This is a genomic window from Micromonospora sp. WMMD710 (assembly GCF_029626045.1).
Classification (GTDB): Bacteria; Actinomycetota; Actinomycetes; order Mycobacteriales; family Micromonosporaceae; genus Micromonospora.
The window spans coordinates 483,046-1,405,791 of record NZ_JARUBD010000001.1; the positions used below are offsets into that span (position 1 = coordinate 483,046).

787 protein-coding genes, 2 tRNA genes, 1 other RNA gene and 10 pseudogenes (2 of these 800 cut by a window edge) are annotated in these 922,746 nt (G+C 71.8%); 454 read left to right on the forward strand and 346 right to left on the reverse strand.

The genetic code is table 11. From position 1 onward, the window contains the following. A protein-coding gene (locus tag O7620_RS02385; RefSeq protein ID WP_278121639.1) for an FMN-binding protein crosses the window boundary here: on the forward strand, positions 1-235 show its final stretch. Its footprint begins 380 nt before the window's first position; only the last 235 of its 615 coding nucleotides appear in the window; its start codon lies off the left edge, out of view; the stop codon is at positions 233-235. A 49-nt stretch (positions 236-284) separates the two neighbouring features. Further along, positions 285-1,007, forward strand: coding sequence for an FAD:protein FMN transferase (locus O7620_RS02390; protein ID WP_278126821.1), 723 nt, complete (start codon positions 285-287; stop codon positions 1,005-1,007). 263 nt (positions 1,008-1,270) lie between these two features. Here O7620_RS02390 and O7620_RS02395 read toward each other — a convergent pair whose 3' ends face one another. Further along, a complete protein-coding gene (locus tag O7620_RS02395; RefSeq protein ID WP_151489708.1) occupies positions 1,271-1,942 on the reverse strand; it encodes a bifunctional DNA primase/polymerase in 672 nt (223 codons plus the stop codon). A gap of 248 nt (positions 1,943-2,190) precedes the next feature. Here O7620_RS02395 and O7620_RS02400 point away from each other — a divergent pair, with 248 nt between their 5' ends. The 7 genes from O7620_RS02400 to O7620_RS02430 all read left to right on the forward strand — a co-directional run bounded on the left by O7620_RS02400 (position 2,191) and on the right by O7620_RS02430 (position 8,887). After that, positions 2,191-3,420, forward strand: a complete 1,230-nt coding sequence (locus O7620_RS02400) for a helix-turn-helix domain-containing protein (protein ID WP_278121641.1) — start codon at positions 2,191-2,193, stop codon at positions 3,418-3,420. 16 nt (positions 3,421-3,436) lie between these two features. Further along, positions 3,437-4,009 carry a flavoprotein gene (locus O7620_RS02405; RefSeq protein WP_278121642.1) on the forward strand — a complete coding sequence of 191 codons (573 nt, stop codon included), beginning with the start codon at positions 3,437-3,439 and terminating at the stop codon, positions 4,007-4,009. A 93-nt stretch (positions 4,010-4,102) separates the two neighbouring features. Continuing rightward, a complete protein-coding gene (locus O7620_RS02410) occupies positions 4,103-4,975 on the forward strand; it encodes a Nif3-like dinuclear metal center hexameric protein (protein ID WP_278121644.1) in 873 nt (290 codons plus the stop codon). Further along, positions 4,965-5,702, forward strand: coding sequence for a C4-type zinc ribbon domain-containing protein (locus O7620_RS02415; RefSeq protein ID WP_278121646.1), 738 nt, complete (start codon positions 4,965-4,967; stop codon positions 5,700-5,702). Before O7620_RS02410 ends, O7620_RS02415 begins: the two co-directional genes overlap by 11 nt. A 3-nt stretch (positions 5,703-5,705) precedes the next feature. Further along, positions 5,706-6,833: a bifunctional RNase H/acid phosphatase gene (locus tag O7620_RS02420; RefSeq protein ID WP_278121648.1), complete on the forward strand. Its 1,128-nt coding sequence runs from the start codon at positions 5,706-5,708 to the stop codon at positions 6,831-6,833. Positions 6,834-6,995: 162 nt separating this feature from the next. Continuing rightward, on the forward strand, positions 6,996-7,238 hold the full coding sequence (locus O7620_RS02425) for a DUF3311 domain-containing protein (RefSeq protein WP_124822819.1): 243 nt from the start codon (positions 6,996-6,998) through the stop codon (positions 7,236-7,238). Further along, on the forward strand, positions 7,238-8,887 hold the full coding sequence (locus tag O7620_RS02430) for a sodium:solute symporter (RefSeq protein ID WP_278121652.1): 1,650 nt from the start codon (positions 7,238-7,240) through the stop codon (positions 8,885-8,887). Before O7620_RS02425 ends, O7620_RS02430 begins: the two co-directional genes overlap by 1 nt. Before the next feature lie 179 nt (positions 8,888-9,066). Here the strand turns inward: O7620_RS02430 and O7620_RS02435 are convergent, their stop codons facing one another. Beyond that, on the reverse strand, positions 9,067-9,528 hold the full coding sequence (locus O7620_RS02435) for a MarR family transcriptional regulator (protein ID WP_278121654.1): 462 nt from the start codon (positions 9,526-9,528) through the stop codon (positions 9,067-9,069). A 54-nt stretch (positions 9,529-9,582) separates the two neighbouring features. On the opposite strand from O7620_RS02435, the gene O7620_RS02440 reads away from it, so the two are divergent. Next, on the forward strand, positions 9,583-10,815 hold the full coding sequence (locus O7620_RS02440; protein WP_278121655.1) for an MFS transporter: 1,233 nt from the start codon (positions 9,583-9,585) through the stop codon (positions 10,813-10,815). 85 nt (positions 10,816-10,900) lie between these two features. Here the strand turns inward: O7620_RS02440 and O7620_RS02445 are convergent, their stop codons facing one another. After that, positions 10,901-11,662, reverse strand: a complete 762-nt coding sequence (locus tag O7620_RS02445) for a sulfite exporter TauE/SafE family protein (RefSeq protein ID WP_278121656.1) — start codon at positions 11,660-11,662, stop codon at positions 10,901-10,903. A 127-nt stretch (positions 11,663-11,789) separates the two neighbouring features. Here O7620_RS02445 and rnpB point away from each other — a divergent pair. The 3 genes from rnpB (at position 11,790) to murJ (ending at position 15,520) form a co-directional block, all read left to right on the forward strand. Further along, an RNA gene (gene rnpB / locus O7620_RS02450) (RNase P RNA component class A) lies at positions 11,790-12,205 on the forward strand. Positions 12,206-12,653: 448 nt separating this feature from the next. Next, positions 12,654-13,655 (forward strand): peptidoglycan bridge formation glycyltransferase FemA/FemB family protein, encoded by a 1,002-nt coding sequence (locus O7620_RS02455; RefSeq protein ID WP_278121658.1) that lies wholly within the window; start codon positions 12,654-12,656, stop codon positions 13,653-13,655. A gap of 152 nt (positions 13,656-13,807) precedes the next feature. Then, a complete protein-coding gene (gene murJ / locus O7620_RS02460) occupies positions 13,808-15,520 on the forward strand; it encodes a murein biosynthesis integral membrane protein MurJ (RefSeq protein WP_278121660.1) in 1,713 nt (570 codons plus the stop codon). Positions 15,521-15,647: 127 nt separating this feature from the next. Here murJ and O7620_RS02465 read toward each other — a convergent pair whose 3' ends face one another. Continuing rightward, on the reverse strand, positions 15,648-16,571 hold the full coding sequence (locus tag O7620_RS02465) for an expansin EXLX1 family cellulose-binding protein (protein ID WP_278121661.1): 924 nt from the start codon (positions 16,569-16,571) through the stop codon (positions 15,648-15,650). Positions 16,572-17,050: 479 nt separating this feature from the next. On the opposite strand from O7620_RS02465, the gene O7620_RS02470 reads away from it, so the two are divergent. The 3 genes from O7620_RS02470 to O7620_RS02480 are packed head-to-tail and all read left to right on the forward strand — an operon-like array spanning position 17,051 to position 19,876. Next, a complete protein-coding gene (locus tag O7620_RS02470; protein WP_278121663.1) occupies positions 17,051-18,277 on the forward strand; it encodes an epoxide hydrolase family protein in 1,227 nt (408 codons plus the stop codon). 12 nt (positions 18,278-18,289) lie between these two features. Beyond that, the gene (locus O7620_RS02475; RefSeq protein ID WP_278126823.1) at positions 18,290-19,219 is read left to right on the forward strand and encodes a redoxin domain-containing protein; all 930 of its coding nucleotides are present in this window, start codon (positions 18,290-18,292) and stop codon (positions 19,217-19,219) included. A gap of 42 nt (positions 19,220-19,261) precedes the next feature. Next, the gene (locus O7620_RS02480) at positions 19,262-19,876 is read left to right on the forward strand and encodes a GNAT family N-acetyltransferase (RefSeq protein ID WP_278121665.1); all 615 of its coding nucleotides are present in this window, start codon (positions 19,262-19,264) and stop codon (positions 19,874-19,876) included. Here the strand turns inward: O7620_RS02480 and O7620_RS02485 are convergent. After that, a complete protein-coding gene (locus tag O7620_RS02485) occupies positions 19,831-20,148 on the reverse strand; it encodes a GrpB family protein (protein ID WP_278121667.1) in 318 nt (105 codons plus the stop codon). The two genes, O7620_RS02480 and O7620_RS02485, sit on opposite strands and share 46 nt — an antisense overlap. A gap of 47 nt (positions 20,149-20,195) precedes the next feature. Between O7620_RS02485 and O7620_RS02490 the strand changes: the two genes are divergently transcribed. Continuing rightward, positions 20,196-21,062 (forward strand): AraC family transcriptional regulator, encoded by an 867-nt coding sequence (locus tag O7620_RS02490; protein ID WP_278121669.1) that lies wholly within the window; start codon positions 20,196-20,198, stop codon positions 21,060-21,062. 12 nt (positions 21,063-21,074) lie between these two features. Here the strand turns inward: O7620_RS02490 and O7620_RS02495 are convergent, their stop codons facing one another. After that, positions 21,075-21,572 carry an NUDIX domain-containing protein gene (locus O7620_RS02495; protein WP_151489931.1) on the reverse strand — a complete coding sequence of 166 codons (498 nt, stop codon included), beginning with the start codon at positions 21,570-21,572 and terminating at the stop codon, positions 21,075-21,077. A 232-nt stretch (positions 21,573-21,804) separates the two neighbouring features. On the opposite strand from O7620_RS02495, the gene O7620_RS02500 reads away from it, so the two are divergent. From O7620_RS02500 to npdG, 4 genes are all read left to right on the forward strand, one after another. Further along, positions 21,805-22,008 carry a hypothetical protein gene (locus tag O7620_RS02500; RefSeq protein WP_151489930.1) on the forward strand — a complete coding sequence of 68 codons (204 nt, stop codon included), beginning with the start codon at positions 21,805-21,807 and terminating at the stop codon, positions 22,006-22,008. A gap of 82 nt (positions 22,009-22,090) precedes the next feature. Then, positions 22,091-22,921, forward strand: a complete 831-nt coding sequence (locus O7620_RS02505) for a histone (RefSeq protein ID WP_278121672.1) — start codon at positions 22,091-22,093, stop codon at positions 22,919-22,921. A gap of 81 nt (positions 22,922-23,002) precedes the next feature. Beyond that, positions 23,003-24,433, forward strand: a complete 1,431-nt coding sequence (locus O7620_RS02510; RefSeq protein WP_278121674.1) for an RNB domain-containing ribonuclease — start codon at positions 23,003-23,005, stop codon at positions 24,431-24,433. Between the two features lie 157 nt (positions 24,434-24,590). After that, positions 24,591-25,289 (forward strand): NADPH-dependent F420 reductase, encoded by a 699-nt coding sequence (gene npdG / locus O7620_RS02515; RefSeq protein ID WP_278121675.1) that lies wholly within the window; start codon positions 24,591-24,593, stop codon positions 25,287-25,289. Between the two features lie 515 nt (positions 25,290-25,804). Here npdG and O7620_RS32030 read toward each other — a convergent pair. The 4 genes and pseudogenes from O7620_RS32030 to O7620_RS02530 all read right to left on the reverse strand — a co-directional run bounded on the left by O7620_RS32030 (position 25,805) and on the right by O7620_RS02530 (position 30,343). Further along, positions 25,805-26,380 carry a DUF222 domain-containing protein gene (locus tag O7620_RS32030; protein ID WP_347403748.1) on the reverse strand — a complete coding sequence of 192 codons (576 nt, stop codon included), beginning with the start codon at positions 26,378-26,380 and terminating at the stop codon, positions 25,805-25,807. Next, positions 26,373-27,056, reverse strand: a pseudogene (locus tag O7620_RS32035) (DUF222 domain-containing protein); the annotation flags it as partial. The gene O7620_RS32030 and the pseudogene O7620_RS32035, both read right to left, overlap by 8 nt. A 525-nt stretch (positions 27,057-27,581) precedes the next feature. Next, complete coding sequence (gene panB, locus O7620_RS02525) at positions 27,582-28,427, reverse strand: 3-methyl-2-oxobutanoate hydroxymethyltransferase (RefSeq protein WP_151492870.1); 846 nt, start codon at positions 28,425-28,427, stop codon at positions 27,582-27,584. Positions 28,428-28,585: 158 nt separating this feature from the next. Next, the gene (locus O7620_RS02530) at positions 28,586-30,343 is read right to left on the reverse strand and encodes an NAD+ synthase (protein WP_278121677.1); all 1,758 of its coding nucleotides are present in this window, start codon (positions 30,341-30,343) and stop codon (positions 28,586-28,588) included. A 229-nt stretch (positions 30,344-30,572) separates the two neighbouring features. Between O7620_RS02530 and glnA (O7620_RS02535) the strand changes: the two genes are divergently transcribed. The 4 genes from glnA (O7620_RS02535) (at position 30,573) to O7620_RS02550 (ending at position 33,661) form a co-directional block, all read left to right on the forward strand. Further along, entirely contained in the window at positions 30,573-31,922 is a 1,350-nt protein-coding gene (gene glnA, locus O7620_RS02535; RefSeq protein ID WP_151492872.1) for a type I glutamate--ammonia ligase, read from the forward strand. 87 nt (positions 31,923-32,009) lie between these two features. Continuing rightward, complete coding sequence (locus O7620_RS02540) at positions 32,010-32,435, forward strand: DUF350 domain-containing protein (RefSeq protein WP_278121679.1); 426 nt, start codon at positions 32,010-32,012, stop codon at positions 32,433-32,435. Positions 32,436-32,480: 45 nt separating this feature from the next. Then, complete coding sequence (locus tag O7620_RS02545) at positions 32,481-33,173, forward strand: YafY family protein (protein WP_278121681.1); 693 nt, start codon at positions 32,481-32,483, stop codon at positions 33,171-33,173. A 116-nt stretch (positions 33,174-33,289) separates the two neighbouring features. Continuing rightward, the gene (locus O7620_RS02550; RefSeq protein WP_151492875.1) at positions 33,290-33,661 is read left to right on the forward strand and encodes a VOC family protein; all 372 of its coding nucleotides are present in this window, start codon (positions 33,290-33,292) and stop codon (positions 33,659-33,661) included. A gap of 95 nt (positions 33,662-33,756) precedes the next feature. Here O7620_RS02550 and O7620_RS02555 read toward each other — a convergent pair whose 3' ends face one another. After that, entirely contained in the window at positions 33,757-34,230 is a 474-nt protein-coding gene (locus tag O7620_RS02555) for a hypothetical protein (RefSeq protein ID WP_278121683.1), read from the reverse strand. A 192-nt stretch (positions 34,231-34,422) separates the two neighbouring features. Between O7620_RS02555 and O7620_RS02560 the strand changes: the two genes are divergently transcribed. Then, on the forward strand, positions 34,423-35,313 hold the full coding sequence (locus tag O7620_RS02560; protein ID WP_278121684.1) for a virginiamycin B lyase: 891 nt from the start codon (positions 34,423-34,425) through the stop codon (positions 35,311-35,313). A gap of 113 nt (positions 35,314-35,426) precedes the next feature. Here the strand turns inward: O7620_RS02560 and O7620_RS02565 are convergent, their stop codons facing one another. After that, positions 35,427-36,362, reverse strand: coding sequence for an LD-carboxypeptidase (locus tag O7620_RS02565; RefSeq protein ID WP_278121685.1), 936 nt, complete (start codon positions 36,360-36,362; stop codon positions 35,427-35,429). Positions 36,363-36,474: 112 nt separating this feature from the next. Between O7620_RS02565 and O7620_RS02570 the strand changes: the two genes are divergently transcribed. The 5 genes from O7620_RS02570 to mptB (O7620_RS02590) are packed head-to-tail and all read left to right on the forward strand — an operon-like array spanning position 36,475 to position 44,824. Further along, positions 36,475-37,242, forward strand: coding sequence for a type 1 glutamine amidotransferase (locus O7620_RS02570; RefSeq protein WP_278121688.1), 768 nt, complete (start codon positions 36,475-36,477; stop codon positions 37,240-37,242). Further along, the gene (locus O7620_RS02575) at positions 37,242-40,262 is read left to right on the forward strand and encodes a bifunctional [glutamine synthetase] adenylyltransferase/[glutamine synthetase]-adenylyl-L-tyrosine phosphorylase (RefSeq protein ID WP_278121689.1); all 3,021 of its coding nucleotides are present in this window, start codon (positions 37,242-37,244) and stop codon (positions 40,260-40,262) included. The genes O7620_RS02570 and O7620_RS02575 overlap by 1 nt, the downstream gene beginning before the upstream one ends. After that, positions 40,255-41,871, forward strand: a complete 1,617-nt coding sequence (locus O7620_RS02580) for a hypothetical protein (RefSeq protein ID WP_278121691.1) — start codon at positions 40,255-40,257, stop codon at positions 41,869-41,871. Before O7620_RS02575 ends, O7620_RS02580 begins: the two co-directional genes overlap by 8 nt. Positions 41,872-41,918: 47 nt before the next feature. Then, positions 41,919-43,319 (forward strand): polyprenol phosphomannose-dependent alpha 1,6 mannosyltransferase MptB, encoded by a 1,401-nt coding sequence (gene mptB, locus O7620_RS02585; protein ID WP_278121693.1) that lies wholly within the window; start codon positions 41,919-41,921, stop codon positions 43,317-43,319. Positions 43,320-43,333: 14 nt separating this feature from the next. Then, the gene (gene mptB / locus O7620_RS02590) at positions 43,334-44,824 is read left to right on the forward strand and encodes a polyprenol phosphomannose-dependent alpha 1,6 mannosyltransferase MptB (protein ID WP_278121695.1); all 1,491 of its coding nucleotides are present in this window, start codon (positions 43,334-43,336) and stop codon (positions 44,822-44,824) included. Between the two features lie 193 nt (positions 44,825-45,017). Here mptB (O7620_RS02590) and glnA (O7620_RS02595) read toward each other — a convergent pair whose 3' ends face one another. Beyond that, entirely contained in the window at positions 45,018-46,442 is a 1,425-nt protein-coding gene (glnA, locus tag O7620_RS02595; protein ID WP_278121697.1) for a type I glutamate--ammonia ligase, read from the reverse strand. A gap of 262 nt (positions 46,443-46,704) precedes the next feature. Between glnA (O7620_RS02595) and O7620_RS02600 the strand changes: the two genes are divergently transcribed. After that, positions 46,705-47,103 carry an RDD family protein gene (locus O7620_RS02600; protein WP_151492407.1) on the forward strand — a complete coding sequence of 133 codons (399 nt, stop codon included), beginning with the start codon at positions 46,705-46,707 and terminating at the stop codon, positions 47,101-47,103. A gap of 247 nt (positions 47,104-47,350) precedes the next feature. Here O7620_RS02600 and O7620_RS02605 read toward each other — a convergent pair whose 3' ends face one another. Further along, entirely contained in the window at positions 47,351-48,037 is a 687-nt protein-coding gene (locus tag O7620_RS02605; protein WP_151493395.1) for a DUF4191 domain-containing protein, read from the reverse strand. A gap of 79 nt (positions 48,038-48,116) precedes the next feature. On the opposite strand from O7620_RS02605, the gene O7620_RS02610 reads away from it, so the two are divergent. After that, entirely contained in the window at positions 48,117-48,626 is a 510-nt protein-coding gene (locus tag O7620_RS02610) for a response regulator transcription factor (protein WP_278121701.1), read from the forward strand. A gap of 19 nt (positions 48,627-48,645) precedes the next feature. Here the strand turns inward: O7620_RS02610 and O7620_RS02615 are convergent, their stop codons facing one another. Continuing rightward, positions 48,646-50,238 carry a hypothetical protein gene (locus tag O7620_RS02615; RefSeq protein WP_278121702.1) on the reverse strand — a complete coding sequence of 531 codons (1,593 nt, stop codon included), beginning with the start codon at positions 50,236-50,238 and terminating at the stop codon, positions 48,646-48,648. A 52-nt stretch (positions 50,239-50,290) separates the two neighbouring features. Next, positions 50,291-51,286: a lipoyl synthase gene (lipA, locus tag O7620_RS02620; protein ID WP_278121704.1), complete on the reverse strand. Its 996-nt coding sequence runs from the start codon at positions 51,284-51,286 to the stop codon at positions 50,291-50,293. A 437-nt stretch (positions 51,287-51,723) separates the two neighbouring features. Between lipA and aspS the strand changes: the two genes are divergently transcribed. After that, positions 51,724-53,010 (forward strand): aspartate--tRNA(Asn) ligase, encoded by a 1,287-nt coding sequence (gene aspS, locus O7620_RS02625; RefSeq protein ID WP_278121706.1) that lies wholly within the window; start codon positions 51,724-51,726, stop codon positions 53,008-53,010. Between the two features lie 21 nt (positions 53,011-53,031). On the opposite strand, the gene lipB is transcribed toward aspS, so the two are convergent. Then, complete coding sequence (gene lipB / locus O7620_RS02630; protein ID WP_151492925.1) at positions 53,032-53,673, reverse strand: lipoyl(octanoyl) transferase LipB; 642 nt, start codon at positions 53,671-53,673, stop codon at positions 53,032-53,034. A 61-nt stretch (positions 53,674-53,734) separates the two neighbouring features. Further along, positions 53,735-55,561 (reverse strand): DUF2079 domain-containing protein, encoded by a 1,827-nt coding sequence (locus O7620_RS02635; protein WP_278121709.1) that lies wholly within the window; start codon positions 55,559-55,561, stop codon positions 53,735-53,737. Between the two features lie 222 nt (positions 55,562-55,783). Here O7620_RS02635 and O7620_RS02640 point away from each other — a divergent pair, with 222 nt between their 5' ends. After that, entirely contained in the window at positions 55,784-57,025 is a 1,242-nt protein-coding gene (locus O7620_RS02640) for a PHB depolymerase family esterase (protein WP_278121711.1), read from the forward strand. Between the two features lie 83 nt (positions 57,026-57,108). On the opposite strand, the gene O7620_RS02645 is transcribed toward O7620_RS02640, so the two are convergent. Together O7620_RS02645 and O7620_RS02650 are read right to left on the reverse strand one after the other, a co-directional pair. Then, complete coding sequence (locus O7620_RS02645; protein ID WP_278121713.1) at positions 57,109-58,008, reverse strand: TIGR01777 family oxidoreductase; 900 nt, start codon at positions 58,006-58,008, stop codon at positions 57,109-57,111. Between the two features lie 136 nt (positions 58,009-58,144). Continuing rightward, positions 58,145-59,134 carry an aldo/keto reductase gene (locus tag O7620_RS02650; RefSeq protein WP_278121715.1) on the reverse strand — a complete coding sequence of 330 codons (990 nt, stop codon included), beginning with the start codon at positions 59,132-59,134 and terminating at the stop codon, positions 58,145-58,147. 54 nt (positions 59,135-59,188) lie between these two features. Here O7620_RS02650 and O7620_RS02655 point away from each other — a divergent pair, with 54 nt between their 5' ends. Further along, the gene (locus O7620_RS02655) at positions 59,189-59,605 is read left to right on the forward strand and encodes a MerR family transcriptional regulator (protein ID WP_278121717.1); all 417 of its coding nucleotides are present in this window, start codon (positions 59,189-59,191) and stop codon (positions 59,603-59,605) included. 12 nt (positions 59,606-59,617) lie between these two features. Here the strand turns inward: O7620_RS02655 and O7620_RS02660 are convergent, their stop codons facing one another. The 3 genes from O7620_RS02660 to O7620_RS02670 form a co-directional block, all read right to left on the reverse strand. Then, a complete protein-coding gene (locus tag O7620_RS02660; RefSeq protein WP_278121718.1) occupies positions 59,618-60,112 on the reverse strand; it encodes a hemerythrin domain-containing protein in 495 nt (164 codons plus the stop codon). A gap of 93 nt (positions 60,113-60,205) precedes the next feature. Beyond that, complete coding sequence (locus O7620_RS02665; protein ID WP_278121719.1) at positions 60,206-61,543, reverse strand: low temperature requirement protein A; 1,338 nt, start codon at positions 61,541-61,543, stop codon at positions 60,206-60,208. A 45-nt stretch (positions 61,544-61,588) separates the two neighbouring features. Next, positions 61,589-61,879, reverse strand: coding sequence for a hypothetical protein (locus tag O7620_RS02670; protein WP_278121720.1), 291 nt, complete (start codon positions 61,877-61,879; stop codon positions 61,589-61,591). A 118-nt stretch (positions 61,880-61,997) separates the two neighbouring features. On the opposite strand from O7620_RS02670, the gene O7620_RS02675 reads away from it, so the two are divergent. Further along, the gene (locus tag O7620_RS02675; protein WP_278121722.1) at positions 61,998-62,933 is read left to right on the forward strand and encodes an SDR family NAD(P)-dependent oxidoreductase; all 936 of its coding nucleotides are present in this window, start codon (positions 61,998-62,000) and stop codon (positions 62,931-62,933) included. A 109-nt stretch (positions 62,934-63,042) separates the two neighbouring features. On the opposite strand, the gene sucB is transcribed toward O7620_RS02675, so the two are convergent. Continuing rightward, entirely contained in the window at positions 63,043-64,893 is a 1,851-nt protein-coding gene (gene sucB / locus O7620_RS02680) for a 2-oxoglutarate dehydrogenase, E2 component, dihydrolipoamide succinyltransferase (protein ID WP_278121724.1), read from the reverse strand. A 67-nt stretch (positions 64,894-64,960) separates the two neighbouring features. After that, positions 64,961-66,391, reverse strand: coding sequence for a dihydrolipoyl dehydrogenase (gene lpdA / locus O7620_RS02685; protein ID WP_278121726.1), 1,431 nt, complete (start codon positions 66,389-66,391; stop codon positions 64,961-64,963). Positions 66,392-66,531: 140 nt separating this feature from the next. Here lpdA and O7620_RS02690 point away from each other — a divergent pair, with 140 nt between their 5' ends. Then, positions 66,532-66,858, forward strand: coding sequence for a hypothetical protein (locus O7620_RS02690; RefSeq protein WP_151492520.1), 327 nt, complete (start codon positions 66,532-66,534; stop codon positions 66,856-66,858). Between the two features lie 39 nt (positions 66,859-66,897). Here O7620_RS02690 and O7620_RS02695 read toward each other — a convergent pair whose 3' ends face one another. Continuing rightward, positions 66,898-68,472, reverse strand: coding sequence for a leucyl aminopeptidase (locus tag O7620_RS02695; protein WP_278121728.1), 1,575 nt, complete (start codon positions 68,470-68,472; stop codon positions 66,898-66,900). 163 nt (positions 68,473-68,635) lie between these two features. Here O7620_RS02695 and gcvT point away from each other — a divergent pair, with 163 nt between their 5' ends. Further along, complete coding sequence (gene gcvT, locus O7620_RS02700) at positions 68,636-69,766, forward strand: glycine cleavage system aminomethyltransferase GcvT (protein WP_278121730.1); 1,131 nt, start codon at positions 68,636-68,638, stop codon at positions 69,764-69,766. A gap of 111 nt (positions 69,767-69,877) precedes the next feature. On the opposite strand, the gene O7620_RS02705 is transcribed toward gcvT, so the two are convergent. The 3 genes from O7620_RS02705 to O7620_RS02715 form a co-directional block, all read right to left on the reverse strand. After that, positions 69,878-71,173: a DUF2314 domain-containing protein gene (locus tag O7620_RS02705; RefSeq protein WP_278121731.1), complete on the reverse strand. Its 1,296-nt coding sequence runs from the start codon at positions 71,171-71,173 to the stop codon at positions 69,878-69,880. A gap of 66 nt (positions 71,174-71,239) precedes the next feature. Continuing rightward, entirely contained in the window at positions 71,240-72,013 is a 774-nt protein-coding gene (locus O7620_RS02710) for an adenosylcobinamide-GDP ribazoletransferase (protein WP_278121733.1), read from the reverse strand. Next, positions 72,003-73,871 (reverse strand): bifunctional adenosylcobinamide kinase/adenosylcobinamide-phosphate guanylyltransferase, encoded by a 1,869-nt coding sequence (locus O7620_RS02715; protein ID WP_278121735.1) that lies wholly within the window; start codon positions 73,869-73,871, stop codon positions 72,003-72,005. The genes O7620_RS02710 and O7620_RS02715 overlap by 11 nt, the downstream gene beginning before the upstream one ends. A gap of 190 nt (positions 73,872-74,061) precedes the next feature. Between O7620_RS02715 and O7620_RS02720 the strand changes: the two genes are divergently transcribed. Both O7620_RS02720 and O7620_RS02725 read left to right on the forward strand, forming a co-directional pair. Beyond that, positions 74,062-74,262, forward strand: coding sequence for a hypothetical protein (locus O7620_RS02720; RefSeq protein WP_030337978.1), 201 nt, complete (start codon positions 74,062-74,064; stop codon positions 74,260-74,262). Beyond that, entirely contained in the window at positions 74,262-75,059 is a 798-nt protein-coding gene (locus tag O7620_RS02725; protein WP_278126824.1) for a site-2 protease family protein, read from the forward strand. Before O7620_RS02720 ends, O7620_RS02725 begins: the two co-directional genes overlap by 1 nt. Before the next feature lie 51 nt (positions 75,060-75,110). On the opposite strand, the gene O7620_RS02730 is transcribed toward O7620_RS02725, so the two are convergent. From O7620_RS02730 to nadA, 6 genes are all read right to left on the reverse strand, one after another. After that, positions 75,111-76,109 (reverse strand): aldo/keto reductase family protein, encoded by a 999-nt coding sequence (locus O7620_RS02730; protein WP_278121737.1) that lies wholly within the window; start codon positions 76,107-76,109, stop codon positions 75,111-75,113. A gap of 45 nt (positions 76,110-76,154) precedes the next feature. Then, a complete protein-coding gene (locus O7620_RS02735) occupies positions 76,155-80,876 on the reverse strand; it encodes a WG repeat-containing protein (protein WP_278121739.1) in 4,722 nt (1,573 codons plus the stop codon). A 385-nt stretch (positions 80,877-81,261) separates the two neighbouring features. Next, positions 81,262-81,822, reverse strand: a complete 561-nt coding sequence (locus O7620_RS02740; RefSeq protein ID WP_151492130.1) for an XRE family transcriptional regulator — start codon at positions 81,820-81,822, stop codon at positions 81,262-81,264. Positions 81,823-81,962: 140 nt separating this feature from the next. Further along, the gene (locus tag O7620_RS02745; RefSeq protein ID WP_151492129.1) at positions 81,963-82,556 is read right to left on the reverse strand and encodes a DUF3043 domain-containing protein; all 594 of its coding nucleotides are present in this window, start codon (positions 82,554-82,556) and stop codon (positions 81,963-81,965) included. Positions 82,557-82,630: 74 nt separating this feature from the next. Continuing rightward, positions 82,631-83,986 (reverse strand): UDP-N-acetylglucosamine 1-carboxyvinyltransferase, encoded by a 1,356-nt coding sequence (gene murA / locus O7620_RS02750; protein WP_347403749.1) that lies wholly within the window; start codon positions 83,984-83,986, stop codon positions 82,631-82,633. 211 nt (positions 83,987-84,197) lie between these two features. Continuing rightward, the gene (nadA, locus tag O7620_RS02755) at positions 84,198-85,373 is read right to left on the reverse strand and encodes a quinolinate synthase NadA (RefSeq protein ID WP_278121741.1); all 1,176 of its coding nucleotides are present in this window, start codon (positions 85,371-85,373) and stop codon (positions 84,198-84,200) included. A gap of 68 nt (positions 85,374-85,441) precedes the next feature. On the opposite strand from nadA, the gene O7620_RS02760 reads away from it, so the two are divergent. From O7620_RS02760 to O7620_RS02770, 3 genes are all read left to right on the forward strand, one after another. Further along, entirely contained in the window at positions 85,442-86,581 is a 1,140-nt protein-coding gene (locus O7620_RS02760) for a glycerate kinase (RefSeq protein ID WP_278121743.1), read from the forward strand. 182 nt (positions 86,582-86,763) lie between these two features. Then, positions 86,764-87,132, forward strand: coding sequence for an iron-sulfur cluster insertion protein ErpA (gene erpA, locus O7620_RS02765; protein WP_007463211.1), 369 nt, complete (start codon positions 86,764-86,766; stop codon positions 87,130-87,132). A 180-nt stretch (positions 87,133-87,312) separates the two neighbouring features. Continuing rightward, on the forward strand, positions 87,313-88,290 hold the full coding sequence (locus O7620_RS02770; RefSeq protein WP_151492125.1) for a carbohydrate kinase family protein: 978 nt from the start codon (positions 87,313-87,315) through the stop codon (positions 88,288-88,290). Positions 88,291-88,417: 127 nt separating this feature from the next. Here the strand turns inward: O7620_RS02770 and O7620_RS02775 are convergent, their stop codons facing one another. Continuing rightward, complete coding sequence (locus tag O7620_RS02775) at positions 88,418-88,627, reverse strand: DUF397 domain-containing protein (protein ID WP_278121747.1); 210 nt, start codon at positions 88,625-88,627, stop codon at positions 88,418-88,420. A gap of 14 nt (positions 88,628-88,641) precedes the next feature. Continuing rightward, entirely contained in the window at positions 88,642-89,472 is an 831-nt protein-coding gene (locus O7620_RS02780; RefSeq protein WP_278121748.1) for a helix-turn-helix transcriptional regulator, read from the reverse strand. 633 nt (positions 89,473-90,105) lie between these two features. Here O7620_RS02780 and O7620_RS02785 point away from each other — a divergent pair. After that, a complete protein-coding gene (locus tag O7620_RS02785; RefSeq protein WP_278121750.1) occupies positions 90,106-93,882 on the forward strand; it encodes a hypothetical protein in 3,777 nt (1,258 codons plus the stop codon). Between the two features lie 140 nt (positions 93,883-94,022). Here the strand turns inward: O7620_RS02785 and O7620_RS02790 are convergent, their stop codons facing one another. Further along, positions 94,023-94,256 carry a sulfurtransferase TusA family protein gene (locus O7620_RS02790; protein WP_151492120.1) on the reverse strand — a complete coding sequence of 78 codons (234 nt, stop codon included), beginning with the start codon at positions 94,254-94,256 and terminating at the stop codon, positions 94,023-94,025. Beyond that, the gene (locus O7620_RS02795; protein ID WP_278121752.1) at positions 94,253-95,404 is read right to left on the reverse strand and encodes an aminotransferase class V-fold PLP-dependent enzyme; all 1,152 of its coding nucleotides are present in this window, start codon (positions 95,402-95,404) and stop codon (positions 94,253-94,255) included. Before O7620_RS02795 ends, O7620_RS02790 begins: the two co-directional genes overlap by 4 nt. A gap of 170 nt (positions 95,405-95,574) precedes the next feature. On the opposite strand from O7620_RS02795, the gene coxB reads away from it, so the two are divergent. Together coxB and O7620_RS02805 are read left to right on the forward strand one after the other, a co-directional pair. Further along, positions 95,575-96,546 (forward strand): cytochrome c oxidase subunit II, encoded by a 972-nt coding sequence (gene coxB, locus O7620_RS02800; RefSeq protein ID WP_151489534.1) that lies wholly within the window; start codon positions 95,575-95,577, stop codon positions 96,544-96,546. Between the two features lie 9 nt (positions 96,547-96,555). Beyond that, positions 96,556-96,981: a cytochrome c oxidase subunit 4 gene (locus O7620_RS02805; protein ID WP_151489533.1), complete on the forward strand. Its 426-nt coding sequence runs from the start codon at positions 96,556-96,558 to the stop codon at positions 96,979-96,981. 98 nt (positions 96,982-97,079) lie between these two features. Here O7620_RS02805 and O7620_RS02810 read toward each other — a convergent pair whose 3' ends face one another. The 4 genes from O7620_RS02810 to O7620_RS02825 form a co-directional block, all read right to left on the reverse strand. Beyond that, positions 97,080-97,286, reverse strand: a complete 207-nt coding sequence (locus O7620_RS02810; protein WP_278121757.1) for a hypothetical protein — start codon at positions 97,284-97,286, stop codon at positions 97,080-97,082. 216 nt (positions 97,287-97,502) lie between these two features. Beyond that, positions 97,503-98,549: an anthranilate phosphoribosyltransferase gene (gene trpD / locus O7620_RS02815; protein WP_278121759.1), complete on the reverse strand. Its 1,047-nt coding sequence runs from the start codon at positions 98,547-98,549 to the stop codon at positions 97,503-97,505. Between the two features lie 89 nt (positions 98,550-98,638). Continuing rightward, complete coding sequence (locus tag O7620_RS02820) at positions 98,639-99,034, reverse strand: hypothetical protein (RefSeq protein ID WP_151489530.1); 396 nt, start codon at positions 99,032-99,034, stop codon at positions 98,639-98,641. A gap of 106 nt (positions 99,035-99,140) precedes the next feature. Beyond that, a complete protein-coding gene (locus O7620_RS02825) occupies positions 99,141-100,070 on the reverse strand; it encodes a cytochrome c oxidase assembly protein (protein ID WP_278126828.1) in 930 nt (309 codons plus the stop codon). A gap of 99 nt (positions 100,071-100,169) precedes the next feature. Between O7620_RS02825 and O7620_RS02830 the strand changes: the two genes are divergently transcribed. The 5 genes from O7620_RS02830 (at position 100,170) to O7620_RS02850 (ending at position 105,330) form a co-directional block, all read left to right on the forward strand. Then, complete coding sequence (locus tag O7620_RS02830; RefSeq protein WP_151489529.1) at positions 100,170-100,769, forward strand: heme-copper oxidase subunit III; 600 nt, start codon at positions 100,170-100,172, stop codon at positions 100,767-100,769. A gap of 70 nt (positions 100,770-100,839) precedes the next feature. Beyond that, a complete protein-coding gene (locus tag O7620_RS02835) occupies positions 100,840-101,676 on the forward strand; it encodes a c-type cytochrome (protein ID WP_278121762.1) in 837 nt (278 codons plus the stop codon). A gap of 64 nt (positions 101,677-101,740) precedes the next feature. Further along, positions 101,741-102,829 (forward strand): Rieske 2Fe-2S domain-containing protein, encoded by a 1,089-nt coding sequence (locus O7620_RS02840; RefSeq protein ID WP_278121764.1) that lies wholly within the window; start codon positions 101,741-101,743, stop codon positions 102,827-102,829. Beyond that, on the forward strand, positions 102,826-104,457 hold the full coding sequence (locus O7620_RS02845; RefSeq protein WP_278121766.1) for a ubiquinol-cytochrome c reductase cytochrome b subunit: 1,632 nt from the start codon (positions 102,826-102,828) through the stop codon (positions 104,455-104,457). The genes O7620_RS02840 and O7620_RS02845 overlap by 4 nt, the downstream gene beginning before the upstream one ends. A 192-nt stretch (positions 104,458-104,649) precedes the next feature. Next, positions 104,650-105,330, forward strand: coding sequence for a DUF4142 domain-containing protein (locus O7620_RS02850; protein ID WP_151489525.1), 681 nt, complete (start codon positions 104,650-104,652; stop codon positions 105,328-105,330). A 73-nt stretch (positions 105,331-105,403) separates the two neighbouring features. On the opposite strand, the gene O7620_RS02855 is transcribed toward O7620_RS02850, so the two are convergent. The 5 genes from O7620_RS02855 to O7620_RS02875 all read right to left on the reverse strand — a co-directional run bounded on the left by O7620_RS02855 (position 105,404) and on the right by O7620_RS02875 (position 110,907). After that, complete coding sequence (locus O7620_RS02855; RefSeq protein ID WP_151489524.1) at positions 105,404-105,691, reverse strand: Lrp/AsnC ligand binding domain-containing protein; 288 nt, start codon at positions 105,689-105,691, stop codon at positions 105,404-105,406. Between the two features lie 36 nt (positions 105,692-105,727). Further along, the gene (locus O7620_RS02860) at positions 105,728-106,639 is read right to left on the reverse strand and encodes a sugar phosphate nucleotidyltransferase (protein WP_278121769.1); all 912 of its coding nucleotides are present in this window, start codon (positions 106,637-106,639) and stop codon (positions 105,728-105,730) included. Then, entirely contained in the window at positions 106,636-107,178 is a 543-nt protein-coding gene (locus tag O7620_RS02865) for an NUDIX domain-containing protein (protein ID WP_278121771.1), read from the reverse strand. Before O7620_RS02865 ends, O7620_RS02860 begins: the two co-directional genes overlap by 4 nt. A gap of 53 nt (positions 107,179-107,231) precedes the next feature. Further along, entirely contained in the window at positions 107,232-109,025 is a 1,794-nt protein-coding gene (locus O7620_RS02870) for an HD domain-containing protein (RefSeq protein WP_151489537.1), read from the reverse strand. Positions 109,026-109,152: 127 nt separating this feature from the next. Further along, entirely contained in the window at positions 109,153-110,907 is a 1,755-nt protein-coding gene (locus O7620_RS02875; RefSeq protein WP_278121773.1) for a DEDD exonuclease domain-containing protein, read from the reverse strand. A gap of 127 nt (positions 110,908-111,034) precedes the next feature. On the opposite strand from O7620_RS02875, the gene O7620_RS02880 reads away from it, so the two are divergent. From O7620_RS02880 to O7620_RS02895, 4 genes are all read left to right on the forward strand, one after another. Further along, positions 111,035-112,465 (forward strand): NYN domain-containing protein, encoded by a 1,431-nt coding sequence (locus O7620_RS02880; protein WP_278121775.1) that lies wholly within the window; start codon positions 111,035-111,037, stop codon positions 112,463-112,465. Positions 112,466-112,786: 321 nt separating this feature from the next. Continuing rightward, entirely contained in the window at positions 112,787-113,005 is a 219-nt protein-coding gene (locus tag O7620_RS02885) for a hypothetical protein (protein ID WP_151489519.1), read from the forward strand. A gap of 101 nt (positions 113,006-113,106) precedes the next feature. Further along, positions 113,107-114,366, forward strand: a complete 1,260-nt coding sequence (locus tag O7620_RS02890) for a M48 family metallopeptidase (RefSeq protein WP_278121778.1) — start codon at positions 113,107-113,109, stop codon at positions 114,364-114,366. Continuing rightward, positions 114,363-115,487, forward strand: a complete 1,125-nt coding sequence (locus O7620_RS02895) for a glycosyltransferase family 4 protein (protein ID WP_151489517.1) — start codon at positions 114,363-114,365, stop codon at positions 115,485-115,487. Before O7620_RS02890 ends, O7620_RS02895 begins: the two co-directional genes overlap by 4 nt. A gap of 12 nt (positions 115,488-115,499) precedes the next feature. Here the strand turns inward: O7620_RS02895 and O7620_RS02900 are convergent, their stop codons facing one another. The 7 genes from O7620_RS02900 to O7620_RS02930 all read right to left on the reverse strand — a co-directional run bounded on the left by O7620_RS02900 (position 115,500) and on the right by O7620_RS02930 (position 123,888). Then, entirely contained in the window at positions 115,500-116,168 is a 669-nt protein-coding gene (locus O7620_RS02900) for a lysophospholipid acyltransferase family protein (protein WP_278121781.1), read from the reverse strand. Between the two features lie 14 nt (positions 116,169-116,182). After that, on the reverse strand, positions 116,183-116,764 hold the full coding sequence (locus O7620_RS02905) for a TetR/AcrR family transcriptional regulator (RefSeq protein WP_278121783.1): 582 nt from the start codon (positions 116,762-116,764) through the stop codon (positions 116,183-116,185). A 197-nt stretch (positions 116,765-116,961) separates the two neighbouring features. Further along, positions 116,962-118,620: a bifunctional diguanylate cyclase/phosphodiesterase gene (locus O7620_RS02910; protein WP_225854393.1), complete on the reverse strand. Its 1,659-nt coding sequence runs from the start codon at positions 118,618-118,620 to the stop codon at positions 116,962-116,964. Between the two features lie 79 nt (positions 118,621-118,699). Beyond that, a complete protein-coding gene (locus O7620_RS02915; protein ID WP_151489513.1) occupies positions 118,700-119,509 on the reverse strand; it encodes an SAM-dependent methyltransferase in 810 nt (269 codons plus the stop codon). 188 nt (positions 119,510-119,697) lie between these two features. After that, positions 119,698-120,366, reverse strand: a complete 669-nt coding sequence (locus tag O7620_RS02920) for a response regulator transcription factor (protein ID WP_007072219.1) — start codon at positions 120,364-120,366, stop codon at positions 119,698-119,700. 7 nt (positions 120,367-120,373) lie between these two features. Further along, complete coding sequence (locus tag O7620_RS02925) at positions 120,374-122,065, reverse strand: GAF domain-containing sensor histidine kinase (protein WP_278121785.1); 1,692 nt, start codon at positions 122,063-122,065, stop codon at positions 120,374-120,376. A 14-nt stretch (positions 122,066-122,079) separates the two neighbouring features. Next, entirely contained in the window at positions 122,080-123,888 is a 1,809-nt protein-coding gene (locus tag O7620_RS02930; protein WP_278121786.1) for a long-chain fatty acid--CoA ligase, read from the reverse strand. Positions 123,889-124,009: 121 nt separating this feature from the next. Between O7620_RS02930 and O7620_RS02935 the strand changes: the two genes are divergently transcribed. From O7620_RS02935 to O7620_RS02960, 6 genes are all read left to right on the forward strand, one after another. Then, positions 124,010-124,465, forward strand: a complete 456-nt coding sequence (locus O7620_RS02935; protein ID WP_151489510.1) for an SRPBCC family protein — start codon at positions 124,010-124,012, stop codon at positions 124,463-124,465. A gap of 31 nt (positions 124,466-124,496) precedes the next feature. Then, positions 124,497-125,189 carry a hypothetical protein gene (locus tag O7620_RS02940; RefSeq protein WP_278121787.1) on the forward strand — a complete coding sequence of 231 codons (693 nt, stop codon included), beginning with the start codon at positions 124,497-124,499 and terminating at the stop codon, positions 125,187-125,189. A gap of 76 nt (positions 125,190-125,265) precedes the next feature. Then, positions 125,266-126,213, forward strand: a complete 948-nt coding sequence (locus O7620_RS02945; protein ID WP_151489508.1) for an ROK family glucokinase — start codon at positions 125,266-125,268, stop codon at positions 126,211-126,213. 12 nt (positions 126,214-126,225) lie between these two features. Beyond that, a complete protein-coding gene (locus tag O7620_RS02950) occupies positions 126,226-126,930 on the forward strand; it encodes an endonuclease/exonuclease/phosphatase family protein (RefSeq protein WP_151489507.1) in 705 nt (234 codons plus the stop codon). Between the two features lie 116 nt (positions 126,931-127,046). Continuing rightward, positions 127,047-128,453 (forward strand): NAD(P)-binding domain-containing protein, encoded by a 1,407-nt coding sequence (locus tag O7620_RS02955; protein WP_278121788.1) that lies wholly within the window; start codon positions 127,047-127,049, stop codon positions 128,451-128,453. A gap of 55 nt (positions 128,454-128,508) precedes the next feature. Continuing rightward, positions 128,509-129,303 carry an alpha/beta hydrolase gene (locus tag O7620_RS02960; RefSeq protein WP_278126831.1) on the forward strand — a complete coding sequence of 265 codons (795 nt, stop codon included), beginning with the start codon at positions 128,509-128,511 and terminating at the stop codon, positions 129,301-129,303. A gap of 20 nt (positions 129,304-129,323) precedes the next feature. Here the strand turns inward: O7620_RS02960 and O7620_RS02965 are convergent, their stop codons facing one another. After that, positions 129,324-130,805 carry a trehalose-6-phosphate synthase gene (locus O7620_RS02965; protein WP_225854666.1) on the reverse strand — a complete coding sequence of 494 codons (1,482 nt, stop codon included), beginning with the start codon at positions 130,803-130,805 and terminating at the stop codon, positions 129,324-129,326. A gap of 158 nt (positions 130,806-130,963) precedes the next feature. After that, positions 130,964-131,815, reverse strand: coding sequence for a DUF308 domain-containing protein (locus O7620_RS02970; protein ID WP_151491557.1), 852 nt, complete (start codon positions 131,813-131,815; stop codon positions 130,964-130,966). Positions 131,816-132,188: 373 nt separating this feature from the next. Here O7620_RS02970 and O7620_RS02975 point away from each other — a divergent pair, with 373 nt between their 5' ends. Further along, positions 132,189-132,869: a lysophospholipid acyltransferase family protein gene (locus tag O7620_RS02975; RefSeq protein WP_151491558.1), complete on the forward strand. Its 681-nt coding sequence runs from the start codon at positions 132,189-132,191 to the stop codon at positions 132,867-132,869. Between the two features lie 6 nt (positions 132,870-132,875). Here the strand turns inward: O7620_RS02975 and O7620_RS02980 are convergent, their stop codons facing one another. Continuing rightward, positions 132,876-136,400 (reverse strand): adenylate/guanylate cyclase domain-containing protein, encoded by a 3,525-nt coding sequence (locus tag O7620_RS02980; protein WP_151491559.1) that lies wholly within the window; start codon positions 136,398-136,400, stop codon positions 132,876-132,878. 161 nt (positions 136,401-136,561) lie between these two features. Here O7620_RS02980 and O7620_RS02985 point away from each other — a divergent pair, with 161 nt between their 5' ends. After that, positions 136,562-136,759 carry a hypothetical protein gene (locus O7620_RS02985; RefSeq protein WP_151491560.1) on the forward strand — a complete coding sequence of 66 codons (198 nt, stop codon included), beginning with the start codon at positions 136,562-136,564 and terminating at the stop codon, positions 136,757-136,759. Between the two features lie 75 nt (positions 136,760-136,834). Here the strand turns inward: O7620_RS02985 and O7620_RS02990 are convergent, their stop codons facing one another. Then, positions 136,835-137,527, reverse strand: coding sequence for a Crp/Fnr family transcriptional regulator (locus O7620_RS02990; RefSeq protein ID WP_007463121.1), 693 nt, complete (start codon positions 137,525-137,527; stop codon positions 136,835-136,837). Between the two features lie 261 nt (positions 137,528-137,788). Between O7620_RS02990 and O7620_RS02995 the strand changes: the two genes are divergently transcribed. The 5 genes from O7620_RS02995 (at position 137,789) to O7620_RS03015 (ending at position 141,346) form a co-directional block, all read left to right on the forward strand. Beyond that, complete coding sequence (locus tag O7620_RS02995) at positions 137,789-138,286, forward strand: polyadenylate-specific 3'-exoribonuclease AS (RefSeq protein ID WP_151491561.1); 498 nt, start codon at positions 137,789-137,791, stop codon at positions 138,284-138,286. Between the two features lie 77 nt (positions 138,287-138,363). Next, a complete protein-coding gene (locus O7620_RS03000; protein WP_278121789.1) occupies positions 138,364-138,867 on the forward strand; it encodes a pyridoxamine 5'-phosphate oxidase family protein in 504 nt (167 codons plus the stop codon). Between the two features lie 162 nt (positions 138,868-139,029). Further along, complete coding sequence (locus O7620_RS03005) at positions 139,030-140,058, forward strand: 6-phosphofructokinase (RefSeq protein WP_091408060.1); 1,029 nt, start codon at positions 139,030-139,032, stop codon at positions 140,056-140,058. A gap of 71 nt (positions 140,059-140,129) precedes the next feature. Beyond that, complete coding sequence (gene proC / locus O7620_RS03010; RefSeq protein WP_151491563.1) at positions 140,130-140,948, forward strand: pyrroline-5-carboxylate reductase; 819 nt, start codon at positions 140,130-140,132, stop codon at positions 140,946-140,948. 47 nt (positions 140,949-140,995) lie between these two features. After that, complete coding sequence (locus tag O7620_RS03015; RefSeq protein WP_151491564.1) at positions 140,996-141,346, forward strand: DUF2203 domain-containing protein; 351 nt, start codon at positions 140,996-140,998, stop codon at positions 141,344-141,346. 9 nt (positions 141,347-141,355) lie between these two features. Here O7620_RS03015 and O7620_RS03020 read toward each other — a convergent pair whose 3' ends face one another. Further along, a complete protein-coding gene (locus O7620_RS03020) occupies positions 141,356-142,018 on the reverse strand; it encodes a class F sortase (protein ID WP_278121790.1) in 663 nt (220 codons plus the stop codon). Then, positions 142,015-142,872 (reverse strand): DUF4397 domain-containing protein, encoded by an 858-nt coding sequence (locus O7620_RS03025; RefSeq protein ID WP_278121791.1) that lies wholly within the window; start codon positions 142,870-142,872, stop codon positions 142,015-142,017. The genes O7620_RS03020 and O7620_RS03025 overlap by 4 nt, the downstream gene beginning before the upstream one ends. A gap of 182 nt (positions 142,873-143,054) precedes the next feature. On the opposite strand from O7620_RS03025, the gene O7620_RS03030 reads away from it, so the two are divergent. Then, a complete protein-coding gene (locus O7620_RS03030; protein WP_278121792.1) occupies positions 143,055-144,656 on the forward strand; it encodes a glycosyltransferase 87 family protein in 1,602 nt (533 codons plus the stop codon). A gap of 27 nt (positions 144,657-144,683) precedes the next feature. Here the strand turns inward: O7620_RS03030 and O7620_RS03035 are convergent, their stop codons facing one another. Further along, positions 144,684-145,358, reverse strand: a complete 675-nt coding sequence (locus tag O7620_RS03035; RefSeq protein WP_151491566.1) for an NADPH-dependent F420 reductase — start codon at positions 145,356-145,358, stop codon at positions 144,684-144,686. A gap of 98 nt (positions 145,359-145,456) precedes the next feature. Here O7620_RS03035 and O7620_RS03040 point away from each other — a divergent pair, with 98 nt between their 5' ends. Continuing rightward, entirely contained in the window at positions 145,457-146,314 is an 858-nt protein-coding gene (locus O7620_RS03040) for a GNAT family N-acetyltransferase (protein WP_278121793.1), read from the forward strand. Positions 146,315-146,375: 61 nt separating this feature from the next. Here the strand turns inward: O7620_RS03040 and O7620_RS03045 are convergent, their stop codons facing one another. Beyond that, on the reverse strand, positions 146,376-146,864 hold the full coding sequence (locus O7620_RS03045; protein ID WP_151491568.1) for a glutathione peroxidase: 489 nt from the start codon (positions 146,862-146,864) through the stop codon (positions 146,376-146,378). 167 nt (positions 146,865-147,031) lie between these two features. Here O7620_RS03045 and O7620_RS03050 point away from each other — a divergent pair, with 167 nt between their 5' ends. The 4 genes from O7620_RS03050 to O7620_RS03065 all read left to right on the forward strand — a co-directional run bounded on the left by O7620_RS03050 (position 147,032) and on the right by O7620_RS03065 (position 151,906). Continuing rightward, the gene (locus O7620_RS03050) at positions 147,032-148,657 is read left to right on the forward strand and encodes a glycosyl hydrolase family 18 protein (RefSeq protein WP_278121794.1); all 1,626 of its coding nucleotides are present in this window, start codon (positions 147,032-147,034) and stop codon (positions 148,655-148,657) included. A gap of 181 nt (positions 148,658-148,838) precedes the next feature. Next, positions 148,839-149,345, forward strand: a complete 507-nt coding sequence (locus O7620_RS03055; protein ID WP_278121795.1) for a hypothetical protein — start codon at positions 148,839-148,841, stop codon at positions 149,343-149,345. 87 nt (positions 149,346-149,432) lie between these two features. Then, positions 149,433-150,839 carry a 3-deoxy-7-phosphoheptulonate synthase class II gene (locus O7620_RS03060; protein WP_151492904.1) on the forward strand — a complete coding sequence of 469 codons (1,407 nt, stop codon included), beginning with the start codon at positions 149,433-149,435 and terminating at the stop codon, positions 150,837-150,839. 38 nt (positions 150,840-150,877) lie between these two features. Continuing rightward, a complete protein-coding gene (locus O7620_RS03065; RefSeq protein ID WP_151492905.1) occupies positions 150,878-151,906 on the forward strand; it encodes a GntG family PLP-dependent aldolase in 1,029 nt (342 codons plus the stop codon). A 64-nt stretch (positions 151,907-151,970) separates the two neighbouring features. Here O7620_RS03065 and O7620_RS03070 read toward each other — a convergent pair whose 3' ends face one another. Both O7620_RS03070 and pknB read right to left on the reverse strand, forming a co-directional pair. Then, on the reverse strand, positions 151,971-152,852 hold the full coding sequence (locus tag O7620_RS03070) for a deoxyribonuclease IV (protein WP_278121796.1): 882 nt from the start codon (positions 152,850-152,852) through the stop codon (positions 151,971-151,973). Then, positions 152,852-154,837 (reverse strand): Stk1 family PASTA domain-containing Ser/Thr kinase, encoded by a 1,986-nt coding sequence (gene pknB, locus O7620_RS03075; protein WP_151492907.1) that lies wholly within the window; start codon positions 154,835-154,837, stop codon positions 152,852-152,854. The genes O7620_RS03070 and pknB overlap by 1 nt, the downstream gene beginning before the upstream one ends. Before the next feature lie 188 nt (positions 154,838-155,025). Between pknB and O7620_RS03080 the strand changes: the two genes are divergently transcribed. After that, positions 155,026-155,415, forward strand: coding sequence for an Rv2175c family DNA-binding protein (locus O7620_RS03080; protein ID WP_151492908.1), 390 nt, complete (start codon positions 155,026-155,028; stop codon positions 155,413-155,415). 81 nt (positions 155,416-155,496) lie between these two features. Here the strand turns inward: O7620_RS03080 and O7620_RS03085 are convergent, their stop codons facing one another. The 5 genes from O7620_RS03085 to O7620_RS03105 all read right to left on the reverse strand — a co-directional run bounded on the left by O7620_RS03085 (position 155,497) and on the right by O7620_RS03105 (position 161,303). Next, positions 155,497-156,723 carry an IS110 family transposase gene (locus O7620_RS03085; RefSeq protein WP_278121797.1) on the reverse strand — a complete coding sequence of 409 codons (1,227 nt, stop codon included), beginning with the start codon at positions 156,721-156,723 and terminating at the stop codon, positions 155,497-155,499. Between the two features lie 457 nt (positions 156,724-157,180). Next, the gene (locus O7620_RS03090; RefSeq protein ID WP_278126835.1) at positions 157,181-158,380 is read right to left on the reverse strand and encodes an IS110 family transposase; all 1,200 of its coding nucleotides are present in this window, start codon (positions 158,378-158,380) and stop codon (positions 157,181-157,183) included. A gap of 284 nt (positions 158,381-158,664) precedes the next feature. Next, positions 158,665-159,747, reverse strand: coding sequence for a polyprenyl synthetase family protein (locus O7620_RS03095; RefSeq protein ID WP_278121798.1), 1,083 nt, complete (start codon positions 159,745-159,747; stop codon positions 158,665-158,667). Positions 159,748-159,756: 9 nt separating this feature from the next. Further along, on the reverse strand, positions 159,757-160,149 hold the full coding sequence (locus tag O7620_RS03100) for a helix-turn-helix domain-containing protein (protein ID WP_278121799.1): 393 nt from the start codon (positions 160,147-160,149) through the stop codon (positions 159,757-159,759). 374 nt (positions 160,150-160,523) lie between these two features. Beyond that, entirely contained in the window at positions 160,524-161,303 is a 780-nt protein-coding gene (locus O7620_RS03105; RefSeq protein ID WP_278121800.1) for a GntR family transcriptional regulator, read from the reverse strand. Between the two features lie 51 nt (positions 161,304-161,354). On the opposite strand from O7620_RS03105, the gene metF reads away from it, so the two are divergent. Both metF and O7620_RS03115 read left to right on the forward strand, forming a co-directional pair. After that, positions 161,355-162,272 (forward strand): methylenetetrahydrofolate reductase [NAD(P)H], encoded by a 918-nt coding sequence (gene metF / locus O7620_RS03110; protein ID WP_151492142.1) that lies wholly within the window; start codon positions 161,355-161,357, stop codon positions 162,270-162,272. Positions 162,273-162,293: 21 nt separating this feature from the next. After that, positions 162,294-163,007 carry a CDP-alcohol phosphatidyltransferase family protein gene (locus O7620_RS03115; RefSeq protein WP_151492141.1) on the forward strand — a complete coding sequence of 238 codons (714 nt, stop codon included), beginning with the start codon at positions 162,294-162,296 and terminating at the stop codon, positions 163,005-163,007. Between the two features lie 59 nt (positions 163,008-163,066). Here the strand turns inward: O7620_RS03115 and crtI are convergent, their stop codons facing one another. From crtI to O7620_RS03145, 6 genes are read right to left on the reverse strand one after another with little or no spacing between them, the layout of a single operon-like run. Further along, entirely contained in the window at positions 163,067-164,554 is a 1,488-nt protein-coding gene (gene crtI, locus O7620_RS03120; RefSeq protein WP_278121801.1) for a phytoene desaturase family protein, read from the reverse strand. A 10-nt stretch (positions 164,555-164,564) separates the two neighbouring features. Beyond that, a complete protein-coding gene (locus O7620_RS03125) occupies positions 164,565-165,692 on the reverse strand; it encodes a glycosyltransferase family 2 protein (protein ID WP_278121802.1) in 1,128 nt (375 codons plus the stop codon). Beyond that, positions 165,689-166,543: a carotenoid biosynthesis protein gene (locus O7620_RS03130; protein WP_151492138.1), complete on the reverse strand. Its 855-nt coding sequence runs from the start codon at positions 166,541-166,543 to the stop codon at positions 165,689-165,691. Before O7620_RS03130 ends, O7620_RS03125 begins: the two co-directional genes overlap by 4 nt. Further along, a complete protein-coding gene (locus O7620_RS03135; RefSeq protein WP_278121803.1) occupies positions 166,540-167,091 on the reverse strand; it encodes a GNAT family N-acetyltransferase in 552 nt (183 codons plus the stop codon). Before O7620_RS03135 ends, O7620_RS03130 begins: the two co-directional genes overlap by 4 nt. Beyond that, the gene (locus tag O7620_RS03140) at positions 167,088-167,825 is read right to left on the reverse strand and encodes a monooxygenase (protein WP_151492136.1); all 738 of its coding nucleotides are present in this window, start codon (positions 167,823-167,825) and stop codon (positions 167,088-167,090) included. The genes O7620_RS03135 and O7620_RS03140 overlap by 4 nt, the downstream gene beginning before the upstream one ends. Beyond that, on the reverse strand, positions 167,822-168,310 hold the full coding sequence (locus tag O7620_RS03145; RefSeq protein ID WP_151492135.1) for a YbaK/EbsC family protein: 489 nt from the start codon (positions 168,308-168,310) through the stop codon (positions 167,822-167,824). The genes O7620_RS03140 and O7620_RS03145 overlap by 4 nt, the downstream gene beginning before the upstream one ends. A 453-nt stretch (positions 168,311-168,763) precedes the next feature. Between O7620_RS03145 and O7620_RS03150 the strand changes: the two genes are divergently transcribed. From O7620_RS03150 to O7620_RS03190, 9 genes are all read left to right on the forward strand, one after another. Further along, positions 168,764-169,213: an SAV_6107 family HEPN domain-containing protein gene (locus O7620_RS03150; protein ID WP_278121804.1), complete on the forward strand. Its 450-nt coding sequence runs from the start codon at positions 168,764-168,766 to the stop codon at positions 169,211-169,213. A gap of 101 nt (positions 169,214-169,314) precedes the next feature. Further along, positions 169,315-170,040: a hypothetical protein gene (locus O7620_RS03155; protein WP_151492133.1), complete on the forward strand. Its 726-nt coding sequence runs from the start codon at positions 169,315-169,317 to the stop codon at positions 170,038-170,040. Beyond that, complete coding sequence (locus O7620_RS03160; protein ID WP_278121805.1) at positions 170,037-171,599, forward strand: DNA polymerase Y family protein; 1,563 nt, start codon at positions 170,037-170,039, stop codon at positions 171,597-171,599. Before O7620_RS03155 ends, O7620_RS03160 begins: the two co-directional genes overlap by 4 nt. 69 nt (positions 171,600-171,668) lie before the next feature. Further along, positions 171,669-175,052, forward strand: a complete 3,384-nt coding sequence (locus O7620_RS03165; RefSeq protein ID WP_278121806.1) for an error-prone DNA polymerase — start codon at positions 171,669-171,671, stop codon at positions 175,050-175,052. Positions 175,053-175,139: 87 nt separating this feature from the next. Continuing rightward, positions 175,140-175,325 carry a hypothetical protein gene (locus tag O7620_RS03170; RefSeq protein WP_278126837.1) on the forward strand — a complete coding sequence of 62 codons (186 nt, stop codon included), beginning with the start codon at positions 175,140-175,142 and terminating at the stop codon, positions 175,323-175,325. After that, complete coding sequence (locus tag O7620_RS03175; protein WP_151493152.1) at positions 175,322-176,092, forward strand: methyltransferase domain-containing protein; 771 nt, start codon at positions 175,322-175,324, stop codon at positions 176,090-176,092. The genes O7620_RS03170 and O7620_RS03175 overlap by 4 nt, the downstream gene beginning before the upstream one ends. Then, a complete protein-coding gene (locus O7620_RS03180; RefSeq protein WP_278121807.1) occupies positions 176,089-177,258 on the forward strand; it encodes a nucleotide pyrophosphatase/phosphodiesterase family protein in 1,170 nt (389 codons plus the stop codon). The genes O7620_RS03175 and O7620_RS03180 overlap by 4 nt, the downstream gene beginning before the upstream one ends. 29 nt (positions 177,259-177,287) lie before the next feature. Next, complete coding sequence (locus O7620_RS03185; RefSeq protein WP_151493150.1) at positions 177,288-178,547, forward strand: DNA polymerase IV; 1,260 nt, start codon at positions 177,288-177,290, stop codon at positions 178,545-178,547. A 116-nt stretch (positions 178,548-178,663) separates the two neighbouring features. Next, complete coding sequence (locus tag O7620_RS03190; RefSeq protein ID WP_109819242.1) at positions 178,664-179,065, forward strand: DUF3040 domain-containing protein; 402 nt, start codon at positions 178,664-178,666, stop codon at positions 179,063-179,065. Between the two features lie 493 nt (positions 179,066-179,558). On the opposite strand, the gene O7620_RS03195 is transcribed toward O7620_RS03190, so the two are convergent. The 3 genes from O7620_RS03195 to O7620_RS03205 are packed head-to-tail and all read right to left on the reverse strand — an operon-like array spanning position 179,559 to position 184,408. Further along, positions 179,559-182,039, reverse strand: coding sequence for a DUF3488 and transglutaminase-like domain-containing protein (locus O7620_RS03195; RefSeq protein WP_278121808.1), 2,481 nt, complete (start codon positions 182,037-182,039; stop codon positions 179,559-179,561). A gap of 16 nt (positions 182,040-182,055) precedes the next feature. Continuing rightward, positions 182,056-183,354 (reverse strand): DUF58 domain-containing protein, encoded by a 1,299-nt coding sequence (locus O7620_RS03200; RefSeq protein WP_151490890.1) that lies wholly within the window; start codon positions 183,352-183,354, stop codon positions 182,056-182,058. A 1-nt stretch (position 183,355) separates the two neighbouring features. Then, positions 183,356-184,408: a MoxR family ATPase gene (locus O7620_RS03205; RefSeq protein ID WP_151490891.1), complete on the reverse strand. Its 1,053-nt coding sequence runs from the start codon at positions 184,406-184,408 to the stop codon at positions 183,356-183,358. 430 nt (positions 184,409-184,838) lie between these two features. Between O7620_RS03205 and leuS the strand changes: the two genes are divergently transcribed. Next, positions 184,839-187,679, forward strand: a complete 2,841-nt coding sequence (leuS, locus tag O7620_RS03210; RefSeq protein WP_278121809.1) for a leucine--tRNA ligase — start codon at positions 184,839-184,841, stop codon at positions 187,677-187,679. 331 nt (positions 187,680-188,010) lie between these two features. Here leuS and O7620_RS03215 read toward each other — a convergent pair whose 3' ends face one another. From O7620_RS03215 to O7620_RS03225, 3 genes are read right to left on the reverse strand one after another with little or no spacing between them, the layout of a single operon-like run. Beyond that, on the reverse strand, positions 188,011-188,697 hold the full coding sequence (locus O7620_RS03215; RefSeq protein ID WP_151490894.1) for a VTT domain-containing protein: 687 nt from the start codon (positions 188,695-188,697) through the stop codon (positions 188,011-188,013). After that, the gene (locus tag O7620_RS03220; protein WP_151490895.1) at positions 188,694-189,413 is read right to left on the reverse strand and encodes a glutamine amidotransferase; all 720 of its coding nucleotides are present in this window, start codon (positions 189,411-189,413) and stop codon (positions 188,694-188,696) included. Before O7620_RS03220 ends, O7620_RS03215 begins: the two co-directional genes overlap by 4 nt. Beyond that, positions 189,403-190,650: a MurT ligase domain-containing protein gene (locus tag O7620_RS03225; protein WP_278126839.1), complete on the reverse strand. Its 1,248-nt coding sequence runs from the start codon at positions 190,648-190,650 to the stop codon at positions 189,403-189,405. The genes O7620_RS03220 and O7620_RS03225 overlap by 11 nt, the downstream gene beginning before the upstream one ends. A gap of 355 nt (positions 190,651-191,005) precedes the next feature. Here O7620_RS03225 and mraZ point away from each other — a divergent pair, with 355 nt between their 5' ends. The 25 genes from mraZ (at position 191,006) to O7620_RS03350 (ending at position 217,824) form a co-directional block, all read left to right on the forward strand. Next, complete coding sequence (gene mraZ, locus O7620_RS03230) at positions 191,006-191,437, forward strand: division/cell wall cluster transcriptional repressor MraZ (RefSeq protein WP_151490896.1); 432 nt, start codon at positions 191,006-191,008, stop codon at positions 191,435-191,437. Between the two features lie 206 nt (positions 191,438-191,643). Further along, complete coding sequence (gene rsmH, locus O7620_RS03235; RefSeq protein WP_278126841.1) at positions 191,644-192,684, forward strand: 16S rRNA (cytosine(1402)-N(4))-methyltransferase RsmH; 1,041 nt, start codon at positions 191,644-191,646, stop codon at positions 192,682-192,684. Positions 192,685-192,742: 58 nt separating this feature from the next. Then, positions 192,743-193,351, forward strand: coding sequence for a hypothetical protein (locus O7620_RS03240; RefSeq protein WP_278121810.1), 609 nt, complete (start codon positions 192,743-192,745; stop codon positions 193,349-193,351). 3 nt (positions 193,352-193,354) lie between these two features. Then, positions 193,355-195,565, forward strand: coding sequence for a penicillin-binding protein 2 (locus tag O7620_RS03245; protein WP_278121811.1), 2,211 nt, complete (start codon positions 193,355-193,357; stop codon positions 195,563-195,565). Positions 195,566-195,617: 52 nt separating this feature from the next. Continuing rightward, positions 195,618-197,180, forward strand: a complete 1,563-nt coding sequence (locus tag O7620_RS03250; protein WP_151490899.1) for a UDP-N-acetylmuramoyl-L-alanyl-D-glutamate--2,6-diaminopimelate ligase — start codon at positions 195,618-195,620, stop codon at positions 197,178-197,180. Then, complete coding sequence (gene murF / locus O7620_RS03255) at positions 197,177-198,574, forward strand: UDP-N-acetylmuramoyl-tripeptide--D-alanyl-D-alanine ligase (RefSeq protein WP_278121812.1); 1,398 nt, start codon at positions 197,177-197,179, stop codon at positions 198,572-198,574. The genes O7620_RS03250 and murF overlap by 4 nt, the downstream gene beginning before the upstream one ends. Beyond that, entirely contained in the window at positions 198,571-199,695 is a 1,125-nt protein-coding gene (gene mraY / locus O7620_RS03260; protein WP_151490901.1) for a phospho-N-acetylmuramoyl-pentapeptide-transferase, read from the forward strand. Before murF ends, mraY begins: the two co-directional genes overlap by 4 nt. 358 nt (positions 199,696-200,053) lie before the next feature. Next, positions 200,054-201,493, forward strand: coding sequence for a putative peptidoglycan glycosyltransferase FtsW (locus tag O7620_RS03265; RefSeq protein WP_151490905.1), 1,440 nt, complete (start codon positions 200,054-200,056; stop codon positions 201,491-201,493). Then, positions 201,493-202,599: an undecaprenyldiphospho-muramoylpentapeptide beta-N-acetylglucosaminyltransferase gene (gene murG, locus O7620_RS03270; RefSeq protein ID WP_278121813.1), complete on the forward strand. Its 1,107-nt coding sequence runs from the start codon at positions 201,493-201,495 to the stop codon at positions 202,597-202,599. Before O7620_RS03265 ends, murG begins: the two co-directional genes overlap by 1 nt. After that, complete coding sequence (gene murC, locus O7620_RS03275) at positions 202,596-204,161, forward strand: UDP-N-acetylmuramate--L-alanine ligase (protein WP_278121814.1); 1,566 nt, start codon at positions 202,596-202,598, stop codon at positions 204,159-204,161. The genes murG and murC overlap by 4 nt, the downstream gene beginning before the upstream one ends. Further along, positions 204,158-204,979 (forward strand): FtsQ-type POTRA domain-containing protein, encoded by an 822-nt coding sequence (locus O7620_RS03280; RefSeq protein ID WP_278121815.1) that lies wholly within the window; start codon positions 204,158-204,160, stop codon positions 204,977-204,979. Before murC ends, O7620_RS03280 begins: the two co-directional genes overlap by 4 nt. A 177-nt stretch (positions 204,980-205,156) precedes the next feature. Continuing rightward, positions 205,157-206,269, forward strand: coding sequence for a cell division protein FtsZ (gene ftsZ, locus O7620_RS03285; protein WP_151492253.1), 1,113 nt, complete (start codon positions 205,157-205,159; stop codon positions 206,267-206,269). Between the two features lie 9 nt (positions 206,270-206,278). Next, positions 206,279-207,022: a YggS family pyridoxal phosphate-dependent enzyme gene (locus O7620_RS03290; RefSeq protein ID WP_278121816.1), complete on the forward strand. Its 744-nt coding sequence runs from the start codon at positions 206,279-206,281 to the stop codon at positions 207,020-207,022. Between the two features lie 191 nt (positions 207,023-207,213). After that, a complete protein-coding gene (gene sepF, locus O7620_RS03295) occupies positions 207,214-207,909 on the forward strand; it encodes a cell division protein SepF (RefSeq protein ID WP_151492255.1) in 696 nt (231 codons plus the stop codon). A gap of 30 nt (positions 207,910-207,939) precedes the next feature. After that, on the forward strand, positions 207,940-208,245 hold the full coding sequence (locus tag O7620_RS03300; RefSeq protein ID WP_030334503.1) for a YggT family protein: 306 nt from the start codon (positions 207,940-207,942) through the stop codon (positions 208,243-208,245). A 44-nt stretch (positions 208,246-208,289) separates the two neighbouring features. After that, positions 208,290-209,093, forward strand: a complete 804-nt coding sequence (locus O7620_RS03305) for a DivIVA domain-containing protein (protein WP_139586062.1) — start codon at positions 208,290-208,292, stop codon at positions 209,091-209,093. A gap of 80 nt (positions 209,094-209,173) precedes the next feature. Further along, positions 209,174-209,899, forward strand: a complete 726-nt coding sequence (locus O7620_RS03310) for a hypothetical protein (RefSeq protein ID WP_151492257.1) — start codon at positions 209,174-209,176, stop codon at positions 209,897-209,899. Between the two features lie 12 nt (positions 209,900-209,911). After that, positions 209,912-210,217, forward strand: a complete 306-nt coding sequence (locus O7620_RS03315; RefSeq protein WP_151492258.1) for a DUF167 domain-containing protein — start codon at positions 209,912-209,914, stop codon at positions 210,215-210,217. Between the two features lie 22 nt (positions 210,218-210,239). Further along, positions 210,240-211,739, forward strand: coding sequence for a potassium/proton antiporter (locus tag O7620_RS03320; RefSeq protein WP_278121817.1), 1,500 nt, complete (start codon positions 210,240-210,242; stop codon positions 211,737-211,739). A gap of 226 nt (positions 211,740-211,965) precedes the next feature. Then, on the forward strand, positions 211,966-212,385 hold the full coding sequence (locus O7620_RS03325) for a TraR/DksA C4-type zinc finger protein (protein ID WP_151492260.1): 420 nt from the start codon (positions 211,966-211,968) through the stop codon (positions 212,383-212,385). 65 nt (positions 212,386-212,450) lie between these two features. Further along, positions 212,451-213,068 (forward strand): signal peptidase II, encoded by a 618-nt coding sequence (gene lspA / locus O7620_RS03330; RefSeq protein ID WP_278121818.1) that lies wholly within the window; start codon positions 212,451-212,453, stop codon positions 213,066-213,068. Next, entirely contained in the window at positions 213,065-214,009 is a 945-nt protein-coding gene (locus O7620_RS03335) for an RluA family pseudouridine synthase (protein WP_151492262.1), read from the forward strand. Before lspA ends, O7620_RS03335 begins: the two co-directional genes overlap by 4 nt. A 43-nt stretch (positions 214,010-214,052) precedes the next feature. Then, complete coding sequence (locus O7620_RS03340; protein WP_278121819.1) at positions 214,053-215,075, forward strand: hypothetical protein; 1,023 nt, start codon at positions 214,053-214,055, stop codon at positions 215,073-215,075. A 95-nt stretch (positions 215,076-215,170) separates the two neighbouring features. Next, entirely contained in the window at positions 215,171-216,937 is a 1,767-nt protein-coding gene (locus tag O7620_RS03345; RefSeq protein WP_278121820.1) for an AAA family ATPase, read from the forward strand. Positions 216,938-216,993: 56 nt separating this feature from the next. Continuing rightward, on the forward strand, positions 216,994-217,824 hold the full coding sequence (locus O7620_RS03350) for a DUF2567 domain-containing protein (protein ID WP_278121821.1): 831 nt from the start codon (positions 216,994-216,996) through the stop codon (positions 217,822-217,824). Here the strand turns inward: O7620_RS03350 and O7620_RS03355 are convergent. Further along, entirely contained in the window at positions 217,739-218,443 is a 705-nt protein-coding gene (locus O7620_RS03355) for an LON peptidase substrate-binding domain-containing protein (protein WP_278121822.1), read from the reverse strand. The two genes, O7620_RS03350 and O7620_RS03355, sit on opposite strands and share 86 nt — an antisense overlap. 106 nt (positions 218,444-218,549) lie before the next feature. On the opposite strand from O7620_RS03355, the gene hisD reads away from it, so the two are divergent. The 12 genes from hisD to hisF all read left to right on the forward strand — a co-directional run bounded on the left by hisD (position 218,550) and on the right by hisF (position 226,754). Then, positions 218,550-219,872: a histidinol dehydrogenase gene (gene hisD / locus O7620_RS03360; RefSeq protein WP_278121823.1), complete on the forward strand. Its 1,323-nt coding sequence runs from the start codon at positions 218,550-218,552 to the stop codon at positions 219,870-219,872. Beyond that, complete coding sequence (locus O7620_RS03365) at positions 219,869-220,942, forward strand: histidinol-phosphate transaminase (protein ID WP_278121824.1); 1,074 nt, start codon at positions 219,869-219,871, stop codon at positions 220,940-220,942. Before hisD ends, O7620_RS03365 begins: the two co-directional genes overlap by 4 nt. Then, positions 220,939-221,550, forward strand: coding sequence for an imidazoleglycerol-phosphate dehydratase HisB (hisB, locus tag O7620_RS03370; RefSeq protein ID WP_151492039.1), 612 nt, complete (start codon positions 220,939-220,941; stop codon positions 221,548-221,550). The genes O7620_RS03365 and hisB overlap by 4 nt, the downstream gene beginning before the upstream one ends. Before the next feature lie 58 nt (positions 221,551-221,608). Then, the gene (locus O7620_RS03375; protein WP_192580428.1) at positions 221,609-221,782 is read left to right on the forward strand and encodes a hypothetical protein; all 174 of its coding nucleotides are present in this window, start codon (positions 221,609-221,611) and stop codon (positions 221,780-221,782) included. Beyond that, entirely contained in the window at positions 221,779-222,414 is a 636-nt protein-coding gene (hisH, locus tag O7620_RS03380) for an imidazole glycerol phosphate synthase subunit HisH (protein WP_278121825.1), read from the forward strand. The genes O7620_RS03375 and hisH overlap by 4 nt, the downstream gene beginning before the upstream one ends. Before the next feature lie 39 nt (positions 222,415-222,453). After that, positions 222,454-222,777 carry a hypothetical protein gene (locus tag O7620_RS03385; protein WP_151492041.1) on the forward strand — a complete coding sequence of 108 codons (324 nt, stop codon included), beginning with the start codon at positions 222,454-222,456 and terminating at the stop codon, positions 222,775-222,777. Between the two features lie 14 nt (positions 222,778-222,791). Next, on the forward strand, positions 222,792-223,517 hold the full coding sequence (gene priA, locus O7620_RS03390) for a bifunctional 1-(5-phosphoribosyl)-5-((5-phosphoribosylamino)methylideneamino)imidazole-4-carboxamide isomerase/phosphoribosylanthranilate isomerase PriA (protein WP_278121826.1): 726 nt from the start codon (positions 222,792-222,794) through the stop codon (positions 223,515-223,517). After that, the gene (locus O7620_RS03395) at positions 223,514-223,903 is read left to right on the forward strand and encodes a RidA family protein (protein WP_278121827.1); all 390 of its coding nucleotides are present in this window, start codon (positions 223,514-223,516) and stop codon (positions 223,901-223,903) included. Before priA ends, O7620_RS03395 begins: the two co-directional genes overlap by 4 nt. A gap of 81 nt (positions 223,904-223,984) precedes the next feature. Continuing rightward, positions 223,985-224,431, forward strand: coding sequence for a MarR family transcriptional regulator (locus O7620_RS03400; protein WP_151492044.1), 447 nt, complete (start codon positions 223,985-223,987; stop codon positions 224,429-224,431). Positions 224,432-224,436: 5 nt separating this feature from the next. Then, a complete protein-coding gene (locus tag O7620_RS03405; RefSeq protein WP_151492051.1) occupies positions 224,437-224,868 on the forward strand; it encodes an organic hydroperoxide resistance protein in 432 nt (143 codons plus the stop codon). 46 nt (positions 224,869-224,914) lie between these two features. Next, entirely contained in the window at positions 224,915-225,913 is a 999-nt protein-coding gene (locus O7620_RS03410) for an NADP-dependent oxidoreductase (protein WP_151492045.1), read from the forward strand. A 73-nt stretch (positions 225,914-225,986) separates the two neighbouring features. After that, on the forward strand, positions 225,987-226,754 hold the full coding sequence (hisF, locus tag O7620_RS03415; protein WP_278121828.1) for an imidazole glycerol phosphate synthase subunit HisF: 768 nt from the start codon (positions 225,987-225,989) through the stop codon (positions 226,752-226,754). Positions 226,755-226,760: 6 nt separating this feature from the next. On the opposite strand, the gene O7620_RS03420 is transcribed toward hisF, so the two are convergent. After that, entirely contained in the window at positions 226,761-227,222 is a 462-nt protein-coding gene (locus O7620_RS03420) for a hypothetical protein (protein WP_151492047.1), read from the reverse strand. A gap of 101 nt (positions 227,223-227,323) precedes the next feature. Further along, entirely contained in the window at positions 227,324-227,986 is a 663-nt protein-coding gene (locus O7620_RS03425) for a hypothetical protein (RefSeq protein WP_278121829.1), read from the reverse strand. 59 nt (positions 227,987-228,045) lie between these two features. Here O7620_RS03425 and O7620_RS03430 point away from each other — a divergent pair, with 59 nt between their 5' ends. After that, positions 228,046-229,503: a PLP-dependent aminotransferase family protein gene (locus tag O7620_RS03430; protein WP_151492049.1), complete on the forward strand. Its 1,458-nt coding sequence runs from the start codon at positions 228,046-228,048 to the stop codon at positions 229,501-229,503. Between the two features lie 70 nt (positions 229,504-229,573). Here O7620_RS03430 and O7620_RS03435 read toward each other — a convergent pair whose 3' ends face one another. The 3 genes from O7620_RS03435 to O7620_RS03445 all read right to left on the reverse strand — a co-directional run bounded on the left by O7620_RS03435 (position 229,574) and on the right by O7620_RS03445 (position 233,247). After that, positions 229,574-231,400, reverse strand: coding sequence for a long-chain fatty acid--CoA ligase (locus tag O7620_RS03435; RefSeq protein ID WP_278121830.1), 1,827 nt, complete (start codon positions 231,398-231,400; stop codon positions 229,574-229,576). Between the two features lie 138 nt (positions 231,401-231,538). Further along, a complete protein-coding gene (locus O7620_RS03440) occupies positions 231,539-232,417 on the reverse strand; it encodes a terpene synthase (RefSeq protein WP_278121831.1) in 879 nt (292 codons plus the stop codon). Positions 232,418-232,617: 200 nt separating this feature from the next. Then, positions 232,618-233,247, reverse strand: a complete 630-nt coding sequence (locus O7620_RS03445) for a TIGR03085 family metal-binding protein (protein WP_151491255.1) — start codon at positions 233,245-233,247, stop codon at positions 232,618-232,620. A gap of 172 nt (positions 233,248-233,419) precedes the next feature. Here O7620_RS03445 and O7620_RS03450 point away from each other — a divergent pair, with 172 nt between their 5' ends. From O7620_RS03450 to O7620_RS03460, 3 genes are all read left to right on the forward strand, one after another. Beyond that, positions 233,420-235,303, forward strand: coding sequence for an ABC transporter ATP-binding protein (locus O7620_RS03450; RefSeq protein ID WP_278121832.1), 1,884 nt, complete (start codon positions 233,420-233,422; stop codon positions 235,301-235,303). 67 nt (positions 235,304-235,370) lie between these two features. Next, on the forward strand, positions 235,371-237,146 hold the full coding sequence (locus O7620_RS03455; RefSeq protein ID WP_278126844.1) for an ABC transporter ATP-binding protein: 1,776 nt from the start codon (positions 235,371-235,373) through the stop codon (positions 237,144-237,146). Between the two features lie 83 nt (positions 237,147-237,229). Further along, positions 237,230-237,979, forward strand: a complete 750-nt coding sequence (locus O7620_RS03460; protein ID WP_278121833.1) for a DUF2470 domain-containing protein — start codon at positions 237,230-237,232, stop codon at positions 237,977-237,979. Between the two features lie 21 nt (positions 237,980-238,000). Here O7620_RS03460 and O7620_RS03465 read toward each other — a convergent pair whose 3' ends face one another. From O7620_RS03465 to O7620_RS03475, 3 genes are read right to left on the reverse strand one after another with little or no spacing between them, the layout of a single operon-like run. After that, positions 238,001-238,597, reverse strand: a complete 597-nt coding sequence (locus tag O7620_RS03465) for a TetR family transcriptional regulator (RefSeq protein WP_278121834.1) — start codon at positions 238,595-238,597, stop codon at positions 238,001-238,003. Positions 238,598-238,631: 34 nt separating this feature from the next. Next, positions 238,632-239,387 carry an ABC transporter permease gene (locus tag O7620_RS03470; protein WP_151491252.1) on the reverse strand — a complete coding sequence of 252 codons (756 nt, stop codon included), beginning with the start codon at positions 239,385-239,387 and terminating at the stop codon, positions 238,632-238,634. Beyond that, on the reverse strand, positions 239,384-240,115 hold the full coding sequence (locus O7620_RS03475; RefSeq protein ID WP_278121835.1) for an ABC transporter ATP-binding protein: 732 nt from the start codon (positions 240,113-240,115) through the stop codon (positions 239,384-239,386). Before O7620_RS03475 ends, O7620_RS03470 begins: the two co-directional genes overlap by 4 nt. A 598-nt stretch (positions 240,116-240,713) precedes the next feature. Here O7620_RS03475 and O7620_RS03480 point away from each other — a divergent pair. The 4 genes and pseudogenes from O7620_RS03480 to O7620_RS03495 form a co-directional block, all read left to right on the forward strand. After that, positions 240,714-240,998: pseudogene (locus tag O7620_RS03480) on the forward strand (phosphoribosyl-AMP cyclohydrolase); the annotation flags it as partial. 180 nt (positions 240,999-241,178) lie between these two features. Then, positions 241,179-241,613, forward strand: coding sequence for a phosphoribosyl-AMP cyclohydrolase (hisI, locus tag O7620_RS03485; RefSeq protein WP_278126845.1), 435 nt, complete (start codon positions 241,179-241,181; stop codon positions 241,611-241,613). Further along, entirely contained in the window at positions 241,610-243,163 is a 1,554-nt protein-coding gene (locus tag O7620_RS03490; protein ID WP_278121836.1) for an anthranilate synthase component I, read from the forward strand. The genes hisI and O7620_RS03490 overlap by 4 nt, the downstream gene beginning before the upstream one ends. Further along, a complete protein-coding gene (locus O7620_RS03495; protein WP_278121837.1) occupies positions 243,160-243,756 on the forward strand; it encodes a Trp biosynthesis-associated membrane protein in 597 nt (198 codons plus the stop codon). The genes O7620_RS03490 and O7620_RS03495 overlap by 4 nt, the downstream gene beginning before the upstream one ends. 44 nt (positions 243,757-243,800) lie before the next feature. Here O7620_RS03495 and O7620_RS03500 read toward each other — a convergent pair whose 3' ends face one another. Then, entirely contained in the window at positions 243,801-244,070 is a 270-nt protein-coding gene (locus O7620_RS03500; RefSeq protein ID WP_278121838.1) for a hypothetical protein, read from the reverse strand. A gap of 486 nt (positions 244,071-244,556) precedes the next feature. Here O7620_RS03500 and trpC point away from each other — a divergent pair, with 486 nt between their 5' ends. The 3 genes from trpC to trpA are packed head-to-tail and all read left to right on the forward strand — an operon-like array spanning position 244,557 to position 247,442. Then, positions 244,557-245,360: an indole-3-glycerol phosphate synthase TrpC gene (trpC, locus tag O7620_RS03505; protein ID WP_172862221.1), complete on the forward strand. Its 804-nt coding sequence runs from the start codon at positions 244,557-244,559 to the stop codon at positions 245,358-245,360. A 38-nt stretch (positions 245,361-245,398) separates the two neighbouring features. After that, positions 245,399-246,637: a tryptophan synthase subunit beta gene (gene trpB, locus O7620_RS03510; RefSeq protein ID WP_151491246.1), complete on the forward strand. Its 1,239-nt coding sequence runs from the start codon at positions 245,399-245,401 to the stop codon at positions 246,635-246,637. 1 nt (position 246,638) lies between these two features. Beyond that, a complete protein-coding gene (gene trpA, locus O7620_RS03515; protein WP_151491245.1) occupies positions 246,639-247,442 on the forward strand; it encodes a tryptophan synthase subunit alpha in 804 nt (267 codons plus the stop codon). A 164-nt stretch (positions 247,443-247,606) separates the two neighbouring features. On the opposite strand, the gene O7620_RS03520 is transcribed toward trpA, so the two are convergent. Continuing rightward, a complete protein-coding gene (locus O7620_RS03520) occupies positions 247,607-248,257 on the reverse strand; it encodes an NUDIX domain-containing protein (protein ID WP_278121839.1) in 651 nt (216 codons plus the stop codon). Positions 248,258-248,358: 101 nt separating this feature from the next. On the opposite strand from O7620_RS03520, the gene lgt reads away from it, so the two are divergent. Both lgt and O7620_RS03530 read left to right on the forward strand, forming a co-directional pair. Next, positions 248,359-249,570 carry a prolipoprotein diacylglyceryl transferase gene (gene lgt, locus O7620_RS03525; protein WP_278121840.1) on the forward strand — a complete coding sequence of 404 codons (1,212 nt, stop codon included), beginning with the start codon at positions 248,359-248,361 and terminating at the stop codon, positions 249,568-249,570. 16 nt (positions 249,571-249,586) lie between these two features. After that, a complete protein-coding gene (locus O7620_RS03530; RefSeq protein ID WP_151491243.1) occupies positions 249,587-250,774 on the forward strand; it encodes an NAD(P)/FAD-dependent oxidoreductase in 1,188 nt (395 codons plus the stop codon). Positions 250,775-250,787: 13 nt separating this feature from the next. On the opposite strand, the gene O7620_RS03535 is transcribed toward O7620_RS03530, so the two are convergent. Continuing rightward, entirely contained in the window at positions 250,788-251,621 is an 834-nt protein-coding gene (locus tag O7620_RS03535) for a GNAT family N-acetyltransferase (RefSeq protein WP_151491257.1), read from the reverse strand. Positions 251,622-251,774: 153 nt separating this feature from the next. On the opposite strand from O7620_RS03535, the gene gltB reads away from it, so the two are divergent. From gltB to O7620_RS03555, 4 genes are all read left to right on the forward strand, one after another. Next, a complete protein-coding gene (gene gltB / locus O7620_RS03540) occupies positions 251,775-256,478 on the forward strand; it encodes a glutamate synthase large subunit (RefSeq protein ID WP_278121841.1) in 4,704 nt (1,567 codons plus the stop codon). Then, positions 256,471-258,006, forward strand: coding sequence for a glutamate synthase subunit beta (locus O7620_RS03545; RefSeq protein WP_151492236.1), 1,536 nt, complete (start codon positions 256,471-256,473; stop codon positions 258,004-258,006). The genes gltB and O7620_RS03545 overlap by 8 nt, the downstream gene beginning before the upstream one ends. Positions 258,007-258,176: 170 nt before the next feature. Then, on the forward strand, positions 258,177-259,565 hold the full coding sequence (locus O7620_RS03550) for an MFS transporter (RefSeq protein WP_278121842.1): 1,389 nt from the start codon (positions 258,177-258,179) through the stop codon (positions 259,563-259,565). Positions 259,566-259,623: 58 nt separating this feature from the next. Beyond that, on the forward strand, positions 259,624-260,139 hold the full coding sequence (locus O7620_RS03555; RefSeq protein ID WP_278121843.1) for a hypothetical protein: 516 nt from the start codon (positions 259,624-259,626) through the stop codon (positions 260,137-260,139). 237 nt (positions 260,140-260,376) lie between these two features. On the opposite strand, the gene O7620_RS03560 is transcribed toward O7620_RS03555, so the two are convergent. Continuing rightward, positions 260,377-261,909 (reverse strand): M1 family metallopeptidase, encoded by a 1,533-nt coding sequence (locus O7620_RS03560; protein WP_278121844.1) that lies wholly within the window; start codon positions 261,907-261,909, stop codon positions 260,377-260,379. A 199-nt stretch (positions 261,910-262,108) separates the two neighbouring features. Here O7620_RS03560 and O7620_RS03565 point away from each other — a divergent pair, with 199 nt between their 5' ends. From O7620_RS03565 to O7620_RS03585, 5 genes are all read left to right on the forward strand, one after another. Further along, a complete protein-coding gene (locus tag O7620_RS03565; protein WP_278121845.1) occupies positions 262,109-262,906 on the forward strand; it encodes an SGNH/GDSL hydrolase family protein in 798 nt (265 codons plus the stop codon). A gap of 141 nt (positions 262,907-263,047) precedes the next feature. Then, on the forward strand, positions 263,048-265,579 hold the full coding sequence (locus O7620_RS03570) for an FtsK/SpoIIIE domain-containing protein (protein WP_278121846.1): 2,532 nt from the start codon (positions 263,048-263,050) through the stop codon (positions 265,577-265,579). A 2-nt stretch (positions 265,580-265,581) separates the two neighbouring features. Beyond that, the gene (locus O7620_RS03575; protein ID WP_278121847.1) at positions 265,582-266,397 is read left to right on the forward strand and encodes a hypothetical protein; all 816 of its coding nucleotides are present in this window, start codon (positions 265,582-265,584) and stop codon (positions 266,395-266,397) included. Between the two features lie 283 nt (positions 266,398-266,680). Next, positions 266,681-267,364: a hypothetical protein gene (locus tag O7620_RS03580; RefSeq protein ID WP_278121848.1), complete on the forward strand. Its 684-nt coding sequence runs from the start codon at positions 266,681-266,683 to the stop codon at positions 267,362-267,364. 50 nt (positions 267,365-267,414) lie between these two features. Further along, positions 267,415-267,678, forward strand: a complete 264-nt coding sequence (locus O7620_RS03585) for a DUF6244 family protein (RefSeq protein WP_203175910.1) — start codon at positions 267,415-267,417, stop codon at positions 267,676-267,678. Between the two features lie 5 nt (positions 267,679-267,683). Here O7620_RS03585 and O7620_RS03590 read toward each other — a convergent pair whose 3' ends face one another. The 3 genes from O7620_RS03590 to O7620_RS03600 form a co-directional block, all read right to left on the reverse strand. Continuing rightward, on the reverse strand, positions 267,684-268,181 hold the full coding sequence (locus O7620_RS03590; protein ID WP_278121849.1) for a nitroreductase family deazaflavin-dependent oxidoreductase: 498 nt from the start codon (positions 268,179-268,181) through the stop codon (positions 267,684-267,686). 126 nt (positions 268,182-268,307) lie between these two features. Beyond that, the gene (locus O7620_RS03595) at positions 268,308-269,285 is read right to left on the reverse strand and encodes an SEC-C domain-containing protein (protein ID WP_278121850.1); all 978 of its coding nucleotides are present in this window, start codon (positions 269,283-269,285) and stop codon (positions 268,308-268,310) included. A gap of 96 nt (positions 269,286-269,381) precedes the next feature. Further along, positions 269,382-270,848: an MFS transporter gene (locus O7620_RS03600; protein WP_151490073.1), complete on the reverse strand. Its 1,467-nt coding sequence runs from the start codon at positions 270,846-270,848 to the stop codon at positions 269,382-269,384. Between the two features lie 218 nt (positions 270,849-271,066). Between O7620_RS03600 and O7620_RS03605 the strand changes: the two genes are divergently transcribed. Then, positions 271,067-271,642, forward strand: a complete 576-nt coding sequence (locus O7620_RS03605) for a TetR/AcrR family transcriptional regulator (RefSeq protein WP_278121851.1) — start codon at positions 271,067-271,069, stop codon at positions 271,640-271,642. A gap of 8 nt (positions 271,643-271,650) precedes the next feature. On the opposite strand, the gene O7620_RS03610 is transcribed toward O7620_RS03605, so the two are convergent. Beyond that, complete coding sequence (locus O7620_RS03610) at positions 271,651-273,006, reverse strand: pentapeptide repeat-containing protein (protein ID WP_278121852.1); 1,356 nt, start codon at positions 273,004-273,006, stop codon at positions 271,651-271,653. A 204-nt stretch (positions 273,007-273,210) separates the two neighbouring features. Between O7620_RS03610 and O7620_RS03615 the strand changes: the two genes are divergently transcribed. From O7620_RS03615 to O7620_RS03625, 3 genes are all read left to right on the forward strand, one after another. Continuing rightward, a complete protein-coding gene (locus tag O7620_RS03615; protein ID WP_278121853.1) occupies positions 273,211-273,996 on the forward strand; it encodes an alpha/beta fold hydrolase in 786 nt (261 codons plus the stop codon). 173 nt (positions 273,997-274,169) lie between these two features. Then, the gene (locus tag O7620_RS03620) at positions 274,170-276,380 is read left to right on the forward strand and encodes a M48 family metalloprotease (RefSeq protein WP_278121854.1); all 2,211 of its coding nucleotides are present in this window, start codon (positions 274,170-274,172) and stop codon (positions 276,378-276,380) included. A gap of 11 nt (positions 276,381-276,391) precedes the next feature. Further along, the gene (locus O7620_RS03625; protein ID WP_151490078.1) at positions 276,392-276,784 is read left to right on the forward strand and encodes a hypothetical protein; all 393 of its coding nucleotides are present in this window, start codon (positions 276,392-276,394) and stop codon (positions 276,782-276,784) included. Positions 276,785-276,808: 24 nt separating this feature from the next. On the opposite strand, the gene O7620_RS03630 is transcribed toward O7620_RS03625, so the two are convergent. Beyond that, complete coding sequence (locus O7620_RS03630; RefSeq protein WP_278121855.1) at positions 276,809-277,681, reverse strand: aldo/keto reductase; 873 nt, start codon at positions 277,679-277,681, stop codon at positions 276,809-276,811. Positions 277,682-277,857: 176 nt separating this feature from the next. Between O7620_RS03630 and O7620_RS03635 the strand changes: the two genes are divergently transcribed. After that, positions 277,858-281,814 carry a CHAT domain-containing protein gene (locus O7620_RS03635; protein ID WP_278121856.1) on the forward strand — a complete coding sequence of 1,319 codons (3,957 nt, stop codon included), beginning with the start codon at positions 277,858-277,860 and terminating at the stop codon, positions 281,812-281,814. Positions 281,815-281,824: 10 nt separating this feature from the next. Here O7620_RS03635 and O7620_RS03640 read toward each other — a convergent pair whose 3' ends face one another. Continuing rightward, entirely contained in the window at positions 281,825-282,283 is a 459-nt protein-coding gene (locus O7620_RS03640) for a hypothetical protein (protein ID WP_278121857.1), read from the reverse strand. Beyond that, a complete protein-coding gene (locus O7620_RS03645) occupies positions 282,280-282,600 on the reverse strand; it encodes a hypothetical protein (RefSeq protein ID WP_151491689.1) in 321 nt (106 codons plus the stop codon). The genes O7620_RS03640 and O7620_RS03645 overlap by 4 nt, the downstream gene beginning before the upstream one ends. Before the next feature lie 235 nt (positions 282,601-282,835). On the opposite strand from O7620_RS03645, the gene O7620_RS03650 reads away from it, so the two are divergent. From O7620_RS03650 to O7620_RS03665, 4 genes are all read left to right on the forward strand, one after another. After that, positions 282,836-283,201 (forward strand): YciI family protein, encoded by a 366-nt coding sequence (locus tag O7620_RS03650; protein WP_151491690.1) that lies wholly within the window; start codon positions 282,836-282,838, stop codon positions 283,199-283,201. Between the two features lie 132 nt (positions 283,202-283,333). After that, positions 283,334-284,716, forward strand: coding sequence for an FAD-binding oxidoreductase (locus O7620_RS03655; RefSeq protein WP_192580396.1), 1,383 nt, complete (start codon positions 283,334-283,336; stop codon positions 284,714-284,716). A 199-nt stretch (positions 284,717-284,915) separates the two neighbouring features. Next, the gene (gene pyk, locus O7620_RS03660) at positions 284,916-286,364 is read left to right on the forward strand and encodes a pyruvate kinase (protein WP_151491692.1); all 1,449 of its coding nucleotides are present in this window, start codon (positions 284,916-284,918) and stop codon (positions 286,362-286,364) included. Then, on the forward strand, positions 286,361-287,245 hold the full coding sequence (locus tag O7620_RS03665; protein WP_151491693.1) for an acyl-CoA thioesterase II: 885 nt from the start codon (positions 286,361-286,363) through the stop codon (positions 287,243-287,245). The genes pyk and O7620_RS03665 overlap by 4 nt, the downstream gene beginning before the upstream one ends. A gap of 51 nt (positions 287,246-287,296) precedes the next feature. On the opposite strand, the gene O7620_RS03670 is transcribed toward O7620_RS03665, so the two are convergent. Further along, entirely contained in the window at positions 287,297-287,965 is a 669-nt protein-coding gene (locus O7620_RS03670) for a YceI family protein (protein WP_278121858.1), read from the reverse strand. Between the two features lie 221 nt (positions 287,966-288,186). Between O7620_RS03670 and O7620_RS03675 the strand changes: the two genes are divergently transcribed. Then, the gene (locus tag O7620_RS03675; protein ID WP_007462839.1) at positions 288,187-288,651 is read left to right on the forward strand and encodes an Rrf2 family transcriptional regulator; all 465 of its coding nucleotides are present in this window, start codon (positions 288,187-288,189) and stop codon (positions 288,649-288,651) included. A gap of 208 nt (positions 288,652-288,859) precedes the next feature. Further along, complete coding sequence (locus O7620_RS03680; RefSeq protein ID WP_278121859.1) at positions 288,860-289,843, forward strand: sulfite exporter TauE/SafE family protein; 984 nt, start codon at positions 288,860-288,862, stop codon at positions 289,841-289,843. Positions 289,844-289,877: 34 nt separating this feature from the next. On the opposite strand, the gene O7620_RS03685 is transcribed toward O7620_RS03680, so the two are convergent. After that, positions 289,878-290,336, reverse strand: a complete 459-nt coding sequence (locus tag O7620_RS03685; RefSeq protein ID WP_347403787.1) for a pyridoxal-dependent decarboxylase — start codon at positions 290,334-290,336, stop codon at positions 289,878-289,880. Between the two features lie 178 nt (positions 290,337-290,514). On the opposite strand from O7620_RS03685, the gene O7620_RS03690 reads away from it, so the two are divergent. Next, complete coding sequence (locus tag O7620_RS03690) at positions 290,515-292,746, forward strand: cellulose binding domain-containing protein (RefSeq protein ID WP_278121860.1); 2,232 nt, start codon at positions 290,515-290,517, stop codon at positions 292,744-292,746. 200 nt (positions 292,747-292,946) lie between these two features. Here the strand turns inward: O7620_RS03690 and O7620_RS03695 are convergent, their stop codons facing one another. Further along, positions 292,947-293,990, reverse strand: a complete 1,044-nt coding sequence (locus O7620_RS03695) for an LLM class flavin-dependent oxidoreductase (RefSeq protein WP_278121861.1) — start codon at positions 293,988-293,990, stop codon at positions 292,947-292,949. 12 nt (positions 293,991-294,002) lie between these two features. Next, on the reverse strand, positions 294,003-294,482 hold the full coding sequence (locus O7620_RS03700; RefSeq protein ID WP_151491697.1) for an Lrp/AsnC family transcriptional regulator: 480 nt from the start codon (positions 294,480-294,482) through the stop codon (positions 294,003-294,005). A gap of 83 nt (positions 294,483-294,565) precedes the next feature. Here O7620_RS03700 and O7620_RS03705 point away from each other — a divergent pair, with 83 nt between their 5' ends. Beyond that, positions 294,566-295,744, forward strand: a complete 1,179-nt coding sequence (locus O7620_RS03705) for an aminotransferase class I/II-fold pyridoxal phosphate-dependent enzyme (protein ID WP_278121862.1) — start codon at positions 294,566-294,568, stop codon at positions 295,742-295,744. On the opposite strand, the gene O7620_RS03710 is transcribed toward O7620_RS03705, so the two are convergent. Continuing rightward, entirely contained in the window at positions 295,745-296,395 is a 651-nt protein-coding gene (locus tag O7620_RS03710; protein ID WP_278121863.1) for an NAD-dependent epimerase/dehydratase family protein, read from the reverse strand. Between the two features lie 116 nt (positions 296,396-296,511). Here O7620_RS03710 and O7620_RS03715 point away from each other — a divergent pair. Further along, positions 296,512-297,057: pseudogene (locus O7620_RS03715) on the forward strand (alpha/beta hydrolase); the annotation flags it as partial. A gap of 362 nt (positions 297,058-297,419) precedes the next feature. On the opposite strand, the gene O7620_RS03720 reads toward O7620_RS03715, so the two are convergent. Beyond that, a tRNA-Leu gene (locus tag O7620_RS03720) sits at positions 297,420-297,496 on the reverse strand. 105 nt (positions 297,497-297,601) lie between these two features. On the opposite strand from O7620_RS03720, the gene O7620_RS03725 reads away from it, so the two are divergent. From O7620_RS03725 to polA, 8 genes are all read left to right on the forward strand, one after another. Further along, positions 297,602-298,225: a response regulator gene (locus O7620_RS03725; RefSeq protein ID WP_151491700.1), complete on the forward strand. Its 624-nt coding sequence runs from the start codon at positions 297,602-297,604 to the stop codon at positions 298,223-298,225. 51 nt (positions 298,226-298,276) lie between these two features. Then, positions 298,277-299,473 (forward strand): hypothetical protein, encoded by a 1,197-nt coding sequence (locus tag O7620_RS03730; protein WP_278121864.1) that lies wholly within the window; start codon positions 298,277-298,279, stop codon positions 299,471-299,473. Between the two features lie 208 nt (positions 299,474-299,681). Continuing rightward, the gene (locus tag O7620_RS03735; protein WP_151492352.1) at positions 299,682-300,848 is read left to right on the forward strand and encodes a branched-chain amino acid ABC transporter substrate-binding protein; all 1,167 of its coding nucleotides are present in this window, start codon (positions 299,682-299,684) and stop codon (positions 300,846-300,848) included. Positions 300,849-300,958: 110 nt separating this feature from the next. Then, on the forward strand, positions 300,959-301,909 hold the full coding sequence (locus O7620_RS03740; RefSeq protein ID WP_278126849.1) for a branched-chain amino acid ABC transporter permease: 951 nt from the start codon (positions 300,959-300,961) through the stop codon (positions 301,907-301,909). Beyond that, positions 301,906-303,096 carry a branched-chain amino acid ABC transporter permease gene (locus O7620_RS03745; protein ID WP_278121865.1) on the forward strand — a complete coding sequence of 397 codons (1,191 nt, stop codon included), beginning with the start codon at positions 301,906-301,908 and terminating at the stop codon, positions 303,094-303,096. Before O7620_RS03740 ends, O7620_RS03745 begins: the two co-directional genes overlap by 4 nt. After that, complete coding sequence (locus O7620_RS03750; protein WP_278121866.1) at positions 303,089-304,009, forward strand: ABC transporter ATP-binding protein; 921 nt, start codon at positions 303,089-303,091, stop codon at positions 304,007-304,009. Before O7620_RS03745 ends, O7620_RS03750 begins: the two co-directional genes overlap by 8 nt. Continuing rightward, the gene (locus tag O7620_RS03755) at positions 303,999-304,709 is read left to right on the forward strand and encodes an ABC transporter ATP-binding protein (protein ID WP_278121867.1); all 711 of its coding nucleotides are present in this window, start codon (positions 303,999-304,001) and stop codon (positions 304,707-304,709) included. Before O7620_RS03750 ends, O7620_RS03755 begins: the two co-directional genes overlap by 11 nt. A 137-nt stretch (positions 304,710-304,846) precedes the next feature. Beyond that, the gene (gene polA / locus O7620_RS03760; RefSeq protein ID WP_278121868.1) at positions 304,847-307,546 is read left to right on the forward strand and encodes a DNA polymerase I; all 2,700 of its coding nucleotides are present in this window, start codon (positions 304,847-304,849) and stop codon (positions 307,544-307,546) included. A gap of 162 nt (positions 307,547-307,708) precedes the next feature. Here polA and O7620_RS03765 read toward each other — a convergent pair whose 3' ends face one another. The 3 genes from O7620_RS03765 to O7620_RS03775 form a co-directional block, all read right to left on the reverse strand. Then, positions 307,709-308,056, reverse strand: coding sequence for a DUF3140 domain-containing protein (locus O7620_RS03765; RefSeq protein ID WP_347403750.1), 348 nt, complete (start codon positions 308,054-308,056; stop codon positions 307,709-307,711). A 105-nt stretch (positions 308,057-308,161) separates the two neighbouring features. Then, on the reverse strand, positions 308,162-308,320 hold the full coding sequence (locus O7620_RS03770; protein WP_278121869.1) for a hypothetical protein: 159 nt from the start codon (positions 308,318-308,320) through the stop codon (positions 308,162-308,164). A 68-nt stretch (positions 308,321-308,388) separates the two neighbouring features. Then, entirely contained in the window at positions 308,389-309,195 is an 807-nt protein-coding gene (locus tag O7620_RS03775) for a class I SAM-dependent methyltransferase (RefSeq protein ID WP_278121870.1), read from the reverse strand. Between the two features lie 397 nt (positions 309,196-309,592). On the opposite strand from O7620_RS03775, the gene rpsA reads away from it, so the two are divergent. Next, complete coding sequence (rpsA, locus tag O7620_RS03780) at positions 309,593-311,092, forward strand: 30S ribosomal protein S1 (RefSeq protein ID WP_151492358.1); 1,500 nt, start codon at positions 309,593-309,595, stop codon at positions 311,090-311,092. A 138-nt stretch (positions 311,093-311,230) separates the two neighbouring features. After that, entirely contained in the window at positions 311,231-312,412 is a 1,182-nt protein-coding gene (gene coaE, locus O7620_RS03785; RefSeq protein WP_278121871.1) for a dephospho-CoA kinase, read from the forward strand. A 4-nt stretch (positions 312,413-312,416) separates the two neighbouring features. On the opposite strand, the gene O7620_RS03790 is transcribed toward coaE, so the two are convergent. Then, positions 312,417-313,889: a hypothetical protein gene (locus O7620_RS03790; RefSeq protein ID WP_278121872.1), complete on the reverse strand. Its 1,473-nt coding sequence runs from the start codon at positions 313,887-313,889 to the stop codon at positions 312,417-312,419. Between the two features lie 299 nt (positions 313,890-314,188). On the opposite strand from O7620_RS03790, the gene uvrB reads away from it, so the two are divergent. The 3 genes from uvrB (at position 314,189) to O7620_RS03805 (ending at position 318,304) form a co-directional block, all read left to right on the forward strand. Next, a complete protein-coding gene (gene uvrB, locus O7620_RS03795; RefSeq protein ID WP_151489450.1) occupies positions 314,189-316,297 on the forward strand; it encodes an excinuclease ABC subunit UvrB in 2,109 nt (702 codons plus the stop codon). A 583-nt stretch (positions 316,298-316,880) separates the two neighbouring features. Continuing rightward, positions 316,881-317,249 carry a VOC family protein gene (locus O7620_RS03800; protein ID WP_151489452.1) on the forward strand — a complete coding sequence of 123 codons (369 nt, stop codon included), beginning with the start codon at positions 316,881-316,883 and terminating at the stop codon, positions 317,247-317,249. 197 nt (positions 317,250-317,446) lie between these two features. Continuing rightward, complete coding sequence (locus O7620_RS03805) at positions 317,447-318,304, forward strand: helix-turn-helix transcriptional regulator (protein ID WP_278121873.1); 858 nt, start codon at positions 317,447-317,449, stop codon at positions 318,302-318,304. A gap of 117 nt (positions 318,305-318,421) precedes the next feature. Here O7620_RS03805 and O7620_RS03810 read toward each other — a convergent pair whose 3' ends face one another. After that, a complete protein-coding gene (locus tag O7620_RS03810) occupies positions 318,422-318,715 on the reverse strand; it encodes an antibiotic biosynthesis monooxygenase (RefSeq protein WP_151489454.1) in 294 nt (97 codons plus the stop codon). A gap of 398 nt (positions 318,716-319,113) precedes the next feature. On the opposite strand from O7620_RS03810, the gene O7620_RS03815 reads away from it, so the two are divergent. Continuing rightward, on the forward strand, positions 319,114-320,112 hold the full coding sequence (locus tag O7620_RS03815; protein WP_278121874.1) for a TerC family protein: 999 nt from the start codon (positions 319,114-319,116) through the stop codon (positions 320,110-320,112). 38 nt (positions 320,113-320,150) lie between these two features. On the opposite strand, the gene O7620_RS03820 is transcribed toward O7620_RS03815, so the two are convergent. Next, the gene (locus O7620_RS03820) at positions 320,151-321,065 is read right to left on the reverse strand and encodes an NlpC/P60 family protein (RefSeq protein WP_278121875.1); all 915 of its coding nucleotides are present in this window, start codon (positions 321,063-321,065) and stop codon (positions 320,151-320,153) included. Positions 321,066-321,123: 58 nt separating this feature from the next. Further along, the gene (locus O7620_RS03825; RefSeq protein ID WP_278121876.1) at positions 321,124-322,221 is read right to left on the reverse strand and encodes a dipeptide epimerase; all 1,098 of its coding nucleotides are present in this window, start codon (positions 322,219-322,221) and stop codon (positions 321,124-321,126) included. A gap of 44 nt (positions 322,222-322,265) precedes the next feature. On the opposite strand from O7620_RS03825, the gene O7620_RS03830 reads away from it, so the two are divergent. Beyond that, a complete protein-coding gene (locus tag O7620_RS03830) occupies positions 322,266-323,063 on the forward strand; it encodes a tyrosine-protein phosphatase (RefSeq protein WP_278121877.1) in 798 nt (265 codons plus the stop codon). Here the strand turns inward: O7620_RS03830 and O7620_RS03835 are convergent. From O7620_RS03835 to typA, 3 genes are all read right to left on the reverse strand, one after another. After that, positions 323,032-323,721 (reverse strand): lysoplasmalogenase, encoded by a 690-nt coding sequence (locus tag O7620_RS03835; protein ID WP_278121878.1) that lies wholly within the window; start codon positions 323,719-323,721, stop codon positions 323,032-323,034. The two genes, O7620_RS03830 and O7620_RS03835, sit on opposite strands and share 32 nt — an antisense overlap. A gap of 55 nt (positions 323,722-323,776) precedes the next feature. Beyond that, entirely contained in the window at positions 323,777-324,628 is an 852-nt protein-coding gene (locus tag O7620_RS03840; RefSeq protein ID WP_278121879.1) for a serine hydrolase, read from the reverse strand. 117 nt (positions 324,629-324,745) lie between these two features. Beyond that, positions 324,746-326,614, reverse strand: coding sequence for a translational GTPase TypA (gene typA, locus O7620_RS03845; RefSeq protein ID WP_151489461.1), 1,869 nt, complete (start codon positions 326,612-326,614; stop codon positions 324,746-324,748). 133 nt (positions 326,615-326,747) lie between these two features. Here typA and O7620_RS03850 point away from each other — a divergent pair, with 133 nt between their 5' ends. Next, positions 326,748-328,166, forward strand: coding sequence for a DedA family protein (locus O7620_RS03850; RefSeq protein ID WP_278121880.1), 1,419 nt, complete (start codon positions 326,748-326,750; stop codon positions 328,164-328,166). A gap of 78 nt (positions 328,167-328,244) precedes the next feature. Here O7620_RS03850 and O7620_RS03855 read toward each other — a convergent pair whose 3' ends face one another. Continuing rightward, entirely contained in the window at positions 328,245-330,362 is a 2,118-nt protein-coding gene (locus O7620_RS03855; RefSeq protein ID WP_278121881.1) for an efflux RND transporter permease subunit, read from the reverse strand. 125 nt (positions 330,363-330,487) lie between these two features. Between O7620_RS03855 and O7620_RS03860 the strand changes: the two genes are divergently transcribed. The 5 genes from O7620_RS03860 (at position 330,488) to O7620_RS03880 (ending at position 335,638) form a co-directional block, all read left to right on the forward strand. Continuing rightward, positions 330,488-331,003: a MarR family transcriptional regulator gene (locus O7620_RS03860; protein ID WP_151489474.1), complete on the forward strand. Its 516-nt coding sequence runs from the start codon at positions 330,488-330,490 to the stop codon at positions 331,001-331,003. Between the two features lie 2 nt (positions 331,004-331,005). Then, the gene (locus O7620_RS03865; protein ID WP_278121882.1) at positions 331,006-332,676 is read left to right on the forward strand and encodes a CocE/NonD family hydrolase; all 1,671 of its coding nucleotides are present in this window, start codon (positions 331,006-331,008) and stop codon (positions 332,674-332,676) included. Between the two features lie 146 nt (positions 332,677-332,822). Beyond that, a complete protein-coding gene (locus O7620_RS03870; protein ID WP_278121883.1) occupies positions 332,823-333,698 on the forward strand; it encodes a hypothetical protein in 876 nt (291 codons plus the stop codon). 87 nt (positions 333,699-333,785) lie between these two features. Then, positions 333,786-334,361, forward strand: coding sequence for a helix-turn-helix domain-containing protein (locus tag O7620_RS03875; RefSeq protein ID WP_278121884.1), 576 nt, complete (start codon positions 333,786-333,788; stop codon positions 334,359-334,361). Beyond that, the gene (locus O7620_RS03880) at positions 334,358-335,638 is read left to right on the forward strand and encodes an MFS transporter (protein WP_278121885.1); all 1,281 of its coding nucleotides are present in this window, start codon (positions 334,358-334,360) and stop codon (positions 335,636-335,638) included. Before O7620_RS03875 ends, O7620_RS03880 begins: the two co-directional genes overlap by 4 nt. 49 nt (positions 335,639-335,687) lie before the next feature. Here the strand turns inward: O7620_RS03880 and O7620_RS03885 are convergent, their stop codons facing one another. Further along, positions 335,688-335,891, reverse strand: coding sequence for a cold-shock protein (locus O7620_RS03885; RefSeq protein ID WP_007072071.1), 204 nt, complete (start codon positions 335,889-335,891; stop codon positions 335,688-335,690). Between the two features lie 193 nt (positions 335,892-336,084). Between O7620_RS03885 and O7620_RS03890 the strand changes: the two genes are divergently transcribed. Together O7620_RS03890 and O7620_RS03895 are read left to right on the forward strand one after the other, a co-directional pair. Next, the gene (locus O7620_RS03890; RefSeq protein ID WP_347403751.1) at positions 336,085-336,768 is read left to right on the forward strand and encodes a 50S ribosomal protein L11 methyltransferase; all 684 of its coding nucleotides are present in this window, start codon (positions 336,085-336,087) and stop codon (positions 336,766-336,768) included. A gap of 100 nt (positions 336,769-336,868) precedes the next feature. After that, positions 336,869-337,477, forward strand: a complete 609-nt coding sequence (locus tag O7620_RS03895) for a VTT domain-containing protein (RefSeq protein WP_278121886.1) — start codon at positions 336,869-336,871, stop codon at positions 337,475-337,477. A gap of 113 nt (positions 337,478-337,590) precedes the next feature. On the opposite strand, the gene O7620_RS03900 is transcribed toward O7620_RS03895, so the two are convergent. Both O7620_RS03900 and O7620_RS03905 read right to left on the reverse strand, forming a co-directional pair. Next, positions 337,591-338,244, reverse strand: a complete 654-nt coding sequence (locus tag O7620_RS03900) for an MBL fold metallo-hydrolase (protein WP_278121887.1) — start codon at positions 338,242-338,244, stop codon at positions 337,591-337,593. Positions 338,245-338,251: 7 nt separating this feature from the next. Then, the gene (locus tag O7620_RS03905) at positions 338,252-338,968 is read right to left on the reverse strand and encodes a maleylpyruvate isomerase family mycothiol-dependent enzyme (protein WP_278121888.1); all 717 of its coding nucleotides are present in this window, start codon (positions 338,966-338,968) and stop codon (positions 338,252-338,254) included. 179 nt (positions 338,969-339,147) lie between these two features. Between O7620_RS03905 and rsgA the strand changes: the two genes are divergently transcribed. From rsgA to O7620_RS03930, 5 genes are all read left to right on the forward strand, one after another. After that, a complete protein-coding gene (gene rsgA / locus O7620_RS03910) occupies positions 339,148-340,218 on the forward strand; it encodes a ribosome small subunit-dependent GTPase A (RefSeq protein ID WP_151489470.1) in 1,071 nt (356 codons plus the stop codon). 194 nt (positions 340,219-340,412) lie between these two features. Beyond that, on the forward strand, positions 340,413-343,358 hold the full coding sequence (gene uvrA, locus O7620_RS03915; RefSeq protein ID WP_278121889.1) for an excinuclease ABC subunit UvrA: 2,946 nt from the start codon (positions 340,413-340,415) through the stop codon (positions 343,356-343,358). 168 nt (positions 343,359-343,526) lie between these two features. After that, on the forward strand, positions 343,527-344,009 hold the full coding sequence (locus O7620_RS03920) for a Rieske (2Fe-2S) protein (protein ID WP_151489472.1): 483 nt from the start codon (positions 343,527-343,529) through the stop codon (positions 344,007-344,009). A gap of 120 nt (positions 344,010-344,129) precedes the next feature. Continuing rightward, positions 344,130-346,118, forward strand: coding sequence for an excinuclease ABC subunit UvrC (gene uvrC / locus O7620_RS03925; protein ID WP_278121890.1), 1,989 nt, complete (start codon positions 344,130-344,132; stop codon positions 346,116-346,118). Positions 346,119-347,608: 1,490 nt separating this feature from the next. Continuing rightward, a complete protein-coding gene (locus O7620_RS03930) occupies positions 347,609-348,265 on the forward strand; it encodes a C39 family peptidase (RefSeq protein WP_278121891.1) in 657 nt (218 codons plus the stop codon). A 66-nt stretch (positions 348,266-348,331) separates the two neighbouring features. Here O7620_RS03930 and recQ read toward each other — a convergent pair whose 3' ends face one another. Both recQ and O7620_RS03940 read right to left on the reverse strand, forming a co-directional pair. Beyond that, positions 348,332-350,173 carry a DNA helicase RecQ gene (recQ, locus tag O7620_RS03935; RefSeq protein ID WP_278121892.1) on the reverse strand — a complete coding sequence of 614 codons (1,842 nt, stop codon included), beginning with the start codon at positions 350,171-350,173 and terminating at the stop codon, positions 348,332-348,334. 76 nt (positions 350,174-350,249) lie between these two features. Continuing rightward, a complete protein-coding gene (locus O7620_RS03940; RefSeq protein ID WP_278121893.1) occupies positions 350,250-350,624 on the reverse strand; it encodes a hypothetical protein in 375 nt (124 codons plus the stop codon). A 213-nt stretch (positions 350,625-350,837) separates the two neighbouring features. On the opposite strand from O7620_RS03940, the gene rapZ reads away from it, so the two are divergent. The 8 genes from rapZ (at position 350,838) to O7620_RS03980 (ending at position 357,972) form a co-directional block, all read left to right on the forward strand. Beyond that, entirely contained in the window at positions 350,838-351,740 is a 903-nt protein-coding gene (gene rapZ, locus O7620_RS03945; protein ID WP_278126853.1) for an RNase adapter RapZ, read from the forward strand. Next, the gene (locus O7620_RS03950) at positions 351,737-352,840 is read left to right on the forward strand and encodes a 2-phospho-L-lactate transferase CofD family protein (RefSeq protein WP_278121894.1); all 1,104 of its coding nucleotides are present in this window, start codon (positions 351,737-351,739) and stop codon (positions 352,838-352,840) included. Before rapZ ends, O7620_RS03950 begins: the two co-directional genes overlap by 4 nt. A gap of 54 nt (positions 352,841-352,894) precedes the next feature. After that, entirely contained in the window at positions 352,895-353,875 is a 981-nt protein-coding gene (gene whiA / locus O7620_RS03955) for a DNA-binding protein WhiA (RefSeq protein ID WP_074312802.1), read from the forward strand. Between the two features lie 267 nt (positions 353,876-354,142). After that, positions 354,143-355,147, forward strand: coding sequence for a type I glyceraldehyde-3-phosphate dehydrogenase (gene gap / locus O7620_RS03960; RefSeq protein WP_278121895.1), 1,005 nt, complete (start codon positions 354,143-354,145; stop codon positions 355,145-355,147). Further along, positions 355,144-356,343: a phosphoglycerate kinase gene (locus O7620_RS03965; protein WP_278121896.1), complete on the forward strand. Its 1,200-nt coding sequence runs from the start codon at positions 355,144-355,146 to the stop codon at positions 356,341-356,343. The genes gap and O7620_RS03965 overlap by 4 nt, the downstream gene beginning before the upstream one ends. Beyond that, positions 356,344-357,135 carry a triose-phosphate isomerase gene (gene tpiA / locus O7620_RS03970; protein ID WP_151489641.1) on the forward strand — a complete coding sequence of 264 codons (792 nt, stop codon included), beginning with the start codon at positions 356,344-356,346 and terminating at the stop codon, positions 357,133-357,135. It begins immediately after the preceding gene. Between the two features lie 95 nt (positions 357,136-357,230). Next, positions 357,231-357,491, forward strand: a complete 261-nt coding sequence (gene secG, locus O7620_RS03975) for a preprotein translocase subunit SecG (protein ID WP_109819549.1) — start codon at positions 357,231-357,233, stop codon at positions 357,489-357,491. A gap of 139 nt (positions 357,492-357,630) precedes the next feature. Further along, complete coding sequence (locus O7620_RS03980) at positions 357,631-357,972, forward strand: RNA polymerase-binding protein RbpA (protein ID WP_278121897.1); 342 nt, start codon at positions 357,631-357,633, stop codon at positions 357,970-357,972. A 19-nt stretch (positions 357,973-357,991) separates the two neighbouring features. Here O7620_RS03980 and pgl read toward each other — a convergent pair whose 3' ends face one another. The 6 genes from pgl to tkt all read right to left on the reverse strand — a co-directional run bounded on the left by pgl (position 357,992) and on the right by tkt (position 366,576). Further along, a complete protein-coding gene (gene pgl, locus O7620_RS03985; RefSeq protein WP_278121898.1) occupies positions 357,992-358,762 on the reverse strand; it encodes a 6-phosphogluconolactonase in 771 nt (256 codons plus the stop codon). Between the two features lie 148 nt (positions 358,763-358,910). Further along, positions 358,911-359,927: a glucose-6-phosphate dehydrogenase assembly protein OpcA gene (locus O7620_RS03990; protein ID WP_278121899.1), complete on the reverse strand. Its 1,017-nt coding sequence runs from the start codon at positions 359,925-359,927 to the stop codon at positions 358,911-358,913. Further along, entirely contained in the window at positions 359,924-361,474 is a 1,551-nt protein-coding gene (gene zwf, locus O7620_RS03995; RefSeq protein WP_151489660.1) for a glucose-6-phosphate dehydrogenase, read from the reverse strand. The genes O7620_RS03990 and zwf overlap by 4 nt, the downstream gene beginning before the upstream one ends. Before the next feature lie 123 nt (positions 361,475-361,597). Continuing rightward, a complete protein-coding gene (locus O7620_RS04000; protein WP_278121900.1) occupies positions 361,598-363,247 on the reverse strand; it encodes a glucose-6-phosphate isomerase in 1,650 nt (549 codons plus the stop codon). Continuing rightward, positions 363,244-364,422, reverse strand: coding sequence for a transaldolase (gene tal, locus O7620_RS04005; protein ID WP_278121901.1), 1,179 nt, complete (start codon positions 364,420-364,422; stop codon positions 363,244-363,246). Before tal ends, O7620_RS04000 begins: the two co-directional genes overlap by 4 nt. 15 nt (positions 364,423-364,437) lie before the next feature. Next, positions 364,438-366,576 (reverse strand): transketolase, encoded by a 2,139-nt coding sequence (gene tkt, locus O7620_RS04010; protein ID WP_278121902.1) that lies wholly within the window; start codon positions 366,574-366,576, stop codon positions 364,438-364,440. 264 nt (positions 366,577-366,840) lie between these two features. Here tkt and O7620_RS04015 point away from each other — a divergent pair, with 264 nt between their 5' ends. The 3 genes from O7620_RS04015 (at position 366,841) to O7620_RS04025 (ending at position 369,350) form a co-directional block, all read left to right on the forward strand. Continuing rightward, positions 366,841-367,794: a heme o synthase gene (locus tag O7620_RS04015; protein ID WP_151489648.1), complete on the forward strand. Its 954-nt coding sequence runs from the start codon at positions 366,841-366,843 to the stop codon at positions 367,792-367,794. Positions 367,795-368,079: 285 nt separating this feature from the next. Then, positions 368,080-368,415: a hypothetical protein gene (locus O7620_RS04020; RefSeq protein ID WP_151489649.1), complete on the forward strand. Its 336-nt coding sequence runs from the start codon at positions 368,080-368,082 to the stop codon at positions 368,413-368,415. 14 nt (positions 368,416-368,429) lie between these two features. Continuing rightward, positions 368,430-369,350 (forward strand): hypothetical protein, encoded by a 921-nt coding sequence (locus O7620_RS04025; RefSeq protein ID WP_278121903.1) that lies wholly within the window; start codon positions 368,430-368,432, stop codon positions 369,348-369,350. Between the two features lie 127 nt (positions 369,351-369,477). Here O7620_RS04025 and O7620_RS04030 read toward each other — a convergent pair whose 3' ends face one another. Beyond that, positions 369,478-370,440 carry a COX15/CtaA family protein gene (locus O7620_RS04030; protein WP_192580245.1) on the reverse strand — a complete coding sequence of 321 codons (963 nt, stop codon included), beginning with the start codon at positions 370,438-370,440 and terminating at the stop codon, positions 369,478-369,480. 98 nt (positions 370,441-370,538) lie between these two features. On the opposite strand from O7620_RS04030, the gene O7620_RS04035 reads away from it, so the two are divergent. The 12 genes from O7620_RS04035 to O7620_RS04090 all read left to right on the forward strand — a co-directional run bounded on the left by O7620_RS04035 (position 370,539) and on the right by O7620_RS04090 (position 379,964). Beyond that, complete coding sequence (locus O7620_RS04035; protein WP_278121904.1) at positions 370,539-371,339, forward strand: transcriptional regulator; 801 nt, start codon at positions 370,539-370,541, stop codon at positions 371,337-371,339. Further along, positions 371,336-372,766 (forward strand): Fe-S cluster assembly protein SufB, encoded by a 1,431-nt coding sequence (sufB, locus tag O7620_RS04040; RefSeq protein ID WP_074312771.1) that lies wholly within the window; start codon positions 371,336-371,338, stop codon positions 372,764-372,766. Before O7620_RS04035 ends, sufB begins: the two co-directional genes overlap by 4 nt. Positions 372,767-372,827: 61 nt before the next feature. After that, positions 372,828-373,970, forward strand: a complete 1,143-nt coding sequence (sufD, locus tag O7620_RS04045) for a Fe-S cluster assembly protein SufD (RefSeq protein WP_278121905.1) — start codon at positions 372,828-372,830, stop codon at positions 373,968-373,970. Beyond that, positions 373,970-374,296, forward strand: a complete 327-nt coding sequence (locus tag O7620_RS04050) for a non-heme iron oxygenase ferredoxin subunit (protein ID WP_278121906.1) — start codon at positions 373,970-373,972, stop codon at positions 374,294-374,296. Before sufD ends, O7620_RS04050 begins: the two co-directional genes overlap by 1 nt. Next, complete coding sequence (gene sufC, locus O7620_RS04055) at positions 374,296-375,069, forward strand: Fe-S cluster assembly ATPase SufC (RefSeq protein ID WP_151489655.1); 774 nt, start codon at positions 374,296-374,298, stop codon at positions 375,067-375,069. The genes O7620_RS04050 and sufC overlap by 1 nt, the downstream gene beginning before the upstream one ends. An 18-nt stretch (positions 375,070-375,087) precedes the next feature. Then, the gene (locus O7620_RS04060) at positions 375,088-376,392 is read left to right on the forward strand and encodes a cysteine desulfurase (protein ID WP_278121907.1); all 1,305 of its coding nucleotides are present in this window, start codon (positions 375,088-375,090) and stop codon (positions 376,390-376,392) included. Beyond that, positions 376,392-376,865, forward strand: coding sequence for a Fe-S cluster assembly sulfur transfer protein SufU (gene sufU, locus O7620_RS04065; RefSeq protein ID WP_151489657.1), 474 nt, complete (start codon positions 376,392-376,394; stop codon positions 376,863-376,865). Before O7620_RS04060 ends, sufU begins: the two co-directional genes overlap by 1 nt. After that, positions 376,862-377,386 (forward strand): metal-sulfur cluster assembly factor, encoded by a 525-nt coding sequence (locus O7620_RS04070; RefSeq protein ID WP_278121908.1) that lies wholly within the window; start codon positions 376,862-376,864, stop codon positions 377,384-377,386. Before sufU ends, O7620_RS04070 begins: the two co-directional genes overlap by 4 nt. Before the next feature lie 553 nt (positions 377,387-377,939). Next, complete coding sequence (locus O7620_RS04075; RefSeq protein WP_151489821.1) at positions 377,940-378,572, forward strand: LysE family transporter; 633 nt, start codon at positions 377,940-377,942, stop codon at positions 378,570-378,572. Positions 378,573-378,624: 52 nt separating this feature from the next. Beyond that, positions 378,625-379,287 (forward strand): acVLRF1 family peptidyl-tRNA hydrolase, encoded by a 663-nt coding sequence (locus tag O7620_RS04080; RefSeq protein ID WP_278121909.1) that lies wholly within the window; start codon positions 378,625-378,627, stop codon positions 379,285-379,287. 86 nt (positions 379,288-379,373) lie between these two features. Further along, positions 379,374-379,673 carry a muconolactone Delta-isomerase family protein gene (locus O7620_RS04085; protein WP_151489823.1) on the forward strand — a complete coding sequence of 100 codons (300 nt, stop codon included), beginning with the start codon at positions 379,374-379,376 and terminating at the stop codon, positions 379,671-379,673. A gap of 33 nt (positions 379,674-379,706) precedes the next feature. Beyond that, positions 379,707-379,964, forward strand: a complete 258-nt coding sequence (locus O7620_RS04090) for a hypothetical protein (protein ID WP_278121910.1) — start codon at positions 379,707-379,709, stop codon at positions 379,962-379,964. A 242-nt stretch (positions 379,965-380,206) separates the two neighbouring features. Here O7620_RS04090 and O7620_RS04095 read toward each other — a convergent pair whose 3' ends face one another. Then, the gene (locus tag O7620_RS04095) at positions 380,207-381,127 is read right to left on the reverse strand and encodes a neutral zinc metallopeptidase (RefSeq protein WP_151489824.1); all 921 of its coding nucleotides are present in this window, start codon (positions 381,125-381,127) and stop codon (positions 380,207-380,209) included. Between the two features lie 264 nt (positions 381,128-381,391). Here O7620_RS04095 and O7620_RS04100 point away from each other — a divergent pair, with 264 nt between their 5' ends. After that, entirely contained in the window at positions 381,392-382,996 is a 1,605-nt protein-coding gene (locus O7620_RS04100; protein ID WP_278121911.1) for an ABC-F family ATP-binding cassette domain-containing protein, read from the forward strand. A gap of 42 nt (positions 382,997-383,038) precedes the next feature. Here O7620_RS04100 and O7620_RS04105 read toward each other — a convergent pair whose 3' ends face one another. Beyond that, the gene (locus tag O7620_RS04105) at positions 383,039-383,638 is read right to left on the reverse strand and encodes a cadmium resistance transporter (RefSeq protein WP_278121912.1); all 600 of its coding nucleotides are present in this window, start codon (positions 383,636-383,638) and stop codon (positions 383,039-383,041) included. 217 nt (positions 383,639-383,855) lie between these two features. On the opposite strand from O7620_RS04105, the gene O7620_RS04110 reads away from it, so the two are divergent. From O7620_RS04110 to O7620_RS04120, 3 genes are all read left to right on the forward strand, one after another. Beyond that, a complete protein-coding gene (locus O7620_RS04110; protein ID WP_007462679.1) occupies positions 383,856-384,083 on the forward strand; it encodes a helix-turn-helix domain-containing protein in 228 nt (75 codons plus the stop codon). Between the two features lie 46 nt (positions 384,084-384,129). Beyond that, positions 384,130-384,897: an enoyl-CoA hydratase/isomerase family protein gene (locus O7620_RS04115; RefSeq protein ID WP_278121913.1), complete on the forward strand. Its 768-nt coding sequence runs from the start codon at positions 384,130-384,132 to the stop codon at positions 384,895-384,897. Between the two features lie 116 nt (positions 384,898-385,013). Continuing rightward, a complete protein-coding gene (locus O7620_RS04120) occupies positions 385,014-386,990 on the forward strand; it encodes an ABC transporter ATP-binding protein (protein ID WP_278126854.1) in 1,977 nt (658 codons plus the stop codon). 74 nt (positions 386,991-387,064) lie between these two features. Here the strand turns inward: O7620_RS04120 and mug are convergent, their stop codons facing one another. The 6 genes from mug to O7620_RS04150 form a co-directional block, all read right to left on the reverse strand. Continuing rightward, complete coding sequence (mug, locus tag O7620_RS04125) at positions 387,065-387,670, reverse strand: G/U mismatch-specific DNA glycosylase (RefSeq protein WP_278126856.1); 606 nt, start codon at positions 387,668-387,670, stop codon at positions 387,065-387,067. 62 nt (positions 387,671-387,732) lie between these two features. Continuing rightward, positions 387,733-388,494, reverse strand: a complete 762-nt coding sequence (locus tag O7620_RS04130; protein WP_151489828.1) for an SDR family oxidoreductase — start codon at positions 388,492-388,494, stop codon at positions 387,733-387,735. Further along, entirely contained in the window at positions 388,479-389,012 is a 534-nt protein-coding gene (locus O7620_RS04135; RefSeq protein ID WP_278121914.1) for a hypothetical protein, read from the reverse strand. The genes O7620_RS04130 and O7620_RS04135 overlap by 16 nt, the downstream gene beginning before the upstream one ends. Next, positions 389,009-389,827 carry a DUF692 domain-containing protein gene (locus O7620_RS04140; protein WP_151489830.1) on the reverse strand — a complete coding sequence of 273 codons (819 nt, stop codon included), beginning with the start codon at positions 389,825-389,827 and terminating at the stop codon, positions 389,009-389,011. Before O7620_RS04140 ends, O7620_RS04135 begins: the two co-directional genes overlap by 4 nt. Further along, entirely contained in the window at positions 389,824-390,744 is a 921-nt protein-coding gene (locus O7620_RS04145; RefSeq protein ID WP_278121915.1) for a TIGR04222 domain-containing membrane protein, read from the reverse strand. Before O7620_RS04145 ends, O7620_RS04140 begins: the two co-directional genes overlap by 4 nt. Before the next feature lie 87 nt (positions 390,745-390,831). Next, entirely contained in the window at positions 390,832-391,404 is a 573-nt protein-coding gene (locus O7620_RS04150; protein ID WP_151489832.1) for a TetR/AcrR family transcriptional regulator, read from the reverse strand. 77 nt (positions 391,405-391,481) lie between these two features. Between O7620_RS04150 and O7620_RS04155 the strand changes: the two genes are divergently transcribed. The 3 genes from O7620_RS04155 (at position 391,482) to O7620_RS04165 (ending at position 394,154) form a co-directional block, all read left to right on the forward strand. Continuing rightward, a complete protein-coding gene (locus O7620_RS04155) occupies positions 391,482-392,342 on the forward strand; it encodes a carbon-nitrogen hydrolase family protein (RefSeq protein WP_278121916.1) in 861 nt (286 codons plus the stop codon). Between the two features lie 65 nt (positions 392,343-392,407). After that, positions 392,408-393,052 carry an HAD family hydrolase gene (locus O7620_RS04160; RefSeq protein ID WP_151489834.1) on the forward strand — a complete coding sequence of 215 codons (645 nt, stop codon included), beginning with the start codon at positions 392,408-392,410 and terminating at the stop codon, positions 393,050-393,052. Positions 393,053-393,221: 169 nt separating this feature from the next. Next, on the forward strand, positions 393,222-394,154 hold the full coding sequence (locus O7620_RS04165) for an RIO1 family regulatory kinase/ATPase (protein ID WP_278121917.1): 933 nt from the start codon (positions 393,222-393,224) through the stop codon (positions 394,152-394,154). A 44-nt stretch (positions 394,155-394,198) separates the two neighbouring features. Here the strand turns inward: O7620_RS04165 and O7620_RS04170 are convergent, their stop codons facing one another. Continuing rightward, positions 394,199-394,447, reverse strand: a complete 249-nt coding sequence (locus O7620_RS04170) for a DUF2630 family protein (protein ID WP_091403743.1) — start codon at positions 394,445-394,447, stop codon at positions 394,199-394,201. A gap of 465 nt (positions 394,448-394,912) precedes the next feature. On the opposite strand from O7620_RS04170, the gene O7620_RS04175 reads away from it, so the two are divergent. The 7 genes from O7620_RS04175 (at position 394,913) to O7620_RS04205 (ending at position 402,952) form a co-directional block, all read left to right on the forward strand. Next, positions 394,913-396,250, forward strand: a complete 1,338-nt coding sequence (locus O7620_RS04175; protein ID WP_278126857.1) for a cytochrome P450 — start codon at positions 394,913-394,915, stop codon at positions 396,248-396,250. Then, positions 396,247-397,164 carry a terpene synthase family protein gene (locus O7620_RS04180; protein WP_278121918.1) on the forward strand — a complete coding sequence of 306 codons (918 nt, stop codon included), beginning with the start codon at positions 396,247-396,249 and terminating at the stop codon, positions 397,162-397,164. Before O7620_RS04175 ends, O7620_RS04180 begins: the two co-directional genes overlap by 4 nt. Further along, positions 397,157-398,746: a prenyltransferase/squalene oxidase repeat-containing protein gene (locus O7620_RS04185; RefSeq protein ID WP_278121919.1), complete on the forward strand. Its 1,590-nt coding sequence runs from the start codon at positions 397,157-397,159 to the stop codon at positions 398,744-398,746. The genes O7620_RS04180 and O7620_RS04185 overlap by 8 nt, the downstream gene beginning before the upstream one ends. Positions 398,747-398,870: 124 nt before the next feature. Continuing rightward, positions 398,871-401,456, forward strand: coding sequence for a nitrate- and nitrite sensing domain-containing protein (locus tag O7620_RS04190; protein WP_278121920.1), 2,586 nt, complete (start codon positions 398,871-398,873; stop codon positions 401,454-401,456). 90 nt (positions 401,457-401,546) lie between these two features. Beyond that, positions 401,547-401,969 carry a roadblock/LC7 domain-containing protein gene (locus O7620_RS04195; protein ID WP_151489840.1) on the forward strand — a complete coding sequence of 141 codons (423 nt, stop codon included), beginning with the start codon at positions 401,547-401,549 and terminating at the stop codon, positions 401,967-401,969. A 4-nt stretch (positions 401,970-401,973) separates the two neighbouring features. Then, complete coding sequence (locus tag O7620_RS04200) at positions 401,974-402,360, forward strand: DUF742 domain-containing protein (protein WP_203125011.1); 387 nt, start codon at positions 401,974-401,976, stop codon at positions 402,358-402,360. Then, complete coding sequence (locus O7620_RS04205; RefSeq protein WP_278121921.1) at positions 402,341-402,952, forward strand: ATP/GTP-binding protein; 612 nt, start codon at positions 402,341-402,343, stop codon at positions 402,950-402,952. Before O7620_RS04200 ends, O7620_RS04205 begins: the two co-directional genes overlap by 20 nt. A gap of 78 nt (positions 402,953-403,030) precedes the next feature. On the opposite strand, the gene O7620_RS04210 is transcribed toward O7620_RS04205, so the two are convergent. Together O7620_RS04210 and O7620_RS04215 are read right to left on the reverse strand one after the other, a co-directional pair. Next, positions 403,031-403,222 (reverse strand): DUF397 domain-containing protein, encoded by a 192-nt coding sequence (locus O7620_RS04210; protein WP_278121922.1) that lies wholly within the window; start codon positions 403,220-403,222, stop codon positions 403,031-403,033. Next, on the reverse strand, positions 403,213-403,980 hold the full coding sequence (locus O7620_RS04215; protein WP_278121923.1) for a helix-turn-helix transcriptional regulator: 768 nt from the start codon (positions 403,978-403,980) through the stop codon (positions 403,213-403,215). Before O7620_RS04215 ends, O7620_RS04210 begins: the two co-directional genes overlap by 10 nt. 326 nt (positions 403,981-404,306) lie before the next feature. Between O7620_RS04215 and O7620_RS04220 the strand changes: the two genes are divergently transcribed. Then, positions 404,307-404,537: a hypothetical protein gene (locus tag O7620_RS04220; protein WP_278121924.1), complete on the forward strand. Its 231-nt coding sequence runs from the start codon at positions 404,307-404,309 to the stop codon at positions 404,535-404,537. Between the two features lie 210 nt (positions 404,538-404,747). On the opposite strand, the gene O7620_RS04225 is transcribed toward O7620_RS04220, so the two are convergent. Next, positions 404,748-407,600, reverse strand: coding sequence for an aconitate hydratase (locus O7620_RS04225; RefSeq protein ID WP_278121925.1), 2,853 nt, complete (start codon positions 407,598-407,600; stop codon positions 404,748-404,750). A 256-nt stretch (positions 407,601-407,856) separates the two neighbouring features. Between O7620_RS04225 and O7620_RS04230 the strand changes: the two genes are divergently transcribed. Continuing rightward, positions 407,857-408,513, forward strand: coding sequence for a DedA family protein (locus O7620_RS04230; protein ID WP_151489845.1), 657 nt, complete (start codon positions 407,857-407,859; stop codon positions 408,511-408,513). Between the two features lie 67 nt (positions 408,514-408,580). On the opposite strand, the gene O7620_RS04235 is transcribed toward O7620_RS04230, so the two are convergent. Then, the gene (locus O7620_RS04235; protein WP_278121926.1) at positions 408,581-409,243 is read right to left on the reverse strand and encodes a C39 family peptidase; all 663 of its coding nucleotides are present in this window, start codon (positions 409,241-409,243) and stop codon (positions 408,581-408,583) included. A gap of 1,659 nt (positions 409,244-410,902) precedes the next feature. Further along, the gene (locus O7620_RS04240) at positions 410,903-411,073 is read right to left on the reverse strand and encodes a hypothetical protein (RefSeq protein WP_278127235.1); all 171 of its coding nucleotides are present in this window, start codon (positions 411,071-411,073) and stop codon (positions 410,903-410,905) included. A 19-nt stretch (positions 411,074-411,092) separates the two neighbouring features. On the opposite strand from O7620_RS04240, the gene O7620_RS04245 reads away from it, so the two are divergent. Together O7620_RS04245 and O7620_RS04250 are read left to right on the forward strand one after the other, a co-directional pair. Then, on the forward strand, positions 411,093-411,974 hold the full coding sequence (locus O7620_RS04245; RefSeq protein ID WP_278121927.1) for a hypothetical protein: 882 nt from the start codon (positions 411,093-411,095) through the stop codon (positions 411,972-411,974). Positions 411,975-412,010: 36 nt separating this feature from the next. Further along, positions 412,011-412,400, forward strand: a complete 390-nt coding sequence (locus O7620_RS04250; RefSeq protein WP_151491100.1) for a hypothetical protein — start codon at positions 412,011-412,013, stop codon at positions 412,398-412,400. Positions 412,401-412,475: 75 nt separating this feature from the next. On the opposite strand, the gene O7620_RS04255 is transcribed toward O7620_RS04250, so the two are convergent. Beyond that, entirely contained in the window at positions 412,476-412,937 is a 462-nt protein-coding gene (locus O7620_RS04255; RefSeq protein WP_278121928.1) for a hypothetical protein, read from the reverse strand. Here O7620_RS04255 and O7620_RS04260 point away from each other — a divergent pair. The 3 genes from O7620_RS04260 (at position 412,924) to pulA (ending at position 419,574) form a co-directional block, all read left to right on the forward strand. Further along, on the forward strand, positions 412,924-413,187 hold the full coding sequence (locus tag O7620_RS04260; protein ID WP_278121929.1) for a hypothetical protein: 264 nt from the start codon (positions 412,924-412,926) through the stop codon (positions 413,185-413,187). The two genes, O7620_RS04255 and O7620_RS04260, sit on opposite strands and share 14 nt — an antisense overlap. 77 nt (positions 413,188-413,264) lie before the next feature. Then, on the forward strand, positions 413,265-413,954 hold the full coding sequence (locus tag O7620_RS04265; RefSeq protein ID WP_278121930.1) for a cellulose binding domain-containing protein: 690 nt from the start codon (positions 413,265-413,267) through the stop codon (positions 413,952-413,954). 118 nt (positions 413,955-414,072) lie between these two features. Beyond that, positions 414,073-419,574, forward strand: coding sequence for a pullulanase-type alpha-1,6-glucosidase (gene pulA / locus O7620_RS04270; RefSeq protein WP_278121931.1), 5,502 nt, complete (start codon positions 414,073-414,075; stop codon positions 419,572-419,574). A gap of 83 nt (positions 419,575-419,657) precedes the next feature. Here pulA and O7620_RS04275 read toward each other — a convergent pair whose 3' ends face one another. From O7620_RS04275 to O7620_RS04285, 3 genes are all read right to left on the reverse strand, one after another. Beyond that, positions 419,658-421,286, reverse strand: a complete 1,629-nt coding sequence (locus O7620_RS04275; protein ID WP_278121932.1) for a hypothetical protein — start codon at positions 421,284-421,286, stop codon at positions 419,658-419,660. A 302-nt stretch (positions 421,287-421,588) separates the two neighbouring features. Next, on the reverse strand, positions 421,589-423,445 hold the full coding sequence (locus O7620_RS04280; RefSeq protein WP_278121933.1) for a right-handed parallel beta-helix repeat-containing protein: 1,857 nt from the start codon (positions 423,443-423,445) through the stop codon (positions 421,589-421,591). Between the two features lie 352 nt (positions 423,446-423,797). Then, positions 423,798-425,279, reverse strand: coding sequence for an aminopeptidase P family protein (locus O7620_RS04285; RefSeq protein ID WP_278121934.1), 1,482 nt, complete (start codon positions 425,277-425,279; stop codon positions 423,798-423,800). A gap of 133 nt (positions 425,280-425,412) precedes the next feature. Between O7620_RS04285 and asnB the strand changes: the two genes are divergently transcribed. Further along, entirely contained in the window at positions 425,413-427,374 is a 1,962-nt protein-coding gene (gene asnB, locus O7620_RS04290) for an asparagine synthase (glutamine-hydrolyzing) (protein ID WP_278121935.1), read from the forward strand. 88 nt (positions 427,375-427,462) lie between these two features. Here the strand turns inward: asnB and O7620_RS04295 are convergent, their stop codons facing one another. Further along, positions 427,463-428,581 (reverse strand): lytic polysaccharide monooxygenase, encoded by a 1,119-nt coding sequence (locus tag O7620_RS04295; RefSeq protein ID WP_278121936.1) that lies wholly within the window; start codon positions 428,579-428,581, stop codon positions 427,463-427,465. A gap of 322 nt (positions 428,582-428,903) precedes the next feature. Between O7620_RS04295 and O7620_RS04300 the strand changes: the two genes are divergently transcribed. After that, positions 428,904-430,055: an XdhC family protein gene (locus tag O7620_RS04300; RefSeq protein ID WP_278121937.1), complete on the forward strand. Its 1,152-nt coding sequence runs from the start codon at positions 428,904-428,906 to the stop codon at positions 430,053-430,055. Positions 430,056-430,134: 79 nt separating this feature from the next. Next, on the forward strand, positions 430,135-431,070 hold the full coding sequence (locus O7620_RS04305; protein WP_278121938.1) for a PfkB family carbohydrate kinase: 936 nt from the start codon (positions 430,135-430,137) through the stop codon (positions 431,068-431,070). A 32-nt stretch (positions 431,071-431,102) separates the two neighbouring features. Here O7620_RS04305 and O7620_RS04310 read toward each other — a convergent pair whose 3' ends face one another. Both O7620_RS04310 and O7620_RS04315 read right to left on the reverse strand, forming a co-directional pair. Continuing rightward, positions 431,103-431,933: an MBL fold metallo-hydrolase gene (locus O7620_RS04310; protein ID WP_278121939.1), complete on the reverse strand. Its 831-nt coding sequence runs from the start codon at positions 431,931-431,933 to the stop codon at positions 431,103-431,105. Next, positions 431,930-432,334, reverse strand: a complete 405-nt coding sequence (locus O7620_RS04315; RefSeq protein ID WP_151491111.1) for a hotdog domain-containing protein — start codon at positions 432,332-432,334, stop codon at positions 431,930-431,932. The genes O7620_RS04310 and O7620_RS04315 overlap by 4 nt, the downstream gene beginning before the upstream one ends. A 127-nt stretch (positions 432,335-432,461) precedes the next feature. Between O7620_RS04315 and O7620_RS04320 the strand changes: the two genes are divergently transcribed. After that, positions 432,462-433,493: a phosphatase PAP2 family protein gene (locus O7620_RS04320; protein WP_278121940.1), complete on the forward strand. Its 1,032-nt coding sequence runs from the start codon at positions 432,462-432,464 to the stop codon at positions 433,491-433,493. A 19-nt stretch (positions 433,494-433,512) separates the two neighbouring features. On the opposite strand, the gene O7620_RS04325 is transcribed toward O7620_RS04320, so the two are convergent. The 3 genes from O7620_RS04325 to O7620_RS04335 form a co-directional block, all read right to left on the reverse strand. Further along, complete coding sequence (locus tag O7620_RS04325) at positions 433,513-434,967, reverse strand: PH domain-containing protein (RefSeq protein WP_278121941.1); 1,455 nt, start codon at positions 434,965-434,967, stop codon at positions 433,513-433,515. Positions 434,968-434,998: 31 nt separating this feature from the next. Beyond that, positions 434,999-435,535, reverse strand: coding sequence for a PH domain-containing protein (locus tag O7620_RS04330; RefSeq protein WP_278126858.1), 537 nt, complete (start codon positions 435,533-435,535; stop codon positions 434,999-435,001). A 224-nt stretch (positions 435,536-435,759) separates the two neighbouring features. Next, entirely contained in the window at positions 435,760-435,990 is a 231-nt protein-coding gene (locus O7620_RS04335) for a hypothetical protein (RefSeq protein ID WP_278121942.1), read from the reverse strand. 241 nt (positions 435,991-436,231) lie between these two features. Between O7620_RS04335 and O7620_RS04340 the strand changes: the two genes are divergently transcribed. Genes O7620_RS04340 through O7620_RS04350 form a run of 3 tightly spaced genes read left to right on the forward strand, consistent with a single transcriptional unit; the run spans position 436,232 to position 439,268 of the window. Then, a complete protein-coding gene (locus O7620_RS04340; RefSeq protein WP_278121943.1) occupies positions 436,232-437,341 on the forward strand; it encodes a MoxR family ATPase in 1,110 nt (369 codons plus the stop codon). Further along, on the forward strand, positions 437,320-438,321 hold the full coding sequence (locus tag O7620_RS04345; RefSeq protein ID WP_278121944.1) for a DUF58 domain-containing protein: 1,002 nt from the start codon (positions 437,320-437,322) through the stop codon (positions 438,319-438,321). The genes O7620_RS04340 and O7620_RS04345 overlap by 22 nt, the downstream gene beginning before the upstream one ends. Next, on the forward strand, positions 438,318-439,268 hold the full coding sequence (locus O7620_RS04350; protein ID WP_278121945.1) for a VWA domain-containing protein: 951 nt from the start codon (positions 438,318-438,320) through the stop codon (positions 439,266-439,268). Before O7620_RS04345 ends, O7620_RS04350 begins: the two co-directional genes overlap by 4 nt. Before the next feature lie 31 nt (positions 439,269-439,299). On the opposite strand, the gene O7620_RS04355 is transcribed toward O7620_RS04350, so the two are convergent. The 4 genes from O7620_RS04355 to O7620_RS04370 form a co-directional block, all read right to left on the reverse strand. Further along, positions 439,300-439,509, reverse strand: a complete 210-nt coding sequence (locus O7620_RS04355) for a hypothetical protein (RefSeq protein ID WP_151492727.1) — start codon at positions 439,507-439,509, stop codon at positions 439,300-439,302. 69 nt (positions 439,510-439,578) lie between these two features. Further along, complete coding sequence (locus tag O7620_RS04360; RefSeq protein WP_278121946.1) at positions 439,579-440,937, reverse strand: alpha/beta hydrolase; 1,359 nt, start codon at positions 440,935-440,937, stop codon at positions 439,579-439,581. Between the two features lie 99 nt (positions 440,938-441,036). Then, positions 441,037-441,699: a response regulator transcription factor gene (locus O7620_RS04365; protein ID WP_278121947.1), complete on the reverse strand. Its 663-nt coding sequence runs from the start codon at positions 441,697-441,699 to the stop codon at positions 441,037-441,039. Continuing rightward, positions 441,696-442,925, reverse strand: a complete 1,230-nt coding sequence (locus tag O7620_RS04370) for a histidine kinase (protein ID WP_278121948.1) — start codon at positions 442,923-442,925, stop codon at positions 441,696-441,698. The genes O7620_RS04365 and O7620_RS04370 overlap by 4 nt, the downstream gene beginning before the upstream one ends. Before the next feature lie 155 nt (positions 442,926-443,080). Between O7620_RS04370 and fabG the strand changes: the two genes are divergently transcribed. From fabG to O7620_RS04390, 4 genes are all read left to right on the forward strand, one after another. Further along, positions 443,081-443,785, forward strand: coding sequence for a 3-oxoacyl-ACP reductase FabG (gene fabG / locus O7620_RS04375; RefSeq protein ID WP_278121949.1), 705 nt, complete (start codon positions 443,081-443,083; stop codon positions 443,783-443,785). 28 nt (positions 443,786-443,813) lie between these two features. Further along, entirely contained in the window at positions 443,814-444,581 is a 768-nt protein-coding gene (gene fabI / locus O7620_RS04380; protein ID WP_151492731.1) for an enoyl-ACP reductase FabI, read from the forward strand. Between the two features lie 100 nt (positions 444,582-444,681). Continuing rightward, positions 444,682-445,734, forward strand: coding sequence for a ferrochelatase (locus O7620_RS04385; protein ID WP_278121950.1), 1,053 nt, complete (start codon positions 444,682-444,684; stop codon positions 445,732-445,734). Next, on the forward strand, positions 445,727-446,506 hold the full coding sequence (locus O7620_RS04390; RefSeq protein WP_030337797.1) for an HAD-IIA family hydrolase: 780 nt from the start codon (positions 445,727-445,729) through the stop codon (positions 446,504-446,506). Before O7620_RS04385 ends, O7620_RS04390 begins: the two co-directional genes overlap by 8 nt. A 386-nt stretch (positions 446,507-446,892) precedes the next feature. Here O7620_RS04390 and O7620_RS04395 read toward each other — a convergent pair whose 3' ends face one another. Then, a complete protein-coding gene (locus O7620_RS04395) occupies positions 446,893-447,687 on the reverse strand; it encodes a hypothetical protein (protein ID WP_151492733.1) in 795 nt (264 codons plus the stop codon). A 260-nt stretch (positions 447,688-447,947) separates the two neighbouring features. Here O7620_RS04395 and O7620_RS04400 point away from each other — a divergent pair, with 260 nt between their 5' ends. Continuing rightward, on the forward strand, positions 447,948-448,760 hold the full coding sequence (locus O7620_RS04400; protein WP_278121951.1) for a DUF3097 domain-containing protein: 813 nt from the start codon (positions 447,948-447,950) through the stop codon (positions 448,758-448,760). 271 nt (positions 448,761-449,031) lie between these two features. Here O7620_RS04400 and O7620_RS04405 read toward each other — a convergent pair whose 3' ends face one another. Beyond that, on the reverse strand, positions 449,032-450,345 hold the full coding sequence (locus O7620_RS04405) for a serine hydrolase domain-containing protein (RefSeq protein ID WP_278121952.1): 1,314 nt from the start codon (positions 450,343-450,345) through the stop codon (positions 449,032-449,034). Between the two features lie 121 nt (positions 450,346-450,466). Between O7620_RS04405 and O7620_RS04410 the strand changes: the two genes are divergently transcribed. The 4 genes from O7620_RS04410 to O7620_RS04425 all read left to right on the forward strand — a co-directional run bounded on the left by O7620_RS04410 (position 450,467) and on the right by O7620_RS04425 (position 455,386). Beyond that, positions 450,467-450,940 carry an NfeD family protein gene (locus tag O7620_RS04410; RefSeq protein ID WP_151493220.1) on the forward strand — a complete coding sequence of 158 codons (474 nt, stop codon included), beginning with the start codon at positions 450,467-450,469 and terminating at the stop codon, positions 450,938-450,940. 5 nt (positions 450,941-450,945) lie between these two features. Continuing rightward, positions 450,946-452,052, forward strand: a complete 1,107-nt coding sequence (locus tag O7620_RS04415; RefSeq protein ID WP_278121953.1) for an SPFH domain-containing protein — start codon at positions 450,946-450,948, stop codon at positions 452,050-452,052. A gap of 152 nt (positions 452,053-452,204) precedes the next feature. Further along, entirely contained in the window at positions 452,205-452,972 is a 768-nt protein-coding gene (locus O7620_RS04420; protein ID WP_278121954.1) for a hypothetical protein, read from the forward strand. A gap of 215 nt (positions 452,973-453,187) precedes the next feature. Further along, a complete protein-coding gene (locus O7620_RS04425; protein ID WP_278121955.1) occupies positions 453,188-455,386 on the forward strand; it encodes a transglycosylase domain-containing protein in 2,199 nt (732 codons plus the stop codon). A 40-nt stretch (positions 455,387-455,426) separates the two neighbouring features. On the opposite strand, the gene O7620_RS04430 is transcribed toward O7620_RS04425, so the two are convergent. Further along, positions 455,427-457,250, reverse strand: coding sequence for a thiamine pyrophosphate-requiring protein (locus O7620_RS04430; protein ID WP_278126859.1), 1,824 nt, complete (start codon positions 457,248-457,250; stop codon positions 455,427-455,429). A 144-nt stretch (positions 457,251-457,394) separates the two neighbouring features. On the opposite strand from O7620_RS04430, the gene O7620_RS04435 reads away from it, so the two are divergent. Continuing rightward, on the forward strand, positions 457,395-458,216 hold the full coding sequence (locus tag O7620_RS04435) for an RNA methyltransferase (protein WP_278121956.1): 822 nt from the start codon (positions 457,395-457,397) through the stop codon (positions 458,214-458,216). 78 nt (positions 458,217-458,294) lie between these two features. Here the strand turns inward: O7620_RS04435 and O7620_RS04440 are convergent, their stop codons facing one another. Both O7620_RS04440 and O7620_RS04445 read right to left on the reverse strand, forming a co-directional pair. Next, a complete protein-coding gene (locus tag O7620_RS04440; protein ID WP_278121957.1) occupies positions 458,295-459,074 on the reverse strand; it encodes an aminoglycoside phosphotransferase in 780 nt (259 codons plus the stop codon). 13 nt (positions 459,075-459,087) lie between these two features. Next, positions 459,088-459,576: a hypothetical protein gene (locus O7620_RS04445; protein WP_278121958.1), complete on the reverse strand. Its 489-nt coding sequence runs from the start codon at positions 459,574-459,576 to the stop codon at positions 459,088-459,090. Positions 459,577-459,819: 243 nt separating this feature from the next. Between O7620_RS04445 and O7620_RS04450 the strand changes: the two genes are divergently transcribed. From O7620_RS04450 to O7620_RS04465, 4 genes and pseudogenes are all read left to right on the forward strand, one after another. After that, positions 459,820-460,008: a DUF397 domain-containing protein gene (locus O7620_RS04450; RefSeq protein ID WP_278121959.1), complete on the forward strand. Its 189-nt coding sequence runs from the start codon at positions 459,820-459,822 to the stop codon at positions 460,006-460,008. Positions 460,009-460,066: 58 nt separating this feature from the next. Then, positions 460,067-460,392 (forward strand): annotated as a pseudogene (locus tag O7620_RS04455) (TrmH family RNA methyltransferase); the annotation flags it as partial. Positions 460,393-460,438: 46 nt separating this feature from the next. Continuing rightward, complete coding sequence (gene argG, locus O7620_RS04460; RefSeq protein ID WP_278121960.1) at positions 460,439-461,890, forward strand: argininosuccinate synthase; 1,452 nt, start codon at positions 460,439-460,441, stop codon at positions 461,888-461,890. A 94-nt stretch (positions 461,891-461,984) separates the two neighbouring features. Beyond that, positions 461,985-463,736: a PucR family transcriptional regulator gene (locus O7620_RS04465; RefSeq protein WP_278121961.1), complete on the forward strand. Its 1,752-nt coding sequence runs from the start codon at positions 461,985-461,987 to the stop codon at positions 463,734-463,736. Positions 463,737-463,817: 81 nt separating this feature from the next. On the opposite strand, the gene O7620_RS04470 is transcribed toward O7620_RS04465, so the two are convergent. Then, complete coding sequence (locus O7620_RS04470; RefSeq protein ID WP_278121962.1) at positions 463,818-465,056, reverse strand: site-specific integrase; 1,239 nt, start codon at positions 465,054-465,056, stop codon at positions 463,818-463,820. A gap of 407 nt (positions 465,057-465,463) precedes the next feature. Continuing rightward, positions 465,464-466,234 carry a hypothetical protein gene (locus tag O7620_RS04475; protein ID WP_278121963.1) on the reverse strand — a complete coding sequence of 257 codons (771 nt, stop codon included), beginning with the start codon at positions 466,232-466,234 and terminating at the stop codon, positions 465,464-465,466. Between the two features lie 250 nt (positions 466,235-466,484). Between O7620_RS04475 and O7620_RS04480 the strand changes: the two are divergent. After that, positions 466,485-466,911 (forward strand): annotated as a pseudogene (locus O7620_RS04480) (transposase family protein); the annotation flags it as partial. A gap of 1,080 nt (positions 466,912-467,991) precedes the next feature. Here O7620_RS04480 and O7620_RS04485 read toward each other — a convergent pair. The 4 genes from O7620_RS04485 to O7620_RS04500 all read right to left on the reverse strand — a co-directional run bounded on the left by O7620_RS04485 (position 467,992) and on the right by O7620_RS04500 (position 474,470). After that, positions 467,992-468,753 (reverse strand): transposase family protein, encoded by a 762-nt coding sequence (locus O7620_RS04485; protein WP_278126860.1) that lies wholly within the window; start codon positions 468,751-468,753, stop codon positions 467,992-467,994. Between the two features lie 28 nt (positions 468,754-468,781). Further along, on the reverse strand, positions 468,782-470,098 hold the full coding sequence (locus O7620_RS04490; protein WP_278121964.1) for an ISL3 family transposase: 1,317 nt from the start codon (positions 470,096-470,098) through the stop codon (positions 468,782-468,784). A 1,401-nt stretch (positions 470,099-471,499) separates the two neighbouring features. Next, complete coding sequence (locus O7620_RS04495; protein WP_278121965.1) at positions 471,500-472,534, reverse strand: IS110 family transposase; 1,035 nt, start codon at positions 472,532-472,534, stop codon at positions 471,500-471,502. A gap of 586 nt (positions 472,535-473,120) precedes the next feature. After that, complete coding sequence (locus O7620_RS04500) at positions 473,121-474,470, reverse strand: hypothetical protein (protein WP_278121966.1); 1,350 nt, start codon at positions 474,468-474,470, stop codon at positions 473,121-473,123. Between the two features lie 82 nt (positions 474,471-474,552). Here O7620_RS04500 and murD point away from each other — a divergent pair, with 82 nt between their 5' ends. After that, complete coding sequence (gene murD / locus O7620_RS04505; protein ID WP_278121967.1) at positions 474,553-475,899, forward strand: UDP-N-acetylmuramoyl-L-alanine--D-glutamate ligase; 1,347 nt, start codon at positions 474,553-474,555, stop codon at positions 475,897-475,899. 63 nt (positions 475,900-475,962) lie between these two features. Here murD and O7620_RS04510 read toward each other — a convergent pair whose 3' ends face one another. Next, complete coding sequence (locus O7620_RS04510; RefSeq protein WP_278121968.1) at positions 475,963-476,910, reverse strand: hypothetical protein; 948 nt, start codon at positions 476,908-476,910, stop codon at positions 475,963-475,965. Between the two features lie 72 nt (positions 476,911-476,982). Here O7620_RS04510 and O7620_RS04515 point away from each other — a divergent pair, with 72 nt between their 5' ends. The 11 genes from O7620_RS04515 (at position 476,983) to O7620_RS04565 (ending at position 487,282) form a co-directional block, all read left to right on the forward strand. Beyond that, positions 476,983-477,867: a hypothetical protein gene (locus O7620_RS04515; RefSeq protein WP_278121969.1), complete on the forward strand. Its 885-nt coding sequence runs from the start codon at positions 476,983-476,985 to the stop codon at positions 477,865-477,867. Beyond that, a complete protein-coding gene (locus tag O7620_RS04520) occupies positions 477,864-478,580 on the forward strand; it encodes a hypothetical protein (protein WP_278121970.1) in 717 nt (238 codons plus the stop codon). The genes O7620_RS04515 and O7620_RS04520 overlap by 4 nt, the downstream gene beginning before the upstream one ends. A gap of 663 nt (positions 478,581-479,243) precedes the next feature. Then, the gene (locus O7620_RS04525; protein WP_278121971.1) at positions 479,244-479,495 is read left to right on the forward strand and encodes an acyl carrier protein; all 252 of its coding nucleotides are present in this window, start codon (positions 479,244-479,246) and stop codon (positions 479,493-479,495) included. 74 nt (positions 479,496-479,569) lie between these two features. Further along, a complete protein-coding gene (locus O7620_RS04530) occupies positions 479,570-479,941 on the forward strand; it encodes an ectoine synthase (RefSeq protein ID WP_347403752.1) in 372 nt (123 codons plus the stop codon). Between the two features lie 80 nt (positions 479,942-480,021). After that, positions 480,022-480,936: a pseudouridine-5'-phosphate glycosidase gene (locus tag O7620_RS04535; protein ID WP_278121973.1), complete on the forward strand. Its 915-nt coding sequence runs from the start codon at positions 480,022-480,024 to the stop codon at positions 480,934-480,936. Next, positions 480,933-481,631: an HAD family hydrolase gene (locus O7620_RS04540; protein ID WP_278121974.1), complete on the forward strand. Its 699-nt coding sequence runs from the start codon at positions 480,933-480,935 to the stop codon at positions 481,629-481,631. Before O7620_RS04535 ends, O7620_RS04540 begins: the two co-directional genes overlap by 4 nt. A 7-nt stretch (positions 481,632-481,638) precedes the next feature. After that, positions 481,639-483,111, forward strand: coding sequence for an MFS transporter (locus O7620_RS04545; RefSeq protein WP_278121975.1), 1,473 nt, complete (start codon positions 481,639-481,641; stop codon positions 483,109-483,111). A 35-nt stretch (positions 483,112-483,146) separates the two neighbouring features. Continuing rightward, positions 483,147-483,896, forward strand: a complete 750-nt coding sequence (locus O7620_RS04550) for a hypothetical protein (protein ID WP_278121976.1) — start codon at positions 483,147-483,149, stop codon at positions 483,894-483,896. Between the two features lie 24 nt (positions 483,897-483,920). Continuing rightward, the gene (locus tag O7620_RS04555) at positions 483,921-485,378 is read left to right on the forward strand and encodes an AMP-binding protein (RefSeq protein ID WP_278121977.1); all 1,458 of its coding nucleotides are present in this window, start codon (positions 483,921-483,923) and stop codon (positions 485,376-485,378) included. Continuing rightward, entirely contained in the window at positions 485,375-486,514 is a 1,140-nt protein-coding gene (locus O7620_RS04560; RefSeq protein WP_278121978.1) for an acyl-CoA dehydrogenase family protein, read from the forward strand. Before O7620_RS04555 ends, O7620_RS04560 begins: the two co-directional genes overlap by 4 nt. Positions 486,515-486,589: 75 nt before the next feature. Further along, a complete protein-coding gene (locus O7620_RS04565; protein WP_278121979.1) occupies positions 486,590-487,282 on the forward strand; it encodes a transglutaminase-like domain-containing protein in 693 nt (230 codons plus the stop codon). Between the two features lie 290 nt (positions 487,283-487,572). On the opposite strand, the gene O7620_RS04570 is transcribed toward O7620_RS04565, so the two are convergent. After that, the gene (locus O7620_RS04570) at positions 487,573-488,559 is read right to left on the reverse strand and encodes a BadF/BadG/BcrA/BcrD ATPase family protein (protein ID WP_278121980.1); all 987 of its coding nucleotides are present in this window, start codon (positions 488,557-488,559) and stop codon (positions 487,573-487,575) included. Positions 488,560-488,764: 205 nt separating this feature from the next. On the opposite strand from O7620_RS04570, the gene O7620_RS04575 reads away from it, so the two are divergent. The 5 genes from O7620_RS04575 to O7620_RS04595 are packed head-to-tail and all read left to right on the forward strand — an operon-like array spanning position 488,765 to position 493,786. Further along, positions 488,765-489,718 (forward strand): MurR/RpiR family transcriptional regulator, encoded by a 954-nt coding sequence (locus O7620_RS04575; protein ID WP_278121981.1) that lies wholly within the window; start codon positions 488,765-488,767, stop codon positions 489,716-489,718. Beyond that, the gene (locus O7620_RS04580) at positions 489,715-490,464 is read left to right on the forward strand and encodes an SIS domain-containing protein (protein WP_151491671.1); all 750 of its coding nucleotides are present in this window, start codon (positions 489,715-489,717) and stop codon (positions 490,462-490,464) included. The genes O7620_RS04575 and O7620_RS04580 overlap by 4 nt, the downstream gene beginning before the upstream one ends. Positions 490,465-490,491: 27 nt before the next feature. Next, positions 490,492-491,928, forward strand: coding sequence for an N-acetylglucosamine/diacetylchitobiose ABC transporter substrate-binding protein (gene ngcE, locus O7620_RS04585; RefSeq protein ID WP_278121982.1), 1,437 nt, complete (start codon positions 490,492-490,494; stop codon positions 491,926-491,928). Between the two features lie 20 nt (positions 491,929-491,948). Beyond that, positions 491,949-492,857: a sugar ABC transporter permease gene (locus O7620_RS04590; RefSeq protein ID WP_278121983.1), complete on the forward strand. Its 909-nt coding sequence runs from the start codon at positions 491,949-491,951 to the stop codon at positions 492,855-492,857. After that, a complete protein-coding gene (locus O7620_RS04595; protein WP_151492855.1) occupies positions 492,857-493,786 on the forward strand; it encodes a carbohydrate ABC transporter permease in 930 nt (309 codons plus the stop codon). Before O7620_RS04590 ends, O7620_RS04595 begins: the two co-directional genes overlap by 1 nt. Positions 493,787-493,790: 4 nt before the next feature. Here O7620_RS04595 and O7620_RS04600 read toward each other — a convergent pair whose 3' ends face one another. Both O7620_RS04600 and O7620_RS04605 read right to left on the reverse strand, forming a co-directional pair. After that, positions 493,791-495,482: an ABC transporter ATP-binding protein gene (locus O7620_RS04600; RefSeq protein WP_278126861.1), complete on the reverse strand. Its 1,692-nt coding sequence runs from the start codon at positions 495,480-495,482 to the stop codon at positions 493,791-493,793. A gap of 50 nt (positions 495,483-495,532) precedes the next feature. Further along, positions 495,533-497,266, reverse strand: a complete 1,734-nt coding sequence (locus O7620_RS04605) for an ABC transporter ATP-binding protein (RefSeq protein ID WP_278121984.1) — start codon at positions 497,264-497,266, stop codon at positions 495,533-495,535. A 99-nt stretch (positions 497,267-497,365) separates the two neighbouring features. On the opposite strand from O7620_RS04605, the gene O7620_RS04610 reads away from it, so the two are divergent. The 3 genes from O7620_RS04610 to O7620_RS04620 all read left to right on the forward strand — a co-directional run bounded on the left by O7620_RS04610 (position 497,366) and on the right by O7620_RS04620 (position 501,251). Next, positions 497,366-499,075 carry a bifunctional 3'-5' exonuclease/DNA polymerase gene (locus tag O7620_RS04610; protein ID WP_278126862.1) on the forward strand — a complete coding sequence of 570 codons (1,710 nt, stop codon included), beginning with the start codon at positions 497,366-497,368 and terminating at the stop codon, positions 499,073-499,075. 182 nt (positions 499,076-499,257) lie between these two features. After that, the gene (locus O7620_RS04615; protein ID WP_151492857.1) at positions 499,258-499,851 is read left to right on the forward strand and encodes a nucleotidyltransferase family protein; all 594 of its coding nucleotides are present in this window, start codon (positions 499,258-499,260) and stop codon (positions 499,849-499,851) included. Positions 499,852-500,048: 197 nt separating this feature from the next. Then, positions 500,049-501,251, forward strand: a complete 1,203-nt coding sequence (locus O7620_RS04620) for a hypothetical protein (protein WP_278121985.1) — start codon at positions 500,049-500,051, stop codon at positions 501,249-501,251. Positions 501,252-501,429: 178 nt separating this feature from the next. Here the strand turns inward: O7620_RS04620 and O7620_RS04625 are convergent, their stop codons facing one another. The 12 genes from O7620_RS04625 to O7620_RS04680 all read right to left on the reverse strand — a co-directional run bounded on the left by O7620_RS04625 (position 501,430) and on the right by O7620_RS04680 (position 518,590). Beyond that, positions 501,430-502,839 carry a GH1 family beta-glucosidase gene (locus tag O7620_RS04625; protein ID WP_278121986.1) on the reverse strand — a complete coding sequence of 470 codons (1,410 nt, stop codon included), beginning with the start codon at positions 502,837-502,839 and terminating at the stop codon, positions 501,430-501,432. Then, on the reverse strand, positions 502,836-505,067 hold the full coding sequence (gene yicI, locus O7620_RS04630; RefSeq protein WP_151493068.1) for an alpha-xylosidase: 2,232 nt from the start codon (positions 505,065-505,067) through the stop codon (positions 502,836-502,838). The genes O7620_RS04625 and yicI overlap by 4 nt, the downstream gene beginning before the upstream one ends. After that, positions 505,064-505,936: a carbohydrate ABC transporter permease gene (locus tag O7620_RS04635; protein ID WP_347403753.1), complete on the reverse strand. Its 873-nt coding sequence runs from the start codon at positions 505,934-505,936 to the stop codon at positions 505,064-505,066. Before O7620_RS04635 ends, yicI begins: the two co-directional genes overlap by 4 nt. Before the next feature lie 10 nt (positions 505,937-505,946). Next, positions 505,947-506,909, reverse strand: a complete 963-nt coding sequence (locus tag O7620_RS04640) for a sugar ABC transporter permease (protein ID WP_278121988.1) — start codon at positions 506,907-506,909, stop codon at positions 505,947-505,949. Between the two features lie 67 nt (positions 506,910-506,976). Next, positions 506,977-508,281, reverse strand: a complete 1,305-nt coding sequence (locus O7620_RS04645; protein WP_278121989.1) for an extracellular solute-binding protein — start codon at positions 508,279-508,281, stop codon at positions 506,977-506,979. Between the two features lie 77 nt (positions 508,282-508,358). Beyond that, positions 508,359-509,390 carry a LacI family DNA-binding transcriptional regulator gene (locus tag O7620_RS04650; RefSeq protein WP_278126864.1) on the reverse strand — a complete coding sequence of 344 codons (1,032 nt, stop codon included), beginning with the start codon at positions 509,388-509,390 and terminating at the stop codon, positions 508,359-508,361. A gap of 401 nt (positions 509,391-509,791) precedes the next feature. Beyond that, the gene (locus tag O7620_RS04655; protein WP_278121990.1) at positions 509,792-510,700 is read right to left on the reverse strand and encodes an amidohydrolase family protein; all 909 of its coding nucleotides are present in this window, start codon (positions 510,698-510,700) and stop codon (positions 509,792-509,794) included. Then, a complete protein-coding gene (locus O7620_RS04660) occupies positions 510,697-511,506 on the reverse strand; it encodes a metal-dependent hydrolase (RefSeq protein ID WP_278121991.1) in 810 nt (269 codons plus the stop codon). Before O7620_RS04660 ends, O7620_RS04655 begins: the two co-directional genes overlap by 4 nt. Before the next feature lie 103 nt (positions 511,507-511,609). After that, positions 511,610-513,217 carry a serine/threonine-protein kinase gene (locus O7620_RS04665; protein WP_278121992.1) on the reverse strand — a complete coding sequence of 536 codons (1,608 nt, stop codon included), beginning with the start codon at positions 513,215-513,217 and terminating at the stop codon, positions 511,610-511,612. Between the two features lie 119 nt (positions 513,218-513,336). Beyond that, on the reverse strand, positions 513,337-515,091 hold the full coding sequence (locus O7620_RS04670; RefSeq protein WP_278121993.1) for a serine/threonine-protein kinase: 1,755 nt from the start codon (positions 515,089-515,091) through the stop codon (positions 513,337-513,339). An 83-nt stretch (positions 515,092-515,174) separates the two neighbouring features. Continuing rightward, positions 515,175-516,509 (reverse strand): glycosyltransferase family 4 protein, encoded by a 1,335-nt coding sequence (locus O7620_RS04675; protein WP_278121994.1) that lies wholly within the window; start codon positions 516,507-516,509, stop codon positions 515,175-515,177. Positions 516,510-516,646: 137 nt separating this feature from the next. Beyond that, the gene (locus O7620_RS04680) at positions 516,647-518,590 is read right to left on the reverse strand and encodes an amylo-alpha-1,6-glucosidase (RefSeq protein WP_278121995.1); all 1,944 of its coding nucleotides are present in this window, start codon (positions 518,588-518,590) and stop codon (positions 516,647-516,649) included. A gap of 42 nt (positions 518,591-518,632) precedes the next feature. Here O7620_RS04680 and O7620_RS04685 point away from each other — a divergent pair, with 42 nt between their 5' ends. Beyond that, complete coding sequence (locus tag O7620_RS04685; RefSeq protein WP_278121996.1) at positions 518,633-521,338, forward strand: glucosidase; 2,706 nt, start codon at positions 518,633-518,635, stop codon at positions 521,336-521,338. 249 nt (positions 521,339-521,587) lie between these two features. After that, positions 521,588-522,607 (forward strand): LLM class flavin-dependent oxidoreductase, encoded by a 1,020-nt coding sequence (locus O7620_RS04690; RefSeq protein ID WP_278121997.1) that lies wholly within the window; start codon positions 521,588-521,590, stop codon positions 522,605-522,607. A gap of 14 nt (positions 522,608-522,621) precedes the next feature. Here the strand turns inward: O7620_RS04690 and O7620_RS04695 are convergent, their stop codons facing one another. Both O7620_RS04695 and O7620_RS04700 read right to left on the reverse strand, forming a co-directional pair. Then, positions 522,622-522,954: an AzlD domain-containing protein gene (locus O7620_RS04695; protein WP_151490650.1), complete on the reverse strand. Its 333-nt coding sequence runs from the start codon at positions 522,952-522,954 to the stop codon at positions 522,622-522,624. Continuing rightward, entirely contained in the window at positions 522,947-523,684 is a 738-nt protein-coding gene (locus O7620_RS04700; protein ID WP_151490651.1) for an AzlC family ABC transporter permease, read from the reverse strand. Before O7620_RS04700 ends, O7620_RS04695 begins: the two co-directional genes overlap by 8 nt. A 62-nt stretch (positions 523,685-523,746) precedes the next feature. On the opposite strand from O7620_RS04700, the gene O7620_RS04705 reads away from it, so the two are divergent. The 4 genes and pseudogenes from O7620_RS04705 (at position 523,747) to O7620_RS04720 (ending at position 529,446) form a co-directional block, all read left to right on the forward strand. Then, positions 523,747-524,202, forward strand: a complete 456-nt coding sequence (locus O7620_RS04705) for an Lrp/AsnC family transcriptional regulator (protein ID WP_278121998.1) — start codon at positions 523,747-523,749, stop codon at positions 524,200-524,202. Between the two features lie 61 nt (positions 524,203-524,263). Continuing rightward, positions 524,264-524,779 (forward strand): annotated as a pseudogene (locus tag O7620_RS04710) (IS982 family transposase); the annotation flags it as partial. Between the two features lie 390 nt (positions 524,780-525,169). After that, positions 525,170-528,682 carry a DUF4062 domain-containing protein gene (locus O7620_RS04715; protein WP_278121999.1) on the forward strand — a complete coding sequence of 1,171 codons (3,513 nt, stop codon included), beginning with the start codon at positions 525,170-525,172 and terminating at the stop codon, positions 528,680-528,682. Positions 528,683-528,867: 185 nt separating this feature from the next. Beyond that, complete coding sequence (locus O7620_RS04720) at positions 528,868-529,446, forward strand: TetR/AcrR family transcriptional regulator (protein ID WP_278122000.1); 579 nt, start codon at positions 528,868-528,870, stop codon at positions 529,444-529,446. Positions 529,447-529,501: 55 nt separating this feature from the next. Here O7620_RS04720 and O7620_RS04725 read toward each other — a convergent pair whose 3' ends face one another. Next, on the reverse strand, positions 529,502-529,705 hold the full coding sequence (locus O7620_RS04725) for a hypothetical protein (protein WP_278122001.1): 204 nt from the start codon (positions 529,703-529,705) through the stop codon (positions 529,502-529,504). 232 nt (positions 529,706-529,937) lie between these two features. On the opposite strand from O7620_RS04725, the gene O7620_RS04730 reads away from it, so the two are divergent. Both O7620_RS04730 and O7620_RS04735 read left to right on the forward strand, forming a co-directional pair. Then, positions 529,938-530,612 (forward strand): HAD family hydrolase, encoded by a 675-nt coding sequence (locus tag O7620_RS04730; protein WP_278126866.1) that lies wholly within the window; start codon positions 529,938-529,940, stop codon positions 530,610-530,612. A gap of 406 nt (positions 530,613-531,018) precedes the next feature. Then, positions 531,019-531,804, forward strand: coding sequence for a L,D-transpeptidase family protein (locus tag O7620_RS04735; RefSeq protein WP_278122002.1), 786 nt, complete (start codon positions 531,019-531,021; stop codon positions 531,802-531,804). A gap of 25 nt (positions 531,805-531,829) precedes the next feature. Here the strand turns inward: O7620_RS04735 and O7620_RS04740 are convergent, their stop codons facing one another. From O7620_RS04740 to O7620_RS04750, 3 genes are all read right to left on the reverse strand, one after another. Continuing rightward, positions 531,830-532,105, reverse strand: coding sequence for a hypothetical protein (locus tag O7620_RS04740; RefSeq protein ID WP_278122003.1), 276 nt, complete (start codon positions 532,103-532,105; stop codon positions 531,830-531,832). Between the two features lie 47 nt (positions 532,106-532,152). Next, complete coding sequence (locus O7620_RS04745; RefSeq protein ID WP_278122004.1) at positions 532,153-532,584, reverse strand: hypothetical protein; 432 nt, start codon at positions 532,582-532,584, stop codon at positions 532,153-532,155. Positions 532,585-532,734: 150 nt separating this feature from the next. Further along, positions 532,735-533,466: a VOC family protein gene (locus O7620_RS04750; protein WP_278122005.1), complete on the reverse strand. Its 732-nt coding sequence runs from the start codon at positions 533,464-533,466 to the stop codon at positions 532,735-532,737. Between the two features lie 284 nt (positions 533,467-533,750). Between O7620_RS04750 and O7620_RS04755 the strand changes: the two genes are divergently transcribed. From O7620_RS04755 to malQ, 6 genes are all read left to right on the forward strand, one after another. Continuing rightward, a complete protein-coding gene (locus O7620_RS04755) occupies positions 533,751-534,044 on the forward strand; it encodes a hypothetical protein (protein WP_278122006.1) in 294 nt (97 codons plus the stop codon). Between the two features lie 273 nt (positions 534,045-534,317). Beyond that, positions 534,318-535,604, forward strand: a complete 1,287-nt coding sequence (locus O7620_RS04760) for an ABC transporter substrate-binding protein (protein ID WP_278122007.1) — start codon at positions 534,318-534,320, stop codon at positions 535,602-535,604. Continuing rightward, positions 535,601-536,578: a sugar ABC transporter permease gene (locus O7620_RS04765; RefSeq protein WP_278122008.1), complete on the forward strand. Its 978-nt coding sequence runs from the start codon at positions 535,601-535,603 to the stop codon at positions 536,576-536,578. Before O7620_RS04760 ends, O7620_RS04765 begins: the two co-directional genes overlap by 4 nt. A 1-nt stretch (position 536,579) precedes the next feature. Continuing rightward, positions 536,580-537,416 (forward strand): carbohydrate ABC transporter permease, encoded by an 837-nt coding sequence (locus tag O7620_RS04770; protein ID WP_151490659.1) that lies wholly within the window; start codon positions 536,580-536,582, stop codon positions 537,414-537,416. Positions 537,417-537,426: 10 nt separating this feature from the next. After that, positions 537,427-538,635, forward strand: coding sequence for a sn-glycerol-3-phosphate ABC transporter ATP-binding protein UgpC (ugpC, locus tag O7620_RS04775; RefSeq protein WP_151490660.1), 1,209 nt, complete (start codon positions 537,427-537,429; stop codon positions 538,633-538,635). 218 nt (positions 538,636-538,853) lie between these two features. Then, positions 538,854-540,821 carry a 4-alpha-glucanotransferase gene (gene malQ / locus O7620_RS04780; RefSeq protein WP_278122009.1) on the forward strand — a complete coding sequence of 656 codons (1,968 nt, stop codon included), beginning with the start codon at positions 538,854-538,856 and terminating at the stop codon, positions 540,819-540,821. Between the two features lie 23 nt (positions 540,822-540,844). On the opposite strand, the gene O7620_RS04785 is transcribed toward malQ, so the two are convergent. Next, positions 540,845-541,954, reverse strand: coding sequence for a winged helix DNA-binding domain-containing protein (locus O7620_RS04785; protein WP_278122010.1), 1,110 nt, complete (start codon positions 541,952-541,954; stop codon positions 540,845-540,847). A 141-nt stretch (positions 541,955-542,095) separates the two neighbouring features. Between O7620_RS04785 and O7620_RS04790 the strand changes: the two genes are divergently transcribed. From O7620_RS04790 to wrbA, 5 genes are all read left to right on the forward strand, one after another. Next, positions 542,096-542,488, forward strand: coding sequence for a hypothetical protein (locus O7620_RS04790; protein WP_151491554.1), 393 nt, complete (start codon positions 542,096-542,098; stop codon positions 542,486-542,488). Between the two features lie 80 nt (positions 542,489-542,568). Further along, a complete protein-coding gene (locus O7620_RS04795) occupies positions 542,569-543,159 on the forward strand; it encodes a TetR/AcrR family transcriptional regulator (protein WP_225854664.1) in 591 nt (196 codons plus the stop codon). Positions 543,160-543,196: 37 nt separating this feature from the next. Next, a complete protein-coding gene (locus O7620_RS04800; protein ID WP_278122011.1) occupies positions 543,197-543,955 on the forward strand; it encodes a HipA family kinase in 759 nt (252 codons plus the stop codon). Continuing rightward, complete coding sequence (locus O7620_RS04805) at positions 543,952-544,320, forward strand: DUF3037 domain-containing protein (RefSeq protein ID WP_151491551.1); 369 nt, start codon at positions 543,952-543,954, stop codon at positions 544,318-544,320. The genes O7620_RS04800 and O7620_RS04805 overlap by 4 nt, the downstream gene beginning before the upstream one ends. Positions 544,321-544,586: 266 nt before the next feature. After that, positions 544,587-545,204: an NAD(P)H:quinone oxidoreductase gene (wrbA, locus tag O7620_RS04810; protein WP_151491550.1), complete on the forward strand. Its 618-nt coding sequence runs from the start codon at positions 544,587-544,589 to the stop codon at positions 545,202-545,204. An 87-nt stretch (positions 545,205-545,291) separates the two neighbouring features. Here the strand turns inward: wrbA and O7620_RS04815 are convergent, their stop codons facing one another. Next, the gene (locus O7620_RS04815) at positions 545,292-547,214 is read right to left on the reverse strand and encodes an anthranilate synthase family protein (protein WP_278122012.1); all 1,923 of its coding nucleotides are present in this window, start codon (positions 547,212-547,214) and stop codon (positions 545,292-545,294) included. A 207-nt stretch (positions 547,215-547,421) separates the two neighbouring features. Between O7620_RS04815 and O7620_RS04820 the strand changes: the two genes are divergently transcribed. The 3 genes from O7620_RS04820 (at position 547,422) to O7620_RS04830 (ending at position 551,890) form a co-directional block, all read left to right on the forward strand. After that, entirely contained in the window at positions 547,422-548,834 is a 1,413-nt protein-coding gene (locus O7620_RS04820; protein ID WP_278122013.1) for an FGGY family carbohydrate kinase, read from the forward strand. A 99-nt stretch (positions 548,835-548,933) separates the two neighbouring features. After that, positions 548,934-551,471 (forward strand): nitrate- and nitrite sensing domain-containing protein, encoded by a 2,538-nt coding sequence (locus O7620_RS04825; RefSeq protein ID WP_278122014.1) that lies wholly within the window; start codon positions 548,934-548,936, stop codon positions 551,469-551,471. Between the two features lie 5 nt (positions 551,472-551,476). Beyond that, the gene (locus O7620_RS04830; protein ID WP_203178590.1) at positions 551,477-551,890 is read left to right on the forward strand and encodes a roadblock/LC7 domain-containing protein; all 414 of its coding nucleotides are present in this window, start codon (positions 551,477-551,479) and stop codon (positions 551,888-551,890) included. A gap of 85 nt (positions 551,891-551,975) precedes the next feature. On the opposite strand, the gene O7620_RS04835 is transcribed toward O7620_RS04830, so the two are convergent. Continuing rightward, positions 551,976-553,319, reverse strand: coding sequence for a GH1 family beta-glucosidase (locus tag O7620_RS04835; protein ID WP_278122015.1), 1,344 nt, complete (start codon positions 553,317-553,319; stop codon positions 551,976-551,978). An 842-nt stretch (positions 553,320-554,161) separates the two neighbouring features. Here O7620_RS04835 and O7620_RS04840 point away from each other — a divergent pair. Next, complete coding sequence (locus tag O7620_RS04840; protein WP_278122016.1) at positions 554,162-557,068, forward strand: glycoside hydrolase family 48 protein; 2,907 nt, start codon at positions 554,162-554,164, stop codon at positions 557,066-557,068. A gap of 409 nt (positions 557,069-557,477) precedes the next feature. Here O7620_RS04840 and O7620_RS04845 read toward each other — a convergent pair whose 3' ends face one another. Next, the gene (locus O7620_RS04845) at positions 557,478-558,119 is read right to left on the reverse strand and encodes a DUF3159 domain-containing protein (protein ID WP_278126868.1); all 642 of its coding nucleotides are present in this window, start codon (positions 558,117-558,119) and stop codon (positions 557,478-557,480) included. A 163-nt stretch (positions 558,120-558,282) separates the two neighbouring features. Here O7620_RS04845 and O7620_RS04850 point away from each other — a divergent pair, with 163 nt between their 5' ends. Both O7620_RS04850 and O7620_RS04855 read left to right on the forward strand, forming a co-directional pair. Next, positions 558,283-559,170, forward strand: coding sequence for a phosphatase PAP2 family protein (locus O7620_RS04850; protein ID WP_192580384.1), 888 nt, complete (start codon positions 558,283-558,285; stop codon positions 559,168-559,170). Positions 559,171-559,178: 8 nt separating this feature from the next. Beyond that, positions 559,179-559,922, forward strand: a complete 744-nt coding sequence (locus O7620_RS04855) for a maleylpyruvate isomerase N-terminal domain-containing protein (protein WP_278122017.1) — start codon at positions 559,179-559,181, stop codon at positions 559,920-559,922. 33 nt (positions 559,923-559,955) lie between these two features. On the opposite strand, the gene O7620_RS04860 is transcribed toward O7620_RS04855, so the two are convergent. Both O7620_RS04860 and O7620_RS04865 read right to left on the reverse strand, forming a co-directional pair. Beyond that, positions 559,956-560,819 (reverse strand): DUF1028 domain-containing protein, encoded by an 864-nt coding sequence (locus O7620_RS04860; protein WP_278122018.1) that lies wholly within the window; start codon positions 560,817-560,819, stop codon positions 559,956-559,958. A 39-nt stretch (positions 560,820-560,858) separates the two neighbouring features. Beyond that, positions 560,859-562,079, reverse strand: coding sequence for a low temperature requirement protein A (locus O7620_RS04865; protein ID WP_278122019.1), 1,221 nt, complete (start codon positions 562,077-562,079; stop codon positions 560,859-560,861). Positions 562,080-562,234: 155 nt separating this feature from the next. Between O7620_RS04865 and O7620_RS04870 the strand changes: the two genes are divergently transcribed. Further along, on the forward strand, positions 562,235-563,218 hold the full coding sequence (locus tag O7620_RS04870; protein ID WP_151493055.1) for an LLM class F420-dependent oxidoreductase: 984 nt from the start codon (positions 562,235-562,237) through the stop codon (positions 563,216-563,218). Further along, the gene (locus tag O7620_RS04875; protein ID WP_278122020.1) at positions 563,215-564,006 is read left to right on the forward strand and encodes an SDR family oxidoreductase; all 792 of its coding nucleotides are present in this window, start codon (positions 563,215-563,217) and stop codon (positions 564,004-564,006) included. Before O7620_RS04870 ends, O7620_RS04875 begins: the two co-directional genes overlap by 4 nt. A 13-nt stretch (positions 564,007-564,019) precedes the next feature. Here O7620_RS04875 and O7620_RS04880 read toward each other — a convergent pair whose 3' ends face one another. The 7 genes and pseudogenes from O7620_RS04880 to O7620_RS32040 form a co-directional block, all read right to left on the reverse strand. Further along, on the reverse strand, positions 564,020-564,823 hold the full coding sequence (locus O7620_RS04880) for a class I SAM-dependent methyltransferase (RefSeq protein ID WP_278122021.1): 804 nt from the start codon (positions 564,821-564,823) through the stop codon (positions 564,020-564,022). 82 nt (positions 564,824-564,905) lie between these two features. Next, positions 564,906-565,286, reverse strand: a complete 381-nt coding sequence (locus O7620_RS04885; RefSeq protein ID WP_278122022.1) for a hypothetical protein — start codon at positions 565,284-565,286, stop codon at positions 564,906-564,908. A gap of 424 nt (positions 565,287-565,710) precedes the next feature. Then, positions 565,711-568,125: a transglutaminase domain-containing protein gene (locus O7620_RS04890; RefSeq protein WP_278122023.1), complete on the reverse strand. Its 2,415-nt coding sequence runs from the start codon at positions 568,123-568,125 to the stop codon at positions 565,711-565,713. Continuing rightward, positions 568,101-569,261: a DUF58 domain-containing protein gene (locus tag O7620_RS04895; RefSeq protein ID WP_278122024.1), complete on the reverse strand. Its 1,161-nt coding sequence runs from the start codon at positions 569,259-569,261 to the stop codon at positions 568,101-568,103. The genes O7620_RS04890 and O7620_RS04895 overlap by 25 nt, the downstream gene beginning before the upstream one ends. 14 nt (positions 569,262-569,275) lie before the next feature. Then, entirely contained in the window at positions 569,276-570,271 is a 996-nt protein-coding gene (locus O7620_RS04900; protein ID WP_278122025.1) for a MoxR family ATPase, read from the reverse strand. Between the two features lie 27 nt (positions 570,272-570,298). Further along, positions 570,299-572,902: a fibronectin type III domain-containing protein gene (locus tag O7620_RS04905; protein WP_278126869.1), complete on the reverse strand. Its 2,604-nt coding sequence runs from the start codon at positions 572,900-572,902 to the stop codon at positions 570,299-570,301. A 1,812-nt stretch (positions 572,903-574,714) separates the two neighbouring features. Continuing rightward, positions 574,715-575,155 (reverse strand): annotated as a pseudogene (locus tag O7620_RS32040) (tetratricopeptide repeat protein); the annotation flags it as partial. Positions 575,156-575,390: 235 nt separating this feature from the next. Between O7620_RS32040 and O7620_RS04915 the strand changes: the two are divergent. The 4 genes from O7620_RS04915 (at position 575,391) to O7620_RS04930 (ending at position 577,119) form a co-directional block, all read left to right on the forward strand. Continuing rightward, a tRNA-Leu gene (locus O7620_RS04915) sits at positions 575,391-575,477 on the forward strand. Positions 575,478-575,756: 279 nt separating this feature from the next. Then, positions 575,757-576,092 (forward strand): hypothetical protein, encoded by a 336-nt coding sequence (locus tag O7620_RS04920; RefSeq protein WP_278122027.1) that lies wholly within the window; start codon positions 575,757-575,759, stop codon positions 576,090-576,092. Next, a complete protein-coding gene (locus O7620_RS04925; protein WP_278122028.1) occupies positions 576,089-576,754 on the forward strand; it encodes a hypothetical protein in 666 nt (221 codons plus the stop codon). The genes O7620_RS04920 and O7620_RS04925 overlap by 4 nt, the downstream gene beginning before the upstream one ends. Then, on the forward strand, positions 576,736-577,119 hold the full coding sequence (locus O7620_RS04930; protein ID WP_278122029.1) for a hypothetical protein: 384 nt from the start codon (positions 576,736-576,738) through the stop codon (positions 577,117-577,119). The genes O7620_RS04925 and O7620_RS04930 overlap by 19 nt, the downstream gene beginning before the upstream one ends. Positions 577,120-577,349: 230 nt before the next feature. On the opposite strand, the gene O7620_RS04935 is transcribed toward O7620_RS04930, so the two are convergent. Further along, a complete protein-coding gene (locus O7620_RS04935) occupies positions 577,350-578,168 on the reverse strand; it encodes a helix-turn-helix transcriptional regulator (RefSeq protein WP_278122030.1) in 819 nt (272 codons plus the stop codon). Between the two features lie 105 nt (positions 578,169-578,273). Between O7620_RS04935 and O7620_RS04940 the strand changes: the two genes are divergently transcribed. Beyond that, a complete protein-coding gene (locus O7620_RS04940; protein WP_278122031.1) occupies positions 578,274-579,134 on the forward strand; it encodes an NAD(P)H-binding protein in 861 nt (286 codons plus the stop codon). A 198-nt stretch (positions 579,135-579,332) separates the two neighbouring features. Continuing rightward, positions 579,333-580,508, forward strand: coding sequence for a metallophosphoesterase (locus O7620_RS04945; RefSeq protein WP_278122032.1), 1,176 nt, complete (start codon positions 579,333-579,335; stop codon positions 580,506-580,508). Here O7620_RS04945 and O7620_RS04950 read toward each other — a convergent pair. Further along, on the reverse strand, positions 580,489-582,123 hold the full coding sequence (locus O7620_RS04950; protein WP_278122033.1) for a UvrD-helicase domain-containing protein: 1,635 nt from the start codon (positions 582,121-582,123) through the stop codon (positions 580,489-580,491). The genes O7620_RS04945 and O7620_RS04950 overlap by 20 nt on opposite strands. A 195-nt stretch (positions 582,124-582,318) precedes the next feature. After that, positions 582,319-583,368 (reverse strand): NAD(+)/NADH kinase, encoded by a 1,050-nt coding sequence (locus O7620_RS04955; protein ID WP_278122034.1) that lies wholly within the window; start codon positions 583,366-583,368, stop codon positions 582,319-582,321. Between the two features lie 331 nt (positions 583,369-583,699). On the opposite strand from O7620_RS04955, the gene O7620_RS04960 reads away from it, so the two are divergent. Continuing rightward, positions 583,700-585,319: an NAD(P)-binding protein gene (locus O7620_RS04960; protein ID WP_278122035.1), complete on the forward strand. Its 1,620-nt coding sequence runs from the start codon at positions 583,700-583,702 to the stop codon at positions 585,317-585,319. A 314-nt stretch (positions 585,320-585,633) separates the two neighbouring features. Here O7620_RS04960 and O7620_RS04965 read toward each other — a convergent pair whose 3' ends face one another. Continuing rightward, positions 585,634-587,565, reverse strand: a complete 1,932-nt coding sequence (locus O7620_RS04965) for a KUP/HAK/KT family potassium transporter (RefSeq protein ID WP_278122036.1) — start codon at positions 587,563-587,565, stop codon at positions 585,634-585,636. Between the two features lie 491 nt (positions 587,566-588,056). Here O7620_RS04965 and O7620_RS04970 point away from each other — a divergent pair, with 491 nt between their 5' ends. Continuing rightward, positions 588,057-588,599 (forward strand): MMPL family transporter, encoded by a 543-nt coding sequence (locus tag O7620_RS04970; protein WP_278122037.1) that lies wholly within the window; start codon positions 588,057-588,059, stop codon positions 588,597-588,599. Between the two features lie 70 nt (positions 588,600-588,669). Here O7620_RS04970 and O7620_RS04975 read toward each other — a convergent pair whose 3' ends face one another. The 5 genes from O7620_RS04975 to O7620_RS04995 all read right to left on the reverse strand — a co-directional run bounded on the left by O7620_RS04975 (position 588,670) and on the right by O7620_RS04995 (position 593,758). After that, a complete protein-coding gene (locus O7620_RS04975) occupies positions 588,670-590,637 on the reverse strand; it encodes an amino acid transporter (protein WP_278126870.1) in 1,968 nt (655 codons plus the stop codon). 520 nt (positions 590,638-591,157) lie between these two features. Further along, positions 591,158-591,565 carry a hypothetical protein gene (locus O7620_RS04980; protein ID WP_278122038.1) on the reverse strand — a complete coding sequence of 136 codons (408 nt, stop codon included), beginning with the start codon at positions 591,563-591,565 and terminating at the stop codon, positions 591,158-591,160. 113 nt (positions 591,566-591,678) lie between these two features. Beyond that, positions 591,679-592,395, reverse strand: a complete 717-nt coding sequence (locus tag O7620_RS04985; RefSeq protein WP_278122039.1) for a DUF899 family protein — start codon at positions 592,393-592,395, stop codon at positions 591,679-591,681. Positions 592,396-592,523: 128 nt separating this feature from the next. Continuing rightward, positions 592,524-592,931, reverse strand: coding sequence for a hypothetical protein (locus O7620_RS04990; RefSeq protein ID WP_278122040.1), 408 nt, complete (start codon positions 592,929-592,931; stop codon positions 592,524-592,526). After that, positions 592,928-593,758, reverse strand: a complete 831-nt coding sequence (locus O7620_RS04995) for an IS5 family transposase (RefSeq protein ID WP_278122041.1) — start codon at positions 593,756-593,758, stop codon at positions 592,928-592,930. Before O7620_RS04995 ends, O7620_RS04990 begins: the two co-directional genes overlap by 4 nt. Before the next feature lie 176 nt (positions 593,759-593,934). Here O7620_RS04995 and O7620_RS05000 point away from each other — a divergent pair, with 176 nt between their 5' ends. Continuing rightward, positions 593,935-594,060, forward strand: a complete 126-nt coding sequence (locus O7620_RS05000) for a hypothetical protein (protein WP_278122042.1) — start codon at positions 593,935-593,937, stop codon at positions 594,058-594,060. Positions 594,061-594,069: 9 nt separating this feature from the next. Next, entirely contained in the window at positions 594,070-594,855 is a 786-nt protein-coding gene (locus tag O7620_RS05005; RefSeq protein WP_278126872.1) for a sigma-70 family RNA polymerase sigma factor, read from the forward strand. Between the two features lie 17 nt (positions 594,856-594,872). On the opposite strand, the gene O7620_RS05010 is transcribed toward O7620_RS05005, so the two are convergent. The 4 genes from O7620_RS05010 to O7620_RS05025 all read right to left on the reverse strand — a co-directional run bounded on the left by O7620_RS05010 (position 594,873) and on the right by O7620_RS05025 (position 598,209). Next, positions 594,873-595,280: a DUF2267 domain-containing protein gene (locus O7620_RS05010; protein WP_278122043.1), complete on the reverse strand. Its 408-nt coding sequence runs from the start codon at positions 595,278-595,280 to the stop codon at positions 594,873-594,875. A 73-nt stretch (positions 595,281-595,353) separates the two neighbouring features. After that, positions 595,354-596,034, reverse strand: coding sequence for a TMEM175 family protein (locus tag O7620_RS05015; protein WP_278122044.1), 681 nt, complete (start codon positions 596,032-596,034; stop codon positions 595,354-595,356). Positions 596,035-596,172: 138 nt separating this feature from the next. Next, complete coding sequence (locus O7620_RS05020; protein WP_278122045.1) at positions 596,173-597,180, reverse strand: zinc-binding dehydrogenase; 1,008 nt, start codon at positions 597,178-597,180, stop codon at positions 596,173-596,175. A gap of 447 nt (positions 597,181-597,627) precedes the next feature. After that, positions 597,628-598,209, reverse strand: a complete 582-nt coding sequence (locus O7620_RS05025) for a type 1 glutamine amidotransferase domain-containing protein (RefSeq protein WP_278122046.1) — start codon at positions 598,207-598,209, stop codon at positions 597,628-597,630. 222 nt (positions 598,210-598,431) lie between these two features. On the opposite strand from O7620_RS05025, the gene O7620_RS05030 reads away from it, so the two are divergent. Continuing rightward, positions 598,432-599,274, forward strand: a complete 843-nt coding sequence (locus tag O7620_RS05030; protein ID WP_278122047.1) for an aldo/keto reductase — start codon at positions 598,432-598,434, stop codon at positions 599,272-599,274. Between the two features lie 129 nt (positions 599,275-599,403). On the opposite strand, the gene O7620_RS05035 is transcribed toward O7620_RS05030, so the two are convergent. The 5 genes from O7620_RS05035 to O7620_RS05055 form a co-directional block, all read right to left on the reverse strand. Continuing rightward, positions 599,404-600,531, reverse strand: a complete 1,128-nt coding sequence (locus O7620_RS05035) for a hypothetical protein (protein ID WP_278122048.1) — start codon at positions 600,529-600,531, stop codon at positions 599,404-599,406. A 426-nt stretch (positions 600,532-600,957) separates the two neighbouring features. Next, a complete protein-coding gene (locus tag O7620_RS05040) occupies positions 600,958-601,524 on the reverse strand; it encodes an RICIN domain-containing protein (RefSeq protein WP_278122049.1) in 567 nt (188 codons plus the stop codon). A gap of 240 nt (positions 601,525-601,764) precedes the next feature. Next, entirely contained in the window at positions 601,765-602,868 is a 1,104-nt protein-coding gene (locus O7620_RS05045) for an FUSC family protein (RefSeq protein WP_278122050.1), read from the reverse strand. A gap of 368 nt (positions 602,869-603,236) precedes the next feature. Further along, the gene (locus O7620_RS05050) at positions 603,237-603,947 is read right to left on the reverse strand and encodes an SDR family oxidoreductase (RefSeq protein WP_278122051.1); all 711 of its coding nucleotides are present in this window, start codon (positions 603,945-603,947) and stop codon (positions 603,237-603,239) included. 200 nt (positions 603,948-604,147) lie between these two features. Then, positions 604,148-605,263, reverse strand: coding sequence for a DUF418 domain-containing protein (locus tag O7620_RS05055; RefSeq protein WP_278122052.1), 1,116 nt, complete (start codon positions 605,261-605,263; stop codon positions 604,148-604,150). 173 nt (positions 605,264-605,436) lie between these two features. Here O7620_RS05055 and O7620_RS05060 point away from each other — a divergent pair, with 173 nt between their 5' ends. The 8 genes from O7620_RS05060 to O7620_RS05095 all read left to right on the forward strand — a co-directional run bounded on the left by O7620_RS05060 (position 605,437) and on the right by O7620_RS05095 (position 619,172). Continuing rightward, positions 605,437-605,886: a hypothetical protein gene (locus tag O7620_RS05060; protein WP_278122053.1), complete on the forward strand. Its 450-nt coding sequence runs from the start codon at positions 605,437-605,439 to the stop codon at positions 605,884-605,886. Then, the gene (locus O7620_RS05065; protein ID WP_278122054.1) at positions 605,847-606,581 is read left to right on the forward strand and encodes a histidine kinase; all 735 of its coding nucleotides are present in this window, start codon (positions 605,847-605,849) and stop codon (positions 606,579-606,581) included. Before O7620_RS05060 ends, O7620_RS05065 begins: the two co-directional genes overlap by 40 nt. Beyond that, the gene (locus O7620_RS05070; protein WP_278122055.1) at positions 606,578-607,222 is read left to right on the forward strand and encodes a response regulator transcription factor; all 645 of its coding nucleotides are present in this window, start codon (positions 606,578-606,580) and stop codon (positions 607,220-607,222) included. Before O7620_RS05065 ends, O7620_RS05070 begins: the two co-directional genes overlap by 4 nt. A 292-nt stretch (positions 607,223-607,514) precedes the next feature. Continuing rightward, the gene (locus tag O7620_RS05075; RefSeq protein ID WP_151490950.1) at positions 607,515-608,012 is read left to right on the forward strand and encodes an LURP-one-related family protein; all 498 of its coding nucleotides are present in this window, start codon (positions 607,515-607,517) and stop codon (positions 608,010-608,012) included. A 408-nt stretch (positions 608,013-608,420) separates the two neighbouring features. Further along, positions 608,421-611,315 (forward strand): LuxR family transcriptional regulator, encoded by a 2,895-nt coding sequence (locus tag O7620_RS05080; protein WP_278122056.1) that lies wholly within the window; start codon positions 608,421-608,423, stop codon positions 611,313-611,315. Positions 611,316-611,396: 81 nt separating this feature from the next. Continuing rightward, positions 611,397-611,552: a hypothetical protein gene (locus O7620_RS05085; RefSeq protein WP_192580342.1), complete on the forward strand. Its 156-nt coding sequence runs from the start codon at positions 611,397-611,399 to the stop codon at positions 611,550-611,552. Positions 611,553-611,616: 64 nt separating this feature from the next. Beyond that, positions 611,617-617,754: a S8 family serine peptidase gene (locus O7620_RS05090; RefSeq protein ID WP_278126874.1), complete on the forward strand. Its 6,138-nt coding sequence runs from the start codon at positions 611,617-611,619 to the stop codon at positions 617,752-617,754. A gap of 146 nt (positions 617,755-617,900) precedes the next feature. Next, positions 617,901-619,172 carry a CehA/McbA family metallohydrolase gene (locus tag O7620_RS05095; protein WP_278122057.1) on the forward strand — a complete coding sequence of 424 codons (1,272 nt, stop codon included), beginning with the start codon at positions 617,901-617,903 and terminating at the stop codon, positions 619,170-619,172. Between the two features lie 92 nt (positions 619,173-619,264). Here O7620_RS05095 and O7620_RS05100 read toward each other — a convergent pair whose 3' ends face one another. The 7 genes from O7620_RS05100 to O7620_RS05130 all read right to left on the reverse strand — a co-directional run bounded on the left by O7620_RS05100 (position 619,265) and on the right by O7620_RS05130 (position 630,503). Then, positions 619,265-620,605 (reverse strand): M1 family metallopeptidase, encoded by a 1,341-nt coding sequence (locus O7620_RS05100; RefSeq protein ID WP_278122058.1) that lies wholly within the window; start codon positions 620,603-620,605, stop codon positions 619,265-619,267. Then, positions 620,602-624,519, reverse strand: coding sequence for a Pls/PosA family non-ribosomal peptide synthetase (locus O7620_RS05105; RefSeq protein ID WP_278122059.1), 3,918 nt, complete (start codon positions 624,517-624,519; stop codon positions 620,602-620,604). The genes O7620_RS05100 and O7620_RS05105 overlap by 4 nt, the downstream gene beginning before the upstream one ends. A 254-nt stretch (positions 624,520-624,773) precedes the next feature. Next, on the reverse strand, positions 624,774-625,037 hold the full coding sequence (locus O7620_RS05110; RefSeq protein ID WP_278122060.1) for a PAS domain-containing protein: 264 nt from the start codon (positions 625,035-625,037) through the stop codon (positions 624,774-624,776). 624 nt (positions 625,038-625,661) lie between these two features. Continuing rightward, positions 625,662-627,059, reverse strand: coding sequence for an endo-1,4-beta-xylanase (locus O7620_RS05115; RefSeq protein WP_278122061.1), 1,398 nt, complete (start codon positions 627,057-627,059; stop codon positions 625,662-625,664). A 665-nt stretch (positions 627,060-627,724) separates the two neighbouring features. Further along, the gene (locus O7620_RS05120) at positions 627,725-628,495 is read right to left on the reverse strand and encodes a zf-HC2 domain-containing protein (RefSeq protein ID WP_278122062.1); all 771 of its coding nucleotides are present in this window, start codon (positions 628,493-628,495) and stop codon (positions 627,725-627,727) included. Positions 628,496-628,500: 5 nt separating this feature from the next. Next, positions 628,501-628,938, reverse strand: coding sequence for a DUF4913 domain-containing protein (locus tag O7620_RS05125; RefSeq protein WP_278122063.1), 438 nt, complete (start codon positions 628,936-628,938; stop codon positions 628,501-628,503). Between the two features lie 98 nt (positions 628,939-629,036). Further along, entirely contained in the window at positions 629,037-630,503 is a 1,467-nt protein-coding gene (locus O7620_RS05130; RefSeq protein WP_278122064.1) for a glycoside hydrolase family 19 protein, read from the reverse strand. 218 nt (positions 630,504-630,721) lie between these two features. Here O7620_RS05130 and O7620_RS32045 point away from each other — a divergent pair, with 218 nt between their 5' ends. The 9 genes from O7620_RS32045 to O7620_RS05170 all read left to right on the forward strand — a co-directional run bounded on the left by O7620_RS32045 (position 630,722) and on the right by O7620_RS05170 (position 641,142). Next, a complete protein-coding gene (locus O7620_RS32045) occupies positions 630,722-631,225 on the forward strand; it encodes a DUF6668 family protein (protein WP_347403754.1) in 504 nt (167 codons plus the stop codon). Then, on the forward strand, positions 631,222-632,034 hold the full coding sequence (locus tag O7620_RS05135; protein WP_278122065.1) for a hypothetical protein: 813 nt from the start codon (positions 631,222-631,224) through the stop codon (positions 632,032-632,034). The genes O7620_RS32045 and O7620_RS05135 overlap by 4 nt, the downstream gene beginning before the upstream one ends. Positions 632,035-632,092: 58 nt before the next feature. Beyond that, positions 632,093-632,410, forward strand: coding sequence for a hypothetical protein (locus O7620_RS05140; protein ID WP_151490769.1), 318 nt, complete (start codon positions 632,093-632,095; stop codon positions 632,408-632,410). A gap of 7 nt (positions 632,411-632,417) precedes the next feature. Further along, a complete protein-coding gene (locus tag O7620_RS05145; protein ID WP_278122066.1) occupies positions 632,418-633,149 on the forward strand; it encodes a hypothetical protein in 732 nt (243 codons plus the stop codon). Position 633,150: 1 nt separating this feature from the next. Continuing rightward, positions 633,151-634,305 carry a hypothetical protein gene (locus tag O7620_RS05150; RefSeq protein WP_278122067.1) on the forward strand — a complete coding sequence of 385 codons (1,155 nt, stop codon included), beginning with the start codon at positions 633,151-633,153 and terminating at the stop codon, positions 634,303-634,305. 26 nt (positions 634,306-634,331) lie between these two features. Next, on the forward strand, positions 634,332-635,825 hold the full coding sequence (locus O7620_RS05155; RefSeq protein ID WP_278122068.1) for an SCO6880 family protein: 1,494 nt from the start codon (positions 634,332-634,334) through the stop codon (positions 635,823-635,825). After that, positions 635,822-637,501: an ATP/GTP-binding protein gene (locus tag O7620_RS05160; RefSeq protein WP_278122069.1), complete on the forward strand. Its 1,680-nt coding sequence runs from the start codon at positions 635,822-635,824 to the stop codon at positions 637,499-637,501. The genes O7620_RS05155 and O7620_RS05160 overlap by 4 nt, the downstream gene beginning before the upstream one ends. Beyond that, positions 637,498-639,270, forward strand: a complete 1,773-nt coding sequence (locus tag O7620_RS05165; protein WP_278122070.1) for a TraM recognition domain-containing protein — start codon at positions 637,498-637,500, stop codon at positions 639,268-639,270. Before O7620_RS05160 ends, O7620_RS05165 begins: the two co-directional genes overlap by 4 nt. Positions 639,271-639,420: 150 nt before the next feature. Beyond that, complete coding sequence (locus O7620_RS05170; protein ID WP_278122071.1) at positions 639,421-641,142, forward strand: RICIN domain-containing protein; 1,722 nt, start codon at positions 639,421-639,423, stop codon at positions 641,140-641,142. 1,562 nt (positions 641,143-642,704) lie between these two features. On the opposite strand, the gene O7620_RS05175 is transcribed toward O7620_RS05170, so the two are convergent. The 3 genes from O7620_RS05175 to O7620_RS05185 all read right to left on the reverse strand — a co-directional run bounded on the left by O7620_RS05175 (position 642,705) and on the right by O7620_RS05185 (position 645,533). Further along, positions 642,705-642,860, reverse strand: a complete 156-nt coding sequence (locus O7620_RS05175) for a hypothetical protein (RefSeq protein WP_278122072.1) — start codon at positions 642,858-642,860, stop codon at positions 642,705-642,707. Positions 642,861-643,203: 343 nt separating this feature from the next. Then, the gene (locus O7620_RS05180) at positions 643,204-644,850 is read right to left on the reverse strand and encodes a S8 family serine peptidase (RefSeq protein WP_278122073.1); all 1,647 of its coding nucleotides are present in this window, start codon (positions 644,848-644,850) and stop codon (positions 643,204-643,206) included. Positions 644,851-644,891: 41 nt separating this feature from the next. Further along, entirely contained in the window at positions 644,892-645,533 is a 642-nt protein-coding gene (locus O7620_RS05185) for a sigma-70 family RNA polymerase sigma factor (RefSeq protein ID WP_278122074.1), read from the reverse strand. 331 nt (positions 645,534-645,864) lie between these two features. On the opposite strand from O7620_RS05185, the gene O7620_RS05190 reads away from it, so the two are divergent. The 5 genes from O7620_RS05190 to O7620_RS05210 all read left to right on the forward strand — a co-directional run bounded on the left by O7620_RS05190 (position 645,865) and on the right by O7620_RS05210 (position 649,257). Beyond that, positions 645,865-646,350 (forward strand): hypothetical protein, encoded by a 486-nt coding sequence (locus tag O7620_RS05190; protein WP_278122075.1) that lies wholly within the window; start codon positions 645,865-645,867, stop codon positions 646,348-646,350. Continuing rightward, positions 646,347-646,871: a sigma-70 family RNA polymerase sigma factor gene (locus O7620_RS05195; protein WP_278122076.1), complete on the forward strand. Its 525-nt coding sequence runs from the start codon at positions 646,347-646,349 to the stop codon at positions 646,869-646,871. The genes O7620_RS05190 and O7620_RS05195 overlap by 4 nt, the downstream gene beginning before the upstream one ends. Before the next feature lie 131 nt (positions 646,872-647,002). Continuing rightward, positions 647,003-647,713: a ThuA domain-containing protein gene (locus O7620_RS05200; protein WP_278122077.1), complete on the forward strand. Its 711-nt coding sequence runs from the start codon at positions 647,003-647,005 to the stop codon at positions 647,711-647,713. Then, positions 647,683-648,792, forward strand: coding sequence for a Gfo/Idh/MocA family oxidoreductase (locus O7620_RS05205; protein ID WP_278122078.1), 1,110 nt, complete (start codon positions 647,683-647,685; stop codon positions 648,790-648,792). Before O7620_RS05200 ends, O7620_RS05205 begins: the two co-directional genes overlap by 31 nt. Positions 648,793-648,903: 111 nt before the next feature. Next, positions 648,904-649,257, forward strand: a complete 354-nt coding sequence (locus tag O7620_RS05210) for a DNA polymerase ligase N-terminal domain-containing protein (RefSeq protein WP_278122079.1) — start codon at positions 648,904-648,906, stop codon at positions 649,255-649,257. A 16-nt stretch (positions 649,258-649,273) separates the two neighbouring features. Here the strand turns inward: O7620_RS05210 and O7620_RS05215 are convergent, their stop codons facing one another. Both O7620_RS05215 and O7620_RS05220 read right to left on the reverse strand, forming a co-directional pair. Continuing rightward, entirely contained in the window at positions 649,274-650,302 is a 1,029-nt protein-coding gene (locus tag O7620_RS05215) for an MFS transporter (protein ID WP_278122080.1), read from the reverse strand. 289 nt (positions 650,303-650,591) lie between these two features. Continuing rightward, entirely contained in the window at positions 650,592-651,326 is a 735-nt protein-coding gene (locus tag O7620_RS05220; RefSeq protein WP_278122081.1) for a VOC family protein, read from the reverse strand. A gap of 196 nt (positions 651,327-651,522) precedes the next feature. Between O7620_RS05220 and O7620_RS05225 the strand changes: the two genes are divergently transcribed. Then, positions 651,523-652,809 carry a hypothetical protein gene (locus O7620_RS05225; protein WP_278122082.1) on the forward strand — a complete coding sequence of 429 codons (1,287 nt, stop codon included), beginning with the start codon at positions 651,523-651,525 and terminating at the stop codon, positions 652,807-652,809. Between the two features lie 131 nt (positions 652,810-652,940). Here the strand turns inward: O7620_RS05225 and O7620_RS05230 are convergent, their stop codons facing one another. The 7 genes from O7620_RS05230 to O7620_RS05260 all read right to left on the reverse strand — a co-directional run bounded on the left by O7620_RS05230 (position 652,941) and on the right by O7620_RS05260 (position 677,758). After that, positions 652,941-654,116 carry an aminotransferase class I/II-fold pyridoxal phosphate-dependent enzyme gene (locus tag O7620_RS05230; protein ID WP_278122083.1) on the reverse strand — a complete coding sequence of 392 codons (1,176 nt, stop codon included), beginning with the start codon at positions 654,114-654,116 and terminating at the stop codon, positions 652,941-652,943. Next, positions 654,113-659,407: a non-ribosomal peptide synthetase gene (locus tag O7620_RS05235; protein WP_278122084.1), complete on the reverse strand. Its 5,295-nt coding sequence runs from the start codon at positions 659,405-659,407 to the stop codon at positions 654,113-654,115. Before O7620_RS05235 ends, O7620_RS05230 begins: the two co-directional genes overlap by 4 nt. Beyond that, entirely contained in the window at positions 659,404-660,420 is a 1,017-nt protein-coding gene (locus tag O7620_RS05240) for a TauD/TfdA family dioxygenase (RefSeq protein ID WP_278122085.1), read from the reverse strand. The genes O7620_RS05235 and O7620_RS05240 overlap by 4 nt, the downstream gene beginning before the upstream one ends. Next, entirely contained in the window at positions 660,417-661,484 is a 1,068-nt protein-coding gene (locus tag O7620_RS05245; RefSeq protein ID WP_278122086.1) for a TauD/TfdA family dioxygenase, read from the reverse strand. The genes O7620_RS05240 and O7620_RS05245 overlap by 4 nt, the downstream gene beginning before the upstream one ends. Continuing rightward, positions 661,477-664,758 carry an amino acid adenylation domain-containing protein gene (locus O7620_RS05250; RefSeq protein ID WP_278122087.1) on the reverse strand — a complete coding sequence of 1,094 codons (3,282 nt, stop codon included), beginning with the start codon at positions 664,756-664,758 and terminating at the stop codon, positions 661,477-661,479. Before O7620_RS05250 ends, O7620_RS05245 begins: the two co-directional genes overlap by 8 nt. Further along, the gene (locus O7620_RS05255) at positions 664,755-676,640 is read right to left on the reverse strand and encodes a non-ribosomal peptide synthetase/type I polyketide synthase (RefSeq protein WP_278122088.1); all 11,886 of its coding nucleotides are present in this window, start codon (positions 676,638-676,640) and stop codon (positions 664,755-664,757) included. The genes O7620_RS05250 and O7620_RS05255 overlap by 4 nt, the downstream gene beginning before the upstream one ends. Before the next feature lie 524 nt (positions 676,641-677,164). Then, the gene (locus O7620_RS05260) at positions 677,165-677,758 is read right to left on the reverse strand and encodes a response regulator transcription factor (protein WP_278122089.1); all 594 of its coding nucleotides are present in this window, start codon (positions 677,756-677,758) and stop codon (positions 677,165-677,167) included. 133 nt (positions 677,759-677,891) lie between these two features. Between O7620_RS05260 and O7620_RS05265 the strand changes: the two genes are divergently transcribed. Further along, positions 677,892-678,485, forward strand: a complete 594-nt coding sequence (locus O7620_RS05265) for a CDP-alcohol phosphatidyltransferase family protein (RefSeq protein WP_278122090.1) — start codon at positions 677,892-677,894, stop codon at positions 678,483-678,485. Next, positions 678,482-678,952 (forward strand): VTT domain-containing protein, encoded by a 471-nt coding sequence (locus tag O7620_RS05270; RefSeq protein WP_278122091.1) that lies wholly within the window; start codon positions 678,482-678,484, stop codon positions 678,950-678,952. The genes O7620_RS05265 and O7620_RS05270 overlap by 4 nt, the downstream gene beginning before the upstream one ends. Positions 678,953-679,091: 139 nt before the next feature. Here O7620_RS05270 and O7620_RS05275 read toward each other — a convergent pair whose 3' ends face one another. The 3 genes from O7620_RS05275 to O7620_RS05285 form a co-directional block, all read right to left on the reverse strand. Beyond that, positions 679,092-680,585: a hypothetical protein gene (locus tag O7620_RS05275; protein ID WP_278122092.1), complete on the reverse strand. Its 1,494-nt coding sequence runs from the start codon at positions 680,583-680,585 to the stop codon at positions 679,092-679,094. A gap of 258 nt (positions 680,586-680,843) precedes the next feature. Further along, positions 680,844-682,103 (reverse strand): MFS transporter, encoded by a 1,260-nt coding sequence (locus O7620_RS05280; protein WP_278122093.1) that lies wholly within the window; start codon positions 682,101-682,103, stop codon positions 680,844-680,846. 104 nt (positions 682,104-682,207) lie between these two features. Beyond that, on the reverse strand, positions 682,208-682,540 hold the full coding sequence (locus O7620_RS05285; RefSeq protein WP_278122094.1) for a cupin domain-containing protein: 333 nt from the start codon (positions 682,538-682,540) through the stop codon (positions 682,208-682,210). Between the two features lie 177 nt (positions 682,541-682,717). On the opposite strand from O7620_RS05285, the gene O7620_RS05290 reads away from it, so the two are divergent. Next, positions 682,718-683,530: a class I SAM-dependent methyltransferase gene (locus tag O7620_RS05290; RefSeq protein WP_278122095.1), complete on the forward strand. Its 813-nt coding sequence runs from the start codon at positions 682,718-682,720 to the stop codon at positions 683,528-683,530. A 127-nt stretch (positions 683,531-683,657) separates the two neighbouring features. Beyond that, on the forward strand, positions 683,658-684,368 hold the full coding sequence (locus tag O7620_RS05295; RefSeq protein ID WP_278122096.1) for a hypothetical protein: 711 nt from the start codon (positions 683,658-683,660) through the stop codon (positions 684,366-684,368). A gap of 30 nt (positions 684,369-684,398) precedes the next feature. Here the strand turns inward: O7620_RS05295 and O7620_RS05300 are convergent, their stop codons facing one another. From O7620_RS05300 to O7620_RS05310, 3 genes are read right to left on the reverse strand one after another with little or no spacing between them, the layout of a single operon-like run. Then, positions 684,399-687,272: an FAD-binding and (Fe-S)-binding domain-containing protein gene (locus O7620_RS05300; RefSeq protein WP_278122097.1), complete on the reverse strand. Its 2,874-nt coding sequence runs from the start codon at positions 687,270-687,272 to the stop codon at positions 684,399-684,401. A gap of 25 nt (positions 687,273-687,297) precedes the next feature. After that, positions 687,298-688,467 carry an anhydro-N-acetylmuramic acid kinase gene (locus O7620_RS05305; RefSeq protein ID WP_278122098.1) on the reverse strand — a complete coding sequence of 390 codons (1,170 nt, stop codon included), beginning with the start codon at positions 688,465-688,467 and terminating at the stop codon, positions 687,298-687,300. An 11-nt stretch (positions 688,468-688,478) separates the two neighbouring features. After that, on the reverse strand, positions 688,479-690,041 hold the full coding sequence (locus O7620_RS05310) for a sodium:solute symporter (protein WP_151492636.1): 1,563 nt from the start codon (positions 690,039-690,041) through the stop codon (positions 688,479-688,481). Positions 690,042-690,229: 188 nt separating this feature from the next. On the opposite strand from O7620_RS05310, the gene murQ reads away from it, so the two are divergent. Continuing rightward, positions 690,230-691,123 carry an N-acetylmuramic acid 6-phosphate etherase gene (gene murQ, locus O7620_RS05315; protein WP_278122099.1) on the forward strand — a complete coding sequence of 298 codons (894 nt, stop codon included), beginning with the start codon at positions 690,230-690,232 and terminating at the stop codon, positions 691,121-691,123. 566 nt (positions 691,124-691,689) lie between these two features. On the opposite strand, the gene O7620_RS05320 is transcribed toward murQ, so the two are convergent. The 6 genes from O7620_RS05320 to O7620_RS05345 form a co-directional block, all read right to left on the reverse strand. After that, positions 691,690-693,066, reverse strand: coding sequence for an NADP-dependent succinic semialdehyde dehydrogenase (locus O7620_RS05320; protein WP_278122100.1), 1,377 nt, complete (start codon positions 693,064-693,066; stop codon positions 691,690-691,692). Between the two features lie 9 nt (positions 693,067-693,075). Continuing rightward, positions 693,076-694,146 carry an NAD(P)-dependent alcohol dehydrogenase gene (locus O7620_RS05325; RefSeq protein ID WP_278122101.1) on the reverse strand — a complete coding sequence of 357 codons (1,071 nt, stop codon included), beginning with the start codon at positions 694,144-694,146 and terminating at the stop codon, positions 693,076-693,078. 281 nt (positions 694,147-694,427) lie between these two features. Next, complete coding sequence (locus O7620_RS05330; RefSeq protein ID WP_278122102.1) at positions 694,428-695,162, reverse strand: hypothetical protein; 735 nt, start codon at positions 695,160-695,162, stop codon at positions 694,428-694,430. Positions 695,163-695,312: 150 nt separating this feature from the next. Beyond that, positions 695,313-695,588 carry a hypothetical protein gene (locus tag O7620_RS05335; protein WP_151492641.1) on the reverse strand — a complete coding sequence of 92 codons (276 nt, stop codon included), beginning with the start codon at positions 695,586-695,588 and terminating at the stop codon, positions 695,313-695,315. 951 nt (positions 695,589-696,539) lie between these two features. Next, positions 696,540-697,184 (reverse strand): alpha/beta fold hydrolase, encoded by a 645-nt coding sequence (locus O7620_RS05340; RefSeq protein ID WP_278122103.1) that lies wholly within the window; start codon positions 697,182-697,184, stop codon positions 696,540-696,542. A 40-nt stretch (positions 697,185-697,224) separates the two neighbouring features. Continuing rightward, positions 697,225-697,665, reverse strand: a complete 441-nt coding sequence (locus O7620_RS05345; protein ID WP_278122104.1) for a hypothetical protein — start codon at positions 697,663-697,665, stop codon at positions 697,225-697,227. Between the two features lie 110 nt (positions 697,666-697,775). Here O7620_RS05345 and O7620_RS05350 point away from each other — a divergent pair, with 110 nt between their 5' ends. Beyond that, positions 697,776-698,273: a YcxB family protein gene (locus O7620_RS05350; protein WP_278122105.1), complete on the forward strand. Its 498-nt coding sequence runs from the start codon at positions 697,776-697,778 to the stop codon at positions 698,271-698,273. 105 nt (positions 698,274-698,378) lie between these two features. After that, a complete protein-coding gene (locus O7620_RS05355; protein ID WP_278122106.1) occupies positions 698,379-699,125 on the forward strand; it encodes an aminoglycoside phosphotransferase family protein in 747 nt (248 codons plus the stop codon). A gap of 228 nt (positions 699,126-699,353) precedes the next feature. On the opposite strand, the gene O7620_RS05360 is transcribed toward O7620_RS05355, so the two are convergent. The 11 genes from O7620_RS05360 to O7620_RS05410 all read right to left on the reverse strand — a co-directional run bounded on the left by O7620_RS05360 (position 699,354) and on the right by O7620_RS05410 (position 712,841). Further along, positions 699,354-700,157, reverse strand: a complete 804-nt coding sequence (locus tag O7620_RS05360; protein WP_151493321.1) for a methyltransferase domain-containing protein — start codon at positions 700,155-700,157, stop codon at positions 699,354-699,356. A gap of 33 nt (positions 700,158-700,190) precedes the next feature. After that, on the reverse strand, positions 700,191-700,961 hold the full coding sequence (locus O7620_RS05365; protein WP_278122107.1) for an ABC transporter ATP-binding protein: 771 nt from the start codon (positions 700,959-700,961) through the stop codon (positions 700,191-700,193). Beyond that, positions 700,961-701,704 (reverse strand): ABC transporter ATP-binding protein, encoded by a 744-nt coding sequence (locus O7620_RS05370; RefSeq protein WP_151492396.1) that lies wholly within the window; start codon positions 701,702-701,704, stop codon positions 700,961-700,963. Before O7620_RS05370 ends, O7620_RS05365 begins: the two co-directional genes overlap by 1 nt. Continuing rightward, positions 701,701-702,720 (reverse strand): branched-chain amino acid ABC transporter permease, encoded by a 1,020-nt coding sequence (locus tag O7620_RS05375; protein ID WP_192580452.1) that lies wholly within the window; start codon positions 702,718-702,720, stop codon positions 701,701-701,703. Before O7620_RS05375 ends, O7620_RS05370 begins: the two co-directional genes overlap by 4 nt. Continuing rightward, entirely contained in the window at positions 702,717-703,613 is an 897-nt protein-coding gene (locus tag O7620_RS05380) for a branched-chain amino acid ABC transporter permease (protein ID WP_278122108.1), read from the reverse strand. The genes O7620_RS05375 and O7620_RS05380 overlap by 4 nt, the downstream gene beginning before the upstream one ends. Further along, complete coding sequence (locus O7620_RS05385) at positions 703,610-704,803, reverse strand: ABC transporter substrate-binding protein (RefSeq protein WP_192580451.1); 1,194 nt, start codon at positions 704,801-704,803, stop codon at positions 703,610-703,612. The genes O7620_RS05380 and O7620_RS05385 overlap by 4 nt, the downstream gene beginning before the upstream one ends. Positions 704,804-704,855: 52 nt before the next feature. After that, positions 704,856-705,260 (reverse strand): roadblock/LC7 domain-containing protein, encoded by a 405-nt coding sequence (locus tag O7620_RS05390; RefSeq protein ID WP_278122109.1) that lies wholly within the window; start codon positions 705,258-705,260, stop codon positions 704,856-704,858. Positions 705,261-705,279: 19 nt separating this feature from the next. Then, positions 705,280-707,667 (reverse strand): nitrate- and nitrite sensing domain-containing protein, encoded by a 2,388-nt coding sequence (locus O7620_RS05395; RefSeq protein WP_278122110.1) that lies wholly within the window; start codon positions 707,665-707,667, stop codon positions 705,280-705,282. Positions 707,668-707,920: 253 nt separating this feature from the next. Beyond that, a complete protein-coding gene (locus O7620_RS05400) occupies positions 707,921-708,400 on the reverse strand; it encodes a helix-turn-helix transcriptional regulator (protein ID WP_278122111.1) in 480 nt (159 codons plus the stop codon). Between the two features lie 212 nt (positions 708,401-708,612). Further along, positions 708,613-709,911, reverse strand: a complete 1,299-nt coding sequence (locus O7620_RS05405; protein ID WP_278122112.1) for a cytochrome P450 — start codon at positions 709,909-709,911, stop codon at positions 708,613-708,615. 575 nt (positions 709,912-710,486) lie between these two features. Next, complete coding sequence (locus O7620_RS05410; protein ID WP_278122113.1) at positions 710,487-712,841, reverse strand: AbfB domain-containing protein; 2,355 nt, start codon at positions 712,839-712,841, stop codon at positions 710,487-710,489. A gap of 262 nt (positions 712,842-713,103) precedes the next feature. Here O7620_RS05410 and O7620_RS05415 point away from each other — a divergent pair, with 262 nt between their 5' ends. Continuing rightward, positions 713,104-714,120 carry a LacI family DNA-binding transcriptional regulator gene (locus O7620_RS05415; protein ID WP_278122114.1) on the forward strand — a complete coding sequence of 339 codons (1,017 nt, stop codon included), beginning with the start codon at positions 713,104-713,106 and terminating at the stop codon, positions 714,118-714,120. Between the two features lie 64 nt (positions 714,121-714,184). Here O7620_RS05415 and O7620_RS05420 read toward each other — a convergent pair whose 3' ends face one another. Continuing rightward, complete coding sequence (locus O7620_RS05420) at positions 714,185-714,598, reverse strand: MerR family transcriptional regulator (RefSeq protein ID WP_278122115.1); 414 nt, start codon at positions 714,596-714,598, stop codon at positions 714,185-714,187. Between the two features lie 86 nt (positions 714,599-714,684). Between O7620_RS05420 and O7620_RS05425 the strand changes: the two genes are divergently transcribed. From O7620_RS05425 to O7620_RS05445, 5 genes are all read left to right on the forward strand, one after another. Beyond that, positions 714,685-715,608 (forward strand): oxidoreductase, encoded by a 924-nt coding sequence (locus O7620_RS05425; RefSeq protein WP_278122116.1) that lies wholly within the window; start codon positions 714,685-714,687, stop codon positions 715,606-715,608. 71 nt (positions 715,609-715,679) lie between these two features. Further along, complete coding sequence (locus O7620_RS05430) at positions 715,680-717,242, forward strand: nucleotidyl transferase AbiEii/AbiGii toxin family protein (RefSeq protein WP_278122117.1); 1,563 nt, start codon at positions 715,680-715,682, stop codon at positions 717,240-717,242. A 389-nt stretch (positions 717,243-717,631) separates the two neighbouring features. After that, on the forward strand, positions 717,632-719,095 hold the full coding sequence (locus O7620_RS05435) for an endo-1,4-beta-xylanase (RefSeq protein ID WP_278122118.1): 1,464 nt from the start codon (positions 717,632-717,634) through the stop codon (positions 719,093-719,095). Between the two features lie 110 nt (positions 719,096-719,205). Beyond that, complete coding sequence (locus tag O7620_RS05440; protein WP_278122119.1) at positions 719,206-719,808, forward strand: class I SAM-dependent methyltransferase; 603 nt, start codon at positions 719,206-719,208, stop codon at positions 719,806-719,808. A gap of 207 nt (positions 719,809-720,015) precedes the next feature. Continuing rightward, complete coding sequence (locus tag O7620_RS05445; RefSeq protein ID WP_278122120.1) at positions 720,016-720,243, forward strand: hypothetical protein; 228 nt, start codon at positions 720,016-720,018, stop codon at positions 720,241-720,243. A 46-nt stretch (positions 720,244-720,289) separates the two neighbouring features. Here O7620_RS05445 and O7620_RS05450 read toward each other — a convergent pair whose 3' ends face one another. Then, positions 720,290-721,591, reverse strand: a complete 1,302-nt coding sequence (locus O7620_RS05450; RefSeq protein ID WP_278122121.1) for a squalene monooxygenase — start codon at positions 721,589-721,591, stop codon at positions 720,290-720,292. A gap of 463 nt (positions 721,592-722,054) precedes the next feature. Between O7620_RS05450 and O7620_RS05455 the strand changes: the two genes are divergently transcribed. After that, positions 722,055-722,747, forward strand: a complete 693-nt coding sequence (locus tag O7620_RS05455) for a type 1 glutamine amidotransferase domain-containing protein (protein ID WP_278122122.1) — start codon at positions 722,055-722,057, stop codon at positions 722,745-722,747. Between the two features lie 72 nt (positions 722,748-722,819). On the opposite strand, the gene O7620_RS05460 is transcribed toward O7620_RS05455, so the two are convergent. Next, complete coding sequence (locus O7620_RS05460; protein WP_278122123.1) at positions 722,820-724,433, reverse strand: cyclic nucleotide-binding domain-containing thioredoxin-disulfide reductase; 1,614 nt, start codon at positions 724,431-724,433, stop codon at positions 722,820-722,822. A 221-nt stretch (positions 724,434-724,654) separates the two neighbouring features. Between O7620_RS05460 and O7620_RS05465 the strand changes: the two genes are divergently transcribed. From O7620_RS05465 to O7620_RS05475, 3 genes are all read left to right on the forward strand, one after another. Beyond that, entirely contained in the window at positions 724,655-726,256 is a 1,602-nt protein-coding gene (locus tag O7620_RS05465; RefSeq protein WP_278122124.1) for a Na+/H+ antiporter, read from the forward strand. Between the two features lie 371 nt (positions 726,257-726,627). Continuing rightward, positions 726,628-729,627: a glycoside hydrolase family 95 protein gene (locus O7620_RS05470; RefSeq protein ID WP_278122125.1), complete on the forward strand. Its 3,000-nt coding sequence runs from the start codon at positions 726,628-726,630 to the stop codon at positions 729,625-729,627. Between the two features lie 312 nt (positions 729,628-729,939). Then, entirely contained in the window at positions 729,940-731,643 is a 1,704-nt protein-coding gene (locus O7620_RS05475; protein WP_278122126.1) for a cellulose binding domain-containing protein, read from the forward strand. Positions 731,644-731,721: 78 nt separating this feature from the next. On the opposite strand, the gene O7620_RS05480 is transcribed toward O7620_RS05475, so the two are convergent. Then, positions 731,722-732,027, reverse strand: a complete 306-nt coding sequence (locus tag O7620_RS05480; protein ID WP_278122127.1) for a transcriptional regulator — start codon at positions 732,025-732,027, stop codon at positions 731,722-731,724. A 283-nt stretch (positions 732,028-732,310) separates the two neighbouring features. Here O7620_RS05480 and O7620_RS05485 point away from each other — a divergent pair, with 283 nt between their 5' ends. From O7620_RS05485 to O7620_RS05495, 3 genes are all read left to right on the forward strand, one after another. Continuing rightward, positions 732,311-732,703, forward strand: a complete 393-nt coding sequence (locus O7620_RS05485) for a hypothetical protein (RefSeq protein ID WP_151492314.1) — start codon at positions 732,311-732,313, stop codon at positions 732,701-732,703. A 125-nt stretch (positions 732,704-732,828) separates the two neighbouring features. Continuing rightward, positions 732,829-733,290, forward strand: a complete 462-nt coding sequence (locus O7620_RS05490) for a cupin domain-containing protein (protein ID WP_151492313.1) — start codon at positions 732,829-732,831, stop codon at positions 733,288-733,290. 125 nt (positions 733,291-733,415) lie between these two features. Continuing rightward, positions 733,416-734,309 carry an SGNH/GDSL hydrolase family protein gene (locus O7620_RS05495; RefSeq protein WP_278122128.1) on the forward strand — a complete coding sequence of 298 codons (894 nt, stop codon included), beginning with the start codon at positions 733,416-733,418 and terminating at the stop codon, positions 734,307-734,309. 60 nt (positions 734,310-734,369) lie between these two features. On the opposite strand, the gene O7620_RS05500 is transcribed toward O7620_RS05495, so the two are convergent. Then, positions 734,370-735,680: a radical SAM protein gene (locus tag O7620_RS05500; RefSeq protein ID WP_151492311.1), complete on the reverse strand. Its 1,311-nt coding sequence runs from the start codon at positions 735,678-735,680 to the stop codon at positions 734,370-734,372. Positions 735,681-735,740: 60 nt separating this feature from the next. Beyond that, a complete protein-coding gene (gene sodN / locus O7620_RS05505; protein ID WP_151492310.1) occupies positions 735,741-736,145 on the reverse strand; it encodes a superoxide dismutase, Ni in 405 nt (134 codons plus the stop codon). Between the two features lie 157 nt (positions 736,146-736,302). Here sodN and O7620_RS05510 point away from each other — a divergent pair, with 157 nt between their 5' ends. The 4 genes from O7620_RS05510 to O7620_RS05525 all read left to right on the forward strand — a co-directional run bounded on the left by O7620_RS05510 (position 736,303) and on the right by O7620_RS05525 (position 738,316). Then, positions 736,303-736,977, forward strand: coding sequence for a hypothetical protein (locus O7620_RS05510; RefSeq protein WP_278122129.1), 675 nt, complete (start codon positions 736,303-736,305; stop codon positions 736,975-736,977). A gap of 12 nt (positions 736,978-736,989) precedes the next feature. Continuing rightward, a complete protein-coding gene (locus O7620_RS05515) occupies positions 736,990-737,196 on the forward strand; it encodes a hypothetical protein (RefSeq protein ID WP_278122130.1) in 207 nt (68 codons plus the stop codon). After that, positions 737,187-737,558 carry a hypothetical protein gene (locus O7620_RS05520; protein ID WP_278122131.1) on the forward strand — a complete coding sequence of 124 codons (372 nt, stop codon included), beginning with the start codon at positions 737,187-737,189 and terminating at the stop codon, positions 737,556-737,558. The genes O7620_RS05515 and O7620_RS05520 overlap by 10 nt, the downstream gene beginning before the upstream one ends. Positions 737,559-737,701: 143 nt before the next feature. Then, complete coding sequence (locus O7620_RS05525) at positions 737,702-738,316, forward strand: dihydrofolate reductase family protein (protein ID WP_151492308.1); 615 nt, start codon at positions 737,702-737,704, stop codon at positions 738,314-738,316. 86 nt (positions 738,317-738,402) lie between these two features. Here O7620_RS05525 and O7620_RS05530 read toward each other — a convergent pair whose 3' ends face one another. Beyond that, a complete protein-coding gene (locus tag O7620_RS05530; RefSeq protein ID WP_278122132.1) occupies positions 738,403-738,729 on the reverse strand; it encodes a hypothetical protein in 327 nt (108 codons plus the stop codon). Between the two features lie 266 nt (positions 738,730-738,995). Between O7620_RS05530 and O7620_RS05535 the strand changes: the two genes are divergently transcribed. Continuing rightward, positions 738,996-739,319: a BBE domain-containing protein gene (locus tag O7620_RS05535; protein WP_278122133.1), complete on the forward strand. Its 324-nt coding sequence runs from the start codon at positions 738,996-738,998 to the stop codon at positions 739,317-739,319. A gap of 49 nt (positions 739,320-739,368) precedes the next feature. On the opposite strand, the gene O7620_RS05540 is transcribed toward O7620_RS05535, so the two are convergent. Further along, complete coding sequence (locus O7620_RS05540; protein ID WP_278122134.1) at positions 739,369-740,673, reverse strand: PHB depolymerase family esterase; 1,305 nt, start codon at positions 740,671-740,673, stop codon at positions 739,369-739,371. 262 nt (positions 740,674-740,935) lie between these two features. Between O7620_RS05540 and O7620_RS05545 the strand changes: the two genes are divergently transcribed. Together O7620_RS05545 and O7620_RS05550 are read left to right on the forward strand one after the other, a co-directional pair. Next, positions 740,936-741,922: a PaaX family transcriptional regulator C-terminal domain-containing protein gene (locus O7620_RS05545; RefSeq protein ID WP_278122135.1), complete on the forward strand. Its 987-nt coding sequence runs from the start codon at positions 740,936-740,938 to the stop codon at positions 741,920-741,922. Positions 741,923-742,003: 81 nt separating this feature from the next. Beyond that, entirely contained in the window at positions 742,004-742,822 is an 819-nt protein-coding gene (locus O7620_RS05550; RefSeq protein WP_278122136.1) for an SAM-dependent methyltransferase, read from the forward strand. A gap of 27 nt (positions 742,823-742,849) precedes the next feature. Here the strand turns inward: O7620_RS05550 and O7620_RS05555 are convergent, their stop codons facing one another. The 3 genes from O7620_RS05555 to O7620_RS05565 are packed head-to-tail and all read right to left on the reverse strand — an operon-like array spanning position 742,850 to position 745,660. Next, complete coding sequence (locus O7620_RS05555; RefSeq protein ID WP_278122137.1) at positions 742,850-743,560, reverse strand: NAD(P)-binding domain-containing protein; 711 nt, start codon at positions 743,558-743,560, stop codon at positions 742,850-742,852. 26 nt (positions 743,561-743,586) lie between these two features. Then, positions 743,587-744,618, reverse strand: a complete 1,032-nt coding sequence (locus O7620_RS05560; RefSeq protein ID WP_278122138.1) for an LLM class flavin-dependent oxidoreductase — start codon at positions 744,616-744,618, stop codon at positions 743,587-743,589. Then, positions 744,611-745,660 carry an LLM class flavin-dependent oxidoreductase gene (locus tag O7620_RS05565; RefSeq protein ID WP_278122139.1) on the reverse strand — a complete coding sequence of 350 codons (1,050 nt, stop codon included), beginning with the start codon at positions 745,658-745,660 and terminating at the stop codon, positions 744,611-744,613. The genes O7620_RS05560 and O7620_RS05565 overlap by 8 nt, the downstream gene beginning before the upstream one ends. Before the next feature lie 111 nt (positions 745,661-745,771). On the opposite strand from O7620_RS05565, the gene O7620_RS05570 reads away from it, so the two are divergent. Continuing rightward, on the forward strand, positions 745,772-746,263 hold the full coding sequence (locus O7620_RS05570) for a MarR family winged helix-turn-helix transcriptional regulator (protein WP_151489725.1): 492 nt from the start codon (positions 745,772-745,774) through the stop codon (positions 746,261-746,263). Between the two features lie 120 nt (positions 746,264-746,383). Beyond that, positions 746,384-747,001, forward strand: a complete 618-nt coding sequence (locus tag O7620_RS05575; protein ID WP_278122140.1) for a VOC family protein — start codon at positions 746,384-746,386, stop codon at positions 746,999-747,001. 21 nt (positions 747,002-747,022) lie between these two features. Here O7620_RS05575 and O7620_RS05580 read toward each other — a convergent pair whose 3' ends face one another. Beyond that, a complete protein-coding gene (locus O7620_RS05580) occupies positions 747,023-747,349 on the reverse strand; it encodes an L-rhamnose mutarotase (protein WP_151489723.1) in 327 nt (108 codons plus the stop codon). 342 nt (positions 747,350-747,691) lie between these two features. Here O7620_RS05580 and O7620_RS05585 point away from each other — a divergent pair, with 342 nt between their 5' ends. Then, positions 747,692-749,077 (forward strand): RICIN domain-containing protein, encoded by a 1,386-nt coding sequence (locus tag O7620_RS05585; RefSeq protein WP_278122141.1) that lies wholly within the window; start codon positions 747,692-747,694, stop codon positions 749,075-749,077. 72 nt (positions 749,078-749,149) lie between these two features. Here the strand turns inward: O7620_RS05585 and O7620_RS05590 are convergent, their stop codons facing one another. Further along, positions 749,150-749,914, reverse strand: coding sequence for a FadR/GntR family transcriptional regulator (locus O7620_RS05590; RefSeq protein WP_151489721.1), 765 nt, complete (start codon positions 749,912-749,914; stop codon positions 749,150-749,152). 146 nt (positions 749,915-750,060) lie between these two features. Between O7620_RS05590 and O7620_RS05595 the strand changes: the two genes are divergently transcribed. The 7 genes from O7620_RS05595 (at position 750,061) to O7620_RS05625 (ending at position 757,122) form a co-directional block, all read left to right on the forward strand. Beyond that, the gene (locus tag O7620_RS05595; protein WP_278122142.1) at positions 750,061-751,323 is read left to right on the forward strand and encodes an extracellular solute-binding protein; all 1,263 of its coding nucleotides are present in this window, start codon (positions 750,061-750,063) and stop codon (positions 751,321-751,323) included. Positions 751,324-751,327: 4 nt separating this feature from the next. Beyond that, positions 751,328-752,308 carry a sugar ABC transporter permease gene (locus O7620_RS05600; protein WP_278122143.1) on the forward strand — a complete coding sequence of 327 codons (981 nt, stop codon included), beginning with the start codon at positions 751,328-751,330 and terminating at the stop codon, positions 752,306-752,308. Next, positions 752,308-753,135, forward strand: a complete 828-nt coding sequence (locus tag O7620_RS05605) for a carbohydrate ABC transporter permease (protein WP_278122144.1) — start codon at positions 752,308-752,310, stop codon at positions 753,133-753,135. Before O7620_RS05600 ends, O7620_RS05605 begins: the two co-directional genes overlap by 1 nt. 1 nt (position 753,136) lies before the next feature. Then, positions 753,137-754,357 (forward strand): mandelate racemase/muconate lactonizing enzyme family protein, encoded by a 1,221-nt coding sequence (locus O7620_RS05610; protein WP_278122145.1) that lies wholly within the window; start codon positions 753,137-753,139, stop codon positions 754,355-754,357. 106 nt (positions 754,358-754,463) lie between these two features. Beyond that, complete coding sequence (locus O7620_RS05615; protein ID WP_278122146.1) at positions 754,464-755,489, forward strand: alcohol dehydrogenase catalytic domain-containing protein; 1,026 nt, start codon at positions 754,464-754,466, stop codon at positions 755,487-755,489. Then, the gene (gene kduD / locus O7620_RS05620) at positions 755,486-756,247 is read left to right on the forward strand and encodes a 2-dehydro-3-deoxy-D-gluconate 5-dehydrogenase KduD (RefSeq protein ID WP_278122147.1); all 762 of its coding nucleotides are present in this window, start codon (positions 755,486-755,488) and stop codon (positions 756,245-756,247) included. The genes O7620_RS05615 and kduD overlap by 4 nt, the downstream gene beginning before the upstream one ends. Continuing rightward, the gene (locus tag O7620_RS05625) at positions 756,244-757,122 is read left to right on the forward strand and encodes an amidohydrolase family protein (RefSeq protein WP_278122148.1); all 879 of its coding nucleotides are present in this window, start codon (positions 756,244-756,246) and stop codon (positions 757,120-757,122) included. Before kduD ends, O7620_RS05625 begins: the two co-directional genes overlap by 4 nt. A 116-nt stretch (positions 757,123-757,238) precedes the next feature. Here O7620_RS05625 and O7620_RS05630 read toward each other — a convergent pair whose 3' ends face one another. Beyond that, on the reverse strand, positions 757,239-760,787 hold the full coding sequence (locus O7620_RS05630; RefSeq protein WP_278122149.1) for a ThuA domain-containing protein: 3,549 nt from the start codon (positions 760,785-760,787) through the stop codon (positions 757,239-757,241). Between the two features lie 523 nt (positions 760,788-761,310). Here O7620_RS05630 and O7620_RS05635 point away from each other — a divergent pair. The 6 genes from O7620_RS05635 (at position 761,311) to O7620_RS05660 (ending at position 769,353) form a co-directional block, all read left to right on the forward strand. Further along, entirely contained in the window at positions 761,311-762,822 is a 1,512-nt protein-coding gene (locus O7620_RS05635) for a sugar ABC transporter ATP-binding protein (protein WP_278122150.1), read from the forward strand. A gap of 55 nt (positions 762,823-762,877) precedes the next feature. Further along, positions 762,878-763,852: an ABC transporter permease gene (locus O7620_RS05640; protein WP_278122151.1), complete on the forward strand. Its 975-nt coding sequence runs from the start codon at positions 762,878-762,880 to the stop codon at positions 763,850-763,852. Between the two features lie 2 nt (positions 763,853-763,854). Further along, positions 763,855-764,838, forward strand: coding sequence for an ABC transporter permease (locus O7620_RS05645; protein WP_278122152.1), 984 nt, complete (start codon positions 763,855-763,857; stop codon positions 764,836-764,838). An 11-nt stretch (positions 764,839-764,849) separates the two neighbouring features. Next, positions 764,850-766,031 (forward strand): ABC transporter substrate-binding protein, encoded by a 1,182-nt coding sequence (locus O7620_RS05650; protein WP_278122153.1) that lies wholly within the window; start codon positions 764,850-764,852, stop codon positions 766,029-766,031. Positions 766,032-766,037: 6 nt separating this feature from the next. Continuing rightward, on the forward strand, positions 766,038-766,889 hold the full coding sequence (locus O7620_RS05655) for a sugar phosphate isomerase/epimerase family protein (RefSeq protein WP_278122154.1): 852 nt from the start codon (positions 766,038-766,040) through the stop codon (positions 766,887-766,889). Positions 766,890-766,962: 73 nt separating this feature from the next. Beyond that, positions 766,963-769,353 (forward strand): RICIN domain-containing protein, encoded by a 2,391-nt coding sequence (locus O7620_RS05660; RefSeq protein WP_278122155.1) that lies wholly within the window; start codon positions 766,963-766,965, stop codon positions 769,351-769,353. A gap of 208 nt (positions 769,354-769,561) precedes the next feature. On the opposite strand, the gene O7620_RS05665 is transcribed toward O7620_RS05660, so the two are convergent. Then, entirely contained in the window at positions 769,562-769,903 is a 342-nt protein-coding gene (locus O7620_RS05665; RefSeq protein ID WP_151489731.1) for a metalloregulator ArsR/SmtB family transcription factor, read from the reverse strand. A gap of 315 nt (positions 769,904-770,218) precedes the next feature. Between O7620_RS05665 and O7620_RS05670 the strand changes: the two genes are divergently transcribed. Beyond that, complete coding sequence (locus O7620_RS05670; protein WP_278122156.1) at positions 770,219-771,952, forward strand: hypothetical protein; 1,734 nt, start codon at positions 770,219-770,221, stop codon at positions 771,950-771,952. A gap of 55 nt (positions 771,953-772,007) precedes the next feature. Further along, a complete protein-coding gene (locus tag O7620_RS05675; protein WP_278122157.1) occupies positions 772,008-772,898 on the forward strand; it encodes a pyridoxal-phosphate dependent enzyme in 891 nt (296 codons plus the stop codon). 2 nt (positions 772,899-772,900) lie between these two features. Here the strand turns inward: O7620_RS05675 and O7620_RS05680 are convergent. Both O7620_RS05680 and O7620_RS05685 read right to left on the reverse strand, forming a co-directional pair. Continuing rightward, positions 772,901-773,223, reverse strand: a pseudogene (locus O7620_RS05680) (hypothetical protein); the annotation flags it as partial. An 80-nt stretch (positions 773,224-773,303) separates the two neighbouring features. Beyond that, positions 773,304-774,830 carry a helix-turn-helix transcriptional regulator gene (locus tag O7620_RS05685; RefSeq protein ID WP_278122158.1) on the reverse strand — a complete coding sequence of 509 codons (1,527 nt, stop codon included), beginning with the start codon at positions 774,828-774,830 and terminating at the stop codon, positions 773,304-773,306. Between the two features lie 246 nt (positions 774,831-775,076). Here O7620_RS05685 and O7620_RS05690 point away from each other — a divergent pair, with 246 nt between their 5' ends. Next, a complete protein-coding gene (locus O7620_RS05690) occupies positions 775,077-775,367 on the forward strand; it encodes a hypothetical protein (protein WP_278122159.1) in 291 nt (96 codons plus the stop codon). A gap of 13 nt (positions 775,368-775,380) precedes the next feature. Beyond that, positions 775,381-776,514: a cupin domain-containing protein gene (locus O7620_RS05695; RefSeq protein WP_151492819.1), complete on the forward strand. Its 1,134-nt coding sequence runs from the start codon at positions 775,381-775,383 to the stop codon at positions 776,512-776,514. Positions 776,515-776,554: 40 nt separating this feature from the next. Here the strand turns inward: O7620_RS05695 and O7620_RS05700 are convergent, their stop codons facing one another. Genes O7620_RS05700 through O7620_RS05715 form a run of 4 tightly spaced genes read right to left on the reverse strand, consistent with a single transcriptional unit; the run spans position 776,555 to position 780,417 of the window. Next, a complete protein-coding gene (locus O7620_RS05700; RefSeq protein WP_278122160.1) occupies positions 776,555-778,021 on the reverse strand; it encodes a PepSY domain-containing protein in 1,467 nt (488 codons plus the stop codon). Between the two features lie 52 nt (positions 778,022-778,073). Then, on the reverse strand, positions 778,074-778,613 hold the full coding sequence (locus O7620_RS05705) for a copper resistance CopC family protein (RefSeq protein ID WP_278122161.1): 540 nt from the start codon (positions 778,611-778,613) through the stop codon (positions 778,074-778,076). Continuing rightward, positions 778,610-779,836: a Dyp-type peroxidase gene (locus O7620_RS05710; protein WP_278122162.1), complete on the reverse strand. Its 1,227-nt coding sequence runs from the start codon at positions 779,834-779,836 to the stop codon at positions 778,610-778,612. The genes O7620_RS05705 and O7620_RS05710 overlap by 4 nt, the downstream gene beginning before the upstream one ends. Continuing rightward, the gene (locus O7620_RS05715; protein WP_278122163.1) at positions 779,833-780,417 is read right to left on the reverse strand and encodes a copper chaperone PCu(A)C; all 585 of its coding nucleotides are present in this window, start codon (positions 780,415-780,417) and stop codon (positions 779,833-779,835) included. Before O7620_RS05715 ends, O7620_RS05710 begins: the two co-directional genes overlap by 4 nt. 384 nt (positions 780,418-780,801) lie before the next feature. On the opposite strand from O7620_RS05715, the gene O7620_RS05720 reads away from it, so the two are divergent. Beyond that, complete coding sequence (locus tag O7620_RS05720) at positions 780,802-781,053, forward strand: hypothetical protein (protein WP_278122164.1); 252 nt, start codon at positions 780,802-780,804, stop codon at positions 781,051-781,053. A gap of 68 nt (positions 781,054-781,121) precedes the next feature. Here the strand turns inward: O7620_RS05720 and O7620_RS05725 are convergent, their stop codons facing one another. Then, complete coding sequence (locus tag O7620_RS05725) at positions 781,122-782,414, reverse strand: phosphodiester glycosidase family protein (RefSeq protein WP_278122165.1); 1,293 nt, start codon at positions 782,412-782,414, stop codon at positions 781,122-781,124. A 95-nt stretch (positions 782,415-782,509) separates the two neighbouring features. Then, positions 782,510-783,049, reverse strand: coding sequence for a DinB family protein (locus O7620_RS05730; RefSeq protein ID WP_278122166.1), 540 nt, complete (start codon positions 783,047-783,049; stop codon positions 782,510-782,512). Positions 783,050-783,172: 123 nt separating this feature from the next. Between O7620_RS05730 and O7620_RS05735 the strand changes: the two genes are divergently transcribed. After that, positions 783,173-786,352, forward strand: coding sequence for a BTAD domain-containing putative transcriptional regulator (locus O7620_RS05735; protein WP_278122167.1), 3,180 nt, complete (start codon positions 783,173-783,175; stop codon positions 786,350-786,352). Between the two features lies 1 nt (position 786,353). Here the strand turns inward: O7620_RS05735 and O7620_RS05740 are convergent, their stop codons facing one another. From O7620_RS05740 to O7620_RS05770, 7 genes are all read right to left on the reverse strand, one after another. Then, the gene (locus O7620_RS05740) at positions 786,354-787,181 is read right to left on the reverse strand and encodes an ABC transporter permease (protein WP_278122168.1); all 828 of its coding nucleotides are present in this window, start codon (positions 787,179-787,181) and stop codon (positions 786,354-786,356) included. Beyond that, positions 787,178-788,158: an ATP-binding cassette domain-containing protein gene (locus tag O7620_RS05745; protein WP_278122169.1), complete on the reverse strand. Its 981-nt coding sequence runs from the start codon at positions 788,156-788,158 to the stop codon at positions 787,178-787,180. Before O7620_RS05745 ends, O7620_RS05740 begins: the two co-directional genes overlap by 4 nt. A gap of 167 nt (positions 788,159-788,325) precedes the next feature. Continuing rightward, positions 788,326-789,186 (reverse strand): hypothetical protein, encoded by an 861-nt coding sequence (locus O7620_RS05750; protein WP_278122170.1) that lies wholly within the window; start codon positions 789,184-789,186, stop codon positions 788,326-788,328. A 347-nt stretch (positions 789,187-789,533) separates the two neighbouring features. Beyond that, a complete protein-coding gene (locus O7620_RS05755; protein ID WP_278122171.1) occupies positions 789,534-791,249 on the reverse strand; it encodes an ABC transporter ATP-binding protein in 1,716 nt (571 codons plus the stop codon). Further along, positions 791,246-792,910, reverse strand: a complete 1,665-nt coding sequence (locus tag O7620_RS05760; protein WP_278122172.1) for an ABC transporter substrate-binding protein — start codon at positions 792,908-792,910, stop codon at positions 791,246-791,248. The genes O7620_RS05755 and O7620_RS05760 overlap by 4 nt, the downstream gene beginning before the upstream one ends. 28 nt (positions 792,911-792,938) lie before the next feature. After that, positions 792,939-793,931: an ABC transporter permease gene (locus O7620_RS05765; protein ID WP_278122173.1), complete on the reverse strand. Its 993-nt coding sequence runs from the start codon at positions 793,929-793,931 to the stop codon at positions 792,939-792,941. Continuing rightward, complete coding sequence (locus O7620_RS05770) at positions 793,928-794,884, reverse strand: ABC transporter permease (protein WP_278122174.1); 957 nt, start codon at positions 794,882-794,884, stop codon at positions 793,928-793,930. Before O7620_RS05770 ends, O7620_RS05765 begins: the two co-directional genes overlap by 4 nt. A gap of 300 nt (positions 794,885-795,184) precedes the next feature. Here O7620_RS05770 and O7620_RS05775 point away from each other — a divergent pair, with 300 nt between their 5' ends. Continuing rightward, a complete protein-coding gene (locus O7620_RS05775) occupies positions 795,185-795,979 on the forward strand; it encodes a serine protease (protein WP_278122175.1) in 795 nt (264 codons plus the stop codon). Between the two features lie 58 nt (positions 795,980-796,037). Here the strand turns inward: O7620_RS05775 and O7620_RS05780 are convergent, their stop codons facing one another. From O7620_RS05780 to O7620_RS05800, 5 genes are all read right to left on the reverse strand, one after another. Further along, complete coding sequence (locus O7620_RS05780) at positions 796,038-796,973, reverse strand: acetamidase/formamidase family protein (protein WP_278122176.1); 936 nt, start codon at positions 796,971-796,973, stop codon at positions 796,038-796,040. 23 nt (positions 796,974-796,996) lie between these two features. After that, on the reverse strand, positions 796,997-797,869 hold the full coding sequence (locus tag O7620_RS05785) for an alpha/beta hydrolase (RefSeq protein ID WP_225854549.1): 873 nt from the start codon (positions 797,867-797,869) through the stop codon (positions 796,997-796,999). Positions 797,870-797,879: 10 nt separating this feature from the next. Beyond that, positions 797,880-798,935 carry a hypothetical protein gene (locus O7620_RS05790; RefSeq protein WP_278122177.1) on the reverse strand — a complete coding sequence of 352 codons (1,056 nt, stop codon included), beginning with the start codon at positions 798,933-798,935 and terminating at the stop codon, positions 797,880-797,882. A gap of 80 nt (positions 798,936-799,015) precedes the next feature. Further along, positions 799,016-800,434: a WGR domain-containing protein gene (locus O7620_RS05795; RefSeq protein ID WP_278122178.1), complete on the reverse strand. Its 1,419-nt coding sequence runs from the start codon at positions 800,432-800,434 to the stop codon at positions 799,016-799,018. 150 nt (positions 800,435-800,584) lie between these two features. Continuing rightward, positions 800,585-801,658: a hypothetical protein gene (locus tag O7620_RS05800; RefSeq protein ID WP_278122179.1), complete on the reverse strand. Its 1,074-nt coding sequence runs from the start codon at positions 801,656-801,658 to the stop codon at positions 800,585-800,587. A 326-nt stretch (positions 801,659-801,984) separates the two neighbouring features. Here O7620_RS05800 and O7620_RS05805 point away from each other — a divergent pair, with 326 nt between their 5' ends. Beyond that, positions 801,985-802,743 (forward strand): cellulose binding domain-containing protein, encoded by a 759-nt coding sequence (locus O7620_RS05805; protein WP_278122180.1) that lies wholly within the window; start codon positions 801,985-801,987, stop codon positions 802,741-802,743. Between the two features lie 55 nt (positions 802,744-802,798). Here O7620_RS05805 and O7620_RS05810 read toward each other — a convergent pair whose 3' ends face one another. Both O7620_RS05810 and O7620_RS05815 read right to left on the reverse strand, forming a co-directional pair. After that, positions 802,799-803,596 carry an SAM-dependent methyltransferase gene (locus O7620_RS05810; RefSeq protein ID WP_278122181.1) on the reverse strand — a complete coding sequence of 266 codons (798 nt, stop codon included), beginning with the start codon at positions 803,594-803,596 and terminating at the stop codon, positions 802,799-802,801. A gap of 127 nt (positions 803,597-803,723) precedes the next feature. Next, complete coding sequence (locus O7620_RS05815) at positions 803,724-804,278, reverse strand: hypothetical protein (protein ID WP_278122182.1); 555 nt, start codon at positions 804,276-804,278, stop codon at positions 803,724-803,726. A gap of 64 nt (positions 804,279-804,342) precedes the next feature. On the opposite strand from O7620_RS05815, the gene O7620_RS05820 reads away from it, so the two are divergent. The 4 genes from O7620_RS05820 to O7620_RS05835 all read left to right on the forward strand — a co-directional run bounded on the left by O7620_RS05820 (position 804,343) and on the right by O7620_RS05835 (position 810,325). Then, positions 804,343-804,699: a hypothetical protein gene (locus O7620_RS05820; RefSeq protein WP_278122183.1), complete on the forward strand. Its 357-nt coding sequence runs from the start codon at positions 804,343-804,345 to the stop codon at positions 804,697-804,699. A 174-nt stretch (positions 804,700-804,873) separates the two neighbouring features. After that, a complete protein-coding gene (locus O7620_RS05825) occupies positions 804,874-808,800 on the forward strand; it encodes a ThuA domain-containing protein (RefSeq protein ID WP_278122184.1) in 3,927 nt (1,308 codons plus the stop codon). A gap of 104 nt (positions 808,801-808,904) precedes the next feature. After that, entirely contained in the window at positions 808,905-809,252 is a 348-nt protein-coding gene (locus O7620_RS05830) for a PadR family transcriptional regulator (RefSeq protein ID WP_278122185.1), read from the forward strand. Further along, the gene (locus tag O7620_RS05835; protein ID WP_278122186.1) at positions 809,249-810,325 is read left to right on the forward strand and encodes a hypothetical protein; all 1,077 of its coding nucleotides are present in this window, start codon (positions 809,249-809,251) and stop codon (positions 810,323-810,325) included. The genes O7620_RS05830 and O7620_RS05835 overlap by 4 nt, the downstream gene beginning before the upstream one ends. A gap of 12 nt (positions 810,326-810,337) precedes the next feature. Here O7620_RS05835 and O7620_RS05840 read toward each other — a convergent pair whose 3' ends face one another. Both O7620_RS05840 and O7620_RS05845 read right to left on the reverse strand, forming a co-directional pair. Further along, complete coding sequence (locus O7620_RS05840; protein WP_151491996.1) at positions 810,338-810,802, reverse strand: septum formation initiator; 465 nt, start codon at positions 810,800-810,802, stop codon at positions 810,338-810,340. A gap of 57 nt (positions 810,803-810,859) precedes the next feature. After that, positions 810,860-811,747 (reverse strand): helix-turn-helix transcriptional regulator, encoded by an 888-nt coding sequence (locus tag O7620_RS05845; protein ID WP_151492004.1) that lies wholly within the window; start codon positions 811,745-811,747, stop codon positions 810,860-810,862. 105 nt (positions 811,748-811,852) lie between these two features. Between O7620_RS05845 and O7620_RS05850 the strand changes: the two genes are divergently transcribed. The 5 genes from O7620_RS05850 to O7620_RS05870 all read left to right on the forward strand — a co-directional run bounded on the left by O7620_RS05850 (position 811,853) and on the right by O7620_RS05870 (position 815,873). Then, the gene (locus tag O7620_RS05850) at positions 811,853-812,551 is read left to right on the forward strand and encodes an SDR family NAD(P)-dependent oxidoreductase (RefSeq protein ID WP_278122187.1); all 699 of its coding nucleotides are present in this window, start codon (positions 811,853-811,855) and stop codon (positions 812,549-812,551) included. Positions 812,552-812,576: 25 nt separating this feature from the next. Next, the gene (locus tag O7620_RS05855; protein ID WP_151491998.1) at positions 812,577-813,272 is read left to right on the forward strand and encodes a response regulator transcription factor; all 696 of its coding nucleotides are present in this window, start codon (positions 812,577-812,579) and stop codon (positions 813,270-813,272) included. Further along, on the forward strand, positions 813,269-814,585 hold the full coding sequence (locus O7620_RS05860; protein WP_278122188.1) for a HAMP domain-containing sensor histidine kinase: 1,317 nt from the start codon (positions 813,269-813,271) through the stop codon (positions 814,583-814,585). Before O7620_RS05855 ends, O7620_RS05860 begins: the two co-directional genes overlap by 4 nt. Before the next feature lie 84 nt (positions 814,586-814,669). Further along, positions 814,670-815,203 (forward strand): PepSY domain-containing protein, encoded by a 534-nt coding sequence (locus tag O7620_RS05865; RefSeq protein ID WP_278122189.1) that lies wholly within the window; start codon positions 814,670-814,672, stop codon positions 815,201-815,203. Positions 815,204-815,321: 118 nt separating this feature from the next. After that, positions 815,322-815,873: a DUF5872 domain-containing protein gene (locus O7620_RS05870; protein ID WP_278122190.1), complete on the forward strand. Its 552-nt coding sequence runs from the start codon at positions 815,322-815,324 to the stop codon at positions 815,871-815,873. Between the two features lie 3 nt (positions 815,874-815,876). Here the strand turns inward: O7620_RS05870 and trxA are convergent, their stop codons facing one another. The 3 genes from trxA to O7620_RS05885 all read right to left on the reverse strand — a co-directional run bounded on the left by trxA (position 815,877) and on the right by O7620_RS05885 (position 818,066). Next, complete coding sequence (gene trxA / locus O7620_RS05875) at positions 815,877-816,224, reverse strand: thioredoxin (protein ID WP_278122191.1); 348 nt, start codon at positions 816,222-816,224, stop codon at positions 815,877-815,879. Then, positions 816,194-816,586 (reverse strand): MerR family transcriptional regulator, encoded by a 393-nt coding sequence (locus tag O7620_RS05880; RefSeq protein WP_278122192.1) that lies wholly within the window; start codon positions 816,584-816,586, stop codon positions 816,194-816,196. The genes trxA and O7620_RS05880 overlap by 31 nt, the downstream gene beginning before the upstream one ends. Before the next feature lie 187 nt (positions 816,587-816,773). Further along, positions 816,774-818,066, reverse strand: a complete 1,293-nt coding sequence (locus tag O7620_RS05885) for a chitosanase (RefSeq protein ID WP_278122193.1) — start codon at positions 818,064-818,066, stop codon at positions 816,774-816,776. A 190-nt stretch (positions 818,067-818,256) separates the two neighbouring features. Here O7620_RS05885 and O7620_RS05890 point away from each other — a divergent pair, with 190 nt between their 5' ends. The 3 genes from O7620_RS05890 to O7620_RS05900 all read left to right on the forward strand — a co-directional run bounded on the left by O7620_RS05890 (position 818,257) and on the right by O7620_RS05900 (position 820,322). Next, the gene (locus tag O7620_RS05890; RefSeq protein WP_278122194.1) at positions 818,257-818,862 is read left to right on the forward strand and encodes an RNA polymerase sigma factor; all 606 of its coding nucleotides are present in this window, start codon (positions 818,257-818,259) and stop codon (positions 818,860-818,862) included. Further along, a complete protein-coding gene (locus O7620_RS05895; protein WP_278122195.1) occupies positions 818,859-819,560 on the forward strand; it encodes a hypothetical protein in 702 nt (233 codons plus the stop codon). The genes O7620_RS05890 and O7620_RS05895 overlap by 4 nt, the downstream gene beginning before the upstream one ends. Before the next feature lie 141 nt (positions 819,561-819,701). Further along, a complete protein-coding gene (locus O7620_RS05900; RefSeq protein WP_278122196.1) occupies positions 819,702-820,322 on the forward strand; it encodes a hypothetical protein in 621 nt (206 codons plus the stop codon). A gap of 47 nt (positions 820,323-820,369) precedes the next feature. On the opposite strand, the gene O7620_RS05905 is transcribed toward O7620_RS05900, so the two are convergent. Further along, positions 820,370-821,995 carry a glycoside hydrolase family 43 protein gene (locus O7620_RS05905; protein ID WP_278122197.1) on the reverse strand — a complete coding sequence of 542 codons (1,626 nt, stop codon included), beginning with the start codon at positions 821,993-821,995 and terminating at the stop codon, positions 820,370-820,372. 251 nt (positions 821,996-822,246) lie between these two features. Here O7620_RS05905 and O7620_RS05910 point away from each other — a divergent pair, with 251 nt between their 5' ends. From O7620_RS05910 to O7620_RS05925, 4 genes are read left to right on the forward strand one after another with little or no spacing between them, the layout of a single operon-like run. Then, on the forward strand, positions 822,247-823,539 hold the full coding sequence (locus tag O7620_RS05910) for an extracellular solute-binding protein (protein WP_278122198.1): 1,293 nt from the start codon (positions 822,247-822,249) through the stop codon (positions 823,537-823,539). A 52-nt stretch (positions 823,540-823,591) separates the two neighbouring features. Next, positions 823,592-824,590 carry a sugar ABC transporter permease gene (locus O7620_RS05915; protein ID WP_278122199.1) on the forward strand — a complete coding sequence of 333 codons (999 nt, stop codon included), beginning with the start codon at positions 823,592-823,594 and terminating at the stop codon, positions 824,588-824,590. Continuing rightward, positions 824,587-825,426 (forward strand): carbohydrate ABC transporter permease, encoded by an 840-nt coding sequence (locus O7620_RS05920; protein ID WP_278122200.1) that lies wholly within the window; start codon positions 824,587-824,589, stop codon positions 825,424-825,426. The genes O7620_RS05915 and O7620_RS05920 overlap by 4 nt, the downstream gene beginning before the upstream one ends. 52 nt (positions 825,427-825,478) lie before the next feature. Continuing rightward, positions 825,479-826,462 (forward strand): LacI family DNA-binding transcriptional regulator, encoded by a 984-nt coding sequence (locus O7620_RS05925; protein WP_278122201.1) that lies wholly within the window; start codon positions 825,479-825,481, stop codon positions 826,460-826,462. Positions 826,463-826,467: 5 nt separating this feature from the next. On the opposite strand, the gene O7620_RS05930 is transcribed toward O7620_RS05925, so the two are convergent. The 10 genes from O7620_RS05930 to O7620_RS05975 form a co-directional block, all read right to left on the reverse strand. Further along, complete coding sequence (locus O7620_RS05930) at positions 826,468-827,175, reverse strand: ElyC/SanA/YdcF family protein (protein WP_278122202.1); 708 nt, start codon at positions 827,173-827,175, stop codon at positions 826,468-826,470. A gap of 44 nt (positions 827,176-827,219) precedes the next feature. Continuing rightward, entirely contained in the window at positions 827,220-827,774 is a 555-nt protein-coding gene (locus O7620_RS05935; protein ID WP_278122203.1) for a Uma2 family endonuclease, read from the reverse strand. Positions 827,775-827,844: 70 nt separating this feature from the next. After that, the gene (locus tag O7620_RS05940) at positions 827,845-828,186 is read right to left on the reverse strand and encodes a hypothetical protein (protein WP_278122204.1); all 342 of its coding nucleotides are present in this window, start codon (positions 828,184-828,186) and stop codon (positions 827,845-827,847) included. Next, positions 828,183-829,013: a hypothetical protein gene (locus tag O7620_RS05945; protein ID WP_278122205.1), complete on the reverse strand. Its 831-nt coding sequence runs from the start codon at positions 829,011-829,013 to the stop codon at positions 828,183-828,185. Before O7620_RS05945 ends, O7620_RS05940 begins: the two co-directional genes overlap by 4 nt. 63 nt (positions 829,014-829,076) lie before the next feature. Beyond that, positions 829,077-829,376, reverse strand: coding sequence for a hypothetical protein (locus tag O7620_RS05950; RefSeq protein ID WP_278122206.1), 300 nt, complete (start codon positions 829,374-829,376; stop codon positions 829,077-829,079). Positions 829,377-829,379: 3 nt separating this feature from the next. Then, positions 829,380-829,694 (reverse strand): type VII secretion target, encoded by a 315-nt coding sequence (locus O7620_RS05955; RefSeq protein ID WP_151488646.1) that lies wholly within the window; start codon positions 829,692-829,694, stop codon positions 829,380-829,382. Then, a complete protein-coding gene (locus O7620_RS05960) occupies positions 829,681-830,079 on the reverse strand; it encodes a YbaB/EbfC family nucleoid-associated protein (RefSeq protein WP_278122207.1) in 399 nt (132 codons plus the stop codon). The genes O7620_RS05955 and O7620_RS05960 overlap by 14 nt, the downstream gene beginning before the upstream one ends. Before the next feature lie 315 nt (positions 830,080-830,394). Next, positions 830,395-830,616, reverse strand: coding sequence for a hypothetical protein (locus O7620_RS05965; RefSeq protein ID WP_151488648.1), 222 nt, complete (start codon positions 830,614-830,616; stop codon positions 830,395-830,397). 17 nt (positions 830,617-830,633) lie between these two features. Then, positions 830,634-831,476, reverse strand: coding sequence for an ABC transporter permease subunit (locus O7620_RS05970; protein ID WP_278122208.1), 843 nt, complete (start codon positions 831,474-831,476; stop codon positions 830,634-830,636). Then, entirely contained in the window at positions 831,473-832,360 is an 888-nt protein-coding gene (locus O7620_RS05975) for an ABC transporter ATP-binding protein (protein ID WP_278122209.1), read from the reverse strand. Before O7620_RS05975 ends, O7620_RS05970 begins: the two co-directional genes overlap by 4 nt. Before the next feature lie 481 nt (positions 832,361-832,841). Here O7620_RS05975 and O7620_RS05980 point away from each other — a divergent pair, with 481 nt between their 5' ends. The 10 genes and pseudogenes from O7620_RS05980 (at position 832,842) to O7620_RS06025 (ending at position 846,858) form a co-directional block, all read left to right on the forward strand. After that, on the forward strand, positions 832,842-834,980 hold the full coding sequence (locus O7620_RS05980; protein WP_278122210.1) for a TOMM precursor leader peptide-binding protein: 2,139 nt from the start codon (positions 832,842-832,844) through the stop codon (positions 834,978-834,980). Positions 834,981-835,034: 54 nt separating this feature from the next. Further along, a complete protein-coding gene (locus tag O7620_RS05985; RefSeq protein ID WP_046564715.1) occupies positions 835,035-835,217 on the forward strand; it encodes a hypothetical protein in 183 nt (60 codons plus the stop codon). Positions 835,218-835,410: 193 nt separating this feature from the next. Beyond that, complete coding sequence (locus tag O7620_RS05990) at positions 835,411-835,626, forward strand: hypothetical protein (RefSeq protein ID WP_225854185.1); 216 nt, start codon at positions 835,411-835,413, stop codon at positions 835,624-835,626. Between the two features lie 76 nt (positions 835,627-835,702). Then, positions 835,703-835,888, forward strand: a complete 186-nt coding sequence (locus tag O7620_RS05995; RefSeq protein WP_089021435.1) for a thiazolylpeptide-type bacteriocin — start codon at positions 835,703-835,705, stop codon at positions 835,886-835,888. 93 nt (positions 835,889-835,981) lie between these two features. Beyond that, on the forward strand, positions 835,982-837,943 hold the full coding sequence (locus O7620_RS06000; RefSeq protein WP_278122211.1) for a TOMM precursor leader peptide-binding protein: 1,962 nt from the start codon (positions 835,982-835,984) through the stop codon (positions 837,941-837,943). A gap of 10 nt (positions 837,944-837,953) precedes the next feature. Beyond that, on the forward strand, positions 837,954-839,558 hold the full coding sequence (locus O7620_RS06005) for a SagB family peptide dehydrogenase (protein ID WP_278122212.1): 1,605 nt from the start codon (positions 837,954-837,956) through the stop codon (positions 839,556-839,558). Between the two features lie 37 nt (positions 839,559-839,595). Further along, a complete protein-coding gene (locus O7620_RS06010; RefSeq protein WP_278122213.1) occupies positions 839,596-842,364 on the forward strand; it encodes a lantibiotic dehydratase in 2,769 nt (922 codons plus the stop codon). Continuing rightward, a complete protein-coding gene (locus tag O7620_RS06015) occupies positions 842,357-843,403 on the forward strand; it encodes a thiopeptide-type bacteriocin biosynthesis protein (RefSeq protein WP_151488655.1) in 1,047 nt (348 codons plus the stop codon). The genes O7620_RS06010 and O7620_RS06015 overlap by 8 nt, the downstream gene beginning before the upstream one ends. After that, on the forward strand, positions 843,400-844,644 hold the full coding sequence (locus O7620_RS06020; protein WP_278122214.1) for a hypothetical protein: 1,245 nt from the start codon (positions 843,400-843,402) through the stop codon (positions 844,642-844,644). The genes O7620_RS06015 and O7620_RS06020 overlap by 4 nt, the downstream gene beginning before the upstream one ends. Positions 844,645-844,791: 147 nt before the next feature. After that, positions 844,792-846,858: pseudogene (locus O7620_RS06025) on the forward strand (cellulose binding domain-containing protein). Between the two features lie 41 nt (positions 846,859-846,899). On the opposite strand, the gene O7620_RS06030 reads toward O7620_RS06025, so the two are convergent. Together O7620_RS06030 and O7620_RS06035 are read right to left on the reverse strand one after the other, a co-directional pair. Beyond that, positions 846,900-849,251 carry a VWD domain-containing protein gene (locus O7620_RS06030; protein WP_278122215.1) on the reverse strand — a complete coding sequence of 784 codons (2,352 nt, stop codon included), beginning with the start codon at positions 849,249-849,251 and terminating at the stop codon, positions 846,900-846,902. Then, on the reverse strand, positions 849,248-849,859 hold the full coding sequence (locus O7620_RS06035) for a hypothetical protein (protein WP_278122216.1): 612 nt from the start codon (positions 849,857-849,859) through the stop codon (positions 849,248-849,250). The genes O7620_RS06030 and O7620_RS06035 overlap by 4 nt, the downstream gene beginning before the upstream one ends. Before the next feature lie 181 nt (positions 849,860-850,040). On the opposite strand from O7620_RS06035, the gene O7620_RS06040 reads away from it, so the two are divergent. After that, entirely contained in the window at positions 850,041-850,841 is an 801-nt protein-coding gene (locus tag O7620_RS06040) for an SAM-dependent methyltransferase (protein ID WP_278122217.1), read from the forward strand. Between the two features lie 17 nt (positions 850,842-850,858). Here the strand turns inward: O7620_RS06040 and O7620_RS06045 are convergent, their stop codons facing one another. Then, on the reverse strand, positions 850,859-851,833 hold the full coding sequence (locus tag O7620_RS06045; RefSeq protein WP_278122218.1) for a DUF559 domain-containing protein: 975 nt from the start codon (positions 851,831-851,833) through the stop codon (positions 850,859-850,861). 234 nt (positions 851,834-852,067) lie between these two features. Here O7620_RS06045 and O7620_RS06050 point away from each other — a divergent pair, with 234 nt between their 5' ends. Continuing rightward, the gene (locus O7620_RS06050) at positions 852,068-852,259 is read left to right on the forward strand and encodes a DUF397 domain-containing protein (protein ID WP_151488661.1); all 192 of its coding nucleotides are present in this window, start codon (positions 852,068-852,070) and stop codon (positions 852,257-852,259) included. 66 nt (positions 852,260-852,325) lie between these two features. Here O7620_RS06050 and O7620_RS06055 read toward each other — a convergent pair whose 3' ends face one another. Beyond that, entirely contained in the window at positions 852,326-853,876 is a 1,551-nt protein-coding gene (locus tag O7620_RS06055) for a M14 family zinc carboxypeptidase (protein ID WP_278122219.1), read from the reverse strand. 170 nt (positions 853,877-854,046) lie between these two features. On the opposite strand from O7620_RS06055, the gene O7620_RS06060 reads away from it, so the two are divergent. Together O7620_RS06060 and O7620_RS06065 are read left to right on the forward strand one after the other, a co-directional pair. After that, positions 854,047-854,463: a hypothetical protein gene (locus O7620_RS06060; RefSeq protein ID WP_278122220.1), complete on the forward strand. Its 417-nt coding sequence runs from the start codon at positions 854,047-854,049 to the stop codon at positions 854,461-854,463. Then, positions 854,460-854,621 (forward strand): hypothetical protein, encoded by a 162-nt coding sequence (locus O7620_RS06065; protein ID WP_278122221.1) that lies wholly within the window; start codon positions 854,460-854,462, stop codon positions 854,619-854,621. Before O7620_RS06060 ends, O7620_RS06065 begins: the two co-directional genes overlap by 4 nt. Positions 854,622-854,758: 137 nt before the next feature. On the opposite strand, the gene O7620_RS06070 is transcribed toward O7620_RS06065, so the two are convergent. Then, positions 854,759-856,084 carry a glycoside hydrolase family 18 protein gene (locus tag O7620_RS06070; protein WP_278122222.1) on the reverse strand — a complete coding sequence of 442 codons (1,326 nt, stop codon included), beginning with the start codon at positions 856,082-856,084 and terminating at the stop codon, positions 854,759-854,761. A gap of 166 nt (positions 856,085-856,250) precedes the next feature. Next, positions 856,251-856,670 carry a PPOX class F420-dependent oxidoreductase gene (locus O7620_RS06075; protein WP_278122223.1) on the reverse strand — a complete coding sequence of 140 codons (420 nt, stop codon included), beginning with the start codon at positions 856,668-856,670 and terminating at the stop codon, positions 856,251-856,253. 358 nt (positions 856,671-857,028) lie between these two features. Here O7620_RS06075 and O7620_RS06080 point away from each other — a divergent pair, with 358 nt between their 5' ends. The 3 genes from O7620_RS06080 (at position 857,029) to O7620_RS06090 (ending at position 861,317) form a co-directional block, all read left to right on the forward strand. Continuing rightward, on the forward strand, positions 857,029-857,499 hold the full coding sequence (locus O7620_RS06080) for a hypothetical protein (RefSeq protein WP_278122224.1): 471 nt from the start codon (positions 857,029-857,031) through the stop codon (positions 857,497-857,499). A 7-nt stretch (positions 857,500-857,506) separates the two neighbouring features. Then, positions 857,507-860,356, forward strand: a complete 2,850-nt coding sequence (locus O7620_RS06085; protein ID WP_278122225.1) for a M48 family metalloprotease — start codon at positions 857,507-857,509, stop codon at positions 860,354-860,356. Between the two features lie 67 nt (positions 860,357-860,423). Continuing rightward, positions 860,424-861,317 carry an NAD(P)-dependent oxidoreductase gene (locus tag O7620_RS06090; RefSeq protein WP_278122226.1) on the forward strand — a complete coding sequence of 298 codons (894 nt, stop codon included), beginning with the start codon at positions 860,424-860,426 and terminating at the stop codon, positions 861,315-861,317. Positions 861,318-861,325: 8 nt separating this feature from the next. Here O7620_RS06090 and O7620_RS06095 read toward each other — a convergent pair whose 3' ends face one another. Then, the gene (locus O7620_RS06095) at positions 861,326-862,429 is read right to left on the reverse strand and encodes a glycoside hydrolase family protein (protein WP_278122227.1); all 1,104 of its coding nucleotides are present in this window, start codon (positions 862,427-862,429) and stop codon (positions 861,326-861,328) included. A 214-nt stretch (positions 862,430-862,643) separates the two neighbouring features. Here O7620_RS06095 and O7620_RS06100 point away from each other — a divergent pair, with 214 nt between their 5' ends. The 4 genes from O7620_RS06100 (at position 862,644) to O7620_RS06115 (ending at position 865,740) form a co-directional block, all read left to right on the forward strand. Then, entirely contained in the window at positions 862,644-863,051 is a 408-nt protein-coding gene (locus O7620_RS06100; protein ID WP_151488669.1) for a VOC family protein, read from the forward strand. A gap of 90 nt (positions 863,052-863,141) precedes the next feature. Further along, entirely contained in the window at positions 863,142-864,338 is a 1,197-nt protein-coding gene (locus tag O7620_RS06105; RefSeq protein WP_278122228.1) for a low temperature requirement protein A, read from the forward strand. Positions 864,339-864,497: 159 nt separating this feature from the next. Continuing rightward, complete coding sequence (locus O7620_RS06110; protein ID WP_278122229.1) at positions 864,498-865,394, forward strand: acetyltransferase; 897 nt, start codon at positions 864,498-864,500, stop codon at positions 865,392-865,394. Between the two features lie 76 nt (positions 865,395-865,470). Then, on the forward strand, positions 865,471-865,740 hold the full coding sequence (locus O7620_RS06115; RefSeq protein WP_278122230.1) for a hypothetical protein: 270 nt from the start codon (positions 865,471-865,473) through the stop codon (positions 865,738-865,740). Here the strand turns inward: O7620_RS06115 and O7620_RS06120 are convergent. Then, complete coding sequence (locus O7620_RS06120) at positions 865,695-866,804, reverse strand: aldo/keto reductase (protein ID WP_278122231.1); 1,110 nt, start codon at positions 866,802-866,804, stop codon at positions 865,695-865,697. The genes O7620_RS06115 and O7620_RS06120 overlap by 46 nt on opposite strands. Positions 866,805-866,910: 106 nt before the next feature. Here O7620_RS06120 and O7620_RS06125 point away from each other — a divergent pair, with 106 nt between their 5' ends. The 13 genes from O7620_RS06125 (at position 866,911) to O7620_RS06185 (ending at position 880,773) form a co-directional block, all read left to right on the forward strand. Next, complete coding sequence (locus O7620_RS06125) at positions 866,911-867,519, forward strand: TetR/AcrR family transcriptional regulator (RefSeq protein ID WP_278122232.1); 609 nt, start codon at positions 866,911-866,913, stop codon at positions 867,517-867,519. 35 nt (positions 867,520-867,554) lie between these two features. Beyond that, positions 867,555-868,265, forward strand: coding sequence for a GNAT family N-acetyltransferase (locus O7620_RS06130; protein ID WP_278122233.1), 711 nt, complete (start codon positions 867,555-867,557; stop codon positions 868,263-868,265). Next, complete coding sequence (locus O7620_RS06135) at positions 868,262-869,005, forward strand: alpha/beta hydrolase (protein WP_278122234.1); 744 nt, start codon at positions 868,262-868,264, stop codon at positions 869,003-869,005. Before O7620_RS06130 ends, O7620_RS06135 begins: the two co-directional genes overlap by 4 nt. A gap of 133 nt (positions 869,006-869,138) precedes the next feature. After that, positions 869,139-870,230, forward strand: a complete 1,092-nt coding sequence (locus tag O7620_RS06140) for a LacI family DNA-binding transcriptional regulator (protein ID WP_278122235.1) — start codon at positions 869,139-869,141, stop codon at positions 870,228-870,230. Then, positions 870,227-871,162 (forward strand): sugar ABC transporter permease, encoded by a 936-nt coding sequence (locus O7620_RS06145; RefSeq protein WP_278122236.1) that lies wholly within the window; start codon positions 870,227-870,229, stop codon positions 871,160-871,162. The genes O7620_RS06140 and O7620_RS06145 overlap by 4 nt, the downstream gene beginning before the upstream one ends. A gap of 1 nt (position 871,163) precedes the next feature. Next, complete coding sequence (locus tag O7620_RS06150) at positions 871,164-872,003, forward strand: carbohydrate ABC transporter permease (RefSeq protein WP_151489407.1); 840 nt, start codon at positions 871,164-871,166, stop codon at positions 872,001-872,003. A 44-nt stretch (positions 872,004-872,047) separates the two neighbouring features. Next, positions 872,048-873,340: a sugar ABC transporter substrate-binding protein gene (locus O7620_RS06155; RefSeq protein WP_278122237.1), complete on the forward strand. Its 1,293-nt coding sequence runs from the start codon at positions 872,048-872,050 to the stop codon at positions 873,338-873,340. Between the two features lie 4 nt (positions 873,341-873,344). Further along, positions 873,345-874,514, forward strand: coding sequence for an ADP-ribosylglycohydrolase family protein (locus O7620_RS06160; protein WP_278122238.1), 1,170 nt, complete (start codon positions 873,345-873,347; stop codon positions 874,512-874,514). Further along, positions 874,511-875,878: an ADP-ribosylglycohydrolase family protein gene (locus O7620_RS06165; RefSeq protein WP_278122239.1), complete on the forward strand. Its 1,368-nt coding sequence runs from the start codon at positions 874,511-874,513 to the stop codon at positions 875,876-875,878. Before O7620_RS06160 ends, O7620_RS06165 begins: the two co-directional genes overlap by 4 nt. Then, positions 875,875-876,813, forward strand: coding sequence for a ribokinase (locus tag O7620_RS06170; RefSeq protein ID WP_278122240.1), 939 nt, complete (start codon positions 875,875-875,877; stop codon positions 876,811-876,813). Before O7620_RS06165 ends, O7620_RS06170 begins: the two co-directional genes overlap by 4 nt. Then, positions 876,810-878,768, forward strand: a complete 1,959-nt coding sequence (locus tag O7620_RS06175; RefSeq protein WP_278122241.1) for an SUMF1/EgtB/PvdO family nonheme iron enzyme — start codon at positions 876,810-876,812, stop codon at positions 878,766-878,768. Before O7620_RS06170 ends, O7620_RS06175 begins: the two co-directional genes overlap by 4 nt. Beyond that, entirely contained in the window at positions 878,765-879,952 is a 1,188-nt protein-coding gene (locus O7620_RS06180; RefSeq protein ID WP_278122242.1) for a CoA transferase, read from the forward strand. The genes O7620_RS06175 and O7620_RS06180 overlap by 4 nt, the downstream gene beginning before the upstream one ends. After that, the gene (locus O7620_RS06185) at positions 879,952-880,773 is read left to right on the forward strand and encodes a CoA ester lyase (RefSeq protein WP_278122243.1); all 822 of its coding nucleotides are present in this window, start codon (positions 879,952-879,954) and stop codon (positions 880,771-880,773) included. Before O7620_RS06180 ends, O7620_RS06185 begins: the two co-directional genes overlap by 1 nt. An 82-nt stretch (positions 880,774-880,855) precedes the next feature. Here O7620_RS06185 and O7620_RS06190 read toward each other — a convergent pair whose 3' ends face one another. The 4 genes from O7620_RS06190 to O7620_RS06205 all read right to left on the reverse strand — a co-directional run bounded on the left by O7620_RS06190 (position 880,856) and on the right by O7620_RS06205 (position 886,031). After that, on the reverse strand, positions 880,856-881,479 hold the full coding sequence (locus O7620_RS06190; RefSeq protein WP_278122244.1) for a DUF305 domain-containing protein: 624 nt from the start codon (positions 881,477-881,479) through the stop codon (positions 880,856-880,858). 72 nt (positions 881,480-881,551) lie between these two features. Next, positions 881,552-882,466: a DUF1996 domain-containing protein gene (locus tag O7620_RS06195; protein ID WP_278122245.1), complete on the reverse strand. Its 915-nt coding sequence runs from the start codon at positions 882,464-882,466 to the stop codon at positions 881,552-881,554. A 241-nt stretch (positions 882,467-882,707) separates the two neighbouring features. Then, entirely contained in the window at positions 882,708-883,364 is a 657-nt protein-coding gene (locus tag O7620_RS06200; RefSeq protein ID WP_278122246.1) for a C39 family peptidase, read from the reverse strand. Positions 883,365-884,147: 783 nt separating this feature from the next. Next, on the reverse strand, positions 884,148-886,031 hold the full coding sequence (locus tag O7620_RS06205) for a Xaa-Pro dipeptidyl-peptidase (protein ID WP_278122247.1): 1,884 nt from the start codon (positions 886,029-886,031) through the stop codon (positions 884,148-884,150). A 307-nt stretch (positions 886,032-886,338) separates the two neighbouring features. Between O7620_RS06205 and O7620_RS06210 the strand changes: the two genes are divergently transcribed. Both O7620_RS06210 and O7620_RS06215 read left to right on the forward strand, forming a co-directional pair. Then, positions 886,339-889,686: a S8 family serine peptidase gene (locus O7620_RS06210; RefSeq protein WP_278122248.1), complete on the forward strand. Its 3,348-nt coding sequence runs from the start codon at positions 886,339-886,341 to the stop codon at positions 889,684-889,686. Between the two features lie 14 nt (positions 889,687-889,700). Beyond that, positions 889,701-890,414 (forward strand): DUF998 domain-containing protein, encoded by a 714-nt coding sequence (locus O7620_RS06215; RefSeq protein WP_278122249.1) that lies wholly within the window; start codon positions 889,701-889,703, stop codon positions 890,412-890,414. A gap of 3 nt (positions 890,415-890,417) precedes the next feature. On the opposite strand, the gene O7620_RS06220 is transcribed toward O7620_RS06215, so the two are convergent. Beyond that, complete coding sequence (locus tag O7620_RS06220) at positions 890,418-890,903, reverse strand: DUF2231 domain-containing protein (protein ID WP_278122250.1); 486 nt, start codon at positions 890,901-890,903, stop codon at positions 890,418-890,420. Here O7620_RS06220 and O7620_RS06225 point away from each other — a divergent pair. After that, positions 890,881-892,884, forward strand: a complete 2,004-nt coding sequence (locus tag O7620_RS06225) for a phospholipase C, phosphocholine-specific (RefSeq protein ID WP_278122251.1) — start codon at positions 890,881-890,883, stop codon at positions 892,882-892,884. The genes O7620_RS06220 and O7620_RS06225 overlap by 23 nt on opposite strands. Before the next feature lie 191 nt (positions 892,885-893,075). Here the strand turns inward: O7620_RS06225 and O7620_RS06230 are convergent, their stop codons facing one another. The 5 genes from O7620_RS06230 to O7620_RS06250 all read right to left on the reverse strand — a co-directional run bounded on the left by O7620_RS06230 (position 893,076) and on the right by O7620_RS06250 (position 895,950). Further along, the gene (locus O7620_RS06230) at positions 893,076-893,480 is read right to left on the reverse strand and encodes a hypothetical protein (RefSeq protein WP_278122252.1); all 405 of its coding nucleotides are present in this window, start codon (positions 893,478-893,480) and stop codon (positions 893,076-893,078) included. Between the two features lie 45 nt (positions 893,481-893,525). Beyond that, positions 893,526-894,362: an aldo/keto reductase gene (locus O7620_RS06235; protein ID WP_278122253.1), complete on the reverse strand. Its 837-nt coding sequence runs from the start codon at positions 894,360-894,362 to the stop codon at positions 893,526-893,528. A 42-nt stretch (positions 894,363-894,404) separates the two neighbouring features. Further along, a complete protein-coding gene (locus O7620_RS06240; RefSeq protein WP_278122254.1) occupies positions 894,405-894,761 on the reverse strand; it encodes an NINE protein in 357 nt (118 codons plus the stop codon). 108 nt (positions 894,762-894,869) lie between these two features. Continuing rightward, a complete protein-coding gene (locus tag O7620_RS06245; protein WP_278122255.1) occupies positions 894,870-895,070 on the reverse strand; it encodes a DUF397 domain-containing protein in 201 nt (66 codons plus the stop codon). Beyond that, positions 895,063-895,950 (reverse strand): helix-turn-helix transcriptional regulator, encoded by an 888-nt coding sequence (locus O7620_RS06250; protein WP_278122256.1) that lies wholly within the window; start codon positions 895,948-895,950, stop codon positions 895,063-895,065. Before O7620_RS06250 ends, O7620_RS06245 begins: the two co-directional genes overlap by 8 nt. 230 nt (positions 895,951-896,180) lie before the next feature. On the opposite strand from O7620_RS06250, the gene O7620_RS06255 reads away from it, so the two are divergent. Continuing rightward, positions 896,181-896,483 (forward strand): DivIVA domain-containing protein, encoded by a 303-nt coding sequence (locus tag O7620_RS06255; protein ID WP_278122257.1) that lies wholly within the window; start codon positions 896,181-896,183, stop codon positions 896,481-896,483. After that, the gene (locus tag O7620_RS06260) at positions 896,480-896,731 is read left to right on the forward strand and encodes a hypothetical protein (protein ID WP_278122258.1); all 252 of its coding nucleotides are present in this window, start codon (positions 896,480-896,482) and stop codon (positions 896,729-896,731) included. The genes O7620_RS06255 and O7620_RS06260 overlap by 4 nt, the downstream gene beginning before the upstream one ends. A gap of 77 nt (positions 896,732-896,808) precedes the next feature. On the opposite strand, the gene O7620_RS06265 is transcribed toward O7620_RS06260, so the two are convergent. Then, positions 896,809-898,623, reverse strand: a complete 1,815-nt coding sequence (locus tag O7620_RS06265; RefSeq protein ID WP_278122259.1) for a tetratricopeptide repeat protein — start codon at positions 898,621-898,623, stop codon at positions 896,809-896,811. A gap of 565 nt (positions 898,624-899,188) precedes the next feature. On the opposite strand from O7620_RS06265, the gene O7620_RS06270 reads away from it, so the two are divergent. After that, a complete protein-coding gene (locus O7620_RS06270; protein ID WP_278122260.1) occupies positions 899,189-899,674 on the forward strand; it encodes a hypothetical protein in 486 nt (161 codons plus the stop codon). Further along, complete coding sequence (locus tag O7620_RS06275) at positions 899,675-900,145, forward strand: hypothetical protein (RefSeq protein WP_278122261.1); 471 nt, start codon at positions 899,675-899,677, stop codon at positions 900,143-900,145. 292 nt (positions 900,146-900,437) lie between these two features. On the opposite strand, the gene O7620_RS06280 is transcribed toward O7620_RS06275, so the two are convergent. Genes O7620_RS06280 through O7620_RS06290 form a run of 3 tightly spaced genes read right to left on the reverse strand, consistent with a single transcriptional unit; the run spans position 900,438 to position 903,778 of the window. Continuing rightward, on the reverse strand, positions 900,438-901,208 hold the full coding sequence (locus O7620_RS06280; protein WP_278122262.1) for a hypothetical protein: 771 nt from the start codon (positions 901,206-901,208) through the stop codon (positions 900,438-900,440). Positions 901,209-901,244: 36 nt separating this feature from the next. After that, the gene (locus O7620_RS06285; protein ID WP_278122263.1) at positions 901,245-902,573 is read right to left on the reverse strand and encodes an HEXXH motif domain-containing protein; all 1,329 of its coding nucleotides are present in this window, start codon (positions 902,571-902,573) and stop codon (positions 901,245-901,247) included. Next, entirely contained in the window at positions 902,570-903,778 is a 1,209-nt protein-coding gene (locus tag O7620_RS06290; protein ID WP_278122264.1) for an FxsB family cyclophane-forming radical SAM/SPASM peptide maturase, read from the reverse strand. Before O7620_RS06290 ends, O7620_RS06285 begins: the two co-directional genes overlap by 4 nt. A 269-nt stretch (positions 903,779-904,047) precedes the next feature. On the opposite strand from O7620_RS06290, the gene fxsA reads away from it, so the two are divergent. The 4 genes from fxsA (at position 904,048) to O7620_RS06310 (ending at position 910,364) form a co-directional block, all read left to right on the forward strand. After that, complete coding sequence (gene fxsA / locus O7620_RS06295) at positions 904,048-904,227, forward strand: FxSxx-COOH cyclophane-containing RiPP peptide (protein WP_151490669.1); 180 nt, start codon at positions 904,048-904,050, stop codon at positions 904,225-904,227. 60 nt (positions 904,228-904,287) lie between these two features. After that, positions 904,288-908,118: an FxSxx-COOH system tetratricopeptide repeat protein gene (gene fxsT / locus O7620_RS06300; RefSeq protein WP_278122265.1), complete on the forward strand. Its 3,831-nt coding sequence runs from the start codon at positions 904,288-904,290 to the stop codon at positions 908,116-908,118. An 11-nt stretch (positions 908,119-908,129) separates the two neighbouring features. Next, positions 908,130-909,131, forward strand: a complete 1,002-nt coding sequence (locus O7620_RS06305; RefSeq protein WP_278122266.1) for a hypothetical protein — start codon at positions 908,130-908,132, stop codon at positions 909,129-909,131. 99 nt (positions 909,132-909,230) lie between these two features. Continuing rightward, positions 909,231-910,364, forward strand: a complete 1,134-nt coding sequence (locus O7620_RS06310) for a hypothetical protein (RefSeq protein WP_278122267.1) — start codon at positions 909,231-909,233, stop codon at positions 910,362-910,364. On the opposite strand, the gene O7620_RS06315 is transcribed toward O7620_RS06310, so the two are convergent. After that, positions 910,299-912,449 carry an AAA family ATPase gene (locus O7620_RS06315; RefSeq protein ID WP_278122268.1) on the reverse strand — a complete coding sequence of 717 codons (2,151 nt, stop codon included), beginning with the start codon at positions 912,447-912,449 and terminating at the stop codon, positions 910,299-910,301. The genes O7620_RS06310 and O7620_RS06315 overlap by 66 nt on opposite strands. 332 nt (positions 912,450-912,781) lie before the next feature. Here O7620_RS06315 and O7620_RS06320 point away from each other — a divergent pair, with 332 nt between their 5' ends. The 5 genes from O7620_RS06320 (at position 912,782) to O7620_RS06340 (ending at position 918,645) form a co-directional block, all read left to right on the forward strand. Then, positions 912,782-914,653, forward strand: a complete 1,872-nt coding sequence (locus O7620_RS06320) for a RyR domain-containing protein (protein ID WP_278122269.1) — start codon at positions 912,782-912,784, stop codon at positions 914,651-914,653. After that, complete coding sequence (locus O7620_RS06325; protein ID WP_151490675.1) at positions 914,650-915,162, forward strand: hypothetical protein; 513 nt, start codon at positions 914,650-914,652, stop codon at positions 915,160-915,162. Before O7620_RS06320 ends, O7620_RS06325 begins: the two co-directional genes overlap by 4 nt. 202 nt (positions 915,163-915,364) lie before the next feature. Then, complete coding sequence (locus O7620_RS06330; RefSeq protein WP_278122270.1) at positions 915,365-916,030, forward strand: hypothetical protein; 666 nt, start codon at positions 915,365-915,367, stop codon at positions 916,028-916,030. Positions 916,031-916,242: 212 nt separating this feature from the next. Continuing rightward, a complete protein-coding gene (locus O7620_RS06335) occupies positions 916,243-916,797 on the forward strand; it encodes a hypothetical protein (protein WP_278122271.1) in 555 nt (184 codons plus the stop codon). 57 nt (positions 916,798-916,854) lie between these two features. After that, the gene (locus O7620_RS06340) at positions 916,855-918,645 is read left to right on the forward strand and encodes a gamma-glutamyltransferase family protein (RefSeq protein ID WP_278122272.1); all 1,791 of its coding nucleotides are present in this window, start codon (positions 916,855-916,857) and stop codon (positions 918,643-918,645) included. Between the two features lie 6 nt (positions 918,646-918,651). Here the strand turns inward: O7620_RS06340 and O7620_RS06345 are convergent. The 4 genes and pseudogenes from O7620_RS06345 to O7620_RS06360 all read right to left on the reverse strand — a co-directional run bounded on the left by O7620_RS06345 (position 918,652) and on the right by O7620_RS06360 (position 921,727). After that, positions 918,652-919,102 (reverse strand): annotated as a pseudogene (locus O7620_RS06345) (response regulator transcription factor). Then, positions 919,099-920,346: a histidine kinase gene (locus O7620_RS06350; RefSeq protein WP_278122273.1), complete on the reverse strand. Its 1,248-nt coding sequence runs from the start codon at positions 920,344-920,346 to the stop codon at positions 919,099-919,101. Before O7620_RS06350 ends, O7620_RS06345 begins: the two are co-directional and overlap by 4 nt. A 5-nt stretch (positions 920,347-920,351) precedes the next feature. Next, the gene (locus tag O7620_RS06355) at positions 920,352-920,804 is read right to left on the reverse strand and encodes an ABA4-like family protein (RefSeq protein ID WP_151491418.1); all 453 of its coding nucleotides are present in this window, start codon (positions 920,802-920,804) and stop codon (positions 920,352-920,354) included. Further along, on the reverse strand, positions 920,801-921,727 hold the full coding sequence (locus O7620_RS06360; RefSeq protein ID WP_278122274.1) for a hypothetical protein: 927 nt from the start codon (positions 921,725-921,727) through the stop codon (positions 920,801-920,803). Before O7620_RS06360 ends, O7620_RS06355 begins: the two co-directional genes overlap by 4 nt. A 166-nt stretch (positions 921,728-921,893) precedes the next feature. Here O7620_RS06360 and O7620_RS06365 point away from each other — a divergent pair, with 166 nt between their 5' ends. Next, a complete protein-coding gene (locus O7620_RS06365) occupies positions 921,894-922,139 on the forward strand; it encodes a hypothetical protein (RefSeq protein ID WP_278122275.1) in 246 nt (81 codons plus the stop codon). Between the two features lie 10 nt (positions 922,140-922,149). Here O7620_RS06365 and O7620_RS06370 read toward each other — a convergent pair whose 3' ends face one another. Further along, positions 922,150-922,746: the end of an MFS transporter gene (locus tag O7620_RS06370; protein ID WP_278122276.1), read on the reverse strand. The gene runs 648 nt beyond the window's last position; only the last 597 of its 1,245 coding nucleotides appear in the window; its start codon lies off the right edge, out of view; it ends in the stop codon at positions 922,150-922,152.

Here is a 922,746-nt window from a genome sequence, read left to right on the forward strand (position 1 = left end):
CGTCCAGGTCCAGATCGTCGTCTCCGGCAACCGGATCGTCGACGCCGTGGCGCTGTCCCTGCCCAGCGGGGGTGAGTCCGACATCCACAGCGGTGACGTCCGCAGCAGCTACGACGGTAGCGGCGGCGAGGTGGTGCGGAAGCAGAACGCCAACCTCAACACCGTCTCCGGCGCCACCGCGACCAGCAACGCCTACAAGCAGTCCCTGCGGGCCGCCATCGAGCAGGCGTTCTGACGTGCCGGCGGCGCTGATCCGCCCGGGGTTGTGCCGGGTCGAGCAGATCATGGGTACGACGATCACGCTCGACCTCGCCGACGACCTGCCACCGGCGACCCTGCGCGAGCTGGCGGACGACGTCTTCGCCTGGATGCGGGAGGTGGACGGCCGGTTCAGCACGTACAAGCCGGACAGCGAGGTGTGCCGCTTCGACCGGGGTGAGGTGCTGCTCTCTGAAGCGTCGGCGGACCTGCGGTTCGTGCTGGAGGCGTGCGCCGACCTGTGGGGCGCCACCGACGGGTTCTTCGACGCGTACGCCACCGGCCGGCTCGACCCGTCCGGGTTCGTGAAGGGCTGGGCCGCGCAGGTCGCCTCCGACCGGCTGCTCGCCGCCGGGGCGGGCAACCACTGCGTGAACGCCGGCGGCGACGTGCGGGTGCGGGGCCTGTCCCCGTCGGGGGAGCCGTGGCGGATCGGCATCCGGCACCCGTGGGACGCCATGGCGACCTGCCTGGTGCTCACCGGGACGGACCTGGCCGTGGCCACCTCGGGCGTGTACGAGCGGGGACGGCACGTGCTGGATCCGCGCCGGGGCGTGCCGGCCGGCGGGCTGCGGTCGGTGACGGTGGTCGGCACCGACCTGGGCGTGGCCGACGCGTACGCCACCGCCGCCCTGGCCATGGGCGTCACCGGGATCGGCTGGCTGGACCGCCTCGACGACCACACCCACGCCGTCGTCACCGACGACGCCCGGCAGTACCACTCGGTCAGCCTCCCGCTGACCGACTAGCGGAGCGGGCGGTGCGTGCCGGCGGGTCGGGAGCCGGTGGGACGGGGACGGCCGGGGCGCGAGCCGGACGGCCGGGTGCCGGCCCAGCGGTGTCCTGGGTGGCTGCGCCGGGGCGGCTCGGTGCCGCCGGGATGAGGCGCTCTGTCGTCGGTGGACATCGTTCCCCCGTTCGTGGCGCTCGTCCGCGCCGTCCCCCTGTCAACGAGGACCAGCGCCCCGGCGACGCTGTCGGGCACCGGATGGATCGGCCGCCGGTCGTGGTGTCACATGCCCCGCCGGGGCAGTGGCAGGTGACCCGGGAGCAGGTCGGGTGCGAGCGTCACACCGTTGGCACGCAGCGCCTCGATCAGCGTGTTCTGCACGAGGTACGAGTCGGGGAGTTGCCAGCGGGCCTGCTCCGGGGCGACCGCCCAGCGGACCGGCCCCTCCGGCAGGCGGGTGGGTGGGGCGGGAATCCACGAACCCGGCCCGTGCCGGACCACGTGGAAGCAGTGCTCCAACTCGGGGCGCAGCGGATCACCGGGGCGGACCAGGAACATCCACCGTCCGGTGGGGGTGACCAGCACCGGCCCGCGTACGCCGGTGCCGGCCGGGTGGATCTGCACCGCGTCGAGCACGGGCCGGCCGAGGTTGGCGTGCACCTCCAGCACGTCGAAGGCGCGACCGGTGGGCAGCAGCACGCCGTGCGGGCGGGTGCGCCACCAGGTGGCGACCCGGGCCGGGTCGGCGCTGGCCGCCAGCTCCCAGTTCTCCAGGGCGGGGTGGCAGCCCACGGTGGGGCAGCCGGCCCGGCCGCAGACGAAGCGGCTGCGGGCCAGACACGCCCCGGGCGTGACCTCCCACCCGTGTGTGGCGTAGCGCATGGCGACCCGGCGCAGCCGGACGCGTTCCAATGGCGACAGTTCGGCGACGCGCGGTGCGACGTTCCCCCACATGTGTGCCATCTCCCCTCGTCGGGCCCGGCGGACGCCAGGTCGCATGTCGAGCACCGTCACTGCCGTAACCCACGATCGTTGAGGTTGACGAACGGCTCGTGCAACTTGCACGAAAAGTACGAGGACTGGCTGTACGGCTGACGCACATGCTGTGCGACCAGCGAAAACTTCAAGACGGACGACGGATCGCCGCACCCGCGGACATCGTCGCGGCCCGATGGCCGCGGCGCCAGGGGAGGGATGGGGAGATGGACGAGCTACCCATAGGGCGGCGAGTGGCCTACTGGCGGGGCCGGCGCAAGATGTCACAGCAGGTCTTCGCGGACCGGCTGGGCAAGTCGAAGAGCTGGGTGGACAAGGTCGAGCGGGGCGTCCGCCGGCTGGACAAGTTCTCCGTCCTCTACGAGATCGCCGACATCCTCCAGATGGACGTCCAACTGCTGTTGGGCAAGGATCCGGAGCGGCGCGCCGACGCGCTCAACTGCATCGACCAGGTCGAGGTGCAGGAGATCCGGGCGGCGTTGGAACGGTACGACTCGATGAGCGCGTACTTCGACGCGGCACCGTACCCGCCGCCGTTGGACGACATGCGCAAGGCCGTCAACCACGCCTGGCTCACCTACCAGTACGGCCGCTACGGCATGCTCACCCGGGCGCTGCCCAAGCTGCTGCGCGACGCGCAGGCGGCCGACGCCGCCTACGGCGGGGAGCGTGCCGCGGAGGCGGCCCACCTGCTCGGGCAGGTCTACCAGATCGCGTCCTCGGTGCTGCGCAAGCTCGGCGAGTGCGAGCTGGCCTGGCTGGCCGCCGACCGGTCGATGGCGGTGGCCCAGCGGGCCGACGATCCGCTGCTGGCCGGCATCGCCACCACCCGTGTCTGCAACGCGCTCGTCGCGATGGGTCGGGCCCGCCCGGCACTGGAGCTGAACGTCCAGATCGCCAACCGGCTGGCGCCCGCCAGCGGCACCGAGGTGTCCCCGGCCCAGCTCTCCGTCTACGGGATGCTGCTGCTGCAGGGCGCGATGGCGGCCTCCCGCATCGGTGACTCGGCGAGCGTCGACGACCTGATCAACGGTGCCGCGGAGGCCGCCGCCCGGCTCGGCGGCGACCACAACCACTACTGGACCTCGTTCGGCCCGACGAACGTGGAGCTGCACCGGGCCGCCGCCGCGGTGGAGCTGGGCGACGGTGGTCGGGCGGTGGAGGTGCACCAGTTGCGCATCGTGGAGCCCGCCTTCAACGCGCTGCTCCCCGAACGCCGCGCCCACCACCTGCTCGACATCGCCCGCGGCTACGCGCAGATCGGCGACGTGGCGAACGCGGGCGAGGCGCTGCTGCGTGGCGACCGGCTCGCCGCGTCGGAGATCCGGTGCCGGCCGATCGCGCACGAGGTGATGTCGGACATCCTGCGTCGCACACGTGGTGCGCCGCCTTCTCCGATTGCGGAGTTGGCTGAGCACATGGGAGTTGGGGTATGAGCGCGGAGCCGGTTTGATGGCCGGTTCACCGCGCACCAGCGCGCACCGCGAGGTGCTCTACGTCATCGCCTGCGGTTCGCCGCTGGCCCGCAAGGTCGGACATCTGGTCGGCCTGGCCCAGCAGGACGGTTGGGACGTCTGTGTGGTCGTCACGCCGGACGGGGCCAAGTTCGTCGACCAGGCCGCCCTGGTCCGGCAGACCGGCCACCCGGTGCGGACGCACTACAAGAACCCGGGTGACCCGGACGTCCTGCCGCCCGCCGACGCCATGATCGTCTGCCCGGCCACCGTCAACACGGTCAACAAGTGGGCGGCGGGGATCGCCGACACGCTCGCGCTCGGGCTGCTGGTCGAGGCGCAGGGTAAGGGCATCCCCATCGTGGCGGTGCCGTACACCAATGCCGCGATGGCCGCCCACCCGGCGTTCCGGGCCGGCGTGGCCCGGCTGGCCGACTGGGGTGTCACGGTGCTCTTCGGCGACCACGTGGTCGCCCTGCACCCGCCCGGGACGGGCGAGCAGCACCTGCACGCGTTCCCGTGGCAGGTGCCGTTGGCGGCGCTGCGCAGCGTCTCCTGCCGCGCCGCCTGAGCACCCGGCGGGCGTGCCGGCACGTCGCCCGCGCGGCGCGGTCGGGCCGGGCGTCGCCGCCCGACGGCCCGTACGCCGGTAAGCTGGCCCGCCGTGAGCACAATCGGATCCACCCCCACGGTGACCGACGTGGTGGCCGAGCTGGAACGGCGCTACCCGCCGGTCTGGGCGGAGGAGTGGGACCGGGTGGGCCTGGTGCTCGGCGAGCCGGCCGCCCCGGTCCGCCGGGTGCTCTGCGTCGTCGACGTGGTGCCCGAGACGGTCGCCGAAGCCCTGGCCGTCGGTGCCGACATGATCGTCGCGCACCATCCGCTGCTGCTGCGCGGGGTCTCCTCGGTCGCCCCGACGACGTTCAAGGGGCGGATCGTCCATCAGCTGATCCGCGCCGGGGTGGCCCTGTACGTGGCGCACACCAACGCCGACGTGGCGTCCCCGGGTGTCTCCGATGCCCTCGCCGCCCGGTTCGGCCTCACCGGGCTGCGCCCGCTGCAGCGACCCGCGCCCTCCTCGCCGGCCGCCGGCGACGACCGGGGGTTCGGCCGGATCGGTGAGCTGCCCCGCCCGATGACCCTCGTCGAGCTGACCCGGCACGCCGCCGCCGTGCTCCCCGTCACGTCCTGGGGAGTTCGCGCGGCGGGGGATCCCGGGCGTATGGTTCGTACCCTCGCCGTGAGCGGCGGGTCGGGGGACAGCTTCCTCGGCGCCGCGACCGCCGCCGGGGTGGACGCGTTCCTCACCGCCGACCTGCGGCACCATCCGGCCGGCGAGCACCTCGCCGCCGATGGACCCGCCCTGATCGACGCCGCCCACTGGGCGACCGAACGACCGTGGCTGGACGACCTGGCCGCCTTCCTGCGGGAGGCGCCGGGCGTCGAGACGCTGGTGTCCGACCTGGACACCGACCCGTGGACCGTGCACGCCGCCGCACCCGTTGTGGACGACAAGGAGCCCGACCGTGAAGGCTGACCCTCAGGTGCAGCGCCGCCTGCTCGACCTCCAGGCGATCGACACCAACCTCGCCCAGCTCGCCCACCGCCGGCGTTCGCTGCCGGAGCGGGCCGAGTTGGAGGCGCTGGCCCGGGAGTTGTCGTCGCTGGAGGACGAGCGGGTCCGCGCCCAGGTGGCGGTCGACGATCTGGACCGGGACATCGCCCGGCTGGAGAAGGACGTCGAGCAGGTCCGTGCCCGTAAGGAGAAGGACCAGAACCGGCTGGCCGCCGGCACCGGCCCGGCCCGGGAGCTGGAGGCGCTCCAGCACGAGCTGGTCTCGCTGAACCGGCGCCAGGGCGACCTGGAGGACGCCGAGCTGGAGCTGATGGAGCAGCGGGAAACCGCCCAGGGTGTGCTGGACGGCGTGGAGCAGCGACTGGCCGACACGCGGGACAAGCGGGCCGTGACCGAGCAGCGCCGCGACGACACGTTGGCCGAGATCGCCAAGGAGGAGGAGTTCAAGCGGGGCGCCCGTCAGCCGCTCGCCGCCGACCTCCCGTCCGACCTGGTCACCCTGTACGACAAGATCCGCGAGGACACCGGGCTGGGTGCCGCGCTGCTCACCGCCGGCCGCTGCGGCGGCTGCCGGTTGGAGCTGTCCGGCGCCGACCTGGCCCGGATCCGCAAGGCCGCCCCGGACGACGTGGTCCGCTGCGAGGACTGCCGCCGGATCATGGTCCGCACCAACGAGTCGGGCCTGTAGGTCGTGGCGCCGCGCGTGGTCGTCGTCGAGGCCGACGGCGGGTCCCGGGGCAATCCGGGGCCGGCCGGCTACGGCGCGGTGGTGCGTGACCCGGAGACCGGCGAGGTGCTCGCCGAGCGTTTCGAGTCGCTCGGCACGGCGACCAACAACGTCGCCGAGTACCAGGGCCTGATCGCCGGGTTGACGGCCGCCGCCGAGCTGGGCGCCGTCGAGGTGGACGTCCGGATGGACTCCAAGCTGGTGGTCGAGCAGATGTGCGGCCGGTGGCAGATCAAGCATCCCGGCCTGCGTCCGCTCGCCGCCCAGGCGGCCGGGCTGGTGGGCCGGTTCACGGCGGTGCGGTTCGCGTGGATCCCCCGCGACCAGAACCGGCACGCCGACGCGCTGGCCAACGCCGCGATGGACGCCGCCGCGGGTCGCCCCCCGGCGGCGACGCCCGCCGCCGCACCGACTGTCGGCAGCGACCCGGCGACCGCGCCGGCGTCCTGGGAGCCGCGGCCGAGCTTCACCGCGACCCGGCTGATCCTGGTCCGGCACGGCGAGACCGAGTACACCGAGCAGCGGCGGTACTCCGGCCGCGGCGACGTGCCGCTGTCCGAGCGCGGCCGGGCCCAGGCCGTGGCCACCGGCGCCCGGGTGGCCGCGCTGGCCCCGTCGGTCGCGGCCGTGCTCAGCTCACCGCTGTCCCGGTGTACGGCCACCGCGGCGGCGATCGCCGGGGCGCTCGCAGACGTGCCGGTGCGCACGGAGGACGACCTCATCGAGTGCGACTTCGGTCAGTGGGAGGGGCGCACCTTCGCCGAGGTCCGCGAGCGGTGGCCGGGGGAGATGGACGCCTGGCTCGCGTCGCCCCGCGTCGCCCCGCCCGACGGCGAGTCGTTCACGCACGTCGCCGAACGCGCGCACCGCGTGATCGCCGGGCTGCTCACGGCGTACCCCGGGGAGACCGTGGTGGTCGTCTCGCACGTGTCGCCGATCAAGCTGGTGCTGCGCGACGCCCTCGCGGCCGGCGACGGGTTCCTGCACCGGCTCTTCCTGGACGCGGCCGGCATCTCGGTGCTCGACATGTGGCCCGACGGTGGCGTCGCGGTCCGCACGGTCAACGACACCGCCCACCTCGCGGCCGGCTGAGCCGCCCACCTCCGGTCCGCCCCGGCCGGTCGGTCGCGCCGTTCGGCGCAGCCGGCCGGCCGTTCGGCGCAGCACCTCCCGAGCGGGCACAGTGACCGCCGTCACAGAGTCGTAGCCTCCGGCCGTTACAGCGAATGCCTCGACTCCCCGGAGGTGTGTCAGATGGCTGCACCGGAACCGGAGGCGCCCACCACGGCGCCAACCAGGGCGAAGGACCACAGCCCCTGGAACTGGTTGCTCTTCATCCCCATCGTGGTGCCGCTGATCCCGGTCTTCTTCAATGGCGACTCGCCCCGGGTCTTCGGCTTCCCGCGCTTCTACTGGCTGCAACTGGCCTTCATCCTGCTCGGCGTCGGCACCACCACGCTGGTGTACCAGATGACCAAGAAGCGGGGTGACTCCTGATGTGGCGTGACCATCTCACCGAGATCATCGTCTTCTCCCTGCTGTTCCTCCTGGTCAGCGCGATGGGCTTCGTGGCCGCCCGCTGGCGGGCGCCGAAGGACATGGCGCACCTGGACGAGTGGGGTCTGGGTGGGCGCAGCTTCGGCGGCTGGATCACCTGGTTCCTGGTCGGCGGTGACCTCTACACGGCGTACACGTTCGTGGCGGTGCCGGCGCTGATGTTCGGTGCGGGCGCGGCCGGGTTCTTCGCCGTGCCGTACACCATCGTCATCTACCCGTTGGTCTTCCTGGTGCTGGTCCGGCTCTGGTCGGTGTCGCACCGGCACGGGTTCGTCACGCCGGCCGACTTCGTCCGCAACCGGTTCGACTCGCCGGTGCTGGCGCTGCTGATCGCGATCACCGGGATCGTCGCCACCATGCCGTACATCGCGTTGCAGCTGGTCGGCATCGAGGCGGTGCTCAAGACGATGGGCGTCACCGGCGACAACGCGCTGGCCCGGCACCTGCCGATCATCATCGCGTTCGCGATCCTCGCCGCGTACACCTACCAGTCGGGGCTGCGCGCTCCGGCGTTGATCGCGTTCGTCAAGGACAGCCTGATCTACATCGTCATCCTCGTGGCGGTCGTCTACCTGCCGTACAAGCTGGGCGGCTGGGGGGACATCTTCGCCGCCGCGGACGCGAAGTTCGACGCCTCACCCAACCCGAACGACGGCATCCTGCTCAACGGCAACAACCAGCTCCAGTACGTCACGTTGGCGCTCGGCTCGGCGTTGGCGCTCTTCCTCTACCCGCACAGCATCACCGGCGTGCTGGCCAGCCGGAACCGCGACGTGATCAAGCGGAACATGTCGGCGCTGCCCGCGTACAGCCTGCTGCTCGGGCTCATCGCGCTGCTCGGCTACATGGCCATCGCGGCCGGGGTGAAGCCGCTGCCCGGGGCCAAGGAGGGCACGGTCGACAGCAACACCGTCGTGCCGCTGCTGTTCGACCAGCAGTTCCCGGACTGGTTCGCCGGCGTGGCGTACGCGGCGATCGGCATCGGCGCGCTGGTCCCGGCGGCGATCATGTCGATCGCGGCGGCGAACCTGTTCACCCGCAACATCTACAAGGAGTACCTGAAGAAGGACGCCTCGGCGGCCCAGGAGGCGAACGTCTCGAAGATCACCTCGCTGGTGGTGAAGGTCGGCGCGGTCGCCTGCATCGTCTTCCTCGACCCGCAGTTCTCCATCGACCTCCAGCTCATCGGCGGCGTCATCATCCTGCAGACGCTGCCGGCCGTGGCGCTGGGTCTCTACACCCGCTGGTTCCACCGGACCGCGCTGATCGCCGGCTGGGCGGTCGGCATGGGCCTGGGCATGTGGATGCTCTACCAGGTCGCCAGCCCGACCCGGAAGCACTTCGGTGGCTCGGCGTTCCCGCTGTCGGAGTTCGGCTTCGACACCACCAGGACGATCTACGTCGGCATCGTGGCGGTGCTGGTGAACCTCGCCGTCGCGGCACTGCTCACGCTGGCGTTGCGGGCGGCCAAGGTGGCCGAGGGCGTCGACGGTACCGAGCCGGACGACTACTTCGCCGACGAGGGCGACCCCCGCATCACCCCCGGCACCGAAACCGACGCCGACCCGGCCCGCGAACCGGTCGCCTGACCTCGGGTACGCCCGGACGTCGACGCGAGTCGGTGCCCGGGCGTACCTGTCCCACGCGTCTCTCCGCGCCGATCTTGCACTTATGGTGCCCGGTCGGTGCTGATTAATTCCGATTTGGTCACCACCGAAAGTGCAAGATTGGCGAGGGCAGGGTGGGGGCGGGGGTGGGGCTGGGCTGGTCAGCGGGGGCGGTTGCGGTTGATCAGGGCCTGGTTGAGGCGGCCCAGCAGGGTTGCCAGGTTGGCCCGGTCCTCGGGGCTCCAGTCGGCCAGCATGTCGCCGTAGAGCCGGGTGCGGGCGGCCTGCACGGCGGCCATCCGTTGCAGGCCGGCCGGGGTGGGGGAGATGACCGTGCCGCGGCCGTCCGTGGGGTCGGGGGCGCGGACGATGAGGCCGTCACGGTGCAGGGCGGAGACCTGCCGGGTCACCGTCGAGCCGTCCAGGTTGAGTCGGGCGGCGAGCGCCGAGACGTTCTGCGGGCCGGCGTCGGCCAGGTGGCGCAGGATGACGTACGCCGCACGGTCGAGCACCCGGTGCTCGGCGGTGCCGGTGGCCCGCCGGGTGGCCTCACCGAAGCGCATCAGCAGGGCCACCTCGGTCTCGATCCGGCCGAGGGAGCTCTCGTCATCGTGATCGCTCATAGTTGTATGATACAGGGTAAATGCCTGTACGATACAGCTAGTTGAGGAGTCGGAGTGGATCGGCGTTCCGAACCGAACCGCAGTGCCATCTACGCCACCACACTGGTGGCCTTCCTCGCCATCGCCGGCATCGCCGTCGTCGACCCGATCCTGCCGGCCATCGGCGACGCGATCGGCGTCACCGCCTGGCAGGTCGAGCTGCTGTTCACCGCGTACATCGCGGTCATGGCCCTCGGCATGATCCCGGCGACGCTGGCCAGCGGCCGGTTCGGTTTCAAGCCGGTGCTGATCACCGGCGTCTCCGTCGTCGGCCTGGCCGCGATCCTCGCCTCGTTCAGCGACAACATCGTCCAACTGTCGGTGCTGCGCGGCGTCTGGGGGCTGGGCAACGCGATGTTCTTCGCCACCGCCATGGTGGTGCTGGTCAACCTCGCCGTCGACCGGGAATGGGTGGTCGGCCTCTTCGAGACAGCCCTCGGGCTCGGCTTCGCCGTCGGCCCGCTGATCGGTGGCCTGCTCGGCGAGGTGAGCTGGCGACTGCCGTTCTTCGTCTGCGGCGTCTTCATGGTCCTCGCCCTCGGCGTGGCATCCCGCAAACTCCGCGAACCCACCAACCGGCAGGCCCCGGTACGCCTCGGTCAGATCTTCGCCACCTACCGCCGGCCGGCGTTCGTGGCGCTCTGCGTGGTCACCGCCGCGTACAACTTCGTGTTCTTCGTGGTGCTCGGCTACACGCCGCTCTTCCTCGGCCTCGACGTCATCCCGTTGGGGCTCGCGTTCACCGGCTGGGGCCTCGGCCTGGCCGCCGGCATCCTGATCATCGGCCACCGGCTGGCCCACCGGATCGGCGCCGTGCAGACCGTTGGCGTCGCCATCGCCGGGCTGCTGGTCTGCATGGTCCTCTTCGCCACCTCCAGCAGCACCGCCGAGGCGCTCGTGGTGCTGGTGCTCGCCGGTCTCTGCATGGGCCTGGCCAACGCCAACCTCACCGACCTGGCGCTCGGCCTGGGCTCCAGCGACCGCAGGCTCGCCACCGGCGCGTTCAACCTCGTCCGCTGGGGTGCCGCCGCACCGGCGCCGATCATCTCCGGCAAGCTCGCCGAGCAGTCACTGTCCCTGCCGTTCTGGGTCGGCTTCGGGGTGCTCGCCGTCGGTGTGCTGGTCTACCTGGCGTTCGCGCACCTGATGGCCGCCGGCTACGGCGAGCGGGTCCTCTGGTCCCGCTGGAACCGCAGCGCCGCGACCGCCGAGAACACCGCCGAAGGCCCGGTAGGCGAGGCGTACTGACCGCGCTTTCCTTGCGCCCCGCCGTTCCGCGACACGCGCCGGCCAAGATCCGCGCAATCGGGCGCCGGGCGCCGGGCGGCTCTGCTCAGCTCAGGGCACGCCAGAGCAGGTAGAGGCCGATCGTCGTACCGAACACCACAATCACCGTCTTGAGCACCACCGACGGCAGCCGGCGGACGAGCCGGGCGCCCGCGTACCCCCCAATCAGGGTGGCCGGCGCGACCACCGCGACGGCCGCCCAGTTCAACGGGCCGAACAGGGCGAACACCACCAGCGTGGTCAACCCCACCACCGCGGAGAGCAGATTCTTGATGGCGCTCACCCGGGCCAGGGTCGCGTCCAGCACCAGGGCCAGCCCGGCGACCAGCATCACCCCGAGAGCGGCACCGAAGTACCCGCCGTACACCGCACCCAGCGCGACCATCGTCTGCACCGCGACCGTCCGCCGGCGCGGCGACAGGTCCCGGGGGTGACCGACCAGCCGGCGCAGCGGATCCTGGAAGGCCAGGACCGCGGTCGCGCCAAGGACCAGAAAGGGTACGACCAGCTCGAACGCGCGGGCCGGGGTGGCCAGCAGCAGCAGCGCCCCGAGAATCGTGCCCACGATGGTGGTGGGCACCAGCGTGGCCAGCGCGCGGGGACGCGGCAGGTCCTGCCGGCTGCCCGCCACGCTGGCCAAGTACCCGGGGAAGACGGCGACAGAGTTGCTGACGTTCGCCGGCACCGGAGGCAACCCGATCGCGATCATCGCCGGAAAGGTGATCAGCGAACCGCCACCGGCCACCGCGTTGACCGTGCCAGCGGCGAGACCGGCGGCGAGCAGCAGCGCGGCGTGGGAGAGATCCATAGCCCCACGAGGCTAGCCGCCGCCTCGCGAGGCGGATTCGCCGGACCGCCGTTGAGCTGCGCGATCTTGCCCAGGTGGGGCGGCAATACCGGCAGCACGCTCGTCGTTAGGATGAGAGCGCGACGGACGAGTCGACCGGGCGGTCGCGTCGGCGGGCTACGGCCCGCCGCCGAGGAACGTCCGGACTCCACAGGGCAGGGTGGTTGTTAACGGCAACCCGGGGCGACCCGCGGGACAGTGCCACAGAAAACAGACCGCCGACCCCAACGGGGACGGTAAGGGTGAAACGGTGGGGTAAGAGCCCACCAGCACCCCGGGTGACCGGGGTGGCTCGGTAAACCCCACCCGGAGCAAGGCCAAGCAAGGGCCGTCACCGCAAGATGACGTCCCGGCGCAGACGCTTGAGGGCTGCCCGCCCGATGTCTGCGGGTAGGCCGCTGGAGCCTGCCGGCAACGGCAGGCCGAGATGGATGGCCGCCGCCGGCGCAAGCCCCTCGGGGTACGCGCCGCGCACAGAATCCGGCGTACAGGTCGACTCGTCCGTCGCCCACCAGCTCAGAGACCTGATCAAGGCTCTGAGCTGCTCGCCGACGGACCGCTGGCCACCCGGATTCATGGCGCCGCCGGTCCCGGCCCAGACACTTGTTGACGAGGAGGGGATGTGAGGGCGCGCGGGCATGTCTCATCCCTGGAAGGCCTCGACGACTTCGGGGCTGGGGTGTGACGATCGCCGCACTTGGCAACGACCGTCCAACGTGCGGCGTCTTGAGAACCGTGAGAAGTGATCCGAGCTTCGACGCCGCTGGTGGCCCGTACTCGTGACGGGTTGCAGGTCGAGTCGTCCGGCGGTATGGATAACGGGACGGCTGAGCGTGCCCTGGGACTATGGCAGACTCGCCGTCCACTACCACGCCACGGTTGGGGCGCACCCCCGTACAACGCCCTCATCCTGCGCGCCGTGAATGAACGCTCCGGAAAGGCCCCTCAACTCATGGTTCTGCAAGCACACACGGCATGGGAGAACAAGCTTCCCGACGACTCCTGGGACCAGGAGTTGTTCATGCGGGGCGGACATTTCCTGCAGAGCACTCACTGGGGTGCTGTTCAACTGAGTCTCGGCAGCCGGGTGTTCTTCGGCCAGGGCGACGGCTGGCAGTGCCTGGCGATCCTGGAACGCTCGAACCGGGTCACCCGCCTCTACTGCCCGCACGGCCCCACGGCCCGGGACGAGCAGAGCTACCTCGCCGCGCTCCAGTGGCTACAGACCCTCGGGCACCGCGAGGGTGCCGCCTTCATCCGGGTGGAACCGCTGGTTCCCCTGGAGAAGGCTGACCTCGTCAGGCTCGGGCACAAGCCCGCGCTCACCGAGATCGAACCGTCTCTCGTGCTCGAACAGGACCTGCGCAAGTCCAAGGAGCAGCTGCTCAGCGAGTTTTCCCCCAACAACCGACAACGATTCCGCAACGCCCACAAAAAGGGCCTACAGATCGAGGCGAGCAAGAACAGCGCCGACGTCCGGTACCTGCTTCAGATGGTGCACGAGGTGGCCGTCCACAACCAGATCGTGCCGCACCCCGACGAGCACTACCAGCACCTCGCGGATGTCCTGCTGGAACGGGACGCCGCCACCCTCTACGTCGTACGGCATGAGGGCGAGGCGGTGTCCGCCGCGATCGTCTTCGACAGTCCGACCACGCGGCACGTCGGCCATTCGGGCAGCCTGCACAGCGCCCGCCGGCTCAACCCCGGCGTCCTGATGCGCGCCACGATGATCTTCGATGCCAAGGAGCGCGGGCAGCAGACATTCGACTCGCTCGGTGTCGCCCCACCGGACGAACCCGACCACCCCTGGGCGGGCGTGAGTCAGTTCAAGATGTCGTTCGGCGGCACGCTCCGGTACTACCTGGGCACCTGGGAGGTGCCGTGCAGCGGCTGGTACTCGGTGTACCGGTCCGCCTACTCCGCGTACATAAAGGTGAACCGAATGCGGTGAGGCGGTGCGACAGGCGTGGCCGACCTCAGGCCCACGGCGAGGGCCGTTGCGTCGGGAACATCAACGACCTCTAGGGTTGTCGCGGCGCGCAAGCGGCAGCCGTCAGCGCCGAATCCGAATGCGATCGCCTGGCAATCTCGACAGGAGGCCCGATGATCTCCGGCCAGCAAGAGGGTGTAACCACCGCCCGGATCGGTCCACCGGCGGCCGAGGCGGACGCCACACCGGTAGCCACCGCTGAGGCGGACGCCACACCGGCGCCGCCCGCCGCCACCGCGTCGAGCGGTGTGATCATGGCGGTGGGCAGCCTTGTCAGCAGGCTCACCGGCTTTCTGCGCACGGTGCTCATCGGTGCCGCGCTCGGTGCGACCGTCGGCGGTGTCGGGGACGCGTACACGACCGCCCAGATGCTGCCGAGTCAGATCTACGAGCTGGTGCTCGGCGCGGTCGGGGCGAGCGTGCTGGTGCCGGTGCTGGTGCGGCGCCGTCGACTGGACGCGGACGGCGGTCAGGCGTACACCCAGGCCTTGTTGACGCTGGCGGTGCTGGCGCTGGGGGTCGCCACCGCGCTGGCGGTCGTCGCGGCCCCGTTGTTCGCGTCGATCTACGCGGGTTCTCGGGCGGCTGACTACCGCGACCTGGTCACCGTGCTGTCGTACCTCCTGCTGCCGATGATCTTCTTCATCGGCCTGTCGGTCGTCATCGGCGCGGTGCTCAACGTCCGCGGCCACTTCGCCGCACCGATGTGGGTACCGATCCTGAACAACGTCGTGATGATCGCGGTGTGCGGTGGCTACATCGCCCTGTTCACCGCCCGGGAAATCACCCCCGCCCAGATGACGCCGGGCAAGATCGCGTTGATCGGCGGCGGCACGCTGCTGGGCATGGCCTCGCAGACGCTCGCGCTGCTACCCGCACTGCGCAAGGTGGGTTTCCGGTGGCGATTTCGGTGGAATCCGCGATCGTTGGAGCTGGCCGAGCTGGCTCGCCTCGCCGGCTGGATGCTCTGCTTCGTGGCGACCAACCAGGTCGGCGTCTTCGTGGTGGTGCAGCTGGTCAGCCAGGCGGACGCGGGCGCGGGCCTGCTGATCTACAACAACGTCTACCTGTTGGTGATGATGGCGCACGGCGTCGTCGGTGTGTCGGTGATGACGGCGCTGTTGCCGCGGATGAGTGACGCGGCCGCGCGGAACCGGCTCAGTGAGGTGTCCGACGACCTGTCCCGCGGGATGCGTACGGTCGTGGCCGCGCTCGCGCCGGTCGTGGCGTTGTACGCGGTGCTGGCCGGCCCGATCGCCGTGGTGCTGTTCCGCTGGGGCGCGTTCGGCGCGGACGAGGCCGAGGCCACCGCCACGGTGTTGGTGGTGGGCGCGTGCGCGGTGATACCGATGTCGGTCAGTTACCTGTGCAACTTCACGTTCTACTCGATGCGGGGCAACAAGACGGTCGCCCTGATCAATATCGTCGGGGTGTTGCTGCGGGTGGTCGTGCAGATCCTGCTGACGGTCCTGTTGGCGGAGTCGTTGACGGTGGCGGGGTTGATGCTGGGCAACGCGGTCTCGTACGTCGGGGCGGCGGCGATCTCGCTGACGGTGCTGCGCCGCCGGATCGGCCGGCTCGGGTTGCCGGCCATCGCGGCCAGCGGCGCGAAGGTGGCGGTCGCGGTGACGGGCGCCGCCGCGCTGGGTTGGCTCGTGCTGCGGCTGTTGCCAGGTGCCGCGGCGCCATCGTTCGGGCAGGCGGTGGCGCAGCTGGCCGTCGGCGGCGTGGTGATCGTCGGCGGATACTTGGTGCTGGCCTGGGCGCTGCGGGTGCATGAGGTAACGGCGGTGGTGGGAATGGTTCGGCGCAAACTGGGCCGCTGATTCGGCAGCGGCTGCGGCGTGGCCGGCGCCAGGAACGAATCACCCGGGTTGGCCACCGCGAGGCTGTCCTGCCTGGATTCACGGAAGACGAGTGGATCAACGGCCAAGCCAGGCCCAACGTTGAGGGTCAGCAGTGGGAGGTGTTGAGCGGGGCGGCGCCGGCGAGGGCTTCGACTGTCGTCGTCGGCGCGACCGACTCCGCCGGGGTCGGCGAGGGCGCGGTGGTGGGGGACGGCGGGGCCGAGGGTGAGTTGCTGGGCGCGGCGACGCTGGCAAGGGTGGCCATGCTGCGTTGGACCTGCTTCGTGACCATCCGGATGTCGGTCGCGGTCGTCTGGTGGCCGTACACGTCGGTGACCCTGATGGTGTAGGGCCCCGGGCCGATCCCGTCCTCGACGGTCCAGTAGTTGTCGGTCTGGCGGGCTGCTTTGTGGAAGCCGCCGCCCGGCCCCTTCGCCTCGACCGAGCGCAGCGGGTTGCCGTGGTTGCCGACCTGCACCGCGAACCAGTACCGCGAGGCGCCATCCTTTATCCGGAAGGTGAGGCCGCCGTCGAGCGGTGGGTTCACCACCGCACGGTACGTCACGGTCGCGATGCCCTGCGCACGGTCGGCGATCTTCGCGAACGCCTCGTCGGAGAGGTCTATCTTGCCGGGGCCGCAGCCGCCGCACTGGTCGATGACCATGACCCGGACCGTGCCCCTCGGGCCGCTCACGTCCAGGTAACTGCCGCAGGCTGCCGCGCGGGAGTACTCGGACGAGCCGAGGGCCACGTAGAGCCGGTCGGCCGGAGGGGCTGGGAAGGAGCAGGTGCCTCCCGAGCGGCCCGCGTCGTAGAAGCTGGCCTTTCCCCTGTGGACGGTGTCACCCGTCGGCGGTGCGGCACAGGCCGGGGTGGGGCCGGAGCGTACGGCGAGGGTGATGCCGAGTACGGCGGCCAGGGCGGTGATCCCGGCGCCGGCCAACCAGTGTCGGACCCGCCGATTCGTCCGGAGCGTGCCGGTGTCGCCGGCCGGGATGTCGTTGTCGGGGGCCGTGCCTGGTGCCGTCACGGCGCCTGATGTTGCCGCACCGTCTCGCGGCAGCGCAACAACACCCACCCGGACCGTCCCGGCCGCCTCATGGCTGCGGCCCCCCACCCGGACCGACGGTGAGTCGTGCGCCGGCTCCTGATCGCCGGTGCCGTGGCCACCAGGCCACCGCTGGCGGCGCCGGAGCCGGTGAACCGATGAGAGTGTCGAGCGTCGTCACCCCGTAGCACCGCACGATCCAGGCAGCGTCGCGACACCGACCGGGCCGCTCGATCGTCGTCCGACCATGCCTAGGTGGGGAGCCGCAGCGCCTTGGCCGGTCGTCCGTGCGGCACGGGGATGCTGGCGGCGTATCGCCACGAGCCTCGGGTGCGGCGTTCTAGGCTCCGAGATATATGGCGGCGGCGTGCCCATCTCGAATTGGCACACGGTCCGGGTGCGGTGCCTGCACCCCATGTTTTCCCTCGTGAGGCGCACACCGAGACGGAGAGGAAGCACGCATGGCTGTCAAGACCAAGACGCGTCCGGGCACCACGGAGATTCGGCCCTTCACGGTCGACATTCCTCAGGCGGACCTTGATGACCTGAAGAGGCGCATCGCGGCGACCCGCTGGCCGGACAAGGAAACGGTCGACGACCAGTCACAGGGCGTGCCACTCGCGACGATTCAGGCCGTCGCCCGCTATTGGGAGCAGGAGTACGACTGGCGCAAGGTCGAGGCACGGCTGAACGCCGTACCGCAGTTCATGACCACCATCGACGGGGTGGACATCCACTTCATCCACGTGCGCTCCCCGCACGAGGACGCGCTGCCGCTCATCGTCACGCACGGATGGCCCGGCTCGGTGATCGAGCAGATGAAGATCATCGAGCCGCTGACCGATCCCACGGCGCACGGCGGGAGCGTGTCGGACGCCTTCCACCTGGTGATCCCGTCGCTGCCCGGGCACGGCTTCTCGGGCAAGCCGACCTCGTCGGGCTGGAACCCGCAGAAGATCGCGACCGCCTGGACGGAGCTGATGAAGCGCCTCGGCTACTCGCGGTTCGTGGCACAGGGCGGCGACTGGGGTGCGGTCATCGTGGACCAGATGGGCATCCAGGCGCCGGCGGAACTGCTCGGCATCCACACCAACATGCCCGGTGCCATCCCACCCGAGATCGACCTGTTGTTCCAGGGCGACACCACCGGCGCGAACAACGCCATGGGCTCGCTGCCGTCCGGTCTCTCCGCCGACGAGATGCGTGCCGCCGAGGAGGCCAACTACGTCTGGAAGCACGTCGCGTACGCCCTCATGATGGCGACGCGTCCGCAGACGCTGACCGGGCTGGCGGATTCTCCCGTCGGCCTGGCGTCCTTCCTGCTCGACCACGACGCGAAGAGCCTGGCCCTGATCGCGCAGGTCTTCGACGGGGCCACGGCGGGCCTCACCCGCGACGACATCCTGGACAACATCTCGCTGTACTGGCTGACGAACACGGCGATCTCCGCGGCCCGTCTGTACGCGGAGAACAAGCTCTCCTTCTTCGCCGCGAAGGGCGTCAACGTCCCGGTGGCCGTGAGCGTCTTTCCCGACGAGCTGTACGAGGCGCCGCAGAGTTGGGCCGAGCAGGCGTACCCCAATCTCATCTACTACAACAAGCTCGACGTGGGCGGGCACTTCGCGGCCTGGGAACAGCCGAAGATCTTCACCGAAGAACTTCGCACCGCCTTCCGGTCGCTGCGCTAGATGGCCGTGCACATGCCCCCGCTGAACGGGGCGGCCGCGTGGCTCAACGCTGAGCCACGCGGCCCCGCCGACCTGGGTGGGCGCGTCGTCCTGGTGAACTTCTGGACGCTGACCTGCATCAACTGGCTGCGCCAGGAGCCGTACGTCCGGGCCTGGTCGCAGGCGTACCGGGACGACGGGCTGGTCGTCGTCGGGGTGCACACCCCGGAGTTCGGGTTCGAGCACGACGTCGACTGGGTGCGGCGGGCGGTCGCGGCCCGATCGATCGGCTACCCGGTGGCGGTCGACAACGACTACGCGATCTGGCGCGCCTTTGACAACCACTACTGGCCGGCGCTCTACTTCGTCGACACCGACGGCGTGATCCGCGACGACCACTTCGGCGAGGGACGCTACGAGCAGTCCGAGCGGGTGCTCCAGCAGCTGCTCGGCATCGAGCGCGAACCCGTACCCGTGCAGGGGGTCGGCCCGGAGGCGGAGGCCGACTGGAACAACCTGCGGACCCCCGAGACGTACCTCGGTTTCAGTCGCGGCGACCTGTTCGCGTCGCCGAACGGCCCCGCGCTCGACGAACGCCGCGCCTACGACCTGCCGGCGAGCCTGGGCCTCAACCAGTGGGCCCTGGCGGGGGAGTGGACGATCGGGTCGGAGCGCGTCGTGCTCGACCGGGCCGGCGGCGGCATCGCCTTCCGGTTCCACGCCCGCGACGCGCATCTCGTGCTGGCCCCCGGGGCGGGACAGCCGATCCCGTTCCGGGTGCTGCTCGACGGCGCGGCTCCCGGCCCGTCACACGGCGTCGACGTCGACGAGAACGGCGACGGCGTACTCCAGGACGGCCGCCTCTACCAGCTCGTCCGCCAGGACGGCGCGGTCGGTGAGCGGACCCTGGAGATCACGTTCGGCGAGCCCGGCGCCGAGGCCTACGCCTTCACCTTCGGCTAGCGGGGCCGCCGCCCGCGCGCGGCCCGGGATAGTGTCGACGCTGTGACAGCGCCCGAGATCACCATCGCCACCCCGGCGGACCGCGACGCGGTGGTCGGCACGCTGGTCGCCGCGTTCGCCGAGGATCCCATCCTGCGGTATCTGTTCCCGGACGAGGAGACCTATCCGCGCCACGCCGCGGTCTTCTTCGGGCACCTCTTCGACAAGCGGGTGCACCGGTCGTCGATCTGGACGATCGGCGGCGGTGCGGCGGTCGCCGTCTGGGAGCCGCCGGCCAGCGGCGAGGCCACCCCGGACGGTGGTTTCGACGGTCGATTCCCCGCCGACGTGCTGGCCCGCGTCCAAGGCTACGACGAGGCCGTGCACGCCGCCCTGCCGGCGTACCCGTTCTGGTATCTCGGCGTCCTGGGCACCCACCCCGACAGCGCCGGACGCGGTTGGGGCCGCGCCGTTATGCGGGCCGGGCTGGAGCGCGCCGCCGCCGACGGTCTCCCGGCGATCCTGGAGACCAGCAAACCGGGCAACGTCGAGCTGTACCGCCGGGCCGGCTGGGACGTGGTGGGCTCGCTGTCGGAGCCCAGGTCCACCTGGATCATGCAGCAGTGGATCCGTCAGCCGTCCCTCACCACGTCGCAGGCGGCGAAGATGCGGGCGTAGATGTCGTCGATGACGTCGTTCTTCGCCAGGCTGTAGTCGCGCGGTCGGTGCGCGGTGTCCCGCGCGAGACGCCGCTTGGTCGCGGCGTACCGCTCCCGGACTGCCGGATGCGAGCGCAACCAGTCGCGAAAGAGCCGGTGCCGGACGGGTTCGGGCGCACCCTGCGGCCAGACGTGCCGCCCTCCTTGAGCAGCAAAGTCCGCCAGGCTACGACACGACGATCGGTGCGGCCGCACCCGACCGTTACGGGCACCGGATGTCGGGTGGGCCACCGGCCCCGCCGCATAGCGTCACTGCTCGTAAAGGGAAGGAGGCCCGGGTGCTGGAGCGGCTCAACGAGGCCATGGCGCACATCGAGCGGCACCTCGACCAGCAGATCGAGGTGGCGGAGCTGGCGCGGATCGCGCTGACGTCGGAGTACCACTTCCGGCGGCTGTTCTCGGCGCTGGCCGGCATACCGCTGTCGGAGTACATCCGTCGTCGCCGGCTGACCGTCGCCGGCGCGGATGTGCTCGCGGGGGAGCGGACGCTGCTCGACATCGCGGTGCGCTACGGCTACGGATCCGCCGAGGCGTTCGCCCGGGCGTTCCACGCCGTGCACGGCGTGGGGCCCGGAGAGGCCCGGCGTACGGGGGCGACGCTGCGCGCCCAACCCCGGATGTCCTTCCGACTCACCGTCGAAGGGAGCGGCAGCATGGAGTATCGAATCGTCGGCAAGGAGGCGTTCACCCTGGTGGGGCGCAAGGCCCGGGTGCCGCTGGTGCACGAGGGGATGAACCCGGCGATCGTCGCGTTCATCCGGAGCATCGACCGGGACACGGTCGAGCGGATCGAGGCGCTCTCCGATCAGGAGCCGTCCGGGATCGTCAACGTCAGCGCCAACCTGGCCGACGGCCGGGAGGAGGGCAGCGAGCTGGACTACTGGCACGGGGTGGTCACCGGCGGTACGCCGCCGCAGGACCTGGACGCGCTGCCCGTGCCGGCCGGGACGTGGGCGGTCTTCACCACCTCTGGTGCGTTCCCGCAGGCCGTGCAGTACCTGTGGCGCGACGTGTTCACCCAGTGGTTCCCGTCCAACCCGTACCGCAGCCGACCCGGACCGGAGATCTCCCGGGTCCGGGTGTCCGCGGACGGCACGGAGGCGGACGCCGAACTGTGGATCCCGGTGGAGCGGACCACGTCGTGACCAGCCCAGGTCTCAGGCGGGCACGTCATCCCAGGTGGTGCCCGGCGGCAGGTACCCTGCCGCCGGGTTCTCCCGCAGCGCGTAGGCGATGACCAGCAGGGCGTGCTTGTCCAACTCGGGCAGCCGATCCAACGAGAACCACCGCACGGCCAGCGACTCGTCGTCGTTGACCCGGGCGGTGCCGGCCACCACCCGGCACAGGAAGCCCAGGTTGAGGTACTCGCAGCGGTCCCCGTTGGGGTACGTGTGCGGGTGCGAGACGGCGCTGGTCATCCGGACCGGGGCCACGTCCACGCCGGTCTCCTCCTGGACCTCACGGACCAGCGCGGTGGCCGGCTGCTCACCCGGCTCGACGAACCCGCTGATCACCGACCAGCGGCCGTCGTCGGCACGCTGGCCCAGCAGCAGCTCGTCCGCGTCGTTGCGGACCACCGCGCTGACGCTGGGCAGCCACAGCAGATCCTGGCCGACGTGCTTGCGCATCCCCACGATGTAGTCCGGTATCGCCATCGGGCGATCATAGGCCGCGACCCCACGGCCACCGCCGCCGCGCGACACCGCCGCGCGGGTGTGCGGACCTCCAGGTCCGGGTCGCTCCGGACCCGCACCTTGACCGGCTGGTCGTCTTGGACCTATTTCAGCGTTTTGCTCCCGGGGGCGGGAAGCAACTCTACTGTGGAGAGGGTCGGCGACTTGCGTGATCCGGTGGCGGCCGGTCGGTACGCGGTGCACAGTGATTCCCATGACCAACAGTGAGCGTGGTGGGAAGTACTACTGGTGCACCCGGCACCACCGGGTCGAGACGGACGCCGACGTGTGCCCGGCGAAGCACGTCCTCGGCCCGTACGACTCGGCGGCCGACGCGGAGAACGCCCTGCAGCGCGTGCAGGAGCGGAACGAGGCGTGGGACGCCGAGGACGCCCGTTGGGCCGGGGAGGACAGGTAGGCGGCGCGGGACGGTCCGCGCCGAGGCATTTCGTGCTCCGCGAGGACGCACGCGAGAGCACGTCCCCAAGGAGGGAACCACGATGGCCGTGACACAGCAGGCCACCACCCGCCCGGCCGCCCGACGCACCACCGCGAAGAAGACCGCCGCGGCGGAGCGGAACACCGCGGCGAGCCGGACCACCCCCGTGCGCAAGTCCACCACGGCCGCCGCGAAGGCCCCGGCCCGCAAGGCCGCCGGCGCCGCGGGGCGTGCCCCGGCGAAGAAGACCACCACGGCGGCCAAGAAGGCCCCGGCGAAGAAGACCACCACCACGACCACCGCGGCGGCCAAGAAGGCCCCCGCGAAGAAGACCACCACCCGCACGACCACCACGGCGAAGCGGACCCCGGCGTCCACGACGCGCAAGACCACCGCCGCCGCGACGAAGACCACGGGTACGGCGAGAAAGACCACGGGTACGGCGAAGAAGACCACCAGCGCCGCGAAGAAGACCGTGAGCGCCGCGAAGAAGACCACCTCGTCGGTGGCGAAGAAGACCACCGCCGCGGCGAAGGCGCCGGCGCGTAAGACCGCGACCAAGGCGTCCACCGCGAAGAAGACCGCCGCCAAGAAGGCGCCCGCCAAGAAGGCGCCGGCGAAGAAGACCACGGCGAAGAAGACCGCCTCCACCCGCCCGAGCGGCGGCGCCCGCAAGGCACCGGCGAAGAAGGCACCGGCCGCGAAGGCGACCGGCACCTCCTCGACGGCCGCCCGCAAGGCGGCGGCGAAGAAGGCGCCAGCGAAGAAGACCGTCGCGGCCAAGGCCCCGGCCCGCAAGGTGACCGCCCGCAAGTCGCCGGCCCGTCCGGCCGCCGCCCGGGCCACCACCCCTCGGGGTACGCGCAGCACCGCCCGGAAGGCGACCAGCTGAGCGCACGACTCCCGGGCCGGTCAAAAGATCTCGGCCGGTCACCGGAAGCGGATCACCGGTGGCGCTGTCAGGATTGACCTCGTGGTCATCCGACGCGTACTCGCGCCCCGCATCGACTTCGGCGCGCTCCGCCGCGAACTCGGCCTGCCCGAGGGTTTCCCGGCCGATGCCCAGCGGGAGGCCGACGAGGCGGCCGCGGCACCACCGCGGCCGCCCGTCGACCGTACCGACGTTCCGTTCGTCACGGTCGACCCCGCCACCTCCCGCGACCTGGACCAGGCGATGCACCTCGCCCGCCGCCCGGGCGGCGGCTATCGGGTGCGGTACGCGATCGCCGACGTCGCCGCGCACGTCGACCCGGGTGGCGCCCTGGAGGCGGAGACGTGGCGGCGCGGGCAGACCGTCTACCTGCCCGATGGGCATGTGCCGCTGCATCCGCTGACGCTCAGCGAGGGCGCGGCCAGCCTGCTGCCCGACGACGACCGCGCCGCCGTGGTCTGGACCATCGACCTGGACGCTGACGGCGGCACGGTGGCCGTCGAGCTGGAACGCGCCCTGGTGCGCAGCCGGGCGAAACTCGACTACACCGGTGTGCAGGCCGCGGCCGACGCCGGACGGCTGCCCGAGCCGATCGCGCTGCTGCCCGAGATCGGTGACCGGCTGACCGCCCGCGGGTTGCGTCGCGGCGCCATCAACCTCCCGCTACCCGAGCAGGACGTGGAACCCGACGGCGACGGCTGGCGGCTGGTGCTGCGCGGCCCCGTACCCATGGAGGAGCACAACGCGCAGATCTCCCTGCTGACCGGGATGGCCGCCGCCGACATCATGCTGGCCGGCGGAATCGGCCTGCTGCGCACCATGCCGTCGCCGAAACCGGAGGCCGTACAGCGCCTGCGGGCCGCCGCCGCGCCGCTGGGCGTGCGCTGGCCGGACGGCGCCGGGCCGGGCGAGGTCATCGCCGGACTGGACCCCGGCCAGCCACGTGCCGCCGCGTTCATCGATCAGGCGGCCGAGCTGATGCGCGGCGCCGCGTACACCGCTTTCGACGGCGCGCCGCCGGAGCAGCCGCTGCACGGCGGGGTGGCCGCCGCGTACGCCCATGTCACGGCGCCGCTGCGGCGCCTCGCCGACCGGTACGCCACCGAGGTCTGCCTGGCTCTGCACGCGGGCCGACCGGTGCCCGACTGGACGCGCGCCGCGCTGCCCCGGCTGCCGGAGGTGATGGCCAGCACCGACCGGACCGCCTCGGCGGCCAGCCGGGGAGCCGTCGAGCTGGCCGAGGCGGTGCTGCTGGCGGACCGGGTCGGGGAGACCTTCGACGCGGCCGTCCTGGATGTCGACGCCCCGCCCAACGGCCGGTCCCGCCCCCGCCCGCCCGGCGGCACGGTCGCCCTGGACACCCCACCGGTACGCGGCCGCTGCCTCGGTGACCTGCCGCTGGGTGAACGGGTCCGGGTCCGCCTGGTCACCGCCGACCCGGCGGCCCGCACGGTCCTGTTCGAGCTGGCCTGACCCGCCCCGCCGCCGGGCCTTCCGGGCCAGCGGGCTTTCAGGTCGGTGGGTCTTTCGGGTCGGTGGGTCTTTCGGGTCGGCGGGCCTTTCGGGTCGGCGGGGATTGTCACCACGCCTGCCGCTGCTGCCGGCCCGAGCGGTTTGCGAGGATGAGCCCATGGCATACGACGCGAGCACGCTGCCCGACGTGTCCGGGCTGACGGTCGGCATCATCGGTGGCACGGGCGACCAGGGGCGGGGCCTCGCCTACCGGTTCGTCCGGGCCGGGCAGACGGTGCTGATCGGTTCCCGGTCCGCCGAGCGTGCCGCCGAGTCCGCCGCCGAGATCGCCGCCCTGCCCGGGTTGCCGGCGGACGCCAGCATCACCGGTGCGGCCAACGACGAGGTGGCTCGGCGCAGCGACGTGGTGATCATCGCGGTGCCGTGGGACGGGCACGCCGCCACCGTCGCCGCCCTCGCCGAGCCGCTCGCCGGCCGGATCGTCGTCGACTGCGTCAACCCGCTCGGCTTCGACAAGCAGGGCCCGTACGCGCTGACCGTCGCCGAGGGCAGCGCCGTGCAGCAGGCCGCCGCGCTCCTGCCCGACTCCCGGGTCTGCGCGGCGTTCAACCACGTCAGCGCCCCGCTGCTCGCCGACCCCGAGATCGACCGGATCGACCTCGACGTACTGATCTGCACCGAGGACCGCGAACTGGTCGACGTGGTCGGTGCGCTCGCCGCCCGGATCCCCGGCATGCGCGGCATCTACGCCGGCCGGCTGCGTAACGCCCACCAGATCGAGGCGTTCACCGCCAACCTGATCGCCGTCAACAAGCGGTACAAGGCACACGCCGGCATCCGCGTCACGGACGTCTGACCCGCCCCGACGCCCGGACCCGCTGACCGGCGCCCGGATCCGTCTCCCGGCGCCCGGACCCGCTGACCGGCGTCCGGATCCGTCTCCCGGCGCCTGGAGCGCTGACCGGCGCCCGGAGCCGCCGTCCGATGCACGAAGGTGCTGACCGGGGTTCGGTCGTGCCGACTTCCCGAACGCCCATTGCCCTTCAGTCGGGCTGGCTTGCGTCCGCGTGCTGGCGGCGTCGGCGTGCTGGCTGGCGTCGGCGTGCCGCTTGCGGGTCCGCAGTGGCGCGCCCGGCCTTCGATTCCCGGCAGGGCTGCTCCTCGTGCTGGACGCATGGCCGTGGAGTTCGCCGGCCCGGGGGCATCGACGGACGGCTGTGCGCATGACCACCGGCTTCTCCGCAGCCGGGGAGCCTCTTCGTCGTGTGGGTGCGGCGATCGGTCCCGGAGACCGCCGCGCTCGCCGGCCGCTCACCGCTCCATGACGTGGGTGGCGGCGTGCTCGGCTCGTTGCCTGACCAGGTCGTTGGCCTATATCCGTCGGTGGTAGTGGTTGCGGCGGGGGATTTGTTCGGGGTCGAGCCAGGCGGGTGGGATGAATTGGGGGTGGCCGTCGCCTGCCATGCGCACGGTCCAGTCGGTGTGGTGGATGTGTCGGTGGTGGTGGCCGCAGAGCAGGACGGCGTTGGTGAGGCTGGTGTCGCCGCCGTCGGTCCAGTGCTGGATGTGGTGGGCGTGGCACCAGCGTGGTGGTCGGTCGCAGCCGGGGAAGGTGCAGCCGTGGTCGCGCAGGATGAGGGCGCGTCGGAGTGGGCCGGTGATGAGGCGGCGTTGTCGGCCGAGGTCGAGTGGTTGGCTGGCGCTGTTGAGGATCGCGGGCAGGATCGCGGCGTCGCAGGCGAGGCGGCGCACGGTGTCGGGGGTGAGGTGCAGGCCGGTGTCGAGGGTGCCGGTGCCTAGTTGCCGGGTCAGTGTGTCGTAGTTGGTGGTGATGACGATCTGGGCGGGTTCGCTGCCGTGTTCGGGTAGGTCGCCGGTGGGGCAGGCTGAGGCGGCAGATCTCGGTGAGGGCGTCGTGGCGGCGTTGCCCGGGGGAACGCTGGTCATCGGGTCCGGTGGGTGGGGTGAGGGGGTCGATGGCGGCGCGGAGTAGGCCGGCTGTTTCGGTGTCGAGGGTGCCGGTGAGTCGTAGGCGGCCGTCGGTGAGGGTGGACAGGGTGAGGTGTCGGTCGCGGGTGGTGCAGGCGGCTTCGGCGTCGAGGGCGGCCTTGGCGGCGGCGTCGGCGATGTCGGGGGCGACGTGGTCGAGGATGCGGGTGCCGAGTGTGCGCAGGAGGGTGGGGTCGAATTGGGTGGCCCAGTGGACGAGCACGTTGACGGCTTTGTCGGCGGCTTCGGGGCCGGCCGATGTGTGCACGGTGGTGACGGTGTCGGCGATGACCCGGGCCTGGTCGACGGTGACGTGCCCGTCGGCTAACGCTCGGCGCACCGCCGGCGTGCTGGTGTCGAGGACGGCGGCGAGGTCGACCAGTCGGCGGGCGGCCGCGATGGTGAGGTGCAGTCGTTCACGCAGCCACACCGCCGTGGACGAGGCGCCCTGCGTACCGGCGGTGCCCCGCCCGTCGACCTCACGGATCAGGGCGAGCTTCACGGCGGCGAGGCGCTGCTCCAGGCGGTGCGCGGCGTCGAGCGCGGCGATCAGCTCCTGCTCAGGTAGCGCCCAGGCGGCGGTGTCGGTGCAGGCCGCGATGGCGTCCTCTGCCTGCGTCAACTCCTCAACCATGACCCGAGACTAGAACAGGTGTACGACAATTTCAGCGACCAAGATCGATTGGACTGTCGTTGGTCTGAGGTTTGGGCGGAGGGGCCGACCGGCGAACGAAATGCCGTGCCGGCGGCCCCGCCGCTCCAGGTCGTGCCGGTTGAGATCGCGCCGGCCTGGTTCCTGAGAGCAGGCCACGCGGCCATGCGAGGACTCCACTAGGCGATCACGCCGCCGCACGGGCACAGTCGGCACGCGGCGACGCCGGCACCGGACCACGGGACCACGCGGCCTCGCCGGCACGCGGCCTCGCCGGCACGCGGCCTCGCCGGCACGCGGCCTCGCCGGCACGCGGCCTCGCCGGCACGCGGCCTCGCCGGCACGCGGCCTCGCCGGCACGCGGCCTCGCCGGCACGCGGCCTCGCCGGCACGCGGCCTCGCCGGCACACGGCTCGTAAGGCCAGCGCGGCCGGCAAGGCCAGGCAGGCCCTGGACCGCGGCCCGCAAAGGCACCGAAGCCCTCGGACCGCGGCCCGCGCCAGAACGCTAGAAGGTGTGTTCGGCTGCCGGGAACTCGCCGCTGCGGACCTCGTCGGCGAAGCGGCGGGTGGCGTCGGTGAGGGTGCCGGCGAGGTCGGCGTACCGCTTGACGAAGCGTGGCGCCTTGCCGGTACGCAGGCCGGCCATGTCCTGCCAGACCAGCACCTGGGCGTCGGTGTCCGGGCCGGCGCCGATTCCCACGGTGGGAATCGACAGCTCGTGGGTGATCTGCTTGGACACCTCGCCCGGCACCATTTCCAGCACCACCGCGAACGCGCCCGCCTCCGCGACCGCCCGCGCGTCGGCGAGTACCTCCTCGGCGGCGTCGCCTCGGCCCTGCACCCGGTAGCCGCCCAGGGTGTGCTCGCTCTGCGGGGTGAAGCCGATGTGCGCCATCACCGGGATGCCGGCGCCGACGATCGCGGCGATCTGCGCGGCGCAGCGGCGGCCACCCTCCAGCTTCACGGCGTGGCAGCCGCCCTCCTTCATGAACCGGACGGCGGTGCGCAGCGCCTGGGCGGGACCTTCCTCGTACGAGCCGAACGGCAGGTCGCCGACGATCAGCGACTGTCGGGTGGCCCGCACCACCGCCCGTACCAGCGGAAGCAGTTCGTCCGCGGTGACCGGCAGGGTCGTCTCGTAGCCGAACACGTTGTTCGCGGCCGAGTCGCCGACCAGCAGCACGGGCACGCCGGCCTGGTCGAAGATTCCCGCCGTGTACTGGTCGTACGAGGTGAGCATCGGCCACCGTTCGCCGCGTTCCTTGGCGGCGATCAGGTCGCGGGTACGGACCCGCCGGGTGGCCGGGCCGCCGTACAGGGCGGTCACCTCGTTCGCGGTGGACTCCGACATGACTGTCTCCTTCCTCGAGGCCGCCTGCGCGGTCCCCGGGTTCCGTGGCGATCGTCGCACCGCGGGATGGGGTGGCGGCAGGGCGCAGTGGAAGATGTCACTCGGATGCGCGGCGGGGTGCCGGACCAGCTCAGCGACCCGGCACCTGATCCAGGAGATCAGCCGTGCTCGCGCCACCGATTGGTGATCGGCAGTCGACGGTCCCGGCCGAACGCCTTCATGGAGATCTTCGCGCCCGGCGCGGACTGGCGTCGCTTGTACTCGGCGGTATCCACCAGCCGCAGCACCTTGTCCACCACCGCCGGGTCGTGACCCGACTCGACCAGCCCGTCGCGGCCGAGGTCACCGTCGACGTACCCGATGAGGATCGGGTCGAGGACGTCGTAGTCGGGCAGGTTGTCGCTGTCGAGCTGTCCCGGGCTCAGCTCGGCGCTCGGTGGCTTGCCGATCGAGTTCTCCGGGATGGGCGGGGTTTCGCCCCGGCGGGACGCGTCGGCGTTGCGCCACTTCGCCAGCCGCCACACCAGCGTCTTCCACACGTCCTTGATCGGGTTGAAGCCGCCCACCGAGTCGCCGTACAGCGTGGAGTAGCCCACCGCCAGCTCGCTCTTGTTGCCGGTGGTCAGCACCAGGTGGCCCTCCTGGTTCGACAGCGCCATCAGGATGACACCGCGGACCCGGGCCTGGAGGTTCTCCACGGCCACCCCGGACAGCGACAGGTTGGCCAGGAAGCCGTCCACCATCGGCTGGATCGGTTCGATGCGGTAGTCCAGGCCGGTGCGCTTGGCCAGGTCGGCGGCGTCCTCGCGGGAGTGCTCGGACGAGTGCTGGCTGGGCAGTGACACGCCGACGACCCGGTCCGGGCCGAGGGCGTCGACGGCCAGCGCGGCCACCACCGCCGAGTCGATGCCGCCGGAGAGGCCGAGCACCACCGACGGGAAACGGTTCTTGTTGACGTAGTCGCGCAGGCCGAGCACCAGCGCCTGCCACACCTCGGCCTCGTCGGCGACCGGCTCGATCAGCCCGCCGACGGCGGCCGGGCCCGGGGGCGTGGGCGGGACGCCGTCGACCGCGCCGCGTACCACCCGCAGGCCGTCCGCGATGGTCTCCGCGGCCGGCGGCGCGGTCGCGGCCGGCAGTTCGACATCGTGTACGAGAAGGTGCTCGACGAACTGCGGGGCGCGGGTGAGCAGCTCACCGTCGGCGGTCACGATCATCGAGTCGCCCTCGAAGACCAGCTCGTCCTGCCCGCCGATCATGTTGACGTACGCGATGGTCGCGTTCGCCTCGGCGGCCCGGCGGCGGACCAGCGGCAGCCGGATGTCGTCCTTGTTCAGCTCGTACGGCGAGCCGTTGATGTTGACCACCAGGCCGACGCCGGCCTGCCGGGCGGCGGCGAACGGACCGCCGGCCTGCCACAGGTCCTCGCAGATGGTGAGCGCGACGTCCACGCCGCCGATCCGCACCACGGTCAGCATGTCGCCGGGCACGAAGTAGCGGTCCTCGTCGAAGACGCCGTAGTTGGGCAGGTGGTGCTTGAAGTAGCGGGCGGCCACCTCGCCCCGGTGCAGCAGCGCGGCGGCGTTGCGGGCGCCCCGCGCCGGCTCGGCGTCCCCGCTGACCTGCGGCGGCCCGTCGGCGTCCAGGTAGCCGACCACCACCGGCAGGTCGCCGAGGCCGTCCGCGGCGAGGTCGGCGGCGAGCTGCTGCAGGGCCGCCCGGGACGCGGCGATGAAGGACCGTCGGAAGACCAGGTCCTCGACCGGGTAGCCGGTGAGCATCATCTCCGGGAACAGCACCAGCTGGGCACCGGCATCGGCGGCCTGGCGAGTCCAGCTGCGGACCAGGTCGGCGTTGCCGGCGAGGTCGCCGACGCTCGGGTTGACCTGGGACAGGGCGAGACGCAGGGTGGGCATGTCTCCATCTTGCCCCAGCCCGTCCGGTGTCATCCGCCGGTAGCCGCGCGCAGGGAGCCCGGTAGCCGCGCGCAGGGAGCATGGTCGTCGACCGGCGGGCGGGACACGAGGGGACGGGCGGCGGCGGTTCGCGTAACGTCTGCGTAACCAGGCCCGGGAACACTGGGCGGTCAGGTCGGGTGCAGCCCGGCCAAGGCGGACAAAAGAGTTGTCGCGAGGGGTTGGGGAAGTGGACCGTCAGCAGGAGTTCGTCCTCCGTACGCTGGAAGAGCGGGACATCCGGTTCGTCCGGCTGTGGTTCACCGACGTGCTGGGCACGCTCAAGAGCGTCTCGGTGGCGCCCGCCGAGCTGGAGGCCGCCTTCGAGGAGGGCATCGGCTTCGACGGCTCGGCCATCGAGGGTTTCGCCCGGGTCTTCGAGTCGGACATGGTGGCCATGCCCGACCCGACCACCTTCCAGGTGTTCCCGTTCGAAGGTGGGGTCAGCGGCGAGAGCGCCCGGATGTTCTGCGACATCCTGCTGCCCGACGGTGGCCCCTCCTGGGCCGACCCGCGGCACGTGCTGCGCCGCGCGCTGTCCAAGGCCGCCGAGAAGGGCTTCACCTTCTACACCCACCCCGAGATCGAGTTCTTCCTGCTGGAGAACGGTCCGCAGGACGGCTCCGTGCCGACCCCGGTGGACACCGGCGGCTACTTCGAGCACACCACCCACGCGGTGGCCCGGGACTTCCGGCGCCAGGGCGTGCTGGCGTTGGAGCGGATCGGCATCTCGGTGGAGTTCAGCCACCACGAGGTCGCGCCCGGTCAGCAGGAGATCGACCTGCGCTACGCCGACGCGCTCACCACGGCCGACAACATCATGACCTTCCGGCACGTGGTGAAGGAGGTCGCGCTCTCCACCGGTGTGCAGGCCAGCTTCATGCCGAAGCCGTTCACCGACCAGCCGGGCAGCGGCATGCACACCCACCTGTCGCTGTTCGAGGGGGAGCGCAACGCGTTCCACGACTCCGGCGACCCGATGAAGCTCTCCAAGGTGGCGAAGTCGTTCATCGCCGGCCTGCTGATGCACGCCCGCGAGTACACCGCGGTCACCAACCAGTGGGTCAACTCGTACAAGCGGCTCTTCCCGCAGGCGTTGCCGGACCGCATCACCGAGAGCCCGGCGTACGTCTGCTGGGGTCACCTGAACCGGTCCGCGCTGGTCCGGGTGCCCGCGTACGGCAAGCCGAACTCGGCCCGGGTCGAGGTCCGCTCCCTGGACTCGGCGGCCAACCCGTACCTCGCCTTCGCGGTGCTGCTCGGCGCCGGCCTGAAGGGCATCGAGGAGGGCTACGAGCTGCCGCCGGGCGCCGAGGACGACGTGTGGTCGTTGACCAGCGCCGAGCGGCGCGCCATGGGATACGAGGCGCTGCCGGAGAACCTCGCCGAGGCGATCGACGTGATGGCCGAGTCCGAACTGGTCGCCGAGGTGCTCGGCGAGCACGTCTTCGACTTCTTCCTGCGCAACAAGCGGGCCGAGTGGGAGCAGTACCGCCGCGAGGTCACCCCGTACGAGCGGCAGCGCTACCTGGCGCTGTAGGAGCGGGGCTGACGCGGTTGCGCGCTGCCGCTATCGTCTCGATCACCGCGCCGGTACCCCTCCGGGCGGAGAGTCGGGAGGCAGTCGGTGCTGGAGGATCTGCTCAGCGGTGCCTGGCAGAGCGTCGTGTTCGGGATCGTCGGCGTGGGCCTGATGGCGGCCGGGTTCGGCCTGGTCGACCTGCTCACCCCGGGGCGGTTGCGGGACCTGATCTGGGTGGACCGCAACGCCAACGCGGGGCTGCTGCTCGCCGCCAACCAGCTCGGCATCGCCGGGATCGTCTTCACCGCGATCCTGACCAGCTACAGCGACTTCGGTAAGGGGCTCGCCTCCACCGTGGTGTTCGGTCTGCTCGGGCTGGGCATCATGGCGTTGGCGTTCGTGGTGCTCGACCTGCTCACCCCCGGCAAGCTGGGCGAGGTCATCTGCTCGCCCGAGCCGCATCCGGCGGCCCGGGTCAGCGCCGCCACCCACTTCGGCGCCGCGTTGATCGTCTGCGCCTGCATCGCCTGAGCGCGGGCGCCAGAGGGCGTCGTACCCCGGTCGTAGCGTGCGGGAATGAACCGCACGGACCGGCTCTACGCGTTGGTCGAGGAGTTGCGGGCGGTGTCGCCACGGCCGCGCAGCGCCCGCTGGCTGGCCGCCCGCTTCGAGGTGAGCAGCCGGACCATCGAACGGGACATCGGCGCGCTCCAGGAGGCCGGTGTGCCGATCTGGGCCGAGCCGGGGCGCACCGGCGGCTACGTGCTGGACCGCGCCCGCACCCTGCCACCGGTCAACCTGACCGCGTCCGAGGCGGTGGCGATGGCCGTCGCGCTGCACCGGCTCGCGGGCACGCCGTTCGCCGGGCCGGGGGCCACCGCGCTGCGCAAGCTGGTGGCGGTGCTGCCGGCCGCCGACGCCGCCGCGGCGCACCGCCTCGCCGGCCGGGTGCACCTGATCGGCGACGGGCCGGCCACGCCCGTCCCGGCCATCGTCGCCGACGCGGTCTTCGCGCGGCGGGTGCTGCGCATCCGGTACGCCGACCGCGCCGGCGCGGACTCGGTGCGTGACGTCGAACCGTTGGGCTACCTGGGCAACTCCCGACACTGGTATTTGCTGGCCTGGTGCCGGCTCCGCGACGAACTGCGGTGCTTCCGTACCGACCGGATCGGGAGCGTCCGCGCGCTGCCAGAGGTGGTGTCCCGGGAGCTGACCCTGACCGACCTCGACATTCCGCGCGAACGGGTCCGCGCGCTGAGCCTGGTGTGAGGGGCGAAAACTCCGGCGGGTGATTCGGAAACACCGACAGGACGGTGTCGCGGACGGCTCCGAGACTGCTCCGGACGACGGCCGAACGGCCGCGCGGAAAACTCTGGAGGCAGCGGATGTCCACGACGCCCATCACCTGGTTCGAGATCGGCACCGACCGGCCGGAGGAGGCGGAACGCTTCTACGGCGAGCTGTTCGGCTGGACCTTCGAGGAGCAGGGCGCGGCCAGCGGCGGGTCCTACCGGGTGACCGGGGCCGGCGGCGACGCCGGGATCGGCGGGGCGATCCGGGGGACCGACGGGACGTCGCCGAACTACGCGATGTTCTACGCCGAGGTCGCCGACGTGCCGGAGACCTGCCGTCGGGCCGAGGCGGCCGGCGGGAAGGTGCTGGTGGCGGCACGTACGACGCCGAGCGGGCTCACGTTGGCCCACCTGCTTGACCCGGCGGGCAATCACCTCGGCGTGTTCACGCCCCCGCCGGCCTGACACGCCGGCACCCGACCGGTGCCGAGCGGGCCTGCCGCAGGCCCGGGGGGCAAGCCTGGGGCAGGCCCGGGCGGGCCTGGGCCTGCCCCGGGAGGTTACTTGCCGGGCGTGCCGGCGGGGCCGCCGTGACCGCCCGGGCCGCGGTGGCCGCCGGGGCCGGGGAAGACGCCGGCCTCGACGGCCTTGGTGATGGCGTCGGCCTGCTCCTGGGTGAGCTTGCCGTCCTTGACCGCCTGGTCCAGCCGCTGCTTGAGGGCGGCCTGCCGATCCTCGGCGGACGGGCGCTGCGGCCGGTCGGCCGGGCGGTGCTGCTCGCGGACCTTCTCCAGCGCGGCGGTCACCTTGTCGGTGGGGACACCCAGCTCCTTGGCGAGCGCCTCGGCGAACTCGCCCTGCCGGTCGGCCTTCGCCGGGCCGGCGCCGGGGCCGGAGCCGTCGGCGGTGCTGCTGGCGCTCGGCGTTGGGGTGTCCGCGGCGAACGCGATCGTCGGGGCCGCGATCCCCACGCCGAGGACGCCGGCGGTGGCCAGACCGGCCAGCAGGTGCTTCCTACGGATGGTGCGGGACATGCTGTCCTCCAGAAGGTCGGTGATGCTGCGATGTCGTCACCGACGGTGACCGGTCAGCCTGGGCGCAACCCGTGGCGACCCTGTCAGCGGGCTGACAATCCGGGGCGTCAAGGCGGTCAAACCGGTTGCGTCGTCGCCGGACGAGCCGTCAGGGTTGGCGATCCACCGACGGAAGGAAGGACACCGCTTGTGATGACCGTCGAGATTCGGGAGATACCGCTCGCCGAGCCGGGCGCCGGCCCGTACGGCATCACGGTCGGCCCCGACGGCGCGCTGTGGCTGACGCTGGCCCATGCCGGCGGGATCGCCCGCCTGGGGGCCGATGGTGCGGTTCGGACCTACCCGCTGGAGCCGGCCGGCGGTCGCCCGTTGATCATCACCGCCGGCCCGGACGACGCCCTCTGGTTCACCCGCTCGGGGGACGACCGGATCGGTCGGCTCAGCGTCGACGGGGAGCAGCGCACGATCGCCCTTCCGGACGGCACCGGGCCGGGCGGTATCACCGCCGGACCCGATGGTGCGCTCTGGTACGCGGGGATGACCTCCGACACGATCGGCCGGGTGGGCACCGACGGCACGGTCACCGCGTTCCCGCTGCCGTTGGCCGGTGGTGTGCCCTCGATGATCACCGCGGGCCCGGATTCGGCCCTCTGGTTCACCCTCAACCAGGCGAACGCGATCGGCCGGATCGACCTCGACGGCAGGGCGACAGTGCACCCGTTGCCCACCGCGAACGCTGGCCCGGTCGGCATCACCCTCGGTGGCGATGGTGCCCTCTGGTTCGTGGAGATCCTCGCCGGTCAGCTCGGCCGGATCACCCCGGATGGCGACGTCGTCGAGTTTCCGCTGCCGGACCGTGCGGCCCGTCCGCACGCGATCGTCGCCGATCCGGCCGGTGGCGCGTGGTTCACCGAGTGGGGCGCCAACCGGATCGGCCACATCGACCGTGCCGGACGGATCGAGAGCTACGACCTACCCACCCCCAACGCCGAACCGCACGGCATCACGGTCGACGCCGACGGCGTCTGGGTCGCCCTGGAGATCGGCACGTTGGCCCACCTGACCCCCACCCGGACCAGTTGATCAAGAGGTTTGCGTCAGAATCCCGGCCGAGAATGACGCAAACCTCTTGATCACCGGGGGAGAGCGGGGTGGGAGGGGGAGGGGGGTGGGAGGGGGTGGGGGTGGGGGTGGGGTTACTGGACGGCGGGGGTGACTGTGAGGGTGTCGGTGTCGGTGTTCAGGGTCGCTCTGGTGCCTACCGGGACCGTGAGCTGGCCGGGGCCGTGGCCGATCGGGAGGCCACCGAGGACCGGTACGCCCAGGTCACCGAGCTGTTCGCTGAGGACATCGACGACCGTGGTGTCCCAGCCGTCGGCGCAGTCGGTGAACTGCCCGACCGCCACGCCGGCCAGCCCGTCCAGCGCGCCGGCCCGGCGCAGCTGGGTGAGCATCCGGTCGACCTTGTACGGGGGCTCCTGCACGTCCTCGATCAACAGCACCGCCCCGGTCAGGTCGGGCAGGTCCGGCGTGCCGATCGACGCGGTGATCATGCACAGGTTGCCGCCGAGCAGGGTGCCGGTGGTCCGACCCGGTACGCGTACCCCGAAGGTGTCCTCGGCCGGCACGGCGGTGACCGACACCGCCTCGGTGGTCATCAGCGCGGCGTGCAGCGACTCGGCCGACCGCAGGGGGGTGCGCTCGTCGCGCCAGGCCGCCCCCGGGCCGTGGACGCCGGCCAGCCGGGCGCCCCGCCACAGCGCGAACTGCAGGGCGGTGATGTCGGAGAAGCCGGCCACCACCTTCGGGTCGCGGCGGACGGCCGCCATGTCGATGGCGTCGACGATCCGCTGCGCGCCGTAGCCGCCCCGGGTGCAGATCACCCCGCGGATCTCCGGGTCGGCGAAGGCCGCGTTCAGGTCGGCGGCGCGCAGGTCGTCCGTGCCGGCCAGGTAGCCGTGCCGGGCGTACGCGCTCGGCGCCGGCACCGGCCGCAGACCCCAACCGGTGAGCAGTTCCATCCCCCGCGCCACCCGCTCCGGAGTGGTCGGCCCGGACGGTGACACCAGCAGCACCGTGTCACCCGGGCGCAGCACGGGCGGGCGGACGACGGCCGAGTCCTCGCTGATCACAACCGCAGAGCCTAACGACCCCGCCGACGGCGGAACCGCCCACGGGCGGCGGACGGCGACGCGGCCCGTGGCGGGGCGTGGCGGCACATCATGCACCGGCTAGCCTCGACGGGTGGCAACCGCGCTGGTGATCGAGAACGACCCGACGGACGACGCGCGCCGACTGGGTGAGTGGCTGACCGAGGCCGGGCTGGAGCTGTGGGTCGTCCGCCCGCACGCCGGCGACGAGCTCCCCGCCGACCTGGAGGGGTACGCGGCGCTGGTGGTGCTCGGCGGCGACCAGCAGGCGTACCCGCTGCCGGACGGCTCGCCCGGCGCGCCCTGGTTCCCCGCCGTGGAGGGCCTGCTGCGCAAGGCGGTCCGCTACCGGGTGCCCACCCTGGCCGTCTGCCTGGGCGCGCAGCTGCTCGCCACCGCGCACGCGGGGTTGGTCGAGCGGAGCCCGTCCGGCCCGGAGATCGGCCCCGGCGTGGTCGGCCGGCGCGACGCCGCCGAGAACGACCCGCTGTTCCGGTACGTGCCGCTGATCCCGGACGTGCTCCAGTGGCACTCCGACGAGATCACCGAACTGCCCCGGGGCGCGACCCTGCTGGCCGCCTCCACCCGCTACCCGCACCAGGCGTTCCGGCTCGGTGACCGGGCCTGGGGGCTGCAGTTCCACATCGAGTGCGACACCGCGATGATCACCGACTGGGCCACCGACTCGACCCAGCTCGCCGAGCTGGGGTACGACCCGGAGCTGGTGATCGCGGCCTGCGACTCGGTGATGGTGGACGTCGAGGAGGTCTGGCAGCCGTTCGCCGCCCGGTTCGCCGCGCTCGCGCTCGGCGAGCTGGACGACAGCACGATGCGGCGCGGTCTGCCGCTGCTCGGGCACTGATGAGCCGGCCGACCAGGGCACCGGGGCGGCTCGCCCGCTACGGCTTCGGCACCGCCGACGGCGACGGCGGGGCACGCGCCGCCGACCTGCTCGGCCCGGACGGGCTCCGGTTGTGGCGACCCGACGAGCAGGAGCCGGTCGACGAGGCGGCGGGGGAGCTGCTCGCCGCGCTGTCTCGGGCCGCCGACCCGGACCTGGCGTTGCGCCAACTGCACCGCATCGTCGAGGCCGAACGCCGCACGAGCGGGGGAAACGCCGCGTCGCCGCTGCTCGCGGACCTGCACGCCGATCCCGGCCTGCGGCGGCGGGTGATCGCGGTGCTCGGCGCCTCGTCGGCGCTCGGCGACCACCTGGTGGCCCACCCCGAGCACTACCGGGCGCTGCGGACCGCCCCGGACGGGCTCGCGCCCACCGCCGAGGGTCGGCTGGACCTCACCGGCGAGGGCAACCCGGTGGCGGTGCTGCGGACCGCGTACCGCCTGGCGCTGCTGCGGATCGCGGCGGCCGACCTCACCGGCGGGCGCGGCCTGGAGCAGACCATGGCCGCGCTGTCCGCGCTGGCCGACGCGACCCTGGCCGCGGCGTACGAGATCGCCGTCGACGAGCTGGCCGACGGCACCGAACGGCCCCGGCTGGCGGTCGTGGCGATGGGCAAGTGCGGCGGCGGCGAGCTGAACTACGTCTCCGACGTGGACGTCATCTTCGTGGCCGCCGAGGACGCCGACCTGCCCGCCGCGACCCTGGTGGCGACCCGGCTGATCGCCATCTGCGGGCTGGTCGCCTGGCCGGTGGACGCCGCACTACGACCGGAGGGCAGCCGGGGGCCGCTGGTGCGTACCCTCGCCAGTCACCTCGCCTACTACCGCCGGTGGGCGCGTACCTGGGAGTTCCAGGCGCTGCTCAAGGCCCGCCCGGCCGCCGGGGACCTGCCGCTGGCCCAGGAGTGGGTCGACCAGCTCGCGCCGCTGGTGTGGCGGGCCGCCGAACGACCCGAGGCGGTCGAGGACGTCCGCGCGATGCGCCGCCGGATCATCGACAACATCCCGCCCAAGGAGCTGGAACGCGAGATCAAGCGCGGTCCGGGTGGGCTGCGCGACATCGAGTTCGCCGTCCAGCTGCTGCAACTCGTGCACGGTCGCGGTGACGAGACGCTGCGGGCGCCCGGCACGATCCCGGCGCTGCGCGCGCTCGTCGCCGGCGGCTACGTCGGCCGCGCCGACGGCGAGTCGCTGCTGCGCGGCTACCGCTTCCTGCGCAGCGTCGAGCACCGCCTCCAGTTGCAGGCCCTGCGGCGTACGCACACCGTGCCCACCGAGCCGGCCGCGTTGCGCTGGCTGGCCGCCGCGCTGGGCTACACCGCCACGCCGGGGCGCAGCGCCGTGGAGAGCTTCCGCGCCGAGTGGGTCACCCACGCCGCCGAGGTACGTCGGCTGCACGCCAAACTGCTCTACCGGCCGCTGCTGGAGTCGGTGGCCCGGGTGCCGGCCGACGGGCTGCGACTCACCCCGGAGGCGGCCCGGCACCGCCTGGAGATCCTCGGGTTCGCCGACCCGGCCGGGGCGCTGCGGCACCTCCAGGCGCTCACCGGCGGGGTGAGCCGCACCGCGGCGATCCAGCGGACCCTGCTGCCGGTGCTGCTCAGCGAGTTCGCCGACGCGCCGGAACCGGACCGGGGGCTGCTCAACTACCGCAAGGTCTCCGACAAGCTCGGCAGCACACCCTGGTATCTGCGGCTGCTGCGCGACGGCGGCCCGGTCGCCCGGCGGCTGGCCCGCGTGCTCGCCCTGTCCCGCTACGTCGCCGACCTGCTCGCCCGCGACCCGGAGGCGCTGCGGCTGCTGGCCGAGGAGAACGAGCTGGCGCCGCGGTCGCGCGAGGTGCTGCGGGAGGGGTTCCTGGCGGCCGCCGCCCGGCACACCGACCCGGTCGAGGCGACCCGCGCGGTGCGGGCGCTGCGGCGGCGGGAACTGGTCCGGGTGGCGTGCGCCGACCTGCTCTGCCGCGCCGGCGCGCTCGCACCCACGCCGACCCGACCGGACGGCACGAAGCGGCCCGCCCCCGGGCTGGCCCACGTCACCGGCGTGGGGACGGCGCTCGCCGACGTCACCGACGCCACCCTGGCCGCCGCGCTGCGCGCCGCCCAGGCCAGCCAGCCGGGGCCGGAAGGGCTGCGGTTCGCCGTCATCGGCATGGGCCGGCTCGGCGGGTACGAGTCGAACTACCTCTCCGACGCCGACGTGCTCTTCGTCTACGACCCGCCCGCCGGCAGCAGCGAGAGCGCGGCCAGCGCCGCCGCGCACGCCATCGCCGAGGAACTGCGCCGACTGCTCGGCGTACCCGCCCCCGACCCGCCGCTGGGCGTCGACGCCGACCTGCGCCCGGAGGGCCGGCAGGGGCCGCTGGTGCGCAGCATCGCCGCGTACGCGCAGTACTACGCCCGCTGGTCGCGGGTGTGGGAGGCGCAGGCGCTGCTGCGCGCCCGGTTCGTCTGCGGTGACGCCGACCTGGGCGCCGAGTTCGAGGCGATGATCGACCCGGTGCGGTATCCGGCCGACGGGCTGACCCGCGAGCAGGTCGTCGAGATCCGCCGGATCAAGGCCCGGGTGGAGACCGAACGGCTGCCCCGGGGCGCCGACCCGGCCACCCACACCAAGCTGGGCCGGGGCGGGCTCGCCGACGTGGAGTGGGCGGTGCAGCTCGTCCAGCTCCGGCACGCCGGCGCGAATCCGGCGCTACGCGACACGCGTACCCTCGACGCCCTCGCGGCGGCCGAGCGGGCCGGCCTGATCGACCCGATGGACGCCGCGGAGATGGCCGCCGGCTGGTCCCTGGCCGCGCAGGTCCGCAACGCGCTGATGCTGGTCCGGGGCCGGGCCGGCGACCAGCTGCCCCGGCACGGGGTGGAGCTGGCCGGGGTGGTCCGGCTGCTCGGCCGCGACGACCCGGGGGAGTTCCTCGACGAGTACCTGCGCACCGGCCGCCGCTCCCGAGCCGCGGCGGAACGTGTCCTCAATGCCTGACGCGTCGGCGCGCCCGGCCGGGCAGCGCACCGCCTGGGCGGCGGCGACCGGGGTGGCCGTGGTGCTCGCCGTCGCGTTCCTGCTCGCGCCGCCGATGGGCACCGACCTCGCCGCGCAGGTGGCCCGCGCCGAGTTCGCCCAGCGGTACGGCGCCGCGCCAATCGACTTCGGCTGGTACGGCGGCGTCGACCAGTACGGCTACAGCCTGTTCACGGCCCGGTTGGGCGCGCTCATCGGGGTGCGTCCGTTGGGGGCGGTCGCCGCCGTGCTCGGCGCTGCCGCGCTCGGTTGGCTGTTCACCCGCAACCGGGCCCGTCGGCCGCTGCTGGCCGGCGTGCTGGGCGCCGTGGTGCTGGTCGGCAACCTGGCGAGCGGCCGGATCACCTTCGCGGTGGGGTTGGCGTTCGGGCTGCTGGCGCTCTGCGCGGTCAGCGCGGACCGCCCGCCACGCTGGGTCCGGCTGACCCTCGCGGCCGGCTGCGCCGCCCTGGCCACGGCGGCCAGCCCGGTCGCCGGCCTGTTCACCGGGCTGGCCGGCGCGGCGTTGCTGCTGTCCGCCCTGCGAACCGGTGCCGGGCCGGGCCGTCCGCTGCCCGGCGGCTGGCGGATCGAGCGACCACTGGCGGAGGGGTTCGTGCTGGCCGTGGCGCCCGCCGCCACGGTGGCCCCGATCGCGGTCCTCTTCGGCAACGGTGGCACCCAGCCGTACTCGGCCGAGTCGATGCGGATCAACGTCGCGCTCGCGGTGCTGGTGGCGGTCGTGCTGCCGCGTCGCCGCCGGGTGCTGCCCATCGGCGCGCTGCTCACGGTGCTGCTGCTGGTCGGCGCGTACTACGTGCCCAGCCCAATCGGGTCCAACGCGCTGCGGCTGCCGATGCTGTTCGCCCTGCCCGTGCTGGCCGGGTACGCCGCGCTGCCGGGGCCGTGGCTGGCCGGGCTACTCGCCGCGACCGTGTGGTGGCAGTCGCCGGTGATGACGAGCGACGTGACCCGGGCCGGCGCCCCGGAGAGCGCCGCGGCTTTCCACCGGCCGCTCGTCGCGGAACTCGACCGACGGCAGCCGGTCGGGCGGGTCGAGGTGGTGCCGCTGCGCGACCATTGGGAGTCTGCGTACCTCCCGCCGACCGTGCCGCTGGCCCGGGGCTGGGAACGCCAGGTCGACAGCGACCGCAACGCGCTGTTCTACGACGGCAGCCTGAACGCGCGGACGTACGAGCAGTGGCTCCGCCACGAGGCGGTGACCTACGTGGTGCTCGCCCCGGACGCGCCCGCCGACCGGTGGGGCCGCGACGAGGCCGCGCTGATCGGCACCGGCCTGCCCTACCTGCGGGAGGTCTGGCGTGACCCGACCTGGCGGATGTACGCCGTGGTCGACCCGACACCGCTGGTCGGTGCCCCGGGGCAGCTCGTCACCGCCGACCGGGGAGCGGTCCGGCTGAGCGCCGAACCGGGTGACGTGCTCGTGCGGGTGCGCTGGTCGCGCTGGCTGTCGCTGACCGGCCCGGACGGCTGTCTGCGAGCCGGCGCGGACGGGTGGACCGAGGTGCGGGTCCGCACCGCCGGCGACTATTCGATCTCCAGCGGGCTCACACCGGCGAACCACTGCTGATGATGCTGCCGTCGTCCCGGGACCGACGTGCTGGCAGCATGTCGGGCGTGCCTTCCCACCTCGCACGCTGGACCGGCCTGGCCGGCTCGACGCTGCTCGCGATCTCCGCCTACCTCGGGGGCGCGTTCCCCGGCGGCCCTCTGCGCAGCACCCCGGTCAGCATCTGGCAGGGCCCGAACGGCCCGCTGATCCTCTCCGCCTGGGCGGTCGGCACCGGCCTGCTGGCGTACGCCTGGTGGGCGCTGCGCGACGGTGGACCGTCGACGCGGTGGGCCCTGGTCACCGTCGGGCTCTGGCTGCTGCCGTTGCTGGTCGCACCGCCGTTCGGCAGCCGGGACGTGTACGCGTACGCCTGCCAGGGCGCCAGCTTCGCCGGCGGCATCAGCCCGTACGAGCAGGGCGTCTCCGCGCTGCCCTGCCCCTGGCTGGACACGGTCTCGGTGATCTGGCGCGACACCCCCGCGCCGTACGGGCCGCTCTTCGTGCTCATCGCGGGCGCCGTGGTCAAGGCCACCGGTTCGCTGACCGCCAGCATCGTCGTGTTCCGGGCACTGTCGCTGGTCGGGGTGCTGTTCACCGCGTGGGCCCTACCGGCGCTGGCCCGTCGTGCCGGTGTGCCACCGAAGCGGGCGGTGTGGCTGGCGCTGGGCTCCCCGCTGGTCGCCGCGCACCTCATCGGCGGCCCCCACAACGACGTGCTGATGCTCGCCGCGCTGGTCGGTGGGCTGGCCGTGGTGGCGGCGTACCCGGGTCGGCGCGCACTGCTGCTGGTCGGCGGGCTGCTCCTCGGCGTCGCGGTGGCCATCAAGGTGACCGCCGTGGTGGTGGTGCCGTTCGCCGCGCTGGCGGCCACCGCCGGGCCGTACCGGATCCGGACGCTGATCCGCGACGGCGGCTGGGTGGTCGGCGGCGCGGCCGCCACCGTCGTCGGCGTGACCGTCGCCGGCGGGCTGGACTTCGGGTGGGTCGGCGGGCTGTCCCAGGGCGGCGCCGCCATCGCCTGGACCTCCCCGCCGACCGCCGTCGGGCAGACGATCGGGTACGTCGCCGCGCTGTTCGGCGGTCACATCGACGCCCTGCCGGTGACCCGTGGGATCGCCGTGGTCGTCCTGGCCATCCTGCTCGTCTGGCTCTGGTGGCGGGCCCGCACCCGCGACCCGCTCTACCACGCCGGCCTCGCGCTCGCCCTCACCGTCGCGCTCGCCCCAGTGGTGCACCCCTGGTACTGGACCTGGCCGTTGTTCGTGCTGGCGGCCACCGCCCAGCGGACCAGATGGTTCACCGTGGTCGCCCTGGTCGCGTCCTTCCTCGTGCTGCCCGACGGCACCGGGCTGCCCCGGTACACCAAGACGGTCGGGGCGCCGCTGATGACGCTGTTGGTGATCGTGGTGGTCATCCGGTTGGTACGGTCGGCTCGGGCGACCCGCCAGCCGGTCGCCGCCGACTGAGGGAAGGTGCGCCGGTGACCGCTCCCGGCGCGCCCTCCTCCCGGTACGCGGGCCGGGCCGGGCGTTCCGCCCGCTACGCGGGCCTGGCCGGCGCGGTCCTGCTCGCCGTGGCCGGGTACCTCGGCGGGGCGTTGCCCGACGCCCCGTTCGGCGGGACACCGGTGTCGATCTGGCGAGCCCCGGGCGGCCCGGCCACCCTGATCTGCTGGCTGGTCGGCACCGCGCTGCTCGTCGGGGCGTGGTGGTCGCTGCGCGAAGGTGGACCGTCGACCCGGTGGGCGTACGTCACCGCCGGACTGTGGGCACTGCCGCTGTTGGTCGCGCCTCCGCTGGGCAGCCGGGACGTCTACTCGTACGCCTGCCAGGGCTGGACGTACGCGCACGGCGTCGACCCGTACGCGGTCGGGGTGGCGGCGGCGGGCTGCCCGTGGGTGGACACGGTCGCGCCGATCTGGCGGGACACCCCGGCACCGTACGGGCCGGTCTTCGTCCTGCTCGCGGCGCTCGCGGTCGGCCTCGGTGGCGGACTCACCGGCACCATCGCGGCGCTGCGGGTGATCGCCGTGGCGGGGCTGCTGCTGGCCGCGTTCTGCCTGCCCGGGCTGGCGCGAGCCGCCGGAGTGCCCTCCCGGCGGGCGGTCTGGCTGCTGCTTGCCTGCCCGCTGGTCGGCGTACACCTGGTGGCCGGCGCGCACAACGACGCCGTGATGGTGGGCCTGCTGCTGTGCGGGCTGCTGATCGTGGTCCGTCGACCGGGCCGGCCGGCGGCGTTGCTGCTGGCCGGGGCACTGCTCGGGCTGGCCGTCACGGTGAAGGCCAGCGCCGTGGTGGTGGTGCCGTTCGCCGTCCTGGCCGGCGTGCACGGTCGGTACGCCGGACGGGCGCTGCTGCGCGACGGCGGCTGGCTGGCCGGCGGGCTGCTCGCCGCGCTACTGGTCACCTCGGCGGTGTCCGGCCTCGGGTTCGGCTGGGTCGGTGGGCTCACCCACAGTGGCGACTCGGAGCAGTGGACGTCGCCACCCACCGCCGTCGGCTTTGTGGTGGACTACGCCGGTGCGCTGGCCGGCCGGGACGCGCAGGCCGTGCCGGTGCTCCGGGCGGTCGCGTTGCTGCTGCTCGCCGGGGTGCTGGCGGTGCTCTGGTGGCGGACCTGGCGGACGCTGGACGACGTCCGCCAGACGAGATTCCGGGTGCCGCTGCGTCCCCGGGCGGCGCTGCGTGGGGCGGCGCTGGCACTGGTCGCCGCCGTCGTCCTGTCTCCGGTCTTCCACCCCTGGTACGCGACCTGGCCGCTGGCGCTGCTCGCCCTCACCGCCGCCCGTACGACGTGGTTCGTGCTGCCGGTCGCGGCGGCCGCCTTCCTCACCCTGCCCGACGGCACGAACCTGGCCCGCGTCACCAAGGCCCCGGGCGCCCTGGCGATGACCGCCGTGCTCCTGGCCGCCCTCCTGGTCGGCGCGCGCCGCGCGTCCCGCCGCGGGCGCGCCCCCCGCCGCTCCGGCTGACATGATTGCGCCGCACGACGCATTCGGCGGCGAAGATCAGCGCAACATCAGGGATGTTGTTGCCTCGCCGTGCGTAGGAGACAGCAACATCAGGGAAGTTGTGCGGATCGTGGTACGGGTACGGGTGGTCCCGGAGACGGGTCGGGCCGGCCCCGCACTGCGGAGCCGGCCCGACCGGTGAATCGGTGACTGCTCAGCAGTCGTAGTACATGGCGAACTCGTGCGGGGTCGGGCGCAGGCGCACTGGGTCGACCTCGTTGGCGCGCTTCCACTCGACCCAGGTGGAGATCAGGTCGGGGGTGAAGACGCCGCCGTCGAGCAGGTAGTCGTGGTCGGCCTCCAGCGAGTCGAGCACGGCCGGCAGCGAGCCCGGCACCTGCTTGACGTCGCCCCACTCCTCCGGCGGGAGGTCGTAGAGGTCCTTGTCGATCGGCGTTGGCGGCTCGATCTTGCTCTTGATGCCGTCCAGGCCGGCCATCATCATGGCCGAGAAGGCCAGGTAGACGTTGGCCGACGGGTCCGGAACGCGGAACTCGACGCGCTTGGCCTTCGGGTTGCTGCCGGTCACCGGGATGCGGGTGCAGGCGGAGCGGTTGCGCTGCGAGTAGACCAGGTTGACCGGCGCCTCGTAGCCGGGCACCAGGCGGCGGTACGAGTTGACCGTCGGGTTGGTGAACGCCAGCAGCGACGGCGCGTGGTGCAGCAGACCGCCGATGTACCAGCGGGCGGTGTCGGACAGGCCGGCGTAGCCGGTCTCGTCGTAGAACAGCGGCTCACCGTTGAGCCAGAGGCTCTGGTGGGTGTGCATGCCGGAGCCGTTGTCGCCGAACAGCGGCTTGGGCATGAAGGTCGCGGTCTTGCCGTTGGCCCAGGCCTCGTTCTTCACGATGTACTTGAAGAGCTGGAGCTGGTCGGCGGCGTGCAGCAGGGTCGAGAACCGGTAGTTGATCTCGGACTGGCCGGCGGTGCCCACCTCGTGGTGCGAGCGCTCCACGGTGAAGCCGGTGTCGACGAGCCGGCGCACGATCGAGTCGCGCAGGTCGGCATAGTGGTCGACCGGGGGCACCGGGAAGTAGCCACCCTTGTACGCGGTCTTGTAACCGCGGTTGCCGCCGTCCTCTTCGCGGCCGGTGTTCCACGCGCCCTCGACCGAGTCGATGTAGTAGAACGACTGGTTCGCCGAGGTCTCGTGACGGATCGAGTCGAAGATGTAGAACTCCGCCTCGGCGCCGAAATAGGCGGTGTCGGCGATGCCGCTCGCGGCCAGGTACGCCTCGGCCTTCTTCGCGACGTTACGCGGGTCCCGGCTGTAGGCCTCGCGGGTGAACGGGTCGTGGATGAAGAAGTTCAGGGCGAGGGTCTTCTGCGCCCGGAACGGGTCGATGAACGCGGTGGCGACATCCGGGAGCAGGAGCATGTCCGACTCGTGGATCGCCTGGAAACCGCGGATCGACGAACCGTCGAACGCGAGGCCGTCGGTGAAGAGGTCGTCGTTGACGGACTCGACCGGCAGGTTGAAGTGCTGCATCACGCCGGGCAGGTCACAGAAACGAACGTCGACGAACTTCACGTCCTCGTTCTTGAGGTATCGCAGCAGTTCCTCGGGATTGGCGAACACACATCCTCCTGGCACGTCCACGGGGTGGCTAGGCTTCTGGCGACGCTAGGGCCAAGCGGTTGCCCGGCCATGTCTCCGTTGTTTCTGCCGTGTTACGTCCCTCGCGGAGCGTCAGCGACGCTCCCGTCCCGCTCCCGGCCCACCGCGAACGTCGTACCGGCTGTGCCATTGTAAGGACATCTGATGCCTTTGGCCCGAATCGGCGCGCAGCGGTGACGGCACCCGGCGGTGCCTCACCAGGGCGCGGATACCCTTGACCGCTGTGACCAATCCGCACGCCCCGGCAGCACCGGCCACCGATCCCACCTTCACTCCGCCGAGCCTCGGCAAGCGGTTCGGGGCGCTGATCATCGACTGGGTGCTCTGCCTCCTGGTGTCCAACCTCTTCGCCGACCCGGTGCGCGACGGCTGGGCCCCGGTGCTGGTGCTGGTCGTCGAGTACGGCATCTTCCTCGGCCTGTTCGCCCAGACACCCGGCATGTACATCACGAAGATCCGCTGCGTGAACTGGCGCGACGGCGGCCGGATCGGGCTGCTCCGCGGACTGATCCGGGGCCTGCTGCTGGCCCTCGTCGTCCCCGCGCTGATCATGGACGGACACCGTCGCGGCCTGCACGACCGGGTCGCCGACTCGGTCGTCGTCGACGCCCCCCGAGGCTGAGTCCGCCGCCACCAAGGCCGATCCCAGCCCCCGCGCCCCCCCCCGCGACCTGCGGGCCCTTCGCGACCTGCGACCCCCTTCGCGACCTGCGGGCCACCGTGTCCTGGACCCCGCAAGATCGCGCTCGATCCAGGATGTAGTGGCATAGCCCGCGCGCGAGCCCACTAGATCCAGGATCGAGCACGATCATGGTCGGGCCGAGGCCGACCCGGGCGGGACCGGCTCTTCTCGGCGTACGTCGAAGGGGTCAGCGGCCCCGCGACTGGCGGAACGCGCCTGGCGGCCGCATGTTCTTCGGGATCGCGCCCTTGGGCATCTGCGGACGGGCGGTGAGCGCCTTGAGTCGCTTGTCCAGCGAGTTGACGTCCTTGCCGGAGAGGGCGCGGGGCAGGCGCAGCAGCGTCGTGCGCAGTTTGCGGATGGGCAGTTCGCCCTCGTCCTGGCCGATCACGTAGTCGTGCAGGGGGGCGGAGCCGATCACCTTCGACAGCCGCCGCTTCTCCTGCCCGAGCAGGCCACGCACCCGCTGCGGGTTGCCCTCGGCCAGCAGGATCACGCCCGGCCGGCCGATCACCAGGTGGACCATGTCCATCTGGGTGGTGGAGCTGACCGCAGGGGTCACCCGCCAGTCACCGCGCATGTTCTCCATGATCTGCGCCGCCGCGCCGGGCTGCCCCTCGGCGGCGTTCATCATCGCCTTGTTGGACCGCAGGTTCAGCACGATCAGCACCGCGAGCAGGGCGAACAGGATGCCCAGCGGCAGCCAGATCCAGCCCCAGAGGATGACCGCGACCACGGTGAGGGCGAGCGGGAGCAGCACCGCGGCGGCGACCAGCGGCGCGAACCACCGGTCCTGCTTGGCGGTGAACTGGAACACCATCCCGATCTGCTTCAGCCGCTGGCCGAACGAGACCTTCTCCTGGGGCTTTGCCATGTCGCAGAGTCTAGTGGTCGCCGTCCGCCCCGCTGATCCGCGTCCGGGTGCCGGTCGGCTGAGTACCTTACGTCGCCGTATGGGCCCTGACCGGGCGGGTAAGGAGGGTGCCGGGCGGGAAGATGAGGCGGGGTGCCCATGCCCGGGTGGGGCCTTCGCGCGAAGAGTCGTCAGCAGAAGACGACGACGCCACGAAGGAGCCCGACATGTTCGGCAACGACGTAGATTTCCTGCCGCGGGGGAGCGGGACGAGGCCGCGGCGGCGGTCACCGAGGCCGCCGAGATCGCCCGGCGGCTGGGTGCCGGGCCGCTGGCCGAGGCGGCGAGCGTCCTGGCGCGCCGGGTCGGCCTGCGCGGTGCGGGTGGGGCCGGCGCCGATCTGTTGACGGCCCGGGAGCGGGAGGTGCTGCGGCTGGTCGCCGAGGGGCACAGCAACAGCCGGATCGCCGAGCGGCTGTTCATCTCTCCGAAGACCGCCAGCGTGCACGTCTCCCGCATCATCGCGAAACTCGACGTGACCAACCGGATGGAGGCCGCCGCCCTGGCGCACCGCCTCGGCCTGCTCGCCGAGCCCGCGACACGGCGTTGACCCCGGACACCCGGAGGGGTCAGCGCGGCAGGTAGATCCGCCAGCCGTCGATCGTGACCAGTTCCAGGCCACCCGCGGCGGTGCCCAGCCGCGCGTCGAGGGTGGCCGCCAGCGGCGAGCCGGCGGGGGCGACCCAGGCCGGCGCCGCCGCACCGTCCACCTCCCGCCGGTACGCGGGGTAGCGGTCGAAGCCGGGGCGCAGCGTGTCGTCGACGACCGCGCAGACCACCTGCTCGGCGCTGGCGAAGGTGAGCCGGTTGCAGGTCCAGTAGCCGGCGCGCACGTGTCGTACGCCGAGCTGGCGCAGGGTGGTCACCAGGTCGGCGTGCCGGGCCTCGGCGGCCCGGTTCGCCGGTGCGGTCCGCACCGCCTGCCAGGTGGCGGAGGCGGCGGTGCCCAGCGTGGCGGCGAGCACGAGCAGCGCGACCGGCCGGACGATCGTCGGCCCGGTCCTGTCCCGCAGCACCGTCCACACCGGCCAGAGCAGCGCCGGCAGGGAGATGAGCAGGCAGGACAGGTAGCGGGCACTCTCCACCGGGGTGCGACCGGAGGTGCTGCTCACCGTGTACGCGGTGAGGGTGGCCACCGCCGCCAGCACCAGCGCCAATCGCATCGCCGCCGCGACCCGGGGCGCGGTGTCGGACCGCCGACGCAACGCCCGCCAGGCCGTCACGGCGGCCACGACCAGCAGCACCGGCAGGGCGTACGCCCACCACAATTGCCAGGTGGCGCACCGCCCCGGGGCGCAGAAGCCCATGCCCAACGGCGGCCCCAGCAGCAGCCCGCCGTGCAGCCGGTCCGCCCACCCGGCGGAGGCGCCCGCGCCGCCGGCGGCGAGCACCGCGTGCAGCGGGTCACGCCCGGTCAGCAGGCTGTGCAGCAGCAGCGGGGCGGCGCCCAGCACGGCGGCGGCCCCGAGCAGCACCCCGGCCCACCCGCGCAGCTCCCGCCGACAGAACCCGACCAGCACCGCACCGGTCGCCACGACGTACGGCAGCACCAGCGGGTCGACCCAGAGCATCAGCCCGGCCAGGAACCCCCACGCCGCCCAGCGGACCGGCCGCCACCCCGGCCGACCGGCGGCCAGGTCCACGGCGAGCACCGCCAGCGCCACCCCGGCCGCGTTCATCTCCGGGTAGCCGCCGCCGGCGATCAACTGGTTCTTGACCACCCGGTCGGAGCCGAGCGCGAGCAGCGCCACCACCAGCAGCCCGAACCAGCGGTCCCCGGTGAGCCGCACCGTCAACCGCCAGGTCAGCAGCAGGAACAGCGCGTACAGCGCGAGGGTGGGCAGCCGCAGGCCGAGTAGCGACGGGCCGCCGGCCAGCGCGAACACCGGCGCGGCCAGGTACGCCTCCAGCGTGCCCATGTACTGCTGGCCGTAGAACCAGACCGGGAACCCCTCGCCCCGGGCGATGTGCAGCGCGGCCAACCCCATGGTGGCCTCGTCGCTGTTCGTCGGCGGCGTGGCGTGGCCCAGCAGCCAGAGCCGGTAGGACACCCCGGCGAGGACGACCAACCCGGTGAGCCAGCCGACTACGCCGAGACGCGTGCCGGGCCGCGGGCGCGGGGAGTCCGCGCCGCGCGGCTGTTCGCGTACGCCGGCGGTCATCGCACGATCATGGCATTCGGACGCCGAACGCCCGTGCGGCGCTGCCGGCGGGTCAGCCGGCGGTGACGACCGGCGCGGCGGCGCGGGCGTCGAGTGCCTGCCGGTAGAGCCGGCCGGCCCGGTACGACGAGCGCACCAGCGGCCCGCTCATCACCCCGGCGAAGCCGATCTCCTCGGCCTCCTCGCGCAGCTCGACGAACTCCTCCGGCTTGACCCAGCGGGTCACCGGGTGGTGCCGGGGGGAGGGGCGCAGGTACTGGGTGATGGTGATCAGCTCGCAGCCGGCCTCGTGCAGGTCGCGCAGCGCCTGCGACACCTCGGCCCGCTCCTCGCCCATGCCGAGGATGAGGTTGCTCTTGGTGACCAGACCGTCGGCGCGGGCCTGCCGGATCACGTCCAACGAGCGGTCGTAGCGGAACGCCGGGCGGATCCGCTTGAAGATGCGCGGCACGGTCTCCACGTTGTGCGCCAGCACCTCCGGGCGGGAGCCGAAGACCTCGGCCAACTGCTCGGGGACGGCGTTGAAGTCCGGGATCAGCAGCTCGACGCCGCAGCCGGGCTGCAGGGCGTGGATCTGCCGGACGGTCTCGGCGTACAGCCAGGCGCCGCCGTCGGGCAGGTCGTCGCGGGCGACACCGGTGATGGTGGCGTAGCGCAGGCCCATCGAGACCACCGACTCGGCGACCCGACGCGGCTCGTCGGCGTCGAACTCGGCCGGCTTGCCGGTGTCGATCTGGCAGAAGTCGCAGCGCCGGGTGCACTGGTCGCCACCGATGAGGAAGGTGGCCTCCCGGTCCTCCCAGCACTCGTAGATGTTGGGGCAGCCGGCCTCCTGGCAGACGGTGTGCAGCCCCTCGCGCGAGACGAGCCCGCGCAGCTGGGTGTACTCCGGGCCCATCTTGGCCTTGACCTTGATCCATGGCGGCTTGCGCTCGATCGGCGTCTCGGCGTTGCGCGCCTCGATGCGCAGCAGCCGACGCCCCTCGGGGGCCGCTGTTGCGCTACGCGCTGCCTGGCCGGTCGTCGGCGCGGAGTGCTCGATCGTCACGAAAACGAGCCTACGCCGGACGGCCGTCGTCTATGTGCGTCAGGCGACCGGCGTCACGCCGCAGACGTTGTGACGCCGGACACCGGGCTGCGGAAAATGGGCGTCACACGCGACGGATCCGGTGCTAGGTTCAGCGCCAACAGCGACGACGGAGCCGAGTAGCGCGCCGACCCGCCAGTGCAGAGAGCCGCCGGTGCTGAGAGGCGGTCTGGCGCCGGTGCGTGAAGACCCTCCCGAGCTGCGGGCAGAACGGCGGAGACGCCCAGTAGAGCCCGCCCGGCTGGCCCCGGTCATCAGGCGACGAACGAGGCCCCCGCCGCGGCGGGGGCGAAGGTGTGGTGGCACCGCGAGGTTCCCGCTCGCCCACACCTCCCTGGGGCTGATGCGATGTCACCGCCCCGGTGGCGGCGTCGCGATCGACCGAGGAGCAGCCCGTCATGCAACGAACCCTGTCCCACCAACTGCCCGCCCACGCCGGCGACACCGTGCGGATCGCCGGCTGGGTGCACCGCCGCCGCCTGCTCAAGTCGGTGGTGTTCCTGATCGTGCGGGACGCCGCCGGCCTGGCCCAGGTCGTCGTCACCGACCCGGCGACCCGCACGCAGCTGGAGAGACTCACCGAGGAGACGGTCGTCGAGGTCACCGCCACGGTCACCGCGAACGACACGGCGCCCGCCGGGGTCGAGCTGACCGACCCGACGGTACGTCCGCTCGGCCCGCCCGCCGTGCCGCCCCCGTTCGACCTGTACCGGCCGGCGCTCACCGCGAGCCTGCCCACCCAGCTCGACAACGCCCCGACCGCCCTGCGCCATCCGAGCCGCTCGGCCGCGCTGCGGATCTCGGCGGCGACGGTGGCCGGCTTCCGGGCCACCCTCGACGCCCGGGACTTCGTGGAGGTCCACACGCCGAAGGTGGTCAGCTCCAGCACCGAGAGCGGGGCGAACGTGTTCGCGCTGGACTGGTTCGGCCGTCCCGCGTACCTGGCCCAGTCGCCGCAGTTCTACAAGCAGCTGATGGTCGGCGTCTTCGAACGCGTCTACGAGGTGGGGCCGGTCTTCCGGGCCGAGCCGCACGACACCGTCCGGCACCTCGCGCAGTACACGTCGCTCGACGTGGAGCTGGGCTTCGTCGCCGACCATACCGACGTCATGCGGGTGCTGCGCGACGTGCTGGCCGGAATGCTGGGGGCGGTGGGCGAGCGGGCCGCCGGTGCCCTGGCGACGCTGGACGTCACGCCGCCGCAGGTGCCGGCGGAGATCCCGGCGGTGCACTTCACCGACGCGCTGGAGATCGCCGGCGCGCCCGCCGACGAGCCGGACCTCGCGCCCGCCCACGAACGGGCGCTGGGCGAGTGGGCCCGCCGCGAACACGGCTCCGACTTCCTGTTCGTCACCGGCTACCCGATGGCCAAGCGGCCGTTCTACACCCACCCGGACCCGGCGAGGCCCGCGTACTCGAACGGTTTCGACCTGCTGTTCCGTGGTCTGGAGCTGGTCACCGGCGGGCAGCGGCTGCACCGGCACGCCGACTACCTGGCGGCGCTCGCGGCCCGGGGCGAGCCGGTCGAGCCGTACGCGGGATACCTGGACGCGTTCCGGCACGGCATGCCGCCGCACGGAGGCTTCGCCATCGGCCTGGAACGGTTCGTGGCGCGCCTGGTCGGCGCGGCCAACGTCCGGGAGGTCACCGCGTTCCCACGTGACCTGCACCGGCTCACCCCGTAGGACGGGACGCCGGTTGTGCGCTCAGACCTCGGTCAGGGTGGACAGCCGGCGTTCGACCACCGGCAGCACGTCGGCCACGGTGATCGGGCGGCCCAACTCGGCGGTGAGCGAGGTGACGCCGGCGTCGCGGATGCCGCACGGCACGATCCGGTCGAAGTACGCCAGGTCGCAGTCGCAGTTGATCGAGAAGCCGTGCAGGGTGACGCCCCGGGCCACCCGGATGCCGATGGCGGCCACCTTGCGGGCCGGCCCCCGGTCGTCCTCGGGCACCCAGACACCGCTGCGCCCCTCGACCCGGCCGGCGGCCAGCCCGAACTCGGCGCACACGTCGATCAGCAGCTCCTCCGTACGCCGGACGTAGGCGACCACGTCCACCGGGTCGGGCAGCCGCAGGATCGGGTAGCCGACCAGCTGCCCCGGCCCGTGCCAGGTGATCTTGCCGCCGCGGTCCACGTCGACGACCGGGGTGCCGTCCATCGGCCGGTCCCACGGCTCGGTGCGCTTGCCCGCGGTGTAGACGCTCGGGTGCTCCAGCAGCAGCACGGTGTCGCCGCGCTCGCCAGCCACCACCGACTCGTGCAGGCGGCGCTGCTCGTCCCAGGCGGCCTGGTAGTCGAGCAGGCCGGCGCGGACGGCCGTCAGGCCGGAGGTCGTCGTTGTCACGGCGTCCAGCCTAGTCCCGCGCAGGGCTCCGATCCCTGGTGAGCCGCCTCACCAGGCCGGGTCAGGCCGGTGGGATGCGCCAGAGCCAGACGTCGTCGACCCGTTGCGGGTCACCGAACAGGGCGGTGGCGGTACGCCGGACCGCGTCCTCGTCGACTCCGAACTTCGCGCCGTGCACCTCGTCGGCGAGCACCACCGTCTCGATCCGCCAGTGCCGCAGGTCCGACTGGACTTCCCGGATCGTGCCGTCGGTGATGATCGGCACCAGTCCGGTGCGGCCGGCCTGGTCCATCAGGGCGCTCAGGGTGCGTGGCACCGGTCCGATCCGGCCCCGCCCGTCCGGCCCGCCCGGCCCGAGGAAGAAGCCGCCGGGAATGCGGAACTCGCCCTGCCGGTGCGACAGCGCGTACGCCTGCCAGCGTTGACCGTCCGGGTAGATGTCCACGGTCAGCGGCACCGGCGTGAGCACCCCGTCCGGCGAGACGAACTGCCGCCAGGTGCCGGACGTGATGAACTGCGGAATGGGCTCCCGCTCGTGGGTCAGCAGCGGGGTGGGCAGCAGCGGCAGCAGGGCCACCGCGAACCCGAGCGCCCAGGCCAGCTCCGTGGATCGGTGCCGTGGGGGCGTCGTGCGCAACTGGTCGACGGTGTACGCCAGCAGCACCCCGATCACCGGCGCGACCACCAGGGCCAGCCGGGCGGGCAGTGCCGCGTTCACCACCGGCAGTTGGCCGAGCAGGTCGAACGGCATCGGCAGGTCGGTACGCCGCCCGTCGACCTTCGCGACCGGCCCGAAGGAGAGCACCGTGAAGACCAGCGCGAGGACACCCAGCGCCCAGAGGGTGGCGCGGCGGCCGGGGTCGGCCCGACGCCAGAGCGCGACGAAGCAGACCACGGTGAGCACGAGCAGTCCGACGCCGAAGAACGAGTTCTCCTCGGTCGGGTTCGGCGCCAGCGAGGTGCCCAGCCCGACCTCGCCGGCCAGCGAGCGGCGCGGGAACGCCGCGAACGCGGCGATGTCCTCGGAGTGGATCACCGGGTCGAAGCCGGTGCCGTGGAACCGCTGCGGCCCGGCGAAGTGCAGCCACAACGGGTACGACAGCAGCACCCCGGCCACCACGGCGGTCACCGCGAGCCCGCGTACGAAGGTGGGCAGCGCGGCACGGGCCTCGGCCCGCCGGGCCGGGTGCAGCGCCCAGACGGCGACGAAGACACCGAGCGCGAGCGCGGCGAAGAAGAGGCCCTCGGCGGCGATCGAGAAGGCCACCGCCACCAGCACGCCGAGGATCACCCCGTCGCGCAGCCAGTGCGCGGGGCGGCGCAGCGCGAACAGCCGCCAGATCAGCAGCGGCACCAGCCAGCCGGCGGTCCAGTTCAGGTGGGCGTTGGCGTGCGACACCATGCCGGGGGAGTAGGCGATGAACAGGCCGCCCACCCCGGCGGCCAGCCGGCTGCGCACCAGGTGCCGGGAGAGCAGCCAGTACCAGGCCAGCGCCGTGGCGAACAGGTTCAGGGTGAGGATCACCAGGAACGTCGACGGCGCCCCGATCAGGTACGTGAGGGGGGCGAAGACCACCGCGTACACCGTGATCGAGGTGTTGACGGCGAGGTTGACGCCGTCCGGGACGTTGATCAGGTACGTGAAGAACGGGTTGTCCCCGTGGCTGACCGCGTGCCCGCCGAAGGCCAGCAGCCACTCGAAGAGCGCCTGGTCGCTGGAGTTGACGGTGATGGTGCGCACGTTCGGGTTCCGCCACAGGCCGCTGGTCACCCAGACGGCGAGTGCGAGCGCCACGAGCGCGACGATCAGGTCGGCCCGGTGGTCCCGGACGGCACGCGGAGGTGACGCGGGTGCGGGCCCGGTGGCCAGCGACGGGGAGGACGGCACGCAGCGGACGTTACCAACCGGACCTGGACGGGCCGGTCATACCTGCAAGGAGGGGACGGGTGTTGTTGGCCGGAGGTCGGCCCGGCGGTCGATGGTTCGGGGTACACAACGGTCGTCGTGAATGTGTGAGTGTGCGCCATGTCATAGCAGCGACACATCGACGTAACGTCTCGGCAATTCGACCGTGACCCAGTTCACAGTCCGCCCCCTCAGGAGGCCGCCGTGCGCCGCTCCTCATCCACCCTCAACCGGCTGCTCGGTGCGGTCGCCGGGCTCGTCCTCGCCGCAGCGGGCGCGATCACCCTCGCCACACCCGCCCAGGCCGCCACCCTCACCCAGGTCACCGGGTTCGGCTCCAACCCGGGCAACCTCGCCATGTACGCCTACCGGCCGGACAACCTGCCGGCCAACTCCCCGGCCGTGGTGCTGCTGCACGGCTGCACCCAGAACGCCTCCGGCTACTTCGCCAACTCCGGCTGGCAGAAGTACGCCGACCAGTGGAAGTTCGCCCTGATCGTCGCCCAGCAACCCTCCGGCAACAACGCCAACTCCTGCTTCAACTTCTTCGAGGCGGGGGACACCGCCCGGGGTCAGGGCGAGGCACTGTCGATCAAGCAGATGGTCGACCACGCCAAGGCGAACTTCGGGGTCAACGGCTCCCGGGTCTACGTCAGCGGCCTCTCCGCCGGCGGGGCGATGAGCGCCGTCATGCTCGCCACCTACCCGGACGTCTTCGCCGCCGGGTCGATCATCGCGGGCATCCCGTACCGCTGCGCCACCAGCATGGTCAACGCGTTCAGCTGCATGAACCCGGGCGCGGACAAGACCCCGGCCGCCTGGGGCGACCTGGTCCGCGGCGCGTACTCCGGCTACACCGGCCCCCGGCCGCGGGTGGCCATCTGGCACGGCACCTCGGACACCACGGTCACGCCGCTCAACGGCACCGAGTCGCGTGACCAGTGGACCAACGTGCGGGGGATCTCGCAGACCCCGACCAGCACCTCGTCGCTGCCCGGCAATACGAGTTTGGAGGTGTACGGCAACGACGAGGTACGCCTCTACCGGGTCTCCGGAATGGGCCACGGCACCCCGGTCGACCCGGGTTCCGGTGCCGATCAGTGCGGCAACGCGGCCGCCTACTTCCTGGACACCATCTGCTCGACGTACCGCGACGCGCTCTTCTTCGGCCTGAACGGCGGCGGCACCGACCCGACCCCGACCCCGACGGCCACGCCGACCCCCACCCCGACCCCCACCCCGACCCCCACCCCGACCCCGACGCCGACCACGCCGCCGACCTGCGTGACGGCCAGCAACTACGCGCACGTGACGGCGGGTCGGGCGTACCAGTCCGGCGGCTACGCCTATGCCAACGGCTCCAACCAGCGAATGGGCCTCTACAACACCTTCTACACCACCGCCCTGAAGCAGACCGCCCCCAACTACTGGGTAATCGGCTGCTAACCCCGCCCCGATTGGTTGATCAAGAGGTTTGCGTCAGAATCCGGCTCCCGGATGACGCAAACCTCTTGATCACCACATGGTGGTCAGGCGGTTAGGGCCGCGTGGAGGGCTTTCGGGAGGGTGGGGTGGTGGAACGGGTAGCTGGCCTGGGTCAGGATGCCGGGGAGGACTCTGGTGCTGGTGAGGGCCTCGTGTGCGAAGCCGCCGAGGGCCACCTTGAGCGCCAGGGCGGGGATCGGGATGATCGCCGGGCGGTGCAGCTGCCGGGCCAGTTCCTTGGTGAACTCGGCGTTGGTCACCGGGTGCGGCCCCACCACGTTGACCGGGCCGGCGATGTCGTCCCGGGCCAGCAGGAAGAGGGTCGCGTCCAGCCAGTCCGCCATCGAGATCCAGGGCAGCCACTGCCGGCCGCTGCCCAACCGGCCGGCGATGCCCAGCTTGAACGGCAGCAGCTGCGGCTTGAGCAGCCCGCCGTCACGATGCAGCGGCAGGCCGGTGCGGAGCCGCACCACGCGTACCCCGGCGTCCTCGGCCGGCCGGGTCGCGGCCTCCCAGACCCGGCAGACGTCGGCCAGGAAGCCCTCCCCGGCGGGCGCGTCCTCCTCGACCACCCGGTCGCCGGTGTTGCCGTACCAGCCGACCGCCGACGAGTTGAGCAACGCCCGAGGTCGGTCGGCGGCCGGCAGCCCGGCGATGGTGGTCGCGAGGGTGCTGCTGCTGTCCACCCGGCTGGAGCGGATCAGCCGCCGGTAGTCGTCGTCCCAGCGCTTGTCACCGACACCCGCGCCGGCCAGGTTGACCACCGCGTCCGACCCGGCGACCGCGGCCGGGTCGAGCTGACCGGCGGCCGGGTCCCACTGCTGCTCCTGCGGGCCGTTCGGCGCCCGACGGACGAGCCGGGTGACCTGGTGCCCGTCGGCGGCGAGCCGGTCACTCAACCGGGTGCCGAGAAAGCCGGACGCGCCGGCCAGAAGGATCCGCATACCCCCATCTTCGTCCAGAACACCGCCCCCGGACGCACCCCCGCCCGCACTCCCCGCGCCGACCTTGCAGTTTCTGTCGCCGTTCTGCCCGGCCACGTCCGTTCTGTCGGGACAGAAACTGCACGATCGACGAGGGTCAGGCCGGGCGCAGGTCCGCGAGCAGGCGCTCCACCTCGGCGTACGCCTCGGGGCTCAGCGGGCCTCGCTCCAGGGTTTTCAGGTTCTCCTCGGCTTGGGCGACCGTGCGCAGGCCGGGAATCGGGACGGTACGCGGGCTGCGGGCCAGCAGCCAGCCGAGCGCGCCCTGCGCGAGGGTCCGTCCGTCGGCGGTGAGCGCGGCGCGCACCTGCTCGACACGGGCCGCCCAGCGTGGCGTCGGCCGGCCATCGGTGAACCACTGGAGCCACTCGGGAGGCCGCCCCCGTACGTCGTCCGCGTCGAGCGTCCGGGTCGAGCCGGTGAGCAGCCCCATCGCCAGCGGCCCCCGGTTGAGGCTGGCCAGGTCGTGACGGTCGCAGACCGCCAGCACCGCCGCGTTGTCGCTGAGCACCGACTCGTCGTGCTGGATGGCGGCGCAGTGCGCGCCGGCCGCCGCGAACGCCTCCGCCGACGCGGGGTTGTCGGTGCTCCAGCCGTACGCCCGGATCTTGCCCTGGTCGACCAGGTCCTCCAGGGTGCCGACCAGGTCGAGCGCGGCGGGCGCCGGCAGCGCGTTGATGTGCAGTTGGTAGAGGTCGACGTGGTCGGTGCCGAGGCGGCGCAGGGAGTCCTCCAGGCTGCGAACCGCGAACGCCGGGCTGGCCTCGGTGCCGAGTGCCCGGCGGGTCGCCTCGTCGCTGACGTTGCCGAACTTGGTGGCGATCACCGCGCGGTCCCGGCGGCCGGAGAGCGCCCGGCCGAGGATCCGTTCGCTGTGCCCGGCGCCGTAGTTGCTGGCGGTGTCGAACAGGGTCACCCCGAGGTCGAGCGCCCGGTGGATGGTGCGGATCGACTCGTCGTCGTCGACCTCGCCCCAGCCGAACGGCTGCCCGTCGTCGCCCCAGAGTGGGCCGCCGATCGCCCAGCACCCCATGCCGATGGCGCTCACCTCGATGCCGCTGCGTCCCAGCGTGCGTGTCGTCGTCATGCGGACCACCCTCCGACCTGGAGTGTGCTCCAGGTCAAGGGCTAGCATCTCGGCATGACCGGTTACGCCCCGTCGGAGGCCGCCCGGCGCAGCGGCTTCAGCCTGGACACCCTGCGGTACTACGAGAAGATCGGCCTGCTGGCCGACGTGGAACGCACGACGGGCGGGCAGCGGGTCTTCACCGACGACGACCTCGGCTGGCTGGTGCTGTTCCGCTGCCTGCGCGACACCGGCATGCCGATCGCCCAGATGCGCCGCTACGCGTCTCTGGCCCGCGAGGGCGACCACACCGTCGACGAGCGGCGGGAGCTGCTGTTGCGCCACGCCGAGCAGGTGGAGGAGCAGATGCGCCTGCTCCAGCGCCAGTACGACCACCTCCGCGAGAAGATCCGCTTCTACGAGCGCCTGCCCGGCCCGCAGCCCGAGGTCGGCCAGCCCGAGGTCGGCCAGCCCGAGGCCACGCTGCGCTAGGTAGGCCGGCCGTCAGTCGGCGGGTCGGGTCAGGCCGAGCAGGTCTTCGGCGTGACCGGGTTGGCCGGTGAGCGCGTCCAGCGCGGTCACGAGTCGCTTCTCCTCGTACCGGAAGTGCGACTCCAGCAGCGCGGCCAACCCGTCCAACTCGGCGCGTACCTGGGCCGCCGGCATCGGCGTGTCGGTGCCCAGCAGATCCTCGACGCGGTGCAGGATTCCCGCCACCACCTCGTGGTCGGTGATCAGGTTCGCGATGACCGGGCGTAGCTCGGGGACCTGGTCGGCCAACAGCCGGAACGCTCCCTCGTCCTCGCCGGTGTGGTGGCGGCTCAGGGCGGCGCAGAAGGTCAGGCAGTGTGCGCGCAGGTCCCGTGACCGGTCGGGATGGTCGGGGTGGTCGAGGCCGTCCCGGAGGCGGGCAAGCTCCGTACTGAGCCAGAGATGAATCTCGATCATCTGGTTGCCGACGGCGGCGAGCCGGTCGGCCGGTGAACTCTTCGGGTGCACGTTCGTCCCATGCTGTCCCCGCGCCTCCATGCCCACGGCGGCCTTCGTGCCGGGTGCACCGCGACGCTGGCCGGGGAGTCTATCCCGGCGGGCTCACGGCGTGGTGGGCTCGTCGGTCTCCCGGACGTCGTGCCAGCGCGCACGCCACGCGGCCTCGTGGGCCTCGTGGCTGGTTCGCTCCTGGAAGACGACGGCGCGCAGCGCGTGCCGGGACTTCGACATCACCAGCACCTCCACGGCGACCAGCGCCACGCAGATCACGGTCGCCAGGGTGAGCGCGCCCAGCGCGGGCAGGTGCTGGCCGATCGGCAGGGCGACCGTCAGCGCCGCGATGACGCCGACGCGGGTCCAGGTGACGGTGTGCAGGGTACGGAGCTGGAACAGGATGTTGACGGCGTAGTAGCAGATCAACCCGCCGAAGAGCATCGGTACGGCCGGTCCCTCGATCCGTTCGGTGATCCCGCCGGCGGGGTCGGTGATGTGGTGCAGGATCTCCTCGTTGCCGATGGAGAACAGGATCACCCCGGCGATCATGGGCAGGTAGAGGTACGCGTACGCGTCGCGGGCCATCGCCACCCGGGGGCTGCCCTCGGCCGCGTGCAGGGCGATCCGGGCGGCCGGACCGATGAAGTCGAAGTGCGCCCACCAGAGGGCGGCGGTGACCACGATGCTGAGCGTGGCTGCCGCCACCGCCGGCCAGGTGACCGGCTTGCCGAGCAGGTTGCCGCCGACGCCCGTGGAGATCACCGACTCACCCAGCGCGATGATCAGGATGAGGTCGTAGCGTTCGGTCCAGTGCTCGGCGCTGGTCACCCCCCAGCCCCAGGTGCCCACGATGAAGCCGGTGGCGTACTGGACGACCACGACGGTGATCCACAGGCAGTCGCGGACCAGCGCCGCCCGGCCGGGGTCGTCGATCAGGGGCGGGACGAGTGCGGCGGCCAGCAGCAGGACGATGCTGGCCGCCAGCTCGGGGGCGAACCGCCGTAGTTGCCGGCGTTCCTGCGGGCTGTCCCGCACGACATGCTGATAGAGGACCCAGTGGATGCCGCGGACCACCACGTAGCTGATGGCCACCAGCATCGGGCCGGCGGTGCTGCCCTTCGGGTCGCTGAATGCCTGCGGCAGCGCCAGCGCAAACGCGAACAGGGCGGCCATCGCCACCACCATGAGCACCGGGACGTAACCCTCGCCGAGCCGGACCCGGGTGGCGACCAGGCTGTGCACGACCCAGCACCACCAGAGCACGGCGAGCACCAGGCCGGCGTGCAGCAGTTGCCGGCCGGAGATGTTCGCGGCGGTGGCCCGGGTGATGATGAAGAACGAGAAGACGAAGACCAGGTCGAAGAAGACCTCGAACTTGTCCACCCGGGCGCCGGGGGCGATCGGGACGGCCGGTCCCAGTTGCCCGCCCCGCCGGTAGCCGCCCACGGTCCCACTCTGGCAGCGTCCGGCCTGCTCGGAGGCAGGAACCGGTCAGTCCGTCCGGCGGTGGCGCAGGCCGTCCATCAGCAGGTCGAGCAGGCGGTCGGTCTGGTCGCGTTCGCCGGCGGCGAGGCTGATCCCGCTGAGGCCGGCCAGCACGTCGGCGACGTCGACGTCGGCCCGCACGGTGCCGGCTGCGCCGCCCGCGGTGAGCGGCCGGCCGAGCGCCTCCAGCAGGCGGTCGCGGCTCTGGACGTACGGATTGGCACCGGAGGCGATCACCAGGCGGAGGGCGTCGGCCATGCCCCGCTTGGTGGCCAGGTAGTCGACGAACCGGGACATCCAACAGCGTTACCTCCGGGCCGGGGCGGGAAAACGCCTGGACCGCGGCCTCCAGCAGCCGCTCGCGGTTGCGCAGCGCGTCCGCCCGCATGCCGCCCTCCCCGGACAAGGATGGATCATGACGACGAGCAACCCGATCACCACTTCGTTCGGCCCGCACTCCACCGCCATGGACGTGATCAAGGGCATCGACCTCGTCGGGCGGCGGGTGATCGTCACCGGCGGATCGTCCGGCATCGGCGTGGAGACCGCCCGTGCCCTGGCCAGCGCCGGCGGGGAGGTCACCCTGGCCGTCCGCAACACCGACGCCGGCCGGAAGGCCGCCGACGACATCACCGCCACCACCGGCAGCGACCACATCCTCGTCGCCCCGCTCGACCTCGCCGATCAGGGCTCGGTCGCCGACTTCGTGGCCAACTGGGACGGCCCGCTGCACATCCTGGTCAACAACGCCGGCATCATGGCCGCACCCCTGAGCCGGACACCGCAGGGCTGGGAGATGCAGTTCGCCACCAACCACCTCGGGCACTTCGCGCTCGCCACCGGGCTGCGCCAGGCGCTCGCCGCCGCGGACGGGGCCCGGATCGTCTCGGTCAGCTCCGCCGCCCACCTGCGCTCACCGGTGGTCTTCGACGACATCCAGTACGAGCGCCGGGAGTACGAGCCGTGGCAGGCGTACGGGCAGTCGAAGACGGCCAACGTGCTGTTCGCCGTGGAGGCGACCCGCCGCTGGGCGGACGACGGCATCCTCACCAACTCGCTGATGCCCGGCGCGATCCGGACCAACCTCCAGCGCTACGTCAGCGAGGAGGAGCTGAACCGGCTGCGCTCGGGCAACGCGGCAGCCTGGAAGAGCGTCGAGCAGGGTGCCGCCACGTCGGTGCTGGCCGCCGCGTCGCCGCTGCTCGACGGTGTCGGCGGGCGCTACTTCGAGGACTGTCAGGAGGCCGCCCCCGCCACGCCCGGCGGGCGGACGGGCGTCGCCGAGTACGCCCTGGACCCGGAGGCCGCCGAGCGGCTCTGGGAGGTGTCGACAGCCCTGCTGAAGGGCTGAGCACCGGACAATGAAGGGCTGAGCACCGGACGATGAAGGGCTGAGCACCGGACAACGGAAAGGGCGCCCCGGTCGACGACCGGGGCGCCCTTTCGGCGTTGACGCAGGATCAGGCCAGACCCAGCTCCGACTCGAAGTTGCCGGCCTCCAGCCGCTCCTTGACCGAGGTCAGGAAGCGGGCCGCGTCGGCGCCGTCGATCAGGCGGTGGTCGTAGGACATGGCCAGGTAGACCATCGACCGGACCGCGATGACCTCGCCCAGGTCCGGGTCGTTGACCACGACCGGACGCTTCACCACGGCACCCGTGCCGAGCATCGCCGACTGCGGCGACGGCACGATCGGGGTGTCGAAGAGGGCGCCCCGGCTGCCGGTGTTGGTCAGCGTGAAGGTCGCCCCGGCCATCTCGTCCGGAGTGATCTTGTTGGCCCGGGTGCGCTCGGCCAGGTCGGCGATCCGCTTGGCGATGCCGCCCATGTTGAGGTCACCGGCGTTGTGGATGACCGGCACGAGCAGCCCGCGCTCGGTGTCCACGGCGATGCCGAGGTGCTCGGCGGCCGGGTACGTGATCGTGCCGCCCTCCAGGTCCATGCTGGCCTGGATGATCGGGTGCGTCTGGAGCGCCTCGATGGCGGCGAGAGCGAAGAACGGCAGGAAGGACAGCTTCACGCCGTGCTTGGCCTGGAACGAGTCCTTGGCCTGGGTCCGCAGCTTGGCGACCCTGGTGACGTCGACCTCGACGACCGTGGTCAGCTGCGCCGTCTCGTGCAGCGACTGCTGCATCCGCTTGGCGATGGTCGCGCGGATCCTCGGCAGCTTCTCCGTGGTGCCCCGCTTGGCGCTGGGCTGCGGCTTGGCGGCCGGCTTCGCCGCGGCGGCCGACGGCGCGGCGGCCGGCTGAGCCGCCGGAGCCGGCGCGGCCTTGGCGGCCTTGGCCTTCTCGGCCGCGTCGAGGACGTCCTGCTTGCGGATCCGGCCACCCACGCCGGTGCCGTTGAGCGTGGACAGGTCGACGCCGTGCTCGCTGGCCAGCTTGCGCACCAGCGGCGTGACGTACCCGGCAACCTCCTCGCCGCCACCCTGCGCGGGCGCGGACGGGCGCGGCGGCGTCGACGTCGGCGCGGACGGCTGCGCGGCCTGCTCGGTCTTCGCCGGCTGCGCCGAGCTCTCGGTCTCCGCGGCCGGCTCGTTGTACGACATGCCCGGCGTCGGCTCCTCGACCTTCGCCTCCGGCTTCGGCTCGGCCTTCGGCGCCGGCGCGGCCTCCGCCGTCGGCTCGGGCTTCGGCTCGGGCTTCGCCTGGGCGGGCGCACCACCGGCGACGCCGATGATGGCCAGGTCGGCACCGACCGCCGCGGTCTCGTCCTCGGCGACCTTGATCTCCAGCACGGTGCCCGCGACCGGAGACGGGATCTCGGTGTCCACCTTGTCGGTGGAGACCTCCAGCAGCGGCTCGTCGACCTCGATGGTCTCGCCGACCTGCTTGAGCCAGCGCGTCACCGTACCCTCGGTGACGCTCTCACCCAGGGCCGGCATCTTCACCGCGGTGCCCTCGCCCGACGACGCGGGGGCGGGCGCCGGCGCCTCGGCCGGTGCCTCGTCCTGCGCGACCTCGTCGGCGGTGCCCTCGGCGGCGGCCGTCGGCTCGGTGACCGGCTCGACCGACTCGGCCGGGGCCTGCTGCTGCTCCTGCGGGGCGGCCTCGCCGCCACCGGTCGACTCGCCCTCACCGGCGATGACGGCCAGCTCGCTGCCGACCTCGGCGGTCTCGTCCTCGCCGACCACGATCCGGCTCAGCACGCCCGCCGCGGGCGACGGGATCTCGGTGTCGACCTTGTCGGTCGAGACCTCGAGCAGGGGCTCGTCGACCTCGACCGTGTCGCCCTCCTGCTTGAGCCAGCGCGTGACGGTGCCCTCGGTGACGCTCTCGCCGAGCCGGGGCATGGTGACCGATACCGGCATGTTCTCCAGACTCCTTCATTCCCCTTGGGGGATCTTCGCCCGTCGCCGGACGCCGCGGTTTGGGTGATCAGGCGTGCGCGTGCAGCGGCTTGCCGGCGAGGGCCAGGTGCGCCTCGCCCAGGGCCTCGTTCTGGGTCGGGTGGGCGTGCACGAGCTGGGCGACCTCGGCGGGGTACGCCTCCCAGTTGTAGATGAGCTGCGCCTCACCGATCAGCTCACCCACCCGGGCGCCGACCATGTGGACGCCGACGACCGGGCCGTCCTCGACCCGGACCAGCTTGACGAAGCCGGTGGTCTTGAGGATCTGGCTCTTGCCGTTGCCGCCGAGCGAGTAGTTGTACGCCTGGACCTTGTCGGCCCCGTACTGCTCCTTGGCCTTCGCCTCGGTGAGACCCACCGACGCCAGCTCCGGGTCGCAGTAGGTGACCCGCGGGATGCCCACCTCGTCGATCACGGCCGGGGTCTGCCCGGCGATCTCCTCGGCGACGAAGATGCCCTGCTGGAAGCCGCGGTGCGCGAGCTGGAGACCGGGCACGATGTCGCCGACCGCGTAGACGTTCGGCACGCTGGTGCGCAGCCGCTCGTCGGTCAGCACGTAACCGCGGTCCATCTTGACGCCCTGCTCCTCGTACCCGAGGTTGGCGGTGTTCGGGCCGCGACCGACGGCGACGAGCAGCAGCTCGGCCTCGACGGTCTCGCCGCCGGAAATGGTGAGCTTGACGCCGTTCTCGGTCTTCTCGACCTTCTCGAACGGCTTGCCGACCTTGAAGTTGATCTTCCGCTTGCGGAACGCCCGCTCCAGCGCCTTCGACGACTCCTCGTCCTCGGCGGCGACCAGCCGGGGCAGCGCCTCGACGATCGTCACGTCCGCGCCGAAGGACTTCCACACGCTGGCGAACTCGACGCCGATCACGCCGCCACCCAGGACGATCACCGACGACGGCACGCGGTCCAGGGTCAGCGCGTGGTCGCTCGTGATGATCCGCTCGCCGTCGACCTCCAGGCCGGGCAGGCTCTTGGCGTACGAGCCGGAGGCCAGGATCAGGTTGCGCCCGGTGTAGCGCTTGCCGTCGACCTCGACGACGTTCGTGCCGACCAGCTTGCCGGCGCCGGCCACGAAGGTGATGTTCTTCGAGCCGCCCACCAGGCCCTGCAGGCCCTTGTACAGGCGGGAGATCACGCCGTCCTTGTACGAGTTGACCCCGGCCATGTCGACGCCCACCAGCTCGGCCTTCACACCGAACTGCTCCGACTCGCGGGTCTGGTCGGCGACCTCGGCCGCGTGCAGCAGCGCCTTCGTCGGGATGCAGCCGTTGTGCAGGCAGGTGCCGCCGAGCTTGCCCTTCTCGATCAGCGCGACCGAGAGGTCCAGCTGGGCGGCGCGCAGCGCCGCCGCGTAGCCGCCGCTGCCACCTCCGAGGATGACGATGTCGAAGGTCGCTTCGTTCGGCTCGCTCACGTCCAACTCCCAGGTCGCGTCACTGCATTCGGGGGTCACTACGGGTTAACACGGACACACCCCACCTCGGTCATCTTGTCACCACTGGGCACGGGGTGCGTAGTGAGGTGCCCAACGACACGTCATCGACACGTACCCTTGGCTCCGTTGTCGATGACGTCAGGTGGGGGAGAGGTCCGGTGGGGTTGTTCCGGCGCCGCAAACAGGCGCGTGTGCCGAGTCACGACCGCGCGGCCGACCGAGGCGATCTGACCCACCTGGAGAACTTCATCCGGAGTCGGCGGGGCGTCGAGGCGTTCATCGAGCCCCGCACGACCGTGACGGAGACCACCGTCATCCTGATCGCCGACGACGGGGAGTGGACCCGCCGGCGGATCGACGGCCCCGACGGCGCCCGGCGCTTCGCGTACCGGATGGGCATCCCTGTGTACGACGTCCGGCTGATGGGCTACCCGCAGCGGATGCGCGACTACAACGAGCGACGCAAGCGCCGCCCCGAACGGTGATCGGGGCGCCCGTCACGACGGGCGCCCCGATCAGCGACATCAGCCGTTGGTGGCGACGTCCTCGACCAGCTGCACCAGGGTGCGGACCGGCACGCCGGTGCCGCCCTTGGTCCAGTAGCCGGTCGGCTCACCGGAGTGGTAGCCCGGCCCGGCGATGTCGATGTGCGCCCAGGCCACGTCGTCGGCCACGAACTCGCGCAGGAACACGCCGCCCTGCAGCATGTGACCGGCCCGGTCCATCCCGGCGTTGACCTGCGAGATGTCCGCCACGTCGGAGTCCATGCCCTTGCGCACGTCGTCCGGCAGCGGCATCGGCCAGGCCGGCTCGCCGACCGCGTCGCCGACCACCCGGACCCGCTCGCACAGCTCCGGGGTGCCCATCACGCCGGCCATCCGCTTGCCCAGCGCGATCACCTGGCCGCCGGTCAGGGTGGACGTCTCGAACAGGTAGTCGGTGCCGTCCTCGCAGGCGCGGGCGATCGCGTCGGCCAGGACCATCCGGCCCTCGGCGTCGGTGTTGAGGACCTCCACCTTCTTGCCGCTGTACATGCTGATCACGTCGCCCGGCCGGTAGCTGGTGCCCGACGGCATGTTCTCCGCCATCGGCAGGTACCCACTCACCGCCACCGACGGCTTCAGCGCCGCGATCGCCAGCATGGCGGCACCCACCGCGGCGGCGCCCGCCATGTCGGACTTCATCTCCCACATGCCCTGCGCCGGCTTGATCGAGATGCCGCCGGTGTCGAAGGTGATGCCCTTGCCGACCAGCGCGACCCGCTTGCCGTTGCCGCCGCCCTGCGGGGTGTAGGTGAGCTTCACCAGCCGCGGCGGCGCCTCCGAGCCCTGCCCGACCGCGATGATGCCGCCGTACCCGCCGGCGGCCAGCGCCGCCTCGTCCAGCACCTCGACCTCAAGGCCCGCGTCGCGGGCGGCACCGGCCACGGCGTCGGCGAACGACGGCGGGCGCAGCTCGTTCGGCGCGGTGTTCACCCAGTCCCGGCTGAGCCGGACCGCGCCGGCCACCGCCTGCGCCCGGGTGATCTCCGCCTGGGCGCCCGCGTCGCCGGCGTCCGGCACCGCGATCAGCACCTCGGCCACCGGCTCGCGCCGGGTCGGCTGCGGCCGGGTCTTGTAGCCGGCGAACCGGTACCCGCCGAGCAGCGCACCCTCGGCGACGGCGCGCAGCGCGGCCGGCGCGTCCGCGTCGTCCGGCAGCGGCATGGCCAGCGCCACCTTCGGCGCGCCCGCCAGGGCGCGGACGGCCGAGCCGGCGGCACGGCGCAGCGTCTCCGGTGCCGGGGCGGCGCCGGACGGCTCCGCGCCGAGCCCGACCGCGACGACCAGCGGGGCGGTGACCGTGCCCAACGTGGCCAGCTTGATCACCTCGCCCGGGCCACCGGTCGCGCCGAGCAGCGCCAGTGTCTCGGTCAGCTTGCCGTCGAACGCGGCGGCGATGCTCTCCGCGCCGCTGGCGAGCAGGAGGGTGCCGGTGAGGCCGCTGGTGGCGCCCTGCTCTCCGGTCTGGCTGTGCACGCCGATCACGATCGCGTCGACGGCGAGCTCCGCGGGGTCGGTGTCGACCAGGCTCAGGGTGGTGGTGCGGGGCGATGTCACTGAAGCTACTCCGGGCGGGCCGGGCCGGTCGCGGCGTCGCGTACCGGCGATGAAGGTCTCCGGCGGAACCTACCCGCCAGACGTCAGGGCTGTCCCGCCGATCGTGCCGGCAGGGGTCCCGCCGATGCTAACCAGCCACGTTGCCCCCGGTAAGTTGCCACCCATGACCGACGTGACCTCCGACGCCGCCGCGACCCGGCTGCGCCGTTCCCCGCTGCACGAGCGGCACACCGCCGCCGGCGCCAAGTTCGCCCCCTTCGGGGGCTGGGAGATGCCGCTGGAGTACGCCGGAGGCGGAGTGCTCAAGGAGCACACCGCGGTGCGTACCGCGGTGGGGGTCTTCGACGTGTCGCACCTGGGCAAGGCGCGGGTGAGCGGCCCCGGAGCGGCCGACTTCGTCAACGCCTGCCTGAGCAACGACCTGGGCCGCATCGGCCCCGGACGGGCGCAGTACACGCTCTGCTGCGACGACGCCACCGGCGGCGTGGTGGACGACATCATCGCCTACCTGTACGCCGACGACCACGTGTTCCTCATCCCGAACGCCGCGAACACCGCCGAGGTGGTGCGCCGGCTGCGCGCCGCCGCGCCGGAGTCGGTCACCGTCACCGACGAGCACGAGGCGTACGCGGTGCTGGCCGTGCAGGGCCCCCGCTCGGCCGACCTGCTGGGCGCCCTCGGCCTGCCCACCGAGCACGGCTACATGAGCTTCTCCGCGGCCAGCCTCGACGGGGTGGAACTGACCGTCTGCCGCACCGGCTACACCGGCGAGCTGGGCTACGAACTTGTCGTGCCGGCGGAGCACGCGGTGGCCGTCTGGGACGCGCTCAACGCCTTCGGCGAGGCGTTCGGGCTGCGTGCCTGCGGGTTGGCGGCCCGGGACACGCTGCGCACCGAGATGGGCTACCCGCTGCACGGGCAGGACCTCTCGCTGGACATCACGCCGGTGCAGGCCCGCTCCGGCTGGGCGGTGGGCTGGGACAAGCCGGCCTTCTGGGGCCGCGACGCGCTGCTCGCCGAGAAGGCCGCCGGCCCTCGCCGTACGCTGCGCGGCCTGGTGGCCGTCGACCGCGCCATCCCGCGACCGGGAATGACCCTGCACGTGGGCGACGAGCGGGTCGGCGAGGTCACCAGTGGCACCTTCTCGCCGACCCGCAAGCAGGGCATCGCGCTGGCCCTGCTGAACACCGACGCCAACCTGACCGACGGCGACGAGGTCGAGATCGACATCCGAGGCCGCCGCGCCCCCCTGACCCTGCAGAAACCCCCCTTCGTCAACCCCTCAGTGAAGTAACTCCACCCGGGGCCGCACCCCTGTGGTTGATCATGGGGTTGACGGGTCATTCGGAGATCGAACTCACCGTCAACCCCATGATCAACTCTGTCGGCCGGTGGGGGGTGGGGGTTACGGGGTTGGGGTGGGGGGTTCGCCGGAGTCCAGGACGGCCTGGGTCCAGCCGCCTTCGATGACGCCGGTGGCGTCCAGGACGGCCCAATCCACCACGTCGGTGGCCTCCACCACCACGGGGGCGCCGATGCGTACGCTCTGGTCGGTGTTGGCGTCGCTGGCGCTCACCCCGACGATCCGCTCCGGGGTCTCCCACGAGGTGACGCCCGCCCAGACGTACTCCGGGCCGTCGTCGCCGGGCAGGCCGTACTTCACCACCAGCTGCGACTCGGCGGGCAGCCCGCCGGCGACGAACCGTGCCCGCGCGTCGCCCAACGCGGCGCGGGCGGTCGCGACCGCCCGGCTCATCGCGTCACCGGCGCGGGCGTAGCGCACGTCCGGCTGGATTCCGGAGAACAGCGTCGCGCAGGCGGCGGCGTAGTACCGCCCGTCCGGACCGGGATGCCCGGCCGGCGGGCGCAGGCTGAGGAACGAGTCGGCCTCCGGGTCGGTCGCCGGGTCCAGTTCCAGGCGCAGCAGCACCGGCGCGGTCGCGCCATGCTGCTCCGGGTTGCCGTACGCCACCGCGATGTCGTGCCCGGTCACCGTCGCCAGGACCGGCAGCTGCACGAACGCCGGCACCTCCTCGCCGGCGAGCCCGTCGGTCCAGTCCCGCAGGAGCCGCCGCGCCGCCCCGGTCATCACCGCGCCCCAGGCCCGGGTCAGATGGTCGGGCACCCCCTGGGTCTGCAACTCCAGCAGCCCGAAGCGGCGCAGACCCTTGGTGGTGAACCACAGCCCCTCGGTGTCCGAGGAGTACGGCACCAGCACCCAGTCGACCAGCCGGATGCGGCCCTGCTCGTCGGGGAGCGAACGCAACGCGGTGGCCGGGTCGAGGAACTGCAGGCCGAAAACGTCCACCACGTCGCCGTCGACGGACTCGGCGACCGCCGCCGCCACCGCCCGAGCCGCCCACTCGTGCGCCGGCGGCCAACCGGGCCGGTACTCGGCCTGCACCACCACCAGATGTGTCGCCGCCGCCAGCCGCGCCATCTGCGCCTCGGTGGCGCCGAACGCGGTGAGCAGATCCGGCGGCAGTTCGGGGAACTCCGCGATCGGCCGGGTGTCCACGCTCATGAGCGGGCTGTCCAGCATCTGCCGGGCGAGCCCGTGCACCGGCTCGGCCAGCCGGCCGGTCAGCGCCGCCACCGCCGTCTTCGCGCTGACCTTCGGCAGCCCCGCCATCGGCACCAGGTAGGTCGCGCTGAGCGACTCCGGGACCGGTACGGGCAGGAAGTCGTCGGTGATGAGCATGTTCGTTCCCCCGGTGGCCGCGCCGGTGCTGTCGAGGCGAACGCTACCCGGCCGGCCGCGCCGGCTTCAGGCGGACAGCACCAGACCCAGGTAGACCAGCGTGGTGACCACCTCGATGGTGGCGCCGAGCACGTCGCCGGTGATCCCGCCGAGCCGGCGTACCACGTGGCCCAGCAGCGCGACCGCGACGGCGAGCGCGGCGACGACGGCCAGCGGCCCCTGCCACGGGCGGCCCGGCACGGCGGGCACCGCCAGCAGCACGACGGTGACCGCGCCGGCGGCCAGTGCCAGCGGGCCGACCGTGCCGGCGACCAGCGCGCCGAGGCCGTCCGGCCGGGCCGCCGGTACGCCCCGACGGCAGGCCACGGTCACGCCGAGTCGCCCGGCGGCGGTGGCCGCGACCACCGCCGCGAGACACGCCGGCCAGGGCCGGGCGGCCAGGTCGGTGAGCGCCGCCGCCTGCACCAGCAGGACGACCACCAGGGCGACCACCCCGAACGGGCCGACGTCCGGCTTCTTCATGATCTCCAGTGCGGCCGCGCCCCGGCGGTACGAGCCGAGGGCGTCCACGGTGTCGGCCAGCCCGTCCAGGTGCAGCCCCCGGGTGAGCAGGGCCGCGGCGCCCACCGTCACAGTGGCGGCGACCAGCGGTGCGGCGACCGCGCCGACGAGCAGCAGCACACCGGCCAGCAACGCCCCGAGCAGGGCGCCGACCAGCGGGGCGAGCGCCATCGCGGTGCCGGCCACCGGGCGGTCGATCCGCCCGGTGCGCACCGGCAGCGTGCTGAACGTGGTGACCGCCAGTCGGGCGCCAGCGAGGAGCCGCGACTCAGCCGGCACGCCAGCCCGACGCCGGCTGCTCGTCCGCACCGGTGCTGGCCGGGCCCGGCCCGGCCGGCTCCGGCTCGGGGTAGTCCGGCTCGGCGTAGTCCGGCTGGGTCTGGTCCGGCTGCTCGGGCTCGGGCCCGCCGCCGCCCAGCGACGGGTGGGCGGGCAGCGCGGCGGCCAACGCCAGCACCGAGCGCAGCAACGGGAGCGCGACCAGCGCGTTCGCCCCCTCGCCCAGGTCCAGTCGAAGGTCGAGCAGCGGGGTGAGGCCGAGCACGTCGGCGGCCAGCCGCACCGCGGGGTGCCCGCCGTGGTCGGCGAGCAGGCACCAGTGCCGTGCCTGCCCGGCCAGGTCGCGGCTGACCATGCCGGCGGCCAGCCCGACCGGCCCGTCCAGCAGCACCGGCACCCGGCGGGCGGTCGCGCCGAGCAGCACGCCGGTGGCCACCGCCACATCGCCGCCGCCCAGCTCGGCCAGCACGTCCTTGGCGCCGCGCGGCGAACGCCGGGTGCGGTGCAACGCGTCGCGCACCGCCGCGCAGCGGATCATCCAGGCCGCGTCGTCGATCTCACCGGAGTCGGTGATCACCCGGCCGAGCACGGCCGGCGGCTCCGCGCCCGCCGTCGCCGCGAGGACCGCCGCGGCCGCCGCCTCGGTGCCGGCGCCGCACGCCCCCAACACCAGCAGCTGTACGCCGGCGTCGGCGGCCTGCTCGGCCAGCCGCCAGCCGTACCGCAGCGCCGACTCGACCTGCGCGGGGGACAACGCCGGCTCGTCCTCCATGGCCGCCGCGGTCGGGGCGTCCACCACCTGCAGGCTGGCGCCGCTCTCGGCGGCCAGCCGCGCCAACGCGCCCTGCCCGGCGCGGGCCTGCGTGGCCCGGCGCGCCGAGTCACCGGCGATGGTGCCGGCCGACGCCCCGCCGGCGTGGTCGCCGTGCAGCAGCAGCACCCGCACCGAGCCCCAGGCGACCGGCGTCGAGGTGGCCTGCGTGGCGGCGGCGAAGCCGACCACCCGGTCCAGTACGCCCAGCCCGGCGCCGGGCATGTCCAGCGTGGCCAGTCGGTCCACCGCCTGCGGGCCGGTGTACTCGTCGGGCATCGGAAGTTCCATGCCCGGCTGGATGACGAGCCCGGTCGCCACCATCGGCAACGCCATCGTCGGTGCGGCCCACGGGTTGCCGGGCTCCTGGTTCGGGGCGGGCGGCGCGGGGTGGGTCAGCACGTCCGGCAGCTGCACCTCGGGGGTCGGCTCGGTGTCGCCCGGGCTCACCGCGACCGGCGCGGTGGCGGTAGCCGGGGCCGCCGGCGCGGGCGAAGCCGCGGTCGGCTTCAGCCAGACCGGCTGGCCGGCGACCACCAGCACCACCGCGTCGCAGGCGTCGGCGACCGCGCGGTTCGCCGCGCCCAGGGCGTCGGTGAACGCCCGACCCAGCGGGGTGGTCGGCACCAGTGACAGCCCCACCTCCGGGCTGACCAGCACCACCCGGGCCGAGCAGGTGCGGATCGCCTCGGCCAGCTCGGCGATGGTCGCCACGTCGTCGGCCGGCTGGTGGTCGGGGTCGAGCAGCACCGTCACCCAGCCGCCCAGGTCGTCCACGAGTAGCGTCTCGTTGGGCTCGGCGGACGCGAGCACGTCGGCCAGCCGGCGTGGGTCCTCGGCGGTCTCCTCGGTGCTCCAGCTGCCCGGCCGTCGGGAGCGGTGCGCCGCCAGCCGCGTCGCCCACTCGGTGTCCTCCGGGTCGCCCTCCGGTGCGGTGGCGAGGTAGCGGACCACCGGCGCGTCGGTGACCAGGGACTCGGCGAACTCCGACTTGCCGGACCGGATACCGCCGAGCACCAGGACCGTGTTCCACCCGTCAACGGACATGCCCGTACCTTAAGGCCGGCCCGGGTCGCTCTGCCTGCCGGCCCGGCGCTCACTTCGGGCCGCCGTACCGGCCTGGATTGATCAACCCTTGGGTCGCGGCGGGGGCGAGCGAGCGGCCGTCCGGCGCGGGGCCGACTACGCTGGCGAGGGTTCGTCCCACGGGGACTTCAGCGGCGAGGGGAGACGCGGCATGGCGTGGAGCTGGCGGTACGAGGGCACGGACGGCCAGACGGTCGAGGGACCGGCGGAGTCGTTCGGCAGCCAGGCCGACGCCGAATCCTGGATCGGTCAGACCTGGCGGGAGCTCGCGGCGTCCGGCGTCACCTCGGTCGCGCTCGTCGAGGACGACCGGGTGGAGTACCGGATGAGCCTGCTACCCACGGCCGAGTGATGGGCTACGACCGGCCGGGCGCCGACGGGCTGGTGCTCGGCGTGCCCAGGGCGGCGTTCCGGCCCAGCCCGGTCTTCCTCGGCCTGGTCGCGCTCCTCGCGGTCAGCGGGGTGCTGACCTGGAACGGGTACGGCAACGTCCGCGTCAACGTGTTCCTGTTCGTGGTCTCCGGTTGGCTGGTCTCGCTGTGCCTGCACGAGTACGCCCACGCGGTGGTCGCCTACCGGGCCGGCGACCGGGACATCGCCCACCGCGGCTACCTGACGCTCAACCCGTTCAAGTACACCCACCCGCTGCTGTCCATCGTGCTGCCGGTGGTGGTCGTGCTGCTCGGCGGCATCGGCCTGCCCGGTGGCGCGGTGTGGGTGGACCGGCACGCCATCCCGGGGCGGCTGCGGCACACCCTGGTCAGCCTCGCCGGACCGGCGACCAACGTGCTGTTCACGCTGGTGCTGGTGCTGGCGGTGCGACTCGGTACGCAGTCCGGCGGCCCGGTGGAGTTCTGGGCCGGGGTGGCGCTGCTGGCGTTCCTCCAGCTCACCGCGAGCGTGCTCAACCTGCTGCCGGTGCCTGGTCTGGACGGCGGCAACATGATCCAGCCGTGGCTCAACCCGCAGTGGCGCAAGATGTACGACCTGTTCGCCCCGTACGGATTCATCCTGCTGTTCGCGCTGCTGTGGAACCCGCGCATCGGCGGCTGGTTCTTCGACGCGGTCTTCGCGGTCGGTGACCTGCTCGGCCTGCCGGCGTGGCTCTACGCCGTCGGCCTCGACCTGATCCGCTTCTGGCAGAGCTGACCCGACCGGGCCGGTCGACGCGAGATCCGCACCGACCGGCCCGGGCTCTCGTCAGGGACGCTGCGCGGGGGACACGGTCTTCGCCGGGTTCCGTTCGGTGACCGGCTCGACGATCTCGTCGATCGCCGTGAGCAACTCGGCGTCGAGCTTCACCCCGGCCGCCTTCACGTTGTCGTGCACCTGCTCGGGGCGGGACGCGCCGATGATCGCCGACGAGACGTTCGGGTTCTGCAGAACCCACGCCACGGCCAGCTGGGGCATGCTCAGCCCGGCCTGCTCGGCGAGCGGCTTGAGCCGCTGCACCCGGGTGAGCACGTCGTCGTTCATGAACCGGGCGATGAAGTTCGCGCCGGACTTCTCGTCGGTGGCGCGGGAACCGGCCGGCGGCGGCTGACCCGGCAGGTACTTGCCGGAGAGCACGCCCTGCGCCATCGGCGACCAGACGATCTGCCCGATGCCCAGCTCCTCGCTGGCCGGTACGACCTCGGCCTCGATGACCCGCCACAGCATCGAGTACTGAGGCTGGTTGGAGATCAGCGGGACGTGCAGCTCGCGGGCGAGCGGGTGGGCGGCGCGCAGCTGCTCGGCGGTCCACTCGGAGACGCCGATGTAGTGCGCCTTACCGGAGTGCACGACGTCGGCGAACGCCTCCATCGTCTCCTCCAGCGGCGTGCTGTGGTCGTACCGGTGGGCCTGGTAGAGGTCCACGTGGTCGGTACGTAGCCGGCGCAGCGAGCCGTCGATCGACTCCATGATGTGCTTGCGGGACAGGCCACGGTCGTTGCGACCCGGCCCGGTCGGCCAGTAGACCTTGGTGCAGATCTCCAGGCCCTCGCGGCGCTCGTTCTCCAGCGCCCGGCCGAGCACGTCCTCGGCCCGGGTGCCGGCGTACACGTCGGCGGTGTCGAAGGTCGTGATCCCCGCGTCCAGGGCGGCCCGCACGCAGGCGAAGGCGGTGTCCTCCTCGACCTGCGAACCGTGGGTGAGCCAGTTGCCGTACGAGATCTCGCTGACCATCAGGCCGGAGCGGCCCAGGTGTCGGAATTTCACGTCCCGACCCTAGCCCCCGGTGGATCACGATCGCCGACCGGCGTCTCAGAGCACCGGGTTCGCGTCGGTGAGCAACCGGTCGATCTCCGCGAGCACCTCGGCCCGGTCGCGGTGCACCGGGTCGATGAGCGGCTCACCCCGGCGGTCCAGCGCACCCCACCGGCCGGTGGCGCTGCCGATGAGGAACGCCACCGGATGGATGACCAGCATCGGATGCGCCGGCGGCACCAGCACCGCACCGGAGCGATCCACCACACCGCGTCGACCCGCCACGTCGACGACGGCGAGACCCTCGTCGGTGAACCCGTCGATCTGCTCGCCGTCGGCCAGCTCGGTGCTGAACCCGTGGTAGCGGGTGGGCACCACGATCCGGCCGTTCCGGTCGACCGCGCCCCACCCCTCACGCCGTACCGCGGCCACCCCGCGCCGGAACGGGCGCACCTCGGCGAAGTTGGGCGGCACCTGCACCGCGCCGGTCGCGTCGATGGCCGTCCAACCGCCGTCGCCGACCACCCACGCCAGGCCGTCGCTGAACGGGCGCGCCATCCGGTACGACGGCTGGATCACCGTCGTACCGAGCAGGTTGATCAGCGACCAGCGGTCGGTGTCCGGGCGCCGGACCCACGCCAGCCCGTCGTGGAACGCCTGCACCTCCGCGTACCGGGCCGGGATGACCAGCTCGCCGTCCGGGTCGGTGTACCCCCACAGCGGTCCGTCCCGGCCCGGCATCGGGGGTCGGTCACGGTCGAGGATGTCGTCCCGACTCCGGGGGTACGGCCCGAAGCCGTCCGCCGACGCGCGGGCGGTGACCGCGTCGAGGGCCACCCGGACCCGGTCCAGCAGCTCCGGGTCGCCGGCGCCGCGCAGGTCGAGCGCCCGCTCGAAGTGGTGGCACGCCTCCATCAGCCGCCCCTGGTCGTGGCAGGACCGCCCGGCGTGCTCGTGCAGCGCGGCCCGCAACCGGTCCGGCAGCTCGATCGAGTTCGCCCGGGCGAACAGCAGGTCGGCCTCGGCGAAGTCGCCGCGCCAGCGCAGCACGTGGGCCAGCCGGGCCTGGGCCAGCGCGGTCCGGCGCAGCTCGCCGGTGGCCTCGGCGTAGGTGAGGGCGAGCCGACCGTCGGCCAGCGCGTCGTCCAGTTCGCCGAGGATCCGGGAGGCCACCGCCCGCAGGCTGAGCAGTCGCGCCCGCGTCCGGTTGTCGATGGCCGAGCCCAACTTCTCGGTCAGCCGCCGCCGGATGGCTCGCAGGTCGTCGGGCTCGGTCAGCTCCTCGCGCAGGGTGACCGGGTCCAGCCGCCAGCGGTACGCCCCCAGGACCTGCTCCGGGTCGCCCGGGTCGGCCAACGACGGACGGGTCGGCTCCGGCGGGTCGGCGGGCGGCGCGGACACCGGTGCGTTCTCCCCGGGCGACCCGGTCCGCGGCCCGGGGATGGCCATGGCAGGCACGCCCGACACGGGTGCTTCCGGTGTGGACACGGGCGGCGCGGAGACGGGCTGGTCCGCGTCGTGGTCGGGCGGCGTGGAGCTCACCTCGGCCGCCGGGTCGTCCTCGCCCGGGTCGCCCTCGTCCGGGTCGGCAGGCGTGACGGCCGGGACGGGAGCCGACTGGTGGTCGCTGTCCGAGACCGGCGCCGGTGGCCGGGCCGCTGCCTCGGGGTCCGTGACGTCGGCCGGCTCGCTGGAAACCTCGGAGGCGCGGCCGGAAGGTTCAGGGGCGGGTTCGGTGTGCTCGTGCGGCGTCGTGACGCTCGGCGCCCCGGAGACCGGGCGCGCCGGTGGACCGGACACCGGCCCGAGCGCCGTCGATCCGGGTCCGGGCTTCGCAGCTACGTCGTCGTCGCCCCAGGGGTCGCCGGCGGCCTCGCCGTCCGCAGACGCGGGGAGCGACCCGGTGGACGCCGTCGCGTCGTCGGGCGCGGACACGGGTCGCGCGGGCGGCGCGGAAACCGGACGCGCGGGTGGTGCGGACACGGGCGGTGCGGAGTCCGGGTACGCGGGTGGTGCCGAGACGGGGCTCGCGGGTGGTGCGGAGACCGAGGCCGCGGGTGGAGCGGACACGGGCGGTGCGGAGTCCGGGTACGCGGGTGGCGCGGAGACCGGGTACGCGGGCGGCGCGGAAACCGGACGCGCGGGTGGTGCGGACACGGGCGGTGCGGAGTCCGGGTACGCGAGTGGTGCCGAGACGGGGCTCGCGGGTGGTGCCGAGACCGAGGCCGCGGGTGGAGCGGACACGGGCGGTGCGGAGACCGGGCGCGCGGGTGGCGCGGAGACCGGGTACGCGGGCGGCGCGGAGACTGGGGGCGCGACCGGCTCGACAGTCCGGTCGGGCCGTCGGTCCGTCGGCGGGCCACCGGCGGTCGGCTCGGCGGACGTCGTGCGCCGCTCCTGCCGCTCCGCGGTCACCGGCGACGAGTTGGCCGCGTCGTCGAGGACCGACCCTGCGCCGGTCGCCGAATGGTCCGTCGTTGTCTCGTCCTGGTCGGACTCCGCCTGCTGGGCGGGATTGAACCAGGCGTCCGGCCCCCGCACCGGAGCCTCGGCCGGTTCCGTTGCGGGCGGCACCGATGATTCCGAGGGCGGCGGTGGAACGTAGCGGCGCGGCACGCCCGGGGCGACCGGAAGCGCCGGACCGGCGTCCATCGCGGGCGTTGCGGGCGTGCCCGGCGGTGGCGTGGTCACCGGGGTCGGCCGGGTGGTCGCCCGATCCGGGTGCTGCCAGTTGGGCGGTGCCGTCTCGCCGGTCGTTCGGCTATCGGCTGCCTGCTCGTCGCCCCGCCGCCCGTCGCCGGAGCGGCCTGCGGGGCTCGCCCCCGGGTAGCGCGGCGGTGCGGCGGGTTGAGCGGGGGCGGTCGGCGCCGGCTCGGACGGCGTCCGACGCTCGGGGGACAGCGAGGGTTCGTCGGTCCGCGGTGGATCCACCGGCGCGGGCAGGAACTCCAGCCGGAGCCGGGCGGCCGGCGGGCCGGAGACGGGTACGTCCGCTGCCGGTGAGACGGGTGCCGCCGACACCGGTCGGTCCCGATCCGGACGATGCGGCGGGCTGTGGTCGGTCGCCCGGTGCCCGTGGCCCGTCGAGGCGGGGGAGACCGGAGCGGCCGAGACCGGTCGGTTCCAGGCGGGGGAGACCGGGGCGGCCGAGACCGGTCGGTTCCAGTCGGGTGCGGCCGGCGAGACGGGCGCGGGGGACACCGGTCGCTCCGGGCGGGCCGGGGTGGCGCGCCCGGTGCCCGGCGTGGCCGGGGACACGGGCGCCGGTGGCACCGGTGCGGTCCGACCAGGGGTGGCCGATGGAGGCGTGGCCGCCGCGGCGGGACGCGCGGGCCGCTCGTCGTGCCGGGGTGGCGGGGCCGGCGCGCGCTCGGAACGGGCAGCCGGCCGCGCCGCCACGCCGGGGTCGGCAGGGCGGTGTGGTTCGGCGGTGCGGTGCGTCTCGGGGCGGTGGCCCACCTCCCGGGCGCGGTCCTGGCGCACCGGACCCGGCGGTGGCCAGGGCAGGCCGCCGTCGGGTCGGTGGCCGGGCTGTGGCCGCGCCTCGCGGTACGTGTCCTCGCGGTACGTGTCCGGCCGGGCCTCCTCGCGGGGGCGTCGGTCCGGGTACGTCTCGGCGCGGGCCGCCGCCTCGCGTGGCTGCTGCCGGTGCGGGTCGGCGTCCGGTCGGCGTCGCTCGTCGTCCCTGCGCGGCTGCCCCGGTGCCTCCGCGTCGGGTCGGCGGCGACGTCCGTCGTCGGCCGTCCGTGGTGTGGTGCCACCGTCGTCCGGGCGGTACCGCCGCTCGACCGGCACGCCGGCGTCCGGCCGGGCCCGTGCCACCGGCCGGACGTCGTCGGCGGCCCGCTCGGGCCGGCGGGAGTCGTCGGGGGCCCGCTCAGGCCGGCGGGCGTCGTCGGGCAACCGCTCGGGCTGACCGTCCGGGCGGTAGCGCGGGCGGCTGTCCACGGGCGCCCACTGGCCGGCTCCCTCGGCGGCCCAGCCGTCCACCGGGCGGCCGTCGTGACCCCGGGGGGGTCGGACCCCGTACCCGTCGGCGGGGGGTCGTTCGTAGTCGGCGGCCGGCCGATCCTGCGCGGCCCGCCGGCGCGGCGGCTCCTCGGGTTCCCGAACCCAACCGGGTTCGGTGCGGGGTGCGGGGGAGACCGGTGGCGCGCTCGGGTATCCCCGGTCCCGTTCGGTCGGCTCGTGGCGGGACCGGCGGGTGTCGTACCGCTCGGTCGCGGGCTGGTCACGCTGCCAGGCGGCCTCGCGGGCCGGTGCGCGCTCGTCGCCGGAGCGTCGCTCGGACCAGGCGGTCCGCCGGTCCGGCTCGGCGGAGCGGCGGTCGTCACGCCGGGGCGGCTCGGGCAGTGGCCGTCGGTACGGCTCGTGGTCGTACTGGCGGGTGTCGGCGGGCCGGCCGTGGCCGGCGGCCTCGACCGGACGATCGTCGCCGCGGGGACGGCCGTAGCCGTGGTCGTCGTCAGCCCAGGACCGCCCGTGGCCCGGCTCCTCGTCGGGCCAGGAGCGGCCGTACGGGTCCTGTTCGGCTGGGGGCTCGTCGGCCCACGATCGGCCGAGGTAGGTGCCGTCGGGGCGGGTGGGTGCCAGTGGTGGGACCTCGGTGCGGCCGACCACGGTGGCCCGGCCGCGTGGCGGCGGGGGTGGTTGGTGGGACATCCCGATGTCGCCGGGGTAGCGCTGGCCGGGGAACTGGGGATGCCACTCGGTGGTCGGTTCGACCACCCAGGACGGTTCGTTCGGATCCCGCCACCGGTCGGTGTAGCGCCCGCTCATTCGCCGAGCCCGTCGCCACACCCGGCCGTTGGGCCGATCCCCGTCCGAGGTGCGCCGTCCGCGGTCGTGCCGCGGTGACCGCCGGGCGTCCGGTCGCCGCCTGCCACGCCCCGGTGGCCGGCTCGCGTCCGCTCGCTCACGGCGTTGTCACCTCGTTGCAAATTGTCGCGCTGGGGCCTCGCGTGCCGGTCAGGTCGCCCGTTCCGGCAGGGCGTGGCTGCGGATGGAGGGTAACGGCGTGGGCTCTCTCACCGCCACTGTGGCACCGCCCATGGGCGCAAACGTTATCCCATGGTTTCGGACATTTGGGTCTATAACCCAATCTGACCTTCGACGATACCCCAACCATCGGCCCAGCGGCTCGCGCGGGACACCCGCCCCAGGGTCAGGGATGCTCCATGACGAGGACGGCGAAGGTGCCCGGACGCAGCGCCTCGTAGCGGTGCGGCGCGTCGCCGGGGAACGTGGCGTAGTCTCCGGGATCGAGGTCGACGAGGCCCGATGCGGGCCCCAGCCGCAGCCGCCCGGCAGCGACCACCACGTGCTCGACGCTGCGCGGCGTGTGCGCGTCCGCGGTACGGACCGCGCCGGGCTCCAACCTGATCAGATAGATGTCCCGCCGCAGATGCGCGGCCCCGGCGCTGAGCAGGGTGCCGGTGAAGTCGGCCTGCTCCGAGCGGACCTGCGGGCCGTCGCCGGCCCGGATCACCCGTACGCCGTCCGCGGCCGGCTCCACCAGCCGACTGAGCGGTACGCCGAGCGCTTCACTGAGCGCCCACAGCGTCTCCACGCCCGGGTTTCCGGTCCCGGACTCCAGGTGGGAGAGCGTGGACTTGGCGACCCCGGCCCGGCGGGCGAGCTCGGTCAGGGAGATGCCGACCCGTTCCCGTTCCCGACGCAGGGCGCTGGCGATGGTGGTCAGCGGGGCGGCCGGCTCGGGAGACATGGCTTCGCTCCAGGGGATCAGTGTGGTTGCACCGCACAGCGACGACCTGTTCACCAGGGTGAACTATGCGAACGGTACAACGAACGACCGGGCCCCGGATGCTTCGTGCTCATCCGATGCCGCTCATCGCGGCGCGGCGCTCAGACCTTCTCGCCGAGCTTCACCTGAGGAGCCGGAGCGCGCATCCGACGGAAGGTGATCGACCGCATCACCGCGTACAGGTAGAGCGAGCCCATCCGCTGGTCGGTCTTCGGGAAGCGTTCCCGGACCAGCTTGCCGATCTTGCGGCAGATCAGCACCGAGTCGACGACCACGCCCAACGCCAACGCGCCCCAGAGCACGTTGGAGATCAACCGGACCAGCGGCGGCATCGCCGCGTTCGACCCGATCAGCACGATCAGCGCGCCGCCGAAGAACCAGGTGCCGACGGTACGGCGGGAGTCGACCACGTTGCGTGCCAGCAACCGCTCCGGGCCCCGGTCGCGGGGGCCACCCTCGCGGCGGAACTCCGACGCGGCCTCGGCCCGCAACTGGCGGCGGCGCTCCCGCTCCTCCTCCTTGGTGAGAGGACGGCTGGGGCCGGCCGGGCGGCGGCCGACGGTCGGCCGCTTCGGCGTCTCCCGACCCTTGGCCGGGGTGTAACCCCGGGGACGGTCGGCGGTCTCCCCGGGGGTCACCGAGGTGACGGCCTCGTCGACGAGGTCGGTGGACTTGCGGCGAAAGAGCGACGGCACGCGGCAAGGGTAGCCAACGCGCCGCGCCCGGTGCACATCGCGGTGCACCGGGCGCGAACAGTATGTGGTCGGGGTTACGGACGCTCGGCGTGCGCGCCCAGATCGGCGAGCTTGGCCTCGAAGTCCTCGTAGCCCCGGTTGATCAGGTCGACGCCGTACACCCGGGAGGTGCCCTCGGCCGCGAGCGCCGCGATTAGGTGGCTGAACCCGGCCCGCAGGTCGGGGATGACCAGGTCGGCGGCGTGCAGCTTGCTCGGCCCGGCGATCACCGCGGAGTGCTTGAAGTTGCGCCGGCCGAAGCGGCACGGGGTGCCGCCGAGGCAGTCCCGGTAGACCTGGATGTTGGCGCCCATCGAGTTCAGTGCCTCGGTGTAGCCCAGCCGCTGCTCGTAGACCGTCTCGTGGACGATCGACAGGCCGCGGGCCTGGGTCAGCGCCACGACCAGCGGCTGCTGCCAGTCGGTCATGAAGCCGGGGTGCACGTCGGTCTCCAGTGCCACCGCGTTCAGCTCGCCACCGGGGTGCCAGAAGCGGATGCCGCCCTCCTGGCCCGGGTCGCCCAGCTTCGGCGCACGCGCGTCGGTGACCTCGTACTCACCGCCGACCGACCGGAAGATGTTCAGGAAGGTCATCATGTCGGCCTGCTGCGCGCCGAGCACCTCGACGTGGCCCCGGGTGGCCAGGGCGGCGGCGGCCCAGCTCGCCGCCTCGATCCGGTCCGGGATCGGCCGGTGGGTGTAGCCGTGCAGCTTGGGCACACCCTGGATCTCGATCACCCGGTCGGTGTGCACCTTGATGATCGCGCCCATCTTCTGCAGGATGCAGATCAGGTCGACGATCTCCGGCTCCACCGCGGCGTTGCGCAGCTCGGTGACGCCCTCGGCCAGCACCGCGCTCAGCAGCACCTGCTCGGTGGCGCCGACACTCGGGTACGGCAGCGCGAACTTGGTGCCGTGCAGGCCGTTCGGCGCGGACAGGTGCAGACCCTCGGGCCGCTTGTCGACCGTCGCGCCGAACTCCCGCAGGGCCTGCAGGTGGAAGTCGATCGGACGCGGGCCGATGTGGCAGCCGCCCAGGTCGGGGATGAACGCGTGCCCGAGCCGGTGCAGCAGCGGACCGCAGAACAGGATCGGGATCCGGCTCGAGCCGGCGTGCACGTTGATCTGGTCGGTGCTGGCGCTCTCCACGTTCGCGGGGTCGAAGACGAGCTCGCCGTCCTCGGCGCCGTCGGTCACCTTGACGCCGTGCAGACCGAGCAGACCTCGGACCACCTCGACGTCGCGGATCTTCGGCACGTCGAACAGCCGGCTCGGGCTGTCACCGAGCAACGCGGCGACCATCGCCTTCGAAACCAGGTTCTTCGCGCCGCGCACGCGGATCCGCCCTTCGAGCGGAGTGCCTCCATGCACGACCAGGACGTCGTCGGTCAACGCAACCTCCAGCGCGTCGGTGCTGCTGTGTTGATGGTGGGGAGCGTGAACCTTGTCGCTACCCCGGAAGCGGCCATATCGAAACGGCCCGCTTGCGTCGTCGCTCCGGCAGCATAGCCCTCGGTGACGAAAAGGACTCGGTCACATCGGCGTGTGTGGCATTAATCGGTGATCCGGCGCTTTTGTGTGCCAAAGGCGTCACGGATCGTAATCATGCGCCGGGCAGGGCGAGCATCTGGTCCAGTGCCACCCGGGCGTGGTGGGCGGTGTCGGCGTCCACCGTGATCTGGTTGACCACCCGACCGGCGACCAGCTCCTCGAGGGCCCAGACCAGGTGCGGCAGGTCGATCCGGTTCATCGTCGAGCAGTAGCAGACGGCCTTGTCCAGGAACATGATCTGCTTGTCCGGATGGGCCAACGCCAGCCGGCGGACCAGGTTCAGCTCCGTGCCGAGCGCCCACGCCGAGCCGGCCGGCGCCGCCTCGATGGTCTTGATGATGTACTCGGTCGAGCCCACGTGGTCGGCGGCCGTGACCACCTCGTGCCGGCACTCCGGGTGGACCAGCACGTTCACCCCGGGCACCCGCTCGCGGACGTCGTTGACGCTCTCCAGGGTGAACCGGCCGTGCACCGAGCAGTGCCCCCGCCAGAGGATCATCTTGGCGTCGCGCAGCTGCTCCGGCGTGCGGCCGCCACCGGGCTTGTGCGGGTCGTAGAGAACGCAGTCGTCCAGCGACAGGCCCATCTCCAGCACCGCCGTGTTGCGGCCCAGGTGCTGGTCGGGCAGGAAGAGCACCTTCGACCCCTGCTCGAACGCCCAGTCCAGGGCGCGCTTGGCGTTCGACGACGTGCAGACCACGCCACCGTTGCGGCCGACGAAGCCCTTGATGTCAGCCGAGGAGTTCATGTACGTCACCGGGACGGTCTCCGCGGCGATGCCCAGCTCGGTCAGCGTGTCCCAGGCGGCCTCGACCTGGCCCAGCACGGCCATGTCCGCCATCGAGCAGCCCGCCGCCAGGTCGGGCAGGATCACCCGCTGGCTGTCCGTGGTGAGGATGTCGGCGCTCTCGGCCATGAAGTGCACGCCGCAGAAGACGATGTACTCCGCGTCCGGACGCGCCGCCGCCTCCCGGGCCAGCTTGAACGAGTCGCCGGTCACGTCCGCGAACTGAATCACCTCGTCGCGCTGGTAGTGGTGCCCCAGCACGAACACCTTGCTGCCCAGCTTCGCCTTCGCCGCCGTGGCACGGGCCACCAGATCCGGATCGCTGGGCGCCGGCAGGTCGCCCGGACACTCGACGCCGCGCTCGGTGTCGGGGTCGCTGCCCCGGCCGAGCAGCAGCAGAGCCGTCGCCGCGTTGGAGGGTTCCACCCAGGTCGAAGTCACGTCCCCCATGGTCCCACAGCGCGAGCGCGCCACCGCGTCCGTCGGTGTGGGCTGCCACACTGCTCGGCATGCGCGTGCTGCTCTGCCCGGACAAGTTCGCCGGCACCCTGCCCGCACCGGAGGTGGCCGCCGCGGTCGCAGTCGGTTGGCGCACCGTCACCGACGGAGACGATCTGCTGATCCGGCCACTCGCCGACGGCGGGCCGGGCTTCGTGGAGGTGCTCGCCGAGGCCCTCGGCGGTCGGCGCGTACCGGTGCCGACGGTCGACCCGCTGGGCCGGCCGGCGGCCGGTGAGATCCTGCTCACCGCCGACGGCGCGACCGCCTACCTGGAGAGCGCCCAGGCGTGCGGGCTGCACCTGCTCGCCGCCGCCGAACGCGACCCGAAGACCACCACCTCGTACGGGCTGGGCCTGCTCGTGGCCGCCGCGGTGGAGAGCGGCGCACGGACGGTGGTGATCGGGCTGGGCGGTTCCGGCACCAACGACGCCGGCGCCGGCATGCTCGCCGCGCTGGGCGTGACACCCCTCGACGCGGCGGGTGCCGCACTGCCGTACGGCGGGGCGGCGTTGGCCCTGGTCGACGCCCTCGACGGCGCGCCCCGGCTGCGCGACGCCCGGCTGGTGGCCGCCACCGACGTCGACAACCCGCTGCTCGGCCTGCACGGCGCCAGCAACGTGTTCGGCCCGCAGAAGGGCGCCGACCGCGCCGACGTCCTGCTGCTCGACGCCGCGCTGGAGCGCTTCGCGCGCGTGCTGGAACGGGACCTGCCCGGCTGCCCGGTCGGTCTCGGCGTGCTGCCCGGTGGCGGTGCCGCCGGTGGTCTCGGCGCGGCCATCCTCGCCCTGGGTGGCGGCTGCGAGTCGGGCATCGGCCTGGTCACCCGGGCCACCGCACTGGACGCCGCGCTGGACACCGTCGACCTGGTGATCACCGGCGAGGGGTCCTTCGACCACCAGTCGCTGCGCGGCAAGGTGGTCGCCGGAGTGGCCGGCGCGGCGCGGGACCGGGGCGTCCCCTGCGTGGTGGTGGCCGGCCAGGTGAGCACCGGCCGACGGGAGGCCGCGTCGGCCGGGGTGACCGAGGCGTACAGCCTGGTGGAGCACTTCGGTGGGGAGGGGGCCGGCGGGCTCGACGCCGCGCTGAGCCGCCCCGCGGACGGGCTGCGCGAGCTGGGCGCCCGGCTGGCCCGGCAGTGGAGCCGCTGAGCGGTCCGAGTCGTCCGGTCGTCCGGGTCACGACCGGGTCGACCTGCGGCGGGGGTCACGCCACGCGGGTGCGTCCGGCCGGGGCGGCGTACGATCGGGAAAGGACCACAACCGGGAATCACTGGACGGCGCGCGGCGTTGGCCAGTGCGTCCGGACCCAAACCGCGCAGGGAGACTTCCACGTGACCACGCCAGCGCAGACCGAGTCGACCGAGGCCCAGGCCCCTACTTCCGTCGTCCTCACCGACGTCGCGGCGCAGAAGGTCAAGGCCCTGATCGAGCAGGAGGGCCGCGACGACCTGCGGCTCCGCGTCGCGGTGCAGCCGGGTGGCTGCTCCGGCCTGCGGTACCAGCTCTTCTTCGACGAGCGTTCGCTCGACGGTGATGTCGTCACCGATTTCGGTGGTGTCGAGGTCGTCGTCGACCGGATGAGCGCCCCGTACCTGTCCGGCGCGACGATCGACTTCGCCGACCGGATCGACGCCCAGGGCTTCACCATCGACAACCCCAACGCGGGCAACTCCTGCGCCTGCGGTGACTCGTTCAACTGAGTCGCGCACCACGCACCAGCGATGACGGGGCCGTCCTTCGGGGCGGCCCCGTCGTTCGTGTCGGGGAGCGCTCCCGGCAGGCGGGTTACCGCTCGGTTGCCGATGTCCGACCGACCGGACACCATCGGGTTGCCGGGCCGGTAGGCTGACCGCGCCCTGCTCCCGACCCCGAGGGTTGACATGAAGATCGCCGTGACCGGCTCGATCGCCACCGATCACCTGATGAGCTTCCCCGGTCGCTTCGCCGACCAGCTCATCGCCGATCAACTGCACAAGGTGTCGCTGTCCTTCCTGGTGGACGACCTGGTGCTCCGCCGCGGCGGCGTGGCGGCGAACATCTCCTTCGGCATGGGGCAGCTGGGCCTGCGCCCGGTGCTGCTCGGCGCGGTCGGCGCCGACTTCGCCGACTACCGTTCCTGGCTGGAGCGGCACGGCGTCGACTGCGACTCGGTGCACGTCAGCGAGGTGGCGCACACCGCCCGGTTCGTCTGCACCACCGACACCGACATGTGCCAGATCGCGTCGTTCTACGCCGGCGCGATGAGTGAGGCCCGCAACATCGAGCTGGCGCCGGTCGCCGACCGGCTCGGCGGTCTGGATCTGGTGCTGGTCAGCGCCAACGACCCGGAGGCGATGCTGCGGCACTCGGCCGAGTGCCGCACCCGCGGGTACGCGTTCGCCGCCGACCCGTCGCAGCAGCTCGCCCGGATGGGCGGCGAGGACGTGGTGGCGCTCATCGAGGGCGCCGAGTACCTGATGACCAACGACTACGAGAAGTCGCTGCTGCAGAGCAAGGCGCAGCTGAGCGACGACCAGCTGCTGGACCTGGTCAAGGTGCGGGTCACCACGCTGGGCAAGCACGGTGTGGAGATCGCCGGGCGTGGCATCGACCCGATCCACGTGCCGATCGCGCGGGAGATCCGGGCGGTCGACCCGACCGGGGTGGGCGACGGCTTCCGGGCCGGCTTCTTCACCGCGCTCTCCTGGGGGCTCGGTCTGGAACGCGCCGCCCAGGTCGGTTCGCTGCTGGCCACGCTGGTCTTGGAGACGGTCGGCACCCAGGAGTACGACGTCCGCCCCGACCTGTTCGTCAAGCGGCTCGCCGAGTCGTATGGCGACACCGCGGCCGACGAGGTACGCGCCCACCTCCTGCCGTGAGCGAGCTCCTGGTTGCCCGCGGTGCTGTGCTCGCTGGCGCGTGCACACCACCGAGGCGCACCGGCTGGGGCGCGACGCTGCCTGAGCTGGAAGCGGCAGGCCGAGCGTCATGGGGTGCGGGGTGGTTTTAGCGGGACGCTCCGAGCCCACCGGCTGCGGTCACGGCGATGAAGGCTGACCATTGGTACGCGGGGAAGACGAGCACCGGGCCCGAGCGGTCCTTGCTGTCTCGCACCGCCATCTGACCGGGCAGGACGGCGCACTCCACGCAGTCGCCGTTGTTGGCGCTGCGGCTGCTGACGAACCAGCGGGCGGTGGCGAGGTTGGGGGTGGACACGGTGGCCTCCGGGGCTAGGCCGCGCCGGCCAGCTCCCTGATCAACGCGCGCGATTCGGCGGGCGAGAGGGCGACCTGGCGCAGATTGTCTGCCACCATGTTATAGGTCCGCACACCGTCCGGATCCTGCACGTACATCGCCCCGTCGAGCACCTCGGTGTAGGCGATCGGCCGGACGTGAACGAAGTCCAGCAGGACGAACTTGCCGAGCGGCGTTGCGGCATGCGGCCCGTCCTCGGGGCGGAGCACCTGCACGGTCACGTTCGACAACTCGGACATGGTGACCAGGTGTGCGAGCTGGGCGCGACGGGTCTCGTCACCGTTGACCCGTAGCCGCAGGGCCGCCTCGCCGATCACGGCGTGCAGGACGAGCGGGTCGTCGTCGGTGAGCCGTCGGGCCCGCGTCTGCCGAAACGATACGAATCGCTCGGCGTGGTCCGGGCGGACGAACCCGGTGCCGAGGGTCAGCGCCTGGGCGTAGTCCTCGGTCTGGAGCAGACCGGGGATGACCATGGACTCGAAGACGAACGCGCCGTCGGCCAGCCCTTCCAAGCCCACGTACGTCTTGAACCAGTCGGGCATCACCGCGGCCCACGGTGCCCACCAGGTCTTGGCGTCTGACCGAGTGGCGAGCGTGGTGAGTCGGTCGATCGCGGGCTGATCCGCTCCGCAGGCCCGGAGCACGGCCGCGATGTCCTCCGGGAACTGCTGGTAGCGCCCGGTCTCCATATGCCCGAGCTTCGGCTTGCCGATGCCGACTAGTTGGAGGTGTCCATGCTCGATCCGGCTACCGCACCGCTCGGCACGCAGAAAGAGTTCCACCTGATGCTGGTCGAGCTGGCCCACGCCTGCGCTCCCCGGCGGTGACCCACGGACAGGGCTTCACCGGCAGGACGGCTCGCGGGAACCTTCCGACCACCTCGCTGTAACTCGACAACCCGTTGTTACGGGCACGAGCGACAGACGGGAGGATGGTCATGAAAGGCACCCTGGGTGGAAAGTGCCCCGCTTTTCTCCTCACCCGGGTGCCCTCGGGTGTGCACCTGAGCTTCTGGCAGGAGCCGGTGCTGTTGGCCGCGCCGGTGCCCGGTCGGCACCTCATCCACTGGGCTGAGGACGCGCTCGGGTCGGAGTCAGCCCTCGACGTCCTGCGAACCCGGCCGAGGCCGTGGTCGAGCGGATGGTGGGCGCTCTGTCCGCGTCCGTCCTCATCGAGATCGGCCTCGCTCGGGCCGACCGGCTGCACATGCCGGTGCGGTGCCCCGTGAGGTGTTGGCGGGCGGGGGCTTCGGCAGTGTGGTGCCGATCAGGCCGGCTGATCACGGCGTCGACCACATCCTCGTTCGGCCGGCCAGTCACCTGCTCGATGGCGGCGGGACCGTCGTGACGCCGGTGCGGACGCAGAGGCCGGAAGAGGTCCTTCCCGAGCTGACCGCGGTTAGCCGGCGGGCGGCACCGGCCTCAGTGGGATCAGCAACCGTGCGCCCTGTCACGGCGCAGTACGCCAGCCCGCCGCGCGTCGCGGAGTGGCAGTCCGACCCGCGGCCACGCTTCGCCAAGGCAAACCGGTCCCGCTGGCAGAACGCGCTTACCCCGCAGGATCGGGCGAGGGTCGACGCGGTCGTCGAGGCGATGCACCCGCTCGACGCGGCTCCCGGCGCGCAGCGGGCGGGGGAGCTGGCGGTCGTCGAGGCCCTGCGTTCGCTCAATGTGCTGCGGGACCACCACGGCGCGGCGCGGCGAGGCGAGCACCTGTTGGCCACGATGCACCGTCGGTTCATCCGGGACGGGCGAGCCGACCCTTCCCGGGTCCGTCGGATGATGCTGCACCACCGCAGCGATCTCGGCGGAAGCGATCGGGAGATCCTCGGGTACGCGGCGGCGGCGGTGCGGCTGGCGCTCGCCCACGGCAGTGCCCTGCCCGCCGCGACGATCGACACCGGCAAAGCGACGCTGACCGTCGAGTTCGCGGCGCCGGGCGGCACCAGGCCGCTGCTCTCCGCCGAACAGCACACCGTGCCCGTCGACGTCGTTCCCGTGGACAAGTGGACGGAAGCGCTGACCGATTCCGCTCTGCTCGTCGACGGTCGACTGAAAATCCGGTCGGACGCGAGCGACCGGTCCCTCGTGCTTGGCCTCGCGGGGCTGTTCGCCCAAGTCGCCGCCGAGGGGGTGGTCGGCCTTACCGGGACCCTGCGGGCGAACAGCGCGGAGGCCCTGCACGCCAAGCGGACGATCCTGCGGCGGATCCACTTCGGCGGCAGTGCGTGGGGCACGACCCGACCGAAGCGATGGCTGAAGAAGCACCTCTCGATGCCGCACACCACGGAGGTGCTACGGGCCGAACTCCGAGCGATCGACGAGGAACTCGCGGCGGTGGATCACGGCCACTCGGACACCGCGGTCTGGGGCGTCGACCGGCCCGCCCACCTGACCGGCAAGGCCTCCCTCGCCGACCATCTCGCCCGGCGGATGGTCGCCGCGTCCTCGATCGGGACCACCTTCGCCGGTGGGCTGAGCAATGACCCGCCGCGTGCGATGGCGCTGATGGGATCCTCGGTCGCCGGGACGGGCACGATGAACATCGTCCAGGCGGCGTCCGACGCGCTGGCGGCGAACGCGAGCCGTAACGTCGCACCGGAGGTCGTCCTGACGGCCCCGAAGCGGTGGGGTGAGCGGGGGCGATCGGCGAAGAGCACGCTCGGGCTGCCCATCGCTCAGATGACCAAACGTGCGCCCCCCGCGCTGTCGATGGCGGCGGCGTCCGGTCTGGTGACCGGTCTGGTGGGCCTCGACGTTCGCGCGGTGCTGGACGCGAACGGGCAGGTTCTCGTCGAGGGGCACAAGGTGCACCGGTGGGACCTGGCCGGCCTCTCGACCGCGCTGCAGGGCGGGCAGAGCCTGCTGGCCGGCGCCGGCTCGGACTGGGTGTTCGACCTGTGGGAGGGACGGGCGAGGGACCGCTTCACACGCGCACTGGAGGGCAGCCCGGACCACCGCCGTAATCGGTATGTGGAGAACGCGTTCCACTACACGCTGGAGCTGTACAGACGGTGGGCGGAGTCCCTGAAAGCCGGGCTCCCGGTTCCGGAGCACCTGAAGGTCGGCCTCAGAGGGCTCGCCGAGGAGGTGGGCTCGCTGGCGAACGCGATCGACCGGGAGGTGGCCGACAAGGTCAGCGACCTGCGCCACCGCCGTCGACTGTTGCGGCGGTTTGTCGGCATGTTCGGTCGGCAGCAGGGGCGGCAGAGCTACGACCTGGTCGATCGAGGGCTGCCCAACGGAATGCCGAAGATCTGGCACAATATGCTGCGCACCGGCACCCAGTACTCCGCCGCGCAGGTGCCGTCCCAGGTGATCGGTCATCTCGCCGGCAGCGCGGCCGGACTCGCGGACGCCGGTGTGCTGTCCGGCCTGGGACGAGGTCTGGCCTACGGGGCCGGTTGGAGCGCGCTGAAGAACCACGAGTTCCGCGACGCGATGGCGGTGGCGGCCTGGGACGCCCGGTTCCGGCTGGGTGTCGTCCGGACCCTGCTGGACGCGATCGTCAACGGCGTGGCCGTGGACGATCGCGTGCTGCCCCGCGCCGCCGATCCGCAGCGTTACCCGTGGTTGGCCAAGTTCAGCCAGGACACCGCGCGGGTACTTGACCAGCGCAAGATCAACCAGCTCGTCGAACGGCCTACCGAGATCTCCAAACGTACCCAGATGATCTACAAGCATGTGCCGGCCACCACCGCGGGCGCGCTGGGTTACGGCATCGCGGCGGGTGCCGGGATGATCGCCGCTCCGGTGGCGCTTCCGGTGATCCTCACGGCCGCCGGTGTCCTGGCGGTCACCGGCGCCGGCGAGACGTACCTGCGGACCCACGAACCCCGGCACCGCCAGGCGGCGCGGTTTGCCGGTGCCGTCGCCGAAGTGAGCAGCCAGCCCCGCTCCGGCGAGCAGTTCGTGCAGGTTCTCCAGGAGAACCTTTCCGGAGCGGCAGCGGCCAACAAGCTGATCACACCGATCGAGCTGCCACCCAAGGCCGGTGTGCTCAAGCGGTTCGGTCGTTGGCAACGCGACGGGTTCAGCGACGTCTGGGTCAGCGGGCGTCGGCGCGTCGGGCGGGCCATCGTGTGGGCGCAGGATCGGGCCCGCTCCGGCGAGCCACCGCGACACCTCACCCGGCAACCTCTCCGGGTGGCCGGGCCGGTCCGTCTGACCTCGGCCGATCGCGCCGAGGTCGACGTACTGCACGGTATCCTCACCGACCTCGACATGCTCAAGAGCTGGTCCGTCGGCGACGACGAAGACCGCAAGCTGCTCCGTAAGGACCTCGCTCGGCACCTCGACAAGCTCGGCCTCTGGCAGGGCGAGGCGGGGCAGGACTGGTCCTGGAACGACGCGCGCTGGACGGCGATCGCCGCAGCTCTGCGATCCCGACACGGCCGTGCCAACCCCCTAGCCCAGAGCGACCCGGGCGGCGTCGAGTCCGCCGCGTCGATGGCGGCGGTCCGGGGCGCCGGGTCGGCTCCGCTGTCGCCGTACCGAAAGGCCGTCGGCGATGAGCGGAGGAAGACGGATCACCTCTGGGCCGGCATCGCCAAGATGTCGTCGCCCGAGGGGCAACCGCGAGCCTGGGCGTCGGTGACCTCACCGACCACGCTCCAGTTCGCCGTCGGCGACCTGAAGAACGCCGAGCTGAACCTCCGGGTCGACACGGCGCTCAACGGGCCCGCCGAAGTCGTGCTGCGCCAGCGGCACTGGTCCGCGCCGACCTACGAACTCGTCGTCCGGGACAGCGCCACCCTGCACGACCCGGATGCCCTGGGTCGTCTCCTGGACGGGGCCGTCGAGCAGATCAGGATCGATCGGCCCGGCCTCGGTGCCCGGTCGTGGAACCTGGTCCAGCACGCGTTCCGCACCGAGGACAGGTATCCCGTCCTGCGTCGACAGCTCGATCCGTTCGGCCCGCCGACGTGGCCGCTCCGGCCCACCGTTACGCACTCTGGGCCGCGTCTAGATCACTCTCCTGAGACCGCGCAGAGCCCGTACCTCGGTCAGTACGCCAACAGGACACCAGCGGTATCGATGCTTGTCGCTAATCCTGCGATGCCGCGGCTGGCCGAGATGCGGTCGAGCACGGCAAGCGGGCTTGCGCGGGCGCACGGATCGGTGAAGGAGGCCAGTCAGCAGCAGATGCCGTACGGGGCCGCGGCATGGAACGGCCCTCGATCCGGCGCCCATGGCCCTTCCACCACTCTCCGCTAGGTGAACGTGCGGCGTGCCCAGCCCAGCGGAGGTCTGCCCGCTGGGCTGGGCACGCTCCCGCTCTTCAATGCCCGGCATCGCTGGCGTCCCCGCGGGGCACCGGCCAGTCGCTGGTAGGGCTCCTCGTCCATCGGCTCTCCTCAGTGGGTGCGGCGGATGTCGTAGGCGGGGCCTTCGGGGCCGGTTACCGATCCCAGGAACTCCTGGCCGCGCATCCGGCACCAGGCGGGGATGTCGACCGCCGCCGCCGGATCGTCGGCGAGCACCCGGACGACCGTGCCGACCGGCACCTGCGGCATCCGGCGGGCCGCCGCGATCACCGGCAGCGGGCAGCGCTGACCCCGGCAGTCGAGCACCTCGTCGGGCATCGTCACAGCCCCACCACCCCGGCCTCGGCGCGCAGTGCGGCGACGATCCCGGGCAGCTCGGCGAGGAACCGCTCGACGTCCGCCTCGGTCGTCTCCCGGTGCAGGCTGACCCGGACGTTGCCGTGCGAGAGCACCCCCATCGCCTCCAGCACGTGTGAGGGGCGCAACGTGGACGACGTGCAGGACGAGCCGGACGACACCGCGAAGCCGCGCCGGTCCAGCGCGTGCAGCAGCGTCTCGCCGTCGACGTACAGGCAGGAGAAGGTCACCAGGTGGGGGAGCCGGAGCACCGGGTCGCCGACCACCTCCACGTCGGGCACCTCCGCCGCGACCCGCGCCCGGATCCGGTCCACCAGCGGCGCCAGCCGGGTCTCCTCGGCCGCGGCGTCGGCCGCCGCCGCGCGCAGGCTCGCCGCCGCCGCCACCACCGCGGGCAGATTCACCGACCCGGGGGTACGACCACCCTCCCGCTCGTCGGCCGGCCACGGTGACTCCCAGCGGGTGCCCTTGCGCACCGCCAGCAACCCCACCCCGGGCGGCCCGCCCCACTTGTGCGCGCTGGCGGTGAGCACCGACCACCCGGCGGGCAGCGGCACCCGGCCGACCGACTGCGCCGCGTCGACGTATAGCGGCACCCCGGCGTCGGCGCAGGCCGCGGCCGCCTCGGCGACCGGTTGCACGGTGCCCACCTCGTGGCTGGCGCTGATCAGCGCCGCCAACGCGACCCCGGGGGCGTGTACCGCGTCCGACCAGGCGGTCAGATCCAGCCGGCCCAGCCGGTCCACCGGCACCGCGTGCGCGACGCCGCCAGCCCCGACGTGCCGCTGCGCGGCGTGCAGGACGGCGGAGTGCTCGATCGCCGAGTGCACCAGCGTCGACCCGATCCGGTGCCGCCCGGCCAGGCCACCGAGCACCGCGCCGTGCGCGGCGGTCGTACCACTGGGGGTGAAGGACAGCTCGTCGGCGCGGACGCCGAGCGTCTGCGCGGTGGCCTCGCGGGCGGCGTCGAGAAGTTGCCGGGCGCGGCGGGCCTGGGTGTAGAGCTTGCCGGGGTCGGCCCAGCCGTCCTCCAGGGCGGCCAGCAGCGCCTGCCGGGCGACCGGATGTGTCGGCGCGGCGGTCGCCGCGTCGAGGTAGACCGGGGAAGCGCTCACAGATCAGTACGCTATCGCGAGGGTATGCCCAGGATCCCCCCGATGGGGGCGGACAGTGACCCCACCACGGCCGAGCCCGTCATGGTCGAGTAATCTGCGACCGTCGGTGACGCCTTTGTCGTGGGTGCCGAGGAAAGACGCACCGCGGCGCGCTAGGGAGGCAGGACCAGGTGGTCGCAAGGAGTTCGGAGGTACGGCCGTCGGCCGTACGGCACAGCGCTTCCCAGGGGGCCGGTGGACGCCGGCGGCGCGGTGCTGGTCGGCTGGCCGGGCTCGGTCTCGGCGGCGTGGCGCTGCTGGTCCTGCTCACGGGCTGTGACGTCGGCGCGACGTTCGACGGCTTCGGTTGGCCGCAGGGGGGCATCTCGGCGGAGTCCCGGCGGATGTACGACCTGTGGATCGCCTCCTGCATCGCCGCCCTCGCGGTCGGCGTCTTCGTGTGGGGCCTGATCTTCTGGTGTGTCGTGCGCTACCGCAAGCGTGGCAACGCGCTGCCGGTGCAGACCCGCTACAACATGCCGATGGAGTTCCTCTACACCATCGCGCCGATCCTGATCGTCTCGGTGCTCTTCTACTACACCGCGATCGTGCAGACCGACGTCGACAAGCTGTCGAAGAACCCCGACGTCACGGTCGAGGTCGTCGCGTTCAAGTGGAACTGGCAGTTCAACTACCGCGACGGGCAGGGCACGGAGGCCCGCACCACCGCGTCGACGCTCGGCACCAGTGAGGTCATCCCGGTGCTGGTGCTGCCGACCAACCGGTCGATCCGGTTCGAGGAGACCAGCCGCGACGTCATCCACTCCTTCTGGGTGCCGGAGCTGCTCTTCAAGCGCGACGTCATGCCGGGCAAGATCCGCAACGTGTTCGAGGTCTCCAGCCTGGAGGCCGAGGGCGCCTACGTCGGGCGGTGCGCCGAGCTGTGCGGCAGCTACCACGCGTTCATGAACTTCGAGCTGCGGGTGGTCTCGCCGGAGAAGTACGACCAGTTCCTGGCGGCGAAGCAGAGCGGCAAGTCCACCCAGGACGCGCTGACCGCGATCGGTGAGCAGCCGTACGCGCAGACCACGCAGCCGTTCGACACCCGGCGGACGCAGGACAACTTCAACCCGGACGACGTTCCGGCCCGCACGGGAAGCTGAGGCAGCCGCATGAAGACCGAGTGGCGTATCTTCCTGATCATCGCCGGGTTCCTCTTCGGTGCCACCATCCTGTACGGCGCCTGGACGCACGGTGAGTCCGGCAACGTCGAGTGGGTGGGCACCGTCGCCCTGTTGCTGTCGTTCCTGCTCTGCTCGATGTGTGGTGGCTTCTTCTGGTTCGTGTCCCGCCGGATCGACCTGCGTCCGGAGGATCGTCCGGACGCCGAGATCGCCGACGGCGCGGGTGAGATCGGCTTCTTCAGCCCGGGCAGCTACTGGCCGTTCGGTCTGGCGCTGGCCGCCGCGGTCGCCGCGCTGGGCATGGTGTTCTGGCAGTTCTGGCTGATCGGCGCCGGCCTGTTGGCGGTCGTCTTCGCCGCCTGCGGGCTGCTGTTCGAGTACTACACCGGCACCCGGCGTACCGCCGAGCACTGATCCACCCGGTCGCCGCCGCGACCGACCCGTACCGCCGCGAAGGCCCGTTTCCCGATGGGGAGCGGGCCTTCGTCATGGGTGACCGGCGCGAGGGCCGTTCAGGCGGCGCGGCGCTGGGTGGGCTGACGGCGTCGGTGGTCGGCCAGCCGGGTGACCCGGAAGGCGAAGGTGGCGATCACCACGGCGGTGCCGCAGCCGGTGCAGATCAGCTCGGGGCAGTCGGCGCCGTGGCCGTCGACGCAGGGCGGCGTCTCGAACGGCGCCACGCCCGCACAGACGTCGCAGTGGAGCTCGCGGTGCGACACGGGTGTCTCCTCATCACTACGGGCGACCCGCCCCCGAGGATGCGACAGCCGCGCACAGACGGGAACGGAGAACTACTCGGCTGTACTTTCCCACCCGGGTCCGACAATTTCCGTGCGTGATCCACTGGACATCCTGGAACTCGGGGTGTCCGGGGCTGGTGGAGACCGCGGATCCGGGATCCCAAGCGCCGGGTCGGGACCGGCGGCGGGGTCCGGTCAGGCGGTGGTGGCGGTCTCGATCCAGCGGTCGAGGGTCGCGGCAGCCGCGCCGGAGTCGAGCGACTCGGCGGCGCGGTCCAGGCCGGCGCGCAGCGCCTCGGTCAGGTCACCGTCCAGCCCGCCCTGGGTGGCCAGCGCCGCCGCCGCGTTGACCAGCACCGCGTCCCGGACCGGACCCGTCTCGCCGGCCAGCAGGCGGCGGGCCACGCCCGCGTTGTAGGCGGCGTCACCGCCGCGCAGGTCGGCGAGGGTGGACCGGGGTACCCCCAGGTCCGTCGCGTCCAGCACGGCCTCACGTACGGTGCCGCCCTGAGCCGCCCAGACCCGGGTCGGCGCGGCGGTGGTGAACTCGTCCAGCCCGTCCTCGCCGCGCATCACCAGCACCGAGTCACCCCGGGCGGCGAACACGCCGGCCATCACCGGTGCCATCCGCGAGTCGAAGCACCCCACGGCGCCGGCACGGGGGCGCGCCGGGTTGGTCAGCGGGCCGAGGAAGTTGAAGACGGTGGGCACGCCCAGCTCCCGGCGGACCGGCCCGGTGTGGCGCATCCCGGGGTGGAACCGGGCCGCGAAGCAGAACCCGATGCCGGCCTCGGTGACGCAGCGGACGATCGCGTCCGGGTCGAGGTCGAGCGGCACGCCGAGGAACTCCAGCAGGTCGGCGGTGCCGCAGGAGGACGACGCCGCCCGGTTGCCGTGCTTGACGACCCGGACGCCGGCGCCCGCCACGACCAGCGCGGCCATGGTGGAGATGTTGACCGTGTGGGCGAGGTCACCGCCCGTGCCCACCACGTCCAGTGCGGTGGAGCGCAGCTCGTCGGGGAGGTCGACCGGGACGGCCCTGCTGAGCATCGTCTCGACCAGCCCGGCCAGCTCGGCCGAGGTCTCACCCTTGGCGCGCAGCGCCACGGCGAAGCCGGCGACCTGTGCGGCGCCCGCCGAGCCGGCCATGATCTCGCCCATCGCCCAGGCGGTGTCGGCGGTGGACAGCTCCTCGCCGCGCAGCAGCGAGTTGAGCAGGTGCGGCCAGGTCCGATCGCCCATGGCGGGCCTCCCGAGCGTACGAAGTGCGGGTGGGCTGGAACCGGCGCCGACTCGTCCGACGCCGTGGCGGTGCCGGAGAGCGGGGGACGTCAGGCGGGTGCGTGCGTCCGCAGCAGCTCGGCCACCGTGCCTCCGGTGGTCACCGGGTCGAGCGGGTGCACCAGCGTCGCGTCGACCTCGGCGTACGCGGCGAGCCATCGGTCGGCGGCGCGGGCGATCACCAGGCAGGTCGGCGGAGCGTCGTCCCGGTCGTCCTTGATCTGCCGGGCGATGCCCATGCCCCCACCAGGGCTGGCCTCACCGTCGAGCAGCAGCAGGTCGATCTCGTAGTCGTCGACCAGGCGGATCGTCTCGGCGTACGTCGACGCGTCGACGAACTCGATCTGCAGGCCGGGCGCGGGCCGGGTGCCGACGGCGAGCCGCATCCGGTCACGGACCTGCGGGTCGTCGCTGTAGAGCAAGACGGTGCACAGACGATCGCTCATGGCTGAACAGGCTCCCACCTCGTAGCTGCCCGCCGATCGTACCGGTCGACGTGACGTAGCCGACATCCCGCCCGACACCGGCCCTGGGGCGTACCGTCTGCGCAGCTCAGGCGGGCGCGGCGTCGGCGGCGCGTTCGCGGGCCTCCTGGCGGTCCAGTTCGCGGTCGACCCGGCGGGCCTCCCGCTCGGACTGCTTGACCCACTGCACCACCAGCACGGCGAGCATGGTGACGCTGACGAACTCGCCGCCGGCCCAGAGGATGCCGCCGGCGAGCACCTGGTCGGCCTTCGGGTCGGCCCAGCCGAGGTTGAGCGACGGGTACCAGTCGCCGCCGAAGAGTGTGGTGCTCTGCATGATGGTGAGCCCGAGCACGGTGTGGAACGGCACAGAGAGCAGCATCAGCAGCGCCCGCGCCGGGTACGGCCAGCGGCCGGGCAGCGGGTCGAGACCGAGCAGCGGCCAGAAGAACACGCAGCCGGTCATGATGAAGTGCGCGTGCACCAGCTCGTGTGCCCAGGCGTGCTCCAGGGTGAAGCGGTACAGGTCACTGAAGTACAGCGCGAACGGGTTGACCACGAAGATGGCGAACGCCACCAGGGGGAAGCTGTACACCCGGGCGACGCGGCTGTGCACGATCGCCAGCAGGCGCTTGCGTGGCCCGACCGGCAGGGTGCGCAGGGCCAGCGTCATCGGCGCGCCCAGCGCCAGGAAGATCGGCGACACCATGGACAGCACCATGTGCTGGATCATGTGCACCGACAGCAGCGCGGTGTCGTACGCGTGCAGACCGCTGAGCGTGACGAGCGCGATGCCGCCGAGGCCGGGACCGAGGAAGAAGACGGTCCGGGCGACCGGCCAGCGGTCGCCGCGCAGGCGCAGCCGGTGCACCCCGTAGAGGTAGAGGCCGGCGGCGAGCATCAGCCCGAGGGCCAGCCAGCTGTCCAGCCGGGTCTCGGTCAACACCGCGCCGATGGTGAACGGCGGCGGGGCCGAGGTGGCGGCGAGGATCGGATCGACGTGCAGCACGCTTTTCAGGCTAGGCCAGGCGAACCGGACCTTGACGCCCGGGCCACGGAAGGCGCAGGTTTGCCACCCCGCTGATCGCCGGCCCCGGTCAGGGGCAATAATGACGGCGTGACTGCGGCCCCAGCCATTGACAAGAGCCGGATCCACTCTCTGACCCGACCGAACATGGTCAGCGTCGGGACGATCGTGTGGCTCTCCAGCGAACTCATGTTCTTCGCGGCGCTGTTCGCGATGTACTTCTCGATCCGCGCGGCTGCGCCGGAGCAGTGGGAGAAGCACACCGAGGCGCTGAACATTCCGTACGCGACCACCTTCACGGTGATCCTGGTGCTGTCCTCGGTGACCTGCCAGCTCGGCGTCTTCGCGGCGGAGAAGGGTGACGTGCACGCGCTGCGGCGCTGGTTCACCGTCACCTTCGTGATGGGCCTGATCTTCGTGCTCGGCCAGCTGAACGAGTACCGGCACCTGGTCGCCGACGGCGTCAAGATCAACGAAGACGGTTACGGGTCGATGTTCTACCTGACCACCGGGTTCCACGGCCTGCACGTGACCGGCGGTCTGATCGCCTTCATCATCTTCATGGTCCGTACGACCATGGGCCGGTTCACTCCGGCGCAGGCGACCTCGGCGATCGTCGTGTCGTACTACTGGCACTTCGTCGACGTCGTGTGGATCGGGCTGTACGCCATGATCTACTGGCTTCAGTGATCTTGCGCGTCACATTCCGCACTGCTGCTCCGTCCCCTGAGACAGGTCCAACCGGTTAAGGACACCGCTCATGACTTCTGACAACGACCGCCGACGCGGTCTGCTCGCGCGGTTGCGCGGGCGGCCCGCCGTGCGCAGCAGGGGCCGCCGCCGGCTGGGCGCAGCGGTCCGGCTGATCGCCGCGCTGATGCTCGCCGGCGGTGCCTACACCGTCTTTGCCCCCGGTGCGCAGGCGCAGGACAACCCGCCGCTGACCGGTGCCGCCGCCGAGGGCAAGGCGCTGTTCGACGTGAGCTGTACGAGCTGTCACGGACGCAACGCCCAGGGCGTCGAGGGTCGCGGGCCGAGCCTGATCGGCGTCGGCGCGGCCTCGGTCGAGTTCCAGGTCAGCTCCGGCCGGATGCCGCTCGCGCGGCAGGAGGCCCAGGCACACCGCAAGCCCCCCGTCTTCACCGACGAGCAGACCCGCCAGCTGGCCGAGTACATCCAGGAACTCGGTGGCGGCCCGGTCGTGCCGACCGGCGACGACCTGCACGAGGATGGCAACATCGCCGCCGGCGGTGAGCTGTTCCGGATCAACTGCGCCTCGTGCCACTCGCTTGGCGGCGGCGGCGGCGCGCTCTCCTCGGGCAAGTTCGCCCCGAGCCTGCACCCGGCGACCGATCGGCAGATCTACGCGGCGATGCTGAGCGGCCCGCAGAACATGCCCGTGTTCGGCGACAACCAGCTCACGCCGGAGCAGAAGGCCAACGTCATCGCCTACATCCAGGAGACGTTGAAGCACGACCAGGACCCGGGTGGGTTCAACCTCGGCCGGTACGGGCCGTCCACCGAGGGCCTGGCGATCTTCCTGGTTGGCATCGTGGCGCTCGTCTTCGCCAGCCTGTGGATTGCGGGTAAGTCGTGACCGAGCGGATCGTCAGTTTCAGTGCCGTGGTGCCGCTCGGTGCCACCCGTAGCGAGGTGACGGCATGAGCACGCACACCGAGCACCAGGCCCCGCAGGGCCGGGAGCCGCTCGACGTGAACGACCCCACGCTGACCCGGTTCGACATCGTCCGCGAGGGCGCACGTCGGGACGACATCGAGATCGTGCACTACGAGCCGCAGGTGCTGCCCGGCACCAAGGCCGAGCGTCGACTCACCCGGGTCGTGGCCGGTTTCTTCCTGATCACCGGCCTGGCGGCGACCGCCTTCCTGGCCATCTACATCTGGTGGCCGTGGCAGTACGAGCCGGGCCGCGGCGGCGACAAGTTCTACACGCCGCTGCTCGGCGCGACCCTCGGCGTGGCTCTGCTCGCCGTCGGCTTCGGCATCCTCACCTGGGGCAAGAAGTTGCTGCCCAAGGAGGTCTCGATCCAGGACCGGCACGAGGGCGTGGTGGACGCCGAGGGGCGCACCATCACCGGTCAGACCATGCTCTACCTGGCCGACGAACTCGGTGTGAAGCGTCGCCCGCTGCTCGGCATCTCGCTGCTGGCCGGCCTCGCGCCGGTCGGCGCGGTCGCGGCGGCGCCGCTGGTCGGCGGTCTGATCTCGCAGCCGCACAAGAACAACCAGATGTTCACCACCGGGTTCGGCGCGGCCGAGGGTGGTGAGCGGATCCGTCTGGTCCGCGAGGACGGCCGACCGGTCCGGCCGGCGGACGTCAGCGCCGGTGGTCAGATCACCGTCTTCCCCGGCATCGAGGAGGGCGTGAGCAACAAGCACGCCGACTCGCCGACGCTCCTTATCCACCTGCGCAGCAGCGACGCGGAGCAGTCACGCCGGGCCAACGAGCGGATCGGCCACGGCGACTACATGTGGGGCGACTATGCGGCGTTCTCCAAGATCTGCACGCACGCCGGCTGCCCGGCCAGCCTGTACGAGCAGCAGACGAACCGGCTGCTCTGCCCGTGCCACCAGTCCCAGTTCCTGATCACCGACAACGCCCGGCCCGTCTTCGGCCCCGCCAGCCGGCGGCTGCCGCAGCTGCCGATCGAGGTGGACTCCGAGGGCTTCTTCGTGGCGAAGTCCGACTACACCGAGACCGTCGGGCCTGATTTCTGGGAGCGGCCATGAAGCGTCGAAAGTTTGACCTTGCGGCGACGCCGGGCAAGGCCGCGGTGGGAGTGGACGACCGCTTCCAGGTGGCCACCCCGCTGCGCAAGCTGCTGAACAAGGTCTTCCCGGACCACTGGTCGTTCCTGCTCGGCGAGATCGCGCTGTTCTCGTTCGTCGTGCTGCTGTTGACCGGTGTGTTCCTCACCTTCTTCTTCGAGCCGGCGATGACCGAGGTGGTCTACGACGGCAGCTACGCGCCGATGCGGGGCACCCCGATGTCCGCCGCGTACGCCTCCAGCCTGGACCTGTCGTTCGAGGTCCGGGGCGGCCTGGTGATGCGGCAGATGCACCACTGGGCGGCGCTGCTGTTCATGGCCGCGATCGTCGTGCACATGCTGCGGGTCTTCTTCACCGGCGCGTTCCGCAAGCCGCGTGAGACCAACTGGATCATCGGCTCGCTGCTGTTCTGGGTCGGCTTCCTGGCCGGCTTCACCGGCTACTCGCTGCCCGACGACGGCCTGTCCGGCACCGGCCTGCGGATCGCCTCGGCGATCATGCTGTCCATCCCGGTGATCGGCTCCTGGGTCACCGCGTCGGTCTTCGGCGGTGAGTTCCCGGGCACGATCATCATCAGCCGGTTCTTCATCGCCCACGTGCTGCTCATCCCGGGTCTGCTGGTCGCGCTGATCAGCGTCCACCTGGGCCTGGTCTTCAAGCAGAAGCACACCCAGTGGCCCGGCCCGGGCCGGACCAACAACAACGTGGTCGGCGAGCGGATGTTCCCGCGGTACGCGCTGAAGCAGGGCGGCTTCTTCATGGTCGTCTTCGGCGTCATCGCGCTGCTGGGCGGTCTGTTCCAGATCAACCCGATCTGGCTGTTCGGCCCGTACGAGGCGTGGGTGGTCTCGGCCGCCAGCCAGCCCGACTGGTACGTCATGTTCCTCGACGGCTCGACCCGACTCATGCCGGCCTGGCAGATCAACATCCCGCTCGGTGACGGGTACGTCATTCCGCCGCTGTTCTGGCCGACTGTCGTGCTGCCCGGCATCCTGGTCGGCCTGTCCACGATGTACCCGTTCCTGGAGGCCCGGCACCTCAAGGACCGCAAGAGTCACAACCTGCTCCAGCGGCCCCGTGACGTTCCCGCCCGGACCGCCGTCGGCGCCATGGCCGTCGCGTTCTACGTCGTTCTGACGCTCTCCGGCGCCAACGACGTGATCGCGGACAAGTTCCAGATCAGCCTGAACGCGATGACCTGGGCGGGCCGGATCGGCCTGCTGGTGGTCCCGCCGCTGGCGTACTACGTCACCTACCGGCTCTGCCTGGGCCTGCAACAGCACGACCGGGAGGTGCTCGCGCACGGCGTGGAGACCGGCATCATCCGGCGCCTGCCGGACGGCCGGTTCGTCGAGGTGCACCAGCCGCTCAGCGTGTCCAACGGACACGCGGACGGCCACGGCGGGCTGGAGTACGTCGGCTGGGTGGTGCCCAAGAAGATGAACCGGCTCGGTGCCCTCGGCCCGGCCATCCGGGGCTTCTTCTACCCGATCGAGAAGCCGGTCGAGGCACCGGTCTCGCCGGGGCACCCGCCGGTCGAGGCCCGACCCGAACGTGAGGAGATCGGCAGCGGCGAGAGCCGCCGCTGACCGCCCGATCGCACCGTTACGGGGCGCCCGCCGGAATTCCGGCGGGCGCCCCGTCGTATCCACGTCCACCGCCCATCCGACCAGGAGTCGGACGGCCACGGCGGGACCGGCCGACCCCGCGCGAGGGGGGATCGCAGGAATAACCCCGGTGAGCCGGGTATCCGTGCGGTCCAACGTCTCAAGGGGGGGAACATGTTGGGTATCAAACGCCTCGGCCTGTTGGCCGCGCTGGTACTGGTCGGCGTTGCGCCGGCCGCGGCCGCGCAGGCCGCGGCACAGCCGTCGACGCAGGACACCCAGTATCTGCAGGCGGTGCACCAGGTGAACCTGTTCGAGATCACCGCAGGTGACCTGGCCCAGCAGAAGGGTCAGAACCAGGGGGTCAAGGACCTGGGCGCGATGTTCAAGACCGACCACACCCAGCTGGACCAGACGGTGCAGCAGACCGCGTCGCAGCTCAACGTGGAACTGCCGAACGAGCCCAGCGCCGATCAGCAGGCGGTCATCGACAAGCTGAACAACGCCAGCGGCGCGGAGTTCGACCGGCTCTGGGTGACCAGTGAGCTGGCCGGTCACGTCCAGGCCATCCAGGCCACCCAGACGGAGATCTCGCAGGGCTCCGAGCAGTCGGTGGTCCAGTTGGCCCAGACCGCCCTGCCGACGCTCCAGGCGCACTACGACGAGCTGGTGCAGCTCGCCAACCAGCTCGGTATCCCGGTCCCGCAGGCCAGCGCCAGCGGTACGCCCAGCCCGGGTGGCACCGAGTCGCCGGCTCCGGGCGGCAGCACCGAATCCCCGGCTCCGGGCGGCACCACCGAGTCGCCGGCTCCGGGCGGTGGCTCCACCGAGGTGCCGGCTCCCAGCGAGAGCTGACCCAGCGGCAGCAGACGGCCGGTCCACCCGCGCGGGTGGACCGGCCGCTGTGCGTCCGAGGCCGGGCGGCGGGTCAGTCGGCGCTCGCGAGGCCGATCGCGAACGCCTCCTCCAGGTCGAGCTGCGAGTACGCCCGGAAGGCGATGTGCGACTCGGTGTTCAGTACGCCGGGGACCTTGGAGATGCTGCCGGCGATGACCTGGGCGATCTGGTCGAACTCGCGGACCCGGACGATGGCGATGAGATCGACGTGCCCGGCCACCGAGTAGACCTCGCTGACGCCGGGGAGGTTGGCCAGGGTTTCCGCCACCTCGGGAATCGCGTCGGTGGCGCAGTCGATCAGCACGATCGCGGTGATCACGGGGCATTTCTCCGTTCGTCGGCGTCGTCGCCCATGCTAGATGTTTCCGGCCGGACCCGGAGGGGGAGCCGCCGCGGCTGCACCGTGCGCGGCGGCGGGCACGGTGCAGCCGTCCCCGAACCGGATCACGTCGTGCAGACGTTCCCCGGCGCGTACGACCGCCCCCGGCCACACCACGGTGCGGCGTACCTCGCCGTCGACCCGCGCACCGGCGCCGACCACCGACTCCACGCAGCGGCCGGTCACCGTCGCGGACGGGTCGACCAGTGCCCCGCCGGCCGCCGCGTGCAGATTGGCCGCCAGGTAGTCGGCCGGGGTGCCGGTGTCGTAGAAAGTGCCCGGGTACGGCACCACCTCCAGGTCGCCGGCCGCCTCGGCGGGCCGCCAGACGGCGCGTACCAGGTCCGAGAAGACCACCGGCAGGTCACGGACCAGTCGCCAGGGCAGCAGCGAGAAGCCGGTGAAGCAGTGCCCGTCGAAGGTCCCCGGCGCCGTCGGGTCCTCGGCGGGCTGGCCGAGCAGGCGCACGGTGTGCCCGTCCCAGCCGTCCAGCAGCGCGGCGACGTCGGGGCCGGGGGGAGTCGACGGGTCGGCGAGGTAGGCGTCGGCGTTGCCGACCAGCACCGGCCGGCCGTCGATCCAGTCCCGCAGGTTGGCCACCCCGCCCGCGGTGCCCAGCGGATCGCCGGGCTCCACCGACAGGTGTGCGCGGTCGCCGACGTGGTTGACCACCTGGTCGGCGAGGTAGCACGCGTTCACCGCGACGTGCCCGGGACCGGCCAGGCCGAGCCCGGCCAGCCGGGCCAGCGCCCGGTCCAGCAGCGGCACGTTGCCCACCGGGCACAGCGCCTTGGGAACCCGCTCGGTGAGCGGGCGCAGTCGGGTGCCCTCGCCGGCGGCGAGCACCACCGCGCACACCTGGGCCGGTACGCCGGCCGTCGCGGTCACGGCAGAGTGTCGGGCACCGGTGGCGGGAACTGCCCGGCCAGCGGCCCGATGTCGTAGTAGGCGAGCAGCCGGGCGGTCGGCCAGGTCAGCTTGGGCAGGTCGTCCAGCGGATGCCAGGCAGCCTCGAAGACCTCCGCGCCGTCCACCACCAGCTCGGTGTCGGACGCCGGCACCTCCGTCTCGAAGACCACGTCCACCCAGCCCTTGGCGTGCACGATCGCGTTCGGGACGGCGGGGCGCAGCCGGGACGGGGGGAGCCGGATGCCGGACTCCTCGAACAGCTCCCGGGCCGCGCCCGCCACCGGCGCCTCACCCCGGTCGAGCAGGCCGGCGGGCAGCGACCACCCCTTGCCGGGCGGCTGGCGCAGCATCAACAACCGGCCCGCACCCGTCGCCTCGGAGTCGCGGACCAGGGTGACCGCACCGACGATGTACTTGGGCACGGCCAGCTTGACCAGACGCCGGCGTACCGGCAGGGGCAGCCGGTAGAAGGCCTGGTAGAAGATTGCCCGACCGGTGGCGCGGGAGCGGGGGATCATGATTCCAGGCTAGTGGTCACGAATGTCCCTCGGACGCGCTGGGGCCGCCCAGGTCACTGTCGATGGTCGACCAGGTCGATGAGCTGGCGTACCACGGTGTCCGGTTCGATCACCCGGTCGAAGACCGCGACGAGCAGGGTCTCCAGGTCGGGGTAGCCCAACTCCTCGGAGAGGCGCAGCAGCGGCAGGTCACTGGCGAGGCCCCGGTTGTGTTGACGCAGGGCGAGCCCGATGGTGGCCCGGCCGAGGCGCACCTTGTCGCTGATCGTGATGCCCGGCTCGGTGTGCTCGGCGAACCAGCGGTTGATCTGCATCTGCGCGTGCGGTGACTTGACGAAGCTCAGCCACTCCCGGCGCGGCCCACGCGGTGCCACACCCGCCTCGAAGCCGTTGTCGCCGTCGCTCTCGGTGAAGATCTCCACCACGTCGCCCTCGTCCAGCTCCGAGCTCAGTGGCGCCAACCGGCCGTTGATCCGCGCGGCGAGACAGTGGTCGCCGCGCTCGTTGCCCAACTCGTAGGCGAGGTCGACGGGCGTGGCGCCGGCCGGCAGCACGACCTGCCGTCCGTCGGCGAAGACCTGGATCTGACCCTCGGCGAGGTCGCAGCGCAGCGACTCCAGGAACTGTGCCGGGTCGGCGGCGTCCGGCTCCCAGTCGAGCACCCGGCGCAGCCAGTCCAGCTGCTCGGCGCGGGCCGTCGCGCTGCCGCTGCCCGAGCTGGGGAAGCGGAAGTCGGCGGCGATGCCGTACTCGGCGGACCGGTGCATCTCCTCGGTGCGGATCAGCACCTCCACCGTGCGGTCCTGCGGGCCGCAGACGCTGGTGTGCAGCGACCGGTAGAGGTTGTTCTTCGGTGAGGCGATGAAGTCCTTGAAACGGCCGGCGACGGGACGCCACGTGCCGTGGATCGCGCCCAGGGCGGCGTAACAGTCGGTGGGCGGGCCGTCGACCACCACCACGATGCGCGGCAGATCGTACGGCGCGGTGTGGCCGCCGGCGATGGTGTCCTTCCAGATCGAGTAGAGGTGCCGGGGACGAGGGCTCACCTCGGCGTCGACCCGGCCACGACGCAACGCCACCCGGGCGCGGGCGACCACCGAGTCGAGGTACGAATCCCAGCCGGGCCGGTCGTGCACGTGCCGGGCCAGCCGGGCGTGCTCGTCGGGCTCCAGGTGCAGCAGCACCACGTCGTCCAGCTCCCGCTTGAGGGTCTGGATGCCCAGCCGGTCGCAGAGCGGGACCAGCACCTCCTGCGTCTTGCGGGCGATCCGCTCCCGCGACGACGCCGAGCGCACGCCGAGGGTGCGCATGTTGTGCAGCCGGTCGGCCAGCTTGATGATCAGCACCCGGACGTCCTTGGCGGCCGCGACGATCATCTTGCGGATCGTCTCCGCCTCGGCCGCCTTGCCGTAGAACGCCTTGTCGAACTTGGTCACCCCGTCGACCAGGTGGGCCACCTCGCCGCCGAAGTCCTCGGAGAGCGCCTGGAGCGTGTAGCGGGTGTCCTCCACGGTGTCGTGCAGCAGCGCCGCGACCAGGGTGGTGGTGTCCATCCCCAGCTCCGCGCAGATCTGCGCCACCGCGAGAGGGTGGGTGATGTACGGCTCACCGCTCTTGCGGAACTGCCCGCGGTGCATGTTCTCCGCGATGGTGTACGCCCGGCGCAGCACCGCGGGGTCGGTGCCGGCGTGGATGCCGCGGTGGGTGCGGACCAGGTGGGTGACCGGGTCGGAGTCGGTGGTCGGCCAGGTGAGCAGTGACCGCAGCCGGCGGGCGAGCGGCAGCTCACCTGGCTGGGTCGGAAGGGCGCCCCCCAGGGCGGCGCCGTGTCCGGCGTCGACGTCCACGAGGGACACCTCCTCACCCCGGCTCCACGACGCCGAGACCCGACGCCGGGAGCAGGCCCACGAATCGGGCAGGACTGCACTTCTCTAACAGCCTAAGCGAGTCGACGTAGTCCGATCGGTCACTTGGTCATGAGCGTTCGGTCGAGAGTTGGTGGGACGAGGCGTTCTCGGCCTTCGCCAGCAGGTCACCGAACCGCCCCGCGCCACCCACCGGCGACGACCAACCGGACGACATCTCCACCAGCCGGGTCTCCGGGCGCTCCAACCAGGACAGGATGCGCTCGGACTCCTCCGCCGTGGCCGCCGGCACCGGCCCGTGCCCACCCGACACCGTCTCGGCGGTGGCCCGGATGGTGGCCAGCGTGGGTCGCGGGTGGACCCCCGGCGGGGACACCCCCGCGCCGGCCAGCCGGCCGTACCGGACCAGGGCCAGCTCCCAGCCACCCCGGGCCGCCGGGCGGGCCGCGGCCAGCTCGACGATCCCGGTCAGCGCGGTCAGCCGCTGCATCCGCACGGTCGCCCGCAGGACCGCGGCCAGCCGGTACCGCACCACGGCCGCCTCCTCGTAGCGCTGGTCGGCCGAGAGCACGTCGATCCGGGCCAGCAGCGCGTCCACCACTCGCTGCGGGTCACTCGTGGTGGCGGTGCGGAACGGCGCGGCGGCTCTGTCGTCGTACTCCTCGGGGGTGATCCTGTGCTCGCAGGGTGCCGGGCAGCGACCCAGCTCGGCCAGCGCGCAGGCCGGCGTGACGGTACGCAGCGAGAGCCGGTGCGTGCACTGGCGCAGCGGCACCGCGTCGTGGAAACCGGCCGCGGCCAGCTCGGCGGCGCGCCGGGAGGTGAACGGCCCGAGGTAGGCGGTGTCGGTGGGGGCGAGGTCCCGGACGATCGACAGCCGAGGGTACGGACCGTCGGTGAGCTTGAGCCAGACCATCCGCTCCGGGTATTTCGACCGCCGGTTGTACGGCGGGGCGTGCGCGGCGATCAGGCGCAGCTCGCGGACCTCCGCCTCCAGCGAGTGCGCGCACTCCACCGCCTCGACCCGTTCGGCCGCGGCCAGCATCTCGGAGATCCGGGCACGTTTCTCACCGGCCGTGAAGTAGCTGCGCACCCGGGTGGCGATGTCGCCGGAGGTGCCCACGTAGAGCGGCCGCTCGTCGGCGGCCCGGAAGATGTAGACCCCGGGGACCTTGGGCAGCCCCTCGGCCAGGTGCCGCTTGCGGCGCTGCGTCGGGGTGACCGCCCGGGCGAACTCGATGGCGTCACCGACCGTGTCCACCCGGTGCCCGCCCAGCCGGCCGATCAGCCCGTGCAGCACGTCGACGGTGGTCTTCGCGTCGTCCAGCGCGCGGTGGGTGGGCTGGGTGGCGGTGCGGAAGTAGGCCGCCAGGGTGCCCAGCTTGCGGTTGGGCACCTCGTCGCGGGTCAGCACCCGGCGGGCGAGCGCGGCCGTGTCCAGGACGCGGGGGTTGGGCCAGCGGTAGCCGTGCTTCGCGCAGGCCGCCTTGAGGAAACCCACGTCGTACGGGGCGTTGTGGGCCACCAGCACCGCGTCGGCGATGAACTCCAGGAAGCTGGGCAGCACCTGCTCGATCGGCGGTGCCGGCAGCAGCATGGCCTGGGTGATGCCGGTCAGCACGGTGATGAACGGCGGGATCGGCTGCCCCGGGTTGACCAGGGTCGCCAGCACACCCAACTGCTCACCGCCGCGCACCTTGACCGCGCCGATCTCGGTGATGCCGCCGCCGTCCGGCGCGCCGCCGGTGGTCTCCAGGTCGACCACCACGAAGGTCGTCGCGTACAGCGGCAGCGCCGGGTCCACCCCACCCACCGCCGGGTCGAGACCAGCGAGGGACTCCTGGACGTACTCCGCCTGTGCCATCGCCGGCACGCTAGCGCCTCGGTCCGACACTCCCGTCGCAGCGGCCCCACCAGTAACCATGGGGCTAGGATGAGAGATCGGCTCACTCACCGGGCGGTGGGCCCGCCAGCGGTGGGAGACTTGCCACATGCCCCTCACCGAGCCGCACGACGACCACCTCCCGCAGGAGGATCCGGTCGCGCGCGACGGTGCCGTGGGCGATCCGCCCGCCGCCCCGGCGGTCGGATCGGGCGGCGGTGAGCCGGCGGTCGAGCCGGAACCCACCCTGCCCGAGCCGGTCCGGCAGCGGATCGTGGCGTTGACCGCCGCGGTGCTGCCCACCCTGCCCGCCGACGAGGTCCCGGTGCCGCTGCGCCGGGTGGCCAAGTTCGCCCCCAACCGGCGGGCCCGACTGGGCGCGCCGGCGATCGCCGCCCAGCTCACCGCCGACCCCCTGTTCCGGCAGCGGGTCACCGCCCGGGTCCTGGCCGACGCCGGTGACCTCGGCTCGGCCGTCGTCGAGGGCACCGCGCCGGCCGCCGCCGACCCGGTCGAGGTGGCCGCGCTGGCCTACCTGGCCCGGCCCCGTGGCTGGCGGGAGCTGATCGACGCCAGCGGCGCGGCCGTCCGCGCCGAGGCGGACAGCGCGGTCGTCGCCGAGCTGGTCCGCGAGGCCGAGCAGCGGGCCACCCGCGCCGAGCACGACCGGGCGGTCGCCCGGGTCGAGGCCGAGAAGCTCCGCGACGAGCTGGCCCGGGTCCGTGAGGAGCTGGGCCAGCTGCGCGAGGAGTCCCGACAGTTGACCCGCACCCTGCGGGAGACCCAGTCCCGCGAACGGAAGGCCACCGAACTGCTGGCCACCGAGCGGGGCCGCGCCGCACGCGCCAGCGCCGACGTGGACGCCGAGCTGCGCCGCGCCCGCGCCCGGCTCGCCGAGGCGGAGGCCGCCGCCGGGGTGGCCCGGGCCAGCGCCAAGGAGGCCCGTTCGGTCGACGACGCCCGGCTGTGGCTGCTGCTGGAAACCATCGGTCAGGCCGCCGTCGGGCTGCGCCGCGAGCTGGCGCTCGACCCGGTCGACAAGCTCCCCGCCGATTTCGTCGCCGACGCGTTCGCCGAGCAGCCGGGCACCGCCGGGGCCGGCCCGGCCGCCCGCGCCCGCGACACCGACGACCCGGCCCGCCTCGACCAGCTGCTCGCCCTGCCCCGGGCGCACCTGGTGGTGGACGGCTACAACGTCACCAAGCGCGGCTTCGGCGAGATGTCCCTGGAGCAGCAGCGCAAGCGCCTCATCACCGGGCTGGGCGGGATCGCCGCGCAGACCGGCGACGAGGTCACCGTCGTCTTCGACGGCGCCGAACGGATGCACGGGCTGCCGCCCGCCCCACGCGGCGTGCGGGTGCTCTTCTCCCGCAAGGGCGAGACCGCCGACGAGCTGATCCGGCGGCTGGTCCGCGCCGAGCCGGCGGGCCGCCCGGTGGTCGTGGTCTCGTCCGACCGCGAGGTCGCCGACGGGGTACGCCGGCACGGGGCGTACCCGTTGGGGGCCGACTCGCTGCTGCGCCGCCTCGCCCGCTCCTGACGCCGTCCGCGGAGGTGTTCAGCGGCGCCCGCGGTCCCCGCGACTTGCTCCAACGCGACCTGTCGGACGGTGCTTCTTGTCCCGCGCTCGGGCCGGTTCGACGCTCGGGCCGCCGCCAGTCAGCTGGTCGGTAGTCGCCGGGCCAGCTCCCGACGCAGGGAGGGATACCCCGATATCGCTGATCTGGAGTGGATCTAGCCCTGAAACGGACGGTCGGACGGGGTTCCTGTCGTACCCGGTGGTTAGTGTCGATGTCACCGACGGTGCTCGGTCGGCGACGACGGGAGTCGCCCGGGCGCCGCGAGCCGATCAGGAGGCGTGATGCTCATCGACTGCGACGGGTGCGCGAAGCGGGCCGACGGCTGTTCCGGCTGCCCGCTGACCGCCCTGTTCGACGAGACGTCCCCGGCGGCCGGGTTGGTCGCCGCCGAGGTCGAGGCCATCGAGGTGCTCGCCCGAGCCGGCTTCGACGTGGAGGTGCTGGCCGCGCCCGCGCGTCCCGGCGCGGCTCACCGCCCTCCCACCCGCCGGGTCGCCTGAGCGCGACACCGCACTCGGACGCGCACTTCTCGCGGGCCATAGGATGAGCGGTCACGGCGGGAGGAGCAGCGCAATGAACGGGGTACAACGGTGGTGACGCGGTGACCCCGCGCGGGTGGGCGTTGCTGACGCTGGCCGGGTTGACCGTCGCGCTGCTGGTTATCGCCGCGCTGCTCATTCCGTGGCACCGACCCCCGGCACCGCGTGCCGACCAGCTCGCCGCGCTGCGTGATCTTCCGGCGCAGCAGGTGGCCAAGGGGCGTGAGTTCCGCGCCGCGCTGCGTCCCGGCAGCTACACGGCGCTCGCGGTCGGGCTACTGGTCGCCCTCGCGCTCGGGCTCACCCCGCTGGGCAGCCGCCTCGTCGAGCTGGTGAGCCGGCCGTTCGGTGGGCACTGGGCCGCGCAGGCGGTGCTCGGAGGGTTGGCCGTGGTGCTCGTCGCCGACCTGCTCACCCTTCCGTTCGCCGCCTGGCGGCAGAGCGTGCTGACTCGCTACGGCATGAGCACCAACGGGTGGAGCGGCTGGGTCGTCGACCTGCTCAAGTCGTACGCGGTCAGCGCGGTGATCGGCGCGGTGGCGCTGTTCGGCTTCTACGCGGTGATCCGGCTCGCGCCGCGCTGGTGGTGGGCGTTCGGCGCGGCGGGCGCGGCCCTGCTGGTGGTGCTGCTGTCGTTCGTGCTGCCGGTGCTGGTGGAGCCGGTGTTCAACAAGTTCACCCCGATGGAGCAGGGCCCGCTGCGCACCGAGCTGATGAGCATGGCCGCCCGCGACGGGGTGCCGGTGCGCGACGTGCTGGTCGCCGACGCCTCGCGGCGCACCAGGGCGGTCAACGCGTACGTCTCCGGCCTCGGACCGACCCGCCGCGTGGTCGTCTACGACACGCTGCTGAGCGAGGCGACCCCGGCCGAGGTGACCGCCGTGGTGGCGCACGAGCTGGGGCACGCAAAGGACTCCGACGTCGCGGTCGGCACGCTGACCGGGGCGCTGGGCGCGGCCGCCGCGGTGGTGGCGCTCTACCTGATCGGCTCGTGGGGGCTGCTGCTGCGGTGGGCCGGCGTCGACTCGGTGGCCCATCCCCGCGCGTTTCCGCTCCTCATCGCCCTGGTCACGGTGGCCGGCCTGATCGCCACTCCGGTGCAGGCGCTGATGTCGCGCCGGGTTGAGGCGCGGGCCGACGCGCACGCTCTCACGCTGACCGGTGATCCGGTGGCCTTCGAGTCGATGCAGCGCCGTCTCGGCTCGGTCAACCTGGGCGACCCCGACCCGCCGCGGTGGGAGTACCTCTACTCGGCCTCGCATCCGTCCACCGTGGAGCGGATGGCCGCCGCCCGCGCGTACGCCCGGGAGGCTGGCCGATGAGCCGCACGCTGCTGATCACCAATGACTTTCCGCCCCGCCCCGGCGGCATCCAGTCCTTCGTGCACAACCTCGCGGTGCGTCAGCCGGCCGGCTCGGTGGTCGTGTACGCGTCGAGCTGGCGCGGTGCCGCGAAGTTCGACGCCGACCAGCCGTTCGAGGTCATCCGGGAACGCACCCGGGTGCTGCTGCCCACCCCGCTGATCGCCCGTCGGGCGGCCCGGCTGGCCCGCGCGTACGACTGCGACACGGTGTGGTTCGGCGCGGCGGCCCCGCTGGGGTTGCTCGCCGCCGGTCTGCGTCGCCGGGCGGGCGTACGGCGGGTGGTGGCGCAGACCCACGGCCACGAGGTGGGGTGGGCGGCGCTTCCGGCGGCCCGGCCGGCGCTGCGCCGCATCGGTCGGGGCGTGGACGTCACGACCTACCTCGGCGAGTACACCCGCAGCCGGCTGGCCCGGGTGCTGGACGGGGTGACCGAGCTGCGCCGGTTGGCGCCCGGGGTGGACGTGGACACCTACCACCCGACGGTGGACGGTGAGCAGGTCCGCGCCCGGCTGGGGCTGACCGACCGGCCGGTGGTGGTCTGCGTGTCCCGGCTGGTGCCGCGCAAGGGTCAGGACATGCTGATCCGGGCCCTGCCGGAGATCCGCCGTCGGGTGCCCGACGCGGCGCTGCTGATCGTCGGCGGTGGGCCGTACCGGGCGACGTTGGAGAAGCTGGCCCGGCAGACCGACGTGGAACGCGACGTGGTCTTCACCGGGTCCGTGCCCTCGGCCGAGCTGCCGGCGCACTACGCGGCCGGCGACGTGTACGCGATGCCGTGCCGCACCCGCAATCGCGGCCTCGACGTGGAGGGGCTGGGCATCGTCTACCTGGAGGCGTCCGCGACCGGCCTGCCGGTGGTGGCCGGTGACTCCGGGGGCGCGCCGGACGCGGTCCGCGAGGGCGAGACCGGTTACGTGGTACGCGGGCGGGACGTCGCGCAGCTCGCCGACCGGGTGAGCCGGCTGCTCGCCGACCGGGACCTGGCCCGCCAGTTGGGCGCGGCCGGCCGGGCGTGGGTGGAGCGGGAGTGGCGCTGGGAGGCGCAGGCGCAGCGGATGGCGGCACTGCTCGCCGGCTGACCGCGGGGGCGCTCAGGCGGAGGGCGCCCGGGGCGGCGCGTAGCGCGGCACGTACTCCTGGCCGGTGAGCCGCTGGATCGCCGCCATGACCTCGTCGGTGACGACCCGGATGTCCCGTGGCCCGTCGATTCGGCCGGCGACCGGGATCGCTGGGCCGAACCGCAGGGTGACCGGGTGTCGGCGGGGCAGTCGCGCGTCGACCGGCAGTACCTCGGCGGTGCCGAGCACGCCCACCGGGATGATCGGCACCTCGGCGTCGCGGGCCAGCCGGGTCATGCCGGTCCGACCCCGGTAGAGCCGCCCGTCGGGGGAGCGGGTGCCCTCCGGGTAGATGGCGACGAGGCCGCCGGAGCGCAGCACCGGCACGGCGGCGTCGAGGGCGGTGAGGGCGGCCCGGCCGCCGGCGCGTTCGACCCGGATGGCACCCATGCCGTTGACGATGCGCCGGCTGAGCCAGCCGCGCGGACCTCGGCCGGTGAAGTACTCGGCCTTGGCCCAGAACGTCACGTGCCGGGGTGTCAGGCAGCCGAGGAACAGCTCGTCGGCGACGGACAGGTGGTTGCCGGCGAGGATCGCGCCGCCGTGCCGGGGCAGGTGCTCCAGCCCTTCCACGCGGGGCTGCCAGCCCACCCGCAGGGTGGTGCCGACGGTCAGCTTGCCGAGGTCGTACAGCAGCGGCACGTGTCCTCCAGGGTTCAGTGCGGGGCGGGGCCGAGGTGGGCGTCGAGCGTGGCGCGCAGCAGGGCCTCGTCGTCGGTGACGCCGGTCGCCAGCGGCAGGCTGCCCCAGGCCCAGAGCTGGGCGATGCCGTGCAGGTTGGCCCAGAGCGCGCCGGCCAGGACCGGGGCGGGCGCGTCGGTCGGCCGGCGTAGCCGCGCCACCAGGTCGGCGAGGACGGCGAACAGCGGCAGGCTCGTCTCGCGGAGCCGCAGCCGGCCGCTGGCCAGCAGGTCGTGCCGGAACATCAGCTCGAACATGCCGCGGTGCGCCGCCGCGAAGTCCAGGTACGTCCGGGCCAGGGCCGTCAGTTGGGTACGTGGGTCCGGGCCGACGTCGCGCATCGTCTTCTCGACGCGGGCGGTGAGGTCGGCGAAGCCCTCCCGGGCGATGGCGGAGAGCAGGTCGACGTGGGTGGGGAAGTAGCGCCGCGGAGCGCCGTGCGAGACCCCGGCCCGGCGGGCGATCTCGCGCAGCGACACCGCCGACTGTCCCTCGGTCAGCACCAGGTCCACCCCGGCGGCCACCAGTCGGGCCCGCACGCCCGCCTCCTCGCTCATAGACACTGTCTACCAGAGTAGCGTAGACGGCGTCTACCGCCGGCCCGGGTGAGCTGTGGCCGGGATGAGACCCGGGCGTGTCCGCACCCGGTGGCCCTCGGCCCGTCGAGCATGATGCCTCAGCGGCATCTAGATGACTGTGCGGCATCACACCCGCACGTCCGGCCACGTCCGGCCGCCGGGCGGCTGCGCAGGGCTCAGCGGATGCGGGCCAGAATGCGATCGGCCGGGGCCGGCCGCCCGAAGTGCCAGCCCTGCGCCGCGTCACAGCCGATCGCCCGCAGCCGTTCGGCCTGCCCGGCGGTCTCCACACCCTCGGCCGTCACCGTCAGATCCAGCGCGTGCGCCAGCGAGACCAGCGAGGCGAGGATCCGCTCGTCGGTGCGCCCGACCGCCGGCGAGCGCAGCCCGGCCACGAACTCCCCGGCCACCTTCAACTCGGTCACCGGCAGGTCCCGAAGGTACGCGAGGTTACTGTAGCCGGTGCCGAAATCGTCGATGGCGATCCGCACCCCAAGGTCGGCCAGCACCCGCAGGGCGCGGACCGGCTCCTCGGCGGTGCTCATCATCGTGCTCTCGGTGATCTCCAGCTGGAGCCGCTCTGGTGGCAGCCCGGTCTGCCGCAGCAGGGCCAGCACGTCCTGCACCAGCCCGGGTCGATGCACCTGCCGGACGGCCAGGTTGACGCTCACGAACGGCGCCTGGGCGCCGCCGGCCGACCACGCCTCGGCCTCCCGGCACGCCTCGGCCAGCACCCACCCGCCCAGTTGCACGATCAGGCCGGTCTCCTCGGCCAGCCCGATGAAGCTGTCCGGTCGCAGCACCCCCAGCTCCGGGTGGCGCCACCGGACCAGCGCCTCCACGCCCAACAGCCGGCCGTCCCGCAGCGACGTCAGCGGCTGGTAGTCGAGGTAGAACTCGCCCCGCTCCAGGGCGGCCGGGATGGCCGCGGAGAGCGCGTACCGGGCCAGTTCGCGCCGGCTGCGTTCGGCGTCGTAGAGCGCCCAGCGCGCCCCGCCGGCCGCCTTCGCCCAGTGCAGGGTCGCGTCGGCGGCCCGCATCAGGTCGCTCGGGTTGGCGCCGGCCACCTGGCGCTCGACGATGCCGATGCTCGCCGAGACCTGCAGCTCGTGCCCGTCGACCGACGCCGGCGTGCGCACCGCGGCCAGCGCCGTCTCGGCCACCTTCACCATGTCGTCGGTGCCACCGGTGCCGTCGACCAGGATGACGAACTCGTCGCCGCCGAGCCGGGCCACCAGGTGCTCGCCGAGGTCCTGGCACAGCCGTTCGGCCACCATCGTCAACAACCGGTCGCCGACCTGGTGCCCCAGGGTGTCGTTGACGACCTTGAACCGGTCCAGGTCGAGGAAGCACACCCCGACCCGCTGCGCCCCCCGGCCCGGCTCGTTGAGGGCGGCGGTGAGCCGCTCGGTGAACAGCGTCCGGTTCGGCAGGCCGGTCAGCGGGTCATGCGTCGCCTGGTGGCGGAACCGCGCCTCGCTGGCCCGCAGCGCCCGCTCCGCCTGCGTACGCGCCACCATGGCGGCCCGGCGGATCGACTCCTGCTCGTCGAGGGTCCGGTCGCGCAGCGCACGGGCGTACCCGGTCGCCACGGCGGCCAGCAGCCGCGCCATCCGGTCCTCGACGTCCTCGGCCACCAGACCCAGGTCGCGTACCAGCCGGAGTTGGATGACCTCGACGGTACGGCCCAGCCCCTCCGCCGAGGCGATGTGCGCGCCGACCAGTTCGGCGCCGACCCGGTGCCCGGCACGCAGGTCGAACGGCTCGGCCAGCAGCGCGCCGGCCAACTGGCCGGTGAGCCGGTGCAGCAGCGCCTCGAGCTGCGCCTGCGTCATCGGCAGGTAGCTGGTGCCGGAGACCGCCTTCGCCCAGGCCCGCGCGAAGGTGCTCGGGCGGGACGCCGCCTCGGGCGATTCAGCCACCGAGTCGCCCGACGCCGCCCATGAAGACCGCCCGCTCGGCGTCCTCGGCGCTGTCCGGGGTGTCCGGCCGCCACTGCGGCACCCACACCACACCCGGGTCGAGAAGCTCGAACCCGTCGAACAGCGCGGTCAGCTCGGCGCGGCTGCGGATCCAGAGTGGGCTGTCGGTACGCCGGTAGACCCGTTCCGCCTCCGCCCGCTCGTCGGCGCTGCGCCCGTCGTCGCTGGCCTGCGACAGCACCAGGTAGCTGCCGGGGGCCAGGGCGTCGCGCAGGGTCGCCAACAGCTCCGCGGGCCGGTCGTCGTCGGAGACGAAGTGCAGCACGGCCACGATCATCACGGCCACCGGCTGGCTCAGGTCGAGCAGCTTGCGGACCTCCGGGTGGTTCAGGATGGCCTCCGGGTGCCGCAGATCCTCCTGTACGACCACCGCGCGGTCGTTGCCGGCCAGGATCTCCCGGCTGTGCGCCACCGCCACCGGGTCGACGTCCACATAGACCACCCGCGACTCCGGGTCGATCCGCTGGGCGATCTCGTGCACGTTGCCGACCGTGGGGATACCCGAGCCGATGTCCAGGAACTGCCGGATGCCGGCCTCGGTCAGGTGGTGCACCGCCCGGCGCAGGAACGCCCGGTTGGCCTGGGCCATCAGCGGCGCCTCCGGCACCGCCGCCACCATCGCCTGGGCCGCGGCCCGGTCGGCGGCGAAGTTGTGCGAGCCGCCGAGGTAGTAGTCGTACATCCGGGCGACGCTCGGACGCTCGATGTCGATGGTGTCGGGTGCCCAGTCCGGCCGCTGCATACGCTCACCCCTCGAGTCGGCGTCGCGGGCATCGCCGCCCGCGCGGGTATTGTGCCCCCGACGTGCCCGCCAGACCATAGCGTGCCGTCAGGTTGCTCGCCGACGTCGGTCGATACGCGAAGGTCCGCGCCGGCGGTGAGCTGGCGCGGACCTTCGGTGCGGCGTCCCGCTCGACGAGCGGAGGCCGGTCAGAACTTCGGGGCGTCGGGCGCCTCGAGCAGGCCGAGCCGCAGCGCCGTCATCAGCGCCTGCGCCCGGTTGGCCGCGCCGAGCTTCTCGTAGAGCTTGGAAATGTGGGTCTTGGCCGTGGACTCGCTGACGAACAGCTGCTTGGCGATGCCGGCCACGCTCATCCCGTCGGCGAGCAGCCGCAGCACCTGACCCTCGCGGGGGGAGAGCTGCGGACCCGACGGGGCGAGGCGGCGCTTCATCGCCTCGGCCAGATCGGCGGCGGTGAACGCGCTGGGGGAGGAGGCGGCGTGCCGGGCGGCGGCCACCACCTCGTCGGCCGGCGCGGTCTTCGGTACGAAGGCACTCGCACCGGCCTCCAGGGCGCCGAAGAGCTGATCGTCGCCCGCGTACATGGTCAGCACCACGATGCCCATCGACGCGCTGGACTTGCGCAGCGCGCGGGTGGCCTCCAGGCCGCTGCCGTCGGGCAGCCGCAGGTCCATGATCACCACGTCCGGCTGCAGGGCGCCGGCCTGGCGTACACCCTCTGCCGCCGTGGCGGCCTCACCGACGACCTCGAACTGCCGGTCGCGCTCGAACGCGTGCCGCAGGCCCTTGCGAATCAGGTCGTGATCGTCGACAAGGAGGACCTTGGTGCGGGTGGCCGGTGTCGGACTTGTGGTCATCCTCGGGTTACTCCCCTTCTGGTGCTGCGCTGTCACGCACGTTATCTCGCCGGGACGAGGTGCCGAGAACCACCGCCACGGTCGTGCCGCTCGGTTGCCGCGGCCTGATCTCCAACCGGCCCCGGATACGTTCCGCCCTCTCGGCCATGATCGCAAGACCGTACCGCCCGTCGGGGCGCTGGTCAGCCATCCCCTGACCGTCATCCGACACTTCTATTTGCGCGTACGGGGGGTCCACCTCACACGTGACCCACAGATTGGACGCCCCGGCGTGCTTGCGCGCGTTGGTCACCGCCTCCTGCGCGATGCGCAGCAACTCGGCCTCGGTGGCCGCCGGCAGTCGCGCCGTGGACTCGTCCAGCGACAGATGCACGCGCAGCCCGCCGGAGGCGCCCACCGTGCGCGCGTACTCGGCGATCGCCGCGGCCAGTCCGCCCTGGCGGTCCACCTCGCTGCGCAGCTCGAAGAGGCTCAACCGCAGCTCGGTGATCACCCGGGTCACCTCGCCGCGCAGCGTCCGCAGCGCCTCGGCGGTCTCGTCGGCGTCGTCGAAGACGGTGGCCAGGGCGTTGTCGATGCCGTAGCCGACCATCACCAGCTCCTGCGCCACGCCGTCGTGGATCTCCCGGGCCAGCCGCTGCCGCTCCTCGTTGGTGGCCAGCGAGCGGACCTCGTCGAAGAGCAGCGCCGCCTCCAGTCGCAGCGCCGCCGGCCGGGTCAGCCCGGTCACCCGCGACACCACCGGCGGCGGGTACGCCTGCGCGACGTCCGCCTCCAGCACCACCAGCCCCACCGTGCGCACACCGGCGACCAGCGGAACGATCAGCGCGGAGACGTCCCCGCCGCGGTGGGTACGCGACTGCGACCGGGCGGCCGTCGTGGCCTGCTGGCTGGCCCAGGCGTCGGCGATCGCCGAGTCCGCGTCGAGCGTCGTCTCCCAGTCCACCCGGTCCACCCCGGCCTGGGCGAGCACCACGAGCCGGCCGCCTCCGCTGGCCGACAGCACCGCGCCCCGGTCCGCCCGGGCCACCGTACGCAGCTCCTCCAGCAGGTGCTCGGAGATGCCGCCCGGGTCCAGGGTCGCCCCGGGCAGCTGCCGGGCGACGGTGCGCAGCTGGGTCAGCAGTCGGGTCGCCTCGGCGTACGGCTGGGGCTTGCCCTCGCCGCGGACCGCCATCACCCGGTGCAGGGTGCCGGCCGCGTACAGCCCCAACGCGGCCAGGATCAGCCACTGCGCGCAGACCGCCAGGTAACCCGGTTGGCCGAGCTGGCGGCCCCCGCCGACCTCGGTCAACGCGCCGCTGACCAGCAGGGTGGCGGCGGTGACGGCGAGCAGGGCGGCGCCCTCGGAGAAGCGGCGGCGCAGCGCGGTGACGGTCACCGGGACGGCCAGGTAGGGCAGCACCGCCGACGCGCCCAGGCCGTCGACCGTGCCACCGATGGACGCCACCGCGGCGACCTGGCTCGCGGCCAGCCCCAGCACGGCCACCTCGGCCACCCGGCTCAGCGGGCCGATCAGCCGGTGCTGCGGGGCGAGCAGGGACGGCAGCCCGGCGACCGCCAGCAGCGCGATCCACCACAGCTGGGTGACGTCGTGGGTGGCGAAGAGGGTCAGGACGGCGACCAGCGCCAGCATCACCACGCGGGCGGCCGCGGCGAGGGGATGCGGGTGCGGTGCGGCGGTTGTGGATGCGGGCACGTGACGGATGGTAGTCAGCCCCGATAGATATCGGCGATTTCTGCCGCGTACGTCTTGTGGACGACCTGCCGCTTGACCTTGAGCGACGGGGTCAACTCGCCGGTGGCCTCGGTGAAGTCGCGCGGCAGAACCCGGAACTTCCTGATCGACTCCGCCCGGGAGACGTCCTGGTTCGCGCTGTCGACCGCGGACTGGACCTGCGCGAGCAGCCCCTCATGTTCGCGCAGTTGGTCGACCGAGGTGTCTGCGGGCAACCCGGCCGCCTGGAGCCACTGTGGCAGCGCCTCCTCGTTGATGGTGACCAGCGCCCCGATGAACGGCCGATGGTCGCCGACGACGACGCACTGGCTGATCAACGGGTGCGCCCGGACCGCGTCCTCCAGCGCACCTGGGGCGACGTTCTTGCCGCCCGCGGTCACGATCAGCTCCTTCTTGCGGCCGACGATGCTGAGGTAGCCGTCGCCGTCGAGCTGACCGAGGTCGCCGGTGCGGAACCAGCCGTCGCTGCTGAGCGCCTCGGCGGTCGCCGGCTCGTTGTGCCAGTAACCCTGAAAGACCAGCTCACCGGAGACCAGGATCTCGCCGTCGTCCTCGATCCGTACGGTCACGCCGGGCAGCGGACGACCGACGGTGCCGATCCGAGTGCCGGTGGGCAGGTTCACCGCGACCGCGGGCGAGGTCTCGGTCAGCCCGTAGCCCTCCTGAATGCTCACCCCGACGCCGCGGAAGAAGTGGCCGAGCCGGGCACCGAGCGGTGCGCCGCCCGAGAACGCGTCCCGGCACCGGCCGCCGAGCGCGGCTCGCAACTTGCCGTAGACCAGCCGGTCGAAGACGGCGTGCTGGGCGCGCAGCGCGATGCCGGGTCCGCGCGGCGTCTCCAGAGCCTCGCTGTACGCGATGGCGACCTGCTCGGCTCGCGCGAAGATCGCGCCCCGGCCGTCGGCTTCGGCCTTCTGCTTCGCCGTGTCGTAGACCTTCTCGAACACCCGGGGCACGGCGAGCACGAAGGTCGGCCGGAACTCCCGCAACTCGGCGGCGAGGTTCGTGGTGTCGGCGCAGTGTGCCAGCGTGGCCCGGATCTGCACCACGCCGATCTGGACCAGCCGGGCCAGGGCGTGCGCCAGCGGGAGGAAGAGCAGGGTGGACGCGCCCGCGTTGAACAGGTTCGGCAGCACCGGCACCGTGTTGGCGATGTCGGCGTACATGTTGCGGTGGGTGAGCACGCAGCCCTTGGGTCGCCCGGTGGTGCCGCTGGTGTAGATGATGGTGGCGAGGTCGTCGGCCCGGACCGCCTTGCGGCGCCGTTCGACCTCGGCCAGCTCGACCGGGGCACCGGCGGTGACCAGCTCGTCGACCCCGCCGAGGTCGATCTGCCAGACGTGGTCCAGCTCGGGCAGCCGGTCCCGTACGCCGGCGACCAGGTCGGCGTGCCGGGCGGTCTCCACCACGACGGCGACCGCGCCGGAGTCGGCGAGGATCCACGCGGCCTGCTCGGCGCTGGACGTCTCGTAGATCGGCACGGTGACCGCGCCGGTCGCCCAGATGGCGTAGTCCAGCAGCGTCCACTCGTAGCGGGTGCGGCTCATCAGCCCGACCCGGGCGCCCGGCTGGATGCCGGCGGCGATCAGCCCGCGGGCGACCGCCGCCACCTCGTCGCGGAACTGCAGGCAGGTCACCTCGGCCCAGGCGGTGCCGTCGGTGGTCGTGTTGCGGCGGGCGAATTGGACCGTGTCCGGCGCGACCTCGGCGTTGTCCCAGACTGGATCGGTGAGGTTGGCCGCGTCGCCAACGGTGACGATCGGCGGAACGGAGAACTCGCGCACCTGCACTCCTTCGTGCTCGCACTGGCCGGGCCGGCCGCCACGACGGGCGTCGGCTCAGTCGAAACCTACCCGCCGGGGGCGGCACGCCGTATGGGTGGTACCCGCCGGGTAGCCTCCCCCCATGGCGGACTCCTCCACCCAGTCGATCATCATCGGCGCGTCACCGGACCGGGTGACGGCGGTCATCTGCGACTTCCCGCGCTACCCGGAGTGGACCGAGGCGGTGCGCCGCGCCGAGGTCGTCGAGGAGTACGAGGACGGCTACGCCAGCCAGGTGCGGTTCACCATCGACGCCGGGGTGATGGCCGACGAGTACGTGCTCGCCTACGAGTACGCCGAGGATCTGTCCCGCGTCGAGTGGCACCTGGTCGCGCCGTCGAAGATGCAGAAGACCCAGCGCGGTTCGTACGACGTGGTGGGTAACCCGGACGGCAGCACCACGGTGACCTACACCCTCGAGGTCGAACTGTCCGTGGGCATGCTCGGCATGTTTCGGCGCAAGGCCGAAAAGATGATCATGGACACCGCGTTGAAGCAGCTCAAGCACCGGGTAGAAGCATCCGGTGCAGCGCAGTGACGCGTCCGGCGGCAGGGTGGAGGAGCCGAGGGTGAGCGGCACGGATCCGGGTTCGGCCCGGGAAGAGGCGGAACGGCTGGTCGCCACGCTGCTCGCGGGCGCGCGGTTGGCCTCCGCGGGGTCGACGGGCGGCGCGTTCGGCCCGCTGGGCGGACTGCTGGCGGGTGTCCTCGGTCACAGTGGCACCCCGGACGCCCGGTCCCATGGGGGCGGCGGTTTCGCCACCGGTTCGGCCGAATGTTGCGTCTGTCCGGTCTGTCGGGGCATCGCCGCGTTGCGCGACCCGAGTCCGGAATTCGCCGAACGGCTGGCCACCGGCGCCGGTGACCTGGCGGCGGGCGTGGCCAGCCTGCTGCGCGCGTTCTCCCCGCCGGAGCCGCCCACGGCGAGGGCACCCGAGTCCTCCGCGCCGGCCCGGCCGGCACCCGCCCCGAGCACCGACGACGAGGTCCCACAGTCCGCCCCCGCCGACCGGTCCACCGACACCGACCACGAGCACGTGTGGCGCGATGCCACCCGCACCGGGCATGATTCTCAGCCGGCGCCGGAGCGGGATGTCTGGTCGGTCGCCACCCGGACGGCGGACCCACCCGCCCCGGCCACCACACCACCCGTCGACGACGCCGGGCCGGTGGCCGCACCGGCACCGACCAACCGACCGGTGGTGCCCGCGACGCGGGTGCCCGACGACGCCGGTGCGGACGCACCGGGCGACGGCGCCTGACCGCGGGACATCCCGACCCGGACCGACATGCCGTCGGCGCGCGGGCCGGACAGCACAGCAGAGGGGGGCGGCAGCGGTGACGCTGACCATCGGAGTCGACGTCGGTGGCACGAAGGTGGCCGGCGGTGTCGTGGACGACACCGGCACGGTCCTCGTGCAGACCCGACGGGACACTCCCGCCGATGACGTCGGCAAGACCCGCGACGTCATCATCGAACTGGTCGGCGAACTCGCTGCCGGGCGGACGATCGAGGCCGTCGGGATCGGCGCGGCCGGCTGGATCGACGCCACCCGCTCGACCGTGCTCTTCGCCCCGAACCTGGCCTGGCGCGACGAGCCGCTGCGCGAGTACGTGAGCGCCGCGGTCGGTCTGCCGGTGATCGTCGAGAACGACGCCAACGTCGCCGCCTGGGCCGAGTTCCGCTACGGCGCGGCCCGCGACGCCGACGACTCCATGGTCATGTTCACCATCGGCACCGGCGTCGGCGGCGGCATCGTCCTCGGCGGCGAGCTGATGCGCGGCGCACACGGCGTCGCCGCGGAGCTGGGCCACATGCTGGCCGTGCCGGACGGGCACCAGTGCGGCTGCGGGCGGCTGGGCTGCATCGAGCAGTACGCCAGCGGCAGCGCCCTGGTCCGCTTCGCCCGCGCCGGCGCCCGACAGGAGCCGAACCGGGCCACCGCGCTGCTGGACCTGGCCGGCGGGGAGGCCGAGGCGATCACCGGGCACATGGTGACCGCGGCCGCGCAGGGCGGCGACCCGATCTCCGCCGAGGCGTTTGCGCAGATCGGCCGGTGGCTGGGCACCAGCCTCGCCGACATGGCGCAGATCCTCGACCCGCAGACCTTGGTGGTCGGCGGTGGTGTGATCGACGCCGGTGACCTGCTGCTCGGCCCGACACGTCGCTCGTACCTCGACGCGCTGGCGCAGCGCGGCCGCCTGCCGGTGGCCGAGGTGCTCCCCGCCGAGCTGGGCAACAGCGCCGGGGTGATCGGCGCCGCCGACCTGGCCCGGCGGATCTGAGGCGGGCCACCGATGGGTGAGGCTGCCGGCGTACCACTGCGCGTGGTGTCGTACAACATCCACAGCCAGCGCGACGACACCGCCGCACTGGCGGCGGTGGTCCGGGCCGCGAGGCCGGACGTGGTGATCGTGCAGGAGGGGCCGCGCCGGTTCCGGTGGCGGCAGAAGTCCGCCACGCTGGCCGAGTCGTTCGGGCTGGTGGTGGCCGCCGGTGGACTGCCCGCGCTGGGCAACCTGCTGCTGACCAGCCTGCGCGTCCAGGTGCGGGGCACCCGCTGTCAGCGGTTCCCGCTGACCCCCGGCCGGCACCTGCGCGGTGCGGCGTACGCCGAGTGCCGCGTCGCCGACGCCCGGTTCACCCTCGCCGGCTCGCACCTGTCCACCGACCCGGCGGAGCGTCCCGCGCAGGCCGCCGAGTTCAAGCGTGGGCTGGACGCGGCGACCAGCCCGGTGCTGGCCGGCGCCGACCTCAACGAGGGTCCGGACGGCCCGGCCTGGGCGACGGTGGCGCGCGGGCTGACCGACGCCGCGGTGGCCGCCGACCGGGCGGAGCGGCTCACCTACTCCTGCGCCGACCCGCGCCGGCGCATCGACGCGCTCTTCGTCGACCCACGGATCACCGTGGTCGACTACGACGTGGTGGACACCGAGCAGACCCGCCGTGCCAGCGACCACTTCCCGGTCCTGGTCGACCTGCTGCTGCCCACTGACGGCTGACCCCGACCCCGCCCCGACCGTCGAAGTCTCCGGCGCAGGACTGGACATCCGGCTCCGTTGTGGAGAGGATTTCGCGGCGACCGGCACGCCTGCCGTACCAAAAGGAGATGTCCCCGGTGTCCACCTCCACCGACCACGGCCGGCCCGACCCGGAAGCGACCTCGGCCGCGGCGAGCCGTGACGGCCGCCCGGTCTCCGACCGGGGCGACACGGTCTGCGTCATCGGGGCCGGGGCCAGCGGCCTGACGGCCATCAAGAATCTGCGCGAGCACGGGTTCGGTGTGGACTGCTACGAGCGGGAGACGGGCGTCGGCGGCGCCTGGAACTGGCGGCACGACCGCAGCCCGGTGTACGCCAGCACCCACCTGATCTCGTCGAAGCCGTTCACCCAGTTTCCCGACTTCCCGATGCCGGACTCCTGGCCGGACTACCCGCACCACGGTCAGGTGCTGGCGTACTTCGAGCGCTACGCCGACCACTTCGACCTGCGGTCGCACATCTGGTTCGGCACCGAGGTCATCCGTGTCGAGCCCGCCGAGGGGGATCGGTGGGACGTGACCACCCGCTCCACCGGCGGGTACGGCCCGGAGCGCACCTCCCGCTACGCTGCCGTGCTGATCGCCAACGGCCACAACTGGTCGCCGAAGCTGCCCCGCTACGAGGGCCTGGAGCAGTTCCGGGGCGAGATCATGCACGCCTCGTCCTACAAGGACCCGGCGCAGTTGCGCGGCAAGCGGGTGCTGGTCGTCGGCGCCGGCAACACCGGCTGCGACATCGCCGTCGAGGCCGCCCAGCAGGCGTCGCGCTGCTGGCACTCCACCCGGCGCGGCTACTGGTACGCGCCGAAGTACGTGCTGGGTCGCCCGGCCGACCAGGTCAACGACGCGCTGCTGGCGCTGCGGGTGCCGTTGCGGATGCGGCAGTGGCTCTACCACTGGACGCTGCGGCTGACCGTCGGTGACCTGACCCGCTTCGGCCTGCCCAAGCCCGACCACCGGGTGTACGAGACGCACCCCATCGCGAACAGCCAGCTCGTGTACTACGTGGGCCACGGCGCGATCGGCCCGGTGCCGGACATCGCCGCCTTCCACCCGTACGCGGTGGAGCTGACCGACGGCCGTGAGATCGACCCCGAGGTGGTCATCTTCGCCACCGGCTACCTGCCGCGGTTCGAGTTCCTCGACGCGTCGGTGTTCGCCGACAGCGCCGGGGCGGGCCGGCCCACGCTGTGGCTCAACGCGTTCACCCCGGGGCATCCGACGCTGGCGGTGGCCGGTCTGGTGCAGCCGGACTCCGGGATATTCACTTTGTCGCACTGGCAGACGGTGCTGTTCGCGCGGGTGTTGCAGGCCCGCCGGGACCGACCCGAACGGGCCGCCGCGTTCGCGTCTCGGGTGCGCGAGCGGGCCGGGGAGCGGTACTCCGGGCAGGTCAAGGAGAGCAGCCGGCACTGGTTCGAGGTCGGCCACGCCGACTACCTGCGCGCCGTCCAGCGCGCCCTGCACGACCTGGAGGCCAAGTGAGCGGCGGGTCGCACAGTTGCGAGCGAGAGGCGGAACGGTGACCGAGCTGCGGATCATGCGGGGGCGGGAGTGGGCGCGGCCGGTCCGCCCGGCGCGGCGTGAGGTGCTCAGCGCCGTCCCCGAGGTGGAGGAGGGGCGCCCGCCGCTGCTCTTCGTCCCCGGTTTCGGCCACGGCGCGTGGGCGTTCGCCGAGCACTGGCTGGGGCACGCCGCGTCGCGCGGGTTCCCGGCGTACGCGGTGAGCCTGCGCGGGCACGGCGCCAGCGAGCCGGCGCCGGAGGCGACGCTGCGGGCGTACGCCCACGATGTGGTCCAGGTGGCGGCGGGCCTGCCGCGCCAGGCGGTGCTGGTGGGGCACGGCGCCGGGGCGCTGGTGGTGGCGCACGCGATGGCCCGCTACCCGGCGCGGGGCGCGGTGCTGGTGGCACCGGTCTTCGGCGGGTGGGGGGTGCTGGGGGCGGCGCTGCGCCGCAACCCGGCCGGCACGCTGCCGGCGGTGTTCGGCGGGCCGTTGCGGCTCAGCCGGTCGCAGCTGTTCAGCCGCGAGTTGCCCGACGAGGAGGCCCGCCGACACGTTGGGCGGCTCGGTCGGGCCGGCCGGCGGGCGCAGTGGGCGCTGCTGGGCGAGCCGGAGGCCGAACCGGCCGTGGGCGCGCCGCCGGTGCTGGTGCTGGGCAGCCCGGACGACCGGGTGGTGCCGTCGTCGACGTTGACCCGGGTGGCCCGCCGGTACGGGTCGGCCCCGCTGCTCTTCCCCGGCATGGGGCACGACCTGATGCTGGACGCGCGGTGGGTGGAGCCGATCGACGCGATCCTGGACTGGTTGGAGAAGGTGCCCGCCGCGCACTGAACTGACCGGCCGACGGCCGGTCAGCCGCCGGCGTGCTGGGTGGCGGAGGTGGCCCGGGTCGCCGGCCGCGGCACCCGCACGGTGTCGTCCCCGCTGGTCAGGCGGCTGACCAGGGCGCCGTTCTCGTCCAGCGCGCTGAGGTAGGAGCGCGCCCAGGCCCGGATGTCGTGCTGGTGCAGGTGGGCGCGCATGGCCCGCATCCGTTCGGTGACGTCGGCCGGGCTGGCCCGCAGCGCCGCGCGCAGCCCCTGCTTGAGCCCCTCCAGGTCGTGCGGGTTGACCAGGTACGCCTGGGACAGCTCCGCGGCCGTGCCGGCGAACTCGCTGAGCAGCAGCGCGCCGTCGTCGTCGACCCGGGCGGCGACGTACTCCTTCGCGACGAGGTTCATCCCGTCGCGCAGCGGGGTCACCGCCATCACGTCGGCGATCCGGTAGAGCGCGGCCAGCTCGGCCCGGTCGAAGGGCTGGGTGAGGTAGTGGATGGCCGGTTCGCCGACCCGGCCGAACTCGCCGTTGATCCGGCCGACCTCACGTTCGATCCGTTCGCGCAGGATCTGGTACTGGCCGACGCGTTCCCGGCTGGGCATGGCGACCTGCACGAGGACCGTGTCGCGGACCTTGACGTCGCCGGCGGCGAGCAGCTCGCTGTACGCCTTGAGCCGCTGCTCGATGCCCTTGGTGTAGTCCATCCGGTCGACGCTGAGGATGACCTGTCGGGGGTCGCCGAGATCCTGACGGAGCCGGCGGGCGCGGGCGGCCACGTCGGGGCGGGCGGCGAGGGCGGCCATCTCGGCGGTGTCGATGGAGACCGGGAACGCGCCGATGCGCACCACCCGGTCGTCGACACCGATCCGCCGGTCGGTGGCCGGCAGTTCCAGGACCCTCGTGACGAGCTGGGCGAAGTTGTGCGCCGCCTGGACCCGCTGGAAGCCGACGAGATCCGCGCCGAGCATGCCGCGCAGCAGTTCGGCGCGGCGGGGCAGCTGCATGAACAGCTCCGGCGGCGGGAACGGCACGTGCAGGAAGAACCCGATGCGCAGGTCGGGCCGCAGCGCCCGCAGCAGGCCGGGGACCAGTTGCAGGTGGTAATCCTGCACCCAGACCACCCCGCCCTGCTCGGCCACCTCCGCGGTCGCCTCGGCGAAGCGCTGGTTGACCCGCTGGTACGCCTCCCACCACCGGCGGTGGTGCTGGGGCTGTTCGACGGAGTCGTGGTAGAGCGGCCAGAGGGTGGCGTTGGCGAATCCCTCGTAGTGGTCGCGGAGGTCGTCCTGGCTGAGCGCGACGGTGTGCATGCGGACGCCGTCCACGTCGGGGAGGGCGGGGGCGGGCCCGGTGCCGCCGGCCCAGCCGACCCAGGTCGCCGGGGTGTGCCGTAGCAGCGGGTGCAGCGCGCTGACCAGCCCACCGGGGCTGCGCCGCCACTCGCAGGCCCCGTCGGGGGCCTGATTGTCGTCGATGGGGAGGCGGTTGGCGACCACCACGAGGGAACTCTGTCGCATCTCGGGCATTCCGATCAGCAGAGGACTGACCGCCACGAGCAGGAGAAAACCGGTCAGCCAGCGGGGGAAGTGACGTACAGCGGTATTCCTACTGACAGTAAGTTACACCACTGTTACGCCCCGGGCGGGGCGGCGTCGTCCCGCGATGCGGGCCGGAATCAGACGACGGCGCCGTTGTCCGGGTCGTCGTCTTCCTCGTCGCCGGGGCGCAGCCGCCAGATCAGCGTGACGAAACCGGCCAGGATGCCGGTGAACCCGAACAGGGTGACCGCCGAGCGGTCCACCGGGAGCAACGACGGGAAGAGGAAGAGCACGAACCCCACCACGACCGCGAGGACGCCGACCACCGCGTACTTGGAGATCCGGGGAAGCGGCGGAGGTGGCGGCGGGTGGTAACCCTCGTCGTCCTCGTCGTCGGGCAGATCGGCGCCGAACGTGTCCAGCCCGTCCAGCAGCGACGGCTCGTCCGGCCGGGTGCCCCGACCGACCGAGATCCCGGAGATGTCGGTGGCGGACGGCAGCCGGCGGACGTCGGTGGCCGTCGGACCGGCCTCGTCGCCGCCGGTGCGGGCCAGCGGACCGGCGGCCGGCTCGTCCCGGGTGTCGCGTTCGTCCACGTCCTCGGAGGCCGGCCACGGGTGCTCGCCGACCGTCGAGGTGGTGTGGAAGCCCGCCACGATCCGGGCCCACTCGGCGTCGATGTCCGGCTCGTCACGCGCCGGCGGCTGCTCCGGGGAGGTCTCGTCGGCGAGCTGGGTCAGATAGTCCCGTGCCGTGGTCAGGTGCGAGCGGTCGACGTAGAGCCGGTCGACCGGCCGGGCCGGGACGGTGGTGGTGCGGGTGACCGGGTTGAGGTCGGCCGAGGGTTGCAGGTACGCGGCGATCCCACCGGCGGCCAGCACGTCGAGCAGGTGCTCGCCGACGCGCGGATCGACGTCGCCGACGACGGCGTACTCGCTCGCGTCGAGCCCGTTGTCCCGCCGTCCCCGGCGGGCCCCACCCGCTGACACCCGGACATCCCCCTTAACGCGCCTTCCGGCGCGGCCTGCCTGCCCCGTCGGCGCCCGTCCGCACGCCGTGCTCTGAATCGTGACACGTCAGGGCATGGTTCCGGGAGTGCGTTGTGTCGCGTCTTCCAAAGTCACGGCTACCGCCGCAGGTCGCGGCAGGGCTTCTTTGTCCGTTCTTGCGCGACACGTGCTATCTCGATGATCGTTGGCGGTGGGACGACTCGACGCACCCGCCGCCGCCCTGCCGCACTGCCGGCGATCGATGCGCCCGCCGGCGGCTCTCGTCCGTTGTGGTGCGGGCGCGTGCTTCGTAGGCTCGTCGACACGCTCCCGGGCATGGTGCTGTCGCGGGCACACCACGGAAAGGACGCCGGTGCTCTACTGGCTGCTGAAGTACGTTCTCCTCGGTCCGCTGCTCAAGCTGATCTTCCGCCCGCAGGTGGAGGGCCTGCACCACGTGCCGGCGACCGGCCCGGTGATCCTGGCCAGCAACCACCTCTCCTTCTCCGACTCGATCTTCACGCCGTTGATCATCCCGCGGAGGGTCACCTTCGTGGCCAAGGCCGAGTACTTCACCGGCAAGGGGATCAAGGGCTGGCTGACCAAGCTGTTCTTCGTCGGCACCGGCACCATCCCGGTGGACCGCTCCGGCGGCCGGGCCGCCCGTGCCGCGCTGGACACCCAGTTGCGGGTGTTGCGCGCCGGGGGAGTGGCCGGCATCTACCCGGAGGGCACCCGCTCCCCGGACGGGCGGCTCTACCGCGGCAAGACCGGGGTGGCCCGGCTCGCCCTGGAGAGCGGCGCGACGGTGGTGCCGGTGGCGATGCTCAACGCCGACGAGATCCAGCCGCCCGGCACGCTCATCCCCCGCATCGACCGGGTGCGGATCCGCGTCGGCGCCCCACTGGACCTCTCCCGCTACGCCGGGTCGGCCGGCGACCGGTTCGTCGAACGCGCGGTCACCGACGAGATCATGTACGAGTTGATGGAACTCTCCGGCCGCGAGTACGTCGACATCTACGCGCAGAAGCTCAAGGAGCCGGCCGCCGCCTGAGCCGGCTCAGCAGGCCACCGCCGGCCCGGCCGGGCTGATCGGCCGCCCCGCCAGACCCAGCAGGCCGGGAGCGTCGTTGCGCAGCGCGAAGGTGCGTACCTCGGCGCGTGGCGCCCGCGCGTCCACCGTGTCGCCGGCGCGGGTCAGCTCCGCCGCCGCGAGCGCCAGCGCCAGTACCCGGTCACTGACGTCGGGAATCCGCCCGTACGTCTCGGCGGCGGCCAGGTGCAGCTCGGCCGAGCGCCGGTGGTCGCCGTCGGCGGCGGCCAGGGCCGCCGTCACGGTCCGCAGCGCCGCCTCCGACCAGGGCGTACGATGCCCGACCCGGCCCAGCATCGCCCGGACCCGCACCGCCGCGTCCCGGCCGGCCAGGGCTGCGGCGTACGCGGCCGCCGCGATCCACTCCCCGCTGGCCAGGGCCGGCACCGCCGACCAGGACCGGTCCAGTTCGTCGATCAGCTCCGCCGCCTCGTCGACGCGCCCCTGCAACGCCCGGCACAGCGCCGCCATGCCCAGCATCGTCCAGCGCAGCCGGTGGAACCCGCTGCGCCGCGCGGTGTCCAGAGCGTCGCCCAGGTCGTCCGGATCGTCGTCGTCGCGCAGCACCAGCAGGCAGCAGCGCAGCCCCCGCACCTGCATGTCCCAACTGCCGGTCGGCGTGTCCACGAACGCCTCCGCCGCGGTGAGCAGCCGGCCGAAGTCGCCCTCGAACCAGGCGCGCATCGCCTCGGCCGAGTAGCTGGTGGTCAACGTCTGGCCGCTGGCGGTACGCGCCGGCGCCGCCGAGAGCAGGGCGTCGGAGCGCAGCCAGTCACCCTCCTCCCGGATCGCCCAGGCGAGGTTCTGGGTGGCGCGGGGCAGCGCCAGCAGTTGGCCGGCGCGGCTGAACTCGACGATCGCGTGCAGCTCGTCCAGGCCGACCCGGTCCCCGGCCTGGTAGCGGGCGGTCGCGGCGGTGATCCGGGCGTTGGTGCGGGTCTCGGTCAGACCCAGCCGCTCGGCGATCTCCGCGGCGATCTCCGCCGCCGCCACGGACTGGTCCCGCTCGTAGTTGAGCATGTGCAGCCGACCCAGCTCCGCGTACGCGTCCGCCTTCTGCGGCGTGTCCGGCAGCGACTCGAACAGCTGCACGGCCCGGTCCAGGCAGGCCAGGGCGTCACCACGGTCGGCGCGCAGCCAGGCGGCCTGCCCGAGCAGCGTCCACGCCCGTGCCGCGCAGGCGTTGTCACCGTGTGCCATCAGCCGGTCGGCGAGCGCGTGCACCTGCTCCGGCCCGCCGCCGGAGAGGAACCCGTTGCCGTCGCGGTAGAACGAGATCTCGGTGCTCAGCAGCTCCAGTTGCAGCCGGCCCACCGGGTCGCTGTCGTCGGCCAGGCCGAGCGCCCGACCCGCGTGCGCGGCCGCCGCGTCCAACCCGTGCAGCGCGTACGCCCGGCGGGCCGCGCGGTGCAGCGCCTGCCGGGCCGGTGCGGCGTACCGGCGGACCTCCATGCCGAGGGAACGGGCGATCTCGTGGGCCGCCCAGCGGTGGTGGGCGAGCACCTCGGCCAGGTCGGTGTCGCGGCTGTGCGACAACGCGTCGAGCCAGTCCGCGGCCCGCTCGTGCCGGGCCACCCGCTCGGTGCGCGGCAGCCGCTGGTAGCAGACGTCGCGCACCAGCACGTGCCGGAACCGGAACTCCGCCTGCCCGGCCATCGTCGAGGCCGCCTGCTCGTGCACGAAGTCACGCTGCTCCAGCCGGCGCAGCGAACGCTCCACCGACTCGACCTGCTGCCCCAGCGCGGCGGCCACCGCGCCGGGCCAGAACTGCACGCCGACCACCGAGGCGGCCAGCAGCACCGCCCGGTCTTTCGCGTCGAGCAGGTCCACCCGGTTGGCGATCACCGCGTGCACGCTCTCCGGCATGGTCAGTTCGAGGTGCTTGTCCAGTGACCAGCCCCGCCCGGACTGACGCAGCGCGCCCTGCTCGATCAGCATCCGGACGTACTCGTGGGCGTAGAGCGGGTTGCCGCCGGCCACCTCGATCAGCGGGCTCAACATGTCCGCGGAGAACGCGGCCTGGCCGAACATGTGCGCGTACAGCGCGGCGATCCCGGTGTCCCGCAGCGGCGGCAGGGTGATCGTCACCGAGCCGGTGATGGTGCCGGCCCAGCTCGGGTCGCGGTCGACCAGTTCCGGTCGGGCGGTGCACAGCAGCAGCAGCGGCACGTCGCGGGCCGCCGCCCCGAGCAGCTCCACGAAGCGCAGCATCGCGTCGTCGGCCCAGTGCAGGTCCTCGAAGACCAGCACGGTGGGACGGTGAGCGGCCAGCGCCAGCAGGAACCGCCGCCACGCCGACTCGGCCTCCTCGGCCGGCAGCGGCGTGCCGGGCAACCCGACCAGCGGGCGCAGCGCGTCGACCACCCGGTCCCGTTCAGCCGGGCCGATCAGCTCACCGACGGCGGCGGCCAGCCGCTGCGCCGCGCTGGAGGCGGGGTCGGTGTCCAGGATGCCGGCCTCGGACTTCACGATGTCGGCGAGCGCCGCGAACGTGACGTTCTCTCCGAACGGCGGGCAGCGCCCGGTGCGCCAGGTCAGCGGCTCGTCGACCAGCCGGCCGGTGTGCTTGTACAGCTCGCGCAGCAGCCGGCTCTTGCCGATGCCGGCCCGACCGAAGATGGTCACCACCTGCGGCAGCCGATCGCGCAGTGACCGGTGCAGGGCGTTGACCAGCATGCCCAGCTCGTGTTCCCGGTCGACCAGCGGCGTGGTGTCCGGCTCCCGGTCGGTGGGCTGGCGCCGCAGTGGCGACAGCGCGAGCCACACCTCGGTCGGCGCGGACCGCCCCCGCAGGGTGACCGGCGGCTGCTCCTCGTAGCGGATCGCGTCCTTGGTCAGCGCGTGCGTGGTGCCGCACACCAGCACCCCGCCCGGCGGCGCGACCGACTGCATCCGGGAGGCGGTGTTCACCACGTCGCCCGCCACGATCGCCTGCCCGCCGTCGCGGGCCGCGGCCACGTCGACCAGCGCCTCGCCGGTGGCCACCCCCACCCGGAACCGCAGCTCGGTGCTGCCGGTCGGCGCGAACCGGGTGAGCACCCGTTGCAGCTCAAGCCCGGCCCGTACGCAGCGCAGCGCGTCCGTCTCGGTGGCCACGGGTGCGCCGAAGAGCGCCATCACCGCGTCGCCGATGTACTTCTCCACCACCCCGCCGTACTGGCCGACCACCCGGCGGGCCGCGGAGAAGAACCCGGTCTGCATGCCGCGGACCTGCTCCGGGTCGGCCCGCTCGACGTACGGCGTGAAGTCGATCAGGTCGATGAAGAGGACGCTCACCCGGCGGCGGTCCTCCTGCGGGGTGAGCGCGGCCGGCCGGTCCGCGCCCGGCCGGGGCGACCCGCACGAGGTGCAGAACGTGACGTCGGAGGCGAGCGGACGCAGGCAGTGCGGGCAGACGGCACCGAGCTCGGAGCCGCAGCCACCGCAGAAGCGGTCGCCGTCGGCGGCCGTCCGTCCACAGCGCCCACACTGCGCGGCGATGACACCCTCCACTGGCGAACCGGTCGACGCCCACGGCGTCGCCTGCAAGCGAGTATCGCCCCCGGTGTACCTGTCAGGTACCGGCCTGTTGGTTTGTGGACAGTCCGTCCGGGCAGAAGCGGACTACATTCAGTCAGCCACATGTCGATCAGCGACCAGAGGGGGACAGGTCAATGGTGTACGTCAAATTGGAGAGCGACTGGACCGACGGCAACGGGGTCAGCCACTCCGCCGGCGAATCGGTGGACGTCGACGCCGCCACGCTCGCCACGCTTCAGGCCGAGGGGATCGTCAGCGAGCAGTCCCACGGCCCGAGCGGGGACGGCAAGGGCCCGGACAAGTGGGCCGGCCCGGGCAGCTCCGGGGTCTGAAGCAACAGCCGGTGACGCGTCGACGCGGCCGGGTCGCCACAGGCGGCCCGGCCGCGTCGTGCGCGTACCGGTGGGTCAGCGGTCGTTCATGCCGGCGCGGCGGCGCAGCGCGGCCACGTCGGTCACCACGATCCGGCGCCCCTCGGTGCGCAGCCAGCCACGACTGGCGAACGACCCGATCGCCTGGTTGACGCTCTGCCGGGAGCCGCCGGCCATCTCGGCGAGCTGACTCTGGTTGAGCTCGATCGTGATCATCGGGGCCTGGCTCTCGCCGGCCAACCGGACCAGCGTCTTGGCCACCCGGCCGGGCAGGTCGAGGAAGACGTGGTCGGCGTTCTGCTCGGTGAGCCGGCGGATCAGCCCGCCCAGCGAGCGCATCACCGCGTCCAGGATGCGGGGGTTGGAGTGCACCAGCTCCATGAACGCCCCACGGGAGAGCGCGAGCGCCGCGCAGTCCTCGATGGCCTCTGCCGAGGCGGATCGGGTGGACGCGTCGAGCAGGGAGACCTCACCGAGCACGTCCGGTGGACGGATGACCGACAGCACGGCCCGTTCGCCGGTGGGCGCGGTGCGAAAGACGGCCACCGCGCCTCGGCGCAGCACGATCAGCGACTCGCCGGGGTCGTTCTCGACGAAGAGCAGCTGGCCCTTGCGGTAGGTGCGCGGAACGGCGGCGGCGATGACGCGCTGCCGCACCTCAGGCTCCAGCCCGGCGAACATCTCGACACCCGTGAGCGCGTCACCCGGCTCCGGCAGGCGCATCTCCACGGTCCAACCCCTCCCCGGTCATGGACCACAAACTCGCTCACCGGGTGAACCTGATGGCCCTGACGAGGTGAACTGACACCGGTTCGGCGTCCGGTAGCGGTACACATCAGATCATGACGGTCCGGTCGCTTGCTGTACACCCCTCGAAGCACTTCCGTGACCGTCGCGAGCTGCGGCGTACCCCCTCGTCGGCGGCCCGGGCCGGGCCGTTGGCCGGCCCCGCCGGGCACCGCCGGGCGGCGGTGGACGAGGATTTCCGGAATGGTCTACCGCTACTTCTACGACTGCGAGTTCATCGAGGACGGCCGGCTCGTCGACCTCGTGTCGATCGGTGTCGTTGACGAGTACGGCCGCGAGTTCTACGCGGTCTCCACCGAGTTCGACGACTCCCGCGCCGTGCCCTGGGTGCGGCGCAACGTGCTGGACAAGCTGCCCTCGCCGGCCGACCGGGCCTGGCGCTCGCGGGAGCGCATCCGCGACGACCTCTACGACTTCCTCATGGAGCCGATCCGGGACCGGCCGGGGGAGCAGCTGGAGTTGTGGGCCTGGTTCGCCGCGTACGACCACGTGGTGCTCGCCCAGCTCTGGGGTGCGATGCCGGCGCTGCCGAGGGAGATCCCCCGGTTCACCAAGGAGCTGCGTCAGCTCTGGGACGACCGTGGCCGGCCGACGTTGCCGGACGCGGACGCGGCCCGCCATGACGCCCTGGTCGACGCCCGGCACAACCTGGCCCGCTGGCGGGCCATGACGTCGCGGTGAAAGCGGTCGTACGGCGGAGGTTTTGACCGGTTCTGTCCCGGGCATCGGTTCGACGAGCCGAGCCGAGGGAGAGTGCCATGAGCAACGAGCCGACCAGCGCCACCGAGGCCCGCGGCCGGGTCACCGAGCTGGCCCGGGCAGCGCGGATCTGCATGCTCACCACGATCGCCCTGGACGGGCGGCAGGTGAGCCGGCCGATGGGTCTGCAGGAGGCCGAGTTCGACGGCGACCTGTGGTTCTTCGCCTCCGCCGATTCGGCCAAGGTCCGTCAGATCCGGGTGAATCCGGAGGTCAACGTCGCCTTCTCCGACCAGCGGCACCACGCCTGGGTGTCGATCTCCGGCACGGCCACCGACGAGTTCGACCGGGCCCGTGCCGAGCGGCTGTGGAACCCGCTGCTCACCGCGTGGTTCCCGGACGGGCTGGACACCCCGGAGCTCACCTTGATCAAGGTGCACGCCAGCTCGGCCGAGTACTGGGACTCGCCGAACAGCACGGTGGTCAACCTGCTCGGCTACGCGAAGGCCGCGGTCACCGGTCGGCCACCGACGGCCGGCGAGAACCACGAGGTGACCTACTGACCGGGGTCCGCCGCCCGGGGCGCGCTGTCGTCGCAACCTCAGGCCGACTACAGTGCGCAGTGACGGCCCGCCCCGGGCCGGCAACGGCGCCGATGGTCTGACCTGACACATATCCTGGGGCATATCGGGCTTTACCTGATGCTCCAGGAGGATGAGCGGATCATGCGTATCGGCGTGCTCACCGGCGGCGGCGACTGCCCGGGTCTCAATGCGGTCATCCGGGCGGTGGTCCGCAAGGGCGTCGCCACTTACGGTCACGAGTTCGTGGGCTTCCGGGACGGCTGGAAGGGCCCGCTGGAGGGTCTGTCCCGTCCCCTGGACATCGCCGACGTCCGCGGCATCCTGCCCCGCGGCGGCACCATCCTCGGCTCGTCCCGGACCAACCCGTTCAAGATCGAGAACGGCGTCGAGCGGATCAAGGACAACCTCGCCGCGCAGGGCGTGGACGCCCTGATCGCGATCGGCGGCGAGGACACCCTCGGCGTCGCCACCAAGCTCTACGAGCTGGGCGTGCACGTGGTCGGTGTGCCGAAGACGATCGACAACGACCTGGGCGCCACCGACTACACCTTCGGCTTCGACACCGCGGTCAACATCGCGATGGAGGCCATCGACCGTCTGCACACCACCGCGGAGAGCCACCACCGCACCCTGGTCGTCGAGGTGATGGGCCGGCACGCCGGCTGGATCGCCCTGCACGCCGGCCTGGCCGGTGGCGCCAACGTCATCCTGCTGCCGGAGCGGCAGTTCGACGTCGACCAGGTGGCCGGCTACGTCGAGAAGCGCTTCCAGCACCAGTACGCCCCGATCGTGGTCGTCGCCGAGGGCGCCCAGCCGCTGGACGGCCAGATGGTCCTCGCCAACCAGGAGCTGGACTCGTTCGGCCACGTCCGCCTCGGCGGCATCGGCCAGTGGCTGGCCGAGCAGCTGGAGGCCAAGACCGGCAAGGAGGCCCGCACCGTGGTGCTGGGCCACATCCAGCGCGGTGGCACCCCGACCGCCTTCGACCGGGTGCTCGCCACCCGCCTGGGCCTGCAGGCCATCGACGCGGTCAACGACGGCGACTGGGGCAAGATGGTCGCGATGCAGAGCACCGACATCGTCCGGGTGCCCCTCGCCGAGGCCACCCGCGAGCTGAAGACCGTGCCGCTGGAGCGGTACGCCGAGGCCGAAGTCTTCTTCGGCAGCTGATCGACGGTCGACGTCGCGGCGGGCCGGCGGGTCCGCCGCGCCGCGACCCAATCCGAGGGGGTACGGCCCAGATGTCAGCCGGGGTGCACACGGTCGCGGTGATCGGCGCGGGCAAGATCGGTGAGCTGATGCTCTCCGGCCTGCTGCGCTCGGGATGGCCGGTGGACCGGCTGCTGGCCACCGCCCGCCGACCGGCGCGCGCCGAGGAGCTGACCGCCCGCTACGGCGTACGGGTGGTCGACAACCTGACCGCCGTGGACGAGGCCGCGGTGCTGGCGGTCTCGGTCAAACCGCAGGACGCCGCCGCGCTGCTCGACGAGATCGGCCCCAAGGTGCCGGCCGACAAGCTCGTCATCTCGCTCTGCGCCGGCCTGCCCACCAGCTTCTTCAACCGCCGGCTGCCCGACGGCACCCCGGTCGTCCGGGTCATGACCAACACCCCGGCGCTGGTCGACGAGGCGATGACCGCGATCTCCGCCGGCGCGTACGCCACCGGGGAGCACCTGGCCCTCGCCGAGGAGATGTTCAAGCCCCTCGGGCAGACGATCCGGGTGCCCGAGTCGCAGCAGGACGCGGTGACGGCGCTCTCCGGCTCCGGCCCGGCGTACTTCTACCTGCTGGTCGAGGCCATGATCGACGCGGGGATCCTGCTCGGGCTGCCCCGCCAGGTGGCGCACGAGCTGATCGTGCAGACCGCCATCGGCTCGGCCGTGATGCTGCGCGACTCCGGCGAGCACCCGGTCAAGCTGCGCGAGGCGGTCACCTCGCCGGCCGGCACCACCATCTCCGCGATCCGGGAGCTGGAGAAGCACGGCGTCCGGGCCGCGCTGCTCGCCGCGCTGGAGGCCGCCCGGGACCGCGCCCGCGAGCTGGCCGCCCAGGCCGACTGACCGATTTCGGGCGCATCGCGTCCCCGCGCGTGCCGCATACTGGCCCGGTGTTCACACTCGCCCAGGCCCGGCACCTGGTGGCCACCCTGCAACCGCGCGTCGCCGAGCTGGTCCGGGTCCGCGCCGACCTGGCCGAACTGCGGGTCGACCTGGCCGACCACGGCGTCAGCGCCCTCGGCGGCCTGGCCGAGGTGAAGGGGCTGGAGGCCCGCCTGCACGCCGTCGTCGACGAGTTGCACCAGCACGACATCCAGGTCAAGGGCATCGCCCCGGTGCTGCTCGACTTCCCCGGTGAGCGGGCCGGCCGACCTGTGCTGTGGTGCTGGCTGGAGGGCGACTCCGACGTGCGCTGGTACCACCGGGCCGAGTGCGGTTTCGCCGGCCGCCGCCCGATCTGACCCGCCCGGTTACCCCTCGGCGACCGCGAACACCACCACGTTGTCGACGTAGTGACCGCTGCGCCGGTCGAAGTCGCCCCCGCAGGTGACCAGGCGCAGCTCCGCGCCGGGCGTCGGCCCGTAGACCTCGGCCGTCGGGAAGCGGTCCTTGCGGGTCCGCAGCGACCCCGTCACCCGGAACGCCAACCGCTGCCCGCCGCGCCACACCTCCACCCGGTCACCGGGGCGCAGGTCACCGAGCCGGGCGAACACCGCCGGGCCGCGTCGCGAGTCCAGATGCCCGGCGAGCACGGCCGGGCCGGTGTCCCCGGGGGCCGGGCCGCCGCCGTACCAACCGGCCGTGCCGAAATCAGCCGGCGGGACCAGTGCGCCCGCCCGGTCCAGGCCCAGCACGGTGAGCGCCGAGTCGACGCCGATGCGCGGCACGCGTACCCGCGTGGGTGGACCCTGCGGCACGGGTGGACCCTGCGGCACGGGCGCGGCGGCCACCGACGGACAGCCGTCGGCGCAGCCGGGGTGCCAGCTCGCCGCCGGCGGCGGCCGGTCGGTGCCGGCCAGCCCGACGCCGGTGCCGGCGGCCAGGCAGACCGCCGCGCCGGCCGCGACCAGCGCGGCCAGCGGCACCCGGCGGTCACGGTGCCGCCGGATCGACAGGCCCGGCTCGGCGCTCACCAGGTGGTGCGCCGGCGCCGACGCAAGAGCAGCAGAGCCACCGCCACGGCCGCCGCGGCGAGGCCGCCGGCCACCAGGGGGTACGCGTCGATCCCGTTGCCCGCGGTGCCACCGGCGCCGGTGTGCACCCCGCCGGCCGGGACGACGGTGCCACCCTCGGCGTCGCGACGCAGCTCGGCGGTGAGCCCGCCCTGCTTCGCGTCCAGCACCAGCAGCGAGTAGACCGCGCCGCCGGTGAGCCGCACCTCGGCGTCGGTGCTCGGCCCGCCGGCACCCGTCAGCTTCAGCCGCCAACTGCCCGGCTCGACCTGCTGGTAGTCGGTCGTGGTGGCGAACTGTACCCCGCTGGCGATCGTCGGTCCGTTCGCGGCGGCTACGTCGAGCATCGGGGTCCGCACCGAAGCCTGCACGACACGCACCTTGGCGCGGCCGTCGGTGGGGGCGCTCAGGTCGTCGTTGAGCACCCGCAGGCCGAGGTCGGCGTGCCGGCCGACACCGGCCACCGTGTAGGCGTCGCCGCTGGTCACCGCCACCTCGGTGGTGAGCACCGGGGGATCGGTGGCGGGGGCGCCGGCCTCGCGCATCGCCACCGCGTACCGGCCGGGAGGCAACGACAGGTAGTCGGAGACCACGCCGTACCCGACCCCGGGGAACACCTGCGGCTTCGGGGCTCCCGGCGCGGCCAGGTAGACGTCCACCGCCGGGGTGTCGGGGGAGAGGTGGGCGAGCCGGACGTATCCGACGGTGTCCGCGCCGGCCGGTGCGGGCGCGGCGGTGGCGGCGAGGGCGGTGCTGAGCAGGAGCGCGCCGGCGCCGGCCAGCAGCCGGCGGGGCACGGTACGAAGCGTGTGCATGTCGCCTCCGGAGGCACGTTCGGTGAGCGGGCGGCAACTCAGGGATCAGAGTCCCGTGAACAGGACCCCAGCGCAAGTTGCCCGCCCGAAGTTTTTCTCGCGCCGCTGCCGGTAGGCCGTCGGCGTGCCCGAAGATGCGTTCGAGGGTCCACCGGGCGCGCAGGCTCGCCTATTCTCGGGCGATGCGGGATCGCCGGGTTGCCCTGGCGTGGACGGCCTTCGTCGTCGTCGCGCTGGTGTCCTGTGTGCTCGTGCTGCGCCGGCCGGATCGCCTCTCCGACCTGCACATCTACTACGGCGCGCTGTCTGATCTGCACGCCGGCCGGCCGTTGTACGGGTACGTGGCGGAGAACGGCGGCCCGTTCACCTATCCGCCGTTCGCCGCCCTCGTGCTGGGCCCGATCACCGCCGTCAGTGAGGGCGTGGTCCAGGGAATCTGGCTGGTGGCAACCTGTGCGGCGGTTGTCGCCGTCGCCGGGTCCGTCAGCGTGGCGCTGACCGTCCAACGCTCCCGGCGGCCCCTCGTCGTGGCGGTGGCGGCCACCGTGCTGATGCTTTCCGCGCCGGTGCAGAGCAACCTGCGCTTCGGCCAGGTCAGCATCTTCATCGTGCTGATGGCCCTGCTCGACGGGATGGGCGTCGTTCCACCCCGGCTGCGCGGGACGCTGGTCGGGGTGGCGGCGGCGATCAAGCTGACCCCGCTGCTGTTCGTCGTCTACTTCCTCGCCGTCGGGCGCTACCGCGACGCCGGCCGGGCCGCCGCGACGTTCGTGGCCTGCGCCGGACTCGCCGCGATCGTGCTGCCGGGCGAGAGCTGGGCGTACTGGACCGAGACCGTCCGGCAGACCTCCCGGATCGGCAACCTGGCCTCGCTGGGCAACCAGTCCGTGCACGGGATGCTGCTGCGTGTCGGCGTCGACGAGTCGACGCTGCCCCTGCTCTGGGCCGCTCTGGTGGCCCTGATCTGCGCGGCGGCGCTGCTGCGGGCCCGGCAGTTGACGCGGCAGGGCCGCCCCGGGCACGCCGCCGTGCTGGTCGGCTGCGCCACCGTGGCCGCGTCCCCGGTGTCCTGGACCCACCACCAGGTGTGGCCGGTGCTCGCCGCGATGCTGCTGATCGGCGCGTCCGGCGTCGCCCAGCGGGCCGCCGGCGCGGCGCTGCTCGCCGCCATGGTCGTCTCGTTGGGTGCGGTCCTCGGCCCGATCTCGACACGGCCGGGCGTGCAGTTCCTGTTCGAGAACGCCCGCGCCGTCGGCGTGTGCCTGCTGTGCCTGGTCGGTTTCGGCGGTGTCGCCGTCGCCGCCCGGCGCACGAGCAGGCGACCGGCCACCGGGCGTGCCTGGCTGCGGGTGGGCGTCACGGCCACCGTGGCGGTCGCGTTCTTCGCCGTGCAGCCGCTGCCCGCCGGTGCCGACCCCACGTTCAAGGCGTACACCCTCGATGACGTGGTCAACCCGCGCTACTTCTTCGTCTGCCGGGGCGCGGCCGAGTGCGCCGCCTACGGCACCGACGCGCCGGTCACCTTCGGCACCCGCGCCGAGAAGACCAAGGTGCGGGTCAACGGCGTGGTCTCCCCGCAGGTGACCCGCCTGGAGTACTACTCGGCCCCCGGCGGGGCGCCCCGCGCCATTCCGCTGCTCGCCGCCTATCCGGGCACGCGGACGTTCTCGTTCCGCTCGGCGACGATGGCCGAGGGGCGGCTCGTGGCGTACGCCTCGGACGGCCAGCCGATCGCCAGCTACGACGACGAACTCGCCGCCGCCCTCCGTACGGCCACCCGGTAGGCGGTCGCCGGAGGGCGGCGGCGGTGCTCAGCGGGTCGCGGCGGCCACGGCGGCGCGCAGCTTCTCGGCGTCGCCCGGTGCCGGGTGCTCCCAGTCGGTCGGCGAGGCCGAGTAGAGCGTGCCGTACGCCGGGGTGTCCGGCTGGTAGCGCCACCCCTCGGCGAGCGGGCCGACGTCGACCGCGTCGTACCCGATGCGGTCCAGGAAGGCCGTCACCTCGGCCTTCGCGGCGTCGTCATCGCCGGCGATCGCCAGGGCGCTGCGGTCGGTGGCACCGGACGGCCGGGCCAGCGCGGCCAGGCCCTTGAAGTAGATGTTGTTGAAGACCTTGACCACCCGCGAGTCCGGCAGGTGCCGCTGGAGCAGCTCGCTGCTGGTGGTCTCGCCGGAGTCCAGTTCCGGGAAGACCCCGTCGCGCTGCGGGTAGTAGTTGTTGGTGTCGATGACGACCTTGCCGGCCAGTGGCTCCACGGGCACCGCGCGGTACGCCTTCAGCGGCACGCTGACCACCACCAGGTCGCCCACCCGCGCCGCGTCCTGCGCGGTGCCGGCGCTGGCGTGCTCGCCCAGGGATGCGACCAGGTCGGTGAGCGTTTCCGGGCCCCGCGAGTTGCTCAACACCACGTCGTAGCCGGCGTCCACGGCCAGCCGGGCCACGGTGCCGCCGATGTTGCCGCTGCCGATCAGTCCCACAGTTGTCATGTTCGGTCCCAACTCCGTCCACCCGCGACGCATTCCCGACCGACGCGGTGGGTTATTCCGGTTGCCGTGGTGCCGGCCGGCTGCGCAGACTGCCCGGCATGCGCTGTCTCGTCGAGGATCTCGCGACCTTCGCCGCCACGGCGGGCACCTGGCTGCGCAGCGAGCCCGTCCTGCACAACGTACTGTTCACGCTCGTCGCCGACCGCCTCTGCGGGGACGTGCCACTCTCCGGTGACGAGTGGTTCGTGCGGGTGGTCGACGACGGCGCGACGGTGGGCGCGGCGGTGTGCACGCCGCCGCGCGGGCCGCTGCTCGGCGCGGTGCCGGTCGCGGCCGCGCGAACGCTCGCCGGGTACGTCGTCCGGGCGGCGCCGCCGTTGGCCGAGGTGCACGGCCCGGTCCCGGCCGTGGCGGAGTTCGCGCGGCGGTACGCCGAACGCGCCGGTCTGACCGCCGTACCCGGCACCGCGCAGCGGATCTTCCAGCTGAACGCGGTCCGGCCGCCGGTCGGCGTACCCGGTCATGCACGGGCGGCTGCCGCCACGGACCGCGACCTACTGGTGGCCTGGGCGGCCGAATTCGCCGCGGAGACCACGCCGGGCGAACCCCAGGTGGACCTGTCCGGTCAGGTCGACGCCCGGCTGCCGTACGGGGACCGGATCTGGCTCTGGGAGGACGCCGGCGCTCCGGTCTCGATGGCCTGGCTGAGTCGGCCGGTGGCGGGCGTGGCCCGGGTCAGCGGCGTGTACACGCCGCCGCGGCAGCGCGGACGCGGTTTCGCCAGCGGCTGCGTGGCACACGCGAGCCGGCACGCCCTGCATGCCGGTGCGACGACCTGCGCCCTCTATACCGACCTGGCCAACCCCACCAGTAACCACATCTACCAGTCCCTGGGCTACCGCCCGGTCGCGCAGGTGGCCCAGTGGCGCTTCCCCTCCCGCCCTCCGACGCGGTGATCAAGAGGTTTGCGTCAGAAACGGGCCCCGGGTTGACGCGAACCTCTTGATCACCGGCACGTCAGGCGGGCAGGACCTTGTCGATGGCTGCCTGGAGGTCGGTGGAATCGGGCTCGACCGTGGGAGCGAAGCGGGCGGCTACCGCGCCGTCCGGGGCCACCAGGAACTTCTCGAAGTTCCACCGGACGTCCCCGGTGTGCCCGTCGGCGTCCGGGGTGTCCACCAGCGCGGCGTAGAGCGGGTGCCGGTGCGGGCCGTTGACGTCGACCTTCTCGGTCAGCGGGAAGGTCACGCCGTAGTTGACCTGGCAGAAGTCGCTGATCTCGGCGGCGCTGCCCGGCTCCTGCCCGGCGAACTGGTTGCACGGCACGCCGAGCACCACCAGGCCCCGGTCGGCGTAGGAGTCGGCGAGTGCCTGGAGGCCGGCGTATTGGGGGGTGAGGCCGCAGCGGGAGGCCACGTTGACGACCAGGAGCGCCTTGCCGCGGTAGCGGGCCAGGTCCGCCGGGCCGCCGTTGAGGGCGTCGATCGGGATGTCGAAGACGGTCATGGGCCGAGGCTACGCGCCGGGCGACGGGCCGCCGGGGAGGGGCGTGGCAGGTGCACTCCGCGCACCAGGAGAAATCGAAACATGCACATCTTGACGAACTGATGACGCCGTGAGTACCGTCTCACCATCTCTTTTGGAAAGTTTCCTAACAGTTCGGGAGACGCCTCATGAAAAGATCGCTCCGCCGGGCCCTCTGGGCCGGTGCCGTGGTCGCCGTGACCGTCGCAGCGGTGCCGATGACCACCGCATTCGGCGCCGGCACGGTCACCACCACGTTCACCAAGGCGCAGGACTGGGGGACCGGTCACGAGACGAGGGTGACCGTCACCAACGGCTCCAGCGCCACGGTCGCCACCTGGCGCATCGAGTTCGACCTGCCGTCGGGCACCACCATCAGCAGCGCCTGGGACGCCGACGTCACCAGCAGCGGCAACCACTACGTCGCGGTCAAGAAGAGCTGGGCCGGCGGCCTCGCCCCCGGTGCCTCGTTCAGCTGGGGATACAACGGCACCGGCGCCTACAAGGCGCCGCTGAACTGCACCATCAACGGTGCCGCGTGCGGCGGCGGGACCACCCCGCCGACCACGACGCCACCGACCACCACCCCACCCACCACGACGCCGCCCACCACGACGCCGCCCACCACGCCACCCCCGACCACCAACCCGCCGAACCCGGGCGGCAAGAAGGTCGTCGGCTACTTCGCCGAGTGGGGCGTCTACGGGCGCAACTACCACGTCAAGAACATCCAGACCAGCGGCTCGGCCGCCAAGCTGACCCACATCCTGTACGCCTTCGGCAACACCACCGGTGGCCGCTGCGTCATCGGTGACAGCTACGCCGACTACGAGAAGGCGTACACCGCGGCGGACAGCGTGGACGGCGTCGCCGACACCTGGGACCAGCCGCTGCGCGGCAGCTTCAACCAACTGCGCAAGCTCAAGCAGCTGAACCCGCACCTCAAGGTGATCTGGTCGTTCGGCGGCTGGACCTGGTCCGGCGGCTTCACCCAGGCCGCGCAGAACCCGGCCGCGTTCGCCGAGAGCTGCTACAACCTCGTCGAGGACCCGCGCTGGGCCGACGTCTTCGACGGCATCGACGTCGACTGGGAGTATCCCAACGCCTGCGGCCTGACCTGTGACAGCAGCGGCCCGAACGCGTTCAAGAACGTGATCAGCGCACTGCGGTCGAGGTTCGGCTCCAGCGCCCTGGTCACCGCCGCCATCACCGCGGACGGCAGCAACGGCGGCAAGATCGACGCCACCGACTACGCCGGCGCCATCGGCAACCTCAACTGGCTGATGCCGATGACGTACGACTACTTCGGCGCGTTCGCCGCCCAGGGGCCGACGGCACCGCACTCGCCGCTCGCCTCGTACACCGGCATCCCGCAGCAGGGCTTCAACTCCGACGCGGCGATCCAGAAGCTCAAGAGCAAGGGCATCCCCGCCAGCAAGCTGCTGCTCGGCATCGGCTTCTACGGCCGGGGCTGGACCGGTGTCACCCAGGCCGCACCGGGCGGCAGCGCCACCGGCGCGGCGCCGGGCACCTACGAGGCGGGCATCGAGGACTACAAGGTCCTCAAGAACACCTGCCCGGCCACCGGCACGGTCGCCGGCACCGCGTACGCCAAGTGCGGCAGCAACTGGTGGAGCTACGACACCCCGTCCACCATCAACGGCAAGATGACGTACGCGAACAACCAGGGCCTCGGTGGCGCGTTCTTCTGGGAGCTCTCCGGTGACACCAACAACGGTGAGCTCATCGGCGCCATCAAGGGCGGTCTCGGCTGAGCCGAGGGCCGACGCACCACCCACACGGCGGGGAGGGGCCCGCACCGTCCCTCCCCGCCCGTGCCACACCGGCCCGGTCGACGCCCAGCGTCGGCCGGGCCGACGGCGCTGGGTCGGGCCTGCCTGATGTGGCAGACTCGCGGCTCGGTACGTTTCGATGGCACGGTCGACGGAGGTGGTCATGCGCCCGACCCACCGCAGGTTGGCGGCGACCGCCGCGGCGCTTGTGCTGCTGCCGGTCGCCCTGGTCGGCTGCGGCATCGGCGGCGGTGACGAGGAACCGGCGGCCAAGCCCGAGCAGGCCCCCGCCGAGGAGGCCGCCACCCGGTCCCGTGAGCGCGTGCAGGCGTACCTCGACGCGATGACCGCCAAGGACGTCGCCGCCGGCCGCAGCCAGCTCTGCGCGGTGCTGCAGGACGGGTTCGACCTGAGCGCCACCGGTCCCAACGGCGACTTCGCCGATCACTTCGAGGTGCCCGCGGCGACCATCACCGACGTTCAGGCGGGCCCGCGCGGGCAGCAGGTCAGCGTCTCGGTCTCGGTCACCGCCGGCAAGCGTAAGGTCACCCGCCCGCTGGTCTTCACCGTCATCCGGGACGGAAGCGACTGGTGCATCGCCGGTGAGGCGCCGGGTGGCGCGCCCGCCGCGCCGGCGCCGACCGGTGTCTCTCCCTCTCCCGCGTCCTGACCGGCGACCGGCGGATTGATCTCCCACCTGCCGGAACCGTCCCCCTCGCCGCCCATGCCCCCCGACCGTCGCCGTACGCTTTCTGTCATGCGCCATGAGTGGCATCAGCTGAGCCATCCCGGTGTGGGCAGCCCGGGCCTGCAGACCAGCCGTCCGACCGTCGACTCCGCCGAGGACGCCGCCCTCGGCCTGGATCGATGGCGGGAGCTGCCCCGCGAGCAGGTCCCGCCGTGGTCGGACCAGGCCGCCGTCGCCGAGGTCTGCAAGGTGCTGGACACCGTGCCGTCGGTCGTCGCGCCCTACGAGGTGGACCAGCTGCGGCAGAAACTGGCCCTGGTCTGCGAGGGCAAGGCGTTCCTGCTGCAGGGCGGTGACTGCGCCGAGACGTTCGCCGACAACACCGAGAGTCACCTGCTGGCCAATGCCCGCACCCTGCTGCAGATGGCGATCGTCCTCACCTACGGCGCGTCGCTGCCGGTGGTCAAGGTCGCCCGGGTCGCCGGGCAGTACACCAAGCCCCGCTCGCTGCCCACCGACGCGCGGGGCCTGCCCGCCTACCGCGGCGACATGATCAACTCGCTGGAGGCCGACCCGACCGCCCGGGTCGCCGACCCGCAGCGCATGATCCGGGCGTACGCCAACTCGGCGGCGGCGATGAACATGCTCCGGGCGTACCTCGCCGGTGGGCTCGCCGACCTGCACGCGGTGCATGACTGGAACAAGGGGTTCGTGAAGAACTCCCCGGCGGGGGAGCGCTACGAGGCCATCGCCCGGGAGATCGACCGCGCGCTGGCGTTCATCCGGGCCTGCGGGATGACCGACGACGAGGCCCTGCGGACCGTCACCCTCTACTGCTCCCACGAAGCCCTCGCCCTGGAGTACGACCGGGCGCTCACCCGCGTCTCCGACCGCCGGGCGTACGGGCTCTCCGGACACTTCCTGTGGATCGGCGAGCGCACCCGGCAGATCACCGGCGCGCACATCGACTTCATCTCCCGCATCGCCAACCCGATCGGCGTCAAGCTCGGCCCGACCACGTCCCCGGACGAGGCCATCGAGCTGTGCGAGAAGCTCAACCCGGACAACATCCCCGGCCGGCTCACGCTGATCAGCCGGATGGGCAACCATCGGGTACGCGACGCCCTGCCGCCGATCGTGGCCAAGGTCACCGCCGCCGGCGCCAAGGTGGTCTGGCAGTGCGACCCGATGCACGGCAACACCCACGAGTCGTCCAACGGCTACAAGACCCGGCACTTCGACCGGATCGTCGACGAGGTGCTCGGCTACTTCGAGGTGCACCGGGGCCTGGACACCCACCCCGGTGGGATCCACGTCGAGTTGACCGGCGAGGATGTCACCGAGTGCCTCGGCGGCGCCCAGGGCATCGAGGATCTCGACCTGCCCGACCGGTACGAGACCGCCTGCGACCCCCGACTCAACACCCAGCAGTCGCTGGAGCTGGCCTTCCTCGTGGCCGAGATGCTCCGTGGCTGAGCCTGCGAGCCCCGCGCCCGGCAGCCGAAAGGATGACAGTGGCTGATCTTGTGGACCTGCGGTCCGACACCGTGACCCGACCCACCGCCGGGATGCGGGAGGCGATGGCCACCGCCGACGTCGGCGACGACGTCTACGGCGAGGACCCGACCGTCAACGCGTTGGAGGCCGAGGTCGCCGCGCTGTTCGGGCACGAGGCGGCGTTGTTCGCGCCGAGCGGGTCGATGGCCAACCAGATCGCCCTGCAACTGCTGGTGTCGCCCGGCGACGAGCTGCTCTGCGATGCCGACGCGCACGTGGTCACGTACGAGATCGGCGCCGCCTCGGCGTACGGCGGAATCTCCTCGCGGACCTGGCCGGCGGTCGGCGCGGACATCGACCCGGAGGTGGTCGCCCGGATGATCCGTCCGGACGGCTACTTCGCCGTCCCCACCCGCGCGATCGCCGTCGAGCAGACCCACAACCGTGGCGGCGGTGGGGTGATCCCGCTGGCCACGCTGCGCGATCTGCGGGGCGTCGCCGACGAGGCGGGGGTCGCGCTGCACTGCGACGGCGCCCGGATCTGGCACGCGCACGTCGCCGACGGGGTGCCCCTGATCGAGTACGGCCAGCTCTTCGACACGCTGTCGGTCTGCCTCTCCAAGGGGCTCGGCGCGCCGGTCGGTTCGCTGGTGGTGGGCAGCACGGACAAGATCGCCCGGGCTCGGATGATCCGCAAGCGGATGGGTGGCGGCATGCGCCAGGCCGGCATCCTGGCCGCCGCCGGCCGGTACGCGCTCGCGCACCACGTCGACCGGTTGGCCGACGACCACGCCAGGGCCGCCCGGCTCGCCGAGGTGGTGGCGCCGTTCGGGGTGCTCGCCACCACGGTCCGTACCAATCTCGTCGCGCTGGACCTGACGAAGCACGCACTGGATGCGCGTGCCCTGGCCGCCGCCGCCCGGGCCGAGGGCGTCCTCATCTCGGTGCTCGGCCCCCGCACCGCCCGCCTGGTCACCCACCTGGGCGTCACCGACGCCGACATCGACCGCGCGGCGGAAGCCCTGCCGCGCATCCTGTCCGCCTGACCCAGCTCCTGGTGATCAAGAGGTTTGCGTCAGATTCCGGCCCCGGATGACGCAAACCTCTTGATCAACCCTGCGGTGGCGGGCGGAGGCGGGTGAGGGTTTCGATGTCGGCGGCGTGGCCCTCGTGCTTCTCGCCGCTCGGGGTTTCCACCACGATCGGGACGCCGTCGGTGGCCGGGTGGGCCATCAGCTCGGCAAAGGCGGGCTCGCCGATGGTGCCCTTGCCGATGGTCTCGTGCCGGTCCCGGGTGGAGCCGCACAGATCCTTGGAGTCGTTGGCGTGCACCAGCCGCAGCCGGTCCGCACCCACCGTGGCCACCAGCGTGTCCAGCGTCGCCGTCATGCCACCCTCGGCGGCCAGGTCGTGCCCGGCGGCCCAGGCGTGGCAGGTGTCGAAGCAGACCCCGAGCATGGGGTGCCGGTCCACCGCGTCCAGGTAGGGTCCGAGCTGCTCCACCCGGGAGGTCAGCGACCGCCCGCCGCCCGCGCTCGGCTCCACCAGCAGCATCGGGCCGCCGGCCTCGGCGGCCCAGTCGAGCAGCGGCAGCAACTCCCGGCGGACCTGGCGCATCGCCTCCTCGGCGTGCCCCTCATCCACCGAACTGCCGGCGTGGAAGACCACCGCCCGAGCGCCGATCGCCACACCGCGGCGCAGCGCGTGCGCCAGGGTCTGCGCCGACTTCTCGACCGTGGCCGGGGTGGGTGAGCCCAGGTTGACCAGCAGCGAGGCGTGGATGAACGTCGGGATGCCCCGCTCGGCGAAACCATCGCGGAACAGCACGTCCTGCGCCGGATCACCGGCGGGCAGCGCCCAGCCGCGCGAGTTGGAGACGTAGACCTGCACCACCTGGGCGCCGGTCGCGTCGGCGTACGGAAGGGCGGCCCGGGCCAGCCCACCGGAGGTCGGCGTGTGCGCGCCCACCGGGCGCGAGGAGACCGTCGCCATCAGAAGCACGTGATGACGACCGGGGTGCCCGGCGGCACCTGCGAATTCTCACCCGGGGCCTGGATCCGGACCACGGCGTTCGGGTTGACCGCGATCGTCACCGGATAGCCCTGGCTCTCCAGCACCTGCTTGGCCTGCAGACACGGCAGGTCGATCACCCGGGGCACGATCGCCAGCGGTGGGCCCTTGCTGACGTCCAGCTTGACCTCGGTGCCCTTCTCCACGCCGGCGCCGTCGGCCGGGCTCTGACCCAGGATCTCGTCCTTGGGTTTGTCCGAGTCCTTGTACGTCTCCACCGGCTTCAGGTTGAGCTGGGCGAGGAGGGTGCGGGCCTCGGTCAGGCTCTTGCCGACCAGGTTCGGCACCGACACCGGCGCCCTGCCCCGGCTCAGGATGAGCGTGATCTTCGCGCCCGGTTTGACCTCGGTGCCCACCTTGGGGGAGCTGTCCAGGACGACTCCGGCCGGCAGGGTGTCGTCGTAGCGGGAGGCGCCCTTGGCCACCACCAACTTCACGTTGACGAGGTCGGCCTCGGCCAGCTCGTACTCCTTGCCGATGACGTCCGGCACCGGGAAGCGCTCCGGGCCCAGCGAGAGGGTCAGGGTGATCGTGCCACCCTTGACGATCTTGGCGGACGACGCGGGGCTCTGCCCCAGCACGCTGTCCTTCGGGACCTTCTCGTCGAAGCGCGGCTCGCCGTACGCCAGGGTGAGCCCGGCGCGGTCGGCCTGCGCCTGCGCGTCGGCCTTGCTCAGGCTGACCAACTGCGGCGCGGACGTGTACCGGCCGACGCCGAACCACCAGCCGCCCAGCGCGGCCACCAGACCCAGCGTCACCACCACGGCCGCGACCGCCAGGCGGCCCCGCGGGTTGCCCATCACAGTGGCGCGCAGCTCGGCCAGCCGGGACCAGACACCCTCCTCCGGCTCCGGTGCGGCCCGCCGCCGCCCCGGCCCCGCGGCGCCGCCCTCCGGCAGCCGAGCCCAGGACGGACGTTCGGCCGGGCGGACCGTGGCGACCATCATGGTCGGCTGGGAGACCGGCGGCTCGTCGGTCACCCGGCGCAGCACGGCGGTACGGCTGTTGGCGTCACCCAGGTTGTCCCGGGCGACCTGCACGTCGGCCAGCAGCGCGCCGGCGTCGGCGGGCCGGGCGCCCGGGTCACGCCGGGTGGCCCGCCGCACCAGGTCGTCGAGGACCGACGGCAGGCCCGGCACCAGTGTCGAGGGCGCCGGCACGTCACGGTCGACGTGCTGCCAGGCGACGTCCACCGGGCGGTCACCGTCGTAGGGCACCCGACCGGTGAGCATCTCGAACAGCACGATGCCGGCCGAGTAGACGTCGGTGCGCGGGTCGGCCCGACCCTCGGTGACCAGCTCCGGGGCGACGTACGCCACGGTGGCCATCAGCTGGTTGCCCTGCTCCTCGTCGGCGCTCGCCTCGACCGCCCGGGCCAACCCGAAGTCGGCCACCTTGACGACGCTGTCGACCAGGTTGGCGACGCCGCCGGTGGGCGCCTCGGCGACCAGCACGTTCTCCGGCTTGACGTCGCGGTGCACCAGGCCGGCCCGGTGCGCGGCGGCGATCGCGGCGAGCATCTGCTCGGCGATGGCCAACGCCTCGTCCGGGTTGAGCCGGCGCCGCTCGGCCAGCACGTCACGAAGCGTGCGGCCGCGGACGTACTCCATCACCAGGTACGGCAGGCCGGCGTGAGTGCCCTGGTCGTAGACCGCCACCACGTTCGGGTGGGTCAACCGGGCGATGGTCTTCGCCTCGTCGGTGAACCGGGCCACGAAGTTGGCGATCCGGGCCCGCGCCTCGGGCGCCTGGGTCGGGTGAATGATCTTGACTGCGACGGTGCGCTCAAGGCGTTCGTCGGTGGCGGTGTACACGGTCGCCATGCCGCCACGGGCCACGCGACCGCGAATGCGGTAGCGCCCGTCGATCAGCGAGCCCAGCAACGTGTCGGCGACCTGTGTGTCCATCGGCAGGGAGTCTATGTGTCCAGGGGGTGAAGGTTGAACAGGATGCTACAGCCGGAGGCCGACCTGGTCCGTCCCGCCGCGTACGCCACCCCCTCATCGGCTGGTCAGGGGCCGTTTGGAAGAGACGGTGAAACGGTCGTCCGGGGTGCCGGTGGCTCGACGCGACGGCGGCGTGGCAGGGTGTTCGGGTGACCGAACCCGTACCCGAGGGGGCCGTGCCCGGCCCCGAGCTCGCCGGACCCGCCGACCCGGCCGGCTGGCTCACCCTGCCCGACGTCGCCGAGCGCCTCGACGTGTCGATCAGCAAGGTGCACCAGATGATCCGCGACCGGGAGCTGCTGGCGGTCCGCCGCGACGGCGTCCGCCGTATTCCGGCGGACCTGGTGGCCAACGAGACCGTACTCAAGCACCTGCCCGGCGTGCTCAACCTGCTCTCCGACAACGGCTACGACGACGAGGCGGCGTTGCGCTGGCTCTACGAGCCCGACAACACGCTCCCCGGCAACACGGCCGCCGCCGCCCTGTCGGGCGACCAGGCCCGAGAGGTCAAGCGTCGAGCCCAAGCCCAGGCCTTCTAACTCGAAAATCGACCGTGACTTGACGTGCGGCAGCATCCCGCGTCGCGAAGCGGCGCGGGATGGGTGTTGTTGCGTGGTGCGTTAGGCGGCGAGGTCGAGGGTGACGCGGTAGCCGAGGGCTTCGAGTTGGTGGACGTGGTTGCGTTTGCGGCGTTCGGTGTCGGTGCGGCTGAGGTAGAAGTCGGCGCCGAGATCACGGAAGCCGGCTGCGGGGTCGGACAGAAGGTGCCAGATGATCGTCAGGACCGAGCGGCCGACCGCGACGATGGCGCGTTTGGCGCCGCGTCTTCGCGCGATGCGCCGGTAGCGTTCGCCGAGGAACGTGCTGGTGCGGGCGGCGGAGACCGCGATCTGTCCGAGGACGCGGGCGAGGTAGCGGTTGCCGTGCCCGGTTGATCCGGTGCCTTTGCGGCGGCCGGCTGATTCCTTGACGCCGGGCGCGAACTTGGCCCAGCCGGCGAGGTGGGCCGGGGTCGGGAAGCGGGTCATGTCCACGCCGATCTCGGCGATGATCGCGGCAGCGGCGGCCGGCCCGACCCCGGGGATCTCAAGCAGCCGGGCCGCCGCCGGGGCGAAAGGGGCCAGTTGCGCCTCGATCCGGGCGTCGACCTCGCGGATGTCGGCCTCGACCTGCTCGACGCGGGCGATCATCTTGCCCAGCAGGAACGCGTGATGATCGGTGAAATGACCGGTGAGAGCTTCCTGCAGGGCGGGGATCTTGCGGCGCAGGCTGGAGCGGGCCAACTCGGCCAGGGTGTGTGGGTCACGCTGCCCGGCGATCAACGCCGCCATCATGGCCCGCCCGGACGTGCCGAACAGGTCGCTGACCACGACCGACAGTTTGATCTGCGCGTCTTCGAGCAACTTCTCCGCCCGGTTGCGTTCCGCCCCCGCCTCAGCGATCAGATCGACCCGGTAGCGGGTCAGGTCCCGCAGCATCCGGATCGGCGCCGGTGGCACGAAACTCGGCCGGATCATCTGCCGTTCGGCGACCTTGCACAACCACACCGCGTCCAGCTTGTCGGTCTTCGGCCGGCCCGGTAGGTGTTTGACGTCGCGGGCATTGACCAGCCACACCTCGAACCCGTGCGCTTCCAACAGGTAGAACACCGGCTTCCAGTAGTCACTGGTGGCCTCCATAACCACCCGGGTTACCCCCAGCGCTGCCAGGCGCTCGGCCAGCCCGATCAGTGATCGGGTCATCGTCGGATAGGTCCGCACCTCCTGCAGCCGCCGTCCGGGCTTCGCCTCGTCCGGAACCCGTGCGCAGCACACCAACGACGCCTTGCCGATGTCCAACCCCGCCACACGCGTGATGATCTGCTCTTCATCCTGGGCCTGTTCCAGCAACCGAAACCCTCCCCACCAGCGCGAACATCAGGGCGGTCGCCCGCGGCAGCCACAGAACGGGTGAATCTAACTCGCGTGCTCGCAGCAACAGTGAAAGGCCCACAACGCGACTACCAGCGTCCGACTAACCCACGACCTCACACGGACCAAGGAGCGACGACGTCAGCGAGCGACCGACACGATTTTCAGCCCGGAACGGGCCACCTCGCCAGAGGCGACAAGGACTAACCCCGCGCGCCCTCCCGCGCGCTCCCGCCCCCCGGCTCTTTCCGCGCCCTCGCGCGCTCCCGCCCTTCTGCGTCGATCATGAGGTTGGCGGCGCGACACGCCGAGGCGGACGCCGCTAACCCCATGATCAACCGCCGGAGGCTGCCGGAGGCCGCCGGAGGGCTGGGGGGTGTCCCTATGGGTTTCGTCAAGCTGCGATCGGTGCGGTGGGGCGGGGTTGGTAGGGGATCTTGTCGCGGAGCATGGCGAACAGGACGTCGCAGCGGCGTCGGGCGAGGCAGATGAGGGCGGCGTTGTGGCGTTTGCCTTCGGCGCGTTTGCGGTCGTAGTAGGCCCTGTTGACGGGGTCAGCGAGGGCGGCGAACGCGGCGAGGAAGAACGCGCGTTTGAGGTTCTTGTTGCCGCCGCGGGGTGGGTGTTCGCCGCGGATGCTGCTGCCGGATCGTCGGGTGACGGGGGCAAGCCCGGCGTAGGCGGCGAGGTGCCCGGGGGTGGCGAAGGCGGTTCCGTCGCCGACTTCGAGCAGGATCCGGGCTGCGGTCCTGACGCCGATGCCGGGCATCGAGGTCAGGACCGGGGCAAGAGGGTGCGCATCAAGCATCCTCTCGACCTCGACGGCGACCTGGTCGCGTTGTCGTAGGACGTCGCGGAGGCTGTCGGCAAGGCGAGGCAGGATCGTCTCCGCCGCTGCAGTGCCGGGGACGGTGACGGTTTGCTCGTCCAGGGCGGTCATGATCTGCTCGACGAGCCGCTCTCCCATGCGGGGCGCGTGCACTGCGGCGATCGAGAGCAGCCTGCGGCGGCCGGACTTGCGCAGCCCGATCGGACCGCCGCAACGCGACAGCAGCTCCAACACGGCCTTGTGCTGGACTTTCGGGCCGAGGACCCGTTCCAGGGCGGGGTGGATCTGGGTGAGCAGTCCCCGGATGCGGTTGGACACCCGAGTGGCTTCGCCGGCGAGGTCGTCGTCGAAGCCGACCAGGACTTCCAGCTCAGCCAGAGCCTCGTCGCCGACGTCGACCCGCCGCAGCGTATGCGGCAGGGTGCGCGCCGCGTCGGCGATGACGTAAGCGTCACGCGCGTCGGTCTTCGCCGAACCGGGGTGCAGATCAGCGATCCGACGCATCGCTAGGCCGGGCAGGTAGGCAACCTGATGCCCACACGCCCGCGCCACCGCGACCGGCAAGGCGCCGATCGAGGCCGGCTGGTCGACCACCACCAGAACCGCACCGTGACGGGCGAGTTTGTCGAACAGTTGCCGCAGCCGGGCCTCGGTGTTCGGCAACGGCGCATCGTGCAGCCGCTTGCCGTCCGGGGCCAACCCGACCGCGTGGTGATCACCTTTACCGACGTCCAAACCCAGGAAGACGCCGTATCCGTCGTGCACCACACCCGCCTCCACGCATCGATCCGTGGCCCCGGCCGCTGGTCAGCGTCGGACTGCCGGCAGCCACGTTACGAAGAGACCTACCCCAACACGGGTGGCCGTGTCCCTATCAGCGGTCCGCCGACGCCACCCGACCCGGCGACAACACCCCCCGGATCATCCGAACGACAGGGGCAGGAAGTCATACCGGGCCGGGCGACCGAGGGTCCCCGGCTGGGGACGATCAAAAAGGTAACGGGCGCGGGAGGGGCGCGGGAGGGTGCGGGGTTGGCTGGTGTCCGCGGTCAGTCGGCTCGGCGGGTGGCCGCTATGGCCAGGTCCACCAGGGCCTGGCGGGCCTCGGTGTCCAGGTCGACAGCCGTGAGGGCCGCCAGCGCGGTGTCGGTGAGCGTGACGATCCGCTGCTCGGTACGGGCCAGGGCGCCGCTCGCGGAGATCAGCTCGCGCAGCCGGCCCACCCCCCGCTCGTCGAGCTCGGGGTCGCCGAGATGGCTGAGCAGCAGCTCCCGGCCGGCGTCGTCGAGGGCCTCCACGGCCGTCGCCACCAGGTAGGTGCGCTTGCCCTCGCGCAGGTCGTCACCGGCCGGTTTGCCGGTCAGCGCCGGGTCGCCGAAGACACCCAGCACGTCGTCGCGGAGCTGGAACGCCTCGCCCAGCGGCAGCCCGTACGCCGAGTAGGCCGTCCGCACCTCCGGCGTCGCGTCGGCCAGCGCGGCACCGAACAGCAGCGGGCGCTCGACCGTGTACTTCGCCGACTTGTACCGGGCGACCTTGCTGGCCCGCTCCACCGAGGTGTCCCCGGTGACCTGGGTCAACACGTCGAGGTACTGCCCGACGGTGACCTCTGTGCGCATCTCGTCGAAGACCGGCCGGGCCCGGGCCACCGCCCGCAGGTCCAGGCCGGCGGAGTGCAGCAGCTCGTCGGACCAGACCAGGCACAGGTCGCCGAGCAGGATCGCGGCGGCGTCGCCGAACCCGTCCGGGTCACCGCCCCAGCCGGCCGCCCGGTGCCGGGCGGCGAACCGCCGGTGCACCGCCGGCTCGCCGCGCCGGGTGTCGGAGCGGTCCATCAGGTCGTCATGGATCAGGGCGCTGGCCTGGACGAACTCCAGCGCCGCCAGGGCGGTGAGCACCTGGTCGCCGTCCACCCCGCCGGCGCCCCGGAAACCCCAGTACGCGAAGGCCGGACGCAGTCGCTTGCCACCGCCGAGCACGAACGCCTCGATCGCCTCCGCCACCGGGACCAGGGCGTCGTCCACACGGGTCAACCGGGCCCGCTGGCCGGCCAGGAACTCGGTGAGAGCCTTGTCGACCCGCTGCCGCAGGCCGGCACGGTCGACGGGAGAGACGGGAGCAGCGTGGGTCACGCCACGACGCTAGCGGTTCGCCACTGCCCCCGCCCCACCGCCACGCGTAGTGCCGCCGGGCCGTACGCCGGCACCGGCCCGCCCGGCCGGCCGCGCGGCCGCCGCGCTGCGCCGGCCCGGCCCGGTGGCCGCGGGCGGTCCGGCCCGCCGGGTGCGCGCGGCCGCCTCGGTGAGGACCGCCGCCGGTACGTCCAGCACGACGGCGAGCCAGCCGAGCCAGAATTCACCGGGTACGCGTCGCTGCCGTTCCCACCGGGAGACCTCGTGACGGCTCAACGTTGCGACGCCCGCCGCCGCGCACAACTCGGCGGCGGCGCGTCGCTGACTCCACCCCCGGGCCAGCCGATGCCGGACCAGCAGCGGCCCGAGCTGGGTGCGGTGCGGCGGTGCGGGCGAGATCATGGGGTCCTCCCGGGCGGAACGTCGACGCGGTGACAACCCCGCCCGCACGACGGGCCGGGCTCACCTCGGTTGCGTGACCCCACTCCGGAACCGGGCCACCCCCGCCGCCCCTCCCGTGCCCCCCTTCCTACCCCCGGGGTACGACGACTTCCCCCGCCTTTGGCGGTGCTGCCGCGGTGAAGGTGGGGCTGCTGGCATCCCGTGAGCTCCGCCCCAATGAGCGGCTTGCGTTGGTCGCTTCCGGCGCTCACACCAACCGCGACGGGGACGCCTGGCAATCCACGGGCTTGCGATCTTTGAGATCAAGTCCTACGGCGAGAGGCTGACGTTCCAGCGCCCGGTTGGAAATTGCGTCAGCTCAGGAGCGGAATTGTTTAGGTAAGATCGATCCAGTAGTCCAGATCCACCAGATCCGCACGCCTGACGATGTGTGCCACCTCGACCACGCGCTCGCCGACATACGTCTGTCGAGTGATCACCACGACGTGAACGCCGCCAGGGATCTGTAGAGACTCAATCTCATCCGGCGTCGGCATCCTCCATCGCGGTCGCTCGCGGATGCCAGTGACGGTATGCCCGAGGCTGTATAGCTGTGAGGTGTTGCCACCCGGCCAGGGCTCGTTCTTTGGGTCGGCTACCGGGGTGCCGGCGACCATGTCGAGCAGCAGCGACGAGACGGACATCTGTTGCGGCACGCCGTGAGTGCGGAACAGGAAATGCCGCTCCAACAGCATCGTCCCTTGCTCCACCCCGAACAGCTTGGCCATGGGATCGGTAGCCGGCACCTCGACGTAGCTCCTGTCGAGGCTGTAGGCAGACCACTCAACCTGCTGGTCAGCAGTGAAGGACGTTCCGAGCTCGCCGCTGCGAACCTGCTCCAGCTCTTTGCGGTACCTCTCGGAAGCGAGTCGACGCACGGGCATGTTCGGACGGGCGTAGGTGCCTCGTCCAACCTCTGTCATCACCAAGCCCTCTGCCCGCAGTAGCGCCAACGCTTCACGAACGGTCCCGCGCGCGACTGCGAACTCGGCCATCAAGGTCGATTCACTGGGCAGCAAGGAGCCGGGGGCGATCACGCCGGCCTCGATTAGTTTGTGGAGTTCGCCGTAGACGGCCTGGCTGCGCCGCAGGGGCGGATCGACCGACTCGTGCACGACGGTGGGAAGCTCCTGGGTCCCGATGGCGCCGCCCGCTAGAGTCGGGTCGTGGCGCTTGGTCTTCCCTCGGTACTCCCCAATCCGCAGCCGGCGATCGGGGAGCTCATCCGTGACCGCCAGCCGACCTTCTCATTCGAGTTCTTTCCGCCCAAGACCGAGGCGGGGGAGCGGCTGCTCTGGCAGGCGATCCGCGAGCTGGAGTCGCTGCGCCCGTCGTTCGTGTCGATCACCTACGGCGCGGGCGGTTCGACCCGGGACACCACGGTGGCGGTGACCGAGCGGATCGCCACCGACACCACCCTGCTGCCGATGGCCCACCTGACCGCGGTCAACCACTCCGTCGCCGAGCTGCGGCACGTGATCGGCCGGCTCGCCGGGGTGGGCGTGCGCAACGTGCTCGCGGTGCGCGGTGACCCGCCGGGCAACCCGGGCGGCGAGTGGGTCCGCCACCCCGAGGGTGTGGACTACGCCGAGGACCTGGTCCGCCTGGTCCGCGACTCCGGTGACTTCAGCGTGGGCGTCGCGGCCTTCCCGTACAAGCACCCCCGCTCGGCCGACGTGGCCAGCGACACCGCGCACTTCGTCCGCAAGTGCCGTGCCGGCGCCGAGTTCGCGATCACGCAGATGTTCTTCGAGGCCGACGACTACCTGCGCCTGCGTGACCGGGTGGCCGCCGCCGGTTGTGCCACCCCGATCCTGGCCGGGGTGATGCCGGTGACCCAGATCGGCACCATCGAGCGGTCGGTGCAGTTGTCCGGGGCACCCTTCCCGCCGGCGCTGGCCGCTCGCTTCGAGCGCGTCGCCCACGACCCGGAGGCGGTCCGTCAGCTCGGCGTCGAGCAGGCCAGCGAGATGAGCCGTCGGCTGCTGGACGAGGGTGTGCCGGGAATCCACTTCATCACCCTCAACCGGTCCACCGCCACCCGCGAGGTCTGGCAGAACCTGAAGGCCGGCGCGCGGGCGTGAACGCGCGGTCCGCGACACCTGATGCCCGGTAGGACGGTTGATCCTCAGGTGGGCACACAGCTGAACTGGGATCAGTACGCCACGGCGTGGGCGCGGTTGCACGGCGGCTTCGACCCCCGGACCGCCGCGCCGGTGGTACGCGCGTGGCTGCGGTTCGCGTACCACGTCGGGTATGTGCTGGGCCGGCTGCGGGTCGGTCCCACCGCGGTCACCGTGGCCGGGGTGCTGCTCTGCTTCTGCGTACCGCTGCTGGCGACCCGACCGGCCGACGGGCCGTTCCTCGGCGCGCTGTTCGTGCTGTTCGCGGCCGTGGCCGACAGCGTGGACGGCGCGGTGGCGGTCGCCACCAGCCGCACCACGCGGCTCGGCTACGTCTACGACTCGCTCGCCGACCGGCTCGGTGAGGTGGCGTGGCTGCTGGCGTTCTGGCTGGTCGGCGCGCCGGGCGCGCTGGTCGTCGCGGGCGGCGCGCTGTCCTGGCTGCACGAGTACGTGCGGGCCCGCGCGGTCTCCGCCGGCATGCGCGAGATCGGCGCGGTGACCGTGGGCGAACGCCCCACCCGTGTCTCGGTCGCGCTGGTCGGGCTGCTGGTCGCCGGCCTGGCCGGGCTGATCGAACCGGACCTGGCCGCCGGCACCATCACCATGGCGACCGCGGTGTGGGTGCTGCTGGCCGGCTTCGGCCTGGGGCAGCTGCTGTCCACCGTCCGCCGCGCGCTGATCGACGCCGGCTGAGCGAGCCAGCCGGCTGTGTAAGCCAGCCGGCCGAGTGGGCCAGCCGGTGAGTGGCGGGCCTACCAGGCGGGGCCGATCTCGTCGGCGACGATCTGCGCGGAGAGGGTCACCATCGGCAGCCCGCCACCGGGGTGGCTGGAGCCGCCCACCAGCCACAGCCCGTGCGCCGGGCCCCGGTTGGCCGGGCGGAGCAGCCCGCCGGCGGTGCCGTAGATCGAACCGCCCGGCGCCCCGGTCGCCGCGTCCAGATCGGCCGGTGTGCGGACCTCGCGGAACAGCAACCGGTCGCGTACGTCGACGCCGCGCTGCGCCAGCACCTCCAGGATCCGGTCGGCGTACGCGTCGGCAAGCCCGGGGCGGCGCCAGTCGACCGCGCCCGCGGCGGTGCCCTGCCGGGCGGCGTTGACCAGCACGAACCACGCCTCGTGCCCGGTCGGTCGGACCATCGGGTCGTCGGCCACCGTGACGAACACCGTCGGGTCGACGGCCGGCCGGGCCCGTACGCCCCGACCGGGGTCGCCGAAGACGGCGTCGAACTCCGCGTCGTAGTCGTGGGGGAAGAAGACGTTGTGGTGGGCGAGGCCGGTGCTGCCGGAGACGCCGAGCAGCAGCACGAAACCGGCGAGGCTGCGGTCGGTCAGCACGGCCAGTCGACGGGAGTGCGGCAGCAGGTCGCGGTAGACGGTGATCGCGTCCACATTCGCCACCACCACGTCGGCGGGCACCGGCGCGGCGACGCCGGCGAGGCGTACCCCGTGCACCCGGCCTCCGGTGGCGTCGATGCGGGTCACCGTGGTGTCGGTCTGCACGACCACACCGAGGTCCAGGCAGCGGGTCAGCAGCGCGTCGGCGAGCGTGCCCAGCCCGCCGCGCAGGTACCAGCCGCCGAAGGTCAGCTCGGCGTAGGGGACCGCGACCAGCGCCGCCGGCGCCCGGCGCGGGTCGGCGCCGGTGTAGGTGGCGTACCGGTCCAGCAGCATCCGCAGCCGGGGGTCGGACAGGTGCCGGCGGCCCAGCCCGCGCAGGGTGCGGCCCGGGGCGATGGCGGCCAGGTCACCGAGCCGCCAGGCCAGCGACGCGAGGTCGCGCGGGGAGTCGACGCTGCGGCGCAGGATGTCCCGCTCGGAGGCGTGCCACACCCGTGCGGCCCGGCGCCACAGCCGCTGCCAGTCGGCCGCCGCCCGGTCGCCGAAGGCCGCGCCGATCCGGGTGGCGAACTCCACCGGGTCGGCGCACGAGTCGAGGGTCGGGCCGCCGCCGGGAAAGACGTGCCGGACGATCGGGTCCAGCGGGACCAGGTCCAGGTATTCGTCGAGTTTCGCCCCGGTCGCCTCGAACAGGTCGTGGAAGACCTCGGGCAGCGTGAGCAGGCTCGGCCCGGTGTCGAAGTGGAACGGCCCGGCCGGGGTGTCGTGCAGGTACCGGCCGAGCTTGCCGCCGACCGTCTCCGCCCGCTCGAAGACCGTCACCTGGTGCCCGGTGGCGGCCAGCCGGGCGGCGGTGGCGAGGCCACCCACCCCGGCGCCGACGACCACGATCCGCGCCATGCCGCGCCTCCTAGCTGACCGGGCGGCCCCGCCAGGTCAGGCGGCGTCGCTTTCGCAGATGGTACGACCGCAGGGTCAACCAACCGAGGACCACGACCGACACGGGGTGTGCGAACGCGTCGGGCCACCACCGACCCCCGGTCGCCCGCGCGGTGAGCACCCGCCCGAGCACCCCGAGCAGGTAGCCGGCCAGGCCCACGGCGGCCACCCCCGGCGCGCCGGCCGCCGCACCCACCAGCGCGACCAGCGGCGGGGCGGTGTAGAGCAGCAGCAGCGACGCCACCACGGCCGCCGCCGCGCCCGGATGCCCGAACGACGCCCAGAGCGACTTCGAGTACCCGTCGCGCAGCTGCGGCCAGTCGTCGTACATCCGGCAGGCGGCCAGCCGGGAACCGTCGGCCAGGGCGATCCGCCCACCGGCCCGCTTGACCGCCCGGGCCAGCTCGACGTCCTCCAGGATCTTGTCGGCGACCGCGGCGTGCCCGCCGGCGGCGGTGTAGCCGGCCCGGTGCACCACCAGGAACTGCCCGCCCGCCGCGGCCAGCGACGGCCGCGGCGAGCGTTCCATCGCGCGCAGCGGCAGGAAGGTCAGCCAGAGCCACTGCAGCAGCGGCTGGACCAGCCGGTCGGCCGCCGTCGCCACCACGATCCGTGGGTACGGCGACAGCAGGGTCGCGCGGGCGGCGCGCAACTCGGTGACGGCGGCGGCCACCGCGTGCGGGGCGAGCACCACGTCGGCGTCGACGAAGACCAGCGCGGTGGCGCTCGGGTCGGCCCGGGTGGCCAGCTGCCAGCAGGCGTGCGGCTTGCCCAGCCAGCCCGGCGGCGGGGCGATCCCGTCGAGCAGGGTCACTCGCGGATCGTCGCCGACCACCGCGCGGACCACGTCGGAGGTGCCGTCGGTGGAACCGTCGTCGAGGACGACGACGCGCAGCCCGGGCACCCCGCGCTGGGCGAGCAGGGCACGCAGGCAGGGCGTGACCCGGGCGGCCTCGTCGCGCAGCGGCAGCAGCACGGCCACCGGCTCGTCGACCTCGTCCGGCCGGTCGGTGGGCCGGCGCAGCCAGCGGGCGGCGTTGAGCCAGGTGTGCGCGGTCAGCGCGGCGACGGCGAGCAGCAGGGCGAGCAGGACGGTCATCGGGTCGCGTCGACGCCGGTACGGTGCGGCTGGCGGTCCTCCCGGGCCGCGTCGCCGGCCCGCCGGGCGCGCAGCAGGGTCACCGTCAGCGGCACGGCGGTCACCGCCATGCCGGCGGCGCCCCACAGCGCCGAGGCGGGCAGGTCGAGGAAGACCGCGTGGGCCAGGATGCTGGAGAAGTACGTCCACAGGTAGAGCGCGACCATCGGGTCGTCGCGCCGGCCGGTGTGCTCGGCGGCCGGCCCGGCAAGCGGGCGCAGCGCGCTCATCAGCAGCACCGCGAAGAGCAGCCAGCCCAGGTAGTTGCTGACCGGGATGCCGGGCAGGCCGGGCAGCGCCGGTGTGGCGTCCCGCCAGACCCAGTAGCCCTCGGCGACCATCTGCGGGTCGAGGAAGAGATCCCAGGCGGCCAGTCCCACCGTGGCCAGCGCGATCCGCCCCGCCCACCGGCCGGCCGGCACGCCACCGCCGGGCGTCGACCCGCCGCCACCGGTCAGCCGGACCGCGGCCAGCCAGGCCGGCCAGGCCATCCAGGTCCAGGCCAGCGGGATGATCAGCGGCACCCCGGCCAGCTTGGGGCCGAGCTCCCCGGAGTAGTCGTAGCTGCCGAACGGCACACCGGTGGCCACCCCGATCGCCTCGATCGCGAACCCGCCGCCGGTGGCCACCGCGACCAGCGCCGCGGCGACCCGCGGACCCCTGCTGAGCAGCGCGTGGCCCACCGAGAGCAGCCAGCCGAGCACGACCGTGGCCACGGTCAGCCCGGCCCGGGTGGCGCCGGTGGTCAGCGGGTAGCAGATCTGGGCGAGCACCAGGACGGCCAGCAGCGCCCAGGAGATCCGCCGGGTCATGACGCGGGGGGATCGAGGGGCAGGTCCCGACCGAGGACGCCGAACGGCCGCTCGTCGCCGGGGAAGTGGAAGTCGCGCAGCACGTCGACGAAGCCGAACCGCCGGTACAGCCGCCAGGCCCGCGAGGTCTGCTCCTCGGCCTCCGGGGTGGACAGCAGCGTCGTGTCACCCTCGGCCATGCCGAGCAGCGCCCGCAGTTGACCGGCGCCCAGGCCGTGCCCCTGCGCTGGCGGCCGGACGTGCAGTTCGACCACCTCGAAGCAGTCGGTGAGCCACCGCTTGCGGGTCGGGGCGTCCAACGCCCGGTACACCTGGTCGTGCCACCACTGGCCGGCGGCGCCCAGGTAGCCGTAGCCGAAGCCGGCGAGGTGACCCTCGCTGGTCAGGCTCGCCACGGCCCGGAAGCCGGGCCGGCGGACGTGGGTGGCGATGTAGCCGCGCCGGGCCTCCAGCAGGTCGGTGCGGTATCCCATCGCCTCGCCGTAGACGGCCACCACGTCGTCCAGCCGCCGGACCAGATCGTCCGGCGTCCAGCGCACCAACCTCATGCCCGTCCACCCTTCACCGTTTCCGGGCCGCCGTCGGCGACCCACCCGAGCACCGTCCGGTCGCCGACCACGTCGCGCACCTCGAACCGGGCGAACAACTCCTCGGCGTACCAGCCCGCGGTGGGGGTACGCATGATCGCCGCCCGGTGCTCCGGGTGACGGTACGCGAACGCCACCAGGTCCGTCGGGTCGCGCCACACGCTCACCGTGCCCTGCCAACCCAGCGGCGCCTCGCCGACGCCGAACCGGGCCAGCAGTCCGGGTGCCTCGTGCAGGGCGGCGGCCACCGGGGGGACCGCCCGCCAGAAGGTGGCCGCCCGACGGGCCCGCAGTCGCGCCCGGGTCAGCGCCAGCACCGGCCCGGTGACCCGTCCGCCCGGCGGGTCGCCGAACGGCCGTTGACCGGACCACTCGCCCCGGCTGCTCAGCGGACGCAGGTCGACCCGGACGGAGGCGCGGGCGATCCGCGCCCAGGCGCGCCCGACCGGCGAGTCGTCGAACCCGTCCGCCGCGGCGGGGGAGTCCCAGACGGTCAGTGCCGCCCACCGGGTGAGGTCGGCGTCGCCCGGGCCGAAGCCGGTGCCGGTTCCGGTGCCCAGCAGCTTGCCGAACCGGACGCCCGGCAGGGCACGCAGCCGGCGCGGGTCCATCGCCATCCGGGTCAGCGCCCGGGGCAACGCGCCGCGGGAGATCCGCCACACGTGCAGGGTGACCAGGTCCGCGGGCTTGCTCACGCCACCTCGGCCGGGGTGCCGGCGGTGACCCGCAGCAGTTCGGTGTAGGTGGTCGGGAAGACCGCCTGGGGTACGCCGCCCGCGGCCCAGATCTCCGGGTACGCCGCCAGCGCCGTGTCCACCAGGGTGCGCAGCGCCTGCGGGTGCCCGAGTGGGGCGACCCCGCCGATCGGCTGCCCGGTGTGCGTCCGGACGAACTCCGGGGTGGCCCGGCGCAGCCGGGTGACCCCGATCGACGCGGCCAGGCCGGCGGTGTCCACCCGGTGCGCGCCGGAGGTGAGCACGAGCAGGGGCGCGTCGTCCGCGTCGAAGATCAGTGAGTTGGCGATCTGGCCGACCTCGACGCCGAGCGCCTCGGCGGCGGCTGCCGCGGTGTGCACCGCGTCGGGCAGCAGGCGGACGGTGCTGGGCTCACCGGTGCCGTCGAGCGTGCCGGCGGCGGTGAGCGCGTCCTGCACCGCCCGTACGTTCGGGTGTGGCTGCATGAGGACATTCTTCCCGGTCCGCCGGTGTCGGTTCACCCCGGTGCGCCCGGGTGGCGAGCCTCGGCGCGTCACACGTTGCATTTTCGTCGGAGGGGAGGTGTACTGTCAGCAGCAGTTAGAACGAGTGTTCGATTGCCTCGAACGCCCGTTCCAACCAGCCGGAGCGAGGTGTTTCGCGGCGCCAGCTCCGGGCGGTGCGGCTCCGCGGGCCGCACCTGGGTTTCCGGGCAGTCGCGAGCCCGGTCCCGACAGGCAGGAGCGTCGCCCGCCGCCCACGACCCCCGGGCGGCGGGCGACGAACCCGCCGGTACGCCGGCCGGGTGTGGTGTGGGGAAGCATCCACACCCGGCCGGCCACACCCGGTGTGTCTTCCTCCGCACCACCCGACTCGGCGTCTCATCGGCGGCACCACCGCGCCGAGGCGACGCCCGGCCACGTGGAGGAGACAGTCCCATGCCGACCAACCCGGCTCAGGCACCGACGGTGCCGGCGTACGTGCTGCCGCACCGCACCCCCGCCCAGCTGCTCACGTTGGCCCGGCGCGGGCTGGTCGAGGCCGGCCAGACGCGGCCCGACGGCCTGCGCTACGCGGCCGCCCACCTGGCGGCGCTGCGCGCGGCGGCCGCCCTGCTCGCCGCCCGGGCCCGGCCCGCACCGAGCCGCCGCAACCGGATCACCAGCGTCTGGGTCCTGCTCTGCGCCGTCGCCCCCGAGCTCGACGAGTGGGCCCGGTTCTTCGCCGCCGGGGCCAGCAAACGGGCCGCCGCCGAGGCCGGCATCCCCCGGGTGGTCAGCGCCCGGGAGGCCGACGACCTGCTCCGCGCCGCCGACCAGTTCGTCACGGTGGTGGAGACCGCGCTCGGCGTGGCCCACCAACCCACCCTGGACGGTCTCGCCGCATGATCCCGCCGTGATGCCGGCCGCCCGGCGGGGGGAGCCGGGCGGCCGGCGTCACAGCGTGCCGGTCCTGATCTGATCCACAGCAACGACGGGGGGTTGGTCCGATGGCGGGCCGCATGGTGGTCGGTTCCGCCGCACTGGCCGATCTGGTACGCCCGGCGAGCGCACCCGACCCGGTCGGCGGCCACCGGGTGCTGCCGGTGACGCCCGAGCTGACCGGTCTGCTGCCCAACCGGGGACTACGCCGGGGCAGCACCATCGCGGTCGCCGCCGGTCAACCTCGACGCAGCGGCGGCACCTCGCTGGTGCTGGCCCTGCTCGCCGAGGCGTCCCGGGCCGGCTCCTGGTGTGCCGTGGTGGGGGTGCCGACCTTCGGTGCGGGCGCGGCCGCCGAGTTGGGTATCGCCCTGGATCGGCTGGCCCTGGTGCCGAATCCCGGTCCCGAGTGGGCCACCGTGGTCGCCGCACTGATCGACGGGGTGGATGTCGTGGTCACCGCCGTACCGGCCGCGGTCACCGCCTCGGTCGCCACCCGGCTGGCCGCCCGGGCCCGGCAGCGCGGCAGCGTGCTCGTCCCGTACGGCCGGTGGGACGGCGCGGACGTGACGTTGCAGGTGGTCCGTGGGGTCTGGGAGGGGCTCGGGCAGGGCCGGGGGCGGTTGCGCCGCCGGGAGGTCACCGTCTCGGCCCGCGGGCGTGGGGCCGCCGCCCGACCCAAGGAGATCAAGGTCTGGCTCCCCGGCGACGAACTCACCCGGGTGATCCCCCGCACGGCGCGGTCGACCGTGGGCCGACCGGCCGTGCCGCTCGCCCTGGTCGGGCGGGGATGACCAGCTCTCCGGCACGGACCCTGCTGCTGTGGTGCCCGGACTGGCCGGTGCTCGCCGCCGAGATCGTCGACGGGGTGCCGGCCACCGGCCCGGTCGCCGTGCTGCACGCCAACCGGGTGGTCGCCTGCTCCGAGCAGGCCCGTGCCGAGGGGGTGCGTCGAGGTCTGCGCAAGCGGGAGGCGCAGGGCCGCTGCCCACAGTTGACCGTCGTGGAGCACGATCCCGGCCGTGACGCCCGGGCGTTCGAGCCGGTGGTCGCCGCGGTGGAGGAACTGGTCGCCGGTGTCGAGGTGGTCCGCCCGGGCGCCTGCGCGGTGGCCGCTCGCGGCCCGAGCCGCTACCTCGGCGGTGAGGAGGCGGTCGCCGAGCGGATCATCGAGCACGTCGCCCAGTCGTGTCTGGTGGAGAGTCAGGTCGGCATCGCCGACGGCGTGTTCGCCGCCGGGCTGGCCGCCCGCGCCGGTCGGGTGGTGGCGCCGGGCGGGACACCGGAGTTCCTGGCCGGGCTGCCGGTCGAGGCGCTCGGCCGCTCGGCGCTGGCCGACCTGCTGCGCCGGCTGGGGGTACGGACCCTCGGCGACTTCGCCGCGCTGCCCGCCGGCGACGTGCTGGCCCGGTTCGGGTTCGACGGCGCGCTGGCCCACCGGCTCGCCGCCGGGCGCGACCACCGCCCGCTCGCCGTCCGGCAGCCGCCGGCCGACCTGACGGTGACCGCCGAGCACGACGAGCCGATCGACCGGATCGACGCGGCGGCGTTCGCCGCCCGCGCGCTGGCCGAACAGCTGCACGAACGGCTGGCCGGGCACGGACTGGCCTGCACCCGACTCGGCATCGAGGCGATCACCGAGCACGGGCAGGAGCTGCACCGGGTGTGGCGGCACGACGGCCTGCTCACCGCCGCCGCCATCGCCGACCGGGTGCGCTGGCAGCTCGACGGTTGGCTCTCCGGCAGCAACGGGCGCGCCGGCGCCCGACCGGCCCGGCCGACGGCCGGCATCATCCGGCTGCGGCTGATCCCGGACGGGGTGATCGCCCAGGCCGGTCTGCAGGCCGGCCTCTGGGGGGAGACCGGCGAGGAGCGGGAACGGGCGCACCGGGCGTTGAGCCGGGTGCAGGGCATCCTCGGCCCGGAGGCGGTGGTCACCGCGGTGCTCGGCGGTGGGCGTTCCCCCGCCGATCAGGTACGACTCGTGCCGTGGGGCGACGAACGCCTCCCGACCCGCCCCGGCGCTCCGCCGTGGCCGGGTCGACTGCCGGCGCCCGCGCCGGCCATGGTGCTGCCCAGCCCGCTCGCGGCGACGGTGCACGACGCGGCCGGCGAGCCGGTGGTGATCAGCGCGCGGTTGGCGGTGAGCGCTCCGCCCGCCCGGCTGGTGGTCGGTACCGGCCAGCCGGCCCAGATCGTGGGTTGGGCCGGTCCCTGGCCGGTGGACGAGCGGTGGTGGGCGCCGGTCGAGGCCCGCCGCCGGGCCCGGTTCCAGGTCAGCCTCGCCGACGGCACCGCCCTGCTGGTCGCCGTCGAGGCCGGGCAGTGGCTGGTGGAGGCGATCTATGACTGAGTCGGGTCGACCCATGACCGGCGCTGGCTGGTTCGGTGCCGGAGTGGCCGGAGTGGCCGGGGCGGCCGGATGAGCTTTCACAACCCGAAGATGCCCTGGTCCGAGCTGGAAAGCGTGCTTTCCGGCCGGGCCGGCGACACCCGGGCAGGCGGCGGCCGGGGGAGCAGGGGCGAGCGGCACCTGCACGTGGTGGACCCGCTCGCCGTGGACGCCGACGGGGGAGACTCCCCGGCCTGGAGTCGCCGGCGCGAGCAGTACCAACCGCCGGAGCTGACCCGCCCCGACGGCGTGGTGCCCTACGCGGAGCTGCACGCGCACACCAACTTCAGCTTCCTCGACGGCGCCAGTCACCCCGAGGAACTGGCCGAGGAGGCGGCCCGGCTGGGGCTCACCGCGCTCGCCGTCACCGACCACGACGGTTTCTACGGGGTGGTCCGTTTCGCCGAGGCGGCCCGTACGCTCGGCCTGCCGACCATCTTCGGCGCGGAGCTGTCCCTCGGGCTGCCCGGCCCGCAGAACGGCGAACCCGACCCGCACGGCGCGCACCTGCTGGTGCTCGCGCACGGCCACGAGGGGTACGCCCGGCTGGCCACCACCATCGCCCGCGCCCAACTGCGCGGCGGGGAGAAGGGCCGTCCGGTCTACGGGGACCTGGAGGAGGTCGCCGCCGAGCTGCGTGACCACGTACTGGTGCTGACCGGGTGTCGCAAGGGGCACGTGCCGGGGGCGCTGCTCACCGAGGGGGTGGACGCGGCGGCCCGCGAGCTGGACCGGCTGACCGCGCTCTTCGGCGCGGAGACGGTGGCGGTGGAGCTGACCGACCACGGGCATCCCGTCGACGCCGACCGCAACGACGCGCTCGCCGACCTGGCCGCCGAGGCCGGGCTACCGACGGTGGCCAGCAACAACGTGCACTACGCCAGCCCTGGCCGGCGTCGGCTGGCCACCACGGTCGCCGCGGTCCGAGCCCGGCGCAGCCTGGACGAGATCGACGGGTGGTTGCCCGCGGCGGCCACCGCCCACCTGCGCAGCGGCGCGGAGATGGCGGCCCGGTTCGCCGCGTACCCGGGCGCGGTGGCCCGGGCCGCCGAGTTCGGCGCCGAGCTGGCCTTCGACCTGCAACTGGTCGCGCCGCAACTGCCGGCGTACCCGGTGCCGCCGGGGCACACCGAGATGAGCTGGCTGCGCAAGCTGACCGCCGACGGGGCGCGGGAGCGCTACGGGCCGCCGCAGGCGCACCCGAGCGCGTACGCGCAGCTCGACCACGAGCTGAACATGATCGAGGAGCTGGGTTTCCCCGGCTACTTCCTGGTGGTCTACGACATTGTCTCGTTCTGCCGTGAGCAGGACATCTACTGCCAGGGCCGGGGCTCGGCGGCCAACTCGGCGGTCTGCTACGCGCTGCGCATCACCAACGTGGACGCCGTCCGGCACCGGCTGCTCTTCGAGCGGTTCCTCGCCCCGGAGCGGGACGGCCCGCCGGACATCGACGTGGACATCGAGTCCGACCGGCGGGAGGAGGTGATCCAGCACGTCTACACCCGCTACGGCCGGGAGCACGCCGCCCAGGTCGCCAACGTCATCTCCTACCGGCCCCGGTCGGCGGTACGGGACGTGGCCAAGGCGTTCGGCTTCTCACCCGGGCAGCAGGACGCCTGGAGCAAGCAGATCGACAGGTGGGGTTCGGTCGCCACCGTCGACGTCGAGGGCATCCCGGAGCAGGTGGTGGAGTACGCCAACGAGCTGCAGACGTTCCCCCGGCACCTGGGCATCCACTCCGGCGGCATGGTGATCTGCGACCGGCCGGTGATCGAGGTCTGCCCGGTGGAGTGGGGGCGGATGCCCGGGCGCAGCGTCCTGCAGTGGGACAAGGACGACTGCGCCGCCGTCGGCCTGGTCAAGTTCGACCTGCTCGGCCTGGGCATGCTCTCCGCGCTGCACTACGGCTACGACATGATCGGAGAGAGCCTCGACCTGGGCGACATGACGCTGGACGACCCCGAGGTCTACGACATGCTCTGCCGGGCCGACTCGGTCGGGGTGTTCCAGGTGGAGAGTCGCGCCCAGATGGCCACCCTGCCCCGGCTCAAGCCCCGCGAGTTCTACGACCTGGTGGTCGAGGTGGCGCTGATCCGGCCCGGCCCGATCCAGGGCGGCTCGGTGCACCCGTTCATCCGGCGCAAGAACGGTCAGGAGCCGGTGACCTTCGCCCACCCGTTGATGCGCAACGCGCTGGAGAAGACCCTGGGTGTGCCGCTGTTCCAGGAGCAGTTGATGCAGCTCGCCATCGACCTGGCCGGTTTCGACGCGGCCGAGGCCGACCAGCTGCGCCGGGCGATGGGCGCGAAACGGTCGGTCGAGCGGATGAACCGCATCGCCGACCGGCTCTACGCCGGGATGGCCGAGCGGGGCATCACCGGTGAGCTGGCCGACGACGTCTATCGCAAGCTCACCGCGTTCGCCAGCTATGGCTTCCCGGAGAGCCACGCGATGAGCTTCGCCTACCTGGTGTACGCCAGTTCCTGGCTCAAGCGCTACCACCCGGCGCCGTTCCTGGCCGCGCTGCTCAACGCCCAGCCGATGGGCTTCTACTCGCCGCAGACCCTGGTCGACGACGCCCGCCGGCACGGGGTGGAGGTCCGCCGCCCGGACATCAACGCCAGCGCCGCGTTGGCGGTGCTGGAGTCCACCCCGGACACCCGGTGGGGCAGCGGGCCGGGGGAGCCGCCGCACGCCTGGGGGCTGGGCGGTCCGGTCGTCCGGTTGGGGCTGTCCAGCGTGCGTACCCTCGGGTCTGAGGTGGCCGAGCGGATCGAGGCCGAACGGGCGGCCGGCGGGCCGTACCGCGACATGCCGGATCTGGCCCGGCGGGTCGGTCTCACCGCCGCGCAGCTGGAGGCGCTGGCCACCGCGGACGCCTTCGCCTGTTTCGGGCTGACCCGGCGGGAGGCGCTGTGGGCCGCCGGCGCGGCGGCCCAGGACCGGCCGGGCCGGCTGCCCGGCACGGTCAGCGGAGCGGCCGCGCCCACGCTGCCCGGGATGGAGGCGGTGGACCGGCTGGTCGCCGACGTGTGGGCCACCGGGTTGTCGCCGGAGAGCCATCCGGCCCGGTTCATCCGGGGGCAGCTCGACGTGCTCGGCGCGGTGCCGATCGCCCGGCTCGGTCGGGTGGAGCCCGGGCAGCGGATCCGCGTCGGTGGCATCGTCACCCACCGGCAGCGGCCGGCCACCGCGGGCGGGGTCACCTTCCTCAACCTGGAGGACGAGACCGGGATGCTCAACGTCACCTGCTCGCCGGGGCTGTGGCAACGCTACCGGCGGGTGGCCCGCAGCAGCGCCGCCCTGGTGGTGCGGGGGCGGTTGCAGCGGCACGAGGGGGTGACCAACCTGGTCGCCGACCGGCTGGACGCCATCGAGCCGCCGGTCAGCCCCGCCTCCCGCGACTTCCGCTGAGCCAGTGATCCACATTACGGTTTTCGGCGCCTCCGAGCGGGAGACTCGTCCTGAACGGGCAGAGCGGCCCGTGATCCGTGAGGGGGAATGACAGTGCTGGGAAACCACACGTACACCGGCGGTGGAATCGCCAACGCCCGACGCACCCGGCTGGGTGCCGGCTGGATGCCGTCGCACCTCACCGACCCCCGCGAGTACGAGGTGACCAACGGTCCGGTGGCCAACGAGCGCCGGTCCCGGGCGGAGGACGCGGTCGAGGGCACCGAGTCCTGACCACTAGGCTCGACCGGGTGGAGCAGACCCGAGGCCGGTTCGCCGGGCCGCCGCTGACCGCCCGTACCGCCGTGATCTGGTCGGTGCTCCGCGCCGAACTGGACCGGCGCGGCGACACCGAGCTCACGGTGCTGGACGTGGGCGGCGGCACCGGCGGGTTCGCCGTCCCTCTGGCCCGTGCCGGGCACCGGGTCACCGTGGTCGACGCCAGCCCCGACGCCCTGGCGGCGCTCACCCGCCGGGCCGCCGAGGCCGGCGTGGCCGACCGGATCGCCGCCGTCCAGGGTGACGGCGACGCCCTCGCCGGGCTGGTCGAGCCGGCCGGCGTCGACCTGGTGCTCTGCCACGCCGTGCTGGAGGTCGTCGACGATCCGACGCCGGTGGTGACCGCGCTGGCCACGGCGCTGCGTCCCGGCGGCGCGGCCAGTGTGCTGGTGGCCGGCCGTGCCGCCGCCGTGCTGGGCCGCGCGATGAACGGTCACCTGGACGTCGCGACCGCCCTGGCCGCCGACCCCGCCGGCACCGCCGGGCCGCGCGACACCCTGCGCCGACGCTACGACGCCCCGGGCGCCGCCGCGCTGCTCGGCGCCGCCGGGCTCGTGGTCGAGGAGATCCACGGGGTACGCGTGCTGGCCGACCTGCTGCCGGCCGCGGTCGCCGACGGGCAGTCCGCGGCCCTGGTCGAGCTGGAACGCGTCCTCGCCGCCCAGCCGCCGTACCGGGACCTGGCCGCCCAGCTGCACCTGTTCGCCCGCCGGCCGGCATGACCGCGCCGCCGGGTGGTACGCCGCCGCTGGCGGTTCTCGGGCCCGAACACGGTGCGGGTCGTCTCGCCGACGTGCTGCCCAGCGCGCTCGCCGTGCTGGGCGTGCCCGGGTCGGTCGACCCGCTCGGGCTCGTCCCCGCGCTGGCCGGGGTGCGTCGGGTCGCCGTGCTGCTGGTCGACGGCCTCGGCTGGTACCAGGTGCCGACCGCCGCCCCGTACGCGCCGACGCTCGCCGGGCTCGCCGCGACGGTGGGCCGTCCGCTGATCGCCGGTTTCCCGTCCACCACCCCGACCAGCCTGGTGTCGCTGGGCACCGGCGTGGCACCGGGCGCGCACGGGGTGCTCGCCTTCACCGTGCGGGTGCCCGGCACGGACCGGGTGCTCACCCACACCGACTGGGCCGGAGAGCCGTCGCCGCTGAGCTGGCAGCCGGTGACCACCCAACTGGAGCGCGCCCGCGCCGCCGGCGTGACGACGACCGTGGTGAGCCGGCCGGAGTTCGGCGGCAGCGGGTTGACCCTGGCCGCCAACCGGGGCGGGGACTTCCGGGGCGCCGCCGGCGTGGACGCGGTCGCCGCCACCATGCTGGCGGCGCTGGCCGCCGGCGACGGGCCCACCCTGGTCTCCGGCTACCACGCCGACCTGGACCGGCACGGCCACGTCAGCGGCGTCGACTCGGCGTCCTGGCGGACCGCCGCGAGCGAGGTGGACACGCTGGTCGCCCGGCTGGTCGACGGGCTGCCGCCGGACGCGGCGCTGCTGGTGACCGCGGACCACGGTCAGCTCGACATTCCCGCCGCGCACCGCTTCGACCTGGACACCGACCCCCGGCTGCGTGACGGGGTCCGGGTGGTGGCCGGTGAGGCCCGGGTGCGCTACCTGCACGTCGCGCCGGGCGCGGCTGACGACGTGGTGGCCACCTGGTCGGCCGTGCTCGGCGACGCCGCGCGGGTACGTACCCGCGACGAGGTGGTGGCCACCGGCTGGTTCGGGCCGGTGCCCGAGGAGCACCTCGCTCGGATCGGCGACGTGGTCGTGATCTGCAACGACACGTACGCGGTCATGGCCAGCCGCACCGAGCGGCCGATGGCGTCGAAGCTGGTGGCGTACCACGGGTCGGACACTGCCGCCGAGCTGACCGTGCCGCTGCTCGTGGTCCGCGGCTGAACGTCGTACCCCCGGGTTAACCTGCCGGGATGGGCCGCAGCCAGTCGTTGCCCCGGGGCGGGGATCCGCGCTTCGGGCCGGACGCCGACGATTCGGCGAGCCCGATCCTGCACGTCGACATGGACGCCTTCTTCGCCGCCGTCGAGGTGCGCCGCCGACCCGAGCTGCGAGGTCGACCCGTCATCGTCGGCGGCGTCGGGCCGCGGGGTGTGGTCAGCTCGGCCAGCTACGAGGCCCGCCGCTACGGCGTTCGCAGCGCGATGCCGACCAGCCAGGCCCGGGCACGCTGCCCGCAGGCGGTCTACCTGCCACCGGATTTCACCGCCTACACGGCCGCGTCCCGGGCGGTGATGCAGATCTTCCGGGACGTCACCCCGCTGGTCGAGCCGCTCTCCCTGGACGAGGCGTTCCTCGACGTGACCGGCGCCCGCCGGCTCTTCGGCTCCCCGGCCACCATCGCCCGGCTGATCCGCCGGAGGGTCGTCGACGAGCAGGGGCTGACCTGCTCGGTCGGGGTGGCGCCGAGCAAGTTCGTGGCCAAGCTCGGCTCCACCCGCGCCAAACCGGACGGCCTGCTGGTGGTGCCCCCGGGTCAGGTCCTCGACTTTCTGCATCCGCTGCCGGTGGACGCGCTCTGGGGTGTGGGGGAGCGGGCCGCCGAGGCGCTGCGCCGGCTCGGCCTGGCCACCGTCGGTGATCTGGCCGAGGCCCCGCTGGGCATGCTCCGCCGGGCGGTCGGCGCGGCGTCGGCGGCCCACCTGCACGAGCTGGCCTGGGGCCGGGATCCGCGCCGGGTCAGCCCCGAGCAGATCGACAAGTCCATCGGCGCCGAGGTGACGTTCGACGTGGACGTGGCCGACCCGATGGAGATCCGCCGCGCCCTGCTCGCGCTCAGCGCGAAGGTCGGCGTGCGACTGCGGGGCTCCGGGCAGGTGGGGCGCACCGTCACGCTCAAGGTTCGGTTGGCCGACTTTCGCACCGTCAACCGCTCCCGCACCCTCGGCGTACCCACCGACACGGCCCGCGAGATGTTCGACACGGTGTGGGCGCTCTACACCACGTTGGACCCGGGCGAGCGGATCCGCCTCGTCGGTGTCCGGGTGGAGGGCCTCGCTCCCGCGCAGGGCGCACCCCGGCAGCTGACCCTCGGCGCGCCCGAGCGTGGTTGGCGGGAGGCGGAAGCTGCCGCGGACGCCGCTGCTGCCCGATTCGGGCGGTCCGTCATAGGTCCGGCCAGTCTGATGGGCGACCGTGATCCCCGTCGAAACGAAAATCCACCCCACCCGTAGGTCGTCCCGCTTTCCGACGCGCGACCCCCCTCGTAGACTTGCGGGTAAGCAGCCGGTTGGCTGCCACGGTCTGTCGGCCCGAGTGGGCCCGACCAACGTGACCGGGGAGGAGTGCCGTGCCGCTCTCGGAGCACGAGCAGCGGCTGTTCGAGCAGATCGAGCGGTCGCTTGCCGAGGACCCCAAATTCGCCTCGGCCGTGCGCGCCAGCGATCCGCGCTTCCATGCGCGGCGTCGCCTGCTCGTCGCTGCCGGCGTGATCATCGCTGGCTTGGCTCTACTGGTCTATGGCGCGGTGATCAAGACTCCACCGCTGGCGGTGGCGGGCTTCGTCGTCATGCTGGCCTCGGCCGCGTTCGCGGTGCAGTCGCACCGGCGGGCGCAGTCACCTGACCTGCACGTGGTGGGCGGCACGACGAGTCGTCGTCGTCCCCGCGGCGGCGGCCGATCCGGTCGCCGGCCGTCGATCCTGGACCGCATGGAGGACAGGTGGCGGCAGCGCCCGGAGGGGCACCGCTGAGCCCGTCCCGCCGCTGAGGCGGGCCGTACACCGCGACGAGCGGGTTGCCGGGCACAGCCCCGGCGACCACCGTCGCATCCACGCGCCCTCGTCCCGCTGACTCGTCCCGCTGAACAGACCCGGCACTGCCGGGAGTCGCCGCTGTGCGCTCCCGTGCCACCTCTTCGAGCCCCCTCAGCCAGCGATGCACCGCAGGCAGGCCGATGCGCCGGCGGCGGCCCGAGGTGCCGGCGGCGGCCCGAGGTGCCGGCGGCGGCCCGAGGTGCCGGCGGCGGCCCGAGGTGCCGGCGGCGGGCCAGCACCACGGCCCCATGATCACTTCATGATGAGCAGTCGTGTAAGGCCGCTCAGAACTACTCATCATTAAGTGATCGAGGTGCCGGCGGGTGCCGGTGGTGCCGGGGGGCGTCGGCGGTGGGCGGTGGGCATCCGACGGGCGGGGGCGGAGGCCGTCCGGCCGCCGCCCCCTTCGCCGCCCCGTCGCGGTCTTCGGTCAGCGGGCCGCTCGGTCGGCCAGCAGGCGACGCGGGTTCCAGCGCAGCAGGCGGTACCGGGCGCGCCCGGTCAGGGCCACCATCCGGCTGGAGTTGTCCGCGAGGGCGGTCCGCCAGCGCAGCAGCACCGACGGCGGGAGCAGCGCGGCGAGAACCCTGGTCCGGCGCTTCGCCCGAGCGGCGAGCGCATTGCGGACCGCGCGCAGCGCCGGCAGCAGACGTTCACCGGTCAGCGGATCCCGTGCGTAGCGGGCCCGCTCCTCGGCCCGGCCGAGCAGCCGCGCCGCGCCGACCGCGTCGACGTCGTCGGCGAGGGATTCCCGGACCAGCCGGTCCGCGGTGGCCCGTGGGGTCTCGGTCAGGTCCACCCGGACCTGGAAGTCCACCAGCGTGTCGAGCAGTTCCGCCCAGGCGGCGTGCGCGTCCGCGCGGGCCTGGGTGGCGTCCGCCCCGACCACCACCACCCGTGCCTCCGGCGCGCCGGCCTCCTCGCCGACGGCCGGGGTGGCCGCCGTGCCGCCCGCCGCTCGGCCGCTGCGCCGTCGACGCAGGGCCAGCCGGCGCAGCGCGGGCACCGCGAGCAGCACCAGCAGCGCCAGCAGACCCGCCGCCCACCACGGCCACACCGGTGGCTCTTCGGTCGGCGTCTGCCCGCCGAGGGAGAGGCCACTGTCGGTGTCCCGGTCGGCGTTGTCCGGGCCGGCCGGACCGGCCGTCGCGTCGGGACCGGCCGGGGTGTCCGTGGTGCCGGCGCCCGGGGTGGACGGTTCCGGCGCGTCCGTGTCCGGAGCCCACGCGGACCGGGTGGAGCCCGGCACCCCGTACGACGGGGTGGCGTCGAACGGCACCCAGCCGATGCCGTCGAAGTAGACCTCGGTCCACGCGTGCAGGTTGAGGTTGGTCAGCGTGTACGTGTCGCCGTCCCGCTTGCTGCCGTTGGTGAACCCGAACGCCACCCGGGCCGGGATGCCGGCCGTACGCACCAGCCAGGCCATCGCCGCCGCGTACTGCTGGCAGTAGCCGACCTTGTTGGTGAGGAAGTTGACGATGTCCTGACCGCTGCTGCCGCTCTGCGTGCTGAGTCGGTAGCTGAACCCGTTGTCGGCGGAGAAGTGCTGGTAGATCGCCAACACCCGGTCGTAGTCGGTGCGCTTGCCCTGGACCAGCCCCTTGACCAGTTCCTCCACCTCGGGCACCGTGCCCGGAGTGGCGGTCAACTGCCGGCGTACCGGGTGATCGGCCGGCAGTGACCGCGCGGCCCGCAGCACCGCCGGGGTGTACGTCGAGCGGATGTAGTCGAACGAGTACTTGCGGCCCCGGGAGCTCTCCCGGTTGGAGAAGACGACCTGCTGGTTGGGGTCGTAGAGCCAGTTGCCGCTCAGGTCGTCGGTACGGGTCGGCTCGGCGTACACCGGCATCAGGGACATGCTGAGGTTCTTGGTCACCTCGACGGTCGCCCGATACTCGGTCTGCTGCACCCCCGGGCCGGCTCGCTCGTTCGGATTGGGCAGGTCCCGGTTGACGGCGCGTCCGCTCGGGGTACGCGCCTGGAAGCCGTTCGGGCGCAGCTCGTCGGCGACCGCGTACCGCAGGTAGAACGGGTTGGGTTCGGTCGTGGTCACCTTGACCAGGTCGGCCACCTCGGACTGGTTGAGCTGACCGGCCAGCGAGGCGAACAGGTCGATCCGCCCCGATGCGCCACCCGAGCCCGAGCGCCCGTTGCCGGTGCCGTTGCCGGTCCCCTCGGTGAGCGTGTCGAGCAGCCCGCCGGCCATGCCCGGCACGGCCAGCGGCAGCGCCACGGCCAGTGCCACGCCGACCACCGCGAGCCGGCGGCCGGCGGATGCCAACGGGGACGCCTCCCACACGTCGACGTCCCGGCCGTCACCGGTGAACCGGCGGCCGAACCGGCGGACCCGGCCGACGTTGTCGGTCACCAGCAGCCACAGGTAGCCGGCGGCGCCCACCACGAACGGGACCGCGGGGACACTGTCCACGTAGACGGCGACCGGCACCGAGTAGATGGCGAGCATCGGCAGCCCCGCCAGCGCGGGCCGGTGCAGCCCCACCGTCAGCACGTCGACCAGCACGGCCACCCCGCCGACACCGAGCACGGTGATGAACAGCAGCGGATCGGTGTCCGGGACTTCGACCCCGTAGGAGCGCATGTCCTGCATGGAGCCGCTGAGCAGGTCGGCGAAGTGGCCGATGGTGCCCGGGGTGGGCAGGAAGGTGAGCAGCTCCGAGCCGCTGGGGAACAGCCAGGTCAGGGCGAGCAGCAGGGCGGCCAGCATGCCCAGCACCTGACCCCACAGCGGCGCCCGGACGAGCCGGGTCAGCGCCGCCACCCCGGCCACCACGGCGACCGCGATCGCCGACTGGATCAGCCACGTCCAGGTCTGGAAGATGGCCGACAGCGGCGCGGCGGCGAGCAGCGTGGCGGCGGCCGCCACCGCGCCGATGTTCCGACTGGCGATCATGAGGGGGACCTTCCGTTCATCGCACGCCGCCGGCGACCGTCTCGGCCAGCGCGGCGCGCAGGGCGAAGCCCTGGGAGCCCCGGCCCGCCTGCGGCCACAGCGCCGGCAGCCGGCTGCCGTGGTCGGCGCCGACCACCCGCCAGCCGCTCTGCAACAGGGTGAGTGCGGCGGCGCCGTGCGCGCGCTCGGCCTCGGCCCGCGCCTTCTCCGGCAGGCTGAGCCAGGTGGAGCTGTCCAACAGGAAGCCGACGCAGGTCGCGCCGTTGCCCCGCAGCCCGGCCAGCAGCTCGGCCTCGGCCACGCTCACCGCGCCGAACAACGCGATGATCAGACCGCCGTCGGCGCGCTGCCGGACCCGCTGCACCAGCCCGGTCACCTCGGCGCGCTGGTCCAGGCGGACCTCGGCGAGATGGTCGAGCAGCGCGCCGTCGCCGCCGGCCTCCGAGGCGTCCACGTCCACCCCCGAGCCGGTTACCAGGCGCAGCTTGTAGCCGGCCTGCCGCAGGTGCACGGCGATGCTGGCGGCGGCGGACACGGCCCACTCGAAACTCGCCGTCGGCCCGTCACCGCGGTGGCCGTACGCGCGGGTGTCCAGGACGACCGTGGCGCGGCTCTCCCACGGCTGCTCCTCGCGGCGCACCATCAGCTCACCGGTGCGGGCGGTGGACTTCCAGTGCACCCGGCGCAGGTCGTCGCCGCGCCGGTACTCCCGGGTCGCCGCGTCGTCCTCGCCGTGCACCGCCACCGACCGGGCCCGACTGTCGCCGCTGCCCGCGTACTCCCCGGGGAGCCGGACCGACGGCAGGGGCGTGACCTGCGGGATGACCGTCAGGTGGTCGGTGCTGGGGAAGGCGCGGGTGAGTTCGCAGAGACCGAACGGGTCGGTCATCCGCACCACCAGCGGACCCACGTCGTAGCGACCCCGCACGTCGGCCCGCACCGTGTACGCCACGGAGCTCGCCTGGTGTGCGCCGAGGCGCTCCAGCACCACCCGGGGCCGGCTGCCCAGCGCGTAGGGCAGCCGGTCCTCCAGGAGCAGGGTGCCGGTCGGCAGGCGGGACAGGTTCTGCAGGCGCAGCACCACCCGCGAGTTGGCCCCGACCGGAACCCGGTGCGGATCCAGCGACCGGTTGCAGGCCAGCTTGTAGCGGCTGCGCCCCACGTAGGCGGCAGCCAGCAGCGGCAGGACGGCCAGCAGCACGGCAACCCGCAGCAGGTCCTTCTCACCGAGGATGCCGGCGGAGATCGCCGCCGCGACGGCGGCGGCCAGGAACGAGCGCCCGCGGGTGGTCAGCCCGCGCAGCCCGGCACGCACGTCACGGCCTCCGCGGCTCGTAGGGGGCGCGACCGTTGCCGGTGGCGGGACGGGTGTCGTACGGGTTGCGCTGCCGGTCGTGGGGCAGCGGCAGTCGGTGCACCAGCTCGGAGACGATCGCGTCGGTGGTGCGCCGGGCGAGCTGCGCGTCGGCCGTCGGGATGATCCGGTGCGCCAGCACGGGCACCGCCAGGGCCTGCAGGTCGTCGGGGAGGACGTAGTCACGCCCCTCCAGGGCGGCGACCGCCCGGGCGGTGCGCAGCAGTTGCAGGGTGGCCCGGGGGGAGGCGCCCAGCCGCAGGTCGGGGGCCTCGCGGGTGGCGGTGACCAGGTCGACGGCGTACTGCTTGACGGCGTCGGCGACGTGCACCTGCCGGACGGTGGCGATCAGCTGCCGGACGATGTCCGCGTCGGAGACCGGGCGCAGCTCGTGCAGCGGGTCGGTGGCGCCGTGCCCGTCGAGCATGGCCAGCTCGGCGCCGGAGTCCGGGTAGCCCATCGCGATCCGGGCGGTGAACCGGTCGCGCTGCGCCTCGGGCAGCGGGTAGGTCCCCTCCATCTCGATCGGGTTCTGGGTGGCGATGACCATGAACGGGGTCTGCAGCTGGTAGGTCACGCCGTCGACGGTGACCTGGTGCTCCTCCATGCACTCCAGCAACGCCGACTGGGTCTTCGGCGAGGCCCGGTTGATCTCGTCGCCGACGACCAGGTTGGCGAAGACGGCACCCGGGCGGAACTCGAAGTCGTGCGTCTCCTGGTTGTAGACGCTGACGCCGGTGACGTCGCTGGGCAGCAGGTCGGGGGTGAACTGGATCCGCCGCACCGTGCAGTCGATGGACCGCGCGAGGGCCTTGGCCAGCTTGGTCTTGCCGACACCCGGGACGTCTTCGATCAGGAGGTGACCCTCGGCGAGCAGGACGGCCAGGGCGAGCCGCACGGTGGCTGTCTTACCCTCGATGACCTGCTCGATGTTGGCCACGATGGCCTCGCTGGCGGCGCGGAACTCGTCGTGCGGCAACAGGCCGCCCACCTCGTCCCAGGTCTGTTGTGTCACGGGCCTCCTCCTCGTCGCCATCACGGCAGCTCTGTGAGAGAGCACCTGGACCCGCCGTTGGGTTCGCGACGCCGAGCCTCGTTTGCCGCAGGAATCTCACTGGCCTCTCAGGCTAACCATGTTTGTCGTTATCGCCGACCCCCGCAGGTAGTCCGTCGGTTACGCACCGATATTCGCCATGTTGGGGGACGGGGTACGGCCGGCACCCGGGTGCCGTCGCCCGTCCGCTGCGCGGGGTACACTGCGGGACATGGCCGGAGTCTTCCTGCTTCTTACCGGGCCGTGCTGATGCGCTGAACGCGTGACAGCACGGCGGCCCCTCCTGCGCGAGGGGCTTTTTTGTGCCCTCCGCCGGCCCGTCCGGCGGTGCCGAGACGACCGGCCCGGCCCGGTGACGCCGAGATGAAGCGAAGCGAAGCGAGGAGAGACGATGAGTGAGGCAGCCGCACCGGCGGGCGACATTCCCCCGTTCCGGTACACCGCGGCCCTGGCCGACGAGATCGAGAATCGTTGGCAGGACACCTGGGCGCGCGAGGGCACCTTCCACGCACCGAACCCGACCGGCCCGCTGGCCGATCCGACGCACCCCCGCGCCGGCGCGGAGAAGCTGTACGTGCTGGACATGTTCCCGTACCCGTCGGGCGCCGGCCTGCACGTGGGCCACCCGCTGGGCTACATCGGCACCGACTGCTACGCCCGCTACCAGCGGATGGCCGGGCGCAACGTGCTGCACGCGATGGGCTTCGACGCGTTCGGCCTGCCCGCCGAGCAGTACGCGGTGCAGACCGGCACCCACCCGCGGACCACCACGGTCGCGAACATCGAGCGGTACAAGACGCAGCTGCGTCGGCTGGGGCTGGCGCACGACGAGCGTCGCTCGGTGGCGACCATCGACACCGACTTCTACCGCTGGACCCAGTGGATCTTCCTGCAGATCTTCAACTCCTGGTACGACCGCGACGCCGGCCGGGCCCGCCCCATCGCCGAGCTGATCGCCGAGTTCGAGGGCGGCAACCGGCCCACCCCCGATGGCCGCGCCTGGGCCGAGCTGAGCGCCGCCGAGCGCCGCGGGGTCGTCGACGACCACCGGCTGGCGTACGTCTCGCAGGCCCCGGTCAACTGGTGCCCCGGTCTGGGCACCGTGCTGGCCAACGAGGAGGTCACCGCCGACGGCCGCTCCGAGCGGGGCAACTTCCCGGTCTTCAAGCGCAACCTGAAGCAGTGGATGATGCGGATCACCGCGTACGGCGACCGCCTGCTGGACGACCTGGACAGCCTGGACTGGCCTGAGCCGATCAAGCACATGCAGCGCAACTGGATCGGACGATCCCAGGGCGCGCACATCGACTTCCCGACCGCGCTGGAGCCGGTCCGGGTGTTCACCACTCGCCCGGACACCGTCTTCGGGGCCACCTACATGGTGCTGGCGCCCGAGCACGAGCTGGTCGACGCGCTGGTGCCGGCGGCCTGGCCGGACGGCACGCGGGACGCCTGGACCGGCGGGCACGCCAGCCCCCGGGCGGCCGTCGAGGCGTACCGCAAGGCGGCGGCGGCCAAGACCGACGTCGAGCGGCAGTCCGACAGCAAGGAGAAGACCGGCGTCTTCATCGGCGCGTACGCCACCAACCCGGTCACCGGCGGGCAGATCCCGATCTTCATCGCCGACTACGTGCTGGCCGGCTACGGCACCGGCGCGATCATGGCGGTGCCGGCGCAGGATGAGCGGGACTGGGCGTTCGCCGAGGTGTTCGAGCTGCCCATCGTGCGCACCGTGCAGCCGTCGGAGGGCTTCGACGGCACGGCGTACACCGGGGACGGCCCGGCGATCAACAGCGCCGCGCCCGAGCGCGGCCTGGACCTGAACGGCCTGGGGGTCGCCGACGCCAAGGCGGCGATCATCTCCTGGCTGGAGGCGAACGGGCACGGCACCGGCGCGGTGACCTACCGGCTGCGTGACTGGCTGTTCTCCCGGCAGCGGTACTGGGGTGAGCCGTTTCCGATCGTCTACGACTCCACCGGCGCGGCCATCGCCCTGCCGGAGGAGATGCTGCCGGTCGAGCTGCCGGAGGTCGACGACTTCTCCCCGAAGACGTTCGACCCGAACGACGCGGACTCCAACCCGGAGACCCCGCTGTCGCGGCGGCGCGACTGGGTCGAGGTGGAACTAAACCTGGGCGACGGGCCGAAGCGCTACACCCGCGAGACCAACGTGATGCCGCAGTGGGCCGGTTCCTGCTGGTACGAGCTGCGTTACCTGGACCCGACCAACAGCGGACGGTTCGTCGACGCGGAGAACGAGCGGTACTGGATGGGTCCGCGCGGCGAGGGTGACTGCGGGGGCACCGACCTGTACGTCGGCGGCGCCGAGCACGCCGTGCTGCACCTGCTGTACGCGCGGTTCTGGCACAAGGTGCTGTACGACCTGGGGCACGTGTCGTCGTTCGAGCCGTTCCGCAAGCTGTTCAACCAGGGCATGATCCAGGCGTACGCGTACACCGACTCGCGCGGCAGCTACGTGCAGGCCGAGGAGGTCGTCGAGCGCGACGGCGCCTACTACCTGGGCGACCTGGCGGTCAACCGCGAGTACGGCAAGATGGGCAAGTCGCTGAAGAACGTGGTGACGCCCGACGACATGTGCGCCGCGTACGGCGCCGACACCTTCCGGGTGTACGAGATGTCGATGGGTCCGCTGGAGGTGTCCCGCCCCTGGGAGACCCGGGCGGTCGTCGGGTCGTACCGGTTCCTGCAGCGGGTCTGGCGGGCCGTCGTCGACGAGCAGACCGGCGCGCTGCGGGTCACCGAGGACCCGGCCGACGAGGCGACCCGCCGGCTGCTGCACAAGGTCATCGACGGGGTCCGTGGCGACATGGACGGCATCCGGTTCAACACCGCCATCGCCAAGCTGATCGAGCTGACCAACGGGTTGACCCGGCTGTCGGCGACGCCCCGCGAGGTGGCCGAGCCGCTGGTGCTGATGGTGGCGCCGTTCGCCCCGCACGTGGCCGAGGAGCTGTGGCGCAAGCTGGGTCACGACACCTCGCTGACGTACGCGGACTTCCCGACCGCCGACCCGGCGCTGCTGGTGGCCGACACGGTGACCTACCCGGTGCAGGTCAACGGCAAGGTCCGTGGCCGCGTCGAGGTTCCCGCCGACTCGTCCGAGGAGACCGTCCGCGCGGCGGCCCTGGACGCGGTGGCCGCCGCCCTGGCCGGCAAGGAGCCCCGCAAGGTCATCGTGGTGAAGGGCCGCCTGGTCTCGGTGGTCGCGTAACTCCTGTCCCGGTCCCCGTCCCCCTGGCCCGTCGATCATGGAGTTGTGGTGCCCGGTTCACCCCGATCTGCGGGGTTTGTCCCCCACCACAACTCCATGATCGACGCGGCAGGGCGGGAGGTCTGGTCGAGCATCACGTCCACCACGGTCGTCGACACCCAGGTGGCGGGGCGCGAGGTCCGCGCCCACCTCGGCCAGGTGACGCAGCAGCGCGCCGACGAAGTCCAGGTTGGCCGGCGGGGTACGTCGTACCGTGTCACCGACCCGGACCACGTCGGCGACGAAGCCGCCGGTGAGCGGCTCCTGGGCGGGACGGGTCGGTTCGGCCAGGTCACACCGGCATGGTGCGGCGACGCCGCCGCTCGGCGCGCCACCAGCGGTGGACCAGCACCACGCTGGCGATCAGGCCGAGGCTGGCGGGGGCGGCCGCGTACCAGTTGACGTGGCCCGGGGAGCTGACGGCCGCGCCGATCGCGGCGTAGCCGAACGCGGTCGGCGCGGAGGCGATGACGCTGCCGGCCAGGAACGGCAGGATGCGCGCACCGGTCGTGCCGTAGCCGTAGCTGACCAGCCCGAAGCCGGCGATCGGCAGCAACCGGACGGTGACCACGCCGAGCACGCTCTGCCGGGCGAACCAGCCGTCGAGGCGGGCCAACCGGCCGCGCACCCGCTCGGCGACGAACTCCCGGCCGAGCAGCCGGCCGACCGTGAACCCGATCGCCGCCGCCACCAACGCGGCACCCAGGGCGTACGCGGCGCCCTCCAGGGGGCCGAAGATCGCGCCGGCGGCGAGGGTGATGAAGGTCCGCGGGACCAGCGCCACCAGCAGCAGCGCCCCGCCGAGGATCGCCGCCACCGGGGCGAGGTCGCCCACCTGGTCGGCCAGCATCGGCAGCTGTGCCGGGTCCGGTCGGGGCACCAGGAGCAGCAGCAGCCCGCAGCAGCCGATCAGCAGGACGAGCAGGGCGAACCGGGCGGCCGACGGTTGCCGGAGCAGCCGCCGGACGGCGCGGATCATGCCCGGGCGGCGGCCACTGCGGCGCGGCGCTCGGTGCGGAGCCGGTCGGACCAGGTGTCGTCCAGCGGCGGGAGCTGGTGCGCCCCGGTGGCCCAGCGCAGCAGCAGGTCGGCCAGGGCGGGGTTGCGGGCCAGCGCGGGACCGTGCGAATACGTGCCGAGCAGCTTGCCGCGCCAGGCGCCCTCGGTGGCGCCGTCGTTGCCGATCCCGGCGGTGACCCGGGCCAGCGGGGAGACCTCCGGGCCGAGGTGGGTACGGCCACCGTGGTTCTCGAAGCCGGTCAGCGCGGGCAGGCCCAGCCGCGGGTCGATCTCACCGGCCAGCTCGCCGACGGCCCGGCTCTCGCCCCGGTCGGATCGCAGGTCGAGCAACTCCAGGCCGCGGCACTGCACACCCTTGGCGAAGAAGGAGGTGCCAAGCAGCTGGTAACCGGCGCAGACGCCGAACACCACCGAACCCTGGGCCACCGCCCGGTGCAGCCCGCCGTCGGCGATGAGCCGCTGCGCGCCGAGCGCCTGCGGGCCGTCCTCGCCGCCGCCGACCAGGTAGATGTCGGCCGTCGCGGGCAGCTGCTGGTCGGAGCGGACCTCCAGCACCTCGACCGGCATGCCGCGCTGGCGCGCCCGACGGGCGAGGATCAGCGCGTTGCCCCGGTCGCCGTAGGTGGAGAGCAGGTCGGGGTAGATCCAGACGATGCGCAGGCTCTCAGTTGACACGGTCCAACTCCGCTCGGATGTCCTGGAACGCGGTGTAGTTCGCGATGACCTCCAGCCGCCCGGGCGGGACCGACCGGATCGCGTCGTCGAAGGTGCGGACGTGCTGGAACGGTACGTCGTTGACGTCCAGCCGGACCGCCAGGTCGTACGCCCGGTCGCCGGTGATCAGCACCTGCCGTCCGCGCAGCGGCGCGAAGTCGACGTCGAAGAGCCAGGAGGTGTCCAGCCCGTCGGGGTCGCGCGCGTTGATGGAGAGCAGGGTCGGCGCCTCGTCGGCCATGTCGAACGCCTCCAGCCAGCTGGCCGGGTTCTTGGCCAGCAGCAGCCGGATGTTGCGCCCGTCCTTGTCGACCTGCGCGTAGCGGCCCGCCACCGAGGTGACGATGCCGAGGCGGGACACGGCGTCGACCGGACGGACGCCGAACTCGGCGGCCACGGCCAGCGCGGTCGCCGCGTTGCCGAGGTTGACCTTGCCGGGGAGCTGGAGGGAGACCTTGTGCCAGGCGCCGGTGGGGTCGAGCACGCCCTCGTCCTCGACGACCCACTGCGGTTCCGGTCGGCGCAGCGGGCAGCCGGTGCACCACCACTGCTCGCCGGAGCGCTGGATGGTGGAGCCGCACTCGGGGCAGACCCAGGAGTCGTCGTGCCAGCGTTGGCCCGCGCTGAACCAGGTCACGTGCGGCGGGTTGATGCCCCGGGCCGGGTCGGCCGGCGGGGTGGCCGCCCAGACCACCATCGGGTCGTCGGCGTTGGCCACCACCCGCACGTCGGTGTGCCGGACCAGCGCCGCACGCCAGAGCTGCGCCATCATGGCGACCTCCTTGGCGCGGTCGAGCTGGTCGCGGGAGAGGTTCAGCAGGGCGACCACGTGCGGTTCGGTCGCCTCCAGCACCTGGGCGAGGTAGTGCTCGTCGACCTCCAGCGCCGCGTACGGGGTGCTGCCGGCCTTGGCCAGCGCCGAGGTGTGCCCGGTGGGCATGTTGGCGCCGAACGAGTTGGTGGCGACCCGGCCGAGCACGCCGACCGCGGCGGCGGTCAGGCGTGTGGTGGTGGTCTTGCCGTTGGTGCCGGAGACGAGCGCGATCGCGCGCCCGGCCGACAGGTGGGCCAGCAGGTCCGGGTCGATCTTCAGCCCGATCCACCCGCCGATCACCGAACCGTCGCCACGGCCGGCCGCCCGGGAGAGCGCCGCGGCGGTCCGTGACACGGAGCTGGCCACCTTGGCCCGTAGGGGCATTTTCGCGTCCGTCACGCGAGCGAGGTTACCGGACCGCCCGCCTCACCAGATCGCCGCCGACGGTGAACCGTTCGGCCGTGGCAGGTGCGCGGGTGGCCGGGTCGGCGTCCGCCGGACGGAGTCGATCTATGTCGGAAAGCGGACCACGCCGGAGGGGCGTCGCGGCCCTCCACTGCGCTCCACCCCGTGTGACGTGCGGTTTTGCCCCCGGACTGGGCACGCCACGCGGGCGAATCTGGTTGCAGGTGGAGGGAAGTGGAGTAGAGTGGGGATCAATGGTGAGGCCGGGAGGGCTCACCGGCCCGGGGGGTCAGCGGCGCCGCGAACGCCGCTCAGGGGCGAGGGGGTAGGGCCGATGTTTCTCGGCACCCACACTCCACGCCTGGACGAAAAGGGCCGGTTGATCCTTCCGGCCAAGTTCCGGGATGAGCTGGCGGGGGGGGTCGTGGTCACCAAAGGGCAGGAGCGCTGCCTCTACGTCTTCCCGACGCCCGAGTTCCAGCGGATCGCGGAGCAGTTGCGCGCGCAGCCGATGACGCACAAGGCGGCCCGGGCCTACAGCCGGGTCTTCTTCGCCAGCGCGCACGACGAGGTTCCGGACAAGCAGGGTCGGGTGACGATCCCGGCCCACCTGCGGGAGTATGCCGCGCTGGACCGCGACCTCGTGGTGATCGGCGCGAGCACGCGGGTGGAGATCTGGGACAAGGTCGCCTGGGAGACCTACCTCGCCGAGAGCGAAGACGACTTCGCCGACATCGAGGAGGGGGTGCTGCCCGGCGGTCTGTAGGGCGGAAACGGCGCCCGACGTACTGCGAGATCTCCAGCCGCTTTCGAGTTCCTGGCATCCCTTCCCCGGTGCCAGGCGCACGATCCAGTCATCGGGCGGAACCCGGTGCCGGGCGGGAGCGGATGGGGATCTGGCGGTACGACGGCAGCGCCGTCGCCACGGCAGGCGCACGACAAGAACGGACGTTTCAACCAGTGGGGGTCGACATGGGGGAGTTGCGCGGCACGCACGTGCCGGTGCTGCTCGAGCGGTGTCTCGAGCTGCTGGCCCCCGCGCTGGGTCGAGGCGGCCGGACGGTGCACGTCGACGCCACGCTCGGCCTGGCCGGGCACGCGGAGGCGGTGCTCGAGGCGCACCCGGAGACGGTCCTCATCGGGCTCGACCGGGACACCGAGGCCCTCGCCCACGCACGGGTCCGGCTGGCCCGGTTCGCCGATCGGGTGCACCTGGAGCACGCCGTCTACGACGAGCTGCCCGAGGTGCTGGTGCGGTTGGGCTATCCGGGTATCGACGGGATCCTGTTCGACCTCGGGGTGTCGTCGCTGCAACTGGACGCGCCCGACCGCGGGTTCGCCTACGCCCAGGACGCGCCACTGGACATGCGGATGGACCAGACCCGGGGGGTGACCGCCGAGGAGGTGGTCAACACGTACGCGCATCCGGACCTGGCCCGGGTGCTGCGGGTCTACGGCGAGGAGAAGTTCGCCGGCCGGATCGCCTCGGCGATCATCCGGGAGCGGGAACGCGCCCGGATCACCTCGTCCGCGCGGCTGGCGGAGCTGGTCCGGGATTCCATTCCGGCACCAGCCCGACGAACGGGCGGGCACCCGGCAAAGAGAACGTTTCAGGCTTTACGGATCGAGGTAAACAGAGAGCTGGCAGCGCTGGAGACGGCGCTGCCGTCCGCGCTCGACGCACTGACCGTGGGCGGTCGCATGGTGGTCCTGTCCTACCACTCGTTGGAGGACCGGCTCACCAAGGCGGCGCTCGCGGACCGGGTCCGCAGTAAGGGCCCGGTCGACCTCCCGGTTGAGCTCCCCGGGTCCGGTCCGACGTTCCGGCTGCTCAGCCGGGGCGCCGAACTTCCCGGGGAGGCGGAGGTCGCCGCGAACCCGCGCGCTGCCTCGGTGCGGCTGCGGGCAGCGGAACGACTCGACCCGAACGCGACAGAACAGGGGCGGACCGACCGCGAACGGTCTCGCCGACGGGTGAAGGGAATGCACCAACCGGGCACGGGGTCCGCCTGATCCGTGGGGGGTCAGGGGCGCCGTGACCGTAGAGGGACGGACGTTGAGGGGGAGGGACATGAACATTGACAAGCGCGACCGCCGGGACGTCACCGGCGGCGGGCAGCGCGCACCGCGGTCGGGGGGCCGGACCGCGGCGGAGCGGGCTCCGCGCGTGGGGAACGGTACGCCACGCATCGATCGAGTGAATCGGCAGGGGGAGGCTCGCGCCCGGGGGGCGCGCGAGTTCCCCACCCAGGGCACCGCCGCGCTGCGTCCGGCCGAGAAGGCCGGCGTCGCGGCGAGCGCCCGTCCGCCCCGGCTGCGGGTGGCGCCGCCGCCGCCCGTGTCGGTGCCGCGTGCGCCGTTCGCGGCGCTGATCGTGGTGCTGGTGGTCGGTGGGGTGCTGGGCATCCTGGCGGTCAACACCAAGATCAACGAGAACGCCTTCCGGTTGGAGAAGCTGCAGCAGCAGCAGGCCCGACTGGACCTGGAGAAGCAGCAGCTCGACAAGCAGATCGCCGAGGCCGAGGCGCCGGGGAACCTGACCGCCCAGGCGCGTCGCCTGGGTCTGGTGGACTCCGGTGAGCCGGGGTACGTCCGGCTGCCCGACGGCAAGCTGCCCCTCGGGGTGCCGAAGCCGGCGACCGGCGAGCCGTCGGTGACCAGCCAGGGCGCGGGAGGCTGACCGGTGCCACCACGGTCGGACGAACCGCGCCGGAACCCCACCGGGTCCCGGCGCGGTTCTTCGCGTGACACCGGCCCCGTCGACGGGGAGTCGCGCAACGACGAGCCGGGTATCGGCGGCATTTCCGGCGCCCGGGCGTACACCCCTCGGGGCCGGACCGTCCGGGAGGAGCGCGCCGCGCCGACCCGCGGCGGGGGCGCCGAGCAGCGGCGTACTCCCCGCAGCACCCGCTCCAACGACCCGTTCCGGCCGGCGTTGCAGGTGCTCGACGGTGGCCGGGCCGCCACCGCGCAGGCCGGGCGGCGCGCCGCGCCGGCGGCCGGACGCGGCGGGGTCGTGCGGACCGTCGCGCCACGCAACCCCCGGGGTTCGGCCGGCGACGAGCCGCCACCGCGTCGCCGGACCACCCCTCGCGCGCCGCGCCGCGCCGACCGGCCGGCGGCCCGCCGGCCGGCGCGCAAGCCGCGGCGTCCGCCGAAGCTCGCCGATCCGCGGCTGCGGCTGCGGCTGGGCACCGCGCTGACCCTGGCGCTGTTCGCCGTCATCGGCGTGCGGCTCGTCTTTCTGCAGGCCGTGGACACCCCGGCGTACGCCGGCGGCGGCGTCGTGGACCGGACCCGCACGGTCGAGCTTCCCGCGCCGCGCGGCGCGATCTACGACCGGACGGGCGCCGAGCTGGCACGCAGTGTCGAGGCTCGGTACGTCTCCGCCGACCCGACCGAGGTCAAGGACGTGCCCGGCACGGCGAGGGTGCTCTCCCCACTGCTCGGCATCCCGGCGTCGAAGCTCGCCGAGCTGATGAAGCCCCGCAAACTGGAGGGTGGCGTCTCGTCCCGGTTCGCGTACCTGGCCCGGGGGGTGGAGATCTCGACCGCCAAGCGGGTGCAGGCGCTGGAACTGCCTGGCATCTGGGTGCACCGGGATGAGCGTCGGGACGTGCCCGGCGGCGACCTGGCGGCCAACCTGATCGGTTTCACCAGCCAGGACATGGACGGGCTGGAGGGGCTGGAGGCCCGCTACGACGACCTGCTGGCCGGGCAGGACGGCCGGCGGGTGTACGAGGCCGGCCTCGGCGACCTGGCCGCGCCGATCCCGGGCGGCTACAGCAAGACCACCCCGGCCAAGCCGGGCAGCTCGTTGTGCCTCACCATCGACCGCGACCTGCAGTTCAAGACGCAGCAGATCCTCAGCGCGGCGATGGCGCAGCAGCGGGGCGCCACCGCCGCCGCGGTGATCATCGACGTCCCCACCGGCGAGGTGCTGGCCCAGGCCAGCGACCCCACCTACAACGCGGCCAAGCCGGTCCCGAGCGACCCGGTCGCCCGGGAGGACGCCGCGACGAGCTTCGTGGTCGACCCCGGCTCGGTGCACAAGGCGATCACCTACGGCGCGGCGTTGCAGGAGGGGGTGATCACTCCTGACACCACGCTGCCCATCGCGAACAGCATCAAGAAGGGTGACACCTGGTTCTCCGACACCCACCCGTCCAACGGTCGGCGGATGAGCGTGCCGGGGATGCTCGCGTACTCGTCGAACGTCGGCACCATCACGATCGCCGACCGGCTCGGCCGGGACCGGTTGATCGACTACCAGAAGCGGTTCGGGCTGGGCCAGCCCACCGGTGAGGGGCTGCCTGGCGAGGCCAGCGGCCGGCTGCTGCCGGCCGACGAGTGGAGCGGATCGTCGTACGGGTCGGTGCCGATCGGGCACAGCGTCGACGCCACGCCGCTGCAGATGGCCGCCGCGTACGCCGCCATCGCCAACGACGGCACCTACGTGCAGCCGCACCTGGTGAAGGAGACGATCGGCCCGGACGGCAAGCGCACGCCCGCGCCCGCGCCGGTGACCCGGTCGGTGCTCAGCCCGCAGAACGCGGCGGCGCTGCGTACCATGCTGGAGGCGGTCACCACTGTCGAGCACGCTACCGGTCTGACCGGCGCGGTGCCGGGCTACCGGGTCGCCGGCAAGACCGGCACCGGCTGGCGGTTGGTGGACGGCAAGAAGCAGCCCGGCGAGGTGAAGTCCTTCATCGGCATGGCGCCGGCGGAGAAGCCGCGATACGTGATCGCGGTCTTCGTCTACGCGCCCGGCGGAGGAGGCGCGGCGATCACCGGACCGGCGTTCCGCGAGATGATGCAGTTCACCCTGCGTCACTACCGCGTGCCGCCCTCCACCGGTGGTTCGGCACCCAAGTTCGTGGTCTATCCGCGCTGACCAGCGACGGCGGGACATCATCGGTGAGTGCCGACGAACCACCGGGGCGGCTGTGCGGCCGGAACCGGACGACCGGGTAGGGTCTGACGCCGTGCCCGGCAATCCACGTCCACGTACCGTGACCGGAGTCCGGCTCGGTGATCTCGCCGTCCGGCTCGCCGTCGATCTTCCGGGGGACGCCGCCGACGTGGTCGTCAGCGGGGCGACCCACGCCAGCCAGGAGGTCCGCCCCGGCGACCTGTACGCGGCGCTGCCCGGCGCCCGCCGGCACGGCGCGGAGTTCGCCGCCGGTGCCGCCGAGGCCGGCGCGGTCGCGCTGCTGACCGACGCCGCGGGCGCGGAGCTGGCGGCGGGGACCGGCCTGCCCGCTCTGGTGGTGCCCGACCCGCGCGCGGTGCTCGGTGAGCTGGCCTCGGCCGTGTACGGCGACCCGACCGCCGGCCTGACGGTGATCGGTGTGACCGGCACGGCCGGCAAGACGTCCACCGCCTACCTGGTCGAGTCGGGGCTGCGGGCCGCCGGTCACACCACCGGGTTGATCGGGACGGTGGAGACCCGCCTCGGCGACCTGGTGATCGACAGTGTCCGGACCACGCCGGAGGCCACCGACCTGCACGCCATGCTCGCCACCGCCCGCGAGCGCGGGGTGACCGCCGTGGTCATGGAGGTCTCCAGCCACGCCCTGGCCATGGGCCGGGTGGGCGGTGTCCGGTTCGCCGTCGGCGGCTACACCAACTTCGGCTCCGACCACCTGGACTTCCACGCCGACAGCGCCGACTACTTCGCGGCGAAGGCCCAGCTCTTCGACGGCCGGTGCGCCGTCGAGGTGCTCAACCACGACGACCCGGCGCTGCGGCCGCTGTACAAGCCGGCGACGGTCACCTACTCGGCGGCCGGTGACCCGAGTGCGACGTGGTGGGCCGACGGTGTCGGCGGCGAGGGGTACGCGCAGCGGTTCACCGCGCACGGCCCGGACGGCGTGGCGGTGTCCGCCGGGGTGGCGTTGCCGGGCCGGCACAACGTGGCCAACGCGCTGCTGGCCATCGCCACGCTGGTCGCCGCCGGGATGGATCCGGTGACCGCGGCCGACGGCGTGGCCGCCTGCGGCGGGGTGCCCGGCCGGTTGCAGCTGGTCGACGCCGCCGGGCCGGTGCGCGGGGTGGTCGATTACGCGCACAAGTCGGACGCGATCGTGGCGGCGCTGGCCGCCCTGCGGGAGCTGAGCGCCGGCCGGCTGATCTGTGTGATCGGCGCCGGTGGGGACCGGGACCGGGGCAAACGGCCGGTGATGGGCGCCGCTGCGGCGCAGGGGGCCGACGTGGTGCTGGTGACCGACGACAACCCGCGTACCGAGGACCCGGCGGAGATCCGCGCCGAGGTGCTCGCGGGGGCGTACCGGGCCGGCGCGGCCGCCCGGATCATCGAGGTGGCCGGTCGCCGGGCGGCGATCGACGAGGCGGTCCGGTTGGCCGAGCCCGGCGACGTGGTCGCGCTGCTCGGCAAGGGTCACGAGCGTGGCCAGGAGGTGGCGGGCGAGGTGTTCCCGTTCGACGACAGCACGGAGCTGGCCGACGCGCTGCGGGCCCGCTTCGGGGATCTGGCGGGTCAGCGATGATCGCGCTCAGCCTGGCCGAGGTGGCCGCGGCGGTCGACGGGCGGCTCGTCGCCGCCGATTCGGCGGCCACCGTCACGGGCACCGTGGAGTTCGACTCGCGCAAGGTCGGGCCCGGGTCGCTCTTCGTGGCCTTCCCCGGTGAGAAGGTCGACGGGCACGACTACGCGGCGACGGCGATCGAGGCCGGCGCGGTGGCGGTGCTCGGCAGTCGCGAGGTGCCCGGGGTGCCGATGGTGCTGGTCGACGACGCGTTGACCGCGATGGGCCGGCTGGCCCGCGCGGCCGTGGACCGGCTGCCCGAGCTGACCGTGATCGGCGTGACCGGCTCGTCCGGCAAGACCACCACCAAGGATCTGATCGGTCAGCTCACCGCGCGGCTCGGCGCGACGGTGGCACCGCCCGGTTCGTTCAACAACGAGCTGGGGCACCCGTACACGGCGCTGCGGGCCGGACCGGACACCCGCTACCTGGTGATGGAGAAGGGTGCGCGCGGGATCGGCCACGTGCGCTACCTGTGCGAGCTGGTGCCGCCCCGGATCTCCGTGGTGCTCAACGTCGGCACGTCGCACATCGGCGAGTTCGGCTCGCAGGAGGCCATCGCCCAGGCCAAGGGCGAGCTGGTCGAGGCGCTGCCACCGGACGGGCTGGCCGTGCTGAACGCCGACGACCCGCGGGTGGACGCGATGGCGAGCCGTACGCGGGCCCGGGTGGTCCGCTACGGCGAGGCGGCGGACGCCGACGTGCGGGCCGAGGACGTGACGCTCGACGAGCGGGGGTGCGCGTCGTACACCCTGGTCATGCCGGAGGGGCGGGCGCCGGTGCGGCTCGGGGTGACCGGCCGGCACCAGGTCGGCAACACCCTCGCGGCGGCGGCGGTGGCGCGCGAGCTGGGCATGCCGCTGGCCGAGCTGGCCACGGCCCTCGGCGAGCTGCAGCTGGTCTCCACCCGGCGGATGGACGTCTTCGACCGCCCGGACGGGGTGACCGTGATCGACGACTCGTACAACGCGAACCCGGCGTCGACGGCGGTGGCGCTACGGGCGCTGGCCAGCATCGGGCAGGGCCGGCGTACCGTCGCGGTGCTGGGTTACATGGCCGAGCTGGGCCCGTACGAGCACGACGGCCACGCTCAGACCGGCCGGCTCGCGGCCGAGCTGGGGGTGGACCGGCTGCTCGTGGTGGGCGAGCCGGCGGCGCCGATCCATGAGGGCGCCATATCAGTAGGTGACTGGGGAGGAGAGTCGGTGCTGCTCACCGATCAGGCGGCTGCCGTCGAGGTGCTGCGGGGCGAACTACGACCGGGTGATGTCGTCCTGGTCAAGGGCTCCCGCTACCGAACCTGGGAGGTGGCCGACGCCCTGCGCGCCGACACCGGTCAGGAGCCCACCCGATGAGGGCGGTCATCGTCGCCGTCGGGGTGGCCTTCCTGGTCTCGTTGTTCGGCACCCCGCTCGCGATCAAGGTGTTCACCCGGCTCAAGGCCGGTCAGCCGATCCGCTCCGAGGGCCCCGCGATGCACCAGGGCAAGAAGGGCACGCCCACGATGGGCGGCGTGGTCTTCATCCTGGCCACGGTGATCGCGTACGTGGCCGGACACCTGGCGTTGACCACTCTGCCGGACCTGCAGATCGCCCAGGTCGAGCCGACCATCACCGCGCTGGTGCTGCTGGGGCTCATGGTCTTCTCCGGCGCGGTGGGTTTCCTCGACGATTTCCTCAAGGTGCGCAAGCGCAACAGCGCCGGTCTGAACAAGCGGGGCAAGCTGATCGGTCAGATCCTGGTCGGCGCGGTCTTCGGCGTGGTGGCGCTGTACTTCCCGAGCACGATGACCGACGCGACGGGCGCGAAGACCAACACCGAGACGGTGGGCAGCAGCACGCTGAGCTTCATCCGGGACATCGACGCCCTGGAGGTCAGCAAGATCGGTGCGGTGATCATCTTCATCTTCGTGGTGATGGCCGCGACGAACGGCGTGAACCTCACCGACGGTCTGGACGGGCTGGCCACCGGCGCGTCGGTGATGGTGCTCGCCGCGTACGCGCTGATCGCGTTCTGGCAGTACCGGCACTGGTGCGCGGACCCGAGCTACACGCAGCCGTACTGCTACGAGGTGCGCGACCCGTTGGAGATCGCGCTGATAGCCGGGGCCGCGGCCGGGGCCTGTGTGGGTTTCCTCTGGTGGAACACCTCGCCGGCGCGGATCTTCATGGGTGACACGGGGGCGCTGGGTCTGGGCGGCCTGATCGCCGGCATGGCGATGTCTACCCGAACCATCCTGCTGCTGCCGATCATCGGCGGGCTCTTCGTGATCGTCACGATGTCCTTGGTGATCCAGATCATCTCGTTCCGGACCACCGGGAAACGGGTGTTCCGGATGTCGCCGCTGCACCACCACTTCGAGCTGGCCGGCTGGAGCGAGGTCAACATCGTGGTCCGCTTCTGGATCATCGCCGGCATCGGCGTGGCCATCGCGTTGGGCCTGTTCTACAGCGAGTTCCTCGCCAACATGACCTGACCCGCCCGTTAGCCTGCCCGGTCGCCCGGTCGGCCGGTCGCCCGGTCGGCCGGTCGGCCGGTCGGCCGACCGGCCGGTCGGCCGGTCCGGGTGGTCGAGCGCAAAGGGTCCGAGGTGCCCTACCCGAGGCGGCGAAGCCCGACACGCCCGGTGCATCGTTGTGGGCCACTCGGGCGTGCCGAGCGGTGATGATGTCCGGGTGGGGGAGGAACCAGGCACCGAGGACAGGACATCCGGTCGGCCGCGACGGTCACCGGGCACGACTCGCGCCGCGGAGGCCGCGGGGCCACCGGGCGACGCGCGGGGCCCGGAGCCGGGCGCGGCACCGCGCGCGCCGGAGGGCGCCGCGCCCGCACCGCTGCGCGGGCTGGACGCGAGCGGCGGGTTGGTCGCGCTGCGCGGCCTGCTGGACCGGCCGCTGGCCTCCTACTACCTGCTGCTGTCCAGCGCCGGCCTGCTGCTGCTGATCGGGCTGACCATGGTCTTCTCGGCGACCAGCGTGAAGGACTACGCCGAGGACGGCAACGCGTCGGCCTCGCTGACCAAGCAGGCCATCTTCGCGGTGATCGGCATCGGGGCGTTCTGGGCCTGCCAGCGACTGCCCGCCAGCACCTACCGGTCGCTGGGCCGGCCGCTGCTGTTCACGTCGGTGGCGCTGCTGCTGCTGCTCAACCTCCTGGTCGCCTACGGCCGGCTCACCCGTCAGCGGACGGTCGTCTTCGGGCCGGTGGAGGCGCGGCTGAACTGGCTGTTCGTCGGCGGGATCCAGGTGCAGCCCTCCGAGCTGGCCAAGTTCGCGCTGGTGCTGTGGGGCTCGCACGTCATCGCCCGCAAGGGCGCCGCGCTGGGCTGGTGGCGGGAGCTGGCCACGCCGCTCTTTCCGGTCGTGGGCCTGCTCTTCGTCCTGGTCGGCTACAACGACACGGGCACGATGCTCTGCCTGCTGGCCCTGGTGGTCGGCCTGCTCTGGGCCGCCGGGGTGCGGATGCGGGTCTTCGGTGCCCTGGCGGCGGCCGGGCTGGCCGGTATCGGGCTGCTCGTCGCGGTGGCGTCGCTGGGCGCCGGCTCCGGCGAGCGCGGCGAGGAGAACTACCGCTTCGCCCGGCTGGCCATGTTCTTCGACCCACCCGACCCCGAGACGTGCAAACTCGACGGCTGTCTCCAGTTCTACCAGGGTCGGCTGGCCATCGAGCACGGCGGCTGGTTCGGCGTCGGGCTGGGCAAGGGCAGCCTCAAGTGGGACTGGCTGCCCGAGGCGCACAACGACTTCATCTTCGCGATCATCTCGGAGGAGCTGGGCGTGATCGGCTGCGCCGTGGTGCTCGCCCTCTTCGCGGTCCTCGCGTACACCGGGCTGCGGATCGCCCGGCGGGTCGACGACCCGTTCCGGCGCCTCGCCGCCGCCGCGGTCACCACCTGGCTGGTCAGCCAGGCGGTGATCAACATCGGTGGGGTGGTCGGCCTGCTGCCGATCACCGGCCTGCCGCTGCCGTTCATCTCCGACGGCGGAAGTGCCCTGGTCGTGACGCTGGCCGCGATCGGCATGCTGGCATCCTTCGCTCGCGCCGAACCCGATGCGGCCAGAGCACTGCATGCCCGTCCGCCGGCCCGGTGGGTCCGACTACTCTGGGCCCCGTTGCCGCCGCTTCCCGGCCGGCGTCGCCGACCGGCGTCGTCGACCGCCGGCCGAGGGTCCGTGCCCCGGTCCCGTGAGCGGCGCCAGGACGACCAGGCCGCACCACGCGGCGTCCGGCAGGGCCGGGCTCCCGGAGGTACGGCGAGCGAGAGGAGACGCTGATGGGTCCGCTGCGTTCGGTGGTGCTCGCGGGAGGTGGCACCGGGGGGCACATCTACCCGCTGCTCGCCTTCGCCGACTGCCTGCGCCGACACGACCCCGGCGTCCGGATCACCTGCCTCGGTACACCGAAGGGCATGGAGAACGAGCTGATCCCGCCGCACGGCTACGACCTGCGGCAGATCCCGGCGTACCAGCTGCCCCGGTCGGTGAACATGAACCTGGTCCGTACCCCGGGCCGGATGTGGACCGCGGCCCGCGCGGCGGGCAAGGTGATCGACGAGGTACGCGCCGACGCGGTGGTCGGCTTCGGCGGGTACGTCTCGGTGCCGGCCTACCTGGCCGCGTGGCGTCGGGAACTGCCCATGGTGATCCACGAGGTGAACGTGCCGCCGGGCGTCGCCAACCGCCTCGGCATGAAGTTCACCAAGAACATCGCGGTCGGCTTCCCGCACCAGCCGAGCCAGGCCGAGTCGCTGCGCGACGCCACCGTGGTCGGTGTGCCGCTGCGCCGCAGCATCGCCAGCCTCGACCGGTACGCGCTGCGCAACGCCGCCCGCGCGCACTTCGGGCTGCGCCCCGACCTGCCGGTGCTCTTCGTCGCCGGTGGCTCGTCCGGCGCCCGCTCGATCAACCTGGCGGTGTCCGGCGCGGCGAAGGAACTGGCCCGCAACGGCGTGCAGGTGCTGCACGTGATGGGCGCCCGCAACGAACCGGTGCCGATCCCCACCGACCTGCCGGTGCCGTACGTGACGCTGCCCTACCTGTCCGAGATGGAGCTGGGCTACGCGGCCGCCGACCTGATGCTGGCCCGGGGCGGGGCGATGACCGTCGCCGAGGTGGCCGCGATCGGCCTGCCCACCATCTACGTGCCGTACCCGCACAGCAACCAGGAGCAGAGGCGCAACGCGCTGCCCGTGGTGGAGGCCGGCGGCGGGGTGCTCGTCGACGACGCGGAACTCACACCGGACTGGCTGGAGCGCACCGTCATCCCGCTGATCCGCGACCCGCAGCGGCTGTACGCGATGGGCGCGTCGGCGGCGGCGTACGGGCGGCGTGACGGTGACGAGGCGCTGCGGTCCTTCGTTCTCGAGGCGGTGGCCCGATGACCGCGCAGTTCACCCCGGCCGGCACGCTCACCGCCGAGGATCTGGGCACCATCCACCTGATCGGGGTGGGCGGGGTGGGCATGAGCGGCCTGGCCCGGCTCTTCCTGACCCGCGGCATCCCGACCTCCGGCAGCGAGCTGCGCGACTGGCCGTCGCTGGCCGGCCTGCGGGCCCTGGGCGGGACGATCCACATGAGCCACGAGGCGACCAACCTCGACGGTGTGGACACGGTCGTCTACTCCTCGGCCATTCCGCAGGACCACCTGGAGCTGGTCGAGGCCCGGCGGCGCGGTCTGCGGGTGCTGCACCGCTCGGAGGCCCTCGCCGCGGCGATGACCGGCCGCCGGGCCGTGGCGGTCGCCGGCACCCACGGCAAGACCACCACCACCTCGATGGTGACCATGGTGCTCCAGCAGGCCGGTGTGGACCCGTCGTTCGTGATCGGCGGGGAGATCTCCGAGGTCGGCTCGGGCGCCCACCACGGCACCGGCGAGTACTTCGTGGTCGAGGCGGACGAGAGCGACCGCTCGTTCCTCATCTACCGCCCGTTCGTCTCGATCATCACGAACGTCGAGGCGGACCACCTGAACACCTACGGCGACTACGCGACGCTGGAGGCGGCGTTCGTCGAGTTCGCCCGGCTCACCGACCCGGACGGGTTCATCATCACCTGCGCCGACGACGCGGGTGGTCGCCGGCTGGCCGACACGCTGCGCGCCGAGGGCCGGCGGGTGTACACGTACGGCGAGGCGGCCGACGCCGACCTGCGGCTGAGCGAGATCTCCTCCTCGGCGCGCGGGGTGCGCTACCTGGCCACGATCGACGGCCGGTCGCTGGGCGAGTTCCGGCTGCCGGTGCCGGGGCGGCACATGGGGCTGAACAGCGCCTCCGCGGTGCTGGCCACGTACCTGCTGGATCTGCCGCTGGAGGCGGCGGAGGCCGCGCTGGCGGTGTTCCCCGGCGTGCGGCGGCGTTTCGAGCGCAAGGGTGTCGCGGACGGCGTGCTGGTCTACGACGAGTACGCGTACCACCCGACCTCGATGACGCTGGCGTTGCAGACGCTGCGCGAGGTGGCCGGGGACGGGCGGCTGATCGTCGTCTTCCAGCCGTACCGGCTGTACCGGACCCGCGACTCGCAGGCGGAGATCGCCGAGGCGCTGGCCATCGCCGACGAGGTGGTGCTGCTGGAGGTCTTCGGGCCGGGTGAGCTGCGTCAGCCCGGGGAGGGTTCGGCTGCGTTGATCGAGGCGGTGGCGCTGCCCGCCGAGCGGAAGGTCTTCGTGGACTCGTGGGAGGCCGCGCCGGTCGAGGTGGTCCGTCGGGCCCGACCGGGTGACGTGGTGGTGACCATGGGCGCCCCGCCGATCTCGCTGATGGGCGACGAGCTGCTGGCCGGCCTGGAGGCGCGTACCGGCGGCTCCTCGCCGACCGCGACGGTCGATCCGGTGGCGACCACCCCGCCCGTCGGTGAGCCGGTGCCCGGTGGTGCCACGACCGGCGGCGACGGTGCGGCGCTCGGTGGCGCCGCCGCACCGGACGGCGCGGCGCCCACGGCCGGATGAGCCCCGGCCCGGCCCGGGGGCGGACCAGCGCCGCCGGCGACGGCGGCGCGCCCCGCCGCGGACCGGTGCGGCGGTGGCAGCTGGTCCGTGCGGGCAGTGACGCGGTGCCACCGTCGACCCGCCGGTTCATGGCGCGTGCCCGGCAGCGCCGGATGCGCGCGGCGCTGCCGTGGGCGGTGGCCGCCGGGGTGTTGGCGCTGGTCGGGCTGGTCGCGTGGACGGTGCTCGGCACCGGGCTGTTCGGTGTCCGCGAGGTGCGGGTGGAGGGTGCCACCCTGGTCACCCCGGTGCAGGTGCGCGACGCGGTCGGGGTGGCCGACGGGGTGCCACTGGCCCGGGTGGACCTGGCCGTGGCCGCCCGCCGGGTGGGCGAGCTGGCACCGGTGGAGCGGGCGACGGTCTCCCGGGACTGGCCGGGCGCCTTGGTGGTGCGGGTGACCGAGCGGACCCCGGTGGCGGTGGTGCCGCAGGGGGAGGCGTTCACGCTTGTCGACCGGAGCGGGGTGGCCTTCCAGACGGTGGCCCGCCGACCCGGCGGGCTGCCGCTGGTGAAGGTGGCGCGGCCGTCCGCCGGTGACCCGGACACCCGTGCCGCGTTGGAGGTGCTTGTCGCGTTGACCCCGCAGCTGCGCGCCGAGCTGGTGGACGTGACCGTCGAGGGACTGGCCCGGATCAGCCTGCGGCTGCGCGGGGACCGGACGGTGGTCTGGGGTGACGCGACCCGGGGTACGGACAAGGCCCGGGTGGCCACGGCACTGCTCGGCGAGAAGACCGACCGGATCGACGTGAGCGCACCGGACGTGGTGACCTTCCGCTGACCCGGGAGCGTGCTGCGGACGTGACGAGTCGCGCTCGCTCGGCGACACGCCGGTCGGGTCCTTGGCTCATCGCGCGGCGGCGCTTACGTTGCCCCGAAGAGGATCAGTGGTTGACATAACTGTGAGCCTCTAGTAGAGGGTGAGGGTTTACCCCAATCTCGAAGGAAAGGACCGGAGATGACACCTCCGCACAACTACCTGGCGGTCATCAAGGTCGTCGGCATCGGGGGTGGCGGCGTCAACGCCGTCAACCGGATGATCGAGGTTGGGCTCAAGGGCGTCGAGTTCATCGCGATCAACACCGATGCCCAGGCGCTGTTGATGAGTGACGCCGACGTCAAGCTCGACGTCGGCCGTGAGCTGACCCGTGGTCTGGGCGCGGGTGCCAACCCGGACGTCGGCAAGAACGCCGCCGAGGACCACCGCGACGAGATCGAGGAGGTGCTCAAGGGCGCCGACATGGTCTTCGTGACCTGCGGTGAGGGTGGCGGCACCGGCACCGGCGGCGCGCCCGTGGTGGCGAACATCGCCCGGAAGCTCGGCGCGCTGACCATCGGCGTGGTGACCCGGCCGTTCTCCTTCGAGGGCAAGCGCCGCCAGGTGCAGGCCGAGTCGGGGATAGACGAACTGCGCAACCAGTGCGACACCCTGATCGTCATCCCGAACGACCGGCTGCTGGCGCTGGGCGACCGCAACATCAGCATGATGGACGCGTTCCGTACCGCCGACCAGGTGCTGCTCTCCGGTGTGCAGGGCATCACCGACCTGATCACGACCCCGGGTCTGATCAACCTGGACTTCGCCGACGTCAAGAGCGTGATGAGTGGCGCCGGCAGCGCGTTGATGGGCATCGGCAGCGCCCGGGGCGAGAACCGTGCGGTCGAGGCGGCCGAGGCGGCCATCTCCAGCCCGCTGCTGGAGCAGAGCATGGACGGCGCGCGCGGCGTGCTGCTCTCCATCGCCGGTGGCTCCGACCTGGGCCTGTTCGAGATCAACGACGCGGCGCAGCTGGTCACCGACGCAGCCCACCCGGACGCCAACATCATCTTCGGTGCGGTGATCGACGACGCGCTCGGTGACGAGGTGCGCGTGACGGTCATCGCGGCGGGCTTCGACGGCGGCACCCCGGCGTACAAGGCGGCCGAGCCGGCGCGTAAGACCAACACCAACCAGCCGTCGCCGCAGAGCACCCCGGTGCCGACGCCGGTCACGCCGGCGCCGGCCCAGTCGCCGCGTCGGGTGCTCTTCGACGACGTGGACGTGCCTGACTTCCTCAAGAACGGGTCCTGAGCTCCGCCGATGACCGACAGCTCAGCCACGGTACGACCGGATCGGCGCGCCGAACTCGCGGCCGGCCTGGCCCAGGTCCGGACGCGGATCGCCGACGCCTGCGCCGACGCCGGCCGGGACGTCGCCGGTGTCACGATGATCGCGGTGACCAAGACCTACCCGGCCAGCGACGTGCTGGCGCTGGCCGGGCTCGGGGTGACCGACGTGGGGGAGAACCGCGACCAGGAGGCTGCCGGCAAGGCCGCCGAGGTGGCCGCCGCCGGGGTCGGCCCACGGTGGCACTTCATCGGCCAGTTGCAGCGCAACAAGGCCCGCTCGGTGGTCCGCTACGCCGACGTGGTGCACTCCGTGGACAGCGTCCGGTTGGCCCGTGCGCTCGCCAGCGCGGCCGTGGACCGGGAGCGCCCGCTGGAGGCCCTGGTGCAGGTGAGCATCGACGGCGACCCGGCGCGGGGTGGCGCGGTGCCCGGTTCGGCCGATCCCGGCAACGGGCTGGAGCCGGTCGCCGAGGCGGTGGCCGACGCGCCGTCGTTGCGGCTGGCCGGTCTGATGGCGGTGGCGCCGTTGGGGTGGCCGCCGGAGCGGGCCTTCGCCCGGCTGGCCGAGGTGGCCGAGACGTTCCGGACACTCCATCCGGGAGCGAGCGCCCTGTCCGCCGGAATGAGCGGCGACCTGGAAATCGCGATCCGATACGGCGCGACACATGTCCGCGTCGGAAGCGCGTTGCTCGGAATGCGCTCCACGCTGCGGTAGCCTGACCGCGAGACAAGCAAATTACATCAGTGTTGTTTCAGGAACGGCGTCTCCTGTTCGGGGGGTCGTGGCACGCGACGCGAATCGCGTGCCAGGGGATTGCCGTTCCGGTCCGATGGGCATGGTTGTCCACTCGCGACGGGCGACATGGCACGGGGGCGCGTGCCGCACGGCGGACGGAAGGGCGCGGGATGGGTGCACTGCGCAAGGCGGGGGTCTGGCTCGGTCTGGTCGAAGAAGACGACGAGCGGGCCTACGACGACGGTGGCTACGACAAGGGTGGCTACCGTGACTCGCGGTACCGGCAGAGCCGGTACGCCGAGGAGTTCGCCGACGAGGACGACGACGACACCGAGGAGCCGCCGGCTCCCCGGCCGCGGGTCAGTGAGCGGGGTCGGCTCTCCGAGCGGGCGAACGGCCGGGTCAGCGAGTCCGATCGCGGTGACGGTGAGCGTCCGGAGCGGGTCGAGCGGTCCAGCGTGCGGTCGATCACCCGCTCGTCGGCGGGCGAGACCTCCGGCGCGCTGACCTACCACACCCGGGACAATCTGGCCCTCGCGCCGCAGGCCACGACGCGTGAGCGGGTGGTGGCTCCGGAGGAGGAGCAGCGGTACCAGATCACCACGCTGCACCCGACGACCTACCGCGAGGCGCGCACCATCGGTGAGCACTTTCGCGACGGCGTCCCGGTGATCATCAACCTCACCGAGATGGACGAGGCCGATGCCCGCCGTCTGGTGGACTTCGCCGCCGGGCTGGCGTTCGGGCTGCGCGGTACGATCGAGCGCGTGACCAATCGGGTGTTCCTGCTCTCACCGGCCAATGTCCAGGTCACCGCGGAGGACAAGGCCAAGATCGCTGAGGGCGGTTTTTTCAGTCTGAGTTGATCCCGCCCGACCCGAGGGACGTCGCTGACCGTGTTGTCGATCTTGCTGCAAGTGTTGTACCTGATCCTTTATGTCTTCCTGCTGCTTCTTCTGTCCCGGTTCGTGTTGAGCGCCGTCCTGCAGTACGGCCGCCGGTGGCAGCCGGGGCGCGGAGCATCGGCAGGATTGGAATCCGTGTGGAGCGTCACTGATCCCCCTCTCAACGCGTTGAGGCGTGTGATCCCTCCGCTGCGAATTGGTACCGTGAGCATCGACCTGGCCTCCCTTGTGCTCCTGGTTATCCTGTTCGTGCTGATGGAGTTCGTGTTAGGGCCGTCGATCAGGGCATCTGCCTGATGACCGACGCGCTTTCGCGGCCGCAACTGACCCGAGGAGTTTCGATGCCGCTGACCCCGGCCGACGTCCACAACGTCGCCTTCAAAAAGCCGCCGATCGGCAAGCGGGGGTATGACGAGGAGGAGGTCGACGCCTTCCTGGACGAGGTCGAGCGCGAGCTCGCCCGTCTCATCGAGGAGAACAACGAGCTGCGCGCCCAGGTGGAGCGCGGCGGCCGTGGCGGTGCCCCCGCCGGCCCCGGCGGCGACGCCCGACTGGCGGCGGAGCTCAACGACGTCAAGGCCCAACTGGACCGGGTGCAGCGCGACAAGTCGGCGGCCGAGCAGGCTGCCCGTGCGATGCAGGCCGAGCTGGAGCAGGTCCGCGCGACCGGCGGTCCGGCCGGTGTCACCGGCGACGGTGAGCAGCAGGCCCTGCGGGTCCTCATGATGGCCCAGCGCACCGCCGACGACCACGTGTCCGACGCCCGCCGCGAGGCCGACCAGCTGCTGTCCGAGGCCCGCAGCAAGGCCGAGGAGGTGACCCGCGAGGCTCGCGCGAAGGCCGACGCCCTCGAGCGGGACGCCCGCCAGCGGCACCAGGAGGCCATGGGCGGCCTGGACGCCAAGCGCACGGCGCTGCAGAAGCACATCGAGGAGCTCAAGCAGTTCGAGCGCGAGTACCGCACCCGGCTCAAGGCGTACCTGGAGAGCCAGCTGCGTGACCTCGACGGTCGCGGCCAGGGTCTCGAGGCCGAGATGACCCGCTCCGAGGCAGGCCGGGTCGCCGGCGGCAACGGGTTGGCCGCCGCGGGCCTCGCCGGGTCGTACGGCGGCGGGCGCTCCGGCGCCCTCGAAGCCGGACGCTGAGCACCGGCCGGCGATCGCTGTCCGCCAATGGTGACGGTCGCCGGCCCCGCCCGGACGGTACGAAGCGGCGGGGGTGAGCCGTGATAGTTGCGAGTCTCCTGCTCATCCTCGTCGCGGTGGTGCTGCTGGTTCTCGGCCTGGCCGGTGGCTCCAGCATCATGTTGATCATCTCCATCGCGGCCAGTCTGCTGGCCGCTGTGGCGTTGGTGGCCGGCGCCCGCCAGGCAGCCGCCAACCGCGCCACGGCGGCTCCGGGACGACCCGACCGGCGCGCCGCCGGCGCACCCCGCACGGCCAGCCAGGCCACGCCGGGTGTCCCGTACGGGCCGCCGCTGGTCGAGCCGGACGTGCCGGTGCAGCACATGCCCTCGACGGTTGGTGCCGGCGGCACCGGGTGGCGGCAACCACCCGAGCCGCCGGCCGACCACGTTTCACCGTTCGACGCGTCGGTCGACCGGGGCACACCGTTCGTGACCCCGGCCGATGACGCGTCGCCGCTGCACCGGCCGGTGAGCCCCGCACCGCAGGACGAGGCGTCCGACCCCGACGTGTCGGCCTTCGAGGCGCTGGCCGACGAGCCGGCCGCTCAGTCGATCACCCCCGCCGAGGCGGCGCGGGTGGCTCGGCTGCCCGATCCCGTCGAGGTGGTGGACGGTCGGCCCCGCTACCACCTCGCCCGCTGTCCGCACCTGGCCGGCCGGGTGCCCGAGACGCTGCCGGTCGCCGAGGCGGTCGAGCTGGGCTTCACTCCGTGCGCGCTCTGCACGCCGGCCACCGTCCTGCTCGCCGACGTCCGACCGATCTGAAACGGCGCCCCGGTGCCCGCGCAGGACACGCTCACCGTGGCGGTACGGGTGAAGCCCGGCGCGTCCCGGGACCGGGTCGGCGGGCGCTTCGACGGCCCGCACGGCCCCGCCCTGGTGATCGCCGTGCACGCGCCGGCCGTCGACGGTCGCGCCACCGAGGCCGCCCGTCGGGCCCTCGCCGGCGCGTTGGGTGTGCGGCCGGCCGCCGTGTCGTTGCGGGCCGGCGCGGCCAGCCGGGACAAGCTCTTCCTCGTCGACCGGCCCGACCCGGCCCTGCCCGGGCTGCTCTGCCGGCTGCGCGACGGATCCGCCGAGTGAGGAACGTCCGGGCCGGGCAGCGGTGACACCGGGGCTGGACATCGCGCTGCTGGTCGGTGCGGGCGTGCTGCTGGTGGCGGTCGGCGCGGTCCGGCTCTCGACCCGCCTCGGGGTGCCCAGCCTGCTCGTCTACCTGGCGCTGGGTGTGGCGATCGGCGAGGCCGGGCTGGGCATCCGCTTCGACGACGTCGAGTTGACCCGGACCCTGGGGTTCTGCGCGCTGATCGTGATCATCGCCGAGGGTGGACTGACCGCCCGGTGGAGCGCGTTGCGCCCGGTGCTCGGGCTGGCCTCCGCGCTCTCCACGGTCGGCGTGGTGGTCAGCATCGTGGTGGTGGGTGTGGCCGTACACCTGTTGTTGGGTCTGGATTGGCGCCTGGCGCTGCTCTACGGCGCGGTGTTGTCGTCCACCGACGCCGCGGCGGTCTTCGCGACCCTGCGCCGGCTGCGTCTGCCGCCGCGGCTGGTGGCCACTCTGGAGGCCGAGTCGGGCATGAACGACGCCCCGGTGGTGCTGCTGGTGGTGCTGCTGTCCCATTCGGGTTGGGCGCACCCGTGGTGGTACGAGACCGGGCTGGTCGTCTACGAGCTGGCCGTCGGGGCCGCGGTGGGTGTGGTCGCCGGGGTGGCCGGGACGTGGGCGTTGCGTCGGGCGGCGCTGCCCGCGGCCGGCCTGTACCCGATCGCCGCGGTGGGGATCACCGTGCTGGCGTACGCGGCCGGCGCGGTGCTGCACGCCTCGGGGTTCCTCGCCGTCTACGTGGCCGGGGTGCTGCTGGGCAACGCCCGGTTGTCGCACCGGCGGGCGATCCTCGGCTTCGCCGACGGGTTGGCGTGGCTCGCGCAGATCGGTCTGTTCGTGCTGCTCGGGCTGCTGGCCGCGCCGGCCCGGCTGGACGCGGCGGTGCTGCCGGCGGTGGTCGCGGGGCTGGCGCTGGTGCTGCTGGCGCGACCGTTGTCGGTGGCGGCGTCGGCGCTGCCGTTCCGGGTGGGCCTGCGCGAGCAGACGTTCCTGTCCTGGGCCGGGCTGCGCGGGGCGGTGCCGATCGTGCTGGCCACCATCCCGCTGTCCGAGCGCGTGCCGGGCGCGGAGCGTCTTTTCGACGCGGTCTTCGTGCTGGTGGTCATCTTCACGTTGGTGCAGACCGGGACGCTCGGCCCGTTGGCCCGCCGGTTGGGGATCACCGCGCCGGCCGAGGCCACCGAGATCCACGTGGAGACCGCCCCGCTGGAGCGGATGCGGGCCGACCTGCTGCAGTTGGAGGTGCCGCAGGGGTCCCGGCTGGCGGGGGTGCACGTCGACGAGTTGCGGTTGCCGGTGGGCGCCTCGGTGACCCTGGTGCTGCGCGACGGGGTGGGCTTCGTGCCCGGACCGGACACCCGTCTGAAGGTCGGCGACAGTCTGTTGATCGTCGCCACCGCGGGGGTGCGCGACGCCGCCGAACGGCGGTTGCGGGCGGTGAGCCGGCGGGGTCGGCTGGCCCGATGGTTTGGTGAGTACGGGGATGAGTCGGACGGTTGATCTGCTAGCGTTCCCTTTGCCCCAGTTAGGCAGGGCTCGGGGCAGTTAAGCGGTGCGACGGTGCGCCACGTTGTCGGACGCCTGTACGTTCCGTATTCTTGCCAACCTCCGGAGTGCGCGGCCATCGACGCCGTGCGCCCCTTTTCGTACAAAGGGGACGCCCTGGTTTGGCGCCCCCTGACCAGGAGCCGCCAACCATGCGGTTCCGCGGCCGAGGGAGCGACCCATGGCGAAGCCAGCCGACACGAGGACCGCCGGCCGCAAGCCGGTGGCCAAGGTCACCCGCAGCGCGGCGGAGACCGAGAAGATCCGCGCGGCGCTGGCGGCGCGGCGGGACGAGCTCCGCGCCGAGTACGATCAGACGCTGAGCGAGATCACCGAGCTGCAGCGCGACCGGCTGACCGACTCGGCCGGGGACGACCAGGCCGACACCGGCACCAAGACGTTCGAGCGTGAGCAGGAGATCTCACTCGCCAACAGCATTCTGGAACGGATCACGCAGGTCGAGCGCGCCCTCGAGCGCCTGGACGAGGGTGGTTACGGCTGGTGCGAGCGGTGCGGCAACCCGATCCCGGTCGAGCGCCTCGCCGCCTTCCCGTCGGCCACCCTGTGTGTGACGTGCAAGCAGCTGGAGGAGCGGCGCTGAGGTCCGTTCCCCGGCGGCGATGAGACGGTGAGCGATCACCGCCGAGACACCTCGATGGGGAGCGCATGACCGCAGCACCGCCCGCCGAACCGGGCCGCAGTGAGCCGGGTGGCGGCACGCCCCGGCCCCGGGCCGTCGCGATCCTCGCCGGGGTCGCCCTGGTGGCCCTGCTGGCCGACCTGGTCACCAAACACCTCGCGCTGGCCGCGCTGACCGACCGGGAGCCGGTCCGGCTGCTCGGCGGCCTGGTCTACCTGAGCCTCACCCGCAACAGCGGTGCGGCGTGGAGCATCGGCTCGGACCACACCTGGATCTTCCCGCTGATCACCATCGGTGTGGTCGGCTGGATCGTCTGGATGGCGCTGCGCCTGCGGTCGCTGCCCTGGGCGGTCTCGCTGGGCCTCGTCCTCGGCGGTGCCCTGGGCAACCTCGTCGACCGGATCTTCCGGGCGCCCTCCCCGTTCCACGGGCACGTGGTCGACATGATCAGCCTCTTCGACCCGTTCGGCCAGGTGTGGCCGGTGTTCAACCTGGCCGACAGTTCGCTGGTCTGCGGCGTGCTGCTGGCCGTACTGCTGGAGTTGACCGGCCGCCAGCGTGACGGCCGGCGCGCCGGCCGCGACGGCGACCCGACCGACGCGGACGCCACCCGGGCCGCCGCCGACCAGCGGGAGCGGGCATGACCTCCGCGTTCGCCGCCGGCGGCGACCACCGGTCCCTGCCCGTGCCCGACGGCCTCGACGGGATGCGCCTGGACCAGGCGGTGTCCCGCCTCTTCGGGCTCTCCCGCACCGCCGCCGCGGCCCTCGTCGACGCCGGGGACGCGCTGGTCGACGGCGCCGCGCGGCCCAACTCGTACAAGGTCAAGGCCGGCTCCTGGCTGGACGTCACGCTGCCCGCCCCGGTCGCGCCGCCGACCGTGGTGCCGCAGGCCGTGCCGGGCCTGCGCGTCGTGTACGCCGACGACGACATCGTGGTGGTGGACAAGCCGGTGGGCGTCGCCGCGCACCCCAGCCCCGGCTGGACCGGGCCGACCGTCATCGGCGCGCTCGCCGCCATCGGGCACCGCATCTCCACCAGCGGCGCCGCCGAGCGGCAGGGCGTCGTGCACCGCCTCGACGTCGGCACCACCGGGATCATGGTGGTGGCCAAGAGCGAGCAGGCGTACACGGCGTTGAAGCGGGCCTTCAAGTACCGCGAGGTGGACAAGGGCTACCACGCGGTGGTGCAGGGACACCTCGACCCGCTGCGCGGCACCGTCGACGCGCCGATCGACCGGCACCCGACCCACGACTACCGGTGGGCCGTGGTCTCCGGCGGCAAGCCGAGCATCACCCACTACGACACCCTGGAGGCGTTCCCGGCGGCCAGCCTGGTCGACGTCCGGCTGGAGACCGGCCGGACCCACCAGATCCGGGTGCACTTCTCCACCCTGCGCCACCCCTGCGTGGGTGACCTCACGTACGGCGCCGACCCCACCCTCTCGGCCCGTCTCGGACTGGCCCGACAGTGGCTGCACGCCCGCGAACTGAGCTTCCTGCACCCCCGAACGGGGGACGAGGTCCGGTTCGTCAGCGACTACCCTGACGACCTGGACCGCGCGCTTCAGATCCTGCGTGACTAGAGCGGCGACCGCCTGACACCGATCCGACGAGGGGATCCCGCCCGTGCGCGCCGGCGACCTGCTGCGGCAGTTGGACCAACGGCTGCTGCCGCCGTTGACCCGGGCCGTCGCCCGGTTGGGCGACCGGTCGGGGCGTTCCGGGGTGCTCACCTGGGCCGCGCTGCTGTCCATGGCGGCGGTGCTGGGCACCGCCGTCTGGGCGGCCGACGACGTCCCGGTCGGCGACCGGACGGTGGGCGAGGTGACCCGGGTCGGGGTGACCGACGGCGACTCCGTCCCCGGCTACCTGCGCTCGGCGGCGGCGGACCTGGCCGCACTGCCCAGCACGGCCCCGACCGCCGGCGACGGCACCTATGCCCTGGTCACGCTCGACGCGTACCTGCCGCCGCAGCGACTGGCGGCGGTGCTCGGCGACGTGCCGGTCTCGACGGTCTTCGGCCGGGTGCCGTTGCCCGGCCGGCAGACCGTGAGGATCCCCGCGCTGCGGGTGCCCGACGACGTCGTCGCCGGGATGGTCGAGGTGGCGGCCCGCAAGGACACCGAGGCGGCCGACTATCGAAAGCGGGCCGCCGAGATGACCGGCGACGGCGTCGACGAGCGGGAACTGCGCGTGCGGTACGCCGACGACGCCGAGGTGGCGTCGGCCGAGGCGGCGGCGTACCGCACCGGCTGCGCCTGCGTCTACGCGGCGGTCGTCCGGGCGGGCCCCGAGGTGCTGCGCGGTGTGGCGGCCCGGCCGGACGTCCGGGCCGTGGACCCCGCCCCCGAGGTGTACCGGCTGGACCGCGCGGTCTTCACACCACCACTTCCCGAACAGCGCGATGTGGTCCGCCCGCCGGCCGACACCGGGCCCAGCCCGACGTCGAGCCCGCAGGTGCGCGCGGTGTCGACACCACCCGCGCCCGAGCCCTCGGTGCCGGTGGGCGAATCGTCGGAACCCGCACCGGTCGTAACGATTCCGTCACCGGAGCCGTCGTCGACGGAGTCGACCGAGCCGCCCCCGCCGAGCGTCACCACCTCCCCGGACGCGACCGGCGCCGGGCCGCTGGCGCCCAGCCCGTCGTGATCTGTGCCGGGTGGTGTGCGTCGCCAGGTGTGGTCCGAATAGTGTTTGCTTCGTAGCCTGTCAGACGGAGATCGATGGTGCTGGGAGGGCGGGCCGTGGAGGGCAGTGAGACCGGCTGGGGCCGGCCGGCCGAACCAGCGCCGCGGTGGCGGGCGTTGTTGGACCGCGCCCGGCGGGGCGGCCATGGCGCGGAACAGGCGGAGCCCGACCGGCGGGCCGAGGAGCCAGCACCGGATCCGCTGCCGCGACGTGCGGCCCCCAACGGGTACGCCGGGCGCGCGCCGGCCATCGGGCATCCGGCCGAGCTGTCGTACGGCGCGGAGCCCGCCTACCGGGCCGAGGCGACCTACCGGGTCGATCCCGCGTACCGGGCCGAGCCGACCTACCGCGCGGAGCCGGACTACCGGGCGGCGCCCGCGTACCGCGCGGAGCCGGACTACCGGGCCGAGCCGGACTACCGGGCCGAGCCGGACTACCGGGCCGAGCCGGACTACCGGGCCGAGCCGGACTACCGGGCCGAGCCGGACTACCGGGCCGAGCCGGACTACCGGGCCGAGCCGGACTACCGGGCCGAACCGGACTACCGGGCCGAGCCGGACTACCGGGCCGAACCGGACTACCGGGGCGAGCCGGGTTACCGGTCCGAGCCGGCGTACCGGGCGGAACCCGCCTACCGGGCCGAGCCCGCGTACCGGCCTGAGCCGGACTACCGGGCGGAGCCGACGTACCGGGCCGAGCCCGAGTCGCCGCCGCAACGCCCCGATTCGGTCGAGTCGCGCTACGCGCTGCTGGACAACGGCTACCGCCAGGGCGGGCCTTCGGTGGAGTCGCGGTACGCCCTGCTGGAGACCGGCTACCAGCCGGAGACGGGCTACCCGGTGGCGGCGCCCCCGACGCCGGCCGCCCCGCCGCCGGTCGTCGCGCCACCCGCCCCGCCGGTCGTTGCGCCACCCGCGCCACCGGTCGTCGCGCCGCCCGTCCCGCCGGTCAGCTCGGCGATCGCCGAGCGCGGCTACCCGGCCCGCGTCGAATGGCGTCCGCAGGGCGTCGACCAGGAGGTGGAGCGGGCCACCGGGGTGCTCCGCCGGGATCTGGGCACGCCCCGGGTGTTCGCGTTCGCCAACCCCAAGGGTGGGGTGCACAAGACCACCGCCACCGTCCTCGCGGCGGCCACCGTCGGCAGCGTGCGCGGCCGAGGTGTGCTGGCCTGGGACGACAACGAGCTGCGCGGCACCCTCGGGCTGCGCGCGGGCAGCGCCCGGCACGCCCGGACGATCCGCCACCTGATCGGCGAGCTGGCCCAGATCGAGATCCTGGAGGGCGCGACCCTGCTGGACCGGCTGGACGACTTCCTGCGGCACGCCTCCGACGGCTCGTACGACGTGCTGGCCGGTGAGGAGAGCCCGCGCTTCGCCCAGCGACTGGACCAGTTCACCGTCAAGCGGGTGCTGGAGCTGCTGCGCCGCACCCACGACGTGGTCTGCGTGGACACCGGCAACAACGTGGAGAGCCCCAACTGGCGCACCGTGATGCAGGCCGCCGACCAGCTGGTGGTGACCACCGTGCCCCGGGAGGACGCGGCGTTCAGCGCCGACTGGATGCTCGACCTGCTGCACGAGGAGGGCATGAGCGAGCTGGCCGACAACGCGATCACCCTCATCTCCTGCCCCACGCCGGGGCGCTCTGCCCTCCAGGACGACCTGGAGCGGCACTTCGCCACCCGCACCCGAGGGGTGGCCGTGGTGCCGTACGACCCGGCGCTGGAGACCGGATCGTCGATCGAGTACCACCAGCTCCAGCCGGAGACCCGGCAGGCGTGGCTGCGCGCGGCGGCGATGATGGTGGAGCCGTTCGCCCGGTGAGCTGGTCTGCCGCCACCGGCGCCCCGGCCCGCCACCGGGCCTGAGAGGATCATCGGGTGAGCCCGGACAACCCCGACCCTGAGCGGCACGTCGACGATCCCGACCGACCCGCGCCGCCGCGAGCGTCGGCCGTGACACCGCCGGCGAACGAGCCGTCGGCCGCGACACCCCCGGGCGGATTCGACCCGGGCCACGTGCCCGCCTCGACGGCGTACCAGAGTTCGCTGGAGCTGACCTTCGACGAGCCACGTCGCCCGCTGCGCACGGTGGTGACGGTGCTGGGCTTCGCGCTCGCGTTCGCCGTGCTGGGCGCGCCGTTGGGGCTGCTCTGGGCTGTGCTCGCGCCGGACACCCCGGTGCTCAAGACCGCCGAGGGGGCGATCTACGCCGAGCCGCAGCCGGAGCAGCCGATCGCCGCGGACGGCTGGTTCAGCCTGCTCGGGCTCGCCTTCGGGGTGCTCGCGGCCCTCGTCCTATGGTTCGTGCTGCGTCGCCGACGTGGCCCGGTCGGGCTGCTCGCCGCGGTGCTGGGCGCGTTGGCCGCCGCGCCGGTGGCGTGGCAGGTGGGCCGGCGGGTCGGCCTGGCCACCTTCGACCGGCTGCTGGACACCGCACCGGCTGGTCAGGCGTTCACCAAACCCGCCGACCTGCGCGCCGGTGGCGTCGACTGGCTGCTCGGCGTGCTGCCGGTGCCGCACGGCAACCTGCTGCTGCCGGCGTTCGGCGCCGCGATCACGTACACCCTGCTGGCCGGCTGGTCGCGGTGGCCGTCGCTGCGGCCCGAGCCCGACCCGGCGGCGCTCAGTTGGGCGTCGGCGGGGACGCCAGCTCCGACAGCGGCACCGGAACCGCCCGCACCTGGCGCAGCAGAGCCGCCTCGCGGTTGAGCAGCCGCAGCTCGGCGCGGAGCCGGGCCGCGGTGTCGTCGATCGCCAGCAGCCGCTGCCGGTCGTCGACGGTCAGCGCCGCGGTGGCCGCCACCAGGTGTGACAGCACCGTCGGGTCGTCCGGAAGCTGCTCGGAGATCTCCTCCGGGTCGGAGCGGACCAGGCCCAGGTACTGCCGGAACACCGCGATGACCCGGGCGGCGAGGAGGTCGGCCACCTCGTCCGGCCCGGCCGGCTCGGGCAGCCACTCGACCTGGGCGGTCAGGTAGGGAGCCGCGCTCTCGTCGACCTCGTCGATGCGGAACCGGCGCCGGCCGACCGTGACGATGTCGAAGCCACCGTCGGCCAGCTCGGTCACCTGGCGCAGCTCGGCCGTGCAGCCCACCTCGTGCAGCGTGACGTCGCCGACGCCGGACGTGGGGCGTGCGCCGGGACCGGCGGGCGCGACCTCCCAGCCGGCCTGGATGGCCACCACCCCGAACTCGCGCGGCGCGCCCTCGGGCAGGTCGACCAGATGCCGGACCAGCGCCCGGTAGCGCTCCTCGAAGATGTGCAGTGGCAGCACCAACCCGGGAAAGAGCACCGTTGCGAGCGGGAACACCGGCAGCCGTGCGGTCACATGGTCGAGCCTAACGAATCGCGCCCGCCGGGGCGTGGCCCGGCTCACCGTCCCGCCGGGCGGGCGGCTCGGGTGGGCTGCGGCCGGGCCGCCTAGACTCGCAAGGGTGCTGAATCGGATCGACCTGCGCAACGGTCTCGGAGACCCGCGCCGCCTGCTGCCCCGTGCCCAGCTCGACGTGTCGGTTGCCGTCGAGCGGATCCGCCCGCTGGTGGAGGCGGTCCGGGAGCATGGGTACCCGGCGATCCGGGAGGCGAGCGAACGGTTCGACGGCATCTCGCCGGACGTGCTGCGGGTGCCGGTGCAGGCGATCACCGAGGCCGAGGGGGTGCTCGACCCGGCGGTGCGAGCCGCGCTGCTGGAGTCGATCCGCCGGGCCCGGAAGGTGCACGCCGACCAGCGCCGCACCGACCACACCACCCAGGTGGTGCCCGGTGGCACGGTCACCGAGCGGTGGCTGCCGGTCGACCGGGTCGGCCTCTACGTCCCCGGCGGGCTCGCCATGTACCCGTCAACCGTCGTGATGAACGTGGTGCCGGCCCAGGCGGCGGGCGTGCGGTCGCTGGTGGTGGTCAGCCCGCCGCAGAAGGACAACGGTGGCCTGCCCGACCCCCGGGTGCTCGCCGCGTGCGCGCTGCTCGGCGTCGACGAGGTGTACGCCGTCGGCGGCGCCCAGGCGGTGGCGATGCTGGCGTACGGCGCGGCGGTGGACCCGGCCGGCGAGCTGCGCTGCGATCCGGTCGACCTGATCACCGGCCCGGGCAACATCTGGGTGACCGCCGCCAAGCGGCTGCTGCGCGGCGTGGTCGGCATCGACGCGGAGGCCGGCCCGACCGAGATCGCCATCCTGGCCGACGACACCGCCGACCCGGCGCACGTCGCCGCCGACCTGATCAGCCAGGCCGAGCACGACCCGCTCGCCGCGAGCGTGCTGGTCACCCCGTCGGTGCCGCTCGTCGAGGCGGTCGAGGAGCAGCTGGCCCGGCAGGTGCCGGCGACCAAGCACGCCGAGCGGGTGACCACCGCGCTGACCGGTGAGCAGAGCGGCGTGGTCCTCGTCGACGACCTGGAGGCGGGGCTGCGGGTGGTCGACGCGTACGCGGCCGAGCACCTGGAGATCCAGACGGTCGACGCCCGGGAGTGGGCGCTGCGGGTGCGCAACGCCGGGGCGATCTTCGTGGGCGCCTGGTCGCCGGTGTCGCTCGGCGACTACTGCGCCGGCTCCAACCACGTGCTGCCCACCGGCGGGTGCGCCCGGCACTCGTCCGGGCTGTCCGTGCAGTCGTTCCTGCGCGGTGTGCACCTGATCGAGTACACCGAGGCCGCGCTGCGTGACGTGGCGCCGCACGTGGTCACCCTGGCGACCGTGGAGGACCTGCCCGCGCACGGCCAGGCGGTCCAGGCCCGCTTCCCGGGAGCGTCGGCGTGACGGGCCTCGACGATCTGCCGATCCGCGACGACCTGCGGGGGCTGTCGCCGTACGGGGCGCCGCAACTGGACGTCGCGGTGCGGCTGAACACCAACGAGAACTCGTACGCGGTGCCGGAGCCGGTGGTCGAGGCGATCGGCAAGGCGCTCGCCGCCGAGCTGCGTGACCTGAACCGCTACCCGGACCGGGACGCGGTGGCGCTGCGCGCCGACCTGGCCGGTTACCTGGGCCACGGGCTCACCGTCGAGCAGGTGTGGGCGGCCAACGGCTCCAACGAGGTCCAGCAGCAGCTCCTCCAGGCGTTCGGTGGTCCGGGGCGCAGCGCGCTGGGCTTCGTCCCGGCGTACTCGATGCACCCGCTGCTGGCGCTCGGCACCGGCACCCGGTGGGTGCCGGCGCGGCGCGGCGTCGACTTCGGGCTGACCGCCGGCGAGGCGGTCGCCGAGGTCCGCGAGCACCGGCCGGACGTGGTCTTCCTCTGCTCGCCGAACAACCCCACCGGCACGGCACTGGACCCGGCGGTGGTCGCCGCCGTGCTGGACGCGGCGCCCGGCATGGTGGTCGTCGACGAGGCGTACGCCGAGTTCGCCCGGCCCGGCACGGTCAGCGCCCTCGCGGTGCTGCCCGGCCACCCGCGGCTCGTGGTGACCCGGACGATGAGCAAGGCGTTCGGCTTCGCCGGTGGACGGCTGGGTTACCTGGCCGCCGACCCGGCGGTGGTGCAGGCGGTGCAGCTGGTCCGTCTGCCGTACCACCTGTCCGCGCTGACCCAGGCCGCCGCGCGCGCGGCGCTCGCCCACCGCGACGCCCTGCTGGGTACGGTGAGCGCGATCATGGCGCAGCGGGACCGGATCGTGGCGACGCTGCGCGGGCGCGGGCTGCGGGTGGCCGACAGCGACGCCAACTTCGTGCTCTTCGAGGTGGGCGGCGACCAGGCCACCGCCTGGCGCGCCCTGCTGGCCCACGGGGTGCTGGTGCGTGACGTCGGCCTGCCCGGCTGGCTGCGCGTGACCGCCGGCACGCCCGCCGAGACCGACGCCTTCCTTTCTGCGATGGAGAACCTGCGATGAGCCGGACCGCCCGGGTGGAGCGGATCACCAAGGAGACCAAGGTCCTCGTCGAGATCGACCTCGACGGCACCGGCGCCGCCGAGATCAGCACCGGCGTGGGCTTCTACGACCACATGCTGCACCAGATCGCCCGGCACGGCGGCTACGACCTGACCGTGCGCACCGTGGGCGACCTGGAGATCGACGCGCACCACACCATGGAGGACACCGCCCTGGCCCTGGGCGCCGCGTTCGACCAGGCGCTGGGCGACAAGGCCGGCATCCGGCGGTACGGGTCGGCGACCGTGCCGATGGACGAGGTGCTGGTCCGGGCCGCGGTGGACCTGTCCGGTCGGCCGTACGTGGTGCATGACGAGCCCGCGTTGGCGCCGTACATCGGGCCGGTGTATCCGACCAGCATGACCCGGCACATCTGGGAGTCGTTCGGTCAGGCGGCCCGGATCACCCTGCACGTGGACGTGCTGCGGGCGGCCCGCCCGGGTGGTCACCCGGACGCGCACCACGTGGTGGAGGCGCAGTTCAAGGCGGTTTCCCGGGCGTTGCGCGAGGCTACCGCGATCGACCCGCGTGCCGCCGGGGCGATCCCCAGCACGAAGGGCGCTCTCTGATGAGCGCGAGGAGTGCAGCGGAGCGGAGCCCCGCAGTCGCGAATGGAAGGTGGCTCTGATGGGGGCCGCGTTGCCGACGTTGTTGTTGATCCTGGCCGGGGTGCTGGTGGGCGGCACCTGGTCGCTGCACCGGCAGGGCGCGCCGAGGGGCGCGGTGGTGATCACCGGGCTGCTGGCGGTGCTCGCCACGGTTGCGGGGGTGCTGCGGTTGATCCCGGGGTCGGGCTCGTGAGCGCCGACGTGGTGGTGCTCGACTACGGGTCGGGCAACCTGCGCTCGGCGGAGCGGGCGTTGGCCGCCGCCGGGGCGGACGTGCGGGTGACCGACGACCTGGCCGCCGCGGCCGCCGCCGACGGTCTGGTGGTGCCGGGGGTTGGCGCGTACGCGGCGTGCATGGCGGGGATCGAGGCGCTCGGCGCGGGTCCGGTGATCGCCGAGCGGGTGGCCGCCGGCCGGCCGGTGCTGGGCATCTGCGTGGGCATGCAGGTGCTCTTCGAGCACGGTGACGAGCACGGTGTGGTGACCAAGGGGCTGGGTCTGCTGCCGGGCGGGGTGACCCGGTTGGCCGCGACCCGGTTGCCGCACATGGGGTGGAACACCGTGCGGGCGCCCCGGGAGTCGGTGCTCTTCGCCGGCCTGGGAGCGCAGAGCCGGTTCTACTTCGTGCACTCGTACGCGATGGGTGACCCGGCGGCGTTGACGGCGGCCGGTGCCACGGTGACCACGGCCCACCATGACACGGATTTCGTGGCGGCGGTGGAGCGTGGCGCGCTGTCGGCGGCCCAGTTCCATCCCGAGAAGTCCGCCGACACCGGTGCCGCGCTGCTGCGTAACTGGCTCGCCATGTTGCCCACCGGTGAGTGAGCGTCGTCGACGCCCGCTGACCGGCGGGCGGGGTGCGCGGTGAGTCGGGAACGGGCCCGCCGTCGGGCGGAGCGTGAGGCGGAGCAGGCGCGCGAGCGTGCGGTGCGGCAGCGTCGGGTGGCTCGCCGGCAGCGCCGCCGGGCGGTGGTTCGCGGGTTGACGCCGCGGCTGCGTCGGGGCCGGTCGGGCCGGCTGGCCCGGCACACGCGGGGCGAGCGGGCGGCTATCGTGCTGCTCACCGGGGCGGCGCTGATCCTGATCTGGACGTTCGTCGACGATCTGGCGTTGCGTGTCGCGCTGATCGTGCTGTTGCTGCTCGTACTGCCGGCGATCGTCGTGATCGCCCTGGACCGTCGTACCTGATCGAGGAGAACACGTTGAGCCTCACCCTGTTACCCGCCGTGGATGTCGCCGACGGCCGGGCCGTCCGGCTCGTGCAGGGCGCCGTCGGTAGCGAGAGCATCTACGGCGATCCGCTGGACGCCGCGCTGGCCTGGCAGCAGGACGGCGCGGAGTGGATCCACCTGGTCGACCTGGACGCGGCGTTCGGCCGGGGCACCAACGCGCACCTGCTGGCCGAGGTGGTGCGTCAGTTGGACGTGAAGGTGGAGTTGTCCGGCGGTATCCGCGACGACGAGTCGTTGCGTGCCGCGTTGGGCACCGGGGCGGCCCGGGTGAACATCGGCACCGCCGCGCTGGAGGACCCGGTGTGGTGTGACCGGGTGGTGGGGGAGTACGGCGACCGGGTGGCCATCGGGTTGGACGTGCGCGGTCGTACCCTGTCGGCGCGTGGGTGGACCCGCGACGGCGGTGACCTGTACGAGGTGTTGGAGCGGCTGGACAAGGCGGGCGCTACCCGGTACGTGGTCACGGACATCACCAAGGACGGCACGATGCGCGGGCCGAACCTGGAGTTGCTGCGGGAGGTGTGCGCCCGCACCGACCGGCCGGTGATCGCCTCCGGTGGCGTGTCGACGTTGGACGACCTGCGGGCGCTGGGCACGCTGGAGCCGCTCGGTGTGGAGGGTGTGATCGCCGGCAAGGCGCTGTACGCGGGCGCCTTCACGGTGGCTGAGGCGCTGCGGACGCTGGCCGAGGCATGACGGTCACCCGGCTGGGTTCGGGTGGCCCGTGGGAGCAGCAGTACGGCTACTCCCGGGTCGTGCGGGCCGGCGATCGGGCCTGGACGGCGGGCTGCACGGCCACGGTGGACGGTCGTGTGGTGCACGTGGGTGATCCCGCCGCGCAGACCGCGCAGGCGCTGCGGATCGGGTTGGCGGCGCTCGCCGAGGTGGGTGCCGGGCCGGGGGACGTGGTCCGGACCCGGATGTACGTGACGGACCGGCTGCACGCCGACGAGGTGGGTCGGGCGCACAACGCGGTCTTCGGCGCGGTCCGGCCGGCGGCGACGTTGGTGGTGGTCGCCGGTCTGCTGGATCCGGAGCATCTGGTCGAGGTGGAGTTGGAGGCGTACCTCGGCGACGGCTGAGGTCGCTGCGGTGACCGTCGTCATGGCCGGACCGTCGGCAAATCGGTTGTGCACAACTTAATCGCGGGCTACGGTTTGGTGGTGACCGATGATCTGGTGCTGCGCCGGCAGGTGTGCTTCGCGCTCTACGCCGCGTCGCGCGCCCTGACCGACGTCTACCGGCCGATCCTCGACGAGTTCGGGCTGACCTACCCGCAGTACCTGGTGCTGCTGGTGCTCTGGGAGCGCCCCGACGACGCCCCCACGGTCTCCGAGCTCGGCACCGAGCTGCGACTGGACTCCGGCACGCTCTCCCCGCTGCTCAAGCGGCTGGAGGGGGCGGGCCTGGTGGTGCGGCGGCGGTCGGCGCGCGACGAGCGGCGGGTCGAGGTGGGCCTCACCGAGCAGGGTAGGGAGCTGCGGCAGCAGGTGGACGAGGTCCCGCTGCAGATCGCCCGGGCGACCGGGCTGGGCATCGCCGAGCTGGTCGCGCTGCGCGACACCCTCACCCGGGTCACCGACACCATCCACCGACAGAAGGAGCAGTGACCATCATGCAGGTGCTCTACACCGCGTCCGCGACCGCCACCGGCGACGGCCGTGACGGCCACGTCGAGACCTCCGACGGCACGGTCACGCTCGACCTGGCCGTGCCGAAGGAGATGGGTGGCACCGGCGGCGCCGCCAACCCCGAGCAGCTCTTCGCCGCCGGCTACGCGGCCTGCTTCCACAGCGCGCTGCGGCTGGTCGGCCGCCGCGCGAAGGCCGACGTGACCGGCTCCGTGGTCGCCGCCGAGGTGGGCATCGGCCCGAACGGCAGCGGCGGGTTCGGGCTCACCGTGCAGCTCGTCGTCGACCTGCCCGCCGTGCCCCGCGAGGCCGCCGAGCAGATCGTCGAGCAGGCCCACCAGGTCTGCCCGTACTCCAACGCCACCCGCGGCAACGTCGACGTCGCGCTGACCGTCCGCGAGACCCTGGCCGCGTGACGTCGCGGACCCAGGCCACCACCGCGGACGAGAGGACGACCACCCCGTGACCAGCAACCGCGAGATCCACCTGGCCAGCCGCCCCCAGGGCTGGCCCACCAAGGACACGTTCCGGCTCGTCGAGACCGACGTGCCGACGCCCGGCCCGGGCCAGATCGTGGTCCGCAACCAGTACATGTCCGTCGACCCGTACATGCGGGGGCGGATGAACGACGTCAAGTCGTACGTGGCGCCGTTCGCGCTCGACGCGCCGCTGGACGGCGCCGCGATCGGCGAGGTGGTCGCCAGCGAGGCGGCGGACACCGCCGTCGGGACCACCGTCCTGCACGGGCTGGGCTGGCGGGAGTACGCGCTGCTCGACGCCACCGCCGCCCGTCCGGTCGACCCGAGCCTGGCCCCGGTCAACGCGTACCTCGGCGTGCTGGGCATGCCCGGCCTGACCGCGTACGCCGGGCTGCTGGAGGTGGCCGCGATGAAGCCCGGCGAGACGGTCTTCGTCTCCGCCGCGGCCGGCGCGGTGGGCAGCCTGGTCGGTCAGATCGCCAAGCTCAAGGGCGCCGGCCGGGTGATCGGCAGCGCCGGCTCGGCGGCCAAGGTCGAGCGGCTGCGGGCGCTGGGCTTCGACGCCGCCTTCGACTACCACGACGGGCCGGTCCGCGACTCGCTGCGGGCGGCCGCGCCGGACGGCGTCGACGTGTACTTCGACAACGTCGGCGGTGACCACCTGGAGGCGGCGATCTCGGCCATGAACCTGCACGGTCGGGCCGCCATCTGCGGCATGATCGCGCAGTACAACGCCACCGAGCCGCCGGCCGCCCCGCGCAACCTGGCGTTGGTCATCGGCAAGCGGCTCACCCTGCGCGGCTTCCTGGTCAACGACCACAACGACGTGCGGGCGACGTTCGTGCGCGACGTCGCGGGCTGGCTGCGCGACGGCACGCTGTCCTACGACGAGACGATCGTCGACGGCATCGAGAACGCCCCGGCGGCGTTCCTCGGCCTGCTGCGCGGCGAGAACCTGGGCAAGATGCTCGTCCGGGTGTGAGCCGGACCTCGTTCACGGCGGTCGACCCGATCGGGTCGACCGCCGTGGCGCGTACGGAGGATAGGCTCGCGGCATGACGGTGGCGGTGCGGGTGATCCCCTGTCTGGACGTGGACGCCGGGCGGGTGGTCAAGGGGGTCAACTTCCTCGACCTGCGCGACGCCGGTGACCCGGTGGAGCTGGCCGCGGCGTACGACCGGGCGGGCGCCGACGAGCTGACCTTCCTCGACGTCACCGCCTCGTCCAGCGACCGGGGCACCATGCTCGACGTGGTGCGCCGCACCGCCGAGTCGGTGTTCATCCCGCTGACCGTCGGCGGTGGAGTCCGGCAGGTCGCCGACGTGGACACTCTGCTGCGCGCCGGCGCGGACAAGGTCGGCGTGAACACCGCCGCCATCGCCCGGCCCGAGCTGATCGCCGAGATCGCCGACCGGTTCGGACGGCAGGTGCTGGTGCTGTCCCTCGACGTGCGCCGGGCCACGACCGACAGCACCCCGAGCGGTTTCGAGGTGACCACCCACGGCGGCCGGCGCGGTACGGGCATCGACGCGGTGCGGTGGGCGCGGCGAGGTGCCGAGCTGGGCGCGGGGGAGATCCTGCTCAACTCGATGGACGCCGACGGCACCAAGGCGGGCTTCGACCTGGAGCTGATCGCCGCGGTGCGGGCGGTGGTGGACGTGCCGGTGGTGGCCAGCGGCGGCGCGGGCGAGGTAGCCCACTTCCCGCCGGCGATCGGCGCCGGCGCGGACGCGGTGCTCGCCGCCAGCGTCTTCCACTTCGGCGAGCTGACCGTGGCCGAGGTCAAGGACGCGCTGCGCCGGGGCGGTCACCCGGTGCGCTGAGCCGGCTCAGTGCCCGCCGGACTGCCCCTCCGGCGAGCGCCGGGGCGTCGGGATCGAACGGACCACGTACTCCTGGACGGCCGCCGCGTGGTCGGCCTCGTCGAGGATCCAGTCGGCGCTGCCCGGCGCGTGCCGGCGGCTCAGGACGCCCTGCACGGTGTCCACCATCGTCGCCACGCCGGCGCGGGGGCGGCTGCGCCAGAGCTGCTCGCCCTCGCCGGTGATCCGGAACCAGCCGTCGGCGACGCTGACCAGGCCGGCGCCGACCAGACGCTGGACCGCGGCCTCCACCTCGTGCCGCTGCGGGATCGCGTGGTTGAGGTGGTCGGCGGTGGAGAGCACGTCGGTGAGGCGGACGCCCTCCGGCCTGCGGCTGGTCGCCGACCGACGGTGCCGCCCGGCGCCGCTCGCGATGACCAGCGACACGAAGATCCAGGCGTCCGTCCAGCGCCAACCGTTCTCCCCCATGCAGAGATGATGACGGCGCGCGTCGCGGAAGGGAACACCCACCCACCATCCGGCACGCGGCAGCACCGCGGCGTGCCGGTCCGGGGACCGTCGGTGAGCGCTCAGCCGGCCGGTGCGACGTCCGGCGCGGCGTCCGGCGTGGCGGTGCCGGTGTCCGCCGCGGGCACGGCGAACACCGGGATGAACAGGTGTGCCAGCGGGCCGATGGCCAGCGCGTACGCGACGGTGCCCACGCCGACCCTGCCGCCGAGCAGCCAGCCCAGCGCCAGCACGGTGACCTCGATGACCGTGCGCACCAGCCGGATCGACCAGCCGGGCCGGCGGGCGACGAAGCCGGTCATCAGGCCGTCGCGGGGGCCGGGGCCCAGCTGGGCGCCGAGGTAGAGGCCGGTGGCGGCGCCGTTGGCGACGATCCCGACGATCAGCAGCGCGATCCGGACGCCGAGCGGGCCCCCGTCCGGCAGCAGGGCCAGCGTGGCGTCCACGACCAGGCCGATGACCACCACGTTGCTGACCGTGCCGAGCCCGGGCCGTTGCCGCAGCGGGATCCAGAGCAGCAGGACGAGCGCGCCGACCGCGATGGTGACGGTGCCGAAGGAGAGCCCGGTCCGTTCGGACAGGCCCTGGTGGAAGACGTCCCACGGGTCGAGGCCCAGGCCGGAGCGGACCATGAGGGCCATGCTGATCCCGTAGAGGACCAGCCCGGCGTACAGCTGGCTCAGTCGTCGCGCTGGCCGGTGCCGCAGATTGCCAAGCAGTGCCATGCATGCCACCCTAGGTGCCAATCCTCCCGGAGGAAGAAGCCAATATCCGAGGAGTGGCTATGAACGGTCAGGTGCGTGGCGTCCAATTGGCCCGGCTGCTCGGGCAGTGGCACGCCCTGCCGGGCCGGCGGCGCAGCCCCGACTACGCGGCCCTCGCCGGTGCGGTGCGCGGGCTGCTCGCCGATGGACGGTTGCCGCTGGGCGTCCGCCTGCCGGCCGAACGGGAGCTGGCCGAGGCGTTGCGGATCAGCCGGACCACGGTCACCGCCGCGTACCGGCAGCTGCGCGAGACCGGGCACCTGGCCAGCCGCCGGGGTGCCGGCAGCTGGACCATGCTGCCCGGCAACCACCGGGTGGCCAGCACCGGCCTGTGGACCCCGCTGGACGACCGGGAGATGATCGACCTCGGGGTCGCCGCGCTGGCCGCGCCACCGCAGCTGCTGGCGGCCGCCCGGGCCGCCGCCGACGACCTGCCGCGGTACGTGGGCGGGGCCGGCTACCACCCGACCGGCATCATCGAGCTGCGCGAGGCAATTGCCGACGGGTACACGGCCCGGGGGTTGCCGACCTCGGCCGACCAGATCATGGTCACCAGCGGCACCCAGCACGCCCTGGACCTGGTGCTGCGCCTCGCCCTGGCCCCCGGCGGCGGCGTGCTGGTCGAGTCGCCGACCTACCCCAACGCGCTCGCCGCGCTGGCCGGCCGTCGGGCCCGGATCACCACCCACGGTCTGGCCGCCGACGCCGGAGGGTGGGACGCCGACCTGCTGCTGGGCAGCCTCCGGCAGACCCGACCCAGGCTGGCCTACCTGATCCCGGAATTCCAGAACCCGACCGGGCATCTGATGCCGGCCCCGCTGCGCGAGCGGGTGGTGGCCGCCGCCCACGCCGCCGGCACCGACCTCGTCGTCGACGAGTCCTTCGTGGACCTGCCGCTGGACGGCACCGAGCTGCCACCGCCGATGGCCACCTTCGACCGGCACTCGCGGGTGGTCAGCATCGGCGGGATGAGCAAGCCGTACTGGGGTGGCCTGCGGATCGGCTGGGTCCGCGCGTCCGCGCCGCAGGTGCAGCGGCTGGCCGCCGTGCGCGTCGGTGTGGACATGGCCAGCCCGGTGCTGGACCAGCTCGTCGCGGTACGCCTGCTCGCCGACGCGCCGGCCATCGTCTCCGACCGGCGGATCCAGCTCGCCGCGCAGCGCGACGCCCTGCTCGACGCGCTGGCGCACCGCCTGCCGGACTGGCGGGTCACCGCGCCGAGGGGCGGCGTGACGCTCTGGGCCGAGCTGGACGGCCCGGTCTCCAGTGCGCTGGCCCGGGCCGCCGAGGAGGTCGGCGTCCGGCTGGCGCCCGGCCCCCGGTTCGGTCTCGACGGCACCCTGGAGCGGTTCCTGCGGCTGCCGTTCACCCTGCCCGCGGCCGAACTGGTGGATGCGGTCGAGCGGATCGCCGGGGTCCGCTACGACCTGGACCGGACCGGCCGGCAGCGGTGGCGGGAGCCGGCCGTCATCGCCTGAGCCGGGTCGGATCGTCGGCGCGGACGCCGGTGGCCCGCACCGGGCGGGTACGGGCCACCGACGACTCGACTCAGAGCTCGGCGAGGGTGCCGGTGTACATCTTGTCGATCTCGGCGGCGAAGTTGCTCTCCACACCGCGTCGCTTGATCTTGAGGGAGGGGGTGATCTCGCCGTGCTCGATGGTCAGATCGCGCGGCAGGATGGTCACCTTCTTGATCGTCTCCCAGCGGTTCAGCTTGGCGTTGAGCTGGGCGACGTACTCCTCGACCATCGTCTGGGCCTCGGGCGAGGCGACGATCTCGGTGTAGTCGCGCCCTTCGAGGGGGCCACCGGCGACCCAGCCCCGGATCGCGTCCGGGTCGAGCGTGACGAGCATGGTGCAGAAGTTGCGGGCCTGACCGACGACGATCGCCTGTGACGTGTACGGGCAGATGGCCTTGAACATCCCCTCGATGTGCGACGGCGCGATGTACTTGCCGCCCGAGGTCTTGACCAGGTCCTTCTTGCGGTCGGTGATCCGAAGGTAGCCCTGCTCGTCGAGCGTGCCGATGTCACCGGTACGGAAGAAGCCGTCCTCGGTGAAGGCGGCGGCGGTTTCCTCCGGCAGGTTGTGGTAGCCGCGCATCACCGGCCGACCCCGCACCAGGATCTCCCCGTCGGTGTCGATCCTGCACTCCAGGTCGCCCATCGCGCGGCCCACGGTGCCGATCCGCAGCCCGGCCGGCGGGTTGACGAAGTTGCCGGCGCTGGTCTCGGTCAGGCCGTAGCCCTCGGAGATGGGCAGGTTCGCGGCGGCGAAGAAGGTGGCGATCTCCGGGCTGAGCGGTGCGGCGCCGGACACCAGCACCCGCATCCGGCCGCCCAGGCGGGCCTGGAGCTTGCTGAACACCAGCTTCTCGGCCAGCCCGTAGCGCAGCTTCAGCCCGGCCGGAACCGGCTTGCCGGCCTGCTCCAGGGTGACCTTCTCCTTGCCGACGCCAACCGCCCAGCTGAAGATCTTCGCCTTCGAGCCGCCGGCGCCCCGCGCGGTGGTCACGGCCTTGTTGTAGACCTTCTCGAACACGCGGGGTGCGCCGCACATCAACGTCGGACGGATGACCGAGAGGAGCTCGACCAGCTTGTCGACCCGACCGTCGACGTAGGTGGGCAGGCCGACGTGGATGGCGCCGCAGAGCAGGGTCTTGCCGAACGAGTGGGCCAGCGGCAGCCACAGGTACTGCAGGTCGTCGTCGCGTAGCAGCCCGACCTCCGCCTGCGCCACCGCCTCCCAGCACCAGCCGCCGTGCAGCAGCTCGACGCCCTTGGGCTGGCCGGTGGTGCCGGACGTGTAGATCAGGGTGGCCAGGTGGTCCGGGCCGATGCCGGCCACGAGCATGTCGATCAGCTCCGGCTCGGCGGCCAACGCCTGGGCGCCGCGCTCCTCCAGATCGGCGAGCGTCAACTGGGCAACCGCGGCGGTCGGGTCGACGGCGCCGTCGAGGAGCACCACGTGGGTGAGCGCGGGCAGGGTCGCGCCGGCGATCTTGGCCGCCTGGGCCGGGTTCTCCGCGAACAGCACCTTCGACCCGGAGTCGGCGATGATGAACGTCGCGTCCGCCGGCTCGGTGGTCGGGTAGACGGTGGTGGTGGCGCCGCTCGCGCACATGATGCCCAGGTCGGCGATCACCCACTCCAACCGGGTGTTGGCGAGGATCGCGACCGGGTCCTCCAGGCCGATGCCCAGGCCGTGCAGGCCGGCGGCGACCGCCTTGGCGCGCTGGCCGACCTGCGCCCAGGTGAGCCAGCTGGGGCCCGAGTCGTCGGAGTTCGGAGACGCGAACGCGTGTCGGTCGGGGGTGGCCGCCACGCGCTTGAGGAACATGTCCGGGATGGAGCGGTACGGTACATCGAGAGCCATCGCTGTAGCCGCCTTCGGGGGTGGTGGCGTGACGGGGGTCACGTCATAGTGGTTACCGAAGAGTATTGCCTGCCACCGGGGATCGGCTAGCCCCGGTGATCGTTCGGCGTCCCGTCGCGCCGACCGGGTGTGGCCGGATCACGCGTACCGGGCGGCCGCGACCGACCAGTCGTAGGTGGCGCGGACCCAGTCCCGCCGGGAGGTCAGCGCCGCCTGGATGTCGTCGCCACCGCTCGCCCGCAGCGCCTCCTCCGCCAGTTGATACGCCGCCAGCCCCTGGTTGAACCGGTCCGCCGCCGCCTGTAACGCGTCCGCCTCGCCCGCGCCGGTCTCCTGGGCGATCACGGTCACCAGGTTGTGCACATCCGGGGCGGCCCGGCTCTCCTTGCCGTAGGAGAAGACGTCGTTGCACCAGCAGACCAGGTCCACCGCCAGTAGGTCCAGGGTGGCCAGCGCCGGGTCGGCGCACCCGGCGGGCCCGAGCGGGTCCGCCGACGCCAGGTCGGTCAGGGTGAGGCTCGGGTGTACGCCGCCGGTGTGCCGGCGCATCTGCACGTACTCCGCGACCTCGGGCACCCGCCGGCGTTCCCGGTTGGCCGACTCCCAGAGCAGCGCCAGCAGGTACTCCCGGACCTGGCTGACGAACCGCAGCAGCAGGGATGGTCGGCCCTGCGCGCGAATCCGGCGGCACAGGTCGTCCAACGCGACGCCGAGCGGACCCGACCCGGGCGGAAGCTGGCCGGCCGGGTCGCCGCCCCGGTCCAGGACGTCCAGCAGTAGCCCGATGACCGGCGCCAGCCGCGCCGGATCGGCCCCCAGGCCGTCCTCGTCGCAGGCGTCGTCCATGACGAAGAGCCAGGAGATCAGGTCGGTCAGCAGGCGCAGCCCGTCCGCCGGCCCGTCCGGGCAGGCTCGTCCGGCGAGGCCGGCGGGATCCGCCCGCCGGAGCCGGTGGAGGCGGTGTCTGGAATCGATCAGCCCCAACGCGTGCACCCAGTCGACGCTCTCGCGCGCCACCCGGTCTGTTGCCTCATGGCGCCGTGCGGGAAACGGGGGTTCCCGCAGCGCCGAAATCGCGAAGTCTCGCACAGTGGCCCCCCCACTCGTGCCGCCCGGCGCAGGACGGCGCGGTGAAGCGTACGGGACCAAGGAATAGGTCCGCGTCGTTGAGGGGGAAGTATCTGAATGGTTATCTGTGACCGTTTAAGCACAGAACGCTACATGCCCAGGTTGGCGACACGCAGCTGCCGCGCGGACGCCGCCGACCCGTCCAGCTGCACCCGGGCCACCCGCTGCCGGCCGGACAGGAACAGGGCCAGCTCGGCCGGAGCGCCGACCACCCGCAGCCGGTCGCCGCCCCGGCCGACGGAGACCTCCCCGTGCCCGGGCGCCTGCACGTAGAGGTCCGCCGGAAAGCGGCGCAGCACGAGCCGGGCCATCGGCGCGACGCGCTTCCACAGGGCGGCCTGCAGTCCGGTGGCCAGGTCGCGGGGCTGCCACCCGGGGCTGGCCCGCCGCACGTCCTCGTGGTGGATGAAGAACTCCATCGTGTTGGCCAGCTCGTCGGTCAGCGGATTGCTCACCGGGCTCCACGCCGGTGGCCGGCGCACCTGCGCCACCAGCTCGGGGTACGGCTGGGCGGCGAGGCGACGGCGCACCCGTTCCGCGTACCCGCGCAGTGGTGGCAGCACGATCCCGCCGGCCGCGTCCGGCCGGCGCTCCCGCAGGACGAGGTGCGCGGCGAGGTCACGGGTGGCCCAGCCCTCGTTGATCGTCGGCGCGTCGGGCCCGAGGGCCAGGAGGAGATCGGCCAGCGCCTGGCGCTCGGCTCGGGCGTACCGCGACATGGCCCGATCGTAGGCCCGGCCGGCCGCCGCCGCGCGACGGCGGGCGCGGGTCACCGCGGCCACCGCGCCGCCGTCCGGTACGTGACGGTCCACATATCCGGTCCGGGTCGGCGGTGCTGGCCCGCAGCGGTAAGGATGAGGGAGATAATTGTGGCTTACGGCGGGGGAGAGCGTGGCGAGTACGACAAGTGGGGACGTGCTGGGCCGAGGGCTGCGGGTGCTGGGGCAGGCCATCCGGGAGCAGCCACGGATCTTCGCGGTCGCGGTGCTCGGGAGTCTGCTGTTCGGCGCGATGGTCATCGTCAGCGCGTACGTGGTCGGCGGGGTCGTCGGTGAGGTGGTGGTGCCGTCCATCGCCCGCGGCCAGGTGGGCACCGGCACCCTGGCGCTGGCCGCTACCGCGCTGTTCGGGATCAGCGTGCTGCGCGTGGCGGGCATCTTCGGTCGCCGGCTCGGCGCCGGCTACATGCAGTACCGCCTGCAGGCCGCCTACCGCCGCCGGGTCACCCGCCGCTACCTGGACCTGCCGGTGGCCTGGCACCACCGCAACTCCACCGGCACGCTGCTGTCCAACGCCAACTCCGACGTGGAGGCGGCCTGGTATCCGATCGCGCCGCTGCCGTTCGCCGTCGGCACGCTGGTGATGCTGATCGGCGCGATCGTCTCGCTGTTCGCCACCGACTGGGCCCTCGCCCTGGTCGGCCTCGCGGTCTTCCCGGCGCTGTTCGCGCTCAACGTGGTCTACTCCCGCCGGATGGCGCCCCGCCAGGCCCGGGCGCAGCGGCTGCGCGCCGAGGTCAGCGGCATCGCGCACGAGAGCTTCGACGGCGCCCTGGTGGTCAAGACGATGGGCCGGGAGGCGCAGGAGACGGCCCGGTTCGCCGGCCGCGCCGGTGAGCTGCGCGACTCGCTGATCGCCGTCGGTCGGCTGCGGGGTGTCTTCGACCCCATGCTGGAGACGCTGCCGAGTCTCGGCACCCTCGCCGTGCTGGTGGTCGGGGCGTTCCGGCTGCGCCAGGGCGCGATCAGCGTCACCGAGCTGGTCAGCGTGGCCTTCCTCTTCACCGTGCTGGCCTTCCCGGTGCGGGCCATCGGCTGGGTCCTGGCCGAGCTGCCGCGCAGCGTCGCCGGCTGGGACCGGGTGCGCCGGGTGCTCGACGCCACCGGCGAGATGCCGTACGGGCAGCGCGTGCTCGACCCGGCCACCTCCGGCCCGGCCACCCTCACCTTCACCGACGTGCACTTCTCGTATCCGGCGGCCGAGGCGCACCAACCCGGCGCGCAGGTGCTCGGAGAGGTCGGCTTCACCGTGCCGGCCGGGCGGACGGTGGCCCTGGTCGGGCCGACCGGCGCCGGTAAGTCGACCATCACGTCCCTGGCGGTACGCCTCGTCGACCCCGACTCCGGCACCGTCGAGCTGGACGGGGTGGACGTGCGGGAGCTGACCGCCGCGTCGCTGACCGGCACGGTGGCCCTGGTCGCGCAGGTGCCGTTCGTCTTCGACGACACGGTCCGCGCCAACATCGCCCTGGACCGGCCGGGCATCGACGACGAGGACGTCTGGGCGGCCCTGCGGCTGGCCGAGGCGGACGGGTTCGTCGCGGCACTGCCCGACGGGCTGGACACCATGGTCGGTGAGCGGGGCACCTCACTCTCCGGCGGGCAACGGCAGCGGCTCACCCTGGCCCGCGCGCTGGCCGGTCGACCGCGACTGCTGGTGCTCGACGACGCGACCAGCGCCGTCGACCCCCGGGTGGAGGCGGCCATCCTCGCCGGGCTGCGCTCCTCGGCGGGCGCGCCGGGGGTGCCGGCCGCGTCGATCCTGGTCGTCGCGTACCGGCGGGCCACGATCGCCCTCGCCGACGAGGTGATCTACGTGGAGCAGGGGCGGGTGCTCGCCCGGGGTACGCACTCCGACCTGCTGGCCACCGTGCCCGGCTACGCCGACCTGGTCACCGCCTACGAGCAGGCCGAGGTGGACCGAGCGCAGGAACGCGCGTACGACGACGAGGTGGCGCCGCTCCCGTCGGGCCTGGAGATCGAGGTGGACCGGTGAGCGCGAGGAGTGCAGCGAAGCGGAGCCCCGCAGTCGCGAACGAGAGGCAAGACCGGTGAGCGCCAGCGTGCGGAACGACGAGCGGGACGAGCGGGCCGAGACGACGTGGCAGACGCTGCGCCGCGGTCTGGCGCTGTCGCCGGAGCTGCGGACCGGGCTGGCCGGCACGTTGGCCCTGGCGCTGGTGTACATGGTCGGGCGGGTGGCCGTGCCGGTCGCCGTGCAGCAGGGCATCGACCGGGGCATCGTCGGCGGCCTGAACCTGGACGTGGTCTGGTCGGTGGTGGCGATCACCGCGGTGATCCTCACGGTCACGACCCTCTGCGGGTACCTGATGATGCGCCGGCTGTTCACCGTCAGTGAGACGGCGCTGGCCAACGTGCGTACCCGGGCGTTCCGGCACGTGCACGACCTGTCGATGTTGCACCAGCAGTCGGAGCGGCGCGGGTCGCTGGTGTCCCGGGTGACCAGCGACGTCGACCAGATCACCCAGTTCCTTCAGTGGGGTGGGGTGATCCTGCTGGTCAACCTCGGTCAGCTGGTGGTCACCACCGCCGTCATGCTGGCGTACTCCTGGCAGTTGACCCTGGTGGTGCTGGCCGCGTTCCTGCCGGCGGTGTTCGTCATCCGGCAGTTGCAGCGCCGTCTGGGCGCGGCGTACGCGACGGTGCGTCAGCGCACCGGCACGCTGCTCGGCGCGATCGGCGAGAGTGTGGTCGGCGCGCCGGTGATCCGGGCGTACGGCATCGCGGGGCGCACCGCCCGGCGGCTGGACGAGGCCATCGACGGTCAGCGCACGGCGCAGCAGCGGGCGATCCGGATCAGCATCGTCGGCAGCTCGGTTGGTGAGCTGGCCGCCGGGGTGGCGCTGGCCGGTGTGGTGGTGCTCGGGGTGACGCTGGGCGTGGACGGCACGTTGTCGATCGGCCAGCTGACCGCGTTCCTGTTCCTGGTGACGCTCTTCATCCAGCCGGTGCAGATCGCCACCGAGGTGCTCAACGAGGCGCAGAACGCGATCGCGGGCTGGCGTCGGGTGCTGGACGTGCTGGACGTCGCCCCGGACGTGGCCGACCCGGGGGAGCAGGGACGCGACCTGCCGGGCGGGCCGCTGGACATCCGCTTCTCGGGGGTGCGGTTCGCGTACCCCGGTGGTCCGCCGGTGTTGCACGACATCGACCTGGACATCCCGGCGAAGAGCCGGGTGGCGGTGGTCGGTGAGACCGGCAGCGGCAAGACCACCTTCGCCAAGTTGCTCACCCGCTTGATGGACCCGTCGGCGGGCGCGGTGCTGCTGTCCGGTGTGCCGCTGTCGGAGGTCCGCTTCGACTCGCTGCGCTCCCGGGTGGTGATGGTGCCGCAGGACGGGTTCCTCTTCGACGCGACGGTGGGGGACAATGTCCGCTTCGCCCGTCCGGAGCTGACCGACGAGCAGCTGGGCGCCGCCTTCACCGAGCTGGGTCTGTCGGACTGGCTGGCCGGTCTGCCGGCGGGCCTGGACACGCCCGTCGGTGAGCGGGGTGAGGCGCTCAGTGTCGGGGAGCGGCAGTTGGTCGCGTTGGCCCGGGCGTACGTCGCCGACCCGGACCTGTTGGTCCTGGACGAGGCGACCAGCGCGGTGGACCCGGCGACGGAGGTGCGTCTGCAACGCACCCTGGACGCGGTCACCCGGGGTCGGACGACCCTCGCCATCGCGCACCGGCTCTCCACGGCGCAGGCCGCCGACGAGGTGATCGTGGTGGATCGGGGGCGGGTGGTGCAGCGTGGCCCGCACGACGAGCTGGTCCGTGACGCCGACTCGGTCTACGGCCTGCTCTTCGCCTCCTGGCTGGAGCAGACCCGGTAACGAAATGTCGGTGTGGTGGACGACGACGGACGGGTGCTCTACGCTCCGGGTTAGGTAAGCCTAACCTTTGAAGGAGGTCGCGCATGCGGCCCAGCCCCGCCGAGATCGTTCGTACCCTCGTCGCCGGTCGGCTGCCCGGCCTCGTGCACCTGGCCCACCGGCCCGGCCCGCACCACGCCCGGCACGTCACCGACCCGGACGGTCGGGTGCTGCTGTTGGTGCCGGTGGCCAGTCATCTGGCCGCCGCGCTGCGCCCGGCCGCCGGAGGCTCCGACGTCGCGGTGGTGCTCGACGTGCTCGACCTGCCGCCCGCCGCCGGCGCGCCCGGGCTGGGCCGGGCCTGGGTCTCCGGGTGGGCCGCCGAGCTGTGCGGGGACGAGGCCCGCCGCGCGGCCGTCGACTTCGCCGCCGTGGACCCCACCGGTGACCTGCTCGACGTGGGCACCCGGTTCCGGCTGTACCGCTTCGAGGTGGTCGAGGTCCGCTGGGAACGCGCCGGCGCGGTGCAGCGCATCGACCCCGGGGAGTACGCCGAGGCCGAGCCGGACCCGGTGCACCCGGTCGAGGCGCGGCTGCTGGCCGACCTCGCCGAGCGCGACGCCACCCAGGTGACCGCGTACCTGCGCCGGCAACTCGGGTTGACCGAGCAGACCCCGGACGGGCCGCCCCGGGTGGTGCGCGTCGACCGCTATGGGCTGGTGGTCGCCCTCGGCCGCCCCGGCGCCCGCCGCCGGGTGCGGCTGGCCTTCCCCGGTCCGGTGGCCGACCCCGACGAGCTGACCCGGCTGCTGCCGCCGCTGCGCCGCCCGGCGAGCGTCCCACCGCCGCGCTGACCGGTGCCGCCCGCCGGCGGTCTAGGTCGGCAGCGGCCCGGTGAGGTAGCGCTGGATGGTGGGGCCGATCGCGGCGGCCAGGGCCTCCGGGTCGGCGGACGCGACCGGTTCCAGCCGGATCACGTGCCGCATCATGGCCAGGCCGATCATCTGGGTGGCCACCAGGGAACCGCGTAGCGGCAGTTCGGCGGGCGCGACGTCGAGCTGTTCGAGCACCCGGCGCAACACCTGCGTGGTGATGAACTCGCGCAGCAGCCGTGCCGTCCACTCGTTGCTCACCGCCGAGCGCAGCAGCGCCACCCCGGCGCTGCCGGCCGGCGAGTCCCAGACGCCGAGGAAGATGCGCACCATGCGCTCGCCGACGCCGTCCCGGTCGCCGGCGAGCACCCTCGGCACCAGCTGACCGGGGTCGACGGGGAAGTTCATCGCGGTCAGGAAGAGCTGGTCCTTGCTGCCGAAGTAGTGGTGCACCAGCGCCGGGTCGACGCCCGCCGCGGCGGCGATGGCGCGGATCGAGGCGGCGTCGAAGCCACGCTCGGCGAAGGCCGCCCGCGCCGCGTCGAGGATCGCCTCCCGGGTGCCCGGATTGCCGGGTCGCCGGCCGGTCCGCCGCGTCATCGCCACCGCTCGTCCCTTTCGCTGAGGCCGCCGGTCAGCCGCTGCGCCGGCGCAGGGTGGCCGCCGCGAGCACCAGCGCCAGCACCACCGAGCCGAACACCACCACGACGTCGCGCCACATCCGGCCGGTCGGCTCGGTGTGGGCGCCGACCTCCTGCAACGCCTCGATGGCGTACGACAGGGGGAAGGCGTCACTGAGCGCCTGGAGCCAGCCGGCCATCTGGTCGCGGGCCACGAACAGCCCGCACAGCAGCAGCTGGGGGATCACCACGACCGGCAGGAACTGTACTGCCTGGAACTCGGTGCGGGCGAAGGCGCTGCAGAACAACCCGAGGGCGACACCGAGCACCGCGTCGAGGACCGCGATCCCGATCACCAGGGCGCCGCTGCCGGCGGTCTGGAGATCGAAGACCCAGTACGCGACGGCGGCGGCGACCGCGGCCTGTACGGCGGCGGCCGCACCGAACGCGATGCCGTAGCCGAAGAGCAGGTCGAGCTTGCCCAGCGGGGTCGTGAGCAGCCGCTCCAGCGTGCCGGAGGTGCGCTCGCGGAGCATGGCGATGCTGGTCACCAGGAACATGATCACAAAGGGGAAGATGCCGAGCATCACCAACGCGATCCGGTCGAACGTCGACGGCTGACCGGGTGGGGTCGGCTGGTCGGCGTACATGAAGTAGACCAGGGTGAGCAGGACGGTCGGCACCGCGACCAGCAGCGCGATGGTGCGCCGGTCGTGCCGGAGCTGGCGCAGGATGCGCCCGGTGGTGGCCGCCAGGATGCGCGCGCTCATGAGGCTCCTCCGGTGTGTGCCGCGCTGGCGCGGATCAGCCGCAGGAACGCCTCGTCGAGGTCGTCCACGCCGGCCGCCGCGCGGATCGCGGCCGGGCTGTCGTCGGCGATCAGCCGTCCCTCGCGGATCAACAGCAGGCGGTCGCAGCGGGCCGCCTCGTCCATCACGTGACTGGACACCAGCAGCGTGGTGCCGGCCGCCGCCATGGCGTGGAACCGGGCCCACAGGTCGGCCCGCAGCACCGGGTCCTGACCGACGGTCGGCTCGTCGAGGATGACCAGCTCCGGGTCGCCGACCAACGCGCAGGCCAGCGAGGCGCGGCTGCGCTGACCACCGGAGAGGGTGGCGACCAGTTGGCCGGCCGCCTGCGCCAGCCCCACGTCGCTGATCGCCCGGTCGGCCTCGGCGCGCCCCCGCCCGTACAGGGCCGCGAAGTAGCGGGCGTTCTCCCGCACGGTCAGGTCGGCGTACACGCTCGGCGCCTGCGTGAGGTAGCCCACCTGGTGGCGCAGCGCGGGAGCGCCGGCGGGCTGACCCAGGACGGTGATCGTCCCGCTGGTGACCACCTGCACGCCGACCACCGCGCGCATGAACGTCGTCTTGCCGCTGCCGCTGGGGCCGAGCAGCCCGGTGACGGCTCCACGGGCGACCGTGCAGCTGATGCCGTCCAGCACCCGCCGTCCGCCCCGGTCGACGACCAGGTCACGGACGGCTATCGCATCGCCCATCACACACCTCCGAGGAAACTCATCGACTGATGAACTCAACGCTAGATGAGATGCCGTCCCCGGCGCAACGCCCGAACCTCGGTCACCTGGGCGGCCCCGTCGCAAGGGGCGGGACAACGGGCAGTAGCCTTCGGACCGGACACCGGGTCCGCCATCGGGCATTGCGCCCTGATCGGACGTACGGCACGATGGCGCGGTGGGTCACGCTCCGTTACCGGACAGCGGTTTTCTTGAAGACTGGGCCGCGCGGCTGCGGCAGGCCGCCGAACGACCGGTCGTCGGCATCCTCCTGCGCGGCAGTCACGCCCGCCGGGCCGCCACCGCGCACAGCGACGTCGACCTCGACGTGCTGGTCGGCGGCGCCCCGTACGCCGCCCGACGGGCGTACCTGGCCGAATCCGCCGGACGGCTGACCCACGTGTCGGTGGCCGCCCGGGACGTCCGCTCCTGGGTGCATCGGCTCGGTGAGCCGGCCGACTGGGCGTTCGGGCTGCCGGTCACCGCGCCCGCCCGGCTGCTCTGGGCCGACCCGCACTGGCGGCCCCGGATCGACCTGCCGGTGCTCTGCCAGCCCGCCGAACCACCCCGGCTGGAGGAGATGATCGCCGCCCTGGGCAAGGCCGCCGCCGCCCGGGCGGCCGACGACCGACTCGGCGTCCGACTCGCCGTCGCCGACCTGGCCCGGCTCTGCCCGTCGGTGCTGCGCCCGGCCAACCCGTCGGTGCGGGTGTCCTCCCGCCGGGCGGCCTTCGCGGCGGCCCTGGACCTGCCGGTCGCCCCGGCCGGCTACCGGGAGGACATGCTGCTCTGCCTCGGTCTGCGCCCGGGCTCCACCGGGCAACTCTGGGTCGCCGCGGTGCGGCTGGTCGCCGGCACGCTGCCGCTGATCCGCCCGTACGCCGAGGTGATCGCCGAGGCCGCCGGCACCGACCTGGCCGACGCTTTGGTCGACGGGCGGCTGGACCGCTACGTCGCCCAGTTGGCCCGGCCCGCCGGCCCCCGACCGGTAACCGGACGGGAGCGGTCGCCGGTCCCCGCCCCGCGTGCGGGACAATGGGTCACTGTGCCCGTACCTGACGCGCCGGTGACCGGCGTCCCCAGCGAACCGAGCGGCCCGGCGGCGTCCACGCCGGCCCGTCCGTCCCGGCTCGACCCGGCCATCGCGGCCCGGCTGCGCCGCACCGCCGACGGCCTGGTCGCCGCCGTGGTCCGCGCGCACGACTCCGGTGAGGTGCTGATGGTCGCCTGGATGGACGACGAGGCGCTGCACCGCACCCTCACCACCGGCCGGGCCACCTACTGGTCGCGCAGCCGGCGCGAGTACTGGGTCAAGGGCGCCACCTCCGGGCACCACCAGTACGTCCGCTCGGTCGCCCTGGACTGCGACGGCGACGCGCTGCTGGTCAGCGTGGAGCAGGTCGGCGCCGCCTGCCACACCGGCCACCGGACGTGCTTCTTTACCGAGCTGCCGGTGACGGGGACGGGGGCACGGCCGTGACCGACGGCGCGGTGAGCCCCGACCTGACCACCTTCACCGAGCTGGCCGCGCACTGGCGCGTCGTGCCGGTCACCCGGCGGCTGCTGGCCGACGCGGAGACCCCGGTCGGGGTCTACCGCAAGCTGGCCGGTGGACCCGGGACGTTCCTGCTGGAGTCGGCCGAACAGGGCGTCGGCTCGGCCGGCATGGCCTGGTCGCGGTACTCGTTCATCGGGGTCCGCAGCAGCGCCACCCTCGTCGAGCGGGACGGCGTGGCGACGTGGCTCGGCCAGCCGCCGGCCGGTCTCCCGACCGAGGGCGACCCGGTGCGGGTGCTCCGGGAGACCGTCGCGGCGCTCGCCGGCCCGGTCGGCGACCCCTCCGACGGGCTGCCGCCGCTGACCGGGGGCATGGTCGGCTACCTCGGCTACGACCTGGTCCGCCGCTTCGAGCGGCTGCCCGAGCTGACCGAGGACGACCTGGGCGTGCCGGAGCTGGGCATGATGCTCGCCACCGACCTGGTGGTGCTCGACCACTACGACGGCTCGGCGATCCTGGTCGCCAACGCGCTGCTGCCACCGTTGGACGCCCCGGACCGCGTCGCGCAGGTCACCGCCGCGTACCACCACGCGGTCGGTCGGCTGGACGCGATGAGCACCGCGCTGTCCCGGCCCATCCCTCCGATGATCTCCACGGTCGAGCGTCCGCCGGTCGGCGACGTGCTCTGCCGTACGCCCGACGGCGGCTACCCGAAGGCGGTGGAGGCCGCCAAGGAGGCGATCCGGGCCGGCGAGTGCTTCCAGATCGTGCTGTCGCAGCGCTTCGAGCGGGCCACCCACGCCGATCCGCTGGACGTCTACCGGGTGCTGCGCACCAGCAACCCCAGCCCGTACATGTACCTGCTGCGCTTCGACGGCTTCGACATCGTCGGCTCGTCACCGGAGGCGCACCTGAAGGTCACCGCCGGCGCGGACGGGCAGCGCCGGGCTCTGCTGCATCCGATCGCGGGCACCCGCCCGCGCGGCGACACGCAGGCGGCCGACGCGGCGCTGGCCGCCGAGCTGCTCGCCGACCCGAAGGAGCGGGCCGAGCACGTGATGCTGGTCGACCTCGGCCGCAACGACCTGGGCCGGGTGTGTCAGCCGGGCAGCGTGCAGGTGCCCGAGTTCGCGACCATCGAGCGGTACAGCCACGTGATGCACATCGTCTCCACCGTGACCGGCACGCTGCGTGACGACCAGAGCGCGTTCGACGCGCTCGCCGCGACCTTCCCGGCGGGCACGCTCTCCGGCGCTCCCAAGGTGCGGGCCATGGAGATCATCGAGGAGTTGGAGCCGGTGCGTCGCGGCCTCTACGGCGGCACGGTCGGCTACTTCGGCTTCGGCGGCGACCTGGACATGGCGATTGCCATCCGGACGGCGCTGATCCGCGACGGCCGCGCCTACGTGCAGGCCGGCGCGGGGGTGGTGGCCGACTCGGACCCGGCCGCCGAGGACCAGGAGACGCGGAACAAGGCCGCCGCCGTGCTGGCGGCGATCGCCGCCGCCGAAACGCTCCGGCCGGCCCGATGAGCGCCGAGGGTGGCGACCGGGCCGTGGTGGCTCGGCGCGCGTTGACGTACGCCGTGGTGCTCTGCGTGGCCGGGGCGGGCCTGGCGCTCTGGGCGGCGACCCGGACCTGGTCCCTGGAACTGACCGTGCGGCCGGCGCCGCTGCCCCCGGTGCGCGACGCGCGCAGCGGCGCCGCCCTGCAGCCGTGGCTTCCGGCGCTGGCCCTGGTCACGCTGGCCGGCGGCGGCGCGCTGCTGGCGACCCGGGGTCGGGTGCGGCGCCTGCTCGGCGTGCTGGTCGGTGTGCTCGGGCTGGCCGTGGCGGCCGGCGGCGGGTACGGCCTGGTCGCTGACCTCGACGGCGTGGTGAGCCGGCAGTGGCCGGCGCTGTGCCTGCTCGGCGGGCTGTTGGCCGCCGTGGGCGGCGGGTGGACGGCGTGGCGGGGCGACGGGTGGCCGGCGATGGGCGCCCGGTACGAGCGGCCGGCGCGCACCGTCACGGAGAGTGCGTCGCCGGCGGTCGGCCCGGCGGGATCGTCCGCTCCGCTGGCCGGGCGGCGGACCACCGAGGCGTGGGACGCGCTGGACCGGGGCGAGGACCCGACGGCGGGCTGATCCGCCCGCCGGCTGCCTGCGCCCCGGCCGCCTGCGACCCGGCGTCAGCCGACGGGTTGACGGTCCCGCGGCGACCGGCGGGCGGCGACGCGCGTGGCGGTCAGCTCGGCGACCAGGCGGTCCAGTTCGGCGCGCTGGTCGGCGCGGGCCCGGTCGGCGCACACCGCCTCCCAGGCGTTGCCGCGTGCGGTGCGCATCCGCCCCTCGCCGACGACGGCCCGTTCCAACGTGTGTACGACGCCAACGGCCAGCGACGCCACGGTCCGCGAGATGGTGGTCAGCCCGATGCTCGGGGTCGGCTCGGCAATGCTCATGGTCACCTCGCACGAGGAGTTAGCGACGGTTGGGCAGGCGCGCCATCGAGTCTGCCCGAGGACGATGCTGACCGGCTGACGTTTCGCCGGGGTGACCGCCCGGTCAACTGTCCCGCCCCGGCCGCGACCAGGGACCGGCCGTTCGGCCTTGAGCTTGCTCACACGATCGACATGCGTCACTGTCGCCGAGCGGCGACCCAGGGTCGGTGGCATGATCGATGGGTCAGCCCGGTTCGACCGGGAACGCCGGGCTCCCGTCGCGTGATGGCGGTCGATACCGGAGGTGGCGCAGCGTGACATCCCGTTCACGGCAAGTCGGCCATTATGCCGCAGCCGTTTTCGTGAGCAGCGCCATACCCCCGGCATCCGGCGTCGGCCGCCTGCCCCTAGCATCGGCCCATGACACCCGGAGAGGGGAGTCCGTTGGTGACTGCTGAGCATGCGCACGCGGAGGGGGACGAGGCCGGTCAGGCAGCGTCCGTAAGCGTGCTCGACGAGATCCTGGCCGGCGTGCGCGAGGACGTCGCCCGGCGCCAGGAGCAGGTTCCGCTGGAGCGGATCCGTGAACTGGCCGCGGCGGCGCCGCCGCCGCTGGACGCGTACGCGGCGCTGCGCAAGCCCGGCGTCGCGGTGATCGCCGAGGTGAAGCGCTCCTCGCCGTCCAAGGGCCGGCTGGCCGAGATCGCCGACCCGGCCGACCTCGCCGTCGACTACGCGGCCGGCGGGGCGCGGGCGATCAGCGTGCTCACCGAGGGGCGCTGGTTCGGCGGCTCGCTGGACGACCTGGCGGCCGTCCGGGCCGCGGTCACCGTGCCGGTGCTGCGTAAGGACTTCGTCGTCTCCAGCTACCAGGTGCACGAGGCGCGCGCGCACGGTGCCGACCTGGTCCTGCTGATCGTCGCCGCCCTCGAGCAGAACGTCCTGATGGGCCTGCTGGAGCGGATCGAGTCGCTGGGCATGACCGCACTGGTCGAGGTCCACGACGAGGAGGAGGCCGACCGGGCCCTGGAGGCCGGCGCGCAGGTGATCGGGGTCAACGCCCGTGACCTGCGTACCCTGGAGGTCGACCGGTCGGTGTTCGAGCGGATCGCGCCCGGCCTGCCCAGCAGCGTCGTCAAGATCGCCGAATCCGGCGTTCGTGGCCCGCACGACCTGATCCGGTACGCCTCCGCGGGCGCTGACGCGGTCCTCGTCGGCGAGGGCCTGGTCACCCAGAAGAGCCCCCGCGAGGCGGTCGCCGAGCTGGTCAACGCCGGCAACCACCCGGCAACGCCCCGGCCGGTGCGCTGACCCCGCGCCGGTGTGACGCCCCACCGAGAGGATTTCCGATGAGCGCCGACGCGCTGGCCCCGGTGGCCGGCCCGCAGCCCGACTCCGCCGGCCACTTCGGTCGCTTCGGCGGCCGGTTCGTTCCCGAGGCCCTGGTGGCCGCGCTGGACGAGCTCGACGGGGCGTGGCGTACGGCGATGGCGGACGAGTCCTTCCGGGCCGAGTTCGGCGCGCTGCTGCGCGACTACGCGGGCACACCGTCGCTGCTCTACGAGGCCCGGCGGTTCTCCGCGAAGGTCGGTGCCCGGGTGCTGCTCAAGCGCGAGGACCTCAACCACACCGGCGCGCACAAGGTGCGCAACGTCCTCGGTCAGGCGCTGCTCACCAAGCGGATGGGCAAGACCCGGGTGATCGCCGAGACCGGCGCCGGCCAGCACGGCGTGGCCACCGCGACCGCTGCCGCCCTGTTCGACCTGGAGTGCGTGGTCTACATGGGCCAGGTCGACACCGAGCGGCAGGCCCTCAACGTGGCCCGGATGCGGATGCTCGGCGCCACCGTCGTCCCGGTCACCAACGGCTCGCGCACCCTCAAGGACGCGATGAACGAGGCGATGCGCGACTGGGTGGCCAACGTCGACGAGACGCACTACCTGATCGGCACCGCCGCCGGGCCGCACCCCTTCCCGGCGATGGTCCGGGACTTCGTCCGTGGCATCGGTGACGAGGCCCGCCAGCAGTGCCTCGACCTCACCGGCGGGCTGCCCGACGCGGTCACCGCCTGCGTCGGTGGTGGCTCCAACGCGCTCGGCATCTTCCACGCGTTCGTGGGCGACGAGGCCGTGCGGCTGTACGGCTTCGAGGCCGGCGGTGACGGTGTCGCGACCGGCCGGCACGCGGCCAGCATCACCGGCGGATCCGCCGGCGTGCTGCACGGCACCCGCACGTACGTGTTGCAGGACGCCGACGGGCAGACCCTGGAGTCACACTCGATCTCTGCCGGCCTGGACTACCCGGGGGTCGGGCCCGAGCACGCCTGGCTGCACGACAGCGGCCGGGCCACCTACCTGCCGGTCACCGACGACGAGGCGATGGCCGCGTTCGAGCTGCTCTGCCGTACCGAGGGGATCATCCCGGCGATCGAGAGCGCGCACGCGCTCGCCGGCACCGTGGCCCTGGCGCCGAAGCTCGCCGCCGAGCTGGGTCGGGAGCCCACCATCGTGGTCAACCTCTCCGGGCGGGGCGACAAGGACGTGCACACGGCCGGCGACTACTTCGGCATCCTCGACAAGGAGCGGTGAGATGAGCCGGATTGGGGTGGCCTTCGACAAGGCCCGGGCCGACGGGCGGGCGTTGCTGGTCGGCTGTATGCCGGCCGGGTTCCCCACCGTCGAGGGCAGCATCGCGGCGATGACCGCGATGGTCGAGGCCGGCGTGGACGTCATCGAGGTGGAGATCCCCTACTCGGACCCGGTGATGGACGGGCCGGTCATCCAGAAGGCCAGCGACATCGCGCTGGCCGGGGGCGTACGCACCGCGGACACGATGCGCGTCGTCGAGGCGGTCGCGGCCACCGGCGCGCCGGTGGTCACCATGACCTACTGGAACCCGGTGGAGCGCTACGGCGTGGACGTGTTCGCCCGCGACCTCGCCTCCGCCGGTGGCACCGGCCTGATCACCCCGGACCTCATCCCGGACGAGGCCGACGAGTGGCTGGCCGCCTCGGACGCGCACGGTCTGGACCGCACGTTCCTGGTCTCGCCGTCGTCCACCGACGCCCGGCTCGCGATGACGGTGGGGCACTGCCGTGGGTTCGTCTACGCGACCGCGGTGATGGGGGTGACCGGCGCCCGGGCGCGTACCTCCGACGCCGCGCCGACGTTGGTCTCCCGGACCCGCGCGGTCACCGACCTGCCGGTCGGCGTCGGCCTGGGTGTGGGCACCGGCGCGCAGGCCGGCACCGTGGCCGGGTACGCCGACGGCGTGATCGTGGGCAGCGCCCTCGTCCGGTGTGTGCTCGACGCGTCCTCCGAGGCCGAGGGGCTGGCCGCGCTGCGCACCCTGAGCGCCGAGCTGGCCGAGGGCGTCCGCAACCCCGTCCGCTGAGCCGGTTCCGCCGACGGCTGTGGCGCTCGTCTGCGGGTGCCGGGACATGAGTGATGCCGGTGAGTCATCAATATGACTCACCGGCATCACTCAATTGCACGTGACCGGGCCGGTGCGGGGTGCACCGGGAGCGACGGCGGGCCTTCGGGGAGATGTCGGCGCTGTCACGGTCGCAGGGACGGATCCACTGCCTCGCCGCGCTGCTCCGGTGGCTGCCCCGCGCCGGGCCGCACGCCAGACCCCATGCCAGACCCCACGCCGGGCCGCTCGTCCTGGCCGGTCTCGGGCCGCCTGTCCTGGTCCGCCGCCGACCACCCCTCCTCGGCGGCGAGGGCCGGTGGCGGGGCCTCGACGGTGCCGGGTGCCCAGGAGACGTCGCGCAGGACGCCGGAACGGCCGGCGAGCGCGTCGGTGACGGCGGCCCGGGTGAGCGGGGTGACCGCCTCGGGCAGCGCGACGGGTGCGTGCCAGGACAGCCGGCAGCCCGGTGGCGGATCGGCGGCGGGTCGGTCACCGGCCGCACGCGCCCGGAACACGTGCACCAGGACATCCGGCAGCGGCCCGGCCCGCCCCGCCGGCGCGCCAACCGTGCCCGGCCCGGCCAGGTGGTAGACACCGACCAGGTCGGCCAGTTCGATCTCCCAGCCGGTCTCCGCACGGATGTCGCGCACCGCCGCCCGCACCGGGCTCTCCGCCGGGCGCAGCCGGCCACCGGGCAACGCGTACCGGCGCTCGCCCCGACCCTGGCGGCAGAGCAGCACCCGCCCGACGTCGTCGGTGACGACCGCGGCGACCGCCCAGGTGAGCGCGCTCATGGACAAAGAGCCTACGGCGGTGCAAACCAGAAGTCACCGGGATGACCGTACGGCGGCCCGGGGTGCCGCTTCGGGGGGGCACAGCGGTAGCGTGTGCACCCGTGACCTACGCCTCGCTGTCCCCCCAGGCAGCCCTGCCCAGTCCCAGCACCGCCGTATGGCAGCTCGGGCCGGTCCCGATCCGGGCGTACGCCCTGTGCATCATCCTCGGCATCATCGCGGCCTGTTGGGTGACCGAGCGTCGGCTGCGCCAGCGCGGTGTCGCTCCGGGCGCGGTGCTCGACATCGCCGTCTGGGCGGTGCCCGCCGGCATCATCGGGGCCCGGATCTACCACGTGATCACCTCCCCGGAGAAGTACTTCGGCGCCGGCGGTGACCCGATCAAGGCGTTCGCCATCTGGGAGGGCGGTCTCGGCATCTGGGGCGCGGTCGCCGGTGGCGCGGTCGGCGCCTGGATCGCGGCCCGGCAGCTCGGTATCCCGTTCGGTGTGGTGGCCGACGCGCTGGCCCCCGGGCTGCCGTTGGCGCAGGCGATCGGCCGGTTCGGCAACTGGTTCAACAACGAGTTGTTCGGTGGCCGGACCACCCTGCCGTGGGGTCTGGAGATCCACCGGATGGACCCGGACAATCCCGGGCACGCGTTGCGCGACGACGCCGGCCAGCCGATCCTCGAACCGGGCCTCTACCAGCCGACCTTCCTGTACGAGGCGCTGTGGAACCTCGGCGTGGTCGCCCTGGTCCTCATCCTCGACCGGCGGCTCAAGCTCGGCAAGGGCCGCGCGTTCGCCCTCTACGTGATGGGCTACACCGCAGGCCGTTTCTGGATCGAGCTGATGCGCACCGACGAGGCGAACCAGATCCTCGGCGTCCGCCTCAACGTCTGGACCGCCGCCCTGGTCTTCCTCGGCGCGTTGATCTACTTCGTGCGGGTGCGCGGCCCCCAGGAGTACCTGATCCCGCTCGGCGTGGCGGCGACGTCCACGCCGCCCGCCACGTCCGACCTGTCCCAGGTCGACATCTCCGCGCGGGACGCCTCGGCGCGGGCCGCCGCTCCGGAGGGCTACCGGGTGGTCAGCGAGGAGCAGTACCACGCCTGGCGGGACACCGGCGTCCTGCCGCCCGAGGCCGACGAGGACCGGCCCGCCGACGAGGACCGGCCCGCCGTTGATCACCGGCCCGCCGACGATGAGCCGCTCGACGCCGCGGCGGCCGACGACGCGCCGTCGACCGACCAGCCGGTGGACGGTACGCCGGAGACCCGCGGCGACCGGGCCGGCGCCACCGGCGCGCGCCCCGCCGACCGGGACAGCTGAGCGGGGGGCGGCACCGATGCGAAGCGCGGTGGTGGTCGGCGCCGGAGTCGGTGGCCTCGCGGTCACCAGTGCGCTGGCACGCTCCGGCTGGCAGGTCACCCTGCTCGAGCGGGCCGAACGGGTACGCCCCGAGCCGACCGCCGTGGTGCTCTGGCCCAACGGCGTCCGCGCCCTGCAGGCCCTCGGGCTCGGCGCCGGCCTGGCCGCCATCGCCACCCCGCTGCCCGACGGTGGGGTCCGCCGCCCGGACGGGCACTGGTTGGTGCAGCCCCGACCCACCCCGGCCGACCGGATGCCGGTGGTGGTGCACCGGGAGGACCTGCACGACGCGCTGATCGCCGGGCTCGGCGACCGCGTCGAGCTGCGCACCGGCGTGACCGTGCGGCACGTCCGGGTCGAGCCGGGTCACCGTCCGGCGGTCAGTGACGGGCGGCAGACCATCGAGGCCGACCTGGTGGTCGCCGCAGACGGCACGGACAGCGGCATCCGCCGCCAGCTCGCCCCCGAGTCCCGGGTGGTCAGCTCCGGCTGTGCCGCCTGGCGGGCCGTCATCCCCTGGTACCGGGCGCCCCGGCTGCCCGCCGACCAGCCGGTCGCCGGTGAGGTCCTCGGCGCCGGCTACCGGTTCGTGGCCGCCTCGTTGGGCGAGCGCGGCTCGTCGGGCGGTTCCACCCGGGGCGGCATCTACTGGGTGGCCACCGCCGCCGGAGCGCCCCGGCCGGAGCCGCCGGAGACCCAGCTGGCCCTGCTGCGCCGTTGGTACGCGGGCTGGCCGGAGCCGATCGGCGCGCTGCTCGACGCCACCGACCCCAGTGACCTCGTCCAGCAGGAGGTCCGCGAGCTGCGTCCGTTGCCCCGCGCGTACGGCTTCGGAGTCGGGCCGGGCGGTGTGGTCCTGCTCGGAGACGCGGCGCACGCCATGCCGCCGCACCTCGGGCAGGGCGCCTGCCTCGCCTTCGAGGACGCCGCCACGCTGGCCTCCCTGCTGCGCGAGGCCCGGCTGCCCGACGCCGTGCAGGCGTACGACCGGGTGCGCCGGCCGCGCGCGGCCACGGTGGTCCGGCAGACCCGGCGCATGTCGGCGGTGCTGCAGACCCGTGGACGGCTGGCGTTGCGCGCCCGCGACGCCGCCCTCGGCACGATCAACTCGCGCCTGCTCTCCAGCGCCGCGGCCTCCGCCGCCCAGTGGCGCCCCCCGGCGTGACCCGCTCCCCGGGTCAGATCAGGGCGGCGGGTTCGGCGATGCAGGCGGTGCCGATGCGGCGGAAGCCGACCCGCAGGTAGACCCGGGCGATCTCGTCGCTGCCCGCGGAGAGGAAGACCAGGTCGGTGCCGGCGGCGAGAAGTTCCCGGGCGAGGGTCGCGGTCAACGCGGCGCCCAGACCGCGCCGCCGGGCCGCCGGCAGGGTCGCCACACCGGCGATCTCCGCGACGTCGTCCACCCGCATCGCCATCCCGCTGGCCAGCGCGCCCTCGGCGACCGTGCAGGCCAGCGCCGAGATCCGTCGGCCGTCGGCGATGCGGGTGCGCTCCTCGTCCAGGGCGGCCAACTCCAGTCCGGTGACCGCGGCGTCCCGTTCGGCCGGACCGGCGTCGCCGCGCGCGGTGCCGGCGGCCGCGAACGCCACGGCCGCGACCGCCCGGCGGGCGGCCACGTCGGCGGCGAAGTCGGGCGAGTCGGGCATCAGCACCCGCACCGGTACGTCGGAGAGCGACGCCGGGTCGGGCAGCGCGGCCTCATCGAGCACCATCAGCGGTGCCTCCAGCACGTTCAGCCCCGCCGAGCGGGCCACCGCGAGCAGTTGCGGGGTGGTCTCGTGCACCCATTCGAAGGCTTCCGGCAGGCCCAGTTCCCGTTGCCGTTCGCGGACGGACGTCACGTCGGCCAGCGACGGCGGTTCGCCGGCGTCGAGGCGGGGCCGGGCGTAGAACGGCCATCCGGCGCCGTCACGGACGAACAACACCAGCCCACCATGTTCCTCCGCACCGGCGACGTCGCGGGGCACCGCGTCGTAGAAGCGTTCCAACCGGTCGAAGACGTCCTGATGCAGCGGATCCACCGCGCGAGACTACACGTCCCAGACTCTGGACGGTGTGATCAATCTTGAGTGGCCTTGCGCCCCCAGCCCTAACGTAGACTCAATAGACCCACGGGCCGACGTCGTCCCCACCATGATCCAACCTGAGTGACGACAGGAGGCCCGGTGGCTCAGCCGTACGCGGAATCGACACAGCCGCACCCGCACAGCCCGCAGGCGTCCCTTACGCCCGGCCCCCGCCCGCCCGCCCAGGGTCTCTACGACCCGGCGCAGGAGCACGACGCCTGCGGGGTGGCCTTCGTGGCGGATCTGCACGGCCGGCGCTCGCACGCGGTCGTCGCCAACGGGCTCGGCGCGCTGTGCCGCCTGGACCACCGGGGTGCCCGGGGCGCGGAACCCAACACCGGTGACGGCGCCGGCATCATGATCCAGGTCCCGGACGCGTTCCTGCGCGCGGTGGCCGACGTCGCGTTGCCCCCGGCCGGTGAGTACGCCACCGGTCTGGTCTTCCTCCCCGACGACGACGCCGCCGAGGCGCGCGCCCGTCGTGTCGTCGAGAAGTACGCGCTGGTCGAGGGTGCCGATCTGCTCGGTTGGCGGGACGTGCCGGTCGACCCGGACGGGCTCGGCGAGACCGCCCTGGCGGCGATGCCCCGGGTTCGGCAGGTCTTCGTGGCCGCGCGTCGGCTCACCGACTCACCCGCCGGCCCGGCCGGTTCCGCGCTGAGCGGCATCGAGCTGGACCGGGTGGCGTTCTGCCTGCGCAAGCAGGCCGAGCGGGAGACCGCCGAGCGGGGCGTGCCGGCGTACTTCCCGTCGCTGTCCAGCCGCACGATGGTCTACAAGGGGATGCTCACCCCCGACCAGCTGCCGGCGTTCTACCCGGATCTGCGCGACGAGCGGGTGGACAGCGCCATCGCGCTGGTGCACTCCCGCTTCTCCACCAACACGTTCCCGTCCTGGCCGCTGGCGCACCCGTACCGGTTCATCGCCCACAACGGCGAGATCAACACGATTCGTGGCAACCGCAACTGGATGCAGGCGCGCGAGGCGCTGCTGCGGTCGCCGAACGTGCCGGGCAACATCCGGCGGGTCTTTCCGGTGTGCACCCCGGGCGCCTCCGACTCGGCGAACTTCGACGAGGTGCTGGAGCTGCTGCACCTGGCGGGGCGGAGCCTGCCGCACGCCGTGCTCATGATGATCCCCGAGGCGTGGGAGAACGACCCCGGCATGCGGCCGGACAAGCGGGCGTTCTACCGCTTCCACGCCAGCCTGATGGAGCCGTGGGACGGGCCGGCGTCGGTGGCGTTCACCGACGGCGAGATCGTCGGCGCGGTGCTGGACCGCAACGGGCTGCGCCCGGGTCGCTGGTGGCAGACCGACGACGGCCTCGTCGTGCTGGGCTCCGAGGCGGGCGTGCTCGACCTCGATCCGGCCCACGTGGTCGCCAAGGGCCGCCTGCAGCCGGGCCGGATGTTCCTGGTCGACACCGTCGCCGGTCGGATCGTGCACGACGACGAGATCAAGTCCGAGTTGGCCGCCGCGCAGCCGTACGCCGAGTGGCTGCACGCCGGTCTGATCGAGCTGGACGACCTGCCGGCCCGTGAGCACACCGTCTACACCCACGACTCGGTGCGCCGCCGCCAGCAGACCTTCGGTTACACGCAGGAGGAGTTGAAGATCCTGCTCGCGCCGATGGCGCGTACCGGCGCGGAGCCGCTGGGCTCGATGGGCACGGACACCCCGATCGCGCCGCTGTCCACCCGGCCGCGGCTGCTCTACGACTACTTCCACCAGCTCTTCGCCCAGGTCACCAACCCGCCGTTGGACGCCATCCGCGAGGAGTTGGTGACCAGCCTGGCGTCGACCATCGGGCCGGAGGGCAACCTGCTCGACCCGGGTGCGGCGAGCTGCCGGCAGATCGTGCTGCCGCACCCGATCATCGACAACGACGAGCTGGCCAAGATCCTCTCCATCGACGAGGACGGCGACCTGCCCGGCTTCAAGGCGGTCCGGGTCTCCGGGCTGTACCGGATCCGGGAGGGTGCCGCCGGGATCAAGGCGCGGCTGACCGAGATCTGCCGGCACGTGTCCGAGGCGATCGAGGACGGCGTCCGCATCCTGGTGCTCTCCGACCGGGACTCCAACGCCGACCTGGCGCCGATCCCGTCGCTGCTGCTCACCGCCGCCGTGCACCAGCACCTGGTGCGGGAGCAGACCCGCACCCAGGCGGCGCTGATCGTGGAGTCCGGCGACTGCCGGGAGGTGCACCACGCGGCGGTCCTGATCGGCTACGGCGCGGCGGCGGTCAACCCGTACCTGGCGTTCGAGTCGGTCGAGGACATGGTCGCCACGGGCGCGCTGCCGGGCGTGGAGCCGGCCGCCGCGGTGCGCAACTACGCGAAGGCGCTCGGCAAGGGCGTCCTGAAGATCATGTCGAAGATGGGCATCTCGACGGTCTCGTCGTACTGCGGGGCGCAGGTCTTCGAGGCGGTCGGCCTGGACACCCGGCTGATCGACCGCTACTTCCGGGGCACGCCCAGCCGGATCGGCGGGGTGGGGCTGGCCGGCGTGCACACCGAGGTGGCCGCCCGGCACGCGCTGGCCTGGCCGCCGGCGGGTGCCGCCGACTCCGACCGGCTGGAGGTCGGCGGCGAGTACCAGTGGCGCCGTGAGGGTGAGCTGCACCTGTTCAACCCGGAGACGGTGTTTTTGCTGCAGCACGCCACCCGCAGCCGCCAGTACGACGTGTTCCGGCAGTACACCGCGAAGGTCGACGCGCTCGCGGCGCAGGCCGGTTCGCTGCGCGGGCTGTTCACGCTGCGTACCGGGGTCCGCCCGGCGGTCCCTCTCGACGAGGTCGAGCCGGCCACCGAGATCGTCAAGCGGTTCGCCACCGGCGCCATGTCGTACGGGTCGATCTCCGCCGAGGCGCACGAGACCCTCGCGGTCGCCATGAACCGCCTCGGCGGCAAGTCCAACACCGGCGAGGGCGGCGAGGACGTCGAGCGGCTGCACGACCCGGCCCGCCGCTCGGCGGTCAAGCAGATCGCCAGCGGCCGGTTCGGCGTGACGAGCGAATACCTGGTCAACGCCGATGACCTGCAGATCAAGATGGCGCAGGGCGCGAAGCCCGGCGAGGGCGGCCAGCTGCCCGGCAACAAGGTCTGGCCGTGGATCGCCCGGACCAGGCATGCCACGCCGGGCGTCGGCCTGATCTCACCGCCGCCGCACCACGACATCTACTCCATCGAGGACCTGGCGCAGCTCGTCCACGACCTGAAGTGCGTCAATCCGGCCGCCCGCGTGCATGTCAAGCTCGTCAGCGAGGTCGGCGTCGGCACGGTCGCCGCCGGCGTGGCGAAGCTGAAGGCCGACGTCATCCTCATCTCCGGTCACGACGGCGGCACGGGCGCGTCCCCCCTGAACTCGCTCAAGCACGCCGGCACCCCGTGGGAGCTGGGGCTGGCCGAGGCCCAGCAGACGCTGCTGCTCAACAAGCTGCGCGACCGGGTCACCGTGCAGGTCGACGGTCAGCTCAAGACCGGCCGCGACGTGCTGATCGCGGCGCTGCTCGGTGCGGAGGAGTTCGGCTTCGCGACCGCGCCGCTGATCGTCGCCGGCTGCGTGATGATGCGGGTGTGCCATCTGGACACCTGCCCGGTCGGCATCGCCACCCAGAACCCGGTGCTGCGGGAGCGGTTCACCGGCACCCCGGAGTTCGTCGAGAACTTCTTCCTGTTCCTCGCCGAGGAGGTCCGGGGCTACCTGGCCGAGCTGGGCTTCCGGTCCATCGAGGAGGCGATCGGGCAGTCCGAACTGCTCGACGTCGCCCCGGCGGTGACGCACTGGAAGGCCAACGGGCTCGACCTGGCGCCCGTCCTGCACCTGCCCGAGCTGCCCGCCGGCACCGTCCGGCGCGGGGTCCGCGCGCAGGACCACGGGCTGGAGCACGCTCTGGACAACGAGCTGATCGCGCTGGCCCGTCCGGCGCTGACCACCGGCGCGCCGGTGCGGGTCGAGGTGGCGGTGCGCAACGAGCACCGCAGCGTCGGCGCGATGCTCGGCGGTGAGGTGACCCGCCGCTTCGGCGGTGCCGGCCTTCCCGAGGACACCATCGAGTTCGTGCTGCACGGCACGGCCGGGCAGTCGTTCGGCGCGTTCCTGCCGCGCGGGGTGACCCTGCGGCTGCACGGCGACGCCAACGACTACGTGGGCAAGGGCCTCTCCGGTGGTCGGATCATCGTCCGCCCGGACGCCGCCGCGCCGTTCCTCGACCCGGACGCCGAGCCGGGTCAGCGGGCCGAGGATCAGATCATCGCGGGCAACACCATCCTGTACGGGGCCACCGCGGGCGAGGTGTTCCTGCGCGGCCGGGTGGGGGAGCGGTTCGCGGTGCGCAACTCCGGCGCGGTCGCCGTCGTCGAGGGCGTCGGTGACCACGGCTGCGAGTACATGACCGGGGGCACGGTGGTGGTGCTCGGCGCGACCGGCCGCAACTTCGCTGCCGGCATGTCCGGCGGTACGGCGTTCGTGCACCACCTGGACCGCTCCCGCGTCAACGCGGAGCTGGTCGACCTGGCGCCGTTGGGCGAGCAGGAGCAGGCGTCGCTGCACGAGCTGGTCCAGCGGCACGTGGCCGAGACCGGGTCGGCGGTCGCCGAGGAGCTGCTCAAGCGCTGGCCGGAGGCGGTCGGCGAGTTCACTGCCGTGGTGCCCCGCGACTACCGCCGGGTGCTGGAGATCATGAGGGCCGCCGAAGCCGCCGGCCGTGACGTCGACGACGCGGTGATGAGCGCGCTCAGCGCACCCGCCGCACCGGTGCCGCCCGCCCCGCGGGTGGCGGCCCAGGAGGTGGCACGTGCCTGACCCGAACGGTTTCCTGCGCTACGACCGGCAGCTGCCGGCCCGCCGCCCGGTGCCGGTGCGGATCAGCGACTGGCGTGAGGTGTACCCGCCGGCCGGCGAGCAACTCGTCCGCGAGCAGGCCACCCGCTGCATGGACTGCGGCATCCCGTTCTGCCACGACGGTTGCCCGCTGGGCAACCGCATCCCGGATTGGAACGACCTGGTCCGGACCGGCAGCTGGGACGCCGCGGTGGAGTCGCTGCACGCCACCAACAACTTCCCGGAGTTCACCGGCCGGCTCTGCCCGGCGCCCTGCGAGGCGGCCTGTGTGCTGGGCATCGCCGGCGGCCAGCCGGTGACCATCAAGCAGGTCGAGGTGGAGATCGCCGACGCCGCCGCGGCGCGCGGGTTCACCCCGCGCCCGGTGCCGGCCCCGTCCGGCCGGTCGGTGGCCGTCGTCGGTTCCGGGCCCGCCGGCCTCGCCGCCGCCCAGCAGCTGGCCCGCGCCGGTCACGCGGTGACGGTGTACGAGCGCGACGACGCGATCGGCGGCCTGCTCCGGTACGGCATCCCCGACTTCAAGTTGGAGAAGCGGCACATCGACGCCCGGCTGGCCCAGCTCGCCGCCGAGGGGGTGCGCTTCCGCACCGGGGTGAACGTCGGGGTGGACGTCACCGCCGAGCAGTTGCGCGCCGAGCACGACGCGGTGCTGCTGGCCTGCGGCGCGTTGCAGGGCCGGGACACTCCGGAGACCCCGGGTCGGGCGCTTCGGGGCGTACACCAGGCGATGGCGCACCTGGTCGCGGCCAACCGCGCGGTCGCCACGGCGGCCACCGACGAGCCGGGCGTCGCGGTGACCGGCGAGGGCCGGCTCGGGCGGGCGGTGCTGCCGGACGGCACCCCGATCGACGCGGCCGGCAAGCACGTGGTGATCATCGGTGGTGGTGACACCGCGGCCGACTGCCTCGGCGTCGCGCACCGCCAGGGTGCGGCCGGCGTGCACCAGCTCGACCTGTACCCGCAGCCGCCGCGGGAGCGCGACGAGGAACGGGATCCGTGGCCGACGTGGCCGTGGATCCTGCGCAGCTATCCGGCGCACGAGGAGGGCGGCGAGCGGGTCTTCGCCGTGGCGGTGCAGGAGTTCGTGGACGACGGCACCGGGCAGGTGCGGGCCGTGCGGATCGCCGAGGTGACCGTGGAGAAGCGTGACGGCCGGCGGGTCGTCACCGTCGTGCCGGGTTCCGAGCGGGAGCTGCCGGCGGATCTGGTGCTGTTGGCGATCGGGTTCGAGGGCACCGAGCAGCAGCCGCTGCTGGCGCAGTTCGGGGTGACCCGGAATCCTCGGGGCGCGGTCGATGCCCGCGACGACTGGCAGACCGACGCCGACGGGGTCTTCGTCGCCGGTGACATGCACCGGGGTGCCTCGCTGATCGTCTGGGCCATCGCCGAGGGCCGCGCGGCGGCCGCGGCGATCCACAGCCACCTGGGCGGTGCCGGGGCGCTGCCGGCGCCGGTCGGCCCGGCCGCGCAGGCGCTCGCCGTTCGCTGACCCGAGAACGTCCGGCCGGTGCGGCGGTCGCTGCCGCCCGGCCGGACATTCCGCTGGTGAAGCCGCTCACAAATATGGGCAAACACGTTTGAGCAGGCAAGACTTGTTGGCTGCCGAACCGCGCCGCGATCGGCATGACTGCTCATGCCGCCGATCGCTGGAGGTTCGTCGTGGCCACGGGTGCCACCTTCGCCGCGCTGCGCCACCGCAACTACCGGATCTGGGCGCTCGCCGGGTTCGTCTCCGTCATCGGGACCTGGATGCAGGTCCTCGGGGTCAACTGGTACGTGCTGAAGGAGACCGGGTCGGCGACCTCGATGGGCTTCGCCGTGCTGCTCCAGGCGGCGCCCACGCTGCTGCTCAGCGTCTGGGGCGGCGTGCTGGCCGACCGCCTGCCCGCCCGTCCGCTGCTGATCGCCGCCCAGGTGGCTCACGCGGCGCTCGCCGCGGGGCTGGCGGTGGTCGCCCTGACCGGGGTCGGTGACCTACCGCTGATCTTCGCGATCTCCCTGGCCAGCGGTGCCGTCTCGGCGGTCGAGGGCCCGGTGATGGGCCGCTGGTCCTCGACGCTGGTGGACCGGGAGACGCTGGGCAACGCCCTCGCGCTCGGTTCGCTCACCAACTCCGCCGGACGCATCCTCGGCATGAGCCTCGGCGCCATCGTGGTCGCCGCCGTCGGCCCCGCGCTGCTCTTCGGCATCAACGCGGCGAGTTTCGCGGCCGTGGTGGTGGCGCTGTTCGCCGTACGGCCGGGTGCCCTTCCCGCCCGGGCCGCGCCGGGCGGTGGCCGGGTGCACGACGGCGTGCGGGCCGGGTTCGCCTATCTGCGCGGGCAGCCGGTGCTGCTCCTCGCGCTCGCCCTGTCGTTCGTGCTCGGCAGCCTCGGCCGCAACTACCAGGTGACGATGGCCGCCATGAGCGACGGACCGCTGAACGCCGGCGCGTCCGGCTACGGACTGCTGTCGACGGTGTTCGCGGTGGGGACGGTGGTGGGTGCGCTCGTCGCGGCCCGCCGCCGCTCGCTGGGCTACGGGACGCTGGTCGGTGCCGGTCTGCTGGCCAGCGGCCTGCAGATCGTCGCGGGTCTCGCACCGGGTGCGTGGAGTTTCGCCGCGGTGATCCTGCCGATCGCCGCCGCCGCGGTCGTCATCGACACCACCGTCGGCACCCGCGCCCAACTCGACACCGACGGCGCGATGCGCGGCCGGGTGCTCGCCGCGCTCGCCGTCACCGGCTCGGTCTCCGCCGCGGTCGGCGCGCCGCTGCTCGGCTGGCTGGCCGAGCACGCCGGGCCGCGGCAGACGCTCGTCCTGGCCGGATCCGTCGCGGCCATCGCCACCACGGCGGCGGCGGTCGCCCTGGACCGGCAGCGCGGCCGGTCGGCCACCCTCACGCTTGTCGTCCCGCAGCCGCGCCATCCGGTACGGCGGGCGGCGTTCCGAGCCGCCCGCATCGTCCGGCCCACCGGGGCGGTGTGTGTCGTCGCGCCGGCCGGCCCGGGTGTGGGCGCGACCCGGCTGGGGGAGTTGGCCACGGCCGGTCCGGCGCCCAGCCGCTGAGACAGCGGTCACCGTCCGCGGGACCAACCGGCACGAAGATCATCGTTACGCTGCGATCATGGACATCGAGGAGCGGCTTCGGCGAACCCGCCGGTGGCTGTGGGTCGTGCTGGTCGGGCTCTTTCTGAGCGGGGTGACCGCGTTCCCGCTGGAGATCGAGGTGCGCTGGCTGCTGCGCGCCCTGGAACCGTTCGCCGCCCAGTTGCCGGCGCTGGTCGACTGGATCCAGCGGGTGCACACCGGGCTCGTGACGGCCGGCGAGGACTACCCGTTCCTGCTCTACGGCACCGACTGGCTGGCCTTCGCCCACCTGGTGCTGGCGGTGGCGTTCTGGGGGCCGCTGCGCGACCCGGTACGCAACGTCTGGGTGGTGCAGGTCGGCATGATCGCCTGCGCGGGCATCGTCCCGCTGGCGCTGATCTGCGGCCCGGTCCGGGATATCCCGTGGTTCTGGACGCTCATCGACCTGTCCTTCGCGGTCGGGGCGTTCCCGCCGCTCTGGTTCGCCTACCGGCACATCCGCGCCGTCGAGGCGAGCACGACCGCGGCGACAGGTGTCCCAGCGACTCCGTGATCGGGCCCGTCCAGGTTCTCGATCGGGTGAGTGCAACCCCGACGGCGCCTGTAGAGCTGCCCCAGATATGGGGCACCGTCATCGCCCCATATCTGGGGCAGCTCTACAGCCGAGCACTGGAGTGGTCGGTCGTCGATCCGCGTCCCAAGAGAACAGCGGGACGCCGCGGAGACGGGCGCTGGCGACCGGAAGGGCCCGCCGCATCGGCGACGGGCCCTTCCAGTCCACACCGGATCCCTAGTGGGACATCAGCTCGTGCGCCTCGCGGATCCTGGCCCAGGATTTGGGCTCGGCCGGCGGGGCGGCCTTGCGCGCGGCGCTGGCCACGTCCGGCCGGCCCGCGGTGAACAACCAGGTGTTGAACAGGTCGTCCAGGTCCAGTCCGGAGATCCGCTCGGCGAGCGCCAGGAACTGCTCGATGGTGCCGTTGCCGTACCGGTGCTCGGCGGTCCACGCGGGCAGGATCTCGAAGAACGCGTCGTCGCCGACGGCCAGGCGCAACTGGTGCAGGGTCATCGCGCCCCGGTCGTAGACGGCGTCGTCGAAGACCCGACCGGCACCCGGGTCACCGGGCAGCACCTGCCAGAACTCGTCGTCGGCCGGGTAGCTGGCGTAGGTGAAGTCGAAGACCTCCTGGGCGGTGCCCTCGTCCTGCTCCTCCGACCACAGCCACTCGGCGTACGAGGCGAAGCCCTCGTTGAGCCAGATGTTGCGCCAGTCGGCCACCGAGACCGAGTCGCCGAACCACTGGTGGGCGTTCTCGTGCGCCACCACGTACGTGTTGGCGCCGCGCCGCCAGAAGCCCGGGCCGTACACCGGTCGGGTCTGCGTCTCCAGCGCGAAGCCGATGCCGTCCACCGGCCCGGCCACGCCACCCTGTGCCTCGAACGGGTACGGGCCGAAGATCCCGCTCTCCCAGTCGACGATCTCGGCGGTCCGCTCGATGCTGGCCCGCGCGGCCGGGCCGAGCGCGCCCAGCGAGGTGCTGTACGCGTTGACCACCGGCTGGCCGCTCGGCGTGGTGTCGGTGACGATGTCGTACTGGCCGATGGCCATGAAGGCCAGGTAGGTGGCGGTGGGGGAGGTGGTTCGCCAGATCCACCGGGTGCGGTTGCCGGCTTCGGCCAGCGGCGGCCGGGGCTGCACGCCGTTGCTGATCACCTCGACGCCGGTGGGCACCGACACCGAGATGTCGAATGTGGCCTTGTCCAGTGGGTGGTCGTTGCTCGGGAACCACCACCACGCCGACTCGGGCTCGTTGACCGCGAGCGCGCCGTCGTCGGTACGCGTCCAGCCGGTGTAGCCGCCGACCAGGGTCTCCGACGGGATGCCGGCGTAGCGCACCACGATGGTGAGCTGCTCACCCCGGGTGATGGTGCGGGCCGGCGTGACCACCAGCTCGTGCACACCCGCGGTGCTGGTGGTCGCCGCCCAGCCGTTGACCCGTACCGATTCGACGTCGAGCAGGAAGTCCAGGTTGAACGCCGAGAGATCCTGCGTGGCGGTGGCGAGGATGGTGGTGGTGCCGGTGAGCCGGTCGGTGGCCGGGTCGTAGCGCAGCCGCACGTCGTAGTGCTCGACGTCGTAGCCGCCGTTGCCGTAGTCGGGGAAGTAGCTGTCGCCCAGGCCGGGCGCGCCGGGTTGCGGCGCCACGGTGACGATGGGTCGGCCCCAGCCTGTCGGGGCGGCCTGGGCGGGGGTGCCGGCGAGCATGGTGCCGGCGGTGGTGAGGGTCAGGGCGGCGGTGGCCGCCGCGAGGACTCGTCGCACGAGGTGGACTCCCTCCATCGGGTGTACGCCTCGCCAACCTAATCGACAACGGTGAACCTCGCCGCCCGCCTGCCGGTCCGGCCACCTATTCCAATGATCTAAATGTTTCGATAGCATTACCGCCTGGTAACAACCGTTCCACCCCTGGCCACGCGCGCGGTCGCAGGATCCCACCACCCCTGCCCTGTGGAGGTCCGTCATGCCCCACCGCCCGCTGGCCCGCGCCCTTGCCGCGCTGGTCGCCGTGTTCACCGCCGCCCTCGGCGCGGTGCTCGTCCCCGGCACCGCCCAGGCCGCCGCCGTCAACTACGTCGCGCTCGGCGACTCGTACTCCTCCGGTGTCGGCGCCGGCCCGTACGACTGGTCCGGTTGCCTGCGCAGCCAGAAGTCGTACGCCCCGCTCTGGGCGGCCGCCCACGGCGTGACCAGCTTCAGCTTCCCGGCGTGCGGCGGCGCGGTCACCGCCGACGTGCTCAACGACCAGGTCAACGCGCTCAGCGCCAGCACCACCCTGGTCACCATCACCATCGGCGGTAACGACGCCGGCTTCGTCGACGTGATCACCAGTTGCCGGTTCGGCAGCACCACGTCCTGCACCAACGCCGTCAACACCGCCAAGGCGTTCGCCACCACGACGCTGCCCGGCCGGCTCGACGCCACGTACGCCGCCATCCGCACCCGGGCACCCAACGCCCGCCTCGTCGTGCTCGGCTACCCGCGACTGTTCGAGACGACGTCCTGCGGCTGGCTGGCGATGAGCACCTACAAGCGCACCATCCTCAACGAGGCCGCCGACGTGCTCGCCTCGGTCACCGCCAGCCGGGCCGGGGCGGCCGGCGCCACCTTCGCCGACACCCGCCCCTACTTCGCCGGGCACGGCGTCTGCGCCGGCGACCCCTGGATCCGTGACGTCAGCGGGGTCATCGAGGCGTACCACCCGGACGCCGACGGCTACCGCTACGGCTACCTGCCGGCGCTGAACGCCGTCACCGGCTGACCCGCACCACCCCGCGTCGGCGGCCGACGGTCCACAGCGGGCCGTCGGCCGCCGCACCCCGAACGCGCGGGTCGGTACTGTCCCGGTGTCACCGGTGTCCGTTAGGGTTTCCGCGAACCGGACAGCCGTGGGAGGCACAGCGTGGGCAGGCTCGCGTCGGCGTACGGGCAGGCGGTCACCGCCCACCGGGCGGCTCGCGCGCACCTGGACAGCGCACGGGGAGCGCTTGGCGCCGCCCGGGCACCCGCCGCGCCGGTCGGCGCCGGTGACCTGGTCGATCGGCTGGCCCGCCTCGGTGCCGCGCTGGCCACCCCCACCCCGGGCGCCACCGCGCTCACCGACGCGCCGACGGCGGTGCGGATCGGCGAGGCGTCCACAGCCAACGGTGGTTTCCCCGTCCTGGTGCCGCTCGGCGGCGGCCACCACCTCGCCCTGGACACCGACGCCCGGGACTCCCGGGTCGCCGCGCTGCTGCGGGCGCTGGTGCTGCGACTGGTCGCCACCGCGCCGGCCGGGCAGGTCCGCGTCGCCGGCATCGACACCGCCGCACTGGGTGCCACCTTCGGTCCGCTGCGTCCGCTGCTCGACGCCGGGGTGCTCGACCCGCCGGCCACCGGCGAGGCCGAGGTGACCGCACTGCTGGACGCCGCCGAGCGGCACGCCCGCGCGGCGCAGCACGCCGAGCCCGCCGCCCGGCACCTGCTGGTGGTCGTCGCCACCGCCGCACCGGCGCCGCGCGAGCTGGCCCGGCTCGCCGCGCTCACCCACGCCGGCCCGGCCGCCGCCGTCTGCGTGCTGCTCGCCGGCCACCCGTCCCGGCTGCCCGGCGAGACCGCGCCGCCGCTGGGCGGCACCACCGCGATCCGGCTCAACCAGGGGTACGCGTCCGTCGGCGACCCGCCCGGCACCCCGTTCAGCGCCGACGGCAGCGGCCTCGCCGCACCCGTGCTGCTCGACGGCGACCCACCGCCGGCGTCCGTGCGCGCCCTCGCCGAGCACCTGGGCGCCGCCGCCCGCCGCACCGACGCGCTGCCCTTCACCGAGCTGCTGCCCGAGCGGCGCTGGGCCGAGTCGGCCGGCAACGGCCTGCGGACGGTCATCGGCCGGGCCGGCCGCGCCCCGCTGACCGTGGCCTTCGACGACGCCACGCCGCACTGGCTGGTCGGCGGTCGCACCGGCGCCGGCAAGACCGTCTTCCTCCTCGACGTGCTCTACGGGCTGGCCGCCCGCTACTCCCCGGCCGAGCTTCAGCTCTACCTGCTCGACTTCAAGGAGGGCGTCAGCTTCACCGAGTTCGTGCCCACCACACGGGACCCGTCCTGGCTGCCGCACGCCCGCGCCGTCGGCATCGAGTCCGACCGCGAGTACGGCCTCGCCGTGCTGCGCGAGCTCCGCCGGGAGGCGCAGCGCCGCGCCACCGCCCTCAAGCGACACGGCGTCACCAAACTCGCCGACCTACCGCGGGACAATCCGCTGCCGCGCATCGTGGCGGTCATCGACGAGTTCCACGTGCTGCTCGCCGGCAACGACGCGCTGGCCCGCGAGTCGGTCGACCTGCTGGAGGAGCTGGCGCGCAAGGGCCGCTCCTACGGCGTGCACCTGGTGCTGGCCAGCCAGAGCATGACCGGCATCGAGGCGCTCTACGGCCGCGCCGAGGCGATCTTCGGGCAGTTCGCGCTGCGGGTGGCGCTGCCCGGCGGCGGCGGGGTGCTCGACCAGCTCAACGACGCCGCCGCGGCCCTGCCGATCGGCTCCGCCGTGGTCAACACCGCCGCCGGCGCGGTCGGTGCCGACACCGTGCTGCGCTTCCCCGACGCGCACGCCGCCGCGGCGGATCTCGCCGCTCTGCGCCACGAGCTGTGGCAGGCCCGCCCGCCGGGCTCGCGAGCGCCGGCGGTCTTCAAGGGGTACGAGGCGGCGCGTGTCGAGGACGACCCCACCTTCGCCGGGCTGCGCCCCGGTGGCCGACGGCCGATGGCTCTGGTCGGCCGGACCGTCGACGTGCACGGCACCACCGCGCTGTTCCTGATGGACACCACTCCGGGCCGGCACCTCGCCGTCGTCGGCACCGCACCGACCGGAGCGGACGTGCTGCGCGCCGCGACGGTGAGCCTGGCCCGTCAGCACACCCCCGGCGACGCCCGCTTCCTGCTGGCCTCACTGGTCACCGCCGCCGACCCGGTCGCCGACGAGACCGACGCTCGGCTGCGGGCCGCCGGTCACCCGGTGCGCCGCGTCGACGCGGCCGGGCTGCGCGAGCGGATCGCCGGACTGGCCGGCGAGGCCGCCGGCCGCGAATACCTGGTGGTGTTCGGCATGGACGCCGCCGCGCCGGTGCTCGGCGCGGCCGACCCGGTCACGTTCCGCTCCGGCCTCGACGACCTGCGCACCCTGCTGCGCCAGGGCCCCGCTCAGGGGGTGCACCTGCTCGGGTGGTGGCGTGGCCTGCGCCGGCTCGCCGACGACCTCGGCGGCACCCAGAACCGCGACGACATCGCCTGCCTGGTCGCCCTCAACGTGCCCGGCACCGAGCTGGCGCTGCACCTCGGGGTCCACGACCTCGCCTACACGCCGCGCGCCGACCGGGCGCTGCTGGTCGACCGGCACGACCAGCGCACCAGGCTGATCGTGCCGTTCGCCGGCGACGGGCACGAACCGGACGGGGAGCGCTGACGGTGTCCTTCGAGGAGTACGCGGCGCTGGCCCGACAGCTCGCCGAGCAGCACCGGGCCGGCGAGCAACACGTCGCCGCCGAGTCCGAACGCCGCCGCGACCTGCACGCCGCCACCGACTCGCTGCACCAGCGGCTGACCGCCCAGGGGCACCGCCTCGACCAGCTCGGCCGCGCGATCGGCATCGACCAGCCACCACCCGGCTCGCCCTATGCGCCCGCAGGCGCCGCTGTCCCCGGGCCGCCCACCGCACCCGGACCGGGGGACGGCGGACCCGCCGGCGCGCCGGGGTGGGCGGGTATCGAGGCGTACCCCCAGGTGGCGGCGGGGGAGGCGCGGCTGGCGCTGCCGACGGCGGTGAGCCCGGCGGGCGCCGGGGTGCCGGCGCAGCGCGCGGTGGCGGTCGATCCGGCGGTGGAGCTGGAGCTGGCCCGCCGGATGGCCGACGAGGCCGACCGGCACGGGCATCAGGCGGAGCTGCTGGCCCAGCGGCCCCTGCTGCTGCCCACGTGGTCGCCGCTGGCCCGTGCGGTCGCCGTGTACGCCGGGTGCGGGGCCGCCGGCGGGGTGCTCGTGCTGACCTTGGTGCTCGCGTCCGGGGTGGGGCTGGTCGACGGCTTCACGCTCGGCGCGTGGATCTGCGCGGGGTTGCCGGCGGTGGCGTTCTTCGGTGGGTACCTGGTGCTGGGCCGCTGGGGCCGACCCGCCATCGTCGCCGGCACCCCGCCGCGGTACCTGCCGCTCGGGTTCCTGATCTGTTTCCTGCTGGTTCCGATGGCGTACTGCGCCTATCTGCTACTGGTCCGCGGCCTGCGCTGACCGGGGAATCCTGCTGAGGAGAGTGTCATGACCACCATCCACACCACGACCCCCGCCCCTCCGGTCGTCGCTCGCGACCGGAGCCGGGCCGGTCGGCGAGCAGCAGCACTGCCACTGACCGGCGGCACGCCCGGCACCGGACTCGCTCCACTGTGCTCACTCGCGTGCCGTAGTCTCGCGTCCCGAGCGGTACCGATCCGCACTCCGTCCTCGGGTGGCCGATGCTCGGGAACCTCGGATCTCGATGTCTCGCGAGCGGCAGGTCGAAAGGTTGGTCAGAGAATTGCAGGGACAGACGACTACCACCGTTGAGCCGCCGTCGGCGTGGGACCGGGCGGCCGGCTCGCCGGCACGCGCCGACGCTGCCGCGGGGGCGGCTACATCCCGCTCCGATCAGGAGTCGGGGCTGTCGGTCGTCGCGGCGTCACGGCAGGCCGGCCCCGGCGCGGTGGCCGCGGGGTTCGGGCTGATCGCCGCCGGCGCCGTCGCCGGCTGGATGATCTGGCGGAGCGGCGCCGCCGCCGCCAAGATCCAACCCAAGGACACCACGGCCGTCTTCCTCACCCTGCTGGTGTTCGCCGCGGCGGTCGAGCGGATCCTGGAACCGTTCTCGCGGTGGCTGCCGGGGCGCGCCGCCGAAGCCGCGTTGGCGCAGACGGTGACCGACGTGAACGGCCGCGTCGACGGCCCGACGGAGGCCGACCGTGCGGCGGTCACCACGGCCACGGCGGCGGTGGCGCAGGCGAAGGCCAACCGCACGATCGTCGCGTGGGGGCTCGCGAGTGGACTGGCAACCGTGGCGTCCAGCGCCGGCGGATTCTACGTGCTGCACGCGGTCGCGGGTTCCAACTGGAACGGGGTGGCGGTCTGGGTCGACGCCATTGTGACCGGTGTGATGGTCGGCAGCGGCACCAAACCGCTGCACGACCTGATCAACCGGGCGCAGAACGGGCCGCCGTCGGCCTAGAGCGCTATTGGAGAACCGGGACAGTATCTTCGACCACGGGGAGGGCCCGCGTGAGCGCAGCACAGATCATCGCGAGGTTGGCGGCGGCGTCGCAGAAGCTCGACGAGGCGAAGGCCAAGACCGCAGCCGCAGCGCAGGACGCGGCCGAGGCGCGGGCGCTCGTCGCCGGCGCGTTGGAGGGCGTGGCCGCCGGCCCGCTCATCGGCATGATCGACGCGTACCGGCAGGCTCTCGCGCAGGCGTCCCAGGGGGGCGAGCCGGCCAAGCAGCACGTCCAGGAGACCATCGCCAAGGTCCGAGCGCTGGGAAACTGAGCCGGTCATCCGCTTTTCTGGCTAGAGCCCTCAGCCGGTTCGGCGGGTGACGCGGACCGTGGCTGGCGTTCGATGACGACGACGGGGATCTCGCGGTCGGTCTCCTTCGCGTAGCGGGCGTACGTGGGGAAGACCTTCGTCATCACCGGCCACAGCCGGACGCGTTCCTCGCCGGTCGCGGTCCGGGCGCGGCCGACGATCCGCTCCGCGCCGACCTGGATCTCCACCGTCGGGTCGGCGCTCAGGTTCAGATACCAGGCGGGGTGCTTGTCCGCGCCTCCGTTGGACGCCACCAGCAGGTGTTTGTCGCCGTCGCGGCCGTACATGAGGGCGGTGCGGCGCAGGGTGCCGGTCCGGCGTCCGCGCGTGGTGAGGAGCAGTGAGGGTACGCCCTGGTAGGTGCCGCCGTCGGCACCGTCGGTCTCGACGTACCGCCGGATGTGCTGTGCCACCCAGCCGACCGGGCTGTCCTCGATCACCTCGTGCTGTTCCTGTGCGGTCACGCCATCGCCTCTCTCACCGAGCCCTGGCACGCCGACGTGGAAGGGGCCCAACGGCGTGATGCCTGTGAGGCATCAATATGACTCACAGGCATCAGACGCTCAAGGGGACCGGCCCCGGCGCGCCGCTCAGTCGCGGGAGCGCGGCAGGCAACACTTCTTGTACTTGGCGCCGGAGCCACACCAGCAGGTGTCGTTGCGGCCGGGCGGCCAGGCCGTCACGCCCGTCTCGTCGAGGCTGTCCGCGTACTCGTCGAGGGTTTCCTCGTCGATGGGGTCAGTGCCGGCGAAGGCCGCCAGGCCCTCGACGGTGCCGGCGACGACGCCCAGGTCGGCGCCGCCCAGCCCGGAGGCTTCGGTGAGGGCTCGTTCGATCTGGGTGCGGTGCTCGTCCCAGGTGGCCGGGTAGCTGTCGGTGAGCGCCGGCCAGCGCACGAGCAGGGCGTCGAATTCGGCCTGCGGCCAGTACAGGAGCGTGGCCGGGCCGTCGTCGAGCGCGTCGAGGGCGTGGTTGCCGGCGGCGCGCAGCCGGTCGGCGAGGTTGTCGTACTCGTCGTGGGGGAGACCCTGCTCCTCGCGCAGGTCGTGCCGGCGTTGGGCCAGTCCGTAGATCATGGCGGCGGCCTCGTCCTGGGCGTCCTCGGACTCGTGCTGCTGGGTCCGGGTCCGTTCCAGGATCGCGTCCAGTGCTCCGGTGAGCCACTCCAGGGCCGCCTCGGCGTGGCCGGACTCGGCCAGCTCGTCGATCAGGTACGTGGCGTCGGGGTTGGTCTCCAACAGCGGGCGCAGTTCGGTCAGTTCGGCCAGGCCCTCGTCCGTACGGCCGAGGCGCAGCAGCAGTCCGCCGCGCACCGCTCGGGCGTACGCGTCCTCGTCGGGTTGTTCGGCGATGGCGCGGGTGGCCAGGGCGAGCGCGTCGGCCAGGTCACCCGCCTGCTCCAGGATGTCCGCGGCGACGAGCAGGGCGTACCCGGTGTCGTCGGGGTCGGCGACGCGTCCCTCGTCGACGGCACCCACCAGTTCGGCGACCAGCGCGCCCGGGTCCGGGCTCGCGGAGCCCAGAGAGCCGATCTCTTCGATTCGCTCGGCGGTCAGCAGTTCAGACATGGGCACATCCAGGAGACGACGAACGGGGAGCGGCCAGCGTACTCCCGGGCATGCCGCAGCCCGGGCGGCGAACCGCCCGGGCTGCGACAGCGAACCTCAGCGGGTCGCCGGCATGGTGGCGAACTCGCCGGCTAGCTCGGACTCGACGATCGTCGCGGTGGTCGGCCGGCGACCGGCCGACGCCCGCCGGGCGGACGGGACGGCCAGGGCCGCGAGCGCGGCGGCCAGGGCGATCGTGGTGAGGACGAGAAACCCCATCGTGAAGCCGGCCTCCCGGGGTAGGCCGCTGGCCTGCGGGTGGGCGGTGATCACGCCGCTGACCACGGCGGCGCCGATCGCGCCGCCGATGGTGCGGATGTTGGCGTTCATGCCGGTGGCCACGCCGGTCTGGCTGGCGGGCACGCTGGCGACGATCAGGTTGGCCATCGACGCGAAGGCCAGGCCGATGCCGAGACCCACCAGGCCACCGGCGAGGGCGACCTCCCAGCGGGTGTCGTGCGCGGCGGCCAGCATCGCGGAGGCGGCCACGTTGAACGCGGCGCCGGTGGCGAGCTGCGCCTTGGCGCTGAAGACGGACTGGAGTCGTCCGGCGATCAGGCCGGCGACGAACATCGCGACGAGCATCGGCAGCATGAGCAGACCGGCCTGGCTGATGCTGGCGCCGAAGCCGTAGCCGGCGGACGTGGGGGTCTGCACGAACTGCGGAAGGAACGCGTACACGGAGAACATCGACGCGCCGTAGAGCAGGGCGACCAGGTTGGTGGTCCAGACGCCGGGCAGGCGCATCATCCGCATGTCGATCAGCGGGTTGGCCGAGCGGATCTCGGCGACCAGCCAGCCGACGAACAGCACCACGGCGAGGGCCAGCAGGCCGAGCACCCGGGTGGAGGTCCAGCCCCAGGCCGCGCCCTGGCTGATCGGCAGCAGCAGCGCGACGAGCCAGCCGGAGAGCAGCAGGGTGGCGCGCCAGTCGATGCGCCCGGGGGTACGCACCGGTGACTCGGGGATGAACAGGTGCGCGGCGACGGCGGTCAGGCCGACGACGACCATCGGGATCCAGAACAGCCAGCGGTAGTCCAGCGTGGTGACGATCGGGCCGGCGAGAACGATGCCCAGGCCACCGCCGACGGCGACGATCGCCGAGATGGCGGCCACGGCGGAGGAGACCCGCGCGGCGGGGAACTCGTCGCGGATGATGCCGAACGAGAGCGGGAACACCGCGCCGCCGATGCCCTGCACGACGCGGGCGACGATGAGGACGCCGATGTTCGGTGCGATGGCGGCCAGCAGGCAGCCGAGCGCGAGCGCGGCGAGCGAGACGACCAGCATCCGCTCCTTGCCGACCATGTCGCCGATCCGGCCGAGGATCGGCGTGAAGATCGACGCGGAGAGCAGGTAGGCGGTGAGGACCCAGGTCACGGTGTTCTGGGAGGTGTGCAGGTCCTGCTGGATGGTCGGCAGCACCGGGGTGATCAGCGACTGGAGCATCGCGAAGAACCCGGCGCCGGCCGCGAGCACGCCGAAGGTGAGCCGACGCGAGCCGCGTCGGGAGGTCACTGTCACGAGAGAAAACTCCCTGATTACGGTACGGAACGAGGTTTGTCGCCCATCGTCCGTGACGGGCGGAGCTGTCGGGTCCGGGCGATCGGGTGGCCAGGCGGATCGGGCGGATCCCGAGGTAAGCTAAGCGGAGGGCTCCCTCCGGGCTTTCCGGAGGGGTGCCTCCACTAAGCTAGCGGAGGGTTGCCTCCGGATGCAACCGAGGTGAGGTGACGCACGTCATGACCAGCGCGGGGCAGATGCCCGAGGTCTTCGCGCAGCGGCCCAAGCGGGCCGACGCGCGGCGCAACTACGACGCCCTGGTCGCGGCGGCACGCGACGCGTTCGCCGAGCACGGCGCCGCCGCCTCCCTGGAGGACGTGGCCCGCCGGGCCGGGGTGGGCATCGGCACGCTCTACCGCAACTTCCCGACCCGCCGGCACCTCTTCGAGGCCGTGTACGTCGAGGAGGTCCGGGCACTGAGCCGCTCCGCCGAGGACCTGGCCGAGCTGCCCCCGTGGGACGCCCTCGTCGCGTGGCTGCACCGCTTCGTCGCGTACGTCGCCACCAAGCGGGCGCTCGCCGAGCAGTTGCTGCACGACTCGGAGATCTTCGCCAGCTGCCGCACCGAGATCTACGCCGCCGGGGAGCCGTTGATGCGCCGCGCGCAGGCCGCTGGCGTGGTCCGCGACGACATCGGCTTCGACGACGTGGTGCGGCTGATCAGTGGCCTGACCATGGCCCAGTTCCCCTCACCCGAGCAGCGCGACCGGGTCCTCGGTGTGGCCCTCGACGGGCTGCGCGCGCCGGCTCGCTGACCTGCCGCTCAGCGGTCGACCAGCAGCAGCCAGTCGTCGTCGAGTCGTTCGACCACGGCACCCGCCGGCCAGCGGTGAGCGGGATCGGCCACCGCCCGGGCCTGGTCGACCTGCGGTGGCCGGCTGAACCGCGCGTCGCGGAAGCTGGCCATACCGTGGAACCGGGCTCGGCCGAAGTTCGCGGCGTCGATGAAGCGGGCATGGTCGAACAGCGCCTCCGCGCCGAAGGCCGTCCAGCGGAACAGCGCCATGTTCGCGAAACGCACGGCGTGGAAGCTGGCCGACCCGCCGAACTCGGTGTGCTCCATCGACAGCCCACCGACGAACTCGGCCTCCCGGAACGCGGCGGTGTCCTCGAAGCGGGTCGCGTCGAAACTGGTCGGCTGGCCGAAGGTCGCCCGCCGGAATGAGGCCGGGCCGGCGAAACTGGACCGCCGGCAGGACAGGCCGTCGAACGTGGCACCGTCGAAGCTGGCCGAACCGCCGAAGCGGGCACCGTCCAGCACGACCTCCCCGTCGGCGTCGAGATCGTCGAAGACCACGTCATCGAAGACCGCCGCCGCGAGCAGGAGACGCCCCTTCGCGGTCGCACCCGCGAAGGTCGTCGTGCCGGTGAACGTCGCCGCGGTGAAGTTCGCGTCGACCAGCGTGCAGCCGGTGGCGTCGACGTCGACCAGGGCGGCGCCGGTCAGGTCCAGCACGACGTCGGGCCAGTGGTCCGCGCCGTCCGCGCGCAGGTGCCGGGTCAGGACCCGCTGCGCGGTGCGCCGGACCTCGGTCTCGCGCGGCTCGTCGTTCGGCGCCGGCATCCGCAGGTACGCGCAGAGCACCGCCACGATCGTCGGTCGCTGCGCCGGATTGTCCTGCCCGAGGCGTTCCAACGCGTGCAGTCCGCCGAGGCGTACGGCCGCACTGTCGTTGCCGAGCAGCTCGACCGCGCGGGTGTACAGCTCGGTGAGCCGGCGCTCCGCCGCGTCGTGTTCGGCCGCCCCGGACTGCCGGTCCTGGTGGCGCTGCGCGGCCTCGGCCACCGACTCGGCGTGCGCCTGCACCCGGTCACGGTGCGCCTGGTCCCGGGTGGCGACGCTCTCCTGATGCCGCTGCGCGCGTTCGGCGATCCACTGACGACGCGCGGCCAGCAGCAGGGCCAGTCCACCGCCGGTGCCGGCGACCACGGTCAGCCCGGTGCGGATCGCGTCGATGCGCAGGGTGGCGCGGACGTCCGGTTGGCCGGCCCGGTCGGCCTCGGCGAGCAGCAGGTCCAGGACCAGCCAGCCCAGGGCGGCGGCGAGCAGCAGGCCGACCAGGACCAGCCACCACGGCATCACCCGCAGCTGGCGCTCGGGGGGTTCGTCGGCAACCACGGCCACAGCATGCCAGCCGCCGGCTCCGTCCGATATGGAGAGCAGCGTTATGCCCGTTTGCGCCCTCGCCGGGACAACGGGTTACCGGCGCGTAACAAGTCATTGACGTTGCCGAATTGTTGCGGGCATCATCGTCGCACGGTCGACCGGACACCCCCACCCACCTGCCCGGTTCGCCGGGTGCCTCCCCCCGGAGGTGCAGCCATGCTGCTCCGAAAGACCGCCCTCGTCCTGGCTCTCGCCACCGCCGCCGTCCTCGCGACCACCACCGCGGCCACCGCCGCGCCCGTCGCCACCGCCACCGCCACCGTCGCCACCGCCACCGTCGCTGCCGCCAACCCGGTCATCGTGGTCGGCGGGCTCAGCGGTGTCGCCGTCGCGTACGAGCCGATCGCCGCCCGCCTGCGCGGCGACGGCTACCGGACCTTCATCTACCAACTGCCCAACCTGGGCCTCGGCGACATCCCCACCTCCGCCCGCGCCTTCGCCAGCTACGTCGAGCAGGTACGCGCCAGCACCGGGGCGTCGACCGTCGACCTCGTCGCCCACTCCGAGGGTGGCCTGGTCAGCCGCTACTACCTCAAACGGCTCGGCGGCACCGCCACCATCGGCCGGTACGTCAGCCTGGGCACACCGCAGTACGGCACCTACGTGGCGAACATCGTGGCGTTCCTGGGGCTCGGCAGCTGCGCCGGCATCGTGGCCTGCCAGCAGATGACCATCGGCTCGGCCTTCCTCACCGACCTCAACGCCGGCGACGACACACCGGGCGGGGTGCGCTACACCACCATCCGAACGCTGCAGGACGAACTGGTCCGGCCCACCGGGAACGCCGCCGTCAACGACGGGGCGACGAACGTGCTGATCCAGGCGTACTGCCCGCTGCGGGTCGTCGGGCACCTCGGCCTGGTGCTCGACGGCACCGCGTACACCATCGTGCGCGGCGCCCTGGTCGACGGCCCGGTGCGACCCAACTGCCTCGCGCTCTGACCCGGTCCGTGGAGGTGGTCCCGCAGGGGGCCACCTCCACGGGGCGTGCGGCGGCGAGTGTCGGGTGGACGACGATCCCGCGAAAGGGTATGGCAGACATCGGATGTCCTCGATAGCCTGCTCCGGCTGTCCAAAACGGACAGAGACGCGACCTGTCGGAAGGAGCAGCGGGCATGACCGAGCCGCACACCGCGCCGCCGGAGGGCACACCGCCGACCGTGCCGCAGCTCGACGTCCGAGCCGCCGAACCGCCGGCGGCCGACACACCGACACCCACCGGCGGATTCGCCGACCGGCCACCCGGCTATCCCAACGCGCTGGTCTGGCTGCGCGCCGGAATCCTGCGGGACTGGCGGGGTGTGCTCGGCGCCTTCGTCGCCACCTGGTTCTATCTGCCGGTCGCGCTGCTCCTGGCGTTCTGGGGCGGTCTCGCCTTCGCCGTCGCCGGGCTCTTCGCCGGCGGGTTCGGCACCGAGGACCAGGTGCCGTCGGTGCTGCGCGACGCGCCGCTGATCGGCTCCCTGCTGGACGCGTTCCTCAGCCGCTCCGGCGGGGTGCTCGGCGGCGTGGTCGGCTTCGTCGCCGGGTTTCTGATCGGCTTCCTCGTCGTACTCGTGCTGCCCTGGCTGGGGTCCGCCGACGAGCCCTTCGCGGTGATCACCGGCCTGGTCGGCACGGTCGGCGCGGCGGCGCTGATCGGGGTCCTCTACACGCTCTACCGGGTGCTGCTGGAACCGCGCCTGCTGGTGGTCTCCGGTGCCCGCCAGCCCAGCCGTCGTGAGGTCGCGCGGCTGCGCCCCGTGCTGGAGGACTGCGCGCGCCGGCTCGGCCTGCCTACCGTGCCACGGCTGCTCATGGAGGACGATCCCGTCCTGAGCAACGCCCGCACGTACGCCCGGCACGTGGTGGTCACCACCGCCGTGCTGACCGAACCGGACGACGAGGTCGCCGCGCTGCTCAGCCACGAGCTGGTGCACTGGCGCACCGGGGACGAGATCACCAGCGCCTTCGTCCGCGGTGTCGGCCTGCCGCTGACCCTCGCGCACGCCCTGCCGACCTGGCTGATGCGCACCTTCCCGCACCCGGCCACCAACTTCGTGGTCTTCGTGTTCTTCTGGCCGGTGCTGCTCACCATGCGGTACGTGGTGCTGCCGCTGCACGCCCGCGACGTCCGCGCCGCGGAGTACCGGGCCGACCTCGGCGCCGTGCTCACCGGGCACGTCGACGGGCTGCGGCGCATCCTGGAACGCCGGCTGTCGTTCGAGTCCGGCCGCAGCGGCTGGGACGAGGCGGTCTGCGCCACCCACCCACCGCACGAGCTTCGGCTCGACGCACTGGACCGGGCGTCGGTGGCCGGTGTGCCCGCCGGGGCGGGCGAGTCCGCCGCCGTCACGGCCGAGGGGCTGTTCGGCCAGTCCGGCCCGGTTGGCACCCGGCGTACCTGGTTGGTGGTCGGCGCCCTTCTGCTGGCAGCCTGCGTCGGCACCGGCGGGCTCGGCGTGGTGCAGTGGGCGTTCTTCCGGCCGCAGGCGGCGGTCGACGGGTATTTCTCCGCGCTCGCCGACCGGGACAGCGACGCCGCGCTCGGCTTCCTGGCCGATCAGAGCGGCGTCACCGACCGCAAGCTGCTCGCCCAGCTGCTGCGCGGCAAGGGCTACCAGCCGCCCACCGACGTCGAGATCACCTCGCTGGAGCGCGACGGCGACACCGCGACGGCCACGGTGGCGTACCGGCTGGCCGACGCGCCGCAGACCGCCACCCTGACCCTCTACCGCTCCGACGACGCCACCGCGGGGCTGTTCCACGGCTGGCGGTTGGGCGGCGGCCTGAGCCAGCTCGACGCGCCGGTCGCCGGCCCCGGGGTACGGCTCAACGGGGTGGAGCTGCCGGGCGCCACCGAGGGCCCTCCGCTGGCGCTGCTGGCGGGCACCTACACCGCGAGCGGCCCGTCCAGCGCGCTCAGCGAGACGCCGAACGAGACCGTGACGGTCGGGCCGGGGCAGAGCACGGCGACCCTGCAACTGGCTCCGGTGCTCAAGCCGGCGGCGCTCGAGGCCGTCGACGCCCGGGTCCGCGCGTGGTTGGACGAGTGCGCCAAGCAGACGGTCGTCGCACCGCCGGGCTGCCCGTTCCGCCACTACGGCGGCTCCACGCAGAAGGTGACCTGGAAGATCCTGGAGTACCCGAAGCTCGCCGTCGAGCTGACCGGCCCGGCCACCGCCCAGGTCGGCACTCCGTACGAGACGCAGGGCAAGGTGCAGGTCAGCGGCACCACCACGTACTTCGGCAGCAGCGCGCCGTTCACCGAGGAGGACGCGTTCACCGTCGCGGGCGTCGCCACCGCCGACGGGGACACCGTCACCTTCCGCCCCGCCACCAACTGACCGGAGAGATCGTGACCGACCGTGACGCCGAGGCCCGGCTGCCCGTCCGGCTGACCATCAACCCCCGCCAGCGGCAACCGCCACCGGTCGCCCTGCTCGACTGGATCCATCGCAGCCCGGTGTACCGGCCGGTGGTCCGTCCGGGTGGTGGCGGCGGGGGACGGCCGGGCTTCAGCGACGCGGTGATCATCGCGGTGCTGGCCCAGGGGCTGCTTCCGGGGTTGTTCAACCTGTTGCAGTCCTGGGTCGACCAGCAGCGCACCGAGGCCAGCATCCGGATCCAGGCCGGAGACACCGAGGTGGAACTGCAGGTGACCGGGCGCACCGACTCCGCCCGGCTGCTGGCACAGGCGACCGAGGCGCTGCGGGCCGCCCGGGATTCCGGGTCGGACGCCGCCGACTGACCCGGCGGCGTCCGATCCGGCGGGTCAGCTCGCCTTGCTCAGCGCGTCGAACTCGTCGTCGGTGAGTCGTACGTCGGCCGCTCCCACGTTCTCCTCCAGGTGCGCCACCGAGGACGTACCCGGGATCGGCAGCATCACCGGCGAGCGGCGCAGCAGCCAGGCCAGCGCGAGCTGCGCGGGCGTGGCGCCCTGCCCGGCGGAGATCGCGTCCAGCGGGCCGCCGGGCCGGGCCAGCTCACCGGTCGCGATCGGGAACCACGGGATGAACGCGAGGTCGTTGCGCTCGCAGTACTCCAGCACGTCCTCGGCGCTGCGGTTGGCGAGGTTGTACAGGTTCTGCACGGAGACGATCTCGGTGATCGCCCGGGCCTGCTCGATCTGCTCCACGCTCACCTCGGACAACCCGATGTGCCGGATCTTGCCCTCCTCGCGCAGCAACGCCAGCTCGCCCAGCTGATCGGCGAGCGGCACCTGCGGGTCGATCCGGTGCAGCTGGTAGAGCGGGATGCTGTCCAGCCCGAGGTGGCGCAGGCTCAGCTCACACTGCTGCCGCAGGTACTCCGGGCGACCCACCGCACGCCAGTCGCTGGGGCCGGAGCGGGTCAGGCCGGCCTTGGTGGCGATGACCAGATCATCGGCGTACGGGTGCAGGGCCTCGCGGATCAGCAGCTCGGAGACGAACGGCCCGTACGAGTCGGCGGTGTCGATGAACGTCACGCCCAGCTCGACGGCCCGGCGCAGCACGCGCAGCGCCTCCGCCGGGTCCTTCGGGTCGCCCCAGACACCCGGGCCGGTGAGCTGCATCGCCCCGTAACCGAGCCGGTTGACCGTGATGTCGCCGCCGATCCGGTACGTGCCGGACGCCTTCGCGGGCTGCTTACTGATATTGGTCGCCATTCGCGGATTCCCCAATCGTGTCGTCGCGGCGGGAGGCCAGCCACCCACCACCCACCTGATGATCCCCGAATCGCGCCGCGGTATCCCCGCAGGGTGGCGGATTGGGGTGTTGCTACCCCTGGCGTGCCGACTGTCCGGTCTGCTACCTCTGAACGAGGCCGCTCGGGGGAGGCGCGATGTGGCGACGGTTCAGACCCGATCCGGTACGCCGGCTGCGGGAGCGGTTGGACCGCTTCGTGGCCACCCGGAACCCCCGCGAGGTGCTCGACTCCGGGGCGATCCGCGACGCCGAGACGGTCATCGAGCTGGTGACCGCCACGCCGACGGACGGGCCCCTGCCGGAGCCGGTCGTCGAGGGCGTCATCCTGCTCGCCTGCCTGCACTCGTACCGCTACCAGCTGCTGCCCCCGGGTGAGGACGCCGACGACCTCGCGCAGGCCGTGCAGCTCACCGAGTTCCTGCTCCGCTTCGCCCCGCACCGGGTGCCGCCGTCGCTGCTGGCCGTCCTGGGCGTCGGCGGACCGGGTGCGGCCCGCGTCCCGGGCCCCCGCGACCCCGCCCCGCCGCGTCGTCCACCGCATCCCCGCCCGGCGGGCGACGCGGCCGGCGCACAGTACGTCGAGGCGGTCCTGCTGATGGGCGCGGCGGAGGCCAGCCACGACTACCGGGCCGCCGACCGGGCCGAGGCGCTGCTGCGGCAGGCGGTCGCCGGCACCCCGCCCGACGCGCCGGAGCGGCTGCACTACCTGTCCGCCCTCGGCAAGGTGCACCGCGACCAGTTCCAGCACCTGGGCCGGCGGCGCGCCCTGCCGGCCGCGATCGACGCGCACCGGGAGAGCCTGGAGTCCACCCCGGCCGGTGACCCGGAACGCCCGGTCCGGCTGTTCAACCTCGGCAACGTCCTGAGCGACCGGTACGAGACCGACGACGACCCGGCCGACCTGGACGAGGCGATCACCCTGCTGCGCGACGCCGCCCGGACCGCCGGCGCGACCGCACCGGTGGGGGCGATGGCACGCACCAACCTGGGGCAGCGGCTGCGCGACCGGTGGCGGCTGCGTGGGCGCCCCGACGACCTCGACGAGGCGGTCGACGCGTTCGGCGCGGCCCGCGACAGCGGCGATCCCCGGGTCGCCGCACTGCACGGCACAGCCCTCGCCGAACGGTTCCTGCGCGACCGGGCGACAGCCGACCGGGACGCCGCGATCGACGCGTACCGGTCGGCGTTGACCGGGTTCGGCGGGCTCGCACCGGACCTGGCCGGCACCGCGCACGCCGGGCTCGCCGCCCTGCTCGCCGTACGGCATGAGGCCGACGCCGCCCCGGCCGACCTCGACGCGGCGATCGAGGCATATCGGGCGGCGGGCGCCGCGTCGAGCCACGGCGGGGCGGACCGCGACGGGGCGCGGCACGCGCTGGCCGGGCTCCTGGTCACCCGGTACGAGGTGCGGTGGCGCGTCGACGACATCACCGAGGCGGTGCGGCTGCTGCGCGACGGTGCCGCCGCCGCGCGGGGCGACTCGGCCACGCGGGCCCGCCGGCTCGCCGACCTCGGCTACGCGCTGGGTCGGGGGCAGGCGGACCTGGGCGGCGCGGACGCCCTGCGGGCCGCCCGTGACGCGCTCACCGAGGCCGAGTCGCTGCTGCCCCGCAGCAACCCGCTGCGCCACCAGGTGCTCAACAATCTCGGCAACACGCTCCGTGAACTCTCCGACCTCGCCGGGGAACCGGCGCTGCTGGAGCCGGCCGCCGTGGCACTGCGGACCGCGGTGGCCGCCGTCGCGCCGGACGCCGACCTGCTGCCCCGTTACCGCTCGAACCTGGGCCTGGTGTTGCAGGCCCTTTTCACCTCGACGCAGGACCTGGCGACGCTCACCGAGGCCATCGAGGTGCTGGCGCAGGCGACCGAGACCACGCCGGTTGGGCACCCGGACCGGTTGCTGGCGCTGACCAACTACGGCTCCGCGCTGAACCGCCGGGTCGAAATGGCCATCGAGGGTGCGCTGCCCACCGGGGGTGCGCCCGCCGACCAGGTCACCGCCCGTGTCGCCGGGGACTCCGACGCCGCGCTCACCGCGTTGCGCGAGGCGGCCGAGCTGGCCGAGCGGGGCGCCGCACCAGCCGAGTACGCCCAAGCGCTCGGCACCCTTGCCCTGGCCCACCTGCTGCGGCACCGGCTGCGCGACGACCCGGCGGCGCTGGACGAGGCGATCGGCCTGCTGGAGCGGTTGGACGAGCTGCCATCGGCCGACGTGGACCGGCACCGGATCCGCACCAACCTCGGTAACGCCCTGCTGCTGCGCTTCGAGTCGGTCCACGCCGTGGCCGACGCCGAGGCCATGCTGGCCGCGTACCGGGGTGCGGTCGACGTGCTGACCGCCGAGCATCCCGCCCGCACCATGTGCCTGAGCAACCTCGCCACCGCCCTCGAAGCGGTCGCCGAGGCCGGGGCCGACGGGTCCGCCGCGCTGGCCGAGGCGACCACCGTGCTGCGTGCCGCCGCCCAGGTCGAGGCCGCGCCGTCGCTGCTGCGCGCCAGTGCGGCCAGCCGGTACGCGGCACACGCCGAGGCGGCCGGTGACCTGCCGGCGGCCCTCGACGGGTACGCCACCGCGATCGAGCTGATCGACCTGGTGGCCTGGCACGGTATGGACCCCGACGACCAGGCCCGCCTGCTCGGCCTGTTTCCCGGCCTGGCCAGCGACGCGGCGGCGGTCGCCATCGCCCTCGACCGGCCGCAGCGCGCGGTCGAGCTGCTCGAGTACGGCCGGGGCGTCCTGTTGACCCGGGCCCACGACGCGGGCGCCGACCTGGCCGCACTGCGGGCCCAGGCACCCCGCCTGGCCGCTCGGCTCGCCGAGGTGCAGGCCGCCCTCGACGACTTCGCCGTGCCGCCGTCCGGTGCGGTGTCACCGCCGGGCGGGGCGGGGCCGGCCCCGGAGCGGCGCTACGACCTCGCCGTACGCCGGCGCGACCTGTTGGTCGAGATCCGCGACCGGCCCGGGTTCGCCGACTTCCTCCGCCCGCCGCCGTTCGCCGCGCTGGCCGGCGCCGCCGTCGGCGGTCCCGTGGTGCTGGTGAACGTGGCCGCCCGGCGCTGCGACGCGCTGGTCGTCGCCGACGGCCGGGTCGAGCTGGTGCCGCTGCCCGAGCTGACCCTGGCCGAGCTGGTCGACCGGACGGCGGGTTTCCTGACCGCGATCGCGGTGCTCACCGGCCCGGCGGCGCCGGAGGCCTCGGAGCCGCAGACGCAGCGGCGTCGGGCGGCGGCACGCGCCGAGGTCGGCCGCACCGTGGACTGGCTGTGGCGGGTCGTCGCCGCACCGGTGCTCGACGCGGCCCTGCCCGACACGGCGCCGTCCGACGCGGGCTGGCCGCGACTGTGGTGGTGCCCGACCGGGCTGCTCACCCTGCTCCCGTTGCACACGGCCGGCCCGCTCGACGGCGGCGACGGGGTGCTCGACCGGGTGGTGCCGTCGTACACGGCCTCGCTGCGGGCGCTGGCGCACGCCCGCCGTGGTGCGCCGACCCGACCCGAACCGGTCGACTCGGCGCTGGTGGTCGGCATGCCCCGGACCCCGGGCCTGCCCGACCTGCCGGGCGTCGGGCGCGAGGAGGAGATCGTCCGCCGGCACCTGCCCCGGGTCCGTTCGCTGCTCGGCCCGTCGGCCACCCCGGCGGCGGTGCTGGCCGCGCTGTCCGACCAGCCGGTCGTCCACCTGTCCTGCCACGGCACACAGGACCTGCGGGCACCGGCCTGGGGGCGCCTCGCGCTGGCCGGGGGCGCGCTGCACGTCCGTGACCTGTGGCGCACCGCCGGCAACCCGGCCGCGCTGGCCGTCCTCTCCGCCTGCGAGACGGTACGCGGCGGGGCGGCCCTGCCCGACGAGGCGCTCACCCTCGGCACCGCGTTCCAGCTCGCCGGGTTCCGGCAGGTCATCGGCGCGCTCTGGTCCATCTCGGACGCGTTGACCGTGCGGCTCTGCGCCGACGTGTACGACGGCCTGGCGGTGCCCGGCGGGATCGCACCGGACCGGGCGGCCGCGGCCCTGCACCAGGCGGTCCGTCAGCTCCGCGCCGCCCTGCCCGGGCTACCCGACGCGTGGGCGGGCTACGCCCACCTCGGCCCCTGACGAGCCCCGGTCAGGCACCGGGCGCGTACCAGGTCACCCCGACGGCGGCGACCAGCAGTGCGGTGCAGAGCAGCACCAGCCACACCCCGGTGCGCAGGAACCGGACCGCCGCCAGGGCCTCCAGATGGTCGCCGAGCGGGGCCGGCGGGAGGTCCGCCACCGGGGTCACCGTCAACCGGCCGTGCGCCGCGCGCAGCAGCGCCAACGCCCCGCCCACGCCGGCGGCCAGCGCGGCGAGCAGCAGCACCCCGACCAGCGCCCCCCAGCCGGACGCGAGGGTGGTGACGTCGGTGCGGCCCCGGATCAGGCTGAACCCGACCAACGCCACCAGCAGCCCACCGAGACCGTTGCGCCAGGCCACCGCGGCCGCACGCACCCGCTCCAACTCGCCGCGCAGCAGACCCGCCACCTGCTGGGCGCGGCGCAGGTCGGCGACGGTCGCGGGCGGCCCGGGACGCAGCCGGATCATGCCTCGACCTCCAGCCGCAACGTCCAGTGCGCGCCGCACCCGCGCAACCCGAGCGGCCGGGCCGGATGGTCGGCCTCGCACTCGCAGAGCACCGTGCGGTAGTCCGGATCCGACGCCACCACCGAGGCGTCCCGCCGGTACAGCCCGTCGACGAGGGTGCTGGTCATCGAGTGGTCGCAGCGGGGGCACCGCCCGCTGAGCTGCACCGCGAACTCGAACTCGCGCACCGCGAAGCCCGCCGCGGCCCGCGCCGCGTACGCCTCGTCGGTCACCTCGGCGTACGGCAGCGCGCCCGCCGCCGGCTCGTCGTCACCCATCCCGACCTCCCAAAGGCCCGCCGCCCGGATCGTCCACCGTAGTCGGTCACGGCACCCCGACCGGGTGGACCAACGGGTCGACGTCCGCATCGATCGTCGATGCCCGGCGCCAACCCGACCGGGGTCAGTTGCGCCGAGCGACCCGTACGGCCGGCACCGGCGTGCGACGCTGAGGCTCGTGCCGGCGACACCGGCCGGGCCGGTACGTGCCGGCGCGACGGCGGAGGGAGCACCCATGGCGGGAGTGCCGCAGCTCAACTTCGCGCTCGACACGTACGAGTGCATCGTGATCTATCCCGGCGCGGCCGGACGGGCCCTGCCCGCCGAGACCGTGCAGCGGTTGCAGGCCGAGCACACCGAGCACATGCAGGCGTTGCAGCGCAGCGGCATCATCCTGGTCGCCGGCTCGGTGGACGGGCCGGCCCGCAACCCGGACCCGCCGATCGGCTTCGGGCTGGCCCGCACCGGCAGCGTCGACGACGTCCGCAGCGTCCTCGAAGCCGATCCGGCCGTGCAGGCCGGTCTCTACCGGGTGGACGTGCTGACCTTCCTCTGCCCGGCCGGTTCACTGGAGTTCCCGCTGGTGAAGACTCAGAGCTGACCTGGCGGTCCATCGGTGGCTGTCGTGATGGTGACGGCGTCCGGCCGCCCGCCGGTGCTACGGTCGCGCCCTGCGCGGGCCGCCGCCGGGGCGTACCCGGCGCCACTGGTCGGCCCCGGTCGAGGAGTCGCCATGATCTCCGCCGCCAGCCCCGACGTCGCGTCCGCCGCAGCCCGGCTGCGCGCCCTGCTCGGTGACCGGCTGCACGAGCCGGGCGATCCCGCCTTCGACACCACCACCCGGCTGTGGAACGGCGCCGTGGACCGTTCGCCCGCGCTGGTCGCCGAGTGCCTGGACGCCGACGAGGTCGCCGGCGTGCTCCGCGTCGCCGCCCGGTGCCACCTGCCGGTGTCGGTCCGCTCCGGCGGCCACGACTGGGCCGGGCGGGCGTTGCGCGACGGCGGTGTGGTGCTCGACCTGACCGGACTGCGCGCGGTCGACATCGACGCGGACACGGCCACGATCACCGTCGGCGGCGGGGTGACGGCGGCCGGTCTGCTGGCCGCCGCCCACCCGTACGGCCTGGTGGTGCCCACCGGCACCGTCCGGGACGTGGGCATGGCCGGGCTGACCCTGGCCGGCGGTTACGGCCCGCTGTGCGGCCGGTTCGGGCTGCCCCTGGACAACCTGCTCGGCGCCGAGGTGGTCCTCGCCGACGGCCGTCGGGTCACCGCCGATCCGGATCACGACGCCGAGCTGTACTGGGCGCTGCGCGGTGGCGGGGGCAACCTCGGCGTGGTCACCGAGCTGCGCTACCGCGCGCACCGGCTGCCCGGCGTGCTGGCCGGCATGATCATGTTCGCGTTGGCCGAGGCGCCGGCCGTGCTGCGCGGCTACGGCGCGCTGCTCGCCGAGGCCCCGGACGAGCTGACCGTGATGGCCGGCTTCCTGCCCGGCCCGGCCGGCGAGCCGGTGGTCTTCGTCTGCCCGTTCTACAGCGGCCCGGACCTGGACGCCGGGCAGCCGTGGATGGACCGGCTGCGGGCGCTGGGCACGCCGCTGGTCGACCAGATCACCCCGATGCCGTACGCGGACGCGGTGCGGATGTTCGACGGCGGGATGGTCGACGGCAACCACTATCTGCTGCGCACCCGCTGGCTGCCGGGGCTCACCGACGGCGCCGTGGACACACTCGTCGACGCCGCCCGGCAGGTCAGCTCGCCGTACTCCGCGGTGGCCCTGCACCACTTCCACGGCGCGGCCACCCGGGTCGGGCTCGCCGACACCGCGTTCGGCCTGCGTACCGACCACGTGCTCACCGAGATCATCGCGGTCTGGGCGCCGGGGGAGGAGGCCGGACCGCACCGGGACTGGGCCGAGCACACCTCGGCGGCCCTCGCCCCGCTCGCCCTGCCCGGCGGCTATCCGAACCTGCTCGCCCCGGAGGAGACCGACCGGGTCCGGCTGGCCTACGGCCCGAACTGGGCGCGCCTGCGGCAGGCCAAGCGGCACTACGACCCCCGCGACCTGATCACCGCGGTGCCCACCCTGCCCCCGTCGGGGCACCGCGGGTGAGCCGCCGCCGGGAGCACCCCGAGGGTGTACGCGGGCGGAGGCGTACGATTCCGGGCGCGCGGTCGCCGTTGCCCGTCGCCACAACGTTCCCGGTGCGGTTCTGCCCGCCGGCCCGACGTGCACCGCGCGTCGTTGGACACCTGTTCCGCTGCCTGCAAGGGGTCGGCCACGAATCCGACCCGAAGGAGAGACTAGCCTGATGGGCGTGACACGCCGCGCGAAGATCGTCTGCACTCTTGGCCCCGCCACCTCGTCCCCGGAGCGCATCCGGGGCCTCGTCGAGGCCGGTATGAACGTGGCGAGGCTCAACTTCAGCCACGGCAGCCACGCCGATCACGAGGCGGTCTACCGGCTGGTCCGGGAGGCGTCCGAGGCGGCCGGCAAGCCGGTGGCCGTCCTCGCCGACCTGCAGGGGCCCAAGATCCGGCTTGGCCGGTTCGCCGACGGCCCGCACGAGTGGCGTACCGGCGACTCGGTCGTGATCACCGGCGACGACATCGTCGGCACCAAGGAGCGGGTCTCCTGCACGTACCGCAAGCTGCCGCAGGAGGTGAAGCCCGGTGACCGCCTGCTGATCGACGACGGCCGGGTCGCCGTCGAGGTCACCGACGTCACCGGCAACGACATCCGCTGCCTGGTCACCGAGGGCGGTCCGGTCTCCAACAACAAGGGCGTCTCGCTGCCCAACGTGGCGGTCAGCGTTCCCGCCATGTCGGACAAGGACGCCGAGGATCTGCGCTTCTCCCTCGGGCTCGGTGTCGACCTGGTCGCCCTGTCCTTCGTCCGGTCGGCCGAGGACATCAAGCTCGTGCACGGGATCATGGCCGAGGAGGGCGTGTTCCGGCCGGTGCTGGCCAAGGTCGAGAAGCCGGAGGCCGTGGAGCACCTCGAGGCCATCGTGCTGGCCTTCGACGGCGTGATGGTCGCCCGCGGTGACCTCGGTGTCGAGATGCCGCTGGACGAGGTCCCGCTGGTGCAGAAGCGGGCCGTGCAGCTGTGCCGGGAGAACGCCAAGCCGGTCATCGTGGCCACCCAGATGCTCGACTCCATGATCGAGAACTCCCGCCCCACCCGGGCGGAGGCCTCCGACGTGGCCAACGCGGTGCTCGACGGCGCGGACGCGGTGATGCTGTCCGGCGAGACCAGCGTCGGCAAGTACCCGGTGCTGACGGTCAGCACCATGGCCAAGATCGTGACGACGACCGAGTCCGGCTCGATCGGCGTGCCCCGGCTGCAGCACGACCCGCGTACCCACGGCGGCGCGCTCACCGTGGCCGCCTCGTCGATCGCCCGGGCCATCAACGCCAAGGCCCTGGTCGCCTTCTCGCAGACCGGCGACACCGTCCGACGGCTCTCCCGGCTGCACTGTGACCTGCCGCTGCTGGCCTTCACCCCGGTCCCCGAGGTGCGTGACCAGCTCGCCCTGACCTGGGGCGTGGAGACCTTCCTGATGCCGTTCGTGCAGCACACCGACGACATGTTCCGCCAGGTCGACCAGGCGCTGCTCGGCCTCAACCGGGCCAACCCGGGCGACTACGTGGTGATCGTGGCGGGCAGCCCGCCCGGCACCCCCGGCTCGACCAACACGCTGCGCGTCCACCAGCTGGGCTCGCTGGTCGACGCCGCGTCGGCGCGGGCACTGCAGTGAGCGACGGTCGGGTCGCGGTCGGCCAGGCGGCGGTGGACCAGCTGCTGGAGGTACTGGACCTCGACTCGACCGGGGAGATGACGTTCCGGGGGATGAGCCCCCGGGTCGGCCCGCAGCGGGTGTTCGGCGGCCAGGTAGCCGGTCAGGCCCTGGTCGCCGCCGGCCGCACGGTCGACCCGGAGCGGTTCGTGCACTCCCTGCACGGCTATTTCGTCCGCCCTGGCGACCCGGCCGAACCGATCGCCTACCAGGTGGAGAACATCCGCGACGGTCGCTCCTTCTCGGTGCGCCGCGCGGTCGCCCTCCAGCACGACAAGCCGATCTTCTTCATGTCGGCGTCCTTCCAGCGGGCCGAGGAGGGGCTGGACCACCAGGCGCCGGCCCCGCCGGACGTGCCCGCCCCGCAGGACGTACCGACGATGAGCGACCGGTTGGCCCGCTACCCGGAGCGGCTGGGCATCTGGGGTCAGATCCCGCGCCCCATCGACGTGCGTTACGTCGGTGAGCCCGGCTGGGTCCGCCCCGGTGACCGGCCGGCCGACCCGCACCAGCGGGTGTGGATGCGCATCGACGGCAAACTGCCCGACGACCCGCTGCTGCACGCCTGCGCCCTCACCTACGCCTCGGACCTCACCCTGCTGGACTCGGTGCTGTCCGTACACGGCGAGGTGTGGGGGCCGGGCGGTGTGGTCGGCGCGAGCCTCGACCACGCCCTCTGGTTCCACCGGCCGTTCCGCGCCGACGAGTGGTTCCTCTACGACTGCTGGAGTCCGTCGGCGTCCGGCGCGCGAGGGCTGGCCACCGGCCGGATGTTCACCACCGACGGCCGGCAGATCGCCAGCGCCGTGCAGGAGGGTCTGCTGCGCCGCGTCGGCGCCTGAGCCCGCTCGGCCCGGTCCCCGCCAGGTACGCACCTGGCGGGGATGCGCACATCAGGGCTGGCGGATGGCCTCGCCGGCGATCTCGATCTGCACGGTTTTGCCGACCAGCACCCCACCGCTCTCCAGGACGACATTCCACAGCAGGCCGTAGTCCTCGCGGTTGATTTCGGCCGTCGCGCTGAAACCGAAGATGTTCTGCCCGTACGGATCCTGACGAGCGCCACCGAAATTCACCTGCAGGTCGACGGCCCGGGTGATTCCCTTCACGGTCAACTCGCCGGTGAGGACGAATCGTCCCGGCGCCGAGTCCGACTGCGGCGGGGAAATGTGACTTCTGCCTCGTCCGCCGAGCCGGTGGTTACGCAACCGCGCCCATTGGAAGATGGGGTCCTCGTTGCCCTTCCATTCGATGCCCGTGCTTCGATATTCGAGGGTGGGGTAGCGCTCCACATCGAGGAAGTCGGCACTCTTCAGGTGCGTGTCCCGGTCGAGGGTGCCGGTGGTGATGCTCGCCGTCTCGATGGTCGCGGTCACGGACGAGAGCAGCGGATCCTCCGCCACGAAGACCTGCGCGGATGCCTCGGCGAACTCGCCGCGCACCGGGCTCACCATCATGTGCCGGGACAGGAAACCGATCCGCTTGTGCGCCTGATCGAGACGATAGGTGCCGGCGACCGGGATGGTCATGCCATCCCAGATGCGTGTGGCGACATCGGTCATCGTGTTGCCTTCCCCCCGAGCTGATCCGGGTGTTTATCAATATGTCTTTGGAGGCCGCCCAAAGGGTCAGACAGTCGTACTCCCCGCCCAGCATAGGACGCTTGGCCGCGGCATTTCGGGCCCCACCCGACGGTGGATCATGACGCACCTCACCGGCGACGTGGATGATCGGCTGAGGGCCGCCCGTACGGCCGGATGGTCACCGGGCTAACCTTGCCGACATGCGCCTTTCCGCCCGGGTCGACTACGCCCTCCGCGCGGCCGCGGAACTCGCCGCGACGGCCAGCGGCCCCGGGCGCGGACGGCCGGTCACGGCCGACCAGATCGCCCGAGCCCAGGAGATCCCGCCGAAGTTCCTGGAGAGCATCCTGTTGCAGCTGCGCCGGGGCGGCATCGTGCACGCCCAGCGCGGCCCGGAGGGCGGCTACTGGCTCGCCCGCCCGGCCGAGGAGATCTCCCTCGCCGAGGTGATTCGCGTGATCGACGGCCCGCTCGCCCACGTACGCGGACAGCGCCCGGAGCAACTCGGCTACCACGGCCCGGCTCGTGCGCTGCAGGAGGTCTGGATCGCCCTGCGGGCCAGCGAGCGGGAGATCCTGGAGTTGGTCAGCGTCGCCGACGTGGCCGCGGGCACGCTGCCCGCGCGGGTCACCGAGCTGGCCGCCGACCCGCGCGCCTGGATCTGACCCGGCACCTCGCCGCCGCGTTTCGGCCTGCGTCCGGGTGTGGGCCTGCGCCCGTGTTTCGGCCTGCGCCCGTGTTCGGCCTGCGTCCGCGTTTCGGCCTGGGTCGGCGGCTGGCGTCCCATCCACCGATCGGGGGCTTGACCCTGGCAGTCCGGTGCCGCATTGTCGACCAAGTCGATAGGAGATGCCGAAAAGTCAGGGGGCGCTCGTGCGCAAGCTGCTGGTCCTCGCTCTGGTCGGGCTCGTCGCGCAGCTGGTCGACGGTTCGCTCGGCATGGCGTATGGGCTGACCTCGTCCACCCTGCTGCTGGTCGCCGGTGTGGCCCCGGCCGCCGCCTCGGCCTCGGTGCACCTGGCCGAGATCGGCACCACGCTCGCCGCCGGGGTGGCCCACTGGCGGTTCGGCAATGTCGACTGGCGGGTGGTGACCCGCATCGCGCTGCCCGGTGCCATCGGCGCGTTCGCCGGCGCCACCCTGCTCAGCTCCATCTCCACCGAGTCGGCCGCGCCGTGGATGGCCGGCATCCTCTTCACCCTCGGGGCGTACCTGCTGGTCCGCTTCGCCCGCCCCCTGCGCACCGATCGGATCGGCGGGCGGCTACGTGGCCGTTTCCTCGGCCCGCTCGGCCTGGTCGCCGGCTTCGTCGACGCCACCGGCGGCGGAGGCTGGGGTCCGGTCGCCACTCCGGCCCTGCTGGTGTCCGGCCGCCTGGAGCCGCGCAAGGTGATCGGCTCGGTGGACACCGCCGAGTTCGTGGTCGCCGGCGCCGCCAGCGTCGGCTTCCTGATCGGGCTCGGCACCGAAGGGTTCCTGCTGCCCACCGTCGCCGCGCTGCTCATCGGCGGGCTCATCGCCGCCCCGCTGGCCGCCTGGCTGGTGCGCATCGTGCCGGCCCAACTGCTCGGCGCGGCGGTCGGCGGCGTGATCGTGCTGACCAACGCCCGCACCCTGATCCGGTCCGCCGAGCTGGACGGCCCGGTCCGCCCGACGCTGTACGCCCTGCTGGCCGCCGGCTGGCTGGCCGCGCTGGTGCTGGCTGTGCGAGCGCTGCGGAGAACCCGCCGGGCCCGTGCCCTGGCCGCCGAGGCCGCGAGCGCTTCCCCCGGCACCCCCGCCGGCGCAACGGATGCTGCGCCCGCCGACGTGAGCGCGGCCGATCTGGCCATCTCGGGTACGCGACACCCACGCTGACCCCCCGGTCCTGCCCCGTCCCAACCCGACCTGGTCACCTGCTTGAGCAGCCGACCCGCGCCGATCTTGCGCCTTCGGTTGTTGACGTGGGCAGGAATGCCCCTTGTGTCGGGACAGAAAGCGCAAGATCGCGGAGTGGGGGGAGTGTGGGTCGGCGATCATGGAGTTGTGGTGCCCGACTTGTAGACTTACGGGGTTTTTGTTGCCCACCACAACTCCATGATCGGCGAGGCGGTGCCGCTGGCGAACAGCCGTCCCGCCGCACGGCCAACCAGAAGGCGTCGCAGTCGAACCCGGTGGGCAGCCACTTGTGCGGGTCGACGCAGTACGAATCGGCGTACTCCAGGCCGGCGTATGACCAGCGCAATTCGGGGCAGACGGCCGCGGAGTCGGCGTACGCGGCGTCGATGTGCAGCCAGATGCCGTACTCGGCGCAGATCGCCCCGATCTCCGGCGGCGGGTCGATGCCGGGAAGGCAGTAACGGTCGTCGATGTTGCGGACCGGAAAGCGCTTGCCCTACGATGCGGCGTGAGTCGGATCCGTGAGTTCCAGGGCGTTCACCCCCGATCAGACCGCCGTCCGTCGCCGTCGCGACGGGAGGGTCCACCGTGCTTCCCGGGCAGGGCCGGTTGGACAGCAGCGGTCGTCACCGGATCCCCGGAGGCAGTTCATGCACCCGTCCAGACAACGGCTGATCGTGCTCGCCGCCTCGACGGCGGCAGCCGTCGTGGCCGGCACCGTCGGCGCGGTCGTCGCCTCGGCCGCCGCCGTCGGCTGTCGTGTCGACTATCAGGTCACCAACCAGTGGCAGGGCGGCTTCGGCGCCAACGTCACCGTCACCAACCTCGGCGACCCACTCAACGGCTGGGCGCTGACCTGGTCGTACGCCGCGGGGCAGCAGGTCACGCAGGCGTGGAGCGCGGCCGTCACCCAGTCCGGCGCGCAGGTCACCGCGCGCAACGTCGACTACAACGCCGCCATCGCGACCAACGGCACCGCGGCGTTCGGCTTCAACGCCTCGTGGACCGGCAGCAATCCGGCGCCGACCAGCTTCGCGCTCAACGGCGTCACCTGCACCGGCGCGCCACCCACCGACGGCCCGACCACACCACCGCCGACCACACCACCGCCGACCACACCACCGCCGACCGGCAGCGGGATGCAGATGGAGAACCTCGACCGGGGCCTCGTCAGCGTCCGCTCCGGCAGCGGCAACCTGGTCTCCTGGCGGCTGCTCGGCACCGAGACCTCCGGGGTGGCGTTCAATCTCTACCGGGGCTCGACCAGGGTCAACTCCAGCCCGATCACCGGGGCGACCAATTATCTCGACAGCGGCGCGGCGGCCGGTTCGGCGTACACCGTGCGGGCCGTGGTGGACGGCGCCGAGCAGGCGGCGTCGGCGCCCGCCCTGCAGTTCGGCAACGGCTACCTGGACGTGCCGTTGCAGGTCCCGGCCGGCGGCAGCACCCCCAGCGGGGAGAGCTACACCTACAGCGCCAACGACGCCTCCGTCGGCGACCTCAACGGCGACGGCAGCTACGAGATCGTGCTCAAGTGGGATCCGTCGAACGCCAAGGACAACTCCCAGTCCGGCTACACCGGCAACGTCTACGTCGACGCGTACACCCTCACCGGCACCCGGTTGTGGCGCATCGACCTGGGCCGCAACATCCGCGCCGGCGCGCACTACACCCAGTTCCAGGTGTACGACTACGACGGCGACGGCCGCGCCGAGGTGGCCATGAAGACCGCCGACGGCACCCGCTCCGGCACCGGCCAGGTCATCGGCTCGTCGTCGGCCGACTACCGCAACTCCAGCGGCTACGTGCTGTCCGGCCCGGAGTACCTGACCATGTTCAACGGCCAGACCGGCGCGATCGCCTCCACCGTCACCTACGACCCGCCACGGGGCACCGTCTCGTCCTGGGGTGACTCGTACGGCAACCGGGTCGACCGGTTCCTCGCCGGCACCGCGTACCTCGACGGGCAGCGCCCGTCACTGATCATGGCCCGGGGCTACTACACCCGCGCGGTGATCGCGGCCTGGGACTTCCGCGACGGCACGCTGCGCAAGCGCTGGACGTTCGACTCGAACGCCTCCGGCAACGGCGCCGCCGCCGGTCAGGGCAACCACCAGCTCTCCGTCGCCGATGTCGACGCCGACGGCCGCCAGGAGATCGTGTACGGCGCCGCGACCATCGACGACAACGGTCGGCTGCTCTACTCGACGGGCAACGGGCACGGCGACGCCCTGCACGTCGGTGACCTCGACCCGGGCCGTGCCGGCCTGGAGGTGTTCAAGGTCGACGAGGACGCCAGCAAACCCAGCTCCTGGTTCGCCGACGCCCGTACCGGTCAGATCCTCTGGTCCACCGCGGCCTCGGGCGACAACGGCCGCGGGGTGTCCGCGGACATCTGGTCGGGTAGCCCCGGCGCGGAGTCGTGGTCGTCGGCGGTCGCCGGGCTGGCCAACACCCGAGGGCAGAACGTCGGCCGCAAGCCGTCGTCGGCCAACTTCCTCGCCTGGTGGGACGGCGACCCGGTGCGGGAACTGCTGGACGCCACGAGGATCGACAAGTACGGCACCGGCGGCGACACCCGACTGCTCGACGGCAGTCAGGTGGCGTCCAACAACGGCACCAAGTCCACGCCGGCGCTCTCCGGCGACATCGTGGGGGACTGGCGTGAGGAGGTGATCTGGCGGACCACCGACAGCCGGGCGTTGCGCGTCTACAGCACACCCACCCCGACCAGCACCCGGATCCACACCCTGATGCACGATCCGCAGTACCGGGTGGCCGTCGCCTGGCAGAACACGGCTTACAACCAGCCGCCGCACCCGGGGTTCTTCATCGGCGCCGGAATGGCGAACCCGCCGACCCCGAACATCTACCTACGTTGATCTGACCCCTGGCGGTCCCGACCGGGGTCGCCTAGGGTGGCAGGCACCGGGCCGCAGCCGCGGAATCCGCTCAGCTCCGGCCCGGTGCGCCACACCGCGGCATTCCCGACCCGTCCCGACCGGGAATGCCGTACCACCACCGGCACTAACGTTAGGCACCGTCCGGGTCGCGGGGGTGACGCTGACGTGAAGATCGTGTTTCACGCGTCCCGGTGCAGGCCGCCCGCCACCTGTTCGGCGATCAACTCGTACGAGCGCACCCGGTCCTCGACGTCGTACACCAGCGTGGTCAGCATCAGCTCGTCCGCGCCGGTGCGCTCCTGCAAGTCGGTCAACTGCCGGCGCACCGTCTCCGGCGAGCCCATCGCCTGACCGTCGCGGCGCGCCACGACGAACTCCCGCTCGATCTCGGTGTACGGGTACGCCGCCGCCTCGTCGGGCGTCGACAGCGGCTCCGGCCGGCCGGAGCGCAGCTTCAAAAACGACAGGGCGGCAGGGCCGGCCAGCCACTCGGCGCGTTCGTCGGTGTCCGCGCAGACGGCGTTGACCGCCACCATCGCGTACGGCTCGTCCAGCCACTGCGAGGGCCGGAAGTTCTGCCGGTACAGCGCCAGCGCCGGCAACGTGTTCGCCGAGCTGAAGTGGTGCGCGAAGGAGAACGGCAGACCGAGCAGGCCAGCGAGCTGCGCGCTGAAACCGCTGGACCCGAGCAGCCACACGGCCGGCTGCTCGCCGCGACCCGGGGTGGCGATGATCTGCCCCGGCTTCTCCCCGCTGAAGTAGTTCATCAGGTCGGCCAGCTCGCGCGGGAAACCCTCCGCCGACAGGCCCTCCATCGTCCGCCGCAACGCCAGTGCCGTCACCTGGTCGGTGCCCGGCGCCCGACCGATGCCCAGGTCGATCCGACCCGGGTGCAGCGCCTCCAGGGTGCCGAACTGCTCGGCCACCACCAGCGGCGCGTGGTTGGGCAGCATCACCCCACCCGACCCGAGGCGGATCGTCGAGGTGTTCGCGGCCAGGTGCGCCAGCAGCACGGCGGGTGCGGAACTGGCGATCGCCGGCATGTTGTGGTGCTCGGCCACCCAGAACCGGTGGTAGCCCAACTCCTCGGCACGCCGGGCCAGCTCGGTGGTGGCCCGCAACGCGGCGCCAGCGGTGGTGCCCTTCGCGACCGGAGCAAGATCAAGAACAGACAACGGTACGGTGATCACACGTGGTGCCAACTCCCCGGCCTGGGAGTTCATTCCTCTTTCCGCTCAGCCCATCCCGCGGGCCTGCTCGAAGATCAGGCTGGTCTGGGTGTGCTGCACCACCGGATCCACCGCGAGATGATCCAGCACGAAGTCGCGCAACGCGTCACCGGACGCCGCCCGCACGTGCAGCACGTAGTCCTCCGCGCCGGCCACGTGGAACACCGACACCACACCCGGCAGCCGCACCGACCGGGCCCGGAACGCGTCCACCGCCGCCCGCTCGTGCGCGGTCAGCCGCACCGACACCAACGCCTGCAACGGCAGACCCAGCGCGGCCGGATCCACCTCGGCGTGGAAACCGCGGATCGCGCCCCGCTCGCGCAGCGCCCGCGTACGGGTCAGGCACGTCGACGGCGCCACCCCCACCCGCTCGGCGAGGGCGTTGTTCGGCAGCCGGCCATCCGCGGCCAACTCGGACAGGATCGCGCGGTCCACCTCGTCCAGGGGCGGATACGGCCGCACTTCGTTCGGCTCAGGGGGCATCCCGCCATCCTCGCCCGAATCAAACGCCTAAGCCAGGGTCCTTGGCAGAATCATCTACTGATCCATTGCCTCTAGGCAGGTGGATGTTCGACGCTACCGGCATGACGACGTTGGACACCCGAGCCGTACACGCCGGCCGCGACGACCTGCGCGCCCTCGGCGTACACGTACCACCGATCGATTTCTCCACCACCAACCCGCTGCCCTCGGTCGACGACGGCGGCGCCTCCTACGAGCTGCTCGCCACCGGCGGCCCCCTCCCCGCCGACGGCAGCGCCGTCTACCAGCGGCTCTGGAACCCGACCGTCGCCCGCTTCGAAACCGCCCTCGCCGAGCTCGAAGGCACCGACCAGGCCGTCGCCTTCGCCAGCGGCATGGCCGCCCTCACCGCCACCCTGCTCGCCGCCACCCGCGACGGCCGTCGACACGTCGTCGCCGTCCGACCCCTGTACGGCGGCACCGACCACGTCCTCGCCACCGGGCTCCTCGGCACCACCGTGACCTGGGCACACCCCGACCAGGTCACCGCCGCCCTGCGACCCGACACCGCGCTGGTCATCGTCGAGACGCCCGCCAACCCCACCCTCGCCCTCGTCGACATCGCCGCCCTCGCCACCGCCGCCGGCGACGTCCCCCTGCTCGTCGACAACACCGTCGCCACGCCCGTGCTCCAGCAACCCGCCCGCCACGGCGCCGCCCTCGTCCTGCACAGCGCCACCAAGAGCATCGGCGGACACGGCGACGTCCTCGCCGGCGCCGTCGCCTGCGACCGCCACTGGGCCACGAAACTGCGCCAGGTCCGCGCCGTCACCGGCGCGATCCTGCACCCACTCGGCGGCTACCTCCTGCACCGTGGCCTGCAGACCCTGCCGCTACGGGTCCGCGCCCAGCAGGCCACCGCCGAGAAGATCGCCGGCTGGCTCGCCGACCACCCCGCCGTACACCGGGTGCACCACCCCTCCGTGCACGACCCGGCGGCGCTGGTCGGTCGTCAGATGGCCGGACCCGGCAGCCTGCTCGCCTTCGAGGTACGCGGCGGCGCCTGCGCCGCGGCCGCCGTCGCCGGCGCCTGTCAACTGATCACCCACGCGGTGTCCCTCGGCGGCGTGGACACCCTCATCCAGCACCCCGCGTCACTCACCCACCGGCCGGTCGACGGCGACGCGAAGCCCGCCGCCGCGCTGCTGCGCCTCTCGATCGGCCTCGAAGATCCCGAGGACCTGCGCGCCGACCTCGCCCGCGCCCTCGACACGATCGCCTGATCAGCGCAGTTCGCGGTTGCCCAGCACCCGGGTCGGCGAACCCTCCCGGGCCACCCGCAGCATCGCCCGACCGATCCCGTCGGTCGTGGTCACCTGGTTCGGCAGCAGCCGCCGCAACACCGGGAACAGCGGACGCGTGACCGCGTACCCGAGCCGGTACCACCGGGTCTTCGACACCGCCCCGTACGTCGGCTGGATGTACCCGGGCCGCGCCGCGTACCCGTTGGGCAGCAGGTCGATGATCGCGTTCTCGGCCCGACCCTTCACCCGCGCCCACATCACCCGCCCCTGACCCGACGAATCGGTCCCCTGCCCCGAAACGTAGACGAACGTGACCTGCGGGCTCACCTCCGCCAACAACCGCGCCGCGGCCAGCGGATAGTCGTAGCTGACCCGCGTGTACGCGGCCTCGGCCAGGCCCAACGACGACACACCCAGGCAGTAGAAACACGCGTCCACACCGGTCAACTCGGCACGCAGCGCCGCCAACTCACCCACGTCCGCGACCGTCAACTCACGCAGCTTCGGGTCCTGCCGACCCGTCGGCCGCCGCCCGACCGTCACCACCTCCCGCACGTCATCGGCGAGCAGACACTCGCGCAGCACGCCCTGACCGACCATGCCGGTCGCACCGAAGATGACCACCCGCATCAGTTCCACCCCTGTCGACGATCCCGCCACAGGCTCCCACGGTCGGCATGACCGCCGATGCCCGGGGAAAACAGCCCCGCTGACCGAGACCGGCACAACCGGCAGGGGAGACGAACATGCCGTTCATCTCGGTGGGCACCGAAAACAACACCGCCATCGACCTCTACTACGAGGACCACGGAGCCGGCCAACCCGTCGTGCTCATCCACGGCTTCCCCTTCAACGGCGCCACCATGGAAAAGCTCGCGAATCCGCTGCTCCAGGCCGGTTACCGGGTCATCACCTACGACCGCCGCGGATTCGGCGCCTCCAGCCAACCCGACACCGGGTACGACTACGACACGTTCGCGGACGACCTCAACACCCTCATGACCGAACTGGACCTGCGTGACACCATCCTCGCCGGCCACTCCATGGGCACCGGCGAAGTGACCCGCTACCTCAGCAGGTACGGCTCCGACCGGGTCAGCCGGCGAATCCTGCTCAGTCCGCTCGCGCCGTTCCTGCGTAAGACCTCGGACAACCCCGAAGGCGTCGACGGCAGCGTCTTCGACGGCTTCAAGCAGGCCATCGCAGCCGACCGGTTCGCCTACCTCACCGCCTTCTGCACCAGCTTTTTCAACTACGACCAGACCAAGGGCAAACAGGTCAGCGAGGAAGCGTTCTGCCGCGCACGATCACCCGGTTGGCGAACCGGCAGCCGTCGGGGTGGAACAAGCCGCGCAGGAAGTCACCCGGACGCGTCGCGACGATGTCCCAGTGCCAATCGGCGAGAATGATCGGACGTTCGTGTTTCCTGCCGGGACCATGCTGGGGAAGCAGACGGATCTGTCTGATTCTTGACCTCGGGCCGGACCTTCTCGGCTCGACCTGGTGCTTGCACCAGGCCCTGACCGTCGGATACGGAAGTCTCAGACGCCTCGCAACCTCAGCGACCGTACTGCCGGCGAGGTGCTGCTGCCGCGCACGAATGCGTAGTTCAGGTGATGCACATGATGATTTTGGAACAGGCGTACGACACCTTTGGTGCCCCCGGTGGGAGTCGAACCCACACTGTCGGAGGTTTGAGCTCCGCTTCTCTGCCGGTTGGAATACGGGGACGCTTGGCCGAATGCTCTGGTGGCCTCCCATAGGTTACCTACTACGCTGAGGGCGTCGACACCCGGCTGGGCGGGTGTCGGGTTCGAACTGGTGGGGGTAGGACTCGTGGCCGAGATGCCGACGGATGCCGAGCGCAGGCGCGTACTGATCGCCGAGGACGAGGCGCTGATCCGGCTGGACCTCGCCGAGATGCTGGTCGAGGAGGGCTACGAGGTCGTGGGGGAGGCCGGTGACGGCGAGACCGCCGTCCGGCTCGCCGAGGAGCTGAAGCCGGATCTGGTCATCCTCGACATCAAGATGCCGATCATGGATGGGCTGGCCGCCGCCGAGCGGATCGCCGGCGCGCGGATCGCCCCGGTGATCATCCTGACCGCGTTCAGCCAGCGTGACCTGGTGGAGCGGGCGCGGGCCGCGGGCGCGATGGCGTACCTCGTGAAGCCTTTCCAGAAGAGCGACCTGGTCCCGGCGGTGGAGATCGCGCTGTCGCGCTACTCGGAGGTCGCGGCCCTGGAGGCGGAGGTCGCGAGCCTGACCGACCGCCTGGAGATCCGCAAGACGGTGGAGCGCGCCAAGGGCGCGCTGATGACGACGTACGGGATGACCGAGCCGCAGGCGTTCAAGTGGATCCAGCGCACGGCCATGGACCACCGGATGACCATGAAGGAGGTCGCCGAGCGGATCCTCGCGGAGACCGCCGGCGGTGAGGTGACGTCGCAGCCGACGGTCTGACCGTCGCGTCGGGGGCCGCGTCGGGTTGCCCGGATCGATAGCATCACATGCGTGTCGGTCCGGCGTGTGATCGCGGTGTTGGGGGCGGTGACCACGCTGCTCGGCGGCTGTCGGGCCGGCCGGGACGAGGGTCCTCCGGAGCCGGTCCGGCCGCGGTGGGAGGCGTCGGTTCTGCCGGTGCCGCCGGGGTCCGCGGGTCGGCTCGTCGCGCGTGACGCGACGGCCTGCGCGGGTCGGTGGTACGTGGTCGGTGCGGTGGCCGCACCCGATGGCGCGACCCGTCCGGCCGCCTGGGCCAGCGGGGATGGCCGCGCCTGGGCGTCGCTGCCGTTGCGTCCGATCAGTTACTACGGTGAGCGGGCCATCCTCTACGCCGTCGGCTGTCACGAGGGTCGGGTCGCGGTCATCGGGGCGCGGGCGGGCGGCGCGCACGGCAATCCGCGGGTCCGGACGTGGCGGCAGGACGCGGACGGCGGTCTGACCGAGGTGCCGGCGGAGTTCGAGCTGTACGGCGGGCCGGAGGCGGTGAGCGCCAGCCGCATCGCCGGTGGCGCCGGCGGGTGGTTGATCGCGGGCGCCCGCACGGGTGGTGCGGCGGTGTGGCGTTCCCCGGATGCGACCGACTTCCAGCTGGTTGATCGTGCCGCGGAGTTGGCCAGCGATGCGGCTCTGACGACACTCGCCACGGACGCGCTGGCGGTGCCGGGCGGTTGGTTGGTCGGTGGTGGGGGGCGGCCGGCGGGTCGGGCCGATCGTGATCCGTTCGTCTGGATCTCCGAGTCCGGCGTGACGTGGACCCGGTTGGCGCTGCCGGCCACCGGGGACGACGAGATCGTGCAGCGTCTCGTCCGGGTCGGGTCGGCGGTGTACGCCGTGGGGGTGCGGGGGAGCGGGTTCCAGGCGTGGGTGCGGGAGCCGGCGGGCGCGGCGTCGAGTGCCGGTACGTGGCGCGCCGTGGGGCGTTTCGGGGCGACGGGCACGGGCTCGGTGGCCGCCGTCGAGTCGGTGGCCGGCGCCGGCGCCGGCGCTGGTGGCGGGCTGCTGGCGATGACGGTGGCGGCCGGCGGGCATCGGCTGTGGCGGTCCACCGCGGGTGGCTCGTCGTGGGTGTCGGTGCCGCTGCCGGCGGACGTTTCCGCAGGTGGGGACACGTCCGCGGCAACCACTATCTGGGACGGTCGGTTGGTAATCACACTCGACGACGGAGTGGCGGCGAGGGTGTGGTTCGCGCCCTTGGGGGCCGTCTGACGGGTTGTCGACAGGTGCCGATGTGACATCTAAACGCGAGATTCCCCGCGTCTGGTAACGGTTGAGTCAATGCCGCCTACGACACCTTACGGTCAGTAGTGCTTCTGGGATAACGTCCCGCCCCAGACCGGGTGAACGGTCCGGTCCGTTGTCGCTTCGGCGTTCTGCCGGGCGACATCGGGCTTCTGGACGGAGGAGGGTTCCAGCCTTGAGGCAAAACTTCGTGCGCGTCCTCGGCAGCGTCGCCATCGCGGCGCTCATTGCCGGCGGCGCCAGCGCATGTAAAAAGGACGAGGGCACGTCGGACGGTTCCGCCAGCAAGGCGTGCGACCTCAAGATCGGTTTCTTCGGTGCGCTCTCCGGCGCCGACGCCGGCCTGGTCACCCCGATGAAGCAGGGCGCCGACCTGGCCGTGGAGAAGTACAACGCGGAGAACGCGGACTGCAAGGTCACCGTTCAGGCGTTCGACTCGCAGGGCAAGGCCGACCTGGCCGGTGGTCTGGCGACCAGCGCGGTGGCCGACACGAAGATCGTCGGCATGGTCGGCCCGGCGTTCTCCGGTGAGAGCGAGGTCGCGCTGCCGATCTTCGACACCGCGGGTCTGTCGAGCATCAGCCCGTCGGCCACGCGGCCGAGCCTCTCGACGAAGGGTTGGAAGGTCTTCCACCGGGGTGTGGGTAACGACTTCTCCCAGGGCCCGGCGATCGCCAGCTACATCAAGAACGTGCTGAAGTCGGACAAGGCGTTCGTCATCGACGACCAGTCGGCGTACGGCGCGGGTCTGGCCGACGAGGCCAAGAAGGTCCTCGGCACGGCGGTCATCGGCACCGACAAGGTCGTCGACAACGCGCAGGAGTTCGGTGCGCAGATCTCCAAGGTGAAGACCAGCGGCGCGACGGTGCTGTTCTACGCGGGTTACACCGAGGAGGCGGCGCCGTTCCTGAAGCAGCTGCGGGCTGCGGGCTGGACCGGCACGTTCATCGGTGGCGACGGCATCAACGACGCCAACATGCTGTCGGTGGCCGGTCAGAAGGACGTCGAGGGCACCATCGCGACCTGCCCGTGTGGCCCGGCGACCGCGGCCAAGGGCACCTTCGTGACCGACTTCAAGGCCAAGTACAGCGTGGACCCGGGCGTGTACGCCGACGTGTCGTTCGACCTGGCCAACATCTACCTTGAGGCGATCAAGGCTGGCAAGACCACCCGCGCCGACATCCAGGCCTTCCTCTCCACCTACAACAAGGCCGGTTCCGCTTCGGGCGTGACCTACAAGTGGGAGCCGAACGGCGAGCTGGACCCGGCTCAGGTCAAGGTGTGGGCCTTCAAGGCGACCGCCGGTGCGTGGGCTCCTGATGTGGAGATCCCGAAGGCCTGATCCCTTTCTGGGTCACAGGTTTGAGGGCGTGACGAACAGAGTTGTTTCGATGCGGCCGGGGCGTGCAACTCCGGCCGCATCGGCTAAACGCAACACCCTTCGGAGCATCGGTGGACTTTGCAGAACTCGTCCGGGGCTTCCCGGAACTGACCACAACCGGGTTGGTGCAGGGTGCGATCTACGCACTCATCGCCCTCGGCTACACCCTCGTCTACGGCGTACTTCGCCTGATCAACTTTGCGCACTCCGAGGTCTTCATGATCGGCACGTTCGGTGCCATCTGGACCTGGGCGGCCTTCGGGCTCGACAGCAACAGCGGCGCTCCGTCGGTGGGTCGCGCGTTGCTCCTGATCGCACTCGCGATCGTGGCAGCGGCGCTGCTGTCCGGCAGCGTCGCGCTGCTGATCGAGGTTACCGCCTACCGGCCGCTGCGCCGGCGCAACGCGCCGCCGCTGGCCTTCCTGATCACGGCTATCGGGGCGTCGTACGCCCTGATGGAGCTGATGGGGACGTTGACCCAGCGGCGTCAGATCGGCTCGCCGGCCCTGCTGCCCGCCGACACGTTGTTCAGCATCGGCGGCTGGAGCGTCACGCCCGTGCAGATGCTGACGTTGAGCGTGGCCATCATCATGATGGTCGGGCTGGACTGGTTCGTTAACCGCACCCGCTTCGGCAAGGGCATCCGCGCGGTCGCGCAGGACGCCAACACCGCTGCCCTGATGGGTGTCAACAAGAGCCGCGTGATCGCGCTGGTCTTCGTGCTGGGCGGTCTGATGGCCGGTGTGGCCGCTGTCTTCAGTGACATGAAGAGTGGGAACACCCGCTACAACATCGGCTTCCTGCTCGGCCTCAAGGCGTTCTCCGCCGCGGTGCTGGGCGGTATCGGCAATCTGCGCGGTGCGGCGATCGGCGGCATCATGCTCGGTCTGGTCGAGAATTACGGTTCGGCGCTGTTCGGCTCGCAGTGGCGGGACCTCATCGCCTTCGTCGTGCTGATCGTCCTGCTGATGTTCCGGCCGACCGGTCTGCTGGGCGAGTCGTTGGGGAGGGCGCGGGCATGACCGCTCTGCGAGAGCGTTGGCACTCCGCTTCGAGTGCCTTCGGTCGGCGGGTCGACGGGCTGCCGAAGTCCGCCCGGATCACCGGGTTGCTGGCCTTCGTCGCCTTCCTCTACGTCCTGCCGAACAAGTGGTTCTACGAGTACCTGAACATTCCGGGCGTGTGGATCCCGCTCTACACCACGCGCAACGACATGGCGGCGGTGCTGTTCTACTGCGCGTGGATCGTGCTGCTGTCGCTCGGTCTGAACGTGGTGGTGGGGTACGCGGGTCTGTTGGACCTGGGGTTCTTCGGCTTCTTCGCCGTCGGCGCGTACACCGTGGCGTTGTTGACGTCGCCGGAGAGCAAGCTCATCACCGAGTACAACTGGCTGGAGAGCCCGTGGCCCTGGTTGGTCACGGTGCCGATCGCGATCGCCCTGGCACTGCTGTCCGGTGTGCTGCTCGGCGCGCCGACCCTGCGTCTGCGCGGTGACTACCTGGCGATCGTGACCCTCGGTTTCGCGGAGATGATTCGGATCATCGCGAAGAACCAGGACTGGATCCTCAACGGTGACCGGGGCATCCCGCAGGTGGCGCACCCGCCGGGCAAGTACCCGGACGGGTCGGCCATCTTCCAGTTCGAGTTCAAGCCGTACTACTGGCTGCTGCTCACCGTGATCATCGGTGCCGTCTTCCTGATCCGGAACCTGGCGAACAGCCGGGTGGGTCGGGCGTGGGTCGCGATCCGTGAGGACGAGGACGCGGCGGAGCTGATGGGCGTGCCGACGTTCCGCTTCAAGCTGTGGGCGTTCGCGATCGGCGCGGCGGTCGGTGGTCTGTCCGGCACGTTGTGGGCCGGTCAGGCGAACTTCGTCAACTCGTCGACGTTCTCGTTGGAGAATTCGATTCTGGTGTTGGCGGCGGTTCTGCTCGGTGGTGCGGGCAGCATCGGCGGTGCGATCCTCGGTGGCTTCCTGGTCATCTACATTCCGGAGTGGCTGCGGTCGGTGGGTGACGTGTTCGGCCTGCCGGAGACGGCCACCGTCTTCGGTAACGACTTCGACGTGAGCCCGACGTCGTTGCGCTACTTCATCTTCGGGATTCTGCTGATCATCGTGATGATCTTCCGACCGCAGGGTCTCTGGCCGAACCGGCGGCGGGCCGCCGAGCTCAAGGACCGGCAGAAGGAGGTGGCTGTCGTTGAGTGAGCCACGGATGGGCAGCGAGCGCGACGCCACCAGCGAGCGCGACATGGCGATCGACGCGCGGACGACGGTGGGTAGCCCGCCGGAGACCTCGTCGACGCCGGACGAGAGTGCCGGCGAGCCGGCCCCGGCGGTCGACGGTCGTAAGCCGCTGTTGGAGGTCGACCACGTCACGCTGCGGTTCGGCGGCGTGGTGGCCCTCAACGACGTCAACTTCACCCTCTACGAGGGGGAGATCCTCGGGCTGATCGGTCCGAACGGCGCGGGCAAGACCACCTGCTTCAACGCGATGACGGGCGTCTACGCTCCGACGACCGGGCAGATCCGGTTCCGGGGCGAGAAGGTCAGCGGCCGTAAGCGGTTCCAGATCACCAAGCTGGGCATCGCGCGTACCTTCCAGAACATCCGGCTCTTCCCGGAGATGACGGCACTGGAGAACGTGCAGGTCGGCGCGGACGCCAACCACAAGACCAGCGTCCCGAGCGCCCTGCTGCGGCTGCCGCGGCACTGGCGGGAGGAGCGGCAGGGCAAGGAGAAGGCCCGCGAGCTGCTGGACTTCGTGGGCATCGAGGGTCGCGCCGGCGACCTGGCCCGCAACCTGTCGTACGGTGACCAGCGCCGTCTGGAGATCGCGCGAGCCCTGGCGACCGATCCCACGCTGCTCTGCCTCGATGAGCCGGCCGCCGGCTTCAACCCGGCCGAGAAGGTGGCCCTGCTGCAGCTGATCCGCAAGATCCGCGACTCGGGGGTCACCGTCCTGCTGATCGAGCACGACATGCGACTGGTCATGGGTGTGGTGGACCGGCTCGTGGTGCTGGAGTTCGGGCAGAAGATCGCCGAGGGGTCGCCGGCCGACGTGCGCGACGACCCGAAGGTGATCGCGGCCTACCTGGGAGGTGTCGAGGATGCTGCTTGAGATCGACAACCTGAAGCTGCTCTACGGCCGCATCGAGGCGTTGCACGGCATCAGCCTGCACGTGGAGCAGGGCGAGATCGTGGCCCTGATCGGCGCGAACGGCGCCGGCAAGACCACGACCATGAAGGCGATCTCCGGGCTGCACGCCATCTCCGGCGGCAGCATCCGGTTCGAGGGCACCGACGTCAGCCGGCTGCGCGCCGACCTGCGGGTGATCCGGGGGATCGGGCAGTCGCCGGAGGGCCGTGGCGTCTTTCCGGGTATGACCGTCCTGGAGAACCTGGAGATGGGGGCCTACACCCGCAGGGACAAGGCGGACATCGCCAAGGATCTGGCGATGGTGTTCGACCTGTTCCCGCGGCTGCACGAGCGTCGCAAGCAGGCCGGTGGCACGCTCTCCGGCGGTGAGCAGCAGATGCTCGCGGTGGGTCGCGCGTTGATGACCCGTCCGAAGCTGCTGCTGCTGGACGAGCCGTCGATGGGGTTGGCGCCCAAGTTGATCCAGCAGATCTTCGAGATCATCACCCGGATCAACGAGCAGGGCACCACGATCCTGCTGGTCGAGCAGAACGCCCAGCAGGCGCTGTCCCGGGCGCACCGGGGGTACGTGCTGGAGACCGGCCGGATCGTCAAGGAGGGCACCGGCCAGGAGCTCCTGCACGACCCGGCGGTCAAGGAGGCGTACCTCGGCGTGGCCTGAGTTACCCGTGCGACGGCCGGTCATCCCCCGCCGGGGGATGACCGGCCGTCGCCGTTCGGGCCGGGCGTCCGTTTTCGCCTCGGGTCGCCCGGTGCCGCAGGCCGGGGATGTCGGTGCGACGGACTAGAGTCGCTGCCGTGACAGCTACGACGCCGCGCCTGCTTCTCGTCGACGGACATTCCCTGGCATACCGGGCTTTCTTCGCCCTGCCGGTGGAAAACTTCTCCACCACGACGGGTCAGCCGACCAACGCGGTCTACGGCTTCACCTCGATGCTGATCAACGTGCTGCGCGACGAGCAGCCCACCCACATCGTCGTGGCCTTCGACGTCTCCCGCCGCTCGTTCCGCACCGAGAAGTACGCGGAGTACAAGGCCGGCCGCAGCGAGACCCCGACCGACTTCAAGGGTCAGGTCAGCCTCGTCAAGGAGGTCCTGGCCGCGCTGCAGATCCCGGTGGTGGAGATGGAGGGCTACGAGGCCGACGACATCATCGCCACGCTCGCCTGCCAGGCCCGCGACCAGGGCATGACGGTGCTGATCAGCAGTGGTGACCGGGACGCGTTCCAGCTGGTCGGCGACCAGGTCACCGTGCTCTACCCGCGCAAGGGTGTCTCCGACCTGGCGCGGATGGACCCGGCGGCGATCGAGGCGAAGTACGGCGTCGGGCCGCAGCAGTACCGCGACCTGGCCGCGCTGGTCGGCGAGACCAGCGACAACCTGCCCGGCATCCCGGGCGTCGGCCCGAAGACCGCCGCCAAGTGGATCACCACCTACGGCGGCGTGGAGGGTGTGATCGCCCGCGCCGACGAGATCAAGGGCAAGGCCGGCGACAGCCTGCGCGAGCGGCTCGCCGACGTGATCCGCAACTACGAGATCAACCGCCTCGTGTCCGACCTGGAGCTGCCGCTGCGCCCGGAGGACACCCGGTGGACCGGTTGGGACCGGGAGGCGGTGCACCAGGTCTTCGACACCCTGGAGTTCCGCATCCTGCGCGACCGCCTCTACCAGTATCTGGAGGCCGTCGAGCCGGAGGCCGAGTCCGGGTTCGACCTCACCGGGGCGGTGCTCACCGAGCCCGGCGCACTGGCCGGTTGGCTGGCCACCCACGCGCCCGCCGGCACCCCGGTCGGCTTGGCGGTCACGCTCGACACCGGCCCCAACCGTCGGCACACCGCGTCGATCACCGGTCTGGCCCTGGCCACCGCCGGTGGCGCGGCGGCCTGGGTCGACCCGGCCGGGCTCGACGCGACCGACGAGGGCGCCCTGGCCGGCTGGCTGGCCGACGCGCAGCGGCCCAAGGTGCTGCACGACAGCAAGCCCGCCGTGCTGGCCTGCGCCGCGCACGGCTGGGAGTTGGCCGGCATCCAGCGCGACACCCAGATCGCCGCGTACCTGGCCCGTCCCGACCAGCGCTCCTACGACCTGACCGACCTGGCACTGCGCTACCTGCACCGGGAGCTGCGCGTCGACGTACCGGAGTCCGGCCAGCTGACCCTCGACGGGCTGGGTGACGAGGGCGTGGTCGAGCAGAACCTGATGCTCCAGGCCCGCGCCACCCTCGACCTGGCCGACGCGATCGACGCCGAGCTGTCCCGCGACGGTGAGCAGTCCGCCCGGCTGATGGCGGGGGTGGAGCTGCCGCTGATGCGGGTCCTCGCCGGCATGGAGCGCACCGGCATCGCCGCCGACACGCACTACCTCTCCGAGTTGGAGGCGCACTTCGCCGCCGAGGTGAAGGCCGCCGCGCAGGGCGCGTACGAGGCGGTGGGTCGGGAGTTCAACCTGGGCTCGCCCAAGCAGCTGCAGGAGATCCTCTTCACCGAGCTGGGCCTCCCCAAGACCAAGAAGATCAAGACGGGGTACACCACCGACGCCGACGCCCTGCAGTGGCTCTACGCCCAGCAGCCGCACCCGGTGCTGGCCCACCTGCTGCGCCACCGCGACGTCGCCAAGCTCAAGTCGACCGTGGACGGTCTGCTCAAGTCGGTCTCCGACGACGGCCGCATCCACACCACGTTCAACCAGACGGTGGCCGCCACCGGGCGGCTCTCCTCCACCGAGCCCAACCTGCAGAACATCCCGATCCGCACCGAGGAGGGCCGGCGGATCCGCCGGGCGTTCGTGGTCGGCGAGGGGTACGAGTGCCTGCTCACCGCCGACTACAGCCAGATCGAGATGCGCATCATGGCGCACCTCTCCTCCGACGACGCGCTGATCGACGCGTTCAACTCCGGCGCCGACTTCCACGCCGCCACCGCGTCGTCGGTGTTCGGGGTGCCGGTCGACGAGGTCACCCCCGACCAACGTCGCAAGATCAAGGCGATGAACTACGGCCTGGCGTACGGGCTGAGCGCTTTCGGCCTGTCCCAGCAGCTCGGCATCAACACCGAAGAGGCGCGCGGGCTGATGGAGAACTACTTCGCCGGTTTCGGCGGAGTCCGCGACTACCTGCACCAGGTGGTCGCCAAGGCCCGCCAGGACGGCTACACCTCGACCATCCTCGGTCGCCGCCGCTACCTGCCCGACCTGGTCAGCGACAACCGCCAGCGCCGCGACATCGCCGAGCGGATGGCCCTCAACGCCCCGATCCAGGGCTCGGCTGCGGACATCATCAAGGTGGCGATGCTGCACGTCGACACCGCGCTGGGCGAGGCCGGGCTGCGCTCGCGGATGCTGTTGCAGGTGCACGACGAGCTGGTCTTCGAGGTCGCCCCCGGTGAGCGCGAGGCGCTGGAGGCGCTGGTCCGGCGCGAGATGGGTGGGGCGTACCCGCTGTCGGTGCCGCTGGAGGTGTCGGTGGGCGAGGGCCGGGACTGGAACAGCGCGGATCACTGATCCTCTGGTCGGTGCGGGGGTTCCGGGGCAGCCCGAGCCACTCCGGGCGGTCAGGCGTGATCCCTGCGTGGGTCGGGCTGCCCCGGAACCCCGACCTGGGCACTCCGGGCCCGTTGCTGCCGGCCGGCGCCTCGGTGTGCTCGTGGGACGCTGGCCTGCGGTTTACTTCATGGGGTCGTGGCCCCAGTTCATGAGGGACCAGCGCCACTTCGTGTCGCGGACGGCGCCGGACGGGCGCTGGGCCATGTGCCGGCGCACGTAGCCGACCACCTTGCGCATGTGCTTGTAGTCGCCGTCGGACAGGTCGGCACGTTTCCGGCGCAACAGGTTGATGATCTTCCGGCCGGATTCGTGCCCGACCGACTCACCACCGCCGGATCGGCCGCCCTTGTGCCAGCCGACCTGTTTCGACTCGTCCGTCTCCAGCCAGGTGGACAACTCACCGGGCTTCATGTTCACCGCCTCGGTGAACTCCCGGTAGGTGTCCCGGCCGTCGTCACCTCTGCTCATGACGCGGCACCTCGGGGCGGTGGGCCGACCAGGAGACGTGGTCGCCCTTGTGGAACCTCTGTTCGGCCATGCCCTCGGCTACCCGACCCCGTTGCGGCGAAACGACTACGGGGTTATCTCGGCGGTCGGCAGTTTGATGTCGAACGGCTCGGTCATCTCGACCACGTCGGCGCCGTCGGCGACCAACTCGTACTGCCGCTCACCGCCGGGCCCGACCCGATCGCCGATCCGGTACGCGTAGACGTGCACACCCCACGCCGGCACGATGCAACAGCACGTCGGGCTGTCGGCTCGTGTTGTGGCTGAGCCGCACACCGATGGGTGCGACGCGCTCACGCCTCGGGCTTCTCGGTGACGAAGATGGCGGTGCCCGGGAAGAGCCGTCCGCGCAGCGGGCTCCACTGCCCCCAGATCCCCTCGTGCCCCTGCGGCCACTCCGGCTCCACCAGGTCCAGCAGCCGGAACCCGGCGCCGACCAGCTCGCGGATCCGGTCGCCGAGGGTGCGGTGCTGCTCGACGTAGGTGGCCACGCCGGATTCGTCCTGCTCCACGTACGGGGAGCGGTCGAAGTACGAGTGCACGGCCGTCAGGCCGCCCTCGCCGGGGTCGTCGAGGAAGATCCACCGCATCGGGTGGGTCACCGAGAACACCCACCGGCCACCCGGGCGCAGCACCCGGTGCACCTCGGCGAGCAGCGCCGCCGAGTCGTCCACGAACGGGATCGCGCCGAACGCGGTGCAGGCCAGGTCGAACGACCGGTCGGCGAACGGCAGGGCGAGGGCGTCGGCCTGCACCAGCGGTACGCGTACCCCGGTGCGGTCGGCGGCCTCGGCGGCGTGCCGCAACATGCCGGCGGACAGGTCGACGGCGACCGGTCGGGCGCCCTGGGTGGCGAGCCAGCGGGCGGCGGCCGCGGCGCCGGCGCCCACCTCCAGCACCCGCCGCCCCGACAGGTCGCCGAGCAGCCGGGCGTCGGCCTCGCGCAGGCCCTCGGGGCACCAGACGAAGTCCACGTCGCCGAGGAACGCGCCGTGCTCGGCCTGGTAGTCGTCGGCGTCGGTGTCCCACCAGCCGCGGTTGGCGCGCCGAACCTCGGCGTCACCCACCCGGCGCCGGGTCACCCGGCTGTCGTCATCCACGCGCCCACGCTAGGCCCCACCCACCCGGTGTGGGGCGGCGGCGCGTCCACGATCTGCGCGACGCCCTTCGCGAGGGGGCGGCCAACAGTGCCTCTGGGGCCGGTGTGACGCACGAGACAGCAGGGACGGATTCCGGGCGATTGTTCGGCTTTCGCAGGTCATCGCATCCAGAGAAGCCGGGAGGGCTTGCACGCTGTGGTAATGCGCACGGTAGGCTAGACGATGCGCTCGCGGATCGCGTTGCCTCGGCAGGGAGCAGGTGCGCGGTCGACGGAACCACATCATGATCTCACTAGGCGATCGTTCGGTGTGCCCGGCGACGGATCCGCTGGCGCGAACAGGTCACCGCGACACACCAGCCTGCTGTGACAACCCACCGACCGGAGCAACCGCCCACATGACGAGCAGCATCGAGGCCCCCTCGAGCGCCACCCGGGTCACCCACGACGATCTCGGTTCCGAGGAGGCTTTCCTCGCCGCGATCGACGAGACCATCAAGTACTTCAACGACGGCGACATTGTCGAAGGCACCGTCGTCAAGGTCGATCGGGACGAGGTCCTGCTCGACATCGGCTACAAGACCGAGGGTGTCATCCCCTCTCGGGAGTTGTCGATCAAGCACGACGTGGACCCCGCCGAGGTTGTGACGGTTGGTGACCACATCGAGGCCCTGGTCCTCCAGAAGGAGGACAAGGAGGGTCGTCTGATCCTCTCCAAGAAGCGGGCACAGTACGAGCGGGCCTGGGGCACGATCGAGAAGATCAAGGACGAGGACGGCGTCGTCCGCGGTTCGGTCATCGAGGTGGTCAAGGGCGGCCTCATCCTCGACATCGGGCTGCGCGGCTTCCTGCCCGCCTCCCTGGTCGAGATGCGTCGTGTGCGCGACCTGCAGCCGTACGTCGGGCGGGAGCTCGAGGCCAAGATCATCGAGCTGGACAAGAACCGCAACAACGTGGTCCTGTCCCGCCGGGCCTGGCTGGAGCAGACGCAGTCCGAGGTGCGCACCGAGTTCCTCAACAAGCTGCAGAAGGGCCAGGTCCGCAAGGGCGTCGTGTCCTCGATCGTCAACTTCGGCGCCTTCGTGGACCTCGGCGGCGTCGACGGTCTGGTGCACGTCTCCGAGCTGTCCTGGAAGCACATCGACCACCCGTCCGAGGTCGTCGAGGTGGGCCAGGAGGTCGAGGTCGAGGTCCTGGACGTCGACCTGGACCGCGAGCGCGTCTCCCTGTCGCTGAAGGCGACGCAGGAGGACCCGTGGCGGCAGTTCGCCCGCACCCACGCGATCCAGCAGATCGTGCCGGGTAAGGTCACCAAGCTGGTTCCGTTCGGTGCGTTCGTCCGGGTGGACGACGGCATCGAGGGCCTGGTCCACATCTCCGAGCTGGCCGAGCGCCACGTGGAGATCCCGGAGCAGGTCGTCCAGGTCGGCTCCGAGGTCATGGTCAAGGTCATCGACATCGACCTGGAGCGCCGCCGGATCTCGCTGTCGCTCAAGCAGGCCAACGAGGGCTTCGTCGAGGGCGAGGAGCACTTCGACCCGACCCTCTACGGCATGGCCGCGACGTACGACGCCGAGGGCAACTACATCTACCCGGAGGGCTTCGACCCGGAGACGGGCGAGTGGCTCGAGGGGTACGACAAGCAGCGCGAGACCTGGGAGAACCAGTACGCCGAGGCCCGTCAGCGTTGGGAGGCCCACACCAAGCAGGTGCAGACCTCTCGTGCCGCCGACGCCGAGGCCGCTGCCAACCCGGCTCCGGCCGTCCCGGCCGCCGGTGGCACCACCTCCTCCTCGTCCAGCCCGGCCCCGAGCCGGCAGGCCGAGGAGCCGGCCGGCACGCTGGCCACCGACGAGGCGCTCGCCGCACTGCGGGAGAAGCTCGCCGGCGGTAAGTGACCCGCTGAACGACGACAGGCCCCGTCCCCCGCGATCTTCGGATCGCCCGGGGGCGGGGCCTTCGCCGTGCCTGCTGCCCCAACTCGCCCGGAGCGGGTGGGTTTGGCGGCGGGGCTGGTGATCCGGTTGACTGGTCCGGTGCTGAGGGTGGGATTGACCGGTGGGATCGGGTCGGGCAAGAGCGCGGTGGCCGCACGGCTCGTCGAACGGGGAGCGGTGCTCATCGACGCCGACCAGATCGCCCGGGAGGTCGTCGCACCGGGCAGTGACGGCCTGGCCGAGATCGTCGCCACCTTCTCCGAGCGGGTGCTGGACGCCGACGGCGCGTTGGACCGGGCCGCGCTGGGCGCGGTGGTGTTCGCCGATGAGGCGGCCCGCCGCCGGCTGGAGGCGATCACCCATCCTCGGGTCCGGGCCCGTACCGCCGAGCTGACGGCCGCGGCGGCACCCGACGCGATCGTCGTCAACGATGTGCCGCTGCTGGTCGAGGTCGGGCTCGCGCCCACGTACCACCTGGTGGTCGTCGTGCAGGCGGCCGTGCCGACCCGACTGGAACGGTTGGTGCGGGCCCGGGGGATGGACCGCGCGGACGCCGAGCGGCGGATCGCCGCGCAGGCCGATGACGCCCGCCGCCGGGCGGCGGCGGACGTGGTGCTGACCAACGACGCGACCCTGGCGGCGCTGCACGCCGCCGTCGACGGGCTCTGGGAGCAGCGGCTGCTGCCCTACGAGCGCAACCTGCGGGCGCGGCGGGTGGTGCCGGCGACCCGGGCCGACGTGGCCGAGGCGGACCCGAGCTGGCCCGCGCAGTACGACCGGTTGGCCGCCCGGATCCGGCACGCGCTCGCCCCGGCCGAATACCGGATCGACCACATCGGCCCGACCGCGGTGCCCGGTCTCGCCGCGGATGACGTCATCGACGTGCAGGTGGCCCTCCCGCACCTCGCCGACGCCGACGGGCCACTCACCGACCGGCTGGCGGCCGCCGGTTTCCCCCGGGTGCCGGGGCAGTGGTGGGACGATCCGCGCCCGGCCGGCAGTGGCCGCTGGGAGAAGCGGCTGCACGGCAGCGCCGACCCGGGCCGTCCGGTACGCCTGCACGTGCGGGCGGCCGACTCGCCGGGGTGGCGGTACGCGCTGCTGATGCGCGACCACCTGCGGGCCGACCCGGATCAGCGGTCCGCGTACCTGCTGCTCAAGCGGGAGCTGGTCGACGCGGCGCCGAACGCCGGCGGTTCGGGGACGGCGCGCGACCCGTGGTTCGACGAGGAGTACCTGCGCGCCGAGCAGTGGGCCGCGCAGACCGGCTGGCGGCCCTGAGGGGTCAGCGGGCGGTGGCCGGGGGGTGGGGCGCCGGGCCCAGCCGGGGCATGACGCCGGGGCTGAGGTCCACCTGGGCCCACGTGCCGGCGCCGGTGTGCAGCTCCAGCCGACGCAGTGACCCGTCCCGGTCGATCCAGTAGCGCACCTGCCCGTCGGTGGCGCGCAGCTCGATGACGTCCACGGTCCGCCTGTCGGTGACGTCCTCGCGTACCCGCAGGGCCGCGCCGCGCTGCGCGGCCGTTCCGGCCGAGATCACCGCGCCGGCCAGCACCGCCAGCTCGTCCGTGCCGGAGCGGGCGAACCGCCAGGCCCCGGCGGGCGGTGGCATGGGTGGCCGCCCCGGCGTCTCGGCCGTCCCGCCGCCGCCGGCCGCGGCCGGCACGTCGGTGCGGGCCAGGCCCGTCGCGTCGCGCCAGAGCAGGGTCCGGCGATCGGGTACGCCGAGGTCGGCGACCGCCAGGTACGCGGTGCGGGTGGTCCAGCTCAACCAGCCGGTGCCCCGCAGGTTGGTGTCGGTGCCCACCGGTGCGGTCAGGGTCAGCGTGGCGCCGCCGCCCTGGGCCCGCAGTCGGGCGGGTAACCGGTCCAGTCGGTGTCGTTCGGCGTCGGTGAGGGCACGGGGGAGCCCGGGCCGGCCGCCGAGCGCGTCCACCGGGCGCAGTGTCGGCCGGTCAGCCCGGTTGAGGGTCACCGTGACCGGGCCGACGCCGGGCAGCCGGGTGACCAGCTTGTGCAGCCGGGCGTCCTGGTCGAGCCAGTAGCGGGGTTGCCCGTCGCCCGGTGCCGCCGTGCCGGTCGGTGTCGCGGCGGGGGAGGGGGTCGCGGCGGGCAGCGGTGCCGCGAGGACGTCCACCGGGCCGGCCGCGATGGTCTCCCGGGCGATCCAGCGGCCCACCGCCGGGGCCGGGTCGGGGCGGTCCGCGGCGAGGCCGAGGAGCAGGTCGAGCACCGGTGCCAGGCCGGTGCCGGGTGTCAGGTGGTGCAGCCGCCAGCGGTCGACCGGCGGCACCAGGGGAGGCGCGGCGGGGGTGGGTACCGCCGCCGGGTCCGGCCGGATCACCAGCGCTGGGCCGACGCTCTGCAGCAGGCCCCGTTCGGCGCCCGCGCCCGGCCCGCCCACGTCCAGGTAGAGCAGCGGCCGTGACCAGTCCACCCAGCCCACCAGTTCGGTGCGCGCGGCGCCGGTGCCGGCGGTGACGCGGATCCCGGCGCGCAGGTCCCGGAGGTTGGTGACCCGCATCGCGGCCAGCCGCTCGCCCTCGCCGACGGTGATCGGTCGGGCCGGCTCGGGCGGGTCGGGAGCCCAGCTCAACAACCCGATGACCAGCGCCGTCGCGGACGTCACCGCGGTCAGGCCGAGCAGCAGCAGCACCGTGCGCCGTCGACGGGCGGGCGGGGTCGGGCCGGCGGTGCCGTCGGGCCGGGACGCGTCCCCGGAGTCGGTGCCGGGTGCCGGGTGCGCAGAGGTGTCCACGGATGTGAAACGGGTGGCGCGCGAGGGGGTGACGAGCAGGGGCGCTCGCGGCGGCCGGTCTGCGCCTCGAGCGCGACCACACGGGCGCGCACGCCGGACATGCCGGGTGCTGCGACCCGCAGTGCCGGGGGCGGCCGGCCGTGATGACGGCCTGGCCACCGGCCCGGTCGGCCGCCGCGAGCGGCCTACGTCGAGAGCCTAACGCCGGTGACATGTGCCACACAATGGGAATATTGAAGCTGATCACGTACCCGCCGTGACGGCCGATCCTGTCGGACCTCGGGCGTACCGTTGAGGGTATGGCGCTCGACATTCCCCGGCTCGACAGCCGCTTCCAGGTCGTCAGTGAGTTCCAACCGGCCGGTGACCAACCGGCCGCCATCGACGACCTTGAGCGCAGGGTGCGGCGCGGTGACCGTAACACGGTGCTGCTCGGCGCGACCGGCACCGGCAAGAGCGCCACGACGGCGTGGTTGATCGAGCGGTTGCAGCGTCCGACCCTGGTGCTCGCACCCAACAAGACGCTCTGCGCGCAGCTGGCCAAGGAGTTCAGCGAGCTGCTGCCGCACAACGCGGTCGAATACTTCGTCTCGTACTACGACTACTACCAGCCCGAGGCGTACATTCCGCAGACCGACACCTACATCGAGAAGGACTCCTCGATCAACGAGGAGGTCGAGCGGCTGCGGCACTCGGCGACGATGTCGCTGCTCACCCGCCGCGACGTGATCGTGGTGGCGACCGTCTCGGCGATCTACGGTCTGGGCACCCCGGAGGAGTACCTGGACCGGGCGGTCAAGGTCAAGATCGGCCAGGAGCTGGACCGTGACCAGTTGCTGCGCCGGCTGGTCGACATCCAGTACACCCGCAACGACATGGCCTTCCAGCGGGGCACGTTCCGGGTCCGGGGCGACACCCTGGAGATCATTCCGGCGTACGAGGAGCTGGCGGTCCGCATCGAGCTGTTCGGTGACGAGGTGGAGAAGCTCTACTACCTCAACCCGTTGACGGGCGACGTCGTACGCGAGGTCGACCAGCTGGTGATCTTCCCGGCGACGCACTACGCGGCCGGCCCGGAGCGGATGGAGCGGGCCATCCGCGACATCGAGGCGGAGCTCGCCGAGCGGCTGGCCGAGCTGGAGCGTCAGGGCAAGCTGCTGGAGGCGCAGCGGCTGCGCATGCGCACCACCTACGACATCGAGATGATGCGCCAGGTGGGCTTCTGCTCCGGCATCGAGAACTACTCGATGCACATGGACGGGCGGCTGCCCGGCAGCCCGCCGCACTGCCTGCTCGACTACTTCCCGGACGACTTCCTCACCGTGGTCGACGAGTCGCACGTGACCATCCCGCAGATCGGCGGCATGTACGAGGGTGACGCGTCGCGCAAGCGGATGCTGATCGACCACGGTTTCCGGCTGCCCAGCGCGGCCGACAACCGGCCGCTGCGCTTCGACGAGTTCCTGGAGCGGGTCGGCCAGATGGTCTACCTCTCCGCGACGCCCGGCCCGTGGGAGCTGGAGCAGGCCCAGGGCGAGTTCGTCGAGCAGGTCATCCGCCCCACCGGCTTGATCGACCCGGAGGTCGTGATCAAGCCGACCAAGGGCCAGATCGACGACCTCATGCACGAGATCAAGCTGCGCACCGAGAAGGACGAGCGGGTGCTGGTCACCACGCTGACCAAGAAGATGGCCGAGGATCTGTCGGACTATCTGCTCGAGAACGGCATCCGGGTGCGCTACCTGCACTCGGAGGTGGACACGCTGCGTCGGGTGGAGTTGTTGCGCGAGCTGCGCAAGGGCGACTACGACGTGCTGGTCGGCATCAACCTGCTCCGCGAGGGTCTGGATCTGCCCGAGGTGTCGCTGGTGGCGATCCTCGACGCCGACAAGGAAGGCTTCCTGCGCAGCGGCCGCTCGCTGATCCAGACCATCGGCCGGGCCGCCCGTAACGTCTCCGGGCAGGTGCACATGTACGCCGACAAGATCACCCCGTCGATGGCGGCGGCGATCGACGAGACCGATCGGCGTCGGGCCAAGCAGATCGCGCACAACGAGGCCAACGGCATCAGCCCGGAGCCTCTGCGCAAGAAGATCCACGACATCCTGGACGACATCTACCGCGAGGCGGAGGACACCGAGAACTCGCGGGTCGGCGGCGCGGTCCGCCAGCTGTCCCGCGGCAAGGCGCCGGTGAAGGAGACGCGCAGTCGCAGCCGTGCCGGTGCCGCCACCCCCTCACGGGAGGGGATGGCCCGTGCGGATCTCGCCCAGCTCATCCAGGAGCTCAACGATCAGATGCTGGCCGCCGCCCGCGAGCTGCAGTTCGAGCTGGCGGCCCGGATCCGCGACGAGGTGGCCGACCTGAAGAAGGAGCTGCGCGGCATGGACGCCGCCGGCGTGAAGTGACGACCAACCCGGCGGCGACGCCCCGCGTGGGCGTGGCCGGTCGGGGCGCGGGAAGGGTGGTCCGAGGTTGACAGCGGGGGCGCCGGTCGACGACGAGCTGGTCCTCGGGCTGCCCGAGGTCCGGTTGCGCCCGTTCGTGGACCGGTACATCGGCTACCGGGAACGCGCGGACGTGCCGCTGGTCCGTCGGGAGACGGCCGGCGTCTTCGTGGTGCTGATCCTGGGTTGGGGCGCCCCCCCTGGACGTGACCGACCCGCGCAGCGCGGAGCGGGGCGTCCAGCGGACGGACTCGTTCGTGGCCGGCACGTTCGACGGCTGGTGCACCACCCGCACGGTGGGTGTGGGGGAGGGGGTCGAGCTGCTGCTGTCGCCGCTGACCGCCCGTCGACTCCTCGGTCTGCCGCTGGGTCCAGTCGCACCTCATCCGGGACTTCCACCAGTTCGCCGGTGCCACTCCGGCGGCACTGCTCGCCGCACGCTCAGCGGGCTGACGCGCCCGCCGGCGGGCCGGTCCCGCCGGGACGCCGGGCCGAGGTCACATTCGTCCAATCGGGAGTGGGCCGCGGGCTGGAGACTGGTCGCATGCGAACCGTCTATCCGATCCTCCGGTATCCCGATCCCCGATCCGCGATCGACTGGCTCTGCTCCGCCTTCGGCTTCCAGGTGCACGCCGTGCACGAGGCGCCCGACGGCACGGTCGCGCACGCCGAACTCGTCCTTGAGACCGGCATGGTCATGCTGGGCCCGCGGGCTGACGCCGCGCCTCGACCGGCCGACGACGACTGGTCGGTCTACGTGGCGGTGCCCGACGTCGACGCCCACTGCGCCCGGGCCCGCGCCGCCGGCGCGCAGATCACGCAGGAGCCGTACGACACCGACTACGGCTCCCGCGACTACACCGCCCGCGATCTCGCCGGCACCCTGTGGGCGTTCGGCACGTACCGGCCCTGACCAGCGCGGACGCCGGCCGGAGCGGCACGGGGCGCGCCCGGCCCGGCGACCGTCAGCCGTACCGGCAGACCGGGGTCCGCCGCAGCCGGGGCGGGTCCGGACGCGTGGCGGTGCGGAAACCGTTCGGTTGCGGTGCGCGAGCAAGGTATTGCACTGGGTGATCGTCCTGCGTACTCTCCCTCGGTGGGGAGGCCGGGATGCCGCTGCCAACAAGTCCTGTCATTCGACGAGTCCGCCTGGGTGCTGAACTGCGCCAGTTGCGCCGACGTGAGGCACTGACCCTGGAACAGGTCTGCGACCGGCTGGGCTGGGCCTCGACGTCGAAGCTGTCCCGCATCGAGCTGGGTCAGAGCCGACCGGACCTCGCCGACGTGCTGGACCTGCTGGACGTCTACCAGGTGCCGTCGCCGGCCCGCGACGCGCTGATCGTGATCGCCCGGGACGCGGCCACCAGCCGTGGCTGGTGGAAGACGCTCGGCGAGATGAGCGAGCGGCAGCGGACGTACGCCGAGCTGGAGGCCGGTGCCGCCCACATCGTCGAGTACCAGCCCGCGGTCGTGCCGGGGTTGCTGCAGACGCCGTCGTACGCCCGGTTGCGGGTCGCCGCGGGCGCCCTGCTCACGCCCGAGGTCGACATCGAGGCGGACGTGCGCGCCCGGGCGCTGCGGCAGGAGGTGCTGCGTCGGACCGACCCGCCGCGCTACACGGCGGTGCTCGCCGAGGCGGCCTGCGACCCGGGTGACCTGCCGGTCGCGGTGTGGCGTGAACAGCTGCGGCACCTGGTCACCGTGACCGGGCTGGCCCACGTGACGGTGCGGCTGCTGCCGCGCGGGGCGGCCGGCAGCGGCCTGCACCCGCTCACGCCGTACTCCTGGTATGCCTTTCCCGACCCGGCGGACCCGCGGACGGTGATGCTGGAGGCGCTGACCACCGACGTCCGGTTGGCGACGGTGCTGGACGTCGACCGGTACGAGCGGATGACCGAGGCGCTGCTGGCGGCGGCGCTGTCACCGGAGGAGACGATCACCGCGCTGGCCCGCCGCGTCGGCGAGTGACCCGGCGCGGGCACGACGGCGCGTCGCGCGGCCACCGGGCCCGGCGCCCCCGAGCCCGTCGGGACCGGCGGCCGGCGCGTGCGCAGGCACGCTAACCGGGGGGTACGACAGCTCCACTCAGGCCGGTACGTCGACGAAATGCTCGACCACGGGCGGCCCCGCGAAGTGCGGGCCGATCAGGGCGCGCCACTGCGCGAACCGCTCGGTGGCCCGGAAGTTCTCCTCGTGCGCCTCGACCGAGTCCCATTCGACCAGCAGCACGAACCGGGTCGGGGACTCGATGCCCCGGGTCATCCGCACTGACCGGCAGCCGGTCGCCCCGGCGAGGACCGGGTGGCCCTGGGCGTACGCGGCGGCGAACGCGTCCTCGTGTCCGGGCAGTACGTCGATCAACGCGACCTCAAGCACCATGCCCGCAGCCTCCCACGGCACGGGGACGCCGTGGTGGCGCGGGGTCCACTCGCGGACCCCGACACACTAGCCTCCTAGGAGGCGCTGGCGGGTGTGTCGCGCTGCGCTATTCCCGCCGGGGAGGGTGTGCGGTGCCACCGGCTGCCCGGGGTGTGATCACGGCGCGTGGTGGGGAAGAATGGTCCCCGAGGAGGGGAGTATTCCCTCGCGACGGAGTCGTCAGCACGGTCGATCGCCGGAACCCCGGCGTCCCGACCCGGCGCCGTCGGTCGTCACCCGTTCGCGGGTGGCGGCGGAAGAGACCTCCGACAGTCACCAGAGTTGGCGTCAACGGCACACCGGCCTTCGCGGAGGCGTACGGTGTGCCCGACGCCGCGTGTCTGCCGGAGGAATGAACGTTGGACGTGTCCGGATTGGTGTGGGCGGGGACTCTCGTCGCACTGACTGCGGTTCTGCTCGTCGACCTGTTGATCATCGGTCGGCGTCCGCATGAGCCGAGTGTGCGGGAGTCGAGCCTCTGGGTCGCGTTCTACGTCGGCCTGGCACTGCTCTTCGGCGCTGGCGTCTGGTTGGCCTCCGGGGCCAGTTCGGCGGGGCAGTTCTACACCGGCTGGCTCACCGAGTACAGCCTCTCGGTGGACAACCTCTTCGTCTTCGTGATCATCATGGCCCGCTTCGGGGTGCCCCGGCAGTACCAGCAGAAGGTGCTGCTCGTCGGCATCGTGCTGGCCCTGGTGATGCGCGGCGGGTTCATCGCCGCCGGCGCCGCGTTGATCTCCCAGTTCTCCTGGGTCTTCTACATCTTCGGCGCGTTCCTGATCTACACGGCCGTCAACCTGGCCCGCCAGGGTGAGCCGGACGAGGACGAGTTCTCCGAGAACCTGCTGATCCGGTGGAGTCGCCGGGCGCTGCCGATCTCCAAGGGCTACGACAGCGCGAAGCTGATGACCCACGAGAACGGCCGGCGGCTGTTCACCCCGATGCTCATCGTGATGATCGCCATCGGCACCACCGACCTGATCTTCGCTCTGGACTCGATCCCGGCGATCTTCGGCATCACCCAGGAGCCGTACCTGGTCTTCACCGCGAACGTGTTCGCGCTGATGGGCCTGCGGCAGCTCTACTTCCTGCTCGGCGGCCTGCTCGACCGGCTGATCTACCTGAGCTACGGCCTCGCCGTCGTGCTCGGCTTCATCGGGGTCAAGCTGGTGCTGGAGGCCCTCGCCGACAACAACCTGCCGTTCATCAACGGTGGGGAGCACGTCGGCTGGGCGCCGCACATCCCGATCTGGCTCTCGCTGCTGGTCATCCTCGGCACGTTGGGCGCCGCCACCGCCGCCAGCCTGATCAAGTCCTCCCGGGACCGCCGCCGCGAGTTGGCCGACGCCCGACGCTGATCCCGGCGCCGGCCGGGTGCCCGAAGGTGCCCGGCCGGTCAGACCCGGTGCGCGCCCACCAGGGTGGCGGTGCGATCTGCCGGCAGGGCCTCCTCGATGACCCGCCGTCGCCGGTAGCAGGCGTGCAGCATCCGCCGGTGCTCGCCGCCCGGGGTCGCGGTGACGATCCCGATGTGGTGGATCTTTCGGCCGGGGCGGGCGAAGAAGTAGAGGTCGCCGGGCCGTTCCGCGCCGAGTGGCAGCGGAGAGGTGGCGACCGCCTGGTCGTCGGCGTCGCGGGGCAGCAGGACCCCGAAGCGCCGCCACGCCAGGTGCACCAGCCCCGAACAGTCGATGCCGTACGCGGAGAGCCCACCCCAGACGTACGCCACGTTTAGCAGTCGCTGGGCCACGGCGAGCGCCTGCTCGGCGCTCGGCGGCTCGCTCGACGGTGGGGCGAGCTGGCTGTCGGGCAGCCAGAGTGGGGCGGCCTGGCCGGGAACGTGCACCGGCTGCCAGCCGTCGCGGGCCGGGCCGGCCGGGACGAGACGCGTCCCGACGACCACGCCGGGCACCACGACCGGACCGTGCGGTGCGGCGCGCAGCTCGGTGACCGTGGCGTCCACCACCAGCGGGTCGCCGGCGACGGTCGGGTCGGCAGGGGTCACCTGGTCGGCGGGGAGCCAGCCCGGGTAGCCCCGTGGGTCCAGTTTGGCGGCGGGCTGCTCGACGGCGACCACCCGGGCCCAGCCGTCCGGGCGTAGTTCGGTGACGAGGACCCGTTCACCGAGCAGGAGTTGGCTCAGGACGCAGTCGCCGACCTGCTGGTCGGTGTCCATGCCGGAGATCCAGGCCGGGATGTCGGCGCCGGCGCTGAGCGCCGGGCCGTCGATCGGGCGGACCGCCTCGGGAGAGGTCCACAGGGTGGCCACCGCGACCCGGACGAGGGCCTCGCGGCCCGGTTGCAGCTGCACGTCAACCCCCAGCTCGATCGGCTGTTCCGGGAAACCCTATGAAAGAAACCAACGATCATCAACTGCGGCTCTGAACCTTAGCTTCAGTCAGGCCGGAAATGCCCAGGCCAGGCGCGTCCGGCAACACCACGGTCGCCCCCTCGTAGCGAATCCCACCCTGCACCGGTGACCAGGCCAGCCACCAGGCGGCGTCCAGGTCGGCGACGGCCGTGGTGCCGTACGCGGCGACCAGACTCGCCGCCGCGCCGATGCCGACCTGACTCTCCATCATCGACCCGACCACCGTGCCGAGGCCGTGCGCGGCGGCCAGCTCCAGCAGGGTGCGCGCCGGCTGGAGCCCGCCACACTTGGCCAGCTTGACGTTCACCATGTCGGCCGCCCGGCGACGGATCACCTCCACCAGGTCGCGCACCCCGAAGACCGCCTCGTCGGCCAGGATTGGCACGGATACCCGGTCGCTGACCCAGGCCAACCCGTCCAGGTCCCAGCGTGCCACCGGCTGCTCGACCAGCTCCACGTCGAGCCCGGCGTCCTCGATGCCGCGGATCACCCGGACCGCCTCCCGGGGCGTCCATCCCTGGTTGGCGTCCAGCCGGATCCGGACCCCGGCGCCGACCGCCGCGCGCACGGCCCGCACCCGGTCCAGGTCACCGGCCGCGTCGGTGCCGACCTTGAGCTTGAGCACGGCGAAGCCGTCGGCCTGCCGCTGCCGCGCGGCCGCCGCCAGGTCGACCGCGTCGCCCGCCGCGAGGGTCACGTCCGTCGGCACCCGCAGCGTCGTGCCACCCAGCAGACGCACCAGGGGTACGCCCAGGCGTCGGGCCGCCAGGTCGTGCAGAGCGACGTCCAGCGCCGCCTTCGCGGCCTCGTTACCGGCCACCGCCCGCCGCACCTCCGCGCAGCGGGCCACCAGATCGTCCGGGTCACGGCCGATCAACAGCGGCCCGAGCAGCTCCCGTACGCACGCCTGGGCGCCGCCGACCGACGCGCCGGTGACCTGCCAGACCTGCGGGGCCTCGCCGAAGCCGGACCGGCCGTCGGTGTCGAGCAGCTCGACGACCAGGGTTTCGACCGTGGTGGTGCGGCGCAGGGCGGTGACGAACGGAGTGTGTAAGGGGGCAGAAACCCGGTGGGTGCGTACCGCCGAGATCGTCATGTCGGGCACCCTATACGCAGGCACGCGGCGGGAGGGGACACCGGATGGCTGGGCGGGACTGGGAGATGGTGGGCGCGCCGAACGCACGTGACCTGGGTGGGCTGCCCGGCGCCGACGGTCGGCGGGTACGCGCCGGGTGGCTGATCCGTACCCCGGCACTGGGCCGGCTCACCGACGAGGACCTGCCGGTGCTCGCGAAGCTGGGGCCGGTCTGCGTGGTCGACCTGCGCGACGGCTCGGAGATCGCGGTCGCGCCGAGCGACCGGCTGGTGGGCGAGCCACGGGTGGTGCACCTGCCGGTGCACGACCCGGAGCACCCCGTCTTCACGTACGTCTCGGCGGTGCTGCTCGGCCACGACCTGGACGCGTACGCGGAGCTGGCCCGGGAGGGCACCGCCGGGGCGATGGCGGAGATCTACCGGTGGTTCGTCACCGGCGAGTCGGCGCGGGTCGGCTTCGCCGAGGCGGTGCGGCTGGCCTCCCGACCGGAGAACCTTCCGCTGGTCTACCACTGCTCCGCCGGCAAGGACCGCACCGGCTGGCTCACCGTCATCCTGCTGACCGCCCTCGGCGTCGACGAAGCCACGATCCGCGCGGAGTACCTGCGCAACAACGCGCTGACCGCCAGCCTGCGCGCGGTGATCGTCGAGGCGATGCGGCGGCGGCAGCCGGAGCTGGACGTCGAGGCCGTGCTGCCGGTGCTGGAGGTCCGCGCCGCGTACCTCGACGCCGGCTACGACGAGGTACGCCGGGTGCACGGCTCGTTCGACGGCTACCTGCGCGACGGGCTCGGGCTGACCGATGACGACCTCACGGCGTTGCGGGCGCAGCTGCTGGAGTGACCGGCGCGCCGGCGCGGGCGGCCCGACCGGTGACGATGAGCGCCTGGCCGGCCGCGTACGTCGCCATGACCAGCACCGGCGCGCCGGGCGGCTGTGCCACGCCGGCCACCCCGGCGGCGATCAGCAGGTCCGAGCCGAGGAAGAGCGCCGCGCCGAGACCGACGCGCCAGCCCTGGGTGGCGGCGGTGGTGGCCATCGCGACCAACGCGAGCGCGTAGCCGGCCACCGGCACGGCCAGCCCGGCGGCGGCCAGCCCCGCCCACATCCAGGCCAGCGCGATGACGGTCAGCGCCGCGTACCCGATGGGGACCGCGACCAGCGGCGCGCGGCGCAGCGCCGTCGCGGCGCCGCGCCGGGTGAAGGCCGTGAGGTAGCAGAGGTGGGTGCCGAGGAAGCAGGCCATGCCGGCGAGGAACCAGCCGGTGCCGTCGACCAGCAGCGCCACGTCGCCGCCGGTGGCGAAGGCCAGCCCGGCGAGCACCAGCCGGTCCGGCCGGGCGTCGCGTTCGGCGGTGGCCCTCCAGAGGTACGCGGCGAGCAGCGGCATCAGCAGCGGCTTGGTGAGCGCGAAGGCCAGGTCGCTGTCGGTGGCGTTGGCGAGCAGGTTCGCCGCGGTCACGGCGAGGAAGGCGAGCAGGATGGTGCGGCTGTGCGGCATCGACGGCTCCGGGGGGTGGGGTGCGGGCAGCCTAGCCGGATCGACGGGTGTCGGGTCAGAGCCGGTGCCGGGCGGCCCAGACCTGCGCCGAGATGTGCGCGAGCAGCCGGCAGGCGTCGTCCTCGACCTCGTCGTCGCCGCCGGCCAGGTCGGTGGTGGTGCAGACGGCGATCAGGTACGGCGGGGCGTCGTCGGGCAGCACCACGCCGGCGCCGTGCCGGACTCCCCGCACCCACCCGTTCTTGTGGGCGATGCGGGTGCCGTCGGGCAGGCCGGCGGCCAGGTCCTCGCGGTGCTCCTGAGCGAGCAGCACGTCCAGCATGGCCGCGCAGGCGGCCGGCGACGCGAGCCGGCCGGGGGTGGTGGCCCCGGTGGCCAGCGCGCCGAGCAGGGCGGCCAGGTCGGCCGCGGTCACCGTGTTGGTGATGCCGGCCTCGCGGGCGGCGAAGTCCTCGATGCCCCGACCGGTGACGCTGTTGCGGGCACCGGCCACCGCCCACACCTCGGCCAGCGCCGGCAGCCCGACGTGCCCGATGAGCAGGTTGGTGGCCAGGTTGCTGGACCGCACGATCATCCGGTCGGCGAGCCAGCGCAGTGGCGCCGTCCCACCGACCCGGTCCCAGACCGCGTCGTCGTTGTCGTAGTCGCGGGCGCAGGAGAAGCGGGGCGCGCCGGGCTGGGCCGAGTCGAACTCGTTGACCACGGGGACGTGCGCGTCCAGCTCCAGCGCCGCGGACTCGGCGGCGCGGTGCAGGGCGGCGAGCACCGCCACCTTCATGGTGCTGGCGGCGTAGTGGGTGGCGTCGGCGTGCCGGGTCCATGTCGGCGGGGCGTCGAGCCGGCCCACGTACGCCGAGACGGTGCCGGGCACCCGGTCCAGGTGGGCGTCGAGATCATCCCAGGTCATGCCGGTGACCGTAGCCGATCACCGATGGGTTGTCCCCGGCGTACCCCTCTGCCCGGAAGCGGACGGGCGCGCCGGCCGCAAGCGGCCGACGCGCCCGGTCGTCGGGAGCTGGTGGGCTCAGCCGGCGTGCTTGCGGCGGGCGGCGGCCCGGCCCCGCTGCTGCTGGTCGAGCACCACCTTGCGGATGCGCACCGCGGTCGGGGTGACCTCGACGCACTCGTCCTCGCGGCAGAACTCCAGAGCCTGCTCCAGCGAGAGCTTGCGCGGCGGGATCAGCTTCTCGGTCTCGTCGGAGGTCGACGCCCGCATGTTGGTGAGCTTCTTCTCCTTGGTGATGTTGACGTCCATGTCGTCGGAGCGGGAGTTCTCCCCGACGATCATGCCCTCGTACACCTCGGTGGTCGGGTCGACGAAGAGCTGACCACGCTCCTGCAGGTTGATCATCGCGAAGGCGGTGACCGCGCCGGAGCGGTCGGCCACCAGCGAGCCGTTGTTACGGGTCCGCAGCTCGCCGAACCACGGCTCGTAGGACTCGAAGACGTGGTGCAGGATGCCGGTGCCGCGGGTGTCGGTGAGGAACTCGGTGCGGAAACCGATCAGGCCACGAGCCGGGACCAGCCACTCCATCCGGATCCAGCCGGTGCCGTGGTTGACCAGCTGCTCCATGCGGCCCTTGCGGGTCGCCAGGAGCTGGGTGATCGCGCCCAGGTATTCCTCCGGGGCGTCGATGGTCAGGCGCTCGACCGGCTCGCAGGTCTTGCCGTCGATCTCCTTGGTGACCACCTGCGGCTTGCCGACGGTCAGCTCGTAGCTCTCCCGGCGCATCTGCTCGACCAGGATGGCCAGCGCCAGCTCGCCGCGGCCCTGCACCTCCCAGGCGTCCGGCCGCTCGGTGGGCAGCACCCGCAGCGACACGTTGCCGATCAGCTCCTTGTCGAGCCGGTCCTTGACCATCCGCGCGGTGACCTTGGAACCCTTGACCCGGCCGACCAGCGGCGAGGTGTTGGTGCCGATGGTCATCGAGATGGCCGGCTCGTCGACGGTGATCAGCGGCAGCGCCACCGGGTTCTCCACGTCGGCCAGGGTCTCGCCGATCATGATCTCGGGGATGCCGGCGACGGCGATGATGTCGCCCGGCCCGGCCGACTCGGCCGGCTTGCGCTCCAGGCCCTCGGTCATCAGCATCTCGGAGATGCGGACCCGCTGGGTGCTGCCGTCGGTGCGGCACCAGGCCACCGTCTGGCCCTTGCTGATGGTGCCCTGACGGACCCGGCACAGCGCCAGTCGGCCGAGGAACGGCGAGGCGTCGAGGTTGGTGACGTGGGCCTGCAGCGGCGCCCCGTCCTCGTACGCGGGCGCCGGGATGGTGTCCAGCAGGGTGCGGAACAGCGGCTCCAGCGAGGTGCTGTCGTCGGGAACCGAGCCGTCGGCGGGCTGGGTCAGCGAGGCGATGCCGTCGCGGGCGCACGCGTAGACGATCGGGAAGTCGATCTGCTCCTCGTCGGCGTCCAGGTCGAGGAAGAGCTCGTAGGTGTCGTCCACGACCTCCTTGATCCGGGCGTCCGGGCGGTCCACCTTGTTGATCACCAGGATGATCGGCATCCGGGCCCGCAGCGCCTTGCGCAGCACGAAGCGGGTCTGCGGCAGGGGGCCCTCGCTCGCGTCGACCAGCAGCACCACGCCGTCGACCATGGTCAGGCCGCGCTCCACCTCGCCACCGAAGTCGGCGTGGCCGGGGGTGTCGATGATGTTGATGGTGACCGGGTCGGAGCCGTCCGCCGGCAGGTAGTGCACGCCGGTGTTCTTGGCGAGGATGGTGATGCCCTTCTCCCGCTCCAGGTCGCCGGAGTCCATCACCCGCTCGGTGTTCTCACCTCGCGCGCCGTACGCGCCGGCCTGCCGCAACATGGCGTCGACCAAGGTGGTCTTGCCGTGGTCGACGTGAGCGATGATGGCGACGTTGCGGAGGTCGGTGCGAAGCTGCATACCCTCTATCCTTCCGCCTGCGCTCGCGCAGGCTGCGTCGGGGTCACCCCCAGGTGCCCCTGATCTATGGTGAAACCGCTGTGCCGGTCGTTCCCCCGGCTGGCATGCTGGCTCCCGTGTCCCGGGGGCCTGAGTGCACGACCTGCTGACCACGGTGCAGGGTCTGCCCACTCTGTGGATCTACCTGGTCGCCGCGCTGATCGTGGCGGGCGAGACCGCGGTGATCTTCGGCCTGCTGGTGCCGGGTGAGGCTACCCTGCTGCTCGTCGGCTTCCTCACCTACAACGGTACCTTGCGCTTGGGCCCGGCGTTGTTCGCGATGATCGTCGCGGCCGTCCTCGGTGACGGGCTGGCGTTCCGCGCCGGCCGACGGTACGGCCCGAAGCTGCGCGCCGGGCTGGGTCACCGGGTCGGGCCCGAGCGGTGGGGCCGGGCCGACGCCCTGCTCGCCCGCCTGGGCGGACGGGGTGTGTTCGCCGCCCGCTGGGTGGCCTTCGCCCGCACCCTGGTGCCCCGACTGGCCGGGGCGGCCGGCATGCCGTACCGGCGGTTCGCGCCGTGGAACCTCGCCGGCGTCGTCACCTGGGTGGGCGGCTCGGTGCTGCTCGGTCACCTCGCCGGTGAGTCGTACGACACGCTCTCCGCGTACCTCGGTCGCGCCACCGGTGCGGCGCTGGTGCTGCTGGCCGGCCTGCTCGGGGTGGTGCTCGCCGGCCGGTGGCTGGGCCGCAACCCCGATCCGGCACGCGCGCTGCTCTCCCGCGCCGGCGCGCTGCCGCCGATCCGCTGGCTCAGCGCCCGCTACGGGCTGCTGTTCTTCCTGGTGGCCATGCGGGTCGGGCCGGCCTGGACGTTGCTGCTCAACCTGGCCGCGGGGCTGGTGCTGCTGTTCGCCGCCGGGTTCGCCATCGCCGGCCTGCTCGCCGTGTCGGTGCGCAACAGCGGGCTGGCGGCGTTGGACGGGGCGGTCGAGGGCTGGTTCGCGGCCCGGCGGACCCCGGGCGCCGCCGACGCCACCATGATCGTGGTGTCCCTGGTGCGCGGGTGGGTGTTGATCGTGCTGGTGGCCCTGGTGGCGGCGGTGCTGGCGTGGCGGAAACGGCCGTGGCGGGCGGACCTGCTCAGCGTGGTCGGCACCGTCGGCGCGTTCGTGCCGCTGCTGGTGCTGGCCGTGGTGGCGGAGTGGACCGGGTCGCCGGCGGCCGGCCCGGACGGCGGTGAGTCGGTCCCCTTCCCGACCCAGAACGCGGTGGTCGCGGCGAGCTTCTGCACTCTGGCCTGGCTGGTGTCGCGCAGCGCCCGCTGGCCGGTGGCGGTGGCCGCCTGGACGACCGCCGCCGCGGGGGTGGTGGGCATCGGCGGCGCGCGGCTCTACCTCGGCCTGGACACGGCGAGCGGGACCGCGGCGGCGGTGCTGCTCGGGGTGCTGTGGACGGTGGTGTTCATCGTCGCGTGGGCCACCCGGGACCGGGCGGTGGGGGATCGGAACCAGCTCGTGGAGCCGGTCCGGCCGCCGCCGCAGGGGCCTCGCCGACCGGTCGAGCCTTGTTAGGGTGCGGCGACGGTCACACCGACGTCGGCGGGGCCGTGGCTGCGGTGCCCCGGCCCCGCCGCGTGGTTGGTGGGTCGGTCAGTCTCGAGCGGCGACCGGCTCCGGGTCGGCCGGGACGGCGTCCCTGCTGACCCGGCCGGGCCACCAGAAGCGCTCGCCCAGCACGAACGCCAGCGCCGGCACCAGGACGGTGCGTACCAGCAGCGTGTCGAGCAGGACGCCGATGCAGACGATGATGCCGATCTGGGTCAGCGTGATCAGCGGTAGGACGCCGAGCACGGCGAAGACCGCGGCGAGCAGCACGCCGGCGCTGGTGATCACGCCGCCGGTGACCCGCAGCGCGGAGAGCATCCCGTCGCGGGTGCCGGCCACGCGGGCGTCCTCCCGGGCGCGGGTGACCAGGAAGATGTTGTAGTCCACCCCGAGCGCCACCAGGAACACGAAGGCGAGCAGCAGGACGCCGCTGTCCAGGGCCGGGAAGCCCAGCACGTGGTCGAAGAGCAGCCACGCCGCGCCGAGGCTCGCGAAGAACGACGCGATCACGGTGAGCACCAGCAGCACCGGCGCGACCAGGCCGCGCAGCAGCAGGACGAGCACGGCGCCGACCAGCAGCAGGATGATCGGAAGGATCAGCCGCAGGTCGGAGTCGTTGGCCTTCTCCGAGTCGTAGGTGGCGGCGACCGTGCCGCCGACGATCGCCCCGGTTGGCGCGGCGGCGCCGTCGACAGCGGGGGGTGCGGAGCCGGGCACGGCGGCGACCGCGTCGCGCAACGCCTCGATGGTGCGGTCGGACGCGGTGGTGCCGGGCTCGGCGGCGAGCACCACGTCGACCTGGGCGACGCCCTGCCCGGCGTCACCGGGGCGGGCCGAGGCGACCCCGGGTACGCCCGCGGCGACGTCGGTGACCGCGCGGACCGCCGCCGGGGTGGTGAGCACGGCGACCGGTTGGGTGGTGCCGGCGGGGAACGCGCGGGCCAGGGTCTGCGCGCCGGTGACCGCCTCGGGCTGGGCCCGGAACTGCTCGGTCTCGGACAGGCCGGTGCGGATGCCGAGGCCCCCCAGCGCCAGGCCGGCGAGCAGCAGCGTCGCCAGCAGCGCGACCGGTACCGGACGGCGTTCCACGGCGGCGCCGAGCCGGCCCCAGAGCCGACCCTCGCGCGCCGCGCCACCGACCCGGGGGACGAACGGCCAGAACAGGCCGCGACCGAAGAGCACCAGCACAGCCGGGAGCACGAACAGCGCCGACGCCATCGCGAAGACGACCCCGGTGGCGCAGGCCACGGCCAGTGCCCGGTTCGTCTCCTGCTCACTGAGCAGCAGGGTGAGCACGCCGAGCACCACGGTGCCGCCGCTGGCGAGGATGGGCTCGGCGGTACGGCGCAGCGCGGCGCGCATCGCCGCGAACCGGTCCTCGGCGCGGCGCAACTCCTCCCGGTAGCGGGCGATGAGCAGCAGGGCGTAGTCGGTGGCGGCGCCGAAGACCAGCACGCTGGCGATGCCGGTGACCTGACCCTGCTGGAGGTTGATCCCGACGGCCGGCACGATCGTGTCCACCGCGCGCAGGGTGAGCTGCTCGGTCGCCGCGACGACGACCAGCGGCACGATCCACAGGAACGGGCTGCGGTAGGTGATCAGCAGCAGCAGGGCGACCACGGCGGCGGTCACCATGAGCAGGGTGACGTCGGCGCCCTCGAAGACCGAGGAGAGATCGGCGGTGAAGGCGGGGGCGCCGGTCACCTCGACGGTGAGACCGTCGGGCAGGTCCGTCAGCGTGTCCCGCAGCTCGGTGACGGTGGCGGTGACCTCGGCCTGGCCCCCGGCGGTGCTCAGCGGCACGGCGACGAGCGCCACCGTGCCGTCCGGGGAGAGTTGGGCGGGGCTGACCTGCCCGCCCGCCGCGAAGCGGGCGAGGTCGCCGGCGCGGTCGCCGACGGCGGACCGGTCGGCCTCGCTGAGCGCACCCCCGTCGTCGCGGCTGACCACCACGATGGCCGGCTGTACCTCGCTGGAGGGGAGCTGGTCCTGCAGCCGCTGCACCTGGGTCGACTCCCAGCTCACCGACAGGCCGGTGGCGGAGACCGGTGCCGGGTTGTCCGGCCGGGGCAGGCCGAAGACGGCCGCGCTGACGACGACCGCGGCGGCCACGGTGAGCCAGGCGGCGAACCGGCTGCGAGCGACTCTGGTGAAGACAGACATCGGGTTGACCTCAAAGTCCTTCGAGAGTCGAGTATCTTGATAGGCGAGATTATCGACGGCTGTTCTATGCTGCAACCCGGGAAACCGACGACGGGAAGAAGCGGCGCGAGGTGGCGACTCACGGCATGTACCGGCGGCGCGACACGCGCCGCGAGCAGCTGGTCGCCGAGATCACCAACAACCTCCGGCGGTACGCGGTGGACGCCCAGCAGGTCGGTCACGCCTTCGCCAACCTGCACGGCCTCAACCCGACCGACCTGCGGGCCCTGATCGCCGTGATGGACGCCGAACTGCTCGGCGACCCGATCACCCCCGGCCGCCTCGGTGAGCAGCTCAACCTCTCCTCCGGCTCGGTCACCGCCCTGATCGACCGGCTGGAGCGGGCCGGGCACATCCGCCGGGACCGGGACACCGTCGACCGGCGCAAGGTGCTGCTGCACTACGCCGACCAGGGCGCCACGCTCGCCATGGAGTTCTTCCAGCCGCTGGGCGCCCGTACCGACACGGTGATGGACCGGTTCGACGAGGACGAGCTGGAGGTGGTGCACCGGTTCATGGCGGCGATGAGCGAGTCGATCCGCGCGCACCGCGACTCGGTGCGCGCCGCCCGACCCGAGCCGCCCCGCCGCCCGACGGGCTGACCGTGTCGCGTCGTCTCGTCGCCCGCCTGGCCGGTGCCGCGCTGCGGCTGCCGCCGACCCGCACCGGACCGGTGCGGGTCACCCGGGACATTCCGGTACGCGCCCGCGACGGCGTGGTGCTGCGCACCGACCACTACGCCCCGGCCGCCCCCGACGCGCCCACCGTGCTGATCCGCACCCCGTACGGACGGGGTGGGCCGTTGCGGCTGCTCGGGCGGCTGCTCGCCGCACGCGGCCAGCACGCGGTGATCCAGTCCTGCCGGGGCACCGGCGGATCCGGTGGGACCTTCGCCCCGCTGGTGCACGAGCGCGACGACGGGTTGGACACCCTCGACTGGCTGCGGCGCCAACCCTGGTGGGCCGGCGCGCTCGGCATGTTCGGCGTCAGCTACCAGGGCTTCGCGCAGTGGGCGCTGGCCGCCGACGCCGGCGACGACCTGCGCGCGATGGTCGCGGTGGTGACCGCCTCGGCCACCCGGGACTCGACGTACGCGGGGGAGTCGTTCGCCCTGGACACGGTGCTGACCTGGGCGGAGCTGCTGCACGCGCAGACGGTGCCGTGGCTGGCCCGGCAGTGGGAACTCAAGCGTGGGCAGCCCCGGCTGGCCGCCGCGCTGGAACATCTGCCGCTGGCCGACGCCGACCGGGTGGCCACCGGCGTGCGGATCCCCTTCTTCCAGGAGTGGCTGCGCCACCACACCCCGGACGCCCCGTACTGGCGGACACGGGTCTTCGCCGACCGCGTCGCCCGGGTACGGGCGCCGGTGCTCATGGTCACCGGCTGGCACGACATCTTCCTGCCCGCCCAGCTCGACGACCACGCCACGCTGCGCGCCGCCGGCGCCCGAGGGCGTCTCGTGATCGGTCCGTGGACGCACGGCAGCCCCGGCCTGTTCGCCGCCTCCCTGCGCGAGGGGCTGGCCTGGCTCGACGCGCACCTGACCCCGGCGGGCCGGGCTCCGGGCGGGCCGGCGCCGGTCCGGCTGCACGTGGCAGGCCGGGGCGGCGGCTGGCGCGACCTGCCGGACTGGCCGCCGCCCGCGGTCGACACCGCGTGGCACCTGCACCCGGGCGGCGAGCTGGCGGCGCGTCCGCCGGTCGGGTCGACGCCGGACGGGTTCCGCTACGACCCGGCCGATCCGACCCCCTCGGTGGGTGGGCCGCTGCTCGTCGCGCAGCGGGCCGGCACGGTGGACAACGGAAGTGTCGAGGCCCGCCCCGACGTGCTGACCTACACCAGCGCCCCGCTGGCCCGGCCGCTGGAAGTGATCGGCCCGGTGCGCGCCGAGATCCACGTCCGCGGTGAGCTGCCGTACCTCGATGTCTTCGTGCGACTGTGCGACGTGGACCGTCGGGGCCGGTCCTGGAACGTGTGCGACGGGCTGGTCCGGGTCACCCCCGACCGGTTCCCGGGCGACGCGTCCGGCGCGCTGCGGGTTCCGGTGCCGCTCTGGCCGACCGCGTACCGGTTCGCCGCCGGGCACCGGTTGCGGTTGCAGGTCTCCGGAGGCGCCCATCCGCGCTGGGCGCGCAACCCGGGCAGCGGCGAATCCCTTGGTACGGCAGTGACGCTGTGTGCCGGATGGCGAGAGGTTCTGCACGACCCGGAGCACCCCTCCGCGCTGATGCTGCCGATCATCCACAGTGGTTCCGCACAATCTATAAGCCGCTGAGCTGGGCATTCATCGAAATTGCGGGCTATGGTTGTGCTAACGCCCGGCGCCGTGCACCAGTAGGCCGGGCTCGCCCGAAGTTTCCTGACCGCGTACGCGGTGTGATGTCGCACGCCCGGCCCCCATCCATTGGAAAGGGGGACCCCATGACCCGGGCCCCGGCGAATCTGTTGGCCCTCCGAAGTCTGCTTCTCACCCATCTCGACAACGCTCCCGGACCGGACGATCTGGAGCCGGCGGAGGTCGGCATCGTCGGCGACGCCGACCACCGGGGCGGGTACCACTGCGGATCGGACCGGGTCGTCACCAACGACTACTCCGTGGTGGAGTCACCCCGCGACGGTGCCGGCCTGACCCTCGACGCCGCGGCGCTCGACGTCGGCGGCTTCGAGGTCCGCTCCGCCGGTCGTACCCACACCCTGGCCAGCTTCTCGGTCTGGTGTGTGGGGCAGTGCGTCGCGAACGCGGCGGATACCCGCGACATCCGCGAGATCATCTACAGCCCCGACGGTACGACCGTGAAGCGGTGGGACCGGCTCGGCAAGCGCACCAGTGGCGACACCACACACCGCTGGCACACCCACTTCAGTTTCTTCCGCGACGCGATCAAGGCGGGCCGTGACCAGCGGCCGCTGTTCCGCCGCTACCTCAGCTCCATCGGACTCCTGGAGGACAACGACATGACCCCCGAAGAGCACGCCTGGCTGGCCACCGTCCACCAGAACCTGACCCTGTTGGACGGTCGCAACCCGATCGGTCAGATCTACACCCGTATGGCGCTGGGGCAGGACGCCACCGTCAGCAACTACAAGCCGGAGAGCCCGACGCTGACGTCCATCGCCGCGCAGGTGAGCGCGCTGCAGGCCGCGTTGACCGCGCTGTCCGGCCGGGACTTCACCGACGAGCCCGCCATCGTCCAGGGTGTGCTCGCCGGGTTGACCCCCGAGCGGATCGCCGCGGCCATCCCGCCGACCATGGCCAAGCAGGTCGCCGACGAACTGGCGCGCCGGCTGGTCGCCTGATCGTCGGCGGCTCCGCCCGCCACTCCGCAACAATCATTGGGCAACGTATATTGCGCAAGAGTGGTTGCGGATGGCAGGTTGGGCCGCATGGAAAGCCCCGACCTACGCCAGGTCACCGACTCCCGGGTCCTCGCGGCCATGGCCCACCCGCTGCGCCGCCGCCTGATGGACGTCCTCAAGGTCCACGGGCCGTCCACCGTCGGCATGCTCGCCGACCGCACCGACCAGGCGCCCGCCAACGTCAGCCACCACCTCAAGGTCCTCGCCGCCGGCGAGCTGGTCACCGAGGCCCCCGAACTGGCCCGGGACCGGCGCGAGCGGTGGTGGCGACTGGTCACCCGGGGGGTGCGCTGGTCCAACAGCGACTTCGACGCCGACCCGGCCGCCCGAGCCGTCGCCGACGCCGCCACGTCGCTCAACCTGGACCGGCACGTCGCCCTGGCCCGAGCCTGGCACGCCGCCGACGACTCGACGCAGGCCACCTGGCACGACGGCCCCTTCTCCACCGACAAGTGGCTGCACCTCACCCCGGACGAACTGGCCGAGCTGAGCCGCGAAATGATCGACCTGCTAGCCCGCTGGGCCGACCGGCCGCTGCCCGACGACGGGCGGGACCGCCAGCTGGTCTTCGTGTTCGCCCACGGCGTTCCAGCCCGGCCGTGACCGCGGCCACCCGCACCGATCCGAGCCCGGCCCGGCCGGGCGGCGGACTGCTGCGGCATCGGGACTTCCGGCTGCTCTGGGCCGGCCAGACCGTCAGCAGCGTCGGCAGCAACGTCACCACGGTCGCGCTGCCGCTGGTCGCCGTGGCCGTCCTCGACGCCGGCACCTTCCAGGTGGCGGTGCTCACCGCCGCGGCCTGGCTGCCCTGGCTGCTGATCGGCCTACCGGCCGGCGCGTGGGTGGACCGGCTGCCACGCCGGCCGGTGATGGTGGTCTGCGACCTGCTCTGCGCGCTGGCCTTCCTCAGCGTGCCACTGGCCGCCGCACTGGACCAGCTCACCGTCGGGCACCTGCTGCTCGTCGCGCTCGGCGCCGGCACCGCGCGGGTCTTCTTCGAGACCGCCGACCAGGTCTACCTCCCCGTCGTGCTGCGACCCGACCAGCTGCCCGAGGGCAACGCGAAACTCCAGGCCACCCAGACCGTCAGCTATGTCGTCGGGCCGGGCATCGCCGGCCTGATCGCCCAACTCACCGGCGCCGTCGCCGCGCTGCTGCTGGACGCCCTCACGTTCCTGCTCTCCGCGGCCTTCCTGCTGCGCATCCGCACCGTCGAGCCACCCGCCGCACGGGCCGCCCACTCCCGGTCACTGCGCCGCGACATCGCCGAAGGACTGCGCTTCGTCATCCGCGACCCGTACCTGCGGGTGCTCACGGTCTTCGGCGCGGCCAGCAACATCGGGCTCACCGGCTACCAGGCCGTCCTGGTGGTTTTCCTGGTGCGCGAGCTGCGACTCGCGCCCGGCATGGTGGGCGCCGTGGTCGCGGTGATGAGCGTCGGGGGGATCGTCGGCGCGCTGCTGGCCACCACGCTGGCGCGGCGCTGCGGCACCGCGCGGGCCATGCTGATCGGGGCGGCCCTGACCGGACCGCCCGCGCTGCTCATCCCCCTGGCCGCACCCGGCGCCGGCCTCGTCTGGCCGGCGCTCGGCGGGGTGCTGATCGGCCTCGGCGTCGCCGTCGGCAACGTGGTGAAGGGCGCCTTCCGGCAGACGTACACCCCGCACCACCTGCTCGGCCGCGTGACCGTGAGCATGCAGCTGCTCAACTTCGGCGCCATCCCGCTCGCGGCCGTGCTGGCCGGTGCGCTCGGCGCACGCTACGGCGTCGCGACAGCGATCACGGTGATGACCACCTGGCTGGCCCTCACGCCGATGATTCTGGTGATGGGACCGCTCCGGCGGCGGCGGGACCTGCCCGCCGCCCCGGCGGCGTCTTGAGTGCGCTGCGACGGCGACCGGCGAACCGGCCGCCGTCACCGGCACGGAGCTACATCGGGCGGACGTTGTCCGCCTGCGGACCCTTCTGCCCCTGGGTCACCTCGAACTCGACCTTCTGGCCCTCGTTGAGCTCCCGGTAGCCGCTCGTCGCGATGGCGGAGTAGTGGACGAACACGTCCGGCCCTCCACCGTCCTGCTCGATGAAGCCGAAGCCCTTTTCCGAGTTGAACCACTTAACCGTGCCGGTTGCCATGCATCTCTCCCTGTTCAAAGCGGCTGACCCTCGACCTGTGGCCGATGATCGCCCGTACCTGTTCGACAGTAACGGGCAAACCCGCGATCTGCCGGCCGAAGTGCCGTAGGTCTTCGTGCGAAGTCGAGTGAACTCTGCGCGCCGGCGGCTGAAAACGACCCCGGTGACTCTCCGCTGGGGCATGCTTGCGCCGATGAGGGGTGCCACAGCCACCGCGCTGACCGTGCTGGAGCGCGAGATCGACGCGCCCGGCAGCGGCCTGGACCGGCTCCAGTTGGTGCCCATCCCGTTCGTCCCGGAGGTACGACTGCACCTCGCCGAGGACGCCATCGTCTGGTGGGCCCGCATGGAGGCGGCCGCCGGGCACACTTTGCCACCGCCCTACTGGGCCTCCGTCTGGGCCGGCGGCCAGGCCCTGGCCCGGCACCTGCTGGACCACCCGGAACTCGTCGTCGGCCGGCGGGTGCTCGACCTCGCCGCCGGATCGGGGCTGGTGGCCATCGCCGCCGCGCTGTGCGGCGCGACCCGGGTCGTCGCCAACGACATCGACCCGTACGCCGTGGCCGCCGTCACCGTCAACGCACGCGCCAACCAGGTCGACGTCGACACGACCGGAGACGACCTGCTCGACCGCGCCGACGCGGAGGCGGACCTGGTGGTCGCCGGCGACGTCTTCTACAGCCGCGCGCTGGCCGACCGGGTGCTGCCGTTCCTGCAACGGGCCGCCGCCGGCGGTGCCGACGTCCTGGTCGGCGACCCCGACCGGGGGCACCTGCCCGAGGACCGGTTGACGGTGCTGGCCGACTACCCGGTGCCCACCACCGAACCATCCGTCGACTCGTCGCTGCGCCGGGTCCGGGTGCTGCGACCCGCGTGACGCCGAGACCACTCAGGGGTGACCCCGAGGCCGATACCAGGGGACGCTGGGGGACGCGACCGGATGTCCACGGTGGCAGGTCGGCCATAGCGTACGCAGCATGACGCAATGGCTGGCCCAGGTCGGAGAGTTGCCCATCCTGCTGCTGATGGGCGCGCTCGGGATCGTCATGCTCTTCGACGCCGTACCCCTGCTCGGCGTCCTCATCCCCGGCGACGTGGCGATCCTCGCCGCGGTCGGGGTGGGCCGACCGGCCACCGGGCTCGCCACCTTCACCGCGGTGCTCGCCGGCTGCCTCGCCGGCTGGTCGCTGAGTTTCCTCGTCGGCCGCCGGTACGCCGAACGCCTCCGCAGCAGCCGGGTCGGTGACTGGATCGGCGAGGCCCGCTGGAGTGCGGCGGAAGGGATCCTGCGCCGCGGCGGCGGCGGGATGATGGTGGTCGCGCCGTTCCTGCCGGTGTTCAACGCGCTGCTGCCGCTCGCCGCCGGCGGGCTGCGGATGTCGTACCGCCGGTTCCTCGGCTGCGCGACACTCGGCGTCGCCGCCTGGGCCGGCCTCTACCTCGCGCTGGGCACCGCGTCGCGGTCCCTGGCCGGACTGCTGCCCGGCACGCCGAGCCCTCTGCTGGTCACGATGGGCGTTGGGCTGGTGCTGGCTTCCGTCGTGTTGCTGGGTGCCCGGCGTCGGTTGTTCGCTGTCGCTTCCTGAGCTGCTGCGGTTCCGCCCCCGTCGTGGTGGCGGCTCGTCCGGGGGGTCGCCGCCCACCGGTGGTTTGTCGGGCTTGGTGGTTTTCGGTCAGCGTCGGGTTTCCCCGTTGGTCGTTACCAGCCTCGGGCTTTCCACTGGGGGAGGGCTGGGCGTTCGGCTCCCAGGGTGCTGTCCTTGCCGTGGCCGGGGTAGAACCAGGTGTCGTCCGCAAGCTGGTCGAACAGCTTGTGCTCGACGTCGTCGATCAGCGCGGCGAACCGCTCCGGGTCCTTGTCGGTGTTGCCGACCCCACCGGGAAAGAGGCTGTCACCGGTGAAGAGGTGGCCGGTGCCGGCCGGGTCACGGTAGAGCAGCGCGATCGAACCCGGGGTGTGCCCCTTGAGGTGGATGACCTCCAGCGCGCAGTCGCCGACCGGCACGGTGTCACCGTCGGCGAGCCGCTCCGCCTCGATCGGCAGCCCCGCCGCGTCGTCGGCGTGCACCAGCGCCCGCGCACCGGTCTTGGCCACCACCTCCTCCAGTGCCACCCAGTGGTCCATGTGCTGGTGGGTGGTCACCACGGCCGTCAGCCCGCCGTCGCCGATCAGCTCCAGCAGCCGGGGTGCCTCGTTGGCCGCGTCGATGAGCACCTGCTCACCGGTGCCCGTGCAGCGCAGCAGGTAGGCGTTGTTGTCCATCGGACCCACCGACAGCTTGCTGATGGTGAGCCCGTCCAACTCCCGTACCGCCGGCGGGCCGCCGTGGGTGACATCTCCGCTGTAGGTCATGACGTTTCTATATCCATTCCGGTGGAGTAGGCAGGGGGCCGTCGGGTGTGACGGCGAGTGTGTCGCCGCCGCCACGGCCGATCAGCCAGGCGGCGAGGTCCGGTGCGGGACCGGAGACGACCGGGGCGCCGACCCGGTCCCCGATCACCAACTCGTGCGGGCCGCCGTCGACACGCAGCACCATCGACGGCGGCGCCGGCCGGTTGCCGTGGTGGGTGGCCGCCTCGCGCAGCAGCCGGAGGGTGAACGTCTCCGACCATGCCGAGGCGCGGTAGTCGGCGGCCAGATCGAGATGGTGCACCTCGATCTCGCGCAGCCGACCCCAGACGAGCAGCGCGGCGGGCCACGGGCCCCGGCGAGCCTGCACCGTCGCCGCCCACGCCTCGGCCGGCATGGCGGCGACCGCCTCGGCGAACAGGTCCGCGGTACGCCGCAGGTCGTCCAGGTGCTCGGCGGGTGGCCGGCCGGCGCCGGACTCGATGTCGGCCGTCCGGGCCGCGAGTGAGGCGTACATCGGCACCGGCTGCCCGGTGCGGGCCGAGGTGAGCAGGTTGACGAAGCCGTCGGCGTTGCGCGCCAGGTGGGCCAGGACGTGCCCGCGCGTCCAGCCCGGCAGCAGCGAGGGGCCCGCCAGGTCCGCGGTGTCGAAGGTAGCCGCGGTCCGCAGCAACCGGTCGGTGGCGGCGTCCACCTCACCCATCAGCAGCAGCGGATCCGTGGTCACCCGTAGACCCTAGCGGTGAACCGGGCGCGTCGTCGCCGGGGAAATCGCTTTCGGCGCGTCGGCGCGCGCCCTACCGTCGGCGGCATACGCGGCACCGGGACGTCGGACGGAGGTGGTGATCATGCCGGCCGTGACACGCGTGTTCCGCCATCACCCGTTTCGACACCGATGAGGATGCCATGACGATCGATCTGACCGCCCTCGGCTGGGACGCCGAGCGCGCGGCGTACGGCACCCGGCGGGGTGAGCACCGACCGGCCCGGGTGGCCCGGGTGGACCGCGGGGTCTGCACGGTGCTCGCCGCCTCCGGCCCGGTCCGGGCCAGCCTGGGCGGAGCGGTCCTGGCCGCCGCCGCCCGGGATCCCTCCACGCTGCCCTGCGCGGGCGACTGGGTGCTGCTCGGGCAGTGGCCCGACGGCCGCGTCACCGTCGAGGCGGTGCTGCCGCGGCGGGCCGCGCTGATCCGCCGTACCGCCGGTAAGGACGCCAGCGGCCAGGTGCTGGCCGCCAACCTCGACGCCGCCGCCGTGGTGGAGCCGGTGCACCCGGAGCCGGACGTCGGCCGCATCGAGCGACTGCTCGCCCTGGTGCACGAGTCCGGAGCCCGGCCGCTGGTCGTGCTGACCAAGGCCGACCTCGCGGCCGACCCGGGCGCGCTGGCCCGGCAACTCGCCGCGGTCGCACCCGGTGTGCCGGTGCTGCCGGTCAGCGCCGAGCGCGGCGTCGGGCTCGACCCGCTGCGCGCCGAGGTGGCGCCGGGTCGCACCCTCGGCCTGCTCGGGCCGTCCGGTGCCGGTAAGTCGAGCCTGGTCAACGCCCTCGCCGGTGCCGTGATGATGCCCACCCAGGCGATCCGGCGGGTCGACGGCAAGGGTCGGCACACCACCACCTGGCGGGCGCTCGTACCGATCCCCGGCGGCGGTGCGGTGATCGACACGCCCGGGGTACGGGCGGTCGGCCTGCTCGACGGCGTGACGGGGCTCGACCGGGCGTTCGCCGACATCGCCGGGCTGGCCGAGGGCTGCCGGTACGCCGACTGCGGGCACGACGGCGAGCCGGCGTGCGCCGTCCGCGACGCGCTGCGCACCGGCGAACTCTCCACCCGTCGGTGGGAGAGCTGGCGGCGGCTGCAGGGTGAGGTGGCGCACGAGAGCCGGCGGCGGGAGGCGCGCACGGCCGCCGAACGACGCGGTGGGTGGCGCTCGGCCCGACGTCGGGCGGCCCGACCGCCGGCGCCCGGTGGCTACTGAGCCCGGCGGTGCGTGCCGCGCTCGCGGGCGCGCGGCCGACCGGGCTGAGCTGGGGGAATGTGCGGGCGCGGGAAACTGTCGTACCTCGGGGCTAGAGTTGCCGAGGCGTGATTTCCGCGCCCGCACAACCGCTCAGAATCACTCCAGAGCGGGACAGATCCTCCGCATCGTCTTCTCCCGGGAGTACACGCACCGTGGCCGACCGACTGATCATCCGTGGCGCGCGCGAGCACAACCTGCGTGACGTCAGTCTCGACCTGCCCCGGGACGCGCTCATCGTGTTCACCGGGCTGTCCGGGTCGGGCAAGTCGAGCCTGGCCTTCGACACGATCTTCGCCGAGGGGCAGCGGCGCTACGTCGAGTCGCTCTCGTCGTACGCCCGGCAGTTCCTCGGCCAGATGGACAAGCCCGACGTCGACTTCATCGAGGGCCTGAGCCCGGCCGTCTCGATCGACCAGAAATCCACCTCGCGCAACCCGCGTTCGACCGTCGGCACCATCACCGAGGTCTACGACTACCTGCGCCTGCTCTACGCCCGCATCGGCGAGCCGCACTGCCCGGTCTGCGGCGAACGGATCTCCCGCCAGAGCCCCCAGCAGATCGTCGACCGGGTCCTCGCGATGACCGAGGGCACCAAGTTCATGGTGCTCGCCCCGGTCATCCGCGGCCGCAAGGGTGAGTACGTCGACCTTTTCGCCGAGCTGCAGGCCAAGGGCTACGCCCGTGCCCGCGTCGACGGTGTGGTGCACCCGCTCACCGAGCCGCCGAAGCTCAAGAAGCAGGAGAAGCACACCATCGAGGTGGTGATCGACCGGCTCACCGTCAAGCCGAGCGCCAAGCAGCGGCTGACCGACTCGGTCGAGGCCGCCCTGGGCCTGTCCAGCGGTCTGGTGCTGCTCGACTTCGTCGACCTCCCCGAGGACGACCCGGACCGGGAGCGCCGCTACTCCGAGCACCTGGCCTGCCCCAACGACCACCCCCTCGCCATCGAGGATCTCGAGCCCCGGGTCTTCTCCTTCAACGCCCCGTACGGCGCCTGCCCGGAGTGCACCGGCCTGGGCACCAAGAAGGAGGTCGACCCGGAGCTGCTGGTCCCCGACCCGGAGCGCACCCTGCGCGAGGGCGCCATCCAGCCCTGGTCCACCGGGCACAACCTGGAATACTTCCTGCGCCTGCTGGAGGCGCTCGGCGACGCCCAGCACTTCACCGTCGACACCCCGTGGCGGGCGCTGCCGGCCCGGGCGCAGAAGACGATCCTGCACGGCTCCGACGACCAGGTGCACGTGCGGTACCGCAACAAGTACGGCCGCGAGCGCTCCTACTACACCGGCTTCGAGGGTGTGGTGCAGTGGATCGAGCGCCGGCACTCCGACACCGAGTCCGAGTGGTCCCGCGACAAGTACGAGGGCTACATGCGCGACGTGCCGTGCGCGGCCTGCGGCGGTGCCCGGCTCAAGCCCGAGGTGCTCGCCGTCACCCTCGCCGGCAAGAGCATCGCCGAGGTCTGCAACCTGTCCGTGGGCGAGTGCGCCGACCTGCTCGCCGGCATCGAGCTGACCGACCGGCAAAAGATGATCGCCGAGCGGGTCCTCAAGGAGATCAACGCCCGGCTGCGGTTCCTGCTCGACGTCGGCCTGGACTACCTCTCCCTGGACCGGCCGGCCGGCACCCTGTCCGGCGGCGAGGCGCAGCGCATCCGGCTCGCCACCCAGATCGGCTCCGGCCTGGTGGGCGTGCTCTACGTGCTCGACGAACCGTCGATCGGGCTGCACCAGCGCGACAACCACCGGCTGATCGAGACCCTGATCCGGCTGCGCGGGCTGGGCAACACGCTGATCGTGGTCGAGCACGACGAGGACACCATCCGCGTCGCCGACTGGATCGTCGACATCGGGCCCGGCGCGGGCGAGCACGGCGGCAAGATCGTGCACAGCGGGTCGGTGCCGGCCCTGCTGAAGAACAAGGAGTCGATCACCGGCGCGTACCTGTCGGGTAAGCGGTCGATCCCGACGCCGAAGTCGCGCCGCCCGCAGGACGCGGCCCGCGAGCTGGTGGTGCACGGAGCGCGGGAGCACAACCTGCGCAACCTGACGGTGTCGTTCCCGCTGGGTCAGCTGATCGCCGTCACCGGGGTCAGCGGCTCGGGCAAGTCGACGCTGGTCAACGACATCCTGTACGCGGTGCTGGCCAACCAGATCAACGGCGCCCGGTTGGTGCCCGGCCGGCACACCCGGGTCGCCGGCCTGGAGCACGTGGACAAGGTCGTCGGCGTGGACCAGTCGCCGATCGGCCGGACGCCGCGCTCCAACCCGGCCACCTACACCGGCGTCTGGGACCACGTCCGCAAGCTCTTCGCCGAGACCACCGAGGCGAAGGTCCGCGGGTACGGTCCGGGCCGGTTCTCGTTCAACGTCAAGGGTGGGCGCTGCGAGGCGTGCTCCGGCGACGGCACCATCAAGATCGAGATGAACTTCCTGCCCGACGTGTACGTCCCCTGCGAGGTCTGCAAGGGCGCCCGGTACAACCGGGAGACCCTCGAGGTGCACTACAAGGGCAAGACCGTCTCGGACGTGCTGGAGATGCCGATCGAGGAGGCCGCCGAGTTCTTCTCCGCCATCCCGGCCATCCACCGGCACCTCAAGACGCTTGTCGACGTCGGCCTGGGCTACGTACGCCTCGGCCAGCCCGCGCCGACGCTGTCCGGCGGTGAGGCGCAGCGGGTCAAGCTCGCGTCCGAGCTGCAGAAGCGCTCCACCGGGCGGACGGTCTACGTGCTCGACGAGCCGACCACCGGCCTGCACTTCGAGGACATCCGCAAGCTGCTGATGGTGCTGGAGGGCCTGGTCGACAAGGGCAACACGGTGATCACCATCGAGCACAACCTCGACGTGATCAAGACGGCCGACTGGCTGATCGACATGGGCCCGGAGGGCGGCCACCGGGGCGGCACCGTGCTCGCCACCGGCACCCCCGAGGAGGTGGCCGAGGTGGCCGAGAGCCACACCGGCCAGTTCCTGCGCCAGGTGCTCAAGCTTGACGGCGAGGCCAAGGGCGCGGCCGCCGCCACCACCCGCGCCGCCAAGGCCAACGGCGTCACCAAGGCGCGGGCCGCTCGCAAGGTGCCGGCCGCCGCACGCTGACCCCGGTCGGGCGTGGCCGATTGTGTGCGGGGCGGGTCCGGTCGGGCCCGCCCCGTCCGCATTTCCCGGGTCGGACAGGCGGCGCGATGAACCATCCGGCACAGTTGCCCGTGTGAAGAAGTGTGGCCGGCTCTCGGACCGGCGCAGCGGGCTAGAGAGAGGCGAGGCATGAGTGACGATCAGGCGCTGACCGGTCCCGGTACGCAGACCCGTCGAGCCCTGCTCACCGGTGTCGGTGCGGTCGGTGCGGCCGTCGTCCTGGCCGCCTGCGGCAGCGACGACGGCAGTGGCAGCGACGCACCCACCAGCGGTGGCCCGGCGGTGCCCAGCACCGGTGACGCCGGCGGCGGCGACCGGCAGAACGCCCAGTCGCTGGCCACCACCGCCGACATCCCGGTCGGCGGCGGCAAGGTCCTCGCGGCTGAGGGCGTGGTGATCACCCAGCCCGCCGCCGGTCAGTTCAAGGGCTTCAGCCCCATCTGCACCCACCAGAACTGCCCGGTCACGAACGTCGACGGCGGCACCATCAACTGCACCTGTCACGGCAGCAAGTTCTCGATCGAGGACGGCTCGGTGAAGGCCGGGCCGGCCACCAAGCCGCTGCCGCCCAAGGACATCAAGGTCACCGGAGACCAGATCTCCCTCGCCTGACGCGCTGATCGACTCGGGCTTCGTGGCCGGGGGTGTCCGGCGACACCCCGCCGTCCCCGGAGCCCGAGTTGATCAAGCGCTGACCGTGGGGTGTCGGGAGTGCGGACTAGGATTGTCGGTGTGGCTGACCCCTCGACCTACCGTCCCGCACCCGGCACCATCCCGGAGTTGCCGGGGGTCTACCGCTTCCGTGACGGCACCGGCCGAGTGATCTACGTCGGCAAGGCGCGAAACCTGCGCAGCCGGCTCAACTCCTACTTCGGCGACGTCTGGAACCTGCACGAGCGCACCCGGCAGATGGTCACCACCGCCGAGTCGGTGGACTGGATCACCGTCGGCACCGAGGTCGAGGCGCTCCAGCAGGAGTTCACCTGGATCAAGCAGTACGACCCCCGGTTCAACGTCCGCTACCGCGACGACAAGTCGTACCCCTACCTGGCCGTCACCCTCAATGAGGAGTACCCGCGGCTGCAGGTGATGCGCGGCGCCAAGCGCAAGGGCGTGCGCTACTTCGGGCCGTACTCACACGCCTGGGCCATTCGGGAGACCCTCGACCTGCTGCTGCGCGTGTTCCCTGCCCGCACGTGCTCCGCCGGGGTGTTCAAGCGGGCCGGCCAGGTTGGTCGCCCCTGCCTCCTCGGCTACATCGGCAAGTGCTCGGCGCCGTGCGTCGGCACCGTCTCCGCCGACGAACACCGCGCCATCGTCGACGGTTTCTGCGACTTCATGGCCGGCCGCACCGACACGATGGTCCGCAAGCTCGAACGTGAGATGACCGAGGCGAGCGAGCAACTGGAGTTCGAACGGGCCGCCCGGCTACGCGACGACGTGGCCGCGCTGCGCCGCGCCATGGAGAAGCAGACCGTGGTGCTGGGCGACGGCACCGACGCCGACGTGGTCGCGTTCGCCGACGATCCGCTCGAGGCGGCCGTGCAGGTCTTCCACGTCCGTGACGGCCGGGTCCGTGGCCAGCGCGGCTGGGTGGTGGAGAAGACCGAGGACCTGACCACCGGCGACCTGGTGCACCACTTCTGCACCCAGGTGTACGGCGGGGAGCACGGCGAGAGCGACGTACCCCGGGAGTTGCTCGTGCCCGAGCTGCCGGCGGACGCCGACGCGCTGGCCGAATGGCTCACCACCCACCGGGGCAGCCGGGTGTCGCTGCGGGTGCCGCAACGCGGCGACAAGCGGTCTTTGATGGAGACCGTCGAGCGCAACGCCAAGGACGCGTTGGCCCGGCACAAACTCAAGCGATCCGGTGACCTGACCACCCGGGGCAAGGCACTGGACGAGATCAGCGAGGCGCTGGACATGCGCACCTCGCCGCTGCGCATCGAATGCTTCGACATCTCCCAGATCCAGGGCACCGACGTGGTGGCCAGCATGGTGGTCTTCGAGGACGGGCTGCCCCGCAAGAGCGAATACCGGCGGTTCATCGTCCGAGGCGCCACCGACGACCTCTCCGCGATGTCCGAGGTGCTGCGCCGCCGCTTCGCCCGCTACCTGGACGCGCGGGCCGAGACGGGCGAGGTGGGCGTCGAGTCGACCGACGACCCGGCCGCCCCGGCGGACGCCGCCGAGCCGCAGGTCGGCGTCCTGATCGACCCGACCACCGGACGGCCGCGCAAATTCGCGTACCCACCCCAGCTGGTGGTCGTCGACGGCGGCGCCCCGCAGGTCGCCGCCGCCGCCCAGGCCCTCGCCGACCTGGGAATCGACGACGTGGCGCTCTGCGGGCTCGCCAAGCGACTGGAGGAGGTGTGGCTCCCCAACGACGAGTTCCCGGTCATCCTGCCGCGCACCTCCGAAGGGCTCTACCTGCTGCAACGGGTCCGCGACGAGGCGCACCGCTTCGCCATCACCTTCCACCGGCAACGCCGCTCCAAGCGGATGACCGAGTCGGCACTGGACCACGTACCCGGCCTGGGAGAGGTGCGGCGCAAGGCCCTGCTGCGGCACTTCGGTTCGCTCAAGCGACTCTCCGCCGCCACCGTGGACGAGATCACCGAGGTGCCCGGCCTGGGTCGGCGCACCGCCGAGGCGATCCTGGCCGCCCTCGACAAGGACGCGCGGGCCGACGACGGCGCGGAAGCGACACCCACCACCTGAGCACTGCCGCTCGCTCTGCCGGCTGGGACCGGCCAATCAGCCCACGCCGACTGTCCTCGCTCCGCCCCCTGATGGGGCGCGTCGCGTCGCGCCACGCATGATCGTGCTCGATCCTGGATGTAGTGGCCTCGTCGTCGCGGGGTGGGGCCTGTTTCCTGGATCGAGCACGATCATGGGCGGGTACCCCGGCCGGATGCGGATGCGGGTGGGAGTGGGCGAACGGTGGAGGCGGGCATGATCCACTCGCCTTCCTTGATGTCGGGGTATCTCCCGCACCCGGACACCCCGCTTTCACGGAACCCGAGTCGATCGCGCCGCGCCGTGGCCGCCGTGTTGTAGCCGCCAGGGATGATCGCGCTCGATCCTCTGGATGTAGTGGCCTCGTCATCGCGGGGTGGGGCCTGTTTCCTGGATCGAGCGCATCTTGGTCTTTGGGCGGGTCGCGGCTGGACGTGGTCGGGGTGGCGCGGGGTGTCCCCGGATCGGTGACCGCCGGCCGACGGGCCGAGTTGGGTGGGTTGTCGGGTTCGCGAGGTGCGGATCCCTGGAGCCCGTTGCCCGGCGACCTCCGCAGACTCGTGGCACGGTCGCCACTCGTGGTCTGGTCGCGCTCGTCTGCGGTCGGGACCGTCCGCGGCGGGACCGTCTGCGGTCGCGATCCGTCGGGGAGGTTGCTCCCTGATCCTGTCGGTAGACGGCGGCCTCCCGGATGGTGCGCGGATCTTGGGTGCCGCCTGTTTGCGTGGTGTGGTGGCGGGTGTCTGGTTCTGGTTGGGGTCTGCGGTTGGTGGGTTGTCGGGTTTGGGGTGGGCTGTCGGGTTTGGGGTGGGGTGTCGAGTGACCGGGGGCATCGCGGTGGTGGAATCGGGGGCCGGGCGGGGTCGTTATACCTGGCATGCCACCGCGACTTCGGTCGCTGGTGTGCGGGCGGTCGCTGGGAACATGGGCCTGACCGCCCCGGGTTACCCCCCCGGGAGCATGACCGGCCGGGCAGGTGGCGCGATGATCCGCCGGTCCGGTGCTGTCCACCGGTGGGGTGTCGCGGGATGCGGGGCAGGATCTCTCAGTGATCGTGATGCCACACCGGCATCAAGATGACTGACCGGCATCACGCTCAACGGAGCCCGCGGCTCCGTCCGGGCACGAGGGCCAGGTACATCCCCCGGCACCACCGAGTACCACAGGCCCGACGGTCTGGCGGAATGATCCCCGGGCCCGGCCGGTTACACCCCCGGCACAGCCGAGCACCACAGGCCGACGGCCCGGCGGAATGATCCCCGGGCCCGGCCGGTTACACCCCCGGCACCACCGAGCACCACAGGCCCGACGGTCTGGCGGAATGATCCGCCGCTGCGGACCGTTACACCCTGTCCCGACGCCGGCCCCCCCTGTGGGTCGCCGGGCAGATTCCCCTTGAACTTCCCCCGCACCGGCACGCACCCCCAGCGTGCCGTTGCGGTATCCCCCGACAGGCAGAGGAGCACGCCATCATGCGTACCGATCTGATCCGTAAGACCGCCCTGACCGCCGCTGGCCTCGCGTTCACCGGCGGCGCCATCGCCGGCCCCGTCACCGCCGCCTACGCCGCGTCGCCGACCACACCGAGCACCCACACCCAGACCGACCGCAAGAGCGGTGAGCGGGAACTGGCCGTGCGCTACGAAGCCCAGCCGAACTTCTACTACTGCGGCCCCGCCGCCACCCGCAACGCCCTGTCCGTACAGGGCAAGAACATCAACGTCGACGACATGGCCAAGGAAATGGGCACCACCGAGGCCGGCACCAACTCCATCAACGACATCACCCCCGTGCTGAACAAGGAAACCGGCAAGCCCAACGCCTACCACTCCGTCGAGATCCCCAACCCGAACGCCGACGCCACGCAGACCGACAAGCTGCGCGCCGACATCGTCACCACCGTCGACGACGGACGGGCCGTGGTCGCCAACATCGCCGGCACCAGCACCGACACCGACGGCATCACCCACTCGTTCGAGGGCGGGCACTACATCAGCGTCGTCGGCTACCGCGACGGTGGCAACACCGTGAAGATCGCCGACTCCGCCAACCCCGACACCGCCTCCTACTGGATCAGCGTCGAGCACCTCGCCGACTGGATCGCCACCCGCGGCTACTCCACCAGCTGACCCACACACCCACACACCGAAAGGGCCGGACCCCAACCGGGGCCCGGCCCTTCGGCATGCGGTCAGTCAGTCGGTGGCGAGGACGGCAAGGATCTGCTCGCCGTACTTGGCGAGTTTGTTCTCGCCGACCCCGCTGACCCGGGACAGCTCAGCGAGGGTGCACGGCGCGTCGCTGGCGATCTGTCGCAGCGTCGCGTCGTGGAAGATCACGTACGCCGGGACGCCCTGCTCCTTGGCCGTGGCCGCCCGCCAGCCGCGCAGCCGCTCGAAGACCGGCGCGGCGGCCGGGGTCAGTTCGGCGACGACGGTGGCCGAGCCGCGTGGCTTCGACGAGCGGCTCGATGCCGGCCTCTCCGGCTCGCGGCGCATCGTGACGGTACGGCGGCGGCCCAGTACGTCGGCGCTCGCGTCGGTCAGGGCGAGGGTGCCGTAGTCGCCCTCGACGGCGAGCAGCCCCTCGGCGAGCAGTTGTCGGACCACGCCTCGCCATTCGGCCTCGCTCAGCTCCGAGCCGATACCGAAGACGGTCAGCTTGTCGTGACCGTACTGGCTGATCTTGTCGGTCTGCTTGCCGAGCAGGATGTCGATGCAGTGCCCGGCGCCGAACCGCTGGTTGCGTTCGCGGTCGAGCCGGAAGACGGTGGAGAGCAGCTTCTGGGCGGCGACCGTGCCGTCCCAGGACTCCGGCGGGGTGAGGCAGGTGTCGCAGTTGCCGCAGGCGGTCGCGGTTGTCTCGCCGAAGTATTCGAGCAGTTGGACCCGGCGGCAGCGCACCGTCTCGCACAGGGCGAGCATCGCGTCCAGGTGGGCGGCGAGGTTGCGCCGATGCGCGAGGTCACCGTCGGACGTTTCGATCATCTTGCGCTGCTGGACCACGTCCTGCAGCCCGTACGCCAGCCAGGCCGTGGACGGCAGGCCGTCACGGCCGGCACGGCCGGTCTCCTGGTAGTAGCCCTCGACCGACTTGGGCAGGTCGAGGTGGGCGACGAACCGGACGTCGGGCTTGTCGATGCCCATGCCGAAGGCGATGGTGGCGACCATGACGAGGCCGTCCTCGCGCAGGAAGCGCTGCTGGTTGGCCGCGCGGGTGGCCGCGTCCAGGCCAGCGTGGTACGGCAGGGCGGCGACCCCGTTGGCGACGAGGAACTCGGCGGTCTTGTCCACCGAGGCGCGGGACAGGCAGTAAACGATCCCGGCGTCGCCGGGGTGCTCGTCGCGCAGCAGGGCCAGTAGTTGCTTGCGCGGCTCCCGCTTGGGCACGATCCGGTACTGGATGTTGGGCCGGTCGAAGCTGGCCACGAAGTGCCGGGCGTCGTCGAGCTTGAGCCGGGTGGCGATCTCGGTGCGGGTGGCGCTCGTCGCGGTGGCGGTCAGCGCGATCCGGGGGACCTGCGGCCAGCGCTCGTGCAGCATCGACAGCGCGAGGTAGTCGGGGCGGAAGTCGTGCCCCCACTGGGACACGCAGTGCGCCTCGTCGATCGCGAACAGGGAGATGCGCCCCCGGTCCAGCAGGGCGAGGGTGGAGCGGACGCCGAGCGCCTCCGGGGCCAGGTAGAGCAGGTCCAACTCGCCGGCGACGAAGGCGGCCTCGACCCGGCGTCGGGCGTCGAGGCTCTGGGTCGAGTTGAGGAAGCCGGCGCGGACGCCGACCGCGGTGAGCGCGTCCACCTGGTCCTGCATGAGCGCGATCAGGGGCGACACGACGACCGCGACGCCGTCGCGGACGAGGGCCGGGATCTGGTAACACAGCGACTTGCCGCCACCGGTGGGCATCAGCACCAGCGCGTCGCCGCCGGCGACCACGTGGTCGATCACGTCCTGCTGGAAACCGCGGAAGGCGTCGTACCCGAACACCCGGCGCAGCACCGGCAGCGCGTCCTCGGTACGCAGGTCGGTGGGGGAGGCCATCCGCGGAGTCTACGAGCCCACCCCGACACCGCACGTCCGGCGCACCCGGTGTCGGGCACGCCGGACGAGGGTGTGGTCAGCTCGACCGGTTCGCCAGGCCGCGCGGCGGCGCCTTCATTCCGACGACGATGTCGACGATCTCGATGTAGCGGGCCTTGCCGCCCATCCGGAACGCCGTGGCCGCCGCGTTGATCTCCTCCAGGGTGTCCGCCTCGACCATGGTGACCTGGTCGTACTTGCCGTTCACGCCGGTACAGACGACGTGGGTGAGTTGTTTGGCGAAGCGGCCCAGGTCCCGGGCGTGCTCGGCGGAGACCTCGTGGATGCCCTCCCGGCCGAGGGCGAAGTACTCCGGGCTGATTCGCATGAAGAGGAAGCCGACGTATTTGTTCTTGTCCGCCAGGTCGTGCATCACACCCTCCCAGATGTCGGTTTGACCTGCGACGATCACGATGAGCGTATTGACGGTTACTGATCGTCATCAAGGGTCGTTGCTGTCGGGAGGGCGACCGACGGCCGCCGGTGGCCGTGTGATGCGCGACGGGTGCCGGGCCTCGGCCGGGCGGCGGGATAGAGTCGCTGATTGACCAATCGCGGCCGATGGCGGCCGCGGCGCCACGGCTTGGGGGTACGGGTGAGCGAGGCGCGCACAGCCGCGGACCGGATCGACGCACCGGTCGGCGCCGACGGGCAGCCCACGGCCGAGTCGGAGACCACGCTGGTGGTGGTCACGGGGCTCTCCGGCGGCGGCCGCAGCACCGTCGCCCGCGCCCTGGAGAACGTCGGCTACTACGTGGTGGACAACCTGCCGCAGGCGCTGATGCTCGACATGGCCGAGTTGGCGTTCAAGGCCGGGGGAGCGGCCCGGCGTACGGCGATGGTGCTCGACGTCCGCTCGCGGGCCTTCTCCACCGACCTGGCCGGTGCGATCCGTGAACTCAAGGAACGTGGATTCTCGCCCCGGGTGGTGTTCGTCGACGCCGACGACGAGGTGCTGATCCGGCGGTTCGAGAGCGTGCGCCGGTCGCACCCGTTGCAGGGTGACGGGCGGCTGGCCGACGGCATCGCCGTGGAGCGTGGCCTGCTGGAGGAGGCCCGCGACCAGGCCGACGTGATCATCGACACCAGCCACCTGAACGTCAACCAGCTCCGACGGCGCATCGAGGAGTTGTTCGGCGGCGAGGACGCCCGCCGGCTGCGGGTCACCGTGCTGTCGTTCGGCTTCAAGTACGGCCTGCCGCCGGACGCCGACTTCGTGCTGGACGCCCGGTTCCTGCCCAACCCGTACTGGGTGCCGGAGCTGCGGGAGCACACCGGTCGGGAGGAGGCGGTCAGCGCGTACGTGCTGGGTCAGGAGGGCGCGGACGCGTTCGTCGCCTCGTACGCCGACCTGGTCAACGCCACCACCACCGGGTTCGAGCGGGAGGGCAAGCGGTACCTGACCGTCGCCGTGGGCTGCACCGGTGGCAAGCACCGCAGCGTGGCCATCGCCGAGGAGCTGGCCGGGCGGCTGCGCCAGTCCGGGCTGGCGGCCAACGCGCAGCACCGCGACCTGGGGCGGGAATGACGGCGCGCCGGGTGGTGGCGTTCGGCGGCGGGCACGGGCTGTCCGCGTCGCTGCGCGCGCTGCGCCACTGCGCCCCCGAACTCGACCTGGACATCACCGCGGTGGTCACGGTCGGCGACGACGGCGGTTCCAGTGGCCGGCTGCGCGCCGAGCGCGGTGGTCTGCCGCCGGGCGACCTGCGGCAGGCCCTGGTCGCGCTGGCCGGTGACCATCCGGCCACCCGGCGCAGCGCCGGCCTCTTCCAGCACCGCTTCGCGGCCGTGCCGCTCGGCGTACCCCGGGACGACGCGACCGACCCGGCGGCGGCCGACGGCAGTGACCGGCCCGGCGCCGGCCCGGGCGGCACCGACGCAACGCCGGCCGGCACCAACGGGCCGCCAGCCGGCACCGACGCAACGCCGGCCGGCACCGACGGGCTGGCCGGGCACGCGGTGGGCAACCTGGTGCTCTGCGGCCTCATGGAGCTGCTCGGTGACCCGGTGGCGGCGCTGGAGCACGCCGGCGCGATGCTCGGCGCGGTCGGCCGGGTGCTGCCGATGTCCCGCCAGCCGGTCGGTATCGAGGCCCGGGTGCGCGGGGTCGACCCGGCCGCGCCGGACGAGGTGCGTACCGTCCGCGGCCAGCACCAGGTGGCGGTCACGACCGGGCACGTCGAGTCGCTGCGGCTCACCCCGGCCGCCCCGGCGGCCTGCGCCGAGGCGCTCGCCGCGATCGGCTCGGCGGACTGGTTGATCTTCGGGCCGGGGAGTTGGTACACCAGCGTGCTGCCGCATCTGCTGGTGCCGCAGCTGGCCGACGCGATCGTGTCCAGCCCGGCCCGGCGGCTGGTCACGCTGAACCTCGCCGCGGAGAAGGAGACCCTCGGGCTCTCCGTCGCCGATCATCTCGCGGCGCTGCGCTGGTACCTTCCCGAGCTCAAGGTGGATCTCGTGCTGGCCGACGCCAAGGCGGTGGGTGACCCCGAACCGGTCGAACGTGCGGCAGAATCGCTGGGTGCCCGCCTGGTCCTCGCCCCCGTCGCCGTCCTCGACGGCACTCCCCGCCATGATCCGGCTGCCCTGGGCGCCGCGCTGGTGCCTGTCCTGGGCGCCGATCGTTAGACACGTACGTAATCTCCGGCGACACGCCGGAACCGGTCCGTGAGGGGACGCACAATGGCGATGACGGCTGCGGTCAAGGACGAGCTGAGTCGGGTCGACGTGCCCAAGCCCTGCTGTCGGCGGGCGGAGATGGCTGCGCTGCTGCGCTTCGCCGGTGGGCTGCACATCGTCTCCGGCCGCGTGGTGGTGGAGGCTGAACTGGACACCGGCGCGGTGGCCCGGCGGCTTCGGCGGGAGATTGCCGAGGTCTACGGCTATCCCAGCGAGATCCACGTGCTGGCCTCCGGTGGGCTGCGCAAGGGCAGCCACTTCATCGTCCGGGTGGTCAAGGACGGCGAGGCCCTCGCCCGGCAGACCGGCCTGCTGGACGTGCGTGGCCGCCCCGTGCGCGGGCTGCCCCCGCACGTCGTGGCGGCGAACGTCTGCTGCGCGGTGTCCGCGTGGCGCGGCGCGTTCATGGCGCACGGTTCGCTCACCGAGCCCGGCCGCTCCAGCGCCCTGGAGATCACCTGCCCGGGGCCGGAGTCGGCGCTCGCGCTGGTCGGCGCGGCCCGCCGGATCGGCATCACCGCGAAGAACCGTGAGGTACGCGGGGTCGACCGGGTCGTGGTCAAGGACGGCGACGCCATCGCCGCGCTGCTCACCCGCATCGGCGCGCACTCCAGCGTGCTGGCGTGGGAGGAACGGCGGGTCCGCCGCGAGGTGCGGGCCACCGCCAACCGGCTGGCCAACTTCGACGACGCGAACCTGCGCCGCTCGGCGCGTGCCGCGGTGGCCGCCGCCGCCCGGGTGACCCGTGCGCTGGAGATCCTGGCCGACGAGGCACCCAACCACCTGACCGACGCCGGTCGACTGCGCCTGGAGCACCGACAGGCGTCGCTGGAGGAGTTGGGAGCGCTCGCGGAGCCGCCGCTGACCAAGGACGCCATCGCCGGGCGGATCCGCCGGCTGCTCGCGCTGGCCGACAAGCGGGCCCGGGACCTGGGCATCCCGGATACCGAAGCAGCCGTCACGCCCGACATGCTCGTGGTCTGATAGGACGGTGGGGCCGCACGGTGCGCCCGGGAGCACGACCCGGCGCAGCGTGGTCTCGCACGCTCGGATAAGGTCGCTGCGTACGGCAAGGGGGCCGACACCGGCACTTCTCGTCGTGCCCACCGCCTCGGGCGGTCAGGTCCTCAGACCGCGCGGCGGGGTGGCCGAGATGAACCGTCGACGGCCGGCTCCAACGGTCGGCGCACACCATTCCCGCCGGCCCGTTGTCATGAAGCCGGCGGACCAGAACGCGAGGAGATGGGACCTGTGACCATCCGGGTTGGCATCAACGGCTTCGGCCGGATCGGCCGTAACTTCTTCCGGGCAGTGCTGGCGTCCGACGCCGACATCGAGGTCGTGGCGGTGAACGACCTGACCGACAACGCCACGCTCGCCCACCTGCTCAAGTACGACAGCATCCTGGGTCGCCTGCCGTACGAGGTGAAGGCCACCGCCGACGAGATCACCGTCGGCGGCAAGACCATCAAGGCGTACGCGGAGAAGGACCCGGCGGCGCTGCCGTGGGGCGAGGTCGGCGCCGACGTCGTCATCGAGTCGACCGGCTTCTTCACCGACGCCACCAAGGCCAAGGCGCACGTCGACGGCGGCGCCAAGAAGGTCATCATCTCCGCTCCGGCGAAGAACGAGGACGTCACGGTCGTCATGGGTGTCAACCACGACACCTACGACCCGGCGAAGCACACCATCATCTCCAACGCCTCGTGCACCACCAACTGCCTCGCGCCGATGGCGAAGGTTCTGCACGACACGTTCGGCATCCAGCACGGTCTGATGACGACGATCCACGCGTACACCCAGGACCAGAACCTGCAGGACGCCCCGCACAAGGACCTCCGCCGGGCCCGGGCCGCCGCGCTGAACATCGTGCCGACCTCGACCGGTGCGGCCAAGGCCATCGGCCTGGTGCTGCCGGACCTGAAGGGCAAGCTCGACGGGTACGCCCTGCGGGTGCCGATCCCGACCGGCTCGGTCACCGACCTCACCGTCAACGTGGGCCGCGAGACCACCGTGGACGAGGTCAACGCCGCGCTGAAGGCCGCCGCGGACGGCCCGCTCAAGGGCATCCTGGTCTACAACGAGGACCCGATCGTCTCCACCGACATCGTCACCGACCCGGCGTCGTGCATCTTCGACGCGCCGCTGACCAAGGTCGTCGGCAACCAGGTCAAGGTCGTCGGCTGGTACGACAACGAGTGGGGTTACTCCAACCGTCTCGTCGACCTCGTCAAGCTGGTCGGTTCGTCGCTGTGAGCATCCGTACCCTCGACGACCTGCTCGCCGAGGGGGTGTCGGGTCGGCGCGTGCTGGTGCGCGCCGACCTGAACGTCCCGCTCGACAAGCAGACCGGTGCCATCACCGACGACGGGCGCATCCGTGCGGTGCTGCCGACCCTCGGCGCGCTTGTCGAGGCCGGCGCGAAGGTGGTCGTCTGCTCGCACCTGGGCCGCCCGAAGGGCGCTCCGGACCCGCAGTTCAGCCTGGGCCCGGTCGCCGGGCGGCTCGGTGAGCTGCTCGGCGCGCCGGTGCACTTCGCCACCGACACCGTTGGTGATTCCGCCCGCTCCACCGTCGCCGGCCTGGCCGACGGCCAGGTCGCCCTCCTGGAGAACCTGCGTTTCAACGCCGGTGAGACCAGCAAGGACGAGGCCGAGCGGGGTGCCTTCGCCGACCAGCTCGCCGCGTTCGGCGACGCGTACGTCGACGACGCGTTCGGCGCCGTGCACCGCAAGCACGCCAGCGTGTACGACGTTCCGGCCCGGCTGCCGCACGTGGCGGGTCGGCTGGTGCTGCGCGAGGTCGAGGTGCTCTCCAAGCTCACCGGCAGCCCCGAGCGGCCGTACGTGGTGGTGCTCGGTGGTTCCAAGGTCTCCGACAAGCTGGCCGTGATCGAGGCGCTGCTGCCCACGGTCGACCGGCTGCTCATCGGTGGCGGGATGTGCTTCACCTTCCTCAAGGCCCAGGGCCTGGAGGTGGGCACGTCGCTGCTGGAGAAGGACATGGTGGAGACCTGCCGTAACCTGCTGGAGCGGGCCGACGGCAAGATCCTGCTCCCGGTCGACGTGGTGGTCGCGGACGCGTTCGCCCCGGACGCCGCGCACGACACGGTCCGCGTCGACGGCATCCCGAGTCACCGGCTGGGTCTGGACATCGGCCCGGAGACGGTGGCCGGCTTCGCCGCCGCGCTGTCCCAGGCGAAGACCATCTTCTGGAACGGGCCGATGGGCGTGTTCGAGATGGCCGCGTTCGCGGCCGGCACCCGGGGCATCGCCGAGGCGATCACCAAGGCCGACGCGTTCAGCGTCGTCGGTGGCGGCGACTCCGCAGCGGCGGTCCGTGCGCTGGGGCTGGACGAGTCGTCCTTCGGGCACATCTCCACAGGTGGTGGCGCCTCCCTGGAATACCTCGAGGGCAAGACCCTCCCCGGCATCGCGGCCCTGGAGAACTGAATGGCGAGCACCACCCGCCGGCCGTTGATGGCCGGCAACTGGAAGATGAACCTCAACCACCTCGAGGCCAACCTGCTGGTGCAGAAGCTGGCCGCGAGCCTCACCGAGAAGCAGCTCACCGAGGTCGAGACGGTCGTGCTGCCGCCCTTCACCGACCTGCGGACGGTGCAGACCGCGGTGGACGGCGACAAGCTGCTGATCGGCTACGGCGGGCAGGACCTGTCCCCGCACGCCTCGGGCGCGTACACCGGTGACATCTCCGGTGCGATGCTGGCCAAGCTCGGCTGCACGTACGTCGTGGTCGGGCACTCCGAGCGGCGGGCCTACCACCACGAGGACGACGGCGTGGTCAACGCCAAGGTGAAGGCGGCGCTGACGCACGGCCTGACCCCGATCCTCTGCGTGGGGGAGGGGCTGGACGTACGCGAGCAGGGCACCCATGTGGCGCACTGTGCCGACCAGCTCGACGGTGGCCTCGCCGGGCTCACCGCCGAGCAGGTGCGGCAGGTCGTGATCGCGTACGAGCCGGTCTGGGCGATCGGCACCGGCAAGACCGCGACGCCGGAGGACGCCCAGGAGGTCTGCGGTGCGATCCGCCAGCGGTTGGCGGAGCGTTTCGACCAGGAGACCGCCGATGCGGTCCGGGTCCTCTACGGTGGGTCGGTCAAGGCGTCCAACGTCGCCTCGATCATGGCCCAGCCGGACGTGGACGGGGGCCTCGTGGGGGGCGCCAGCCTGGACGCGGAGGAATTCGCGCAGATCTGCCGGTTCCCCGAGCACATCGCCCGCTGATCGCTCGCTATCCTTGACACCGCCCGTCCACCGGCCGGTGCCACCGTGCCCGACCTGTCCGGGCGAGGATCGCTACGAGAGGACTGCCCCCAGCCATGCCGATCTGGTTCGCGTACACGTTGATCGTGTTGCTGGTCATCACGAGCGTTCTGCTCACGCTGCTCATCCTGCTGCACCGCGGTAAGGGCGGCGGGTTGTCGAGCATGTTCGGCGGTGGTGTCAGCTCCAGCCTCGCCGGCTCCTCGGTGGCGGAGAAGAACCTGGATCGTTACACCGTTCTGGTGGGCGTCGTCTGGTTCGCCGCCATCGTCGGTCTCGGGCTCTGGCTCCGCCTCCAGATGAACAGCGGCGCCTGAGCAGGCCCGTCAAGTCGTACAATCTGCGCGCGGTCCGTCACTCGACGGGCCGCGCGCAGGCTTTTCCCCGCTGCACCGCGTCGCCCGCCGCCCACCCACGAAGACGGCGGGTCCCCTCCGACGACAGGAGCAAGCAGCCGTGCCGAGTGGCAACGTTATCCGCGGCGCCCGGGTCGGGTCGGCACCCGTCCGCCCGGACGAGCGGCACCAACCCGCACCCCGTCAGGACGTCACCTACTGGTGTCGCAACGACCATCGGATCAACATCCGTATCGCCGCGGACGTCGCGGCGCCGCCACTGTGGGACTGCCCCCGCTGCGGGCTGCCCGCCGGGCAGGATGAACACAACCCGCCCGGCCGGGTCCGCGCCGAACCGTACAAGAGCCATCTGGCCTACGTGAAGGAGCGGCGCACCGCCGAAGAGGGGGAGGCGCTGCTGAACGAGGCGTTGGCCGCGCTACGCCGCCGCAGGGGCGAGTAGCGCGGGGACGTGGTCCGCCCTAGCGCAGGCTGCGCAGACGGGCGGGCACGTCGGCCGCCGCGGCCCGGTCCAACAGCCAGCGGGTACGGTCCACGCCGTGCACCCCGGCCGCCGGCACCTGCACCGGCCCGGCACCGGCCAGCGCCATGCCCACCGCCCGGGACTTGTCCGCGCCGCCGGCGACCAACCAGACCTCCTCGGCGGTGTTGATCGCCGCGAGGGTGAGGGTCGTGCGCACCGGCGGGGGCTTCGGGCTGCCCCGCACCGCGCTGACCGGCCGGGTGTCGTAGTGCACCGGGTGCCCCGGGAACACCGACGCGACGTGCCCGTCCTCCCCGACGCCCAGCATCAGCACGTCGAAGTGCGGCAGCGCGGCGTGCCCCGGCCGTGCGGAACGCGCCAACTCCTCGGCGTACGCGGCGGCGGCCGCCTCGGGGTCGTTGCCGGCCGGGCCGTCGGAGGCCGGCATCGGGTGTACCCGGGCCGGGTCCAGCGGCACGACGTCCAGCAGGGCGGCCCGCGCCTGGGTCTCGTTGCGCTCCGGGTCGCCGGCGGGCAGGAAGCGCTCGTCGCCCCACCACACGTCGACGCGGGACCAGTCCACCGCGTCACGGGCCGGCAGCGTCGCCACCGCCCGGTACACGGCCGCGGCGATCCGGCCACCGGTGAGCACCACCGAGGCCTCACCCCGGTCCGCCTGCGCGTCGAGCAGCTTCACCAGCAGCCGGGCCGCCACGGCCTGCGCCAGCAGGTCGGCGTCGGCGTGGACGGCGACACTCGCCTCACTCATGGGTTGTGCCTTCCCGACCGCTGAGCGGTCGCTGTCGCGTGCCGGGCGGTACGCCCGGAGGTGGTGGGCGGGGCAGGTGCCCCGAGGGTGCCGGGGCAGGGCCCGGGATCGCCCCGGCCCTGCCCCGACGTCGTGCCCCGAATCGGGCTCAGCTCGCGCCGCTCGTACCGGAGTGCGCGGTGACCCCGGCCTCGGCGCGGCGCGCGGTGGCCGGATCCTTCCAGACGTGCACCCGCTGCGGGGGACGCTGCTCCAGGCCGCGCAGCCCAACGGTCGCGCCCAGCGCCTCCGCGTACACCTGGTCGGCGTCGAGACGGCGCAGCTCCTCGGCCAGCTCGTCACCGAGCGGTCGACGGACCAGCGGCAGGGTCCGGTCGTCCTGACCGGTACGCCGGAACACCGCGAGGCTGTCCTCGCGGGTCAACGTCAGCTGGTCGCCGTTGGCGCAGGTCAACTGCACCTCCCGCATCCGGGGGAACTCGTTGGTGTCCACCCGTCGCGGGGTGATGCCGAGCCGGCTGGCCAGCCAGCCGACCATCAGCGTCGCCGTCGGGTCGCTGGGCGGCGCGACGACGGTCGCCTCGGTGACCTTCGCCTCGGTGGTGTCGAACGCCCCCGCGACGAGGGTCCGCCACGGGGTGATCCGGGTCCACGCCAGGTCGGTGTCACCCGGGGCGTAGTCCCGGGCCCGCTGCCGCAGCGCCTCCACCGGGTCGGCGGCCTGCGCCGAGTCGGTGATCCTCCGGTCGGCGACCACACCGAGGAAGTCGGTGGCGATCTCCGCCGGCGGTTCGCCGTGCCACCAGGTGACCACCGGCACGTCCGGAACGAGCAGCGGCATCACCACCGACTCGGCGTGCAGCGCCAGTCGCCCGTACATCCGGGTGACGACCGCCTCGCACGGACCGAGCCGGCCACCGACCACGATCTCCGCGTCCAGCCGGTTGCGTTCCCGTTCGATGTCGGAGCGGACCACCACCACCAGCCGGCACGGGTGGGCGGCGGCGGCGATGGTCGCCGCCGCCTCGGCCTCGCGGACCCGCCGCTCGTCCACCACCACGATGAGGGTGAGCGCCATGCCGCTGGCCACCCCACCGGCGCTGCGCCGCTCGGCGGCGAGCGCCTTGACCACCTCGTTGCCGGTGGTGTCCCACAGCCCGATCATGCTCTTCTCCAAGCGCGACCCTCGCGGGCCAGCATCTCGTCGGCCGCGCGCGGCCCCCACTCGCCGGCGCGGTACGGCTCGGGTGTGGTGCCCTCCCAGGCGTGCTCCAGCGGGTCGATCACCTGCCAGCTCTGCTCGACCTCGGACGCGTCGGGGAACAGCGTGCGGTCACCGATCAGCACGTCCAGCACCAGACGCTCGTACGCCTCCGGGCTGGACTCGGTGAACGCCTCGCCGTACTGGAAGTCCATCGCGATGTCGCGGACCTCCATCGTGGTGCCCGGCACCTTCGAGCCGAACTTGAGCACCACGCCCTCGTCCGGCTGCACCCGGATGACCAGCTGGTTGTTGCCCAACGACTCCATGTCGGCGTCGTTGAACGGCAGGTGCGGCGCCTTCTTGAACATGATGGCGACCTCGGTGACCCGCCGGGGCAGCCGCTTGCCGGCCCGGATGTAGAACGGCACCTCGGCCCAGCGGCGGTTCTGGATGCCCAGCCGCACCGCCACGTACGTCTCCGTGGTGGAGTCGGCGGGCACGTCCCGCTCTTCCAGGTAGCCGACCGCGCGTTCACCGCCCACCCAGCCGGGCAGGTACTGGCCGCGGACGGTGTCGCGGGCCACGTCCTTCGGCAGGGTGATGGCCTTGAGCACCTTCAGCTTCTCGGCCCGGATCTCGTCGGCGTCGAAGCTGGTCGGCTCCTCCATCGCCACCAGGGCGAGGAGCTGGAGGAGGTGGTTCTGCAGGACGTCGCGGGCCGTGCCGACGGTGTCGTAGAAGCCGGCGCGGGTGCCGATGCCGACGTCCTCGGCCATGGTGATCTGCACCGAGTCGACGTACTTGGAGTTCCACAGCGGCTCGAACAGGTTGTTGGCGAACCGCAGGGCCAGGATGTTCTGGACCGTCTCCTTGCCCAGGTAGTGGTCGATGCGGAAGACGTCCTCCCGCGTGAACACGTCGTCGACGAGGTCGTTGAGCGCCTTCGCCGAGGGCAGGTCGTTGCCGAACGGCTTCTCCACCACGACCCGGCGCCAACCGCCGGACTTCTCGTTGTCGGCCATCCCGGTGCGGGCCAGCTGCTTGAGCACGACGGGGAACGCGGCCGGGGGGATGGAGAAGTAGAACGCCGCGTTGCCGGGGATGCCGTGGGTCTGGCGAAGGTCGTCCAGCGTCGAGGCGAGCTGGTCGAAGGCGGCGTCGTCGTCGAACGAGCCGCCGACGAACTTGATGTTGCCGGCCAGGCGCGCCCACACCTCGTCCCGCCACGGGGTACGCGCGTGCTTGCGGGCCGCCTCGCAGGCCAGTGTCTCGAAGTCGCCGTCACCCCAGTCGCGGCGCGCGAAACCGAGCACCACGAAACCGGGTGGCAGCAGCCCCCGGTTGGCCAGGTCGTAGACCGCGGGGAGCAGCTTCTTGCGGGCCAGGTCCCCGGTCACCCCGAAGATCACCAGAGCGCAGGGCTCCGGGATCCGGGGCAACCGGCGGTCCTGCGGGTCGCGTAGCGGGTTCGTCGAGCCACCGTCGGTTCGCGACTGCGGGGCTCGCAACCCCGGCTCACTCCTCGCGCTCACCGAGCCACCGTCGGTTCGCGACTGCGGGGCTCGCAACCCCGGCTCACTCCTCGCGCTCACGGTGCCCCCTCGCTTCCGCTTCTGTCACATCGTCCATCCTCACGCCCGCAGCTCACCGGCCGCGTCGAGCAGTTGGGCGACGCCGGCGGCCCGGTCGGTCAGGTGCAGTCGCAGCACCGGCCGCTCACGACCCGCCAGGGCCTGCCGGTCGCCGGCGGCCTGCGCCGCCTGCAACTCACCGAAGGTGTACGGCTTGCCCGGCACGTCCAGGTCCTCGGCGACCGCGCCGGTCACCTGCAGGTAGCTGCCGACCTGCGGGCCGCCCTTGTGGTACTGGCCGGTCGAGTGCAGGAACCGCGGCCCCCAACCGTAGGTGACCGGCCGTCCGGCCGCCTCGGCCAGCAGCGGCCGCAGCCGGGCCGCGTCGGCGTCGGCGAACCGGTCGAGGTACGCCATGACCGCCAGGTAGCCGTCGTCGCCCAGCCCGTCGAGCAGCCACCGCAGCACGCCGGCCAGGTCACCCGGGGCGCCCTGCGGCGCGTACACCTCGATCGCGCCCTCGGTGAACGACGGCGTCTCCGCCGGCAGACCCGAGGCGAGGATCTTGTTGGTGTTCTCCTTGGACTCGGTGACGTTCGGCTGGTTGAACGGGTCGATGCCGAGCACCACGCCGGCCACCGCGGTCGCGTACTCCCAGGCGAGGAACTGCGCGCCGAGCGGGCCGTTGACCGCCACGTCCGGGTCGGTGCCGCCGCCCGGCACGTCGCCGGGGGCCAGCGCGCCGCCGTAGGTGACGGTCAGCACGTCGGAACCGGTCGCGCCGGGGCTCTGCGGGGACTCCACCACCACCGGCAGGATGCCCACGCCGGCCTTGCCGGTCGACTCGGCGATCAGCTGCTCGGCCCAGTCGCCGAGCCCGTCGATGCCGGTGCCGTCGGAGATCAGCGCGACCTTGTCCCGGGCCAGCGTGGCGGCGGCGCCCAGCGCGGCGCCCAGCGCCAGCGCCGGATTGTCCCGGTCCTCGCCGAGTGACGCGGCCAGCGCGTCGGCCTGGTCGATCAGCTCACCGACGTTGACGCCGGCCAGCGCCGACGGCACCAGCCCGAACGCGGTCAGCGCCGAGTACCGGCCGCCGACGTTCGGGTCGGCGAGCACGGTGAACGCGCCCATCTCGGTCGCGGTGGCCTCCAGCGGCGAGCCCGGGTCGGTGACGATGACGAAGTGCCGGCCGGCCTCCGCCTCGGTCATGCCGGCGTCCAGGAACGCCTGCCAGTAGGCGCGTCGGTGGCTGTCGGTCTCCACCGTCGAGCCGGACTTGCTGGCCACCACCACGACGGTGCGCTCCAGCCGGTCACCCAGGGCCGCGCGGACCTGCCCGGGGTCGGTGGTGTCCAGCACGGTCAGCGGCCGGCCCAGGGTCCGGGTGATCACCTCGGGGGCGAGCGACGAGCCGCCCATGCCGGCGAGGACCACGTGGTCCAGGTCGGCCAGCTCCGCGGTCAGCTCGGCGAGCTGCACCAGCAGCTCCCGGCTGCGCCGGTGGGTGTCCACCCAGCCGAGCCGGATCTTCGCCTCGGCCTCGGCGTCCGGACCCCACAGGCTCGGGTCCTTGGCGGCCAGCTTGCCCGGGACGCCGGCCTTGACCAGCGCGTCCCGGGTGGAGGCCGGCGCGGACTTGTCGACCGCGTCCGCGCCGTAGACGGCGAGCCCGGCAGCGGCCTCGGCCGGCTGCGCGAGTAGATCGCTCATGCGTTACCACCGGCCTTCTCGGCGGCCTTCGCGTTGCCCTTGGCCGCCTTGTTCGGCGAGCCCTTGCCGCTGGCCGCCGCCTCCAACGACTTACGGACGCCCTCGAGCAGCTCCTGCCAGCTGGCCTCGAACTTCTCCACACCCTCGCGCTCCAGGGTGGCGATCACGTCGTCCATGTCCACCCCGACCGACTCCAGGTCCGCGAAGACCTTGCGGGCCGCGTCGTACGCGCCGGTGATGGTGTCGCCGCGGGTCTCGCCGTGATCGGCGTACGCGTGGATGACCGACTCCGGCATGGTGTTGACCGTGCCGGGGGCGATCAGCTCCTCGACGTAGATGACGTCGCGGTAGTCCGGGTTCTTCGTCGAGGTCGACGCCCACAGCGGCCGCTGCGGGTGCGCGCCGGCGGCGGCGAGTGCCTTCCAGCGGTCCGAGGAGAACACCTCGGTGTAGCGCTCGTACGCCAGCTGGGCGTTGGCGATGGCGGCCTTGCCCTTCAGCGACTTGGCCTGCTCGGACCCGATCTTCTCGAGCCGCTTGTCGACCTCCGAGTCGACGCGGGAGACGAAGAACGACGCCACCGAGCCGATCTTCGACAGGTCGTGACCGTTGGCCTTGGCCTGCTCCAGGCCGGCGATGAACGCCTCCATCACGGCCGAGTAGCGGTCCAGACCGAAGATCAGCGTCACGTTGACGCTGATCCCCTCGGCGAGGGTGTCGGTGATCGCCGACAGGCCCTCCTCGGTGGCCGGGATCTTGATGAAGAGGTTGGGGCGGTCGACCAGCCACCACAGGGCCTTGGCCTCGGCCACGGTCTTGTCGCTGTCGTGTGCCACCCGCGGGTCCACCTCGATGGAGACCCGACCGTCGACGCCCTCGCTGCCGTCGTACGACGGGCGCATCACGTCGCAGGCCCACCGCACGTCGTACGTGGTGAGCATCCGTACGGCCTCTTCCACGTCCACGCCACGGGTGGCGAGGTCGTGCAGCTGCCAGTTGTACTCGTCGGCGTCGCTGAGCGCCTTCGCGAAGATCGTCGGGTTGGTGGTGACCCCGGCCACGTGCTTCTCGCGGCGGAGCTGGTCCAGCCCACCGGAGCTCAAACGCACCCGGGAAAGATCGTCGAGCCAGACCGCCACACCCGCGGCGGTGAGCTCATTCAACTTGTCGGTCATGCCGTCCACGCTCCCTCAGTTTCCGGTCGTGAAACCGGTGATGTCGCCCACCCGGGCCAGCGAGGCATGCGCCGCCGCCACGATCCGGTCTCCGGTGAACCCGAACTGCTCGAAGAGCACGGTGTGCGGGGCGCTCGCTCCGTAGTGCTCCAGGCTGACGCTCTCGCCGAGATCACCGACGATTCCGCGCCACGACATCGCGATGCCCGCCTCCACGCTCACCCGTGCCTTTACCCCGCGCGGGAGCACCGACTCCCGGTACGCCTCGTCCTGCTCGTAGAACCACTCCTGGCAGGGCATCGAGACCACCCGGGTCGGGGTGCCGTCGGCCTCCAGCCGCTCCCGGGCGGTCAGGCAGAGCTGCACCTCGGAACCGGTGCCGACGATGATCACCTGAGGCTTGCCGTTGGACGCCTCGGCCAGCACGTAGCCACCCTTCGCCACACCGGCCGCGTCGCCCAGGACCTCCCGGTCCAGCGTCGGCAGCGGCTGGCGGCTCAGCGCCATCGCGGTCGGCCGGTCGGTGTGCTCCAGCGCCAGCCGCCACGCCCAGGCGGTCTCGTTGGCGTCCGCCGGGCGGACCACGTCCAGGCCCGGGATGGCGCGCAGCGCGGTCAGGTGCTCCACCGGCTGGTGGGTCGGGCCGTCCTCGCCCAGGCCGATCGAGTCGTGCGTCCAGACGTACGTCACCGGCAGCTTCATCAGCGCGGCCAGCCGCACCGACGGACGCATGTAGTCGCTGAACACCAGGAACGTGCCGCCGTACGGGCGGGTGCCGCCGTGCAGCGCGATGCCGTTGAGGATCGCGCCCATGGCGTGCTCACGGATGCCGAAGTGCAGCGTGCGGCCGTACTCGTGGCCGGGGAAGTCCTTGGTGGCGTGCGCGGCCGGGATGAACGACGGCTCGCCCTTCATGGTGGTGTTGTTGCTCTCGGCCAGGTCGGCCGAGCCGCCCCACAGCTCCGGCAGCACCGGCGCGAGCGCCTCCAGCACCTTGCCGGAAGCCGCCCGGGTGGCGACGCCCTTGGCGTCGGTGGGGAAGACCGGGATCGCCTCGGTCCAGCCGTCCGGCAGCACCCGGCCGGCGATCCGCTCGTAGAGCGCGGTGCGCTCCGGGTTGGCCTTCTTCCAGGCGTCGAACGAGGTGGTCCACGCCTGCTCGGCGTCGGCGCCACGGCTCATCACCGTGCGGGCGTGGCCGAGCACCTCCTCGTCGACCTGGAAGGTCTGCTCCGGGTCGAAGTCGAGGATCCGCTTGGTGGCCTTCACCTCGTCGGCGCCGAGCGCCGAGCCGTGGATCTTGCCGGTGTTCTTCTTGTTGGGCGCGGGCCAGCCGATGATGGTGCGCAGCGCGATGAAGGAGGGGCGCCCGGTCTCCGCCTTGGCGGCCAGCAGCGCGCGGTGCAGCGCCTCGACGTCCTCGTGGTAGTCGCCCTGGTCGGCGTCGCCGCTGCGCCAGTCGACGGTCTGCACGTGCCAGCCGTACGCCTCGTAGCGGGCCGCCACGTCCTCGCTCTTGGCGATGCGGGTGTCGTCCTCGATCGAGATCTCGTTGTCGTCGTAGATCACCGTGAGGTTGCCCAGCTGCTGGTGCCCGGCGAGGGCGCTGGCCTCGTGGCTGATGCCCTCCTCGATGTCACCGTCGGAGACGATGCACCAGATGTTGTGGTCGAAGACCGACGCGCCCGGCTCGGCCTCCGGGTCGAACAGGCCACGCTCGCGGCGGGCCGCCATGGCCATGCCGACCGCGTTACCCAGGCCCTGCCCGAGCGGGCCGGTGGTGGTTTCCACGCCCGGGGTGTGCCCGTGCTCGGGGTGACCCGGCGTGAGCGAACCCCACTGCCGCAACGACTTCAGGTCGGACAGGCTCAGCGGGTAGCCGGACAGGAACAGCTGGATGTAGAGGGTCAGGCTGGAGTGCCCGGCGGAGAGCACGAACCGGTCCCGACCGGGCCAGTTCGGGTCGGCCGGGTTGTGCCGCATGACCCGGTTGAACAGGAGGTAGGCCGCGGGCGCCAGGCTCATCGCGGTGCCCGGGTGGCCGTTGCCGGATTTTTCCACGGCATCCATGGCCAGGACGCGGACGGTGTCGACAGCCCGGCGATCGAGGTCGGACCAGTTGAGTTCGGAGTGCTCGGGTCGGTTGGCAGCCACGATGGTTGTGCTCCTTGGCAGATGGGCGGAACCCTCACTGGTGACCCTATCGAGCGGGCCTAAACGTCCGCCCACGGATCTGTGCATGGTGTGCGGTACGTGACGTTGCCGTGCGTGGTTCAACCCGGTGGTGTGACGGCCCGCACCGTTGTCGGGTCGGCCGGGCAGCCAAAACGACAACGCGTAGTGTGTGGGTCGGTGTGCGGCCCCCGAGCGGGCTGGACCGACCGATCTCCCCGTGCCGATGCCGGAAGGTGGCAATCCGTGAGCATGATCACCGAGCGCCCCGCGAGCAACCCCGCCGGGCAGCCCCCGGCGCGGGCGGCCGAGGGTCCGGTGGCGCGGCGGGACGTGCGCGCGATCGTGTCGGCGTACGTGGCCCTGACCAAGCCGCGCATCGTGGAACTGCTACTGGTCACCACCGTGCCGGCGATGATGCTCGCCGAGGGTGGCCTGCCGTCGCTGTGGCTGATGGCCGTGGTGCTCATCGGTGGCTCGCTCGCCGCGGGAGCGGCCAGCGTGATCAACTGCTACATCGACCGGGACATCGACCAGTTGATGCGGCGTACCAAGCGGCGACCGCTGCCGGCGCACACCGTGTCGCCGCGTAACGCCCTGGTCTTCGGTCTGGTGCTGGCGGCCGTCTCGATCGTCCTGATGGCGGCGTTCACCAACCTGCTCGCCGCCGGGCTGACCCTCGCCGCGATCCTCTACTACGACGTCGTCTACACGCTGTGGCTCAAGCGCTCCACCCCGACGAACACCTTCTGGGGTGGCGCCTGCGGTGCCGCTCCGGTGCTCATCGGCTGGGCGGCGGTGACCGGCACGCTGGCGCCGGCCGCGTGGGGGCTGTTCGCGGTGGTCTTCTTCTGGCAGATGCCGCACTTCTACCCGCTCGCCATGAAGTACAAGGACGACTACGCCCGGGCCGGGATCCCGATGCTGCCCGTGGTGGCCTCCACCCGTCGGGTGAACGCCGAGATCCTGATCTTCGCCTGGCTCACCGTGCTGACCTCCCTGGCGGTCTGGCCGCTGGGGCTCAGCGCGATCTACGGCGTGCCGACGCTGGTGGTGGGCGCCGTCTTCCTGGTCGAGGCGCACCGGCTCTGCGCTCGCGCGACGCGCGGCGAGGCGGTCAAGCCGATGCGGCTGTTCCACTGGTCGACCACGTACCTCACGATCGTCTTCGTGGCCGTCGCGCTCGACGCGCTGCTCTGACCTGGGGTTCGACCTACCTGGCCACGCTGGTGGCAATCCTTGACTAATCAGTGTCACGGATGAGTTGTCCCGGTTTAACGTCACATCAGAGTAACTTTCGGCATGAGTCGGATCGACTCAACCTGCGGCAACTGAGGGCCGTTTTGTCAGGGTGCTTTGAGCCCATAAGTCCGTCTAAAACCGGACAGCAGATCTGTACTCTTCCTTAAACCTGTAGGTAATTGGCATCACAAAAGCTTCATGGTTCTCGCCCGGACGAGTGGAACTCTGCTTAGGCTTCGCGTCATGGCAGATGGTTCCGATACGACGCTGACGGCCGAGCAGACCGTCGGCGAGCAGGCGCCCCACGGCCTGGTCGCCGGCCTCAAGGCGTTCGCCGCCGGACACGGCGGAGCGAAGGCGGTCATCGAGTACGTCGGCAAGCGTGGCGCGCGGATCGTCCTGGTGGGTTCCGACGGTGAGTGGGGCGACCAGTTCGCCGACGACACCGTCACCGCCCGGGAGGCGTGCGCCAAGGCGGGAGTCACCGTCGAGAACGCCTGGGAGCGTGAACTGATGGACCAGATGCGTCCGAGCAACGACCTCTGGCGGTCGATGGCCCGGCGCACGATGGCCCGCTGAGATAGACAGCTGAATTGACCGACCACCACCAGTCGACCCGGGGGAAACCCCGGGTCGCTCTCGTCACCTGCAGCAGACTGACCGACCTCGACCCGGACGACCGGCTGGTCCTCGCACCGCTCGCCGCCCGGGACGTCACCGTCGAGGCCGCCGTCTGGGACGACCCCGACGTCGACTGGTCCTCCTACGACCTGATCGTGCTCCGCTCACCATGGGATTACGCGCTGCGCCGCGACGAGTTCGTCACCTGGGCCGCGTCCGTCCCGGCGCTGGTCAACCCGGCCGACGTGGTGCGCTGGAACACCGACAAGCGCTACCTCGCCGAGCTGAGCGCCGCGGGAGTGCCCACCGTGCCGACCTCCTGGGTCGAGCCGGGGGAGAGTTGGCAGCCACCCGCCGACACCGGCGAGTACGTGATCAAGCCGGCGGTCAGCGCGGGCAGCCAGGACACCGGCCGGTACGACCTGGCCGACCCGGAGCACCGCGACCTGGCCGTGGCACACGTACGCCGGCTGTCCACCGCCGGCCGGACGACCATGGTCCAGCCGTACCTGAGTGCCGTCGACACCGAGGGCGAGACGGCACTGCTCTACCTGGCCGGTCCGGCCGGGCTCGCGTACAGCCACGCCATCCGCAAGGGCCCGATGCTGACCGGCCCGGACCACGGCCCGGACGGGCTCTACAAGGCGGAGGAGATCACCGCCCGTACCGCCCGCCCCGACCAGCTGGCGGTCGCCGAACGGACGCTCGCCACCGTGCCCGGCGGGACGCGGCAGCTGCTCTACGCCCGGGTCGACCTGATCCCCGGCCCGGACGGCGACCCCATCCTGGTCGAGCTGGAGCTGACCGAGCCGTCGCTGTTCCTCGGGTACGCCGACGGCGCCCCCGACCGCCTCGCCACCGCGATCACCACCCACCTGGCCCTGCGCGCCTGAGCCGCGTTCCCGGGCGGTCACGCGAGGCGCTGTGGTCACGATCCGCGCAACACCGGGGAAAGTGCTGTCTCCGGTGCGTCGGAGGCAGCAACATCCGCGACGGTGCGCGGATCGTGGCGCGGGGCCGTCAGGCGCTGACGGGGACGGCTTCGACGTCGGCCGCGGCGGTCTGGGGCGTCGGGGTGCTCGGGCGGCGTTCGCGGGTGGACCACTGGACGGAGAGAGTGGCCAGCAGCACCAGGCAGGAGCCGAGCATGTGCGCGCCGACCAGGATCGCCGGCACGTGGGTGACGTACTGCACGAAGCCGATGACGCCCTGACCCAGCTCCACCGCGAGCAGGACGATCGCGGCCCGGGTGGCCCGGGACGCGCCGACCGCGCGGAACGCGAAGATCAACGCCACCGAGAGGCCGATCAGCAGGAAGACGCCGTCGGCGTGCACCTGGGAGATCGACTCCGGGTCCAGCCCGTTGCGGGCCGCGCCGTGGTCGCCGGCGTGCGGGCCGCTGCCGGTGACCCAGGTGCCGATGACCAGTACCGCGGCGGCGACGCCGGTGGTGACGCGGGTCAGCGCGCGCAGGGGGGCGGGCACCACGGCCACCGTCGGGCCGTCCGGGTCGCCGATCCGCCGCCAGAGGGCGTACGCGGCGGCGAGCACCGCCATCGAGGCGAGGAAGTGCAGCCCCACCACCCACGGGTTGAGGTTGGTGAGCACGGTGATGCCACCGATCACCGCCTGGGCGGGGATGCCGAGGAAGACCGCGATGGCGAGGGCCAGCAGCCCGGGCCGGCGGGGCCGGTGGGCCAGTACGGCCAGCACGGTGGCCAGCGCGATGAGCCCCACCGCGAAGGTCAGCATCCGGTTGCTGAACTCGATCACCCCGTACACGCCCATCTCGGGTGTTGTGACGTACGACTCGTCGGTGCACCGGGGCCAGGTGGGGCAGCCGAGGCCCGAGGCGGTCAACCGGACGGCCCCGCCGGTGACGACGATGCCCACGTTCGCGATGATCGAGGCGAGGGCGAGGCGGCGCAGCAGGGTGCCGGAGACCGGACGGACGATTCGGTTCACGGCGCAAATCCTACGCACCGTAGTGATCGAGGTTCGTCCGACTCGGTCGGGTCGGTGGTTCGGATCACCGGAGCCCGGGTTTGCCACCCTCCGGGTAATTACGTAACGTTGGCGTTGTGAAAAACGCGGCGGCGCTCTCCGGGCAACAGTCGGCGGCCCCAGCGGCCGTCGGCGCGTCGGTGTCCGCGCCCGTCGTGACCACCTCGGCCGGGTCCACCGGTGCCGCGGCGGCCGAGGTCTCCACCCGGGACCGGGTCACCCAGCTGCTGCTGGAGCGGGGTGCCACCACCGCCGCGCAGCTCGGTGTGGCGCTCGGTCTGAGCCCGGCGGCGATCCGCCGGCACCTCGACGCGATGCTCGCCGACGGTGACGTGTTCGCCCGTGAGCAGACCGTGCAGGGCAGTCGTGGCCGGGGCCGCCCGGCGAAGGTGTTCCTGCTGACCGAGGCCGCGCGGGTGCGCTGTGGCACCCATCACTACGACAACATGGCCACCGCCGCGCTGCGCTGGATCGCCCGCAGTGGTGGTTCGGACGCGGTCGAGGCGTTCGCCACCGAGCAGGTGTCCGCCCTGGAGTCCCGCTGTCGGGCCGCCATGGAGGACGCCGGCGACGATCCCCTCGCGCGGGCGGAGGCACTCGCCGGAGCGCTCACCGCCGAGGGATACGCTGCCAACGCGACCACGATCGCCTCCGGCGGGCAGCTCTGCCAGCACCACTGCCCGGTGGCGCACGTGGCCGCCGAGTTTCCCCAGCTGTGCGAGGCCGAGACCGCGGTGATATCCCGTCTGGTCGGCACCCACGTGCAGCGCCTGGCCACCATCGCGCACGGCGACGGGGTGTGCACCACGCACATTCCGACCCAGCCGACCCGCGCCCAATCCGGTAATCCCGTCACCACTGTGAGGACAGATAGATGACCGAGCAGATCGTCCAGCCCCTGACCCAGGAAGAGCAGCTCGCCGCCCTGGGTCGCTACGAGTACGGCTGGTCCGACCCGGACGCCGCCGGGGCGGTCGCCCAGCGCGGCATCAACGAGGCGGTGGTGCGGGACATCTCGGCCAAGAAGAACGAGCCGGCCTGGATGCTCGACCTGCGGCTGAAGGGTCTGCGGCTGTTCGGCCGTAAGCCCATGCCGGCGTGGGGCGCGGACCTCACCGGGATCGACTTCGACAACATCAAATACTTCGTGCGGTCCACCGAGAAGCAGGCCACCAGCTGGGAGGACCTGCCCGAGGACATCAAGAACACCTACGACCGGCTGGGCATCCCGGAGGCGGAGAAGCAGCGCCTGGTCGCCGGTGTCGCGGCGCAGTACGAGTCCGAGGTCGTCTACCACAAGATCCGTGAGGACCTTGAGGAGCAGGGCGTCCTCTTCCTGGACACCGACACGGCGCTGCGTGAGCACGAGGACGTCTTCAAGGAGTACTTCGGCACGGTGATCCCGGTCGGCGACAACAAGTTCGCCGCGCTGAACACCTCCGTGTGGTCCGGCGGCTCGTTCATCTACGTGCCGAAGGGTGTGCACGTCGAGATCCCGCTGCAGGCCTACTTCCGGATCAACACCGAGAACATGGGCCAGTTCGAGCGGACGCTGATCATCGTCGACGAGGGTGCGTACGTGCACTACGTCGAGGGCTGCACCGCGCCGCTCTACTCCTCCGACTCGCTGCACAGCGCGGTCGTGGAGATCATCGTGAAGAAGAACGCGCGCTGCCGTTACACGACCATCCAGAACTGGTCGAACAACGTCTACAACCTGGTGACCAAGCGCGCCGTCTGCCACGAGGGCGCGACCATGGAGTGGGTCGACGGCAACATCGGCTCCAAGGTGACGATGAAGTACCCGGCGGTCTACATGACCGGCGAGCACGCCAAGGGCGAGGTGCTCTCGGTGGCGATGGCCGGCGAGGGCCAGCACCAGGACGCGGGCGCCAAGATGGTGCACGCCGCGCCGCACACCTCCTCGACCATCGTGTCGAAGTCGATCGCCCGGGGCGGCGGCCGCACCTCGTACCGGGGTCTGGTGCAGGTGCTGGAGGGTTCGCACCACAGCCGTAGCACGGTCAAGTGCGACGCGCTGCTGGTCGACACCATCTCCCGCTCGGACACCTACCCGTACGTCGACATCCGTGAGGACGACGTGTCGATGGGGCACGAGGCGACCGTCTCCAAGATCAGCGACGACCAGCTCTTCTACCTGATGAGCCGGGGCCTGAGCGAGGACGAGGCGATGGCCATGATCGTGCGTGGCTTCATCGAGCCGATCGCCAAGGAGCTCCCGATGGAGTACGCCCTGGAGCTGAACCGGCTGATCGAACTCCAGATGGAGGGCGCGGTCGGCTGACGCCGCCCGTCCCCCGTCCGGCCGACCTGACACCGTCGTCGTAGAACAGACCAAGGAAGAAATGACTACCCAGGCTTCCGCGCCGCCCAGCACCAAGTCGCAGGCGCTGCGCTCGTACGACGTCGCCGACTTCCCGGCCCTCACCGGCCTGGAGGAGGAGTGGCGGTTCACCCCGCTCAAGCGCCTCCGTGGCCTGACCGGTGCGGCTCCGGCCGCGACCGGCATGGTCCGGCACGAGTACGGCGACCTGCCCGAGGGCGTGGCCGTCGAGCGCATCGGCACCGACGACCCGCGGGTGGGCAGCGTGCTCACGCCGGTCGACCGGGTCAGCGCGCTCGCGTACGGCGGCGCCGGTGAGGCGCTGCTGCTCACCGTCGCCAGTGACGTGGTGGTGGGCGCGCCGGTGAGCCTGCGGGTGGTCGGCGGCGGTGCGGAGAGCCTGGCGTTCGGGCACACCTTCATCGAGCTGGGCCGCTTCGCCGAGGCGACCCTGGTCCTGGAGCACGTCGGCTCGGCGACCCTGGCCGACAACGTCGAGGTCGCCGTGGCCGACGGCGCGAAGCTGACCCTGGTCACGGTCGCCGACTGGGCCGACGACGCGGTCCAGGCGCAGCACCTCAAGATCAAGCTGGGTCGGGACGCCCGGGTGGTGCACATCCAGGTCTCCCTCGGCGGCGACCTGGTCCGGCAGTTCACCAGCGTGGAGTACACCGGGCGGGGTGGCGAGGCCGAGCTGTACGGCGTCTACTTCGCCGACTCCGGCCAGCACCTGGAGCACCGGCAGCTGGTGGACCACACCGTGCCGGACTGCCGCAGCTACGTCGGCTACCGGGGCGCCCTGCAGGGCGACGACGCGCACACCGTCTGGGTGGGCGACGTGCTGATCCGGGCCGAGGCGACCGGCACCGACACGTACGAGATCAACCGGAACCTGCTGCTCACCGACGGCGCGCGGGCGGACTCCGTACCCAATCTGGAGATCGAGACCGGCGAGATCGCCGGCGCCGGCCACGCCAGCGCGACCGGCCGCTTCGACGACGAGCAGCTGTTCTACCTGATGGCCCGGGGTATCCCGGAGAGTGAGGCCCGCCGCCTGGTGGTCCGCGGCTTCTTCGCCGAGCTGATCAACAAGATTCCGGTGGAGGAGCTGCGCGAGCGCCTCGGCGACGCCATCGAGGCCCGGCTGGCCAAGGCGGGCGCCTGATGATCCGGATCTGCTCCACCGAGGACGTGCCGAAGGGCACCGCGATCAGCGCGAACGTCGACGGCACCCCGATCGCGCTGGTGCACGGCGAGGACGGCGCCTTCTACGCCGCCTACGACGAGTGCTCGCACGCCTCGGTCGCCCTCTCCGAGGGGGAGGTCGACGGTTGCACGCTGGAGTGCTGGCTGCACGGCTCGCGCTTCGACCTGCGCACCGGCGAGCCGAGCGGGCTGCCCGCGACCGAACCCGTCCCCGTCTACCCCGTCGAAGTCCGCGACGGCGACATCTACCTCAGCCTGACGCCGAGTAATGGAGTGACCCGATAATGAGCACCCTGGAGATCCGCGACCTGAAGGTGTCGGTCAAGCTGCCCGAGGGTGAGCTCAAGCCGATCCTGGCCGGCGTCGACCTGACCGTGAAGTCCGGCGAGACCCACGCCATCATGGGCCCGAACGGGTCCGGCAAGTCCACCCTGGCGTACTCGATCGCCGGCCACCCCAAGTACGAGATCACCGGCGGCTCGGTGACCCTCGACGGCGAGGACGTGCTGGCCATGACGGTCGACGAGCGCGCCCGCGCCGGCCTCTTCCTGGCCATGCAGTACCCGGTCGAGGTGCCCGGCGTCTCGGTGGCGAACTTCCTGCGTACCGCCAAGACCGCCATCGACGGCGAGGCGCCGAAGCTGCGCACCTGGGGCGGCGAGCTGCGCGGTGCGATGGAGCGCCTCCAGATGGACCCGGCGTTCGCCCAGCGCAACGTCAACGAGGGCTTCTCCGGCGGTGAGAAGAAGCGGCACGAGATCGTCCAGCTGGAGCTGCTCAAGCCGAAGATCGCGATCCTCGACGAGACCGACTCCGGCCTCGACGTGGACGCGCTGCGCGTGGTCAGCGAGGGCGTCAACCGGGTCCGCGACACCGGCGACACCGGCGTGCTGCTGATCACCCACTACACGCGGATCCTGCGCTACATCAAGCCGGACTTCGTGCACGTCTTCGTGGCCGGCCGGATCGTCGAGCAGGGCGGGCCGGAGCTGGCCGACAAGCTCGAGGCCGAGGGCTACGAGCGGTACGCCGCCGGGGCCGGCACGGCCAAGGCCTGAGCGAGAGGCGCTGCCGAGATGACCAGCATCGCGATCCCGCCGGGGATGCCGCAGTACGACGACGTGCCGCGTTTCGACGTGGCCCGGGTGCGCGCCGACTTCCCGATCCTGGACCGGGAGATCAACGGGCATCCGCTGGTCTACCTCGACAGCGCCAACACCTCGCACAAGCCCCGCCAGGTGCTCGACGTGCTCGACGAGCACTACGCGCGGCACAACGCCAACGTGTCGCGCTCGGTGCACACCCTGGGCACCGAGGCCACCGAGGCGTACGAGGGGGCGCGGGCGAAGATCGCCGCGTTCATCAACGCGCCGAGCGTCGACGAGGTGGTGTTCACCAAGAACTCCACCGAGGCGATCAACATCGTGGCGTACGCCTTCTCGAACGCCTCGCTGCGCCCCGACGGTGACCCCCGGTTCCGGCTCGGCCCGGGCGACGAGGTGGTGATCTCCGAGATGGAGCACCACTCGAACATCGTCCCGTGGCAGTTGCTGTGCGAGCGCACCGGCGCGACCCTGCGCTGGTTCCCGGTCACCGACGGCGGCCGCCTCGACGAGTCCGGCCTGGAAGACCTGGTCACCGAACGGACGAAGATCGTCTCGCTGGTGCACATGTCGAACATCCTCGGCACCGTCAACGCCACCTCCCGGATCACCGCGCGGGTCCGCGAGGTGGGCGCGCTGCTGCTGCTGGACTGCTCCCAGTCGGTGCCGCACCTGCCCATCGACGTGGTCGACCTGGACGCCGACTACATCGTCTTCACCGGCCACAAGATGCTCGGCCCGACCGGCATCGGCGTGCTCTGGGGCCGGGGGGAGCTGCTGGCGGCCATGCCACCGGTCTTCGGCGGCGGCTCGATGATCGAGACGGTCACCATGGCCCGGTCGACGTTCGCCGCGCCGCCGGCCCGGTTCGAGGCGGGCACCCCGCCGATCGCCGAGGCGGTCGCGCTCGGCGCGGCGGTGGACTACCTCACCGGCATCGGCATGCCGGCCATCCAGTGGCACGAGAAGGAGCTGACGGCGTACGCGCTGGACGCCCTCGGCTCGGTCCCCGACCTGCGGATCTTCGGCCCGACCGTGCCGATCGGCCGGGGCGGCACCATCTCGTTCGCGCTGGGTGACGTGCACCCGCACGACGTGGGTCAGGTGCTCGACTCGCTCGGCGTGCAGGTGCGGGTGGGCCACCACTGTGCCAAGCCGGTGTGCAGCCGGTTCGGCGTCCCGGCCATGACCCGGGCCTCGTTCTACCTCTACACCACCACCGAGGAGATCGACGCTCTGGTGGCCGGTCTGGAGCAGGTGCGGAAGGTGTTCGACTGATGCAGCTCGACCAGCTCTACCAGGAGATCATCCTGGACCACTACAAGCACCCGCACGGGCGTGGCCTGCGCGACGCCGACGACCCGGGCGACCAGGTCGCGGAAGCGCACCACGTCAACCCGACCTGCGGCGACGAGGTCACCGTCCGGGTGGCCACCGACGGCGACGTGCTGCACGACATCTCGTACGACGGGATGGGCTGCTCGATCAGCCAGGCCTCGGCGAGCGTCCTGCACGAGTTGCTGCGTGGCCGGGGCGCCGGGGAAGCATTCGAGGTGCACCAGGCGTTCGTGGAGTTGATGTCCGGACGTGGCCAGGTCACGCCCGACGAGGACGTACTCGGTGACGGGGTTGCTTTCGCGGGTGTGGCCCGCTACCCCGCCCGGGTCAAGTGCGCGCTGCTGCCGTGGATGGCGTTTAAGGACGCCGCGGCACGCGCCGGTGTGGGCGTGAGCCCGGAGGTGAAGGCATGAGCGAGAACACCGCTACCGCAGCGACGCCGGAGGCCGGTGACGCCACCGCGGCGCCGCAGACCGACGCCGTGACGACCAACGGTGCCGCGACGCCGGGTGCCGGCGACGCCGTCACCCCGGCTGGCGACGCGGTCGCCGCAGCTGGCGACGCGGTCACCCCGGCAGGCGACGCCGTCACCCCGGCGGGTGGCGTCAGCAAGGCCATGATCGCCGACATCGAGGAGGCGATGAAGGACGTCGTCGACCCGGAGCTCGGCATCAACGTGGTCGACCTCGGCCTGGTGTACGGCGTGCACGTCGACGACGAGAACGTCGCCACCCTGGACATGACGCTCACCTCGGCGGCCTGCCCGCTGACCGACGTGATCGAGGACCAGGCCCGGCAGGCACTGACCACCGGCCCCGGCGGCGGTCTGGTCAACGACATCCGGATCAACTGGGTGTGGCTCCCGCCGTGGGGTCCGGACAAGATCACCGACGAGGGCCGGGACCAGCTTCGTTCCCTCGGCTTCAACGTCTGAGCCGACCCCGGTCGGCTCCACCCGTCGAGCGCGATGCCCCACCGGGGCGTCGCGCTCGACCCGCCCCACGCCTCCCTCGGCCGCGCGCCGGGATCCTGCTGCGTCGATCTTGCACTTTTGGTCGTTGTTGTAGGCCGGTAAGGGGCATTCGTCACCACAGAAATTGCACGATCGCGTGGGCGTGGGCGTGGGCGTGGGCGCGGGACTCGGCGAGAGCCTGGAGATCGCGCTCGATCCAGGATGTAGTGGGCATCTGGCGCTCCCGACACCACTACATCCTGGATCGAGCGCGATCTTGGCGTGGGGCGCGGGGCGTGGGGCGCGGGGCGTGGGGCGTGGACAAGTGGGGGCGTGGGGCGTGGGCAAGTGGGGGCGTGGGGCGTGGGAAATTGGGGGCGTGGGGCGTGGGAAATTGGTGGCGGGGGCGGGGCTTGGGCGGGCAGGATGCGCTGGTGACTGAGGCGTACCCGATGCAGGTCCCTGTCCGTGCGGCGACTGCCGTACGTCGACAGCGGCTGGTACCGGGGCGTGCCTCGATCCGGCACCGACGTCCGTGAGCGGGGCGTTCCTCGCCGGCCTGGTGGCCGGCTACGGCGTCGCCGTCCCGGTTGGCGCGATCGCCGTTCTCATCCTGGGGCTCAGTGCCCGTACCTCGTTTCGGGTCGGCGCCGCGGCGGCACTCGCGGTGGCGACGGCCGACGGGCTCTACGCGGCGGTCGCCGCGCTCGGGGGCGCCGGCCTGGCCGGGGTCATCGCGCCGGTCGCCGGCCCGCTGCGGGTGGTCGCCGCCGTGGTGCTGCTGGGGCTCGCCGCGCACGGCCTGTGGCGGACCTGGTCGGCGCACCGGTCGGGTCGGCCGCCGTCGGCGCGTGTCGGGCGGGGCATGGGTACGCCGGGGCGGGCCTACGCGGCGCTGCTCGGGCTGACCCTGTTGAACCCGACCACGGTGCTCTACTTCACCGCGCTGGTGCTCGGCCGTCGGGGCACGGCCGATCCGGGCGCGGTCCCGGTGGCGCTGTTCGTGGCCGGTGTGTTCCTGGCGTCGGCGAGTTGGCAGTTGCTCATCGCCGGCGGTGGCACGGTCGTCGGCCGGGCGTTGACCGGACCGCGCGGTCGGCTCGTCACCGGCCTGGTGTCCAGCGCGCTCATCGCCGCGCTGGCGGTGGTCGCGCTGCTGCCGGGCTGAGCGCCACCGCCCGGCCGTCCGGGCGGGGCCATTGTGCCGTACGGTCGGACGGGTGACCAGTCGACCCGCAGCCGGGGGCGGCCGGTGGGTCGAGGTCGATCCGGCCCGCGTGGGCCGCTGGGTCGAGGGCTTCGCCGACCGGCACGGCCCGCACACCACCACCGAGCGGGAGTACGGCCTGCTGCTCACCGCCTCCGACGCAACGACCGCCGAGCTGTACGCCCCACCGGGTTCGCCGGCCGGCGTCGACGTGGCCGGGTTCGTGGCCGCCGCTGTCGCGCCCCGCCGGATCGGCCTGCTGCTGGCCCGCAAGGGCGCCGTGGCCATCGGTGTGGCCGAGGGCGCCGACCTGGTCGTCTCCAAGGTGGACACCCGGTACGTGCAGGGGCGCACCGCTGCGGGGGGATGGTCTCAGCACCGGTTCGCCCGGCGGCGAGACAACCAGGCCAAGGCGGCGCTCGGTGACGCGGCGGAGCTGGCCGTACGGCTGCTGTTGCCGGAGGCGGCGAGGCTCGCCGCGCTGGTGTGCGGCGGTGACCGGCGGGCGGTGGACACGGTGCTGGCGGACCGGCGGTTGGCCCCGCTCGTGCCGCTGCGGGCCGAGCGGCTGCTCGACGTGCCGGAGCCGCGGCACGCGGTGCTGGTCGCGGCGGTGGGCGCGGCCCGGGCGGTACGGATCCGGCTGCGCGACCCGGCACCCGACCGCCCGGAGTGACGGCAGGGTCTGCCGCAGGGGAGATCACCGCCACGCGGAGCGGGGTTCCCGGCGTGCCGTCACGGCGGTGGCCGGAGGATGGGTGTGTGGAGTTTCTGGTGGACATGGTGACGACGGTGCCGGAGGGCACGTCGGAGGACGAGGTCGCCGACATGCGCCGGCGTGAGGCGGCGCGCTCGGCCGAGCTGACGGCGCAGGGCAGTCTCCGCCGGTTGTGGCGTCCGCCGCTGGCGCCGGGGGAGTGGCGTACGTGGGGACTCTTCCAGGCCGACGACGCCGAGGAGCTGGACGTGGTGCTCGCGTCGATGCCGCTGCGTGCCTGGCGGCGCGAGACCGTGACGCCGTTGACACCGCACCCGAACGACCCGGGCCAGCCGTCTCGCTGAGCCGGTGGGCTCGCCACCAGCATGGAGATCATCATGTCCAGTTCCGAGGCGCAGATCCTGCGGACCGTCCTCGATCGGTGGAAGTCGGCGGTCGACGCCCACGAGCCGGAGCGTGTCGCGTCGTACTTCACCAGCGATGCGATCTTCCAGGGGCTGCACCCGTACACGGTGGGCCGCGCCGGGGTTGCCGAGTACTACGCGGGCCAGCCGCTGGGTCTGACCGCCGCGTACGACATCCGGGAGACCCGGCGCCTGGCCGACGACGTGGTCCTCGGCTACCTGGCGGTGTAGTTCGGCTTCACCGACCGGCCAACCCTGACGGTCAACCTGGGTGTGCTCCTGCGCCGGATCAACAATGACTGGCAGATCAGCCACTACCAGGTGTCACAGCTCCCCTGACCAGCGCGCGTCGGTCAGCGCGCGTCGGTCGGCGCGCGTCGGTCGGCGGGTCGATCATGGAGTTGTGGTGGTGGACGAAGGCCGTTCATGCCCGCATACCGGGCACCACAACTCCATGATCGACGCTGCCGGGGTCAGAGCTGGTCGGTGCCGAAGGTGTCGCAGGTCTTCGGGTCGCCACGGTCGTAGCCCTGGGTGAACCAGCGCTTGCGCTGCTCGGACGTGCCGTGGGTGAACTGGTCCGGGTTGACCTGCCCGCCGGAGCGCTCCTGGATGCTGTCGTCACCGATCGCCTCGGCGGTCTCGACGGCCTGGCTGATGTCGGTTTCGGTGATGGACTTGAACAGCGGCTCCTGGCCGGTCTTGTCCTTGCTCTCGGTGGCGTGCTTGGCCCAGGCGCCGGCGTAGCAGTCGGCCTGCAACTCCAGCCGCACGGAGGCGGACTTGGGGCCGCTCTGGTCGCCCTGGCCGGCCTTGGCGTTGGTGCCGAGCAGGTTCTGGATGTGGTGGCCGTACTCGTGGGCGAGCACGTAGGGCTGGGCGAACTCGCCCTTGGCGCCGAACCGGGACGCCAGCTCCTCGTAGAAGCTCAGGTCGATGTACACCTGCTTGTCGGCCGGGCAGTAGAACGGGCCGACACCCGCGTCGGCCTGGCCGCAGCCGGTGTTCACCGCCTGCTGGAAGAAGTTGGTGTCGGTCGGCTCGTAGCTGCCCTTGCCCACCTCCGGGTACGCCTTCTGCCAGTACGCCTGGATGCTGTTGACGTAGAGCGCGTTGCGGCAGCGCAGGTCCTCGAAGCGCTGGGGGTTGTCGCGGGAGCACACCTGCTCCAGGTCGCTGCCGCCGGCCTGGCCGCCCTCGTCGCCGTTGGTCATCGCGTTGAGGCCGAAGCCGCCACCGAGCAGCGCGATGAGCACGGCCACCACGATGCCGATGATGCCGCCCCGGCCGCCGCCACCCGGGATCGGGATGCCCATGCCACCGCCGGATCCGCCACCGCGGCCCACGTCGTTGACCTGCGAGGTGTCGATTTCCGCCCGCTCGTTGAGTTCCATGGTGACCCCGATCGCCGTATGCCGGTGAGTGTCGTCTGTGTGTCGTTGTGTCGCGTGAGTGCCGGACGGGGTCCGGACAGGCGTTCCGGTACCCGATGATCTTGATCGGTAATCCGGGCGGGTCGCTCGGGAGCGCCCGGTACACTTGTCCCCGTGCCGCGCTGCGAAGGCTGAACCGCCCCGCGCCGACGGGCTCCACCCGCCCGCCGGCGCTTTCGCGTGCCCTGAGTCAGCCTTCCAGACCCCGAGAGCGAGTCCCACGAGATGATCACTGCCACCGGCCTGGAGTTGCGTGCCGGCTCCCGGATCCTGCTGTCCGACACCACCCTGCGGGTGCAGCCCGGTGATCGGATCGGCCTGGTCGGCCGCAACGGCGCCGGCAAGACCACCACGCTGAAGGTGCTCGCCGGCGAGGGGCAGCCCTACGCCGGGCAGATCGACCAGCGCAGCGCGATCGGCTACCTCCCGCAGGACCCGCGCACCGGCGACCTGGAGGTCACCGGCCGCGACCGGGTGCTCTCCGCGCGCGGCCTGGACGTGCTGATGGCCCAGATGCAGGAGCTCGAGGCCCGCCTCGCCGAGGACACCGACGAGAAGTTGGTCCGCCGCTACGGCGCGCTGGAGGACCAGTTCGCCGCCCTCGGCGGGTACGCGGCCGAGGCCGAGGCCGCCCGGATCTGCGCCAACCTGGGCCTGCCCGACCGCGCGCTCGCCCAGACCATCGGCACCCTCTCCGGCGGCCAGCGCCGACGCATCGAGCTGGCCCGGATCCTGTTCCGCGACGCCGGCGAGAACGGCGGCGGCATCCTGCTGCTCGACGAGCCCACCAACCACCTCGACGCCGACTCGATCACCTGGCTGCGCGGCTTCCTCGCCAACCACAAGGGCGGCCTGATCGTGATCTCCCACGACGGCGCGCTGCTGGAGTCGGTGGTCAACAAGGTCTGGTTCCTGGACGCCACCCGATCCGTCGTCGACGTGTACAACCTGGGCTGGAAGGCGTACCTGGACGCCCGCGAGACCGACGAGCGGCGTCGCCGCCGGGAGCGGGCCAACGCGGAGAAGAAGGCCGGCGCGTTGATGGCGCAGGCCGACAAGATGCGCGCCAAGGCCACCAAGACCGTCGCCGCGCAGAACATGGCCCGCCGTGCCGAGAAGCTGATCTCGGGCCTGGAGGAGGTGCGGGTCGCCGACCGGGTGGCCAAGGTGCGCTTCCCCAGCCCGGCCCCGTGCGGCAAGACGCCGCTCACCGCGACCGGCCTGTCCAAGTCGTACGGCTCGCTGGAAATCTTCACCGACGTCAACGTGGCGGTGGACCGGGGCTCCCGGGTGGCCATCCTCGGGCTCAACGGCGCCGGCAAGACGACCCTGCTGCGGATGCTCGGCGGGCTGCTCACCCCGGACACCGGAGAGGTGCACGCGGGGCACGGCCTGCGGCTGGGCTACTACGCCCAGGAGCACGAGACGCTGGACGTGGAGCGGACGGTGCTGGAGAACATGCGCGCCGCCGCCGTCGAGCAGTCCGACACCGACCTGCGCAAGATCCTCGGCGCGTTCCTGTTCTCCGGCGACGACGTGAACAAGCCCGCCGGGGTGCTCTCCGGCGGTGAGAAGACCCGGCTGGCGCTGTCCACCCTGGTCTGTTCCGGCGCCAACGTGCTGCTGCTCGACGAGCCGACGAACAACCTCGACCCGGTCAGCCGCGAGCAGGTGCTCGACGCCATCGCCAACTATCCCGGCGCGATCGTGCTGGTCACGCACGACCCGGGCGCGGTGCTCGCGCTCAAGCCGGACCGCGCGATCCTGCTGCCCGACGGCGACGAGGACGCCTGGAGCGACGACCTGCTCGAGCTGGTCGAGCTGGCCTGACCGGGCCGGCTCGGGCCGTCGCCGGGCGGTCGAGCCTCGCCCTCAGCCGAGCAGGTCGACCAGCCGGCCGAGCACGCCGGAGCTGGCCAGGATCACCACCCCGATGCCGATGAAGATCGCCGGCACCAGCCAGTGGCCCGCGCGTTCGACCAGGCGGACCACGCGGGGGTGCCCGCCCAACCAGGCGGCGGTGGCGCACCACAGCGCGATGAGCAGCACGAATATCAGCAGGAAGATCGCGATGCCGCTCGTGCCGAGGGCCCGGAACACGGGTACGTAGACGGCCACGTTGTCGGCGCCGTTCGCGATCGTCACCCCGGCCACGCCGAGGGCGCCGGTGACGACGGTGGCCGGGCCGTCGTCGTCGGAGGTGCGCAACGCGCGGACGCCCAGCGCGATCGGCAGCAGGCCGAGCAGCCCGGTCCACGGGTCCGGCACCACCAGCAGCCCGGCCGCGACCACCGCGCTGGCCAGCGCGAGCGCGCCGATACCGAGGTACTGGCCGGCGACGATCTGCCAGGGGCGGGGTCGACCGGTGGTGCGGGCCGCCACGAAGAACAGCGTCAGGATGACGATGTCGTCGATGTCGGTGGCGGCGAAGACCACCGCGGCGCCAGCTGCGGTGCCCAACAGGTCGATCATGACCGAAGGTTACGGGTCGCCGGCGGGTGTCGCCGTACCGCGGGTGGTACGCCTGGACGGTGCGACGCGACGGATCGCCGGCATCACGCTATCGGGAAGCTGACATTGCATAGCGTGTCGGTTGGCGAAGAGTTGATATCTGGCGCATGATCGTTCGAGGCGGTCTAATAGGTTTGACCGTATCCGAACCGCACAGTCTGGGACGTGAGGACACAGCATGGCAGCCACTGGCACAGCCACCAGCACTGAGAAGGGTCGCCGGATCGTCGGAGCCGAGCGTCAGACGCTCGCCAAGGACCTCGTCAAGCGGTACACCTCGGGGGAGAGCATCCGCGCGTTGGCGGCCTCGACCGGCCGTTCCTACGGGTTCATCCACCGAGTGCTCACCGAGTCCGGGGTTCAGCTGCGCCAGCGCGGCGGTGCCCGGCGCCGCAAGAAGGCGTGACCCGCCGCTCAGCGTCGTCCACCAGCGCCGCGCCCCGGGTCGCCCGGTGACCGCCGAGGCGACCGGGGTCCGGCTGACCTGCGACGGGCCGGTTGCCACGGTGACGTTGTGCCGGCCCGACGTGCTCAACGCCCAGACGCCCGCGATGTGGCGCGCCATGAGTGACTTCTCGCGGGACCTGCCCGGCGACGTGCGGGTGGTGGTGGTCCGTGGCGAGGGGCGCGCGTTCTCCGCCGGCCTCGACCTCGCGGTGGCCGGTGCGTCCGGTCCAGGGTCGTTCGCTGAGCTGGCCACGCTGCCCGAGCAGGAGTGCGCGGACCGGATCGCCGAGTTCCAGGCGGGTTTCACCTGGCTGCACCGCCCGGACGTCATCTCGGTCGCGGCCGTGCACGGCCACGCGATCGGTGCTGGATTCCAACTGGCGCTGGCCTGTGACCTGCGGGTGCTCGCCGCCGACGCCAAGCTGTCGATGGCCGAGGTGACCCTCGGCCTGGTGCCCGACCTGGCCGGCACGAAGCGCCTCGTCGAACTGGTCGGCTACTCCCGGGCGCTGGAGATCTGCGCGACCGGCCGCCGGCTGGACGCCGCCGAGGCGGACCGGATCGGGCTGGCCACCCTGGTCGTACCCCCGGCCGAGCTGGACGGCGCGGTCCGTGACCTGACCGCGGGCCTGCTCGCGGGCGCCCGCGACGCCGTGGTGGAGATCAAGGCTCTGCTCGCCGGTGCGGCCGGGCGGTCGCACGCCGACCAGCAGCGGGCCGAGCGGGAGGCGCAGACCCGCCGGCTGCGTGACCTCGCCGGCCAGGGAGAATAGTAAGGACCGCGCGGGAAGATCCGGGTTACGGCCGAGGTTGTCAGAGTCGTCGGGAGAATTGACCTGACGGTGCGGTCCGCCCGACGATGACCCGGAGGTGAACGGTGTCCAACCCGATGTCCGGCGGTGGCATGGCGGGGTGGAGCATGCTCCGGTCGATGCGCAACCGCGACGAGGTTTCCACCCATCGGCTCAAGCGCGGGGTGGCCCGGCGCATCGTGGCCTTCGCCCAGCCGTACCGGCGCGACATCATCGTCTTCCTGGCCACCGTGGTGCTGGCCGCCATCATCGGTGTGGCAACCCCGGTGCTCGCCGGCGACGTGATCAACGCGATCAACCGGGGCGGCACCGAGGCGGGCCGCCTGGTGGTCCGGCTGGCCCTGTTCATCGCCGGACTGGCCGTCGCCGACGCGCTGCTGTCGCTGGCCCAACGGTGGTATTCGGCCCGCATCGGCGAGGGCATCATCCTCGACCTGCGCACCCGGGTCTACGACCACGTGCAGCGGATGCCGTTGCAGTTCTTCACCCGCACCCAGACCGGCGCCCTGGTCAGCCGACTCAACAACGACGTGCTCGGCGCGCAGCGGGCGTTCACCTCGACCCTGTCCGGCGTGGTCAGCAACGTCATCCAGCTGGTCCTCACCGCCGCGGTGATGTTCACCCTCTCCTGGCAGATCACCGCGCTCTCGTTGGTGCTGCTGCCGATCTTCATCATTCCGGCCCGGCGGGTCGGCCGCCGGCTGGCCGACATCACCCGCGAGGCGTACAACCTCGACGCCAAGATGAACGCGACGATGACCGAGCGGTTCGGGGTGGCCGGCGCGCTGCTGGTGAAGCTGTTCGGTCAGCCCGAGATCGAGGCGCGACGGTTCGCCGGGCGGGCCGAGCGGGTCCGCGACATCGGCATCCAGTCCGCCATGTACTCGCGGACGTTCTTCGTGGCGATGCTCCTGGTCGCCTCGCTGGCGCAGGCGCTCACGTACGGCCTCGGCGGTTGGCTCGCGGTGACCGGCGGCGTCAGCGCGGGCACCGTCGTGACCCTCGCGCTGCTGCTCACCCGCCTGTACGGGCCGCTCACCGCGCTGTCCAACGTCCGGGTCGACGTGATGAGCGCGCTGGTCTCCTTCGACCGCGTCTTCGAGGTGCTCGACCTGAAGCCGGGCATCGTGGAGAAGCCCGACGCGGTGCCGGTGCCCCGGGGCACCGGCCGGGTCGACTTCCGCGACGTGCGGTTCCGCTATCCGAGCGCCGCCGAGATCTCCCTCGCGTCACTGGAGGAGGTCGCCACCCTCGACCGCACGGTCAACGAGCCGGTCCTCAAGGGTGTCTCGTTCAGCGTCGAGCCGGGGCAGATGGTCGCCCTGGTCGGTCCGTCCGGCGCCGGCAAGTCGACGCTGTCCATGCTCATCTCCCGCATCTACGACGTCACCGACGGGCAGGTGCTGGTCGGCGGGGTGGACGTGCGCGACGCGACGCTCGCCTCCCTGCGCGACGAGATCGGCGTCGTCACCCAGGATTCGCACCTGTTCCACGAGACGATCGCCGAGAACCTGCGTTACGCCAAGCCCGACGCCACCGACGACGAGATCTGGGCCGCGCTGGCCGGCGCCCAGGTGGCCGACCTGGTCCGGTCGCTGCCGGACGGGCTGGACACGACGGTGGGGGAGCGCGGCTACCGGTTCTCCGGCGGCGAGAAGCAGCGCATCGCCATCGCCCGGCTGCTGCTCAAGGCCCCGTCGATCGTGATCCTCGACGAGGCGACCGCACACCTGGATTCGGAGAGCGAGGCCGCGGTGCAGCGGGCACTGTCGGTGGCGCTCGCCGGACGTACCGCCCTGGTCATCGCGCACCGGCTCTCCACCGTCCGCGACGCCGACCAGATTCTCGTCCTCGACGGCGGGCGGATCGTCGAGCGGGGGCGCCACGACGAGCTGGTCGCGGTCGGCGGGCTCTACGCCGAGCTGTACCGCACCCAGTTCGCGGTCGCCGACTCGCCGAGGCCGTTCGTGGACGCGACCGGCCCCGAGCCGGTGGTCATGCCGCTGGGCACGTACGTCGCGGACGAGGCGATGCCCCCCGCCGCCGCCAACTGACCTCCGTGAGCCGACCTGGCCGAGGCGAGCCGACCTGGCCTGGCCGAGCCGACCCGAGCGTGGTGGCGACGGCGTCAGGTCGGGCGGCGGTCCGGCAGACCCGTGGCGACCCGCAGCTCGGCGAACGCCAGACCCAGGGTGACCGGGGTGAAGTGCGCGTTCAGGCCACTCGGATTCGGCAGCACCCACAGCCGGGCGCCGGCCAGCGACTCCGGTTGCGGCCCGAAGGTGGCCTTGGGCCGTTGAAAACCGATCCGGTACGCGGTCACTCCGACCACCGCCACCCAGCGTGGACGGTACCGGGCCACCGTGTCGGTCAGGATCGTGGCACCGTCGAGGAGTTCCTCGGTGCTCAGCTCGTCGGCGCGGGCGCTGGCCCGGGCGGCCATGTTGGTGATGCCGAGCCCGAGGGCGGGCAGCTCGCCCTGTTCGCTCGGGTGCAGCTGCCGCGGGGTGAACCCGCCCCCGTGCAGCGCCGGCCAGAACCGGTTGCCGGGTCGGGCGAAGTGCCACCCGGTGGCGGCCGACCAGAGGCCGGGGTTGATGCCCACGAAGAGCACCGCCAGCCCCGGCGCGAGCACGTCGGGGATGGTCCGGTCCGCGGCGGCGGCCAGCTCCGCCTTGGTCGGCCGGGGGTGCGTGGCGGCAGGACCGACACGGCCGGCCGGGTCGGGCGGCACGTCCGAGGCTCGGCGGGCCGGGTCGGGCGGCACGTCCGAGGCTCGGCGGGCCGCGCCGGGGGTCACAGGCCGCGCAGCGCGCCGCCGTCGACCGGCACGGTGAGACCGGTCAGGTAGCTGGCGGCGGGGGAGAGCACGAACGCGGCCACCCGGCCGAACTCGGCCGGGTCGGCGATGCGCCGCAGCGGAATGCTGGCCTCGGCCTCGGCGCGGGCCCGCTCCGGGTCACCGGTCGCGGCGAACAGTTCGCGGTTGCGGTCGGTCATGATCCGGCCGGGCAGCAGGCCGACCACCCGCACGCCGCGCGGGCCGTAGTCGTCGGCGACGTCCTTGGCGACGCCGACCAGCCCGGGCCGCAGGCCGTTGGAGATGCCGAGGCCGGGCACCGGACCCCGGGCGGACGTGGAGAGCACCAGCCCGATCGCGCCGCCGTCGGGCAGCGCGCCGGCGATCGTCCGCACGGCGCGGACGGTGCCCAGGAAGACGGTCTCGAAGGAGATCCGCCACTGCTCGTCGCTGATCGACGCGGCGTTGCCGGCCGGGGGGCCGCCGACCGAGATCAGCGCGCCGTCGATCCGACCGAAGTGCTCCCGGGCCGCCGCGACGAGCCGCTCCGGGGTCTGCGGGTCGGCCAGGTCCGCGGTGACGCCGACCGCCCGATCCGGGCCACCCAGGCGCTCGGCGGCGGTGGCCACCGCGTCGGCGTCGCGAGCCGAGAGCACCACCCGCGCGCCGTCGGCGACCAGGCACTCCGCCGTCGCGTAACCCAGGCCGCGGGAGGCACCGGTGAGCACGTACACGCGGTCGGTCAGTCCGAGATCCATGACGCCGATCCTGCCGCATCCGGCACGCGCCCGCCAACGTCGGGCGGCGGCGCGGGTGGACGGAGGGCGGGGCGCAGCTGGCGTACCCGACCGGCGATCTGCACCGCGACGGCGCCGCCGGCGCGGGCAACCGCCGGCAGCCGGCGCGGACGTGGCGGTGTGTGCCCGTCGTAGCGCAGGCCCGCCTCCCGGGCGGCCAGTTCCTCCGCACCCGCCGGGGGTAGGAGGCCCTGCTCGCGCAGCTCCCGGGCCAGGTCCCACCCGTCGCGCAGCGAACCGGCCGGGGGCCGGTCGGACGCCCAGCGGGCGAACGTCGCCGGCCACTCGGTGCCGAGGCCGGCGGCGAGCAGCGGCCAGTGCCGGGCCACCTCGCCGGCCCGCTTGCGCAGCAGCGCCGTGCGGGTGGCGGCCAACGGCCCCGGCGCGAATCCGGCCGGCGGTGCGCCCCCGGCGACGAGCGCCGCGACCAGCTCCGCCTGCCGTTCGGCGAGCCCTGCGCGAGGCGTGGTGCCGCTCATGTCACGGCCGGGAAGCCGGCGGCGGTGGCCAGGGCGTCCAACTCGGCGCGCAGGTCGGCGGCCGGTGGATAGCCGCCGTCGCGTTCCAGCAGCAGCGCAGGCGGCCGCCGTCGTGCGCAGAGTTCGCCGACCAGCTCCAGCACCGGCGTCGGCACCGGGTCGGTGTGCGTGTCGTGGTAGTAGCCGCCGTGCTCCGACCCGCCGGCGACGTGCGCGTACCCGATCCGGTCCAGCGGCAGGCGGTCGAGCAGCGCGAGCGGGTCGGCGCCCCGGTTGCGGGCGTTGGCGTACACGTTGGCGACGTCGAGCAGCAGCAGCGCACCGGTCCGGTCCAGGATCTCGGTGAGGAAGTCCGCCTCGTTCAGCTCGTCGTCGGGCCAGTCGACGAGTGCGGCGATCGGTTCCAGCGCGATTGGCACGGACAGCTCGGCCTGCACCCGGGCCACGTTGGCGCAGACCGCGTCGACCGCCTCCCGGCTGCGGGGCAGCGGCAGCAGGTGCCCGGCCTCCACGCCGCCGGCCCGGACGAAGGCGATGTGTTCGCTGACCAGCGGGGCGTCGACGCGCTGCGCCACCGCCGCCAGGTGGGCGACCCGGGCCGGGTCGACCGGCTCGGCGCCGCCGAGCGAGAGACGCACCCCGTGGGGTACGACGGTCACCGCCCGGTCGCGCAGCTGCGCCAGACCCGGCGGGAGCGGCCCGGTCGCGGGTACCGACTCCGCCACCACCTCGACGAAACGCAGCCCGGGCAGTTCGGCCACGAACCCGGCGATCTCCGGGCGCCAGCCGATCCCGACGCCGTACGGGTCGGTCATCCGCCGCACCCGCCTCCGCCTCCGCCGCACCCGCCACCCCCGCCGCACGAGCTGCCGCCGCCGGAGCTGTCCCCACCGCCGGACGATCCGTCGGAGCCTCCGGTCCAGCCGCTGCCGGATGCGGCCTGGCGCTGGATCTCGGCCTGCTCGGCGAAGCCCGGGTCGAGGGCCCAGAGCGACGCGGTGCCGTACAGGGCCACGCCCATCGCCGCGCCGCCCGCCCCGTAGGTGGCGTACGCCGGCGCGGAGGCCGGCGCCAGGTGGGCATGCTGCCGGCGGGTGTCGCGCAACGCCGCGCGACCGGCGCGGGTGGTCTGCGGTACGCGCCAGAGCACCACGACCGCCACCAGCACCGCGATCAGGGTGAGTGCCAGATAGCCGATCGCCCGCCCGTTCTCCAGGCCGGCGACCAGCCGCACCACACCCAGCACCAGCAGGCCGGCGAGGACCCGGGCCCAGCGCCGAGCGGCGGACCGCTGTGCCTCACTCGCCAGCAGTCCGCGCTGCTCCAGGCCGGTGCGCAGCTGGTCGAGGGCGGTGCGCACCCGATGGTCCTGCGGCAGGTCCCGGGCCCGGAGGTGGTTGTGGGCAGCCCAGTGGATGGCCTGGTCCAGTGGGGTGAGACCGGTGGGCGCGGCACCGACGGTGGTCAGCCGACGGTCCGGTCGTACGCCGATCGCGCCGCTGCCGCGCAGCCCGCCGAGCGCGGCGTGCGTGGCGAGGGCGGGTCCGCCGTTGAGGTACGCGACCTGCTGTGGACCGAGCGGGTCGGCCGGGGTGGCCGCCGGTCCGGCGAGCAGGCGGACCCGGTGGAACACCGCGAGCGCCACCACCAGGGCGGCGGCCACGAGGTAGAACCGGAGGAAGGTCGGGCCGGGGATGCCCCAGGTGTCGCCCGACGCGGCGAGGTCGGTCATCGGCTGCTCCTGTCACCGGAGGGATCGGCGGGCCCCATTGTGGAGCAGCGCCGCCACGGTCCCCGCGCCGGTGCCCGGCGGTGCCGATCAGCGGCGGCGGACCGCCTCCTCGACCAGGTCCAGCACCGGGCCCAGGTCGCCGGCGGGCCGGCCCATGGCCAGGTGCAGCACCAGACCGTCGTAGGCCAGCTCCAGGAACTGGGCGAGCACGTCGATGGGTACGTCCTCGCGCAGCACGCCGGCGTCGCGCTGTCGGGCCAGCCGGTCCCGGGTCGCCTCGGCGATCGCGGCGGACCGTTCCGCCCAGCGGCGGGCGAACGCCGGGTCGGTGCGCAGCCGGCGGGACACCTCCAGTTGGCTGCCGAGCCAGCCGGTGGTGTCCGGGGAGACCGCCCGGGCCAGCAGGTCGCGCATGACCTGCACCAGCCCGTTACGGGCCACCGTCTCGACCATGACGGCGGCGTCGTCCTCGGCGACGGCCAGGAAGAGCGAGTCCTTGTCCCGGAAGTGGTGGAAGATGGCGCCACGGGAGAGCCCGGTGGCCTCCTCGAGGCGGCGTACGGTCGCCCCCTCGTAGCCGTGCCGGGCGAAACACGCCCGCGCGGCGGCGAGGATCTCCTGCCGGCGCGCGTCGAGCTGATCCTGGCTTACTCTGGGCACGCGTCGATCGTCGCAGGTCACCCCGGGCCGTGCAAACCGTACGTACGGCTTGGTAACGAGCCGTTTACCATCCTCCGGTGACCCCGCCCCACCCCGCGCCGTCCGCCCCGCTGACCGTCGCCACCGTCCAGGCCACGCCGACTCCCGGTGACGTCGCCGGCAACGCGCTCGCTGCCGCCGAGCTGGTCCGTCGCGCCGATGGGCAGGGCGCCCGGGTCGCCGTCCTGCCCGAGTTGTACCTCTGCGCGTACCACCCGCCGACCCTCGCCGCCGACCCGGCCGGCACCGATGTCGCGGCCGACCCGACCGGAGCGGTCGCCGACCCCCGGCTCGACCCGCTGCGCGTCGCGGCGCGCGAGGCCGACGTCACGGTGCTCGTCGGTGCCGCCGCCCGCCACCCGGACGGCCGGCGGACCATCGCCGCGCTGGTGGTCGACCGGGCCGGCGCGATCCGCGTCGGGTACGACAAGCAGCAACTCTGGGGCGGCGAACGGGACCTGTTCGACGCCGGTGCACGGGGCGCCACGCTGCTCGTCGACGACTGGCGGCTCGGGTTGGGCATCTGCTACGACGGCTGCTTTCCGGAACACGCCCGGGCCGCCGCCCTCGACGGCGCGCACGCCTACCTGTGCCCCAGCGGATACCTGGCCGGCTCGGAGCACCGCCGGGACCTGTACTACGCCGCGCGGGCGCTGGACAACACCATGTTCGTGGTCTTCGCCAACGCGGTCGGGGGAGTCGACCCGTGGCGGTTCAACGGCGGCGCGGCGATCTACGACCCGCAGGGACGGGTGCTCGCCCGAGGCGCCGACGAGGGCACGGCGGTGCTGGTGGCGGCCCTGGACCCGGCCGAACTCGTGGCCACCCGGGCGGCTCATTCGATGCTCGCCGATCGGTTGCCGGACCAGGGCGATCCCCGGGGGTCAATGTCCGGTTGAGCCCATAGTCAGGTCGATACCGGCTGGACCTGTTGGCGGACACATCGGTCCCGTAGGGTGCCCGAGTGCCACTGCTCCTGCTGGACCTGGACAACACCCTGCTGGATCGGGCCGGGCCTTTCCGCCGCTGGGGTGAGCGCTTTCTGGACGGCATCGGCGCGCCCCCCACGGACATCGACTGGCTGCTCTCGGTCGACGCGGACGGCCTGACCGACCGCTGGGACCTGGCCGACGCGATCCGGGACCGCTACGAGCTGCGCATCCCCTCGATCGACCTGGTGGAGGAGCTGCACGACGGGGTGGTGGAGCAGACCCGGCTCGATCCGCTGACCGCCTGCGCGCTGCGGATCGCCGACGACGCGGGCTGGGTGCCGGTGGTGGTCTGCAACGGCACGGTACGCGTCGAGGACGCCAAGATCCGCCGTACCGGACTGGACCGCTACGTGGCGGACTGGGTGATCTCCGAGGAGGCCGGGGTCAGCAAACCCAACCCGCGGATCTTCGCGCTCGCCGCGCAGCGGGTCCGGATGCCACTGCGCGGCGCCTGGGTGGTCGGCGACAGTCCGGAGGCGGACATCGGCGGCGCCGCCGCGGTCGGACTGCCCAGCGTGTGGCTGCACCGCGGGCGTACCTGGTCGGATGTGCGGTTCGCGCCCAGTCGCACGGTGGACGGGCTGATCGCCGCGGTCGCCACCGTGCTGGCCGGCTGACGCGCGTCGCGGTAATTCGGTTGACCGGCCGCCGGGACGCGGCGAGCATGGTCGGCGCATGGTGCATCCCGGGCGTGTGCCCGGTCGAGGAGAGGGGGTCGGTCATGGCCGTCTTCGCAGGTCGCTTCCAGCTGCCTATCTCAGCCTCGACCAAGGGAACCTCACCACAGTGCGCGATCATGACCTTCCGGCGCTGGAGCGCCGGAGCCGCGGCAAGAGCCGCTTCGACGACGACGAACCGCAGTTTCTGAAGCGCGGGCGGCCGGCCGAGCCGCTCGCCGACCCCGACACCGAGCCTGCCCCGGACACCGGCGAGCACTGGTCGTCCTGGGACGACGCGGTGCACGGGCCGCAGCCGTACCCGGACTGGCTGGTCACCGAACTGGCCGCCAAGGACACCGAACTGGGTGTGCTGAAGACCGGCAAGGAGGCGGACGTCCACCTGGTCCGCCGTGCGGTGCCGGACACTGACCGGTCCTGCCTCCTGGCGGTCAAGCGGTACCGCGACTCCGAGCACCGGCTGTTCCACCGCGACGCCGGCTACCTGGAGGGCCGTCGCGTACGCAGGTCCCGGGAGAACCGGGCGATGGCCGGCCGGACGGCCTTCGGTCGGCAGATGATCGCCGGGCAGTGGGCCGCGGCCGAGTTCGCCGCCCTGGCCCGGCTCTGGGAGATCGGCGCCGGGCACGACCGGATCGCCGTGCCGTACCCGGTGCAGCTGCGCGGCACCGAGCTGATGCTGGAGTTCGTCGGCGACGCCGAGTCGGGGCAGGCCGCGCCCCGGCTGGCCCAGCTACGGCCCGACCCGGCCGAGCTGCGTGACCTGTGGGCGCAGCTGGTGGAGGCGCTGCGGGTCCTGGCTCGGGCCGGTTACGCACACGGCGACCTGTCGCCGTACAACCTGCTCGTGCACTCCGGCCGGCTCGTCGTGATCGACCTGCCGCAGGTGGTCGACGTGGTGGCGAACCCGCAGGGGCCGGAGTTCCTGGCCCGCGACGTACGCGTGGTCGGCACCTGGTTCGCGGCTCGTGGTCTGCCGCCGGAGCAGGTCGATCCGGCCGCGTTGACCGCTGAGCTGCTGCGCGAGGCGGGCATCCGCTGACCGGAGCGGGTCGGGCGGGCACTCCGCCCGACCCACTCCACCGGCTATTGCAGGTAGCGCTCCACCTCGGGCTTGGGGCGTTCGCCCTGGGCGTCCGGGTCGCCGTGGGTCTCCCGGGCGGCCCGTCGGCGGCGCAGCAGATCCCAGCACTGGTCGAGGGACTCCTCCAGGGCGCGCAGTCGCTCGCTGGCCTCGCCCTCGGTGCCCGACTCGTGCGCCTGGGCATCGGCCCGCAGCTTGTGTTCCTCGTCGACCAGTTCGGAGATCCGGTTCAGGATGGTCTTGTCGTCCATGCCTGAGAGCCTGGCACAGGGTGCCCCGCGTCGCCCGGATTCGGGGGTACCGGTGCGTCCTCGCTCACGTCCCGGGTCCTCGTCCGGGCGGGGTCCGCACCGCCCGTCGTCGTCGCGGACCCGGCCCCGGCGGGCGAGCGGGCATGATCCAGCGCGCATCGCGCCCCGACCGCCGGGGCCGGTGTGTCCCGACCTGCGGTGCGATCTCTCCTGATCGTCCACTTCGGACAGCGTGGCGAGCCTGCCGTTGCCGCAGGCCCGGCGTGGCCGTGGAATCTACCCGCTCCCAGGTCTGGAGGTGACTCGCGTTTGGTGAGATGCTTCCGACGCCCAGAAGGTGAGAGTTCCACAGTCCCGACCTGGCGAAGTGGACAATTGCGCGCGGCGGGATGACGAGGAGACGTGGTTTCGATGTCGCAGGTGTCCGATGCCGGCCCCGCCCCCCTCAGCACCGAGCCCCGGATGATCCCGCTGCACCGCGCGCTGCCCGCGCTGGTCCGCGACCCGCTCGGCGCGCTGGTCGGCTTCGCGGACGACGCCGGCGGCGAGGTCGTCCGACTGAACCTGGGCACGTTCCGCCCCTATCTGGTCAGTCATCCCGAACATCTGCAACGAGTGCTGCGCGACAACGTTGCCAACTACACCCGAGACGGGGACGGACTGCTCTGGCGGCCGGTCCGACGCATCGTCGGCGACGCCATCCTGGTCGCCGAGGGTGAGGTCTGGGAGTCCAGCCGGGGTGCGCTGCAACCACTGTTCACCGCCAAACGGGCCGAGACGCTGGTCGACAGGATGGCCGAGGCGATCAACGAGGCCGTCGACGAGTGGCTGGAGCCGGCCCGCGAGGGCCGCCCGATCGACGGCGGCGCCGAGCTGACCCAGATCGTCCTGCGCACCACCATGCGGGTGCTCTTCGCCGACCGGATCTCGGTGCCGGACGCGCTGCGCATCAGCGCCGCGCTGGACACGGTCACCACCGCGATGCTTCCGCGCCTGCTGGTGCCCTTCGTGCCGTACGCGGTGCCGATGCCCGGCGACCGCGCGTTCAACGAGGCGGTGCGGACCATCGACGAGGTGGTGCTGCCGATCATCCGCGAGGCGCGCGCCCGGCCCACCGACGGCGACGACATCATCTCCACCCTCTGCCGGCCCCGCGCCGACGGCCGGGAACCCGACGAGTACGCCATCCGCGGCGACGTGGTCGCCATGTTCTCCACCGCCACCGAGACCACCATCGCGCTGCTCTCCTGGCTGTGGCCGGTGCTCGCCTCCCGTCCCGACGTGGCCGAGCGGATGACCGACGAGATCGAGCAGGTGGTCGGCGCCGACCGGGTCGGCCGCGAGCACCTGCCCCAGCTGCGCTACGGCCGGATGGTGCTCGACGAGATGCTGCGGCTCTACCCGGCCGGCTGGATGATCCCGCGGACCGCGGTCGGCGACGACGTGCTGGGCGGGGTACGGATCAAGGCCGGTGGCACCGTGCTGGTCAGCCCGTACGTGACCCAGCGGATGTCGACGTTCTGGGACGACCCGGCGCTGTTCGACCCGGAACGCTTCGCGCCGGAGCGTCCCCGCCGGCGCTACCGCTACTCCTACTTCCCGTTCGGCGGCGGCCCGCACCAGTGCCTCGGGCAGTACCTCTTCCTCCTGGAGGCGCAGCTCATCGTCAGCACCGTGCTGAGCCGCTACCGCTTCCGGCTGCGCGAGCCCGTCGACCTGACACCCCGGCTCGGCGCCTCGCTGCAACCCAAGCAGCGGGCCGAGCTGATCATCACCCCGGTCGAGCGTCCGATCGCGCCGTGACCGGGGCGCCGTGGCCGGTACAGACCGGTCCGGACGCCGTCGCCGAGCAGGGCCGGGTGTGCGCGCTCGCCGTGCGCGGCGTCCGTGACCTGCAGGACGTCACCGCCGCCCATCCGGAGCTGTTCGACGCCGCGCCGTTCGACGCCGCGCTGCTCAGCTCGGTGGCCACCGCCATCGCCTTCACCGCGCCCTGGCACACCGCCGCCGAACTGCGCATCACCACCCGTACCCTGCTCTGGGTCTTCGCGGCCGACTGGCAGGTCGACTACCTCGCCCGGTCCGCCGACGACGTCCGGGAGGTGGTGACCGACTGCCTGGCGGTGGCCGACGGCGCGGCCGCACCGCCGGGACGGCACCTGGCACGGCTGCTGGCCGACCTGCGCGACGAGTTGGCCGAGGTGCCGGCGTTCGCCCGGCTGCGCCCCATCTGGCGCGACGAGTTGGCGCGGATGCTCGCCGCCGTGTCCCGCGAGTGGGACTGGAAGAACCTGCCGACCGACCCGTCCACCGGGCGGCGTCTGCCGGACCTCGACCGCTACCTGGACAACGCCGACAACCTCGCGTGCTCCTTCGTCAACGTGACCCACTGGATCGCCACCGGCGACGACCGGACCCTCGCGCAGCTGACCGACCTGCTCGACGCCGGGCGTGGCGTGCAGCGTGTGCTGCGGCTGGTCAACGACCTCGCCACCCACGGCCGCGACACCGAGTGGGGCGACCTGAACGCGTTGCAGCTGGTCGACGACCCGGCGCAGGTGCGTGCCCGGCTGGCCGAGCTGACCACCCGGTCCCGTGGGGACCTGGCCGCCCTCGCCGAGCGGTGCCCCCGCCAGGCGGACTACCTGCACCGGCAGATCTCCTTCACCGGCGGCTTCTACCAGCTGTCGGACTTCTGGGGGACGCGCGATGAGTGACCGGGTACTCGCCGAACCCGCCACCGACGCCGCCCGCGAGCTGATCGCCGGCCTGGCGCTGCGCCCGTGGGGTCAGGTCGCCCCGTCGGTGTACGAGACCGGCCGGCTGGTCGCCGACGCTCCCTGGCTGGCCGGGCACGACCAGCGGATCGCGTTCCTGCGACGCGGCCAACGCCGCGACGGCGCGTGGGGCCCAACCGAGGGGTACGCCCTGGTGCCCACCCTGAGCGCCACCGACGCGCTGCTGTCCGTGGTGGCCGACGGCGCGGCGGGCACCGACCTGATCGCCCCGGTGGCCGACGCCCTGGGCGCCCTCACCGGCACGTTGCTCGCCACCCACGCGCGGACCCTGCCGGACACCCCGGCACTGGACCTCATCGTCCCGGCGCTCGTCGAGTCGATAAACGCGCGGCTGGCCGGACTGGGCCGGGCGACCGCCGAGCGGCTGCCCCGCCCACCGCTCGCGCTGCCCGCCGGGCTCGGCCCGGACCGGTTACGCGCGGTGCGTTCGGCGGTGGCCGCCGGTGCCGCGCTGCCGCCCAAACTGGCCCACTTCTACGAGGTGCTCGGCGCGGTCCCGGCCGACGCCGGACCCGATGTCACCGCCGTGGGCGCGTCGCCCGCCGCGACCGCGGCCTGGCTGACCGCGGCGGGACCGGACGCCAGCCCCGCCGCGCACGCCTTCCTGCGGCAGCTGATCCGCGATGGTGGCGGCCCGGTGCCCTGCCCGGCCCCGATCACCGTGTTCGAACGCGCCTGGGTGCTGAGCGGCCTGGGCCGCGCCGGCGTCGCGGTGAACCCGCCGGTCGTCGTGCTGCAGACCCTGGCCGGCGCCAGCGGTGCCGAGGGCATCGCCACCGGCGACGGCCTGCCGACCGACGCCGACACCACCTCGGTGGCGTTGGACGCGTTGGCGCGGATCGGCCGTCCGGCCGATCCGGGCAGCCTGTGGGCGTACGAGACGGCCGACGGCTTCTGCACCTGGCGGGGTGAGGACGGCTTCTCGGTCACCACGAACGCGCACGTGCTGGACGCCTTCGGCCAGCACCTGGCCGCCCACCCGGACGCCGACGCGCGCTACCGGCGGGCGGTCGACCGGCTCAGCGCCGTGCTGCCCGGCCACCAACTCGCCGACGGCTCCTGGCAGGACCGGTGGCACGCGTCTGCGTACTACGCCACCTCCTGCTGTGTGCAGGCGCTGGCCGAGTTCGGCCGGGGCGCGACCGCGGCCGAGGCCGTGCAGCGGGCGGCCCGCTGGGTCCTGGACAGCCAGCGCGCCGACGGCTCGTGGGGTCGCTGGGCCGGCACCGCCGAGGAGACCGCCTACGCCCTGCAGGTCCTGCTGACGGCGTCGAGGACACTGCCGGCGGTCGCCGACGCGGTGGCACGCGGGCACGCCTACCTGCACGAACCGTCCACCAGGGAGCATCCTCCACTGTGGTACGGCAAGGAGCTGTACTGTCCGACTGCCATCGTCCGGGCGGCCGTGCTCGCCGCCTGCCGTTCGGCGGCGATTCGCCTCGGCGACGTCGACCGTTCGGTGGTGGATTGCGGTTACCAGGCAACAAAAACAACAACTTGAGGGGTTGTGTGGACACTGCTAGCGTACGCAGAGCCTCAGCCCCGTATGCCCCGCTGTGGTGGGACGTCGCCCTTCATGATCACCCGTTGATGAGCTGAGTCAACGCCCGGCCTGGGACGGTTCAATGCGTTCTCGCGGTACGAGTATCCGCACCAAGGTTGTTGCCCTGCTGCTCTCCCTGGTCGCGCTCTGGATGTTCGCGGCGTGGGTGACCCTGCGCGACGGTTTCAACCTGCTCGGTGTCCAGTTGCTCAACAGCAAGGTCTACACGCCCAGTGAGCCGCTGCTGCGGGAGCTTCAGCTGGAGCGGCGGCTGACCCAGGCGTACCTGAGCAACCCCGACACCGAACAGCGGGCCGCGCTGGAGGCCAAGCAGCGCGAGACCACGAAGCTGGCCGGCGACTTCGCCGGCTCGGTCCGCAACTGGCAGGTGGACGTGGCCGGCAGCTCGGCGCTCGACGCTCAGCTGGACGCGTCGATCACGCGGATCAACGCGCTGGAGCAGACCCGCGCGCAGGTGCTCGGCCGCTCCGTCGACCGGATCGCCGCCGCCGCCGCTTACACCGACGCCATCGAGTCGATCTTCCAGATCTACGACGTCACCGGCAGCCTGGACGACAAGGCGATCGCCGCCGACGCAGCCGCCCTGATCCAGCTCAACCGGATGAAGGAACTGGTCTCCCAGGAGGATGCGCTGCTCAGCGGCCTCTTCGGCAAGGGCCGGATGAGCGGGCCGGAGTACGCCCGCTACGTCAGCCTGGTCGGCGCCGAGCGGTTCCTCGGTGAGGAGACCCGGGCCCGGCTCGCCGCCGACGACGAGCGCCGCTACCAGCAGCTCGTCGAGGGTGAGGCGTTCACCCGGCTGCGCGCCGTGCAGGACAGCATCATCCGCGAGGGCCGGCCGGCGACCCAACTGCCGGTCAGCGCCGAGCAGTGGCGCGGCACGGTAGAGCCGGCACTGGCCGCGGTGAACGACGTGGTCGCCGCCGGCGGTGAGGGCATCGTGGGCCGGGCCACCGGCGTCGCCGTGATGGTCGTCGTCCGACTGGTGCTCGCCACCGGTCTGGGTCTGCTCGCCGTCATCGCGTCCGTCGTCGTCTCGATCTCCACGGCCCGGACCCTGCTGCGTCAGCTCGACCGGCTGCGCCAGGCCGCCTGGCAGCTCGCCGACGAACGGCTGCCGCGGGTGGTGGAGCGGCTCGGCCGCGGCGAGGAGGTCGATGTCGCGACCGAGGCGCCCCCGCTGGAGTTCGGCACCGACGAGATCGGTCAGGTCGGCAAGGCGTTCAACGCCGTTCAGGAAACCGCCCTGCGGACCGCCGTCGAACAGGCCGACCTGCGCCGCAACGTCCGTGAGGTCTTCCTCAGCCTGGCCCGGCGCACCCAGGCGCTGGTGCACCGCCAGCTCACCCTGCTGGACGCGATGGAACGGCGCGAGCACGACGCGGAGGAACTGGAGGATCTGTTCCGGGTCGACCACCTGGCCACCCGGATGCGGCGTAACGCGGAAAACCTGATCGTGCTCTCCGGCTCGACCCCGGGCCGGGCGTGGCGGCGCAACGTGCCGATGGTCGACGTGGTCCGTGGCGCGGTGGCCGAGGTGGAGGACTACACCCGGGTCAACGTGCTGCCGCTCGGGCCGGTCTCCCTCGCCGGCCGCGCGGTCGGCGACATCATCCACCTGCTCGCCGAGCTGATCGAGAACGGTCTGTCGTTCTCCCCACCGCACACCACCGTGGAGGTCCGCGGTCAGCTGGTGGCCAACGGGTTCGCCATCGAGATCGAGGACCGGGGCCTCGGCATGAGCGAGGAGGACCTGGCCGCCGCGAACCACCGCATCGTCGACCAGTCCGAGCTGAACCTCGCCAACGCCGCCCGGCTCGGGCTCTACGTGGTGAGCCGGCTGACCGAGCGGCACGGCGTGCGGGTGCGGCTCAAGGAGTCGGCGTACGGCGGCACCACCGCCGTGGTGCTGATCCCGCTGGAACTGGTCACCGAGAACGGCCCGAGCTCGGAGGACTCCGGTGCGATGCGGGCCGGTTCGCCGGCCATCGCCCTGCCCTCGGGGCTGACCACCACCGCCGACACCGGCCGGCCGGCCGTCCTCGCGCCGGTCGCGTTGGCGGCCGCACCGGAGGCACCGGGCACGACGGCGCCGGACGTGCCGGAGCCGGTCACCCCGGCCGGGCACCTGGTGCCGGACGCCACCACCGCGACGGGGCAGGCCGACGGCACCGATGTGGGGGACGCCGCTCTGCCCACCCGCCAGCGGACACCGCAGGGCGCCGGTACGCCGGACCTGCCCACCCGGGCCCGGCGTGTTCTGGGCCAGCCCGCCCTGGAGGCTCCCACGGTGCCCACCGGACTGCCCGCGGTCGACCGTTCCCGCCCGACGGACAGCGCCAGCGAGGCGGCGGCCGACGGCGGGCCGATGCCGGCCCGCGCCGAGGCGGACCGGACCGACTCGGGCCTGCCGGTACGGGTCCGGCAGGCGAACATCGCGCCCGAGTTGCGCGACGACCCGGCCGCGACAGAGACCGACGACGAGGACGTGGCACGTCCCCCGGAGCAGGTGCGCCGGATGATGAGCTCGTACCAGACCGGCACCCGTCGCGGTCGGACCGACGCGGCGCGACTGATCGGCGGCGCGGCCGGCGCCCCGCCGAGCGCGACGCCCGAGCCGAGCGACGAGGACCCGCAAGCTACCTGACCGGCCACCGAGAATGCGGGTCACCGCACGGTGTGACGGTCAGCTCCAGACGAACACGGCGCAACAGCCGGGCGAGAAGAGGACGACGAAGTGGCGCAGAAGACGGCTTCGAGTGCCGACCTGACGTGGTTGCTGGATGATCTGGTGGGCCGGGTGAAGCAGGCCGAGCATGCGGTCGCGCTCTCCACCGACGGCCTGTTGATGGCCTCCTCCCAGGGCCTGAGCCGGGACGACGGCGAGCACCTCGCGGCGATGGCTGCCGGCATCCAGAGCCTGGCCCGCGGCGCGGGGAAGCGTTTCGGCGGCGGGCAGGTGCAGCAGACCATCATCGAGATGCAGTCGTCGTTCCTGTTCGTCACCGCGGCCGGCCGCAACGCCTGCCTGGCGGTCCTTGCCACCGAGGACGCCGACGTCGGCCTGATCGCCTACGAGATGGCGATGCTGGTCACCCGGGTCGGCAAGTATGTGGCCTCCCCGTCCCGTGGCACCGAGCAGCCGGCCGGCGAGAGGTAGCGGCATGACGGTGCAGGGAGAGTCCGCGGACCATCAGTGGGTGGATGACCATGCGGGCCCGGTGGTGCGCCCGTACGCGATGACGCGCGGCCGGGCCCGCCCGGTCACCGGCACGTTCGACCTGATCTCCCTGGTCACCGCGACCCGCGCCGAGGTCACGCCGGAGGTCGGCCTCGGCCCGGAACATCTGGCGATCGTCGGACTGTGCCAACGAATACAGTCCGTCGCCGAGATCGCCGCCCATCTCGACCTGCCGGTGGGCACCATCCGGGTGCTCCTCGGCGACCTGGCGGCCCGCAGCCTGGTACAGGTCCGCGAGCCGCAGACCACGGCCGGTCTTCCCGACAACAGCATCTTCGAGGCGGTAATCAATGGACTACGGGCACTCTGACCGGCCGGCGGGAGCGACCCCACTGCCCACCGCGATCAAGATCCTGGTCGCCGGTGGGTTCGGCGTGGGCAAGACCACGATGGTCGGCGCGGTGAGCGAGACCCGGCCGTTGCGCACCGAGGAGGTGCTCACCGAGTCCGGTGTCGGCATCGACGACCTGTCCGGGGTGGAGGGCAAGACCACCACCACCGTGGCGATGGACTTCGGCCGGATCACCATCAGCGACGACCTGGTGCTCTACCTGTTCGGCACCCCCGGGCAGGACCGGTTCTGGTTCGTCTGGGATGAGTTGGCACTCGGTGCGATCGGCGCGGTCGTGCTGGCCGACACCCGCCGGCTGGCCGACTGCTTCCCGTCGATCGACTACTTCGAGGGCCGGGGCACCCCGTTCGTGGTCGCCGTGAACTGCTTCGAGGGTTCCCGCTCCTACCGGCTCGACGAGGTGCAGGCCGCGTTGAACCTGGACCCGGGTGTGCCGGTGCTGCTCTGCGACGCCCGGCAGCGCGAGTCCAGCAAGGAGGTGCTCGTCACGCTGATGGAGCACGCCATGAAGACCCGCGAGGCCCGCCGCCGCGCCGCCGGCGGGGACTGACCGAGGCGTGCGCTAGCGCACGGACACGCGTACAGGGCCAGTCTGCGGACTGGCCCTGTACGACGAGGCGGGGAGGGGCTACTCGCCGCGCTTGGCCAGCACCAGGAACCGGGCCCAGGCCGCCGGCTCGAAGGCGAGCGCCGGGCCGGTCGGGTCCTTGGAGTCACGTACGCCGATGACGCCGGCGAGGTTGTCGGCCACCTCGACACAGTCGCCGCCGTTGTTGCCGCTCTTGCTGCTCTTACGCCACCGGGCGCCGGTCAGGTCCATGATGCTGCCGCTTCTGTGATTAGGTTGAGGGACTGCGTGCGTGACAGAGCACTGTCGCGGATGCGTTCCCACCGTCGGTCCAGGGTAGCAACGTCGGCGGCCTTGTCGGTGAGCTGTGATTGCGCCTGGCTGTCGACGTGGGCGACCCGCGCCCCGTCCGGCATCTCGGCGATGGTGAACGGCCCGCCGAGGCCGGGATACATGCCGGTGTCGGCGGGCACGACGAACAGCGACACGTTCGGCAGCGTGGCCTGTTGGGCCAGCCACTCGCACTGCTCGCGCATCATGGCCCGGTCGCCGTGGAGGGTGCGCCGGAGGATCCCCTCGTCGAGGACCGCGACGAGCAGGGGTGGCCGTTCCCGCCGTAGGATGGTCTGCCGGCTGAGCCGCCCCTCGGCGAGATTGTCGGCCTCGGCCGGTGTGAACGCCTCACCGACCAGCGTCGCCAGCGCGTACGCCTTGGTCTGTAGGAGTCCCGGTACCCACGTGAGCTGAAAGGACCGCAGCGACAGCGCCTCACGCTCGATCTCGGCCCAGGGCCGGAACCAGGCCGGCGTCCGGCGCTTGAGGGCGTCCGGCCACAACTCCTCGACGTTCCGACCGAGCAGCTCGGCGACCCGGGCGCGATGACGAGTCTGCGGAATTCGATCCCTGCTCGCCCACTTCGCGGCCGTCTTCGGATCGACACCAATCTGCGCTGCGAGAGTGTCCGCTGTGTAGCCTCGTTCGGCCATCGCCGCCTGTACGGCTCGATTCATCTCTACACCCTCCAGAACGTCCCAGACGTCGAAGGTAAATACTTCTACGCGGTGTGATTGCTTGGCAACCCTCGGCAGGCTGCGGTTTAGACAGCATCGAGGACGGAGCACAGATGTCCGAGGAAAAACGCCGAGATCACACGAAGCCGACTGTCGGTCCGTTGCCGTCCCGACCGAAGCAGCCACGTCAATGCCCGCCCCGCCCGGTCGAACGGCTCGTTAGTCCACATCGTGGTCCCGGTCGCGCCGCCAACGTCGTACCCGAATCACGCTGGCGACCCCGGTGCGGCCCGCCGGCCGCGCACACCGCCGACGGTCCTTTCTGGATGTGCGACTCCTGCGGGAGGACTGGCCCTGCCCGGCACTGCGAGCGACCCCGACGGACGCCGCCTGTCGCGACCCTGATCCCCGAATTTTCCCGGATCACCCGCCGGGCGATCCGCGACCTGCGCGGCCAACCGGGCGGGCCCGATCCGGTCGCCATCGTCCGCCGCTTCCTCTGGTTCCTGCCCCTCACCGACGACGAGGCCCGCGCGGTCGCGCTGCGGCTGCGCTAAGCGAGGACCTGGTCGGGATCCTTCGCTGGCCGTACCACGTCCTTGCCCTTTGCTCTGCTTCAACGGGCGCAACGGTACGGCATGGTTGGTGTTGCGCCGAGTGAAGCAGAGCAAAGGGCGCGAGACGGCTACCCGGAGCACGGGAAGGCAGAGACGTGGAAGGGCCGCTCCCCGCCAGCGCGGGAAGCGGCCCTTCTCAGGTGTACGGCGTCAGTTGGCGATCATGCGGCGCAGCACGTACTGCAGGATGCCGCCGTGCCGGTAGTAGTCCGCCTCACCGGGAGTGTCGATCCGCACCACGGCGTCGAACTCCACGCCGGTGTCGGTGTTGACCCGCACGGTGCGCGGGGTCTCGCCGTCGTTGAGCGCGGTCACCCCGGTGAAGGTGAACGTCTCCGTACCGGTCAGACCGAGCGACTCGGCGGTGACGTCGACCGGGAACTGCAACGGCAGCACGCCCATGCCGATCAGGTTGGAGCGGTGGATCCGCTCGTACGACTCGGCGATGACCGCCCGCACGCCCAGCAGCATGGTGCCCTTGGCCGCCCAGTCCCGCGACGAGCCGGAGCCGTACTCCTTGCCGGCCAGGATGACCAGCGGGATGCCGGCCTCCTGGTAGGCCATCGAGGCGTCGTAGATCGAGGTCTGCTCGCCGGTGAGGTGGTTGACGGTGAAGCCGCCCTCCACACCCGGGACCAGCTGGTTGCGCAGCCGGATGTTGGCGAACGTGCCCCGGATCATCACCTCGTGGTTGCCCCGGCGCGAGCCGTACGAGTTGAACTCGTGCCGCGGCACACCGTGCTCGGCCAGGTAGGTGCCGGCGGGGGAGTCCGCCTTGATCGCACCGGCCGGCGAGATGTGGTCGGTGGTCACCGAGTCGCCCAGCTTGGCCAGCACCCGCGCGTCGGCGATGTCGGTGACCGGGCTCGGCTCCTGCTGCATGCCCTCGAAGTACGGGGGCTTGCGCACGTAGGTCGAGTCCTCCGCCCAGGCGAAGGTGTCGCCGGTCGGGGTGGGCAGCGACTGCCAACGCTCGTCGCCGGCGAAGACATCGGCGTACGCGGCGCTGAAGCCGGTCGCGCCGATCGCCTGGGCGATGACGTCCTGGATCTCGGCGCTGTTCGGCCAGATCTCCCGCAGGAACACCGGGTTGCCGTCGCTGTCCTCACCGATCGGCTCGTTGGCCAGGTCGATGTCCATCGTGCCGGCGAGGGCGTACGCGACGACCAGCGGCGGGGACGCCAGGTAGTTCATCTTGACGTCCGGGTTGATCCGGCCCTCGAAGTTGCGGTTGCCCGACAGCACCGACACGACCGACAGGTCGTGCTCGTTGACCGCCGCGGACACCTCCTCGGGCAGCGGGCCCGAGTTGCCGATGCAGGTGGTGCAGCCGTAACCGACCAGGTTGAAGCCGAGCTTGTCCAGGTACGGCGTGAGGCCGGCCCGCTCGTAGTAGTCCATGACGACCTTCGAGCCCGGGGCCAGGGTGGTCTTCACCCACGGCTTGCGGGTCAGGCCCTTCTCGACCGCGTTGCGGGCCAGCAGGGCCGCCCCGATCATCACCTGCGGGTTGGACGTGTTGGTGCAGGAGGTGATCGCCGCGATCACCACGGCGCCGTGGTCCAGCTCGTACTCGACGCCGTCGGCGCCGGTGACCCGTACCGGGTTGGTGGCCCGCCCGCCCGCTCCGGCGGCGGCGGTCTCCAGGTCGCGCGGCTCGTCGGCCGGGTCGCTGAACTCGTTGGCCGGCGGGTCGCTGGCCGGGAACGACTCGGCGCTGGCCTCGTCGGCCGGCCCGTTCGCGCCGCGCGGCAGCTCCTCGCGCGCCACGCTCGGCTTGAGGTCACGCTCACTGGTGGAGTCGTCGGCGACGTAGTCGGTCAGCGCGGAGCGGAACAGCGTCTTGGCGCTGCCCAGAGGCACCCGGTCCTGCGGGCGCTTCGGGCCGGCGAGCGACGGCTCGATGGTGCCCAGGTCCAGCTCCAGGCGCTCCGAGTAGGCCGGCTCGGCCTCCGGGTCGTGCCAGATGCCCTGCTCCTTGGCGTACGCCTCGACGAGCGCGACCTGCGCGGCGTCGCGACCGGTCAGCTCCAGGTAGCGGATCGTCTCCGCGTCGATCGGGAAGATCGCCACGGTGGAGCCGTACTCGGGGGACATGTTGCCGATGGTGGCGCGGTTGGCCAGCGGCACGGCGCTCACGCCGGGGCCGTAGAACTCGACGAACTTGCCGACCACGCCGTGCTTGCGCAGCATCTCGGTGATGGTCAGCACCAGGTCGGTGGCGGTGGTGCCGGCCGGCATCTCGCCGGAGAGCTTGAAGCCCACCACCCGGGGGATCAGCATGCTGACCGGCTGACCGAGCATCGCAGCCTCGGCCTCGATGCCGCCGACGCCCCAGCCCAGCACGCCCAGGCCGTTGACCATCGTGGTGTGCGAGTCGGTGCCGACCACGGTGTCCGGGTACGCCTGGCCGTTACGTTCCATGATCGTACGAGCCAGGTACTCGATGTTGACCTGGTGCACGATGCCGGTGCCCGGCGGGACGACCTTGAACTCGTTGAACGCGGTCTGACCCCAGCGCAGGAACTGGTAGCGCTCCTTGTTGCGCTCGTACTCCAGCGCGACGTTGCGTTCGAAGGCGTCCTCGCGGCCGAACAGGTCGGCGATCACCGAGTGGTCGATGACCAGCTCGGCGGGGGCGAGGGGGTTGACCTTGCTGGCGTCGCCGCCCAGGTCACGCACGGCCTCACGCATGGTGGCCAGGTCGACCACGCAGGGCACGCCGGTGAAGTCCTGCATGAGCACCCGCGCCGGGGTGAACTGGATCTCCACGCTCGGGGCGGCGGTGGGATCCCATCCGCCGAGCTGACGGATGTGGTCGGCGGTGATGTTCGCGCCGTCCTCGGTCCGCAGCAGGTTCTCCAGGAGAATCTTCAGGCTGTACGGCAGCCGGTCGTGGCCGTCCACCTTGTCGATTCTGAAAATCTCGTAGCTCGCGTCTCCGACGCGTAGCTGGGTCTTCGCACCGAAGGTGTCGAGGCTCGCCACGTCGTACTCCTTCACACCAGCGACCGTGAGTAGTCCTGAGCAGTGTGTCGCACCGGCCGGGGTGTCGCCGAGGTTAGGTGACACTTACCGCCGATTCCGCTCTCAACAAAACCGTACGTCCGTCTTGCTAGTTACGCAACCCGGCCGCTCGCTGCCCGCACGGTTAATCCCTAGCCTCCTAGGACGCGCTGGGGGCGTGCGTCGGGCCACCCGAGGCGAATTCACCCCGCGGCGGCAGGTGCGGGCGTTCGGCCGCGGGTAGGGTTCGGGCGTGTTCGACGTCCAGCACTGGCTCGTGTCGCTGCCGCCGATCGCGGTCTACCTGCTCGTCGGCGGGGTGATCGGGGTCGAGAGCATGGGCGTCCCACTGCCCGGTGAGATCGTCCTGGTCAGCTCCGCCCTGCTCGCCGCCACCGGAGTGGTCGAACCCGAGTGGGTGGCCGCCGCCGCGGCCACCGGCGCGATCGTCGGCGACTCCATCGGGTACGCGGTGGGCCGTCGGGGTGGCCGCCCACTGCTCGCCCGGCTGGGCCGACGCTTCCCCCGCCACCTCGGCCCCGCCCAACTGGCCCGGGCCGAGCAGAGCTTCGCCCGGTACGGCGTCTGGGCCGTCTTCTTCGGTCGGTTCGTGGCGCTGCTGCGCATCCTGGCCGGGCCGCTCGCCGGTGCACTGCACGTACCGTACCGACGTTTCCTGCTGGCCAACGCCGCCGGTGGGCTGGTCTGGGCGTTCGGCACCACCTACCTGCTGTTCACCGTGGGGCGGGCCGCCGAGCACTGGCTCAAGGACATCTCCTGGGCCGGGCTGGTCCTCGCGGTGCTCGCCGGCCTCGCCAGCACCTGGTGGCTGCGTCGACGGGCCCACCGAATCGAGGCCGCCGAGCCGGCCCCCGAAGTCGAGCCGGCTCGGGCGGGCAGCGAACGCTGACCCCGGGACATGCCGAAGGGCCGGGCCCCGGTTGGGGTCCGGCCCTTTCGGTGTGTGGGTGTGTGGGTCAGCTGGTGGAGTAGCCGCGGGTGGCGATCCAGTCGGCGAGGTGCTCGACGCTGATCCAGTAGGAGGCGGTGTCGGGGTTGGCCGAGTCGGCGATCTTCACGGTGTTACCACCGTCGCGGTAGCCGACGACGCTGATGTAGTGCCCGCCCTCGAACGAGTGGGTGATGCCGTCGGTGTCGGTGCTGGTGCCGGCGATGTTGGCGACCACGGCCCGTCCGTCGTCGACGGTGGTGACGATGTCGGCGCGCAGCTTGTCGGTCTGCGTGGCGTCGGCGTTCGGGTTGGGGATCTCGACGGAGTGGTAGGCGTTGGGCTTGCCGGTTTCCTTGTTCAGCACGGGGGTGATGTCGTTGATGGAGTTGGTGCCGGCCTCGGTGGTGCCCATTTCCTTGGCCATGTCGTCGACGTTGATGTTCTTGCCCTGTACGGACAGGGCGTTGCGGGTGGCGGCGGGGCCGCAGTAGTAGAAGTTCGGCTGGGCTTCGTAGCGCACGGCCAGTTCCCGCTCACCGCTCTTGCGGTCGGTGTGGGTGTGGGTGTGGGTGCTCGGTGTGGTCTGCGACGCGGCGTAGGCGGCGGTGACGGGGCCGGCGATGGCGCCGCCGGTGAACGCGAGGCCAGCGGCGGTCAGGGCGGTCTTACGGATCAGATCGGTACGCATGATGGCGTGCTCCTCTGCCTGTCGGGGGATACCGCAACGGCCGTGCCACGGGGGGTGCGTGCCGGTGCGGGGGAAGTTCAAGGGGAATCTGCCCGGCGACCCACAGGGGGGCCGGCGTCGGGACAGGGTGTAACGGTCCGCAGCGGCGGATCATTCCGCCAGACCGTCGGGCCTGTGGTGCTCGGTGGTGCCGGGGGTGTAACCGGCCGGGCCCGGGGATCATTCCGCCGGGCCGTCGGCCTGTGGTGCTCGGCTGTGCCGGGGGGTGTAACCGGCCGGGCCCGGGGATCATTCCGCCAGACCGTCGGGCCTGTGGTGCTCGGTGGTGCCGGGGGATGTACCTGGCCCTCGTGCCCGGCCGGGGCCGCGGGCTCCGTTGAGCGTGATGCCGGTCAGTCATCTTGATGCCGGTGTGGCATCACGATCACTGAGAGATCCTGCCCCGCATCCCGCGACACCCCACCGGTGGACAGCACCGGACCGGCGGATCATCGCGCCACCTGCCCGGCCGGTCATGCTCCCGGGGGGGTAACCCGGGGCGGTCAGGCCCGTGTTCCGGGCGACCGCCCGCACACCAGCGACCGAAGTCGCGGTGGCATGCCAGGTATAACGACCCCGCCCGGCCCCCGATTCCACCACCGCGATGCCCCCGGTCACTCGACACCCCACCCCAAACCCGACAGCCCACCCCAAACCCGACAACCCACCAACCGCAGACCCCAACCAGAACCAGACACCCGCCACCACACCACGCAAACAGGCGGCACCCAAGATCCGCGCACCATCCGGGAGGCCGCCGTCTACCGACAGGATCAGGGAGCAACCTCCCAGACATTGCGGATCGCGACCGCAGACACCGCGACCCGACCACGAGTAGCGACCACGCCACCAGCCCCCAGGGTCGCCGGCCACCCGCTTCGGGAACCCGCATCGCGCAAACCAGACAACCCACCAAAATCGGCCAGCCGGACAGTGATCGCGCACTCTGCCCCGCCCTTTCACCCCGCCCGCCCCGCCCGCCAGCACCCCGCCTCGCCAGCACCCCGCCCCGCCTCGCCTCGCCTCGCCAGCACCCCGCCCCGCCCCGCCCCGCCCCGCCCCGCCCCGCCAGCACCCCGCCTCGCCGATCATGGACTTATGGTGGGCGTTTTAACCCCGCAAACCCGTTTCGAGAGGCACCACAACTCCATGATCGACGAGGGGCGGCGGTGATCATGGGGTTGGCGTTACTGGTGTCGGCGTGTCGCCTCGTCAACGTCATGATCGTCGGCGCGGGCGGGCGGGGCCGTTGGGGAGGTCGGGGCGGAGCGGGTGGCCGGTAAGGGCGGGGCGGAGCGGGCGGCCGGGGAGGAAGGGGCGGCGCGGGACGGCGGGGCGGGACCGACCCGGGGACACCACACGCCACCACGACCACGTCCGGCCGCGACCCGCTCGACGACCAAGATCGTGCTCGACCCAGGAAGCAGGCCCTACGCCGCGACGACGAGGCCACTACATCCAGGATCGAGCACGATCATGCGAGGGCCTTCGCGCAACAACCCGGCGCGACCGGCATCAGGCATGAGGCAGGACGGCATCAGGTAGGACGGCATGAGTAGGACGGCATCAGGTAGGACGGCTGCCGCTGACCTCACGCGCTGGACCCTCCACGGGGGAGGATCAGTCCGCGTCGCTGGCCTGGGCGTGGCGTTCCAGCAGTCGCTGCCGGATCTCCTCGGGGGTGTACGCGCGTCGGCGCCGTTCTGCCCGCGCGATGACCACGCCGGAGGCCGCGACACCGGCGAGGCCGGCGAGCCCGAGGACCTTCCACCACCGCATCCGTTGCCGCATCGGCCTAGGGTAGACCCTCATGAGCATCAGCCTGGATGAGGCCGTCGAGTTGACCCGCACCGGTGACGTGTGGGTGTTCCGGGGCCGTAGCGTGCCGGACCGGGCGATCCAGTTGACCACGAACAGCCCGGTGAACCATGTCGGGATGGCGGTGGTGTTGGACGACATGCCGCCTCTGATGTGGCATGCGGAGTTGGGCAGGTCGCTGCCGGATCTGTGGTCGGGTACCCACCAGCGGGGCGTGCAGCTGCACGACCTGCGGGACGCGGTCTGTGTCTGGGCGAACCGGTACGGCCAGCGGGCCTGGTTGCGGCAGCTCGACCCGCCGGCGGACGGCGAGATGGAGCGGGCCGTGCTGCGGACGGTCGCGCGGCTGGACGGCACGCCGTTCCCGTCGACGGCCCAACTGGCCTGGCGGTGGGTGCGGGGGCGGGTGCCGGCGCTGCCTCGTCCCGGCCGGCTCGCGCACCGAGCAGGCGTGACGGCGAGAGCAGGCCAGGGAAACAGCGCAGCCCAGGCGGACAGCGTGGGCCAAGGGAACAGCGCAGCCCAGGCCAGCAGCGCAGCCCAGGCCAGCAGCGCAGCCCAGGCCAGCAGCGCAGCCCAGGCCAGCAGCGCAGCCCAGGCCAGCAGCGCAGCCCAGGCCAGCAGCGCAGCCCAGGCCAGCAGCGCAGCCCAGGCCAACAGAACGGGCAGTGCAGGTCAGGCGCGGGAGCGGGCGTTGGAGACGGCGTACTGCGCCGAGGTGGTGGCGGTGACCTATGAGGCGATGGGGTTGTTGCCGGCGGGGCGGCGTCCGAACTGGTACGACCCGGGGCGGTTCTGGAGTGGGGACGACCTGGGCTTGGCCTCGGGTGCCCGGCTCGGTGCGGAGATCGAGGTCCGGGTTCCGTCGCGGTGAGGTTTGACCTGGCCGGTGACCGGTAATTGCTGTCGCGTGAACGCCTCCACCGATCTCGACACTCTGGCGGACTTCTTCGACCGGTACGGCGTGGCGCTGATCTCCGGTGACCTGCCGGCCATCGCCGGCTGTTACGCGCTGCCCGGGTTGGTGGTGGCGGACACCTACAGCTTCTCGTTCACGACGCCGGCGGCGGTGGCGCTGTCCTTCGTGGGCGCCGCGCCCGACTACCAGGATCGGGAGTTGGTCGCGGCGCACGCCCGGATCGATGACGTCCAGCCGATGTCCGCACTGCTGACGATGGTGGCGGTGGAGTGGGAGTTTCTGGACAGTCAGGGGCGTGCGGTGCCGGGGGAGCGGTACCGCTATCTGCTGCGTACCGCCGATGCGGAGCCGGTCATCTGCACGGTCGTCCGGACGGTCTGATCGGCCGGGGTCGTCCGGGCGGCCGGGGCGTTGGCTGTGTCGGGTGGGCCGATCGGCCCGATCCGTCGGTGCTGGCTAGGCTGGCGCGTCGGTGGGGACGAGGGGAGACCTGATGGCGGTGCGGCCGGACGGTGCGGCAGACGTGCGGGCGGCTCGCATGTTGGCGTCGGTGCCGTGGGTTGTGGTGCTGCTCGGCGTGTGCGTGCTGGTGGTGCTGTTGGTGGTCGCGTTGCTGTCGTTCCGTACCCGGGAGAGAGATGGCGGGCCGCGGGCCGCGCCGCCGGTGTTCCTGCCGACGGTGCCGGCGGCCGTGTCGCCGACGGGTGGGCCGACGCCGGCGGGGGTGGAGCGGCGGACGGCGTCGCCTGGGCCGTCGCGGAGCAGCCGGTCGCCGTCGCCTCGGGTCACCACGGCCTCGCCGTCACCGGGGCGGTCGAGTGCCCCGGCGGTGGCGCCGTCGTCGGCGGAGGCGGTGACGGCCCGGTACCAGGTCGGCACGGATGGCTGGGACGGGACCGCGGCGGTGCTGTCGATCACGAACGAGACGAGCCAGTCGGTGGACTGGCGGGTCGAGTTGGCGTACGGCGACGACATGTGGGCTGTGCGGGCGAGCGACGACTCGGGGGTTTCGGTGTGGGGGCGGGGTGACGGCGAGTTCGTGGTGCGGGGCACCCGTTCGTTGAGCCCGGGCGACACCCGGACCGTCCGGTTGCGGCTCGGCTGGGGTGAGTCCGGGGCCACGCCGTTGCGGTGCACGGTGAACGGGGTCGACTGCCGCCTCGGCTGACTGCCCGGGCGCGCGAGGCGCTTCCGGGCCTGGCCGTCGGTCGCTACGCTGCCCGGACGGCCCGCTGAGGGAGGTACATGTCCGGCATGCGTCGTGCCCTGCGACCGTCTCATGGCCCGGTCGCCATCGCGTCGTCGCCGTGGGTTGTGGTGCTGGCCGGTGTCGTCGTGATGGTGGTGCTGCTCATCGTCGCCCTGGGCGCGTACCGGGGGCGCAGCCCGGCACCGGACGCGGGGTCGCCTCCGCCGGCGTTGCCGTTGCCGCAGGTGCCGCCGGACCCGTCGGGTGATCCGACGCCGACGTCGGCGGGTTCGTCGGCTGCACCGTTGGTGCCGGGGTTGTCCCCGCGTGCGAGTGGTCTGCCGCCGAGCGGTCCGGCCGTGTCGCCGACACCGATGGCCGGCCCGACGGTGACGGCGACGCGCACGCCCACCCGGGTTCCGGCGGGGCCGCCGGCGGTCACTGGTCGGTACCGGGTGGTGCAGAGCTTCGACGGTGGGTTCATCGGTGAGGTGCTGGTCGTCAACGCGTCCGGTGGGCCTCGGGGGTGGACGGTGCGGTTGGAGTTCTCCGGTGGGCGGTTGGTGACGGCCTGGGTGGAGGGCGCGCCACAGGGGACGCTGCGGCAGTTCGACGGGGGTTTCACGTACGCCAGTGGGGTTGACGTCCCGCCCGGCGGGTCGGCGCCGTTGCGGTTCCACCTGGAGAGGGCGTCCACGACGCCGCGGGGATGCACGGTCGACGGGGTGCGCTGTAGCGGGTTCTGACCTGGACGGTCGCGGTGCCTCTGCAAGGATGCTGCTTTGTTGCGACCATGTTTGCAAGGTATTGCAGAATGTTTCGGCAAGGGTTAGCGTGCGGCCAATCCACCAGAGGAAGGCGTCGATGAAACCCCCGCCGATACCGCGCACCGCCCTGCTGGCTCTCGTCTCCCTGCTCACCGTCACCCTCGTCGGCGCCCCGGTCGCCGTGCGCCAGCTCGGCGCCACCGACGACTCCCGTCCGTCCGGCGTCGACTCCCTCGCCGCCGCCGGTGCCGCCCAGTGGGGTGTCGAACCGGCCGCCGACGCGCTGTTGAAGGCGGGCGACACGTCCGCACGCGCCGAGCAGTTCTACTTCGTCCTGCCGGACCGGTTCGCCAACGGCGACCGCCGCAACGACTCCGGTGGCCTTGCCGGCGACCGCCTGCGCACCGGGCTCGACCCGACCGACAAGGGCTTCTACCACGGCGGCGACCTCAAGGGCGTCATCGACAAGCTCGACTACATCCAGGGCCTGGGCACCACCGCCATCTGGCTGGCCCCGATCTTCAAGAACCGGCCGGTGCAGGGTGCCGGCACCGACATCTCGGCCGGCTACCACGGCTACTGGATCACCGACTTCACGCAGGTGGACCCGCACTTCGGCACGAACGAGGAGATGAAGCGGCTGGTCACGCTCGCCCACCAGCGCGGCATCAAGATCTACCTCGACGTGATCGTCAACCACACGGCCGACGTCATCACGTACGCCGAGGACTCCTACGCGTACGTCGACAAGGCGACCTCGCCGTACGCCGACGCGCGGGGGCGGGCCTTCGAGGACCGCAACTACGCCGACGGCAGCCGCGCGTTCCCGCCGGTCGACCAGACGTCCTTCCCGTACACGCCGACGTTCGCCGAGCCGCAGGACGCGACCGTGAAGGTGCCGGCCTGGCTCAACGACGCCACCATGTACCACAACCGGGGCGACTCCACCTTCGTCGGCGAGAACAGCGAGTACGGCGACTTCTTCGGTCTCGACGACCTGTGGACCGAGCGTCCCGAGGTGGTGCGGGGGCTGACCAAGGCGTACGGGGACTGGATCGGCGCGACCGGGGTCGACGGGTTCCGGCTGGACACCGTCAAGCACGTCAACATGGACTTCTGGCCGCAGTTCAGCGCGGGCATCGAGCGGGCCGCCGAGAGGGCCGGCAAGAAGGACTTCTTCATGTTCGGCGAGGTGTACAGCGCCGACCCGGAGATCAGCTCCAGCTACGTCCGGCAGGGTGGCCTGCCGGCCACCCTCGACTTCGCCTTCCAGGAGGCCGCGCGGGGCTTCACCGCCGGCGCCGGTTCGGCGAAGGCACTCGCCGAGGTGCACGCCCGCGACGACCTGTACGCCGCGCGGGACACCGACGCCGGCCGGCTGACCACCTTCCTCGGCAACCACGACATGGGGCGGATCGGTTCGTTCATCGCCGGTGGCGGCACCGACCCGGGCAGCCATCTGCGCCGCGACCAGCTCGCCCACCAGCTGATGTTCCTCACCCGTGGCCAGCCGGTGGTCTACTCCGGCGACGAGCAGGGCTTCACCGGCCCCGGCGGGGACAAGGACGCCCGGCAGGACATGTTCGCATCGTCGGTCCCCGACTACCTCGACGACGACCTGCTCGGCACCGAGCGCACCCACGCCAGCGACCAGTTCGACACGGCCCACCCGCTGTACCGGACCATCGCCGAGCTGGGTCGGCTGCGCCAGGCGCACCCGGCGCTGCGCGACGGCGTGCAGGTGACCCGGTACGCCGCCGACGGCCCGGGTGTCTTCGCCGCCTCCCGGATCGCTCCCGCCGACCGCACCGAGTACGTGGTGGCGGTGAACAACGCCGACACCGCGCAGACTGTCACCGTGGACACCTGGTCGGCCGGCGCCACCTTCACCGGCATCTACGGCGGCTCGGGCACTGTGTCAGCCGGCGGCGACGGCACGCTGACCCTCACCGTCGCGCCGCTGTCGGCGGCGGTGTACCGGGCCGGCACCCCCATCGCGCAGGCGGCCGGCAGGCCGAGCGTCACCCTCACCACTCCGGCTCCGGACGCGCCGGTCGCCACCCGGGCGGCCGTCACCGCCCAGGTCACCGGCGACCCCCTCGCGACCGTCACCGTCGCCGCCCGGGTCGCCGGCGGGAGGTGGACGCTGCTGGGCAGCGCCGACCGCGCGCCGTACACCGTGCAGCACGACCTCACCGGCCTGGCCGGCGGCACCCGGATCGAGTACAAGGCGGTGGTCCGCGACGGCCGGGGCCGCACCGCGACGGCCCGGTCCACCGCCGTCGTGGGCACGCCCGAGCAGGGCGGATCCCGCGAGTGGGCGGTGGTGCACTACCAGCGCCCCGCCGGCGGGTACGACGACTGGGGGTTGTACGCCTGGGGTGACATCGACCCGGCGTACGTCACCGAGTGGCCGAAGGGGCAGCCGTTCACCGGGGAGGACTCGTACGGCCGGTTCGCGTGGGTGAAGCTCAAGCCGGGCGCGAAGTCGGTGGGCTTCCTGGTGGTCGACAAGGCTGGCACGAAGGACGTCGCCTCCGACCGCAGCATCGACGTCACCCAGACCGGCGAGATCTGGCTCAAGCAGGGCGACCCGGCGATCTACCCGAGCAGGCAGGCGGCCGCCGGTGAGCCGGCCCCGCCGGTCGAGGAGGGCACCGCGGTGATCCACTACCGGCGGGCCGACGGCAACTACGACGGCTGGGGCCTGCACCTGTGGGACGGCGCGGCCAACCCGACCGAGTGGTCCGCCCCGCTGCGGCCGACGTCCGTCGACGCGTTCGGCGCGGTGTTCCGGGTGCCGTTGGCGGCCGGGGCCACCGGGCTGAACTACATCATCCACCAGGGCGACACCAAGGACCTGCCCGACGACCAGCGGCTCGACGTCGCCAGCGTGGGCCGGGAGGTGTGGCTGCTCGCCGCCACCCCGGGCCGCCTGCTGCCGTCGACCGCGACCAGCGCGGGCGGGGAGACCGACATCAGCCGGCAGAAGGCGCACTGGATCGACCGGTCCACCGTCGCGTGGCAGACCGGCCCGACCGACGGCCGGGTGTACGCGCTGGTCGCCGCCCCGACCGGCGGCGTCAGCGTCGTCGACGGGGAGCTGACCGGGACGTACACCAGTCTGCCGTTGCGGGCGCAGCGCAACGGGCTCACCGAGGCCCAGCGCACCGCGTTCCCGCATCTGTGGTCGTACCGCAGCTTCACGCTGGACCGCGGCGACCTGGCGAAGGTCCCGGCGGCCCTGCGTGGGCAGGTGCTCGTCACCGAACGCGACGCCGAGGGCGCCCTGCTCGCCGCGACCGGCGTGCAGATCCCCGGCGTGCTCGACGACGTCTACTCGCGGGCCACCGACGCGACGCTCGGGCCGACGTTCGCCGGTCGTACGCCGAGCCTCGCGCTGTGGGCGCCGACCGCCCGGACGGTGGCGCTGCAGGTGTTCGACTCGCCTGCCGCCGCGCCGAGTACGGTGCCGATGCGCCGCGACGACCGCACCGGCGTCTGGTCGGTGCGCGGCAACCACACCTGGATCGGGAAGTACTACCGCTACCAGGTGCAGGCGTGGCAGCCGGCGGCGCAGAAGGTGGTGACCGCCTCGGTGACCGACCCGTACTCGGTGGCTCTCGCCGCGGACTCCACGCACAGCCAGCTGGTCGATCTGAACGACCCGGCGCTGGCCCCGGCCGGGTGGCGGACGCTGCGCAAGCCGGCCGCGGTGCCGGCGGCGAAGGCGCAGGTCTCCGAGCTGTCGGTGCGCGACTTCTCCATCGCCGACGACAGCGTGCCGGCCGAGCGGCGGGGAACGTTCCTCGCGTTCAGCGACCCGAAGAGCGCCGGCATGACCCACCTGCGGGCGCTCGGCGACGCCGGTGTCACCCACCTGCACCTGCTGCCGGCGTTCGACTTCGCCACCATCCCCGAGAAGCGGGCCGACCAGCGCCAGCCGGCCTGCGACCTGGCGGCGCTCCCGCCGGACTCCGCCGAGCAGCAGGCGTGCGTCGCGGCGGTCGCCGAGACCGACGGCTACAACTGGGGGTACGACCCGCTGCACTACACCGTGCCCGAGGGCGGCTACGCCGTCGACCCGGCCGGTGCGGCGCGGACCACCGAGTTCCGGCGGATGGTCGCCGGAGTGAACGGCGCCGGCCTGCGGGTCGTCATGGACGTGGTCTACAACCACACGTCGGCCGCCGGCACCGACGACAAGTCGGTCCTGGACCAGATCGTGCCCGGCTACTACCAGCGGCTGCTCGACGACGGCACGGTGGCCAACTCCACCTGCTGCGCCAACACCGCACCCGAGCACGCCATGATGGGCAAGCTGGTGGTCGACTCGCTGGTCACCTGGGCGCGGCAGTACAAGGTGGACGGTTTCCGGTTCGACCTGATGGGTCACCACCCGAAGGCGAACATCCTGGCCGTGCGCACGGCACTGGACAAGCTGACCGTCGCCCGGGACGGCGTGGACGGCAAGGCGATCATGCTGTACGGCGAGGGCTGGAACTTCGGCGAGGTCGCCAACGACGCCCGGTTCGTGCAGGCCACCCAGGCCAACATGGCCGGCACCGGCATCGGCACCTTCAACGACCGGCTGCGCGACGCGGTACGCGGCGGCGGACCGTTCGACGCCAACCCGCGGGTGCAGGGCTTCGCGTCCGGGCTGTACACCGACCCGAACGGCGACGCGGTCAACGGGTCACCGGCCGAGCAGAAGGCCCGCCTGCTGCACGCCCACGACCTGATCAAGGTGGGGCTCACCGGCAACCTGCGCGGATACCGGTTCACCGACACCGCCGGACGGCAGGTCACCGGCGCGCAGGTCGACTACAACGGCTCGCCGGCCGGCTACACCGCCGCTCCGGGGGAGGCCGTCACCTACGTCGACGCGCACGACAACGAGATCCTGTACGACGCGTTGGCGTACAAGCTGCCGCAGGGCACCTCGGCGACCGACCGTGCACGGATGCAGGTGCTGGCGTTGGGCACGGTGGTGCTGGGGCAGGGCACCGGGTTCGTCACCGCCGGCACCGAACGGCTGCGGTCGAAGTCGCTGGACCGCAACTCGTTCAACTCCGGTGACTGGTTCAACCAGATCCGCTGGAACTGCCAGCAGGGCAACGGGTTCGGCGCCGGTCTGCCGCCCGCGCAGGACAACGAGGACAAGTGGCCGTACGCGCGGCCGCTGCTGGCCGACCCGGCGCTGGTGCCGGACTGCGCGGCGATCACCACCACCGACGCCCGGTACGCCGAGCTGCTGCGCGTCCGGGCGTCGTCACCGGTGTTCGGGCTGGCCACCGCTCAGCAGGTGCAGCAGCGGGTGGCGTTCCCGCTGTCCGGGGCGCAGGAGACACCGGGTGTGCTGACCATGACCCTGGACGCCCGTGGGCTGGGTGGGTCGTGGAAGTCGCTGACGGTGGTCTTCAACGGCACCCCGGCGGCGGCGACGCAGACGCTGACCGGTCTGCGTGGTGCGGACGTGGCACTGCACCCGGTGCTGGCGAACTCGGCCGATCCGGTGCTGCGGACCGCCTCGTTCGACTCGTCGGCGGGCACGTTCACGGTGCCGGCGCGCAGTGTGGCGGTGTTCGTCCAGAAGTGACGACCAAGCCGGCCCCCTTCCGCGTCTCGCGGAAGGGGGCCGGCCCGTTGTGTCAGCGTCGTACCGCCGTCACTCCTGCGGGATCAGCCGAAGCAGTTCTCGATGGTCCCGCCCGGGATGGCCAGGCAGTTCGTCGGACGGTTCGCGGTGACCGCGGACTTGTCGTCCAGGTTCACCTCGCCGAAGAACGTGAAGACACCGCCCGGAGCGAAGGTGGAGAAGTTGTGGGCGACCTTCGTCTTCGACAGGTTGACCTCGCCGAAGATGTTGAAGATGCCGCCGCCGACCCCGATCGGGCCGATGGCCCGGTTCCCGACGACCTCGCTGTCGCGCAGCGTGGTGACGCTGCCGGCGTTGAAGAGCCCGCCGCCGAAGAAGCCGGCGGTGTTGTCCTTGATGCTGCTCTTCTCGAACGTGACCGCGCTGTCGAAGGCGATGGCCACACCACCACCGACACCGGCGGTGCTGTTCTTCTCGACCGTGACGTTGTGCAGGTTGAGCTGGCTGTCCGCCGCGGCCAGGCCGCCACCGGCGAGGACCGCGGTGTTCGAGACGAACTTGGTCTCGTACGCCGTGGTGTTGCCCTCGATGTCGAGCAGGCCGCCGCCGAAGCCCAGCGTCTCGTTGTCGCTGATCTCGGCCTTCTTCAACTCGACGGTCCCGCCGTCGACGTCGTCGGTGAAGATCTCCGCGGCGCCGTTGGAGATGCCGCCACCACCGATGACGGCGGTGTTGTCGTTGATCTTCGACTCCTCGACCTTGAGCACGCCGGCGTTGAAGACGCCACCACCGAAGAAGAAGGCGGTGTTACGGGTGACGGTGCTGTGCCAGATCTTCGTGGTGCCGAAGTTGGCCACACCACCGCCGTTGCCGCCGGACTGGTTGAGGACGACCTCGGACTCGACGATCTCGGCGGTGCCGCCCGGCTGGACCAGGATGCCGGCACCGTCGTTGTCTTCCGGCTGCTCGACGAGCGGCGTGACGACGCCCGGCGTGGCCTTCGGCGTGACCTTCGGCGCGGCCTTCAGGCCCGCCTTCGGGTTGGCCTGGCGGGTGCTGAGCGCCTGAGCCAGCGGAACACCGGCCTTCACCTGCGCGGCGATCGCCTCGGAGTCCGAGTAGGCCGACCAGACGGCAGCCGGCTCGACGGCGTCGAACAGCTCGATGGTCTGACCACCCTTGATGGTCAGGCCCTTCACGGTGAGGTGACCACCGCTGCCGACGTTCAGGATGCGGAAGTAGTCCGCGGTGGCTTCCCGGGAGATCGTCGTGTGCTCACCCTTGAGGGTGATGTTCTCGGTGATCACCGGCAGGCCGTTGCCCTCGAAGTCGTTGCGGGTCAGGTTGTAGGTGCAGCCCTTGGCCAGCTCCAGCACACCGCCGTGCTTGTTGTTGGCGAACACGATCGCCTGGATCAGCTTGTCGGTGTCGCAGGGCACCTCCTTCCCGCGCTCGTGGTCCTTGTCCCGGTCCTTGTCCCTGTCTTTGTCCTTGTCCCAGTTGCGGCCCTCGTCACCGCCCTGGTCGCCATCCATGCTCACCTGGGCGGTGTTCCAGTTCAGGCCGACCGCTCCGGCGCTGCCCGCGACGCCCACCGCCGCGAGACTGACCACGCCCGTCAAACCGGCCACGCCGCTGGCGAGCCAGAGCTTGCGGCGGCGCTTGGCCGTCGCCCGCCCGGAGGCTTCGTTGTTCGTTAGGTAGTTGGACATCGGAGCTCTCTGCCCTCTCCTCGTACCAGACAGGGTCGCCGCCCTCAGGCGGGCGTCCCCTGCTACAAATCGGTTGTAGCTCCCAAAACCAACGTATGAGAATGTTCCTCGCCTCGCGGGCTTATCCGAAAGAACCCCACATTAGGTTCGTGTTCGCCCGTGGGCGGCCCGGAGGCCCCGCGCGGGCACACCCCCGCCCAAGCCGGGCCGCACGCCGCTGAGCTGCCCAAATGGGTACGCCCCTCCGCGCCGTGACCGGCCCGGAGAGGCGCACCTCTTTATGTGGTTCAGCCCCACCCCGATCAGGCGAAGCAGTCCCGAACGTTGAAGCAGTTGGTCGGGCGGTTGGCAGTGACGGCGGACTCGTCGTCCAGCGTCACGGTGCCGCCGATGCTGTTGAAGATGCCGCCCGGTTCGAGGGTGGAGAAGTTGTACGCCACCTTCGTCCGGTGCAGCGTGACCTCGCTTCCCTCGGTGTTGACGATGCCGCCGCCGCGGGCGAACGGACCGACGGCCCGGTTGCCCACCACCTCGCTGTCGCGCAGCGTGGTGACGCTGTCGTCGTTGAAGAGGCCACCGCCGGAGGAGCCAGCGGTGTTGTCCTTGATCCTGCTGTTCTCGATCGTCGCAACGCTGTCGGAGGTCACGAACACGCCGCCACCGTCGCGAGCGGCGCTGTTCTTGACCACCGTGGCGTCCTTGAGGGTGAGCTGGCTGTCAGCCACCGCGACGCCACCACCGTCGAGCACCGCGGTGTTGCCACTGACCGTCGTCTGGTGCAACGTCGTGGTGCCCTGGACGTCCAGGACGCCGCCGCCGAAGCCAAGCGTCTCGTTGTCGGTGATCTCGCTCTTGTAGACCCAGACCGCACCGCCCTCGACGTCCTCGGTCAAGATCTCCGCCGCGCCGTTGGAGATGCCACCACCGCCGATGATCGCGGTGTTGTCCTTGATCTTCGACTCGTCGACCTGGAGTACGCCGGCGTTGAAGATGCCGCCGCCGAAGAGGAACGCGGTGTTGTGCGCGACCGTCGTCTTGCTGAGCCGGGTGCTGCCAAAGTTCGCCAGCCCGCCGCCGTTACCGCCGGACTGGTTGTAGAGCAACTCGCTGTCCAGGATCTCCGCCCGACCACCGGGCTGCACCAGCACCCCGGCACCGTCGTTGGACCCCGGCTCCTCGACCAGCGGGACCGCCGCCGGCCCGGCCGTCGCCGGCTTCGCCGGTGTGGCTGCCGCCGGCTTGGCTACCGCCTTCGCCGTGGTCTTGGCGGCCGGCTTGGCAGCCGTGGCCTTGGCGGCGGGCTTGGCGGCGGTCGCCGTTGCGGGCTTGGCAGTCGTGACTGGCTTCGCGGCGGTCGCCGTGGCTGCCGAGGCCTTGGCGGCGGGCTTGGCGGCCGCGGCCGTCGCAGGCTTGGCGGCGGTCGCCGCTGCGGGCTTGGCGGCCGTGGCCGGCGTTGGGGGCGTGACCCCCGGCGTGGCCGTCGTGGTCCGGACCGACGTCACATACGGTGCCCAGACCGCCGCCGGGTCCGCGGTCATCGCCTGCTCGATGGTCTGGCCGCCCTTGATGCTCAGACCCTTGACGACCAGGTCCCCGCCCGGGCCGACGTTGAGGATGCGGAAGTAGTCGGCGGTGGCCTCACGACCGATGGTCGTGTGCTCCCCCTTGAGGGTGATCGGCTGAGTGATCACCGGGAGGCCGTTGCCGTCCTGGCTGCGGGTCAGGATGTACGTGCAACCCTTGGCCAGCTCCAGCACTCCGCCGTTGGAGTTGTTGGCGTACGTGATCGCCTGGATCAACTTGTCGCTGTCGCAGGGGACCTGCTTGGTGCGGTCCTTCTCGTCGCGCTTGTCGTCCTTGCCGCCCCGGTCGTCGAAGCCGCTCCAGTCGTCGCCGCTCCACTCGTCGCCCCTGCCGTCGCTCTCCTTGCCGCCCTCGTTCCCGCCGGCGTCGCTGACGTTCTGCCGGTTGGTCGACGGTTGGGCGTCGGACACCCGGTCGGAGCTGGGCTTGTCGTCGCGGGCGGCCAGGCCGCCGAGGGCCGCGAGGCCGACCACACCGGTCAGCCCGGCCACACCGGCGACCCAGAGTGCTCGTCGTCGTCGTGTCGGCGGAGCTGTCGAGGCTCCGCCGTCGGTAGTCGTTACGTCGTAGGACATCAGAGCCTTCCGCCCTTTCCTGCTACCAGACGGGGTCGCACCGCGCGAGGCGCCACGACCAGCTACAAATAGGTTGCAGCCTCCGATCCCCACCGTATGAGAACCATCTTCGCGATGCGGACTTATCTGAGAAAACCCCGCATTCAACTCAGGTTAGGGCAGGAGTCGGTGAACAGGTCGGGGATGGCGGTAAGGGCGTGAGCAGCGCAAAGACCGACGGAAGCCGCAGCGGCGCCCGGCCGTCGCGGCCGGGGTGGGGCTGGGCCGGGGTCGGGGAAAGACGGCGCGGGCCGCGACGGTGAGACGTCGCGGCCCGGCGGTGCGGGGGATGCCAGCGGTGCTGGCGTCGAGGTCAGCCGGGCAGGCGGGGGCCTGCCTCGCGCTGCTCGGCCAGCCAGGTCTCCACCTCGTCGGAGGTGCGCGGCAGGCCGGCCGACAGGTTCGCCGCACCGGTCGAGGTGACCAGCACGTCGTCCTCGATGCGGATGCCGATGCCGCGCAGTTCGGCGGGGACCAGCTCGTCCTCCGGCTGGAAGTACAGACCCGGCTCGACGGTGAGCACGTAGCCCTCGCCCAGCGTGCCGTCGCGGTACATCTCCTTGCGGGCGTTCGAGCAGTCGTGCACGTCGATGCCGAGCATGTGGCCGAAGCCGTGCAGCGTCCACCGCCGATAGACGGTCGACTTCTCGTCCATCGCCTCGTCCACGCTCACGGGCAGCAGACCCAGCTCGGACAGACCCTCGGCGAGGACCCGCATGCAGGTCCGGTGGACGTCCTTGAACGTCACCCCGGGCCGGATGGCCTCGATGCCGGCCTGCTGCGAGGCGTACACGATGTCGTAGACCTGGCGTTGCAGCGCGGTGAACCGGCCGGTGACCGGCAGCACCCGGGTCACGTCGGCGGTGTAGAGGTTGCGGCCTTCGACGCCCATGTCCATGAGCAGCAGGTCACCCGGGCGGGTGGCGCCGTGGTTGTGCATCCAGTGCAGGATCGTGGCGTGCTCGCCGGCGCCGACGATCGAGCCGTACCCGACGTCGTTGCCGTCGTGGCGGGCGCGCAGCGCGAAGACACCCTCCAGCAGCCGCTCGGAGACCGCCCGGTCCGCCGGCAGGATCCGGGCGACGTCCTCGAAGCCGCGTACGGTGGCGTCGATCGCGTCCTGGAGTTGGGCGATCTCCCACTCGTCCTTGACCAGCTTCAGCTCCGAGATGGCGATCGCCAGCTCCCGGTCCCGGGCCGGCTGCCCCTCGACGCGGACCCCGTCGTACACCCGGACGGCCGCGTCGACCCGGCTGTCGAAGCCGCGCAGCACCCGGGTACGGCCCGGGGCCAGGTCGGCGAGCGTCGCCTCCAGGTCGGTCAGGTCGGCCGTGGGCAGCCCCAGCTCGGTCGACTTCTCGCTGAGCGTGTGCCGCCGGCCCACCCACAGCTCACCGTGGCGGCTGCGGAAGAACTCGTCGGTCTCGTGGGAGGACCGGGGCCGCATGTACAGCGTGGCGTCGTGCCCCGAGCCGTTCGGGCGCAGCACCAGCACGCTGTCGGGGTCGTGGTCGCCGGTCAGGTAGGCGAAGTCGCTGCCCGGCCGGAACGGGTAGGTGGTGTCGTTGGCCCGGACCTTCTCGGTGCCGGTGGGGATCACCAGCGTCTCGCCCGGGAAGGCCGCCGAGAGGGCGGCCCGCCGCTTGGCGTAGTTGGGCGCCTCGGCGCGGGGGGTCACCGGGAGGGCGGTGTCCCGCCAGCCCTGCCGCATGAAGGACAGGAATGCCCCCGGGAAGTCCGGATCGTGCGATTCCGTACCGTCCGTTGGCGTACCGTCGGTGCGTCCCTCGGTCATTGCGCCGCTCCCTCCGCTTCGTTGCTGGTCCCGACGGTACCGCGCGCCCGGTTCGCGGTGGCGCCGCCCGGGAGCGCTCCGGATCGACGGACGGCTGCGACGGGCCTGTGGCACGCGTGGGAAGATGACCACCATGTGCGGACTCCTGGCCTTCTTCAGCGCGAACGGCAACGCCGCCGCGCACCGCGACCACATCGCCGGAGCATTGGAATGCCTGCACCACCGCGGCCCTGACGAGACAGGGGTCGAGGTGGTCGGCGACGCCTCCGGCCGGTACGCGGACGGAGTGTTCGCCCACAAGCGGCTCGCCATCATCGACGTCGCGTCGAGCCACGAGCCGCTGCCCTACGCGAACGGCCGTTACCTGCTGACCTTCAACGGTGAGATTTACAACTACATCGAGCTGCGCGAGGAGTTGATCAGGGACTTCGGCGCCCAGTTCGCCACCGCCGGTGACGGTGAGGTGATCGTCGCCGGTTACCACTACTGGGGTGAGCAGGTGCTCACCCGGCTGCGCGGCATGTTCGCGTTCGTCATCTGGGACCGGCAGGAGCGGCGCGCGTTCGGTGCCCGCGACTACTTCGGCATCAAGCCGCTGCACTATCTGGAGACCGCCGACGGGCTCTACCTGGCGTCGGAGAAGAAGGCGCTGCTGCCGTTCGCGCACAGCAACTACCAGGGTGACGCGGGTATCGACGCGGCCAACCTGAGCCACTACCTGACCCTGCAGTACGTGCCGGAGCCCGGCACCCTGCACAAGGGCATCAGCCGGATCGGCTCGGGGGAGTACCTGACCTGGACGCCGGGCGGGCGGATCGACGTACGCCGGTGGTATCGGCCGGTGTTCCGGCCGGCGCCGGTCGACGACGAGCAGAAGCTGTACCACGAGATCCGGGAGACGCTGCGGGAGAGCGTGCGCATGCACATGCGCTCCGACGTGCCGGTGGGCTCGTTCCTGTCCAGCGGCATCGACTCCACGGCGGTGGTCGCGCTGGCCCGGGAGTTCAACCCGAACATCCTCACCTTCACCGTCGGCTACGACGTACCGGGGTATTCGGAGATCGACGTCGCGCAGGATTCGGCCCGGCACCTGGACGTCACCACCATCCCCACCAAGATCGGTCCGCAGGACATGATCGACGCGCTGCCGAAGATCGTCTGGCATCTGGACGACCCGGTGGCCGACCCGGCGCTGGTGCCGCTGTACTTCGTGGCGAAGAAGGCCGCCGAGCACGTCACGGTGGTGCTCTCCGGTGAGGGCGCGGACGAGTTCTTCGGCGGCTACACGATCTACCGGGAGCCGCTGTCGCTCGGCACCGTCAACGGCCTGCCGGGTGGCGTGCAGAAGGGCCTGCGCGCGGTATCCAAGGCGATCCCGCAGGGGGTCAAGGGCAAGAGCTTCCTGGAGCGCGGCACCACCCCGATCGAGGAGCGCTACTACGGCAACGCGCGGATGTTCACCGAGGAGGAGAAGCAGCACCTGCTGCGTCGCTACGACCCCTCGGTGCGCTACACCGACGTGACGGCCCCGATCTACGCCGAGTGCACCGAGCTGGACGACGTCACGAAGATGCAGTACGTCGACCTCTACACGTGGTTGCGCGGCGACATCCTGGTCAAGGCGGACCGGATCTCGATGTCGCACTCGCTGGAGGTGCGGGTGCCGTTCCTCGACCGCGAGGTGTTCGACGTGGCGGCGAAGATCCCGGTGGACCTGAAGCTGCCGCCGCGCTCCGACGCCACGAAGTACGCGATGCGGCAGGCGCTGCAGGGTGTCGTCCCGCCGGCCATCGTGAACCGCAAGAAGCTGGGCTTCCCGACGCCCACCCGGGTCTGGCTGCGCGGCGAGATGTACGAGTGGGCCCGGCACGTGCTGAGCACGTCGGGGGCCGGTGACCTGCTCGACCTGTCGTACGCGCTGCGGCTGCTCGACGAGCACAAGCGGGAGGAGGCCGACCACTCCCGCAAGGTGTGGACGGTGCTGATCTTCTGCATCTGGCACGCCATCTTCGTGGCGAAGACCCTCGACCCGGGCATCCAGCGCAACCAGTCCGCCCTGCTCACGAAGCCGGTGGTCGGCTCCATGGTCCGCTGACACTGACACCCCTGTTGATCAAGAGGTTTGCGTCATCCGGAGCCGTTCCGGCGACGCAAACCTCTTGATCATCTAGAGGGGTGTGCGGTTACCGGCGGGCGCAGGTGACCGTTGGGAGCGCGTTCGTTCCGGTGGTGCTGGCCAGGAAGCCGAACGTGGTGGTGCCCTCCGGTGCGACCGTGCCGTTGTACGAGACGTTCGTCGCGGTCACCGTTGAGCCGGACGACGTCTGTGTGGCGCCCCAGATCTGACTGATCGACTGTCCGCTGGGCCAGGTCCAGCTCGCGGTCCAGCCGGAGAACGGCGTACTGCCGTGGTTCATGATCATGACTTCGCCCTGGAAGCCGCCCTGCCAGGCGCTGACCACCTTGTAGACCGCCATGCAGTCGCCGTTGGGCGGCAGGGGCGTCGGCGTGGTCGGCGTCGGCGTCGGGTCGGTCGGCGTCGGCGTCGGCGTCGGGGTGGTCGGGGTCGGGGTGGGGGTGGGCGGCGTGCCACCCGGACCCACACCGGTCACCTGACCGTTGCCACCGTCGAAGGTCACGTCGGAGCAGCCGAAGAAGTTCTCCTGCGAATCCGAGCGCACCCAGCGGGAGTAGATGATGTGCTGGCCGCTCTTGCCCGACGGCAGGTTGCCACTGAAGTAGTAGTGCCCCTCGTTGGTGCCGACGCCGCCGCGCTGCGGCGGGTTGGTCACCGTCAGGAACGGCTGCTCCTCCAGGTCACTCCAGGCCAACGCGCGGGTCGGGCTCCAGCTGTTCTTCGTCACGTAGAAGTAGAAGGTGCCCGGGTGGTGCGCCCAGTTGCTGTACCGGAAGTCCAGCCGCGCCCCGGCGGTCAGGTGCGTCAGTGGCCAGTCGGTGCGGGGAAGGTCGTAGCCCCGGTAGCCCGGGTTGCCACCACTGCACAGCTGCCCGTCCGGGATGAAGCCGGTGGTCCGGCCGCCGGCGTCGGAGCGCAGCACGCTGAACCAGTTGTAGAGGGAGTTCGCCCCGCTCTGACCCACGGCGGCGGAGCATGCGGGGTTGTTGGGGCGGATCTCGCCGGTCTGGCTCAGGCCGTCCTGCCAACACAGGTAGGTGCGGCTGCCGGGGGTCATCGCGGCGCCGTGCGCGGCGGCCGGCTGTGGGCTGGACGCCAGGGCGACGGCACCCAGGGCGAGGGTAACGGCCGCGGTGAGCAGCGCGGCCGTACGGGAACGGTTCACGGGGTCTCCTGACTCGCGAGGCGCGCCGCCCGGGCCGCCCCGCCGCAATCGGGTGGGATGTGGCGATCACGGCGACGTGCCCTGGCCGGAAACGGCCGGTGGACGCGCGCCGTCAACGGTCCTGTCACGGACCGGCGCCCTCGCGTCGAACAACCCGGCAACCGGCGGCACGGCAGCCCTCGCACCGCCCGGTATGCGCCATCCCACCACGCCGCCGGACGCGATGCAATAGCCAACCCTCGATATAGGGGATGGGCCGTGCTGCCGCGTTGAGCGACATATCCTGCTCAGAGGGAGAAATATGCCGGAAAGGTGGCGACGCGTGCCGGACGTGTTCGACGAACTGCTGCGTCGCTGCCGCGCCGGCGAGCCGGTCGCCCTGGCCACCGTCGTGGCCACCTGGCGCTCCGCGCCGCAGCCGCCCGGCGCCGCCATGCTGGTCACCGCCGACGGTACGGTCACCGGCAGCGTCTCCGGCGGCTGCGTGGAAGCGGACCTGTACGAACGCGCCCGCCACGTCCTCGACACCGGCGTAGCGGAGCTGACCCGCTACGGAGTCAGCGACGACGACGCGTACGCCGTGGGTCTGACCTGCGGCGGGGTGCTCGACGTGTTCGTGGAACGGGTCGACCCCGGCCGCCTTGCGGAGGTGGACGCCCTCGACGCCGCGCGCCGCGCCGGCCGGCCGGCGGCGGTGGTCACCTGCGTGGCGGCCGACGCGGGCGACCCGTCGAGCGCGGTCCCCGTCGATCCGGCCCGGCGGCTCGGTCGGCGGCTGGTGCTGACCGGCGAGCAGGTCATCGGCTCCCTCGGCGACGACCGGCTCGACGACGCCGCCACCGCCGACGCTCTCGGGCTGCTCGCCGCCGGACACAGCGGCATGCTCCGGTACGGCTACCACGGCCAACGTCGGGGCACCGGCCTCAGCCTCTTCGTGACCGCGTACGCCACACCACCCCGGATGATCGTCTTCGGGGCGATCGACTTCGCCGCCGCGGTGGCCCGGATCGGCGCGTTCCTCGGCTACCGGGTCACCGTGTGTGACGCCCGGCCGGTCTTCGCCACCGCACGGCGCTTCCCGGAGGCGGACGAGGTCGTGGCGCAGTGGCCGCACCGCTACCTGCGCACGGAGCTGGACGCCGGCCGCGTCGACGGACGGACGGTGGTCTGCGTGCTCACTCACGACCCGAAGTTCGACGTGCCGCTGCTGGGGCTGGCGCTGCGCCACCGGCTCGCGTACGTCGGAGCGATGGGCTCGCGGCGCACCCACGACGAGCGGCACAAGTTGCTGCGCGAGTCCGGGCTCGACGAGGCGCAACTCGCCCGGCTCGCCTCCCCGATCGGGCTGGACCTCGGTGGGCGTACCCCGGAGGAGACCGCGGTGAGCGTGGCCGCGCAGATCGTCGCGGCCCGCTGGGGCGGGTCCGGTCGGCCGCTGGCCGCGCTCGCCGGCCCGATCCACCAGTCGGGTTGACCCGGCGCGCGCGCAGCGGCGCGTCCGCTGGGCCAGCCTGATCATGCGGTGGCCGTTGGGGATACGAAAGGACCTCCGAATGGGATACGCGGTGGTGCTCGGCGAGGCGCTCGTCGACCTGCTCGACAGCGAGTGCGACGGCGAGCGGGTCTACCGGCAGGCCATCGGCGGTGGCCCGCTCAACGTCGCCGTCGGGGTGGCCCGACTCGGCGGCGCGGCACAGTTCGTCGGATCGCTGGGCGACGACGTGCTGGCCGGCCGGATCCGCGCCTTCCTGGCCGCCGCCGACGTCGGGTTGGCCGGCGCGGTGACGGCACCGGCGTCGACCGCGCTCGCCGTGGTCACCCTCGCCGGCCCGGAACCCGACTTCCGCTTCTACGGCGAACCGCCCTCCTACGGTCTGCTCGGTCCCGACGACCTGGACCTGGCACTGGTGGAGGGCGCCGACGTGCTCTACTGCGGGTCGGTCGTGCTGCTGCAACCCGCCACCCTGGCCGCCGCCCGCCGAGCCTGGTCACTCGCCACCGGTCTGCGGGTCTTCGACCCGAACGTACGGCCCCGGCTGCTGGACGGCCCGGCCGCGCTGGCCGGGCTGCGCGAGGTGGTGGCCGAGTTCGCCGCCGGAGCGCACGTGGTCACGTTGAGCGGCGCCGACGCGCAACTGCTCTATCCGGGTGAGCCGGCCGAGGGGGTGGCCGCGTACCTGCGTGAGCTGGGGGCCACCACGGTCGTGGTGACACTCGGCGCGGCCGGCGCGGTGCTGGCCGCCGCCGATGCCGACCCGGTCCTCGTGCCGGCCCCCAAGGTCGACGCCGTCGACGCCACCGGAGCGGGAGACTCGGTGATGGCCGCGTTGATCGCCGACCTGCTCGTCGACGGCGAACCGGCCGCCCCGCACGGCTGGATCGAGAGGGTGGCGTTCGCGCTGCGGGTGGCCGGCCTGGTCTGCGAATCCCCGGGCGGCGCCACCGCCATGCCCACCCGCGCCGACGTCGAACGCCGCTTCGCGGCCTGACGGTCCCGGTCCCCCGCCGACTGGACGGGGGACTACGGGGTTCCGTTGAGCTCTTGGTAGCCGCGGTTCGCCGCCAGCAGGGCGGCGCGGGCGCCGAAGGGGGCCTCGGCGGCCACCCGCTCGGGGGGCGCGCCGCCGGTGTTGGCGGCCCGGATCAGCCAGGCCAGCCGCGCCAGCTCGGCGTGCTGGGCGCGGACGAACTCGACGTCCACCGGGTCGCCGTGGCCCGGCACGACCAGCGTGCGCGCGGTGGTCAGCCGCAGCAGGTCCGCGACCGCGTCCGGCCACTGCAGGGGGTACGAGTCCTCGAAGGCGGGCGGGCCGCTCTGCTCCACCAGGTCCCCGGCGACCAGCACGTCCGCGTCGGGCACGTGCACCACCAGGTCGGCGTCGGTGTGCCCCCGCCCCGGGTGACGCAGCAGCACCCGCCGGCCGCCCAGATCCAGCTCCGTCTCGGTCTGCACGATGTGCGTCGGCGCGAGCAGTGGCGTGTCGGCCAACTCGGCGGCCAGCGCCGGGTGCTCCTGACGCAGCTCCTGGTACGCCTGCCGGCGCAGCCGCTCCGGCTGCTCGCGCAGGGCCGCGGCGGCCAGGTGGTGCGCGTACACCGGGCGGGGCGGGTCGCCGGCCAGGACGGCGTTGCCGAAGCAGTGGTCGTAGTGGTGGTGGGTGTTGACGATGGTCAGCGGACGGTCGGTGACCGCCCGGACGGCGTCGGCCAGCGCGGTGGCCTGTGCCGCCGAGGACAGCGTGTCCACCAGCAGCGCCTCATCCGCGCCGACGACCAGCGTCACGTTGACCCGCAGCAGAGGCTCGGGCCGCACGTACACCCGGTCGGCGACCTCGACGAACCCGGCGGTCACGAGGACCGCCCGGCGCGCTCGACGAAGCGGTGCCGGTCCACCAGGATCCGGTCCACCCGCCCCCGGGCCACCGTCTGATCGCCGTCACTGACGGTGACCTCGAACGACAGCCGGCGACCGTCGACGGTCGCCAGCAGCGCCTGCGCCCGGACCGTCCGGCCGACCACCGTCGGCGCCAGGTGCTCCAGCTCGACGCGCGTCCCCACCGTGGTCGACCCGGGTGGCATGCCGACCGCCGTCGCCGCGACCGTGGCCGCCTCGGCCAGCGCGAGCACCCGGGGAGTGCCCAGCACCGGTACGTCCCCGGAACCGACCGCCTGGGCGGTGTCGGCGTCACTGACGGTCAACTCGACCTGGGCGGTCAGACCCGGCGCGAAGGCCGGCTCGGGCTGCTCCTGCATGGTCGTCAGCCTAGGTGCTCCCCGGACGCGTCGAGCACGCGCCCGCCGATCCGGGCGCACCCGTCCCGACCCACCGACGGGTGGTCCCCGTCGGTCGATGCTGTACCCGTCGTTAACCTTGACCGCGATGGCCGTCGTGACTGACCCCCAGCCCCCCGCCCGGACCGACCCGCCCGCGTCGCCCGACGGGGGCCGTCGGCGCATCGTCGCCATGACGGTCTGGGCGGTCGCCTTCGTCGCCGCGTGGCTGGCGATCGGGCTGCCCACCGACCCCGCGTACGCGTTCGTCTGGATCTGGTTGGCGACGATCGCCTGGAACAGCGACCGGCCGTGGCGCAGCCACCTGCGCTTCGCCCGGGACTGGGTGCCGGTGGTGCTGCTGTTCGTCGTCTACAACCTCTCGCGGGGGTTCGCCGACAACGGCGCCACCCCGCACGCGATGGAGCTAATCGTCGCCGACCGGTTCATGTTCGGCTGGGCCACCGGCGGGGAGGTGCCCACCGTCTGGTTGCAGGAGCACCTGTACCGCCCGCAGGTGCACTGGTGGGACGTCGCGGCGAGCTGGGTGTACTTCTCGCACTTCGTGGTGGCGCTGACCGCCGCGGCGGTGCTCTGGCTGCGCGACCGGCACCGCTGGGCCGCGTACATGCGCCGCTGGGGGTTCCTGTGCGCCGCCGGCCTGGTCACCTACTTCGCCTACCCGGCCGCACCGCCCTGGTGGGCCGCCCAGAACGGCCTGCTCACCGAGGTCGCCCGGATCTCCACGCGGGGTTGGAAGGCGTTCGGCATGCACGGCGCCGGCAACGTCCTCAACGCCGGTCAGATCGCCTCGAACCCGGTCGCCGCGATGCCGTCGCTGCACACCGCGTGGGCGCTGTTCGTGGTGCTGTTCTTCCTGACCACCACCCGCCGCCGCTGGTGGCCGCTGCTGCTGGCGTACCCGCTGGCGATGACCTTCACCCTGGTCTACTCCGGTGAGCACTACGTGATCGACGTGCTGGTCGGCTGGGCGTACGTGGGAATCACCTACCTGGTGGTCGGCCTGGCCGAGCGCGGGTGGGCCGCCTGGCGGGCCTGCCACCCGAAACCCGGGACGCAACCGGTCGCGGAGACACCACCGACGCCCACCCCACAGCCGGCGGTCCCCGCCGACCACTGACCCGGCGCCCCGCTGGGCCTCAGCGCAGGCGGGCGGCGTGCGCCCGGGAGGTCAGCTCGGCCGACAGGGCCCACGCCTCGGCCAGGTCGCGGTCCTGGGCGGTGGCGCCGGAGCCGCCGGCGGTGTCCGCGTAGACGGTGGCCAGCCCCAGCCGGCGCTGGACCGGCCCCTGCACCACCCGCACGCTCTGGATCCGCGCGTACGGGACGATCGCCACCTGCCGGCTCAGCAGGCCCGACCGGGTGGCGAAGACCCGCTCGAACAATCCCGCGCCGAGCGCACGCCGCCCCAGCGGGTGCAGCCAGCGCGTGCGGGGCGGCGGCGGACTCAGCGTGAGCGCGTCGAGGCGTACCCCCGGGAGCACCTCGGCGACGATCGCCGCCGCCGTCGGTAGGTCGCCGACCGGTAGCAGCCGGTCGGGTCGGTTGCGGTCATCGGCCTCGGCGACGGAGTAACCGGCCACCTCCAGGCGCAACCGCAGCCAGCCGTTCACCCGCCACAACAACGGCCAGGTGGCCCGCACGGTCTGCACCCGCTCCAGCGGCACGGTCTGCGCCCGCGTCTCCAGCAGACCGTTGTGCACCCGCAGCGTGGCGCCGTCGCGGCCCAGCCGGAAGTTCCAGTCGTCGAGGACCCGGCGGATCGGTTGCAGCAGCACACCCGCCATCGCGGTCAACGTGCTGGCGACCGCGACGAACGACCACGACCCCGCGGTGAGGAACTGCACCACGACGAAGGCGACACCGAACGGGAGCAGGAACGCCTGCGGGGTGAGTAGTTGACTGACCAGCAGATCCTTGTTACGTACGGCGTGTAGCGGCCGACCGGGCGTGGCCGCCGGAGCCGTCGCGACACCCGGGGCGACCGGGTGGTCCGGCGCGGGTGTCTGCGCCACCCGCCCGGCCAGCGCCAGCAGCCGCCCGCGCAGCCGGGCCGCGTCGGCCACCCCGAGGTACGCCAGCGGCGCCTCGGTCTTGCCCCCGCCGACCACCTCCAGGCGCAGCTCGGCCAGGCCGGTGAGCTGGGCGAGCAGCGGCCGGACCACCTCCACGGCCTGCAACCGTTCCAGCGGGATCGCCCGGGTACGCCGCCAGAGCAGCCCCTCGTACACCCGCAGTTCGCGGCCCACCACGTGGTAGCCGGTGTTGTACCAGCTGATCACCGACAGCACGGTCGCGCCGAGCGCCAGCGCCCCCACCATCGCGGCGAACCAGCCGAAGCCGACCCGGGACAGCGTCGACCAGGACAACCCGGCGATCACCACGACCAGTGACTTGGCCCCGTGCAGCAGTGGGCTGAGGGGGTGCAGTCGTTGCCGTGGCTCGCCGTCGCCGCCGCCCGGTGGCGTCGGCCACGGCGCGGGCGCCCCCGGCGGCACCGGGCCAGGCGGTGCCACACCAGCGGGCAGCGCCGGCCCCGGTGGCGTCGGGCCGGTGGGTGGCACGGTGCTCGGCTCGGCGGGCCCGTCGCTCATCGGCGCGGCCCTCGGCTGCCCGCGCGGGTGCTCACAGGCCCTCCGCCCGGTCCTCGCCGAGCGCGGTGAGCCGGTCGCGCAGCCGGGACGCCTCCGCGGGGCGCAGCCCCGGCACCCGGGCATCGCTGGCCGCCGCCGCCGTGTGCAACTGCACGGTGGCCAGGTCGAAGGCGCGTTCCAACGGCCCGGCGCTGACGTCGACGAACTGCATCCGCGAGTACGGGACGATGGAGAGCCGCCGGACCAGCAGCCCGTGCCGCACCAGCAGGTCGTTCTCCCGTTCGGCGTACCCCCAGGCCCGGACCGCCCGGACGACGGTGATGGCCCGCCACGCGCCGAGCCCCAGCACGACGGCGAGGGCGAGCCCGAACAGCCAGTGCCCGCTCAAGGCCCAGCCGACCGCCGTCACCGCCAGCCCGATGGCGACCACGACCGCCAGCCGGATCAGCTCCACCCAGATCAGGTCGGTGGAGATCGACTGCCAGTGCACCGTGTCCGGCCAGGGCTCCAACGGCCCGCGCCCGACGGATGAGCCCGGGTCGGGCGGCAGGAGGCCGGGTGCCGGCAGGTCGGGCGCGCGATGGTCGGCGGTGGCTGACGGCCGGTGGCCGGGTGGCGGCACCGCGCCCGGCGGCAGCGGGGCGGGCGACGCGACGTCCGCAGCGGTGGGGTGCGGGCCGAGCGTGCCGGGCGCGGGAAACGCGCCGGGCGGCGGCGCGACGCCGGGTGGGGTGGCCGGGGTGGGCGGCCAGGACGGGGAGGTGGGGCCGGGGGAAGCCGGTGGGTCGCCGCTCACACGTCGAGCGTAGGCGATCCGGGCACTTCAGTGACGGCACGCAGGAAGCCGCGAGCCTCCAGGAAATCACCGAGGCTGCCCCGATGCTCCTCGCAGGCGAGCCAGGTCTTTCGGCGCTCGGCGTCGTGCAGGCGCGGATTGTTCCACTTCAGGGCCCACACGGCGGGGGCGCGACAACCCCGGGCCGAGCAGACCAGGGGCTCGTCGGCAGGGGAGGGGATGCTCATCCCGGCCAGTCTAGGGCGGCGGGACGGAGGGCTTGAGCGCCGGGCGGCCACGGGGGGAGCCGCCCGGCGACGGGGTGAATCGTACACGCGGCGGACGGGTCCGTGTCCACCCGCGACGCGCGATTCGGCTGCTGAGGACGGCGCGGCAAAAATCGGCTTCTCCCCACCTCGACACTCAGGAAGGCGTGCGAGTCTTGATACCGCATCAGCCGCGACGACCGACAAACGCTGTGGAGGACCGGTGGCCCAGCCGACCATGCCCGACGCCCCGACGCCGAACGGGGCGTCGGCCCCGGAGAAACCCGCCCCGGTGACCACACCCGCGCAGGACGCCACTCTGCTGGAGAAGGCGCTGTTCGAGATCAAGCGGGTGATCGTCGGGCAGGACCGGATGGTGGAGCGGATGTTCGTCGCGCTGCTCGCCCGCGGCCACTGCCTCCTCGAAGGGGTTCCCGGGGTGGCCAAGACCCTCGCCGTGGAGACCCTCGCCAAGGTCGTCGGCGGGTCCTTCGCCCGGGTGCAGTTCACCCCGGACCTGGTGCCGGCCGACATCATGGGCACCCGGATCTACCGGCAGTCGAGCGAGAAGTTCGACGTGGAGCTGGGCCCGGTCTTCGTCAACTTCCTGCTCGCCGACGAGATCAACCGGGCTCCGGCCAAGGTGCAGTCGGCGCTGCTGGAGGTGATGAGCGAGCGGCAGGTGTCCATCGGTGGGGAGAGCCACCGGGTGCCCGACCCGTTCCTGGTGATGGCCACCCAGAACCCGATCGAGCAGGAGGGCGTCTACCCGCTGCCGGAGGCGCAGCGGGACCGGTTCCTCATGAAGATCGTCGTGGGCTACCCCACCGACGCGGAGGAACGCGAGATCGTCTACCGGATGGGCGTGGCCGCGCCGGAGCCGACGGCGGTCTTCGACACCCCCGAGCTGATCGCCCTGCAACGCAAGGCCGACCAGGTCTTCGTGCACAACGCCCTGGTCGACTACGCGGTGCGTCTGGTGCTGGCGACCCGCGCCCCGGCCGAGCACGGCATGCCGGACGTCGCCCAGCTGATCCAGTACGGGGCCAGCCCGCGCGCCTCGCTCGGCCTGGTCCGGGCCACCCGCGCCCTGGCGCTGCTGCGCGGACGCGACTACGCCCTGCCGCAGGACGTGCAGGACATCGCCCCGGACATCCTGCGGCACCGGCTGGTGCTCAGCTACGACGCGCTCGCCGACGACGTGCCGGCCGACCACATCGTGCACCGCGTGATGTCCACCATCCCGCTGCCGGCGGTCGCTCCCCGCCAGCAGGCCACCGCATCGCCGACCGTCGCGCCGCCGGGCGCCGGATGGCCCGGGCAGCGCCCGTGACCTCACCCACCCCTCGTCCCACCCCTCTCGGCGACCGCAGCGAGGCGGTGCTGTCCCGGCTCCAGCTCCTGGTCACCCGCAAGCTCGACGGTCTGCTCCAGGGCGACTACGCCGGTCTGCTCCCCGGGCCGGGCAGCGAGGCGGGGGAGTCACGGGAATACCGGCCCGGCGACGACGTACGCCGGATGGACTGGCCGGTCACCGCACGGACCACGACGCCGCACGTGCGGCGTACGGTCGCCGATCGGGAACTGGAGACCTGGCTGGCGCTGGACCTCTCGGCCAGCCTGGACTTCGGCACCGGGCAGTGGCTCAAGCGGGAGGTGGTGGTGGCCGCCGCGGCCGCCATCACCCACCTCACCGTGCGCGGCGGCAACCGCATCGGCGCCGTGATCGGCACCGGCGGGGGGACGCCCGCGCCGGCCCGGCGCTGGCGGGGCGGGTCGCCCCCGGTCGGGCCCGGGGTGCTCACCCGGCTGCCGGCCCGCTCCGGCCGCAAGGAGGCGCAGGGCCTGCTGCGCGCGGTCGCCGGCACCGCGATCCAGCCCGGCCGAGGTGACCTGGGTGCCCTCGTCGAGATGCTCAACCGCCCGCCCCGACGGCGCGGGGTGGCCGTGGTGGTCTCGGACTTCCTCGCGCCGGCCGAGCAGTGGGCCCGGCCGATGCGCAAGCTGCGCGTCCGCCACGACGTGCTGGCCATCGAGGTGGTCGACCCGCGCGAGCTGGAGCTGCCCGACGTGGGGGTGCTGCCGGTGGTCGACCCGGAAAGTGGCGAGCTGCACGAGGTGCAGACCGCCGACCCGCGGCTGCGGCAGCGCTACGCGGAGGCTGCCGCCGCCCAGCGGGCCACGATCGCCGCCGCGCTGCGCGGCGCCGGCGCGGCCCACCTGCGTCTGCGTACCGACCGAGACTGGCTGCTGGACATGGTGCGTTTCGTGGCCGCGCAGCGGCACGCGCGTACCCGGGGGACGACACGATGATCCGTTTTCTGCAACCGTGGTGGCTGCTGGCCGTGCTGCCGGTGTTCGCCATCGCCGCGTTCTACGTCTGGCGGCAGCTGCACCGCCGGGCGTACGCGATGCGGTTCACCAACGTGGATCTGCTGCGCACGCTGGCGCCGAAGGGGCTGGGCTGGCGTCGGCACGTACCGGCGACCGCGTTCCTGCTCTGCCTGCTGGTGCTGGCCACCGCGCTGGCCCGGCCGGCGGTGGACACGAAGGAGCCGCTGGAGCGGGCCACCGTGATGCTCGCCATCGACGTGTCGCTGTCGATGCAGGCCGACGACGTGGCGCCGAACCGGCTGGAGGCGGCGCAGGAGGCGGCCAAGCAGTTCGTCAGCGAGCTGCCGGAGAGCTACAACCTGGGCCTCGTGTCGTTCGCCAAGGCCGCGAACGTGCTGGTGCCGCCGGGCAAGGACCGGGACGCGGTGACCAGTGCCATCGACGGGCTGGTGCTGGCCGAGGCGACCGCCACCGGCGAGGCGGTGTTCACCTGCCTGGAGGCGATCCGGTCGGTGCCGGCGGACGGCGCGGCGGGCATCCCACCGGCCCGGATCGTGCTGCTCTCCGACGGGTTCCGCACCTCGGGCCGGTCGGTGGAGGAGGCGGCGGCCGCCGCGCAGGCGGCGAACGTGCCGGTGTCCACCATCGCCTTCGGCACCGACACCGGTCAGGTCGACATCGGCGGGCAGCTCCAGCGGGTGCCGGTGGACCGGATGGCCCTGGCCGAGCTGGCCGAGACCACCGAGGGCTACTTCTACGAGGCGGCCTCGGTGAGCGAGTTGAAGCAGGTCTACCAGGACATGGGCAGCTCGATCGGTTTCCGCACCGAGCCGCGCGAGGTGACCCAGTGGTACGCCGGAGTGGCGTTGCTGTTGGCGCTCTGCGCGGGCGCGCTCAGCCTGCTGTGGTCGTCGCGGATGCTCTGAGCGGGCGCGTCGAGCGAGGGCCGGCGGTGGGTCAGTGACCGCCGCCGGCCAGGACGAAGACGACGGCCACCCAGACGGCGGCGAGGGTGAAGCCCAGCGGGGCGACGTAACGGCTCATGGACGGCTCCGGTGGCGGCTGGACGGTCCGCGTGCGGGGGCGGACCGCAGGGGGTGGGGACGCGCACACGAAGTCGTGACCGGGCGGCTCCCGGCGACCGTCCGGGGTCGGACGGCGCGGCACACGCACCTCGGCAGGAGCCGAAGCGGTGCGGGAGCGGAGCGGGGTCAGCTCACCAGACTGAGTCGTGGCTCAGCGGGGCTGACCATCGGCCCGGCCACGACTGGGAGGATCGCTATCTCGCACAGCGATCACCTCCTGCAAGTCGGCCCGGCCGGAACGTCGATGATCGTACACCTGAGGTGTCGACCGGACGCACTCGGCCGACCGGTCGGTGCCCCCTCCACCGCCCGGCCGCCGCCCCGCCCCGCGGCGGTCCGCCGGCCGGTCCACCCGCACCAGCGTGACCAGCACGACCGCCAGTAGGGGCAACCAGCAGCACCGAGCCAGCACCCAGCCCGGACCGTCCGGCGCGGTGTGCAGACCCGGCAGGGCCACCCCGGCCCGGGCGGTGAGCGCGGTCACCGCCACCAGCACCGGCTGGTGCCACAGGTAGATCCGCACCGCGTTCCGGTTCGCCCCGGCCACCGCTCGACCCACCCTCGGCCGGGCCACCGCGCGGTGCAGCGCCGGCCGGGCGAGCAACCCCACCCCGACCTGGCTGACCGCCAGGGCCACCACCACCAGCAGCGACGGCGGATTCAGGTTGGACACCCCCGCACCGGGTACGCCGACCGCGCTGACCGGGTACCCCAGCGCCAGCAAGCCGGCCAGCGCGGCGACCCCGCCGAGCGCGAGCGTGCCCGCCGCCCGCCGGCCGACCAGCCGCCCGTCACCGTGGGCCACCCCGAGCAGGTACGGCACCGCCCACGCCACCAGCACGGTCACCGGCGGCAGGTCGTCGGCGTGCCGCACCCCGGCGCCGACCCCGCCGAGGCTGACCACGTCGGTGACCTGGACCGGGGCGTCCGTGGCGGCCAGCGACACCACCAGCGCCCCGTAGCTGTGCCCGACCAGGGTGATCGTCGCGGCCGGCCGGCGCGCGGCCAGCTCCCGCAGCAGGCCGGCCAGCCCGGCCGCACCCTGTCGGGCGCGGACGCCACCGGCGGCCGTCAACACCCCGTCCGGCGGGTCGTAGCCCAGCCAGGCCAGCACCGCGACCCGCGCCGCCGGATCGGCCGCGCGCAGCTGGCGGTACAGCTGCCCGGCCTGCGCCGCCGGAGCGCGGCGGGCCACCCCGCCCAGCCCCCGGTCGTAGTCGGCGAGCGTGCTGCCCACCCCCGGCACCAACACCGCGATCCGGTCCGCGCCCGCCAGGTCGCCCAGCACCTCGACGACGCGACCGTCGCCGCGCCGGTCGAACAGCAGGAACCGGCGTCCGCCGGCCACCCAGTCCGCGTACGGGGGGCCGGCCGCGCGCATCGCCGCCGCCGTCACCGGGTACGCCTCGACGAACCCGGGTGCCGCGACCGGCCCGGGTGGTGCCGGCAGGATCAGGTTCACGCCGAGCAGCGCGCCCAACGCCAGCCGGCTGGCACCTCGTCGTCGCATCACATTCTCCCTCCGGAATGTCGTCCGGAGGGAGAACGGGCGGGTGGGCGGTGCCCGGTCGTCGTCCCGCGGAGCCGTCCGTGGGCTGGCTCCCCGGGGCTACTCGCCGGCGGCCACCAGACCCGTCTCGTACGCCAGCACCACGGCCTGGGCGCGGTCGCGCAGCCCCAGCTTGGCCAGGATCCGCCCGACGTGCGTCTTCACGGTCTGCTCGGCCACCACCAGGTCGCCGGCGATCTCCGCGTTGTTACGACCCCGGGCGATCAACCGCAGCACCTCGATTTCCCGAGGGGTGAGCCCGGCCAGGTCGGTGGGGCGGGGTCGGCGGCGGTCCGGGCGGGCCGCGAACTCGGCGATCAGGCGGCGGGTCACCGCCGGGGCGAGCAGCGCGTCGCCGGCCGCCACCACCCGCACCGCCTGCACCAGGTCGGCCGCCGGGGCGTCCTTGAGCAGGAAGCCGCTCGCCCCGGCGCGCAGCGCCTCGTACACGTAGTCGTCCAGGTCGAAGGTGGTGAGGATGAGCACCCGGGGGCGCTGCGCCGACCGGTCGCCGAGCAACTTGCGGGTGGCCTCCAGCCCGTCCATGACCGGCATCCGGACGTCCATCAGCACCACGTCCGGGTCGAGCCGGCGGGCGGCGGCGACGGCCTGCGCACCGTCGGCGGCGTCACCCACCACCAGCAGGTCCGGCTGGGCGGCGAGCAGCGCGCCGAAGCCCTGCCGGACCATCGCCTGGTCGTCGGCGATCAGCACCTTGATCATGCGTCTCCGCTCTCCGCCTCGTACGGCAGTTCGGCCGCCACCGCGTAACCCCCGTCGGGCAGCGGCCCGGCGGTGAACGTACCGCCCAGCGAGGTGGCGCGCTCCCGCATGCCGGTCAGCCCGTGCCCCGGCCCGCCGTCCGCGCTCGGTCCGGCGTCGGCCGGGGAGTTCTCGACGTGTACTCCCAGCCTGGACGGGTCGGCGCGGACCGTGACGCGCACCGCGGCCCCGGCCGCGTGCCGGGCCGCGTTGGCCAGCCCCTCCTGCACGATGCGGTACGCGGCAAGCCCGACCGGCGCGGGCACCCGCCCGTCCTGGACCGGCCCGGCGTCCAACGTCACCGGCAGCCCGGCCCGGCGGGCGGCCTTCACCATCGCGTCGAGGTCGCCCAGGCCGGGTTGTGGCGCGGTCTGGGCACCGGTGGCCTCGCTGCGCAGCACCCCCAGCAGCCGCCGCATGTCGGTCAGCGCGTCGCGGGCCGAGGCGGCGATGGCGACGAACTCCGCCGTTGCCGGCGCCGGCACGTCGGTCAGCCGGTACGGGGCGGTCTCCGCCTGCACGGCGATCAACGACATGTGGTGAGCAACCACGTCGTGCAGCTCCCGGGCGATCCGGGTGCGTTCCTCCAGCACCGCACGGCGTTCCTGCTCCCGCTCGCTCAGCTCGGTCTGCGCGGCCAACGCGCGCCGGGACGTCTGGTTGCGCCGGATCAGATCGCCGACGATCGCCAGCGCGCCGAGCAGCAGCAGGACCGGCACCCGGTTGTCGGGGTGCACCAGGGTCAGCACCGGCACCGTGGTGATCGTCACCACCCAGAGCAGCACCGGCCGGTCGACCCGCGCGACGACCACCGCGACCACCGCGACCGACCCGAGCGCCAGCGGCGGCGTCCACGGCCAAGACCGGTCGGCCGGCGCGTTGAACGTGCAGATCAGCAGGGCCAGCACCGTCAGCCGCCAGGCCAGCAGCGGACGCCGGGGCAGCGCCAGCAGCGGCGCCACGGTCATCGCCGCGAACAGCACCGCGACCGGCAGCGACAGGCCCCACTCGCTCTCCACGGTCAGCGTGATCAGGAAGAGGCCGAGCACGGCGAGCAGCCCGACGGGCGCGCCGTACGGGGCCAGCGTGGGCCAACGGGCCAGCAGCGGGCGTTCGACCGGGGCGTCCGGACCCAGCAGGGTGTGCCGCAGGGCTCGCAGGGCCACGGCGATCGGTTGCCGGTTCACCACCGGGAGGCTACGGGCCGAGCCCGCCGCAAGGCGTGCCACCAGGGGTTGATCCCGGTGTCGTACCCCGGTGTGACGCGACTCCCGTTAGCGCTTACCTGCCGGTAACGCCTAGGCTCCGACGCGTCCGTGCTGACCATTCGCAAGGGGGAACAGTGGCCCGTACCGTGCTGGTGACCGGGGGCAACCGGGGGATCGGCCTGGCCATCGCGCAGGCCTTCGCCAAGCAGGGCGACCGGGTGGCGGTCACCCACCGCAGTGGCGAGGCGCCCGACGGGCTCTTCGGCGTCCGCGCCGACGTCACCGACGCCGCCTCGATCGACGCCGCGTTCACCGCCGTCGAGGCCGAGCTGGGGCCGGTCGAGGTGGTCGTCGCCAACGCCGGCATGACCGCCGACACGCTGCTGCTGCGGATGACCGAGGAGCAGTTCACCGACGTGGTGGACACCAACCTCACCGGCGCGTTCCGGGTCGCGAAGCGGGCCTCCGGCAAGATGCTCCGCGCCAAGTGGGGTCGCATGATCTTCATCTCCTCGGTGGTCGGCCTCGCCGGCGGCGCCGGCCAGGTCAACTACGCCGCCAGCAAGGCCGGCCTGGTCGGCGTGGCCCGCTCGATCACCCGGGAACTGGGCAGCCGCAACATCACCGCGAACGTGGTGGCGCCCGGCTTCATCGACACGGACATGACCGCCGGCCTCTCCGACGACCGCAAGGCGGAGATCCTCAAGTCCATCCCGGCCGGCCGGATGGCCGGCCCGGACGAGGTCGCCGCCGTGGTCACCTGGCTGGCCAGCGACAGCGCCGGATACGTCTCCGGCGCCGTCATCCCGGTCGACGGCGGCCTCGGCATGGGCCACTGACCTTTCTTGAGTACGGAGGAAATCTGCGATGTCCGGACTGCTCGCCGGTAAGCGGCTGCTCGTCACCGGTGTCATCACCGACGCTTCGATCGCCTTCTCGGTGGCGAAGCTCGCTCAGGAGAACGGCGCGCAGGTCGTGCTCACCGGCTACGGCCGGCTCTCCCTGGTCGAGCGGATCGCCAAGCGGCTGCCCGAGCCGGCGCCGGTCATCGAGGTGGACGTCACCAACACCGAGCACCTGGCCGGCCTCGCCGACCGGGTCCGCGAGCACGTCGACGGCCTCGACGGTGTCGTGCACTCGATCGGCTTCGCCCCGCAGAGCTGCCTCGGCGGCGGCTTCCTCGACGCGCCCTGGGAGGACGTGGCGACCGCCCTGCACGTCTCCACCTTCTCCTACAAGTCCCTCGCGATGGCGGCGCTGCCGCTGATGTCGCCCGGCGGCGCGGTGGTCGGACTGACGTTCGACGCCACCAAGGCGTGGCCGGTCTACGACTGGATGGGCGTGGCCAAGGCCGGCCTGGAGTCCGCGTCCCGTTACCTGGCGCTGCACCTGGGCAAGCAGGGCATCCGCAGCAACCTGGTCGCCGCCGGCCCACTGCGCACCATCGCCGCCAAGTCGATCCCCGGCTTCGACCAGTTCGAGGACGCCTGGACCGAGCGGGCCCCGCTGGGCTGGAGCCTCACCGACCAGGAGCCCGCCGCCCGGGCCTGCCTGGCACTGCTGTCCGACTGGTTCCCGGCCACCACCGGCGAGATCGTGCACGTCGACGGCGGCTACCACGCCATCGGCGCCTGACCCTGCCACGACGACGCCCCCGGCCCCCGGACGCGTGACCCACGCGTCCGGAGCAGGGGGCGTCGCCGGGCCGTCCGGGCCGAGGGGCGAGAATGACCCCATGTCGTACGACGCGGTGGTGCTGGTGTCCTTCGGTGGACCGGAGCGGCCCGAGGACGTGATGCCGTTCCTGCAGAACGTGACCCGCGGCCGGGGTGTGCCGCCCGAGCGGCTGGCCGAGGTCGCCGAGCACTACCAGCACTTCGGTGGGGTGTCCCCGATCAACCAGCAGAACCGCGAGCTGCTGGCCGCCGTCCGCGCCGACTTCGCCGCGCACGGCCTCGACCTGCCCATCTACTGGGGCAACCGCAACTGGGATCCGATGCTCGCCGACACCGTGACCCAGATGCGCGACGACGGGATCACCCGGGCGCTGGCCTTCGTCACCAGCGCGTACGGCGGCTACTCGTCCTGCCGGCAGTACCAGGAGGACATCGCCGCCGCCCGTGCCGCGGTCGGCCCGGACGCGCCGGTGATCGAGAAGTTGCGCCAGTTCTGGGACCACCCGGGCTTCGTCGAGCCGCACACCGACGCCGTCCGCGCCGCCCTGGCCCAGCTCGACCCGGCGAAGCGGGACAGCACCCGGCTGGTCTTCACCGCCCACTCCATTCCCAGCTCGATGGCGGCCAACGCCGGCCCGCACGGCGGCCGGTACGAGGCGCAGCTACACGAGACCGCCCGGCTGGTGGCCGCGGCCGCCGCCCCCGACCTCCCGTACGACCTCGTCTGGCAGAGCCGCTCCGGCCCGCCGCACGTGCCGTGGCTGGAGCCGGACATCAACGATCACCTGGCCACCCTCGCGCAGAGCGGCACCACCAGCGTGGTCGTCAGCCCCATCGGGTTCGTCTCCGACCACCTGGAAGTGGTGTGGGACCTGGACACCGAGGCGTTGGAGACCGCCAAGCAACTCGGCCTGGACTTCGTCCGGGCCGACACACCGGGCACCGACCCGCGCTTCGTGACCATGGTCCGTGAGCTGGTCACCGAGCGGACCGACCCGGACGGCGCGCAGCTGCGCCGTCGACTCGGCGAGCTGCCGATGTGGGACAGCTGCCCCACCGTCTGCTGCGTGCCGACCCGCCGTCCGACGCCCGCTGGGGGAACCGATGCATGACCGCAAGCCCGTGCAGAGCTGGCTGACCGACATGGACGGCGTACTCGTGCACGAGGGTCAGCCGGTACCCGGCGCGCCAGAGTTCATCAACCGGCTGCGTGCCTCCGGCAAGCCGTTCCTGGTGCTGACCAACAACTCGATCTACACCCCGCGCGACCTGACGGCCCGGCTGAGCCGGATGGGACTGGACGTGCCGGAGGAGTCGATCTGGTCGTCCGCGCTGGCCACCGGCCAGTTCCTCGCCGACCAGCGGCCCGGCGGCACCGCGTACGTCATCGGGGAGGCCGGGCTGACCACGGCGTTGCACGCCGTCGGGTACGTGCTCACCGACTTCGCCCCCGACTACGTGGTGCTCGGCGAGACCCGCACCTACAGCTTCGAGGCGATCACCAAGGCGGTCCGCCTGATCAACGACGGGGCCCGTTTCATCTGCACCAACCCCGACGTGACCGGCCCGTCGGTGGAGGGCGCCCTGCCCGCCGCCGGCTCGGTCGCCGCCATGATCTCCAAGGCGACCGGGGTGGAGCCGTACTTCGTCGGCAAACCCAACCCGATGATGATGCGCTCGGCGTTGAACACCATCAACGCGCACTCGGAGAGCACCGCGATGATCGGTGACCGGATGGACACCGACATCCTCTGTGGCCTGGAGGCCGGGCTGGAGACGATCCTGGTGCTCACCGGGATCAGCAGCCGCACCGAAGCGGAGCGCTACCCGTACCGCCCGTCCCGCATCATCAACTCCGTCGCAGACCTGCTCGACGAGGTCTGACCCGCCTCGCGCGCTGGGCCGCCTCGCGCGCTGGGCCGCCTCGCGCGCTGGGCCGCCTCGCGCGCTGGGCCGCCTCGCGCGCTGGGCCGCCTCGCGCGCTGGGCCGCCTCGCGCGCTGGGCCGCCTCGCGCGCTGGGCCGCGTGGCGATGATCGCGCTCGATCCAGGAAGTAGTGGTCATCCTCCCGCCGGAGGCCACTACATCCTGGATCGAGTGCGATCATGCCCGCTGCGGGCGGCGATCTTGCCCGCTGCGGGCGGCGATCTTGCCCGCTGCGGGCGGCGATCTTGCCCGCTGCGGGCGGCGATCTTGCCCGCTGCGGGCGGCGATCTTGCCCGCTGCGGGCGGCGATCTTGCCCGCCGGGGGCGTCGCTCGGGCGTTCCGGTCAGGGGCGCAGAGGGGCGTTGCAGGCGGCCACCAGCGCCTGCCGGCAGGCCGCGGTGAGGGGGCGCAGCGCCGCGTCGCGCTGCTGGGCCTCGTAGTTGTTGATCGCCCCACCGGGCGCGGCGTGGCCGGCCAGCGCCAGCACCCGGTCGAGGACCGCGGCGCGGGCGAACAGCCGCCGGGCCCGCGGGTCGAAGCCCGGTGGCAGGTCGGTGGCGCCGTCCGGGCGGCGCAGGGCGGCCAGCGCGCCGGCCAGCTCGGGTCGCCACTGGGCCACGTCGAGGCGGGTCAGCGCGGCGGTCGTCTCGGCCAGCGCGGCGGCCAGCTCGGCCTCCGCCTCGGCGGCGCCGGGCAGCGAGAGGGAGGCGGCGTGCGCGTTCGCCGGCAGCGGATACACCCGCCACAGCACCGTCTCGAAACAGTCCCCCGAACCGGAGGTGTGCGACCGCACCTGCGGGATCAAACCGAGCCCGCCGGCCACCACCGCCTCGCCCGTGACGAGCGCGGCTCCGGCGAAATCCCCCGGGCCGGGCAGACCCCGGGGGTCACCCGGCGCCGGCAGCACCAGACGGATCTCGTCCGGGGAGAGCTTGGCCAGGGTGGGCAGCGCGGCGCCCAGCGGGACGTCGGTCCAGGTGCCGGGGGCGTCCGCGACGAGGTGCTCCTCGTCGCCGGCGATGGCGTCGGCGACCTCGTCGTACGGCACCAACCCAGCGCGCCACGCGCGCACCCAGGCAACGAACCGGCTTGACCGGCGCGGCGCGACTGTGGCCGCGCCCGTTGCGGGGGTGGACATGCCGAAAGGGTACGTGGTCACGGCCGGCCCTGTCTCGACTGCCGCTCCGGCCGCCCGCCCTGCCCCGAACTGCCCCCTTCGCCCTTGTTCGGCTTGCGAAGGCCGCCACCGCTGCCCCGTGTCGATCATGAAGTTGTGGTGGGCGGTAAACGTGGATTGCAGGACTTTCGCGAGGCACCACAACCCCATGATCGACGGAGTGGGGCGGCGGGCGGTGTGTCGGGAGTGGGGCGGGCGGTGGGGGAGTTAGCGTGCTGGACATGGCGGGGCGATACGGCGAGGACGTGTTGGCGGGGGACTGGCGGCGACGCAAGGTCACCCCCGAGGTGGACGCCGAACCGGACCTCGTGGTCGAGGACGCCGACTCCGGATTCTGCGGTGCGGTGGTCGGCTTCGAGGCCGGCGCGGTGATCCTGGAGGACCGGCACGGTCGGCGGCGCAACTTCCCGCTGCTCCCCGCCGCCTTCCTGCTCGACGGTCGCCCGGTCACCCTGCGCCGTCCCACCCGCGCGCCGGTGCCGGCGGCCCGTCGGCGCACCGCGTCCGGTTCGGTGGCCGTGGACAACGTCCGGGCTCAGGTGGCAAAGGCCAGCCGGATCTGGGTGGAGGGCATCCATGACGCCGCGCTGGTCGAGCGGATCTGGGGCGACGACCTGCGGATCGAGGGTGTGGTCGTCGAGCCGTTGGACGGCATCGACGACCTCGACGCCGACGTCCGCGACTTCGGCCCCGGCCTGACCCGACGACTCGGCGTCCTCGTCGACCACCTGGTGCAGGGCAGCAAGGAGAGCCGGATCGTCGCCCGCGTGAACTCGCCGTACGTGCTGGTGACCGGGCACCCCTACGTGGACGTGTGGCAGGCGGTCAAGCCGGCGGCGCTGGGCATCGCTGCGTGGCCGGTGGTGCCGCCGGGGCAGCCGTGGAAGGAGGGGGTCTGCGCGGCCCTCGGGGTGGCCGAGCCGGCCGACATGTGGCGGCACATCCTGTCCCGGGTGAACAGCTTCGCCGACGTGGAAACACCCCTGATCAACGCCATGGAACGCCTCATCGACTTCGTCACCGAGCCAGCCTGACCCGCCCGCCGCCCGCCGCCCGCCGCCCGCCGCCCGCCGCCCGCCGCCCGCCGCCCCGCCGCCTGCCGGCCGCCGCCCGCCGCCCGGCCCCCTGCCGCGCCCGCACCGCAAGATCCGCGCAGTTTCCCTGATGTTGCTGCCTCCGAGCGCGACGAGGCACCACCATCGGTGATGTTGCGCGGATCTTGGACAGGCGGCGCGGATGTCGCCGGCGAGGCGGCGCGTTTCGTGGGCGGAGCGGGTCGCGGAAGGGGTGGGGGCAGCGCGGGACTCAGGGCACCTGGTCGGGGGTGCGGGTGTGGACGAAGGTGGCAATGTCCAGGGCGACTGCCCGGCCGTGGCCGTCGCGCAGCACGCGGAGGATCTCGCCATTCTCGTCGCCGGCGTGGCCCCGCCACCGGTCCGGCCCCTCGGCCACGAAGCGCAGATTCGGCGCACCGACGGGGCCGGCGCGCAGTTCGCCGGCGGCATCGACGGACACCTCGATCTCGCTGCCCATCCACCACCAGCGGCCGGTGAGCTCGGCCAGTTCGGCCGGTGGCGCGGCGGCGGCCGGCAGCCAGGGCGTGACCGGCGCGGGCTCGGCGTCCAGCACCAGGGTGAGGAGTTGCCGGCCGAGCGCGCCGATGTGCCCGGTGCGCAGGCCGTACGAGTTGGCGAAGCCGACCACCGCGGTACGGCTGGGTCGGTGTACGGCCAACGAGGCGACGTAGCCGGGCATCGAGCCGCCGTGCCCGACGTACACCCGGTCGCCTTCCCGGAAGAGCTCCACCCCGAGGCCGTGCCCGCTCTTCCACGCCTCCAGGTCGCTGATCACCACGGGTGAGCGCATCTCGGTGAGCGTGGTGGCGGCCAGCACCGACGGGTCGGGGTCGGCGAGGAACGCGGCCCAGCGGCCCAGGTCCTCGATCGTCGACCAGAGTTGCCCGGCCGGGGCCATCGCGCCGGTGTCGGTACGCGGCTCCTCGCGCAGGGTGTCGTGCCAGGGGTGTACGACGTAGCCGCGGGCGAACGGCTCGGTCTCGGTGTACGTGGTGCGGCGCATGCGCAACGGGGTGAGGATCCGCTCGTCGAGCAGGTCGATCCAGGGCGTCCCGGTGAGTCGTTCGAGCACGCCGCCGAGGAGCCCGTACGCCAGGTTGGAGTAGTGGTACGTGGCGTGCGGCGGGTAGGCGATCTTGTCGGCGGTGAGCCCGGCGAGCAGGGTGGTCAGGTCGACCCCGGCGGTCCGCTCCCACCAGTCGCCCTCGGGTTCGCGCTGGATGCCGCTGGCGTGCCCGAGGAGTTGGCGCAGGGTGAGCGTGCCGACGCCGGTACCCGGGAGGTGCTCCTCCAGCGGGTCGTCGACGGCGAGCCGGCCGGCGTCGCGTAACTGCATGATCAGGGTGGCGGTCATCGTCTTGCTGATCGAGCCCAGCCGGTACTGCAGGTCGACGCCCGGGCGGGGGTGCTCGCCGGCGGTGGCCACGTGCGCCAGTGTGCCGTCGCGGACCACGCCCAGCACCAGCGACGGGGCGTGACCGTCGGCCTGTGCCTGGGCGACCCGGGTGTCGATCTGTCGGGCGGTCTCGGGCAGCAGGGTCACGGGGGTCTCCTCGGATCGGCGCCGCTGATTTCAGGTGTTTTGGTCGGCCGGAAATGGCTTCGCCGAGCCTACTGATCTTCCCGGGAAGGTCGCGCGTGCATGTGCGTGTCACGATCGTGGTGTGGACGCCGTGGTGTGGATCGTGTTGGGTGTGGTGCTGGCGGTCGCCGAGATCTTCACGACGACGCTTTTCCTGATCCTGTTCGGGGTCGGTGCGTTCGCCGCCGCGGGCGCCGCCGCTCTGGGCGCGCCGGTGGCCGTGCAGGCGCTGGTCTTCGCGGTGGTGTCGGCGTTGAGTCTGGTGGTGGCCCGCCCGGTCATGCGACGGCATCGCCGTTCCGCGCTGGACAGCGGCGAGCAGCCGTTCGGTGTGGAGGCGATCGAGGGCTCCACGGCGATGGTGCTGGAACGGGTGGACGCCGAGCACGGCCTCGTCAAGATTGACGGCGAGCTCTGGAGCGCCCGCTCGTACGACACGACGCAGGTTTACGACCCTGGTCAACGGGTTCGGGTGATTAAGGTCCGGGGCGCGACCGCCCTGGTCTGGCAGGACGACGTTTCTTCCGCCGGCGAGCTGCCGGAAGCGAGAGGGTGAACGGGATGACGGTAATCGGGGTGCTGGTGATCGCGGTGGCGCTGATCGCCGTGATAACGCTGGCGAAGGCGGTGCGGATCGTGCCGCAGCAGCGCCAGGACGTGGTGGAACGGCTCGGCAAGTACAAGCGCACCCTCAACCCCGGCCTCAACCTGCTGGTGCCGTTCATCGACGCGGTCCGCACCAAGGTCGACATGCGGGAGCAGGTGGTCAGCTTCCCGCCGCAGCCGGTGATCACCTCGGACAACCTGGTGGTCTCGATCGACACCGTCCTCTACTTCAAGGTGGTCGACTCGGTCCGCGCGACCTACGAGATCTCCAGCTTCCTGCAGGCCATCGAGCAGCTCACCGTCACGACGCTGCGTAACGTGATCGGCTCGCTGGACCTGGAGCGGGCGCTGACCAGCCGCGACGAGATCAACCGGCACCTCTCCGGCGTGCTGGACGAGACGACGGGCCGCTGGGGCATCAAGGTGACCCGGGTGGAGATCAAGGCGATCGAGCCGCCGGCCAGCATCCGCGACTCGATGGAGAAGCAGATGCGCGCTGAGCGGGACCGCCGCGCGGCGATCCTCACGGCCGAGGGCCACAAGCAGTCGGTGATCCTCACCGCCGAGGGTGACAAGCAGTCCGCGGTGCTGCGGGCCGACGGTGACCGGCAGGCCCGGATCCTGCAGGCCGAGGGTCAGGCGAAGGCGATCCGGACGGTCTTCGACGCGATCCACCAGGCGAACCCGAGCCAGAAGGTGCTCGCCTACCAGTACCTGCAGGCCCTGCCGCAGATCGCCCAGGGCAGCGCCAACAAGGTCTGGATCGTCCCGGCCGAGCTGACCAAGGCTCTGGAGGGGATGGGTGGCGCGCTCGGCGGGCTGAGCCAGATGGTGGGGGACCTGCCCGCACCGGAGGCCGCGGACCAGGCGAGCCAGGTCGAGCGCGAGGCCGCGGAGGCCGCGCAGGCCGCGGCGGCCGCCGCTCAGCAGATCCACGATGAGGTACGCGTCGCCGAGGCGCAGGCCACCGGCGGCAAGGGTCAGCCGGGGCTGCCCGCCCCGGAGCCGGTGTCGCCGGCCAGCCTCGTCGAGGACCCGGCCGACCAGCGCGAGCGCGGCTGATCCAGTCTGCCGGCCACCAGGCCGGGTAAATGCGAGAAAGACTCATGGGGCGCTCCGACGCCTGCCACGATCGGTCCTAGGACGGGTGGTGACCAGGCAATCGGGGCGCCCCGGCGCGTCGGTGCACCGCTCGACGACGAGCGAGGTGACGCATGAAGGATCCGGCGAATCGGATGTGGTCCTCGACCCCCGTGCCCGGCGCGCACGACCCGGCGGCCCCGCTGGGCTCCCGGCGCACCGGTGGCGGGTTCGGCGTACTGCCGTTCGTCGGTGAGCCCACCCCGGCCGGCCCGGCCACGAACGCCAGTTGGGCCTGGTCGGTGCGCCGCTTCGCGCGGGCCGCGGTGTGGCTGCTGCCCGCGTACGCCATCCTCTACGGCGCGGTGGCGATGGCCAGTGACGGCGGGGTGGGCAACGACCCGTATCCGGCCGACGGCCGCGCGGTGTACCTGATCGGCTGGGTGGCCGCGGTCTGGCTCGGCCTGCTCGCCCTGCTGGCGCTCACCGGGCTGCTGGCCGCGACCCGCAGCCGCCGGGTGGCCGCCGCCGGCCTGCTGGTCAGCATCGCCGGCACCGTGCTGATGCTGCCGTTCGCCGGGCTGGAGGAGCAGACGCCGGTCTTCGGCACCTCCGCCCGGTCGCTGGTCCTGCTCGGCGCGACGTTCTACAGCGTGGGCTGGTTCCTGACCGGTTGGGCGGTGGCCCGCTCGGGCTCGTTCAGCCTCGGCGACGGCGTCATGCTGATCATCGCCGCGCCCCTTCTCGGCCTGGGCGGTGCCCTGATCGGCTCGCTGCAGACCTTCGGCGCGATCTTCGTGCTGATCGCCGGCATCGGCATCGGCTACCGCTCCGGCCGACTGATGCCCCGCGAAACCGCCCGAGACGCCGCCGCCGCAAGCGTCAGCACCCCCACCCCCTAAACCCCGCCCACCCACCCCGATCCACGGTGATCAAGAGGTTTGCGTCAGAAGAGGGCTCTCGGCTGACGCAAACCTCTTGATCACCAGGGAAGGAGGGGCGGGAGGGGGAGTGGGGGCGGGGTTGGTGGGGGTTCGCTGGTGGGGGGCCGTGAAGTTGCTGACAATCGCCGGGCGGGGGTGGTCGGTTGGCGGTTTTTGTGGCAATCCTGGGGAGCATGGCCGCCTCCCGCTCGCCGCTGTCGCGGCTGTTCACCGTGCTGCTCGCCGGCTTGCTGGCCGGGCTCGCCCTGGCGGTCGCCGCGCTGCCGGGCAACCTGCTGCTCGGGTTCGCCGCCCGCTCGGCGCTCGGCACGTACGCCGCGCTGCCCGACTCGCTGCGCACCCCGGCCACCCCGCAGCGGTCGTACCTCTACGCCAACGACGGTAAGACGCTGATCACCACGTTCTACGACGTGAACCGCACCGACGTCGCGCTGGAGGACATCGCCCCGGTGATGCGGCAGGCGATCGTGGCGGCCGAGGACCGGCGGTTCTACGACCACGGCGGCACCGACCTGCGCGGCCTGGCCCGGGCACTGGTCGCCAACGTCAAGGGCGGCGGCACCGAGCAGGGCGGCTCGACGCTGACCATGCAGTACGTCCGTAACGTCCTCAAGACCGACCCCACCCGCACTGCCGAGGAGCGGGCCGCCGCCACCGACCCCACCGTCGGGCGCAAGCTCCAGGAGATCCGGTACGCGGGCGCGCTCGAGCAGAGCCTCGGCAAGGACGAGATTCTCGACCGCTACCTGAACATCGCCTACTTCGGCTCCGGCGCGTACGGGATCGCGGCGGCCAGCCAGCGCTACTTCGGTAAGCCCCCGGCGAAGCTGACCCTCGCCGAGTCGGCTCTGCTCGCCGGCCTGGTGCAGTCCCCGGACGCGTACAGCCCCATCGACGGCGACAAGGACGAGGCGCTGGCCCGCCGGTCGTACGTGCTGGACTCCATGGTCGCCACCGGGGCGGTCACCGCCGCGCAGGCCGCGCAGGCGAAGTCCGAGCCGCTGACCCTGCACCCCACCGCACCGCCCAACGGCTGCACCGCGGTGTCGCAGGGGCACGACGACTGGGGCTACTTCTGTGACTACCTGCGCCGCTGGTGGCTGACCCAGCCGGCGTTCGGGGCCACCGTGCCGGAGCGCGAGCAGGCCCTGCGCTCGGGCGGCTACACCGTGATCACTTCGCTGGACCCGAAGGTCCAGGCCACCGCGCAGCAGCAGGCGACCAAGGTCTACGGGTACGACAACAAGCGCGCCCTGCCGATCGCGGCCGTGCAGCCGGGCACCGGTCGGGTGCTGGCCATGGCGGTCAACCGGCACTACAGCCTCGCGGACAACCCGGCCGGGCAGGCCAACTACCCGAACACCGTCAACCCGTTGATCTCCGGTGGGGCCAGCGTCGACGGGTACCAGGCGGGTTCGACGTTCAAGCTGTTCACCATGCTCGCCGCGCTGGAGTCGGGCCGTACCCTCTCCACCGGCTTCGACGCGCCCGCCAAGCTGCCCACCCGGTACGCCGCGGAGGGCCCGGGCAGCTGCGACGGCCACTGGTGCCCGGCCAACGCCAACCCGGACTGGATGGACGGGTACCGGATGATGTGGGACGGCTTCGGCCGGTCGGTGAACACGTACTTCGTCTGGCTGGCCGAGCAGGTCGGCCAGGACAAGGTGGTGCAGATGGCGCAGCGGCTCGGGATCACGTTTCGCGCCGACTCGGACGCCGCGTTCGCCAAGGACAACGCCGCGAACTGGGGTTCGTTCACCCTGGGCGTGGCCGCCACCACCCCGCTGGACCTGGCCAACGCGTACGCCACGGTGGCCGCCGAGGGCACCTACTGCACACCGCTGCCGGTCGTCTCGGTGACCGCCGCGAACGGCACGAAGGTGCCGGTGGGGGAGCCGTCCTGCAAGCGCGTCCTCGACGCCGACGTGGCCCGCGCCGCGACCGACGCCGCCCGCTGCCCGGTGGGGCAGCAGTCGCCGTACGGGCAGTGCAACGGCGGCACCGCCACCGGTGTGAACGACATCCTCGACGGTCGACCGGTGGCCGGCAAGTCCGGTAGCTCGGAGCAGAACGCGACCGAGACGTTCGTCGGCTTCACCCCGCAGGTCGCGGTGGCCGGCATCGCCACCAACCCGGACGACCCGGCCGACTCGGTGGGCTCCGCCGTGCAGACGAAGGTGATCGACGCCGTCGCCCGGGTCATCGCCACCGCGGTCAAGGGCCAGCCGGAGAAGGCGTTCGCCGCGCCCAGCCGCGAGCTGGCCGGCGAACCGCGCCGCCCGGTGGAACGCCCCGCGGTCCCGGACCGCCAGCAACCCACCACCGAGGACCCCCGCTCAGCCCTGGAGCGCTGGCTCAACCGCCGAGGCTGAATCGCGGGGGCAGGGGCGTGGTGGGGGCTGGGCGCAGCGTTCAGCGGTCGCGGCGGCGGGGGCGGTAGCTGGCGATCGTCGCGGGTAGGCCGCGGCGGATGATGCCGGCCCAGTCGGTGTCGCCGCGTAGTACGGCCGCCGCGGTCTTGCGGGCCTGTTCGGCGGTGAAGTGCGGCGGCAGCATCAGCTCGGCCGGGTCGACCAGCGCGTTGATGACCACCGGCCGGTCGGCGGTGAGCGCCCGTTCCCAGACGTCCGGGATCTGCTCCGGCGAGTCGATCAGCTCGCCGCGCAGGCCGAGCACCTCCGCCCACTGGTGGTAGGCGATGTCCGGCAGTTGCTGGCTGTCCGGGAACATCGGCGTCCCCTCGCTGGAGCGTTGCTCCCAGCTCACGAACGCCAGATCCCGGTTGTTGAGCACCAGCACCACGAACCGCGGATCGGCCCAGCTGCGCCAGTACTTCGCCACCGTGATCAGCTCGTTGACGCCGTTCATCTGCATGGCGCCGTCACCGATCAGCGCGATCAGCGGTCGGTCCGGGTGGGCGAACTTCGCGCTCAGCGCGTACGGCATGGCTCCGCCCATGGACAGCAGCGTGCCGGACAGGCTGGCCAGCATCGAGGGGCGGACCTGGATGTGTCGGGCGTACCAGGCGGTGGTGGTGCCGCAGTCCACGGCGAGCATCGCGTTGTCGGGGAGGCGCTCGTTGAGGGTGTGGAAGAGCAGCTGCGGGTTGACCGGTTCGGCGGCCTGCTCGGCCAGGTCGCGTTGCGCCCGGCGCCACGCCGAGGTGGCCTCGGCGATCTCGGCCCGCCAGGCGGCCGGCCCGGGGCCGGGGCCCAGCTCGCGCAGCAACGCCCGCAGGGTGGGGCGGGCGTCGCCGGTCAGGTTCACCTCGGTCGGGTACCGCAGCCCGAGTTGGGTGCCGTCCAGGTCGATCTGCACCGCGCGGGCCTGCCCGGGCGGCGGGTAGAACTCCGAGTACGGCATGTTGCTGCCCACGATCAGCAGCCGGTCGCAGCCGCTCATCAGCTGCCAGCTCGGTCGGGTGCCGAGCAGCCCGATCGCGCCGGTCACCCATGGCGCGCGGTGGTCGACGGCGGTGAAGCCGAGCAGTGCGGTGGCCACGCCAGCGCCGAGCCGATCGGCGATCTCACGGACCTCGTCGCGCGCGCCGAGGGCGCCCTGGCCGACCAGCATGGCCACCCGCTGCCCGCCGCCCAGCACCTCCGCCGCCCGGCGCACGTCCGCCTCCGGTGGAATCGTCGGCGTGCTGCTCGGCGCGTTGCTGGTCTGGTAGTAGCCGTGCGCGTGCGGCGGGTTCGGGACGGCCGGCTCGTCCTGGATGTCCAGGGGCAGGATCAGGGCGGTGACGGTACGCCGGGCCAGCGCCGTCCGGCACGCCCGGTCGACCAGGTGGCGTACCTGCGCCGGGTGGTCGAGCTGGGCCAGGAACGCCGCGGCCACGTCCTTGTAGAGGGCGAGCAGGTCGACCTCCTGGTAGTAGCCGCCGCCCTCGGCGGTGGTCGCGGTGTGCCCGACCAGGGCGATCACCGGTTGGTGGTCGAGTTTCGCGTCGTACAGGCCGTTGAGCAGGTGGATGGCGCCCGGCCCGCTGGTGACCAGCGCGCAGCCCAGCGGGCCGCCGCCGTACTTGACGTGCGCGGAGGCGGCGAAGCCGGCGGTCTCCTCGTGGCGGACCTGGATGAACTGGGCCCGCCCCTCGGTGCGTTGCAGCGCGGAGGTGAGGCCGTTGATGCCGTCGCCGGGATAACCGAAGTAGCGGTGGACGCCCCAGCTGAACAGGCGGGAGACGATGTGGTCCGCGACGGTCGGGTGCCGGGGCAGAGCGCCGGATTCCATCGCCGTGGTGCGGTCTGCGCTCACCTAGCTGATCCCTTCCCGTCTGGTCGGATACTCCGCCGGTCATTCCCCGTCTTCTTCGGACAAAACACCCGGTCGGGCGGGCGTCGGAGGGCAGGGCTTCCCGTCCGGCAGAATCGTCGGGTGCCCGTCCACCAGATCACCGACCCCGACGACGACCGGATCGCCGACTACCGCGCGCTCACCGACGTCGAGCTGCGCACCCGCTGGGAGCCGCCGCACGGCCTGTTCATCGCCGAGGGGGAGCTGGTGCTGCGCCGGGCGCTGCGCGCGGGCTATCAGCCGCGCTCCTTCCTGGTGGACGCGAAGCGGGTAGACCAGCTCGGCGACCTGCTCGACCACGGACCGGCGTACGCGGCTAACCAGGAGGTGCTGGAGGCTGTCACCGGATTTCACGTCCACCGAGGCGTGCTGGCCAGCTTTCATCGCAAGCCGTTGCCTGCGGCCGAGGACGTGTTGGCCAGCGCCCACCGGGTGGCGGTGCTGGAAGGGCTGAATAACCACACGAATCTGGGAGCGGTGTATCGGGGAGCCGCCGCTCTCGGTATCGACGCGGTGCTGCTCTCGCCGTCCTGCGCCGATCCGCTCTACCGACGCAGTGTGCGGGTCAGTATGGGCGAGGTGTTCGCCGTCCCCTATGCGAAGCTGGACCCGTGGCCGGAAGGGCTGGACCTGGTGCGCGCCGCCGGCTTCACGATCCTGGCCATGACGCCGGCACCCGATGCAGTGCCGATTCAGCGCCTCACCGCGGCTCAGCGAGCGAAGGCCGCCCTGCTGCTGGGAGCGGAAGGCCCCGGCCTGACGGCGGCGGCGCAGGCGGCCAGTGACGTGCGGGTGGTCCTGCCGATGCGCCGTGGTGTCGACTCGCTCAACGTGGCGGCTGCTGCTGCGGTGTCGTTCTGGGAGCTGGGCCGCGAGGATGAGCTGGGAATGCCTCCAGCTTGAATTAGTAGCCCGCCCCAGCTCGTCCTCTTCGGGGGGAGGAGGCGAACCCGGGGCGGGCGGTCGTGGGCGCTGAAATCGTCAGCCGGCGGCGCTCCGGTGCTTCGCCCATGCGCAGGTCCAGGCCGCAAGATCATGCACCCACCCGTCTGCGCTCTGTTCGGCCTTGACCTCCCATTTCGCGGCGTTCATCGCGGCGAAGGCGTCGAGAGCGTCGCGGCCAACCGAGGTCCAGGCGGGGAACTGCCCCAGCCACTCCTCGGCCTGCGCCGGGCTGTGGCCACTGCCGATGAGCCACTGCACGAGCAGCGCCAGCTCGACCCACGAGGCGGCCTCAGTCGTCCACGCCCAGTCGACAACGCGTAGCCCGTTCGCCGTGAGGATGAGGTTGGTCGGGTTGATGTCGGAGTGAACGAGCGTTCGGCCTTGCATCTCGGGCAACGCAAACCCGAGGCGGCCCGCCGGAGTGAACCAGGTCCCGGGCGGAGCCGGCTTGCCCTGAAGGGCCTTAAGGGTCACCTGGAGCAGGTCCAGATCTGGACTTCCGGGAGACAGGTCGGGGTGGGGGCCGTCAAGTAGCTCGGCCCCCACCACCAACCAGCCGTCGCGCTCGAAGTGCCACAGGACGGCCGGCGGGAACCGGTCGACCGCCCCCGCTGCCGCCAGCTCATAGCGCAGCGTCTGGACGCTCAGCCCGGTCGTGGCGGCCTTGACGAAGACCATGCCGGACGTGCCGACGACACTCGACGCGATCTCGGCGTGGTTGCCCGTCAGAGCTGGGCGTACGTCGATGATCTCGCCGACGCGCTCGGCTATCTCCGTCACGACCGTCCCAGGCAGGGCGGCCCATTCGCGGCGCATGGCTACCTCTCTGTCATTTGCCGCCGGGCTGCGGCGGGTTGGGTGGACAGCAGGACTCAGCCTCGCCGTACCAAAATTCCATGTCGACTCGGTAGCCGGTCGCGTGCAGCGCCGCGAGCGTGAAGGTGACAGCGGTTCCGTCCATCATCCCCTCAGTCAAGATCGGGATGTGGTGGACGAAGCCCCCAGCGATCTGCTCGCAAGCGGCGGCGTACGGCAGGGTGTGCTGCAGCACGGAGTGCCACACCGCGTCGACCGGAAGGGTCGGCACGACGCGACCGATCGAGCCGTCCGGCAGGGGCATCCCGAAGTCCTGGTTGTTGACGTTGTCGGCGTGCGCCTTGATGAACACGCAGAACTGCTCGATGGCCCGCTCGGCGTATGTGCGGGTGACGTGCTGGTCGGCTGCAAAGTAGCTGACCAGCTTGTCGAACGTCTCGGGGTCGACGAGGGATCGGGGGTCCTTGGCGACCTTGCTCGGGGTACTGACGTCGATACTCAAGACTCCTCCTTCAACCAGTGTGGAGAAGGGCCCTCCGCTTCTGCTGGTGCCTTATGCGCCCGTCAGTCGCCGCATGGCCAGGCGGCGACCAGCGGGAATCTATGAGCCGCCAACCGCCTGCGAGCGCTCGGCAGCAGACCTGCGGTGCGGACCCCATGCCACGAAGCGCTCGAACATCTCGCGCGGACTGGGCGCTTCCTCGCCAGCAGTCCATCGAGCTGATCAAGGAAGTCGAGCGCCATCATGGATCTCAGTAACGCTACGTGGAAGAAGTCCACCCGCAGCGGGACCAGCGGCAACGACTGCGTTGAGGTGGCCGACAACCTGCCCGACGTCGTGGCCGTCCGCGACAGCAAGGACCCGTCCGGCCCCGCGCTCACGTTTGACCCGCAGACCTGGAAGTCGTTCGTCGGGTTCGCCAAGCAGCACTGACCCGGAAACGCGCGAAGGCCCGGCCCTCCCATGTCGGGGAGCCGGGCCTTCGTTTTGCGGGGAGGTGTTCGCCGTGCCGTACGCCAAGCTCGACCACTGGCCGGCGGGCCTGGACCAGGTGCGCGAGGCGGCTTCGCGGTGCTCGCCATGACGCCCGCGCCGGACGCCGTACCCATGCAGCGGTTGACCCCGGCGCAGCGTGAGCGGGCGGCGTTGCTGCTCGGCGCCGAGGGGCCCGGCCTGACGGCGGCGGCTCGGGCGGCCAGCGACGTGCGGGTGGTCCTCCCGATACGACGCGGGGTCGACTCGTTGAACCTGGCCGCCGCAGCGGCGGTGGCGCTCTGGGAGTTGGGCCGCGACGACGCGCCGAGCGACAGCGAGTAACCACTTCGACTTGCATGACCATGCGTCTTGTTGAATAATCTTCCCCGTGTCCAAGGTTCTCACCTCCCTGCCCATCGGCGAACGTGTCGGTATCGCCTTCTCCGGCGGCCTCGACACCTCGGTCGCGGTCGCGTGGATGCGCGACAAGGGCGCCGTTCCCTGCGCCTACACGGCCGACATCGGCCAGTACGACGAGCCCGACATCGCCTCGGTGCCCGGTCGTGCGCTCAGCTACGGCGCCGAGGTCGCCCGACTCGTCGACTGCCGCGCAGCCCTGGTCGAGGAGGGTCTCGCCGCACTGACCTGCGGTGCCTTCCACATCCGCTCGGGCGGACGCGCGTACTTCAACACCACCCCGCTGGGCCGGGCCGTCACCGGCACCCTGCTGGTGCGGGCGATGATCTCCGACGACGTCCAGATCTGGGGCGACGGGTCGACCTTCAAGGGCAACGACATCGAGCGCTTCTACCGGTACGGCCTGCTGGCCAACCCGCAGCTGCGCATCTACAAGCCGTGGCTCGACACCGCCTTCGTCACCGAACTCGGTGGGCGTACGGAGATGTCGGAGTGGCTGCTGGAGCGCGGCCTGCCGTACCGGGACAGCACCGAGAAGGCGTACTCCACCGACGCCAACATCTGGGGCGCCACGCACGAGGCGAAGACCCTCGAACACCTCGACACCGGCATCGAGACGGTCAGCCCGATCATGGGCGTCCGGTTCTGGGACCTGTCGGTGGAGATCCCCACCGAGGACGTCACGATCGGCTTCGACCAGGGCCGCCCGGTGACGATCAACGGCAAGGAGTTCGGCAGCCCCGTCGACCTGGTGCTGGAGGCCAACGCCATCGGTGGCCGGCACGGCCTGGGCATGTCCGACCAGATCGAGAACCGGATCATCGAGGCAAAGAGCCGGGGCATCTACGAGGCGCCCGGCATGGCGCTGCTGCACGCCGCGTACGAGCGGCTGGTCAACGCCATCCACAACGAGGACACCCTGGCCAACTACCACAACGAGGGTCGCCGCCTCGGTCGCCTGATGTACGAGGGTCGCTGGCTGGACCCGCAGGCGCTGATGCTGCGCGAGTCGTTGCAGCGCTGGGTGGGCACGGCGGTCACCGGCGAGGTGACGTTGCGGCTGCGCCGGGGCGAGGACTACTCGATCCTGGACACCACCGGCCCGGCGTTCAGCTACCACCCCGACAAGCTGTCGATGGAGCGTACCGAGGACTCGGCGTTCGGCCCGTCGGACCGGATCGGCCAGCTCACCATGCGCAACCTGGACATCGCCGACTCGCGGGCGAAGCTGGAGCAGTACGCCTCGCTCGGCATGGTCGGCGGTGCGGCCCCCCAGCGGATGATCGGCGCCGCGCAGGCCGCCTCGACCGGGCTGATCGGTGCGATGCCGGAGGGTGGCGCGGAAGCCATCGCCTCCCGAGGCGTCGCCTCCGCCGCCGACGAGGCCCTCGACCGCGCCGCCATGGAGTTCGGCGTCGACTGAGCCCGGCTGACCCCCGGCCGCCGGTGGCAGGCGCCCGGGGCCGGCCGGCCCTCCCGGCGGAGGCAAGTCGAGTTCCGGCGTCACGGACGGTAGCGTGTCGGCCGTGTTCCCTACCGTCCGTGAGGTCCTCGCCCTGGACCCGGTCCGCCACGGCGCGCCCCGCGTCGTCGCCGGCGACGCGGGGCTGGACCGGCCCGTCCGCTGGGTGCACGTCGCCGAGGTGCCCGACATCGCCACCCTGCTCGGGGGTGGCGAGCTGGTGCTCACCACCGGCATCGGGCTGCCGGGCGACGACGCGGGGCTGCGCGCGTTCATCGGCGACCTCGCCGACGTCGGAGTCTCCGGGCTGGTCGTCGAGCTGGGCCGCCGGTACGTCAGCGGTGTACCCAGGGTGATGGTCGCCACGGCCGAACGACGCGGACTGCCCCTGGTGGAACTGCGCCGGGCCACCCCGTTCGTGCGGATCACCGAGGCGGTGCACGCGCTGATCGTCGACGCGCAGCTCACCGAGCTGCGGGCCACCGAGGAGATCCACCAGCGGTTCAACGACCTCTCCGTCGAAGGTGCCGACGCCACCGAGGTGATCCGGCAGGCCGCCGAGCTGTCCGGTTGCCCCGTGGTGCTGGAGAACCTGTCCCGGCAGGTCCTCGGGTACGACCCGGCCGGCGAGAGCGCCGAGCTGCTGTTGGACGGCTGGGAGCAGCACTCCCGGCGGATCCGGCCGGCCGGGCGGACCGCGTACGACCCGGACAGCGGCTGGCTGGTCACCGCGGTCGGAGCCCGGGGGCAGGACTGGGGTCGGCTGCTGCTGCGCTGGCCGGCCAGCGGCGACGTGCCCAGCGCCCGGGCCGGTGCGCCGGCCGCCGGCCCGCCGACCCGGCTCACGATCCTGATCGAACGGGCCGCGTCCACCCTCGCGCTGGGCCGGCTGATCCGCCGCGACGCCGAAGGTCTGGAACGGCAGATCCACCGCACCCTGCTCACCGCGCTGCTCGACCACTCCCGGCCGGTGGATGAGGTGGCGCTGCGGGCGAAGGCGCTCGGCGTGGTGCTCGACCGGCGGCACCTGGTCGGCGTGATGGTCCGCCATCGCGCCGACGACCCCGCCGGAGAGGGCGGCCCCGAGGCCGGTCAGGCCCGGCTGCGGGACCTCTCCGAGGCGGTCGGCCAGGCGCTGCGGGAGGCGAAACTGACCGCGCTGACCAGTGCCGTCGACGACAACTCGGTGGGCGCCCTGCTGGCCCTGCCGGACCCGGCGGCCGAGGACCGCGCGCTGTCCGCGTTCGCCGGCGCACTCCGTCGGGTACGCCTCGACGCCGGCACCGGCCGCGCACCCTCCGGCGGCGACGCATCCCGGTCGGCGTCCGGTGCCGAGCCGTCCCGAGGTGCCGGCGCGGGTGCGGTGATCGTGGCCGCCGGATCCGGGGTGGGCAGCCTGCGCGAGGCCCGTCGGTCGCTGGTAGAGGCGCGGCAGATCGCCGAGGCGGCCCGCCGGGACCGTCGTGACCTGCCGATCTTCCGGCTTCCCCACGTCGGCCTGGCCGGGCTGCTGCACCTGCTGCGCGACGAGCCCCGGTTGCAGACCTTCGTGGAGCGTGAACTCGGTGCGCTCCTCGAATACGACGCCCGCCACCCCCGGGAGCAGCTGCTCGACACCCTGCGCGCGTACCTGGAGCAGGGCCGCAACAAGTCCGCCGCCGCCGCCGCGGCCCACCTGTCCCGACCGGCCTTCTACGAACGTCTGGCCCGCATCGCCCGCATCCTCGACGTGGACCTCGACTCGGTGGAGGCCAGCCTCTCCCTCCACGTAGCCCTACTGGCCCTGGAAGCAGTCCGAACCCCCTAACTCGAAAATCGACCGTGACTTGACGTGCGGCAGCATCCCGCGTCGCGAAGCGGCGCGGGATGGGTGTTGTTGCGTGGTGCGTTAGGCGGCGAGGTCGAGGGTGACGCGGTAGCCGAGGGCTTCGAGTTGGTGGACGTGGTTGCGTTTGCGGCGTTCGGTGTCGGTGCGGCTGAGGTAGAAGTCGGCGCCGAGATCACGGAAGCCGGCTGCGGGGTCGGACAGAAGGTGCCAGATGATCGTCAGGACCGAGCGGCCGACCGCGACGATGGCGCGTTTGGCGCCGCGTCTTCGCGCGATGCGCCGGTAGCGTTCGCCGAGGAACGTGCTGGTGCGGGCGGCGGAGACCGCGATCTGTCCGAGGACGCGGGCGAGGTAGCGGTTGCCGTGCCCGGTTGATCCGGTGCCTTTGCGGCGGCCGGCTGATTCCTTGACGCCGGGCGCGAACTTGGCCCAGCCGGCGAGGTGGGCCGGGGTCGGGAAACGGGTCATGTCCACGCCGATCTCGGCGATGATCGCGGCAGCGTCGAGCCGGGCGCCACTGGCGGTGGCGACCAGGGGCCGGTGGGCCCGGACGCCGGCCTGCCCAGCTACCACGGGCAGCGGGCCTGTGAGGTCGGCGCGGGTGGCGAGGTAGGCGTCCAGGCGTCGGGTGACCGGGGCGGGCAGCGCCACCAGGTGCTCGCGGGCCCCCTTGGCGGTGAAGCGCAGGGTGCGGTGGCCGCGGTGGTGGCCGAGCTGCTCGACGTCGGCGTCGACGAGTTCGCCGACGCGGATGCCGGTGTAGAGCAGCAGCGCGACGATCGCCGCGGTGCGCAGCGCCTGGGGGCCGGTGTCGGCGTCGGCCGCGAGGAGCAGCGCCTCGGCCTGCCCTCGGGACAGCCCTGATGTCTTGGTGCTGCGCTGGTCGACCTTCGGCTTCTTGCGGGAGTCGATGGCGGCGGGGTTGGCCCGGTCGGTGCGGTCCTCGGCGATCAGCCAGCCGTAGAACGCGGACACCGCGGCGAGGCGGCGGGCGCGGGTGGCGGCGGCCGCGGCGCCGGAGGCCTCCTGGGCGCGTAGCCAGGCGTGGGTGTGCACGCGGCGGGCCTCGGTGAGCGGGTCGACGCCGGAGGTGGCCAGGAACGCCAGCCAGTGCTGCAGGTCGCGCCGGTACGCCTTCCGGGTGTGCGGTGAGGCGTACCCGATCAGCCACTCCCGCAGCAGCTCCTCGAGTTCGTTGTCGGCGGCACCCCCCACGGTGGGGACCCCGTCGTGGGGGGCCGCAGCGGCGGGCAGGGGCTGGTGGGCGGGGAGCAGCTCGCCAGTGAGCACTTCGGTCACCGGTCGGTGCCTCGTCGACCAGGTCGACGAACGCGGCCACCCGCGCGTATTTGGCGCGGGTGGTGTGCCCGTCCCAGCCGGTCGGGTGGGAGGGCAGGTGCCAGGAGACCTGGCCGGTGGGCAGCTCCAGGTAGACCACGACCGGGTGGGGGTCGCTCGGGTCGTGGCCGACGCCGGCCGGGACGCCGGCCTCGTGGGCGAGCGTGAGGGCGGTCCAGATCAGGGCGTTTCGCTGCGCGTAGGCGGCGGTGATCTGCGGGGTGTCCGGGCCGGTGTGGCCGTGGCGGGACGGGTCGAGCGTGGCGATGTCGGCCAGGATGTGAGCGAGGTGAGCCCTGGCCGTGGGGGCGCTCGGCGTGCGCGGGAACGCGGTGATGCTCATCGCGGCTCCTGGCTTGAGTGGAGGGTCAGGACGCCCCGGCGTCGGGGCGGGTGGTGTCACTGTCGTCGCGGTGGCGCGGGCGTTGTCGCCAGGCGCGGGTGCGGCAGGCCGGTGAGCAGTAGCGGGCCGGCCGGCCGACGCCCGCGCGCGGCACCGAGGCTCCGCAGACCGGGCACCTGGTTTCGTCACGGGTTTTCGTCTCGCCGGTGGCGCGGGCCGAGCGGCGGCGCCAGGCGCGGGTACGGCACGCGGGCGAGCAGTAGCGGGCCGGCCGGCCGGCGCCCGCGCCCGGTACCGGGGCACCGCAGACCGGACACCCAGTTTCGTCACGAACTTGCGTCACGGCCAACCGTTGCGGCCGGGCTGAGAAGACCGCGCGAGCCATCGCGGCCTCCCGGCCGTCCGCTACGGCCACCAGGTGCGCGACGTGCTCGTCGTCGGCGCCCGCGTCGTCGGGTTGGTCGGCGTCGTCGAGCCACGACTCGGCGACGCCGAGCAGTTCGTGCCAGTCGGTGATCTCCGGCTGGGTCTCGGCGAGGCTGAGCAGCGCCAGCGCCCACGCCCGCGGCGAGTAGTCGCGGGCGAAGCGCAGCGCGGTCACGTCCAGCGGACGCAGGTACACCCCGTGCGCGCGGGCATGCGCGCGCATCGCCTCGACCGTCGGGCCGTCGGACCACCGCACCCACCAGTCGCCCCGCCCGACTCCCTTCGCCTCCCAGGCGACTGTCACGGGCACGCGTGCCCACTCGGAGAGGATCTGGGACAGCCACGCGGCCTGGCCCCGCTTTTTCGGCATGGACCACACCCCATTTCGTCACGCCTGTTACGTCACAGTCTACTCCCGGTCGACGCGGCCGCAGGGACGGCGCGTCGCGCCTCGATAAGATCCGTTATGAAGGCATCAGCCGATGAGGCGGAACGTGCTGCGGATGATGTCGCGTAGGGCTGCCACTCGCCGCCCTGCCCCCGCGCGGCGAATCGGCACCGACGGAGGCAGTCGCGGCGGACCCACCCCCGGGCAATGAGCGACGCTGACACAGCGAGCACGACACGACAACCACGGCGGCAACATCCAGGTCGTCACCGTGCCCGACGGCTGGCCAATCTGGACCTCCGAGGTCCGGCCCGGCCGCGAACACGACACCACCGCCGTCCGCACCCACACCGAGATCCTGCCCGCCCTCGCCGAAGCCGGAACCGACCTGCGCACCCTGGGCGACCTCGGCTACGAAGGACTGGCCGGCACCGTCACCGTCGCGTTCAAAAGGCCGAAGAACGGCCCGCCTGACCCTCGTCCAGCAACAGCTCAACAAGGCCCACAACAGTCTGCGCGCCATCGGCGAGCGCGGGAACTCCCTGCTCAAGATGACCTTCAAGGCTCTGCGCAACGTCAGCCTCAACCCCTGGCGGATCGGGAAGATCGTCGCCGCAGCCCTGGTCATCCTCCACATCGACCACGACCGCACCACATGACAACCGTCAGCAACCGAAGCCTTGCGCGGAATGGCTCAATGACCCTGCGGTGGCTGTCTCGCCGTGATCGACCGGCCGTGGCGCGGGCAACACGGTGAACCCGAACGCCTCGGCTTACGTTGTGATTGTGGGAACGCCGACGTCGAACGGCAAGATGAACTTCGCCGAGCAGAATTTGGCGTTCTCGCCGCTCCAGACCTGGATCCGCGAGCACTGGCAGAGGTCACGAACTCGCGAATCGACGACGTCCCAGATGTGACGCGAGCACCTCTTCGGCGCCGGCTCGTTGCAGTAAGCCCACCAGCCCACCATCGAGTGGGTCCAACTTGTGAGGAAGGTAATTCTCATGCCAAGTGTCGAGGGAGATCTAGTACTCGAAGACCAAAAATTCTTCCCGGGGACATCGATTGAGGAAATTAAATACGGCTATCAACAACTGGGTTGGCCCCAAGGATGCCTACCTCCACCGAGTTCCGTGATCGGGACGGTTCTGGAGAATTGCAGGCTAAATCATAGACCAATCTCTCAAAGCATTGGAAACGCTTTGCAGATTTGGGGCGGGGTTGACGCAAAGTGGTTCACACATGTTACTCCTACAAACGTCAACTACTACGTCGATAGAGCTGCGCCAGTGGGCCATTTGCCCATAGCACCTGGTCCCACGATTCCTATTCCTCTCCCGTCTTTTAGTCGAGCTCCCATCCCGGCTCCCATCCCCCTCCCGTCCTTTAATCCGAGCGCTGCGAATGTCTCATCTCTTTCTCCCGGAAATGGTCAGGCAAGTTGGACCCCGCACCAGCAGAGTCTCTACGCCAGCCCGCCGCAGACCTTAGGCGCACATCCTTTAATGGGAATCTCAACTCAAGCTTTGCCGCTCGGTCAATTGCCGCCTACTCCCGATCAGCATCGCGCGTGGTGCGCACAGTTGGCCAGCAATAATGCTCCCTCTGCTGCACAGACGCCAAGTTCTTACCGCCCGATGACCCAGCCTCCTCCGCCTCATCGGAGCCGTGGTCGTGGCGCCCCGTCGGGTCCTTAAGACGAACCCTTCTCCAGCCTCGGTCTTTCATTGAGCCATTTTCATCCTGCGTTGCGGTCGGCTTCGACGTGGTGCAGGACGAGGATGGCCTGCACGATCGCGGTTGCTCGGCGTGGGCAGCGGCGCAGCTTGACCAGGATTTTCCAGGTCTTGAGTGTGGCGATCGCGCGTTCGCCTCGGGCGCGGATCTTCGCGTGGGCCCGGTTGACCGTCTTCTGCCGGTGTGACAGCTTCGGTCGGAAGCGGTGCCGCTTGAACGGGGTGCGCACGCTGCCGGGGGCGCCTTGGTAGCCCTTGTCCGCGAAGGTCATCACGTGGGCGCTGGTCAGGGCGTCGATGATGCCGTGGGTGCGGGCGGCGGTCAGGTCGTGCGTCGAGCCGGGCAGCGCGGCCGAGGCCCAGACGAGACGCCCGGCCGCGTCGGCGATGACCTGCACGTTCACGCCGTGGCGCTTGTGTTTGCCGGAGTAGTACGGCTTCTGGTCGGCGACCCGGTTGATCGGGATCAGGGTGCCGTCGAGGATTGCGTAGGCGAGCATCTGGATCCTGGTCATGGCCGTGGCCAGGTTGTCGGCGGTCGCGGCGAGCAGGTCGATGGCCTCGCGGACATAACGCCAGGCCGTCGTGATGCCAATCTCGAATCCGGCGGCCAGGCGGGTCAGGGTGTCGCCGTTGCGCAGGTGGGCCAGGGCGAGCAGGGCTTGCCGGCCGGGGTCGGGGCGTCGCCACCGGGACCGTCGCTGCTGGCGGCGGGTTCGGATGAGGGCGGCGAGGTGGTTCAGGCTGCGGGTGGACAACGGAATCGCGGCAGGGTAAGACGGCTCTTCGAAGTTAAGCGGGGTTGAGGTGTCCGCGGTGGCGTCGGGTGGTCGCGGTGCGGGTGCGTAGGCGCTGGTTTTCGGGGTTGCGGAAGCCGTAGGCGTCGCGGGCGACGGTCTTGATCACGCGGTTGGTGCCTTCCGATCCGGCGTTGGTGATTCCGGTGTGCAGGAATGCGTGGATCTGCGGCCACCAGGTCTCGATCGTGGTGGCGAGTCGGTGCAGTTCGGGAAGGTCGGTGGCGGCGCAGCGGGTGTAGAAGCGGTGCAGCAGTCGGTGGACGTGTTCCCGGTCGGGTTGGGTGCGGGCGGTCGCGAGCAGGTCGAGCAGGTCTTCCTTGGCGTTCCACGCGGTGAGGATCGGGGCGCCGATCGTGCTCGGGAGGGCATCGAGGGTGTCGACCAGGCGGTCGACGTGCTTGGCGGGCATCCGCGTAGCTGAGCGGGTCAGCCGGTTACGCATCCGCCATTCCGGGTCGGTGCCGCGGCCGCGGCGTCCGCGCTGGGTGAGGGTGACCCGGCGGCGGACCTCGGTGACGGCCCGGTTGGCCAACTGCACGACGTGGAAATGGTCGACGACCAGCAGCGCGTGCGGCAGCACCTGCCGGATCGCGGCCTTGAACACGGTGCACATGTCGATCGCCACCGCTTGGATCTGCTCGCGCCAGGCCGGTCGGCGGGCGGCGAGCCAGCCGGTGACCGCGGCGGTGGTGCGTCCTTCGACCTGGGCGAGCAGCCCCTGTCCGCCGGACAGATCCACGAAGCCGACGTGCCAGCGATCCGCCGTGACCGTCCAGGAGCCGGCTTGGGCGTTCCAGATCCAGTGCGGCTTTCCTCGCCGGACCTCGTCGATGCCGAGCACCGCGACCGGCTCCGGCTCGTCCGGCAACACCGCAGTGGCGTGGGTGGTGAACGCGGCCGCGACGACCGGCCAGGAGACGCCGTGATCGCGGGCCGACTGCACGATCGTGCGGCCAGCGTCGGCGACCGCAGCCCCGGCCGCCTGCCGTAATCGCAGGGTCAGCCGGGCACGGGCCGGCACCTGGGCGACCTGCTCGGTGAACGACTGACGCGGACAGGCCGGGGTCGGGCAGTACCAGCGCCGTTTACGCCAGCGCAGCCGCACCGGCCGCCCTGCGACCGGCAAGTCTCGCGGCCGGGTCGTTGTCCACTGCTTGACCCGGGCCGCCGGCTGCCCGCACTTCGGGCAGCATCGCGCCTGCTCACAACCGGTGGACAAGTCCACCACCGGGACACCGGTGGCGTCCAGCTCGACCCGCTCCACCACCAGGCCGTCCAGCCCCAGCAGCCGTGTCGTATCGTTGACCATGCTCGCAGCTCTTCACTTGTGACCATCCGAACTCGACACTCAGATGATCACCGATGAGCTGCGAGCCCTCTATATCCGGGTCGCCGTCACCCGCCAACCCCGCTCAACTTCGAAGAGCCGGTAAGACAGCACAGCGAGGCTCCCGGTTGGGGCATCTGATCTTGGTCGATTGCTGTCTTACCGGGAGCCTCGTCCTCCATGGACATCGGCCTCCCGAACCGCCCGTGACCTGCACCGTCACGATGAAAATGGCTCATGAAACGGCCGTGCCACCGTGAACTTACGGGGAAGACTTTTCGTTACACATGTTGTACTCCCATCCGTAATCAAGCGGGGCAGAGGCTAGCCCAGATTGCGATGCAAGCAACACCCTCGAAGGTATCGCCTGCATCGATTAAGACGAGTAATCCAGGAGGATCGGTGAACAAACAGCAAAATTCTGGGAACGAAAGCGCCGCACGGAGAGCCCGAATAAATAAAGCGAACCGCAGAATTCAAGAGCTTGATAACTTCATGGGACGCACCGGGCGAATTCCGTTACCACATGCGTTGGCAACACTGCAGGGCGAAGAGCAATTGAATGATCAACTAATGAGTTTCGGGCGGTCTGACAGCAACAATCGGCGCCTTCCTGCCTTTAGGGAACTGTTGGTTAAATACCGGATTCCCTACTATACTCACCCGAGTGGCGATGTCGTTATTCAGGCTGAATGGATAGAAAGCCAGTTAATGGTGTTTCGTAGCCATCGCACTCCCGCCCGTCTGGTGCCGGTGCAGGCGCCTTCGTCTGGACCCGCCCATCAGCAGGCGCCGGTGCCTCCAGAGATCGCCGAATGGCCCGCCAGATATAACCCGAACCCACCGCAATACGGACAAGATGTGCGCACTCGTTCGCAATTAGCCGGCCTCAGTTCAGGAACGGCCACGGCGTTGTACGGTGCATCAGTCAGCGCAGCGCCGCAATCCACGGCTGCCCCTTCGACGTCAGCGGCTTACGGGGCGTCGGGATATCCGCCCCCCAACTATTCTCATCCCTCATCGTCTCCCGCTGCACCGATGTATTGGGGCCAGCCGGCCGCCGCATCGGCGAGCCTTCGTTCTGGTTCCGCTCCTCATCCTTCCTTTTCCCAGAGTGGGACGGGAGGCGGGCATTCTGCAGCACAGCATGACACCATAGGTGGGCAGGGGCGCTACCGCTAACTGTAGAGGTGGGGGCCGCGCCGGGGACGGCCCGCACACCCGCGACCAGGGCCCCGGCAAAGTCGTGGGGTGCCCGGCTTGATGTGGTTGGTGTAGACGCGCCCTTGCTGGTGGTGGCAGGGCGGGCATGACCGGTTCAGATAATCATCGAGGTTCCTACGCCTTATCGATCGTCCGAAGTGAGCCATGCCCGCTTTGCCATCATCGCTGATCTCGTCCGTGTCCGACGCACCGGCTGTCACCGTGCACGAAGCCGCTGCTGGGCTGCCCGCTGCGTTGACAGGTCTGCCGGATCCTCGCGCCCGTCGCGGTGTCCGGCACCGGTTGACCGTGGTGGTGACCCACGGCGCCGGCAAAGTCGTCAGGTGATGCCGAGTAGGGCCAGCGGGCGGGTGCTGTCGCGGGCGTGATGCCGGTTGGCGGCGGCGATGTTGGTGACGTCAGCGGTGCGGCGGCCGGGCCGACCCCGGGGATCTCAAGCAGCCGGGCCGCCGCCGGGGCGAAAGGGGCCAGTTGCGCCTCGATCCGGGCGTCGACCTCGCGGATGTCGGCCTCGACCTGCTCGATCCGGGTGATCATCTTGCCCAGCAGGAACGCGTGATGATCGGTGAAATGACCGGTGAGAGCTTCCTGCAGGGCGGGGATCTTGCGGCGCAGGCTGGAGCGGGCCAACTCGGCCAGGGTGTGTGGGTCACGCTGCCCGGCGATCAACGCCGCCATCATGGCCCGCCCGGACGTGCCGAACAGGTCGCTGACCACGACCGACAGTTTGATCTGCGCGTCTTCGAGCAACTTCTCCGCCCGGTTGCGTTCCGCCCCCGCCTCAGCGATCAGATCGACCCGGTAGCGGGTCAGGTCCCGCAGCATCCGGATCGGCGCCGGTGGCACGAAACTCGGCCGGATCATCTGCCGTTCGGCGACCTTGCACAACCACACCGCGTCCAGCTTGTCGGTCTTCGGCCGGCCCGGTAGGTGTTTGACGTCGCGGGCATTGACCAGCCACACCTCGAACCCGTGCGCTTCCAACAGGTAGAACACCGGCTTCCAGTAGTCACTGGTGGCCTCCATAACCACCCGGGTTACCCCCAGCGCTGCCAGGCGCTCGGCCAGCCCGATCAGTGATCGGGTCATCGTCGGATAGGTCCGCACCTCCTGCAGCCGCCGTCCGGGCTTCGCCTCGTCCGGAACCCGTGCGCAGCACACCAACGACGCCTTGCCGATGTCCAACCCCGCCACACGCGTGATGATCTGCTCTTCATCCTGGGCCTGTTCCAGCAACCGAAACCCTCCCCACCAGCGCGAACATCAGGGCGGTCGCCCGTGGCAGCCACAGAACGGGTGAATCTAACTCGCGTGCTCGCAGCAACAGTGAAGGGCCCACAACGCGGCTACCAGCGTCCGACTAACCCACGACCTCACACGGACCAAGGAGCGACGACGTCAGCGAGCGACCGACACGATTTTCAGCCCGGAACGGGCCACCTCGCCAGAGGCGACAAGGACTAACCCGTCCCCCCCGGCCCCCCGGCCCCGGCCCCGCCCCGCCGCGTCGATCATGGAGTTGTGGTGCCCCATAAAAGTCGCGAAACGGTCTGTTGCGCCCACCACAACTCCATGATCGACGCGGACGAGGTCGCCTGGCGTCGGGGCCACTCAGGCACGCTGTCGAGTTGATGCCGTGGGCTTAATCGCTCGGCCCAGCCCGGCTCGGCTCAGCCCGGCTCGGCCTGCTTCGGGCGTGGCTTGGGTCAACCACGCTTGGATTCGTTAACGACAACAGCTCCAGAGGAGCAGCGACCCACACCCAGGGCGGGCGAGAGTGTCAGATGAGGGTGTTCAGCGCTTTTGCGTAGGTTTCCGGGATGTGATTGGGGCCGCCGGGGGTGAAGACGTCCGAGCTGGCCACCGCGGACCAGGCCGTCGCCGGCACCGCCTCCACCAGCGCTTGGATCACCGGGGCGTCGCGCCACTGGTCCTGTTCGGCGAGCAGGCCGAGGGCCACCACCGACTCCTCGACCTCGCCCACGCACTCGAACGGCTTGTGCCCGTCCACGCCGAGCAGTTCGCGGTAGCCGGGGATCTGCGACTCGTCGGCCAGCAGGTCACCGCCGAAGATGTGGGTCACGCGCTCGCGCGCCATGAACGGCGCCATGGCGAGGAAGACGAACCGGCACTTCGGGCAGTCACGGCACCAGCGCTCACTCGCGTCCCGCAGCTTGAACGCCTGGTTGCAGCTGGTCACCACGTCGTCGTACCGGGTGAACTCGGCGAACAGCCGGGCGATGTGCAGCTCGGACAGCGAGCGCAGCAGCGAGAAGTACGGTTGGGTCAGGCCGGCGTGCTCGGCCAGCGACGCCCGCAGCAGCCCCTCGGCCTCGACGCCCTTGGACCACTGGTGGTTGATCTCGTGGCCGTCCCAGACCAGGTTCGGGTCGGACGCCGAACGCTCGTTGGACATCACCACCGGACCGAGCCCGTGCAGCACGGCCGTGGCCACCGCGATCAGCGAGTTGATCGCGGTCACCGGGATGTGCCCGTTCAGCGCACCGGACGCGTTCAGGTCGAACAGCACCGGGTCGATGCGCCGCCGCGCGGCCAGCGGGGTCAGCCCGGACGCCTCGTTCACCGCGACGATCACGTGGTTCGGGTTGACCGAGAACGGCACCGGGTCCAGCTCGGCGCGGCGCAGCGCCTCCAGGCTCACGATCGAGTCCTTGCCGCCGCCGACCGCGGAGAGGGGGCGGCGGCCGGAGTCGTCGTACACCCGTGGCGGCTCCGGCGAACCGGCCGGCACCTCCGGGCGCAGCTGGAGCACGTGCGGCAGCTGGTTGCGGTACGCGTACTCCGCGAGGCCCTTGGTGTAGATGGCCGTGACGTAGTCGACGGTGGCCGCGCCCAGCGGTGCCGGCAGCACCAGTCGGGGAGGCGCGGCGGCCTTGTAGTAGCTGACCCCGGCGACCAGGTGCAGCACCTCCAGGACCCGGTTGAGGGTCGCCACCGTCTCGTCCGACGGTGGCTCCGCCGGCAGCGGGAGGGTGATCACCTCGGTGAACCGCTGCTCACCGGCCGGGCCGGTCAGGGCGTAGTCGAACAACACCTCGCCGGTGGCGAAGTCGATCGAGTAGGACGGGAACGTGAAGGCGTCCATCCGCCGGAGCTGCTCGTTGGGCACACGCCATACTAGGCCCTGGTTCGTCCGGCCGTGTCCGGACCGGGCCCGCCCTGCCGCCGCCGTGACCCCCGAGGAGAGCCCTGTGCGCCTGTCTGACCTGCGCGGACGTACCGTCGCCGTCTGGGGCACCGGTCGGGAGGGCCGGGCCGCTGTGACCGCGATCGCCGCGCACGGCCCCGCCGAGCTGGTCGCCGTCGACGACAGCGCCAACTTCCTGTCGCTGCCCTGGGACGGCCCGCTGGCCGAGGCGGCGCCGCTGATCACCGGTGAGGCGGGCTTCGAGCGGCTGGCCGCCGCTGACGTGGTGGTCCGCTCGCCGGGCGTGCCGCAGACCCACCCGTGGATGGTCGAGCTGCGTCGACGCGGCGTGCCGGTCACCCAGGGCACGGCGCTGTGGATGGCCGACCACGCCGCCCGCACCGTCGGGGTCACCGGCAGCAAGGGCAAGAGCACCACCTCCAGCCTGATCAGCCACCTGCTCACCGCGACGGGCCGACCGAACGTCTTCGGCGGCAACATCGGCGTGCCCACCCTCGACCTGCCCGAGGCGGAGCTGTACGTGCTGGAGCTGTCCAGCTACCAGTGCAGCGACCTCACCGACTCGCCCCGGGTGGCGGTGGTCACCGCGCTCTTCCCCGAGCACCTGGATGCGCACGGCGGGGAACGGGAGTACTACCGGGACAAGCTCAACCTGCTCGCCCACGACCCGCAGACGATCGTGGTGAACGGCGCGGACCCCCGGCTCGGCGCCGAACTGGGGGACCTGCCGGCGGTGCGTGCCGGCCGCCCCGACACCACCCACGTCGCCACCGGTACGGACGGCACGCCCTGGTTCCACCTCGGCGACCAGCCGCTGTTCCCGCGTGCCGTGCTGCCGCTGGTGGGCCGGCACAACGAGGGCAACCTGTGCGTCGCCCTCGCCGTGCTCGACGCGCTCGGCGTCGACGTGGTGGCCGCCAAGGACCACCTCGCCGTCGCCGTCGCCGAGTTCCAGGGACTCGCCCACCGGCTCACCGAGATCACCGACCCGTCCGGGTTGACCTTCGTCGACGACACCCTGGCCACCAGCCCGTACGCGGCCATGCACGCCATCGACGCGTACGACGGGCGGCCGTTGACCGTGATCGTCGGCGGCACCGACCGGGGGCTGGACTACACGCCGCTGGCCGAGCACCTCGCGGAGCGCGAGCTGACCGTGATCGGTATCCCGGACAGCGGCGCCCGCATCGTCGAGGCGCTCGCCGGACTGCCCAAGGTCCGTACCGAGCTGGTCGACGACCTTGCGGACGCGGTCCGGTTGTCCCGGGAGGTGACGCCGGCCGGCGGGGTGGTGCTGCTGTCCCCGGCCGCGCCCAGCTACGGCCGGTTCCGCAACTTCGAGCACCGCTCCGAGGTCTTCGCCCAGGCCGTCGCCGACACCGCCGGCTGAGCTGGGCGCGGCGACACGGCAGGCTGAGCTGGGCCGTCGCCGACACTGCCGGGTGGCCCCGGTTCAGCGGAGGTCGTGCAGGGCGCGCATCGCGCGGATCGCCGAACGGATCTCCTGGAGGTAGCGCCCGGGCGTGAGGGTCTGCTCGGGCAGCACCGCCAGGTCGGCCAGCGTCGGGTCCACCCCGATCGTGTCGATGCCGCAGCCGTACGGCACGGCCAGGGTCCGCAGCGCGTCGCAGTGCTGGAACGGCACGTAGATCGGCGCGGTGACCATCAGCACCTCGTCGCCGCGGGCGAGCTGCGCGTGCCCGGCCCAGAACCGTTGCGTGTCGGCGGTGTGCGCGCGCCGCCGGTCCGGTTCGCTGGACGGCGCGGCGAGCACCCGCACCGGCGGCAGCCCGTCCGGTCGGTAGGTCCGCGACGACCAGGAGTGGTGCGGGTGGCCTGCGTCGACGCCGGCCTGCTCGGTCGGGGTGGTCACTCCGAACACCTGCCGGACCGCCGTGTCCAGCACGCCCACTTCGGTCTCGTCCGGCGGCAGCCCCGCGTCGGCCAGGGTGACCCGTTCCCACCCGGAGAGCGGTCGGAAGCTGCCCAGCACGGCGACCTCGCCCCGCACCGCCAGGCCGGCGCGCAGCAGGTGCGCCGCGTAGCCGACGCGCCGCACGCACGCGTGCGCCAGACCGCCGAGCACGACCAGATGGGCGTACGCCGACCGGGCCGGTGGCACCGGGTGGACGAGCCCGAGCGTGGCGGCGGCGTCGAGGACCAGCGTCGCGGTGGCCGGGTCGAGGTCCGGCTCGCGCGCGTCGGGTCGTTCCCGACCGTTTCGGAAGTCCCAGTGGCGGGCGGAGAAGTCGTCCAGGAACCCCAGCACCTCGGCGAGGTCGCCGGCCGGCCAGTCACCGCCGAAGTGTCCGACCAGACCGCGCAGCGGCGTGGAGCGTACCCACGCCTCGACGTCCGACGTGATCCGCTCGGCGACCGTACCCGTCTGCGCGTCCCGCACCTGCCGGATGCTACCGGGCCGCTGTTGTGGCTGGTGTTTACGCTGGTCGCAGCGGCTGATAGGGGGATTTCGATGACCCGTGACGTTGCCCGCCCACGACTGCGGGGCGGGACCTCCGCGAGCGGTTTCCTCCGGCTGGTGGCGCACACCGATCCGGTGGCGCTGATCGGCATCACGTTGTCGATCACCCTGAGCGTGTTGCTCGACTTGACCAACGCGGCCTCCGGGGTGGAGTCGCTGCTGGCCGGCCTGATGGGCATCACCATCTCGCTGCTGGTGGACTCGCTGGCCCGCGCGGAGCGCCGGTTCCACCTGCGGACGCTGCTGGACGGTCCACCGTGGCTCACGCGCACCGCCACGGAGGTGGTCGTCGCGATGCGGGAGGCGACCGGGCAGCACGCCGGCACGCGGGTCGCGGCGGAGGCGCAGCGACGCTACGAGCAGTTCCGGTTGGAGGCCGAGCAGTTGGCGCAGGGGCGCATCATCCGGCGGGGCGACGAGGACGAGGACCTGCTCGGCGCGACCCGTGCCTGCGCCCACCGGCTGGACGCGTTGACAAACGTGATGCCCCGGGCGAGTGGGGAGCTGAGCTGGTGGCGTAGCGAGATCGGCTGCCGCTACTGGGAGGCGAACGTCGAAGCCCTGCGACGGGGCGTCCGGATCACCCGGGTCTTCGTGTACGCCACGTTGACCGACGAGCTGTCCGACCTGGTCGGCCGGCAACGTGCGGCCGGGGCTCGGGTCGGTGTGCTGCCCTTCGGCGCGGTGGGTCCGCACCTCCTCGTCAACCTGACGCTCTGGGACTCGTCGAGCTGCTGGGAGGCCCGGATGACCGCCCACGGCGAGATCGGTGAGAACCAGTTCTCCGTCAACCGCGCCGATGTCGAACGACTGACCCGCGTGTTCGACGCCTGCGCGAGCATGGCGACCTTCGAGGACCCGACGCCGACGCCATGACGTGGAGCGCCGTCCTGCTGGTGACGGCCGTGGTCTGGGCGGTGAGCGTGATCCGCTCGGTACGGCTCCGGGCGCTGGTCTACAGCCTTCCGTTGCCGCTGACGCTGGCGCTGGTCACCACCGGGTACGGCGTCGACGGCGCGCAAGTGCTCGGCGTGCTCGGGCTCAACCTCTTCTTCGTCACCGTGGCGGTCACCCACCAGCGGTTGCGCTGGCCCATCCTGCTCGCCGACGGCGCGGGGATCGGCGGCTACGTGGCGTTGAGCGCCGGCCTGGTGGCCGTCGACGTCCCGTTCGAGGCGGCCCTCGCCGGCACGCTCGTGCTCTGGCTGGCGGCCATGCTGCTGCGCCGCCGTCGCGCCCGACCGGTCACCGTCACCGCTGACGGGTCAGCCGCAACAGGCCTGCCGGTGCTGCTCAAGCTCGTGGTGATCTTCGTGGGGGCGATCCTCACCGCGCTGCTCGGGGCCGTGTTGCGTGCGATGGTGGTGACGTTCCCGTACTCGGGGGTGCTGGTGGCCGTCGAGGCGCGACGCCAGTTGTCCGAGTTCACCGCGCACTTCGCCCGCAACAGTCTCGCGCTCGTCGCCTTCCTCACCGCGTACCACTACGTCCAGGACGTCTCGACGGCCGGCGCGCTGGGGGCCGGCTGGGCGGCCTTCGCGGTGGTCGCGGCCGTCCTGCACCTGCGGAGGCGCCCACGCGCGTCGTGACTGTCAGGTCCGGACCCGCTATGGGCTACAGAACGCGAAAGAGCCTCCGCATCCGCACCGCCACCACCCGCCGCCACCGCGGGCACCGCGGGCACCTCAACCCCGCCTAATTTCGAAGAGCCTCCATACCTCATCGTTCCGGCTCCCACAATAGCCATCTGTGAACGTCACACTGAATTGTCGAGCAGAAGTGGGCCGACTCCTGCCGGAACCCATACCAGATCAACCATTAAGTCGACCAGCTCCACGAGGAGCGCGAGTGCGGCTTGCACCGCCTGTCCAGTAGCAATATAGACCTCATTAAGTATTTATACATGGAAGTCGAGTTAACTTTTCCTAGGGCGCGCCGCACCGGGGAGAAGGCCTCGAATGACCGCTGCAACACAGGCTGGTGACTGCAATTGGATGTGAAGATTCTTGCACGGCTTGTTTTTCTGTTGCGCGGGCGGTCGCCGCCTGGTACCGGAGTGGTCCAGATGCAACTCGGAGCGTTACGGTGGCTCCTCCAATTTGTCGCATGCGCCGCTGGATAATGCGCCGCTCCCACTTTCAGGCACTGATTCTGCTGAATCAAAGTCCGGTGGTCCGCGTGTGCCTTGCTTGGGTGCGGATGACGCCCGCCTCGAAAACTTTCGGTATCTAGAAGATAAGGATCACTCACTCGTGTCTCACGATGCCGAGATTCGGCAGTTCATCGTCAGTACTTTCGCGCCAGACGTGACCGCCGACGAACTGTCGGCGGACTTGGACCTGTTGGACGCCGGCGTGGTCGACAGCCTCGGGTTGCTGCGACTCATCGCCTGGGTTGGCGAACGCTTCCTCATTCCGATCGAGAACCAGGACATCTCGCCCGCCCAGTTCAGTTCAGTGGCGTCTATCGCCGCCTTCGTCCGAGAGGCCGCCAGCCCCGTCTGACCAATCAATCGCTCCGCCGGTGCAATCGAGCCGGCAGATTCGATGAACGGTAGTTGACAGATAGGAGTACAACGATGATTGTCAAGACCAAATTCGAGGTTCCTGCGGTTGACTGGGGCAATGGAACCAGTTACCGGCTTCTCGTCGCCAAGGACAACATGGGCTTTGCCGTCGCTCACACCGTCGTGCGGGCCGGCTCGAAGTCGCCGTTGCAGTACCGCCGTCACCTCGAAGCCTGCTACTGCATCTCGGGCCGGGGGATGGTCATCGCCGGTGATGTCTCCTACGAAATCAAGCCAGGTGTCATCTATGCCCTCGACCAGCACGACGAGCACTTTCTGATCGCCGATCCAGAGGCGGATATGGAGCTGATCAGCGTCTTCAACCCACCGCTGCGGGGCGACGAGCGGCACAACCTTGACTCGGACGGTTTTTCCGAGTACTGATCGGAATTTTGGTATGGGTCGCGACCCGTCCCGCGACCCGCACCGAGAAATTATTCGGCATCCATTCATTAGGAGCATCGATGAACGAGTACGTCTCGCTCGCCGAAGAGGTCGCCGACGCACTCGCGTCTGACCGCCCAGTGGTCGCATTGGAATCCTCGGGTGTCGTACAAGGTCTGAGTTATCCGCTGAACCTGCAAACCGCGCTGGACATGGAAAAGGCCATTCGGGCGGGCGGTGCCGTACCGGCCCGTACCGGCATCGTCGATGGCCGGCTCGTCGTCGGCATGTCCGAAGCGCAGGTCGAGCTCTTCGCCACCACGCCAACCGTACCGAAGATCAGCACCCGGGACATCGGGCCGGCACTGGCCGGTGGTGGACATGGCGGCACTACCGTTTCGGCCGCCCTGGTCGCGGCCGCGCGGGTCGGCATCAAGGTGTTCGCGGTCGCCGGTATCGGCGGCGTACACTTCGGTGCTGAGCGAAGTCTCGATATCTCGGCGGACCTGCTCGAGTTTACCCGGCACCAAATCGCTGTCGTTTGTGCCGGCGCAAAGTCTCTACTTGACCCGGCGCTGACCATGGAATACCTGGAAACGGTCGGGGTGCCGGTGGTCGGCTACCGGTGCGACGACTTTCCCGCGTATTACAGCGTCTCCAGCAGTGTGCCCAACCCTCGTCGAATCGACGACCTCGAGGAATTGGCGGAGGCGATCCGGCTGCACTGGGCGATCGGTGGCGGTGCCGGTTTCCTGGTTACGCACCCGATCGACGAGACGGACGCGCTTCCCTCGGAGGAGATCTACGCGCTGGTCCGTGAGGTCCAGACCGAGGCGGAGGCTGCCGGTGTCCACGGGCCTGCGATGACTCCGTACATCCTGAGCCGGGTGTCGGCGGTGACCAGCGGGCGGACTGCCGCAGCGAACCGGTCGGTGCTGTTGTCCACCAGCGCCCTCGCCGCCGAGGTCGCGGTCGCCATAGGGGAGCGGTCATGAAGACCGCCATCCTGTTCGACGTCGACGGCACCCTGGTCGACACACCGGGCGCGATGACCTCGGTGCTGCGGACAGTCATCGCCGAGCACGGGCGCACCGCCAGCGACGAGCAACTGCGCCGGACCGTCGGCCGCCCGCTGGCCACCTCGTTGGCCGCTCTGCTGGAGCTGCCGGTTGACGGCCCCGAGGTGGGCCTAGCCGTCGACCGCGCCCGTGAGCTGTTCACCAAGAGGGTCATTCCATTCGCCGACCGCCTGGTCCTTCCGGGCGTGTCCGAGATGCTCGGCGTCCTCCGTGACCGTGGTCACCCGCTCGCGGTCGTCACCAGCAAGGTGCGACCCAGTGCGATCGAGCTCCTGCGGGCCACCGGACTGCTCGACCTGTTCGACACGCTCGCCTGCCACGGCATGGCATCGCGTGGGAAGCCGCACGCGGACCTGGCGTTGCTCGCCGCAGACACGCTCGGGGTACCACCTGCATGCTGCATCGTCGTCGGCGACGCGGTGGATGACGTCCGGATGGCGACCGCCGCCAACATGACACCGATCGGCGTCACCACCGGCGTCGCCAGCCAGGAGGAACTTCTCCTGGCTGGCGCCCGTGCGGTTTTCTCCGGGCCGGTCACGCTCGGACCGGCACTGCTGGTCAGTGAACCTGCTCGTTCTTTAGTTCCCTTAGACCCCACGCAAAGGTGATCCGAGCATGTCTACCACCCGTACTGGGACCGTCGAGAGAACGTCGGCAACAGCGGCGGCTACTTTGGCGATCCTAGCGATCGCGCAGTTCCTCATCGCTCTCGACTACTCCATCGTCTACATCGCCCTGCCACGTATCGGTGCCGCGTTCAGCCTGAGTGAGAGCGCCATCCAGTGGGTGGTGAGCGGATACGCGGTTTTCTTCGCGGGCTTCCTGATTGTTGGAGGGCGGGCGTCCGACCGATTCGGGCCCCGCAAGCTGTTCATCGCGGCGCTAGCCGCCTTCGGGATCGCCGCGCTCGCCGGAGGGTTGGCTACTGCGCCGGCGCTGCTGCTGGTCGCCCGCGCGCTGCAGGGCGTCGCCGCGGCCGCCCTACAGCCGGCCGTCATCGCTCTGATCAATACGTCGTTCGTCGCCGGTCCAGCCCGCAACCGAGCGCTCGGCGTCTGGGGTACGGTCGGCGCCTCCGGCTTGGCTGTAGGCGTGGTCGTCGGTGGGCTGCTGAGCACCGCTTCCTGGCGCTGGGTGTTTCTGATCAATTTGCCGTTAGCGCTGATCTGCGCGATCGGCGCGCCGCGGCTGCTGCCGCGGACGGGGCTGACCGGCACCAAGGCCAACCAGCTCAACATACCGAGTGCGATCCTGTGCACCGGCGCCGTGCTCGCCACCGCCCTCGGGTTGACCTGGGCTTCCAGTGACGGATGGGCGTACGGCGGCACGGTTGCCGCGCTTGTCCTCGCCGCAGTGCTGCTCGTCAGCTTTGTTCTGCGGGAACGGGGCAGCGCCAACCCGCTGGTCGATCCGCTGGTCCGCCGTACTCGGTCGCTGCTGGTTGGTTGCGGCGCGACCGCACTCTACATGGCGAGTGTCGGCAACCAGTTCTTCGTTCTGACGCTCTTGCTGCAACAGCTCCGGGGGTTCGACCCCATCGCGGCGGGGATGGCGTTCCTGCCGATGGCGGTGGCGATCGCGGTGGCGAACTCCGTGGCGTCCCGGATTGTCACCGCGCTCGGTGTCCGGCTGGCCCTGACCCTGGCCTTTCTTGGCAATGCGGTCGGACTACTGTTGCTGGCCATTCAGGTGCACGGCGAGAGCTACGTACTGCATCTATTGCCCGGGTTGCTGATCACCGGTCTCGCGCACGGTGTCACGTATGTCTCGATGTTCATTGCCGGAACGGCCGACATCGAGGACCGCAACCAGGGAATAGGAAGTGCCCTGATGACGACCTCTCAGTATATGAGCGGTGCCCTCGGGGTGGCGGTGCTCGTGCTGGTGCTCGGCGACGCCCCGGGTTCGGGCGACTTCGGGAAGGCGTTCCTCACCACTGCCCTTGCGGCTACGGCTGGCGCACTCCTGGTCTGGTTCGGTCTCCCTCGGCGCAACTCGACCCCGTCCGCACAGGACGATCGACCGGCGGGCGTGGGCGGTGACACGGCTGACGCGGTCGGGGTGAGCGTGGACCGGAGCGAGCCGTGAGAGCCGCTGCTTGGGCCGCTCAGCTCGGAGTGCTGGTGGTGCACAACGACCCGGTCGTGGAGGTCGAGCTGTGGAACCGGGTTCCGCCCGGGGTCAGTGTGCATGCCGCTCGCTTCGAGAGCCCGACAGCCACCGGTGCCGAATACACCTTCGAGACCTGGCAGCGACTGATCGGCCAGCCGGACGTTCGGCGGGGCTTGATCCAGCTTGGTCAGATGGACCTGACGGCGATCTGCCTCTGCTTCGCTTCGGCGAGTTTCTTCGGCGGCCTGGGGTTCGACGTTGGCTTCGACACGGCAGCGGCGGAATTGTCCGGCGGCACCCCGGTCTTCACGGCTGGAGAGGCGATCCGGGCGGGCCTGACCGAGGTGGGCATACGTCGCCCGCTGGTGGTCGCACCACCGTGGTTCACCGCGCCGACATTCGCGGCCACCGAGCGATATCTGGCCGCGGAGGGGCTGGAGGTGGCTGGGCTTGTCTCCTACCAGCTCGACACCGGCTGGGACACGTTCGATCGACACCAGATATTCGATCGGGGTGGCCGCTGGGTGGTCGACCCGGTCGAGGTTTGCCGGCAGGTCTCCGCCCAATTCCCGCCCGATGCCGACGGAGTGCTGATTCCCGGCAGCGGATTCCGTTCCTGGGACGCGGTGGCGCCACTGGAGGAGACGCTCGGCGTCCCGGTGGTCACCTCCAACCAGGCGTGCCTGCGACGGCTGTTGGCCATCGCCGGTATCGAGGAGGGCATCCCTGGCGGCGGCCGCTTGGTCAACGCTCACCGCTGACCTACGCACAGGACGAGGAGAATCATGCCCACCAGATCGTTTCGCACCGCGTTCACAGCGCAGGTGCAGGACAGACCCGACGACCCCGCCCTGTCCTGGGACGGTGGAGTCGTCAGTTACGGGGAACTGGAGAACCGGGTACGGGAGACGCGGCAGGCGTTGATCGCCCTGGTGCCCGACCCGACTCTGCCGATCTGCGTCCCGGCAGCTAAGTCGCCGGACACCATCGCGCTACTGATCGCGGCGATGGCGGAGGATCGGCGGGTGCTGCTGCCTTCGGCGTCCCTCGGTGCCGAGGCTCTCACCCGGGTCTGCTCGCAGGTCGGTTGTGCACACATCGTCGAGGCTGTTGCGGGTGAGACGACGGTACGACGCAGCGGCGCTGAGGGCCGGCCGATGCCCGGCGCTGGCCTACTTCTGACCACCTCTGGATCGACCGGCACGCCGAAGGTCGTCGAGCTGGCGGCAAAGGGAGTGGACGCGTTCCTCGCGTGGGCTTCGGCGAGCTTCGGGATCGCCGCTGGCACGCGGGTGTTGAACTACGCACCGCTCAACTTCGATCTCTGTCTGTTGGATGTCTGGGCCGCATTGGCCGTCGGCGCCTGCGTCGAGCTCGTCAATCCGGAACGGGCCGCCGACGGGGCCTGGATGGCGGCGTACTGCTCGGACCGGCAGCCGACGGTGGTGCAGGCGGTCCCACTGTTTTTCCGGCTGGTCACCGAGGGGGAGGACCGCTTCCCCAGCGTCCAAGATGTCCTGCTCACCGGCGATGTGGTGCCGCTTGCGCTGCTGGACAGGATCATTAGGGCGTTCCCGAACGCCCGGCTCTGGAACGTGTATGGCTGTACCGAAACCAATGACAGCTTCCTCTACCGGGTCGACCCGACGGAGGTGTCCGCACGGGGGGCGATGCCCATCGGTCACCCGATCGACGGCGTACGGGTGTCGATCCTTGCCGCCGACGGGTCCGAGGTGCTCGGCGAGGGCGCTGGCGAACTGGTAGTCCAGACGCCGTTTCAGGCTCGTGGATATCTGGGCGCCGGGGTAGACGGGCAGCGTTGGCAAGATGGCTGGTTCCGTACTGGCGATCTGGTCCGGCGCGATGGTACCGGGTTGGTCTTCCTCGATGGGCGTAACGACCACCAGGTCAAGGTGCGTGGGGTCCGGACGAACCTGCAGGAGGTGGAGCAAATCATGCTCGCTCATCCAGAGGTGATCGAGGCCGCCGTCGTGGCCATTCCGGATCCGCACGCGGGCAACGTTCTGCACGCGGTAGTTCGGCGGCGTGCGACGTCCCGGGTCACCGGGTTGCAACTGCGGATGCACTGTGCGACGGCGCTGCCCAGGACCGCGATTCCCGGCTCGTTCCGGCTGGTCGACGAGGCGCTGCCACGGACCTCCACCGGCAAGGTCGACCGGAAGGCCCTCATTGAGCGCAGCGGCCCTGCGGTGTCTGTGCCGAGCGAGCGGAGCGCATCATGATCATTTGGACCGAGGAGCAGCGTGAGTTGCGTGGTCTTGCCGAGGAACTGGGCGCGGCTGCGAGCGAGGGTCATCTCGAGCGCGACGTGAGGTCCGAGTTCGGCACCGAGGCATGGAAGTTGGTCCAGGAGAGCGGCCTGCTGGGCCTACCATTCGACGAACGCTGGGGCGGGCTAGGCCGCGACCTGCTCACCACGATGTACGTGTTGGAAGGGCTGGGCTACGCCTGCCGCGACGGCGGCTTCAGTTTCTCGGTCTCCACCCACCTGGTGAGCACTGGCGTCCCGCTGCAACGGTTCGGCTCGGTGGACCTCAAGCAACGTTACCTTCCCCGGGTCAGCGACGGCTCGATCATCGGGGCGCATGCGATCAGCGAACCTTCCGGCGGATCCGACGTGATGGCGATGCGCACCACCGCAGTTCGTGACGGTGACGACTATGTATTGAACGGCAACAAGACTTTCGTCACCAACGGGCCGATCGCCGACGTGTTCGTGGTGTACGCGTTGACCGGGAAGCGGGGCAATCCAGCCGCGCTGACCGCGTTCCTGGTGGACCGTGAGTCGCCGGGCCTCGTAGTGGGTCCGCCCATCGGCAAGATGGGCTTGAGTACCTCACCCTTTTCCGAGCTCTTCTTCGACGCCTGCCGGGTCCCGGTGACCAACGTCGTGGGGGCGCCCGGTGCGGGTTTTCTCGTGATGGACCACGTAATGAAGTGGGAAATTCTCTGCTCTTTCGTCATCAATCTCGGGGAGATGCAGCACCGGCTGGAGCGCTCGATTGAATATGCCCGCTCACGCGAGCAGTTCGGTCAGAAGATTGGCTCGTTTCAGTCGGTGTCGAACCGGATCGCAGACATGCACGTCGCGGTGGAGACTTCGCGGAAGTGGCTCTACGACACCGCACTCCGGCTCAGCAACGGTGAGAATGTCACGGTTGATGTCGCCGTCAGCAAGCTGGTCACCAGCGAGAGTAACGTGGCCACAGCGCTCGCTGCGGTGCAGATTTTCGGTGGGTATGGCTACACCAAGGAGTACGGCTTGGAGAAGGACCTCCGTAACGCGGTCGCCGGAACCATCTACTCCGGCACCTCTGATGTCCAGCGCCAACGAATCGCAAAGATGCTCGACCTCTAGCGCGGCCAGTAGCCCCGTCTCCGACCGCAGCGGCGGCCGACTGCCCATTGGAAACATGTTTCGGAGGACTCCGCTATGCCAGCACACGCCATCGACACTGCTCTACTCAAGCCGACCGAGTTTCTCGACTATGAGTCCGACGTCGTCCGCGACTTCGTCCGTCAGGCGTTGCCGGAGGGCGGCGCACAGATGACCCCGACCGAACGGGCGGTAGCCCTCTACTACGCCGTTCGCGACGGCATCCACTACGAGGTCTATGGTGCCGACCTGTCCCGACGCGGGCTGCAGGCCAGCTCGACCATCACCCGTGGCCAAGGCTTCTGCGTGCATAAGTCCATCGTGTACGCGGCTGCGGTGCGATCCGTCGGTATACCGAGCCGCATTTACTACGGTGATGTCCGGAATCACCTCGCCTCGCCCCGTCTGGAGGAGTTGATGGGTGGGAAGGTTTTCACTTTCCATAGCCTGACCACCGTGTTGCTCGAAGGAAAGTGGGTCCGGGCGACGCCGGTCTTCAACCGGCTGCTCTGCCAGCTCTACAAGATCAAGCCGCTAGAGTTCGATGGACGGACCGATTCGATGTACCACCCGTACGATGACGAAGGTCGCCGGCACATGGAGTTCCTTCGGGAGCACGGCGAGTTCGACGACGTGCCCTACGACATGGTTGTCGGCGGTATCCGCTCCGCCCACCCCAAACTCTTCGCCAGCCAGCACAGCACAGCCCGTGGTTCGTTGGTCGCTGACGCCACGATGCGAAAAGGGTAATTGGCAGCGAGCGCATATCCCGTCCAGCGCGGTGGCACCAGAGGTGGGACGCGGTCCGAGGGCGTGGGTCACTCCGCCGGTCGGCCGCGTCCCGCTTGGCAATCAGCCGTGCTATTGGGCGGACAACACCCGGGTTCTGGTCTGTCCGCCCGCTACCGTGCCACAAGGTCCGCGCGAATCGTGAGAGCGCGTGGCGGTGCCTGGCGCGACGTGGCCCCGCACGCGTTGCTCGGCGCGGCCGAGCGTCGGGTGCGAGGCGGCAGGGGTGTCCCGCTCCGACATCATTACTGTCAGGGTCGGGGGAAGAGGAGGGCGTGCAGGGCCGCCGGGTCGGTGACCTCGGGTAGGTCGCGGGCGGCGAGCCAGGCCGCCGCGGCCGCGCCGTCGCCGGCGGTACGCAGGAACGCAGACGGCCAGCGTCGACCGATCTCGGCGCGGACGGCGGTGGCGAGCGGAGTGTCCGCGGTGAGCAGTCCACCGCCGAGCACGAGCGGCGTCGTCGACTCCGCCGGGCGGATGCGGGTGACGCTCTCCGCCAGGAGCGCGGCGGCCTCGGCGATCAGGGCGGTGGCGACGGGTTCGCCGTCGGTCGCGGCCGTGACGACGAGTGGCGCCAGCCGGGCGAGGTCGATCGGCGGTCGGCGGGTGACTGCCTGGATCGTGACGTCCACGGTGTCGCGGGGTCGGGGGGCGACGACGGCGCTGCCCACCAGTTCGGTGAGCACGGCCGCGCCCAGCGCACCGGGGGTGTGACCGGTGTCCAGGTCGGCGAGGAGCCGGCGGACCGCCTCGCGGCCGAGCCAGAAGCCCGATCCGGCGTCGCCGAGCAGCCAGCCGTGGCCGTCGGCGACCCGGTCGAGCCGCAGGTCGACGACCTGCGCGGTGATCGCGCCGGTGCCGGCGATGAGGATCGTCCCGTCGGGCTCGGCGGTGCCGGAGGCGTACGCGACGAGGGCGTCGCCGTGCACGGCGTACGGGCAGCGCAGCCCGGCGTCGTGCCAGGCCTGGTCGAAGGCGGCTCGTCCGGCGGGGTCGGCGAGCAGTCGGGCCGCGCCGGCCAGCCCGATGGTGCCGGCGGCCACCCGGGTCGGGTCGACGTCGGCGAGTGCGGCCCGTAGCGCGGTCAGCACCTCGGCGGCGGCCCGTTCGGCGCCGTGGCTGGTGGGGTTGCCGCCGCCGGCCTTGCCGGTGCCGAGGCGTTCGCCGGCGAGGGTCAGGGCGGTCGCCCGGGTGGACGTTCCCCCGACGTCGAGACCGACCACGACGGTGTCGGACATCGGCACGGGCCTCCTTGCGCTGCGTGGTCATGGGCCTGTTCATGCTGGTCGGCGCACCCGTGAACGGCAAGATCCAGGCTCCGCGAGCGGCTGTGCGTCAGGTAACAGTTTGAAAACTTCGCCCACAGTCTTGACACGGAGGGCCGTTCAGTAAGAACTTTTACCACTAACAGTTAACAGTCTTTTCTTAAAGGTGAGGCGTCCCATGGTTGATCACGAGGTGGACACCGCCGCGGGGACCGCGGTGGTCGACGCCCACGCGATCGACCGGAGGAGCGCGGCCTCCGACGGCGTGCTGGCCCGGGTGCGCAACGGGCTCGGTGAGCTGACCGGCGCGCTGCGCCGCGTCGCCGAGCACGTGCTCAGCGACCCGGAGGCCGCCGCCCGCTCCACCATCGTCGAGCTGGCCGAGCGCAGCGGCACCTCACCGGCGACCATCACCCGGTTCTGCCGGGCGATGGGCTTCGAGGGGTACGCCGACCTGCGGCTGGGCATCGCCGCCGAGACCGGCCGGGCCCGCTCGGCCGGTTGGACCGTCGACATCGGACGGGAGATCCAGCCGGGCGACCCGCTCGCCCGGGTGCTCGACCAGATCATGGCCGCCGACACCCGGGCCATGCACGACACCGCAGCCCTGCTCGACCTCGCCGAGGTGGAACGGGCCGCCGTGGCGATCGCCGGCGCCACCCGGGTCAACATCTTCGGTGCCAGCGGCAGCGCGCTGGTCGGCGAGGAGATGCAGTTCAGCCTGCACCGCATCGGGGTGGCCGCGTGGGCATGGAACGACATCCACGAGGGGCTCGCCAGCGCGGCGCTGCTGCGCACCGGTGACGTGGCGCTCGGCATCTCACACACCGGGCAGACCCGGGAGACGATCGAGATGCTGGCCGAGGCCGGCAGCCGCGGCGCCACCACGATCGCGCTCACCGGCTTTCCCCGCTCGCCGTTGGCCGAGCTGGCCGACATCGTGCTGGTCACCGCCAGCCAGGCGACCACCTTCCGGCCGGACGCGCTCTCCGCCCGGCACCCCCAGCTGGTGGTGCTCGACCTGCTCTACATCGCCGTCGCCCAGCGCACCCACGACCGCGCCCACGCGGCCTTCCGGCGTACCGCGCAGGCCGTCGACGGGCACAAGGCCGCGAAGGGAGCCCTCTCATGATCAGCGCCCAGGGGTACGCGGACGCGGTCCGCCCCGTGCTCGACCGGCTGCTCGACTCCGAGGCCGACGGGATCACCCGCGCCGCCGACCTGATCGCCACCAGCCTGCGCGCCGGCGGTGTGCTCCAGGCGTTCGGCGCCGGGCACTCCGAGGCGTTCGCCGCCGAACTGGTCGCCCGCGCCGGTGGGCTGGTCCCCACCAACCGGCTCTCGGTCCGGGACCTGGTGGTGCACGGCGACGCCCCGCGCGACGTGCTCGCCGACCCCAAGCTGGAACGCGACCCCTCCATCGCCCACCAGATCTACGCGCTCGCGGCGCCCCAGCCGCGCGACGTGTTCGTGGTGGCGTCCCAATCCGGCATCAACGGCTCGGTGGTCGAGCTGGCGGCGCTGGTCACCGAGCGCGGTCACCCGTTGATCGCGGTCACCTCGGTCGAGCACACCGCGCGGGTGGCGCCACGGCACCCGTCCGGTCAACGGCTCGCCGACCTCGCCGACGTCGTGCTGGACAACGGCGCGCCGTACGGCGACGCACTGCTGCCGCTCGAGGGCGGCGGCGCGGTCTGTGCGGTCTCCTCGGTCACCACGGCGCTGCTGGCGCAGTTGCTGACCGCGGAGGTCGTACGACGGTTCCACCAGGCCGGAGAGGTGCCCCCTATCTACCTCTCCGCCAACGTCCCCGGCGGGGACGAGCACAACATCGCCCTCGAGTCGCGGTACGCCGGGCGTCTCCGGCGCACCGCCTGACCCGACATTCCACAAGGAGAGACGACGATGTCGATTACCCCCGAACACCCCGCCGCACTCGACCGTCGCACGGTGCTGCGTCGCGCCGCCGCCGTGGGCATGCTCGCCACTCCGGCCATCGGACTGCTCAGCGCCTGCGCCACCAGCGGCGGCGACAACGACAACGAGCAGGCCGCCGGCGGCACCAAGAGCGAGAAGAACCCGCTGGGCGTCAAGGAGGACGCCCCGATCGAGGTGGTCATCTTCAACGGCGGCTACGGCGAGAAGTACGCCACCGACGTGCACGAGCCGCTCTACAAGAAGGCGTTCCCCAAGGCGGAGATCAAGCACCAGTCCACCCAGGCCGTCTCCACCGTGCTCCAGCCGCGGTTCGCGTCCGGCAACCCGCCGGAGTTCGTGAACAACTCGGGCGAGAAGCTGATCGACTTCGGCGCGCTGGTCGCCGACGGTCAGCTCCAGGACCTGACCGAGCTGTGGGACGCCCCGTCGGTCGACGACCCGGCCAAGAAGGTCCGCGACACCGTGGTGCCCGGCACCGTCGAGGCGGGCTCGTTCAACGGCAAGCCGTTCGTCCTGTACTACGTCTCCACCGTCTTCGGCCTCTGGTACTCCGGCAAGCTGTTCAAGGACAACGGCTGGGCGCCGGCGAAGACCTGGGACGACTTCATCGCCCTGCTCACCAAGATCAAGGCCAAGGGCATCACCCCGTACGGGTACGCCGGGGCGAACGCGGCCTACTACCAGTGGAACGTGATCCTCACGCACGCCGCCAAGATCGGCGGTACGGACGTGCTGAAGAACATCGACAACCTGGAGGACGGCGCCTGGCAGCAGGACGCCGTCAAGCAGGCGGCCACGGCGTGGGCCGAGGTCGGGGCGAAGTTCAGCGACAAGAGCTTCGAGGGCCTCAAGCACACCGACGTGCAGCTGCGGCAGAACCAGTACAAGGTGGCCCTGTACCCCAGCGGTGACTGGCTGGAGGGCGAGCAGAAGAAGGACACCCCGGCCGGCTTCGACTACCAGCTCATGCCGGTGCCGAGCATGTCCGCCTCGGACAAGCTGCCGGCCACGGCGCTGCGGGCCACCGCGGGTGAGGGCTACTTCGTCTCGGCGAAGAGCAAGAACCCCAAGGGCGGCCTGGAGTACATGCGCCAGATGCTGTCCACGGCGGGCGCGAAGGGCTTCACCGAGGTGGTCAAGGCCCCGACCGTGGTCACCGCCGGCTCGGAGGGCTTCGCCTTCCCGCCCGGTGTGGCCAGCTCGCAGGCCGCTCTCAAGGCGGCCGGCCAGGACGTGTTCAACCTGTACTTCGACGGCTGGTACAAGGAGCTCGACACGGAGGCGCGGACCGCCACCAACGAGCTGATGTTCGGCCGGATCAACGCGGACGCCTTCGTGGAGCGGATCCAGAAGCGCGCCGACGCGATCAAGAAGGACAGCTCCGTCGCCAAGTTCAAGCGCTGATCGATCGGAGCGTAGAGGTCATGCGGCACGGCAAGTATCCATTCGTGATCGGGTTCCTGTTCGCCCCGGTCACGCTGTACGTGGTCTTCGTGATCGCGCCGTACGCGCAGGCGTTCCAGATCTCGATGACCAACTGGCGGGGGCTGTCCGCTCCCCAGTGGGTGGGCTTCGACAACTACCGGAGGCTGCTCGACGACGGCAGCTTCCTGAAGGCGGTCCAGCACCACGCCGTACTGCTGCTTGCCCTGCCGCTGATCACCATCGCCATCGCGCTGTTCTTCGCCTTCCTGCTGAACGTGGGCGGCAAGAGCAGCGGGGGGCAGCGCCAGGGGGTCTGGGGGGCGAAGTTCTACCGGGTGGTGTTCTTCTTCCCCCAGGTCCTGGCGGTGGCGATCATCGCGGTGCTGTTCCAGATGGTGTACCGGCCGAACGAGTCCGGCCTGATCAACGGCGTGCTGATGAAGCTCGGCCTGGATCCGATCCTCTTCCTGGTCCGCCCGAACCTGGCCCTGTGGTCGATCATCGCGGTGCTGGTCTGGCAGGCGGTCGGCTTCTACGTGGTGCTCTTCTCGGCGGGGATGGCCTCCATCCCCGGTGAGATCTACGAGGCCGCCGAGATGGACGGGGCGAGCAAGGTGACCCTGTTCTTCCGGGTCACCCTGCCGCTGCTGTGGGACACCCTCCAGGTGGCCTGGGTGTACCTCGGCATCGCGGCGTTCGACGCGTTCGCCATCGTCGCGGTGCTCTCGGTGGACGGTGGCGGCCCGGACGGCGCCACCACCGTGCTGGCCATGGAGATCTACCGCAACGCGTTCGTCTACTCGAAGTACGGCTACGCCTCGGCGATGGGTGTGGCGCTGTTCTTCCTCACCATCACGTTCGCGGCGCTGACGCTGCGGCTCACCAAGCGGGAAAGCGTGGAGTACTGATGAACCCGCAGTCGACGCTGCCGCCCACACCGGCGGCGCTACCGCCGAAGACCGGCGACCCGGACGCGAACGCCCGGCGGGGGCGCAAGGGCCCCCGTTCGGAGGTACGGCTCCTCGCCGGCCTGGGGCACGTCGCGCTCGCCGTGTGGGCGGTCATCGTGATCGTGCCGATCCTCTGGACGTTCCTCGCCGCGTTCAAGAACACCTCCGAGATCTTCAGCAGCCCGTGGACGTTGCCGGCGGAGCTGCGGTGGGAGAACTTCGGGCGGGCCTGGACCAAGGCGAACGTCGGCCGGTACTTCCTGAACAGCGTGATCGTGGTGTCGTGCAGCACGTTCGGCACCATGCTGCTCGGCTCGATGGCCGCGTACGTGCTGGCCCGCTACAAGTTCTGGGGCAACCGGGCGATCTACTACCTGTTCGTCTCCGGGTTGGCGTTCCCGGTCTTCCTGGCCCTGGTGCCGCTCTTCTTCGTGGTGAAGAACCTGGGCCTGCTGGACACCCACACCGGTGTGGTGCTGGTCTACATCGCGTACTCGTTGCCGTTCACGGTGTTCTTCCTGGCGGCGTTCTTCAAGACGCTGCCGACGTCGGTGGCCGAGGCGGGGATGATCGACGGCTGTGGGCACACCCGGCTGTTCTTCCAGGTGATGATGCCGATGGCGAAGCCGGGCCTGATCAGCGTCGCGATCTTCAACATCATCGGTCAGTGGGCGCAGTACCAGCTGCCGCTGGTGCTGCTCTCCAACGCCAAGGACAAGTGGGTGCTCACCCAGGGCATCGCCGACATCTCGGTCAACGCCGGCTACGAGGCCGACTGGTCCGGGTTGTTCGCGGCGCTGACCATCGCCATCCTCCCGATGATCATCGTGTACGCGGTGTTCCAACGCCAGATTCAGGCCGGCCTCACCTCCGGCGCCGTGAAGTAGCCCGTCACCGCTCGTCGGCCTGGCCGTGCCAGGAGTGCCAGAGCGCCGCGTACGCCCCGTCGGCAGCCACGAGGTCATCGTGGCTGCCGATCTCGGTGATCCGGCCGTCCGCCAGCACGGCGACCCGGTCGGCGTCGTGCGCGGTGTTGAGCCGGTGCGCGATCGCGATGACGGTACGACCGACCAGCACGGCCGCCAGGGCCCGCTCGGTACGCCGGGCGGTGCTCGGGTCGAGCGCGGCGGTCGCCTCGTCGAGGATCAGGGTGTGCGGGTCGGCGAGCACCAGCCGTGCGAGGGCCAGCTGCTGCGCCTCGGCGGCGCCGAGTTGCCGGGCGCCGTCGCCGAGAGCGGTGTCCAGACCGTCGGGCAGTTCGGCGTACCAGTCGGCGCCCACGGTGGCCAGCGCGGCGCGCATCTGCTCGTCTGTGGCGTCCGGTGCGGCGAACGACAGGTTGTCACGGACCGTACCGATGAAGACATGGTGCTCCTGGGTGACCAGGGCGATCCGGCGGCGACGTTCGGCGGGGTCGAGGTCGGTGACCGGGCGACCGCCGATGCTGACGACGCCGCGGCGAGGAGCGTCGATCCCGGCCAGCAGCCGGGCCAGGGTCGACTTGCCGGCGCCCGACGGGCCGACCACGGCCAGCCGCTCACCGGGCTGCACCTCCAGGTCGATGCCGTGCAGCACGTCGTGCCCGCCGGCGTAGGAGAACCGCGCCCCGCGCACGACGAGCCGCTGGCCGCGGGAGGGGGCCGTGGTGCCGGGCGGCTCCGGCGGAACCAGGCCGACGCCCAGCACCCGGGCGAACGACGCGAAGCCGCGCTGCGCCTGCTCGGTCCACTGGAGCAACCGGTCCAGCGGTTCGATGGCCTGTTGCAGGTAGAGCGCGGCGGCGACGACCGCGCCGAGCGAGACCATGTCCCGGGAGAGCAGGTAGCCGCCAACGAGCAGGACCATGGCGACCGGCAGCGGATAGCTGGCCTCCACCACCGAGAAGAACACGGTACGCAGCGCGAGGGTCGCCCTCCGGGCCTGCCACACCCGGGTGACGCGGGTGGTGCCGTGCCGGACCCGCTCGTCGGTCAACCGCAGCGCCTCCACCGTGCGGGCGCCCTCGGCGGTGGTGGTCAACGTCTCGGTCAGCTCGGCCGACTCCGCGCCCTCACGGAGGTACGCGGGACTGGCCCGGCGCAGGTACCACCGGGTCACCGCCACGATCGACGGCAGCCCGGCCAGCGCCGCGAGCCCGAGCAGCGGATGCAGCAGGAACACCGCCCCGAACAGCAACGTCAACTGCACCGTGGCGATGACGATGGTGGGCACCACGTCACGGACGGTGGTGCCGACCGTCGCGACGTCGACCGAGCTACGGGTCGCCAGGTCGCCGGAGCCGGCGCGCTCGACGACCGAGACCGGCAGCCCGAGCGTTCGGGTGACGAACTGCTCGCGCAGCTCGGCGACGGCCCGTTCACCGAAGCGGTGGCCGGCGTACTGGGCGAACCGGGAGAGCAACGCGCTGGCCAGGACGCAGCCGGCGATGGCCAGCGCCAGCCGGTCCACCGTGGCCACCGTGGCACCGGCGGTGACCCGGTCGACGATGGTGCCCAGCAACCAGGGCGGGGCGAGCCCGGCGAGCGCGGCGGCGCTGTGCAGCACCAGCACGACGCCGACGGCCCGGCGATGCCGGCTGATCATGTCCCGCAGGGCGCGCCGTACGGTGCCGCGGTCCGCGACCGGTAGCCGGTTCACCGGTACGCCTCCTCGGCGTCGGCGGGCCGCCCCGCGCCGGGATCGTCGCTGCCCCGGGCCACCAGGTGCCGGTAGCCCGGATCCTGGTCGAGCAGGTCGGCGTGGGTGCCGGTGGCGGTGATCCGGCCCGCGCTCAGGTGCGCGACCTCGTCGGCGCGGCCGAGCAGCAGCGGCGACGTGGCGAGCACCACGGTCGTCCGCCCGGCCCGTGCGGTCCGCAGCCGTTCGGCGATCCGCGCCTCGGTGTGCGCGTCCACCGCCGACGTCGGGTCGACGAGGATCAGCACCTCCGGCTCGACGAGGAGCGCCCGGGCCAGGCGTACCCGTTGGCGCTGACCACCGGAGAGCGTCCGGGCCCGGGCGTCGAGCGGGGTGTCCAGCCCGTCCGGCAGGGCGTCGACGATGTCCTGGGCCGAGGCGGTCCGGAGGGCGGCGCGGATCTGCTCGTCGTCGGCACCGGGGCGCAGGATGTCGCGCAGCGTCCCGGCGAAGAGGTACGAGTCGTGGTCGGCGACCAGGATCCGGGCGCGGACCTCGTCCAGGGCGACCCCGGTCAGCGGTACGCCGCCCCAGGTGGTGTCGCTGACCACGTACCGGCCGAGCCGGTCGGCCAGCGCCTCGGCCGCCGCCGGGTCGTCGACGGCCACGCCGGTCAGCCGGCCGGCGCGTACGGTCAGCCCGGTCACCGGGTCGTGCAGGTCGGCGGGACCGGTCGGAGCGGCCACGGCGTGCGGGTGGCGTGCGTCGGGGACGCCCCCGGGCCAGCGCCGCCCCGGCCCGCCGACGTCGTCCGGGCCGAGCCTGAGCAGGTCGGCGATCCGTCGGGCGGCGACCCGACCCCGGATCAGCTGGTGACTGCCCTCCAGCAGGAACCAGACCGGCACGATCAGGGTGGCCACGTAGCCGTAGACGGCGACCAGTTCACCGATCGTGACGTCACCGGCCACCGCCATCCGGGCCGTCAACCACACCACCGCCGCCAGGAACAGGCCGGGGATGGCGACGGTCGCCGCGTCGATCCAGCTGACGACCGCGCCGACCCGGTACCCCTCGGCGCGCAAATCCTGCGATCTGGCCGCGTACCGGCGGGCGAAGAGCTCCCGGCCGCCCACCCCGGCGAGCACCCGCAGGCCAGCCACGATGTCGCCGGATCGGGCGGTGAGCGCGCCCTGCTGCCTGCGGTAGACCGATTCGGCGCGCTCCAGGCGGCGCAGCAGCGGCCCGACGACCAGCCCGACCGCCGGCACCCCGAGCAGCACGCAGAGCGCGAGCACCGGCGAGATCGACCAGAGCACCACGGCGATGACCGCGTACGCGACGACCGCGCCGACCCCCGGGCCGGTCAGGGTCAGCACCTGCGCCGACCAGTCGATGTCGGAGCCGCCGACGGTGGACACCTCGCCGGCGGCGGAGCGGCGCGGCAGCGTCGCACCGACCCGGGACAGCTGGCGCAGCAGGACCTCCGCCGAGCGGGCCTTGGCGTCCTCCCGGATGAAGGTCATCGTGCGGTGCCGCATGATGCCCAGGTAGGACAGCGCCACCCCGGCCACGATGATCGCCGCGACCCAGAGCGCCAGGGCGCGGGTGTCGCGGGCGCGCAACCCGTCGTCGACGGCGCGATAGATCAGGTAGGGCCGTGCCGACAGCCCGACCATCCAGGCCGTCCCGAGCAGGCTGCCGCGCAGCACCCGCCAGGGCTGGCGGCGGACCAGCCACCACAGGTACCGCATCGGACCGCGCGTGTCGGGAGTGCCGGGCTCGGAATGCGGGATCTGCGGAGGCACCCGACCACGCTACCGAGCGCCCGGCCGACCCACCGACCCGTTTACCTGTCGCAGGGGGAAGGCAGAATCACATTCGTGCTGGTGGCGGTGGTGGCAGACAAGCGTGGCGGGGGAGACCTGCGTCCGCTCGACGCCGCCGGTCGGCCGGCCGGCCCGATCGAGACCGTCAGCGACCTCGCGGCGGCGATGGCCGCACGGGAGGCCGCCGAGCATCCGCGATGGGTCTGGGCCGGCGCGGGCGCGATCTATCCGGCGCTGCTGCGCGCCGGCGTGCGCGTCGAGCGGTGCCACGACGTGGAGCTGACCGAGGCGCTGTTGCTCGGGCACGCGGGCCGCTGGGGCGAGCCCCGCTCGCTGGCCGCCGCCTGGGCCCGACTGACCGGCGGGCCGGTGCCGGCCGACCCGCCGCCGCGCGCCGCCGCGCCCCCCGGGCACGGCCAGGGCGCGCTCTTCGACACGCTGCCCGGCCCGCCGGGCCCGGGCATCGAGGCACTGACCCAGGTGTACGCCGACCAGCTCGCCCGGGTCGCCACCACCGAGCACCCGGGCCGGTTCCGGTTGCTGGTGGCCGCCGAGTCGGCCGGCGCGCTGATCGCGGTGGAGATGGGCGTCGCCGGGCTGCCCTGGCGGGCCGAGGTGCACGACGCGATCCTCGCCGAGCTGCTGGGTGAGCCGTCCCCGGTGGGCGGCCCGCCGCGGCGGTTGGCCGACCTGGCCGGCCGGATCGCCGACGCGTTCGGTGTACGCCACCTGCACACCGACTCCCCGGCGGAGCTGCTGAGGGCGTTCGCCCGGGTCGGGGTGGAGCTGCCCAACACCCGCGCCTGGGTCCTGCGCGGCGTGGACCACCCGGCGGTGCCGCTGGTGCTGGAATACAAGGAGCTCTACCGGATCTGGACGGCACACGGCTGGTCCTGGCTTGAGCAGTGGGTGCGCGACGGGCGGTTCCAGCCGGAGTACGTGCCGGGTGGGGTGGTGTCCGGCCGCTGGGCCACCCGGGGCGGCGGGGCGTTGCAGATCCCGAAGGTGATCCGCCGCGCGGTGGTGGCCGATCCGGGCTGGCGGCTGGTGGTGGCCGACGCCGGCCAGTTGGAGCCGCGCGTGCTGGCGGCGGTCTCCGGTGACGCCCGGTTGGCGGCGGCCGGTGGTGCCGGCGATCTCTACGCCGCGCTCGCCCGGGACTCCTTCGGTGGTGACCGGGCCCGGGCCAAGGTGGCGCTGCTGGGTGCCATGTACGGGCAGACCGGCGGGGCGGCGGTGCCGGCGTTGGCGGTGCTGAAGCGCAGCTACCCGACGGCGTTCGGTTTCGTCGAGGCGGCGGCACGTACCGGCGAGGCGGGTGGGCTGGTGCGTTCCTGGCTGGGGCGGACGTGCCCGCCGGGGACGGCCGGGTTCGGTGATCTCGACGACGCGTCGGTCGATCCGGACGGGGCGGTCGATCCGCAGGGTCCGCGGGCGCGGGCCGCCCGGTCGAGGGGCCGGTTCACCCGCAACTTCGTCATCCAGGCCACGGCCGCGGAGTGGGCGTCGACGTTGCTGGCGACACTACGGACGGAGCTGTCCGGCAGCGAGGCCGAGCTGGTCTTCTTCCAGCACGACGAGGTGGTCGTGCACGCCCCGGCGGGCGAGGCCGAGGCCGTCGCCGAGGCCGTCAACCAGGCGGGGGAGCGGGCGTCGGCGTTGCTCTTCGGTGCGACGCCGGTCCGTTTCCCGCTGGATCTGTCCATCGTCGACTGCTACGCCGACGCGGCCTGACCGGCGGTGCCGTCTCGCCGGTGATCGACCTGAGGTCGCCGGGATGTGTAACGGTTGCACTATTTCTCCTTTTCGCCCCGCCACCCGCGGGCGGCCGTCCTCGTTGCAGTGTCCGTAGGAGGGGCCGACCGGTCACGGTCGGTTCCGTGCTGGAGGGGGCGCAGCTGAACCGCATCGCAGCAATGATCATCGCCGCAGGCGGGGGACGACGGATCGGTGGTCCCGAGGCACTGCTGCACCAGGGCGAGAAGCCCCTGGTCAACCAGATGATCGACACGATGACCGAGGCCGACTGCGAGCAGATCGTGGTCGTGCTGGGCGCCGCCGCCGAGCAGGTCCGGGAGACCGCCGACCTGGGCAAGGCCACCGTTGTGATCAACAAGGCGTGGGGCACCGGGGTCGGCTCGTCGATCCGGGCCGGCCTGGCCGCGATGGACGACGAGGGGATCGAGGCGGTGGTCGTGGTTCCGGTCGACATGCCGGGCCTGACCCCCGCGGCGGTTCGCCGGGTGACCGCGCTGCCGTACCCGGACGTGCTGGTCTGTGCCACCTACGACGGGCTGCGCGGCTACCCGATGCTGTTCGGCCGCCGGCACTGGCCCGGCATCGCCACCCTGGCCAGCGCCGACGTGGGCGCCCGACCGTACCTGCTGGCTCACAAGGACCAGATCGTCGACATCGCCTGCGACTCGGTGGCCGACGGCAGCCGGGTCGACACCCCGGAGCTGATGGCGCTGTACGGCCTGACCGTCCCGCCGCAGCGGGTAGGTGTCTGAGCGGTGCCAACTGGTCGGGGTTGCGGTCTTGCCCATCAGCCACCCGCTGATGATGGCCTGGGCCCTCAAACGTAGGCGGCACTGTCGGCAAGCTGACGGCATGGCTCCGTGGGATTGCCTCGGCACCCGCCCGGCCGAACTGCCACCATGGCGTCCAGTCCGTCCAGTCTGTCCAGTCCGTCCAGACGGGAGGCGACGTGGCACCACTGCACCGACCGAGCCTGTTGATCGGCGCTGCCTCGGCCGTTGTGGCCCTGGCAGTCGTGCTGCTGCTGGCAACGCCGGGCTTCGCGGTCACCTGGCCCTGGGGTCCGCCGAGCAACAAGGATCCGCAGACCGTGATGGTCAGAGGCTCGGTCTCATGCTCGTCGGTAACGAGCCTCTCGGACGGCTACGGCGGCAGCCCAGCCCTGCTCAAGATGAGCGATGGCAACGTCTCCAAGACCCTGCACTACCCGTTCAAGTTGCAGCATTCGCGATTCGGATCGATCTACCGCCCGCCCTACTTCACCGGCTACGAATTCATGGCCACTGTCCCGGCGAAGTCCGACAAGACCACGATCAAGTGGAATTTGGAGTGCCGCGATCAAAACGGCAAAGCCGGCTCCAAACACAACGGCGCCTTCAGCGTCGGTCGCAAGGACCTGTCCCGCACCATCTGCTCCTACAGTGGCCTGACCAACCCGTGCAGTGGCACCGAAATCCGCGAAAAGTCGGCCGCCTGCGCCTTCAGCGTCCTGACCGCGGGACTCGACAATGACGCGCTCAGCTTGGCGGTAGTTATGGACGACGCCCAGAATGGCTGGTCCCTGCAGGACTATCTGAACAGCGCGGGTCTGGCTCATCCGCTGGTCGGCCTGATCGTCGGCTGCGCCCCGATCGTCCTGCCCAACGCCAACCCAGCGCCGACCGTCAAGCCGACGGCGGCCGCCCCGCTACCGACGCTGACCGTGCCGCCGCTGAGGCCGCTGCCGACCACCCAGACTCCGAAGCGGCAGACGCCGCCCCAGGCACCCTCGCCGCCCCCGCCCCCGCCACAGGCTCCGGTCCAGGTGGCCCTGACCGTCCACAATCTTGCCACCAGGGGTGCTACCGGCATGGGCGAGGACCCGGTGCCGGCCTACCTGACCACCTACCCGGAAAGGTCGTGCAGCAAGAAGGGCTGCAACATCGGCGGAACCGATCGGCGTACGGGCGACACCTACAAGCCGGCCGTCTGTCAGACCCAGGGCCCACGCACCACCAACGGCAACGACTCCGACCCGGCCGACGACACCAACCCGCAGCTGTACACCTCGACCCGGTACTACGGCGTCCGGTTGGACGGCCGCGTCGGCTACATCTCCGAAGTCTGGATCCAGCCCAGCCAGCGGGGCGGTCTCGGTCTGCCCCAGTGTTGACCTTGGGGCTGGACTGTCCTTGATCGTTGGCAGCTGAGCGACTCGACGCGCCGAGCGCCGCACCGCTGAGCTGCCACCGATCGCCGTTTCGATCATGAGTGGCAGGGCGGCTGGGCGCTCCCGCGCCGGCAAGCCTGGTGGACGATCGTCGTTCAGGCTTGCCGGCGCGGAGAGATCGTTAATCTACCGGCTGGTCCAGCTCGCCGGTGGCGGCGAGCCGCTGGTACCAGTGGGCGCTGTCCTTCCAGGTACGGACCTGGGTGTCGTAGTCGACGCGGATGATCCCGAAGCGGCGGTCGTAGCCGTAGCCCCACTCGAAGTTGTCCAGCAGCGACCAGACGAAGTAGCCCCGGACGTCCGCGCCCTGCGCCCGGGCGTCGGCCATCGCGCCGATGTGCCGGCGCAGGTAGTCGATGCGCCGATCGTCGTGGATCCGGCCGTCGGCCGACACCACGTCGTCGAACGCCGCGCCGTTCTCGGTGATCATCATCGGCTGGCTCGGGTACTCGCGGCGCAGGCGCAGCAGCAGCTCGGTCAGCGCCGGCGGGTCGATGTTCCACCCCATCGCCGTGTACGGGCCGGGCTGCGGCAGGAAGTCGACGTGCTCGGCGGCCACCCACGGCGTCGAGGTCGAGGCGCCGTGCCCGTCGGCGTCGGAGCGCGGCGACACCCCGTCCCAGGCCCGGACGAGGGTGCTGGAGTAGTAGTTCACCCCGAGCACGTCCAGCGGCATCGCGATCAGCTTCTCGTCGCCCTCGCGCACGAACGACCAGTCGGTCACCGACGCGGTGTCGGCGAGCAGGTCGGCCGGGTACGCACCGTCCAGCATCGGGCCGAGGAACGCCCGGTTGGCCAGCGCGTCGATCCGGCGGACCGCGTCGGCGTCCGCGGCGGAATCCGAGGCCGGCCGGATGACGTGCAGGTTCAGCGTCACCGACAGCTCGGCGGCCGGGGCCAGCTCGCGGACCACCCGCCCGGCCAGACCGTGCGCGAGGTTGAGGTGGTGCACCGCGGCCAGCGCCGCCGCCGGCTCGGTGCGGCCCGGCGCGTGGACGCCGGAGGCGTACCCCAGGTACGCGGAGCACCACGGCTCGTTCAGCGTGGTCCAGGTGTGCACCCGGTCGCCCAGCGCGCCGACGATGCCGGCCGCGTACTCCTGGAAGCGCAGCGCGGTCTCCCGCGACGCCCAACCGCCGGCGTCCTCCAGCTCCTGCGGCAGGTCCCAGTGGTACATGGTCGCCACCGGGCGGACCCCGCGCTCCAACAGCCCGTCCACCAGCCGCGAGTAGAAGTCGATGCCGGCCTGGTTGAACCGGCCCGACCCACCCGGCTGCACCCGGGGCCAGGAGATGGAGAACCGGTACGCGCCCAGACCCAGCTCGGCGATGTGGTCCAGGTCCTGCTGCCACCGGTGGTAGTGGTCGGCGGCCACGTCGCCGGTGTCGCCGTTCAGCGTCCGCCCGGGTGTGTGGCTGTAGGTGTCCCAGATGGACGGGCCACGGCCGTCCTCGGTGGCAGCGCCCTCGATCTGGTACGAGGCGGTCGCCGACCCCCAGAGAAAACTCTCCGGGAAGTGGTGTTGCGTCATCGTTCTGTCCCCTGGATCTCGCAGATGTATCCCGTCGAGGCGCCGGCGACCAGTTCGGCGCTGGCCGTGGCACCGTCGTAGCGCACCTCGAACTCGGCGCCCGGACCGTGCCCGGGAGACGGTACCCGTACCCGGGTCCGCTGCCCCGGCGCCGGTGCGTAGAGCCGCAGCCGCACGTCGTCGGCCCACTCGTAGTCCGGTCGATCGGTGCGGGAGCCGAACGGGATGACCGCGCCGGGGCGGGCCAGCACCGGCAGGCTGTCGTACCCGTGCTTCTCGGTCACCCACGCCGGCCCGGTGAGCTGCGCGCCGGTGACCAGGTGCGTCCAGGTGCCGGCGGGTACGTAGAAGGTGACCTCACCGTCGGCGCTGAGCACCGGGGCGACCAGCACGTCCGAGCCGAGCATGTACTGCCGGTCCAGGTGCGCGGTGGCCGGGTCGTCCGGGAACTCCAGGACCATCGGGCGCATCATCGGCGTACCGTCGCGGTGCGCCTCCTGCGCGGCGGCCGCGAGGTACGGCATCAGGCTGAGCTTGAGCTGGGTGAAGTGCCGCAGCACGTCGACGGCCTCGTCGTCGTACGCCCACGGCACCCGGTACGAGCCGGAGCCGTGCAGCCGCGAGTGCGAGGAGAGCAGCCCGAACGCGACCCACCGCTTGAACACCGCCGGGTCGGGCGTGCCCTCGAAGCCGCCGATGTCATGGCTCCAGTAGCCGAAGCCGGACGCGGCCAGGGACAGCCCGCCCCGCAGCGACTCGGCCATCGCCACGAACGTCGACTCGCAGTCGCCGCCCCAGTGCACCGGGAACTGCTGCCCACCGGCGGTGGCCGAGCGGGCGAACAGCACGGCCTCACCCTCCCCACGTTCGGTCTCCAACAGCTCGAAGACCGCCTTGTTGTAGAGGTAGGAGTAGTAGTTGTGCATCCGCTGCGGGTCCGAGCCGTCGTGCCACACCACGTCGGTCGGGATGCGCTCGCCGAAGTCGGTCTTGAAGCAGTCGACGCCCATGTCCAGCAGCGCCTTCAGCTTGCCGGTGAACCAGCGGACCGCGTCCGGGTTGGTGAAGTCGACGAGCGCCATGCCGGCCTGCCACTTGTCCCACTGCCAGACCGAGCCGTCCGGGTTGCGCACCAGATAGCCGGCCGCGCGGCCCTCCTCGAACAGGTAGGAGCGCTGCGCGATGTACGGGTTGATCCAGACGCACACCTTCAGGTCGCGCTCGTGCAGCCGGCGCAGCATCCCCTCCGGGTCTGCGAAGGTCTCCGGATCCCACACGAAGTCGACCCAGTGGAACTGGCGCATCCAGAAGCAGTCGAAGTGGAACACCGACAACGGCAACCCACGCTCGGCCATCCCGTCGACGAACTCGGTCACCGTCTTCTCGTCGTACGAGGTGGTGAACGACGTGGACAGCCACAGCCCGTACGACCAGGCGGGCACGCGTGCGGGCCGGCCGGTCAGCGCGGTGTAGCGGCGCAGCACGTCCTTCGGGGTGGGCCCGTCGATGACGTAGTAGGTGAGGGTCTGGCCCTCGACGCTGAACTGGGTCTGGGTGACGACCTCGGAGCCGACCTCGAACGACACGTGCTCCGGGTGGTCGACGAACACCCCGTAACCGGCGCTGCTGAGATAGAACGGCACGTTCTTGTACGCCTGCTCGCTGGCGGTGCCACCGTCGGCGTTCCAGATGTCGACGGTCTGGCCGTTCTTGACGAACGGGCCGAAGCGCTCGCCCAGCCCGTACACCGTCTCACCGACGCCCAGCGCGAGCCGTTCGTGGACGTGCCGGCGGCCCTCGGCGTCGGTGACGACGCCGATGCTGCGTCCCGTGGACGCGGTGACCAGCCGGTCGCCGTGCAGGAACTCGACCCGCCAGCCGTCGACGAGCGCGACGCGGGCGGTCAGGTCGCCGGTGGTCAGCGACGCGCTGAGGCCGGTGACGTCCACGGTGACCGGGTGCGCGTCGTCGGTGTTCAGCCCGAAGTGCGGCTCCCGGGGGAGCCCGCCGGTGTGGTGGGCGATGGTGACCCCGACGACGCCGGCGGCGGGCGTGAAGAACCGGACGGTCACCACGGGCCGGTTGAGGGTGTCGCCGCGTCCGGTGATCTGACCGGTCGGCGCGAAGACGGTGAACCCGCGGTCGTCCGGCTCGACCGACTCGACGGTGCCGGGGCGCAGGACACTGACACCGGGGCGCAGTTGCCAGTACCCGTCGGTGAACTTCACTTCTCGGCTCCTGCCGTGATGCCGCGCGCGAGGGTGCGCTGGAAGATGAGGAAGAAGAGGATGGCCGGCACCAGGCTGATCAACGCGCCCGCGTTGGTGGTCGGGGCGTCCATCAGCCGGTCGCCCTGCAACGACGCGAGCGCGACCGGGATGGTCTGCGTCTGGTTGTCGATGAGCATGACCAGCGGGATGAGGAACTCGTTCCACGTCCAGATGAAAAAGAAGATGAGCAGCACCGCGAGGGTGGGCCGCAGGTTGGGAAAGACCACCCGCCACAGCACCGTCCACTTGCCGGCGCCGTCGAGCGCGGCGGCCTCCAGCAGCGAGCGCGGGAACGTCCCCAGGACCGAGGCCAGCAGGTAGGTGCCGAACGCGCTCTGGATCACGGTGAAGATGATGATCACCGAGAGTCGGGTGTTGTAGAGGCCGATCTCCTTCACCACGTAGTACAGCGGGTAGATCAGCGCCTCCTGCGGCAGCATGTTGGCCAGCAGGAACAGCCCGACGATCCACAGCCGGCCACGGACCCGACCGATGCCCAGGGCGTACGCGTTGAGCAGCGAGACGGCCACGCCGAGGACCGCCACGGACCCGGCGATGAGGGCCGAGTTCCACAGCTTGAGCGGGAAGTTCACCTCGGTCCAGTACGTCCGCAGACCTTTGGTGTAGAACTCGCCCGGCCAGCTCAGCGGCCCACCCGACGAGTAGTCACCGGGCGATTTGAACGCGTTGAGCAGCATGAACGCGAACGGCACCAGCATGACGAGCGCGCCGAGGGTGACCAGGGTGAGCACCACCCAGCGGCTCGCGCCACGGTGGTGCCGGTCGCGTACCGGCCGACCGGCCGGCGCGGGGGCTTCGGTGATCATGACGGCCATCTCAGAACCCCCGGTCCCGACGCTCGCTGCGGGCCTGCATCCCGATGAAGACACCGGCGACCACCACGATGATCACCGTGAGCACGGTGGAGATCGCGGAGCCGTAGCCGACCTGGAGCTTCTTGAAGAACGTGTAGTACGCGAAGTACGACGGCACGTTGGTGGCGTTCTCCGGACCGCCCCGGGTCAGGGCGAAGATCGGCCCGAACACCTTCAACGCGGCGATGGTGCAGGTCAGGGCCACCACGAAGGTCTCCGGCCGGATCTGCGGCAGGGTGATCGCCCGGAACCGATGCAACCAGCTCGCGCCGTCGACCTCGGCGGCCTCGTACAACTCGGGGTCGACCCGCTGCAGCGCCGCCATGAAGACGACCACGGGGTAGCCGATCTGCACCCAGATCATCACCGCCATCACGGCCGGCAGCGCGGTGTCCGGGTCGCCGAGCCAGTCGTGGCGCAGCGCACCGAGGCCGACCGCGTCGAGCAGGCCGTTGAACGCGCCGTCGGGGCGCAGGATCCAGCCCCAGACGATGCCGGCCACCACGACGGGCAGCACCTGCGGGAGATAGAACGCGGCCCGCAGCGCGGCGGCCGTGCGGGGCTTGAACCGGCGGCCGATGACGTCGAAGAGCACCGCGGCGAGCAGCAGCCCGAGCAGGGTGGGCAGCACGACCATCGCGATGATCATCGCGACGGTGTTGCGGAACGACGCCCAGAACACGTCGTCGTGCAGCAGCTGCTGGTAGTTGTCCAGGCCCACCCAGGTCGGGTCGCCGACGCCGGACCACTTGGTCAACGACAGGTAGCCGGTGCCGACCAGCGGTGCGCCGATGACCAGGATGAACAGCACCGCTCCGGGGAGCAGGTAGAGCCAGTACGCCGCGTTGCGGCCGCGAGGTCCGCGGCTGGGCGGGGGCGGGGTCGCCGCCGGCTGTGTGGGGGCGACGGTCTCGGAGACTGCCATGGAAGATCCTTCCCAGCGGGGCGGGCGGGCGCGCCGGTCGTGCCGGTCACGCCCGCCGCTCACCGTGTCACTTGCCGGTGATCTCCTTGACGCCATCGGCGTACGGCTTGGCGATCGTGTCGAGCACCTGGTCCGGGGACTTGGACCCGTTGATCAGGCCCTGGAAGCCGCCGACCAGTACGTCGTAGAAGCCGGGCACCGGCCAGTCCGGGTAGAACGCCAGGCCGTCGGACTTGCTGACCGTGTTGAAGTCCTCGATCAGCTTGCGGTCCTTCGGGTCGCTGATCTTCGCGGGGTCACCGGCCACCGGGACGCCACCGTTGTTGCCGATCAGGTCCTGGATCTCCGGACGCAGGGTGATGTCGATGAAGTCGTACGCCAGGCTCTTGGCCTTGCTGTTCGTCGGGACCACCCAGAGGTTGCCGGAGGAGCCGGCCTGCAGGGTGTTGCCCGGGAAGAGGAAGGTGTCCCAGTTGGCCTTCATCTCGGCCTTGAAGCGGCCGTACCACCAGCTGCCCGAGACGATCATCGGGGTCTTGCCGGCGATGAACGCGGTGCCCATGTCCTCGGCCTTGAGGCTCGCCGAGTCCTTGGCGACGTAGCCCTTGCGGACCCACTCGGCGAAGGTGTCCGCGCCGTACTTCAGCGGGTCGGCCTTGAAGTCGACCGGGTTCTTGTAGAGCTGGTAGTTGTCCACGAACTGCCGGTCGGCCTTCGAGAGGGCCAGCTGGTAGAACAGCTGCCCGGCCGGGTACTCGGCACCGGCCATGCCCAGCGGGGTGACGCCCTTGCCGACGAAGGTGTCCATCGCGGCAGTCATCTCGGCCATGCTGGTCGGGACCTTGACGCCGTTCTGCTGGAACAGGTCCTTGTTGTAGTAGACCGTCACGTACTCGCCGTAGTTGGGCACGCCGAACCAGTTGCCCGTACCCATCACGCCCTTGTCGCTGTACCGGGCGGTGGTCTGCAGGCTGGGGCTGAGCTTGCCGGCCCAGCCGCGCTTGTCGGCCTCGGCGCTCAGGTCGGTGAGCAGGCCCTGGGAGGACAGCAGGCCGGCCGTCGCGTTGCCCTTGTTGTACTCCATGATGTCCGGGCCCTCGGACGAATTGATGATCATGCCAGCGTTCTGCTGGATCTGCTCGAACGCCTTGCGCTCGAAGCGCACCTCGACGCCCGGGTGCTCGGACTTGAAGATCTCGATCGCCCGGTTCCAGCCGACCCCCATGGCGCTGTTCTCGCTCTCGTAGTGCCAGAGCTTGAGGGTCTTGGCGTCGCTGTTGTCCCCGTTGTCACCACCGCCGCAGGCGGCCACGGTGGTCGTCGCGGTCGCCGCCAGGGCGATCGCGGCGACGATCCGGTGGAATCGCTGCATTGCTATCCTCCTCGTTGAGTATCTAGCGGTACTTCACTGGGCCCGTCGTCGCGTTGCAGCGCGGCGGCGGGCTGTTTTTACTGGTCAGCCCCCATCGGTTGGCGGCTTCGCGGCGCGGCCGTCGATCCGCGGATCTCCAGCGCGCACGGCAGCAACTGCTGATGACGCCCTCCGGCGGGGCCGTCCAGATGGCGCAGCAGCGCCTCGATCGCGATCCGGCCGAGCGCCGATCCGGGTGACGTCATCGCGGTCAGCGCCGGGGTGGCCAGCTCGGCGACCTGCGGCGAGGTGACCATCGAGACGACCGAGACGTCGTCGGGCACCGACAGCCCCCGCCCGGTCAGCTCGCCGAGGATGCCGAAGATCGCGGTCTCGTTCATGGCCAGCACGGCGGTCAGCTCCGGCGCCTGCGCGAACGCCGCGGCCAGGGCGGCCCGCCCGCCGGCGGCGCTGTCCTCGGCCGCGATCATCACGGGCTCCAGGCCGTGCCCGGTCATCGCCGAGACGAAAGCGTCCTTGGTACGCAGCGCCGGGCCGTAGCCGCTGGCCAGCGTGGCGGCGGAGTGGTTGACGTACACGATCCGCCGGTGCCCCAGGCCGACCAGGTGCGCGACGGCCTCCCGCACGGTCTGCTCGAAGTCGATGTCGACGTAGGAGAGCGCGCTGGTGTCGCCGGTGCGGCCGATCAGGACCAGCGGTACGCCGGCCTCCTGGAGCACCGTGACCCGCTCGTCGGCGAGCTGCACCTCCATCAGCACGACACCGTCGAGCATCCGCTGGGTGGCCAGCCGCCGCAGGTCGTCGAGATCCCCACCGCCGACCGGCGAGAGCACCAGGTGGTAGCCGGCGGTGCTGGCCGCCGCGGCGGCGCCGGTGACGAAGGCGGTTTCGGTCGCACCCAGGCCGCGCTCGTCCATCGGCATCAGCAGGCCCAGGATCCGGCTGCGCCGGCTGGCCAGGCCGCGGGCCATCGCGTTGGGCTGGTAGTCGAGCTCCGCCATGGCGGCGAGCACCTTGTCCCGGGTGGCCTGGGAGATCGGGCGGGTGCCGGTGAGCACGTACGACACGGTGCTGACCGAGACCCGGGCGAGGCGCGCGACGTCGTGCATGGTGGCCACCGCGCACCTCCTCCGGCCAGGCGTGGGACCGCTCCCGAATCTTCGTCGAAGCGGTTCGACGAAGCGGTTCGACAGGACGCTAGGCCACCTGTTACGGCGACGTCAATAGCCGATGTCGAAAAGAATTCACCGCCGTGCGCGTGGCCCTCCCGCGCCGTGCGCGTGGCCCTCCCGCGCCGTGCGCGTGGCCCTCCCGCGCCGTGCGCGTGGCCCTCCCGCCCCAAGATCGCGCTCGATCCTGGATGTAGTCCCCTCGGGCCGCTGGGGAGGCCACTACTTCGAGGATCGAGCGCGATCTTGGGGGTGGGAGGCGGGAGACGTCGCGCGGGGGACGGGGGCGGCGCGCGGGTGGCGGGTCGTGGTTGCGGTGACCCTGGGGGGAGGGGGTGGGGTCAGGAGAGGTCGAACAGGGCGGCGGCGCTGTTCCAGCAGACCGCCCGCAGCCAGTCGTCGCCGAGGTCCAGCCGGGCCAGGCCGGTCAGCTGGTCGGCGTACGGGTAGGGGATGTTCGGGAAGTCGCTGCCCAGCAGCACCTTGCCGGCGAGCCCCAACTCGCGCAACCGGGGCAGCTCGTCACCGGGGAATGGAACGAACCGGTCGAAGAAGGGCGTGAACGCCATGGTGGTGTCCAACCGGACCCGCTCGTACGTCTCCGCAAGGTCCAGGAAGGCCCGGTAGTCCGGGGCGCCGAGGTGTGCCACCACCGCCGTCAGCCGAGGATGGCGGGCGAGCAGGGCGGCGAACGGGTCCGGCCCGGTGTGCGCGGTCCCCACCGGGGCGTGCCCGGCGTGCACGACCACCGGCACCCCCGCGTCGGCCAGCGTCCCCCAGACGGCATCCAGCATCGGATCCGTCGGTGCGAAGCCGCCCACCTGCAGGTGCACCTTGAACAGCCGGGCGTCCCCGGCGAGCGCCGCCTCGACGTAGCGCGGGGCGGCCGGCTCGGGAAAGAACGTGGCCGAGGCCAGGCAGCCCGGGGTGGCGCGGGCGAACTCCAGCGTCCAGCGGTTGAGCTCCGCCGCCATGTCCGGCCGGTGCGCGTACGCCAACGCGCTGAATGCCCGCACCCCGAGCCGGCGCAGGTGCGCGACCCGGTCGGCGTCGCTCCACCGGTAGCGGATCGGCCAGTCGGTGCCGACCAGGGGCCCCGCCGCGTCGAAGTACGCCCACACCCGCCGCAGCAGTCGCGGCGGAAGGAAGTGCACGTGTACGTCGGCGAGCCCCGGCAGCCCCAGTGCGCGCCAGAAATCCGGCACCCGCTCGTCGGCCTGCGGAGGTGACGGCGCGGCCGGGTCGGTCATATCTCGATGTTGAACCGTTGCAGCACCGACGGTGCGATCAGGCCCGCCGTGGCGAGGACCGCCACGACCGTCAGCACTGCCCGCAGCACGACCACCTCGGCCTTGCTGCCGGTACGCAGGGCGATGCGGTTCGGCAGGCCGATCATCGTCCACATCCGTCGCTTGATCGGGACGGGCCAGAGAATCGGCACGCCGGCTCTCGTGATCATGTCGCCGAGGATGTGCACGAAGCAGCCCACGCCGACGGCGGTGCCGATCAGCGGATAGCCGCGCCCACCCGGCAGGTTGGCGAAGGTGAACCAGGCCGCGCCCGCCGACGCGAGGGTGATGATCACCCAACCGGCCCGTTCGGCCCACTCGTCGAACAGGCCGCGCATCGCCAGGCCGAACATGAAGAACAGGATGGTGATCACCGCCCACTTGCCGTACGCGGCGCAGAGCGCGGTGGTGCCCCACCCGACCAGCACGGTGAACGGAAGCGTGTGGGTCAGCGTCCGGTGGCCGTTGTTGCGGCGCGGATCCTTGCTGAGTTTCGTGGCGTAGTAGACCCCGAGGGAGATCTTCTCCATCACCTCGGCGGCGAACAGCGAGAAGACGCCGAACGTGCGGGCCACCGTCGCCCCACCCTGGTTCTTGGTCACCTTGCCCGACATGTCGAGGTCCGGAAAGAGCGCACCACCCGCGCACACCGCGGTGCCCACCGCCAACGCGAGCGGCGACTGGTGGTAGTCGGCGAACTGGTCCAGCGCCCAGGACCCGGCCAGCCATACCGCCGCGCCGGACAGCGCGTGCGACGGTCCCATCATCTCGGCTCACCCTCCCCAGGGATCTTGAGCGCCCAAAACTACGCCACTGTAGTCAGCGTCGGCGCCGCAGGGGCATCACCCGGTCGGTCCACAACGGATGGTGTCAGAGAGCGGGGGTGAAGCTCTGCCGGATCATCGGCAAGTATGCCGCGTTGACCTGCCAGTCGAACTCTTTTGTCAACCACGAGACGGTGTACGAACGCCCGGCCGACGTGTTGGCCAGCAGGCGGAAGCTGTGCACCTGGTCGCCGGCGGCATTCTCCCACCGGCACTCCCACGCCGCCCCGCCGTCGAAGATGTCCATCGCGGAGATGTCGAACCGGTGATAGCCCGGCAACGCGTCGCTGGCGGTGAGCCGAGCCTCCTCGGCCTTCCAGTGCGCCACCGGGTCGGGGCGCGACGGCCCTGCCTCGACACTGAGCACCCGTGCCCCACCGACCTCGCGGAAGCAGGTCACCGCACCCTCGGTCCAGCGCGCCCAGCCCACCGGCACGGCGATCCGGAACCCGGCCGGGTCGTCGTGCCACGTCCAACCGTCGAGCAGCCCGTACCGCCCGTCGGCCGGCGGCGACGAGGGCGGCACCGGGGTTGCCGTCGCGGGCGGAGGCGTCGAGCAGGCGAACGCGGCCGGGCGGGTGGTGGCCGCGCCGCCGCCGGTGCCGGACGGCGGTGTCCGGTCGGTGTCGCGGGCCACCAGCGCCCACGTGAAGCTGCCGGCGATGACGAGTGCGACGGCCGCGCCGGCCAGGCCGATCACCATGCCCCGCCGGCCGGAGTGACGGCTGGGTGGCGCCGGCGGACCGCCGAGCGGGTCGACCGGTGTGTGCGCCAGGGCCCGGCCGGCGCTGCGTACCGCCGCCACCGCCGAGGACCGGGCCGGGCCGCTGGGTTCGTCCGGGGTCGCCGCAGCGCCGCGCAGCAGCGCCTCCGCCTCGGCGGCGGTCAACCGTCGCCAGGGATCGCGCTGCAGCAGGCCGGTGAGCACCGGGCGCAGCGGCCCGGCGCGGCGCATCGGGTCCGGCGGTTCGGTGGCCAACGCGCTGAGCGTCGCCATCGCGTTCGACCGGGCGTACGGCGACTGGCCCTCGACGCTCGCGTAGAGCGTCGCGCCCAACGACCACAGGTCGGTACGCGGGTCCGACACCCCTTCGCGCGCTCGTTCCGGGGCGACGAACTGCGGCGAGCCGAGCACCGTGCCCGGCCCGGTCATCGCCCCGTCGCCGCCGTCGAAGGTGGCCAGCCCGAAGTCGGTGAGCACCACCCGCCCGTCGTCGGCGACCAGCACGTTGTGCGGTTTCACATCGCGGTGCAGCACGCCGGCGCTGTGCGCGGCCCGCAACGCGGCCAGCACCGCCAGCCCGATCCGGGCGGTGCGCTGCGGGCTCAGCGGGCCCTCCGCGCTGATGATCTGCTGCACCGACCGGGACGGCACGTACTCCATCACGATCCAGGGGCTGTCCCGGTCGTGCACCACGTCGTAGATGCGGACCACGTTCGGGTGGTTGAGTCGAGCGGCGGTGCGTGCCTCGCGCAGCGTCCGCAGCCGCAGCTCCTCGCGCTCGGCCTCGGCCAGCCAGGACGGCAGCACGACCTCCTTCACCGCGACATCGCGGTGCAGCATCTCGTCGCGTGCCAGCCACACCCGGCCCATTCCGCCGGTGCCGACCAGGTCGCGCAGCCGGTACCGACCCGCGATCAGCAACTGCTGCACGGTCGCTCCCCCTCGGTCACCCCGAGTTACACGATAGCCACCGAAGGCGGGTTTCTCATCCGCTGAGCGGCCTCGATCCACGCCGGACGGTGGTCCGGATCATGGCCATACGGTGCAGGTCAGGGGGGTGCTCGGAAACTGTTTCGGACTGCCCGCCAGTCTGTGTCGGCCCGGTTCCAGTCCCTGTCGTCGGTGATCCAGCCCAGCGTCCAGCGGCCGGCCCCGACGACCTGTTGCCGGGCGTGCAGCCACGGGCCGTTCGGGGCCTCCCAGCGGCACTCCCACTCCGCGCCACCGTCGCTGGCGGCGAGCCGGATCTCGTCGTACCCCGGCAGTGCTCCGGCGGCGGCCGCAGCGTCGCGGGCCGCGCGTAGCCGGACCAGCGGGTCGGCGCTGTCGCCCCGGGCGACGCTGAAGGCCCGGCCGGTCGTCGGGTCCTGGAAGCAGGCCACCGCGCCGTCCTGGGAGTAGTGCCAGGTCGCCGGGACGGAGACCCGGAAGCCGGTGGTGTCGGCGTGCCAGACCCAGCCGGGCGGCGGCCGGAACGCCTCGCCCGGGAGCGGTGCGCCGGCCAGCACCGGCGCGCCGACGACATCCGGACGGACACACGCGAACGGCGGCGGCGGGACGTCGCGTCCACCCGGGGGTGGGCCGGGCCGGTCGGGGCCGCGACCGGGACCGCCCGGCCCGTCCGGGGGACGGTTCGGCGGCGCGGCGGTGGGCCACCCGGCGGTGTCGCTGGGCTCGTCACCGGTGACGGCCAACGCGGTGCCCACGCCGGCGGCCGCGGCGACCAGCAGCGCGACGGCGATCAGCGCGGCCCGGCGAGCGGTGCGCCGCCTGTCCGGCGGTGTGGTGGAGACCGGGCCGCCCGGGTCTGCGGCGGGTTCGCCGGGCTCGGGTAGCGGGATGGTGGGGTCCTGGTCGGCCAGGTCGTCGGCCAGGCCATCGGCCGCGGCGGCGCGGTTGCCGTCCGCCGGACCATCGGGGCCGGACGCCGCGAGCGGGTTGGCGCCACCGGACGCCAAAAGCGGGTTGGCGCCGCCGGACGTCAGCGCTGGATCGGTGCGACCGTCCGCCGCGGCGGTGAGCAGTCGGCGGGCGGCATCGTGGTCGAGACGGTCGTGCGGATCGCGGCGTAACAGCCCGGCGAGCACCGGCGCGAGCGGCCCGGCGTGCGGGGCCGGGTCCGGCGGGCCGGCGGCCAGCGCGCTGAGGGTGGCCATGGCGGTGCTGCGGGCGTACGGGGAGCGGCCCTCGACGGCAGCGTGCAGGGTGGCCCCGAGCGACCACAGGTCGGCCGCCACCGTGGACACCCCTTCGGCGGCCCGCTCCGGCGCGACGTACTGCGGAGAGCCGAGCACCATCCCGGGGCGGGTCATCGCGCCGTCGCCACCGTCGAAGGTGGCCAGCCCGAAGTCGGTGAGCATCACCCGCCCGTCGTGGGCCATGAGCACGTTCTGCGGCTTGATGTCGCGGTGCAGCACCCCGGCCGTGTGCGCGGCGTGCAGCGCGCCGAGCAGCGCCAGCCCGATCCGGGCGGCACGGGTCGGCTCCAGCGGCCCCTCGGCGTCCAGGACGTCCTGCAGGGTGCGCGACGGCACGTACTCCATGACGATCCACGGGCTGCCCTCGACCGGGACGACGTCGTAGAGCCGGACCACCGCGGGGTGGTTGAGCCGGGCCGCGGTGCGCGCCTCCCGCAGGGTGCGCGAGCGCAGTTCGGCACGCTCGTGGTCGGCCAGCCAACCCGGTGGCACGACCTCCTTGACCGCGACCTCGCGGTGCAGCATCTCGTCGCGGGCACGCCACACCCGACCCATGCCCCCGCGACCAACCAGGTCGAGCAGCCGGTACCGACCGGCGATCAGCACCTGCGCACGCTCCTCCTCAGCCGCTGTCCGGGCTACACCCTAACCAGCGGATTGGAAGTCACCTATCGGTCGTCCGACTCACCTCAGCAGGCGGCGTGGTCGACGGTGGCGAGCAGATTGCCCTCCGGGATGGCGATCCGGGTACGTCCACCCGCCAGTTGGGCCGCGGCACGCCGGGCCTGCAGCGGACCGTGCTCGCGGCGGGCGGCGGCGTAGCTGGCCGCCGTGCGGGCCGCGATCGTGGCCCAGCCGTAGCGCTCGCCGACCATGGTGCGGGCCTTGCGGGCCACCCGGCGGGCGAAGACCTCGTCGCCGAGGAGCTGACCGACCGCGCCGGCGAGCGCGTCCGGGTCGCTGTGCGGGAACGTCACCCCGGTCACGCCGGCCTCGACGATCTCGGCGAGGCCGCCGGTGCGGGCCACGGCCAGGGGCGCGCCGGCGGCCGCCGCCTCCAGGGCCACCATGCCGAACGGCTCGTAGAGGCTGGGCACCACGGTCGCGTCGGTGGCGCCGAGCACCGCGGGCAGCTGGGTGGCGTCGAGGAAACCGGTGAAGCGGACGGTCGAGGAGAGCGCCAGCCGGCGGGCCTGGGCCTCCAGCTCGGCGCGGTACGGGCCGTCGCCGGCGATCACCACGCGCAGCCCGGGGTGCTGCTCCCGCAGCCGGGGCACCGCGTGGACGAGGTGCTGCACGCCCTTTTCGTAGACCAGCCGCCCGGCGTACCCGACCAGCGGGCCGGTCCCGGCGAAACGGGCGCGGGCCGAGGCGACCGCACGCGGACGGGCCCGCCAGGCGCGGTCGTCGACCCCGTTGGGCACCACGTCGACCTGTGCGGCCGGTACGTCGAAGAGGGTGGTGACCTGGTCGCGCATGTACCCCGAGCAGGTGATGACGCGGGTGGAGACGCCGCTGAGCCAGTGTTCGACGCCGTGGATGGTGCGGTTCATCTCCTCGGGTAGCCAGCCCTGGTGCCGGCCGGCTTCGGTGGCGTGGATGGTGGTGACGAGGGGGATGTCCAGGTGGTCGCGCAGGGTCATCGCGGTGTGCGCGACGAGCCAGTCGTGGGCGTGGATGACGTCGTAGCTGTCGGCCTGGGTGGCGCGTAGGGCGGTGCGGGTGAGGGTGTGGTTGAACGCCATCGTCCAGGCGAGCAGGGAGCCGGTGGCCAAGGGGAAGGTGACCGGGTCTTCGGGGGCGCGCAGGATGCGCACGCCGTCGGCGTACTCCTCCAGGGGTGCGCCCTCGGCGTGGCGGGTGACGACGGTGACCTCGTGGCCGGCGGCGGCCAGGGCGACGGAGAGGGCGTGCACGTGTCGGCCGAGGCCGCCGACGAGCACCGGCGGGTACTCCCAGGAGAGCATCAGTACCCGCAGCTGCCGGGCGGGGTGGATGTCGATCACGTGGGCGTCGGGTGACATGCGGCCCCCTTTGAGTTGTCCCCGGGCGCGCGCCGACCGACACCGGATTCGATGTCGCCGTCGCGTCTGGATCGGGGCCAATCCTGCCGGGATCGAGATAACCAGCGGAGACACCACCGTTGCGGTCGTGTAAAGCGCTACTGGCCCTTTCGGCGCACCCGCAGCAGCTCGGCCACCGACCATGCCTGGAAAGGGCAGCCGGTCGCGGAGTGCGGCGCGAGGCCATCGGCCGTCTCACTTACCGATCCTAGCCCATATTCGGTCAGATGGGCCTCTATGCCGATGAAAACGTCATCGACTGACATCTTTCCCCGGCGGCAGGCGTCCACGTACGGACCGAGCAGCCACGGCCAGACCGTGCCCTGGTGGTAGCCGCCGTCGCGCTCCGCGGGACCACCGCTGTGCCGGCCCACGAACTCCGGCGCGTCCGGGGCGAGACTGCGCGGCCCGAGCGGAGTGAACAGCCCCGCCGCGACCCGGCGCAGCGTCTGTTCGTCCGCCTCCAGCGGCGCGAACGGCAACGACCACGCCAGCAACTGGTTCGGGCGCAGCGCGTCGTCGTCGTGCAGGGCGGCGCCACCCAGCGGGTACGCCGGAGCGGGCGCGTCCAGCACGTCGTGCAGCCAGCCGGTCGGGGCCGGGAAGCGGTCCCGGAACGAGGCCGTCGCGTGCCCGTGCCGCCGCCACAGGTCGGCCGCGTCCTGCCCGGCCAGCTCGGTCAGCTCCGCGAGCCCGGCCAGCCCGTTGATCCACAGCGCGTTGACCTCGACCGGCTTGCCGGTACGCGGGGTGACCGGCACCCCGTACACCCGGGCATCCATCCAGGTCAGCGCGGTGCCCGGAGCGCCCTGGGTGAGCAGCCCGTCGGCCGGGTCGACGGCGATCCCGTAGCGGGTGCCGGCCACGTGGGCGTCCACGACCGTCCGCAGCGCGGGCAGCAGCTCGTCGCCGAGGTCGGTGTCGCCGGTGACGGTGACGTGCCGGCTCACCGCGTGCAGGAACCACAGAGTGCCGTCGACGGTGTTGTACTCCACCCGTCCGGTGTCGGCAGTGTTGGCGAGCATCCCCTCGGACAGCGTCGCCGCGTACGCCCGCAGCAGCGACCTTCCCAGGTCGGCCCGACCGGTGCAGAGGAACAACCCCTCGTACGAGATCATCGTGTCCCGGGACCAGGCCCCGAACCAGGGGTAGCCGGCGACCACGTCCACCGCCGCGTCGTTGGTGCGCACCACGAACGCGTCGGCGGCCAGCACCAGGGTGGCCTCCACGTCGTCGGCTGGCTTCGCCGTCGCCACCACATGCCGGTTGCGCCGTCGGGCCGTGGCCACGATGTCCTCCGCCGACATCGGCTCCAGGTCGAGCGGGGCGGTCCAGGCCCGCACCGACACCGTGTCGCCGGGGTGTTCCAGCTCGCCGGCGAAGCGGCCCGCGTACCAGAGGTCCTCGTCCGGGTGCAGACCCCGGTTGGCCTCCTCGCGGTGGTGCACGCCCAGCCACCACTGCCCCTCCGGTGCCCAGCCCGGCCCGGCCAACCGGTACGCGCCCTCGACCACCGCGCCGTCGGCCACCGTCTCGACCTGCGGGGTCGGCCCGTCGGCGCGCCGTTCGCCGTGCGCGTCGCGCCAGGTGCAGGCGGCGGACAGCTCCAACCGGACCGGCCCGCCGGCCACCAGCCGGTGCACCACCGCCACGCAGGAGCGGCCCGGCAGCATGGCCAGCTCGCGTTCGATCACCACCGCGCCGATCCGCCACCGCCACCGGGGCAGCCCGTCGACCAGGTCGAAGCGCTCCAACAGCTCGAAGCCGCGCGGGTCCACGTCGCCGGAGGACCACTCGTGCGCGCCGAGCCGCACCCGTGCGCCGGACGGCAGGGTGACCGCCGGATCGAGACTGACCAGTCCCACCTGGCGAGACGCCGGGGTTTCGCCGGGCACCACGAGCAGACCGTGGTAGCGGCGGGTCCGCAACCCGCCGACGGTGCCCATCGCGTACCCGCCGAGACCGTCGGGCACCAGCCATTCCCGGCTCGCCGCGCTGCTCAGATCGCCGCAGACCTGCGGGCCGAAGTGAATGTCGATCAACTTTCCTCCACCGGCGGCGGGGTGTAACACGCCACGACGAGAATGGCCGCTGTGGTCAAGTACCGCGGCGGCGTCAAAGATGTGCACGTGATCACTGACCGTTCGTCCTCCGACGCCTCGCCACCCGACGCTGAGCGGCTCCGGCTCGCCCAGGCCGACTCGGGTGAGCAGGACTGGCGCGCATGGGGTCCCTATCTGTCCGAACGGGCGTGGGGGACGGTACGGGAGGACTACAGCGAGCACGGTACGGCCTGGGACTACTTCCCGCATGACCACGCGCGGTCCAGAGCCTACCGGTGGAATGAAGATGGGATGGCGGGCGTCTGCGACGAACGACAGACCTTCGCGTTCGCCCTCGCGCTGTGGAACGGCAAGGACCCGATCCTCAAGGAGCGCATGTTCGGCCTCGGCGGTGACGGCGGCAACCACGGCGAGGACGTCAAGGAGTACTGGTGGTACGAGGACTCCACGCCCACCCACTCCTGGATGCGTTGGCGCTACCACTACCCGCAGGCAGCCTTCCCGTACGACGAACTCGTCGCGGTGAACGCGCTGCGCGGCCGGGACGACACCGAGTACGAGCTGGTGGACACCGGGATCTTCGACGACGACCGGTACTGGGCGGTGACCGTCGACTACGCCAAGGCGTCCCCGACCGACCTGTGCATGGTGATCACCGTGGCGAACCGGGGCGACCGGGCGGAGACCCTGCACGTCCTGCCCACCCTGTGGTTCCGCAACACCTGGGCCTGGGGCCTGCCCGGCGGGGACCGCATTCCCACCCTGACCGGCGAGGGCACCCGGCTGGTCGGTGAACACCGGGTGTTCGGCCAACTGCTGCTGGAGGGCGACGGCGGTCCGGTGCCGCTGCTCTGCGACAACGACACCAACGCCGAACGGCTCTGGGGGCTGCCCGGCCGCTCGGCGTACCCGAAGGACGGCATCAACGACCACGTGGTCAACGGCGCGGCCACCGTCAACCCGGCGCGGGAGGGCACCAAGGGCGCGCTGCACTACGTCCTCGACGTGCCGGCCGGCGGGCAACGGCAGATCCGGTTGCGGCTCACCCGTACCGCCTCGCCGCCGGCCGCCGCCCCGCCGCCCCCGGCCGACCTCGGCGAAGGGTTCGAGGCGGTGGTGTGGGCACGGCGCGCCGAGGCGAACCGGTTCTTCGCCGGGGTGATCCCGCCGGCCGCCACACCCGACGAGGCGCTGGTCGCCCGGCAGGCCATCGCCGGGCTGATGTGGGGCAAGCAGTTCTACCACTTCGACGTCAAGCGCTGGCTGGAGGGCGATCCTGGCTCGTCGCCGCCGGCCGGGCGCCGACACGGGCGCAACAGCGCCTGGTGGCACATGACCAGCTTCGACGTGATCTCCATGCCCGACCCGTGGGAATACCCGTGGTACGCGGCCTGGGACCTGGCCTTCCACTGCGTGAGCATCGCCCGCGTCGACCCGGGCTTCGCCAAGGAACAACTACTGCTCCTGCTCCGCGAGTGGTACCTGCACCCCAACGGGCAGATCCCGGCGTACGAGTGGGCGTTCGGCGACGTGAACCCGCCGGTGCACGCCTGGGCGGCGCTCAAGGTGTTCGAGATCGACGGCGGCCGGGACTTCGAGTTCCTGGCCCGGGTGATGCACAAGCTGCTGCTCAACTTCACCTGGTGGGTCAACCGCAAGGACACCGGTGGCAACAACGTGTTCGAGGGCGGTTTCCTCGGGCTGGACAACGTCGGGCCGTTCGACCGTTCGGCGGCGCTGCCGGTGGCCGGGGTGCTGGAGCAGTCCGACGGCACCGGCTGGATGGCCATGTACGCGCTCAACCTGCTGGACATGGCGATCGTGTTGGCCGAGCACGACCGGACCTGGGTGGACACCGCCACCAAGTTCTTCGAACACTTCGCGTACATCGCCGCCGCCGCGTACGAGCAGGGGCTGTGGGACGACGAGGACGCCTTCTTCTACGACGTGCTGCGCCTCGCCGACGGCACGAAGGTGCCGCTGAAGGTGCGCTCGGTGGTCGGGCTGCTGCCACTGGCGGCCACCACCCGGCTCACGGCGAAGACCCTGCACCGCCTGCCGGAGCTGGGCGCCCGGCTGCGCTGGTTCCTCACCAACCGCCCCGAGTACGCCCAGGTGATCGGCACCCGCCGGCTCGGCCCCGACGGCCGCCAGCAGCGGCTGCTGTCCATGGTCGGCCCGGAGCAGGTGGTCCGGCTGCTCGCCCGGATGCTGGACACCGACGAGTTCCTGTCCGAGTACGGCCTGCGCACGCTGTCCCGCGCGCACCTGGACAAGCCGTTCTCGGTAACCCTCGGCGGGCAGGAGTTCTCCGTCGGCTACGAGCCGGCCGAGTCGACCAGCGGCCTGTTCGGCGGCAACTCGAACTGGCGCGGCCCGATCTGGATGCCGACGAACTTCCTGCTGATCAGCGCGCTGCGCGACTATGCGGCGTTCTTCGGCGACGACCTCCAGGTCGAGTACCCGACCCGCTCCGGGGTGAAGCGCACGCTGGACGAGATCGCCGACGACCTGTCCGCCCGACTGATCTCGCTGTTCACGCAGGACGACTGGGGGAGACGGCCGATCTACGGTGCCTGTCAGCTCTTCCAGACCCACCCGGACTGGCGGGACCTGGTCGCCTTCCCCGAGTACTTCCACGGCGACAACGGGGCGGGGCTGGGCGCCTGGCACCAGACCGGTTGGACGGCCCTGGTCGCCGACCTGATCCTCACCCTGCGCCGGTGATCCGGTGAGAAGCGCCTCCGATCGCACCTTCCCGCCCCGGTGTCGCGCCGGAGGACGACTGGCGTCGTCGCAGGATCCAGCTCAGGTAAAGACATCGTCCAGTCACACTTTCCTAGACTCTCGCTGGACCCAGATCTCGTCTGTCCACTCCGGATGCCCGAAACGCCGCCGGCGAGCGGCGCTCGCACCGCGGTCCGACACACCTGATGTGAGACCAGTCAAGAACACGCTGTACGCCTGGAGGAACCGGTGCCCGCACCCTCGACCCCGCTGAGGAAGCTCGGTTTCCTCACGATCGGTCTGTTCGACGAGGCCGACCCGCGTGCAGGCCACGAGTCGACGCTGGACATCATCGCGCTCGGCGAGCAACTCGGGTTCGACAGCGCCTGGGTGCGCCACCGCCACCTCCAGTACGGCATCTCCTCACCGATCGCCGTCCTGGCGGCTGCCTCACAGCGGACCAGCCGCATCGAACTCGGCACCGCGGTCACCCCCCTCGGCTGGGAGAACCCGCTGCGGCTGGCCGAGGACCTGGCGACCGTCGACATCCTCTCCGGCGGGCGGCTCAACCCGGGAGTGAGCGTCGGCCCGCCGACGCGTGACGACAGCGTCATGCGATCGCTGTACCCCGACACCGCACACGCCGAGGAGTTCGACTACACCCGGCTGCGGCGGCTGCTCGACTTCGTCCGTGGCGCACCGGCCAGTGACTTCGACGGCGTCAAGGGCATGGAGGCGTTCTCCGAGCGAGTGCAGCCACACTCTCCCGGTCTGGCCAGCCGGATGTGGTACGGCGCCGGAAGCCTCCGGTCGGCGCGATGGGCCGGCGAGCAGGGCATGAACCTGCTCACCAGCAGCGTGGTGAAGGCCGAGGAGTCCACGGACTTCGCCGAGGTCCAGCTATCCCAGATCCGGGCCTTCCGAGCTCTGCACCCGGACGGCGACCGTGCCCGGGTCTCCCAGGGCCTGGTCGTGATCCCCACCGACTCGGCCACCCCGGACCAGCGTGCCCGCTACGAGGAGTACAGCCGTCAGCGGATGCCCCGGACCACGTCAACGCACGGGCCGAGCCGGGTGATGTTCGCCCCCGACATCGTCGGACCGGCGGAGATGATCGCCGAGCGTCTGTACGCGCATGCCGCGTTCCGTGAGGTGACCGAGGTCGCCTTCGCCCTGCCATTCACTTTTGAGCACGCCGATTACGTTCAGATCCTCACCGACATGGCGACCCGACTCGGCCCACTGCTCGGCTGGCATCCGGCCTCATAGGTCGACAGCGCCCTTCAATTGGCGAGCAGGGTGCTGACGAGCGTGACGTAGGTGGCGGTGCCGACCAGGATGCTGAGAAGGGCGCTGCGGCGCCAGAGGTGCAGCCCAACGGTGATGCCAACAGCCAGCAGCGTGACGATCAGGCGGTCGGGACGCTGGTGTGGCACGTCGCGGAGGCAGTAGGCCGCGAGGGTGATCATGATGCCGGCAGGCATGGCGGCCGCGAGGTAGGTGACGGTGGGGCTGGCGCGGAGCCGGTCCAGGACGGCGAACGGCAGGGCGCGCAGTCCCCACGCGACGGCGGCGGAGGTCACGACCGCGGCGAGTAGATACGGGGCGTCAGGCACGGGTGGGTCTCCGGGTGGTCAGAAATCGGCGTACGAGCAGCGCCGTGGTGAACAGCGTGAGGGCGACGGGCAAGAACTGGTTCGGGAGACTGAGGTAGGTGGCGAGCGCCGCGAGCAGGGCCAGGAGTGGGGTAGGGAGGTCGTGGCGGCGGGCCCGGATCGCCTCGATGGCCAGCACGACGAACAACGCGGTCAGCGCGAAGTCCAGACCGGCGACGCGCTCTGGGATCAGTGCGCCGAGTGTCCCGCCGAGTGTTGCGCCACCCACCCAGTACAGGTGCAGAAACATTTGAAGCGCGACGATGCGGCGGCCGGGCCATGCCTGAGCCTGCCTGTTGGCGGTGAGGGCGTATGCCTCGTCGGTCAACGCGAAGGTGCTGTACAGCTTGCCTCTGCGGCTGTGGACTCGGTGCAGTGGGAACGACAGCCCGTAGAACAGGTGCCGAACGTTGACCAGCAGCGCGGTCGCCGCGATCGTGGCCAGCGGCGCGAATGCGCTGATGAGGCCAATGAGCAGGAACTCGAATGAGCCGGCGTAGATGACCGTGGTGAAGACCGTGGCCCACCACCAGTGCAGTCCGGCTTGAACGACCAGCACTCCGAGAGCGACGCCCAACGGTGCCAGCCCCAGTCCGACGGGCAGGGAGTCCTTGAGTGCGGCGAGCAGAGAGGACGGCGCCTTCACGTCGTGGTCCTTCCCGGTGGCAGCCGCCGTCGGATCGCTTGACATGCTGAAATTGTATTTCAAAGCCTGCGTAATTTGGTGCCAAATAGTTGCCGTATAATCGTCGTGTGGGTAATCGGGAACGCCTTGATGCGCTTGATCGGGAAATTTTATTTCAACTGAGTCGGGACGGCAGGTTGAGTAACGTCGAGTTGGCACGGCGGGTGGGGCTCACTCCGCCGCCGTGTCTGCGCCGGGTCAAACGGCTGGAGGACACCGGCGTCATCGCCGGCTACCGCGCCGTGATCGACCCCGTCGCGACCGGCCGTGGGCTCGAGGTTCTGATCGACGTCGAGATCGCGGCGCAGAACCTCCGAACGGTGCAGGAGTTCGAAGACACCGTGTCCGCATACGACGAGGTGGTTGAGTTTCGCCGCATGTTCGGCCGCCCCGACTACCTCGTGCGGGTCGCTGTCGAGGACCATGGCGCCTTTGAGGCATTCCTCAGCGGCAAGCTCATCGGCCTACCGGGTGTCCTGCGAGTCGAGTCTCGCCTGACCATGAAACTGATCAAGAGCAACTAGACGAGTAAGTCCTAACGACCCCGGGGTGTGGGCATAGACGAAGGGTGTTGAAGATCCGTTTGTGACGACAGACCTCAACACCCTTCTGACCGCACTGTACGTAAAGATCGACGACTGGCTCGGACGTCCTCGCCGAACGGGTAGGCCACCGAAGCTCTCCGACGCGGAGTTGCTCACCCTGGCCGTCGCGCAGGCGCTGCTCGGGGTGCGTTCCGAGGCCCGTTGGCTGCGGTTCGTCCCCGGGCATCTGCCCGGTGCGTTCCCGTATATGCCCGGACAGTCCGGTTACAACAAGCGTTTACGGGCGGCGTTGCCGCTGCTCAAGCGTGCCATTCGGGCGGTCGCCGAGGACACCGACCTGTGGTCCGACACGACCTGGGTCATCGACTCCACACCGGTGGAATACGGCCGTTCCAGGCCAACGGTGAAACGCCCCGATCTGGTGGGGTGGGCCGGGTACGGCTACTGCGCCTCGCACTCGAGGTTCTTCTGGGGCCTGCGGCTGCATCTCATCTGCACCCCGTCCGGTCTGCCGATCGCGTGGGCGCTCGCTACCCCGAAGGTCGACGAGCGGGAGGTGCGACCAGGCGGTCCCCCAGCGCTCGGCGCAGCTCGAGGTCGCCGCCCTGTCGCTGCACCCCGCCCAGGTCAACGGCTATCCGGCGCTGATCGTCCGGCTCGACGGCGAGCTGGACACCGTCCTGGCGTTGCGCATCGACGACGGCCTCGTCACCGGGCTCTACGCCGTTCGCAATCCCGAGAAGCTGTCGCACATGCGACAGGCGACCTCTCTGCGTCGCTGATCTGCGGCCGACACGGCTGACGCGGGTCTCCGGAATATCGGCCGTGGTTAATTGTCGGACCACTCGGGACGACCCGGACGGGCGGCCCGGTCGACCGGATTTCCGAAACTTCAGACCGAAGCCACGCTGAACCATGCTGTGCGTGACCAACTACCGTGGCTGGTATGACGGGCCGGCGACCGCGGTTGTTCATCAGCAGCGCCCAGGGTTACCTGAGTCGATACCGAATTGCCGCCATTCAGATGGCTCCCCGGGTCGGGTTCGAGCCGGTCTACATGGAGGATTTCGGTGCCCAGGCGCCGCCCCCGCTCGAGGTCTGCCGAGCGGGCGTGACGGGCAGCGACGTGCTGTTGCTCCTGATCGGGCACCGGTACGGCTCGCGGCCGCCGGGCGAGACGAGGTCGTACACGGAGGTCGAGTACGACTGGGCAACCGACGGCGGACTGCGGGTCCTCGTGTACGTGGTCGACCCGGATCACCCGTGGCCACCGAAGGAACTCGACCGGTCCGACGAGGACCGGATGGCGGTCCGGGCATTCGTCGACCGGGTGTCTTCCAAACACACGATCGATCGCTTCGGGGATGTCGGCGATTTTCGGGCGGACCTCGCGGTCGCTCTGATGCGCGAGCGAGACAACCTCGTCAATTCCGAATCCTGGGCCACGACCGAACGCCATGCCGTTCGCCGTGCTCCGAAACTCGTTGCCTTTCCCAGCTACACGGGCGCGGCGCACTTCACCGGCCGGGCCGGAGAACTCGCCGAGCTCGATGACTGGTGTGGAGGTGAGAGCGGTCCGGTGCGGGTGCTGGAGGCCATCGGTGGCACCGGCAAGTCGGCGCTGGCCTGGACGTGGTTGACGGGGAGCGCCGTCGGTGCCGCCCCGCGCTGGGCCGGCCGGTTCTGGTGGAGCTTCTACGAGGGGTCGTCGTCGGTCACGCACTTCATCGTGGAGTTCCTCGCCTATGCCCGGCCGGAGCGTGACACCACCACCCTGACGTCGAGCCAGCTCGTCGCGGAGGTCGAGGACGTGCTGGGGTCGGCGCCGTACCTCCTGGTCCTCGACGGGGTGGAACGGCTCACCCAGGCGTACCACCAGCTGGATCCCTCGAAGGTGACCGACGAGGACGTGGCCCGCAGTGGGCACCACCGGCCCAACGCCATCGTCGATGTCGCGGCCTACGATCTGCTGGCCCGGCTCTCCCGGGCGAAGCCGTCACGGGTTCTGATCGCCACACGTCTGACCCCCGACGCGTTGCTCGGTTCCGCGGGGCGACCCACCGACGGCGTCACCGTGCAGAAGCTGGGCGGTCTTGGTCCCGACTCCACCGGCACGCTCGTCGCCGGGCTCGGCGTGACCGGCAACCCCGAGCTGGTGACCCGCTTCTTCAGCAAGCTCGACTACCATCCGCTGGTCATCGAGATCGTCGTCGGCCTGGTGAACAACTACCGGCGGGCGCCGCGTGACTTCGACGCCTGGATCGAGGACCCACTGCACGGGGGTAGCTTCCGGCTCTCCGAGCAGGAGTTCGTGCACCGGCGGGCCCATGTCGTGGCGGCCGCCCTCAAGAACCTGGACCAGGCGAGCGCCCGGGTCCTGCGCTACCTGTCCGCCCTGTCCAGCGCCGCGGACTGGGACCTCGTGCAGGATCTCAACCCGTTCCTGCCGGCCAAACCCCGACGTCAGCCCCCCGACCTCAGCTCGCTCGGGCCGCGCCCGATCCTGACGTGGATGCCACCCGGCCCAGAGCTGGCGGACGCCCTCGCCGAGCGGGACCGGTGGGATGTCCGAGCCCGTGATCTGACCGACGCCGCCGACCGCGCCCACGCCGACGAGATGCGCCGGTGGGCCGCCTCGCGGGAGACGCGCCTCGCCCTGGTCGAGCTGGAGAACGCCCTCCGGGACCTTGAGGACCGAGGGCTCCTGTGGTGGGATCGGGTGGCCAACAGGTACGACCTGCATCCGGTCATCCGGGCTGCCGCCCACGAGGGCATCGACGCCGACGGCCGGCTGGACGTGTCGAACCGGATCGTCGACCATTTCGCCTCCTGGCATCCACCGGCCGAGATTCGCACGGTCGAGGATCTCGCCCCCGCGGTCACCGCCTTCCGTGCTCTGGTCGACGCCGGCGAGATCGAGGTGGCGCTGCGGGGCATCGGTGGCCACCTTCCCCAGCTCCTCGACCTGGGTGCGTTCACCACCGTGGTGGAACTTCTGGAGCCGCTGGCCGAGATGGCCGGAAGCTGGTACCAGAACTTCCTCATGGAAGCGTATGCGGCTCTGGGCAATGTGGCCGACGCGCTCGCGCACTACGAGAGGTCGGTCGCGGCGGCGCTGGTGGAGCGGGATCCGATCAAGGTGGGGATCTATATCAGCAACATCTCGCTGTGCATGACGGATCTGAACCGTTTCGCCTTCTCCGCTCGGGCTCTCCGGCTCCTGAAACGCCTCATGGAGGCGACCGGTGAAGATGGCGGCGACCGGGCACGATTTCTCGCTCAACGGGCCGAGGAGTCGTTGAGGACGGGCGACCTGGAGCCGGTCGCGGCGCTCGTGAGCGAGGCACGGGCACTTCCGGAGAATCCCTATGACCGCAACTTCGCCACCCGTCTGTACTTCCTGGACCTCTACCTGCGGCTGAGGTCGGGACTCCTCACCTTCGAGGACCTCGACAGTGCCGAGGCGGGCGTGCGGTCCATCTACTACCGGCTTGATCTGCTCAATCTCCGATTCAGTCTCGCGGCGCGTACCGGGAAATTGGAGATCGCCCTGGACGCGGCGAACGACATCGCGCGGCTGTATCGCGACGCCGGATGTCCCCACAGCACGGCGCGTGTGGCCTGGGCGTTGGCCGCGCTGCGCCGACCCGAGGCCCCGCAGGTCCTCGAAGAGGCCAGGACGATCGAGGCGCGGCTGGAGCCGCGGCTGCGCCAGCCGGGGTACGTCGCCGACAGCCTCGTCCTGCTCGGTCGACCCGACGAGGCGCGCACGTACGCGCTGCTCGCCTACCGGGCCGCCTGGGCGGACGGGCCGGGGTTTCACGACGTCGATGAGGTCGCCAGGGCGGTGACCCGGCTCGAAGCACTGGGTGAGGCGGTGCCCGACATCGAGGCCGGCGACGTCGGCCCCTTCGAGTGGGAGCCGGCGTTCAACGACTTTGTCGCCTCGTACACCCGGTTCGACCTGGCCTTTCTTCGCCCCTACATCCGGCGATCGGGCGTCGATGCCTCGATCGCCGAGACCTGGCCCCAGCCGGACGGCGACTGGACAGCGTGGCTCACCGCGATCGCCAGGTCCATCGTCGGAGCCGAGGCGAGCGAGTACGTGGCGGTCGCGACGCAGCTCCGAAGCGTCCTGGAGGAGCGGGTCGGCGCGGTGCTGGCCGCGACTCTCGAGGCACAGGGGCACGCGGAGTTTCAACGACTGGACCTCCTCGACTTCGAGACCACCGAACGCCTGAAGAACGAGGCACTGACGAACGCCGCCTGGGCAGGTCGCATCCGTGCCGCGCTGGCTCGTCCGGCCGACGAGGTGGTCGCCGCCCTCGTGGAGGTCGTCAAGGGGTACTGGCTGGCGAAACACCGCGCACACTTTCCACGGGTCGTCGCCTCGGTGGCTCGGACGCTGGCGGAAGCCATCGTCGCCGAGTTGCGCGACCCCGGACCGAGCGAGGGGTGACCTCCGCTACCGGCCTCACCGCGGCGGCATGGGTGTCTCCGGTGGCTGGCCACGGGACCGTCGGGCATCCGCGCCGGCCACGCCGAGCAGCGTCGGGGACGGCAGGCGGCGGGGGAAGCGGGCAACACAGTCACCAATCCGTCACCGAAAGAATGCGGGCCGTGTTCGGCCGTACGCTCGTGGGCGTGCCCGGACCTGCCGAGAAGGCCACCGAACAGGACCGGCGTGACCTCATCGTCACGGTCGCGCGGGAGTTGGCCGAGACGGAAGGCTGGGCGGGGGTGAGCACCCGCCGGCTGTCCGAACGGGCCGAGATCGACATCGGCGACATCTACCGCCACTTCGCCGACCTGGAGGCGCTGCTCGCCGCCGTCGCGGTGTGCGCCTTCGCCGACCTGGCAGCCGACCTGGCGGAGGCGCACGCGGACGCCACCGACGAACCCGAGGGCGCCTGGTCGGCGGTCGCGACCGCGTACCTCGACTTCGCTTACGCGAATCCGGAGGTCTATGACGCGATGCTCGCGCTGACCCCCGACCTGGCCCTCGGCGACGACGGCGTGCCGGGCGCGCCGCGGGCGGTCTTCACCGAGCTGCGGGCGGCCCTGGCCCCGCTCGCCGAGGGGCGGGACCTGGACACCCTCGCCGAGGTGGGCTGGAGCCTGCTGCACGGCGTGGTGATGCTGACCCGGGGCGGCCGGTTGCGGCCCGAGGGGCAGGAGGAGCGGGAAGCGATGATCGCGGCGACGCTGCTGCGGTGGCCGTGACCGCCGCGGGGCCAGGGGACGGACGGTCCTCGGGCACCGACGTGCCGAACCGCGGTCAGTTGAGGGGCTCGCGGTCGGCCGCGCCCTTGTCGACGAACCGGAACGTGGTGGTCAGCGCCGCGTTGCCCACCTCCTTGAGGATCAGACCGTTGCCGGCGGCGTGCTGCAGGTACCGGGACTCGCTGCCGATGGCGTCCCCGCCGATCGGTGTCGGAACGAACAGGACGCGCCCGCCGGTGACCCACTTCGTGCTGAACATGCCGTACTCCTCAAGGGTCGTCCCGAACCTGTCGGGGCGGAGATCTACCTGGTCGTCGGGTCCGCGAGATCGCGGCCACAGACCCAGCACGGCGGCCGGACCCCAACGGTTCGCCGAAATCCGGAAGATCTGGAATTCATCTGCCGCCTATCCTGTCTCCTTCGCGTAGGGGCAGTGGGTACGGGGAGGGGATGCTGTGGCGGTCGCCGAGGTGGCGCGTCGACGGGCGCAGGTGTTGATCTTCGATGCGGACGACACCCTGTGGGAGAACAACGTCGTCTTCGAGCGGGTGATCGACGACTTCCTGGACTGGCTCGACCACCCCACCCTGGAACGGGCGCAACTGCGGGCCGTCCTCGACGACATCGAGCGGGCCAACGCGGTCGCGCACGGCTACGGCAGCAAGGTCTTTCTGCGCAGCCTCGGGGAGTGCCTGGAGCGGCTGCGCGAACGGCCGGCGACCGACGCCGAACGTCAGGAGATCGACCGTCTCGCCGTGGCGCTCATCGAGCACCGGGTGGAGCTGATGCCCGGGGTGGCCGACGCGCTCGATGAGCTGGCCGGCCGGCACGAGCTGTTGCTACTGACCAAAGGCGACCAGGCCGAGCAGCAGCGCAAGCTGGACGCCTGCGGCCTGCTGCACCACTTCCGGGCGGCGCACATCGTCGCCGAGAAGACCGTCGACACGTACCGGTGGCTGATCCGGGAACACGGCTTCGCCCCCGCTGACGCCTGGATGATCGGCAACTCCCCGAAGTCGGACATCCTGCCGGCGCGGGCGGCCGGGTTGAGCGCGGTGTTCATCCCGAACGAGAACACGTGGGTGCTGGAGGACGACGAGCTGGACCCGACCGACGGCGGAGTGCTGCGGCTCGCCGCGTTCCGTGACCTGCTGCGGCACTTCTGACCGCACCGAACCCGAACAGCGTCCGCGATCATGGTCGCGTTACGCCGACATGCCTGAATTCCACCTTGAGATCAGTCACGCCGCCGGTCGTCCCGGACGGCTTGTCCGGCCGGTCGGAGCGCGCCTAACCTGGGCCGGCGCTCACGGCCTTTCGGGGTGTACCGGGGGCGTGGCGGCGTTCGGCGGGTGGGCACCGTGGAGCTGAGTGCGGAACGGTCGGCTCTCCCCGTCCGCGTGTGGCGTCGTGCCACGCCGCGCGGCCGGGTGCCGGAGCTGTCCGCTCCCATGCCGGACAGCCGAGGGTCAGGACCGGGTAGTTGCGGACCCGGTCCTGGCCCGGCCCAGGAATCGACCACCCCGGCGAACGGGGCAGACCGCGAGCCGGGTCGACTGTCAGGATGCCGGAATGAAGCGCAGAACCCTCCTGGCTGGCACCACCGCCGGCCTGGCGGCACCGGCCCTGCTCGCACCCACGGCCCCCGCCTTCGGCGCGACCCGGCCGGCGCCGGCCTGGGGCACCGCACCGGTGCCCCACTCCACCCGGCCGACCACCCCGCGCCACAACCTGGCCGCCCGGTTGACCACCCTGCCGACGCAGACCAGGCAGGTGACCGTCGTCGCTGCCACCAGCTACACCACCACGTACGCCACCCTTGAGGCGTACGTGAAGGTCAGGGGCCGCTGGCAGCCTGCCTCGTCGGCACTGCCCGCCCGCATCGGCTCCAAGGGATTCAGTGACAACCACGTGGAGGGCGTGCCGACCACCCCGACCGGTGTCTACTCGATCGGCCCCACCATGTACGGCATCGCCGCCAACCCCGGCGTACGGTATCCGTACCACCGGTTGGTCAGTGGCGACTGGTGGAACGAGAACCCCTCGTCGTCGCGGTACAACACCTTCCAGCACAGCTCCACCAACCCGGGCGGGGCCAGCGAGGCGCTGTGGCAGGAGGTCGCCGCGTACACCCATTTCGCGGTGATCACCTACAACATGCCGCCGAACGTGGCGCCGCCGATCCCGAACGCCGGCAGCGGCATCTTCCTGCACCAGTTCAGCACCACCGCCGGCAACGCGACCGCCGGCTGTGTGTCCCTCTCCCGGGACAACCTCGTCGACGTGCTGAGCTGGCTCGACCCGGCGTTGTCGCCGCGCATCGTGCTCAGCCCGTACGCCCAGCTCGGCCGGTACTGACCCGCGCGACCGGCGGGCTCCGCGCTCAGGATCCTTCGCGTCGGACGATCGCCACCGCCACCCGGCAGAACTCGTCCATGTCGGGGTTGAAGCCGGCGGCGATGTCGGGATGCAGCCCGGAGCGGGTCTCGTCCAGCAGTCGTTGGCAGACCTGCTCGACCGGCTCGCCCGCGTAGCTGGCGCGTACCCGGTCGGTGGCGGCCTGGAGCGCCGAGGTCAGCTGCTCCTCCAGCGGGCCGCGCAGCTTCTGCTGCACGGGGTCGAGCCCGCGCGGGTCGAGCGTGACATGTGGCTCCGACATCGGTGCTCCCTTCGTCGGCGACCGCGATACCCCACCGCGGACGTCGGTCAAACCCCGGTCGGTACGGCGGCGACCCGCACCTGGTACGAGAAGTCCTCCGCCGGCTCCTCGTGGTACGACAGCCGGCGGATCTGCCGGTCGTCGTCGTAGAGGGCGACGTCCACCAGGACACCGAGGTGGGCCAGCCCGATCGACGACACGCGCTTCTTGTCCTGCAACACCGCACAGACGCCGCCGAGCAGGGTGCTGGCGTCGGACGTGCGGTGCCCGGGCGGGCAGCGCAGCACCAGGTCCACCTCGACGGGCCCGGGCAACGGCGTCCAGCCGGTGCGCTGGGCCGCGGTGAGGGCGGCCTGGAGCAGGGTGCGTACCCTCGTCGCCTGCCGGTGCCCGGCGGCGAAGATGGACAACGCTTCGGTCTTGACCGGTGGCAGGCCGCTCACCTCGAATGTCAGGGCGAGAGCGCGGGTGTCCTGCACGACGGCACCTCCTCGTTGGGACGATCCTGCCGAACCGGGGGAGCGGCGGTGGGACGTTCCCGCGATTACCCACCGATCGGGCAGGTTGGGGTCGGCCGGAGGCGTGTCGACGGCGGCGGCGAACGCGCTGGCTGCGGCGCTAGGAAAACGCTAGTCGACGCTGCCCGCGCTGGGTAGTGGGTCGTTCACCCGACGCGGAACGAAGGCGCAGAACTCGTTGCCCTCCGGGTCGGCCAGCACCCACCAGCGCGCCGTGTCGATCGGCTCCCGCAGCAGCGTCGCGCCCGCCGCGATGAGCGCGGTCGGCTCCTCGTCGACCATCTCGACGTCCCAGTGCAGCCGGTTCTTGACCGTCTTGGGCTCGGGCACCCCGGCGAACACCCAGTAGTCCCAGGGGAACCCGGACGCGCCGATGATCGACGCGTGGGTCCCCTCGTCCTCGACGGTGCCGCCGACCACCCCGGCCCACCAGGTCGCCTGCGCGGCCGGGTCGGCCGAGTCGACGACCAGCTCGAACGGCCCCGGTCGAGTGCCCTCGCGGGCTCCGAACGCGCAGAACGGGTTGCCCTCCGGGTCGTCCAGCACCCACCAGGTGACGTCGCCGGACGGCTCCGCGACCAGTCGCGCGCCGCCGGCGAGCAGCGCCGCCGGGTCCGTGTCGGCCAGGCGCAGATCCAGGTGTACGCGGGTCTTTCCGACCCGTGGCTCGGGCACCCGGTTCACCCAGATCGACTCGGCGTCGGAGCGCGCCGATCGGGGGTCCACCCGGGTGTCGCCGTCACCGGCATCGGCCACGTCGGCGTCCAGCATCCGCGCCCAGAACCCACCGAGCGTGAGCGGGTCCGTGGCGTCCAGACAAAGATCCTTGAAGCGTGCGATCACCGCCCCAGCATGCCCGGTGCCGCCCTGCGTCGAACAGGATCGCGGAGCGGGGGCCGCGTGGGTCCGGCGATCATGGAGTTGTGGTGCCTGGCTTGGCGTTGCACGGGCGGTTTGTCGCCCACCACAACTCCATGATCGACGAGGCGGTACCGGCCTGACGCGAAGGAGTTGTCGCGGGTTTGCCGGTATGGAGCGCGCGAGGGGAGAGGCCCCGGGGCGAGGGCCGCTCCTGGGATCGCGTCGGTCGGCGCATCGACGATCCGCGCGGTGAGCTGGTTGTCGGCATGGGCCACGCGTTCGCCGTCCGGCAGTTCGGCGATCATGCACTGGCCGGCCAGCCCCAGGTACATGCCCGCGGTGCGGTGGCGGTGATGATCGTCCGGCCGCCCGTCCCGCACGTCGCCATGCGCCCGCTCTGGCGGTGCCGGAACTGTGGCGGCGAGTGGCCCTGCCAACCGGCCAAGCTCGCCCTGCTGGCCGAGTGCCGGACCAACCGGACCGCACTGCTGATCTATCTCGGCACTCTGATGCACGAGGCGACGAACCAGCTCACCCGGACCATCCGCCAGCCCGAATGACCGAGCGCTTCCTCTCCTGGACGAGGGTCCGGAGCTGACGCCCCGGGTCCGCCGCCTCGGCGATGTGGCGTCGGGGCAGGCCAGAGACGGCATTCGCTGCGCCGACTCCCGTTGTGTCGGCCAGGTTTCGCGGCTTCACGGGTGGGGCAGTGTAGCCGCACAGAGTATCCGGACCGGGGCGTTTCCGCAGCTCATCGGCTCGGAGTCAGCTCTCGCCGTGCGCCGGGGCACGGATGCCCTCCCCGGTTTCCGCCGAAGAGAGGGGGGAGGGCGATGACACACTCCAGAACGGCCCGACACCGGCGTCGGCCGGTTGTCCGGGTTGGTGCGGCGGCTGCCGCGCTGGCGCTCGTCGCGCCGCTCGCCGCGTGCGGCGCCGACGACACCGGCGGCACGCCGACGATCAACCTGTACTACCCGCCCGAGCAGAACCTGCAGAAGGTCGTCGACGACTGCAACGCGCAGGCCCAGGGACGGTACGAGATCGCCTACCGGGTGCTGCCCCGCCAGGCCGACGACCAGCGGGTGCAGATGGTGCGCCGGCTGGCCGCCAAGGACACCGGCATGGACGTGCTCGGCCTGGACGTCACCTGGACCCAGGAGTTCGCCAGCGCCGACTGGATCCGTGAGTGGACCGGCCAGGACAAGTCCGAGGTCGAGCAGGGCACTCTCGCCGGCCCGCTGGACACCGCCCGCTACGAGGACAAGCTCTACGCGGCGCCGAAGAACACCAACGTGCAGCTGCTCTGGTACCGCAAGGACCTGGTGCCGCAGCCGCCGGCCACCTGGGACCAGATGATCGACGCGGCCCAGCAGCTCAAGGAGCAGGGCAAGCCGTACCAGGTGCTCACCATGGGCGCCCAGTACGAGGGCCTGGTCGTGCTCTACAACACCCTGGCCGAGAGCGCCGGCGGAAAGATCCTCTCCGACGACGGCAAGCAGGCCGTGATGGACGACGGCACGGTCCGGGCGCTGGAACAGTTGCAGCACTTCGCCACGTCGGGCGTGACCTCGCCGTCCTTCAGCAACGCCACCGAGGACCCGGTGCGGCTGGAGTTCCAATCCGGCGCGGGCGCGTTCCAGGTGAACTGGCCGTTCGTCTACCCGGCGCTTCAGGAGGCCAACCCGGACCTGGCCAAGCAGGTCGGCTGGGCGCGTGTGCCCGGCGTCGACGGGGGCACCCCCAGCAAGGTCACCATCGGTGGGGTGAACCTGGCGGTCAGCTCCTACTCCGAGCACCCGGAACTGTCCTTCGAGGTCGCGCGGTGCCTCCGCAGCGCCGAGCACCAGAAGTTCTCCGCCATCAACGACGGCGTGCCGCCGACCATCGAGGCGGTCTTCGACGACCCGGAGATGACCGAGGCGTACCCGATGAAGGACACCATCCTGGAGGAGCTGAAGGAGCCGGCGACCCGGCCGCTGACCCCGGCGTACCAGAGCATCTCCACCGTCATGTCGGCGATCCTGTCCCCGCCGTCGGCGATCCGTCCGCAACAGACCGCCGACGAGTTGCGCGGCGCCATCGCCGACGCCCTCCAGTCGAAGGGGGTCCTGCCGTGACCCTTCCCGCCACGCCGACCGACACCGCCCCAGAGAAGAGCCCCGCGTCCGCCAGCGTTCCCACCCAGCGCGGCAGCCGCCGCAAGGCGCCACTGAGCGAGAACAAGAAGGCCGAACGCAAGCTCGGCTGGCTGCTCTGCGCGCCCGCCGCGCTGGTGATGGTCGCGGTGACCGCGTACCCGATCATCTACTCGGTCTGGCTGTCGTTGCAGCGCTACGACCTGCGCTTCCCCGACCAGCGTGAGTTCATCGGGCTGGAGAACTACGTCACCGTGCTCACCAACGAGTTCTGGTGGACCGCGTTCGGGGTGACCGCGCTGATCACGGTGGTCACCGTGGCCGTCGAGCTGGTGCTCGGCATGGGGTTGGCGCTGATCATGCACCGTACGCTGGTCGGGCGGGGCATCGTCCGCACCTCGGCGCTCATCCCGTACGGCATCGTCACGGTCGTCGCCGCGTTCTCCTGGCGGTACGCCTGGACCCCCGGCACCGGCTACCTGGCCGACCTGTTCAGCGACGGCGCGCCGCTCACCGAGCGGGCCAGCTCGCTGGCGATCATCATGCTCGCCGAGATCTGGAAGACCACGCCGTTCATGGCGCTGCTGCTGATGGCCGGGCTGGCGCTGGTCCCCGAGGACCTGCTCAAGGCCGCCTCCACCGACGGGGCGACGGCCTGGCAGCGGTTCACCAAGGTGATGCTGCCGGTGATGAAGCCGGCGATCCTCGTCGCCCTGCTGTTCCGCACCCTGGACGCGTTCCGCGTCTTCGACAACATCTTCGTGTTGACCGCCGGCGGCAACGAGACCTCGTCGGTGTCGATGCTCGCCTACAACAACCTGATCCGGGGTCTGAACCTCGGCATCGGCTCGACGATGTCGGTGCTGATCTTCATCACCGTGGCGATCATCGCCTTCGTCTTCGTGAAGCTTTTCGGTACCGCTGCTCCCGGCAGCGACGACGGGGAGAGGCGCTGACATGGCTGTCGAAACCACCACCCGGGCGAAGCTGCGCTGGGGTCTGCTGGACGTCCTCGTGGTCGTCTTCGCGCTGATCCCCGTCCTGTGGATCGCCTCGCTGTCGTTCAAGACGCCGGCCACCCTCACCGACGGGAAGTTCTTCCCCCGCGAGTGGACGCTGGACAACTACAAGACGATCTTCGAGACCGACCAGTTCGTCCGAGCCTTGATCAACTCGATCGGCATCGCGCTCATCGCCACGCTCGTCGCGGTGGTGCTCGGCGCGATGGCCGCGTACGCGATCAGCCGTCTGGACTTCCCCGGCAAGGGGCTGCTGGTCGGCGTCTCCCTGCTGATCGCGATGTTCCCGCAGGTGTCGCTGGTGTCACCGCTGTTCGAGATCGAGCGGCAGCTCGGCCTCTTCGACACCTGGCCCGGTCTGATCCTGCCGTACATCACCTTCGCGTTGCCGCTGGCGATCTACACGCTGTCGGCGTTCTTCAAGCAGATCCCGTGGGACCTGGAGAAGGCCGCGAAGATGGACGGCGCGACCCAGGCCCAGGCGTTCCGTCGGGTGATCGCCCCGCTGGCCGCGCCCGGCCTGTTCACCACCGCGATCCTGGTGTTCATCTTCTGCTGGAACGACTTCCTGTTCGCCATCTCGCTGACCTCCACCGAGCGGTCACGCACGGTGCCGGCCGCGCTGTCGTTCTTCACCGGCGCCTCGCAGTTCGAGGACCCCACCGGGGCGATCTGCGCCGCCGCCGTGGTGATCACCGTTCCGATCATCCTGTTCGTTCTCTTCTTCCAGCGTCGCATCGTGTCCGGTCTGACCTCCGGCGCAGTCAAGGGATAGGTGAGTAGTCATGGCTGACATCGTGCTGGACAAGGTGAGCAAGAGCTTCCCGGACGGGACCGTCGCCGTGCAGGACGTCGACCTGGAGATCGCCGACGGCGAGTTCGTGATCCTGGTCGGGCCTTCGGGCTGCGGCAAGTCCACCACCCTGAACATGATCGCGGGGCTGGAGGACATCAGCTCCGGAGAGCTGCGCATCGCCGGGCAGCGGGTCAACGACAAGGCGCCCCGGGACCGGGACATCGCCATGGTGTTCCAGTCGTACGCCCTGTACCCCAACATGACGGTGCGGGAGAACATGGCGTTCCCGCTGCGGCTGGCGAAGCTGGACAAGGAGACCATCAACGCCAAGGTCGACGAGGCGGCGAAGGTCCTGGAGCTGACCTCGCTGCTGGATCGCAAGCCCGCCAACCTCTCGGGCGGGCAGCGGCAGCGGGTGGCGATGGGCCGGGCGATCGTCCGCCAGCCCAAGGCGTTCCTCATGGACGAGCCGCTGTCCAACCTGGACGCGAAGCTGCGCGTGCAGATGCGCACGGTGGTGTCCCGGTTGCAGAAGCAGCTCGGCACCACCACCGTCTACGTCACCCACGACCAGACCGAGGCGATGACCCTCGGCGACCGGGTCGTGATCATGCGGGGCGGTGCGGTGCAGCAGGTCGGTCCGCCGCAGGAGCTGTACGACCACCCGCGCAACCTCTTCGTGGCCGGTTTCATCGGCTCGCCGTCGATGAACTTCCTGCACGCCGCCGTGCAGGACGGCAGCCTGCGTACCGCACTGGGTGACGTGCCGCTCGGCGACCGGGTCCGCCGGGAGCTGGAGGCTGCGGACGCGCCCCGCGAGCTGATCCTCGGCATCCGACCCGAGCACTTCGAGGACGCCGAGCTGATCGACGACGACACCCGTCGGCGGGGCCTGGAGTTCGACGCGCCCGTGGAGATCGTCGAGTCGATGGGCTCGGACAAGTACGTCTACTTCACCGTGGAGGGGGAGCGGGCCAGCGCCGCCGAGTTGGAGGAGCTGGCCGCCGACGCGGGTTCGGCCGACTTCGCCGGCGCCGGCGGCAACCTCGTCACCCGGCTGTCCGCGGAGTCCCCGGTCGCCGAGGGGCAGTCCCGCCGGGTCTGGTTCAACCTGGAGAAGATCCACCTGTTCGACCCGGGCACCGGCCGCAACCTGACCCTGCACGAGGGCCGGGCGGCCGGCGCGCTCGCCGACTGACCGCGCGCCCCGCGCGATGGTCGTGCTCCACGCGATGGTCGTGCTCGATCATTGATGCAGTGGTGTCGGGCGGCGTGCGATGCCACGACAACCAGGATGGTGCGCGATCGTGGTGGCGAGGGGCCGGCGGGCGAGCCCGCCGGCCCCTCGCCGTGTCCTGCGCCGCGCGTCCGGCCGTGGCAAGGTGGTCGAAGGTCGTGTCGTGAAGCGGGGGACGGATGAATCGACGACTGGCCGCGCTGGCCACCGCGCACGGCGTGTCCACCTGGTACGAGGACTGGCGGCACCGCAGCGTCGAGGTCGCCCCGGACACCGTCGTGGGCGTCCTCGGCCTGCTCGGCGTCGACGCCACCAGCCCGGCGGCCATCGCCGACGCGCTCGCCGCCGCCCGCGCGGTCGACAAGGCCGCGCTGCCGCCGACCGTGGTGCTGACCCACGGCGCCACCCGGGCGCTGCCCGGGCCGGCCGTGGTGACGCTGGAGGACGGTGGTCGGCGGGCGGTCGACGGTGAGCTTCCGGGGGACCTGCCGCTGGGCTGGCACCGGCTGGCCTGCGCCGGGCGGGAGGTGACGCTCGTCGTGGTGCCCCGGCGGCTGCCGGTGCCACCGCGCACCTGGGGCTGGATGCTCCAGCTCTACGCCCTCACCTCGGAGCACTCCTGGGCGATGGGTGACCTCGGCGATCTCGCCGAGTTCACCGGCTGGGCCGGCGCCAACGGTGCGGGGCTGGTGCTGCTCAACCCGCTGCACGCGGTCGGGCCGTCGCACCCGGTGGCCGCCTCACCGTATTCGCCGGCCAGCCGGCGGTTCGTCAACCCGCTCTACCTGCGCGTCGGTGCCACCGCCGCGTACCGGGCGGCGGACCCGGCGACCCGGGCGATCGTCGACGCGCTTCGCCCCGACCGTGGCGACCTGATCGACTACGACGAGGTGTGGGCCGCCAAGCGGCACGCCCTGGAGCTGCTGCACCCGTACGCCCAGCCGGTGGATCTCGCCGCGGACCCGGCGCTGGCGTCGTTCGCCACCTGGTGCGCGCTGGCCGAGCGGCACGGCAACGACTGGCGGGCCTGGCCGGCGGAGCTGCACCACCCCGACTCGCCGGCGGTCGCCGAGCAGCGCCGTCTGCTCGCCGACCGGGTGGCGTTCCACGCCTGGCTGCAACGGCTGTGCGACGAACAGCTCGACGCGGTCACGGCGGCGGCCCGCTCGACCGGGATGCCGGTCGGCGTGGTGCACGACCTGGCCGTCGGTATCGACCCGGGCGGCGCGGACGGCTGGCAGCTCGCCGACGTGCTGGCCCAGGGCGTACGGGTCGGCGCGCCGCCGGACGACTTCAACCAGCTCGGTCAGGACTGGGGGCTCGCCGCGTGGCGACCGGACCGGCTCGCCGCCACCGGGTACGCGGCCTACCGGGACATGCTGCGGCGGACCCTGCGGCATGCCGGTGGCCTGCGGGTCGACCACGTCGCCGGGCTGTGGCGACTGTGGTGGGTGCCGCCGGGCGCCGGCGCGGCCGAGGGCACCTACGTACGCTACGACGCCGAGGCGATGCTGGGCATCCTCGCGCTGGAGGCGTACCGGGCCGGCGCTGTGGTGGTCGGTGAGGACCTCGGCACCGTCCAGCCGGCGGTGACGCGGGGCCTGCGGGGGCGCAACATGCTCGGCTCGACCGTGCTGTGGTTCGCCCGCGACGACGACGGCGACTTCGTCGCGCCGAGCCGGTGGCCCCGCAACGCGCTCGCCACGATCTCCACCCACGACCTGCCGACCGCGCCCGGTTTCCTGGCCGGCGAGCACGTGCGGGTGCGCGACGAGTTGAAGCTGCTCAGCACCGACACGGCGGTGGAGCGGGCACGGGCGGCCGAGGAGCGGGACCGGTTGCTGGCGATGCTGCGCGCCGAGGGCCTGTTGCCGGCCGCCGACCCGCCACCGGACGACGAGGAGGCGGTGGTGGCGATGCATGCCGCGCTCGCCGCCAGCCCGACGCGGCTGCTCGGCGTCTCCCTCTACGACGTGCTGGGCGAGGTACGCCAACCCAACATGCCGGGCACCGTGGACGAGTATCCGAACTGGCGGCTGCCGTTGCCGGCCAGCGTGGCGCAGATCCGCACCGACCCCCGGGTGGCCCGGATCGCCGCGCTGCTGTCCGAGGCCCGCCCCCGCCCGGCCCGCCCGCCCCAGGCCTGACGCCGACCGCCCCCGCCGGCCGCTCAGGCCTGCCACTCGAAGCGCGGCGGCAGCCCGAGGAAGGCGGCGTAGCCTCCCAGGGCCTGCTCCACCCGGGCGCGTGCCGCCGTCTTCAGGGGCGACAGCGGCCGGATCGTCACGGTGACCGCCGATCGGCCGACCCGGCGCTTCCACACGCCGACCACCCGGCCGGCGTGGACCACCGTCGCCTGGAAGATGCCGTTGTTGCCCGGCACCACGGCGGCCTGGTGGGCGGGGTCGAGCATCAACGTGCGGTCCCGGTAGCCCAGCAGGTACTCGTCGAACCCGGGCAGCACCCGCACCTCGTCGATCGGGGCGCGCGGCGCGTCGGCCAGTGCCGCGTCGACGTACATCGACTCGCCGCCGACCCGTACCGTGCGCAGCGTGTCGCCGGCGGCGGCCAGGCCGCGCCGCGCGTCGGTCAGGGTGAGGCCGGACCAGCCGGCGAACTCGCGGTCGGTGACCGGGCCGTGCCCGCGGACGTAGCGATGGGCCAGCACGGCGAGGGCCTCGTCCCGGTCCAGCCGACGGGCCTCCGGCGCCCACTCGTCGAGCAGGGCGAAGGTCTGCTCGGTGCCGACGTTCGGTGCCACGCAGGTCACCCCGCGCACACTCGAATACCACAACAGGTGGTAGCCGCGCTGGCCGTCGGTGCCCAGCCCGGCGTCGCGCAGGGTGGCCAGGCACTGCGCCCGGGTGAGCCGGCCGCCGCCGGCCAGCGCGGCACCGAGGACGTCCACGGCCCGGTCGGCGTCGACGTCGGTGAGCCCGAGCTGCGCCCGGCGGGTGGCCGCGCCGGCCAGCGAACGGACACCGGTCAGCTCCAGCATCCAGCGCGCGTCGGCGGGCGGGACGAGATGCACGGTGCCCCGCATCGGCCAGGTGCGCAGCGCCTCGCGCCGCTCCAGTGCCGCCTGCACGTCGGCCACACCGTGCCCGGGCAGTCGGGCGCCCAGTGACCACAGACCGCTGGCCAGGTCCTGAGCCTGCATGGCGCCGAACCACTCGACCACCTCGGCGACGGTGTCGGGGTGGACGCCCGGGTGCGGGCGCAGCAGCAGGCTGGTCATCCGCAGTGCCAGCGCTTCGGCCGCGCTCAGGTCCGGAGGCATCGCCGAACTCCTTTCCGGTGGCCGGGCCGCCAGCCTAGGGCAGGCCACCGACACGATCGCGGCGATGGGAGGCGTAACGCGCGTCGACGTGGGAAGACGCCCGCCGGAAGTACGCGCGCCGCGCGTGCGGAAGGGAGTCTCATGACTGCCGCAAGCGAGCCGGCCCGGGGTGCCGGCGTATCGGCCGGATCCCGGTCTCATCGGGGGGACGCCCGCGCGAAGACGAGCGCGGCCGCCACCTTCGCTCTGGTCTTCGGCGTGGCCGGCCTGCTCAGTGTGCTGACCGCCATCCTGGCCTGGGTCGGGTTGGTGCTGGGCATCATCGGGATCATCCTCGGCATCGTCGGCCTGAAGATGGCCGGACGGCCCGGGGTGACCGGTCGGGGGGTGGCCATCGGCGGTCTGGTGCTGAGCATCCTGGCGGTGCTGATCGGCCTGGGCCTCGCCGCGGGCATCACCACCTTCGTCAACAACGACAGCGCGGTGGACCGCCTCCAGCAGCAGGTCGACGACCTGCGGGACAAGCTCGACTGACACCGCCGGGTACGGTAGAAGCGGATCACCGCTCCGCTACCATGGGGTGCGGTGACCGCCCGGTGGGAGGGAGAGCAGTGGTGTCCGCTACGAGCCTGCCCGGGGAGGCGCCGGCCCGGGGAAAGCGGGCCGACGCCGTACGCAACCAGCAGACGCTGCTCGCCGCCGCCGCCGCGGTGTTCGTCACCTCCGGCGTGGAGGCCCCGATCCGGGAGATCGCGGCCCGGGCCGGGGTTGGCATCGGCACGATCTACCGGCACTTCCCGACCCGGGCGGACCTCGTCGTCGCCGTCTACCGGCACCAGGTCCAGGCGTGCGCCGAGGCCGGCCCCGCGCTGCTGGCCAGCGCCGACTCTCCGTCGGCCGCACTCCGGCAGTGGGTCGACCGCTTCATCGACTTCCTGGTCACGAAGCACGGGCTCGCCAACGCCCTCCAGTCGGACACCGGCGGGTTCGACGCGTTGCACACCTACTTCCTCGACCAGCTGGTGCCCGCCTGCGCGCAGTTGCTCGACGCCGCCGTGGACGCCGGGGAGATCACGCCCGGCACGTCCGCGCACGAACTGATGCGCGGCATCGGCAACCTCTGCATCGGCGGCGACAAGGACCCGCGCTACGACCCCCGGCGACTGGTCGACCTGCTCCTGCGGGGGCTGCGGCAGCCACGGTGACGGCGGCGCCGGCGGAGATCACAGTAGGGTGGGCGACGTGCTCCGCCAGGTCACCGCGATCCGCTACGTCACCCCGCTCCGCGAGGGTGGCTCGCTGCCGGGTGTCGTGGAGGCGGACGACCTCGGCACGTACGTGGCGAAGTTCCGTGGCGCCGGGCAGGGCCCCAAGGCACTCGTCGCCGAGGTGATCTGCGGCGAACTGGCCCGCCGGCTGGAGCTGCGCGTGCCGCCGCTGGTCGTGCTCGACATCGATCCGGTGATCGGGCGGGCCGAGCCCGATCAGGAGGTGCAGGAGCTGCTTCGCAACAGCGGCGGCGCCAACCTGGGGATGGACTTCCTGCCCGGGGCGCTGGGCTTCGACCCCGTCGCGCACCCCGTGGACCCGATGCTGGCGTCGCGGGTGCTGTGGTTCGACGCGTACGTGGAGAACGTCGACCGGAGCTGGCGCAACCCGAACCTGCTGGTGTGGCACCGGGAGCTGTGGCTCATCGACCACGGCGCCTCGCTGTACTTCCACCACAACTGGCCGCGCGCCGAAGCAGCCGTGCACCGGGCCTACCGGGCCGACGACCACGTCCTCGCCCCGTACGCCGACCGGCTCGCCGAGGCCGACGCCGAGCTGGCCCCCCGGATCACCCCGGAACTGCTCACCGACGTGCTGGCGCTGGTGCCGGCGCAGTGGCTGACCGCCGCCGACTTCGACTCGGCCGACGAGGCGCGGGCCGCGTACGTGGCGCACCTGTCCCGTCGGGTCGCCCGGACGGCGGACTGGCTGCCGACAGGGGGCGTGGCGTGAGGCATCCCTTCGAGTACGCGCTGATCCGGCTGGTGCCCCGCATCGAGCGCGGCGAGCAGATCAACGTCGGGGTGCTGCTCTACTGCCAGCAGCGTGACTTCCTGGCCGCGCGTACCCACCTGGACGCCGACCGGGTCGGAGCGCTGGCACCCGACGTCGACCTGCCGGCGGTGGCCGCGGTGCTGGACTCCTGGGACCGGACCTGCTCCGGCGACGGGCCGGCGACCCGGATGCGGCTCGGCGAGCGCTTCCACTGGCTGGCCGCCCCCCGCAGCACGATGATCCAGACCGGGCCGGTGCACACCGGGCTCACCGCCGACCCGGCGGCGGAGCTGGAACGGCTGATGGTGGCCCTGGTCCGCTGACTCGCGGCGGGTGAGCGCGGGGCGTTCCCCTGATCGCGCTGCGCCAGCGTCGTTGCCGGCGGAGCGCGATCCCCCGTTCAGGCTGTCGGTGCGGGGCGGCGGATGGCTTCCGTCGGCACCGGTGACATCAGGATCGCCGTCCGCGACGGTCGCCGGGTCCAGACGATCGGGAACTTGCGGAAAACTTGAGCCCGTCAAGGGTGGCGTTTGACCGTGCGAGCCACGGGTAGTCGCGGGAGCTGACCCAGACGAGAAGGGGACATCTGATGGCTGCCCAGACCAAGGTAGCGGTGATCTACTACAGCGCCACCGGCATCACGTACCAGATGGCGCAGGCCGTCTGCGAGGCCGCTGGGGACGCGGGCGCCGAGGTGCGTCTGCGCAAGGTGCGGGAGCTGGCACCGGACGAGGCGATCCGCTCCAACTCCGGCTGGCAGGCCCACCACCTGGAGACCCAGGACGTGCCCGAGGCGATGATCGACGACCTGGCCTGGGCCGATGTGGCCATCTTCGGCGCGCCGACCCGCTACGGCATGATCGCCGCCCAGCTGAAGCAGTTCATCGACACCACCGGTCCGCTCTGGGCGCAGGGTGCGTTGGTCAACAAGGTGTACTCCGCCTTCACGTCGACGGCGACCTCGCACGGTGGGCAGGAGACCACGCTGACGTCGCTCTTCAACGTCTTCTACCACTGGGGTGGCGTCGTGGTCACCCCCGCGTACGTCGACACCAGCCAGTTCATCGCCGGTAACCCGTACGGCGCCTCGCACACGAGCAACAACGGCGAGATCGCCCCGGACGCGGTGGCGCTCGGCGCCTGTGCGCTCACCGCGCGACGCGCCGTGCAGATCGGGGCCGCGCTGAAGGCGGGCCTGGCCGGCTGACCGCAGCGGACGACCGGCGACGCGGGCGGGGGCTCTCGGCCCGTCCGCGTCGCCGATCGTTCCAGCCCTACCCGCCGGCCGGGCCGACTATGCGCGCCCGCCCGCGGTGGGCACCTCGTCCGCCCGCGCTGCCGGCAGCAGGTCGCCCAGCAGTTCGGTCAGGACGACCACACCGTCCGGGCTGAGCACCGACTCCGGATGGAACTGCACCCCGGCGAAACCCCGCCCGCGCAGAGCGTGCACGGCGCCGTCGCGTACGTCCCGGGCCAGCTCCACCGGCCCGTACGCGGTGTCCATCCGATCCGCCTCCGCCTGGGCGGTGAACGTCGAGTAGAAACCCACCTGGCGGGTCCGCCCGAACAGCGACACCTCCCGCTGCAACCCCTGGTAGGGCGCGTCCCGGCGATGCAGCGGCAGCCCCAACAGCCCGGCCAGCACCTGATGGCCGAGGCAGACCGCGAGGGTCGGCCGGCCGTCCGCGAGCAGCCCGCTCAGCAGCTCGCGTAGCGCCACCATCTTCGGCTCGTCCGGGCTACCCGGGTCGCCCGGCCCGGGGCCGGCCACCACCAGGTCGTAGTCGTCGACCGGGCCACCGGCGTGCCACGGCCGCAGGGTGACCGCGAGCCCCAGCGCGCCCAGTTGGTGGGCCAGCATGCCGGTGAAGGTGTCCTCGGCGTCCACGATGAGCGCCCGGCGGCCGACCAGCCCGGGCAGGCCCGGCGCGTCCGGTGCCCGCTGGTCGAGCCAGAACCGCGCCAGCGGCGTGTTACGCGCGGCCAGCGCGTCGCGTACCGCCGGGTCGTCGGCCAGCCGCGGGACCGGCCCGCGGTCGCCGGCGGGCGCCGCCGGGCCGAGACCGAGCGCGGCCAGCACCCTGGCGGCCTTGGCGTGCGTCTCGGCCACCTCGCCGGCCGCCGTCGAATGCCGCACCAGGGTGGCACCGACCGGCACCCGCAGCCGGCCGGTGGGGGAGATCTCGGCGGTACGGATCAGGATCGGCGCGTCCAGCGTCTGCCGGCCGGCCTCGTCGTGGCCGAGCAGGGCCAGCACACCCGCGTAGTAGCCCCGGCCGCGACGCTCGTGCCGGGCGATCACCCGGCAGGCGTTCTCCATCGGGCTTCCGGTCACGGTCGGCGCGAACATCGTCTCGCGCAGCACCTCCCGCACGTCGCGGGTGCCACGCCCGGCGAGCAGGTACTCGGTGTGCGCGAGGTGCGACATCTCCTTCAGGTACGGGCCGATCACCTGACCGCCGTGCTCGGCCACGGTGGCCATCATCTTCAGCTCCTCGTCGAGGACCATGTACAGCTCTTCGACCTCCTTGGGGTCGGCGAGGAAGCGCAGCAGCGCCGCCCGGTCCGGCGTGCCGCCGGCGGGTCGGAACGTGCCGCTGATCGGGTTCATCATCACGAGGCCGTCGTCGACGCTGACGTGCCGCTCCGGGCTGGCGCCGACCAGGGTCCGGGTGCCGGTGTGCACCACGAACGTCCAGTACGCGCCGCGTTCGGCGACCAGCAGTCGGCGCAGCGCGGCCAGCGCCGCCACCAGCGGCGGACCCTGCACGGTGGCGTGCAGCGTGCGGTGGATGACGAAGTTGGCGCCCTCGCCGTGGCCGATCTCCTCGGCCAGCACCCGGCCCACGGTCTGCGCGTACTCCTCGTCGGTGACGTCGAACGCGGCGTCGACGGTGCGGACCGGCTCGTCGGGCAGCGCGGCCAGGGCGTCGGTCAGCGGAATCCGCCCGTGCTGGTGGACCCGGAGGCACTCCAGCGGGGCACCGTCGTCGACGCAGGCGAAGCCGCGTTCGGTGATCTGCCGGAACGGCACCAGGGCCAGCGTCCGCGCCCCGGGCGCGCCCTCCGGCAGCGGTATGTCCGCCAGGAGGTCGACGGTGTCGACGGGGCCGGTGAACAGCTCCAGGTCGTCCGCGCCCTCTCGGCGCAGCAGCGCGAAGGGGCCCGGATCGACACCGCGGGTCACGGCGGCGAGCAGGTCGGTCAGGTGGGTCATCGGAGTCTCCGTCGGGCCGGGCGCCGCCGGTCGGGGCGGCCATCCGGGGCCGGAGATCCGGCGGCCGCCTTGATGGCGGCCGCGTGGATGGAGCTACGCGCGGAGGATGGCCGCCGGGTCGGCGGGCCACCAGCAGGTCGGATGCGCGAGCATGTGATCCACCCTACGCGCCCGCGGCCGCGTTGGCACCGGGTAACTTGACCGGCGATGAACATTCTCGCGCTCGACCTGGGCACCTCCTCGGTACGCGGGCTGGTGCTGGACGGGGACACCCAGCCGCTGCCCGGTGCCCTGGCCCGGCGGAAGGTCAGCCTCGCCATCGGCGACGACGGCACCGGCACGCTGTCCGGTCCCGGCTACCTCGCCTGCCTGGTCGAGTGCCTCGACGAGTTGGCCGACGGGGGTCACCTGCGCGACGTGGACCTGGTGGCCGTCTCCGCCCAGTGGCACTCGGTGCTCCCGCTGGACCGCGACGGCACCCCGCTTGGTCCGGTCGTCACCTGGTTGGACACCCGGCCGACGCCGGTCGCCGGGGCACCCGGCCCGGCCGACCCGGACGACTTCCACCAGCGCACCGGCTGCTGGTGGCACCGCTCCTACTGGTCGGTGCGGCTGCCCTGGCTGCGTGAGCAGTGCGGCACCCCGATCGCCCGGTTCGTCGGTCTGCCCGAGTACGTGCTGGGCGAGCTGCTGGAGGCGGTGCCCATGTCGGTCTCCCAGGCCTCCGGCACCGGCCTGCTGGACCTGGGCAGCCTGCGCTGGGACGAGGAGGCCCTGGCGCTGGCCGGGGCGCGACCGCAGGACCTGCCGCCCCTGGGCGAGCTGGACTGGCACGGCCGCCTGCGGCCCGACCAGGCCCGCCGCTGGCCGCAGCTGGCACGGGCGCGGTGGTCACCGGCGGTGGGCGACGGCGCGGCCTCGAACGTCGGGTCGGGCTGCGTCGACCCGAGCCGGGCCGCGGTCACGGTCGGCACCTCCGCGGCCGTACGACTGATGCAGCGGATTCCCGCCGGCGAGCCGCTGCCCCGGCTGCCTGAACAGCTCTGGCGCTACCGGGTCGACCACGACCACGTGGTGACCGGAGCGGCGTACTCCAGCGGCGGCAACCTGTTCGCCTGGGCCGACCGGGAGCTGCGGCTGCCCCGGGGCGCGGAGCTGGACGCGGCGCTGGCGCTGGTGCCGGCGGGTGGCGGCCGGCCGGCCGATCCCCGCTTCGGCGGCGACCGGCCTCCCGGGCTCGCCCCGGCCGGCTCCGGCGAGCTGCGCGGGCTCAGCTTCAGCACCACCGCCGTGGACATCCTGGCCGGACTGATGCAGGGGCTGTGCGGGCTGGTCGCCGACGACCTGGCGGTGCTGGAGTCCACCGTCGACAGACCGGTCGCCGTGGTGCTGGGCGGCGGCGCGGTGGCCGCCTCGGTGTGGTGGCGGCAGGCGTTCGCGGCCGCGCTCGCGCCGCGGCCGGTGTCGCACCAACGCAACCCGGAGATCGGTGCCACCGGGGCGGCGTTGGTGGCGCTGGGCCGATTCGGAGACGCGGTTGCGCTCGCCGACATCGGCCGGACGGATGAGCTGGTGTTACCGACGACGACAGGACGTTCCCACCCGCAGTATCCTTCCTGAACTTTCGCCTCGTTCGGGCCGTTGACAGCGCTCCCGAGCCTGGTTGGATGGACTGCGCTCCCCGGACCGCGGTGGACGCGGTAGGACGGAGGAGGCAGGGTGGCGGCAGGTCCCGACCCGGCGAACGGCGCGGTGTCGACCCACCGCCGGCGTCGCTTCGACGTCCGGGTCGTTCCACATCGACGCCGGTCCCCGTTCCGTCTGCGGGACTGGCGGATGAGCACCAAACTGGCCACCGTGCTGGTGGTGCCGTCGGTGGCGTTCCTGGTGCTCGCCGGCGTGCAGACGAGCGCGCTGGTGGGTCGGACGACGGCGTTGAACGACTTCGCCCGGCAGGTCGGCATCGGCCGGCAGATCACCGCGGCGGTGCACCAGCTCCAGCAGGAGCGCGACCGTACGGCGGGGGAGCTGGGCGAGCTGCGCCGGGGCGCCGACCGGGAGGCCGCCGCCGCCACGCTGAGGCCGTTGCAGGCGTCCTCCGACCGTGCCATGGCCGACCTGAGCCGGGCGGCCGCGCCGCTGGCCGACGCCGACGCGTCCTGGCGGGTGGCCTTCTCCGAGGCGCAGGAGGCGTACGACCAGGTGATCGACATCCGTCCGACGGTCCCGCCGGCGGTGCTCAGCAACGACACCATCCTGAGTAACTACCACCGCGCCGTGGCCGCGCTGCTCGACCTGCTCGCCGAGCCGACGCCGGGGCAGGGCCAGGCGGGGTTGAACGACGCGGTGCTGCGCTACGTGCAGCTGGCACGGGTCAAGGAGTTGTCCTCCCGGGTGCGGGCCCAGCTGTACGCCGCCGCCCGCGCCGGCAGGTACGGCACCGAGGACCGGGTGCTCCTCACCGACCTGCGCGCCCAGCAGTTGACCGCCCTCGGCGCGTTCCGGGTGGCCGCCACCTCCGACCAGATCCGCCGGTACGACGAGACCTCGGTGGATCCGATGTTCCTGGTCGCCACCCAGTTGGAGGAGCGCAGCCTGCCGGCCGGGAACACGGCGTCCGCGGTGCTGCCCTCGGAGCAGTGGTGGTCGGCCAGCCAGCAACGTCAGGAACTGCTGCGGCAGGTCGAGGCGGGGGTGCTCGACGACGCCGTGCGGCAGGCCGACGACGCCAGCTCCGGGCAGCTGCGGACCACCCTGCTGGTGGTCGGCGGGGTCGTCGCGGTGCTGCTGGTCGCCCTGCTGATCTCGCTGCTCGTCGGGCGGTCGGTGGCCCGGTCGATGCGGCTGCTGCGCAGCCAGGCGCTGCGGATCGCGCAGGTCGAGCTGCCGGACGCGCTGGACCGGCTGCGGACCGTCACCGGCGGGGTGCAGCCCATCGAGGTCGCCCCCGCGGTGGTCCGTTCGCTCGACGAGATCGGCGAGCTGGCCGAGGCGTTCGTCGCGGTGCACCGCAGCGCGGTCACCGTCGCCGTGGAGCAGGCCATGATGCGGCGCAACGTCAACGCCATGTTCGTCAACCTGGCCCGGCGCAGTCAGGTGCTGGTGGAGCGGCAGTTGGAGCTGCTGGACGATCTGGAGCGCGAGGAGAGCGACCCGGACCAGCTGGAGAACCTGTTCAAACTGGACCACCTGGCCGCCCGGATGCGCCGTAACGACGAGAGCCTTCTGGTGCTGGCGGGCACCGACTCCACCCGCCGGTGGAACCGGCCGGTCGGCCTGGGCGCGGTGCTGCTCGCCGCCGCCGCCGAGATCGAGCAGTACCAGCGGGTCCGGATCGAGTCGGTCGGCGACGTGTACGTCGTCGGGCACGCCGTCGGTGAGTTGGTGCACATGCTCGCCGAGCTGCTGGAGAACGCCACCGCGTTCTCCCGACCGGACACGACGGTGGTGGTGAACGTCCGGCTCGACGCCTCCACCGCGCTGATCGAGATCGTCGACAGTGGTCTGGGCATGAGCCCGGCGGCGCTGGCCGAGGCGAACGAGGTGCTGGCCACCCCGCCGGCCGCGGATGTCGCGGCGGTCGAGCGGATGGGCCTGTTCGTGGTGAGCCACCTGGCCGCCCGCCTGAGGGTGCGGGTGCGGCTCGAGGGTGGGCAGGACGGCCTGGTCGCCCGGCTCGCGTTGCCGGCCGCGTTGCTGGCGCCGGCGGGCGGCGTGGAGCTCGGTCCGCCGGCGCCGGCCCGGATGTTGGCCGCGGGTGCCAGCCGGGGTGTGGGGGTGCAGCGGCAACCGGCGGACGCACGGATGGCCCACGCAGCGGGTGCGCCGCCGCTGGATCTGCCGGTGGCCGGTCGTCCGCCGGTCAACGCCGTGCCACGTCAGACCCGCCCGGTTCCGGTACGAGCCGAGGACGTGCTGACCCCGGCCGGAGCGTCGGGTCCGGGGGGCGGCTGGTGGTCCCGCGAGGGCCCGGCCGCGCCGGCCGGGCCCGGGCCGGTCGTACCGCCGGCCACCCCGCTGACCGGCGGCACCAACGAACGGGGCCTGCCGGTACGGGTCCCGATGGCACAGCTCTCCGCGGTCACCCGCCCGGCCCGACCCGATTCGGTCCCGGCGCGTGACGATCTGGACCCGGAGGCGGTCGGCGGCATGCTTTCCCGGCTCTACAGCGGGGTACGGCGCGCCGAGGCCGAGGACACCACTGAGATACCCGTGCCACCGTCCAGGGGGCACGACGAAGGGGGACGACGACAGTGACGACGTTGAGCCAGGAGGCGCGGGACCTGAGCTGGCTGGTGAGCGCCTTCGCGGAGCGGGTGCCGGGTGTGGCGCACGCGGTGGTGGTCTCCTCCGACGGGCTGCTGGTGGCGATCTCCGACCATCTGCCGCGCGATCACGCCGACAAGCTCGCCGCGGTGACCTCCGGGCTGATGAGCATCACCGCGGGCGCGGCCCAGATGTTCGACGGAGACGTCGTCAAGCAGACGGTGGTCGAGATGGGCCGGGGCTACTTCCTGGTGATGCAGGTGCGCGACGGATCGATTCTGGCCACCCTCGCCGCCGGTGACGCGGACATCGGTGTGGTGGGCTACGAGATGGCCCGGTTGGCCAAGCAGGCAGGGGAGATGCTCACCCCGGCGCTGCGGGCGGAGTTGCAGCAGGCGTTGCCGCGCTGACGAGGTCGACCGTGTCCCGGACGTTCACGGCTCTGTGCCGGAGCCGAGCCGTCCGGGCCCGGCCGTCCGTCCGGGATTGCCCGCTTCAGAAGCCGCCGTCGGCGATGACGGAGCGGTACCAGTGTGCGCTGCGCTTGAGCACCCGCCGCTGGTTGGAGTAGTCCACGTAGACCAGGCCCCAGCGCTGGTCGTAGCCCTCGGCCCACTCGAAGTTGTCCAGCATCGACCAGACGTGGAAGCTCTCCAGCGGCACCCCGGCGGTCATGGCGCGGTGCGCGGCGGCCAGGTGGTCGCGCAGGAAGCTGATGCGGCCGCTGTCGTCGACGGTGTCGTCGGCGGCCAGGGTGTCGGGGGTGGGCAGGCCGTTCTCGGTGACGGTGAGCGGGATCGGGCCGTAGTCGCGGGTGACCCGGGTCAGGATGTCGTACATCCCGTCGGGGTAGATCTGCTGCCACTCGGCCTCGGAGGTCGGCCAGCGGTGCCGGGTGCCGCCGTCGGCGGTGACGTAGATGGGCGTGTAGTACTGCACGGCCAGCAGGTCGACCGGCGAGGAGATCACCGCCAGGTCGTCGTCGCGGATGCCCTGGACCATCCGGCTCTGCGGCCCCAGATCGGCCAGCACGTCCTCCGGGTAGCTGCCCTTGAGCAGGGAGTCGAGGTAGAGGCGGTTCTCGTAGCCGTCGTAGAGCCGGGCGGCGGCGGCCGCCTCCGGCGAGCCGTCGGCGGGGTAGCAGGGGTGCAGGTTGAGCGCGGGGCCGATCCGGGCGGTGCCGTCGGCGGCGCGCAGCGCGCGCACGGCGAGCCCGTGGGCGAGCTGGAGGTGGTGGGCGACCAGGTAGGCGGCGTCCGGGTCCTGCCGGCCGGGGGCGTGGTGGCCGATGAGGTAGCCGTTCTGCACCACGGTCTTGGGCTCGTTGATGGTGAGCCAGACCGGCACCCGGTCGCCGAGGGCGGTGAAGACCGCGTCGGCGTAGTCGGCGAAGCGCAGCGCGGTGTCGCGCGACTCCCACCCGTCGGCGTCCTGCAACGCCTGCGGCAGATCCCAGTGGAACAGGGTGGCCATCGGGGCGATGCCGCGCTCGTGCAGACCGTCCAGGAGGCGCCGGTAGAAGTCGAGGCCGCGCTGGTTGGGCGCGCCGGCGCCGTCGGGCTGGATGCGTGGCCAGGAGATGGAGAAGCGGTAACTGCGCAGGCCGAGGTCGCGCATCAGGTCGAGGTCTTCGGCGTACCGGTGGTAGTGGTCGGCGGCGACGTCGCCGGTGTCGCCGTTGCGGGTGCGCCCGGGGACGCGGCTGAACGTGTCCCAGATCGACTCGCCGCGGCCGTCCTCCTTGGCGGCGCCCTCGATCTGGTACGCGGAGGTGGCCGCGCCCCATCCGAAGTCGTCGGGGAAGCGCAGCGGGCCGGCGGGCCCGGTGGGTATCGACATGGATTCTCCTCGTGGATACGGGGCCACCGCCGAGTTCGGGAGCGCTCCCAGAATAAGGCAGGAGCGGCCCTCCCGGTCAGCCGGCCGTCCTGGCGGCCGGCGATGTCGGATTGAGGCGGATGAGGGCCCCGGACAGCGAACAAGGCCGACCGGGCGGCGCGCCGCGCCTGTCCCGTCGGCCTCTTTTCCCATCGTGTACGGGGGTTTAGTGTGGGGACGGGGGAGGGCAACCCCCGTCCCCACCGTAACTGCACACACACGGGCGGAATTTGGGTCCTGCCGTGCGTGTCGCGCGGGAGCCGGGCCACGCGAGTGGCTCTGGTTCCACCTCCCTCCGTGTGGGGCGGGACGATGGCTGACGGCGGCGTCCGGGCTGGCCCGCCGTCGGCCTTCGGGCTGGTTCCCCGGGTCCGTCAGAGACGGTCCCGGCGATCTTCTAGTTGGAACCTTGTCGATGGAAGCGCTCCCATCGACCGATGTTGCGACTGTAACGCCCGTCACGCCTTTGTGAAAGACCCAAAACGAGATCGAAACACGGAGCTGATTCGATCCTTCGTGCGCTTGTTGTGGGAGCGCTTCCATGGCACACTGTCGATTCGACGCGACAGGAGCCACATCGCGTCAGCGCGGGTCCGCCGAGGGCAACCGGCAGCACGACTGCCGGTCACGGCACCCGACCGCAGCCGGCGGGACCACTCCCGTGCGGGCCGCACCGCCCAACCCCGGCCGGGCACGGGGGACACCACCTTCCCGGCGCCTCGAATCCCCCGCGGACCACCACCCTCGCGGGCAGGCGCCCCGCCGGGGACCATCCCGGCCTGGCCCGAGGAGACACCGCGCACATGAGACAACTGGCACGACGCCGCCGCGTGGCGGTCATCGCCGCCGCCGCGCTCGCCGTCGGCGGGGTGACCCTGCCGGCCGGCGCCGCGCAGGCCGCACCCGCCTGCGACGTGGTCTACGCGACCAACGACTGGAACACCGGGTTCACCGCCAACGTCACCATCAAGAACCTCGGTGACGCGATCAGCAGCTGGACGCTCAAGTGGACCTTCCCGAACAGCAGCCAGCGGGTCACCCAGGGCTGGTCGGCCCGATTCAGCCAGACCGGCAGCGAGGTCACCGCGACCAACGAGTCGTACAACGGCAACCTCGGCACGGGGGCCTCCACCACCATCGGCTTCAACGGCTCCCACTCGGGCAGCAACCCGAAGCCCACCGCGTTCACCCTCAACGGCACCCCCTGCAACGGCACCCCGGCCAACCAGCCGCCGTCGGTCACCCTCAGTCTGCCGACCGGGCCGTTCACCGCGCCGGCCGACGTGCCGCTGACCGCCACCGCCAGCGATCCGGACGGAACGATCAGCAAGGTCGAGTTCTACCGCAACGGCCTGCTGATCAACACCGACACGTCCGCTCCGTACGCCTACACCCAGGAGGACCTGCCGGCCGGCAGCTACACCGTCCAGGCCAAGGCGTACGACAACGCCAACGGCATCGGGGTCGCCGAGAAGGCGTTCACCGTCGGCGAGGCCACCGGCCCGACGCTGGTCGCCACGCCGTCCGCGGTGAGCGTCAGCGAGGGTGGCACCAGCACCTTCAACCTCAAGCTCAGCGCCGCGCCGACGGCCAACGTGCCGGTCACCCTCACCCGCACCGGTGACAGCGACGTCACGGTCTCGCCGGCCACCGTCACGCTGACCCCGTCCAACTGGAACACCGGGGCCACCGTCACGGTCGCCGCGGCGGAGGACTCCGACACCGTCGGCGGCGCCGCCACCATCACCGCCTCCGCCACCGGTCTCGCCCCGCTGGCGGTCACCGCCACCGAGGTCGACAACGACACCCCCGGCGGCGACAACGCCTACATCAAGAAGTTCCTCGACCAGTACGGCAAGATCAAGAACTCGGGTTACTTCAGCCCCGAGGGCGTGCCCTACCACTCGGTCGAGACGCTGATCGTCGAGGCGCCCGACCACGGCCACGAGACCACCTCGGAGGCGTTCAGCTTCTGGCTCTGGCTGGAGGCGAACTACGGACGGGTCACCCAGAACTGGGCGCCGTTCAACAACGCCTGGACGGTGATGGAAAAATATATAATTCCGAATCATTCCGACCAGCCCACGGCGGGGTCCGCCGGCACCCCGCAGTACGCCGCGGAGTACAACCTGCCCAGCCAGTACCCCTCGGCCCTGCAGCCCAACGTGCCCGTCGGCCAGGACCCGCTCCGCTCGGAGCTGCAGTCCACCTACGGCACCGGCGACATCTACGGCATGCACTGGCTGATGGACGTCGACAACACCTACGGCTTCGGCCACTGCGGTGACGGCACCACCAAGCCGGCGTACATCAACACCTTCCAGCGCGGCACCCAGGAGTCGGTGTGGGAGACCGTCCCGCAGCCCTCCTGTGACACCTTCAAGCACGGCGGTCAGTACGGCTACCTCGACCTGTTCGTCAAGGACACCGGCACCCCCGCCAAGCAGTGGAAGTACACCAACGCGCCGGACGCCGACGCCCGCGCCGTGCAGGCCGCGTACTGGGCGCTGACCTGGGCCAAGGCGCAGAACAAGCAGGCCGACGTCGCCGCCACCATCACCAAGGCCGCCAAGATGGGCGACTACCTGCGGTACGCGATGTTCGACAAGTACTTCAAGAAGATCGGCAACTGCGTCGGGGCCAGCACCTGCCCCGCCGGCAGCGGCAAGGACTCGGCGCACTACCTGCTGTCCTGGTACTACGCCTGGGGCGGCGCGTACGACACCAGCCAGAACTGGTCCTGGCGCATCGGGTCCAGCCACAACCACTTCGGCTACCAGAACCCGTTCGCGGCCTGGGCGCTGACCAACACCCCGGAGCTCAAGCCGCAGTCGGCCACCGCGGTCGCCGACTGGACCAAGAGCTTCGATCGGCAGCTGGAGTTCTACACCTGGCTGCAGTCCGCCGAGGGTGGCATCGCCGGCGGCGCGACCAACAGCTGGGACGGCAGCTACGCCCAGCCGCCGGCCGGCACCAGCACCTTCTACGGCATGTTCTACGACGTCGACCCGGTCTACAACGACCCGCCGTCGAACCAGTGGTTCGGCATGCAGGCCTGGTCGATGCAGCGGATCGCCGAGCTGTACCTGCAGACCGGCAACGCGAAGGCCAAGGCACTGCTGGACAAGTGGGTGCCGTGGGCGATCGCCAACACCACCCTCGGCACCAACTGGTCGATCCCGTCGGACATGGCGTGGACCGGTCAGCCCACCACCTGGAACCCGAGCAGCCCGCAGCCCAACACCGGCCTGCACGTCGAGGTCACCACCAAGGGCCAGGACGTCGGCGTCACCGCCGCCTACGCCCGGACCCTGATCGCGTACGCGGCCAAGTCGGGCAACGTGGCGGCGAAGGACACGGCGAAGGGGCTGCTCGACGCGCTCTCCGCCGCGAGTGACGCCAAGGGTGTCTCCACCACCGAGAAGCGTGGCGACTACCGGCGCTTCGACGACGTCTACAACGCGTCCACCGGTCAGGGCCTCTACGTGCCGCCGGGCTGGACCGGGAAGATGCCGAACGGCGACGCCATCGCCGCCGGCAAGAGCTTCCTCGACATCCGGTCCTTCTACAAGAACGACCCGGACTGGCCCAAGGTGCAGGCGTACCTGGACGGTGGCGCGGAACCCAGCTTCAACTACCACCGGTTCTGGGCACAGGCGGACGTCGCCATGGCGTACGCCGACTACGGCAGCCTGTTCCCGAACGGCTGACGACGACCCGGGGTGGGTGGCGCACCCGCCCACCCCGGGGTTCGGCCGGGTCCGGGGGAACCACGGGACCCGGCCGGCGGACGGCCTGACACCCACGGTCAGGCCGGGGTGGGCCGGCCATCCGGACAACGCAGCGGATCGGCCGGCCCACCCCACCGCCCGGACTTGAGGAAGCCGCGAAAAAGCCCAGAAATTCCGTCCCTCGCGGGATCACACCAACGACCGTGACGGAGTAACGTACGTCACCGGAGAGGCCGCTCCCCCCGTGGCGGCCTCTCCACTTTTATGCCCCCGGAACGCGCGGTGCGGTGCGGCGGGGTGCGGCGGGGTGCCGCGATCGGTGGCACGGTGATCGGTGGCAGTTCAGCAGCGCGGCGCTCGGCGTGTCGGGTCGCTCAGCCGCCAACGATCACGCGGCGGGCTCCCCGGTGACCGGGTGCCGCAGCCCCGGATGCCCGGGCGGCAACGACCGGCGCAGCACCATCCAGCTCACCGCGAGCGCCGCCGCGACCAGCGGCCACGTCAGCGCCACCCGAGCCACCACCAGCCCGAGGACCTGCCCACCCAGGTACAGCGGCACGAACACCGCCAGCCGCAGCACGTACGTCGCCGTCCACACCCAGCTGGCCCGGCCGTACCCGCGCAGCAGCGCCGGGTCACGCCGCCACCGGCTCCGCTGGCCCAGCACTGCGCCGACCAGTACCCCGAGCAGCGGCCATCGCACCACGATGCTCACCGTCCACAGCAGCGCGCTGGCGGCGTTCGACAACAGTTGGATGAGAAAGAAGTTCTCGGCCCGGCCGGTGCGCACCGCGATCAACGCCGCGACGCAGACGGCCAGGAGACCGATCAGCACCGAGCGCGGCCGGTCACCCCGACGCAGCCGTACGACGGCCACCACCGCGCCGACGGCCAGCGCCGCGCCCACCCCGGCCCACACCGACTCGCCGCCGAGCAGCCAACCCGCCGCGAACGCCACCGGCGGCAGCGTGGCGTCGACGGCGCCACTGCGTCCGCCCAGCAGATCCGCCAGCGACTCGGCCCGCGCCAGCCCGCGGCCCGGATCGTCACCGGCCCGCTGCTGTGCGCCGGGCTCGACCTGGCCCGGGTCGCGCTCCGGTGTGTCGCCCACCGCCACCTCCTCGCCTCCGCTCAACCTAACCATCGACGGGCGGCGGGCCACCGGCCGACGGACCGGTGCAGGCCGCTACGGTGTGCGGATGCGCGCGACGGCACGGGGTTGGACTGCGGTCTGGATGGTCGTACTGGCCCTCGTCCAGGCGGCTGCCTTCCTCGCCGTCTGGCGGGTGGCCGTGCACACCGGGATCGGCCAGTGGGTGGACACGGTCGCCCTGACCGGCAACCGGATCGGGCAGGACCGCATCGACGGTCCCGTCGACCGGATCCTCAACGCGATGTCGGTGGTGTCCCTGCTGGCCGCCACCGCGGTGATCGGCTTCATCGCGCTCATCCGGGGGCGGATCGCCCTGGCCATCACCGCGACGCTCCTGATCGCCGGTGCGAACGTCTCCAGCCAGCTGCTCAAGTACGGGCTGAACCGGCCGGACTACGGCCTCGACCCGGAGCGCGCCGCCGTCGGCAACAGTCTGCCCAGCGGGCACACCGCGGTGGCCGCGTCGGTGGCCGTCGCGCTGGTGCTCGTGCTGCCACGCAAGGTGCGTGCGGTCGGTGCCTTCCTCGGCGCCGGGTACGCCGCCGTCGCCGGGGTGGCCACCCTCTCCGCCGGCTGGCACCGACCCAGCGACGCGGTGGCCGCGTACCTCCTGGTGGGGGTGTGGGCGGCGCTGGCCGGGCTGCTCCTGCTGATCACCCAGCGGGAGCAGGCCGAGGTCGCACCCGGCGACGCGCACCGGGTCGCCGCGCTGGTGCTCGGGGTGGCTGGCGTGCTCGCCCTGATCGCCTGCGGCGTGGCGCTGTCCTGGTTGGTCGAGCTGCGGGGCACCGGGCCGGAGGAGTTGACCCGCCGACCGCTCTTCATCGGGTACGCGGGCAGCGCCGCCGGTATCGCCGGCACGATGGCGGTGGTGATGGCGCTGGTGCTGACCATCGTGCACCGGCTGGTGCCCCGGGTGAAGGGCTGAGCCGCCCGGTGGACCCGGTTCGGGCGGCGTTCCGCGCGGAGTGCGTACGGCTCTCCGAGATCCTGTCCGAGCTGGACGACGTCGACCTCGACCGGCCGACCGACTGCCCGCCGTGGACCGTCCGGGAGTTGATCGCCCACGTCCGCACCGGCGCCGGACGGCTGGCCGACATGCTCGCCGCGCCCGCCCCACCGCACGCCGAGGTGGACGCCGCGGGCTACTTCGGCGCCGCCAAGTTCACCCCCGAGGTCGACGCCGCCCGGATCGAGGCCGCGCGGTCCGAGGCCGCCAGGTCTGAGGTTGGGCGGTCTGGGGCTGGGCGGTCTGGGGCTGGGCGGATCGCGGGTGGCGGGCGGGTTGTCCGGCCGGTGGGCGGGTCGGCGGTGCGGGGCGAGTTCGAGCACGCGTGGCGGGCCGCCGACGCGGCGGTCGCCGCCGCCGCGCCCGAGCGGGTGGTCCGGACCCGGCACGGCGACTTGATGCGCCTCACCGAGTTCCTGCGTACCCGGGTGGTCGAGGTCGGTGTACACGGCCTGGACCTGGCGGCCGCGTTGGACCGGCCGCCGTGGCTCACCCCGCAGGCGGCGGTGGTGATCGCTGATCTGCTCACCGGTGGGCGACCGGCACCGGCCGGGTTGCGCTGGGATCGACTGACCCTGATCCGCAAGACCACCGGTCGGGCGGCGCTGACCCCCGCGGAGCGCGCCGAGATCGACGTCGCGGGCTTCCGCTGGCTCGCCTTCGGCCAGTGACCCACCCCCCGAGCACGGCGGGGGCGGCGGGGGTCAGCTCGCGGAGCGGGGGGCGGGGACGTGCGGGGCGACGCGGCGCAGGTGCGTCAACACCACCGGGTCGATCCGGCCCGGGACCAGCCGTTCCTCCAGGTTCTCCAGGCCCGCCCAGGAGATCAGCGCCGCCTCCGGCCCGCCCCCGGTGACCGGGTGACCGAGCGCGGTGAGCAACGTCGCCACCTCGTCGGCGACCGCGCCGCTCAGGTCGAGCAGGGTGGCTGGGTCGGGACGGCTGAACAGCATGGTGTGCACGGCCAGCAGTCGACCGAGTTCGGTGACCGGTTCGGGGTGGTCGTCGACCCGCAGGTCGACCAGCACGTCGCTGCCGCCGGCGTACCCGCCGCCGCGCTCGACCACCAGTAGCCCGGCGCTCTGCCGCCCGCGCCGGTCCCCGCCGGCCTCGTCGCCCGCGCGCAGCGCGGCGAGCAGCCGCTCGGCGAACGGTAGCGCCGCCCCGGCCAGCCACGCGTCGCCGAGGGCGTCGACGACCTCCGGGCCGGTGAGCACGTTGCCCTGGGCGGCCCAGCCGTCGCCGGTCCGCCCGCCGGCCCACGGATGGCAGGCCGGACCGGTCCAACTCGCGCCCGGACCGTCGGCTCCCACCACACCCAGCTGGCGGTGCTCCCGCTCGGGGTCGGCGGCGATCAGGCCGGCCACCACGTCGACGGCGGCCACCCCGGTGCGCAGCAGGGTCAGCCCCTGGGGGCGGTAGGCGAGGTTGACGTGCGCCTGGGTGGCCAGCGCGCCGATCTCGGCCTCCGCCGCCGGCACCAGCGCCCCGGCGGCGAGGAACTTGCTGGCCACGGCGACGCCGTGCAGGCGGCCGTCGGCCGAACGGGCGACGAGGGAGAAGGTCACCCGCCGAGACTAGCCGGGCTGTCCGCGTACGCCGATGGGTCAGAACGGTGGCGCGGCGGCCTCCGGTGGGGCGCCGTGCGCCCGGCGGGCGTCGGCGACCGCGACGCCACCGAGGACCAGGACCCCGACGGCGGTGGCGGCCAGACCGGGCAGGTGCAGCAGCGGTACGGCCGCCGCCGCCAGCACCAGCACGGCGATCCACCGGGACGGGGAGACCCGCCCGAACACCTCGTACTCGAAGCGGGCCCGACCGGCGAGGAACAGCGCCGGCCCGCCGAGCACCATGGCCAGCCACGCACCGGGAATCCGGATCAACGGTTCCTCGATGATCAGTTCGTAGCCGATCGCGGTGGCGGCCAGACCCACCACCATCACCAGGTGGGTGTCGGCCGCCGAGCGTCCGATGGTGGCCGGGTGACGGGCCTTCATCACCGCCTCGGCCAGGATCTGCCCGGCGCGCTGGACATAGATCCGCCACAGCACGATCGACGTGGCCAGCGCCAGCCCGAACGCCCACACGTGCCCCGACTCGTACGGCCCCTTGCTGTAGGCGAAGCCGGCCACCAGGATCGTCTCGCCCAGCGCGACGAGGAAGAACTGCTGGTACCTCTCCGCCAGGTGCTCCCCGGCGATCTCCCACTTGGAGATGGTCGACCGGCCCAGCCCCGGCACCGGCCAGCCGCACCGGGCGGCCGTGTACTCGATGACCAGCGCCGCCGTCCAGAGCTGCACCTGAGTGTTGGTCGGCAGCAGCGCCCCGCCGATCCACAACACCCCGGTGGAGGCGAACACCACCGTCATGCGCACCTTCAGGCGGCGGTACGGGTGCGGTCCCAGCGCCATCGACAGGATCAGCGGTCGGGACACCTGCGCGACCACGTACGCCACCGCGAACATCAACCCGGTCTCGGTGAACGCGCGGAGGATCGCCACCCCCATCACCATCGAACCCACCAGGGCGGTCAGCACGACGGTCTGCAGCGCCAGCTTGTACGGGTCGTACCGGCTGGTCGTCCACGCGGTGCCCTGCCAGACCGACCAGAGCGCGAGCAGCAACAGCAGCGTCTTACCGCTGCCGGTGACCGCCGCCCAGCCATGCTCCCGCGCCGGGCTCTCGGTCAGGTCCTCGAACGCGCGCGCGGAGATCCGGGTGAGCGCGAAGACGTAGACGAGATCGAAGAACAGCTCCAGGAAGGTGGCCCGGCCCGGCGTTGCCGCCGCCGGGACCGGCTCCAGGTGTCCCGCCCCCCTGGAACCCATGCTCAGCGGCCTGCGCCGGTGGTCCGGTCCACCTGGCAGTCGTAGCACCCGGTGGCGGTGCCGGCGGCCGGAAGCCGGCGATTCTGCCCAGTACGGGGATCTTGCTCGCGGACCCCGTCAACGGGCACGATCGATCGGTGACCAATCGATGGGGTATGACGGTGCCGCTGGGCGGGATCGCGCTGGCCGACCATGACGCGGTCTACGCGGCGCTCGACCGGGCCGGGTTCACCGACGTCTGGTCGTCCGAGGTGGCCGGGACCGACGCGTTCACCCCACTGGCGCTGGCCGCGGCCTGGCAACCCCGGCTGCGGTTGGGCACCGCGATCACCCCGGTCTTCACCCGAGGCCCCGGTCTGCTGGCGATGAGCGCGGCGGCGCTGGCCGAGGCCGCACCGGGCCGATTCTCGCTCGGCATCGGCGCGTCCTCGCCGGTGCTCGTACGGGACTGGAACGCGGTGCGGTTCGACGAGCCGTTCCGTCGCACCCGTGATGTCCTTCGCTTCCTGCGGGCCGCGCTGCGCGGCGAGACGGTCGACGAGGTCTACGAGACGTTCACCGTGCGGCGCTTCACGCTGGAGCGGCCGCCGGCCGTGCCGCCGCCGATCCTGCTCGCCGCGCTGCGGCCGGGGATGCTCCGGCTGGCCGGCGCGGAGGCCGACGGGGTCATCCTCAACTGGCTCAGCGCCGACGACGTGCCGCGCGCCCTCGCCGAGCTGGGTGAGCGCCGCCCCGGATTCGAGGTCGCCGCCCGCATCTTCGTCTGCCCCACCGAGGACGCCGCGTACGCCCGAGCGCTGGGCCGGAGGCTGATCACCAGCTACCTCACCGTCGGGGCGTACGCCGAGTTTCACCGCTGGCTCGGCCGCGACACGGTGCTGGCGCCGATGTGGGAGGCGTGGGCGGCCGGTGACCGGCGCGGCGCCAACGCGGCGGTGCCGGACGAGGTGGTCGACGCGCTGGTGGTGCACGGCACGCCGGAGCGGTGTCGTGCCCAGGTGCGCCGCTACGCCGACGCCGGTGTGGACGTGCCGGTCTTCGCTCTGCTGCCCACCCCCGAGGTCGCCGCCGGCGGCGCGACCGCGCTGCTCACCCTCATCGCCCAGTTGGGCGTCGAACCGGTGGGAGCGTCCGCATGAACCTCACCGACCGGATCGTGGTGGTCACCGGCGGCGCCGGTGGCATCGGGGCCGCACTGTCGCGCCGGTTCGCCGCCGAGGGTGCCGCCGCCGTGGTGGTCGCCGACCTGGACGCCGACGCGGCCCGCGCGGTGGCCGAGGGCATCGGCCCGGTCGCGCACGCCGCCGCCCTCGACGTCACCGACGAGGACCAGGTCCGCGCGTTGGTCGCCGACACCGAGAAGCGGTACGGCCGCATCGACCTGTTCTGCGCCAACGCGGGCGTGACCACCGGCGGGGGAGTGGAGGTCGACGACGCCGGTTGGGACCGGGCGTGGCGGGTCAACGTGCTCGCCCACGTCTACTCGGCCCGTGCGGTGCTGCCCGGGATGCTCGCCCGTGGCGGCGGCCATCTGCTGCACACCTGCTCGGCGGCGGGCGTGCTCACGGCGGTGGGCGACGCCGCGTACACCGCGACGAAACACGCCTCGGTGGGTTTCGCCGAGTGGCTGGCCATCACCTACCGGGACCGGGGCATCCGGGTGAGCGCGCTCTGCCCGCAGGGTGTGGACACTCCGATGCTCGCCGACGGGATCGTCGAGGGTCACCTCGGCGCCCGGGTGATCGCCGCCTCCGGCGCGGTGCTCACCCCCGACGAGGTCGCCGAGGCGGCCGTCGCCGGGCTGGCCGAGGAGCGTTTCCTGATCCTGCCGCACCCGGAGGTCGCCGACTACGCGCGCCGCCGGGCCGAGGACCCGGACGGGTGGCAGGCCGGCATGCGCAAGCTGGTCCGCCGCCTGACCGCCTGACACCGACCTGCCGCTACCGCTGCGGGACGCGCCCGGCGGCGAGCAGGTGCGCGCTCGACCCGACCAGCGCCGGTTCGCTGCTGTACACCTGGGCGAGGTCCACCGCGGCGGCGAAGACGGCGTCCTGCGTCGGCCCGCCCGCCGCCGCCTCCGCCGCCGTCCACGCCGGGCCTTCGACGCCGTGGACGACCACCCCGGTCAGCCCCGCCTCCGCGCACTCGTCGGCCACCTCCTCGGCGCGATGGAAGTAGGCGTGGGTGAAACCGATCCGCGGATCGTTGGTGCCGTCGGTCAGCAGGATCCGTGCCTCCGCGAGTGTCCTGGCGTCCAGTCGCCCGGTGGCCGCGAAGTCCAGCGCGCCGGCGAAACGGGAGATGGCCGCGGCCACGACGCGACCACCGGGACGGGTGACCCGGACGGCCTCCCGCAGCGCCCGCAGCCGATCGGCGCGTCGCACCAGGTGGTAGAGGGGGCCCAGGAGCAGCACGGCGTCGTAGGCGTCGTCGGCGTCCGGCAGCGCACGGGCGTCGGCGACCTGCGCCTCGACGGGCGGCTGCCCGGCCCGGACCTGCGCGACGTGATCCGGCACCAGGTCCACGAGTCGTACCTCGTAGCCGGCGGCGACCAGTGCCCGCGCGTACTCGCCGGTGCCCCCACCGACGTCCAGGACGCGAGCGCCCGGGCCGGGCAGGAAATCCCCCAGGAGCTGCATCGTGCGGATCCACTCCAGGCGTGCCTGCGGCCGGCCGGTGAGCCGCTGATCCTCGCGGTAGCGCTGCGTGTAGTAGTCGATGATGTCGCTCGAATGCTGATCCACGCTCTGATGGTCATCGTTGTCCGGCGCGCGGGCCAGCGGATTACGGTGGTGCCCGGGTGCCCGTCCGCCGCGCAGATCAGGACTACTGCCGAGCGGCGGTCACCAGGGTCATCCGCCGGGGCGCGGGCGCGTGGCGGACGTCGCGGAAGCCGACCTCGGCGAGGCGGTCGGCCACCCAGTCCGGCGCGATGCGCAGCTTGCGGTACGCGCTGGTGGACAGTGTCCAGTCGCGCTGGGCCGTCCGTTGGTGGAGCAGGTCGTGGACGGTGACGACGTCCGGCCCGTACTCCAGGAAGCAGGTCAGGATCGTGTCGGCGTCGGAGTGCACCGGGATGATCCGACTCGTTCCGGTACGGCTCGGGCTGAGGTCACGGAAGCTGAGCACGAGGCGACCGCCCGGGGTCAGGGCGGCGTACAGATCGGCCAGGAGTTGGGTGACGGCCGCCGTCACCCGGTGGTACATGATCTTCCTGTCCGCCCTGTCGATGGGGTTGGCCCTGTCAACGCTCGGGCTCGTGCATCGCTGGGGACAACGGGTGCCTCGGTCGGTCCCGCTGCTCGGGGGTCGTCCGATCCCGGCGCGCCCGATCGTGCTCGTCGCACTGACCGGGGGCTGGCTGCTGGTCGCCATCTGCGCGTACTTCCTCCTGAACCAGAGGTTCCATCTGGTGCACTCCACCTGGGTGGGAATCGGGGAGGACGAGCCGGCACATCCGCCGCCCGACTGGGAGGTCCTGCGGTACTACGCCCCACTCCTAAGCCTGGGGCCCCCTGGTCCTGGCAGTAGCCACCGATTACCACAAGCGCGTACGGCGAGCGACCACCCGCTCTCGGTGATCAAGAGGTTTGCGTCAGGAACGGGGCCAGATCTGACGCAAACCTCTTGATCACCGAGGGGAGTGGGGGGTGCGGGAGGAGTGGGGGGTGCGGGATTGGCGGAGGGGGGACGGGTGGATGGACCAGAGCACGCGGCGCCACCAGGGGCGGGCCGCGCGCAGTGTCGCCACGTACTGCGTCGCTGCCGCGGCGGCGCGGGCCGCCTGGTCGGCTGTTGCGGCGCCGGGGGCGAAGCCCACCTGGTTGAGCAGGGCCGCCAGGTCGTCGACTGTCGCTTCCGGTGCCGCGGCCGGCACGCCGCCGACGCCGCTGCTCGGTGTGCCGGCCGCGCCCGGCGCACCGCCGACGTTCGCGGCCGGGGCGCCGGGCACGGCAGCGTCATCGTCCGTGACGGCGCTGCCCGAGGCGCGCCGCGCGTCGGCCAGGGCCCGGCGGGCTTGGCCGGCGACCTCGGTGGCGGCCAGGTCGTCGCCGACCGGCCGACCGGCCAGCCGCAGCGCGTCGGTGACCTCCCGCCAGGCCCCGGCGATGCGCTGGCCCGGATCACCCTGCGCCAGGCGGGTCCGGGTGAGCGAGCGGCGCATCGCCAACAGGGTGAGCAGCAACGCCCCCACCAGCAGCAGCAGGCCACCGCCGCCCCCGGCGACCAGCACCGGCGTGGACAACCCACCGCTTGCGGGTGGCCCGTCGGAGGCGGCCACCGGCTCCGGCGAGGCGGTCGGCTCCACGGTGGGCGCCGGCGCCTCCGACGGCGGTGGATCCTCCGGTGCCGGCCGGAAATCCTCCTCGACCGGCCTCGGCTCCTCGTTCGGGCGGGGCATCGGGTCGAACGGCACCCAACCCAGGCCGTCGAAGAGCACCTCCGGCCAGGCGAACGCGTCACCGGCCCGCACCGGCCCCTGGCCGGTGGACCGGAAGCCGACCACCACCCGCGTCGGTAGCCCGCTGAGCCGGCCGAGCACCGCGAACGCCGCCGCGAACTGCTCCGACGTGCCCTCCTGCCCGCCGCCGTCACGCGGTCCGAAAAGGAAGAAACCCAGGTTCGGGTACGCGTGCCCGCTCGGCGCGTCGGCAGCGACCCGGTAGTGCTCGCCCAGGAACTGCTCGATCGCGGATGCCCGCGCGAACGGGGCGCCGTTCTCCTCGGCGAGTTGCGCGGCCAGCCGGCGCAGCGTGTCGGGCACCCCGTCGGCGACCCGCAGCACCCGGGCCACCTCGTCGCCGGCGGGCACGTTCGCGGTGGTCAGCAGGTTGTTGTCCGGGCGCTCGCGAGCCGACGTCACCGTGTAGCGCAGCCCCGGCGTCAGCCCCTCCGGCCGGATCAGCGTCCCGGTCGCCGGGTCGTACGCCACCCGCGCGCCGCTGACCTCGCGGGGCGTCGCCACGGCGGGCAGCAGTCGACCACTCAGCTCCGCCACGGTGATCTCCTGCCGGACGGTCTGCACCGTGTTGTCCCGCGCCGGCATGCTGGCCGGCAGGATCCGGCCCGCGTTGCGGTACGTCGCGCCGACCCGCCAGGTCACCCCGTCGTAGTCGCTGAGCACCGCCAACCGGATTCGCGCACGGTCACCGTCGGCCGCCGCCGCTGCGTCCTCCGCCGGCACCGTGCTCACGTCGAGGAGTTTCTGCTCCGGGTGCAGCGCCCAACCGGAGATCCTGATCAAGGGGTTCTCGTCGAGCGACTGCACCTGCGGCGGCTCCACGTACCGGCGTGGGTCCACCGGCCGGCCGTCGACCTGACCGGCGACCACCGGGCCGAGCAGTGCGACCAGCCCGACCACCAGGGCCACACCGAGCGCCGAGGTGACGGCGAGTCGCAGCCGCACCGCCGCGCGTACCCGGGGGGCCAGGTCGGCGCTCGGATCGCCGCCGGCCGCTGCCGGACCCGCCGGCACCGCCAGACCGACCGCCGCGACAGCGACGAACGCCACCGTCACCCCGACCGCCGGCGCGGCGTTCGGTCCGACCACGTAGAGGGCGGCGGCGTACAGGCCCGCCGCCGGCAGGTATCCCAGCAACACCCGACCGGTCCGCAGCGCCACCTCCGCGCCGGCCAACCCGGCCAGCCAGGCCGCGACCACCGGCACCAGCACCGTGTCCGGAGTCGGCTCCACCGGAATCATCGCGGTGAGCAGCCGGGGGATGCCGTTGCGCGCGGCGTCCGCGGTGACCTCCAGCAGGCTGCCCGGCAGGTCGGCGCGGGCGGCCGCCAGCCGCAGCGACAGCAGCGTCCAACCGGCCATCGCGGCCACCGACACCGGCGCCACCAGCCAGGACGGCAGCCGCCGGGCGGCCATGCTGACCAGCACCGAGCCGACCGCGGCGCCGACGACCAGCCGGGTCAGCAGGTCACCGGCGTACACCCGACCGAGCACCACCCCAGCGAGCGCGGTCAGCCCGATCAGCGCCAGCGGGACCACGGCCGCCCGCAGCACCCGTGTCACCACCGGCGCACCCCGTCCCACTCGGCGGCGAACTGCTCCCCGTCGGCCGCGTCGACCACCACCAGGCCCGCCGCGCCCGGCGGCGTCGGCTCGGCCGCGCCGAACACCCCGACCACCACCGACGGGTACGCGCCGCGCAGCGCGCCGACGTGCCCCAACTCGCCCCGGCCACCCGGCCCGGTCAGGACGACAAGCGTGTCGCCGAGCCGGTCCTGCCGCAGCCGGGTGGTGGCCGCGCGCAACGCGTCCTTGTCGCCGGAGAGTTCGGCGGCGGCGAGCCGGTCCAACGGCCCGAGCGCGGCGTCGCCGTCCCCGCGCTCGACCAGCTCCGGGCCGACCAGCAGCAACACCACCGGCAGGTCGGCGCGGTGCGCGGCGGTGACGATCGACGCGGCCGCCTCGCAACCCGACTCGAACGACTCCGCCACACCGTCCACCCGCTGCGGGTGCGCGGTCGCGCGGTTGTCCAGCAGGACGACGAGACGCGGCAGGCTGGTGTCCACGTTCTCCCGCACCATCAGCTCACCCACGCGCGCGCTGGTACGCCAGTGCACGCGGCGCAACTCGTCACCCACCACGTACTCCCGCAACGAGTCGAAGGTGATCGACCCGTGCGGCACCCCGTCCACCCGGCCGTCGAGGCTGCGTCCCGCGCCGCGGGGCACCGCCGTCAGCGGATGGATCCGCGGGTGCACCCACACCGGTGCCGTCGGGCCGTACGGGCGGGCCAACGCCACCAGCCCCAACGGATCGCGTCGCGTCACCCGCAGCGGCCCCACCGGCACCACCCCGCGCCGGTGGGTCGGCACCTCGTAGCGAACCTCGGTGTCCCGGCCCGGCCGCACCCGCAGCAGCGGCACCGGCACCGTGCGCTCCCCGCACCGGTCCTCGGCCAGCAGGTTCGCCGACCGCAGCCGGCCGGTGTTGCGCACGGTCACCGTCATGCTCGCCGGCTCACCCCGCGCCACCCGGTCCGGGTCGGCCCGCCGGGTCACCGTCAGGCGGGGTCGCCAGGCCGCGACCAGCGCCGCGTAGCCAACCGCCGCGCCGGCCGCCGCGCCGAGCAGCGTCAGCTCGGGGTACGCGAACCGGAAGCCCGCCCCCAGCAACACGACGGCGGCGACGAGCAGCCCGACCCCTCGGGCGGTGATCCCCATGCCGCTGCTGCCGGTCAGCCCTGTACCGGAGCCGGCTGCCCCGACGGCAGCGGCACCGGCACCGATGCGACGGCCTGGCGCAGCACCTCCGCAGCGGTCACCCCACGCACCTGGGCGTCCGGGGTGAGCAGCAGCCGGTGCGCGAACACCGACTCGACGAGCGCCTTCAGATCCTCCGGCATGATCCAGCCCCGCCCGTCGATCAGCGCGTACGCGCACGCCGCCCGGGTCAACGCGATCACACCTCGGGGGCTGACGCCGACCCGCACCTGCGGGTGGGTGCGGGTGGCGGCGGCCAACCGGACCGCGTACGCGTAGAGCGGCTCGGCGATGTGCACCCGACGGGCCATCCGGACCATCTCCCCGACGGTGGCGGTGTCGGTCACCGGGGCGAGCGCCTCCGGAGACCGCACGGTCGCGCCGCGCAGCACCTCCACCTCGACGGCCTCGTCCGGGTAGCCGACGGAGAGCTTCACCAGGAACCGGTCCAGTTGCGCCTCGGGCAGCCGGTAGGTGCCGTCCATCTCCACCGGGTTCTGCGTGGCCACCACCAGGAACGGCGACGGCACCGGATGCCGGACACCGTCCACGGTGACCGTGCGCTCCTCCATCACCTCCAGCAGCGCCGACTGGGTCTTCGGTGACGCCCGGTTGATCTCGTCGGCGATGACGATGTTGGCGAAGACCGGCCCCGGATGGAACTCGAAGTCCCGGCTCGCCTGGTTGAAGATGGTCACACCGGACACGTCCGAAGGCAGCAGGTCGGGCGTGAACTGGATCCGCCGCCACTGGCCCTTCACGGTGGCGGCGATGGCCCGCGCCAGGGTCGTCTTACCGACCCCCGGCACGTCCTCCAGCAGCACGTGACCCTGCGCGAAGAGCGCCGTCAACGCCAGCCGCACCACCTGCGGCTTGCCGAGCACCACCGCGTTGACGTTCTCGGCCAGCCGGGCGGCCAGGGCGGCGAAGCCCTGGACCTCCGGCTGGGTGAGCGGCTCGTTGGTGTTCACGGTCGGCGGTGCTCCTTGCCTGGTGGATCAGCAGGTGGGCAGGACGTTGATGGTGTCGCCGCCCTCCAGGTTGAGCCAGGCCCACGGGATGTAGTTCTTCCCGCTGTACTCGACCTGCACCCACCAGGTGCTGCGCTTCTGACTGTTGTAGATCCAGGAGTCGACGTCCTCACCCGACTTCTTGCAGTACGCCTGGAGCCGGCGGCCCGGCTTCGCCCAGCCCACCTGCTTGTCGTTGTCCTGCCGGGTGACGGAGAAGATCTCGTTGCCGTTGCGGCCGTCGACGTCCTTGTTGCAGTAGGTGCGCTGGTCGCCGTCCGGCCCGTTGTTGCAGGTGGCGATGCCGTACAGCGGCTGCGTGTCCTGCGCCCTCGTCGCGGTGCCCTTGCCGGCGGCGTTGCTCGCCGTCACCGTGAACGTGTACTTCGTGCCCGGCGTCAACCCCGGCACCGTGATGCTGGAGCACGCCCCGGTCTTCGCCGGCTCACCCGGCGTGCTCACCGAGCAGGTGGCCTTGCCGCCGCCCGCGTCCACCGTGAACGTCACCGTCGCCGCCGTGGCGGTCGCCGACGAGCCGGTCACCGTGACCCGCGGCTCGGCGACCGTACGCGCCGTCGTCGTGGCCTCCGGACCGGGACCGGCCTCGTTGACCGCCTTCACCTTCACCGCGACGTTCTGGCCGTTGCCCAGACCGGTGACGGTGGCACGGGTGTCGGTCGCCTCACTGACCCGCCCACCGACGTCCACCAGGTACTTCGTCACCGGCCGGCCGTTCGCCTCCGCCGGCGCCCACTGCACGGTGACCGCGCCCGGCTGGTCGGCGACCGTGCCGGCGCGCAGATCGAGCGGCTTGCCCGGCGCCGCGAACGGCACCACCGTGTTACTGACCGGTGAGGCCGCCGAACCGGCGCCCTTGTCGTTGACCGCCACCACCGTGAACGCGTACTGGGTGCCGAACTCCAGCTCCCCGGCGGGCACCACCAGTTCGGTCTTCGTCGACTCGCCGGCCGGCGCGTTCGTACCCGCCGAGCTGGCCGTCACCGCATACTTCGCGATCTTGTTGCCCTGCCCGTTCGCCGCCGGCCACTTCACCAGCACCGTGCCGTCCGGCCGCTCCTTCGCGGTCACGCTGGCCGGCGGATCGGGAACGGCGGCGGTCGGGGTCACCGGGTTGCTGCTGCGCGACGGACCGTCGCCCTTGGCGTTCACGGCGTGCACCGCGAACCGGTACGTCTCGCCGTTGGTGAGGCCCTTGACCTCCACCGCACGCTGGTTGGCGCCCACCTCCAGGCGCTGACCGGCGCCCTCCACCACGTACTTCATGATCTCGGCGCCGTTCGCGGCGGCCGGCCGCCAGCTCACCCGGGCCTGGGCGTTGCCGGCGGCGGCGGTGACGCTGCGCGGTGCGCTCGGCTTACCCACCCGGGGCTTCTTCGGCGGGGGCGGCGGCGGGGGAGTCGGCGGCGGGTCACCGCCGAGAACGTCATTGGCGTACTTGTCGACCTCGCGCACCTGGTGCTTGTCGTCCACCACCCGGGCCGTCGCCGCGTCGGGGGAGTTGATGAACAGGTGGTTCTCGCGGACCTCCAGCTCCAGTGGCCCGTTCGCGCGGCCACGGATGGTGTCGACCAGTTGGCCACCGGCGTCGAAGGAGTAGATCGTGCCGGTCGCCTCGTCGGCGCAGTAGAACCGGTCCGCCCAGGCCACCGCCGGGCTGAGCCGGTCGCCGCTGCCCGGAACCGTGAACGCCCGCTCCTCACCACCGTCACCCACCACCAGCACCCGCCGATCCGCGGTCACGGTGACCGGGACCCGCGGCCCGCTGGTGCGCGGGGCCAGTTCCGCCGGCCCGGACAGCGTCAACGGCGTCGGACGCACCACGCCGCGCTGCACCCGCACCAGCTTCCCCGCCGTACGGTCGAGCACCGCCACACCGTCGTCCAGCGTGGAGACGACCAGCTCGTGGCTGGGCTCCGCGACGTCGTACGTCTCGACCCGCTCCGGGCTGAGCCCGCCACCGGCGGGCGTGCCCGAGGCCGGTGCGGACGGCAGCTTGGCGGCGGTCACCACGGACACGGTGCCCTCGCTGGGCACCGCGATCCACAGTCGCCCCTCACCGTCGAACGCGCCGCCGGTGATGCCCGGCGGGTAGCGCACCGGCTCGCCGACCGGCGTCAGTGAGCGCGGGTCGAGCTGCCGGACGATGCCCTGCACGGCGTCGACGACGAACGCCGCGTCCTCGTGCAGGGCGACGCTCACGCCGAGGCCGGGGGTGGTCGGGGTGGTCGCGGTGAGCTGCAGGGTGGCCAGGTCCAGTGAACTGACCTGCCCGGTCTGCAGGTCACGCAGGATCAGCAGCCGATCGGTCTGGGTGACCTGCATCGGGTGCCGGGCCGCGCCGGGGATCTCGGTGCGGGTGTCGACCCGGGCGGTGACCCCGTTGACCCGGGCCAGCTCACTGCGCGCCGCGCTCCACAGCCAGGAACTCGCGTCATAGTTGGCCACCGCGTTGTCCGCCGCCCCCAACCCCAGGACGGTCAGCCCCATGGCGGCCAGCAGCGCGGTCACCGTGCCGACGGTCACCAGCCCGCCGCGCAACCGGGACCGGGAGCGGGGGGCGTCGGTCCGTATGGCGTCGTCAATGCTGGCCACAGCCGGCTGCCTCCCCTGAGTCGTGGCAGGTGGCGCGCCTCGCGGCAACCCCTCCCCTGAGCCGGGTGCCATCATATGGCCCGGCCGGGAACGGGGGAACCCGCACCGTCACCCCTGTGGATACCCAGCGTGTGCGTTGTGGGCAGCCCCTCAGCTCGGCGGGGTGGCCCGTTCCCGCGCCGTGCAGACCTGCCCCGAGGTGGCGAAGCTGTCGGTGGAGTACACCGCCAGCACCGTGAAGCAGTAGTCCACCCGCGTGCTCAGCCCGTTGACCGTGTAGCTCGTCCGGCCCGGCTCCACCGTGGCCATCACACCCAACGCCGAACCGGCCCGACCACCGGCCACCATGAACGGCACCGTCCCGCCGGCCGGGTCCGTCCAGCTCAACGTGATCGTGACCGAGTTGTCACGTAACTTCAGGTCCCCCGGAGGCGGCCCGGCCACCGTCGGCGTCACCGACGCCACGGGCGCGGCCCCGATCGGCGGAGCGTCGTCGCGGGTCAACACCACCGCGCCCAGGCCGGCCAGAGCCACCACGGCCACCCCGGCGGCCACGACCGCGCCGATCAGCGTCGCCCGGTTGCGGCCCGCCGACCCGCCGCCCTCCTCGGCGTACGCCAGTCGGTACGGCTCCGGCCCCAACTGGTACGGCTGATCCGGATACGGCTCCGGAACGGGGTGAGGGTGATGGTCGGCCGGTCGAGGGCCCGCGGCGGCCAGTGGCGGATGCGGCGCCTGGTCGTTGCCCGCGCCGCTCGCCAGCGGGACGGCCGGCAGCACCACCGTCGCGGCGTCGGTCGGGCCCAGTCGTGACGCGGCCGCACGGTCGACGTCGGGCGGGAGCGGTTCCGTTGCCCCGGCGTTCGCCGAGGGCTGTGCCTGCGGGGCCGCGCCGCCACCCCACGGCGGCGCCGTCAACCCCCACGGGGGTACGGGCGGCGCGCTCACCGGCGGCGCGGAGACCGGATGGCGGTACGGCGGCCCGGACACGGGCCCGTAACCGGGCGGCGCGGACACCGGGTAGGTGTGCCCGGGCGGCGCGGACACCGGGAAGGTGTGCCCGGGCGGCGCGGACACGGGCTCCCCGAGCGCTGGGGGCCCGGACACGGGGTACGGATTCGCGGGCGGTCCGGAGACTGGGTGCGGATGGGCTGGCGGCGCGGAGACCGGGTAGGGGCGGGCCGGCGGCCCCGAGACCGGGTGCGGGGGCGTCGGCGTTGCGCCGACCGGCTGGGTGGGTGGTCCGCTCGCCGGTCGCGCCGGCCCGGTGTCGTCGCGTACCTCGGCACCTGACCCGCTCGCCCCGACCGGTCTGGTCGTGGCTCGGGCGGCCTCCTCGGCGAGCAGCGGCTCGATCTGCTGTACCTGGATCGTCGGGTTGTCCCATCGGGGCGCCGGCTCCGGGGGCGTGGCGGCGGGCACCGGGGCCGACGGCCCGGGCGGCACGTCGACCACTGGACGGGGTGCCTGGTCGCCCACACGTTGGCGCGGCGGCACGGCCGGACCGGACTGCGGTCGCTGGACCGGTCGATCCGCTGGCTGTGTCGGCCGGGCGGGTGTTGGTCTCGGCGGTCCGGCGAGGGTGGTACGCGGGGCGGGCACGGCGGGTGCGCGTACTCCAGGAGGGTTTGCCGGGGACGCGGCCGGCGGCCCCGAGGGAGCCCACGGCGACGCGGCCGCCGGGGTGTCATCCGCCGCCGGCCGCATCGCGGCCAAGGTCGCCAGCGACAGCGTCGGACCGGACAGCGCCGACTGGCTGGCGGCATCGGTCGGTGCCGGGCTCGCTGCCGGCGACGGGCCGGGGGCGGCCTCGCCGAGGTAGGCGCGGGCGGCACGTACCGCGGGATGGTGCTCACCGAGCGCGGCCGGCCCGGCGGTGGCGACGCGGGTGTAGTTGCGGCGGGCCTCGTGCCGGTTGCCCAACTCCTCGGCGACCTCGGCCAGCTCGAAGGCGAGCGCGAGCAGCACCGGGTCGGAGTGCTCCCAACGCCGCTCGCCCGCCGCGAACGCCTCCTCCAGCACCCGGCGGGCAGCCAACGGGTCGTCCGCCTCGCGGTGCAGCCGTGCCAGCAGGTGCGCGGTGTGCAGCATCTCGGGGTGGTCCTCGCCGAACTGCGGGCGAGCCGATTCGACGGCCTCCGCCAACAGCTGCCAGGCGGCGCTGAGGTCACCCGCGGCACGTAGGGCGAGGGCCCGGTGCTGGGCGGCTGCCAAGGGAGAGGGATGGGCCACGGGGCAATGCTGCCGGCAGAGGGCGGCCGACCGCTACCCGGACACGCCTGCGACGGCCCGTCGGTGACCCTCGGAAAGCCGGTCTGAGCGGCGGTGGGAGCGCCTCGGCGGGGAGGGTGCACGGCGATGTGCATGATCCACGGGCGGCGTGTACAGTAACTCCCCGTGCGGCCCGCTGGGCCGGCCCTTCGGATGCGAAGATCATCTGGGTCGGCGAGGTAGGCTGAACGTGCAAGTCCGGGTGGCGGAATGGCAGACGCGCTAGCTTGAGGTGCTAGTGCCCGTATAGGGCGTGGGGGTTCAAGTCCCCCCTCGGACACCAGAGTTCGTGGATACCCACGCGAGATCAACTCTCTCTCGCGTGGGGGATGCGAGCGGCGGGGCCTCTGTGTGCGCAACAAGCTCAGGGAGCAGCTGCAACCTGCGCTGACGCCGTCGCCTTTGTGCTGGCGGGGGCGCAGGTGAGCCCCGGCAGGCCGCGCCCTCGCCGGCCCGACGAGCAGCTCGTTGAAGCGCTCGTTCCACACCACTGCCGGTCGCATCGCCGGAGCCTGCGCCGCTGCCGACATTGCCCGCGCCCTCCGTCCGCACGAGTGATGGCGTGCTGTTCGATGTGGGCCGACCCGACGCCGCCGGCCGCGTCACGGCTCGTGCACTGCTGCGGGCCCTGGGCTGGACACCGGGCCTCACGCTGCACGTCGACGTCGTGACCGACGCCATCCTGATCACCCCGGCCGCGCATGGTGCGCACTCCGTGGGCACCCGCGAGGAACTGCCCCTACCGGCCGCCGCCCGACACCTGTGCGGCATCGCCCCCGGCGAACCCGTGCTCCTAGCTGCCCTGCCATGCCAGAACCGCATTGTCGTGCACCCCTCAAACACCATCACCGCGGTCCTGGCCGTCCTGCACGCCCGCATCCTTGGAGAGCCCTCATGACCATGGATCCCGATCGTGTTGCCACCGCCCGAGCGATGCTCGAGCACCTCGGCCTTACCGCAGCCGACCTCACCGACAGTAACCGGCCTGCCGTGCCTACAGTCGCCGAGTACCTTCCTGCTGTGGTCGCCGCGGCGAGCCCTGGCACCCGACGCACCTACGGCAGTTCCTGGAGACGAATGGCCGCAACCCTCGGCGATTTGCGCATTGACGCGGTGCGCGCGAGCGACCTCGAAGCCCTCATGCGACAGGCCGCCGCAGGCGCCCGCCCTCGCCGTAACTCCCGAAACGGTCGGCACGCCGGCGAGCATCTCATCGCCGCCGCCCGCGCCTTCTACAACCGCGCCATCGCCGACGGCTACCTCACCGTCGTGGACAGCCCTGCCCACCGGGTGCGCAAACCTCGCCGGCTGCCCAACACCCGCCGTGCCCTCACCCCTGAGGAACTGTCCGACATCAACGCCGCCGCCCGCAGCGGCGGCAATGACATCGTGCTCGACGCGCTGTTGCTGCGTCTGCACACCGAAACGGCCTGTCGACGCGGCGGCGCCCTCGCGCTGCGCCTGATCGACCTGGACACCGACCATGCGCTGATCCGGCTGTCCGAGAAGGGCGGCACGCAACGCTGGCAACCATCACCCCGATGCTCGCCAGCCGACTAAACGATCACGCCCGAGCCCGCGGCGCCGTCCTCCCGACCGATGCGCTGCTGCGCTACCGCAACGGCCGACCCGCCACCTACCGGCGCGACGACCTGCTGTGGAAACGCATCGGCCGGCGGCTACCGTGGGTCGCCGCCCAAGGCATCACCACCCACTGGCTGCGCCACACCACCCTGACCTGGGTCGAACGGCACTTCGGCTACGCCGTCGCCCGCGCCTACGCCGGGCACACCGACCGCCGCGGACCCGCCACCACCTACATCAAAGCCGACCTGCACGCCGTCGCCGCCGCGCTGGCTGCCCTCACCGGTCAGCCACACCCACTGGCCGTCGAACAGCGAGGGCTTCCACGGCCACCGACGTAGCCCGTCGAGTCACCGATCCAGCCGATGCGATCGGCTTCTGCGTCACCGTACCCGTGTTACAGCAGAGGCTGCCGCTGGAGCGCCAGATGCGCCGAGGCCTGGACGAGTGGCGCTGGGGGACCTTGCGGCGCAGGTCGCCCCGGCGATGCACGTCCATTGCTCACGATGAGTAATCGGTGGATGTGGGCGTCGTCCGAATCGCGGCATGACCGGATGTCTGCCCGACGGGATCAGCCGTTGCCGGCGGTGCATGCCTCGATGGTCGGCCAGCGTCGTCTGGCGAAGGCGTCCGGGGTGGTACCCATGACGTTTCGGAACTCGGCGGTCATGTGTGACTGGTCGTAGTAGCCCGCTCTGCTGGATACCTCGGGCAGCTTCTGCTGAATACGGGCGAGCACCGCCCGAACCCGATCGATACGTACGAATCGGCTGGGCGTCAGGCCGACTCGATCGGCGAACACCGTGCGGAGATGTCGCTCGCTGACACTCAGGCGTCGGGCGACACGATGGACGGGTTCGTGTGTCGGACCATCGCCGATGGACAGCAGTGCCGTCGCCTCGGCGACAATGCGTCGGTGTAGAGCGGCGCGGTCGGTATGCGTTGGCGGGGCAACCGGTATCGCTTCGGCTAGTGAGCGCAGTCGTGCGGCGTGTGACTGCGAGGCGGCCAGCGCACCGCCGTCGGCGATCGTCTGGACGACCGCTGTCAACGACTTACTGCCCAGATCGGCAGCGTCGACGGCCCGGTCGGCGAGATCGCGCAGGGGGCGGCCGAGAAAGTCTGCAGCCCGTCCTGGCCGGAAACGTAGTTGTAGGCAGTCCCGGCCGGGCCGTTCGAGATGATACCGAGCCTGAGTCCGGGGCCCCATGATCACGATGTCGTGCGGGTCGTCGGAGCCCACCCGCCAGGTCAGTGTGACGGCATGGTCGGGCTGTTCCAGTACTGCCGGGGCATCGCCGATGACCGGTTGCGCTCCGACGGTGACATCAGAGAACCATGGCCGAAGCAGGTCGGCCACCTCCGCGGTAATCAATTTGTCGCGCTGCACAGTTCAGCACCGTACTTCGTGGTGCAGGGCAACATCGGCTGCTCGCGTCGAGTTGTGCCGAAAGTTCCTAGGCCTGGCCACGGCTGTCCTGCGACGGTGAGACTCATGATCCTCGTTACCGGTGCCTCCGGCACCGTCGGCCGCCACGTCGTGCAACTCCTCCTGCAGAGCGGGCACCACGCTCGCGCGATGACCAGGGCTCGGTCCGGCAGGACAGTGCCGCCAGGCGTCGATGTGGTGCAGGCCGATTTCGAAGACCTCGACTCTCTGCGTCGGGCGGTAGCCGATGTACGCGCCGTGTTCCTGCTGACCGCTCCGGCTACACCTATGCCAGATCATGACTTGGCCGTGCTGGAGATCGCCCGTTCAGCGGGGGTCAGCTCAGTGGTGAAGCTCTCCGCGATCGGCACCGGCGAACGATTCGGTACCGCAACCGTCGGCGCATGGCACCAAGCCGCTGAAGACGCGGTCCACGCCAGTGGCCTGGCATGGACGGTTCTACGGCCGTCGAGTTTCGCCTCGAACTGCCTCTACTGGGCTGGCGCCATCCGAGCTGGACAACCCGTACCCAACCTGACCGGCGACGGCGAGCAGGGCACCATCGATCCGTGCGACATCGCCGCGGTCGCGGTCGCCGCCCTCACCGATCCCGCCCATGCTGGCAAGACCTACACGCTCACCGGTCCGGAACTGCTCAGCGTGCCCCACCAGGCGAGCCAACTCGCCGACGTCATCGGTCGCCCCGTCGTGAGCATGGACGTCCCCTCGACGACCGCAACCCAACAGCTACTTTCCTCAGGGATGCCCCCGGCAGCCGTCGAGGCCACCATCATCGGGACCGCCTGGGCGCGCGCCGGTCACAACCGCATCCTCACCGACGACGTAGCAAAGGTACTGGCACGGCCCCCTGCGACCTTCCGGGACTGGGCACAGCGCCATCGGGAGGCCTTCACCGGTACCCAGTGACAACACGACCACCATCCGCTCATCGGCAGATCCGGACACCGCCGGGTCGAGGCCGTACGCCGACACTGCTGGCCGGGACGCGGACGAATACGACCGGTCACGAATACGTGCGTTGCACCAATCGCGGCTCCGGTTTCCGGGCGTGGTCGATCCGGCCCGGACCGTGTCATGCTGCACGGACCCGACGGGAGGACGACGATGGCTGCTGGCGATGCCGTACAGGTGCGGCCGGCGCGAGGGTCGCTGCGACCGCTGGTGTCCGGGGCGACGCTGGTCGCGCTTTTGGCGTTGCTGTTCGGGCTGCCGTGGTGGACGTTGACGGTGGCGGCGCGGTGGCCGGCGCCGGTGGTTGCCGCCGGCACGAGCGTGTTCGTCGTCGCGCTTGTCGCGTTCCCCGTTCTGATGTATCTCGGGCACGGCCGCCGGCGGCTGGACGCGGCGGCCCGCGCGGGGGACACACTCCTTGGCCTGGTCTGGATCCTGTTCGTCTGGGCGCTGCTCGGCAATGTGGCCCGGCTTCCGCTGGCCGCCGCGGGGGTCGCCGATCCGGTGCGGTCTCGGGCTGTGGCGGTCAGTGCGGCGGTCGTCTCGGTCGTCCTGGCCGTCTGGGGGTACGCCGAGGCGATGCGGGTGCCCCGGGTCCGGCGGGTGGACGTCACCGTCGATCGGCTGGGTGCGGGTCTCGACGGGGTCCGGGTGGTGCTGCTGACGGACACCCACTACGGACCGATCGACCGGGCCCGCTGGTCCGCGCGGACCACCGAGGTGGTCAACGGGTTGGCTGCCGACATCGTCTGCCACACCGGCGACATCGCCGACGGTACGGTCGACCAGCGCCGGGCGCAGGCCGCGCCGCTGGGCACCGTCCGGGCCCGACTGGCCCGGGTGTATGTGACGGGCAACCACGAGTACTACGGCGAGGCGCAGGGCTGGGTCGAGCACATGCGGGCCCTCGGCTGGGAGCCGCTGCACAACCGGCACCTTGTGGTGGAGCGGGGCGGCGCCCGGCTCGTCGTCGCCGGGGTGGACGACGTGACCGCCGCCTCGTCCGGCGTCGCCGGTCACCGCGCCGATCACGCCGCGGCGCTCGCCGGCACCGACCCGCGGCTGCCCGTGCTGCTGCTGGCGCACCAGCCCAAGCAGATCGACGACGCGGTCGCGGCCGGCGTGGATCTGCAACTGTCCGGGCACACCCATGGCGGCCAGATGTGGCCGTTCCACTACCTGGTCCGGCTCGACCAGCCGGTCGTGCAGGGCCTCAGCCGGCACGGCCGGACCCAGCTCTACACGAGCCGGGGGACCGGTTTCTGGGGTCCGCCATTCCGGATCTTCGCGCCTAGCGAGATCACCCTGCTCACCCTTCGAGCGGGGTAGCCCCGACCGGGCCGACACCTACCGCCTCACCTGAACGTGACCGGGCTCCGCCTCGCCGGCCTGGTCCGTGGCCGACGCGAAGGCACCTTCGTGCACTACTCCGCCGCGGAGCGTCCACCTCACCGAGGAGGTCGGCGAGGGCGTCGAGTAGAGGGATGTCGCTTGATGCCCATGGCGCGGGCTCGGCCGAGACGGCGGTGATCTCCTCGGGGGACAGCTGTGGGGCGAACCGGGCCAGTAGGGTGCGGTCGGTCAGGAGATCACCCAGCAGTGTTTCGGCGTCGTGGGTGGGCCACCATGACTCGATGAACCGGGCGATGGCGGCGTCCTCGGCGATACGACGACGAAGGTCCTCGATCTCCTCCTCGGAGAACATCCCGTCGATGTCGCTGCCGGTGGACGTCCGGGCGGAGTGGTGGTCGTGCCCCATGCTCCTGTCGACGCGGGCGAGGATGTCCTCGAAGCCCTCCTCCATCTCGTCCATCAGCGCCTCGCGCTGCTCGGCGACGACACCGGACAGGAGGTGGTGCAGCTGCTCGGCGAACGCCGCGCGGGCGCGGTGGTACGGGCGGCCCCGCACCGCCGAGGCGAGCGCCTGCGCCACCGCCGCGGCCGTGATGACGTAGAACTCGCCCTCCCAGCGCAGCTTCAGCTCGCGGGGCCGGGGGAGCAGCGACGTGACGTAGTTCTCGAGCGCGCGCTGCCAGAGGGCGCGGCCCTTGATGTCGGCGAGAAGCCGGCTCTCGTCGCGGCCCACCTGGACCTCGGACAGCAGAGTGTCGCAGGTCGCCGAGACGACGGCGGTCTCACCGAGCGCGGGCAGTACCTGGCTGATGTACTGGAGGAACCGCGGTGAGGGGCCGAGGACCAGGACCGCTTGGTCGGCCATCATTCGGTGGGCGAACAGCAGGTAGGCGACGCGGTGCAGAGCGACCACGGTCTTGCCGGTGCCGGGACCGCCCTGAACGATCAGCGGGCCGGTCGCCTCAGCCCGGATGATGTCGTCCTGTTCGCGTTGCAGCGTGGAGATCGCCGTCGACATGCGGCCGGTGCGTCGCTGGTCGAGGGCGGCGAGTAGCGCACCTTCGCCGACGAGGTCCGCCGTCATGGTGCCGTCCAGTGGCTCGTCGTCCACACCGACGACGGTCGACTCCGTCGTGCGTATGTGACGGCGCCGTGCCTGACCCTGTGGGTCAACGGGCGTCGCGGTGTAGAACGGCCGAGCTGCGGGGGCGCGCCAATCCACCAGCAAGGGCTCACTGTCGTCGCCGTCGTTGCGCAGACCGATACGGCCTACGTGTCGCACGGTGCCGTCAAGGCTGTCGAGACGGCCGAAGACCAGCCCTTCCCGTGCTCGCCGCAGCTCTTCGTACTGCTGGCGGAGCAGGCGATGCCGGGCTCGCTCCACCGTGTCCACGGCCTCTGACGAGAGTTCGGCCTGCAGGTGGTCGGCCAGTCGGTCGCGCCGGGCGGTGGCCACGTCGAGAAACGCCTGTTCCTCGGCGACTGCGGATCGGCGCGCGACGCCTTCCGCGGTCCGGGTCGCCGGGTCGCCGTCCGGTGTTGTTTCGCTGACGCCAGCAGTGTGGCTGTTCAGGGCAGACTTCCGGCGCATCCGCAAATCCTTGAATTGGTGTTTCCCTTAGCCCGGATGGGCCGCAGTGCATTCCGGCGGCAAGCATAGGGCCGGTTTTCCCGGTCGGCCAGGAAATCCGCCGGCCGAGATGGGGATCTCAATGCCTTGCCGTTCCGGGTCGCTTGTGGCCGTACCTAATCCTGGTTCGCTATTGGACGTCGCGGAAAGGCGATGCTACTGCTCCGCCGGCAGGTGTAGGTGTTGAAGGTCCTCCGGGACTGGCAGGTCCGGCCGGTAGACCAGCAGCGGGGGCGGGCTGTCGGTGTCGGCGCGGGCGGCGGGGGCATCGGCCAGTGAGAACTGGTCCCGGAGTCGGCCGAAGAAGTCGTCGACGTCGGCGACGATGAGCTTGGCGCGGCGTCGGGCAGGGTAGACGGAAACCCAGTCGCCGGGGTCGAGGATTCCGTGTACGCGTCCGTCGACGACGACGGCGACCTGACCCGATCGCGGAAGGACCTGCACGCCCACGGGCTCGTCCGGGGCGGTGACCATGCTGCGGTTGAACGCCATGTGCGGGGCGACCGGGGTGAAGACGAGGGCGTTGAGGCGCGGCGACAGGACCGGTCCGCCCGCGGCGAACGAGTACGCCGTGGAACCCGTCGGCGAGGCGACCATGACGCCGTCGGCGGAGTAGGTGGCGAACAGCCGCCCGGACAGGTACACCGCCACGCTGGTCTGCCGGTCCCGGCCGAGTTTCTCGAACACGACGTCGTTGAGGGCGCTCAGGCCCAATGGGACACCCCAACCCACCTCGTCGGGCGTGCTCGGCCGGGGAAGGGGCGGGACGGGATCGGGACCGAGGCCGTAGCGCAGCAGAGTCTGAAGCTCCGGTGGGACCTGTAGCGGCCGCGATGCCCGCAGGGTGAGCAGCATGCGTTCCTGGGTGGGTGCGCGGCCGGCCAGGGCGGCGCCCAGCACCCTCGGCAGGTCCGTCGCGGCGAACGGGGTGAGGAACCCGACCCGGCCGGCCTTCACCCCGAGAGCCGGTGCGTCGGCCTCGACGGCGACGGCCAGTCCGCGCAGGAGAGTGCCGTCGCCGCCGATGGTGACGACGAGCTGCGGTCGCTGCGCCATGCCGGCCAGCACGTCGGCCGGGCTCTGCTCGTCCCGCCAGACATCCAACGTCTGCGACGCCACACCGTGCTCGGCGCAGATCCGCGACACGATCTGGGCCGTCTCCGCGGCTTGCGGCCTGGTCGGGTGCACGACGACGGCAACCAGCATCCGAATCTCCACGTCCCCTTGGCCTTCGAGTCCTGCTGACGATCAACGCCGCGGCCATACTCTACGGACAAGGTTCATGGCAAGGAGAGGTGATCGCGGGCTGAGGCTGGGCGGGCCGGTCCACGTGCGACGCCGGTCTACCCTTTCGCTGTGTCCGAAGACACCAGGCAGAGCGCCTCCGTGGAGCCGGCACGGCAGCGGTTCGTGGTGTGCGGGGGACGGCGCGGTGGCTCGTCGTCTGGTCACAGAGCTGGCAGACCGCTACGGTGTCGCGGTCACCGTGGTCCTACCCTCGGCGAGCGACAACCACGCACCTGACGTTGCCGAGCTCGTGTCCGAGTTCACGGTGGCGGAGGGGCAGCCGGAGATCATCATCGCGCGGCGTCTGACCGGGGAGGTGCTCGATCAGGCTGGGGTCCGGGAGGCCGCCGCCGTGGCGTTCGTGGGTGTCGACGACGTGACAAACGTGGATGCCGCCATGATCACTCGGGAGTTGGCCCCGGAGGTCCGGCTCGTGGTTCGACTCTTCAACCCCGTGCTCGGCGAGGGCGTTGCCGCGATGCTCGGAGACTGCGCCGTGCTCTCCGGATCCGAGATTGCCGCGCCGGCGTTCGTCGCCGCCACGCTCGGGGACGCCACACCGACGTACCTGCGGCTGCCCGAGGGCGAGCTTCTGCGTACCGCGATGCGCAGTGACGTCGAACCGGCCGGCGCGGAAGTGGTCTGCGGCCTGGCCCGCACGACCGGCCCTGAGCCGGTTGTCCTTCCGGCGGACCAGGATTCGGCCGACCTGGTGCTGGTCCGCGCCTACGGGCGGCCCCGCGTGAACCCTCCGCGACGTCGGCCGCGCCTGTTCCGGGCCCTCGGACTGGTGTTCAGCCGCAATCTGCGACTGGCGTTGGCCGGCACGGCCGCGTTGCTCACCGCGGCCAGCGTTCTGCTGGCGTACACCCGCGGGGTGAGCCTCGCGGAGGCTGGCTACCTGACGCTGCTGACCACGATGGGAGCCGCCGAGGCCGACGCGGCCGCACCGCTGAGCGAAAAGGTGACCGCGGTGGTGCTGGTGACCACCGGGGTGGCGCTCCTTCCCACCGTCACCGCCCTGGTGGTGGACTCGCTGGTGCGCGCCCGGCTGGCGGTCGCCGCGGGCGGCATGATCGAGTCGATCGATGACCACGTCGTCCTGGTGGGGCTCGGCAACATCGGCACCCGGGTGCTCGAGGAACTCCACGCCTTCGGCATCCCCGTCGTCGCCGTCGACCGGACGGAGTCCGCGCGCGGCGTCGGTGTCGCCCGTGAGCTGGGCCTGCCGGTGATCGTCGGCGACGCGACCCGGCTCGAGACACTACGAGCCGCCTCCGTACACACCTGCCGGGCTCTGGTGGTGCTGACCGCCGACGACGTCACCAACCTGGAGACCGCCCTGTCCGGGCGGTCCGCACACGAGACGGACCGGGCACGGTCGGAAGCAACCAGAGCCCCGTTGCGGGTGGTGCTACGGCTGTTCGACGACGGCTTCGCGAAGCGCACGCAGCGCATCCTGGGCATCAACGAGTCACGCAGCGTTTCGTCCTTGGCGGCGCCGGCGTTCGCGGCCGCCATGATGGGCCGGCAGGTCATCGACACCATCTCGGTCGGCCGCCGGGTCCTGCTGGTGGCCGACCTCCCGGTCGGCGCCGGGTCCGGGCTTGAGGGTCGCTACTACCACGACGTCAACCAGCCCGGCGCAGTGCGGGTGATCGCGATGCGGACCGGTCGGGCGGGGCAGACGATCTGGTCGTTGCCGGAACGCCGGCCACTGGTCCGTACGGACCGGCTGATCGTGCTGGCCACGCGCGCCGGTCTCGCCGCGCTGCTGCCCCGCACCGTACCCAGCCCCGACGCCAAGCCGCTGGCCGACGTCGCGCCCTTGCGGCTGCTCGCGCCGGCACCACGCGACAGCGGCGGGTGAACGGGTCCGACCTAGGCTGCGTCGTCGCCCCGGACGTCCTCACGCTGGCGCTGTTTGGCGCGACAACGTTTTCGGCGCTGCAGCAATCACTGGCCCCTAAGGTAGACAGACGCGGTGAACTCGGCCCGGCCAGAAGGAATCCACGTCCGGACCGTGCGGTGACCCTTCACGGCGACCTCGGCTTGCCAGCCGGTCGAGCGAGGTGCCCCGTTCCGAGGGCTCGCGGCGCCGCGCTGGGCGTGCGAACGGAACTGCCCGGTCGTCACGCCGGGGCGATGCGCGATTCAGGCGTACCCCTGGGCGGCCCTGGGTCTTCAGACCTCGATCTGGGAGCCGATCGTGACGGTGCGGTCCCGAGGTAGCGCGAAGTGGCCGGTCGCGTCGCCGGCGACGTGCGAGGTGGCGACGAACAGGCGCTTACGCCAGCGCGCCATCGTCGGCGCGGGTCCGGCCACCACGTCGACCGGCGAGAGGAAATAGGAGGCCTCGTCCACCTGGGCGGGACCTTCCGTCTGGCGTGTCCGGAGCAGTCGCAGGGCCTCCGGCACGTTCGGGGTCTGCAGGTAACCGAAGCGGGCGGTGACGTGAATGATGCCGTCCTCGGCGTAGCCCAGGTCGTCGACCTCGATGCGGTGCTCAGGGGAGACCTGCGGAACGGGCAGGGTCTGCACCGACATGATGATGACGTGGCGGTGCAGCACGTGGTTGTGCCTTACGTTCGCCCGCATCGCCAGTGGTGTCGTGTCCTTCCCACGGCTGAGGAAGATCGACGTGCCGGAGACCCGGGTGTGCGGGAACCGGCCTCGGTGCAGGTCGTCGATGAAGGCGCGCAGGGGTCCTTCGAGGTGCTCGCGCTTGCGGGCCACGATCTCGCGGCCCCGCTGCCAGGTGCTCATCACGGTGAAGGCCACCACTCCGATGAGCAGCGGCAACCACGCCCCGTGCGCGAGCTTGGTGAGATTCGCCGACAGGAACAGCAGGTCGACGGTCAGGAGTACGCCGGCGCCCGCCGCGACCAACCACAGCGGCGTGTGCCAGCGTGCGTGGGCGAGGTAGAAGAACAGCAGGGTCGTGATGGTGATGGTGGTGATGACGGCCATCCCGAAGGCGTACGCCAGAGCCGTCGAGCTGCCGAAGGCGACCACCAGGGTGAGGACAGCGATCAGAAGCAGCCAGTTGATCGCCGGCACGTAGATCTGGCCGATCGTCGCCGCGGAGGTGTGTGCGATGCGCAGGCGTGGCAGGTAGCCGAGCCGGGCGGCCTGTGCGGCGACGGAGAACGCCCCGGTGATCACTGCCTGGGAGGCGATGACCGTGGCCGCGGTCGCCAGCACGACCATCGGTAGCCGCGCCCAGCCGGGTGCGAGCAGGAAGAAGGGGCTGCTCACGTTAGCCGGGTCGGCGATGATCAGAGCGCCCTGCCCGAAGTAGCTGATCGTGCAGGCGGGGAGCACCAGGGACAGCCACCCACGGGTGATGACCCGCCGACCGAAGTGCCCCATGTCCGCGTACAGGGCCTCGGCGCCGGTGACCGCGAGCACGACCGCGGCCAGGGCGAAGAAGGCGATGTGGAAGTGCCCGGCGAGGAAGCCGACCGCGTACGTGGGCGACAGGGCGGCGAGGATCTCGGGTTGCCGGGCGATGCCGGTCGCTCCGCACAGACCGATGGCCACGAACCAGGCGATCATGACCGGTCCGAACAGACGCCCCACGGCGGCGGTGCCTCGGCGCTGCAGGGTGAACAGCAGCACGATGATCACCACGGTGATGGGTACGACGAGACTCGCCGCCGACGGCTCAATGACCTTGAGCCCTTCCACCGCGGACAGTACGGAGATCGCGGGTGTGATCACGCTGTCGCCGAAGAACAGCGCGGCGCCGAAGACTCCGGCCGTGGCGAGTGCCGCTCCGATGCGCCCGGCGTTGCCCGTACTGCGGCGACGCAACAGGGTGATCAGCGCCATGATGCCGCCCTCGCCCTCATTGCTCATCCGCATCGCGAGAGTGACATAGGTCAGCGTGACGATCAGCATGACCGACCAGAAGATCAGCGAGACGACACCGAACACGTTGTCCCGGCTGACCGGAACCGGGTGCGGATCGGCCGGGTTGAAGACGGTCTGCATCGTGTAGATCGGGCTGGTGCCGATGTCGCCGAACACGATGCCGAGAGCCGCGACGACGAGCGTGGCGCGGACGACCTCACGACCACCCGCGCCCGGCCCGGCCGCCGAGACGTCAGGCACCCGAGCCCCCTCCACCCGTACTGCATGTCACCTGCGGCGACCTGGTATCCGCGCCGCACCCGTGAGCGACGACGCGCGGGCACCCGGAAGAAACGACATCCGCCGGCCTGGTGACAGGAATCTGATCCCGACCGAATGGACCCTAGCCAGGGCCGGGACGCCACCGAGCCGATCCCGCAGGAATCATCCGGCAGCGCACTCCTCGGCCCCTCGCCCGGCCATCCCGTCAGCGCGGTCACCGTTATGCGACCTGGGCGCCGCCGGCAGCTGGTCGTACAACGGGGTGATCGTCTTAGCCAGCGTGCTCGGTGTCGGTTACCGGTTCATGCGGTCGGTGCCGCCGCGATACACGTGCAGGGCCTCGAAAAGGCTGCCGGGCAGTTGAAGGTGCTGCGCGGCGTGGACTTCGCGGGATCGGTCGCGGAGCCGCCCGACTAACCCGCGAACGCCGCCTCGCGGCTTTCGGGCCGGGTGCTGGTGACCTGTTGCAGGTGCGACACCTGCGCAGCCTCGTCGCCCCGGTGTACCTCATGATCGCGGTCGGCCTCGGCTTCGTGGCGACGCTCGGCGCGACCGTCCTGGCTTTCCAGGGCGTCGGGGGTCGGTCCGGCTTGTCGTTCTCCCTGCCGATCATTCTGTACCTCTTCGTGGTCGCGATCGGCACCGACTACAACATTCTCATGATCGCCCGGCTACGCGAGGAGGCACGGGCCGGCAACGATCCCCGTACCTCGGCAGCCTTGGCGATCCAGCACGCCGGACCGTCGGTGGCCGCCGCCGGTCTGATCCTCGCCGGCACGTTCACCTCGATGCTCTTCGCCGGGGTGTCGTTCCTGACCGAGATGGGTTTCGCGGTCTCGGTGGGAATCGTGCTGTCCGCGTTCGTCATGTCCCTGTTCCTCGTTCCCGGCCTCACCGCGATGCTCGGCCACGCCGCCTGGTGGCCGGGTCACGGCGACGCCACCCGGTCGGACCCGTCGGCGACGCCCAGCCCGGCCATGGAAGCCGGGTCGGAGGCCGCGCCGGCCCACTGAACGACCGTGGGCGCCGACTGGCGGCATGACCGTCAGTCGGCGCCCTGCCGTCGGGAGGCGGGTGGCCTCGTCAACCGCCGACGTGGATCCCGGGTCGGCGAGCGGGATCAGGCTCGGCCTTGCGGATGATCTCCCGCACCACCGGTGGGGTATCGCCCCGCCCGAGGATGAGGTACCGCAGCAGATGCGCGATGGGATTGCCCTCGGACCACTCGAAATGCGCGTGGGGGCGTTGGCCGGTGGCGTCGCGCAGGGCCAGCAGGATCGCCGCGATGGCGTTCGGCGCTGCCGGGCTCTGCGCCCGAAGCACGCGGTAGCCGTCTACCTCGACCCCGCGGACCCGCAGCACGTCGCTGAAGTCGGACGGGTCGATGACCTGGATCTCCAGAAACATCACGTCGGCGGCGCCGGGTACCGGGTTCATCCCGCGCTGCGCGCGTTCCTTTGCGCGGTACTCGGCGCTCGTCCCGGAGTGCGGGCGGTGCGCGACGACGTCGAGGCGGCCGTCGAACTCGATGGAGTCGACGATGAACCGGCGCGCGAGCTCGTCGAACTCGATCCGCTCGGCCCGCAGTTCGGTCGTGCGGGACACGCGGGAGATCAGCGATACCGCGATGATGCCGGCGATGAACAGGCCGGAGATGGCAATCCCGTCCGGCTTCTCGCGTACGTTCTCCACCAGCGCGTACAGCAGCACCAGCGTGAGCGCGGCGAACCCGGTGGTGGCCCAGCGTTGGTGGCGGCGCAGCGCCGAGATCGTCACCGCGACCGCGCCGGAGACCATCATCGCCAGGACGCCGGTGGCGTAGGCACCGGCTTGAGCGTTGACGTCGGCCCCGAACGCCACGGTGATGCCGATGCTGATGACCGTGTAGACGATCACCACAGGCCGCACCGCCCGGCCCCATTCGGGTGCCATCCCGTACGAGGGCAGGTAGCGCGGCACGATGTTGATCAAACCGGCCATCGCCGAGGCGCCCGCGAACCACAGGATCAGCACACTGCTGATGTCGTAGACGGTGCCGAAGCCCTCACCGAGATACTGGTGGGCCACATAGGCCAGGGCCCGCCCGTTGGCGTCGCCGCCGGGCTCGAACTGCTCGGCGGGGATCAGCACCGTCGTGACGAACGTGGTGGTCAGCAGGTAACCGGACATGATCAACGCGGCGGTGGTGAGCAGCTTCCGGGTATTGCGGATCCGGGCGTCGAAACGCGCCTTGGCGTCGTCGCCGTCGCTCTCGACCAGCGGCATCATGCTCACGCCGGTCTCGAAGCCGGACAGGCCCAGCACCAACAGCGGGAACGCCAGCACCGCGGGGCCCACCACGTCGCCGACGCCACCGGTGCCGGCGGTCAGAGCGTCGGTCCAGCCCGAGAGCAGCGCCGGGTCACCGATCACCTCGACCAGCCCGACGGCCACGATCACCGCGTTCAGCAGCAGGAACACCGCCACCAGGGGAATGGCGACTCCGACCGCCTCGCTGAAGCCGAGCAGGAACACCGCGCCCAGGATCAGTAGCAACACCACCGTGACGAGCACTGCGGCGCCCTGCCCGTGAGGGAAGCCCTGCGGCAGGATCGGATTCTCCAGCAGATGCACGGTCGCGTCCGCCGACGACAGCGTGATCGTGATGATCCACGACGTCGCCACGAAACCCAACAGGACCAACACGAACACCTTGCCCCGCCAGAACGGCAGAAGCTTTTCCAGCATCGCCACCGATCCCTGCCCGTGGGGACTCTCGCGAGCCACCCGCCGGTACATCGGTAGCACCCCGAAGAGGGTCAACGCGACGATCAGGAGCGTTGCCAGCGGCGACAGCGCGCCGGCGGCCAGGGCCGCGATGCCGGGCAGGTAGGACAGGGTGGAGAAGTAGTCCACTCCGGTCAGGCACATCACCTTCCACCACGAGTGTGGCGTGGCGTGCGACTCGCCGGCCTCAGGACCGGCGGGTTGCACCTGATGGCGCAGCAGCCACCGCACCAGCGTCCCCGCTGGTGGGGCGGCCGCCGATGGCGTGTCCACACACTCGGGCATCACCAGGCCACCCGGACTGGGCGCGCCGTCGTCCACCCGCGGATCCGGGCCCGGGTCGCGGTGCCCATCGCTGCCGGGACGTACGTCCGTGTCGGCCTCCTGCCCGCTGACCATCCCGACTCCATCCCCATCCGGGCGGGAGCGCCGCCACCGCGTCCCGCCGAGCTTGCACACCCTGTCCGTTGCTGAGCAGCGCAGAGCCTACTCACCCTGCCCAACCAGTCCGCATCTCCAGGGTCGCTGACCGGATGACCGTCACCAACCGGCTGGCGGCCCTGCCCGACGCGATCATCGGGGAAGCGGTGCTCGCCATCGGGAAGCGGGACGCCGGGCTCGTCCGACGCGGCGCGGCGCTCGTGCGAGCTGGTAGAGGTCTCGCCGATCATGGACGGCGGGTACGCCCAGCGGATGCTGAGCCGGCAGCCTTTGGAGGCGGCCATCGACGAACACCTGCCGTACCTGCGCGCGGTCTGCGGCCTAGTACTCCAACGTCACCTGATCTGCCGGCTGGCTTACTCGGCTAGCTCATGAAGAAGATCATGGCCGCGAGGCTTGCCCCCATGGCCAGGTGCTCCCAACGGAGCAGGTCCGTGATCGGTCGATTGCGCAGCCGGACGAGTGCGGCCGCCATCCAGCAGAGGTAAGCCGCCGTGGCGGCGCGTAGCAACACGAGCGCCGCGGCATGGCCGGTGACGGTGCCGTGGTCCATCCGGGACCCGGCGGCCATGTGGTGGATAGCCATCGACCCGCCGTGTTGATGCATCAGCACGGCGAGCGCCATGAGCACCGCCCCGGCCGTACGGTGCCACTCCACCTCCGGGCCGCGCTCGGTCGGACCGCTGGTGACGAGTGCCACCGCGAAGGCGAGGAGCAGCAGCGCGCCCGCGTACTGCACAACCGGTGCGGCGTCGACGGTCACCGCGACCATGACAGCCACCATCGCACCCGCGAGCATCCGGGCCCTGCGGGACGCGCCCGCCCGCGGCACGACGCAGCAGCAGGCCGACACCGCGGCCGACCCGAGCATGATCATCTCGAGCGTCAGGACGTCACCGCCGGCGTAACGCCGGGGCGTGACCATTGCGCGGTGGGGCGGCCGTTGAGCCGCCACGGGTGACCACTGACCCGCGGCCAACCTTGGGGTGAGTTTTCCCAGTTCTCTTGCCGGCCGTACACGGTGAGGTCCAAGGCGTGGTAACTGGTCGTCAACGCCTCCACGCCCCGCCCGGTGGTCCAGTAGGTTTCGTAGACCTGGTCGCCGTCGCGCAGGTAGCAGGCGATGAACCCGAATTCGCGACCGTCGGCCAGAGCCGGGTCGGAGTCTTTCGCCGAATACCAGGGGAACGGGTAGCCCATGAACTCCGCGAACGGGGCACTTTCGTCGTAGGGGCCCTGGCAGAACGCGGCGTAGGTGACGTCCCGGGCATGCAGGTAGTCCAGCGTCTGCATGTGACAGGTCGAGAAGGTGCACCCCTCACACTGATCCCCGTATGGTTTGCCGTCGCGCCACATGTGGAAGTAGGCGATGAGCATCCGGCGGCCCTCGAAAACCTCCACCAGCGGGGTGTCCCCGCCGGGGCCCTGGACCGTCACCGTCGGCATCAAGGTCATCGGCAGCTGACGACGAGCGGCTGCGATCGCGTCTCCTTCGCGGGTGTGGGCCTTCTCCCGGGCCAGCAGTTCGTTGCGCTCGCGCAGCCAGGTCTCCCGGTCGACGACCGGGGGCGTGGCTGCGCTGGACGCGGGGGTTGCCGTCATGGCTGTCTCCTTCGTGGGGTGGGGATTGGTCACAGGTACAGACGACCGAGTCGGCGATCGTCATCGGTGACCGATGACGGATGGGGTCCGCGGTCGTCAGTACGGTTGTGAGAGGGTGGTTCGAAAGATTAGGTCCGTTTCGGGGCGAGAGTGAACATTCCGGGTTCGTCTTCGGTCAGGACCTGGTGGTTGACCATGCGTTTCAGCTTCGCGCGGGTGGCTTCGACGTGTTTCGGTGAGGGTTCGACGCCGAGTGCGAGGCAGATGCCCTTTGCCCGCATGCCGGTGGGCGCGGTGGTGAGGACGTGCAGGATCTGCTGGTAGGGGGCGCTGGCTATCGTCGGGTCCTCGGCTGTGAACTCGGTGGCGGCGAGGGTGCGCAGGGTGGTGCGGGTGGTTGCCAGGTCGGCCAGGTCGCTGTCGATGCGGGCGAGTTCTGCGGTGAGGGTGGTGATCTTCTCGCGGAGCTGGTCGGCGGCCTGGCGCGCGGTGGTTTCGCGTTCGGCGATCAGGTCGAGGATCGCGGGCAGGTTCACCGGTGCCGCCAGGTGGGTGTGCTGGTCCCGGTCAGCCGACGCATGATGTTCGCCGTGGATGCCCACAACGTTCGGGACACGGCCGATTCCGGTCGGCTCTCGTACTCGCGCACGAGACGGCGGTGGAGCATGAGCGTGCCGTGGGTCTGCTCCACGATCCACCGTTTGCGGATCGGCACGAAGCCGGGCCTGGTGTCGGCGCGTTTGACGACCTCGACATCGACACCCAGGACGGCGCCGTGCAGCGCGAAGTCCTGTTTGAACCCGGCGTCGACCCAGGCGCGGGTGACCGTCGGTGTGTGTTCGACGACCTTGTCGAGCAGATGGATGCCGATGGCGTTGTCGGTGGCCGACGCGGCGGTCACCACGACCGCGATGATCAGGCCCAACGTGTCCACGGCCAGGCCCCGCTTGCGGCCGGGTACCTTCTTCGCGGCGTCTTTGCCGGTCGTGGCGGCCGGGACGTGGTTCGCGGCCCGGATCGACTGGGTGTCCAGTACGACCGCGGTCGGGTCCTCGGCCCGGCCGGCCTTCTCCCGTGCCTGGCAGCGCAGGAGGTCGTGGATCGTCTGGTCGGTGCCGTCGTCACGCCACAGGGCGAAGTAGTAGTAGGTCGCCGACTTCGGGGGCAGGTCGTGCGGCAGGTACGCCCACTGACAGCCGGTCCGGTTCTGGTAGAGGATCGCGTTCACGATCTCCCGCAGGTCGTAGTCGCCCTGATGACCCGAGACCGAGACACGCCTGGCCTTCCACGCCCGCAGGAACGGCCCGATCAACGCCCACTGCTCGTCACTGACGTCACTGGGATACGGCTTTCGATCACCCATGACGGGCCTAACGCCGCGACCGCTCGACGGTCACGACCAGGATTCACCTTTCACAACATCGAGCGATCGCCATACGACGAAACCCGCTGAAAGATCGCCAACTGGACGCAAGCCATAGATCAAGTCGAACATCCTCAGACCGCCCTCTGAGGACCACTCAGCCCCGGGGAGATCACATGTCCGACTCGCCTGACGAGCAGGCGGTCTGGCTGCAGCGCGCCTTCGACGAGCACCGGCGCGAGCTACACGTGCACTGCTACCGCCTCGCGGGGAACGTCACCGACGCGGACGACCTGGTGTAGGAGGCCTTCCTGCGTGCCTGGCGGGCTCGCGACCGCTTCGAGGGTCGGGCGTCGGCGCGCACCTGGTTCTACCGGATCGCCACGAACGTCTTCCTCGACAGCCGCAAGGCGGCCGGTCACCGGACGGTTCCGTATGGTGACCCGCTGGAGTGGTCCACCGAGCTCGGTCCCTACCCAGACGCCCTGTTGGCCGACGATCCGCAGACCGGTCTCGCCGCCCGGGAGACCGTCGAGCTGGCCCTGATCGCAGCGCTCATGTACCTGCCGCCGCGGCAGCGGGCGGCCTTCGTGCTGCGCGACGTCTACGGCTGGACGCCGCAGGAGATCGCCGGCGCGCTCGACACCGCCGTAGCGGCCGTCAACAGCCTCCTCCAGCGGGCCCGCCACACCCTCCGGCGGCGCGCTCCGTCGGACCCACAGGACTGGCGCCGCCCGCAGCTCACCAGCGAGGACGAAGAGATCCTGCGCCGCTACGCCAACGCGAAGGACCCGGAGACGGTCCGGGCACTGCTCGCCGAGGACGTACGGATCACGATGCCGCCCGAGCCGCCGGTCGTCGGGATCGACGCGGCCGCGGAGTTCCTCGGCCGACCGCTCGACTGGCGTACCTTCCCCACCTCGGCCAACGGGCGCCCGGCACTGATCAACTATCTCCGCCGGCCCGGCAGCCCGCACTATGAGGCGCTGGTCGTCGACGTACTCCGGATCGAGAACGGGAAGATCGTAGAGAGCAACGCCTTCATCGGTGCCCGTCACGTCGCCGCCTTCAGCATGCCCGCCACGCTCGAGCCCTAGACGATGACGTTGGAGTACTAGGTGCCGATCCGGCGGGGCTGGAGCTGTCCCGACCCCGGCCCGGTCAACTGCCAGAACTCCTGCGGCAACTGGTCGACAAAGTCCCCGTACTCCTTCGCGCTGGCAGACTCACGGAGGGTGTCCAGCACGGCTCGCGCTCCGTCGGCGGCCACCTGGCGATCGACCCCTGCCCGGGACTGCACCCGTTCGAGGAATTCCGTGAGTCCGAACCGTTCCGGATCCTCGGTGGGCCTGGACACCAGGCTTCGTAGCTCCTCGGGGAGCTGGGAGGCGAGGTCCCTTGCCTGGCCCCCGGTGATCCGGTTTGCCATAGTCTCGAGCGTGGCGCGGGTGATCGGTTCGGCCTGCCCCGGCGGAACCTCGGGCCGTGCTGCCACAGACTGAATGAACTCGCTGTAGTTCACCTCGGATCCCCCTTCGAACCGGATTGCCGCGGGTATCCGCCTGCGCCCGGGTGAAACGGCGGATCGCCCGCCCTCAACGCGGTGGGGGAGGGCGGTGGTTGGTACGTCGGGTCACTCGCAACTGATACAGGCCGGCGCTGGTGATCGCGTAGAAGACGGGCGGGAGAAGGAAGATGACCAGGCCGATCAAGGGCCTTACCAGGTAGCCCACGACCCCTGCAAGGAGGTACAGGACGACCCCGGCGAGGGCCCGGACCCGCTCGACCGGAAAGAAGCCGCCCTTGGCCTGGTCCTTCAGCAGGTCGGGGTTCCGGGCCAGGTAGTGGTAGAACGCCAGCCACGTCGCACACAGCAACGCGCCGATCAGCGCGTAGAAGGCGATGGCCACACGCTGGTCAGCGTTGTTGTGCTCCTGCAGCGCGTGCGACACGACGATGGTCGGAAACGGCAGCAGCGCCGTGCTGAACAGCACGAGCAGGTTCATCCAATGCAGGCCGCGATCGACCTGTTGAATGCGGTTGAACGCCGCCTTGTGGTTGAGCCAGACCACGGCCACGTACGAGTAGGACGCGAGATAGGCGACGTACGACGGCCACTGAGCCAGCAAGCCGGACAGGAGGTGGCCAGGCGGGACGTCCGGCACCCGGAGGTCCAGGACCAGCAGCGTGATGATGATGGCGAAGATCGCGTCGCTGAACGCGACGGCGCGGCTGGTGTCCGATCGGGTGCCTAGGTCCGTGTCTGGCCCGCTCACCGATTGCGCCTACCCGGGGTCGTCTGCGGCAAACAGCTGGGTAGCTCGGTTGCGAATGCGTGCACCTGCAGATCGATGCCGTCGGATACGCCACATCCGGCCACCAGGCGTGCCACGGTAGCCGGATGCGGGTGGTGGTCAGGGTTTGAGGACGACCTTCTCGCAGTGGTCCTGCTTGTTCTTGAAGATCTCGAAGCCGTGTTCTGCCTGGTCGAGCGGCAGGGTGTGGGTGATGACCCGGGTCGGATCGATCTCCCCGCGTTCGATGCGCTGCAGCAGCGGCTTCATGTAGCGCTGCACGTGGCATTGACCGGTACGCAGGGTCAGCGCCCGGTTCATCCACGCCCCGGCCGGGAACTTGTCGAGGAAGCCGCCGTACACGCCGATCACCGACACGATGCCACCGCTGCGGCACGACAGGATCGCCTGCCGCAGCGCGTGCGGGCGCTCGGTCTCCGAGCGGACCGCCTGCTTGACCCGGTCGTAGGCGTGGAGGGCGACGCTGCCGTGGGTGGCCTCCATACCGACCGCGTCGATGCACTTGTCCGGTCCCCGCCCGCCGGTCAGTTCCAGCAGCCGGGATCGCACGTCGACCTCCTCGAAGTTCACCGGCGTGTGGCCCGCCCGTTCGGCCATCTGCAGCCGGTAGGGCTCCTTGTCGATCGCGATGACCTTCGCGGCGCCGAGCGCCCGGGCGCTGTCCATCGCGAACTGGCCGACCGGGCCGGCACCCCACACCGCCACCACGTCGGTGGGCTGGATGTCGCACATCTCCGCACCCATGTAGCCGGTGGGCAGGATGTCGGAGAGGAACAGCACCTGCTCGTCGGTCAGGTCGGACTCGATCTTCAGCGGGCCGACGTCGGCGAACGGCACCCGCGCGTACTGCGCCTGACCGCCGGCGAAGCCGCCGGTCAGGTGCGAATAGCCGAAAATCCCGGCGACCGGGTGACCGAACATCTTCTCCGCGATCCCGGCGTTCGGGTTGGAGTTCTCGCAGCAGGAGTACAGCTCGGCGGCGTGCACCAACTCCCGCGCTCCGACCAGCGGAACCACCGTCCGCGACGTCGGGGAGTCGTCCACTCCGCTGATCCGACGCACCATGTCCGGTGCCGCCAGCTGTGCCACGCCAAGACTGAGACTCATCCAGCCGAGCCCACGCCCCCGACGCTGAATCTCGTCCTGCCTGGCCTTCACTGCCTCTCGGGTTGCTAGTTGAGCCACGGGTAGCCTCCGTATCCGGTCGCACCGACCGTGCATTCCGGTTCACGACGGTCCGGGCGCGACCCGTAGGCACCCGGATACCCCTCGGAAACCGCCTCAATGCGCCCACCGGCCGCAGTGTGGAGGCGATCCCTGTTCCGTTGCTCAGCACGACGTCACGGCCAATCACGAGCACCGGTAACCGACTTCGTCGCTCACACACCTGCCGTGCGCCTGCGGTGTACGCCAGCCACCGAAGGCCGGCCGGCTGTTGGAACCGGCTGGTCGGGGTCCAACAGTCGCGGCTCGGTGGGAGCGGAGGCCCTTTCGAGCGGCGGCACAAACGCCGCCACGGGCTCGGCCTGATGCTCCGGCCCTGAGCCACATTGATCAGGCCGTCGCCATCTGGCGGACGTCCTCGCCCTGGGCGAACTCCTCGACCATCTTTGCGCAGAAGGCCGGTAGGTCGCTGGGGCTGCGGCTGGTGACGAGGCCGTTGTCGACCTGCACCTGTTGGTCGACCCAGTTCCCGCCGGCGTTGCGGATGTCGGTTCGCAGGCTGGGGAACGAGGTGAGAGTCCGGCCGTTGACCATGCCGGTCTCGACCAACGACCAGGGGCCGTGGCAGATTGCCGCCACCGGCTTCTGTTGCTGAAAGAACGCCCGGACGAAGTCCATCGCCTGCGGATTCATCCGGAGTCGGTCGGGGTTGACCGTCCCGCCCGGAAGCAACAGGGCGTCGTAGTCGGCCGCATTGGCCTCGTTCACGGTCCGATCCACCCGATAGTGGTTGGCCGGGTTGATGTCCTGGTTCATCGACTGGATCTCGCCGGATTGCAACGAGATCAGGTGAACTTCTGCTCCCGCCTGCTCCGCAGCGGCTCGGGACTGGGTGTATTCCACGTCCTCCACCCCGTCGGCGGCGAGGCAAGCGACTCGCTTGCCAGTCAGTGGCTGCTGGCTCTGCGCCATTTCTGCGGCCTCCCTCTTCGACGCCGCCGCGGCGGCGCATCGCTAGATCGCGGTCACCTTCCCGGTACGGGAACCCGCAAACTGGGCAGCGAGGCCGGCTGAAGGGGACAATCCGGAGGTGCCCGTTGCGCGGCCGCTGCCTGCGGGGAGAGGGCCGCGACGCGTGTGCTGCCTCTCGCGGCGGGTAACCCAGACCACCCACTGTTACCCGGAGAGATCGACATGACGATGCCTGCCGACGCGATCGAGCTACCGTCCGGCCAAACCATGCCCGTGCTCGGCCAGGGAACCTGGTACCTCGGCGAGCACCCCGCGAGGCGGCGGGACGAGATGACCGCCCTGCACACCGGGCTCGACCTGGGCATGACCATGATCGACACTGCGGAGATGTACGGTGACGGCGCTTCCGAGGAACTCGTCGGCGAGGCGATCGTCGGACGCAGAGCCGACGTGTTCCTCGTTGACAAGGTGCTGCCGTCCAACGCCAGCCGACAGGGAACCGTGCAGGCCTGCCGCCGCAGCCTGCAACGACTCGGCGTCGACCACATCGACCTCTACCTGCTGCACTGGCGCGGCACGCATCCACTCACGGAGACGATCGAGGCGTTCGCCGAACTCGTCGACGCCGGCGACATCGGGCAGTGGGGTGTGAGCAACTTCGATCTCTCGGACATGACAGAACTCCTTGAGGCGGGCGGAGATGCCTGCGCGACCAATCAGATCCTGTACAACCTCACCCGCCGCGGTCCCGAGTACGACCTCCTGCCCTGGCTACGCGAGCACCGCATCCCGGTGATGGCGTACTCGCCGATCGAGCAGGGGCGGCTGCTCGGTCACCCCCAGGTCGAAGAGGTCGCCGCCCGGCACGAGGCCACAGCCGCTCAGGTCGCGCTGGCCTGGGTGCTGCGGCAGGAGATGGTCGCGGCCATCCCCCGATCGTCCAATGCGAAACACACCCGAGAAAACGCCGAAGCGCGTGACGTACAGCTGACCGAGGAGGACGTGGCGGCACTCGACACGGCGTTCCCGCCGCCGGGAGGCCCACAACCGCTGGAGATGTTGTAGGGCCAGCGGCCCTTCCGGCGGGACCAGGCGAGATCGCCGTCGAGCTGGTGACGAACGGGATCATCGCGCGTGAGGTGAGCCCGTGCATCGAGCATCCCTGCGACCTGTGCGGAGCGGGGTCGCGTCGACTCAGCTACCGCTGTGCACCCGCCCGGCCTTCTCGTCCTGCCAGCCGTCGGGTTGCGGGTGGTAGCCGTAGGCGGCGGCCCGAACCGTCTCCTCATTCTCCAGGCCGGAGCCGATCGCGCCTCCCACAGTGGCCAGCGAGCTGGTGATCCAGGCGAGCGTCAGATAGTCGCTGAGACCGACCGACTGCTGCAAAGTCTGTTCCAGCACGGATGTGTCGATCAGCAGTGCCCCGACGAGCACCGTTCCCACGAGTAACACCACGTATGACACCGCTGTGGCCAGCGTGAGAGTAAGGATCGTCCCCAGGTTGAACAGCCGTGCCAGCTCAGCTGGTGTCTCTCGGGTTGGTTTCTCCCACAGGTCGTGCGCGACGATCAGCCACGCCACCAACGCGCCCAACCCGAGCAGCATGATCACGGTGAGTCGGAGTCCGCCGAGCGCATCGCCCATCTGCCAGATGGTGTCCGTGGTGAGTGCGAACGCGGCCGTGCCGAACGCGCCGACCAGCAGCTTGGACAGGCCCAGCAGAGCACGCCCCGGGCGGTTGGCGCGGACCATGCCAGCCAACAGCCGTACCCGGCCGATCAGCCCGGAGGCGACGTAGCGTCGCTCGCCGGCGTCAGCCTCGCCGATCATTCGGTGGACGGCGGGAACCTGGCGTGCCGTCTCGGCCGGTGCCGAGCCGGCCGGCGGCACCCGCTGGTCGGGAGCGTCGCTCAGAAGCCGACTCACCAGATCCGGAACGGCCAAGCGGGCCGCTCGCAGCTGATGCAGTCCCAGCGCGGGCAGGGACACGACCGCGGCTCGGCGTCGGGCGGAGGTCTGCGCGACCAGCGGCACCCGCTCGGCGTGCAGTGGCAGGTCGGTCAGGCAGATGGCGACGTCCCACTCGTCGTCGGCGCGCCGTCGAGCAACGTCGTCGAGTAGGGCCTCAACGCCGCCGTCGCGGCGCGGCGCCACCTTCCCCCAGCCTTCCCGGATGGTCCACCGCACGTCGGCGCTCACCCGCTCGGTGAGCCCGCTGGCCAACTCGGCGCTGAGCCGCGTGGCCACCCGGGCGGGCTGGTCCGGCGGAGTTGCCACCAGCCCGACGACGATCTCCGGGCGTTGCTGTTCGCTGGCGGTCATCGGTGCTCCTCACCGCTAGCCGGGCTCGGCCGATGGCGAGAACCGGGGGCATCATGCGGCGTCAGCGGCAGCTCCCGATCCGACTGACGTGGCGGTAGAGCCGTGCCGCCGAGAGGAGCACACCGGCCGGCCCGTATAGCGCCACCGCGACGCTCTCGCCGATCCGGGCACCCCACGAAGCCTAGAAGACCACCCCGATGGGTGCAGCGGATTCAGTGGAAGGAGCACGAGGGTCACGGGCTGACCGAGCGGGTTCGCCCCGGAGCGCGTCATCGTCAGGCTGCGCCGGCAACTCCCCGTACGGGCGACGAGCTGATCCTCGCGGCGATGTTCCTCCTCAGATAACTCGCGGTATCCCGCACGCCAAGGGTCAGGCGCGGACATCCCGCGCCTGACCCTTGGCGTTCACTGCAATGCCACCGCGGCCTACGCCTGCACTGCCGGCGTCCAGGAGAAGATGGCGTTGTTCGTCGTCGCGCACGTGTAGAGGATCAGGTCGGATCCGTTAGACGTCGTGCTGCCCTGCACGTTGAGGCACTTCGCGGGGTTCAGCCGACTCTTGAACTGGTAGAAGTCGAACCCGCCGATTTTCCGCACGAACTGCGGGTACCACTGGTCGTTCAGCGTCCCGCTGCCACCACAGTTGTACTGGACGATTTTCGTACTGTTGACGTCCGTGCTGCCCTTGATGTTGGCGCACATTCCCGTCTTGCCGTTGATGATGCGCTGGTAGCCACCGGAGGTGGGCCGGAAGATCCACCGCTGGTGTAGCGGCGTGACACCGCCGTCCCAGGTTGCACAGGTGTAGACCTGGACCTGCGCGCTGAGCGCGGTCGAACCGCCCTGGACTTCGAGACACTTGTCGACAGCGCTGGCGGGAAAGACCTCCCACGGCCCGTTGTCCGCGGCGTACGCAGCGGACGGTGCGACCATTCCGCCGGCGGCAATCCCGACCAGCGTGGTGAAGACAGCGGCGAATGTCCGCAGCCTCATACTCGTTCCCCCCAATTCATCGGACAAACAACGGGCACGACCCTACCCAAGACAACCAAGCATGTACATCTCTGATTGTCTGGCCGGGTTGCGGCTTGCTCGGGTGCCTGCGCCTGATGCGGTCGAGCGGCAACAGCTAGCCCTCGCCAGTGACCCGCTGGGGTGACCTCTCCGGCGGATCCGAAGGCAGCGTTGGCGTGCCCGCAGAGGCTGTCCACCGCTGCGTCGACCGACCGGGCGTCACGCCCGGCTCAGACCGAGCGCCTCATCCACGCGGTCCAGCACCGTCACGTCGTCGTGGCCGACGCCGCGTAGCAGGTCGATCGCGGTCGCCCGGATCTGCCCGACAATCATGGTGACCGGCAGCGGCGGGTCGGAGCGCAGCAGGCCCGCGGCGATCCGGACCGCCTTCAGGGCCGCCGCGTCGGCCGAGTGCGCGTGTCGGTCGGCGTCGGCGCCGCTGAGGTCGCGGGCCAGGGCCTCTCCGGCCGACCGTACGGCGGCGGTCAGCGCGCCGATCGCGGCGGCCAGCTCCGGCGGTGTGGCGGTGTGCCGGCGGGTCAGGGTCACGCCGGCCCGGGCCAGCACCCGGATGTTGCGGGCGGCGTAGTCGAGCTGCCGCAGCGTCGCCTCCACGTCGACGAGCTTGCCCAGGTGCCGGCGGCGCAGGCCCAGCCGCAGCGTCTCACCGGTGGCGAGCACGGCGGCCTGCATCTGGGCGACGCAGTCGTCCACCTGCCGGGCCTGGTCCAGCGCGGCGCGGGCGGCGTCCTCGTCGCAGCCCTGCAACGCCGCGTTCACCTGGTCGAGCAGGTCGGCCAGGTCGGTGTAGCTGCGCCGGGCCTGCGCCACCAGCGGCGCCAGCGGGTCGCGGGTGGCCATCAGCTGGCTGGCGGCCAGCGCCACCGCGCCACCGATGAGCGCGTCGACGAAGCGGAACGGCATCAGCGTCCCGTGCGGCGCGGCGACCACGACCAGGTACATGGCCGAGACGGTGGCCTGCACGACCAGGGCACGGCGGGCCCCGATCAGCACGAGCGTCGTGGTGGTCAGTACCAGCACCAGCAGGACCGTGTCGGTGCCCGGGCCCAGCGTGTACACCAGCAGCTCCGCGACGAGCACGGCGGCGGCCACGGCGAGCAGGATCTCGACGGTCTGCCGCAGCCGTCGCCCGCGGGACTCACCGAGCACGACGAGCGCGGCGGTCGGGGCGTAGAACGGGTCCGGGTGACGGATCACCACCGCAGCCACGATCCAGGCGACCACCGCGGCGGCGGTCAACTCGATCACGGTCATCCCGTCGCCCCGCAACCGCGCGATGGCGTCGCGTCCCCACCTCCGCACCGGTGGCACCCCTCTCGCCGGACGGACCCGGGGCCGCCGATTGATCTTCTGCGAGGGTCACTACCCCGCCCCTGACCTGCTCAATCGCTCGGGTGGCGGGCGGCACCCGGGACGGGCGGCCGGGGACGACTACAGGCACCGGCCATGTGCAGCACGCCGGGGCCTCCGGCCGTAGCGGACGCCGGCATGCCGGCCGGCTGGGTTCGGACCGGGACGCGCCGGGGCCGATCGGTTGGCGGGGGTGTGCGGGCGAACAGCGTGTTCATCGGAGGTCTCCCGCCGCGGCGGCCCGGCTCCACCGGAACCCGGCCGCCGCGTCGGGCGTACGCACGTCGACCGTGCCGATGCGGCGTGGAGTGCCGGCAAGGTCACCCGAAGAGGTTGCCGGTGATGTCGGCGTAGAAGAGGGCGGGGTCGCGGGAGAGGGAGGCCTTGACGTTGGCGGTGGGCTTGTCGGCGATGACTTTGATCTTGCCCGCTTCCAGTCCGTCGAGGGCCTGGGCGACCACCTCGTGGGGCGGGAGCTTGGGAATGTCGAAGCCGGCCATCATGTCCGTGTCGGCGATCGCCAGCGCCAGGGCGGTGACCAGCGTCTTCTGGTCGGCCAGTTCGAGTCGGATGCCGTTCGTCAGGGACCATTCCGCGGCCTTGGAGGCGGCGTAGCCATTGCTGCCGGGGCTGATGGTGTACCAGCTCAACGCCGAGATGACGTTGAGGATGGCGCCGCCCCCGAGCCTGGGAGCGAAGGCGCGGGTCACGTTGAGAGTGCCCCAGAAGTTGGTGTCGAAGTCGCGACGGATGTTGTCGGTGGAGGGGCCGAGCAGCGGGGCTTCCGTGGAGGTGCCGGCGTTGTTGATGAGGATGTCGAGGTCGCCCACCTTGCCCGCCGCGGCCTCGATGGACGCCGGATCCGTGATGTCCAGATGGAGGGGGACAGCGCCGGGGATGTCGATGCTGTCGAATCGACGGGCGGTCGCGTAGACGGTCGTGGCGCCGCGGGCGAGGAGAGCCTCGGTGAAGGCCTTGCCCAGGCCGCGGTTGGCGCCGGTCACGAGAGCTGTTGAGCCGTTGATCTGCATGCGCCTACGCTAAAATCTCACGTTGACGTCAGGGGCAAGTCATGCGAGGCAGATCACGTTCGACCGCTGCGGCGTAGCATCGCCGGGCTGACGGCGATCCCGCGCCTGACCAGGGCGGTGATCAGCGAGCGGCCACCGCCCAACGGATCGCCGCACTGCACACGTACCGTCCAGCCCCGGGTGTGTGCCCCGCGGTGAGCTCAGGTCGGTGACGCGGCCGTCGGCCGCCGAATCGGTGCGCGGCGCCACCACGTGAGGCATCGCCACGCCCATTCGACCGGCCCGTATCGGAACGACCGGAGCCACAACACACTCCACGTCGCCTGAACGACGATGATCCCGACCGTCAGGCCAATGATCTGGGGCAGGTCCGTGGTGCTGCTGATGCCGAGCCAGGGACCGAGGGCGAGGAACAACACGGTCGCGGTGAGATAGTTGGTCAGTGCCATCCGGCCCATCGGGGACAGCACCGCGGACAGCGCCGGCCCGACCGGGGTCCGCAGCAGCAGGAGCAGGCCACAGCAGTACGCAAGACCGGTGACGATGCCGGCGAGCGGGCCGAGCAGGCTGACTCCACCTCCGGGGCCTCCTGTCACGTTGACGACGGGCAGGTCAACCTGCCGCAGCTCCAGGACGATCCAGGTGGCGGCCAGGGCGGCGAGGATGACGAACGCGGCGGCGACCCGGCCGGTACGGCGTTCGATCTCGGACGGCACGCCGAGCATCGCCAGGGCATACCCGAGTGTGAGCAGTCCGGGGATCGGTCCGTAGCCGACGACGAGTTGGGCGCCGACGATCAGCACCACGACTGCCACGACGAGGGCGACCCGCCCTCCCAGGTAGCTCAGGGGGAGCAGCACGAGCAGTCCGGCCAGCGCGTACGCCGTCAGCGCTTCGCCGGGGTGGACGAGGAAGTGCGCGATGCCGATGAGCAGCAGCACCGCGAGCCGACGGGCCAGCACCACCCTGGGGCGCTCGGTCCGGGCGGCCGCGCGCCGCAGGAAGATGCCGAAGCCGACGCCGAACAGGATCGAGAAGATGGGGTAGAACCGCTCGTAGAAGAGCAGCTGGACGGCGGTCGGGAGTTGCGGTGCCGTGCCGGCGGCCTCCCCGTGGAACACGACCTGCTGGTAGATGTTGATGATCAGAATTCCGCAGAGGGCGAATCCGCGCAGCGCATCGAGGGCTTCGATGCGAGGCCCCGCGGTGGACACCTCCTCGGTCGCCGAGGCGGCATCGGGCACCGCCGTCGGCGTGGAACGCGGGAGACGGCCCAGGAGGTCACCCTGATCGGCGTGGTCGCTGGAAGTCGCCATCTGATCGCCTCCTGGATCCGGCTGTCACCCATCGGCGTCAGTCAACCCCGCAGGCGAAGGCCGGGCGGCGCAACCGCGACCATCGTCGGGTTCGCCCGCGACGAAAGTAGGGTCGTTGGCCGCGGCGGCCCGCACGACGGGCCCTAGCTCACCGGTCCGGCTACCCTCCAGGCATGGGGCGCAGCCGCGTACTCTCGGTCGCCGTCAACGTGCTCGTGGCGGTTGTGGCGGCGGCGGCCGGGTCGGGGCTGGAACTCACCGGTCCGGACCGCGACGAACACCTGATCGCCGCACCGGCGTGGGCCTACGTGGCCGCCCAGATCGCCGCCGCCGCGATGCTGCTGGTGCGCCGCCAGCGTCCGTACACCGTTGCATTGTCGATCGCCGCGATCAGCCTGTTCGCGCCGGCGTGGGCCGCCCTCCTCGCGCCCTACGCCGTCACCGCCCACGGCGGCGGACGGCGTTGGCGGCAGTGGGCCGTTGTCGCGATCGTGGCGGCGGCGTTCCTGGGGGCGCGCGGGCCTGGGCAATCCCCGACCCGATCTCCGCGCCCGCCGTCATCCTGTCGTCCGCGCTGCTCGGCATGTACGTCGGCGCCCGGCGGAGACTGGTGGCCGAGCTGACCGGCCGGGCCGAACGGGCCGAGCGAGAGCGGCTGCTGCTGGCCGAACAAGCCCGGGCCGACGAGCGGACGAAGCTGGCCGGGGAGATGCACGACGTGGTCACCCGCCGGATCAACCTCATGGTGTTGCAGGCGGGTGCGCTGCGGGTCAGCACCACCGATCCCGCCGCCCGACTGGCGGCCGAGGAGCTGCGGGTGGCCGGCTGCCAAGCGTTGGCCGAACTGCGCGATCTGGTCGGGGTGCTGCGCACCGGAGATGGGCTGCCGGTCAGACCCGCCGAACCGTCCGACGGGCCCGACCTGGCGTCACTCGTGGACGATTCCCGTGCGGTCGGTCTTGCGGTACGACTCGAGGAGGACGGTGATCCGGCCATCGTCGCTCCGACCGTCCGACGGACGCTCTTCCGGATCGTGCAGGAGTCTTTGACGAACGTGCACAAGCACGCGCCCGGCGCCGACGTCACCGTGGCGGTGCGCTACGACGGGAACGGGGTGCGCGCGTCGGTCGCGAACACCCCGGGGCGCTACCCACCCGACGTTGGCCTCACCGCTGTCGGCGGCGGCAGCGGTCTGGCCGGGCTGCGACACCGGGTGGAGGTCGTCGGCGGCACGCTGTCCACCGGGGTGACGCCGGACGGTGGCTTCACCGTGTCCGGCACACTCCCGGCGTACGTGCCGACGGCGGCAGGGCGGTGATCCGCGTCCTGCTCGTCGATGACGAGCGGATGGTGTGCGCGCACCTGCGCACCATCCTCACCGCTTCCGGCCTGGACGTGGTCGGTGAGGCGTACGACGGTGCCGAGGCGGTGGAGGCCGCGGTCCGGCTACGCCCCGACGTGATGCTGATCGACCTGCGGATGCCCGGCGTCGACGGGCTCACCGCGATCGAGCGCATCGCGACGCTTCCCACGCCCCCACGGATCGTCGCTCTCACCACCTTCGATCTGGACGAGTACGTGCTCCGCGCGTTGCGGGCCGGCGCTGTCGGGTTCCTGGTCAAGTCCACCGCACCGGAGGAACTCGCCGACCTGGTGAGGGTCGCCGCCTCCGGCAACACCGTCCTGTCGCCGATGGCGGCCCAACGGCTGATCGGCAGTACGGGGCACCGTCACCGCCAACACGTCCGCGACATCTGCGCCTCGCTGACCGATCGTGAGCGGGAGGTGCTGGAGGGCCTGGGCGCCGGTTGGTCGAACCATCAGATCGGGCGTCGTCTGCACCTGTCCGAGGCCACCGTCAAGGGTTATGTCTCCCGGCTGTTGGTCAAGCTGGACTGCAAGAACCGCACCGAAGCCGCCCTGTTGGCCCACCAGGCCGGCCTCGGCACGCCACGGTGAAGCCGTCGGAGAAGCATTTCCTGACCATGACTCGGTGTCGGGCGAGCGATGATCGACTCAGCCCGCTGCGTCCAGCGAATGGCGGGGCGGGATGATCCCCGGTTCCCGGCCGGTTGTCGGGGCGGCCGGCGCGAAGTCCGGCCCGATCGACGCCGAACGGGTTGCCCACGACGGGTCCGCGAACCCCGGTGTCCTCGTCGATCCCACCGGTCGACGGTGACGTGGTGTCGAGTCCCGTAAGGCTGGTCGGCCACGGCCGGCACGTCCGGGCGCGGTGGGGGAGAATTGAAGAATGTTTGTCATCAGGGAACGGTTCTTCTCGATCGGCGACGACTTCGACGTGCTCGACGAGCACGGCACCAAGGTCTTCCACGTCGACGGCAAGGTGCTCAGCGTCCGCAACAAGGTCGTCATCGAGGACGCCTCCGGCCAGGAGGTCGCCACGCTGCACCGGCACCTGGTGGCGCTGCGTCCCACCTACGAGATCCGGATCGGTGGCGAGAAGGCCGCAGAGGTCCGCAAGAAACTCCTCACGCCGTTTCGCGACAAGTTCACCATCGACGTGCCGGGGCCCGACGACCTGGAGATGAAGGGCGACCTGCTCGACCACGAGTACGTGATCGAACGCGACGGCACCGAGGTGGCCGCCGTCTCCAAGCGGTGGCTGACGATCCGCGACACCTACGCCGTGCAGGTCACTGCCGGCGTCGACCCGCTGCTCATCATCGGCAGCGTCCTCGCGCTCGACCTGGCCCTGAACCGCGACAAGAAAAAGAGCGACGAGGACTGACCCGGGATCCGCGGGGCGCGCGGACCGCCTACGGCTGGGGGCGGGGTGCGGTACTCCGCGCGGGGTGGTCCGGTTCATGCCGGTGCCAGTCCGTCGTGTTTCCGGAGTCGGCCGGCGGCTGGGTCAGGATCGTCGTGGACGACGTCCGGGCCGAGACCATCGGGGACGCCCACGAGGTCGTCTTCCGTGGGCTCCTCATGGTGTCCCGCGGCGCGGGCGCCATGCCCAAGAGCGACGTCGCCGGTAGCTGAGATCCGTGTGGCACGGACGGCGGCGCTGCAGGAATTCCGCGGCGCGAGGCGCCGGCAGGCACTTGCGCCCGAGCGTCGAAAAGCGAGATCATCACGCATGCTCGACCCCTCGCCCGAGGACGACGGGACTTCACCGACGGTCTCAACGCCGAATTTCGTGGGTCGTGATCGGGAGATGGCGGCGCTGCGGGCCGCCTTGGCCCGGCCGCCGGCGATCGTGCTGGTGGAGGGCGAGGCGGGCATCGGGAAGAGCCGACTGCTGCGAGAGTGGTTGGCGACGGCGGACGAGCGCACCGCCCTGGTCTCGGTGTGCCCACCGCTTCGCGAGTCGTTGACCCTGGGGCCGATCGTCGACGCGTTCCGTGGCATCGACCGCCCGGTGTCGCGATTGCCGCTCACCGCCCTGGCGGGTGCGTTACGGCCCCTGTTCCCTGAATGGTCCGCGGACCTGCCGCCCGCACTGCAGCCCCTGGACGACGCGAAGGCGGCACGGCATCGCCTGTTCCGCGCCCTGGACGAGCTGCTGCGGGCCCTGCGTGTCGACGTCCTCGTGCTCGAGGACGCCCACTGGGCCGACGAGGTGACCCTGGAGTTCCTGCTGTTCGTCACCTCCCGACAGCAGACGGACGGCCCCAGTCTCGTGATCTCCTATCGGCCGGAGGAGGTGCACGACGGGTCGCTGTTGCTGCGGCTGACGTCCCGGTTGCCCGCCGGCGTGACTCAGCTGAGGATCGCCCTGGCGCCGATGCGACCCGACGACACGGCAGCGCTGGTGTCCTCGATGCTGGACGGCAACCCGGTATCGCAGGAGTTCGCGACGTTCATGCACGAGCGGACCGGTGGCGTTCCTCTGGCGCTGGAGGAGTCGGTTCGCCTGATGTGCGACCGCGCCGACCTCGTCTTCCGCGACGGGCAGTGGGTCCGGCTGAAGCTGCGCGAGCTCCGGGTTCCGCCGACGGTGCGCGACTCCACCCGGGAGCGGGTGGGCCGTCTGTCGCCGCCGGCGCAGCAGGTGTTGCGAGCCGCGGCCACGTTGGCCGAGCGGTCATCGGTGGCCACGATCGCGGTGACCGCCGGTCTGTCTCCCGTTGCGTGTCGAGGCGCCATCGCGGAGTCGGCCGACGCCGGCGTCCTGGACGCGGACGACCGCGGCCAGTGGGGATTCCGGCACGTGCTGGCCGCGACGGCCGTCTACGAGGCGATTCCGTTGACCGACCGCAGACACATCCACCTGCTGGCCGGCCGTGCCCTGGAGAACATCCACCCACCGCCTGTCGCCCGCCTTGCCCACCACTTCCGTGAGGCGGGCGAGACGCGTTCCTGGGCGCGATACGCCGAGCAGGGTGCCGAGCTGGCCATGGCCTCGGGTGACCACACCAAGGCGGTCGACCTGCTGGTCGAGCTGTTGTCGTGGGCCGTGCTGCCGCCGGCGGATCGGGCACGGGTCGCGCGCATCGCCGGAGTTGCCGCGCTGGGCCGTCGTGAACCGGTCGACGAGGTCTACCACCGCGTGATCCGTACCCTGCGCTCGGTGCTGGAGACCCCCGGTCTCTCCGCGCGCCAGCAGGCCGAGATCCGCAACCCCCTGGGTCGGCTCCTGATCACCGGGGGTGAGGCGCAGGCCGCGCTCAGTGAGCTGGAGCGGGCGGTGGCCAACCTCGACCATGACCCGGTCGAGGCGGCCCGGGCAATGACCTATCTCGGCTGGGCCTATGCGGGTCCGTGGCCGGCGTCGACCCATCGGCGGTGGTTGGACCGCGCCGGTGAACTCACCGCCGAATTCGACTCTCCCGCGGAGCGGCTGAACCTGGCCGGCAACCGGGCCGCGGCGCTGCTCATGCTCGGCGAAGAGGAGGCCTGGGACGTCGTCGCCGGCTTGCCCGTCGACGGAGCGACCGCGGCCGAACGCCTCGACGTGGCCCGCATCCACGCGAATGTCGGCACCGGCGCGCTGATCTGGGGCCGCTACGCCGACGCGGACAGACACCTCGCGGTGGCCAGGCGCCTTGCCGAGACCGAGCAGGCGTCCCGGTTGCAGCACAACGTCCGACTCGAACAGGCCAACCTGGCGTGGTTCACCGGCGGGTGGGAGGGCCTCGCGGAACAGAGCGCGGCCCTCACCGACGCCGACCGGGACCGGCCGGCGCACTACCTCGGCAGCATCCGCCTCGCGGCTCGGTTGGCGGCCGCAGCCGGACGGCGGCGCGTCGCGGAGGAGCAGTTCCGCCTGGTGCTCGAGGAGTCCGCCCGTCTCGGCGCGGCCGACGACACGATGGAGGCCGCCGCCGCGCTGGCCAGACTGTGGCTGACGGACGGGAACAGCGGTCGGGCGCTGCAGATCACGAACGAGCCGATGGACACCGTCCGGAGAAAGGGCATCTGGATCTGGGCGACGGACCTCGTCCCCGCCCGGATCGAGGCGTACCTCGCTGCCGGCGACCTGACGGCCGCGGCACGCCTGGGCGACCAGCTCGCCAGAGGACTGCGTGGCCGTACCGCGCCTGCGCCCCGCGCCGCGCTGGCCGTGTGCCGTGCCCTGCTGCTCGCCGCAGCCGGAGACCACGCGCGCGCGGCGACCGCCTACGATCGCGCGGCGCGCGCCTGGAGCGCGTTGCCACGCCCCTACGACGCCATGCTCGCCCGGGAGCGTCAAGCCGAGGCTCTCGTCGCGCACGGCCAGATCGACCAGGGCCGAGAGCTGCTGGCGGCACAGTACGAGCAGCTGTTCAGGCTCGGTGCCCGCGGTGACGCGGACCGTGTCGCACAGCGGCTCCGCGAACACGGCGCCGAGGTCCCGCGACTGTGGCGCGGCGGCCGACGCGGGTACGGCGACCAGCTCTCACCGCGCGAGCTGGACGTCGTCCAACTGGTTGTCGCCGGCAAGACGAACCGGGAGATCAGCCGGATCCTGGCCAAGTCGCCGGCCACGGTGGATCAACAGCTACGTGCGGCGATGCGCAAGTTGAAGGTGAGTTCCCGGACCTCGCTCGCGGTCAAGGCCGTGGAGGCCGGAGTGTTCGCCGAAGAGGACGCCCGCGACGACGCGTCGTGAAAATTGACGTATCCGCTGGATAGCTAAGGTCGCGCGTCTCGGCCGAGCATGACTACATGATCCATAGCCCACGGGCAATGCATGCCTGAGCGACCTGTCGTGCGTGACGACTCCGCCATCGACGATCCGCCGCCGCCTCTGGAGCTGCCGCGGGAGCCGCACGACAGCTCCCGCAATGCCGTCGACGCCCGCGACGCCGACGACCACGAGAGCCACGACCCCTACCAACCCCTGTAGGCGAAGGACCCCGATGAGATTCAAAGCCCTAGCGGCAACACTTGCCGCAGCGGTCGGCGTGAGCATGCTCCAGCCGATACCGGCGTCCGCCGCCGAGCCGGACCCCGGCACAGCGGCCAGGAAGATCGCGCCGACCCTGAAGGACCGCTTCCACTCGCAGCCAGCCTCCGACTTCTGGATCACTTTCGGCGCCGGGGCCGACCTCACGCCGGCGAAGAAGATCGGCGACTGGAGCGCCCGTGGTCAGTTCGTCTACGACGCCCTGACCAAGGCGTCGAAGAGCTCCCTGGCCGCCGTCTCCCCCGAACTCGACCGGGCCGGAGTGAAGTACACCCCCTACCCGATCGCCAACGCCGTGCTCGTCAAGGGCGGCACCGAAAAGCTCGCCCTCGACGTGGCCGCACGGGTACAGGTCGCCGAGATCCACGCGGCGCCGCAGGTCGCGCTGGTCGAGCCGGTGGAGAAGAAGCTCCCTGCGGACCAGGCTGCCCGACCCGCCGCCCCGAAGGCCGGCGCCCAGGACGCCGTCCCCTGGGGCCTCGAGGCCATTCACGCCCCGCAGGCGTGGGCGATGGGTGCCACCGGCGCGGGCATCACGGTGTCCAACGTCGACTCGGGCGTCCAGTTCGACCACCCCGCTCTGGCACACCAGTACCGCGGCCTGAAGGCCGACGGCACCCTCGATCACAACTACAACTGGATGGCCACCCGAGGCTCGTGCACGGGCACGCCGTGTGACGACAACGGACACGGCACGCACACCATGGGCACCATGGTCGGCGATGACGGCGCCAACCACATCGGCGTCGCCCCGGACGCGCAATGGATCGCGACGAACGGCTGCTGCGACAGCACCGGCATCGAGTCGCTGCTGCAGTCCGCCTGGTGGCTGCTCGCCCCGACGGACCTCCAGGGCAACAACCCCGACCCGTCCAAGCGCCCCCACATCGTCAACAACTCGTGGGGCCAGAACGCCGAGCACGACTTCAGCGACTTTTTCCGGGCCGTCGACGAGGCCTGGGCCGCTGCGGGCATTTTCAGCGTCTGGGCGTCGGGCAACACCTCGCCGTACGCGGCCTGCGACACCGTCTCTTCACCCGGTGCCACCGAGAGCGCCTACTCCGTCGGCGCCTACTCGTCGGACGGCACGCTCGCGTTGTTCTCTCGCAAGGGCGCGGGCGAAGGCGGTCGGATCAAGCCCGAGATCTCCGCGCCGGGTGACAACATCCGTTCGTCGTACCCGAACAACAGCTACATCGAGGAGTCCGGCACCTCCATGGCGGCCCCGCACGTGGCCGGCGCCGTCGCGGCGCTGTGGAGCTACGACCCGACCCTCATCGGGCAGGTCGACGAGACCCGCCGGCTGCTCGGCGAGTCGGCCGTCGACGTCGACGACACCGAGTGCGGAGGCACCGCCGAGGTCAACAACAAGTACGGCGAGGGCCGGCTCGACCTCCTCCGCCTGCTTGAGCTCGCGCCACGCAAGGGCGGCACCCTCACCGGCGTCGTCACCGCCAACGGCGCCCCGGTCCCCGCCGCCGAGGTGACGATCAGCGGACCGTTCAGCCGGTCGATCGGCACCGACAAGGACGGCCGGTTCACCACGAACCTCCCGGTCGGCGACTACCAGCTCAGCACCAAGGTCTTCGGCTACCTGACCACGACCGCCAACGTCACGGTCTCCCTCGGTCACGACACCCCCGTCACGCTGAAACTCACGGCCGCCGCGAAGCACGACATCAGCGGCAAGGTCGTCGACGACAAGAAGCGGCCCGTCCCGAACGCCGACGTCTCGGTCCGGGACACGCCGCTGAAGCCGGTACGCACGGACGCGAACGGCGCGTTCACGATCACCGCCGTCCCCGAGGGCACGTACAGCCTGGCCGTCACGCCCAACGCCTGCTTCTCGCCCACGACGCTCCCACTGACCGTCGGCGCGCGGAACGAGTCGCCTACGATCCCGGTCGGGCTCGTCGTCGACAAGGGCGGCTACAGCTGCGCCCTCTCCGAGGGCGAGTACCTGCGCGGCACCGAACCGGTCGCGTTCGGCAGCAGCGTGTGGGCGACGGTGAAGTTGCCGTTCCCGATCGCGCTCTACAACGGCAGCCACGACACTCTCGGCGTCGGCCTGCGCGGCGTGATCTCCCCGGACGGCACCACCGACCCTGGCTACGGCGGCGCGGGCGCCTTCCCGCTCTATGTCGAGATCCCCGTCCAGTTCGCCCAAGGCGGTGGTGTCTTCACGGCCGCCACCAAGGTCAACGGTGAGGACGCGTTCGTCTTCGAGTACCGCAACGCGAAGCTCTGGGCCTACCCGAACCGGTCGGAGTACACGAAGCCGGTCAACTTCTCGGCCACCTTCACCCGCTCGGGCACGATGATCTTCGGGTACGGCGACGGCTTCGGGACCGACGACCCGGTGACCGCCGGCGCGAACGCCATCACCGGCATCCAGGGCTGGGCCGGCGTCGACGGTATCCGCTTCTCCGAGCACGCTCCGGTGCTGCACGACGGAATGATCGTCACCTACGACCTGCCTGACTTCGGATACCTCGACGCGACCGTCGTCGACCGCAACGACGGGCTACCGGTGGCCGACGCCAAGGTCTCGATCTCGAACAAGAACGGGCTGGTCGAGACCGTCACCACCAACGGCACGGGCCTCGTGCACCGCCAGCTTCCGGTCGGCAGCTACACCATGACTGTCGAGGCGCGCAACTACTCGACCGCTGCGTACCCCTTCTCGCTGAAGAAGCTCTACGCGAAGGCCACGATCGACGCACGCCTGGCCACGGGTGTCGCCGGCCTGAAGGCCGACGGCCTCGAGACGCTGCTGGGCACCGACCAGAACGGCACGGGCTCGCTGACGCTTACCAACAACGGCTCCGCCCCCCTCACGTACAGCCTGAGCGAGGCCGAGCGTCACCCCGAACTCGACGCCACCGGCGCCACTCGGCGCACCGGTACGGGCGCGGCCAGCACGATCGACCTCGCCGGGTGGAAAAAGGACGCCAGCGGCATGCAACCGTCGAACGTCGACGGCATCGCGGCCAAGTCGAGCACCGCGGAGGCGCAGGCGGCTGCCAAGGTCGGTGCGACCGTCGGCGGCGACGTCATCACCCGGATCCCCATCCCCGGCCGGACCGGGGAGAAGGAGGTCACCGGCATCGGCTACGACGGTGACGTCTGGGTCCACGACTACAACAAGCGGACCAACACCGCCTACACGGTGACCGGCAAGCCGACCGGGAAGGTCTTCGACGCGGCGTGGAACCCCCCGTACCGGGCGTTCGACATGGCGCTCGACACCAAGACCGGTGACATGTGCCAGATGGAGGACAGCCCGGCCAGCCTCATCCACTGCTTCAACCGGGACACCGGTAAGGAGACCAGGCAGATCAATGGTGACTTTTCCACGTCGCAGCTGACCGGGCTCGCCTACAACCCGACCCGGGACGTGTTCTACGTCGGCGGCCGACGGAACGGCAAGATCGGGACCGTCGCCGGCACGTCACACGACAACCCGGGCGCGCTGCTGTCCTACTGCACCCCGCCGCTAACCGAGGTGATGGGCCTGGCCTACAACCAGGCGTCCAACACCATCTGGTACACCGACCTCACCTGGAACCGGACCAGCCGCCTGCTGCAGATCAACCCCGACGACTGCTCGCTGGTGAACGCGTGGTGGTTCCCGGGCCAGAAGGTGGCCCAGGGCGGCGGCCTCGAGACCGACTCGACCGGCGCGCTGTGGGCGGCGGACCAGGTCGCCGACGACGTCGTGCTCGTCGACGTCGAGGACGATCTGCTCACTGACCTGCCGTGGCTGTCGCTCTCCTCGGCCGGCGGCACCCTTGCCCCCGGTCAGTCGACGACCGTCAAGGTGTCGATCTCCTCGAAGGGCGCCAAGCCCGGAGTCCTCGCCGCGAACATCGTCGTGCGGTCCAACTCCGGACGCCAGCCCAGGAGCTACGTCCCGGTGACGCTCACGACCACGAAGTACCAGGTCGGTGTCAACGCCGGCGGTGCGAAGCTCACCGACGGCTCCGGCTACGCCTGGTCCGCCGACCAGCCCGCCGGCAAGAAGGCGTGGGGCTACGAGGGCAACAAGACGAAGGTCACCGCCACGAAGGCCGGTATCGCCGGCACGACGGACGACGCCCTGTTCCAGTCGCAGCGCACCACAGCGGACAAGCAACTGTTCTACCGATTCCCCGACGCGCCCAAGGGCACCTACGCGATCGACTTCGGGTTCGCCGAGATCGACAAGGTGGCCAAGGGGAAGCGGGTGTTCGACGTCGTCGTGGACGGAACTCTGACGGACTACGCCTACGACCCGACCGGGGCCGTGGGGCCGAACGCCGCCGACTGGCGTAAGGCCGTCGTGACGCACGAGGGCGGTCCGCTGACCGTGGAGTTGCGGGGCTCGAAGGGCCTGAAGGCCCCGAGCATCGCCGCGCTGCGGGTGACGCTCGACCCGCGGGCGGACGCGGCGGAGCCGGAGCCGGAGCCCGAGCAGCCGGATCCGGGTCCGGTGCCGGTGGCTCCCGCCGGTCGCTCGTACTCGATGAAGGTGACCGACGGGCTCTACCGCCAGGGCACCCAGGAGTCCGGATGGCACGGCGACGACTTCTGCGACGTGCTGTGGTTCGACTCCACCTTCCTGGCGCCGTTCTACGACACGGCCTGGGACGGCGTCTGCGTGTCGGCGAACGGCACGCTGATCTTCGACCGCGCCGACGCGCCGGCGAGCAACACGGCACTGCCGTCGCCGTACCCGTTCGACGCGATCTACCCGTTCTGGGACGACCTGGTCGTCGACGACGAGGCGGGCATCTACTTCGGCACGACCGAGGTGGACGGGCTGGCCGCGCAGGTCATCGAGTGGCGCAACGTCACCTTCTCCAGCGACCGGACGGCTCGGGTGAGCTTCTCGGTCACGCTGATCGCGGACGGACGGATCCAGATCGGGTACGGCGACGGCGTCGGCGGTGACAACCCCCTCACCAAGGGGTCGTCGGCGACGGTCGGCGTGGAGAGCCTGACGCGCAACCCGGCGAGCCAGTACTCCTTCGACCAGCCCGTCCTGAAGGCTGGCCTGGGCCTGGAGTACACCCTCCCGGCCGCGGGCACGATCGAAGGCACGGTCACCGACAAGAACGACGGCAAGCCGATCGAGGGCGCGATCGTCACGCTCAAGGGGCCGGCCGGCGAACGGGTCATCACGACCGACGTGAAGGGCCGGTGGAAGGCCCAGGCGCTGGTCGGCGAGAACACCGTGCAGGTCGGGGCCCCGAACTACGTTACCGCCAGCCGCCCGGTGACCATCGCCAAGAAGGATCAGGCCGAGGTGGCGGACACGGCGTTGACCACGGGCATCGCCAGCGTCACCGGAGCTGAGCTCGACTGGCTCCTCGACAAGGGTCAGAAGGCGACGGCCGACGTGACCGTCACCAACACCGGCTCCGCCCCGATGCAGGTACGGGTCAGCGAGCAGAAGCGCACCAGCGACGGCGGGCACGAGGCCGTCGACCTTCCGTGGCTGACCCTGACGGGCGCGGCCGCGACCGGCACGGTCACGCTCGCGGCCGGAAAGGCCACCACGGTCACGGTGACGGCCGACAGCGCCGGCAGCAAGCCCGGCGTGCTCGTCGGGGACGTGCTCGTGACGTCGACCACCGGCAAGGCTGAGACCCAGCTCAAGTCGGTACGGCTGGCGACGTCGGCCTACACGAAGGGCGTCGACGCGGGCGGGTCGGGGTACGTCGATGCCGACGGTTTCTTCTGGTCGCCCGACCAGGCGGTCGGCTCGCGGCAGTGGGGCTACGTCGGCGGCAAGGTACGTACCACCAAGGCCGACATCGCCGGCACCGAGGACGACGCGCTGTTCCGCACCCAGCGGACCGGCGAGACGTTCAGCTACGTGTTCAAGAACGCCCCGGCCGGGACGTACCGGATCGGCCTCGACTTCGCGGAGATCGAGAAGATCAAGGCCGGCAAGCGTGCCTTCGATGTGCTCGCCGACGGCAGGATCGCGCTCTACGACCACGACGTGCAGGCGAAGGTGGGTGCGCTGACCGCGGACCTGAACACGGTCACCGTCGAGCACGCCGGTGGCGATCTGAAGATCGAGCTCCTCCGCGACAAGGGGGAGAGCGACCCGATCCTCAACGCCCTCAAGGTCCAGGAGGATCCCCGCCTCTGAGATAGCCACCCCAGTGGTCGGGGCCTCCGCGGGACGATGTCCGTGGAGGCCCTGACCGCTGCTGCGGTGTGAGGCGTACCGCACTGTTCGCTCACCTGACGGCTCCGTGTGACGTCTCCGTCAGCTACATCCATATCTATATATCCATGACTGGACACCACCCGCACCACTGCCACCACGACGAGCGGTCCGACGACGAGGTGCCGTACGGCCAGGTCGAGGTCCCCACAGGCTTCGGCCGACGGACGCTTCTGGCCGGTGCCGGCGGGACGTTGATGCTGGCCGCGCTGCCGACCGCGGCCCGGGCGGCCAACACGACGAGGGCCGGCGCCCCAACCGCGGCGACCGGCGCCAGCCGGACATCCCTGATCACCCAGGGCACGATGTTGGTCCACACGGACATGCACAACCACACGGTCATGTCGGACGGGGACGGCAGCGCCGAGGCCGCGTTCGCCTCCATGCGCGAGGCCGGTCTGGACGTGGCCGCGCTCACCGATCACGCCACGCTCTTCTCCATCGACGGGCTCAGCTCGTCCGAGTGGCGGACCACCGGCGACCTGGCCAACGCGGCCAACGACCCGGGTCAGTTCACCGCCATCCGAGGGTTCGAGTGGTCGCATCCTCTCCAGGGGCACATCAACGTCTGGAACACCTCCGACTTCGCCGATCTGCTGCGGGCCGGCAGCCCTGGCAGCCTGTACAACTGGCTCACCGGCCGGCCCGGGGGTCTGGCGAGCTTCAACCACCCCGGCCGCGAGGTGGGCCGGTTCAACAACTTCTCCTTCAACGCCTCGGCCCGTGATCAGCTCGTGGGACTGGAGATGTTCAACCGCACCGACGACTTCCTCTTCGAGGGCTGGTCGTCGGGCCTGACGTCACCGCTGGTGGCCTGCTTGAACGCCGGTTGGCGGCCGGCCCTGACCGGCGTCACCGACGAGCACGGCACCACCTGGGGCTTCCACGAGGGTAAGGGGCGCAGTGGTCTGTGGGTCGCCGAGAACACCCGCGCCGCGGTGTTCGAGGCGATGGCCGCCCGTCGATCCTTCGCCACGCGCGTCTCGGGGCTCCGGGTGGACGCCACGGCCAATGGCGTACGCATGGGCGGCGTGCTGAACGTGACCTCCGGCGACGTCCGGTTCCTGCTGGACCTCGACCGCGGCTCGGCCTGGGACGGCAAGCCGCTGCGGATCCAGGTGCTCCGGCCGGGCTCCTCCGCGCCGACCGTCGTCGACGTCATCGACACCGTCAACGGTCGGGTCACCGATTTCACCGTGCCGCTCACCGTCACCGACGGCGACTGGGTGGTGCTTCGGATCTCCGACCCGTCCCTGCCGAACGGCACCCCTGGCCCGGCTGGTCACCCGTGTAACGACTTTGGCGTGGCCTACACCAGCCCCTGGTGGCTGCGCCCCTGAACCCCCGAGGTGCGGCGGGCCAGCCACGGACGGCTGTGCCCGTCGTTCCGGGGACCGGCTCGGATCCGCGAGATGGTCGCGTCCCGTCCGGGTCAGAGAGGTGGTGGGGGCAGTGTCGGGCTGTCCAGCCAGGTCTCGAACAGCTCACTCAGGGGCTCGCGGGTGAAGCGCTGGGCGTGCAGCCGGAACTGCTCGGTCGTCACCGTCGCGTGTTGGTGCTCGGCGACCCAGGCTCGCAGGAGCGTGAAGAACGCCTCGTCGCCGACCCTCTTCCGCAGGGCGTGCACCGTGAGCGCGCCGCGCTTGTAGACCAGCGGGTCGAACATCCGGTCGACGCCGGGATCCGCGACGACGACCCTGCGCGGCCGGGCCGCGACCCAGGCGTACCACTGGGCGGCCACGGCGTCCGTCGGAAGGTTGCCGCCGACGCCGGACCACAGCCACTCGGCGTAGGTGGCGAAGCCCTCGTTGAGCCAGATGTGCCGCCAGTCCGCCGCCGTGAGGCTGTTGCCGAACCACTGGTGGGCCAGCTCATGGACGACGAGCCGCTCGTGCGTGCGCCGCCCGTCGACGTGGTTGCGCCCGAAGACGGCCATGCCCTGCGCCTCGACGGGATCGTCGAGGTCGTCGTCGGCGACCACGACGACGTACTCCCGGAATGGGTACGGCCCGAAGAACCGCTGGAGCGTCGTCATGATCTCGTCGTGCCGGCTGAGGTCGTGGGCGGCGTTCCGGCGCAGCGCAGGTGGGATCGCGGCTCGCTGCACCACCGCACCACCACCCAGATCCAGCATCTCGTAGCGTCCGATCTGAACGCTCATCAGGTACGGCGAGGTGGGCTCGCGGCGCTCGTACACCCAGGTCGTGTCGCCCGCGCCCCGCCGCTGGAGCACGGGATCACCGGTCACCAGCACGGTGTACGGAGAGGAGGTCGTGACTGCCACCCGGAAGGTGGCCTTGGCACCGGGCTGGTCATCGCACGGGAACCAGGACGGCGATCCGTTCGGCTGGCTGGCCACGAGCACCCCGTCGGTGAGTTCCTCCCACCCGATCTCGCCCCACCGGCCGGAGATGGGCACCGGCTTTCCCGCGTACCGGATCTCCACCCGGAACGTGTCCCCGGCGCCGATCGGCCGCTCGGGTTTGATCTGAAGTTTGTCCGGCCGGTGCAGGTACTTCGCCGGGCGCCCGTCCACCCGGACGTCCTGGACGCGGAGCCGACCGAGGTCGAGGGTGAACCGCGACAGCGACTGCACGGCCACCCCGCTGAGGTCGGCCCGGCCGGCAAGGCGGTTCGACACGACCCGGTAGTGCAGGTCGAGGTCGTAGTGCAGCACCCGGTAGCCGCCGTTGCCGTGCTCCGGCAGGTAGGAGTCGCCGGAGCGAGCGGCACCGGGCGTTGCGCCGCTCGACGCCGACGCCTTCGGATTCACGCCGACCGTGCCGCTGGCGCCGGCCAGGTGGTGATCGGGTTACCCAACCACCGGCTGTCGCACGGCACGGCGTCGCCGCGGGTCACCAGCGAACCGGGCCCGACGGTGGTCCGCGCGCCGATGCTCGCCCCCGGCAGGACGATGCCGTGCGGGCCCAGCGCCGCTCCCGCGCCCAGTGTCACCTCGTCCATGCTCATCACACGATCATGGAACAGATGGGTCTGCACCACACAACCGCGGTTCACCGTCGCGCCATCGCCCAGCCGCACCAGGTCGTACTCGGGCAGCCAGTAGGTCTCCAACCAGACGCCCCGGCCGATCTTCGCACCGAGCGTGCGCAGCCACGCCGCGAGCAGTGGCGTGCCGGTCGCGAAGCGGACCAACCACGGCGCGGCGAGGACTTCGACGAACGTGTCGGCCAGCTCGTTGCGCCACACGAAGGATGTCCACAGCGCCCGATCGGCGACTCGGAAGCGCCCGACCAGCAGCCACTTCGCGGCCGTCGCGACGGCGGCGGCGACGATCGCCGCACCCAGCAGCACCGGTCCGGCCACGAGCGGGGCGGCCCACCACCCGGCGGCCCTCCACACGAGCGCGAGGACGGCCAGGACGCCGATCGCCAGGGCGCCGGCGCACATCATCGGCACGATCCGGCACAGCTCGATCGCAGCCCGGGCGAGCTTCAGCCGGACCGGCGGGTCGAAGGTGCGACTGGTGTCGGCTGCCTGGACGGTACGGCGCAGCGGCATCGGCGGTGCGCCGAGCCACGACGAGCCCTTCTTCGCCTTGAACGGCGCCGACGACAACACACCGACGAGGCCGCGCTTCGGCACCGAGCGCCCGGGTGCGGCCATCCCCGAATTGCCGAGGAATGCCTGCTTGCCGATGCGGGCCGGGGCTACCCGCAGCCACCCGTGGCTCAGCTCGTAGGTCGCGACCATGGTGTCGTCGGCCAGGAAGGCCCCGTCGGCGACCGTGGTCATCGCCGGCAGTGCGAGCACGGTGGACGCCTCCACCCCGCGCCCCACCTTGGCGCCGAGCAGCCGCAACCACACCGGTGTGAACAGGCTGGCGTAGAGCGGGAACAGCCCGACCCGGGCCATCCCCATCAGCCGCTCGGTCGTCCAGACCTGCCACGCCACCCGCCCCTGCACAGCGTGATACCCGGCGCGCAGGCCGATGCTGAGCGTCCGGACGAGCCCGAGTACCAGCAGCGCGTAGCCCACGACGTAGACGACGGTCGCCACCGCGACGGCGGCCAGCACAGCGCCGACCGCCGGCCGGACGGCGAACGTCCAGCCGAGCAGGGCGAGTGCCGGCAGGGCGGCCACGATCGGGACCAGCGCCAGCAACTGGGCGGTCATCCCGTACGCGAGCGGCCAGAGGCGTGCCCCCGTGCGCGATCGGGGGGGACGCTGCCCCGGCCACCCGTCCGAATCCTTGTCGGCCGCGGCTGCCGCCGGTGAGCCGGCCCAGTGGTGATTCGCCGGTACGGCGCCGGCCACCGTCGAGCCCGCGGCGACGCGGGCGCCCTTGCCGATCCGAGCGCCCGGCATCAGGATGCTGCGAGACCCGACCCGGGCGTCGGCACCGACGCGAACCCTGCCGATGCGGACGACATCGCCGTCGACCCAGTGGCCGGACAGATCGACCTCCGGCTCGATCGCCGCGCCGCGGCCGAGCTTCAGCAGGCCGGTCACCGGCGGCGCGGAGTGCAGGTCGACGTCGGCCCCGATCTGCGCGCCGAGAGCCCGGGCGTAGATGGTCATCCAGGATGCCCCGGCGACGCTGGTGGCGCCGGTCAGCTCGGCGAGGCGTTCGGCGGCCCACAGCCGCAGGTGGACGCCGCCACCGCGCGGGTAGCTGCCGGGGCGTACCCCGCGCAGCAGGAGGCGAGCTCCTGCGGCGGCCATGGCGATCCGGCCCGGCGGGCTGAACAGCACAAGCCAGCCCAGCGCCACCCACCACCAGGACACAACCGGCGCCCAGGGTGCCGGAGCGAACCGGCCGAGGACCGTGCCGAGGGCCGCGAGGACGGTCAGCCAGCGGAGCCCGACCAGCGCCAGCATCGGAACCATCATCGCGGCCTGGATCAGCCCGGCACGCCGTGGCGTCGGCCGGACCTCCCGGCGCTTCGCCTCGGTGGTGTCGAGCGCGTCGAGCACGGCCGCGAGCCGCGACAGTTTCGGGTGAAGGTAGATGTCGGCCACCGAGACGCGCGGGTACCGGCGCCGGATCCACGCCACCAGTTGCGCCGCGTTCAGGCTGCCGCCGCCGTGGGTGAAGAAGTCCGCGTCCGCCTCGGTGGGGCGTACGCCCAGGATCTCGGCCCAACCGCCGGCGAGCCACTCCTCCGTCGCGGTCAGCTCACCCGCCGTGTCCTGCCCGGTGGCCAGCGGCCAGGGCAGCGCGGCCCGATCCACCTTGCCGGATGTCCGGGTCGGCAGTGCCTCCACCGTGGCCAGCAGCGGCACGAGCGCCGCCGGCAGCTGCTCACGGATCCGCAGCGCCGCCGCCGCGGCATCGAACGTGACGCCGTCACGCGGGACCACGTACCCCACCAGCAGTTGGTTGCCCGCGGCGGTGCGCTGCACCGCCGCGGCGGCACCGGCGACGTCGGGCAGCGCCTGCAGTGCGGCGTCGATCTCGCCGAGCTCGATCCGGCGTCCGCCAAGTTTGACCTGCTCGTCACCGCGGCCGACGAACAGGAGCCCCTCGGGCTCCGCCCGGACGATGTCACCGCTGCGGTACGCCCGCTGCCAGCCGAGCGCGGGCAGCGGCGCGAACTTCTCGGCGTCCTTGCCCACGTCCAGGTAGCGGGCGAGCCCCACCCCGCCGATCACCAGCTCGCCGGTCTCACCCATGGCGACCGGAGCGCCGGAGGCGTCAACCACGGCGAGCTCCCAGCCGGCCAGCGGCAGCCCGATGCGTACCGGTCCCTCGCCGGTCATCCGCGCGGCGCAGGCGACCACCGTCGCCTCGGTTGGTCCGTAGGTGTTCCAGACCTCGCGTCCCTCGACGGCCAGGCGCTGCGCCAGCTCCGGTGGGCAGGCCTCGCCACCGAAAATCAGCAGCCGGACCTCCTCCAACGCCTCGACGGGCCACAGCGCGGCGAGTGTCGGCACCGTCGACACCACCGAGATGCGCTGCTCGGCCAGCCACGGCCCGAGGTCGACGCCGCTGCGGACGAGTGACCGCGCGGCCGGCACCAGACACGCGCCGTGCCGCCACGCCAGCCACATCTCCTCGCAGGACGCGTCGAACGCCACCGACAGCCCGGCCAGAACCCGGTCCTGCGGACCGATCGCCTCGCTGGCCTCGTCGGCGAGGAACAACCGCGCCTCGGCGTCCACGAAAGCCGCCGCCGCGCCGTGGCTGACGGCCACACCCTTCGGGGTGCCCGTAGAACCGGAGGTGAAGATGATCCAGGCGTCGTCGTCGGGATCAGGTCGGCCCGTGCGACCCCCCGGGGTACGACGGAGCGACACCGCCAGCCCGTCACCGAGCACCGCGACGACCCCCGCCTCGGCGAAGACGAGCTCGGCGCGTTCCTCGGGATCGTCCGCGTCGACCGGCACGTAGGCCGCACCCGCCGCGAGAACGCCGAGGATCGCCAGGTACAGCTCGGCCGTACCGGATGAGATCCGGATGCCCACCCGGTCACCGACACCGATGCCGCGCCCGGCCAGCGAACTCCGGACGGCCTCGACCTCACCGGCCAGGTCGCGGTACGTCAGTGCCGTGCCGTCGTTGTCGATCGCAACCGCGTCGCCGTGCGCGCGCACGGAGTCGTCGAGAATGTCGACAAGCGTGCGGCGGGCCGGGGTCGAGGGGGAGCGGAACACCGCCGGGTGCGCCGGTACGGTCGCCGCCGGCGGAAGCGCGACCATCTGCGGGCCACTCGTCACGGGCACCGGGTGTTCACCATCTTCACCTCGCGGATTGGCGTCAACCAGGCGTGCGGAACGCGGACCTGCCCTGGCCAGCCGTCAACGCTACGTCGCACCGGCCGCATCTGACGACGGAGCCGAGCGTTCGTGTCCACCACCACACCGCTGTGTTCCGGGGACACCTGATGGTCGTGACCGCCATGCTCGCGTCGTGCTGGGCGGCCGGCGGTGACGGCCGACCGGAGTACTCGATCCAGCGGGCGTAGTTGGCCCGCCGGTCAAGGTTGCGCTCGCAGGGCGCGGTGTTCGGTCATCAGCCGTTGGGCATGCTTGGTCTGTGTCGTCTCCACGCCGATCACGCGGATTCCGGCCATGCTGCCGTCGGCGGCTCGGCGGGGCTCGTAGGTGAAGTCGAAGAACGCCTCCCGCGCCTGCGGGCCGCTGCCCAGCCTGACCCGGACGTCACGGTCGGTGTAGGGCTCACCCGTGCGGTAAACCTGATCGAGTCGAGCGATGAAACCCTGATCGGCCAGCTCAGGCATCAGTTCGGCGAGCGCGACCCCGACGCGGGCAGGCTCTTCGACGAGAGTGGCGAAGAGCGCCCGGGTTCGCCGTCTCCACCAGGTGCGACGGTCCCGCCAGCGACGCGAAAACGGCGATGGACTGCCCGAACAGTGCCCGCAGATCCTCCTCCGCTGCTCGCCCGGCAGTGGCCGGACCCTCAGCGGCAGGAGGCGTCTGACCTGATTCTGCGGGCATCTTTTCGTTTCGCCTCTCGTCGCCGGATCCGGGAGTGACCGATGGTGTCACCTGCCGCGGGCACTGGCCGAATGGCTGACGTTGTGACTGCCGGAGGTGGGGTCGGTTCCCATGAGTCACCCCAGGGGAGCACGCCACCGTTGGTGAGGTTGGGTGGGCCTGTAAAGCCGCGCACCGGGGTCCGATTCCCCGCACGCCTCGATGTGCCATCCACTGCGGAGTTAACCCGAGTCGGACATCGGTCCGGCTGTCCCACGCCGAGCGGAAACGGAGGGTCGAGCCGACCGCCCCGGCCGGAGCCGAGGCGGTCGGTCACGGGGCCCCCGTTGGTGCGTCCCGCGCGTCAGTGGTTGTTGGTGAGCCAGATGCAGCGCCGTTGGACGGGTGTGTTCGTCGGGTCGTGATCCTCAGGTGAGGGAAGCGAGCCTGAACTGCTGGTTGGCCTGTCCGTTGCAGTCGTACAGCTGGACCTGTGCTCCGTTGGTGGTGCTCCAGACGTCCAGGCATCGTCCGGACTGCACGCCGGTGATGGTGCCGTTGGAGTTGATGTTCCATTGTTGGTTGGTCTGGCTGTGGCAGCTGTAGATCTGGACGGCGGCGCCGTTGCCGGAGCCTGCCGCGTCCAGGCACATGCTGCCGTACACCTGTAGTTGTTTGCCGGAGGTGTAGGTCCAGGACTGGTTGGTCTGCCTGTTGCAGTCGTAGAGCTGGACACGGGTGCCGTTGGTGCGGGAGGCGTTGGGCACGTCGATGCACCGGCCGGACTGCGCGCCCACGATCTCGCTGGCGGAGCCGGGTGGGGTGGTGGGGGTGGGGGTGGGGGTCGGCGTGGTGGGCGTGGGCGTGGGGCCGGGACCGGTGCTGTTCAGCGCCTCCAGGGTGGCCGTGTAGGCAGCCTTCTTGGTGCCGTTGCACTCGAAGAGCAGCGGAGTGCCGCTGGAGCGCCACGAGTCGCAGTCCCGCACCCCCCACACGGTGAGCCCGTTGCAGCGAGCCACGGCCAGGCAGTCGTTGACCACGTTGCGGTAGGTGTTGGCCTGCGTCGTGCCGGAGCCCTCGATGTCCAGCTCGGTGATCTGCACGTCCACCCCGAGGGCGGCGAAGCTGGACAGCGTCGTGCGGTAGTTGCTGTTGTACGGCGAGTTGGGGTTGAAGTGCGACTGGAACCCCACGCAGTCGATCGGTACGCCACGAGACTTGAAGTCGCGCACCATGTTGTACACGGCCTGCGTCTTGGCCCAGGTCCAGTTGTCGGTGTTGTAGTCGTTGTAGCAGAGCTTCGCGTCCGGGTCCGCCGCGTCGGCGGCGCGGAACGCCGCCTCGATCCAGTCGTTGCCGGTGCGCTGCAGGTTCGAGTTACGACGGGCACCGCTGTTGCCGTCCTCGAAAGCCTCGTTCACCACGTCCCACGAGTAGATCTTGCCCCGGTAGTAACCGGCCACCCGGTTGATGTGGTTGAGCATCGCGTTGCGCAGCGCGGTGCCCTCCATGCTCTGCATCCAGCCCGGCTGCTGCGAGTACCAGGCCAGGGTGTGGCCGCGGACCTTCCAACCTCGCGAGAGGGCGTGGTTCACGATCCGGTCCGCGTTGCTGAACGTGAAATTGTTCTGCTGCGGCTCGGTCGCGTCGATCTTCATTTCGTTCTCGGGCGTGATGGCGTTGAACTCGCGGTTCAGGATCGTCGTGTACGCGCTGTCGCTGAGCTTGTTCGCGGCGACGGCGGCACCGAAGTACCGGCCGGACTGCGCCGCGGCGGCACCGAGAGTCGTCTCGGCGGCCTGAGCGAGATTGGGCAGCAGCGACACGACAAGGGCCGCAACTATCGCGGCCGTTCCGGAAATAGTGAGTGTTCGTAGACGGGTACGCCCGGGGGGACGGGAACGGGAAATCATGCTGATCCTCCAGTGGTGGGGGTGGGGCGGTCTCTGTCGGGGGTTTCGGGTGGATGCCCTGCTCGGATCTGCGGCCACGCTGCTGAGTGCGCCCGATCGGGTCGGGGTCCACGTCCGGCGACCACCCGGAGGGGAGTTGGGTGGAGCCGCCTGATCAGGGGGTGGATGGTGCTGATGAGTCGGCTCGGTCGCCCGCCGGGACGTGGTTGCGGGCGCTGCGCTCTCCAGGTGGTGGACGTGGTCACCCTGGCGGTGACGGGCCTGACGGTCAGGTGAGGCGCCTCCGGTGTCGAAAGGATCTTTTTAACGTTCACACCGATCGATGGCTCTCAGGCTGGCAGAAAGTTCCAGGATTTTCAACCGGTAGTTTCGGGCCCGTTACGGATCAGACGATTCGGGTTCGGGAGCCCTGTCGCGCGCAAGATCAAATAATGCTGGGACCTCTCGGGCGGCAACCGGTACATGCTGGACGCCGACCCGACGTGGACCACCCAGACGGCAGCCGGGGTCAGGTCGGCGAGGTTGGAGCTGGCGAGAAGGGCCCGGACGCTGTCGCGCTCGGCTTCGGTACTGCCGAACTACCGTGTCGCCGGCGTGGTGCTCAGGTACGCCGAAACGGTGACGCTGCCGTCGGCGCGGACGATGGTGACGAAGGACAGCCGGTCGACGGCGACCGGCACGTCGCCGAACACATTCTCGGCCTTGCCCTCACTGGTCCAGTTGACGACGGGGATGGCCGCCCCGTCGGTCGTCGTCGCGTACATCCGGTAGCCGGTCGCGGCACTCAGACCGGTGACCGTGGCCTCGACGGACGTGCCGGAGGTCGTCGGTTTCACCAGGATCGACATGGAGACCCCGGTGGAGCGGTCCGAGGCCGACGCCGTCACCGCGACGGGGATCGGCTCCGGTGCCGTGTCGGAGGGGCGGCCCAGGAGGCCGTTGAGCACGAAACCGCCGGATACCAGCACCAGCACCAGCACCAGCCCGGTCTGGACGAGCAGCCGTAGGCGCCAGGCCGACGGCCGGTTCGTACCAGGCGGCGTCCCGGCGGCGGAGGTCCAACCGGCCAGGTGCCCGATGTCGTGCGCGAAGAAGCGGATGAAGCGCTCTGGGGCGGGTCCGCCCCGACTGAGCGGTCCGAATTCTTCCACGAGGCCGTCACGGTCCTCGTCGACGAGCAGCGTGATCGCTACGAGGGCTTCGCAGACCTCCTCGGCGGCGGCGCGACACGAGGCGCAGTCCGACAGATGGTTCTCGATGCGTTCACCGTCGGCCGCGTCGAGCTGGTCGGCGTAGTACGGCCCGAGCAATTCGGCAACGTGCGGTCCGTCGCTGACAACGTCACCCACGGCGCTCAGCTCTCCAGCGGCAGCGGCGCGCCGAATGCTTCGATCGGTGGCGTTTCCTTCGGCCGATGTGCACCCGCCTTGCAGCCCGCGAAAGGTCCGTCCGGCGCCCGCAAAGTGCCCATGATGGGCACGAGGAAATCGCGATGCCACATTGCCGGGCCGGTGGCCTCGGCGCCGGCCCCGGTCAACGTCTGCCAGGCGAGCCACAGAGAGTGCAGGTTGCCGACGGCAGACATGTGCTGCCACCACTGCGGGCACCACGGACGCGCCGACGAGGTCTCCTGCCCGTAGACCGGCAGGAGCAGACCGTGCACCCATCGAGCGAGTAGGTCCAGCTCGATGGAGTACGCCGGGTCAGGCAGGTACAGAATGAAGAATGGCTGCGGTTCGGGAACCGGCGCGTCCGATGTGGAGGTTGCGCCGTTCTCCGTTTCGGTGGTCATCGGGATTGGTTCTCCTGCTCCAGATCGGGTGGCGTGGGTAGCTTCATTTCGGCTTCACGTTGAAAACGGCTGGGCGTTGCCAATGGTTCACGGCCTGATCAACAAGTGAGGTTTCCGCCAGGATCCACGCCGAGTAACTCGCAGAACTTCCGGTACGCGGACACCCGGGACCCGACCGCGTCCGGCCGCTTCCCGCCGCATTCAAGATAGCCGTTGATGATCCGGATCGTTGCGCCGAAGCCACCCGTTCCGGTGATCGCCGAGTGTGGCGACCCCCCACCCCTCATCCAGAACCACAGTGCCGTGCCCCAGGCAACCGTGGAGTTCGTGCTCACCAGTTCGGGCCGGTGGAGGAGGTCGTAACCGAGGTCGTTCCCGGCCGCATAATAGTTGTAGTTCCAGCTGAGCTGGATGGGCCCCCGACCGTGGTATGCCCGTACTCCGGCGGGGCAACCGTACGGGGCGCTCGTCTGGCAGTAGTTCCCCCAGGCGCTCTGGTTGAGTTCCTCGACGTAGATCAGGCCGCCGGACTCGTGGTTCACGTTGGCGAGGAATGCCGCTAGCTCACGCTTACCGACGTCGCCGGACCCGCTGGCGAAAGCCGGGTATTTCGCCATCGCCTGGGTCAATCCCGCGTAGCTGTAGAACGGGATGGCTCTCGGGAACATCTTCCTGAAGACCGCCTCGTCGAATCCGCTTCCGGACGGCGGTTTCGCCGGCGATGTCCCCGTTTCGGTCCCGCCGGGTGGGCCCGTGCCAGCCCCGCCGGGTGGGCCTGTGCCAGCCCCGCCGGGTGGGCCCGTGCCAACCCCGCCGGGTGAGGGAGACGGGGGCGGGGCGGGGGTCGTCTCATGGCTCCGGAAGGACTCGAACTCGGAACGCACCTCATAGGGGTACGCCAGGAGGCCGATCGGAACGGTGCCAAGGGTCTTGATGCTCTCGATCCCGACGTTCCATGCCAGCAACGTCAGCGTGAGTCTGTCACCTGTCAGTTCACCGTTGTCGATGAGCTCACCGACCTGGTCGCTCAGTGCGCACAGGTATCGCGCCTGCGCGTGGATCGAATCCACCGGGTCCAGGACGGACGCGGTGCCGTTACCGTCGTCGTCCTTGCCGTACGTCGCGAAGATGTCGTCCGGGATCTGGGCGATCCCGCGTTGGCCGTCAGGCCCCACCGCCTCCCGCCGGAACTGCGACTCCACCTCGATCTGGGCGGCGAGCACGATTGGGCTGATCACGTCACACTCATCGCCGGCGTCCTTCAGTGCCTGCACGGCGTCGGGGAGCGGAACGTTCTTCTCGTCGAGGGTGCCCTTTCCGTCGTCCTTGAGCACGTCGTCGAGGGCGCCCGAGTTGCCTCCCGGCTGGCTGTCGACTGGAGTGTGCTGCGCTATCGACCCTCCGACGATCGACACGATGCACAGTAGGCAGAGCAGGGCGACGAGGAAGAGCGGCCAGAAGGCCATGACGGCGACAATGATGCCGGTGGTCTGGCCGGCGTCCGGCTGCTTCGGCGTCACGTCGGCAGCTGCTGCCCGTGCCCGTGCGTTGCGTGTGCTGGCCATCCGCCCCTCGTGTCGGCTCTATCGTCGGCAGCCGCCGGGGTGGCCCCGATGACAGCATCTGCTCAAAGGAACGGACGAGGGTGCCAGTGGTTCACTGCACGGCGCCGTGAACCGTCTTGATTTTTCTCCGTTGTCAGCTGAGTTGCTGACGGCACAGGGGTGACAAGGCGGGAACTGGGATGAGCGTTCGGGTGCGGCGGGTGTACCGGCCTGCCCCCATGTCCGCGGCCGACGGAGACGCGGGTGACCGGGAACACTCGGGCCGGGAGCCGCGCGGCGGGCTGAGCCGGACCGGCGTGGGCTGGGTCGCGGCTCATGGCGGATGCGGCGCGACGACCTTGGCGAATGTGCTCGGTGGGACCGATCTTGGATGCCGATGGCCGCAGCCGGGCCGTGCGGAGCCGGCGCGGATCTTCCTGGTCGCGAGAACGCATGCGTACGGCCTGCAAGCCGCGTCGCGTGCCCTGAACGCCATGCGGGAGAGTAGGCACCCGGACGGGATGGAACTCATCGGCGTGGTCGCCGTGGCCGATGCCCCCGGGTCTCTGCCCCGGGTCCTGGTCAGTCAGATCCGTCTGCTGCGTTCGGTTGCTCCGGTGCATCGGATTCCCTGGATTGCGGACTGGCGGCTCGGTCAGCATCCGAGTCGGTTGCCCCGGCAGGTGGAGTCACTCGAGCGGCGGGTCCGAGAGCTGGGCTCCTACCACCCTGGCGGGCAATGATGACCGGCACCATCAATTGGCCTCGCCTGTCGGCCGCCCTGGCCACGCTGGCGCTCGTCTGGGTCGTGACCGCAGGGCTATCCGCGGGCAGCCGGGAAGCACCGGTGACCCTCGCGGCCGCGGCCGGGTCGCTCGCTATGCCTCCGCCTCCGGACCCGGTGCCGGACCCGGAGCCGGAGCCGGAGCCGGAGGTGAAGCCGGTGCCGACTTCGTCGAGCGGGTATCCAATGTGGCACATGAAATTCAGGAACAAAATGGGTGCGACCGTGAAGTTTTGTTGGTCCCTCGAGCCGAGCGCCCCCGAACAGCACTGTGGTGGCAAGAAACTGACTGCCCAGAGTTGGGACGTTGATATTCCCTACCAGCCGGGCGACCGGATATTTGTGTGGGCCAAGGTTGATTCCGGCCAAGACACCAACCATTATGAAGCCACCGGTGCGGCCAACTGCACCATCAACGGCGCAACAATTTCGAGTAAATTCGACTGCGACAATCCGGGCATGCCGCCTCCGGTGTTCCCGGAGCCGAGCATTTCGCCGTTCAATCCGCTGGCGCAGGACGGCGCTTATCAGAAACCCGCACTGGTAAATCTGCTGAACGTGCTGGCGTGGTGCGTGTCGGCGGCCGGAGTCGGTGGGCTCCTCTTCATTGGCACCCAGATGGCGCTGCAGGTGCGTCTCGGTTATCCCGGCCGGTCCGCCGAACTGCGGCAGGAGGTAATTATTGTTGCTGTCGCCTGCATCATCGCAGTGGCGGTTGGTCCTATCGTCACTTTTCTGGATATCGCAGCCGCTCTCGACAAGTACTGAAAACCGCTTCTCTCTGCCGGCGTTCGCATCAACCCGGCTCCGCTATCGGAGGTAGATCATGTCCCGGTACCTCACTTACCTCGACGCCCTGTTGAGGTTGCTGCCACAGGCCGCTGTGCCGCAGCCCGACAGGGGTGGTGCCGCGCCGCCGGTTCTGGTGGGCCTGGTCACGCTCGGGCTCAACATCATCGCGTGGGCCGGCACCGCCGCTGGCGTGGCCGGCGTGCTCATCACCGGGACGATGATGGCCATCTCGCACAAGCGCGGGGAGACGTCCGAGCACATGAGCCGGCTCGGCTTGGTCCTCGGCGGTTGCATTCTGGTCGCCTCGGCCGGTCCGCTGGTCTCGTTCGTCTTCGATTTCAACGCCGGGTGAGTGCGACGTGCTGAGACTGCTCCGCTCCGCTCCGGTCGGCGACGACGAGGAGCGGCCCTACTGGTCGCAACGGAGCTGGCAGCTCTCGGCCGGGTTCGTCGCCGTCGTGCTGGTCGTCGGGTTGTTCGCCCTGCTGGTCAAGCCGGACGATGCGCAGGAGACGAGTTCTACTCAGTCGGTGCGGATCGACGCCGGACCGGGGCAGCGGCCGGACGGCTGCCAGACCGACGACTCCGCGCAGGGGGTGCCGGTGCGCGCTCCGAACGACGTGACGTGGCGGGAGTTGAACGGCGGTAGCATCCCGGTCTCCCGGTCGGCTGGTCCACGGGTGCTGGGCGGTCCGCTGCTGTGGTGCTTCGCGCACACTCCGATGGGTGCGGTGCTGGCGGCGAACGTCATTCCTCGGCAGTTAAGCGGACGTGATTGGGCCCAAGTCGCGGAGCGACAGATCATTCCTGGCGAAGACCGAGAGATCTTCGTGTCGATGCGTGCCACCTATGTGGAGCCGGCAGGCACGCAGTCGGTCGCCTCGCTGGCCGGGTTTTCGCTGGTCTCCTATTCGGATTCTGTCGCCACGGTCCGAATATTGATGAGCTTCACGCAGGGGATGGCCGTCACGGAGTACACCGTCGCCTGGTCCGGGGGAGACTGGAAGATCAAGCCACTGCCCAGCGGGGATCTCCACACGGCGCTAATTCCCATGTCGACCTCCAGTGGCTTTATCATGTGGAAGGTGTGACATGCCGGATTGCAGCTCCGGAGATGCTTCCTACGGCGGCCCGTTCGGATGGGCGTGGAAACTCGCGGACCAGGGGATCGACGGTATTCTCAGAGGGCTCGCCTCGGCGATTATCGAAGCGGCCGTCAACCTCTTCGCCAGCGTGGCGGACACCGTTCCGACCCTGTCCGCGGACCCCGAGTTCAATCACAAGCTTGGGCTGCAGACCAACTGGCTGGTGCTCGCGATCGCGGTGGCCTCGCTGCTGGTCGCCGCGGCGCGGATGGCCATGGAACGTCGCGGACAGGCCGGTGTGACCGCACTCAAGGGCATGCTCCGCGTCCTGATCACAGCCGGCGCGGGCGCCTTCATCGTCGGTGAGCTGGCCATCCTGTCGGACCAGTACACCAACCACCTGTACCAGGCAGGCGTCAAGGAGCAGCTCAAGGTCATCAACGGCTGCGGCAGCCTGGACATCTCCACCTTCCTCCTGATCGTTATCGGCCTGCTGCTGCTGATCGCCGGCGTCATCCACGTCATCATGCTGTACCTGCGGCTCGGCATCATGGTGCTGCTCCTGGGCACCCTGCCACTCGCCGCCGCGGCGTCGATGACCGAATGGGGTTCGTCGTGGTGGCGCAAGCACATCGCGTGGATGGTGGCCTGGCTGGTTTACAAGCCGGCCGTGGGTCTGATCCTCTACGCGGGCACAACGATGATCGCCTATGGAGGCAGCGAGGGGGGACTACAGCAACGGATCGCCGGGTGCGGAGTTCTGCTGATGTCCGCCGTCGCGATGCCGGCGCTGCTACGGCTGATCGTCCCCGCCGCGGCGGCCCTCGGCTCCTCGGACTCGTCCGGCGCTGTGGTCGGCGGCGCTGCCGCCGCGACGGGTGCCGTCGCCTCGGGCGCGGCGCGCCTGGCGAGTCGCGGGCAGGCGGCCAGCCGCGGTGCCAGTGGTGCTCGTGGAGCCAGTGGAGCCGGCGGCGCCACAGGTGGCCGGGGAGCCGCTGGCGCCGGCGTGGCCGGTGCCGCCGGGATGGCCGCGAGCGGCGCGGTGAAGGCTGCGGCGACGACCGCCGCGGTGGCCGCACGGGCCGTGACCACCACCCACCAGACCGCTGGGCGGATCGCCGACGGCGCCTTGCCGACCGCGATCGACGGTGGCGACCGCTAGCGAGCCGGACAACAGGAGCGCAAAGAGTGAGTACTGAAGTAGTCAAGACGCGCACGTACGGCAACTGGCGCCAGCCGCGGAAGGCAGGGCTCGGGCCGTTCGGGCTGGTGGGCACCGTAGGCCTGTTCGGCGGCCTGGTGGTGGTCCTGCTCGCGTCCATGATCTCCATCGGTGCGGCCCTGATCATGGCGGTGATAGGTGCGGTGGCGCTGGGCCCGCTGGCCATCCGTACGCCGGACGGCCGCAACGTCTATAACATGATGGCGGTGCGGATCGGCTGGTCCCGCCGGCGGGCCAATGGAAGCACCACCTATGTCTCCGGTCCGCTCTCCGCCCGTCCGGGCGGTCGCTTCCGGCCACCGGGCATGTTGAGCAAGGTCACGATGCTGGAGGGCCTGGACCCGTACGGGCGCCGCTTCGGTGTCCTGCACCACCGCTACCGCAACCTCTACACGATCGTGCTGGGCTGCGAGCCCGACGGCGGGTCACTCGTCGACGAGGACCAGAGTGACATCTGGGTGGCGCAGTGGGGTGACTGGCTCGCCCGGCTGTCGCACGAGCCGGACCTGCGCGGTGCCGCGGTCGTCGTGGAGACCGCGCCGGACCCGGGCACCCGGCTGGCAAGCGAAGTACTCACCCGCATCTCGCCGGACGCCCCGCCGGTTGCCCAGCAGGTGATGCAGGAGGTCGTCGAGCGCTATCCGGATGCGTCGTCGGAGATGAACACGTACGTCACCCTGACGTACGGGCTGCGCAGCGGAACCCGGCGCGGTTCCGACGAGATTCTCACCGAACTCGCACTTCGCATCCAAGGGCTGATCAGCGGCCTGATCAGCGCGGGTGGTGGCGCCGCCGCGCCGCTGTCCGCCGAGCGGATCGCCGAAGTCGTCCGGGTCGCCTACGACCCCGCGGTTTCGGCCGATGTGAACGACATCCGAGCCCAACACGGCGGCACCGGCCTGGAGTGGAACGACGCGGGACCAGCCGCCGCCGTGGAGAAGGTCGACGCCTACCACCACGATTCGGGCGTCTCGCGCAGCTGGCTTCTCACGCTCGCGCCGCGCGGAACGGTGCGTTCCAGCGTGTTGCGCTCCCTGCTCGACCCGGCAGTCGGCATCCGGCGGAAGCGGGTGGCTCTGCTGTACCGACCGATCGATCCGGCGACGTCCGCGAAGATTGTCGAGTCGGACCGGCGCGCGGCCCAGTTCATGGCCAATTCCACCCGTGGACCGATCCGGGCGCGGTCCATGACGGAGGTCGCCGCGACCGAGCAGACCGCAGCCGAGGAGGCGGCCGGCGCCGGGCTCGTGGAGTTCTCGGTCGTCGTCACGGTCACGGTAGAGTCCGCCGAGGAGATCGCCGACGCCAACGCGACGATGCGGAACCTGCTCGGAGCCTCCCGCCTGTCGATGCGGCCCGCCGACCGGATGCAGGCAGCCGCGTTCACCTGCGCGCTGCCGGTGGGCATCCTGCCCTGGGAGCAGACGCTGATCCCTCGCGAGTTTCAGGAGGCATTGTGAGCACAGGGTCAGCACTGGACCGGCTCATCGTCCCGCCCTTCTCGGCGCAGGAGCTGGAGCCCGACGAGATCGGCGATCAGTCACCGCGTGCGCGGCGCAAGGAGGCAATCCGGCAGCGCAAGGCGGATCAGGCCGAGCAGCGCAGGCGGGCGTACGCGGCGAAGCGCAACCGGGACGACTCCGTACCGCACCGTGGTTCGTACGGGCCCGCCGGCGGCCGGGTCGCTCCGATGGATCCGCCGGCCATGTGGCGCGCCACCAGTGTGCAGGCCTGTGGCCTCTGGCCGTTCGTCTCGGGGTCCGGTGCGCCGTCGGTCGGCGTGCCGCTGGGCCAGCACCTCTCGACTGGTGCGACGGTGTGCGGTGACCCGTTGAACTGGTTCACCCGCGCCCGTTACATCTCCAACCCGTCGCTGTTCATGCTCGGGATGCCGGGTCTGGGCAAATCCACGCTGATCAACCGCATGCTCATCGGTCTGGCGGCGCAAGGGGTGGTCCCGTTGGTGCTGGGCGACCTCAAGCCGGACTACGCCGACACCGTACGGGCACTGGGGGGGCAGGTCATCTCCATCGGCCGTGGCGTCGGTGGCCTCAACGTCCTGGACCCTGGAGCGATGGGCGCCGCGGCGGCGAAGATCGGCGGCCGCGCCGGGGAAACGCTGCTGGCCGAGACCCACGGCCGGGTGCTCAACATGGTGGCCGCACTGCTGACCATCGTTCGTGGTCAGGCGATCACCGATCACGAGCAGTCCGTGCTCTCGGCGTGCCTGCGTCACCTTCGCGACCGCACGCCGGAAGGCCACGCCGTCCACCTGGGTGACCTGTTGGCGGTACTGCACGAAGGCCCCGACGAGGTCCGCCAGTTCACCCTCGACCGTGGCGAGGAGGCGCGCTACCGCGACGCGGTCGACCCTCTGCACCGATCGCTGCTGGGCATCCTCGACGGCCCACTCGGCACCACCTTCTCGTCCACGACCTCGACCCACATCGACCCCGATGCCACCGCCGTGTGCATCGACATCTCCCGCATCGGCGAGGCGGACAGCCAGCTCACCGCGGCCGCGATGCTCGCGGCCTGGTCGGACGGGCTCGGCACGGTCGCCGCGTCGCATGCGCTCGCCGACGCCGGGCTGGCGCCCAGACGGTGGTTCTTCACGGTCCTCGACGAGCTGTGGCGGCCGTTGCGCGCCGCGTCCGGCATCGTCGACCGCATCGACGCGCTGACTCGGCTCAACCGGTCGCTCGGCCTGGCCGACTCGAAGATCACCCACACTCTGAAAGACGCGGAGGCGCTGGGCAGCGAGTCCGACAAGGCGAAGGCACGCGGCTTCGTCGAGCGAGCTGGCATGGTGGTCTGCGCCGGCCTGCCGCGTGCCGAGATGGAAGAGCTGAGCAAGGTGGTCGGCCTGTCGCGCCGAGAGATCGACCTGGTCTCCTCCTGGTCGTCGCCGCCCGGCTGGGCACAGAACGGCGACAACGAGGAACCCCCCGGGCGCGGCCGTTTCCTGGTCAAGGTCGGTGGCCGTCCGGGCATCCCGATCCGGATGTCGATCACCGAGACCGAGCGGCGTCTGCACGACACGAACACCCGCTGGGTGGCCAACGGCCACGCGGACGAGGTACGGGCCGCGCGCGAACAGGAGCGAGCCGACTTCACTCCCGAGGATGCCTGGTGAGCGCGCGAGGCGGTGGCGGGGTCGGGGTCGGGAGCAGTGAGGTCATGGCCTGGCTCATCCCCGGCGTCGCCGTGCTCAACATCATCGTCTTCGGTGTCCTCTGGCTGGGCGGTACGCTCGGATTCGCGGTCACCGGCAACGGGTGGCATCCGCCGCCGTTCAGCGGCGGCGTCTACCGACGACTGTTGACCGGCGAGGTCGCGGCCGTCTGGCCCGGCATCTCCCCGTCCGTTGTCTACACCACCGCCGTCCTGCTCCTCGCCGTTGCGGTGTCTCTGATCGTTCTGATCGTCCTCAAGGTCGCCGGTCGGGTGTCCGCGAAGTCGAGCGGACTGGCGGGCCGACGGGAGATGGCCGGCCTGATGCCCGAGCAGGCCGCGGCGCGGGCCCGGGACCTGCGTCCGTCGCTGAAGGGCGTGCGTGAGCTCGCACCCGACGACATCGGCAACCTCCTCGGTGACCTGGACCCGGACGGGCCGGAGCTGCGGTCCTCCTTCGAGGACGTCGAACTCGACCTGATGGCACCCCGTGCCGGCAAGTCCACCGGGATCGCCATCCCGCGGCTGCTCCGGGCGCGGGGAGCGGTGCTGCTCACCTCGAACAAGTCCGACGTCTTCACCGTCACCCGGCAGGAACGCGCCAAGGTCGGCCGTGTCTGGACCTTCGACCCGCAGGGCATCGCGCACTCTCCGCGCGAGATGTGGTGGGACATGCTGGCCGGCTGCGACACCATCGAGGGCTCGCGCCGGCTTGCCGGGCATTTCGTCAGCTCCGTCAACGACGACTCGGCGAAGAAGGATTTCTGGATCTCGGCCGCACAGAACACGCTCACCGCACTGTTCCTGGCCGCGTGCCGAGGAGGACGGTCGGTTTCCGACCTGCTGGCCTGGCTCGCCGACCCGGCCGACCGGACACCGATCGACATCCTGCGCGACGTCGGAATGGCCCCCATGGCCGAGCAGCTGCAGGGCACCGTGCGCGGGGCGGTGGAGACCCGCGACGGCATCTACGAGACCGCCCGGCAGTGCGCCGCCTGCCTGCTCGATCCGGAGATCGTCGCCTGGGTCAGCCCCGATCCGCTCCTGCCGGAATTCATCCCGTCCCAGCACGTCATCGGCCGTGACACGCTGTACCTGCTGTCCAAGGACGGCGGTGGTTCGGCGGCCGGGGTGATCGCCGGCCTTGCCGACATGACGCTACGGGCGGGCGTGGTGGCGGCCGAACGCATGGGCGGCCGGCTCGACCCGCCGATGACCGCGGTGCTCGACGAGGCGGCCAACGTCTGCCGGATCAGTGATCTACCCGACCTGTACAGCCACCTCGGCTCGCGCGGCATCAACGTGGTGACGCTGTTGCAGAGCTACCGTCAGGGCGCGAGGGTCTGGGGCGATGCCGGCATGGACGCCCTGTGGAGCGCCGCCACCATCAAGCTGCTCGGCGCCGGTCTCGACGACGCCGACTTCGTCGACAAGGTTTCCCGCCTGGTCGGACAGCGGGATGTGAAAACGCCGAGCTGGTCCAGCAGCCGCGATGGACGATCACGCTCGGTCTCGTACCGCCAGGAGCCGATCCTGCCACCTGACAAGATCAGGGCGCTGCCGAAGGGGACAGCGATTCTGCTCGCCACGGGAATCCGACCAGCCCTGATCCGCCTACGCCCCTGGTACAAGGAGCCGAACTCGGCCGTCATCTCGAAGGCCGCGAAGGAGGAGGTGGACGGCATCACCCGCCGCGCAGCCGCCGCCTGGACAGGCGACACCGCTCGATGATGCGCCCGGGTCGACTGTCGCTGTGTTCGGGGTCGGCTCGGCGCCGCACTGTCGGCAGGGTTGACGAGGCTCATCTCGCGTGAACCGGCGAGGCCATTTCGCCGTTGTAAGTCCGACTCTGTTTCCTGACTTGGCCGTAAAGGTGCGTCGATGACCTCGTCCAGCAGCCAAAAGACCCGACGGATCCGACTGCGGCTGCCCGCGAAGGACCGCCGCCGCGTGGTGATTGCCGGGTTGAGCCTCGTGACCCTGGGTGCCGGCGTGCTGCCGTTGGGGGGCGACCTGACCGCGTCGGCCAACGCGGAAAAGCTCGTGGGCAAGGCCGTGCCGGCCGCGCTGACGGAAACCATCGTCGCTGCCGCGCTGTCGTGCCGCTCGTTGAACCCGGCACGCCTGTCGGCGCAGATCATGGTGGCGTCGAAATTCGACGCCGATCAGAGCAACGGCATCGCCGGGCTCACCGCCGCCGAATGGAACCGCTGGCGTCCCGCCCAGAATGCGGACCGGGGCGACAGCGCGGACAACATCCACGCCCTCGCCCACAAGACCTGTGACCTCGTCGGCCAGGTACGCTTCGCCGGTCTCACCGGCGACATGTGGCCGCTGGCCCTGGCGGCCGACAAGGTCGGAATGGACGCGGTCGTGGCGAGCAAGGGCGTACCGGACTCCGCCAAGTCCTACGTCAAGCGTGTCAAGGCGTACGCGAACTGGTACGCCGAGCAGACGCCGTTCCGCGTCGAGTCGCCGAACGGCGCGGTGTCGCGGCCGCAGCCCGGAGCGATCCGGGTGCCGGACACGTACGTCGACCTGATTCGGAAGGCCGGCAGCATCTGTCCGCTGGTCACCGCCCCGCGTATCGCGGCGCAGTTGATGGCGATGTCGAAGTTCGATCCGAAGGCGCGCTCGGCGGACGGCGGTCTGGGCATCGCGCAGTTCACGCCCGACCTGTGGCGGCAGTACGGGTCGTCGCCCGATTCGGTGTGGAAGGCGGAGGAGGCAATTCCCGCGCTTGGCATGGCGATGTGCGACTACGTCTCGCAACTCGGTGGCCTGAGCGGTGCCGACCCGTACCGGTTGGCGCTCGCCGCGTTCCAGTGGGGTGAGGACGTCGTGCGGGCCGCCAACGGCACGCCGAAGGCCAATGTCCCACAGCTCTCGGATGCCACGATGCGATACGTCGCGGCGTACGAGAAGGACCCGCGTCTCACCGCGGGGGCCGCGCCGTCCCCGTCCCTGTCCCCGTCGCCGGGCGGCCCCACGACCCCCGCCGGCGGAAAGCCGACGACCGGGGCGACGGTTCCTGCGACGCCGGGCGGTACGACGCCCGCGCCCGGCGGGCCGACCACTCCGGCGCAGGAGCCGACCACTCCGGCTCAACAGCCGACCACGCCGACGAGCATTGGCGGATTCAAGGTCGGCCTGAACTACCAGTTGATCAACGACTGGACGGGCTCGGTGGCGCAGATTCCGTACTCGGACTCCAACAAGACGGTCGGCGAGCACGTCACGCTGTGGGTGAACAAGCACCAGAAGGACCAGTTCTGGAAGCTCACGGCCTCGCAGGGCTACGCCGTGTGGGTCAACACCTACAGCGGCCTCGCAATGGGCATCGAACCGGGTGGCACCTGGAATGGCGCGAAGGTGTTGCAGGTGAAGCTCAACCCCACGGATCATTTCCAGCAGTGGAAGATCGAGAACGCGGGCGGTGGCCGCCTGCACATCCGTAACCGGGCGACCGGAAAACTGTTGGAGATCCTCGGCGCCGACGTGGCGCCCACCGCCGACGACGGCACCTGGAACGGCCACTGGCTGGAGCAGTGGGACGAGATCCCTGGTCAACGCGACCAGCGCTGGAGCCTCGTCCACGAATAAACCCGAGCGCCTTATTCCAACAGATCAGTAAATGCATCCGGAGGTGGTGGGTGTGGAATACCAGGAGGGTCAGGAAAGGCCGTATTCGGCCAGAAAGCTAACTCTCGACGTTATCGCGATCGTGAGGAGAGATGTTGAGAGCAACGTAAACCTGGGTGAGACAACTCGCAAGAGGGCACTCTGGGAGTTGGACAGGATGATTCGCCAGGGGAACTTCAACCTTGATCGGAGGCGAGCGTTTAAGCGGCCGAGGCGCAACTTCGCTCGTAAAGGCTACGGCTACGCGCTAAAGGCATACAGGGCGCTTAGAGGGCCGGCGGGAATGGTGAGGTCGGCGAGTAAGGCTCGGGACAGAGTCGGGGCTGCGAGACACGAGGGGCGTCAGCCGGAAATTTGGCGTATCGTAGACGCAATGAGGCGTGACTGCCCAGTCGTGAAAAATCTGCACGATCAGGGGCAGTTGCCGAAATCTGTCCGGGATAACCTGTTTGTCGATCCACATCTCAGAATGCAAGACCCCAACGGAATGTACGATCCCACACGCTTCGCGGCCAGCTCTGGTTTTGCCGCCGAGCGTGGGCAGTCTCATTCGCCCATTGCTGTGCCTGCATCAATCCTCGGGCCCACCGGCACTGGCATGGAATCGCATCAATATGATCGAGTCCATCATGCTGCTCACTATCCCGCGGCTCCTCGACAACAAGCTCCTTCGGGGACCGCTGAGGTCAACGCCAGTTTGGTGAGGAACCTTGAGATGGTCGCGTCTCAAGTGTCGAACCTCACCGTTCAACTCGCGGCCCTTCAGGGCTCGCATCGCCAGGGCGTTCCCCACCAGGGCGCGCGCAGTGCGGTGCATCCTACGCTCAGTCATTCCAGCGAATGGGCTGGCTTGAGCAGTCCTGCCTTAGCCAGCGGCTCTGGCCATCCTATGCTGCCCCGCTCCCCATCCCCACTCCCGTCCACATTCCCGAGCCCCGGACATGGTAGTGGGCAGTCGATGCCCCGTGTCCGGTAGCTGTCACGTCAAGCTGAGACGGTTTGTGTCTGTTGGATGGGATGGTTGATATAGGTCAGGTCGGATAATCCGGTGGATGGTGGCGCCGCGTGAACCGGTGTGGGTGCTCGGCTTGTGCAGCGTCGCGGGCGTCATGCCGGTGCCGGCGGATGTGTTCGGCGGTGCCGTAGTGAACTGACGCCGATGAATGGGATTTTCGAGATCGATGGCGGCGGTGGTGACGGTGGTCACCACCGCCGGTTCGCGTGCCGTTGCGAGGTGAAGCTGTCGCACCAGAGAGTCGCCCTGGTTCAGGATGTGTTTCTCGCTGCCGATGCCGACCCGGCGACCCGCTGGCGGCTGATTCGTCCCGCAGCCGTGTCAGGAATTGCCGGAGTTGTTGCTGGCCGTCTCCGATGGCCGTTCGTCCCAGGGCCGCGATCGTCCCGGCTCTGGCGGCAGCGGCGACGGGAGCCGAACGGGCTCGTAGCTGGCGCTGGTGGTGGGAATGCGCAGTTCATCGAGACGGGCGCCGAGTTGGTCACAGGCGGCCGCGTCGTGGACCCGATTAGCTCGGGCTGGTGGAGCGATCCGGGCCAGCTCCCGCGTCGCCACCCAGCCGGCGGTCGGCCGGGTCGATCCGTTCCATCGTGGCCGCGGCCGTGCCGTCCCCGTGAGTGTCGACGCCCACGATGACCCGTCGGCTCGCCTGGGGATACGGCATGCTGTGTCGATGGCTGGCTTCTCCGCCTGGGCGGCGGCGCTGGACACCGGCGGACGGGTGAGCGGCCAGGACTGCGAGCCGGCGTGTTCTGTCCAGGCTCCTATGAGGTCACTGCCCGCCCGGCCGCGGGCCAGACGCCGCTCGGAGCGCGAGGCGACAGATAAACCCGGAGGCGCCATGGCCGGTCGTTGCGAGGGGGCAGACCCAGCCCCGGGAGGCGGAGAGAAAGACGCCCTTACTCGGAACGGCTCAATGCTCGGATGCACACCCTCTGAAGCTCGACGCCAAGCAGCCATAGCACGAGCACGAGCCGCACAAATCCCCAATGAGTTCCGCCGACCGTTCACCACTCCCGGTCGTCCGCGTCGGACTGCATCGCGGTGGTGTCGTCCGTCCAGTGGGTCGCGTCGGCCGACTCGACCGGTCCGTTCCACTGCGGCTGCGGGCCGCCGGCCATCACGGGCGAGGGGAACTGAACCGGGGCCGCGGGCTGCACGTCGCTCATGTCCTCGGACCGGCCACGCCACAGGCGTACCATCCGCCAGACCAGATAGCCGGCGGCTCCGAGGGTGATCAGGATGACCACGACGAGCCAGAAGGAGTATCCGTGCGTCTCTTGCGCCGCCATCTCGGCGCTGTCGCTCTCGGTTGCTACGGGGTCGTTCTCCTCGGCAAGCACCTCGGTCACCGATGCCGCTGGGTTGATCATTCCCCAGCCGAACGAACCGTCGGGGCGGGTGCCCTCGCCGACCTGATCCGCCGTCGCCTGGACGCGGTGCGTCACCTGGGAGGTCGTGAGGTCCGGGTACGCGGCGCGTACGAGGGCGGCCTCCCCGGCGGCGAAGGCGACCGCGTAGTACGTTCCCGTACCCGCCGTGCCGCCGGCACCGGTGACTCCGAGGCTGGTGACGTTCACGCCGGGCGCCACGATGTCGATGCCGCCCTTGCGGTACGCGTCCGCGGCCTGCATGTCGGCGCTGACGCCAGCGACCCGCAGGACTCCCGGGCCGGATGGCGGCTCACCGACGCCCGCCTCGGTCTTGGCCCCGACAACGACGACGACGTTCTGCATCACCGCGTTCTTGAGGGCCGTGGCGACCTCCGGTGCCCCGGCGTCCATGGCGGGGCCCAGTGCGATCACGGTGGCGCCAGCCGAGACCGCGTACGTCACGGCCTGGGCCTGAACGTTCGTCGGCAGTACGCCTCCGGCCGTCGAGCGGACCCGGATCGGCAGCACCGACGCGTCCGGCGCCATGCCGGTCAGCTCGCTTCCCGGTGTCTTCTGCGCCACGATCAACCCGGCCATGGACGAGCCGGTGCCGAGGCAGTCCACGTCACCACGGCTCTTGCCGTCGGCCATGTCGTGGCCGGCACTGACCCGCCCGACCAGTTGCGGCAGCTTTCCGTCGACGCCCGAATCGAGGATGGCCACGACCTGACCCTTGCCGCGGCTCTGCGGCCAGGCCTGGTCCGCGGCCAGACGCAGCGCGGCCCAGTCCAGGCGGGTCGTCGACGCGGCGCCGGCACAGTTCATGCCACTCGGCGGTGACCCGCCGCCGGGGGGCAGGCCGCCGTCGGGGATCTGTCCGGGACCTGTTGCGGCGCCGTTGCCCTGCGGTTTGCCGGGTGTCGTGGCCGAGCCCTGACTGGCCGGTCCCGTGTACCGGATGTCCTGCCCCACGGCGTCCCACGGCATCACCAGTCGCCAACCGGCTGTCAGCCGGTTCGGGTCCGACAGCTTGTTGCCGTCTGGTTGGACGCGGCCGACGTTGAGGTCGAAGATTTCCGTGGATCGCGCGTCGCTGCCCAGGAACCGTCCCGCGATCTCGCCGAGGTTCTCCGGCGCACCCTGGTATGCCGAGGTCACCACGTAGTACTTCACGTAGTCGGCGTCGGCCTGCGCGGCTTGCGTCATGCCGGGCATGAGCATGGCCAGCGCCGCCGCGGCGAGGCTGAAGAGCAGGCGTTGCGCCGCGGCCGGTCGGGTCATCTCATTGCCTTTCGGATAAGGGCCCGCAGGCGAGGGCCCGCTCATGCGTCCGGTTCGGAGCCGGCGTTGAATCCCTGGTCGGACAGTGCTTTGCGCAGTGCGCGAAGCGCGTGGAACGACCTCGACTTCACCGTTCCGGGCGGGATATCCAGGTTCTCGGCCGCCTCGGCGATCGAGTGGTTCAGGAAATACAACTGGATCAGCGTCGTACGAAGCCGTTCCGGCAACGACGCCACGGCCCGTCGGACGTATTGCGAGTCGAGGTCGCGGGCGAAGCGCTCCTCGGCGCTTTCATCGGAGGTGGCATCGCCTATCTCGTCCGTGTAGTCGAGCGGGCGCACCTGCGCGGCGCGGACGTTGTCGATGGCGATCCGCCGTGCGACCGTGAACAGCCAGGCTCGATTCCAGCGGCCGCTCTCGTTGCGGGCGTCGGGATGCTGCCAGGCACGCACCATGGTTTCCTGCACGATGTCCTCGGCCCAGTGCCGGTCGCCGTTTGCCAGCCGGATGGCGTAGGCGAGCAACACCGGCCGGTGCACCAGTTGCAGGTGCCGAAGGGCCGACGTCCCATCCAGCGGTGAGGTGGCGTCGCCCTGCTCGGGCAGGTACGCTCCGTCATCGGTTGCCTTACGGAGGGCGAGACTGGTTTCGCTGGATCCGGCCGTGTCATCGATCGGAGGCATGTGCCGTCCTTTCCTGAAGACCACGACCTCTGACCCCAGTCGCACATCGCTTAGCCCACCGCGCCCATCCGTCGCGGGCCGCAACTACCAGCGGTCATTGAAGCGGGCTTCACTTGACACTCTCTGAACCGTCTCTTCCGGCCCTCCGTCCGTCCTGTACACGCTGCTGGCCCACACCCCGAAGCCGATCGGTGCTCCCTCAAATGGCGTCTCGCCGAATTGCGGTTCGGTTTGAGGCACGGGGCGGATCGTCGTGAACCGAAGGATCTGGTGCGCCGTTGCTTACACGGGGGATGCTCGGTAGCCATCCCCGAAGGAGGCCCGCTAGCCCATGACCGTCCCTGAACAACAGCTCGACAATGGTCTCCGCGCGCTACGGAGCGATCTCCCCGTGCAGGCCGACTGGCGCGCGCTTCGTGAAAACGTGAAGAGTGCCCTGGTCGCACCGCCCGGGTCCGCGGCGGAACCTTCGTCGGGTGCTCCGGATGTACGCATCGATCAGCTCGACACCGCGGCGTTGGTAGCTGCGTACCAGAAGCTCGTTGCCGCGGTGGGCTTGAACGAACTTGCCGCGGTGGCGGTGACCGACCCCAGTCTCGCGGACGTGCTGGGCGAGCTGGTCGAGGGCCGCAGACGTCTTGACAAGGTGGAGAGTCTGGGCCCGAGCCCGGTTGCCTTCCCCCGTCCCGCGGCGCCGCGTCGCTTCAGTGCGGCCGCACTCCGATCACCGGGCGTTGCTCGGCGCGCCGGAGGGGTCGTGCCTCAGGCGGGTCCGGATCGGCCCAAGGACGGGCGGGCGCAAGGGCACAAACGATGAATGAGGTCGCCCCGGGAAACGACACCGAAGGCATGACGCCCGAGGAGGCCCTTGAGCATCTCCAGCAGGAACAACGTCCTGCACTGCTGGCCTACGTGTCGCGGCTGGTCGGTGGCGATGTCCACTGGGCGGAGGACGTCGTGCAGGAGACGATGGTGCGGGCCTGGAAGAACCCGCACTCCCGGGTGGACGGCCGATGGAGCCGCGGCTGGCTCTACACGGTGGCCCGGCGCATCCTCATCGACCAGGCGCGGGCGGCCCGTTCACGTCCCGAGCTGACCTCGGCGGAGGCGTTGACACACATTCCCGCCCAAGACGCCGAGGTCGACAGCTTCATAGACGGGACCGAGATCCGGGCAGCCGTCGCCGCTCTCCCGGAACGCCTTCGCACGGTCCTGGTCGAGCTCTACTACCAGGAACGTACGGTCGTCGAAGCCGCGCAGATCCTCAACGTTCCGGCCGGGACCGTGAAGTCCCGCAACTTTTACGCGATCCGCGCACTGCGTGACCAGCTGGCCTGACCACGAACGCCGGCGGTGGCGGCAACCACGAGTACGGTGTCGATGCGACGGGCACGGGCACGGGCATCGGCGGTACGCCGCCGGGGCGGGAGCGGCCAGCCCGGTGCCGGCCGACCGTGGAGGGAGCGAGGATGGCGCAACGCAGAGCACTTGTGGTTCGGGGCGGGTGGGAGGGGCACCAGCCGGTCAAGGCGACGGACCTGTTCATCCCCTTCCTCGAACGCAGCGGCTATGCCGTACGGGTTGAGGAGTCGACGGAGATCTACGCCGATGCCGCCGAGATGGCCGACACCGACCTCGTCGTGCAGTGCGTGACGATGTCGCAGATCACCTCGGAGCAGGCGGCGGGCCTCAGCGCGGCGGTCATCGCCGGTACGGGATTCACCGGCTGGCACGGCGGGATCGTGGATTCGTTCCGCGCGTCATCGGAGTACCTGCACCTGGTGGGCGGCCAGTTCGCGACCCATCCGGGTAAAGAGCCGTGCGAGCGTCACGGTGGCGCGGAGGACAACTTTCTGCCGCACACGGTGCGCATCACCGACCTCGGCCGAGAGCATCCGATCACCGCGGGCATCGAGGACTTCGACCTGGTCACCGAGCAGTACTGGGTGTTGCACGACGACCTGATCGACGTCCTCGCGGTCACCACCCACCCGAGCAGGGCGTGGCATCCATGGCACCGGCCGGTCACCTCGCCGGCGATCTGGACCCGACTGTGGGGTGCCGGGCGCATCGTCGTGACGACCCCGGGACACAGCCTTGACGTGCTGGAGCACGCGAGCGTCCGTACCGTCATCGAGAGGGGGATGAGGTGGGCGACCCGCACCGCGTCGGCATCGTAGGTCTCGGGGTCATCTCCCGCGCGTACCTGGACACACTCGCGAACCACCCCGCGGTGTCGATCGCTGCCCTGGCCGACCTCGACACCTCCCGGTCGGCCGCGGTCGCCGCCACGATCCCCGGCGCCGAGGCGATGAGCGTCGAGGCCCTGCTCGCCCGCCCCGACGTGCAGACGGTACTCAACCTCACGATCCCCGCGGCGCACGCCGACATCTCGCTCGGCGCGATCGACGCGGGCAAGAACGTGTACGTCGAGAAGCCGCTCGCCGTGACGTTCCCGGACGGCCGTTCGATCATCGATCGGGCCAAGACGGCCGGCGTCCGCGTGGGGTGCGCGCCGGACACCGTCCTGGGCACGGGTACGCAGACGGCGCGTGCGGCCATCGACGGCGGGCTGATCGGACGCCCGTTGTCCGCGTCGGCCGTCATGGTCACGCCTGGGCACGAGCGCTGGCATCCCAATCCCGACTTCTACTACGCGCCAGGCGGCGGCCCGTTGCTGGACATGGGGCCGTACTACATCTCGGCGCTCATCCACCTGCTCGGGCCGGTCCGTGCGGTGAGCGGAACCGCCAGCCGGCTGCGCGCCGAGCGCGTCATCGGCTCGGGGCCTCGGATGGGCCAGCGGATCCCGGTGGAGGTGGACACCCACGTGACCGGCGTGCTGGAGCACGCCAACGGTGCTCTGTCCACCATCACGACGAGCTTCGACGGCGTCGCGACGACTGCCGCGCCGATCGAGGTCCATGGGGAGGCCGGCACGCTCGCCGTACCCGATCCGAACACCTTCGACGGTCAGGTCCGCCTCTTCGCGCTCGGCGGCACCGAGTGGCGCGTTCTCGAACCGCGGGCCGGTTACGCCGAGGGTTCCCGAGGCCTGGGTCTGATCGACCTGGTCAGCGCCGCCGGTCAGCGTCCGCCGCGCGCTGGCGGTGACGTGGCCCTGCACGTCCTTGAAACGATGACGACCATGCTGCGGTCGGCGGACGAGGGTCGGCGGATCGAGCTGACGACGGTGGTGCAGCGGCCCGTGCCGGTTCCGCTCACTCCGGTCGAGGACTGGACGGCATACGGCCACTGAACGGGGTCAGACCGGGCATCGCCGACAGGACGCCGTCGGCGGCGCGATCCTCGCCGTCGTGGAACAGCCACATTCGGGACGGGCGCAGCGGCGGGCGCCGACAATGGGGGCGTGGCACCTGCCTTCGTCCTGCACCAGCACCGCAAGCCGCGACCGCACTTCGACCTGCGGCTGGAGGAGGACGGCGTGCTGCGCTCCTGGGCAGTGCCTCGCGGCCTGCCGGACAGCCCCAGCGACAACCGTCTCGCGATCGCCGTGCCCGACCACGCTCTCGATCACCTCACCTACGAGGACGCCGACAAGTCGATCGCCGACATCGGCACCTGGGAGGAGCACGACCGCACCGACCGCCGGATGCTGTTCACGTTGCACGGCCGCACCGGCCGCCGGCGATACGCGCTCATCCGCACCGGCGAGGGATGGCTGCTCCACCTGACAAAGGAGCAGCCCGTGGATGGCCGCTGACGGCGACGCCCCGCGGTCAACGCGGTAGCGGCGAGGCCCGCACCGCGGTTTCCCGCCCAGCGGCGGCCGGCGCTGGCGTGGCGGCGTGACGCCGCCGCGCGTCCACGGCGAGCAGCGTGAGGGCGACCAGCGTCAGCGATCCACCGACGAGTGCCAGCGGGCGTGCCCCCGAGATGGACAGGAGGGCGCCGCCGAACAGCGAACCACCGGCAATGCCCGCGTTGAAGGCGGTGCTGACGCCGGCCGAGGCGATGTCGGTGCTGCCGGGAGCCAGTTGCAGCATCCGGCTCTGCACGGCGGAGCCGAACGCCGCGTAGGCGAGGCCGATCCCGGCGAGAAACGCGACCGCGCCGGGCCGGAGCGCGCCCAGCGCGTACATGCCGATCAGCGAGGCCGCGCCGATGCCCAGGGCCGTGGCGATCAGCAGCACGGTGAAGCGCCGCCCGTCCGGTGCGGTGCCCCGGGCGGCACCGCCGGTCGCCGGGGGATAGGAGGGGAGGAGGATCAGCACCGCGGCGGCGATCGCCAGACCGACCCCGGCCAGCACCGCGAACGCCGTACGCCAACCGGCGTGCTGCCCGATCCAGGTGCCGAGGGGTACGCCGAGCACCGGGGCGAGCGTCGCCCCGGTCGCGAACAGCGCCACGACCCGGCCGCGTACCGCGATCGGGAAGGGCCCGGTCACGGTCGCCGTGGCGATGGACCAGAACAGCGCCTGGGCGAGTGCGGTCAGGAGACGGGCGCCGGCCAGCACGGCGTACGTCGATGCGAGCGCGGCGGCGGCGTTCGCGGCGGCGAACAGGATCATCGTGCCGCCGAGCAGGTGACGCCGGGGGATCCGCTGGGTCAGCCGGGCCAGTGGCACGGACGCCACCACGACCACGACCGCGTACCCGCTGACCAGCATTCCCACCCGCGAGCGCGACCGGTCGAGATCGGGTGCGATGTGGGTCAGCAGGCCGACGGGCAGCAGCTCGGTCGTGATGAACGCGAACGCGGCCAGGGAGAGCACGACGAGTACGGCCCAGGCCCGTCGCGGTGACACCTCCGGCGCCATGGTCCACCCCCATTCATGGTCACCGTAGCCGAGCGTCCAGCCCCTGCTCCGGTCGCCGGCCCCGACCGCAGCGACACCCGCGCGCGTCCGTGATCAGCCGTCGGGCCGCCGGTCAGGATCGTGTCCGGAACGGGGCCAGGACGGCCCGGATCTGGTCGCCCGCGCCCCAGTCGTCGTCGAACTGGGCCAGTACGGCGAGGTGGACTCCTCAAGCCCGGCGTGCCCGCCCACCTCGGCGGCGGTAGCGCGGTCCCGGCGAGCACGGGTCGCGGCCCTGTCAGGCGGGGGTGAGCAGGCAGAACTCGTTGCCTTCCGGGTCCGCCAGGACCTTCCACCCGACGCTCCGGTCCAGGTCGACGGAGGTGGCGCCGAGAGCCCGCAGTCTCGCCGCCTCGGCCTCCAGGTCGTCATCCGGGTACGGGCGGACGTCGAGGTGGACGCGGTTCCACACGGTCTTCACGTCGGGTGTGCGGATGAACTCCAGATAGGGGCCGACGCCCTTGGCCGAGCGCAGCACCGCACGGTGGTCGGTCACCTCGTGCACGGTCCAGTCGGTGGCCTCGCCCCAGAAGCGGGCCAACGCGCGCGGATCCGCGCAGTCGGCCACCACGGCGGCGATCGGGCCGGTGTCCTGGTAGATCGGCCGGGGCTCCAGCACGCAGAACTCGTTGCCCTCCGGGTCGGCCAGGACCGTCCACGGGACGTCGCCCTGGCCGATGTCGGCGGGTGTCGCGCCGAGATCCCTCAGGCGCGCGACGACCTCCGCCTGATGGGCCGTCGAGGTGGTGGCGAGGTCGATGTGCACGCGGTTCTTCACCGTCTTGGGTTCCGGGGAGACGACGAGGTCGATACAGACAGCGACGGGGTCGGGGTAGACGAAGCCCTCGGGTTCGAGGTTCGTCACGCCGGGCCCCTCACTGGAGACCTCCCAGCCCAGCGCCTGCGCCCAGAAGCCGCCCAGCGCGGAGTCGTCCCGAGCCTTCATGTTGATCTGCACAAGCCGCGTCGCCATGGCAGCGATGCTAGAGCCCGTCGAGCCGGCGGTGGTACCCGAACCGGAGTGATCGCTCGGTGTGGCGACGTCGGCACCCCGGCGCGGCGTCCGGCGCCGGCGGCCGGGTCTTCCGGGAGGAGAGCAGCGACACGGACCTTGTCGATGCCTGCGATAATCGCCTGGTCGACGTCTGGGTCGATGAGGAGGCGGCGAGTTGAGCAGCCTGGTCTACTTCGCACACAGCTATCGACCTCGAGACGCGATGATCAATGACTATTTCGCTCGCCTCATGGAGGCCGAGGGTCTGATTGCCAGCCTCGACCCTCCGTCGACACACGTGAACTCCGCGAAACTCGAGCGTCATCTCAGTCACTGCGATGCGATGGTCGTCGTCCTGACCGAGCGCGAATCCGGCACCTCACCGCACATCATGTACGAGATTGGTCTCGGCCTGAGGAGCAGAAAGCCCCTCCTGGTGTTCGTGGAGGACACCCTCCCGCGAACAATTCTTCCGCCAACTCTGCTGCAGTGTCGATTCTCGTTCCGTTCGTTCCCACGGAATGTGCGTGAGCACCGGCAGGCACTGGCGATGCTTCGCGCCTACACCGGGGAGCCGACTCCTCGCTACCAGAGCCCACTGAGTCCACGGACCTGCCTCCTGCTCGGGTCCTCGGTGCTGGCGGCGGGAGTGGGTGACGCCGTGCGGGAGTTCATCGAGCGCGAGAGGCGCTACACGGTCCTCTCGTCCCAGGCGTTGCTCGCCGAGATTGACGAACACCCGATCGGATACAGCGCTCTCAGCGAGGTGAGCCTGGCTGTGGCGTTCACCGGTGCGACGGCGGATCGGCGTGAAGACCGCCTTCTCGGCGAAGTCCGAGGCACGAACGTCCCACTGATTCGCGTGGTGGTTGAGCCGGGCCCCGCGACGGTGGCGAAGGTGCCCGCCGAGTATCTGCCCAGGGTGATGCGGCCCGAGTTGGGGACGGCGGGTCTGATCAGCCTGGTCTCCAACGAGCTGGAGATCTACGAGGAGGACTTCCTTGAACTGTCGGACGGCTCCAGCGCCGATCGCTACACGCAATTCCTCATCGACCTCGGTGGCCGAGGTCGATACGGTGCACTCACTCGGGAGCGAGGAGTAGAGGTCATCATGGGTGATCGATATGACGTCCAAGGGCAGGCCGGCGCGGTCGGGCCGAATGCTCACGTGCACGACGTCTCCTTCGTGCAGCTGTGGAATCAGCTGGGAAACGGGATCGATCTGCCGACCCTCGCGGAGGAGCTCTCGCGGCTGCGTGTCGCCCTGCGCGAACGAGCGACGACGCCGGAGGACGACCGGGCGGTGGCCGACATCGGACAGGCTGAACTCGCTGCCCGGAGCGACGACGGCGTCGGGGCACTGAAGAGTCTCAGAGCCGCCGGAAGGTGGGCGCTCGACACGGCGAATGCCATCGGGGTCGCGGTTGCCGCCGAAGCCATCAAGATCGCCCTGGGGAACTGACGAGGGTCACGGCCTGCGGCGTAGTTCGCGCAACACGCCGTGCCGGTGCGCGGCCCACGCGAGGCGCCGGACGCTCGGATGCCGCACGAACAGCACCGCCGCGCTGGTGTCTCGTCGAGCGACCCAGGGGATCAGTCGCCGGTCGCCCTGTCCGCCGCCGCGAGGAAGTCGTCCACCAGATCGGCGGTGTCCTCGATGCCGGTGGACACGCGGACCAGCCCGTCGCCGATGCCGGCGGCGGCCAACTGCTCGGCGTCCACGATGCCGGCCCACATCGACCGGGGATGCACCACCAGCGTGCTGACGCTGCCCAGGCTGGCCGCCCGCTTGGCCAACCGCAACCCGGCCAGCAGCGCGGCGGCACCGGCCCGGCCCGCCCTCAGGTCGATGCTGAGCACCCCGCCGAAGCCGGTCATCTGCCGACCCGCCAGCGCGTGCTGCGGGTGCGACGGCAGCCCCGGGTAACGGACCCGGGCCACCGCCGGATGGTCTTCCAGGGCGCGGGCCAGGGCCAGCGCGTTGTCGTTGTGCCGCTGCACCCGCAGCGGCAGCGTACGGATGCCGCGCAGCAGCAGCCACGCGTCCACCGGTCCGAGGGTGCTGCCGGTGACGATGGCCGTCTGCCACACCCGCTCGACCAGCTCGGCGGAGCCGACGATCACCCCGGCCGACACGTCGGAGTGGCCGCCGAGGAACTTGGTGCCGCTGTGCCAGACCAGGTCCGCGCCGAGGGCCATCGGACGCTGGTTGATCGGCGTGGCGAAGGTGTTGTCGACCACCACCAGCGCGTCGGCCGCGTGGGCCAGCTCCGCCACGGCCGTCAGGTCGGTCAGCTCCAGCAGCGGATTGCTCGGCGTCTCCAGCAGGACGAGGCGGGTCCGCGGTCGCATCGCCCGTTCGAACGCCGCGGTGTCGGTCTGGTCGACCTGGGTGTACGACACCCCGAATCGGGGCAGCAGTCCGGTGGCGAGCGAGGTGGTCCCGCCGTACGTGCTGCGCTGTACCACCACGTGGTCGCCGGCGGAGAGCAGGGTCAGCGCGAGGGTGCTGATCGCGCCCATCCCGGACGCGGTGACCAGACCCGTCTGCGCGCCTTCCAGCTCGGCGACGACGGCGGCCACCTGGGCGTGGTTCGGGTTGCCGTAGCGCGTGTAGAAGGCACTGCCCCGCGTCTCGGTGGCGATCGCGGTGAACTGCTCGTCGGACTCGGCGCTGAAGGTCACGCTCTGCGCGATCGGCGGCGCCACGGCTCCACCGGGGATCAGTCCGTCGTCGCCGTGCACGGCGACCGTGCCGAAGCCGGTCACGAACGGGCCACCCGGTCCACCAGTTTGCCGTAGCTGTCCAATGTCACGAACTCGGACAGCGTGAGGTCGCTGCCGTGGCGCTGGCGCAGCATGGTGACCAGTCGTAGGGCACGCAGCGAGTCCCCACCGGCAGCCGACCACCCGGTCGCCGGGTGACCGGGCGCGACGCCGAGGACCTCCTGCCAGGCCGCCGCCACCTGGGCCGCCCACCGCGCCCGCGCGTCGCCGCCGGCCGCCTGCCCCACGCTGGGCACGGCGGGCAGCGGCGCGTCCGGGTCGGCCGCCAGCAACCGGCGGAAGCCGTCGGCGAGGGCATCCACCCGGTCCCCGCCGATGGTGCGGTGGTCGTACTGGACGGTGAGGGCCAGGCGGCCAGTGTCCGGGTCCAGTTCGGCGTCGACGGCGAGGCTGAACGCCACGTCCACGGTGACGCCGCGACTGTCCACGATGCGGGTCTCGCCGCCGGCGGGTCCGTTCGGGAAGTGGGTCCAGTTGAAGAAGTGGTCGAACCCTGGCCCGGCCCCGCCGGCTCGGACGATCTCGGCGAGCGGGAATCGGTGGTGCCCCATCATGTCTCGTTCGACCCGCCACACCTCGGCCGCCAGCTCGGCCAGCGAGCGGGTGCCCAGCCGCACGCCGACCGGCAGGGTGTTGAGGAACAGCCCGAGGGTGGCGTCGCTGCCTTCGCCCTCCGGTCGGCCGCCGACCACCAGCCCGCTGACCACGTCGTCGCGGCCGGCGAGTTCGCCGAGCGTGCGCAGGTGGACGGCGAGCAGCCAGGACTTGACCGGCACGCCGGCGGCCCGGGCCACCTCGGTGACCCGGTCGGTGGTGCCCGCTCTCAGCGGCACCTGCTGGGTGGTGGTGGTGCGCGGGGCCGCCCCACCGAGCAGCAGCGGCGGCACCGCGCCGGGGCCGTCCAGCCAGAACCGGCGGCTTGCCTCATCGGCTCGGGCGCGTCGCTCGGCGGCCACGTACTCCCGGAACGGCAGGCCGGGGTGGGCCGGATGGGCCGTGCCGGCGCGCTCCCGGTCGTACGCGGCGAGCAGGTCGGTACGGAACAGGTGCAGACTCCAGCCATCGAGGATCGCGTGGAACTCGGCGATGATCAGGGTGAACGTGTCGGCGTCCTCCCGCACGGCGTGCAGCCGCAGCAGCGGCGGACGGGTCACGTCGAAGGGCCGGACCCGTTCCGCCGCGACGAGGTCGTCGATCCGTGCCCGGCGGGTCCGCGGGTCGACACCGGTCAGATCCGTCACCGGCACGTCGACCGGCACGTCGGCGTGCACGAGCTGTAGCGGCTCGGAGTACGCGCCCAGCGCGAACCCGGTCCGGAGCACCGGGTGGGTGGCCACCAGACCGGCCAGCGCGCGCCGCAGCGCGGGCGCGTCCAGCGGCGCGGCGATCCGGTGCGCGGTCACGTTGTGGTACATGGCCGGGTCGCCGGTCAGCTCACAGTGGTAGACCATGCCCTGCTGCAGGGTCGTCATCGGGTACGCGTCGGCGAGCCCGGCGGGCAGCCGGTCCCGGTCGGCGTCGGCGACCAGGTCGAAGCGTCCGGCCGGCTCCGCCGCGGCGACGGCCGGGCCGGTGTCCGTACCGGTGAGGGTGATCTCGCCGTGGGTCACCAGCTCGCGGATCGTCTGGTACGTGAAGATGTCGCTGAGCCGGAACGACAGTCCCCGCCTGTTCGCCGCGACCTGCATCTGGATGCTGCGGATGGAGTCGCCGCCGAGCGCGAAGAAGGTGTCCGTCACGCCGACGGTCGCCACCCCGAGAACCTCACGCCACGCCTCCACCAGGATCTCCTCGGCCCGGTCTGCGGGCGCCACGGCGGTGCCGTCCCGGGGCCGGTCGAGGCGGGGCGCGGGCAACGCCGCCCGGTCGAGTTTGCCGTTGCGGGTCAGCGGCAGCTCGTCGAGGAGCACCACCGCGGCCGGCACCAGGTGGGCCGGGAGCCGGTCGGCCAACCAGCCGGTGAGCCGCTCGTCGAGAGGTCCCGCCGTGGTGCCGGTCGGGACGATCACGGCCGGGCGCGGATCGGCGGCGTACTCGGGCCGCACGGCGTGCAGGGTGTGCCGGTCGGTGCCGGCGAGCAGGTCGTCCTGCCGGGTCACCACCTCGAAGCCGCGCGCCTCGAAGCCGGCGACCAGCTCGGCCAGCCGGCCCTCGGTGTCGGTGCCGGGTGCGTCGTGCACCTCCATGGCGACCTGCGCGATCAGCGGCCAGTGCCGATCCTCCAGCCCGGCGAGCACGTCGGCCTCGGCGCGCTGCACGTCGATCTTCAGCAGGTCGATCCGCTCCGGTGCCAACTCGTCGAGGACGGCCGACAGCGGTCGCACCGGCACGCTGAGGTCCCGGCCGGCGAAGCGTTCCGCGAGCAGTTCGTCGACCCGGCCGAGCAGCACGTCGCGGGTCTGGGCACCGGCGTCACGCTCGTTGGCGAGGAACCGTTTGATCACCGCGACCTCGGCGTCGGGGTCGGCGTACGCGGCGTGGCCGGACATCATCGAGTAGCCCGGGTAGTAGGTGAAGGACACCTCGCCGGCCGTGCGGGACAGCCCGACGGCGTGCACGGTGGCCGGTACGCCGAACTCGGCGACGTTGCGGCGCAGCACCTCGGCCACCGAGGGCACCGGCTCGAACGCGTGGATCGTGGCGTCCGGGCAGACGGTGTGCACGAACAGCGAGAACATGCCGATGTTCGCGCCCACGTCGAGCACGGTGGCCCCGGGCCGCAGCACGATGCCGTCGCGCAGGTAGACCTGCTGGACGAAGATCTCGTCGTACAGGTAGCGGGTTTCGTGTGGGTTGACCCCCGCGATCCGGTCGACATCGACGGCGGCCGGCCGGTCACCCGGCCGGACATAGGCGACGAGCCGGTCGCCGTGCCCGTCGTCGTCGCGGGCCACCACCGCGGCGTCGGCCACCTCCGGGTGCCCGCGCAGGACGGCCGCGACCTCACCGGGTTCCACCCGGAATCCGTGGATCTTCACCTGGTCGTCGAGCCGGCCCAGGTACCGCAGCCGCCGCTCGGCGTCGAAGCGGACCCGGTCGCCGGTGCGGTACACCCGCTCGGTGCGGCCGGACGGCAGCGGCACCGACACGAACCGCCGCGCGGTGGCCTCCGGATCGCCCCGGTACCCGTCGGCGAGCTGCGCACCGCTGACGCACAGCTCTCCGGCCACGCCGGGAGGCACCGGCCGCGACTGCTCGTCGAGCACCCAGACCGCGACGCCGGGCAATGGCCGGCCGATGGTCGGGCCGTCCCCGGTACGCACCTGCGCGGCGCTGGTGTCCACCGTGCACTCCGTCGGCCCGTACAGGTTGACCGCCCGGACGTCGGGCAGCGCGGCGAGGGCCTCCCACAGGTCGGGTGCGAGCGCCTCCCCGCCGAGCAGCAGCAGGCCGGGCAGCCGGGTGTCGCCCGCCCCGGCGAGCAGGATGCGCAGCTGGGAGGGGGTCAGGTCGAGCACGTCGACGTCGTGGTCGGCCAGCGTCGCGGCCAGCGCCGCCCCGTCCCGGCGGGCCTGTTCGGGCACCAGGTAGAGGCTGCGGCCGTGGCCGAGCTGCACGAGCTGCTTCACCGAGGCGTCGAAGGTGAGCGGGGCGTTCACCGCCACCCGCAGGCCGGGGCGGCTGTCCGCGTACACGGCGTGTTCCAGGGCGTCGGCCAGGTGCGCGGCGGCACCGTGCGACACCTGCACCGCGCGGGGGGTGCCGGTCGAGCCGGAGGTGAAGATGACGTACGCCGGGTCGGCCGGGGCGGGCACGGTGGCGGGCGGGCGGGCGCCGGCCGCGACGAGGTCGTCGACCGTGACGGTCGCCGCGGTGCCATCGCCCACGACGTCCTGCGCGCCGACCACGTCAGCCTGGGCGAGGAGCCGCTGGAGCGGCGCGTCCGGGTCCAGCGGAACGTAGACCGCCCCGGCGCGCAGCACGCCGAGGAACGCCACGACGGTGTCCCGGGACCGGGCGGCCAGCACCCCGACCGGGGCGCCGGCGAGGCCGCGCGCGGCCAGTGCCCCGGCCACCCGCGCGGCCCGCTCCCGCAGCTCACCGGCCGTGTACACGCCGTCCGCGGCGACGACCGCCGCAGCCTGCTGGTCCATGCCGGCGAGGCCCGCGTCGAGCAGGTCCACGAGGGTACGCGCCGACGCCTGCGACGGCGTTCCGGCCGCGTCGGCCAGCCAGCGGGCCTCGGCGTCACCGAGCACGGCCGGCGCGACGCCGGTGGTGAGCGCGGCGGGCAGGGTCCGCAGGACCGCCAGCAGGGCGTCGAGCAGCCACTGGCCGCCGACCACGTGCAGGGTGATCCGCTCGCCGTCGGTCAACGCGGTCACCTGCGGGCCGACGGCCGCCGGAGGGACGGTGACCTCGACGGCGACGCCACCGAGTGCGGCCACCGCGGCCGGGTCGGCAACGGGCGGCGCCGCGAAGCCGGCGACCGCCCCGGAGTGCTCGTCGACCGGGTCGACCAGGTGGAACGTGTCGTCGGCGGCGGTCTCGGCGGCGCGCACGAGGGCCAGCAGTTCGGCGGGTGCGGTGGGCAGCGGCAGGGCCAACCGCAGCGGACCGTAGCCGCCCAGCGGGCCCACCACCTCGGCCGTGCCGGCGGCGTGGCGGCCGTCGTTCCACCGGCCCAGCACCAGATCCACCTCGTCGGCGTCCTCCGGCGCCTCGGCCCGGCGGGACACCGCGAGCGCCCACGCGGCCAGCAGCACCGTGCCCGGCTCGACGTCGGCGGCCCGGGCCACGTCGGTCAGCTCGGCGGCGGAGACCGTCGCGGACACCACGGCGGTCGGGTCGTCGCCGTGCGGGGTGACCAGCCGTGCGGCCGACGCGGCCGGTGCGGCGGCGGGGGCCTGCTCGCGCTCCTCGACCTGCCACTCGGCGACGTCGAGGAACTGCAGCGCCTCCGGATCCTCCGGCAGCGCCTCGCCGGCGTACGCCCGGGCAAGGTCGGCGAGGACCAGGCGCAGGCTGGCCGGGTCGGCGATCAGCGGTGTGGCGGTCAGCTCCAAAACGTCGTCGGTGAGGGTCACCGACACCTCACCCTGCGCGCCGACGGTGACGGCGCGACTGTCGTCGACATCCTGCATGGGCACCCGCAGACCGGGGTGGTGCACCAGGGTCAGCCGCAGCGCCTCGTGCCGGGCCACCACCGTGTCCAGGGCGGCCTGCAACCGCGCCCGGTCCAGCGGACGGTCGAGCCGCACCCGCGCCCGGATCAGATCCTGCTTGCCGGACCAGGCGAGCCGCTGGACGGGGGACAGGCGGTAGCCGTTCACAGGACGCTCCGGTTGACGTAGAGGTCGGACATCGCGACCAGGATCTGCCGGTCGCCGCTGAAGGGTTCGCGACCGTGGGTCGCCAGGAAGTTGTCCACCACCAGCACGTCGCCGCGCTGCCAGGGAACCGACACCGCGTGTTCCCGATACCGGGCGCGCAGCCCGCTGACCACCTCGTCGGGGATCGGCTCACCGTCGCCGAAGTACGCGTTGCGGGGCAGCCCCTCCGGGCCGTACTCGCGCAGCAGCGCGCCGGACACCTCGGTCGGCATGTTCGACACGTGGAACAGATGGGCGTGGTTGAACCACACCGTCTCCCCGGTACGCGGATGCGTGGCGACCGCCTGCCGCCGAGCCCGGGTCCGCAGCCCGTCGGAGCCCAGCCAGGTGAACTCGGTCGCCGACGCGGCGCAGTACGCCTCGACCTCCGCCCGGTCGGTGGTCTGGAACGCCTCCTGCCACGGCAGGTCCAGGTGCGGGCCGTAGTTGCGCACGTAGCAGACGCCGGAGCGGAGGAACCGTTCCCGCACGTCGGCGGGGATGAGCGGGGTGATGACCCGCTCGCTGGCCAGCGGGGTGGCCCCGCCGCTGCCGGTGGCCGGCTGCGCGCACCAGAAGTAGAGGTAGCTGGGCCAGTTGTGCGAGTAGGACATCTCGTGGTGCAGCGGGATCCACTGCTCGGCGTTGAACTCGGTGGAGGTGAACACCCGGTCGGCCACCTCGTGCCGGGGCGCGGCTCGTTCCAGGTAGCCGAGCAGGTCCGGGCTGACCGTCCGGGCGGACTGGCTGAAGTCGTCGGGGGTGCGTACCTCGAAGCCGCGGAAGTACACCGCCCCGTAGCGGTCCAGGTCCGCCAGCAGCTCCTCGCGCCGGCCGGCGAGCCAACCGGCCAGGTCGAGATCGGGCACGGCGGCCTCGACGAGCAGCACGAACTCGTCATCCACGAGCACCCGCCGGGACACCGGCGAGCTGACCGTGCCCGTACCGCGTCGGCGCGGCGCCGGCCCGCTCACGGCCGGTCCCCGTTCGGCGCCGAGCCGGAACCGGCCGCCCCGGTCAGCTCGGGAGCGGCGACCGGGTCGGACATCGCGGTGAGGATCCGCCGGGGCGGTGTGAACGGCTCCCGGGCGTGCGCGGCGAGCATGTTCTCCACCAGCAGCACATCGCCGCGCTGCCAGTCGAAGGACCGGGTCTCGGCGGCGTACGCGGCCCGCAGCTCGGCCAGCACCTCGTCGTCGATGGGCGTGCCGTCGCCGTACGCGGTCTGGTAGGGCAGGTCCTCCTCGTCGACGGCGGCCCGCAGGCCGGCGCTGACGTCGTCGGGCAGGGAGGTGACGTGGAAGAACAGCGCGTGGTTGAACCAGGTGGGCTCCCCGGTGACCGGGTGACGGCGTACCGCCGGGCGAACCTGCCGGGTCCGCAGCTGCCGGTCACCGACCCACTCGACGTCGACCAGCGCGCGGGCACAGTACGCCTCGACGTCCTCGCGCCGCTCGGTCTGAAACGCGGTCTGCCAGGTCAGGCTGATGCCGGGCAGGTAGTTGCGCCGGTAGAGCACCCCGCGCCGCTCGAAGCCGGCGACGGTCTCCGGGCGGAGCCGGGCGAGCACCCGGCGGCTGTCCGCGAGCGGGGTGCGCCCGCCGGCGGCCGGCGCCACCTCGCAGTGGAACACGATCCGCAGGGGCCAGTTCACCGTGTACGACTGCTCGTTGTGCAGCACGATCGGCTGGTCCGCGGGGTGCTCGGTGGAGGTGTACACCCCCTCGGTGACCTGGCTGCGCGGTGAGGAGCGCTCGCCGTACGAGAGCACCTCGTCGGAGAGGGCGGCCATCACGACGCGGAAGTCGTCGGCGCCGGCCACCGCGAATCCCCGGAACAGCACGGCCCCGTGCCGCCGGGCCAGCTCGTCGACCTCGTCGCGGTGCCCGGCCAGCCAGCCGGCCAGATCCACGTCGGGCACGTTGGCCCGGACCAGCGCCGGCAGCGGACCGCCGGGCCAGTCGGGGCGTACGTCCACCAGGTTCCGTTCACGGCCGCGACGGGGAATGCTCCGCGCGACCCGGGTCTGCTCAGTCATCTCTCGCTCCCAGGGTGTCGACGCAGTCGGCCAGACTGCGCCGGGGGTCGGCGGCGGCGGTGCGCAGCAGCGCCGTGAACCGGCGGTGCCACGCGACCACCCCGTCGTGGTCGAACAGGTCGGTGCGGTACGTCCACAGCGCCTCCAGCCCGTCCCGCCGCTCGTCGAGCCAGAGGGTCAGGTCGAGCCGGGCGGTGTCCGGGGTCAGCTCCACGCCGGTGAACTCGATGCCGGCCACGCCGCGGTGCCGGGCCGGTGGGGCGTTCTGCACGCCGAAGGCGACCTGCACCAACGGGGTGCGGTGCGGCCGGCGGCTGGGCTGTAGCCGTTCCACCAGCAGGTCGAAGGGGACGTCCTGGTGGGCGGCGGCGAACAGGGTGACCCGGCGGGCCTCGTCGAGCAGGTCGGCGAAACGCCGCCCGGGTGCCGGGCGCAGCCGCAGCGGCACGGTGTTGACGTGACAGCCGACGCTCTCTTCGGCGGCGACGCTGGTCCGGCCGGCGAAGGCCACGCCGATCAGCAGGTCGTCGCGGCCGGTGGCCGCGCCGAGCAGGGCCGCGAACGCGGCCAGCCCGACCATGTGCAGGCTGACCCGCGCGGTCCGGGCCAGCTCGCGTACGGCGTCGACGGTGGCGGTGTCCACAGTGGCCCTCAGTGCGTCGCCGGACCGCGCGGTGATCCTCGGCGGCGGCGCGGACATCCCCGCTGGCGCGGACCTGGCTGGCGGAGTCGGCCGCCCGGCGGTCGGCGGTAGGTCCGGTCCGGTCGTGGCCGCGGCTCGGTCGAGCCGGTCCGGTGGAGCGGCTGGCAGGTCGAGCAGGTCGGGTGCGCCGTGCAGCTCGTCGAGGACGTCGGCCAGCGCCCGCCGCCCCGCCGGCCCGGAAAGCCAGTCCCGCTGGGCCAGGGCGAACACCGCCGGCCCGGCCACGGGGGCCTCCGGCACGGCCTGGGCGTCTCCCTCGGTGTCGTACGCCCGGGCCAGCTCGCGCACGATCAGCCCGAACGACCAGTCGTCGCAGATGATGTGGTGCACGACCAGCAGCAACGCGACCGCCCGCCCGTCGTCGTCGAGCACCAGGTGGGCGCGGAGCAACGGTCCGGTGGCCAGGTCCATCGGGGCCCGGGTGGCCTCGACGGTGAGCCGGGCGAGCCGCTCGTCGAGGGGCGTGCCCGGTTCGGGCGGCGCGACGATCGGCGGCGGTCCGGCGGTCGGGCGGACGCGTTGCACCGGTCCGTCCGGTCCGGAGGGGAACACCGTGCGCAGGGCCGGATGCCGGTCGACCACCCGTCGCAGCGCCCGGACCAGCCGGTCGGGATCCAGCGGCGCGCCGAACCGTACGGCGACGGCCAGCAGGTACGAGGTGTCCGCCGGGTCGAGCCGGTGCAAAAACCACAGCCGGGTCTGCGCCGCCGACAGCGGTGCCGAGTCGGCCGGTGTCGGGCCGGCCGGTGTCGGGCCGGCCGGTGTCGGTGTGACGGTGAGCCCGTTCGGCGACACGTCGGCGGCCAGCTCGTCGAGGTGGGCCGCCAACGCGGCGACGGTCGGGTGGGCGAACAGGTCGCCCGGCCGGACCGGGCGCCCGGTCGCGGCGGCCAGCCGGGTGGCGCAGCGGACGGCGAGCAGGGAATCCCCGCCGAGGGTCAGGAAATCACTGTCGGGAGTGGTGACCGGTACGCCGAGCAGCTCGCGCCAGACGGCCGCCACCGTGCCGGCCGTCCCGTCGAGCGCGTTGGCGGCGGTCCGGGCGTCGGCGCCGAGGGCGGGGGAGGGCAGCGCCGCGCGGTCCACCTTGCCGTTGGGCAGGGTGGGCAGCCGGTCCAGCCAGACCACGGTCGCGGGGACCAGCGGTGCGGGCAGCACCCCGGCCAGCCGGGCCCGGACGTCGTCGTGCCGCTCGCCGACCAGGTAGCCGACCAGCAGCGGATCCCCGCTCGGTCCCTCCCGCACGGCGGCGCTCGCCTCGCGTACGCCGGGCAGGGCGGCGAGACGGGCGGCGACCTCACCCAGCTCGATCCGGTAGCCCCGCAGCTTCACCTGGTCGTCGAGCCGCCCCAGGTAGGCCAACTGCCCGTCCGGGCGTAGCCGGACCCGGTCGCCGGTGCGGTACATCCGCTCGCCGGTGCGGAAGGGGTCGGGCAGGAACCGGGCCCGGGTCTCCGCCGGCCGGTCGAGATAGCCCCGGGCCAGGCCCGCCCCGGCCAGGTGCAGCTCGCCCGGATCACCCGGCGGGACCGGCCGGCCGTCCGGGTCGAGAACGTAGGCCCGGGTCTGCGGCAGCGGCCGGCCGATCGGCGGGTCACCGCTGTCCGGCGGCACCTCCGCCCAGGTGGAGTAGGTGGTGTCCTCGGACGGGCCGTAGAGGTTGCAGAGCCGGCGTACGTGTGGACGCGCCCAGACCCGGGCGGCCAGCGCGGCGGTCAGCGGCTCGCCGGCCAGGCAGACCGTTCGCACGGTCGGCGGTAGGGCGTCGGCGGTGAGGAGTTCCCCCATCGCCGAGGGCACGGTGTTGACCAGGGTGACCGGCAGTCGATCCGCCCCGGGGGCGGCGAGGGCCAGCACGTCGTCGACGAGCAGTACCCGGCCGCCCCAACAGAGCGGGCCGAAGATCTCGAAGATGGACAGGTCGAAGCAGACCGACGTGGCGGCGAGCAGGCCGCCCAGTTCGGCGTCGTCGAAGGTCTGCCGGGTCCAGTGCATGAGCACCGACGCCGAGCGGTGTTCGATGGCCACGCCCTTCGGCCGCCCGGTGGAGCCGGAGGTGTAGATGACGTACGCCAGATCCGTCGGCGTCGACGGCACCGCCGGGTCGGTGCCGTCCCCGGGGAGGTCGAGCCGGTCGATCGGGACGGCCAGGTCGGGGAACCGGTCGGCGAGGTCCGCGTGGGTCAGCACCAGCCGAGCCCCCGAGTCGGCGGTCATGAAGGCCACCCGGGCCGGGGGGTACGCGGGGTCCAGCGGCACGTAAGCGGCGCCGGCCCTGAGCACGGCCAGCAGGGCGACCACCAGGTCGGGCGTTCGCGGCAGGCAGACGCCGACGCGATCCTCCCGGGTCACGCCCCGGGCGAGCAGCAGCCGGGCCAGCCGGTTCGCCGCCTCGTCGAGCTGGCGGTACGACCACGAGCGGTCGGTGTGCCGTACCGCCTCCGCCTCCGGGGTCCGGGCGGCCTGCGCGGCCACCATCCGGTGCAGACAGTCCACGTCGGCGGGTACACCGGTGGCCCGGCGGCCGCCGGCTCGCCGGGTCGGGCCGGCAGGTCGGGCGGGGGCGCTCATCGACGACCACCGGAGCGGGCAGGGGCGTCCGCGCGGCCTCGGTGCGCGGCGAGCCGGCGGTCGGCCTCGGCCTGGAGACGGTCCTTGTCGGCGACGATGACCGTGCCGGGATCGTTGTCGGGCAGTTCGGCCTCGACGTCGCGGATCGGTCGGTAGGCGATGCCGACGGCGGCGAGAGCGAGGGAGCAGAGCCCGGCGACGATCGCCGCGAGGGCCATGCCGCGGCCCGGTCCGGTGCCGACGACGGCGGCCAGCGCACCGTCGGGCGACACCAACGGGGCGAAGACGTGCTCGGCGAGCGGACCGGCGGAGAGGAACCCGGCCGGCACCATCAGCCAGGACAGCATCTGACCCATGGACAGCACCCGTCCCTGCAGATCCAGCCCGACCTTGGCCTGCACGATGGCCAGCCAGTGCGTGTTCACCAGGGCCGTGGCCAGGCCCATGCCGAACAGGCCGAGCGCCGGGAACAGCGGGTTCGGGCGCAGGCCGACCGTGAGCAGCGACGCGCCGAGGAGCACGATGCTGGCCAGGATGCCGGTCGTCCGGCGGGCGGTGCCGCCCCACACTCCCATGAGGGCCGAGCCGACGAGCATGCCGATGCCGCTGGCGGCGAGCACACGGCCCAGCACCGCCGGGTCGCCGAACGACAGGGTCAGCGGGGTGACCAGCACCTCGACCATGGCGAAGAAGTAGTTCAGCGACGCGGTCAGCACGACCAGGGCCACCAGTCCGTGCCGGCGGACGATGAACCGCCAGCCGCCCAGGACCGCCCGCCGGAACGACTCCTCCTGCCGGACGAACAGGGTGTCCGGGAACCGGACCGACAGGGTCACGGCCACCGCCACGGCGAAGGTGAGCAGGTCGATGACGACGATCCCGCGCAGCCCCACCGCGATCACCAGCGCACCGCCGAGCAGCGGCGCCAGCACCGTGCTCGTCGCGGTGCCGAGGGAGACGATGCCGTTGGCGCGCCCGTAGTACCGCTTCGGCACCAGTTGTGTGACGGCCGCCAGGTAGGCGGGTAGCTGGAAGGCGGTCGCCACGGCGGTGACGGTGATGGCGGTGAACACGTGCCAGAGCTGAAGCTGGCCGAGCCACAGCAGCAGGGCGAGGCTCACCGTGCCGGTGGCGGCCAGGCAGTCCGCGACGATCATGATCAGGCGTCGGTCCCACCGGTCGGCCAACGCGCCCGCGACGGGGGACAGCACGACGGCGGGCAGCAGCGCCAGGACGGTGGCCGTGGCGAACAGCGAGACCGATCCGGTCTGCTGGTAGACCCACAGGCCCATGCCGAAACCGGTCAGTCCGCTGCCGATGAGCGAGACGAGCTGACCCATCGCGATCAGGTAGAAGACCGTCAGGCTGGGCATCGCACGACGCGCGGTGGGTGGGGTGCGATCCGTCGTCGGCGCGGCGACCGCCGCCGCGGTGGTGGCCTGCGGTGGTGCGTCGTCGACCGACGGATCGCAGGTCGCCAGGAGGATGCGTGCCACGTCGGCGGGCTGGTGTTTGGCGAAGTAGTGCCCGGCGCCGTCGATGACCTCCAGCGACACCCGGTCGGAGAAGAACTCCCACTCCAGGTACCGCTCCTCGTACAACTCGGTGGCGCGGTCACCGCTGCCGACGACGCTGACGATCGGTGCGGACAACTTCCGCGGCGGACCCTCCGCGTAGACGGCGGTGTAGTAGTCCTCGGCCTTCGCGGCGTCGGCCAGCACCACCCGCATCACGAAGTCCTTCTCGTGCTCGTCGAAGACCTCGGTGAAGAAGCCCATCGCGCGCAGCGCCTCCAGGGTCCGCCGCTTGGACCACCAGCGCTCCATCGGGAACCATCGGCGCAGCCAGCCGAACAGCCGCCCGGGCAGCCGCGGGGCGGGGAAGTGGGCGCCGATGACCACGCCGGTCAGCTCGACACCGGCCGCCTCCAGCCGGCGGCCCAGCTCGACCGCCTCCGCGCCGCCCACGCAGTGCCCGTACACCGCGACCGGGCCGACGATCTGGTCGACGACCTCGGTCACGCAGCGGTCCACCAGTTCGTCCATGCCGAGCAGGGGCTCGTCCGGGCGGTTCAGGTCATGACCGGGCCGCTCCAGGGCGTACAGCCGCACGCCCGCCGGGAGGGCGTCGGCGAGGGGCTGGAAGGTGATCGCGCTTCCACCGCCGAACGGTACGCACACCAGCGTCAGCCGCGTCGGCGTCGCCGGTCGCTCCGGAGTCAGCTCGTGCAGCAGCCGACCCGCCGACCCTCCGGTCGCGTCCAGGTGGTCGGTCAACGCCCGGATCGTCGGGTGGCGGAACAGGTCGAGGACGCTGATCGCCGGATCGTTGCCGGCCAACGCCTTGATCGCCGTGAAGGAGTCGCCGCCGAGGTCGAAGAAGTCGTCGTCGATGCCGACGCTGTCGTACCCGAGCACCCGCGCCCACCGCTGAGCGAGGGCCGTGCGCAGCGGGGTGTCCGGCGGCGTCGCGCCGACTCTGGTCCCGCCGCGGACCGGCGCCGGCAGGGCGGCCCGGTCGACCTTGCGGTTGGCGCTGAGCGGCATCCGGTCGAGCACCACGAACGCGGACGGGATCATGTAGTCGGGCAGGTAGGTGCGGGCGAACGCCCGCCAGGGCGCGGGGTCGACGTCGAAGTCGGGTACGGGGTTTCCTGCCGCCGGCCCGTCGGCGCTCGCCCCGGTGGTCAGCGTCAGGTAGGCGGCGATGCTCTTCTCGCCGTCGTCCTCGCGTACGACGACCGCGGCGTCCCGGACGGTCGGGTGGCGGCGCAGCACCGCCTCGATCTCGCCGAGTTCGATGCGGAAGCCGCGGACCTTCACCTGCGAGTCGCTGCGGCCGACGAACTCGCTGCGGCCGTCGGCCAGCCATCGACCGAGGTCGCCGGTGCGGTACAACCTGCCGTCGCCGAACGGGTCCGGCACGAACCGCTGCGCGGTGAGATCCGGATCGCCGAGGTAGTCGCGCGCCAGTCCCGGGCCGCCGAGGTACAGCTCACCCAGAATGCCCACCGGGGCGGGGGCCATCTGCGGGTCGAGCACGTAGGCGCGCATGTTGCCGATCGGGCGGCCGATCGACAGGTGGGTGAACCCGGGCTCGAGACGGTCCATCGTGGTCCAGACGGCGGCCTCGGTGGGGCCGTAGAGGTTCCACAGCGCCCCGACCCGTCCGGCCAGCTGCCGGGCCAGCGGCGCGGACACCGCGTCGCCGCCGCACACGGCGGTCAGGCCGGGCAGTCCGGTCCAGCCGGATTCGATCAGCAGCCGCCAGGTCGCCGGGGTGCCCTGGGCCAGGGTGACCCCCTCCTCGGCGAGCAGTGCCGCCAGCCGCGGCGCGTCGTAGCCGACGTCGCGTCCCACCAGCAGCATCCGGGCGCCGACCACGAGGGGCAGGAACAGTTCCGGTACGGACATGTCGAAGGCGAAGCTGGCCATCGCGAGCATCGTGCCGTCGCTGGTCAGACCCGGCCGGTCGCGCATGGCGGCCAGGGTGTTAACGACCGCGCCGTGCGTCACCCGGACCCCCTTGGGGTGACCCGTCGACCCGGACGTGTAGATCACGTACGCGAGGTGGTCCGGCCCGGCCAGCGGCTCGGGGTCGGTCTCCGGCCCGGCGTCCGGCGGCGCGCCGGTGAGCAGCACCTCGCCGGCGTACCCGGCGAAGCGGTCGACGAGGCCCGGCTCGGTGACCAGGACCGACGCCCCACTGTGGGTCAGCACGTACCGCTGCCGCTCGATCGGATAGTCCGGGTCCACCGGCACGTACGCGCCGCCGGCCTTGAGCACACCGAGCAGCGTGACCGGCAGGTCCTCGCAGCGGTGCAGGCAGACGGCGACCGTGCCGTCGGGGCCGACGCCGGCCCGGCGGAGCCGGTGCGCGAGCCGGTTCGCCCGGGTGTTGAGCTGGGCGTAGGTCAGGGTGGTCGCCCCGAACGTCACGGCGGGCCGGTCGGGATTCGAGGCGACCTGGTGTGCGATCAGCTCGACAAGCGTCGGTGTCCGCCCGTCGGGGCCGGTCGTGGCCCAGCCGAGCGGGGTGGCGGTGTCGTTCCACCCGCTGACGCGGGCCCGTTCGGTGGGGGTGAGGATGCCCAGGTCCGCCAGTGTGACGCCGGGGTCGGCGACGGCGGCGGCGAGCAGCGTCTCCAGGTGCCCCATCATCCGCTCGGTGGTCGCCGCGTCGAACAGGTCGGTGTTGTACTCCAACCGGAACCGCAGCCCCTCGGCCACCTCGTACGCGTACAGGGCGAGGTCCTGCTGCGCGATGCCCGGCTCGACGGCGAACGGGACCATCCGCAGCCCGGCCGTCCCCAGGCCCCGCTGCTCGGGCAGGTTCAGCAGGTTGAACATCACCTGGAACAGCGGGTTCCGGCTGAGGTCGCGGGGCGCGTCGACGAGGTCCACCAGCCGCTCGAACGGCACCTCCTGGTGGTCGTACGCGCCCAGCGCGGTGCGTCGTACCTGCCGGAGCAGATCCTCGAAGGTCCACTCACCGTCGATCGAGGTGCGCAGCGGCAGCATGTTGACGAAGAAGCCGACCATCGGTTCGAGTTCGGCGCGGACCCGCCCGGCGACCGGCGTGCCGACGCAGATGTCCCGCTGGCCGGTGTAGCGCCACAACAGCGCCTTCCACGCGGCCAGCACCGTCATGGCCAGGGTGGCGCCCCGGGCCTGGCTGAAGTGGCGCAGGTCGTCGGCGGTCGCCGGGGGCAGCACCCGGGCGTGCACCGCGCCGTGGAAGGTCTGCACGGGAGGTCGCGGTCGGTCGGTGGGCACCTCCAGGACGCTCGCCACCCCGTCGAGTTGCGCGTGCCAGTACCGCAGGTCGTCGCTGTCGGCGTCCGCCAGCCGGCTCTGCTGCCAGCGCGCGTAGTCGCCGTACTGGACGGCCAGTTCGGGCAGCGGGGCGGGACGCCCGTCCAGGGCGGCGCCGTAGAGGGTGGCCACCTCGCCGGCGATGATGCCGAGCGACCAGCCGTCGGAGACGGTGTGGTGCATGGTCAGCGACAGCACGTGCCGGTCGTCGGCGATGCGCAGCAACAGGGCCCGGAACAGTGGCCCGCGGGCCAGGTCGAACGGGCGGCCGACGTCGGCGGCCAGGGCGGCGTGCGCCCACGGCGGCACCGCGTCGGCGACCGTCGACTCCACGATGCTGCGAGGGGCCGCCGAGATGGCGTGCGCATCCGTCGGCGCGGACACGATCGGCAGATCGACCGGGCCGGGTGGCAGCACCTGCTGCACGGGGTCGCCGTCGTCTCCGAGCGGGAAGACGGTCCGCAGCGACTCGTGTCGCCGGGTCAGCTCCGCGAGGGCCGTGCGCAGCGCGTCGACGTCGAGGGTGCCGTCGAGCAGCAGGGCCGTGCCGACGGTGTAGGCGTTCTGCTCGTACGCCTGGTCGAGGAACCACAGCCGGTGCTGCCCGGAGGAGAGCGGCGCCGGTCCGGCATCGGGGTCGGCGCGGGGGATGCTCGGCGTGGGCTGCGGGGCGGCGGGCTGCGGGGCGGCGATGGCGGGTACGGCGCCGGTCTCCGGCAGCGCGGCCGCGATCCCGGCGACGGTCGGTGTCGCGAACACCGTCTCCAGCGGCAGCGCGACGCCGAGCCGGGCCCGCAGCCGTACGACGAACTGGGTGGCCAGCAGCGAGTGCCCGCCCAGCTCGAAGAAGTTGTCGAGCGCCCCGATCGGCCGGATGCCGAGCAGCTCGGTCCACAGCTCGGCCACGCACTCCTGCCCGGGCGTGCTCGGGGCGACGTACGCCGTGCTGAGCGCCGGCCGGTTGCCGGCGTCGACGGGCGGGGGCGCCGGCGGGTCGTCCGGGGACGGCGGGGCGGGCACGGGCTGGGCCGGGCCGGTCTGCGCGACCGGATCCACCCAGTAGCGGTGCCGCTCGAAGGGGTAGCCGGGCAGCGCCAGGCGGGTGCGTGGGCCACCGTGGAACGCTCGCCAGTCGACCTGCGCACCGGACAGCCACAGACGGCCGACCGCGTCGAGCATGGTGGTGAGGTCGTCGGCGTCGCTGCGCGGATGCCGCATCGTCGCCACCACCTGCCCGGGTCGCAGTCCGGCCAACCGGGCCAGGCCACCGAGGGTGTGCCCGGGGCCCAGCTCCGCGAGGACGACGTCCTGCTCGGCGAGCAGCGCGGCCGACTCGGCGAACCGGACCGGCTCCCGCATGTGCCGCACCCAGTAGGCGGGGTCGGTGACCTGCCCGGGGGTGACCGGGCCGCCGGTCAGGTTGGTCAGGTACGGGCGGTCCGGCTCGTGGTAGGTCACCCGGCGCGCGTGGTCGGCGAACTCGTCGAGCACCGGATCGAGCAGGGGGGAGTGGTAGCCGCGGGTGACCCGCAGCGGCCGGCAGTCGACCCCGTCGGCGCTCAACCTCCGGCGTAGCTCCTCGATCGCCTCCGGCGCGCCGGACAGCACACACAGCTCGGGTCCGTTGACGGCGGCCAGCGCCAGGCCCCCCGTCAGCAGCCCGGCCACCGCGGCCTCGGGCAGGCTCACCGCGAGCATCGCCCCGGCGGGGGTCCGCTCGACCGCGGCACCGCGGGCGCTCACCAGCCGTAGCGCGTCGGGCAGGGAGAAGACGCCGGCGAGGCACGCCGCGACGTACTCGCCGAGGCTGTGGCCCACCATCAGGTCCGGGGTGATCCCGCGGGCGAGCAGCGACCGGGCGAGGGCGTACTCGGTGACGAACAGCGCGGGCTGGATCAGCCGCGGCCGTGCGAGCAGCCGCTCCGCCTCCGGGTGGCCGTCGGGCGCCGGGCACAGCAGCGTCCGCAGGTCGAGGCCCAGGTCGTCGCGGAGCAGGTCGGCGCACTCGTCGACCACCGACCGGTAGGTCGGCTCGGTGCGGTACAGGCCGGCGCCCATCGCCACGTGTTGGGCGCCGTGCCCCGGGAAGGCGAACACCAGCGCCCGCCGGCCGCCGGGATGGGCGCCGGTGAACTGCCGCTGCGGCGCGTCGAGGGCGACCAGCGCGTCGGCGCGGTCCGCCGGGACGAGGAAACGCCGGTGGGCCATCGGCTGGCGCCGGGCCAGGTTGGCCGCCACGTCGGCGAGGTCCGCCTCCGGGTGCGCGGCGAGCCAGTCGCGGAGCTGGCGCGTCTGCCGCTCCAGCGATTCGACGGTACGTGCCGACACGGTCAACAGGTGCGGCCCGGTGGCCGGCGTGGCCGGTGCCACGGCGGCCGTCGCCGGCGGCTCCTCCAGCACGACGTGGGCGTTCGTGCCGCCCATGCCGAATGAGCTGACCCCCGCCCGGCGCGGGCCGTCACCGGGCCACGGCCGGGCGGTGTCGTTGAGGTAGAACGGGCTGCTCGCGAAGTCGATCGCCGGGTTGGGTCGGCTTACGTTGATGGTCGGCGGCAGCGTACGGCTGTACAGCGCCATGACCGTCTTGAGTAGGCCGGCCACACCGGCCGCGGCGTCGGTGTGCCCGATGTTGGCCTTTGCCGAGCCGAGGGCGCAGAAGCCCTGCTCGTCCGTGCCCCGTCGAAACGCCTCGGTCAGGGCGGTCACCTCGATGGGGTCGCCGAGGCTGGTGCCCGTGCCGTGCGCCTCGACATAGCTCACCGAGCGGGGGTCCACACCCGCCGACGCGAGGGCACTGCTGATCACCGCGACCTGGCCGTCGACACCCGGCGCGGTGTAGCCGGTGCGGCGGGCGCCGTCGTTGTTGATCGCGGAACCACGGATCACGGCGTAGACGGTGTCGTTGTCCGCGACCGCGTCCTCCAGCCGCTTGAGCGCGACGATGCCGACCCCGCTGGAGGCGATGCTGCCGCGCGCGTCGGCGCTGAACGGGCGGCAGTGTCCGTCCGGGGAGTACACGCCGCCGTCGTGGTACAGGTAACCGCGCCGCTGCGCCGGGAAGACGCTGACCCCGCCGGCCAGGACCAGGTCCGACTCGCCGGTCAGCAGGCTCTGCCGGCCGAGGTGCACGGCCACCAGCGAGGTCGAACAGGCCGTGGCCACGGTGACGGCGGGGCCGGTCAGGTCGAGTTTGTAGGCGACCCGGCTGAGCAGGAAGTCCTTGTCGTTGCTGATGGACAACTGGTGCTCGCCGATGGTGTGCATCAGCTCCGGGTGGCCGCTCAGGTGGTCGAGCAGGTACGTGCTGCGACCCGATCCGGCGAACAGGCCGATCCGGCCGGCGTGGCCGGACGGGTCGTAGCCCGCGTGTTCCAGCGCGTGCCACGCGCACTCCAGCAGCATCCGGTGCTGCGGGTCGAGGGTCTGCGCCTCCCGGGGTGTGATGCCGAAGAAGGCCGCGTCGAACTCGTCTATCCCGGGCAGCCAGGTGCCGGAGCGCACGTATGCGGGGTCGTCGAGCCGGGTCGGGTCCGCCCCGTCTGCCAGCATCTCCTCGACGGTGAACTCCCGTACCGACTCCACCCCGGCGCGGATGTTGTGCCAGTACTCGTCGATGCTCCGCGCGCCGGGGAAGCGACAGGCCATGCCGACGACGGCGATCAGGCCGCTTGGCTGGTCGGTCGTGCCGGTTCGTGCCCGAGCGGGGTGGGCCAGCGTGGCGGGGGCGGCCGGAGCGGCCGTGCCGGTGGTGGCGGCGGTGAGGAACGTCGCCAGGGACTCGACGGTGGGGTTGCGGAACAGGTCGGTGACCGTGACGACGTCCCCGAGCCGTTCCTGGAGCCGTTTCAGGACGGCCAGCAGGCGCATCGAGTGCCCGCCGAGGTCGAAGAAGTTGTCCCGCGTCCCGACGTGCCCGACGCCGAGCACGTCGCGCCAGACGTCCACGACCAGCCGCTCCAGGCCGATCCGGGCGGCGTCCCATTGCACCGCTCCGGGTCCGGCGGGTGCGGTCGGCGGTCGTTCGGTCGCCGGTCGCTCCGGTTCAGCGGCCACGCGCTGCCGTGGCGCGTCCGGACCGGGGGCGGGCAGCGCGGCGACGTCCACCTTGCCGTTGCGGGTCAGCGGCAGCGCGTCGAGGAAGACGAACGCGGCCGGCACCAGGTAGGGCGGCAGCTCGGCGGTGAGCGCCGCGCGCAGGCCCGCCGCGTCGGTCCCGCCGGCCACGTATGCGACCAGTCGCGGGTCGTCGGGGTCGTCGCGGCGCAGCTGCACCGTGACGTCGCTGCCCGGGCGGCACCGTCGGACGGCGGCCTCGATCTCGCCGCACTCGATCCGGTAACCGCGCAGCTTGACCTGGTTGTCGGTGCGCCCCAGGTATTCGAGGTTGCCGTCCGGGCGCAGGCGTACCAGGTCGCCGGTGCGGTACAACCGCGCGCCGGCGACGGACGAGAAGGGGTGCGGGACGAACCGCGCCGCCGTGACGGTGGGCTGGTGCAGGTAGCCGCGCGCCACGCCGGCCCCGCCGACGTACAGCTCGCCGATCACGCCCACCGGGACGGGGTTGCGCCAGGCGTCCAGCACGTACAGCTCGGTGTTGGCGATCGGCCGTCCGATCGGGACGGACCCGTCGGACGGCGTGTCCGCGTCGACCTCGTACGCGGCGCAGCCAACCACGGTCTCCGTCGGCCCGTACTCGTTGACCAGCGCGGTGCCCGGGGCGTACGCCCGCCAGGCCGCCACCTGGTCGGCGCGCAGGTTCTCGCCGCCGATCACGAAGCACCGGGTGCGGTCGGCCATCTCGGCGGGGCCGAGCTGGTGGCTGACGAGGTCGAGCTGGGCCGGCGTGATCTTGACCAGGCCGAACGCCGGCCGCTGGCGGCGCAGTGCCTCGCCGAGCGCCTCCGGGCCGAGGTGTTCCCCGATCATCAGCACGGTGGCCCCGCTGGCGAGCGGCACCAGCAGGCTCGTGACGGTCAGGTCGAACCCGACCGACGAGTGCAGCGGGACGGTGTCCCCGGGGCGCAGCCGGTAGGCCTGGGCGGCCCAACGAACGTAGTTGCCGACGCCCCGATGGGTGACCATGACACCCTTGGGACGGCCGGTGGACCCGGAGGTGTGGATCACGTACGCGAGGTCGTCCGCCGTGGGCATCGGTCGCCGCCGCGGCCGCCGCCGCGGGCCGGCGGCCTCCCGACCCGCTCCGCTGCGCGCAACCGGCGTGTCCAGGTCGGGAACCAGCAGCGCCACGCCGTCGGGCACCAGGTGCGCCAGCTCCGCGCAGGTGAGCACGACCGGCGTGGCCGTGTCGTCGATCAGATACCGCAGCCGGGCGGGTGGGTTCGCCGGATCCATGGGTACGTAGGCCGCGCCGGCTCGCAGCGCGGCGAGCACCGCCACCACGAACGGGACAGCGCGGGGCAGCAGCACACCCACCAGGCTGCCGACGCCGACGCCCCGCCCGCGCAGTGTCTCCGCCAACGCCTCGGCCGTCGTGTGCAGCTCGTCGTAGCTCAGCGCGCGGTCCCCGTCGGTCACCGCCACCGCGTCGGGGTCGTGGCGTGCCTGCCGTTCGATCAGCACGTGGACCAGATCGTCGGGTCCGGTGGGCGTGGCCGTGTCGTTCGCCTCCACGACGAGCTGGTGGTACTCGTCGGGGGTGAGCATCGCGGCCGAGCCGACCGGTGCGTCCGGATCGGCCAGCAGCGAGCGCAGCAGCGTCTGGAAGTGGCCGGCGAGACGCGTCATCGTGTCGGCGTCGAACAGATCGGTGCGGTACTCCACCACGGTCCGTACGCCGTCGGCGTTCTCCCGGACCGAGACGGTGAGGTCGAACTTGGCGGTGCTGGCGGGCACCTCGATGGGAGTGACCTCGAGGCCGTCGAGGGTGGGCGGTGCGGCCTCGCGGCCGTACACGAACATCACCTGGAACAGCGGGGTGAAGCCGGGTCGGCGGGCCGGGCGCAGCGACTCCAGCAGCGTCGCGAAGGGAAGCTCGCGGTTGTCCAGAGCCTCCAGGGCTGCGCTGCGGACCCGTCGCAGCAGCGTCTCGAACGACGGGTCGTCGTCCAGTCGGGCCCGGACGGCGACGGTGTTGAGCAGCAGCCCGACGAGCTTCTGCGCCTCGGCCCGTCGCCGATTCGCCACCGGTGTGCCGATCACGACGTCGTCCTGCCCCGTCCAGCGGGCCAGCAGGACGTGCAGCGTCGCCAGCATGACCATGTACGGGGAGGCGCCGACGCGGCGGCACAGTGCCAGCAGCCCGTCGGCGGGCACGTCCAGCGGGAACGACAGGGTGGCCCCCGCGCCGGACGGCACCTCGGGCCGGGGGCCCCGGGTGGGCAGCTCCAGGGTGGCGGGCGCGTCGGCGAGCTGCGTGTGCCAATGGTCGCGTTGCGCGGCTGCCTGAGCCCCGTTCAGCCAGTCGTGCTGCCACGCGGCGTGATCGCGTAGGTCGACGGTGACCGGGTCGAGGGCCGCCGCTCGTCCGGCGCGATGCGCGGCGTAGAGCCGTTCCCACTCGTCGTGCAGGATGCCGAGTGACCACTCGTCGATGGCGACGTGGTGAAACGTCAGCAGGAGGACGTGCTCGTCCGCCGCGCAGCGCAGCAGGCTCGCGCGCAGCACCGGTCCGCGTCGCAGATCGAGCGGGATGCGCGTCTCCGCGTGCATCCGGGCCGGTATCTCCTGGTCGCGTTGCCACGCGGGCAGCCCACTCAGGTCGTACACCCGCAACAGCCCCGGCTGTGGCTCCTGGACGACCTGGACCAGGGGCGGCGTCGCGTCGTGGACCTCCGTCGGCCCCGCCGGCGTGTCGTCGGGCGCCAGGGTGGTACGCAGCGCGGCGTGCCGGGCCACCAGCGCGTCGAGCGCCGCGGCCAACGCCGCCACGTCCAGCGGCCCGCGGAGCCGGTACGCCAGCGGCACGAGATAGCTGGCCGGATCGGGGTCGAGGCGGCTCAGCGACCACATCTGGCGTTGCTCGTGGGTGGCCGCGACCGGATCGCCGGCCGGGTCGCGCCAGCGCGGCACGACCGGAGTCACCTGCCGGGGCCTCATGACGTCGGTCATCGTGTCCGCCTCCTTCCTGGTGCCAGCAGCGGCTGGGCGGCCACCGACGCGGCGGTCCGGTCCCAGCAGTGGCTCGGGACCTCGCATCCGAACCTGCTGTGACGGTTGGTCGACGTGGTCGGCGGCACCGGTGGAGCGGCCGCGGCGATGGTGCGGGGATGGTGCTGTCCGACCGACCGGTCGCCCCGCGGCTCGAAGCTACCTATGTCGGTGACGGCGACCAGTCGTTCATGCGACAGCTGTCGCTCTTCCGATGCGATTGCCTGTCACATGATTGCACTGGTGATCTTTGATGGGATCCACAGATCGTGTCGGGCGTCGATGCGTTCGGTGCGGCTCGTTGCGCGTTCGTCCACTGCCGCCGGTCGCACGGGTCGAAACCGTGCACGGTGCTCGACTGGATGACGGAACTCCGGTACGAGACGGCTGCCGGCATCAATGTGTGTCGAATCGGTTCGTGTCGATGATCGGGCACTAAATTGCCGCATCCACGCATTTTTGCCAGTGACCGAAGCTGATCCCTTTTACGAAAGGCCAGCCTGAATGGCCAGAATGGCGGCCCGTACGCGGTCGCGGCTGCCGGTCTTCGCCAGCACGTTCGCGACGTGGGTCTTGACCGTGCTCATCGACAGATGGAGACTCTTCGCGATCTCGTCGTTGTTGAGCCCGGCGCCGATCAACGTGAGCACGTCGGTCTCGCGCGCGGTCAGCTGGTAGGCGGCGAGGTTCACCCGGGTGGCCGGGCCGGTCGACCGTACGCGTTCGAGCACCGCGCCGGTGATCTCGGCCGAGAGGATCGCGCCGCCGGCCGCGACCGTGCGCACGGCGGACAGGAGGTCCTGGGCGCTACTGCGTTTCAGGAGGAATCCACGCGCTCCGGAGGCGATGGCGTCCAGGACGTACGCGTCATCGTCGAAGGTGGTGACGATGATGACGGCCGGGGCGTGGGGGATCGCGGCCATCTCCCGGGTGGCGTGCAGGCCGTCCAGTACCGGCATGCGGATGTCGACCAGGGCGACGTCGATGCGGGGATCGCGCCGGACGGCATCGAGGAGCTGGCGCCCGTCCGCGGCCTCTGGGCTGCGCACCCATTGCCCGATTGCGGTGACCACCTGCACAGTCTCGATGATCCGCCCCGGGTCGGCCAGGTACCCGGGTACCAGCTCAACCAGTACCCCGGTACCGCGGCCGTACCGAGGTCGGCACCCCGGTACGTTCCGCCGAGCGGCCTGCGAATCGCACGCTGCCGGGGTGACTCTCGTTGACTCTCCGGCCGCCCTGCGGGTCGGCCCGCTCCGCACCGTCGCCAACTACATCACCATCATCCGGACGCTCGCCGCCGTCACACTCGGCATCGTCGCCCTCGTCTCCGGTTCGGTCGCCCTGATCGCGGTGGCGTACGGCGTCTACTGGGTCGGTGACATGCTCGACGGCCTGGCCGCGCGGTGGCTCGGCCAGGAGACCCGGGCCGGTGCCGTCCTCGACATCGTGAGCGACCGGGCGTGCACCGCCGTGCTCTGTGTGGGCCTGGTCGCCCTGGTGCCGGATGTCTCGTTGGTCGCCATGGTGTTCCTGCCGTCGTTCATGGTCCTGGACACGATGCTGTCGCTGGTGTTCCTGTGCTGGCCGGTGAACAGCCCCAACGACTTCCATGTCGTCGACCGGCGGGTGTGGGCGTTGAACTGGTCGCCGCTGGCGAAGGCGGTCAACACCGCCGGGGTCATCGGTGCCGTGGCGATCGGCCGGTACTCGGTGGCGGTGGTCGTGGCACTGGCGGTCCTCGCGGTGAAGGCGTGGTCCGCGGTGGCGGTGGCCAGGCTGCTCAGCCGGGACGGCCGGGCGTGAGCGGTGTCGTGCAGGCCGCGGCCGCACTCGGATACGGTTTCGCGTCGGCCCTTGTCCCGGTGGTCAACGCGGAGGCCTACGCCGTGGTCGCCGGGCGGGCGGGCGGGTACGCCGTGATCGCCGTGCTCGCCCTGGCGGTCGGGCAGACCGCCGGGAAGCTCCTGCTGTTCGAAGCCGCTCGGCGGGGAGGCGGCCGGTTGGCCCGGCGGCTGGCACGACGCAACCAGTCGCGGAGCGTGGCCGCCCGGGTCGCCCGGTGGGCCGAGCCCGTACGGCGTTGGCTCTCGCACCGCCGCACCGGCCTGCCGACGGTGCTCCTCTCCGCCGCCGTCGGCGTCCCACCACTCGCCCTGGTCAGCACCGCGGCCGGAACCGCCGGCCTGCGGCACCGGGAGTTCGCCGCCGCATGCCTGCTCGGACGCGTCGTCCGGTTCGCCATCCTCGCCCTGCCGTCGGCCCTTGCGTGACCCCGACCGCAACCGCGTCCCGCAGCCGGCATCCGGCCCCGCCGCGGGCCCGATCCTGGTGATCGAGCCCGGGCGGGACCGGATGCCCCGATCTGCTCCCGTTACCTCCTGCGCCCCGACTGCCGGGATGATCTGACGATCAGCCGAAGCAGGTGGGCACCGGGGGTGAGCTCGGTGTGCAGTTGGTGGGCCGGTTGCCGGTGATGGCGGACTTCTGGTCCACGGTGACCTGGCCGCCGTCGTTGAAGATCCCACCGGGTGCCAGGGTGGAGATGTTCTCGGTGACCTTGGTTTCGGTCAGGTTGAGCGTGTTGTTGTTGTAGATCCCGCCGCCCTGCGAGCTCGAGCCCACGGCCCTGTTCCGCTCGACGGTGCTGCGCCGCAGGACGACGGTGCCGCTGCCGTTGTAGATGCCACCGCCGTGTTCGATGGTGCTGTTCGTGCTGGCGGTGTTCTCGCTGATCCGACTCTCCTCGGCCACGAACTCGCCGATCTGGTTGAAGACGCCGCCGCCGCGCTGCCCGGCCTCGTTGTGGTGGACGTTGCCGTGCTTGAGGTGGAAGACGCCATCGGTGAAGATTCCGCCGCCCTCGCTGCCGGCCCGGTTGTCGTTCACCTCGATGTTCTTGATCTCGGTGGTGGAGTTGATCCCGCCGCGGATGCCGCCGCCGCGGAAACCCGCGGTGTTGTTGTCCACGCGCACGTTGTCGAGGACGGCGTTGCGGCTGTTCGACAGCCCGCCACCGGCGCCACCGATCGGCAGGACGTTGACGACCCCGATCGTGTTGTTGTAGCTCAGTCTGGTGTTCCGCACGGTGAGGTTGCCGTTGTTGAAGACGCCCCCGCCGTCGAACACGGCACTGTTGTTGCTGATGGTGCTCTCGCCGTCCCCGTGCTTGTCCTTGTCCTTGTCCTTGCCGTCCCGGTCCTTGCCGTGGTCGCTCCGGCCGAGGATCTTCGTGACGCCAAAGTTGGCGATACCGCCACCCGGGCCGTTGGTGTGGTTGTAGACCACGTCGGTGTTCTCGATGGTGGCCTTGCCGCCGACGTCGATCCGGATGCCACCGCCGCCGGCACCGACCCCACCGTTGGCCTGGCCGCCCTTGATGGTGACGTCGCGCAGCGTCAGGTCTCCACCGGTGCCGACCTCGAGGATCCGGAACGGCGTGGCGTTGGCCGCGCGGACGATGGTGGACCCGTTGCCGTCGATGGTGACCGGCTGGGTGATGATCGGCAGGCCAACGGCACCGAAGGGCACGGGGGGAGGGGGCGCGGACCTCGTGAGCGTGTAGGTGCACTTTTCGGCGAGTCGCAGCTTCGCCCCGTTGCTGGCGTTCGCGTGGACGATCGCCGCGATCAGCTCGTCGGCGCCGCAGGACACGGTCCGGACATCGTCGCCCCTGCCCTCCCTGTTGTCCTTGTCCTTCTGGTGGTCCTTGTCGTCGCGGCCGCCCGGATCCCGTCCTCCCTTGTCCTCCCCGCCGGACCGGCTGTCGTCGGCCACGAGCTGCGTTCCGGCGTTCGACAGGCCGGGGCCACCGGATCCGAATACTCCGCTCACTCCCGCCGGCCCGACGACGGCCATGCCGGCCACCCCGGTCAGTCCGGCCACCCCGGCGACGACCCAGCGCATCCGCCGCCTCGTGGGCGGACGTGGCTGATCTGCCGCTGCTTCGCTGATGTTCGGGTGTAGATAGTTGGACATCGAGCTACCCAGCCCTTCTCCGTACACCATGTCCCTGCACGGCACTTCGGTGCAGAAAAGCGACAAATCGGTTGCCGCCACCAAGGGGAACGTAGCTGAGCGTTCTTCGCATCAACCGGGCGTATGCGAAAAAACTCTACATTCGGTGCAGACCATCGCCGACCGGCTGCCTCGACAGGTGGATCGCTAGCGCGTCGAGGGCTCGGCGGGGAGGCGGTCGCCGGCGGGTGCCGGGGCGGCGTCGATCGGCAGGTCGCGCAGTCCGCGGATCGGAGTCGACAGGTAGATGATCGGGGACAGCACGGTGAGCGCCCCGAAGATCAATAGGGTGGTTCGGGCCCCGAGCGGCCCGGCCAGGACGCCGGCGAGCAGGCCGCCGAGCGGGATGGCGCCCCAGGAGACGAACTTGACCGTGGCGATCACCCGGGACAGGAGATGCGGCGGGCTGGCGAGCATCCGGTACGTGCGGGTGGTCACGCTGAGTACCACCGAGGAGCCGGCGAAGATGAGGTTGCCGACGGCGAAGGCGAGGTAGGCGGCGGTGCCGGTGCCCAGCGGAATGACGAGCGCGCCGATCACGCCGACGAAGGCCGCGATGATCAGGCCGCGTGCGGTGCCGACCCGATCGGTGAACCGGGTCGTCAGTGTCGCGCCGATGAGCGTGCCGAGGCCGTCGGCGGCGAGCAGCAGCCCGACCATGACCGGCGGTGCGTGCAGGTCGCGCACCAGGTAGTAGGGGAAGAGGGCCAGCATCGCGCCGCAGATGAAGTTGGTCGCGGTGGCGTCCCACATGGCCGGGCCGATGATCGGGTGTCGGACCACGAAATGCCAGCCCTCGCGGATCATCCTGACCATCGGTGGCCGCTCGACCGGCCGCTGGACCGTGCGCTCGGGAAGGGTGCGCAGCAGCACGGCGGAGATCAGATAGCTGACGGTGTCCACGAACAGCGTCGGTACCGCGCCCAGCAGCTGCACCGTGAGCCCGCCCAGGGACGGCCCGCCCAGCTGGGTGGCGGCATGCGTGCCGGAGTTGAGGCTGTTGCGCGCCTGCAACTGCGCGGCCGGCACGATCTCCGGCAGGAAGGTCTGGTTCGCCACGTCGAACAGCACGTTGGCGAAGCTCACGACCAGGGCGACCGCGACCAGCTGGGCCACCGTGAGGGTGTCGAACCACCAGGCCAGGGGGACGGACGCGATGGCGAGGGCCCGGATCAGATCCAGGGTGACCTGCATGCCGCGCAGCGGCACGCGCTGCACGACCACTCCCGCCGGCAGGCTGATCAGAAGGTACGCGAGATAGCCGGCCGCCGTGATCAGGCCCATCTCGAAGACCGACGCGTCCAGCACGGTGAGCGCGGTCAGCGGCAGGGCCACCGCGCCGATCGCCGAGCCGAGGTGGCTGGTCGTGCCGGCGATCCACCAGCGCCAGAAGACATTGAGTTCCATAATGGAACTCACTGTACCGGCGGATGTGGGATCGGTCGACCCCGCCGGACCGATGCCGATGACCGGGCCGCCGATCCGTTGCCACCTGCTGAACCGGAAGCGGCTCACTCCACCTTGGTGAGGAGCGGTTTGCCCTTCTCGACGAGGTAGGTGGCCAGCTCGACCGCGATGCCGTCGCCGACGTTCCGCGCCTGGTGATGCACCCCGTACGGCACGGTGAGAGCATCGCCGGCGTTGCACACCACCGGCGGCTGGCCCGCAAGGGTGTATTCCAGCGACCCCTGAAGAACGCAGATGATCTCTTCGCCCGGATGGAAGTGCGTGAACGGGGGTGAGTCGGGCGTGAACTCCACCCGCGTCTGGATGACCTCGCGTCCGGGGATGCTGAGATCGTGTTTCTGCAGACCGATGCGCCACAGTCCCGGTGCGCTCTCCACCGCCGTCGGACTGATGCCCCTGGGTCGATCTTTCCCACTCATCGCGGTCTCCTGTACGCCGTCGTACGGACGGTCACCACATCGTCTCGACCATAGGTGGCCCCCGAACCGTCAAGGGCACGGTTGCCCAAACACGGACGTCCAGCACCGCCGCGTTGGGCGTCGTATGGTGCCGCCATGGCATCTCCGGTCTGGGTCGACGGCGCGGCGTACGAGGCATACGTCGGTCGGTGGAGCCGGCTCGTCGCGGCGGAGTTCGTGCGCTGGCTCGACCTGCCGGCCGGGCTGCGCTGGCTCGACGTGGGCAGCGGCACCGGCGTGCTGACCTCGGCGGTGCTGACGACCGCGCGAGCGCGGCAGGTCACCGGCGTGGACCCCGCCGAGGGTTTCGTGGCGCAGGCGCGTACCCGGGTCAGCGACCCGCGGGCCGTCTTCGCGGTCGGCGACGCCCGAGCACTGCCGCTGCCGGACGGCGCCGTCGACGTGATCGTGAGTGGGCTGGTGCTGAACTTCGTACCCGAACCGGCGCGGGCGGTGGCGGATTTCGCCCGGGTGGCCGCCCCCGGCGCGGTGGTGGCCGCGTACGTCTGGGACTACGCCGAGGGGATGGAGATGATGCGGCACTTCTGGGACGCGGCCGGCGCGCTCGATCCCGCCGCGGTGGCGCGCGACGACGGGCGCCGCTTCTCGCTCTGCCGGCCGGAGACGCTGCGCACCCTGTGGCGCGACGGCGGGCTGACCGATGTGTCGGTGGAGGCGATCGACGTGCCGACGGTCTTCACCGACTTCGCCGACTACTGGACCCCGTTCCTCGGCGGGCAGGGCTCGGCCCCGGCCTACCTGGCCTCGTTGGCCGAGCCCGACCGGGTAGCCCTGCGGGATCTGCTCGCCGCCCGGCTGCCGCACGGCCCCGACGGGTCGATCCGGCTGACGGCCCGCGCGTGGGCGGTCCGCGGCACCCGGGCGAGCACGTCCAGGTCGCCGGCGTAGCCGGGCCGCCGCGGCCAGGGCCTGCGGCGCCGACATCCGGGTGTACGACCGCCTCGGCACGTCCGGGCACCACCAGTGGGCCGATCATGTCGACAATGGAGCCATCTTTCCCGACCGAGGAGCGCCGGTGGCTGTCGGACTTGATCAGGCTGACAAGATCGCCAGCGTGGTCGGCGCCTCGGTGGCGCTGATCGCGCTGATCGTCACGCTTCGATCGGCGAGACGTCAGCCGCCCGCACACCCGTCACCCCACCTCGGCCACCCCGACGGGGGTCCGCCACGGGCACGTGGCCGTGGCACCACGCCGATGGCGCTGATCGTCGGGCTGGCGGTCGCGGTGTTCTGCGCCGCCTCGTCCTGGGCCGTCATCCACGCCGCGATGCGATTCGTCGATGACGGGGACGGCGGCATCTCCGCCGGCAAGCCGACCTCCCCGTCGACGAGTTCCAGCGGCACCCCCTCGTCGGCCGGACCGGCCGACGCCCCGGTGTTGTGGAAGGGCGAGATCCGCCTTGATTCCACGCCGCGCGACTTCGACCAGGAACCGCCGGCGCGGGGAAACACCAGCACCGACCTCAACTCCGACGGGTATCTCAACGGCTCGGTGTACAACAAGTTCTGGGGGCGGGCGGTGGTGTTGTGGTCAGGGCCGGCGGAGCCCACCCGGGACGGCTGCGCCGCCCGGTTGCAGACCCACGGCGTGCAGCAGGTGAGCATCGATAGCCGCAGTCGGGTGTGCCTGGAGACCAACCGGGGCCGGATCGTGTTCATCACGGTGCTGCGCCGCGACGGTGACGACGGGTACGCCGCCCAGGCGACGCTGTGGAGTTCGAGCTGAGGAATTCGACCAGCCGCCGCGGTCGTCCAGCTACGCCGGCGGCTCGACCGCCTCGAGGAGTACCTCCAGCACGTGCCGGTACGGCTGCCCGGTGGCCCGGCTCATGCCCATCTCGCAGGTGCGGTTGCAGGAGGCGTACGCGTCGTGGTCGCGCTGGTTGACCTCGGCGGCCTGGGCCGCGGTGGCGCCGGCGGTGACCTCGGGATGCAGCAGTCCCCGGTCGCCGGCGAAGGCGCAGCATCCCCAGCTGTCCGGCACGGTCACGGTGTCGGCGACCGCCCGGGCCACCGCGCGCAGGTCGTCGATGCCGCCGAGGTGCACGGTGGAGCAGGTGGGGTGCAGGGCCAACGAGCCCAACCGTCGGGGCTCGGGCAGCGCCGGCAGCAGGTGCTCGGCGGTGAAGGTCACGCTGTCGACGAAGCGCAGAGCGCCGTACCGCGCCCGGTCCTCCTCGGCCAGCGCGTCGGTCAGCTGGCTCAGCCCGTGGGTGCAGGACGACGCGTCACACACGATGGGCAGCCGACCCTCGTCGCTGGCGGTCCAGAGGGCGGCCAGCGTGCGCTCGGCCATCTCCCGGTGACCGGCGGGGAAGCCCTTGGACTGCCACGGCGTGCCGCAGCACAGGCCGGCCGTGCCGGCCGGTACGACGATCGGCACCCCGGCCAGGTCGCACAGGCGCAGGAACGCCGCCGCCGAGCCGCCGGACGCGCCGTCCTCCGGTGCGAAGATGCTGCCGATGCAGGCCGCGAAGAACACCGCCTGGGCGTCCGCCGGGGTGCGGGGTCCGGGGCGGGGAGCGCCGGCGCGCGGCATGTCGTCGCTCCACTGTGGTACGAGTTCGGTGGCGCCGAACCCACGGAGCACGCCAGTGGCGGCGCGGGTCACCGGTGTCGGCACGACATGTGCGGCGTTCAGCCCCACTCGGACGCCTGCGACGGCGGCCTTCCAGTGCCGCGCGGTGCTTCGGGCGGTGCGCTGGGCGAAGGGGCTGTGCCGCTCGGCGCGCAGCCGCTTCATCGCCGCGCCGGTGTCGATGCCGACCGGGCAGGCGGTGACGCACAGGCTGTCGGCGGCACAGCTGTCCACCGCGGCGTACTCGTAGTCGGTGGTCAGCTCCCGGCGGCGCTCCTCGTCGCCGGCCGCGGTGGCGAGGGCGATCTGCCGTTGCAGGACGATGCGCTGCCGGGGGGTGGTGGTGACGTCGGCGGTGGGGCAGACCGGCTCGCAGTAGCCACACTCGACGCAGGAGTCCAGCTCGGGGTCGACCGTCGGGACGGCCTTGAGCTGCCGCAGGTGCACGGTCGGGTCGTCGTTGAGCAGTACGCCGGGGTTGAGCAGGCCGCTCGGATCGCACAACCGCTTGAGTTCGCGCATCACGTCGTACAGTTCGTCGCCGTACTGGCGGCGGACGAAGGGGGCCATCGCCCGGCCGGTGCCGTGCTCCGCCTTGAGTGTTCCGCCCTCGGCCAGCACGAGGTCGACCATGTCGTCGGTGAACCGGGCGTAGCGGTCGATCTCGGCCGGTGTGTCGAAGGACTGGGTCAGCATGAAGTGCAGGTTGCCGTCGCGGGCGTGTCCGAAGATCACCGCGTCCGGGTAGCCGTGCCGGTCGAACAGGCGGATCAGCCCGTCGCAGGTGCCGGTCAGGCGCGGCATCGGCACCGCGATGTCCTCCAGCAGCGCCGTGGTGCCGGGCGGGCGGGCGCCGGCGACCGCGGTGTACAGGCCCTTGCGCAGGTGCCACAGTGCGGCCCGTTCGCGCGGGTCGTGGGTCAGCTCGGTGCCGGTGACGGCGGGCAGCCGGTCGAGCACGTGCCGGGCGTCGGCCAGTGTCTCGGCCAGCCGCTCCGCGCTGTCCTCGGCGAACTCCACCAGCAGCGCGGCGTGCCCGGTGACCGTCAGCCCGCGCAGGGCCGGGCTCGCGTCCGGGTCGCGCTGGCTGACCCGCAGTGCGGCCGCGTCGAGCAACTCGGCGGTACGGGCGCCGGCGGCGAGCAGGGCGGGCAACGCGTCGGTGGCGGCGCTGAGGCCGGGCAGGATCAGCAGGCCGGTGGCGGCGTGCTGGTGGATCTCGACGGTACGGAAGACGGCCTCGGCCACGAAGCCGAGCGTGCCCTCGCTGCCGATCATCAGGTGGGCCAGCATCTCGACCGGGCTGTCGTGGTCGAGCAGCGAGTTCAGCCCGTACCCCATGGTGTTCTTCATGGCGAACAGCCGCTCGATGGTGGCGCGCGACAGCGGTGTGGAGCGCACCCGGTCGCGCAGCCGCAGCAGCCCGGCGTGCAGTTCGGGCTCATCGGCCCGCAGCCGGTCGTCGGCGTCGCGCGCGCCGGAGTCGACGACGGTGCCGGACGGGAGGACGAAGCGCAGCGATTCCATGGTGCGGTACGCGTTGTCGGTGGTGCCGCAGGTCATCCCGCTGGAGTTGTTGGCCACCATGCCACCGACCGTGCAGGCGGCCTCGCTGGCCGGGTCCGGGCCGAGCCGGCGCCGGTAGCGGGCCAGCCGGGCGTTGGCCTGCCGGATCGTCAGACCCGGCTGCAGCCGGATGCGGCGGCCGTCGTCGAGCACCTCGGCGTGCCGCCAGTCGGTGCGGACGTCGACGAGCACGCCCGCGCCGCCGGCCTGCCCGGCGAGGCTGGTGCCGCCGCCGCGCAGGGTCAGCGGCACGCCGGCCTCCCGGGCGCCGGCCATCAGCGCCCCCACCTCGGCGGCCGAGGTGGCGCGGACCAGGGCCTGCGGCTCGAACAGGTACGGCGAGGCGTCGTGTGCCGCCGCCAGCCTGCGGGGCAGCTCGGTGCTGGCCCGGGTCGGATCGTCGAGGCGTGCGCGCAGCAGCTCGGCGACCTCGCGGGCGCGGGCGCCGGCCGCGGTTGGCGCGGGTACTCCTACGACGGGTCTCATGGGCGGGTCCTCCCGAACGGGGCGGTCAGTAGGCGACGATCAACCGGTCGGGGGCGGTGTCGACCGGCGGCGGCAGCCGCAGCGGCTGGCGGCCGGGGGTGATGCTGCCCAGCACGGAGGGGTGCCGCGCGCCGGTGCCCGACGGCAGGGTGCCCGGCAGCCCGTGCACGGTCAGGTAGCCCAGCAGCGCGAAGGCCAGCGCCTCCTTGGCGTCGGACGCGACACCCACCTCGTCGCTGGACGACAGGTCGACGCCCGGCAGCTCGTCGGCGATCATGCGCATCAGCGTCGGGTTGTGGGCGCCGCCGCCGGAGACGACGAGCCGGGTGACGCCGTGGTCGTGGCAGGCGCCGGCCACCGTGACCGCCGTCAGCCGGGTCAGCGTGGCCAGCACGTCCTGCGGGTCCGGCGTGGGCGCGTCGGCGAGGGCGGCGAGCAGGTAGGGAAGGTGGAACAACTCCTTCCCGGTGCTCTTCGGGCCGGGCAGCCGGTAGTACGGCTCGTCGAGCAGCCGCCGCAGCAGTGCCGGGTTCACCTGCCCGGCGGCCGCCCCGCGCCCGTCCCGGTCGTACTCCTCGGTGCCCCCGCTGAAGTGGCGTACGGCGGCGTCGAGCAGCGCGTTGGCCGGCCCGGTGTCGAACGCGAGAGCGTCCGCGTCCGGCGCGACGACGGTGATGTTGGCGATGCCGCCCAGGTTCAGAGCGGCCGGCACACCGGGCAGCCCCCGCAGCAGCAGCGCGTCGAACAGGGCGACCAGCGGGGCACCCTGGCCGCCGGCGGCGACGTCGCGGCTGCGCAGGTCGGCCACCACCGGAAGGCCGGTGGCCTCCGCGATCCAGGCCGGCTGACCGAGCTGGAGAGTGCCCCGGACGGCACCACCCTCGACCCAGTGGTGCATGGTCTGGCCGTGCGAGACCACCAGGTCGGCGTTGCCGTCGCACAGCTCGGCGAGCGCCCGCCCGCCGGCCTCGGCGAAGGACTTGCCGATGCCGGTGTCCAGCACGCAGATCGCCTCGGTGCTGGTGGGCGCGGGCGGCAGGGCGGCGGCGATCCGCGCGCGCAGCCGATCGGGGTACGGGTGGCTGAGCCGGCCCAGCGGTCGCATCCGCAGGGCGTCGTCGCTCAGGTCGAACTCGGCCGCGGCGGCTTCGATGCCGTCGTAGGAGGTCCCGGACATCAGGCCGATCACGCGCATCACGTCCTCCTTCACGCCCGGCCGGCGGACGTTGCCGCCGGATCATCGGCCTCGTCGGTGCGCCGGTGGTCGTACGGCGTCTCGGGGGCCGGGTGGAACCGGCTCGCCACCGCGCCGACGATCAGGGTGATCAGGACGCCGATCGGCACCAGCCACTGCGCGGCGATGGCGGTGGGGACGGTGGTCCCGGCCGTCGTGACGTCGATCTTGACATAGCGGACGATGTAGGTCATCACCACCACGGTGACGAGGAAGGCGATCACCGCGTCGACCTGGTTGGCGCGCTTCACGAGGCGGCCGAGCAGGAAGGCACCGAGCAGCGCCCCGTAGGTGTAGCCCGCGATGGTCAGGCCGGTCAGGTAGACGTTGCCGGTGCTCGAGCTGAACGCGCAGGCGAAGATCGCCATCAGCACCGCCCAGACCAGGGTCATCACCCGGGCGAGGCGCAGCATCACGTCATCCGACGGCACCGTCCGGAAGAAGCTGTGGATGAAGTCGGCGACGGTGGAGTTCGACATCGAGTTCAGCGCCGACGACAGCGAACCCATCGCGGCGCCGAGGATGCCGGCCACCAGCAGACCGGAGATGCCCACCGGCAGGGCGTGCAGGATGAAGCTCGGGTAGAGGTTGTCGCTGCTGTTCAGGCCGAGCTCCTTGAAGGTCTGACCCTTGTTGTACGACCACAGCAGGGCGCCGACCAGGGAGAACGCCGCGAACTGGATCACCACGAAGATGCCCGAGGAGATCATCGCCTGCTGGCCCTCGCGCAGCGTGCGGGTGGACAGGATGCGCTGGACGATCAGCTGGTCCGAGCCGTGGCTGGCCATCGCGAAGATCGCACCGCCGATGATCGCGGTCGGCAGGGCGAACGGGCTGGTGAGCACGTGCGCGAGGTCGACGTTGGTGTCGAAGAGCTGGAACTTGCCGGCGTCCAGCGCCTGCGAGTAGCCGTCGAAGCCGACGGCGTGGCTGAGCACCGCGATGGCGAGGATCGCCCCGCCGAGGTAGAGCCCCATCTGGATGGCGTCGGTCCAGATGACCGCCTTGATGCCACCCAGGTAGGTGTAGACCACCGTGATCAGGGTCAGGACGATGATGATGGCCTGGTATCCGACATTCAGCCCGAACTCGTCGAGCAGCAGCTTGATGGGGATGGCCGAGGCGAACAGCCGTACGCCCTCGGCGAGCAGGCGGGTGAAGACGAACGTCACCGACGCCAGACCCTGAAGTTTCAGGCCGAACCGCTCACCGAGGTACTGGTAGGCGCTGACGAAGCCGCCCCGCTTGTAGAGCGGAATGAGCACCGCCGCAACGATGACGCGTCCGATGACGTAGCCCAGGGCCAGCTCGACGTTGCCGAACCCCTGACCGCTGTAGGCGCCGCCGGGCACGCTGATCACGGTCAGGACGCTGGTCTCGGTGGCGACCACGGAGAACGAGACGGTCCACCACGGCAACCGGCCCTCGCCCACGAAGTAGTCCTTGGAGGATTTCTGCCTGCCGGACAGGCGCAGTCCGACGAAGGCGATCACCACGAGGTACAGCACGATCACGACAAGGTCGAGTTGACGCACGGCTCACTCCCCACCAGTGGGTTGTCAATAAGTGACGTTGGCCCACACTAACGCGAAACTTTTTGCCGGCGCCCTCCTGGGTTGGTTACGCTGTGGTTTCAGCTTGCTGATAGGGGACGCGCTGGCCCAGCAGGACGCGCCCGGGCGGCACGCGACAGCTGAACAGCAGCGAGAGGAACGAGCACCGGATGGACCTCAGCACCCTCGGCACCGAGACTCGCAACGACAAGACCACCGACCTCGACCGGATGTCCCCCACCGAGCTGCTCCTCGCGATGAACGACGAGGACCGGTCGGTCGCGGACGCCGTCCGCCGGGCCGTGCCGGACATCGCGGCCGCCGTCGACGTCGCCGTGGCGTCGCTGCGCCAGGGCGGCCGGCTGATCTACGTCGGCGCGGGCACCAGCGGCCGGATCGGCATGCTCGACGCCGTCGAGATCCCACCCACCTTCGGTACGCGGCCCGACCGGGTCATCGGCCTGCTCGCCGGCGGGGCGGGCGCCTTCGGTGTCGCCGTTGAGGGCGCCGAGGACGACCCGGCCGGCGCCGTCGCCGACCTCGACGCGATCGGCCTGACCGCCCGCGACACGGTGGTCGGGCTCGCCGCCAGCGGCCGTACCCCGTACGTGGTCGGCGGGCTGGCGCACGCCCGCTCGCGCGGGGCGACGACCGTCTCCGTCGCCTGCAACTCCGACGCGGTGATCAGCCGGTACGCCGACGTCGCCATCGAGGTGCCCACCGGCCCCGAGGTCCTCACCGGCTCCACCCGGCTCAAGGCCGGGACCGCCGAGAAGCTCGTCTGCAACATGCTCTCGACCGCCACCATGGCCCGACTCGGCAAGGTCTACGGCAATCTGATGGTGGACATGAACGCCACCAACGAGAAGCTCGTCGACCGGGCGCGCCGGATCGTCGCCGAGGCCGCCGACACCGATCTCGACACCGCCGCGCGGGCGCTCTCGGCGGCGCACGGGCACGCCAAGACGGCCATCGTGCTGCTGCTCGCGAACTGCACCGCCGAGGAGGCCGCGGCACGGCTGCGCGACGCCGACGACGACGTCCGGGCGGCCGTCGCGGCCTGACCCACGGTGGCGTGACCGCCCCACGCGGCCACCGGTCGCCCTGGCGCATCGACGGTTGTGCGTGCACCGCACCCGTACGGTGGGCGGATGGACACGTGGCGGATGAGGCGGTTGTCGCTGAACCACGGACCGTCCGTCTTCTGGGACGCGGGCACGGCGGTGCCGGACGGCGCCCGGCGGTCCGGCGAGTGGCTGGAGGCGCCCGCCGACCGCGACACCCGACAACGGTGGCAGCGGGCGGCGGAAGCGTGCGTCACCGAGGTGGCGGCGGCGGTCGGCGAGCGTGACGCGGCGTGGTCAGTGCCAGTCGGCCGGTCCAGAGTGGTCTTGGGCCGGTCCTCGGCGAGGTGGAGCAGGCCGGAGATAGGCCGTCTCCCGTCCGGCAGGCCCGTGGCGGGCCCGCCGGACGGGAGGTCACCGGGACTACGCGCGGCCGACCAGCGCGATCGACTGGTCTGCGGCCGGCGCCGAGGAGGCCGGGTTCTGGCTGGTGACCAGCATTTCGTCGATCACCACGTGCGGCTCGACGTCGCCCGTCATGCCCGTCCCCGCCGCGTCGTCGTCCCTCAGCCCTTCCAGACCGTCTTCAGATTGCAGAACTCCCTGATCCCTGCGTAGGTGAGTTCCCGCCCGTACCCCGAATTCTTGACACCGCCGAACGGCAACTCGGGGAAGGATTCGGTCATGCCGTTGAGGAAGACCATGCCGGCGTCCAGGTTGTGGACGAACCACTCCTGCTCCTCGGCATCGCCGGACCACACCGCCGAACTGAGGCCGAACGTGGTCTGGTTGGCGACCGCGGCGGCCTCCGCCCGATCGGCCACCCGGTACACCGACGCGACCGGGCCGAACGCCTCCTCGGAGACGATCCGCATGTCGTCGGTGAGACCGGCCAGCACGGTGGGCCGGTAGTACCAGCCGGGCCCGGGCGGCACGGAGCCACCGACGAGCACCTCCGCGCCCTTGGCGACCGCGTCGTCGACCAGCTCGGCGAGGTCGTGGCGCCCCGCCTCGGTGGCCAGCGGGCCGACGTCCGTACCGTCGTCCATCGGATCGCCGACGACCAGCTTGCCCATCTTGGCCACGAACTGGCGGACGAACTCGTCGTAGATGTCGTCGTGCACGATGAAACGCTTGGCCGCAACGCACGACTGACCGTTGTTCTGCACACGGGCCCGCACGGCAGTCGTCGAGGCCGCGTCCAGGTCGGCGCTCGGCATCACGATGAACGGGTCAGAGCCACCCAGCTCCAGCACCGTCCGCTTGAGATGCTGTCCCGCGATCGCGGCGACCGACCGGCCGGCCGGCTCCGACCCGGTCAGGGTGACCGCCCGGACCCGGTCGTCCGTGATGACCGGCTCGATGTCCTTCGAAGAGATCAGCAGCGTCCGGAAGGAACCGGACGGGAAGCCACCCTTCTCGAAGAGCGTGTCGAGGTAGAGCGCGGCCTGGGGGACGTTGGAGGCGTGCTTGAGCAGCCCCGCGTTGCCCGCCATGAGCGCGGGCGCGGCAAAGCGCATCACCTGCCACAGGGGGAAGTTCCACGGCATCACGGCAAGTACCACGCCGAGCGGCTGCCACACCGTCCAGGCCTGGCGGGCGTGCACGGCTCCCGGGTCGTCCAGCGGCTCGGCGGCGAGGAACTTCTCCGCGTTACGTGCGTAGAACCGCATGCCGTGCACGCACTTGTTGGCCTCGGCGACGGCCTGCGACAGTGGCTTGCCCATCTCCAGGGTGAGCATGCGGGCCACGTCCGAGATCTCGGACGTGAGAACGTCGGCCGCGGCGTTCATCCAGGTCGCCCGCTGCGCGAAGCTGGTGGAGCGCAGCGTTGCCGCCGCGTCGGCGGCCTGGGCGATCCGCCGCAGCACCTCCTCCCGCGGGTGCGCCTCGAAGGTCCGCAGGGTCTCGCCGGTAGCCGGGTTGATGGTTGCGATCGGCATCGGGGCCCCCTAGTCGAAAACGACGACCTGGCGGCCGACCACGTCTCCGCGGCCCAGCGCCTCCAGGTTCTCGTTGATGTCGTCGAGCTTCACCGTGGTGATGGTGTGCTTGATCCGGCCGGCCGCACCGAGCGCGAGGACCTCGGTAAGGTCATTGTAATTACCCCAGAATGATCCGAAGTAGGACAGCTCGGTCCCGACGATCACATTCAACGGCACCTCGACCTTGGTGCCCATCAGGCCGACCGAGGCGACCGCGCCCTCCGGTTCGAGGATCGAGAAGTCGAGGGCGATCGATTCCGTGGCACCGGCGCAGTCCAGGATGGCGTCAACCGTCCGGCGACCGGTCGCCGCCTCGATCTCGTCCTGCACCTGCTCGGCCGTCTTGTCGCGGGTGTTGACGGTGTGGTCGGCCCCGTTTTCCCGGGCCACCGTGAGCTTGTCGTCGGTGCGGGAGAAGGCGACCACCGTCGCGCCAGCACCGAGCAGTTTGGCGTACTGGACGGCGTAACTGCCGAGCCCGCCGATGCCGGCCACCACCACTGTCCGGCCCGGACCCAGCTTCCCGGCCGCCGCCAGCTTCTTGATCCCACGGTACGGGGTCAGGCCGGCGTCGGTCAGCGGCGCGAAGTTCTCCGGCTTCTGGTCACCGGGGTCCACCGTGATCAGGTGGCGGTACGGCACTGCGACGTACTCGGCGAAGCCGCCGGGCGGGCCGAACCCGGGCCACGAGCCGGTCCCACTGCAGAGCTGCTCGTTGCCCTCGTGGCACTGCCGACAGGTGCCGTCACCCCAACCCGGGTTGACCACGACCAGATCGCCGTCGGAGAGCCCGGCCGATCTCGGCACGGCGGAACCCACCCCGGCCACGTGTCCGGCGATCTCGTGTCCCGGGATGGCCGGGAACTCCATTGGCGCGGCCATCTTGAAGTAGCCATGGATGAGCTGGTAATCGCTGCGGCACATGCCCGTCGCGGCAACCTTCACCAGAACCTCGTCGGCACTGATGTCCGGTACCGGGATCTCTTCCAGCCGCCACGGTTCGTTGTAGCCGTACATTCGAGCCGCTCGCATCTTCATCTCGTCCTCCTAGCCTCTGGGATCGGTCCAGTTGGCCGATCGTATGACTCCATAGTGGACGAACAGTGGATCGGTTCAGCGCCAGCGAAGGGCTTTCCGCTCGGATGGGACGTTGTCCGGAGGCCGGCGCTCGGAACGGCAGCGAGCCGCTCTGCCCCTTGCTCATGCGGTCGATCCGGGCGGTGGCCGCAGACACCGACCTAAGGTCCGACGCCACCGAGGCGGTCGGCTCCACCTCGCTGTGGTGCGGACGGTCGCTACCCACCGCCCGCCGCTCGGGGCTAGAGGCGGTGGAGGTCTCTGGTCAGCCGGTAGGTGACATCCCACTGCGCCTGGTCGCCGGTGGGTCGGGGGAAACCGCCGTGCCGGAAGACCCAGTTCAGGTAGGCCACGAGGGGCATACCGGCCTCGCCCACGAAGTGCGCGTCGGCGCATGAGTCGGGAAGGACGATGCCGTAGGGGCCACCGCCGCTGACGTTGTCCTTGTGGAAATGGTCGGGCGCGACGGGCAGAAGGAACGGCTCGTCCTGGTCGTGCTGCCACGCCTCGATCTCGTCCGCGAAGTACTCGCGGATGTCGCTGTCCGGGTATCGGGTACCTGCCAGCTCCAACACGAGCGGGTCGGCCGCCGCCGAGCTGGGCCACTGCGGGTGCGTTCCGACCAGCCACACGTCGCCCACGATGCGGATCCACGACGACAGGACCATCGGGAGAGGGCCGACCCGCTGTTCCAGCCAGTGCAAGTGCTCCTCCGCCTCCGGACCGGGCGGGGCGGACGGCTCGGTCGGAGTCTGGTCGTCGTCGTTCTCGTGGAATCGGTAGCCCTGCTCGCGCAGTCGCGCGACAAGTGTCTCGATGTTGCTTCGGGCTCGGCGGGCCATCTCGTCGCACACCGCCTGTGCCTGCGCGGCGAAGGCGGGCTCACGCACGCGGCCGCCAAGCTGCCGCATCTCATGCCAGACCTGCCGGTGGTCGCCTGCGACGTAGCGGTTCATCCAGTCCGGGCGCTCGGTCATCGTGATCATGATGCCGTGGATGTTGGTGCGGGGCAACGGTTCGCGTGAGGTCCCGGCTTCCGGGCGGTCAGGTCGCGGCACCCGCACGGGCACCTGGTCGACGAGGCGCCCCGTCCGCGGCGGACGGGGCGCCTCGTCGTGCCGGTCGAATCATCTGCCCGGAGTCGGCCGGTCCTCGTCGGCCGTCGACGCCGGGGTGGTGGCCACCTCGATGCGAGGTGACCGATCCGGGGGCAGGTGGGCGAAGTCGGCGATCACGACCACGTCCACCTCCCCGTCGATCATTCTCTGCTCGACGGTCTCCCACGGCGCCCGGATGATCCCTTTGAATCGGTAGGCGTGCCGTCGAAGGTGCGTGAGGCAGACCGCGACGGCGGGTTCCGACGGCTCGATGTCGGCGGGGATCCAGATAACGGCTATCTCCATGATCTCTCCTGATCAACGTCGTGGACGCGGGTCGGTGATCAGGAGCTGCCGTGGCGGTGGAGGACCCCGCTCCACGGGCCGGCTGACAGCGCTCATCTCGACGGTGCCGACCGCGAACCCCCGGCAGGGCGGCGAGACACGTGGTGGTCCTTGCGCTGTCGACGTCGGTGGATCGACGCCGCCGGTGCCGGTGCCGCCGTGTGCGGACGCGAGCGCCAGCACGAACGCCGGTAGGCCCGACACGGGAGGGGCGGGCGGGCTGGCCGGCGGCGCGGTGACGGCGGCCACCGCCGGCGACACCCGATCCGGCGCCCTGCGGTCCGCGACGTCTCGTGTGCCACGGTGGGACGCCATCGCTGTCATCCGGGCGGACGCTGACGGCGAGGTGGGGCGCTCGGCCGGCGAGACCGGGGCGGACGGGACCGGCGCGGACGGGACCGGCGCGGTGGGCGGCGGGGACGACGGCCGCGTCAGGGGCGGCCGAGTTGGTACGGCGATGGGGGGCCTGGCTGACGGCAGCGACGAGGGGATGGCCGGCGCAGTCGGCAGGGGACCGGTCAGCGGCGTCTCGATCACGTCGGGCAGCAGAGTCTTGATGATCGTCGGTGCGGTGGTGGGGTCGACCGGCTCGAGACTGGTCGGCAACGGCAACGGCAACGGCAACGGGAGTGGCAGTGGCGGCTCGGCGTGCGCGGGGTTGGCGCCCAGTGCTGCGCCAAGTGCCACCGCCCCGACCGCCACCGCGGGCAGGCTGTGCCTGAGCCGTATCACCCGAGGACTGCCAACAGTCGTGCCCGGTCCGACTCGCCGGGTCGGCACCGCTGGCCGAGCGGGTACGCCTCGCCCCCTGCCGTTCCCTCCATGTGCGGAGTCTTGCCCCCGGCAAACTCGGACTACACCTCTCGTCGATATCTTCGACGGTGCACCGTGGATGGGGCGAGCTGGCGCCCTTCAGTCCAGCAGGTACGCGGTGAGCCGATCGGCGAGGTGCGTCGGGTGACTGAGCGCCACCGAGTGGCCGCCGTCGATCTCATCCGGCGTGACGCCGAGTCGGTCGGCGGCCACCCGGCGCTGGAAGTCCACCGGGAAGAACCGGTCCTCGCGGCCGATGAGCACCTTCGTCGGCACGTCCGGCCAGGCGTCCAGGGGCCACGGCTCGTCTCCTTCCGCGCTGACCTGGTCGCGGCTGTGGGCCGCCGCCTCCGCCACGATCTCGGCGGACACACCGTTGTAGAACTGCTGCTCCTCGCTGAGCCCTTCCGGGCTGCGGTAACCGGTGTTGCGCCACCAGTCCCCGGGCCTCTCGCCGGGCGTGGGGACCATCGGCGTGAGCAGGACGATCAGTCGCACCGGCAGCCTGGCGGCAATCAGTGGCGCGGTGAACCCGCCGTACGAATGCCCGACGACCACGAGGTCGCTCCGGTCGCCGATCGCGCTCACCACCGTCTCGGCGAACTCGGCGAACCCCGCCGAGCTGTCCTCGATCGGCAGCTCCGGCACCACCACGTCGTGGCCGCGGCGGGTGAGCTCAGGGACCAGAAGACGCCAGTCCCAGGCGCTGCCACCGCCGCCGTGGATCAGAACGAAAGTCGCCATGCCCCGGAGCCTCCCAGGCGGGTACGACAGCCGGCACCGGTCAGCGGCGGCCGGTGGCCAGGGCGACGAGGTACTGTCCACCGCCCGCGTCGACGCTCGCGGTCACCGGCAGTCCGGGCACCAGGCGGGAGAACCGGTCAACCAGCCAGTCCGCGGCCTCCTGGGCGTCCTTCCTGCTCGGGCAGCGGGCGACCAGCTCACGGCCACCCTTGCGGTCGAGTCGCTCGGCGACGGCGATCAGCGGTGCGGGGTCCACCACGTGCAGACGGTCCGGCCAGGCGATGACCACCTTGACCGCGCCCTTGCGGGTGTTGCAGGCACGGTGCGCGAGTCGCTCGGTGATCCTCGCCTTCTTGTCGGCGGTACGGCTGTCGACGCTGGGACCACGCGGGTCGTTCACCGACATGTCGGCGTCGACCGACTCGTCGCACACCCAGCATCGCCAACTGTCCCGTCGGGCGACGTCATCGAGAAGACTCATCCCCGCAAACTAGCCTGTCAGCCCTTGGTGCACCACGGCTCCGGCCGCGCCGGGCGCCGCTGGGCCGGAGACAGGCCGCCCGGCGACCGTTCGGGCACTATCGTTCTGGCGTGCACATCCGTTTCGACGTCCCCGCCGATCCCGCCTACCCGGGCCGTGTGGCTGCCGCGCTCGGCAGTGTCCGGCTGCGCAGGTTCGGCTCCATCGGCGCGGCACTGGCGGCGGTCGGGGCGATCGGTCTGGCCGTCTCGCGGGGGTTCGCGTGGGCCGAGCAGATCTCGCCGTTGTGGTTGGCGATGGTCGTGGGTGGCGTGCTGTCGATGCTGTACCGGCCGTGGGTGGTGCTGCGCGCCCGGCGCCGCTCCAGTCGCTACGCCGTCGAGGGCGCCTACGACATCACCGATGACAACATCATGATGCGCAGTGGCTCGGAGTCCGGCGGCATCGCCTGGGATGGCGTCGCCCAGGTGCGGGACACGTCCGAGTTCTGGATCGTGTACGTCGGCCGGATGCCGGCGACCGTGATCCCACGTCGGTTGATGTCCGCCGAGGATGCCGAGACGTTGCGGGCCTTCATGGCCGGACGTGGGCTGCTCCGACGTCGCTGACCGTTCCTGCCGCGGACCGCGCCCCGCGCGACGCGGTGCGCGCGCGGCCAGCCCGGTTGTCACACCCGACAAAATTCCTGTGACGTCGGTGCTCATCCCGAGATAATGGTCGACGTGAATGAGGTCGCGGTCGTCGTCGCCCATCAGGAGCGGGCGACCCTGCGCGTCGGCGACGTGTTCCTGAAGGTCGACGCCGATCAGACCCGGACCGACGTCGAGGTCGAGGCGATGGCCCTGGCGCCGATCCCGACTCCGCAGGTGCTGTGGCGGAAGCCACCCGTGCTCGCGCTCGCCGCCCTCTCCGGGACGGCACTGGGCCGCCTCGGCGTGCCGGCGACGGCGTCGCCGGCGGCGTGGGCCGCGGCGGGCGCCGCGGTACGGAGGCTGCACGACGCCCCGCTGCCGCCATGGCCCGGTCGGAGCCTCGACGAGATCGCATCCCGTCTCGACGACGAATGCGAGTGGCTCGTCACGAACGGCGTCCTGCCCATCGACCTGATCACCCGCAACCGCCAGGTCGCCGAGGCCGCGCTCCGGCCGTGGACGCCGGTGTTCACGCACGGCGACCTGCAGATCGCCCACGTGTTCGTGGATGGTGACGAGATCACCGGGGTGGTCGACTGGTCCGAGGCGGGCCGGGGCGATGCCCTGTACGACCTCGCCAGCTTGACGCTCGGACACGAGCGGCACCTCGGCGACGTCGTCGCCGGCTACGGCACCGAGGTCGACCTCGACGTGATCCGCGCGTGGTGGTCGGTGCGTAGCCTGCTGGCGATCCGCTGGCTGGTCGAGCACGACTTCGACCCGTTCTCGCCGGGCTGCGAGGTCGACGTGCTGAGATCCCGGCTGTGAGGCCGCACGGCCGCACGCGACCACGTCTGGGCCGCTGCCGGTGCCGGGCGTCGGCGAGGATCGGCACCTGACCCACGGGCACGGACCGGCCGGGCTCCCGACGGGAGCCCGGCCGGCGCGGTCGCCGCCTCCGTAGAGCTGTCCGGCTCAGCGGGGTGAGGGGGGAAGCGCTGCGGCGGGAGAGGTACGTCGGCCGCGACCGCTCTCCGCGCGGTGATCCACCTGCGCTCAGCTCGGCAGACGGCCCCGCGTGGAGACGAAGTGGTACGACATGACGGCGAACCCGGGATCACGGACGAGCCGCCGGAAGGCGTTCAGCTGGTGGGGCGACAGCCCGGCGGCGAGCAGATCCGGCTCCAACTGGCGGGAGTTCGTCTCGTACAGCGACGTCCCGGTCGAACCGCCCGCCCAGCTCTGCGAGTGGGTGATGGTCTCCAGGTCGGTCAGACCGGCTAAGGCCATCTCGGTGTGCACGTCCTGCGCCCACCCCAGGTCGGCGCCATGGTCCTCCAGGACACCCATCATGGCGTCCATGACCTGCGCGAAGAGCTTCGCGGCGTCGTCCGTCGGCGCGGTCAACACCCGCAACGGCGCGGTGCAGTCGAACTCCTCCACCACGAGCCATCCGCCGGGAGCCAGCGCGCCCGCGAGTGTGCGGAGAACCCGCCGTCGATCGGGAAGGTGCAGCAGCACCAGCCGGGCGTGGATCAGGTCGAAGGCGTCCCCGGGTGGCGGTTCGGTCCGGACGTCGTGCCGGCGTACGTGCAGGTTGCCGTCGGCCACGAGGTGGGTGGGGTCGATGTCCGTCGCCAGCACGTGACCGTCGTCGCCGACCGCGCGGGCGATCCGGCGGGCCATCGAGCCGCCGCCCGCCCCGACCTCCCAGCAGGTCGCTCCCGGTCGCAGCACCGGACGGGCCAGGCGCCGCGTCGTGATCGGATCCAGGAAGGATTCCAGCGCGTGCATCTGGGGGACGGCGTCCGGTGCGCCGTTGTCGAACGTGTACGTGCCGTCGCTCGGAGCGGTTGTCATCGGTGTCTACCTTTCCGGGGAAGGGTCGGGTGACTACGGGGTGTCCGCCCAGAGCCGAGGGGCGGGACGGTTGGCCGGGGGCGGGTTGGCGGCGGCGACGCTCAACATCGCCGCCAGTGGCGCCGGGTCGACGCGGGCCTCGGTCGTCGGCTGGTCGTAGATCACCTGGCCGTACTCGAGGACCGCCACCCGGTCCGCGATCTCGATCGCGTGCTGGAGCTGCTGCTCCACGAGCAGCACGGTGAGGCCGTCGGCGGCGAGGCCACTGATGAGTTCGCGTACGCGCGCCGCCAGGTCGGGGGAGAGACCCTCACACGGCTCGTCGAGCAGCAGCACCTGCGGTTGGCCGAGGAGTGCGCGCGCTATCGCCAGCATCTGCTGTTCGCCGCCGGACAGCTCGCAGCCACGGTGTCGCAGTCGTGCCGCCAGCCGGGGCAGCAGTTCGAGGATCCGGGCCACCGTCCAGCCCTCACCGCCGGGGGTGGCGGCCCGCCACGGCGCGGCCGCCAGGACCAGATGCTCGGCCACGGTCAACCGGGAGAAGACCCGCCGGCCCTGTGGCACGAGACCGACCCCGGACTGGGCGACGCGGTGCGGTTGCCGGCCCGCCACGTGCACGCCGCCGATCTCGATGCGGCCACTGGACGCGCGCACCAGCCCGGCGATCGTGTGCACGAGCGTGGTCTTGCCCGCCCCGTTGCGACCCACCACGGCCTGGATGCTGCCGGGGTGCACCCGCAGGCTGACCTCGTGCAGCACGATCCCGCCGGCGTAGCCGGCGCAGAGGCGCTCGACGCACAGCATCAGGCCACCCCGTCGGCGTACGCCTGCCGGACCAGCGGCGAGGTACGGATCTCGTCCGGCGTCCCGGCTGCCAACGTCTGGCCGTCACGGAGCACGGTGACCGTGTCGGAGAGGGCGTACACCAGGTCCAGTCGGTGTTCGACGAGCAGTACGGCGACCGCCCTGGGCAGCGCCCGGAGCAGGTCGACCAGGCGGCCGACCTCGGTGGCGGACAATCCGGCTGCCGGTTCGTCGAGCAGCAGCAGGCGGGGGCGACCGGCAAGGGCCATCGCGATCTCCAACTGGCGTCGTTGCCCGTGTGCGAGATGCCCGGCGGGCACCGCCGCGACGTCGGCGAGGCCCATCTGGTCCAGCAGTGGGCCTGCCCGGTGTTGTGCGGCGCGCCGGCGTTCGCCGGGCCACCACCTGCGGCGCGCGATGACCCGCGGGAGCGCGGCCACCACGATGTTCTCCGTCGCGGTGAGCGTCGAGAAGACCGCTGGTCGTTGGTGTATCCGGTTGATGCCTCGCCGGGCCCGTGCCGCCGGGCCGAGCCGGCCGATGTCCCGCCCGTCGAGCCGCACCGCACCGCGCTGCGGCGTCGTGGCGCCGGCGATCACGTTGAGCAGGGTCGTCTTACCGGCTCCGTTGGGACCGATGAGCGCGTGCCGCTGGCCGTCGTGGATGGCGAGGTCGACGCCGTCGAGCGCGGTCAGCGCGCCGTAGCGCACGCGGACATCCTGGGCGCTGAGCAGCGGGGTCATGGGCGTAGCTCCGGCACCGTGGCGTGTTCGCGGGCCGCCGGCGCGTCCTGGTGGGTCGGCGGGACGGTCACCGGGCGCAGCCGGCCCCGTGCCCGGGTGACGCCGGAGGGCAGCAGGTAGACCGTCGCCACGAACAGCGCGCCCAGCACCAGCGGCGCCTGGCCGGGCAGCACCCCGAACAGCCAGTCCCGGGCGGCGATGACGAGCGCCGCGCCCACCAGGGCGCCGCCGACCGAGGCGGTACCGCCGATGACGACACCGAGCAGCAGCAGCGCGGACGTGTCGAAGCCGAAGTCGGCCGGGGAGATGTACTGCTGAGCGACGACCAGCAGCGAGCCGGCCGCACCGGCTATCGCCCCGGCGGCGACGTGTGCACCGGACACCTGCAGGGGCACCCGGTGCCCGCTGGCCCGCAGCCGTGTCTCGTCGTCGCGGCCGGCGCGCAGCAGCAGCCCGGCCCGGGTACGCAGCAGCAACAGCACGGCGCCGACCAGCGTCGCCACGACGACCAGCGTGTACAGGTAACGCGCCTGATCGGTGGCCAGCGCCGGCAGCCCCCAGAACGGGCGGACCGCGGGTATGCCGGCCAACCCGTCGGTGCCACCGGTCACCGACCGCCAGCGACCGAGGACGGTCACGACGAGTTCACCGATCGCCAGAGTGATCATCAGGATGATCACCCCCCGGGCGTGGACGACGAGCGGCACGGTCAGCGCTGCCAGCACCGCCCCGGCGCCCGCCGCGACGGCGACCTGCACGACGCCGACGTCGGAGATCCGGCTGCCGAGCACCGCGCTGGCGTAGGCGCCCGCCGCGTACGGTGCGGTCTGGCCGAGGGTGGGCATGCCCGCGACGCCGGTGAGCAGTGCCACGCTCACGCCGACCAGGGCCAGCGCCAGCGTCCGGGCGAGGATGGCCGTGGTGTAGTCGTCGACCACCCAGGGCGCCACGACCAGGCCCGCCAGGACGAGCACCGCGACGGCGGCGCGGGCCCACCGGATCACCTCGTCCCTCACGTCGTCCTCCACCTGGCGGCCAGGCCACGAGCCCGCACGGCCAGCACGGCCGCCATGGCGGCGAACAGCAGGAACGGCGCGGCGGACGGCAGCAACGCCACGCCCAGCGTCTGGATCTCACCGATCGCGAGCGCGGCCAGCAACGTGCCCGCCATCGACCCGAGACCACCGAGGACCACCACCACCAGGGACAGCAACAGCACCGTGTCGGCCGTGTCCGTGCCGGGGCCGATGATCGGCGCCCCCAGGACCCCCGCCGCGCCGGCCAGCGCACCGGCGGCGGCGAGCACACCGGCGCGGATCCGGGCGGGGCTCACCCCCAGGCAGGCGACCATCTCCGGATCGTCGACCGCCGCCCGGACGAGCATCCCGGCCCTGGCGCGCCGCACCAGGAGGTAGAGCGCGGCGGCGATCAGCGCGGCGACGACGATGAAGACGAGCCGGTACGCGGCGTACCGGTGACCGGCGACCGCCACCGATCCGTCCAGGGCGGCCGGCACCCGGACCTGCGGATCGTCGGGCCCGAAGCCGGCGACGAGCAGGCTGCCGCCGGCCAGCGCCACCCCGAAGGTCAGCAGAGCCTGGGTCAAATGGTTGCCGGTGGCGATCGGTGTGAGCAGGCCGGCCAGCAGCACCCCCGCCGCGGCGGCGGCCAGCACACCGACGGTCAGCGCCAACGCCAGGCTCGCCCAGCCGCCGTCGAGCAGCGCCGCCGCGGTGTACCCGCCGATCGCGTAAAGGGTGCCGTGCGCCAGGTTGAGGATGTTGGCGACGCCGAAACAGAAGACCAGGCCCGAGGCGGCGACGAAGACGAGCAGCCCGTAGGCGACTCCGTCCAGCGCCGGGATCAGGTACGGGTCGATCCGGTTCGTGCCGGCCGCCACCGCGATCACCGGCCGACGGTCGCGAGGTCACCCACGACGGTGTTGGACAGCGCCCGGCCGTCCTGGCGGACCTGCCGCAGGTACCACTTCTGCACGGGGGAGTGCGTGGCGGTGGAGAACTGCCAGGTGCCGCGCGGGCTGGCGATCTGACCGAGCTGACCGATGGCCGCGTTGATGGCCTCCGGAGTCGGGTCGCTTCCGGCGGCGCCGATCGCCCGGTCCAGCACCGCCGCCGCGTCGTACGAGGCGAGCGCGTACGTGGTCGGCGACCCGTCGTGCTTGGCCTTCCACGCCGCCACGAAGGCGCGGTTCTCCGCGTTGTCGAGGTCGGGCGAGTAGTTGAGCACCGAGTAGATGTCCCGGGCGGCCTCGCCCTGGGCGTTGAGCACACCGCCCTCGGTGAGGAAACCGGCCGCGTACAGCGGGATGTCCTTGATCTCGGACTGCGCGTACTGCTTCACGAAGTCGACGGCGGCGCTGCCGGCGTAGAAGGTGTAGACGGCGGCCGCGCCCGAGGCCTTGATCCGGGCGAAGTACGGCGTGAAGTTGGTGGTGGCCGGGAACGGGGTGAAGGTGGTCTTCCCGTCGGCGTTGGCGAGCTTCCCGCCGATCTTCCCGAACGCGTCGGTGAAGCCGCGCAACTCGTCCCAGCCGCCCTGGTAGTCCGGGCCGATCGCGTACACCGAGCCCTTGACGTTGTCCCGGACGTGCTGGGCGATCGCCGCACCGGGCTCGTCGGACAGGTACGAGGTGTGCCAGACCCGGGAGACGTCCTTGAGTTCCGGTCGGCCGTTGGAGCCGACGAGTGGCACCTTGGTCTCGTTGAGCAGAGGGGTGACCCCGGCGACCGAGCCGCCACCGACGATGCCGGTGAGCGCGGACACCCGGTCCTGCTTGAGCAGCTTGGTCGCCGCCGGCACGGCGGTCTGGGCGCCGTTGCCCTCGTCCGCGACGACGAGGTCGACCTGCCGACCGCCGAGCTTGCCGTCGTGGGTGTCCAGGTAGAGCTGGAAGCCGTCGCGGATCTCCGTGCCGACGGCCTGGTACGTCCCGGACAGCGATGCGAGCAGGCCGATCTTTATCGATCCGCCGGCGCTCGTGCCGGGCCCGTCGTCGCCGCAGGCCGTGCTGACGCCCAGCACGAGCGCGAGCACTGTCGCGGTGAGGGCACGGCTGCGCCCAGGGGTGGTGAGAGACATGCGTTTCTCCAGGGGAAGTGAGGTGTCACCGGCGTGGGGGCGCCGGGGGTCGTCAGCGGCTGCGGGCGAGGGCCGCGCGGGCTGCGGGGGTCATCGTGTCCCCGATGCGATTGGCCAGTTCGGTCATCTCGTACGAGACCTTGCCCACGTCGCACTCCGGCGCGGCGAGCACCAGCAACGAGGCCCCGTCGTTGAAGGCCATCGAGAACATGAACCCGCCCTCCAGCTGCGTGACGTTCGAGATCACCGCGCCGGCGTCGAAGAAGGCGGCCGCGCCCCGCAGCAGGCTGACCAGTCCGCTGCCCGTCGCCGCGAGCTGGTCGGCCCGGTCCGGTGGCAGGTCGCGGGTGGCGGCCACCATCAGGCCGTCGCTGGAGATCGCAATCGCATGGCTCACCTCGGTCGCGCGGGCCGCGAAGTTGTCCAGCAGCCAGCCGAGATCCTGTTGGTCGCTCATGTGCTCTCCTGTCGCCTCATCAGTTACCGAGGTTGATCGGGGTGCGCCGGCGGGTCGCCACGCCGCGGGCGTAGGCGGCCATCGCCGTCGCCACCTGGGCCGGGTCGCGGTACTCGGACCGTTGCTGCTGTTGGGGCACGGTGACTCCGCCGGGCACGAGATGCCGTTGCGGCTGGCGTTTGGGCAGGCCGGACGTGGTGGTCGTGGCGACCTCGGGAGCATGCGCCTGCGCGGCGGTGCGCCAGGCGTCATCGGCCGGGCTGGACCACTCCCGGCCGTCCTGTCCGTTGACGACGTCGGTGTGGAACCAGTGGTTGACCTGTTCGAAGATGAGCAGCTCCTCGGTGGGCGCGTCCCCCCGGTCCGGGGGTGGGGGAGTCGGTCGGAACACCGGCGCCGCGGGCAGGGTCCGTGCGACCGGCGGGCGTCCGGCGGTGGGTTCGGGGCGCGGCTGGTACGGCGGCGGAGGGCTGGCCGTCCGGGCCGCGCGCCGCGACAGGCGACCGGGGGCCAGCAGGTACTCCTCCGGAGGCAGGGACCGGATCATCGAGGCGGGCAGCGTCGCCTCGGCGAGGGTGCCCCGGCGGGGGCCGCGTCGCAGTTGCACGGTGGCGCCCAGCCGGGCGGCGAGCTGACCCACGACGACGAGGCCCATGGCCCGTACGGCGGCGACGTCGATGGCCGGCGGATGGGCCAGCAGCTCGTTGAGTTGTTCCATCCGCTGCGGGGACAGCCCCACGCCCTCGTCGCTGATCTGGACGATGACACGGTCGCCCAGACTTCGGCCGCTCACCCAGGTCTCGCTGCCCGGCGGCGAGTACGTCGTCGCGTTGTCCATGAGTTCGGCGAGCAGGTGCACGACCTCGTCGACGGTCTTGGCCGCGACGGCGACGTCCCTGTCGATCATGCCGAGCCGGATCCGGGCGTAGTGCTCGATCTGGGACAGCGCCGCCTGGAGCACCTGTTGCAGGGGGACGTCGTGCTGGCGTACCCGGCCAACACCGACGCCGCCGAGCACCAGCAGGCTGGCGTTGATTCGTCCCATCCGGGTCGCCAGGTTGTCCAAGGTGTACAGCTGGTGGAGGCGGTCGGGGTCGGTCTCGTCCCGCTCGACCAGGTCGACCTGGGCCAGGACGGCGTCGACGAGCCGCTGTTCGCGGCGGCTCAGGTGGATGAAGATGTCGGCGGTGTTGGCGCGCATGACGGCCTGCCCGGCGGCGGTCCGGACGGCGGCCTGGTGCACGGCGCTGAACGCCTGGCCCAGCTCGCCGATCTCGTCGTCGCTGGACGATTCGAGGGCGGCGACGGACTGCTGGCGGGCGAGCTTGTGCGGATCGACGGCGGCGCTGCCCGGCTGTTGGAGTTGGGCCACCACGGCGGGCAGTTGTTCGAACGCGACGGCGTTGGCCGCGTCTCGCAGGCGGCGTAGTCGCCGGGTGATCTGGCGGGCGACGGCCCAGGTGACCAGTGCGGTCAGCACCAGCGCCAGGAGGACGCCGGCAGCCTCGGCCACGGCCCGACGGCGCTGGTCGGCGTGCGCGGCCCGGACGTCGTCGAGCACCGCGGCGTCGACGCGCGCCCGTAGGTCGGACAGGCGGGCGGCACGCGCCTGCGTGGTGGACACCCAGGCGGCGGTCTCCAGTTGCAGGGGCGTCCCGGGCTGTGCCCGCGACACGTCGTCCTGCATCCGTTGCAGGGCGAGTGCCTCCTTGCCGGTGCCGGCCTGCTCCCACCAGACGCTCCAGTCGGGCGGGGCCAGGGCCAGGAAGGCCAGGCTCGATTCGGTGTAGCTCGTCCGGGCCGCGGTGATGTCCTGCTGCATGGCGGGGGTGAGTTCGCCGGCCGCGACCGCGCGGAGCACGGCCACCTGCTGCTGCCCGATCGCCTCGGCCGTCTTCGACAGCGCCGCCGAGGCCCGGATCCCGTCGGCGAGCTGGGCGTTGACCACGCCGTGCGAGACGTTCTCCCGCAGGTTGATCAGGTCGGCGATCGCGATGCGGTAGCTGAAGGTCATCGCCGACACCGAGGCGTGTGCCGCGGTGCGGACCTGGGTGCGCAGCGGGGCGAGGCCGTTGAGGGCGGCGTCGATGCGCCCCAGGAGGGGCTGGTTGGCGGTGGCGTCGGCGGGCAGCAGGCCTCGTTGCCGGCGGTAGCGCTCGGCGGCGTCGTCGGTGGCGGCGATCTCCGCGCCGAAGGCGTCCTGCTGCTCCGGTGCGGCGTAGGTGAGCAGGTCGGCGGCGGCGATGCGCTCGCGTTGCAGGCGGTAGGCCAGGTCCCCGGCCTCGGCGCCGACCTGGGCCAGGATCCGCAGGTCGCTGGCTCGGTCTGTCTGGCGTGCGCTCTCGGTCAGCGCGAGACCGGCGAAGCCGATCACGGCGACGAGCGGTGCCGCCACGATGAGGCGCATCCGGCCGGCGATCTTCCAGCCGCGCCGGCGGGTCGGGTAGGGTCGGGCCGTGTGAGACCTCGTGCTCGACGCCAAGATGGACTCCCACGACTCGTCGACGACGGTCTATCCGCACGTTGCGAAATGCAAGTCCCATTCGGCCGGAAGCCGCGCTCGTAGGCCAGACCTGACCGTGGTACAAACTGCCCGTACCAGCATCTGTACCCAACGTCAGCGGCCGGTGACGCCGCGCAGGGTCAGCCGGTCCGTGAGGTTAGCGCTGGTCGTCGTGGGGGCCGCTCGCCGGATCCCGTAATCGGTCGTGCGGCTCGGGTTGGCCGCTGAGGACCTGGCCGATCAGCTCGCGGAGCTCGTCGATGGCGTCCACCACCGCACCCGGATCGCGCGCGTCACGCCGAGCGTGCTGGCGCGGCGCCGCCCGCTCCATCGGCACCGGGTCCGAGGATCGGGGGCCGCGGCGACCGTCGGCCGCCAGTTGCTCGGCGGCTACCTGCGGCCACAGTGCGGCCAGCAGGCCGTTGGTGCCGAGCACATCGTCACAGCGCACCGCGAACTCGTGGCTGCCGAACCGACGACCCGACTCCACCGCCGCGACCGTCTCCCGACTGAACCGCACCAGATCCGCCAGCGCTCGCTGGGTCAGGCCCCGCCGGACGCGACAGTTGCGCAGTTCCCGCCGGAACCGCTGACTGGCAGCGTAGTGAGTGGAGCTCGACGGGGATGTGTGCTCCATGCGCTCACCTTCGTGCAACGGGGAATCGGCAGCGGACGCAGATCGAGATTGTCCGATGCGCGCGGCATTCGTAGAGGGCAATTCTTAACCCAGGACGTGATGGGTGTGAAGACGTTGACCGACATGGATCGCCGATGTGACCGGTGGAGGGTGGGCCGTGCCGCCCGCCGCCACACCGGGTCCGTACGCAGGTGGCCCCGCTCGGCGCGCGCTCACCCTCCGGCGGTGGACGACTCGACGGTCGCGGCCTCTCGTGCCGCCGGGACGGCGACGGGTGCCGTGATATCGATTATCGCGTTCAGTGTGTGGTGCGCGCGAAACGCGACATTGGGTTTGTATGAACGATGTTGTTCGGGTGCGAACCGTAGGCCGGGAATTGCCGCGGCGAGTCGGGTGAGGGCGATGCCGGCCTCCAGCCGGGCCAATCCCGCGCCGATGCAGAAATGTGGACCGTGACCGAACGACAGGTGATCCCCGACGTCCGGCCGGTGTGGGTCGAACCGGTCCGGATGGGCGAAGACCGAGGGGTCCCGGTTGGCCGCTCCGATCAACAGCAGGCAACGCGCCCCCGCCGGGATGGTGACCTCTCCCAGGGTGACGTCGCGGCGGGTCACCCGGAGCCAGCCGTCGATGGCGGGCGCGAACCGCAGCGTCTCGGCCACGAACGCGGGGACGGTCCTCGGATCCTCGGTCAGCGCCGCCCACCGCTGTGGAGTGGACAGCGCCTGGTCGAGAGCGTGGGCGAGCAGGCCGGCGGTCGTTTCGTGGCCGGCGACCAGGAGATTGAAGGCCAGGCTGGCCACCTCGGGCACCGTCAGCACCGCGTCGTCGTCGTCGCGGTAGGCCAGGGCCCGGCTGATGAAGTCGGCGCGCCGGTCGCCGCTGTCCACCCGCTGGCGCACGAGTTCCTGGCAGTACTGCCAGAACTCCAGCAGGCCCTGCGCCAGGCGTACCTGCTCGGCCGGGTCCGGTTGCCCCCAGATGAGAGCGATCTGACCGTCCGCCCATCGTCTGATCCGCGCGATGTCGGCGTCGGGCACCCCGAGGATGTCCAGGACCACCAGCAGGGGAAGTTCGGTGGCGAAGGCCGCGACGAGGTCGACCTGATCGCCCTGGCGGGCGACCAGCCGGGACACCAGCTGGTCGACCCGGCGGCGGACGATCGCGCCGTACTCGGCCTCGACCCGGTCGGCGGTGTTGGCGAAGGTGGCCCGTAGCGCCCGCCGGGTGCGAGGGTGCGCCGGCGGGTCCGCGGCGGCCGTCGTGGGTGGCGCGTCGATCTGCACGACGACGTTCATCGCCTCCGGGCAGACCTCGTAGACCGGGGCGAGTGTGAGGGCGTTGGCGAACGTCGCGGTGTCGGCCAGGGCGCGTCGGACGTCCGCGTGCCTGCTGATCAACCACAGTCCCAGATCGTCGGCGTAGTGCGCCCTGTAGGGATCGTCGAGAATGCGTCGCCACATATCTGCCGGATCGGTGAGATAGACCCCAGTGAACGGATTCAATCGCATGGAACGCCTCCTGATGCATCCGGCGCGAAACCGGCAGCGCCCCCGTTTGGCGAACCGCGTCAGCCGGGCCGATAATGGCGCGCATCTGCCTCTGATACCTTTACGGTGCGCTGGCCAGCCGCCCAAGTCAAGATAGGTTGTCGTCTATTTAAAGACGGGTTCATTGCGTGTTGCAACGGACGGGTGACTTCGGCCAACTGCAAGTTGCGGGCCGGGTATTGCCGGTCAGTCGGCCACGCTGAACAGGCCGTCCGCGCGGTACTCCGGGCCTGCGGCGCCTGATCAGGTCGGTATCAGCGACATCGTGGATCCCGGCGTCGCGCCTGCGTCGGGCACCGCGATAACGAGACGTGCCGGGGTGGCCGGGGCGGGCGATCGATCACGACGGCCGGTGGAGACCCAGATTTCCTCACGACCGGGAAAACGACCCCTCGGTCAGTGGGTGACGCCGTGCCGGTTCGCCACCTGGCCGCAGGATCGCCTCGCAAAACGGCGGCAGACAGGTGTCGTGGGGGCTCCCGCGCCGGCCGGAACCCCCACGTCGTCCTATTGCGGCGCCCGTGCGCCCGGACCGGTCAGGGTGCCCACGGGGAGGCGATGGCCCAGGTGCTGTCGGCGGCCCACAACGCTGGCGTGTTGTACGCGTCACCGCCGGCGCCGTTGCTGAGCCAGACCTCCGAGTTGTAGTGCCGCAGGTACCTGCCCCGGAAGTTGTACGACTCCAACGACACGCCCGTGCCGGTCAGTCCGACGCGCGCGCACCATGTGGCGTCGGCACGCATGAGCGCGGAGCCGTCGTCCGGTGAGTTGCGGACCCGGGAGTTCTGGTGGCGCAGGTACTGCCCGGGGAAGTTGACCGACTCGAACGAGTAGCAGCCGGCGGCGGCCAGGCCGGTCCGGATGGTGTACGTGGCGTCGGCCTTGAGCAGGCTGGGGCTCGCGGCGTCGACCACCTCGGTCCAGGCCAGGCTGTCCCGGTGACGCAGGTAGCGGTTGGTGAAGCCGGGCGTGGTCACCTGCAACGACCGTCGCGTGTTGACCGGCAGCGCGACGGGCGCCGAGCTGCCGATGGTCTTCGAGGCGTTGATCAGGGCGGTGTTGGCGGCGCGAACCCGCGCCTGATCCATCTTGGTCACCTGCCGGTCGTACGTGAGGAAGCCGTTCAGTTCGCCCTCCAGGTCGGTGATCTCGGTGTACACCGACGCGCTGAGCCCCTTGCCGAGCATGAGGTTCTGGCTGCCCTGAACCAGCCCCACGTACCGGTCGGTGAGCGCGCTCGAACTGGTCTGCCACTCGTAGGCGAAGAAGCTGCCGTTCGGGCTGTACTCGTGCCCCGGTGTGTGCAGGCCCAGGCCACCGAACTCACCGAGCACCGCGATCCGGCTGCTCGACGGTGCGGGGGAGTCCGGCCCGAGGTAGACGTGCCAGTCGTCGATGTCGCCGTTGCCGGGGTCGCCGAGGGACTGGCAGCAGTTGTGGCCGCTGTGCGGGTTCACCAGACGTGTCGGGTCCTGGTTCTTGATGTTCTGTGCGACCCGGCGGGTGTCGGTGAGGGATCGCTCGCCCCAGCCCTCGTTGTACGGCGTGTAGGCGATCACGGCCGGCGAGCTGCGGTGCTCGTCGACGATCTCGCGTGCCTCGGCCTCGAACTGTGCCTGCTGGGCGTCGGTGGGGTTGATGTCCTGCGCGGTCAGCGACGGGATGTCCTGCCAGACCAGCAGACCGAGCCGGTCTGCGTGGTAGAACCAGCGCTGCGGTTCGACCTTGATGTGTTTGCGCACCATGTTGAAGCCCAGGTCCCTGTGCTTCTGCAGGTCGAAGGCGAGGGCCGCGTCGGTCGGCGCGGTGTACAGCCCGTCCGGCCAGAAGCCCTGGTCGAGGGTGCCGGCCTGGAACACGAACTGGCCGTTGAGCTTGGGGCGCAGCACGCCGTTCACCAGGCCGGTGGTGATCTCCCGCATGCCGAAGTAGTGCATGGTCCGGTCCACTGTGGCACCGGCGGCGTTGCGCAGGGTTACCCGGAGGTTGTAGAGGAACGGATCGTCGGGTGACCAGCGGCGCGCGTTGGGCACCGGCACGCTGAAGTCGGTGAAGCCACCGGTGGCCGATCCGACCACGCTGCTGCCGGTGAGCGCCTCGGCGAGCACGCTGTACCCGCTCACATCGCCCCGGGTGAAGACCCGGACCCGCAGGGTGTTGTTGCTCAGGTTCGGGTAGACGTCGACGCTGCTGATGGAGGCGGCGGGCACCGGCTCCAACCACACCGTCTGCCAGATCCCCGAGCTGGGGGTGTAGAAGATCCCGCCAGGTGTCTTGGTCTGCTTGCCGACAGCGGGCAGGCTGCCGTTCTGCCGGGTGTCGGTGGGATCCCAGACCTTGACGACGATCTCGTTCGCCCCGGCGGTGAGCTGGGGGGTCACGTCGATGGTGAAGGCGTCGTAGCCGCCGGTGTGCGCACCGACCCGTACACCGTTGACCCACACCGTGCTCTGCCAGTCGACGGCACCGAAGTGCAGCAGGGTCCGCCGGCCCGACCAGTTCGCCGGAACGGTGACGGTACGCCGGTAGAACAAGTAGGTGCGGTTGTCGTTGGCGGCCCGCTGGATGCCGGAGAGGGCACTCTCCACCGGGAAGGGCACATTGACCCGCTCGGGCAGATCGGTGCCGAACTGCGGCGCGTCGTCGGTGGCCGACTGGCGTAGCTGCCACTCGCCGTTGAGATTGAGCCAGTCCGGCCGGGTCATCTGGGGTCGCGGGTACTCGGGCAGTGGGGTGCCGACCAGCGCCCGGCTGGTCCAGGGTGTGGTCAACGGCGGCGTCTTGGCCGGTGCGGCGTGCGCCGCCGGTACGGGCGCGGCGAGAACGCCGGCGACGAGGGCGAGAATGAGCAGTAGCGGCAGGGCGGGGCGGATGGGGACCTGACGTGTCATGCCGTCTCCGTGGGGAGGAGTCGCCGCGGGCGGTGCAGCCAGGCCCGAAGCGCGTGGGCGGTGGGCGTCGGGGTGGTCACTGACGAGGGACGGGCGTCATCAACGGACATCGGTGGGATTTCCACGCGCCGCAGCGGCAGATATATTGACATCAATCACCACCTCTATAGCGTTATAGAGCCGCGCCGGACATCCCGTCAATCCTTGAACGTCAATGCCCTGCCGGCTCGGGACTCGGAGTCGGCGTCGCGGAGGGTCGGCGATGGGCGTCAGTCTGAAGGACGTGGCCGAACGTGCGGGCGTGTCGCTCGCCACGGTCTCGAACGTGGTCAACGGCTACCGACCGGTGGGGGAGCGGACCCGGCGGCGCGTGCAGCAGGCGGTCGACGAACTCGGGTACAGCCCCAACCTCGGTGCCCGCCATCTCCGCCGGGGGCGTACCGGTCTGATCGCCCTGGCCATCCCGGAACTGAACAACCCCTACTTCGCCGAGCTGGCCGAGATCGCCATCTCCGAGGCCGCCGGGCTCGGCTACACACTCGTGATGGAGAACACCGCCGCGGACCGGGAGGCGGAGCTGGCGCTTCTGGACGGCTCCCGGCGGTACGTCATCGACGGCCTGATCCTCAGTCCGGTGCGGATCGGTCGGGCCGAGGTGTTGGCGCGGACCGCCGACAGTCCGCTCGTGCTGATCGGCGAGGGCGTCTCCGACGTGCCGCACGATCACATCGCCATCGACAACGTGGCCGCCAGCCGCGCGGCGATCCAGCATCTCGTGGCGATCGGCCGCCGTCGGATCGCGTTCATCGGGGCCACCCTCGGCGGGGACCGACAGTCGGCGCAGCTGCGGGTCCGCGGCTACCGGGAGGCCCTGGCCGCCGCCGGCCTGCCGTACCGCTCGCGGCTGGTCGCCCGTACCGACGCGTTCGGCCGGGTCGACGGGAAGCGGGCCATGCGTGACCTGCTGGCCCTCGGTGACCCACCGGACGCGGTGTTCGGGTACAACGACCTGGTCGCCATCGGCGCGCTACGGGCGTTGATCGAGGCCGGCCACCGGGTGCCGGAGGACGTCGCGGTGGTCGGGATCGACGACATCGAGGAGGGACGGTTCAGCACCCCGACCCTCACCACGATCGCACCGGACAAGCGGGAGATCGGCCGCCTCGCGGTGCGCCGGCTCATCGCCCGCATCGAGGGCGCCGAGGTGGCCGGGCCGCTGACCGTGCAGACGCCGTTCCGGCTCATCCGGCGAGAGAGCACCGGCACGCCGGGCGGATGACGCCCGACAGTGCCACCCGGGCCGAGGTGGCACCCACCTGGTCGGCTGACGCCGCGGTACGGCGTCAGCCGATCCGGTGTCCGTGCTCCTTCGGCGTGGGCTGGGGTTGCTGGTGCCAGGGATCTCCGGTGGCGCCGGCGCTGAGGTGTTGTTGGTAGCTGGCCACTTTGGCGTTGATCAGTTCGAGGCAATCCTGCAGCTGCGCGAGTTGCTCGGTGATGTGGCGGCGGTGTCCACGCAGCAGTTCGAGCCGTTCGGCCTCGTTGCCGGTGCCCTCGCGGACGAGTTGGGCCAGGCGGCTGATCGTCGCGAGCGGCATCCCGGAGGCCCGGAACTTCACGCAGTTCGCCAGCCACTCGACGTCCCAGGCGCTGTAGACGCGCCTGCCGGAGCCGTCCCGCCGCACCTCGCCGGCCAGCAGACCCGCGCGCTCGTAGAGCCGCAGGGTGTGCACGCTCAATCCGGTGCGCTGCGCCACCTGCCCGATGCTGAGGCCCCTGTCCGCCATGGCATCGACCGTAGCCCGTTGACCTAGACCTCGGTCTAGCACCTAGCGTCCGCGGCATGACCAGCGACACGACCCACGCCACGTTCGGCGCCCACAGCACCACGAGAGACGTCCTCGCCGGAGTCGACCTCACCGGCAGGACCGCCGTCGTCACGGGCGGCTACTCCGGCCTCGGCCTCGCCACGACCCGTGCGCTCACCCGGGCCGGCGCCCGGGTCGTCGTCCCGGCCCGCAGGCCCGACGCCGCGCGGCAGGCCCTCGCCGGCGTTGCCCGGGTGGAGGTCGAACAACTCGATCTCGGCGACCTCGCCTCGGTTCGCGCGTTCGCCGAACGGTTCCTTCGCCACCATCCCGCCCTCGACATCCTGATCGCGGGCGCCGGGATCATGGCCTGCCCCGAGACGCGGGTGGGGCACGGCTGGGAGGCGCAGTTCGCGACCAACCATCTCGGCCACCACGCGCTGACGAACCTGCTGTGGCCCGCGCTCACCGCACCCGGCGCGGCTCGCGTCGTCTCGGTCGCCTCCGGACGTAACCCGGCGTGGCGAATCCGTTGGGACGACGTGCAGTTCGAGCGCGGCTACGACAAGTGGGAGGCCTACACACAGTCCAAGCTCGCGAACATCCTGTTCGCCCGTCACCTCGACCTGCTGGGCAGACCGCACGGCGTCCGCGCCTTCTCGGTCAATCCCGGTTGGATCCTCACCGCCCTGCAACGACACCTCGCGGCCGAGGAGATGGTCGCCGCCGGCTGGATCGACACCGACGGAACGCCCAGGCCGGGCCTGTTCAAGACCGTCGAGCAGGGCGCCGCTACCCAGGTCTGGGCCGCCACCTCACCCGATGTCGAGGCGGACGGCGGCGGCTACTGCGTGGACTGCCGCGTCGCCGACGGCAGCCCCACCGACAGCGTTTCCGCAGCCCGGCTCTGGGCGCTCTCGGCCGACCTGACCGGTCTCGACCTCACCGACCGGGCCTGACCAGGCCAGCGCGACCGGAGGTGGACGGAATCGCGCTTCCCGGCCTGATGGTGGTGCCATACACACCGCCGGTGTCTGAGGTATCGGGGGACTTCGAGATCCACATAACGGCCTACGCTTCCCAGGCCGAGAAGCTGTCGGCGTTCGCCACCGAGCATGGCGTGAAGTTCGTCCACATCCTGCTCGATCGAGGCACGAACGTCTCGCAACCGATGCTCACCCTGACCGGGCGCGGCACCCTGGCCGATCAGCACACGGCGGTGCGACGGTGGCAACGCGACCTGCGCGAGGCAGGCGTACACCCGTGCCGTTCGAAGATCGAGGCGGCGCCGTGGTGCGTCGGCGTACCGCAGTCGGATGAGCAGGCGGCGGCCGAGCCTGGTGGCCGGTACTTCGAGCATCACGTCAAGCTCCTGGTGTCGAACCCGCCGGTGGCGGATCTGGTGGCTCTCACCGATCTGGTCGCACCGCACGGCGCGCGGCTGTCCCGCAACGCCCGCCGGGAGTTCGCGGACGGCGCGCAGGAGCGATTCGTCAACCAGCGCTGCCGCGGTGTCGGTCGCGCCACCGCGACCAAGCGGCTGAACGAGCTCGTCGACACCCTTCGGGCGGCAGGCTACGAGCCCATCGCGGTCGAGCAGGAGTACGTCGTCTTCGACAGCCACCTGCACCACGATGAGGGCTGGCTGGACTCTCGCACGCCGGGTGCGAGCAGTTGGGCCCGGGAGCGCGAGAACAAGATGAGGTCCGCACCGGCCGGCGCCCCGGACTACCCGCCGACGTACCAGCCGCTGCCCGGCAGCCCGACCGTCCGCCAACGGGCGGCGTTCGACCCCGCCCTCCAGCAGTATCCGAACGCCTACCGCGCCGGCGAGCCCGCCTTCCTTGAGGCGACTGTCGGCGAACGGTGGACCACCGCCCGACGCGCCGCCATGCAGCACGTCCTGGCCGTCATCGCCGCGACCAGGTGGCGTCCGCACCTGGTCCTGCGGGGCAGCGTCACCATGGCGGCCTGGGTCGGTGCCGCGGCCCGCGAACCGGGTGATCTTGACTTTGTCGTCAGCCCGCGCACCGTCACGAGCGACAGCGCCGATGCCCGCACGCTGCTCGACGACATCAAGACCGCCATCCGGAACGCACCGGGCGCCGGGCTGCGACCGGAGCGGATGACCGAGGCCGCCATCTGGACGTACGAGCGCGCTGACGGACGCCGACTGCTCATCCCGTTCAGCGCGCCGGAGGGCCACGTACAGATCGACATCGTCTTCGGTGAACGGCTGCCGCTCCCGCCGGAGGCGATGACACTGCCGAACATCGACCAGCCGGTGCTGGCCGCGCCCGCCTCGCTGGCCCTCGCGTGGAAGCTGCTGTGGCTGGCCACCGACCGGTATCCGCAGGGCAAGGATCTCTACGACGCCGTCCTGCTCGCCGAACACACCACCGTCGACCAGGCTCTCGTCCGGGAACTCCTGCGACCGGAACTCGGTGCCGAGGCCGACACGTTCGCGGCCGAGACCGTGCTGTCCTGGCAGGTCGACTGGCCCAACTTCACCGACGAGTGTCCCGGCGTCACGGGTACCGCCGACCAGTGGGCACGGCGGCTCGCGGTGGCACTCGACCACGCCTGGGCCTGATCCCGCCCGACCCGCCCGATCGGCACGGCTCGACGGTCACCCACCGCTCGACTGTGAGCGATCACAAGGACGTCGCCACGCCGTTCGTTACGTCTTGACGAACAGCATGTTATCGCTCACTCTCGATGGAGAGGATGACGGCATTTCGGGGCTCACCGGGCGATCCCCGCTGGCCGCACCTCGGATCACGACGTCCCCCAGGGCATGCGGACGTCGCCTCAGGACTCTCCGTAGTCGGCGCGTGCCGCCGGACTGCGTACGTCGGTGCGAGGTGGCCCGGGAGGACCGTCCCGGACTCCCTGGCCAGCCGGCGCCGACCGTCCCGACCGGGTTGTCCTGAGCGAAGTGGCACATCACCACCACCGATGCAACCACTGAGAAGGAACAACATGAGACCCAAGAGAACTCTGCTGGCGACGGCGACCCTCGCGGTCGCACTGAGCGCGGGCATGACCGTGGCGCTGGCACCCATGGCCAGCGCCGGAACCACACTGAAGGCGTCGGCGGCCGAGAAGGGCCGCTACTTCGGCGCGGCCGTCGCGACCGGCAAGCTGTCCGACAGCCAGTACGTCGGCATCCTCAACGCCGAGTTCAACAGTGTCGTGGCCGAGAACGAGATGAAGTGGGACGCCACCGAGCCGCAGCAGGGCCGGTTCAGCTACACCGGTGGTGATCGTCTGGTCAGTCACGCGCGCGCCAACGGGATGAGCGTGCGGGGTCACGCCCTGCTCTGGCACGGGCAGCAGCCGGGCTGGGCGCAGGGGATGTCCGGCAGTGCGTTGCGCAGTGCGGCGATCAACCATGTCACTCAGGTGGCGACGCATTTCCGGGGGCAGATCTATGCCTGGGATGTGGTGAACGAGGCGTTCGCCGATGGTGGCGGCGGTGGTCGGCGTGATTCGAACCTGCAGCGCACCGGCAATGACTGGATCGAGGCGGCGTTCCGGGCCGCGCGGGCCGCGGATCCGGGTGCGAAGTTGTGTTACAACGACTACAACACCGACGGGATCAACGCGAAGTCGACCGGCGTCTACAACATGGTGCGGGACTTCACGTCTCGTGGCGTGCCGATCGACTGCGTCGGCTTCCAGTCGCACCTGGGCACCACGATTCCCGGTGACTACCAGGCGAACCTGCAGCGTTTCGCCGATCTTGGTGTCGACGTGCAGATCACCGAGCTGGACGTGATGACCGGCGGCAACCAGGCCAATATCTACGGCACGGTCACCCGGGCCTGCCTGGCCGTCACGCGCTGCACCGGCATCACGGTGTGGGGCGTGCGGGACAGCGACTCCTGGCGTGGCAGCGACGACGCGCTGCTGTTCGATCGGTCGGGCAACAAGAAGGCGGCGTACACCTCCGTCCTCAACGCCCTCAACGCGGGCTCCAACCCGACCACGCCGCCGCCGGGCTCCCCGGTGGACACCAGCGCCTGGTACGTGCTGGTGAACCGCAACAGTGGCAAGGCGCTGGACGTGTACAACCGGGCGACGAACGACGGCGCCCGGATCACCCAGTGGTCCCGCAACGACGGGGCGTGGCAGCAGTGGCAGTTCGTGGACTCGGGGGGTGGCTACTACCGACTGAAGTCGCGGAACTCCGGCAAGGTGCTCGACGTCTACAACTTCTCCACCTCTGACGCCGCCGCGATCGTGCAGTGGAGCGACGGCAACGGCACGAACCAGCAGTTCCGGCTCGCCGAATCCGCCGGTGGCTACGTGCGGGTGATCAACCGCAACAGCGGCAAGGCCGTCGAGGTGCAGGGCGCGTCCACCGCCGACGGGGGAAACATCGTCCAGTACACCGACTGGGGTGGCAACAACCAGCAGTGGCAGCTGATCCGCATCGGGTAGCTGCCCAGCACCGCGGTGGCGCGGACGGGTTCGTCCGCGCCACCGTCGGCGCCGTGCGCGGCACTCCGCGCCGCACCGAGGCCTCCGCCAACCTCTCATATAGTCGTGCGATGGAACGGGTCCGACAGGCGTACTCCTCCGTCGCGCAGCTCTACATCGAGCTGTTCGGCACCCGTCAGCAGGTACACGTCGACGACCTCGCCTTCATCGAGCGGCACCTGGCGGGTGGCCCTGGAGCGGTGCTCGACCTGGGTTGCGGGCCTGGTCACATCACCGAGCACCTTCGTTCCCTGGGCGTGGACGCATCGGGAATCGACATGGTCCCCGAGTTCATCGCCCACGCGCGGGCGACCCATCCGGGCGGCAGGTACCACCTCGGGTCGATCGAGCGGCTCGACGTTGCCGATCACTCCATCGCCGGCATCCTGGCCTGGTACTCGTTGATCCATCTTCCGCCGCGGCATCTCGACGACGTACTCACCGAGTTCCGCCGGGCGATGGCCCCAGGCGGGACTCTGGTGATCGGCTTCTTCGACGGTGACGAGTTCGCCGCGTTCGACCACAAGGTCACGACCGCCTACCGCTGGCCCGTCGACGAGTTCTCGGCGCGACTGGTGCGCGCCGGCTTCGCGGAGGTGGACCGGATGCAACGACCCTTCGATGGCACCCATCGGCCGCACGCCGTCATCGCGGCGACCGCAACCGAACAGTGAGGTGACCCGGCGAGCCTGCGTGCCGTTCTAGGCCAGGCACCGAGAGCCTGTCGATCGTCTGGCAATGGGCCCTACATCAGCGAGCCGGGTGGCCTGGCGGGCCGGACCCCAGACGGCCGGGGCAGAAGGTCTGCCGACCGAACACGTGCGATGCCCGCCGACGATCCGCCGTTTGTCCGACCTGCTCGTCGGGCAACAGGAATCACCATGACGAATGAACGAGCGAGATCCGTCGGTGGCTACGTGATGCGAATCCTCGGCGTGGTGGCGATCGTCGTGGGCATTCTGGGATTCTTCGCCAGTCTGCCGCAGGGCAACCTCGTCGGTGTGGTCCTTGGCATCGTCTTCATCGCCGGTGGAGCCATCCTGCTCAAGCGCTCGGGAGGCGTCGGCCGAGCGAGAGAGGCAGCCTCGGCTCCAGACGGCACGCGTTGAGGGGCGTGCCCGGGGTGGCCGCCGTGGCGACGACCCCGGGCGGCTCTCAGGCCGGGACGCGACCGGCGATCTCCGGTGCGAAGAGTGCCGACGGAGGGTCCATGAGATGGGTGACACGGAGGAACGCGGTGGCCAGCACCGGGTCCTCGGTCGCAGCCCGGCGGAGGCGTTCCAGGTAGGCGCCGCGCCGCTGGTCGAGCATGGACCGGTCTCCCACCGCCTTCGGGAGGCGCAGGTCGTTGGCGGCGACCGCCGCCCACGGCACGTCGATGACCGCGGCCGCCGCAGCGAAGAACCGGCTGGCCAGATCGGTGGTCCCATCCTTGAGCAGCCGTCGGAGGATGCCCGCCTCCAGGGCGGCCACGGTCATCCCCTGGCCGTAGATCGGGTTGAATGAGCACATCGCGTCGCCGGTGACGAGGTACCCGGCCGGGAATTGGTCGATCCGGTCGTAGCGCAGCCGGGTGCTGGCCGGGTATCGCATCTTCACCGGATCGCCGATCGGCTCGGCGGTGCGCATGATGGTGGCGACGTCCGGGCTGTCGAGCGTCTCGGCGAACGCCAGCATGCCGTCGTCGTCGGTCGGCGGCACACCGCCGAATCGGTCGCTGATGCTGACGATCCAGGTGTCGTTCTCCTGGGCGAGGACGAATCCGCCGTGCACGTTGCCCGGGTAGGCGTTGACCGAGGCGCCGGCCCGGCCGTCGAGATGGTGCGGCTCGCGGCGATAGCGGCGCGTCACGTACACCGTCGGCACCTCGATGCGCTCCTCCTCGACCTGCGGAAAGCCGAGTGCCGTCAGCATGTGGCGGCTGCGTGAGCCACGCCCGCTGGCGTCCACCACCAGATCGGCGTCGTCGACGGAGACCCGCTGACCGGCGGCGGTCGCTGTCACGCCGACGACGCGATCACCCTGCGCCGTGCAGAGCAGGTCGTCGACCGTGTGCTCGGGCCGGACCACCACATTGGCCAGCCCCTGCACCCGGCGCCGGATCACGAACTCGAGTAGCGGACGGCTCGCGGCCAGCGCGGTCATGCCGGACACGCCCTTGGCCAGCGGCCGGCCGCCCAACCACCACCGCATGTCGTCCTGCACGTCGAAGGTGGGGGCTCCGAGCCCGGCCAGTTCCGCGCCGAACCCGTCGAACAGCCGCTCCATCTCCTGGCTGCCACGCGTGAGCAGCCCGTGCACGTGGCTGCTCTGCGGCACGCCGCGTCGTGGCTCGGGCTGCTGCGGCAACGTGTCGCGATCGAGCACGACCACCTCTTCGAAGGACTCGTGCAGCGCCCGTGCGGCCAGCAAGCCTGCCAGCGAGGCGCCGATTACCACGGCCCGCCCGTTACCCATTGTTCCCATGCGAATTCTGGTTCCCGTCCTCGATTGTCGTCGGCTCGACGCTAGCGTGGCCGAAAACCGAAACACGGACCTGCCTACCCGTCAAATCGTCATTGGTCCGATTTGGCGGGTGCTTCTTGTGGCTGATCCAGTCGGCATCCACTATCCGTAAACCAAAACTGCATATAAATCCTCAGTGCAAGCGTTCATGACGTAGGCACAGGGAGCTCTCATGACCGACACCGGCCCGCCCTCGTTCAGCGGCGTGCACCACGCCTGGGCGTCGCGCACTCCGGTATCCAGACCGTGAAGGATCCGTTCCCCTACTCGACGGTCATCTTCCGGGACATCGACAACATTCAGCTGGAGGTCGTCGCGTTCGGCGTCTGACCCGGCCGACCGACGAGCGGCGACATGGAATGTTCGTCGCGAACCAGGGCACGTACGACTGGAACTGCTGATCTGAGGAGTGGACATGACCAAGGTTCTGATGGTGTTGACCTCGCACGACCAGCTGGGTGACACCGGCCGGAAGACCGGTTTCTGGCTCGAGGAACTGGCCGCGCCCTATTACCGGTTCCGGGACGCCGGATGGGACGTGACGCTCGCGTCGCCCGAGGGTGGGCGGCCACCCCTGGACCCGAAGAGCAACGAACCGGACTTCCAGACGGATCAGACCCGCCGCTTCGGTGCGGACGCCGAGGCGGAACGGCAGCTCGACAACACGCTACGGCTGGACTCGGTGTCGGTCGGCGACTTCGACACCGTCTTCTACCCGGGCGGCCACGGCCCCCTGTGGGACCTCGCCGAGGACGAGAATTCGATCAAACTGATCGAGCAGTTCGTCACGGCGGGCAAGCCGACCGCGCTGGTGTGCCACGCGCCGGGCGCGCTGCGGCACTGCGTGACCCCCGACGGTCAGCCGCTGGTCGCCGGGAAGCGGGTCACCGGGTTCACCGACAGCGAGGAGGAGTACATGGGCCTGACCAAGGTCGTGCCCTTCCTCGTCGAGGACGAGCTGATCGCCAAGGGGGCGCAGTTCTCCAAGGCGGGCAACTTCGAGCCGCACGTGGTGACCGACGGGCTGCTCGTCACCGGTCAGAACCCGGCCTCCTCCGGGCCGGCCGCGGACGAGCTGATCTCCCTGGTCGGCCGCACCGCCGGCTGACCCCGGTCGCCTCTGTCGGGCGGGCCCTCGCGAGGGCCCGCCGGACGGTTCACCGCACCACCGGTACCGAGCTCAGCTGGCCCGGGCGGTGTGGACCGCGGAGACCGCACCCGCGCCCTCACCGACCGCGGTGGCGACGCGCTTGGTGGAGCCCGCGCGGATGTCGCCGACCGCGAAGACGCGGGGAGCGCTGGTCTGGAACGGCAGTGGCGCCTCGCGCGTACCGGGCGGCAGCCGGCTGTCGGTGAGGACGAAACCGTTCTCGTCCAGGGCGATGCCCGTCAACCAGCCGGACTCCGGGTCCGCGCCGATGAAGCAGAACAGCCCGCGGCAGTCCAGTTTCGTCGACGTGCCCTCGTCGTCGACGACGATCGCCGCGAGGGTGTCGTCCCCGTGCAGCTCACGCAATGTGCTGCGGGTGTGGACCTGGATCCGCGGGTGGGCCTGGATCCGGTCGGTCAGGTACGCCGACATCTTCGCCCCGAGGTCGCCGGAGCGCACCACCAGATGCACCGTGCAGCCGCGTGCGGCCAGGGAGAGCGCCGCCTGCCCCGCCGAGTTGGCGCCGCCCACGACCGCCACCGGCTGTGACTCGTACCCACGCAGGTCCAGTTCGGTCGCGGCGTACCGGATACAGCCGCTCTGCTCGAACTCCGCCCAGCGCGCGATGTCGAGCCGCCGGTAACGCGCGCCGGTGGCGGCGATGACCGCGGACGCCTCGATCCGGGTGCCGTCCTCCAGCTCCACGACGGGCCGTTCGTCGTCGGACACGTCGAGGCCGACCACCGCGCAGGGCGCGTAGATCTGGACGCCGAACTTCAGCGCCTGGATCATCGCCAGCCGGGCCAGCTGCTCGCCGCTGATCCCCTGGGGGAACCCGAGGTAGTTCTCGATCCGCGCGCTCTTGGCCGCCTGGCCGCCGAGGCCGGTGCCGTCCAGCAGCACGGTGACGAGCCCCTCGGAGGCGCCGTAGACCGCCGCGGCGAGGCCGGCCGGTCCGGCGCCGACCACGACCAGGTCTGGGTTGTCGGCCGAGGCGACAAAGGTCAGGCCGAGCGCCTCCGCGACCGTTCCGGGGGTGGCACGACGCAGCACCCGGCCGTCGGTGACCGCGACGGGCAGGTCGTCCGCGTCGACCCCGACCGCCCGCATGAGGGCCCGGCCGGACAGCGAGGCCGCGTCGAGCCAGGCGTGCGGCAGGAGCATCTGGGTCGCGTACGTTCGCAGCCTCAGCGAATCCGCGGCGTCCGGCCGGCCGACGATCTCCAGGGCGTTGCCGGCCGCCCCGCGCATGAGTTCGCGTCGGGCTCGGAAGGTCTCAATCAGGACATCGGCGATGTCGACCTGCTCGGCGAGCACGCGGCGCAGCACCGGGGCGGTGATCCGGACGACCGTGCCGGCCTCGACGACGCGGGCCGTGAGGAAGACCTGCTGCCCGGTGAGGAGGCTCAGTTCGCCGAGGAACTCACCCGGTACCCGCCGGTAGATCAGGCGCTCGGGGTCGAGCGCCGTCGCCTTGCGGACGACCTCCGCGGTCGCGGTACGGAGCAGGAAGAAGTCGTAGGAGCTGTCGCCCGCCGCGTACAGGTCCTGCCCCTGATGGACGTCCTCCTCGGTGCCGTAGCCCGCGAGGCGGTCGAACTGCTCCTCGTCGAGGGCGGGGCCGTCGACGTCTCCGGTGCTCATGCGCGAACGGTAGGGCCACTCACTTGACCACCAGTGGATTCGCGTGGGCGACGTCGCGCCGGAGTGCGGGCTCACCTCGCCGAGCAGCGAGTACAGAGATCGCCATGTGGCTGTCCAGTGAGCCTCGCCATCGTTGTCGAGCCGGAGAGGCCACGCTCGGTGCGACGGGCACTGCCGTGCGGTGTAACCTTTCTGCCCGCTCCGAGGGACAGAGGAATCCGGTGTCCAGTATCGCCTTGGTTGTCGCGGTGGGTGTCGCCATCCTGGTGGGGACGGGCGCGGCCCGTCGTCTCCGGATCGCCCCACCGGTGCTGCTCCTGCTCGCCGGTGTCCTGCTCGGGTTCGCGCCCGCGCTGCGCGGGGTGCACCTGCCACCCGAGGCGGTCCTCCTGGTGTTCCTCCCGGTGTTGCTCTACTGGGAGGCGTTCACCTCGTCGTTGCGGGAGATCCGGAGAAATCTCCGGGTCATCGTGCTGCTGAGCACCTTCCTCGTGGTCGCGACCGCCGCCGGCGTGGCGGCGGCGGCGCACGCACTGGGGCTCGACTGGGGGCCGGCGTGGGTGCTGGGCGCCGCGGTGGCTCCGACCGATGCCACGGCGGTCGGGGTCCTGGGCCGGATGCTGCCCCGTCGTATCGCGACCATGTTGCGGGCGGAGAGCCTGGTCAACGACGGTACGGCGCTGGTGATCTACACGCTCGCGGTCGGGATCACGCTCGGCGAGGAACATCTGAGCGCGGGTCGGGTCGCCGGGCTGTTCGCGCTGTCGTACCTGGGCGGTGTCGCGGCCGGTCTGGCGGTCACGTTCCTCGTCCTGCAGATCCGCCGCCGGCTGACCGATCCGTTCCAGCACAACCTCCTCGCGTTGATGACGCCGCTGACCGCCTATCTGATCGCCGAGGCAGCCGAGGTGTCCGGCGTCCTCGCGGCCGTGGTCAGCGGACTCTGGGTGGGCCGGGTCTCGCCGCGCCTGTTCCCCGGCAACGCCCGCCGGTACGTCCAGACCGTGATGGGCTTCGTGACCACGCTGGCCAACACGGCGCTGTTCGTGCTGGTGGGGCTGGAAGCCCAGTCGGCCGTACGTGGGTTGGACAACACCGAGCTGGCCCACGGGATGCTGGTCGCGGTCGTGGTCTGCGCGGTCATCGTGGCGGTGCGGTTCGGCTGGCTGTTCACCAGTCCGTACCTGATCCGGGCGATCGACCGCCGCCCACAGCAGCGTGAACGACGGCTGAGCGGCCGCCCACGGGCGCTCATGTCGGCGGCCGGGTTCCGCGGTGCGGTGTCGATGGCGGCGGCGCTGGCCGTACCCCATGCTCTGCCGTCCGGGGCGGAGTTCCCGGACCGGGACCTGATCGTCTTCGTCACGGCCGTCGTGATCGCGGCGACCCTGTTGCTCCAGGCGCCGCTCATGCCTCGGGTGACGCGGTGGGCCGGGCTGAGCGCCGACGGCGAGGCGGAGCAGGAACGCCGGCGGGCCGAGATCACCTCGATGGACCACGCGCTCAAGTCCCTGCCGGAGATGGCCGCGGGCCTGGGCACGAGCGACGATGTGAAGAAGCAGTTGCGGACGGAGTACGACCGCCGCCTGCGCGTGCTGCGCGACGGCGACGCCGACTCCGGTCCCGACGAGGCCGCGGCCGACTACGAGCAGCAGTACGCCAACCTTCACCTGGCGGTCATCGACCACCGCCACGACACTGTCGTCCGGATGCGTGACCAGGGTGAGATCGACGACGAGGTGCTCCGGCGCGTCCAGGACGGCCTCGACCTCGAGCAGGTCCACATGATCCAGCGACGCGACAACGACACCCGCGCGAGCTAGGCCGTCGACCCGGGTGTGGTCACCGCAGCCCGCGGATGTGACCGGCTCACCGCGCCCTTCGGCGGCGACATCCGATGTATGCGCAGGTGGCTGCGGCTCTGATTGACGTCCACTCTGGCGCGATCCTTGCCGAACCGCCCGGCGGGCTGCGCGCCGCGACCTGGATCTCCTGGTCAGGGCCTCCGGCGGCGGCGCAGGTCTCGGTAAATCGGCCATTGCCTATCCAGCAGCGTCGATGTAACCTTCCCGAAACACATCAGACGTCTGACTGCCTGATGGTCGCTCATAGCTACCGGGGGACGTCGTGGTTGGCAGGCCCGCACACGTGTCGCGCTTCGGGGTGGTCGGATCGGCCACCGTTTGGAGGATCGATGTCCGACCTGACCCGACGGCAGGCTCTGAAGATGGGCGCGGCCGGCGCGGGCGGCGCCCTGCTGCCGCTGCCGTCCAGCGCGGTGGCCCGAGGTGACTCGACGGCACCTCCGCAGGTGTTGGCCGCCGGCGACCTGGCGCTCTGGTACGACGAGTCGGCCGGCACCGACTGGCTCCGCGCGCTACCGATCGGCAACGGCCGGCTCGGGGCCATGGTGTTCGGCAACGTCGACACGGAGCGACTACAGCTCAATGAGGACACCGTCTGGGCCGGCGGACCGCACGAGCCGAGCAACACCAGAGGTGCGGGCGCCCTGGCGGAAATCCGGCGGTTGGTCTTCGCGAACCAGTGGACCCAGGCTCAGGACCTCATCAACCAGACCATGCTCGGCAACCCGGTGGGGCAGCTGGCCTACCAGACCGTCGGCAACCTCCGGTTGACCTTCCCCACGTCGGGTGCCGCCTCGCAGTACAGCCGGCAGCTGGACCTGACCACCGCGACCACCTCGGTGACGTACGTGATGAATGGTGTCCGATACCAGCGCGAGGTGTTCGCGAGCGCGCCGGATCAGGTCATCGCGATGCGGCTGACCGCCGACCGGACGGGCTCGATCACGTTCACCGCCACCTTCGACAGCCCGCAGCGGACATCGGTCGCGAGTCCGGACGGGAGCACGATCTCGCTGGACGGTGTCTCCGGCAACCAGGAGGGTGTCAACGGTTCGGTCCGCTTCCTCGCGTTGGCCAACGCCACCATCAGCGGCGGCACCGTGTCCAGCTCCGGCGGCACCCTGCGGGTCACCAACGCCACCAGCGTGACCCTGCTGGTCTCCATCGGCTCCAGCTACGTCAACTACCGCACCGTCGGCGGCGACTACCAGGGCATCGCGCGACAGCGCCTCACGGCCGCCCGGGCCAGCAGCTACGACCAGATGCGCAGCCGACACGTGACCGACTACCAGGCGCTGTTCGGTCGGGTCGGCCTCGATCTGGGCCGCACCTCCGCCGCCGACCAGCCGACCGACGTCCGGATCGCCCAGCACAACAGCGTCAACGACCCACAGTTCTCGGCGCTGCTGTTCCAGTTCGGCCGGTACCTGCTGATCTCGTCGTCACGGCCCGGCACCCAGCCGGCCAACCTCCAGGGCATCTGGAACGACTCGTTGACCCCGTCGTGGGACTCGAAGTACACGATCAACGCCAACCTGCCGATGAACTACTGGCTGGCCAACACGACGAACCTGTCGGAGTGTCACACCCCGGTCTTCGACATGGTCAGGGACCTAGCGGTCAGCGGCGTCCGCACCGCCCAGGTGCAGTACGGCGCGGCGGGTGGCTGGGTCACCCACCACAACACCGACGCGTGGCGGGCCACCTCCGTGGTGGACGGCGCGTTCTGGGGCATGTGGCAGACCGGCGGCGCCTGGCTGAGCACCCTGATCTGGGACCACTACCTGTTCACCGGCGACATCGAGTTCCTGCGGGCCAACTACCCGGCGATGAAGGGTGCGGCGCAGTTCTTCCTCAACACGCTGGTGACCGAGCCGACCCTCGGCTACCTGGTGACCAACCCGTCGAACTCGCCGGAGCTCGGTCACCACGCGAACGCCAGCGTGTGCGCCGGCCCCACCATGGACAACCAGATCCTGCGGGACCTGTTCGACGGGTGTGCGCGGGCGAGTGAGATCCTCGATGTGGACGCCACCTTCCGTGCTCAGGTGCGGGCCACCCGGGACCGGCTCCCGCCGATGAAGATCGGCTCGCGCGGCAACATCCAGGAGTGGCTCTACGACTGGGTGGAGACCGAGCAGTACCACCGGCACATCTCGCATTTGTACGGGCTCGCCCCCAGCAACCAGATCACCAAGCGCGGCACCCCGCAGCTGTTCGAGGCCGCGCGCCGGACGCTGCAACTGCGGGGTGACGATGGTACGGGCTGGTCGCTGGCCTGGAAAATCAACTTCTGGGCGCGGATGGAGGAGGGCAACCGGGCCCACGACCTGATCCGCTACCTCGCCACACCCGCGCGGCTCGCGCCCAACATGTTCGACCTGCACCCGCCGTTCCAGATCGACGGCAACTTCGGCGCCACCGCCGGCGTCGCGGAGATGCTGCTGCAGAGCCACGCCGGTGAACTGCACATCCTGCCCGCACTGCCGACGGCCTGGCCGAGTGGGCGGGTGACCGGACTGCGCGGCCGGGGTGGGCACACGGTCAGCGTCACCTGGAGCAGTGGGCAGGCCACCGAGGTGCTCCTCCGCCCGGACCGCGCCGGCACCGTCCGCCTGCGGGGTCGGCTCTTCACCGGCGCCTACACCGTCGTCGACACCGCGGACGGCACGTCGGCCCGGACCACCCGCATCGAGAGCGACCTCGTCGAGGTGACCGTGCTGGCCGGGCGTACCTATCGGGCCACCAGCTCGGGCACCACCACACCGACGCTGGAGCAGAGCTTCACCAACGCGGGCATCTCCAACGACACCAACACCGGCGTCGGGAACTTCGACGGCAACGGGGCCAGTCTCTCCGCGCAGGCCCTGGCGCAGGCCGGGGTCACCCCGGGCAGCACGGTGAGCCGCAACGGGGTCACCTTCCGCTGGCCCAACGTCAGCCCCGGCGTCGCCGACAACGCCATCGCCTCGGGGCAGTCCATCGGCGTGACCGGGACGGGGCGGACGCTCGGCATCCTCGCGACCGGCACCTACGGCGCCGTGTCGGGAACCGCGACGGTGGTGTACGCCGACGGCACCCGCCAGACCTTCACGCTGAGCACGCCCGACTGGTACGGGGGACCACACGCCGGCGGCACCGCGGCCATCGTGACCGCCTACCAGAACCGGCCGGGCAACCAGCGTCAGGCCACCGCCGCCTGCATCTACTACGTCGGGGTGACGTTGCAGAACAAGGCGGTGGTCCGGGTCGAGCTGCCGAACATCAGCGCACGGCCGGCGTCCGGCGTGCCGACCATGCACATCTTCGCGATCGCGATCGGCGCCTGACAGCGGTGATCGCGATCGCCGCCCGCAGGCTCTCGGCGTGAACGCCGAGAGCCTGCGGCGACGCTCTCGAAACAGCGACGCCACGTCTTGACGAGCGGCGTATTCATCCACAAGAGTCTATGGAGCGGAGGTTGGCGCACCGTGGGAGCCCGGTGTGCCGCTCGGGCAACTCGGAATACCGCTACAGGTGTGTCAGGGCCGTGCCTGTGAGCGCTAACTGCGGCGTCGCTCGGCAGCGGGTCGGTCACGTCCTCCCGCGCGGTTTCGGGCGTACGCCGGTTCGCGTCACCCCGAACCCAGGAGAGTGCTCCCATGAAGAAACCCAGAGTGGCCAAGGCCGCGATGGTGTCGGCCGGCGCCGTCCTGCTGGCCTCCACCGCGGTCGCGGCCGCGGTGCCGGCAGGTGCCGCGGCCGCCGGCTGTTCGGTGGACTACAGCGTGTCGTCGCAGTGGCAGGGTGGCTTCGGCGCCAACGTCACCGTCACCAATCTCGGCGAGCCGGTCAGCAGTTGGGCGTTGACCTGGTCCTATGACGCCGGACAGGCCGTCACGCAGGCGTGGAACGCGACGGTGACCCAGAGCGGTGCCGCGGTCACGGCCAGGAACGTCGGTTACAACGGGGCCATCACGACCAACGGCACGGCCTCGTTCGGCTTCAACGGCTCGTGGACCGGCAGCAACCCCGCGCCGACCAGCTTCGCGCTCAACGGCGTGACCTGCACCGGCGGCACGGCACCCACCACGCCGCCCCCGACCACCCCACCGCCGACCACCCCGCCCCCGAACGGGCCGGCGGACATCACGGTGAACAGCGCGACCAGGTACCAGACGGTTGATGGGTTCGGAGCCGCGCAGTCGATCTGGGGTTCGGCGTGGTCGACGTCGGACACGCAGACGCTGGTCGGTATGGGTGCCAACCAGTTGGGGCTGTCGATCGTGCGGACCGGTCTGTCGCCGGTGTCCAGCGAGTGGGCGACGCATGTGAACTCGTTGCAGACGGCGAAGTCGTACGGGTCGAATGTGAAGATCCTCGCCTCGCCGTGGACCGCGCCGGCGGCGTGGAAGACGAACAACAGCCGGGTCAACGGTGGGAAGCTGAAGACCGACTACTACGACGACTACGCGAACCACCTGAACAGCTACGTGCAGTACATGCGCGGTCAGGGTGTGACCATCGACGTCACCTCGGTGCAGAACGAGCCGGACTGGCACCCGGACTACGACTCGATGGACTGGAGCGGCACCGAGCTGCGCACCTTCGTCCGCGACCAGGGTGCGAGGGTGCAGAACACCAAGCTGATGGTCGCCGAGGCGGTGAACCTGAACTACACCTTCACCGACCCGGCCCTGAACGACGCGACCGCCCGCAACAACATCGGCTACATCGGCGGGCACCTGTACGGCACGGAGGCGGCGGGCCGGCTGAAGTCGTACCCCCTGGCCGATCAGTACAACAAGCCGGTGTGGATGACCGAGTGGAACCTGCACGCCGCCGACGGTGGAGGCTCGAACATATGGGGCAACCCCGCCAACGCGGCGGTCTGGAACGAGACGCTCGACGACATCATGCGTACGGTGCACAGGTCGATGGAGTCGAACTGGACCGCCTACATCTGGTGGTACGGCAAGCGCTACTACTCCTTCATCGGTGACGGTGAGGCGGCGTACGGCACCACCGCGGGCGCTCCACTCAAGCGCGGGTACGCCTTCTCGCAGTACGCCAAGTACGTCCGCCCCGGCTACCAGCGGGTCGCCCTGACGAAGAGTTCCAAGGCGTCGCCGCTGGAGGTGACCGCCTACCAGGGCGACGGGAAGATCACCCTGGTGATCCTCAACCGGTCGACCAGCGCGGTCAACAACGCCGTGATCCAGGCACCGCAGAACGTCAGCCGGGCGGAGTACTACCTCACCTCGCGGAACGCCAACGCGGCCAGCCAGCCGACCAGCGTGAACGGGGGGCAGGCCACCATCAATGTCGGCGCACGCAGCATCTCCACGCTCGTGTTCACCCTCTGAGGAGTCTCGCTGGGCTCGTGTCATCCCGGTCGGGCGTGTGGGTGTGATCGATCGTCGACACCCGCCCGCCCGCCCGGCTCAGTCGGGCGGGGCCGCCGCGCGGTTGGCGATGTCCTGCAGGGCCGCGATGTGGGCGCTCAGAGCGGCCCGCCCGGCGGCGGAGAGGTTGATCCAGGTCCGTGGGCGCTTGCCCACGTAGCCCTTGCGGACATCCACGTAGCCGCCGTCGCCCAGCGCCGAGATCCGCTTGGACAGGGCCGAGTCGCTGAGTTCCACGGCATCACGGACGAAGGCGAACTCGGCCCATTCCGTTCCCGCCAGCAACGCCACGATGGCCAGGCGGGTGGGATCGAGCAGGGCCGGATCAAGCTTCGGGTCGATCACCGTGGGGCCTCGCCGGTGAGCATCCGGCACCGGTCGACGGCCTGCCGGGCCGGTCGTACCCCTTCGGGTGTGGGCGTGGTGGTCATCGCACACCTCCGTGGGGTGGGGAAGCGCTCGCTGGTACGAGAAGCTAGCATGCTGCTTTCCGTGGGAGCAAGTACTTCCAGGTGCGTCAAACGCGCCTCCTGGTCAACTGATAATCCACTGGCGGTCACGTCGGGGAGATCAGACTGCGTGGTACGTGGAGGGGGCGCTTCCCCGACGGTGAGCAGAGAGGTCGTGGATGCGGTCAACCCAGAGGCTGCCCGCCTTCGCCGCGGCGCTGGTGGCGCTCAACCTCCTCGTGGGCATGCTGGCCATGATCCCGCTGGTGCTGCTCGTGTCCCTGCTCGCCTACGCGGCCAGCGGGCCGTACGGGCCGACCACCAACCACACGTACGCGACGGTCTTCGGTCGCCCCGCGCCGCTGCAGCTCGATACCGACGAGGCCGGCCTCGTGGCGATCTTCCTGATGTTCGTCGCCCTCCTGCTCGGCGGCGCGTTCCTGGGCGGTAATCACGCGCTCGGTCGGCTCAGGCCCGGCGGGGTTCCCGCGGTCGCCGGGTGGGTGGCGGCGCTGGCCGTCACGCTTCTGCCCTGGGCGCTCGGTATGTCCTGGTGGTGGTCCAGCCGGTAAGACGCCAGCAACTTCACGGTCATTGGAAATCGTGTGGCGCGGCGTTGGTTTGCCCCGTTCGTCAACCAATCGAGCGGGGGCAGAGCCTGACAGGCCATGCGGACTGGGGTCGGGACGGGTGGGCCGTGCAGCCCGGTGCGGGCGAGCTGATCGAGCTCGGCGGCCCGCATCGGCCGGAGATTCTCGTCCACGGTGGCGAGGTGGGCGGCGCGCTCGGCGCCTTCGTGTTCCATCACGACGTCATCGTCGAGAACCCTCCCCACGCGCACCACGACTTCATGAAGATCGCCTATGTCCTGGAGGGGCGGTACGACTTCCGCGTGGGCGACGCCGAGTTCTCCGGCGGCCCGGGGACCATCGTCGTCGTACCCCGTGGTTCGTACCACACGTTCGTCACCCCGACCGGTGGCCGGCTGCTGTTCGTCAGCGCGCCGGCCGGCAACGAGCAGCTCTTCGAGGAGTTGGGCAGCCTCGGCCCGAACCCCACGCAGGAAGCGCTCGCCGAGGTCGACAAGCGCTTCGGTACGACGAGGCTCCCGGGTGACGAGGGTGGTCCCTGGCGTCAGCTGCGCGACGGTGGGCAGTAGCGGCGGCATCTCCGCATCCCACACTCCGGATCAGCATTTAGTGAGGCTCATCGATATTGACGCCCGCCCTCGGCGGCGACAGGATCTCGGCACCACCACCACCGTGATCCCGTCTGGGAGGCGTCATGACCCGTCCCCGCCTGCCGCTCCTGCGGGCAGCAACCCGATTGGCCGCACTCGCCATGGCCACCGTCGGCGTGCTGCTCACCGTCGCCACACCCGCCAGCGCCGCGGTGCCCACCGGCCGCTACGTCGCCCTGGGTGACTCGTACACCGCAGGTCCGCTGATTCCCACGCAGGTCGACCTGAACTGCCTACGGTCCAACCGCAACTACCCGTCCGTGGTGGCCGCGTCCGCCGGCTCGTCGTCGTTCGCCGACGTCAGCTGCTCCGGGGCCACCACGGACGACATTCTCTACGGCGGCAGCGGCCAGTTGGGCATCACGGTGCCGCCGCAGCTCAACGCGGTCACGTCGACCACCGCGCTGGTGACGGTGCAGATCGGTGGCAACGACATCGGCTTCTCCAGCATCATCAGCGACTGCGCCCAGGCCAGCCTCAACAGCCCGCTCGGGTCGCCGTGCAAGGACCGGTACACCGCCGGAGGTGTCGACCAGTTGCAGGCCCGGATCGCCGCCACCGTGCCGAAGGTGACCACCGTGCTGCAGTCGGTCCGCCAGGCCGCGCCGGGCGCGCGGGTCGTGGTGCTCGGGTACCCGGCGATCGTGCCGGACACCGGCTACGGCTGCTGGCCCGTCGTCCCGATCGCCTACCAGGACGTGCCGTACCTGCGGGGTGTCGAGAAGTCGCTCAACGCGATGCTGGCCAGCACCGCGGCCGCGAACGGTGCCACCTACGCCGACGTCTACACCCCGTCGATCGGCCGCGACGCGTGCAAGAGCAGCGGCACCCGGTGGGTCGAGGGACTGGTGCCGCAGAACTCGGCCGCCCCGTTCCACCCCAACGCCCGCGGTGAGCAGGGCATGGCCACCGCCCTGCTCGCCCGGCTCAACAGCTGACCGGACCGCAGTGGCGGCACCGGCCCGCATCCGCAGGGGTGCGGGCCGGTTCGGCCTCGCTCAGGACGGCGTGGACGGCAGCGTGTCCATGAAGGAGCTGACCGAGAAGACGGCACGACCCGGCCCGGCCGGGCCGTATCCGGGCGGGCTGGACAGCCCGTGGGCGTCCATGGTCGCCCGGTAGACCTCCAGCAGTCGGACGTGGTACTCGAGCGGCGCGCCCTCGGGGTTGGCCCGGCCGAGCGGCGTGGTGGGCTCCGGGCACCACGTGGTGAACCGCGGGGTGATGCCGCGTGACATGAAGTAGTCGAGCCCTTCGGCGGTGGAGTCGATCGCCTCGTCCACGCTCGTGAAGCCATGCGGGGCGGCCATCTCGACGCCGGCCACGAAGTTCGGGATCACGTTGCGTGGGCCGAACACCTCGGCGGAGTCGAGGATGCGGCGGTGCCACTCCTCCCGGCCGACGTAGCGCTCCTTGCCCGGGCAGTACACCTCGAACAGCCGCTTGTCCCACACCTCGTAGTTGGGGTGATAGATCCGGATCCCGTAGTCGTGGAACCGTTGGACGTCGGCTCGGGGGAGTGCCTGGGCGACGACCTTGCCGATCCACCGCCCCGGGAACCGCTCCTCGATCGCCTGAGCGTACTGGCCGTAGAAGTCCGCCTCGGCCAGCCCGCCGACGTGCGAGGTGATGCTGCCACCGGTGAGGGTGTACGCCTGCGAGGCCCGATCGGTGTCGTACCGGTCGATGATCTCCAGAGCTTCCAGCACCTCGTCGACCGGCTTGACCCCGGTGTAGGGGCGCCCGGCCTGCTTGTGCTGCCGCCAGTTGTGGTTGATGTCGCAGTACTGGCACTCCTCCTTCGCGCCGAAGTACTGGCAGACCCGGAACGCGGTCAGGTAGATGAGGTAGCCCCACTGGATGGTCGGCGCGACCTCCATCACCGACTTCCCGTTGGCCAGCGTGTGCCGGTAGTACGCCGGCATCGGGGGTAGCCCGACATCGGCGATCGGCCGTTCGTCCAGGAACAGGCGCAGCCGCCCGTCGCTGTCGGACCGCACACGGTACGGCGAGCCGGGGTTGGTGCGGACGGAGACGACGGTTCGGCGCAGCTCGTACGGGCCTCCGGTGAGCACGATCTCCTCCGGCGGCCGGCGCAGCGCGGCCGTCCCCAGCTCCGGGAGCGTCCGGTGATCGAAGGAGAAGATGAAGTAGGACTTCGGCTTGACGTCGCCGTGCTCGTTGTCGGTCAACGCCGTGTCGTCGAAGGCGAGCCCGCCGCGCAGCAGGTCCTCCTTGATGACCGCCTCGCGCGGCACCTGCGGGAATCGACTCAGCAGGTCTTCGACCAGCTCGGTGCGCGACGTCATGCGGTCCTCCCGTACGGATGGGCTGAACCGGGTGGCGGTCCGCCACCCGGTGTCGACAGCTCAGCTCTGCTTGGTTTCCCAGAAGATCTTCGAGATCTCCTCGATCTTCGCGAGCAGCTGCTCCGCGACGGCCGGGTCGGCGGCCCCCTTCGCGCCCCCGGCGCCGGCCAGCTTGGTGGCCTCGTTGAAGAGACCGTGCAGCTGCGGATACCTCTCGAAGTGCGGCGCCTTGAAGTAGTCGGTCCACAGGACCCAGAGGTGGTGCTTGACCAGCTCGGCGCGCTGCTCCTTGATGATCAGCGCGCGGGTCCGGAACTCCGGGTCGTCATTGGCCTGGTACTTCTCGGAGATCGCTTTGATCGACTCGGCCTCGATCCGGGCCTGCGCCGGGTCGTAGACGCCGCAGGGGAGGTCGCAGTGGGCGCTCACGACGGTGCGGGGGCGGAAAAGGCGTGGCAGGTGCATCAGATTCCTCCCGACGGCAGACAACCTCTTGGACCTCTCGAGCACGGTGATCCGCAGTGGAGGTTAAAACCTCAATCACACTTCATGTCAACCCCCGGCGGTCGCACGGCTCGTGGTCCGGCCCGGGCTGTCGGAGGTACGTGTGAGGATCGTCGCCGTGAGTGGATGGATCTACAACGATCGCCCGGAGGGCGTCCGGTTCCTCACCGACCGCATCGCGGAGCCGGGGCGCACGCAGATCGAGGGCGAGATCTGGGACTGGGTCGTGCGCGGCGAGGCCGACGCCGACGAGTTCGTCGACGTCTTCGACGTTGACGAGGAGCGTCACGGCGCCACCGACGAGGAGCTCGGTTCGGCGTACGAACGGGCCTTGGCCGTCCGGCGGGAGCAGCAGCGGGAGTGGGGAGCGGTGCGGAGCAACCTCACCCGCGCCTTCGCCGAGCTGACCGAGGTCGGCGTGTTGGCCAGGGAGAACTTCAGCTGTTGCGGCACCTGCGCGGCGGCCGAGATCCACGACGAGCGCGACGACTCCCGACACTGGCTCGGCTATGTGTGGTATCACCAGCAGGACACCGAGTCGCTGCTCGCGAGCGAGGACGGCGAGGTCTACCTCGGCTACGGCGTCTACCCGCCGGCGGACTTCGACGAGTCCGCCTACAACGCTCTGTCCGAGGCCGAACAGCAGGCCCGTTACCAGGCCGACCTGGAACAGGTGTTGGATGAGATCGCCTTTCCGGTGCTTCGTCGGCACGGCATGCGGGTCGAGTGGAATCGCAAGCAGTCCCGGCGCATCCGGGTCACCGGCGCTCAGTGGTACGCGCCGTTGGTCTGACAACCCCGCCGTGTGCCGCTACCGGATGAGCCGACCGTCCGGGTGCCGTGCCGTGAGCCCGACCGCACCGACCCGAACGGCCACTACCCGCGCACCAGGAACCAGACCCTCTACGCCACCACCCGCGACTTCGTCACGTTCACGCCACCGCAGGTGATGAGCAACCGGCCCGGTCACGGGACGCTCGACGCCGTCACGCCGAGGCGCCGATGGTGGTGAAGGCCAACCCCGGTGACGTACGCGGCGAGGGCTACTACCTCTACGCCGACCAGAAGTGGCTCGGCCCGCCGTCCGGGGGCCGCCTGGAGGAGCAGCTGCACCCGTACTGGGGTGACGACCTCGCCTCGGGCCGATGGACGCCGATCGACTGGGCGCAGAAGCCCGATGACGAGGGGGCCCTCGGCGTCATGCGCCACGGGACCATCTTCGCGCTGACCCAGGCGGAGCACGCTGCCCTGCGCGGTGCCGACCTGTCCTCGATCGCGGTGCGGACAGTCACGGCGGGTACTCGCTGGCCGGGTACGACCCGGGCAGGCCGGGGCGGCAGACCGTCGCGGTCTCCTACACGGTGGCCGGCGTGACGCGGAGCGCCACGTTCCCGGTAGACGTCGTGGAGGTGTCGGCGATGCAGGGTCACGCGGCGAGGCGTCGGTAACTGTCCGACGGTTTTGCGATGCTGTGGCGGTTCACGTGACGACATCACCTGCTTCGAAGGGGCACCACGATGGCAAAGGTCATCTCCACGCTGTTCATCTCGGCCGACGGCGTGGCCGAGATCGATCCCGGTTGGCACTTCCCGTACTTCGACGACAACATGGGACGGGCCGTCGGTGAGGACTACGACACCGCCGACGTCCTGCTCATCGGTCGCGAGACCTACGACAGCTTCGCCGGAGCCTGGCCCGAGCGAGAGGCCGCCGGCGGGGACGACGCGTCGTTCGCCAAGCAACTCGGGGACGTACGCAAGATCGTCGTCTCGCGCCAGCCGCTGACGTTCTCCTGGCGCAACTCGGAACTGCTCTCCGGTGATCTCCTCGATGCCGTCGCCGAACTCAGGGCCGACGCCGGCAGCAAGGGCGTCCTGATCCCCGGGTCGATCTCGGTGGTGCAGCAGCTCCTCGCCGCGGGGCTGGTCGACGAGCTGCGCCTGCTGGTGCACCCGGTGGCGGCGCGCAAGGGCCGCCGGCTGTTCGACGAGGGCGAGACGCCGTACCACCTGAAGGTGACGGCGACGGAGGTGTTCCCGACGGGCGTGCTCCGCGTGATCTACGCGCCGACCGAGGCGCCCGGAGCGGTCGGGTACGACGAGGTCAAGGACCAGGTACCGGCAGGTAGCTAGCGGTTCGGGGCGACCGACGCCTCGTACCGCGAGGTGTTGGTCGACCGACCGCCCTACCCAAGCTGCCCGACCGACGGGTGGGACCCCTACAACGCCGGGTTCCTCGATACCTGGCACGCAGGTGCGGCCTGACCATCGACCACATCGTCGCCGCCGAGATCGTCACGGCGGACGGCCGCCTGCTCCGCGTCGACGACGAGCAGCATCCCGACCTGTTCTGGGCCATCCGTGGCGCCGGCGGCAACGTCGGCGTCGTCACGGCCCTGGAGTTGGAGGCGTACGAGGTCGACAACGTGGTCTACGCCCAGCTCGTCGCGGACGCGACCGACACCGCCGACCTGCTGCGCCGTTGGGGTCAGCTCGTCGAGGACGCGCCACGGGACCTGACGAGTTTCTCTCCCTCTTTCCCGCACGCCGCGGCAATCCGCCGACGGCCCAGGTCACCCTCGTCTACGCGGGTGACGACATCGAGGCGGCGCAGTCGGCCCTCAGTCCGTTCCTGGGGATCGGTCCGATCCTCGATCAGCAGGCACCGGTCGCGCCGTATCCGGCGATCGTCGCGCCGCCCGGCAACCGGCACCGGGGTCAGGGTTTGCGGGACACCCGCGGTGGCCTCTTGCACCACATCACACCGCAGGCGGCGGACCGTATGGCGGACATGATCGATTCCGGTGATGTGATGATCATGCAGGTGCGCTCGGTGGGCGCAGCGGTCAACGGCGTCGCCCGTGACGCGACCGCCTACCCGCACCGGAAGCAGAACTTCTCGGTGCTCGCGGCCACGGTCCCGGAGCGCAGGCCCCAGCTCGACAACCTGTGGGCCAAGCTGTACGCGCACCTCGACGGCCGGTACCTCAGCTTCGAGTCCGACACGGACCCGGATCGGCTGCTGGATGCCTGGCCCGAGCCCACGCTCAGCCGGCTGCGCGCCGTGAAGGCCACGTACGACCCGGACAACGTCTTCAACCGCAACTTCCCCATCCCGCCGGCTGGTCGGGACTGACGACCCGGTCCGGCCCCGCCGCACGGCGGGGCCGGACCGGTCGCCGTTGTCAGGCGATCGTGCAGGCCGCGCCGTTGAGGGTGAACGAAGCCGGTCGCGCGGTGTTGCCGGTGTGCGTGGCCTGGAAGCCGACGCTCACCGAACCGTTTGGCGCGATGGCGCCGTTGTAGCCGACGTTCCTGGCCGTCACCTGCCCGGAGGTGGGGGAGTAGGTGGCGTTCCAGCCCGAGGTGATGGTCTGCCCGGCCGGCAGGGTGAAGACCAGGGACCAGCCGTTGACGGCATCGGTGCCGCTGTTCGTGACGGTGATGTTCTCGGTCAGCCCGGTGTTCCAGGCGTTGAGGTCGACGGTCACCCGGCAGGCCCCGGGAGCCGGCGGTGGGGTGGTGGGCGGCGGTGTGGTGGGCGGCGGTGTGGTGGGGTTGGTCAGTCCGAAGAACTGGATGGCGGACGCGGCCATGCCGCCGGACGGCAGGCTGTGCCCGGCGCCCTGGATGCTGTACGCCTCAACCTGGACGGTGCCGCTCGTGTCGGCGTACCTGCGCCGGTTCCAGTTGGCCTGCGGCGTGTCGGTGGAGGTGGGTGTCTGGCTGAGCCCGAACACGTTGGTCCACTGCTCGATCGCCTCCTGCAACAGCGAGTACGGCACGAGCGTGTCGTTGGTGCCGTGCCACAACTGCACCCGTGGGCGGGGGCCGGAGTAGCCGGGGTACGCCTGGCGGACCGCGTCGCCCCATTGCTGGTGGGTGCGGTTCATGGCGCCGCCGGTGCACTGGCTGTTCGTGGGTGGGTAGTCGGCCGCGTTGGCGAAGCAGTTGTAGGGGACCCCCATGAACGCGGCGCCGGCCTTGAACACGTCGGGATACAGGGCCAGCATGTGGTTGGTCATCATGCCGCCGGACGAGCTGCCGGTGGCGTAGACCCGGTCGGGGTCGGCGCCGTACTGCTGCTGCGCGTACCGGATCATCGACATGATCGAGACCGGGTCGCTGCCACCGCCGCGGCGCTTGGCGGCGTCCGACCAGACGTCGAAGCAGTTGCCGAACCCGGCCTGCTGGGTCGCGGTCGGGTAGATCACGATGAATCCGTACCGGTCGGCCTGGGCGGCGAACTCGCTGCCGGAGTGGAAGCCGGGGCCTGACCCGCCGCAGCCGTGCATGGCCACCACGACCGCGGGCCTGGTCGGGCGGACGTCCGGCACGTAGACGTGCATGCGCATCCGGCCCGGGTTGTCGCCGAAGCTGGTGACCTCGGCCAGCGACGCGGCGTACGCGGGCCGGAAGGTGGGAACCACCAGGCCGGCCGCCACCAGCGCCACGGCGGCGCCGAGCAACAGTTTCCTTCTGATCTTCACGGGGACGACTCCTTCGATCACCTGTGCAGGCTGTGGCTGGCTGCGCGCGTTCCGTTCGCGGGCGCTCCCGGCTGCCCGCGGTGATCGCGCATCGCCCATGACGTGTGCATGCCCTGCCCGGCTCCGTGTGGGTCGCGTGGCAGTTAGTGTTCTCCTCGGACCGATAAGTGTCAATCGACGCGGCTCGATCGATAGGGTCGGGTGTCCCACGGCGATCCGTCTACAGTCGGGCCAACGTCCCCGAGCCGAGCCCGGAGGGCCTGTGGCGAGCCCGTTCGACATCGAGGAGATCTATCCGGACGACGGGGAGCACTCGCTTCGGCTGCCCCGGCGACAGGCCGGCACCTCACCGCAGGGCGTCGCGGTGACCCTGCTGGCGGATTACACCGTGCGGACCCGTGCCGCGATCCCGTCCGCCGCCATCGTCGCGTTGCTCGCCGAGTCGGGGGTGACCACGGCCGGCGCCCGGGCCGCGATCAGCCGGCTGGCCCGTCGAGGTGTGCTGGAGGGCAGCCGGCAGGGACGGCGCAGCTCCTACCGGCTCAGTCGGGCCGCCGCCGCCGATCTCTCCGCCGGCGCACAGTGGATCCTGACCTCCACCGCCGCGACGACGCCGTGGGACGGACACTGGACGACCATCGCCTTCTCGCTGCCGCAGGACCGCGGCTCACAGCGGCGCGCCCTTCGCGGCCAGCTCCGCTGGCTCGGATACGCGCCGCTGTACGACGGACTGTGGATCTCGCCGTACGAGCTGACCCCGCCCGCCCGGGCACTGCTCGCCCAGCTGTCGGCCGGCCGCGCCACGGTGTTCCGTGGGCGCCACGTCGCACTCGACGCGACCAGCCGACGTGCTCCCATCGAAGCCTGGGACGTCGACGCGATAGAGCGGCACTACGAGGCGTTTCTGCGGCGGTGGACGCCCCTGCTGCCCCGGGTGCGAGCGGGGCAGGTCGACGGCACGGAGGCGGTGCGGGCACGCACCGAGGTCATGGACACCTTCCGGCGCTTTCCCACCCTCGATCCGCAACTGCCCCTGGAGCTCCTTCCGGCGGGATGGCTCCGGCAGCCGGCCCGGCAGCTGTTCACGGCCGTCTACGACGACCTCGCCGACCTCGCCGAGCAGCATGTCCGCGCGGTCGTCGCGCGGTACACCGACATCGGTGAGCCCGGCATCCAGGCCCACACCACCGCCGACCTCGTCGCCGGGGTACGCGGTGACGAGCCCTGCCGAGGCGGACCCGTCCGCTGACGACCACCGGCCCGCCAGGGGGCATCACCGCGGCGCGGACATGTGTACCTTGTGGAGAGAACGCGGCGATGGGAGGCCCGGGTGACGGTGCGCAGCGGGGAGCCTTCGGCGGCCGACCGGATCGACACCACCGTCGCGCATCCCGCCCGCAGGTACAACTACCTGCTGGGCGGCAAGGACAACTTCGCCGCAGACCGGCAGTCCGGCGACGCGCTCGCGGCCGCGATGCCCACCATCCGGCTCGCCGCCGTCGAAAACCGGATGTTCCTGCAGCGAGCGGTGCGTTTCCTGGCGCAGCAGGGTGTCCGCCAGTTCCTCGACATCGGTACGGGCGTCCCGACCGCCGACAACACCCACGAGGTCGCCCAGGCGATCGACCCGTCGGCGCGGGTGGTGTACGTCGACAACGACCCGATCGTCCTCGCCCACGCGCGTGCACTGTTGAACAGCACGCCCGAGGGCCGCACCGCCTACCTCGACGCCGACCTGCGGGACCCGGAGCGGATCCTCGCCCATCCGGACCTGCGCACGACGATCGACCTCGACGAGCCGGTCGCGTTGATGCTGGTGGCCATCCTGCACTTCATCCGCGACGACGAGGCCCCGAAGACCATCCTCGACCGCCTCGTCGCCGCGCTCCCGTCCGGCAGCTACGTCGTCGCCTCGCACGTGACCTGGGAGTACCTGCCGCCCGAGGTGACCGCGAAGCTGGAGGCGAACAACCGCGACGGCCGGTTCCAGGCCCGCAGCACCGACCAGTTCGCCGACCTGCTCGAGGGGTTGGACCTCGTCGAACCCGGCATCGTGTCGGTGGCGCGGTGGCGGGCCGACGACGCGCCGCAGCCGCGGCCGTCCGTGCAGGACGTGTCGTTCAACGGTGCCGTCGCCCGGGTGGTCTGACGGAGGCGGGCCTCGCCCCTCGGGGCGTCATGCGGGCGGTCCGGAGCCTCGCGCGGCGGCAATGATCCGCCCACGCTCCGATTCGGGAAACCGGTCGAGCATGCCACGCACCTCGGCGGCACTCACGTTGGCGCCGAACAGCTCGCTGCCCGGCTCGAGTCGTACACCCTCGGCGAGCGCCCCGGCGACGACCGGGTCGAAGCCGAGCGTGTCGACGAGGGCGGCCACCGCGGCGAGATCGGCGGCGTCGTCGCCGGCGATCGCGATGGCCTTGCGACCGGCGGTGCCCGCCGGTCGCGCCTCGTCCTCAAGATCGTGGTACCCCATGTGGTTGAACGCCTTGACGACCCGTGCGCCGGACAGGAACGCCTGGACGATCTCGCTCGACGAGGTACGCGGGTCGGTCAGGTCGTCGCGGATGCCGTCGACCTCCCACCAGTAGTTCATCGCGTCGACGACGAGCTTGCCGCGCAGGGCCTCGGCGGGGACCGCACGGTACTTGCCCAGCGGCAGGGCGAGGATGACGATGTCGGCGCCGGCCACGGCGTCGGCCGCGGTGGTCGCGCTCGCCCCCGGCGTGAGCACCTCGATGGTGAGCGCGATCTTCGCCGGGTCGCCGGAGCCGGCGACGAGCACCCGGTAGCCGGCGGCGAGTGCGAGCCGGGCGAGGACGGTGCCCACCTTGCCGGCCCCGAGGACGGCGAGGGTCTGTGCTCTGTCGCGGCCGTTGTCGTTCATGTCCCTGCTCCCGTCCCTCGGATGGATCAGCTGGCGAGGATGTCGCGGACCATCGGGATCACCCTGGATCCGTAGAGCTCGACGGCGCGCATCCGGGCGCTCACCGGCTGGGCTCCCGCCGTGTAGATGAGGTCGAACCGGCCGACGCCGACGCTGCGGATGGCACGGGCCATCCGGCGTGCCACCGTCTCCGGGGAGCCGATGTAGAGCGAGCCGTGTTCCACCTCGGAGTCGAACTCCTCACGACGGATCGGTGGCCAGCCGCGCAGCGCGCCGATCCGGTTCCGCATGACCCGGTAGTGCGGCCAGAACACCTCCTTCGCCTCCTCGTCGGTGTCGGCGATGAAGCCGGGCGAGTGCATCCCGACCGGGTGCGCGGTGGTGCCGAGCTGGTCGGCCGCCCGGCGATAGAGGTCGATGTAGGGTGCGAAACGCTCCGGAGCGCCGCCGATGATGGCGAGCATGAGCGGAAGGCCGTACCGGGCGGTGCGGACGACCGACTGCGGCGAGCCGCCGACGCCCACCCAGGTGGTGAGGTGTCCCGATTCCGTCTTCGGAAAGACGTCGGCGTCCTTGAGTGGGGCACGTGTGGTGCCGCTCCAGGTGACCGGCTTCTCGTCGAGCAGCTTCGCGAACAGCTCGATCCGCTCCTCGAACAGCACGTCGTAGTCCGCCAGGTCGTAGCCGAACAGGGGGAACGACTCGGTGAACGAGCCGCGACCGAGGATTACCTCGGCCCGGCCCTGCGACAGCGCGTCGACGGTGGCGAAGCGTTGGAACACCCGGACCGGGTCGTCGGAGCTCAGCACCGTCACGCCGGAGGAGAGGCGGATCCGGGAGGTGCGGGTGGCGATCCCCGCCAGCACGGTCTCCGGCGTCGACACCGAGTACTCCGGCCGGTGGTGCTCACCGAGTGCGATGACGTCGACGCCGAGTTCGTCGGCCAGTACCGCCTCGTCGACGACCTGACGGATCGCCGCGGCGTGGGAGACGGGCTTACCGGAATCGCCCTCCGGCACGTCGCCGAAGGTGTCGAGGCCGAACACGAGGTCAGACATTGGTGGGCTCCTTCGCCAACAGCTCCCGGACCCGCGGCGCGACCTCGCTGCCCAGCAGCTCGATGGTTCGCGCGCGTGCCTCGCGAGGCAGGTGCATGATGTCGTACTTGAGATCGAATCGACTCAGCCGCAGATCGCGGGCCACGGCGGCGATCTTGCGGGCGACCGTTTCCGGCGACCCGACGAACAGCGCTCCGTGGTCGATCTCGGCCTCGTAGCGTGCACGGTCGGGCTTGTAGAAGCCGCGCTCCTCGGCGAGCCGCGCCACGGTCGGCTGCCAGTACCGCCACCATGTTTCCACCGCCTCCTCGTCGCTGTCCGCGACAAGGCCGAGTGAGTGCTGCGCGATCGGCTGCACGGGCTTCCCGAACTGCTCGAGCGCCTGGTGGTAGAGGTCGACGTGGCCGGCGAACCGCTGCGGACGCCCGCCGATGATCGCGAGCATGAGCGGAAGCCCGTAGCGGGCGGCGCGGACCACAGAGTTCGGGCTCCCGCCGACGCCGATCCAGGTCGGGATGCCGCCCGGTCGCATTCGCGGGTGCAGTCGCTGCTCGACCAGGGGGCTCCGTACGGTGCCGGACCAGGTGACCGTTTCGTCCCGTTGGAGGCGGACGAAGAGGTCGAGCTTCTCCTCGAACAACCGCTCGTAGTCCGCCAGGTCGTACCCGAACAGCGGGAACGACTCGGTCGCCGACGCCCGCCCGAGAACCAGTTGAGCCCGGCCGTTGGACACCGCGTCGAGGGTGGCGAACTCGTGGTAGAGCCGCACCGGATCGTTGGTGCTGAGCACGGTGACCGAGGTGCCGAGGCGGATCCGCTCGGTTGCCGTCGCCATCGCCGCGAGCAGCACCGGGGTGGCCGAGTCGTTGTGGCCCTCCCGGTAGTGCTCGCCCAGGCTGAACGCGTCGAGGCCGACCGACTCCGCGAGCCGGGCCTCCTCGACGAGCAGTCGTACCGTCTCGGCGTCACTCAGGATCCGGTCGCCGTCGCTGGCGACCTCGCCGAACGAGTTGAGCCCCAGTTCAAAGCCTTCAGCCGTCATCGTCCCCTCCTCAGCGGTTGCCGATCGTGACGCGTGGGAAGTGATCTTCCTTGTTGACGTGTCAATGATGCTAACCTGCCGATTGACGCGTCAATTCCCCGGGAGGCTGAGATGACCAGCGCCACACCCGAGCGGCGGAGGGGGCGTCAGCTGCCGACCGCGGACGAGCTGCGGATCTGGCGCTCCTTCGTCGAGACGGTGGAAGCCCTCAACTCCCAGGTGGCGTCCCGCCTACAGGCCGACTCGTCGCTCTCGCCGGGGGACTACGCCGTCCTGCTCGCCCTCAGCGAGGCGCAGGAGCAGCGGATGCGCTCCTCCGCGCTCGCCGCGCACATCGGGTGGGAGCGCAGCCGGCTCTCCCACCACCTCGGGCGGATGGAACGGCGTGGGCTCATCCGGCGCCAGGAGTGCGCGACCGTTCCCCGCGGGGCGGAGGTGCTCCTCACCCCGACCGGCGTCGAGGCGTTCCGGCAGTCCACCTTCCCGCACCTGCGCGCCATCCGGGAGCTGTTCGTCGACGCTCTCACACCGGAGCAGCTCGGCGCGGCCGGCGAGATCGCGGCGGCGCTGCGTGAGCATCTCGGGACGCCGCGCGAGGAGTGAGCAGCCCGGGCCCGCATGGGACGAGCCACACCGGGTACGCCGCTGCGGCCCTACCGCCGACGCTCGAGCGCAGCCGGTGATCGCCGACGACGGCGCCCGCACCCAGTTCAGGAGGCCGCGATGAGTCCGAAGGCCACACGGGGCGACGCGAGTGTGCGGAGCCTCGACGTGAAGGTCGAGGTTGTCGTCATCCCGGTGGCGGACGTCGACCGGGCGAAGGGGTTCTACGAGAGCATCGGGTGGCGACTCGACCAGACTCCGCCCGGCATCGTCCAGTTCACCCCGCACGGCTCCGCCTGCTCGGTGCAGTTCGGCGCCCAGCTCACGTCGGCGACACCCGGTTCGGCCACGACGTACCTGGTGGTGTCCGACATCGAGGCGGCGCGCGACGCCCTGGTCTCCGCCGGCGTCGAGGTGAGCGGCGTCTTCCACGTCAGCCCGGACGGGCCGGTCGACGGGCCGGATCCCGAGCGCCGCAGCTACTTCTCGCGCGCCACGTTCCACGACCCGGACGGCAACACCTGGCTCGTGCAGGAGATCACGAGCAGGCTCCCCGGCCGCGTCGAGGGAGGCCGGACGTCGTACACCTCCGACAGCGACCTGGCGAGCGCGCTGCGACGCGCGGCCGAGGCCCACGGCGAGCACGAGAAGCGCACCGGTACGAGGGACGACAACTGGCCCGACTGGTACGCGACGTACATGGTGAGCGAGCAGTCGGGGGCGAAGCTGCCCGAGTGACCCGTGCCGACGCGGCGGCGGTCAGGCGTCCTTGTCGGCGAGGTGCCAGATCTCCGGCACCGGAGTCCACCCGCCGTCCGGGCTCAGCGACTCCTGGCACGGCTCGGTCAACGTCCACCATTCCTGCGTCTGCGGGTCGGCGGCGATGCGTGCCTGGTCGGCCTCGTGGTCGTCGCCCACGTACTCGTAGTAGCCGAACAGCAGGTCGTCGTGGAGAAAGATCGTGAAGTTGCGCATGTTCGCCTGCCGCAGTGTCTCCTCGACGGCGGGCCAGACCGCGGCGTGCAGCCGTAGGTAGGTTTCCCGGTGCTCCGGTCGGAGCCGGATGACCATTCCGTGTCGCCGCATCTCACGCCTCCGCGATAGTCGCACCGGTGTCGCGTGGAGCCGCGACCACGCTCGTCCCGTCCGGCCGCCGCGACCATACCGACCCGCCCCTGGGACCGCTGAATCGGGTGAAGTATATCGATGCGAATCGTTTGACGTATGACGTTGTGAACGCTAACTTCTGACTCGCGGGTCGCGCGGGCCGCCGGGAGCCCGGATGCGCCGCCGCGCTCCGAACGGGCCCGGCCGCATCCCGCCCGCACCACACCCCCATGTGCTGACGCCACCACCGGACGCCGGCACACACACCAGGGCACGCGCGAGCGTTGCGCCCGTGGGTGACCCCGATCGAAGGAGTGGACCATGAAGTCCATCGCTGAGGCTCGTCCCGCCTCCGCACCGAGACACCGCTGGCGGTCGGCACTGGCCGCGGCGGCGGCCGCGGTCATGACCGCCGGCATGCTCGTCGCGGTCGACACGGCGCCCGCGGCGGCGGCCACCGTGGACACCAACGCCTGGTACGTGCTGGTGAACCGCAACAGTGGCAAGGTGCTGGACCTGTACGGATCGGCCACCAACGACGGTGCGCGGATCAGCCAGTGGACGCGCAACAACGGCGCGAACCAGCAGTGGCAGTTCGTGGACTCGGGCGGCGGCTACTACCGGTTGAAGTCCCGGCATTCGGGCAAGGTCCTCGACGTCAGCAACTTCTCGACCGCCGACGGCGGGGCGATCGTGCAGTGGGCCGACCTCAACGGCACGAACCAGCAGTTCCGGCTGGCCGACTCGGACGGCGGGTACGTCCGGCTCATCAGCCGGCACAGCGGCAAGGCCGTGGAGGTGCAGGGCGCCTCCACCGCCGACGGCGGAAACATCGTGCAGTACTCCGACTGGAACGGGACGAACCAGCAGTGGCAGCTCGTCCCCACCGACGGCGGGAACCCGCCACCGTCGGGCGGTAGTGGGTGCGGCAAGGCGCCGACGCTGTCCAGCGGCACGCACACGATCCAGAGCAACGGCAAGAGCCGGACCTTCATCCTGCGGGTGCCCACCAACTACAACAACAGCAATCCCTACCGGCTGATCTTCGCGTTCCACTGGCGGGGCGGCACCATGCAGGAGATCTCCTCCGGCGGCACCAGCGGAACCGCGTGGTCCTACTACGGGCAGCAGGAGCAGTCGAACAACAGCGCGATCCTGGTCGCCCCCCAAGGATTCGGCAACGGCTGGGGCAACTCCGGCGGCGAGGACATCACCTTCGTCGACGACATGATCAGCCGGATCGAGAGCAGCCTCTGCGTCAACCCCAGGCAGCGCTTCGCCCTCGGGTTCAGTTGGGGTGGCGGCATGAGCTACGCGGTCGCCTGCGCGCGGCCCACCGTCTTCCGGGCCGTCGCGGTCATCTCCGGCGCGCAGATCAGCGGGTGCAGCGGCGGCACGCAGCCCATCGCGTACTTCGGGCTGCACGGCATCTCGGACAACGTCCTGAACATCTCCCAGGGGAGGGCGTTGCGCGACACGTTCGTCCGGAACAACGGTTGCACCGCCCAGAACCCGCCCGAGCCGGCGGCGGGCAGCCGGGCGCACATCACGACCACCTACTCCGGCTGCCGGGCCGGGTACCCGGTGCAGTGGGCCGCGTTCGACAACGGCCACATGCCGGGGCCGGTGGACGGAACCTACGCCGAGAGCGGCATCACGACCTGGACCAAGGGTGAGATCTGGAGGTTCTTCTCGCAGTTCTCGTGACGTCGGTTCGCGTCAGATGGCGGCGTCCGCTCCCGGGTCCGGGGGTGGGCGCCGCGTCGTCGTCGGCGAGGGTCAGCGTTGCAGGCGGACGGGCTTACCGCTGCGCCGGACCAGCCACGCCTCGGTGATGTGGGTGAACATCGCCGCGGCGGCGCCGTCCGGGTCGTGGGCGGCGATGCGCTCGTAGATGCGCCGATGCCCCTTGTTGGACGCCACGCACAGGGAGCGTTCGGTCCGGCCCATGTAGCGGGCCGTGTTGATGACCTGGCTCTCCAGCGCGCGGACGACGCCGCGGGCGATGCGGTTGCCGGACGCCTGCATGACCGTGTCGTGGAAGGCGCGGTCGTGCTCGTGGTAGGTCACGTGGTCGTCGACGAGCTCGTCCATCCGGTCCACCTGGGCGCGCAGCCGCTCGACGGTGTCGGCGTCGGCGAGGCGGGCGGCGACGTTCGCCATGTCGGACTCCAGCACCCGCCGGGTGACGACGAGGTCGTCGAGTATGGCGAGACTGTCGTCCACGGCGATGGTGGCCGCGAGGACGAGCTCGTCGAGCATGTCCCAGTGCGACTCCGGGGTGACCATGGTGCCGGCGCCCTGGCGGACCTGCACCAGACCCTTCTCCTGAAGGATCTTCACCGCCTCCCGGACGACGGTCCGGCTGACCGAGAACGTTTCGCACAGGACGGGCTCGGGGGGAAGGGACGTCCCAGACGGGTGTACGCCCCGGACGATGCGCTCCACCAGCTCGGCGGTGACCGCCCTGGCGAGGTTGGTCGGTCGACGCACCCACGCCGGGGTCACCGAGTTGTTCAGGGCTGTCTCCTGCGCTGGCGTCATGTCCCCCTCCGAATGACTCGCCGTGGCACGACGTCCGGATCAGTGTACGACCGAGTATTGACGTCACACGTCATACGAGTTACGTTCCGATCAACATTGGCTCGCGGGACGCCCGCCGGCCACCCCACTTTCAAAGGTGACAACCGATGAGACAGCGAGCAATATGGTCGGCCGTCCTCGTTGTGAGCCTGGCCTTGGCCGGATGTGGAAGTGCCAGCGATTCGGGTAAGTCCACCAGCTCTGACGGCAAGCTGGTGGTATGGGACTTCAAGTCCGGTGAGGCGTTCGCCAAATCCTATCTGGACAAGGCGAAGGCGGACTTCAAGAAGAAGCACCCCGATGTCACGGTCGAATTCGTCGCGCAGCCCTTCGATCAGTACTACACCCTGCTCGGCGCGGCCATCCAGTCCGGCAAGGGCCCAGACGTGATGATGTTCAACGGTGGGGGCCAGATCCGCGACCGGGTGGACGCGCTCGTGCCGCTCACCGACTACGTGGCCGAGGACAAGCAGCGGCTGGCCGGCTGGGACGCGTTCACCAAGGACGGCACGATCTACGGCGGCCCGGTGACGTTGCAGGGCTACCCCATCTACTACAACAAGACGGTCTACGAGAAGGCCGGCCTCGACCCGGCGAGCCCGGCGACCACGTGGGACAAGCTCGTCGCCGACTGCGCCGCCGTCGCCAAGGCCGGCGCCAAGTGCTTCGCCCTCGGCAACAAGGAGGGAGTCGGCATCCAGTTCTGGCTCTCCAGCCTGGGCTCGACCACCCTCACCGCCCAGGAGTACGACGCCTGGATCGCCGGCAAGCGCGACTGGAACTCGGCCAACGTCAAGCGGATCTTCCAGCTCTGGAAGGAGGCCGGGGACAAGAAGATGAACAGCGACGGTGCCAACTCGACCGCGATGTTCAACGACTCCTTCGCGTTCTTCCAGTCCGGCAAGGCCGCCCACGTCATGGGTCTCATGTCGGACGTCGGGCACTGGCAGGACTTCAACGAGTTCCTGACCCCGGAGAAGCTCGGCGTCATGAAGGCCCCGATCGTCACCGCCGGCACCACCCCGAGCCTCCCGTACGACGGGGGCATCGGCTACGCGGTCGCCAAGTGGACGAAGGACCCGAAGGTGGCCGCCGACCTGGTGCGTTCGCTGACGTCGACCGAGGCGCTCAACGCCTTCTACTCCGGCGCGGGCGCGATCGTCGCCGACACCACCATCGACGTGTCGCAGGCCGGCCCGGCCGCTGCCACGATCGTCAGCGAGTTGAAGAGCGGTAAGCCCGCCCTGCACGTGGCGCTCTCCTCGAAGACGATCGACCTGATGGGGCGCCTCTCGCAGCAACTGCTCAGCGGTTCGATCACCGTCGACGAGGTGGTGAAGCAGTTGGCCGCCTCCGATCAGGCGGGCTGAGCACGTGCCGATCGGAAACACTCGATCGTCGGTCCGTCCGGCTTCGGCCGGGCGGACCGGCGGGCCGGGGTCCACCCCCGCCGCACGTCGGGGTGGCGCACGTCCCCGTCGCACCGGTGGGGACCTGAGGGCCGAACGCCTCGCCCCCTACGTCCTGGTCGCCCCGGCCGTCCTGATCATCGTGCTGTTGCGGCTCTACCCGCTGATCCTCGGCGTCAACTTCTCCTTCACCGGCGACGGCGCGCAGAACGGGACGGCGGTCGGATTCGGCAACTACCGCGAGCTGTTCGGCGACGACCTGTTCCGGACCGCCCTGAGCAACGTCGGACTGCTGGTGGTGCTGCTTCCGGTGGCGGTGGCGATCCCCGGACTGCTCGCGACGTTCATCTACCTCCGGGTGCCCGGTCACCGCTTCTACCGCAGCGTCTACTTCTTCCCCGCGGTGCTGTCCCCGGTCATCGTCGGCGCGATCTTCAACCTGCTGCTCGCCTTCGACGGCCCCCTCAACGCCATCCTCGGCTCGTTCGGCGTCGGACCGGTGGACTGGCTCGGTGACCCGGACATCGCGATGTTCATGGTGGTCGGCGTGCACATCTGGGCCACCTTCGGCATGGCCCTGGTGGTGTTCCTCGCCGGCTTCGCCACTCTCGACGCGGCGCTCCTGGACGCCGCCCGGGTGGACGGCGCCTCGCTGCCCCAGGTCATCTGGCACGTGATCGTCCCGAGCCTCTCCCGCACCATCCAGTTCGTCTTCGTGACCACGATGATCGGCATGCTGACCTCGATGTTCGGCCTGCTCTTCGTCATGACCAGCGGCGGGCCGGAGGGGTCGACGTACCTGCCGGAGTACTACATCTGGATCCAGCAGGGCCAGATGAACCGTCCGGCTCTCGCGTCGGCCGCGTCCACGATCCTCTTCGTGATCATGCTCGTGGTGGGGCTGTTGCAGATCAAACTGCTCGAACGATCGGGGAGGGAGGACTGATGTCCGGCCTGCGCCTGGGACGGTGGCTGATCGCCATCCCGATGTCGCTGCTCGCGCTGGCGACGATCTACCCCCTGCTGTTCACCGCCAACGTCGCGATGAAGACCCGGCGGGACTACATCCTCGACCGGTTCGGCCTGACCGACGCCCTGCGGTGGGAGAACATCGAAACGGCATGGACGAGCGTCGGCATGGGCCGCTACTTCGCCAACTCGCTGCTCGTGGTGACGTCGTCGGTGGTCCTGCTGCTCCTGTTCGGGTCGATGGCCGGATTCGCTCTGAGCCAGCTGCGGTTCCGCGGCTCGTCGGCGCTGTTCCTGGGCTGCCTCGCGGGACTCTTCATCCCGTTCCAGGTGATCATGGTGCCGCTCGCCCGGATCATGGCCGACACCGCGCTCATCGACACGTACCCCGGCCTGGTGCTCGTCTACGTGGCCCAGTTCCTGCCCTTCACCGTCTTTCTGATGACCAGCTACTACCGGGGCATCCCGAAGGAGATCGTCGACGCCGCGCGGATCGACGGCAACACCGTCTACGGCGTGTACCGGCGGATCATGCTGCCGCTGGGCACTCCGGCGCTGCTGTCGGTGGGCATCCTCAACGCCCTGTTCTGCTGGAACGACGTCCTCATGGCGCTGGTGATGATGCCCTCGGCCGAGCACCGGACGCTGATGATCGGGGTGACTTCGTTGCGCGGGCAGTACTCCGACAACATCCCGACCTTCGCCTCGGGAGTTCTGATCGCCGCGATACCCGTCCTGTTTGTCTACCTGTTCCTCCAGCGCCAAATCGCCGACGGTGTAGCCGCCGGTTCCACGAAGGGTTGACATGCGGATCACTGGATTTCGGACGCTCGCCACGGTCCAGGAATGGGGGCGGCCCGTCGGCGATGCCAACGGCGTCTTCGCCGACGGGGTGGTCCCGGTGTCGATCGTCATCGTCGAGACCGACGAGGGCATCTCGGGGGTCGGCCTCGGGCCACACGTCGAGATCGAGCGGATCTTCGCCGCCATCGAGGGCGAAGATCCCCGTGCCGTCACGGCCCTCTACGACCGCATGCTGCGGCACACCTTCAAGGCCGGCCACGCGGGCCCGGTCTTCGGCACCATCGGTGCTCTCGACACCGCACTGTGGGACATCAAGGCGCAGGCCGCCGGTGAGCCGCTGTGGCGGCTGCTGGGCGGACGCGACCGGAGAGTCCCCGCCTACGCCTCCGGTCTGGACATTGGGCTCACCGACGACGAGCTCGTCGCCGAGTACGAGGTCTACGCCAGCCACGGCCTACGCGCCGCGAAACTCAAGGGCGGCCTCGACATCGAGCGCGACCGGCGCCGCCTCGGTCTGGTCAGGGACGTGCTGACCGAGGCCGGGCACGGGCTGCGGCCGGGTCTGATGCTCGACGTGAACGAGGCATGGACCCGCAAGCAGGCCGTCCGGCACGTCAGCGAACTCGAACGGAGCCTGGATCTCATCTGGATCGAGGAGCCGGTCCGCCGCTGGGACGCCGAGGGCCACGCGACGGTCGGCCGGGGGATCTACGCGTCGGTCGCCACCGGGGAGAACCTCACCGGGCTCGAACAGTACCGGCCGCTGATCGCCGCCGGCGCGGTCGACATCGTCCAGATGGCGGCCGTCTGGGGGGTCACCCACTTCCTGCGGACATCCGCCCTGGCGCACGCCCACGACCTGCCGGTCAGCCCGATCGGCAACAGTCCGGTCGGGCTGCTGCACGCCGCGACGTCGGTGCCGAACCACCTGACCAGCGAACTGCAGGACCTGCATCCACCGGTCGGCGTCTCCATCGACCTGCACGTCGAGGACGGCGCGTTCGTCCTCGGCGACTCACCCGGGTTGGGTGTCCGGGTCGACGAGGAGCGGATCCGGACGGCGAACCGTCGCCCGCAGGCGCAGACGGCCGAGAGCCCCAACGTCCGGCCGGAGCGGGCCGGACGGCGACTGCTCGCCGGCGTCGACGGCGTCTCCGCCCGCAAGGTCCCGGTGGTGCCGCTGAACTCGCACCACGAGGTGTCGCCCACCGCACGCCACTGAGCTCAACACCTCAACAGGGGGAGCGTGGGTGCACCGCAACGGCGGTGCACCCACGACCATGTCCGGTCGGGGCGAACGTCGTACCGACCGCCGAGACGGAGGATCGATGAAGGCAGTCGTCTACCGGGGGGCACGGCACCTCGGGATCGAGAAGCGTGACCCGGAGGCACCGGGGCACGGCCAGGTGCGCATCGAGGTGGCCTACACCGGGATCTGCGGCACCGACCTGCACATCTACCACGGGGACATGGACGCGCGGGTCGGCGCGTCGGCGATCATCGGACACGAGATGTCCGGGCGGATCGCGGCCGTCGGCGAGGACGTCACCGGCTGGACCGTCGGCCAGGCCGTCACCGTGATGCCGACCCGACCCTGCGGACGGTGCGCCGCCTGCCGACGCGGGCTGTCCCACGTCTGCCACAAAATGAACTTCCTCGGCATCGACTCACCAGGCGCGATGCAGTCGTCCTGGACCGTGCCGGCGGATCTGGTCCTGCCGTTGCCCGCGGACCTGCCGCTCGACCACGCGGCGCTCGTCGAGCCGGTCGCGGTCGCGGTGCACGACGTCCGGCGGGGAAACGTGACCGCCGACGATCAGGTGGTCGTGGTCGGTGGTGGACCGGTCGGAGTCCTCATCGCCACCGTCGCCCAGGGTCGCGGCGCGCGCGTGCTCCTCGTCGAGCCGGACCCGGTCCGCCGCGCGGTGGCGGGCAGGATCGGGGTCGAGGCCGTCGATCCGGGAACGACCGACGTCGTGGCGCTGGTCAACGACCGGACCGACGGCGCGGGCGCCGACGTCGCCTTCGAGGTCTCCGGTGCCGCGCCGGGCGTCGCCACGGCGGTCGACGTCCTCACCACCCGGGGCCGGCTGGTGATGGTGGCGATCCATCCCAAGCCCCGCGAGGTCAACCTGCACCGGTTCTTCTGGCGTGAACTGGAGCTGCTCGGTGCCCGTCTCTACCAGCGCGACGACATGGTCGAGGCGATCCGGTTGGTCGCCTCCGGCGCCATCCCGGCGCGGGAGCTCATCTCCCGGGTCGAGCCCGTCGAGGCGGCCACCGCCGCGTTCACGGCGCTGGAGGGCGGCGGCGTGATGAAGGTGCTGCTCGATCTGCGGGAGGACAACCGGTGACGACACTCTTCGACCTGTCCGGACGGACCGCCGTCGTGACCGGGGCCCGGCGCGGCATCGGCCTCGCCATGGCCGAGGCGCTGGCCCGGGCCGGAGCCGACGTCGTCGGCGTCTCCGCGCACCTCGAAGCGGACGGAAGTGAGGTGGAACGCCGGGTGCGTGCCGCCGGCCGCCGGTTCACCGCCCTGCGGGCGGACCTGGGCGACCGGGCGGCCGTGCACCGGTTGGCCGCCGACCTCACCGCGCTCGGGCCCATCGACATCTTGGTGAACAACGGCGGCACGATCGCCCGTACCCCGGCCGTCGACCACCCGGACGAGATGTGGGACCACGTCATCGAGGTCAACCTGAGCAGTCAGTTCGTGCTGAGCCGGGAGATCGGCCGGACGATGGTCGAGCGCGGCCACGGCAAGATCATCTTCACCGCGTCGCTGCTGAGTTTCCAGGGCGGCATCACCGTCCCCGGCTACGCCGCCTCGAAATCGGGCGTTGCCGGGCTCACCAGGGCGCTGGCGAACGAGTGGGCGGCACACGGCGTGAACGTCAACGCCATCGCCCCCGGCTACATCGCCACCGACAACACTCAGGCACTGCGCGACGATCCCGACCGTGAACCAGCGATCCTCGCCCGGATCCCGGCCGGCCGATGGGGTCGCGCCGACGATCTCGGCGGTGCCACCGTGTTCCTGGCATCGGCCGCGTCGGACTACGTCAACGGCGTCGTGCTGCCCGTCGACGGCGGCTGGCTCGGCCGATGACGGCCGGGCAGGCACCCGGGCGGGCCGGGATCGTCGACGCGCACCACCACCTCTGGGTCCGGGCGCGGCACCCGCAGCCGTGGATCGACCCCGTGACCATGGCGGCCATCGACGCCGACTTCGAGCCCGTCGACCTCGCGCCGCTGGCCCGGGCGGCCGGGGTCACCGCGACCGTCGTCGTGCAGTCCATCGCCTCGCAGGCGGAGACGGTGGACCTGCTGGGCGTCGCCGCCGACGACAGCCTCGTCCAGGGGGTGGTCGGCTGGCTGGACCTGACAGCCGACGACGTCGCCGATCGCATCGGCGGCCTGCGGGCCGCCCGGGGCGGCGACCACCTCGTCGGCATCCGGCACCTCGTCCAGGGCGAGACCGACCCGGCGTACCTGGACCGTCCGGACGTCCGCCGGGGGATCGCGGCGGTCGGATCCGCCGGCCTCGTCTTCGATCTGCTCGTCCGCCAGCACCAGCTCTCCATGGCCACGCGCCTGGTGTACGACCTGCCGGAGGTCAGCTTCGTCCTCGACCACCTGGGCAAGCCCGCGCTGGGCAGTCCGGGGCTGACGGAGTGGATCGGTGACCTGCGGGCGTTGGCGGCCTCGCCCAACACGACGGCGAAGCTCTCCGGCCTGGTAACCGAGGTGGAGCGGTCGCAGTGGACGACGGACGACCTCCGACCGGCCGTCGACCACGCGCTCGACGCGTTCGGACCGGACCGGCTGATGTTCGGCTCGGACTGGCCGGTGTGCCTGCTCGCCAGCTCGTACCAGCGGTGGGTGGACGCGCTGACGGAGATGGTGGGCGGCCGCCACGGGAGTGACCGGGCCGGGATCTGGGGCGACACGGCGCGTCGCGTCTACGGGCTGACCGCGCCGTGAGATCGCCGACGCTTCCGCGTCGCCTGCGGCTACGGTGACGCCCCGGTCGGGACCGGCTCCGATCGTCGGACACCGGCCCCGACCGGGGCGTCGTCACCGCGGTGGTCGCGGTTGCGTCACACCTGGGTGAACCGCCACTGCTGGTTGGTGGCACTGTGGCAGGTCCACTGCAACAGTCGTGCGCCGTCGGTGGTGGCGGCACCGTTGACGTCCACGCAGAGCCCGCTCAGCACGTTGCGCACCGTGTAGACCCCGGACGTCCCCGTGGCCGTCGCGGTGAACTTCTGCTGGTTGCTGTTGTTGCAGGTGGCCTGCTGGAGGAATGCACCCGCCGCGGTGGAGCCGCCGATCACCTCGACACACTTGCCGCTGTGCACGGCCTTGAGGTAGACAGCGCCGCTGCCCGCGTCGACGGCCTGCCACTTCTGGTTGTTGCCACCGGTGGCCGCCCACTGGTTGATCTGGGCGCCGTCGGCGGTGGAGACGCCGCTGACGTCCATCAGCTTGCCACTGTGCTGCGCGGTGAGCGTCCAGGTCTTCCCCGCCACACCGGTGCCGGTGCCGGGCACGCCGACGCCGGCACCCCCGAAGGTGTGCGAGTCGAGGTCGAACCAGTTGTTGCCGCTGCCCTTGAACACCATGTAGAGCGTCTGCGTTCCGCCGATGGCGGAGACGCTCACCGGTGCCGTGGACTGGTAGTTGTCCCAGCCGCCGGTGCTGGGCACGGGTGTGGTGGCGAGCAGGGTGCCGGTCGGCGAGCCGGCGCGCAGCTCGATCGAGCCGCCACCGGATGGGGACGACAGCCGGTAGCTGACCGTGGAGATGCCCGACAGGTTCATCGGGTTGAACGCGATCCAGTCGTTGTTGGAGATGTCACCGACGCGCTTGGTGCTCTCCGCGGCCGCCTGGTCGACGACGCGGATGCCCGACTGGCTGCTGAAGTACTCGGACTGCTTGTGCTTGGGCTGAAGGATCGCCTGCGCGGTGCCGGTGAGTGGGGCCGCGCCGCCCGCGCCACCGCTGTCGGTGTAGCGCGCGTTCAGCACGTAGAACAGGTTGGCGCCGTCCGGGTGCCCGCCGAGCAGGTCCGTGGAGATGGTGCCGGAGCAGCCCGGATACTCGGTGGTCTCGTGCGCGTGGTCGTCGTGCCCCAGCGCCGGGTTGAGGACCACCTTCGAGCAGTCGACCGTTCCGCCGTCCGGGTCGGTGACGGTGATCTGGTACGACACCCGGTCGCCGAAGGTGAGCATGCCGCCGTTGCCCGGTGTGGTGATGGTGACCACCGGCGCGCTGTTGCCGACGGTGATCTGGACGTTGGCGAAGCCGGTCTTGCCGGTGTTGTCGGTGACCTTCAGCTGCGCCGTGTAGTTGCCGTTGGCGGTGTACACCTTCGACGGGTTGGCGGCCGTCGAGGTGGTGCCGTCGCCGAACGTCCACAGGTAGCTCAGGGTGTTGCCCGGGTCCGGATCGGCCGTGCCGGCGCTGCTGAACTGGACGGTGAGTGGCGCGGTGCCGCTGGTGGGTGTGCCGGTGGCCTTGGCGATCGGCGACCGGCCGCCCTGGATGTAGTCGATCCGGTAGAGCCCGGAGTCGCTGTTGCCGCCGCCGAAGTTGGTGCCCCACTCCAGCAGGTAGAGCGAGCCGTCCTTGCCGAACTCCATGTCCATCGGCTTGTTGAACCCACCACCCGGCAGGAACGGGTTGGTCCGGGTCACCGCTGTGGCCGAGTCGAAGTGCACCTCCTTGATGTAGCTGCGCGACCACTCGTAGAAGAAGTGCACGCCGTCGTAGTAGGGCGGGAACTTCGTCGCGGACGGGTTCGCCGCGTCGTACCGGTAGACCGGCCCGCCCATCGGCGCGGAGCCGCCGGAGCCGAGCTCCGGGAAGGTCGGTGAGGTGCCGTAGCCGTACCACATGTTCGGTGCGACGACCGGCTTCAGGCTGGTCAGACCGGTGTTGTTGGGCGAGTTGTTGACCGGTGCGTTGCAGTTGAACTTCGCGCCGACGACACCGGTGTCCGGGTTGAACGGCGCGTAGGGCTGGTTGTCGCCGTGGCAGAACGGCCAGCCGTAGTTGCCGGCTGACTTGATCACGTTGAGTTCGACCAGGCCCTCGGGGCCCCGGTTGGTGGTGGGCGGGTTGCGGTCCGGCCCGTAGTCGGCCAGGTAGACCCAGCCGTTGGCCGGGTCGATCGAGAAGCGGAACGGGTTGCGGAAGCCCATCGCGTAGACCTCCGGACGGGTCTGCGCCGTGCCCTGGGGGTACAGGTTGCCCGTCGGGATGGTGTAGCCGCCACTGGCCGAGGGACGGATCCGCAGCAGCTTGCCGCGCAGGTCGTTCGTGTTCCCGGCGCTGCGGGCGGCGTCGAGGTTGGCCTTGCCGGAGCGCCAGTCCAGCGGGGCGTAGCCCTGCCAGTTGGGGTCCAGGTTCGGCGGCGTGTCGTCCCCGGTGCCGATGTAGAGGTTGCCGTCCGGGCCGAAGTCGATGTAACCGCCGGTGTGCCCGGGCTCCGGGAAGGTCCGGTCACGGTACGCCGGGATGTCGATGATGGTCACACCGCTGGACAGGTTCAGCGTGTCGCCGCTGAGGGTGTAGCGGGAGACCCGGTTGACGTCGGTCGTACTGCTCGCCGGCGAGTGGTACAGGTACACGTACCCGTTGCTGGCGAAGTTCGGATCCAACGCCATGCCGGTGAGGCCGTCCTCGCCTCCGGTGTAGACACTCAGCGTGGCCGCGGTGACGGTGCTGTTGGTGGAGGGCTTGAAGATCTTCACCTGTCCGCCGCGCTGGACGTAGATGACCCGTCCGTCCGGTGCCACGGCCAGTGCCATCGGGTCGACGGTGTTGTCGTCGAGGGTGCGCTTCTCGAAGTTGCCCCACACGGTGCCGCCGCAGTCGCCGGGGACGTTGCCGGCGGCCCACCGGACGCCACCCAGGACGTGGTTGCGGAAGTTCGTCTCGCTGTACGACTCGATCGCGTGGCCCATCGCGGTGGCCCACACCCGTCCGCCGCCGGTGTTGCGGCACCAGGAGATCGGGTGGTCCGGGCCCATCGCCCGGGATCCGGGGTTGTAGGTACGCTCGTCGGCGGTCACCAGCACGTGCACGTTGCCGCGCGGGTTGGTGTCGAAGTTGTACCACTCCTCGCTGCGGCTCCAACGGTCCGGCAGGCCGGCCGTCGACGGGTGCTGCTTGTCGGCGACGATGGCGGTGCCGGCCAGCACGCCGGGGGAGTGCTCGGGCATGTGGGCGCCGCCGTTGACGGTCTGGTCCCACCACGGATATTCGGACTCGATGCCCATGTCGGTCGCGTTGTGCACGCCGACGATGCCCTTGCCGCTGGCGAGGTAACCCTCCACGGCCTGGCGCTGGGCCGCCGACGTCCAGACCATGCCGGAGGTCTGGAACATGATGATGACGTCGAAGGTCGCGAGGTTGGCCGGGGTGAAGACGCTCGCGTCCTCGGTCGCCACCAACTCGAAGTTGTTCGCCGCCGCCTGTTGCTGGAACATGCTGATCCCGGCGGGGATCGAGTCGTGCCGGTAGCCGGCGGTCTTGGTGAACAGCAGGGCGCGGAAGGCCGGGGCCGCCGACGCTGGCGGGGCGAGTCCGAGCGCCAGTAACAGGCCGGTGATCACTGCCATGATCAATGTGTTGCGACGCATGCCGTCTCCTCAATTGGGCGAGCACCTACGAGTGCGACCACGGACCCCGCGGGTGCGTCGGGTTGTGCCCGTACGCAGGCGGGGAACGAGTGCGCTGGTCTGTCCTCGTGCCGTTCGCCGAAACGGCAGTCAGACCCGCAGGACGTCACACAGCGTGATGTCGGCTGTGGTTCTCGTCCCGTGGTCCACGAGGTCAGGATGAGCTAGTAATAGATGGGTGTCAATGAATGGAGTGACGTTCGACGTCGTGCCCGGTTGACGTCGCACGCGATCGACCCGATCGCAGCGGTGCCACTGTCGATCGAGTGACGGCCCTGGCAATCAGCCCCGGTCGAGGATTGCGGACCCGCATCCAAACATCTATCTTCATACGTGTGATGTTTCGTCGATGTCAAGGGAATGTTCGCAACGCGCGAACATAAGTCTCTGTCGATGGCTACGAAAGTTCGCCGTGCGATGCCTCGGACCCGCCGGACCGCAGTGCTGGAACCTGTCGATAACTACTATCTGTGAGGGTTGTTGGATGTCAGACCCACGGCCGGCGCCGCTGCTCACGCTGCAAGGCATCGGCAAGTCCTTCCTCGGGGTACGCGTTCTCGACGGCGTCGACCTCGATGTCGTGCCGGGCGAGGTCCACGCCGTCGTCGGTGAGAACGGCGCCGGGAAGTCGACGCTCATGAAGATCGTGTCGGGCGGGTACGTCCCGGACGAGGGCACCGTCGAACTCGCCGGTGAGCCGCGCGTGTTCCGTGGCCCGCACGACGCGCAGCGGGCCGGGGTCGGCATCATCCACCAGGAGTTCAACCTCCTGCCCGAGCGCACCGTCGCGGAGAACGTCTACCTGGGGCACGAGCCGGTCCGCCGGGGGTTGGTCGACCGTCGGGCGATGCTCGACCGCACCAGCCGACTGCTCGCCTCGATCGGCGAGACCACCCTGCCGGCCGACGCCCGGGTGGGGCGGCTCGGCGTCGCGCAGCAGCAGGTCGTCGAGATCGCCAAGGCGCTCGCCCTGGACGCACGGCTGCTCATCATGGACGAGCCGACCGCGGCGCTGGCCGACCACGAGGTCGAGCTGCTCTACGGGCTGGTGCGCCGGCTCCAGGAGCGGGGCATCGGCCTGCTGTACGTCTCACACCGGCTCACCGAGGTCTTCGACCTGTCCGGCCGGATCACCGTCCTCAAGGACGGCCGGCGGGTCACCACGGTGGACACCGCGGACACCACCGCCGACGAGTTGGTGCGGCACATGGTCGGCCGGGAGCTGTCCAGCTACTACCCGGACCGGGCGGCCCCCGAGGACCGGGGGCCGGTGCGGCTCAACCTTCGCGACGTGGGCAACCGGAAGCTGCGGGACGTCAATCTCCAGTTGCGCGCCGGCGAGGTGCTCGGCATCGGCGGCCTCCAGGGCTCCGGACGGTCCGCGCTGGCCCGTGCGATCTTCGGAGTGTCCCCGTTCACGACCGGCGACGTCACGCTCGACGACCGGCCGGTTCGACTGCGCTCACCCCGCACCGCGATGCGGGCCGGCATCGCCTACGTCACCGAGGACCGCAAGGGTGAGGGGATCGTGCCCCGGCAGTCGGTGCTCGACAACGCGCTGCTCGCCAGCCGGGCCGTCTTCGCGGCCCGCTCCGGTCGCGCCGCCCGCACGCTTCGAGCGCGTGAGCTGCTCGCCGCCGTGGAGATCCGGGGTGCCGGCGACGACCAGGAGATCCGCTTCCTCTCCGGCGGTAATCAGCAGAAGGTCGTCCTGGCTCGCTGGCTCGCGCTCAACCCGCGGATCCTGCTCTTCGACGAGCCGACCCGGGGCATCGACGTCGGCGCGAAGTCGGCCATCCACGATCTCGTCCGCCGCCTCGCCCGCGACGGCGCGGCGGTGTTGATGATCTCGTCCGACCTGCCCGAGCTGTTGGGGATGAGCGACCGGATCGTCGTCATGCGCGACGGCCGGGTCGCCGGCGAGCTGCCCGCCGGCGCGACCGAGGAGGAGGTCGTCGCCCTGGCGGTCGGCACCGTACGAGAGGCTGCCGCGTGAGCGCGAGGAGTGAGCCGGGTCGGCGAGCCCCGCAGTCGCGAACGGAGATGTTTCGGTGACCGCCCTGTCGCTTCTGCCGGCCCGGCGTCCCGTACCGGGGGTGTTCGTGGCTTTGGCCCTCACCCTCGCGATCGGTTGGCTGGTCGTCCTGGTCGACGGCGGTCAGCTCTTCAACCAGTCCACGACGGTGAGTCTGCTGCACGTCGCCGCCGGCCTCGGGCTCGTCGCCGTCGGCCAGACCCTGGTCATCCTCGGTGGTTCGCTCGACCTCTCGGTGGCGTACGTGATCAGCCTCAGCACACTCGTCGCCGCCGAGACGATGAACGGCAGCGACGGCGCGGTGCTGCCGGCGATGGGCCTGGCGCTGGCCGTCAGCGCCGGCGTCGGGCTGCTCAACGGGCTGTTCGTCACCAAACTCCGGGTCAACGCGTTCATCGCGACCCTCGGCGTCGGGCTGCTGCTCAAGGGATACCTCGACAACGGCTACGACGGCCCGGCCGGCACCACGTCGCCCACGCTCGTGCAGTCTCTCGGCTATCAGCGCGTCGGGCCGGTGCCGGTGTCGTTCCTGCTGCTGGTCGTCGTGACCGCGGCGGTCTGGTTCGCGCTCACGCGGACCCGCTTCGGTCACCATCTGGTCGCGGTCGGCGGGGATCCGGAGGTGGCCCGGCTCTCCGGCGTGCGCAACGACCGGATCCTCGTCACCGCGCATGTGCTGTGCTCGATGTGCGCCGGGCTCGCGGGCATCTACCTCGCCAGTCGGCTCGGCTCGGGCGCGCCCCGGGTGGGCACCGAGGGCCTCTACGACCTGGAGTCGATCGCCGCGGTGGTGATCGGGGGGACCGCCCTCGCCGGTGGGCGCGGCGGCGTCGTCGGCACGGTCGGCGGGGTGCTGCTGCTCGCCAGCATCGACGCCATCTTCAACCAGCTCGAGGTCGACGCCTTCTTCAAGCAGGTGATCCGGGGCGCCATCATCATCGCCGCGGTCGCCGTCTACGCCCGCCGGGCCATGCGAAAGGCGGCTGCCTAGTCATGCAGAGCGTTCAGCGCCGTACGCTGCCGCTGCGTCTCCCGCGGGTGCGCCCCGGTGGCGTCCTGCCGATCCTCACGATTCTCGCGGTGCTGCTGGTGCTCGTCGGCGTCCGGCAGCCCGACTTCCTGGCCCCGCCGTCGCTGATGTCCTTCCTCGGCCGTTCGGCGCCGATCATCCTGCTCGCCGCCGGCCAGTACTTCGTGATCGTCTCGGGCGAGTTCGACCTCTCGGTCGGCTCGTTGGTGACCGCTCAGGTGGTCGTGGCGGCCCGGCTGATCGACGGCGACCCGGCGCGCACGTGGCCGGTGGTGCTGCTCCTGCTCGCCTTCGGCGTGGTGGTCGGGCTGGTCAACGGCCTGATCACCACGCGACTGCGGGTGCCGTCGTTCATCACCACCCTCGGCATGTTCCTGATCCTCGTCGGCGCGGTGTACCTGTGGTCCGACGGTGCCCCGAAGGGTGGCCTCTCCGAGGAGTTCCGGCGCTTCGGCCGACGGGCCGTCGAGGACGTGCCGCTGCTCGGCCGGGTGCCGTACGCGCTGCTGGTCCTGCTGGTCCTCGCGGCGCTGGCCGTGCTGGTGATGCGCTCGGACTTCGGTCGGACGCTGCTCGCGGTCGGCGACAACCCGCGCACCGCCGAGCTGAGCGGGGTACGCGTCTGGCGTACCCGGACGATGGCCTTCATCCTCAGCGGCCTCGCGGCGGCGGTGGCGGCGATCCTCCTGGGCGGCTACAGCGGCGTGTCGTTCCAGGCCGGCGCGGGCCTGGAGTTCGGCGCCATCACCGCGGTCGTCCTCGGTGGTGTCGCGCTGGGTGGGGGTCGCGGCTCGGTCGTCGGCGCGATGCTCGGCGCGCTGACCCTCGAACTGCTGTTCGCCCTCATGAATTTCTACGGCGTCTCCGGCGCCCTCAGGTCGACCGTCCAGGGCGCGATCATCCTGCTCGCCGTGGCGGTCTCGGCAACGCGTTCTTCGTCCAGATAAGGGGAACCATAGTGCGACGTTCCATGGCGGCGTTGGCCGCTCTCACCCTGCTGTCCCTCACCGCCTGCGCCACCGACGAACCGGCCGCGGGCCCTTCGGGTAGCGCCTCCGCCGCCGGTTCGGGCACCGGTGAGCAGTCGAAGTTCTTCGTCCAGGCCGACTACGACGGCGAGTTGGCGCTGCTCGACGCGGCGCCGACGGGCCCGGCCGACAAGCCGTGGGAGCAGGTGCTCAACCCGACGATGGTGGACACCGCCACGTTCAAGAAGAGCGGTCCGCACAAGATCTGCTTCTCGAACGCGGCCCTGAACAACCCGTGGCGGCAGGTCGGGTTCAAGACCATGCAGGCCGAGGTCGAGGCGCAGAAGAGTCGCATCAAGGAGTTCGTGCACGTCGACGCCGAGGGCAAGGACCAGAAGCAGATCGCGGACATCAACGACCTGCTCGGCAAGGGCTGCGACGCGCTCATCGTCTCGCCGAACACCACCGCCACCCTCACCCCGGCCGTCGAGGCGGCCTGCCAGGCGGGGCTTCCGGTCGTCGTCTTCGACCGTGGTGTCAACACGAAGTGCCCGGTGACGTTCATCAACCCCATCGGCGGGTACGGCTTCGGTCACGTCGGCGCCGAGTTCGTGAGCCAGAAGATGAAGCCCGGCGGTAAGGTCCTCGCCCTGCGGATCCTGCCCGGTGTCGACGTCCTGGAGACCCGCTGGTCGGCGGCGAAGGTGGCGTTCGACAAGGCGAAGGTGGACGTCGTCGGGGTCGAGTTCACCGACGGCGACCCGGCGAAGACCAAGAAGATCGTCGACGACTACATCCAGCGGTACGGCACCATCGACGGCGTCTGGATGGACGCCGGAGCGGTCGCCGTCGCGGCGGTCGAGGCGTTCCAGGACGCCGGCAAGCCGGTGCCACCGATCAACGGCGAGGACCAGCTCGACTTCCTGAAGATCTGGAAGGACAAGAACCTCACCGCTATCGCGCCGACCTACCCGACCTACCAGTGGCGTACGCCGATCATCGCCGCGCTGCGGATCCTCGACGGCGAGCAGGTGTCCAACCCCTGGAAGCTGCCGCAGCCGACCATCACCCAGGACAACCTGGACCGCTACCTCGACGCGAACATGCCGCCGCTGCACTACGCGATGTGCGGCTGCACCGACCTGCCCGGTTATCCCCAGCGCTGGAAGTAGGGACCGGTGTACGCCATCGGCGTCAACCCCTGGGTGTGGGCCTCGCCGGTCGACGACGAGGCCCTCGCCGAGCTGATCCCACGGATCGCCTCGTTCGGCTTCGACGCGGTCGAGCTGCCGATCGAGCAGCCCGGCGACTGGGATCCGATCCGTACCCGGGATCTGCTGGCCGCGCACGGCCTCGTCGCGGCCGGCGTCTGCGCGGTCACCCCGCCCGGGCGGGACCTGGTGGACGCCGCACCGGCCGTCGTGGAGTCGACCGTCGCGTACCTCATGGGGTGTGTGGCGAGCGCGGCGGTCGTCGGCGCGCCGTGCGTCGGCGGACCGGTGTACGCCTCGGTCGGCCGCACCTGGCGGATGTCACCGACGGCTCGGGCGGCCTGCTACGCGGAGTTCCGGCGGGCTCTGGCGCCGGTGGCCGAGCAGGCGGGGGAGTCCGGCGTGAGCATCGGTGTCGAGGCGTTGAACCGCTACGAGACGAGCGTCGTCAACACGATCGAGCAGACGGTCGAGCTGATCGACGGCCTACCGCCCAACGTCGGCATCATGATCGACACCTATCACATGAACATCGAGGAGGCCGACCCCTACGCGGCCCTCTCCGTCGCCGGCGGGCACATCAAGCACGTCCAGGTCAGTGGCACCAACCGGGGTGCTCCCGGTTCGGATCACTTCGACTGGCCCCGGTTCTTCACCGTCCTGCGCGACACCGGCTACCGGGGTGCGGTCTGCATCGAGTCGTTCACGGCGGAGAACGAGACCATCGCGACCGCCGCGGCGATCTGGCGGCCATTGGCCCCCTCGCAGGACCGTCTCGCCACCGACGGCCTGCGCTACCTGCGGGAGGTGCTCACCTGACCTCCCGCCGAGCGCCGACCCCGCCTCGTTGAGGCGTTCCACCACCGCCCCCTCATGTCAGGAGCACCGTCCCGTGTCCTCGCCCATTCCGCCGCCGCGCCGGCTGCTGGCCGGCGCCGCCGCGACAGCGGTCACCGCCCTGGTCGCGGTGACCGCCTCGGCGTCCCCGGCTCTCGCGGCCACCACCACCCTCTACGCGTCACCCTCCGGCTCCGGCACCACCTGTTCCGCCAGCCAACCGTGTTCGCTGAGCGCCGCCCAGACCGCGGTGCGAGGAATCAACAGCTCGATGTCCGGCGACACCGTCGTGGAGTTGGCGAACGGCGCCTACCGGCTCTCGTCGCCGATGCGGTTCACCGCGGCCGACTCGGGCACCAACGGCTACCAGGTGATCTGGCGGGCCGCCGCCGGCGCCCGTCCGACGATCACCGGTGCCCGGGCCGTCACCGGCTGGACGCTCGTCGACTCCGGGAAGAACATCTGGCGGGCCACCGTGCCCGCCGGGCTCGACTCCCGTCAGCTCTACGTCAACGGGGCCGTCGCCACCCGCGCGCGTACCGCCGTCAACCGTGCCGACTTCACCTTCACCACGACCGGCATGCGGTTCAGCAACAGCGCGCTCAGCTACCTCAACAACCTCGGCAACCAGAACCGGGTCGAGGTGGAGAGCGTCGGCTCGTTCACCGACCGGTACTCGCCGGTGCAGAGCATCAGCGGGAACGTCCTGACGATGCAGCAGCCCGCCTGGAACAACAACACCTTCGGGTTCGACACCCTGTCCCGTCCGCACCGCGCGGGTCCGTTCTACCTGGCCAACGCGTACGAGTTTCTCGACTCGCCGGGGGAGTGGTATCTCAACCCGGGCACCGGCCAGCTCAACTACATCCCGCTGGCCGGGCAGAGCATGAGCTCGGTCAGCGTGGAGCTGCCGCAGCTGCAGTCCCTGGTCAACGTCGGCGGCACCTACGACGCGCCCGCGCACCACATCTCGTTCAGCGGAATCACGTTCACCGGCACCAGCTGGCTCGGCCCCAGCAGCAGCAACGGTTTCGCCGACCAGCAGACCGGCGCGCACATCACCGGCACCTGGGCCCGCCCGTCCGACGCGCTGACCTCCTGCCAGGAGGGCTGCCCGCTGTTCGAGGCCACCCGGCCGAGCTGGAACCAGATGCCCGCCGCCGTGCAGGTCTCCGCGGCCAACACCATCAGCTTCAGTGACTCCCAGTTCGTCAACCTCGGGCAGACGGCCATCGGCATCGGCAACGACGCCAACGCCCACGCCAGCGGCGTCGGCCTGGGCGCCAGCGCCATCACCGTGACCCGCTCCGAGATCGCCCGCAACTCCGCCGGTGGCATCGTGGTCGGCGGCGTGCGGGCCGACGCCCACCACCCCGCTGACCAGCGGATGGTCAACCGCAACATCACGATCAGCAACAACCGGGTGCACGATCTCGGCCTGGAGTACCGAGGTGTCGTCTCGATCCTGACCACCTACGTGAACACCTCGCTGGTCTCGCACAACGAGGTCTACAACATGCCGTACACCGGTCTGTCGGTCGGCTACGGCTGGGGCGCCAACGACGCCGGCGGTAGCCAGCACTACGCGAACCGGGGCCTGTACAACTACCAGCCGCGCTACACGACGGCCACCACCGCGGCCAACAACCAGGTCATCGGCAACTACGTACACGACGTCATGCAGCAGATGACCGACGGTGGGTGCATCTACACGCTGTCGGCGAACCCGGGCGGGACCATCAACGAGAACTACTGCCTGCGGACCAACGGCTGGTTCGGGCTCTACTTCGACGAGGGATCCCGCTACTACACCGCCCGCACCAACGTGTTCTCCTCCACCGGCACCTGGGCCACCGCCAACTACTGGTACGCCGAGAACATGGGCAACTTCACCGTCACCAACAACTGGTCGACCAACGGCAGCACGAACGTGACCAACGGTGATCGCGGCAACGTCGTCAACGGCAACGTGACGGTCAGCGGCGGTTGGCCGTCGGGCGCGCAGACGGTGATCAACGCCGCCGGCGTGCAGAGCGGCGGCAGCACCAACCCGCAGAACGTGCAGCTCGTCGGCGTGCAGTCGGGTCGCTGCGCCGAGATCGGCGGCTCCAGCACCACCAACGGTACGCAGGCCCAGCTCTGGGACTGCATTAGCGGCGCCACCAACCAGCGGTGGACCTCCACCGCCGGCCGGCAGCTCATGGTCTACGGCACCAAGTGCCTGGACGCCTCCGGCCAGGGCACCAGCAACGGCACCACGGTGGTGATCTGGGACTGCAACGGCCAGGCCAACCAGCAGTGGACCATCAACGCCAACGGCACGATCACCGGTGTGCAGTCGGGTCTGTGCCTGGACGCGAACGGTGCCGCCACGGCGAACGGCACGAAGCTCATCCTCTGGTCGTGCAACGGCGGAACGAACCAGCAGTGGCAGGTGCGTAGCTGAGCCGGGGGACGCCCGCCCGGCGCACGCCGGGTGGGCGTCCCGCCTATCCGCCGACCGGTGTCGCGCCGGCGGCAGCAGTTCGCCGACGATCGACCAACGGCAGCAGAGGACGCGGTCGGCGGCGGCGATCCCACCGGCGGCCCCGAGCGCCACCAGGAGCAGGGGACGGTCCGGACCGCGGAGCGCGCGGCTGTCCTCCGTCAGGCGCTCAACGGGCCCGCTTCGTCGCCCGTTTGCGCGGCGGCGTCAACAGGTCGGCGATCGCCGCGATCGCGGACGGCACCAGGCTGTAGTACGCCCAGACGCCGCGCTTCTCGCGTTCGATCAGGCCAGCCTCGGTGAGGATCCGGAGGTGATGGCTCACGGTCGGCTGAGAGAGGCCGAGCGGTGCGGTGAGGTCACTCACCGACGCCTCCCCCTCCGGAGCGGACTGGATCAGGCTCAGAAGTCGCAGCCGGGCCGGGTCGGCGAGTGCTTTCAGCACCCCCGCCAGTCGCTCGGCGTCGACGCGCTTGATCGGCTCGCCGACCAGCGGCGAGATAGCAGGCATATCGGTTTTCGCAGCTCCCACGTCCCCCATGGTCCCACCAACACCACGAATAGATCGGTGGAACCGCCACCTCTACCCCGAAGGCGTCATTCGGCGCTGTCCATGTCGGCCACGAGGCCCGCGTGGGGCGCCGACCGGTACGGACGGCCGATGGACTTGTCGTCACGATCCCTGGCCCGGAACCTGTAGCATGCGGCGGACGACGGGCGGCAGCCGGAGCGCGGCTCTGGTACGACTCGCCGCGCGACTCCGCCGTACGGGGCGGCCGCGGCGCCGGTCCGGCCGTGGTCGGAGTGAGAGAGGAACCTGCTCGGCGTGTTCCAGGAACCGGACCGGAGCCAGATGACCGGCGGAAGCTCAATCAACGGGGTACGCGGCGGCGGGTCCGCCGCCGACCCACCGGAGGCGTGGGACGGGGAACTGGCCAGGGCGGTGCGGCGGGTCGCCGTCGTGCGTACCGGGTTCTACGTCGTCGTGCTGTTGATCGCCCTCGGCGGTCAGGTGTCCGGCGCGATGGAACGACTCGACATGCCGTGGTACGTCGCCCTGCCCGCCGTCGGCGCGCTCGAGCTGGGTGGCGTGGTGGTGCTGGCGAACGCCGACCTGCGCCGCCGGCTCGGCGAACAGGCGATCCTGTCCCGTGTGTTGTCGGCCGGCATCGCCGTCGCCGCCGTCGCCTTCAACTGGCTGGCGCACAGCAACCACCTCGAAGGCGGCTTCTACGCGGGCATGTCCCTGCTCGGTTATCTGGTGTGGCTGATGAACACCGAGAACCAGCGGCGGGACCGGCTGCGCGCCCGGCGGCAGTTGCCACCCACGACGCCGGCGTACGAACCGGTCGGGCACTGGTTGCGCCACCCGTGGCTGACCCGCCGCGCCCGCTCGCTGGCCAAGGCCGACTACGGCCTCGGCCTGTACGGCTCGCTCGACGCCGCCCGCGCGCAGATCCGCGCCGAACGGCGGCAGGCCGCGCTCAGCAAGGTGCTGCACCGCAAGATCACCCGAGCGTTGGACGCCACCACCGCGGACATCGCCGTGGCGGTGTACGACCTCGACGAGATCGCCCGGCGGCTGGCCGAGCACGCGGACTACGACGGGCTCACCGCGCTGATCGCGGCCGATCTGGCACCCGCGCGGGTGCTGGCCGGAAACCTGCCGGAGCACGGCCGTCGGCGGCGGTGGCGCCGGTCCCGGCAACCCGACCCGGTCGCACTGGCATCGGCGGCGCGGCTGCTCGCCGACGCCCCGGAGCGGCTGCTTCCTCGCGCCCCAGAGCCGCCCACGGCCACGACCCTCGAACCTGGCACGCCCTCCGCGCCGGTGGTTCGCCCCGCCACCCCGCCGGCGGTCGCGAGCGCCGCTGCCGTGCCGCCCGCGGACACCGTCGAGCCTCTGAAGCCCACCGAGCCGACGGCGGACGGCGTCGAGCGACCGCCGGCGCGGCGGTCCCGGTCGACGTCGGACCGCGGCGCTCAGCAGACGACACGCGCCGACACCACGGAACGGACCGCGTCGGCCGCCGACCAGGCCGATCCACCCCGCGCTTCGGACTGGGCCGCGCTGCACGCGGAACTCGCCCCGCTCCTGCCGGCGGCCGCCCCGCGCAGAGCCACGCGCACGACAGCCGATCGACCCGACGCCACCCGAGCGGAGACGCCGTCGGCGACGGACGCTCCGGTGGCCCTGGTGGACCCGTCCGCCACGGTGCGGCCCGCGACGCGCGGCGCCGCAGCGCCGCGAACCGCGACCGGACGGGCACGGGTGGCCCGGGTCGCCGACCCGGCGGGGGAGGCGGGACCGCTCGCCGCGCACACCCGGGAGCTGCCCCTGGTGGTCGGGCGGGACCTGCCGGATCTCGTGGACGCCGCGGCGAGCCGGGTCACGCCACCCGGTGCGGCCATCGACGCCGGGGAAGGGGCCACCGAGCAGCGACCAGTGTCGCGACCCCGGCAGCGCCGGCGCGACGACGCGGAGCCGCGAGCGGGGGCGGAGACGGTGCGACGTCGGTCCAATTCCAACACCGAGTCGGCTGAGGTCGGGCGCCCCTGAGCGACAGCTCGGGGCGAGCAACCCCACTTCGGGTACGCGGTGCTTAGCTGTGGGGATGACGTCCCCTGTCTCCCTCGGTACGTGGCCGACCCCGCTGGAGGCCGCACCTCGCCTCGCCGCCCGACTGGGGCTGGCCGACCTGTGGTTCAAGCGCGACGATCTCGGTGGGCTCGGCGGAGGCGGCAACAAGATCCGTAAACTGCGGTACACCTGCGCCGAGGCCCTCGCCGCCGGCGCCAGCATGGTGATCACCTCGGGCGCACCGCAGAGCAACCACGCGCGGCTGACCGCTGCGGCGGCCGGGCGGCTCGGTCTCGCCTGCGTGCTGGTGCTCGCCGGGCCGCCCGTGCGGGACCGGCGCGGCAACCTGCTCCTCGACGAGCTGGCCGGCGCGGAGATCGTCTGGAGCGGGGACCGGCCGCTCGCCGAGGTGGTGGCGGTCGAGGCGGAGAGACGCTCGGCGTACGTCATTCCGTTCGGTGGCACCTCGCCGACGTCGCTGGCGGGCTACATGGACTGTGGCCGGGAGCTGCGCGCCCAGGTGCCGGACATCGACGGGGTCGAGGTCGTGGTGGCGGTCGGCTCCGGCGGAATGATGGCCGGACTGGTCCGTGAGCTGGGTGCCGAGCGGGTGGTCGGCGTGGACACCGGGGCGTTGCCCGACGCTCGTGCCGCCGTCGCCGGGCTGCTCGTCGGCCAGGTCGAGCCGGCCGCGTTGCGCATCGACGGATCGCAGGTGGGTGCGGGCTACGGCACGCTCACCGACGCCGTGCGGGCGGCCCTGCGGACGACCGCCCGCGAGGAGGGCGTGTTCCTGGATCCGACGTACACCGGCCGGGCGATGGCGGCGCTGCTGGCCGGCAGCTTCCCGCACGGCGACAGGGTGGTCTTTCTGCACAGCGGTGGCCTGCCGGGGTTGTTCGGGCATCCCGAGCTGTCAGCCTGACGTCACCGCTGCTGTCGGGGGGAGCGCAGGGTGGCGCCGGGGGCGCAGCAGGCGTCGCCGCGCCAGGCGTCGCGTCCCTCCTTGACCGCGACCGTGGCGATGACGAGGGCGGCGGTCGGGTCGGCCCACCACCAGCTGAACAGCGAGTTGACCGCCAGCCCGCCCAGCGGCACCGCGGAGAGATAGGTGCACAGGAGGGTCTGCCGGGAGTCGGCGACGGCCGAGGCCGATCCGAGTTCGCGTCCGGCGCGGCGCGTTCCCGGCGCTCGTGGTCCGGGCCGGAGAACTGCCAGGCGACCGCGGCGGCCGAGGCCACCTTGATGATGGGTCCGAAGCCCCTCCCACCCGGACCGGGCGACGCTCCGCGGCAGGTCGACCCGCGCGGAGGGCGCGAGACCGTGACGATCAGTTGCTGGTCGCCCGGTACCGATCCCAGGCCCGGACCAGTTGCAGTCGACTGTTGATACCGAGCTTGTGGTAGATCGACCGCAGTTGGGTGTCCACCGTGTGGAAGGAGACGAAGAGGCTCCCGGCCGCCTCCCTCTTGGTGGCGCCCGTGGCGAGGAGCTCGGCGACCCGCTCCTCGGCGGGGGTGAGTGCGCCGACCCGCCGCCGCTGGTCGTGCGGGGCGGCAGCGAGCGCGGCGCAACGGGCGTCGGCGATCAGCTGGTCACCGGGAGCGCCGATCCGGGCGTAGAGCGCGGCCGCCTCGTGGGCGGCCTCCCGGGCCTCCGCCGGGCGCAGCCCGGGGTTGTTCGCGAGGTCGAGTAACGCGTCGGCCAGCGCCGGCCACGCGGCGGTGGTGCGCAGGCCGCCGACCGCCGACCGCAGCGCGTCCGGATCGCCGTCGAGCAGGCCCCTGGTCTGATCGGCCAGAGCGCGCCACAGCGCGACGGGGGTACGCGCGGCCACCCGCCCGACCAGTTCGGTGACCCGGCGGGCGGCGTGCGGGTCGTCGGCGGCCACTGCCGCGCGTACCAGCCGGGGGCCGAACTGCGGCACGGGTAGCAGGGGTCGCACCGACCGGTGCAGATCGGCCACGACCTGACCGAGCGTCCGCGCCGGCTCGCCGAGGACGGGATCACGGACGGCAACACACCGGGCGGCCGTCCACATCGTACTGTCGGGCCAGTTTTGTGGCGCGGCGGAGGCGCGCAGGACGGCGCGCGCTGCGTCGGCCTCGCCACGCCGGTAGCGGACCTCGGCGACCACGGCGACCAGCAGGGCACGTACCTCGTGATCGATGTCCGGAGATCCGAGGGTGATGGCGGCCAGCGCGGCCGCCTCCGGCAGCTCTCCCACGGCGACCATGCGCAGGCAGTCCAGGGCGGTCAGCCTGCTGCTCGCCGCGGTGCCGGGCGGGGCCGTGTCGATGAACGCCTGGCGGATCGCCGTTCGCGCGTCCTCGTGCCGGCCGAGGCAGAGCGTGACGAGGATCCGCTCGGCCCGGATCGACGCGGCGTCGCGACGGACCGCCGGTGCGTCGAGGGCCAGGGCCGCCAGCACGGCATCGGCTCCCGGTAGGTCACCGTACGACAGTGAGCGGGCGGCCCGGCCGACGGCGAGGTGGCGCGCCGACGAGGCGTCACCCGCCGCCGCGTGCGCGGTACCGGCGTCGCGCAGCAGGGCGTCGGCATCCGGGTGTCCGGTACGCGCCGCGACGACGGCGACCATCGCGAGCAGGGTGCTTTGGCTGCGGGCGTCCTCCAGCGGTCGCGCCAGCGCGTCCCGCAGAGCGGTGAGGACGACCGACGGTCGCTCTCCGGCGGCGACCTCCGCGAGGCGACCGAGCAGGCGGCGACGGTCAGGATCCCCGCCACGGTTCGCGGCGATCCGCGCTGTCAGCACGGCCAGGGCCTGCGCCCCACTCCCGGCGAGGCGGAGCTGGTCCGCGGCCGCGTCCGGTACGGCGTCGAAGGGTGAATCGGACAATGGCCTTCTCCCCGGTGGTAACCCGGCCCGTTGAAATGCCGTCCTGCGACCGAGCCTAATCAGGGCGGCAGCGGCGGGCGGCCGGATCGACGAACCAGCGGGCGTGGCCGGCAACCGACAGCCACGGTGCGACGAATCGTCCACGTCGTCCGCGATATCGCGCGCCGCTATGGCGCGATCACGTGATGTGGGGTCGCCGGTGCACCCCAGATCATCGGGTGACAGGACCTGCGACAGGAGGCCGTCGTGACGCCGACCGACACCGTGCCGCGGACCCGCCCGGCGCGGACCGACCTTCCCGGCCGACACCGGCTGCGGGTCGTACTGCTCGCGTTCGTGCTGCTGGCGACCACCGGGGCGGGCGGACACGCGCCGCCGTGGACCCGGCTGGTGCTGGCCGCGACCGCGGTGGCCGTTCCGGCGGCGGTCGCCATCCAGTACGGCTGGTCCACGGTTGGCGCCCTGCTGGGGATGCCTCCCCGGCCACGCTCGCGCGGCGGCGCCGTCCCCGCACCGAATCCGATCCGCTCGGAGTAAGGAGTCAGCGACCATGGCGAACAACGATCCCCAACCGCGACGCGGCGACGAGGGGGCGGCTCCCTTCGCGGGCCGTAACGTCGAGGTGGAACGGCAGAATCCGGATCTCCTGGTGCCGCCGACGACCGACAGTCGGTTGGTGCCCAACCTGAAGTTCTCGTTCTCCCAGGCGCACACCCGAGTGGAGCGCGGCGGCTGGACCCGTGAGGTCACCGTCCGGGACCTGCCGATCGCCACCACGATGGCGGGGGTCCAGTTCGGACTGGAGCCCGGCGCGTACCGGGAGATCCACTGGCATCAGCAGTCCGAGTGGGCGTACATGCTCAGCGGCAGTTGCCGGATCAGCGCGGTCGACCACGAGGGACGCAACTTCATCGAGGACGTCAAGGCGGGCGACCTGTGGTTCTTTCCGCAGGGGGTGCCGCACAACATCCAGGCGCTGGACGACGGCGCGCAGTTCCTGCTGGTCTTCGACGACGGCGCCTTCTCGGAGAACAACACGTTCCTGCTCAGCGACTTTTTCGCGCACACGCCCCGGCACGTGCTGGCGAAGAACTTCGGTTGGACGGCGGATCAGATGGAGAACCTGCCCGAGCGGGAGAAGTACATCTTCCAGGGCGACGTCCCGCCGCCCCTGCAACAGGACCGGGTGATCAGCCCGACCGGCGACATCCCGCGAAGCTTCAAACACCGGATGCTCGCGCAGACCCCGCAGCGGTTCCGTGGTGGAACGGTCCGGATCACCGACTCGACGAACTTCGCCGCGTCCACCACGACCGCCGCCGCCCTCGTGGAGGTCGAGCCCGGGGGGATGCGGGAGCTGCACTGGCATCCGACCACCGACGAGTGGCAGTACTACATCTCGGGCACCGGACGGATGGGCGTGTTCGCGTCCCAGGCCGCCGCTCGGACGTTCGACTTCCAGGCCGGCGACGTCGGCTACGTCCCCTTCGCGTACGGCCACTACATCGAGAACACCGGTGACGAGCCGCTGGTGTTCCTGGAGATGTTCAAGTATCCCCGGTTCGAGGACATCTCGGTGATGCAGTGGTTGGCGAACACGCCCCACGAGATCGTCGCCGACACGATCAACGTGCAGAAGTCGATCGTCGACGGATTGCCGACGATGAAACAGGTGGTGATCTGAGTCCGGCCGCCCGCCGCCGGACGGGCGGCCGGACGGTGCGTCAGCCGCCGGTGGGTGCCGGGGAACTGGGAGCCGTGGCGGGCCGGCGGCGTCGCGACACCGCGCCCACGACGACGTCGAGGACGAGGAAGGCAAGCAGGGTCAGCCCGAACACCGGCAGCGCCCAGCCGATCGCCACGGTCACCGGTACGCCGACCAGCGGCGTCCAGAGCGGCAGACGTCGTACGCCGCCACGGGCGGGCGGCGTGCCGGCGAGGGCGCGCCGGTCGACGCGGGTGGGTCGGCGCTGCCACCACATCCGGTAGCCCCAGACGACGACGCAGAGTAGCCCGAGGGCGAGCGCCGCGAGCAGGATCTGGTTGACCGGGCCAAAGAGGACGCCCATGTGGGCCTGGACGCCGAGGCCGCTGAGTTTCGCCAGCAGGGGCCAGTCGGCGAAGTCGCTGCGGGCGGTGACCGCACCGCCGGCCGGGTCGACGGCGACGCGGTCCTTGGCGACCGGCCAGGTGTTGTCGATCTGCGCGACGGTCCAGGCCGAGCCGGTTTCCTGTGCCGGAGTTATCTCGACCGGGCCGGCGAGGCCGGCCGCGCGGGCGGACGTGAGGACCCGGTCGAAGGCCGCCGACTCGACCACACCGCCCGCCCCGGCCGCGCTGTGCTCGTGGCCGCCGCCGGGATCGGCCGGGACGCCGGTGAGGCTGGTAGAAATCACCGGAGTACGCGCATCGAGCGCGTCGAGGCCGGCGCCGAAGTTCGCCCCGGCGTAGCGGGACCAGGTCAGCCCGGTGGCCGAGAGGAAGAGCAGGCCGACGGTGAGCAAGATGCCCGTGGTGGCGTGCCATCCCCGGGTACGGCGGACGCCCCTGCCGGCGGACAGATCCGGCACGAGCAGGTGCCGGGCGGTGCCCCGGGAGGCGCTGCGCCGACGCCACCAGAGGATGACACCGCCGAGCGCGAGCACCCAGAGCCAGCTTGCGGCCAGCTCGGAGTAGTGCCGGCCCGCCACCCCCAGGTGCAGGTTGCGGTGCAGGTCGTCCAGCCAGGTGGTGGCCGGTGTGGAGCCGAACCAGGTGGTCAGCTGTCCGTTGACCTGCGCGGTGTACGGGTCGACGTAGACGGTGTGCTGCTTCTCGCCCAGCTCGGGCAGGGAGAACACCACCTCGGTGGTCCGGTCGCCGGTCCCGGGCCGCACCGAGGCGATGCTGCCGTCGGTGTGCGCGTTCCGGGCGGCGCCGACCTGGTCGGCCAGCGGGAGTGGACGTTCACCCACCTGGGCGACGGTCAACTGGTCGTCGTAGAGCACGCCGTCGAGTTGCGGGGTGACCGTGTAGGCCAGGCCGGTCAACGCGGCGACCACCAGGAACGGGGCGACGAGGATTCCGGCGTAGAAGTGCAGCCGCAGCAGCAGCGCGCCGAACGGTGACGTACGCGGGGCCGGTCGTGGCGGTGCTTCGGCGGTCGTGGCGTGGTCCGGCGGTGGCGTGCCGGACACCTCGGTGAGAGACATGGTGATCCGATCGGGATAGTCGGGGCGAGAGCTTCGGTGGTTCCCGCCGTCCTCAGCGGCGGGTCGCGCGCCGCAGTAGGAGCCCGGCCACCACCACGGCGAGGACGGCCAGCGCCGCGCCGGCGAGACGTACGCCGGCACTCGATCCGCCACCGGGCTGCACCGCGGCGGCGGGCGGAGCCGGCGTCGGGGCGTCCCGGACCGGCGCGGCGGTCGACGTGGGATCGGCCACCGTGAACGGATACGACCCCTGCGCCGGGTGCCCGTCGGCGGAGACGACCCGGTAGCCGACGGTGTACGTCCCGTTCGGCAGCGGGCCGGTCACCCGGACCGTGCTCGTCGCGCCGACGACCACCGGATCGCCGGTGGGAATCTTTTGCCGGGTGGCGTCGGTGAGCACGATGGTGGTGAAGGCGGGGTCGAGCCGTCTCATGAATTCGAGCGTGACCTCGACCGGCGCGCTCGGCAGGGTCGCGTCCCGGGCCGGCGTCGACGACCGCAGGCTGTTGTGCGCCCAGGCCGGCGCGGCCGGGACGAGCAACGCCACCAGGACGGTGAGTACGGCCGCGCCGAGCCGGTTGGCGTGCCTCATCCGAGCACCTGCTCGCCGATCCATCCGTCCGGCGGACATCCGGGCGGGATGGCGAAGACGGCGGACCCGATCGGGGTGGTCCACTCGTTGAGCAGGTCCCGGTCGGCGAGTCGGCGCTGGATGGGCAGGAACTGTCGGGCGATGTCGGCCTGGTACGAGGTGAAGATCAAGCCGCTGTCGGCCTGGCCCTCCGCCGTCGGGACCGCGTCGTAGTTGTAGGGCCGACGCAGGATCTTCAGCCGGTCATCGGTGACGTGCGCGCGGGTGAGGTGGGAGAAGTCGGGGATGACGGTCAGCCCGTCGGGGCCGGGCGCGGCGAAGTCGGGTGCGTCGTGTTCGGCGGTGCCGGTGAGGGGTGCACCGGTGTCCAGGCGTCGGCCGACGGCGAGTTCCCGGTCGGCGCGGCCGAGCAGGTCCCAGGTCTCCATGTTCATGCTGATGCGTCGTACGACGAGGGTGGTGCTGTCGCGCAGCCACGCGGGCCCGTCGGCGATCCAGACGGCGCGGTCCGCCGGTGTCCCGGGCCGGGGGTTGGCGGTGCCGTCCAGTTGACCGAACAGGTTGCGTTGGGTGTGGCCGCCCGGCTCGACGCCGGGGCCGCGTCGGAAGCCCTGCTGCACCCAGCGGACGGTGGCGAAGGGTCGGCTGTCCTTGAGCAGGACGCGTTGGGTGTGGGCGACGGTGAGCGCGTCGTCCGCGCAGATCTGGAGCAGCAGGTCACCACCGGACCAGGCCGGCTGGAGCCGGTCGATGCGGAACGAGGGCAGGTCGGCCACGGATGGCGGCCGACGGTCGTCGACGCCGGCTGCCCGGTACAGGCCGGGGCCGAAACCGAAGGTCACGGTCAGCCGCGCGGGCAGCAGGCCGAGTTCGGCCTCGGTGTCGGCCAGTGCGGGTTGACCCTGGGTGAGACGTGCGGCGTCGTCGGTGAGCAGACGCAGCAGCCGACCCAGCGCGGCCCGGTCGGTCTCGGGCCGCAGGGTGAGCGCCACGAACGACGCGTGGGCCGGTGGTTCGGTGGTCACCCCGGACTGGCGTGGCCCGTGGAACGGCTCGACCGAGGTGCCGACCGCGCTCGCCAGGGCGACCTCGGCCGGCCGCCCGTCGCGGTGACCGGAGCGTTCGGCGGCGGCTACCGCGGTCAGCGCGCCTCCGGCGGCAACGGCCCCGCCGGTGAGCAGGCCGCGCCTGCTCACCGGTCGGGAGGTCGGGTTGCGGGTCATGCGGCCGGGCTCATGCTCGTCTCCGGCATCGGGCTGGCCCCGCGACCGGGCGCGTAGCTCTCCTGCGCGCCGGTGAACGGCTTGGCCACCGCGGCGAACGTCTGGTTCCGGCCGTCGGCGAACGTGAGTGTGACGGCCAGTTCGTCGCCGGCCTGTACCGGCTGCCTCACGTTCATCAGCATCAGGTGGTCGCCTCCGGGTTCGAGGACGTGGGTGCTCCTCGCCTTGATCACGATGCCGCCCGGCTTGGCCCGCATGACCATCTTCCCGTCCTTCATGGTCATTTCGTGCAGCTCCATGGGCGACACCGCGGTGGCGGCGCCGGTGATCGTGACATCGGTGTCGGTCTCGTTGACCAGGGTGCCGAACGCCGCCGTCATGCCCGTGTCGGCGGCTTTCACCCAGGGGTCGCGCACGCCGACGACACCTGCGGCGGCGCTCGTCGACGCCGCGACCGCCGGACCGGCAGCGGGGGACGACGAGGCGTCTCCACACGCCACGACGCCGGCCGACAGGAGTGCCCCGGCGGCGAGGACGGCGACCGCGCGACGACGCCGTGCGGTGGTGGTGGTGCTGGGCATGAATGTTCCCTTCACTGGCGGGCCTGGCGTCTGTCAGGTCGGCCACGTCGAGCGAAAAGTTCCCACCCGCCCCGAGCCCGGGCCCTGGACCCGCGCACGTTCACGCTCGACACGATCATGGACGCCCACCGGCTGGTCGCCGGCGGCACCGGCGCCGGAAAGGTCATCATCGACATCGACGGCTGATCCCTGAGCGGACCGAGGTGGCGATGACGGCGGAGGGACCAGCGGGGGTGCGGCCGCGGCTCGACCTGGCGCAGATCGTCACCCTGATCGGTGCGGACCGGAGGGTGGGGCGACCGACCCCGATCGGGGTGGAGGGGTTCGGCGGGGCCGGCAAGACGGTCGTCGCACGGCGGCTCGGTCAGGCGCTGGGCGACGTCCATGGTCGTGGAGGGTGTGTCCGCGTACCACGACGAGCTGTGGCCGTACTACGACCACCGGATCTGGGTCGACGCGTCGATGGACGTCGCCCGGGAGCGGGCCCGGCGTCGAGACCTGCGGCGGGGCATCTACGACCGGGACCTGTGGGATGCGTGGGAACGCTCGGAAATCAGCTACCGGGCCAAGCATCGGCCGCATCTGACGTGCGACATCGTGTACGACAATGGTCTCGACCGCGCCGACCTTCGCTGAGTGAGCCGCCACAGAACGGCCGGCACCTCGTCCGGTGCCGGCCGCCCCCGAGTGTCGATTTCGGACGGTCAGTTACCGCCGTGGTAGCGGCCCGGCACGTAGACGAGCGCGTCACCGACGGCCCGCTCCGCTCCACTCGGCTGGTTCACCAGTGCGCCCTGTGCGGCCATGGCGGTGGAGCCGCCGCCGTCGAGGTTGACGGCGTCGTCCATGCCGAGCGCCTGCGCGACGGCGGCCGTCTCGTCGAGGGTGGTGCCGACGCTGGTCACCTGGCGACCGTCGATGGTGGCGAGCACGATCTTTCCGTCCCGGGTCGTTCCGGCGATGGTGCGGGGGTTGCGGGCGAAGAAGCTGTCGGAGCCGCCGTCGGGCACGACGATCTGACCGTCGGCCGTCAGCGGGTACCGCCCGTTCACGCCGAACAGCCCGGGCCGCAGCGCCAGCTTGCGTCCCCGCTGGTCGGTCAGCGTCGACGACCGGTCCAGGCATCCCCGTCCGGCCACGGCGAGCAGGGTGGCGGCGTCGCGGCCGGTGGCCTGCAGCGACGTCTGGCCGGTGGCGAGCGCGGTGCCACGGCTGGTCGCGGTGCGCACCACGCAGCCGAGCTGGTTGAGGACGACCTCGACGCCGGCGCCGGACGGGGTGGCCGCGTCGAACTCGGGGGTGAACTGGACGACGTCACCGGGCTCGGCGCAGAGGGTCTGGTCGACCAGGGTGGCGCAGGCGGCGGGGATCACCGGGGGGTGGTTGACGAACTCCAGCGGCAGGACGGCGTTGGTCCGCCGGTTCCGTACGCTGCCCGACCACGTCAGCTTCCCGGTCAGCGCCCGGTTGGTGGTGGCGTCGACCACGAAGTTGACCTCACCCGGCTCGGCGGTGGGCTCACTGAGCAGCTTCCCGCCGTACAGGCCCAGGCCGACGGGGTCGCCGGGGTAGAGCTGGCTGGCGGTGAACGTGAAGAAGGAGGCGTTGACGCCGGCCAGGGCGCCGGAGTCGCGTACCAGGTCGGTGGTCTTCTCGACCTGCCCGAGGGTCGGGCCGTACGTCGCCCTCAGGTGCCCGCGTGCCCGGCGCGGGTCGATGGTGAGCACGTTCACCACCCACGGACCCCGGGTGGTGGTGTTGATCTGGTCGGCCGGTGCCGGGTCGGTCCCGCGCACGATGCGGGTGAGGGTCACGCCGTCGGCGAGGGTGCGGCTGGTGGTGACCTGCGTCAGGTCGCTGTCACCGATCGGCAGGGTGACGCCGGCGGCATCGGCGCGGGCACCCGGAGCGACGGCGAGCGCCACCGCGGCGAGCGTGGCCGCGGCGAACGCTCCCGCGCGGCGGAGGCCGGACAGGCCAGGAGGGGAAACAGTCATGGCCTGATCGTCGCGGCGGCACCGAAGCACGTACCGGACAGAAACTGACAACCAGTCGAACTGTGGTGAAAGGACTTATCCGCAGCGGACCCGGCTCACTGCCCGGTACGGCCGTCAACGCACTCGCGCAGCAGGTCGGCATGGCCGGCGTGCCGGGCGTACTCCTCGATCAGATGCACGAGGACATCGCGGACGCTGACCGAGCCGTCACCGAACGGCACCTCACGCCCCAGGTCGTCCTCGTCGAGCGCGTCGAGCCACCTGTCGGCCGCGGCGATCTCCCTCCGCCACGCGGCGAACGCCTCCTCGACGACGGCCGGGTCGCCGACCGCGCCGGTGAAGTCCGCGTCCGGGTCGTCGTCGCGTTTGAACAGGTGCGGTTGGCCGGCGTCGCCCCGCAGCACCCGCTGGAACCAGTGGTGCTCCACCTGGGCGAGGTGCCGCACCAGCCCGAGCAGACTCATCGTGCTCGGTGGCACCGAGCGGCGGGCGAGCTGCTCGGCGTCGAGATCGTCGCACTTCAGGCCCAGGGTCAACCGGTAGTTGTCCAGGTACTCCCGCAGCGTCGCCTTCTCGCCCTTCGGATTGCCGAAAGTCCGGGGGTCTTCGGCAGGTTCCGCCCACATGTCGTTCATGGCCCGTGACCCTTGCCGACCCGCGGCTGCGCGCGCAACCGGGTTATCGCGTCCGGGTCGACACCCGCCGATCAGGCGCGGGTTGCCGGCCACCCCGTGGTGCGGGTGGGGGATGCTGGGTCCGTGCAGATCACGATCCTCGGCCCGCTCGCCGTCAACGGTCGACCGGTCCGGGGCGAGCGGCTCGCGGCGGTGGTGCGCGCGCTGGTCGACGCGCGCGGGCGGGCGGTCTCCACCGCGCTGCTCGTCGAGGCCGTGTGGGACGGCACGCCGCCGGACGACGCGACCGGCGCGGTGCAGGCGCTGGTGTCCCGGGTACGCCGGCTCGGGCTGCCCGTCGGCGCGGTGCCGGGGGGCTACCGGCTGCCGGTCGACGAGGTCACCGTCGACGCGGTCGAGGCGCGGGTCCTCGTCGACCGGGCGACCGCCGCCCTCCGCTGCGGGGACGTCCATGCCGCGCGAGGGTCGGCCGACCAGGCGCGGGCGCTGTTCCCCGAGGTCCCGGAGCTCGACGCGGCCGAGGACGTCCGACTCCTCGCGGACGTAGCCGCGCTGCGTGCGCGGGCGGCGCTCGACGGCGCGGGGCCGTTCGACGAGGCGGACCTGCGCCGGCTTGTCGCGCGCACCCCGCCGGACGAGCCGTCGGCCGCGCTGCTCGTCCGGGTGCTCGCCGCCCAGGGCCGCGACGCCGAGGCGTTGGAGGTGATCGAACGGCTGCGCGGCGAACTGGCCGACCGGTACGGCACCGACCCGTCGCCGGTGATCACAGACGTCCACCTGGCGCTGCTGCGCGGCGAACTCACCGCCCCGGCCGTCGCGACGCCACCCCGGCAACCGGCACGGATCACGCTGCCCACCGCGTGGCGCCGGTCCCTGACCACCCTCGTCGGCCGGGAGCGTGACGTCGAAGCCGTCGCCGGCGCGCTCACCGAGACGGCGCTGGTGACGATCGTGGCGACCGGCGGGGCCGGCAAGACCCGCCTCGCCGCCGAGGTGGCGAGGCGCGCGGCGGCGGCCGGGCAGGCGGTACGGGTGATCGAGCTCGCCGGTGTGCGGTCCCCCGAGGAGGTGCTGCCCACGGTGCTCGCGGCGCTCGGCGGCGCGGACACCTCGGCGACCGGCGGCAACCTGGGTCTGGAACGGCGGGTCCTCAACCCGGAGGAGCGCCTGCGCGCCGTCGCCCCAGACCTCGACGGGCTGGTGGTGCTGGACAACTGCGAGCACGTCCTCGACGCGGTGGCCACCGTCGTCGCGGACCTGGTCGCGGTGACGTCCCCGGAGGTAGCGGTGCTCGCGACGAGCCGTGCCCCGCTGGGTCTGGCCGGCGAACTGGTGCACCGGCTGACCGCGCTGCCGGACGCCGACGCGCTCGCGCTGATCCAGTCCCGGGCACGAGCCGGCGGCGCGGTACCGACCTGGGACACCGGACGGGCGCTCGCCCTGTGCCACCGGCTCGACAACCTGCCGCTGGCGCTCGAACTGGCCGCCGCGCGACTGCGGAGCATGCCGATCGACGACGTGCTCGCCGGCCTGACCGACCGGTTCGCGCTGCTCGACGACGCGCTGCGCGGCCTGCCGGAGCGGCACGCGAGCCTGTGGGCGATGGTCGACTGGAGCCGCGAACTGCTCGCGCCCGACGACCGTGAGCTGCTTCAACGGGTGGCGGTCATTCCCGCCGCGTTCACCGCGGACCTCGCCGCCTCGGTCGCGCGGACCCCGGACGTACGACGTGGTCTGGCCACGCTCGTCGAGCAGTCCCTGCTGACCCTGGTCGAGGGGGACGGCCCGCCCCGCTACCGGATGCTGGAGACCGTCCGCGAGTACGGGGAGGCCCGCCTCGACGCGGCCGGCGACCGGGAGCTGGCCATGGCCGGCCTGGTCGGGTGGGCCCGGCCGGAGGCGACGGCGCTCGCCGACCGGTTCGTCGGCCCCGCCCAGGTCGAGGCGTTCGCCCGGTGCGCCGCCGAGCAGGACAACCTGGTCGCGGCCCTGCGCTGGTCGCTCGTGACCGACGACGAGCCGGCCTCGATCGACGTCGCCGCCGCGTTGTTCCACCTCTGGACGGTGCGCGGCCTGCACCTGGAGGTCCTCGGCTGGGTGCGGGGCCTGCTGCACGTCGATGACCCGCAGCGACGGCGACGGTCCGCGATCCTGCACGGCCGGTCCGCGGGGCGGCCGCTGCCCGACGCCGACCGGCTCGCCCGTACCTGTCTGCTGGTCGGGGTCAACGCCGGCATCAGCGGTGAGCTTCGGCTCGCCGTGCTTGCCCGCCGCGCGATGCGGACGGTCCTCGCCGAACGGCCCACCGAGGTGTCGGCCCGGCAGACCGCGCTCGCGTCGGCGTTGCCGAAGTTCGACACGTCCGACCCGGAGCAGAGCATGAAGAGCGCGGCCGAACTGATCGATCACCCGGACCCGTACGTGCAGGGGCTCGGACTGTTCTCCCGGGCCGCCATCCGGGAGAACGGTGGCATGCCCGAGGCGTCGGTGGTCGACGCCGAGCAGGCGTACCGCCGTTTCGAGGTGGCCGGTGACCATTGGGGGATGGCGATGGCGGCGGGAGCCGTCGGACAGTTCCTCATCCCGCGCGACGATGCGCGGTCGACCGACTGGCTGGCGCGCAGCATCCGACACATGGAACTGGTCGGCGCCGTGCAGGACGCCCGCTCGATCCGGGTCCGGCTGGACGTGCAACTCGCCCTGGCCGGCGACCGGGAGGCCGAGCGGCGACTGGTCGACACGGCGACGCCGGGCGAGGCCGAGGAGGTGGATGCCGCCCAGGCGCGGCTCGGCCTGTCGCACCTCGCCTGGCAGCGTGAGCGTTACGACGAGGCCCTCGCCCACGCCGAGGAGGTGACCCGGATCCTGAACCGGTGGACGGACGGGCCGCCGCAGCCGCGGGTCATCCTCCGGGTCGCGGTGGCCGTCCTGCATCTGCGCCTGGCGCAGGTGCGGCCGGGCACCGAAGCGGACGCCAGCGCCCTGCCCGCGGCGATGCTGACGCTGAGCCGGGACGAGGCGTTCGCCTCGAAGGACCTGCCGGTGATCGGGGCGTGGGCTCTCGGCGGCGCCGAACTCGCGGCGCACCGCGGGGACGTCGCTGCCGCACGCGAGCTGTTCGCGCTCGGAACGCGCATCGGCAGTCACGTGGGTGCGTTCTTCCCACCCGGCAACGGCGAACGGCTCACCGCCGTCCTCGGGAGCGAGGAGCAGCGTGAGCCGTTGCTGGCCGCGTGGCGCGAGCGGCCGGGTGCCGTGGTGGTCGCCCGCATCCGCGAACTGATGGGAGACCTGCTCGCGTAGGTCAGATCTTCTTGCGGTACGCGCGCAGCGCCAGCGGCATGAACACCGCCACGAAGCCCGCACACCAGGCGAGGGTCCACCACACGTGCCCGTCGAGCGGGGTGCCGAGGAACAGCCCGCGTACCGCCGCCACCAGGTGGGTCATCGGGTTGACGTTGACGAAGGCCTGCATCCAGCCCGGCAGCGTGTCGGCGCTGACGAACACGTTGGACGCGAAGCTCAACGGCATGATCAGCGCGAACATCAGGCCCTGCACGGCGCCCGGGGTGCGTACCTTCATCGACACGTAGACCGGCAGCCAGCTCAGGCAGAGCGCGAACAGCACGGCGAGCACGCAGCCGGCGATCGCCCGCAGCGGGTCGGTGTCGATCCGGAAACCCATCAGGTAGCCGATGGCGAGGGTCGACACCGTGACGATCACGTAGCGGACGACGTCGCCCAGGACCGCGCCGACCAGCGGCGCGGAGCGGGGGATCGGCAGCGAGCGGAACCGGTCGAAGATGCCCTTGGCGATGTCGGTGTTGAGGTTGACGCCGATCGCGATGGCGCCGGTGGCGATGGTCTGCGCGAGGATTCCGGGTAGCAGGAACTGCAGGTAGTCGTGGGTCGATCCGGCGACCGCGCCGCCGAAGATGTACACGAAGATGACGAGGAACAGCACCGGTTGCAGCGTGACGTCGATCAGCGCCTCGGGCGTACGCCAGGTCTTGATGAGGCTGCGCTTGGCGAGCGCGAGGGAGTGCCGCACGAGCCGGAACGGTCGCGGGTTCGGGGCGGCCGTGGACAGGACGGGGCTCGCCGTGGGTGGTGTGCCGACCAGGGTGCTCATGCCGCGACCTCCGTGCGGTGGGTGGTGTCGTCCTCGGATGCCGTACGGCCGGTGAGGGTGAAGAACACCTCGTCGAGACTCGGCAGGTGCAGGGAGAGTTCGGTGACCGCGATGCCGGCGGCGGCGAACCGCGCGACGCTCGCGGTCAGGGCCCGGTCGTCGGTGACCGGCACCGCGAGCACGCCCTTGCGGATCTCGTCGGCCTGCCCGCCGGAGCCGACCTCGGACAGGATCGCCGCGATCCGGGGCAGGTCCGCGAGGTCGGACGGGCGGACCTCGAGGGTCTGCCCGCCGACCACCCGCTTGAGCCCTTCCGGGGTGTCGTGCGCGATGACCCGGCCGTGGTCGATCACCGTGATCGCGTCGGCGAGCGCGTCGGCCTCCTCGAGGTACTGCGTGGTGAGCAGCACCGTCGAGCCGTTGGTGACCAGTGACCGGACCACGTCCCACATGTCCTCGCGCTTGGCCGGGTCGAGGCCGGTCGTCGGCTCGTCCAGGAAGATCACATCCGGTGATCCGACCAGGCTGGCGGCCAGGTCGAGCCGCCGGCGCATGCCGCCGGAGTAGGTCTTGGCCTGCCGGTTGGCGGCGTCGGTCAGGTCGAACCAGTCGAGCAGTTCGGCGGCCCGCCGACGGGCGCCGGCGCGGCCCAGCTCCAGCAGCGTCCCGAACAGTTCCAGGTTCTGCCGGCCGGTCAGGTCCTCGTCGACCGAGGCGTACTGACCGGTGAGGCCGATGCTCTGCCGGACCCGCTCGGCGTCGCGGACGACGTCGAAGCCGCCGATCCGGGCGGTGCCGGAGTCCGGGGTGAGGAGCGTGGAGAGGATACGCACGGCGGTGGTCTTGCCGGCGCCGTTGGGGCCGAGCACCCCGAGCACCGTTCCACGGGGTACGGCGAGGTCGACGCCCTGCAGCGCCCTCGTCTTCCCGAAGTTCTTGACGAGGCCCTCGGCCTCGATCACCAGATCAGCTGTCATGTCGAACAGCGTGCGCCAACCGCCTGACATGGCACTGACAGGGCACCGACACGCCCCCGAGAAGGCCGCCGGGCCTTTTCCCGCGGCGGGTCTGTTCCGAGGTCAGCCGCAGGTCGGCCCTGCTCGCCGCCTTGCTCGGTGACACCACTTGGTGATCAAGGCCAGGATCATCGACCTGGCCCGGCTGGCGCACCGCCGTTCAGAGCGTGTGCGCCGATGCGGGCTTGGTCGGCGGGTGGGCTGCTCGGCCGGCTGTGAGAACTCGGCCGTCGGTGAGGGGCGGTATCCGAGTGTGTGCTCGTGCTCAGCCGGGCTGCCGCGACGGTGGCGCTGTTAGGCGACTGCGGTGCTGGTCGTGACGGGCTGTGCAGGGGCAGGATCGGCTCGCGGGTGTCTGCCAGCCGCCCGGGTTGTTGGCCGTCGAGATACCAGGCGGTGGCCCCGAGAACGATGGCGCTGAAACCGCCGGCCGGGTGGCTTTTGCCCATAGCGTTGTACCATCCGTAGACCGCGGACGCACCGGTATGAACGAGACCGGCCGCCAGCCGTCGCACATTGCCTTGACCGCCCTTCTGCCAGAACGCGTACGCCTCCTCGCCAATCGCTTTCACGCCGGAAAGACCGGTCAGTGCGATCCCGGTACCGTAGATCGGACCCGCGATCTTGCTATTCCCGTCGTTCCATTTCAAGAAGATTCCCGCACCCTGTGGAAGGTAGGGGCAGAGGGTGATCGCCCGTTCCGTCATGCTGGACGGACAGGGATACCAGTTGTCGCGTGGGGCTTCTCTCACCTGAAGGGCGCTGTCGCCGACACGAAATTCTCCGCCCGGTGCGACCCACACCCTCGCCTGCCGCTCCAGATCATCCGCGACTCGGCTGGCCGAACGCATCAGATCGGGAGCGATTTCGGCGGGCGCGCCGGTCGTTGCATTCGCCGCCGCCGTAACAGTGTCTAGCCTGACGCCGGGAGTGCCGGAATCCACTGTTCCACGGTTGTCATTGCTATCGTCCACCCGCGAGTTTGGCACCAATGCTCCTTTTGAATGACTTCACCGATCATCGTAAAGGGCGCTCCGGGCGAGGGCTTTGCGCAGGAGAATATTTCACGCGTTCATGACGGAAGACCGCCCTTTCTTTACGCCTTTTACATGAGGTGGAACGGGAGATCTGCCCGCTCCGTGCTCGCGGTGGTCGCTATCGCGCGATGATGACCCCACGGGTGGGGCCGGGGGCGAGCCGGCCCGGAGTCCGTTGCGCGGTGAGCCCGGACCCCGCTTCGACGGCGCGGCACGTCCGTGTCCGTCCGGGGCCCGACATCCTCGGGATTCACCGGGAGCTGCCGCAGGCCGGCATCGCGTCGTCCGCCGGCCCGACCTCAGGCGGTGAGCTGCTGCCAGGCACGCCGTCGCAGGGCCTGCCGGGCCGGGTCGGCGACCGGCGCCGCCGCCAGCAGCCGCGCGGTGTACGGGTGCCGCGGCGCCCGCAGCACCGTGGTCGCGGGGCCCTCCTCCACGACCCGACCTCGGTGCAGCACGGCCACTCGATCGGCCAGTTGCTCGACCACCGCCAGGTCGTGGCTGATGAACAGGCACGAGAAGCCGAACCGTCGCTGCACCGATCGGAGCAGCTCCAGGATCCGCGCCTGCACGGAGACGTCCAACGCGCTGGTGGGCTCGTCCGCGATCAACAACGCCGGGTTCAGGGCGATGGCCCGCGCGACGGCCACCCGCTGTCGTTGCCCGCCGGACATCTCGTACGGGTGCCGGTCGCGCAGGCGCGTCGGCAACTCGACCGCTTCCAGCAACTCGTCGACACGGCGAGGTTGGGCGTCCGGCCGCAGATCGGTGTGCAGCGAGAGCGGTTCGGCGATGCTGGCGCCGACCGTCCGGCGGGGGTTCAGCGACGACGCGGGATCCTGGAAGACGATGCCGAGTCGGGAACGGAACGTGCGCAGTTCACGGCGGTTGGCCCGTCCCACCTCGACTCCGGCGACGGTTACCGTCCCCGCGGCCACCGGTACGAGGCCGGCCAGTGCCCGGCCGAGCGTCGACTTCCCGCTGCCGGACTCGCCGACCAGAGCCACCAGTTCGCCCTGGTCGATGTGCAACGAGACGTCGTTCACCGCCCGCACCGGCTGGCCGCGCCGCCGCCCCGGGTACTCGACGACGACGTTGCGCAGGAGCACGGCGGGTGCGACGCCGGCCGACGTCTCGGCCGGTGGCGTCTCCGGCGTCTCCAGCGGCTTCGGCTGGGCGAGCCGCAGCTCCGGCAGTGTGGGGACGGCTCGCAGCAACGCCCGGGTGTACTCGTGTCGTGGCGTGGCGAAGAGCTGGGCCGCGGCAGCCTGTTCGACGATCTGACCGTCGCGCAGCACGACCACCTCATCGGCGACGTCGGCCACCACACCCATGTCGTGGGTGATGAGGAGGACGGCCATGTCGAGCCGGGTCCGCAGGCCGCGCAGCAGGTCGAGGATGCCGGCCTGCACGGTCACGTCCAGTGCGGTGGTCGGCTCGTCCGCGATCAGCAGGACCGGGTCGCAGCTGATGGCCATCGCGATCATCGCTCGCTGGAGCTGACCGCCGGAGAGTTCGTGCGGGTACGAGCGTGCCACTCGCGCGGGGTCGTCCAGGCCGACGGTGGAGAGCAGTTCCAGCACCCGGGCGGCGACCGCGGAGCGACTCGACGGGCGGTGCGCGCGGATCGCCTCGCCGACCTGGTCGCCGATGGTGAAGACCGGGTTGAGCGCGGTCATCGGCTCCTGGAAGATCGTGCCGATCCGGCCGCCGCGTATGTCCCGCAGCAGACCCTGCTCGGCGCCGATCAACTCGGTGCCCGCGAGGGTGATGCTGCCGCTGACCCGGGCGGTGGCCGGGAGCAGGCCCAGGGCGGCCATCGCGGTGACGCTCTTGCCCGAACCGGATTCGCCGACCAGGGCGAGGATCTGCCCGGCGTGCACCTCGAAGGACGCGTCGTGCACGGCCGTGTGCGTGTCGCCATCCACCTCGAACGAGACGGCCAGCCCGGCCACCGCGAGCAGCGGTGACCGGGTGGCCTTCGCGAGGTGTGGCTCCGTGGAGGAAACCGTCATCCCTGCTTCAGCGATACCTTCAGGTAGTTCGGGTAGGCCGGGAAGGATGGCACGTAGAAGTTCTGCACCTTCGAGCCGTGCAGGAACGAGTTCTTCGTGTAGGTGAGCGGCACGATCGGCGCGTCCTGCAGGATGCGCTTGTCGGCCTGCGCCCACAGGGCCTGTGCCTTCGCCGGGTCGGTCTCGGCCGTGGCCTGCGCGATCAGCGTGTCGACCTCGGGCTGCGAGTAGCGCGCGATGTTGTAGCCACCGCGGCCGATCTCGCTGGACGCGAACAGCGGCTGGATGTTGCCGTTGGCGCTAGGGAAGTCCGGCTGCCAGCTGGAGACGGTCAGGTCGTAGTCACCCTTCTCGCCGGTGACCTCGGCGGTCCAGGCATCCCCGTCCACCGGCTTGATGGTCACCGTGATGCCCACCCGCTGCAGGCCCTGCTGGATGGCCTGGGCCTTGGCGAGGTTCGGCTGATCGTTCTCGGACAGCAGCGTGAGGTTCAGGCTCGTCTGCCCCGCCTCGCCGAGCAGCTGCCTCGCCTTGTCGACGTCCCCCGACGGGTCGGCCGGGTAGAGGTTGTAGTCGACCCGCCCGGCGATGCCCGGGGTGATCAGGGTGCTGGCCAGCTCGCCGCCGATGGCACCACCGGAGGCGACCTGGTAGGCCCGCTTGTCCACGGCGTACTGGATGGCCTGGCGGACCTTGACGTCCTTCAGCGGCCCACGCTGGGTGTTGAGCGCCAGGTAGGACAGCGCGCCGGCGTCCGAGGTGACCAGCCGCTGCTTCGCGCTCGCGTTCTGCTCGATCTGCGCGAGTTGGGCGGGTGCCACGAAGCCGGCGCCGAAGGCGGAGCGGTCGTCACCCGAGTCGGCGATGAGCCGCTGCGACTGGACCGTGGTGTCCTGGCCGAGCTGGAAGGTGATCTGGTCGGGCCCGGCGGTGCGTACCGGATCGGTGGCCGCGTCCCAGTTCGGGTTGCGGGTCAGCTTGACCGCGACACCCTGCTGGTACGACTGGACCTGGTAGGGGCCGGACGCGACCGGGTTCTGGGTGTACTTCTTCGGGTCGTCCTTCGCCTTCGGCACGGGCGTGAACGCCGGCATGGAGACGATCCAGGGCCAGTCGCCGTACGCCGTCTTGAGGTGGAAGACGATGGTCCGCGCGTCCGGCGTCTCGACCGACGCCAGGTCCGCCCCGGAGTACGGTCCCTTGTACTCGGTCCCGCCCACCAGCAGGCTCTTGTGGTAGCCGAGGCCGCCGGAGAGTTCGGGCGCGAAGGAGCGCTCAATGCCGTACTTGACGTCGCCGGCGGTGATCGCCGCGCCGTCGGCGTACTTGAGACCGTCCTTCAGCGTGAAGGTCCAGGTCTTGCCGCCGTCGGTGGTCTTACCGGTGTCCGTGGCCAGATCCGGCACCACCTGTGCCGCCTCCCCCGGCTTGACCTCCCAGGTGGTGAGCCGGCGCAGCACCAGACCGAGGGTGGTGATCGCCAGGTTCTGGCTCTTGGCGGGGTCGAAGTTGATGTCGCTGGCGGCGTTGAGGATGGTCAGCGATCCACCCTTCTCGGTGCCTGCGTTCGACCCGCCGGCGGCCGGTTTCTGGTCCGGATTCGCGTTGCATCCGGCCAGGGCGAGGACGACCGCGAGCGCGACCGCGCTACGTCTTTTCATCGGTGCCTTCCTTTCGTTGTCTGGCGCGTCAGCGCGCCACCCTCGGGTCCAGGACGCCGTAGACCAGGTCCACGAGGAAGTTGGCGAGGATGATGAGGAACGCGGAGAAGAGGGTGATCCCGATGATCAACGGGAGGTCGACGTTGCCGACCGCGTCGAGCAACAGGGCGCCCAGGCCGGGCATGCTGAACACCCGTTCGGTGATGACCGCGCCCCCGAGCAGCGACCCGAGGTCGAGCCCGAACACGGTGACCACCGGGATGAGGACGTTGCGCAGGGCATGGCGGCCGGCGACCCGGCGTTCCCGCAGCCCTTTGGCCCGGGCCGTGCGGATGTAGTCCTCACCGAGCACCTCCAGCATCTGGCCCCGCGTCAGCCGCGCGTAGACCGCCGCGGAGATCAGGGCGAGCACGCCCCAGGGCAACACCAGGTGCCACAACCAGCCCACCGGATCCTCGGTCAGGGGCACGTACCCGTTGACCGGCACCATGTTGAGGGTGAAGCCGAACAGCAGGATGCCGAGCAGCCCCACCAGGTAGCTGGGCGCCGAGACACCGATCGTCGAGAACGTCATCGCCGCCCGGTCGATCGCGGTTCCGCGTCGGACGGCCGAGACGACCCCGGCCGCCACGCCGATGAACAGCCAGAGCAGTGCGGCGCCGATGGCGATGGAGAAGGTGACCGGGATGCGCTCCAGGATGAGGTGGGTGACCGAGTCGTTGAGCCGGAACGAGTAGCCGAAGCAGGGCGCCGCGCAGTGCACGGCGGCGACCCCGGAGCCGAACGTGCGGCCGGCGAAGATGCCCCCGAGGAAGGCGAGGTACTGCTGCGCCCAGGGCTGGTCGTAGCCCATGAACGCGCGGGCGTCGGCGAGCCGCTCGGGTGTGCAGGGGCGACCGCAGGACAGCTGCGCCGGATCGCTGGGCAGCAGAACGAACACCACGTACGTGATCAGGCTGATCACGAGCAGCGTGACGATCATGCCGAACAGGCGTGCGGAGATCAGTCGGAGGAGTCTCATCGCCGCAGCCCTCGGGTCTTCGGGTCGAACGCGTCGCGCAGGCCGTCGCCGAGCAGGTTGAAGGCCAGCGTGGCGAGGAAGAGCGCCCCGCCGGGGAAGACCAGGAACATCGGGTCGGTCTGGACCCAGCCGATCGCGTCGCCGATCGAGCGGCCCCACGCGGGGGTCGGCGGCGGCACCCCGACACCGAGGAAGGAGAGCGCGGCCTCAGCCCCGATCATCGAAGGGATCATGATCGTGGCGTAGACGATGATCGTGGCGGTGAGGTTGGGCAGGAGTTGCCGCACGAGCAGGTTCCAGCCGCCGGCGCCGAGCGCGACCGAGGCGACCACGAAGGTGCGCTGCTTCAACGCGAGGGTCTGACTGCGGACCACCCGGGCGATCGAGGGCCAGCCGAAGATCGCGAGGACGCCGACGAGGAGCAGCGGCTTCGGGAGGCTGGTGGGGGCGATCGCGCCGAGCGCGATCACGAAAATCAGGTACGGGAAGCCGAGCAGGACGTCGATGATCCGGGTGACGACCCGGTCGTACCAGCCGCCGTAGAAGCCGGCGGTGAGGCCGACGGCGACTCCCAACAGCAGCGACGCGGCGGTCGCTCCGGCGCCGACCAGGATGGAGGTGCGGGCGCCGTGGACCACGATCGCGAAGAGGTCCCGTCCGGTCATCGGCTCCACCCCGAACCAGTGCTCGCCGCTGATGCCGCCACCGAAGCCCTTCGGCGCGCCGGAGTCCGACAGGGCGTCAAGGTCGTACGTGTAGGGGTCCTGGCCCGCGAGGGCGCAGAGCGCCGGCGCGGCCGCCGCCACGATGAGGAAGAGGGCGACGCCCCCGGCGCCGGCCGCCGCCCAGCGGTCGGCTGCCAGTTGGTGCCACAGGTGGCGGGCACCTCTGCGGCGGGTCTGGCCGCCCGGCCGGGTCGGTGCCGGCGGCGCGAGATGGGTGTCGGTGGACACGTGGATTCCCTACCGGGCTGGGGTGGGGTGGACCGGAGAACTCAGCGCTCCCGGCGACGCTGCCGCCCACGCTGACCCCGGACATGCTCCGACAGTCGTGCCGCGGAAATCCAGGAGGAGAGACCTACAACACATACCGGTTAGGTAGGTTATCGATGGGCCGGGTGTGGGCGGCCCGATCCATACCGTCGGGGTACGACCCAGAGAGGATGATCCATTCAATCCATCCCGATCAATAGGATGACCGCTATCTCGATCAGGTGCGCTCACGAGGCGTGCCGTAGCGATGCGGAGGAATGCATGGTTCGCTGGCGCACCCTCACCGGCCTTCTGGCCACCGCGCTGGCCGCGGTGACCGCGGCCAGCCTCACTCTCACGGCTCCGGCGGCCGCCGCCGACAGCCCGGTCACGCCAAACGTCGTCGGCGGCACCCGAGCCGCCCAGGGCGAGTTCCCGTTCATGGTGCGTCTCTCGATGGGCTGCGGCGGTGCCCTGTACAGCCCCCAACTGGTGCTCACCGCGGCGCACTGCGTGGGCGCCACCGGCACCAACACCAGCATCACCGCGACACTCGGTGTCGTCGACCTCCAGTCGTCGAGCCGGATCACCGTCCGGTCGAACTACGTCTACCGGGCCCCCGGCTACAACGGCGCCGGCCGGGACTGGGCGCTGATCCGGCTGGCCACCCCGGTCACCGGCTTGAGCACCCTGAAGATCGCCAACACGACCGCCTACGACAGCGGCACCTTCACCGTCGCCGGCTGGGGCGCGGCCCGCGAGGGCGGCGCCCAGCAGCGCTACCTGCTCAAGGCGACCGTCCCATTCGTCAGCGACTCGACCTGCAACTCCTACTACGGCGGCGAGATCATCGCCGCCCAGGAGATCTGCGCCGGATACGCCAGCGGCGGCGTCGACACCTGCCAGGGTGACTCGGGTGGCCCGATGTTCCGCCGCGACGCCAACAACGCCTGGATCCAGGTCGGCATCGTCAGCTGGGGCAACGGCTGCGCCCGGCCCAACTACCCGGGCGTCTACACCCAGGTGAGCTACTTCGCCTCGACGATCGCCTCGGCCGCCGCGAGCCTCGGCGGCTGACCGTACGACCCGGCGGGCGGCACGGACGGATCGTCGTCCGGGCCGCCCGAACCGGTCGTCATCCGGAAAAGCGCAGCGCGTCGTCGCGGAGCACCGCGTGGGCGCCGACGGTTTGATTGACGATCTGCGTCACCCGTACGTCGACCGCGACGCTGGCCAGCGCGGCAGCGTCCGCCCGGCTGAGCTGGTGCGACCGTTGCAGCAGGGTCAGCATCGAGTCCAGGGCCATGAACGTGGCGTCGTCCAGGGACGCGCCGACGCCGAGCGTCAGCCAGGCGTCCGGGGTACGCGCCACCGGGCCGGTGACCGGGAAGTCGTCCCGGACGTCGAAGGTCAACGTCACCTCCTCCATCGGGCACTCGATCGCCGTGCCGCCGACCTCCCCGTCGCCCTGTGCGGCGTGCCCGTCACCGACGGAGAACAGCGCCCCGTCGACCGGGATCGGCAGCAGCAGGGTGCTGCCGGCGGTCAGATCCTTGCAGTCCAGGTTGCCGCCGTGCGGTCGAGGCGGAGTCGTCGAGTACCGCCCCGGCTCGGCCGGCGGCATCCCGAGCACCCCCATGAAGGGACGCAGCGCGACCGTGTGGCCGTGCTGGTTGCGGCCGGTCATCGCCACCGGGTCCAGCTCCCAGGCGTGCACCACCCCTTCGTGCTCGACGCCGTAGCGCTGGTTGAAGCCGCTCGGCCAGCCACCGGCCACCGTGGTGCCCCAGGTGCCCGGGGTGATCGCGTCCACGCGTACCGCAAGGGTCTGACCGGCGCGCGCACCGCGCACCGCGACCGGACCGATCAACGCGTGGCCGTGGTCCGGTCGGTGCTGCGGCACCCGGGGACGGTCCCGGTTGTGCCCACCGGGGTACGGGCCGGCCGACCACCAGCAGTCCAGGGTGCGGTACGTGACGGTGTCGCCGGGGTCGATGGTCAGCACCGGCGCGAAGTCGGCCGAGAAGTGACCGTGCAGGGTGTCGTCGTCCGGCGTGAGGGTGTGTCGCATCCGCGCATGCTAAGCCCCGCGGGTCAGCCGTCCAGCACATCCCGCAGCCGTGCGGCGAACTCCGCGGGCTTGCCCGCGTAACCGAACTCGCCGCCGAGGAACCCGCCGTGATGGCTCGGGAACACCGTCGCCTCCTGGCCGAGCAACGCCGCGAGGCCCAGGGCGGTACGCGCCGTGTACGTCCCCGCCGACTCCTCGCCGACCGCGACCACGACCCGGGTGGGCGCGGCGGTGAGCAGGCTCGCGTCGGGACGGTAGTCGGTGACGGCCCACGAGTTCTTCGACAGCAGCGGGTCGTCGCGGCTGCCGTCGTCGTCGGCCGACATGCCGAACATCGCCGGATCGGGGGCGGGCTGGGCGAAGTAGGCGTCGGTGAACTCGCCCTGCCAGGACGTCATCGCGATGAACGAGGCCATCCCGGCACCGCGGCCCTTCGCCTGGTACGCCTCGTAGAAGGCGGCCCGGGCGCGCTCGGCGGCCTCGGCGTCGGGAAGCACGGCGTTGATCGGCGGTTCGTGCGCCACCAACGTCGCGACGTCGTCGGGGTGGGTGGCGACCAGTTCCAGCGCGGTCACCGCGCCGCCGCTGCTGGCCAGCACGTCGACCGGACCGGCGCCGAGCGCCTCGACCAGCGAGTGCAGGTCGGCGGCCTGCTGCTGCGGCGTGTTGTCGGACCGGCCGTCCGTGCGGACGCTGCGGCCCAGGCCGCGCGGGTCGTAGGTGACGACGGTGCGGTCAGTGAAGTGCGGGGCGAGCGCTCCGAAGCCGTCCGCCGTCATCGGCTGGCCGATCATGAGCAACGCACGATGGCCGCCGACGGGGGGTAGCGGGCCGCGAACGTCGTAGACCAGGTCGACACCGGGAAGCGGGAGGGTGTGCGTCTGGATGTCCGTCATGACGGTGAGACTACGGCCGCCGGGACCGGATCGGGGTCCGGTGCGGGCCGTCGGCGTTTCGACCGTCCGAGACGTCGATCGCGGCGTCGACGACCTCCGGCAACCGCCGGGCCACCCCCGCGAGGAGGTCCGCGACCTGGACGCGTGGGTCGTCACGGGAGTCGACCATCACCAACCCGGCCAGGGGTGACACACCGTCGGGCAGCTGCGGGCCGGTCGCGAGCGCACCATCCCGCTCGGCGTCGACCGCCGACGCGCCGCCGCCGGCCAACGTCCGCTGGAGGCGGGTCAACCGGTCCGCCGTCAGGGCGCTCTGCTCGTCGTGGGTCACCAGCACCTGCCGCCGGCCGGCGCTCCAGGACAGGACCGTCTCGGCCAGCGCCGGCAGCAGCGGCTCTAGCGGTGGGGGAACGGACCGGTCGTCGGTGTCGAGCCGGGCCACCACGGCACCCACCCGGCTCGGGTCGAGCCCGTCGAGGACCGTGCCGGCCGCCGCGCCGAGCGGGTGTCGCCGCAGCGCATCGCGGGCCTGGAAGAACCGCTGTAGCGTCCGCTGCACCGGAAGCCGACGCTTCATCCGGACGAGATCGACGAACGCCGCCAGGAAGGCGTCCCAGTCGCTTCCGGCCGAGCGTCCGGCCTCGTACAGGGCGAGCGCCGCCGGACGGTGGTCGCGGGTCAGGCGGGTGCCGGCCGCGTACGACGGCTCGGCCAGCAGGAAATCGACGATCCGGGTGACGAGAAAGAACTCCTTGTCGATCAGGTGGACGTGCGCACGGCCCGCCAGCGACGCCAGGAACCACTGCACCGCCTCATCCGCGCCCGGCCGCCGCAGGAACTGCCCGGACTTCATCTCCTGCGGCGAGAACCGGAACCCGGAGCGCAGCGCGGTGATGAGGGCGACGGCCTCGTCGACGACCAGGTCGACACTCGCGTGCGTGATCACCGGGGCGGTCGAGTGCAACAGGTTGGTGCCCGAGAATCCCGATTCGTCGCAGGCGATCCGCACGACGGCGCCAACCACCGCACCCCCCGGCGGTAGCCCGCCCTGAAGCGGCGACCTCACGCCCCAGCTCCCACCATGCCGACCATGGTCGCCCGCGCACCCGAACGGGACAACCCGATTGCGGATGGCGGGCAGCGGGATCAACGGAGCCGGCGGATGTCCCCGTACGCCCGGTAGAAGCCACCCCGGCCGGACTCGCGGACCTCGGTCACCAGGTAGCGTGCGCCCGGCTCGCGGATGCCCTTGGGGAACTGCACGGACCAGTCGCGCCGGTAGCCATCGGACACCACCTGCACCCGCAGCCGCCCCCGGTCGTCCAGGCACTGCACCACCACGCCCGCGCCCGCGTCACCGGTCACCTCGACGATCGTCGGCTGCACGGTGCGCGGCGCCTCGCGGGGAGCCTTGATGTCGCGGACCTGCGGCACGTCGCCGACCTGGGCCGCCCGGATCGCCGGCTCGCTGGCGTCGATGCAGGCCAGGTGACCACCGGTGGTCACCACGTAGAGCCGGCCGTGGTGATACTGCATCGAGTACGCCGAGCCGCAGCCGGTGCCGAGCTTCCACAGTCGGGTGCCGGCCGCGTCGAAGCAGTAGATCGAGGACTGGCTGTCGCCGGCGAAGACGTACTCGCCGCCCTGGGCGGTCGCGCAGGAGAAGACCGGGGCGTCGCACCGGTAGCCGCGTTCGACCCGACCGTCCTTGGCCAGCCGCACCACCTCCCGGGTGCCCGTCCCGGCGAACACGCTGGCGCGCTCCTGCCAACCGAACAGCACCGAACCGGTCCTCGTGTGCCACAGCTCGCGGCCGGTACGCCAGTCGTAGCCGGTTACCCCCTGGGAGTGGCCGTGGTAGAGCGCGTCGGCGTCGCAGCGCACCATCCAGGCCGAACGCCCCCGGCCGGGCCGGCGCCAGAGGAACTCGTCCTCGTGATCGATGGCGGCGATCCCGCCGTCCGCGTCCGAGACGCCGAGGACGCCGTCGTGGATGTCCAGCCAGTAGATGTCGATCTCCGGTGCGATCGCGTACGCGACCCGGGGCACCTTGCCGGAGAGGTCGTAGACGTTGCCGTCGTCGCAGCCCGCGTAGATCCAGGCGTCGTCGGCGACGATGCACTTCACCCCGTCGGGGAGGCGGACCTGGCCGCGCACCTGGGCATCGTGCCCGAGGGTGGTGATCACCCCGTGCTCGTTGCCGACCATGCAGTGCTCGTCGTCGACGAAGATGCCGAACGCGGGAGCGCCGGAGTCGTAGCGCCAGAGCACCGGCGCGGTGTGCGCCGTGGAGCGGGTGCTGACGATCTGCCGCCGGGAGACGCTGCGCTTCTGGCGGACGCCGGGGACCGCCGGAGCATACCCCTTGCGGACCTTCTCGCCGATCTTCTTCGCCGCCGCCGCGCGGGCCCGGGCATTGTCCGGGAAGGCGCTCGCCTTGACCTGCCCCTGGTCGCCGATCCGGCCGTAGCGCACGGTCAGCGTGGTGTCGTCGACGACGACCTCGTAGAACTTGTGCGCACCGTCCACTTCGGACAGTTCGAGGTAGGTCGTCTCCTGGGACATGGTGGCCTCCGAGGGGGTCAGCTACCGGCCCGACATGGCCGGCGCGGCGACAGTGACCACACGGTAACCGCCACCACCGACAAGATCCGTCGCCGTGGACGGTGCCGCGCGCGGCCGGCTCCCCAGGTCGGCCGCGCGCGCACCGGTCGATCAGTCGACGACCGGCGGTGCCGTCCTCGCGGCCTCGGCGAGCGCCGCCGCAGCCCCCGCGTACGGGTTGTAGCTGTAGGTACGGGCCAGGCCGGCCGGCGTGGTGAAGTACTCGGCGGACAGCTTCGCCGGGTCACTGGCCAGCTCGCCACGTGCCGGCACGTCGTTGCCGTCGTCCCAGCCCCACGGCGCGTTGGCCGAGTTCGTCGAGCAACTCCAGGTGCCGACGCCGCAGTCGCCGGAGGTGTCACCGGCGAACGTGCCGAGCCCGGCGAACAGGCTCGAGTTGGCGCGCTGCGCCCACAGGCCGTCGGCGGCGAAGATGTCGATCAGCTGGTACCGGACGTCCCGGTCGTTGCCGTCGCTCGGGGTCTCGGCGACCGTCGACGGGTAGTACACGAGGCCGTCGCCGTTGATGGCGTACTGCGGATAGGCCTTGAGGCCGTGGCCCTGTGCCTCCTGCGCGGTCACCGGGTGCCCGAACGTGTCGTGCGGCGACGACTGGAACTGCAGCGTGCCGTCGACGCTCTCGCGGCCGCTGGTCCACGTGCTGCCGGCCGGCGTGTACGAGAAGAAGTCGCTGTGCGCGACGGTGACCGCCGCGCGCAGGACTCCGTACGCGGAGCCGTCACGCTCGATTGCGAACAGGACGCCCTCGCCGTCGTTCTCGTGCTCGGTCTCGAAGAACGGGTGGTCGGTCCAGTCCCGAGGGTGGAAGAACAGGTACGTGACGTACCAGTGGGTGCTGGTCTCGACGACGGAGTAGTAGGCGTGCGCGGCGAGCGACGTCCCGCTCTGCCCGGTCCGCTCCCAGTTGTTGCGACCGTTCAGGTCGCCGTCGAAGTCGACCTTGGTGATGTAGTCGGACTGGCCGCCGAGCGCGTGTGAGCCGGTGGCGTCGACGTCCTGGTAGTGGATGGGTGCCCAGCGCAGGGCGAGTTCCGCCCGGCTGACGGCCGCGACGGCGGGCGTCGGCACCGCGAGTTGGGTGGCCGCCAGCACGGCCGCGGCACCCGCCGCGGTCAGTGCCCTCGCCACCCGGGATCGCCGGATCGTGCTGCTTCTGTCGAGCATGGTGTGCTCCCGCGTCCGAGTTGATGAATCTCGATGGATCATTCTCGGCCCGGGTACCCGCCGCGTGTCCGTCCGGCGACGGGAAAACGGACGATGTTCGACAGGATCGCGACAGCCTTGTATCGACGCACGTCGAATGCCATGCTGTGGTTCGGTCGTGCTCGGGAGCCAGCGCGCACCACATCTTCTCCGGTCCACGGGGCACACGAGGTGGCCATGCCGCCCGTGTCGGGCAATCCTCGTCGGCGACCGGACACCCGAGCGCGGCACCGCCCACACCCTCGGTCACCGGTGCCCGGCAACCACCGGAGGTACCGATGCTTCGCATGATCCTCGCTGTCACGACCATGGCGGTGGCCGCCTGGAATCCGGCGGGCAGCGCCGCCCAGCCGACACCGACGCCGTCGGTCACGCAGACGCAGACCCCGACACCGACGCAGACCCCGACCCCGACCCCGACGCCCACCCTGACCTGCCCACCGGCGTTGCCGATCACCGGCAGCGTCACCGGAGCCACCACGACCAGCCTGACCATCTCATACTCGATCTTCTTCCGGCCGCCCTGCGGCTACGACCCGCCGATCGTCGTCACCCTCTTCGCGGGCCGCGAGGACGCCACGAAGTGGCTGAATCCGGTGGCCCAGGCGGTCTCCGGCCCGGAGCGGAACGGGGCCGTCACCATCGGTGGGCTGACGCCCGACACGGAGTACTGGTACCGGTTCAGCGACACCGAGGGCCACCGAGATCCGTACGTCGTCGGTGGCCCGGCCCGTACGCTCGCCCCGTCGGCCTGCCGCGCGACGGCCACCATCGACGCCCGCTGGGGCACCGGCTTCGTCGCCACGGCCACCGTCCACAACACCGGGACGGAGCCGATCGACTCGTGGCGGGTCTCCTGGCGGTGGTCCGGGGACGAGCGCGTCCAGACGGTCTGGGGCGGCGTGGTCGAGACGACCGGACCCGATGTCACCGTGCGTAACGCCTCATACAACGGGACGGTGGCGCCCGGCGCCGCGACGACGTTCGGCCTGCTCGTGTCGACCAGCGTGGTGCCCGACGGGATGACGCTCACCTGCGGCCGGTGAACGACGACGCCCCGCTCCCGCCAGCACGGCGTGCGCGGGGCGTTCTCGGCGTCGGTCAGGGCTTGCGGGCCACCGCGCCGTACGCGTCGATGCCCTTCGCGTCGGCGTCCTCCGGGCGCCACAGCGGGATCGGCACCAGGCCGGGCTCGACCATCGTCAACCCCGAGAAGCACCTGGCGAGATCCTCCGGGCTACGCAGGATGTACGGGACACCGCCGTTCTCGGCCAGCCGGTCGGCGCCGGAGACGACCTCCGGACTGGTGTTGGTGCCGTCCCACAGCACCAGGTGACTGCCGGAGGCGGTCGCGTCCATCGTCCGGGAGACGATCGACCGCACCACGTCCAGGTCCGGTTCGTAGCCCATCACGCCCATGTACATCACGGCGATCGGCTGGTCGAAGTCGAGAGTCTGCGCCGCCTCGGCGAGGATCTTCTCCGGGTCGTGGTAGTCGGCGGGCACGTAGGTGGTGACACCCTCCGACGTCGCACTGGACAGCAGCGCCCGGGCGTGCACGAGGACCATCGGGTCGTTGTCGACGTAGACGATCCGCGCGTCGGGCGTGATCGCCTGCGCGACCGCGTGCGTGTTCTGCATGGTCGGCAGGCCGGTGCCGATGTCCAGGAACTGCCGGATGCCCGCCTCGGCGGCCAGGTAGCGGACGGCCCGCACCAGGAATACCCGGGACTGCTGCGCCATGACGACGATCTCCGGGTAGACCTCGGCCACGGCGTCGCCGGCCGCCCGGTCGGACTGGAAGTTGTCCTTGCCGCCCATCCAGTAGTTCCAGATCCGCGCCGCGTGCGGCACGTCGGGCTGAAGCTTCGCGGCGAGTTCGGCATCCGGGCCGGCCATGCCAGGCTCCTATCGAGGGGTTCGACGGACTACGTACACCAGAGCGGGATCGTACCCCCGTGCTGTCCACTGTCGATTCTCGGCGTCGGGCGGCGTCGCCTTCGGTGCCCGTGCCGGCAGTTGGCGGCTATTCGCGCGTCAGACCCGGCGGGAGGGCGTCCTCGTCGGGGTCGACCGGCCGGGCGTTGACCAGCGGGTTGCGGTGCAGGGCGGCGATGAGGTCGGCGGGGCCGCCGAGGTCGGTCCAGGTGTCGTCCCAGAGGGCCGAGACGAGCCAGCGGCGATCCGCGGGAAAGAGCAGGTCGGGCAGCGGGCCGTCGCCGCGCATGTGACCGGTACGCCAGGTGCGGGCCTGCTCGGGGCCTGCTTCGACCAGCACGTAGGGCCAGTCCGCGTAGAGGTGCACCTTCGGGGCGTCGGGGAACACGATGTCGTGTGCGCCGGTGTCGAGGTAGCCCAGCCACCAGGGCTGCTCGGGGGTGTGCCGGGCGAGTTCGTCGACCAGCGCCCGCTCGTGTGCCTCGTACCCGACGCCGTCGGGTGGGTGGCAGGTCGCGTACGCGTCGAACACCGGCGGGACGGCGGTGGTGATCGAGACGCCGTGTGTCGTCCGGTCGGCGAGCCAGGCGACGTCGACGGCCGTGCCGATCCGCCAGCTCCACCCATCCCTGGTGACCTCCATGGCCACCCATCGTAGGTTCGGACGCTGACGACGGACGTCAAACTGGCTGGTGTACGGCCAGGGCATGACCTCCGCGACGCTGCACGCCTCCTGCCTGTCGGCGTACCTGCGCTCGGGGCCGAACCTGGACGAGCCGGCACGGGCGTACTTCGAGCAGGTCCGGGTGATCGTCGACGCCGCCTGGCGGATCTCCACCTCGGCCGACATCGAACTCCCGCACGTCGACGGGCCGTACCCGCCGGGCTACCGGGTCACCAAGTGGTTCGGTGATCTGCTCTTCCGGACGTCGCTGACCGATCCGGTGCTCAACGACCGGCTGGGCCGGGTCACCACCATGCTGGAGCATCCGGCGACCCTGAGCCGCCCCGGCACCCTGCTGCGCGCGCTCCGCCTCGGCCTGCTCCGCTCCCGGAAAGCGTAATTCGATCTCGTCTGCGTCGGTCGCCTCTGACCTGCGGAGATAACGCTCTCACGGATAGTGGGAGAACGCTTGACGCGCCCGTGATCCAACCGTAACGATGCATTCACATGTCTCGTCACCACCGCCTGGCGTGATCGGCGCACGCCGTCCCCCCGCACCGCGAAAGGACCTACCGTGCGCAGATCCCTGAGATCGTGGCTCGGTGCTGTGCTGAGCGCGATCCTCGTGATGGGTGGCGTCGTCGCCGCGCCACCCACGGCCAGCGCCGCACCGTTCACCGTGCTGGTGTTCAGCAAGACCGCCGGATTCCGGCACGGATCAATCACCCCCGGCATCACCGCCATCCAGCAGCTCGGCGCCGCCAACGGGTTCACCGTCGAGACCACCGAGGACGCGGCCCAGTTCACCGACGCCAACCTGGACCGGTTCGCCGCGGTGATCTGGCTGTCCACCACCGGTGACGTGCTCAACGCCGCCCAACAGGCCGCGTTCGAGCGCTACATCACCGGCGGCGGCGGGTACGTGGGCGTGCACGCCGCCTCCGACACCGAGTACGACTGGCCCTGGTACGGCGGTCTCGTCGGGGCGTACTTCGCCTCGCACCCGGCCGAGCAGACCGCCACCGTCAAGGTCGCCGACCAGGTGCACCCGTCCACCAGGGCGCTGCCGCAGCGGTGGAGCCGCTTCGACGAGCTGTACAACTACCGGACCAACCCCCGGGGCAACGTGCACGTGCTGGCCACCCTGGACGAGGGCACCTACACCGGCGGCAGCATGGGAGCAGACCACCCCATCTCCTGGTGCCAGAACTACTCCGGCGGCCGGGCCTGGTACACGGGCCTCGGCCACACCGACGCGTCGTACACCGAAGCGGCCTTCCGGCAGCACCTGCTCGGCGGCATCATGACCGCGGCCGGCGCGGTCGACGCGGACTGCGGCCCCACCGTCACGAGCAACTTCCAGCAGGTGGAGCTGGCCAAGGGCGCGGCCGAGACCGGCGAGCCGATGAGCCTCACCGTCCTGCCCGACCGGGGCGTGCTGCACACCTCGCGCAACGGCGTGATCCGGCACACCGACGCCGCCGGCAACACCAAGGTCGCCGCCACCCTGGCCGTCTACACCGGCGACGAGGAGGGCTTGCAGGGCATCAAGGCCGACCCGAACTTCGCCACCAACCGCTGGGTGTACGCCTACTACGCGCCACCACTGAGCACCCCCGGCGGTGGTGCGCCCGCCGAGGGCACCCCGGCCCAGTTCGCCGTGTGGGACGGCGTCAACCGGCTGTCCCGGTTCACCGTGAACGCGGACAACACCATCAACCTGGCCAGCGAGACGCTGATCCTGAACGTGCCGACGAGCCGGGGCATGTGCTGCCACGTCGGCGGTGACATGGACTTCGACGCGGCCGGAAACCTGTACCTGTCTACCGGTGACGACACCAACCCGTTCGACTCGGCCGGGTTCACCCCGATCGACGAGCGGGCCGGGCGCAACCCGGCGTTCGACGCCCAGCGCACCGCAGCGAACAGCAACGACCTGCGCGGCAAGGTGCTCCGGATCAAGCCGAGCGCGGCGGGCGGTTACACGATCCCGGCCGGCAACATGTTCGCGCCGGGCACCGCGCGGACCCGCCCGGAGATCTACGCGATGGGGTTCCGCAACCCGTTCCGGATGAGCGTGGACAAGGCCACCGGCGTCGTCTACCTCGGTGACTACGGCCCCGACGCGGGCACCGCCGACCCGAACCGGGGTCCGGCGGGCAACGTGGAGTTCGCCCGGATCGACCGGCCCGGCTTCTACGGCTGGCCGTACTGCACGGCCCGCAACGACGCCTACAACGACTACACGTTCCCGTCCGGGCCGTCCGGGGCGAAGTTCAACTGCGCCGGTGGGCCGGTGAACAACTCGCCCAACAACACCGGCATCACCCAGCTGCCGCCGGCCATCCCGGCGTGGCTTCCGTACGGCGGTTCCGGCTCGCCGCCGGAGTTCACCGGCGGCGGCCTGTCCCCGATGGGCGGGCCGGTCTACCGGTACGACCCGACCAACACGTCCGCCGTGGCGTTCCCGGAGTACTACGACGGCACCTACTTCGCCGGCGAGTTCGGTCGCCGCTGGATCAAGAACATCAAGCTCGACGCGTCCGGCCAACCACTGAAGATCAACCCGTTCCCGTGGACCGGCACCCAGGTCATGGACATGGAGTTCGGCCCGGACGGCGCCCTCTACGTGCTCGACTACGGCACCGGCTGGTTCAACGGCGACGCCAACTCGGCCCTGTACCGCATCGAGTACGCCCGGGAGGGCAGAGCACCCGTCGCGAAGGTGTCGGCCACCCCGACCAGTGGCACCGCACCGCTGACCGTGGCGTTCTCCTCGGCCGGCACCCTCGACCCGGACGGTGACCCGTTCACCTACGCCTGGGACTTCGACAACAACGGCACCACCGACTCGACCGCGCCGAACCCGAGCTTCACGTACACCACCAACGGGACCCGCAGCCCGACGTTGACCGTCCGGGACACCAGCGGAAAGACGGCCACCGCGAGTGTGGTCGTCACGGTCGGCAACAGCGCCCCGGTGGTCACCGTGAACACCCCGTTGAACGGGCAGACCTTCGCCTTCGGGGACGCGGTGCCGTTCAGCGTCACGGTCACCGACGCCCAGGACGGTGCGATCAACTGCGCCCGGGTGAAGGTCAACTACGTCCTCGGGCACGACTCGCACGGCCACCAGCTCGGCAGCGTGCAGGGCTGTACGGGGGTCATCCAGACCTCGGCCGACGGTGAGCACGACACCGCGGCGAACATCTTCGGCATCATCGACGCCGAGTACACCGACCTGGGCGGGGGCGGTCAGCCGGCGCTGACCACGCACACCCAGGCGGTGCTGCAACCGCGGGTACGCCAGGCCGAGCACTTCGGTGACTCGTCCGGCGTCCAGATCGTCGCCGGGGCGGCCGGGCACGGTGGGGCGGCGGTCGGCTACATCGACAACAACGACTGGATCTCGTTCCGCCCGTACAACCTGACCGGCGTCCAGTCGTTCAGCGCTCGCGTCGGCGCACCGGCCGGCGGCGGCGGCACGCTCGAACTGCGGGTCGACTCGCCCACCGGGCCGCTGGTCGGCTCGGCCACCGTGGTGCCCACCGGCGGGTACGCCACCTTCGCCACGGTCACCGGCGGGGTCACCGCCCCGACCGGCACCCGGACGCTGTTCCTCGTCTTCAAGGGCGCCGGCCCGTGGTTCGACATCGACGAGTTCACCCTCTCCGGCAGCCCCGGCGGCCCGGGGCCGGATCCCAACCCGCCGGGCGCGAACCTGGCCCAGGGCAAGCCCGCCCGGTCGTCCAGCTTCGAGGGTGCCTTCGTCGCGGCCAACGCGTTCGACGGGGCGTTGGGCACCCGTTGGGGCAGCTCCTTCGGCGACCCGCAGTGGATCGACGTGGACCTGGGCGCCACGTACGCCATCAATCGGGTGAAGTTGACCTGGGAGGCGGCGTACGGCAGCGGGTACCAGATCCAGACCTCCACGGACGGGGTCACCTTCACCACGGTGCGGACGGTGACCGGCGGCGACGGCGGCGTGGACGACCTGACCGGCCTGACCGGCTCCGGCCGGTACGTCCGGCTGCTCGGCACCACCCGGGGCACCGCGTGGGGCTACTCGCTGTTCGAGTTCGAGGTGTACGGCGGCACCGGCAGCCCGACCGGCGGCAATTTGCTGCTCAACAAACCCACCTCGACGTCGAGCAACGAGGGGGCCGACGTGAGTGGGGCGCAGGCGGTCGACGGCAGCCTCACCACCCGCTGGTCGAGCACCTTCTCCGACCCGCAGTGGATTCGCGTCGACCTCGGCAGCCCGACCGCGATCGGCCGGGTCAAGCTGAGCTGGGAGGCGGCGTACAGCAGCGCGTACCAGATCCAGACCTCGAATGACGGCACCACCTGGACCACCGTGAAGACGGTGACCGGCGCCGACGGTGGTGTGGACGAGCACACCGGGCTCGGCGCCAACGGCCGGTACCTGCGGATCTACGGCACCGCCCGGGGCACCGGCTACGGTCACTCGCTCTGGGAGGTCGAGGCGTACGCCAGCTGAACCATCACCGCTGATGTGGCCGGCACGGCTCCCGTGCCGGCCACATCCGTCGCTCCACCCTCGTCGTCCTTGCATATACCGTCTACCGGTATATGCTCACTGGCATGGCTGAGGCTCCACTGCGGGAACCGACGTTCCTGGTGCTCACCGCGCTCGCGGACGCGCCCATGCACGGGTACGCCGTCATCGAGGACGTGCTGCGCATCTCCGACGGCCGGGTGCACCTGCGCGCCGGCACCCTCTACGCCGTCCTCGATCGGCTCCGCGCCGACGGTCTCATCGAGGTCGAGCGCGAAGAGGTGGTGCAGTCTCGACTGCGCCGCTACTACCGCCTCACCGCGCTGGGCGCGCGGCGTCTGGCCGACGAGGCATCCCGCCTGCGACACAACGCGGACGCCGCTCGCGGGCGGCTGCGTCGCAACGGCCTGATCACCGACGGAGGTGCGGCGTGAGCAGCGACGATCTGGAGCGCCGCTACCGGCGGCTGCTGTCCGTCTACCCGTGGGAACACCGTCGGGTGTACGAGGACGAGATGCTGGCCGTGCTCATCGCCGGCGCGCGGCCGGGCCAGCGGCGACCCGCCGCCGCCGACGTGCGGAACCTGGTCGGCGCCGGCTTGCGGGCGCGGCTACGGGTGGGCGCACGGGGGTTCACCGAGCCGAGCTGGGCGGACGCGGCGACGGTGACCGGCCTACTGGTCGGAGTCGTCCTGCTGGCCCTCGCCGGGAAAGCGCTGCTCGACCAGCTCATCCGCAGCCCGAGCCTGCCAACGGGGTATGGGCCGGGCGGCCCGGATCTGGTCGACTGGCTGCGGGTCGTCGGCTGGGCCGGTGTCTGCGTTGCCGTATTGGCCGGATGGCGCTGGGCGGCCACCGGTCTGGCCTGGGTCGGCGTGCTCGGCTGGGCTGCCCTGATCGCTCCGCGGACGAGTGACAACCCGACGTACGTGGTGGACACGCTGCCGCAGTTCGCCCTCGCCGTGGTGGCGGCCGCCGCGCTCACCGTGCCGGCGCCGCGCCGCCGGGCGATCGCACTGCTGGGCGTACGCCGCCTGCTGGCGCTGGTGCTCGCGCCGGCCGCGATGGTCGCGCTCCTGGTGACGAACCGGGTGACCAGTCCCACGTTCGACTTCGTCGGTGAAGTGTCCTACAAGGTCTTCTACGGCATCGAGGCCAGCAGCGGGCTGGTGGTCTGGCTCTACATCGCCGGCCTGGCGGCCGCCGCGATGGCCATGCTGGTCGCGGTGGCCACGCTCACTCCGGACGTACGCCGGCGGATCGTCGTCATGCTTCTGCCGGTGGTCGCGCTCGCCATGGTGATCGACAGCGCCCTCGCCGGTTGGGTCACCTCGACCATGAACATGGGACACGCCATCCCGCTGGTGCCGGCGCAGTGGGCGATGCTGGTGCTCGTCGCGCCGGTGACCTTCCTGGCCGGGGTGCTGCTCGTGCGACGTCGCGAGGAGACCCTGCGCATGGTCGCCCTGGGCCGCGACGCCGACCGCGAGCAGCCGGCGGGCAAGTAGGCGACGGCGACGTCAGTCGTCGGCGACGGCCACCGGTTCCGCACCGATGCAGCGCACCTTCAGCTCGTGCTCGCCGGCCGTCCCCTCGAAGGTGACCTCGACGTCGTCGTCCGGGCCACGGTCCACGTCGCGGACCCGGTAGCCCTGCGCGGGCGCCCAGGAGACGAGGCGTACCCCGGCGGCGGCGCACTCGGCCACGGCCGTGCCGCCGCCGGTGGCGAACACCCGGCGGACCCCGGCGCTGGCGCTCGGCGCGGCGGTCGTCGTGGACGGCCCGGCCGAGGCGGTGCCCGTGGTGCCGGTCGGCACCGGCTCCGGCGAGGCGAGTGCCCGCTCGATCTCGGCCGCACCGCGCACCCCGCCCGGGGTGCCGGTGATGCTCTCGCCCACCAGCCGGATCGCGCCCAGCCCGATCAGGGTGGCCACGGCGGCGGTGGCCACCCAGCCGGTGGCGATGAGGATCGAACGACGGCCCATCACCTGACTATCCCCGATCCACGGTTGTCGCCGGCACATCCGGACCCTAAGGCTGGGTTAACGGCGGGCCCCGTCGCCGGCGGTCGCAGACCCGGTCGGGTCGTGGACGCCCGCCACGGTGGCGAGGCGGATCTTGGATTCGTCGTCGGTGCCCGGGGCCGCAGTGAGGATCACGATCTTCAGTTCGGCGTCGCCGTCGGTCAGGACGTCGCAGTCGACCCGGACCGCTCCGACCACCGGATGTTCGATGATCTTGCAGTCCTCCCGATGGGCGGTGACGGCTCCGGCCGCCCACAGCTCGGCGAACTGCTCGTTGCCCTCGGTGAGGTCACGGATGAGCTTCGCCAGGCGGCGGTCACGGGGAAACCGGCCGGTGGCCCGCCGGAGGTCGGAGACGACGGCGGCGCTGGTGGCGTCGGCGTCCAGGGAGATCACGGGCCAGCGCGACATCCCCGGCCCGTCGGAGTTCACCGGGAAGGTGTCGCGGGCGAAGTTGCGACGAACCGGCGGGGACGCCGACGGGTCGCCCAGCAGCGCCGCCCAACCCGGGTTCCACCAGATCACCTGCCAGTCCGCGGCGAACACGGCGACGGCGGCGTCACCGAGGCGGCTGACCACCCGCTGCACGCCCGGCGGGATGTGATCGGAGATCTGGTCGTCCGTCGGTGTGGCCAGGTTGGCCAGCCGGAACAGATGGTCGCGCTCGGCGGACGTCAACTGGAGGGCGCGAGCGAGCGCGGAGGTCACCTGCGCCGACGGTGTGGTCGCCCGCCCCTGTTCCAGGCGCACGATGTAGTCGACCGATACGCCGGCCAGCTCGGCCAGCTCCTCCCGCCTCAGCCCGGCGGCTCGGCGCCCATGGCCCGCGGGCAGCCCGGTGGCAGCCGGCGACAGGCGGTCGCGCCAGGCACGGATCGTCGCTCCCAGTCCCGCAGCCTGCGTCATCACGCCCCCGATTGTTTCGCACCCCACCGGGACGAGGGTGGTATTGCTTGTCCTACCGTCGCGACGTCCCTGGCAGGTGCCTTGGCGGCGACGAACGATGGGGGCATGACGATCACCTTCATCACCGGAGCCAACAAGGGGCTCGGTCGCGAGACCGCCCGCCGCCTCATCGAGCTGGGCCACACCGTCATTGTCGGTGCTCGTGACCCTGAGCTGGGCGCCGAGGCGGCGAACACGCTCGGAGCCCGGTTCGTGCAGATCGACGTCACCGACGACGACTCCGTCGCCGCAGCTGCCGCCGACGTCGAGAAGCACGAGGGCCGCGTCGACCTCTTGATCAACAACGCGGGCACCCACGGTCCGTTCGGCGACCCGAGCGAGCTGACCGGCGACGACCTGCTCGCCGTCCTGGACGTCAACCTCGTCGGCGTGGTGCGCACGACAACCGCGTTCCTGCCGCTGCTGCGCCGTTCCCCCGACCCCACGATCATCAACGTGAGCAGCGCGATGGGCTCGCTGGCGGCCACCCACGACCCGTCGCGCGCCGAGTCGCGTGTCATCGCCCCCGTCTACACGTCCTCCAAGGCGGCGCTCACGATGCTGACCACCCAGTACGCCAAGGCGCTGACGGACGTCCGCATCAACGCCGCCGACCCCGGCTACACCCACACGGACCTCAACGGACACAGCGGGCCGCAGACCGTCACCGAGGGCACCGACGCCATCGTCGCCCTCGCCACCGAAGGCCCCGGACACGGCTCCGGCCGCTTCGTCGACCGCCACGGCGAGATCGCGTGGTCCTAGGCGGTGACCGGCTAGCCTGCCACCTGTGGCCCGCCTGCTGCTCATCGAGGACGACCTGACGATCCGTACGCCGCTGATCCGGGCGTTGCGGGAACGCGGGCATGCGGTGGCCGCCGCCTCGACCGCGATGACGGGGCTCCGCGACGCGCTGGAGGACCGGCCCGACCTCGTCGTACTCGACCTGGGTCTGCCCGACCTGGACGGACGCGAGCTGCTGCGGATGCTGCGCGCGGTCAGCGCGGTGCCGGTCATCGTGGCCACCGCCCGCGACGACGAGGCCGAAATCGTCCGGGTGCTCGACGCGGGTGCCGACGACTACGTGGTCAAGCCGTTCACCGCGGCACAGCTCGACGCCCGCGTACGGGCGGTGCTGCGGCGCGGCCCCTCCGGCGCGGACGCGTCCGACCCGGCGCTCGTCGTCGGCGGGCTGCGGATCGACCCCCGGGCGCGACAGGTCACCCTGGACGGGGTGGCGGTCGAGCTGACGCCCCGGGAGTTCGACCTGCTGCACCACCTCGCCGGCCGCCCCGGCCAGGTGGTCACCAAACGTGAGCTGCTCACCGAGGTGTGGCAGATCCCGTACGGAGGTGCCGACAAGACCGTCGACGTGCACCTGTCCTGGTTGCGTCGCAAGTTGGGCGAGAGCGCCCAGCAACCCCGCTACCTGCACACCGTGCGCGGTGTGGGGGTACGCCTCGACGCGCCGGCGGCGCAGCCGTGAGGGCGCGACTCGCGCTGCTGGTCGCCGCGGTCAGCGTGCTCACCCTCATCGCGTTCCTGGTGCCGTTGGCGTTGCTCGTCCGTACCGTCGCCGAGGACCGGGCGACCGTCCGGGCCACCGCCGACGCGCAGAGCCTCGTGCCGGTGGTCGGGACCGCCGACGCGGCGACGATCCGACTCACCGTGGAGCAGCTCGCCGCCGAGTCCGGTCGACCGGTCAGCGTCTTCCTGCCCGACGGCACGGTGCTCGGCGCCCCGGCACCGCGTACGCCGGCGGTGGCCCTGGCGGCGCGCGGGCAGAGCCTGACCGGCGAGTCGGCGGCCGGACGGGAGGTGGTCATCGCCGTGCAGGGGCGGGCGGACGGCACCGGCGTGATCCGCACGGTGGTGCCGCGGCACGAGCTGACCGCCGGGGTGACCCGGGCCTGGCTGGTGCTGGCCCTGCTCGGCGTGCTCCTGGTGCTGATCGGGCTGGCCGTGGCCGACCGGCTGGCCCGTACCCTGGTGCGTCCGATCAGCGAACTCTCCGCCGTGTCGCACCGGCTGGCGAACGCCGAACTGGACGCCCGCGTCACCCCGGCCGGCCCGGCCGAGCTGCGGGAGGTGGCCGGCGCGTTGAATCACCTGGCCGGTCGCATCCAGGTGCTCCTCGTGCAGGAGCGTGAGCAGGTCGCCGACCTGTCGCACCGCTTGCGGACACCGTTGACGGCGCTGCGGCTGGAGGCGGAGTCGCTGCGCGACCCGGACGACGCGGCCCGCATCACCGCTGCCGCCGACGGGCTCGAACGCGCCGTCACCGGACTGATCCGCCAGGCCCGGTGGCGTCACTCGCCGACGGTGGCACCGGCCGCCTCGGACGCGGCGGCGATCGTCGCCGACCGGGTCGCGTTCTGGTCGGTGCTGGCCGAGGACACCGGCCGGGCCGTCACGCTCGACCTCGCTGCCGGTCCGCTTCCCGTCGGTGTGCCCGCCGACGACCTGACCGCGGCCGTGGACGCTCTGCTCGGCAACGTCTTCGCGCACACGCCCGACGGGACGCCGTTCGCCGTCCGGCTGGCCCGGGCCGCGGGCGAGGTGCTGCTCACGGTCGCCGACGAGGGGCCGGGGATGCCGGACGGGGCGGTCCGGCGAGGTGCCAGCGCGGCCGGGTCGACCGGTCTCGGCCTGGACATCGCCCGGCGTGCCGCCCAGGCGGGCGGCGGTCGGCTGGAGCTGCGTACCGGGCCGGAGGGCGGTGCGCAGGTGCTGCTCCGGCTCGGGCCCGTGCGTCCGAGTGGACCGGCGGTGGCACCACGGGTACCGGGAGCGGCTTAACTCGCCCTTAGGGTCCGGACAGCGCGCCGCTATCCCGTTCCGACCGATCCTCGACATCACAACCGAGGAAAGGTGGACACCACGATGAAGCGCAGCTCTCTGCTCTTGGCGTCGGTCGGCGGGGCGACGGTGCTGGCGGTGGCCGGCGTCGCCGTCGGCGTGAACGCCGCCGACGGTTCACGGGCCGGCGACACGGCGCTCGCCGCCGCCACCGTGGCCCCGACGGCCACGGACGCGCCGGACGACAGCGCCACCACGCCCACCCCGTCCGGCACCGCGTCGTCGAGCGCTACTCCGTCCGGTGCCACTCCGTCGGGCGTCACCCCGTCGACGAGCAGCGCGCCGGCGAGCGGGGCGGTCGACCAGCAGCGCGCCGGCGAGATCGCGCTCGCCAGGGCCGGTGGCGGGCAGATCGTCGAGGTCGAGGCCGAGCAGGAACACGGCCGACCGGTCTGGAGCGTCGAGATCGTCGCCGGGAACACCGAGCACGAGGTGGACGTGGACCGGGACAACGGCACGGTCGTCAAGGCCGAGCAGGAGTCGGTCGACGACGACGGTGACGGCTCCGACGACGACGGCTCCGACGACGATGACGACAAGTCCGGCGACGACGACTGACCCCGTCTGGCCGCCGGTCGCCTCGGTCTCACCCTGGCGGCCGGCGGCGTCGTCTCGCCGCACCGCGATTCGAGCGTCCGGCAGGCATATGTGCAGTTGCCCCGGGTAGCTGCCAGCCATGGCGCGGTACACGAAACCCGAACTCCGGGAACAGCTCAAGGAAGAGATCAAGGCATCCGACAAGGGTGGCCGGGTGGGGCAGTGGTCGGCGCGCAAGTCGCAGTTGCTCACTCAGGAGTACAAAAAGCGCGGTGGCGGATTCCTGGGCGAAAAGGACGAGCGGCAGAAGTCCCTCCAGCGGTGGGGCAACGAGAAGTGGCAGACGAAAGAGGGCGACACGCGTGCCCGCAAGGGTGGTACGACGAGCCGCTACCTGCCCAAGCGGGCCTGGGACGAGCTGTCGGACAACCAGAAACGCGCGACCGACACCAAGAAGCGCGAGGCGTCCCGGTCCGGCAAGCAGTACGTCGCCAACACCGGCCCGGCCAAGCGGGCGCGCCGGGACGCCACGACGGCTGGACGGATGTCGGAGATGTCGGTCGCCGAGGCGGCGAAGCTTGTCCGTGGCCTGGACACCCGTGAGCTGCGGACCGCTCTGCGCCAGGAACGCGCCGGCAAGGACCGCAAGACGCTGGTCCAGCGGCTCCAGGCGGAACTCGACCGGCGCTGACCCTCAGAGACCGGCGTGCAGGCTCAGGCTCTGCCGCAGGTGGATCTTCGGCCGGGAGCCGACCACGGAGCCGACGACCTCGCCCTGACGGAACACCAGCAGGGTCGGCAGGGACATGACCTGGTAGCGGCGGGTGGCCTGCGGGTTGTCGTCGGAGTTGAGCTTGGCGATGACCATCCGGTCGCCGAACTCCCGTGCCAGCTCGACGAGGCTCTTCTCGATCATCTTGCAGGGCGGGCACCACTCGGCCCAGAAGTCGACCACGACGGGCCGGTCGCTGGCCAGCACCAGCTCGCTGAACGTGTCGTCGGTGACGGAGATCAGCGAGTCGACGGTCGTTTCCTGGGGCATGTTTCCTCCCGGTGTGCGATGGCCTGGGTGAGCTGGGTGTGGAGCTGCTGACGGACCGCGCCGAGCCGTTCGAGGTAGGCGTCGACCTCGGCGAGCTTGCGGCGTAGCACCAGCACCGAGTCCGGGCAGACGCCGCCGGACGTGTTGCCGGCCCGCAGGCAGGCCACGAACGGGCGGACGTCGTCGAGGCCGAACCCGACGTCGAGCAGAGCCCGGATCTCGCGGACGACCCGCAGCTCCGCCTCCTCGTAGACGCGGTAACCGTTCGCGGAGCGCTGCGCCCGCACCAGACCGTGCGCCTCGTAGTAGCGCAGGGTTCGCGTGCTCGTGCCGGCCCGTTCAGCCAACTCGCCGATCCGCATCCGACCTCCTCGACCAGCCCGTCACGACCACGCTAAACGTTGCCGCCAGCGTCAAGGCAAGCTGCGCCATGGCCTGCCGTGGGCAGCTCCGCCGGGCCAGCCGCATGGTGTTCGGCGGTCCGGCAGCCCGGCGGTCCGGCAGCCCGGCAGCCCGCCGCCCGGCAGTTCGCCGCAACCGGAGGCATGGCTAGTCGATGCGGAACTGCTGGCCGTAGACGGCGAACACCAACGGGGTGTTCAGATTGAAGTTTCCGTTGTTGAGGAACACCCGCTGGGCCGTGTCGACGCGGGACGTGTCCGAGTGGGCCTCCTCCTTCTTCATCTCGACGACCCGCTCGTCGAGGAACGCGTTGAGCCAGGTCCGCTCGTCGCCGCCCTGGGCCGGGGGCTTCGCGCGGGCGAGGGCGCGGCTGCGGATCTGGCGCATGCCCTCGTACCCGTGCATCACCGCCGCGTCGTAGTAGGCGAACTGGCCGAGTGCCCGGACCTGGTCGTTCTTGCCGTCGCGTACCGACGGGTTGAAGTACACCCGGTCACGTTCGGCCTCCTGCGCGGCCCGGAACACCGAGTCGTTGGCGGCGGTCCGCCAGTCGCGGGGGAAGTTGGGGTCGAGGCCGGCGTGCGAGGCGGTGCCGTTGACGGCGCGCAGCGCCGGCAGGTAGCCGGCCAGCACGTTGCCCGGCTTGGTCCGGGTGTACGCCTCGACCAGTTCCAGCATGTCGCCGGTGCCGGAGCAGAAGCCGATGATGCCGGCGGTGTAGCCGCGCCCGTCGCCGATGTCCTCGATGTAGGAGAACTGCGCGCGCCAGTCGAGCGACGAGTTCTCCGCCGCCGAGACGAGCTGCATGGCGACGTCCTTCTTCGCCGGGTCATCGAGGTTGGTGCCCGCCGGGGTCGTGGGCGTGGGGGTGGGAGTGCTCCCGCCGGGTAGGGTCCACTGCTGGTTGGAGGTGCCGCCGCAGGTCCAGATCTGCAGCCGGGCGCCGTTGGCCGTGCTCCGGTCGGTGACGTCGAGGCACTTGCCGGAGCCGGTGTTGACGAGCGCGCCGCTGCTGGCGGTCCACTTCTGCGCGCCGGTGCCGTTGCAGTCGTACAGCTGCACCTTCGCGCCGTTGGCGGTGGACGCGGCGGTGACGTCGAGGCATTTGCCGAGTGCCCGGACGGAGTTGTCGGTGTTGCCGACCGTCCACGTCTGGGCGGCGCTGCCGTTGCAGTCGTAGAGCTGCACCGCTGTGCCGTTGGCCGGGTTCGCCCCGGCGACGTCGACGCACTTGCCGGCGAGGCCGGTGATCGGGCCGGCGGTCGCGGCGCTGGCCGACGGGAGACCGTAGCCGAGCGCCGCGACGGCGACCAGCAGGGCGCCCACGGCGTAGGCGGCTGTTCTCTTGCGCACCATGGTGTTCCTCGGGGAAGGGGCGGCGTGCCGCCGGCCGGTCGGTGGCCCGGCGCGGCGATCGGCCCCGGCGGGCACCGCGAGCATCAGGAAACTGTATTAACAGATAGCAGTACGTCGATCAACTGTCAAACGGTGACGGTGCGGGATCAACCGAGGAAGTCGTTGGTGGCATCGGCTGTTCACCTCTGTTGCAACGGCCTGTGCGCCGCTGGCTATCCTCGGCCGGCACACGGATCAGCGGAACCCAGCGCCGCCCGACGGACAGAGAATGGTCATGGAGTCGAGTCTGCGCGCCCGGGTGCGAGCCGGTGATCCCGGCGCGTTCGCCGAGCTCTTCGACCAGCACGCGCGCTCGGTGTACAACCACGCGTTCCGGCTCACCGCCGACTGGGCCACGGCGGAGGACGTCATGGCCGCCACCTACCTGCAGGCGTGGCGTTCCCGCGACCGGGTCACCGAGGACGGCGGCTCGCTGCGACCGTGGCTGCTGGGCATCGCCACGAACGAGGCCCGCAACCACATTCGCAGCAACCGCCGCTACCGCCGGGTGGCTGCCGCGCTGCTCGCCGGCGACCGCACCCAGCCCGACCACGCCGACGAGGTCGCCGGCCGGCTCGACGACACCCGGCGGATCGCCGCCGCGATCGAGGCGCTCACCCGGCTGCGTCGACCCGAGCGCGAGGTGCTGACGTTGTGCCTGTGGGAGGGCCTGGACTACGAGGCCGCAGCCCAGGCGCTGGGGGTGCCGGTCGGCACCGTCCGGTCCCGGTTGTCGCGGGCTCGCGCCCGGCTGCGTACCCTCGTCGACGCCCCGCCCCGCGCCTCCCGGCAGCCGGTCCTGGAGGACCCGGTCTCGCTCGTGCGGGAGGTAAGCCAGTGAGCGCGCCCGACCCGTCCGAGTGGACCGGAATCGCCCCGCACCCCGGTGCGCGTGACCTGCCGCCGGGTCGCCACGAGCTGCACCGCGACCGCCTGCTGGCGGCGATCGCGCAGGAGACGCGTACCCCCGGGGTCGCCCGCACGTGGCGGCGGCCCGCCCTGGCGGCCGCGCTGGTCCTGGTCGCGGGCGTCGGCGCCGGGCTCGCCGCCACCGCTGGTGACGACCCGCCGGCGGCCCTCCCGGCGCCGGTCGCGAGCCGCCCGGCCGCCCGGCCCGCGCCACCGGGCGGGACCGCGAAGATCCAGGGGTACGGCACGGTGCGGCACCTCACCGCCACCGCCGATTTGGTGGTCCGTGGCGAGGCGCAGTCGGCGGCGGACGGTCGGGTCGTCTACCGGGTGGCCGAGGTGCTCTACCGCGCGTCGCACGCCCCGGTGTCCGCAAAGATCACGGTGCTGGCACCGGAGGCGACCGGCCGGGCGACCGTGCTCTACCTGGCGCTCAGCGACCCACTGACACCCGCCTACACGCCGCTCGGCGGTGACGTCGGGATCTTCGACGTCACCGGGGACACGGTCACCAGCCGCTCGGCGACCAGATCGGTGACCGGGCTGCGCGCCGAGGACGCCACCACGGCGGGACGTGCGTTCGTCACGACGCTGCCCGAGCTGCGCCAGGTCGCGGCCGAGCGAGGCTGAGGCCCAGTTCGCGACCGAGCGGAGCCGGCGCGCCGAAGAATCGTGGAACTCGGCGCCCGGGCCGCACAGATAGAGGGCGTAAGCAGTGCCGCGACCCGGGCGAGACGACCGGGACGGCACCGAGACACGAGGAGCGTTCCCATGGCAGTCGACCTCCGCCGTACCCGGCCCCTGTGGGTCGCGGCCGCCGCCGTGCTCGCCGCGGCGGCGCTGTCCGCCTGCGGCAGCGCCGACGACGCCGCCCCGGCCGGCGCGCCGACGGCGCCGAGCACGGCCAGCGCGGCCACGCCGACGGACGCGGCGCCCCCGCCGGTCAAGGGCAAGCTGCGCGGGTACGGCACCGTTCGGCAGCTCAGTGAGACCGCCGATCTCGTCGTACGCGGCGAGGTCGAGGCGGCCGGGTTCCGGGTCGACGAGGTGCTGCGCGCCGGCGGCGGATCCGACGTGCGGCCCGGTGCCCGGATCACCCTCGCCAGCCTCGACTCCGGTGTGGCCGACATGGCCCACATGTCGAAGCTCGACGCGGGCCAGGTCGTGGTGCTGTACCTGGCGAAGGACCCGGCTGCCCCGACGTACCGGACGCTCAGCGGCGACTTCGGCGTGTTCGACGTGACCGGCGGTGGTGACGACGCCGTCGCGTCGACCCGCTCGCAGGCCATGGCGGTCACCGGCCTGCTCGCCGAGGACCCGGCCGCGTCCGGCCGAGGCTTCCGCACCACCCTCGGCCAGTTGCGTACCGTCGCCGCCCAGGTCGGCCGGTAGGGCCGGGACGTGGACGGCACCCGAACCGCCGGGTGCCGTCCACGAACTCAGTGTTCCCGGTAGGTGGCCAGGTCGAAGTCGGCGTACACGCCGTCGCCGCCGAGGTCCTGCACCCAGAGGCCGAGGAACGCCCCCGTGAAGCCCCACGCCGCCGGCTCGCCGTCGATGATCAGCGCGGCGTGCTCGTCGGACAGGATCGTCGCGTCCAGGTCGACGGGCAGCCGCTGCCAGCCGGCGCCGAGGTCGTAGTCGAACCGCACCACCGGTCCGTCGAACACCGCCCGCAGACCGACCCGGGTGACGCCGCTCGCGTCGACGGTCAGATCGGGGTACGGGGTGCGCCGCCCGTTGTCGGAGCTGAGCAGCTCCAGCACCGTCCGCCCGTCGTCGGCCCTGGTCAGGTAGAGGTGGTGCCAGTTGAGGGTGTTGTAGTAGGCGGTGATCCCGGCGAGCTGGCGGTGGTCGACCGGGTCGAACTCGACAACGGTCTCCAACGAACAGCGCGTCGCTCCGACGCGCCGGGCGACCAGGCTGGGCGACTGCCGGCCGACCGGCGACTGCCCACCGTGGACCCGCAGGTGAGACGGGCGCGCCCGCAGGTCGACCCAGTCCGTGGTGGCCGGGCGGCGCAGCGTCGACCAGGAGGCGCCCAGCTCGGCGTCGTCGAAGTGGTCGGTGGCCGGTTCCGCCGGCCACGGGTGCTCGGGCAGGTCGGGCGCGACGACCTCGTCGGCCGGCACCCCGCCGGGGATCCGGGGCCAGCCGCCGGACGGCCACTCCACCCGCTGGATCGCGGTCTCCCTGCCCAGCACACAGCTGCCCAGCGGGGAGTAGGGGCGGCCGACCAGGTGGGCCAGATACCACTCGTCGTCCTGGGTGCGGACAAGGCTGCCGTGCCCGGCCTTCTGCAATCGCAGGTCCGGTCGGCCGACCGAGGTCAGCAGCGGCCCGTCCGGGTCCACCTCGTACGGCCCGAACAGCTCCCGCGACCGTGCCACGGTGACCTGGTGCTCCCAGCTGGTGCCACCCTCGGCGGTGATCAGCCAGTACCAGCCGTCGTGGCGGTACAGGTGCGGCCCCTCGGTCACCCCGACCGGGGTGCCGGTGAACAGGATGCGGGGCCGTCCGACGAGTCGGCGCGTGTCCCGGTCGTACTGCTGGATCTCGATGCCGCCGAAGCGGTCCCGGCCGGGACGCCAGTCCGCGCTCATGCTCAACAGCCAGCTGGTGCCGTCGTCGTCGTGAAACAGCGCGGCGTCGAACCCCCGCCCGTGCAGCTTCACCGGGTCCGACCAGGGGCCGGCGATGTCGGGGGCGGTGACCAGGAAGTTCTGTGGATCCCAGTAACCGCTGGCGAAGCTGGCCACGTCGCTGTAGACGAGATGGAACTCGCCGTCGTGGTAGGTCAGGTCCGGTGCCCACACCCCGTTCGAGTCGCCGCAGCCGCGCAGGTCGAGCAGACGGCGATCGGTGATGACGCCACCGAGGGTGCGCCAGTTCACGAGGTCACGGGAGTGGTGTATCCGTACCCCCGGATACCACTCGAAGGTCGAGGTGGCCAGGTAGTAGTCGTCGCCGACGCGCAGGATCGACGGATCCGGGTGGAACCCGGCAAGGACGGGATTGCGGATCGACCGGGCAGCGGTCGCCACGTCAGCGGTGTCGGTCGACACGGGGGCTCCTCTGGGTGGTTCTCTGGAACTTCCGGAAACTTGCGGTCCAGGGTCGCTGGAAGTCCTGCCTACGCTAGCCGGTCTTATCGCAATAGGACAGGGGTCTTGACCGGTGTGGAAACAGCTCGTAGCGTGCCCGCCATCGACCGGTAATACCGGCGAAGCAATGAAAGTTCCGGAGATCCATGTTCGCGCACCCTGCCGGCTCGACCGGCGACCGAGCACCCCGTGAATCCCCGAAGGGATGGATCATGACCACGCACCTTTCCCGCCGAACGCTGCTCGGCCTCGCCGGCGCCGGTGCCGGCGCCTACCTGCTCAGCGCCTGCAGCGACGGCGAGTCGGCCGACCCGAACGCCCCGCAGACCATCAACTGGTGGCACATCCAGAACACCGAACCGATGCTGCCGGTCTGGGCGGCGATGTCCAACGAGTACAAGACCGCGCACAGCAACGTCACCATCACCATCCAGCCGCTGGAGAACGAGGCTTTCAAGGCCAAGCTCACCACCGCCACGCAGGCCGGCGACCCGCCGGACCTCTTCCAGTCGTGGGGTGGCGGCGTACTCAAGCAGCAGGTGGACGCCGGCCTGGTCAAGGACCTCACCGACGACCTGAAGTCGCTGGCCGACGGCATCCTGCCGGCCGCCATGCAGCCGTACACGATCGACGGCAAGATCTACGGCATCCCGTTCGACATCGGCATGGTCGGCTTCTGGTACAACAAGGACCTCTTCGCCCGCGCCGGCATCACCGAAACCCCCACCACCTGGACCGGTGTGCTCGACGCCGTCCGCAAGCTCAAGACCGCCGGCATCACCCCGATCGCCCTGGCCGGCAAGGACAAGTGGCCCGCCCACTTCTACTGGTCCTACCTGGCGATGCGCATCGGTGGGGTCGGCGCGCTGCAGAAGGCCGTCGACGACAAGAACTTCGACACCCCCGACCTCGCGGCCGCCGGCGAGCGACTCAAGGAACTCGTCGACCTGCAGCCGTTCCAGAAGGGCTTCCTCGGCGCGGAGTACGGGTCGCCCGACGGGCAGGCCGCCACGATGGGCAACGGCGGCGCGGCCATGGAGCTGATGGGCCAGTGGGCGCCGGCGGTGCAGGCGTCCAGCTCCACCAGCAAGAAGGGCATCGGCGACAAGCTCGGCTTCTTCCCGTTCCCCGCCGTGGACGGCGGCAAGGGCTCCGCCACCGAGGTCTTCGGCGGTGGCAACGGCTTCGCCGTCGGCAAGGACGCTCCGGCTGCCACCATCGATTTCCTGAAGTTCCTGCTCAGCGCCGACAACCAGCGTCGGTCCGCGAAGACCGGCGCGGTGCTGCCCACGGTGAAGGACGCCACCGACGCCATCACCGACCCCAACAATAAGGTCGTCGCGGAGACCCTGGCCAAGAACACGGGCTTCCAGCTGTACCTCGACCAGGCGTACGCGCCGGCACTCGGGCAGCAGATCAACGACAGCGTCGCCGAGATCATCGCCGGCAAGAAGCAGCCCGCGGCGATCCTCAAGGACATCACGCAGGTGGCGAAGACCGTCTGACCGTGGCCCTTCCCCCATCCGTAGCCGGCCGTAGAACCCGAGTGGAGCAGGCATGACCAGGCCATCGACCGTGTCCGACACGAGGCGCGGCGACACGGCGACCGATCCGCCGGCACCGGGGCCGGGCACCGCGCGACAGCGCGGCCGCCAGCCCCGGCCGGGCCGGGGCGGCGTCCTCGCCGTGTTCCTGGCGCCTGCCCTGGCGCTGTTCCTGCTGCTGGTCGTCGCCCCCATCGTGGTGGCCAGCTACGCCAGTCTCTACAAGTGGAACGGCTTCGGACTGCCGGAGAACTTCGTCGGGCTGGACAACTACACCCGCGCGTTCGGCGACCCGACCTTCCGCGGCGACCTGTGGCGTAACCTCGTGCTCGTGCTGCTGTCCCTGGCCGTGCAGCTGCCCGCCGCACTGGCCCTGGCCATGCTCCTCAACCAGCCGCTGCGCGGCCGGGCCGCCTACCGGCTGATCTTCTTCGCCCCGTACGTGCTCTCCGAGGTCACCACGGCCGTCCTGTTCACGCTGGTGTTCTCACCGAACCGCGGGCTGGGCGAGTCGGTCTCCCGGTGGTTGGGCGCCGACGCCGGCGCGGTCTTCGCCGACCCGGACACCGTGCTGTTCGCTGTCTTCCTGGTGGTGTCCTGGAAATACTTCGGCCTCTACATGATGCTCTTCCTGGCCGCCCGGCAGGGCATCCCGAAGGAGTTGTCCGAGGCCGCCGTCACCGACGGCGCCACCGCCTGGCAGGCGTTCCGACACGTCACCCTGCCCCTGCTCGGCCCGACGATCCGGATCAGCGTGTTCCTGTCGGTCATCGGCACCATCCAGCTGTTCGACATGGTCTGGGTGCTCACCGGCGGCGGTCCGATCCACTCCTCGGAGACCATGGCCGTGACGATGTACCAGTACGGCTTCCGCCGCTTCGAGGTCGGCTACGCCAGCGCGATCAGCATCGTCATGTTCCTGCTGAGCCTCGTCTTCGCCCTGTTCTACCAGCGCATCGTCCTGCGTCGGGACACCGCGGGCGCGATCACCAACCAGGGAGGCCAGCGATGAGCGCCACGACCAGTCGCGCCCAGCGGACCCGCAGCCTCGTGCTGCATCTCGTCTGCATTGCCGTCGGCGCGCTCATCGTCGTGCCGGTGTGGTTCGGCGTGATCGGCGGATTCAAGGACAACGGCCAGCTGTCGACGAACCCGCTGGGTCTGCCCGACCCGTGGGTGCCGCAGAACTACACCGACCTCTTCGTCTCCGGGGTGTTCTGGCGTCAGCTCGGCAACAGCCTGCTCATCGCCGTCAGCAGCACGTTCATCGTCGTCGGCGCGGCGGCGATGGCGGCGTTCGTCTTCGCCCGCTACGCCTTCCGCGGTCGCGAGTTCCTGGTCACCCTATTCGCGATCGGCCTGATGTTCCCGTTCGCGGTGGCGATCCTGCCGCTGTTCGTCCTGCTGCGCGGCATGGGTCTGCTGGACAATCCGCTCGGCGTGATCCTGCCCCAGGCCGCCTTCGGGCTGCCGATCACCATCATCATCCTGCGTCAGTTCTTCCGTACCATCCCCGCCGAGGTCGAGGAGGCCGCCGTCCTCGACGGATGCGGCTCCTTCGGCTTCTTCTGGCGGATCCTGCTGCCGATGGCCCGTCCCGCGCTGGCCACCGTCTCGGTGCTCGCCGTCGTGACCAGTTGGAACAACTTCATGCTTCCGCTGGTCGTCTTCAGCGACCAGAGCTGGTGGACCCTGCCCGTCGGGGTCCAGGCCTTCCAGGGCCAGTACGCCGACGACACCGCGCGGGTGCTCGCCTACGTCGTGCTGTCCATGCTCCCGGCACTGGGCTTCTACGCCGTGGCCGAACGCCAACTCATCGGCGGCCTGACCGGCAGCGTCAAGGGCTGAGAACGAAGGGCGGACCGTGGGCTCCGACAACGGCCGAAACGTCACCATCGCCATGATCGCACGGCTGGCCGGTGTCTCCGTGCCCACGGTCTCCCGGGTCATCAACGGCCGCTCCGACGTCGCCCCCGACACCCGGGAACGCGTCGAGGCCCTGCTCAACCACCACGGCTACCGCCGCCGGGCACCGGCCCGGCGGGACGACGCCGCACTGATCGACCTGGTCTTCAACGACCTGGACAGCCCGTGGGCCGTGGAGATCATCCGAGGCGTGGAGGACGTCGCGCGGAGCAGCGGCGTCGGCACCGTCGTCTCGGCGATCCACTGGCGCATCTCCTCGGCGAAACAGTGGCTCGACAACATGCGTACCCGATCCACCGAGGGCGTCATCTTCGTGACCTCGATGGTGAACCCACCGTTGCAGGCCGAGCTGCGCCGGCTGCACCTCCCGGTGGTCATCATCGACCCCGCCGGCGTCGACCCGCAGGAATCACCCACCATCGGGGCCACCAACTGGGCGGGCAGCCTCAGCGCCAACCAGTACCTCATCGGCCTCGGCCACCGCCGCATCGGCTTCATCGCCGGCCCACCGCACCTCATGTGCAGCCGGGCCCGCCTGGACGGCTACCGGGCCGCCCTCGGCGCCGCCGGCATCCCCGTTGACGACTCCCTCATCCGGCCGGGCAACTTCTACCACGAGGCCGGCTACACCGCCGGTACGCAACTGCTGACCCTGCCCGACCCGCCGACCGCCATCTTCGCCGCCAGCGACCAGATGGCACTCGGCGTCTACGAGGCGGTCCGCAAACGTGGCCTGCGGGTGCCCGACGACATCAGCGTGGTCGGCTTCGACGACCTGCCCGAGGTCCGCTGGTGCTCGCCGCCGCTGACCACGGTCCGTCAGCCCCTGGCCGAGATGGGCATGATGGCCGCGCGGACCATCCTGCGGCTCGCCGGGGGAGAGAAGGTCGAGAGCCCACGGGTCGAACTCGCCACCGAACTCGTCGAACGCGACAGCGCCGCACCGCCCCGAGCCTGACCCCGTCAGACGTCGCGCAACGCGTCGTCGACGCCGGTCTCCCGGCGACCGAGGTGAGCCGGCTCGCGGCCGGACAGCAGATCCAGCGCCGCCTTCACGCAGGCGCCCTTCTCGCGGGTCGAACTGAACCACCACGTCTGGGCGTACCGCTCGGCGCTGTCGTCACCCACACCGTTGGCGTCGATACCGAGGCGCCGGCACAGCGCCACGGCACGCGGAAGGTGAAAGGACTGGGTCACGACCGTCGCCCGTCGTACCCCGAAGATCTGCTCCGCCCGCGCACACGAGTCGTACGTGTCGAGGCCGGCGTGGTCCAGCACCACCTTGTGCGCCGGCACGCCCCTCTCGACCAGCCAACTCCGCATCGCGGCGGGCTCGTTGTAGTCGGCGTTCATGTTGTCGCCGGACACCAGGATCGCCCGCACCTTGCCCGCGTCGAACAACCGCCGCGCGATCTCCAACCGAGCCGCGAGAACGGGTGACGGCGTGCCGTCCGCCTCCACCTTGGTGCCCAGGACCAGGGCGACCGGCGCGCCCGGCACGTCGGCCTCGCTGTAGAGGTGACCGTCCGCGGTGTCGCGGATCCACTTGACGCTGGCGACCGTGCCACCGGTCAGGACCACCGCACCCACCACGAACGCGAGGAGCGTACGACGGGCCAACCGCCGGTGCTCCCCGTACCACCGCCTGGCCGCACCGAATCGTCCCCGCATGCCCGCGAGACTAATCCGGCCGGGCCTGGGTCGGGTCAACCGCCTCAGCCGAGGTCGTGCTCCTCGAGACCGGTGTTGAGGAGCCAGGCGAGCGGCATGGTCGCGCGGACAACGTAGCGGCTGCCTTCCAGGCGGTACATGGCGACAGTTTGCGCCGTGTCCTGGTCGACTACCCAGTATTGGGGGATGCCAGCGGCAGCGTATTCGCTGCGCTTGGTCACCGTGTCGACGCCCTCGGAGCCAGGCGAGACAATCTCGACCACGAGGAGCACGTCGGCAACCGGCAGCCAGACTCCGTCAGCCTGGGCCTTGCTCCACACGACCAGGTCGGGGGTACGTCCGCCTACACCACCGTCACGACCTGGGATGCGTAATCCCACAGCCTGGGCGACACGGTCCGCCGGCACACCACCCTGGGCGATCCACATCATGAGCCGGGTCGCGATGATGGCGTGGACGTACCCCGGCGGCGGCATGATCGAGACGACTCCCTCGGGGCTGATCTCATACCGATGGTTCTGGTCCGCAGCCATCATCGCGGTGAGGTCATCGAGCGTCACGACAGGGGGCATGTACCTGCCAACCGCCTCGGAGCTCATTGGCGCATCGTAGCGGCTCGTCGTCGGGCTCCGACGGAGGTGGGAGCCTGACCGCCGAGAGATTCCGCCACTACCCAGGATCACTCGTTCCCAGGATCCCCGCCGAGTAGGTCGCGTCCACCAGATCCTGAAGGTGGCGGACGACGTCGGCCTTGTGCTCGGTCTCCGGGAGGTGTTCCTCGCCGGCCGCTACCAAGCCGTCCCGCCACAGGCTGACGATCTCCCGCTGTGCGGCGGCCGGTAGATCATCGACCCAGAGTGAACCGAGATTGTTGTCGACGATCTCCTGCAGGTGGTTGGCGGCCTGTCTGTCGGAGAGGCGAGAAATCAGGAACTCCAGCGTCCAGTCGAACAATCCTCCTGTCGCGGTCCAGTCGACACCGGGTTTCAGGACGATGAGGCCAGCCATCATTTCCCCACGACGAACACTCGAGGACCGAGGCCTCGGTCCGTGATGAACTGTTCGAGCCGGGCGACCTGTTCCGAGGTGAACTTCGAGACGTCCACCGGCACCAGGTCCGCCTTATCCAAGTGCCGCACGATCTGATACTGCAGTTGGGGCCATTGGCGGTCAAAGAACTGCGCCGGGAAGTTGCCCACTGCATCGTAGGTCCGCTCCGCCTCGTCGACCCAGTCGGCGCTGGACTCCACCGGAGCGCGAGTCAGCGTCACGCCCAGTTCCTGCTCCAGGCGGACCGCTGTCTCGGCTTCGCCGGGCCGGAACGTCCCGGTCGCCGGATCCATGCCGAGGTCGTGAATCCGTTGCTGTTCCGTCCGCGGAGAGGTAGGAGTTCCGCGAGGCGACTCAGGCTCCGGGGTGTTTCGGGTCGGTGGGGACTCGCCCTTCTGGAGCCGTCGGAGAATCTGCTGGAGCTTGTCGATGAGGCCGCCGAGTCGGCGGATCACGGGGACAAGTCGTCGGAGGCTGGCCAGTAGTCCGCGGAGCAGTCGCGCGACCCGCGCGCCCCAGGAGGCCACCAGTGTCGTGACCTGCTCCACGACCAGTGGAGCGGCGAGCCCGCCGGTGGCGACGAGTTCGCCGGCGTACACGATGAGGCGGGAGACGCAGGTGGCGATGGCGTCGCGGACCAGGAGTCGGACGGCGGCGACGAGGACGGCGGCGCCTTCGGTGATCGCGGCGAGGGTGTCGGCGCCCTGGGCGAGCCCGGCGATGGCCTGTTGCTGCTCGTCGGCCCAGCCGCGGTAGGCGGGGCCGGCGGTGCCGCCCCAGGTTCCCACGTCGGCGCGGACGGCGGCGGCCAGCCCGGTGGCCTCCTCGCGTAGTGAGGTGGCGACGTTCCGTCAGGTCTGGGCGTGGGCGGTGATCTCGGCGGGGTTGCCGGCGAGCCAGTCGAGGGCTTCGCTGAGCGGTTTGACGTGTTCGATGAGCCAGGCGATGCCGTACTGGAGGAGTGCGCCGACCGGGTCGGACACGAGGGCGAGGGCGTCGAGGCCGGCACTGACCACGCCGAGGCTGCCGTCGATCCAGCTGCCGTTTCGGATGCCCTGGGTGATGAGTTCGATGTCCTCGCAGATCCAGATGCCGGCCCAGGCGCTGGGCGACGGGCCGGAGGCCGTGGCGATGAGCGGGTTGGCCGGCACCGGTCAGTTCCGTGTCTGGCGCAGCAGCCGTTCCGCGCGGGCGTCGGAGGCGCGGTAGCGGTCCGCACTGACGCGCAGTCTGTCGGAGGTGTCGTGCACCGATGCGGCGGCGGCGCCGATGCCGTTGATCAGGGTGCGCCCGAGGCCGTCCAGCAGGGTGGGCATGATCGCGCAGAGCTGCCCGTACGCGTCGGCGCCCACCTGGACGTGCTGACCGGCCTGTCGGGCGGTGTCGAGGCGGTCGGCGATGCGGTCGAGGCGACCGGCGTGGGAGGTGAGGCCGTCCGGGTCGACCTGGATGCCGTCACCGCTGGGCATCGTGCGCACCTGGGCCGGGGTGCAGGCGGCTCCGGTAGGAGTCGACGATCGCCCGGGCGCTCACGTCGTCGCCGAGAGTCTCGACGGTGGCGGTGGTGAGCTGGCTCAGCAGGTCGGCGTGGGCGGCCCGGGTGGTCTCCACGATCTGTCGGGCGATGCGGGTCGCGGACCGCTCGCGGATCCGTTCGTCGAGGCGCAGGTCGGTCAGTAGGCCGTTCGAGTCGACGGTCACCACGATCGACCGGTCGGGACTGGTGGCGGTGCCGGTGAGCGCCCGCACCCGCGTGGACAGCGCCGTCGCGCGGGCCGCCCGGTCGGCCAGGGACGCTTCCCACTCGTCGAGGCGGCGCCCCGCCGCGTCCAACGCGGCATCATCCGCCCACACGCCGACCCCCGGGAAACATTGGCCATCATCACCGTCGAGACCGCCGCCACGTTACCAACCGGTGGCGCTGCGTGGTGCCCCGCGATCGGGTCGGTGCGCCGTCGCCGACGCACGTGTGTGGCCGGGCTCGGCGTCGGCGGGCGCCCCGGGACCACCACCGGGCGACCCGCGCGCCGCGCGGGCACGGCATGGCCGGCCACAGACACCGCGCCGCGTAGCCACGGCACGGCCGGCCACCGACACCCAGGGCGATGCGGGAGCCGGAACCCGTCGTGCGTCGCCACCCGGTCCGCCGAGCCGGGCGGCGCGAGCGGGTCAGGACTCCGGGTGGCGGCGGACGAAGTCCTGGTAGGTCTCGTTGTCCAGCTCGATCTTGCGGACCTCGGCCTGGCGCAGCTCGGCCGCGGACCGCGCACGGGCGAGCCGCACCTGGTGCCGTCGGTCGCGTGTGCGCGCCCAGCCACGAGACAGACCCCAGACGATCCAGCCACTGGACGCGACGAGCCCGGTCAGTGCGAAGGCGAGGAGGAAGTCCATCCCGACATCCTTTCCGGTCAGCCGACGTCCCGGCGGACGGCGAGCCAGGTGCCCAGCCCGAACATCAGCACGACGTATCCGAGCAGGACGGTGACGGGCAATCCGGCGCCGGCCGATTCGATCACCCCGGGGGTGCCGCCCTCGAACTGGGACCGCGCGCCGAGCGCGCCGGCGAGGGCACCGGAGCTGGGGGCTAGCAGGAGCTTCTGGACGATCTCGAGCGGGCTGAGCACGAGGGCGAGACCGCTTATCGCGTTCTCCAGCACGAGCGTCCACACCAGACCCACGGCGATGGCGGTGGCGGTGCTGCGGAACGCGATGGCGAGGAAGTAGCCGAGGCTGGCGTGCGCGCTGCAGATCAGCCAGGCCGCCGCCACGGCTCCGGCCAGGTCGCCGGCCGGCGGCCAGTCCAGGACGCGACCTTCGAGCACTGCGAGCAGCGCGGTGACGGCGGCCATCGCGGCGAAGGTGAGCGCGACGAGCACCAGGGTCAGCGCGCAGAGCGCGACGGCGTGCCCGGCGAGCACCTGCGCCCGTCGGGGGCGCTGCGTGAAGATCAGGTTGAGCGTCCCCCAGCGGTACTCGTTGCCGACGACGACGGCGCCGAGGATCACCACGATCGCCCCGCCGAACAGGGGGAACAGCGCGATCCCGGTGGGCACGAGTTGGCCGGGCAGCACGGCGTCGAGCAGCGACGCCGCGTCGTCGGCCTGTTTCGGGTCGCCGGCGAGGGCCAGGTGCACGAGGTACGGGACGCCGACGCCGAAGGCGAGCGCCAACGCGATCCAGGTGAGGGTGACCGTCCACACCGCCGGCCGTTTGCGGTCCGCGAACCAGGCCGCGCGTACCGAGGCGATCATCGGCTGCTCCCTGTCGTGCTCGTCAGTTCCAGAAACGCCTCCTCCAGCGAGTGGCGTAGCGTGCGCAGTTCGCGTACCTCGACGCCGGCCTCGACAAGCGTCCGGTTGAGTTCCGCGGCGAGCGCCGGGTCGGCGTTGACCCGCAACGTACCGTCGACGACCTCGGCGGCGCGGACGCCCCGGTGGTCGCGCAGGCAGGCGAGGGCCTTGTCGACGGGGTCGGCGGCGATGAGCAGTTCCCCGCCGCCGAGCGCCGCGCGCAGCTCGTCGGACGTGCCGTCGGCGACCAGCCGGCCCCGGTTGATGACGGCGATCCGGTCGCAGACCTGCTCGACCTCGCCGAGGACGTGGCTGGAGAGCAGCACGGTGCGTCCCTGCTGGCCGAGCGAGCGGAGCAGCTCCCGGATCTCCGACACTCCGGCCGGGTCGAGGCCGTTGGTGGGCTCGTCGAGGATCAGCAGGCTGGGCTCCTTGAGGAGCGCCGCGGCGACACCGAGTCGCTGTTTCATGCCCAGGGAGTACGTCCGGAACGCGGAGCGCGCGCGGCCGCTGAGGCCCACCTCGGCCAGCACCCGGTCGGCGGCGCTGTCGGGCACTCCCGAGTAACGGGCGGCCAGCCGAAGGTTGTCCACACCGGACAGATGGGGGTAGAAGGCCGGCGACTCGATGAGCGCGCCCACCCGGCCCAGCTCGTTCGGGGTGCCCGGTGGTTGGCCCAGCACCCGGATCCGGCCGGATGTGGGTCGGACGAGCCCGACCAGCATCCGCATGGTCGTGGTCTTGCCGGCGCCGTTGGGCCCCAGGAAGCCGAAGACCGTCCCCTCGGGCACCCGCAGGGTCAGCCCGTCGACCGCGGTGACACCGCCGGGATAACGCTTGGTCACCTCGTGGACTTCAATGGCGAATCGGTCATTCCCCAACGGACTGGCGCAATCGTCCGATGACGTGGCGGGTTTCACCGTCGGGTTTTTGCGTCGCCTTCATATGAGCGGTCCTTACTCATTCCCGACCGCAACGCCTGGTTGATTGCGCGCAGTCAATTAACTGATCGTTAAGGCGGTCGGGGTGGCGGTCCGACCGTCCACCATGCAGGATCGCGCCGTTCGGCCACCTCACGTCTGGAACGATGGAAAAGCTCCTGACCTGCGCAATGGCTTGACAGCGCCCACAGACTAGCGGAGGTTGATCGGGACCGGTAGGTCCGCGACCGAGGGGCCCGAGAAAATTTCTCCCCGTCGCAGCTCAGTGGCCTTCAATTCACGCCAGCCGCTACCCGACACGAAACATTCTGTTGACGAACGTATTGCCCTTGGGCAGCATGTAGACACTTTCGAGTCGATGGTGATCGTTGGCATAGGAGCCCGGATGAGTCTGCCGCTGGACAGTGCCCAGACCCTCGAAGTCCGACCTAAGCTGCGACACGACGTGGTCTTTCTGGATGCGCCGGCCGGTGCGTACCTGCGCGGCCCGGACACCGCCTTCCTGATCAAGGGCAGGTCCGCGTTCCGCTGGCTGACCTCGTTGAGCCCCTACCTCACCGGGGAGCACACCCTCGCTCAGCTCACCGCCGCACTCGACGAGGCGCAGCGGCAGACCGTGCTCACCCTGGTGCGTGCGTTGCTGGCCCGCGGCTTCGCCAAGGACGCCGGCGACCGCACCGAGCTGGCCGAGCCGGTGGCCCGACGGTTCGCCCCGCAGATCGAGTTCGTCGACCACTTCGCCGACGACCCCACCGGGCGGTTCCTGCGTTTCCACACCGCCCGGGTGGTGCTCGCCGGTGGGGGAGCGACAGTGTTGGCCGCGGCGAGCAGCCTGCTGCGCAACGGGTGCCTCCGGCTCGACCTGTATCCGGACGACGACCCGTCGCGCTACGCGGAGGCGTTGCGGCCGGAGGTGGCGACGCTGCGCGCGGACGGGCTGGCGGCCGAGGTCCGGGTGCACGACGGGCCGGTCGAGCTCACGGGCGCCGACGCGGTGGTCCACTGCACCGACCGGACGGGCCTGCCCCGCCTGGCCGAGCTGGCCCGCGCCTGCCACCGCGGCGGCCCGCTGCTGGTCCCGGTGCTCACCGACGACGAGCGGGCGGTGGTCGGCCCGACCGTCGAGGCCGGGCGTACGCCCTGCTGGCTCTGCGCGCAACTGCGGCTCACCGCCGGCGCCGACGCCACCGACGCCGCCGACTTCTGGCGGCACCTCGCCCTCGGCGCCGGCCCCGACGTGCCCGCGCCGCTGCCGGAGGTGACCGCGCGCATGCTCGGCAACGCCGCCGCGTTCGAGGTGTTCCGCGTGCTCACCGGCGCGCTGGCGCCGGACACCGCCGACGGGGTGCTGCTGCTGCACCGGTCCACACTGGAGTCCATCCGGGAGAAGGTGCTGCCACACCCGGCCTGCCCGGTGTGCCGTGACGTGGACGTACCCGGGCCGGCGCAGCCCGGCGGCTCCGACGACGAGACCTACCAGCGGGCCCAGGCGTTGGTGTCGCCGAACGCCGGGGTGTTCACCCGGTTCGTGGACGACCCGCTGGAGCAGGCGCCGCTGAAGACCGCCCGGCTGCGACTGCCCGGCCGACGCGGCCCGCGCGAGGTGACCGCGTTCGACGTGCACACGGTGATGAGCGCCCGGCTGGCCGCGTACCGGGTGGCGGTGCGCGACCACGCCGCCCGCTACGCCGACCCGCACGCCGGTGTGCTCGCCACGGCCGAACAGCTCCGCGACCGGGGCGAGCACCCCGTGCCGTGGACCGAACTGGGCACCACAAGCGGGGCCGTCCCCGAGGACCCGCGCCGGTCGGTCCGCTGGCTGCCGGCGACCGTGCTGGACGGCACCGACACCGTGTGGGTGCCCGCCGCGCTGGCGCTGCCCACGTCGGCCGCGAACGGCGAGGGCTTCGGGGAGCGGACGGTCGCCGGAGCGGCGGCCGCCGACAGCATCGACCGTGTCGTCGACCAGGGGCTCGCCGACGCGCTGGCGTACCACGCGCTGACCGCGGCCATGCGCGGCGCCGGCGGCCTCACCGTGGTCGGCGAGAAGGAGCTGGTGGCCGACGACGACACCGCGTTCGTGGTCAAGGCGGCCCACCGCTTCGGCCGCCAACTCGCGGTCTTCGCCCTTCCCGGCGCGGCGCCGGCGCACGCCGTGCTCGCGGTCACCGAGACGTCGGGCGGCCGCGACTGGCGGCTCGCCGGCGGCTTCGACCCGGTCGCCACGCGGCTCGCCGCGGTACGCGACCTGGTGGGCCGGATCCAGGTGCGGCACTTCGAGGGGACCGACGCCGACCTCGGCGACCCGGTGCTCGCCGACTTCGACCCGGCCACCATCACCGCGAGCGCCACCAGCGGGGCCACCGTGGGCGGCGGCACCGACCGGGCCGCGGTGCTGGCCACCCTCGCCGAGCGGGGAATCAGCGCGCTGCTGGTCGAGACCACCACCCGCGACGTACGCGCCAGCGGGGCGTTCCGCAGCGGTGTGGTCCTGCTGCGCCACCACGGCCGGACGGCCGACTGAAACCACCACACCAGTGGTCCGAGCGAGGCACGCACCGTGGAAGGAGGTGGAAACATGCCGATCACCCTGAACGACGAGCTTCGCGAGCTGGAGACCGAGACCTTCGAGATCGAGGAGGTGGAGGACGGCGGCGAGGCGCTCGCCGCTACCAGCTCCAGTTGCTCCTGCTCGAGCTGCTGCAGTTGCAGCACGTCGAGCTGCTGCAGCACCAGCACCAGCACCTCCAGCTGCGGCTGACCGGGGTAACCGGGGGTTGACCCCCGAACGCTGACGCAATCCAGTCACCCGGTGGGACGTCGCATCCGAACGCACCAACCGCCGCCGGCCGACACCGGCGAGTAGCCCCTGCGTGCCTCCGCTGGCTCCATCGTGGTGGTGCGGACGCAGACCCACCCACGACTGGCGCTGACCTCGGCACAAGGAGAGGCCCGTGACCCAACCCCTGGCATCCGCCGCACTGTCCGACTCGGTCCGCGGCGAGCTGCGCGACCTGCAGACCGAGACGTTCGAGGTCGAGGACATCGCGGATCTGTCCGCCGACCACATGGACATCTGCAGCAGCAGCACCAGCACGTCGAGCTGCTCCAGCTGCAGCACGTCCAGTTGTTGTAGCTGCACCTCGTCGAGTTGCAGCAGCACCAGCTGAGCCTCGGCACCACCCGGCCGGTCCGGACGGCCGGACGGCGTCGAGGCCCGCGTACGCCCGAGGGGAGGTAGAGGGAATGCCGGATCTGACTGAGGAACTCCGCGCGTTGGAGACCGAGACGTTCGAGATCGAGGACGTCGACGCGATCGACGCGATGGTCATGGACTGGTCCAGCTCCAGCTGTTCCTGCTCCAGCTGCTGCAGTTGCAGCACGTCCAGTTGCTGCAGCAGCAGCACCAGCACCGGATGCGGCGGCGGATAGCCACCGCCGCAACCGTCCCCGCCGGCGAGCCACGCCGGCGGGGACCCCGGGTCCCGACCCCCAGACCGCAGCGACCGCAGACAGGTGAACCGCATGATCGTCGACGTCCGGACCACCTCCACCGGGTGGGACAGCAGCCTCAAGCAGCTCGGCGAGGCGTTCCACGAGCGGCTCCAGGACCGGGCTGAACAGCCTGCCCAGGACGGACCGCCCGCCGGGATCACCGTACGCATCGCCGCCCTCGGCCTCACCGACGCGTACGCCGACGCCGGTGAGGGGCTCACCAGCGACGTGGTGCCGATCTGGCTGCACGGCGCGACGGCGCTGGTCGGCCCCCGCTGGACCGGTGCCGCCGAGCCGGGGTCGCTGCCCGGCCCGTGCCCGCTGTGCGTGCAACGTCGCTGGCAGGCCATCCGGCTCCGCGAGGAGCGGCACGCCCTGGAGCACGAGTCTCCGGTAGGTGTGGTGGCGTCACTGCCGCACCTCACCCCTTTCGCCGTCGACGCGCTCTGGCAGCTGTTCCGGCGGGCCTGCCGCACCTCCGACGACCGTCCTGGTGTCGCCCGGCTGCACCAGCTGCGGATGGACACCCTGGAGACGACCCTGGTGGAGGTGCTTGCCGACTCGGAGTGCCCGGCCTGCGCCACCACCCGACCGGACACCGCCGAGGCGGCCGTTCCCACCCTGACCCGTCGACCGAAGCCCGACCCGACGTCGTACCGGCTGCGTGCGGCCGACGAGCTGGACCTGCCGGTCGGCGCGTTGGCCAACCCCGTCGTCGGTGCGCTGGGCGGCAACGCGCTGCGGGCGTACAACGCGACGGCCACCGCCCCGGTCACCGGCTACTTCCGGGTCCGCAGCCGCTACGACCTGCACGAGATGTGGTGGAGCGGGCACGCCAACAGCTACGGCGGCAGCGAGACGTACGCGCTGCTGGAGGGCCTGGAGCGGTACGCCGGCCAGTTCCCGCGGACCAGGCGTACCGAGGTGTTCGACAGCTACGCCAACCTCGCCCCGGCGGCGCTCGACCCGTCCGGCCTGGGTTACCACCCGGCGTTCTACCAGGGCCACGGGCTCTACTACGCGCCGTACTCGCCGGACGAGCCGATGCACTGGGTGTGGGGGTTCTCGGTGCGCGACGGGGAGCCCCGTCTCGTCCCCGAGCAGCTCGTCTACTACCTGGACCGCCGCACCGACCAGCGCAAGTTCGTCCAGGAGTGCTCCAACGGCTGCGCCAGCGGCAGCTGCCCGGAGGAGGCGTTGCTGCACGGCATGCTCGAACTGGTCGAGCGCGACGCGTTCCTGCTCGCCTGGTACGGCCGGGCGCGGCTGGCCGAGATCGACCCGGCGACCTGCCGGGACGAGCGGGTGCACTTCATGCTCGACCGGGTCGACCTGCTGGGTTACGACGTCCGGCTCTTCGACACCCGCGCGGACCTGCCGATCCCGGTGGTCACGGCGGTGGCCGTCAAGCGTGGCGACGGCCTCGGCCAGCTCTGCTTCGCCGCCGGGGCCAGCCTCGACCCGGACGACGCGGTCCGCGCGGCGCTGTGCGAGACCGCCTCCTACGTGCCCGGCTTCGACGAGCGGGTCGCCGCCAGCGAACCCGAGCTGCGGGAGATGATCCGCGACTACACCCGGGTCACCGAGCTGAGCCACCACGCCCTGCTCTACGGACTGCCGGAGATGGCGCGGCACGCGGCGTTCCTCTTCGAGGACCCGCCGCTGCGGTCCATGTCCGAGCTGTACGGCGACTGGCTCGCCGCCCGACCCGCACACGACGACCTGCGTGCCGACATGTCGTACGTCGCCGGTCTGATCGCCGGCCTCGGCGGCGACGTCGTCGCGGTCGACCAGACCTGCCCCGAACAGCAGGTCGCCGGGGTGCACACGATGGCCGTGGTGGCCCCCTCGCTGGTCCCGATCGACTTCGGCTGGCAGCGGCAACGGGTGCTCTTCAGCGACCGCCTCGACCGGTACGTGGACCGGGGGCGGCACGGCCCGGACGGGCTGGGCGCCACCGGCCGCAACCCCCACCCGCATCCCTTCCCGTAGGAGCAGCGCCATGCAGCAGCAGGCCATCGAGGTCGTCCGGGAGTACACCGAGGCGGTGTTCCGGCGGGCCCGCACGCCCATGGAGCCGCTCAACTTCGAGGTGGACTGGGCCGACCAGCCGTCGCGGCACAAGAGTTATCCGGACGCGCCCCGGCTGCCGCTACCGGCCACGCCGCCCGACCTGCCGACCCTGCGCGACCTGCACACCGGCGAGCACCTGCCGCCGGTCACCGGCTGGTCGCTGGCCCGACTGGCCGCCCTGCTGCGTCTGTCGTACGGGGTGCTGGACCGGCGGTTGGGGATCAACTGGAACCAGGACGCCGCCAAGCGGGCGCACTTCGAGCACGCGGTGTGGGGGCGCGGCACCGCGTCCGGCGGTGGCATGTATCCGGTGGAGCTGTATCTGGTGGCGGGGGCCGGGGGACCGCTGCTGCCCGGCGCCTACCACTACCACACCGGTTCACACATGCTGGAACGGTTGCTGATCGGCGACGTCACCGGCACCGTACGCGCCGCGCTCGGCGTGGACGCGACCTCGGGCGACAGTTACCTGCTGGCCGGCATCCGGTTCTGGAAGAACTCGTTCAAGTACAACAGCTTCTGCTACCACGTGGTCACCCAGGACCTCGGTGCGCTGCTCGGCTCGTGGGACCTGCTGGCGCCCGCGCTGGGCGTACCCCTGCGGCGGTTGCTCTGCTTCGACCCGGCGCCCCTGGAGCGGCTGCTCGACCTGGACGGCGACGCGGAGAGCGTCTTCGCGGTCGTACCCCTGGACTGGGGTGACAGCGGCGCGGGCCCCGCGGCGACGCCGGTGCCCGCGGACGTGCGGACCCGCTATCCGGCCTTTGAGCGGTCCCGGCGCGTCCGGGACTTCGCGGCGGTCACCGCCGTGCACCGGGCGGCGGCGGCACCCGCCGCGCCCGCTCCGGACACCGTCGACACCGCCGCGCCCCGGGAGCTGCCCGGTGCGCCGGTCGAGCTGCCCGCCGCGCAACTCGACCGGCTAGCCCGTCCACTGTCGACGGTTCTGGCCGGTCGGTCCAGCAGCTTCGGCCGGTTCCGTCGCCCACCCGACCTGACCGCCGCCGAACTCGGCACCACCCTCGCGTTCGCCGCCGCCGGCCGCCGCTACCTGGCGGACGTCAAACGGCCCGACGGCGGGCCCGAGCTGACCCGGCTGTGGGTGTTCGCCAACCACGTCGACGGGCTGCCGGGCGGCGGCTACGCCTACTGCGAGCGGCGACACGCCCTGCTGCCGGCCGCCCCCGAGCCCGAGGGTGGGATGGCCGCCTTCCTGCAACAGCAGTACTTCCTCACCAACTACACGATGGGTCAGGTCGGCGCGGTGCTGGCCATCTCCGGGCGTCCCGACGCGGTCCTCGACGTGTTCGGGCCGCGCGGCTACCGGCTCCTCAACGCCGAGGTCGGCACCGTCGCCCAGCGGGCCTACTGCGCGGCCACCGCGCAGGACCTCGGCTGCGGCGCCGTCCTCGGCTTCGACAACGTCGCCATGAACACCGCCCTCGGGCTGGACGGCACCGACGAACGAACGGTGCTCTTCCTGCTGCTCGGGCGACACCCGCAGGCCACCGCCGACATGGCGTGCCGGCTGTGACGCCCCGACCCGCGCCGACCCGACGAAGGAGAGACCCGTGACGGTGTCCCTGCCCGCACGACCGGCGACCCCGATCTCCTGGCGGATGCCTGGGGTGTTCATGCTGCGCACCGCCGGACTGCCGATCGAGGTCGCCGACCGGCTCGCCGTCGACCGCAGCGCCGAATGGGCCCGCCGGGTGCTCGACCTGGAGGACCGGCTGCGCGCCACCGGACGGGACCTGGCCGACGCGTTGCAGAGCGCGGTGGGCCGCAACCTGAGCGACGACGGGCTGCGGCAGCGCCTCATCCGGTTGCGCCGTGACGTGTTCAACCTCCGCGCGCCCCGCCCGGCCGACCCGGCCGCCTGGCCGGTCGATGCCGTCGGCGCGGACACCCACCGGCAGCTGACCCGCTGGCTGGAGACCTTCGCGGCGTACCGGACGGAGCTGGCCGCCGGCCCGGCGGTGCTCGACGACGAGCTGGCGAGCCGGCGCACGCTGCTGCGGGCCCTCGCCGACGACCCGGACCTGCGCGGCGGCATCCTGCTCGCCTCCCCGTCGCTGGACCGCTACCTGTCCGGCTACGCCACCGGGACCGGCCCGCTGGGCAAGCGGGCCCGTCGCATCGAGCGGTCCCTGCTGGAGTACGCCTACCGCACCGCCGCCAAGACCAGCCCGTTCAGCCGGCTGACCACGGTGAACGTCGGCACCTTCGCGAGCGGCACCGGCGAGCTGCTGCACGTCGTTCCGAGCACCGCCGACACGGTCGCGGCGACGCGCGGCAGCGCCCGGCTCAACCTCGCCGCGCTGGGCCGGCTCTCGGCCATCGTGCTCGCCGACGAGACGCTGCGCCCCGACCTGCCGGTGACCCTGACCACCGGGTGGCGCATCGCCCACGGCCGGCTGCGCTACCTGCGCCGCCGGCGGACCAGCTCGGAGGACGGCGAGGCCGCGATCACCCTGGAGTCGATCCACGAGTCGCTGTTCGTGCTCCCCACCGGCCGGGTGCTGCACGACATCCTGGCCGCCCTCGACGGCGGCCGGGTACGGCGGATGGCCGACCTGGTCACCGAGCTGACCACCGACGGACGGCCCGCCGACGAGGTCGCCCAGTACCTGCACCACCTGCTGCGCGTCGGCCTGCTCGTGGTGCCGAACCTGCAACTGGACATCCACGCCGACGACCCGGTCGAGGGCTACCGCGGCGCGCTGCGGCAGATCGACAGGGACTGGTCCCACCGCCTCGCCGAGCGGGTGGCCAGGGCCAACCGGCTGGCCACCGCGTTTCCGGAGCAGGACGTGCCGGGCCGCCGCCGCGCGCTGGACGGGATCCGCGACGAGTTGGTCGCCGCGCACGCCGACCTCGGACTCCCCGACGTTCCGGCCCCGCGCACCCTCGTCTATGAGGACGCCACCCGGCACACCGACGCCCCGGTCACCGCCGACCGCGCCCGCTGGGAGCGGGAGATCCTGCCCGGCCTGCGGGCGCTGGCCCGGATCATGCCGGTGTTCGACATCAACCTGCCTCGCCGGCTGGCCACCAAGGGCTTCTTCCGCGCCCGGTACGGCGACGGCGGGCGCTGCGACGACCTGCTCACCTTCGCCCACGAGTTCCAGCAGGACTTCTTCGAGCACTACAGCGGTCGGATGATGCGCCGCCGCGCGTTCGACGAGGACAACCGCTACGTCCGGCAGGAGAACTGGTTCCGGCAGGACGAGATCACCGCACTGGACGATGCCCGCCTGGAGGTGGCCCGGCGGATGAACGACGCGTACGACCGGCTGCCCGCCGACGCCGAGGAGCTGACCCTCGACGACGCGTTCATGGCCGACGTCGCCGCCATGGTGCCCGAGACGCTCGGCACGCTCGACCCCCGGTCGTTCTTCCTCCAGCTCGCCGACCAGGGCGGCCGGCACCGGGTGGTGGTCAACCGGGTCTACTCCGGGATGACGCTGCTCTTCTCCCGCTTCGCGCACCTCTTCGCCGAGCAGGACCTCGCCGGGGCGCTGCGCGCCGAGCTGCTGCGTCTCCAGCCGCCCGGCGCGGTGCTCGCCGAACTCAAGGGCGGGTACGACGCCACCAACCTCAACCTGCACCCGGTGGTCACCCCGTACGAGCTGGTGTGCCCGGGGGAGATCAGCCACCGACCGGCGGCCGAGCAGATCGACATGGACGACCTCAGCGTCGAGCACGATCCGGTGGGCGACCGGCTGCTGCTGCGCTCGCGGCGCCTCGACGCCGAGGTGATCCCGGTCTACCTGGGGTTCCTGCTGCCGATGGCGCTGCCGGAGGTGCAGCAGGTGCTGCTCACCTTCGCCTACCTGGGTATGGCCCAGCCCGACCTGTGGGCCGGCACGACCGTGCCGCTGCCCGGCCGGGGCATCGTCGGCTACCCGCGCATCGTGCACGGCGACGTGGTGCTGCAACGGCGGATGTGGAAGCTGCACCCCGACCACCTGCCGACCCGTACGCCCGAGCAGAGCGACGCACAGTGGTTCCTGGCGTGGCAGCGGTGGCGGCGCGACAACGGGCTGCCGAGGCGGGTCTTCGCCACCCCGGAGGGCACCCGGCTCACCCCGGCGGCCGGCGACGACGGCGCCCAGGCCGCGACCCGGCCGGACCACAAGCCGCTCTACGTGGACTTCGACAGCCACTTCTCGCTGCACCTGCTCGACACGACGGTGCGCGGCGCCGGCAGTCGACTCGTGCTGACCGAGATGCTGCCGGGCCGCGACGAGCAGATGGTGCGCGGCGACGCCGGCACGTACGTCACCGAGCTGACCGTCGAACTCAACGGTGTCCGAGACGGAGTGAACGATGACTGACTACCCTTCGCCTGTCGACCACGGCTGGCTCAGCGTGCACGTCTTCTACGCCAGCAACGCCAACCCGATGCTCGTCGAGGGCGTCCGGCCGCTGGTGGACGAGCTGCGGGCCGAAGGGCTGATCAGCAGGTACTTCTTCATCAAGTACTGGATGGAGGGGCCACACGTACGCCTGCGGGTGCTGCCCGCCCCCGGCGTCGACCCAGCGGTGGTCCGCGCCCGGGTGGACGCGGCCATCGAGGCGTTCCTGCGCCGCCGGCCCGCCCTGTACGAGGTGGACAGCGCCGGCCTCGGTGACCTGTACCGGCAGATGTTCCTCGCCGAGTACGGCCAGCAGCGGTGGGACGAGGAGTACGGCCCGGACGGCGTGATGCCCATCCGGGCCAACAACAGCCACCACCACATCCCGTACGAGCGGGAGTACGGCCGCTACGGCGGGCCCGCCGGGATCGAGCTGGCCGAGTGGCACTTCGAGCACTCCAGCGACGTGGTGCTCGACCTGCTGGCCACCACCAACGTGCACGTCCGGCCGGTGCTGCTCGGCCTCTCCGCCCAGCTCACGATGATGATGTGTGCCGTCTTCCTCGACGACGACACGCGGATCGCCGGCTTCCTCGATGAGTACCGGACGTTCTGGGAGGTCTCCTACTCGGAGCCCAGCGACGACTACCACGCCAGCTTCGACACCAGCTACCGGCGGATGGACACCGCCCTGCGCGGCCGGCTCGCCGACATCCGCGCGGCGGCCCGGGACCGGTCGGCGGCGCGCCTCGGTGGCGTCGAGGGCCGCTGGCTGGCGCACTGCGCCGCGCTGCGGGACCGGGTGGTGGCCCTCGCCGAGGGCGGCGACCTGCTGTTCCAGCGCGGCGGGGCGGACCCGACACCGGTCACCGACCTCGACGCCGCGCTGCCCATCCTGCTCAGCTCGTACGTGCACATGACCAACAACCGGCTCGGGGTGAGCATCCTGGACGAGATCTACCTGTCGTATCTGCTGCGCGCCGCGCTGCTCGACGAGGCGCCGGCCGGCACGCGATGACCACCGTCGACGCGACCTGGACCCGCCCCCGACTGCGCGACGGGGTGGCGCTCGGCCCCGGACAGTGGCGCGGCGAGAAGCTCGTGCACCACGTCCGGGACGCCGAGACCGGCTGGTTCTACCGGGTCGGCCCACGCGAGCACTTCCTGCTCTCCCGGATGGACGGCACCCGCACCCTCGACGACATCGCCGCCGAGTACGCCGCGACGTTCAAGCGTCGGCTCGGGCCGGAGAACTGGCAGCAGCTCTTCGGCATGCTGCACCGCCGGCAACTGCTCGACGGCGCCACCGATCCGGGGGAGATCGCCCGCCTGACCGCGTCCGCCGCCGAGGGCGCCGCGAAGGCCCGGCGTGGGCCGCTGTCGGCCCGCTGGCCGCTGTTCGACCCGGACGCCCTCTTCACCCGACTGCTGCCCCGGCTCGGCCCGCTGTTCAGTTGGTGGTTCGTGCTGCCCGCCCTGCTGGCCGTGCTCGTCGTGACCGGGTACGTCGTGGCGCACCTGCCGGATCTGCTGACCGGGGTGGGCGGTGGGCACCGTCCGCTCGCCGCGATCGTGGCCGCCGTGGTGATCACCTGGCTGATCGTCTTCCTGCACGAGTGCGCGCACGGCCTGACCTGCCGACACTTCGGCGGGCGGGTCAGTGAGATCGGGGTGATGTGGCGGTTCCCGCTGCTGGCCCCGTACTGCAAGGTCGACGACATCGTGCTGTTCACCCCCCGGCGGCGGGTCGCCACCGCGTTCGCCGGCGTGTTCGTCAGCATGCTGGCGCTGGTGCCGTTCGCCGCCATCCGCGCCTGGGCCGGGCCCGGCGCGCTGCGGGACCTGGCCGGCACCATGCTGCTGTTCGGCACCGCGACCGCCGCGCTCAACCTCGTGCCGTTCCTGCGGCTGGACGGCTACCACATGCTCAGCCACGCCCTCAACCTCGCCGACCTGCGCGCCGACACGTACCGATTCTGGGGGCGGCTGCTGCGCGGCGGTCGGCGCGCGACCGCCGGCTACCGGCGCCGCGAACGGCTGATCTACACGGGGTACGGGGTGGCGTCGGCTGTCTTCGCGGTGACCGTGCTGATCCTGCTCGTCCGTTTCTGGTACGACTCGCTGGCCCGCTGGATCGGGCCCGGCTGGGCGGTCACCGTGCTGGTGGTCGAGGCCGTCGTGCTGCTGGCGCTGGCTGGGTACGTCGCGCGCCGCCGTCGCCGCGCCCCGACCGCCGACGGCGGGAGCGTCCCCGCTTGAGCTGGTCGGACCGCGCATGACATTCTTGACCGTCGATAATTTCCGCGCGCGGAGCTGACACCCGTCCACAGGGCAGCCGGGGTCCGATCAGGGCCTCCGGACGGACGGGCGACTCACTGTTCGTTCTCCGTGAAGGAACCCCAGCCCATGCGTAACCCGAAAAGCCGCGCGGCGCTCCTGGTGAGCCTGCTGCTCGCCGCGACTGCCCTGTCCGGCGTCAATCCTCCGACCGCCAGCGCGGCGCCCGATCCGGCCACCGTCGCTGTCACCGTCAACGCCCGCGCAGGGCTGGCGACAGTCGCCGACACCGCGCTGGGCGTCAACCACGCCATCTGGGACTCGAACCTGGGCACCGCCGAGACGTCGGACCTGCTGCGCGACGCCGGCGTGCAGATGATGCGCTACCCGGGCGGTTCGTACGCCGACATCTACCACTGGAAGGACCACACCGCGCCCGGCGGCTACGTGGCACCGAACACCGACTTCGACACCTTCATGGCGGCGGTCCGGCGCGTCGGCGCACAGCCGATGATCATCGCGAACTACGGCACCGGCACGCCCGCCGAGGCGGCCGACTGGGTGCGGTACGCCAACGTGACAAAGGGGTACGGGGCGAAGTACTGGACGGTCGGCAACGAGAACTACGGCAACGGCCTCTACGGGTCGGCGTGGGAGGCGGACGACCACCCGGACAAGAGCGCCAGCCAGTACGCGCGGCTGGTCGTCGAGTACGCCGACGCGATGAAGGCCGTCGACCCGAGTGTCAAGGTCGGCGCGGTGCTGACGATGCCGGGCAACTGGCCGGACGGGATCACCGCCGGCGGCGACCCGGGCCCGTGGAACCGGACGGTGCTCTCCATCACCGGCCCGAAGATCGACTTCGTGGACGTGCACTGGTATCCGGGTGGGACCGCCGCGGAGTCGTTGACCCGCACCAACCAGATCCCGGACGCGAGCTACCTGCTCCGGCAGCAGATCACCCGCTTCGCCGGGGCGAACGCCGACCGCATCGGCATCAGCTTCACCGAGCTGAACGTCGACGCCGGGCGGACCACGCAGCCGGCGGCGCTGTTCCTGGCCGACGCGTACAGCACGCTGCTGGAGAACGGCGCCTTCACCGTCCACTGGTGGAACGTGCACAACGGCATCGGCACGGTGAGCGAGGTGGCGGGCCAGACCGACTACGGTGACTTCGGCATGCTCTCCAGCGGTGCCTGCACCTCCGACGGCTCGGTGTGTGAGCCGCCGCTGAACACGCCGTTCGCGCCCTACCACGGGCTGACCATGATGAAGCTCTTCGCGAAGGCCGGGGACCAGTTCGTCCGTGCCGGCACCGACGAGCCGTTGGTCACCGCGCACGCCGTCCGGCGCGCCAACGGCGACCTGGCGGTGCTGCTGGTCAACAAGGACCCGGACAACGCGCACCCGGTCGCCATCGACTAGGCCGGGTTCACCCCGTCGACCGCCGCGCCGACGGTCTCCACCCTCACCAACGGCGCCACCGGCATCGACACCAGCCAGTCCGGCTTCGCGACCAGCCGGACGCTGCCGCCGTACTCGTTGACGACGCTCGTGCTGCGACCGGCCGGCGCGACGGCCGGGCGGCCCTCGGCGCCGGGCCAACCCACCGTCAGTGGCGTCACCGACCGCTCCGCGACGATCACCTGGCCGGCGTCCACCCCGGGTGCCAGCCCGATCGCCAAGTACGAGGTCCACCGGCAGAACGGCGCGGTCAGCGAGCAGGTGGGCGAGACGGCCGCCACCTCGTTCACGGTCGGCAACCTGGTGCCGGGCAGCAGGTACACCGTCAACGTGCTGGCCCGCGACACCGCCGGTCGGGTGTCCTGGTCGTCGCCGCCGCTCACGTTCGCCACCGGCGGCCCGGCCACCAGCACGTGCACCGTCCGCTTCACCGCCGACAACGACTGGGGCAACGGCTACATCGGCGGAGTGGAGATCACCAACAACGGTACGATGCCGATCAACGGGTGGACGCTCACCTGGACCTGGCCGACCGGCTGGCAGCAGGTGAGCAGCGGGTGGAGCGCCACCTGGGAGCAGGTCGGCACCGCCGTGCGGGTCACCCCGACCGACGACAACCGGCAGATCGCCGCCGGCGCCAGCGTGAGCGCCGGTTTCGTCGGCGCGTACAGCGGACCGAACGTGCTGCCCACCGCGTTCCGTCTCAACGGCACCGTCTGCGCGATGGGCTGACGCTGTGGACCGGCCGGCCCGTCGGGCCGGCCGGACCACGGTCAGCCGACCTGGCGGACGGTGAGCGTCGCCGTGCCGGTCTCGTCGGCCCCCGGGTCCAGCAGCAGCGTGTACGTGCCGCGCTTGGGCAACGGGTCCGTCTCGAACCGTCCACTCCCGCCGATGACGCAGCCGCTGGCCACCGTGTCGCCGTCCGGCCCGTTGAGCAGCAGGATCCCGCACCGGTCGGGCAGGCTCGCCGCGGTCACCTCGACGGCGACGCGGCGACCCGCGTCGGCGGGGAACCGCAGCCGGCTCACGGCGCCGGGTCGGCTGACGGTGAGCGTCACGGCACGGCCGTCGGCGACGGTGTCGGCCTGCTCGTCGTGGGCGTCGCGCAGCCGCACGTCCGCTGAGCCGGTGTCGGTGGAGGTCCCGTCGACCTCCAGGACGTACCCGCCGGTGACCGGTAGGACGACGCCGTCGACGTACCCCGTGCCGCCGATGACACAGCCGCTGGCCACCTGTTCGCCGGCCGGGTCGCGCAGCAGGAGCAGCCCGCAGCGGTCGGGCAGGGTGGCGCCGGTGACCTGGAGGAACACCTTCTGGCCGGCGCGACCGTCGAACGCCAGGCGGCTCACCGCCCCCGGTTGGGCGAGCGTCGCCCGCACCGCCGGCCCGTCGAGGGTGAGCGTCTTGTCCTCGTCGGTCACGGTGACGACCCGCACCGTCGCCCGGCCGAGGTCGGCGTCCCACGGGTCGAGCACCACCTGGTGGTCGCCGGTGACGGCGAGGGTGGTGGTGTCGATGAAGCCGACACCCGAGATCACGCAGCCGGTCGCCAGTTGGCGGCCCTGCGGGTCGAGCAGCAGCAGGATGCCGCACCGGTCCGGTGTGGTGGCCGCCGGCACCTCGACGAAGATCTTCTGACCGGCCCGGCCGGGCACCTTCAGGGCGGCGGTGGCACCGGGCCGCGTCACCTCCAGGCTGACGTCACCGGCACCGGGTGTGGCGCGCTGGGCCCGTGCGGCGTCGGTCGCGAACGCCACCTGCCCGGTGAGGCCGACGTCGAGCACACACTCGGCGAGGGCACGCGGATCGGTCACGCCGGCCCGCCGGCAGACGAGTTCCGCGGTGGCCCGGTTGGGCAGGTCGTCGACGGCGAGCTGCCGCTCGGGGAAGCGCCGGTCGGTGAACGTGGCGGTGGACTGGCCCGGCTCGTAGTCGAACAACGACCGCTGCGCCTCGACCCGCCAGCTGTCGGCGAAGCCCGGATACAACGCCTCGAACGTGGGCGGCGACGCCACCCTCGCCCCGTTGCGGACGCTCAGGTCGTCACCCGGATCACCGTCGTGGTCGCCGAGCAGACCCTCAAGCGTCCCGGCGCGTGCGGGCGGTGCGCCGACGCTCACGCTCAACCCCCACACACCGATCGGGTGCGCGGTCAGCTGCGTGCCGTCCGGCCAGTCCACCGTGATCGTGCCGTCGTACCAGCTCGTGACGGTGCCGCCGCGCGGCAGCTTCACCCCGTCAGGCGCGGACACGGGCGAGCCGCCGTTCACCCGGACCGCCGGGCCGTCGGGTGTCGCGTACACGCCGACCCGGTCGCCGGCCACCCGGGCCGCGACCGCCGAGTTCACCGCCACCACCGAGCTGGCCGGGAACATCGTCTGGCGTACCTGGACCTCGAAGTCGTCAGTCGTCGAGCGGCTGAGCACGAACTCGCCGGCGGCCTGGAAGTCGTAGCGCTGGCCGTCGTAGGTGAGCAGGTGCGGGTCGCCGTTGCTGTTGGCGCAGCGGTAACCCTTGCCGATCACCGAGATCGAGCAACCCCCACCGCCGGGCGGTCGGGGCCTGGGCTGGTCGCAGTCCTTGCCGTTGGCCGGCAGTTTCATACCACCGTACGACGGGCGCGTCGGCACGCCGACCGCCTTGCGGTACGCGTTCTCCGCCAACACCGCGTGCACCTCGGCGGGGTCCACTGTGCTCGCCTGTTGGCCGCCCTGGGTGCAGAACTGGCCCCGGTCGGTGTCGTTCACCTCGTCGAGGGCATGGTTCATCTCGTGGATCAGGGTGGCGCACTGGTCCTCGGTGAAGCCTGCGCCCTCGTCGTCCAGCTTCCGCCCGTCGTTCTCCGGCACCCAGTTGATCTGCACGTCGCTGCCCGGGACGTACGTCGTGGTGCTGCTCTCCGAGCCGAAGATGGGCCTACGGACCTTGATCTTTTTGCCGGAGCGTTCCAACTCGTCGAGCACGGCCCCGTTGCCGGAGCCGCGGATCTGTCCGACGCAGCCCGCGTACTCCGTCTGCAGGTCGGATTCGACGGTGACCACGGCGGCCGCGGCCGATGGTGCGAGCAGCACCAGCACGCCCGCGAGGATCAACCCGGCCCGGATCGCGCGCACGCCGCTCACCCGCCCCGCACCTCGAACGCGACGGTGCCCTGCTCGGCCGTCGCGGCGCAGGCGTCCGCCGGCACTCCCCGCAGCGGTGCCCGCAGGTAGCCCACCACCAGCCGGTACGCCCCCGGCTGGTCGACCGGCCACCACGTGACGGTGGCCCCGCCGCGACCGTCCGGAGCGGACGTCGTCAACGCCGCGCCCACCGGGCTCTGCGGGTCGCTGCCGATGGTCAGCTCCACCGACCCGCGCGGTGGCACCCGGACCAGGTTGCCGATCAGGTACGCGGTGAAGTCCCGGTAGTAGGCGGCACCGCCGATGGCGGGCGCGACAGGCGTGCCGTCGCGGGTCAGCGACAGCACGGTCACCGCCCCGTCCGGCACCCGGCTGAGCTGACACTCGGCGTCCCGGTTGTTGGTCAGCTTCATCCGGAGGCTGATCTGCTCACCCAACCGGTAGGACGGCTGGGACACCGCGACGGTGGGGCCGACCGTGGCGGCGGCGCCCGCCGGTGCAGGCGCGGAACGCGACCGGCGGCACCCGACGGTGGTGGACATCAGCAGCAGGGCGAGGCAACCGGCGAGCGCCGTGCGACCCACCGGCCCTGCCCGGGGTACGCCCATGGGCCGCGCGCCTCCTCCGACCGACGCCCGTCGTCGGCGATCGCCGCCAGCCTGCGCCGCGCGGTGCCGTGACCGCTGTCGTGATCCGGCCCGGTGGTTGTCCGCAAGCCGACCGGAGGGGCAGCCGGTCGGCCACCGTGGACGTTAGGCTGCGGGATCGACGGGGGAGAGGTGGTCGGTCGTGACACAGTCGGAGCCCGAGGTCGGCCTGGAACCGGACCGGCCGAACGCGGCCAGGATGTTCGACTACTACCTCGGCGGCAAGGACAACTTCGCCGCCGACCGGGCCGCCGCCGAGATGGTGTTGCAGGTCGCGCCGTGGATGCCCGAGGCCGCCCGGCAGGGCCGCGAGCTGATCGCCCGCACGGTTCGCCACCTCGTCGAGGAGAAGGGCATCCGGCAGATCCTGGACCTCGGCTCCGGGCTGCCCACCCGGGACAACGTGCACGAGATCGCTCACCGCATCGACCCGGAGGTGCGTGTCGTCTACGTCGACAACGACCCGGTGGTCTGCTCGCACGGCCGCGCTCTGCTCGCCGACTCGAAGGCGGTGTCGGTGCTACAGGCCGACCTGCGACACCCCGAGCAGGTCCTCGCCCACCCGGAGATCGGCGGCGCGATCGACTTCGGCAGCCCGGTCGCGGTGCTGATGATGTTCGTGCTGCACCTGGTGCCCGACGAGCAGGGTCCGCAGCGGATCGTGGCGAGCTACCGCGACGCCCTCGCACCCGGCAGCTACCTGGCGCTGTCGCACGCCGGCACGGATGCGCACCCCGAGCTGATGGCCCGCATCTCCGCGATCTACCAGCGTGCCAACAGCCCGTTCGTGCCGCGCAGCCACGCGGACATCGCGAGGTTCTTCGGCGACTTCGTCCTGGAGCCACCCGGGCTGGTCAACATGTGGCCGTACGCCGAGCCGCCGGCAACCGACGATCCGGAGGTCGCCGGCACCGGTTACAGCGGCGTCGGCCGTAAACCATGAGCGGCGGCGCTGGACGGTCACTTCTGCCCAGGGCGGCGCAGGGGCGGGGTTGCCGTCCAGCCTGCGGCGACGAGGGCACGGCGGACGGTCTCGGCGACCTCGTCGGGGCGGGCACGGACCAGCCACGCGGGAAAGCGCAGGATCCGGTCCCCGCTGGTCCAGATGTCGTTCTGCCGGCGCATGTCCGCCGCCCACTGCCGGGCGTCCATGTGGTGCGCGCCGTCGACCTCCACCTGCACCCGCCACTCCCGCCAGTACGCGTCCAGCCACCGGTTTCGGCCCGCCGCATCGACCCGGTGTCTCTGCAGGTCGGGCGCGGGCAGCCGGTGCCGGCGGCAGAGCCGCAGGAAGTCGATCTCGGAGAGCGCCTGCGCGCCGCCGGCGATGTCGGTGACGGCCTGCTGGATCAGTTGCCGGCGGGGTGCGCGGCGTAGGACGGCGAGCACAGCGTCCAGTTCCTCGGGCAGCACCCGCCTCTGCTGGCAGCCGGCGGCTAGCAGCGCCTGCGCCTCGTCCACACCGGCCGCCCAGCCCGCCGCGTCGACCAGTGCCCGCGCCGTCGTCGTTCGCGGTGGACGGGCGAGTTGGAGATGGGCCTCGGGCAGCACCGACGTGCGGTGAACGAGGACGCCAGGCATGTCGATCGGCAGTCGACGCAGGGTGGTCCGTGCGGCGCGACGGGTGGCTGGGACCAGCACGTGCAGCGGTTCGCGTCGTAGTCCGCGTACCCCGGCTTCGGCCGCGGCGGTGACACCGGCGAGCACCGCGGCCGGCCCGGCGGCGAGCACCGCGACCCAGAGTTGCTGGTCGCGGGTGAGGCGACCGTTGCCGGTCAGCAGAACGCCTCGGCAGATCGACCGCCATCGGCCGGAGCTGATCCGGCCACGAACCGTGCCCTCACTCAGCAGCCCGGAGAGCTGCGCGGTGGTCAGCACGCCCGCCTGCTCGAAGGCGAGCCATTCGAGTGCGTCGGCATCGTCGGGGGGCACCATTCCCGGGAGTCTCGCCGCCGTCCGAGCCTCTCGCCACCAGATCTTGGACACTTTCCGTTCCGCGCTAACGGAAACTGTCCAAGATCTACCCCCGCGGCCCAGCTACCGCGCGGACGCCCAGCCGGTGAAGCGTTCGGTCAGGTCGGGCACCCTCATGTCGAGGTGGGAGATGGTCCGCAGTGAGGCGCTGCCCCGCCGCCAGTCACTCGTTCTGATGAGGGAAGTAGAGACATCATGGACCTGATCGACGCTGTGTGGCGGAGATCCACCCGCAGTGGCTCCGGCGGCGGCAACTGCGTCGAGGTTGCGGACAATCTGCCGGGCATCGTGGGCGTGCGGGACTCCAAGGATCCTGAAGGGCCGGCGCTGGTGTTCGGGCCGGCGTCGTGGCGGGCGTTCGTCGCCGAGGTCGCCCGGCGGCCGTAACCACCTCCAACACGCGGAAGCGCCCGCCCCCGATCGGGGACGGGCGCTTCGCTGTGCGGGGCTCTGTCAGGCGACCACCGACCGCAGTGGCACTCGCGCGTCGCGCAGCGCGCGTACCAGATCCTTCGCGAACGGGTGTTCGTCGGCCTGGAGTCCCTGCGGGTTCGGGATCACGACGTACACCGAATCGTCCTTCGCGGACGTTCGGGTGTCGGCGGTGAAGCGCTCGACGATGGCCCGGGTGCGCGGCAGGTCCGTCGCCGCGACCTCGATGGTGATCGGCCGCCACCCGCCGCCCAGGTCCGGAGCAACAGGCGCGGCGGCGGCGCTGGCGCGCGCCGCGTCGAGGCCCGGCGTCCGTCGGGCGTCAGCCGCGCCGGCCGGGTACAGCAGCGCGTTGGCCACCAGGTGCAGACCATTCTCGTTGTACGCCCGGAAGAGCGGATTGAACGCGAACAGCACCGCCCTGCCGGCGCCGGTCGGCTCGTCCACGACGGCGGCCGTCCCCTTGAGCGCGTCCGCGCCCACTGTGTAGCCGTTGGCCCAGAACGTGTGGGTGTGGAACTGCTGCTGCACCCGGTCGGCCACCGCCGACGCGCTGCCCTTCTCGTACGTCATGCCGGCCGCGCCGAAGCCGGTGGTCGGCACGGTGTCGCCGTAACCCATGAAGAACATGTCGTACGTGTCGTAGTTGAAGTAGCACTCGGTGGTGACGGTGTCGTCGCAGGCGCCGTTGTAGCCGAAGCCCGCCTTGTTGGCCTCGCCGATCCGGTTGATCCAGTCCACCGCCTCGCCGGCGATCTCGTGGTGGATCGGGTCGGCGTTGGGCGGGAAGAAGTACTGCCGGCCGCCCATCTCGTGCGCGTCGATGAACACCTGCGGCGGGTAGCGGCGCAGCAGTTCGAGCTTGCCGTCGGTCTCCTGCTGGGTGCGCGCGAACCAGTCCCGGTTCATGTCGAACCCGAACTCGTTCTGCCGCCGGGTCGCGTCGCGGCCGTCCGGATTCTGGGTGGGAACGATGATGGTGACCAGGTTGTCGTTGCGCTGCTCGACCGCGCAGGACAGGCCGGCCGCCAACTCGTACAGCGTCTTGAGTGCCGCGTCGGTGCCGCTCTTCTCGCCGCCGTGCACGTTCGCGGCGACCCAGACGATGGCCGGGCTGTCCTTCGCCGTCCGGGCGGCGGTCCGCGCGCTGGTCCGGCGGGGATCACGCAGGTCCCGTACGTCGTCGGCGATCCGGCGCAGGGCCGCCGGCCGGACGTTGCGCTCGTTGGACACCACCGCGTACGGCAGCGGCTGGCCGAGCACGCTTGTGGCCATCACTCCGGTGACGACCCGGTCGGAGGCGTGGTCGACGGCCCCGAGGTACGTCCGGACCTCCTCGTTGGTGACGACCCGCTCCTGACCCGCCCCGAGCGGAAAGCCGAACACGGCCTCCGGGCTGGGCACGGTGTCCAACCGGGCGGTCGGGTCGGTGCGGCACGGGGAGGGCCGGGCGGCGCTCGCGGCCGAGGTGCCGCTGAGCAGGGGGGTCATGCCGAGCAGGAGCGCGATCGTGGCGGCTCCCGCCAGCCGCCTCGGGGGAATCTTCCAGAACGGACGCGACGATGGGGCCATGTCTCGGGTTCCCTTCTTGGGGGAAAGCCTCGCAGTGGCCGGAGCCTATGAATCGGCTGATGTGGCGGTCAAGGTCTGATCGACTTCGGTGACTCTCCGGGGCTGCCCGAAGGTGATGCCGCCTGGCAGGATGACAAAGGGGGGTTGGCCTTCGCCGGAAGGAGAAGACGGTGCCCGCGTCTCAGGAGACCATCACGCTCTCGGTCTATCCGGATCTTCCCTCTGCCGATGCTCGACGTTCCCTCGCGTCGTGGCTTCGCGCCGAGGATGTGCTCCGCGGGCAGGTGACCGCCGCGCCCGCTCCCGGCTCGACGACGACGCCCGACGAGATGTCGGCGGGTGCAACGGACGTGTTGTTGGTGGCCGTCGGCAGTGGCGGCGCTGTGATGGTGCTTGTGCAGGCGATCGCCGGCTGGCTGACCCACCGCCGCGAGGACGTGACGGTGAAGCTGACCCTTCCCGGCGGATCGTCCGCCGAGCTGGACGTCCGCCGTGCCCGCGACATGGACCAGGTCACCGCGCTCATCGAGGCTGCCGTACGCACTCTGGCCGATCACGAACCGTCTGTCGAGACGAACGACCGGTGAGCCGCCCCGACCCGAGCAGGTCGACCGCGCTGCTGATCGGCACCGCCACGCCCAGCCAACAGGCGCTGGAGGATCTGCCGGCCGTGCGGGCCAACGTCACCGAACTGGCCCGACTTCGCGGGCGGCACCCTGCACGGGGTCACCCCATCCGATCCTGACGAGGACCGGCTGCCCACGCGGTCGGATGGCAGCCCGGCCTGGCGGTACAGCGAGCGGTGGTACACCTACTGACCTGACACCGGCCCGCCGCCGACCGGGGAATCGGCCGGCGACGGGCCGGGCGAGCGGGGTACGGCTACCAGGTGGTCAGGCCGAGGCCGATCGTCTTGGTCAGCGTGGCATTGTCGTCGTCGCCGTCGAGCGACCAGATCATCGCGCCACCCAGGCCGGTACGCCGGATGTAGAGCATCTTCTGCAGCACGACCGCCGGATCGTCGTACGTCCAGAGCGTCGTACCGTCGAACAGCCAGGCGTGCCCGGCGCGCAGGTCGCGGTGCACGGTGTAACCGTTGCCGGCCAGGGTCTTGAGCAACTTGTAGTCCTCGTACCCGGCCTCGAACGTCGCCGGCGCGGGGCTCGCGGCCGGCTGGAAGAGGCCGTTGCCGCCGCCGGTGATGCCGGTCCAGCCGCGACCGTAGTAGGGGATGCCCAGGACGAGCTTGGCACGCGGCGCCCCGCGGGTGATCCAGCCGTCGACGGCCACCTCGACGGAGAAGTCCGGGTTGTCCGGCGAACCCGCCGGCACGCGCAGCGCCGACTGCTGGTTGGCCACGGCTTCCCACCCGCCGTGGAAGTCGTACCCCTGGACCGTCGCGAAGTCCAGGTACGTGAAGATCTTGCGGCCCTCGTAGCCGGCGTCCATGGTGGCCGGGTTGGCGGGCAGGAAGGCGGTCAGCGGGTGGTGCGTGCGGGTCGTACGCCCGTACGCGTCCAGTTGCCGGCGGAACTCGGCGAGCAGCTTGGTGATGTTCTCCCGGTCCTGCGGGCGGATGACGTTGCCCAGCTCACCGTCCCAGTTCGGCCACTCCCAGTCGAGGTCGATGCCATCGAAGACGCCGGCGGCGGCGCCGGGGGAGCCCGGGCGGTTGCCCTTCAGGTACAGGTCGATGCAGGACGCGACGAACGTCTTGCGGGAGGCGTCGGTGAGGGCGGCGTTGGAGAAGTACGTCGACCAGCTCCACCCGCCCAGCGAGATCAGCACCTTCAGGTCGGGGTGCTTGGCCTTCAACTTGGCGAGCTGGCCGAAGTTACCGTTGAGCGCCTGGCCGGGGGCGTCGGCGACGCCGTCGACGCTCTCCTCGGCCGGGACCGGCCGCTGGTAGTCAGCCCAGGCGTCACCCTCGCCCGGGCCGCCGTCCACATAGCAGCGTCCGTCCTCGCTGACGTTGCCGAACGCGTAGTTGAGGTGGGTGAGGCGGCTCGCCGCGCCGGAGGTGTCGAGCTTCTTGACCGGGAAGGCCCGGCCGTAGATGCCCCACTGGGTGAAGTACCCGACCCGGTGGTAGCCGTCGCGGCGCTTCGCGTTGTCGCCCGCGCTCGCGGCGGTGGGTGGCGCGGCGGTGACCAGCAGGGCCGCCAGGGTGACGACGGCGGTGAGACGGCGGTGACGGAGTTGTCGCATCGGCACACTCCCACGAGGACGGCAATCAATCAGTAAAGACACTTATCTGATTGATGAAGCTAAGCCGAGCACACCGTGCGGTCAAGAGCCGCCCAGCCGAGGCGGCATGGGCTGCCCTGACGCCCTGACGGTGGCCCCGCCAGGGCGTCAGCGTGGTTGGCAGCGGTCAGCCGACCTGGTTGTTGTCCTTCTGCGCGCCCCAGCCGTGCCAGCGGTCGATCTCGATCAGGGCACTGACGCGGGCGCGTTCCCGCCGTGGGTACGCGTTGCCCGTGTAGTGCTTCGACAACCGGTCGATGTCCGCGAGACCCTCGTCGGGGCGCAGCTGCGCGACGTGCCCGATGATGCTGACGTGGGTGTACCAGCCGGCCTCGTCGAGCACCGTGAGGGACACCCGGGGGTCGTTGCGGACGTGTTCCAGCCGGCGGCGGCTCTCGTCCATGTTGACCAGGATCCGGCCGTCCTCCCACAGGTACCAGGTTGCGGCGGATACCGGCTGGCCACCGTTGCGCAGGGTGGTGATGACGGCGGGGTTCGGCTTCTGGAGCATGGCGACCGCGGCCTCGGGAAGCGGTGGCTTGGACATGAAGTCTCCTCGTCGCGACAACGTTTACCCCTGCACGTTACGCACCCGCCGGTCCCGATCACGGTCGGACACGAATGTCGGCGCCGTGGTGTCCGGTCGTAGCCGTGCCGACCACGGTGGGACGCGCCGCGGCGGAGCGTGACGGCGGTCAGAGCAGTTCCCGTTCACGAGCACGCAACGCGGCCTGGGTCCGGTCGCGTGCACCGGGTTCGGCCGCTACCGGCCATCGAAATGTGGAGACGGTCAATACAATCGGTACCTTCCGGTGGCGGCGACACTGCGGGGAGTTTCGATGGAGCCGGACGTTCAACGGGCAGACGGACGGGGCGTGCGGCCCCCACAGTTGGTACGCGATGTGGTGCGTGACGTCGTAGCAGAGCTGGCTCCCGACGAACTGGTGCTCGTCGACGCACTGCACCGCTTCGACGACGACACCGTGGTGCGTCGCCTGACGCGGCGTCGACCCGGGCGGGAGCCGCTCGGGTTCGGCCTGGCCGAGACCGCGGCGTTGGTCACCCCGCTGGTCTGGATCGCCCTGGACGAGACCGTCCGACTGTCGGTCGGGGCTGGTGCGAGTCGTGCGGGCTCGGGCGTCGGCGGCTGGCTGCGTGCCCGCCTACGCCGGAAAGCGCCACCACAGCCCATGGCCCCGCTGACCGTGCGGCAGCTGCAGGCCGTCCGGGACCGGGTGGTCGAGCTCGGGGTTCCCGCCGGCCTGACCCCGGAGGAGGCGGATCTGCTGGGTGACCGGGTGGTGGCCCGGCTGGTCCTGGCCGTCGACGGCGACCCGTCGGGGCCCGGTGAGGTCGACCAGGCCGGAAGGGATTAGGCGCACGATGTCGGTGGTCCTGGACCGGACGACGCCGACGGAGCCGTCGTCGGCACACCTCAGCATGTCGAACGCCGGCACTCTTCCACGCTTCCTCCTGTTGATCGTGCTCTTCGTGGGTGTCGCTGCCGTCATCACCGGCAGCGTCATCAACGCGCGCTCCGACCCGAACGGCGTGGGGGTCGGCTGCACTCTCGCCAGCGGTGGCGACCCGGGCCTCAGTGACCTCGACGTGCGGGTGCGCGCCGTCGACCAGGCATCCGCGTTCAAGGAGTGCGTGGAGCGCTTCGTGCCGCACCAGGCATGGTGGTGGAAACCCGGCGCACTGCTGCTGGTGTCGCTCTGCGCCGTGGCGCTGTACTGGGTGCTGCCGCTGTGGAAGGGGCGGCGGAGCCGGGTGGTGCCGGTAGAGGACGTCGACGGTCTCGCGGACCTCTCCACCGTCCTGGCCGACCTGGTCGCCGTGGCCGGGCTGAGGCGCCCGCCCCGTTTCGTCATCGCGCCCGCCGTACCCAGCACCGGTGCGGTGGTCTTCGGCCGTCTCGGTCGCTACACCGTCTGTCTGGACGGTGGCCTCGTCGCCCGACGCCACCGCGACCCCGAGGACTTTCGATCGGTGGTGCTGCACGAACTGGCCCACCTGCACAACCGTGACGTTGACATCGCCTACGCGACCGTCGCTCTCTGGCGCATCCTGTTGGGGGTGATCCTCCCTCTCGACCTGGGGTACGTCGCGGTCGTGAGCCTGCCCGGCACCGCCGGCACGTACATGCAGTCGCGGGAACAGACCCGGGTGGCGCACCACGTGGCGATGCTGGTCATCACCGTCGTACTGGCCTACCTGGCCCGCGTGGACATTCTGCGCACCCGCGAGCACCACGCCGATCTGACCGCACGACGGTGGGGTGCGAACGTCCGCCTCTGGGAGAGGGCCGCCGCCCAGGAGGTCACCGGGCGGACCGCGGTCGCGACCAGGTGGTCCAGGGCGTCCGGGGGCCCGCTCTGGCGAGCCCATCCCACCTGGCAGCAGCGGCTCGGGTCGATGGTGAACTCGGGGACGATGTTGACGCCGCAGGTGTTGTCGTTCTTCCTGACCGGAGCGACGGCGGCGATTGCCGCCACCAGGTTGCCCGCTCTGCTGAGCATGGTGGAGGTCAACGCCAGCCAGGAACACGTGATCATCGCGGTGCTGGTCGCCGTCCTGGTCACCGCGATCACCGGGCTGCTGCTCTGGCCGGCGGTGACCCATGCGGCCCGCACCGGCGGCCCGGCGCCGTCAGGGCTACGCGCCGGCGGTGCCCTGGGCGCCGGCCTGATCGTGGGTGAGTTGGCGGTGGGTCGCTCCGGCAGCGTGTGGGATCTGCTCCCCGATCAGCCCGGGTACCTCGCGCTGCCCGTGCTCGCGGGCCTCGCGGCCACCTGGTGGACGGCGGAGTACGCCCAGGTCTCCGCCACTCGCCCGGCGGGCGCGGCACAACGGTGGCCGCTGCTGGTCGGACTCGGCGTGAGCTGTTGCGTGATGGCACTCGCCTGGTACTGGTGGGAGAGCGAGGGCACCTTGCTGGCTGGTGGCCTCAACGCCTTCACCGCCGACCTGTTCGCTCAGTTCGAGCGGAGCGTCACCGACGGCCAGGGTTACGAAGGCACGCTCCTGCACCTCGCGCCCGGTCTGCCGCCGCTGCTGTTCCTGAGCATGCGGGTCGAGTTGCTCTGCCTGGCCGGGCTGCTCTGCGTCACCGCGATCCTGGCCTGGTTCCCCCGCCGGGTCAGCACCGGCGCACCGTGGCCGACCCTTCCCGCCGCCGGGATCGGCGCGTTCGGCAGCACCGTGCTGGTCGTGGCCACGACGGCGGGCATCAGAGCGTGGTCACCGGTGGTCGCCGGTGGAGAGCAGGGCCATCTCGTCAGCTACCTGACGTGGCTCATGGTCGTCATCGTCGCCGCGATGTTCGTGGCGGCGGGCTTCGCCGCCGCGTTGGCCGACCGCACTCCGTTGCTGCAGAGCCTCATCGTGTCGGGTGCCACGGGCTTGGCGGGACTGGCCACCCTGGCCGTGCTGGCCTCGGTCGACGGATGCGTCCGCCCGCTGGAGATCCTGGGGTCGTCATGCCGGTTCGATCCCGTGGCGGGCTGGACGGTGACCGCCCTGTTGGTGTCGACGACGCTGGGTCTGGGCGTGTTCCTCGCCGTCGCGGCCGCTGCCCTGGGCGTGCCTGCCCGCCCGCCGCTGCGTCGGTTCCGCGACCGCGCCATGGCCACCCGTCGGCCCCGCACCGACCTGCCCGACCGACCCGGCCGAGGACGGCTCGCGCTGCGCCGCGCGGCGGTGCTCATGCCGTGTCTGGTGACCGCGACGTTGGTCACCGTGATGGCCGTCGACGCCCGGTCGGACTCATCGACGGATGCCGGCCCCGTCTCGACGAACTTCGTGCTCACCGACCAGCCGACCTCGCCCACCGTACGGGCGGCGCAGGTGGACGCGTGGCTCGCGCTCGGCGGCGCCGACCGGATCAACCAGGTCTTGACCGGCGTGCTGGCACTGCTCGAACGGATCGATCGGCTCACTGCCGACGGGTCGTACCGGGCGTTCAGTGACTGGTCGGTGATCGATGCCGAACTGCGTCCCCGTTGCGTCGCGATCTCCGGCCCGGTCGCCGACGCACGCCGCTACTTCGACTATCCCGAACCGCGAGAGCAGGCCGCCTGGGACGCGCTGCTGGCCGGTGCGGAGCGGGCGGCCGGCGACTGTGACCTCGCCATCAGGCATCGGGACCGCGAGGGCTACCTCGCGGCACTGCGGGAACTGCTGCAGTTCGGGCGGGCGCTGCCGGCGGTGACCGGAGACATGATCCGGTGATCCGCGGGCGCGGGTGCGGCGCGCACCCGCCTGCGGGGCTCCGGTCGCCGCCGGAGAGGATGTGGTCATGACCAGTTCCGCACTGCCCGGCCGCGTTGTCGTCACCGGTGCCACCGGCAAGCTCGGCCGCGCCGTCGTCGCCCGCCTGCGCGGCGTGGGCGTCGACGTGCTCGCGGTCGACCGCGCGGGTGGACGCGACCCGCGCGACGTCGACGGCGAGTTCCTCCTCGTCGACCTCACCGACTACGGGCAGGTGGTGGAGGCGTTCACCGGGGGCGCGGACGAGCACGCCGGTGGGATCGACGCGGTCGTGCACCTGGCGGCGGTGCCGGCACCCGGGCTGATGTCGAACGCGACCACGTTCGCGAACAACTCGGCCGCCACGTACAACGTCTTCGCCGCCGCCCGAGCGGCCGGGATCAAGCGGGTCGTGTGGGCGTCGAGCGAGACGGTCCTCGGGTTGCCGTTCGACACCCCGCCGCCGTACGCGCCGGTCGACGAGGAGTACGCGCCGCGACCCGAGTCGACGTACTCGCTGAACAAGGCCCTGGAGGAAGAGATGGCGCGGCACTTCTGCCGCTGGGATCCGGAGCTGGTCATGGTGGGTCTGCGCTTCTCCAACGTGATGGACGTCGAGGACTACGCGCCGTTCCCGTCGTTCGACGCCGACCCGTCGCTGCGCCGGTGGAACCTGTGGGGGTACATCGACTCCCGCGACGGAGCCCAGGCGGTCGAGCGGGCGCTCGCCCACGACCAGCCCGGTGCCGACGTCTTCATCATCGCCAACGCGGACACCGTGATGACCAGGTCGAGTGCCAGCCTGATGGCCGAGGTCTACCCGAACGTCGAGATCCGCAGGCAGCTCGGTGAGCACGAGACGCTGCTCAGCATCGACAAGGCACGCCGGGTGCTGGGGTACGAACCGCGCCACTCGTGGCGGGACCACGTGGACCAGGCGTAGTCCCGGGGTCAGCGCGCGGCCTGGTAGGCGCGACCGACGGCGGTCGCGGTGCTGCCGGTACGGAACAGGCCGGTCTGATCCTTGTCGCTGGCGGGCAGGCCGAACCACGCGTACCGGTGCAGCCAGGACAGGCCGCCCAGCATCTTCGTCGCCGCGGTGAGGAACGCGGCCTGCTGTGCCTGGCTCGGGAACCGGACGCCGTTGGAGAAGTCGATCAGCGCGAACTCGGTGAGCCAGACCGGCAGCCGGTAGCGGTCGTGCACCGCCTGTAGGTACGACCTCAGCTGGTTGACGGCGTTGGCGGTGGCGAAGTCGCCGCCGTACCAGTGCAGGGCGATGAAGTCGACGCGGTAGCCGCGCTGCTTCGCGCCGGCCATGAAGCGGTCGAGCCACTCGCCCGGCCGGTCCCCACCCCAGGCCACCGCCGGGCTGCCCAGCGGAAGCCCGGTGGCCTCCAGCTGCGGCCACAGCTCCAGCGCCTGCTCCACGGACATGTTCGCCTGTCCGCCCATGTCCGGCTCATTGAACCCGAGCAGCTGCCGGCCGTTCCGCTTCGCCTGCTGCAGGTTGCTGGCGGTGACGCTCTTCGCACCCCAGATCATCGGGACGAACTCGGCGCCCGTCGGGCTGGTGACGCCCGGGTGGGCGACGTCCCAGGTGTAGTACCAGCTCGCCCCGGAGCTGGCCAGCGCCTGACTGACCCCGTCGAAGGTCCACACGCCGACGCCCTTGCGCTTCGAGGTCACCGCGGACACCGCCGGGGCGACCGGCCGCCCGGTCGTCGGCTTCGCCGCCGGGGTGGGTGGGGGCGTCGTCGCCGTCGGGCTCGCCGTGGCGGCGGGCGTGGTCGCGGTCGGTGTGCCGAGCGCCGGGTCGGTGGGCGGCAGCGCATCGGCCGCCTGCGTCGCCGCCGGTGCGGGCGCCGGCCCGGTCGGTTGGACCACGACGATCACCCCGGTCACGAGTACGGCGACCACGGCGGCGACGGCGAGCGGCCACAGCAGACGCCGCACGCCGATCGGGAGGCGACCGCGCAGACCGCGTCGGGGTTCCGCGTGGGCGCCCCGGCTCATCTTCGCGGCGTCGGTTGCACCCCGGCCGGTTGTGCGCATCGTCTCGACTCCTTCGTGTGGTCGCCTCGTCACTCGACGAGGGGGCGGTGGTTGATCGCTACCAGCGCCTCCCCTCAGGAGACTCGCCGACCACCACGGGATAACGGTTTTCCACCGGGACGCAGCGCCGCGGCGGTACCGTCGGCGTCCATGGCGTGGTCCACGCCCGCCTGATGAACGCGAACCGGATTCCACACGGTGAGGGAGTGCCCGGATGAACTGGACGTTGGAAGTCGTGGTCGTGCCGGTCTCGGACGTGGACCGCGCCAAGGAGTTCTACGCCGACCGGCTCGGCTTCGTCGTGGACCATGACACCGTCATCAACGACGACGCGCGGATCGTGCAGCTGACCCCGCCCGGCTCGGGCTGTTCGGTCGTGATCGGCCGGGGAGTGGTGCCCGACATGGAGCCCGGATCGCTCAAGGGGCTGCAACTGGTGGTGCCCGACCTGCAGAAGGCCCGCGCGGAGCTGGTGGAGCGGGGTGTCGAGGTCAGCGAGATCCAGGTGATGGGGGGCAACCCCCGGCCGGTGCCGGATCCGTTGGACAACGTGGGTTTCGTGTTCTTCACCGACCCGGACGGCAACGGCTGGGCGGTTCAGCAGATCTCCAGCCGGGCCTGAGTCGGCCCGTGATCCCGCCATAGCCGCCGGGATCACATGATGTCCGGATAAAATCGTTCAACAGGACTGGGGGCGAGGAGGCTCGGGGCGATGACGCGCGCCGGGACTCTCGGCCTCGGGGACAGCCGGAGCCCGCGCTCCGCGACCGTCCTGGAACTGCTCTTCGACATCGTCTACGTCTTCGCCCTCGCCCGCCTCGCCGGGCGGGTCGCGGACGACCTGACCATCGTCCGGCACACCCTGCTGTCGGAGGCCGGTCAGACGCTGCTGTTCTTCACCGCGATGTGGATGATCTGGTCACTCAACGCCCTGCTGGCGAGCACCTACGACCCCCGGCGCCCCGACCTGCAGGCCGTGCTGCTGGCCTCGATGTTCGGCACGCTGGTGCTGGCGGTCTCGTTGCCGCAGGCGTTCGGCGAGCGCGGCGTGATCTTCGCCTGCACGTACGTCGCCATCCAGGTCGGCCGACCGCTCTACCTGGTGCTCGCGCTGCGCGGTCACCCCAGCCAGGGGTTCGCCCTCCGGGTGCTGGCCTGGCACACGGTGTCCGGTGTGTTCTGGATCAGCGGCGGCATCAGCGGAGGTCTCGGTCGAGGCGTCCTCTGGTCCCTCGGGCTGGCCATCGAGCTCATCGGCGGGCACATCAACTGGGCCACGCCCCGACTGGGCCGCGCGTCGCTCGCCAGCACGGTGAACGTCTCCCAGGTGCATCTCGCCGAGCGGTACAACCAGTTCTTCATGATCGCGCTCGCCGAGGTGGTGCTCGAAGCCGGCGCCGCGGTCAGCTTCCCGGGCTTCTCCACCGATCGGACCATCACCCTCGTCGCCTCGTTCGTGGCGGTCGTCTCGTTCTGGCGGATCTACTTCTACCACGTCGGGCCCGGGCGGCACGCGACCGCCAGCGCCGCCGGCGAGGGAATCCAACTGTCGCGGTGGGCGAGCTACAGCCTGCTGTTGATCGTCGGTGGCATCATCTGCACCGCCGTCGGCTTCGGGCAGGTCATCGAGGATCTGCACCCGCCGATCGACTGGGCGCTGGTGGCCATCATCTTCGGCGGTCCGGTGCTGTTCCTGATCGGGCGGAGCACTCTGGAGCAGGAGAACCGAAACGCACCACGCTGTCGAGCGCTGTACTTCGGTGCGGCGACGCTGCTCGTGGCGGCCCCGGTGACGGTGCTGCTCCCGCCTGTCGCGGTGACGGCCGTCGCGGCGGTGATCCTGGGCGGCATCACCGTGTACGACCAGCGAGCCCACAAGCGTGGGTCGGAGACCAACCCGACGCTGTGACGATCCATTGCGAGCCGGCGACCACTGCGCGTATGGTCGTCGGGCACGCCGTCGAGCGGGAAGGAGGTCAGAACAATGTCCGATGTTCTGCGCCCCCTCCGCGCTCCGGCGTCCGCGCGGATCTGACCCGGGGCGCCCGCTTCCCGGAGGACCAACCCCATGACTGATCTGGTCATCCGTCCGCTCGTCGCGGGCGAGGAAAACCTGTTCGACTCCATGCCCGATCCGCTGCCCCAACTGCGCCAGGTCGGGTACGCCGACGGGATCGCCGGCGGCGGCTACCGGCCCGAGAACACCTGGGTCGCGCTGCGCGCCGGCCGGTTGGTGGGCCGGGCCGCCTGGCTCCTGCCCCCGGGCGCCGTCGGTGCCCCGTGGCTGGACCGTTTCGATCTGGACGCCGACCCGGAGGTGGGCGCCGAACTGCTGCGTGCCGCTCACGAGGCGCTGGGCGGTCCCGGCCTCTACTACGCCGCGCTGCCGGCACACTGGCGGCGGCGACCCGAGGTGCTGGCCGTGGTGCGGGCGCCCATGGAGGCCGCCCGGCTCGCCGGGCTGGTCGAACGGGGGGAGCGGCTGCGGTGCTCCTGGACGGGCACACCCCTGCCGGTGTCCTCCGGGCGGTACGACTTCCGGACGCCCGTCGACGTGGCGGAGATCAACGCCCTGGTCGCCAGGATCGCCGAGCCGGACGTGCTGACCGGCGTCGAGATCGCACGGGTGGTCGGCGGTGTCGACCTCGCCACCGACCCGCTGGCCTGGCTGGGCAACGACACCAAGAGATGGCGCATCGCGCTGGAGGCCGGGAAGCCGGTCGGGCTGGTCGGCACATTCGGGGACGCCTGCTACCCCCTGCTCGCCTATCTCGGCCTCCTCGACGGGGCGGCCCGGCCCGAGCTGCTGGCCGAGGCGGTCCGGATGCTCTCCGCCGACGGTGCCCGGGAGGTCATCGCCGACGTGCACTCCCACCGGGTGGCGGTGCTGGCGGAGTTGGAGCGGACCGGCTTTCGGCAGTTGCGCTCCAGAGTCGTCTTCGCGCCGCCAGAAAAGGAGGAATAGCTGACCCGGGTGCGCCCGGTCACCCGGGCGCACCCCCTCGGCCGGCGCGCGGCGCGGCCCCTGTCAGCATCTGCCCATGCCGGAGATCATCGCGCTCGTCGTCGGCGGGTTGGTGCTCGTCGTGGCGGCGGTCGCCGGGCTCTATCTCTGGCCGGTGGGCCACCATGGGCGACGGGTCGCGCCGGCCCGACCTCTCGACTTCGACACGGCCACCCGTGCCGCCATGGCCGTCATCGCCGCCGAGGCGGCCGATCCGGAGGTCCGGCCGGGGTTGTGCGCGATTGTTCTGCGCGCGAGGTCCTACCTGGTCGGCTCGGTGGCGGCGTTGAGCACCGGCGGGGCGTAGCCGGCCGGCTTGTCGCCGATGCCGAGGCCGGGGCTCACCACCCAGGACTGGTACTGCGGGGTGAACATGCCGTACGGCAGCCCGAGGTTCGGGGTGCTGGCCTCGTCGAGTCGGCGCCGGGCGTCGGCCGGGATCTCGAAGTCGAGCGCCTCGAAGTTGCTGCCGACCTGCTCGGCGCTGCTCGCTCCGATGATCACCGATCCGACGGCGGGCTGGGTGACCACCCAGTTGATCGCGACCTGCGCCATGCTGCGACCCAGGTCGGCCGCGACGCCCTCCAGCGCCTCGATGACCTGCCAGTCGCCGGGGCTGATCGCCCGACCCGGGGCGTCGGGTGTGGTCAACCGGCCGGTCCCGCTCAGGCCCTCGTCGGTCCGTCGGTACTTGCCGCTGAGCAGGCCGCCGCCGATCGGGCTGAACGCGGTGATGCCCATGCCCAGGGTCTGGGCCATCGCCACGTACTCCGCCTCGATGGTTCGGGTGACCAGGGAGTACGGGAGCTGCAGGTTGATCATCGGGGTCAGTCCGTGCGCCTCGGCGTAGCTCTGCGCCCGGGCCGCGTACCAGGCCGGTACGTCGGAGAGGCCCGCGTACCGGATCTTGCCGGAGCGCACCAGGTCGTCGAGGGTGTGCACGACCTCCTCGACCGGGGTGATCCGGTCCCAGGTGTGCAGCAGGTACAGGTCGATGTAGTCCGTGCCGAGCCGGCGCAGTGACGCCTCCACGGCCCGCATGATGTGCTTGCGGCCGTTGCCGTTGCCGCTGGCGTTCGGGTCGGCCGGGTCGACGCTGTTGGTGAACTTGCTGGTGAGCACGAGCCGTTCGCGGACGCCGGCCCGGTCGATCAGGCGGCCGAGGATCTTTTCGCTCTCCCCGGCGGTGTAGAAGTCCGCCGTGTCGATGAGGTTCCCGCCCTTCTCCAGGTACTGGCGGAAGATCGGCTCCGACTCCTCCTCGGTCTTGCCGTACGCGGCGTGGAACCCGTCGACGCCGAAGTTCATGGTGCCCAGCGCCAGCCGGCTCACCCGCAGACCGGACCGCCCGAGCAGGTAGTACTGGTTCATGGTGGTGCCCTCCCGATCGTGGTGTCGGCCCGCAGCGGACCGCGGTACAGACCCTTGCTCGGCAAAAATGGACCTGCAAGTCCAGAACCCGCGCTAGGGTTGGGCCATGACACGCGCGTTGACCCGCAAGGGCGAAGCGACCCGGGCACGGATCGTCGCCGGCGCGGCGGCCGAGATCCGCGAGCGTGGCGTCGACGAGGTACGCCTCGAGGATGTGATGGCCCACACCGGCACCAGCAAGGGCCAGCTCTTCCACTACTTCCCCGACGGCAAGGAGGAGCTGCTGCTCGCGGTGGCCCAGCACGAGGCCGACCAGGTGCTCACCGACCAGGAGCCGATGCTGAGCAACCTGACGTCCTGGCCGGCCTGGCAGGCGTGGCGCGACCGGCTCATCGAGCGCTACCTCGCGCAGGGCGTGAAATGCCCGCTCAACGGTCTGCTCGGCCAGACCGGCCGGCGCGCTCCGGCCGCGCAGGCGATCGTGACCGGGCTCATGTGGCGCTGGCAGGCGGCGATCACCGAGGGCATCCGGCACATGCAGTCGACCGGGGACATCGCCGCGGACGTGGACGCCGAGCGCACGTCGGCAGCCTTGCTGGCCGGCATCCAGGGCGGCGTACTGCTGCTGCTCTCCACCGGGAAGATCGATCACCTTGAGGCCGCCCTCGACCTCACCATCGAACGCCTGCGGGCCGGTGCCGGTGGCGACGGGTAACTTGGGCCGCGCCGTCTCGCAGCGAGGGGAACACCGTGACCACCATTGACGCCGACGTGCTGGACAACCCGGCGTGGACCTCACTGACCGGGCCGCACGCGCACGTCGCCGAGGTGCGCGGGCGGGCCGCGCGGTATCCGTCCGAGGTGTCGCCGTTTCACGCGCTGGCCGATCCCACCGACCCGTCGGCGTGGGCGGATCTGGCCGCACTGGTCGGGCCGGACGCGTCGGTCCTGCTGCCGGGCGGCCCGGACACCGCGCCGCCCGGGTGGGAGATGACCGGCGTGATCCCCGGTGTCCAGCTCGTGGCCGCCGGCCTGCGTGCGGAACCGGACCCGGAGGCGGTGGTCCTGACCCGCGCGGACGTACCGGAGATGCTGGACCTCGTCCGCCGGACCGAGCCGGGGCCGTTCCTGACCCGCACCATCGAACTTGGCCCCTACCTGGGCATCCGGCGCGACGGTTCGCTCGTTGCCATGGCGGGGGAGCGCATGCGTCCGCCCGGTTGGGCCGAGATCAGCGCGGTCTGCACGGATCCGGCGTACCGGGGCCACGGCCTCGCGACCCGGCTGATCCGTGCGGTCGCGGCCGGTGTCCAGGCGCGCGGCGAGACGCCCTTCCTGCACGCGGCCACGGTCAACACGAGCGCGATCCGACTGTACGAGGCCATGGGCTTCACCCTCCGCCGCCACCTCACCTTCGGGCGGTACCGGGAGATCGGGGCACCGGAAAGGCAACGTCGATGACTGACGACGATCGTCGCCCACCGCTGGTGCTGCTGCACGGCCTCACATTCGACCGGGGGCAGTGGGACCCGGTCCGGCGGGAGCTCGCGGTGATCGATCCTGCCCGGCAGGTTCTCGCTCTCGACCTGCCCGGTCACGGCGACTCACCGCGGCGGTCCTCGTACGCGATGGCGGAGGTTGCCGAGGCCGTGCACGACCAGGTGACCGAGGTGGGGGTCGCCGATCCGGTCGTGGTGGGGCACTCGGTGGGCGCGGTGGTCGCCACGACGTACGCGGCCCGCTACCCGGTGCGTGGCGTGGTGAACCTGGACCAGATCCTGCTGCCCGGCCCGTTCGGTGCGGCCGTACGCCAGGCCGAGCCGACACTGCGCGGCCCGGACTGGCGGCGGGTGTGGGACGGCATGCTGGCCGGGATGGGCATCGAGTCGTTGCCGCCCGAGGCGCGTGAGATCGTGTCGACCGCGACCGATCCCCGGCCGGATCTGCTGCTCGGCTACTGGGGCGAGATCCTGCGCGGATCCGACGAGGGGATCGCCGCCGAGCGGTACCGGGCCCTGCGGTCCATCGGCGAGCGGGGCGTCCCGTACCGCTGGGTGACCTCGTCCGAGCCGCCGGCCCGCTATCTGGCCTGGCTGACCGAGGCCCTGCCGGAGGTCCTGGTGACCGTGCTCCCCGGTAGCCACTTCCCACACCTGGCCGAACCAGCAGCCGTGGCCCGACTCCTGACAACAACCGGCTGAGATCGCCCCCACCCGCGTTGTTCGGCTGGTCCGGGCGGTTGGAAACGTTTTCGTAACGAGCCCTTGACCTCTCCGCCACCTGCGGAGCAGACTCCCCGGAAACGTTTACAGCTATCGGGTGGAGGTGCCGGACGTGGGTCGTAAACGTTTACAGGAACCGGCGGACGGCCGGCCCACGGTGCACACCGTCGCCGCCCGCGCCGGCGTCTCCATCGCGTCCGCCTCGCGGGTGCTCAACGGCGTCGGTGGTAGCCCCGAGACGATCCGCAAGGTCCGCGAGGCGGCGGCCGAGGTGGGCTACGTGCCCAACGCCATCGCCCGGTCGCTGCAGTCGCAGCGCACCGGCCTCGTCGCGCTCGCCGTCGAGGACATCGGCAACCCGGTGTACGTGGAAATGATGCGCGCCATCGAGGCCGTGGTCGCCTCCTCCGGGCGGCAACTGCTGGTGCACGCCACCGGCGGTCGGATCGACAACGAGACCGCGCTGCTGCGCCGGCTGGCCAACCGCTACGTGGACGGGATGATCGTCTCGCCGATCCGGGTGACCGACGACCACCTCAGGGCGCTGGTGGACAGCCCGGTGCCGGTGGTGGTCGTCGGCCAGCTCGGCGCGGACGCCGCCGTGGACAACGTACGCACCGACTCCCGACAGGGTGTGGCGCTGGCCGTGGACCACCTCGTCGCCACCGGCCGACGCCGGATCGGCTTCGTCAACGGCCCGCTCGACACCGTTCCGGGCGCCGCGCGTGACGCCGGGTTCCGGGCCGCCCTGGCGCGGCACGACATCCCGCTCGACGAGGAGCTGATCGAGGTCGGCGACTTCCAGTACGCCGCCGGCCGGGACGCCACCGAGCGGCTGCTCGCCCGCGCCGACCCGGATGCCCTGGTCTGCGCCAACGACCTCATCGCGGTCGGCGCGCTGCACGCCCTGCTGGCCGCCGAACGTCGGGTGCCGCAGGACGTCGCCCTGGTCGGCATGGACGACACCGAGCTGGCCCGGATGATGTTCCCCCAGCTGTCCAGCGTCTCACTCGGCTCGGCCGAGCGTGGTCGCCGGGCCGCCGAACTGCTTCTGCAACGCATCGCCGACGCGACCCTGCCGCCGCGACGCGAACAGGTGCCGCCGAGTCTCACCGTGCGGGCATCCAGTGCCGCGACGCTGCCGGCCCCCCGTCCCGCCGGCCCACCGACCACCCACCCGTCCAGCGAAGGGGTGACCGCATGACCACCCTGGCCGAACGACCGGACGTCGAGCGGCCCGGCCCGGCCCGCCGACCGCACCGGTTCCGCTCCGACCGCACCGCCATCTACCTGCTGCTCCTGCCGTCGCTACTGCCGATCCTGGTGCTGTCGGTGTTTCCGCTGCTGCGGGGCATCTACCTCGGCTTCACCGACGCCCGGGCCGGGCGCAACGTCGAGGTCAGCTTCACCGGCCTGGCCAACTACCGCGAGCTGCTCGGCGACGAGCTGTTCTGGAACTCGTTCAAGATCGGCCTGCTCTGGGCGGTCGGGGTGACGGTGCTGCAGTTCCTGCTCGCCCTCGGGCTGGCGCTGCTGCTCAACCAGCAGTTGCGGTTCCGGGGCGTGGCCCGGGTGCTGGCCGTCGTGCCGTGGGCGATGCCGCCGGTCGTGGTCGGCATCCTCTGGAAGCTCGTCTACCACCCCGACGCCGGCCTGATCAACGAGTTCTTCCACCGGGTCGGCGCCGACGGGCTGCGGACCAACTGGCTCGGCGACTTCAGCACCGCACTGCCCGCGGTGATCATCGTCGGGGTCTGGGCCGGCATGCCGCAGACCACCGTCGTCCTGCTCGCCGGCCTTCAGGGCGTGGGCCGCGAGCTGCACGAGGCGGCGGCGGTGGACGGGGCCAGCACGTGGCACCGGTTCCGGCACGTCACGCTGCCCGCCCTGGCCCCCGTGATCGTGGCGATCACCTCGCTGGACTTCATCTGGAACTTCAACTCGTTCGGTCTGGTCTACGTGCTCACCGCGGGCGGGCCGGGCGGCAAGACGATGCTGCCGATGCTCTTCGCCTACGAGGAGGCGTTCCGCTACGGCAACTACGGCTACGCGGCAGCGCTCGGCAACGTGATGGTCGTGATCATCATCGCGCTGCTCGCCGTCTATCTCCGTCGCCGGCTGAGGGAGGCGAACTGACATGTTCGGAAAACCGAGCCGCACGAGCCGGACGTTGCAGTACGTGGCTCTCGCCGGCTACCTGATCTTCCTCGGGTTCCCGCTGGTCTGGCTGCTCTCCACGGCGTTCAAACCACCGCGCGAGCTGGTCCGCCTGCACCCGACGCTGATCCCGGACAACCCGACCCTGCAGAACTTCGTCCAGGCGTTCACCGAGCAGGAGCTGGGCCGGGCGGCGCTCAACAGCCTCCAGGTCTCGCTCGCCTCGGCGGTGCTGACCGTGCTGGTCGCCATGCCGGCGTCGTACGCGCTGGCCCGGTTCCGTTCCAAGCTCGGCACCGCCGCGCTGGGCTGGGTGCTGCTGTCGCAGCTCTTCCCGTTCGTGCTGCTGATCATCCCGATCTTCCTGGTGCTGCGGCAGGTCGGCCTGGCCAACACGCACGCCGGGCTGGTGCTGATCTACGTGGTCTGGGCGCTGCCGTTCGCGCTGTGGATGCTGCAGGGCTTCGTCCGCAACATCCCCCGCGAGCTGGAGGAGGCCGCCTCGGTCGACGGCGCGACCCGGATACAGGTGCTGCGCAGGGTGGTCTTCCCGCTGCTCGCCCCGGGCCTGGTCGCCACCGCGCTGTTCTCCTTCATCTCGGCCTGGAACGAGTTCTTCTTCGCCCTGGTGCTGATCAAGACGCCGGAGCTGGCCACCCTGCCGGTGGCGCTGGCCCGGTTCGTCGGCATCGAGGGCACCGCCCGACTGGGCCCGCTGGCCGCCGGTTCACTGCTGGCCACGCTGCCCAGCCTGATCTTCTTCGCGTTCATGCAACGCCGGCTCTCGTCCGGGTCGCTCGCCGGCGCGGTCAAGGGCTGAACCGTCCCCCCACCACCACCACCACCACCAAGGAGGTAACCCCCATGCTCCGTACCCGATTCCGTCGACTCGCCGCGGCCACCGCGGTCGCGGTCGTCGGCCTCGGCGCGCTCGCCGCGTGCGGCAGCGGCGGCGACGACGAGGCCACATCCGGCCCGGTCAAGCTGCGCTTCCTCAGCCTCGCCTGGCAGAAGGAGTCGTTGCAGGTCAACAAGGACCTGGTCGCCAAGTGGAACGCCGAGCACCCCGACATCCAGGTCGAGTACGTCCAGGGTGACTGGAACTCGGTGCACGACCAGCTGCTCACCTCCTTCGAAGGTGGCGACGCGCCGGACATCGTGCACTACGAGGCGTCCTCGATCGGCGAGTTCAGCAAGCAGGGCTACCTGGCCGACCTCTCCGACCTGGTCTCCGACGACCTCAAGGGTCAGATCGACAAGGGCATCTGGGACACCGCGACCTTCGACGGCAAGGTCACCGGTGTGCCGTTCCTGCTGGAGTCGCAGGTCGTCATCGCCAACAAGAAGCTGCTCGACGCCGCCGGTGTCGCGGTGCCACCGGCTGACGGCGGCTGGACCTGGGACGAGTTCCAGGCCAACGCGCAGAAGCTCACCAAGCCCGGCCAGTACGGCGCGGCCTGGGCGCTGAAGTCGCCGACCAACCGGGTGCTGAACCTGGCGCTCAACTACGACGGCACGTTCTTCTACGGCGACGGCGGCAAGACCGAGGTCAAGGTCGGCGACGCGGAGAAGGAGATCCCGAAGCGGATCCACGACATGCTCTACACCGCCAAGTCGGCCTCCCCGGAGGCGCTCGGCATGAGCGGCGCGGACACCCTGCCCGGCTTCTTCGGCGGCAAGTACGCCATGCTGCCCGGCTCGGTGTCGCTGCGTCAGCAGATGGTCGAGCAGGCGCCGGCCGGCTTCGAATGGGTCACCCTGCCCCCGATCAAGGGCCTCTCCACCAAGCAGGCCGCCAACCCGCAGACGCTGTCGGTCTCCGCGGACAGCAAGCACAAGAAGCAGGCCGCGCAGTTCCTCGAGTACTTCCTGAACCCGAGCAACATGGCCGCGCTGGCCAAGGGTGACTGGCTGGTACCGACCGGCAAGCAGGCCAACGAGGAGCTGGTCAAGCTCACCGCCGGCAAGCAGGGCTGGGACGTCGCCGCGGACAGTGCCGCGGACCTGACCGTCGCCCCGTTCCAGCAGGCCGACGGCTACCCGGAGTGGAAGACCAAGTACGCCACCCCGGCCCTCCAGCAGTACTTCGCCAACAAGATCACCCTCGATCAGCTCGCCACGCAGCTGGTCGACGGTGGCAAGCAGGTTCTGAGGTAACGACATGTCACTCTTGCTCGACACATCGGTCGGTTGCCTGGTCGGCGCCGCGGTCGGAGACGCCCTGGGTGGCGCCACCGAGACGGCGCTGCCCGAGCAGATCCGCACGCGCTTCGGCGGCTGGGTCGAGGGCATCGTGCCCCCGTACCACGCCGACTGGGCCACCGCGCGTCCGCTTGCGCCGTACCACAAGGGCGACGGGCACATCACCGACGACACGTTGATGACCCACGCCCTGGTCCGCGCGTACGCGGCCAAACGGGACCACCTCGACGCGTACGACGTGGTGGAGCTGCTGGTCCCCGACCTGATCGAGCGGGTGGTGCACATCCCCGACATGGAGCGGGACGGGGTGACCTTCCACCGGCTCGCGGCCGCCGAGCGGTGGCTGGTCACCCGCCTGCACCACGCCCACGCGGACCCGCGTGAGGCCGGCGTCGGCAACATCGTCAACTGTGGTGCGGCCATGTACATGGCCCCGGTCGGCATCGTCAACGCGGGCGACCCGGCCGGGGCGTACGCCGAGGCGGTGGAGATCGCCGGCGCGCACCAGCACAGCTACGGGCGGGAGGCCGCCGCCGTGTTCGCGGCCTCGGTCGCGGCGGCGGCGACCCCCGGCGCGGGCGTCGAGGATGTCGTCGCCGCGGCGCTGGACCTGGCCCGCGACGGCACCCGCGTGGCCATCGACGCGGTGGTCAAGGAGGCCCGTGGCCACCATGACTGGAAGCAGGCGATTCCAGCGCTGCGTGCCGCGGTCGCGCCCTACGACACGGTGGGGGAGGAGTACCGCAGCCCCGGCCTCGGGGCGCGGCGACCCAGTCGCCTGCACGCCATCGAGGAGTTGCCGGTGGCACTCGGCATGCTCGTGGTGGCCGGCGGCGACTTCCGCTCGGCGGTGCTCGGATCGGTCAACTACGGCCGGGACGCCGACTCCACCGCCACCATGGCCGCCGCCATCGCCGGTGCGCTCGGCGGTGCGGCGGCGGTGCCGGCCCAGTGGTCCGAGGTTGTCGCGACCGCCTCGAAGACCGACCTGGTGGAGCCGGCCCGGGTCCTCGCGGCGGTGGCCGGTGAGGTCTTCGAGCGCGACCAGGCCCGGTTCGCCCGCCGGGCGGAACGCTTCGCCGGGCTGGCCGGCGACGCCACCCGGGAGGCTGGGGGCGAGACCCGGTGAGGATCACCTGGGTGCAGCCGGAGGACCTGCTGCCGCACGAGCTGGCGGCCAGCCGGGACGAGGGGCGTGACGTCGCCGCGCTCGCCGAGCGGTGGACGGTGGCCGGCGGGGACCTGACCCCACCGGTCAGCGGGGCGTCGCCGACTCCGGCGTCGCCGCGGCTGCGGGCCCTCGCCACGGAGCTGCTGGACGCCGCCGACGCGTTGCCCGCCGTCGACACCGCCGACGAGGCCGACGACCTGGCCGGGCTGCGCGCCGGATGGCCGGCGAGCTGGTCGCTGCCGACCGACGTGACGGACGACCGGTTGCACGGCGCCTGGCTCGGCCGGGCGGTCGGCTGCCTGCTCGGCAAGCCGGTGGAGAAGATTCCCCGCGCGGGCATCCGGGAGATCCTCACCGCGACCGGCCGGTGGCCGTTGCGCGACTGGTTCACCGCGAAGGGACTCCCGGCCGACGTGGCCGCCCGCTGGCCGTGGAACCGGCGCAGCGCGCCGACCAGTCTCGCCGAGACCATCGACGGGATGCCCGAGGACGACGACCTGAACTACGCGCTGCTGGCCCTGCGTGTGCTGGAGACACACGGGCGGGACTTCACCAGCGCCGACGTGGCCCAGGCGTGGCTGGACTGGCTGCCCGGCGGGCGGGTCTTCACCGCCGAGCGGGTGGCGTACCGCAACCTGCTGCTCGGGTACGCGCCACCGCAGAGCGCCCGTCGGCACAACCCGTTCCGGGAGTGGATCGGCGCGCAGATCCGCACCGACGTGTACGGCTGGGTCAACCCCGGCCGGCCGGACCGGGCCGCCGAGCTGGCGTGGCGCGACGCCGTCGTCAGCCACGTCCGGGGCGGGGTGCACGGTGCGCTCTGGGCTGCCGCCCTCGCCGCCGCCGCGCCGGTCGCCGACACCGTGGACGAGGTGTTGGACGCCGCCGAGGCGGTGCTGCCGCCGCGCAGCCGGTTCGCGGCAACGGTCCGCGAGGCCCGCGCGCTCGGCGCGGAGACCGACGACTGGGAACGCGTGGTCGACGCGCTGTACGCCCGGCACGGCCACCTGCACTGGGTGCACGTGCGCAACAACGCCGCGTTGGTGGCCGCCGCGCTGGCGTACGGGCGCGGTGACCTGGAGCGGTCCATCACGGCGGTGGTCAGCGGCGGCTGGGACACCGACTCGACCGGCGCGACGGTCGGCGCGGTGACCGGAGCGCTCACCGGAGCGTCCGGGCTGCCCGCGCGTTGGGTCTCCCCGCTGCGCAACCGGTTGGCCAGCAGCATCGCCGGCTTCGACGGGATCGGCTTCGACGAACTGGCGAAGCGGACTCTGGCCCTCACGGGGCCGGGAAGCGGCACGGAAGGGAGCGTGGCATGAGCGCGCGCGTGGCGGTGGTGGGCAGCAGCAATCTCGACCTGGTGGTCACGGCGTCGCGGCTGCCCAGCCCCGGCGAGACGGTGCTCGGTGAGAACTTCCGGACCGTGCCCGGCGGCAAGGGCGCCAACCAGGCCGTCGCCGCCGCGCGGGCCGGCGCGGCGTGCGACTTCGTCGGCGCGGTCGGCGACGACGAGTTCGGTACGCAGATGCGGGCGAGCCTCGTCGGCGCGGGCGTGGACGTTCGGGGTCTGCGGACCGTCGCCGGCCCGTCCGGCGTCGCGTTGATCGCCGTCGACCGGGACGCGGAGAACTTCATCGTGGTCGCGCCTGGCGCCAACAGCACGTTGACCGAACTGGACGCCGACGACCGGGCGACGATCGCGGCGGCCGACGTGCTGCTGCTGCAGTTGGAGGTGCCGCTGACCGCGGTGACCCGGGCGGCCGACTGGGCCCGGGCCGACGGCACCACCGTGGTGCTGAACGCCGCACCGGCCGCGGTGCTGCCCGCCGACCTGCTCGACCTGGTCGACGTGCTGGTCGTCAACGAACACGAGGCGGCGGTCGTGGCCGGGGTCGCCCCCGAGGACCCGCCGGTGCTGCTCGACGCCCTGCTGAAGCTGGTGCCCCGGGTGGTGCTCACCCTCGGCGCCCGTGGTGCCGCGTACGCAGATCGGCACGGTCTGCGGATCGCGGTCCCGGCGCCGCGCATCGACGCGGTGGACACCACCGCCTCCGGTGACGCGTTCACCGGCGCGCTCGCTGTGGGCTGGGCCGAGCGGGGCGGCACCAACGACGAGGACGCCGTCACGGCGAGCCTGCGCTGGGCGTGTGCCGCCGGCGCGGCCTGCGCCCAGCGGCCCGGAGCATCCACCGCCCTGCCCGAGCGGCCGGCCATCGACGCCCTCTACGACGCGACCTACCGAGGTGCACCGTGAGCTTCAACCCGTACGTCCCGCGCCCGATCGACCGGCCGACCGAGGTGCCGTTGGGCGGGCACGCCGACCTGAGCACGCTGGACGAGGCGAAGATCTTCGCCGCGCCGGCCGACCCGGCGGACTGGCCGGCGTGGCGGGAGCAGATCGCCCGCTGGCGCGTCGACGCCCGGGACCGGATCGGCTACACCGGCACCCACTACGACGAGATCGCCGGCGACTGCTTCAGCGTCTGCCTCGCCTGGCTCTGGGACGAGGCACTCTACGACCACGAGCGCGGCGTCTTCACCGTCGACGAGTTCCTCGACGCGGCCGGGCGGGACTTCGGTGGCTTCGACGGGGTGGTGCTCTGGCACGCGTACCCGGTGATCGGCCTCGACGACCGCAACCAGTTCGACTGGTACCGGGACGTGCCCGAGCTGCCCGAGGTGGTGCGCGCCTTCCAGGAGCGCGGGGTGCGGGTCTTCGTCGACTACAACCCGTGGGACACCGGCACGCGGCGCGAGCCGGGCACCGACGCCGAGGAGGTCGCGGCGCTGGCCGGCAAGCTCGGCGTCGACGGCGTCTTCCTGGACACCCTCAAGGAGGGCGCGGGCGAGCTGCGCGCCGCCCTGGACGCCGTCCGCCCCGGCCTGGTCCTGGAGGGCGAGAGCCGGGTTCCGTTGGCCCGCATCGCCGACCACGCGATGTCCTGGGCGCAGTGGTTCGCCGACTCCGAGGTGCCCGGCGTGCTGCGGGCGAAGTGGTTCGAGCGGCGGCACGTGCTGCACCACACCCGGCGCTGGCACCGCGACCACCTCGACGAGCTGCACTCGGCCTGGCTGAACGGCGTCGGCGTCCTCGTCTGGGAGAGCGTCTTCGGCGTCTGGGTCGGCTGGAACGACCGCGACCGCGCGGTGTTGCGGGCCATGCGCCGGGTGCAGGCCAGCCACGCGGCGTGGTTGCGCGCCGAGGACTGGGTTCCGCTTGCCGACCACCCCGGCGAGGGCCAGGTGTACGCGTCCCGCTGGACGCACCACGACGCGCCACTGTGGACGGTGGTGAACCGGGGCGCCGACCACGACGGGCCGTGGCTGGCCACCGACCCGAGCGCCGGCCGACGCTTCGTCGACCTGGTCACCGGTGCCGAGCTGACCGTCACCGAGACCGCCGACGGTCGACTGGCGGTCGGCGGGCCGCTGCCCGCCGGCGCGATCGCGGCCGTGGTGCCCGGCGTCGACGCCGAGCACCGCCACGAGCCGCCGACCGGTGACCCGTCCTTCCCGGCCCGCGCCGCGGTGCGCGTCCGCACGCCGTGGGCACCCCGACCGCGGGTGCCGTCGGGCCTGGTCGCCGTCGAGGGCGGCCGGCACGACCTGGTCGTCCGGCACCGGGTGCGGGAGACCGGCCTGTACGGCGAGGCGCCCTACGTCGACGAGTGGAAGCCGCTGCCGCCCCGGCTGCACCACACCGGCACGCTGCGGCGCAGCGTCCGGCTCGGCCGGTTCGCCATCGCCACCCACGAGGTCACCCACGGCGAGTACGCCGAGTTCCTGCGGGCCACCGGCTACCGACCGACGCGTCCCGAGCGGTTCACGGCGGGGCGCGGACCGGCCGACGCACCGGTGACCGGGGTGGAACTGGCCGACGCACGCGCGTACGCGGCGTGGGCCGGGCTGCGTCTGCCCACCGAGGACGAGTGGCAGGTTGCCGCCGAGGCGGGGCTGCTCGTGCGGCGGGAGCCGCTGGTGTGGAACCTGACCGAGAGCGAGCACTCCGACGGTCGTACCCGCTTCGTCATCCTCAAGGGCGGCGCCGACCACCGGGCGGAGGGCTCCGACTGGTACCTCGACGGTGGCCCGCAACCGGCCGACGTGTCGGTGAAGCTGCTGCTGACCGGCGCCGGGCTCACCCGCTCCGACCAGGTCGGCTTCCGCTGCGCGGCCGACCTGCCCGACGCGGCGGAGGTGACCCGGTGACCGCTCCCCTGGACGGGGTCAAGGTCATCGACCTGGCCACCCTCTTCGCCGGCCCGCTCGCGGCGGCGTTCCTCGGCGACTTCGGCGCCGACGTGATCAAGGTGGAGCATCCGGCCAAGCCGGACCCGTCGCGGGGGCATGGGCCGGCCCGCGACGGAGTCGGACTCTGGTGGAAGGTGCTCGGTCGCAACAAGCGGACCGTCACCCTCAACCTGTCCGACTCCGACGGTGCCGCGCTGCTGCGCCGGCTGCTCGCCGACGCCGACGTGCTGGTGGAGAACTTCCGCCCCGGCACCCTGGAACGGTGGGGGCTCGGCCCGGCCGAGCTGCACGCGGTCAACCCCCGGCTGGTGATCACCCGGATCAGCGGGTTCGGGCAGGTCGGCCCGTACGCCCGCCGGCCCGGCTTCGGCACCCTCGCCGAGGCGATGAGCGGCTTCGCGGCGGCCACCGGGGAACCGGACGGCCCGCCGACGCTGCCCCCGTTCGGGCTGGCTGACTCGGTGAGCGCGCTCGCCGCCGCGTACGCGGTGATGCTCGCCCTGCGGGCCCGGGACGTCACCGGCACCGGGCAGGTGGTCGACCTCGCCATCATCGAACCGATCATGGCGATGCTCGGACCGCAGATCACCTGGTACGACCAGCTCGGCTACATCCAGCCCCGGCTGGGCAACCGGTCCAACAACAACGCCCCGCGCAACACCTACCGGTGTGCCGACGGGCGCTGGGTGGCGGTGTCCACCAGCGCGCAGAGCATCGCCGAGCGGGTGCTGCGGCTGGTCGGCCGAGCCGAGCTGATCGACGAGCCGTGGTTCGCCACCGGCAGCGGCCGGGCAGCGCACGCCGACGAGCTGGACGCGGCGGTCAGCGCCTGGGTGGCGCAGCGGGACCGCGACGAGGTGGTGGCCGCGTTCGAGGAGGCGCAGGCCGCCGTCGCGCCCGTCTACGACGTACGGGACATCCTCGCCGACCCGCAGTACACGGCACTGGGCACCGTCCGCACCGTGCCGGACGAGGAACTCGGCGAGGTACGGATGCAGAACGTGCCGTTCCGGCTCGACGCCACACCGGGGGAGATCCGGCACGCCGGCCGGCGGCACGGTCAGGACACCGACGCCGTGTTCGGCGCGCTCGGCCTGAGCGCCGACGAGCTGGCCGCGCTGCGCGAGCGGGGTGTGCTCTGATGCTGCTGAGCTGGCTCTACGTACCCGGCGACCGCCCGGACCGGTTCGCCAAGGCGGTCGCCTCGGGCGCCGACGCGGTCATCCTCGACCTGGAGGACGCCGTGGTCGCCGGGCGCAAGGCGTACGCCCGGGAGGCGGTCGCCGAGTTCCTCGCGGAGGCGCACCCGGTGCCCGTGCAGGTCCGGGTCAACGAGCTGACCGGCCCGGACCTCGACGCCGACGTCGCGGCGGTCGCCGGTCGGCCCGGGTTGGCCGGGCTGCGGCTGCCGAAGGTCGAGTCGGCCGCGACGGTGGCCGCCCTCGCCGAGCGCGTCGACGCGCCCCTGCACCCGCTGATCGAGTCGGCGCTCGGGCTGGAGTTCGCGTACCCCATCGCCTCCGCCCACCCCGCGGTGGCCTCGATCGGGCTCGGTGAGGCCGACCTGCGCTCGGACCTCGGGGTGAGCGACGACGACGGCCTGCTCTGGGCACGCGGCCGGGTGGTGGTCGCGGCCCGCGCGGCCGGTCTGGCCCCGCCGGCGATGTCGGTGTACGCCGACGTCGTCGACGTCGCCGGCCTGGCCGCCTCGTGCGCGGTCGGCCGGCGACTGGGCTTTCTCGGTCGCGCGGCGATCCACCCGCGTCAGCTTCCGGTGATCGTCGAGGCGTTCCGGCCGGTCGACCGGGAGGTGGCTCGCGCCGAGGAGTTGCTGGCCGCGGTGGCCGAGGCGCAGCTGCGGGATTCGGGGACCGTGGTCCTGCCCGACGGCCGGTTCGCCGACCGCGCGATGGTGGCCGCCGCCCGGCGTACCGTCGACCTGGCCGCCCGCTACGCGGCTTGAGCGTCGCCGGCCGGCTCATCGCGCTCGCCGACCGCCGGGGGCGTCTGCGTCGGCCGCGTTTTCGCCGGCCCGTCTTCACGGGCTACATTCCCGCCGGTCGCGTCTGCGTCGGCGGGTTGAGGCCGTCGAGCCGGGTGAGGTCGGCGGTGCCGTTGCGGACCACGGCCACGGCCAGCGCGACGGTGGTCGGCTGGACCCCGCTCCGCTGCTCGGCGATGGCCACCCGCACCGACTGCTCCAGGTGTGCCCGCAGGTGCCCGGCCAGCAGACGGTGGAACGGCTCCCCGGTGGCCGACCGCAGTGCCGTCACCTGCTCGGCGGTGACCATGCCCGGCATGTCGTGCCCCTCGTGCGGATTGGTCGTCGGCGCGCCGGCCTCGGCCAGCAGGTGGTGGGCGCGGTCCAGGTCGGCGCGCTGGGCGGTCGCGACCTGGGCGGCCATTCGCCGCCAGGCCGCGTCGGTCGTGCGCGCCGGCACCAGATCGAGGACGGGTAGCAGACGTTCGGCCATGGCCGCCGTCAGTTGCAGCCAGGCGATGTCGGTCGGGTTGAACGACCCCGCCGTAGCCGTGGGTGTCGGCGCGATCGTCGCCGCCGGCGCGGTCGTGGGTGGGGTGGGGGCGCTGCCCGCGTCCCGTGCCCCGGTGCCGCAGCCGGCGACGAGCAGCACGGCGACGAGCAGGGTGGACGCCATCCGCTGGCGCATCCGACCTCCTTTCCGCCCGCGGCGGCGGGCCCGGCGTGACCGGGCCCGCCGCCGTGGTGTGTGCCGGTCGGATCAGATCGGGCGACCGTCGTGCCCGCACTTGATGACGGGACGGATGCAGTCCTGGACGCGGCGGGCCATCTCGGCCACCGGCCAGGCGTTGAAGAAGTCGCCGTGCATGGTGTAGCCCGGCCCGGAGGCCAGCCGGAACCGCGACGGGTCACCGGTGACCGGGTACCTCAACACCTGCCGCAACTTCGGCACGTGCACCGGGTGGGTGCTCGGGCAGGCCTGGTTCACCGGGTACGCCAGGTGGCTCTTGTGATCCGGGGAGTCGAGGTCCCGGCCGTTCCAGCACTGCGGGAAGTCCAGGTACGACTCCAGCATGGTGCCCGACGGGCAGTTGACGAAGTCCTTCGACGGGGGCACCTGCCCGGCGTGCAGGCAGGACCAGCGGGCGATGCTGTCGTTCGGCCCGGTGGCCTTCGCGTTACCGGCGACGAGGCGCAGCCCCTGCGGGAACGGCTGGGTGTTCGCGACGACATCGGCGCGTACGCCCTCGCCCAGGTAGTAGAACGTGGCGATGGCCGGCTCCACCGCGACGTTGTCCTTGTACAGGGTCGGCACCCAGTACGACGAGACGTCCACCCGGGGGTTGCAGGTGGTGGGCGAGTTGACCAGGTCGGGCAGGGTGGTGTGGGCGTTCGTCACCGTGCTGCCGAAGAAGCTGTGCAGGTGCGAGGCCCCGGGCAGCCCGGGGAAGACGATCGGATCGTCCGGCAGGCGGTGGCTGTAGGTGCAGTCGGCGGGGAACTCGGCGACGCGGATGACGTTGACGCCGAAGTCGCCGTCGGCCCGACCGGGGGCGGCGTCGGCCCGGTCGGTGGCGGACACCAGGTACGTGCCGAGTAGCACCAGCAGGGCGCCGATCGCCGTGGCGAGGCGCAGTCGGCGGGGGATGCCGGAGAGGGGTGCGGCCCTGTCCATCTCGTGACTCCTGTCGGGGGGCGGGTCAGGGACAGCTCCGGCGCCGCCGCCGAAGACATCGGAGGGGTGTCCCTGGCCAGACTGGGTGGTGGCCTGTCGAGCCGATGCGAGAGAGCGCTCTCACTGCTCCCCAGCCTCAGGCCGAAGTCGACAATTGTCAATACGTGCCGCAGTTGGTGGAAATGACGACGAAGGGCCGGGCCCCGGTTGGGGTCCGGCCCTTTCGGTGTGTGGGTGTGGGTCAGCTGGTGGAGTAGCCGCGGGTGGCGATCCAGTCGGCGAGGTGCTCGATGCTGATCCAGTAGGAGGCGGTGTCGGGGTTGGCGGAGTCGGCGATCTTCACGGTGTTGCCACCGTCGCGGTAGCCGACGACGCTGATGTAGTGCCCGCCCTCGAACGAGTGGGTGTTGCCGTCGGTGTCGGTGCTGGTGCCGGCGATGTTGGCGACCACGGCCCGTCCGTCGTCGACGGTGGTGACGATGTCGGCGCGCAGCTTGTCGGTCTGCGTGGCGTCGGCGTTCGGGTTGGGGATCTCGACGGAGTGGTAGGCGTTGGGCTTGCCGGTTTCCTTGTTCAGCACGGGGGTGATGTCGTTGATGGAGTTGGTGCCGGCCTCGGTGGTGCCCATTTCCTTGGCCATGTCGTCGACGTTGATGTTCTTGCCCTGTACGGACAGGGCGTTGCGGGTGGCGGCGGGGCCGCAGTAGTAGAAGTTCGGCTGGGCTTCGTAGCGCACGGCCAGTTCCCGCTCATCGCTCTTGCGGTCGGTCTGGGTGTGGGTGCTCGGTGTGGTCGGCGACGCGGCGTAGGCGGCGGTGACGGGGCCGGCGATGGCGCCGCCGGTGAACGCGAGGCCAGCGGCGGTCAGGGCGGTCTTACGGATCAGATCGGTACGCATGATGGCGTGCTCCTCTGCCTGTCGGGGGATACCGCAACGGCCGTGCCACGGGGGGTGCGTGCCGGTGCGGGGGAAGTTCAAGGGGAATCTGCCCGGCGACCCAAAGGGGGGGCCGGCGTCGGGACAGGATGTAACGGTCCGCAGCGGCGGATCATTCCGCCAGGCTGTCGGGCCTGTGGTGCTCGGTGGTGCCGGGGGATGTACCTGGCCCTCGTGCCCGGCCGGGGCCGCGGGCTCCGTTGAGCGTGATGCCGGTCAGTCATCTTGATGCCGGTGTGGCATCACGATCACTGAGAGATCCTGCCCCGCATCCCGCGACACCCCACCGGTGGACAGCACCGGACCGGCGGATCATCGCGCCACCTGCCCGGCCGGTCATGCTCCCGGGGGGTAACCCGGGGCGGTCAGGCCCATGTTCCCAGCGACCGCCCGCACACCAGCGACCGAAGTCGCGGTGGCATGCCAGGTATAACGACCCCGCCCGGCCCCCGATTCCACCACCGCGATGCCACCCGTCACTCGACACCCCACCCCAAACCCGACACCACACCACCCCACGCCCGATCCCCGAACCGGACATCTCGCTCGCACGGCGCAGCCGGGCATCCAGGAGCCGTGCCTGTCGGGGAACCCACGATCGTGCTCAATCCGGGAAAGAGGCCCCAGCCCGCGATGACGAGGGCACTACATCCTGGATCGAGCACGATCACGGCATGGGGGCCGGACGCGCCGGTGGGGCGGCCCGACCTGTCGGACCGCCCCACCCGTGCATCGACGGCGCAATCAGAACCCGAGGGCACCCCGCCCGCCGACGACCGGCAGTCGCAGCTCACTGTCGTTCGGCGCGACCCGCAGCTCGGTGCCGCCCAACGGCAGCAGGGTGTACTCCTGGTCGCTGGAGAACACGACCACGCCGATCCGGTGGCCCGCCGGGAAGATGTAGTCCTTCGGCTCCATGGTCCACCGGTAGTCGTACAGCTTGCCCTGCTTGACCGGCTCGGTGCGCGCCGCGCTCTTGCGGTTCTGCGGGTCCATCCAACCGCGGGTCACCACGGTCGGCGCGACGGTCGAGCCGGCCGGGCCGTAGTCGACCAGGTACGCGGTGAGGTTCGCGTCCGGCTTGTTGTCGATCGCCATCCGCAGCCGCATTTCCGGGCGTCCGGAGATGCGCACGTTCTGCGTCAGCGCGGGGGAGCGGTACGCGAGCCGGTTCGCACTCGCCTCGTCGGGGTTGGCCACCATGGTGTCCGGGTGGATCGTTCGGCCCTCGTCGACGAAGCTCTGCTCCACCTTGGCCTTCGACGGCCGGCCCGTGGTGAGCGCGCCCGGCGCGGTGGCGTCGGTCGCCGCGAAGTTCAGCCCGACCTCACGCGCGGCCGGATCCGGCCAGTTGGCGTACGTGGTGTAGGCCCGGTCCTCACGCTGGAGCACCGCCGTCGGCTCGTCCATGATGCCGTTGCGCACGTTCCACAGCCAGAAGTCGAACCAGCGGTTCTCGGTCTGCTTGTAGGTCCACGTCTGACCGCTGGGCAGGGTCACCGACGCGCTGCTGCCCGGGCCGCCGTGCCCGCCCTGGTGCAGCCAGATCTTGCGGGGTACGTCGCGCTTGGCGAGCTCGTCCCACCAGCCGGCGAAGTGCTCGGTCTTCACGTTCCAGTCGTTGAGGCCGTGCACGACGAAGACGCTGGCCTTGACGTTGCGGGCGTCGAGGTAGTCGCGGTCCCGCCAGAACGACGAGTAGTCGCCGGTGACCCGGTCCTGCTTCTCGGTGATGTCCGCGATCTCGTCGGCGCAGCGTCCCTCGGCCCGCTCCTGCCCGGCCGTGTACTGGGCGAGGATGTCGAGGTCCTCACCCTGGAACGTGCCGGGGGCGACGACCAGGCCGTTGGCGCGGTAGTAGTCGTACCAGCTGCTGATCGCGGAGACCGGCACGATGGTCTTCAGTCCCTTGACCCCGGTGGTGGCCACCTGGTTGGGCAGCGTCCCGTTGTAGGAGACACCGGTCATGCCGACCGCGCCGGTGGTCCAGCCGGCGGTGACCGGGGCCCCGTTCGCGTCGTACCCCTTCGCCCGGCCGTTGAGCCAGTCGATGACGGCCTTGGTGCCGAGCGTCTCCGCCTGGTCGCCGCTGGTCGGGCAGCCGTCCGAGTCGCCGGTGCCGATGCTCTGGCCGAGCACCACCGCGTACCCGCGTGGGACGTAGTAGTCGTCGAGCGAGCCGGGCAGGTTGGCCTTCGCCTGGGCCCGCTGGGCGTCCACGTCGAGCGCCCGCAGGCCGGAGGCGTGGGTCAGCCCGTTCTGCGGCAGGTCGTCGACCAGCACGCTCGGGTACGGCACGTCGCCCCAGGTGCCCTTGCGGTACGGGCTGTGCTCGAAGATGACCGGCACCTTGAAGCCCTGGGTGGCGGTCTCCCGGGGTCGGGAGATGTCGATCGCGACCCGGTCGGGTCGGCCGTCGTGGTCGCTGTCCACCGGGGTCTGGACGAACACCCGCTCCTCGATCGCGTCGGCGAGCGAGAACACCGGTTGGGTCATGCCGTCACTGACCACGATGCCGGTGGGCGTGGTGGTCGTGGGCGGTGCCGCCGCCGCGGTGGGGGCTGCGCTCAGGACCAGGGCGCCGGAGACACCGACGCTCAGTAGTGCCAGATGGCGGGGTCGACGCATGCGCGTCTCCCTTCGGTCGGGCTGGTTGCCGGGGGTCGGCAGGGGCGAATCTCGAAGATCCATTCGTGGTCATGCTAGGTGCGGGTGGACGTCCCGTCGATCCCCGACGGCCCGGTCGGAGGGCGGGGCGAGCGTCGGCAATCGAATCGACATCGAACCGGACCCGGCGTCGACACACGGCGGAAATCCCGCTCGGACCAGCAAAAATTGCTGCGCCCACAAACCTCCGAAGATCTCGTACGCAGTCCTATGATCTTGCATCAAGTCGCCCAGGAGGCGCATTTGTCCACATGAGACAGGGGGCGAGATGCTCAGGAAAACGCGCTGGCTGCTGGCCGTCGCCGTCACCGCCACGGCACTGACCGCCGTGCCGGGCGGCACCGCCGCAGCCGGCCCTGGCGGTGCCGCCCCGACCGACACACCCCACGCCTTGGCCAACGGGAAAGCCCACACCGTCACCCTGCTCAGCGGGGACGTGGTGACCGTGCGCAGCAACGGATCGGGTTGCCCGCAGGCCACGGTGCGACCGGTCGACGCGAACGCGGTGATCCACCAGAGCTGCGGCCCGGACGGCCACCTGCACGTGATCCCCGCCCGCTTCGCGTCGCAGATCGGCTCGACCCTCGACCCCGACCTCTTCGACGTCACCGCGCTGCTCGCGGACGGCTACGACGACGAGAGCACCGCGCAGTTGCCGGTCATCGTGCAGCCCGCCACCGCCTCCGCCCGGGTGGCCGCGCTCGGCGACGCGTGGGCGCTGCCCAGCATCGGCGCGGTCGCCGGTCACGTACCCAAGACGAGCCCGGCCACCGCGAAGCGCGCGACCGACTCGCTGCTCGCCGGCGCGAAGAAGGTGTGGCTCGACCGTAAGGTCCGCGCCACCGCGCTGACCGGCGGCCAGCACGGCAACCTGGACCCCAACCTGGGGCAGATCGCGGCGCCGCAGGCGTGGAAGGACGGCTACACCGGCAAGGGCGTGAAGGTCGCGGTGCTCGACACCGGCGCCGACTTCACCCACCCGGACCTGGCCGGCCGGGTCGCCGAGCGGGCCGACTTCACCGCCGAGGGCGGTGACGTCGTCGACCACAACGGCCACGGTACGCACGTCGCGTCGACCATCGCCGGCACCGGCGCGGCCGCCAACGGTCAGCGTCGTGGTGTGGCACCGGACGCCAAGCTGGTGATCGGCAAGGTCCTCGACGACCACGGCTACGGCGACGACTCCGGCATCATCGCCGGCATGGAGTGGGCCTCCACCCGGGCGGACGTCATCAACATGAGCCTCGGCGGCGGCGAAGCCGACGACGGCAACGACCCGCTGTCCCTCGCGGTCGACGAGCTGAGCCGGCAGACCGGCGTACTCTTCGTCATCGCCGCCGGTAACAGCGGATCCTCCATCTCCTCGCCCGGCTCCGCCGCGAGCGCGCTCACGGTCGGCGCGGTCGACCGAGACGACAAGCTCGCCGACTTCTCCAGCCGTGGACCGCTGTTGAACAACCACGCGGCCAAGCCGGAACTCGTCGCGCCCGGCGTCGACATCGTCGCGGCCCGCGCCGCCGGCACCAACCTCCAGGACCCGATCGACAGGTACTACGAGGCCAGCAGCGGCACGTCGATGGCATCCCCGCACGTGGCTGGCGCCGCCGCGCTGCTCGTCCAGCGGCACCCCGACTGGACCGGCGAGAAGATCAAGGCCGCCCTCGTCGGCGCGTCCGACCCGCTGACCGGCATCGACCCGTACGCCATCGGGGCCGGCCGCCTCAACGCGGCCCGTGCCCTCGGCGGACCGACGAGCGACCAGCCGGTGGTCAACCTCGGCACGTTCGCGTACCCGCAATCCGGGACCAGCGAGACGAAGCTCAGCTGGACCGGCGGGTCCCCCCCGGCAACGAGCGCCCTCGACCTCGACGTGTCGATCGTCAACCACGACGGCCAACCGGTGCCGCGTGGCGCGGCGTCGCTGTCGACGACCCGGGTGACGCTCAAGCGCGGCGTCACGGCGGGGGCGACGCTGCGCCTCAACCGTGCGGCGTTGTCCAACCGGCCGGGCTTCTACGTCGCCACCGTCACCGCCCGTGTGGGCCGTAAGGTGGCCGCGACCACGCCGGTGAGCTTCTACGTCGAGCCGCCCAGCTACGACCTGACGATTCGCACCAGGCCGCTGCCCGGCCTGCGGGACGGCGCGGATTCCTGGGTCAAGGTCATGGTCGCCAACCTCACCGACCCCCTGCTCTACTACCGCGGGGTCAACGGCACCCCCGGGGACACCTTCACCCTGCGGGTTCCGGCCGGCCGATACTCGGTGCTCGGCTCCTCCGTGGCCTACTACGTCGACAGCGACGTGCGGGAGAGCACCCTCGCCGCCGCCGGTGACCTGGATGTGCACGGCGCCCGCAGCGTGACTCTCGACCCGGCGCAGGCCCGGCCGGTCACCGGAACCGTCGACGGGGTGCCCACCAAGCCCACCCGGATCGACTTCACCACCGTCCACACCTCGGTGAACGGCCTGTCGTGGTGGGATCAGATCAGTGGCTTCGGGGTGGCGACGGCGCTCCGCAGCACCGCGATCCCGACGCCCGCCATCGGGTCCCGGCGCACCTGGGCGGCGGTCAACCTGGACTCACCGACCGGGACCGCCAAGCCGTACCGCTACAACCTGGTGCACGAGTACGTCGGCGGGGTGCCGGCCGACCCGTCGTTCCGGGTGAACCGGGCCGAGCAGGCCCGGCTGGCCCGCATCGACGAGCGGTTCCACCAGACCGACGCACCGGAGATGCCCACCCAGTTGCTCCGCTCGGGCGCGACTCCGGACGGGATCGCGGTCACCCAGACCGACGAGGGCCCGAGGCCGCCGGCCCGGACCTCCTACGTCTCGCCTGAGATTGTGTGGGCCGACACCGGTATCTACGGCGGCCTGCCGGCCATGGAGGCACCCCGGCAATACCTGCCGGGCAGTCGGCAGTCGAAGATCTGGGCGCGGCAGCCGCTGCACTCCGACTGGTACGACGACCCGGCCGGCGCGGAGTGGACCTGCGCTTCCGCACCGTCGCGGACCCGGGGCAACCTGCACATCGACCTGGTGTCGCTGACCGACCAGCACCAGCGCGCCGACTGCCTGCGCGGCGAGGCGATCGGTGTGAAGCGCACGCTGTCGCTGTACCGCGACGGCAAGCCGGTCGACGAGCGCAACGGCCCGTACGGCGACTTCACCGTCGGGCAGTCGATGGCCGACTACCGGGTGAACCTCGACATCGACACGAGCCTGATCCTGCCGATCTCGACCATGGTGAACACCTCGTGGACGTTCCGGTCCGCCGGGCCGGACGGGACTCAGAGCGTGCCGTTGCCGCTGCTCGCGCTCGACTACGCCCTGCCGATGGACGACGACAACCACCCGGTCGGTGGAACGGCCGAGCTGGCCGTCCGGCAGGCACACGGCGTGAAGACGCAGAAGGTGACGTCGATGCAGGTCTGGACGTCGACCGACGACGGCGTCACCTGGACGGCGACCCGGGTCACCGGCAACGGTGACGGCTACCGGTTCGAGCTGCCGAAGGCCACCTCCGGGCAGGCCGTCTCGCTGCGGGTGAAGGCCGCCGCGAACGGTGGTAGCGGCATCGACCAGACCATCATCCGGGCGTACCACGCCGGCTGACGGTCAACCCGCTGGTGCGGCCCGGCCCCCAACCGGGCCGCACCGGCGACGCCACCTGGCGACGTGGGTGGACGCTCTACCGGACGATGACCGGCTGGCCGACCACTGACATCCGGCGGTACCTGCTGGGCTGCGGCACCGTCGCCGGTCTGCTCTTCCCCGCGCTGTCGTTCGGGCAGGCGTTCACCCGGTCCGGATTCGACCTGCGCCGGCACGCGTTGAGCTCACTCACCCTCGGTGACCTCGGGTGGGTGCAGGTCATCGCGTTCGTGGGCACCGGCGTGCTGGCCGTCGCCTTCGCGATCGGCCTGTGGCGGACGCTGCGCCCGGGTCGGGCCGGCACGGTGGTGCCGGTGCTGGTCGCCGTCTACGGGGTGGCGATGGTCGGCGGCGGGATCTTCGTCCCCGATCCCGCGCTCGGCTGGCCGCCCGGCGCACCGGCGGGCCTGCCCGAACAGGCCAGCACGGGCAGCATCCTGCACATCGTCTGCGGCGCGGCGGCGTTCCTGTCGCTGAGCGCGGCCGGCCTGCTGCTCGCCCGACGCCTCGTCGTCGAGGGGCGCCGTGCCTGGGCGTTCTCCAGCGCCGCCACTGGTGCCGCCGCCTTCCTGCTCACCGCCCCGCCGTGGAGTGAGGAAAGCGCGAGCATCCGCTTCGCCGTCGCGGCGGTGCTCATCTCCGGGTGGCTCGTGGCGGTGTCGCTGCGAGCACGCGACGAGGTGGCCTGAGCGTCACTGGCCCTCCCAGACCGCCTTCGCCCCGGAGTCGCCGGTGCGGACCACGTAGTACACGGCGATGCCGGCGGCGACCACCGACAACACCTGCAACACCAGGGTCAGCGCCCGAGCGGGGCGTACGCCCTCGGCGGTTCGCGGCGGGACGAACCGGACCAGTGCCACCGCGACGACCGCCAGCCCGATCGTCGCGTAGAGGGTGAGGTCGCCGAAATCCTGGTGCGCCTCCAGCTTCGGGACGAACTCGGGCGTGACCCGGTTGGCGGAGCGCATGCGCTCGAAGAAGGCGTCCCCGGTGAGCTTCGCCATCAGGGCGGAGAGCGGCGCGCCCACGGCGAGCAGCGCCAGCACCCAGCGCGTGTGCGGCCGGACCGGCGCGACGAGCGCGTAGCCGATCGTCAGGAGAGCCAGCAGCGGCACGAACACGACTGCGGCGTGCAGCACGAGAGGGTGGGCGGGAATGCCCAGGAACTCCTCGAACATCGGCGTCTCCTGCGGTGGGATCGGGTGGACGTTGATCGTCCAGCAATCAACGGTCGCAGCGCAACGCGGCCAGGTCGACCACGTCGTGCCGGCCCGCGCCGAGGAGCGCGGCCGCGGCTTCGGTGACCCGCATCCGGCGACACTGCCGTCCGGCAGGGACGTGTGGCACCAGCCCTACGGCGCCGACGAACTGCTGCCGTTCCGGCCCGAGGTCAAGGACCTCGGCCAGACCTTCCTGCCGGACCCGCCGCACGGCTGGAACGACGGGCATGCCGCCTGGAACGACGGCCGGTTCGACCAGTGGGTGCCGAACAAGGGCGTCACGGCGATGACCTACCACACCCGCCAGGACCTGCCCTACCACTACGCGCTCGCCGACGCCTTCACCGTCTGCGACAGCTACCACTGCTCGCTGATGGGACCGACCGACCCGAACCGCTACCACATGTGGAGCGGCTGGGTCGGTAACGACGGCAAGGGCGGCGGCCCGGTCATCACCAACGCGGAGGCCGGCTACGACTGGTCGACGTACCCGGAGCGGCTGGAGCGCAACGGCATCTCCTGGAAGATCTACCAGGACGTCGGCACCGGCCTCAACGCCGCCGGCTCCTGGGGCTGGACCAACGACCCGTACATCGGCAACTACGGCGACAACTCGCTGCTCTACTTCCACCAGTACCAGAACGCGCAGCCCGGCACGCCCCTCGCGGACAAGGCCAAGACCGGCACCGAGGTCCGTACCCAGGGCCGCGACCCCGAGGCGCTGCTCGCCGACTTCCGGGCCGACGTGGAGGCGGGACGCCTGCCGCAGGTCTCCTGGATCACCGCTCCCGAGGCGTACACCGAGCACCCGAACTGGGAACCGGCCTACGGGTCCTGGTACATCTCCCAGGTCATCGACATCCTCGCCGCGCACCCCGAGGTGTGGAGCAAGATGGCGCTCTTCATCACGTACGACGAGGAGGGCGGCTTCTTCGACCACGTGGTCCCGCCGACGCCCCCGCAGACGCGCGAGCACGGGCTGTCTACCGTACCGACTACCAACGAGATCTTCCCCGGCGACGCCGACCACCCGGCCGGACCGTACGGCCTCGGCATCCGCGTTCCGATGATCATCGTGTCGCCGTGGACGCGTGGCGGTTACGTCAACTCGCAGGTGTTCGACCACACCTCGCTGATCAAGTTCCTGGAGGCGCGGTTCGGGCACGGTCGGCCGGACCTGACCGAGAAGAACATTACCCCCTGGCGGCGCGCCGTCGTCGGTGACCTGACCAGCGCCTTCGACTTCCGGCACCCGAACCGGTCCCGCGAGGTCACGCTGCCCGACACCGACGACTTCAAGCCCGACGACCTCGTCCGGCACCCCGACGAGGTGCCGGTGCCCCCGGCCGACCAGCGGCTGCCGAAGCAGGAGCGCGGGGTACGCCCGGCGCGGGCGATCCCGTACACCCTGCACGCTGACGGCCACCTCGACGGCGGTGTGCTCCGGATCGACTTCCGCAACTCCGGCGGCGCCGGGGCGGTCTTCCAGGTACGCCGGGCCGGCAGCACGGACACCCCGCGCAGCTACACCGTCGAGCCGGGCAGGCACCTCACCGACACCTGGGAGGTCGGCTCCGACTACGACCTGTCGGTGCACGGGCCGAACGGCTTCTTCCGCCGGTTCGCCAGCGGTCGGTCGCACCTCGACGTCACCCCCTCGTACGACGAGCGCGGCGGCAAGGTCACCCTCACGCTCACCAACCGCGGGTCGAAGAAGGTCGAGGTGACCGTCCGCGACGGGTACAACTCCCGTCCGGTCAAGGTGTCGCTGCGCCCCGGCGCGACCGAGCGCGCGACGTGGGCGCTCGCCCGCACCCACGGCTGGTACGACCTGACGGTCGGCGTGGCGGGCGACGCCGACTTCGCGTACCACTGCGCGGGTCACGTCGAGAACGGCAGGGACAGCATCAGCGACCCGGCCCTCGGCGGGTTGGTCTAAGCGACGTCGCGTCGCCCGGGTCGCCGACGGCCCGGGCGGCGCGCCTCGGCGCCGCGAGAGGCGGCGGATGTGCGGATGAACGTGATGACTCACAGGCATATTGATGCCGCACAGTCATCACGCTCGTCACGGCACTCACCCGTCGGCAACTCCTCGCACACCGCTGGGTTCCGGTTGACGGGGCCGGCCGATCACGGCACACGCCCGAGGTACGCCAGCATCGTCTCGCGGCTTTTCGGCAGGCCGTACCCGCCGACGAGTTCGGCGACGTTGCCGAACTCCTGACCGTCGATCAGCCACGGCTCGGTCGACCGGCCCAGCACCGTCAACGACCGCTCGCCACCGACATCGGGCAGCCGGGCCGGGTCCGGAGTGGCCGGATCGGCCAGCATCTCCAGCAGGAACGGCACCACGTACGCGCTGGCCTCGAACCGATTGCCCTGGTGGAAGACATTCGTGTAGAGGTCGCCCAGGGCCTCGTCCCGGGTGGCAGGGTCGAGGGAGAGAAGGGCGCGCAGTTGGCCGGGCACGTCGTCGGCCGCCCCGTACGCGTGGCCGAGCCGCGCCCAGTCGATGTCGTCAAGTCCGTCGAGCACGCCCCGATACTTCCCCGCCCGCTGACAGTCGGCGGGCCGGGTCGGTCAAAACTCCTCGTACACCGCAGGGTCCTGGTCAGCGAGCCGCCCGTCCGGGCGACCCAGCGCGCTGATGGCCTCGACCTCGGCGTCGGTCAGCGTGATGCCGAAGACGTCCAGGTTCTCGATCTGCCGCTGCGGGGACGCGGCCTTGGGCAGCGGGATCACCTGGCGGGTCACGTGCCACGCGAGGATGGCCTGCGCCGGGCTGACGCCGTGGGCGGTCGCGATCTCCACGATCGTCGGGTGCTGTTGCAGGTCGTTGCCGTGCCCGAGCGGGCTCCAGCCCTGCACGAGGATCCCGTGCTCACGGTGGTAGTCGATGGCCTCCTGCTGCGGAAAGTACGGGTGCACCTCGATCTGGTTGACCACTGGGGCGACCCCGGTCTCGGCCACCAGCCGGTCGATGTGCTCGGGCAGGAAGTTCGACAGACCGATGTGCCGGACCAGACCGCGCTCGCGGGCCTCGATCAGCGCGCGCCACGCCTGCACGTACAGGTCGGCCTTCGGATTGGGCCAGTGGATCAGGTAGAGGTCGATCCGGTCGAGGCCGGTGCGGAAGACGCTCTCCTCGATGGTGGTCAGCGCCTCGTCGAAACGGTGGTGCCGTCCCGGCAGCTTCGACGTGACGACCAACTCGTCGCGTACGGTCCCGGCCGCGCGGGCGGCCCGACCCACCGCGCCCTCGTTCTCGTAGTTCACCGCCGAGTCGATCAGGCGGTAACCCGCCCGGATCGCCTGACCGATCGAGTCGACCCCCGCCGCGCCGTTCAGCCGGTAGGTGCCGAGCCCGATCGCCGGCAGGGTGGTCCCGTCGGCGGCCGCAAGATGGGGAATCGTCATGATTGGGACCCTACCCGGACGACGTTGGTGGGGTGCAGAACGTCAGTCACGGCCAGGACGTCGGGGGTGGGCCAAAGGCAGGGGCATCGTCACGATGCCGATAAAGACGAATATGAGGAAGAAGTTGATCCAGAAGAGCCCCCAAAAGGACAGCATCAGGATCACACCCGAAGACGTTCGACCGGCATACAGGTTGCCCACGCCGAAGATGCCGAAGAGGCCCAGGATCAGTTCAAGGGCGACGGCAGCACCGGCAGACTTCTGAGGTACGAGGACCGCCTGCGGTCCGACGTACACCGGCTGCATCGGGACCGGAGCGGGATGTTGCTGAGCAACCGGGACCGGTAGGTGTTCGGTCTGCGCTGGCTGCCACTGCTGATAGGGATCAGGATGTGTCACTGCACGAGTCTCGCGTGAGAACGGTTTGCGAGTCACCCGCCGTTTGGTCTCGTGCATCGGACTGCAAGGGCCGTCCCCACGTCCGTGTGGCCACGGAGGAGTAGGACTTCAGCGGGTCAGCGTGTTGCGGGCACCGCCAACAAAGGCGCACCAAGCGGTCGGGTGAAAGGTGAGAGCCGGTCCGCCCGGATCCTTGGAGTCGCGTACGGCGACGATGTCGGGCAGATTGTCGGCGACCTCGACGCAGTCGCCGCCGTTGTCGCCGCTGCGGGTGCTCTTGCGCCAGACGGCGTCGGTCAGGTCAGTCATGCCGCATCTCCCCAGCGATCCGCTTGATCATGTCAGTCGATTCTGCCTCGCCGAGGGCCAGCGCATCCAGCCCCCGCCAGACGCGCTGGTAGGCGGCCAACTCGTCAGGCTTGTCGAGGTACAGCGCCCCGGTCAACGATTCGCTGTAGACCACGGACGGCTCCGGCGCGGCACGGCCTCCCTTGGTCGTCGGGAAGTCGAGGATTACGAACGATCCCGCAACCGCTCCGGGCTGGGGGCCTGCTGCTAGTGGCAGCACCCGGACGCTGACGTTCGGTAGCTCGGACAGCTTGATGAGGTGAGCAAGCTGTTCGGTCATGACCGGCGAGCCGCCAACGCCACGGCGGAGTACCGCCTCAGACAGCACGGACTCGAGCCTGGGAGCTGCTGGCAACCGCCGCGAGAGCAATGCCTGCCGTTGAAGTCGGACCTGTACGGCCCGCTCGCGTTCCTCCTCGCTCAGCATCCCGCCGAGGCGGTAGAGCGCGCGGGCGTACTCCTTGGTCTGCAGGAGCCCAGGGATGAGCGACTCGTCATAACGGCGGAGGTGGGCGGCTGCGGATTCCAGGCCCACGTACAGCTCGAACCAGTTCGGCACCGCATCGCCGTACGCGTGCCACCAGCCCTTCGACTTCGTCTCCACGGCCAGCCCGCGCATCGCCTCGGTCATCTCGGGCGACACCCCGTACAGCTCGCACATCGCCTTGACGTCGAGCACCCGGACCGAGCCCTGGCCGCATTCGAGGCGCCAGATCTTCTGCCGGCTGTATTCGAGGGCTTCGGCGGCGGCGTCGAGTGTCACCCCGGCCTCGTTGCGGAACTGCCGCAGCAGCCGTCCGAGCTGCCGACGCGGCACGGTCGATCCGATGTCGTCAGGCATCCGCACACTCCTTGGTTCCAACACGCAACACTGCGTGACCTGCTCCTGCAACTCCTACGGGTTGCAGCAAAGAAAGTCAATGCACAACGGGGAAATTGCGGTTTAGAACGTTGCGTTTCCACTGCGGACTGTCGCAGGCTGATCACAGCACGGCGGCCGTCCGGTCCCCCCGAACGGCCGCCGTGTTTCCCCGAACCCCTCGCCACTTCGTGCCCGGAAGGCAGGCAGACATGAACGCCAGAAACCAGCGACCAGACCAGTCGAGCCGCGGTGCGACGTACCGCTCCGCCGCGTACACCAGTCTGTTGCCGTGGCAGGTGCGTGAGCGCCGCTTCGCGCCGGTTGGGCTCGGGCGTCGCGGCCTGAACCCCGACGACGTGTACGCCTTCCTCGACCGGGTCGCCGTCGACCTGGCCGCCGTCTACGCGGCTCTCGCCGAGAGCCGCCGCGAGACGGCCCGGATCAAGGGCGCGCTGCGTCGCTGGCAGACCGATCAGGCCCGTGCCCGCAACGAGCGGGACCACACCAGATGAGCCAGCGGTACGTCATTCACCTGCCCGTCGTTGCCACCGACCTGCCCGCCGCGCAACGCCTGGCCCGGGTCATCGGTCGCTGGGTGCTGGTGCTGCCGATGGTGGACCCGGGGGAGACCACCGTCTCCGAGGAGGACCAGCAGTTCCTCCGCCACCGGGTCTTCTGCGACCTGCGGCTGCCCGGCGGCCGGCGCTGCCTCCTGCGCGACGGCCACGACGGCGACTGCTCCCGCCGCTTACGTCGATGAGGGGTGCGAAGCCGGAGATGGGCAGAGCGATCGATCCACGATGGAGCCAGCTGCCCGGGCTGGCGCATCGCGGGCCATCACTCGGCGGACCTGTCCGCCGCTGACGGAAACGACGCGGCGATGCCTTCGCGAAGCGCGGCAGCACGGGCATCGTCGAACCCGGTCAGCAGTGCCTGAGCCTCCCTCCAGTGTTGGCCGGCCTCCTCGGTGCGTCCTGCCGCCGTCAGCGCGGTAGCCAGATGATCCAGTGTCAGGGCGAGTTGCCAAAGGTCCCCGAGTTGTCGGTGTACTGCCGCCGCGCGCAGGTGGAAGGCGATCGCCTCGTCCGCCTGCCCCAGATCCCGGTACGCCTCACCGGCGCCGTCGAGGGCCGTCGCCTCGCGGCTGCGGTCGCCGAGCCGACGTTGAATCGTGGCCGCCCGGTGCACGGCCTCCAGCGCCTCGGCGGGTCGGTCGGAGGCGCGCAGCACCCGTGCGTACTCGACCAGCCAGTGCCTGAGCCAGACCTGGCTCACACCCTCGGCGATGGCCACGGCCGACTCGATCGCGGTAAGAGCCTCGTCGGTGCGGCCGAGTTCCCGCAGGGTCATGCTAAGGAACAAGAGCGAGTTGCCCTCCTGCCCGCGATCGTCGATCTCCCGCTGCACCGCGAGTGCCCGATCCAGCAGCGCCGCCGCCTCGGTCAGCTCATCCAGCTCATATCGGGTCTCGGCCAGGTTGCTGAGCAGCAGGGCCTCCCATCGCTGGTTGCCGAGTCTTTCAAAGATCGCCAGGCTCTCGCCGAAGTGGCTGAGCGCATCGAGGAGCTGACGGTGGCGCAGACCCAGCAACCCGAGCGCGTTGATTGACACTGCTGTGCCGTACTCGTCGCCGATCTCCTGCCGGATGGTCAACGCGGCCCGGTGGTGTTCGGCGGCCTCGCCGAGCTGGCGAGCTTGGAAGTGGGCCTTGCCGAGGCTTTCCAGCGTCTCCGCCTCGCCGTGCCGGTCGCCCAGTGTGCGGGCTGCCGCCAGCCCGATCCGGGCGGTGGTGAACCAGTCTTCGAAGGCGTTCTGGTGCATGAAGACGCTGCGCAGCAGCGCTGCCAGTTGCCAGGCGATCCGCGGTAGGCCGGTCTCGGCGGCTGCTCGGGTGGCCGCCACCAGGTTGTCCCGTTCGGCGTCGAACCAGGCGTCCGCCTCGGCGTCGGCCGCGAAGGCGAGCGGCGTGACGTCGGTCGGCGGGTCCAACGGTACGGTCCGGTAGAACGGCAGAGCACGGGCTAGCGCAGCGTCGACGGTGTGCAGATACCAGTCCAACGCACGGCGCAGCGCGGCTTCCCGATCCTCCGCGCTCTCCAGGTGGCGGACCTGGTCGACCGCGTAGGCGCGCAGGAGGTCGTGGAGTTGGTAGCGCCCCGGAGCGCTCTGTTCCAGCAGGTGCGCGTTGACCAGAGCGTCGAGAGGCTGCCGTACCTGGGTCAGCGGCACACCGGTCAGCGCGGCGGCGGCCGGGGCGCTGAGGTCCGGGCCGGGGTGTAGCCCGAGTAGCCGGAACAGCCGCGCGGACGTCGGGTTAAGGGCACGGTAGGACCAGGCGAAGACCGCCCGCACGGCATCGGACTCCTCGTCCTCCTCGGCGGTGAGGGCGTCCCACAGGGCCGACTCGTCGCGCAGATCCTGAATGAGTTCGCCGAGCGGCATGAACGGCCGGCTCGCCGCCCGCTCGGCAGCGATGCGCAGCGCCAGCGGCAACCGGGCGCAGAGTCGCGCCAACTCGGTCAGCTCGGCCGGGTCGTCGCCGCTTCGGTAGGGCGAGGTGATGTCGCGTAGCAGGGTGACGGCGTCGTCTTCGGTCAAGATGCGCAGCGTCAGCCGTCGACCGCCGTCGCGGGTGGTCAGCCCGGAGAGCATGTTGACCCAGGGTGGGCATCCAGATTCCGGGGGAACTGTCCGGCCTGCTGAACGAGCTCGGCTACATCTGGCCAGAGAGCGACGAGGAACGACTCTTCGAACTGGGCCAGGCGTGGATCGCCTTCGGTGCGGAGGTCGACACCGTCGCGACCGCCGCAGGCCGGGCCGCCGCGATGCTCAGCGACAACCACGGGGAGGCGTTGGAGGCCTTCCGCGCCGAGTGGGCTCACACCGACTCTGCGCCGGAGGTGCTGCACGGGATCGGCACCGGAGCGCGGGCAGTCGGAGCTGCACTCTTGGTGTGTGCCATGGCGGTGCTCGCTCTGAAGATCAACGTCATCGTCCAGCTGACTCTGCTGGCCATCGCGATTCCCTCAGGCCATCGCCACGGCTGGGCCGACCCTGGGCGCCTCGTTGCTGGAGATCCCCATCTTCAAGAAGCTGATCGACATCGCCATCGACTTTTTGATCGGGCAGGCGCTGGAGATCGTCCTTGGGTAGGCGGGGTCGGAAGGCGGGAAGCGAGGCTGCCTCCGGCATCATCGCCAAGGCGGCGTCCGCGTCGATGCGCGAGGCCAGGGAGGTCGGGCCGAAGGCCGTCGGCGACGCCACCAATGCGGCCCGGAGGGCCATTCCCGGGCCCGCCGGCAAGATTCCCCTCAAGCCGCCGCATCCTCGGCACAATCTCGACAGCATCCGGCCGAAGAACCCCTCGAAGGAAGTCAACACTGTCGTATTCCCTGGCACAGACGTCACCAAGGACCTGGACGACATCGGAGCCGGTCGCGCCACCTGGGACCCAGATCGACAGCGTTATCAGGTCAACGGCCGCACCTACGCGGTTGAGCCGAGCGGCACGGTTTTTCCTGAGGCGGGTCCCGGCCTGGCGCAGTTGAACCGCGCCGAGTACGGCGCGTTGAAGGAGTACATTGCCGCTGGCGGCGACATCGAGAAGGCGAGAGCCGCGATGGCCCGCAATCCGTTCCTGACTGAGGCCGCGCAGGAGCGGGCGCTGGATGTCTTCCGCCACCACAAGAGCTACCGGGGGTAAGTGTTGCGCTATCAGATCCACTTCGAGAAGGAGTTGCCCGCAGCCGCCCTTCGCCGGTTCCTCGGCGAGGATTTCGGCATCTCACCCGACGCGGTCTACGTCGGCCGAATCGAGGACCGGGCAGTCGATGACCCTCGGCCGATCGCCATGCTCAATCCTCCGGACGAGGATGAGGGGTTCGGCTGGATCCTGACCGGTGACGCCGAACTCGCCGATGCCACCGGTCAGGGGGAACGGGAGCTGGCGACTACCCTTGCCCGAACTTTCGGGGTGCGGGCGTTGGTCGACGACGGCAGCATTCACCCCGACCGGTGGTTGCTGGTCAGTACCGACGGCAGTAGTGGTCGGGTCGTCACCGACGAGGACGCTGCCGCCGACGGGGACCTGCGGGTCGTGCACGCCCTCGAACCCATCAGCGGCGAGCCGCAACTCGCTGTCGTACCGCCACCAGACTGGGCCCGCGACTGGTGACTGAATAGGCGGGCCGCCGGCGTCCTACCGGTACAGGGAGCCGCCAAGCTCACCACGGTTGACGAAGGGCGTATCCCGAGGTTGTCCTGACTCTGCTTCCGTAGCGCGATGGACCTCGTCGACCAGCCGAAGAACCTGGAGAAGCGCTGCGCGCCGGCCTGGAACGGCTCGGCTACCGCCGCCGTACCGAGAAGATCGACAAGCTGCTCCGGTACGGATTGCACCTCGCCGTGACCAGCGGCCGCCTCCGGTACGACCAGGAGGGCCGCCTCACCCTGGCGGGGCGGGACGGCTAACCCGCCCCGCCCGAGCGTTGGATGAGGTGCTGCACCCACTTGTCGAACTTGCTGCTCGCCCCGCCGAGCAGCCCGGTCAGGTCCTGCTCGGTGACCACTCCGCGTTCGGTCAGCGACATGATGAGGCCGCGCAGCCGCCGGTGGTCGTCGGCGTCGGACGGTTCGACCGGGCCGCCGGTGCCCATGTGCCGTTGCAGGTCCTGAAGGATGTCCATCATCTGCGGCAGGGTCTCGATGATCTGCGACAGGCCCGTCTCGTGTGGGCTCGACGAGCCGCGCAGGTCCTGCAGGGTCAGGGCAACCGACATCGGGGTGACGATGTCGGTGTCGTCGGTCATCGAGTCGATGGCCCGGCCCAGTTGCTCCTTGGCGGTGTGCACGCTGCGCAAGTTTCGGTGGTCGACCAGGATCGTGCGCATCCCCTGCACGTCGAAGGGGAGCTGCTGGTCCTTCGCCATCAGCTGCACGAACGGTTTACGCAGTGCGTGCCGCACGGCCAGCTCGTAGAAGACGTTCGCGTTCTGGTCGGTGAGGTCGGCGATGACCAGGTCGTTCTGGATGATCCGGTCGAGCACCTGTGAGGTGATCAGGCCGGCGCGTTCGATCTCGTCACCCCGGATCGCCTGGAATCCGCGGGGCTCGACCACCGGACGGATGACGTACTCGAGGATCTGGTCGCTGCGCTCGCGGATCTCGGAGCCCTCTGGGCCGATCGGTGCGATGACGAAGCATTCGCGTCGGGTGGGCTGCCCGTTAGCGTCCCCCATGCCGCCCAGCGTAGAGGAGATCGGCAAGCCTCGCTGTCACGCCGGTCGCGCCCCGGCCCGCTCCCGGTCCCAGTGGGCGCGGTGCGCGGCGAGCAGCCGTCCGGCATCGTTCGCCGCGGCGGGATCCACCGGTTCCCGTGCCCACCTGTCGAGCACGGGTGCCATGCCGTCGACCAGGTGTCGGCCGACCGGTGTCAGCCGCGGCTGCGCGGCCAGCACCCGTACGGCCTGGGCGGCGGCCCGGGTCCACCGGACGAACTCGACCTCGGCGTGGTGCCGCGCCGTCCGGTCCCGTTCGACGAACCGTTGCCGGCGCCAGAACCCGGCCACGCCGAGGTGGGCGTAGGCACCGTGCAGGAGACCCTCCAGTGGGCGGGGGTCGGGTCGCCACGGCGCGTAGAACGAGTCGTCCGGGCCGGGCTCCACCAGCGGGAACAGGTCGGTCAGCGCGGCCAGCTTCAGGTGCTGGATCTCGTGGGCGAGGGTGACCGCCGCGGAGCGGGAGTCCGGTGGCAGGGACATCGCGACCGCGCCGAACCCGTGGTGGAAGGTGCCGCTGCGGACGCCGGTCCGTGGTGCGACGAGCGGCACCAGCGCGCTCAGCGCCACCGACACCTCCTCGGCGAGCGTCCGGTGCTCGTCGGTGAGCAGGCGCCACGCCCCGCGCAGCCGGTGCTGCCACCGGCCCGGGTCGCGCACGGAACCGGCGATCGGATGGGCGTCGAGCGCCACCGGCACGTGCCGCCACGTGCCGGTGTCCAGCAGCAGCCGCAGCGGCAGCGCGCCGTGGGTGGCACGCAGTGTGGCGAAGGGCCGCCAGCGGTGGTCGGGCGTGTGGTCGTACCCGATCTCGATCCGTTCCCCGGCGCAGCGCACCTCCGCCCGCCCGCCGGCGCAGCGCACGCGGGCCCGGGTGGCCGTGGGGGCGACCCGCAGGGTGCCGAGGCCGGGCAGGTCCAGGCGGCCCGGCGTGGCCGGGTCGAGCGGCACGTCCAGGTCGGCGTCCGCGCGGGCGCGCACCGCCGCGGCGGCGGCGACCGCCGCGAGCAGACCGGGGTACGTCCCGGCGCGGTCGCCCCGGCTCAGCAGCGACGCGGTGCCGAAGGCCCAGGCGGCCACCGGTGGATGGCCCCACGCCACCCGGCGCTGCTCCGGGGTCAGGCCGCCCACCATCCGGTACGCCGCCTCGACCGCCGCCCGGTCCGGATGGTCCACCCGGTGGGTGAGGACGACCAGTGCCCGGACCAGCAGCAGGTTCTTGCTGTGCTGAGCGTCGCGTAGCAGGTCGAGGGCGGACGGCCCGCCCCCGCCCGCGGCGAGGTCGTCGAGGACGCTCCGGGGCAGCCGGTGCCCGGGCGGCGTCACCGTGCCACGCCCCGCAGTGCCGTCACGTCCCGCCGCAGGGTGCGGCGGATGTGCCCGATGAGCCGGTACAGGTCAGCGCAGTACACCGACGGGTTGTCGAAGCCGTTGCCGGCGCGCCACCGGTGCGTGTAGAGGCCGCCGCCGCAGACCTTGTGCAGGTCGCACGCGCGGCACTGCGCGCAGAGCCCGGCCGCCCCGGCCTGCTGGGCCCGGACACCGGGTTGGTCGAGGGCGGCGTCGAAGCTGTCCCGGTCGACGTGCAGGCCGATGCTCCCGGCGCCGGCGTGGGCGGCGCCGAGGGTGTCGTCCATCTCGATCGCCCCGTCGGTCTCCACCACCGCCACGGCGACCGGGCTGAGCCCCACGCCGGACAGGCGGGAGGCGCCGCCGAGCAGAAGCTGGATGATCTCGTCGAAGAGGCGGACCCGGGTGCGGTGCGTGCCGTCGGAATACCACTCGTCGAAGACGGCGGTCAGCCAGTCCGCGTACGGGGCCTGCCGTGGATCGGAGGGCCGGCCGGCGGGCGGCGCCGACCAGGTGCCGTGCGGGAGCAGGAAGTCCACCACCGGCGGCCGGTGGGCCAGCAGGCTGCGGTAGGTGGCCACCGGGTCGTTGCGCAGGTCGACGGTGCACAGCAGTCCGTTGAACAACCGCCGGTACGACCCGGTCAGCCGGTGCAGCGCGGCCTCCACGCGGTCGTGGCTGCCCCGACCGTCCGGCCCGCGCCGGTGCCGGTCGTGCGCGGTGCGGTCCCCGTCGAGGCTGACGCTGACCCCCACGTCGAGGCGGTCGAGCAGGCGGAGGAAGGAGTCGTCCAGCCGTAGACCGTTGGTCTGCACGGTCATCCGCGCGGGCACCGGGGCGGCTCCGCGTCGCAGCAGCTCCACGGCCCGCTCGACGCCGTCCACCCCGGTCAGCAGCGGCTCCCCGCCGTGCAGGACGACACTCACCCGGTCCAACCGGTGCCGTCGGGCGTGCTCGCCGATGCGCTCACCGGTGCGCGCGAGGGTTGCCGCCGTCATCGTGCGAGGTCGGGTCCGCCAGCGCTGGTCGGCCATCGTGTAGACGTAGCAGTGGTCGCAGGCCAGGTCGCAGCGGCTGTGCAGCTTCACCACGAACTGTCGGAAGGGAACCGGACGCCTCGGTGGCGCGGAACGGGCCACCGTGCCGAGTGACGGCCGGTGGCCACCAACGGGTCCGGGCATCAGACGCTCCGCCGTCCTGTCGGTCGCCGGTCGGGCCACCTACCAGAGTGGAGCATACATCGACAGGTGACGTTCCGGGTGCCGCTGGTGACCGGCCGGTGCCCGGGTGGACCCGTCGTACCTGCTCCGGCCGCCGTCCGGGTGTCCGCCCCAGGAGCGGCGGACGGTTATCATGAGCACACTCAGCGGATCTGGCCACCGGTCAATGTCTGGCCCGGCGGTGGGGCCGACCGGGCGCGGCGCGACACGGAGACAGGCGGTGGTCGGGTATGGACACCGGAGATGACGACCTCCGTTCGGAGCTGATCGACCTGACCGGACTGGACCCTGCCGAGCTGGACGCCCTCCCGGGCGGTGTCCTCGTCGCCGCGCTGGGCCGGCTCGACCGCCGCGCCGCGGCCGGCGACCAGTACGCGGCCTTCGAGAGTGCCCTCGATGGCGACGACTGACCCCACGGGCGACGCGGCGACGCGGCGACCCGCACCACCGCCCCGGCCGGGGGGAGACCGATGAACATCAGCAGGGACGAGACAACGGGTGTCGCCACGATCGTCTCGTTCGTGTCACCCGCCGACGACACCGGCCGCAGCAGCGCGGTGGCCAACGTCGCCTGGATCCTCGCCGGCAACGGCAAGAAGGTGCTCGCCGTCGACTGGTGCCCGAAGACCCCTCGGGTCTACGACTTCCTGCGCCCGGTCCAGGTGGACGCCGTCGCGGCGGACCAGAGGCTGGGCGAGGAGCTGGCCGCCGTGCTCACCCCCGCGACGGACGCGCCGCCGGTGCCGCCCGCGACGGTGATCGCGCCGGTGGCGCCCGAGCAGGGCATCCTCTACCGGTACGCGGTGTCCGGCTCGACCGCCACGTTCAGCATGGTCGGTCTCGGCGCCAGCACCGACGGCCTGCCCACCGGGGATGCCGCCCGGATCCGGCAGCTGCTCCAGCAAACCGACTACGACTACGTCCTCATCGACGCCCCGGTGGACCTGAGCGCGCCGGGCATCACCCACAGCGCGGTGCTCAGCGACGTCGCGGTGGTCTGCATGCCACCTCGTCGGCTGTCCGTGCAGCACGCCGCGGGGCTCGCCAAGGAGTTGCAGCAACGGGCCACCGGCGGGATCCGGGTGCTGGCCGCGCCGACCCTGCACGAGTTCCCCGAACCGGGGCACGGTGGCTCCCGCGACTACGTCCGGCAGGCCTTCGCCTGGCTGCTGGAGAAGCCGGCCGGCGACGCCCCCGGCCCCGCCCCGGCGGGAATCGTGGAGGTACCGGCGCACAGCTACGACACGTTCGACGACGTGCTGTCCGTCCTCGCCGACGAGCCCGACGACGCGAACAGCCCGCTCACCGCGTACGAGCGGATCACGGAGTGGATCACCGGGGGTGAGGTGACCCGGGCGGTGCCGGTGCCGGCGCGGATCCGCCGGCGCTACCGGCACGCGGTGCTGCTGGAGCCGGCGGAGAACCTCGGCGACATCGCGGTGGCGTACGACCCGGTCGACCGGCCCTGGGCGGACTGGATCGGCGGGCAGTTGCGCCGGGCCGGCGTCCGGTCCCACCTGTGGGCGGTACGCCCCGGCGCGCAGCCCGACTTCGGGCCGGAGACGACCGTGCTGGCGGTCCTCTCGCCGCATCTCGCGGAGACGGCCGGGACGTCCCTGGCCGGGCTGCGCCCGAACGACGCCGACCTCTCGGCGGAGGTGCTCGGCGTACTGGTGGCCGGCGAGGCGTGGCGGGAGCCGTTCGGCCCCGAGCGGGTCGTCGACCTGCGCGCGGCCGACGCCGTCCGGGCCCAGTCGCTGCTGCTGAGCCAGCTCGGTCTGATCGCCCCCGCGCAACCCGCCGGCGACTTGCGCAACGTGCCGCGCTTCCCGGCGGAGGCGGACCGGCGGGTGCGGTTCAACGTGCCGCCGCGCAATCCGTCCTTCGTCGGCCGGGACGACTATCTGGAGCGGCTGCGCGACCACCTCACCAGCGAGGACGGCCCGGTGACCCTCACCGGTGGGGCGGGGGTCGGCAAGAGTGAGCTGGCTCGGGAGTTCGCCCACCGGTTCGCCTACGACTACGACGTGGTCTGGTGGATCCCCGCCCAGGATCGGGAGACGGTGCAGACCGGGCTCGGGGCACTCGCCAACGAGATCAAGGCGGTGGACAGCACGGGGGCGGCGGAGGCCGCGCTGAAGGCGCTCTCCGCGGCCGACGGCGCCTTCCAACGCTGGCTGCTGATCTACGACAACGCCGACGACGCCGACGTGCTGACCGGCCTTCGGCCGCGTGACGGCGCGGGACACGTCCTGATCACCTCGCGGGACGACGGCTCCTCCGGGCTGCCCTCCCCACTGGAGGTCGCCGCCCTGACCGGCGACGAGAGCGTGGCGATGCTGCGCCGGGTGCTCGGCATCAGCACCGAGGACGCCCGGTCGATAGCGGTGGCGCTGGAGCACCTGCCGCTGGCCCTGCGCCTCGCGACGGCCTGGATGCGCCAACGCGCCCTCGGCTTGGAGCGTGGCGGGGTGCCCAGCCTGGAGGCGGTGGGCCAGGGTGTCCGGGAGCTGCTGGCCGCGCTGGACGGCCAGTCCGACGAGGATCTCGGTGAGCGGATTCCCGGATCGCACACCTCCAGCGTGGCCCGGGTCCTGCGGATCACGCTGGAGGCGCTGCGGGCCACCCCCTTCGGCGAGCTGGCCATCCGGCTGGCCGAGCTGAGCGCCTTCCTCTCCCCGGAGGGCATCGGGCTGCCGCTGTTGCGGTCCACCTCGATGCTGACCCAGCTCGCCGCGGCGTCCGGCTGGGACGCGGACGAGCTGCTGGTCGACGCCGGTGAGGTGGACCTGGTCCTCACGGTCGGCGCCCGCTTCGCGCTCTACGACGTCGACTGGGGGCACGGGTCGGCACTGCGGATGCACCGCGCCATCCAGGTGCTGCTGCGGGGGGCTGTCCCCGAGGCGGAGCGGTGCGAGCGGCACCGGCAGGTCCTGCGGGGCCTCGCCGGCTACGCCCCGACCGACCCGGAGGCCGACGACAACCGCTACGCCCCCGTGTTCGACGAGTTGCAGCAGCACCTCATCCCCGCCGGCGCGCTCGAGTCCGACGACCGGGCGGTCCGGCACTGGGTCGTCAAGCAGGTGCGCCACCTGTACCTGTCCAACGACAGTGACGCCTGGCGTTCGGCGCTGCTGCTGGCCTCGGCGGCGTGCGAGCGGTGGGACGACGGCGACGAGATCGACCAGTTGACCATGCGGATGTTCGTCCAGACCGCGAACCTGCACCGGGCGCTGGGCAACTACCAGGAGGCGTTGGACCTGGACGAGCGGGTGCTCAGCGAGCAGCGCCGCCGCTACGGCCTGCGCCACTTCCGTACCCTGGTCGCCGGCCGCGGTCGCGGCGGTGACCTGCGTGGCCTGGGTCGATTCGAGGACGCCCTGGTGGAGGACCAGGCCACCTTCAAGGGCTTCCGTGAGTTGGTCGGCGACGACCACCCGAACACCCGGATGGCGGTGAACAACCTCGGCATCTCGTTCCTGCTCACCGGTGACGCCCCGGAGGCCCTGCGACTGGCCCGCCAGGAACGGGATCGCCGGATGCTGCTGTTCGGCCCGGAGGACCCGCGGACCTGGCGGGCGTCGTGCCAGGTCGGCACGTGCGAGCGGGAGGTCGGCGCGTACGACCTGTCGCTGGCCACCCTGCGGGAGGCCCTCGCCCGCATTCACGAGCTGCCCACCGGGAGCCTGCTCGACGAGTTGCGGATCAACCGCAGCCTCGCCGTCACCGAGCGCCGCCTCGGGCTGACCATCCCGGCCAAGAAGCGCAGCACCGAGACGTACAGCGGCTACGTCAAGAACCTCGGCGAGGACCACCCGCTCACCCGGGGCAGCCTGCTCAGCCTGGCGACCGACTACTACCGCGCGGGCGATGCCGGGATCGCCGTGAAGAGCGCCATGCGCTGCCTGCGCGGCTACGAGCGGAAACTGGCGCCGGGGCACCCCTTCACCGCGGTCTGCTCGGTCGATCTGGGCCTGTTCCAGCGCGGCATGAAGGAGTTCGACCAGGCCGTCTGGTACGGCGAGCGCGGTCTGCGCTCACTGCGGGCGAAGCTCGGCGACGCGCACCCGTGGACGCTGGCGGCGACCACCGCCCAGGCCGGGCATCTGGCCGCCCGCGGCGACGTGGACGGCGCGCTGCCCATGCAGGAGGAGGCGCACGGGGTCGCCCTGCGCTACCTCGGCCGCTCCCACCCGGTGACCGTGGACGCCGCCGCCAACCTCACGGCGATCCGCGCGTTGCGCGATGGCACCCCGGGCGCCGCGCTGACCGACACCGACATCGACGTGCCGCAGAGCTGAGGGAGTGACCGGTGACGGATCCGGAGTTGCGCGACGCCCTGGTCGAGGAGACGGCCGAGCAGGACGTCCCGGGTTTCCTCAAGAAGCGGGACCTCTGCCGGGGGCTCCTGCTCAGCGGCTGCGGCGTCTACCACGTCGCCCACTACACCACCGGCGTGCTCGACTTCGCGTTGGACGTGTTCGCCCACCCGTCGGCGCCGCCGCCGGACGACGAGGCGGACCCGTCGCAGCGCCGCGACGCGTACCGCCGCGTCGGCGCGCAACTGGTGTACCGGGCCAGCGAGCTGAACCGCCGGCTGGGGGAGTTGCACACCGGCGCGCTGATCCGGACGGTCGTGCAGACCCGCACGGGTCTCGTCTTCTGCAACTCGGTGGTCGGCAACGAGCACGTCGTCGGCTTCGCCGCCGTACCGGGGGCGGACGCCGAGGCGGTGGCCGACCCGAGCCGGGTGAGCGTGGTCGACCAGGCCGCCGCGCACCTCGCCACCGACCTGCGCCGGCTGCTGCGGCAGCAGTCGCAGAATCCCGGCGGCTGGGATGCCGACCCGAACGGCGAGCCGGCACCGGCCGTCGCGTCGGCGGACGACTTCCAGCCCCATCGGACCGGGTCGACGACGCTTGACGGGGCGGTCACCGCGGCGCTGCACCCCGGTGGCCTGCACTACCTGAGCCATCACCGGATGGGTGACCAGGCGTGGGCCGTCGACGTCCTCGGCCACCCCGACCTGGACCAGTTCTTCAACCGGGGGGTCACGGTGGCCGATCGGCGGGACCGCTACCAGCGCCTCGCCGGTGACCTGTCGTTGCTGGCCCTGCAGGTAGGTCGGGATCTGCGGCGGGCCGTCGCCGGGGACGTCACCCGGCTGGTGCTCGACGTGGAGATGGGCGCGGTCTACTACTACCGGCTCTCCCCGGACGACTACCTGGTCGGCGTCACCCTGGAACAGGATTCGGTCGCAGTCGCGGACGCGGAGATGGCGACGGTGGCGCGACGACTCTCGACGGCGGGCTGAACCGCCGCGCCGATCCACGCGGTTCGTGATTGAGACGGTCGGCCGGTGCCGATATCCTCATTTCGGATCAACGGGGTTCGACGTGTCGGTTGGGTGGCCGTGACCGTACTGGCGAGATCAGCGGCCGTGGTCGCCGCCGCCCTGGCCGGGCTCATCGTGGCCTGGGCCGGCGACGTGTACGGGCTCGAACGCGCCCCCGCGTACCTGCTGCTCGCCTCCGTCCTGTTGGCGGTGGGCCTGGTCAGCAGCACCCGGGACATCAGCTTCGCCGAGGTTCGCGCCCACCTGCGCACCGTGCTGCTGGCCGTCACCGTCGGTGTGGTCGCCAAGGCCGCGCTCATCGCCGGGGTGATGGTGCTGGTGTTCCGCGATCCCGCGTTCCTGGTCCTCGGTGTGGCCGTCGCACAGATCGACCCGCTCGCGGTCGCCGCGATGAGCCGCCCCGACCGCACCTCCGCCCGGGCACGCTCGATCCTGTCCATCTGGGCGTCCTTCGACGACCCGATCACCGTGCTGCTCACCGTCTACGTCTCGGCGTTCGCCCTGGACCTCAGCGGAGGTGACGGTGGCGCGCTCGCCGGCGCGATCAGCGACCGGCCTCTGGAGCTGCTGATCGACCTGCTCGCCAACGTGGCGTTCGCCGCGGCTGCCTGGCTGCTGTGGCGGCTGCTCCGAGCGGCCGGCCTCGGCGGGGACACGACCGGTCCTCGGGTCCGTGCGGCGCTCAACTGGCTGGCCGTGGCGCTGCTGATCGCGCTGGTCCTGTTGGCCGCCTGGCAGTTCCTCATGCTCGGCCTGGCGGTCGCCGGGCTCTTCTTCCGACCCCGGCTCGGCCCCGTCGTCGGCCGGTCCACCCAGGCGGCGTACCTGGTCGCCACCTTCCTGCTGGGGCTGCTGCTGGTGAACGGCGTCGACGTCGTCCCCGGTGTGGTGCTCGGGCTGGCGGCCGTGGCGGCGCAGCTGGTGGTGTCGGTGCCGATCACCCGTGGCCTGCCCACGGTCGACCGGCGCTACCTCGCCTGGGGGCAGCAGAACGGCATCACCGCCGTGATCCTCGCCCTCGTCCTCGAACAGGACTTCCCCGGCACGGTGGGGATCGTGGCGACAGCCATCGTGGTCATCAACGTCGTCCACGCCCTGGCCACGGCGGTGCTCGACCGGCGACGCTCAGCCGGCCACCAGCAGCTGACGGACGCGACCGCCCAGCCCGTCGAACACCGACCGCGCCTGTGACCAGGTGCGCGAACGCTCGGCCAGGTCCGTGCCGTCCTCACCGCCGGCGCCGGAGGCGGCGAGCCCGCTCAGGGTGTCCAACTGGAACAGCGGCAGATACTCGGCGATCCCGTCGTACGTCTCGCAGAGCAGGTCCAGCCGTTCCAGGTCGGTCGGTTGGGGGTTCGTGCGGTGGCCGTCGTACCACTGCTCGACCCCCTCCCGGAACGCCTCGATGAGGCGGCGGAGGACCACCGACGTGCCGACCGCCCGTTGCACGTCCCGGGAGCGCAGCAGCGACCGCAGGGCCTGCCCGCCGTCGGCGCCCCCGACGGTCGCCACCCGGTGCGGGGCGAACGCGTCGCGCAAGCGCCGCTCGAAACCGGTGAGCTGATCCAGCGCGGCGATGGCCTCGACGAACACCCGCGCGACCCGCCCCGGCAGCGGAGGCGGGGCCCCCGTCGCCGTCTCGTGCCGCTCCGCCACGACGCCGAGCCGCCCCGCCGGGCGCAGCTCACCCCGGATCTCGTCGAGCTGGTACGACAGATGCTCGATGGAGCGTTGGGTGTTGCTCTGCTGCCGGTGGATCCGCTCGACGCGCTGGCGTACCGAGGTCATCGCGTCCGCGCCGATCGCCTGTTCGAGTCGGCGCATCAGGGCCTTGACGCTGCCGGACAGATCCTCGGCGAACGACTGCGGATCGTGCACGATCGGTTCGACGCTGAACATGCCGGCGAGCTCGGCGGCGAACTCCGCGGGCAGGTGACCGACGACGACGAGGATCACCTCGCTGTCCGGGACGGCCGCTCGGATCGCGACGACGCGCCGGTTGAGGTCGTCGACCTCCTCGGCCTTGAGGACCGACTCGCTGAGCAGCACGCAGCAGCCGGCGTTGCGTTCCTCCAGGGGTATCCAGAAGTCCACCGGCAGGTCGCGCATCGACCCGACCAGGTGATCCCGCTGGTACGACCAGCCGTCCTGGGTGAGCACCCGCCGCACGTCCGCGGCGACGTCCTGCCGGTTGGCCAGGTCGAACTGGACCCGCACCACCTCGCGGACCATGACGTGGGTGACGGGCGTGCCGGCCTGCGCGGCGCGCTGGAAGAGGTGGTAGCAGAGCCGGATCACCCGCCGGGGCACCCCGTCGGCGAGGTTGGCCAGGTATTCGGTGGTCTCCACGGTGAACGGCGCGAGCCGGGCCTCGCCGAACGCCCGAAGCTGGGTCTGTCGGATGAACGTGCGGACGTCCTCGCCGCGCAGCGCCGACATCCGCACGATCGGCCCGATCCGCTGCCGCACGTCGGCGCTGAGCAGGTGCAGCATGTCGGGCAGCCCGGCGATCACGAGGAGGGCCCCGGCGGAGGTGAACACCCCGAGCAGCCGTTGCAGGCGGGCCATCGTCTCCGGGCCGGGCCGGCCACCCGCGGTGAGGATCTTGTCGAGTTCGTCGAGGACCAGCACGAAACGGTCGTGTCGTCGACCGTGCAGCAGAGCCAGCACTCCCATCGCCTCGACGGCGGTGGCCTCCACGTCCGCGCTGGGAGTCACGCCGGCGGCGATCAACGGCGGGCCCGGCGGGTGACCCGACAGCCAGTCCCAGGCGGCCGCCTCGGTGCTCGGGTCGAGCAGCATCGCCAGCGCGGTGCCGAAGGCCGGGTCGGTGGTGACCTCCGCGAGGTCCGCACGCAGGCGCCGGACCACCTCCTCCGTCGAGGAGGCGAGGCCCCCGGGGCCGGGCAGGTATGCGGTGAGCAGCTCACGCACGGTGTCGCGGGACAGCCGGGTCAGGAACCGCCGGTGCAGGGACAGGAAGGTGTCACCCGGCGCGTCCAGGTAGATCGCCTGCCCGGCGGCGCCGGTGACCCGACGGGCGTGGGCCAGCAGCTCGACCGCGAGGTGGGTCTTGCCGGTGCCGTAGTCACCCACGAGGGCGACCACGGCGCCGTCGCCGGTGCGCAGGTAGTCGTCGAGCTGGTCGGTCGCGTCGCGGACGGCGGCGGTGATCACCGTGCTCGCGCCCGTGCCCTGCTCGGTCACCCGGGCCACTGCCGTCGGCGAGAAGGGATTGACCGGGCCCGTCGCCGGTGGACCTCCGATTGCGTCCATCTCCGTGATCCTCCGGTAGCTCCGGCCTGGGCCCCAGGTGTCGGGGGACCGAGGCCGAGCCACTCGTGCGCCCCCTCCGGCCCGTCTTGCAATCGTAACCCTCGGTGGCTAGCCAGGTGGGCCCGTACGGACCTGCCGACTCCGCTGTTCACCTGCAAAAAGAGCCGATCAGCCGGGGTGCCGATGGGCCGGTCGGATCGACTGCGTCGAATACGATGCGGGGTGGCCCGGCCCCGCCGAATCGCGGGCTGGCGCCGCACGGACGGTGGGCATTGGCCCTCCACCGGGCGACACTGGTGCGACGACGGTCCCGCGGACGAGGGAGTTGGTCGATGACGGGTCCGGTCCCCGGCGCGTACCGCCCGGCCGGAAGGGCACTGCGGATGGTCTTCGCGGTGATCGGCCTGCTCGCGCTGGTGCTCGGCTACGTCGGCTTCGACCTGCTGCTGCGGGCCGAGCCGGGCGGCGGCTACGACCTGTACGACGTCATCTACTACGACATCCAGCTCTTCGTGCTCGGCGCGGAGCCGTTGCAGGATCCCGGCCCGTACCCGTGGCAGTTGCAGGTCGCCCGGTTCGCGGCCCCGTTGTTCACCCTGCTCGCGGTGGTGGAGGCCAGCCGGCTGCTGCTGGCCGCCGAGATCCGCAGGTTGCGCGCCCGGCGGGCCCGGGGGCACGCGGTGGTCTGCGGTGACTCCCAGTTCGCCCACATGCTCGCCGACCGGCTCTTCAGCGAGGGTGAGCGCGTGGTCGTGGTGCGCGCCGAACCGTTCGGGCCACTGGAGTACCGCCGACGCCGCTACCTGGGGGTCACCGGCGACCCGGCGAGCCCCGAGGTGCTGCGCGGCGCCGGTCTGCCGCGCGCCCACACCGTGTACGCCTGCACCGACGACGACGACCGCAACCACGCCATCGCCAACGCGGCGAGCCGGCTGATCCAGGACCGGCGGCAACCGGCCCGGGTCTACGTGCAGGTGCACGACCCCGAGATGTGCCTGTCGTTGCAGGCTCGACGGCTGGGCGCGGCCGGTTCCAGCCGGCTGCGACTGGACTACTTCCACGTCGACGACGTCGCCGCCCGGGCCCTGCACCGGCACCACCCCCTGCCCTCCTCGACGGAGCGACCGGTCCGGATCCTCATCGCCGGTCGGGGCAGCTTCCGCCGCGCCGCGCTGGTGGCCAGCGCGCGGCACTGGCAGCTGCGCCAGGCCGAGGCGCCGGCCGACCGGCCCGTGCCGCCGTTGCACGTCGACCTGGTGGCCCCGGACGCTACCGTCGAACGGGAGCTGGCGACCGCCCGGCACCCCTTCCTGCCCGCCGCCTGCGAGGTGCGCGCGTACGACCTGGACCTCGACGGTCTGGTCGAGTCGGGCATGCTGCGCCACGGCTACGACCGGCTCTACGTCTGCGCCGCGGACGAACGCAACGGACTCCAGTTGGCGTTGGACACTCCGGCGCTCTGGCAGCGGGCGGAGAGCACCGTGTTCGTTCCGGTGTACCGGCAGGCGGCGCTCGCGGCCGCGTTCCACGGTGACCGGCGGCACGACCTGCTCGACGAGGTGCACGGCCGGCTCCAGCTGTACCCGGTGCTGACCCGGGCCTGCGACGCCGAGCTGATCGCCGAGGATCTCACCGAACGGCTGGCCCGCCAGATCCACGACAAGTACGTCCAGTCGCAGGTGCGCGCCGGCGTACGCCTGGGCTCGGCGCCGGCCATGGTGGACTGGGCCTGGCTCCCCGAGTCGTTGCGCCGGGCCAACCGCGCCCACGTGCAGGACATCGCCGCGAAGCTGCTGAGTCTCGGTTGCGTGGTGGCGCCCCGGCACGGCCCCGCCGCCGGCCGGGGGGACCCGGGCGCCAGCCGGGTCATCGACGACCGGATCGACGAGTTGGCCCGGCTGGAGCACGAGCGATGGTGCCGGGAGCGACGGGGGGAGGGCTGGGTGTACGGCGAGCCGCGCGACGACGCCTGCCGCTGGCACCCCGCGCTGCGGCCGTGGGACGAGCTGGCGCCGGACGTCCAGGAGATGAACCGCAACGAGATCCGGGCGCTGCCGGAGGTGTTGTCCGACGCGGGTTTCGAGATGATCCGACTGACCGCCGCCGACCCCGACCGCTCCGCCCGTCCTCCCCGGCAGGCCGGCGGCCCGGACGACTCCCCGCGTGCGTCGGGCGGCGCGTCGGGGGAGAGGATCGGCGGATGACGCTGGACCCGCGGCCGGTCCGGGTGGGCATCACCGGGCACATCAACCTGACCCCTGCCACCGAACGGCTCGTGTACAACGCTCTGCGTACCGAGTTGCGCCGGATCAGCGAGCGCCCGGTGCGGGGGGTCACCTGCCTGGCCGCCGGTGCGGACCAGATCTTCGCGCGGGCGGTGCTGGCCTCCGGCGGCGCGTACGAGGTGGTGCTGCCGGCACCCGACTACCGGGAGCGGGCTATTCCCCTGGCTGGCCGAGCCGCCTTCGACGACCTGCTCGGCCGGGCCGGCGAGGTGATCCACACCGGGTTCCGGCACTCCGGCACGGCGGCGTACGTGGCCGCGAACCGGGAACTGCTGCGCCGGGTGCACCGGTTGGTGGCGGTGTGGGACGGGGAGCCCGGCTGCCACGAGGCGGCGACCGACCGGACCGTGGGCTGGGCCCGGCAGCGGCACATCCCGACCACCGTGCTGTGGCCGCCGGGCGCGCGCCGGACGGCGACCGCGGGCTGAGCACGCCGGCTGTGGTCGGGCCGGCCGGGCAACGTTACTCACCGCCACTATCGATCATGAAACGGCCGCGCCACCGCCGGCTACCAGCAGACTTCGTGTGTCCTGGGACACACTCCGGCCGTGAACCCCAAGGTCTCATGGTCACGTTCCTCGGGTAGTGCTGGAACATTCTGGTCGGATCTGCGGCGAAGGAGATGGCATTATGTTGAGCGAGGCCGAACACCGTGAAGTGGAAAAAACTTACAAGAAGGAGGAAAAGCATCTAGTTCGAGCCTGGTCGCTGCAACCCCCAGAAACCCTGAAGCGCTGGAAACTGGCTGCGCAGGCGAACCGCGACACGCGGCGCTGGAGCATGTGTCACAGCGCGGTCCGACTGCAAACTTTTCTTCCTCTGAAGATGCGCATCCAGGGTCTGAAAGATCAGTGCCGGGACGACCCGAGTCTCCGTCCGACCCTGCAAGAGCTGGGCATTGAGGCGAATCAGCCCCCGGTGGCTGCTCCCGCCCCGCAGCAGCCTCCCCTGGTGGCCGCCGCGCCGCCGTCCGCTCCGGGCCACAGCCTGCCGAGCCTGTCGGAGGCCCTGGGGCCTTTTGCCCGCAAGCCGCACTTCGGCCTGTCGGCGGAGGCCTGGGCGGCCCGGCGGCAGGAGTACGGCGCGGTTCCCGGAGGCATGCCGGCAAGCCATGGTCCCGGACCGTCGGGATATGCCGCCGCCGTCCCCGGGCAGTATTATGAGGCTGCGGGGCTGCGCGCGGTGGGAGCGCACGGCCGGGGTCACGGAAGCACGCCGAACCCGCCTGCGGGATGGCATGAGAGCCACTTCGGGATGTCGTCCAGCACCTCACGGGGCAATCCAGGTAGTCGCTGACCCGTCTAAAGAGCGCGGATACCCCATCTCCGCCAGGGCCAGGACCCATCCTGCACGCGGGAAGAGGGGCTGCGACGGGGGAGGGTGCGGGAAGCGGCTCTCCGACCAGATCGGCCGCCGCCCGGTCATCCTTGCCGCGCTGATCCTCTCCGTCGCCGCCGACGCCATCTTCCTGTTCGCTGTGGACCTCGCGATGATCGTCGTGGGGCGGGGTGCTCGCCGGCCTCTCGGCCGCACTGATTATCGGGCTGGCGACCGCGGCCCTGGCCGAGTTGATCGACCCGCGGCACCCGAAGCGGGCCACCACCGTGTCGATCTTCGCGAACCTGGGCGGTCTCGCCGCCGGCACCCTGCTGGCCGGGATCGTGTCGGACGTGGCACCCGACCCGCTCCGGCTGCCCTGGGTCATCGTGCTGGCGCTGGCGCTGGCCCTGATCGCGATCATCGCGGTGCGCGGCGTACCGGAGCTGGTCATTAGCGCCGCGGTCCTCGGCGTCGCGTCCGGGGTGGCGGTCGGCGACGGCATCGCCACGATCACGATGAGGACCGCTCCGCAGCACCGGGCCGAGACGGTGTCCACCTTCTTCGCCATCCTGTTCGCCATGCTCGGCGTGCCCGCCGTCGGGGTCGGCCTGCTGATCCAGACGAACGGTCTGCGTCCCGCCGGCGAGATCTTCAGCGTGGTGGTGGCGGTGCTCGCGCTGGGCGTCCTGCTCAGCCTCTCCCGAGGCGGGTCGGGCCGGTCCGAAGCGCGTCCCGCCAGCTGACTGCGGGTAGCGTGCCACCCGAGTCCAGCCCGGGCGGCAACCGTGCGAGGTGTTGTCATGACGTTCACGACCAGACCGACGTTGCAGGGCACGTTCGGCATGGTGTCCTCGACGCACTGGCTCGCCAGCCAGTCGGCGATGGGCGCCCTCGAACGCGGAGGCAACGCCTTCGACGCCGCGGTCACCGCCGGGTTCGTCCTGCACGTCGTCGAACCGCACCTCAACGGGCCCGGCGGGGAGGTGCCGGCCATCGTGGCGACCGCGCAGGACCCCACCCCGAAGGTGCTGTGCGGCCAGGGGCCGGCGCCGGCCGGTGCCACCATCGCGCACTTCCGGTCCCTCGGGATGGACCTCATCCCCGGCGCGGGGCCGCTCGCGGCGGCCGTACCCGGCGCGGTGGACGCCTGGCTCCTGCTGCTGCGCGACCACGGCACGCTCTTCCTCGCCGACGTGCTGGAGCCGGCGATCGACTACGCCGGGGCCGGCCACCCGTTGCTGGGCCGGGTCGGTGACACGGTGGCCGCCGTACGCCCGCTGTTCGAGGAGCACTGGCCCACGTCCGCGCAGCTGTGGCTGCGCGGCGGCAGCGCGCCGGCGGCGGGGGAGCGGTTCACCAACCCGGCGTACGCGCGCACCCTGCGCCGGCTCGTCGACGCCGGGCGGGCGGCCGGCGCCGACCGGGAGGCGCAGATCGAGGCCGCGCGCCGGGCCTGGAGCACGGGTTTCGTCGCCGACGCCATCGACCGGTTCAGCCGGCAGGCGTTCCAGGACTCCAGCGGGCGCCCGCACGCCGGCCTGGTCACCGGCGACGACCTGGCTGCGTACTCGGCGACCTGGGAGGCGCCGGCCACTCTCGACTGGCACGGCTACTCGGTGGCGAAGACCGGCTTCTGGGGGCAGGGCCCCGTGCTGCTGCAGACACTGGCGGTCCTCGACGCGCTCGACGACCCCGGCGCGTACGACCCGGCGACCGCGGCCGGCATCCACGCCCAGGTCGAGGCGCTCAAGCTCGCCTTCGCCGACCGGGAGGCCTGGTACGGCGACGGCGCGGACGTGCCCGCCAAGGCGCTGCTCTCCCCGCGGTACGCGCGGGAGCGGGCCGCCCTGATCGGTGCGGAGGCGTCGGTGCGGCTGCGGCCGGGGCGCCCCGACGGGGCGCAGCCGCGCCTGGCCGCCCACGTGCGCCCCGGCGCCGGCCGTCGTGCCGTCGCCCCGGACGCGACCACCGGGGAGCCGACGGTGCGCTCCGACGGGGTGACCCGGGGGGACACCTGCCACGTGGACGTGGTGGACCGCTGGGGCAACATGATCTCGGCGACCCCGAGCGGCGGCTGGTTGCAGAGTTCGCCGACGATCCCGGAGCTGGGCTTCCCGCTGGGCAGCCGGTTGCAGATGTTCTGGCTGGAGGAGGGCCTCGCCTCGTCGCTGGCGCCGGGCCGCCGGCCGCGGACGACGCTCAGCCCGACCATGGTGCACCGCGACGGGGAGCCGATCCTGGCGTGCGGCACGCCCGGTGGCGACCAGCAGGACCAGTGGCAGGTGCCGTTGCTGCTGCGTCATCTCATCGACGGCCAGCCCCTGCAGGAGGCGATCGACGCGCCCGCGTGGCACACGCTCAGCCTGCCCGGGTCGTTCTATCCGCGCGAGATGGAGCCCGGCGTCCTCATGGTGGAGGACCGGCTCGACGAGGACGTGGTGGCGGCTCTGCGGTCGTACGGGCACGAGGTGCGGCTCTCCGACGCGTGGAGTCTCGGTCGGCTCTGCGCGGTGACCCGCGACCCGGCGACGGGGGTGCTCGCCGCCGGGGCGAACCCGCGCGGCATGCAGGGCTACGCCTGCGGTCGTTAGCCCGCCTCAGACGCCGCGCGCGAACAGGGCCAGGCGTACCCGGTTGGGGCTGTCGGTCTTGGTCATCAGGCTGGTGATGTGGGTCTTGACCGTGGTCACACCGATGTGCAGCCGGTCGGCGATCTCGGTGTTGGACAGGCCCTCCGCGACCAGGGCCAGCACGTCCCGTTCGCGGGCGGTGAGCCCCTGCACCGGTCGCGGCGTCTCGGCGCGGGCGTGCACCGCCCGCTGGACGAGGCGGTGCAGCACCTCGGGGCTGAACGGGCTGTCGCCGAGGGCGGCCCGGCATGCGCAGGTCCATGACGACGACGTCGGGGAGGAGCCGCGCGGCGAGGGTGATGGCCTCGCGGCCGTTGTCGGCCTCCCCGACGACCTCGATGTCGGGTTGCGCCTCGCAGAGCATGCGCAGGCCCGCGCGGATCAGGTGCTGGTCGTCGACCAGCAGGACGCGGATCACGCCGGCTCCGGTGCGGGCGACCCGGCGGTGGCCTCGCGGTCGCGGGGCACCGACCGGGCCGACGGCTCGACGGTGGGGGTCAACGCCGGGAGGACGGTCCGCACCCGGAACCCCGTCTCCGTCGGGCCGGCCTCCAACCGTCCGCCGAGGACCTCGACGCGCTCGCGCATGCCGGTGATGCCGTGGCCGCCGCCGGTCGGCACCGCCGTCGGCAGGCCGGTGCGGCCGTCGTCCGACACCTCCCAGTGCACGGCGCCGTCGCGGACGGCGACCACGAGGCGCGCCAGCGCGGAAGGCCCGGCGTGCTTGGCCACATTGGTCAACGCCTCCTGGGTCAGTCGCAGCACCGCCAGGCCCCGTACGGCGTCGAGTGCGCCGACCGCCGGATCGATGTCGGCCTCCACGGTGACACCGGTCTGCCGGGCCCGGTCGACCGTCGCGCCGAGCGCCGCCGGCAACGCCGACGGGTCGATGGCGGTCAGCGCCGCGTCACCGCGTACCCCATCGGGGTCGCGCAGCACCGCGACCAGCCGGCGCAGCTCCGCGAGGGCCGCGGTGCCGGTGCCGTGCACGTCGTCGAACACCGCGCCCACCCGGGGGTCGAGCTCGGGGAGCACGTGCCGGGCCACGCCGACGCGCAGCACCATCGACGCCACGTGGTGCGCGACGACGTCGTGCAGCTCGCGGGCGATGGCGCTGCGTTCGTCGGCGCGCGCCGCGCGGCTTTCCGACTCGTGCTGGCGTTGCTCGGCCACCGCCCGCTCCACGGCCTGCCGACTCAGCTCCCGGTTGGTGCGGATGACGAGGCCGAGCAGCACCGGCACACCGACCTCCAGGGCCAGCCCGACGGCACCGGAGGCGACCTGGCCGAGCGGGTTGCCGATCGAGTCGGTCAGGTCAACCACGACGAGCAGCGCCGCGGACAGCCAGATGGTCCGGTGGCGGCGCGCCCGCATGGTGACCTCGAGCAGGGCCCAACTGGCACCCACCTGGTTGATCGTGAAGTCGTCGACCAGGCCGATCGCGACCGCCAGCAGGGTGGCCTGCGCCGCCAGGTTGACCAACGGCCAACGATGCACCGCCAGCCCCACGGTGAACGCGAGCACCGCGAGGATCCACTGTGTCGGCGTCGGAGCGCTGGTGGCGTGGGGGACGAAGAGCAGGTAGCCCACCCCGGCGAGATCGAGCAGCACCATCCGCACGAGCGCGTCCCGCATGTCGAACAGTCGCCCCGGCCAGCCCACGGTGGTCAGCCTAGGTGCTGCGGGCCGGTGGTGGCGGCCGGCGACCTGCGCCACCGGCCCCGGACCGCGAGGTACGCGGCCAGACCGAGCGGCCCGAGCAGGATGGTCAGCAGCAGCACCGGAGCCATGACCAGCGCCGGCACCCCCCGTTCCCGGCTGTCCAACCAGGCCCACCGCCCGACGAACAGGTCGAACGCGATCATGTGTGCCCAGCCCGCCGCCGCCCCGTCGGACGTGCCGAGCAGGTCCCGCACCCCGGCCAGGGTCGGCGAGGCCACCGCCGGCAGCACGTCGCCGAACGCCGGGAGCACCAGCAGCGCGTAGATCAGCACGACCGGCAGCACGATCAGCGGCGAGGCGATGATGCGTGCGGTCCACGACCAGCGGGGCAGCAGGATCATCAGCGCCCAGAACGGCGCGGCCACCGCGAACGTCAGGGAGAACAGCGTCGCGGTCATGCGGCCAGCGCCAGTTGCGGGCGGCGCGGGCGGGCCAGCACCAGGCCGGTGGCGGTCGCCGTCGCGACCACCAGGGCCGCGACCACGGCCAGCGTGAGGGCGTCCGGCCGCAGCAGCGGCTGTCCGCGCAGGGCCTGCCAGGTCAACACCACCGTGAGTACGCCGTACGCGCCGCCCGCGACGACCAGCAGCCGGACGCGGGCGCGCTCATCGAGCCGCGTGGCGAACCGGGTCAGCAGGATCGCCAGGATCGGCAGCGCCTGGAGGGCGTGCAGCCCCACGAAGTGCCCGATCCGCAGGTCGCCACCGGTGGTGCTCCAGCCGACCACCGGCAGCCCCGGTCCACCGTCGGGCACACCGACGCTGTGCGCCCCGCCGATCCCCTCGATCCCCGGGTCCTGCATCGGCAGCGCCATCGGCACCGCCGCGAGCATGCCCAGCAGGGACAATCCGAGCCCCCATCCGACGGCGGTCGCGGCGACCCGGTCGGGGATCCGGCGGATCAGGACCACGAGGCCGATGACGAGGTGCGCGACGAACAACACCATGATCGCCGCGCCCATCGCCGCGAACAGCGCGGTGTTCAGCGGGGTGCTGGCGTTGAAGTGGCTGGTCTGGCCGCGCAGCACCTGAGCGACGATCCACGCGTTCTCGACGACCGCCACCGTGACGATGACCGTGACCGCCGTCTCGGCGACCCGGCTACGCCGAGGCAACAGGGAGAGCATCCAGGCGAGCGTCGCGCCGTACAGCACGAACGACACCGCGAACTTGAACGGCTTGAGCCAGATCGGCGCCCCGACGAGGACGCGCGGATCGACGAGGACGCCGACCGCGGCGACGACGGCGAGCACCGTCATCACGGAGACCAGGGCCATCAGTGGGCGGTTCCAGTGTGTCGCCCGGTGCAGAACGGTAGTCATGTCTGTAGATGCTCGTGGCCGTGCCCGCCGCTCGCGTCCGACCGGAAGCCCCGCCTGCGGCCGCCGGTCGGAGCGGGCCTCCTCCCTGGGTAGGAGACGGAAACCCGTCGAGGTCCGCCGCCGGTGCTGGCACAATTGCCGGCCTCTGGTCAAGGGGCTGCCCCGGGTGACCCGCTTCCGTGCCGGCGCGTCGCGGTTCAGCATCGTCGACCCGTCGGGCAACACCATCGAGCAGGCGATGGCGCTGGCCGCGCTGATCGAGCTGTCGGTCGCGTTGGGCAAGACCGGCCAGGTGCCCGAGTGGGGCGCCCGCCTCCGCGCGCTGACGGTGACCGAGCCGGAGCGTACGCAGGTCGCAAGCTTCGTCGCCGACCCGGCCCTCCTCGAATCGTGGTGGCGCGACCCGCGCTGAGCGCCCCCGGTCAGCGGGTTGCGGTGCTGCGGCGGAACAGCGCCGTCACGCCGGCGAGCACGACCACCAGCAGGCCGGTGAACCAGTTCATGACCGTGAGGGTGCTGACGCTTCGGGTGGCGACCCCGATGCCGATGGCCGGCAGACTCATCCCCAGGTAGGCGATGAGGAACAGCCCGGCCAGGGCCTCGCCGCGCTTGGCGGGTGCGGCCATCGCCGCGACGGTGCCGACGGCGGCCTTGAACAACACGCCGGCACCCATGCCGGCGACCACACCGCCGACGAGGAACGCGGTCAGGCTGGCGACGTGCATCCCGATCAGCAGGGTCGGCACGCCGAGCGCCTGGGCGAGCAGCCCGAGCCGCACCTTCGCCGGGGCGGCGAGCCGGTTGGTGAGGGTCTGCGCCACGGCGGCACCACCGAACACGGCGAACACGATCGCGCCGGCCAGGGCACGCGACGGCAGGTGCAGGACGCCGGAGACGAAACTCGGGGCGACGGAGGTGAACAGGCCGAACACGGCGAACGATGCGAACCCGGCGGCCGCCGCGGCCACGTACCCGGCCGGGTCGCCATGGTCGGCGCTGATCCGCTGCGGCCGGTAGGT

Coding starts and splice junctions, on each gene's coding strand:
- O7620_RS02390 (WP_278126821.1), top strand. CDS start 285: ATGGGTACGACGATCACGCTCGACCTCGCCGACGACCTGCCACCGGCG.
- O7620_RS02395 (WP_151489708.1), bottom strand. CDS start 1,942: ATGTGGGGGAACGTCGCACCGCGCGTCGCCGAACTGTCGCCATTGGAA.
- O7620_RS02400 (WP_278121641.1), top strand. CDS start 2,191: ATGGACGAGCTACCCATAGGGCGGCGAGTGGCCTACTGGCGGGGCCGG.
- O7620_RS02405 (WP_278121642.1), top strand. CDS start 3,437: ATGGCCGGTTCACCGCGCACCAGCGCGCACCGCGAGGTGCTCTACGTC.
- O7620_RS02425 (WP_124822819.1), top strand. CDS start 6,996: ATGGCTGCACCGGAACCGGAGGCGCCCACCACGGCGCCAACCAGGGCG.
- O7620_RS02430 (WP_278121652.1), top strand. CDS start 7,238: ATGTGGCGTGACCATCTCACCGAGATCATCGTCTTCTCCCTGCTGTTC.
- O7620_RS02435 (WP_278121654.1), bottom strand. CDS start 9,528: ATGAGCGATCACGATGACGAGAGCTCCCTCGGCCGGATCGAGACCGAG.
- O7620_RS02445 (WP_278121656.1), bottom strand. CDS start 11,662: ATGGATCTCTCCCACGCCGCGCTGCTGCTCGCCGCCGGTCTCGCCGCT.
- O7620_RS02455 (WP_278121658.1), top strand. CDS start 12,654: ATGGTTCTGCAAGCACACACGGCATGGGAGAACAAGCTTCCCGACGAC.
- murJ (WP_278121660.1), top strand. CDS start 13,808: ATGATCTCCGGCCAGCAAGAGGGTGTAACCACCGCCCGGATCGGTCCA.
- O7620_RS02470 (WP_278121663.1), top strand. CDS start 17,051: ATGGCTGTCAAGACCAAGACGCGTCCGGGCACCACGGAGATTCGGCCC.
- O7620_RS02475 (WP_278126823.1), top strand. CDS start 18,290: ATGCCCCCGCTGAACGGGGCGGCCGCGTGGCTCAACGCTGAGCCACGC.
- O7620_RS02495 (WP_151489931.1), bottom strand. CDS start 21,572: ATGGCGATACCGGACTACATCGTGGGGATGCGCAAGCACGTCGGCCAG.
- O7620_RS02500 (WP_151489930.1), top strand. CDS start 21,805: ATGACCAACAGTGAGCGTGGTGGGAAGTACTACTGGTGCACCCGGCAC.
- O7620_RS02505 (WP_278121672.1), top strand. CDS start 22,091: ATGGCCGTGACACAGCAGGCCACCACCCGCCCGGCCGCCCGACGCACC.
- npdG (WP_278121675.1), top strand. CDS start 24,591: ATGGCATACGACGCGAGCACGCTGCCCGACGTGTCCGGGCTGACGGTC.
- O7620_RS32030 (WP_347403748.1), bottom strand. CDS start 26,380: ATGACCAGCGTTCCCCCGGGCAACGCCGCCACGACGCCCTCACCGAGA.
- panB (WP_151492870.1), bottom strand. CDS start 28,427: ATGTCGGAGTCCACCGCGAACGAGGTGACCGCCCTGTACGGCGGCCCG.
- O7620_RS02530 (WP_278121677.1), bottom strand. CDS start 30,343: ATGCCCACCCTGCGTCTCGCCCTGTCCCAGGTCAACCCGAGCGTCGGC.
- O7620_RS02545 (WP_278121681.1), top strand. CDS start 32,481: ATGAACCGCACGGACCGGCTCTACGCGTTGGTCGAGGAGTTGCGGGCG.
- O7620_RS02550 (WP_151492875.1), top strand. CDS start 33,290: ATGTCCACGACGCCCATCACCTGGTTCGAGATCGGCACCGACCGGCCG.
- O7620_RS02555 (WP_278121683.1), bottom strand. CDS start 34,230: ATGTCCCGCACCATCCGTAGGAAGCACCTGCTGGCCGGTCTGGCCACC.
- O7620_RS02560 (WP_278121684.1), top strand. CDS start 34,423: ATGACCGTCGAGATTCGGGAGATACCGCTCGCCGAGCCGGGCGCCGGC.
- O7620_RS02575 (WP_278121689.1), top strand. CDS start 37,242: ATGAGCCGGCCGACCAGGGCACCGGGGCGGCTCGCCCGCTACGGCTTC.
- O7620_RS02580 (WP_278121691.1), top strand. CDS start 40,255: ATGCCTGACGCGTCGGCGCGCCCGGCCGGGCAGCGCACCGCCTGGGCG.
- O7620_RS02605 (WP_151493395.1), bottom strand. CDS start 48,037: ATGGCAAAGCCCCAGGAGAAGGTCTCGTTCGGCCAGCGGCTGAAGCAG.
- O7620_RS02610 (WP_278121701.1), top strand. CDS start 48,117: ATGGGCCCTGACCGGGCGGGTAAGGAGGGTGCCGGGCGGGAAGATGAG.
- O7620_RS02615 (WP_278121702.1), bottom strand. CDS start 50,238: ATGACCGCCGGCGTACGCGAACAGCCGCGCGGCGCGGACTCCCCGCGC.
- aspS (WP_278121706.1), top strand. CDS start 51,724: ATGCAACGAACCCTGTCCCACCAACTGCCCGCCCACGCCGGCGACACC.
- O7620_RS02645 (WP_278121713.1), bottom strand. CDS start 58,008: ATGCGGATCCTTCTGGCCGGCGCGTCCGGCTTTCTCGGCACCCGGTTG.
- O7620_RS02650 (WP_278121715.1), bottom strand. CDS start 59,134: ATGACGACGACACGCACGCTGGGACGCAGCGGCATCGAGGTGAGCGCC.
- O7620_RS02655 (WP_278121717.1), top strand. CDS start 59,189: ATGACCGGTTACGCCCCGTCGGAGGCCGCCCGGCGCAGCGGCTTCAGC.
- O7620_RS02670 (WP_278121720.1), bottom strand. CDS start 61,879: ATGTCCCGGTTCGTCGACTACCTGGCCACCAAGCGGGGCATGGCCGAC.
- O7620_RS02675 (WP_278121722.1), top strand. CDS start 61,998: ATGACGACGAGCAACCCGATCACCACTTCGTTCGGCCCGCACTCCACC.
- sucB (WP_278121724.1), bottom strand. CDS start 64,893: ATGCCGGTATCGGTCACCATGCCCCGGCTCGGCGAGAGCGTCACCGAG.
- gcvT (WP_278121730.1), top strand. CDS start 68,636: ATGACCGACGTGACCTCCGACGCCGCCGCGACCCGGCTGCGCCGTTCC.
- O7620_RS02705 (WP_278121731.1), bottom strand. CDS start 71,173: ATGCTCATCACCGACGACTTCCTGCCCGTACCGGTCCCGGAGTCGCTC.
- O7620_RS02715 (WP_278121735.1), bottom strand. CDS start 73,871: ATGTCCGTTGACGGGTGGAACACGGTCCTGGTGCTCGGCGGTATCCGG.
- O7620_RS02720 (WP_030337978.1), top strand. CDS start 74,062: ATGGCGTGGAGCTGGCGGTACGAGGGCACGGACGGCCAGACGGTCGAG.
- O7620_RS02725 (WP_278126824.1), top strand. CDS start 74,262: ATGGGCTACGACCGGCCGGGCGCCGACGGGCTGGTGCTCGGCGTGCCC.
- O7620_RS02735 (WP_278121739.1), bottom strand. CDS start 80,876: ATGAGCGGGCGCTACACCGACCGGTGGCGGGATCCGAACGAACCGTCC.
- O7620_RS02740 (WP_151492130.1), bottom strand. CDS start 81,822: ATGTCTCCCGAGCCGGCCGCCCCGCTGACCACCATCGCCAGCGCCCTG.
- O7620_RS02760 (WP_278121743.1), top strand. CDS start 85,442: ATGCGCGTGCTGCTCTGCCCGGACAAGTTCGCCGGCACCCTGCCCGCA.
- O7620_RS02770 (WP_151492125.1), top strand. CDS start 87,313: ATGAAGATCGCCGTGACCGGCTCGATCGCCACCGATCACCTGATGAGC.
- O7620_RS02805 (WP_151489533.1), top strand. CDS start 96,556: ATGAAGACCGAGTGGCGTATCTTCCTGATCATCGCCGGGTTCCTCTTC.
- trpD (WP_278121759.1), bottom strand. CDS start 98,549: ATGGGCGATCGGACCTGGCCGCACCTGCTCAACTCGCTGCTGCGCGGC.
- O7620_RS02820 (WP_151489530.1), bottom strand. CDS start 99,034: ATGAGCGATCGTCTGTGCACCGTCTTGCTCTACAGCGACGACCCGCAG.
- O7620_RS02835 (WP_278121762.1), top strand. CDS start 100,840: ATGACTTCTGACAACGACCGCCGACGCGGTCTGCTCGCGCGGTTGCGC.
- O7620_RS02840 (WP_278121764.1), top strand. CDS start 101,741: ATGAGCACGCACACCGAGCACCAGGCCCCGCAGGGCCGGGAGCCGCTC.
- O7620_RS02845 (WP_278121766.1), top strand. CDS start 102,826: ATGAAGCGTCGAAAGTTTGACCTTGCGGCGACGCCGGGCAAGGCCGCG.
- O7620_RS02850 (WP_151489525.1), top strand. CDS start 104,650: ATGTTGGGTATCAAACGCCTCGGCCTGTTGGCCGCGCTGGTACTGGTC.
- O7620_RS02865 (WP_278121771.1), bottom strand. CDS start 107,178: ATGATCCCCCGCTCCCGCGCCACCGGTCGGGCAATCTTCTACCAGGCC.
- O7620_RS02875 (WP_278121773.1), bottom strand. CDS start 110,907: ATGGCACAGGCGGAGTACGTCCAGGAGTCCCTCGCTGGTCTCGACCCG.
- O7620_RS02880 (WP_278121775.1), top strand. CDS start 111,035: ATGCCCCTCACCGAGCCGCACGACGACCACCTCCCGCAGGAGGATCCG.
- O7620_RS02885 (WP_151489519.1), top strand. CDS start 112,787: ATGCTCATCGACTGCGACGGGTGCGCGAAGCGGGCCGACGGCTGTTCC.
- O7620_RS02895 (WP_151489517.1), top strand. CDS start 114,363: ATGAGCCGCACGCTGCTGATCACCAATGACTTTCCGCCCCGCCCCGGC.
- O7620_RS02905 (WP_278121783.1), bottom strand. CDS start 116,764: ATGAGCGAGGAGGCGGGCGTGCGGGCCCGACTGGTGGCCGCCGGGGTG.
- O7620_RS02910 (WP_225854393.1), bottom strand. CDS start 118,620: ATGACGCAGGCGCAGCTCGAGGCGCTGCTGCACCGGCTCACCGGCCAG.
- O7620_RS02915 (WP_151489513.1), bottom strand. CDS start 119,509: ATGCAGCGGCCGGACTGGGCACCCGACACCATCGACATCGAGCGTCCG.
- O7620_RS02920 (WP_007072219.1), bottom strand. CDS start 120,366: ATGACCACAAGTCCGACACCGGCCACCCGCACCAAGGTCCTCCTTGTC.
- O7620_RS02935 (WP_151489510.1), top strand. CDS start 124,010: ATGGCGGACTCCTCCACCCAGTCGATCATCATCGGCGCGTCACCGGAC.
- O7620_RS02950 (WP_151489507.1), top strand. CDS start 126,226: ATGGGTGAGGCTGCCGGCGTACCACTGCGCGTGGTGTCGTACAACATC.
- O7620_RS02960 (WP_278126831.1), top strand. CDS start 128,509: ATGCGGGGGCGGGAGTGGGCGCGGCCGGTCCGCCCGGCGCGGCGTGAG.
- O7620_RS02965 (WP_225854666.1), bottom strand. CDS start 130,805: ATGCGACAGAGTTCCCTCGTGGTGGTCGCCAACCGCCTCCCCATCGAC.
- O7620_RS02985 (WP_151491560.1), top strand. CDS start 136,562: ATGGTGTACGTCAAATTGGAGAGCGACTGGACCGACGGCAACGGGGTC.
- O7620_RS02995 (WP_151491561.1), top strand. CDS start 137,789: ATGGTCTACCGCTACTTCTACGACTGCGAGTTCATCGAGGACGGCCGG.
- O7620_RS03000 (WP_278121789.1), top strand. CDS start 138,364: ATGAGCAACGAGCCGACCAGCGCCACCGAGGCCCGCGGCCGGGTCACC.
- O7620_RS03005 (WP_091408060.1), top strand. CDS start 139,030: ATGCGTATCGGCGTGCTCACCGGCGGCGGCGACTGCCCGGGTCTCAAT.
- proC (WP_151491563.1), top strand. CDS start 140,130: ATGTCAGCCGGGGTGCACACGGTCGCGGTGATCGGCGCGGGCAAGATC.
- O7620_RS03025 (WP_278121791.1), bottom strand. CDS start 142,872: ATGCACACGCTTCGTACCGTGCCCCGCCGGCTGCTGGCCGGCGCCGGC.
- O7620_RS03030 (WP_278121792.1), top strand. CDS start 143,055: ATGCGGGATCGCCGGGTTGCCCTGGCGTGGACGGCCTTCGTCGTCGTC.
- O7620_RS03035 (WP_151491566.1), bottom strand. CDS start 145,358: ATGACAACTGTGGGACTGATCGGCAGCGGCAACATCGGCGGCACCGTG.
- O7620_RS03040 (WP_278121793.1), top strand. CDS start 145,457: ATGCGCTGTCTCGTCGAGGATCTCGCGACCTTCGCCGCCACGGCGGGC.
- O7620_RS03045 (WP_151491568.1), bottom strand. CDS start 146,864: ATGACCGTCTTCGACATCCCGATCGACGCCCTCAACGGCGGCCCGGCG.
- O7620_RS03050 (WP_278121794.1), top strand. CDS start 147,032: ATGAAAAGATCGCTCCGCCGGGCCCTCTGGGCCGGTGCCGTGGTCGCC.
- O7620_RS03055 (WP_278121795.1), top strand. CDS start 148,839: ATGCGCCCGACCCACCGCAGGTTGGCGGCGACCGCCGCGGCGCTTGTG.
- O7620_RS03060 (WP_151492904.1), top strand. CDS start 149,433: ATGCGCCATGAGTGGCATCAGCTGAGCCATCCCGGTGTGGGCAGCCCG.
- O7620_RS03070 (WP_278121796.1), bottom strand. CDS start 152,852: ATGGCGACGGTCTCCTCGCGCCCGGTGGGCGCGCACACGCCGACCTCC.
- pknB (WP_151492907.1), bottom strand. CDS start 154,837: ATGGACACACAGGTCGCCGACACGTTGCTGGGCTCGCTGATCGACGGG.
- O7620_RS03100 (WP_278121799.1), bottom strand. CDS start 160,149: ATGATCTCGCCCGCACCGCCGCACCGCACCCAGCTCGGGCCGCTGCTG.
- O7620_RS03115 (WP_151492141.1), top strand. CDS start 162,294: ATGCCCGGTAGGACGGTTGATCCTCAGGTGGGCACACAGCTGAACTGG.
- crtI (WP_278121801.1), bottom strand. CDS start 164,554: ATGGCGCGGATCGTGGTCGTCGGCGCCGGGGTGGGTGGCCTCGCCACC.
- O7620_RS03125 (WP_278121802.1), bottom strand. CDS start 165,692: ATGACCGTCCTGCTCGCCCTGCTGCTCGCCGTCGCCGCGCTGACCGCG.
- O7620_RS03130 (WP_151492138.1), bottom strand. CDS start 166,543: ATGACCCGGCGGATCTCCTGGGCGCTGCTGGCCGTCCTGGTGCTCGCC.
- O7620_RS03135 (WP_278121803.1), bottom strand. CDS start 167,091: ATGAGGTTGGTGCGCTGGACGCCGGACGATCTGGTCCGGCGGCTGGAC.
- O7620_RS03145 (WP_151492135.1), bottom strand. CDS start 168,310: ATGCAGCCACACCCGAACGTACGGGCGGTGCAGGACGCGCTCACCGCC.
- O7620_RS03150 (WP_278121804.1), top strand. CDS start 168,764: ATGCCGACCAACCCGGCTCAGGCACCGACGGTGCCGGCGTACGTGCTG.
- O7620_RS03155 (WP_151492133.1), top strand. CDS start 169,315: ATGGCGGGCCGCATGGTGGTCGGTTCCGCCGCACTGGCCGATCTGGTA.
- O7620_RS03160 (WP_278121805.1), top strand. CDS start 170,037: ATGACCAGCTCTCCGGCACGGACCCTGCTGCTGTGGTGCCCGGACTGG.
- O7620_RS03165 (WP_278121806.1), top strand. CDS start 171,669: ATGAGCTTTCACAACCCGAAGATGCCCTGGTCCGAGCTGGAAAGCGTG.
- O7620_RS03170 (WP_278126837.1), top strand. CDS start 175,140: ATGACAGTGCTGGGAAACCACACGTACACCGGCGGTGGAATCGCCAAC.
- O7620_RS03180 (WP_278121807.1), top strand. CDS start 176,089: ATGACCGCGCCGCCGGGTGGTACGCCGCCGCTGGCGGTTCTCGGGCCC.
- O7620_RS03185 (WP_151493150.1), top strand. CDS start 177,288: ATGGGCCGCAGCCAGTCGTTGCCCCGGGGCGGGGATCCGCGCTTCGGG.
- O7620_RS03195 (WP_278121808.1), bottom strand. CDS start 182,039: ATGATCGCCAGTCGGAACATCGGCGCGGTGGCGGCCGCCGCCACGCTG.
- leuS (WP_278121809.1), top strand. CDS start 184,839: ATGAGTGAGGCAGCCGCACCGGCGGGCGACATTCCCCCGTTCCGGTAC.
- O7620_RS03215 (WP_151490894.1), bottom strand. CDS start 188,697: ATGATCCGCGCCGTCCGGCGGCTGCTCCGGCAACCGTCGGCCGCCCGG.
- O7620_RS03225 (WP_278126839.1), bottom strand. CDS start 190,650: ATGCCCCTACGGGCCAAGGTGGCCAGCTCCGTGTCACGGACCGCCGCG.
- mraZ (WP_151490896.1), top strand. CDS start 191,006: ATGTTTCTCGGCACCCACACTCCACGCCTGGACGAAAAGGGCCGGTTG.
- rsmH (WP_278126841.1), top strand. CDS start 191,644: ATGGGGGAGTTGCGCGGCACGCACGTGCCGGTGCTGCTCGAGCGGTGT.
- O7620_RS03240 (WP_278121810.1), top strand. CDS start 192,743: ATGAACATTGACAAGCGCGACCGCCGGGACGTCACCGGCGGCGGGCAG.
- murF (WP_278121812.1), top strand. CDS start 197,177: ATGATCGCGCTCAGCCTGGCCGAGGTGGCCGCGGCGGTCGACGGGCGG.
- mraY (WP_151490901.1), top strand. CDS start 198,571: ATGAGGGCGGTCATCGTCGCCGTCGGGGTGGCCTTCCTGGTCTCGTTG.
- murG (WP_278121813.1), top strand. CDS start 201,493: ATGGGTCCGCTGCGTTCGGTGGTGCTCGCGGGAGGTGGCACCGGGGGG.
- murC (WP_278121814.1), top strand. CDS start 202,596: ATGACCGCGCAGTTCACCCCGGCCGGCACGCTCACCGCCGAGGATCTG.
- O7620_RS03280 (WP_278121815.1), top strand. CDS start 204,158: ATGAGCCCCGGCCCGGCCCGGGGGCGGACCAGCGCCGCCGGCGACGGC.
- ftsZ (WP_151492253.1), top strand. CDS start 205,157: ATGACACCTCCGCACAACTACCTGGCGGTCATCAAGGTCGTCGGCATC.
- O7620_RS03290 (WP_278121816.1), top strand. CDS start 206,279: ATGACCGACAGCTCAGCCACGGTACGACCGGATCGGCGCGCCGAACTC.
- sepF (WP_151492255.1), top strand. CDS start 207,214: ATGGGTGCACTGCGCAAGGCGGGGGTCTGGCTCGGTCTGGTCGAAGAA.
- O7620_RS03305 (WP_139586062.1), top strand. CDS start 208,290: ATGCCGCTGACCCCGGCCGACGTCCACAACGTCGCCTTCAAAAAGCCG.
- O7620_RS03325 (WP_151492260.1), top strand. CDS start 211,966: ATGGCGAAGCCAGCCGACACGAGGACCGCCGGCCGCAAGCCGGTGGCC.
- lspA (WP_278121818.1), top strand. CDS start 212,451: ATGACCGCAGCACCGCCCGCCGAACCGGGCCGCAGTGAGCCGGGTGGC.
- O7620_RS03335 (WP_151492262.1), top strand. CDS start 213,065: ATGACCTCCGCGTTCGCCGCCGGCGGCGACCACCGGTCCCTGCCCGTG.
- hisB (WP_151492039.1), top strand. CDS start 220,939: ATGAGCCGGACCGCCCGGGTGGAGCGGATCACCAAGGAGACCAAGGTC.
- O7620_RS03375 (WP_192580428.1), top strand. CDS start 221,609: ATGGGGGCCGCGTTGCCGACGTTGTTGTTGATCCTGGCCGGGGTGCTG.
- O7620_RS03395 (WP_278121827.1), top strand. CDS start 223,514: ATGACGGTCACCCGGCTGGGTTCGGGTGGCCCGTGGGAGCAGCAGTAC.
- O7620_RS03405 (WP_151492051.1), top strand. CDS start 224,437: ATGCAGGTGCTCTACACCGCGTCCGCGACCGCCACCGGCGACGGCCGT.
- hisF (WP_278121828.1), top strand. CDS start 225,987: ATGACGGTGGCGGTGCGGGTGATCCCCTGTCTGGACGTGGACGCCGGG.
- O7620_RS03420 (WP_151492047.1), bottom strand. CDS start 227,222: ATGGGGGAGAACGGTTGGCGCTGGACGGACGCCTGGATCTTCGTGTCG.
- O7620_RS03425 (WP_278121829.1), bottom strand. CDS start 227,986: ATGGCACTGCTTGGCAATCTGCGGCACCGGCCAGCGCGACGACTGAGC.
- O7620_RS03430 (WP_151492049.1), top strand. CDS start 228,046: ATGAACGGTCAGGTGCGTGGCGTCCAATTGGCCCGGCTGCTCGGGCAG.
- O7620_RS03435 (WP_278121830.1), bottom strand. CDS start 231,400: ATGGCTCTCGATGTACCGTACCGCTCCATCCCGGACATGTTCCTCAAG.
- O7620_RS03445 (WP_151491255.1), bottom strand. CDS start 233,247: ATGTCGCGGTACGCCCGAGCCGAGCGCCAGGCGCTGGCCGATCTCCTC.
- O7620_RS03460 (WP_278121833.1), top strand. CDS start 237,230: ATGCGGCCCAGCCCCGCCGAGATCGTTCGTACCCTCGTCGCCGGTCGG.
- O7620_RS03465 (WP_278121834.1), bottom strand. CDS start 238,597: ATGACGCGGCGGACCGGCCGGCGACCCGGCAATCCGGGCACCCGGGAG.
- O7620_RS03470 (WP_151491252.1), bottom strand. CDS start 239,387: ATGAGCGCGCGCATCCTGGCGGCCACCACCGGGCGCATCCTGCGCCAG.
- O7620_RS03475 (WP_278121835.1), bottom strand. CDS start 240,115: ATGGGCGATGCGATAGCCGTCCGTGACCTGGTCGTCGACCGGGGCGGA.
- O7620_RS03495 (WP_278121837.1), top strand. CDS start 243,160: ATGAGCGCCGAGGGTGGCGACCGGGCCGTGGTGGCTCGGCGCGCGTTG.
- O7620_RS03500 (WP_278121838.1), bottom strand. CDS start 244,070: ATGAGCATTGCCGAGCCGACCCCGAGCATCGGGCTGACCACCATCTCG.
- trpB (WP_151491246.1), top strand. CDS start 245,399: ATGAGCGCCGACGCGCTGGCCCCGGTGGCCGGCCCGCAGCCCGACTCC.
- trpA (WP_151491245.1), top strand. CDS start 246,639: ATGAGCCGGATTGGGGTGGCCTTCGACAAGGCCCGGGCCGACGGGCGG.
- O7620_RS03520 (WP_278121839.1), bottom strand. CDS start 248,257: ATGAGCGCGCTCACCTGGGCGGTCGCCGCGGTCGTCACCGACGACGTC.
- O7620_RS03530 (WP_151491243.1), top strand. CDS start 249,587: ATGCGAAGCGCGGTGGTGGTCGGCGCCGGAGTCGGTGGCCTCGCGGTC.
- O7620_RS03555 (WP_278121843.1), top strand. CDS start 259,624: ATGGACATCGAGGAGCGGCTTCGGCGAACCCGCCGGTGGCTGTGGGTC.
- O7620_RS03565 (WP_278121845.1), top strand. CDS start 262,109: ATGCCCCACCGCCCGCTGGCCCGCGCCCTTGCCGCGCTGGTCGCCGTG.
- O7620_RS03595 (WP_278121850.1), bottom strand. CDS start 269,285: ATGTCTGAACTGCTGACCGCCGAGCGAATCGAAGAGATCGGCTCTCTG.
- O7620_RS03605 (WP_278121851.1), top strand. CDS start 271,067: ATGACCAGCGCGGGGCAGATGCCCGAGGTCTTCGCGCAGCGGCCCAAG.
- O7620_RS03615 (WP_278121853.1), top strand. CDS start 273,211: ATGCTGCTCCGAAAGACCGCCCTCGTCCTGGCTCTCGCCACCGCCGCC.
- O7620_RS03620 (WP_278121854.1), top strand. CDS start 274,170: ATGACCGAGCCGCACACCGCGCCGCCGGAGGGCACACCGCCGACCGTG.
- O7620_RS03630 (WP_278121855.1), bottom strand. CDS start 277,681: ATGGCGACCAATATCAGTAAGCAGCCCGCGAAGGCGTCCGGCACGTAC.
- O7620_RS03635 (WP_278121856.1), top strand. CDS start 277,858: ATGTGGCGACGGTTCAGACCCGATCCGGTACGCCGGCTGCGGGAGCGG.
- O7620_RS03640 (WP_278121857.1), bottom strand. CDS start 282,283: ATGATCCGGCTGCGTCCCGGGCCGCCCGCGACCGTCGCCGACCTGCGC.
- O7620_RS03645 (WP_151491689.1), bottom strand. CDS start 282,600: ATGGGTGACGACGAGCCGGCGGCGGGCGCGCTGCCGTACGCCGAGGTG.
- O7620_RS03650 (WP_151491690.1), top strand. CDS start 282,836: ATGGCGGGAGTGCCGCAGCTCAACTTCGCGCTCGACACGTACGAGTGC.
- O7620_RS03655 (WP_192580396.1), top strand. CDS start 283,334: ATGATCTCCGCCGCCAGCCCCGACGTCGCGTCCGCCGCAGCCCGGCTG.
- pyk (WP_151491692.1), top strand. CDS start 284,916: ATGGGCGTGACACGCCGCGCGAAGATCGTCTGCACTCTTGGCCCCGCC.
- O7620_RS03670 (WP_278121858.1), bottom strand. CDS start 287,965: ATGACCGATGTCGCCACACGCATCTGGGATGGCATGACCATCCCGGTC.
- O7620_RS03675 (WP_007462839.1), top strand. CDS start 288,187: ATGCGCCTTTCCGCCCGGGTCGACTACGCCCTCCGCGCGGCCGCGGAA.
- O7620_RS03690 (WP_278121860.1), top strand. CDS start 290,515: ATGCACCCGTCCAGACAACGGCTGATCGTGCTCGCCGCCTCGACGGCG.
- O7620_RS03695 (WP_278121861.1), bottom strand. CDS start 293,990: ATGAACTCCCAGGCCGGGGAGTTGGCACCACGTGTGATCACCGTACCG.
- O7620_RS03700 (WP_151491697.1), bottom strand. CDS start 294,482: ATGCCCCCTGAGCCGAACGAAGTGCGGCCGTATCCGCCCCTGGACGAG.
- O7620_RS03705 (WP_278121862.1), top strand. CDS start 294,566: ATGTTCGACGCTACCGGCATGACGACGTTGGACACCCGAGCCGTACAC.
- O7620_RS03710 (WP_278121863.1), bottom strand. CDS start 296,395: ATGCGGGTGGTCATCTTCGGTGCGACCGGCATGGTCGGTCAGGGCGTG.
- O7620_RS03745 (WP_278121865.1), top strand. CDS start 301,906: ATGACCGCTCTGCGAGAGCGTTGGCACTCCGCTTCGAGTGCCTTCGGT.
- O7620_RS03755 (WP_278121867.1), top strand. CDS start 303,999: ATGCTGCTTGAGATCGACAACCTGAAGCTGCTCTACGGCCGCATCGAG.
- O7620_RS03765 (WP_347403750.1), bottom strand. CDS start 308,056: ATGAGCAGAGGTGACGACGGCCGGGACACCTACCGGGAGTTCACCGAG.
- rpsA (WP_151492358.1), top strand. CDS start 309,593: ATGACGAGCAGCATCGAGGCCCCCTCGAGCGCCACCCGGGTCACCCAC.
- uvrB (WP_151489450.1), top strand. CDS start 314,189: ATGGCGCTCGACATTCCCCGGCTCGACAGCCGCTTCCAGGTCGTCAGT.
- O7620_RS03800 (WP_151489452.1), top strand. CDS start 316,881: ATGCGAACCGTCTATCCGATCCTCCGGTATCCCGATCCCCGATCCGCG.
- O7620_RS03805 (WP_278121873.1), top strand. CDS start 317,447: ATGCCGCTGCCAACAAGTCCTGTCATTCGACGAGTCCGCCTGGGTGCT.
- O7620_RS03810 (WP_151489454.1), bottom strand. CDS start 318,715: ATGGTGCTTGAGGTCGCGTTGATCGACGTACTGCCCGGACACGAGGAC.
- O7620_RS03825 (WP_278121876.1), bottom strand. CDS start 322,221: ATGACGATCTCGGCGGTACGCACCCACCGGGTTTCTGCCCCCTTACAC.
- O7620_RS03830 (WP_278121877.1), top strand. CDS start 322,266: ATGGCTGGGCGGGACTGGGAGATGGTGGGCGCGCCGAACGCACGTGAC.
- O7620_RS03835 (WP_278121878.1), bottom strand. CDS start 323,721: ATGCCGCACAGCCGCACCATCCTGCTCGCCTTCCTCGCCGTGACCGCG.
- O7620_RS03840 (WP_278121879.1), bottom strand. CDS start 324,628: ATGACCTGGGATGATCTCGACGCCCACCTGGACCGGGTGCCCGGCACC.
- typA (WP_151489461.1), bottom strand. CDS start 326,614: ATGCAGCTTCGCACCGACCTCCGCAACGTCGCCATCATCGCTCACGTC.
- O7620_RS03855 (WP_278121881.1), bottom strand. CDS start 330,362: ATGTCTGTCTTCACCAGAGTCGCTCGCAGCCGGTTCGCCGCCTGGCTC.
- O7620_RS03860 (WP_151489474.1), top strand. CDS start 330,488: ATGTACCGGCGGCGCGACACGCGCCGCGAGCAGCTGGTCGCCGAGATC.
- O7620_RS03870 (WP_278121883.1), top strand. CDS start 332,823: ATGACCCGGGCCCCGGCGAATCTGTTGGCCCTCCGAAGTCTGCTTCTC.
- O7620_RS03875 (WP_278121884.1), top strand. CDS start 333,786: ATGGAAAGCCCCGACCTACGCCAGGTCACCGACTCCCGGGTCCTCGCG.
- O7620_RS03885 (WP_007072071.1), bottom strand. CDS start 335,891: ATGGCAACCGGCACGGTTAAGTGGTTCAACTCGGAAAAGGGCTTCGGC.
- O7620_RS03890 (WP_347403751.1), top strand. CDS start 336,085: ATGAGGGGTGCCACAGCCACCGCGCTGACCGTGCTGGAGCGCGAGATC.
- O7620_RS03895 (WP_278121886.1), top strand. CDS start 336,869: ATGACGCAATGGCTGGCCCAGGTCGGAGAGTTGCCCATCCTGCTGCTG.
- O7620_RS03900 (WP_278121887.1), bottom strand. CDS start 338,244: ATGACCTACAGCGGAGATGTCACCCACGGCGGCCCGCCGGCGGTACGG.
- rsgA (WP_151489470.1), top strand. CDS start 339,148: ATGACGATCGATCTGACCGCCCTCGGCTGGGACGCCGAGCGCGCGGCG.
- O7620_RS03920 (WP_151489472.1), top strand. CDS start 343,527: ATGAGTGACGATCAGGCGCTGACCGGTCCCGGTACGCAGACCCGTCGA.
- O7620_RS03930 (WP_278121891.1), top strand. CDS start 347,609: ATGCGTACCGATCTGATCCGTAAGACCGCCCTGACCGCCGCTGGCCTC.
- recQ (WP_278121892.1), bottom strand. CDS start 350,173: ATGGCCTCCCCCACCGACCTGCGTACCGAGGACGCGCTGCCGGTGCTG.
- O7620_RS03950 (WP_278121894.1), top strand. CDS start 351,737: ATGACGGCGCGCCGGGTGGTGGCGTTCGGCGGCGGGCACGGGCTGTCC.
- whiA (WP_074312802.1), top strand. CDS start 352,895: ATGGCGATGACGGCTGCGGTCAAGGACGAGCTGAGTCGGGTCGACGTG.
- tpiA (WP_151489641.1), top strand. CDS start 356,344: ATGGCGAGCACCACCCGCCGGCCGTTGATGGCCGGCAACTGGAAGATG.
- secG (WP_109819549.1), top strand. CDS start 357,231: ATGCCGATCTGGTTCGCGTACACGTTGATCGTGTTGCTGGTCATCACG.
- pgl (WP_278121898.1), bottom strand. CDS start 358,762: ATGAGTGAGGCGAGTGTCGCCGTCCACGCCGACGCCGACCTGCTGGCG.
- O7620_RS03990 (WP_278121899.1), bottom strand. CDS start 359,927: ATGATCGGGCTGTGGGACACCACCGGCAACGAGGTGGTCAAGGCGCTC.
- O7620_RS04000 (WP_278121900.1), bottom strand. CDS start 363,247: ATGAGCGATCTACTCGCGCAGCCGGCCGAGGCCGCTGCCGGGCTCGCC.
- tal (WP_278121901.1), bottom strand. CDS start 364,422: ATGACCGACAAGTTGAATGAGCTCACCGCCGCGGGTGTGGCGGTCTGG.
- O7620_RS04020 (WP_151489649.1), top strand. CDS start 368,080: ATGGCAGATGGTTCCGATACGACGCTGACGGCCGAGCAGACCGTCGGC.
- sufB (WP_074312771.1), top strand. CDS start 371,336: ATGACCGAGCAGATCGTCCAGCCCCTGACCCAGGAAGAGCAGCTCGCC.
- sufD (WP_278121905.1), top strand. CDS start 372,828: ATGACTACCCAGGCTTCCGCGCCGCCCAGCACCAAGTCGCAGGCGCTG.
- O7620_RS04050 (WP_278121906.1), top strand. CDS start 373,970: ATGATCCGGATCTGCTCCACCGAGGACGTGCCGAAGGGCACCGCGATC.
- sufC (WP_151489655.1), top strand. CDS start 374,296: ATGAGCACCCTGGAGATCCGCGACCTGAAGGTGTCGGTCAAGCTGCCC.
- O7620_RS04060 (WP_278121907.1), top strand. CDS start 375,088: ATGACCAGCATCGCGATCCCGCCGGGGATGCCGCAGTACGACGACGTG.
- sufU (WP_151489657.1), top strand. CDS start 376,392: ATGCAGCTCGACCAGCTCTACCAGGAGATCATCCTGGACCACTACAAG.
- O7620_RS04070 (WP_278121908.1), top strand. CDS start 376,862: ATGAGCGAGAACACCGCTACCGCAGCGACGCCGGAGGCCGGTGACGCC.
- O7620_RS04090 (WP_278121910.1), top strand. CDS start 379,707: ATGTCCAGTTCCGAGGCGCAGATCCTGCGGACCGTCCTCGATCGGTGG.
- O7620_RS04095 (WP_151489824.1), bottom strand. CDS start 381,127: ATGGAACTCAACGAGCGGGCGGAAATCGACACCTCGCAGGTCAACGAC.
- O7620_RS04100 (WP_278121911.1), top strand. CDS start 381,392: ATGATCACTGCCACCGGCCTGGAGTTGCGTGCCGGCTCCCGGATCCTG.
- O7620_RS04105 (WP_278121912.1), bottom strand. CDS start 383,638: ATGATCGACCTGTTGGGCACCGCAGCTGGCGCCGCGGTGGTCTTCGCC.
- O7620_RS04110 (WP_007462679.1), top strand. CDS start 383,856: ATGGCAGCCACTGGCACAGCCACCAGCACTGAGAAGGGTCGCCGGATC.
- O7620_RS04120 (WP_278126854.1), top strand. CDS start 385,014: ATGTCCGGCGGTGGCATGGCGGGGTGGAGCATGCTCCGGTCGATGCGC.
- O7620_RS04130 (WP_151489828.1), bottom strand. CDS start 388,494: ATGGATCTCGGACTGACCGACCGCGTGTACGTGCTCACCGGTGCCTCC.
- O7620_RS04135 (WP_278121914.1), bottom strand. CDS start 389,012: ATGAGCGGCACCACGCCTCGCGCAGGGCTCGCCGAACGGCAGGCGGAG.
- O7620_RS04140 (WP_151489830.1), bottom strand. CDS start 389,827: ATGACCGACCCGTACGGCGTCGGGATCGGCTGGCGCCCGGAGATCGCC.
- O7620_RS04145 (WP_278121915.1), bottom strand. CDS start 390,744: ATGACCGACCTCGCCGCGTCGGGCGACACCTGGGGCATCCCCGGCCCG.
- O7620_RS04170 (WP_091403743.1), bottom strand. CDS start 394,447: ATGGACGACAAGACCATCCTGAACCGGATCTCCGAACTGGTCGACGAG.
- O7620_RS04185 (WP_278121919.1), top strand. CDS start 397,157: ATGAGTGACCGGGTACTCGCCGAACCCGCCACCGACGCCGCCCGCGAG.
- O7620_RS04190 (WP_278121920.1), top strand. CDS start 398,871: ATGCGTTCTCGCGGTACGAGTATCCGCACCAAGGTTGTTGCCCTGCTG.
- O7620_RS04200 (WP_203125011.1), top strand. CDS start 401,974: ATGACGGTGCAGGGAGAGTCCGCGGACCATCAGTGGGTGGATGACCAT.
- O7620_RS04205 (WP_278121921.1), top strand. CDS start 402,341: ATGGACTACGGGCACTCTGACCGGCCGGCGGGAGCGACCCCACTGCCC.
- O7620_RS04210 (WP_278121922.1), bottom strand. CDS start 403,222: ATGGACCTGACCGGCGCCCGGTGGCGTAAGAGCAGCAAGAGCGGCAAC.
- O7620_RS04215 (WP_278121923.1), bottom strand. CDS start 403,980: ATGAATCGAGCCGTACAGGCGGCGATGGCCGAACGAGGCTACACAGCG.
- O7620_RS04220 (WP_278121924.1), top strand. CDS start 404,307: ATGTGCGACTCCTGCGGGAGGACTGGCCCTGCCCGGCACTGCGAGCGA.
- O7620_RS04235 (WP_278121926.1), bottom strand. CDS start 409,243: ATGCGTACCGATCTGATCCGTAAGACCGCCCTGACCGCCGCTGGCCTC.
- O7620_RS04240 (WP_278127235.1), bottom strand. CDS start 411,073: ATGCGGCAACGGATGCGGTGGTGGAAGGTCCTCGGGCTCGCCGGCCTC.
- O7620_RS04245 (WP_278121927.1), top strand. CDS start 411,093: ATGAGCATCAGCCTGGATGAGGCCGTCGAGTTGACCCGCACCGGTGAC.
- O7620_RS04265 (WP_278121930.1), top strand. CDS start 413,265: ATGTCCGGCATGCGTCGTGCCCTGCGACCGTCTCATGGCCCGGTCGCC.
- pulA (WP_278121931.1), top strand. CDS start 414,073: ATGAAACCCCCGCCGATACCGCGCACCGCCCTGCTGGCTCTCGTCTCC.
- O7620_RS04275 (WP_278121932.1), bottom strand. CDS start 421,286: ATGTCCAACTACCTAACGAACAACGAAGCCTCCGGGCGGGCGACGGCC.
- O7620_RS04280 (WP_278121933.1), bottom strand. CDS start 423,445: ATGTCCTACGACGTAACGACTACCGACGGCGGAGCCTCGACAGCTCCG.
- O7620_RS04285 (WP_278121934.1), bottom strand. CDS start 425,279: ATGACCGAGGGACGCACCGACGGTACGCCAACGGACGGTACGGAATCG.
- asnB (WP_278121935.1), top strand. CDS start 425,413: ATGTGCGGACTCCTGGCCTTCTTCAGCGCGAACGGCAACGCCGCCGCG.
- O7620_RS04305 (WP_278121938.1), top strand. CDS start 430,135: ATGGGATACGCGGTGGTGCTCGGCGAGGCGCTCGTCGACCTGCTCGAC.
- O7620_RS04315 (WP_151491111.1), bottom strand. CDS start 432,334: ATGCAGGAGCAGCCCGAGCCGGCCTTCGCGCCGGGTCTGACCGCCCAG.
- O7620_RS04320 (WP_278121940.1), top strand. CDS start 432,462: ATGGCCGTCGTGACTGACCCCCAGCCCCCCGCCCGGACCGACCCGCCC.
- O7620_RS04325 (WP_278121941.1), bottom strand. CDS start 434,967: ATGAGCGACGGGCCCGCCGAGCCGAGCACCGTGCCACCCACCGGCCCG.
- O7620_RS04335 (WP_278121942.1), bottom strand. CDS start 435,990: ATGAGCATCCCCTCCCCTGCCGACGAGCCCCTGGTCTGCTCGGCCCGG.
- O7620_RS04345 (WP_278121944.1), top strand. CDS start 437,320: ATGGCCCGGGCAGCGCCCGTGACCTCACCCACCCCTCGTCCCACCCCT.
- O7620_RS04350 (WP_278121945.1), top strand. CDS start 438,318: ATGATCCGTTTTCTGCAACCGTGGTGGCTGCTGGCCGTGCTGCCGGTG.
- O7620_RS04360 (WP_278121946.1), bottom strand. CDS start 440,937: ATGCGACGACGAGGTGCCAGCCGGCTGGCGTTGGGCGCGCTGCTCGGC.
- O7620_RS04365 (WP_278121947.1), bottom strand. CDS start 441,699: ATGATCAAGGTGCTGATCGCCGACGACCAGGCGATGGTCCGGCAGGGC.
- fabI (WP_151492731.1), top strand. CDS start 443,814: ATGTCCGGACTGCTCGCCGGTAAGCGGCTGCTCGTCACCGGTGTCATC.
- O7620_RS04385 (WP_278121950.1), top strand. CDS start 444,682: ATGTCGTACGACGCGGTGGTGCTGGTGTCCTTCGGTGGACCGGAGCGG.
- O7620_RS04390 (WP_030337797.1), top strand. CDS start 445,727: ATGCATGACCGCAAGCCCGTGCAGAGCTGGCTGACCGACATGGACGGC.
- O7620_RS04395 (WP_151492733.1), bottom strand. CDS start 447,687: ATGTCCACCCCCGCAACGGGCGCGGCCACAGTCGCGCCGCGCCGGTCA.
- O7620_RS04400 (WP_278121951.1), top strand. CDS start 447,948: ATGGCGGGGCGATACGGCGAGGACGTGTTGGCGGGGGACTGGCGGCGA.
- O7620_RS04415 (WP_278121953.1), top strand. CDS start 450,946: ATGACGGTAATCGGGGTGCTGGTGATCGCGGTGGCGCTGATCGCCGTG.
- O7620_RS04420 (WP_278121954.1), top strand. CDS start 452,205: ATGAAGGATCCGGCGAATCGGATGTGGTCCTCGACCCCCGTGCCCGGC.
- O7620_RS04425 (WP_278121955.1), top strand. CDS start 453,188: ATGGCCGCCTCCCGCTCGCCGCTGTCGCGGCTGTTCACCGTGCTGCTC.
- O7620_RS04430 (WP_278126859.1), bottom strand. CDS start 457,250: ATGGAATCCGGCGCTCTGCCCCGGCACCCGACCGTCGCGGACCACATC.
- O7620_RS04440 (WP_278121957.1), bottom strand. CDS start 459,074: ATGCGCCGCGAATGGGCCGCCCTGCCTGGGACGGTCGTGACGGAGATA.
- O7620_RS04450 (WP_278121959.1), top strand. CDS start 459,820: ATGGATCTCAGTAACGCTACGTGGAAGAAGTCCACCCGCAGCGGGACC.
- O7620_RS04475 (WP_278121963.1), bottom strand. CDS start 466,234: ATGCCGAAAAAGCGGGGCCAGGCCGCGTGGCTGTCCCAGATCCTCTCC.
- O7620_RS04490 (WP_278121964.1), bottom strand. CDS start 470,098: ATGGTCAACGATACGACACGGCTGCTGGGGCTGGACGGCCTGGTGGTG.
- O7620_RS04515 (WP_278121969.1), top strand. CDS start 476,983: ATGACCCGTGACGTTGCCCGCCCACGACTGCGGGGCGGGACCTCCGCG.
- O7620_RS04520 (WP_278121970.1), top strand. CDS start 477,864: ATGACGTGGAGCGCCGTCCTGCTGGTGACGGCCGTGGTCTGGGCGGTG.
- O7620_RS04530 (WP_347403752.1), top strand. CDS start 479,570: ATGATTGTCAAGACCAAATTCGAGGTTCCTGCGGTTGACTGGGGCAAT.
- O7620_RS04535 (WP_278121973.1), top strand. CDS start 480,022: ATGAACGAGTACGTCTCGCTCGCCGAAGAGGTCGCCGACGCACTCGCG.
- O7620_RS04540 (WP_278121974.1), top strand. CDS start 480,933: ATGAAGACCGCCATCCTGTTCGACGTCGACGGCACCCTGGTCGACACA.
- O7620_RS04545 (WP_278121975.1), top strand. CDS start 481,639: ATGTCTACCACCCGTACTGGGACCGTCGAGAGAACGTCGGCAACAGCG.
- O7620_RS04555 (WP_278121977.1), top strand. CDS start 483,921: ATGCCCACCAGATCGTTTCGCACCGCGTTCACAGCGCAGGTGCAGGAC.
- O7620_RS04560 (WP_278121978.1), top strand. CDS start 485,375: ATGATCATTTGGACCGAGGAGCAGCGTGAGTTGCGTGGTCTTGCCGAG.
- O7620_RS04565 (WP_278121979.1), top strand. CDS start 486,590: ATGCCAGCACACGCCATCGACACTGCTCTACTCAAGCCGACCGAGTTT.
- O7620_RS04570 (WP_278121980.1), bottom strand. CDS start 488,559: ATGTCCGACACCGTCGTGGTCGGTCTCGACGTCGGGGGAACGTCCACC.
- O7620_RS04575 (WP_278121981.1), top strand. CDS start 488,765: ATGGTTGATCACGAGGTGGACACCGCCGCGGGGACCGCGGTGGTCGAC.
- O7620_RS04580 (WP_151491671.1), top strand. CDS start 489,715: ATGATCAGCGCCCAGGGGTACGCGGACGCGGTCCGCCCCGTGCTCGAC.
- ngcE (WP_278121982.1), top strand. CDS start 490,492: ATGTCGATTACCCCCGAACACCCCGCCGCACTCGACCGTCGCACGGTG.
- O7620_RS04590 (WP_278121983.1), top strand. CDS start 491,949: ATGCGGCACGGCAAGTATCCATTCGTGATCGGGTTCCTGTTCGCCCCG.
- O7620_RS04595 (WP_151492855.1), top strand. CDS start 492,857: ATGAACCCGCAGTCGACGCTGCCGCCCACACCGGCGGCGCTACCGCCG.
- O7620_RS04600 (WP_278126861.1), bottom strand. CDS start 495,482: ATGATCAGCCGGCATCGCCGGGCCGTCGGCGTCGTGCTGGTGCTGCAC.
- O7620_RS04605 (WP_278121984.1), bottom strand. CDS start 497,266: ATGCGGTACCTGTGGTGGCTGGTCCGCCGCCAGCCCTGGCGGGTGCTG.
- O7620_RS04615 (WP_151492857.1), top strand. CDS start 499,258: ATGATCATCGCCGCAGGCGGGGGACGACGGATCGGTGGTCCCGAGGCA.
- O7620_RS04625 (WP_278121986.1), bottom strand. CDS start 502,839: ATGACGCAACACCACTTCCCGGAGAGTTTTCTCTGGGGGTCGGCGACC.
- O7620_RS04635 (WP_347403753.1), bottom strand. CDS start 505,936: ATGATCACCGAAGCCCCCGCGCCGGCCGGTCGGCCGGTACGCGACCGG.
- O7620_RS04640 (WP_278121988.1), bottom strand. CDS start 506,909: ATGGCAGTCTCCGAGACCGTCGCCCCCACACAGCCGGCGGCGACCCCG.
- O7620_RS04645 (WP_278121989.1), bottom strand. CDS start 508,281: ATGCAGCGATTCCACCGGATCGTCGCCGCGATCGCCCTGGCGGCGACC.
- O7620_RS04650 (WP_278126864.1), bottom strand. CDS start 509,390: ATGCACGACGTCGCGCGCCTCGCCCGGGTCTCGGTCAGCACCGTGTCG.
- O7620_RS04655 (WP_278121990.1), bottom strand. CDS start 510,700: ATGACCGACCCGGCCGCGCCGTCACCTCCGCAGGCCGACGAGCGGGTG.
- O7620_RS04660 (WP_278121991.1), bottom strand. CDS start 511,506: ATGATGGGACCGTCGCACGCGCTGTCCGGCGCGGCGGTATGGCTGGCC.
- O7620_RS04675 (WP_278121994.1), bottom strand. CDS start 516,509: ATGTCACCCGACGCCCACGTGATCGACATCCACCCCGCCCGGCAGCTG.
- O7620_RS04685 (WP_278121996.1), top strand. CDS start 518,633: ATGGCCGCTGTGGTCAAGTACCGCGGCGGCGTCAAAGATGTGCACGTG.
- O7620_RS04700 (WP_151490651.1), bottom strand. CDS start 523,684: ATGTCAAGCGATCCGACGGCGGCTGCCACCGGGAAGGACCACGACGTG.
- O7620_RS04715 (WP_278121999.1), top strand. CDS start 525,170: ATGACGGGCCGGCGACCGCGGTTGTTCATCAGCAGCGCCCAGGGTTAC.
- O7620_RS04725 (WP_278122001.1), bottom strand. CDS start 529,705: ATGTTCAGCACGAAGTGGGTCACCGGCGGGCGCGTCCTGTTCGTTCCG.
- O7620_RS04735 (WP_278122002.1), top strand. CDS start 531,019: ATGAAGCGCAGAACCCTCCTGGCTGGCACCACCGCCGGCCTGGCGGCA.
- O7620_RS04740 (WP_278122003.1), bottom strand. CDS start 532,105: ATGTCGGAGCCACATGTCACGCTCGACCCGCGCGGGCTCGACCCCGTG.
- O7620_RS04755 (WP_278122006.1), top strand. CDS start 533,751: ATGGGCCACGCGTTCGCCGTCCGGCAGTTCGGCGATCATGCACTGGCC.
- O7620_RS04760 (WP_278122007.1), top strand. CDS start 534,318: ATGACACACTCCAGAACGGCCCGACACCGGCGTCGGCCGGTTGTCCGG.
- O7620_RS04770 (WP_151490659.1), top strand. CDS start 536,580: ATGGCTGTCGAAACCACCACCCGGGCGAAGCTGCGCTGGGGTCTGCTG.
- ugpC (WP_151490660.1), top strand. CDS start 537,427: ATGGCTGACATCGTGCTGGACAAGGTGAGCAAGAGCTTCCCGGACGGG.
- malQ (WP_278122009.1), top strand. CDS start 538,854: ATGAATCGACGACTGGCCGCGCTGGCCACCGCGCACGGCGTGTCCACC.
- O7620_RS04785 (WP_278122010.1), bottom strand. CDS start 541,954: ATGCCTCCGGACCTGAGCGCGGCCGAAGCGCTGGCACTGCGGATGACC.
- O7620_RS04790 (WP_151491554.1), top strand. CDS start 542,096: ATGACTGCCGCAAGCGAGCCGGCCCGGGGTGCCGGCGTATCGGCCGGA.
- wrbA (WP_151491550.1), top strand. CDS start 544,587: ATGGCTGCCCAGACCAAGGTAGCGGTGATCTACTACAGCGCCACCGGC.
- O7620_RS04815 (WP_278122012.1), bottom strand. CDS start 547,214: ATGACCCACCTGACCGACCTGCTCGCCGCCGTGACCCGCGGTGTCGAT.
- O7620_RS04820 (WP_278122013.1), top strand. CDS start 547,422: ATGAACATTCTCGCGCTCGACCTGGGCACCTCCTCGGTACGCGGGCTG.
- O7620_RS04835 (WP_278122015.1), bottom strand. CDS start 553,319: ATGTCGATACCCACCGGGCCCGCCGGCCCGCTGCGCTTCCCCGACGAC.
- O7620_RS04840 (WP_278122016.1), top strand. CDS start 554,162: ATGAGACAACTGGCACGACGCCGCCGCGTGGCGGTCATCGCCGCCGCC.
- O7620_RS04865 (WP_278122019.1), bottom strand. CDS start 562,079: ATGGGTTCCAGGGGGGCGGGACACCTGGAGCCGGTCCCGGCGGCGGCA.
- O7620_RS04870 (WP_151493055.1), top strand. CDS start 562,235: ATGACGGTGCCGCTGGGCGGGATCGCGCTGGCCGACCATGACGCGGTC.
- O7620_RS04875 (WP_278122020.1), top strand. CDS start 563,215: ATGAACCTCACCGACCGGATCGTGGTGGTCACCGGCGGCGCCGGTGGC.
- O7620_RS04885 (WP_278122022.1), bottom strand. CDS start 565,286: ATGTACCACCGGGTGACGGCGGCCGTCACCCAACTCCTGGCCGATCTG.
- O7620_RS04895 (WP_278122024.1), bottom strand. CDS start 569,261: ATGGGGATCACCGCCCGAGGGGTCGGGCTGCTCGTCGCCGCCGTCGTG.
- O7620_RS04925 (WP_278122028.1), top strand. CDS start 576,089: ATGACCATGGATCCCGATCGTGTTGCCACCGCCCGAGCGATGCTCGAG.
- O7620_RS04930 (WP_278122029.1), top strand. CDS start 576,736: ATGCTCGCCAGCCGACTAAACGATCACGCCCGAGCCCGCGGCGCCGTC.
- O7620_RS04940 (WP_278122031.1), top strand. CDS start 578,274: ATGATCCTCGTTACCGGTGCCTCCGGCACCGTCGGCCGCCACGTCGTG.
- O7620_RS04945 (WP_278122032.1), top strand. CDS start 579,333: ATGGCTGCTGGCGATGCCGTACAGGTGCGGCCGGCGCGAGGGTCGCTG.
- O7620_RS04950 (WP_278122033.1), bottom strand. CDS start 582,123: ATGCGCCGGAAGTCTGCCCTGAACAGCCACACTGCTGGCGTCAGCGAA.
- O7620_RS04955 (WP_278122034.1), bottom strand. CDS start 583,368: ATGCTGGTTGCCGTCGTCGTGCACCCGACCAGGCCGCAAGCCGCGGAG.
- O7620_RS04975 (WP_278126870.1), bottom strand. CDS start 590,637: ATGCCCGAGTGTGTGGACACGCCATCGGCGGCCGCCCCACCAGCGGGG.
- O7620_RS04980 (WP_278122038.1), bottom strand. CDS start 591,565: ATGGTCGCGGTGACCGTCGACGCCGCACCGGTTGTGCAGTACGCGGGC.
- O7620_RS04985 (WP_278122039.1), bottom strand. CDS start 592,395: ATGACGGCAACCCCCGCGTCCAGCGCAGCCACGCCCCCGGTCGTCGAC.
- O7620_RS04995 (WP_278122041.1), bottom strand. CDS start 593,758: ATGGGTGATCGAAAGCCGTATCCCAGTGACGTCAGTGACGAGCAGTGG.
- O7620_RS05000 (WP_278122042.1), top strand. CDS start 593,935: ATGTCCGACTCGCCTGACGAGCAGGCGGTCTGGCTGCAGCGCGCCTTC.
- O7620_RS05020 (WP_278122045.1), bottom strand. CDS start 597,180: ATGAGTCTCAGTCTTGGCGTGGCACAGCTGGCGGCACCGGACATGGTG.
- O7620_RS05025 (WP_278122046.1), bottom strand. CDS start 598,209: ATGGCGCAGAGCCAGCAGCCACTGACTGGCAAGCGAGTCGCTTGCCTC.
- O7620_RS05030 (WP_278122047.1), top strand. CDS start 598,432: ATGACGATGCCTGCCGACGCGATCGAGCTACCGTCCGGCCAAACCATG.
- O7620_RS05035 (WP_278122048.1), bottom strand. CDS start 600,531: ATGACCGCCAGCGAACAGCAACGCCCGGAGATCGTCGTCGGGCTGGTG.
- O7620_RS05040 (WP_278122049.1), bottom strand. CDS start 601,524: ATGAGGCTGCGGACATTCGCCGCTGTCTTCACCACGCTGGTCGGGATT.
- O7620_RS05050 (WP_278122051.1), bottom strand. CDS start 603,947: ATGCAGATCAACGGCTCAACAGCTCTCGTGACCGGCGCCAACCGCGGC.
- O7620_RS05055 (WP_278122052.1), bottom strand. CDS start 605,263: ATGGCGACTTCCAGCGACCACGCCGATCAGGGTGACCTCCTGGGCCGT.
- O7620_RS05060 (WP_278122053.1), top strand. CDS start 605,437: ATGGGGCGCAGCCGCGTACTCTCGGTCGCCGTCAACGTGCTCGTGGCG.
- O7620_RS05065 (WP_278122054.1), top strand. CDS start 605,847: ATGTACGTCGGCGCCCGGCGGAGACTGGTGGCCGAGCTGACCGGCCGG.
- O7620_RS05075 (WP_151490950.1), top strand. CDS start 607,515: ATGTTTGTCATCAGGGAACGGTTCTTCTCGATCGGCGACGACTTCGAC.
- O7620_RS05085 (WP_192580342.1), top strand. CDS start 611,397: ATGCCTGAGCGACCTGTCGTGCGTGACGACTCCGCCATCGACGATCCG.
- O7620_RS05090 (WP_278126874.1), top strand. CDS start 611,617: ATGCTCCAGCCGATACCGGCGTCCGCCGCCGAGCCGGACCCCGGCACA.
- O7620_RS05095 (WP_278122057.1), top strand. CDS start 617,901: ATGACTGGACACCACCCGCACCACTGCCACCACGACGAGCGGTCCGAC.
- O7620_RS05110 (WP_278122060.1), bottom strand. CDS start 625,037: ATGCCTGAGCTGGCCGATCAGGGTTTCATCGCTCGACTCGATCAGGTT.
- O7620_RS05125 (WP_278122063.1), bottom strand. CDS start 628,938: ATGACCACCGAAACGGAGAACGGCGCAACCTCCACATCGGACGCGCCG.
- O7620_RS05130 (WP_278122064.1), bottom strand. CDS start 630,503: ATGGCCAGCACACGCAACGCACGGGCACGGGCAGCAGCTGCCGACGTG.
- O7620_RS32045 (WP_347403754.1), top strand. CDS start 630,722: ATGTCCGCGGCCGACGGAGACGCGGGTGACCGGGAACACTCGGGCCGG.
- O7620_RS05135 (WP_278122065.1), top strand. CDS start 631,222: ATGATGACCGGCACCATCAATTGGCCTCGCCTGTCGGCCGCCCTGGCC.
- O7620_RS05140 (WP_151490769.1), top strand. CDS start 632,093: ATGTCCCGGTACCTCACTTACCTCGACGCCCTGTTGAGGTTGCTGCCA.
- O7620_RS05150 (WP_278122067.1), top strand. CDS start 633,151: ATGCCGGATTGCAGCTCCGGAGATGCTTCCTACGGCGGCCCGTTCGGA.
- O7620_RS05170 (WP_278122071.1), top strand. CDS start 639,421: ATGACCTCGTCCAGCAGCCAAAAGACCCGACGGATCCGACTGCGGCTG.
- O7620_RS05175 (WP_278122072.1), bottom strand. CDS start 642,860: ATGCCGTATCCCCAGGCGAGCCGACGGGTCATCGTGGGCGTCGACACT.
- O7620_RS05180 (WP_278122073.1), bottom strand. CDS start 644,850: ATGACCCGACCGGCCGCGGCGCAACGCCTGCTCTTCAGCCTCGCCGCG.
- O7620_RS05185 (WP_278122074.1), bottom strand. CDS start 645,533: ATGCCTCCGATCGATGACACGGCCGGATCCAGCGAAACCAGTCTCGCC.
- O7620_RS05190 (WP_278122075.1), top strand. CDS start 645,865: ATGACCGTCCCTGAACAACAGCTCGACAATGGTCTCCGCGCGCTACGG.
- O7620_RS05195 (WP_278122076.1), top strand. CDS start 646,347: ATGAATGAGGTCGCCCCGGGAAACGACACCGAAGGCATGACGCCCGAG.
- O7620_RS05200 (WP_278122077.1), top strand. CDS start 647,003: ATGGCGCAACGCAGAGCACTTGTGGTTCGGGGCGGGTGGGAGGGGCAC.
- O7620_RS05220 (WP_278122081.1), bottom strand. CDS start 651,326: ATGGCGACGCGGCTTGTGCAGATCAACATGAAGGCTCGGGACGACTCC.
- O7620_RS05245 (WP_278122086.1), bottom strand. CDS start 661,484: ATGACTGAGCAGACCCGGGTCGCGCGGAGCATTCCCCGTCGCGGCCGT.
- O7620_RS05250 (WP_278122087.1), bottom strand. CDS start 664,758: ATGAGCGCCCCCGCCCGACCTGCCGGCCCGACCCGGCGAGCCGGCGGC.
- O7620_RS05255 (WP_278122088.1), bottom strand. CDS start 676,640: ATGACCGACGTCATGAGGCCCCGGCAGGTGACTCCGGTCGTGCCGCGC.
- O7620_RS05275 (WP_278122092.1), bottom strand. CDS start 680,585: ATGCGCTGGGTCGTCGCCGGGGTGGCCGGACTGACCGGGGTGGCCGGC.
- O7620_RS05280 (WP_278122093.1), bottom strand. CDS start 682,103: ATGGAACTCAATGTCTTCTGGCGCTGGTGGATCGCCGGCACGACCAGC.
- O7620_RS05290 (WP_278122095.1), top strand. CDS start 682,718: ATGGCATCTCCGGTCTGGGTCGACGGCGCGGCGTACGAGGCATACGTC.
- O7620_RS05300 (WP_278122097.1), bottom strand. CDS start 687,272: ATGAGACCCGTCGTAGGAGTACCCGCGCCAACCGCGGCCGGCGCCCGC.
- O7620_RS05305 (WP_278122098.1), bottom strand. CDS start 688,467: ATGCGCGTGATCGGCCTGATGTCCGGGACCTCCTACGACGGCATCGAA.
- murQ (WP_278122099.1), top strand. CDS start 690,230: ATGGACCTCAGCACCCTCGGCACCGAGACTCGCAACGACAAGACCACC.
- O7620_RS05320 (WP_278122100.1), bottom strand. CDS start 693,066: ATGCCGATCGCAACCATCAACCCGGCTACCGGCGAGACCCTGCGGACC.
- O7620_RS05325 (WP_278122101.1), bottom strand. CDS start 694,146: ATGAAGATGCGAGCGGCTCGAATGTACGGCTACAACGAACCGTGGCGG.
- O7620_RS05330 (WP_278122102.1), bottom strand. CDS start 695,162: ATGACCGAGCGCCCGGACTGGATGAACCGCTACGTCGCAGGCGACCAC.
- O7620_RS05335 (WP_151492641.1), bottom strand. CDS start 695,588: ATGGAGATAGCCGTTATCTGGATCCCCGCCGACATCGAGCCGTCGGAA.
- O7620_RS05340 (WP_278122103.1), bottom strand. CDS start 697,184: ATGGCGACTTTCGTTCTGATCCACGGCGGCGGTGGCAGCGCCTGGGAC.
- O7620_RS05345 (WP_278122104.1), bottom strand. CDS start 697,665: ATGAGTCTTCTCGATGACGTCGCCCGACGGGACAGTTGGCGATGCTGG.
- O7620_RS05355 (WP_278122106.1), top strand. CDS start 698,379: ATGGTCGACGTGAATGAGGTCGCGGTCGTCGTCGCCCATCAGGAGCGG.
- O7620_RS05360 (WP_151493321.1), bottom strand. CDS start 700,157: ATGACAACCGCTCCGAGCGACGGCACGTACACGTTCGACAACGGCGCA.
- O7620_RS05365 (WP_278122107.1), bottom strand. CDS start 700,961: ATGCTGTGCGTCGAGCGCCTCTGCGCCGGCTACGCCGGCGGGATCGTG.
- O7620_RS05370 (WP_151492396.1), bottom strand. CDS start 701,704: ATGACCCCGCTGCTCAGCGCCCAGGATGTCCGCGTGCGCTACGGCGCG.
- O7620_RS05385 (WP_192580451.1), bottom strand. CDS start 704,803: ATGTCTCTCACCACCCCTGGGCGCAGCCGTGCCCTCACCGCGACAGTG.
- O7620_RS05390 (WP_278122109.1), bottom strand. CDS start 705,260: ATGAGCGACCAACAGGATCTCGGCTGGCTGCTGGACAACTTCGCGGCC.
- O7620_RS05395 (WP_278122110.1), bottom strand. CDS start 707,667: ATGCGCCTCATCGTGGCGGCACCGCTCGTCGCCGTGATCGGCTTCGCC.
- O7620_RS05400 (WP_278122111.1), bottom strand. CDS start 708,400: ATGGAGCACACATCCCCGTCGAGCTCCACTCACTACGCTGCCAGTCAG.
- O7620_RS05405 (WP_278122112.1), bottom strand. CDS start 709,911: ATGCGATTGAATCCGTTCACTGGGGTCTATCTCACCGATCCGGCAGAT.
- O7620_RS05410 (WP_278122113.1), bottom strand. CDS start 712,841: ATGACACGTCAGGTCCCCATCCGCCCCGCCCTGCCGCTACTGCTCATT.
- O7620_RS05415 (WP_278122114.1), top strand. CDS start 713,104: ATGGGCGTCAGTCTGAAGGACGTGGCCGAACGTGCGGGCGTGTCGCTC.
- O7620_RS05425 (WP_278122116.1), top strand. CDS start 714,685: ATGACCAGCGACACGACCCACGCCACGTTCGGCGCCCACAGCACCACG.
- O7620_RS05435 (WP_278122118.1), top strand. CDS start 717,632: ATGAGACCCAAGAGAACTCTGCTGGCGACGGCGACCCTCGCGGTCGCA.
- O7620_RS05440 (WP_278122119.1), top strand. CDS start 719,206: ATGGAACGGGTCCGACAGGCGTACTCCTCCGTCGCGCAGCTCTACATC.
- O7620_RS05445 (WP_278122120.1), top strand. CDS start 720,016: ATGACGAATGAACGAGCGAGATCCGTCGGTGGCTACGTGATGCGAATC.
- O7620_RS05450 (WP_278122121.1), bottom strand. CDS start 721,591: ATGGGTAACGGGCGGGCCGTGGTAATCGGCGCCTCGCTGGCAGGCTTG.
- O7620_RS05455 (WP_278122122.1), top strand. CDS start 722,055: ATGACCAAGGTTCTGATGGTGTTGACCTCGCACGACCAGCTGGGTGAC.
- O7620_RS05460 (WP_278122123.1), bottom strand. CDS start 724,433: ATGAGCACCGGAGACGTCGACGGCCCCGCCCTCGACGAGGAGCAGTTC.
- O7620_RS05470 (WP_278122125.1), top strand. CDS start 726,628: ATGTCCGACCTGACCCGACGGCAGGCTCTGAAGATGGGCGCGGCCGGC.
- O7620_RS05475 (WP_278122126.1), top strand. CDS start 729,940: ATGAAGAAACCCAGAGTGGCCAAGGCCGCGATGGTGTCGGCCGGCGCC.
- O7620_RS05485 (WP_151492314.1), top strand. CDS start 732,311: ATGCGGTCAACCCAGAGGCTGCCCGCCTTCGCCGCGGCGCTGGTGGCG.
- O7620_RS05495 (WP_278122128.1), top strand. CDS start 733,416: ATGACCCGTCCCCGCCTGCCGCTCCTGCGGGCAGCAACCCGATTGGCC.
- O7620_RS05500 (WP_151492311.1), bottom strand. CDS start 735,680: ATGACGTCGCGCACCGAGCTGGTCGAAGACCTGCTGAGTCGATTCCCG.
- sodN (WP_151492310.1), bottom strand. CDS start 736,145: ATGCACCTGCCACGCCTTTTCCGCCCCCGCACCGTCGTGAGCGCCCAC.
- O7620_RS05520 (WP_278122131.1), top strand. CDS start 737,187: ATGGTGGTGAAGGCCAACCCCGGTGACGTACGCGGCGAGGGCTACTAC.
- O7620_RS05525 (WP_151492308.1), top strand. CDS start 737,702: ATGGCAAAGGTCATCTCCACGCTGTTCATCTCGGCCGACGGCGTGGCC.
- O7620_RS05535 (WP_278122133.1), top strand. CDS start 738,996: ATGATCATGCAGGTGCGCTCGGTGGGCGCAGCGGTCAACGGCGTCGCC.
- O7620_RS05555 (WP_278122137.1), bottom strand. CDS start 743,560: ATGAACGACAACGGCCGCGACAGAGCACAGACCCTCGCCGTCCTCGGG.
- O7620_RS05560 (WP_278122138.1), bottom strand. CDS start 744,618: ATGTCTGACCTCGTGTTCGGCCTCGACACCTTCGGCGACGTGCCGGAG.
- O7620_RS05565 (WP_278122139.1), bottom strand. CDS start 745,660: ATGACGGCTGAAGGCTTTGAACTGGGGCTCAACTCGTTCGGCGAGGTC.
- O7620_RS05570 (WP_151489725.1), top strand. CDS start 745,772: ATGACCAGCGCCACACCCGAGCGGCGGAGGGGGCGTCAGCTGCCGACC.
- O7620_RS05575 (WP_278122140.1), top strand. CDS start 746,384: ATGAGTCCGAAGGCCACACGGGGCGACGCGAGTGTGCGGAGCCTCGAC.
- O7620_RS05580 (WP_151489723.1), bottom strand. CDS start 747,349: ATGCGGCGACACGGAATGGTCATCCGGCTCCGACCGGAGCACCGGGAA.
- O7620_RS05585 (WP_278122141.1), top strand. CDS start 747,692: ATGAAGTCCATCGCTGAGGCTCGTCCCGCCTCCGCACCGAGACACCGC.
- O7620_RS05590 (WP_151489721.1), bottom strand. CDS start 749,914: ATGACGCCAGCGCAGGAGACAGCCCTGAACAACTCGGTGACCCCGGCG.
- O7620_RS05595 (WP_278122142.1), top strand. CDS start 750,061: ATGAGACAGCGAGCAATATGGTCGGCCGTCCTCGTTGTGAGCCTGGCC.
- O7620_RS05605 (WP_278122144.1), top strand. CDS start 752,308: ATGTCCGGCCTGCGCCTGGGACGGTGGCTGATCGCCATCCCGATGTCG.
- O7620_RS05610 (WP_278122145.1), top strand. CDS start 753,137: ATGCGGATCACTGGATTTCGGACGCTCGCCACGGTCCAGGAATGGGGG.
- O7620_RS05615 (WP_278122146.1), top strand. CDS start 754,464: ATGAAGGCAGTCGTCTACCGGGGGGCACGGCACCTCGGGATCGAGAAG.
- O7620_RS05625 (WP_278122148.1), top strand. CDS start 756,244: ATGACGGCCGGGCAGGCACCCGGGCGGGCCGGGATCGTCGACGCGCAC.
- O7620_RS05630 (WP_278122149.1), bottom strand. CDS start 760,787: ATGCGTCGCAACACATTGATCATGGCAGTGATCACCGGCCTGTTACTG.
- O7620_RS05635 (WP_278122150.1), top strand. CDS start 761,311: ATGTCAGACCCACGGCCGGCGCCGCTGCTCACGCTGCAAGGCATCGGC.
- O7620_RS05645 (WP_278122152.1), top strand. CDS start 763,855: ATGCAGAGCGTTCAGCGCCGTACGCTGCCGCTGCGTCTCCCGCGGGTG.
- O7620_RS05665 (WP_151489731.1), bottom strand. CDS start 769,903: ATGCCTGCTATCTCGCCGCTGGTCGGCGAGCCGATCAAGCGCGTCGAC.
- O7620_RS05675 (WP_278122157.1), top strand. CDS start 772,008: ATGACGTCCCCTGTCTCCCTCGGTACGTGGCCGACCCCGCTGGAGGCC.
- O7620_RS05695 (WP_151492819.1), top strand. CDS start 775,381: ATGGCGAACAACGATCCCCAACCGCGACGCGGCGACGAGGGGGCGGCT.
- O7620_RS05700 (WP_278122160.1), bottom strand. CDS start 778,021: ATGTCTCTCACCGAGGTGTCCGGCACGCCACCGCCGGACCACGCCACG.
- O7620_RS05705 (WP_278122161.1), bottom strand. CDS start 778,613: ATGAGGCACGCCAACCGGCTCGGCGCGGCCGTACTCACCGTCCTGGTG.
- O7620_RS05710 (WP_278122162.1), bottom strand. CDS start 779,836: ATGACCCGCAACCCGACCTCCCGACCGGTGAGCAGGCGCGGCCTGCTC.
- O7620_RS05715 (WP_278122163.1), bottom strand. CDS start 780,417: ATGCCCAGCACCACCACCACCGCACGGCGTCGTCGCGCGGTCGCCGTC.
- O7620_RS05720 (WP_278122164.1), top strand. CDS start 780,802: ATGGTCGTGGAGGGTGTGTCCGCGTACCACGACGAGCTGTGGCCGTAC.
- O7620_RS05725 (WP_278122165.1), bottom strand. CDS start 782,414: ATGACTGTTTCCCCTCCTGGCCTGTCCGGCCTCCGCCGCGCGGGAGCG.
- O7620_RS05730 (WP_278122166.1), bottom strand. CDS start 783,049: ATGAACGACATGTGGGCGGAACCTGCCGAAGACCCCCGGACTTTCGGC.
- O7620_RS05740 (WP_278122168.1), bottom strand. CDS start 787,181: ATGAGCACCCTGGTCGGCACACCACCCACGGCGAGCCCCGTCCTGTCC.
- O7620_RS05745 (WP_278122169.1), bottom strand. CDS start 788,158: ATGACAGCTGATCTGGTGATCGAGGCCGAGGGCCTCGTCAAGAACTTC.
- O7620_RS05755 (WP_278122171.1), bottom strand. CDS start 791,249: ATGACGGTTTCCTCCACGGAGCCACACCTCGCGAAGGCCACCCGGTCA.
- O7620_RS05760 (WP_278122172.1), bottom strand. CDS start 792,910: ATGAAAAGACGTAGCGCGGTCGCGCTCGCGGTCGTCCTCGCCCTGGCC.
- O7620_RS05765 (WP_278122173.1), bottom strand. CDS start 793,931: ATGAGACTCCTCCGACTGATCTCCGCACGCCTGTTCGGCATGATCGTC.
- O7620_RS05775 (WP_278122175.1), top strand. CDS start 795,185: ATGGTTCGCTGGCGCACCCTCACCGGCCTTCTGGCCACCGCGCTGGCC.
- O7620_RS05780 (WP_278122176.1), bottom strand. CDS start 796,973: ATGCGACACACCCTCACGCCGGACGACGACACCCTGCACGGTCACTTC.
- O7620_RS05785 (WP_225854549.1), bottom strand. CDS start 797,869: ATGACGGACATCCAGACGCACACCCTCCCGCTTCCCGGTGTCGACCTG.
- O7620_RS05795 (WP_278122178.1), bottom strand. CDS start 800,434: ATGTCCCAGGAGACGACCTACCTCGAACTGTCCGAAGTGGACGGTGCG.
- O7620_RS05800 (WP_278122179.1), bottom strand. CDS start 801,658: ATGCTCGACAGAAGCAGCACGATCCGGCGATCCCGGGTGGCGAGGGCA.
- O7620_RS05805 (WP_278122180.1), top strand. CDS start 801,985: ATGATCCTCGCTGTCACGACCATGGCGGTGGCCGCCTGGAATCCGGCG.
- O7620_RS05810 (WP_278122181.1), bottom strand. CDS start 803,596: ATGGCCGGCCCGGATGCCGAACTCGCCGCGAAGCTTCAGCCCGACGTG.
- O7620_RS05815 (WP_278122182.1), bottom strand. CDS start 804,278: ATGGAGGTCACCAGGGATGGGTGGAGCTGGCGGATCGGCACGGCCGTC.
- O7620_RS05820 (WP_278122183.1), top strand. CDS start 804,343: ATGACCTCCGCGACGCTGCACGCCTCCTGCCTGTCGGCGTACCTGCGC.
- O7620_RS05830 (WP_278122185.1), top strand. CDS start 808,905: ATGGCTGAGGCTCCACTGCGGGAACCGACGTTCCTGGTGCTCACCGCG.
- O7620_RS05840 (WP_151491996.1), bottom strand. CDS start 810,802: ATGGGCCGTCGTTCGATCCTCATCGCCACCGGCTGGGTGGCCACCGCC.
- O7620_RS05845 (WP_151492004.1), bottom strand. CDS start 811,747: ATGACGCAGGCTGCGGGACTGGGAGCGACGATCCGTGCCTGGCGCGAC.
- O7620_RS05850 (WP_278122187.1), top strand. CDS start 811,853: ATGACGATCACCTTCATCACCGGAGCCAACAAGGGGCTCGGTCGCGAG.
- O7620_RS05865 (WP_278122189.1), top strand. CDS start 814,670: ATGAAGCGCAGCTCTCTGCTCTTGGCGTCGGTCGGCGGGGCGACGGTG.
- O7620_RS05870 (WP_278122190.1), top strand. CDS start 815,322: ATGGCGCGGTACACGAAACCCGAACTCCGGGAACAGCTCAAGGAAGAG.
- trxA (WP_278122191.1), bottom strand. CDS start 816,224: ATGCCCCAGGAAACGACCGTCGACTCGCTGATCTCCGTCACCGACGAC.
- O7620_RS05880 (WP_278122192.1), bottom strand. CDS start 816,586: ATGCGGATCGGCGAGTTGGCTGAACGGGCCGGCACGAGCACGCGAACC.
- O7620_RS05885 (WP_278122193.1), bottom strand. CDS start 818,066: ATGCTCGCGGTGCCCGCCGGGGCCGATCGCCGCGCCGGGCCACCGACC.
- O7620_RS05890 (WP_278122194.1), top strand. CDS start 818,257: ATGGAGTCGAGTCTGCGCGCCCGGGTGCGAGCCGGTGATCCCGGCGCG.
- O7620_RS05900 (WP_278122196.1), top strand. CDS start 819,702: ATGGCAGTCGACCTCCGCCGTACCCGGCCCCTGTGGGTCGCGGCCGCC.
- O7620_RS05910 (WP_278122198.1), top strand. CDS start 822,247: ATGACCACGCACCTTTCCCGCCGAACGCTGCTCGGCCTCGCCGGCGCC.
- O7620_RS05915 (WP_278122199.1), top strand. CDS start 823,592: ATGACCAGGCCATCGACCGTGTCCGACACGAGGCGCGGCGACACGGCG.
- O7620_RS05920 (WP_278122200.1), top strand. CDS start 824,587: ATGAGCGCCACGACCAGTCGCGCCCAGCGGACCCGCAGCCTCGTGCTG.
- O7620_RS05925 (WP_278122201.1), top strand. CDS start 825,479: ATGATCGCACGGCTGGCCGGTGTCTCCGTGCCCACGGTCTCCCGGGTC.
- O7620_RS05930 (WP_278122202.1), bottom strand. CDS start 827,175: ATGCGGGGACGATTCGGTGCGGCCAGGCGGTGGTACGGGGAGCACCGG.
- O7620_RS05935 (WP_278122203.1), bottom strand. CDS start 827,774: ATGAGCTCCGAGGCGGTTGGCAGGTACATGCCCCCTGTCGTGACGCTC.
- O7620_RS05940 (WP_278122204.1), bottom strand. CDS start 828,186: ATGATGGCTGGCCTCATCGTCCTGAAACCCGGTGTCGACTGGACCGCG.
- O7620_RS05955 (WP_151488646.1), bottom strand. CDS start 829,694: ATGCCCAGCGGTGACGGCATCCAGGTCGACCCGGACGGCCTCACCTCC.
- O7620_RS05965 (WP_151488648.1), bottom strand. CDS start 830,616: ATGGACTTCCTCCTCGCCTTCGCACTGACCGGGCTCGTCGCGTCCAGT.
- O7620_RS05970 (WP_278122208.1), bottom strand. CDS start 831,476: ATGATCGCCTCGGTACGCGCGGCCTGGTTCGCGGACCGCAAACGGCCG.
- O7620_RS05980 (WP_278122210.1), top strand. CDS start 832,842: ATGAGTCTGCCGCTGGACAGTGCCCAGACCCTCGAAGTCCGACCTAAG.
- O7620_RS05985 (WP_046564715.1), top strand. CDS start 835,035: ATGCCGATCACCCTGAACGACGAGCTTCGCGAGCTGGAGACCGAGACC.
- O7620_RS05995 (WP_089021435.1), top strand. CDS start 835,703: ATGCCGGATCTGACTGAGGAACTCCGCGCGTTGGAGACCGAGACGTTC.
- O7620_RS06000 (WP_278122211.1), top strand. CDS start 835,982: ATGATCGTCGACGTCCGGACCACCTCCACCGGGTGGGACAGCAGCCTC.
- O7620_RS06005 (WP_278122212.1), top strand. CDS start 837,954: ATGCAGCAGCAGGCCATCGAGGTCGTCCGGGAGTACACCGAGGCGGTG.
- O7620_RS06015 (WP_151488655.1), top strand. CDS start 842,357: ATGACTGACTACCCTTCGCCTGTCGACCACGGCTGGCTCAGCGTGCAC.
- O7620_RS06020 (WP_278122214.1), top strand. CDS start 843,400: ATGACCACCGTCGACGCGACCTGGACCCGCCCCCGACTGCGCGACGGG.
- O7620_RS06035 (WP_278122216.1), bottom strand. CDS start 849,859: ATGGGCGTACCCCGGGCAGGGCCGGTGGGTCGCACGGCGCTCGCCGGT.
- O7620_RS06045 (WP_278122218.1), bottom strand. CDS start 851,833: ATGGTGCCCCCCGACGATGCCGACGCACTCGAATGGCTCGCCTTCGAG.
- O7620_RS06050 (WP_151488661.1), top strand. CDS start 852,068: ATGGACCTGATCGACGCTGTGTGGCGGAGATCCACCCGCAGTGGCTCC.
- O7620_RS06055 (WP_278122219.1), bottom strand. CDS start 853,876: ATGGCCCCATCGTCGCGTCCGTTCTGGAAGATTCCCCCGAGGCGGCTG.
- O7620_RS06070 (WP_278122222.1), bottom strand. CDS start 856,084: ATGCGACAACTCCGTCACCGCCGTCTCACCGCCGTCGTCACCCTGGCG.
- O7620_RS06075 (WP_278122223.1), bottom strand. CDS start 856,670: ATGTCCAAGCCACCGCTTCCCGAGGCCGCGGTCGCCATGCTCCAGAAG.
- O7620_RS06085 (WP_278122225.1), top strand. CDS start 857,507: ATGTCGGTGGTCCTGGACCGGACGACGCCGACGGAGCCGTCGTCGGCA.
- O7620_RS06090 (WP_278122226.1), top strand. CDS start 860,424: ATGACCAGTTCCGCACTGCCCGGCCGCGTTGTCGTCACCGGTGCCACC.
- O7620_RS06095 (WP_278122227.1), bottom strand. CDS start 862,429: ATGCGCACAACCGGCCGGGGTGCAACCGACGCCGCGAAGATGAGCCGG.
- O7620_RS06100 (WP_151488669.1), top strand. CDS start 862,644: ATGAACTGGACGTTGGAAGTCGTGGTCGTGCCGGTCTCGGACGTGGAC.
- O7620_RS06105 (WP_278122228.1), top strand. CDS start 863,142: ATGACGCGCGCCGGGACTCTCGGCCTCGGGGACAGCCGGAGCCCGCGC.
- O7620_RS06110 (WP_278122229.1), top strand. CDS start 864,498: ATGACTGATCTGGTCATCCGTCCGCTCGTCGCGGGCGAGGAAAACCTG.
- O7620_RS06115 (WP_278122230.1), top strand. CDS start 865,471: ATGCCGGAGATCATCGCGCTCGTCGTCGGCGGGTTGGTGCTCGTCGTG.
- O7620_RS06120 (WP_278122231.1), bottom strand. CDS start 866,804: ATGAACCAGTACTACCTGCTCGGGCGGTCCGGTCTGCGGGTGAGCCGG.
- O7620_RS06125 (WP_278122232.1), top strand. CDS start 866,911: ATGACACGCGCGTTGACCCGCAAGGGCGAAGCGACCCGGGCACGGATC.
- O7620_RS06135 (WP_278122234.1), top strand. CDS start 868,262: ATGACTGACGACGATCGTCGCCCACCGCTGGTGCTGCTGCACGGCCTC.
- O7620_RS06145 (WP_278122236.1), top strand. CDS start 870,227: ATGACCACCCTGGCCGAACGACCGGACGTCGAGCGGCCCGGCCCGGCC.
- O7620_RS06150 (WP_151489407.1), top strand. CDS start 871,164: ATGTTCGGAAAACCGAGCCGCACGAGCCGGACGTTGCAGTACGTGGCT.
- O7620_RS06155 (WP_278122237.1), top strand. CDS start 872,048: ATGCTCCGTACCCGATTCCGTCGACTCGCCGCGGCCACCGCGGTCGCG.
- O7620_RS06160 (WP_278122238.1), top strand. CDS start 873,345: ATGTCACTCTTGCTCGACACATCGGTCGGTTGCCTGGTCGGCGCCGCG.
- O7620_RS06170 (WP_278122240.1), top strand. CDS start 875,875: ATGAGCGCGCGCGTGGCGGTGGTGGGCAGCAGCAATCTCGACCTGGTG.
- O7620_RS06185 (WP_278122243.1), top strand. CDS start 879,952: ATGCTGCTGAGCTGGCTCTACGTACCCGGCGACCGCCCGGACCGGTTC.
- O7620_RS06190 (WP_278122244.1), bottom strand. CDS start 881,479: ATGCGCCAGCGGATGGCGTCCACCCTGCTCGTCGCCGTGCTGCTCGTC.
- O7620_RS06195 (WP_278122245.1), bottom strand. CDS start 882,466: ATGGACAGGGCCGCACCCCTCTCCGGCATCCCCCGCCGACTGCGCCTC.
- O7620_RS06200 (WP_278122246.1), bottom strand. CDS start 883,364: ATGCGTACCGATCTGATCCGTAAGACCGCCCTGACCGCCGCTGGCCTC.
- O7620_RS06205 (WP_278122247.1), bottom strand. CDS start 886,031: ATGCGTCGACCCCGCCATCTGGCACTACTGAGCGTCGGTGTCTCCGGC.
- O7620_RS06210 (WP_278122248.1), top strand. CDS start 886,339: ATGCTCAGGAAAACGCGCTGGCTGCTGGCCGTCGCCGTCACCGCCACG.
- O7620_RS06225 (WP_278122251.1), top strand. CDS start 890,881: ATGCCCAGGAACTCCTCGAACATCGGCGTCTCCTGCGGTGGGATCGGG.
- O7620_RS06220 (WP_278122250.1), bottom strand. CDS start 890,903: ATGTTCGAGGAGTTCCTGGGCATTCCCGCCCACCCTCTCGTGCTGCAC.
- O7620_RS06235 (WP_278122253.1), bottom strand. CDS start 894,362: ATGACGATTCCCCATCTTGCGGCCGCCGACGGGACCACCCTGCCGGCG.
- O7620_RS06245 (WP_278122255.1), bottom strand. CDS start 895,070: ATGACTGACCTGACCGACGCCGTCTGGCGCAAGAGCACCCGCAGCGGC.
- O7620_RS06250 (WP_278122256.1), bottom strand. CDS start 895,950: ATGCCTGACGACATCGGATCGACCGTGCCGCGTCGGCAGCTCGGACGG.
- O7620_RS06255 (WP_278122257.1), top strand. CDS start 896,181: ATGAACGCCAGAAACCAGCGACCAGACCAGTCGAGCCGCGGTGCGACG.
- O7620_RS06260 (WP_278122258.1), top strand. CDS start 896,480: ATGAGCCAGCGGTACGTCATTCACCTGCCCGTCGTTGCCACCGACCTG.
- O7620_RS06265 (WP_278122259.1), bottom strand. CDS start 898,623: ATGCTCTCCGGGCTGACCACCCGCGACGGCGGTCGACGGCTGACGCTG.
- O7620_RS06270 (WP_278122260.1), top strand. CDS start 899,189: ATGCGCGAGGCCAGGGAGGTCGGGCCGAAGGCCGTCGGCGACGCCACC.
- O7620_RS06280 (WP_278122262.1), bottom strand. CDS start 901,208: ATGGGGGACGCTAACGGGCAGCCCACCCGACGCGAATGCTTCGTCATC.
- O7620_RS06290 (WP_278122264.1), bottom strand. CDS start 903,778: ATGCCCGGACCCGTTGGTGGCCACCGGCCGTCACTCGGCACGGTGGCC.
- fxsA (WP_151490669.1), top strand. CDS start 904,048: ATGGACACCGGAGATGACGACCTCCGTTCGGAGCTGATCGACCTGACC.
- fxsT (WP_278122265.1), top strand. CDS start 904,288: ATGAACATCAGCAGGGACGAGACAACGGGTGTCGCCACGATCGTCTCG.
- O7620_RS06315 (WP_278122268.1), bottom strand. CDS start 912,449: ATGGACGCAATCGGAGGTCCACCGGCGACGGGCCCGGTCAATCCCTTC.
- O7620_RS06320 (WP_278122269.1), top strand. CDS start 912,782: ATGACGGGTCCGGTCCCCGGCGCGTACCGCCCGGCCGGAAGGGCACTG.
- O7620_RS06325 (WP_151490675.1), top strand. CDS start 914,650: ATGACGCTGGACCCGCGGCCGGTCCGGGTGGGCATCACCGGGCACATC.
- O7620_RS06330 (WP_278122270.1), top strand. CDS start 915,365: ATGTTGAGCGAGGCCGAACACCGTGAAGTGGAAAAAACTTACAAGAAG.
- O7620_RS06340 (WP_278122272.1), top strand. CDS start 916,855: ATGACGTTCACGACCAGACCGACGTTGCAGGGCACGTTCGGCATGGTG.
- O7620_RS06355 (WP_151491418.1), bottom strand. CDS start 920,804: ATGACCGCGACGCTGTTCTCCCTGACGTTCGCGGTGGCCGCGCCGTTC.
- O7620_RS06360 (WP_278122274.1), bottom strand. CDS start 921,727: ATGACTACCGTTCTGCACCGGGCGACACACTGGAACCGCCCACTGATG.